General features: G+C 46.4%; 788 protein-coding genes, 2 tRNA genes, 1 other RNA gene, 2 pseudogenes and 1 riboswitch (2 of these 794 only partly in view). Of the genes and pseudogenes, 338 read left to right on the forward strand and 455 right to left on the reverse strand.

The window, feature by feature from the left end:
• The 6 genes from SDE_RS16270 to SDE_RS16295 form a co-directional block, all read right to left on the reverse strand.
• Positions 1-1087 carry the 5' end (the start) of a methyl-accepting chemotaxis protein gene (locus SDE_RS16270; protein ID WP_011469578.1) on the reverse strand. It extends 1217 nt beyond the left edge of the window, so the window shows 1087 of its 2304 coding nt (coding positions 1-1087); the start codon lies at positions 1085-1087; its stop codon lies off the left edge, out of view.
• A 44-nt stretch (positions 1088-1131) separates the two neighbouring features.
• Entirely contained in the window at positions 1132-1695 is a 564-nt protein-coding gene (locus tag SDE_RS16275; protein ID WP_011469579.1) for a chemotaxis protein CheW, read from the reverse strand.
• 16 nt (positions 1696-1711) lie between these two features.
• Complete coding sequence (locus SDE_RS16280) at positions 1712-4132, reverse strand: chemotaxis protein CheA (RefSeq protein WP_011469580.1); 2421 nt, start codon at positions 4130-4132, stop codon at positions 1712-1714.
• 9 nt (positions 4133-4141) lie between these two features.
• A complete protein-coding gene (locus SDE_RS16285) occupies positions 4142-4504 on the reverse strand; it encodes a response regulator (RefSeq protein ID WP_011469581.1) in 363 nt (120 codons plus the stop codon).
• Positions 4505-4514: 10 nt separating this feature from the next.
• Positions 4515-4811 (reverse strand): STAS domain-containing protein, encoded by a 297-nt coding sequence (locus SDE_RS16290; protein ID WP_011469582.1) that lies wholly within the window; start codon positions 4809-4811, stop codon positions 4515-4517.
• A gap of 272 nt (positions 4812-5083) precedes the next feature.
• Positions 5084-6277 (reverse strand): response regulator transcription factor, encoded by a 1194-nt coding sequence (locus tag SDE_RS16295; protein WP_011469583.1) that lies wholly within the window; start codon positions 6275-6277, stop codon positions 5084-5086.
• Positions 6278-6969: 692 nt separating this feature from the next.
• On the opposite strand from SDE_RS16295, the gene SDE_RS23135 reads away from it, so the two are divergent.
• Together SDE_RS23135 and SDE_RS16305 are read left to right on the forward strand one after the other, a co-directional pair.
• Positions 6970-7815 (forward strand): methyl-accepting chemotaxis protein, encoded by an 846-nt coding sequence (locus tag SDE_RS23135; RefSeq protein ID WP_264360097.1) that lies wholly within the window; start codon positions 6970-6972, stop codon positions 7813-7815.
• 241 nt (positions 7816-8056) lie between these two features.
• Positions 8057-11086 carry a methyl-accepting chemotaxis protein gene (locus SDE_RS16305; protein ID WP_049762672.1) on the forward strand — a complete coding sequence of 1010 codons (3030 nt, stop codon included), beginning with the start codon at positions 8057-8059 and terminating at the stop codon, positions 11084-11086.
• Between the two features lie 87 nt (positions 11087-11173).
• Here the strand turns inward: SDE_RS16305 and SDE_RS16310 are convergent, their stop codons facing one another.
• Positions 11174-11800: a ParA family protein gene (locus SDE_RS16310; RefSeq protein WP_011469586.1), complete on the reverse strand. Its 627-nt coding sequence runs from the start codon at positions 11798-11800 to the stop codon at positions 11174-11176.
• Between the two features lie 264 nt (positions 11801-12064).
• Here SDE_RS16310 and SDE_RS16315 point away from each other — a divergent pair, with 264 nt between their 5' ends.
• Positions 12065-13318, forward strand: a complete 1254-nt coding sequence (locus SDE_RS16315; RefSeq protein ID WP_041325904.1) for an HD-GYP domain-containing protein — start codon at positions 12065-12067, stop codon at positions 13316-13318.
• Between the two features lie 3 nt (positions 13319-13321).
• The gene (locus tag SDE_RS16320) at positions 13322-14767 is read left to right on the forward strand and encodes a PAS domain-containing sensor histidine kinase (RefSeq protein WP_011469588.1); all 1446 of its coding nucleotides are present in this window, start codon (positions 13322-13324) and stop codon (positions 14765-14767) included.
• 105 nt (positions 14768-14872) lie between these two features.
• Here the strand turns inward: SDE_RS16320 and SDE_RS16325 are convergent, their stop codons facing one another.
• A complete protein-coding gene (locus SDE_RS16325) occupies positions 14873-15115 on the reverse strand; it encodes a DUF6316 family protein (RefSeq protein ID WP_011469589.1) in 243 nt (80 codons plus the stop codon).
• 346 nt (positions 15116-15461) lie between these two features.
• On the opposite strand from SDE_RS16325, the gene SDE_RS16330 reads away from it, so the two are divergent.
• From SDE_RS16330 to SDE_RS16345, 4 genes are all read left to right on the forward strand, one after another.
• On the forward strand, positions 15462-15761 hold the full coding sequence (locus SDE_RS16330; protein ID WP_011469590.1) for an STAS domain-containing protein: 300 nt from the start codon (positions 15462-15464) through the stop codon (positions 15759-15761).
• A gap of 15 nt (positions 15762-15776) precedes the next feature.
• Entirely contained in the window at positions 15777-17468 is a 1692-nt protein-coding gene (locus tag SDE_RS16335) for a fused response regulator/phosphatase (RefSeq protein WP_011469591.1), read from the forward strand.
• Positions 17469-17668: 200 nt separating this feature from the next.
• Positions 17669-20254, forward strand: coding sequence for a response regulator (locus SDE_RS21515; protein ID WP_011469592.1), 2586 nt, complete (start codon positions 17669-17671; stop codon positions 20252-20254).
• A gap of 69 nt (positions 20255-20323) precedes the next feature.
• Positions 20324-25285 (forward strand): PAS domain S-box protein, encoded by a 4962-nt coding sequence (locus tag SDE_RS16345; RefSeq protein WP_011469593.1) that lies wholly within the window; start codon positions 20324-20326, stop codon positions 25283-25285.
• A 48-nt stretch (positions 25286-25333) separates the two neighbouring features.
• Here SDE_RS16345 and SDE_RS22890 read toward each other — a convergent pair whose 3' ends face one another.
• Positions 25334-27562, reverse strand: coding sequence for a glycoside hydrolase family 16 protein (locus tag SDE_RS22890; RefSeq protein ID WP_011469594.1), 2229 nt, complete (start codon positions 27560-27562; stop codon positions 25334-25336).
• Positions 27563-28502: 940 nt separating this feature from the next.
• Between SDE_RS22890 and SDE_RS16355 the strand changes: the two genes are divergently transcribed.
• The gene (locus SDE_RS16355; protein ID WP_011469595.1) at positions 28503-30047 is read left to right on the forward strand and encodes an inorganic phosphate transporter; all 1545 of its coding nucleotides are present in this window, start codon (positions 28503-28505) and stop codon (positions 30045-30047) included.
• 91 nt (positions 30048-30138) lie between these two features.
• On the opposite strand, the gene SDE_RS16360 is transcribed toward SDE_RS16355, so the two are convergent.
• Positions 30139-30408 carry an acylphosphatase gene (locus tag SDE_RS16360; protein ID WP_011469596.1) on the reverse strand — a complete coding sequence of 90 codons (270 nt, stop codon included), beginning with the start codon at positions 30406-30408 and terminating at the stop codon, positions 30139-30141.
• Between the two features lie 153 nt (positions 30409-30561).
• Here SDE_RS16360 and SDE_RS16365 point away from each other — a divergent pair, with 153 nt between their 5' ends.
• Positions 30562-31986, forward strand: a complete 1425-nt coding sequence (locus SDE_RS16365) for a glycoside hydrolase (protein WP_226986440.1) — start codon at positions 30562-30564, stop codon at positions 31984-31986.
• Between the two features lie 39 nt (positions 31987-32025).
• On the forward strand, positions 32026-32808 hold the full coding sequence (gene nfi / locus SDE_RS16370; protein ID WP_011469598.1) for a deoxyribonuclease V: 783 nt from the start codon (positions 32026-32028) through the stop codon (positions 32806-32808).
• Between the two features lie 12 nt (positions 32809-32820).
• Here nfi (SDE_RS16370) and SDE_RS16375 read toward each other — a convergent pair whose 3' ends face one another.
• Both SDE_RS16375 and SDE_RS16380 read right to left on the reverse strand, forming a co-directional pair.
• Positions 32821-33435 (reverse strand): IMPACT family protein, encoded by a 615-nt coding sequence (locus SDE_RS16375; RefSeq protein WP_041325909.1) that lies wholly within the window; start codon positions 33433-33435, stop codon positions 32821-32823.
• A 125-nt stretch (positions 33436-33560) separates the two neighbouring features.
• Positions 33561-34247: a GntR family transcriptional regulator gene (locus SDE_RS16380; protein WP_011469600.1), complete on the reverse strand. Its 687-nt coding sequence runs from the start codon at positions 34245-34247 to the stop codon at positions 33561-33563.
• A gap of 1150 nt (positions 34248-35397) precedes the next feature.
• On the opposite strand from SDE_RS16380, the gene SDE_RS16385 reads away from it, so the two are divergent.
• Both SDE_RS16385 and SDE_RS16390 read left to right on the forward strand, forming a co-directional pair.
• Positions 35398-35712: a hypothetical protein gene (locus SDE_RS16385; protein WP_041324813.1), complete on the forward strand. Its 315-nt coding sequence runs from the start codon at positions 35398-35400 to the stop codon at positions 35710-35712.
• Positions 35713-35751: 39 nt separating this feature from the next.
• On the forward strand, positions 35752-36204 hold the full coding sequence (locus SDE_RS16390; RefSeq protein WP_011469602.1) for an EVE domain-containing protein: 453 nt from the start codon (positions 35752-35754) through the stop codon (positions 36202-36204).
• A 340-nt stretch (positions 36205-36544) separates the two neighbouring features.
• On the opposite strand, the gene SDE_RS16395 is transcribed toward SDE_RS16390, so the two are convergent.
• The 7 genes from SDE_RS16395 to bioD all read right to left on the reverse strand — a co-directional run bounded on the left by SDE_RS16395 (position 36545) and on the right by bioD (position 42480).
• Positions 36545-37282 (reverse strand): hypothetical protein, encoded by a 738-nt coding sequence (locus tag SDE_RS16395; RefSeq protein WP_011469603.1) that lies wholly within the window; start codon positions 37280-37282, stop codon positions 36545-36547.
• 349 nt (positions 37283-37631) lie between these two features.
• A complete protein-coding gene (locus tag SDE_RS16400; protein ID WP_011469604.1) occupies positions 37632-37808 on the reverse strand; it encodes a DUF3094 family protein in 177 nt (58 codons plus the stop codon).
• Between the two features lie 164 nt (positions 37809-37972).
• Positions 37973-39742: an acyl-CoA dehydrogenase C-terminal domain-containing protein gene (locus SDE_RS16405; protein WP_011469605.1), complete on the reverse strand. Its 1770-nt coding sequence runs from the start codon at positions 39740-39742 to the stop codon at positions 37973-37975.
• A gap of 286 nt (positions 39743-40028) precedes the next feature.
• On the reverse strand, positions 40029-40931 hold the full coding sequence (locus SDE_RS16410; protein WP_011469606.1) for a putative metalloprotease CJM1_0395 family protein: 903 nt from the start codon (positions 40929-40931) through the stop codon (positions 40029-40031).
• Between the two features lie 172 nt (positions 40932-41103).
• Positions 41104-41262: a hypothetical protein gene (locus SDE_RS22895; RefSeq protein ID WP_158303890.1), complete on the reverse strand. Its 159-nt coding sequence runs from the start codon at positions 41260-41262 to the stop codon at positions 41104-41106.
• Positions 41249-41548: a hypothetical protein gene (locus tag SDE_RS16415; RefSeq protein WP_041324815.1), complete on the reverse strand. Its 300-nt coding sequence runs from the start codon at positions 41546-41548 to the stop codon at positions 41249-41251. The genes SDE_RS22895 and SDE_RS16415 overlap by 14 nt, the downstream gene beginning before the upstream one ends.
• A 239-nt stretch (positions 41549-41787) precedes the next feature.
• Positions 41788-42480 (reverse strand): dethiobiotin synthase, encoded by a 693-nt coding sequence (gene bioD / locus SDE_RS16420; protein ID WP_011469608.1) that lies wholly within the window; start codon positions 42478-42480, stop codon positions 41788-41790.
• A gap of 187 nt (positions 42481-42667) precedes the next feature.
• On the opposite strand from bioD, the gene SDE_RS16425 reads away from it, so the two are divergent.
• Positions 42668-43837, forward strand: a complete 1170-nt coding sequence (locus SDE_RS16425; RefSeq protein WP_011469609.1) for a sensor histidine kinase — start codon at positions 42668-42670, stop codon at positions 43835-43837.
• A gap of 23 nt (positions 43838-43860) precedes the next feature.
• Here the strand turns inward: SDE_RS16425 and bioC are convergent, their stop codons facing one another.
• The 3 genes from bioC to bioB form a co-directional block, all read right to left on the reverse strand.
• Positions 43861-45537, reverse strand: coding sequence for a malonyl-ACP O-methyltransferase BioC (gene bioC / locus SDE_RS21525; RefSeq protein WP_011469610.1), 1677 nt, complete (start codon positions 45535-45537; stop codon positions 43861-43863).
• Complete coding sequence (gene bioF / locus SDE_RS16435; protein ID WP_011469611.1) at positions 45530-46723, reverse strand: 8-amino-7-oxononanoate synthase; 1194 nt, start codon at positions 46721-46723, stop codon at positions 45530-45532. The genes bioC and bioF overlap by 8 nt, the downstream gene beginning before the upstream one ends.
• A gap of 105 nt (positions 46724-46828) precedes the next feature.
• A complete protein-coding gene (bioB, locus tag SDE_RS16440; RefSeq protein WP_011469612.1) occupies positions 46829-47881 on the reverse strand; it encodes a biotin synthase BioB in 1053 nt (350 codons plus the stop codon).
• Positions 47882-47971: 90 nt separating this feature from the next.
• Between bioB and SDE_RS16445 the strand changes: the two genes are divergently transcribed.
• Together SDE_RS16445 and SDE_RS16450 are read left to right on the forward strand one after the other, a co-directional pair.
• The gene (locus SDE_RS16445) at positions 47972-48862 is read left to right on the forward strand and encodes a ComF family protein (RefSeq protein ID WP_011469613.1); all 891 of its coding nucleotides are present in this window, start codon (positions 47972-47974) and stop codon (positions 48860-48862) included.
• A gap of 91 nt (positions 48863-48953) precedes the next feature.
• Positions 48954-50021, forward strand: coding sequence for a serine/threonine protein kinase (locus tag SDE_RS16450; protein WP_011469614.1), 1068 nt, complete (start codon positions 48954-48956; stop codon positions 50019-50021).
• Here SDE_RS16450 and htpX read toward each other — a convergent pair.
• Positions 50018-50914, reverse strand: coding sequence for a protease HtpX (gene htpX / locus SDE_RS16455; protein ID WP_083763058.1), 897 nt, complete (start codon positions 50912-50914; stop codon positions 50018-50020). The genes SDE_RS16450 and htpX overlap by 4 nt on opposite strands.
• A 170-nt stretch (positions 50915-51084) precedes the next feature.
• Here htpX and SDE_RS16460 point away from each other — a divergent pair, with 170 nt between their 5' ends.
• Entirely contained in the window at positions 51085-52194 is a 1110-nt protein-coding gene (locus SDE_RS16460; RefSeq protein WP_011469616.1) for a GDSL-type esterase/lipase family protein, read from the forward strand.
• Between the two features lie 74 nt (positions 52195-52268).
• Here SDE_RS16460 and rsmI read toward each other — a convergent pair whose 3' ends face one another.
• Positions 52269-53111, reverse strand: coding sequence for a 16S rRNA (cytidine(1402)-2'-O)-methyltransferase (gene rsmI / locus SDE_RS16465; protein WP_011469617.1), 843 nt, complete (start codon positions 53109-53111; stop codon positions 52269-52271).
• A 155-nt stretch (positions 53112-53266) separates the two neighbouring features.
• Between rsmI and SDE_RS21530 the strand changes: the two genes are divergently transcribed.
• Genes SDE_RS21530 through SDE_RS16490 form a run of 4 tightly spaced genes read left to right on the forward strand, consistent with a single transcriptional unit; the run spans position 53267 to position 56813 of the window.
• Positions 53267-55252 (forward strand): penicillin-binding protein activator, encoded by a 1986-nt coding sequence (locus tag SDE_RS21530; protein WP_011469618.1) that lies wholly within the window; start codon positions 53267-53269, stop codon positions 55250-55252.
• A 22-nt stretch (positions 55253-55274) separates the two neighbouring features.
• On the forward strand, positions 55275-55631 hold the full coding sequence (locus tag SDE_RS16480) for a YraN family protein (RefSeq protein ID WP_011469619.1): 357 nt from the start codon (positions 55275-55277) through the stop codon (positions 55629-55631).
• A 17-nt stretch (positions 55632-55648) separates the two neighbouring features.
• Entirely contained in the window at positions 55649-56233 is a 585-nt protein-coding gene (locus SDE_RS16485) for a D-sedoheptulose-7-phosphate isomerase (protein ID WP_011469620.1), read from the forward strand.
• 1 nt (position 56234) lies between these two features.
• The gene (locus tag SDE_RS16490) at positions 56235-56813 is read left to right on the forward strand and encodes a BON domain-containing protein (protein WP_011469621.1); all 579 of its coding nucleotides are present in this window, start codon (positions 56235-56237) and stop codon (positions 56811-56813) included.
• A gap of 112 nt (positions 56814-56925) precedes the next feature.
• On the opposite strand, the gene SDE_RS16495 is transcribed toward SDE_RS16490, so the two are convergent.
• Positions 56926-58104 carry an acetyl-CoA C-acyltransferase gene (locus tag SDE_RS16495; RefSeq protein WP_011469622.1) on the reverse strand — a complete coding sequence of 393 codons (1179 nt, stop codon included), beginning with the start codon at positions 58102-58104 and terminating at the stop codon, positions 56926-56928.
• A 436-nt stretch (positions 58105-58540) separates the two neighbouring features.
• Between SDE_RS16495 and SDE_RS16500 the strand changes: the two genes are divergently transcribed.
• Both SDE_RS16500 and SDE_RS16505 read left to right on the forward strand, forming a co-directional pair.
• Positions 58541-59131: a LemA family protein gene (locus SDE_RS16500; protein ID WP_011469623.1), complete on the forward strand. Its 591-nt coding sequence runs from the start codon at positions 58541-58543 to the stop codon at positions 59129-59131.
• A 192-nt stretch (positions 59132-59323) separates the two neighbouring features.
• Positions 59324-61318, forward strand: coding sequence for a M48 family metallopeptidase (locus tag SDE_RS16505; RefSeq protein ID WP_011469624.1), 1995 nt, complete (start codon positions 59324-59326; stop codon positions 61316-61318).
• A gap of 92 nt (positions 61319-61410) precedes the next feature.
• Here the strand turns inward: SDE_RS16505 and SDE_RS16510 are convergent, their stop codons facing one another.
• Positions 61411-62436, reverse strand: coding sequence for an alpha/beta hydrolase (locus SDE_RS16510; RefSeq protein WP_011469625.1), 1026 nt, complete (start codon positions 62434-62436; stop codon positions 61411-61413).
• A gap of 117 nt (positions 62437-62553) precedes the next feature.
• Here SDE_RS16510 and SDE_RS21535 point away from each other — a divergent pair, with 117 nt between their 5' ends.
• Positions 62554-63723, forward strand: a complete 1170-nt coding sequence (locus tag SDE_RS21535) for a helix-turn-helix domain-containing protein (RefSeq protein ID WP_049762676.1) — start codon at positions 62554-62556, stop codon at positions 63721-63723.
• Between the two features lie 37 nt (positions 63724-63760).
• Here the strand turns inward: SDE_RS21535 and SDE_RS16520 are convergent, their stop codons facing one another.
• The 12 genes from SDE_RS16520 to zapE all read right to left on the reverse strand — a co-directional run bounded on the left by SDE_RS16520 (position 63761) and on the right by zapE (position 75398).
• On the reverse strand, positions 63761-64312 hold the full coding sequence (locus SDE_RS16520; protein ID WP_226986441.1) for a hypothetical protein: 552 nt from the start codon (positions 64310-64312) through the stop codon (positions 63761-63763).
• Positions 64313-64603: 291 nt separating this feature from the next.
• Positions 64604-66373, reverse strand: coding sequence for a sodium:solute symporter family protein (locus tag SDE_RS16525; RefSeq protein ID WP_011469628.1), 1770 nt, complete (start codon positions 66371-66373; stop codon positions 64604-64606).
• Positions 66374-66378: 5 nt separating this feature from the next.
• On the reverse strand, positions 66379-66642 hold the full coding sequence (locus SDE_RS16530) for a DUF4212 domain-containing protein (RefSeq protein WP_011469629.1): 264 nt from the start codon (positions 66640-66642) through the stop codon (positions 66379-66381).
• A gap of 145 nt (positions 66643-66787) precedes the next feature.
• Positions 66788-67822 (reverse strand): alpha/beta hydrolase, encoded by a 1035-nt coding sequence (locus SDE_RS16535; protein WP_011469630.1) that lies wholly within the window; start codon positions 67820-67822, stop codon positions 66788-66790.
• A gap of 163 nt (positions 67823-67985) precedes the next feature.
• Positions 67986-68603: a Yip1 family protein gene (locus SDE_RS16540; protein ID WP_011469631.1), complete on the reverse strand. Its 618-nt coding sequence runs from the start codon at positions 68601-68603 to the stop codon at positions 67986-67988.
• Positions 68604-68874: 271 nt separating this feature from the next.
• Positions 68875-69276: a ClpXP protease specificity-enhancing factor gene (locus SDE_RS16545; protein WP_011469632.1), complete on the reverse strand. Its 402-nt coding sequence runs from the start codon at positions 69274-69276 to the stop codon at positions 68875-68877.
• A 36-nt stretch (positions 69277-69312) separates the two neighbouring features.
• A complete protein-coding gene (locus SDE_RS16550) occupies positions 69313-69948 on the reverse strand; it encodes a glutathione S-transferase N-terminal domain-containing protein (RefSeq protein WP_011469633.1) in 636 nt (211 codons plus the stop codon).
• Positions 69949-70050: 102 nt separating this feature from the next.
• The gene (locus tag SDE_RS16555; protein ID WP_011469634.1) at positions 70051-72294 is read right to left on the reverse strand and encodes a cytochrome b N-terminal domain-containing protein; all 2244 of its coding nucleotides are present in this window, start codon (positions 72292-72294) and stop codon (positions 70051-70053) included.
• A 2-nt stretch (positions 72295-72296) separates the two neighbouring features.
• A complete protein-coding gene (petA, locus tag SDE_RS16560) occupies positions 72297-72890 on the reverse strand; it encodes a ubiquinol-cytochrome c reductase iron-sulfur subunit (protein ID WP_011469635.1) in 594 nt (197 codons plus the stop codon).
• Positions 72891-73293: 403 nt separating this feature from the next.
• Entirely contained in the window at positions 73294-73686 is a 393-nt protein-coding gene (gene rpsI, locus SDE_RS16565; RefSeq protein ID WP_011469636.1) for a 30S ribosomal protein S9, read from the reverse strand.
• Positions 73687-73699: 13 nt separating this feature from the next.
• A complete protein-coding gene (rplM, locus tag SDE_RS16570) occupies positions 73700-74128 on the reverse strand; it encodes a 50S ribosomal protein L13 (protein ID WP_011469637.1) in 429 nt (142 codons plus the stop codon).
• Between the two features lie 148 nt (positions 74129-74276).
• Positions 74277-75398, reverse strand: coding sequence for a cell division protein ZapE (gene zapE / locus SDE_RS16575; RefSeq protein ID WP_041325920.1), 1122 nt, complete (start codon positions 75396-75398; stop codon positions 74277-74279).
• A 262-nt stretch (positions 75399-75660) separates the two neighbouring features.
• On the opposite strand from zapE, the gene SDE_RS16580 reads away from it, so the two are divergent.
• Positions 75661-76143 (forward strand): YhcB family protein, encoded by a 483-nt coding sequence (locus SDE_RS16580; protein ID WP_226986442.1) that lies wholly within the window; start codon positions 75661-75663, stop codon positions 76141-76143.
• A 133-nt stretch (positions 76144-76276) separates the two neighbouring features.
• Complete coding sequence (locus SDE_RS16585; RefSeq protein WP_011469640.1) at positions 76277-77431, forward strand: S1C family serine protease; 1155 nt, start codon at positions 76277-76279, stop codon at positions 77429-77431.
• A 79-nt stretch (positions 77432-77510) separates the two neighbouring features.
• Here SDE_RS16585 and hisD read toward each other — a convergent pair whose 3' ends face one another.
• From hisD to SDE_RS16610, 5 genes are all read right to left on the reverse strand, one after another.
• Positions 77511-78818, reverse strand: coding sequence for a histidinol dehydrogenase (gene hisD, locus SDE_RS16590; RefSeq protein WP_011469641.1), 1308 nt, complete (start codon positions 78816-78818; stop codon positions 77511-77513).
• A 40-nt stretch (positions 78819-78858) separates the two neighbouring features.
• Positions 78859-79500 (reverse strand): ATP phosphoribosyltransferase, encoded by a 642-nt coding sequence (hisG, locus tag SDE_RS16595; RefSeq protein ID WP_011469642.1) that lies wholly within the window; start codon positions 79498-79500, stop codon positions 78859-78861.
• A gap of 28 nt (positions 79501-79528) precedes the next feature.
• On the reverse strand, positions 79529-80791 hold the full coding sequence (murA, locus tag SDE_RS16600) for a UDP-N-acetylglucosamine 1-carboxyvinyltransferase (protein ID WP_011469643.1): 1263 nt from the start codon (positions 80789-80791) through the stop codon (positions 79529-79531).
• Between the two features lie 53 nt (positions 80792-80844).
• A complete protein-coding gene (locus SDE_RS16605) occupies positions 80845-81087 on the reverse strand; it encodes a BolA family protein (protein ID WP_011469644.1) in 243 nt (80 codons plus the stop codon).
• Positions 81088-81269: 182 nt separating this feature from the next.
• Positions 81270-81881, reverse strand: coding sequence for an MlaC/ttg2D family ABC transporter substrate-binding protein (locus tag SDE_RS16610; protein WP_011469645.1), 612 nt, complete (start codon positions 81879-81881; stop codon positions 81270-81272).
• 381 nt (positions 81882-82262) lie between these two features.
• On the opposite strand from SDE_RS16610, the gene SDE_RS16615 reads away from it, so the two are divergent.
• The 12 genes from SDE_RS16615 (at position 82263) to yjgA (ending at position 92444) form a co-directional block, all read left to right on the forward strand.
• Positions 82263-83258 carry a calcium/sodium antiporter gene (locus tag SDE_RS16615; RefSeq protein ID WP_011469646.1) on the forward strand — a complete coding sequence of 332 codons (996 nt, stop codon included), beginning with the start codon at positions 82263-82265 and terminating at the stop codon, positions 83256-83258.
• Positions 83259-83267: 9 nt separating this feature from the next.
• A complete protein-coding gene (locus SDE_RS16620; RefSeq protein WP_011469647.1) occupies positions 83268-84239 on the forward strand; it encodes a KpsF/GutQ family sugar-phosphate isomerase in 972 nt (323 codons plus the stop codon).
• Between the two features lie 41 nt (positions 84240-84280).
• Positions 84281-84808 carry a KdsC family phosphatase gene (locus SDE_RS16625; protein WP_011469648.1) on the forward strand — a complete coding sequence of 176 codons (528 nt, stop codon included), beginning with the start codon at positions 84281-84283 and terminating at the stop codon, positions 84806-84808.
• Between the two features lie 65 nt (positions 84809-84873).
• Positions 84874-85464: an LPS export ABC transporter periplasmic protein LptC gene (lptC, locus tag SDE_RS16630; RefSeq protein WP_011469649.1), complete on the forward strand. Its 591-nt coding sequence runs from the start codon at positions 84874-84876 to the stop codon at positions 85462-85464.
• On the forward strand, positions 85451-85990 hold the full coding sequence (gene lptA / locus SDE_RS16635) for a lipopolysaccharide transport periplasmic protein LptA (protein ID WP_011469650.1): 540 nt from the start codon (positions 85451-85453) through the stop codon (positions 85988-85990). The genes lptC and lptA overlap by 14 nt, the downstream gene beginning before the upstream one ends.
• Positions 85991-86004: 14 nt before the next feature.
• Entirely contained in the window at positions 86005-86730 is a 726-nt protein-coding gene (lptB, locus tag SDE_RS16640; RefSeq protein ID WP_011469651.1) for an LPS export ABC transporter ATP-binding protein, read from the forward strand.
• 213 nt (positions 86731-86943) lie between these two features.
• Entirely contained in the window at positions 86944-88467 is a 1524-nt protein-coding gene (locus tag SDE_RS16645; RefSeq protein WP_011469652.1) for an RNA polymerase factor sigma-54, read from the forward strand.
• Positions 88468-88635: 168 nt separating this feature from the next.
• Positions 88636-89088, forward strand: a complete 453-nt coding sequence (gene ptsN, locus SDE_RS16650; RefSeq protein WP_011469653.1) for a PTS IIA-like nitrogen regulatory protein PtsN — start codon at positions 88636-88638, stop codon at positions 89086-89088.
• Between the two features lie 152 nt (positions 89089-89240).
• The gene (gene rapZ, locus SDE_RS16655) at positions 89241-90113 is read left to right on the forward strand and encodes an RNase adapter RapZ (protein WP_011469654.1); all 873 of its coding nucleotides are present in this window, start codon (positions 89241-89243) and stop codon (positions 90111-90113) included.
• A 6-nt stretch (positions 90114-90119) separates the two neighbouring features.
• Positions 90120-90389 (forward strand): HPr family phosphocarrier protein, encoded by a 270-nt coding sequence (locus SDE_RS16660; protein WP_011469655.1) that lies wholly within the window; start codon positions 90120-90122, stop codon positions 90387-90389.
• Positions 90390-90528: 139 nt separating this feature from the next.
• Positions 90529-91896, forward strand: coding sequence for a magnesium transporter (mgtE, locus tag SDE_RS16665; RefSeq protein ID WP_011469656.1), 1368 nt, complete (start codon positions 90529-90531; stop codon positions 91894-91896).
• A gap of 11 nt (positions 91897-91907) precedes the next feature.
• Positions 91908-92444: a ribosome biogenesis factor YjgA gene (gene yjgA, locus SDE_RS16670; RefSeq protein ID WP_011469657.1), complete on the forward strand. Its 537-nt coding sequence runs from the start codon at positions 91908-91910 to the stop codon at positions 92442-92444.
• 258 nt (positions 92445-92702) lie between these two features.
• Here the strand turns inward: yjgA and msrB are convergent, their stop codons facing one another.
• The 8 genes from msrB to SDE_RS16710 all read right to left on the reverse strand — a co-directional run bounded on the left by msrB (position 92703) and on the right by SDE_RS16710 (position 103171).
• The gene (gene msrB, locus SDE_RS16675; protein WP_011469658.1) at positions 92703-93278 is read right to left on the reverse strand and encodes a peptide-methionine (R)-S-oxide reductase MsrB; all 576 of its coding nucleotides are present in this window, start codon (positions 93276-93278) and stop codon (positions 92703-92705) included.
• Between the two features lie 11 nt (positions 93279-93289).
• Positions 93290-94081, reverse strand: coding sequence for a carbon-nitrogen hydrolase family protein (locus tag SDE_RS16680; protein ID WP_011469659.1), 792 nt, complete (start codon positions 94079-94081; stop codon positions 93290-93292).
• A 165-nt stretch (positions 94082-94246) separates the two neighbouring features.
• On the reverse strand, positions 94247-98389 hold the full coding sequence (locus SDE_RS16685; RefSeq protein WP_011469660.1) for a YhdP family phospholipid transporter: 4143 nt from the start codon (positions 98387-98389) through the stop codon (positions 94247-94249).
• 116 nt (positions 98390-98505) lie between these two features.
• Complete coding sequence (rng, locus tag SDE_RS16690; protein ID WP_011469661.1) at positions 98506-99984, reverse strand: ribonuclease G; 1479 nt, start codon at positions 99982-99984, stop codon at positions 98506-98508.
• 49 nt (positions 99985-100033) lie between these two features.
• Positions 100034-100666 (reverse strand): Maf family protein, encoded by a 633-nt coding sequence (locus SDE_RS16695; protein WP_011469662.1) that lies wholly within the window; start codon positions 100664-100666, stop codon positions 100034-100036.
• Positions 100667-100676: 10 nt separating this feature from the next.
• Positions 100677-101165, reverse strand: a complete 489-nt coding sequence (gene mreD / locus SDE_RS16700; RefSeq protein ID WP_011469663.1) for a rod shape-determining protein MreD — start codon at positions 101163-101165, stop codon at positions 100677-100679.
• Positions 101166-101173: 8 nt separating this feature from the next.
• Positions 101174-102010 (reverse strand): rod shape-determining protein MreC, encoded by an 837-nt coding sequence (gene mreC, locus SDE_RS16705; protein ID WP_083763062.1) that lies wholly within the window; start codon positions 102008-102010, stop codon positions 101174-101176.
• A gap of 129 nt (positions 102011-102139) precedes the next feature.
• Complete coding sequence (locus tag SDE_RS16710; protein ID WP_011469665.1) at positions 102140-103171, reverse strand: rod shape-determining protein; 1032 nt, start codon at positions 103169-103171, stop codon at positions 102140-102142.
• A gap of 191 nt (positions 103172-103362) precedes the next feature.
• Here SDE_RS16710 and gatC point away from each other — a divergent pair, with 191 nt between their 5' ends.
• The 7 genes from gatC (at position 103363) to SDE_RS16745 (ending at position 109352) form a co-directional block, all read left to right on the forward strand.
• On the forward strand, positions 103363-103644 hold the full coding sequence (gene gatC / locus SDE_RS16715) for an Asp-tRNA(Asn)/Glu-tRNA(Gln) amidotransferase subunit GatC (protein WP_011469666.1): 282 nt from the start codon (positions 103363-103365) through the stop codon (positions 103642-103644).
• A gap of 106 nt (positions 103645-103750) precedes the next feature.
• A complete protein-coding gene (gatA, locus tag SDE_RS16720; RefSeq protein ID WP_011469667.1) occupies positions 103751-105205 on the forward strand; it encodes an Asp-tRNA(Asn)/Glu-tRNA(Gln) amidotransferase subunit GatA in 1455 nt (484 codons plus the stop codon).
• A gap of 11 nt (positions 105206-105216) precedes the next feature.
• On the forward strand, positions 105217-106659 hold the full coding sequence (gene gatB, locus SDE_RS16725) for an Asp-tRNA(Asn)/Glu-tRNA(Gln) amidotransferase subunit GatB (RefSeq protein ID WP_011469668.1): 1443 nt from the start codon (positions 105217-105219) through the stop codon (positions 106657-106659).
• 21 nt (positions 106660-106680) lie between these two features.
• Complete coding sequence (locus tag SDE_RS16730) at positions 106681-106980, forward strand: PA4642 family protein (RefSeq protein ID WP_011469669.1); 300 nt, start codon at positions 106681-106683, stop codon at positions 106978-106980.
• Complete coding sequence (gene cysZ, locus SDE_RS16735) at positions 106980-107786, forward strand: sulfate transporter CysZ (protein ID WP_011469670.1); 807 nt, start codon at positions 106980-106982, stop codon at positions 107784-107786. The genes SDE_RS16730 and cysZ overlap by 1 nt, the downstream gene beginning before the upstream one ends.
• A 72-nt stretch (positions 107787-107858) precedes the next feature.
• The gene (locus SDE_RS16740; protein WP_011469671.1) at positions 107859-108251 is read left to right on the forward strand and encodes a hypothetical protein; all 393 of its coding nucleotides are present in this window, start codon (positions 107859-107861) and stop codon (positions 108249-108251) included.
• A 186-nt stretch (positions 108252-108437) separates the two neighbouring features.
• Positions 108438-109352: a hypothetical protein gene (locus SDE_RS16745; RefSeq protein ID WP_011469672.1), complete on the forward strand. Its 915-nt coding sequence runs from the start codon at positions 108438-108440 to the stop codon at positions 109350-109352.
• Positions 109353-109506: 154 nt separating this feature from the next.
• On the opposite strand, the gene SDE_RS16750 is transcribed toward SDE_RS16745, so the two are convergent.
• Positions 109507-111006: a DEAD/DEAH box helicase gene (locus tag SDE_RS16750; protein ID WP_049762809.1), complete on the reverse strand. Its 1500-nt coding sequence runs from the start codon at positions 111004-111006 to the stop codon at positions 109507-109509.
• A gap of 161 nt (positions 111007-111167) precedes the next feature.
• Between SDE_RS16750 and arfB the strand changes: the two genes are divergently transcribed.
• Complete coding sequence (arfB, locus tag SDE_RS16755) at positions 111168-111581, forward strand: alternative ribosome rescue aminoacyl-tRNA hydrolase ArfB (protein ID WP_011469674.1); 414 nt, start codon at positions 111168-111170, stop codon at positions 111579-111581.
• A gap of 169 nt (positions 111582-111750) precedes the next feature.
• Here arfB and SDE_RS16760 read toward each other — a convergent pair whose 3' ends face one another.
• On the reverse strand, positions 111751-112515 hold the full coding sequence (locus SDE_RS16760) for an ABC transporter ATP-binding protein (RefSeq protein ID WP_011469675.1): 765 nt from the start codon (positions 112513-112515) through the stop codon (positions 111751-111753).
• Positions 112512-113576 (reverse strand): FecCD family ABC transporter permease, encoded by a 1065-nt coding sequence (locus SDE_RS16765; RefSeq protein WP_011469676.1) that lies wholly within the window; start codon positions 113574-113576, stop codon positions 112512-112514. The genes SDE_RS16760 and SDE_RS16765 overlap by 4 nt, the downstream gene beginning before the upstream one ends.
• 155 nt (positions 113577-113731) lie before the next feature.
• Between SDE_RS16765 and cobU the strand changes: the two genes are divergently transcribed.
• The 10 genes from cobU to SDE_RS16815 all read left to right on the forward strand — a co-directional run bounded on the left by cobU (position 113732) and on the right by SDE_RS16815 (position 125112).
• Entirely contained in the window at positions 113732-114259 is a 528-nt protein-coding gene (gene cobU, locus SDE_RS16770; protein WP_011469677.1) for a bifunctional adenosylcobinamide kinase/adenosylcobinamide-phosphate guanylyltransferase, read from the forward strand.
• Complete coding sequence (locus SDE_RS16775; protein ID WP_011469678.1) at positions 114252-115181, forward strand: cobalamin-binding protein; 930 nt, start codon at positions 114252-114254, stop codon at positions 115179-115181. The genes cobU and SDE_RS16775 overlap by 8 nt, the downstream gene beginning before the upstream one ends.
• 9 nt (positions 115182-115190) lie before the next feature.
• Positions 115191-115808 (forward strand): glutathione S-transferase family protein, encoded by a 618-nt coding sequence (locus tag SDE_RS16780; RefSeq protein WP_011469679.1) that lies wholly within the window; start codon positions 115191-115193, stop codon positions 115806-115808.
• 206 nt (positions 115809-116014) lie between these two features.
• The gene (locus tag SDE_RS16785) at positions 116015-116917 is read left to right on the forward strand and encodes a phosphoribulokinase (protein WP_011469680.1); all 903 of its coding nucleotides are present in this window, start codon (positions 116015-116017) and stop codon (positions 116915-116917) included.
• Positions 116918-116959: 42 nt separating this feature from the next.
• Positions 116960-117793: an HAD-IIB family hydrolase gene (locus tag SDE_RS16790; RefSeq protein WP_011469681.1), complete on the forward strand. Its 834-nt coding sequence runs from the start codon at positions 116960-116962 to the stop codon at positions 117791-117793.
• Between the two features lie 93 nt (positions 117794-117886).
• Positions 117887-119107 carry a glycosyl transferase gene (locus SDE_RS16795; protein ID WP_011469682.1) on the forward strand — a complete coding sequence of 407 codons (1221 nt, stop codon included), beginning with the start codon at positions 117887-117889 and terminating at the stop codon, positions 119105-119107.
• A gap of 74 nt (positions 119108-119181) precedes the next feature.
• Entirely contained in the window at positions 119182-120939 is a 1758-nt protein-coding gene (locus tag SDE_RS16800; protein WP_041325931.1) for an alpha-amylase family glycosyl hydrolase, read from the forward strand.
• 90 nt (positions 120940-121029) lie between these two features.
• The gene (locus SDE_RS21540; RefSeq protein ID WP_011469684.1) at positions 121030-123558 is read left to right on the forward strand and encodes a CHASE domain-containing protein; all 2529 of its coding nucleotides are present in this window, start codon (positions 121030-121032) and stop codon (positions 123556-123558) included.
• A 2-nt stretch (positions 123559-123560) separates the two neighbouring features.
• Positions 123561-124013, forward strand: coding sequence for a response regulator (locus SDE_RS16810; RefSeq protein WP_011469685.1), 453 nt, complete (start codon positions 123561-123563; stop codon positions 124011-124013).
• A 19-nt stretch (positions 124014-124032) separates the two neighbouring features.
• Positions 124033-125112, forward strand: coding sequence for a hybrid sensor histidine kinase/response regulator (locus tag SDE_RS16815; protein WP_011469686.1), 1080 nt, complete (start codon positions 124033-124035; stop codon positions 125110-125112).
• Positions 125113-125179: 67 nt separating this feature from the next.
• On the opposite strand, the gene SDE_RS16820 is transcribed toward SDE_RS16815, so the two are convergent.
• The 5 genes from SDE_RS16820 to pomA all read right to left on the reverse strand — a co-directional run bounded on the left by SDE_RS16820 (position 125180) and on the right by pomA (position 129992).
• The gene (locus SDE_RS16820; RefSeq protein WP_011469687.1) at positions 125180-126052 is read right to left on the reverse strand and encodes an SMP-30/gluconolactonase/LRE family protein; all 873 of its coding nucleotides are present in this window, start codon (positions 126050-126052) and stop codon (positions 125180-125182) included.
• Positions 126053-126213: 161 nt separating this feature from the next.
• Complete coding sequence (locus SDE_RS16825; RefSeq protein WP_011469688.1) at positions 126214-126795, reverse strand: HNH endonuclease; 582 nt, start codon at positions 126793-126795, stop codon at positions 126214-126216.
• A 786-nt stretch (positions 126796-127581) separates the two neighbouring features.
• Positions 127582-128145: a PilZ domain-containing protein gene (locus SDE_RS16830; protein WP_011469690.1), complete on the reverse strand. Its 564-nt coding sequence runs from the start codon at positions 128143-128145 to the stop codon at positions 127582-127584.
• A 65-nt stretch (positions 128146-128210) separates the two neighbouring features.
• Positions 128211-129200, reverse strand: a complete 990-nt coding sequence (locus tag SDE_RS16835) for a flagellar motor protein MotB (protein ID WP_011469691.1) — start codon at positions 129198-129200, stop codon at positions 128211-128213.
• Between the two features lie 30 nt (positions 129201-129230).
• Positions 129231-129992 (reverse strand): flagellar motor protein PomA, encoded by a 762-nt coding sequence (gene pomA, locus SDE_RS16840; protein WP_011469692.1) that lies wholly within the window; start codon positions 129990-129992, stop codon positions 129231-129233.
• 285 nt (positions 129993-130277) lie between these two features.
• Between pomA and SDE_RS16845 the strand changes: the two genes are divergently transcribed.
• From SDE_RS16845 to tatC, 7 genes are all read left to right on the forward strand, one after another.
• Positions 130278-130514 (forward strand): exodeoxyribonuclease VII small subunit, encoded by a 237-nt coding sequence (locus tag SDE_RS16845; protein WP_041324823.1) that lies wholly within the window; start codon positions 130278-130280, stop codon positions 130512-130514.
• A gap of 7 nt (positions 130515-130521) precedes the next feature.
• Positions 130522-131409, forward strand: coding sequence for a polyprenyl synthetase family protein (locus tag SDE_RS16850; RefSeq protein ID WP_011469694.1), 888 nt, complete (start codon positions 130522-130524; stop codon positions 131407-131409).
• A gap of 139 nt (positions 131410-131548) precedes the next feature.
• Complete coding sequence (gene hisI, locus SDE_RS16855) at positions 131549-131935, forward strand: phosphoribosyl-AMP cyclohydrolase (protein ID WP_011469695.1); 387 nt, start codon at positions 131549-131551, stop codon at positions 131933-131935.
• Positions 131935-132282: a phosphoribosyl-ATP diphosphatase gene (locus tag SDE_RS16860; protein ID WP_011469696.1), complete on the forward strand. Its 348-nt coding sequence runs from the start codon at positions 131935-131937 to the stop codon at positions 132280-132282. Before hisI ends, SDE_RS16860 begins: the two co-directional genes overlap by 1 nt.
• 60 nt (positions 132283-132342) lie before the next feature.
• Entirely contained in the window at positions 132343-132594 is a 252-nt protein-coding gene (tatA, locus tag SDE_RS16865) for a Sec-independent protein translocase subunit TatA (RefSeq protein ID WP_011469697.1), read from the forward strand.
• A gap of 2 nt (positions 132595-132596) precedes the next feature.
• Entirely contained in the window at positions 132597-133106 is a 510-nt protein-coding gene (gene tatB, locus SDE_RS21545; RefSeq protein ID WP_011469698.1) for a Sec-independent protein translocase protein TatB, read from the forward strand.
• Positions 133096-133869: a twin-arginine translocase subunit TatC gene (tatC, locus tag SDE_RS16875; protein ID WP_011469699.1), complete on the forward strand. Its 774-nt coding sequence runs from the start codon at positions 133096-133098 to the stop codon at positions 133867-133869. Before tatB ends, tatC begins: the two co-directional genes overlap by 11 nt.
• 50 nt (positions 133870-133919) lie before the next feature.
• Here tatC and SDE_RS16880 read toward each other — a convergent pair whose 3' ends face one another.
• Genes SDE_RS16880 through SDE_RS16890 form a run of 3 tightly spaced genes read right to left on the reverse strand, consistent with a single transcriptional unit; the run spans position 133920 to position 135962 of the window.
• Positions 133920-134354, reverse strand: coding sequence for a GlcG/HbpS family heme-binding protein (locus SDE_RS16880; RefSeq protein WP_011469700.1), 435 nt, complete (start codon positions 134352-134354; stop codon positions 133920-133922).
• A gap of 58 nt (positions 134355-134412) precedes the next feature.
• Positions 134413-135345 carry a hypothetical protein gene (locus tag SDE_RS16885; RefSeq protein WP_011469701.1) on the reverse strand — a complete coding sequence of 311 codons (933 nt, stop codon included), beginning with the start codon at positions 135343-135345 and terminating at the stop codon, positions 134413-134415.
• A gap of 23 nt (positions 135346-135368) precedes the next feature.
• The gene (locus tag SDE_RS16890) at positions 135369-135962 is read right to left on the reverse strand and encodes a YceI family protein (RefSeq protein ID WP_011469702.1); all 594 of its coding nucleotides are present in this window, start codon (positions 135960-135962) and stop codon (positions 135369-135371) included.
• 173 nt (positions 135963-136135) lie between these two features.
• Between SDE_RS16890 and SDE_RS16895 the strand changes: the two genes are divergently transcribed.
• Together SDE_RS16895 and SDE_RS16900 are read left to right on the forward strand one after the other, a co-directional pair.
• Complete coding sequence (locus tag SDE_RS16895) at positions 136136-137032, forward strand: LysR family transcriptional regulator (RefSeq protein WP_011469703.1); 897 nt, start codon at positions 136136-136138, stop codon at positions 137030-137032.
• A 150-nt stretch (positions 137033-137182) separates the two neighbouring features.
• Complete coding sequence (locus SDE_RS16900) at positions 137183-137956, forward strand: DODA-type extradiol aromatic ring-opening family dioxygenase (protein ID WP_011469704.1); 774 nt, start codon at positions 137183-137185, stop codon at positions 137954-137956.
• A 78-nt stretch (positions 137957-138034) separates the two neighbouring features.
• Here the strand turns inward: SDE_RS16900 and SDE_RS16905 are convergent, their stop codons facing one another.
• The 5 genes from SDE_RS16905 to SDE_RS21550 all read right to left on the reverse strand — a co-directional run bounded on the left by SDE_RS16905 (position 138035) and on the right by SDE_RS21550 (position 157961).
• Positions 138035-139531, reverse strand: coding sequence for a sensor domain-containing diguanylate cyclase (locus SDE_RS16905; RefSeq protein WP_011469705.1), 1497 nt, complete (start codon positions 139529-139531; stop codon positions 138035-138037).
• Positions 139528-153003, reverse strand: coding sequence for a putative Ig domain-containing protein (locus SDE_RS22735; protein WP_143710914.1), 13476 nt, complete (start codon positions 153001-153003; stop codon positions 139528-139530). The genes SDE_RS16905 and SDE_RS22735 overlap by 4 nt, the downstream gene beginning before the upstream one ends.
• Before the next feature lie 117 nt (positions 153004-153120).
• Positions 153121-153969: an efflux RND transporter periplasmic adaptor subunit gene (locus tag SDE_RS16915; RefSeq protein ID WP_226986443.1), complete on the reverse strand. Its 849-nt coding sequence runs from the start codon at positions 153967-153969 to the stop codon at positions 153121-153123.
• Positions 153970-154085: 116 nt separating this feature from the next.
• Positions 154086-156221 (reverse strand): biotin/lipoyl-binding protein, encoded by a 2136-nt coding sequence (locus tag SDE_RS16920; protein WP_011469708.1) that lies wholly within the window; start codon positions 156219-156221, stop codon positions 154086-154088.
• A gap of 3 nt (positions 156222-156224) precedes the next feature.
• On the reverse strand, positions 156225-157961 hold the full coding sequence (locus tag SDE_RS21550; protein ID WP_011469709.1) for an efflux RND transporter periplasmic adaptor subunit: 1737 nt from the start codon (positions 157959-157961) through the stop codon (positions 156225-156227).
• Positions 157962-158741: 780 nt separating this feature from the next.
• Here SDE_RS21550 and SDE_RS21555 point away from each other — a divergent pair.
• The 3 genes from SDE_RS21555 (at position 158742) to SDE_RS16940 (ending at position 165401) form a co-directional block, all read left to right on the forward strand.
• Positions 158742-160634 (forward strand): cellulase family glycosylhydrolase, encoded by a 1893-nt coding sequence (locus SDE_RS21555; protein WP_011469710.1) that lies wholly within the window; start codon positions 158742-158744, stop codon positions 160632-160634.
• A 457-nt stretch (positions 160635-161091) separates the two neighbouring features.
• Entirely contained in the window at positions 161092-163050 is a 1959-nt protein-coding gene (locus tag SDE_RS16935; RefSeq protein ID WP_011469711.1) for a carbohydrate-binding domain-containing protein, read from the forward strand.
• 434 nt (positions 163051-163484) lie between these two features.
• Positions 163485-165401: a cellulase family glycosylhydrolase gene (locus SDE_RS16940; protein ID WP_011469712.1), complete on the forward strand. Its 1917-nt coding sequence runs from the start codon at positions 163485-163487 to the stop codon at positions 165399-165401.
• Positions 165402-166134: 733 nt separating this feature from the next.
• Here SDE_RS16940 and SDE_RS22900 read toward each other — a convergent pair.
• The 9 genes from SDE_RS22900 to SDE_RS22095 form a co-directional block, all read right to left on the reverse strand.
• Positions 166135-166296: a hypothetical protein gene (locus tag SDE_RS22900; RefSeq protein ID WP_158303891.1), complete on the reverse strand. Its 162-nt coding sequence runs from the start codon at positions 166294-166296 to the stop codon at positions 166135-166137.
• A 60-nt stretch (positions 166297-166356) separates the two neighbouring features.
• Positions 166357-166665 carry a hypothetical protein gene (locus SDE_RS16950; protein ID WP_041324828.1) on the reverse strand — a complete coding sequence of 103 codons (309 nt, stop codon included), beginning with the start codon at positions 166663-166665 and terminating at the stop codon, positions 166357-166359.
• Between the two features lie 41 nt (positions 166666-166706).
• On the reverse strand, positions 166707-167048 hold the full coding sequence (locus SDE_RS16955) for a hypothetical protein (protein ID WP_011469713.1): 342 nt from the start codon (positions 167046-167048) through the stop codon (positions 166707-166709).
• Between the two features lie 216 nt (positions 167049-167264).
• Positions 167265-167567, reverse strand: a complete 303-nt coding sequence (locus SDE_RS16960; RefSeq protein ID WP_011469714.1) for a hypothetical protein — start codon at positions 167565-167567, stop codon at positions 167265-167267.
• 87 nt (positions 167568-167654) lie between these two features.
• A complete protein-coding gene (locus SDE_RS16965) occupies positions 167655-168035 on the reverse strand; it encodes a hypothetical protein (RefSeq protein ID WP_011469715.1) in 381 nt (126 codons plus the stop codon).
• Between the two features lie 377 nt (positions 168036-168412).
• Entirely contained in the window at positions 168413-168760 is a 348-nt protein-coding gene (locus SDE_RS16970) for a hypothetical protein (protein WP_011469716.1), read from the reverse strand.
• A gap of 46 nt (positions 168761-168806) precedes the next feature.
• Positions 168807-169187 carry a hypothetical protein gene (locus SDE_RS16975; protein ID WP_041324829.1) on the reverse strand — a complete coding sequence of 127 codons (381 nt, stop codon included), beginning with the start codon at positions 169185-169187 and terminating at the stop codon, positions 168807-168809.
• A gap of 544 nt (positions 169188-169731) precedes the next feature.
• A complete protein-coding gene (locus SDE_RS16985; protein ID WP_011469718.1) occupies positions 169732-170046 on the reverse strand; it encodes a hypothetical protein in 315 nt (104 codons plus the stop codon).
• 345 nt (positions 170047-170391) lie between these two features.
• The gene (locus tag SDE_RS22095) at positions 170392-170730 is read right to left on the reverse strand and encodes a hypothetical protein (RefSeq protein WP_011469719.1); all 339 of its coding nucleotides are present in this window, start codon (positions 170728-170730) and stop codon (positions 170392-170394) included.
• Positions 170731-170877: 147 nt separating this feature from the next.
• Here SDE_RS22095 and SDE_RS16990 point away from each other — a divergent pair.
• Positions 170878-171855, forward strand: a pseudogene (locus SDE_RS16990) (transposase).
• 186 nt (positions 171856-172041) lie between these two features.
• Here the strand turns inward: SDE_RS16990 and SDE_RS16995 are convergent.
• The 5 genes from SDE_RS16995 to hemA all read right to left on the reverse strand — a co-directional run bounded on the left by SDE_RS16995 (position 172042) and on the right by hemA (position 183856).
• A complete protein-coding gene (locus SDE_RS16995) occupies positions 172042-172539 on the reverse strand; it encodes a hypothetical protein (protein WP_041324833.1) in 498 nt (165 codons plus the stop codon).
• Positions 172526-180067, reverse strand: coding sequence for a SpvB/TcaC N-terminal domain-containing protein (locus SDE_RS17000; protein WP_011469720.1), 7542 nt, complete (start codon positions 180065-180067; stop codon positions 172526-172528). The genes SDE_RS16995 and SDE_RS17000 overlap by 14 nt, the downstream gene beginning before the upstream one ends.
• 573 nt (positions 180068-180640) lie before the next feature.
• Positions 180641-181507, reverse strand: a complete 867-nt coding sequence (gene prmC, locus SDE_RS17005) for a peptide chain release factor N(5)-glutamine methyltransferase (protein WP_011469721.1) — start codon at positions 181505-181507, stop codon at positions 180641-180643.
• Positions 181500-182582 (reverse strand): peptide chain release factor 1, encoded by a 1083-nt coding sequence (gene prfA, locus SDE_RS17010; protein ID WP_011469722.1) that lies wholly within the window; start codon positions 182580-182582, stop codon positions 181500-181502. Before prfA ends, prmC begins: the two co-directional genes overlap by 8 nt.
• The gene (hemA, locus tag SDE_RS17015; RefSeq protein ID WP_011469723.1) at positions 182579-183856 is read right to left on the reverse strand and encodes a glutamyl-tRNA reductase; all 1278 of its coding nucleotides are present in this window, start codon (positions 183854-183856) and stop codon (positions 182579-182581) included. The genes prfA and hemA overlap by 4 nt, the downstream gene beginning before the upstream one ends.
• Before the next feature lie 255 nt (positions 183857-184111).
• On the opposite strand from hemA, the gene SDE_RS17020 reads away from it, so the two are divergent.
• The 9 genes from SDE_RS17020 (at position 184112) to SDE_RS17060 (ending at position 191352) form a co-directional block, all read left to right on the forward strand.
• On the forward strand, positions 184112-185887 hold the full coding sequence (locus SDE_RS17020; protein ID WP_011469724.1) for a tetratricopeptide repeat protein: 1776 nt from the start codon (positions 184112-184114) through the stop codon (positions 185885-185887).
• On the forward strand, positions 185871-186500 hold the full coding sequence (gene lolB, locus SDE_RS17025; protein ID WP_011469725.1) for a lipoprotein insertase outer membrane protein LolB: 630 nt from the start codon (positions 185871-185873) through the stop codon (positions 186498-186500). The genes SDE_RS17020 and lolB overlap by 17 nt, the downstream gene beginning before the upstream one ends.
• A gap of 44 nt (positions 186501-186544) precedes the next feature.
• Positions 186545-187411 (forward strand): 4-(cytidine 5'-diphospho)-2-C-methyl-D-erythritol kinase, encoded by an 867-nt coding sequence (ispE, locus tag SDE_RS22100; RefSeq protein ID WP_011469726.1) that lies wholly within the window; start codon positions 186545-186547, stop codon positions 187409-187411.
• Positions 187402-187476 (forward strand) — tRNA-Gln (locus SDE_RS17035). Before ispE ends, SDE_RS17035 begins: the two co-directional genes overlap by 10 nt.
• A gap of 77 nt (positions 187477-187553) precedes the next feature.
• Positions 187554-188495 (forward strand): ribose-phosphate pyrophosphokinase, encoded by a 942-nt coding sequence (locus SDE_RS17040; RefSeq protein ID WP_011469727.1) that lies wholly within the window; start codon positions 187554-187556, stop codon positions 188493-188495.
• A gap of 157 nt (positions 188496-188652) precedes the next feature.
• The gene (locus tag SDE_RS17045; RefSeq protein ID WP_011469728.1) at positions 188653-189285 is read left to right on the forward strand and encodes a 50S ribosomal protein L25/general stress protein Ctc; all 633 of its coding nucleotides are present in this window, start codon (positions 188653-188655) and stop codon (positions 189283-189285) included.
• A 92-nt stretch (positions 189286-189377) separates the two neighbouring features.
• The gene (gene pth / locus SDE_RS17050) at positions 189378-189971 is read left to right on the forward strand and encodes an aminoacyl-tRNA hydrolase (RefSeq protein ID WP_011469729.1); all 594 of its coding nucleotides are present in this window, start codon (positions 189378-189380) and stop codon (positions 189969-189971) included.
• A gap of 10 nt (positions 189972-189981) precedes the next feature.
• Positions 189982-191073, forward strand: a complete 1092-nt coding sequence (gene ychF / locus SDE_RS17055; protein ID WP_011469730.1) for a redox-regulated ATPase YchF — start codon at positions 189982-189984, stop codon at positions 191071-191073.
• Between the two features lie 202 nt (positions 191074-191275).
• A tRNA-Met gene (locus SDE_RS17060) sits at positions 191276-191352 on the forward strand.
• 592 nt (positions 191353-191944) lie between these two features.
• On the opposite strand, the gene SDE_RS21560 is transcribed toward SDE_RS17060, so the two are convergent.
• The 5 genes from SDE_RS21560 to nhaA (SDE_RS17085) all read right to left on the reverse strand — a co-directional run bounded on the left by SDE_RS21560 (position 191945) and on the right by nhaA (SDE_RS17085) (position 198368).
• On the reverse strand, positions 191945-193390 hold the full coding sequence (locus SDE_RS21560; protein ID WP_226986444.1) for a carbohydrate-binding protein: 1446 nt from the start codon (positions 193388-193390) through the stop codon (positions 191945-191947).
• Between the two features lie 471 nt (positions 193391-193861).
• Entirely contained in the window at positions 193862-194791 is a 930-nt protein-coding gene (locus SDE_RS17070; RefSeq protein ID WP_011469732.1) for a hypothetical protein, read from the reverse strand.
• Between the two features lie 231 nt (positions 194792-195022).
• Positions 195023-196234 carry a glycoside hydrolase family 2 TIM barrel-domain containing protein gene (locus tag SDE_RS17075; protein ID WP_226986445.1) on the reverse strand — a complete coding sequence of 404 codons (1212 nt, stop codon included), beginning with the start codon at positions 196232-196234 and terminating at the stop codon, positions 195023-195025.
• Positions 196235-196794: 560 nt separating this feature from the next.
• The gene (locus tag SDE_RS17080; protein WP_011469734.1) at positions 196795-197202 is read right to left on the reverse strand and encodes a Rap1a/Tai family immunity protein; all 408 of its coding nucleotides are present in this window, start codon (positions 197200-197202) and stop codon (positions 196795-196797) included.
• Positions 197199-198368: a Na+/H+ antiporter NhaA gene (gene nhaA / locus SDE_RS17085; RefSeq protein ID WP_369126223.1), complete on the reverse strand. Its 1170-nt coding sequence runs from the start codon at positions 198366-198368 to the stop codon at positions 197199-197201. The genes SDE_RS17080 and nhaA (SDE_RS17085) overlap by 4 nt, the downstream gene beginning before the upstream one ends.
• A 114-nt stretch (positions 198369-198482) precedes the next feature.
• Between nhaA (SDE_RS17085) and nhaR the strand changes: the two genes are divergently transcribed.
• Positions 198483-199373 carry a transcriptional activator NhaR gene (nhaR, locus tag SDE_RS17090; protein ID WP_011469736.1) on the forward strand — a complete coding sequence of 297 codons (891 nt, stop codon included), beginning with the start codon at positions 198483-198485 and terminating at the stop codon, positions 199371-199373.
• 379 nt (positions 199374-199752) lie between these two features.
• Positions 199753-200985, forward strand: a complete 1233-nt coding sequence (locus SDE_RS17095) for a DUF6748 domain-containing protein (RefSeq protein ID WP_011469737.1) — start codon at positions 199753-199755, stop codon at positions 200983-200985.
• A 145-nt stretch (positions 200986-201130) separates the two neighbouring features.
• Here SDE_RS17095 and SDE_RS17100 read toward each other — a convergent pair whose 3' ends face one another.
• The 5 genes from SDE_RS17100 to SDE_RS17120 form a co-directional block, all read right to left on the reverse strand.
• Complete coding sequence (locus tag SDE_RS17100) at positions 201131-202582, reverse strand: hypothetical protein (RefSeq protein WP_011469738.1); 1452 nt, start codon at positions 202580-202582, stop codon at positions 201131-201133.
• A 17-nt stretch (positions 202583-202599) separates the two neighbouring features.
• Entirely contained in the window at positions 202600-203220 is a 621-nt protein-coding gene (locus tag SDE_RS17105) for a hypothetical protein (protein WP_226986446.1), read from the reverse strand.
• Positions 203221-203285: 65 nt separating this feature from the next.
• A complete protein-coding gene (locus SDE_RS17110) occupies positions 203286-204389 on the reverse strand; it encodes a hypothetical protein (protein ID WP_011469740.1) in 1104 nt (367 codons plus the stop codon).
• A gap of 488 nt (positions 204390-204877) precedes the next feature.
• Positions 204878-205480, reverse strand: coding sequence for a DUF998 domain-containing protein (locus SDE_RS17115; protein WP_011469741.1), 603 nt, complete (start codon positions 205478-205480; stop codon positions 204878-204880).
• A 97-nt stretch (positions 205481-205577) separates the two neighbouring features.
• A complete protein-coding gene (locus tag SDE_RS17120; protein ID WP_011469742.1) occupies positions 205578-208247 on the reverse strand; it encodes a family 20 glycosylhydrolase in 2670 nt (889 codons plus the stop codon).
• 775 nt (positions 208248-209022) lie between these two features.
• Here SDE_RS17120 and SDE_RS17125 point away from each other — a divergent pair.
• Positions 209023-210681: a polysaccharide lyase family 7 protein gene (locus SDE_RS17125; RefSeq protein ID WP_011469743.1), complete on the forward strand. Its 1659-nt coding sequence runs from the start codon at positions 209023-209025 to the stop codon at positions 210679-210681.
• A 368-nt stretch (positions 210682-211049) separates the two neighbouring features.
• Positions 211050-212486: a prolyl hydroxylase family protein gene (locus tag SDE_RS17130; protein WP_011469744.1), complete on the forward strand. Its 1437-nt coding sequence runs from the start codon at positions 211050-211052 to the stop codon at positions 212484-212486.
• 304 nt (positions 212487-212790) lie between these two features.
• Here the strand turns inward: SDE_RS17130 and SDE_RS17140 are convergent, their stop codons facing one another.
• The 12 genes from SDE_RS17140 to SDE_RS17195 form a co-directional block, all read right to left on the reverse strand.
• Positions 212791-214368: a polysaccharide lyase 6 family protein gene (locus SDE_RS17140; protein WP_011469745.1), complete on the reverse strand. Its 1578-nt coding sequence runs from the start codon at positions 214366-214368 to the stop codon at positions 212791-212793.
• A 118-nt stretch (positions 214369-214486) separates the two neighbouring features.
• Entirely contained in the window at positions 214487-217165 is a 2679-nt protein-coding gene (locus SDE_RS17145) for a polysaccharide lyase 6 family protein (protein WP_011469746.1), read from the reverse strand.
• A 105-nt stretch (positions 217166-217270) separates the two neighbouring features.
• The gene (locus SDE_RS17150) at positions 217271-218122 is read right to left on the reverse strand and encodes a transporter substrate-binding domain-containing protein (RefSeq protein WP_011469747.1); all 852 of its coding nucleotides are present in this window, start codon (positions 218120-218122) and stop codon (positions 217271-217273) included.
• Between the two features lie 433 nt (positions 218123-218555).
• A complete protein-coding gene (gene tpiA, locus SDE_RS17155) occupies positions 218556-219311 on the reverse strand; it encodes a triose-phosphate isomerase (protein ID WP_011469748.1) in 756 nt (251 codons plus the stop codon).
• A gap of 18 nt (positions 219312-219329) precedes the next feature.
• Positions 219330-221078 (reverse strand): fructose-bisphosphatase class III, encoded by a 1749-nt coding sequence (locus tag SDE_RS17160; protein WP_011469749.1) that lies wholly within the window; start codon positions 221076-221078, stop codon positions 219330-219332.
• A 68-nt stretch (positions 221079-221146) separates the two neighbouring features.
• Positions 221147-222244, reverse strand: coding sequence for a class II fructose-bisphosphate aldolase (gene fbaA, locus SDE_RS17165; RefSeq protein WP_011469750.1), 1098 nt, complete (start codon positions 222242-222244; stop codon positions 221147-221149).
• Between the two features lie 213 nt (positions 222245-222457).
• Positions 222458-223396: a sugar kinase gene (locus SDE_RS17170; RefSeq protein ID WP_011469751.1), complete on the reverse strand. Its 939-nt coding sequence runs from the start codon at positions 223394-223396 to the stop codon at positions 222458-222460.
• Between the two features lie 130 nt (positions 223397-223526).
• A complete protein-coding gene (locus SDE_RS17175; RefSeq protein WP_011469752.1) occupies positions 223527-224279 on the reverse strand; it encodes an SDR family NAD(P)-dependent oxidoreductase in 753 nt (250 codons plus the stop codon).
• Between the two features lie 63 nt (positions 224280-224342).
• A complete protein-coding gene (locus SDE_RS17180) occupies positions 224343-225617 on the reverse strand; it encodes an MFS transporter (RefSeq protein ID WP_011469753.1) in 1275 nt (424 codons plus the stop codon).
• Between the two features lie 11 nt (positions 225618-225628).
• Entirely contained in the window at positions 225629-225973 is a 345-nt protein-coding gene (locus tag SDE_RS17185; protein ID WP_011469754.1) for a cupin domain-containing protein, read from the reverse strand.
• A gap of 124 nt (positions 225974-226097) precedes the next feature.
• Entirely contained in the window at positions 226098-228308 is a 2211-nt protein-coding gene (gene alg17, locus SDE_RS17190) for an exo-oligoalginate lyase Alg17 (RefSeq protein WP_011469755.1), read from the reverse strand.
• 16 nt (positions 228309-228324) lie between these two features.
• Positions 228325-230607, reverse strand: a complete 2283-nt coding sequence (locus SDE_RS17195) for a polysaccharide lyase 6 family protein (RefSeq protein WP_011469756.1) — start codon at positions 230605-230607, stop codon at positions 228325-228327.
• A gap of 525 nt (positions 230608-231132) precedes the next feature.
• On the opposite strand from SDE_RS17195, the gene SDE_RS17205 reads away from it, so the two are divergent.
• Positions 231133-232164 (forward strand): polysaccharide lyase family 7 protein, encoded by a 1032-nt coding sequence (locus SDE_RS17205; protein WP_011469757.1) that lies wholly within the window; start codon positions 231133-231135, stop codon positions 232162-232164.
• Between the two features lie 154 nt (positions 232165-232318).
• Positions 232319-233089, forward strand: coding sequence for a FadR/GntR family transcriptional regulator (locus tag SDE_RS17210; RefSeq protein ID WP_011469758.1), 771 nt, complete (start codon positions 232319-232321; stop codon positions 233087-233089).
• Between the two features lie 48 nt (positions 233090-233137).
• On the opposite strand, the gene SDE_RS17215 is transcribed toward SDE_RS17210, so the two are convergent.
• Together SDE_RS17215 and SDE_RS17220 are read right to left on the reverse strand one after the other, a co-directional pair.
• Positions 233138-233683: a manganese efflux pump MntP gene (locus SDE_RS17215; RefSeq protein ID WP_011469759.1), complete on the reverse strand. Its 546-nt coding sequence runs from the start codon at positions 233681-233683 to the stop codon at positions 233138-233140.
• A 28-nt stretch (positions 233684-233711) separates the two neighbouring features.
• A complete protein-coding gene (locus SDE_RS17220; protein ID WP_011469760.1) occupies positions 233712-234263 on the reverse strand; it encodes a chorismate--pyruvate lyase family protein in 552 nt (183 codons plus the stop codon).
• A gap of 210 nt (positions 234264-234473) precedes the next feature.
• On the opposite strand from SDE_RS17220, the gene SDE_RS17225 reads away from it, so the two are divergent.
• The gene (locus SDE_RS17225; RefSeq protein WP_041324844.1) at positions 234474-235754 is read left to right on the forward strand and encodes an aminotransferase class I/II-fold pyridoxal phosphate-dependent enzyme; all 1281 of its coding nucleotides are present in this window, start codon (positions 234474-234476) and stop codon (positions 235752-235754) included.
• Positions 235755-235956: 202 nt separating this feature from the next.
• Here SDE_RS17225 and SDE_RS17230 read toward each other — a convergent pair whose 3' ends face one another.
• Complete coding sequence (locus tag SDE_RS17230; RefSeq protein ID WP_143710916.1) at positions 235957-236427, reverse strand: hypothetical protein; 471 nt, start codon at positions 236425-236427, stop codon at positions 235957-235959.
• A gap of 241 nt (positions 236428-236668) precedes the next feature.
• Positions 236669-236998: a hypothetical protein gene (locus SDE_RS17235; protein ID WP_011469763.1), complete on the reverse strand. Its 330-nt coding sequence runs from the start codon at positions 236996-236998 to the stop codon at positions 236669-236671.
• Between the two features lie 319 nt (positions 236999-237317).
• On the opposite strand from SDE_RS17235, the gene SDE_RS17240 reads away from it, so the two are divergent.
• The 4 genes from SDE_RS17240 to SDE_RS17255 all read left to right on the forward strand — a co-directional run bounded on the left by SDE_RS17240 (position 237318) and on the right by SDE_RS17255 (position 241331).
• Complete coding sequence (locus SDE_RS17240) at positions 237318-238280, forward strand: hypothetical protein (RefSeq protein ID WP_011469764.1); 963 nt, start codon at positions 237318-237320, stop codon at positions 238278-238280.
• 232 nt (positions 238281-238512) lie between these two features.
• Complete coding sequence (locus SDE_RS17245) at positions 238513-239280, forward strand: hypothetical protein (protein ID WP_143710917.1); 768 nt, start codon at positions 238513-238515, stop codon at positions 239278-239280.
• 213 nt (positions 239281-239493) lie between these two features.
• On the forward strand, positions 239494-240591 hold the full coding sequence (locus tag SDE_RS17250) for a DUF2817 domain-containing protein (RefSeq protein ID WP_011469766.1): 1098 nt from the start codon (positions 239494-239496) through the stop codon (positions 240589-240591).
• Positions 240588-241331: an alpha/beta fold hydrolase gene (locus SDE_RS17255; RefSeq protein WP_011469767.1), complete on the forward strand. Its 744-nt coding sequence runs from the start codon at positions 240588-240590 to the stop codon at positions 241329-241331. Before SDE_RS17250 ends, SDE_RS17255 begins: the two co-directional genes overlap by 4 nt.
• 80 nt (positions 241332-241411) lie before the next feature.
• Here SDE_RS17255 and SDE_RS17260 read toward each other — a convergent pair whose 3' ends face one another.
• Genes SDE_RS17260 through SDE_RS17270 form a run of 3 tightly spaced genes read right to left on the reverse strand, consistent with a single transcriptional unit; the run spans position 241412 to position 242859 of the window.
• On the reverse strand, positions 241412-241714 hold the full coding sequence (locus SDE_RS17260) for a DUF3144 domain-containing protein (protein WP_011469768.1): 303 nt from the start codon (positions 241712-241714) through the stop codon (positions 241412-241414).
• Positions 241715-241717: 3 nt separating this feature from the next.
• Positions 241718-242494, reverse strand: a complete 777-nt coding sequence (locus tag SDE_RS17265) for an alpha/beta fold hydrolase (RefSeq protein ID WP_011469769.1) — start codon at positions 242492-242494, stop codon at positions 241718-241720.
• 35 nt (positions 242495-242529) lie between these two features.
• Positions 242530-242859 (reverse strand): DUF1820 family protein, encoded by a 330-nt coding sequence (locus SDE_RS17270; protein ID WP_011469770.1) that lies wholly within the window; start codon positions 242857-242859, stop codon positions 242530-242532.
• Positions 242860-243174: 315 nt separating this feature from the next.
• On the opposite strand from SDE_RS17270, the gene miaB reads away from it, so the two are divergent.
• From miaB to SDE_RS17300, 6 genes are all read left to right on the forward strand, one after another.
• Positions 243175-244539, forward strand: a complete 1365-nt coding sequence (gene miaB / locus SDE_RS17275) for a tRNA (N6-isopentenyl adenosine(37)-C2)-methylthiotransferase MiaB (RefSeq protein ID WP_011469771.1) — start codon at positions 243175-243177, stop codon at positions 244537-244539.
• Between the two features lie 162 nt (positions 244540-244701).
• A complete protein-coding gene (locus SDE_RS17280) occupies positions 244702-245796 on the forward strand; it encodes a PhoH family protein (protein WP_011469772.1) in 1095 nt (364 codons plus the stop codon).
• A gap of 3 nt (positions 245797-245799) precedes the next feature.
• Positions 245800-246249, forward strand: a complete 450-nt coding sequence (gene ybeY / locus SDE_RS17285; protein WP_011469773.1) for an rRNA maturation RNase YbeY — start codon at positions 245800-245802, stop codon at positions 246247-246249.
• Positions 246250-246322: 73 nt separating this feature from the next.
• Complete coding sequence (locus SDE_RS17290; RefSeq protein WP_011469774.1) at positions 246323-247201, forward strand: HlyC/CorC family transporter; 879 nt, start codon at positions 246323-246325, stop codon at positions 247199-247201.
• Between the two features lie 15 nt (positions 247202-247216).
• Positions 247217-248782, forward strand: a complete 1566-nt coding sequence (lnt, locus tag SDE_RS17295) for an apolipoprotein N-acyltransferase (protein ID WP_011469775.1) — start codon at positions 247217-247219, stop codon at positions 248780-248782.
• Positions 248783-248789: 7 nt separating this feature from the next.
• Entirely contained in the window at positions 248790-249659 is an 870-nt protein-coding gene (locus tag SDE_RS17300) for a DUF6279 family lipoprotein (RefSeq protein ID WP_011469776.1), read from the forward strand.
• Between the two features lie 14 nt (positions 249660-249673).
• Here the strand turns inward: SDE_RS17300 and SDE_RS17305 are convergent, their stop codons facing one another.
• Positions 249674-250651 carry a hypothetical protein gene (locus tag SDE_RS17305; RefSeq protein WP_011469777.1) on the reverse strand — a complete coding sequence of 326 codons (978 nt, stop codon included), beginning with the start codon at positions 250649-250651 and terminating at the stop codon, positions 249674-249676.
• A 264-nt stretch (positions 250652-250915) separates the two neighbouring features.
• Between SDE_RS17305 and SDE_RS17310 the strand changes: the two genes are divergently transcribed.
• The 4 genes from SDE_RS17310 to holA all read left to right on the forward strand — a co-directional run bounded on the left by SDE_RS17310 (position 250916) and on the right by holA (position 255700).
• A complete protein-coding gene (locus tag SDE_RS17310) occupies positions 250916-251383 on the forward strand; it encodes a DUF4399 domain-containing protein (RefSeq protein WP_011469778.1) in 468 nt (155 codons plus the stop codon).
• Between the two features lie 188 nt (positions 251384-251571).
• Complete coding sequence (gene leuS, locus SDE_RS17315) at positions 251572-254031, forward strand: leucine--tRNA ligase (RefSeq protein ID WP_011469779.1); 2460 nt, start codon at positions 251572-251574, stop codon at positions 254029-254031.
• Positions 254032-254139: 108 nt separating this feature from the next.
• On the forward strand, positions 254140-254652 hold the full coding sequence (gene lptE / locus SDE_RS17320) for an LPS assembly lipoprotein LptE (RefSeq protein WP_011469780.1): 513 nt from the start codon (positions 254140-254142) through the stop codon (positions 254650-254652).
• A gap of 1 nt (position 254653) precedes the next feature.
• On the forward strand, positions 254654-255700 hold the full coding sequence (holA, locus tag SDE_RS17325) for a DNA polymerase III subunit delta (RefSeq protein ID WP_011469781.1): 1047 nt from the start codon (positions 254654-254656) through the stop codon (positions 255698-255700).
• Between the two features lie 98 nt (positions 255701-255798).
• Here the strand turns inward: holA and SDE_RS17330 are convergent, their stop codons facing one another.
• Positions 255799-257004, reverse strand: coding sequence for an EAL domain-containing response regulator (locus SDE_RS17330; protein ID WP_011469782.1), 1206 nt, complete (start codon positions 257002-257004; stop codon positions 255799-255801).
• A gap of 331 nt (positions 257005-257335) precedes the next feature.
• Positions 257336-258430 carry a site-2 protease family protein gene (locus SDE_RS17335; RefSeq protein WP_011469783.1) on the reverse strand — a complete coding sequence of 365 codons (1095 nt, stop codon included), beginning with the start codon at positions 258428-258430 and terminating at the stop codon, positions 257336-257338.
• Positions 258431-258638: 208 nt separating this feature from the next.
• On the opposite strand from SDE_RS17335, the gene SDE_RS17340 reads away from it, so the two are divergent.
• Both SDE_RS17340 and SDE_RS17345 read left to right on the forward strand, forming a co-directional pair.
• Entirely contained in the window at positions 258639-260543 is a 1905-nt protein-coding gene (locus SDE_RS17340) for an EAL domain-containing protein (RefSeq protein WP_011469784.1), read from the forward strand.
• A 257-nt stretch (positions 260544-260800) separates the two neighbouring features.
• On the forward strand, positions 260801-261661 hold the full coding sequence (locus SDE_RS17345) for a DM13 domain-containing protein (RefSeq protein WP_158303892.1): 861 nt from the start codon (positions 260801-260803) through the stop codon (positions 261659-261661).
• 76 nt (positions 261662-261737) lie between these two features.
• Here SDE_RS17345 and SDE_RS17350 read toward each other — a convergent pair whose 3' ends face one another.
• On the reverse strand, positions 261738-262481 hold the full coding sequence (locus tag SDE_RS17350; protein ID WP_011469786.1) for a hypothetical protein: 744 nt from the start codon (positions 262479-262481) through the stop codon (positions 261738-261740).
• A 49-nt stretch (positions 262482-262530) separates the two neighbouring features.
• Positions 262531-264276 (reverse strand): putative bifunctional diguanylate cyclase/phosphodiesterase, encoded by a 1746-nt coding sequence (locus SDE_RS17355; protein WP_011469787.1) that lies wholly within the window; start codon positions 264274-264276, stop codon positions 262531-262533.
• A 553-nt stretch (positions 264277-264829) separates the two neighbouring features.
• Between SDE_RS17355 and SDE_RS17360 the strand changes: the two genes are divergently transcribed.
• Positions 264830-268354: a LamG-like jellyroll fold domain-containing protein gene (locus SDE_RS17360; RefSeq protein WP_011469788.1), complete on the forward strand. Its 3525-nt coding sequence runs from the start codon at positions 264830-264832 to the stop codon at positions 268352-268354.
• A 101-nt stretch (positions 268355-268455) separates the two neighbouring features.
• Positions 268456-271320 (forward strand): TonB-dependent receptor, encoded by a 2865-nt coding sequence (locus SDE_RS17365; protein ID WP_011469789.1) that lies wholly within the window; start codon positions 268456-268458, stop codon positions 271318-271320.
• A gap of 181 nt (positions 271321-271501) precedes the next feature.
• Here SDE_RS17365 and SDE_RS17370 read toward each other — a convergent pair whose 3' ends face one another.
• From SDE_RS17370 to SDE_RS17515, 30 genes are all read right to left on the reverse strand, one after another.
• Positions 271502-271870: a YciI family protein gene (locus tag SDE_RS17370; protein ID WP_011469790.1), complete on the reverse strand. Its 369-nt coding sequence runs from the start codon at positions 271868-271870 to the stop codon at positions 271502-271504.
• Between the two features lie 134 nt (positions 271871-272004).
• Positions 272005-272433 carry an SRPBCC domain-containing protein gene (locus tag SDE_RS17375; RefSeq protein WP_049762687.1) on the reverse strand — a complete coding sequence of 143 codons (429 nt, stop codon included), beginning with the start codon at positions 272431-272433 and terminating at the stop codon, positions 272005-272007.
• A 53-nt stretch (positions 272434-272486) separates the two neighbouring features.
• Entirely contained in the window at positions 272487-273341 is an 855-nt protein-coding gene (locus SDE_RS17380) for a YciI family protein (protein WP_011469792.1), read from the reverse strand.
• Between the two features lie 207 nt (positions 273342-273548).
• On the reverse strand, positions 273549-274811 hold the full coding sequence (locus tag SDE_RS17385) for an RNA polymerase sigma factor (RefSeq protein WP_011469793.1): 1263 nt from the start codon (positions 274809-274811) through the stop codon (positions 273549-273551).
• Positions 274812-275068: 257 nt separating this feature from the next.
• On the reverse strand, positions 275069-285502 hold the full coding sequence (locus tag SDE_RS17390) for a tandem-95 repeat protein (RefSeq protein WP_011469794.1): 10434 nt from the start codon (positions 285500-285502) through the stop codon (positions 275069-275071).
• A 23-nt stretch (positions 285503-285525) separates the two neighbouring features.
• Positions 285526-286755 (reverse strand): TIGR03032 family protein, encoded by a 1230-nt coding sequence (locus SDE_RS17395; protein WP_011469795.1) that lies wholly within the window; start codon positions 286753-286755, stop codon positions 285526-285528.
• Entirely contained in the window at positions 286748-288010 is a 1263-nt protein-coding gene (locus tag SDE_RS21565; RefSeq protein WP_011469796.1) for a S8 family peptidase, read from the reverse strand. Before SDE_RS21565 ends, SDE_RS17395 begins: the two co-directional genes overlap by 8 nt.
• Positions 288011-288132: 122 nt before the next feature.
• Positions 288133-288663 carry a phage tail protein gene (locus tag SDE_RS17405; protein WP_011469797.1) on the reverse strand — a complete coding sequence of 177 codons (531 nt, stop codon included), beginning with the start codon at positions 288661-288663 and terminating at the stop codon, positions 288133-288135.
• An 11-nt stretch (positions 288664-288674) separates the two neighbouring features.
• Positions 288675-289199, reverse strand: coding sequence for a phage tail protein (locus tag SDE_RS17410; RefSeq protein ID WP_011469798.1), 525 nt, complete (start codon positions 289197-289199; stop codon positions 288675-288677).
• Between the two features lie 12 nt (positions 289200-289211).
• A complete protein-coding gene (locus tag SDE_RS17415) occupies positions 289212-289721 on the reverse strand; it encodes a phage tail protein (protein ID WP_011469799.1) in 510 nt (169 codons plus the stop codon).
• Positions 289722-289768: 47 nt separating this feature from the next.
• Positions 289769-290068 carry a DUF6916 family protein gene (locus SDE_RS17420; protein ID WP_011469800.1) on the reverse strand — a complete coding sequence of 100 codons (300 nt, stop codon included), beginning with the start codon at positions 290066-290068 and terminating at the stop codon, positions 289769-289771.
• Between the two features lie 15 nt (positions 290069-290083).
• On the reverse strand, positions 290084-290596 hold the full coding sequence (locus tag SDE_RS17425) for a GNAT family N-acetyltransferase (RefSeq protein ID WP_011469801.1): 513 nt from the start codon (positions 290594-290596) through the stop codon (positions 290084-290086).
• Between the two features lie 360 nt (positions 290597-290956).
• Entirely contained in the window at positions 290957-292396 is a 1440-nt protein-coding gene (gene rimO / locus SDE_RS17430) for a 30S ribosomal protein S12 methylthiotransferase RimO (protein ID WP_011469802.1), read from the reverse strand.
• Positions 292397-292500: 104 nt separating this feature from the next.
• On the reverse strand, positions 292501-294723 hold the full coding sequence (locus SDE_RS17435; RefSeq protein WP_158303893.1) for a TonB-dependent receptor: 2223 nt from the start codon (positions 294721-294723) through the stop codon (positions 292501-292503).
• Between the two features lie 133 nt (positions 294724-294856).
• Positions 294857-295384 carry a GNAT family N-acetyltransferase gene (locus SDE_RS17440; protein WP_011469804.1) on the reverse strand — a complete coding sequence of 176 codons (528 nt, stop codon included), beginning with the start codon at positions 295382-295384 and terminating at the stop codon, positions 294857-294859.
• 74 nt (positions 295385-295458) lie between these two features.
• Positions 295459-296448 carry a lipoyl synthase gene (lipA, locus tag SDE_RS17445; protein WP_041325963.1) on the reverse strand — a complete coding sequence of 330 codons (990 nt, stop codon included), beginning with the start codon at positions 296446-296448 and terminating at the stop codon, positions 295459-295461.
• 84 nt (positions 296449-296532) lie between these two features.
• Positions 296533-297183, reverse strand: coding sequence for a lipoyl(octanoyl) transferase LipB (lipB, locus tag SDE_RS17450; RefSeq protein WP_011469806.1), 651 nt, complete (start codon positions 297181-297183; stop codon positions 296533-296535).
• A gap of 86 nt (positions 297184-297269) precedes the next feature.
• A complete protein-coding gene (locus SDE_RS17455; RefSeq protein ID WP_011469807.1) occupies positions 297270-297542 on the reverse strand; it encodes a YbeD family protein in 273 nt (90 codons plus the stop codon).
• Positions 297535-298704, reverse strand: a complete 1170-nt coding sequence (locus tag SDE_RS17460) for a D-alanyl-D-alanine carboxypeptidase family protein (protein WP_193339775.1) — start codon at positions 298702-298704, stop codon at positions 297535-297537. Before SDE_RS17460 ends, SDE_RS17455 begins: the two co-directional genes overlap by 8 nt.
• A gap of 133 nt (positions 298705-298837) precedes the next feature.
• Positions 298838-299746 (reverse strand): septal ring lytic transglycosylase RlpA family protein, encoded by a 909-nt coding sequence (locus SDE_RS17465; protein ID WP_275450094.1) that lies wholly within the window; start codon positions 299744-299746, stop codon positions 298838-298840.
• A gap of 27 nt (positions 299747-299773) precedes the next feature.
• Positions 299774-300799: a lytic murein transglycosylase B gene (gene mltB, locus SDE_RS17470; protein WP_011469810.1), complete on the reverse strand. Its 1026-nt coding sequence runs from the start codon at positions 300797-300799 to the stop codon at positions 299774-299776.
• A gap of 58 nt (positions 300800-300857) precedes the next feature.
• The gene (gene rodA, locus SDE_RS17475; RefSeq protein WP_011469811.1) at positions 300858-302003 is read right to left on the reverse strand and encodes a rod shape-determining protein RodA; all 1146 of its coding nucleotides are present in this window, start codon (positions 302001-302003) and stop codon (positions 300858-300860) included.
• A complete protein-coding gene (gene mrdA, locus SDE_RS17480; protein WP_011469812.1) occupies positions 302004-303863 on the reverse strand; it encodes a penicillin-binding protein 2 in 1860 nt (619 codons plus the stop codon).
• A gap of 15 nt (positions 303864-303878) precedes the next feature.
• Positions 303879-304346 (reverse strand): 23S rRNA (pseudouridine(1915)-N(3))-methyltransferase RlmH, encoded by a 468-nt coding sequence (rlmH, locus tag SDE_RS17485; protein ID WP_011469813.1) that lies wholly within the window; start codon positions 304344-304346, stop codon positions 303879-303881.
• A gap of 42 nt (positions 304347-304388) precedes the next feature.
• Positions 304389-304733 (reverse strand): ribosome silencing factor, encoded by a 345-nt coding sequence (rsfS, locus tag SDE_RS17490; protein WP_011469814.1) that lies wholly within the window; start codon positions 304731-304733, stop codon positions 304389-304391.
• A 29-nt stretch (positions 304734-304762) separates the two neighbouring features.
• Positions 304763-305425, reverse strand: a complete 663-nt coding sequence (gene nadD, locus SDE_RS17495) for a nicotinate-nucleotide adenylyltransferase (protein ID WP_011469815.1) — start codon at positions 305423-305425, stop codon at positions 304763-304765.
• Between the two features lie 24 nt (positions 305426-305449).
• Positions 305450-306718, reverse strand: a complete 1269-nt coding sequence (locus SDE_RS17500; protein WP_041324857.1) for a glutamate-5-semialdehyde dehydrogenase — start codon at positions 306716-306718, stop codon at positions 305450-305452.
• 101 nt (positions 306719-306819) lie between these two features.
• A complete protein-coding gene (locus tag SDE_RS17505) occupies positions 306820-307824 on the reverse strand; it encodes an alpha-L-glutamate ligase-like protein (protein ID WP_011469817.1) in 1005 nt (334 codons plus the stop codon).
• Position 307825: 1 nt separating this feature from the next.
• A complete protein-coding gene (locus SDE_RS17510; protein ID WP_011469818.1) occupies positions 307826-309379 on the reverse strand; it encodes an inactive transglutaminase family protein in 1554 nt (517 codons plus the stop codon).
• Between the two features lie 8 nt (positions 309380-309387).
• Positions 309388-310185: an ATP-dependent zinc protease family protein gene (locus SDE_RS17515; RefSeq protein ID WP_143710919.1), complete on the reverse strand. Its 798-nt coding sequence runs from the start codon at positions 310183-310185 to the stop codon at positions 309388-309390.
• Between the two features lie 157 nt (positions 310186-310342).
• Here SDE_RS17515 and SDE_RS17520 point away from each other — a divergent pair, with 157 nt between their 5' ends.
• Positions 310343-311008: an HAD family hydrolase gene (locus tag SDE_RS17520; protein WP_011469820.1), complete on the forward strand. Its 666-nt coding sequence runs from the start codon at positions 310343-310345 to the stop codon at positions 311006-311008.
• Positions 311009-311028: 20 nt separating this feature from the next.
• Here SDE_RS17520 and SDE_RS21570 read toward each other — a convergent pair whose 3' ends face one another.
• On the reverse strand, positions 311029-311925 hold the full coding sequence (locus SDE_RS21570; protein ID WP_011469821.1) for a CPBP family intramembrane glutamic endopeptidase: 897 nt from the start codon (positions 311923-311925) through the stop codon (positions 311029-311031).
• A gap of 103 nt (positions 311926-312028) precedes the next feature.
• On the opposite strand from SDE_RS21570, the gene SDE_RS17530 reads away from it, so the two are divergent.
• The 5 genes from SDE_RS17530 to SDE_RS17550 all read left to right on the forward strand — a co-directional run bounded on the left by SDE_RS17530 (position 312029) and on the right by SDE_RS17550 (position 315627).
• Positions 312029-312586: a glycine zipper 2TM domain-containing protein gene (locus SDE_RS17530; RefSeq protein WP_011469822.1), complete on the forward strand. Its 558-nt coding sequence runs from the start codon at positions 312029-312031 to the stop codon at positions 312584-312586.
• Between the two features lie 130 nt (positions 312587-312716).
• Positions 312717-313079, forward strand: a complete 363-nt coding sequence (locus tag SDE_RS23140; protein ID WP_226986447.1) for a PepSY domain-containing protein — start codon at positions 312717-312719, stop codon at positions 313077-313079.
• A gap of 23 nt (positions 313080-313102) precedes the next feature.
• Positions 313103-313780: a response regulator transcription factor gene (locus SDE_RS17540; RefSeq protein WP_011469824.1), complete on the forward strand. Its 678-nt coding sequence runs from the start codon at positions 313103-313105 to the stop codon at positions 313778-313780.
• An 84-nt stretch (positions 313781-313864) separates the two neighbouring features.
• Positions 313865-315235 carry an ATP-binding protein gene (locus tag SDE_RS17545; protein ID WP_011469825.1) on the forward strand — a complete coding sequence of 457 codons (1371 nt, stop codon included), beginning with the start codon at positions 313865-313867 and terminating at the stop codon, positions 315233-315235.
• A gap of 14 nt (positions 315236-315249) precedes the next feature.
• Positions 315250-315627: a VanZ family protein gene (locus SDE_RS17550; RefSeq protein ID WP_011469826.1), complete on the forward strand. Its 378-nt coding sequence runs from the start codon at positions 315250-315252 to the stop codon at positions 315625-315627.
• A 64-nt stretch (positions 315628-315691) separates the two neighbouring features.
• On the opposite strand, the gene SDE_RS17555 is transcribed toward SDE_RS17550, so the two are convergent.
• The 3 genes from SDE_RS17555 to SDE_RS17565 all read right to left on the reverse strand — a co-directional run bounded on the left by SDE_RS17555 (position 315692) and on the right by SDE_RS17565 (position 319344).
• Positions 315692-316081: a GFA family protein gene (locus tag SDE_RS17555; protein WP_011469827.1), complete on the reverse strand. Its 390-nt coding sequence runs from the start codon at positions 316079-316081 to the stop codon at positions 315692-315694.
• On the reverse strand, positions 316078-318696 hold the full coding sequence (locus tag SDE_RS17560) for an efflux RND transporter permease subunit (protein ID WP_011469828.1): 2619 nt from the start codon (positions 318694-318696) through the stop codon (positions 316078-316080). Before SDE_RS17560 ends, SDE_RS17555 begins: the two co-directional genes overlap by 4 nt.
• A 327-nt stretch (positions 318697-319023) precedes the next feature.
• On the reverse strand, positions 319024-319344 hold the full coding sequence (locus SDE_RS17565; protein ID WP_011469829.1) for a SelT/SelW/SelH family protein: 321 nt from the start codon (positions 319342-319344) through the stop codon (positions 319024-319026).
• Between the two features lie 413 nt (positions 319345-319757).
• Here SDE_RS17565 and SDE_RS17570 point away from each other — a divergent pair, with 413 nt between their 5' ends.
• Positions 319758-320633 carry an FHA domain-containing protein gene (locus SDE_RS17570; RefSeq protein ID WP_011469830.1) on the forward strand — a complete coding sequence of 292 codons (876 nt, stop codon included), beginning with the start codon at positions 319758-319760 and terminating at the stop codon, positions 320631-320633.
• A gap of 88 nt (positions 320634-320721) precedes the next feature.
• Here the strand turns inward: SDE_RS17570 and SDE_RS17575 are convergent, their stop codons facing one another.
• Positions 320722-321354 carry a UbiX family flavin prenyltransferase gene (locus SDE_RS17575; protein WP_011469831.1) on the reverse strand — a complete coding sequence of 211 codons (633 nt, stop codon included), beginning with the start codon at positions 321352-321354 and terminating at the stop codon, positions 320722-320724.
• Positions 321347-322714 (reverse strand): UDP-N-acetylmuramate:L-alanyl-gamma-D-glutamyl-meso-diaminopimelate ligase, encoded by a 1368-nt coding sequence (mpl, locus tag SDE_RS17580; protein ID WP_011469832.1) that lies wholly within the window; start codon positions 322712-322714, stop codon positions 321347-321349. The genes SDE_RS17575 and mpl overlap by 8 nt, the downstream gene beginning before the upstream one ends.
• A 306-nt stretch (positions 322715-323020) precedes the next feature.
• Between mpl and SDE_RS17585 the strand changes: the two genes are divergently transcribed.
• The 3 genes from SDE_RS17585 to ppa all read left to right on the forward strand — a co-directional run bounded on the left by SDE_RS17585 (position 323021) and on the right by ppa (position 326615).
• Positions 323021-324154, forward strand: coding sequence for an FIST signal transduction protein (locus SDE_RS17585; protein WP_011469833.1), 1134 nt, complete (start codon positions 323021-323023; stop codon positions 324152-324154).
• Positions 324154-326004: a putative bifunctional diguanylate cyclase/phosphodiesterase gene (locus SDE_RS17590; protein ID WP_011469834.1), complete on the forward strand. Its 1851-nt coding sequence runs from the start codon at positions 324154-324156 to the stop codon at positions 326002-326004. The genes SDE_RS17585 and SDE_RS17590 overlap by 1 nt, the downstream gene beginning before the upstream one ends.
• A gap of 74 nt (positions 326005-326078) precedes the next feature.
• On the forward strand, positions 326079-326615 hold the full coding sequence (gene ppa, locus SDE_RS17595; RefSeq protein ID WP_011469835.1) for an inorganic diphosphatase: 537 nt from the start codon (positions 326079-326081) through the stop codon (positions 326613-326615).
• Positions 326616-326674: 59 nt separating this feature from the next.
• Here ppa and SDE_RS17600 read toward each other — a convergent pair whose 3' ends face one another.
• Entirely contained in the window at positions 326675-327424 is a 750-nt protein-coding gene (locus SDE_RS17600) for a hypothetical protein (protein WP_011469836.1), read from the reverse strand.
• 347 nt (positions 327425-327771) lie between these two features.
• Between SDE_RS17600 and SDE_RS21580 the strand changes: the two genes are divergently transcribed.
• Entirely contained in the window at positions 327772-328095 is a 324-nt protein-coding gene (locus tag SDE_RS21580) for a hypothetical protein (RefSeq protein ID WP_011469837.1), read from the forward strand.
• A 38-nt stretch (positions 328096-328133) separates the two neighbouring features.
• On the opposite strand, the gene SDE_RS17610 is transcribed toward SDE_RS21580, so the two are convergent.
• The gene (locus tag SDE_RS17610) at positions 328134-328760 is read right to left on the reverse strand and encodes an HAD family hydrolase (RefSeq protein WP_011469838.1); all 627 of its coding nucleotides are present in this window, start codon (positions 328758-328760) and stop codon (positions 328134-328136) included.
• Positions 328761-328769: 9 nt separating this feature from the next.
• A complete protein-coding gene (locus SDE_RS17615) occupies positions 328770-329429 on the reverse strand; it encodes a M15 family metallopeptidase (RefSeq protein WP_011469839.1) in 660 nt (219 codons plus the stop codon).
• Positions 329430-329986: 557 nt separating this feature from the next.
• On the opposite strand from SDE_RS17615, the gene SDE_RS17620 reads away from it, so the two are divergent.
• Together SDE_RS17620 and SDE_RS17625 are read left to right on the forward strand one after the other, a co-directional pair.
• A complete protein-coding gene (locus SDE_RS17620) occupies positions 329987-330265 on the forward strand; it encodes a TfoX/Sxy family protein (protein ID WP_011469840.1) in 279 nt (92 codons plus the stop codon).
• A gap of 138 nt (positions 330266-330403) precedes the next feature.
• Positions 330404-330718 carry a Rieske (2Fe-2S) protein gene (locus SDE_RS17625; RefSeq protein ID WP_011469841.1) on the forward strand — a complete coding sequence of 105 codons (315 nt, stop codon included), beginning with the start codon at positions 330404-330406 and terminating at the stop codon, positions 330716-330718.
• Between the two features lie 3 nt (positions 330719-330721).
• Here SDE_RS17625 and sfsA read toward each other — a convergent pair whose 3' ends face one another.
• Positions 330722-331423: a DNA/RNA nuclease SfsA gene (gene sfsA, locus SDE_RS17630; protein ID WP_011469842.1), complete on the reverse strand. Its 702-nt coding sequence runs from the start codon at positions 331421-331423 to the stop codon at positions 330722-330724.
• Positions 331424-331583: 160 nt separating this feature from the next.
• Here sfsA and dksA point away from each other — a divergent pair, with 160 nt between their 5' ends.
• The 13 genes from dksA to feoB all read left to right on the forward strand — a co-directional run bounded on the left by dksA (position 331584) and on the right by feoB (position 349370).
• Positions 331584-332021 carry an RNA polymerase-binding protein DksA gene (dksA, locus tag SDE_RS17635; protein ID WP_011469843.1) on the forward strand — a complete coding sequence of 146 codons (438 nt, stop codon included), beginning with the start codon at positions 331584-331586 and terminating at the stop codon, positions 332019-332021.
• 68 nt (positions 332022-332089) lie between these two features.
• Positions 332090-332986: a tRNA glutamyl-Q(34) synthetase GluQRS gene (gluQRS, locus tag SDE_RS17640; protein ID WP_011469844.1), complete on the forward strand. Its 897-nt coding sequence runs from the start codon at positions 332090-332092 to the stop codon at positions 332984-332986.
• A 101-nt stretch (positions 332987-333087) separates the two neighbouring features.
• Positions 333088-333267 carry a hypothetical protein gene (locus tag SDE_RS17645; protein WP_041324860.1) on the forward strand — a complete coding sequence of 60 codons (180 nt, stop codon included), beginning with the start codon at positions 333088-333090 and terminating at the stop codon, positions 333265-333267.
• Complete coding sequence (locus SDE_RS17650) at positions 333257-336259, forward strand: ATP-binding protein (RefSeq protein ID WP_011469845.1); 3003 nt, start codon at positions 333257-333259, stop codon at positions 336257-336259. Before SDE_RS17645 ends, SDE_RS17650 begins: the two co-directional genes overlap by 11 nt.
• 48 nt (positions 336260-336307) lie before the next feature.
• Positions 336308-337726 (forward strand): sigma-54-dependent transcriptional regulator, encoded by a 1419-nt coding sequence (locus SDE_RS17655; RefSeq protein ID WP_011469846.1) that lies wholly within the window; start codon positions 336308-336310, stop codon positions 337724-337726.
• A 735-nt stretch (positions 337727-338461) separates the two neighbouring features.
• A complete protein-coding gene (gene pcnB / locus SDE_RS17660) occupies positions 338462-339793 on the forward strand; it encodes a polynucleotide adenylyltransferase PcnB (RefSeq protein WP_011469847.1) in 1332 nt (443 codons plus the stop codon).
• Entirely contained in the window at positions 339793-340311 is a 519-nt protein-coding gene (gene folK / locus SDE_RS17665) for a 2-amino-4-hydroxy-6-hydroxymethyldihydropteridine diphosphokinase (protein WP_011469848.1), read from the forward strand. The genes pcnB and folK overlap by 1 nt, the downstream gene beginning before the upstream one ends.
• Positions 340312-340374: 63 nt before the next feature.
• Positions 340375-341067 (forward strand): deoxynucleoside kinase, encoded by a 693-nt coding sequence (locus SDE_RS17670; protein WP_011469849.1) that lies wholly within the window; start codon positions 340375-340377, stop codon positions 341065-341067.
• Positions 341068-341080: 13 nt separating this feature from the next.
• The gene (gene panB, locus SDE_RS17675) at positions 341081-341893 is read left to right on the forward strand and encodes a 3-methyl-2-oxobutanoate hydroxymethyltransferase (RefSeq protein ID WP_011469850.1); all 813 of its coding nucleotides are present in this window, start codon (positions 341081-341083) and stop codon (positions 341891-341893) included.
• 155 nt (positions 341894-342048) lie between these two features.
• Positions 342049-344670 (forward strand): phosphoenolpyruvate carboxylase, encoded by a 2622-nt coding sequence (gene ppc / locus SDE_RS17680; protein WP_011469851.1) that lies wholly within the window; start codon positions 342049-342051, stop codon positions 344668-344670.
• A gap of 201 nt (positions 344671-344871) precedes the next feature.
• A complete protein-coding gene (gene dxs / locus SDE_RS17685) occupies positions 344872-346821 on the forward strand; it encodes a 1-deoxy-D-xylulose-5-phosphate synthase (protein ID WP_011469852.1) in 1950 nt (649 codons plus the stop codon).
• Between the two features lie 258 nt (positions 346822-347079).
• A complete protein-coding gene (locus tag SDE_RS17690) occupies positions 347080-347307 on the forward strand; it encodes a FeoA family protein (RefSeq protein ID WP_011469853.1) in 228 nt (75 codons plus the stop codon).
• A gap of 11 nt (positions 347308-347318) precedes the next feature.
• On the forward strand, positions 347319-349370 hold the full coding sequence (gene feoB, locus SDE_RS17695; RefSeq protein WP_011469854.1) for a ferrous iron transport protein B: 2052 nt from the start codon (positions 347319-347321) through the stop codon (positions 349368-349370).
• Between the two features lie 49 nt (positions 349371-349419).
• Here feoB and SDE_RS17700 read toward each other — a convergent pair whose 3' ends face one another.
• The 3 genes from SDE_RS17700 to ilvA all read right to left on the reverse strand — a co-directional run bounded on the left by SDE_RS17700 (position 349420) and on the right by ilvA (position 354313).
• Entirely contained in the window at positions 349420-351705 is a 2286-nt protein-coding gene (locus tag SDE_RS17700; RefSeq protein WP_011469855.1) for a CHASE domain-containing protein, read from the reverse strand.
• 148 nt (positions 351706-351853) lie between these two features.
• The gene (locus SDE_RS17705) at positions 351854-352759 is read right to left on the reverse strand and encodes an aldo/keto reductase (protein WP_011469856.1); all 906 of its coding nucleotides are present in this window, start codon (positions 352757-352759) and stop codon (positions 351854-351856) included.
• Positions 352760-352801: 42 nt separating this feature from the next.
• Positions 352802-354313: a threonine ammonia-lyase, biosynthetic gene (gene ilvA / locus SDE_RS17710; RefSeq protein ID WP_011469857.1), complete on the reverse strand. Its 1512-nt coding sequence runs from the start codon at positions 354311-354313 to the stop codon at positions 352802-352804.
• A 169-nt stretch (positions 354314-354482) separates the two neighbouring features.
• On the opposite strand from ilvA, the gene rpiA reads away from it, so the two are divergent.
• The 6 genes from rpiA to SDE_RS17740 all read left to right on the forward strand — a co-directional run bounded on the left by rpiA (position 354483) and on the right by SDE_RS17740 (position 357878).
• A complete protein-coding gene (gene rpiA, locus SDE_RS17715) occupies positions 354483-355163 on the forward strand; it encodes a ribose-5-phosphate isomerase RpiA (RefSeq protein WP_011469858.1) in 681 nt (226 codons plus the stop codon).
• A 30-nt stretch (positions 355164-355193) separates the two neighbouring features.
• Positions 355194-356429 (forward strand): phosphoglycerate dehydrogenase, encoded by a 1236-nt coding sequence (serA, locus tag SDE_RS17720; RefSeq protein ID WP_011469859.1) that lies wholly within the window; start codon positions 355194-355196, stop codon positions 356427-356429.
• 137 nt (positions 356430-356566) lie between these two features.
• The gene (locus tag SDE_RS17725) at positions 356567-356851 is read left to right on the forward strand and encodes a hypothetical protein (RefSeq protein ID WP_011469860.1); all 285 of its coding nucleotides are present in this window, start codon (positions 356567-356569) and stop codon (positions 356849-356851) included.
• 32 nt (positions 356852-356883) lie between these two features.
• Complete coding sequence (locus tag SDE_RS17730) at positions 356884-357279, forward strand: DUF3465 domain-containing protein (protein WP_011469861.1); 396 nt, start codon at positions 356884-356886, stop codon at positions 357277-357279.
• A gap of 75 nt (positions 357280-357354) precedes the next feature.
• Complete coding sequence (locus tag SDE_RS17735) at positions 357355-357579, forward strand: DUF6500 family protein (RefSeq protein WP_011469862.1); 225 nt, start codon at positions 357355-357357, stop codon at positions 357577-357579.
• Between the two features lie 17 nt (positions 357580-357596).
• Positions 357597-357878 carry a hypothetical protein gene (locus SDE_RS17740; RefSeq protein ID WP_011469863.1) on the forward strand — a complete coding sequence of 94 codons (282 nt, stop codon included), beginning with the start codon at positions 357597-357599 and terminating at the stop codon, positions 357876-357878.
• Between the two features lie 8 nt (positions 357879-357886).
• Here SDE_RS17740 and dhbA read toward each other — a convergent pair whose 3' ends face one another.
• Genes dhbA through SDE_RS17780 form a run of 8 tightly spaced genes read right to left on the reverse strand, consistent with a single transcriptional unit; the run spans position 357887 to position 369400 of the window.
• Complete coding sequence (dhbA, locus tag SDE_RS17745; protein ID WP_011469864.1) at positions 357887-358633, reverse strand: 2,3-dihydro-2,3-dihydroxybenzoate dehydrogenase; 747 nt, start codon at positions 358631-358633, stop codon at positions 357887-357889.
• The gene (locus SDE_RS21585) at positions 358633-359898 is read right to left on the reverse strand and encodes an MFS transporter (protein ID WP_011469865.1); all 1266 of its coding nucleotides are present in this window, start codon (positions 359896-359898) and stop codon (positions 358633-358635) included. The genes dhbA and SDE_RS21585 overlap by 1 nt, the downstream gene beginning before the upstream one ends.
• A 3-nt stretch (positions 359899-359901) precedes the next feature.
• On the reverse strand, positions 359902-360732 hold the full coding sequence (locus tag SDE_RS17755) for a siderophore-interacting protein (protein ID WP_041324865.1): 831 nt from the start codon (positions 360730-360732) through the stop codon (positions 359902-359904).
• A 46-nt stretch (positions 360733-360778) separates the two neighbouring features.
• Positions 360779-363208: a thioester reductase domain-containing protein gene (locus SDE_RS23185; protein ID WP_011469867.1), complete on the reverse strand. Its 2430-nt coding sequence runs from the start codon at positions 363206-363208 to the stop codon at positions 360779-360781.
• Positions 363209-363246: 38 nt separating this feature from the next.
• Complete coding sequence (locus SDE_RS17765) at positions 363247-365451, reverse strand: condensation domain-containing protein (protein ID WP_011469868.1); 2205 nt, start codon at positions 365449-365451, stop codon at positions 363247-363249.
• Entirely contained in the window at positions 365444-366403 is a 960-nt protein-coding gene (locus SDE_RS17770; protein WP_011469869.1) for an isochorismatase, read from the reverse strand. The genes SDE_RS17765 and SDE_RS17770 overlap by 8 nt, the downstream gene beginning before the upstream one ends.
• 47 nt (positions 366404-366450) lie before the next feature.
• Entirely contained in the window at positions 366451-368142 is a 1692-nt protein-coding gene (locus SDE_RS17775) for a (2,3-dihydroxybenzoyl)adenylate synthase (RefSeq protein ID WP_011469870.1), read from the reverse strand.
• Positions 368135-369400 (reverse strand): isochorismate synthase, encoded by a 1266-nt coding sequence (locus tag SDE_RS17780; protein WP_011469871.1) that lies wholly within the window; start codon positions 369398-369400, stop codon positions 368135-368137. Before SDE_RS17780 ends, SDE_RS17775 begins: the two co-directional genes overlap by 8 nt.
• 270 nt (positions 369401-369670) lie before the next feature.
• Between SDE_RS17780 and SDE_RS17785 the strand changes: the two genes are divergently transcribed.
• Positions 369671-370399, forward strand: a complete 729-nt coding sequence (locus SDE_RS17785; RefSeq protein WP_011469872.1) for a 4'-phosphopantetheinyl transferase family protein — start codon at positions 369671-369673, stop codon at positions 370397-370399.
• Between the two features lie 38 nt (positions 370400-370437).
• Here SDE_RS17785 and SDE_RS17790 read toward each other — a convergent pair whose 3' ends face one another.
• Together SDE_RS17790 and SDE_RS17795 are read right to left on the reverse strand one after the other, a co-directional pair.
• On the reverse strand, positions 370438-371733 hold the full coding sequence (locus SDE_RS17790; RefSeq protein ID WP_011469873.1) for a TonB family protein: 1296 nt from the start codon (positions 371731-371733) through the stop codon (positions 370438-370440).
• 11 nt (positions 371734-371744) lie between these two features.
• Positions 371745-372749 carry a hypothetical protein gene (locus SDE_RS17795; RefSeq protein WP_041324867.1) on the reverse strand — a complete coding sequence of 335 codons (1005 nt, stop codon included), beginning with the start codon at positions 372747-372749 and terminating at the stop codon, positions 371745-371747.
• 499 nt (positions 372750-373248) lie between these two features.
• Positions 373249-373355, forward strand: a riboswitch (TPP riboswitch).
• Between the two features lie 76 nt (positions 373356-373431).
• Here SDE_RS17795 and SDE_RS17805 point away from each other — a divergent pair.
• Genes SDE_RS17805 through SDE_RS17820 form a run of 4 tightly spaced genes read left to right on the forward strand, consistent with a single transcriptional unit; the run spans position 373432 to position 377300 of the window.
• Positions 373432-375576, forward strand: a complete 2145-nt coding sequence (locus tag SDE_RS17805) for a TonB-dependent receptor (protein ID WP_011469876.1) — start codon at positions 373432-373434, stop codon at positions 375574-375576.
• 58 nt (positions 375577-375634) lie between these two features.
• Positions 375635-375886 (forward strand): YkoF family thiamine/hydroxymethylpyrimidine-binding protein, encoded by a 252-nt coding sequence (locus SDE_RS17810; RefSeq protein WP_011469877.1) that lies wholly within the window; start codon positions 375635-375637, stop codon positions 375884-375886.
• Positions 375883-376509, forward strand: coding sequence for a nicotinamide riboside transporter PnuC (gene pnuC / locus SDE_RS17815; protein WP_011469878.1), 627 nt, complete (start codon positions 375883-375885; stop codon positions 376507-376509). Before SDE_RS17810 ends, pnuC begins: the two co-directional genes overlap by 4 nt.
• Positions 376509-377300, forward strand: a complete 792-nt coding sequence (locus tag SDE_RS17820; protein ID WP_011469879.1) for a choline/ethanolamine kinase family protein — start codon at positions 376509-376511, stop codon at positions 377298-377300. The genes pnuC and SDE_RS17820 overlap by 1 nt, the downstream gene beginning before the upstream one ends.
• 74 nt (positions 377301-377374) lie before the next feature.
• Here SDE_RS17820 and SDE_RS17825 read toward each other — a convergent pair whose 3' ends face one another.
• From SDE_RS17825 to SDE_RS17870, 10 genes are all read right to left on the reverse strand, one after another.
• Positions 377375-377692 carry a hypothetical protein gene (locus SDE_RS17825; protein WP_011469880.1) on the reverse strand — a complete coding sequence of 106 codons (318 nt, stop codon included), beginning with the start codon at positions 377690-377692 and terminating at the stop codon, positions 377375-377377.
• A gap of 109 nt (positions 377693-377801) precedes the next feature.
• Positions 377802-378236: a DUF2214 family protein gene (locus SDE_RS17830; protein WP_049762811.1), complete on the reverse strand. Its 435-nt coding sequence runs from the start codon at positions 378234-378236 to the stop codon at positions 377802-377804.
• Positions 378237-378304: 68 nt separating this feature from the next.
• Positions 378305-378952 carry a 3'-5' exonuclease gene (locus tag SDE_RS17835; protein ID WP_011469882.1) on the reverse strand — a complete coding sequence of 216 codons (648 nt, stop codon included), beginning with the start codon at positions 378950-378952 and terminating at the stop codon, positions 378305-378307.
• A gap of 65 nt (positions 378953-379017) precedes the next feature.
• The gene (locus tag SDE_RS17840; protein ID WP_011469883.1) at positions 379018-379350 is read right to left on the reverse strand and encodes a PBPRA1643 family SWIM/SEC-C metal-binding motif protein; all 333 of its coding nucleotides are present in this window, start codon (positions 379348-379350) and stop codon (positions 379018-379020) included.
• Between the two features lie 20 nt (positions 379351-379370).
• Positions 379371-379622, reverse strand: a complete 252-nt coding sequence (locus SDE_RS17845) for an RNA recognition motif domain-containing protein (RefSeq protein WP_011469884.1) — start codon at positions 379620-379622, stop codon at positions 379371-379373.
• A 110-nt stretch (positions 379623-379732) separates the two neighbouring features.
• Positions 379733-380323, reverse strand: a complete 591-nt coding sequence (locus tag SDE_RS17850) for a DJ-1/PfpI family protein (protein ID WP_011469885.1) — start codon at positions 380321-380323, stop codon at positions 379733-379735.
• The gene (locus SDE_RS17855) at positions 380320-380943 is read right to left on the reverse strand and encodes a hypothetical protein (protein ID WP_011469886.1); all 624 of its coding nucleotides are present in this window, start codon (positions 380941-380943) and stop codon (positions 380320-380322) included. Before SDE_RS17855 ends, SDE_RS17850 begins: the two co-directional genes overlap by 4 nt.
• Before the next feature lie 34 nt (positions 380944-380977).
• Positions 380978-381529, reverse strand: coding sequence for an RBBP9/YdeN family alpha/beta hydrolase (locus tag SDE_RS17860; protein WP_011469887.1), 552 nt, complete (start codon positions 381527-381529; stop codon positions 380978-380980).
• 28 nt (positions 381530-381557) lie between these two features.
• On the reverse strand, positions 381558-381845 hold the full coding sequence (locus SDE_RS17865) for a YciI family protein (RefSeq protein ID WP_011469888.1): 288 nt from the start codon (positions 381843-381845) through the stop codon (positions 381558-381560).
• A gap of 62 nt (positions 381846-381907) precedes the next feature.
• A complete protein-coding gene (locus tag SDE_RS17870; RefSeq protein WP_011469889.1) occupies positions 381908-382441 on the reverse strand; it encodes an RNA methyltransferase in 534 nt (177 codons plus the stop codon).
• Positions 382442-382606: 165 nt separating this feature from the next.
• On the opposite strand from SDE_RS17870, the gene SDE_RS17875 reads away from it, so the two are divergent.
• Positions 382607-385555, forward strand: a complete 2949-nt coding sequence (locus SDE_RS17875; protein WP_011469890.1) for a DUF748 domain-containing protein — start codon at positions 382607-382609, stop codon at positions 385553-385555.
• A 116-nt stretch (positions 385556-385671) separates the two neighbouring features.
• On the opposite strand, the gene SDE_RS22105 is transcribed toward SDE_RS17875, so the two are convergent.
• The 3 genes from SDE_RS22105 to SDE_RS17890 form a co-directional block, all read right to left on the reverse strand.
• Positions 385672-387849 (reverse strand): cellulase family glycosylhydrolase, encoded by a 2178-nt coding sequence (locus tag SDE_RS22105; RefSeq protein ID WP_011469891.1) that lies wholly within the window; start codon positions 387847-387849, stop codon positions 385672-385674.
• A 612-nt stretch (positions 387850-388461) separates the two neighbouring features.
• Positions 388462-388653, reverse strand: coding sequence for a hypothetical protein (locus SDE_RS17885; protein ID WP_011469892.1), 192 nt, complete (start codon positions 388651-388653; stop codon positions 388462-388464).
• A 20-nt stretch (positions 388654-388673) separates the two neighbouring features.
• Positions 388674-389549, reverse strand: coding sequence for a LytR/AlgR family response regulator transcription factor (locus tag SDE_RS17890; RefSeq protein ID WP_011469893.1), 876 nt, complete (start codon positions 389547-389549; stop codon positions 388674-388676).
• Between the two features lie 169 nt (positions 389550-389718).
• Between SDE_RS17890 and SDE_RS17895 the strand changes: the two genes are divergently transcribed.
• A complete protein-coding gene (locus tag SDE_RS17895; RefSeq protein ID WP_011469894.1) occupies positions 389719-390921 on the forward strand; it encodes an acyltransferase family protein in 1203 nt (400 codons plus the stop codon).
• 158 nt (positions 390922-391079) lie between these two features.
• Here SDE_RS17895 and SDE_RS17900 read toward each other — a convergent pair whose 3' ends face one another.
• The 3 genes from SDE_RS17900 to SDE_RS17910 all read right to left on the reverse strand — a co-directional run bounded on the left by SDE_RS17900 (position 391080) and on the right by SDE_RS17910 (position 393933).
• Positions 391080-391373: a hypothetical protein gene (locus tag SDE_RS17900; RefSeq protein ID WP_143710920.1), complete on the reverse strand. Its 294-nt coding sequence runs from the start codon at positions 391371-391373 to the stop codon at positions 391080-391082.
• A gap of 72 nt (positions 391374-391445) precedes the next feature.
• Positions 391446-392564, reverse strand: coding sequence for a hypothetical protein (locus SDE_RS17905; protein ID WP_011469895.1), 1119 nt, complete (start codon positions 392562-392564; stop codon positions 391446-391448).
• Positions 392565-392727: 163 nt separating this feature from the next.
• On the reverse strand, positions 392728-393933 hold the full coding sequence (locus SDE_RS17910) for a methyl-accepting chemotaxis protein (RefSeq protein WP_041324871.1): 1206 nt from the start codon (positions 393931-393933) through the stop codon (positions 392728-392730).
• 187 nt (positions 393934-394120) lie between these two features.
• Here SDE_RS17910 and SDE_RS17915 point away from each other — a divergent pair, with 187 nt between their 5' ends.
• A complete protein-coding gene (locus SDE_RS17915) occupies positions 394121-394903 on the forward strand; it encodes a sulfite exporter TauE/SafE family protein (protein WP_011469897.1) in 783 nt (260 codons plus the stop codon).
• 113 nt (positions 394904-395016) lie between these two features.
• On the opposite strand, the gene SDE_RS17920 is transcribed toward SDE_RS17915, so the two are convergent.
• Positions 395017-396033: a GGDEF domain-containing protein gene (locus tag SDE_RS17920; protein WP_226986448.1), complete on the reverse strand. Its 1017-nt coding sequence runs from the start codon at positions 396031-396033 to the stop codon at positions 395017-395019.
• Positions 396034-396140: 107 nt separating this feature from the next.
• On the opposite strand from SDE_RS17920, the gene SDE_RS22745 reads away from it, so the two are divergent.
• Positions 396141-396323 (forward strand): hypothetical protein, encoded by a 183-nt coding sequence (locus SDE_RS22745; protein ID WP_143710921.1) that lies wholly within the window; start codon positions 396141-396143, stop codon positions 396321-396323.
• Between the two features lie 663 nt (positions 396324-396986).
• Positions 396987-399149, forward strand: a complete 2163-nt coding sequence (locus tag SDE_RS17925) for a BNR-4 repeat-containing protein (protein WP_011469899.1) — start codon at positions 396987-396989, stop codon at positions 399147-399149.
• Between the two features lie 670 nt (positions 399150-399819).
• Here SDE_RS17925 and SDE_RS17935 read toward each other — a convergent pair.
• The gene (locus SDE_RS17935; protein ID WP_041324874.1) at positions 399820-400728 is read right to left on the reverse strand and encodes a LysR family transcriptional regulator; all 909 of its coding nucleotides are present in this window, start codon (positions 400726-400728) and stop codon (positions 399820-399822) included.
• Between the two features lie 159 nt (positions 400729-400887).
• Between SDE_RS17935 and SDE_RS17940 the strand changes: the two genes are divergently transcribed.
• From SDE_RS17940 to SDE_RS17960, 5 genes are all read left to right on the forward strand, one after another.
• A complete protein-coding gene (locus tag SDE_RS17940; protein ID WP_011469901.1) occupies positions 400888-401544 on the forward strand; it encodes a glutathione S-transferase family protein in 657 nt (218 codons plus the stop codon).
• Positions 401545-402073: 529 nt separating this feature from the next.
• A complete protein-coding gene (locus tag SDE_RS17945; RefSeq protein WP_011469902.1) occupies positions 402074-402625 on the forward strand; it encodes a carboxymuconolactone decarboxylase family protein in 552 nt (183 codons plus the stop codon).
• Positions 402626-402684: 59 nt separating this feature from the next.
• On the forward strand, positions 402685-403149 hold the full coding sequence (locus SDE_RS17950; protein WP_011469903.1) for a DUF1348 family protein: 465 nt from the start codon (positions 402685-402687) through the stop codon (positions 403147-403149).
• A gap of 38 nt (positions 403150-403187) precedes the next feature.
• Positions 403188-403832: a glutathione S-transferase family protein gene (locus tag SDE_RS17955; RefSeq protein ID WP_011469904.1), complete on the forward strand. Its 645-nt coding sequence runs from the start codon at positions 403188-403190 to the stop codon at positions 403830-403832.
• A gap of 40 nt (positions 403833-403872) precedes the next feature.
• The gene (locus tag SDE_RS17960; RefSeq protein ID WP_011469905.1) at positions 403873-405897 is read left to right on the forward strand and encodes a pyridoxamine 5'-phosphate oxidase family protein; all 2025 of its coding nucleotides are present in this window, start codon (positions 403873-403875) and stop codon (positions 405895-405897) included.
• 238 nt (positions 405898-406135) lie between these two features.
• On the opposite strand, the gene SDE_RS17965 is transcribed toward SDE_RS17960, so the two are convergent.
• From SDE_RS17965 to SDE_RS17975, 3 genes are all read right to left on the reverse strand, one after another.
• Positions 406136-406618, reverse strand: a complete 483-nt coding sequence (locus tag SDE_RS17965; protein WP_041324875.1) for a hypothetical protein — start codon at positions 406616-406618, stop codon at positions 406136-406138.
• A gap of 373 nt (positions 406619-406991) precedes the next feature.
• Positions 406992-407456 carry a DUF2846 domain-containing protein gene (locus tag SDE_RS17970; protein ID WP_011469906.1) on the reverse strand — a complete coding sequence of 155 codons (465 nt, stop codon included), beginning with the start codon at positions 407454-407456 and terminating at the stop codon, positions 406992-406994.
• A gap of 537 nt (positions 407457-407993) precedes the next feature.
• Complete coding sequence (locus SDE_RS17975) at positions 407994-408539, reverse strand: hypothetical protein (protein WP_011469907.1); 546 nt, start codon at positions 408537-408539, stop codon at positions 407994-407996.
• 184 nt (positions 408540-408723) lie between these two features.
• On the opposite strand from SDE_RS17975, the gene SDE_RS17980 reads away from it, so the two are divergent.
• Positions 408724-410097: a hypothetical protein gene (locus tag SDE_RS17980; protein ID WP_011469908.1), complete on the forward strand. Its 1374-nt coding sequence runs from the start codon at positions 408724-408726 to the stop codon at positions 410095-410097.
• Positions 410098-410186: 89 nt separating this feature from the next.
• On the opposite strand, the gene SDE_RS17985 is transcribed toward SDE_RS17980, so the two are convergent.
• The 5 genes from SDE_RS17985 to SDE_RS18005 form a co-directional block, all read right to left on the reverse strand.
• Positions 410187-411287 (reverse strand): type 1 glutamine amidotransferase domain-containing protein, encoded by a 1101-nt coding sequence (locus tag SDE_RS17985; protein WP_011469909.1) that lies wholly within the window; start codon positions 411285-411287, stop codon positions 410187-410189.
• Positions 411288-411380: 93 nt separating this feature from the next.
• The gene (locus SDE_RS17990; protein WP_011469910.1) at positions 411381-412655 is read right to left on the reverse strand and encodes a sensor histidine kinase; all 1275 of its coding nucleotides are present in this window, start codon (positions 412653-412655) and stop codon (positions 411381-411383) included.
• Positions 412645-413385 carry a response regulator transcription factor gene (locus tag SDE_RS17995; RefSeq protein WP_011469911.1) on the reverse strand — a complete coding sequence of 247 codons (741 nt, stop codon included), beginning with the start codon at positions 413383-413385 and terminating at the stop codon, positions 412645-412647. The genes SDE_RS17990 and SDE_RS17995 overlap by 11 nt, the downstream gene beginning before the upstream one ends.
• A gap of 72 nt (positions 413386-413457) precedes the next feature.
• Positions 413458-413985, reverse strand: a complete 528-nt coding sequence (locus SDE_RS18000) for a GNAT family N-acetyltransferase (protein WP_011469912.1) — start codon at positions 413983-413985, stop codon at positions 413458-413460.
• 97 nt (positions 413986-414082) lie between these two features.
• Positions 414083-414580, reverse strand: a complete 498-nt coding sequence (locus tag SDE_RS18005; RefSeq protein WP_011469913.1) for a ribonuclease HI — start codon at positions 414578-414580, stop codon at positions 414083-414085.
• Between the two features lie 62 nt (positions 414581-414642).
• Between SDE_RS18005 and SDE_RS18010 the strand changes: the two genes are divergently transcribed.
• Positions 414643-415074, forward strand: a complete 432-nt coding sequence (locus SDE_RS18010) for a YkgJ family cysteine cluster protein (protein WP_011469914.1) — start codon at positions 414643-414645, stop codon at positions 415072-415074.
• Positions 415075-415126: 52 nt separating this feature from the next.
• Here SDE_RS18010 and SDE_RS18015 read toward each other — a convergent pair whose 3' ends face one another.
• On the reverse strand, positions 415127-415771 hold the full coding sequence (locus tag SDE_RS18015) for an arylesterase (RefSeq protein ID WP_011469915.1): 645 nt from the start codon (positions 415769-415771) through the stop codon (positions 415127-415129).
• A 161-nt stretch (positions 415772-415932) separates the two neighbouring features.
• Here SDE_RS18015 and SDE_RS18020 point away from each other — a divergent pair, with 161 nt between their 5' ends.
• From SDE_RS18020 to SDE_RS18040, 5 genes are all read left to right on the forward strand, one after another.
• Positions 415933-416613 (forward strand): ABC transporter ATP-binding protein, encoded by a 681-nt coding sequence (locus SDE_RS18020; RefSeq protein ID WP_011469916.1) that lies wholly within the window; start codon positions 415933-415935, stop codon positions 416611-416613.
• 8 nt (positions 416614-416621) lie between these two features.
• On the forward strand, positions 416622-419108 hold the full coding sequence (locus SDE_RS18025) for an ABC transporter permease (RefSeq protein WP_011469917.1): 2487 nt from the start codon (positions 416622-416624) through the stop codon (positions 419106-419108).
• Positions 419109-419440: 332 nt separating this feature from the next.
• The gene (locus tag SDE_RS22965; protein ID WP_011469918.1) at positions 419441-422686 is read left to right on the forward strand and encodes a pectinesterase family protein; all 3246 of its coding nucleotides are present in this window, start codon (positions 419441-419443) and stop codon (positions 422684-422686) included.
• A 128-nt stretch (positions 422687-422814) separates the two neighbouring features.
• A complete protein-coding gene (locus tag SDE_RS18035; RefSeq protein WP_011469919.1) occupies positions 422815-424599 on the forward strand; it encodes a pectate lyase family protein in 1785 nt (594 codons plus the stop codon).
• 196 nt (positions 424600-424795) lie between these two features.
• Entirely contained in the window at positions 424796-425803 is a 1008-nt protein-coding gene (locus tag SDE_RS18040) for a hypothetical protein (protein WP_011469920.1), read from the forward strand.
• Between the two features lie 130 nt (positions 425804-425933).
• Here SDE_RS18040 and ribA read toward each other — a convergent pair whose 3' ends face one another.
• The 10 genes from ribA to nrdR all read right to left on the reverse strand — a co-directional run bounded on the left by ribA (position 425934) and on the right by nrdR (position 433202).
• Complete coding sequence (ribA, locus tag SDE_RS18045; RefSeq protein WP_011469921.1) at positions 425934-426536, reverse strand: GTP cyclohydrolase II; 603 nt, start codon at positions 426534-426536, stop codon at positions 425934-425936.
• A gap of 11 nt (positions 426537-426547) precedes the next feature.
• A complete protein-coding gene (locus SDE_RS18050) occupies positions 426548-427219 on the reverse strand; it encodes a retropepsin-like aspartic protease family protein (RefSeq protein WP_011469922.1) in 672 nt (223 codons plus the stop codon).
• Entirely contained in the window at positions 427216-427740 is a 525-nt protein-coding gene (locus tag SDE_RS18055) for a phosphatidylglycerophosphatase A family protein (protein WP_417750318.1), read from the reverse strand. The genes SDE_RS18050 and SDE_RS18055 overlap by 4 nt, the downstream gene beginning before the upstream one ends.
• Entirely contained in the window at positions 427730-428734 is a 1005-nt protein-coding gene (gene thiL / locus SDE_RS18060; protein WP_011469924.1) for a thiamine-phosphate kinase, read from the reverse strand. Before thiL ends, SDE_RS18055 begins: the two co-directional genes overlap by 11 nt.
• 11 nt (positions 428735-428745) lie before the next feature.
• Positions 428746-429198: a transcription antitermination factor NusB gene (gene nusB, locus SDE_RS18065; protein ID WP_011469925.1), complete on the reverse strand. Its 453-nt coding sequence runs from the start codon at positions 429196-429198 to the stop codon at positions 428746-428748.
• Positions 429199-429241: 43 nt separating this feature from the next.
• Complete coding sequence (gene ribE / locus SDE_RS18070) at positions 429242-429709, reverse strand: 6,7-dimethyl-8-ribityllumazine synthase (protein ID WP_011469926.1); 468 nt, start codon at positions 429707-429709, stop codon at positions 429242-429244.
• A 34-nt stretch (positions 429710-429743) separates the two neighbouring features.
• The gene (ribBA, locus tag SDE_RS18075) at positions 429744-430856 is read right to left on the reverse strand and encodes a bifunctional 3,4-dihydroxy-2-butanone-4-phosphate synthase/GTP cyclohydrolase II (RefSeq protein WP_011469927.1); all 1113 of its coding nucleotides are present in this window, start codon (positions 430854-430856) and stop codon (positions 429744-429746) included.
• Positions 430857-430880: 24 nt separating this feature from the next.
• The gene (locus SDE_RS18080; RefSeq protein ID WP_011469928.1) at positions 430881-431543 is read right to left on the reverse strand and encodes a riboflavin synthase; all 663 of its coding nucleotides are present in this window, start codon (positions 431541-431543) and stop codon (positions 430881-430883) included.
• A gap of 20 nt (positions 431544-431563) precedes the next feature.
• Positions 431564-432661 carry a bifunctional diaminohydroxyphosphoribosylaminopyrimidine deaminase/5-amino-6-(5-phosphoribosylamino)uracil reductase RibD gene (gene ribD, locus SDE_RS18085; protein WP_011469929.1) on the reverse strand — a complete coding sequence of 366 codons (1098 nt, stop codon included), beginning with the start codon at positions 432659-432661 and terminating at the stop codon, positions 431564-431566.
• A 70-nt stretch (positions 432662-432731) separates the two neighbouring features.
• Positions 432732-433202 carry a transcriptional regulator NrdR gene (gene nrdR, locus SDE_RS18090; protein ID WP_011469930.1) on the reverse strand — a complete coding sequence of 157 codons (471 nt, stop codon included), beginning with the start codon at positions 433200-433202 and terminating at the stop codon, positions 432732-432734.
• A 225-nt stretch (positions 433203-433427) separates the two neighbouring features.
• On the opposite strand from nrdR, the gene SDE_RS18095 reads away from it, so the two are divergent.
• Complete coding sequence (locus tag SDE_RS18095) at positions 433428-434534, forward strand: ribonucleotide-diphosphate reductase subunit beta (RefSeq protein ID WP_011469931.1); 1107 nt, start codon at positions 433428-433430, stop codon at positions 434532-434534.
• A gap of 150 nt (positions 434535-434684) precedes the next feature.
• Here SDE_RS18095 and SDE_RS18100 read toward each other — a convergent pair whose 3' ends face one another.
• A complete protein-coding gene (locus SDE_RS18100) occupies positions 434685-435179 on the reverse strand; it encodes a hypothetical protein (protein WP_011469932.1) in 495 nt (164 codons plus the stop codon).
• 204 nt (positions 435180-435383) lie between these two features.
• Between SDE_RS18100 and SDE_RS18105 the strand changes: the two genes are divergently transcribed.
• Positions 435384-436430, forward strand: coding sequence for an IS110 family transposase (locus tag SDE_RS18105; RefSeq protein WP_041325625.1), 1047 nt, complete (start codon positions 435384-435386; stop codon positions 436428-436430).
• A gap of 494 nt (positions 436431-436924) precedes the next feature.
• Here the strand turns inward: SDE_RS18105 and SDE_RS18110 are convergent, their stop codons facing one another.
• Together SDE_RS18110 and SDE_RS18115 are read right to left on the reverse strand one after the other, a co-directional pair.
• Positions 436925-437317 carry a hypothetical protein gene (locus SDE_RS18110; protein ID WP_011469933.1) on the reverse strand — a complete coding sequence of 131 codons (393 nt, stop codon included), beginning with the start codon at positions 437315-437317 and terminating at the stop codon, positions 436925-436927.
• Positions 437318-437455: 138 nt separating this feature from the next.
• Complete coding sequence (locus SDE_RS18115) at positions 437456-438556, reverse strand: hypothetical protein (protein ID WP_011469934.1); 1101 nt, start codon at positions 438554-438556, stop codon at positions 437456-437458.
• Between the two features lie 539 nt (positions 438557-439095).
• On the opposite strand from SDE_RS18115, the gene SDE_RS18120 reads away from it, so the two are divergent.
• The gene (locus tag SDE_RS18120; protein WP_011469935.1) at positions 439096-440073 is read left to right on the forward strand and encodes a transposase; all 978 of its coding nucleotides are present in this window, start codon (positions 439096-439098) and stop codon (positions 440071-440073) included.
• Between the two features lie 358 nt (positions 440074-440431).
• Here SDE_RS18120 and SDE_RS18125 read toward each other — a convergent pair whose 3' ends face one another.
• The 7 genes from SDE_RS18125 to SDE_RS18155 all read right to left on the reverse strand — a co-directional run bounded on the left by SDE_RS18125 (position 440432) and on the right by SDE_RS18155 (position 455443).
• Positions 440432-440812, reverse strand: a complete 381-nt coding sequence (locus tag SDE_RS18125; protein WP_158303894.1) for a type II secretion system protein GspG — start codon at positions 440810-440812, stop codon at positions 440432-440434.
• Between the two features lie 403 nt (positions 440813-441215).
• The gene (locus SDE_RS21590) at positions 441216-443435 is read right to left on the reverse strand and encodes a DUF4132 domain-containing protein (protein WP_011469937.1); all 2220 of its coding nucleotides are present in this window, start codon (positions 443433-443435) and stop codon (positions 441216-441218) included.
• Positions 443436-443460: 25 nt separating this feature from the next.
• On the reverse strand, positions 443461-443799 hold the full coding sequence (locus SDE_RS18135; protein WP_041324879.1) for a hypothetical protein: 339 nt from the start codon (positions 443797-443799) through the stop codon (positions 443461-443463).
• A 79-nt stretch (positions 443800-443878) separates the two neighbouring features.
• Positions 443879-444175 (reverse strand): hypothetical protein, encoded by a 297-nt coding sequence (locus SDE_RS18140; protein ID WP_011469938.1) that lies wholly within the window; start codon positions 444173-444175, stop codon positions 443879-443881.
• Between the two features lie 20 nt (positions 444176-444195).
• Positions 444196-444681 (reverse strand): TrmH family RNA methyltransferase, encoded by a 486-nt coding sequence (locus SDE_RS18145; RefSeq protein WP_011469939.1) that lies wholly within the window; start codon positions 444679-444681, stop codon positions 444196-444198.
• A 683-nt stretch (positions 444682-445364) separates the two neighbouring features.
• Positions 445365-453875 carry a hypothetical protein gene (locus SDE_RS18150; protein WP_011469940.1) on the reverse strand — a complete coding sequence of 2837 codons (8511 nt, stop codon included), beginning with the start codon at positions 453873-453875 and terminating at the stop codon, positions 445365-445367.
• A gap of 527 nt (positions 453876-454402) precedes the next feature.
• Positions 454403-455443: an alpha/beta hydrolase gene (locus tag SDE_RS18155; RefSeq protein WP_011469941.1), complete on the reverse strand. Its 1041-nt coding sequence runs from the start codon at positions 455441-455443 to the stop codon at positions 454403-454405.
• A 193-nt stretch (positions 455444-455636) separates the two neighbouring features.
• Here SDE_RS18155 and SDE_RS18160 point away from each other — a divergent pair, with 193 nt between their 5' ends.
• A complete protein-coding gene (locus SDE_RS18160; RefSeq protein WP_011469942.1) occupies positions 455637-456728 on the forward strand; it encodes a mechanosensitive ion channel family protein in 1092 nt (363 codons plus the stop codon).
• A gap of 99 nt (positions 456729-456827) precedes the next feature.
• On the opposite strand, the gene SDE_RS18165 is transcribed toward SDE_RS18160, so the two are convergent.
• The 8 genes from SDE_RS18165 to SDE_RS18200 all read right to left on the reverse strand — a co-directional run bounded on the left by SDE_RS18165 (position 456828) and on the right by SDE_RS18200 (position 467527).
• Positions 456828-457334 carry a rhomboid family intramembrane serine protease gene (locus SDE_RS18165; protein ID WP_226986515.1) on the reverse strand — a complete coding sequence of 169 codons (507 nt, stop codon included), beginning with the start codon at positions 457332-457334 and terminating at the stop codon, positions 456828-456830.
• Between the two features lie 87 nt (positions 457335-457421).
• On the reverse strand, positions 457422-462758 hold the full coding sequence (locus tag SDE_RS18170) for a DNA repair ATPase (protein WP_011469944.1): 5337 nt from the start codon (positions 462756-462758) through the stop codon (positions 457422-457424).
• A gap of 123 nt (positions 462759-462881) precedes the next feature.
• On the reverse strand, positions 462882-463130 hold the full coding sequence (locus SDE_RS18175; protein ID WP_011469945.1) for a hypothetical protein: 249 nt from the start codon (positions 463128-463130) through the stop codon (positions 462882-462884).
• A gap of 23 nt (positions 463131-463153) precedes the next feature.
• A complete protein-coding gene (locus SDE_RS18180) occupies positions 463154-463390 on the reverse strand; it encodes a hypothetical protein (RefSeq protein WP_011469946.1) in 237 nt (78 codons plus the stop codon).
• Between the two features lie 98 nt (positions 463391-463488).
• Positions 463489-465423, reverse strand: a complete 1935-nt coding sequence (locus tag SDE_RS18185; protein ID WP_011469947.1) for a flotillin family protein — start codon at positions 465421-465423, stop codon at positions 463489-463491.
• Between the two features lie 26 nt (positions 465424-465449).
• On the reverse strand, positions 465450-466130 hold the full coding sequence (locus tag SDE_RS18190; protein WP_011469948.1) for a DUF1449 family protein: 681 nt from the start codon (positions 466128-466130) through the stop codon (positions 465450-465452).
• 60 nt (positions 466131-466190) lie between these two features.
• Positions 466191-466880, reverse strand: coding sequence for a PspA/IM30 family protein (locus tag SDE_RS18195; protein WP_011469949.1), 690 nt, complete (start codon positions 466878-466880; stop codon positions 466191-466193).
• An 11-nt stretch (positions 466881-466891) separates the two neighbouring features.
• Entirely contained in the window at positions 466892-467527 is a 636-nt protein-coding gene (locus SDE_RS18200; RefSeq protein ID WP_011469950.1) for a biofilm formation regulator BacA, read from the reverse strand.
• Between the two features lie 394 nt (positions 467528-467921).
• On the opposite strand from SDE_RS18200, the gene SDE_RS18205 reads away from it, so the two are divergent.
• Positions 467922-469103 carry an MFS transporter gene (locus tag SDE_RS18205; RefSeq protein ID WP_011469951.1) on the forward strand — a complete coding sequence of 394 codons (1182 nt, stop codon included), beginning with the start codon at positions 467922-467924 and terminating at the stop codon, positions 469101-469103.
• A 9-nt stretch (positions 469104-469112) separates the two neighbouring features.
• On the opposite strand, the gene SDE_RS18210 is transcribed toward SDE_RS18205, so the two are convergent.
• The 9 genes from SDE_RS18210 to SDE_RS18250 form a co-directional block, all read right to left on the reverse strand.
• Positions 469113-469664 (reverse strand): pyridoxamine 5'-phosphate oxidase family protein, encoded by a 552-nt coding sequence (locus tag SDE_RS18210; RefSeq protein ID WP_011469952.1) that lies wholly within the window; start codon positions 469662-469664, stop codon positions 469113-469115.
• 125 nt (positions 469665-469789) lie between these two features.
• Positions 469790-470413 (reverse strand): HAD family hydrolase, encoded by a 624-nt coding sequence (locus SDE_RS18215; protein WP_011469953.1) that lies wholly within the window; start codon positions 470411-470413, stop codon positions 469790-469792.
• Positions 470406-471287, reverse strand: coding sequence for an alpha/beta fold hydrolase (locus SDE_RS18220; protein WP_011469954.1), 882 nt, complete (start codon positions 471285-471287; stop codon positions 470406-470408). Before SDE_RS18220 ends, SDE_RS18215 begins: the two co-directional genes overlap by 8 nt.
• Positions 471280-472953, reverse strand: a complete 1674-nt coding sequence (locus SDE_RS18225) for an FAD-dependent oxidoreductase (RefSeq protein WP_011469955.1) — start codon at positions 472951-472953, stop codon at positions 471280-471282. The genes SDE_RS18220 and SDE_RS18225 overlap by 8 nt, the downstream gene beginning before the upstream one ends.
• A gap of 11 nt (positions 472954-472964) precedes the next feature.
• Positions 472965-473720 (reverse strand): AfsA-related hotdog domain-containing protein, encoded by a 756-nt coding sequence (locus tag SDE_RS18230; protein WP_011469956.1) that lies wholly within the window; start codon positions 473718-473720, stop codon positions 472965-472967.
• 54 nt (positions 473721-473774) lie between these two features.
• A complete protein-coding gene (locus SDE_RS18235) occupies positions 473775-474869 on the reverse strand; it encodes an iron-containing redox enzyme family protein (RefSeq protein ID WP_011469957.1) in 1095 nt (364 codons plus the stop codon).
• Positions 474870-474944: 75 nt separating this feature from the next.
• Entirely contained in the window at positions 474945-475943 is a 999-nt protein-coding gene (locus SDE_RS18240; RefSeq protein WP_011469958.1) for an aldo/keto reductase, read from the reverse strand.
• A 235-nt stretch (positions 475944-476178) separates the two neighbouring features.
• Positions 476179-477360, reverse strand: a complete 1182-nt coding sequence (locus SDE_RS21595; protein ID WP_011469959.1) for an HlyD family secretion protein — start codon at positions 477358-477360, stop codon at positions 476179-476181.
• A gap of 31 nt (positions 477361-477391) precedes the next feature.
• A complete protein-coding gene (locus SDE_RS18250) occupies positions 477392-478927 on the reverse strand; it encodes a DHA2 family efflux MFS transporter permease subunit (RefSeq protein WP_158303895.1) in 1536 nt (511 codons plus the stop codon).
• A gap of 270 nt (positions 478928-479197) precedes the next feature.
• Between SDE_RS18250 and SDE_RS18255 the strand changes: the two genes are divergently transcribed.
• Genes SDE_RS18255 through SDE_RS18280 form a run of 6 tightly spaced genes read left to right on the forward strand, consistent with a single transcriptional unit; the run spans position 479198 to position 485670 of the window.
• On the forward strand, positions 479198-480517 hold the full coding sequence (locus SDE_RS18255; RefSeq protein ID WP_011469961.1) for a condensation domain-containing protein: 1320 nt from the start codon (positions 479198-479200) through the stop codon (positions 480515-480517).
• A 45-nt stretch (positions 480518-480562) separates the two neighbouring features.
• The gene (locus SDE_RS18260) at positions 480563-480826 is read left to right on the forward strand and encodes an acyl carrier protein (RefSeq protein WP_011469962.1); all 264 of its coding nucleotides are present in this window, start codon (positions 480563-480565) and stop codon (positions 480824-480826) included.
• A gap of 2 nt (positions 480827-480828) precedes the next feature.
• Positions 480829-482400 (forward strand): amino acid adenylation domain-containing protein, encoded by a 1572-nt coding sequence (locus tag SDE_RS18265; protein WP_011469963.1) that lies wholly within the window; start codon positions 480829-480831, stop codon positions 482398-482400.
• Positions 482397-483617, forward strand: a complete 1221-nt coding sequence (locus SDE_RS18270) for an acyl-CoA dehydrogenase family protein (RefSeq protein ID WP_011469964.1) — start codon at positions 482397-482399, stop codon at positions 483615-483617. The genes SDE_RS18265 and SDE_RS18270 overlap by 4 nt, the downstream gene beginning before the upstream one ends.
• Positions 483618-483621: 4 nt before the next feature.
• Complete coding sequence (locus tag SDE_RS18275; protein ID WP_011469965.1) at positions 483622-484719, forward strand: acyl-CoA dehydrogenase family protein; 1098 nt, start codon at positions 483622-483624, stop codon at positions 484717-484719.
• Between the two features lie 30 nt (positions 484720-484749).
• Positions 484750-485670: a DMT family transporter gene (locus tag SDE_RS18280; RefSeq protein WP_011469966.1), complete on the forward strand. Its 921-nt coding sequence runs from the start codon at positions 484750-484752 to the stop codon at positions 485668-485670.
• A 79-nt stretch (positions 485671-485749) separates the two neighbouring features.
• Here the strand turns inward: SDE_RS18280 and SDE_RS18285 are convergent, their stop codons facing one another.
• Complete coding sequence (locus SDE_RS18285) at positions 485750-486685, reverse strand: hypothetical protein (protein ID WP_143710922.1); 936 nt, start codon at positions 486683-486685, stop codon at positions 485750-485752.
• Positions 486686-486693: 8 nt separating this feature from the next.
• On the reverse strand, positions 486694-487269 hold the full coding sequence (locus SDE_RS18290; protein ID WP_011469968.1) for an acyl-homoserine-lactone synthase: 576 nt from the start codon (positions 487267-487269) through the stop codon (positions 486694-486696).
• A gap of 257 nt (positions 487270-487526) precedes the next feature.
• Between SDE_RS18290 and SDE_RS18295 the strand changes: the two genes are divergently transcribed.
• Entirely contained in the window at positions 487527-488465 is a 939-nt protein-coding gene (locus SDE_RS18295) for a hypothetical protein (RefSeq protein WP_011469969.1), read from the forward strand.
• On the opposite strand, the gene SDE_RS18300 is transcribed toward SDE_RS18295, so the two are convergent.
• Together SDE_RS18300 and SDE_RS18305 are read right to left on the reverse strand one after the other, a co-directional pair.
• On the reverse strand, positions 488445-489188 hold the full coding sequence (locus SDE_RS18300; protein WP_011469970.1) for a LuxR family transcriptional regulator: 744 nt from the start codon (positions 489186-489188) through the stop codon (positions 488445-488447). The genes SDE_RS18295 and SDE_RS18300 overlap by 21 nt on opposite strands.
• 543 nt (positions 489189-489731) lie before the next feature.
• A complete protein-coding gene (locus SDE_RS18305; RefSeq protein WP_011469971.1) occupies positions 489732-490130 on the reverse strand; it encodes a RidA family protein in 399 nt (132 codons plus the stop codon).
• A gap of 282 nt (positions 490131-490412) precedes the next feature.
• On the opposite strand from SDE_RS18305, the gene SDE_RS18310 reads away from it, so the two are divergent.
• Together SDE_RS18310 and SDE_RS18315 are read left to right on the forward strand one after the other, a co-directional pair.
• On the forward strand, positions 490413-491147 hold the full coding sequence (locus SDE_RS18310) for an SDR family oxidoreductase (RefSeq protein ID WP_011469972.1): 735 nt from the start codon (positions 490413-490415) through the stop codon (positions 491145-491147).
• A 222-nt stretch (positions 491148-491369) separates the two neighbouring features.
• Positions 491370-492293 carry a DMT family transporter gene (locus SDE_RS18315; protein ID WP_011469973.1) on the forward strand — a complete coding sequence of 308 codons (924 nt, stop codon included), beginning with the start codon at positions 491370-491372 and terminating at the stop codon, positions 492291-492293.
• 22 nt (positions 492294-492315) lie between these two features.
• Here SDE_RS18315 and SDE_RS18320 read toward each other — a convergent pair whose 3' ends face one another.
• The 3 genes from SDE_RS18320 to SDE_RS18330 form a co-directional block, all read right to left on the reverse strand.
• Positions 492316-492627 (reverse strand): DUF2007 domain-containing protein, encoded by a 312-nt coding sequence (locus tag SDE_RS18320; RefSeq protein ID WP_011469974.1) that lies wholly within the window; start codon positions 492625-492627, stop codon positions 492316-492318.
• 65 nt (positions 492628-492692) lie between these two features.
• On the reverse strand, positions 492693-493094 hold the full coding sequence (locus SDE_RS18325) for an acyl-CoA thioesterase (RefSeq protein WP_011469975.1): 402 nt from the start codon (positions 493092-493094) through the stop codon (positions 492693-492695).
• A gap of 29 nt (positions 493095-493123) precedes the next feature.
• Positions 493124-493753, reverse strand: coding sequence for a class I SAM-dependent methyltransferase (locus tag SDE_RS18330; protein ID WP_011469976.1), 630 nt, complete (start codon positions 493751-493753; stop codon positions 493124-493126).
• A 91-nt stretch (positions 493754-493844) separates the two neighbouring features.
• Between SDE_RS18330 and SDE_RS18335 the strand changes: the two genes are divergently transcribed.
• Positions 493845-494588: an acyltransferase gene (locus tag SDE_RS18335; protein WP_011469977.1), complete on the forward strand. Its 744-nt coding sequence runs from the start codon at positions 493845-493847 to the stop codon at positions 494586-494588.
• Here SDE_RS18335 and SDE_RS18340 read toward each other — a convergent pair.
• From SDE_RS18340 to SDE_RS18370, 7 genes are all read right to left on the reverse strand, one after another.
• Positions 494585-495238 (reverse strand): PqiC family protein, encoded by a 654-nt coding sequence (locus SDE_RS18340; RefSeq protein WP_011469978.1) that lies wholly within the window; start codon positions 495236-495238, stop codon positions 494585-494587. The genes SDE_RS18335 and SDE_RS18340 overlap by 4 nt on opposite strands.
• Positions 495228-496841 (reverse strand): intermembrane transport protein PqiB, encoded by a 1614-nt coding sequence (locus SDE_RS18345; protein ID WP_011469979.1) that lies wholly within the window; start codon positions 496839-496841, stop codon positions 495228-495230. The genes SDE_RS18340 and SDE_RS18345 overlap by 11 nt, the downstream gene beginning before the upstream one ends.
• Position 496842: 1 nt before the next feature.
• Complete coding sequence (locus SDE_RS18350; protein ID WP_011469980.1) at positions 496843-498237, reverse strand: paraquat-inducible protein A; 1395 nt, start codon at positions 498235-498237, stop codon at positions 496843-496845.
• Between the two features lie 288 nt (positions 498238-498525).
• The gene (locus tag SDE_RS18355) at positions 498526-499803 is read right to left on the reverse strand and encodes an FAD-dependent oxidoreductase (RefSeq protein ID WP_041326003.1); all 1278 of its coding nucleotides are present in this window, start codon (positions 499801-499803) and stop codon (positions 498526-498528) included.
• Between the two features lie 7 nt (positions 499804-499810).
• Positions 499811-501127, reverse strand: a complete 1317-nt coding sequence (gene ubiH, locus SDE_RS18360) for a 2-octaprenyl-6-methoxyphenyl hydroxylase (protein WP_011469982.1) — start codon at positions 501125-501127, stop codon at positions 499811-499813.
• A gap of 34 nt (positions 501128-501161) precedes the next feature.
• Positions 501162-502481 (reverse strand): Xaa-Pro aminopeptidase, encoded by a 1320-nt coding sequence (gene pepP, locus SDE_RS18365; protein ID WP_011469983.1) that lies wholly within the window; start codon positions 502479-502481, stop codon positions 501162-501164.
• 95 nt (positions 502482-502576) lie between these two features.
• Positions 502577-503170: a UPF0149 family protein gene (locus tag SDE_RS18370; RefSeq protein WP_011469984.1), complete on the reverse strand. Its 594-nt coding sequence runs from the start codon at positions 503168-503170 to the stop codon at positions 502577-502579.
• 416 nt (positions 503171-503586) lie between these two features.
• Between SDE_RS18370 and SDE_RS18375 the strand changes: the two genes are divergently transcribed.
• From SDE_RS18375 to SDE_RS18390, 4 genes are all read left to right on the forward strand, one after another.
• On the forward strand, positions 503587-503796 hold the full coding sequence (locus SDE_RS18375) for a TIGR02449 family protein (RefSeq protein ID WP_011469985.1): 210 nt from the start codon (positions 503587-503589) through the stop codon (positions 503794-503796).
• A gap of 11 nt (positions 503797-503807) precedes the next feature.
• Positions 503808-504101, forward strand: coding sequence for a cell division protein ZapA (locus tag SDE_RS18380; protein ID WP_011469986.1), 294 nt, complete (start codon positions 503808-503810; stop codon positions 504099-504101).
• Between the two features lie 109 nt (positions 504102-504210).
• A non-coding RNA gene (gene ssrS / locus SDE_RS22110) (6S RNA) lies at positions 504211-504389 on the forward strand.
• A gap of 18 nt (positions 504390-504407) precedes the next feature.
• Positions 504408-504992, forward strand: coding sequence for a 5-formyltetrahydrofolate cyclo-ligase (locus tag SDE_RS18390; RefSeq protein WP_011469987.1), 585 nt, complete (start codon positions 504408-504410; stop codon positions 504990-504992).
• 89 nt (positions 504993-505081) lie between these two features.
• Here SDE_RS18390 and SDE_RS22970 read toward each other — a convergent pair whose 3' ends face one another.
• From SDE_RS22970 to SDE_RS18400, 3 genes are all read right to left on the reverse strand, one after another.
• Positions 505082-505222: a hypothetical protein gene (locus tag SDE_RS22970; protein ID WP_193339776.1), complete on the reverse strand. Its 141-nt coding sequence runs from the start codon at positions 505220-505222 to the stop codon at positions 505082-505084.
• A gap of 516 nt (positions 505223-505738) precedes the next feature.
• A complete protein-coding gene (locus SDE_RS18395; RefSeq protein WP_011469988.1) occupies positions 505739-506308 on the reverse strand; it encodes a flavodoxin family protein in 570 nt (189 codons plus the stop codon).
• Positions 506309-506366: 58 nt separating this feature from the next.
• Positions 506367-507038 carry a hypothetical protein gene (locus SDE_RS18400; protein ID WP_011469989.1) on the reverse strand — a complete coding sequence of 224 codons (672 nt, stop codon included), beginning with the start codon at positions 507036-507038 and terminating at the stop codon, positions 506367-506369.
• A gap of 366 nt (positions 507039-507404) precedes the next feature.
• Here SDE_RS18400 and SDE_RS18405 point away from each other — a divergent pair, with 366 nt between their 5' ends.
• The 3 genes from SDE_RS18405 to SDE_RS18415 all read left to right on the forward strand — a co-directional run bounded on the left by SDE_RS18405 (position 507405) and on the right by SDE_RS18415 (position 510288).
• On the forward strand, positions 507405-508376 hold the full coding sequence (locus tag SDE_RS18405) for a glycosyltransferase family 2 protein (protein WP_011469990.1): 972 nt from the start codon (positions 507405-507407) through the stop codon (positions 508374-508376).
• A 164-nt stretch (positions 508377-508540) separates the two neighbouring features.
• Positions 508541-509302 (forward strand): SDR family oxidoreductase, encoded by a 762-nt coding sequence (locus SDE_RS18410; protein ID WP_011469991.1) that lies wholly within the window; start codon positions 508541-508543, stop codon positions 509300-509302.
• A 56-nt stretch (positions 509303-509358) separates the two neighbouring features.
• Positions 509359-510288, forward strand: a complete 930-nt coding sequence (locus SDE_RS18415) for a hypothetical protein (RefSeq protein ID WP_011469992.1) — start codon at positions 509359-509361, stop codon at positions 510286-510288.
• A gap of 93 nt (positions 510289-510381) precedes the next feature.
• Here the strand turns inward: SDE_RS18415 and SDE_RS18420 are convergent, their stop codons facing one another.
• From SDE_RS18420 to SDE_RS18440, 5 genes are all read right to left on the reverse strand, one after another.
• A complete protein-coding gene (locus SDE_RS18420; protein ID WP_011469993.1) occupies positions 510382-511329 on the reverse strand; it encodes a hypothetical protein in 948 nt (315 codons plus the stop codon).
• Positions 511330-511351: 22 nt separating this feature from the next.
• Positions 511352-512185 carry an ABC transporter ATP-binding protein gene (locus tag SDE_RS18425; RefSeq protein WP_011469994.1) on the reverse strand — a complete coding sequence of 278 codons (834 nt, stop codon included), beginning with the start codon at positions 512183-512185 and terminating at the stop codon, positions 511352-511354.
• Complete coding sequence (locus SDE_RS18430; RefSeq protein ID WP_011469995.1) at positions 512182-512544, reverse strand: GntR family transcriptional regulator; 363 nt, start codon at positions 512542-512544, stop codon at positions 512182-512184. Before SDE_RS18430 ends, SDE_RS18425 begins: the two co-directional genes overlap by 4 nt.
• A 376-nt stretch (positions 512545-512920) precedes the next feature.
• Entirely contained in the window at positions 512921-513391 is a 471-nt protein-coding gene (locus SDE_RS18435) for a hypothetical protein (protein WP_011469996.1), read from the reverse strand.
• Positions 513392-513551: 160 nt separating this feature from the next.
• Entirely contained in the window at positions 513552-514883 is a 1332-nt protein-coding gene (locus SDE_RS18440) for an MATE family efflux transporter (RefSeq protein WP_011469997.1), read from the reverse strand.
• Positions 514884-515060: 177 nt separating this feature from the next.
• Between SDE_RS18440 and SDE_RS21600 the strand changes: the two genes are divergently transcribed.
• Together SDE_RS21600 and SDE_RS18455 are read left to right on the forward strand one after the other, a co-directional pair.
• Complete coding sequence (locus SDE_RS21600; RefSeq protein WP_011469998.1) at positions 515061-515693, forward strand: glutathione S-transferase family protein; 633 nt, start codon at positions 515061-515063, stop codon at positions 515691-515693.
• Positions 515694-515877: 184 nt separating this feature from the next.
• Positions 515878-516570, forward strand: a complete 693-nt coding sequence (locus SDE_RS18455; RefSeq protein WP_143710923.1) for an FHA domain-containing protein — start codon at positions 515878-515880, stop codon at positions 516568-516570.
• Positions 516571-516581: 11 nt separating this feature from the next.
• Here the strand turns inward: SDE_RS18455 and SDE_RS18460 are convergent, their stop codons facing one another.
• On the reverse strand, positions 516582-517313 hold the full coding sequence (locus tag SDE_RS18460) for a helix-turn-helix domain-containing protein (RefSeq protein ID WP_011470000.1): 732 nt from the start codon (positions 517311-517313) through the stop codon (positions 516582-516584).
• Between the two features lie 161 nt (positions 517314-517474).
• Between SDE_RS18460 and SDE_RS18465 the strand changes: the two genes are divergently transcribed.
• From SDE_RS18465 to SDE_RS18495, 7 genes are all read left to right on the forward strand, one after another.
• Complete coding sequence (locus SDE_RS18465) at positions 517475-520966, forward strand: acyl-[ACP]--phospholipid O-acyltransferase (RefSeq protein ID WP_011470001.1); 3492 nt, start codon at positions 517475-517477, stop codon at positions 520964-520966.
• Positions 520967-520968: 2 nt separating this feature from the next.
• The gene (locus tag SDE_RS18470; protein ID WP_011470002.1) at positions 520969-521736 is read left to right on the forward strand and encodes an esterase/lipase family protein; all 768 of its coding nucleotides are present in this window, start codon (positions 520969-520971) and stop codon (positions 521734-521736) included.
• Positions 521737-521802: 66 nt separating this feature from the next.
• Positions 521803-522753, forward strand: coding sequence for an SPFH domain-containing protein (locus SDE_RS18475; protein ID WP_011470003.1), 951 nt, complete (start codon positions 521803-521805; stop codon positions 522751-522753).
• 3 nt (positions 522754-522756) lie between these two features.
• On the forward strand, positions 522757-523236 hold the full coding sequence (locus tag SDE_RS18480) for an NfeD family protein (RefSeq protein ID WP_011470004.1): 480 nt from the start codon (positions 522757-522759) through the stop codon (positions 523234-523236).
• Between the two features lie 324 nt (positions 523237-523560).
• A complete protein-coding gene (gene egtB / locus SDE_RS18485; RefSeq protein WP_011470005.1) occupies positions 523561-524877 on the forward strand; it encodes an ergothioneine biosynthesis protein EgtB in 1317 nt (438 codons plus the stop codon).
• Between the two features lie 83 nt (positions 524878-524960).
• The gene (gene egtD, locus SDE_RS18490; protein ID WP_011470006.1) at positions 524961-525917 is read left to right on the forward strand and encodes an L-histidine N(alpha)-methyltransferase; all 957 of its coding nucleotides are present in this window, start codon (positions 524961-524963) and stop codon (positions 525915-525917) included.
• Positions 525917-527158 carry an aminotransferase class V-fold PLP-dependent enzyme gene (locus tag SDE_RS18495; protein ID WP_011470007.1) on the forward strand — a complete coding sequence of 414 codons (1242 nt, stop codon included), beginning with the start codon at positions 525917-525919 and terminating at the stop codon, positions 527156-527158. The genes egtD and SDE_RS18495 overlap by 1 nt, the downstream gene beginning before the upstream one ends.
• Positions 527159-527174: 16 nt before the next feature.
• Here the strand turns inward: SDE_RS18495 and SDE_RS18500 are convergent, their stop codons facing one another.
• Together SDE_RS18500 and SDE_RS21605 are read right to left on the reverse strand one after the other, a co-directional pair.
• The gene (locus SDE_RS18500) at positions 527175-527933 is read right to left on the reverse strand and encodes a transporter substrate-binding domain-containing protein (RefSeq protein WP_158303896.1); all 759 of its coding nucleotides are present in this window, start codon (positions 527931-527933) and stop codon (positions 527175-527177) included.
• Positions 527934-528076: 143 nt separating this feature from the next.
• A complete protein-coding gene (locus SDE_RS21605) occupies positions 528077-528964 on the reverse strand; it encodes a hypothetical protein (protein ID WP_011470009.1) in 888 nt (295 codons plus the stop codon).
• Between the two features lie 537 nt (positions 528965-529501).
• Here SDE_RS21605 and SDE_RS18510 point away from each other — a divergent pair.
• Complete coding sequence (locus SDE_RS18510; RefSeq protein WP_011470010.1) at positions 529502-530803, forward strand: hypothetical protein; 1302 nt, start codon at positions 529502-529504, stop codon at positions 530801-530803.
• 99 nt (positions 530804-530902) lie between these two features.
• On the opposite strand, the gene SDE_RS18515 is transcribed toward SDE_RS18510, so the two are convergent.
• Entirely contained in the window at positions 530903-533221 is a 2319-nt protein-coding gene (locus SDE_RS18515) for a Tex family protein (RefSeq protein WP_011470011.1), read from the reverse strand.
• A gap of 434 nt (positions 533222-533655) precedes the next feature.
• Here SDE_RS18515 and SDE_RS22750 point away from each other — a divergent pair, with 434 nt between their 5' ends.
• On the forward strand, positions 533656-534348 hold the full coding sequence (locus tag SDE_RS22750; RefSeq protein WP_011470012.1) for a fibronectin type III domain-containing protein: 693 nt from the start codon (positions 533656-533658) through the stop codon (positions 534346-534348).
• Between the two features lie 390 nt (positions 534349-534738).
• Positions 534739-535200 (forward strand): fibronectin type III domain-containing protein, encoded by a 462-nt coding sequence (locus tag SDE_RS18525; RefSeq protein ID WP_011470013.1) that lies wholly within the window; start codon positions 534739-534741, stop codon positions 535198-535200.
• 76 nt (positions 535201-535276) lie between these two features.
• Here the strand turns inward: SDE_RS18525 and hpaR are convergent, their stop codons facing one another.
• From hpaR to SDE_RS18545, 4 genes are all read right to left on the reverse strand, one after another.
• Positions 535277-535699, reverse strand: a complete 423-nt coding sequence (hpaR, locus tag SDE_RS18530; protein ID WP_011470014.1) for a homoprotocatechuate degradation operon regulator HpaR — start codon at positions 535697-535699, stop codon at positions 535277-535279.
• A gap of 332 nt (positions 535700-536031) precedes the next feature.
• Positions 536032-537618: a hypothetical protein gene (locus SDE_RS18535; protein ID WP_011470015.1), complete on the reverse strand. Its 1587-nt coding sequence runs from the start codon at positions 537616-537618 to the stop codon at positions 536032-536034.
• A 15-nt stretch (positions 537619-537633) separates the two neighbouring features.
• Positions 537634-540114 carry a LamG domain-containing protein gene (locus tag SDE_RS18540; protein ID WP_011470016.1) on the reverse strand — a complete coding sequence of 827 codons (2481 nt, stop codon included), beginning with the start codon at positions 540112-540114 and terminating at the stop codon, positions 537634-537636.
• Positions 540115-540117: 3 nt separating this feature from the next.
• The gene (locus tag SDE_RS18545; RefSeq protein WP_417750315.1) at positions 540118-541386 is read right to left on the reverse strand and encodes a hypothetical protein; all 1269 of its coding nucleotides are present in this window, start codon (positions 541384-541386) and stop codon (positions 540118-540120) included.
• A gap of 797 nt (positions 541387-542183) precedes the next feature.
• Between SDE_RS18545 and SDE_RS18550 the strand changes: the two genes are divergently transcribed.
• The 8 genes from SDE_RS18550 to SDE_RS18585 all read left to right on the forward strand — a co-directional run bounded on the left by SDE_RS18550 (position 542184) and on the right by SDE_RS18585 (position 550291).
• Positions 542184-545126 (forward strand): type II secretion system protein C, encoded by a 2943-nt coding sequence (locus SDE_RS18550; RefSeq protein WP_011470018.1) that lies wholly within the window; start codon positions 542184-542186, stop codon positions 545124-545126.
• Between the two features lie 122 nt (positions 545127-545248).
• A complete protein-coding gene (locus SDE_RS18555; protein ID WP_011470019.1) occupies positions 545249-546028 on the forward strand; it encodes an outer membrane beta-barrel protein in 780 nt (259 codons plus the stop codon).
• The gene (locus tag SDE_RS18560) at positions 545998-546684 is read left to right on the forward strand and encodes an outer membrane beta-barrel domain-containing protein (RefSeq protein WP_041324892.1); all 687 of its coding nucleotides are present in this window, start codon (positions 545998-546000) and stop codon (positions 546682-546684) included. Before SDE_RS18555 ends, SDE_RS18560 begins: the two co-directional genes overlap by 31 nt.
• A gap of 24 nt (positions 546685-546708) precedes the next feature.
• On the forward strand, positions 546709-547230 hold the full coding sequence (locus tag SDE_RS18565; protein ID WP_011470021.1) for a TlpA disulfide reductase family protein: 522 nt from the start codon (positions 546709-546711) through the stop codon (positions 547228-547230).
• A 21-nt stretch (positions 547231-547251) separates the two neighbouring features.
• Positions 547252-547470 carry a DUF4266 domain-containing protein gene (locus SDE_RS18570; protein ID WP_011470022.1) on the forward strand — a complete coding sequence of 73 codons (219 nt, stop codon included), beginning with the start codon at positions 547252-547254 and terminating at the stop codon, positions 547468-547470.
• Positions 547457-548644: a DUF3570 domain-containing protein gene (locus tag SDE_RS18575; RefSeq protein ID WP_011470023.1), complete on the forward strand. Its 1188-nt coding sequence runs from the start codon at positions 547457-547459 to the stop codon at positions 548642-548644. The genes SDE_RS18570 and SDE_RS18575 overlap by 14 nt, the downstream gene beginning before the upstream one ends.
• Before the next feature lie 82 nt (positions 548645-548726).
• On the forward strand, positions 548727-549875 hold the full coding sequence (locus SDE_RS18580; RefSeq protein WP_011470024.1) for a hypothetical protein: 1149 nt from the start codon (positions 548727-548729) through the stop codon (positions 549873-549875).
• Positions 549872-550291 (forward strand): gamma-glutamylcyclotransferase family protein, encoded by a 420-nt coding sequence (locus SDE_RS18585; protein WP_011470025.1) that lies wholly within the window; start codon positions 549872-549874, stop codon positions 550289-550291. Before SDE_RS18580 ends, SDE_RS18585 begins: the two co-directional genes overlap by 4 nt.
• Before the next feature lie 11 nt (positions 550292-550302).
• Here the strand turns inward: SDE_RS18585 and SDE_RS18590 are convergent, their stop codons facing one another.
• The 26 genes from SDE_RS18590 to gspC all read right to left on the reverse strand — a co-directional run bounded on the left by SDE_RS18590 (position 550303) and on the right by gspC (position 574998).
• The gene (locus SDE_RS18590) at positions 550303-550953 is read right to left on the reverse strand and encodes a putative glycoside hydrolase (RefSeq protein WP_011470026.1); all 651 of its coding nucleotides are present in this window, start codon (positions 550951-550953) and stop codon (positions 550303-550305) included.
• A 152-nt stretch (positions 550954-551105) separates the two neighbouring features.
• Positions 551106-551654 (reverse strand): heme NO-binding domain-containing protein, encoded by a 549-nt coding sequence (locus SDE_RS18595; RefSeq protein ID WP_011470027.1) that lies wholly within the window; start codon positions 551652-551654, stop codon positions 551106-551108.
• Positions 551655-551835: 181 nt separating this feature from the next.
• Positions 551836-552045: a cold-shock protein gene (locus SDE_RS18600; protein WP_011470028.1), complete on the reverse strand. Its 210-nt coding sequence runs from the start codon at positions 552043-552045 to the stop codon at positions 551836-551838.
• Between the two features lie 305 nt (positions 552046-552350).
• Positions 552351-552896 (reverse strand): zf-TFIIB domain-containing protein, encoded by a 546-nt coding sequence (locus SDE_RS18605; RefSeq protein WP_011470029.1) that lies wholly within the window; start codon positions 552894-552896, stop codon positions 552351-552353.
• A gap of 99 nt (positions 552897-552995) precedes the next feature.
• Entirely contained in the window at positions 552996-553973 is a 978-nt protein-coding gene (locus tag SDE_RS18610) for an AgmX/PglI C-terminal domain-containing protein (protein ID WP_011470030.1), read from the reverse strand.
• Between the two features lies 1 nt (position 553974).
• Complete coding sequence (locus SDE_RS18615; RefSeq protein ID WP_011470031.1) at positions 553975-554511, reverse strand: ExbD/TolR family protein; 537 nt, start codon at positions 554509-554511, stop codon at positions 553975-553977.
• Complete coding sequence (locus tag SDE_RS18620; RefSeq protein ID WP_011470032.1) at positions 554511-555062, reverse strand: ExbD/TolR family protein; 552 nt, start codon at positions 555060-555062, stop codon at positions 554511-554513. The genes SDE_RS18615 and SDE_RS18620 overlap by 1 nt, the downstream gene beginning before the upstream one ends.
• Positions 555063-555153: 91 nt before the next feature.
• The gene (locus SDE_RS18625) at positions 555154-555816 is read right to left on the reverse strand and encodes a MotA/TolQ/ExbB proton channel family protein (RefSeq protein WP_011470033.1); all 663 of its coding nucleotides are present in this window, start codon (positions 555814-555816) and stop codon (positions 555154-555156) included.
• A 40-nt stretch (positions 555817-555856) separates the two neighbouring features.
• Complete coding sequence (locus SDE_RS18630) at positions 555857-556156, reverse strand: hypothetical protein (protein WP_011470034.1); 300 nt, start codon at positions 556154-556156, stop codon at positions 555857-555859.
• On the reverse strand, positions 556156-556824 hold the full coding sequence (locus SDE_RS18635; protein ID WP_011470035.1) for a tetratricopeptide repeat protein: 669 nt from the start codon (positions 556822-556824) through the stop codon (positions 556156-556158). The genes SDE_RS18630 and SDE_RS18635 overlap by 1 nt, the downstream gene beginning before the upstream one ends.
• A complete protein-coding gene (locus SDE_RS18640) occupies positions 556811-559684 on the reverse strand; it encodes a tetratricopeptide repeat protein (protein ID WP_011470036.1) in 2874 nt (957 codons plus the stop codon). The genes SDE_RS18635 and SDE_RS18640 overlap by 14 nt, the downstream gene beginning before the upstream one ends.
• The gene (locus SDE_RS18645) at positions 559681-561555 is read right to left on the reverse strand and encodes a tetratricopeptide repeat protein (RefSeq protein ID WP_011470037.1); all 1875 of its coding nucleotides are present in this window, start codon (positions 561553-561555) and stop codon (positions 559681-559683) included. The genes SDE_RS18640 and SDE_RS18645 overlap by 4 nt, the downstream gene beginning before the upstream one ends.
• Complete coding sequence (locus SDE_RS18650; RefSeq protein WP_011470038.1) at positions 561543-562076, reverse strand: hypothetical protein; 534 nt, start codon at positions 562074-562076, stop codon at positions 561543-561545. The genes SDE_RS18645 and SDE_RS18650 overlap by 13 nt, the downstream gene beginning before the upstream one ends.
• Before the next feature lie 288 nt (positions 562077-562364).
• The gene (locus SDE_RS18655) at positions 562365-563375 is read right to left on the reverse strand and encodes an FAD:protein FMN transferase (protein ID WP_011470039.1); all 1011 of its coding nucleotides are present in this window, start codon (positions 563373-563375) and stop codon (positions 562365-562367) included.
• Between the two features lie 141 nt (positions 563376-563516).
• On the reverse strand, positions 563517-564287 hold the full coding sequence (locus SDE_RS18660) for a type II secretion system protein N (RefSeq protein ID WP_011470040.1): 771 nt from the start codon (positions 564285-564287) through the stop codon (positions 563517-563519).
• A gap of 19 nt (positions 564288-564306) precedes the next feature.
• Positions 564307-564795, reverse strand: coding sequence for a type II secretion system protein M (locus tag SDE_RS18665; protein ID WP_011470041.1), 489 nt, complete (start codon positions 564793-564795; stop codon positions 564307-564309).
• A complete protein-coding gene (gene gspL, locus SDE_RS18670; RefSeq protein ID WP_011470042.1) occupies positions 564792-566027 on the reverse strand; it encodes a type II secretion system protein GspL in 1236 nt (411 codons plus the stop codon). Before gspL ends, SDE_RS18665 begins: the two co-directional genes overlap by 4 nt.
• Positions 566028-566040: 13 nt before the next feature.
• Positions 566041-567105 carry a type II secretion system minor pseudopilin GspK gene (gene gspK / locus SDE_RS18675; protein ID WP_011470043.1) on the reverse strand — a complete coding sequence of 355 codons (1065 nt, stop codon included), beginning with the start codon at positions 567103-567105 and terminating at the stop codon, positions 566041-566043.
• Position 567106: 1 nt separating this feature from the next.
• Positions 567107-567745 (reverse strand): type II secretion system minor pseudopilin GspJ, encoded by a 639-nt coding sequence (gene gspJ / locus SDE_RS18680; RefSeq protein ID WP_011470044.1) that lies wholly within the window; start codon positions 567743-567745, stop codon positions 567107-567109.
• Entirely contained in the window at positions 567738-568112 is a 375-nt protein-coding gene (gene gspI / locus SDE_RS18685) for a type II secretion system minor pseudopilin GspI (RefSeq protein WP_011470045.1), read from the reverse strand. Before gspI ends, gspJ begins: the two co-directional genes overlap by 8 nt.
• Before the next feature lie 38 nt (positions 568113-568150).
• On the reverse strand, positions 568151-568714 hold the full coding sequence (gene gspH / locus SDE_RS18690) for a type II secretion system minor pseudopilin GspH (protein WP_011470046.1): 564 nt from the start codon (positions 568712-568714) through the stop codon (positions 568151-568153).
• A 24-nt stretch (positions 568715-568738) separates the two neighbouring features.
• On the reverse strand, positions 568739-569179 hold the full coding sequence (gene gspG / locus SDE_RS18695; RefSeq protein ID WP_011470047.1) for a type II secretion system major pseudopilin GspG: 441 nt from the start codon (positions 569177-569179) through the stop codon (positions 568739-568741).
• Between the two features lie 70 nt (positions 569180-569249).
• Positions 569250-570485 carry a type II secretion system inner membrane protein GspF gene (gspF, locus tag SDE_RS18700; RefSeq protein WP_011470048.1) on the reverse strand — a complete coding sequence of 412 codons (1236 nt, stop codon included), beginning with the start codon at positions 570483-570485 and terminating at the stop codon, positions 569250-569252.
• A 21-nt stretch (positions 570486-570506) separates the two neighbouring features.
• Complete coding sequence (gene gspE, locus SDE_RS18705; protein ID WP_158303904.1) at positions 570507-571991, reverse strand: type II secretion system ATPase GspE; 1485 nt, start codon at positions 571989-571991, stop codon at positions 570507-570509.
• Positions 571992-572023: 32 nt separating this feature from the next.
• Positions 572024-574024 (reverse strand): type II secretion system secretin GspD, encoded by a 2001-nt coding sequence (gspD, locus tag SDE_RS18710; RefSeq protein WP_011470050.1) that lies wholly within the window; start codon positions 574022-574024, stop codon positions 572024-572026.
• Between the two features lie 2 nt (positions 574025-574026).
• A complete protein-coding gene (gene gspC / locus SDE_RS18715; protein WP_011470051.1) occupies positions 574027-574998 on the reverse strand; it encodes a type II secretion system protein GspC in 972 nt (323 codons plus the stop codon).
• Between the two features lie 417 nt (positions 574999-575415).
• Here gspC and SDE_RS18720 point away from each other — a divergent pair, with 417 nt between their 5' ends.
• Complete coding sequence (locus SDE_RS18720) at positions 575416-575904, forward strand: hypothetical protein (protein ID WP_011470052.1); 489 nt, start codon at positions 575416-575418, stop codon at positions 575902-575904.
• 129 nt (positions 575905-576033) lie between these two features.
• On the forward strand, positions 576034-577626 hold the full coding sequence (gene gshA, locus SDE_RS18725) for a glutamate--cysteine ligase (protein ID WP_011470053.1): 1593 nt from the start codon (positions 576034-576036) through the stop codon (positions 577624-577626).
• Positions 577627-577685: 59 nt separating this feature from the next.
• Here gshA and SDE_RS18730 read toward each other — a convergent pair whose 3' ends face one another.
• Positions 577686-578171, reverse strand: coding sequence for a flagellar basal body-associated FliL family protein (locus tag SDE_RS18730; protein ID WP_011470054.1), 486 nt, complete (start codon positions 578169-578171; stop codon positions 577686-577688).
• A 185-nt stretch (positions 578172-578356) separates the two neighbouring features.
• Between SDE_RS18730 and SDE_RS18735 the strand changes: the two genes are divergently transcribed.
• The 3 genes from SDE_RS18735 (at position 578357) to SDE_RS18745 (ending at position 580599) form a co-directional block, all read left to right on the forward strand.
• The gene (locus tag SDE_RS18735) at positions 578357-578857 is read left to right on the forward strand and encodes a disulfide bond formation protein B (protein WP_011470055.1); all 501 of its coding nucleotides are present in this window, start codon (positions 578357-578359) and stop codon (positions 578855-578857) included.
• 131 nt (positions 578858-578988) lie between these two features.
• Positions 578989-579453: a sigma D regulator gene (gene rsd / locus SDE_RS18740; protein WP_011470056.1), complete on the forward strand. Its 465-nt coding sequence runs from the start codon at positions 578989-578991 to the stop codon at positions 579451-579453.
• Between the two features lie 159 nt (positions 579454-579612).
• The gene (locus tag SDE_RS18745; RefSeq protein ID WP_011470057.1) at positions 579613-580599 is read left to right on the forward strand and encodes a WD40 repeat domain-containing protein; all 987 of its coding nucleotides are present in this window, start codon (positions 579613-579615) and stop codon (positions 580597-580599) included.
• A gap of 88 nt (positions 580600-580687) precedes the next feature.
• Here the strand turns inward: SDE_RS18745 and SDE_RS18750 are convergent, their stop codons facing one another.
• On the reverse strand, positions 580688-581419 hold the full coding sequence (locus SDE_RS18750; protein WP_011470058.1) for an FKBP-type peptidyl-prolyl cis-trans isomerase: 732 nt from the start codon (positions 581417-581419) through the stop codon (positions 580688-580690).
• A 423-nt stretch (positions 581420-581842) separates the two neighbouring features.
• Between SDE_RS18750 and SDE_RS22755 the strand changes: the two genes are divergently transcribed.
• The gene (locus SDE_RS22755; RefSeq protein ID WP_011470059.1) at positions 581843-582847 is read left to right on the forward strand and encodes a hypothetical protein; all 1005 of its coding nucleotides are present in this window, start codon (positions 581843-581845) and stop codon (positions 582845-582847) included.
• 97 nt (positions 582848-582944) lie between these two features.
• Here SDE_RS22755 and SDE_RS18760 read toward each other — a convergent pair whose 3' ends face one another.
• From SDE_RS18760 to ftsY, 8 genes are all read right to left on the reverse strand, one after another.
• The gene (locus tag SDE_RS18760; protein ID WP_011470060.1) at positions 582945-583442 is read right to left on the reverse strand and encodes a TIGR02444 family protein; all 498 of its coding nucleotides are present in this window, start codon (positions 583440-583442) and stop codon (positions 582945-582947) included.
• A gap of 166 nt (positions 583443-583608) precedes the next feature.
• Positions 583609-584739, reverse strand: a complete 1131-nt coding sequence (locus SDE_RS18765) for an OmpA family protein (RefSeq protein WP_041326028.1) — start codon at positions 584737-584739, stop codon at positions 583609-583611.
• 253 nt (positions 584740-584992) lie between these two features.
• The gene (gene trmB / locus SDE_RS18770) at positions 584993-585682 is read right to left on the reverse strand and encodes a tRNA (guanosine(46)-N7)-methyltransferase TrmB (RefSeq protein WP_011470062.1); all 690 of its coding nucleotides are present in this window, start codon (positions 585680-585682) and stop codon (positions 584993-584995) included.
• Between the two features lie 25 nt (positions 585683-585707).
• Entirely contained in the window at positions 585708-586079 is a 372-nt protein-coding gene (locus tag SDE_RS18775) for a DUF423 domain-containing protein (RefSeq protein WP_011470063.1), read from the reverse strand.
• 111 nt (positions 586080-586190) lie between these two features.
• The gene (gene rpoH / locus SDE_RS18780; protein WP_011470064.1) at positions 586191-587045 is read right to left on the reverse strand and encodes an RNA polymerase sigma factor RpoH; all 855 of its coding nucleotides are present in this window, start codon (positions 587043-587045) and stop codon (positions 586191-586193) included.
• A gap of 274 nt (positions 587046-587319) precedes the next feature.
• Positions 587320-588336, reverse strand: a complete 1017-nt coding sequence (ftsX, locus tag SDE_RS18785) for a permease-like cell division protein FtsX (RefSeq protein ID WP_011470065.1) — start codon at positions 588334-588336, stop codon at positions 587320-587322.
• Positions 588333-589025, reverse strand: coding sequence for a cell division ATP-binding protein FtsE (ftsE, locus tag SDE_RS18790; protein ID WP_011470066.1), 693 nt, complete (start codon positions 589023-589025; stop codon positions 588333-588335). The genes ftsX and ftsE overlap by 4 nt, the downstream gene beginning before the upstream one ends.
• Positions 589026-589103: 78 nt before the next feature.
• Positions 589104-590231: a signal recognition particle-docking protein FtsY gene (ftsY, locus tag SDE_RS18795; protein ID WP_011470067.1), complete on the reverse strand. Its 1128-nt coding sequence runs from the start codon at positions 590229-590231 to the stop codon at positions 589104-589106.
• An 82-nt stretch (positions 590232-590313) separates the two neighbouring features.
• On the opposite strand from ftsY, the gene rsmD reads away from it, so the two are divergent.
• The 3 genes from rsmD (at position 590314) to SDE_RS18810 (ending at position 594642) form a co-directional block, all read left to right on the forward strand.
• Positions 590314-590898 carry a 16S rRNA (guanine(966)-N(2))-methyltransferase RsmD gene (gene rsmD / locus SDE_RS18800; protein WP_041324896.1) on the forward strand — a complete coding sequence of 195 codons (585 nt, stop codon included), beginning with the start codon at positions 590314-590316 and terminating at the stop codon, positions 590896-590898.
• Between the two features lie 168 nt (positions 590899-591066).
• Complete coding sequence (coaD, locus tag SDE_RS18805) at positions 591067-591576, forward strand: pantetheine-phosphate adenylyltransferase (protein ID WP_049762704.1); 510 nt, start codon at positions 591067-591069, stop codon at positions 591574-591576.
• A 201-nt stretch (positions 591577-591777) separates the two neighbouring features.
• Complete coding sequence (locus SDE_RS18810) at positions 591778-594642, forward strand: class I adenylate cyclase (RefSeq protein WP_011470070.1); 2865 nt, start codon at positions 591778-591780, stop codon at positions 594640-594642.
• Between the two features lie 72 nt (positions 594643-594714).
• On the opposite strand, the gene SDE_RS18815 is transcribed toward SDE_RS18810, so the two are convergent.
• Positions 594715-595551, reverse strand: coding sequence for an AraC family transcriptional regulator (locus tag SDE_RS18815; protein ID WP_011470071.1), 837 nt, complete (start codon positions 595549-595551; stop codon positions 594715-594717).
• Positions 595552-595735: 184 nt separating this feature from the next.
• On the opposite strand from SDE_RS18815, the gene SDE_RS18820 reads away from it, so the two are divergent.
• Both SDE_RS18820 and SDE_RS18825 read left to right on the forward strand, forming a co-directional pair.
• A complete protein-coding gene (locus SDE_RS18820) occupies positions 595736-596020 on the forward strand; it encodes a SemiSWEET transporter (RefSeq protein ID WP_011470072.1) in 285 nt (94 codons plus the stop codon).
• Positions 596021-596163: 143 nt separating this feature from the next.
• Positions 596164-597549 carry a GH1 family beta-glucosidase gene (locus tag SDE_RS18825; protein ID WP_011470073.1) on the forward strand — a complete coding sequence of 462 codons (1386 nt, stop codon included), beginning with the start codon at positions 596164-596166 and terminating at the stop codon, positions 597547-597549.
• Positions 597550-597647: 98 nt separating this feature from the next.
• Here SDE_RS18825 and SDE_RS18830 read toward each other — a convergent pair whose 3' ends face one another.
• Positions 597648-599969 (reverse strand): M48 family metallopeptidase, encoded by a 2322-nt coding sequence (locus tag SDE_RS18830; RefSeq protein WP_011470074.1) that lies wholly within the window; start codon positions 599967-599969, stop codon positions 597648-597650.
• A gap of 598 nt (positions 599970-600567) precedes the next feature.
• Between SDE_RS18830 and SDE_RS18835 the strand changes: the two genes are divergently transcribed.
• Entirely contained in the window at positions 600568-602946 is a 2379-nt protein-coding gene (locus SDE_RS18835) for a glycosyl hydrolase family 18 protein (RefSeq protein ID WP_011470075.1), read from the forward strand.
• A gap of 312 nt (positions 602947-603258) precedes the next feature.
• Here SDE_RS18835 and SDE_RS18840 read toward each other — a convergent pair whose 3' ends face one another.
• Positions 603259-603648 carry a DUF1761 domain-containing protein gene (locus SDE_RS18840; protein ID WP_011470076.1) on the reverse strand — a complete coding sequence of 130 codons (390 nt, stop codon included), beginning with the start codon at positions 603646-603648 and terminating at the stop codon, positions 603259-603261.
• A 240-nt stretch (positions 603649-603888) separates the two neighbouring features.
• Here SDE_RS18840 and SDE_RS18845 point away from each other — a divergent pair, with 240 nt between their 5' ends.
• Positions 603889-605991 carry a hypothetical protein gene (locus SDE_RS18845; protein ID WP_011470077.1) on the forward strand — a complete coding sequence of 701 codons (2103 nt, stop codon included), beginning with the start codon at positions 603889-603891 and terminating at the stop codon, positions 605989-605991.
• 194 nt (positions 605992-606185) lie between these two features.
• Here SDE_RS18845 and SDE_RS18850 read toward each other — a convergent pair whose 3' ends face one another.
• From SDE_RS18850 to SDE_RS18880, 6 genes are all read right to left on the reverse strand, one after another.
• Entirely contained in the window at positions 606186-607439 is a 1254-nt protein-coding gene (locus SDE_RS18850; RefSeq protein ID WP_011470078.1) for a DUF3526 domain-containing protein, read from the reverse strand.
• Positions 607436-608872, reverse strand: coding sequence for an ABC transporter permease (locus SDE_RS18855; RefSeq protein ID WP_011470079.1), 1437 nt, complete (start codon positions 608870-608872; stop codon positions 607436-607438). Before SDE_RS18855 ends, SDE_RS18850 begins: the two co-directional genes overlap by 4 nt.
• Positions 608872-609621, reverse strand: a complete 750-nt coding sequence (locus SDE_RS18860) for an ABC transporter ATP-binding protein (RefSeq protein WP_011470080.1) — start codon at positions 609619-609621, stop codon at positions 608872-608874. The genes SDE_RS18855 and SDE_RS18860 overlap by 1 nt, the downstream gene beginning before the upstream one ends.
• Before the next feature lies 1 nt (position 609622).
• A complete protein-coding gene (locus tag SDE_RS18865; RefSeq protein WP_011470081.1) occupies positions 609623-611722 on the reverse strand; it encodes a TonB-dependent siderophore receptor in 2100 nt (699 codons plus the stop codon).
• 922 nt (positions 611723-612644) lie between these two features.
• A complete protein-coding gene (locus tag SDE_RS21615; RefSeq protein WP_011470082.1) occupies positions 612645-616205 on the reverse strand; it encodes an endo-1,4-beta-xylanase in 3561 nt (1186 codons plus the stop codon).
• 420 nt (positions 616206-616625) lie between these two features.
• The gene (locus tag SDE_RS18880; RefSeq protein ID WP_011470083.1) at positions 616626-617783 is read right to left on the reverse strand and encodes a helix-turn-helix domain-containing protein; all 1158 of its coding nucleotides are present in this window, start codon (positions 617781-617783) and stop codon (positions 616626-616628) included.
• A gap of 609 nt (positions 617784-618392) precedes the next feature.
• Between SDE_RS18880 and SDE_RS18885 the strand changes: the two genes are divergently transcribed.
• Together SDE_RS18885 and SDE_RS18890 are read left to right on the forward strand one after the other, a co-directional pair.
• The gene (locus SDE_RS18885; protein WP_143710925.1) at positions 618393-618971 is read left to right on the forward strand and encodes a hypothetical protein; all 579 of its coding nucleotides are present in this window, start codon (positions 618393-618395) and stop codon (positions 618969-618971) included.
• 137 nt (positions 618972-619108) lie between these two features.
• The gene (locus SDE_RS18890) at positions 619109-619558 is read left to right on the forward strand and encodes a hypothetical protein (RefSeq protein WP_041324898.1); all 450 of its coding nucleotides are present in this window, start codon (positions 619109-619111) and stop codon (positions 619556-619558) included.
• 646 nt (positions 619559-620204) lie between these two features.
• On the opposite strand, the gene SDE_RS18895 is transcribed toward SDE_RS18890, so the two are convergent.
• From SDE_RS18895 to SDE_RS18910, 4 genes are all read right to left on the reverse strand, one after another.
• On the reverse strand, positions 620205-620579 hold the full coding sequence (locus SDE_RS18895) for a helix-turn-helix domain-containing protein (protein WP_011470086.1): 375 nt from the start codon (positions 620577-620579) through the stop codon (positions 620205-620207).
• 274 nt (positions 620580-620853) lie between these two features.
• Entirely contained in the window at positions 620854-622851 is a 1998-nt protein-coding gene (locus SDE_RS18900; protein WP_011470087.1) for a hypothetical protein, read from the reverse strand.
• Between the two features lie 75 nt (positions 622852-622926).
• On the reverse strand, positions 622927-625419 hold the full coding sequence (locus tag SDE_RS18905) for a KAP family P-loop NTPase fold protein (RefSeq protein ID WP_011470088.1): 2493 nt from the start codon (positions 625417-625419) through the stop codon (positions 622927-622929).
• Positions 625420-625600: 181 nt separating this feature from the next.
• Positions 625601-626479 carry an AraC family transcriptional regulator gene (locus SDE_RS18910; RefSeq protein WP_011470089.1) on the reverse strand — a complete coding sequence of 293 codons (879 nt, stop codon included), beginning with the start codon at positions 626477-626479 and terminating at the stop codon, positions 625601-625603.
• Between the two features lie 147 nt (positions 626480-626626).
• Here SDE_RS18910 and SDE_RS18915 point away from each other — a divergent pair, with 147 nt between their 5' ends.
• Positions 626627-627667 (forward strand): methyltransferase domain-containing protein, encoded by a 1041-nt coding sequence (locus SDE_RS18915; RefSeq protein ID WP_011470090.1) that lies wholly within the window; start codon positions 626627-626629, stop codon positions 627665-627667.
• A gap of 90 nt (positions 627668-627757) precedes the next feature.
• Here the strand turns inward: SDE_RS18915 and SDE_RS18920 are convergent, their stop codons facing one another.
• The 3 genes from SDE_RS18920 to nudE form a co-directional block, all read right to left on the reverse strand.
• Positions 627758-627976, reverse strand: coding sequence for a hypothetical protein (locus tag SDE_RS18920; RefSeq protein WP_011470091.1), 219 nt, complete (start codon positions 627974-627976; stop codon positions 627758-627760).
• 665 nt (positions 627977-628641) lie between these two features.
• Complete coding sequence (cysQ, locus tag SDE_RS18925) at positions 628642-629457, reverse strand: 3'(2'),5'-bisphosphate nucleotidase CysQ (protein ID WP_011470092.1); 816 nt, start codon at positions 629455-629457, stop codon at positions 628642-628644.
• Between the two features lie 29 nt (positions 629458-629486).
• The gene (gene nudE / locus SDE_RS18930; RefSeq protein WP_011470093.1) at positions 629487-630035 is read right to left on the reverse strand and encodes an ADP compounds hydrolase NudE; all 549 of its coding nucleotides are present in this window, start codon (positions 630033-630035) and stop codon (positions 629487-629489) included.
• 213 nt (positions 630036-630248) lie between these two features.
• Between nudE and yrfG the strand changes: the two genes are divergently transcribed.
• The 3 genes from yrfG (at position 630249) to hslO (ending at position 632311) form a co-directional block, all read left to right on the forward strand.
• Positions 630249-630917: a GMP/IMP nucleotidase gene (gene yrfG, locus SDE_RS18935; RefSeq protein WP_011470094.1), complete on the forward strand. Its 669-nt coding sequence runs from the start codon at positions 630249-630251 to the stop codon at positions 630915-630917.
• Between the two features lie 19 nt (positions 630918-630936).
• Positions 630937-631323, forward strand: a complete 387-nt coding sequence (locus SDE_RS18940; protein WP_011470095.1) for an RNA-binding S4 domain-containing protein — start codon at positions 630937-630939, stop codon at positions 631321-631323.
• Between the two features lie 94 nt (positions 631324-631417).
• Complete coding sequence (gene hslO, locus SDE_RS18945) at positions 631418-632311, forward strand: Hsp33 family molecular chaperone HslO (RefSeq protein WP_011470096.1); 894 nt, start codon at positions 631418-631420, stop codon at positions 632309-632311.
• Positions 632312-632439: 128 nt separating this feature from the next.
• On the opposite strand, the gene SDE_RS18950 is transcribed toward hslO, so the two are convergent.
• The 8 genes from SDE_RS18950 to pilG all read right to left on the reverse strand — a co-directional run bounded on the left by SDE_RS18950 (position 632440) and on the right by pilG (position 645571).
• Positions 632440-632922: a chemotaxis protein CheW gene (locus SDE_RS18950; protein WP_011470097.1), complete on the reverse strand. Its 483-nt coding sequence runs from the start codon at positions 632920-632922 to the stop codon at positions 632440-632442.
• A 43-nt stretch (positions 632923-632965) separates the two neighbouring features.
• On the reverse strand, positions 632966-633907 hold the full coding sequence (locus SDE_RS18955) for a chemotaxis protein CheB (protein ID WP_011470098.1): 942 nt from the start codon (positions 633905-633907) through the stop codon (positions 632966-632968).
• Positions 633908-633918: 11 nt separating this feature from the next.
• A complete protein-coding gene (locus tag SDE_RS18960; RefSeq protein WP_011470099.1) occupies positions 633919-640929 on the reverse strand; it encodes an Hpt domain-containing protein in 7011 nt (2336 codons plus the stop codon).
• A gap of 21 nt (positions 640930-640950) precedes the next feature.
• Positions 640951-641799 (reverse strand): CheR family methyltransferase, encoded by an 849-nt coding sequence (locus tag SDE_RS18965; protein WP_011470100.1) that lies wholly within the window; start codon positions 641797-641799, stop codon positions 640951-640953.
• 24 nt (positions 641800-641823) lie between these two features.
• Complete coding sequence (locus SDE_RS18970) at positions 641824-644019, reverse strand: methyl-accepting chemotaxis protein (RefSeq protein WP_011470101.1); 2196 nt, start codon at positions 644017-644019, stop codon at positions 641824-641826.
• A gap of 150 nt (positions 644020-644169) precedes the next feature.
• A complete protein-coding gene (locus tag SDE_RS18975; protein ID WP_011470102.1) occupies positions 644170-644709 on the reverse strand; it encodes a chemotaxis protein CheW in 540 nt (179 codons plus the stop codon).
• A gap of 50 nt (positions 644710-644759) precedes the next feature.
• A complete protein-coding gene (gene pilH / locus SDE_RS18980; protein WP_011470103.1) occupies positions 644760-645122 on the reverse strand; it encodes a twitching motility response regulator PilH in 363 nt (120 codons plus the stop codon).
• A gap of 53 nt (positions 645123-645175) precedes the next feature.
• On the reverse strand, positions 645176-645571 hold the full coding sequence (gene pilG, locus SDE_RS18985; RefSeq protein WP_011470104.1) for a twitching motility response regulator PilG: 396 nt from the start codon (positions 645569-645571) through the stop codon (positions 645176-645178).
• Between the two features lie 290 nt (positions 645572-645861).
• On the opposite strand from pilG, the gene gshB reads away from it, so the two are divergent.
• The 4 genes from gshB (at position 645862) to ruvX (ending at position 648875) form a co-directional block, all read left to right on the forward strand.
• Complete coding sequence (gshB, locus tag SDE_RS18990; protein ID WP_041324902.1) at positions 645862-646785, forward strand: glutathione synthase; 924 nt, start codon at positions 645862-645864, stop codon at positions 646783-646785.
• Between the two features lie 19 nt (positions 646786-646804).
• On the forward strand, positions 646805-647689 hold the full coding sequence (locus SDE_RS18995) for an energy transducer TonB (protein WP_011470106.1): 885 nt from the start codon (positions 646805-646807) through the stop codon (positions 647687-647689).
• A gap of 88 nt (positions 647690-647777) precedes the next feature.
• Complete coding sequence (locus SDE_RS19000; RefSeq protein ID WP_011470107.1) at positions 647778-648389, forward strand: YqgE/AlgH family protein; 612 nt, start codon at positions 647778-647780, stop codon at positions 648387-648389.
• A gap of 57 nt (positions 648390-648446) precedes the next feature.
• Positions 648447-648875, forward strand: coding sequence for a Holliday junction resolvase RuvX (ruvX, locus tag SDE_RS19005; protein WP_011470108.1), 429 nt, complete (start codon positions 648447-648449; stop codon positions 648873-648875).
• A gap of 23 nt (positions 648876-648898) precedes the next feature.
• On the opposite strand, the gene SDE_RS19010 is transcribed toward ruvX, so the two are convergent.
• Both SDE_RS19010 and SDE_RS19015 read right to left on the reverse strand, forming a co-directional pair.
• Positions 648899-650041: a PilT/PilU family type 4a pilus ATPase gene (locus tag SDE_RS19010; RefSeq protein ID WP_011470109.1), complete on the reverse strand. Its 1143-nt coding sequence runs from the start codon at positions 650039-650041 to the stop codon at positions 648899-648901.
• Between the two features lie 34 nt (positions 650042-650075).
• The gene (locus tag SDE_RS19015) at positions 650076-651110 is read right to left on the reverse strand and encodes a type IV pilus twitching motility protein PilT (protein ID WP_011470110.1); all 1035 of its coding nucleotides are present in this window, start codon (positions 651108-651110) and stop codon (positions 650076-650078) included.
• 176 nt (positions 651111-651286) lie between these two features.
• On the opposite strand from SDE_RS19015, the gene SDE_RS19020 reads away from it, so the two are divergent.
• From SDE_RS19020 to SDE_RS19060, 9 genes are all read left to right on the forward strand, one after another.
• On the forward strand, positions 651287-651967 hold the full coding sequence (locus SDE_RS19020; RefSeq protein WP_011470111.1) for a YggS family pyridoxal phosphate-dependent enzyme: 681 nt from the start codon (positions 651287-651289) through the stop codon (positions 651965-651967).
• Positions 651968-652006: 39 nt separating this feature from the next.
• Positions 652007-652864, forward strand: a complete 858-nt coding sequence (proC, locus tag SDE_RS19025; protein ID WP_011470112.1) for a pyrroline-5-carboxylate reductase — start codon at positions 652007-652009, stop codon at positions 652862-652864.
• 8 nt (positions 652865-652872) lie between these two features.
• Entirely contained in the window at positions 652873-653463 is a 591-nt protein-coding gene (locus tag SDE_RS19030; protein ID WP_011470113.1) for a YggT family protein, read from the forward strand.
• 33 nt (positions 653464-653496) lie between these two features.
• Positions 653497-654642, forward strand: a complete 1146-nt coding sequence (metX, locus tag SDE_RS19035) for a homoserine O-succinyltransferase MetX (RefSeq protein WP_011470114.1) — start codon at positions 653497-653499, stop codon at positions 654640-654642.
• A 1-nt stretch (position 654643) separates the two neighbouring features.
• Positions 654644-655240 carry a methionine biosynthesis protein MetW gene (metW, locus tag SDE_RS19040; RefSeq protein WP_011470115.1) on the forward strand — a complete coding sequence of 199 codons (597 nt, stop codon included), beginning with the start codon at positions 654644-654646 and terminating at the stop codon, positions 655238-655240.
• Positions 655233-655673 carry a DUF4426 domain-containing protein gene (locus SDE_RS19045; protein ID WP_011470116.1) on the forward strand — a complete coding sequence of 147 codons (441 nt, stop codon included), beginning with the start codon at positions 655233-655235 and terminating at the stop codon, positions 655671-655673. The genes metW and SDE_RS19045 overlap by 8 nt, the downstream gene beginning before the upstream one ends.
• Before the next feature lie 45 nt (positions 655674-655718).
• Entirely contained in the window at positions 655719-656321 is a 603-nt protein-coding gene (gene rdgB / locus SDE_RS19050) for an RdgB/HAM1 family non-canonical purine NTP pyrophosphatase (protein ID WP_011470117.1), read from the forward strand.
• A 141-nt stretch (positions 656322-656462) separates the two neighbouring features.
• Positions 656463-657770 (forward strand): GGDEF domain-containing protein, encoded by a 1308-nt coding sequence (locus SDE_RS19055; RefSeq protein WP_011470118.1) that lies wholly within the window; start codon positions 656463-656465, stop codon positions 657768-657770.
• A gap of 45 nt (positions 657771-657815) precedes the next feature.
• Complete coding sequence (locus SDE_RS19060; RefSeq protein ID WP_011470119.1) at positions 657816-659186, forward strand: GGDEF domain-containing protein; 1371 nt, start codon at positions 657816-657818, stop codon at positions 659184-659186.
• A gap of 32 nt (positions 659187-659218) precedes the next feature.
• On the opposite strand, the gene traF is transcribed toward SDE_RS19060, so the two are convergent.
• Positions 659219-660505, reverse strand: a complete 1287-nt coding sequence (gene traF / locus SDE_RS19065) for a conjugal transfer protein TraF (RefSeq protein ID WP_011470120.1) — start codon at positions 660503-660505, stop codon at positions 659219-659221.
• 231 nt (positions 660506-660736) lie between these two features.
• On the opposite strand from traF, the gene hemW reads away from it, so the two are divergent.
• Together hemW and SDE_RS19075 are read left to right on the forward strand one after the other, a co-directional pair.
• A complete protein-coding gene (gene hemW, locus SDE_RS19070; RefSeq protein ID WP_193339777.1) occupies positions 660737-661909 on the forward strand; it encodes a radical SAM family heme chaperone HemW in 1173 nt (390 codons plus the stop codon).
• Positions 661910-661997: 88 nt separating this feature from the next.
• Positions 661998-664295: a response regulator gene (locus tag SDE_RS19075; RefSeq protein WP_011470122.1), complete on the forward strand. Its 2298-nt coding sequence runs from the start codon at positions 661998-662000 to the stop codon at positions 664293-664295.
• A gap of 25 nt (positions 664296-664320) precedes the next feature.
• Here the strand turns inward: SDE_RS19075 and SDE_RS19080 are convergent, their stop codons facing one another.
• The gene (locus SDE_RS19080; RefSeq protein WP_011470123.1) at positions 664321-666435 is read right to left on the reverse strand and encodes an FAD-dependent oxidoreductase; all 2115 of its coding nucleotides are present in this window, start codon (positions 666433-666435) and stop codon (positions 664321-664323) included.
• Positions 666436-666630: 195 nt separating this feature from the next.
• Here SDE_RS19080 and ppk1 point away from each other — a divergent pair, with 195 nt between their 5' ends.
• From ppk1 to SDE_RS19135, 10 genes are all read left to right on the forward strand, one after another.
• On the forward strand, positions 666631-668739 hold the full coding sequence (ppk1, locus tag SDE_RS19085) for a polyphosphate kinase 1 (RefSeq protein WP_011470124.1): 2109 nt from the start codon (positions 666631-666633) through the stop codon (positions 668737-668739).
• A gap of 190 nt (positions 668740-668929) precedes the next feature.
• The gene (trxA, locus tag SDE_RS19090) at positions 668930-669256 is read left to right on the forward strand and encodes a thioredoxin TrxA (RefSeq protein ID WP_011470125.1); all 327 of its coding nucleotides are present in this window, start codon (positions 668930-668932) and stop codon (positions 669254-669256) included.
• 488 nt (positions 669257-669744) lie between these two features.
• Entirely contained in the window at positions 669745-671004 is a 1260-nt protein-coding gene (gene rho / locus SDE_RS19100; RefSeq protein WP_011470126.1) for a transcription termination factor Rho, read from the forward strand.
• A 325-nt stretch (positions 671005-671329) separates the two neighbouring features.
• Complete coding sequence (gene ubiD / locus SDE_RS19105; protein WP_011470127.1) at positions 671330-672802, forward strand: 4-hydroxy-3-polyprenylbenzoate decarboxylase; 1473 nt, start codon at positions 671330-671332, stop codon at positions 672800-672802.
• A 27-nt stretch (positions 672803-672829) separates the two neighbouring features.
• Positions 672830-673189, forward strand: coding sequence for a VOC family protein (locus SDE_RS19110; protein ID WP_011470128.1), 360 nt, complete (start codon positions 672830-672832; stop codon positions 673187-673189).
• A 108-nt stretch (positions 673190-673297) separates the two neighbouring features.
• The gene (locus tag SDE_RS19115) at positions 673298-674338 is read left to right on the forward strand and encodes an acyltransferase family protein (RefSeq protein ID WP_011470129.1); all 1041 of its coding nucleotides are present in this window, start codon (positions 673298-673300) and stop codon (positions 674336-674338) included.
• 157 nt (positions 674339-674495) lie between these two features.
• A complete protein-coding gene (locus SDE_RS19120) occupies positions 674496-675377 on the forward strand; it encodes a transporter substrate-binding domain-containing protein (protein WP_011470130.1) in 882 nt (293 codons plus the stop codon).
• 108 nt (positions 675378-675485) lie between these two features.
• A complete protein-coding gene (locus tag SDE_RS19125; RefSeq protein ID WP_011470131.1) occupies positions 675486-675926 on the forward strand; it encodes a GNAT family N-acetyltransferase in 441 nt (146 codons plus the stop codon).
• Between the two features lie 128 nt (positions 675927-676054).
• Positions 676055-676246, forward strand: a complete 192-nt coding sequence (locus SDE_RS19130) for a hypothetical protein (protein WP_041324906.1) — start codon at positions 676055-676057, stop codon at positions 676244-676246.
• A 101-nt stretch (positions 676247-676347) separates the two neighbouring features.
• Positions 676348-677877, forward strand: coding sequence for a carbon-nitrogen hydrolase family protein (locus SDE_RS19135; RefSeq protein WP_011470132.1), 1530 nt, complete (start codon positions 676348-676350; stop codon positions 677875-677877).
• 117 nt (positions 677878-677994) lie between these two features.
• Here SDE_RS19135 and SDE_RS19140 read toward each other — a convergent pair whose 3' ends face one another.
• The 7 genes from SDE_RS19140 to SDE_RS19170 all read right to left on the reverse strand — a co-directional run bounded on the left by SDE_RS19140 (position 677995) and on the right by SDE_RS19170 (position 685074).
• Positions 677995-678516 carry a hypothetical protein gene (locus SDE_RS19140; RefSeq protein WP_085978728.1) on the reverse strand — a complete coding sequence of 174 codons (522 nt, stop codon included), beginning with the start codon at positions 678514-678516 and terminating at the stop codon, positions 677995-677997.
• A 106-nt stretch (positions 678517-678622) separates the two neighbouring features.
• Positions 678623-679834: a heme biosynthesis HemY N-terminal domain-containing protein gene (locus tag SDE_RS19145; protein WP_011470134.1), complete on the reverse strand. Its 1212-nt coding sequence runs from the start codon at positions 679832-679834 to the stop codon at positions 678623-678625.
• The gene (locus tag SDE_RS19150) at positions 679831-681315 is read right to left on the reverse strand and encodes a uroporphyrinogen-III C-methyltransferase (RefSeq protein ID WP_011470135.1); all 1485 of its coding nucleotides are present in this window, start codon (positions 681313-681315) and stop codon (positions 679831-679833) included. The genes SDE_RS19145 and SDE_RS19150 overlap by 4 nt, the downstream gene beginning before the upstream one ends.
• 79 nt (positions 681316-681394) lie before the next feature.
• The gene (locus SDE_RS19155) at positions 681395-682267 is read right to left on the reverse strand and encodes a uroporphyrinogen-III synthase (RefSeq protein ID WP_011470136.1); all 873 of its coding nucleotides are present in this window, start codon (positions 682265-682267) and stop codon (positions 681395-681397) included.
• Positions 682254-683180: a hydroxymethylbilane synthase gene (gene hemC / locus SDE_RS19160; RefSeq protein ID WP_011470137.1), complete on the reverse strand. Its 927-nt coding sequence runs from the start codon at positions 683178-683180 to the stop codon at positions 682254-682256. Before hemC ends, SDE_RS19155 begins: the two co-directional genes overlap by 14 nt.
• Before the next feature lie 123 nt (positions 683181-683303).
• Positions 683304-684035, reverse strand: a complete 732-nt coding sequence (locus tag SDE_RS19165) for a LytR/AlgR family response regulator transcription factor (protein ID WP_011470138.1) — start codon at positions 684033-684035, stop codon at positions 683304-683306.
• Between the two features lie 7 nt (positions 684036-684042).
• Positions 684043-685074 (reverse strand): sensor histidine kinase, encoded by a 1032-nt coding sequence (locus tag SDE_RS19170; protein ID WP_011470139.1) that lies wholly within the window; start codon positions 685072-685074, stop codon positions 684043-684045.
• A gap of 341 nt (positions 685075-685415) precedes the next feature.
• On the opposite strand from SDE_RS19170, the gene argH reads away from it, so the two are divergent.
• Positions 685416-686819: an argininosuccinate lyase gene (argH, locus tag SDE_RS19175; RefSeq protein WP_041324909.1), complete on the forward strand. Its 1404-nt coding sequence runs from the start codon at positions 685416-685418 to the stop codon at positions 686817-686819.
• A gap of 191 nt (positions 686820-687010) precedes the next feature.
• Here the strand turns inward: argH and SDE_RS19180 are convergent, their stop codons facing one another.
• Positions 687011-687796 (reverse strand): exodeoxyribonuclease III, encoded by a 786-nt coding sequence (locus SDE_RS19180; RefSeq protein WP_011470141.1) that lies wholly within the window; start codon positions 687794-687796, stop codon positions 687011-687013.
• A gap of 430 nt (positions 687797-688226) precedes the next feature.
• On the opposite strand from SDE_RS19180, the gene pyrE reads away from it, so the two are divergent.
• A complete protein-coding gene (pyrE, locus tag SDE_RS19185; protein WP_011470142.1) occupies positions 688227-688868 on the forward strand; it encodes an orotate phosphoribosyltransferase in 642 nt (213 codons plus the stop codon).
• A 90-nt stretch (positions 688869-688958) separates the two neighbouring features.
• Positions 688959-689609, forward strand: a complete 651-nt coding sequence (locus tag SDE_RS19190; RefSeq protein WP_011470143.1) for a DUF4124 domain-containing protein — start codon at positions 688959-688961, stop codon at positions 689607-689609.
• 110 nt (positions 689610-689719) lie between these two features.
• On the opposite strand, the gene slmA is transcribed toward SDE_RS19190, so the two are convergent.
• The 4 genes from slmA to coaBC form a co-directional block, all read right to left on the reverse strand.
• On the reverse strand, positions 689720-690319 hold the full coding sequence (slmA, locus tag SDE_RS19195; protein ID WP_011470144.1) for a nucleoid occlusion factor SlmA: 600 nt from the start codon (positions 690317-690319) through the stop codon (positions 689720-689722).
• 97 nt (positions 690320-690416) lie between these two features.
• On the reverse strand, positions 690417-691319 hold the full coding sequence (gene argB, locus SDE_RS19200) for an acetylglutamate kinase (protein ID WP_011470145.1): 903 nt from the start codon (positions 691317-691319) through the stop codon (positions 690417-690419).
• A gap of 9 nt (positions 691320-691328) precedes the next feature.
• Positions 691329-693821 carry a phosphomannomutase/phosphoglucomutase gene (locus tag SDE_RS19205; protein ID WP_011470146.1) on the reverse strand — a complete coding sequence of 831 codons (2493 nt, stop codon included), beginning with the start codon at positions 693819-693821 and terminating at the stop codon, positions 691329-691331.
• 91 nt (positions 693822-693912) lie between these two features.
• Positions 693913-695184, reverse strand: a complete 1272-nt coding sequence (gene coaBC, locus SDE_RS19210) for a bifunctional phosphopantothenoylcysteine decarboxylase/phosphopantothenate--cysteine ligase CoaBC (RefSeq protein WP_011470147.1) — start codon at positions 695182-695184, stop codon at positions 693913-693915.
• A gap of 196 nt (positions 695185-695380) precedes the next feature.
• On the opposite strand from coaBC, the gene radC reads away from it, so the two are divergent.
• From radC to mutM, 4 genes are all read left to right on the forward strand, one after another.
• Positions 695381-696055 (forward strand): RadC family protein, encoded by a 675-nt coding sequence (gene radC / locus SDE_RS19215; protein ID WP_011470148.1) that lies wholly within the window; start codon positions 695381-695383, stop codon positions 696053-696055.
• A 213-nt stretch (positions 696056-696268) separates the two neighbouring features.
• Positions 696269-696505 carry a 50S ribosomal protein L28 gene (gene rpmB / locus SDE_RS19220; RefSeq protein WP_011470149.1) on the forward strand — a complete coding sequence of 79 codons (237 nt, stop codon included), beginning with the start codon at positions 696269-696271 and terminating at the stop codon, positions 696503-696505.
• 28 nt (positions 696506-696533) lie between these two features.
• The gene (gene rpmG, locus SDE_RS19225; RefSeq protein ID WP_011470150.1) at positions 696534-696689 is read left to right on the forward strand and encodes a 50S ribosomal protein L33; all 156 of its coding nucleotides are present in this window, start codon (positions 696534-696536) and stop codon (positions 696687-696689) included.
• Positions 696690-696791: 102 nt separating this feature from the next.
• The gene (gene mutM / locus SDE_RS19230) at positions 696792-697607 is read left to right on the forward strand and encodes a bifunctional DNA-formamidopyrimidine glycosylase/DNA-(apurinic or apyrimidinic site) lyase (RefSeq protein ID WP_011470151.1); all 816 of its coding nucleotides are present in this window, start codon (positions 696792-696794) and stop codon (positions 697605-697607) included.
• Between the two features lie 7 nt (positions 697608-697614).
• Here the strand turns inward: mutM and SDE_RS19235 are convergent, their stop codons facing one another.
• Both SDE_RS19235 and rph read right to left on the reverse strand, forming a co-directional pair.
• Positions 697615-698019 (reverse strand): hypothetical protein, encoded by a 405-nt coding sequence (locus tag SDE_RS19235; protein WP_011470152.1) that lies wholly within the window; start codon positions 698017-698019, stop codon positions 697615-697617.
• Positions 698020-698270: 251 nt separating this feature from the next.
• Positions 698271-698990: a ribonuclease PH gene (gene rph, locus SDE_RS19240; protein ID WP_011470153.1), complete on the reverse strand. Its 720-nt coding sequence runs from the start codon at positions 698988-698990 to the stop codon at positions 698271-698273.
• Between the two features lie 200 nt (positions 698991-699190).
• Between rph and SDE_RS19245 the strand changes: the two genes are divergently transcribed.
• From SDE_RS19245 to SDE_RS19270, 6 genes are all read left to right on the forward strand, one after another.
• Positions 699191-700057 (forward strand): YicC/YloC family endoribonuclease, encoded by an 867-nt coding sequence (locus tag SDE_RS19245; RefSeq protein ID WP_011470154.1) that lies wholly within the window; start codon positions 699191-699193, stop codon positions 700055-700057.
• A 213-nt stretch (positions 700058-700270) separates the two neighbouring features.
• Entirely contained in the window at positions 700271-702109 is a 1839-nt protein-coding gene (locus tag SDE_RS23150) for an HNH endonuclease (protein ID WP_041324910.1), read from the forward strand.
• 8 nt (positions 702110-702117) lie between these two features.
• Positions 702118-702591 carry an SMI1/KNR4 family protein gene (locus tag SDE_RS19255; RefSeq protein WP_011470156.1) on the forward strand — a complete coding sequence of 158 codons (474 nt, stop codon included), beginning with the start codon at positions 702118-702120 and terminating at the stop codon, positions 702589-702591.
• A gap of 68 nt (positions 702592-702659) precedes the next feature.
• A complete protein-coding gene (locus SDE_RS19260) occupies positions 702660-703844 on the forward strand; it encodes a YwqJ-related putative deaminase (protein WP_011470157.1) in 1185 nt (394 codons plus the stop codon).
• A gap of 1 nt (position 703845) precedes the next feature.
• Positions 703846-704721 carry a hypothetical protein gene (locus tag SDE_RS19265; protein ID WP_011470158.1) on the forward strand — a complete coding sequence of 292 codons (876 nt, stop codon included), beginning with the start codon at positions 703846-703848 and terminating at the stop codon, positions 704719-704721.
• A 126-nt stretch (positions 704722-704847) separates the two neighbouring features.
• Entirely contained in the window at positions 704848-705111 is a 264-nt protein-coding gene (locus SDE_RS19270; RefSeq protein WP_041324912.1) for a hypothetical protein, read from the forward strand.
• A 162-nt stretch (positions 705112-705273) separates the two neighbouring features.
• Here SDE_RS19270 and nfi (SDE_RS19275) read toward each other — a convergent pair whose 3' ends face one another.
• The 3 genes from nfi (SDE_RS19275) to SDE_RS23220 all read right to left on the reverse strand — a co-directional run bounded on the left by nfi (SDE_RS19275) (position 705274) and on the right by SDE_RS23220 (position 708641).
• Positions 705274-705906: a deoxyribonuclease V gene (nfi, locus tag SDE_RS19275; RefSeq protein WP_264359175.1), complete on the reverse strand. Its 633-nt coding sequence runs from the start codon at positions 705904-705906 to the stop codon at positions 705274-705276.
• A gap of 150 nt (positions 705907-706056) precedes the next feature.
• A complete protein-coding gene (locus SDE_RS19280) occupies positions 706057-708030 on the reverse strand; it encodes a DUF2075 domain-containing protein (protein WP_011470160.1) in 1974 nt (657 codons plus the stop codon).
• A 308-nt stretch (positions 708031-708338) separates the two neighbouring features.
• The gene (locus SDE_RS23220) at positions 708339-708641 is read right to left on the reverse strand and encodes a hypothetical protein (protein WP_338056771.1); all 303 of its coding nucleotides are present in this window, start codon (positions 708639-708641) and stop codon (positions 708339-708341) included.
• On the opposite strand from SDE_RS23220, the gene SDE_RS19285 reads away from it, so the two are divergent.
• Positions 708640-709893, forward strand: a complete 1254-nt coding sequence (locus tag SDE_RS19285) for a glycosyl hydrolase (protein WP_417750319.1) — start codon at positions 708640-708642, stop codon at positions 709891-709893. The two genes, SDE_RS23220 and SDE_RS19285, sit on opposite strands and share 2 nt — an antisense overlap.
• A 461-nt stretch (positions 709894-710354) precedes the next feature.
• On the opposite strand, the gene SDE_RS19290 is transcribed toward SDE_RS19285, so the two are convergent.
• From SDE_RS19290 to SDE_RS19300, 3 genes are all read right to left on the reverse strand, one after another.
• Positions 710355-711104, reverse strand: coding sequence for a hypothetical protein (locus tag SDE_RS19290; RefSeq protein WP_011470162.1), 750 nt, complete (start codon positions 711102-711104; stop codon positions 710355-710357).
• A gap of 75 nt (positions 711105-711179) precedes the next feature.
• A complete protein-coding gene (locus SDE_RS19295) occupies positions 711180-712640 on the reverse strand; it encodes a GGDEF domain-containing protein (RefSeq protein ID WP_143710926.1) in 1461 nt (486 codons plus the stop codon).
• A gap of 50 nt (positions 712641-712690) precedes the next feature.
• Positions 712691-713119: an FKBP-type peptidyl-prolyl cis-trans isomerase gene (locus SDE_RS19300; RefSeq protein ID WP_011470164.1), complete on the reverse strand. Its 429-nt coding sequence runs from the start codon at positions 713117-713119 to the stop codon at positions 712691-712693.
• Between the two features lie 183 nt (positions 713120-713302).
• Between SDE_RS19300 and gmk the strand changes: the two genes are divergently transcribed.
• The 4 genes from gmk (at position 713303) to SDE_RS19320 (ending at position 716809) form a co-directional block, all read left to right on the forward strand.
• Positions 713303-713920, forward strand: a complete 618-nt coding sequence (gmk, locus tag SDE_RS19305; RefSeq protein WP_041326049.1) for a guanylate kinase — start codon at positions 713303-713305, stop codon at positions 713918-713920.
• 64 nt (positions 713921-713984) lie between these two features.
• The gene (rpoZ, locus tag SDE_RS19310) at positions 713985-714257 is read left to right on the forward strand and encodes a DNA-directed RNA polymerase subunit omega (RefSeq protein ID WP_011470166.1); all 273 of its coding nucleotides are present in this window, start codon (positions 713985-713987) and stop codon (positions 714255-714257) included.
• Between the two features lie 23 nt (positions 714258-714280).
• Positions 714281-716389 (forward strand): RelA/SpoT family protein, encoded by a 2109-nt coding sequence (locus SDE_RS19315; protein ID WP_011470167.1) that lies wholly within the window; start codon positions 714281-714283, stop codon positions 716387-716389.
• 36 nt (positions 716390-716425) lie between these two features.
• Positions 716426-716809, forward strand: a complete 384-nt coding sequence (locus SDE_RS19320) for a RidA family protein (RefSeq protein WP_011470168.1) — start codon at positions 716426-716428, stop codon at positions 716807-716809.
• A gap of 74 nt (positions 716810-716883) precedes the next feature.
• Here SDE_RS19320 and nhaA (SDE_RS19325) read toward each other — a convergent pair whose 3' ends face one another.
• Entirely contained in the window at positions 716884-718077 is a 1194-nt protein-coding gene (gene nhaA, locus SDE_RS19325) for a Na+/H+ antiporter NhaA (protein ID WP_011470169.1), read from the reverse strand.
• A 146-nt stretch (positions 718078-718223) separates the two neighbouring features.
• Positions 718224-719033: a prolyl hydroxylase family protein gene (locus tag SDE_RS21620; protein WP_011470170.1), complete on the reverse strand. Its 810-nt coding sequence runs from the start codon at positions 719031-719033 to the stop codon at positions 718224-718226.
• A gap of 208 nt (positions 719034-719241) precedes the next feature.
• Between SDE_RS21620 and SDE_RS19335 the strand changes: the two genes are divergently transcribed.
• From SDE_RS19335 to SDE_RS19355, 5 genes are all read left to right on the forward strand, one after another.
• Positions 719242-719943 carry a spondin domain-containing protein gene (locus SDE_RS19335; RefSeq protein WP_011470171.1) on the forward strand — a complete coding sequence of 234 codons (702 nt, stop codon included), beginning with the start codon at positions 719242-719244 and terminating at the stop codon, positions 719941-719943.
• A 15-nt stretch (positions 719944-719958) separates the two neighbouring features.
• On the forward strand, positions 719959-720693 hold the full coding sequence (locus tag SDE_RS19340; RefSeq protein WP_011470172.1) for a spondin domain-containing protein: 735 nt from the start codon (positions 719959-719961) through the stop codon (positions 720691-720693).
• Positions 720694-720847: 154 nt separating this feature from the next.
• The gene (locus SDE_RS19345; RefSeq protein ID WP_011470173.1) at positions 720848-721546 is read left to right on the forward strand and encodes a response regulator transcription factor; all 699 of its coding nucleotides are present in this window, start codon (positions 720848-720850) and stop codon (positions 721544-721546) included.
• Positions 721539-723059: a sensor histidine kinase gene (locus tag SDE_RS19350; protein ID WP_011470174.1), complete on the forward strand. Its 1521-nt coding sequence runs from the start codon at positions 721539-721541 to the stop codon at positions 723057-723059. The genes SDE_RS19345 and SDE_RS19350 overlap by 8 nt, the downstream gene beginning before the upstream one ends.
• A gap of 207 nt (positions 723060-723266) precedes the next feature.
• The gene (locus SDE_RS19355; RefSeq protein ID WP_011470175.1) at positions 723267-723947 is read left to right on the forward strand and encodes a hypothetical protein; all 681 of its coding nucleotides are present in this window, start codon (positions 723267-723269) and stop codon (positions 723945-723947) included.
• Positions 723948-723990: 43 nt separating this feature from the next.
• Here SDE_RS19355 and SDE_RS19360 read toward each other — a convergent pair whose 3' ends face one another.
• Positions 723991-724332 carry a hypothetical protein gene (locus SDE_RS19360; RefSeq protein WP_011470176.1) on the reverse strand — a complete coding sequence of 114 codons (342 nt, stop codon included), beginning with the start codon at positions 724330-724332 and terminating at the stop codon, positions 723991-723993.
• A gap of 283 nt (positions 724333-724615) precedes the next feature.
• Here SDE_RS19360 and SDE_RS19365 point away from each other — a divergent pair, with 283 nt between their 5' ends.
• Together SDE_RS19365 and SDE_RS19370 are read left to right on the forward strand one after the other, a co-directional pair.
• Positions 724616-725224 (forward strand): FMN-binding negative transcriptional regulator, encoded by a 609-nt coding sequence (locus tag SDE_RS19365; protein ID WP_011470177.1) that lies wholly within the window; start codon positions 724616-724618, stop codon positions 725222-725224.
• Between the two features lie 21 nt (positions 725225-725245).
• Positions 725246-725992, forward strand: coding sequence for a DNA alkylation repair protein (locus SDE_RS19370; protein ID WP_011470178.1), 747 nt, complete (start codon positions 725246-725248; stop codon positions 725990-725992).
• A gap of 218 nt (positions 725993-726210) precedes the next feature.
• Here SDE_RS19370 and SDE_RS21625 read toward each other — a convergent pair whose 3' ends face one another.
• The 4 genes from SDE_RS21625 to SDE_RS19395 form a co-directional block, all read right to left on the reverse strand.
• Positions 726211-728601: a discoidin domain-containing protein gene (locus SDE_RS21625; RefSeq protein WP_049762715.1), complete on the reverse strand. Its 2391-nt coding sequence runs from the start codon at positions 728599-728601 to the stop codon at positions 726211-726213.
• Positions 728602-729338: 737 nt separating this feature from the next.
• Positions 729339-730769, reverse strand: coding sequence for a ricin-type beta-trefoil lectin domain protein (locus SDE_RS19385; protein ID WP_011470180.1), 1431 nt, complete (start codon positions 730767-730769; stop codon positions 729339-729341).
• A gap of 400 nt (positions 730770-731169) precedes the next feature.
• Positions 731170-732480: a DEAD/DEAH box helicase gene (locus tag SDE_RS19390; protein WP_011470181.1), complete on the reverse strand. Its 1311-nt coding sequence runs from the start codon at positions 732478-732480 to the stop codon at positions 731170-731172.
• Positions 732480-732956 carry a DUF3010 family protein gene (locus tag SDE_RS19395; protein ID WP_011470182.1) on the reverse strand — a complete coding sequence of 159 codons (477 nt, stop codon included), beginning with the start codon at positions 732954-732956 and terminating at the stop codon, positions 732480-732482. Before SDE_RS19395 ends, SDE_RS19390 begins: the two co-directional genes overlap by 1 nt.
• 238 nt (positions 732957-733194) lie before the next feature.
• Here SDE_RS19395 and SDE_RS19400 point away from each other — a divergent pair, with 238 nt between their 5' ends.
• From SDE_RS19400 to SDE_RS21630, 3 genes are read left to right on the forward strand one after another with little or no spacing between them, the layout of a single operon-like run.
• The gene (locus tag SDE_RS19400) at positions 733195-733800 is read left to right on the forward strand and encodes a transglutaminase-like domain-containing protein (RefSeq protein ID WP_041326057.1); all 606 of its coding nucleotides are present in this window, start codon (positions 733195-733197) and stop codon (positions 733798-733800) included.
• Positions 733797-734546, forward strand: a complete 750-nt coding sequence (locus SDE_RS19405; protein ID WP_011470184.1) for a 16S rRNA pseudouridine(516) synthase — start codon at positions 733797-733799, stop codon at positions 734544-734546. Before SDE_RS19400 ends, SDE_RS19405 begins: the two co-directional genes overlap by 4 nt.
• Before the next feature lie 21 nt (positions 734547-734567).
• On the forward strand, positions 734568-735275 hold the full coding sequence (locus tag SDE_RS21630; protein WP_011470185.1) for a DUF1349 domain-containing protein: 708 nt from the start codon (positions 734568-734570) through the stop codon (positions 735273-735275).
• Positions 735276-735378: 103 nt separating this feature from the next.
• Here SDE_RS21630 and SDE_RS21635 read toward each other — a convergent pair whose 3' ends face one another.
• The 3 genes from SDE_RS21635 to SDE_RS19425 form a co-directional block, all read right to left on the reverse strand.
• The gene (locus SDE_RS21635; RefSeq protein ID WP_158303897.1) at positions 735379-736056 is read right to left on the reverse strand and encodes a class I SAM-dependent methyltransferase; all 678 of its coding nucleotides are present in this window, start codon (positions 736054-736056) and stop codon (positions 735379-735381) included.
• A gap of 167 nt (positions 736057-736223) precedes the next feature.
• Positions 736224-738311 (reverse strand): ATP-dependent DNA helicase RecG, encoded by a 2088-nt coding sequence (recG, locus tag SDE_RS19420; RefSeq protein ID WP_011470187.1) that lies wholly within the window; start codon positions 738309-738311, stop codon positions 736224-736226.
• 6 nt (positions 738312-738317) lie between these two features.
• Positions 738318-739244, reverse strand: coding sequence for a hydrogen peroxide-inducible genes activator (locus tag SDE_RS19425; RefSeq protein WP_011470188.1), 927 nt, complete (start codon positions 739242-739244; stop codon positions 738318-738320).
• A 47-nt stretch (positions 739245-739291) separates the two neighbouring features.
• On the opposite strand from SDE_RS19425, the gene SDE_RS19430 reads away from it, so the two are divergent.
• The gene (locus SDE_RS19430; protein ID WP_011470189.1) at positions 739292-740182 is read left to right on the forward strand and encodes an SDR family oxidoreductase; all 891 of its coding nucleotides are present in this window, start codon (positions 739292-739294) and stop codon (positions 740180-740182) included.
• A gap of 268 nt (positions 740183-740450) precedes the next feature.
• Positions 740451-741830 (forward strand): aminoacyl-tRNA deacylase and HDOD domain-containing protein, encoded by a 1380-nt coding sequence (locus tag SDE_RS19435; RefSeq protein ID WP_041324923.1) that lies wholly within the window; start codon positions 740451-740453, stop codon positions 741828-741830.
• 132 nt (positions 741831-741962) lie between these two features.
• On the opposite strand, the gene SDE_RS19440 is transcribed toward SDE_RS19435, so the two are convergent.
• A complete protein-coding gene (locus tag SDE_RS19440; RefSeq protein ID WP_011470191.1) occupies positions 741963-742787 on the reverse strand; it encodes a MipA/OmpV family protein in 825 nt (274 codons plus the stop codon).
• 228 nt (positions 742788-743015) lie between these two features.
• On the reverse strand, positions 743016-743585 hold the full coding sequence (locus SDE_RS19445; RefSeq protein WP_011470192.1) for a TetR/AcrR family transcriptional regulator: 570 nt from the start codon (positions 743583-743585) through the stop codon (positions 743016-743018).
• A gap of 182 nt (positions 743586-743767) precedes the next feature.
• Between SDE_RS19445 and SDE_RS19450 the strand changes: the two genes are divergently transcribed.
• From SDE_RS19450 to SDE_RS19475, 6 genes are all read left to right on the forward strand, one after another.
• A complete protein-coding gene (locus SDE_RS19450) occupies positions 743768-744658 on the forward strand; it encodes an iron-containing redox enzyme family protein (protein WP_011470193.1) in 891 nt (296 codons plus the stop codon).
• 544 nt (positions 744659-745202) lie between these two features.
• The gene (locus tag SDE_RS19455; protein WP_011470194.1) at positions 745203-746141 is read left to right on the forward strand and encodes a sterol desaturase family protein; all 939 of its coding nucleotides are present in this window, start codon (positions 745203-745205) and stop codon (positions 746139-746141) included.
• 90 nt (positions 746142-746231) lie between these two features.
• Entirely contained in the window at positions 746232-755567 is a 9336-nt protein-coding gene (locus SDE_RS19460; RefSeq protein ID WP_011470195.1) for a hybrid non-ribosomal peptide synthetase/type I polyketide synthase, read from the forward strand.
• Positions 755557-755793 carry a hypothetical protein gene (locus SDE_RS19465; protein WP_041324925.1) on the forward strand — a complete coding sequence of 79 codons (237 nt, stop codon included), beginning with the start codon at positions 755557-755559 and terminating at the stop codon, positions 755791-755793. Before SDE_RS19460 ends, SDE_RS19465 begins: the two co-directional genes overlap by 11 nt.
• A complete protein-coding gene (locus SDE_RS19470) occupies positions 755768-757528 on the forward strand; it encodes a phytoene desaturase family protein (protein WP_011470196.1) in 1761 nt (586 codons plus the stop codon). Before SDE_RS19465 ends, SDE_RS19470 begins: the two co-directional genes overlap by 26 nt.
• 121 nt (positions 757529-757649) lie before the next feature.
• On the forward strand, positions 757650-758891 hold the full coding sequence (locus SDE_RS19475; RefSeq protein WP_011470197.1) for a tetracycline resistance MFS efflux pump: 1242 nt from the start codon (positions 757650-757652) through the stop codon (positions 758889-758891).
• A 12-nt stretch (positions 758892-758903) separates the two neighbouring features.
• Here SDE_RS19475 and SDE_RS19480 read toward each other — a convergent pair whose 3' ends face one another.
• From SDE_RS19480 to SDE_RS19495, 4 genes are all read right to left on the reverse strand, one after another.
• Positions 758904-759665 carry a thioesterase II family protein gene (locus SDE_RS19480; protein ID WP_011470198.1) on the reverse strand — a complete coding sequence of 254 codons (762 nt, stop codon included), beginning with the start codon at positions 759663-759665 and terminating at the stop codon, positions 758904-758906.
• 175 nt (positions 759666-759840) lie between these two features.
• On the reverse strand, positions 759841-762177 hold the full coding sequence (locus tag SDE_RS19485) for a TonB-dependent receptor (RefSeq protein WP_011470199.1): 2337 nt from the start codon (positions 762175-762177) through the stop codon (positions 759841-759843).
• A gap of 112 nt (positions 762178-762289) precedes the next feature.
• A complete protein-coding gene (locus SDE_RS19490; RefSeq protein ID WP_011470200.1) occupies positions 762290-762691 on the reverse strand; it encodes a hypothetical protein in 402 nt (133 codons plus the stop codon).
• A 121-nt stretch (positions 762692-762812) separates the two neighbouring features.
• Entirely contained in the window at positions 762813-764243 is a 1431-nt protein-coding gene (locus SDE_RS19495) for a Do family serine endopeptidase (protein ID WP_011470201.1), read from the reverse strand.
• A gap of 473 nt (positions 764244-764716) precedes the next feature.
• Here SDE_RS19495 and SDE_RS21640 point away from each other — a divergent pair, with 473 nt between their 5' ends.
• Both SDE_RS21640 and SDE_RS19505 read left to right on the forward strand, forming a co-directional pair.
• The gene (locus SDE_RS21640) at positions 764717-766831 is read left to right on the forward strand and encodes a sensor histidine kinase (protein ID WP_158303898.1); all 2115 of its coding nucleotides are present in this window, start codon (positions 764717-764719) and stop codon (positions 766829-766831) included.
• Positions 766828-767577 (forward strand): LytR/AlgR family response regulator transcription factor, encoded by a 750-nt coding sequence (locus SDE_RS19505; RefSeq protein ID WP_011470203.1) that lies wholly within the window; start codon positions 766828-766830, stop codon positions 767575-767577. Before SDE_RS21640 ends, SDE_RS19505 begins: the two co-directional genes overlap by 4 nt.
• 66 nt (positions 767578-767643) lie before the next feature.
• On the opposite strand, the gene SDE_RS19510 is transcribed toward SDE_RS19505, so the two are convergent.
• Genes SDE_RS19510 through SDE_RS19520 form a run of 3 tightly spaced genes read right to left on the reverse strand, consistent with a single transcriptional unit; the run spans position 767644 to position 769876 of the window.
• Positions 767644-767832 (reverse strand): hypothetical protein, encoded by a 189-nt coding sequence (locus tag SDE_RS19510; protein ID WP_011470204.1) that lies wholly within the window; start codon positions 767830-767832, stop codon positions 767644-767646.
• A 60-nt stretch (positions 767833-767892) separates the two neighbouring features.
• Complete coding sequence (locus SDE_RS19515) at positions 767893-769071, reverse strand: ABC transporter permease (protein ID WP_011470205.1); 1179 nt, start codon at positions 769069-769071, stop codon at positions 767893-767895.
• 22 nt (positions 769072-769093) lie between these two features.
• Complete coding sequence (locus tag SDE_RS19520; protein WP_083763081.1) at positions 769094-769876, reverse strand: ATP-binding cassette domain-containing protein; 783 nt, start codon at positions 769874-769876, stop codon at positions 769094-769096.
• A 140-nt stretch (positions 769877-770016) separates the two neighbouring features.
• Here SDE_RS19520 and SDE_RS19525 point away from each other — a divergent pair, with 140 nt between their 5' ends.
• From SDE_RS19525 to SDE_RS19535, 3 genes are all read left to right on the forward strand, one after another.
• Positions 770017-770682: a nitroreductase gene (locus tag SDE_RS19525; protein WP_011470207.1), complete on the forward strand. Its 666-nt coding sequence runs from the start codon at positions 770017-770019 to the stop codon at positions 770680-770682.
• Positions 770683-770917: 235 nt separating this feature from the next.
• Positions 770918-772351, forward strand: a complete 1434-nt coding sequence (locus SDE_RS19530) for a capsule assembly Wzi family protein (RefSeq protein ID WP_226986451.1) — start codon at positions 770918-770920, stop codon at positions 772349-772351.
• The gene (locus tag SDE_RS19535; RefSeq protein ID WP_011470209.1) at positions 772345-772896 is read left to right on the forward strand and encodes a hypothetical protein; all 552 of its coding nucleotides are present in this window, start codon (positions 772345-772347) and stop codon (positions 772894-772896) included. The genes SDE_RS19530 and SDE_RS19535 overlap by 7 nt, the downstream gene beginning before the upstream one ends.
• A 14-nt stretch (positions 772897-772910) precedes the next feature.
• On the opposite strand, the gene SDE_RS19540 is transcribed toward SDE_RS19535, so the two are convergent.
• The 5 genes from SDE_RS19540 to SDE_RS19560 form a co-directional block, all read right to left on the reverse strand.
• Positions 772911-773960: a glycosyltransferase family 4 protein gene (locus SDE_RS19540; RefSeq protein ID WP_011470210.1), complete on the reverse strand. Its 1050-nt coding sequence runs from the start codon at positions 773958-773960 to the stop codon at positions 772911-772913.
• 34 nt (positions 773961-773994) lie between these two features.
• The gene (locus SDE_RS19545) at positions 773995-774822 is read right to left on the reverse strand and encodes a glycosyltransferase family 2 protein (RefSeq protein WP_011470211.1); all 828 of its coding nucleotides are present in this window, start codon (positions 774820-774822) and stop codon (positions 773995-773997) included.
• A 4-nt stretch (positions 774823-774826) separates the two neighbouring features.
• A complete protein-coding gene (locus SDE_RS19550; RefSeq protein ID WP_041324931.1) occupies positions 774827-775681 on the reverse strand; it encodes a hypothetical protein in 855 nt (284 codons plus the stop codon).
• A gap of 115 nt (positions 775682-775796) precedes the next feature.
• Positions 775797-776666, reverse strand: coding sequence for a pirin family protein (locus tag SDE_RS19555; RefSeq protein WP_011470213.1), 870 nt, complete (start codon positions 776664-776666; stop codon positions 775797-775799).
• The gene (locus SDE_RS19560) at positions 776663-777292 is read right to left on the reverse strand and encodes an FMN-dependent NADH-azoreductase (RefSeq protein ID WP_011470214.1); all 630 of its coding nucleotides are present in this window, start codon (positions 777290-777292) and stop codon (positions 776663-776665) included. The genes SDE_RS19555 and SDE_RS19560 overlap by 4 nt, the downstream gene beginning before the upstream one ends.
• Positions 777293-777404: 112 nt before the next feature.
• Here SDE_RS19560 and SDE_RS19565 point away from each other — a divergent pair, with 112 nt between their 5' ends.
• On the forward strand, positions 777405-778319 hold the full coding sequence (locus SDE_RS19565; RefSeq protein WP_011470215.1) for a LysR family transcriptional regulator: 915 nt from the start codon (positions 777405-777407) through the stop codon (positions 778317-778319).
• Here SDE_RS19565 and SDE_RS19570 read toward each other — a convergent pair.
• Positions 778316-779293, reverse strand: a complete 978-nt coding sequence (locus SDE_RS19570; RefSeq protein WP_011470216.1) for a prolyl oligopeptidase family serine peptidase — start codon at positions 779291-779293, stop codon at positions 778316-778318. The genes SDE_RS19565 and SDE_RS19570 overlap by 4 nt on opposite strands.
• A 19-nt stretch (positions 779294-779312) precedes the next feature.
• On the reverse strand, positions 779313-779795 hold the full coding sequence (locus tag SDE_RS19575; RefSeq protein WP_011470217.1) for a DUF4265 domain-containing protein: 483 nt from the start codon (positions 779793-779795) through the stop codon (positions 779313-779315).
• 84 nt (positions 779796-779879) lie between these two features.
• On the opposite strand from SDE_RS19575, the gene SDE_RS19580 reads away from it, so the two are divergent.
• A complete protein-coding gene (locus tag SDE_RS19580) occupies positions 779880-781151 on the forward strand; it encodes a M48 family metallopeptidase (protein ID WP_011470218.1) in 1272 nt (423 codons plus the stop codon).
• An 83-nt stretch (positions 781152-781234) separates the two neighbouring features.
• On the opposite strand, the gene SDE_RS19585 is transcribed toward SDE_RS19580, so the two are convergent.
• The 7 genes from SDE_RS19585 to SDE_RS19615 all read right to left on the reverse strand — a co-directional run bounded on the left by SDE_RS19585 (position 781235) and on the right by SDE_RS19615 (position 788538).
• Entirely contained in the window at positions 781235-781450 is a 216-nt protein-coding gene (locus SDE_RS19585) for a hypothetical protein (RefSeq protein WP_041324934.1), read from the reverse strand.
• 252 nt (positions 781451-781702) lie between these two features.
• A complete protein-coding gene (locus SDE_RS19590; protein ID WP_011470220.1) occupies positions 781703-782611 on the reverse strand; it encodes a porin in 909 nt (302 codons plus the stop codon).
• Between the two features lie 471 nt (positions 782612-783082).
• Positions 783083-783802: a phosphate signaling complex protein PhoU gene (gene phoU, locus SDE_RS19595; protein ID WP_011470221.1), complete on the reverse strand. Its 720-nt coding sequence runs from the start codon at positions 783800-783802 to the stop codon at positions 783083-783085.
• A gap of 29 nt (positions 783803-783831) precedes the next feature.
• The gene (gene pstB, locus SDE_RS19600) at positions 783832-784656 is read right to left on the reverse strand and encodes a phosphate ABC transporter ATP-binding protein PstB (RefSeq protein ID WP_049762822.1); all 825 of its coding nucleotides are present in this window, start codon (positions 784654-784656) and stop codon (positions 783832-783834) included.
• Between the two features lie 73 nt (positions 784657-784729).
• The gene (gene pstA, locus SDE_RS19605; RefSeq protein WP_011470223.1) at positions 784730-786022 is read right to left on the reverse strand and encodes a phosphate ABC transporter permease PstA; all 1293 of its coding nucleotides are present in this window, start codon (positions 786020-786022) and stop codon (positions 784730-784732) included.
• Positions 786022-787419 (reverse strand): phosphate ABC transporter permease subunit PstC, encoded by a 1398-nt coding sequence (gene pstC / locus SDE_RS19610; RefSeq protein WP_011470224.1) that lies wholly within the window; start codon positions 787417-787419, stop codon positions 786022-786024. The genes pstA and pstC overlap by 1 nt, the downstream gene beginning before the upstream one ends.
• Positions 787420-787554: 135 nt before the next feature.
• Positions 787555-788538 (reverse strand): PstS family phosphate ABC transporter substrate-binding protein, encoded by a 984-nt coding sequence (locus SDE_RS19615; protein WP_085978739.1) that lies wholly within the window; start codon positions 788536-788538, stop codon positions 787555-787557.
• Positions 788539-789023: 485 nt separating this feature from the next.
• Between SDE_RS19615 and SDE_RS19620 the strand changes: the two genes are divergently transcribed.
• The 4 genes from SDE_RS19620 to SDE_RS19635 all read left to right on the forward strand — a co-directional run bounded on the left by SDE_RS19620 (position 789024) and on the right by SDE_RS19635 (position 791912).
• Positions 789024-789605, forward strand: a complete 582-nt coding sequence (locus SDE_RS19620; RefSeq protein WP_011470226.1) for a TRAP transporter small permease subunit — start codon at positions 789024-789026, stop codon at positions 789603-789605.
• Complete coding sequence (locus SDE_RS19625; RefSeq protein ID WP_011470227.1) at positions 789599-790963, forward strand: TRAP transporter large permease; 1365 nt, start codon at positions 789599-789601, stop codon at positions 790961-790963. The genes SDE_RS19620 and SDE_RS19625 overlap by 7 nt, the downstream gene beginning before the upstream one ends.
• A 70-nt stretch (positions 790964-791033) precedes the next feature.
• Positions 791034-791438, forward strand: a complete 405-nt coding sequence (locus tag SDE_RS19630) for an acyl-CoA thioesterase (RefSeq protein ID WP_011470228.1) — start codon at positions 791034-791036, stop codon at positions 791436-791438.
• Positions 791439-791681: 243 nt separating this feature from the next.
• Positions 791682-791912, forward strand: coding sequence for a hypothetical protein (locus tag SDE_RS19635; protein ID WP_011470229.1), 231 nt, complete (start codon positions 791682-791684; stop codon positions 791910-791912).
• An 80-nt stretch (positions 791913-791992) separates the two neighbouring features.
• Here the strand turns inward: SDE_RS19635 and SDE_RS19640 are convergent, their stop codons facing one another.
• The 5 genes from SDE_RS19640 to uvrD form a co-directional block, all read right to left on the reverse strand.
• Entirely contained in the window at positions 791993-792202 is a 210-nt protein-coding gene (locus SDE_RS19640) for a cold-shock protein (protein WP_011470230.1), read from the reverse strand.
• Positions 792203-792445: 243 nt separating this feature from the next.
• Positions 792446-792883: a hypothetical protein gene (locus SDE_RS19645; protein WP_011470231.1), complete on the reverse strand. Its 438-nt coding sequence runs from the start codon at positions 792881-792883 to the stop codon at positions 792446-792448.
• 110 nt (positions 792884-792993) lie between these two features.
• A complete protein-coding gene (locus tag SDE_RS19650) occupies positions 792994-794646 on the reverse strand; it encodes a hypothetical protein (protein ID WP_143710928.1) in 1653 nt (550 codons plus the stop codon).
• 64 nt (positions 794647-794710) lie between these two features.
• On the reverse strand, positions 794711-795847 hold the full coding sequence (locus tag SDE_RS19655; protein WP_011470233.1) for a TRAP transporter substrate-binding protein: 1137 nt from the start codon (positions 795845-795847) through the stop codon (positions 794711-794713).
• Positions 795848-795905: 58 nt separating this feature from the next.
• Positions 795906-798080 carry a DNA helicase II gene (uvrD, locus tag SDE_RS19660; RefSeq protein ID WP_011470234.1) on the reverse strand — a complete coding sequence of 725 codons (2175 nt, stop codon included), beginning with the start codon at positions 798078-798080 and terminating at the stop codon, positions 795906-795908.
• Between the two features lie 245 nt (positions 798081-798325).
• Here uvrD and SDE_RS21645 point away from each other — a divergent pair, with 245 nt between their 5' ends.
• From SDE_RS21645 to SDE_RS19680, 4 genes are all read left to right on the forward strand, one after another.
• Positions 798326-798679 (forward strand): hypothetical protein, encoded by a 354-nt coding sequence (locus tag SDE_RS21645; protein ID WP_011470235.1) that lies wholly within the window; start codon positions 798326-798328, stop codon positions 798677-798679.
• A 99-nt stretch (positions 798680-798778) separates the two neighbouring features.
• On the forward strand, positions 798779-800026 hold the full coding sequence (locus tag SDE_RS19670; protein WP_011470236.1) for a TolC family protein: 1248 nt from the start codon (positions 798779-798781) through the stop codon (positions 800024-800026).
• Positions 800027-800046: 20 nt separating this feature from the next.
• Positions 800047-801153: an efflux RND transporter periplasmic adaptor subunit gene (locus SDE_RS19675; protein ID WP_011470237.1), complete on the forward strand. Its 1107-nt coding sequence runs from the start codon at positions 800047-800049 to the stop codon at positions 801151-801153.
• 31 nt (positions 801154-801184) lie between these two features.
• The gene (locus SDE_RS19680; protein ID WP_011470238.1) at positions 801185-804301 is read left to right on the forward strand and encodes an efflux RND transporter permease subunit; all 3117 of its coding nucleotides are present in this window, start codon (positions 801185-801187) and stop codon (positions 804299-804301) included.
• 106 nt (positions 804302-804407) lie between these two features.
• On the opposite strand, the gene SDE_RS19685 is transcribed toward SDE_RS19680, so the two are convergent.
• The 8 genes from SDE_RS19685 to SDE_RS23155 form a co-directional block, all read right to left on the reverse strand.
• On the reverse strand, positions 804408-804863 hold the full coding sequence (locus tag SDE_RS19685; protein WP_143710929.1) for a hypothetical protein: 456 nt from the start codon (positions 804861-804863) through the stop codon (positions 804408-804410).
• Between the two features lie 45 nt (positions 804864-804908).
• Positions 804909-805310 carry a hypothetical protein gene (locus tag SDE_RS19690; protein WP_226986452.1) on the reverse strand — a complete coding sequence of 134 codons (402 nt, stop codon included), beginning with the start codon at positions 805308-805310 and terminating at the stop codon, positions 804909-804911.
• Between the two features lie 164 nt (positions 805311-805474).
• Complete coding sequence (locus SDE_RS19695) at positions 805475-805948, reverse strand: hypothetical protein (protein WP_049762724.1); 474 nt, start codon at positions 805946-805948, stop codon at positions 805475-805477.
• Positions 805932-806165: a hypothetical protein gene (locus SDE_RS19700; RefSeq protein ID WP_049762726.1), complete on the reverse strand. Its 234-nt coding sequence runs from the start codon at positions 806163-806165 to the stop codon at positions 805932-805934. Before SDE_RS19700 ends, SDE_RS19695 begins: the two co-directional genes overlap by 17 nt.
• 177 nt (positions 806166-806342) lie before the next feature.
• The gene (locus SDE_RS19705; RefSeq protein ID WP_011470242.1) at positions 806343-806873 is read right to left on the reverse strand and encodes a hypothetical protein; all 531 of its coding nucleotides are present in this window, start codon (positions 806871-806873) and stop codon (positions 806343-806345) included.
• Between the two features lie 4 nt (positions 806874-806877).
• A complete protein-coding gene (locus SDE_RS19710) occupies positions 806878-807357 on the reverse strand; it encodes a hypothetical protein (RefSeq protein WP_011470243.1) in 480 nt (159 codons plus the stop codon).
• A 593-nt stretch (positions 807358-807950) separates the two neighbouring features.
• Entirely contained in the window at positions 807951-808313 is a 363-nt protein-coding gene (locus tag SDE_RS19715) for a hypothetical protein (protein WP_226986453.1), read from the reverse strand.
• Between the two features lie 165 nt (positions 808314-808478).
• Positions 808479-810119: a PAAR domain-containing protein gene (locus tag SDE_RS23155; protein ID WP_226986454.1), complete on the reverse strand. Its 1641-nt coding sequence runs from the start codon at positions 810117-810119 to the stop codon at positions 808479-808481.
• 258 nt (positions 810120-810377) lie between these two features.
• Between SDE_RS23155 and SDE_RS19730 the strand changes: the two genes are divergently transcribed.
• A complete protein-coding gene (locus tag SDE_RS19730; protein ID WP_011470246.1) occupies positions 810378-811562 on the forward strand; it encodes an acyl-CoA dehydrogenase family protein in 1185 nt (394 codons plus the stop codon).
• Positions 811563-811572: 10 nt separating this feature from the next.
• A complete protein-coding gene (locus SDE_RS19735) occupies positions 811573-812280 on the forward strand; it encodes an acyl-CoA dehydrogenase family protein (protein WP_011470247.1) in 708 nt (235 codons plus the stop codon).
• Positions 812281-812283: 3 nt separating this feature from the next.
• Here SDE_RS19735 and arsH read toward each other — a convergent pair whose 3' ends face one another.
• Genes arsH through SDE_RS19755 form a run of 4 tightly spaced genes read right to left on the reverse strand, consistent with a single transcriptional unit; the run spans position 812284 to position 814887 of the window.
• On the reverse strand, positions 812284-812988 hold the full coding sequence (arsH, locus tag SDE_RS19740) for an arsenical resistance protein ArsH (protein WP_011470248.1): 705 nt from the start codon (positions 812986-812988) through the stop codon (positions 812284-812286).
• 26 nt (positions 812989-813014) lie between these two features.
• Positions 813015-814031, reverse strand: coding sequence for an ACR3 family arsenite efflux transporter (gene arsB / locus SDE_RS19745; protein WP_011470249.1), 1017 nt, complete (start codon positions 814029-814031; stop codon positions 813015-813017).
• On the reverse strand, positions 814031-814534 hold the full coding sequence (locus SDE_RS19750; protein ID WP_011470250.1) for an arsenate reductase ArsC: 504 nt from the start codon (positions 814532-814534) through the stop codon (positions 814031-814033). The genes arsB and SDE_RS19750 overlap by 1 nt, the downstream gene beginning before the upstream one ends.
• A gap of 20 nt (positions 814535-814554) precedes the next feature.
• On the reverse strand, positions 814555-814887 hold the full coding sequence (locus SDE_RS19755; RefSeq protein WP_011470251.1) for a metalloregulator ArsR/SmtB family transcription factor: 333 nt from the start codon (positions 814885-814887) through the stop codon (positions 814555-814557).
• Positions 814888-815133: 246 nt separating this feature from the next.
• Between SDE_RS19755 and SDE_RS21650 the strand changes: the two genes are divergently transcribed.
• The gene (locus SDE_RS21650; RefSeq protein ID WP_011470252.1) at positions 815134-815562 is read left to right on the forward strand and encodes a cupin domain-containing protein; all 429 of its coding nucleotides are present in this window, start codon (positions 815134-815136) and stop codon (positions 815560-815562) included.
• Positions 815563-815575: 13 nt separating this feature from the next.
• Here the strand turns inward: SDE_RS21650 and SDE_RS21655 are convergent, their stop codons facing one another.
• Together SDE_RS21655 and SDE_RS19770 are read right to left on the reverse strand one after the other, a co-directional pair.
• The gene (locus SDE_RS21655) at positions 815576-816136 is read right to left on the reverse strand and encodes a holin family protein (protein WP_011470253.1); all 561 of its coding nucleotides are present in this window, start codon (positions 816134-816136) and stop codon (positions 815576-815578) included.
• A gap of 9 nt (positions 816137-816145) precedes the next feature.
• Complete coding sequence (locus SDE_RS19770) at positions 816146-816676, reverse strand: glycoside hydrolase family 108 protein (RefSeq protein ID WP_011470254.1); 531 nt, start codon at positions 816674-816676, stop codon at positions 816146-816148.
• 314 nt (positions 816677-816990) lie between these two features.
• Here SDE_RS19770 and SDE_RS19775 point away from each other — a divergent pair, with 314 nt between their 5' ends.
• From SDE_RS19775 to SDE_RS19800, 6 genes are all read left to right on the forward strand, one after another.
• Entirely contained in the window at positions 816991-817284 is a 294-nt protein-coding gene (locus tag SDE_RS19775; RefSeq protein ID WP_011470255.1) for an antibiotic biosynthesis monooxygenase family protein, read from the forward strand.
• A gap of 150 nt (positions 817285-817434) precedes the next feature.
• Positions 817435-818400, forward strand: coding sequence for a CsgG/HfaB family protein (locus SDE_RS19780; protein ID WP_011470256.1), 966 nt, complete (start codon positions 817435-817437; stop codon positions 818398-818400).
• The gene (locus SDE_RS19785) at positions 818400-818723 is read left to right on the forward strand and encodes a hypothetical protein (protein ID WP_011470257.1); all 324 of its coding nucleotides are present in this window, start codon (positions 818400-818402) and stop codon (positions 818721-818723) included. Before SDE_RS19780 ends, SDE_RS19785 begins: the two co-directional genes overlap by 1 nt.
• Complete coding sequence (locus SDE_RS19790) at positions 818713-819069, forward strand: DUF4810 domain-containing protein (protein ID WP_011470258.1); 357 nt, start codon at positions 818713-818715, stop codon at positions 819067-819069. The genes SDE_RS19785 and SDE_RS19790 overlap by 11 nt, the downstream gene beginning before the upstream one ends.
• A complete protein-coding gene (locus SDE_RS19795; RefSeq protein ID WP_011470259.1) occupies positions 819069-819806 on the forward strand; it encodes a DUF799 domain-containing protein in 738 nt (245 codons plus the stop codon). The genes SDE_RS19790 and SDE_RS19795 overlap by 1 nt, the downstream gene beginning before the upstream one ends.
• A gap of 183 nt (positions 819807-819989) precedes the next feature.
• Positions 819990-822140: a TonB-dependent receptor plug domain-containing protein gene (locus SDE_RS19800; RefSeq protein ID WP_011470260.1), complete on the forward strand. Its 2151-nt coding sequence runs from the start codon at positions 819990-819992 to the stop codon at positions 822138-822140.
• Positions 822141-822225: 85 nt separating this feature from the next.
• Here SDE_RS19800 and SDE_RS19805 read toward each other — a convergent pair whose 3' ends face one another.
• From SDE_RS19805 to SDE_RS19825, 5 genes are read right to left on the reverse strand one after another with little or no spacing between them, the layout of a single operon-like run.
• A complete protein-coding gene (locus SDE_RS19805) occupies positions 822226-823179 on the reverse strand; it encodes a glycosyltransferase family 2 protein (RefSeq protein ID WP_011470261.1) in 954 nt (317 codons plus the stop codon).
• Between the two features lies 1 nt (position 823180).
• Positions 823181-824260, reverse strand: a complete 1080-nt coding sequence (locus SDE_RS19810) for a polysaccharide pyruvyl transferase family protein (protein WP_011470262.1) — start codon at positions 824258-824260, stop codon at positions 823181-823183.
• A 12-nt stretch (positions 824261-824272) separates the two neighbouring features.
• Positions 824273-825562 (reverse strand): O-antigen ligase family protein, encoded by a 1290-nt coding sequence (locus SDE_RS19815; protein ID WP_041324938.1) that lies wholly within the window; start codon positions 825560-825562, stop codon positions 824273-824275.
• Positions 825517-826914: a GumC family protein gene (locus SDE_RS19820; protein ID WP_011470264.1), complete on the reverse strand. Its 1398-nt coding sequence runs from the start codon at positions 826912-826914 to the stop codon at positions 825517-825519. The genes SDE_RS19815 and SDE_RS19820 overlap by 46 nt, the downstream gene beginning before the upstream one ends.
• Positions 826915-826931: 17 nt before the next feature.
• Positions 826932-828233 carry a polysaccharide biosynthesis/export family protein gene (locus SDE_RS19825; protein ID WP_011470265.1) on the reverse strand — a complete coding sequence of 434 codons (1302 nt, stop codon included), beginning with the start codon at positions 828231-828233 and terminating at the stop codon, positions 826932-826934.
• 491 nt (positions 828234-828724) lie between these two features.
• Between SDE_RS19825 and SDE_RS19835 the strand changes: the two genes are divergently transcribed.
• Complete coding sequence (locus SDE_RS19835) at positions 828725-829123, forward strand: hypothetical protein (RefSeq protein ID WP_011470266.1); 399 nt, start codon at positions 828725-828727, stop codon at positions 829121-829123.
• 126 nt (positions 829124-829249) lie between these two features.
• On the opposite strand, the gene SDE_RS19840 is transcribed toward SDE_RS19835, so the two are convergent.
• From SDE_RS19840 to SDE_RS19850, 3 genes are all read right to left on the reverse strand, one after another.
• Complete coding sequence (locus SDE_RS19840) at positions 829250-829930, reverse strand: sugar transferase (RefSeq protein WP_011470267.1); 681 nt, start codon at positions 829928-829930, stop codon at positions 829250-829252.
• Positions 829931-830193: 263 nt separating this feature from the next.
• The gene (locus SDE_RS19845; protein WP_011470268.1) at positions 830194-831456 is read right to left on the reverse strand and encodes a WecB/TagA/CpsF family glycosyltransferase; all 1263 of its coding nucleotides are present in this window, start codon (positions 831454-831456) and stop codon (positions 830194-830196) included.
• A 204-nt stretch (positions 831457-831660) separates the two neighbouring features.
• Positions 831661-832389, reverse strand: a complete 729-nt coding sequence (locus SDE_RS19850) for a hypothetical protein (RefSeq protein ID WP_011470269.1) — start codon at positions 832387-832389, stop codon at positions 831661-831663.
• A 103-nt stretch (positions 832390-832492) separates the two neighbouring features.
• Here SDE_RS19850 and SDE_RS19855 point away from each other — a divergent pair, with 103 nt between their 5' ends.
• From SDE_RS19855 to SDE_RS19865, 3 genes are all read left to right on the forward strand, one after another.
• Complete coding sequence (locus SDE_RS19855; protein ID WP_011470270.1) at positions 832493-833959, forward strand: sigma-54-dependent transcriptional regulator; 1467 nt, start codon at positions 832493-832495, stop codon at positions 833957-833959.
• A 184-nt stretch (positions 833960-834143) separates the two neighbouring features.
• Positions 834144-835406, forward strand: a complete 1263-nt coding sequence (locus SDE_RS19860; RefSeq protein WP_011470271.1) for an oligosaccharide flippase family protein — start codon at positions 834144-834146, stop codon at positions 835404-835406.
• Positions 835403-836428, forward strand: coding sequence for a glycosyltransferase family 2 protein (locus SDE_RS19865; protein ID WP_011470272.1), 1026 nt, complete (start codon positions 835403-835405; stop codon positions 836426-836428). The genes SDE_RS19860 and SDE_RS19865 overlap by 4 nt, the downstream gene beginning before the upstream one ends.
• 35 nt (positions 836429-836463) lie before the next feature.
• On the opposite strand, the gene SDE_RS19870 is transcribed toward SDE_RS19865, so the two are convergent.
• The 5 genes from SDE_RS19870 to SDE_RS19890 form a co-directional block, all read right to left on the reverse strand.
• The gene (locus SDE_RS19870; RefSeq protein ID WP_011470273.1) at positions 836464-837390 is read right to left on the reverse strand and encodes a sensor histidine kinase; all 927 of its coding nucleotides are present in this window, start codon (positions 837388-837390) and stop codon (positions 836464-836466) included.
• On the reverse strand, positions 837387-837929 hold the full coding sequence (locus tag SDE_RS19875; RefSeq protein WP_011470274.1) for a heme NO-binding domain-containing protein: 543 nt from the start codon (positions 837927-837929) through the stop codon (positions 837387-837389). The genes SDE_RS19870 and SDE_RS19875 overlap by 4 nt, the downstream gene beginning before the upstream one ends.
• 11 nt (positions 837930-837940) lie before the next feature.
• Positions 837941-839260, reverse strand: coding sequence for an HD domain-containing phosphohydrolase (locus tag SDE_RS19880; RefSeq protein WP_011470275.1), 1320 nt, complete (start codon positions 839258-839260; stop codon positions 837941-837943).
• A gap of 26 nt (positions 839261-839286) precedes the next feature.
• Positions 839287-839898, reverse strand: coding sequence for a hypothetical protein (locus SDE_RS19885; RefSeq protein ID WP_011470276.1), 612 nt, complete (start codon positions 839896-839898; stop codon positions 839287-839289).
• Positions 839899-839959: 61 nt separating this feature from the next.
• Positions 839960-841609, reverse strand: a complete 1650-nt coding sequence (locus SDE_RS19890) for an LruC domain-containing protein (protein ID WP_011470277.1) — start codon at positions 841607-841609, stop codon at positions 839960-839962.
• Between the two features lie 331 nt (positions 841610-841940).
• Between SDE_RS19890 and SDE_RS19895 the strand changes: the two genes are divergently transcribed.
• The 3 genes from SDE_RS19895 to SDE_RS19905 all read left to right on the forward strand — a co-directional run bounded on the left by SDE_RS19895 (position 841941) and on the right by SDE_RS19905 (position 847655).
• On the forward strand, positions 841941-843074 hold the full coding sequence (locus tag SDE_RS19895) for a helix-turn-helix domain-containing protein (RefSeq protein WP_011470278.1): 1134 nt from the start codon (positions 841941-841943) through the stop codon (positions 843072-843074).
• 441 nt (positions 843075-843515) lie between these two features.
• Entirely contained in the window at positions 843516-845354 is a 1839-nt protein-coding gene (locus SDE_RS21660) for a sensor histidine kinase (protein ID WP_011470279.1), read from the forward strand.
• Positions 845355-845363: 9 nt separating this feature from the next.
• Positions 845364-847655: an EAL domain-containing protein gene (locus SDE_RS19905; protein ID WP_011470280.1), complete on the forward strand. Its 2292-nt coding sequence runs from the start codon at positions 845364-845366 to the stop codon at positions 847653-847655.
• A gap of 81 nt (positions 847656-847736) precedes the next feature.
• Here SDE_RS19905 and SDE_RS19910 read toward each other — a convergent pair whose 3' ends face one another.
• From SDE_RS19910 to SDE_RS19945, 8 genes are all read right to left on the reverse strand, one after another.
• Complete coding sequence (locus tag SDE_RS19910; protein WP_011470281.1) at positions 847737-849647, reverse strand: Lnb N-terminal periplasmic domain-containing protein; 1911 nt, start codon at positions 849645-849647, stop codon at positions 847737-847739.
• Positions 849648-849696: 49 nt separating this feature from the next.
• Positions 849697-850182 carry a DUF3015 family protein gene (locus SDE_RS19915; protein WP_011470282.1) on the reverse strand — a complete coding sequence of 162 codons (486 nt, stop codon included), beginning with the start codon at positions 850180-850182 and terminating at the stop codon, positions 849697-849699.
• Between the two features lie 290 nt (positions 850183-850472).
• Positions 850473-851036 carry a CBS domain-containing protein gene (locus SDE_RS19920; protein WP_011470283.1) on the reverse strand — a complete coding sequence of 188 codons (564 nt, stop codon included), beginning with the start codon at positions 851034-851036 and terminating at the stop codon, positions 850473-850475.
• A gap of 13 nt (positions 851037-851049) precedes the next feature.
• Positions 851050-851376: a hypothetical protein gene (locus SDE_RS19925; RefSeq protein ID WP_011470284.1), complete on the reverse strand. Its 327-nt coding sequence runs from the start codon at positions 851374-851376 to the stop codon at positions 851050-851052.
• A 70-nt stretch (positions 851377-851446) separates the two neighbouring features.
• Positions 851447-851731 carry a hypothetical protein gene (locus tag SDE_RS19930; RefSeq protein ID WP_011470285.1) on the reverse strand — a complete coding sequence of 95 codons (285 nt, stop codon included), beginning with the start codon at positions 851729-851731 and terminating at the stop codon, positions 851447-851449.
• Positions 851732-851829: 98 nt separating this feature from the next.
• Entirely contained in the window at positions 851830-852387 is a 558-nt protein-coding gene (locus SDE_RS19935) for a GNAT family N-acetyltransferase (protein ID WP_011470286.1), read from the reverse strand.
• The gene (locus tag SDE_RS19940; protein WP_049762825.1) at positions 852384-852557 is read right to left on the reverse strand and encodes a helix-turn-helix transcriptional regulator; all 174 of its coding nucleotides are present in this window, start codon (positions 852555-852557) and stop codon (positions 852384-852386) included. Before SDE_RS19940 ends, SDE_RS19935 begins: the two co-directional genes overlap by 4 nt.
• A 48-nt stretch (positions 852558-852605) precedes the next feature.
• Entirely contained in the window at positions 852606-853034 is a 429-nt protein-coding gene (locus SDE_RS19945) for a hypothetical protein (RefSeq protein WP_011470288.1), read from the reverse strand.
• 235 nt (positions 853035-853269) lie between these two features.
• On the opposite strand from SDE_RS19945, the gene SDE_RS19950 reads away from it, so the two are divergent.
• Entirely contained in the window at positions 853270-853773 is a 504-nt protein-coding gene (locus tag SDE_RS19950; RefSeq protein ID WP_011470289.1) for a metal-dependent hydrolase, read from the forward strand.
• Here SDE_RS19950 and SDE_RS19955 read toward each other — a convergent pair.
• The 4 genes from SDE_RS19955 to SDE_RS19970 form a co-directional block, all read right to left on the reverse strand.
• The gene (locus SDE_RS19955; protein ID WP_011470290.1) at positions 853770-854387 is read right to left on the reverse strand and encodes a response regulator transcription factor; all 618 of its coding nucleotides are present in this window, start codon (positions 854385-854387) and stop codon (positions 853770-853772) included. The two genes, SDE_RS19950 and SDE_RS19955, sit on opposite strands and share 4 nt — an antisense overlap.
• Complete coding sequence (locus SDE_RS19960; protein ID WP_011470291.1) at positions 854384-855526, reverse strand: sensor histidine kinase; 1143 nt, start codon at positions 855524-855526, stop codon at positions 854384-854386. Before SDE_RS19960 ends, SDE_RS19955 begins: the two co-directional genes overlap by 4 nt.
• Before the next feature lie 38 nt (positions 855527-855564).
• A complete protein-coding gene (locus SDE_RS21665; RefSeq protein ID WP_011470292.1) occupies positions 855565-856101 on the reverse strand; it encodes a DUF2306 domain-containing protein in 537 nt (178 codons plus the stop codon).
• A gap of 105 nt (positions 856102-856206) precedes the next feature.
• Complete coding sequence (locus SDE_RS19970) at positions 856207-856893, reverse strand: hypothetical protein (RefSeq protein WP_011470293.1); 687 nt, start codon at positions 856891-856893, stop codon at positions 856207-856209.
• Between the two features lie 281 nt (positions 856894-857174).
• Between SDE_RS19970 and yaaA the strand changes: the two genes are divergently transcribed.
• The 5 genes from yaaA (at position 857175) to SDE_RS19995 (ending at position 860419) form a co-directional block, all read left to right on the forward strand.
• Positions 857175-857945 (forward strand): peroxide stress protein YaaA, encoded by a 771-nt coding sequence (yaaA, locus tag SDE_RS19975; RefSeq protein WP_011470294.1) that lies wholly within the window; start codon positions 857175-857177, stop codon positions 857943-857945.
• Positions 857946-857995: 50 nt separating this feature from the next.
• Complete coding sequence (locus SDE_RS19980; protein ID WP_011470295.1) at positions 857996-858847, forward strand: response regulator; 852 nt, start codon at positions 857996-857998, stop codon at positions 858845-858847.
• 2 nt (positions 858848-858849) lie between these two features.
• On the forward strand, positions 858850-859446 hold the full coding sequence (locus tag SDE_RS19985) for a DUF938 domain-containing protein (RefSeq protein WP_011470296.1): 597 nt from the start codon (positions 858850-858852) through the stop codon (positions 859444-859446).
• 20 nt (positions 859447-859466) lie between these two features.
• Positions 859467-860093, forward strand: a complete 627-nt coding sequence (locus SDE_RS19990; protein WP_011470297.1) for a glutathione S-transferase family protein — start codon at positions 859467-859469, stop codon at positions 860091-860093.
• Between the two features lie 119 nt (positions 860094-860212).
• Positions 860213-860419 (forward strand): cold-shock protein, encoded by a 207-nt coding sequence (locus SDE_RS19995; RefSeq protein ID WP_041326099.1) that lies wholly within the window; start codon positions 860213-860215, stop codon positions 860417-860419.
• Positions 860420-860480: 61 nt separating this feature from the next.
• On the opposite strand, the gene SDE_RS20000 is transcribed toward SDE_RS19995, so the two are convergent.
• On the reverse strand, positions 860481-861188 hold the full coding sequence (locus SDE_RS20000; RefSeq protein WP_143710930.1) for a hypothetical protein: 708 nt from the start codon (positions 861186-861188) through the stop codon (positions 860481-860483).
• A gap of 158 nt (positions 861189-861346) precedes the next feature.
• Here SDE_RS20000 and SDE_RS20005 point away from each other — a divergent pair, with 158 nt between their 5' ends.
• Complete coding sequence (locus SDE_RS20005) at positions 861347-861661, forward strand: Mpo1-like protein (protein ID WP_011470300.1); 315 nt, start codon at positions 861347-861349, stop codon at positions 861659-861661.
• Between the two features lie 100 nt (positions 861662-861761).
• Here the strand turns inward: SDE_RS20005 and SDE_RS20010 are convergent, their stop codons facing one another.
• From SDE_RS20010 to SDE_RS20020, 3 genes are read right to left on the reverse strand one after another with little or no spacing between them, the layout of a single operon-like run.
• Entirely contained in the window at positions 861762-863810 is a 2049-nt protein-coding gene (locus SDE_RS20010; RefSeq protein ID WP_011470301.1) for a bifunctional diguanylate cyclase/phosphodiesterase, read from the reverse strand.
• Positions 863807-864358: a YfiR family protein gene (locus SDE_RS20015; protein ID WP_011470302.1), complete on the reverse strand. Its 552-nt coding sequence runs from the start codon at positions 864356-864358 to the stop codon at positions 863807-863809. Before SDE_RS20015 ends, SDE_RS20010 begins: the two co-directional genes overlap by 4 nt.
• 9 nt (positions 864359-864367) lie before the next feature.
• A complete protein-coding gene (locus tag SDE_RS20020; RefSeq protein WP_011470303.1) occupies positions 864368-866371 on the reverse strand; it encodes a TonB-dependent receptor plug domain-containing protein in 2004 nt (667 codons plus the stop codon).
• 204 nt (positions 866372-866575) lie between these two features.
• On the opposite strand from SDE_RS20020, the gene SDE_RS22245 reads away from it, so the two are divergent.
• Positions 866576-867739 carry a sugar efflux transporter gene (locus tag SDE_RS22245; protein WP_049762736.1) on the forward strand — a complete coding sequence of 388 codons (1164 nt, stop codon included), beginning with the start codon at positions 866576-866578 and terminating at the stop codon, positions 867737-867739.
• A 170-nt stretch (positions 867740-867909) separates the two neighbouring features.
• On the opposite strand, the gene SDE_RS20035 is transcribed toward SDE_RS22245, so the two are convergent.
• Both SDE_RS20035 and SDE_RS20040 read right to left on the reverse strand, forming a co-directional pair.
• Positions 867910-869187 carry a dicarboxylate/amino acid:cation symporter gene (locus SDE_RS20035; RefSeq protein WP_011470305.1) on the reverse strand — a complete coding sequence of 426 codons (1278 nt, stop codon included), beginning with the start codon at positions 869185-869187 and terminating at the stop codon, positions 867910-867912.
• A 155-nt stretch (positions 869188-869342) separates the two neighbouring features.
• Complete coding sequence (locus SDE_RS20040; RefSeq protein WP_011470306.1) at positions 869343-869618, reverse strand: HU family DNA-binding protein; 276 nt, start codon at positions 869616-869618, stop codon at positions 869343-869345.
• 135 nt (positions 869619-869753) lie between these two features.
• Between SDE_RS20040 and ubiA the strand changes: the two genes are divergently transcribed.
• From ubiA to phoR, 3 genes are all read left to right on the forward strand, one after another.
• On the forward strand, positions 869754-870653 hold the full coding sequence (gene ubiA / locus SDE_RS20045) for a 4-hydroxybenzoate octaprenyltransferase (protein ID WP_011470307.1): 900 nt from the start codon (positions 869754-869756) through the stop codon (positions 870651-870653).
• A 118-nt stretch (positions 870654-870771) separates the two neighbouring features.
• Positions 870772-871476, forward strand: a complete 705-nt coding sequence (gene phoB, locus SDE_RS20050; protein WP_011470308.1) for a phosphate regulon transcriptional regulator PhoB — start codon at positions 870772-870774, stop codon at positions 871474-871476.
• Positions 871477-871511: 35 nt separating this feature from the next.
• Positions 871512-872816 (forward strand): phosphate regulon sensor histidine kinase PhoR, encoded by a 1305-nt coding sequence (gene phoR, locus SDE_RS20055; RefSeq protein ID WP_011470309.1) that lies wholly within the window; start codon positions 871512-871514, stop codon positions 872814-872816.
• 13 nt (positions 872817-872829) lie between these two features.
• On the opposite strand, the gene SDE_RS20060 is transcribed toward phoR, so the two are convergent.
• On the reverse strand, positions 872830-873321 hold the full coding sequence (locus SDE_RS20060; protein ID WP_011470310.1) for a YHS domain-containing (seleno)protein: 492 nt from the start codon (positions 873319-873321) through the stop codon (positions 872830-872832).
• A 132-nt stretch (positions 873322-873453) separates the two neighbouring features.
• Between SDE_RS20060 and SDE_RS20065 the strand changes: the two genes are divergently transcribed.
• The 3 genes from SDE_RS20065 (at position 873454) to SDE_RS21670 (ending at position 876996) form a co-directional block, all read left to right on the forward strand.
• The gene (locus SDE_RS20065) at positions 873454-874704 is read left to right on the forward strand and encodes a GNAT family N-acetyltransferase (protein ID WP_011470311.1); all 1251 of its coding nucleotides are present in this window, start codon (positions 873454-873456) and stop codon (positions 874702-874704) included.
• A 711-nt stretch (positions 874705-875415) separates the two neighbouring features.
• Positions 875416-875847: a DUF4198 domain-containing protein gene (locus SDE_RS20070; protein ID WP_143710931.1), complete on the forward strand. Its 432-nt coding sequence runs from the start codon at positions 875416-875418 to the stop codon at positions 875845-875847.
• A gap of 3 nt (positions 875848-875850) precedes the next feature.
• The gene (locus tag SDE_RS21670) at positions 875851-876996 is read left to right on the forward strand and encodes a lipase family protein (RefSeq protein WP_011470313.1); all 1146 of its coding nucleotides are present in this window, start codon (positions 875851-875853) and stop codon (positions 876994-876996) included.
• 50 nt (positions 876997-877046) lie between these two features.
• Here the strand turns inward: SDE_RS21670 and SDE_RS20080 are convergent, their stop codons facing one another.
• The 11 genes and pseudogenes from SDE_RS20080 to SDE_RS20135 all read right to left on the reverse strand — a co-directional run bounded on the left by SDE_RS20080 (position 877047) and on the right by SDE_RS20135 (position 889463).
• Complete coding sequence (locus SDE_RS20080) at positions 877047-877730, reverse strand: hypothetical protein (RefSeq protein ID WP_143710932.1); 684 nt, start codon at positions 877728-877730, stop codon at positions 877047-877049.
• A 565-nt stretch (positions 877731-878295) separates the two neighbouring features.
• Complete coding sequence (locus tag SDE_RS20090; RefSeq protein ID WP_011470315.1) at positions 878296-879969, reverse strand: discoidin domain-containing protein; 1674 nt, start codon at positions 879967-879969, stop codon at positions 878296-878298.
• Positions 879970-880988: 1019 nt separating this feature from the next.
• The gene (locus SDE_RS20095) at positions 880989-882020 is read right to left on the reverse strand and encodes a hypothetical protein (RefSeq protein ID WP_011470316.1); all 1032 of its coding nucleotides are present in this window, start codon (positions 882018-882020) and stop codon (positions 880989-880991) included.
• A 247-nt stretch (positions 882021-882267) separates the two neighbouring features.
• Entirely contained in the window at positions 882268-882999 is a 732-nt protein-coding gene (locus tag SDE_RS20100; protein WP_143710933.1) for a hypothetical protein, read from the reverse strand.
• A gap of 80 nt (positions 883000-883079) precedes the next feature.
• Complete coding sequence (locus SDE_RS20105) at positions 883080-883952, reverse strand: DUF1444 family protein (protein WP_011470318.1); 873 nt, start codon at positions 883950-883952, stop codon at positions 883080-883082.
• A 72-nt stretch (positions 883953-884024) separates the two neighbouring features.
• A pseudogene (gene lepB / locus SDE_RS21675) lies at positions 884025-884837 on the reverse strand (signal peptidase I).
• A gap of 214 nt (positions 884838-885051) precedes the next feature.
• Positions 885052-885453 (reverse strand): GFA family protein, encoded by a 402-nt coding sequence (locus SDE_RS20115; RefSeq protein ID WP_011470320.1) that lies wholly within the window; start codon positions 885451-885453, stop codon positions 885052-885054.
• Positions 885454-886271: 818 nt separating this feature from the next.
• The gene (locus tag SDE_RS20120) at positions 886272-886868 is read right to left on the reverse strand and encodes a hypothetical protein (RefSeq protein WP_011470321.1); all 597 of its coding nucleotides are present in this window, start codon (positions 886866-886868) and stop codon (positions 886272-886274) included.
• Positions 886869-887753: 885 nt separating this feature from the next.
• Positions 887754-888380: a class I SAM-dependent methyltransferase gene (locus tag SDE_RS20125; protein WP_041324948.1), complete on the reverse strand. Its 627-nt coding sequence runs from the start codon at positions 888378-888380 to the stop codon at positions 887754-887756.
• A gap of 216 nt (positions 888381-888596) precedes the next feature.
• Positions 888597-889040, reverse strand: coding sequence for a hypothetical protein (locus SDE_RS22910; RefSeq protein ID WP_011470323.1), 444 nt, complete (start codon positions 889038-889040; stop codon positions 888597-888599).
• A 72-nt stretch (positions 889041-889112) separates the two neighbouring features.
• A complete protein-coding gene (locus SDE_RS20135; RefSeq protein WP_011470324.1) occupies positions 889113-889463 on the reverse strand; it encodes a hypothetical protein in 351 nt (116 codons plus the stop codon).
• Between the two features lie 83 nt (positions 889464-889546).
• On the opposite strand from SDE_RS20135, the gene SDE_RS22130 reads away from it, so the two are divergent.
• Positions 889547-889699, forward strand: a complete 153-nt coding sequence (locus SDE_RS22130) for a hypothetical protein (RefSeq protein WP_083763085.1) — start codon at positions 889547-889549, stop codon at positions 889697-889699.
• A 13-nt stretch (positions 889700-889712) separates the two neighbouring features.
• Positions 889713-889847: a hypothetical protein gene (locus SDE_RS23190; protein ID WP_264359184.1), complete on the forward strand. Its 135-nt coding sequence runs from the start codon at positions 889713-889715 to the stop codon at positions 889845-889847.
• Between the two features lie 17 nt (positions 889848-889864).
• Here the strand turns inward: SDE_RS23190 and SDE_RS20140 are convergent, their stop codons facing one another.
• A complete protein-coding gene (locus SDE_RS20140) occupies positions 889865-890269 on the reverse strand; it encodes a hypothetical protein (protein ID WP_041324951.1) in 405 nt (134 codons plus the stop codon).
• Positions 890270-890486: 217 nt separating this feature from the next.
• Here SDE_RS20140 and SDE_RS20145 point away from each other — a divergent pair, with 217 nt between their 5' ends.
• Positions 890487-891533, forward strand: a complete 1047-nt coding sequence (locus tag SDE_RS20145; protein ID WP_041326102.1) for an IS110 family transposase — start codon at positions 890487-890489, stop codon at positions 891531-891533.
• Positions 891534-892028: 495 nt separating this feature from the next.
• On the opposite strand, the gene SDE_RS20150 is transcribed toward SDE_RS20145, so the two are convergent.
• Positions 892029-892952, reverse strand: coding sequence for a hypothetical protein (locus SDE_RS20150; protein WP_011470326.1), 924 nt, complete (start codon positions 892950-892952; stop codon positions 892029-892031).
• A 94-nt stretch (positions 892953-893046) separates the two neighbouring features.
• Entirely contained in the window at positions 893047-894180 is a 1134-nt protein-coding gene (locus SDE_RS20155) for a YecA family protein (RefSeq protein WP_011470327.1), read from the reverse strand.
• A 738-nt stretch (positions 894181-894918) separates the two neighbouring features.
• Between SDE_RS20155 and SDE_RS20160 the strand changes: the two genes are divergently transcribed.
• Positions 894919-896100 carry a helix-turn-helix transcriptional regulator gene (locus SDE_RS20160; protein ID WP_011470328.1) on the forward strand — a complete coding sequence of 394 codons (1182 nt, stop codon included), beginning with the start codon at positions 894919-894921 and terminating at the stop codon, positions 896098-896100.
• Between the two features lie 88 nt (positions 896101-896188).
• Here SDE_RS20160 and SDE_RS20165 read toward each other — a convergent pair whose 3' ends face one another.
• Complete coding sequence (locus SDE_RS20165; protein WP_011470329.1) at positions 896189-897292, reverse strand: hypothetical protein; 1104 nt, start codon at positions 897290-897292, stop codon at positions 896189-896191.
• Between the two features lie 17 nt (positions 897293-897309).
• Positions 897310-897918, reverse strand: coding sequence for a hypothetical protein (locus SDE_RS20170; RefSeq protein ID WP_011470330.1), 609 nt, complete (start codon positions 897916-897918; stop codon positions 897310-897312).
• Positions 897919-898211: 293 nt separating this feature from the next.
• Here SDE_RS20170 and SDE_RS20175 point away from each other — a divergent pair, with 293 nt between their 5' ends.
• Entirely contained in the window at positions 898212-899270 is a 1059-nt protein-coding gene (locus SDE_RS20175) for an alpha/beta hydrolase (protein ID WP_011470331.1), read from the forward strand.
• Between the two features lie 102 nt (positions 899271-899372).
• Here the strand turns inward: SDE_RS20175 and SDE_RS20180 are convergent, their stop codons facing one another.
• On the reverse strand, positions 899373-901121 hold the full coding sequence (locus SDE_RS20180; protein WP_011470332.1) for a DUF4955 domain-containing protein: 1749 nt from the start codon (positions 901119-901121) through the stop codon (positions 899373-899375).
• Between the two features lie 335 nt (positions 901122-901456).
• Between SDE_RS20180 and SDE_RS20185 the strand changes: the two genes are divergently transcribed.
• Positions 901457-901990, forward strand: coding sequence for a fatty acid desaturase CarF family protein (locus SDE_RS20185; RefSeq protein ID WP_041324952.1), 534 nt, complete (start codon positions 901457-901459; stop codon positions 901988-901990).
• On the opposite strand, the gene SDE_RS20190 is transcribed toward SDE_RS20185, so the two are convergent.
• From SDE_RS20190 to SDE_RS20205, 4 genes are all read right to left on the reverse strand, one after another.
• A complete protein-coding gene (locus tag SDE_RS20190) occupies positions 901980-903536 on the reverse strand; it encodes a hypothetical protein (protein WP_011470333.1) in 1557 nt (518 codons plus the stop codon). The two genes, SDE_RS20185 and SDE_RS20190, sit on opposite strands and share 11 nt — an antisense overlap.
• Positions 903537-903810: 274 nt before the next feature.
• Entirely contained in the window at positions 903811-904497 is a 687-nt protein-coding gene (locus SDE_RS20195) for an ion transporter (RefSeq protein WP_011470334.1), read from the reverse strand.
• 1 nt (position 904498) lies between these two features.
• Positions 904499-905104: a BRCT domain-containing protein gene (locus SDE_RS20200; protein WP_011470335.1), complete on the reverse strand. Its 606-nt coding sequence runs from the start codon at positions 905102-905104 to the stop codon at positions 904499-904501.
• A 339-nt stretch (positions 905105-905443) separates the two neighbouring features.
• A complete protein-coding gene (locus tag SDE_RS20205) occupies positions 905444-906013 on the reverse strand; it encodes a hypothetical protein (RefSeq protein WP_011470336.1) in 570 nt (189 codons plus the stop codon).
• A gap of 242 nt (positions 906014-906255) precedes the next feature.
• Here SDE_RS20205 and SDE_RS20210 point away from each other — a divergent pair, with 242 nt between their 5' ends.
• Positions 906256-906786, forward strand: a complete 531-nt coding sequence (locus SDE_RS20210) for a hypothetical protein (RefSeq protein WP_011470337.1) — start codon at positions 906256-906258, stop codon at positions 906784-906786.
• A 188-nt stretch (positions 906787-906974) separates the two neighbouring features.
• On the opposite strand, the gene SDE_RS20215 is transcribed toward SDE_RS20210, so the two are convergent.
• Positions 906975-907646: a hypothetical protein gene (locus tag SDE_RS20215; protein ID WP_011470338.1), complete on the reverse strand. Its 672-nt coding sequence runs from the start codon at positions 907644-907646 to the stop codon at positions 906975-906977.
• Positions 907647-907958: 312 nt separating this feature from the next.
• On the opposite strand from SDE_RS20215, the gene SDE_RS21680 reads away from it, so the two are divergent.
• Entirely contained in the window at positions 907959-908432 is a 474-nt protein-coding gene (locus tag SDE_RS21680) for a PRC-barrel domain-containing protein (protein ID WP_011470339.1), read from the forward strand.
• 275 nt (positions 908433-908707) lie between these two features.
• Here the strand turns inward: SDE_RS21680 and SDE_RS22915 are convergent, their stop codons facing one another.
• On the reverse strand, positions 908708-912523 hold the full coding sequence (locus tag SDE_RS22915; protein WP_011470340.1) for a glycosyl hydrolase family 18 protein: 3816 nt from the start codon (positions 912521-912523) through the stop codon (positions 908708-908710).
• A 332-nt stretch (positions 912524-912855) separates the two neighbouring features.
• On the opposite strand from SDE_RS22915, the gene SDE_RS20240 reads away from it, so the two are divergent.
• From SDE_RS20240 to SDE_RS20265, 6 genes are all read left to right on the forward strand, one after another.
• Positions 912856-913539: a zinc metallopeptidase gene (locus SDE_RS20240; RefSeq protein WP_011470341.1), complete on the forward strand. Its 684-nt coding sequence runs from the start codon at positions 912856-912858 to the stop codon at positions 913537-913539.
• Positions 913536-915506 (forward strand): phosphoenolpyruvate synthase/pyruvate phosphate dikinase-like protein, encoded by a 1971-nt coding sequence (locus SDE_RS20245; RefSeq protein WP_011470342.1) that lies wholly within the window; start codon positions 913536-913538, stop codon positions 915504-915506. Before SDE_RS20240 ends, SDE_RS20245 begins: the two co-directional genes overlap by 4 nt.
• Positions 915507-915771: 265 nt before the next feature.
• A complete protein-coding gene (locus SDE_RS20250) occupies positions 915772-916575 on the forward strand; it encodes a polyphosphate polymerase domain-containing protein (RefSeq protein WP_011470343.1) in 804 nt (267 codons plus the stop codon).
• 2 nt (positions 916576-916577) lie between these two features.
• A complete protein-coding gene (locus SDE_RS20255) occupies positions 916578-917144 on the forward strand; it encodes a DUF4956 domain-containing protein (RefSeq protein ID WP_011470344.1) in 567 nt (188 codons plus the stop codon).
• Between the two features lie 6 nt (positions 917145-917150).
• A complete protein-coding gene (locus SDE_RS20260; RefSeq protein WP_011470345.1) occupies positions 917151-918281 on the forward strand; it encodes an OprO/OprP family phosphate-selective porin in 1131 nt (376 codons plus the stop codon).
• Positions 918282-918305: 24 nt separating this feature from the next.
• Positions 918306-921149: a CotH kinase family protein gene (locus tag SDE_RS20265; protein WP_011470346.1), complete on the forward strand. Its 2844-nt coding sequence runs from the start codon at positions 918306-918308 to the stop codon at positions 921147-921149.
• 232 nt (positions 921150-921381) lie between these two features.
• On the opposite strand, the gene SDE_RS20270 is transcribed toward SDE_RS20265, so the two are convergent.
• Positions 921382-922107, reverse strand: a complete 726-nt coding sequence (locus tag SDE_RS20270) for a proteasome-type protease (RefSeq protein WP_011470347.1) — start codon at positions 922105-922107, stop codon at positions 921382-921384.
• Positions 922108-922567: 460 nt separating this feature from the next.
• Positions 922568-922746, reverse strand: partial view of a hypothetical protein gene (locus SDE_RS20280; RefSeq protein WP_011470348.1) — the final stretch only. Its footprint extends 193 nt past the window's final position; only the last 179 of its 372 coding nucleotides appear in the window; its start codon lies off the right edge, out of view; the stop codon is at positions 922568-922570.

Genomic DNA, 922746 nt, shown 5'->3' on the forward strand with positions numbered 1-922746 from the left:
TTGCAATAACAGTGAATGATCTACCGCCCACCTTTGCACCGCCGTTATACGTGCTGGTGAGGTTATTCAATAGATTGCGTTGATGCGCAGGGTTTTTATGGAATACATCCATATTGGTTCCCACCAATGTGCGGCTATCAAAATTGGGGAGGTCGCGTTTAATATCCGATTCTGCATTTTTGAACATGCCGTTTACAGATTCGTTCATATATAAAATATTGCCTTCAGGGTCGGCAATCATGACATTTGCGGTGACGCTATCTAGCGCGTAGCGTACACGTGCATTCTCTGCCGCTATCGCCGCCAATTCGTTTTGTTTTTTCACTTCTTCGGTTTTATCAAGCCACTCTACAAGTGTGCCTAACCGCTCACCATTGCTATTAAACCAGGGCGTGGCAATCAAGCCGAACACCATATCGCCTATGTTTAATGTTGTTTTGTAGGGTGTTTTAAGTTCTCTTAGCAGATTGCGTTGATGCTCTGGGCTTTTATGAAAAGTATCAACGTTGGTGCCAATTAAATCTTTTACTTTGAAGCTAGGCAGGTGTTGCTGCAATTCCTTTTCGCGCTCTTGTAGCATTTCTACTACTGTATCGTTCATATAAACAATATTCAGTTCATTATCGGCAAGCATCACATTTGCCTGACACAATTTAAGTGCGCTAGCCTGATTGGACTCTCGGCGAACTTCAGTAATATCCGTCGCGAATTTTATTACGCGATATACTGAGCCATCCTCGTCGAGGAGAGGGCTATAAGTCGCATGTAGCAAAACAGATTCACCATTGCTTGTAACCCGCTCTATTTCGCCCGACAGACTTTCGCCACGGCGTAAATTACTCCAAAAATTCTTGTAATCGTTGCTATTTCTATATTCATCTGTAACGAATATTGAATGGTGCTTACCTTGAATTTCATTTAAGCTGTAGCCCATCGCATTTAAAAACAGATCGTTTGCGGTTTCTACAACACCTTCTGGCGTAAATTCAATTACGGCCAAAGCACTTCTTGCCGCATTTACTTTATCTTCTAACTCTTTTTCCTGCCGGCTGTGACCACCGCCAAACAACTCAAACAATTTTTTCATATCTTTTACCCGTCCCTATTTCACAAATTCTGTTAATACGTTGATTAAACTTGCACCTGGTCTTTCAGGGTAGAAAGATCTGGCATACCGTCGAGTTTTAGCAAGCGATCCATATCGAGTAGAATCACCATTTTGTTGTCTATATTTGCTAGCCCTCGAATAAACTCAGTAGCAACAGAATCACCTAGGTCGGGGGCGGGCTTCATATCGCGAGGGTTAAGGGTATATACATCGCTAACTGCATCCACAACTATGCCAACCGTACGGCTGCCTTGTGCAGTTTTTACTTTTAAAACAATTACTACTGTAATCGGCGAGTAATCCACAACCTCCAGACTAAAACACGTACGCAAATCGATAACAGGCACGATGGTGCCACGCAAATTAATTACCCCTTTTATATGATCGGGCGCGTTAGGCAGTGGCGTGGCCGACTCCCAACCGCGAATTTCTTGAACGCAAAGAATATCCACGCCGTATTCTTCCTCTGCCACAATAAAGGTTAAGTATTGATCGGTTACGCTAGAATCCAAACCGCCATCCATAGCGGTATTATTAGTTCCCGTAGATGACCGATCAAGATTGTCAGTTTTTTCCATCGGTTCCATTACTTACCACCTCGTATTAATTTAGCGTTTTTGTACTGCGCATAACCTGATAGCCATCGACACGCGTACTGGTATTTTGCGCAACCACTAGCTTTTGAGAAAACAGGTCGACAATACTTTGCACATCTAAAATAAGCGCCACCGTACCGTCACCCAATATTGTTGCGCCAGAAACACCTTCAACCTGTTTGTAATTTTGCTCTAAGCTTTTTATTACCACCTGTTGCTGGCCTAATAACTCGTCAACAATTACCCCAACCTTCTGACCATCGAATTCCACCACTACCATCAGTGCGCCTTCAATCGAATCGGTATCAGAAGGAATAGAAAAGGTTTTACTTAACTCGATAATGGGAACATATTCATCGCGCAAGCGAAAAACCTGTTGCCCGCCAGCTAGCTGGTTTACGTATTCGCTGCGACACTGCATAGATTCCACAATAGAAATAAGCGGGAAAATATAAATATTGCCGCCAACGCGAATTAACTGACCATCGAGAATAGCAAGGGTAAGTGGCAAACGAATTGTGATAGTAGAACCTTCACCTAGCTTAGACGCTATATCGACAGCGCCATTTAAAGCTTGAATATTACGCTTAACCACATCCATACCTACACCGCGACCAGATACATCCGTAACCGCTGCGGCAGTAGAAAAGCCTGGCTGAAATATAAGATCGTAAACTTGCTCGTCAGTCATCATTGCTGCATCACTAGCACTTATTATTTTTTTGTCTATCGCTTTTTGCAAAACCTTATCGCGATTCAAACCAGCGCCGTCGTCTTTTATTTCAATAACGATATTGCCGCCTTTATGGTAGGCATCAAGCGTAATGGTGCCCACTTCTGGTTTGCCTGCGGCTAGCCGCGCTGCGGGCAGTTCTATACCGTGATCCACAGCATTGCGCACTAGGTGAACCAGTGGGTCACCAATTTTTTCCATAACTGTTTTGTCTAGCTCTGTATTTTCGCCGTGTATTACCAGCTCGACTTGCTTCTCTAAACGCTGGCTTAAATCACGCACCAAACGTGGAAAGCGATTAAAAGAAAAGCTAATAGGCAGCATGCGTATACGCATTACGCCTTCTTGTAATTCTCGGGTGTTTTGCTCTAGTTGGTTTAAGCCCTCAACAAGCCGGGGCACTTTAGCAACATCTACATCTTCACTTAATTGCCCCAACATAGACTGCGTAATAACAAGCTCGCCCACCATATTGATAAGGTTGTCGATTTTATCTATTCCAACACGAATAAATGTCGCATCCGTACTTGCTTTGTTGGCAGGCTTGGCTTTGCTCGCTTTAACTGGTTCCTTTTGTTCAACTACCGAAACCGGCGCTAAAATAGGTGTTAATTTCGCCTCATTAGAATTAACCGCCTCGGCTTCTGTTTGCCCATCTTCTCGTGGTGCAGCAACAAGGGCCGATATCGTTAACTGGCTTTCATCGGCCACCCATTCGAAAGCGGTTTCTATTTCGGTTACTTCGGTGTTAGCTTCTAGCTTAATATCCCAACCTAAATAACAACTTTCTGGCTCAAAATCGGCAAAATCTGGCAGCCCTTTAGTGTCGGCTTTACTATGATATGTACTGCTTAAATTCTTTAGCTCTGCGAGAATACGCAACGGGTCGTTACCTGTACGCATAACATCGATACTGGGTACGAAATGTATTTTCCAGCAATGGTTATTTTCATGTTGATCAATGGCCAAAGGTTGGCAATCACCCGATCGTGTAATCGAAATATCTGCCAAATCGGTCACCCATTCAAATACTTCCTCTAGCGCATTTTTTTCTATCGATGCGGGCACGCTGGCACGCCAAGATAGGTAACATTGCTCTGGGTCGAAACCGCCCCACTCAGGTAGCGCGTCGCTATTAGCAACTAACTGCAGCGCACCTGTGTTACGCAATTCCCGCAAAATACGCGCAGGGTCATTACCGGTTTGCATAATTTCAAGGCTAGGTTGAAATGTTATTAGCCACGGGGCATCGGCATCGCTATTTACAGTGGGTGCAGCCTCAGTTTTTTGTGCGGGCGCAGGCCCTTCGTTAGCGAGAATAGCTTCAAACTGACGTTGCAACGTAGCCGCCTGCTCTGTTTTTTCTAATTCGCCACTTTGCGCAAGGGCTAACATTTCGCGCAAACAGTCCACCGATTCCAATAAAAGATTAACGTGCGTCAGCACTAAACTGCGCTGGCCAGAACGCACTTGATCTAACAGTGTTTCTAATACGTGCGTGAAATCGCAAATGGCGTTAAAGCTAAATGTGGCACTACCGCCCTTTATCGAGTGCGCGCAGCGAAAAATGGCGTTAATGGTTTCGTCATCAACATCAGTGGGATCTAGCTCCATAAGCGCAGACTCCATAATATCCAAGCCTTCTACGCTTTCTTCGAAAAAGACTTGATGAAACTGCGACAAATCTATGCTCATGACATTTACTCAAAGGACTTTGTTAACGGTGGCAATTAGTTGATCTGGACTAAAGGGTTTTACTATCCAACCCGTTGCCCCTGCGTTCTTACCCTCTGCTTTTTTGTCAGAGCCAGATTCTGTAGTAAGCATTAAAATGGGCGTGAATTTAAAGGTAGGTAGCGTGCGCAATTCTTTTACAAGGCTAATGCCGTCCATTTTGGGCATATTTACATCGGATAAAACCAAATCAAAACTGCCGCCCGCCTTAGCCAGTGCTAACGCATCGGCACCGTCGGGCGCTTCGGTAACTTGGTGGCCAGCCCCCGCCAACGTAAACGACACCATTTGTCGCATAGATGCAGAGTCATCGACTATTAATATCTTCGCCATTAAGCTTCTCCTAATTCACAGTGTTATCTAATGCTAGCTCTGCAGCCAAGCCGAGAATATTGGCGCTGTCGATTAGTTCTGCCGACGGGTTACGCCACTGAACGGGTTTATGAAATTTCGTTGCAGTACGATAGAAACTAAGTAACAGTTGTAAACCCGCAGCATCTATTTTCACCACATCCGTTGCATCTAATACGATATTTTCGACATCATTATTTTCTAATAAGCCGTTTAACTGCTCGTATACCTGTTGGGCCTGAGCGATGGTAAAACGCTCTGGAACTTCGAACACCGTTAGTTGCGACACACGCACGCTCCTATAACTGAATCTATTTCAATTGACAATTTTAAGTGTAGACGTATATTTTATGGGCGCTAGAGAGGGTGTAGATTTTGTTAAAATGAATTGCGCAGAACAGAAGAAAGGGGGGGGGGACCGAGGAACGAACACCAACCAAACCGCTACCGTTACGCTAAGATGTGTACGGTTACGCAGATAAAGTCTAACCTATAAGAAATACGACTAATTGAGTTATAAGCCAATAGTATTGAGTAGAAGTTATTGCAAGTTCTTAATAGTTAAAAGAGCTCCACTAGGTTGTTGTCGACTTTTGCGCCAGAATCGCCTTCTGAACTCAGCGATGTGGCATCGGTTTCTACCGCAGCCAAAGCAGCCCCCAAAGATAATTCCAACTTATTTACATACTCATCCACCTTTAAACCTTCGTTAAAAATGCGATTCGTTTCGTAAACACTGTTGTTAGTTACCTCCTCTAAGAAAACTTCATCTTCTTCTGTAAGAGCCAATGCAGGAATACGATATTGAATTTTCTCTGCGGTATGCTCAACCGTGGTTGCAATATTTTTCATTACGTTCTGATAAGACGACTTGATAACATGCATAACATTTTGCACATCGCTCGATAACTTTCTTAAAGTTTCCTTTTCTTTTTCAAGCTCGTAGCGGTCTTCTATCGCTATCACTCTGGCATTTAACCCTTGTATAAGCGCAAAGGTATTGTCTTTTATGGTTCCGTATTTCTCTGCATCGTCGACTGGCATGTTTTTGATAAGCATGGAAACACGATCAAAATTGATAATGGTACGGCGGCCAAAATCTATATACCTGCCTTTATCTTTAAGTTCGGTAAGAAGCTGAGATTCCAAATCTTTCGCCATACCGGTTGGTTCCATATTTTTTATGCCCATAAGGCTTCGCATTTGCACACTACATTTAAGCCCATACCGCTCTAAGCTGTTAAAAAACTGTTGCCCCAATTCATCTAGGTTATCGCAGCTGTGCAAAGCCAATAGAAACTGCACATTTGCACCTAGGTCACTGTTATCTACTAATGCGGTGCGGGCCGTAGCCGTTGCTGCATCTAAACGGCTACTTAGCTGACGCATAGCAATTTGGTGAAATGTTGCTTTTCGACACCGCGCTACTGCTTCATCAAGCTCTACATCGCTTTCTATTAGGTCGTCGTAGCCCATATCGTACATAGCTAGCTTGTCGGCCATACTCGCAGGGTTAGCCAAAATAATTGCAGGCACACTTAATTCGTCTGGCGAGGGAAGTACGTCGCGTATTCTCTGAATAGACACATCCCCGCCGCCGAGCATATCAACCACTATCAAGCTGTAATCGCCCTGAGAGACAGCGAGCTGCAACGCATTGGCAGTAGAAATTGGCGTAGAATCAAAGGCTTGCGCAAGAGCCTCCCCCAAAGTAGAAAGATGCTCTGCAAACAGTATTATTTTGCTACCAGACAATAGCACTACCCCTTTATATAACCAAAACCAATTATGAACTCACATACAGATAAATTTGGCTTTATAAAACACATCTGTACATATTGCGTTTCGCCCGAATAGCTCTTCTTATTTATAAAGAAAGAACTACCGATGTAATTAACACTAGCTCATAGCTTTTGCTTTACCCAATCCGCCAAAGATTTAAGCGCCACTTTTTTTTATCCAAACGCGTAACTCACCGTTAAATATTAGTTTGACGTTGGCTGGCGAACCGATCGAGGTACAGCTAGTATTAAAACAAACGTCCATAATATGGGCTGATTATTTTTACTCTACTGCTTACACCTTCAAGAGACTAAACCATGGCATCTGCTTGGCCAATTCAGTTAATAATAGCGATTTCTGTTAGTGCATTATCTTTGGTTTGTAGCATCGCGCTTTGGACACCTATCGCGTTATTTACCTGTTTAGCAATAGCCGTAATTATTGATATAGCCTGTTTAGTATCGCTGTGCGCTCACTTTACAAACAACCGCCAGCAGGCCGAACATCAAGAAAATTCCCACGCGATTAACCACTTAAACTCTTTACAAAGAAAGGTGAGCGACGTAACCGATACCCCCTGTGAAGAGATAGTCGCCATAAGTAATAAAGTGCGTAACTTAGCAGAGGAAAGTAGCCTCGCCTTGCATAAAAGCTTTACTGTACTTATGGAAAATACACAGCGCGAACAAGAACTACTGGAATCGATTACCAAAGACTTAACCCGCAGAGAACACCAAGAAAAAGCGGATGGCACGCAAGACGTATCCCTCCACCAATTTGCAAAAGAAGTGGGCGATATACTTGACGTTTATGTCGGGCTGTTTGTTAACGTGAGTGACAAAAGCATACAAGCAGTGCACAAAATTCAAGACATGCTTAAAGAACTCGACGATATGTTCAAGCTAATTAGCGAAATTCGAGGCCTGGCAGAGCAAACCAATTTACTCGCTTTGAATGCTGCCATTGAAGCAGCGCGTGCTGGCGAGGCAGGCAGAGGCTTTGCAGTGGTAGCAGACGAAGTTCGCAAACTATCGCAAAGCTCTGGTGCGCTTAACGATGAGATACGGGTTAAAGCAGAGGCAACTAAATCTACCGTTGCCGATGTAGAAAAGGTGGTAGGCGAAATAGCAAGCTTGGATATGAATATCGCAATCAACGCCAAAGGCCACCTTGAAGGTATGCTTGCAGAGCTTGAAAGAGTTAACGATCGGGTTACCCACACCGCCCGCCAAGGCAGCGAAATAAGCGCGCTTATAAACAAAGAGGTGATGCGATCTATGACGGCATTGCAGGGCGCCGATAGAATTTCACAGTATTCGGATAACCTTTCAAACAACGTATTATCTTTGCGCAATCATCTACACAACGCATTCACACTTAATCAAGCTGTCACCAGTGTAGAGCAAGGCCTTGCAGAAATAATAAATAATATAGAAAAAACTTCGCTGCAAACCTCTATTGTAATCAGCGATGAAGATGACCAAGCAGGAGGAGAAATAGTGCTTTACTAGATTAATTCTTTTAATCTAATGCATACCTTACCCCCTACTTCTCGCACTAGCACTGTGCATTTCTAGCACAATATTGTCACCTCGATAGTTTTAATAGTGATTAGCAATAGATACTAAGCAAACACCAGTAAATAATTCTTAAAACGCCACTTTGGTATCACGCAACTCCTCTAGTATTTAAATGTTACAACCTGTTGTTTTACTTAAATACATTTACGCTGATACAACTAAGAGATGGTATATGCTTTTTCTGAAAAACCTCCCCCTTGTTAAAAAATTGGTTTTAGTCTTTTTATTGGTTGGCTTAATACCCATGGCGCTCACTGTTCTTCTGGCGATTAACTCATCCAAGCAAACAATAACCGATCTCGTATCAAATCAGCTAAGCGCGGTAAGGCAAAATAAAGAGGAGAGCATCCAACGCTACTTTCAACGCGTTAGAAAGCAAGCCAGCACATTGGCCGCCGACCCCATTGTGGTGGATGTTGCAACCAAACTGCCAATGGCCTTTAAAAGCTTTCGAGCAGATGCCAGCATAAATGAAGCGCTGCTCACTCAACAAAAAGCCGCTGTGGTGGACTATTACAACTCGCAGTTTGCTAAGCAATACCAGAAAGTTAACAATAGCCAAGTTAATTTAGCTGCCATGTACAACAGCCTTGACGACGATTCTTGGGCGCTACAATATGCTTACATAGCCAGCAACCCCAACCCACTAGGTAGCAAACATTTACTCATCAACCGCAATGACGGCACCCGCTACTCAGCGTTACACCATCAAGTGCACCCTCTGCTTAAGCATTACTTAGAAACATTCGGTTATTACGATATTTTTATCGCCGACCCCGTAAGTGGCGACATAATATATTCCGTTTTCAAGGAGCTAGACTTCACCACCTCAATGCTCGACGGCCCCTATCGAGAAACTAGCATAGGGGAAGCATTTAATAATTCACTGAATAAACAACCAGAAACAACTTACCTAGCAGATTTTAAAACCTACTTACCATCCTACGATTCGCCAGCCAGTTTTATCTCTACACCAATCTATAGTGATGGCCAATTAGTGGGCATACTCATTTTTCAAATGCCCATTGAAGATATTAATGACATTATGAGCTCGCGTACTGGAATGGGCCAAACAGGGGAAACCTATCTCGTTGGCTCAGACAAACTTATGCGCTCCGACTCTTTCTTAGACCCCGTTCACCACACAGTAGTTAACTCTTTTAAACACCCTCAACAAGGCAGTGTAAATACACGTTCGGTAACGCAAGCTTTGCAGGGAAAAAGCAAAACAGATTTTATTGTTGATTACAATGGCAACCCCGTAATCTCATCCTACAATGCTATCGATTTAAGTGAATTTAAATGGATAGCAATTGCCGAGCAAGATGTCGCAGAAGCGATGGCACCTCTAAATCGGCTCCAACGCAATATATTACTCGTGGGTTTATTTATAACGTGCGTTGTAGTTTTTGCGGGTTTTGCCATTAGCAAAGGTATTGCTCGCCCCATTAACGACATGGCTGCAGTTATTAAACGCGTGCAGCAAAGCGGCGATTTTAGCCTGCGCAGTAACTACCGCAGCAAAGATGAAACTGGCCAAATGGCGATAGCGTTCGACGGGTTGCTAAATACCTTGTCTACTATGTTTTCCGATACTAACCAAATACTTAAAAACGTTGCCAACGGAAACTTCGACGAAGCGATTAAGCAACGCTATAACGGCGACATGGGTATATTAAGCCTGCGCGTTAACAATACCATTCAGCAAATTAAGCAAGCCAACTTAGAGCAAAAAAAGCAACAAGCCCGCGCCGAACAAGCGTCCAAAAACGCAGAGCAAGCTGCGCACGATGCTCAAGCGGCAGCAGATCGAGCAAACAATATAAAACAAGCTTTGGATGTAACAAGCACATCGGTAATGATGGCTGATAAATCCAACACCATTGTGTACACCAATACAGCATTAGATCAAATGATGCTTGCTAGTGAGGCAGATATTCGTGCAGTGCTACCTAACTTTAATGCCGATACCTTAGTTGGCAAAAATATGGATACATTTCACCGCAACCCAGCCCATCAACAAAGTGTTATTAGCCAGTTAAAAAGTACTTACTCCACTCAAATTAAAGTGGGTACCCGCACTTTTAGCCTTATAGCCAACCCCATAACTAAAGATGGCGAGCGTGTAGGTACAGTGGTGGAATGGAAAGATAGAACAGAAGAGGTGACCGTAGAAAACGAGATTGCCCACTTAGTTAACGCGGCGTCGAACGGTGACTTTAGCACGAAGATAGCTTTGGATGGCAAACAGGGCTTTTTCTTGGTGCTGGCGCAAAACCTAAATGAAATGGTCACCACCACCCACAGTGCTTTACGCGATATAAGCGATGCAGTAGAAAACTTGGCTCACGGCGACTTAACTCGTCGCTTAGAAAGCGATCACAAAGGCATGTTTGCCCAGCTTCAAAATAATTTAAACAGTTCTATGGATAAATTGGTAACCATTATTGGCGAGATAACTGAGGGAGCAGTGTCTATTCGCAACGGGTCTAGCGAAATAGAGGCAGGTATTATTGATTTAAGCTCTCGCACCGAAGAGCAAGCCGCGTCGCTTGAAGAAACTGCAAGCAGCATGAATCAAATGACCTCGACTATTAAACACAGCGAACAAAATGCAGCCCTCGCAAATAACCTTTCTGCTGAAGCGCAGGCAAAAGCCAGCGAGGGCGGGCTAGTAGTGAAGAAAGCCGTGGAGGCAATGGAGTCGATTAGCAGTGCCAGTAGCCGCATATCCGATATTATTGGCGTTATCGATGAGATTGCTTTTCAAACAAACCTACTAGCTATTAACGCCGCCGTAGAAGCAGCACGTGCTGGTGAGCAGGGCCGTGGCTTTGCCGTAGTGGCAACCGAAGTTCGCCAGCTTGCGCAACGATCTTCTAATGCGGCCAAAGAAATAAAAACGCTTATTAACGATAGCGCCGCACGTGTGGAGCAAGGCTCTGCCCTAGTTAACCAATCTGGTGCGACCCTGCGAGATATTGTTGAGTCGGTAAATAAAGTAAATGAAACCATAATGGGTATTGCAAGCGCCGCGCGCGAGCAAAGTGAAGGTATTAATCAAGTTAATATTGCCATCAACCAAATGGATGAAATGACCCAACAAAATTCTGCACTCGTAGAACAAGCAAACGCTGCCAGCCAAAATATGGCCGCGCAATCGCGCACAATGGCAGAGGCTGTAACTTTCTTTAAACTATGATTTCAATCGCTAACATCTAATCGCTAATTACTATCTACAAAAAAATCAGCTACAAGATATTACCCACACAATATTAGGTGGTGGCGATCAGCAATTTGCTATTGGTGACCAATCTAACAGGGGTTGCCATTGCGCTCTGTCTGTACTACAGCGTGCCGCTGGCAAGTCGAATAGGGTTAGCCCTCGATCCATCGCGCGCACATAATTTTGCGAGTCGCGCAGCACGGTAATTAGGGGAATATCTAGCTTAGCTAAAAACGCTTCGAGCACTTTAAAGTACCGGGTGTTTTTTCTTACTCTATTGGCAACAATACCAATGTTAACACCTCGCTCCAATAAGCCCGAGCGGTATATACCCATCACAAAACGCAAACACGCTTTTATATCTGTTGGCGAGGCCAGTAACGGAATAATTACTATATCTTGCGGGTGGATAAGTGTATCCACATTGTCTAGCGTCCAAGCTGCAGGCATATCATGAATCGTCACCGAATAAGTCGCGTCAGCTAACACGGGTTCATTTGCCGACACTAAAACCTTAATAGGGGCACATGTTGCCGGGCGACCCGAGGCCCAGTCTAACGACGAGCGTTGCGCATCGTGATCAACAAGTTGAACCGACCTAGCCATATTTGCATAGAAGCCCGCCAACTGCACTGCAACAGTGGTTTTCCCGCACCCCCCTTTGGGGTTAGCAATAAATATTTGCCCCATGGCGTATTTCTGTCCTTATTGTTATTGCTCAACTATGAAAGAACGTGAATGTTTAAAATGCGGTGAAGAAAAACGCTATAGAGATTAGCCTCACTCACGCCTCGCTAAAGTGTAGCACCCTTAGCTGCTGTCCTCTAAGAAATCAACAGGAAAAGTAGCATAAGCGGCACATAAATAATGCACATTTGTTCTGCTCCCCTCCGCGATCGCAACTATACTCAAGTACAAGGTATTTTCACATTTCCACTTAGACCAAAACTACCCATGGCTCAAACGAACACATTACTATCGATTCCAATATCACAGCTTCGCGCGGGGATGTTCGTTGTAAAACTTGATATCCCATGGATAGACAGCCCGTTTTTGCGCCACAGTCGCCTTATTAAAGGTGAGGAAGACATAGATAAGCTAAAAGGCGCCAACGTAAAAACACTGGTTATAGATCTAAGCAAAGGCTGCGGCCCACAAGAACAGCCAACAGATAAAAAAAATCTGCAAGCAAAGCAACCAATAGAAACAGAAAGCCCTAGCTCACGACCAATCCAAGCAGAACAAGCACAACCGCCTAGCCTAAAAGAGGAACTTTCGGAAGCAAAACTATTGCGCAATCGAATTCGTGAAGTAATGAGTAATATTATGGATTGCCTTGAGCGAGAACTGCCTATTAAAACCGTTGAACTTACCCCAATAATTGACGACACACTGGCAAGCCTTGAGCGCAATAATCAAGCGCTTATGAACCTTGCTCATCTTAGCCGCAAAACACAAAAACTTGCCGATCACGCGTTTAGCACCTTTTGCCTCTGCTTAAACTTGGCGACTTATTTAAAGCTTGGTAAAGACGAGCAACATACATTAGGGTTAGCAGCACTAATGCACGAAGCAGGCTGGGTACAGCTCCCACAGCAGTTATTAGGCAAACGCACTGCCTACAGCGCTACAGAGCTAAAATTAATACATACCCATATTGCCAACGGTCGCAAGGTGTTAAAAAACGCAGATCTTCCTGAGCTAGTATTACGTTTAATAGACGAACATCACGAGCTTACCGATGGCAGCGGCTACCCCAACGGCCTTAACACACAGCAATTACACACCCTTTCGCTTTTACTCAGTGCGGTAGATCATTACGATGAGATGGTGCATCAACTTACCGATAAACCTGGCATGTTGCCCACCAACGCCCTGCGCAAACTTTACGTAGAAGCCGACGCGGGTAAATACGACAAACAAACCGTTACGGCTTTAATTGCGAGCCTAGGTATTTACCCCGTAACCAGTGCAGTACTATTAAATACGGGCGAGAAAGCGATTGTGCTAGAGGTATTTTCGGACGCGCACTTACAACCAGTACTGGAAATACACTACGATAGCAACGGTAAACCCTTGCCTAATGCAATAAAGATAAACCTGCGCGACCAGCGCTCCGATGCGCCAAATCGTGCAATTGTGAATGTTTTAGACCCTTCCAGCGCTATCGATGACCCCGCTCGACGTCTCCAGCCCGAGGACATATAAAGCATGGGCACCTACAATATCGATAACGACATTCCCTATTGGTTAGCCAGCTGGCCCGACGGCATTATCGCCTTAGATGCCGACCGTTGCATTTTGTTTGCCTCCGAGTTGGCACAATCAATTTTAGGCTGGCAGAAAACTGAACTAGAAGGCAAACACATTCACGATATTTTATGCATTCCCAATATTGCTACTACACACAACATACAAGCCTGCCCGCTCTGTCAAACCGACAATATAGACAGCGAAACACAATCTTCAAATTGGCTAACAGGTACCGGGGAGTATATTAGCGTCGACTACCGCGTTATACCTATAGAGAGCCCGCATCAAACCACAAGGCTAATTAGCTTTTCTGCCAATCATCATCGCATTCACAATCAGGCAGAAATGAAAAAACTAGCAGACTATGTAGATAACAACCCCGCCCCGCTGGTGGAGTTTGATCGAGACGGGCAGATGCTTTTTGGCAACCCTGCACTGCAAGAAGCACTGTTAGACTGGGGCTTTGATGCCGAGGGGCAAGCAAAAATATTCCCCAATAATTTATTTAGCCTATGCGAACAATGTTTAGATAGCGGCGCTTCGATAACCGGCGAAGAAGTTACCTTAGATAACACCTATCTTAGTTGGCATTTTCACCCTATTTTCTCTGAGGGGGTGACAACTGTTTTGGGCTATGCATTCGATATATCCAAACAAAAGAATGCCGAGCTAGAAGCGAAAGAAGCACGCGCGCAAGCACGGCGAGATTTTTACGCAAAAATGATGCACGAGCTGCGCACACCACTTAACGCCATTATTGGCTTTTCTGATGTGTTACTCTGGCGTTCAGCAGCAAAGCTAGACGAACGCGATAACACTGCCCTACGCAATATAAAAGTGGCAGGTATTCAATTAAATGAGATGATCACCGACACCTTAGATATTTCTAAAATTGAAGCAGGTAAGATGGTGGTTGAACCAGAAACGTTTGTGGCTAGCTTGTTACTTCAAGAAATGCAGGAGCAAATGCGCTATTTAGCAGAAGCAAAAGGTTTAACGTACCATTCGGTGTCAAATGCCGATATACCATTCCATTCAGACAAGAAAAAGATTCGACAAGTTTTGGCTAACCTAATTAGCAACGCAATCAAATACACCAAAAGTGGCGATGTACGGGTAAGCGTTATACAAACCACCAACAGCATTCAGACAACAGAGTCAGAATTAGTTATAACAGTTACAGATACAGGTATAGGCATACCAGAGGATCAAATTAACTCACTTTTTGAAGCCTACCAGCGCGTAAAAGAAAGCAAAAACAAGGATATTCAAGGCACAGGTATCGGCTTAGCATTAGTGTGGGAACTCATCCACCTACTAAACGGAGAAATTAAAGTAGAAAGTATTTACGGCCAAGGTAGCACCTTCACCGCCAAATTCCCCTACCTCCCCAAAACCAACTAACGCTTATATACAAAAAACCCAGCCAACCGGCTGGGCTTTTTGATTTTTCTGTAAACTAATCACTGTAAGCTGTGAGCTATCCCTTCACTGTCTGCTATCCTCTAATCAATGAAACAAAGTCCGCTGCCACAAACCCTGAGTAACAATTTTTTGGGCGTACACTCCACCATTTTTGGGGTCTTGCATAAGTCGTATGTACACACCCAACCCATTTACTGCCGCGCCTCGCGTCAAAAATGGCCCTACATCTTGCCCTTCTCGCGTGGTGAAATACCACTCGCCACCGACCGTAAAAAAACGATCTGAGCGATACCACGTTTTATTTTCTTCACCCGTTCTTACACACATGCTTTTAACCTCTTAAGCAAACCTCAGTGTCATGTTCAAAGTATAAACAACCCCTTAAGCAGCATTAGACAATTACGGTCTTATAAACAATAAAACACGTCATAATGTCACTAAAAACCACTTTGTTAGAATTAACCACGATCAACAAAATATTGCTTATAACTATTCAAAGTAATTAGAAGTTAAATTCATATAACTTATTGCAAATACAGATCTCTGGATGCCATGCCATGTGCACAAATAGCATCACCTTTTTTGTCTTATTAGAAATTGAAGCTATTATTTATCTATGAGCATAGGATTGATATATACAGCAGAAACACATAGCTAACAGCGAGTATCCACAATGGAGCTAAGCACTGCACAAAGCGGGGTATATACGCTTACCCTTGATGAGAAATTCGACTTCAACCATGTTGGAACATTTCGCACAACCTATGAAAAAATAGACCCGAAAGGCTTATCTAAAATAATCATCAACTTTCGAAACACACGCTACATGGACAGTTCAGCACTGGGTATGCTTTTAAATCTACACAACACATTAGGCGGCGGTAGCGTACGTATTGAGCTAAGTGGCGCCAACGAGAAAATAAGTAAGATATTAAAAATATCGCGCTTCGATACTAAATTCACCATCAACTAACAGATACGCAAAAAAATGAAGATACTAGTAGTTGATGACCACGCCTATAACCGTGACCTACTCCAATTTATTTTAGAGGACGAAGGGCATAGTTGCTGCGAAGCAGATTCTGGTGAAGCCGCCGTCAAAATGTTTTTAGAAAACGAAGACATTGATCTAATTTTAATGGATGTAAATATGCCACTTATGAACGGCATAGAAGCTACCGAAAAAATATCTGAGATTAAAGGCCCACGCGCTGTCACCATTATTTTTGTAACCGCTCTAGACGACAGCGACATACTTATTCAATGCTTAAACGCTGGCGGTGACGACTTTGTACCAAAGCCAGTAAATGAATCTATTCTTATTTCCAAAATTAACGCACATGCACGAAACATAGAAAACTATAAACAATTGCTCGACGCGCACAACACGCTTGATATGCACAACAAAAATATCCGGCGAGAACACGAGATTGTAGAGAATGTGTTTCGCAACTCCCTCACACGCTCAAATATAGAATGCGACAATGTGGTGAGCTACAGCTCGCCTATGTCTATGTTTAACGGCGATCTTACGCTTACCGCACCGTCTCCATCGGGTGGGCAATATTTTTTACTGGGGGATTTTACTGGCCACGGTTTATCGGCGGCGATTGGTTCTCTACCTGTAATGAATGTGTTTTTTGATAATGCGGCCAAACAAGTAAGTGTTTCGGCGCTTGCAGTAGAAATAAACAATCAACTCTATCGCATATTACCTATGGGCATGTTTTTTTGTGCTGCTATCGGTCACCTAGACAAAACTGGCACGCAACTGACGGTTTGGTCCGGCGGCATGAACGACGCTCTTCTTCTCTCATCAGACAACAAATCGATTACAGCCATTCCCGGCGCGCATATGCCTTTAGGTATATTGCGCCCAGAAGAATTTGACGACAGAGCACAATTGCACGAACTAGAAAAAAACGCAAAAATATTCTTCTACACAGATGGCGTTGACGAAGCTCAAAATAAAGACGGCGAACTCTTTGGGGATGACCGTGTTCGTGAAACTATTCTAGCGAGTAATGACAACTACATAACAAATATTATTTCAGCTGTTAAAGAGTTTACTGGCGATGAACACCAAGATGATGACATTTCCATCATAAAAATTGTATGCGCACCGTGCGTACATCGAAGTAAAAACACAGGTAATATTGTCGACGTAGCGGCAGATTTCCACTCCATTGACAGCTTCCCTTGGCAGCTACTCATTTCACTCGAAAGCATCGATTTACAGCGCTCCGACATTGTTAATCAAGTGGTCTCGTTTTTAGGTACTATTCAGGGGGTGGAATTACATCAAGATAAGTTATTCACCATTGTTAGCGAGCTATTCAACAACTCGCTTGAGCATGGAGTGCTTAATTTAGATTCATCCATTAAAAATACTGCGGAAGGGTTTGAAGAGTACTATCGCATGCGCGAAGAGCGCCTGCGCGAGATAAGCGACAAACAGATTCATATTGCTCTGCGCTATGTTCTGGGCACACCCAATAGAGTAGAGTTTGAAATTACCGATTCAGGTGAAGGGTTTGATTACGAGACAGTATTGATGCGGGGAGAAGATACAAATGCATTACACGGTAGAGGTATTGGCTTATTACAAACGTTGTGCTCGAAGCTAGAATACAGCGAAGGCGGTAGAAAAGTAACCGCCCATTACGACTTTATAGAGTAGCAATTCACTTTGAATTCTACACACCTGCATCGCACAATGCATTAAGTGCCAAGTCTGCACGTATTCTCGTTTAACCGCTGCATAATCGCGCGCATACCCTTGCCGTCTTCTATACTTTAAGCGTTCGCACCCTCAAAAAGCAGCCCGTATAGCACCTTTTTGGGGCTCACTCAAAATCTAACAGGGATCTGTCAACTAGCGTGACTAATTCATCAACTACCCACTTGGCTAAGAACCAACGTATTCGCCTAATTAACAGTACTTGGGCGGCAGGCGGTGGTGTGCTGTTGTCGTTTGTCGCCTATTACTCTACAACTATGGGGTTATTTCTAGGGGATAAAAACGTACTCATTTGGGTACTTGTTGGCTTCTGGCTTGGCAACTTCGCCTTTATTGGCACCATCGCATCTGGGTTAAACAAGCGCTTTCGCGACCCAGCACTTACCCTGCCTCAAATGTACTGGGCGGTTTCCACCACCAATATTGCACTCATGTTCACAACGCAATTAGATGTGCTTTACTACTTGCTAATAATGTTAACAATGGTGTTTGGTATATTTCGATTAAGCGTTCGGCAATTTAATGTTTTTTGCTATTTCGCTATAGCTCAATTGCTACTATCGCTGTTTGTTCGCTATTCCCTCTATGCTTCAGACGCAATCGGCACCCTTATTATAAATTGGGTTGCCTTCGGCTTTTGCGCTATCACACTAACGGCATTATGTAATTCCATAGTGCGATTGAGACACAGGCTAAAACAAAAAAATGAAGAGCTAAGCGAAGCTTTAAAGGCAAAAAGTGAGTTTCTAGCTAACATGAGCCATGAAATTAGGACGCCAATGAATGGCGTAATAGGTATGCTAGATGTAGCGCTTCTATCTGAAACCTCACCAGAAAAACATCGCTACCTAAGCGTGGCTCGAAATAGCGCACAATCGCTACTAGGTATTATCAACGACATTTTAGACTTTTCTAAAGTAGAAGCCGGGAAGCTAGAATTAGAAGCCATAGACACCGACATAGACGATCTTGTACACGAGGTGCTCGTTAATTTTAGTGGCCTGGCCGAACAAAACGACGTTGAGCTTATTGCAGATATCTCCCCTACCATATCGCATTTAGTTAAATGCGACCCAGGCAGAATAAAACAAATATTAAACAACCTTGTAGGCAACGCCTTAAAATTTACGCCGCACGGCGAGGTACTGGTTAAAGCGAGAGCGGAAAAACTTGTTTCTGGTCGTATACAGCTGCATTTTTTAGTACGCGATACAGGCATAGGCATTGCCGCGCAAAATCAAAAACACCTGTTTGACTCATTCACTCAGGCCGACACATCCACTACGCGCAAGTATGGTGGTACCGGCTTGGGGCTTTCAATCGCTAAGCGATTGTGCGAAACGATGAATGGGGCGATTTCCCTCGAAAGTTACGAAGGCAAAGGCAGCACTTTTGCTTTTTTTATCGAAGTAGAAGCAAGTGAAGAACGGCCTCCCAAAGCCATACTACCGGAATATATACGAGATTTCAGAGTACTCGTTGTTGATGACAACGCAACAAGTCGTGCAGTAATAACCAAATACTTAGAATATTTGGAAGTGCATGTAGTTGCTGTTGAGAATGGAAAACAAGCGCTTACCCGCCTAGCGAATAACACAACATTCGACGCAGTAATTATTGACCGGCAGATGCCCGGCATGACTGGCGACACACTTGCCCAACAGATCCGTATGCAACAAAACGATGAGCGCGTGCCCATCATTATGCTTTCTAACATGAAAGCAGAAGGCGCCAGCAACCTTATTACCGAATTGCGCCTCGCAGCATACATAACCAAACCGCTGCGCGCAAATCAACTGTACACCGCTTTAGGCTTTACCTTTAACAGTGCATGCTACATAAGTGAAAACGCACCTAATAGCGACACCGCCGATACGCCAACAGACACCGCTCCACTGCCAACTATCACAAAGCCTACAAATAAAGAAAGAAAGAAAATTTTATTAGTTGAAGACAATAAAACCAATCAAGAAGTGGCCTTACTTACCTTAGAAATTCTCGGTTACAACGCAGATGTCGCTAATCACGGTGGCGAAGCAATAGAAATATTAAAGCAGCAATCGGATAGCGAACAACACTACGGTGCCATTTTAATGGATTGCCAAATGCCGGTTTTAGATGGCTACAAAACCACAGAAACCATCCGTTCGGACGCAGCCCTATCGGCTTTCAAATACATACCCATTATCGCTCTCACAGCTAATGCACTACGTGACGACAAGGAAAAGTGTTTAGCGGCAGGCATGAATGACTTTTTAAGTAAACCTATCGATTCCGCCAAACTGGGCGCCACACTGGCACATTGGTTACACGAAGAAGCTCAACCAGAGATTAGCCCCCCTCCTAAGAAAAAGTCGGCTGTAACCGAAGCAGAAGAGTCTCTAGTTTGGAATAGAGCTGAGCTTGAACGACTAGTAGGCAACAACGCGCAGCGCGCCTACAAATTAATATCTGGGTTTGTGGCAAGTCTTGTAGCTATGCGTACCGAACTGGAGGCGCATATTGACGGCAAACGGTATAGCGATGCAGCCAACACTCTGCACGGTTTAAAAGGTGCGGCTTCCAACATGCGGGTTAATAAATTAGCCGAGGCGGCAGGTAATTTTGAACACGCACTAAAGTACGAAAGCACTGCGACTATCGCGAGCTCTCAGGAACATTTTGTCGAACAGCTTGAAATTGCAGTCAGTCATTTAAGCGAATATTTGGAAACCCATGAACAATAGTATTCGAATAAGCAACATTTATAGAACACGCCGACTGCTGCTAACCAGTTTTGCTATAAGAATAGGCCTATGAACAAATCATCGTTCAATTATTTAACTAGAAACAGCAAATGGCTAATACCCACTTTTGCGGCAATAGTACTGTTAACACTTGCCATCGCCGTAGATCGTGTTATTTATAGCCGATTTGCTTTAGAAGAAAGAACAGCCGTTCATAACGAAGCAAGCAAGCTGCGTGCGTCTATAGAATCGACCATCAACAGCAATTTACAAGCTGTGCAAGGGCTAGTCCTTGTGCTTAATGCCTTCCCGGAGCCAAGCCAAGAAGAGTTTGCTTCTTTCGCAGCGCCGCTTTTTAATCAAAACACACAATTGCGAAATATAGCCGCCGCGCCAGGCATGGTTATTAAATACATGCATCCGCTAGAAGGCAATGAAGCAGCAATAGGACTAGACTTTAGAGCCACGCCCGCGCAAAAGGAAGCCGCAGAGCGTGCCGAGCGAACAGGGCAGCTGGTATTGGCAGGCCCAGTAAACCTTAAGCAAGGTGGGCAAGGTTTTATCGGCCGTATACCGGTATTTACCTATAACAAACAAAACAACACTAAAAGTAGTTGGGGCTTACTCTCCACCGTCATCGACTTAGATCGCTTTTATAGTGCCACGGGCATTACACAATTTAACGAAACCCTTCAGCTTGCTCTGCGAGGCAAAGATGCCAAAGGCGCACAAGGCCAAGTTTTTTATGGCGACGAAGCGCTGTTCCACGCCGATGCGGTACTACTAGAAGTAAGCGTACCTTCCGGCAGCTGGCAACTTGCTATCCTGCCCAAGCAGGGGTGGGCCAATAGCGCTGAAGATTCTGCGCTATTGCGTATTATTCTCTTGCTTATCATTCTGGCGATACTTATCCCCATTATAATTTCGGTTAACCTGTTAGCGAACCGCCACGACAGTGATTTAAAATTTCGAGGCCTTTTCGAATTATCTCCAGTTGGCATAGCACTCAATAGATTCACAGATGGCAAGTACGTAGAAACGAATACCGCGCTAGAGAATATGCTTGGCTACAGTGCCGACGAACTACACGGTAAAACCTACCTTGAAATTACTTCCCCCGTATATGAAGACCATCAAAAAGCAGTTATAAACAGCCTTAAAAATTACGGTCGATATGGGCCATATGAAAAGGAATTTATCCGCCGCGACGGCACTCTACTACCCGTTATTATGAACGGCATGCTGGTAACAGATAGCAACGGAGAAAAGCTTATATGGTCTATCGTCGAAGATATTACCTCGCGCAAACAAGCGGAACTCGCTCTGGCGCAAAATAGAAAGCAACTTGAACAAATTATTGATAGCACCTCGGTGGCTATTTGGGATTGGAATATAGTTACAGGTGAAATTGTTATAAACGAACGCTGGGCCGAAATAATAGGCTATTCCTTAATGGATTTAGAGCCGGTTAGCATCGACACATGGACAAACTTCACTCACCCCGAGGACTTAGATAAAAGTAGCGAATTACTCAACGCTCATTGGAATGGAGAAAGCAACCACTACCAGTGCGAAGCACGTATGCATCATAAAGATGGCCACTGGGTATGGGTACTGGATTCGGGCAAAGTTATAGAATGGACTAGTGAAGGCAAACCGTTAAGGATGGTGGGCACTCATTTAGATATTACCGAACAAAAAGAATCACAAAGGCTAATAGAACAGTCGCAAATCGAGTTAAAAAACTTCTTTGACCTATCACCTAACTTCATGTGCATTATAGATAGAGAAGGTTTTTTTGAGCGCATAAACGATACATTTTTGTCTCAACTAGACTTTACGCGCGACGACTTTTTCTCTTGTAAATATATAGACTTCGTTCACCCAGACGATAGAGAAATAACACAAGATCATTTTGAAAAAATGAAAAGCGGCGCCCTAACCCAAGTATTTACAAATCGCTACATGCATAGCAATGGTGATTACTTGTACTTACAATGGTACACATTTGCCGACCCCGCTAGTGGGATGGTATACACTACTGCATTAGACATAACCAATCAAAAGCTCGATGAAAAGCGCATGGCAAGACAACAAGAAATGTTGCTTTCTATGAGCGAACAAGGGCGTATTGGAGCTTGGGAGGTAAACTTAGAAGAACAACAAATGTATTGGTCGACAATGACCAAAGACATTCACGAAGTAGATGCTAACTACACCCCTCACTACGAAAGCGCGATTGATTTTTACAAAGAAGGCGAGAGCCGCGACACAATAAGTCGCCTTTTAAACCTTGCTATTAACAAAGGTATCCCTGCAAGCATAGAGCTGCCCATTATTACAGCGAAGCATAACGAACGCTGGGTGTCGGTAACCGTCCAACCGGAGTTCAGAAATAAGCAATGCATTCGTCTTTTCGGATCTATTCAAGATATAGACGCACGTAAACGCATCGAGCAAGGTGTACAGCTTGCAAACACCAAGCTAGAAAAGCAGATGACATTGGTCAATGCTATTGCAGCAGCGCAAGCCAGCTTTATTCAACAGACAGATATAGCTATTGCATTTAGAAACCTACTCGACGGCGTGCTTGAGTTGGCTGAAAGCGAGTATGGTTTTGTAAGTGAAATTCTCTACACAGAAAAAAACGAACCCTATATACGCACCCATGCAATTGCCAATCGCTCAACCCACGATAGATACAACGCATTCTTTGCAGCGCAAGGCGAAAACCCCATTGAGTTTTTTAACTTGGATAGCCTGTTAGGAGCGGCAGTAACGAGCTGCAAACCCGTTATTGCTAATAGCCCAACAACAGATTCACGCCGCGCCGGTGTACCAGATGGCCACCCTCAACTCGAGTCTTACCTTGGTATACCTATTATATTGAACGGCAGTATTATTGGTTTGATTGGGCTGGCTAACAACCCCAATGGTTACAATCAAGCACTTGTCGATTGGCTTGCACCACTTATAAATACCGTAGGCCAAATGATTGAGAATACCCGAGCAATTAGAGAAAGAGACAACGCGCAGCAAGCACTAGTAAAAGCCAAAAACGCGGCCGAACTAGCCGCGCGAACCAAAAGTGAATTTTTGGCCATGATGAGCCATGAAATTCGTACGCCACTAAACGGCGTTTTGGGTATGCTCAATCTTGTTAAACGTACACAACTTGAAGATAAGCAGCGCTACCAAATAGACATAGCCAAGAGTAGCGCCGAATCCCTGCTTAATTTAATCAATGACATATTAGATTTCTCTAAGGTTGATGCAGGCAAGTTAGATTTAGAGGTCGTCGACTTTAATATTATTACATTACTCGAGGATATAGCACATGCCATGGCAGGGCGAGCACTCGAGCGCGGCAACGAACTTATCATAGACACCACCAAGCTAGAATTTACTTACTTAAGCGGCGACCCAAGCCGCCTTCGTCAAATACTCGTAAATCTAATAGGCAACGCAATAAAATTCACCCAAAATGGTGAAGTAACAGTCACTGCGAGCCTTACCAAAAACACAAGCGGGTTTAATTTAAATATAAGCGTGGCAGATACTGGTATTGGTATAGCGGAAGAAAAAATACCTCTGTTATTTTCTGCTTTCACACAAGTAGATGCATCCACCACGAGAAAATACGGTGGCACGGGGCTTGGGTTAGCCATTTGCAAAAAGTTGTGTGCCCTCATGGGTGGAGATATAAATATTACATCGCAAGAGGGGAATGGCTCTGAATTCAGCTTTCAGATTCTAGTTAAAAACTCTGTAAAAAATATTGATTTGCCTCCCCTCATAGAACAAAAAGTAGACCTAAACGATAAAACAATTTTTATTGCTGAATCCAACCCCAAAAATACTGCTATTTTAGAAAATATGATCAGCAGCAAGCGCTGTATAGCTGTGTCGAGTTTACCCGATAGTAACCTAAACCTTCCCAACGAACCTATAGACGTAGCCTTTATCGACAGAAAATTATTAACATCGATGGAATCAATCACCCCGCTAAAAAACAAGCCAAATTTTGCCAACACACAATGGCTAATGCTTACAGCGATAAACCAAACAAAAGATATTGAAAATTACACGGCCAAAGGCTTTGACACTTACTTAACCAAGCCCATCACCCAGTCGGGTCTTACGCTTTCACTAAAATCGTTAAAACTAGACAGCAATCAAGCAGAATCAGAACAACAACAAACAAGTGAAAAATTAACATTACCACAAAGCCCACAGGGCGAAGCATCGCAATTTGCGGCCAGAATATTGCTAGTGGACGACAACACCGTTAACCAAGATGTGGCCAAAATGATGCTAGAGGATTTTGGCTTGATAATTGACGTCGCCAACAACGGCCTAGAGGCTATAGCCGCACTGGACGCCTGCTCGATTAGAGAGCCCTACTCCTTAATATTGATGGATTGCCAAATGCCTGAACTAGACGGGTACGAAACCACTAAACGTATTAGGAAAGGCGCTACTGATTTTGACAATACCAAAATACCCATCATAGCCATGACCGCAAATGCAATGAAAGGCGATAAAGAAAAATGCATTGCCGCAGGTATGGATGATTACCTAAGTAAACCAATAGAAGCAGACGCATTGGAACACATGCTAAAACTATGGCTGCCTTTGCACAATTTCTCGCAGGATTCGAATACACAAGCGACGTCTCAACACCCACAAGTTGTCGAGGGATTTTGGCAACACGACGAGCTACTGGCCACTCTTAAAGGCCGTGAAGATAGGCTTAAAATATTGGTTGCTTCATTTACTAAACGCATCCCCGCTTTGTTAGAGGAGTTTGAAGAAGCAACGGCAAGCAATGATCTTGAAGCGCTGTCTTTTATTGCGCATTCGGTTAAGGGCAGCGCAGGCCAGCTAAAGTGTAACCTTTTATTTGTATGTGCTTCCGAACTAGAGCTTACAGCTAAAAATGGCGACCTCACTACCGCACTCGAATTAAGCCAAAACTTTAAGCAATACACTTTAGATTTTTACAATTTACTCAACAAATATTTGGCGTAAAAAAAAGCCGCTCCCGAAAGAGCGGCTTTTTGTATGTACTAACGCGAACTAGTTAGCCCGAACAAATTTAATGTTATCTATACGGAAGTTAGCACCGGTTTGGTTATCCCATGCAGGGAATATTACTAGCGGCGTATCCACTTTGGTCAAATCTAACCCTGGGTTGCCAGCAACTAATGCATCTAAGTTAAAGCGATAGGTTTGCCATACACCCACAGCAGGCACTACACCATCAATATTGGTGGTGAGCGGTATATCGCCAGATGAACAAGGGTGTACACAATCCACTTTCATCATCCAATTTACATTAGCAGGCTCGCTAATAACGTACATGTCGAATTGGATAGTACCCCCAGCCCAATCGCTTAAATTAAGCGGTGTAGCAGATTGTAAGTAGGCAACGTTTTGGCTATCTGGGTAGCTAAAGCCCAACACATTACCGTGACTCGCATCTTCTGGGTCAGCTAAGAAGCTCATTGCTACTTCAGCACCACCAGCAGAAAACTGCCCAAAACCCCAAAAATCCGGCTCTTGCTCATCAAAAATCACAAGCTCGTTACCACTTAAATCTATACCTGAGGTATCGGCAGTAGGCACCGCTGCAACATCACAGGTTTTATCACCCTGCCAAGATTTTGCAGTAGAGTTATATGCGCAGCTAATAGAAATATTATCTACATATACATGTGCTGTTTTAGTACCTGTTGGCTCAAGTACAAACAAGTTAACCGCTTGCGCAACGTTAAGGCCACCGCCACCTGCAATTGGGTTAGCTAAAATATCAGCCACTTTTACGTGCACTCGCGTCCACTCACCTGCGGCAGGTGTAGCAATATCTACAGCACCTACATTGGGGTAAACACTGTCCATTTTAACAACAAAGCCAGTTTCGGCATCCACGCTATCTACATACATATCAAACGCTAGTACGCCGTAGTTACTCCAAGCTGTTCCGCCATTTAATCGCACATAGCTTTCCACGCCGTCTTGCTCGGCAATAGCAATAGATACATTACCAGTACCATTAAAGGTAATTTCCCAAGCATCGCCATGGTCGTCGCCCAAGTTGCCAGTGGTAGTTACTACGTTGCCTTCTGTTTCTTGCCAAACATTTGCAGCAAGAGTTACGCCGGCGTTGGTAAATGCAGGCGTTTGTAAACCGTCACTATATAGGTCGTATTCTACTTGTGATGGCGCACCTACATCTGCGGTCGGTGAAATAGCAATATCAACGGCGTCGGTTGCGTTTGCACAGCCTGTTCCATCATCGGCTTCAGAATCACACTGGTACACACGCACATAATCTACAAGCATTTCGCGATCAGATGCCCAACCCGTGTCCGGGTCACCCGGCCAGTTGCCGCCTATAGCGACGTTCATGATTAAATGAAACTCTTGATCGTAAGGTGCACGCGGGTTAGCCACAGCAAAGCCGGACTCTTGCCCGCCCCATACAAAGTTGTACCAGTTATCGGACACCTGTGTTTGAGTGTGTACGCCATCCACAAACCAGCGAATTTGGTCTGCTTCCCACTCAATGGCATAAGTGTGGAACTCACCGGTGAAATCATCATTTGTTTCGTAAGAAGCGCCTATCGTCGACCATTGTGGCCACTGTAAACCGTAGTGCAAAGTACCATGCACGGCATTGGCCGCATCAGTATCTAAATTAACCGCTTCCATAATGTCGATTTCGCCACTGGCTGGCCAACCACCATATACTTTGTCACTTGGCAACATCCACAATGCAGGCCATGAGCCCTGCCCACCTGGTATTTGCGCACGAATTTCGACTCGACCATATTTGAAGTCAAACTTATCTAATGTACGCAAACGCGCAGAGGTATAATTGCGCGCAGCCGATGTGTCATCGGGGTTGTAGTTGGGGTCATCATCCTGAATAGCGGGTCCGCTAAATGCTTCCTCTTTGGCAACTATGTGCAGTATGCCTGCCTCATCTACATAAGCGTTGTCGGCTCTATCGGTATAACACTGTTTCTCGTTGTTACCCCCGCCGGTGCAGTTAACTTCGAAGCCCCAGTTAGATGCGCTTATTTCGCTGTCGAAATTATCTTCCCACAGCAATTGCCATGCGTTTTCTGGTTCTGGCTCAGATTCGGGTTCAGATTCTGGCTCTGATTCAGGCTCTGATTCTGGTTCACCCACGGGTTCTTCTACTGGGTCTGGCGTTTTTTTGTCGTCAGAACCGCCGCAGCTCGCTAGCCCTAGGGCTACCAACACCACCAGCGAAAGTTCTAGAAGCTTTAGTTTTTTCATTATTTTCAGCCTTTGTAGGTTATTGGAATTAGGTTTCGCACTTAGTTTGTTTGCGCTTTGGGTGCTAGGGCTTATATATGCCTAGACCGCAGCACGCTTATTGTTATTTATTCGTGTAACTAACCCTTAGGTTAACCCTCGGCCAAAGCTGTAAAAGAAGCCCCTTACCATTTAGCATTTGCCTTTTAGCAATGACCAACCGGCAAGGGGCACAATTACTCTTGCGTGATAGCGACTACATAAAGCAGTCACTGCGCCTCATTGACACCCATCAATTTGGCAGAGTGATGTATGCACCTAAAATGGACCTAACCAATCCTTTACAACTACACCACACACACGAGAGCCGAGGAAGATCATCGAGAAGGCAACCTAAAACGGGTGGAGAGATCCCTACCTAGCACGACGATTAAACGCATATTGCCAATAGCGCTAGTCACCGTCGCCGCATTTTGCGCGTCAATCGGCTTGTGGCACGCGTTCGGGAGAATTCACATTAAAAATACCCCCTGCAAATTTTGCCAAGGTGCTTAAACCATTCCCTAAATACACCTAAAACCACTCTTTAAAAGAAAATACCCCATAAAAATCAATAAGTTAAAAAAACCTCCAATACAGCTAAAGCATTAGCCCACATGTACCAATTCATTCACTTTCGCGTGCCAGTAAACTTTTCGGCACAAGCACCCCACCATTAAAAACGCCGTTAATCCCACTTTGCGAACAAATTTATTCACTCAATGGCACGCTTTAACGCTAGTTGAGCGGCATTACCACTCTTTAAACTTCGCCCCTTAATATGAACTAAGATTAATTGCATTATTTCTAGAACTTGGCTGGCTATTTGATGATGTTTTTATGACAATACGCCCACTTTTATATAACTACTTGCGCGCCACCTTCACGTGGACGCGTGTATCTGCAACTAGGGGACCACTCTATGCAAGCCACTAAGCCTTCCGGCCTAGAAAATATTCATTGGGGTATACGTTACGGAGTATGTATTGCCTTTTTGGCTGCCGTTTTTGTGTATGTACTTAGCACAGTAGGCGCGAGCAATTACCTGCTTATATTTGCTGCGGTTACTGGTGGCTACATGGCGCTAAACATTGGCGCCAACGACGTAGCCAACAACGTAGGGCCAGCTGTTGGTTCTGGCGCGCTTTCTTTGTTTGCTGCTATCTGTATTGCAGGTGTGTGTGAGGCGGCGGGGGCAATTATCGCCGGCGGCGATGTTGTGTCTACTATTAAGAAAGGCATTATCGACCCAAGCTTGGTCACCGATACACGTGAATATATATGGTTAATGGCTGGGGCACTGCTGGGCGGCGCTTTGTGGCTTAACTTTGCCACTTGGATGGGCGCACCCGTTTCGACTACTCATTCAATTGTTGGCGGTGTACTCGGTGCTGGATTGGCCGCAGGCGGTATGAGCATTGCCAACTGGCCGGTTATGGGCGCCATTGTAGCTAGCTGGGTTATCTCGCCAGTAATGGGTGGTGTAATTGCTGCGGGCACCTTGGCACTCATCAAACGCTTAATTATGTACCGCAACGATAAAGTTACTGCCGCAAAAACTTACGTGCCTGTACTAGTAGGTGTAATGGCGTGGGCCTTTAGTGTTTACTTAATCCTTAAGGGCATAAAAAAGCTTTGGAAAGCCGAGCTATATCAAGCCGTATTAATTGGTGCCGTTATCGCTGTTGTCGTGTATCTATTCAGCCGACGTACCGTTATTCGCCAAGCGCTGCGCATGGATAACTCTCGCGAAAGCGTGAACAACTTGTTTACTATTCCTCTTATATTCGCAGCAGGCCTATTGAGCTTCGCCCACGGCGCGAACGACGTAGCCAACGCGGTTGGCCCATTAGCTGCCATTGTGGACGCATTCCAAGGCGGCGCTATTCATGCCAAAGCAGCTATTCCTATGTGGGTAATGCTTATTGGTGCCATCGGTCTTGCCGTCGGCTTAGCCATGTTTGGCCCTAAATTAATTCGCACCGTAGGCGGTGAAATTACCGAGCTAGACAAGTCACGCGCATTTTGTATCGTGCTGGCTGCCGCTGTAACGGTAATTATCGCTTCGCGCTTAGGGTTGCCTGTAAGCTCCACCCATATTGCACTGGGTGGTGTATTTGGTGTGGGCTTCTTACGTGAATTCCTTAAAACGCGCTATGCCTCGCAACTCCATAAAATTATCGCAGACCGTACAGGCGCAGAGCGCGATAAATTGCAGGCCTACCTAGACAACTTCCACAATGCACCTGTGGAAGAAATGCGCGAAATGATTCGCAAATCAAACGTTAAAAAGCTTGATATCTCCATTAAGAAAAAAGAGCGTAAGCAACTTAAGAAGATATATCGTCAAGAGCTGGTTAAACGCCAACACTTATATAAAATTATTGCCGCTTGGATAATTACCGTGCCTATATCTGGCGCACTAGGGGCACTGCTTTACTTTGTATTGCGCGGTTTATCTATATAACCCGTAACTACTATTCATCTATACACCCCCGGCAATGCTGGGGGTTTTAGTTTCTGCAGCACATAAAACTAAAGTAACTCGCCTAATTAGTTTAGTAATGGATGTCGAATCCATCGAATAGCACTAACGGCTCATCTGTTTGTATTACCCTATCCACTCTTGCCATTGGCGGCCCGCAGGCTAACCACGCGGCTAATTTCGCATGCTGCTGCGCTGTTCCGGTAGCGACTAGCTCAACAGCCCCGTCTTCACAATTACATACCCAGCCAGTTAACCCCTGCGCTTGCGCCTCCCTCTGGGTGCTCGCACGAAAATATACCCCTTGCACCTTGCCTTCCACGCGGTAACGAGTCGTTTGCATATTTCACCTCAGGTTATTCAATGTATTTAACAACTTAGTCATATTAGCTTCCTATACTGACCCCACTTACACAAAGTGCGCTTATTAAGGCTAACCATGCTAACAACTACTCGGGAAACCCTCCTCGCTTTATTTTTGCCAAAGCGCCCACTATTGCCACGTGCAAGTATATATATAAGTGATACACCGCAGCCCCATCAAATAGATGAGCGCTACCTTAGCTTTGCAATTGATATTTCTGTCTTAGCTGGCGGCTTTTGGTGGGAAGGGTCTAGTGTTATCCGCAAAGGATTAGGCGGCTTACGAGTGCAACCGCTGTCTCTCAACTCGAAAAAGCTCGATAGACTTGTACAGGCGTTGGGGCCCGCTTATGTGCGTGTAGGAGGGTCCGAAGCTGATAAAATTCACTACTTTGAAGACCCCACTAACGATAAAGACAGCCTAGTACTAACCAAAGCAATGTGGGACAGCCTGCACGCATTTATTCAGCGCAATAATTTAGCTTTCTCGTTCACAGTTAAATACGGCCTTTTTAAACGCCAGTTACACGGCGACTGGCAAGGCTCTGAAGCCGAAAAACTGTTGCGCTACAGCTTGGAGCGCGGCTACCGCATAGATGTATGCGAATTAGGTAACGAGCTAAATGCGTACTGGGCGTTCCATGGTATTAATGCGCAACCTGGCGCAAAAAAATTGGCTCAAGATTACAGCACCTTCCGCCAAGTATTACACAGCTTTTACCCCAACGCGCGGGTACTAGGGCCCGGCAGCGCCTTTTGGCCAAAACTAGGCGAAACCATCAAACCCTTTTCGAATATTACTAAAGGTTTCTTGGCCAACCTTACTGAAGATATAGACATAGTCGATTGGCACTACTACCCCTTTCAAAGCGCGCGCTCACCTGTACGCACACGCAGCGCCAAACCTGAAAATTTTATCGATTATAAAAACCTAGACGACTTCAAGCGCTATAGCTTGCAACTTAAAAAATGGCGCGATGAACTGCAACCCAATGCACAATTGTGGACAGGCGAAAGTGGCTCGGCACAGTGCGGTGGCGAAGCGCGTTGCTCAGACCGCTGGGCTTCGTGTTTTTGGTGGGCGGATCAATTAGCCTGTGGCGCGCTTATGGGCCAAGCAGTAATGATTCGCCAAAGCTTAATTGGTGGAGAGTACGGTTTAGTCGATAGACTTACACTTAAACCCAGGCCAGATTATTGGCTTAGCTGGATTTGGGCGCGTTTAATGGGCAAGCAGGTATTTAACGTTACCAGCAGCGACCCAAACCTAAGAGTTTACTGTCACAGCCTTGCAGAGGGCGGCCAGCACGACGGTAGCCGCTGCCTTTTGTTAATAAACCTAAATAAACACAGCGTTACTTTAGACCCAAGCATTGCAGAAAAAGTTAAAGCGCAATATGAACTTAGGGCAAAAAAACTCACCAGCAAACGTATTAAAATTAACGGTAAAAAACCTAAGCTAAAAAAAGGGAAACTAAAACTACAAGACTTCCCCCTATTGCCGAGCACAAATGTGGTACGCCCACTAACTATAAATTTTTGGATAATGGAAAATTAAAGTCCAAATTATTGAGCCAGCCAAACTAAGGAAACAGACATGGACACAACTATACGTCCTACAACCCCCTCCACAACAAAACATCTTGTAGGTAACACTGTGGCCAGCCGTTTATTTCAAACACCCCCCATTTTATGGAAGGGCGATATAGGCGAAGCTAAAGCTCAGCAAGAGCTTATGGAATCGTATATCAATTTAGCACCACTGAATAAATCACTAACACTTATTGCAGGGGCCGACATATCGTGTAACAAAAACAGCCCTGTTATTTACGCAGGTATTGTAGTGCTTAACGCAGAAACGCTAGAAATAATTGAACGAGCAAGTGTAATTACCGAAACAGCGTTTCCATATATTCCCGGTTACCTGTCTTTTAGGGAAGTGCCCGCTTTATTGCAAGCTTGGCAAAAACTCACCACAAAACCCGATGCGGTTATGCTAGATGGCCACGGCGTTATGCATCCACGCAAAGTTGGCGTGGCCACTCATTTTGGTTTAGCCGCAAATGTGGCCACTTTGGGCTGCGCCAAAAAAAGGTTAATAGGCCGCTTTGATGACCCAGCGCCAGCCCAAGACAGTGTAACGGAGTTAACTTACCAAGGAGAGATGCGCGGCTATGTGTACCGCAGCCGCGCGGGTATTAAACCCATTTTTATTTCACCCGGCACAGGCATGAATTACGAAGATGCTCTAAGCATTACTCGCCAAACCTGCGCAGGCTATCGACTACCTGAACCCACACGTTTGGCACACCAATACGTCAACGAAATAAGAGTGGCACACGGCGAGCAGCCACCCACCAATAACAAAGGCTCTGTCTAAAGTTGCCAGCACTTACTCCGCTATCACCTTGGCCGAGCCTGAACTTAATTGGGGTATATCTTGCTCTAATTGCTCGAGTATTGATGCCGCCGCTTTCGCAAACAGAGTAACGTGCTCACCGTACTCAGCAGCATCTACCGTTATATTCGCTTGCTGAAGCCTGTGACGTACACGCTCCTCCAATGCAAAACTTATCTCCACTCTAAACGCAATTAATTCGGTTATCTGCTCCCACTGCGCCGAATCCAAAGCTTGCGACACCGCAGCCCCATAAGCGCGCACCAAACCACCCGCACCCAACTTAACGCCACCAAAAATTCGAACAATTACCGCAAAGCAATTTCCCGCTTGGCGATGAGTTAAAACATTAAGCATTGGCTTGCCCGCCGTTCCAGATGGCTCGCCATCATCACTAAACGCCACCGATACCGGCTGCTCTGCCGAGCCAATAATATAAGCCCAACAATAATGGCTTGCACCTGGGTACACTTCTTTTACCTGCTCAAGATACGCCATCGCTTGTGCGCGGCTTTCTACCGGATAAAGCAGCGCCGTAAACGTACTGCGCTTTTCTTCGTGTACAAACTCCACTGGCGCAGCCAAAGCTTGGTAGGACTTTGAAGTCATTGACACATTACTCATGTTAAAAGCAGCAAATTCTACACACTCTTATTCGCCAATACACACAACGCAAAATTAACAGGCATAAAAAAAGGGCTAAATAGCCCTTTTTAAATAAGTCTCACTTGCAACTAAAGGTGCGGCAACTGATATTTTTCTAATAAATCTACCAGCATTTGGCTTACCTCCAAACGGTGTTGATAGTGCACCTCTTTCGCCTCTTGCCAGTTGCCTGCTGCAATTGCATTTAACAACTTGCGGTACGCGCTGTTTGTCGACTCGGGAGAGGGGCGCAATTTAAGCGTAATTTTTCTAGAGCGCTGCGATTGAATTCGCACACTTTCGGCCATGGAAGCCAAGCGTTGGTTGCCAGCCAGAGCCAAAAGAAAGCGATGAAATTTCTCGTCTGCTTCAGCCCAAAGCTCCATATCACCGGTTAACAGAGACTTATCCATCTCATCCAATGCCGACTCCATCGGCTCTAGCAAATCACGCCCAGGCTTTTGCTTAGCAAGCAGCTCTACAGCCATCACTTCTAAGCCAGTTAAAATTTCGTTAATTTCTTTTATGTCGTCGGGCACCAAAGGCAAAACGCGCATACCGCGACGCGGAACCAGCTGAATAAGATTTTCAGCTTCTAAACGAATTAGCGCTTCGCGCACCGGTGTGCGACTAACACCAAGCTGTTTAGCAATCTCCGGTTCTAAAGCTTGATAACCAGGGGGGAACTGATTGGTAATAATGTTATCTCGCAACTTGCGGTATACCAATTCTACGCGAGACAGTGAAGTTTCTTGTTCTATAGCCGTGTCATTCATATTTTATTTTCTATTATTAGAATGCTGCAAAAAGATAAGGTAGAACAAACTCCATTTTCAATTAATTCGCCGAAAACCATTTCAATTAGTAGAATTGAATATTTCTAAAGATCACTCAATTCATATAGCTAGCAAACCACTAACTCTAATTTTCTACCACCTTGTACTAAATGCAGCAATTGTCCTGTGAGTAACTTAAGTGTAACACTATTGCTACGTAAGAGTAGTAGGGGGATTTTCCCATTTTTCACTTTTAAAATTGTCACTTTGGTATGACTAAAATACCCCCCAAAACGTATGCATTACGCGCTAACCTAGCTATTGTTACCCAAAAGCTCCATTCCGCTTATTAAAAGCCAAAATGAATATCGTTTACATTTTATAAGATCGTTTATTAATGCCGGTACAAACTTGAAAAACCGAATTTAAAATTTTGAAAAAATTTACATTACTAATTCTGCTAGCAGATAAACAGTACGTTTAAACAACTAAATTAAGTTTAAGAGATTGCTCTTTTCGCGAAAAAAACTAAATAGTTTTAAATAAAAACCAAATACCAACACAGGACAACGTTGCATCCCCTTAGTTAAAATCATTTTTTTTTGACTGCATAAAAATTTAAAATTTTGCATAACATGCTATACATTTCTAGTTGCCGCACTCTTCTATTTAACAATGAGCTTACAACTTGTTTTTTATAAACCGGAGGCGCTAAGTAATACCTATGCGAGGCAAAAGTCATTACGACTAAAACCCTATTTGGGCCAACCATGCGCAACCAAAACAAGCCGTTAATTCGATGCAGTAACAAGGCTCCAACACATATATCACTAGCCGAGCACGCCAAAGCAATACAATAATTGCATAGCTCTGAGTAGCACCTTTTTTAACCTCAAACCTGCCAATTTTGGCTATACTTTAGGCATTATTTCTACGCTGCTTCGGCCTTAGCAATGAAGCAACCTCGCCAACTGGCGGCGACAGTAAGTTGTAACTGTAGGGGTCGAACAAGAAGTAAACACACTCTATAATTGTTGTTTAGCGCTGCTAACTCGACAGTAATTTACACTTTCGACGAATATGCACGCATTATCGGGATTCCTAAGCCAAACCAAGGTAGAATGTGGCCACGTCCACACACAGATTTACTATGAAACCCACTAAAACCAAAGCAGAAGTTCGCGCGGAGTTAGACGCAGAAATCGCCCGATATTTATCGTCTGGCGGTGCCGTCAATAATATTCCCACAGGGACAAGTGGCCAATTGGATAACCGCAACCTGTTTGCTCAAGCTACCCAGTTTGAGCCAAAGCAAACTCGCACCCCGCTAAGTGAAGTGGTAAAAGAGCTAGACGCGCGCAAAAGCAGCAAAACCTCGCGTGCAGGCAAGCTGAGCAGACGCCCCACCAAAAAGCTTATTACCGACGATTTTGGCGAGCCCATCCGCTGGGTTTGGCAAGAATAACCCCTTCCCTAGTTTTTAACATTCAATGCGAGACTGCCTATGGCCTGCTGGCTGTTTAAAAGCGAACCCGACGAATACAGTATTGCCGACTTACAGCGCGATAAAACCACCGTGTGGAACGGCATTCGCAACTATCAAGCGCGCAACTTTCTGCGCGACGAGGTTGCCGTAGGTGATGAAGTGCTTTTTTACCACAGCAGTTGTAAACCCACCGCCGTTGCGGGGCTGGCAAAGGTTGTGCGCGGCGCCTACCCCGACCCTAGTCAGTTTGATCCAAGCAGCCCCTACTACGATGCGAAATCTAAACCCGAAGCACCTCGCTGGGTATGTGTGGATATCGCCTTTAAAGCGGCATTCAAACACCCCGTAACCTTAGACCGTATAAAAGCCACCCCAGCTTTAAGCGAGATGCTATTGGTGAAGCAGGGGCGCCTATCCATTCAGCCAGTAACAGAAGACCAAAGTAAACAGGTACAGTCGCTCGCAAAGTAGTATTAAAAAACGGGGAAGCAGTAAAAACATAATTGGCGGGCAATAAAAAAGGCAGCCACGAATGACTGCCTTTCCTGTGAGTATCCCCGTCTCTTACATCCTGTACGGGGATTTGGTACAACCGTAATAGCGAGTTAGAGCTAAGAAACCCTACAGCAACTCGCCATGTTAAATTGTTAAGCGCAGCAGGCTAACTACTCACTACAGACACTGCCGACTACCACTTAATTACAAGTTTAGCCTAAGCACAGCATGCGGCTAGAACAAATAAATCTAAAAAAAGCGAAACAGCAAACTGCACTTCCTACAACGTCCTACAACTTCCTACAACTCAGACCTCTTAGCGCGAAGAAACTGCCTGCCCTGTACCGCCGTAGTTAACAACCGCCAAGTAGCCCATGGGCACTGGTTTATCATCGATAAAGCCTGGAATAAAGCGTGAGCGCTTCAACGCAGACTGCACGACTGTTGCATCGCGCTTGTAAGCACGGTCTGCATCTACTGTGCGTACAATCGTTGGACGCCCATCTTCTTCAATAGTGGCCGCCACTCGCGATAGTGGAGCATCATCCAAAAATGCACCGCCATTTACCGAGCTATTATCGCTATAACGCTGGTACCAATCGGACACATCTAAACGCTCTTGCGGGGCGATATAATCGCGACCATATTGCGCTTGCATAGAACCAAGGTTAGGAATGAGTGCGGCAACTGGGCCATGCTCACTAACATTTAACGCCACACGAAAGTTCATACGCACAGGTACTTTTTGGCTATCAACCTGCGCCGCAGTAAAGGCTAAACCAATTAGCGCCTGCTGGGTTTGCATTACCAAATCGGTATTACTCGCCTTGTCGTAACATTTCACTCGGTCTGGCGCACCGTTTACGTCTATTTCTGCTTGGCAATAAAGCGTGGCAGCTTTAGTAATACTGGTTGCATCAATTTTAGCTACCAATTGCTCGGCAGAAAAATCGAAAAATGCAGGCTTATAGGTTTCTGCTGCTGCAGAAAGTGGCAACAATAGTGCTGCTGCAGATAATACGGTTAGCCATTTTTTGTTAGATATTATTTTCATCTAGGCCCCTCCTCCTCGAATAATTAGGGCAAACCACACCAAATACACACGGGCATTTGAGTTTTTGGGTGCTGAAAATGTTTTTTATTTCAGCACCTTATGGTTATTAGACTAGCACCAGCCCAAACACATCACAGTGACATTATTATTACAACAGGAAGAATAAAAACAAAAAAACTGGCGCCAATATCAACATAAAATGCCGTTTTCAGCAGATATTTAAGCGGTAAGGCCACTTAGAGTGAAGAAAAGTGACGAATTCATACCTGAAATGGGAATATAAAATAAACTTTATATAAATAAATAATATAAGCAAGAATAGTAAAACTGTAACAAATGGCGCTATTTATTAAGCCACACCCTGCGATTTAGCGATAACAAAACTTAACCCGGTCAATATCAATAAAATAACACCAATAATAGCGAGCAGGCGCAATGGCCTAAATGGCGCTCGCTCAACCTGGTGAACACTGGATTGCAAATACTCATCAACTTTTTGCTGATCTTCTGGGTATAGCTTGGGCACGGTTCGATCCTGTTATTGAATTAGTTGGTTAGTTATTTTGCCAGATTAAACACACTGAAACTGCACTTAAAAATAAAAAGGGCTGTCAATAATGACAGCCCTTTTATACTTCGTCGACCCACGAAACTCAAACTTTACTCGCAGGCCGCGCTGTAAGTTTTTTGCTAGAAAGCATCCATAGGCAAGCCCATAACCGAACTCGCACCGGATTCTATCCGCTGCTGTAAAGTAGCTACCTGCGGCAATAAATAAGCGAAGAAAAATTCCGCCAGCGCTGGTTTAGCCTGTGCTTGCGCGCTTGAAGATTGCTTAGCCGCACACGCCATTTGCAGCCACATATAGCCATAGGCAACATAACCTACATAGTGGAGGTAATCGCACGCTATTGCTCCAGGGTAATTCGGGTCTTGCTTGCTTGCAGACAATATATGTTGAGTGCTTGCTTCCAGCCCCTCTAACGCGCAGAGCAATGCTTCGGCCAAATGAGAGTGGTCGTCACCAGCACTGGCGCAATATGCGCGTATCTCCTCAGCCAACAACGCTAACAAACCACCATCCACCGCCAATGTTTTACGGCCAATTAAATCCATAGCCTGAATACCATTGGTACCTTCGTATATTTGGGTAATACGAATGTCGCGCACATGTTGCTCTTGGCCCCATTCGCGAATATACCCATGGCCGCCATACACCTGCTGACCCATCACTGCCGAGTCGAAGGCAACATCGGTCATAAATGCTTTTGCAACAGGCGTGAGTAGTGCCACCATGTTATCGGCGTGTTTACGTAGCTCTTCGGTTGCACCGTATTTGGCGGTATCTAACCAACGGGCAACATAAATATAAAAAGCGCGACCGCCTTCGTTATAGGCGCGCATGGTCATTAACATGCGGCGTACGTCTGGGTGCACAAGCAGCGAATCTGCTTCTTTATCTGGCATTTGCGGGCCGCTTGGCGAGCGGCTTTGAATGCGCTCTTTGGCATACTCCGCCGCGTTTTGATACGAGGCTTCTGCAACGCTAATGCCCTGCACACCCACCATTAAACGCTCGTAATTCATCATGGTAAACATGGCCATTAACCCCTTGTTGGGTTCACCAACAAGCCAGCCCTGTGCGCCATCAAAATTCATTACGCAGGTTGCCGAAGCTTTAATACCCATTTTTTTCTCGATGGAACCACAGCTAACGCCATTGCGTGCCCCTAAACTGCCATCGGCATTGGGGATAACTTTTGGAACCAAAAATAACGATATGCCGCGCGAGCCGGCAGGGGCATCGGGTAATTTAGCCAACACTAGGTGCACAATATTGTCGGCCATGTCGTGCTCGCCCCAGGTAATAAATATTTTTGTACCTGTAATGGCATAGCTGCCATCGGCCTGCGGCTGGGCTTTAGTACGAATTAAGCCTAGGTCGGTGCCTGCGTGGGGTTCGGTTAAATCCATCGCGCCCGCCCATTCACCGCTGTACATTTTGGGTAAATACAGTGCTTTTAATTCGTCGCTTGCGTGCGCGTTAATAGCAAAGCTTGCACCCGCGGTAAGCATGGGCGCTAAACCAAAGGCAATACAACTGCCCTGTAGCATTTCTTCAACAGCGGCAACGAGCGTTTTGGGCATGCCCATACCGTCGTATTCTGGGTTACCACCTAAGCCGTTCCAACCGCCTTCGCAAAATGTTTGGTAGGCGTCTTTAAACCCTTCTGGGCTGGTAACGTTACCCTCGCTCCACTGGCTACCTTGCTCATCAGCTTCGCGATTTAACGGTGCTAATACTTCTTCGCATATTTTTGCCGCTTCTTCCAAAATGGCATCGGCGGTGTCTATATCCATGTCGCCCATGCCTTCTAGGCCTTGCCAAAACTCTTCAACATTAAACACATGTTTTAACACAAAACGAATATCTTCTAGCGGCGCGCGATAATCGGCCATGGCAATCCTCTCTTTGTTCTGTTCCTACTTTTATTACTGCTACTTATCGGCTTCAACAGCTGCCTAATAGCATCGCACTGTTATATTTAACTAATGGTTACGGTGTGGCAGCCCACAATGAGTATGTAGTTTATACGCACAAATTAAAACAAACGTTTAAATTTATTACAAAGTACATAGTGCTCTATTTTGCTAACGAATACCGCCAACAAAAGCGTATATTTACACTATTAACCTTAGGCCAAAATAGCGTGCACCGCATAGCGAGGAAGAGAAAAGGAGAGGGTTATACGAGGTCGTCCAAAATGGTGTTGGGGCGTGGACTAGCAAGCGACTGCACACCAACGAGTGTATTCACCTGTTTTAACTGATTATTACTGAGCGCAGGGCTAGCAATAGTATTGTTCGAACTGGACTCGCTAACAATGCCTGTAGGGCTGGCTGACTGAATAACGTTGCCGGTAGATTCGGCAGCGCCGAGCTCTGATTTAGATTTATCGTCGCTATTGGCCTCGCGTGCCCTTTGCTTAGCTTCACTTGCTTCTGCCTGCTCTGCGCGGCGCTGTTCGTTTAACTCTTGAAGAGCTTCAGCCTCTAACCTGCTAGCTTGGGCTGCGATACGTCTATCCTGTGGCGATGGATCTGCTGGCGCCAGGGCCGCGCGCCTAACTGTGCGCGCTTTTTCAATGGTGGCTTGCGGGTCGGCTGCCCGACCTATATCAATAGGTACTTCACCCGCCACCGCGTAATTTATGCCATCTGGCCCGCGTTCATATTGGTATTGTGCCGCACCTGCATACTGGCCACCTACCGCCATATGGGCCTGCTCATGCGCCCGCACTTCTCTATCACGCGCGGCCAAACTGGCAATTTCGCGCTGCATTTGCGCCAACTCAGCCTGCTCAACCTTCGCTTTTGCCGCGGCTTCACGTTCGCGCAGGGCTTGCAGAGCGTCGTCGCTAGAGGGTTTAGTTTGAGAATTGGAGGTATCAGTGGGGGAAACAGAACTGTTTTGCTGGGAGGAGATACCAGCTTTAACCGGCGCAGACGCTTCGTCCACAGCGGCAATAGTAGGACTTTGCAGTACCACGCCTTTTTCATCCGCGGCCAATTCCCCTACTGTGCGATGTGCAGCAGGGGTGGCGCTCGCCACATGGGCGCTATGAAAAGGACTGTGACTGGCGATCACAAGGCGTACCTCTATGGTTTACACGCAGGCGTAAGCATTAACGCTAAGTTAGCATATTGCCAATGCTTTAACCCTTGCTGTGCTGTACTTGCCACTTAAAATGTTCGCTCAATAAGTAACAGTAAACTATCAAAACCGTAGAGCAAGCCCGCCAGGCGCAAACCTAGCAGGTTTAAAATTCGTTATTGCGCTCTGCGTTGCGGCGCGCACGTAGCTCTGCCTGCAACTGCTCTGCTTGAGTACGCTCAACCTTTATAGGCACCAATTGCTGTTGCGGCGCGGTACCCAACAACCAAGCTACAAACTGTTCCAACCATTCACGATTTAACATCTAATAAACTTCCTATGGTTTTGTTTGCTGTAGATACAACCGCAGCAGACGCTGTGAATAACAACTCCTGCCTTTTTAACTCAACAATCGGCTCGGCTATGTTTCCCACTCTACCTGACTTAGGGGGTTCAGATACAGGAGGAATGGCCGCATCGGCAGGGTTTTGTGGGGCGGCCTGTGTGCTTGCAGGAATATTCGTACTGGCAATTTCGTGCGCAGCCTTTTGCATTTCTCTCTGCGAGGCCTGCATTCCTTTTACGCCCTCATTCAACACTGAATGAATCATAGGTCACCTTACTTTAAAACTAGCCGATTATGGGCTGTTTAGCGAACCTCAAAAGCGGCAAGAACTTGCCACCACTAAGTAAAAACACTAAGAAACCCATACTTATGCCTGACATTCTACGCCAAAACTGACTAAATATCAGGCAAAACAAAGGCTTCTATCGCTTAAGGTAAGATTATTTTGTCGCAAAAAGCACCTATTTAGTTATATGCGGTTATTAGTTGCCGCTAGGCGGCAACTTATTGGGCGAAATCTAACAAAGGGGTTATATCGAGGTGGTCCACCGCACTCTCTGGCTTAGCATTTGGCATAAATGGCACCACACCTAGGCACGCTCCAGGTAGTAGTGTGCGTAGAGTATCAATATTTTCTTCCAATGCGGCGATATTAGGGTCCACAATATTCGCCACCCACCCCGCTACCTGCAAACCATCACGCACAATTGCTTCCACGGTAAGTAGCGCGTGATTAATGCACCCAAGCCGAATACCCACTACAAGAATTACAGGTAAATTCAATGCTTTAGGCAAGTTCGCAAGGGTTTCTGATGTATTCAGTGGCACTCGCCAGCCACCCGCCCCCTCGACTAAGCACAGGTCGCTGGGCATAACTAAACTGCCGCGCACAAAGCCCATTGTACGCTCTACCGACAAGCGTTTTTCTTCCATTTGCGCAGCAATATGCGGCGCCACAGCAGCTTTAAGCGCAATGGGGTTCACTTGGGCATAGGGCATTTTCTGACTGGAAGCTTGCTGCAATTGCAGTGCATCCTCGTTGCGCAAACCCTCTGCCGTAGTTTCACAACCAGCAGCTATAGGTTTTAGCCCCATGGTGCGCAGCCCCTGAGCATTCGCTTTGAGAATTAACGCCGTACTAATAAAAGTTTTGCCAATGTCGGTATCGGTCCCCGTTACAAAAAACTTTTTACCCACTTGTATCTCCGAAAATTAAACCATTTTTTGCCAGACGCAATCTTACACTAAGGCAGAGCTCTAGTAGCGAAAACCTACCCTATTTAACTGCAGCCACACTCGCAGCGCGAATTAGCAGTATTTCCCTGAAATTTTCACGCAGTGGCCTACACTTATTTTTAAATTCATTCACAATGCTAAAAAGATTATGGACGCCGCAACCGAAGTCGAAAGCCTGCGCCAAGAGCTAGCCTCACTGCGTCAACTTACCATGACGGTGATGACCAGTAATGGAGATATGGGCGTAGTGGTGCAGTTTTTAAAAAACAGTTTTGCCATACCCAGCTATCAAGCGCTGGGCGAAGCCTTGATTGAGTCACTTGGCCAGCTAGGCCTTAAGGGTGCAGTTACATTAGAAACCTATACCGGTCGCATATTTATCGGCCCTGAAGGCTCGCTCGATATAGAAGCTGCCAGCGCAATTAAAGCCGACCTTTTAACCGGAAGAATTGTAGAGCGCGACGGCGTACTACAAATCAATTACGACAGCGCCTCGCTGCGGGTAACAGAGCTGCCGGATAACGAGGAGCGAATAGGCCAATTGCGCGACTCTTTGGCGCTTCTAATGGAAGGCGCCGAAGCGCGAGTTAAATCGCTTATTATGGAAGAAAAGGCCACCGAGGCACGCAAATCAAAAGACGAGTTTTTTGCGCTTATGTCCCACGAGTTGCGCACACCACTCAACCCAATTATTGGCTACGCGACGCGACTGGAAAAGAAACTAGGCAGCGAACTAGACGAACAGTACCGTACGGTAATTCGCTCTATTAAATCCAATGGTGAAAGCTTATTGCGACTCATCAATCATATTATAGATTTAGGTAAGCTCGAAGCAGGGGAAATAGCCGTAAATAGGCGCCAATTTAATGTAGCCGATGCGATAACTTATTCTGCAATTAAAGCAGAGGAATTTATTGATTCAGATAAAACCAAAATTGTTAAGCACGTGGACCCCAATTTATATTTTGTAGCTGATCCGCCCCGTTTTATTGATATTGTAATTAGCTTGTTAGCTTACTCGGCGCAGGCATCAGACAACCACACTATTTCCATTAGCGTGAGCATGTCTCAACTAGATGGTGTAGATAATTTAATTTTGGAAGTACAAGACGATGGCCAAGCCTTTAGTGAGGCCTATAAAACAAAAGTATTTGAAAACTTTGCCAACAGAGAAAACACAGACATGTACAAATCTAACGACCTTGGCATTGGCTTGTACTTAACTAAAAAGCTAGTAGAGCTGCACGGCGGCAATATATCGCTGCATAATAAAATGGAAGCTGGCAATGTATTTAGAATGAGCTTACCTAGCTTTTAACACTATCTTTTGACGCCAAGCATTTACACTTTTAGTAATTGATAAAAGCCTACCTCGTAGGTGAGCGGCAACACACCTTGCGCCGTGCGAAACTGCTCGTACGCTTGCGCCATTGCTTTTAATCGCGCCTTACCTGTTAAACCCTGTTCTTGACCTGGGTTTACATTATGCGCGCCGATAGTTTTTAGCTCGCGCATCAACGGCATTACGCTGTCGTAAGTCAATACGTGTATTTCACGCGAAGTTTGTTCTATAACAAACCCAGCCTGCTTAGCTGCAATTTCTACACGATCTAACTCGATAAAAGTATTAACGTGTACACAACCTTGCCGCCCTAACTTTATATCTGCCTCGGCCCACGCTTCGCGCAATTCAAATAAAGTTTGTGGGCCAAGGGTAGAAAAAATCATTTCACCATTAGGCTTTAGCACCCTATGCGCCTCGCTAAATACTGCGGGTAAATCTTCGCACCACTGCATACTCATGCCAGACACTAACGCATCAAAACCGTTAGAGATAAATGGTAAGCACTCTATGTCGGCACACACACCTGAAAATAATTGCTGCTTAGCTAAAGCTTTCGACCGCGCTGTATGCAACATGCCCTGCGCCAAGTCGAGCGAATAAATATCGCGCTCTGGGCGTTGTAGTTGCAAGCCGCAATAGCCTGTGCCACACCCTAAGTCGGCAATCTTTTCTGCTTGCTCTGGCACCCATTCACACAGGGTATTTGCTAGCTTTTGCTGCAAGTAGGCAACGCTATCGTATTCGGTTGCAGCGTTGCTAAAAGACTTGGCCACCCGCGCTTTATTGCGTTTAGCATGCACCCGGGCCAACATTATTTGCGCAATTTTTGCGGGTTGCGAAAAATGTAAAACATGACCTGCGGATGCTACCACGAGCGTTTGGTGCAAAGGGTTGATACCAGCCATAGCGACAGCTGCATCAGCTGGTACTAGCGCATCACCTTCGCCAAATAGGTGTAAAAATGGGGTAGTTATTTCACAGAGAAGTACACGGTTATCTATAGCGCCCAACCAAGTTAAGGCTTGTTGCCACGCAGTAAACTGCTCTGGCATAGGCGCATTGTGCAACGCTTTTATTTGTCGGCTTACAAGTTTGCGGTTGCTATCGCCCTGAGCTTGCAACAAGCCAAAGCGCGACCAAGTTGTTGTTGGGTCGACATTAAAGTTAGCGCAAAAAGTTTGAAACGTTTCTGCAGGCATAGCAGCAGTGTAGTTATCGCCCTGCGCAAATTTGGCGTTGGCGGCCAGGCCTATACAATGGCTAATTGTTTTTGTGGGCCAATGTTGTTCTATTTGTTGGGCAATTAGCGGCAGCAGCATACCGCCTAGCGACCACCCCACAAGCACAGTATTAGCGGGCAATATTTTGGCAATGTCTGCAGCAACTGCGCTAGGGCTATTGACAGCTTGCGTGTTGCCACCAAAGCTGGGTAAATCTAACAGCCAAATTTCACACTGCGATTTTAATTCGTCTACTAACGGCGCCCAGGTATTGGCGCTTGCCCCCCAACCATGAACAAACACCCAGACAGGCGCATTGGGGTTAGAATTATTTGGAGCTATTTTTTTAGCAATATAAGCAGCTTCTAGCTTGGTAGCGGGCGCTTCTGCCAAAGGAATAGTGCCCAGCTCTATATTGCTAGGTTTTACATTACTCGGCTCAATATTACTCACTTTGTAGCTCTCCGCTTACTTCGCGCATTACTTCGGCCAGAGCATTTAACAGTTGCTCTACATCTTGCTCGCTGTGTTCTGCAGATAAAGTAATACGTAAGCGCGCGGTGCCCTCGGGTACCGTTGGCGGGCGAATGGCTGTTATCCAAAAACCGCGTTCGGCCATTTTTTTAGATACATTTAATGCAACCGCATCTTCGCCTAACACAATGGGCTGAATGGGCGATTGCGATGGCATTAATTGTAAATTCAGCGCTTCGCAACCACCTCTAAATTGTTGGATTAGCGCATTTAATTTTTCTCGGCGCCAATGCTCTGTTTCCAACAAATGTAAACTTGCGCGCGTGGCTGCAGCAACAGCGGGCGGCAATGCGGTGGTATATACGTAGGTACGCGCCAGTTGAATTAACGCTTCGATTAAAGTTTCGCTGCCAGCCACAAAAGCACCAAAGGTACCAAAAGCTTTGCCAAGGGTGCCCATTAAAATGGGTACATCGTCTAGGGTTAACCCGCAAGCATCCACCACGCCTTTGCCATTTTCGCCCATGCAGCCAAAGCCGTGTGCATCATCCACCATTAACCAGGCGTTATGTTTTTTTGCACTCGCGGCCAACTGGTTTAGGTTAGCCGCATCGCCATCCATACTAAACACACCATCCACAACAATTAATTTACGTGCAGCCGTAGATTTTTCTAATTGTGTATTCAAATGTTCGCAATCGTTATGGCGAAAGCGATGAAATTTAGCACCACTTATTAAGCCGCCATCCAACAAAGAAGCGTGATTTAATTTATCTTGGAATACTGCATCGCCGCGCCCCAGCAAACCGTTTATCACCCCCATATTGGCCATATACCCGGTGGAGAATAATAAAGCGCGCGGCCGCCCAGTAAATGCTGCCAGCTCTTCTTCTAGTTGGTGATGCTCTTGCGAGTGACCATTCACCAAGTGGGAGGCGCCGCTACCCACACCGTAATGCCGTGCAGCTTGAGTAAACGCTTCTATTACTTTGGGGTGCTGCGCCAAACCTAAATAATCGTTACTGCAAAACGCGATAAGCTCTTTGGTCTCACCTTCTACGCGCATACGCACACCACTGGGCGAAAGCGCCACTCGACGCGAGCGATAGCGGTTAATTGCCTTGCGACTAGACAATTCTTTTTGCAGTTCGGATTCTAAAGACATGATGTATGAAACGTATTTAAGAAAGGAATATTGAGCGAGGCATAAACGCACTCGCTCAAATAGCGCCAGCTAAATACTTAGCGGCTAATTAAAACAACCAGCTTATTAAGAGGCGGCGTTGTAAAACACTTTATCGAGCGCAGCTTCGGCAACCTGTTGGTTTATTTGCTCTACTTGCTCTTGCTCGGTTTTGTGCTCTTCACGTTTTTCTGGGTTGATGCCCAAACGCTTAAACAACTGCATATCTTTATTAGATTCTGGGTTGGCGGTAGTTAATAATTTTTCGCCATAAAAAATAGAGTTGGCACCGGCGTGGAACGCCAAGGCTTGGGTTTGATCGTTCATATCTTCACGCCCAGCCGATAAACGTACGTGGGATTGCGGCATAAGAATCCGCGCAACGGCAATAGTGCGAATAAAATCGAAAGGGTCTAACGCTTCTTGCTGCTCAAGCGGTGTACCTTCTACGGCAACCAACATATTAATTGGCACAGATTCTGGGTGCTGCGGCATATTTGCCAACTGCAATAACAAACCTACACGGTCGGACTCATCTTCGCCCATACCCATAATACCGCCGCAGCATACTTTCATACCGGCGTGACGCACGTTGTCGAGGGTATCGAGTCGATCTTGGTAAGTGCGCGTGGTGATAATGTCGCCATAGTATTCAGGCGATGTATCGAGGTTGTGGTTGTAGTAATCCAAACCAGCTTCGGCCAATTCGGTAGCTTGATCTTTATCGATCATGCCTAGGGTCATACAGGCTTCTAAGCCCATTTCTTTTACGCCCTTTACCATAGCGGTTACGTAAGGCATGTCTTTTTTCTTGGGTGAACGCCACGCAGCGCCCATACAAAAGCGGGTTGCGCCAGAGTCTTTCGCAGCCTTGGCTTCTTCTAATACCTTTTCTACCGCCATCAATTTTTCGCGCTCGAGGCCGGTATCGTAACGGGCACTTTGCGGACAATAGGCGCAGTCTTCTGGGCAGGCCCCGGTTTTAATCGAACACAAGGTGCTTACTTGCACTTCATTCGCGTTAAAAAATTGGCGGTGGATGGTTTGCGCCTCAAACAATAAATCGTTAAAGGGCAAGGCAAACAAGGCCTCCACTTCTTTACGGGTCCAATTACTGCGAACTAAGGAAGGGTTGCTCATAGGGTCCTCAAGGGGTTTAATACGAAAGATTAGGGACAATAATGAGCCAGCAAGGCACTGTCAACCAAAAGTAAGCAAGGAGGTTTACAAATGCGGATTATTCCGTCGTATTCCGCTGTTTCTCGCACAGCCAGTACTCGACTCAACACCAATGAACCCCACTTTAGTCATACCCCTCAATCCCCCCCCCTATGGCTAACCAAGCCCTTGGCATGGCTCGGGGCTGCTGTCGACGCGCTGCTGCCAAACCATTGCGCGCTGTGTAGTAGCAAGGCCAAAGGCTTGCTGTGCAGTCCTTGCGCCAATGAGCTGCCCCCCATAGCGCACAGTTGCACGCGGTGTGCCCTGCCCTTGCCACAAACGGAGCTATGCGCAGAGTGCCTAAAAACCCCACCCAGCTTCGACAGCATTGTGGCCGCCTATGAATACGCCTACCCGCTCGATCATTTAGTACTGCAGTTTAAGCACAACAATCACCCCCATATAGGCCGCCAACTGGCCAAAAAGTTAGCGCTCACTATAAGCCATACTATTGAGCAGACTATTGAGCATACCCCCCCCTCCCCCAAGCCACTTAGCCCAATGCAACACGCTGCAACCCCTCCCGATATTATCGCTTGCGTCCCCCTGCACTGGCGCAGGAGGCTGCAGCGCGGCTTTAATCAGGCAGAAATAATCGCCAAACATTTACACGCACACACCAGCACCCAAACCACGCAATATTTACCGCAGCTTCTCACCAAGCTAAACCACACCCAAAGCCAGCAAAACCTTAACCGTAAACAGCGCCTTAAAAACCTGCGTCAAAGTTTTGCAGTGGCCCCCAAACTGCTAACAGAGGTAAAAGGTAAGCATATAGCCGTAGTGGATGATGTAGTAACAACAGGCGCAACCGCAGAAGTAATTGCCAACTTACTTAAAGAAGCAGGCGCTAGCAGAGTGGATATATGGGCACTTGCACGCACGCCGAAGCACTTATAGCTGTGCACCCTAGTAAACTATCGCCGGTAGCTAGGGGCTTTTCTGTATACTGCGCTTTTACCACCGCAAGCCAATAAGGCGACTCGCACAAATGACCGACCATACAGATACAAGCAACGACAATGTGGGTAATACCATACAGGCCGATGCCAGCCCAGTGGCAGTGAACCTTGCCAATACACCGTTTCACACGCTTACTCAAGATACAGTGTTGGATGCGGTAGAAAGCTTGGGCTATGTGAGCGACCTGCGTGTGTTCCCATTAAACAGCTACGAAAATCGCGTGTATCAAGTAGGCATAGAGGGCGAAGCGCCGCTTATTGCCAAGTTTTACCGGCCTAACCGCTGGAGTTTGCAGCAAATACGCGAAGAGCACACTTTTAGCTTGGCCTTAGCGGAATTAGAAATACCGGTTGTGCCCCCCATTGCAAACGCGGAGGGTGAAACACTGTTTGAATACGGCGATCACCGCTTTTCACTTTCGCAGCGACGCGGCGGCCACGCGCCAAGCCTAGACGATATGGACACCCTCTATCGAATGGGCCAACACCTAGGTCGTATTCACGCACTAGGGCAGGTAGAAGACTATAGCCACCGCCCTGCACTTACCCTCGAAGACTTTGGTATTCGCAGCCGCGAGTATCTCTTGGCGAATGACTTTATCCCCAAAACGTTGCTTGCCGCCTACCAAACCGTAAGTGAGCAACTTATAGACAAAATGCAATCGGTGATCACAAACATAAATTACCGCTCCATTCGGCTGCACGGCGATTGCCACCCAGGCAATGTGCTTCAACGTGAAGATAGCCTTTATTTTGTGGATTTTGATGATTCGCGTATGGGACCGGCCATTCAAGATATATGGATGCTTCTCTCTGGTGATAAAACCCAGCAACAAACACAGTTTGGCGAAATATTGGAAGGCTATGAGGAGTTTTGCGAATTTAACCCAACGGAGCTGCCACTTATAGAAAGCTTTCGCACCTTAAGGCTTATGCATTACGCGGCGTGGCTGGCCCGCCGCTGGGAAGACCCTGCGTTCCCGCAGGCCTTCCCTTGGTTTAATAGCGAGCGCTATTGGGCGGAACATATTCAAGAATTACGCGAGCAGCTTTTTGGCTTAGACGAACCCGCCTTAAAACTGCCCAGCGCTATTTAAGAGTGCAAGTTTTGCAAAGCGCGAATACGATCCTCTAACGGTGGGTGGCTAGCAAACGCCCCCATCATTTTATTGCTAAAGCCAGACGAGATACCAAATGCGGTAAGGGTATCTGGCATGGCATTGGGCACCTTAGCTTGAGTTTCGGCCTGCAAACGCGCTAAAGCCGCAATCATCGAATTGCGATCGGCCAAGGTTGCACCGGCGTAGTCTGCTCGGTATTCCCTGCGCCTAGAGAACCAAGCCACAATCATGCTCGCCAATACGGCCAAAACCATCTCGGTAACAAATACAACTATGTAGTAGCCAAAGCTGTGGCCGCGCTCGGTTTTAAAAATAGCCCGATCAACAAAATGCCCAATTATACGAGCGAAGAACATCACAAAGGTATTCACTACACCTTGTATCAGCGCTAAGGTAACCATATCGCCGTTAGCCACGTGGCCTATTTCATGGGCAAGCACCGCGCGCACTTCGTTTTTGTTAAAGCGCGTTAACAAGCCAGAGCTTACGGCCACAAGCGAGCTGTTTTTATTCCAACCTGTAGCAAAAGCATTAGACTGTTGCGCTGGGAAGATACCTACCTCGGGCATACCAATACCGGCTTTTTGCGCTAGCTCCTGCACCGTTTCTAATAACCAGCGCTCATCTGCAGTACGCGGCACATCAATAATGCGTGTGCCAGTCGTGCGCTTGGCCATCCACTTGCTAATAAATAGCGAAAATAGCGAACCAGTAAACCCAAACACACCGCAAAAAATAAGCAGTGCCTGCAGGTTTAAACCGCTGCCAGACTCATCGAGGTAACTGCCAACACCAAGCAAACTAAGAGTAATACTCGCTACAGCAATTACCGCGATATTGGTTAATAAAAACAAACCAATGCGTAACACAGACACCTCCAAATTAAGTAACTAGAACACTGTTCGATATTGCGCCGAACGAATGAAAAACAAGTGACAGGTAAATATATTTATAGCGATATAAACTGGACTCACCCGTGCAAAAACTGCTTCAATGCATATCGGTTACATTACACAACAGACCAAATACGGAACACACCATGTCAATACAACCGCTACGCACACTCGTTATTTGCACCGCCGCCAGCCTAATATGCGCCTTGTTCAGCGCATGCAGTACTCTCATCCCTCAGCAGGCACCACTGCAAACAGTTGCCCCCAACCACCCAATGGTAACGGTGAGTGGGCGCACGCAAACTATGCTAGATGGCAGCGAGCGCTTTGGCTACCCGGGGGTGAGCTTTACAGTAAATGTAAAAGCCAAGGGCGTAATATTTAACGCGAGTAGCACCAGTGGTAACAACTACCTCGATGTGTATATCGACGGTCGACTGCAACGCAGTATCAAACTAGAAAAAGCCGCAACCGACTACGTGGTGTTCAACCACAATCGCGCCCGGCAACACCAAGTAAAAATACTTAATCGCTCGGAAAGCTGGCACGGTTTGGCCACCCTACACAGTATTCGCGTGCAAGACGGCAAATTTTTAGCGCCGCCCGCCAAACCGCGCACCAAACTACTGGTAATAGGCGACTCGGTTACTTGTGGCACTGGCGCAAACAGAAAACAAGGCTGCGAGATGGACCCGAGCTGGTGGGATGCACACAACTCGTTCGGCATGCAGCTAGGCCGCGCGCTAAGCGCTGAAACGCATTTAGTGTGCTACGGCGGCCGCGGTGTAATGCGCAGCTGGAACGGCGAGCCTAAAGATATACAGGCCCCAGCCTTTTACGACTTAGCAGTGCCAGAACCATGGGCAGATGCCCCGTGGGATAACAGCAAATTTAAAGCAGATATCATTTTAGTATCGCTGGGCACTAACGATTTTAGTATGGGTATTCCCGACCAGCAGGCGTTTATAAATACCTACGTTGCATTCGCGACTATTTTGTTACGCGACCACCCTAACGCCACCATCGCCATTACCGATGGCGCCATACTGGGCCACGACGAACTCAACAAAAAAGGCACATTGCAAAACTACTTAAAACAGGTGCAAGCAGCCGTTGATAGCCCACGCCTCGCGTTTATTCCATCGAACATATACGCCGGTGACAGCTGCGACGCCCACCCAACCGGCGAACAACACACCCAAATGGCACAAGACCTACAAGTACAATTGGAACAACTGCTAAATACCAATCGCTAAATACCAAACACTAATTACTAATCGCTAAACACTAGTAATTAGCGATTAGTGCTTATCGATTATCATCTAGCGTTTCAATTTTGATCTAACGCCCACTGATAGAGCTTGTTTTTCTTTTCGCCCGTTAATTTAGCGCCTATGGTGGCGGCTTGCTTAACGGGCAATTCTTCGAGCAGTACTTTCATAGTAGCTTCGGCTTCGGGCGATAGTTCGTCGCCGGTTTCCGGTTTGCGGTAGCCGCTCACCATTAATACTATTTCGCCTTTTTGTTGGTTGGAGTCGGCTAATACTTGCTCCAGCACTTGCGCCACACCGCCGCTTAAGAATGTTTCAAAGGTTTTAGTGAGCTCGCGAGCCATTACCAGCGGACGGTCTTCGCCAAATTCGGCGGCGAGGTCTTTTAAGCAGTCGACAATACGGTGTGGCGACTCGTAAAACACCAATGTGCGCGCATCGCGTGCAAGGCTGGCAAACAGTTGCTTGCGCGCACCACTCTTGTGGGGCGGGAACCCTTCAAAACTGAAACGGTCTGAAGGTAAGCCGGCTGCGCTCATTGCGGTAATAACCGCCGATACACCGGGCACAGGTACCACTTTCACCCCAGCTTCGCGGGCTTTTTTTACCAAACCGTAACCTGGGTCAGATATAAGCGGTGTACCGGCATCGGATATTAACGCTATGCTAGTGCCGGCCTGCAATTTAGCGATAATAGAGTCCACTTGTCGTTCATCACTGTGATCGTGGTACGAAATCATTCGCGTAGAAATATTAAAATGTTGCAGCAGGCGACCACTGTGACGCGTATCCTCTGCGGCAATTAAATCGGCTTGCTGTAGTATATTCAGCGCCCGTTGAGTTATATCGCCCAAATTACCTATGGGGGTTGCCACAATATACAGCGCGTTATCTATTTGCATTCGAACGTTGTTGCCTGTGTTTTTTAACGTAAAATAAGCCGCCGCACCGTACTAATTACGCACTAATTGCGTAATAGTTACCGTGCTCGACCTACTAGAAAATAAAGCTTTGACCATTTTGTGCGCAGTTCGCGCGCCAAGCAGTAAGGAAAATCATGACCGCTAACACTACCTTCGCCGCCGTTTCTCGCAAATTCACTGCGACCTGCCTAATGGCGGCACTGCTTGCCAGTTGTGGCCCAGCGCCTAAACCGAACATTGAAGAGCCGCAAACTGCCAATTTGACATTGGAGGATATTAGCGCGCTAATCACCAAAGCAGATACCCGCGACGAGCTAACCAAAGTAGATATGTACCTCGATGCGACGCATGCCCTATTAGGGTACGGTGAATACGATTGGGCGCGCAACACATTAGCCAACTTAGTGCCCAATAAAATTAGCGACCACCAATTCGTGCGCTACTCCATACTCAGTGCGCAACTAGCGCTGGCAGAAGGCTATAGCTTTCGCGCCAAACGCTACCTGTGGAGCGCCCGCTTAATGCAGGCTCAAACCAAAGAGCCGCTCGCCACGCAAATTCAAATACGCGAAATGCGCGCCTCGCTTTTATACAACATTGCCGAGTACCGCCAAGCCATTATGGAGCGCATTGCGTTAGAACCCCTGCTAAAAGGCGATACCGACATGCAGGAGTTCAATCAAGATTTACTGTGGCAGGCATTAATGGCCCTGCCCCTAGTGGATTTGCAACTCGAAGCGCAAACCCACAACGACCCGCTGCAAAAAGGTTGGTATGCACTAGCCGCCATCAGTAAAGACAACCAAACCAATATTCGCCAACAATTGCGCGAAGTAAAAAACTGGAGCTACAACTGGCCAGAACACCCCGCTAGCTTGCGCCTGCCAGCAGATTTGCAATTGCTACAGCAACTTGTAGAAGAGCAGCCGCAGAGTATCGCCGTGCTGCTGCCGCTATCTGGCAGGCTCGAACAAGCTGCCCGCACCGTACTTGAAGGGTTTATGGCAGCCTTTTATCAAACCCAAAAAAGCGGTGAGCCTACCCCCGAAATACAGGTGTACAACACCAACGATGGCGACATCAATACCATTTACGACCAGGCCGTTGTTAACGGTGCAGAGCTAGTTGTTGGCCCTCTAGATAAAGATAAAATTGCGCAATTAAGCCTGCGTCAAAACCTTAGCGTGCCTACCCTTGCTCTCAACTATATAGAGCTAAATAACCAAAACACGGCGCCACAACAATTGCCCATGGCACCTGCTACACCGGCAGGCCCAACCAACCAAGCAGCAGAAGATGCCCCTATTGATGCGCAACAGCCCATGCCTGCATTGGGTAACCAGTTGTTTCAATTTGGTTTGGCAGTAGAAGATGAAGCCCAGCAAGTTGCCGAACAAGCCTTTGTAGATGGCCACCGCCGCGCACTTATTTTAGCCCCTGCGGGCAGTTGGGGAGATCGCAGCGCCGACACATTCGCCGCCCATTGGTTGGGCCTAGGTGGCGATGTAGTAAGCGACTACCGCTTTAAAAATCAGAAGGAATACTCCTCACTTATCGAGCAAGCTACAGGCGTTGCCGACAGCAAAGAGCGCGCGCGCGCAATGCGCCGCTTAATTGGCGAGGCCATAGAGTTTGAACCGCGCCGCCGGCAAGATATTGATATTGTATTTCTAGTGGCTCGCCCATCTGAAGCGCGCCAACTAAAACCAACCCTTAATTTCCATTACGCCAGCGATATTCCCGTTTACGCTACTAGCCATATTTATAACGGTACAACAAACGATACGCTCGACCAAGACATGAACGGCATTCGCTTTACTACCCTGCCGTGGTTTTTTGATGAAGAATTACCAGAGCGCCGCGCTATTGCGCGCAGTGGTAGCCAAGAGGAAGGCTCGGCTTATCAACCGCTGTATGCACTGGGTATAGATGCCTATCACCTTTACCCGCGTTTGCGTCAACTAGCCAATGTAAAACAAGCACACTACTACGGCACCACGGGCAGCTTAAGCTTGGATGAAAACCAACGCATAACTCGCCATCAAGTGTGGGCGCAGTTTATTCGCGGCCAAGCCTACATTGTGCCAACCACCAAACAACAAGAAGAAGGCCGCCAGTAGCCGCAATTGCGCTGCTCTCGCTATGGCAAAACACAACGAAACCGGCACTCAGGCAGAAATACTCGCCGAACAGCACCTCGTAAGCCAAGGCTTAACCCCCTTGGCTCGCAATTACCATTGCAAGGGCGGTGAGATCGACCTTATTATGCAACAGCAGCGAGCGCTGGTATTTGTGGAGGTACGCTTTCGCAAATCGGCTGCATTTGGCAGCGCCGCCGCAAGCGTGACGCGATCCAAGCAGCAAAAGATTGTTACCGCTGCACAACATTTTTTAATGGATAACAGCAAGCTGGCAAACTTGCCCTGTCGATTTGATGTGGTGGCCATTACCGCCGGTCAAATAGAATGGATAGAAAATGCCTTTACCCTCAATGAATAACATTTAAGTAGTGAACCATGCCCCAACGCGTTTATTCTCTTTTTCAGCAAAGTGTTGAAGCTAAAATGCAAGTGGGCGAAGAGCTCGCACCACTTATTAATCAAGCCGGCGATATACTGGTAGAAAGCCTTATTCACGAAGGCAAAATACTAATATGCGGCAACGGCGTTTCTGCAGCACTGGCACAGATTTTTAGCTCGTCGCTTATCGACCGCTTCGAAAAAGAACGCCCAAGCTTGCCCGCTATTTGGTTGGGCAGCAATATAGCCACCTACACCGCCATTACCGCCGACTACAACCAAAGTGAAGTGTACGCAAAACCCGTGCGCGCTCTGGGCCAAGAAGGCGATATTTTGGTTGTAATCAGCAGTAGTGGTAACTCGGCCAATTTAGTACAAGCTATTTCTGCAGCACACGACCGCGGCATGAATGTTATTGCACTTACCGGCCGCGACGGCGGAGATATTTCCTCGCTGCTTGATGTCAACGATATAGAGCTGCGCGCCGATTTGAATTCTCGAGGTCGTATTCACGAAGTGCATATGCTTACAATTTTTTGCCTGTGCGACCTCATCGATCACCGCCTATTTGGACTGGAGTAACATGAAAACTAAAACACTGTTAATTGTAATTTTATCGAGCCTTACACTGCTTGGTGGCTGCGCCTCTGTGTTAGATGCCGTTACACCCGGCCCCATAAAAGCCGACCCCAGCAAACGCAGCTTTGGCACCTATATAGATGACCAAAACATAGAAACCATCGTGCAAGTAAATATTCGCAAAGCGGCACCAGTAGCCAAAGAAGCGAATATTGCTGTGCACAGCTTTAACGGCGCAGTGCTATTAATTGGCCAAGTACCAAGCGCAGAAATTCGTGAAGTAGCGGGTAAAACTGCACGTAACGAACCGCGCGTAAGACAGGTTTACAACGAATTAGTGGTTGGCGAGAAAACCGACTTTTTTGATCGCACTGCAGATAACGTGCTGCAAACAAAAATTAACAGTAAGCTTGCGCTTAATCGCGATATTGAATCGAGCCGTGTGAAAGTGATTGTAGAAAACGATACAGCTTATTTGATGGGCTTGCTCACGCGTGTACAAGCAGAAAAAATTACCGATGTAGTAAGCAGCACCAAGGGCATTAAAAAAGTGGTGCGCGCAATTGAGTACCTAGAAGACTAATACCGAAACCTACCCCATAAAAAAGCCCGCAACCTAAACGTCGCGGGCTTTTTGTATCGTTAAACCTATTTTCGCCTACTCAGTATTCGCATCCCAAGTAAACTGCTACAAGTTAGATCAGCTCAACAGCCATTGCTACCGCTTCACCACCACCAATACACAGGGCGGCAACTCCAGTCTTTTTACTCTCGTTTTGCAGCGCTGCAATGAGTGTAACCAATACGCGCGCACCCGATGCACCCAGCGGGTGACCCAATGCACAAGCGCCGCCATTAACATTTACCTTGGCGTGGTCCAACTCTAAATCGTGCATCGCAGCCATACTTACCACCGCGAACGCCTCGTTAATTTCAAACAAGTCCACATCGCTTGCAGACCAGTTTGTTTTTTCTAGCAAGTTTTTAACCGCTCCCACTGGCGCGGTAGTAAACCACTCTGGCTCGTGGGCGTGTTGCGTATAACCGGTAATTTTGGCAATGGGCTTTAACCCTTTTGCTTGTGCGGTGCTCTGCTTCATTAACACCAATGCTGCCGCACCATCGGAAATTGAGCTTGAGTTAGCGGCTGTTACAGTGCCATCTTTTGAGAATGCTGGGCGCAAACTTGGGATTTTATCTGGACGCGCATTGCCCGGCTGCTCGTCGGTGTCTATCACGGTTTCACCTTTGCGTGTTTTTAACGTAAAGGGGGTAATTTCTCGCTTAAATTTGCCTTCGTTAATCGCCTTATTAGCGCGCGCGAGCGATTCAATTGCGAATGCATCTTGCGCTTCGCGAGTAAAGCCATACTTACTTGCCGTAGCTTCTGCAAAGTTACCCATTAACTCACCTTCGTACGCATCTTGCAAGCCATCTAAAAACATGTGATCCATCACTTGGCCGTGCCCCAAGCGATAACCGCCACGTGCCTTAGTAAGCATATAGGGTGCGTTGGTCATGCTCTCCATACCACCGGCTACAACCACCTCGGCCTCACCCGCCAAAATAGCCTGGCAGCCCATCATCACAGTTTTCATGCCCGAGCCACACACTTTGTTAACAGTGGTAGTGGGTACACCTTTATCAAGCCCTGCGCCCAAAGCCGCTTGCCGCGCTGGCGCCTGCCCTGTGCCGGCTGGTAAAACACAACCCATAAACACTTCACTTACATCACTCGTAGCTAGGCCTGCGTCCTCTAATGCGCCCTTTATCGCTTGCGCGCCTAATTGTGGTGCACTTACATCAGAAAACATACCCTGCATACCGCCCATGGCTGTGCGCGCTATACCTACGATAACAATCGGGTCACTCATACTTAACTCCTTCATTAATGGTGCGAAATGTAACTGTTGTTGCGTTTAAGCGAGCTTAAAGGCACGCCTTCAAACCTCTGTTTTACATCTAAACCTTGCTACTTATGGCGATATCGCTAAACTCATAGCGCAAAATAAAAACCTGCTGGCAGCGCCCTATAAAACGTTAAAGGTGACTAATCACACTTTACACGCCAGTACCGATATCCCCTTGATGCTTATCAATCAGCCTAATCAAAGCCAAAACGGATTTGCATCTAGCCCAATTACCAAAGGGGCTGTAGGTTAACAACCAAAAACTATGCCACACAACACCTAATGCTGTGCGCAAAGTGAGACATGTGCCACACTGTAGAATTTGGCACAGTTGTGTTATTGGCAGTAAACATAACACTGGTTAGACTTTCGAATTAATTGGAAAAAATAGAGAATTTCTATGACAACTTTAATCGTTCTTGGTGTACTCGTATTACTCTTTTTTTACGTAGTTTCTATCTACAACCGTTTAGTAAGCCTTAGAAATCGCTATCAAAACGCTTTTGCCCAAATAGAGGTGCAACTCAAGCGCCGCTACGATCTTATCCCTAACCTTGTAGAAACCGCAAAAGCCTACATGAGCCACGAGCGCGAAACACTCGAAGCCGTAATAAGCGCACGCAACGGCGCAATAAGCAGCCTTAAAACTGCTGCGGGCAACCCCGGTGATGCAGGCGCAATGCAAGGGCTTGCCGGTGCAGAGGGTATATTATCCAACGCGTTGGGCCGTTTAAACGTTGTAATGGAAGCCTACCCAGACCTCAAAGCCAATACCAATATGGCACAGCTTTCTGAAGAGCTCACCAGCACCGAAAACAAAGTAGCATTCTCTCGCCAAGCGTTTAACGATTCTGTGACCGAATACAACTCTTACCGTCAAAGTTTTCCGCCTGTATTTTTCGCCGCCAGCTTTGGTCACGGCAAAGATGCAGAGCTACTAGAATTCGCCGACAGCGAAGCGATCCAAGCGGCGCCTAAAGTTTCTTTTTAACTTTTTTGCGCCTGCGCGCGGTTGTTAACATTTACTGCTTCATTAGTAACTACAGCTAACTATTGTAACGACTGTTGACTACAGGCCACGCGTTACACACAACGGGTGATACATTCACCCGCTAACACTCCTTCGCGCCAACGAATTTTGCCGAACAAATCATTTAGTTGGCGCCCAAAGAACGACAACGCCATGAATTTTTTTGAGCATCAAGACGCAGCAAAGAAAAAAACCGGTTTACTTGTTGGCTTACTTCTTTGCGCCGTAGCCTCCCTCATTATTATTACCGCAATTACTCTGGCTTCTATACTGTTTTTTACTGGCAACCACGCCACCAGTATTCACGCGGTAGAGGCTTACAATACAAGCTATATCGAACATTTACGCATAATACTTAGCTCGCATATTACGCTCTATTTAGCGCTGGGCGTGTGCCTTGTAGTTGCTGTGGCGAGCTTTTTTAAATTTGCGCAAATGACCAAAGGCGGCGCGGTAGTGGCGGCCTCTTTAGGCGGGCGCATGCTGCAGCCAGACTCAAAAGATGCCAACGAACGCAAAGTGTTAAATGTGGTTGAAGAAATGGCCATCGCATCGGGTAACCCTGTGCCCATGGTGTTTTTATTAGAGGAGTCGGGCATTAATGCTTTTGCTGCAGGCAACGGCCGTCGCGACGCGGTTATTGGCATAACCCGCGGCGCAGTAGAAACCCTTACGCGCGACGAAATTCAAGGCGTTATCGCCCACGAATTTAGCCATATTCACAATGGCGATATGCGCCTGAACATGCGCCTTATTGCAATTTTGCACGGAATATTAGTAATAGGTTTAATAGGCGATATGCTGTGGCATTCTGCTTTTTATAGACACGGTTACAGAAGCAGTAATGACCGCAAAAACGGTGCGCCAATTATAGCCTTATCCCTCGCGTTACTCGTCATTGGTTATGCAGGCACATTTTTCGGCAAGTTAATTAAAGCTGCGGTTAGCCGCCAACGAGAATTTCTAGCCGACGCTTCCGCCGTGCAATTTACTCGCAACCCTACGGGTATAAGTGGCGCACTAAAAAAAATTGGCGGCTATAGCGCGTCGTCTTATGTCGACCACAAAGCCAGTGCGCAATTTAGCCACATGTATTTTTGTAACGGCCTGCGTGAAACGTTTTTTAGTTTTTTTGCAACGCACCCGCCCTTACCCGATCGCATAAAACGCATAGAGCCACGCTGGGACGGACAATTTATAGAGCCAAAGCCTGTAACAAGCAGCGCGAATAGCGATGCGCCAACCCGCGAACAACCCGTAGATAAGGCCGCAATTTTAGGCGCGGCCATTGGTGCGGCTACAAGCGGAATGGCTGCAAGCCAATCGAGCAATAACCCGCTGCCCGATATCGAATTCACCATGACCAGTGCCACGGCATTAGAAGAGCCCAATCAACAACAATTGCAGTGTGCACAGCAGTTTTTAGCAACCTTGCCAGCTATTATTCACGATGCCTGTCACGAACCTTTTTCTGCGCGCGCGTTAATGTACTGCCTACTTTTGGATAGCGACCCCACGCAGCGCAACAAGCAACTTACCCACTTAAAACAACACACCGCCCCCGAAACGTTTAAAGAAGTGGCAAAATTGCGCCCGATACTGGCCAAATCACCACGCCACATACATTTAGCACTAGTGGACTTAGCCATACCCGCACTTAAGCAACAGAGTGCACCGCAACTTAAAACGTTTATTACAAATCTCGCGGCGCTAATTAAGATGGATGGCAAAGTGAGTTTATTTGAATGGTGCCTCTATCGCATAATTGGCCAGAACCTAAACCAACAAAACCCTAAAGAAACGCAAAGCCTTAAAGCACAAAGTGAACACGCACAATTTTTACTTATGCTTGTTGCCAGTTACGGCGATAACCGCGAGCCTGCCATAGCGTTTAATAAAGGCTGGGCACATTTAAATTTAGCCAAACCTGTACAGTTTAAGCAGATAAGCTTTTCACCTAAACAAGCAGAAACAACCATTCGTGCACTGGCGCAATTAAAACCACTCGAAAAGCCCAAACTGTTAAAAGCGATTACCGAGGTGATTTTGGCCGACGGCAAAGTTACAGCCGATGAAGCCGAGTTATACCGAGCCATTGCAGATTTATTAAATTGCCCGGTGCCACCTCTGCAAGCGCTGCAGGCGTAAATGCCACCAACTCTAAGCAGTAAAAAAGCAAGCGGGTTACCCATTGGGTAACCCGCCTTTTTATTACCGCAGAAAAATTACAATCATTGGCATTACGGTTCTAAATACTTACCCAAAAACGGAAGCATTCTGGTGCGAACTTTACCGTTTAAGCGGAACTGATAGTCCCAACCATTACCCAAGTGCTCTTCAGCGTCGTGGGCTATACCAAAGTTTTCAAGCAACACAGAATAGCGTCTAGCACCAATTACATGGCCCCAGTTTTGATCGTTACGCCCCCAATCCATACCTATGCCACGTAGTTTAAGTAAGTTCTCTGCGTACTCGGGAGTGAGGTCGGCAAGGTGAAAAGTTTGTTTAAGTTTGCGTATATTGGCAACAGCGGGGACTAGCTCGCCATTCACCTTCTCTACAATAAAGTCCGCGTAAAATGGCGGCTTATTTGTATTGGGTAAGTAGGCCTGCGCCATAGACACAAAAGCCGCAGAGTATGGCTGCTTTAAATCGGCAGCACCCTTTGCACTATGAACCTCCTCCCAATTTGGTTTAAACAGAAACGGGCGATCGCCGTACTCTGTTGCCACTGGGTGCAAACCGTAAACACTGCCATACGTTTCGGGGTAGAACATTGCAAGTTTTATGGCTGCGTAAGCACCTAAAAAATGGCCGCTAATGGCGCGATGTTTGGCACCGCGTTTTACGCGATAGTTAGACTCTACCCAATTTCGCAGATCTTGATGAATAAAATCGAGCCAATGGCCAACCACATCATTGTTGCCAAAAAAGTTAAAACCCGGCGTTAAAGAAAAGTCTGCACTAACAAATATGCAAGGAGGCAGCTCACCTTTGGCAATAGCGTCGTCTAGCACCGCAGTTAGCTCTGCGTTAATGGGCTGATCGAGATTCGCAACATAGTAAATAATGGGGTACGCTTTTTTGCCTTGTTGGTACCCATCTGGCAGGTAAACATAAACGTTTCTTTCTGAGGCAACACCAATTAGGCTATGCTCTAACGCTTTCGATTTTATGGTGTGCTTTTCGACAGCACCGGCTAAACAATAGCTTGAGCCAAAAAGCAGCAATAAAGTAGATAAGATGAACGAATATTTAACTGACATAGCATGGTCTCCAAATAGTCCAAGAATTAGGAGCCCACAGGCTATGCCACTGTGCCCGAAAAGGCGTCTCATCCGGCCGGCAAATACCTTAGTACTGGTATTGCTTAAGGTTGTACAGTGAACGTACTTCAAATCTGCTTATTATTTGCAGGCATAAGCTTTTGTTTGGCGTTTGCCGTACTTAGCCGAAGCATGTTTGCGCACCTAAGCTTAAGATTTTTTCTGTTATATCTTCTACTTAAAGCTTTGAACTTTGGCTTTGAATGGTTGCTAGTGAACCCCGATACCCCCTACAAAGCCGCATGGCTGGCTTTGCTTATGGCCAGTTCATTTTTGATGGCGCCGTGCGTGTGGTTGCTTGCACGGGAAATTGATCGCAATGCGCCACCGCGCTTATGGCCAATTGCCTGGGGCCAATGCGCGGTTGTATTGGCGGGCTTTATATTATGTATACCGCTATTTTTGGCAGCCAATCAAAGCGTTTTGCTAGTAGATCCATCCCGTGCGAAACCCCACTGGTTCAATCTCACCCATACCACCATGGTAGGCGCAGTATTGCTTTATCTCGTCCAAGTCCCCTGGTATTTATCGCGCAGCGTAAGCCTATTTCGCGAACGCCTACGCATTAACAAGTTTTTATTTTCTAACATTGATGAGCCGGCCCTTAACGCTTTGCGCGCTTTAATTTGGGTTATGGCTGCAAGCTGGCTGTTTAACTTACTACGCATGCTGCATACGATGATTTTAGAGCCATCACAAGTATGGAACCTGCTAATAAGCGCCTGTGAAATAGGGGTAACCATTACGGCGCTGTACGTTATTTTTAAACGCTGTTGGCAATACAGTGTTGACGATCAAACTATGGTTGAATCCGTAAGCCCCGAGCTAAAAGAACAGGCTTCGCTCCTACAGGGCGACAAGTGCGCCAAGTACGCCAAGTCGTCGCTTGATCAAACTACACGAACTCGGGTAGCTAAAAAGATTCTAGCTCAGTTTGAAGAAGAGAAAATATACCGTAAGAATGGCCTAAAGCTGCAAGATTTATGCGTTGCCACAAATGAGAGCGCCCACTATATATCACAGGTAATAAACCAAGAGCTGGGGTTCAGCTTTTTTGATTTAGTGAACAAATATCGAATTGAAGAGGCACAACAGAAGCTAAAACAAAATCGCGACCTACCTATTTTAGATATTGCCCTAGAGGTTGGGTTTAATTCGAAACCTACTTTTAATAAAGCCTTTAAACTGCGAGTTGGGCAAACACCCAGTGAATTCCGAGCAAAGTAGCAGCAAGTGCCCTAGTCTTTATCGCGTGATGACAGGTTTATGCGCGGCCAGCTCCCACCCGTGGCACCAACGTTGGGGCCGCAGACACCAACACACCGTCTGAGCGAGTATTTAAGTAGGTTTGTTGAATAACATACGCATCGGTACTCGCCCTGTGTCGAGCGCCTCCCACCGACTTAAAGACGTGTTGCTTTTCTTTATCCCACTTTTGCAATTGCTGCTCGGTCACAATCGACTCTATTGGCGAGAAGGTATAACTCGGCTGCATGCGTGCAGCGTCGTACAGGGTAATAAGCCAACGTTGATCCCACACCCACGCATCGCTATACACTTGATGACCAGCTAATAGATCATTCAGCTGCTCGCACACAGACCTTACCGACCGACCGGCGTTATGCAGCTGTACGCGCGAAATACCGTGAAGCTGCTCTGCGCTTTTATCCCAGTGATGCCAGTGGGTTTGCGGCTCTATAAGGCTGCAGTAGCGCTCGCCTTCGTAGGTAACTACCCCCACCTCAATAGGGTAGCTATCTGAGGCAAAGCCAGAGGCTTCAAAATCCAACACTGTTGGGCAAAAGTAATTGGTCACCAGTCGCTCCACACTAAACCCGCAGCCACCCAAATATGACTGCTATCTATTTAATATATGTACAGATTCGTGATTTAGCAAAGTTTGACCTTATCGCCGCCTAAACGCGGCAGATAGCAGCTATTAACAAATAATATGGATATAACCAATGATAAAAACAACAGAAATAAACAGTTAATTTAAAAGACGCTAAAAGAGCACAAAAAGGGAGTAAGAAAAGAATAAGAAGGAATGAAAAAGAAATAAGGCGCGCCAAAAACGCGCCTTAGATAGGCCTGTAATGCAATTTACCTATTTACTAGCCGGCAAGCCCTTAGGTACGCGAATATCTTGAATCATATCCTGTACATTTTTGGGTGGCGCTGGCGTAAAGCGAGACACAACGGTTGCCACAGTAAAGTTCACTGCAGCGCCCACAGCACCAAATGCCTCTGGGGAGATACCCAATAACCAGTAATCAGACGTATTCGGGAAGTTATTGGTTGCTGGAATAAAGAACCAACCTTTATAAATAAAGATATACACAATGGTTATGCCCAGACCAGATAGCATACCCGCCACCGCGCCAACATTGTTTACTCGCTTGCTAAAAATACCCATCATTAGCGCGGGGAATATAGACGAAGCAGCCAAGCCAAATGCCAGCGCCACTACCTGCGCGGCAAATCCTGGCGGGTTCATCCCCAAATAGCCCGCAATTAAAATAGCACCGGCCATGGCAATTCGACTGGCCATCAGTTCGCGCTTCTCCGATATTTTGGGCATAAACACGCCCTTTAATAAATCGTGCGAAACCGCAGATGCAATCGCCAACAACAACCCTGCCGCCGTAGACAATGCCGCCGCAACGCCACCTGCAGCAACAAGGGCAATAACCCAGTTAGGTAGGCCCGCTATTTCTGGGTTAGCCAACACCATAATATCGCGATCTAAGGTAACCATTTCGCTACCTTGCCAGCCCTTATCCGCATGTTGCGCAACAAACTCGGGGTTCTTGTCGTTATAGTATTGAATTCGGCCATCGTCATTTTTATCTTCAAACGCGAGTAAGCCTGTAGTTTCCCAAGTTTTAAACCACTGCGGGCGCTCCTCGTAAACCAAGTTGCCATCTTGCGCGCCTACTTCGCCTACTTGCACGGTATTAATAAAATTGAAGAAAGACATAGCCCCAACCGCAGGTGCCGTGGTGTATAAAATTGCAATAAACACCAGCGCCCAGCCCGCAGAACTGCGTGCATCTTTAACTTTAGGCACAGTAAAAAAGCGAATAATTACATGCGGCAAGCCTGCTGTACCAATCATTAGCGATAAGGTAAGCAACAGCATATTAATTGTGGACTCTTTTTGTTCAGTATATTTATTAAAGCCTAAATCCACTAAAACTTGATCGAGTTTATCCAACAAGTACACGCCGTTATGCAATTCACTCCCCAACCCTAATTGCGGTAGCGGGTTACCTGTAAGTTGCAGCGATATAAAAACAGCGGGCACAGTAAATGCAAAAATCAGTACCACATACTGCGCAATTTGGGTGTAGGTTATACCTTTCATACCGCCTAGCACGGCATAGAAAAACACTATAGCCATCCCTATTAATACACCGGTTTCGAAAGGTACTTCTAAAAACCGCCCGAATGCCACGCCTACACCTTTCATTTGCCCAATAACATAAGTGACTGATGCCACTATCAAACATACCACTGCCACAATACGCGCGGTTTTAGAGTAAAAGCGATCACCTATAAACTCGGGTACGGTAAACTTGCCGTATTTTCGTAGGTAAGGTGCCAGCAAAAGCGCAAGCAATACATAACCGCCCGTCCACCCCATTAGGTATACCGAGGCATCGTAGCCTTTAAATGCAATTAAGCCTGCCATAGAAATAAATGACGCTGCAGACATCCAATCTGCCGCGGTTGCCATACCGTTCGCAATGGGATGTACCCCGCCACCGGCCACATAAAACTCTCCGGTGCTACCTGCGCGCGCCCACACCGCAATACCCAAATACAAGGCAAAAGTACTGCCTACAACAATGTAGATTAAGGTTTGTAATTCCATTATTTTTACTCAGCTTCTTCGAGGTTATATTTTTTATCGAGCTTATTCATTTTGTAGGCATAGAAAAAAATAATTGCCAAAAAACAAAAAATTGAGCCCTGCTGAGCAAACCAAAAACCCAGTGGATAACCACCAATTTTTATTTGATTTAACCATTCCACAAACACTATTCCGCAGCCGAACGATACGAACGCCCATACTGCGATGCACACAACCAGCAAGCGAACGTTTTCGCGCCAGTATGCAGCTTCTACACTCTCTTTAGACATGTAACACTCCTCGATTTTTCTGCAGTAGGGACAGCCCCAATTTACCGCATTCATATTTATTTTTAGGTCTTAAATTTATTGTTACTGCACTCGTATTCGTTCGAGCTTTTATTATTGAATGTAATTTTAATTACTTAGCACACAGTTAATGACAATGAACGGCGAGTGGTTGTTCGAGTTTATTTTCTGTACCAGTTAAAAACGCAGCGATAATATTCGCGGTAGGCGTAATCCAAGGTTCAAACAACCAATAGGAATGCGGCGAGTCTTCAAACTTATACGACGATGCGCAACCACCTATGGCAACATATTTATTGATATAGTCCTGTTGCCCCGCACTAAAACGCTCACGACTACTATTTAAAAACAAAATAGGCGGCGAATGCTCAGCCACATAATTGATTGGCGAGCCTTGCTGCCACAACGCAGTCTTTTCTTCATAGCGCCCTCCAAACCAACGCTCAGCAGAGGAAGGTTTTTTAGCAGGATCGTTCTCATGCTTGAGCGCCAATGGCGTAGTGAAATCAGATAAGCCATCTACATTCACAATTGCGTACACACCCTGCATTCTTCCATCCTGTGCTGGGTGGCCGTCTAAATTTTTGTCGCCAAAGGTAAGTGCGGTTAACGCGGCAATTTGACCGCCGGCAGAAGCCCCGCCCAGCGCAATGCGCGACCGATCTACCTTGTAATCTGCGGCGTTATCAAACAACCAATCCAGTGCGTCGCGCACATCGTGAATAGCCGCAGGGTACTTCGCCGTACCGGCTAAACGGTAAGAAACTGTAACGGCTACCACCCCGCGCTCGGCGAGCTTTATTGCGAGTGGCGCCATGTTTTCTCTATAGCCTTGCCACCAACCACCACCGTGCACCAACAAAATAGCGGGTAATTGTTCAGCCTGCGCTTGGCTGGGCCAATACACATCGAGGGCTAAGCGTTCGCCTGCCACTATTTTATAGGTAATTTCTTTAGAGCCACTAACACCTTCTGGTATATCTAACCTACCCATTTCAATAAGCGGGTAATTTTTTACCAGTTTGTTAAAGGTGTTTTCAATGGTGTATTGATTAGCATATTGATTGGTACTTTCGGCAGCTGCAACCATCACACTTGTTGTAATCAACCACATAAAAACAAGGCGCTTACCAAGCTCTAATAGTGACAAAGATAAAGGCACGAAATACCTCTTAAGTATTATTATATAAATAGCGGGTCATTTTGCGTGATATTAGGAATAATGCAAGCATCAGGCTTGTATACAAGAATATCAAAGCTTTAGTAAATTACAGGCAAAAAAAATGGCCCCGCAGGGCCATTTTTGTGTTTATTGGGTCAATTCATTAATCGGCGAACACTGGACCTAAACCCATACCCCAAATAATTACGGTAGCTATCATAGCGGTAACCATTAGCACCAAACCAACCGTTACAATCGAAGATGAATACATAAAGGCGCGATCTTTATCTAAGCTCATCAAAATAGGCACGCCCTCGTAAATTAAATACACCGAGTAAGTCGCTGCAGCCATAATGACAATGGCATCTAACCAAAGCATAGGGTATGCAGTAACGGCGCCAGCCAACATAAGTGGCGTTGTGATGTATACAGCCATGGCCGTACCAGCGTAATGACGTCGCTCTTCGCTGCCATCTACCCCATAAGTTTTTGCCATCCAATTAATGAATTCCCCAAGGATATAAACACCCGCGAGTAGTGCCACATAGGTTAACGCACACAGCGAAAGCGCGCTGTTAACGGTTAGCTTTACCGCAGCGCCATCGCCAATGGTCCAACCAACTTGGGTTAACCCAAAAAAGGAAGCCACCGCTGGGATAGCAGCTAAAAAAGGTACATGGCTCAAGAAGACTTGTCTAAACGAGCTCTTTTGTTTTTTGATGGCAGCCCACTCTTCATCTGGGTGGGTCATAATACCTAAGGTGTGATCTAACAACGCCATGCTGACTCCTTACTACTATTTCTAGTAATACTCATATCTAGTTATTACGTTATTGTTTTCTAGCACATAACTAGATTGTAAAAGATAACGTGAACTTGGACAGCGGAATGACGATGAGCTGTAAGACTCTATTGAAATATATAAATTACAGCTAAGTAGGAAAGGGTATAAAAAGTCTATTTTTTGAGCGGTTTGTAACAGCGACTATTTTACGCGGTATCACGCAGTAACAAACGGTAACATTTATCGCGAAACGGTTCTCACGCGTATATTATTTAACCACACGCAAGCTTGGGCGCTTTGCTGACTTTGGATCGGGCTCTACAGGCGCGGGATCTGGATCTGGCTCGGGGTTTGACTCTAAGTCAAACATCATTCCCTGACCATTTTCACGAGCATAAATACCCAATACAGCCTGACAGGGCACATAAAGGTGAGTAGGCACACCACCAAAACGAGCCTGAAAGCTTATCGCCTTGTTACCAAGGTCTAAGCCTTCAACTGCACGAGGAGCGATATTAAGAACAATTTGCCCATCTTTGTTTACATATTCTTGCGGTACTTCGACATTTGGCGCATGGGCAAACACCACCAGATGCGGCGTAAAATCATTATCCAAAATCCATTCGTACAAAGCCCTAATCATGTAGGGACGATTGGATGTCATGGTCATGTTATTACCCGCTTCTAGTAAGTGAAAGGTTCGAGCTTAAGGCTGCTCTAAACCCATATCGCGCTCTAATTCAGTCAAACTTTCTTGGAATGATTCACGGGCAAAAATTCGCTCCATGTAATCAAACAAAGGCATGGTTTGACGAGTTCGAGGAAGCTTCACACCCATGTAGTTCAAACGCCACAGGATGGGAGCCAAACAGCAATCTACCAACGAAAACTCATCGCTCATAAAAAACGGCTTGTCGGCAAAAATTGGAGCAATAGTGGTTAGACTTTCTTTTAAGTCTTTCGCAGCAGCCGCAGCATCTTTGGAACCGCTCATTAATTTGTTAACTAATGGACACCAGTCGTTTTCTATACGATAAATAAATTGACGGCTTTCAGCACGTGCAACAGGGTACACAGGTAATAGCGGCGGATGCGGAAAACGCTCATCCAAGTATTCCATCATTACGCGTGTTTCAAATAATGTTAACTCGCGATCTACCAAAGTTGGCAGTGAGTTATACGGATTAACCTCACTAAGATCTGCAGGAATATTGCTTGGATTAACATCGACTAAGTCTACCGATACGCCCTTTTCTGCAAGTACTATTCTTACTCTGTGACTGTAATGATCGCGTGGATCAGAAAAATAAGTCATAGATGAGCGTTTGGTTACAACTCCCATTTAATATATCCCCAGTTATCTTACTAAGCTCAAAAAACGAACGTTTTAGATTAAATCAAACAAAATACGCCCTCAGCGAGTGAGGGCGCCATCAACAACTACTTAGTGTACGTCTTTCCAGTATTCACGGTTTAGTAACCAAGTGAACACCAACAATACGCCTAAGAATAAAAATACAAATATACCAGTTTTCTTGCGCTTTTCTGCGCCAGGCTCGGCAACATAAGTAAGGAAGTTAACCAAATCGTAAACAGTAGATTTGTATTCCTCATCATTCAACGTGCCCTTTTCACTACCTACAACCAACGAACCGCAAGGGGCGTTTTTGGTATCACCCAAATGGTCGCGTACTACTTTGCCATGGCTATCTAGTTTTGGCCCTGGCGCGCACTCGGCCAAGCCCTGCAACTCCATCAACACATGAGGCATACCCACGTTAGCGAAAACTTTGTTGTTAACGCCTGTTGGACGTGAATCGTCTTTGTAAAAGTTGATTAAGAAGTTGTACACCCACTCAGAGGAACGAGCACGTGTAACTAGCGATAAATCGGGAGGCGTAGCACCAAACCACTGCTTAGATTTTTCTGGGGTCATCGATATTTTCATTAATGAACCTATCTTTTGATCAGAAAAAACTAAGTTATCTAGCATTAATTGATGCGGGATGCCTAAGTCATCTGCAACACGCTCGTAGCGAGAGTAGTTGGCAGAGTGACAGCCCATGCAGAAGTTCATAAATACTTGAGCGCCGCGCTGCAATGACTCTTTATCGGAAACATCCGCTTCAAAGTGCTCACACGCTGCAGTGCCACAAGCACCGCCTTCGGCACCAATTGCTTTTAATGGAACAAAAGCAAGTGCCAAGAACAGAATCAAACCACCCCAAACCAACACTGGGTTTAGGCCTTTCATTTGAACGCGTTCAGGTACTGGTGTTTCTGCATCTCGAGCCGCCAACCATGGAATAGCTGCAATAAACGCCGCTACTGCAAAGCCGTAGATGTATGCAAACAAGTTTACACCGTGCCCAGAACCTTCTGCCGCATGCATAGAGCTTATTAAGGTTACCGCAGAAACGTAAGCTGTCCATATGGCGAACGCTATACAAATAACAATACCAAAGAAGCTCTTTCTGCCAGCACTGGTCCAAGTAGGCATACTGAAGAAGAATGCAAAATAGAACAGAGTGCTAATTTGCGCGAGCAAAGTACGTTCTACAGTAGGTGACTTAAGACCTAACACACCCAAAATTACGAAGCATGCTGCAAACTTAATTAGCATTACTTTTGGCAACATACCTTTGTAACGCACAGACTTCGATTTTGCTTTATCCAACCAAGGCAGGAAGAAAAGCACCACAATGGCAGCGGCCATTGCAACAAAGCCAAGCAGCTTAGAGGTAAACACGCCACCCAAATCGAACGTTACTGCACGCAGTACCGCATAGAATGGTGTGAAGTACCAAACCGGAGCAATGTGCTCAGGAGTTTTAAGGCCGTTCGCCTGCTCGAAGTTTGCGTGCTCTAAGAACATACCGCCCATTTCTGGCGCGAAGAACACAACACCACAGAATGCAAACAAGAAGACAGTTATACCCACCAAATCGTGCACGGTGTAGTAAGGATGGAAAGGAATGCCGTCTAGCGGAATACCGTTTTCATCTTTGTTTTTCTTAATTTCTACGCCGTCTGGGTTGTTAGAACCCACTTCGTGCAACGCCAAAATATGCAATACAACCAATGCAAGCAACACAATGGGGATAGCCACAACGTGTAAGGCGAAGAAGCGGTTTAAGGTTGCACCAGATATGAGGTAGTCGCCGCGAATCCATTGCACTAGGTCTTCACCTACGTATGGTATAGCACCAAACAGGTTAACAATTACCTGTGCACCCCAGTAAGACATTTGCCCCCAAGGTAGAACGTAACCCAAGAAGGCTTCGGCCATAAGTGCAACGTAGATAAACATACCGAAAATCCACACCAACTCGCGTGGCGCGCGGTAAGAGCCGTACATCAAACCGCGGAACATATGCAGGTATACGACAATAAAGAACGCAGAGGCACCAGTGGAGTGCAAATAGCGTAGGGTATCGCCGTAGGGCACATCGCGCATGATGTATTCTACAGAGGCAAACGCCTCTTCGGCAGAAGGAACGTAATTCATAGTGAGCCAAATACCCGTTAGCAACTGGTTAACCAGCACTAAAAGAGAAAGCACACCAAAGAAGTACCAAAAGTTAAAATTCTTAGGGGCATAGTATTTGCCCATGTGGGTATCCCATGCACGCTGCACGGGTAGACGTTCGTCTATCCAACCCCATAAACCAGCAAGCCAATTAGTCATGATTACGCCTCCTGATCTAAGCCGACAACAATAACGTCGTCGCTAATATACTTATATGGGGGAACGGTCAGGTTCACAGGGGCAGGTACGCCTTGCAATACGCGACCAGCTAAATCGAATTTGGAACCGTGACAACGACAGAAGAAGCCACCCATCCACTCAGAACCACCTAGGTCTTCCGCACCAACCTCTGGGCGGTAGGTAGGCGCACAACCAAGGTGTGTGCATAAGCCTAACAACACAAGGTATTCTTCTTTGATAGAGCGAACAGGGTTTTTGGTGTATTCCGGCTGCTCTGATTTCTCAGAACCAGGATCACGTAATTTACCTTCACCTTTCGCTAAGTTATCGAGTGCTTCTTGGGTACGACGAACCACATAAACGGGCTTACCGCGCCACTCGATGGTCACCATCTGACCAGGCTCAAGCTTAGAAATATTGACTTCGACAGGAGCGCCAGCAGCTTTCGCTTTGGCACTTGGGTTCCAAGACCCTACGAATGGTACGGCAGCACCAACTACGCCGGCAGCACCGACAACAGACGTTAACGCGGTTAAAACGCGGCGACGCCCTTCATTTACACCGTCATTACTCATGACGTTCATCTCCCCTTACAGCGTACTGAAGGCCAGTATTTGAATTAAATGAGAAACCGCCAACTACCTTAAAACACGCCGGCATAGCATACAGCTGCCCGACTAACTTAAGCCGAACCAAGCTAAATAACCAATGCGTAAAAACGGAGTCTTTAGAGCTTCCCAAGATTCAGGCTTATTATATTCGACTCACAAATGCACCACTAAAAAGACAAAACAACCTCGCCTTTATCGCAAATGCATAAGCGCCCACATAAAAATGAGCACCATGGTAATGAAAAACCCCAATCCTGACAAGGATTTGGGCGCACTGATAGCAAACTAGCTGCTTTTACAGCACATAATAAAACGCCCAAACCACAACGGTTTGGGCGCCAAAACAAAGCAATATAGCAAGTATAGATTAACGCTTGGAGAACTGTGGCTTCTTACGTGCTTTACGCAAGCCAACTTTCTTACGCTCAACTTCACGAGCATCACGAGTCACATAACCCGCTGCGCGTAAGGTAGGACGCATTGCTTCATCATATGCCATAAGAGCGCGAGTCAAACCGTGGCGAATTGCGCCCGCTTGACCAAAGCTACCACCGCCTTTAACTGTTACGTTAATGTCGAATTTTTCAACATTGTCAGTTAACTCGATTGGCTGACGCACGATCATACGTGCTACTTCACGTCCGAAATACTCGTCTAGAGTTTTTCCGTTAACGGTAATTTTACCGCCGCCAAGAGTTAAAAATACGCGAGCAGTAGAGGTTTTACGACGACCCGTACCGTAATATTGTTCAGCTGCCATTATCTAGGCCCCCTTATATATTAAGTTCTTGAGGTTGCTGGGCAGTGTGAGGATGCTCACTTCCACCGTAAACCTTCAACTTTTTAAACATTGCACGACCCAATGGACCGCGGGGCAACATGCCTTTAACCGCGTTCTGGATAGTGCGCTCGGGCGCCTTATCAATAAGCTTTTCAAAGCTAATGGACTTAATTCCACCGATAAAACCGGTGTGGCTGTAGTACATCTTGTCGGTTGCTTTACGACCAGTAACACGCACTTTTTCTGCATTGATTACAACAATGTAATCACCAGTGTCTACGTGTGGAGTAAACTCTGGCTTATGCTTGCCGCGCAGGCGATGAGCAATTTCTGCTGCCATGCGGCCGAGCGTTTTACCGTCAGCATCGATGATGTACCAGTCGCGTTTTACTGTTTCAGGTTTGGCACTAATAGTCTTCATGTTATAACTGCCTTACGAAGGTACGAAGTTAAAAATTTGATTCACCCGGGGTCCAAAGAGGTCCCCAAAGGGAGCGCGGATTCTACAGAGGCGCTGAACGAAAATCAACCATTATTTACCTCACCTTCACAACCTCCACCCCATACACTTAAGCCTTATGCGCTCGCGATAGGTATTCATGGCTTTGCATCTCTAACACCCTGCTTACAGTGCGCTGAAATTCAAACTCCAGGCGCCCTGCACCGTAAAGCTTCTCTATTGGCAGTTCGGCAGAGAGTATTAATTTCACATTCCTGTCGTAGAACTCATCTACCAAGTAAATAAAGCGGCGAGCCTTATCGTCGTTGCGCGCGCCCAACTCCGGCACACCAGACACAAGTACCGCGTGATGCTCACACGCCAGGTCGATATAATCGTTTTGCGAGCGCGGCCCATCGCAAATAGCATCGAAGTCAAACCACGCCACATCGTCTGCCGCGCATTTCGCTCTAATTTTGCGACCACCAACCTCAATGTGCACATCGCGCCGTACCGATAAGGGGTCGGGCACTAAGCGTTCAAAACAAGCGCTCATCTGCTCATCCGCGCTGTCGCTAAGCGGCGTATAGTAAAGTGCAGCCTGCTCTAAGGCGCGCAAGCGGTAATCTACCCCCCCATCAACATTAACAACTTCCACATACTTCTTTAGCTGCTCAATTGCCGGCAAAAAGCGCACCCGCTGCAAGCCATCTTTATACAAGCCGTCTGGCTCTATATTAGATGTAGCCACCAGCGACACTCCGCGAGCAAACAGCTCCTGCAGCAAATTCCCCAATATCATTGCATCGGTAATATCGACCACAAAGAACTCATCAAAGCAGATAACCTTCGCTTCACTGGCAATAGTGTCTGCCACCAGCTTTAGCGGGTCTTGCTTGCCTTTGTTTTTGGTTAGCTCTGCATGTACGCGTCGCATAAATCTATGAAAGTGGGTGCGCATTTTTTGCTCGAATGGCAACGCATCGTAAAACACATCCATAAGGTAGGTTTTACCGCGCCCTACACCGCCCCACATATAAAGGCCCTTAACCGGCTCATTTTTTGGTTTAACAAATAAGGATTTTACCGATGCAACCAAAGAACGAGGCTCAACCTTGTTATGGGCGGCCAATAATCGCTCGTAAAAGGATTGAAGATGCTCAACAGCCATCGCCTGCGCTGGGTCGCGACTAAAACCGGGCTGCAGTAAATCTTTTTCGTATCTAACTAGGGGACTATCGTGTAAATCCATATTGCCAACTACCACGTACAAACCAAATAAAGCCGGTACTTTAAAGCGCCAAGTAAGCATCGCCAATAGATAAAGCCAACGTTGCCGCCAAATTTACCGCTATTTTGGCTATTTTGCTTATTCCACTTAGACTTAACCAAGCAATAACCATTATTATATGTACAACCTTAGGTTGACTGGCTTACGCACACCTAACATCTACACTGCCGAATCTAACAACACGTTACCTGATTGCCGCAGTTCCCATTACAGGAGGAATATTGTGTTCACACCCGAAACCTTAATTATGGTTGGTGCTATTGTTTTATGTATTGGCGGCTTAATAGGCGCTGTTATCAGCCGCAAATTTATTCCACCAGAGCACCAAAAAGAACTGGAGACAAACCTTCAGGCGGCACGTGAAGACTTAAAGCAATATCAACAGGATGTAGCGCAACACTTTGAAGAAACTTCTCGCTTGGTACACAACCTCACTCAAAGTTACAAAGAGGTTCACGAACATTTAGCTAAAGGCGCTATTCACCTAACCAACTCAGATATTAGCCGCCAAATGCTTGAAGCTGGCGATGGCAATATTGGTGTTGAGGCTGGCGCACTGTTAGCCGAAACCACTGTACTGCCGCCACGCGACTGGGCACCAAAAACCCCAGGGCAAAAAGGCACATTAAGTGAAGAGTTTGGCTTGCTTGATGAAGCCGAAGCAGAAAACGCAGAAAAACCTAAAGAGGAAAAAGAAATAAACTGATCTTCACTCTTAAAGCCAGCGCGGCCGCAAGAGTGCCTTAGGCACACCCTTAGCATCAGCAACCTGCTACCCACCTTGGTAGCAGGTTTGACTTCACCGCCATTGCGCGGCCCATAATAACAACGATATTCCTATGCATGCACTTTTGAAATTTTTAATATTCATCCGCTGGCCAGTAGTGACAGGCCTGCTAGCGTCCATGGCGATACTTTTGTTTTACCCCTCTTTAAGGCCCACTCACAACACAGGTCAAGAACCCGCCTTTTTAGACTTTTCTGGCCTCGAACCCAAAGAACAGTGGCATGGGCCAGTGTCTTACGCGGCAGCAGTAAGCAAGGCGTCGGCATCGGTAGTAAACATTTATACCCGCAAACAATCTGAGCAGCGCTCACACCCCTACTTTACCGACCCGTTCTTTCGCCGTTTTTTAAGTAGAGGTAACGCTCCACAGCAACCCAAATTTGATTTAGGTTCGGGGGTTATCGTAACCAAAGACGGCTACCTACTTACCAACAATCACGTTATTAGCGACGCAGAAGAAATTGTAGTCGCCCTGCAAGACGGCCGCGATGCACAAGCGCGCATAGTGGGCACCAACCAAAAAAACGACCTTGCAGTATTAAAAATTGATTTAGACAACCTGCGCCCCATCTCTATGGGCTCGGCAGAAACCGCGCAAGTGGGTGATGTAGTACTCGCCATTGGCAACCCCTTTGGCGTTGGCCAAACGGTTACCCAAGGCATTATTAGCGCAACCCGAAGACGCGGGTTAAACATTGCAGATTTCGAAAATTTCATTCAAACAGACGCCGCCATCAACCCCGGCAATTCTGGCGGGGCGCTTATTGATACGCGCGGCCAACTGGTTGGCATCGCCACCGCCAATCTCGCTCAGTCGGGCTACACCGGCGGTATTGGCTTTGCCATTCCCACCGATACAGCCATGCAAACGCTGCACGATATAATCGAACACGGGCGCGTAGTTCGCGGCTGGCTTGGGGTAGATGTAGAAGGTTTGGCAATTCGCCCGCCCCAAGGGCAAACCACTCAGCGCCTAGGCGGTTTTTTAATTACTGGCGTAGATGCCAATAGCCCCGCAGAGAGAGCTGGCCTGCGAGCAATGGATATTATTATTCGCATAAACGACAAGGAGGGAAACAACCTTGTTTGGGGCGAGCAAGAAATTGCCGAATCGCGCCCTGGCGATAAAATAGAAATAGAAATAATAAGGGATGGGCAAGTGCAGGTGGTGGGCGTAGTGCTTGGCGAAAACCCTTCTTCAGGCTAATCACCAAGCTTTGCAGAGCAATACACTGCGCAATAACTAACAATTCAATAAACAGCAAGAAGTAGTAAGCACCTGCCTACTACTTTTCATCTTCCGCTATACGATATTCCGCAGAGCGCGCGTGCGCCTCTAGCGATTCACCGCGCGCCAATACCGACGCTATTTTACCTAGCTCCGATGCCCCCGCTGGCGAACAGCTAATAATTGAGCTGCGTTTGACGTAATCGTACACACCCAATGGCGAAGAAAACCGAGCCGTACCCGAGGTTGGCAGCACGTGATTGGGGCCGGCACAGTAATCACCTAGCGCTTCTGAGGTATAGCGCCCCATAAAAATAGCCCCAGCGTGGCGAATAGCCGGCACTAGTGATTCGGGGTCATCCACAGAAAGCTCCAAATGCTCTGGCGCTATGTGGTTAATTAAGTCGACGCACTCTTCAATATTTTTAGCCACAATTAACGCGCCGCGCTTTGCCAAAGATTGCTTGGCAATAGCTTCGCGCTGCAGCGTTGGCAACAATGCTTCTATGCTTTGATAAACCCGCTCAACAAACTCTTCACTTGGCGCAACCAAAATGGCTTGCGCATCTTCATCGTGCTCGGCCTGCGAAAACAAATCCATCGCCACCCAATCTGGGTTGGTGTTGCCATCGCACACAATTAATATTTCCGACGGGCCAGCAATCATGTCGATATCTACGACACCAAACACTTCGCGCTTTGCCGTAGCAACGTAAATATTGCCGGGGCCGACTATTTTATCCACCTTGGGTACGGTATCTGTACCATACGCTAAGGCAGCGATTGCTTGCGCCCCACCCACGGTAACTACGCGATCAACACCGGCAATCGCAGCCGCAGCCAACACCATATCGTTTACTACGCCATCTGGCGCGGGTGTAACCACTACCACCTCTTCCACACCGGCAACTTTCGCGGGTATAACCGCCATAAGTACAGATGAAGGGTAAGCCGCTTTGCCACCGGGCACATACACACCCACTCTATCTAGCGGGGTTACCTTTTGACCCAATACAGTGCCGTTGTCTTCGGTGTACTGCCAAGAGTCTTGGGTTTGATGCTGGTGATAAACACGAATACGCTCTGCTGCCTGCTCTAAAGCTTGGCGCTGGTCGGGTGAAATAGCAGCCAGCGATGCCGCCAACTCTTCTTCACCCAACACCAATTCTTGCGCATCGACTACAGAGCGACGATCAAATTGGTTGGTGTATTCGATTAGCGCTTCATCGCCGCGCTTGCGCACTTCATTTAGCACGCCTCGCACAACCTTATTTACGCCGTCGTTTGTTTCTTCTTCCCACGCCAACAGCGTAGACAACTTACTATCAAAGTCATCATCAAAAGTATTTAAACGGTTTATCAACATGCTATTACTGGCCTCTAAGCCTGAATGGTAAATGGGCAGCTTACGCCGCTGCGCGCTCGTTAACTGCCGAGCTAATTGCATCAATTAACGCTTCTATTTGTTGATGCTTCATTTTCATGGATGCTTTGTTCACAATTAAGCGCGAGCTTATATCAGCAATATGGTCACGCGCCTCTAAGCCGTTAGCCTTAAGAGTGTTACCGGTATCGACAATATCTACAATCTCATCCGCCAAACTTAAAATAGGGGCTAATTCCATTGCGCCGTAAAGCTTAATTAAATCTACTTGCCTGCCCTGCTCCGCGTAATATTGCTTGGCAAGGTTGGTGTACTTAGTCGCCACGCGAATGCGCCCAGGCTTTAAGGTTTCACCGGCAATACCTGCCGTCATCAATCGACACTTGGCAATGCGTAGGTCTAATGGCTCGTAAAAGCCGGTGGAGCCATGCTCCAAAATCGTATCCTTGCCCGACACCCCCACATCCGCTGCACCAAACTCTACGTAGGTTGGCACATCGCTGCCGCGCAAAATAAGCAAACGCACATCTGGCGACGTTGTCTCAAAGGTGAGTTTGCGGCTTTTACTTATATCTTCAAGTGGCGCAATACCAGCCGCTTCTAATAATGGTAAGGTTTCTAACAAAATACGCCCTTTGGTAAGGGCGATGGTTAACTGAGACATAAATCCTCTCTCTAATTTGCCTGGCAACTTAACCAGGAACGCGCCGAATGCGAACACCCAACGCCTGCAATTTCTCTTCAATACATTCGTAACCACGGTCGATATGGTAAATGCGATCCACAAGGGTATCGCCCTCGGCCAACATTCCCGCAATAACCAAACTCGCAGACGCGCGCAAATCGGAAGCCATAACCGGTGCAGCTTTAAGCTTTTCAACACCAGTAATAATGGCCGTATTGCCTTCAAGGCGAATATTAGCGCCCATGCGATTAAGTTCGTGTACTTGTATTAAACGATTTTCGAAAATAGTTTCTACTACCGACGAAGTGCCTTCAGCAATGGCATTCATTGCGGTGAACTGCGCCTGCATATCGGTAGGAAAAGCAGGGTAAGGCGCAGTTTTAAAACTAACCGCCTTTGGCCGCTTGCCGTGCATAGCCAGCTCGATAGTGCCTTCGCCAACAGTAATTTCTGCCCCCGCCTCTTCAAGCTTAAGCAAAACGGCTTCGAGAATATCCGCGCGCGTATCGCGCAACTTAACCCAACCGCCAGTGGCTGCCGCTGCAACCAAGTAGGTGCCGGTCTCAATACGGTCTGGCATGACTTCATAGGTGCAACCGTTCAAGGTTTTAACGCCTTCAATTTCTAAGCGATCGGTACCTACGCCTTTAATTTTTGCCCCCATTGCAATAAGGCACTCTGCCAAATCAACAATTTCGGGCTCTCTGGCCGCATTTTCTAAAATGGTGGTGCCCTCTGCCAGCACTGCAGCCATCAATAGGTTTTCGGTACCACCCACGGTAACGGTATCCATTAAATAGCGTGCGCCTTTTAAGCCATTGGGCGCTTTAGCGCGAATGTAACCACCATCAACTTCAATTTCGGCCCCCATGGCCTCTAGACCACGCAAGTGAATATCCACAGGTCGGCTACCAATGGCGCAACCACCTGGGAAAGACACATCAGCCTTGCCAAAGCGTGCCAGCATTGGCCCCAACACGAGGATGGACGCGCGCATGGTGCGCACCAACTCATAGGGCGCCTCAAATTCAGTAATACTGGTAGGGTCTACCTCGACGCACATTTTCTCGTCGATGGTTACCCCAACCCCCATGCAACGCAAAAGTGCCAGCATGGTGGTAATGTCGTTTAAATGTGGAAGGTTGCATATATGCATTGGCCCACTGGCTAGCAAGGTGGCCGCCAATATGGGCAACCCCGAGTTTTTCGAGCCAGAAATACGAATCTCGCCATTGATGCGCGAGCCACCTTCAATTATTAATTTATCCATGAAGCTATAACCGGGGTTATCTTTCGTGAAAGGAACAGCTTAATTACACCGAGCTATGCTTGTTTTTCGGCCCACTGGGCTGGTGTGAAGGTTTGCATATGCACCGCATGTATGGCGCCACTGGCTATAGAGTCTTGCAGGCAGGCGTAGACCAACTGCTGCTTTTTAACTGGCATTAAGCCCTCAAAAGCCGGGCTAACCACCACCAAATGCACGTGACTACCGTCTATTTGCGCTTGGACTTGGCTTTCTGGAATACTGGACTCGATAAGAGCTTTAATGTCATCTTGGTTCATTTACTTGCCTTTTAAACACGGGAGTTTTGGTCTGGATACGGGTCTAGATAATAACTAAACGCTATAGACAACACTTCACCCCAAAAATTTAGGGCGACAGTTTAATAAAAAAGACTGAGATAGGCGAGGACTAGTAGGGGGAACAGGTCGCTCCCCCTAAGAAAACAAGCTTTTAGACTTAATTACCAAGCAGCGATAGAGGCATCTAGGTTGCCTTCGTGCTCTTTAACCAACTGGGCAAACTGACTGCGGAAGGTTAACCCTAAGTTCACGCCATCTAATACTACGTTGATCAACTGCCACTTGGCGTTAGGCTCATTGCGACGCCCCATAGTATACGCCACTCGGTTAATACCATCGGCAGCGGTCACCTTTTGCATTACTGTTACTTTGCCGTATTCAGCAACCTCGCCCTCTGCGGGCAATACTTCAATTTTCAAGTCGGCATAATTTGCCATGCCTTTGGCGTAAGTTTTTACCATGCCGCGCTTAAACACCTTAACAAACTGAGCTTGTTGGGCAGGTGTCGCTTTTTGCCAGTAAACGCCCATGACGTTTTTAGCAATAAACTCAAAATCCACCACAACCTCTAGAATTTTTTCGATATCGGCAAAATACTGATCGGGATCGGATTTAAGCAACTCTGCGCTTTTTTTCACTTCGGCCAATAAATCCGTCGTTACTTTTTCAACAACCTGATGCGGTGAAGCAACACTTGCCTGTGCAGATACATTCAATGAGGCAAATGCCAGCATTAGGACGCCAATTACACTCCAGATTTTTTGAACCTTCACAGTTTTTCTCCTTAGCGATGGTTTATTACTCTCACCCAATTCTTTTGGGTATAAAATTAACGCGCATTATCACGCCGAACACACGGAGCAACAAGCGCATACCAAGTTTTTTTGCAGATTAACCGATCTTTTGTGAACAGGAGCTGACAATAGCCGCTCAGAACTATAAGATTGCCACCTTCATTTTCCTTGCGCAGGGGCGGTAAAAATAAAACCTCCTCGTCTATCGCAATCCTAATGACTAGCCTCCAAATTGCTGTAATGTCGTTATGAGTTCGTTAGTCAATTAAATAGACGCAATAACAAGCCTTAGAGTTCATTGCAGCCACAACAAAAAGTGAACTCAACCACAACCCATTTGCTTTAGGAGCCTTCCATTCCATGCTAGATACCATCCCGCCCATTGCCCTCGCCGCAATAGCCGTACTTATAGGTTTTGGTGGTTTAGTTTGGAGCGCTGACCGCTTCGTTGCAGGCAGCGCCGCTATAGCAAAATCATTTGGCGTAGCACCTTTGGTAATTGGCCTCACCATTGTGTCGTTTGGTACATCTGCGCCCGAAGTGATGGTGTCTATTAGCGCCTCGCTAAAAGACGCGGGCGACTTAGCTATTGGCAACGCGCTAGGGTCTAACATAGCTAATATCGGCTTGGTGTTAGGCGCAACCTTACTTATTGCAGCCATTCCAGTACAAAAACATATTTTTAGGCACGAGCTGCCGGTTCTATTGCTCGTCACAATAATAAGTGGCGCCCTTCTTTACGGTGGCGTTTTAAGCCCGTGGGAAGGCTGGTTGTTACTCGCCTTATTGCCCGTACTAATGCTTTACCTTGTGCGCGCCAAGCAAAAAGAGCTTAGCCCCGCAGAAATAGATCAAGAACAGGAAGACATTCCTGAAATGTCACGGCCGCGAGCAATACTTTGGTTTGCCATTGGCTTGATAGCGCTAATGATCAGCTCAGAAATATTAGTGTGGGGCGCAAAAACAACCGCAGAGTATTTTTCTGTTAGCCCACTCATTATTGGCCTTACGGTTATTGCTGTTGGCACCAGCTTGCCAGAGCTAGCGGCCTCGGTAATGAGCGCATTAAAAGGCCACCACGATATTGCGCTGGGCAACATCATTGGCTCCAACATTTTCAACTTGCTTGCGGTAATGGCGGTGCCAGGTATTATTTCCCCGCCAATTATGGAAGCTGCAGTTTTTAATCGCGATTACATGACAATGCTCGGCATTACGCTGATTATCACCGCCGCTATTGCTATAGTGCTATTGCGCAAAAACAGCAAAGGCACTACTCAACTGGGCAAAGGCACTGGCTTTGTGTTACTTGGCTGTTATGTGGCCTACTATGCGTACTTGTTTTACACCAACTAGATTGTCGACATGAGCACTTTTGATTTTATTAAATCGGCGCAGCGCACCATAAGCATGGAAGTCGCCGCCGTAACAGCCATGGCACAGCGCATAGACAGCAGCTTTAGCCAAGCCTGCGAGATTATTCTAGCGTGCCAAGGGCGCACAGTGGTCACAGGCATTGGTAAATCGGGCCATATAGCAAAAAAAATTGCGGCCTCTTTAGCCAGCACCGGCACCCCCGCATTTTTTGTGCACCCAGCAGAAGCTAGCCACGGCGACCTGGGCATGATTACCTCAAATGATGTCGTTATTGCCCTTTCTAATTCGGGCTCGTCGTCAGAGATGGTAGCCTTACTGCCCACGCTAACCCGCGTGGGCGCCAAAATTATTAGCCTGTGCGGCAAAGCAGACTCGCCCCTCGCGCAAGCGGCCAATGTAAACTTAGATATTTGGATAGAAAGCGAAGCCTGCCCACTCGATTTAGCCCCAACCTCTAGCACTACAGCATCGCTAGTAATGGGCGACGCCCTTACTGTAGCCCTGCTAGAAGCCCGCGGCTTTAGCGCCGAAGATTTTGCCTTTCGCCACCCCGGCGGCACCCTTGGCCGAAAACTCCTGCTGCGCGTATCCGACGTAATGCATGCTGGCGATCAAGTACCCAAAATTCATCGCGCGGCATCACTGGGTGAAACCCTAAGCATGATGACCGCCAAAGGGTTTGGCATGACCGCCGTGATGGACGATAGCGATAAGCTTGTTGGCATATTCACCGACGGCGACCTGCGCCGCTGCGTAGATAAGGGCATAAACATTGGCAGCGCTATTGTGGGCGATGTAATGACTCCCAACCCGCGCACAGTGCAAAGCCGCATGCTGGCTGCACAAGCGCTGAACTTGATGGAAACAAATAAAATAACCGCGTTAATCGTAGAAGACGAGAACCAAAAGGCAGTTGGCGTACTCCATATGCACGACCTGCTGCGCGCAGGCTTGGTGTAATTACCCAGGCCCGCCCCCTACCACCAACGGATAAGCACATAATGACTAGCAACGAAATTATCGAAAAAGCCAAGAAAATACGCCTGCTTTTATTAGACGTAGATGGCGTACTCACCGATGGCAAACTCTATTTCAACAACGACGGCCAAGAAATGAAGGCGTTTAATACCCTAGATGGCCACGGTATAAAAGTTTTGCGCAAGTCTGGCGTTGAAGTGGGCATTATTACCGGCCGCGAGAGTGCATTGGTTTCGCGCAGAGCCAACGACCTAGGCATTAAATTAATTCGCCAAGGCAGAGAAGATAAGTTCGACGCCCTGCAAGAAATACTTAAGGAGTTTCCCTGCGAATTAGAGCATATTGCCTATATGGGTGACGACTACCCAGACCTACTGGTAATGACCAAGGTAGGCCTTGCACTAACCGTCAACAATGCAGTTAGCGCCGTTGCAGAGCGCGCCCACTGGCGCAGTGAACGCCGCGGCGGCGATGGTGCCGTGCGCGATGCCTGTGATTTTATTATGCGCGCCCAAAACACTTTTGACCAAACCCTTAGCCAATACCTTTAGCCCTAAGCTATACCTAAGCTATGCCTAAGCGCTATGGTAGCTTCACTTAAATACGCAGACAGCTCATGTTAAAAAACGGCCTCTACATTGCCTTTGTTGTCACCCTTGTTATTGGGCTGCTGTTTTATGGCGACTCACCAGAACAGCTTTTGGGTAGCGGGCAAGATAAAAAAGCAGCCAAAATATACCCTTATGCCATTGCTCACCACGCCTCTACGCGGCACTTCGCCAACGACGGCACGCTCGATTACGAGTTTGTGGCCTCGCGCCTAGAGCACTACCAGCTTACGGAAGATCAAGCGCCCGAAGACGAAAATCGCGTGTACACTCTTATCGACCTACCAGTGCTTACAATCTTTCAGGGCGAGCAACCGTGGCGAGTAGAAGCTAAAAAAGGCAAGCTGCTTGGCGACGGTCAATCTATAGAGCTGTGGGAAGACGTTGTAATACGACAAAAGAATGAAAGCGGCACCTACACCCAACTAACGACAAATAAATTATTAATATTGCCGCACGAAAAAGTCGCACAGACTGAAGAGACTGTTAAAATCAACTCCCCAAGGGGAGAAATGACAGGAGTCGGCATGGTTGCCGACCTCGCAGAACGCAAAATCACCCTGCTAGGTAAAGTAAGAGGCACGCATGACCCAATCTAAATTAAGCCGTATAGCGCAGCTATGTTTACGCGCAGGGCTGCTTGCCGCACTTGCTGCCAACCCAGCACAGGCGCTGCCTAGTGACCGCTCGCAACCGCTTAGCACAGATGCAGACAAGCTCGAACTAGACGATAAAAGCGGCACCACCACGCTTTACGGCAACGTAATTATTGAGCAGGGCAGCATGCGGATAACCGCAGACAAAGTGATTTTGCATTACAACAAAAACAAACTCACTCACGTTATCGCCACCGGGGAACCGGCTCATTACAGCCAAGTGCCCCGCGCCAACCAAGAACCCGTACAAGCGCGCGCCAAACGCCTTGAATATCATATCGAGCAGGAAACCCTAACCCTGCTAAACAACGCCTCACTGGTGCAAGATGGCGGCACCAGCCTAAGCGGCAACCGCATTGACTACGACGTGAAAAAATCCCTCGTAAAAGCCGGTAGCGACATAGAAGAAGGCGAGAAACGACGCGTTCGCCTTGTTATTCCAGCCAAAACCCTCAGCAACCAAGAATAAGCGCACCAGCAACTATGCCAAAGTTAGAAGCACTCCACTTAGCCAAAAGCTACAAAGGCCGCAAAGTCGTTATAGATGTATCCATGAGCGTGGAGGACGGCCAAGTTGTGGGGCTGCTAGGCCCAAACGGCGCAGGTAAAACCACCTGTTTCTACATGATTGCAGGCATTGTGCAAGCCGATAAAGGCAGCGTACATATTAACGGCAAAGATGTGAGCCGCCTGCCGATGCATGGTCGTGCACGCGCTGGACTAGGCTACCTGCCGCAGGAAGCCTCTGTGTTTCGCAAGCTAACTGTAAGCGAAAATATTCTCGCCATTTTAGAGACACGCAGCGACCTTAATCGCAAACAGCGCCTCGAACAGCTCGAGCGCCTGCTAGGTGAATTTCATATCAACCATATTAAAAACAGCTTGGGCATGGCGCTTTCTGGCGGCGAACGCCGTCGTGTAGAAATAGCGCGCGCACTGGCCACAGACCCAGCATTTATTCTGCTAGACGAACCCTTTGCAGGGGTAGACCCCATATCGGTGAGCGACATCAAAGATATTATCCGCCACCTTAAAGCACGCGGTATTGGCGTACTTATTACCGACCACAATGTGCGCGAAACGCTGGATATATGTGAAAAAGCCTATATAGTATCGGAAGGCCACATTATTGCCGAAGGCGATGCGGCCACCGTACTTAATAACAAAAAAGTACGCGAAGTTTATTTGGGGCAACATTTTACCCTCTAGCTCTTTACCGCAATGAGCTACACTCTTAGAATCAACGCTCGTATCTCGGGCGTCTCGCTCTCGTGCAACAAATCCCCTCGCTTATCACCTAACGGCATAAACCTTGCTTATAAAATCAGGGAAAATCATTGCTTGTAGTCCTGCTGACGGCTAAACTTAGGTTAACGTTAATTTTCACCCAGCCCGATTAACCGCCGTGTTCGGCCAGATTATATGAAGCAATCCCTACAGCTAAAGCTTGGTCAACAACTTACCATGACCCCGCAATTGCAGCAGGCCATTCGCCTTCTACAATTGTCGACCCTTGACCTGCAACACGAAATTCAAGAAGCGCTAGACAGCAACCCTATGCTGGAAGCCTCTGAAGATGACTTTGATGGCGGCGACGTAGAGGCCAGCAGCGACGATAACGCTGAAGCGAAAACTGCGAGCACGACAGAAGAAAAACCCGCAGCGGAAAAAGTAGAAGACAGCTACGAAACCACCGACAACAGCGGTGAGCTGGAATGGAATGACGACATTCCAAAAGACTTGGCCGTAGACACCAACTGGGATGACATCTACCAAACCTCAGGCCCTGCTACCGGCTTAGCCCGCAACGATGAAGACGACCCCGATTACGAATCTCGCCGCGGCAATTCCGAATCCCTGCAGGATCACCTCAGCTGGCAGCTCAACCTCACGCCAATGTCTGACCGCGATAAAGAGATCGCAGAGGCCATTATTGATGCCGTTGAACCCAGCGGCATGCTTTGCCAAACAGCTGAAGAAATATTTTCGGGGCTTGCAGCCCACGACGAAGAGCTAGAGCTCGACGAAGTACTCGCCGTACTGCACCGTGTACAACAATTTGACCCACCCGGTGTTGCCAGTCAAAACGTGCGCGAATGTCTGCTTATTCAACTTAACCAGTTTGAACTGGATCAAACCAGCCCCGAGCTAAAACTAGCCAAGAATATTGTTGATCAGTACTTAGATGTACTGGCCGCGCGCGATTTCAAACAGCTTATGCGTAAGCTGAAAGTAAAAGAGCAAGACTTACAGGCAGCCATTGCCGTTATTCAAGGGCTCAACCCGCGGCCAGGCGAATCCATCGGCAGCGACTCGACCGAATATGTGATTCCCGACGTTTTTGTATCTAAAGAAAACGACCGCTGGACTGTGCGACTCAACCCTGAAATCGCCCCTAAGCTGCGTATTAACTCGGGTTATGCATCCTTGGTAAAACGCGCCGATACCAGCGCCGACAACACCTTTTTACGCGATAACCTGCAAGAGGCGCGCTGGTTTCTAAAAAGCCTGCAGAGCCGCAACGAAACACTTTTAAAGGTTGCCACCTGTATAGTCGAAAAACAGCAGGGCTTCTTAGACCAGGGCCCTGAAGCCATGCGCCCAATGGTACTGCACGATGTAGCAGAAACCGTCGAGATGCACGAATCAACCATTTCACGTGTTACCACGCAAAAATACATGCACACTCCGCAAGGTATTTTTGAGTTGAAGTACTTTTTTTCTAGCCATGTTGCAACGGATTCCGGCGGTGAGTGCTCTTCCACTGCCATTCGCGCAATAATCAAAAAGCTGGTAGCCGCAGAAAATGCACGCAAACCGCTTAGCGACTCCAAAATAACCGACATCTTAGCCGAGCAAGGTATTAAGGTAGCGCGCCGCACCATAGCCAAATATCGCGAGTCCCTTAATATCCCACCATCAAACGAAAGAAAACGCTTGGTTTAAGTGTTTTTTTAGCATTCCTCCGCCCTTTACACTGCACGTGGCAGGGGGAATGCTGTTACAATTCGCGCCGAGCGACCTAGTCGCCTTAAATCTGCAAACAAAAGCCTGGCCAGGCCCGGTGCGCAAGCACTGAGTGACCTACTTGCCCCAACGATTCTAGACAGAAGTATGCTAGTTGAAACTATCCTAACCTTAGATTGCACCCGCTCGAAAATAGTTGGTGGCAGCAAAAAACGTGTGCTCGAACAGCTTGCACAAATTTTCTCTCACTCTGTAGAAGACTTGAGCGAAGACAGCCTGTTCCAAAGCCTCATTGGGCGAGAGCGCTTAGGCTCTACCGGCATAGGCGATGGTATAGCTATCCCCCACTGCCGCTTTGCAACTGGCGGCGAAACTTTTTGCGCTTGCATCACCCTTGAAGAACCCGTCGACTTTGATTCGATCGACAACAAACCGGTAGATGTAATATTCGCAATGGTAGTACCAGAAGACGCCAACAGCGAACACTTAGCCACCTTGGCTAGCCTTGCAGAGAAACTGCAAAAACCAGAATTTGTTAAGGGTTTACGCAACGCCACTTCCGACGCGCAATTGTTTAACGCGGCTGTGTCGGCCTGCTAAGATAAACCATCTATACTCACGGTATATACGCTGCGCAAACGCACCGTTTTGACTCTCCTTACACAAATTTACTGCTACCCTTTATTGGTAGTGTAAATGTAAAGGTATTCGTCAATACTCCACTCACACACTGGGATACAAAGGTCACAGCTATGCGATTGTTAGTTATCAGTGGACGATCCGGTTCAGGCAAAACCTCCGCGCTGCACTTGCTCGAGGATGAAGGCTTTACCTGTATTGACAACTTACCCGTAAAACTTCTACCCGCGCTAATAGAGCAAATTGGTGATGCACCCCATGCCAGTAAACACAAATTTGCAATTGGCATAGATGCGCGCAACCTAAACAGCGATTTAAGCCAAATCGAATCTCTTATTAAAGACAACTTGCCCGCCAATGCGGAGTGCCTGGTTGTGTACTTAGATACCTCGCGCGAAGTGCTACTTAAACGCTTCAGCGAAACTCGACGCAAGCACCCCCTTTCAGACCAAAACACTGGTCTAAACGAAGCCATTGCAAAAGAAAAAGTAATTTTAGAACCGGTGGCGGCGGCTGCAGACATTACCGTTGATACTAGCCATATGTCCTTGCACGAATTGCGCAGCACCATTAAGCGCTTGGTGGTAGGGGAAGAAAGCAAAGGCATGGCCATTATGTTCAAGTCGTTTGGCTTTAAATACGGCGTGCCGGTTGATGCCGACTTTATTTTCGATGTGCGCTGCTTACCCAACCCCTACTGGAGCCCCGAATTGCGCTCTCAATCAGGTTTAGAGGCGGGGGTTATCGAGTTTCTGAATTCACAACAGGAAGTGGATGACATGTTTGATGATATTTGCGCATTCGTTCAAAAGTGGGCACCGTCGTTTCAGGCCAATAACCGCAGTTACCTAACTGTTGCCATTGGCTGCACCGGTGGCATGCACCGGTCGGTATATTTAGCTGAACGATTAGCGGCTGAGCTAAAGAAAGGTTATGCTAATGTACAAACACGGCACCGCCAACTAGAACAAAAACCAGGCGCTTAAGACCCTATGCAGTATCGCGAAACAGAAATCATTAACAAGTTAGGCCTGCACGCACGGGCCGCATCCAAGTTCGCCAATTTAGCCACTCGTTTTCAATGCAAAATAACGGTTAAACTAGGCGAGAAAAGTATCGATGGCAAAAGTATTATGTCGCTGATGCTTCTGGCCGCGGGAATTGGTAGCCAAATAGCTATCACAACTGAAGGCTCAGACGAAGAAGAAGCAATGGATGCCCTTCTAGAGTTAATTAACAACCGCTTCGACGAGCCGGAATAACACTCACCGCTCTACCCGCGCCGATATCGCAAGTACCGCCGCTATTAGCGAGCGGAGCGCTTGCGCAAGAACCACCAACACCTACAAGTAGTATGTCCCCCTGCGTGCTGACGCGGCCGGGGAAAAGAGACAAGAAAATATGCAGCAATCGGCATCCGAAGACTTAAAGAACCAAATGCAAGCACGCTTAAGCAAGGTTCAAAGTCTATTAGAAAGCGGTACCTTTCGGCAGGTGCGTCAGCTACTTAATGCCTTAAAACCGGTTGAGATAGCTCGCATTATCGCCTCTTCGCCACCACACTCACGTAAAGTGCTGTGGGATTTAGTCGACAAAGAAGTTACCGGTGAAGTTGTAGAAGAACTGCCCTCCGATATTCGCGAGCAGTTTTTACGCGGTATGGATGCCGAAGCCGTTGCCGAGCTAACCGAAGGCCTCGAAGCGGATGACGTTGTAGATATTCTGCAGCACCTGCCTGAAACTATCATGCAGGAAGTACTCGCTGCGATGAGCGAGCAAGATCGCCACCGCGTTGAATCCATCCTGCCCTATGGCAAAGATACCGCCGGCGGTTTGGCCAACACCGATACCATTACCGTGCGGCCGCGCTTCACCCTCGATGTAGTACTGCGCTATTTGCGCAGACACACAGACCTGCCACCATCGACCGACAGCCTAATTGTTGTAAACCGTAAAGATGACTTTTTGGGCTTGTTGCCGCTCAGTAAGCTACTCACTAGCGACCCCAACACCACCGTGCGCGAAGTAATGGAATCGGATATAAATGCTATACCGGCCGATATGCACGATACCGATGTGGCGAAACTGTTTGAACAGCACGACTGGATTTCGGCCCCTGTGGTGGACGACCAAGGTAAGCTTATTGGCCGAATCACCATTGATGACGTGGTAGACGTTATTCGCGAAGGCGCCGACCACTCGCTAATGAGCCTCGCCGGTTTGGATGAAGAAGAAGATACTTTTGCGCCGGTATTTCGCACCATACCACGACGAGCAATTTGGCTGGGTATAAACCTGCTAACGGCGATACTCGCCTCGGCAGTTATTAACGTGTTTCAGGGCACCATCGACAAAGTAGTGGCACTCGCCGTCTTAATGACGGTAGTAGCCAGTATGGGCGGGGTAGCCGGCTCGCAAACGCTTACCGTGGTTATTCGCGGTATGGCAACAGGGCACCTTGGCCCAACCAACATGCGCTGGTTGCTATCGCGCGAAGTGCGTGTAGGCTTAGTAAACGGTTGCCTGTGGGCAGGTATTATGGGTCTTGTTGCCGCCTATTGGTTTGGCGACCCACTACTGGCCGTACTTCTTGCGGTAGCGCTGGTGATTAATTTACTGGTTGCCGCACTGGCCGGCGCCCTGCTACCCAATATACTAAAATCGTTAAAAATTGATCCTGCCTTAGCCGGCGGTGTTACATTAACCACCGTGACCGATGTAGTGGGGTACCTAGTATTCCTCGGCTTAGCAACTTTCTTTTACGCTTAAGAATAAACACTATGCAAGACGATATAGAACATGACGACTATTACGATTCCGACGAGGAATATGTAAAAAGTAAAACCCGCGTTAAAAAAGAGATGCACGCTCTGCAAGCCTTGGGTGAAGAGTTAACTAAGCTCTCGCGCGCGCAATTAGATACTTTTCCTTTGGGTGAAGCGTTAAAAGATGCCATTTTGGAATCGCCAAAAATCACGTCCAATAGCGCCTCGAAACGCCACAGGCAATTTATTGGCAAGCTAATGCGCGATGCCGAGCACGAACAAATTATCGCTCGGTTAGACGAAATTAAAGAAGCGCAGCACCGCGTAGCACAGCAACACCACACTGTAGAGCGCTGGCGCGATGAGCTTATTAAGGGCGACGACAGTAAAATGCAGCAATTTATTAACGATTACCCTCAGTGTGATCGTCAACAATTTAGGCAATTACTGCGCAATGCTCGAGCAGAACAAGGTAATAACAAGCCACCTGCACACACACGCAAGCTGTTTAAGTTTTTACGCGATACTATCGCTGCGCACGCGGCGGAATAATTATTTAGACATTGAGGGCGGGCAATGCCCTCTCAGTTTATTGATAAACCCCACTATTATTTTTGCGAAGAGCTTAACCCTTCTAAATCCGCAAATTCTTAGGGCGAAAGCTCAAAAAACGTATGAATATGTCCCTATAACTTGCTCAATTCGTCCATGAATTGAGCATTTTTGATCTTCCCCCCTAAGAATTTACTCGCTGAATTACTTGAGTCAGGTTTGTCATCAGGCTGAGCGGGCAATACCCGCTTTTATTAGCTACTCTTCTGGCTCTGCGGTGTCGGCAGCAATAAAATCTAGTGCTGCAGAGTTAATACAATAGCGCAAACCGGTTGGCTCTGGGCCGTCGTCAAATACGTGCCCTAAGTGCTCGCCGCAAGCAGATAACACTTCTATCCGCCGCATTCCCCAGCTGCTATCATCTTTTAAAATTATATTGTTTTTATCTACCACATCCCAAAAGCTCGGCCAGCCGGTGCCCGATTTAAATTTATGTTCGGTTTTAAATACAGGTAATTTACAGCCGGCGGTTACAAAAACACCTGGCTGTTGCACCTCGAGTAAATCGCCAGTAAAAGCACGCTCGGTGCCTTTCTCCCACATAATATTGTATTCGTGCTTGGTTAACAGCTGGCGCCATATATGCTTGGGAATGGAAGTAAGATTTTCGCCGCGCGCCACCAACTGTTGCGCCTGTGCAACAGTCATGCTCATATCTGGTTCGGCATTAATTTCGTCTGCTATCGTCTGCGAAACCAGCCCTACCTGACTAAACACTGCTGCTATCGCCACCACGCTACTTACTGCTAGCAGTGTGCCAATCGATTTAGCCATGTGAAAAACCTCTAAAAAACTCGGTGAGACAAAACCGGCATATTTACCTGTAGGCTATCAATGCTGGCAAGATCTAAATCTTGCACTAAACAACCGGGGCCGCTTGTTAACTTCGACATAACTTCCCCCCAAGGGTTCACTATCATCGAGTGCCCCCAAGTGGATCGACCACACGGATGAACGCCGCCCTGATTTGCCGCCAAAATAAAACACTGGTTTTCAATTGCACGTGCACGCAGCAGAACCTCCCAGTGGGCGGCGCCGGTCACCTCGGTAAATGCACTGGGCACGCACACCACTTTTGCACCCTGCTGAGCCAACAAGCGATAGTACTCAGGAAAGCGCAGGTCGTAACATACCGACAAACCTAAACGAGTGTCGCAAGCATCTACCAGCCCCAGCTGCGAACCTTTGGCAAAATGATCCGACTCGCGATAACTGCCTGTTGCATCTGCCACATTTGCATCAAACAAATGGATTTTATCGTAGCGAAAAAGCTGCTCACCCAAACTGTTAAACACGAAACTGCTGGCGTAGGGTTTGCTGCCCAGCGCTTCGCGAAAAGGCAGCGTACCTGCCACCAGCGCAATACTATTACTTGCTGCCAAATCGGCAAGAGCTGGCAGATACGTATTGCGGATACTTTCGAGATCGGGGGCAGACTGCCCATAAGTAAGAAAATTTTCAGGCAACACGGCCAGCTGCGCGCCCTGCTCTTTCGCACTTTTAACCAGCGCTTGCGCCTGCTGAAGATTATCGGCGGTTTGCTCACCGCTCACCATTTGAATAACGGCTACTCGCATTGCTTTCACTCTTTAGGCACCTTTCGTAAATAGAAAATATTTAATTCAGTGGCTTACTTTATTACTTGGCTTGCACTTTTTCTTCTGGCCTGCTCTTTTTCTGCGGGTTTGCTCTTTTTCTGTTCGCTTACTCTAGCAGACTAGCTTTTAATTAATGTTGATGCGTCAGTTAGTCGACTCCGACGCAGCCTCTTTTTTAACACTTTGGCCTTTATTTTTTGCAGCCGAATCGTTAAATATACGTCGCACTTTAATTTTTGGATCTTCCCAATCGCCGGTTACGCCGTAGTTAATACTAGACACCTTATCAACTTGCTTCTTAAATAGTTTGCCCACTACATACACACCTAAGCCAGCTGGCAAGCCCATCACAAAAGCCGTAGCAACCGCTAAATTACCTGCTACTGGTAAGGTTACTACCATTTCTGTATCGAGAGTTTCATCGAGCATATTAATGGTACCCGCCCACTGTACTTTCGACGATGTAGACTCAACCACGAGAGGCGTTTCTAAAACAATTTCGCCATTGGCAAAGTCTAGCTCGCCGTACACACGGTCGTAGGCAAAACCCTGCTTGGCCAAGTCGGAAAAGTCTAGCTGTAACCGACGCGCTATGGTATCAAAATTAAAAAGCGCCAATAATCTTAACAGGGGGTTTTCCCCTGCTTCCGCACCGCGAATAAAATTGCCGTTGCGCATATCAAAAGAAATTAACCCTTGTACGCTACCTAGCGTAACCTGATCGGGGGCACCATCCCACTGGGTGCGAAGGTTAAGCACAACCGATTCGCTATTAAACATTTTCTCTTGCCCCCAGGCAGCCAACACATCGGCAATATTGTTCGCGCGAATCTGCCCATCGAAAAAGCTTTGCTGCCCCTGCGCATTTTGCAACCAAATAAAACGCGCACCTTCCCTTGTAGGCTCTGCTTCGCCTACAGCTTGGTTGCCAGCTGTGTTCACATTGTTAGCGGAAACCAGTGTTTGCACATCGTCAACTTTTTGCGCCAAACTTACCAGCGACATACCGCGCACATCAGCGCGAATATTATTTAATTCAATGCCGTGCTCTACAGGTCGCAATTCAAATTGCCACGCACCGTAACTTGCATCACCCAAGGCAAAATCACGGGTAACAAAATCAATAGCAATTGCGCGCGATAAATCTATATCGGCGAGCACACTTTCACGCGACGCCTGCTCTTCGGTGTTTAGCTCGGACTCAGGCTCAGCGCCTTGCTCGGCAACATCTTCTAACACAGGGAAGTGCAAGTAATCTAAATCCATAGTTACCGGCTTATCGCTGTTAAATACTGTTACCTGGCCGCGCAAAAAATCACTATCTAAATGCAAGCGCCATTTATCCGATGAACCAAGCCCTGTAACACGCAGGTCAGTGATATCTAAGCCACCCAAGGTACAAGTATCTACCGCTAAATCCATGCGCACAGGCATAAAGCTCTCTGCGCTACTGTGCGAATTACCTTCAGCAACGTCTACTTGCGAAAGATAATTAAAATAATCGTTCTTAGCCTCATTCCACGCTTCTAAATCAAACTCATTAACCTTGCCGCTCACATCGAAGAAGCCGGCCGATATTGGTTTGCGCGGCTCAGCAAACGAAAGCCTCATACCCTCTAGGCCAGTATTGTTACGAGTAAAATCAAAAGCAACCCACTCTTCAAAGTCAAATTTATACTCTTGCCTATCTGGGAATATTTTTATATTTATAGCTAACTTTTTCTCTTCAGCTTTTTGTTTGCCAAGAGGTTTAGGTAAGGTTATGGCAGTACCTTTTAGCGCTGTCGCTACGGCAACTTCAAGCGAGTATTGCTGAGTATTTTTGGAAGGAATATAGAATGAACCCGAAACAGGCGAGATACCCTCAACAAAATGCAATTCGGGTCGGCTAGTCCACTTTAGAATATCTGCGCTATTCACTTTGCCGTCGAACTTAATATGGGTGCCCGCTCTCTCGCCCTTAGCCACACTCTTTATGGTGGCATTAACTTTATTGCCCCACACCTTGCCGGCTAATCCGTCACTAAATACGCCTCGCCCAGATTCGTACCCGAGGGCACCAGATATATCGAGCACTCGCAGGTTCAAATCGGGCATTACTATATCGGCATTTTCAAACCCTACACTCACTTTATGCGAGCCTGCGCCAAATTCTTTATTTATAGGCACCAATAAACTAATTGCCGCAGATACATCGCCATCTACTTGCCACTGATCAAAAGCAGTGCCAATAGCCGCACGAATCGGACTGTCGTTTAGCAGCTTCATAGCCGCAGCGGCATTGCCTGTTATGGCTCCCACTATCCGCAAGCCATGGCCCTTTCCGTCCTTAGCTTTAACTAAATCAATTACCGCGCCGCTAATGTGATTGCCCTGCATTTCTGCCTGGGTTACCTGTACGGTTAAATCGGCGTTATCGACAAATAGGTGTGCATTAATTTTCTCTAAGGCAGGCCACTCAGGGTCGAATTTAAGCGTGGCATTTTCTACATCGCCAAAAACTTGAATAGTAGGCCGCACTTCGGGATCTTTCATTACCGACCCAGAGTAAAGAAAGCCTACATTCTTAATGTCTCCGCCTTGAATACTTTTATCTAACCAACGGTACAACGCCTGCGGCACCACTTTGGGCACATAGCGCCTATGGCTTGATGCATTCGATGCATTTAACCCCAGCGAGAGCACCATTTCTGCTTCGCCTAAATCTTTTGTAAAAGGTAGCTTGAGGAACAGGTAGCCGCGCGCGGTTTCTGTTTGATCTCCCTCGGGGCTTTTTGCTTTAACTTCGAGTAAACCAGAGTTGATATAAGTGAGTTTGTTTTCTACATCGATATTCCAAGCAACCTGACCGTGCGCGGAATCGAAAAGGATGGGCTTTTCGTATACGCGGGGCAAATTAAGTACAAAGCCGTCGCGGCTATCAACATTTACGAAACCACCGAAGGCGTCGGCACTTACAAATCCGTTTACATGCTCTAAATTCGGTACGCCTTGGTAAATATCGACTGCGGCATCTTCTGCTATTGCATTTAACTGAAAATAGCCCTGCTCTTTACTGCGCAGGCGTACATCTACATTTTTTAACGTGCCGCGCGGGTTTAACGCCGATAAAACTTCGCCAACCTTACCGCGATACAAACCCATGCCTTGCGCGGTTTGCATCCAATCGGCTACGTTTATTTCATCAACTAAAAACCCAACTTCGCCGGCGCGATTGCCGTAGATTTTAACTGCTAGCTCGGGTGCTTGCTGGTGTTCCCAAAGGATACCCAAATTTTGTAGAACAAATTCCCACCCCTCTTGCCCATGCCACTTACCGGTTACCCGCGATTGCACCAACTGCGGTAATTGCACATCTTCTGGCAATTTAACAGGCAAGCCATCCGAAATAAGCATGCCCTTAAAACTAATTCCCTTTTCTGTATTGCCTTCGAACCAAGCGGATAAATCTAATCGATGCCCCTCTTTCCACGCCAGCTCTTCATCACTTTGCCAAAAATCAGCTCCTACGGCCGCCAATACCTTTTCCATAGGAAATTGATTAAGCGCAATATAGCCTTTTGCATGAAAGGTTTCTTTGTTGCGCGGGTCGCCAATACCTTCTACCACTAAACTAAAGGCTTCTGCTTCGTCATCAACATTAAGCTCGGCTAATAGCCTATGAAAATCGCGATCATTTTCTAAGCTTACTTTTGGTACAACTAATTGGGTATTGTGACCAGTGCGAAACTCTAGGTTTATTTTTACGTCGGTAATATCAATGCGACGACCAAAAAGAAAGACATCTAATGGATCGTCTATATTAAAACCAGGCTCCCCAGATGCCGAAGGTTTAGAAGCGATGCCAGCAACACCCCAATGGCCAGCTTCGTCTTGCGTTAATGTTGTTTCAAATTGATCAAATGCAATTCGTCGCCATGAAAAGCGCCAATCGGCAATCGAATCTAAAAGGCTTAGCTCGGCACTCGCGCGTTTGATTTTAAAGACTGCGGTGTCTTTGTTACTTACCGTTACATCAATAAGGTTGAGCTTGGGAGTTAACCCTTTCCAGCTGGCCGCCACTTCGCCAATTTTTATATCGACACCCAGCGTGCCACTTAGCTGGCGGCTTATTTCTGTGCGGTAATCATTAAGTAGAGGAAAAGCTTCGCGGCCTAGCTGCACACATACAGCCACGGCAATAATAATGGTAAACAACGTGCCCCAAAAACGACGCACAACCATGCGCATAAAGTCTTGCTTTAAGCGCTTGGGCGATCGTCTCTCTTGTATTTCTGGGGTATTCACGCTTTACAGCCTTTTACGTGGGCGTTTTGCTTTATCTAACCATATTCAAATAAAGGTTGTGTTCAAACATACTTTAAATGAACTTTCTTGTGTGTTTTTTATGGCGCGCTAACGCGCTACACCAACACTATGTCGTATTGCTCTTGGTTGTATACCGTCTCTACTCTAAATTCGATGGTACGACCAATAAAGCTTTCTAAATCCGCCACGTTGGCCGATTCTTCATCGAGCAGCAGGTCAATAACAACCTGCGAGGCAAGCACCATAAACTTTTCGTTTTCGTATGCGCGCGCATCGCGCAATATTTCGCGGAAGATCTCGTAACAAACGGTCTCGGGGGATTTCAAAATACCTCTACCGCGACATACAGGGCAGGATTCACACATGGCCTGCCCCAGCGATTCGCGTGTGCGCTTGCGCGTCATCTCGACTAAGCCCAGTTCAGACACGCCGGTAATACTGGTTTTAGCGCGATCTTTTTCTAGGCACTTTTCTAACGTGCGCAGCACTTGTCGCTGGTGCTCTTTATCGAGCATATCGATAAAGTCGAGAATAATAATACCGCCCAAATTGCGCAGCCTTAGTTGTCTGGCAATGGCTGCGGCAGCTTCTAGGTTTGTTTTGAAAATAGTTTCTTCTAAGTTGCGGCTACCAACAAATGCACCGGTGTTCACATCTATCGTCGACATGGCTTCGGTTTGCTCAACCACTAAATAGCCGCCCGACTTTAACACCACTTTTTTATCTAGCGCGCGCTGAATTTCCTCTTCCACACCGTACAAATCAAATAGCGGGCGCTCGCCTGGGTAATGCTCCAAACGGCCACCAATTTCGGGGGCATAGTGTTTGGCAAATTTATCCATTCGCGCGTAGGATTCGCGCGAGTCTATGCGCACTTTTTCGATATTGCTGCGCATAAAGTCGCGAATGGTGCGCATAAACAAGGGCAGGTCTTCGTAAATAATTGAAGGCGCCTTGGCTTTTTTTACGCTGTCGGCAAGGTCGTGCCACAGGTGATAAACAAAAGGGATATCCGCGCGCATTTCTTCTTCGGTTGCGCCCTCGGCCACGGTGCGAATAATAAAGCCGCCATCAGGGAATTCTTCTGCGTGCTCTGCCGCTAACTTTTCTACAATGGTGCGCAAACGCTCGCGCTCCTCGGCATCTTCAATACGGTTTGATATACCAATATGAGGCGTGTTGGGCATGTAAACCAAGTAGCGGGCCGAAACAGAGAGCTGAGTAGTAAGGCGAGCCCCTTTGGTGCCGATTGGATCTTTGGTTACTTGCACCAATAGCTCTTGGCCCTCGCGAACCACTTCGCGAATATCAATATCGGAGCGCGGTCGACTTTCTGCTCCCTCGGGGAGAGTTTCGATATCCGACACGTGGATAAACCCAGCGCGCTCTTGGCCAATATCCACAAACGCCGCTTGCATACCGGGCAGCACGCGCACCACTTTGCCTTTATAGATATTGCCAACAAAGCCTTTGGCGCGAGTGCGCTCTAAGTAGACTTCCTGTAATACGCCGTTTTCTACCAGTGCAACCCGCGTTTCGGTGGGGCCGCAGTTAACCAATATTTCGTCGGTCATAGGATCTCTTCAAATGCCAAAAGCGCACCGTATTGCGCGCTTTCCGCCTTTAGGGTGCGAGGTTCTGCCAAACGGGAACCTCAAAAGCATCCAAAAGGGTTTTAGTTTCAAATAACGGCAAGCCCACCACGGCGGTGTAACTGCCCTTTAGTTCGCGCACGAAAACCGCGCCCAAACCTTGTATTCCATAGCCACCGGCTTTATCTGCCGGCTCACCTGTGCGCCAGTATTCAATGGCTTCTGCACGGCTTATTTCGCGAAAAGTAACGTCAGTGACGCTTAACCGCATTAGCTGTTTTGCTTCTGTTGCCACCGCAACCGCGGTCATCACTTGGTGGGTTTGGCCCGACAGTGCCAGCAGCATGGCTACGCCATCTTCCTCATCTCGCGGCTTTTCTAGTACGCGGTTTTCAATCACTACAATCGTGTCTGAACCCAAACACGGTAGGCTTCGCGGTTGCGTCGCAGCCAGCTTAGCGCCGGCCATTGCCTTATCATACGCTAGGCGCTGCACATATTGCGCAGGGGATTCACCCACCTCGCGCTGTTCGGCAACATCAACCGACAACACAGCTACTTTGACGCCAATTTGCGCTAACAGTTCACGGCGCCTAGGGGATTGCGATGCGAGGTAGAGATCGGCGCTGTTATCGCCCTTATTGTGGTGAGATGAGGTAGTCAAAACTCGAACCCTATAGCAATCTATAGCGGCGACGCAGGCGCCTAAACAACAGCACCATAACCGGCCAGCTAAGTGCACTTACTGCCGTGGTCACCAAAATAATATGAGTGGGCTTATGGTAACCACTTAAACCCAGCATCCAATTCACAATAACCTGATGAATGCCCACAAATACAAACACCCACAGCGTTTGCTGCCACAGCGAGTAGCTGCGAATGCGCTGGTAAGATGACAAACAAATATAAGCCACAGCAGCCAAGCCCAGAGCGTGTGCGCCCCAAACAGTGCTGTGCACAACATCTAAAAACAGGCCCATTAACCAAGCTGTGGTTACGCCAAAATACTGCGGATAGTTAATAACCCAGTACACTACCAACAGGCAAAAAAGCTCTGGCCGCAATGCCGCATAAGCGTGAGGGATAGGATAAATAGATAGAACTAGTGCAAAGAATGCAGATACACAGAAGAAAATATAAAAGGACAGGCCGAGATTGGGCATGCTCACACCTACAGGCCTTCCGAGGGGGGCATATCAAACACCAATAGCACATGGCGGCTGCGGTTTAGCTCCGCTTTTGGCTTGGCCATCACCGAGGCAAATGCCTTGCCCGGGTCGCGCTGCACCTCTACCACTTCAGCTACCGGGTAACCGGCGGGGAAGCGCTGCCCCAAACCGGAACTTACCAACAGGTCACCCACCTCTATATCGGTGGTGTTTGGCACGTAGCGCAATGCGAGTTCATCCAGCCGGCCCAGCCCTTCTGCAATTAAGCGAACACCTGTGCGATTGATTTGTACTGGCAAGGCATGGGTTGTATCTGTAATAAGTAGCACTTGGCTACTTAGCGCCCCCACCTGCACCACTTGGCCCATTAAGCCATTGGCATCGAGCAGGGGTTGGCCGATATACACGCCGTGATTACTGCCGCGGTTAACAATTACCTTGTGTACCAGTGGGTCGGGGCTTACGCCAATAAGTTCGGCGATAATAACCCTATCTTCGATCATCTCCGCAGAATTAAGCAATTGTCGCAGGCGTACGTTTTCGGCCGCAAGCGATGCCATTTGCTGTAATTTGCGCTTGTGAATAAGCAGTTCGGTGCGCAGGGATTCGTTTTCTTGCTGTAGTCGCGAGCGCGACATAACGCGGTTATCGGCCCAATCTTCTACTTTGGCAGGGATATCAGATACCCAATAAAAAGGCGCAGCGACGTCCGTCGCCTGATTTTTGAGGGACGCAAACCAATCGGTGTAGATAAAAATACCCGCCACCGTTAATGACAACACCGACAGCACGAGTAAACGCGCTATGGGCGATGGGCCTTTGCTAAAAAGCGGTTTAATGGCAATGCCTCCCGCTAAACCTTGTTCAATGTCGTTATTTTAGAATAATAGTTTTAGAGAAATAATTTGTTTTTATATAAAGCCAAAAGGGCGCCACAGCGCCCTTTCTAACAAAACCCAGTAAGTGCTTTAGTAAACCAAATCGATACTGCGCTGATCCATTAACTCCAAAGCGCGACCACCGCCGCGAGCCACACAGGTTAACGGGTCTTCGGCCACAACCACCGGCAAGCCGGTTTCTTCAGATAACAAACGGTCTAAGTCACGCAGTAACGCGCCGCCACCCGTTAGCACAATACCGCTTTCAGCAATATCAGAAGCCAATTCTGGCGGGGATAACTCCAATGTGCTCTTTATAGCCTGCACTATGCCAGAAAGCGGCTCTTGCAAGGCTTCGAGTACTTCGTCGCTGTTAAGAGTGAAGCTTCTGGGCACACCCTCGGCCAAGTTGCGACCTCGCACGTCAATTTCCAACACTTCGCTGCCAGCATAGGCGCAGCCAATTTCTTGCTTAATACGCTCTGCGGTAGCATCACCAATAACGCTGCCGTACTTGCGGCGCACATAGTTAACAATCGCCTCGTCGAAGCGGTCGCCACCTATGCGTACAGAATCCGATAACACCACGCCATTTAAAGAAATAATGGCAATTTCGGTGGTGCCACCACCTATATCCACCACCATAGAACCGGTGGCTTCATCAACACTTAAACCTGCGCCAATTGCAGCAGCCATGGGCTCTTCAATTAAGCGAACCTCTCGAGCACCAGCGCCTAGGGCCGATTCGCGGATTGCGCGCTTTTCTACCTCGGTAGATAAGCAAGGCACACAGATAAGTACTCGCGGACTTGGCTGAAACCAACTATTTTCATGCACTTTACGGATAAAGTGCTGCAACATTTTTTCAGTAACCTGGAAGTCGGCAATAACGCCGTCTTTTAACGGGCGAATGGCAGTAATATTGCCAGGGGTTCTACCCAACATGCGCTTGGCAGCCATACCTACGGCTTCTACAGATTTTTGACCGTTGTGATTGCGGATGGCAACTACCGATGGCTCATCTAACACAATGCCGCGATCGCGCACATAAATCAGCGTATTCGCTGTTCCTAAATCGATGGATAAGTCGTTGGAAAAAACTCCACGCAGACGTTTAAACATATTATTTTTTAACCCGTTAACGCTCACACTTTTAGCAAGTGAAGCATTTTACTCTATTCGGTACGTAAAAAACGGGCAGAACCCGCGTAAATTGGGGAACTCTATCAACGCTAGGGATTTTGAGCAAGGCGTAAATATGGTAAGTTACGCAGCCTTATATAATTTGATCCCATTTGTGAACGGAGCAATCTGTGCAGCCTTCAGACATTGAAAAACTGGCCAAGCTCGCCAGGCTAGAAATAAACGACGAAACACTTGGCGAAGTTGCCAACAGTATTACCGAAGTATTAGCACTGGTAGACCAGCTTCAAGCTGCCGACACCAACGGTGTGGCGCCCATGGCACACCCCTTAGATGCCGTTCAAATTTTGCGTGCAGATGAAGTTACAGAACCCAACGTACGCGAAGAGTTCCAAGCTATTGCACCAGCAACAGAAAACGGCCTTTATTTAGTGCCCAAGGTAATAGAATAGCCTAACGTTGCCATCGCACCCCTATTTTACTAAGCCGCCACCTGGCCACCTTAACCAAAGCGAGCGTACTACTCCGCGCGCCAGCTAAACTATGCAGGACCAAGCAATGCACAACTTAACCATTGCCGAGATTATTCAGGGGCTGAAAAACAAGTCGTTTTCCAGCGTCGAAATTACCCAGCACTTTTTAAACCGCATTAAAACGCTGGATACCGAATACAACAGCTTTATTACTCTCACCGAAGAGCAGGCCCTAGCTCAAGCAACGGCCGCCGACGCGCGCCTAGCCGCCGGCGATGCACCCGCGCTTTGCGGCGTGCCCCTTGCCCACAAAGATATTTTTTGCACTAACGGCGTACGCACAAGCTGCGGCTCTAAAATGCTAGATAACTTTGTACCGCCCTACGACGCGACCGTAGTTACCAACTACAGCCAAGATGGCGTTGTGATTTTAGGTAAAACCAACATGGATGAGTTCGCTATGGGCTCTTCCAACGAAACCAGTTACTACGGGCCAGTTAAAAACCCTTGGGATACCAACTGCGTACCGGGTGGTTCTTCCGGTGGTTCCGCTGCAGCTGTGGCCGCGCGCCTTGTGCCCGGCGCCACCGCAACCGACACCGGCGGCTCTATCCGTCAGCCAGCAGCCCTGTGCGGTATTACCGGCATTAAGCCTACCTATGGTCGCGTATCGCGCTGGGGCATGATTGCTTTCGCATCTAGCCTCGACCAAGCCGGCACAATGACGCGCACCGCCGAAGATGCAGCCCTTATGTTGCAATCTATGGCCAGTTACGACCGCAAAGACTCCACCTGTGTCGATCACCCCATAGACGACTACAGCGTCAACCTAAACGCACCACTCGCGGGTTTAAAAATAGGTATTCCCAAAGAATATTTTGGCGAAGGACTAAACCCCGGTACCGCAGAAGCAGTGCAAGCTGCAATTAAAACCTACGAAGCAATGGGCGCAACCGTGCAGGAAGTGTCCCTGCCGCACACCCACTTAGCCGTACCGGCTTACTATGTAATTGCACCGGCAGAATGCTCCGCCAACCTTTCACGTTTTGATGGCGTGCGCTACGGCCACCGCTGCGACAACCCGAAAGATTTAGAAGACCTATACCGTCGCTCGCGCGGGGAAGGCTTTGGCGAAGAGGTTAAACGCCGTATTTTGGTTGGCACCTATGCCCTTTCTGCAGGCTTTTACGATGCTTACTACCGCAAAGCGCAGCAGGTTCGCCGCTTAATTAAACAAGATTTCGTCGATGTGTTTAGCCAAGTAGACGTAATACTAGGCCCCACCTCGCCATCGCCAGCGTTTGAGTTTGGCTCTAAGGGCAGCGACCCTGTCGCCATGTATTTAGAAGATATTTACACCATTGCCACCAACTTGGCAGGCCTGCCAGGCATGTCAATTCCCTGTGGGCAAGTGGACGGCAAACCGGTTGGCTTGCAGCTAATTGGCAATTACTTTGCGGAAGCGAAATTATTGAACATTGCGCACAAGTTTCAAACCGAAACTGACTTTCACACTCAAGCCCCCGCAGCGATTAAATAAGGTACAAAAACATGGAATGGGAAACCGTTATCGGGCTTGAAGTACACGTTCAGCTCGCCACCAAAACAAAAATCTTTTCTGGCGCCAGCACCGCTTTTGGTGCCGAGCCAAATACACAGGCCTGCGCCATTGACCTAGCCATGCCGGGCACCTTGCCCTCCCCCAACGCCAAAGCATTTGAATACGCCATTATGTTTGGCTTGGCGGTTAACGCAGAAATTGGCAAGCGCTCTGTGTTTGAACGCAAAAACTATTTTTACCCCGACTCACCCAAGGGCTACCAAACGACGCAGTTAGAGCAACCCATTGTTGGTGCGGGCTATATCGATATTGAACTGGATGACGGCAGCACAAAGCGTATCCGCATCCACCACGCGCACCTCGAAGAAGATGCGGGCAAATCTTTGCACGAAGATTTCCACGATATGACAGGTATCGACCTCAACCGCGCAGGCACGCCACTCATCGAGGTAGTGACCGAACCCGACATTAGCAACAAAGCCGAAGCTGTTGCTTTCGCGCGCAAATTGCACGCCATTGTCACGTCACTGGGAATAGGCGACGGCGACATGTCGCAGGGGTCTATGCGCTTCGACGTGAACATTTCTGTGCGCTTAAAAGGCCAAGAGCTTGGTACGCGCACCGAAACCAAAAACCTAAACTCCTTCCGCTTTATGGAGCGCTGCATTGATCAAGAAGTGCAACGTCAAATAGAAGTGCTGGAAGACGGCGGTAAAATTACCCAAGAAACGCGCCTGTACAATGGCGACACCCATACCGCCCGCCCAATGCGCAGCAAAGAAGAAGCCAACGACTACCGCTATTTCCCCTGCCCAGATTTACTACCGGTAGAAATTACTGACGAATACATTCAAAGCTTGCGCGATAAATTGCCAGAGCTACCGGACGCACGCAAAGCGCGCTTTATTGAGCAGTACGGCCTATCCGATTACGACGCGGGCCTGCTTGGTTCCGACGCCAACACCGCTCACTATTTTGAAGTCTGCGCCAAAGCCTGTGACGACGCCAAGTTAAGTGCAAACTGGGTAGCTGGTGAGCTTGCGGCACGTTTAAACAACGAAGAGCTCGCCATACAAAACAGCCCAGTTAACGCCGAGCAGCTAGCAGGCTTAATTGCACGCATTAAAGATCAAACCATCTCCAACAAAATAGCCAAACAGGTATTCGAAGCCATGTGGCAAGGCGAAGGGGATGCAGATACAGTGATTGAAGCCAAAGGCTTGAAGCAGGTATCTGACAGTGGCGCACTAGAAAAAATGGTTGACGATGTGATGGCAGCCAACCAGCAGCAAGTAGACGCCTACCGCGCGGCCGAGCCAGACAAACGCAAAAAAATGTTGGGCTTCTTTGTGGGGCAAATTATGAAAGCCTCTAAAGGCCAAGCCAACCCACAGCAACTAAACCAAATTTTGTTGAGCAAACTCGACAGCTAATTTTTAACGAGAAGATTTACCATGGCACTAAAAAAAGATAAACAAAAAGTATTGGGCGAAGTATTTGACGAAGCACGTGTAAGAAGCTTTTTAAATGTACCCGCTCGCCCAGACGTTAACCAAGATTACGACATTCTGGAAAAAGCCTATCGCGGCATGAAAGCAGAAAACTTCGAAACCTTTGTTAACTTCTTTAAAGAAGAAGGTCGCGACTTAAATGCAAAAAATCCTGCTGGCCAAACTTTTTTACAAGTTATTAGCGAGCACAAATTAGCCGCTGATTATATCGATATACTCAAAAGCGCTGGAGCCAAGTACTAGTGCCACACCGCAACATATACGATAACCCACCCAACACGCTCACCACCGGTGCCCAGTACTTTGTACAGGGCATCAACCTGTTGTGGCACCCGCAGTTGCGCGTATACATATTGATCCCCCTGCTGGTGAACTGCATCCTATTTGTTGCGCTTACCACTGTTTTTATCGGTTACTTTAATTACTGGGCAGAAATCATTACTGGCAGCATCGAAGTGGATATGGGGTGGTTTACCTCCATCATCGTGTGGGTGCTAAAAGCGCTGGCTTGGTTTGGCCTTATTGTTCTAGGCGTAATACTATTAATGGTATATGGCTACAGCTTTAACGTTATTACCAATATTATTGCAGCGCCTTTTTACGGCTTGCTTGCCGAAAAAACCGAGATGCTTATTACGGGCAAAAAAGGCGAAGGTGAACCCCTCGCGCAAATGATACCCCGTGTAATAGGCCGCGAAATTTCAAAGTTGTGGTACTTTTTATCCCGCGGCTTTGTCATTATGCTTATTGTATTACTACTTAGCACCATTCCACTTATCAACCTTATCGCACCGTTTATTGGTTTATTGTGGAGTGCATGGTCAATGGCAATTCAATACGGCGATTACGCAGCCGATAACAACCGACTGGACTTTAAAGAGCTACGCCAACGCCTGTGGCAAAAGAAATACTCCAGCCTAGGTTTTGGCGGCATTGTTATGGGCTGCAGTGTGGTGCCCATTCTCAACATTTTTGCTATGCCCGCAGCCGTTACTGGCGGCACAATTTACTGGGTAAAAGAGCTGCGCGATAACCCTCCCAAACAGTAAACTAGCCCCCCCTGCATACCTTGCTTTATTGTCTACACTTAATGGAGACACTTTAAGCAAGGTATTGCTCCAATGAGCCCCAAGTATTCACCCCTTCTACTAACTGCTGCCATAGTGATAGCGCTGCAAGCCCAAGCGGAGCAAGTACCGCAGCTAGAAACGGTTACCGTAACTGCGCAATACCGCGCCGAAAATGCGCAAGATGTATCAATTTCCACCTCGGTGCTTACCAGCGACAATATTCGCCAACAAGACATTCACGATAACCACAATATAGCCTTACAAGTGCCCAGTGTAAGCTACGCTGAATTTGCCCCCGGCCAGGCACTAATTGCCATTCGAGGAATAATATCCGCCGATGATGGCCCAGGCATGGACGATTACCTAACCAAACCGTTAGATGAAGAAGTATTTATTAAGATGCTCCAACAATGGTTACCAAGCTTAACGCCACCACCACAATAGAGCGCAAACACTTTTATGCTTTATAGCACTAAACTGTTGATTTCTTAAAACCAACCAGCAAGCTCATACGCCACAAAAACCCAACATGTAGCATATACTTAAATATACTTAAATATACTTAATAATTTCCCCATGAAAATACACCTAGTGGCACCCCTATGTTTCAGCCTGTAATTGGTCTTTAATATGAAAATTAAAAATAGACTATGGCTAGCGCTGCTTTTCGGGCTTCTATGCAACTATAGCCATTCACAAACCACCGCCACACCTTCAACCCCCGTTGTAAAGTTAAATGTAAGTGGCTGGAGCCCCAACCTTAAAAACTATTACATAGCCTTATTTGAAGAGCTTTTAGTGTTAGCGGAACCCCAGTTTGGCCCCCATGAATTAGCACCTATTAGCTTAGAAATAAGCACCAAACGTGCAGTACTACTTTCCGAAACAGGAGAGCTGCCACTGGGCTTTGCCACACGCTGGGAATCGATGTACAACAACATAGAAAACAGCAACCTTTATTATTACCCATACCTAAACAGGTTACTGGGGTTACGACAAATAATAGTCCCCACCAGCAAACTTGCCGATTTCAGCAACTCAATGTCATTCGAAGAATTTCGCGCGCTAAAACCTGGGCAAGGCGCCGGCTGGCCAGATGCGGAAATTTACAAAGCCCACAGCATTGAAGTAGTTAACGCTAAAAGTTACGAGTATTTGTTTCCAATGCTGCTACTTAATCGCTTCGACTATGTACCGCTAAGCATTTTAGAAATTGATGGCGTACTCGCACAAATAAACAAAAGCGGAAACACCTACAGCGTAGTACCCAACCTATATATTTATTACCCCATTCCTGTTTATATTCGCTCAAATAAAATAAGCACCCACACAGACAAACTTGTTGCTTACGCGTTAAAGCGCTACTTTAGCGAGGAGCATAAGCAGCAAAATCAACTACTGTTCGACAACCATTTTGCACATGCAAAAAAAGCGCTGCCAACGCGTGAAGATACGATTTTTTATTTGGATAATAACGCCCTAGAAGACGAATTAAATGAACAGTTTAAGCACGAGTTTAAACAACTATATAAGCTTAGCGATTAACCGAAATAATATTGAACAGAAGTGGGGATACAGCGAAGTAGATACAGAAGTAGCAGCATAGAACCAAATTTCTATGCTGCTATATTAAACAAACGATTTTCAAAAAATATATTTACCAAACAATAGCAATCAATCGATAGCCATCAAACGACAGCTAACTTCTAGCAGCCCCTTGTGCACCGCTAGGCTTATTAGTTGGTCGTCTGGCACCCCCACCGGCTGGCCCACCCTTACCTTTTGGGCCTGTATTGCCATTGCGCGCGCCGGCAGGCTTACCTTGTGTAGCGGGTTTAGCACCTGCAGGGCGAGGCTTGCGCGGCTTTGCTTTGCCTGCCCACGGGGTATCGGCATTGGCCGCTTTGCTGTCATCGCCACGCGGCTTAGCGCGATTATTGCCACCGCCACTGTTACCACCGCCACTGCGGTTCGAAGCACCACCTGCTGGCTTGGGCCGTTTCGGCTTATTGGGGCGAATGGGGCGGGTATCTAATCGAGACTCAGGTAAATTGTGGTCTGGCTCAAAGCCTTGAATAACTTCGCGAGTGAGCAACGTTTTAGTTAAACGCTCAATCTCTTTTAACATTTGAAATTCGTCGGCACTCACTAGCGAAACGGCATTGCCCTCTGCGCCAGCACGGCCTGTGCGGCCAATTCGATGCACGTAATCTTCAGCAACCTGAGGTAAGTCGAAGTTCACCACTTGCGGTAGTTGATCAATATCCAAACCGCGAGCGGCAATATCGGTGGCTACAAGAATTTTTACCGTGCCATTTTTAAACTCGGCTAACGCTTTAGTGCGTGCGCCTTGGCTTTTGTTGCCGTGAATCGCCGCTGCTCGCAGGCCACTGCCTTCCAATTGTTTAACTAATTTATTTGCGCCATGCTTGGTGCGAGAGAACACCAACACTTGCTGCCACTTATTGGTTTTAATCAAATGGGTAAGCAAAGCGGGCTTTTCTTTTTTATCAACGGGGCAAATCCACTGTTTTACGCGGGTTGCGGTGCTGTTGGGCGGGTTCACAGTAATTTCTACTGGGTTATTCACAATACTTTTAGCTAATTCGCGAATATCTTGCGAGAACGTCGCCGAAAACATCAGGTTTTGACGTTTCTTCGGTAAAATAGCCATAATTTTGCGAATATCGTGAATAAAGCCCATATCGAGCATGCGATCGGCTTCGTCCAACACCAGCATTTCTAGCTGATCAAACTTCACTGCACGCTGATTGTATAGGTCCATCAAACGGCCTGGCGTGGCCACTAAAATGTCGACACCGCCGCGCAATTTCATCATTTGCGGGTTAATTTTCACGCCGCCAAATACGATGGTAGATTTAATAGGCAAGTACTTGCCGTATAGGGCAACGTTTTCACCTACCTGTGCTGCAAGCTCTCGCGTAGGAGTAAGTACTAACGCACGTGCCTGATTCGGCTTTACTTTACGGCCGTTTTCTATGCCTTCTGCCAGTATTTCTAAAATGGGCAATGTAAACCCCGCCGTCTTACCCGTACCGGTTTGCGCAGCGGCCATCACATCGCGCCCTTCTAATACAGGGGGAATGGCTTGCGCTTGAATTGGGGTAGGGGTTTCGTAGCCTTGTTCGAGTACGGCTTTCTGAATGGCGGGACAAAGGCCAAGTTCGGCAAATTTCATATTGGGGTCTGCATCAACTAAAGGGCGCGCAGGATACAGGATTGCAGCCACAATGGCCAATAATTGATCAAATTTAACGCAATATTTTGTGCTTCCCTCGAAGCTATAGGCCTTTCGATGTATCCTGTCGCTTCATTCCCGATATATTGTGTTGTTAGCCCGTGGTTATTATCTCTTCCAACATTACTATTCCCGCCGATGAAATAGAGCTTAGCGCCATTCGTGCACAAGGGGCAGGCGGCCAAAACGTAAACAAAGTTTCCTCGGCTATTCACCTGCGCTTTGATATTCGCGCTTCGTCGCTGCCAGAGTTTTATAAAGAGCGTTTACTAGGGCTTAAAGACTCGCGAATAAGTAAAGAAGGGGTGCTAATTATTAAAGCCCAGCAATTTCGCACCCAAGAGAAAAACCGCGAAGACGCACTGGCACGCTTAAAAGAACTCGTGCTGCAGGCCACTACCTTTCAAAAAGCGCGCAAACCCACCAAGCCTACCAAGGCCTCTAAAACGCGCAGAATGGATGGCAAAACTCAACGCGGCAAAATTAAAGCCATGCGCGGGAAGGTATTCGATTAACCCCAGCCAATGTGTTTAATATAAGTGTGCGGCGCGCGTTCACGCTGCTGACAATCGTCACGAAGATAGCTAAGCGAGTGAATTATTTAGGCTCTCGCAAAAATAATAGAGCTATTTATCACCAAACGGCGTGTGCAAGGCACAAAGTTCAATCTACAGGTAAACCCCCTTAGCCAGGTAAAAACGCGCGATAATCGCCGTTGCGTAACTCCACTAAGCAGTGCTTGAAAAGACGGTGCAGGTACTTATCGTTTAGTAACTCTTCCGCAGGCCCCGCCACCACTTCGCCCTCGCCCATAACAAAGATCAAATGATCGCAATAGCGTACAGCGAGATTAATATCGTGCAGGGTCATTATTACGCGGCCCTGCTCACTGTGTGTTTGCGCACAAATAATATCGAGCAGTGCAATTTGATAGTGTAAATCGAGGTGATTGCTCGGTTCATCTAACACGTATATGTCGGGGTTTTGCACCAGCAATGTAGCCAGCGCCAAGCGCTGTCGCTCGCCGCCTGAAAGAGTATTTACATCACGCTTAACTAGCGGCAGCAAATCTACTTGAGCAAGCGCATCGAGCGCAATTTTTTCGTCGTGGCTAGATTCAAATTGCCACGGCGCCAAATAGGGGTGGCGGCCAATAAGGGCGGTATCTAAAACCGTGGACGGAAAAGGATCGCTCACTTCTTGCAGTAATATACCCAGTTTTTGCGCTAAACGTTTGCGCGACCATAGCGACACATCAATGCCATCTACCAGTACATTGCCAGCATCGGGCTTACGCAACCCAGCCAAGGTATGAAGTAACGTGGTTTTGCCAATGCCATTTTGACCGAGCACGCCCCACACTTTGCCCTGACTAAAATCTAAATCTAACCCGCGGCATACTTGCTTACCGCCCACGGCCAAATCGAGCCACTGTAATTGAATACTCATCGCTCGGCTCCACCGGCCATGCCGCGATTTAAAATAAACAAATACAATGGCACGCCTAGCAATGCGGTAACCACCCCCACCGGCAACTGCTCGGGCGCAATCAATGTGCGCGCCAAAGTATCGGCCAATACCAGCAAGGTGCCACCAAACAAAACCGATGCCAGCAACAGGAAGCGGTGATCCACAACGCCGCACAACCTAATAAGGTGCGGCGCCAATAGGCCAATAAAACCAATACTACCAGCGACCGTAACCGCTGTGGCACTTAGCAGAGAAGATAAAAAGTAAAGCAAAATACGCAAGCGCCCAACATTCACACCAAGAGATTGCGCCTGCTTATCACCGCGAGCCAGTAAATTGAGCGAGCGCCCAACCATAAGGGCGACACACAAACCAAACACCAATACTGCGCCCCCCCATAGCGGAATATCCGCATGGGACAAATCTCCCATCATCCAAAACAACATGCCATGTACACGGGTATTTAAGCTTATAGCCAGCATAAAACTAATGACTGCTCCCCAGCCTGCAGCGATAACCACACCCGTTAGCAGTAATCGCAAGGTGTTCCAGCCCCCCACCCCATGGGCTAAAGCAAACACCAGCAGCATAGACAGCACAGCCCCAAAAAAAGCGCCCGCAGAAATAAAAAACGCCCCCGCCCCAAGCATAATGGCCAACAGTGCAAATACCGCAGCACCGCCAGATACCCCAAGAATATAAGGGTCTGCCAGCGGGTTGCGCAGCAATACCTGCATAAGCACACCACTAGCCGCCAACAAACCGCCCACCACAAATGCACTACTAGCGCGGGGCAAGCGCAATTGCCACACAATGTTGCCGTGTAAACTTTCACCGGGGTTAACCAGCGCGCTAAGCGTTTGCGTAAAACTAAGTTGCGCACTGCCAATGCTTAGTGCCAGCACCATGGCCAGCACTGCCAGCGCAGCAAGAAAAATAATTAACGGGATAGGCTTAGCCATATTTTCAACCACATTACATTCGCCCGCTTGGCGGGTTAATAGGCTTAGCGCCCAAATTGGCGGCAAGTATACCGTCATACACCCGCTGCAGCGACACAGGTGCTTTTTGTTGTCCTTGTGTTGTTCTGGCGGCGGCCTTTCGCCAATCTTAACTTTGGCCACAACCACATTAAATTCATTCGCTATGGGCTATACTGCACGCCCATCTACATACCTGTGTTCAAAACTGAATTATGGCCCATTGTGAATTAATACTAGGCGGCGCGCGTTCGGGCAAAAGTTCGCTGGCCCAAAAGCGAGCAGCCTCCCTCACAAACGGCAGCAATATTATTTATATTGCAACCGCAACGGCTGGCGATAGTGAAATGGCTGCGCGAATACAGCACCATAAACAAAACCGGCCAACAGAGTGGCAAGTTGTAGAGCAGCCCATCTATTTAGCCGATACAATAGCCCAGCACGATAAACCTAACACGGTAATATTAGTAGACTGCCTTACCCTGTGGCTTACAAACCTATTGTGCAACGCCAACACCAGTTTGCTAACGCAGCAAAAAAATGCGCTTTTAAGTGTGCTCTCACAACCACAGGGCAATATTATTTTAGTCAGCAATGAAACCGGCCTTGGGGTCATTCCCGCCGACCCACTTAGCCGTCAATTTGTGGATGAAGCGGGCTGGCTACATCAACAAATTGCTCAACAGTCCAACCGCGTAACATACTGCATAGCAGGCTTAGAGCACTCACTAAAAAATGAATAACATGAAACACAATACACGCCCTAGAAGGCTTGGGCTTGCTACTTGCCTAGTGTGCCTACTGCAGATAGCCCTATATGCAACAGCTCAAGCTGCGCAAGTACATACTTCAACACGGTACTCTGTTGTCGACGATGCGGGTAGCCGTATAGCGCTGGCAGGCCCTGCACAACGTATTATTAGCTTAGCGCCCCACACAACCGAATTACTGTTTGCCGCCGGTGCCGGCGAACAAGTGGTGGGCGTTGTAAGTTACAGCAACTACCCAGAGCGAGCACAAACCATTCAAAACGTTGGCTCGTATCACCAATTTGATTTTGAGCAAATTGCACTGCTTAAACCCGACTTAATTGTGGGCTGGGCCAGTGGCAACCCCAAACCGCTGCTAGAAAAACTGCGCACAATGGGCTTTACCTTATTTTTAAGCGAGCCCAAAGAGCTAGACGACATAGCATATAACATTATCAAGCTGGGCCAATTAGCGGGCACACAGGCTAACGCAGAAAAAGCCGCTGCCAGCTATCGCCAGCAGCTTGCAGACATTGCCCAACAAAATAAAAGCAAAAAAAACGTAACCGTGTTTTACGAAATATGGCACAGTCCGCTAATGACATTGGGCGGCGACCATTTATTTAATAAAGTGCTGGCGCTATGCTCTGCCAGCAATGTCTTTGCCGACTTAGACTCACTAGCCCCACAAATTGGGGTAGAAAACGTACTGCAACGCAATCCAGATATGATACTCGCCAGCGGCATGGATACCTCGCGCCCCGACTGGCTAGATAAATGGTTAGAATGGCCGCAACTTAGCGCTGTTAAAAACAACCACCTGTATTTTATTCCACCCGATTATTTACAACGCCACAGCCCGCGCTTAGCCATAGGCGCTAGCCAACTGTGTGACCACGTAAATAAAGTTCGATAGGAGCCAACCATGAGCCATGCTAACTGCAGCACAATAAATATTTACTCTAGCACCACATCCCCTTTTGCACGCAAAGCCAATATGGTGGTGCAATTAACTGGGCTGGGTGAACATACACAAATTATTTACACCAACCCATTCGAAGACGCCAGCTTGCGAGAAATAAACCCATTGGGCAAAGTTCCCGCCCTAAAGCACGACGAGCTGCTGCTCACCGATAGTTATTTAATATGTGAATATTTAGACGACAAAGCCGCAAACTTAAACCTGTACCGCAAAGGGCAAGCCGACTACTACCAAGTGCAGCAAGTGCACATGTTATGTAATGGCATACTCGAAGCAGCAGTTGCGACAGTAATGGAGAAGCGCCGCACTACCGAACACTCAGCTTATTGGCTCGAACGCTGGGACGCCTCGATTAGCACCGCATTAAATATTTTAGGTATTAACCAACTTGGCACAGCAGACCACCCCCATATTGGCACCGTTGCCCTGATTGCAGCTCTAGGGTATTTAGATTTTAGGCACCCAGAGCGCAACTGGCGCGAACACTACCCAGCTATAGCCAACTGGTACAGCAACTTCGAAAATTTACACTGGGTTGCAAGCACCACCCCTAAGGCTTAGCTTAGTGCCCAGCTTTCCACTTGCTTAACCATTTACTTAAGTGGATACAAAGCAGCTTAAAACAAAACTCTGCGCCAGCTTGGTTCGCAAATTGCAACACCTCGAGTAGTAAACCTGTACAAGCGCCGTCACACCATGTGCTAATGCACTAAACTGGTGAGTACGACTAAAAAACAGACTAACAAGAGTTGAAATAGCGAACCATTATGGTGCAAAAATATATTCTCGATGCCATTAGCCAACACGCGTTACCGCAAGACTTTACTAGCGCAGTAAGTGATCACTACGCCCCTGTAGCCGCTAGCATAGCTAAACGCTACCAAACCAAGGGCACGCCACTGCTGGTTGGCATTCAGGGCACCCAAGGTAGCGGCAAAAGCACAATGGCGGATTTCACCCAGCTATTGCTGCAACACGAGCACAACCTGAATGTGGCGGTGGTGTCTATCGACGACTTTTACCACACCGCAGCCACGCGCCAACAACTTGCAGGCGAGGTTCACCCATTGCTCGCAACGCGCGGCGTACCCGGCACACACGACCTCGCTTTAGCATTTAGCACACTGCACGCCCTCAGCCGACTCGAGTCAGGCGAAACCCTCGCCATCCCCCGTTTTAACAAAGCCATAGACGACCGCGCACCACAAGCGCAATGGCCACAGGTAAATGGGCCTGTAGACGTAATTATTTTTGAAGGTTGGTGCATAGGCATAGGCCCACAAACCGACAGCGAAGTGATACACCCCATGAACAAGCTAGAGCTGGAAGAAGACCCAGATGGCACTTGGCGACAATACGTAAATAATCAACTGGCAAGCGACTACGCAAAACTATTTAACATGCTCGACTATTTAGTGGTTATAACCGCCCCTAGCTTCGATGTGGTATTTGAATGGCGCTCGTTGCAAGAGCAAAAGTTGGCCGCCAAATTAAAAAACGCCCCGCCCGAGCAGCAGGCCAAAATACAAACCGAAGCGCAGCTGCGCCGTTTTATTGCCCATTACCAACGCTTGACCTGCCACGGGTTACAACATTTACCGGCGCAAGCCGATTGGGTACTACATTTAGATGAGCACCACCGCATTACCGGTTCACAACACAACAGCTGAACCCTCTATAAAATGCTCTATAAAAACAATTAAAGGTAATTTATGAATAACGAGGAAAACACACAAGCAGCGCCCCATGTCGAATACCTTATATCGACAGATTTAGATGGCACCTTGCTTGATCACCACACCTACAGCTGGGCGGAAGCCAGCCCAGCCATTAATTTGCTTAAAGAGCACGCCATACCCATTGTTATTAACACCAGTAAAACCCGCGAAGAAGTAATAGCCCTGCAGCAAGAAATAGAGCTGTGCGACCCATTTATTGTAGAGAACGGCTCCGCAATATTTATTCACGCCAACGACGACCGCTTCGAACGGCGCGGCATGGTGCAGCAAGGTAACTTGCTATGTGAAACACTGGGCATTGCCAGAGCAGTGATTACAGATAAATTAAAAAGCCTAAGAGCAGAAACTGGGTTTAAATTTACAAGCTTCAGCGAATTTAGCGTGCAAGACATTATTGACCACACGGGGCTTAGCGAAGCCGGCGCACAACTAGCGCAAAACCGCGCCTACAGCGAACCGCTTATTTGGCAAGATAGCGACGAGAACTTTGATACATTTAAACAAGCCATATTGAGTGCGGGTTTTAAAATATTACACGGCGGCAGGTTTATTCATATATTGGGCAAAACCAATAAGGGCTTAGCCGCGCAAAGTTTAATGCAACGCATGAAATACGAAGGCCAAACGCAAATGATAGCCCTTGGCGACAGTGGCAACGACTTAGACATGCTAAACATTGCCAGCACACCAGTACTTATTAAATCACCGGCGCATGACTTTCCAAACTGTATTCGCGCCGACGCCATTAAAACCACCGCATACGGCCCTAAAGGCTGGAACGACACCATTATAGATTTAATTTTTTAACATCAAATACACATTTAAAGCAGAAACTACAATTAGCTGTAAACCTTAAACATTGATGATCATAAATATTAACTTCAATAGCAGGAGCAACCCATGGGTGATTTTTACCAGAACGGTATAATTACAACATTACATAATTTAAAACAGCGCCCACTAGAGGCCATGGAAGACGAACTGCGAAAATTTTCCAAAACTCGCCCTATGGCCCTCGTTTTACCTTCGCTATTCTCCGAGCTAGAAGGCGATGCACTGCCCAATATTGTTAACGAACTAAGTAAAGTAGATTACCTACAAGAAATAGTTATTGGCCTAGATCGCGCAGACGAAGATCAATACCGCCGCGCATTAGAGTTTTTTAAACCGCTCAAACAAAATTTTAAAGTACTGTGGAACGACGGCCCACGCCTGCGCGCCATCGACCAACGCTTAAAAGACGAAGGCCTAAGCCCTATGGAAGCCGGCAAAGGACGCAACGTATGGTTTTGCTTGGGCTATGTATTGGCAAGCGGCCAATCGCAATCGGTAGCTCTGCACGATTGCGATATAGTTACCTACGATCGCAGCTTACTCGCGCGCCTTATTTACCCCGTAGCCAACCCCAGCTTTAACTACGAGTTTTGCAAAGGTTTTTACGCCCGCGTTGCCAACGGCAAAATTCACGGCCGCGTTAGCCGCTTATTGGTTACGCCATTAATTCGCGCCTTGAAAAAAACACTGGGCCACTACGATTATTTAGATTACATCGACAGCTTCCGCTACCCACTTGCGGGGGAGTTTTCGTTCCGCACCGATGTAATTACCGACATTCGCATCCCCAGTGATTGGGGCTTAGAAATAGGCGTGCTTTCGGAGCTTAATCGCAACTATGCCAACAACAGAATATGCCAAGCAGATATTGCCGACACCTACGATCACAAGCATCAAGATCTCTCGGCAGAAGACGCAGAAAAAGGCTTATCCAAAATGTCTATCGACATATCAAAAGCCCTATTCCGCAAGCTTGCCACCAACGGCGTAGTGTTTAACTCAGAAACATTTCGCTCTATTAAAGCCACCTACTTCCGCATAGCGTTAGATTTTGTAGAAACCTATTACAACGATGCAGTAGTAAACGGCCTTAAATTAGATATTCACAGCGAAGAACGCGCAGTAGAATTATTTGCCCGCAATATTTTAGAAGCCGGCAAGCGCTTTCTTTCCAACCCAATGGAAAAACCATTTATTCCCAGCTGGAACCGCGTTACCAGTGCAATACCCGGCATTTTAGAAGACATAAATGCAGCGGTAGAAGCCGATATGGCAGATTTTCAATAAACAGCAGCAACATTTAAATACGGTCACCCTTAAGCCCAAGGATGGGCAAGCGTTTTAAGATAAGCGAGCAGCCTATGATTTCCTTGCAAAAAGAATTACGTTTTTTAGTCGAAACCCATCTGCGCTTTATTTACGATGAGCAATCGTACCCAGACCTCGACCACGCACAGTTGGCCCGCAAGCTTATTAAAATTGTAGAGTTAGACGAGCAGTGCTTAAAACCGGCCGTACACGAAAGCCTGTGGGACGAACAAGACGTGCTCGTTATTACCTACGGCGACAGCATAAAAAAAGAGGGCGAACCGCCACTCGATACACTAAATAATTTTTTCAACAAACACCTAGCCGACACAGTTAACGGTGTCCATATTTTGCCGTTCTTCCCCTATAGCTCGGATGACGGATTCTCGGTTATTGATTACACGCAAGTAAACGATGGCTTGGGCGACTGGGGCGATATAGAAGAAATAGCCAGTAATTTTGATTTAATGGCCGACCTAGTCGTAAACCACTGCTCTAGTCGCAGCCGATGGTTCGACAATTTCAAACAATGCAAAGAGCCCGGCAAAAATTATTTTTTTGAGTGCGACCCCAGCGCCGACACCTCCGATGTAGTACGCCCGCGCACCTCGCCATTGTTGCGCGAGGTGGAAACACTAGAAGGCAAAAAATATGTGTGGTGTACCTTTAGCCACGACCAAGTAGACCTTAACTTTGCCAACCCCGACGTACTGTGCGAAATGATTCAAATCATTAAATTGTATTTGGATCGCGGCGTAAAAATATTTCGTATGGATGCCGTGGCGTTTGTTTGGAAAGAGCTCGGTACCCCCTGCATTCACCATCCTAAAACCCACGAGCTGGTGCGTTTAATGCGTACGCTTATTGAGCACCACTCCCCCAGAGCAATCATTATTACCGAAACCAATGTGCCCAACCACGAGAACTTATCTTACTTTGGTAACGCCAACGAAGCACATGCGGTGTATAACTTTTCCCTACCCCCTCTTTTGCTGAATGCATTAATTACGGGTAGCAGCGCGCATTTAAAGGCCTGGCAAATGAGCATGCCACCCGCACAGGAGGGCACATTTTATTTTAACTTTATCGCCTCTCACGATGGCATTGGCCTAAGGCCTGCAGAAGGGCTACTGCAAGATCAAGAAATTGATACGCTAATTAACACCATGCAATCATTTGGCGCGCGCATTTCATGGCGTGCGGCACAGGGCGGCTTAAATAAAGCCTATGAAATAAACGTCACCCTGTTCGATGCCCTGCAAGGCACAACCAAAGGGCCCGATAAATGGCAAATACAACGCTTTCTATGTGCCCACGGCATTATGTTGGCACTAGAGGGCATTCCCGCCATTTATATTCACAGCTTAGTGGCCACCAACAATTACCAAGAAGGCGTAGAGTTAACCGCATCTAACCGCACGATTAATCGCTACAAATGGGATGCCGACGAGCTAGAAACTCAGCTCGCCACCGAACACACCCATCACGCAAAAGTATTTGAGCAATTAAAACGCTTGATAAGCATAAGAAGAGGCCAGCAGGCATTCCACCCTAATGCCACCCAATTTACGCTGCACCTTGGCGATCAATTATTTGGTTTTTGGCGCCAAAGTATTCGTAGGGACCAAAGTATTTTTTGCATTTACAATGTTACTGACGATACCGTCACCATCCCCCTTTCTTCAATTAATCTTATTAGTTTGAACAAATGGGTAGACTTAGTAAGCGGGCAAGAATACACAGACTTGCATTTAGACCTAGTATTAGAGCCGTATCAATTTGTTTGGCTAACCAACAAAATAGCTTGTTAACCAATGGCTTTAAACCACCATTCCATTCACTAGGCAGAATTAACCGCTATACTGTAAGCACACATAAAAACACATCAGGGTCGAGGTGTTATGCCTACAGACGAACAGCCCCAATCGAGTGCGAACGGGCTAAAGCTTAACTCTGCCATCCGCCTTATAGAATTATTTCACAGCCCAATTACGGCGTGGGTTGTGCTTGGTTTATCCCTCGCTATAACCGTTGTGGCGTATATTATTACTAGCTCTGCGGTAAAAGAACGCGCCAAAGACAGATTCGAATACCAAACAATTCGTACTGAAAACGCAATAAAAGAACGGCTTTACCTCTACGAGCAAGTACTCTGGGGTGGAGTCGGTCTCTTCAACGCGAGCACAGAGGTAACGCGTGCCGACTACGCCAATTACGTAAAGGCGCTACAGCTCGACACGAAATGGCCTGGCGTACAAGGCATTGGCTATAGCATTCCCATCGAAGCTAGCCAGCTAGAAGCACACATTGAGGCAATGCGCGCCCAGGGGTTCCCAGAGTACACGGTAAAACCAACCGAACCGCGCGAAGAGTACTCGGCGATAATCTACTTGGAGCCGTTTGACTGGCGCAATCAACGCGCCTTTGGCTACGACATGTGGTCTAACCCTATGCGTCGCGAAGCCATGGCCCGCGCACGCGATAACGCAGAAGCAGCCACCAGCGGCATTATTACTCTCGTGCAAGAAACCGATAACAATGTGCAACGCGGCTTTCTTACCTATGTTCCCGTATATAGCACTAGAGTTATCCCCCCTACGGTAGAAGAGCGACGCACGGCTTTTTTAGGCTGGGTGTACGCACCTTTTCGCGCTGGCAACCTTATGCAGGGCATCTTAGGTTCCGACGATGATCAAATTCACTTAGACATTTACGACGGGAAGACCAAGCAGCCAGAATCTCTGCTCTATAGCAGTGAATCCGCACCGCTTGAGCGCAATATTCCCGACCTAACCAAAGAAGTATCTATTACCCTACAGGGGCGCGAATGGACGCTTTATTTTCGTGCCGTGCCCAACTATTACGAATTAGTAGATAACGGCCACCAACCAGTTTTTATTGCGGTAGGCGGCGTAGCCGTAAACCTGCTTTTGTTCTACGTTATTTACGCGCTTTACTTTTTAAACAAACGCGCTGAATCGGTAACGAAAGATTGGCGCATGATAATAGAACAAGCACCCAATGCACTTATTATTACCAACGAAACCGGTGAAATAGTCGTTACAAACGCCCAAGCAGATACACTTTTTGGCTACGCCCCCAATGAGCTGTTAGGGCAAAAAATAGAAGTGCTTGTACCCCACTCTATTCGCACTGCTCACCCAGAGTTACGCGAGAGTTTTGTAGCAGCCCCCAAAGCTCGCTCCATGGGCGCTGGCCGCGACCTAACCGCTCAACGAAAAGATGGCAGTGAAGTACCAGTAGAAATTGGCTTAAGCCCGCTAAATACGCCTCAAGGGCGTTTAGTAGTAGCCTCTATTGTAGACATTAGCGAACGCAAGCAGGCGCAACACACGCTCGAAAAAATTATTGAACAAGCGCCCAATGCGTTAATTATGACCGACGACAAGGGCACTATCACCCTTACCAATACGCAAGCAGACCATTTATTTGGCTATAGGCGCGGTGAACTCACCGGCCAAAAAATTGATATTTTAGTGCCCGAAGCAAACCGCGCAGGTCACCCTGCACATCGCGACGCTTTTTTTAAAGCGCCGAAATCCCGATTAATGGGTGCCGGTCGCGACCTAGCAGGCCGCGCCAAAGATGGCTCAGAAGTACCGGTTGAAATTGGCCTTAACCCACTTACAACGCCCCTTGGCAACTTTGTAGTGGCATCTATTGTGGATATTAAAGAACGTTTACGCGCACAAAAAATGCTGGAGCATACTAACCGCCAGCTGCAGCAAAAAAACCACGAAATGGAGCAGTTTATTTATACGGTATCTCACGATTTAAAATCGCCGCTCGTTACCATTGGAGGCTTTGCTAAAATGCTATCCACGGGTCTTGCAAATACCGCTACCGATAAACAAAAACACCAACTACAGCGCATTCAAGCCAACGTAGACCACATGGAAACGCTGCTTAGTGATTTGCTGCAGCTTTCGCGGCTAATACGCCAAGGCGTAGACAAAACTGAAGTAGACCTAGAGGCGTTACTGGATTCACTTATTAACACCCTTGAAGGCCCCATAGAGGCTGTAAATGCCAAAGTGGAAATTTGTAAGCCGCTGGCAATTATTCAGGGTAACGAGCGCCTTATTTCCCAGTGCGTTCAAAATCTTCTATCCAACGCTATCCAATACAAAGATGAACAGCGCCCCCTCACTATAACCATAAGCACCTCAGAGCAAGCAGAGAGTGTAAGCCTAATAATTAAAGACACCGCCATGGGCATAGACGCAAAATACCATGAGCAAATATTTAGAATATTCGAAAGGCTTGATATTGGCGAAGGGACTGGCGTAGGCTTAGCAATTGTAAAAACGGTCATGGAAAAACACTCTGGCCAAGTGGTTTTAGAATCGGAATTGGGTAAGGGCAGCACATTTACATTGGTCTTCCCCAAACAAAAAAATAAGGACTAAACATGCCCCAAGTTAGACCCCTTACAATATTGCTCGCAGAAGACAATATCGACCACGCAGAACTTATTGTAGAAACGCTAAAAGAATTTAATATTGGTAACGACATAAAGCATGTTACCAACGGCGAGCAAGTATTAGATTACCTGCAATCCAAACCACCATTCGATGCAGCCACATACAGTAAACCCGATTTAATTCTGCTCGATTTAAAAATGCCTAGGCTAGACGGCAAAGGCACACTGCAACAAATACGACAACTCAATGGCTATAAAAACACCCCAGTAGTAATGGTAAGTACATCCAGTACCGATGCAGACATAGACGAATGCTATAACCTAGGGGCCAACAGCTACATTACTAAGCCTCTACAATTTGAAGAGTTCACACGTAAAATTAGAGAGCTGAATTTATATTGGGTGCTCACGGCAGAGCTACCCACGTCTTCCCCCAAGTAGCATATCGGCCATATAAAGCATGCAAATATTACTTATTGAAGACAACCCAGATCACGCAGAGCTTGTGCAAGAAACACTGCATTCTGCCTACCCTAAAAACACAGATATTCACTGGGTAGATAGACTCTCGCCGGGGTTAGAAAAGCTTAAGAATAATAACTACGACTTATTTCTGTGCGACTTAAAACTGCCTGACTCCACTATAGAAACCACCGTTTCGGCGCTGCAAAACATACAAACCTTCACCCCAATAGTGGTATTAACTTCGCTCGATGACGAAGGTATAGCCAAATTACTTATTAATACAGGTGTACAAGATTACATTCCGAAAGAAAATTTAGACCCAGATTTTCTTCAGCGTGTTTGCAACCATTCCATCGAACGTAAAAAACAAACTGTAGAGCTTGAAAACCGCAACGCAGACCAAGCCCGCTTTTGTTTTAGTTTATGCCACGACTTTAAAGAGCCTATACGAAAAATTTCCACCATGCTCTCTATGCTACGCACAGACATAGAACCCAAAATTGAACTTACAGAAGAAAATCAATGGTGTTTCGATTCGGTACAAAAAAACGCAACATCACTCATATCACTTATAGATGGCCTGTATGAATATCTAAGCCTAGAAAGTGGCGAGATTACGTTTACATCGATAAATTTAAATCACCTCGTACTGCAAATTAAATCCCAATTTTTAGAAGATAATACTACGGCGAGCATATCCCATGATGACCTACCCGTCATTGAAGGGATAGAGTCACAAATACTGTTCCTTATTAAAAACATCATTCACAATGGCATAAAGTACAACGCGCGCGCACCTCAAATTAACATTCGCCACGAACTAGACGCCAATAAGAAATATTGCCACTTGTTTATTCAAGACAACGGTATTGGCTTGAAAGAAGAGCATTTTGAAGAAATATTCTCCCCCTTTAAACGCCTTCACTCCAAAAGCAAGTACCCTGGCACAGGCCTAGGGCTAAGTATTGCAAAACGAGTTGTTGAAAATCACAGAGGAAAAATAAGCATTGAAAGTGAGCTAGGGCTGGGAACAACATTCAAAATCACGTTGCCACTCAAACAGAATATCGTGTAATAACCCTTCCCCTAAACGAAAAAGCCCAGCGCGAAGCTGGGCCTTAATAATAACAACACAAGCTCAGTTATAGGGCGAACCTATGCTCAACTAAGCCTGGCACATCCACTTCGACTTTTAACAATGCACCAGAAAGCGGGTAATCCCTAAGCTCTTCTTCGGGGCGCGCGCCAACAGTTGTTATATAAAGAGTTTTCAGGTCTTCACCACCAAACGCCACCATAGTTGGGCAGCGCACGGGTAAATCTATTTCCTGCAAAATTTCGCCTTCTGGGCTTAATCGCACTATGCGGCTACCTTCATACAGTGCGGTCCAATAACACCCTTCGCTATCTACGGCTGCGCCATCAGGGCGGCCATTACCAAATGGAAACTGATGAAAAACAGTACCGTTTGTCATTTCCCCAGTAGCCAAATCATAATCGTACTTATATATAACGTGCTTTGGCGTATCAGAGAAGTAAAAGGTTTTGTTATCTGGGCTAAAGCCGGCACCGTTGGATGTTAATAAACCTTCCGCTAGCTTAGTTACTTTAAGGTCGGTTCCAAGCTGCCATAAATTGGCGCCATCGTGATCTTTAGGCGGGTACACAGAACCTGCAATCATGCGGCCTTCGGCGTCGCAACGGCCATCGTTAAAGCGGTTTTTAACTAAAGTTGCTTCTGGGTCTGCAATGGCACGCAATTTTGTATTCCAGCCATCTAAAAAATGAAACCCGCTGCGCATGGCAACTAAAAAGCCATCGTGGTTCTGGCGCAAGCTAAAGCAGGCAATCTCTTCTTTAAAGGTAATAAAATCATCTTTACCCGTTTTAGGGTCAAAACGATGCAATTGGAAGGAATCAATATCCACCCAATATAAAAGCTGTTCTTTTTCATCCCAACGTGGGCATTCGCCCAACTTGGCGCGAACATTCAGAGCGACTTCGACGTTTTTCATGGTCCTAGCTTCCTAGTGAGTACAGTAGGTAGTGCCGCTGATTTGGCGTTTAAGAACACCAACACACAAATTGTGCGGTGCAGCATAAGTCTACCCTAAAAAGCAACGCAGTTTAATGGCCTATTTAAGGGATTGAAAGCCAAACAGGCCAAAAGGAATAGTTACGCGACTAAAGAGAACGTAGGACGTGCACAACTGTAGTGATGGAACTGCGGTTGCAGGTAAGCCATTTGATCGCCAAGTATGCGGGCGCTATTGGTTAGGGCGAGGTATTCGTATGGATTGGGCCTATATGGCAGGGCAATAAGGGGCATATCAATTTCAGACAACAGACTATCGCCCTTCTTTTGATTGCAGCGTTTACAAGCGGCAACCACATTCTCCCATTTATCTTCACCCCCACGGCTACTGGGGTGCACATGGTCGCGGGAAAGGTCTGCAAAGGTAAAAATTTGGCCGCAATATAGGCACTGATTTTTGTCCCGCAAAAATAGCGCACTATTTGTTAACGGCGGGTTAGCTTTAACCGGAGTCATCCGTTCGCCATCACAGGCAATAATAGATGACAAGGCCATACGTGTGCGCTTTCCAGATAGCCTACAACGGCCTCCGCGCACAGTGCGAACCACCTCCCCTAAGCGCCAAGCAACTAAGCCGCGGGCCTCTACGGTAACAGCCTGCTGCCAGTGCAACCACTCAATGGGCTGGCCAGCGATATTTAAACGCAAGATTCGAGCTTCCATGGCGCCCTCCCAATGGTGCGGCTAGCCGCACCATTTTCGGTTGAATCTCACCACACTAGGCTCGGCCCTTCCCCCATAACGAAAAACCCCGCTTGGCGAGACCAAGCGGGGTTTTTGAATTCGGGGGTCGGGTGCTTTGTGGGTGAGGCCCCATTTGTTGGGGTGACGAGCCCATGAAGCCGCGCAATTTTGCGACTGGTAGTAGCGTATGTGGCTATCTGTTGTGCTTTTAATTCTTTCTAAAGCACTGGCCACTTGTTGGCTTAGATACTTGAAAGCGGCATCCCTCATATTCGATTGAATGGAGAAAGCTAAACCAGCGCGCTTCAGCACTACAAAGCAACGCCTTAACACCAATACTACTCTTACTAACCGATCCGTCAAGATCACTTTGAGTATAGATGAAAAATTATTACAAAGAGATTAAACAGGTAAAAATGCAATAAGAAAGGATTAAAAATGGGGGAGTAAAAAGTGGAAAGATAAAACGTAAAATGCCGCAACAACCATGTCGCGGCATACTCACAGGATTTGCCTAAATCCATCAGGCGGTAACAGCGTGTATCCGTATTTCCGTGCTTATATCCGTATGTGCTTCCCTAACGCTGACTATTCTATACGCCTTATATTTTGGCGCCAGAGGCAAATCTCGCTAATTCTTGTGAGACATTTCCTACAAGCGTAGGAAATTGACGGTGAGGAAGTAATTGGTTGAGGGGAAAACAATCAAATAGGTTAATTATGACCAAACTGTAACAATAATGCATACATGAATCAATACTCTCATTATTTGTTTTTTTGCCGTTGCTGCAACTGGCTACTCTGGGTTTTAACTATATGTTGAATCAATTCTTCTTGTGCGGTTTTACTCATAGCATAAAAGTCGACGCGCATATAAAAGTGGCGTCCGTCAGGGGCGGGATCGCAGGATACGACACGGCCGTCTGACACTATTTTTTTCTCCTCAGGGTAAAGCGTTAGCTCCAGTCGCAATGGGCGCCCCTCAGAAATATGTTCTTCATTGGTAAAAGCAATTCCGCATGCGCTTATATTTACTTCGCGAATACGCATTGCTATTTGGTCTAACAAGCGCCCTTCCATAGTGAGCAAATTAACAATACGCTCTAATTTTTGGTTAAATAGCGAAACTAATTCAGCAACTTTAGGGGACTCTTTCTCCACCTCTAACAACGCCATTTCTATTTTTTTATCTTGCTCGGTTAGATGAGCCAAAATATCAGACGCGGGCGCATCGCCAGCAACATCTGCAGGGCCAAACTCATCTAAAACGGTATAGCTAAGGCCTACCGTTTCGGTAATTCTAAAATAGCGTCGCCGTTCTTCGCTCATTCACTTACTCTCTGTTTTATCGTTGTTATTACTTTAAGCGTTGTCATAGAAACACAACATAACATTTAAAATATTTCTTCTGGGTCTAAATCAAACAAGTACTCTGGCGCGAGGTTTAAATCGCGCAAAATATCTTGGCCTTGTTTGTTATCGCGCAGCAATTTGATGTCTTCCTCTTCAAGTTCGTCCTCCACCCCCTGTTTAATTAAAATTTCTACGCGACGATTTATTGCTCTGTTTTCCGCTGAATCATTCGGTACTATTGGCATGGTATCGGCGTAGCCCGCCACTTCAAAGCGGCGCTCTGCTATATCACCACCCGCCATTAGTTCGTGCGCCACAGATACAGACCGTGCAGACGATAGTGCCCAGTTCGAGCCAAAACGTGCAGACCGAATGGGAACGTTATCGGTGTGGCCCTGCACTTCAATCTTGCCTTGGCGCAACGCAAGCACAGATTTTACTTCTTTAAGTACGTCTTTTAACTCTACAGAAAGGTCTGCCGAACCAGACACAAAAGAACCTTTTTCTCGTATGCGAATAATGATCATCCGCCCGCGTGTTTCAATTTCTATTTGCCCTTCCGTTATTTGTTCGTGCATTGCCGCCGCTAATTCGTACGCATCGTCCTGCGTATCTTCCAGTAACTCTTCTAGCTTTTGTTTTACCTTAAGCGCAGCGCCGGCGTCATAGCCTTCTGTGCCCTGCTCTATGTCATACTCTTCAGCACATTGTACTTCTAGCGACATTTCTGTCAGGTCGTCGGTCTTTTGCCATATCTCGTTAATGGGCGTCGGCTCCGGGCGGCCAGGGCTAAACTCTTGCGCAATAATGCTGGTGCCCTTGGGGATGTCAGTTACGTTTAGTTTATTTTGCACACCAAAAGCTTGCGCCATAGACCCAGCAAGGCGCTTAAACTTCATCGCATCCATTTCCGAAAATGAAAGCAGCAATACGAAAAAGCACATCAACAGCGACATCAAATCGGCGAAGGTGCCCATCCAGGGCGGTAACCCTGCCGGGCAGTCGCATTTATTCTCGTCTTCATCACTCATAGGCTATACCTAACGCGGGTAGGCTAAGGCCTAGTCGGCGTCCGCTACCTCCCTTTTACCTTCGGGTAAATAGTTGCGCAATAAAGAGTCGATAACACGAGGGTTTTGACCGTTTTGAATAGCAATAAGCGCATCGATCACCAAGCTTTTGATCATAGCTTCGTCGATTGCACGCTGCTTTAACTTATCGGCTATAGGCCCGCACAAGGCGTTCGCGATTACCGCACCATAAAGCGTAGTTAGCAGCGCAACCGCCATCGCAGGTCCAATGGCCTTGGGGTCATCCATGTTTGCAAGCATGGCAACAAGACCAATAAGAGTTCCGATCATTCCCATGGCTGGAGCCATGTCCGCCATCGAAGCGAAAATAGTGGCCCCAACGTTATGCCGTTCAACCGCTTGGTTTTTATCCTTAGAAAGTAGCGCTTTCACAACGTCCGGATCGTGCCCATCTACCAACAGCTGTATGCCTCGTTGCAGGAAATCACTGCTTACCTCTTTGCCTTCCAATGACAGTAACCCACCTTTTCGGGCCTCGTCAGCCAGAGCAACAACTTCTTCAATAAGCGCATTCGGGTCTGGCAATTTATTGGTAAAGCTTTTGCCGGCAATTTTCATAGCACTTAGGTAGGTACCCAAACTGAATTTAGCCATACAGGCAAAGATGGTCCCCCCAAATACAATCACTAAAGAAGGGCCATTAACAAACATACCTAATTCGCCGCTCATCAACATTGCGATAACAATGAGTGCGCAGGCGCCAATTAGGCCGACTATCGTGGCTAAATCCACTGGGTATTCCTCGTCATGTCACAGGGACCACAGAAGGTGGTCAACAAAAGTATTTGGTGGCTGTGCAAAAGCATCGCTCTGCCCTATTTAAGTCTAGACAGTTTTTCGCACTTTACTTCCAATCAAATGATCTAACTGCCAGCGTTTAACAGGTTATCGGCAGTAGAGGGTATTATTTGAGCGTTGACCGACCGTTCGCGCTTAGGTAGTGTTTGCATTCCGCGAAAACGGCGAGCCTATCGCGCATTCCGCTTATTTTTTAATCACAACCATAGGGCTGCGACCTTGGCAAGCAAGAAGAAAGCGTTAAATTTTGAAGAATCCCTACAAACCCTAGAGAAATTAGTGACGGATCTAGAAAAAGGCGATTTAAGCCTAGAAGATTCCCTAAAAACGTTTGAGGAAGGCATAGCGCTAACCCGTCACTGCCAAACAGCACTCCAAGAAGCCGAGCAAAAAGTGCAACTGCTCACCGAACAAAACGGTGAAATTAGCAGCCAGCCGTTTGATAGCGAAGGTTAATTCAGGCATGAGCACAGAATTGACCCACTTTCTTGCCAAGTACCGCGAGCACACTAACGGTTTGCTAGAAGAACGCTTAATCGGCCTAAAGCACTACAACACCGACCTAATAGAAGCCATGCGCTACAGCTTATTGCTGGGCGGTAAACGTGTACGCCCCGTATTAGTGTATGCCGCAGCCTACGCAACTGGCGGCATATCTGCGGCCGCCGACGATTGCGCCTGCGCAATAGAGGCCATTCACACCTATAGCCTTATTCACGACGATTTACCGGCAATGGATGACGACGCATTGCGCCGAGGCCAACCCACCTGTCATATTGCCTACAGTGAGGCAACAGCTATACTCGCGGGTGACGCGCTACAGTGCCAAGCTTTTGAATGGCTAGCGAATAGCCAGCACATGCCTGCAAGCGCTGCATTACAGGCAATTGCCGCACTTGCGAAGGCCTCTGGCGCTAGCGGCATGGTTTTGGGGCAAGCTATCGATCTTGCCGCGGTTGATAAAAGCGTAGATTTGCAACACTTAGAAACCATGCACCAGCACAAAACAGGCGCACTCATCAGCGCAAGCGTAGAAATGGGCGCGATTGCCGCCGGTGCTACCCCCACCCAAACCGCGCAATTACGCCAATATGCCAGCGCCATTGGCTTGGCGTTTCAGGTGCAAGACGACATACTCGACGTTACCGCCAATACAGCCACATTGGGCAAAGAAGCTGGCGCCGATGCAGAGCGCAACAAGCCAACTTATGTATCACTCCTTGGTTTAGATGGCGCCAAACATAAGGCGAGCGAACTTTTGCAGCAGGCTTTGGCGTCGATCAAAGATTTTGACGAGCGAGCGGATATACTACGCCAGTTGGCGACATATATTGTGCAGCGCGACCATTAAGCCCAATTATTGCGACTCAACCCTAGTTAGAGCGGTATATACAGATGGTGCAAGCGCAACCAACAGCCTTATAATGTCGCTATTCACACACTGTGTGCGGTTGCCTGCCAACCACACCAACACATAAAGATTGTAACCCGTGACAGACTCTACATTTTTAGACGAAATAACCTGGACAAGCGACGGCCTAGTGCCCGCCATTGCACGCGATGCCAAAACCGGCACAGTATTGATGATGGCGTGGATGAACCGAGAATCCCTAAGCCTTACCGCACAAGAAAACATAGCTGTTTATTGGTCCCGCTCTAGGGGCAAATTGTGGCGCAAAGGCGAAACCTCGGGCTTTACCCAGCATGTTAAAAGTATTCGGTTAGATTGTGATGCCGATGTGATAGTGTTGGACGTCGAACAAATGGGTGGAATTGCGTGTCATACTGGACGTGAGTCGTGTTTCTACAGAGAACTTCAAAACGGTAAGTGGGTTGCAACCGACCCCGTACTTAAAGACCCAAAAGAGATATATTAATGACCAGTACGCTAGATGTTAGTAAAGTATTGGGCCTGTTAGATCAAGTACTTGCAGAGCGCAAGGCCTCTGGCGACCCTGAAGCTTCCTATGTGGCCCAGTTACACCACAAAGGGCTTAACAAAATACTTGAGAAAGTAGGCGAAGAGGCCACCGAAACCATTCTAGCCGCGAAAGACGCGGAGCGATCTGGCAATACAGACTTGCTAGTTTGTGAAACAGCCGACCTGCTATTTCACGCTATGGTGATGCTCTCTCATTTAGGATCAAACACAGACGCAGTAATGGCTGAGCTTGCTCGCCGTTTCGATCTGTCAGGATTAGAAGAAAAAGCCTCCCGCAAATAGCGCATATCGCGCCGCGAAGGCTAACAATAATTAACGAACAAATTTATAGCAGGTGAGATTATGGGTTTAGGTGGCATTAGTATTTGGCAACTTCTTATAGTGTTGGTAATTGTGTTGCTACTATTCGGCACCAAACGCCTTAAAGGCTTAGGTGGCGATTTGGGCGGTGCAATTAAAGGCTTCAAAAAAGCGATGAGCGACGATGAAGCCGCCAAGCAAGAAGCCGAAGAAGCTGAGCAAAAAAAAGTAGCCGCTGAAGAAGCCGCTGCAGCAAAAACAGCTGAACAAAAAGAAAAGACAGAAGCTAAATAACCGTGTTTGATATTGGCTTTTTAGAGCTTGCGGTAATAGCGGTAATAGGGCTGATTGTGATCGGCCCCGAACGCCTGCCCGAAGCGGTACGTTCTGGCGCAACGTGGATGGCAAAAATTCGCAAAATGATGCGCGACACCCGCGCGGAAATCGAAGTACAAATTGGTGCAGACGAGATTCGCCGCGAGCTGCATAACGAGCAAGTGATGAAATCGCTAGAAGCACTTAAAGTGACCAAAGACGATATTCAGCAGCATATTCTTGATGCCGATAGAAAAATGATGCTGGAACAAGAAGCGGAAGAGGCCAAGCTGCAAACACCGGTATCGCGCCGTGTTGCCGGTGACGACCCCACACTAGGTACCGACGACAACGTATTTACCGACCCAAGCTACGCGCACCCACCCGAGGAGCCGAGCAAAGTAGAGGCCGACACCTCGGCCGAAACACCGCAAGCAAACAATCAAGACCAGCAACCAACCACTAAAACTGAACCCGCCAATGACCGCTAAGTTAGACCCAGATGCAAGTGTTGATGAAGGCCAACCGCTAATTCAACACCTTATAGAGCTGCGTTCACGCTTATTAAAGTCTGTTGCTGCTATATTTTTAATCTTTATATCGTTATTTTATTTCGCCAATAAAATATACGATTACGTGGCCGCGCCACTGGTAGAACTGCTACCAGAAGGCAATATGATTGCCACCAATATTACGTCTACTTTTTTAACGCCGTTTAAACTCACGCTGTTTGTTTCTGTATTTGTAGCCATGCCCTACGTGCTTTGGCAAATATGGAATTTTATAGCCCCAGCCTTGTACCAGCGCGAAAAACGCTTGGCCATGCCGCTGTTTATTTCCAGCGTAATTCTTTTTTACGCAGGCGTAGCCTTTGCGTATTACGTAATATTCCCGCTTATCTTTTTGTTTTTTACCACTACTGCGCCTAGCTCAGTAACGGTAATGCCCGATATCGCCTCGCACCTAACCTTAGTAATTAAACTGTTTTTTGCGTTTGGCTTAGCATTTGAAATTCCGGTGGCAACCGTCATGTTAATAGCCGCGGGAGTAATTTCACCGCAAAAACTCGCCAATAAACGCCCCTACGTAATAGTGGGCTGTTTTGTAATTGGCATGCTACTTACACCGCCGGATATCATCTCGCAAGCACTGCTCGCTATACCCATGTGGATTTTATTCGAAACCGGCATCTTTTTTGGTCGCCTAGTTGTTCGCAACCAGAAAGCGACAGAAAGTGAAGAGCAAGCCAGCTAATTAGCGGGCTTGCAACACGCACCAATTACCCCATTCGTACAAATACCAGCTTACAGACCTGCGGTTAAACCACACTGCTCTATAGCAGCAATTGCCACCTGTTCATCGGCATTGGAACTCGCCCCAGAAATACCTACCGCGCCCACAACCTGCCCTTGTTCGAATATTAATACGCCTCCAGGTAGCGGTATAAATCGCCCATGGGTCGCGCCATTAATCGCGCTACTAAATTCTGCAGGTAGTGTTCCCTTTTTTACTAATTCGCTAAACGTTCGTGTACCAAACCCCATACCTAAAGCAGCAGATGCTTTACCCAAAGCAATTTCATAGCGTTGTGTACCCGAGCCATCGGCACTGGCACTGGCTTTTACATGCGCGCCTGCATCCAATACCACTATTGTTAGTGGTGGTAATGATTGTTGCTGCGCATAACCCAATGCACAATCTATTGCCGTTAGCGCCTGCCGCAAACTTAACCCTCTCATAAATATAGTTCCCAGCCAAAATAGAAAAAGTGATAAGAAAAGAGTAATAAACCCGATATTAATACGCGTACGCTGGCGCAAGCATTACCTGCTCGACAACGGCATAACATACTGCCACACCGGCAAAAAGCGCACTCACAACCACTTGCCCCACCCCTCTATAAAATATTGGTACAACCATCGCACCCAGCAGCATAAGGGTTAACAGCAAAGGAATTTGCACATAAAACCACGCCACGCCCAATAAAAGCCCGGTGAAGCCCCAAAGCACATACTGTTGATTGGCACTAAAGCGTAAGCTGTGTATTTCAAACCACGGTTTAGTTAAGCGCTGCCCTTTCGCAAGCAGTAAAACTTGCGCACAGGCGGCCAACAAAAACACACACGCGTAAGCACATACCAGTAACCCAAGCATTAAACTTGAGTGCAGCACAACCACCAGTCCTAAACTGCCATTAACCATTAACAACAAAATGGCAGTTGCGTTTTTGGTAGTACGTAAAAAATACTCGCTATAAAAAAATACAAAAACACAAAGCCAAAATGTCACTTGGCTTAACAACCCCAAATGGCTTTGCCAAGAAAAGTCGTAACGCAGTAGAGGCCAAGCAATTGCAATTGCGATAACTGCAGTGAACGCCATTAGCCACCACCGACTAGTTTGAAAATAATTGATGGCACAGGCGCCAACCGACACACCTAGAATATAAAACGGCAACCAGTCGCTGCTTAAACTTGGCAGTAAAACAAAACGCTGAGTGATACAAAAATAGGCGGGCAGCCAAAGTAGCAACAAAAACCACGCGGCAGGCAAACCACGTTTTGCAGCAAGCGCGGCAGAATCACCCACCGCTGCTGCACCGGATGAGGCTAGCGCTAAAGCGCCAGCCCCTTGAACCCCTTTCGCATAAAACAAGTGGTGTATAACTGCTGTGAATAACACCAACAAGACGGGTAACAATACAGTTTGAGCGAATAACGTCGTTAGCATAACGGCATCTCCAACTATGTAAATTACTGCTTAATGGCTTCTAGGTTTACGGTTAGCAATACCTCATCGCCAATGCCACCTTGCATAAAGTTCATACCAAAATCACTGCGCTTAAGGGTGCCAATAGCGGTATAACCCACTCGCTCTAAACCCCATGGATCTTTGCCTTGCTTGCCTTCTTCAAGCTCGAAGTGCACATTTTTGGTAATACCCAGTAGCGTTACCTTCGCGACTAGCTCGCTTTTACCATTCAAACGCTTAAAGCTAAGTGGGCCAGTTATTTTTATTTCGGGGAACTGACGTGCGTTAAAAAAATCAGGGCTGCGCAAATGCTCATCGCGCTTTGCGTGATTAGAATCGATACTGCCCACTTTTATTACCATGTTAATGGTTGCCTCCCCGCTACTACCTACCTGCACACTGCCTTCTAACTCATTAAACCGGCCTAACACATCGCTATAGCCCATATGATCCACAGCGAAAACTACACTCGTGTGCGAAGCGTCGATTGCATAATTACCTGGCGCAGGTCCATTAGCTTGCGCGGTTGCCGCAGCCGATAAGAACACAATTGAAAAAACTTTCGCTATCGCTTTTCGTACTTGCTTAACACTCATAACAGTCTCCTTAGAATAAATTAGTGGCTTCTAGCTTCTAGCTGTGAGCTGTGAGCTGTGAGCTGTGAGCTGTGAGCTAGAAGTAAAACAAGTATCTACCTCACCCAATCAAGAAACAATTAGCCCATTTATTCAAACTCTGTATACAATACATTAACAATGAAGGAGAATTCATGGATAAACTCACCTGTATGCGGGCGTATTGCCAAGTGGTTAAAGCCGGAAGTTTTTCCGCGGCTGCGCGTGAATTAAACCTTTCGAAGGTGTTAGTAAGTCGTTATGTTTCAGAGCTAGAGGCGGATTTAGGCGTACGCTTACTGCAGCGCACCACGCGCAAAATGAGCGTAACCGCAGAGGGGCAAGCATATTTTGAGCGCAGCCTAGTGGTATTGCAGGATGTAACAGAACTTGAAGACGCAATAAAAAATAAGACCGGGGCCATAACAGGTAAGTTGCGACTCGCCGCCCCCACAGAGGCCTTTTCTGTAGAACATCTTATGCCGCTAATTGGCGAGTTTGCGCAAGCACACCCCAGCGTTGAGTTTGATATTGAGATGAGCGACCGCTACACGGATATTGTGGACGAAGGTTACGACCTCGCGATTCGCATAGGCAAACTAAAAGATTCCAGCTTAGTGGCGCGCAAACTGGCGGATATGCAAGTGATTCTTTGCGCAAGCCCTCAATACATAGCCAGTAACACGCCTATAAGCGCACCAGAAGACTTAAACACCCACACACATATTGTGGATAGCAATTTTTTAAATGGCGCCAATTGGCCCTTTAAGCAGCAAGAAACCGTAGTCAACATTAAACCGCAGCCCATGTTTTTGATTAACAACTCGCCAGCTGCACGCGCCTTGTTACTACAGGGGCTTGGCGTAGGTGTGTGCCCTTCTTTTACGGTAAGAGAACAGTTGCAAACAGGTGAATTGGTGCAGTTACTACCCGAATGGGAGCTAAGCAAAGGCGGTATTTACGTGGTGTACAGCCACAGAAAACATCTTTCTGCCAAAGTAAGTGGCTTTGTGGATGCGCTTGTAGAGCATTTCAGCCAGCGCATCTGTTAACAAATTAGAAACTATTATTAAACTTTAACGTACATTGTTAATGTCTGCAGCTTAGATATTATGGGTAAAACAGGCTGAGTTACGTTTCATTTCAGTCACTTTTACCCCTAGGCAATAGCCGGAACAACATAGCCCTAAGAGGACACAACAATGCTACCGAGCCTTTTCATTTCTCACGGCGCCCCTAACAGGGTGCTGCACACGTCACCAGCGAATTTGTTTTTACAAGAGCTTGGCAGCTCACTGCCAACCCCAAAAGCAATTGTTATTGTTTCTGCCCACTGGCAGCACGCAGGGGTTGCGATTACCGCCACAGGGCAACATAACACTATTCACGACTTTGCCGGTTTTGAGCACGCCCTATATCAACAGCAATACCCAGCCCAGCAACCGGCATGGTTAACCGATGAACTAAGCCAAGCATTGCGCCCTTTTGCCTCACACTTAAGCGCAGATATAAAGATTAGCGAAAGAGGCTTAGACCACGGCGCGTGGTCGGTGTTAAGTTTAATGTACCCCAATGCAGATATTCCCGTCGCAGCGCTTAGCTTGCCCACAACGCAAGACCTAAACGTATATTTAACCCTAGGCCAAGCGTTACAACCTTTGCGCGAAAAAAATATTTTAATTATTGCCAGCGGCAGCGCTACGCACAATTTGGGGTTACTAAATAGAAACGGCGACACACCGATATGGGCGGAGGAATTTGTATATTGGTTACACCAAGCTGTTACAAATAAAGACTATACCGCCCTAACTCAGCTGTACAACAGCGCCCCACACGCAGCTATTGCACACCCCACACTAGAACACTACAGCCCGCTGCTTGTTGCTGCTGGTGCCGCCTACGGCAACACAGGCAAACCCATTCACAACAGCTACGAACTAGGCTCGCTAAACAATTCAAGTTTTAGCTTCGACTAAGTTCAATCGCGAATCGCGAGCACCTAATAGCTAGCGATTAATAATTAGTAGTTAGTGATTGTTTAATAGTGATTGAAATTATTTAGGCCCAGATTCTATGACCATTGATGGTTGCCAAACACTTACCATATTGCGGCCGTTTTGTTTGGAGTTGTACAACGCCTCGTCGGCTTGGTGAATTAAATCGTTGGGCGATTTTGCTCCCAGACTGAGCGCCGCAATACCAAAGCTGGAGGTTACTTTTACCCCGCCGCAGTTTTGGGTTTCAATGGTCATGCGACAGCGTTTGGCAATTATTTTTACCTGTTCAACAGTTGCATTGGGTAAAACAACACAAAACTCTTCACCGCCAAACCGCGCGACGATGTCGCTATCGCGTACAGCTTCTTTTACAACTTGGGCAACCATTTTAATGACTACGTCCCCCACGCCGTGGCCATATGTATCGTTTACTCGTTTAAAATGATCTATATCGAGCATGATACAAACGAGGTCTTTACCGGAGTTCTGCGCCTTAGCGAACTCATCATCTAACCTCTCACGCATTGCCCGTCGATTATAGCAATCGGTTAATGGATCGCGAGATGCCAAATACTCAAGTTTGCGGTTTTTATCTTCAATCGCACCTTGAATAGCAGCTAATTTACCCACCAAAAGTTGTAGCTGCTCGTTTTTTGCTTCCAGCTCAGACACATCGTCGAAGCTGGCTATTACACCTTGATTATTTCCTTTCTCGTCGAGAATAGGTACAGCATTAACCCTAAACACCTTGGTTTCATTTTTATTCACTGGCATTTCTAAACGAATATCCATTTGCTTTTCGCCAGTGGCAATGGTTTTTTCCCAGGGTAATGACTTTTCGCTGTCGTCAGTTTTCCACCCTAATGCGCTCGCTTTTCTACCAAGCAACCTGCGCTCATCTGATTTTAGTTTGCTAGTTAGTGCGGTATTCACCAGTACAATTTGTTCGCGCTTATCTAAAATAAATACACCTTCAGCTAACACGTTCATTGCATTGCGCACGCGCGCTGGCACAACAGAGCTGGGATCTAAATGATGCAGTGCTCGCTTAATAAAAAACCAAAACCCTATAAACGCAGAGCAACACAAAAACAGCACAAGAAAAACGGTATTCGATAAACCGAAATAACTTTTTTCGCCTGCGGTTAGTGGTACGTAAGTAATTTCAAGTGCGCCGCGATTTACACCGCTAAGCACTAAAGGAATTTCTACAAATTCAGGGCTTGAGTGATTACTTTCTTTAAGCAGCCATTTTTTATCGTGATCTTCGGTGTAGCGCATATACCCACCCGTAGGAAACCGAACACCAGCACTTTCCAGTTCGGGGTTGCGCATCACTGCATTATCTATCATTTGCTGTAGTAGGCGCTCATCCATACGCGACATAGCCAGTAAAACTTGAAACGCCAAGGTTTCTGATATTTGCTGCCGCGCAGCTAGCTGTTTTTTCTCTACATTAGGTGTTAACCCTAGCGCCTGTGCCAACAGCAAGATAGAAAGCATCAAAATAACAAGCCCGAAACTTAATCGAACGGCAGGATTTATTCGAATCATACTTTTTTACCTTTGCTTCCTTTCTGTTGTGGCTTATCTACAGCGCGATCGAACAAATACCCCACCTCACCCGCTTTTTTATCCTCTTCTTCTTTGTCGTCCTCTATGCCTGCCAAAGCTTTTTTACGTTTTTCTACATCCGCCAAAACGGGTAATGGGTCTACGCCGCGCCACAGAGGCATCATCGAAAATAAAGCAACCAACAAGCTACTGGCGCGCAACGCCCATATAATTAACCCTGTGGTAAGTGAGAGCGTTACCGTTGCCAGCATGCCTTCACGTTGCTTTTGCTCTGCGTATACTTCTTCCATATGTTTTCTTGCGTCATCTATAGCCATATTAAAATCGGTAATATCCTGCGCATTTAAATAGCCTCCTGGGCCTGCAGATATGCCAATTAACTGGTAAGCCTGCGCAGCTTCTTCTCTCAGCTGGCGCTCGTATTCTCGCTTAGCATTATTTTTTTCGTTTTGCTCTGTCTCTCGCTCTACCTCTTCGTAAAACTCAAACACACTTGCTGGCGGTAGCGGCGGAGCTACGGCCTCTACAACAATGCCTAAATCGGGCGAAAGCTCTGGCTGAATAAGTGAAGGTTCTTTTTCTGCTTCGGCTACAGGTGTTTCGTTCGGTTCACCCTCGGGCGGTGTTTCTTGCACCTCTTCTGGTGTTTCTGGCTCAGGCTCTGGTTGAGGCTCGGGCTGTGGTTCCGGCTCTAACGGCGAGGTTAGCTTTTCTTGAATAGTAATTTGTACCGTACGCTCAACCCAGCCACCATCATTATCGGTAGCTCGCACTGTAATATTAGCCGTTCCACCCTCGGCCCCTGCCCGGTTAATTGTGAATGTGCCACGCTCGCTATCTACGGCAACCACCTGCGCTATAGCGGGGTTAGAGTTTTCGGTAACCGTGTACACAAGGTCTTCACCGTTTTCTATATCAAAAAAGCCCCCCATTACACTAACAGTACGAGTTAATGAATCAGGCTCGATAACCCCACCGGTAATCGTTTGGTGAGTTACTTGCGGAATATCGTTCACAGAACTAACTGTTACATTAAACGTACTTTCTAGCGTTACACCAGTATTGGTAACGGCAGAAATTGTTATATCACTTTCTCCGTATTGATCCGCGGCATAAGTGAGTGTTAACGTTCCGGTTGTATTGTCAATTCTCACCTCTGAAAATAAAGAGGTATTTGAGTTTTGGGTAACAGTGAAGCTTATCGATTCACCGCTTGGCGTGATGGATGCGAATTGAGTCGCTAGGTCGATCTCATCATTAGCTGCATCTTCTTGTGTAGCAATGTTTGCCAGCTGCACAGCTGTTGGAGAATGCACGACCAACACAAAACTTTCCCGCGCCGGAATACCGCCATTACCATCATTTGCAATTACTTCTACAGTATAGCTACCAATATCACTTGTAACCGGCCGACCACTAAACGATTGCGCGACCTCATCAAAAACCAACCAAGCAGGTAATGGTGCTCCACTAATTAAATTGGCCGTATAAACAAGCGAATCACCAACATCTACATCGATAAAAGTACTGGGCGGTAATTGCATCGAAAAATCACGACCAGCAACCACTTGCTGATCAGGAATGGCAATATTTACTACGGGGCTATCATTGACGTTTAATACGTTAATATTAAATGAATCACTAGCCGTTATGCCGCCGTCATTATCCGTGGCAATAACCTCTACGCTGATTGTTCCTACATCTCCATTCGCAGGTGTACCGCTAAAGGTTCGTGTTGCGGGTGTGAACGTTAGCCAAGCCGGAAGCGAACCTCCACCAGAAAGTTGCGCGGTGTAAGTTAATGTATCACTCACATCAGGATCACTAAAACTGTTAGCTGCAAACTGATAGTTGAACGCTGTGTCCTCAGTTGCCGCTTGATCGACCAGTGCATTATCTAAAGTAGGATCGTCATCGGTGTTAGCAACAACAATATCGAATGCATCACTAGCTGTTGTGCCACCGTCGTTATCCGTAGCGATAACTTCTACAGAAATAGTTCCTACATCGCCGTTAGCCGGTGTGCCGCTAAAGGTTCGTGTTGCAGGAGTGAACGTTAACCACGCGGGTAATGATCCACCACCAGAAAGCTGTGCCGTATAAGTTAACGTATCGCCAACATCAGGATCACTAAAACTGTTAGCTGCAAACTGATAGCTGAACGCTGCATCCTCAGTTGCCGCTTGATCGACTAAAGCATTATCTAAGGTTGGATCGTCATCGGTGTTCGATACAACAATATAAAAAACATCACTAGCGGTTGTGCCCCCATCGTTATCGGTAGCAATCACTTCGACAGAAATAGTTCCTACATCACCATTTGTTGGTGTGCCGCTAAAGGTTCGCGTTGCTGGAGTGAACGTTAACCACGCGGGTAATGATCCACCACCAGAAAGCTGCGCAGTATAAGTTAATGTATCGCCAACATCGGGATCACTAAAACTGTTAGCTGCAAACTGATAGCTGAACGCTGTATCTTCCGTAGCTGCTTGATCAACCAGTGCATTATCTAAAGTAGGATCGTCATCTGTGTTCGACACAGTAATATCAAAAACATCCGACGCGGTTGTACCACCATCATCGTCAGTAGCAATTACTTCTACGCTGATTGTCCCAACATCACCATTCGCAGGTGTACCGCTAAAGGTTCGTGTTGCAGGTGTAAAGGTAAGCCAAGTCGGAAGCGAACCACCGCCAGAAAGCTGCGCAGAGTAAGTTAATGTATCGCTAACATCAGGATCACTAAAACTGTTTGCTGCAAACTGATAACTGAACGCGGTATCTTCCGTTGCCACTTGATCGACCAAAGCATTATCTAAAGTTGGATCGTCGTCGGCATTAGCAACAACAATATCGAACACATCGCTAGCGGTTGTACCACCGTCGTTATCAGTAGCAATCACTTCAACAGAAATAGTTCCTACATCACTATTAGCTGGTGTACCGCTAAAGGTGCGCGTTGCAGGAGTGAACGTTAACCACGCGGGTAATGATCCACCACCAGAAAGCTGTGCCGTATAAGTTAACGTATCACCAACATCAGGATCACTAAAACTGTTTGCTGCAAACTGATAACTGAACGCGGTATCTTCCGTTGCCGCTTGATCGACTAAAGCATTATCTAAAGTTGGATCGTCGTCGGCATTAGCAACTACAATATCGAACACATCACTAGCAGTTGTGCCACCGTCGTTATCCGTTGCAACAACTTCTACGCTGATTGTTCCAACATCACCATTAACAGGCGTGCCACTAAAAGTACGCGTTGCAGGTGTAAACGTTAGCCACGTTGGTAGCGCGCCACCGCCAGAAAGTTGCGCTGTGTAAGTAAGCGTATCACCAGCGTCTGGATCACTAAAACTGTTTGCTGCAAACTGATAGCTGAACGCTGCATCCTCAGTGGCCGCCTGATCGACAAGTGCATTATCTAGCGTGGGATCGTCATCAGTGTTCGACACAGTAATATCAAAAACATCCGACGCGGTTGTACCACCATCATCGTCAGTAGCAATTACTTCTACGCTAATTGTTCCAACATCACCATTTGTTGGTGTGCCACTAAAAGTACGCGTTGCAGGTGTAAACGTTAGCCACGTTGGTAGCGCGCCGCCGCCAGAAAGTTGCGCTGTGTAAGTAAGCGTATCACCAGCATCTGGATCACTAAAACTGTTTGCTGCAAACTGATAGCTAAATGCTGTATCTTCCGTTGCCGCTTGATCAACTAACGCGTTATCCAGCGTAGGGGCGTCATCGGCATTAGCGACAACAATATCGAACACATCACTAGCAGTTGTACCACCGTCGTTATCGGTAGCAATAACTTCTACAGAAATAGTTCCGACATCGCCGTTAGCCGGTGTACCGTTAAAGGTGCGCGTTGCAGGAGTGAACGTTAACCACGCGGGTAACGAACCACCGCCAGAAAGCTGCGCAGAGTAAGTTAATGTATCGCCGACGTCAGGATCACTAAAACTGTTAGCGGCAAACTGATAGCTGAACGCCGTGTCTTCCGTTGCCGCTTGATCGACTAATGAGTTATCTAACGTCGGATCATCATCGGAGTTAGCGACAACAATATTAAACACATCGCTTGCCGTTGTGCCACCGTCGTTATCGGTTGCAATTACTTCAACAGAAACAGTTCCTACATCACCATTTGTTGGTGTGCCGCTAAAGGTTCGAGTTGCTGGAGTGAACGTTAACCACGCGGGTAATGAACCGCCACCAGAAAGTTGCGCAGTGTAAGTTAAGGTATCACCCACATCTGGATCACTAAAACTATTAGCGGCAAACTGATAACTGAACGCAGTATCTTCCGTTGCCGCTTGATCGACAAGTGCATTATCTAAGGTTGGATCATCATCGGTGTTCGACACAGTAATATCAAAAACATCCGACGCGGTAGTACCACCATCATTATCGGTTGCGATAACTTCAACAGAAATAGTTCCAACATCACCATTCGCAGGTGTACCACTAAAGGTTCGCGTTGCGGGAGTAAACGTAAGCCAAGCCGGAAGCGAACCACCGCCAGAAAGCTGCGCAGAGTAAGTTAACGTATCGCCAACATCAGGATCACTAAAACTATTAGCGGCAAACTGATAACTGAACGCAGTATCTTCCGTTGCCGCTTGATCGACAAGTGCATTATCTAAGGTTGGATCATCATCGGTGTTCGACACAGTAATATCAAAAACATCCGACGCGGTAGTACCACCATCATTATCGGTTGCGATAACTTCAACAGAAATAGTTCCAACATCACCATTCGCAGGTGTACCACTAAAGGTTCGCGTTGCAGGTGTAAACGTTAGCCACGTTGGTAGCGCGCCTCCACCAGAAAGTTGCGCAGTATACGTTAACGTATCGCCAACATCAGGATCACTAAAACTGTTAGCTGCAAACTGATAGCTGAACGCTGTGTCTTCCGCTGCTGCTTGATCGACTAATGCATTATCTAAGGTTGGATCGTCGTCGGCATTAGCGACAACAATATCGAATATATCACTAGCCGTTGTGCCACCATCGTTATCGGTAGCAATCACTTCAACAGAAATTGTTCCTACGTCACCATTTGTTGGTGTGCCGCTAAAGGTTCGTGTTGCAGGGGTGAATGTAAGCCAAGTCGGAAGCGAACCACCGCCAGAAAGCTGCGCAGAGTAAGTTAATGTATCGCCGACGTCAGGATCACTAAAACTGTTAGCGGCAAACTGATAGCTGAACGCCGTGTCTTCCGTTGCCGCTTGATCGACTAATGCGTTATCTAACGTCGGATCATCATCGGAGTTAGCGACAACAATATCAAACACATCGCTTGCCGTTGTGCCACCGTCGTTATCGGTTGCAATTACTTCAACAGAAACAGTTCCTACATCACCATTTGTTGGTGTGCCGCTAAAGGTTCGAGTTGCTGGAGTGAACGTTAACCACGCGGGTAATGAACCGCCACCAGAAAGTTGCGCAGTGTAAGTTAAGGTATCACCCACATCTGGATCACTAAAACTATTAGCGGCAAACTGATAACTGAACGCAGTATCTTCCGTTGCCGCTTGATCGACAAGTGCATTATCTAAGGTTGGATCATCATCGGTGTTCGACACAGTAATATCAAAAACATCCGACGCGGTAGTACCACCATCATTATCGGTTGCGATAACTTCAACAGAAATAGTTCCAACATCACCATTCGCAGGTGTACCACTAAAGGTTCGCGTTGCGGGAGTAAACGTAAGCCAAGCCGGAAGCGAACCACCTCCAGAAAGCTGCGCAGAGTAAGTTAACGTATCGCCAACATCAGGATCACTAAAACTGTTAGCTGCAAACTGATAACTGAACACTGTATCCTCAGTGGCCGCTTGATCAACCAGTGCGTTATCTAATGTCGGATCATCGTCAGAGTTTGCAACAACAATATCAAATACGTCCGAAGCCGTTGTTCCTCCGTCGTTATCAGTCGCAATAACTTCTACGCTGATTGTTCCAACATCGCCATTCGCAGGCGTACCACTAAAAGTGCGTGTTGCGGGTGTGAAGGTGAGCCACGCTGGTAGCGCACCTCCGCCAGATAATTGTGCGGTGTAAGTTAAGGTATCACCAACATCAGGATCACTAAAACTGTTCGCTGCAAACTGATAGCTGAACGCTGCATCCTCAGTTGCCGCTTGATCGACTAAAGCATTATCTAAGGTTGGATCGTCATCGGTGTTCGATACAACAATATCAAAAACATCACTAGCGGTTGTGCCACCATCGTTATCGGTAGCAATCACTTCTACAGAAATAGTTCCTACATCACCATTTGTTGGTGTGCCACTAAAAGTGCGTGTTGCTGGTGTAAACGTCAGCCAAGTTGGCAGTGCCCCTCCACCAGAAAGCTGTGCCGTATAAGTTAAGGTATCACCAACATCAGGATCACTAAAACTGTTCGCTGCAAACTGATAGCTGAACGCTGCATCCTCAGTTGCCGCTTGATCGACTAAAGCATTATCTAAGGTTGGATCGTCATCGGTGTTCGATACAACAATATCAAAAACATCACTAGCGGTTGTGCCACCATCGTTATCGGTAGCAATCACTTCTACAGAAATAGTTCCTACATCACCATTTGTTGGTGTGCCACTAAAAGTGCGTGTTGCTGGTGTAAACGTCAGCCAAGTTGGCAGTGCCCCTCCACCAGAAAGCTGTGCCGTATAAGTTAATGTATCGCCAACATCAGAATCACTAAAACTGTTAGCTGCAAACTGATAGCTGAATGCTGTATCTTCCGTTGCTGCTTGATCGACTAATGCATTATCTAGTGTGGGATCGTCATCGGTGTTCGACACAGTTATATCAAAAACATCCGACGCAGTTGTTCCACCGTCGTTATCGGTTGCAATTACTTCAACAGAAATAGTTCCTACATCTCCGTTAGCCGGTGTACCGCTAAAGGTTCGTGTTGCAGGTGTAAAGGTAAGCCACGCTGGCAGCGAACCACCGCCAGAAAGCTGCGCAGAGTAAGTTAATGTATCGCCAACATCGGGATCACTAAAACTGTTCGCTGCAAACTGATAGCTGAACGCTGCATCCTCAGTTGCCGCTTGATCGACTAAAGCATTATCTAAGGTTGGATCGTCATCGGTGTTCGATACAACAATATCAAAAACATCACTAGCGGTTGTGCCACCATCGTTATCGGTAGCAATCACTTCTACAGAAATAGTTCCTACATCACCATTTGTTGGTGTGCCACTAAAAGTGCGTGTTGCTGGTGTAAACGTCAGCCAAGTTGGCAGTGCCCCTCCACCAGAAAGCTGTGCCGTATAAGTTAATGTATCGCCAACATCAGAATCACTAAAACTGTTTGCTGCAAACTGATAACTGAACGCGGTATCTTCCGTTGCCACTTGATCGACCAAAGCATTATCTAAAGTTGGATCGTCGTCGGCATTAGCAACAACAATATCAAACACATCGCTTGCTGTTGTGCCACCGTCGTTATCCGTAGCAATCACTTCTACAGAAATAGTTCCTACGTCACCATTAGCTGGTGTGCCGCTAAAGGTTCGTGTTGCAGGAGTGAATGTAAGCCAAGTCGGAAGCGAACCACCGCCAGAAAGCTGCGCAGAGTAAGTTAATGTATCGCCAACATCGGGATCACTAAAACTGTTAGCTGCAAACTGATAACTGAAGGCTGTATCTTCCGTAGCTGCTTGATCAACCAGTGCATTATCTAAAGTAGGATCGTCATCTGTGTTCGACACAGTAATATCAAAAACATCCGACGCGGTAGTACCACCATCATCGTCAGTGGCAATTATTTCTACGCTGATTGTTCCAACATCACCATTAGCCGGTGTGCCGCTAAAAGTGCGCGTTGCCGGTGTAAACGTAAGCCAAGTCGGAAGCGAACCACCGCCAGAAAGCTGCGCAGAGTAAGTTAATGTATCGCCAACATCAGGATCACTAAAACTGTTAGCTGCAAACTGATAACTGAAGGCTGTATCTTCCGTTGCCGCTTGATCGACTAGGGCATTATCTAAGGTAGGATCGTCATCCGTATTCGATACAACAATATCAAAAACATCTGACGCCGTTGTGCCACCGTCGTTATCCGTTGCAACAACTTCTACGCTGATTGTTCCAACATCGCCATTAGCCGGCGTACCGCTAAAGGTTCGTGTTGCGGGTGTGAATGTAAGCCAAGCTGGAAGCGAACCTCCACCAGAAAGTTGCGCGGTATAAGTTAGCGAATCGCCAGGGTCATCATCTGCAAACGCTATTGAAGAAAACTGAAAGCTAAAAGGGCTATCTTCTGTCGCGGCTTGGTCGGGTATTGCGTTATCAACGTAAGGATCATCGTCTGTATTGGCTATTACAATATCAAACGTTTCTGTCGCAGGCGTACCACCGTTACCATCATCCGCGGTTAGCTCGATAGTAATTGTACCCACGTCGCCATTATCCGGTGTACCACTAAATGTACGTGTACCGGGCGTAAATGTTAACCAACCCGGCCACAAGGCTCCACCGCTTAGTTGAGCAGTATAAGTAAGCGTGTCGCCGTCGTAATCTCCAAACGTATTTGCCGCAAACTGAAAGCTAAATGGGCTATCTTCGGTAGCTGCTTGATCGGCAATTGCATTGGCAATGTATGGGTCGTCATTGGTATCGGTTACGGTTATATTAAAACTATCTTCTGCTGGTGTGCCTCCGTTACCGTCATCTGCAATTAATCTTACGTGCGTTGTACCAATATCGCTCGTACTAGGTGTACCACTAAACGTTCGAGCATTTGCATCAAAATTTAGCCAAGCGGGCAGTGCACCACCGGTAAATAATTCTGCTGTGTAAGTGAGCGTATCTAAATCTGAATCACCAAAAGTGTTGGCCGCAAACTGATAACTAAATGGCTCGTTATCCCCTGTATTTAAATCGGGGATGGCATTCGCGACATATGGATCATCATTTGTATTGGCGATGGCAATATCAAATGTATCGGTAACGGTTTCACCATTTCCATCATCCGCGGTCACTTCAACAGTCCAAGTTATTGAGTCAGCTTCACCGGGTGTACCGTAAAAACGTCTGTTAGCACCATCAAAATTTAACCACGGTGGAAGTGGGTCACCGGTTGAAAGCCTTGCCGTGTAGGTTAACGAGTCTCCATCAATATCATTAAACGTATTGGCAGGAAAAGTATAATCAAACGCGAAATCTTCTGCGCCGGCCTGATTCGGAATTTGATTTGCTACAGTAGGTGGGTCGTTAGTGTTGGCAACCGTAATATCAAAAACATCCGTTGCAGTTGTACCACCATTACCGTCATCTGCTGTTACTTCAATAGAGATGGTGCCTACATCATCGTTGGTGGGCGTTCCGCTAAAAGTACGCGTGCCAGCAGTAAAAGTTAACCAACTTGGTAAAGCTCCACCGCCAGATATTTGCGCGGAGTAGGTAATAGTATCGCCTACATCTGGATCGCTAAAACTGTTGGCTGCAAACTGGTAACTAAAGGGGCTATCTTCAGTAGCGTTTTGATCGACTAGTGCATTGTCTAATTGCGGGTCGTCGTTATCGGTACTGTTTACTGTAATGGTTACAACGTCGGTATCACTTAGCGGCCCACCAAGACCATTGTTACCTTGGTCGTTAGTGGTAAACGTTAAGCTTACATCACCACTAAAATTTGCGGTGGGAGTAAAACTTAAAAAAGCGAGCGCGGAATTAATATCATCCGCTGTGCCTGTAAAAACCATGGTGGTGTCGGATGTTCCGTCACCCGTTGTAAATGTGAGCCCATCAATACCCGCGAGATATAACGTACCAGAATTAACTGAAATAGTAACTTCTAGTTCATCAGCGCCTGCATCGACATCAAATACAGAGAATTCGCTCCCTTGATATAAGCCAGCGGCAAAATTATCTTCATCGCCTGCCGCGATAATATTAAAACCACCAGAGCTAGGTGTTTGCCAAAAAAGCTTAGCTTCGGCTTCAACATTATTTTCGTAAAAATCTACTACAACATCGTAAGTACGGCCGGCAACTAACGCAATGTTTGAACTTGTATCTATTGTGCCCGAAGGATGGCTAGCCCAGTTATCTATAACTAAATCGCCATCAATATAAACGCGAATACCATCATCCGACATGGTTTGAAATTGATGGTTGCCGGTTTCAGTTACAAGTAGCTGCCCTTCCCACCTTACGGAGAAGTTATCTGCATTTATCCCTGTAACGCCGTTGTCTGGCGCGCCTGTCCAATAATAGTTGATAGTGTAATCGACATTTGTATCCACAGCAGGGCCGGTTAAAGTAGTGTTATTAAAATAGCTACCTATTATCCCGTTGCCTTGGTTGAACACAATGGGTACATCTTCGTCACTAGAAAAATCTGCTATTACAGTATTTACTGGTGCCTGATTGGGCGGGGCTACAACAATATCAAACGTATCGGTTGCTGGCGTACCGCCATTAGAATCATCTGCGGTAACTTCAATTGTAATGGTACCTACATCGCCAGATGCAGGCGTACCACTAAAAGTACGCGTACCTGGGGTAAAGGTTAACCACGCAGGCAATCCGCCACCGCCAGATAACTCTGCGGTATACGTTAACGTATCGCCAGCATCTAAATCGCCAAAGGTATTTGCTGCAAACTGGTAGCTGAACGCTGCATCTTGATCTGCGCTTTGATCGACCAATGCATTATCTAATGTCGGGTCGTCGTTAGTATCGTTAACATCTATTTCAAAAATATCTTGTGCGGGTGTACCCCAATTACCATCATCGGCTGTCACTCTTATTTCAATGGTACCCACATCGCTTGTAGCTGGGGTACCGCTAAAAGTTCGAGTGTTCGCATCAAACGAAAGCCAACTGGGTAACGCACCTCCGTTTTTTAATTCTGCGGAATAAGTGAGAGTTTCACCATCGGCGTCGTTAAAGGTATTGGCTGCAAAAGTAAAGCTAAAGGGTTCGTTGTCGGGGGCAACTTGATCTGGAATGGCATTGGCAACGGTTGGGCGATTATTATCATTGACAAAAGCAACGGTCAGTAAACCCGTATCTTGGTCGCCGTTACTGTCTTCAACCACATAATCAAATGTTTCATCGGTAGGAGTTGCTTGAAAACCGCTTAACTCATATACGCGGTAGCTATCGGTACCTGTTGTTGCGGTAAAAACTAAATATCTAAAATCGCCGCTCACCACTTCGTAATTTGTTGATAGATCGGTACTGTCACCGCTACCCGTGCCAACTAGTGTACCTGTGTCCACTAACACAAAGCTTGAGTCGTAGGCTTCCCACGTGCCTGTTTCCCCAGCCCCCAAATAACTAGTAATGGCTTCAAATTCACGATAATTCGCTTGCAGATCTACCACTACGGCTTCTGGGTTTGGGCCTATATTTTCAATGTGATCTTGCGGCCCAGATTCAATACCCAAGCCCGTGCTGCTTTGTAAAACGGTTTCGTTAGCTGCACTTAAATCTAAATTGCTACTGCCGTCTAAATAAGATTGGTTACTCATATAACCGTATAGGTTATAGGCTGTTTCCCAATCTGTTGTGGTATTTGCACCCGCAGATACGGGGGTAGCAGTGGGAGTATAAGTGAAGGTGCCGTCTTGATTAATTACAAAAGTTCCTTCATCGGCGGCAATATTTATATTGTTAGAGCCATCGAAAGAATTGTATAAAACAGAATCGTAAGTAATAGAAACAATTGTACCTGGTGCATCGGCGATAGTATCTGCACTCACGCCACCAGAGCCATCAATCACATTGCCGGTTACAGATTCGGTGTACCAAACGTTTGCGGAGTCATCCACTGCAGTGGGAACACCATTGATCACAATATCAAACGTTTCTGTGATGGAAGCGCCGTGATTATCGGTAGCAATTACATCGATACTCATGGTGCCTACATCGGCGGTGCGTGGTGTACCAGAAAATTGTCGAGTACTTTCATTGTATTGCAACCAACCTAAACTACCGCCACCAGATAGCTCAACGCGAATACGAATGGTATCGTTCGCATCTGGGTCTGCAAATGTATTTGCCGGTAAGGTATAGTTAAATGCAACATCTTCTGTGGCGGCTTGATCTGGCACAGCATTGTCGACATAAGGTGCCGAGTTGCTACCGTCTTCATAAGCGATTTTAAAAGCTAGGTCATTGCCGTCACCATTAGGCGTACCGTTACTTTGAAATGCATGCCCGCCAATTATACTGCTATTGTAACGTCGAATTAGAATTTCACTGTCGTCTGCATCAGAGGACACGCGAACAAAATAGGTTGCGCCATCGGTTAGCGACACATCGCCAAAGCCAAACGAATGCCACTCAAAACCATCGGCACTTATTTCTGACGAAGCGACGGTATCGGAAGCCAAAACAGTACCATTCCATGCATCACGTAACTGCACAGTAATTGTTTGACTTTCTGCTGTAGCGTAACGAGCCAAATTCAAACTTATTTCGTTTACCGTATAGGTACCGCTGCCGCTGTTATAACTAAAGTCTTGCCCAACGTTAACCGAGCTAGATACCGTCTCGGTAAAATCGCCGCCGCCGGTATTTATATAATTTACATCTACTAATAAGCCTTGCCATTGTTTCTGCGCGGCTTTAGTCACAATTATTTCTGTTTCAACTTCACCGGCGTTAAATTCTAAATCCCAATCACCACCTAAGGAGGCATGCCCTGTTAAATCGTCGCTGGCAGCAATATCGGCTTGGGTTAACTCAGCGAGCTGCTTTAATAGTTCTCGCCCTGCGTCGGTGGCGGCAATATCGCAACCGTAAATTAAAATGTCGGCATCTTCGCCTAACGCCTGCTGCCATTGCGTTATTGCATCGGCGTAGTTCGCCAAGCTGTGACTGTTTATAAAGCTGTTGCCTAATTGAATTTCCCCCGCCTTACCATGGGTGAGCATGTGAACGCTTTGCACACCGGTAAACCCAAGCAGAGTTTGTGTAACTAGCTCAACACCGTTTTCCTCTGCGTCTATGTAAATAACTTTAATATCGTCGGCATTTCTACCTTCTAACAAACCACTCAGTAATGACTCGTAATTGTCGATACCTGTATCGACAAAAACCAACTCTTTAATTTCTACACGGTCATCATTATGCACATCTGCTGCTAACCCGTCTTCGGTTTCGTATGGCGTGGTTTCGAAAGGCGAGGTATCAAAAGGTGTGGTTTTGCTAGGCGAGGTATTAAATACGGCAGAAAGATCCGTTTGCGCGGCGGCCTGTTGTAAAAAATTTACGTCACTATCTGCATCATCCAGCAGCACAATATCTGCGCTGGCAGAGAAAAGTAACCGAGGCTCTAGCGGCTCGATTAACGGACGTCGATTTTTTTTGCGCACCCTTTTGGACATGGGAGCTGGACCCTCTAACGAAACATTGGGTGATGCTTCCAGCTCACCGAGATGATAATCATCCGACTTGATAGGCAATTCTAACGCCAAAAGGACTGTTAAGCTTGGCTCTAATCAGACCGATTGCGATTAAAAAAAAACTCCTTATAACTATTTAGTTTAGTAGAAACTGATTTACCAGCACGATATAAGCCACTAATTCGGCCGCACAGTAGGAAACTCAATAGTACAGCGCAAACCGCTCGGCAATGCTTGGTCTGGATTAGGGAATGACAAACGAATACCAAAGGTATTGCTTGGGCCATCTATAACCTTATCGACCAGAATCACCTCTGCTTTATATTTTCCACCCGCTCTTTCTAGCTCTGGGGTAAGTTCGGCCTGCATGCCTTCCTTAATTTTGCCGTACATACTGGCAGGCGCGTAGGCCTCCACACGTAATGGGTCGAGCTGTGCCAAGCGCATAATTGGCTCGTTATCTACGTGTTCACCCACTTCTTTATACCTATCGACCACCACACCACTTATTGGGCTGGTAATGGTGTAACGGCTTAAATTCGCTCTGGCGCGCTTGTGTTCCATTTGCGCTTGCTCGCGCCTATCTTTAGCTTGCTCGAGTTTTTGTAGTGCAATTGCGTGTTCAGTTTTTGCTTTATCTAGCTCGGCAAACGACGCGGCTTTTTTACCGTATAGGTCTTTAACCCTTACTAGTGCTCGCTCTGCGAAATCCAAGGCTAGCTGCTGCGCCGCAATATCGCTTTCTACTTCGGCCTGCACACGGCGCAAATCAACTGTGGCGGACTCCAAGCCAGATTCCAGCCTAGCAACTATGTCGCCCGCTACGACCTCATCGTTTTTCTCTACAATAATTTCGCTTACAACACCTTCAACCGCACTGGAAACGTCTACCTGCACATAGGGTTCTATACGACAATTAAGCGTTAAACCCTCCGCCCATACTTGCGCAGTGCCAGCAAATAACGCCCCTGCAACGCCATAGTATGCGAAGAACTTAATATGTGAATTTCTAAATCGCTTGTTCAATATTGCCAGCCTATTACTACCGCCAAAGGATGCTTTACGCGCCAAAAACCCTATTACACAACATGCTCGCGCCTTGAGCAACTCCCTTTTAGGGCTAAATTTACCCGCCCGTTAAATTAGTATAGCAACGTACTGATAAATAACTGCCTTAAACGACGGTAAACTTGTTCAGCAATTGGTTCTGGCGAGTGGGTAAACAGCACATGCGCTCGCTCGCCATAATAATCTGCTTGTTCGTACCGAGGTAACGCCACATCCAACAGAAATATTCTGTTTTGCGATTGCTCTTCTTTACCTTGCTCACTGCTTAGTTGAAGTCGCCCCCCACCCGCAACGCTTAACGCCAAACTCGGCAAGGTGTAAGTCCCCCCGGGTACTTCGCGTTCTATTTCGCCGCGATGAGTTTGTGCAAGGCGATGCGCAAGGCGCACCTCAACGGCTTGTGTATCTTTGCGTACTAAGCCAATTTCGTGCTGGGTAAGGGCTACGCGAATATTTACAGGTTCTGCGCGCACTACGTAGCCGGCAATATCTCCCTGCTGAAAATAACTACCTGGCAGGTAGTAAGGAACAGAAAAATTAATTGTACCGCTGGCGGGGCTAACAACGTTTAGGGCGGCCACCTTTTGCTGTAAAAATGCAATTTCATCTTCTACTGCGCGAATGTCTTCACTTAATAGCCCTGCTTGCGCTCTATCTGCCGACCATACCTCTTCGAAGCGCGCGCGGTACTCGCGTAAAACCGCCTGCTGAACTTTTAGCGAAGCTTCTAACTGCGCATTTTTTAATAAAATTATTGGCTGGCCTTTTTGTACTACATCGCCATCGTTCACAAGCACTTGCGCCACTTCGCCTGCAACCTGCAAGCGCACTTGGCTATCGTTCGGCAGCCACACCACGCCCTCGGCTTTGGTAGAAAGCGGCATAGGCACAACAAATAATGCAACTATTATGGTTAAGCTTACCGCAACACTAAAAGCCACCGCGCGTTTGCGGTGTGCGGTAATACTTTTATCCACTATCAAATAGCGAATGTATTTACTTAACGGCCACAAGGCTTGAAAAAACAGCAGCCAGAGCGTGAGAAACACACTAAGCTCTAGCGAAAACTTGGCCACAATGTAAATAATGGTGGCAAAAATAAATATACGATAAAAAAATGCACCAACCGCGTAAGCCGTAAAACCAACGCCGCCTATAAAAGTAGATGCAGGCGAGTACAAGCCTTTAACGCCATAACCAAACCGCTTGGCTAAATACTTAAATTGCTCGGTAGCACGCGCGGCGAGATTGGGCACCTCTATGGCATCACACAACAAATGGTAGCCATCAAACTTAAGCAATGGGTTACCGTTAAAAATTAAGGTAGACACACTGCCCAGCACCATTAAATTAAATAGAATATTGCGCACTATGCCGTCTTCTATTATTAGCCAAATCAAAAACGCCAACGCAGCTACAAATAATTCAACAGCCATACCGGCGGCGCTTACCATTAATCGTTGGTATTTTTTGCTAAAACCGGTCGACGCGGTGGCATCCACATAGGGCAGCGGCGTACCTAAAATAAACACTACCCCGCACTCTGTTACTGCCCCACCCCACGCTTTGGTAAATAGCGCATGCCCCAACTCGTGAATAACTTTTAATAGCGGGTAGGTTAACCACAGTAAAAACATATTAGCCGGTGAAAACATTCCACCAAAATCACCAGAGGTAAGCGCAGACCACTGGGCACCTATCTGCAATACAGCCAAACCCACTACAAGCAACCAAATTACACCCGTTAATGGGTGGCAAAGCATTTTGCCTACAACGCTTATTTTATTAAGAAATGCATCGGGGTTGCCGAGCGAAATTTTCCACGACATAGGGTTTAGCAGCAACCGCTTCCAGCGCTGCTGTTTTTTATTTTTTTGGCGAGAGAATATTTCTTGGGTACTGGGCGGAAAGTCGCAAATAAGTAGATCGGCTACGTAAAGGTACTGCAAAAGGGCAATTAGATCTTCTTCATCGGGCAGGTATTCTTCTGGCACATCCAGCGCCACTGTATTGGCTTGCTCCAATATTTGCGCTACCGTGCGATGGCCATCCATTAAACCTATTAAGTGGTAAGCAACAATACTAAGGCGATGAAAAGTACCGTTACTTTTATCTTCTAGCACATACCAGTTTTCGCCACGGTAACTACGGGGTTGAAAAGCAATATGACGTTGCAGTGCGGGGCGAAGGTGCTGAATAGAATCCCACATGGATTACCACCAAAACCTAACGCGAAACCAATCAACGGCATTGTGAAACCAAATCCACCCGCGTTTAAATTCGCCCACGGCAATTTTGCCGTTACCGGTCATACCAGGTCTAAGAGTGGCTGGTGCCGCGAGCAACTGCGCCTCTACCCTAAAATAATTTCGCCCTTCCCGCACTTCGTTAAGGGGGGTAATTTTTAACACATCAAATTCAAATACTTCACCCGGCAAGCTGGTTAATACTACGTGGCCGCGCTGTTGTTTTTTTATGTAAGCAATATCGCGCTCATCTATATACAACAACACGCGGTATTGCTGGTTGGCGACTATTTCAAAAAGTCGCTCACCCTGTGATACTGGCGCACCCACCGACTGACTAACATCTTCCGATACCACTACACCTTCTATGGGTGAACGCAAAAGTGTGCGCTTTAATTGCTGCTCAATTAATTCTAGTTGAATAGTGGCTTGATCAACCAAGGCGCTGGCAATGGTCGCTTGCGCACGCTCAGAATTGGCCAGCGCATTGTTGTAGGTGTGGCGGTGCTGTTGTAATTCGCTAATTAATTTTCGACGCTGTAAGCGCAGGTCGTCGTCATCTAATTGCGCCAGCACATCGTCTACAAGTACTTGATCGCCGGGCCGAACATTCACTTTGGCTAAATAGCCGTCTTGGCTAGCTACAACCAAATGCTTCTGCGTACCCTGTAACACAGCTTCACCCGTTACGCGGTATTGCCCGGGGAGCAACATAACAACCACAAACATAAGTGCGCTAACGACAAGTGTTTTTGCCAGCCAGCTCCCCGGCCCAATCCACTTCGCTAACCTGCCGCGTGCGCGCTCGGCTAATTGTTTAGACACACCTTTTGCTGCGGCAATTTTAAAATCGATTGCTTGCGCTATAAGCGGGGCAATTGCCATAAGCGATGCAACAGGCCCTTCCCCTAGAGCTTGGCTAGCACTGTGCTCTATCAACATTACCGCAACGACGCGTTCGCCATTTTTTAGCAGTACAGAACGCAATGCTCGCTGGGAGTTGCTTTGTATAAGCCTATAATGTGCAGGACACGCCGAAGCAGCCTGTTCTAATTCACTCGTTGTATCTATAAATATATTTTGATTCGCCGCCACGCACTCTTCCATGGCAGCCGCAATACCCAGCATCACAGGCGTTCGACGGTCGAAATGGGCAGAAAAAGAGACAGCTTGTAGCGCAACCCCCTGTTGGGAGACCAAGCCTAGGCACACACGTTCGGCGGCTACAAAACTGGCCACATAGTTAACCAACGAAATAGCGGCTTCTGCTAATGAAGGCTCGTCGGCTACTTTATTTAAAATAGCAATTACAGGTTCTAGATTAGGTACATCTTGCTTGTACAACGTGTACTGCAGCCAAGTTTCACCCCACTTAAGCAGCTTTATGGCCGCGGTAACAGCGGTTGCATCCCTGTGGCTCATGCGCACTACAACCACGCCCCAAAACACTTTGTTTATTTCTAGCGGGTGCCCAAGCAAAATAGTGCCGTCGGTGTCGCGCAGCATTTGCATAGCCTGCTTTGCAAATACGCGCTTGGTTACATCGGCCATTGGCTCGGCCAGAGTCAGTTCCTGCGGCCATTTAGCCACCATTAAGGGTTTACCAGCGCTATCTGCTTGCACCAATACCCCTTGCGCCACGCCATTTATCATCTGGCACTGTAAGCGCAACCATAATTTACTGGCAGTATTTGGGGCGGGCATAAAGACTCGTTAGTTATATAGCGATTATTTAACGTTAATTATAGAAGGCTTTTACGCTGCAACCAGCTTAGATGAACTTTGCGCCACGCGCTAGCGGCTTTAAACCAGCTAGCGCCCCCTTGGGCCGTTATATACGCGTTAAAAGAACAAAGAAAATGCTTTACGCTACACGCGATAAATCGAGCTTAAACTTAGCAATAACTTGATGCGGTTCACATCTAGCCGCACTAGATTGCACTGCATATCAATACTCATAAAAACCATTTTATTTTCGTGTTAACACTCATTACTGCATACATAGATTTCCTTTATGTATGACGATTACGCAACCATATTCACTCACACCTAACAAGCGCGTTTTACAGCAAATTCATTTCACCTTTTGTTGATGTATATGGTTTATATTGGTGCTTCTCTCGGTGCGTTTAAGCGCCCACTGGTATTAAAAATAATAACTACCATTACCGTTTTCGTATTTTCAAACAATTTTTAGCTACAAAAGCGCTGCCAAAAATCACATTTACAAACTTAAGCGTTTCTTCTTTATATGTAGCTCTACATTAAAGCGATAAGTTGATTTTAGATATAAATTGATTTACCAATACCCAAATCAGTACCCAAATGGATTTCTCGGATTTGAATGACGCGCAGCCATAACTCGCGTCGTTCAAAAACCTCAACCAAAGCTAGGTTGAGAAAAGTAAGACGCACTGCATTCATCGGAGGAAACGCTAGTCAACGAGACTGCAGTGTACAAAGACAATAATAGAGATCTTAATTATGAAATCAGCAACCACAAATCAATCGAGGGCACGCAGTAGCGCCTTTAAAAATATGTTGGCGGCATCGCTCGCAGGTTTAGGGCTACTATCAGCTTCTGCATTTGCCGATGTAGCCCCGCTAACCGTAGACGGCAATAAAATTCTTAGCGGTGGCCAGCAAGCCAGTTTTGCCGGTAATAGCTTATTTTGGTCTAACAATGGCTGGGGCGGTGAGAAGTATTACACGGCCGGTACCGTTGAATGGCTAAAGCAAGACTGGGGCAGTAATTTAGTTCGCGCCGCAATGGGTGTCGATGAAAACGGCGGCTACTTAGAAGACCCAGCAGGAAACAAAGCGAAAGTAACAACCGTTGTAGATGCAGCCATCGCTAACGATATGTATGTAATTATCGATTGGCACAGCCACCACGCCGAAGACTACCAAAACCAAGCCATTAGCTTTTTCCAAGATATGGCTCGCACCTACGGTAACAACAACAACGTTATATACGAAATTTATAACGAGCCATTACAGGTTTCTTGGAGCGGCACCATCAAGCCTTACGCAGAAGCGGTAATTGGCGCAATTCGCGCAATCGACCCAGATAACCTTATTATTGTGGGCACGCCTACTTGGTCGCAGGATGTAGACGTAGCCTCGCGCGACCCCATCACGCAGTACAGCAACATTGCCTACACTATTCACTTTTATGCGGGCACCCACAAACAATCCCTACGCGATAAAGCACAAACCGCATTAAATAATGGTATTGCTTTGTTTGCTACCGAATGGGGTACAGTAAATGCCAACGGTGACGGCGGTGTAGACGCAGCCGAAACTGATCGTTGGATGCAGTTTTTTAAAGCGAATCATATAAGCCATGCCAACTGGGCCTTAAACGATAAAGCCGAAGGCTCTTCTGCATTAAAGCCTGGCTCTAACGCAAACGGCGGCTGGAGCAATTCCGACTTAACCGCCTCTGGTACCTATGTTAAAAACTTAATTAAAACATGGAACGACGGCTCACCGAGCAGCAGCTCATCTAGCAGCACCAGTTCTTCTTCAAGCAGCTCCTCGTCTAGTAGCTCATCATCTAGCAGCTCTTCATCTAGTAGTTCTGGCGGTACCAATTTACCCGCGCGCATTGAAGCAGAAAACTACGATAGCGCACCGGTAGAAACCACTGCAGGTAATAGCGGCTCACCCACCAATTGTTCGTATAAAGGTATGGGCGTAGATGTAGAAAACTCTACTGAAGGTGCTTGTAATATTGGCTGGACTGCGGCAGGCGAAAAAGTAACTTACAACATTGGCAATGCCGATGGCACTTACGATATTGCATTGCGCGTAGCCTCTATGGATGCGGGCAAACGTATCTCTGTGCATGTAAACAACAGCCTAGCAGATACCGTAACCACACAAGGTGGCGGCTGGCAGGCATGGACTACCGAAACCATTTCTAACGTGTATATCCCATCAAACTCGGTAATTACCGTTGAGTTTTACGATAGTGGCTCTAACCTAAACTTTTTAAACATTACCGAAAGCTCGGGTACCGAACCACCTGTAGAACCACCCGTTGAGCCGCCAGTAGAACCACCCGTAGACAACGGTAACTTCCCATGTAACGACGGTAACTCTACGCTTGCCAACAACGGCGCCTCCATTAACCTTAACCAAGGAGCGTGTGTTAAATACAATCACGGCTGGGGCGATATTCGTTTAGGCACCTGGAGCGGCAACGGTACCATTCGATACGACGTACTAGACTGCAATAACAACGTAATGAGTGATATTGCACAAAAACTTAATGACTTTACTGCTGTAGACACCGCAACAATGAACTGCGCACACTACATTTATGTAAAACAAGCCCCTAGCAGCTACACCCTGCAATTTGGTAGCTGGTAGTTTAAACGCTAACTACTAGCTATGAATCACTAGTCACTAATGACTAGCTTGTATCCCCCCTCACCATTGTGATGGGGGGAGTTCAATCTTATAAATCTCTAGCCTTTAATCTCTAGCTCACTAGCAACTAATTTTTGGCCCTACCACCATACCAATAATCAAAAGCTATTACTCGCCCCACTCTCAATTTCGACTAGATCTCAATTTTTCAATTCTCTGAAAATAATTTTCGGCGCCAGCTCGGCCAATCAAAATAACTACAAAACACCTCGAAACCCGCACCACATCTATATTTCACCGCATTTACCAGCTCTAGGCTTATTTCACTAGCCACCACACAAACTGTCAACTTATTCCATTTCGGCCTTGTGGTAGGGTTGCCTTACCAATTCTTGTAGGGTATGTTTTACGGGCAATCCCTAACCACTCAAATAATAAATAACAATTGGACACCCACATGCGAAACCTATCAACCAAGCGTTTACTGCCATTAGCAGCGCTCGCAAGTGCAATTTCTTTCCATACGCACGCTGCAGACTTACACGTATATAGCGGCGAAGATTTACAAGCAGCCATTCAAGCTGCACGAGCCGGCGACGAAATTATCCTCCACCCAGGCGGTTACGAAAGTGTGGCCACATCCACCCTTAGCGGCTTTTCCGATGCGCATTACTACGGCGCCGCAGACGGTACCGCAAGCCAACCCATTATTTTGCGCAGCCAGTCGGCCTCGAACAAACAAGTACTAACCGGTGCAACCCCAGATAAAAAAATTGGTTTATACATCACCGGCGATTACTGGATTATCAAAGATATTGTTGTAACAAACTCTAAGCGCGGCATTGTGTTAGATAACTCTAACCACTCCATTATTGATAACGTGGTTGTACACAACATAGGGCAAGAAGGTATTCACCTGCGCGATAACAGCTCGTACAACATTGTTAAAAACTCTTGGGTTTACAACACAGGCGTTACCAGCGCGGGCACGGGCGAAGGCTTTTACGTTGGCTCGCACCCTGGCAGCGATAACGGCAAAGGCTATGTGTACGGCGCGGCATGTAATTACAACGTAATCGGCGGCAACACCATTGGGCCAAACGTACGTGCAGAGCATATAGACATAAAAGAAGGCACCAAAGGCACCATATTCGAATACAACATTATGGATGGAACGGGTATTTCTGGTGCAAACTCGGCAGACAGCTTTGTAGACATTAAAGGCCAAGACGCGGTTATTCGTGGCAACAAAGCCTACAGAAACGGCGAAGCAAAAGTTAAAAACGCATTCGAAACTCACAGCGATGCCGACAACAACACGTTTATTGCAAACGAAGTGGACCTAGACGGTAGCAGCGATTACTTACTGTTTGCTTCAGAAGGCGTAAACCACGTTTCTAGCGATAACATACGTTTAGATGGTCGCAGCGATCGTATTGCCGGCCATTGGTCCGCTGCAAGTGTCGATTCGAATATCCCTAGCGGTATTCCTGCACCGGGCAACTACAGCACTAGCTCCGGTTCGTCTTCCAGCTCATCGTCTAGTTCTTCTAGTTCGTCTTCAAGTTCATCCTCTAGCTCTTCAGGCTCCAGCTCTGGCGGCGTAAATTTACCCGCAAAAATTGAAGCAGAAAATTACGATAGCGCACCGGTAGAAAGCACAAGCGGCAACGCAAACAGCGGCAGCGTAACCAACTGCACCTACCGAGGCCTAAATGTAGATGTGCAAAACGCCACAGAAAGCGGCTGCAATATTGGCTGGACAACAGCCGGTGAAGAAGTCACTTACAACATTGGCAGCGCCAACGCCAACTACAATGTTGCTCTGCGAATCGCTTCCAACTATTCCGGTAAGCGCTTAGCACTATACGTTAACAATACACACGCTGGCACAGTCACAACCAGTGGCAGCGGTTGGCAGGCATGGGAAACCAAAACGCTTTCTAACGTTTATATTCCATCTAACAGTGTTTTAACGGTTAAGTTTTTAGATGGCAGCACCAACTTTAATTACTTAAACATAACAACAGGCGGCAGCTCCTCTTCTAGCTCCAGCTCTAGCTCAAGTTCATCGTCAAGCTCGTCTTCAAGCTCGTCATCTAGCTCTAGCTCCTCCGGCGGCGGCGCATGCTCAAGTTATGTAGACATTCCTTGGGATGAGCGAACAGAGGTCACACTGGGCAATGGTGTATGTGTACGCACAGCACAAAATCTTGCTGGCAAAACCTTGCAACTATGGGATAGCGATACCAATAGCTCGTGCGACTTCCGTGGCACCGTTGTATCTACAGATGGCACCGGCAGTGTTAGCGTTAGTAGTAACTACGTATCCACAACAAATTTAACTGGCACCAAGCTTAATTTTGTACCCGCCAGCGGAACCAGTTGCCAATATGTAAAAGTACGTTCGTATTAATTTATACCCGTTAAAACCAAGCATGATTGATTGTTGATTTATCCTCCTCGGGATTACGTTCACTTTGTGGTAGCTACTCGCAAAGTGAACGCTTTTTAACGAACCACATTAATTAATAAAACCAGCAATTACCGATTAAATTAAAAGTTTTAAAAATATAACAATTAGCGAAAAACAGCCCCTCGTTTTATCGCAATAAAACAACCTCTATCAAACTGTATTCCACACAAGGACACAATTCACTTTTACTTAAAAGCGGGTTAACTGTGGAACAACAACTCCCAAGAATTTAAACCCTTCGCTAACCACACACAACGAAGAGTTTAAAAATTCAACTAAATCATTGTGATTAAGTTGAAGTAAAACGCATTGCTAAGCCGGAGGAAACCTAGTCAACGGTATGCAATGGCCACCACTAATAAAAGGAAATAAAAATGACTTTCACAAGAATGAAATCATCACACCAAGGCGCGTGTCGACCAAGGTCTTCCACCCTACAGCGACTAATCGCCTCATCACTTACCACCGCATGTTTGCTAGCAGCGTCTACTTTTGCCGACGTAGCGCCGTTAACCGTAGATGGCAACCGCATTCTCAGCGGTGGCCAAGAGGCTAGCTTTGCCGGTAACAGTTTGTTTTGGAGCAACAATTATTGGGGCGGTGAGAAATACTACACAGCCGAAACTGTTAACTGGTTAAAACAAGACTGGGGCGCAACACTAGTGCGCGCGGCCATGGGTGTAGAAGATAACGGCGGCTACCTAGATGACAAAGAAGGCAACAAACAAAAGGTAAAAACCGTTGTAGATGCTGCTATTGCCAACGACATGTATGTAATTATCGATTGGCACAGCCACCACGCCGAAGACCACAAAAGTGAAGCCATTGCTTTTTTTGAGGATATGGCGCGCACCTACGGCAATAAAAAACACGTTATTTACGAAATTTATAACGAGCCTTTACAAATTTCGTGGAGCAACACAATTAAACCCTACGCCGAAGATGTAATTAGAGCTATTCGCGCGATAGACCCCGACAACTTAATTATTGTTGGTACGCCAACGTGGTCGCAAGATGTAGACGTAGCATCGCAAGACCCCATTACCGGCTACGCCAATATTGCCTACACATTGCACTTTTACGCAGGCACCCACAAACAATCTTTACGAGACAAAGCGCAAACCGCACTTAACAACGGCATAGCGCTTTTCGCAACAGAGTGGGGAACAGTAAATGCAAACGGTGATGGCGCTGTAAACACCACCGAAACAGACAAGTGGATGACGTTCTTTAAAACCAACCACATAAGCCACGCAAACTGGGCGCTAAACGACAAATCAGAAGGCGCTTCTGCATTAAACCCCGGAGCCAGCCCCAATGGCAACTGGAGCAACGCCGACTTAACCACATCGGGTAAGTACGTAAAAAACATTATCAAAAACTGGAACGACGGCACGCCGGGAGGCAGCTCTTCAAGCTCGTCCGGCGGCTCAACCAGTTCCTCCTCAAGCTCATCTAGCTCTAATTCCAGCTCTGGTGCTGGCAAAGTAAATTTACCCGCACGCATTGAAGCCGAAAACTATAACAGTGCACCGGTAGAAACAACTGCAGGCAATAGTGGCGGCAGCGTTTCACAATGTACATACAGAGGGCTAAATGTAGACGTACAAGACGCAAGCGAAGGCACTTGTAATATTGGCTGGACAGCAGCAGGCGAAAAAGTTACCTACAACATAGGCACAGCAAATAATACTTACAATATTGCACTTCGCACCGCATCGCTTGATGCAGGCAAGCGCGTATCGGTATATGTAGGCAACACCCTCGCCGACACAATAAGCACCCAAGGTGGCGGCTGGCAAAATTGGAAGACGCAAACCATCCCCAATGTATATATTCCATCAAACTCAGTTATTACCGTGGAATTCTACGATGGCCGCACCAACCTTAACTACTTAAACATTAGTGCAGCTTCGGGGTCTTCCTCTTCAAGCTCCTCATCTAGCTCGTCAACGTCTAGCTCTTCTTCGAGCTCATCTTCTAGCTCTTCAGGTGGTGGCAGTTGTAGCAGCTATATAGATATACCTTGGAATACTCGCACCGAAGTTACCCTAACAAGTGGCGCCTGCGTTCGCTTTAACCAAAACCTTTCGGGCAAAACCCTACAAGTGTGGGATAGCGATGCAAACTCATCGTGCGATTTCCGGGGCACAGTTACAACAGTAGGCGGCACTGGCAGTTTAAATGTAAGCAGCAACTATGTTTCGTCTAAGAGCCTAACAGGAACCAAACTTACATTTAATTCAGCAAGTAATAACAATTGTAAGTACGTTAAAGTTCGTGCTTATTAGTAATTCAAACGCCACTTTTAGTTAACTCGTGAACCACCCTCCTACTCGGGAGGGTGATCTTACCCCCGAAAAACTGGAGTAGTTAGAGAGGAAGACGAAGCTAAAACTGGCTGCATTATAATTTCAAAAGGTTATTAAAAATTTCGCTAGACTCAACGCACCATCACTCTGCCTTCACCTACAGCAACAACTCCTGACACCTTAATCTATCTTTAAACGATCTCCCTACAGTAATCTCTCATACAAATAACACACGAAAAACGGGCGTACTAAGGCGCATCATTACGCCGAAGATAAATATTTTCTTTAGTTTCAACTAGAGTCCCACGCCCCAAAATATCAACATAAATGCGCCTTTTTGACGGATAACCACTAAACTCGCTTTTGAATACACCAACACTATATCCCTTGGCCTCCACAATTATACTGGGCGTATTGGAAGTCCCCCCCCAGCAAGAAAGGGGTACCAAGCTTTATCCAATCGAGCGGTGAACTCACCCAGCAAATCAGTTTTTACTTTCTCTTTCCCGATCGTCCCCACTACACACTCATAAAGTAAACCTAAGGAAAGATACCAAGTAACCGTAACATCGGCACCAACAACAGGATTCCCATTTTTCGCATCAAGAATTGCACCTGATTTTGGCTCAAACCTAATCACCCAGGGATTAGGGAGAATCAACAACACAATAAATAAAACACAAGCCCCAACAATTCCCCCCCCCTAACTGTATTAGAATTCATGCAACGTCCAACGACCATCGGTAAGTTTAAACATGATTGTATATATCTCCGCCTCGCCGTTATCTGATATTTTGCGAGCAAGATAAACTGCACTTCCCTCGGCGATATAATAAGGCACCATCTCTTCTATTTGCTCGACCACTTCGATCATTTCGTCACCAAGTATTTCGTATAACTAGTGCCTGTCTTAGTTATCCCTTTCACCCATCAATCATTCATTTATTATTTCAAGATAGCCACACAAATTTTGCGAGGTTGCTTCAGAGCAAGAATTTGGCGCACCACACGACCAATAAACCTTAACGTGATTTTGCGATGCGAGTGACAAAAGCACCATGGAGACTTGCTCTTTTGTTTTTGTTTGCACCCACATACTTCCTTCGCTGCTCTTCAATTTGAAATTTACCTTATTATCTTGCCCGTCACTCCATTGATTCACACGTATAATTTTTCCTTCACAACTCAACGCATGTACTGTGCCCGCAACCATTGTAAATATAAAAACCAATAAACACTTCATTTAAATAACCTATGCAGACCTAATTGTGTTCATTTTACGTATTAGCCCTTAAGATCTATTGAGCTTAGTCTTTCTGCTTGACCAAAGGGCCCGGAGCTACAGCTTCCACCAGCAACCCATACCAACTTATCGGTCACTTTAGCTGTTAACGCTAAACTCAACATAACCTTATCGTATTCACTTGCAGGATCTAGCCATAACGTCAACCCCGCCGTTTGCCCAGTGCATGTATTTGAGTTGTCGAAACTCCCTGCGCCAACAGTAATAAAAACTTTACCGCTGTATGCAAAAACGCTTTTTACTTTTCCCTGATAGGAGCTGGAAGATGCACCAACACTAAGGAGTAACATTACTACTGTAAAAACGGGCTTTAACAAAACCATTCATCACCCCCAATCATCGATTGTAATTACTTAATACAACCAGTTAATTTAGATCACACTACTGAACCAGACAGAACACATTTATTGCCAAGCTTTTATACAATCAGAAGCGAGCAAAAACGATTTCAACATATGACGCTTTTCTATAGAGACATACTTAACACACAAATATCAACCAAATCTCTCGTTGTTTCTGGCCCCACTAAATGTTTATTACTAACCCTCACCACACTTAACAGTTTTAGAAAATACTTTATAGCTTCCAGACTGGGTTCCACCATTGTTATAGGTTCTCTCTTGCTTAACTTGCAACCCACCATCTACATAAGTAAAACCGCTTTCACCACATAACTTCGCAGCCTTTTTGTCAACTTTATCTTTTAGCTTGTCGATATTTGCGAATGAGTTACCGAATGCCTTTACTGTATATACACCTGGGGCCTCTAGTTTAGAGGTGGCAGGCAGCATTTGGGTGCAGCCACACAACATAACAACTACGAACAATACTAAATTTTTCATATCTACATCCTTTAGCTAGCACTATTATTAATTTAGGAATTAACTGGGTTTATCTCGACTGTTAACCTGCTATTGGCAGCGTAGAAATTACTCTGCAAACTTTATCAGTGCGAAGTCCCACGAACTGGACCTCAGTGTGCAGGTACCGGTATGCCACATTTCTACCTTTTTACCGGTAGTCTTAGCTATAAACGCCATTGAAACAACCGACTCAAACAGTGGATGATCCGAGCTTATGGCTATGCGGCCACTGGTAGCACCAGATTCGCAAGGCGACTTCATTTCTGGCGAATCGATATAGATATTAGCTAAGCCTACGTCGCTCGAACTATAGCTTTGATAGTTACTAGCAAAAATCATTACATCCATCACCTGCCCTTTAACCTTAACGGTATCCGCTTGCGCGGAAGCAGCTAACACTACGCAAAGCGAGCAAAACAACATTTTTCTTATAAGATAATTCACCATCTTTCCACCTGTTTGTTAGCTAGTTTTATAAACTAATCGAGTCTGGGCTACTATAAGTTTCGTTCTCTTCGGTACAGTCAGATATATTAGGCCAATAAAACGTAAGCTCATTTCCGCCAACTCTAGCTGCAAGCATTGACGAGTACGCTCGATTTAAACTGTCGGAGTTATCCCAATTGACTTTACACCAGCCATTAGTACATGTTTTATTGGTTTTAAAATATACACTACCGTTTTTATGGGTAACGAGCGATGTTACGGTTTCCGTACAATATTTCCCTGCATGAACCGAGCAACAAAAAGCTATAAATAGAGCCCCTAAAAGGTATTTTTTACACATAATCAACACTCAAACACCTCTTATTATGCCTGCCGGTTTAAAAAGTAAATGAGCCAAAGTCCCAAGAGTTATTTCTTACCGTACATGAATTCAAGTACACAATAGTCATAGGTTCACCTGTAGTTCTAGCTAGCATTGCAGCAGAAACAACTGTAGAAAATAGAGGGTGATTATGTGTAATAGCTATTCGCCCCATACCGTTACCACAGGCATTTGGAAGTCCCGCCATAAAGATGAAGAACACACCGCTTTCACTTTCAGAATAAGACGTATATGTATTGGAATGCCCAGATATACGGGTTACTTTAGCTTTATGCTCGACCAATTCTGCAGAATGCACAACACTGCCAAACAACATTAAAAACAAAAAAAACACCTGCTTCATACTCCCCCCTCTACCATACTTATATATGTATTAAACACCCCACAAACTACCCGCAGAATTTGTTTTCACAAAAATAAACGTGGTTTATTTTCGGGTAGAAATTAGAACCATTTTGAAAACAGCCATGCAACTGAACCGATATTTTTGCCTCCGTCAGCTTTGCACTTAATATGGTGGAATAAAACAGACGACCGCTCTCGCTAGAAGTATCGATGGCATAATAGCTTTTAGCATTACACTCTGCTTCTGACGGACTAAACTCACCTTCATCCAACATCTGGTGCAATCTTACACGAACATAACCGGCCCCCAGAGTTACCCCCTTTATAGTTGCTGGCTCGGTATACGTTTCTGCATTTATCGCACTCGATAGCGTAATAATTAGAAAACCTAGCAATGCATTTTTAATTTTGGTATACGTACACATATAGCTCAATCTCGATTTTAATTGCTCTAAAATAATTAATGACTTGATTATTTACTTACAATTAACTCCATGAATCTACCTTAACCATACCTGATCAATTATGGGCCAGCCGGAATCACACCCAGTTAAGGCTAATCGAACACTCTTGCCCGTCGTATATGCAGTAAGTAGTGCTGAGTACTTTCTTTTACCTTGCTCTGAATCCGGATTTTGAAGAACCAAATATACCGTGCTTTCGCACCCTCCGGGGTTTTCGGTGCCTGGCATTGTAATTAGCACCATGTTTTGAGAATATACACGAATCGACTGCACCTTATGATCCCCAGACCAACCATCATAGCCAAATGCATTAAGGGATAAACTAAATATTAATACCGCTAAAACCTTTCTCATAAAGCCCTCATATTCTAATTAATTATTGGTTATCGATTATTTTCATAAAACGTCCTTCCCCTAAAGCAGGACAACGAAGTCAGAGTTACCTACAATCAGCCCCCCTTCAGTTAACAATATCAATCATTCTAAGTAATTAAATAGCGCCTTGTTAGTTAATATAAATATCTTTAGTTTTGTACCAAGTACCCAAACAACCTTCTAGGGTTACAGTCACATTCGCACCGGCCAACTTAGCGGCTAAGATTGCTGACTTTAGCGCTGGGTCTGCACTGCTAGTACCCGCCCAACCATTTCCTTCCGGGCACTCATTTCCTTCTATCGCCTTAGGAAAGCCGCCACTTAACGTAAATGCTATGCCACCAGATGCAGCGATAAACACTTTATGTATTTCACCTGAATCTTGTGTATACGAAAAAGCAGATTGCGCGCTTAGTAAAATTATAATGGTAATAATAAATTTCATAGAAAACCTACTCGTAAATATTTTCTTATATTGCAGCTGCATATACACTCATAAACGCCTGCCCCATGCCCGTGCATATATGTGATGCACTCATCACCAATCAATGTATGATTTTTATTACAACGCCCAGTCTAGCTTATCCATATCTAACCGAGCAGCCGCATCAGCACTCGCATTGACAGTCACCGCAAACAACTTTCTGTATATTACCCTCCACTATTCCTTTATAAATTCACAATATGACAATTGGTGACAACTATTAACTATATTCGTTGCGCCACATAACCATCTAATACTGACATCACAATAAAATTCACTCTAGCTCGTGACTCCACCTTTTTACTATCAACTTTCAGCGGGGTCGAACTGAGTAACCTGGCAATAACCAGAAGCAGCTGGTGAGGTGTAAACGGTTGCACTTCTTCCCATAGCCCACGAGGTAAGTACTAGGGATGTCATAGTTGTATGCTCTTGCTTAACCAACATCCAAAAATAACCGCTAGTACAATTATGTGGAACTTCTGGGTTTGAGCTGGATTCGCCTATCCGAATAAGCAATCCAGAAGACAAGCTAGTAACGTTCACTATTTTACCGGTTACGTAAGATGGCCCCGAGGTAGCGAAACTTACTGTAGAGAGAAGTAGAAAAAATATAGCAACAAAGTAATTCCACTGACTTTTCATAACTTAACCTATAATTTAATTGGAATTCAGCTACTCGATAAATAACCTTTTTACCAAACTAGCTACTGTTTACACTTTACAAACCCGCATTGACAGCCACCGCAAACAACTGTATAAAACACTGTATGCACTTGACAGGAGGTCGCTATGCCTAAACCCCGTAAAATGCAGGTTTGTTTAGACGCCACAGCTTATTACCATTGCACATCTCGCTGTGTACGCCGCGCGTTTTTGTGTGGCATAGACAACTTAACTGGCACAAACTACGAGCACCGAAGGCAATGGGTAGAGGAAAGGATTCACCTACTTAGCCAAGTATTCTGCATAGATATTTGCGCCTACGCCGTTATGTCTAACCATCTGCACATTGTTTTACACATCAACACGGCTAAAGCAGAGCAATTATCCCTTACCGATATTGCTAACCGCTGGCATGCTATTTACAAAGGCACGCTACTTACTCAAAAATTTGCTACTGGCCTACCTTTAAGTAAAGTTGAGTTAGACGCCGTAACCGAAAAGCTAGAACAATGGCGCGAGCAACTTTCTAGTATTAGTTGGTTTATGCGGGCATTAAACGAACCTATTGCGCGGCAGGCAAACGCCGAAGACCGCTGCACTGGAAGCTTTTGGGAATCGCGCTTTAGTTCGCAAGCGTTATTGGATGAGAAAGCCCTAGCTGCATGCTTGGCTTATGTAGACTTGAATCCCGTCCGTGCGAAAATGGCCGATACGCCAGAAAATTCCGATTTCACCTCTGTAAAACTTCGTACTGAACAACTAAAAAAGAATAAAGCCCAACCAAACTGCCTTTACCCTTTTGTAGGCAACCCGCGCGAACCTATGCCCGATGGTTTGCCCTTTAAACTTTAAGACTATTTGAATTTAGTCGATTGGACCGGACGTATTTTACGCAAAACCAAACGCGGAGCCATTGCCGAAAACTTACCGCCCATTTTACACCGGATAGGCATAGAGGCCAACGAATGGCTTACATTAACTGCACAATTCGAGAGAAAAACATCTACTTTTGCAGGCAGCGAAAGCAAAATTAGAATTGCTGCCGAGTTACTTGGCTATAAAAAGCCACCTGGCATCGCTAACGCGAAAGCTCTATTCGCTTAAACACAATTCCAACTTCTTTTTTTCAATACCCTCTTAAGTTTCGCTCGCCTTAAATTTGATAAAACAGCTTGTATTCAAGGGTATTGGACATTCATCATTTAAAATCAAACAAAAGAAAAAACAAACGAAAATAAAAACAGGCACTAATTAAATTTCTTTAACTAGTGCCTGTCTTGATTATTCCATTTAATTCCTTTCCCACCTTAACCTTCTACCATTTACGTTTACATTAAGGTCACAATATTCTTTACGTATTTTACTACCGACAGCAATACTCTCCCATAAGTGAGCAGGAAAAAACTCATATACGACACCATCCACAATCAAAGTACGTGAATCATGATTATTTGAAATGTATTTAGCTTCAACCTTTCCATTTATTTCTACGCTTTCCATCTGAAAATCAGCATACCTATTCGATGCATACACCACTAACACCAACGACACAGGAAGAGCAAGAAGCTGAATCACATTGAATTTATTCTTAAACAAATAAATACATGACAAAACATATCCGCCCGTCAAGATACCAGCAGCCAAACTAGAACCGTGCAGCAATATTTCAAACCCCTCCGAACGAGAGCATACCTCATTCTTACCACCAATAAATACTAAGGCTATCATCCAAACTATAAGCAGCAGTAGAATTACAACCCGTAACATAAGGGCTTTACTGCTCGACATAGAATGTCTCCTGATATGAGGCAGATATTGGCGTCGCACCAACAGAAGGGCCAAAGGTTATTCCAATCCACCCCTCCCCCCCCGACGATTTCATACCTTCCCAAGGAGACCAAAAGAGAGAGAACGAAAAATATCCAACTCCAAAAGCAGCCGCGTTAAAATCCCCACTCCACGCTCCTGTGCCTAAAGCAAACACTAGCTCCATACCAGCACCATACTCAATGCCATCCCCGGACCCAGTGAACGTATAGTATTTTCCCACGACCTCTCCATTCTCCAAGAACTTCTGTCCATTAAAACCGTATATCCCTCCGCCCTCAGAAGTGAGCATATTAATGGTTGCTGCAGACACATGCGCTCCGCTAGAAAAATTATGTTCTATATCGTAACTCCCATCATAACCATGGCACAAACCCTTACAGTAAGCGCTCTCCTTTCTTGCTATCCTTCTTTGTGCCTGATCTGACATTTTCTTAATCTGTGCGGTTGTAAACTCATTAAACAAAAACTGAAAAGCAGCCGTCTTAGCACCATTAGCAAACTTCCCCCCAGTAAACTTAGAAACAGTGCCACCAACTGCACTTGAAAGCGCCAACCGCTGTATAAACGTACCACCGGGTGAAGCCCCCGTCACTCCTTTGGTTATGCCAGCCGATATAAACCCATGTCCAAACTCCCCTCCCTGAAGTTTCGCAAGTACCCCTCCGACACTAGCGTGCGCTGTAATTTGCGCAGCTACTTGACCACGCGTAAGAGTGTTACCACCAAACTTAACAAGATTAGCATCGTATGGACTGTAAAACGGATCCTCTAAATGAGCAGCTCCGAGATCACTAAATACCTTGCCCACTGCATAGAAAGCAGCAGCACTCACCCCAGCTGTAATAGCACCTTTGAGAACATCCCCCCCTGTAGCCCCAGCGCCAGCCGCCCCTCCAATAGCACCATAAGACGCCATACTCCAAAATTTAGCGCCCCATGGCTGCCAAGCAGTAAGCACCAAGCTAACAATCGTTCCAACATAAGGTTTAGCATCATTCCAAGCGTTGCTCCATTCATCACTAATCCAATTGAACCCAGTAGGATCCACTCCGTTCAGAGGGTTATTCATTATATATGAATAACGATTATACGACCCCGTATCTGTGGCCGCCTGCACAAACGGATCCGCCTGTAAAAACCTCGCTAACTTGGCATCGTAAATACGCCCATTCATGTGAATAAGGCCCACCTCATCCAACATTTCATGGCCTGTGTAGCCTTTACTGGTGATGCTATCGTTGTAGTTAAACAGCTCGGTTACCGTTAATACCGGAAGGCCGGCCGATTCTTTGCGCCGCTCACCCCACGGGTTAAAGCTTAAACTTTGCTCCACAGTTCCATCCGCTAGCGCTATAACATCTAACGAACCTAAGTGATCATTAAATATAAAGCGATGCACCAAATCATCTAGTTTGGCGTTAGCGGTATCTGTGGTGACGGTTTGTTGGCCACCCGCCACGGTGCGGCGCCACTCAAAGGTGTCGCCTTGTTTAATACGTTCGATATTACCTAGGTACACCGTGGTTTTGTTTTTACTTGCATCGGCGGTGTTACTATCTATTTGCAAGTAACGCCCCCTATCTGCTCCGTAGGCAAAGGTAGACGTATGATTACCTTTTGAGATGGTTAGGGGTTTATCGAAGGTGCTATAGGTTAGCGAACGGCCATCACCACTGGTGTTGTTACCATTGTTATCGTAATAATAGGTCGCACCACCCGCTGTTTTAACTGCATGACGTCGATCGGTGTGGTAGGTATAGCTGCCTACGCCCTCTTTATAGGTAATATTACCAATGCTGTTATACCTAACATCTTGCTGCTCGGTGGCCAGCCCCGCACAATTGCTAGCGCTGGTTGTGCCAATATTAGTTTTAACCAAACGGTTTAGACTGTCGTAGCAAAAGCTTTCTTGCAGGTTGCGGTTTTGCGAATTACTTATTGCACTTTGGTTCTGGCGCGACAATAAGTTACCTAGGTCGTCCCACTTGTAACTAATGTGTTGAGTAGTATTGTTGCTTGGCTCCTCACCATAACTAGGAAACCAGTGACCATAATAAGCAACCTGCTTTTGGAGACGGCCTGTAGCGGGACTAAAATTAAGCACGCGCGTGTAGGTGTTACCCTGCCCAAGGGTGGCCTTAATAACTTGACCGCGAGCATTGGTATTAACGGTTTGATACAAGGTTTGGTTGGTTGTTAGATCTGTAGTGGACTCTAAAAAGCCGGTTGTTGTGTAATTATTTTTAACGCCACTGGCTACCGGTACGCCACCATCCGTAATGAGGTTATGCATAGCATCGTAGGTAGTATCTACACGGCCCGCCACATCGTATGTTTGGCTGGTAGTAAACACCTCTAGAGGTGTTGTATTGTTATCGTCTGTGTCTATGTGCTTAGTATTTTTAAACGGCCTACCGTAAAAATCGAACTCGGCATATTCACAGGTTTTTGCGGTTGCGCTTGCACAGGTAGTGTGACTTGCATTTGTGCTAAGTATTACAGCCGTTGCTTGGCCGTAGGCGTTATCTAACACGGCGCTATTGGTATCTGTTTTACCATCGTAATAATAGGTAGTATGCAGTTCGACATCGGTCGCATTAGCATCGCGGTAATCGGTCCGCGATGCAATACGCCCAAGCAGGTCGTACCTGTTAACTACTTTTTGGTTTTTACCATCGGTTTGCGAAACAAGCTCGCCAAATGCATTGTAGGTATAGGTCCAATTACCTTTATCAACATCTTGCATGGCCTTTTTGCGACCTGCATCGTCGTAGTCGATATGGGTATTTATCACATCGTTAGCGGCTTCGCCTGTGTGTACATTTGTATCGGTTAACTTACCTTCTGAGTTATACACATAACGAATAAACGCATAACTATTGTTGGTATCGTGCGTGTTATCTTCTACTTGTATCAATTCACCAAAGCTATTTTTAGTTTCGCGCTTAGTTTGGCCAGCAGGGTTGCTAGTAATGGTGGACGCACCGTTGTAAGCAATACTACTTGTTACAAAACCATCGTCGTTATCTGCCGGTGCGGTAATAGAACGGGACCGCCCCAAAATATCGTAGCGAGTGGTCGTCCAATATTGCGCATAACTAGTAGAAAAATAGGGCGCACTAACCGCGATAACTCTGCCCAAATTGTCGTATTGGGTATCGGTAAATACCCAGCGGTTTTCAAAATCTAACGCCGCTTTACGCATTGGCCGGCCAACCCTATCAAAATAGGTGATAGAAGTGGCGCCGTGTTGCTGACTTACGCGCATGGCATATTGAGCATGGGCAGGGCAGGCGGGGCTTACCTGATTACAGCTTAGGTATTCCGTGGTAACTCTGTTTTGTGCAGTGTTATCTTCTTTGCTTACCTCTCTCCCTAGTAAATCGTAACCTATTGTAGATACAGCACCACTGACGGATTGGATGCTAGTCGGGCGGCCGAAAGCATCACGCGAGAGTATCTCGCTAATAATTTTACCGTTGTGGTCTTTACTTGATACTAAGTAGCGGCCGTTAGCGTCGTAAACACTCTCACTTTTGCGGGTAACAATGCTCTCACCGTCCCAGCCGGTAACTTCTACTATGGTTTTATTACCGAAGGCGTCGTAATGGTGCTTGGTTACACGCGCTATAGATTGGTCGCTGGAAATTATTTGCTCTTCATCCAACAAACCATTGGTATAGTAAGTAAAACTCACTTCTCGCTCGGTAGTTATTCCATCGCGAACACCCGTGTATTGAGACGCAGCTAGCCTGCCTAACTGCGCATAACTTAGAGATTCACCATGCAGCGTGATGCCTTCACCATTACCATAGGTGTTTATCGTAACCTTAGATTGAGTGACGGTTTTGATTTGCCCTGCATTGACGATATCTGGATAGTTACCTTCGGTTATAACTTCTGTGCGGGTAACGTTACCAAAATCGTCGTACTGAGTATCTGTAGTTACCACTGTAAGTGGTAAGGATGTATCTACCGACAAGCCATCGCCGACACCACTTTCTTCTTCTGCTATATCCGTGCTGCTTGGGTAAACCTTTTCTACGCTAGAGACTAACTGAGGCCGAAAGTAATTTTCATTTACAGATTTATCCTCGTAATTATTTTCCGAGAAACTTAGCATTTCACCATCAGGTGCATATACGGTTGTTTGCAAAGGCCGCCCAATAAACGGGAACTGCTGATTATAAACGGTAGTAGTGTAAACACCTGTTTGTTTATCAATTGTGCTCAGCGTTTTAAAACCTAAAAAGCCTCTGCCACCGCCCTGCAATTTGGCCTCCGAGTACAAATAATCCACTTGACTGGTTGCATCTGGGTTACTTGCAACTGGGGAGGAGCTTTCAACAGATGTAACAATAGGCATCGCGGAATACATATCGTATACAGGTTTCAGGTATTCAGGATCAGTATGCTCTAAGTCGAAGGGGTTATTAAGCAACCTAAAGAATTCAGAAAAACTTACCTCACGCGAGGTACAGGTTGTCATAGCTGTTCCGTCATCACTGTAACACGGGTGCGTGTGCTCATTTACTAACTGAGATTTAACTTTTAACCGATCATAATGACGGCTTTTGTTCATCGATTCGTAATTAATTGAGGTTACCGAGCCGAAATTATTATCAACTCCAACAATCAGATTTTTTACGCCTGAATTGGCATTAAAAATCACCCCTATAGAGCGCACTGCATCCGCTTCGGTGTTATAGGCATTTTTGGATTTGATGATATCTACACCGCCGTCACTATTCGCATCCACAGCCATATAGAGGTCGTAATTTGAGGTGGTAATTGGAAGCTTTATAGGCGAAGTAAATGTTTCGGTAGATGGCTGCCAATAAGCAACAAAGAGCCCGGTACTAGCTTGCCAAAAAATATCCGAGTAGCCATCTTGGTTAAAATCAACCACTTGGAATCGTTCTGGCGCGACCCCCAACTCAGTTGTATTCTTACCAACAGTACCGTTGCTGTTCGGCTTTAAAGATACCCGCTTAGGTAGAAACGAAGGCTGTATTGGCACTTCAGACCCCAAATCAAACCCGCTACCATTATTTAAATACAGTTTATAGCTATTACTATACGTATAGATAATATCCGCTAAACCATCACCATTAAAATCACCGGTGTAGACATGCTTTTTAATATTTGGCTCTTCATTGAGACAGAAGCTATTGCGACAATCCTTCAAGTCCGACCAAGAATGAAAACTGCCATACCCAGATTCAGTTTTAACGCTTACAGCGATTGTAGTGCTAAATCGTTGAGCACTATTTGTAGTATCTCTTGGGTCGTCTGGCTCTCTAGGATATTGAGAATTATAGTAACGAACTACATCCACTTGACCATCACCATTGAAATCCCCATAGGCTATGGGCTTAACACCTACTGCAATACTCGATTTATTCGTATATATATTGTTATCAGTATCACTACGGGTAGTGCTTTTGCCTCGGATCGCTATACTGGATGTACCCACTAAATCAACTAAACCATCAGCATTAACGTCAATAAACGTACCTGAAATAGTGCTAGGCAAACCCGCACTTTCATACCGATCACTTACAACCCAACCTCCATCCTCTTGTGGAACAGACAAATAAAGCTTCCATCCAGAGTTTTCGTTATATCGAATTGCAACATCTTGACGACCGTCCGCGTTGTAATCCAATACGCCTATCGAATACCCGGTATCACCTTCTTCATACCTTTTTGAAGTAATCACATCTGTTTTTCTGAACATGGAACATCCAGCGCCACTTGGTTGCGAGCGCATAACTACTGTCCTAAAGCTAGGCTCTGCATTCTCATCGCCAAATTGATTATCTAAATCCAACCAGCCGTAAACTAAATCTACACAACCGTCGCCATTTATATCTGCTTGTTTTTGATCCATTAGCAAATTATTAGACGCTCTAGCAATTTCTTTCTCTAGAAAATCACCCTCACTAAACCAATTACTTTTTGTTTTCCAATCAAATTCCAGCGCTGGCAAACAATTAGCTTCGCTACCTGCACACTCCTGCACCCTCTGCATTCGACTTAGAGTGTTATCAGTTTTAACTTTTAGGTAACTTAGATAGTAATTACGCAACACGTCTCCACTATTCTTTACTGTAATTCCTTTCAACCGCTTTGTTGTTGTAATTTTCTGCCCGAGCAAGTGACTAACAATAGGATCGGGACGATTATCGGAATAATTGAATATTACTTCCGCTTCGCCACCAGCATAAGAAATACTCGTGAGACGATGATTATTGAAATCCGAGCTGTAGTTGTAGTTAATTGCATTCCCGATATTGTCTTGTACATCTGATAAAGACCAAGACACAATTTTATCGCTTACTTTAACCTTTGAATCGTCAGTATAACCGTAGCGCTTTAGGGATCCATCTTTAGCTATTACAGTAAAATAATTGGGGTTGCCTATTGCGTCTCCGACAGCTTTTATTTCAATTGCGTAGTTGTCTATCTCTGTTTTATATGTGGAATTAGCTGCACCATATTCACCATCGACAAGCACAAGTCGCTGGCCATCTAGGCACAGTCGATCCTCCTCATTGAGCTTAATTGGCTTAGCAATCCCATCTTGATATAACGTACTTGCACACCGAGATATTCCGGAACCAGCAGACAAGGACCACCCCAAACCTACTATCCCGTTACCCCCTTGAGAAGAATAAGAAAGTGAAACACTCGGCTGCACACCTGCGACCCCGCTTGGCAAGGCAATGGGAAGGTTATAAGTCGCAGCCCCCGTTTCTGAGACACGAAATTCACCGCCCGTAGAGCCAGAGAAGGATGAAGGATAAGCAGGAAGAGGATCTTGAACAAAATCGATATTCGTATACGCCCCCCCACCCAATATACTTATTGCAGCAAATTCTGGGTTTTCGTTAGGCACAATGATATCGAGATAACCATCCCCATTAACATCTTTGAGCGAGATATCTGCTCCACCATTTTTAATTAAACGAGATAAATCAGTTGGGTAGGCTACCATCGGCGATGTCGGGTCTGCGCCGTCATACAGTAATGCTCCTGAATCACTTACTCCAGGTAAAAGCAGGTCTGATTTGCTATCCCCATTGAAATCCGCAACAAAATATCCGTCACCGGCTTTAAGCAGTACCAAACCAAAGTTTACAATTTGCTCTTCAGTTAAAGCTGGAGACACCTCCTCAAAGGTGGTAGAGAAGCCCCACTGAAGCTCTGTAGACGTTCCACCTCCGGTATGGTAAACAGTCACATTTTCGCTAGTTGTAGCTAATTTATAGCTACTTTGAGGCGGAATAATAAGTGGAATAGATATATCTGAATAAATTAGTACAAATTGCGGTTTAGCATGAAAGTAATAATCATTTTTGCCATCATAATTTATATCGCCCATGTAAATATCGTATTTACTTGTATTAAATTCGATCGCCTGAGTAGCGCCTGAAAATGCTATCAAGCAGAAGAACACGACATAAATTATCCGATTAAACATTCAAATCTCCATTGAGAATATCTTGATAAAAATAACGAAAACTAATAGCACTAAAAATTATTAATGCAGTGGAACTACCACAAGGGAGCATACGACGAAATACCAAGCTAGCAGCTGATTCAATTTAGCGAGCAACAAATCACACTAAATTAACAGATAAAATAAGGGGGACGGGGGGGGGGTACAAACTTCCCTATCAAGCTCTCCCTACTAGCCTTGCCAAACAAAACTCAATTAACCACATAATCTCGCTGCCAATCATTTGATTCTTCTTGGCGCAAGCAACAGTCCTTCTGGACCCGCGCGCAACTTTAAATAATCTAACACCAAACTTCTAGAAGTTTTTATTAATACCAGCAACTTAATGAAACTTAAACACGAAGAAGCAATAATAAAGCATTAGAGTAACACAACCTTCCCCCCCCCCTTAAGTGCCAACCACAAGTGCCTGACACAAAAAAATACTTACAACCAAAGGCGCCAAGAGGTAATAAAACGGCCACACCAAATTAAAAACCAATCTGTAAGCAACAATTTTCAGCAACGTGCTTCTGAAAAACACACAAGAAAAAACTACCCCACAACCCCCAACGTAACCCTATCATTCCCCCCATTATCCTTCTCACTCCTCACCCCCACATAACCGTTTTTCTCAAAAACACCCCGCACAGCCTCCGCCTGCTGCCAGCCATGCTCTACACATAAAAAACCGTTTGGTAACAAGTGTTGTTTTGCGTGCTCGGCTATATGCTGAATATCGGCTAGCCCTTGGTTGGGGGCAACTAAGGCGGTTAGGGGTTCGAAGCGAACGTCGCCTTGTTTTAAGTGGGGGTCTTGTTCGTCTATATAGGGTGGGTTGCTTACAATTACATGAAACTTTTGCAAAGTTATTGCGCTAAACCAATCGCTGTGTAAAACCGTTACGTTTTTAAATCCGAGGGCTGCGCGATTTTTTTCTGCTAGCTCTACCGCCTGCGGCATTTTATCTACGGCGGTAATGTTTGCGGTGGGCAATTCAGAGGCGAGGGCTAATGCTATTGCACCAGTGCCTGTGCCTAAATCTAAAATACGAATATGCTCTTGCGGATTTTTTTGCTGTAGCGTTTGCGCAAGCTCTAGCGCTACTTCTACCAGTATTTCGGTATCGCCGCGCGGAATTAATGTTGCGGGGCTTACTTGTAACGGTAAGCTCCAAAATTCTTTTTCACCAGTTAGGTACGCAATAGGCGTGCCCTGCTGGCGCTGCGAGACCAGCTGGTTAAATTGTTGAAGTTGATCTGGGGAAGGGATTTTATCGCTCCAGGTGTATAGCCAGGTGCGATTTTTTTGCATTACAAATGCAAGCAGGACTTCTGCATCCAAGCGCGAGCTATCACTAATATCACTTAACAATAGCTGCGCTTGCTGCAAACATGCTTTTATGGTGATGGGGTTATTCACTTAATGCGGCGAGCTGATCTGCTTGATACTCGTTTACCAACGGCTGAATAACATCACCCAATGCGCCTTGCATCACTTCGTCTAATTTGTATAACGTTAAATTAATACGGTGATCGGTAACGCGCCCCTGCGGGAAATTGTAGGTGCGAATACGCTCGGAGCGGTCGCCACTACCAACTAAACTTTTACGCGCACTCGCTTGCTCGGCGGCAGCTTTTTCTTCTTGCGCCATACTTAAACGCGACGCCAATAACGACATAGCCTTGGCGCGGTTTTTATGCTGCGAGCGCTCATCCTGGCATTCCACCACCACACCTGTAGGTATGTGCGTTAAACGTATTGCTGAGTCCGTTTTGTTAACGTGCTGACCACCCGCACCACTTGCGCGGAAGGTGTCTATGCGCAAATCGGCTTTATTGATATTCACTTCCGCCATTTCATCGGCTTCGGGCATTACCGCTACAGTACAAGCAGACGTATGAATACGGCCCTGCGATTCCGTTTCGGGAACACGCTGTACTCGGTGCGCACCAGATTCAAATTTTAATTCTGAATATACGCCTTGGCCCACTACGCGAGTAATAATCTCTTTATAGCCGCCGTGCTCACCTTGGTTTTCGCTGATTATCTCAACCTTCCAACCTTTAGATTCAGCATAACGCGAATACATGCGGAACAAATCGCCAGAAAAAATCGCAGCCTCATCACCACCGGTACCGGCGCGAATTTCCAAGAATACGTTTTTGCCATCGTTCGGGTCTTTGGGTAACAAAAGCTTTTGCAGCTCTAACTCTAGCGGCTCTAATGCGGCTTCGTTTTCTTTTAGCTCATCTTGTCCCATTGCCCGCATATCTGGGTCACTATCGCTAATAAGTACTTTGGCTTCGGCTATATTGCCCAAAACAGTGTTGTACTCGTTATAGCATTTAATTACGGGTTCTAGCTCTGCGTATTCGCGGCCTAGGTCACGAAATTTATCTTGGTTAGAGATAACATCTGGGTCCCCCATTAGGGCGCCCACCTCGGTGAACCGTTCGGCCAAATGCTCTAATTTTTCTAAAATCGACGCTTTCATTCTTTCTCACTTTTGGATTCGTTTGCGCTGGGCAAACTAAAAAGCGTGCGCACGGTGCGAAGCATATCTTGCTCGCCATCTGCGCCAGCTTGTTTTAACTGGGTACTAGGTGTGTGCAAAAATTTATTGGTAAGGCTGCGCGCTAACTGCTCTAATACTTGCGCGGGGTCTGCGCCGGCTTCTAGCGCTTTACGGCTTTTTTCTAACTCTTGTTCGCGCAGGGCATCCATGGTTTGGCGCAGGGCCTTAATGGTATCTACGCTTGTTAGTGCGCGCTGCTCTCGCTCGTAATGAAGCAGGCCTTCAACAATAATTTCTTCGGCAATTTTAGCTGCCTGTTGGCGCGAACGCATATTCTCGTCGATAACTTCTTTTAAATCATCAACCGTATAAAGGTACACATCCGCTAAGTCGCCCACCTGCGCTTCAATGTCACGCGGTACCGCAATATCCACCATAAACATAGGCTTGTGACGACGGCGTTTTAACGCCTGCTCCACTGCACCTTTACCTAATAACGGCAATTGACTCGCTGTGGACGAAATAACAATATCGGCGCGATGTAAATGCTCGGGAATATCGGCCAGCAAAATAGCTTCGGCACCAAACTGCTCTGCCAAGCTGCGCGCATTACCTAAAGTGCGGTTAGCAACAATAAGCTTTTTAATGCCCTGCTCGGCCAAATGCCGCGCGACCAGCTCGATAGTTTCACCCGCACCTATTAATAGGGCTGTATCTTGTTTTAAATCGGAGAAAATTTGCTGCGCTAGCGATACCGCCGCGTAGGCAACCGAAACAGGGTTTTCACCAATGGCTGTTTCTGAGCGCACACGCTTGGCCACAGAAAACACACGCTGGAACACATCGTGTAAATGCCCACCCAGCACGCCCGCCTCTCGCGCCACCGCATAAGCCGATTTCATTTGCCCCAGTATTTGTGGCTCCCCTAATACTAGGGAATCTAAGCCACTGGCCACTTTCATCATATGGCTGGCAGCTTCGCTCGCGGTATATAAGTAGTGGGATTGCTCAAGCTCGGCAACATTAACTTGCTTGTATTCTGCCAGCCATTGAATAAGGCTATTAGCCTGACTCGAACCATAGGCATATAGCTCGGTACGGTTACAGGTAGAAAGAATCGCAACTTCGCTTAAACCCGCACCAGCAATTGCCGCGCGCAGGGCGGACTCTATCTGCGTTGAACTAAACGCCACTTTTTCGCGAACATCTAGGCTCGCAGTATTGTGGTTAATGCCTAACGCAATTAAAGTCATGAAACGGAAACAATCTTATTGTGCGGAATTTGGGGGGTCATTTTCTTTGTTGAGGCTTGATAAGGCAAGCTTCACACCAATATAGGTGAGTATATCTTTGAATTATGCCGTGCTAGTACGTTTTTTATACATGCAAACACCCTTTTATTAGCGAAAAACTCTAGTAAAACACAGGTACAGCGCGCAGCGCGCATATATACTTTAGTAAAGCACCGCTTATTAAAGGCCAACTAGCGGCCCAACCCAAGGTAATAGATGAAAGCAGGCACCTCTTCACCACAAGCTACGCAGCAAAAAACCTTAGGCCTACTTAAAGGCCGAAACGCCCTTGCCGGCCTTATATGCGCCATAGCATTTACCGGCTGCGCCAACGCCCCCGAGCTTGTAGAAACGCCCACCATTACCGAGCCCGTATTACTTACCCCAGTAAAAGTAGCCGACCGAGCCTTTACCACAGACCAGCTCTACTCTTTGCTGGTAGCAGAAATGGCCATAGAGCGCCGCCGCTACGACATAGCCTTAGATAACTACGTACAACAAGCCAATGCAACCCGCGACCCAGAAGTAACCGCTCGCGCAGCGCGTGTAGCCCGTGTATTAAAAGCCCACGAGCCAGCATTAGAAATGTCGCAAATTTGGGTAGAACTAGAACCCTACAACAGCGAAGCACTATTAATACTAACAGACGAATTGATAGAAGCAGGTCAACTTGAGCAGGCCTTTGCTCACGCTCGCAAACTGTTAAACCAAGGTGAACAAGTTGCCTTCGAAGCCATTGCAGCCCGCGCGGCAGATGGCCCACCAGAAACTACGCGCAACCTAACCAGCCTGTTCGAAGAGATGCTGGCACAGCACCCGCAAAACCCACAACTATTAGTTGGCTACAGTTTATTGCTGGAGCAAGCTAAGCGCCCAGAAGATGCTCTAGCTGCGGCCACACAGGCCACCCAAATAGACCCCGAAAATATACGTGCGGTTTATCAAGAATCGCGCATGCTGCAGCTAATGGGTAAACATAGCCAAGCTATAGAGAAAATGGGCAAATTAATTGCCCTCACCCCACACAATACCTCGCTGCGCACACGTTATGCGCACTACCTCGTCAGCCACGATTTAGAGCTTGCACGCCAGCAATACCAAATTTTGTTTAGCCAGCGCCCACAAGATGCCGACATCTTGCTATCGCTAGCGCTGGTTGAAATGGAAAGCGAATTGTACGAGAGCGCTATTAGCCATTTTCAGCAACTTATAGACCGCAAGCAGCACGACGCAACCGCTCACTACCAGTTAGGCAAAATACACGAGCTGCGCAATCGTCCAGATTTAGCCCTGCAACACTACAAGGCTGTAACCCCAAGCCAAGAGTTTTTATCTGCCGTATATAAAGCATCAGAAATGATGGCCCAGCAGGATATCTACAACGCCCTGCAATACGTGAAAGGCCTACACAGCAGCACGCCTAAGCAGTATCGCGATAGCCTATACCTGCGCGAAGCCAATTTACTGCTAGACGCAGGCAACCCCGATGGCGCCCTAGCCGCGATGGCAAAAGGCCTAGATATAGCACCAGACAGCGTAAACCTGCTTTATAGCCGCGCCATGCTTTACACCCAACTAGATGACCTAGCGCTCGCCGAAGCCGATTTCACCCAAATATTAGAGCTGCGCCCAGATAACGCGGCAGCCTTAAATGCGCTTGGCTACACCCTTGCCGACCGCACCGACAGGCTGGATGAAGCCTACAACTACATTAGCCGCGCCCTAAGCCTAAACCCAGATGACCCAGCCATATTAGATAGCATGGGCTGGGTGGAGTACCGCTTGGGCAACATTCCCGCTGCACTAAAACGCCTGCGCCAAGCCATGAGCATATTGCCCGACCACGAAATAGCCGCCCACCTAGGTGAAGTACTATGGGTAACCGGCAATAAAAACGAAGCGATAGAAACGTGGAAAAAGGGGCTAGAAAACAACCCCACAAGCAGCGTAATTGAAAGCACCCTAGAGCGATTGAATGCCACACTCCCCTAATGCCTACCCCCAGCACACTGCACGCCACTTTTTTGCCCGCACCAAACAGCTACTTATACTGCTTGGCGTAAGCCTTTACCTTGGTGGCTGCTCGCTTACCCCTACCAAGCAGCCAAACCTGCAAAGCAAAGACGAGCTATACACGCTGGATAGCTGGCGCGCGAGCGGCAAGCTAGGCACCCGCTACAAGGGTAAAAACGAAAGCGCATTTTTTTCTTGGACCCAAACCGGCGACGATTACACCATTCACCTATACGGCCCCCTCGGCCAAGGCAGTGTGTATTTATATAAAGAGGGCAACAGCTTCCGCATAGAGTCTAAAGACCTAAACGAACATGCCGCCAGCCCAGAACAATTACTACAGCGCACCACCGGCCTGCAGCTACCCGTTAGCAACCTCGCCTACTGGCTGCGCGGTATTCCCGCCACCAGCATTTCGGCCGACAAAACCCAACACAACGAAGACGGCGACTTAAGCGCACTGCAGCAAGAAGGCTGGGAAATAACCTACCGCAGCTATATGCCTGCCTACGGCCTAAATATGCCCGAAAAAATCATCGCCAAGCGCAAAGACATCAAACTCACGGTTTCGATAAAATCCTGGGACATATAAGCTAACCCACTCGCGCAACCAAACTGAGCCAAACACCTAAAATCATGCTGCAAACAAGCCTTACACTGCCCGCCCCCGCCAAGCTGAACCTATTTTTGCACATTACCGGCCGGCGGCCCGACGGTTACCACAACCTACAAACCGTGTTTCAGCTATTGGATTTTGGCGACGAACTTACCTTTACCCCCAACCAAAGCGGCGAAATAACCATAACCCCAGCCATAGAGGGAGTACCCCTAGAGCAAAATCTAGTATACAAGGCGGCCAATATTTTGCGCAGCCATGTAAACCGGCCTGAATTGGGTGCAACAATACACTTAACCAAACGCCTACCTATGGGCGGAGGGATTGGCGGCGGCAGCAGTGATGCCGCCACAACACTCGTAGGCTTAAACTATTTGTGGCAAACCGGCGTTAGCCCTACCACCCTCGCACAGCTTGGCCGCCAGCTAGGCGCAGACGTGCCTGTTTTTGTAGAAGGTAACAGTGCATGGGCAGAAGGCATAGGGGAACAATTAATAGCCTTAGATTTACCCCAATATTGGTATGTTGTGCTTACTCCTGCCTGTCATGTGTCCACAGTAGAAATTTTTTCACATAAAGATTTGACAAGGGACACTCTCGCCATTACAGTAGCGGCCTTCTTTGAGAAGGGTGGAAAAAACGACTGCCAACCACTGGTTGAAAGACTTTTTCCACAGGTAAGGGATGCGGTTGACTGGCTCAATAAATTTGGCCCAGCGAAGCTTACAGGTACGGGCGCAAGTGTATTTGCAGCCTTCCCCTCTAAAGATGCTGCGCAAAAAGTTTTCGCCAACAAACCAAAACATTTGAATGGTTTTGTAGCTCAAGGCGTTAACGAGTCACCACTGCATCAACGCCTCCCGGAGCAGTGTATAACTGGGGTGTAGCCAAGCGGTAAGGCAGCGGGTTTTGATCCCGTCATGCGAAGGTTCGAATCCTTCCACCCCAGCCAATTCCAATGTTTGCAACTGCAAATTCCTCGCTATATCAGCTAAGCTTTTTTAAATTCAAAACAAAAGGGTGTCTGACGTGGCAGACTTGATGGTTTTTAGTGGCAACGCCAACCCAGAACTCGCCAAACGAGTTGTAGCTCAACTTGGCATTCCTCTTGGCGAAATAACCGTAGATCAGTTTTCCGACGGCGAAATATCTGTCGAATTACTCGAAAATGTTCGCGGCCGCGATGTATTCGTAATGCAACCCACCTGCGCCCCCACCAACGACAACCTAATGGAATTGTTGGTAATTGTAGATGCCCTACACCGCGCATCTGCCGGTCGCATCACCGCGGTTGTACCTTACTTTGGTTACGCTCGACAAGATCGCCGTGTGCGCTCTGCCCGCGTACCTATTACTGCAAAAGTTGTGGCCGATATGATGGCCACCGTAGGCGTTGACCGCGTGTTAACCGTAGACCTACACGCAGAGCAAATTCAAGGCTTCTTCGATGTACCCGTAGACAACGTGTACGGCTCGCCCGTACTACTTGCAGACATAGAAGAGCAAGGCTTCGAAGACCTAGTTGTAGTTTCCCCCGATATCGGCGGTGTTGTGCGCGCACGCGCAGTAGCAAAACAACTAGATATAGACCTAGCCATTATTGATAAACGTCGCCCTAAAGCGAATGTTGCGGAAGTAATGCACCTAATAGGTGAAGTAGAAAACCGCACCTGCTTGCTCGTAGACGACATGGTAGATACCGCTGGCACACTGTGTAACGCAGCCAAAGCGCTTAAAGAGCGCGGCGCGAAAAAAGTAATAGCCTACGCTACCCACCCAGTATTATCTGGCCCAGCTATTGAACGCTTAAACGCATCTGAAATGGACGAACTGGTTATTACCGACTCCATTCCACTTTCTGATGCCGCCAAAGCAAGCCCTAAAATTCGCCAACTAACTCTCTCGCACATGCTTGCAGAAGCCATGCGCAGAATTAGCAACGAAGAATCGCTTAGCGCGATGTTTAGATAAAATTTTCAATAAAGCCGCGCACCGCGCGGTTTTGTTGTATTTATTTACCGGTAATTAGGCCGGTAAACTCGTCGCAGAACAACCTGCTACGATCTCAAAACCCCATATATGATTCTGGTCGCGGATCTATATGGCTTTTTATTTTTTGGAGCTACACATGTCTAACGAAGACTTTATATTAAACGCCGAAGCGCGCGATGTTTCAGGGAAAGGTGCGAGCCGCCGCCTGCGTCGTGAAGCTGGTTTAGTGCCTGCCATCGTATATGGCGGTCGCAAAAACCCACAAAACGTAACCATCACATTACGTGAGCTTACCAAGCACTTAGAAAACGAAGCATTTTACTCTCACATCATCACCTTAAACATTGGTGACAGCAGCGAGCAAGTAATCTTAAAAGACCTTCAGCGTCACCCAGCAACTAACTTTGCTATGCACGCTGACTTCTTGCGCGTTTCTAAAACCAAGAAGTTCAACACCAAAGTACCTTTGCACTTTATTAACGAAGCAACCTCTAAGGGCGTTAAAGAGCAAGGCGGTAAAGTACAGCACAGCATGACCGAGCTAGAAATTGCTTGTTTACCAGCTGACTTACCAGAGTTCATCGAAGTAGATTTAGCAAACGTAGAGTTGGGCGGCATCGTTCACATCTCTGATATCGTTTTGCCAAAAGGCGTTGAATCTATCGCTCTACAACAAGGCGAAGACCACGACCTACCTGTAGCGTCTATCTTCAAGCCTAAAGGCGTAGCTGGCGACGAAGACGAAGAGGCAGAAGGCGACGCAGAGTAATCTCTCGCCTTTTACCCTAAGCAGAAGGCCCCTTGCGGGCTTTCTGTTTACCCCCTCCACCAACCCGTCACTGCGGATTCATTAACACTCCCATGAAAACGCCAGACACCTGCATACAACTTATTGTTGGCCTGGGTAACCCCGGCAACGAATACGAACATACCCGACACAACGCCGGGCAAGATTTCGTAGAAGAGCTCGCCCGCGACTTGGGCCAGCCACTTAGCCCCACACCCAAATTCTTCGGCCATTTTTCCCGCTTAAATATAAACGGCAAAGATGTACGACTACTTGTGCCCACCACCTATATGAACCGCAGCGGTCAAGCTGTGGCAGCGGTGTGCCAGTTTTATAAAATACCCCCCGAAGCCGTGCTGGTTGTACACGACGAGCTCGACCTGCCACCCGGCAAAGCGCGCCTAAAAATAGGCGGCGGCCACGGTGGCCACAACGGCCTGCGAGACATAATAAGCAGCCTTGGCAACAACAAAGACTTCGGACGCTTACGGTTAGGCATAGGCCACCCAGGCAACGCCAAGCTAGTAAGTAATTACGTACTAAAGAAAGCGCCTAGCGAAGAATTCAATGCAATTGAAGACGCTATCCGCGCCGCGCAGCCCCACGTAGCCGACCTTGCGAAAGGCGACTGGGAAAAAGCTATGCGCGAACTCCATTCCAAAACCTAGGACAAACACTATGGGCTTTAAATGCGGCATTGTTGGGCTACCCAACGTTGGCAAATCTACACTCTTCAACGCATTAACCAGCGCCGGTATCGACGCAGAGAACTTTCCGTTCTGCACCATCGAACCCAACTCTGGCATAGTGCCTGTACCCGACCCGCGCATGGATAAAATATCCGCGCTCGTCAAACCCCAGCGCGAACTACCAGCCACCATGGAATTCGTAGATATCGCAGGCCTCGTAGCCGGCGCATCTAAAGGCGAAGGCTTAGGTAACCAGTTCCTCGCCAATATTCGCGAAACCGAAGCCATTGCCCATGTAGTGCGCTGCTTCGACGACCCCAACGTTATTCACGTTGAAGGCAAAGTAGACCCAGCCGCCGACATAGACACCATCAACACCGAGCTGGCACTTGCCGACCTAGACGCAGTGGAAAAAGCCATCTTCCGCTACACCAAGCTAGCCAAAGGCAAAGATGCCCACGCAGTAGCCATTAAAGCCTTGCTAGAAACGCTATTGCCGCACTTAAACGAAGCCAAGCCACTGCGCGCCTTCCCGCTTACAGACGACCAGCTAAAGCTACTTAAAGAGCTTTCGCTGCTTACACTTAAGCCCACCATGTACATTGCCAACGTGGAAGAAGACGGCTTCGAAAACAACCCGCTGTTAGACAAAGTACGCGAAATAGCCGCAGCAGAAAACGCCGTAGTAGTGCCAATCTGCAATAAGCTAGAAGCCGAAATAGCCGAGCTAGACGACGAAGAAAAAGCTGAGTTCTTAGGTGAGATGGGCATGACCGAACCCGGCCTTAACCGCGTAATTCGCGCAGGCTACGAGCTGCTAGGCCTACAAACCTACTTCACCGCCGGCGTAAAAGAAGTACGCGCCTGGACCATCCCTGTAGGCGCCACCGCACCACAAGCAGCCGGCAAGATACACACCGACTTCGAAAAAGGCTTTATACGCGCAGAAATTATCGGCTACGACGACTACATCGCCTGCAAAGGTGAAGCAGGCGCAAAAGAAGCCGGTAAATGGCGCCTAGAAGGCAAGGAGTACATCGTTAAAGACGGCGATGTGATTCACTTTAGGTTTAATGTTTAAGGGATAGCTTGAGGGCTAGTTAACAGCTTACGGTTCACAGTTTACAGCTAAGGGCCTAAAAGCTAAAAAAGTTAGCATATCTCTTGACTTTAGGAGGGCGACTAGTGAAAATAGCCGCCCTTCGAAGCCGGACCCACCGGCAACCAGATCGAAGTCCGTTTTATAAAATACCACCTATTTTATAAAACACACGCAAAACGATGGCTAGGTAGCTCAGCTGGTTAGAGCGCAGCACTCATAATGCTGAGGTCGGGAGTTCAAGTCTCCCCCTAGCTACCATCTTTGTTTTAGATCACAGCTCACAGTAATTGTCACCTTCCCCTTTAGCTCGTCAAGCCCTACAAGGTTATGCAAAACGGCATTTACCAACCTCTATGCTGGGTTATTACAAATATTTCTACCAAAGCAGAAACACATTACCCCCTATGACAAACCTTAAGTGTCGTTGCATGCGTTACACCTCTATTTATTCCAAAGCACCGCAATTTGAGCTGGTCACGCCGGAAGGCGGCTGCGCCTTTTCCGGCCTACGTGTTTTGGATTGGCTGAACGCATTTCCGTGGGAACGATAATTGTAGGCCCGATAAGCGCAAGCGCCATCAGGCTGTGAACCTATTCAATGGCGTGAAGCGAATCAATTACTCATCAGCTTCCAACAATATTTTTGTGAAAATAACCTACTGAATAAACCGATTATTACCAATATAATTTACATTACAATTTTTAACCCGTTTAAATAATTCCGCCATTCTATAATCGGCTTCATCTAATCCGCTATTGAAGCCCCCCAAATAAAAAACCCCAGCATTGCTGGGGTTTGGGTACTATCTAAAATTTTTCATTTGCTACTTTATTAATTTTTAACTCTCGCCTATAAAAACTCATCAAAAAAGCTGTTTATATTTGTGAGTGAGTTGAAGCCGAATATCCAGCAGTCTTCGACTGCATCCGAGAAGTCCATACCGCCGTCTCGAATATTGGGGTTTTGCCAGCCTTGGTGGTTGGCGATGGCATTGTCGGCTATGCGTTTTGCTTCTTGCCAAATTGCGCCTACTTGCGCGTGGTTTAGTGCGCGGTTCCAGTTGGCGCTGCTGGATGAGTTAAACCCAGGCGTGCCGTTGCCTGTGGAATTGCCATCAGCAATTTTTTTGTAGTCGGTTTGGTTTTTTACATAGGTTAAATCGGCTGGAGTGGTTTTGTCTTGGTTCCAGTTACTATGCTGCACTATATGAATTCGCGTTTGCGTATTAATAGCGGGTAACTGTTGTTTGATTCTGCGTACCAAATCGGCGCTAAAGTCGGATTGACCGGCCTCTTGAACCCAAATATCACCACCATTGGTTAACGTTGCGGCAACTTTGTTGTAAACAGTTGTAAGCGCCACATCTCTATTGGTGTGCGCGTTGGACCAATTACCGGCACCAAAGGCTAAGTTAAACAAATGTGTAGCTTCAATGTAATCACCACCTTGTATACCGTAAGCACCCGATACTGCGTGGTATTGCACATTGCTAAAACGGGAATCTTTTAGCATTGTTGCCAGGGCCGCTACTGAATGAATATCGTCTGGGTCTGGGCGGCTATCGAAATTTGCTAACAACAGGTCGCGGCTTTTATTAAATACACCAAGCATATCTGGTTGCTGAGTACCCGCTAGCAGCAGCTCTAACCAGTTAATATTAAAATTGCCAGCCTGTACTGCTATACGCAACGTATGCTCGCCTTGGGTTAAGTAGCCAAGGTTTGCGGTTTGGGTAATCCAAACTTGCCAGCCACCCGTGCCATTAACGGTGTTGGTGCCACTTACCGTTACACCATCTACCGCCAAGCTATACATGCCAACACCATTATTAGATGCAACACGAATATTCGCGGTGTAGTTACCAGCTTGCAGTACGTTTATGTTGTACTCTAGCCATTCATTAGCGGCTATCCAGCCTACGTTGTACCCGCCATTGGTGTCTGTGGTAACTTGAATGTCTACGCCTGTGGAGCGGTAAGCGCCGCCGTGATTAGCCGCCGTTACATCGTAGTAATCGGTAAAGTCTTCTGCTTGTATTAGGCCCGGTACTGCGGCGGAATTGCTAGGTTCGGGTTGTGGATTATCTACTGCACATTCAGTACTTCCACACATGCAAATACTGTTATCTGAGCGACTATTTTTACAATCCGTGGCTGTATCGCCGTGGAGTATTTTGCACTCAAGCGTGGTGTTGCATTGGTCTTGCGCATAGCCATGAGGTGTAAATAGCATTAGCAACATTAAGCCCAATAGCGCGATGAGGTTTTGGTTGACTTGTTTCCTATTAGTATTCATGTAAACACCTTTATATTTTATATAGTAAGTAGGGTCTTCGAGGTTGCTAGCAAACATTAACTAGCAACTGGCAGTTTACTAACTGCAGTGCAGCAAACGCTGGGAGCCAGCTCACAGGCAAACCGAGATACAGCCCATAAATACCGAATAAAATACTATTTATATTATAATATATTCTGAACCCCATAATTTACGTGTAATAAAACGCTATAAATAACGCCAGAGGGTATGTATTTAGCCAAAGGTGTTTGACGACAGTTAAAAAACACGTGCCATAAGAATGATGAAAGCGTTAGCGCACGAACACATGCAACAACTTAAGCACGACACCATGCTTGCAGCTGCAATGCTAGCTTGCCCTGATACACATTTCATTATTCGGAGTTATCTAGGCGAGAAGGGAATGATAAAACTGACCCTGCTATTCGTAGCGCTTACAGGATAAACGAAGAGGCTTAATAATGCTGCGGATTAGCAGTCGCCGCTCCAATCATCATCACTGGTAACTGATCGCTCGTCTACGTAGGGGTCGTCGTATTCATTTGGCGTTTTTACATAATACTCGGTTGCATCTCCATTTTCGCGCGCATACGCCGGTACTCTATACTTCATCCACACTTCTTTTACCCCTTTAAAATGCTCAAACACAGTGGCCGTGTTTTGCATTCTGGCGGTGGCAATTCGTTCTTTATCGTAATCGGTTAAATCTTCGCGAAGAGATTCAATGTGTGAGGTATCGAACCCTATATATAGGTAGTCGTTTTGCACCACCACAAACACTACCCCTTTAATTAAATCTGTAAAGCCACCGTGCCAGCGCTCGCCTTTGCCCTCAAAATCGAACGCGCACCAACGGGCACATTTTTTAGCCGAGGGTTTAAAGTTACCTTCACAACTTGCTCTGAAAATTTCTACCAAGCTATCGTCGGGCTCACCTCGCGCGCCTTTAAACAAATCGGTAAGCGCAGTTCGGTTGGCTTTAGCTGGAATAAGCAAGCGGATTAACGCGGTATAGTCGGTTTTATCTTTACCAAAATTGAACGCACTTACATCCACTCTATTACCACTTTCTTTTTTGGCTCGCTGTAGCACTTTGAATGAACTAAAGCCTTCTAGCTTGTCATCGATAAGTGAGTAATAAGTCGTATCGTCCGTTTGCTCGAACCAAAACTCCGAAACAATATTTTCGCCCCCAAGCAAATCTAACTCGCGATGAAGCGTTTCTATTGCACTGGGTACCAAGTCGAGATAGTCCACTGAAGCAGAAAACTTACCGTTTTTAAACTCATACCTTACCTGCTTCGCTGCAGTTGCATTGCCAAATTGTGCGACCAGTAATTCAGCCTTTTCAGAGCTTCGCTTTTTTAATTTACAATTAATTACAACGCTATCTTCGCTCATATTTTTTCACCCGATTAGCCCTTTTAAAATGCTCATTTCACTTAAAGCTTAGCTAACCTAAAATTACAGATGCCGTGCCCGATGGCGCGTTGCTTATCGGGCCTACTGGGCTTCCAATATTTTCCAAACAAAGTGAATTGCCTAAGGCGACAGTACGCAAGAGGCGTCTTACGCTCTGCCCCTCTGTGTAATTGTACTGTTTAACTGCTGCACCAATTCTAGCAGAAGTACTTATTTCGCCACCATAAACGGGAAGTTGGCATTCGCTACGTTGTTGTTGCCATCATAACTGTATAAAAATAGCCGATACTCACCGGCTTCGCTGGGCGCTGTAAACTCTATTTCTATATAATCTTCACCTGCTTTAGCGCTTATAATATTTACAGGTAAGGTTTCTGGCTCTTCTTCATGGTGACCACCCTGGCTGCGCACGGATACTTCCTTCATAAAATACCATTTATGCTCTAATTTATCGCCATCTGGGTCGCTAACTACAACCTTCGCTTTAGCTTTGGCGCTTGGCTTTAAATAGACGCTTTCGATTGGCGCTAAATTATTAACCGTAATAGAGTAGCTTAGCGGAGCTCGGTTTTCTGGGTAAGCGCCTGTCCATATGCGGGTTAGCTCGTCTACCCTCGCGGTGCGCTCACCGCCTGCATTAAACATGCCGTACCATGTTGGTGTTCGCTCTTGCTTTTGCCCCCATAAAAATGCGTATGAGCCAATTACCTTGCCTGAAGCATCATTAATAATCGCCTTTCGCATACGCTCGGCCATGCCCGCTGCTTTAATTGCACTGGGCTCTTCTATTTCTCGCCCCCAACTGGTCGCTTCAGTTTCCCAATGTCCTTTGGGGCCAAACTCGGTGACCATAAACGGTTTATCTATATTCAATGCATTAATGGTTTCGCCAAGGCCTTCTAACTCACCGTATAGCTGCACCGAGATAATATCGATATTAGGTGCATAAGTAAGTGCGGTGTCTATATGCTTTTTCATTGCGCCGGCAAAAGTAAACGTTACCGGGTGGTTCGGGTCTACTTTGTGAATATGATCAATTATATCGCCCAAAGCTTTGTACACCTTAGGGTTAACGTCTGCTAGGCCACCTTTATCGTCAAACAGTAAGTTAGGCTCATTCGCAATTACCCAACACAACACATTAGGGTGATTCTTATACTTTTCGATAATGGCCGCCACACGTTCAAATTGCCTATCGACTTCGGCTTGATTGTTATAATCGAACCCTTGCAACTCCTTACCGGTTTCAATGCCGACCGCAATCATTAAGCCTAGCTCTTGGGCTAACGCCAACTCTTTTTCAATACTGCGAGTGCTCCACGTTCTAAAGCTATTGCCACCGGCTTGCTTAAGTGCACGCACTTGCTCTTCATTTTGATAGCCGAGCCCCACGCCATTTACGACAAAAGGGACTTTATTCACACTTAACTGGAACCCTTCGGGTGTTCTTACAATTCCTACCGTGCTAGCAGCTGCAAAAACGTGACTTGTGCAAATTGCTAGTACTGCACCAACTATAAAATGTTGCACAGTGTTAATCGGATTACACACAAAATATTTTAAGAAATACGCCATAACTTATACACCTGCTTATAGGCTTATTATTAATTCATTCGATAAAGCATTGCTCAACATACAAATATATATCGAGGAATATAAAAGTAATTTTAGGCAGTTTTCAAACTGTCAAACACTAAGACTATATGCTAACTAGCAACATATCAATGCAGACACGACCACGCTGAAAGGAGGTTGAAGGAATACAAATGGCGCTCGATAGAATTACTAATAGGCCGCCCCGCAAACAAGTGGGTTAGCAACAAGCTAATAACGGAGGGGAAATGGCGATGGTTTTTGAGATTGAACTTTAACGACAAACAAGCTGAAGGTGAAGGTGAAGGTGAAGGTGAAGGTGAAAAAGCGTAGCCCTAAACGCTTAGCTAGGGCTACTAATATTGGAACAACAATTGAAAATAGAAATTTTATTTACAGGGGTATTTAGACTCTAACACAGCACCAATTGGGTCTTGTTCTTCTGCCCAGCGCGCAGGGTGTTGATGAAATTCTGCCTGTAAAGCTTTCGCAATTTCACCTACACTTTTGTTTTCTGGTAAGCAATATTCATAGGTGCGCTTTATATTTCTTTTACCAGATGCCCCCAAGCGCGTTCTCACCGCTCGCTCGGAATAACTTTCGCTGGCATCGGGTGCTGCCGACTGCGTCGCTTTGTTATTTTCTGTAGTATCTTTAAGGCCAATTAAATAACCTTTGAAAAAATAGCGACACTTTTCAGTTTCTACATTAACACCTATACACTCTTCCGCTAGCGACGTGCTAGCAACGCCAGCAAATGCAAGCAAAGCTGAAAACATGGATATTTTTTTTATCATTTTATTTTCCTTGAGTTGGTTAGAATCAGCGCACCACATATAGCAGACAACAGAGAACCAAACAGCACGCCTAATTTAACACTTGCAACCATTTCACTATTGGCACCCTCAAAAGCAAGGCTACCTATAAATAAGCTCATGGTAAAACCAATACCCGCCAGCAAACACACGCCGTATAGCTCTCGCCAGGTCGCGCCTTCGGGCAGCTTAGCTATTCTCAATTTAATACTTAACCAACATACACTAAATATACCCAGCTGTTTACCCACGAATAAGCCAACAATTATGCCCAACGTCACAGGGGCTGTTAACGTATCTAAACCTATGCCACCTAGGTGCACACCCGCATTCACAAAAGCAAAGAATGGCAAGATAAAATAGGCTACCCAAGGCTGCAAAGCATGCTCTAGCGACAGCAACATGGGCTCATCATGTATATTTTTATGTTTAAGCGGGATAAACCAGGCAATAACGAAGCCCGCCAGCGTGGCGTGCACACCCGATTTTAAAACCGCGGCCCACACTACTAGGCCAACAAACATAAAAGGTGAAACATGTCGTATTTTTAAGCGGTTCAACACAAACAGCATTACTATGCCAATGCCTGCAACTAAGAGCGATAGCGTAGAAAGCTCGTGAGAATAGAACAAAGCAATAATCACAATAGCTGCAATATCATCAAATATAGCAACCGATAACAAAAAGAGCTTAAGCGATACAGGTAGATGACGCCCGAAAAGACTAAAAACGCCTAGGGCAAACGCGATATCCGTCGCGGAGGGAATAGCCCAACCCCTTAGTGCTGTAGGGTCTTGCCAGTTAAAGCTTGCATAAATTATAGCTGGGAATGCCACGCCTGCCAATGCCGCTAAGCCGGGCAGCACCACTTGGCTTGGCTGAGAAAGATGCCCTTCGAGCACCTCGCGTTTAACTTCCAGGCCTACCATTAAGAAGAATAGTGCCATTAACCCGTCGTTAACCCATAACAACAGTGGTTTTGAAATTTCGAATGCGCCTATAGCGACAACCAAGGGTAGATTTAGTACGCCGTTATAAAAGCCGCTTAAGTAAGAGTTGGCAAATATTAAGGCCAGTATAGAGGCAGCTATGAGTAAAACGCCCCCAGCGGTTTCTTGTTGAGCCATTGCACGAAATACTTTTCCCAAGGGATTTACCTCCATTTATTGGTAATAAGCCCTTAATCTACGTTAAGTTCAATACAAATAAAACTCGAAATATGTTTAAATGCTTTCAACTTATTATTGAAAGGAAATACCCCTGTGGAACAGTTCAACTGGAACCATTTGAAATATTTCTACCACGTAGCCCGCGAGGGCAGCATAACCAAAGCCGCCGAAAGGCTGTACGTTACCCCGCAAACTATCAGCTCGCAGCTCGCCCTGCTTGAGGATTCACTTGGCTATTCACTTTTTGACCGCCACGGAAAACGCCTAAAACTAAACCAAGAAGGTCAATTAGTTTTACGCTATGCAGAAGATATTTTTAAAACAGGTAGAGAACTACTAGCCGAACTAAAAAACGCAGAGCTATCCACACGCCGAGTGGTATCTATTGGTATTCTTGATTCAATCCCCAAAATTTTAAGCTGTCAGATATTAGATAGGGTATACAGTACCAGCGAGAATATTCGTATCGTTACCCACGAAACCGATTTTGAACAACTGCTAGCAGATTTAGCATTAAATAAACTCGACATGATTTTGTCCGACAGGCCCGTACCACCTAACGTAGCAGTTAAGGCCTATAGCAAGCTTTTGACCACATCAAACTTTACATTTTTTGCTACGCCTAAACGCGCCAGAAAGTTACGGGCCAGCTTTCCTGAGTCTTTAAATCATCAACACTTTTTAATGCCTGGCGAAAGAAGTGTGCAATATACGCACGTATTGTCTTGGTTTTCACGTTTAGACTTAACACCTATCATTTTGGGCGAGTTTGACGATACCGAGCTAATGAAAATGCTTGGCCAGCAAGGCAGAGGTATTTTTTGCGCGCCCACCATTATCGCCAAATATATTCAGCTGCAGTACGGCGTAAAATCTATTGGCACTACAGATAAAATTCAAGAGAGCTACTACTCCATTACACCGGAAAGAAAAATAAAAAACCCTGTAATTGAATTAATTCACGATATGTACAAAGATGGATAACGCTATCGGCCAATCTCGCTAAGCCAATTATTCTCGTTTAAAATAGCTGGACCTAGAATTCCGGCCACCCGCTTCAACTTTCGTACTTGCGCGTTTAAAACACTTTAGATATTAATAACATTGCCCTGCTAACATTGTCCCACTGACATTGCTCCACTAGCCCCCCATACTGGCGTAATCAACTACGTCGAAGTATTCACGCCATCAAAAGCCCACATCACCACACTATTACAATTGGGTACAATTCTGGCGCGCATTTGGCGCGCATATTCATAGCCGGTTTAGATAGAGCTGCTAGACTCGGCATCCCCTAGGGTTGGTTTACAACCGAATTGAAGGGTGCAAATGATGTTTTATCCCAATAATAAAAGAGGACAAAATGATGAACGCACTAAAAAAAACCGCATGCGCACTTTTGTGCGTATTTGGTATTACACAGTTTAGCAACGCGCAAGCCACTAGCTCGGGCTTTGCAATTGATGAAGGCAATGTAGTTGTTACCCCTGCAAGGTGTTTTCCTGAAAGCTGCGAGAGCACGGTAGCGGCTTTAACAGGCACCTTTAATGCAGATATAAACGGCACCGATATCACCTTTAGCAGTATTGATGTTTCTGTAACGCCAAATGTGGGTTTTAGCCTACCGGCCAACCCAAACACCAGTAGCAATGGCACAACCCGCCAAGCAAAGTTTGAATTAAATGGCGATACACTAAGCGTAAAAGGTATTGTAGATTCGCGCGCGTTTGATGGCCCACTGTACGAGTACAGCTTTACCGCCAGCGTAAGCGACAGCTTTGATGCCCACGACTTTTTTACAGCCACACAAGATTTAAGAAAATGCGTATCACCTTTATGCGGCGGCATTTATGTAAAAGCGGTTAACAAACGTTTAACACAATGTGCCGATGGCACACGCAAACCACAATGTTACATAGGCACGCCCAACTGGGAAAAGCTAGGCTTTAATCCGTTTACCCATGCCGGTGACACAGGCCCATTTACACCCATTTTGTTAAAAGGGGAGATATCTGCATTAGATACCAAACCCTACGGCAACCTAGGTGAATTTACTGCAACCGCGGCTTATCGCCCGGCCACAAACAACCCAGCGCGCGGTAAATTTGTTGCCTTAATGAACAAAGGTATTTTTTGCATTACCAGCCCTTGTTTTTCTACCGATGAGTTTATTTTAAATACCGATAAAACACGCGTTATATCTGGGTTTGATTTAAACCCCACTGGCGCCAGCGGCAAAGATGTTGATGCGGCATATAACGAATACGGCAACGAACGCCCCATTATCGCCGCAGGTTACAATAAACGCGTGCAAGAATTACATGGTGTTGGCGTATCGTTTATAGCAAACCAATTTTACCTGCCTATTTCAGGGCCCAAAACCTGTGACGAAGGTTACAGCTTAGTAGAGGGTAAGTGCCAAACACCGCACGGCTGCGAAGCGCCACAACTGGAACTTACTGCAATTGGCGGCGCGCCAATGATAGACCCCATTACCGGTGAAATAACGTCAAGCGTTAGCTATAGCTGCGTAGATAGCTGTGAGTTCCCAGCGTTCGAAAGCGGGCCGGCTAGCTGTACAGTTGCATTGCCCTAGCGGTATTTAATTAAAAAATGCAATAACGTTTTAGAGGATGCCCGATGGCGCTTGCGCTTATCGGGCCTACTCACCATAACAATAAGCCGGATGAGCAGTGGTGCTATCCGGCTTTTTTACGAGCAAGGTTTATTAAAACTAGCGGTTAAGGTTGCTTTAGGTAGGTTATTAATTGATGAGACACCGGTAAAAAAACCCGACTGTAAATGTCTTCTATATCCAACGGGTAGTATACGCGTGATATTTCATATTTTTCTTGGCCGGTAAGATAAAAAAGATGGAGCATTTTAAAGGTAATGATTTCGCTTACAGTGTTGGCTGTTTGCGGACAATCAATTATGCCTTTATTGGCACTGCGATTGGCTAAGAGGTTATCTACACCTCTATTATAGCGACGCACGTCGTCTAGCACTTGCAGCATTAGCATATCGGTTAAGTCACCTGCGCCCATACTCCAATCCGGTTGTGGGGGCTCTCTCGCTGCCAAAGTAGCAAGCGAAAATGCTTCATTTATATCCACCCCCAACGCTTGCAGTAAATCGCCTAATGTCATTCCCTTGGCACCTATCGCTTGTGCAACGGCTGTTAACTTTGCTGTATCCCCTGCTGTTAGGTAGCTATTACCTTTTTTAACATAGTACGCTAACAAAAGCGCTAAGCGCGCTTGCCTGTAGAGTGCTGGCTTTGCGTTTTGCAAACGTATAAACGCACCACGAGCGGTTGCACTGCCCATAGCAATATTCGATAGGAGCAATTCCGCACCAAAAACATGGTGTGCTATTTTTCGCTTTGCTCCACGCTTTAGCTTTTGATTCTGCCAAAGCAAAAAGTCAAACCTTGGGCTATCACCTTCGCCAGCTCTAATCTCATTCATGCGCTCTGCATGTTTTGCATCTAGGGCTTCGCCTTGCGGGCCTTGCGCAATATTATCGCCAAACACACCAGGCCAATCTAAATTAGTACCCCATACTGGCCTTGCGTTATGGTTGCCGTGGCATTCGGCACAGGAGGCATCATTACGTATTAGCTGCGGTTTATGTAAAGAGAAATCAAATACCGAAAATTCCCACTCACCTGTTCGCTCATCTAAAAAACCTACGTCTAGCAGGTTGTACTTGGGGTCATCTGGCTTGGTGCCAATATTGAATAGAAACTTGCCATCAGCACCGAACAACACAATTCTTGGCCAGGTTAAGTTAGATTCACCCGTAGCGCGTGTATGTTCCACCAATGAAAAGTTTGTACGGTAATCAACGGGTAGATAATTGAGTAATTGCTCAATAGTTTGAATGCCGTTAGCAGCTATAAACTGCTCTATGCCAATAATAGACATATCCAGCGTTTTATTTCTGGCTTGCGGCAAAGGCACAATTGTATCGTAAATAGTTTTTGGACATAGGCCAGTAGGTACCGGCTGCCCACCACTGTGAAAAAGCTTTTGCCTAATGGCTTGCTTAGAATAACTGTTATTAACCTGTTCGGTTTTATTAGTACCTTCGGCGAAATCAGAGCTGGCAAATACATCCGCTACAGCAACTACACTAATCACGCAATTTAAAAGTAAACACGTTAGATACGTTATTATTTTAATATTCACGTTACACCTACTTAATTTTATTGCACCACACTTAAGCTATAGTGCTGGGCAATAATGCTTATTGCTGCTTTTATACTTTGCTGCGGCTCGGCCTTAACCAGCAGGTATTGCTGCAATGCGGGCTGATAACTACATACGTAGTGAAAAGCCTGAATATTAGTATCTGTAATTACCACGACTGAAGCCTTTGCCTGCAATGGCACATAAAAGCCACCGGAAGCACACCCCGATACACCTTCATTTAATTGATACTCGTCGGGAAAATACAGCGGCCACGCCGAATAGAGCCACTCTTCGTTATCAAAGCCCGGGGAAGACATATCTACAAAATAGTTACCTAGGGTATCTTGCTGAATACTTTCTCGCTTTTCTTGAAAAAGTGCATTGCGCAGTGCAGCTATTGATTCGTCAGGCGTATCTCTCGCTATAGCTGCGGGATACCTGCTTGCAAACTCAACCTTACTTTCTTGCACTTCATGTTTCGGTACTAGCTTTTGTTTTTGCAATGTATTTGCTAGCGGAGCATACGAGCTAATAGCCTGCAGATATGCGCCCGACCACACAGCGTAATATACCCATGCAATGCAACCATAAATAACAACACCAAGAATGGCCACTTGTGGAATATGCCTAAGCATTTGCACCTCATAATTATCGACGCCCATCACGGGCGCCGATACACGTTACGTGTCATACACAAGCGTTAAATTGAACAGTTTGCTGAAGCGGCTTGTGCTTCATCGGCAAAACAACGACCACACGAAGAAGAAAAAATGGGGTGCGAAGCTGGGCAAGCGTTACTTACACCACCAGAGCTACTTGACGAAGAGCTTGAAGAACTAGAGCTTGTTGAAGAGCTACTTGAAGAGCCTGTCGAAGATGAACTGCTAGACGAGGAGCTACTTGAACCACCGCCATTACAGCCGCCACGGTACTCGCACGCCTGCGCATTCACACCCGGCTGCCAACTGCGAGTAAACTCCAACATACTTGCCTTTACCGCATCATCTAAGTCGCCAGCGTATTTATCTATTGCGCCATCACCAATATACAAACCTACGTACGCCATGATGTCGTCAGTAGAAAGACCGCAACCAAAATTGGTATTCAGCAATTGGCGAGGGTCCGAGCCTTTCGCTTGGCTTGCTTCGTTGCGGTCTACCCAACCGTCGCCGTTGGTATTTAGCAAGTTAGCCAACTCAACACCCAGTTCTTCACCGATAAGTGCAGAGAAGTAAATACGTGCATCTTCAATCGTCATACCAGGGTTTATTGAAGGTGGTGCACCCTGATAACCCGATTGCGCAATAAACTGGTCGTCAATATCTATCCCTAAGTTGTACTCGATATCTAACATGGCCTCTTTGGCATTAGCTGGGTCGCTACAAATACTGGCGTTGCTTACGAAAATACCTGCGCTATTGAGACAACCGGTATCGTTACCCACATAGGTAACGCACTGAGTATCACACCAACTTTGGGTGAATTCCGTGCGACGTCCAGAAATAACGTGCGAGGGATTCTCATCGCTATGGCAACTGCCGTTATTGCTGCTGTTATTGTTGTTACCGCTATTATTAGAAGTTGCACCAGAACTGCTTGATGTGCTGCTAGAACTACTGGATGAACTCGATGACGCCACCGCACATCCGCCCGCTTGTGCTTGCGCTGCATCGGTATAGCATGCATTGCCACAACTAAACGGATGGCTAGATGGGCAGGATTGCGCCAGCGCCCCAGCACTACACACCATAGAAAAAACAAGCACACAGCCGGTAGCCATGCGGTTAATTAAATTTACACTCATTGATGAGATTCCTCATTATTATGGTTAAAGTTTTAAGGAATGACGGAAACGGTTGGCTAGAGTAGACGCACCTATATTTTTATTTACGCGCAGCCAATTGCCGGTCATTAAAACCAAGCTATCACGACGTTTTTTTACTCACAATGAATGATTGGTAGGAGTTTTACGGAAGGATTACTACTTTTAATTTTGCGTGTTAGCGAACGTTTTTGGTGCGCAACTAAACACATAGCTGCAGCAATTCGAACTTTCAATAAGAATTAAAACTTAGGAACCTCTGAATAGGTTAGCGCCCATCAAACAGAGGATAAAAAGATACAGGCAGCCAGACAACTATGTATTAGCCAAGAAAAAATACATGTTCGCTGAAATAAATGACAGTATGCTAAGTCACGCACTGGATAGTGCGCTAAATAGCGCGTTAAATAGCTTGAAAAATGGTTAGCCTACGAAACGCACCAAGTAATTAAAGCTTGTTAAAAACCTACCTAACTTAATGCTTGCCAATGAGTCACCGACACCCCCGCCAACCATAATAATTGCGCACCGTAACTCAAACGCTGATACAGGCCAACGTTGCCTCGCTGTTTATACGCTTGCGCCATTAGTATTAAAAACACAACAACTAGCACCAAGCATACAGCAGAAAATACGCGCAAACCTGAACTCACACTGGCAAATATAACCAATATATTAGCGATAAGTAATGAGAACAGCATTACAACTCCGGCAAGGGTGTGTACCTCGCACTTTTTAGAAGGGGTTTGCGTATAAGGGTCTGCATCCATGGGGAAGTAGCCAGCAACAAACGTAGCCATGCCGTGTGCGATAACCAACCCCCCTGTAGTGGTAAACAATAGCGAGCTAGATACATACAACACATAGCCTCCAAATACACAAAACAATATACCTAGCGGGTAGTTATTAATAAGCGGAGAAAACTTTTCTGTTGGGCTGCCTGCTGCACCCAGTTCGCTGCACAGCTGACGCAGATGACTGTAACCGGGGTAACGAGCGCCCGCAATTGCGACGCCCATTACTATCCAAAACGCAGCCAACACACCTGATAACGCCGCAAATTGTAGTAACACTTTTTATTCCTTTAAAATTTATCAATTAATAATATTTGTTGCCGTTTAGCTTAACTTTTTTAGCTTAACTACCCTAACCCCTAGTTACCCAGTAAGGTTACTCAACAGGTAACGCACGCCCCTTTCTATCCCCCGTTGCGGCTTTTGCGCGCACCAGTACCGGCGTTTTTACTTGTACTGGCTTGTTGTAAGGCTGCCAATCTTTACCGGCTTCTTTATATTCAATACCTAACCCTGGGTAAGCAAGATTTGCGTGTAGCATGGAGTCTTGAATAATAGCGCCCACCGTTGGTATGCGGTAGTGAATGTCGGCGGCATCTAGCTTAACGAATTCTTTGTAGCCAATGACGCTTGCGAATTTTAACCACGCTTTATCGCGCTCACTTTTTTTATTTTCAGAAAATAAACCGCTATTAGCATTATAGGTTGCGCCCTCGTAATTGTAGGGCGGCTCCCAACTTGGTGCGTGCCATGCGCGCTCTGCCAAGGCAATTAAACGCGGAAAGATCATATATTCCACAGCGTTATCGCTGCGTATAGTTTCGCTCCACAGCTGGCCTTGGATACCCGCCCATTGCACGCCTTGTTTTAATGGGGTGGTGCCTGCTATTTCAAACCCTGTTTGGGTAGGGCTTGGGTATACCTCTGCCAAAGCCGGTAAGTTACCGGGCATATAGTTAAATACTTTGTGGGTATCTATATGGCGGCTGCCCCAATAATAGCCGCCTTCTTTTGGGTCTGGCTCGTATGGGAAGTCAAAATACAGCGCGTCTGGGTGAGATAGCACTACATCCCACCCTCGATTGGCTTGCTTATTTGCTTCGGCAACGCCCCCCCAAGGTAATACATCCCAAATATACGATTGCACCTTGGCGGGCATATTTTTTGGGTTAGTGTGGCTTAAACCATCGCTCCAACCTGCGGTTTTAATACCCTTAGTTTCTAATAATGCGGCCACGCGCTCGATAAAATAAGCACCTAGCTGTTTGGCATTTTCTACACCGTAAGGGTTGTTGGCAAAAAACGCTTGGCATATTGGCGATTGCGCCCAAGCACCGGCGGTTTCATCTGCGCCTATATGGTAAACCGTAAGCGGCTGGCCCGCTTCGCTGTGCATGGCTTTTACTTCGTCTATTACTTTGCCTAAAAATTTATAAGGAGATTCCATGCACGCGTTAATCGTGTTATCGGAATAAAACTGAATACTTTTGTACTGCGTTTTATCGTTTGGGTCTGAAAGTAAATATTGTTCAGCGGCTTTTTTATTACCAGCGGCCATGAATTTACGGTAACGCGCCTCCATAGCTTTTATTACAGCGCGCGAATGACCGGGCATATCAAAAGAAGGGATTAACTGTATGTGACGCGCATTCGCAGCTTTTACTAGCTCTATATAATCTTGCCGAGTGTAATAGCCATCGCGTTCACTTTTGCCGCTTACGTCTGCCCCAAGCTGCATTAATAAGCAGGTGTTTTCTTGTGGATCGTGACAGCGCTTACCGCCCACATCAGTAAGTTCTGGCAAGCTGGGTATTTGCAAGCGCCAGCCTTCATCTTCACCCAAATGCAAATGCAGCTTGTTAAGCTTGTACGCCGCCATTTGATCTAATACATCCAGTATTTGTTGTTTGGAATGAAAGTTACGACCTACATCTATGTGCATACCGCGATAAGGGTAACGAGGCGAATCGTTAACGGTTAACACAGGTAAAGTATTTCTGCCCGCTATCATTACACTCGCCAACGATTGCATACCGTAAAACGCACCAACCGGTTCGCGGGCAAAGATGGTAATTTGCGTTGGCGATACCACCAATTGATAGGACCCCACTGGCGAGCGCGACGGTAAGCTCGCCCGCGAAACAGACACAACAAACGGCATGCCCGCAGGGTTTTGCTTTAGGCCCAATGCTTGTAGCCACGCCAGTGCCGGCGCAACTGCGTCTTGCTCCACCCCCTGTAGCTGCAGGTTTATACCTGCGCTAATATCTATATTTTTGCCAGAGTCCATTACAAAAGTTGGCGTAGGTATTATTGTGCGCAGCGCTTCGTCTTGCGCTACAAATCCCAGCTTATTTACGTTTTTATTTTCGTTAAATATAAAAGCGGCATCGGCGTAAGGCGTTTTATCTGCCTGCGACAGCTTAAAATTTTGCCTACTTATTTCGCCTGCAAAAGGTCGCTCCTCTAACCCTGTTTCTGGGTGTATACGAATACGTGTTGATTCGATAACACGGGCTTCGCTGTATAGTGCCTGTTTATTATCTTGCCCTTCTGCTACCACATAATAGTTGGGCATTATTTTGGCTTCGGTAAGGGTTAAACCCGCCACAATAAACTGCACCTTTTTAACTTCGCCCACATTAAATCCTTGGTAGCTGGCGCTGGGGCGAATTCGGTGTAAATCGCCATTTATATGGTCGATTGTAAATTCACCAGCTGGGTGCGCATAAATGGGATCGGTTTGGCTGAAGTAAATAGACCAGTTACCATCTAAGTCGTTTGCCGCAAGCTTATCTGGCGAGCTGAGTGAAAGCTCAACTATAGAGCATGGTGATTTGGGGCTGGGCGGTAAGCTTGGCAAGCTGCATTCGCCGTCACCCTTATTTAGCAGTACTTGATAATGCACCTGCATATTGCTGGCTATGCCATCAATCCATTGCTGTGTATCTGCAGTTTGCGCGTATAAACGACTACCCAGCAAACTAACCGTACCTAATGCTCCGGCAACTGCCACTTGCCATACATACTTGCTAAATAACGCCATTCGCTCCCCCGTGCTCTATATGTAATGTTTGTTCGGCTGTGAGTATAGCCTTATTAAGGCACCACATAAGTACCTAAACATCGCCAAAAGACAACGATGTCAGAGACTTGGCTAAATGGCAAATTAAAGCTGTAAAACAGTCTTATTTGCATAACCACCTACTAAGAGCGACCAAGTAAGATAAAAACTATAAACCACATGTATTTCACGCAAGCCCCCAAGTTTCAACAGAAGCACCTCCAAAGAAGCTATAGACGCCAACCACCTTCTCCTAGCCTAAATAGCTAAAAGTGCTAATAAAACCAAATACCAAACCATAAGACGCGACTGGTTCTCACTTACATGTGGATTAAACGCACAAATATTCATTTTCGGCGAAACGCAACGGTCGACCAATTAGCCCGCCCACACAAATCAAAATAGCATTAATTATCAATTAGTTATGAAAACAATAAAAAATTGGTATACAAATTTTGGCACACAAAACCAAATTGGTTTAGCTTCCACCTACCAGAATACGATTACAATTTGGTTGACAGAGCGGTCGCGAAGACGCACACTTAAATTTCACTTTTCAGCATTCTCTGCAGTATTTGGATGTACTTGCAGAGTGAAAAATAAAAATAATTTTGTGCGTGCCTAGGATGTAACGGGACATGCACTATCAATCCACAGCTAGCTTGGCAAACAAAGTTTTGCACTTAACGGTGTAGAAAATAAAACCTAGCCTTATACCTAGAAAGTGCCAAGTGCTTCCCAATCGGAGAATATAATAATGAAGGTAAAAACCCTTCCATTAGCGATCTCACTCGCGCTTAGTGCATCTTTAACACAGGCTGCGACCATTTCTAACTCAGGCTTCGAAAGTGGCTTTGACGGTTGGACAGACACTGACCCTTCGGCACTTTCTAGCGATGCAAATAACGGCAGCCGATCTGCCAAAATTACTGGCTCCGCCGGCCGTGTAGATCAAGACGTTGCGGTAACCCCAAACACCAACTACCAGTTAACTGCATATGTACTTGGCAGTGGACGCGTGGGTGTTAACACCGGCACTGCAGTTTATGACGAAGCCGTAAACACAAGCAGCTGGAGCAAAGTAACTGTTAACTTTAACTCTGGCTCTGCAAACTCTGTAGAAGTGTTTGGTAAGTACAATAGTGGTACTGGCCGCTTTGACGATTTCAGCTTAGTTGAGACGGGAACACCGACTCCTACGCCAACACCTACTCCTACGCCCACGCCTACACCAGCGGGCTGTAACAGCTTAAATACCATCGACATTAGCTCTGCTACCGATGATGGCTCTCACGATGGTCACGGCCCACACCTAGCTGTGGACGGCGATTTATCAGCTGATTCACGCTGGTCTTCTAAAGGCGACGGCAAAGCGATTACTTTAGACTTAGGCGCCGAAGCCACAGTTCGTCAACTAAAAACGGCTTGGTACAAAGGTGACTCACGTACCGCTTACTTCGATGTAGAAACGTCTACCGATAAGAGCAACTGGTCTACCGCTTTAAGCAACGTGCAGTCACAAGGTAGCACTGGCCTTAAATCAAACAGCATTGACGACGTAACAGCGCGTTACGTACGTATTGTTGGTCACGGTAACTCGTCGAATACTTGGAACAGCTTGATTGAAGCACAAGTATTGGGTTGTGCTGGCACTGTAACGCCAACACCTACTCCTACGCCTACACCAACTCCGACCCCAACGCCTACTCCTACGCCAACTCCATCTGGCTCAAAAATTCCTGAAAGCATTACAAACAGCGATGTTTGGGATTTGGAAGGCGAGAACCCACACCCATTGGTAGACCCTTACACGTTGGAATTCGTACCTCTTGAAGCACGCGTAACGACTCCAAACGGTAACGGCTGGCGCCACGAGTACAAAATCGCTTCTAGCGAGCGTACTGCGATGACTGCTACCTACGAAGATTTCTCTGCAACTATTAAAGTAGACCTATCTACTGGCGGTAAGACAATTGTTGCACAGCATCACGCAGGCGACACTGGCACCATCATGAAACTATACGTTTCCGACACAAGCGAATCTGGCTTTTTCGATAGCGTAGCGGCAAACGGCATTTTCGACGTGTATGTTCGTATTCGTAACACCAGCGGTGTTGAAGAGAAGAAACCATTGGGCACAATCCGCTCTGGCGACTCTTTCAGCTTCCACGTACTTAACAACTACGGCGTTGTAAAAGTATCTGCCTTTGGTAAAAACCTAGAGACAGAAGTAGAAGACGATTCTGCATCTTACTTGAAGTTTGGTAACTACCTACAATCGCAATACCCACAAGGTAGCAAAGATTGTGGTTCACATGGCGACTCCGATTCGTTCCGTGCCTGCTACGAAGATATAGGCATTACCGAAGCGAAAATCACCATGACTAACGTTTCTTACACGCGTATCACTAAGTAAGACCGTTAATATTTTGGCTCACCTTCGGGTGAGCCAAATTTTATTTGCAGTTTATTTCTGAATTACACCACAGCAGTACCGTGCTTCCGCACTAAAGCAAAAGAGCAAAAGCGCAAAAGTTAAACCCTGCCGTAAACATATTTAAACAAGCCTGTGCTACAACTCACCCCGCATTCAAGACAAACAACACATACACCGCTAACTAGTAGCACCCTCAATCAACGGCTACCCTTTATACATCACCTAACTTCTGCAAAAACCATTAAGCAAGCGCACCGTTATCACACCCAAGCCTGTGATTTAACGCGCGGCAACAAATATCAACTTACGTATAATTCCTAGCACTTATAGGGGAAAGGGTTCGAAGTATGAAAACCGAATTTGACGAAGATTGGCTAGAATGGATAAACACTAACGTAAATAATGGCCAAGATAAAAACGGTATTTTTAAAATTTTACTCGACGAAGGCTATGCATTTGAGGCCATAGAGCGGGTAATGAATTTTCGCCCTACCGTACCTGTAGACCAGCTAATTAACCCTTTTAAGCGCGCAGCCAGCCCACAGCAAACGGTAAACAACCAAAACCTGCAAACAGCAGCTAACCACGGCGCCCCCACCGACCCACGTAAAATATTTATACCCAACGCACTAAAGTTAAATTCCGACAAACTAGAAATGTACGCCCTTGGGGAATTTTTAACTACCGAAGAGTGCGAGCGCATAATTGCCAACATACGATCTAAATTGCGCCCCAGTGAGCTTTCTAGCCAAGAGAGTGACAAAACTTACCGCACAAGTCGCACCTGCGACTTGGGCACGATTGACGACCCGTTTATTCACTACGTAGATTCGCGCATATGCAAACTCGTGGGTATAGACCCCTCCTACTCAGAGGTGATTCAAGGCCAGCTATACGAAGTAGGCCAAGAATTTAAAGCCCACACCGACTACTTTGAAATTAAAGAAATGCCCGAGCACGGGGCAGTTATGGGCCAGCGCACTTACACCGTAATGATTTACCTAAACGACGTTGAAGAGGGCGGCGAAACCGATTTTCCCGCCGCTGACGGCGCCATTAAACCCAGAGCTGGGCTGGCGTTAATATGGAACAGTTTGCAATCTAACGGCGCGCCCAACCCCCACAGCATGCACCAAGCTTACCCCGTACTAAAAGGGCATAAGGCGGTAATTACTAAGTGGTTTCGCAGCCAAAGCAGGCTGCCCAACGCGCCCCCTATGTACAGTAAAGAAGCCAATGAATATATTCCAAACTATACGGCGAGCGGGTTACACAAAAGCACACTAAACCCAGCTTTATTCCAAAAGTTAACCCAGTTCTATACCGACAATAAGCAGCAGCTTACTGAAGAGCATGTGCCGGGCGACTTTATAGAAAACGCCAGCAAAACGTGCAAAAAAAGCAGCTCACTAATCGATTTAAGCGACGAGCTGCGTCAAGCCGTACACGACGAGCTTAAGCCCAAAATGGAAGCCTGGTGCAATCAACCACTGGCGCCAACCTATGTATACGGCATACGTGAATACCATCGCGGCGCCAAATTAAAAATGCATAGAGACAGACTAGAAACACATATAATTAGCGCCATCATTAACATAGCGCAAGACGTCGATGAAGATTGGCCACTTGTAATAGAAGACAACGCCTATCGCGTGCACCACATATTACTCAAACCCGGCGAAATGGTATTTTATGAAGGCGGACGCCTACTGCACGGCCGCCCTATTCCATTCAACGGCGACAGTTTTGCCAATATTTTTTGTCACTTTAAACCGGAGAGCTAGTGAACAGGGAACAGGGAACAGGGAACAGGGAACAGGGAACAGGGAACAGGGAACAGGGAACAGGGAACAGGGAACAGGGAACAGGGAACAGGGAACAGGGAACAGGGAACAGGGAACAGGGAACAGGGAACAGGGAACAGGGAACAGGGAACAGGGAAATTATGTTTTTGGCAGATAAAATAATCCAGTTTTTTCGCATACTGCGGCTATTAAAAAAACAGAAAACACACACCCAAATAGAAACGGCCCGATAAACGAGCCGCTTAATTTTTGTTTTAACTGTTAACTGTAACCTATCCCTCAACTAACATCCCTTATAGGCTTTTTTCTCGCCGCCCCAATTTGCATTCAACCAATCTGGTCCTAAGCGAGCAGATTTTACTGTGTCGGTCCACACCAAGGGTTCATCCATTTTAGATAAGTCTGCGCCTGCTTTTTTAAGGGGTAAATATACGATATCGCCAGTGCCAAATGCATCGCACCCTTTAAGTTCTTTTTTCGATTCAGCTTTAGTGCCTTTGCTAACCAGTGGCGACACTTTGCCATCGGTAATATTGCCTTTTACTTTTGCAAACGACGGTACATACTCCGCTTTATCAATGCCATAGTTGTTACCGTATTCAGAGTCTGGCGTGTAATCTACACTAATGGCTAAGCCCCGCACCCAATCTGCAGTAGATGGTGCAACATCTAGTTGGTACACCAAGTTATTAATAAACGTGGTTTGCATAGGGGGGCGAGTCATACTTAGCTTACCTCGATCGTACCAAGTAGAAAGCATTACAGGCTGTGCAGATTGAATAACGCTATTATTCGAAAGCACGTTGCGCTCACTTAACTGGTAACCGTTGATATTGGCATCGTCATCTTTTTTGGAGTAACCCGCGGCAATACCAAGTGCTGGCCGATACGCGGCCGATTTGCCACCACCGGCAGAGCCAGCAATGTAATTGTTGTGAATAATATTATCGTCGCCAATGACACGTATACCACCAGAGCCTTCTGTTTGGTCCTGCAAAAACCAGTTATTCTCTACAGTGTTTCTGTTGCCGTGGCGCAGCGTGAGGCTCGCGGTTGTATTGCGCACAGTATTGCTGCGATAAATATTAGAGGAGGATTTGTTCGAAATAACCTCTGGCTCGCCAAGTATGGATGCATCGTAAAATAAGTTGTTGGCCACGGTAACCTTAGCATCAACATGCTGCATATTTGAATCGCCCACTAACAATGCTTCACCACCATTACCTACAGCTTTGCCCGCGTTACGCGAAGCAAAATAGTTGTACTGAATAACATGGGATACGGGCAATTTTTGCGCATTAGCATGCTTTAACTGAACCTGTAAAACTCGGCTGCCCGATTTTTTAGCACCGAAGTAGTTGTACCTCACCACGTTGTTATAACCGTATAGCTCAATCCATTTATATTCAGTATCGATCGCTTTATCGTTCTCGTTATCTATACGCACGCGCTGTAACACGCACGCTTGGCACATATCCTTAGAGGACTCACTGCTAGAACCCGCGCGGCGGTTGGCAATAATTGCCCGCACTTTATTTTTATACATGGAATAGGTTACGTCGTTAAAATCGAAACCATCTACCACAATAAAATAGCCCCAGTAGCGCAGCCACGATGCACCTGTAAGCACAACGCCCCCAGGTGTTTCTGCTTTAAGTACAATCGGCTTGGCCTGCTCACCTTTGCCCTGCACGTTAATTTTTAAGTCGGCGTAGGTGCCATTCGGGATAATCACCACATCGCCCGGCTTTAAGTCCGTTTTGGTCCAGGTTTCTTTACCTTTGCCATCGTAAATATGCGTTTCGGCACACACAGCCAAGCTGCATAACCCTATTAAAAGACTAGCTACTATTTTTTTCATACATCATCTCGCAACGTTGCGTTTGTTTTTTAATAAAGATTCTTTAAGCAAAAATATTTATTAAAAAAAGCCCCACAGAGTGGGGCCAATGCTACTCACATGAAAAAACTTTAAATTTTTAGTCTGCTAGCGATGCATGCGATACTAGACGGAATTCGTCAAAGTATGCTTTGGCATCCGCAGCAGGTGCACCTTCATATGTCAATGCAAATTCATCTACACGAAACTCCGTATCACCAGCGTCGCCGCCGTCAGCAATAATTGTGTTGGCGTTGTATTCAGCAAAGATAGTAATAGTTGAGTTACTACCCGTGTTAAACGTTAGTGTGTCTTGACGGAAACTGTCGTCGCCTTTCGGCGCATTAGCTGCAACAAGGTCTTCAAAATCAACCACTTTGCTTGCTAGTACAGTGTCTGTTTCGCCAACAAACGCCCCCATAGTTACAGTCACATCGGCAGACTTTTTGTAAAGGGCGTACATAGATAAAGTATAGTCCGTATTTAATTCTAGGCCGGTTAATACTTGGCTTATACGCGGGGTACCCACTTCTGTAGCGTCTTCTAATTTAAACTTAACAGACCCATCAGCGCCGGCTGCTGAGTTATCAGAGCCTTGAACCTGACCGATACCTGCTCCCTCGTACACACTCCAAAAGGTGGTGTCTGCGCCAGGGAAGCCGTCTAAGCTCGCTTCGCCAATTGGGGCATAGTTAAGTACAAAATCATCAACTTCGCCGTAAATGGTGGCTGATGTTGCATCACCAGAATTAAAGCTTACGGTTGCTAGTTTGTACTCCAATGAAGAGTTCACATCTGAACGATAAACCGTGCCACCTACATCTGCTGCAAGAGTTGCAGTGCCTTTAACAAACGCAGTTAAGGTGTAGTTGGTATTCGCCGTTAAGCTAACAACTTGCGAAGCGCGGCCGTTAGCACCGGTTACTTCCACGCTTGCACCGCGGGCAAAAACCTCTGCAGCGTTAGTGTTTACCACTGCATCAACTAAAGTCCAACCTGCTGCACCTTCATCAAACGCATAGTTGGCGACATCCACTTCTGCAACGTGTGGGGTGGTCATTGGTGGGCGGTAGCTTATTGGGCCAACATCGTAGCTATTAAGAATGCCGCGAACTGGGTTGCCACCTATATCGTCGTCAGCACCAGCTTGTGTGGTTGCTGCACGCGCCAAGCCATCCATATCCAAAGTAACGGCGGCAAAATCGCCAGTATCTGCAGCTGCCGCGGTTAAGTCTGGGCTGCTGCCTGTAGCGCGCATTACGCCTTGCATATCTGCTGCGAACGCAACGTCTAACCAAGTAATACCGTCTACAGAGGTAAGGCTAGAGGAGTCGGAAAAGCTTTGGCCGTAAAAAATGTTGCCCGCAATCACAGAGCTACCAGGCATACCATCTGCAGCTTCTGTAATAACAGGGCCTATGCCATTAGCAATAATGTTATTCACTAGGTAAACATTATTGGGGTTGGTAGACTTTTGGCCGCCATCTACGTTCAAGCTGTTCACGCTATCTACCACAGTGTTGTGCGCAACAAGTACATTGGTTAATTGCTGGTAACCGTTGGTGGTTGAACCATCGGAGCCCATCAACACAATACCGCCATGGTGAGTAGTTGCTAAATAACGCGCACCTTGGATGTAGTTGTTCGTTACGGTGTGGCCGTCATCAATAATGCGCAGGCCGCCTGCATATGGGTGACCATCGCCAATAATAAAGTTATTGGTAATAGTCGCGCTTGAGCCGTGACGTGTAGTAATAGAACCATAGCTGTTACGTACAGTATTGTGCTCTATGCGGTTGTTGCCAGACTTATTAGAAATAACTTCGGCTTCGCCTTGTATGCGCTCAAAATAGTTGTGCTCGATTACCGAGAACGAATCACCTGTGTGCGAATCACTGGTACCAATGCGAATACCTTCGTATTCGTTGTCGCCGCTACTCGCGTAAGCTTTGCCATCCACCGGTGGACGGTCGCCGAAGTAGTTGTGATCGATTTGCGCGTAATCTATTTCGGCATCGAGTGGGTCAACACCATCTTCAATGTAACGATCTACAACAAGTAATGCGCCGCGGGTAGTTTTGCCAGAAAACCAGCTGTGGTCTACGCGGTTATGTGCACCGTAGATGTGAACCCATTTGCCGCTGCTATCGGAATTTTGATCGAAATCGATAATGGCAATTTCGGTAATACGGCAGTTATTACAAGGCGCGTTAGAGTTGCCGCGAGTTTGAATTAAGTCGCTACTCGCGCTCTCACCGTCTTTAAAAATAAGCCCTTGCAACACAACGTATTCACCGCTCATGCGGATCCCAACTTCGCCGCCAATTGTAACCATACCGGGGTTAGCTGCTGCCACAGTAATAGGGTTCGCTTCGGTACCAATACCACCGAACTGAATTTCTAAGTTGGTGTAGTTGCCGTCAGCCAAACACAGCGTTGTACCTGGGGTCATCTCGTAGCTTACAGCGTCTTCTAGTTCTGACGTACTGTTTACGGTTTGCGTACATACCACGTCTGGCACAGTGTCGTTATCACCGAGTGAACCACGCGGAAAGTTAGACTCCTGAGGTTCACCCTCTGGCTCTCCTTCTGGTTCCCCTTCTGGCTCTCCTTCTGGCTCTCCTTCTGGTTCTCCTTCAGGCTCTCCTTCTGGCTCTCCTTCAGGTTCGCCTTCAGGTTCTTCAATCGGGTCTGGGTCTGGGTCTGGATTTGAACTACCGCCCCCACAAGCAGTAAGCAGGCCCAATAGGAATAGGGCCACTAATGATTTGAACTTCATTTTTTAACTCCGTCTGGTGTTATCGTTATTTTTAGGTGTTTTTTATGATGTGTACTCTCGGGTTACTACCAGCGCGACGTTAAAAAACAAAAGGTCCCTCCACCTTTATAGTTTGTTAACGTCGAGCCAGAGTTCGGGGCGATCTACAGGTGTATCCTTGTGCATTTCATTATTTGGCATGCGCAGTACTATGCGATCTTTAATATTGCCTTTTTCAATAACCTGCTTAACCATTGGTGCGCTATAAAACAATTCATCAAAGCTGCCATCAGCAATGGCTTGTTCAAAACCACGCGTAAGTTTTGCGTGCAATGCGCGGTTATCTTTTTGCAAATAAAAATACATTGCGTAGGGGTAAATAAGTAAAATACGTTTTTCTACTTCTAGAGGTAGCTCTGGGTACTTAGCTAATTCGGCCCAAGGCTCGTGTATACCCCGCGGAAAATAGTCGAACCGCCCCCCTTCCAACATATGAAATAAATTTTCATATTTCATCGCCGTAACAACATTAAGCCCGGCCTGCTCTAATACTTTGGTCGAGCCCCAAGTACGGCCCATGCCAGCATCGAGGCGCGCTAAATCTGAAATTGAGCGTATATCGTTAAATTTGTGCTGATCGCCTTGGCGAATAATGGAAATGCGATGACCCAACATACCCTTTAACAAAGGAATACGTACCGCCAACATCTGCTCGTCGTTTTTGGCCGAGGCGCCTGCCCACATTAAATCTATAGCGCCACTTTCGACCTCTACAGGTAGGCGGCTAACAGGCAGCTCATCGTTTAATTGAATAATTTTTCCGTTGGGGTCTGCTTTGCTCCACACCAGTTCAAGCACAGACAGCAGCAGCTCTTCTTTTTCACCTGCCACTTTATTAATGCGAATGTCTTCAGCCACAGATACCTGACTGAAGCATATAACCACTAGCAGCGCGGTTAGCGTTTTAATACCGAACATATTTAACCTCAGAATTCTTATTGTTCAGCGCTTACTGCGGGGTAAACACCTTTGGACTGGCAAACTTTTCACCACAATCATTTGGTAACAAGAAATGTATATCAATTTTGCGATCAATTACAATACATATTGGTAATGTTTTCCATCAAACCAATAACCAAATGCAATCCTTCCAAGTCACTTCGTGCTTAGAAAGTAGGTTATTATTTCGACAGACATACCAATAAAACGCCCGCACGCCTCTATTAAGACTAGCTTATGCGGGTAATTTGAACAGAAAGATTGAGCTATGAAATGGCGTTGCGAGGCTTATAAGGCGTTTAGACCGACACAGCTCAGACCTTCGCGGCACACCCAGCTTATCTGGGCCAATTAGAGCAATAGGCCCAATAACCAAAAGTAAGAAATGAAGGCGTTAACCTAATAAAAAGGTCTATGCGCCCTTTGCGGTATTACTACACAAAAGTAGAAACTGGCCTGCCTGCAAGGAGGCACCGCCCACCAACAAGCCGCTAATAGTAGGTAAAGATGATATTTGAGCTGCGTTGCCTGCGTTAACACTGCCACCGTATAAGAGTGGTAACTGAATACCTAGCTGCGCTAACTTCGCGTGAATAGCGGTAGTAATTGTAAGAATATCGTCAGTAGAGGCAGTCGACCCAGACCCGATAGCCCATATGGGTTCATAAGCTACTATCAGCTGGCCAAAGAGCTCACTGCCAATAGCATGTAGCACAACCGATAACTGCTGCCACACCACCGCTCCTGAGTCACCACGCGCTTTTTCTTCGGCGGTTTCCCCCACGCAAAGTACGGGTAGCATACCTACAGAAAGCGCCTGTTTTACTTTAGCGGCAATAATACGATCGTTTTCACCGCGCGACGCCCTTCGTTCGCTATGGCCAATAATAACCATTTTGGTGCCCATCGAAGCCAACATAGGCGCGGATATTTCGCCGGTATGCGCCCCTTGCTCAAACTCGCTTACATTTTGTGCGCCAAGCAAGATAGGCCCACCTTCCAGCGCATCAGCCATAGCCTGCAGAAGAGTAAACGGCGGGCAAAGTACCACGCGAATACCTGCGTAAGCCGCTTGATTATCCAACATGGTACGTGTGAACGACTCCACCAACTCGGCACTGCCGTTCATTTTCCAATTGCCAATAACTATTTTAGATTTCACACCCATAAATTACTCGAGGACAGGCTAAGCAGCAGGCACACTTGCAGCTTTAGGCTTTAGTATTTGTTGATATTCCACTTCTAAAGCATAGCGCTTGTCGTTGGGGATTACCCGATATAAAACTATTTGACCAAGCGCTTCAAGCAGTACAAAGCCCGCCAAACCGGTGGCTGAGCGATAGGGCATAGAGAACCCGCCATCAATAGAAAAGAGCTTGCCATTGGCCTGCACTGGGCGCTCGCCAGATTGATACTTAACCGGCACGTGTCCATTTACAATGCGCACCTGATCGCTACTGCATTTTAATTCCGTGGCAACGCGTGCTAAAAACTCAGGGTTGGAGCGAAGGTTGTAGTATTCATTTTTACCTTCTTTGTGGGTTTGCTTATCGGCCACAAAATAGCGTTCAAAGGTGGTCATTCTGGCTTTGCCAAATAAAGGAGAATGAGGGCCGCACCATAAAAACCAAGCAATATCGGACTCATTGCGGTCATTAATGACCATTCTATTTAAATAACCGCGCCGCATTTCCAGCTCGCAGAAGTTAAACAGGCTTTGTCCACGTGTGGTTTCTGGTGCAAGCGCAAAAGGTTGAAACTCTCCCTGTTCGTCAACGGGTACACAGGCGTGATAAAGCAGCCAATCTCCTGTTTTCTTTTGCATTCCACCGCGGTGAAAAAGTATATCCATATGCTGGGTAAGCTTTGCGCTGGCAAGAAACTGCTGCTTAAGATCTTCTGCAACTTTGCGTTCATCTTCACTTAAGCGATAAGGCTGCTCTACATCCAGCGTAGGAAAATTCGAGTCTAATAGTGGATGCACAGCATCACCCACAGTAACCGTGCTATTGGCAATATTTATTTTATCCAACAGCAGTCTATCGGCCATTGTATATTCTGGCCGACGGGCAATAAGCTTACCTTCAAGCTTAAATTGAATAATTGATATGGCTTTGTGCATACGCGCAATGCGCAGCTTTTCTTCAGCGTTAAGGTCGCCCTTGGGGGTAAACTGCGCACAATCATCATCGCCGTAGGCTTTAGCAGCAAACCGTTCTAAACGAGAGAGGTTGATACCGTAATCGCGGTGCAACATATCTAACGTGCCGTAGCGCAAACAAATACGCACCGCCACCGTAATACACGCAAGGTTGCCCGACGCAGCACCCATCCACACTACATCGTGATTGCCCCACTGAATAGCCACATTCGGCAGCCCGCGCAATCGCTCCATAATGGCGAAAGCATCTTGCCCTCTATCATAAATATCGCCAACTATATTCAATTCTGGGCTTAACTTTTTAAATAACGCTTTTGCAAACGCCTGCACTAGCGCGAAAAAATCTTGCGCACTTAAAGTGCGAATATTCTGCGCAAGCATTTCAACAAGCTGACTAAATGGCGTACAACTTAACTGCGCATCACCACTTAAGGCCCGATGCACGGTAGACAACCAGCCCCACCGGCGAATAGCTATAGTAAGCGACTCGTCTTCTGCTTTTTGCTGTACCACCATTAAAAAAAGTGCTGTAAAAAGTATTTCTTTGCTTACAGCACTAGTGCGATCGAGCTGAGCTTGGCTAGCGTTTGCAGCACGGCATAAACGAATAGCGCTAGCCTCAATAGCCGCGCACAGAGTTTCATTTAGCTCGGGAGAAAATTGCTGGCGAATTAATAGATGAAGTATGCCGAATTGGCGGTCGGCGAGAAAATCAAAAACATCGAGTTCGCCATGAAGATCGGAGATAAATACTTTTAATGCGTTGCTGGTCACGTGGGGTGCTCAAAATAGGTAAGGTAAATCTAGGTCGCCTCGCTTATACGCGAAGCGACCTAACCTGCTTAAGCTATTTGAGCCTCGCTAACTGGGTTGGCTTGCGCACAGCCCAAATCTTCACAAATAGACTTTAGCTTATCAGCGAATGATTCCTCGCCACTGCGTATCCATTGACGTGGATCGTAGTACTTTTTATTTGGTTTATTGGCGCCTTCTGGGTTGCCGATTTGCGCTTGAAGGTACTCCATACGCTGCTCGTAGTAACTCTTTACACCGTCCCAGTAGGCCCACTGTAAATCGGTATCTACGTTCATCTTAATAACCCCGTAGCTAATTGCTTCGCGGATATCTTTTAAATCAGAACCGGATCCACCGTGGAACACGAAATCGACAGGGTTAGCGCCAGTATTATATTTCTCGGCAATAAACGCCTGCGAGTTCTTCAAAATTTCGGGGCGCAATATTACGTTACCTGGAGAATAAACACCATGCACATTGCCAAATGACGCAGCCACAGTAAAGCGTGGGCTAACCTCACTAAGCTGTTCGTAGGCATAGGCTACTTCTTCTGGCTGAGTGTAGAGTTTAGAACTATCTACATCGGTGTTATCTACACCATCTTCTTCGCCGCCGGTTACGCCCAGTTCAATTTCTAGTGTCATATCCATCTTGGCCATGCGCTCTAGATAAGCTTTGCAAGTGGCGATATTCTCTTCTAACGGCTCTTCAGACAGATCTAACATGTGCGAAGAAAATAATGGCTTGCCCGTTTGAGCATAAAACTCTTCGCCAGCATCCAGTAGGCCGTCTATCCAAGGCAGTAATTGCTTGGCAGCGTGATCGGTGTGCAACATAACGCTCACACCGTATTCTTTGGCTACTTGATGCACATGCTTAGCACCAGCAATGGCACCGGCAATAGAGCCTTGTTGGTTCACATTCTTAAGGCCTTTGCCCGCATAGAATGCAGCGCCGCCATTAGAGAATTGAATAATAATGGGCGTATTTAAATCGCGAGCAACTTCCAATACTGCATTTACAGTACTGGAGCTAGTTACGTTAACCGCGGGTAAAGCGTAGCCATTTTCTTTCGCGTGTTTAAATACGCGCTGGACATCGTCACCAGTTAGTACGCCCGCCGGAAAAAGGGTCGTCTCGTTCATGTCTCAAGCCTCTTACGATAGATGTCTATAGGGTCAAGTTTCTACGCTTAGTGCAGCGCAAGGAAAAAGCTATTTCACCTGCGCTGGCTGCGTTATTGTAGTTAGTAATATTGCTAAGACTTACGGCGTTAACAAAACTCACCGTTAACGCTAGTTAGTACGCTTCGCTAAATCTGTGTTTAGCTACCCAAGAAGCGCCCAACGTTGCCAGTATTAACCGACCATTTTGGGCATGGCTGTTTTTGGGATAATCGCACCGCGATATTGCACTACCGTTGAAGCCAGCAGATGACCGCGTAGAGCAGATTCCTCAACAGACATACCTTGCATGCGGCCGGTTAAGTAGCCCGCATTAAATGAGTCACCAGCAGAGTTGGTATCAACTACAACCACTTTTCGTCCTGGTACTAGGGTGCGTTCATTATCGGCAACGGTATAACAACCTTCGCCACCCATTTTTAATACAATTTCTTTCGCGCCATAGCTCAGCAATCTATCGATCACTTCGTCTTTAGGCTCTTCACCGTACAACTGAAACTCATCGTCAATGGTAGGTAAAATAATATCTGCAAAGGCTGTAACAGTTTGATATGCCTGTCGTGTTTGCTCTTTGCTTTCCCACAGTGCTGGCCGGTAATTGCCATCAAACGCGATTTTTGCACCGCGAGCTTTACACTGCTGGAGTAATTCGTACATGCGCTTTTTGGACGCCTCGTCCAAAATAGCTATGGATATACCGGATATAACAATCCAGTCGAATCCTTCTAAATCTGCATACAATGCTTGTTTCTTTTCTTCAGAATCAATGATGTAGCGCGCAGCTGAATCGTTGCGCCAATAAGTGAAATAGCGCTCACCACTTTCATCATTGGTTACCATGTACAGGCCAGGCACTTTCTTTTCATCTGTACGCACAAAACGCGTACCTACGCCTTCACTCTGCCACTGCTTAACTAACCACTCACTGTTTTTATCTTTACCAACAGCGGTAATGTATTCAACTTTTGCGCCTAGGCGCGACATATATACAGATGAATTAAGGGTGTCACCGCCGTACGAAAGCATCGCAGGCATAGAGCGACAACTAGAGTCAGACTCAGCACGCATTAATTCGAGCATGCTTTCGCCAATTACAGCCACACTATTATTCATTTTCACTACCTAGAAAAATAAACGGCGACACTCCCCATTAAATAAACAGAGTCGTCGCCATATTTATACGCATGCAAATGCATTGCTTCCCATGCTTTTAAAGGGCAGCCACGCTGCCCTGAACAACAGCTTATGAGAAGTACAAGCCGCCGTTTACGTCCATGTTCAAACCCGTTAGGAATGAAGACTCGTCAGACGCTAAGTACGCAACAACATCTGCAACTTCAGAAGCAGAACCTTCGCGACGTAAAGGAGTAGCAGCTTGAATGTTTTTACGAACTTCGTCTTTGGTGAAAGTGTCGTGGAAAACAGTGCTGATTACACCTGGGCACAATGCGTTAACGCGAATGCCACGTGGACCAAGTTCTTTAGCCATAGAACGAGTGAAAGTCATAACCGCGCCTTTTGCAGTTGCGTAAGCAGAAGCACCTGGGCCACCACCGTCACGACCAGCTTGTGAAGCGAAGTTAATGATAGAGCTACCTTTAACCATGTGTGGAGCACATGCTTTGGTCAAAAGAAAAGTAGTGTTCAAGTTCAACTTGATGAGGAAGTTCCAGAAATCTTCGTCCATCTCGTCGATAGTTTTACGGGCAACTAAACCACCAGCAACGTTTACTAGAATATCGATTTGAGCACCGAAAGTTTCTAAAGAAGCATCAACTAACTTTTGAACATCTTCACCGTTAGTCATGTCGCCGTGTACAAGAATAGCTTCTGCACCAGCAGCTTTAACGTCTGCTAAAGTTTGCTCTGCTTGCTCGGGGTTATCGTAGTAGTTGATTACTAACTTCGCGCCTTCAGAAGCTAATTTAAGAGAAATTTGCTTACCAATATCGCGAATACCGCCAGTGATAACACATACTTTATTTTCAAGTTTCATAACTTTTTACCTATCTTATTACAACAAATTAAGGTGCTAAAACGCACGCACAAATGGGTTTAACTAAAGTTTTCCTGCTGGCTTTACTGGGCCAGAAATCAACCACACTGACAGCACGGATAATGGTACTAACAACGCTGCAAACATAAACACTGGCGCGTAGCTTACAGTGGCTATCATAGGTACTAGCTTGGTTGTGATAATTACACCTACAACTGCAGCCGCACCACTTAAGCCTGCTAGTGAACCAACGCTCTTACCGTCGAAGTAGTCACTAGGCAAGGTTTGGATATTGCCGATCGCACACTGGAAGCCAAACAAAATACAAGCAATCAGTAGTACGGCAACAAGGGGGTCGCCCGCGTATGCGGTTAACAACAAACAAGGGAACATGATTACGCCACCTAATGTAATAGCGAAGCGGCGTGCAAAATTCACCGATTTACCACTGCTAATTAGACGACCAGATAACCAGCCACCAAACAAGCTGCCCGCCGCTGCACCCACATAGGGTATCCAAGCGAACATACCGATTTCTTTAACATTAAAGCCAAACTGATCGGCAAGATAAATTGGCAACCAAGATAAGAACAACCACCAAACTGGATCTAAACAGAAGCGAGAAAGTACAACGCCCCAGGTTTGACGATACTGCAACATTTCCATCCAAGTTGGCGCGGCAACGTCATCACCAGTAGATTCATCTTGGCTAGGCGCTTTTTGCCCTTTAAGAATATATTCACGCTCTTCGTCACTTAACCATGGGTGAGAATCTGGGGCTGCTTTGTATAAGATGTACCAAGGCACAACCCAAATAAAACCAAAACTCGCAATAACAATGAACGTAGCCTGCCATCCCATTAATAGGTACAAATAAGCAATTAATGGAGCAGAAATTACCGCACCCAACGCAGCACCTGAGTTAAAGATACCCTGCGCTAATGCGCGCTCTTTAATCGGGAACCATTCGGCATTCGACTTGGTAGCACCAGGCCAGTTACCTGCTTCACCGAAACCCATAATAAACCGGAAGATACCGAGCGAGACTACGCCACGCGCGAAAGCGTGCAACGCTACCGATACCGACCACACCACGATGGCTAAAATAAAGCCAGCGCGCGTGCCGAGCATATCGAATATTTTGCCGAACAATGCTTGACCTAGCGCATAGGAAACCATGAACAACATAATAATATTGGCGTAATCATTGTTATCCAGCCCTAAGTCTTCAGAAATACCCGGCCACATAACGGCCAACGCATTTCGATCTATGTAGTTTACGATGGTAGCGATTGCCACCATCGTCAAGATCATCCATCTCAAACCTTTAATTTTCATTATTTTTGTACCTACTTTAAAAAGTCAGCCCGAACCGGACTAAATACATCAACGAGTACGCCTGCTTTTTTACAAACCGCGCCGTGGCTAATATTGGGAGCAATATAAAAACCGTCACCTGCTGTTAAGGTTTTGATCTCACCACCCACATTCACTTCGAATTCACCGCTTTCTACATAGGTAGCCTGCGAATGAAAGTGTTCGTGCACATAGCCTTCGGCTCCTGCCTCAAACGTAACGCGCACCATCATAATTTGTTCATTAAAACCTAGTATTTGGCGAGTTATCCCTTCACCGACTGTTTCCGGTTCTATTTCTTTGGAAAATAGAAAATTTGCACTTTCGGTTAACATCATTAAGCTACCCTCCACTTTTCTAAATCTCTGCAAACTCCAAAAAAATGTGACCTCCGTGTCACCAAAACCTAAGTGGAGCCTGCTCATACCAGCACAAACATAAGCGCCGGCATAAAAAACCAAATTATTTACGTCGAACCACCACGCTAGAGAAGCCCTTCCACTCTATCGCTTCTTCACCGGCGTTTACTTTATGTACTTGCTCGCTATTAGCGTTGTAGGACAAAGCGACAACAACATTGCTGCCATCTTTCAAATCAACTACAACCACATCTTTACCGTTTTCGCTTACGTGTTTAACTGATTTAACATTTGAGTAAGCACCGCTAGTCGTCTCCAACGAACCATCGTATTTACCGTGTGGCTCTAACACGCTAACAAACGATGCCTGCTTCGCTTTTTCTACTCGACGAATTAATACCTGCTGCTGACGCAAATTGTAGTTAGGGTCGTTTGCTCCCAACTCAGCAATCAATACATTTTGCTTTTTACTTGGAGTAGAAGTAACAAACGCATAAGAATAAAAGCGATCATCAAGTATCCAAGTAGCGCGCTCACTGGCGTCACCTACTGGTGCAGTGTTACGCAACCACAGGTGTTGGTAGCCATTGCGCTTGCCTAGCATTTTCATCACATTTTTGTTGTCTTTTACCTTAAAGCTAAAATCGATAATTTGACCGTTAAAATACAATGGCAAATCAAATGTTGAGGCTTTATCGGCAGAAACATTCAACACATCTACAACAATTGGGTGCTCTAGCGAAGGCACATTTACCAGCAGCATGGAGCGAACAAACTCAACGCCATCGTAGGCATTAGCCTCTTTCGCAGAACTTAACTGATAGTCTTCGCCACTATAAAAGCTAAGCACTTCGGGGTGATGCAAATCGGCTGTTGTAACGTCGCCATAAAAATGGCTTTGCTCGTTTACAACCAAAGTGTTGTGCGCGATAGTTTGTTTAGCCCATGTATTGTTTTCAGCTAAATAATGACCGCCGTATTTAGCTTCAACGTTTAGGTAGCGCGCCGCACCGTAATCGGTAACTATTTCGTTGCCGTTATCGTATAAAAGCCAATTAAGCTTATCGAAGTGACCATGCCCCATACCTTGGCTAGTATTCTTCGCCACCAGCGCCATATGGTTATGACCTTCACCCAAACGGTGAATAGACAGAGCACCTTGATCACCATCAGCGCCATCACCCAATAAAATGGAGCGATAGTTATATGGCTGGGTTAAACCTTCGCCAACAGCCTTTGCCACTTTTAGGCCGTCACCAGTTAGGCTAATGCGCCCTTGTTCTTGCGCGATATCTAACAATGTATTGTCACCGGTAATTGAGTAGACAATTGCCAACGCATGTACAAGCTCTACGGTATCAATACCTTTATCTTTAAGCGCATCATTGATGGGGAAAAAGTAACCCGCATAACTAAGATCGATAGTGGTATACACCGCCTTCAACAAAATATTATTGCGGTATTCAAATATTTTTCGCTCAGGCTCATTGGTTTCAATCGCTTTGGCAAACCAAATAAATGGCATAAGTGCATAGCGTTGGTAGTATGGGCCTTCTGTGTAATAGCCATCTGGCGAAAACAGTTTATCCAACTGCTTCATAAAACCCGCTTTACCGGTTTTATCTAAACCCATTAACGAGATTTCAACGAGCTCATCGTTGCCAAGTACGTAACCAGTCATGCCTACTGCGGCTACGGCCCACGTACCGTGATTGTGAATCTTGTTGAATGTTTCAGGTGACTCTACAGAAAGAAATTTAGCCATGGGCAGAAAAACACCCGACTCAATTTCTTGTTTTTCTTCTGCGGCTAGGCCGTCTATTATGGCGTCGTAGCCTTGTATGCTATAAACCAACCAAACAGCTTCATTTAGGCTTTGCCAAAACAATCGACCAGGCGACTGCTCTTTGCGATTGGGGTGCTCACCTAGCGATGGGTACATTTTGGCGTAGGCTAGCAACAAGTCTTTGGCGAACGTTAAATATTTTTCGTCACCCGTTACCTGATACAAAAAGCCGGCATTGCGAATAGCTTTATAGTTGCGCTTGTGTTGCTCGTGGGTATAACCGCCGCCAGCATCTTTAGGCATAGGCACAACAACACCTTCAGCCATAAATGCGTCGAGGTTGGTCTTGTCGGCATTTAATTGCTCGGCATATGCATCATAAGACTCCCAGCTAGCAGCTATGTTTGCTACGTCTTGCTCTGTAACAATAAGATTCGGATGACCATTGCCAGAAACTTGAGCAGTTGCAGGCACAGAAACAAGCACTGCTGCCAGCAAGGTGTTTTTAATAGTATTAACGCTTAACATATTACTTAGCACTGCCTTATTTTTTATAGGTATTATTTTTAATTACTGCGGTGGTTGTCTTCTTAGAATACAGCTCTTGTAAATCTAACTTAGCTGTATTCACAAACGTGTTATCTACAACGCTTGTTACAGGCTCACCCACAGTGTGCTCAATAATTACAGGCTTACTATCTAGCCATTTGTTGTTTGAAATAGCCGTTACCTGTACACCATGTAAATACAGTGACGCGTTCAACTTGTTCTTGCTGCCATTACCTACATTTTTTAAGGTGCTGCCAGTCATTTCAAAGTGTGGGCCGAAAGTACTTTCATCGGTACCACCACGGTAGTAAGTAATCAATGGGCCATCTACATCTTCAAACTGGCTATTCTTAATCGTGACGTATTCTGCGTTATAAATACCGTAATCATCGGACTCAAGATCTAACTTCAACACTGAGCCAGTAACCTTTTTAACGCTTACGTTTTCTAACAAAATGTTATCTGCTAACGTAGACTTGCTAACCGATACAACGTTGAAGAATCTGTTTACATCTAGGTCTGTGAACTCGCAATTTTTAAGCTCTAAGCGATAATTTTTTAACATGGAATAACGCGATGTACGCACGACCGCATTACCTACATCGTCTGGCGAACTCGCACCGCTAATTGCCAAACCTTCAAGCTGTAAGCTGCCGCCATCAACCACTTCAAACAGCGACTTTTTGTAGAACTCAATATTTACTTTTTCGCCGGCTGCTGCTTTAACGGTTACGGTTTTGTTAATAGTGATTGTTTTAGCTTCTACATAATCACCCGCTGCCAGTTCGACAACGCCACCATCTTCTACCTGCTCTACTGCATCGTAGATAGAGTTTTGGCCAGCACCAGCTTTAACTGTTTTACCCGATTGGAATGCTTTGCGATCTTCCGACTTAACAAACCAGCTAGCGCCCACATCTTGCTTGCGAACGGGTTTTAGCGACTTGCTTGCACCGTAAGTACCGGAGGCATCAAACACCATGCCTTGATCGTTTTTAGCAATCTTAGCGGCATCAACTTCAAAGCCTTTCTTTAGCTCTTTGGACGCTGCACTAATACTGTTATTAGAAAAGGTTATGCCGCTAACATCGTCGTATACGGTAAACGGGTTGCGTTTATCATCGTTGACGATCAAGTTATTTGAAAACTTGGAATCCACGGGTGTAGCTGTTCGCTCTTTATCGCTACCAGCTGCCAGCTGAATGTGATCGACATTCACCAGCGTGTTGTTTTCTATAACGGCATTCTTTACTTGGTGGTAACGATTTATCGCTGAGTTAGGCACGCCATTCATAACAACTAAACCACCACCAAAGCGGTAGCCTGCAAGATCAGACATGTAGTTGTTGCGTACCGTTTGGCGCTCGTTAATTACACGAATACCACCGGTGTGATCTTTGCCATTACCAAAGAACACATTGTTTTCGATTACGTTTCCATGACCGTGACGCATAGTTAGCGTGCCACGCGATTCAAAGAAGGTATTTCCAATAAACTTGTTAGACCCAGACTTGTTAGAAATAATCTCTAACTCACCGTTACAGCGATCGAAATAGTTGTTTTCTACTAAAGTGAAAGAGTCTGAAAGAGAGAAGTGGCTCGTGCCAATACGCAAAGTCTCTCCGCCGTTGGAGCCAAGAATATCGCGCGGACCAAAGTAGTTGTGATCAATTTCATGATGGTTTTCGCGGCTATGCGTGGTATCTAAACGCACAGCCATCAACACACCTTTATTGCGCTTGCCGGTGAAGTTACTGTGATCAACACGGTTGTGTTTGCCATAGATAAGCACCCACGAGTCAGTTTCAAAACGCTCTGGGTTGCTAAAATTATCAATCACCACCTCGGTGACTCGAGAATGCATTGCAACTGTACTGTAGTCGTCTTCCGCTACGGGTTTAGCAGCTCTAAATGAGATAACGGCATCGCTTGGTGTGTAGCCATTAGTGAACACCAAACCAGATACCACCAAATGCTCACCGGCAAGCGCCAAGTTTGACTCGCCAGTAATTAACACCTTGCCTTTTGTTTGCGCAGTTAGGGTGATTGGCGCTTTTTCAGTGCCCTTACCTGTAAATACAATTTCGAAATCTTTCCATTCGCCATTAGCCAACACAATGGTGTCGCCAGGCTTAACTGAACTCAATGCTTCTGCGTATTGTTCCTGCGAGTTCACCAGAATTTCTTTGGCGCAACCCATTAGGGAAAAGCTCATAAAGAAGCTTACCAAAACAACTAGCAAGCCCTGCTTCGCGATGTTTACATTCTCTTTTTTCATACAATGCACTTATTATTGGTGAATGAAATTGCCAGAACACGTCTAGCAAAGAGCAACTTGTCGAGAAAAAAATGCCAGTCCCGCCACGGAGCGCAACTGGCACAAAATAAGCGATTTAACTTGAGGAAATAACTAAACCGCTTTACTCGAATCATAGATAGCCAAACTCTCGGTAAGAATTTGACCTAAAACAACCACTGACAGAATTACTGGCTCTGTCCCTGTTTAGGCTTCGCAATATGGTCACATTATCAATTGGGCGACATTAGTGTCAACCAATATATTTACCGGATTGCGCCCAACCTTAAAACATTTTGCTATACCGCACTCCACTCTTAGTGCTGCACGGCGTCAAACCAGCCCCTTTCAATGCCGCTATACCGCTAAAAACCTAGCTATTCGTCTACCATTTCGTACAAATTTACAGCAAAGCTGGACTAATACGGGCAAATATACGATATTGGTAACAACCAATGATAACCAAGATGATGAACAATATATCATCCCTATTTGAGACGCTATTAAATGTCACACCCAGCCCAACACCTAGTGCGCCGCGGTATTTGCTCTTTAACAACAGGCTTAATTATTAGCCTAGTCACTATTTCTGGGTGCGGAGTGAAAACAGAGAAAATTGGCACCCAAACTTCCAATAAACCACTAACGATTAGCGCCGATTCAGCAAACACCCCGATCACATCCCGTGGAATCGGGCCTGCACTCACACACGCAACTCTCGACCCACAAAAACCACCCGCTATAAACTTTGCGTTAACAAATTGGAAGATCACTTTGCCAGACGCCACCGAATACCTACCTGATTGGTTAACAGCGGGCAACGAAGTGGCCAACACCTTTTACACATCCCCTCAAACCGGCGCCATGGTGTTTAATTGCCCAACACACGGCAGCACCACCAGCAGCGCGACAAAATATTCACGTACAGAATTAAGGGAAATGTTACGAGGGCTGAATACACGCCCTTCAACCAAGGGTATAGGGCGGAACAATTGGGTGCTATCAACCGCTCCACACCAAAACCAAGTCAGTGCAGGCGGCATCGATGGCACCTTAGAAGCAGTTCTGAGCGTTGATTACGTATCCCAAACTGGGCCAGCGCATATGATAGGCCGCGTGATAGTGGGGCAAATTCACGGTGAAGATGACGAGCCTGTGCGAATTTATTACCGCAAACTGCCGCACAACACCAAAGGCTCGGTGTATTTTGCAAGCGAGCACCCCGGCGGCGAAGATGTGTTCTATCCAATGATAGGCAGTAGTAGCAATAGCGCGGCCGACCCAGAAGATGGTATAGCGCTAGGCGAAAAGTGGGGGTATCGCATTCATATAGAAGGCAGGCAGCTTAGTGTAAGAATTATTCGCGAAGACGGGCGCTATGTGGAGCAATCACTCACTATCGGCGAAGCGTACAATAACGATTGGTTTTACTTTAAAGCGGGGGTATATAACCAAAATAATGATGGCAACCCAGATGAATATGCCCAAGCCTCTTTTTTTAAACTTAAAGCAACACATAAACAGTATAATAAACAATAACTTAAACGCGTTACATCACAGCGAGCTGTACATAATCCAGGCCATTCAACCAATATGTATTACCAATTGCGATTTTATGTGATAGTATCGTTACAAATTTCTAAACACCTAGTTTGCGTGGGGCTATTAGCACCCTAGGCATCGGAGAAAAACAATGAAACCGGAAATAGGCAACGCTCCTCAGCGTACGTACCGCAAGGTAGTCGAAAAGATGCTCTCATCGTTAAACGCTGGGGAGTACCCATCTGGTGCCCGTTTACCACCTGAACGCGAACTCTCCGAACGCTTTGGCGTTAGTCGACCAACCATTCGCGAAGCCATTATTGCGTTAGAGGTAATGGGCCGCGTTGAAGTGCGTACAGGCTCTGGCGTCTATGTGCTTAAAAACTTTAAGCCTGCCACCAGTAATGAATACGAGTACAGCCCCTTCGAGTTAACCGAAACACGCGTATTAGTTGAGGCAGAAGTTGCCGCGCTGGCCGCTTCCACCATTACCGATGAGCAACTTGCAGACTTAGAAGGCGCCCTGCAAGAAATGGCGCAAGAGAACGAAATAGGCAACTTAACGTCTGAAGTAGCCGATAAGAAGTTCCACGCGATAATCGCCAACTCGACTCAAAACAGACCGCTAATTAACATTATTGAGCGCCTGTGGGATATTCAAGCTAACTTGCCAGACATTCAATACGCGCACAATGCGATTTGTAAGAAAGACGGGCAACGCCGCTTAGAAGAGCACCGCGCAATATTTGATGCGCTAGCAGAGCACGACTCGCAGAAGGCCCGCATAGCTATGCGCGCGCACTTTACTCGCTCACTTGAAGCGCTGCACGCCACTACCGAAGCCCGCGCAGTAGAAGAAATTCAAAAGCAACTTACCCAGCGTCGCGAGCGCTTCTCTTTAGCCCGCCTAGACTTAGGTTAAAACCTCACTCTTTTGGCTGCTGGCACCGCCAAAACCAGCAGCCATTCATCACACCGCTACCGCTATAATTTTTAACGCTATAAGTAGCAGTACCAGCCCCCCAGCCAGCTCAGCCTTACTTTCTAACCACGTGCCCGCTCGCTTGCCAATAAACACGCCTGCAAAACTAAATATGGCGGTTATTACCCCAATTAGAGCGCACGAGACCAGCGGAGCAACGGGCAACACCGTTAATGCAAAGCCTGCGGCTAGCGCATCTATACTTGTTGCTATAGCAAGTAACAGCAAAACGCGATGGGTAAGCTGTGAGATATCCTCTTCAATCCCCTCTGCGAACGACTCGTAAATCATTTTTGCCGCAATAAGTGCTAACAACCCTGCCGCCACCCAGGGCGCAAAGCTGGCTAACCAACCCAGCATTCCCTTGCCCCCTAAATAGCCAATAAGAGGCATCAATGCCTGAAACACACCAAAATAGAGGGCTGCTTTTAAGCCTAATACAACGGGGGAAGCTTTATTCTTAGCCCCCAAGCCAATAGAGACGGCGAATGCATCCATACTAAGAGCAAGCGCAAGCAAAACAACATCAATCACAGACGAACAGACTCCCAAAGAAGGGTAATTACAAATAAACACTCACGGGAAACTCTTCCCGTATTTGAATAAACGGCTGATGCCCCATAACTATGCGGTAGCTTCGCCACACGGTTCCGGCCGCTGCGGAAGCACTACCATCATCAGGCGTACTGCCCACACAAGTAATTTGGCGATAGGTTTCCAAGCCGCACTCACGCAGCAACTCGCCGATACCCACCTTGCCCGCCTCTAAGGCCTCGCGAATGTGTACGGGCAGCTGATCGGCGCAAATGTGAGATTGCGCCTGAGCGTATTCAGTTTTGGATTTTTGCCCCACCAAACGCACTTGGCGCTGCCATACCTTATCACCCGTAGTGCGCGCTATCTCAGGCTTATCTTCAGCCAAAGTTATCCAGCCTTGGGCCAACGTCTCAACCTTTACAGGCTCCCAAAAGTAGGACTCTAAGCTTTTAGTGACTGTGCCATCGGTGGTGAGCAACACGCGCAGAAAGGGAGGAAGTGCGTGAAAATTAGGCAGGGCCAGTAAAGATGCTTCGGCGGGCTCAATATAGCCACTCGACACGAAAAAGTGATTCATTCTTTCCCCAGTAGACAGGTTGCAGGGTAAAACCGTAGTTTTTGCGCCCATTATCGTTAACAGCGCTGTTTTTAGGCTGGCAGCTAGCTGTATAATCTCGCCCCTGTTGCGTCTGCACAAGCCAAAACATGGTCAAAAACAGTGCAGGCACCCTACACGAACCTCAAGACTCATCACAAATGGGTCGAATTCTCAGCAGAGGACACAACCTTGAATTTAAGCAATGCGAGCGTAGAACAACTGCAGGAGTGGAAGCAGCAGCTTTCCGCTGAATACGATAACGTCTTGGCACGTAAGCTAAACCTAGACTTAACTCGCGGAAAACCTTCCGCAGAGCAGCTTAGTTTATCTGACGCCATGGACGGTATTTTGGCTGGCGACTATATCACAGCTTCCGGCATTGATGTTCGCAATTACGGTGGTCTAGAAGGTATCCCAGAAGCGCGTGCAATCGGCAGCGATATTTTAGGCGTGCCAGTAGAAAACGTTTTAGCAGGCGGCAACAGCAGCTTGACCTTAATGTATCAAACCATGGCAATAGCTCACCAATTTGGCCTTGCAGGCGAAGGCTCTGCGTGGAGCCAAGAAGGCACAGTGAAGTTTTTGTGCCCAGTACCAGGCTACGACCGCCACTACTCTGTATGTGAGCACCTTGGTATAGAGATGCTAACAGTAGCCATGACCTCTACCGGCCCAGATATGGACCAAGTAGAAAAAATGATCGCTGCAGACCCAAGCATTAAAGGTATGTGGTGTGTGCCTAAGTACTCCAACCCAACTGGGGTTGTGTACAGCGATGAAACCGTTGAGCGTATAGCTAATTTAGGCAACATTGCCGGCAAAAACTTCCGCGTATTTTGGGATAATGCCTACGCCATTCACGACCTTTCGGATAACCCAGTTGCCTTGGCTAATATTTTTGAAGCTTGTAAAGCCGCTGGCACAGAAGATTCCGTTATCCAATTTGCCTCTACGTCTAAAGTTACCCATGCAGGTTCTGGTGTAGCGTTTATTGCGGCAAGCGATACTAACTTAAAATTCTTTAAGCTCGCGCTGGGTTTTATGACCATCGGGCCAGATAAAGTAAACCAATTGCGTCACGCTAAATTCTTCGCTGCCGATGGTGCTCTAAGTGCACACATGGCTAAGCACGCGGCCATCATTAAGCCACGCTTTGCCAGTGTATTGAAGCACTTGGAAGCTGCATTCAGCGATAACGATTTAGGCGAGTGGGAATCTGCAGACGGCGGTTACTTTATTTCTTTCGATACCCGTCCAGGTTTAGCGCAGAAAGTGGTTAAGCTTGCTGGTGATGCTGGCGTAAAGTTAACACCTGCCGGTGCCACCTTCCCTTACGGCAAAGACCCACAAGATAGCAATATTCGCATTGCGCCTACTGTACCTACAGTGGATCAAGTAGAAGAAGCGATGCAAGTATTTGTGTTGTGTGTGAAGTTGGCTTCTGTGGAGCAGGCTTTAGCTAACAGCTAACAGCTAACAGCTAACAGCTAACAGCTAACAGCTAACAGCTAACAGCTAACAGCTAACAGCTAACAGCTAACAGCTAACAGCTAACAGCTAACAGAAAATAAAAAAGGCTTGGCGGGTATCCGGCAAGCCTTTTTTGTTATTTGGGTTTATTTTTCAACTCTAATTTTAATTATCATAAAATGCGCAATTGATTGTGCGCATATTAAAGTAATACTGTTTTACTGCGATCGCCGCGATGGAACACAGCAACTAACGAGTAGTTATAAAATTCGCTGCAGGTAGTGAGGTAGTCTTTAATCCAGTACTGCACTAGCTCGGCAGTCTCGGCTTGCCCTCGCTCCGGTAAACTTTCGTTCCACGTAAAAGCACACACAACAGGAAAAGGCCCGTCTACAGATTTACTAGGGTCAGTTACCAGCACTGTAAGCGTGTTTAATTCGCTATTCCATTCAAACATTAAATACATAGAATCGTTGGTAACATTGTCGTGCAGCAATTGCATGGCTTTGGCTATGCATTCATCCACAGCTTGTTGTGCGGCGCTATCGGTTTGCGCTGCGCACGACGCGACAAAAGTTCCCGGTACAACGACCCACTTATCTGCATCGCGACTGCTATCGTTTGGGTTTTTATTTATGCGTTCGAATGTTATTAAAGGAGTTTGATTATTCAATGCTAGCGCCTTAAAAGTAAATATGGCAGCAACCGGCTGCGAAAAGGCGCAATTGTACGCAAATAGAGGATCAAATAGAAAGGAAAGCGCCACCTGCTTAACTAGGTGGCAAAACAATAAGCACTAGCGTTTAACTATGCCAACCCAATGAGGTTATATTTAATAACCTGGCAACACAAAACTATACGCAAGCCAGTAGTGGAGGATAACGTTTAAACCACACAGCTATTAAATCACGCCGCTATGCTGCGCTAGCTAGAGCCAAACCAAAGCCAACACACAGGAAGGCACAGCCAGAGCCTAGCGCATATTTGGCAAACAAGGCTTTTTTAAAGGCTTTATTACCTTCAGCAATTACCTCTTCGCTGGGTGACTGCTTGTAGCCCTGCGCAAGAATCCAACTAAAAGTGCCGCTAGACAAACCCATATCCGCAAAGGAATAGCCATTAGGTGACCCCAATAGTCGCCAATTGGCCTCATCGTAGCGCTTTAGTTTTTCGCAGAAAACAGGAAAACTTAGGGATAACGCACCCAAAACAATTAAAAACGCACCTAACGCTAATAAGATCATTGCCAGCCTCCCACCAATGTTTTCATGTTGTAAAAACCTCGTGCTAAGCCCTTAGCACTCACTCCAATATTAGACATCTCAAAGGGGTAATTCCATCAACCATTTAACACTTTCAATAAGGATTTGGGCACAGATCTCAAAACGAGGAAAAAGTGAATAACAACCACCCGGCTCAGGACGAACAGGTTAAAAGCTAAGATCCAAATCGTCTAACAACGCATTTTTTATGCGCTTAATGCCTCAGGTTACCGCTTATTGCTGGCATCTATATCTCTAGCGCAAATATAGAAATTAACCCGTCAGCGGCTATACTAAATTTATGACAAATCCCCTTTCGCTTTTAGCTCTTTCCCCTCGGTTTAGGCCGACTCTACGCCGCATAGCATTTATTTGGCTAGCATTGCTCTGCCTGCCTGTTTCAGGCCAAGAGTTGGCTGCAGAGCCCACCATTGTGCGCTACTTCAGTAAAGGTAACACCGAAGGCCTAAGAGCTTACCAGCTAGAACTGGTAAAACTTCTATTAGAAAAAACCCGAGCAACTCATGGCGACTATTCTCTGATAATTGTAGATAGCGACCTGTCGGCAGCACGCGCTAAAGCCGAAACTGAAAAAGGCGAGTTAATAAACACCCACTATGCCACCGAATGGTCTGGGGAGTTTGTAAATGCCGAGAATGTATATGTACTACCACACTCGGTTTTAAAGGGTTTACTGGGCATGCGCAGCTTAATTGTGCGCGAAGATAGGCTGCGAGACTTTGAGCATATAGATCAACACAATCAGTTATCACTGTTTAAAGCGGGGCAGCGCACAGATTGGCCGGACGTGGAAATACTAATGTACAACAAACTGCCTACCATACTAACAGAGCAGTTCACCTCACTAAGCCCCATGCTTCAAGCCCACAGGTTTGATTACCTTCCACTTAGTATATTAGAGGCCCCAGCAGTTACGGTCCCCTTTAACACTGGCAGCAACGCACTTGCTATATCGCCGTCCACTGCCATTTTTTACCCTTTAGCCATGCACCTATGCGTAAGTAAAACCAAACCTAAAATCGCCGAACGCCTAGGTGCGGGACTTACAATTGCCAGCGAAGACGGCTCGATCGATGCGCTTTTCGAAAAGCACTTTGGCTTTATAGCTGTATTGCTCGCTCAAAGAAAGCTCACTACTCTAATTTTAAACAACCCGCTTATAAGCCCCTCTGAAAATAAACGCCTAATAGCGGAATTTATAAATAATTATGGCCCTTATACTAAAACGGTCTATTCTGAATAATTGTATCTTTTTATACCTACCCTATTTGGCCATCTATACTCGATATATGCTGCTGTCTAAAACCCTACGCTCACTTAATGCTGCCTGCTGCCGTTCCGCCATACCGATTTGGCTGGCCGTCTGCAGCCTTGTGTTTGGCCAACTAGCCTGTGCTGCGGCCCCCACAAACGTAAAATTTTATACCCGCTCAAATACAATAGGCTTTCAACCGTACCAATCAGATTTGCTCAGCTTGGCACTTGAGAAATCGCGCCCCAAATACGGCGACTACCGCCTAAATTATTACACCGATCCACTATCTCCAGCACGAGCCAAACTGGAAACGCAAAAAGGTCAATTGATCAATGTGATTTTTGCTACAGAATGGCAAGGCACTTATACCGACAAAGATAAAATAATCGCCATTGAGTTTCCGGTATTGAAAGGCCTGCTGGGTATGCGCAGCTTTGTTGTGCAACAGCATACGCTCGACAAGCTCCACAGTGTGGATACCTTTGCTAAATTACAGGCGTTGAAAGCAGGCCAAGTAAGCACCTGGCCGGACACAAAAATATTAAGCTACAACAAGCTACCGGTTATAACCGCGGACACTTACGGTAACTTATTCGAGATGCTAGGCCACAAACGCTTCGATTATTTGCCATTAAGCATTTTAGAGAGCTATACCGTAACAGAAGAATTTAAAGAGGGCGGGATAGACTTACAAGTAGCCCCAAACGTAGCTGTTTTTTACCCCCTGCCTATGTTTATTGCAGTAAGCGCTACCGAGCCAGAAATTGCACAGCGCTTAGAATACGGGCTAAAGCTCGCCCAACAGGATGGCAGTTTTGATGCACTATTTAGTGTGCACTTTGAAAAAATAGAAAAAATTATTCAGAGCAATAAACCGCACACCTTTATTTTATACAACCCGCACTTCAGTAAAACCGAAAATGACACTTTGACCAAGGGCTACATACATTCACACGGCTCAATGCTTAAGCCGCACTTGGTGCCCTAGCCAACTATCACAACTATTACTTACCCCCCCCCCCCAATAAATCGTCATATTTCTGTAGCATTAAATTCACAAAATAATTATTCATATTACCTACTACCATACAATAATCTTTCACTTTGTAGCCTAAACTTAAAGCGCTATACGGCGGCCTTTCTATTGGCCCAACTCCACGTGTATTCGGTTTAATTTCGACCTAAGGCTTATTAGCGCACCATGGAAACCCTAACCACTGCCCCTCTTTGCGAAAACTTGCCCCCACTGCCACAGCGCACAATAGAAGAGCGTCGAAAACTTAAAATCAAGCTACCTGAATTACTGTGGGTGGAAAAACTCATGCGCAAAAACGCTGCGCATATGCACGCCCGCACAGAGCACACACTGCATCACGACGGTATGGATTTACCCATATACAGCTTAACCCTTGGCAGCCAGAAGCCGGCTAGTCCCACACTGCTTATTACCGGCGGGGTGCACGGACTGGAGCGCATTGGCACGCAAGTGATATTAAGCTGGCTGCAAACCTTGCTAGAGCGCTGCCGGTGGGATACCCACACCAAAGCGCTGCTCGCGCAAATTCATATAGTTATTTTGCCGCTGGTGAACCCTGTTGGCATGCTTAACAACACCCGCTCGAATGGCAACGGCATAGACTTGAATCGCCATGCGCCGGTGCAGGCCAACGAGAAAACACCGTTTTTAGCCGGCGGGCACAGGCTGGGTAATTGGCTGCCGTGGTACAGAGGTAAAACCGGCGCCGAACTCGAGCCTGAACTAGCGGTTATGATTAAAGTGTTTAAACGCTATATGCAAAGCCCTGCTACAACACTGGGAATGGATTTGCACTCGGGTTTTGGCTTTCACGATAGGCTTTGGTTCCCCTATGCTTATAGCAAAGAGCCTATTGCCAATATTTCTGATTATGTCGCGCTTAAGTTAATGTGGGAGCGCAACTACCCGCACCACAATTATTTATTTGAACCGCAAAGCATGCACTACTGTACTCACGGCGATATTTGGGACTACCTCTACGACTTAAATAAAGCCGAAGGTAACAGCCACTTTTTACCACTCACCTTAGAAATGGGGTCGTGGAACTGGGTAAAAAAACGCCCCCGCCAACTATTCAATTTTAACGGCTTGTTTAACCCCCAATTGCCACACCGCCGCGCGCGCGTATTGCGCGACCATTTGGTACTGTTAGATTTTTTATGCTCGGCAACACTCAACCACGAACAGTGGCAACCCGATAAAAAAATGGCGGAAAGTTTTGCCCAAATGGCGCAGGGCATTTGGTATAAGGCGCGCCAATGACCCACTGCATTTTGTTGCGCGGCTTGGCGCGTGAGCATGCCCACTGGGGAGATTTCACCGATCAGCTACAAGTTATGCAACCTAGCTCGCAAATACACTGTTTAGACCTACCGGGCTTTGGCGACTTTACACAACAAACAAGCCCCACCACAATTGCGGGTCTTGCCGATCATATAGAAAGCTTACTGCCCGAAGATAACACCCCCAAAGCAGCCATTGCACTGTCTCTGGGTGGCATGGTAGCACTGGAGCTGCTCGCCCGCGGCGCCATTCAATATGCGGTAGCCATTAACACCAGCTCCCTAATAAACCCATTCTGGCAGCGGATAAAACCTTCAGCTTTACCAAGCATGACAGCCGCCCTGCTTAGCCCATCGCCCCAACTACAAGAGCGACTAGTGCTGCAGCAGGTATGCAACAATAAAACGCTTGCTGCTCAGCATTTACCGCAGTGGTTAAACATACAAGCCAAACGCCCTATGACCAAATGCAATGCAGTGAGGCAGCTAATTGCAGCCTCGCGGTTTGAGCCACCACAAGTAGAATGCGGCGAGCAGCTTACGCTGCTAGCCAGCGCGAGCGACAAATTGGTTTCGGTGGAATGCAGTAAACGCCTTGCGGCACACTATCGCGCAAAGCTTATTATTCACCCCTCGGCAGGGCACGATTTACCTCTGGAGGACCCAGAGTGGGTGTTGGAGCACAGCTTACATGCAATTAATTCAAGCGCTAATATCTAATTGATAATCTCTAATTGCTAATCTCTAATTGCTAATCTCTAGCTATTAATTACTAGTAATTAGCGACTAGAGATTAGCGATTACTCTTCTTCTGTACGCATATAGACTTTATAGTTTTCTATATAGTCTTCGGTGCTGTCGGCAAATAAGCGTTTGAATTCGCGCGAGAAGCGGTCTATTGCATCGTCTTTATCTTCTTTTAAGTCTTTGCGACTTTCGCTAGCACTGGCCAAATAGAAGGCGCTGTAACGCGCCGCGGCGTACATTAACGCTTGAGATACAGCCCCAAGGTCGCACTCTTCGGTGCGCTTGTTAGCCAGCTCAATAAACTCCTCAACCAGGTTCCAGTATTGTTCTTGCGTGTCGCTAGAAGAATCGCTCATGGGTTACTCTTTATCTAAAAAGTTTTTAATTAGTTTTGCCACAACGACCGGCTTATCTGCATGTAGCCAGTGGCCAGTTTTCTCTACCACTTTTACCGATGCATTCGGGAAGCGCGTAAGAATGGGTTCGCGATGCACTTCGGTAATGTAGTCGGAATCGCCGCCTTTCAAAAACATGACGGGGCCTTCAAATACACCTGCGCTGTTACCCGCAATTAATTCGGGGTAATCCCGCGCTACCACCGGCAGGTTAAAACGCCAAGCGAAACCGTCGCCACTTTTTATTAGGTTCTTTAACAAAAAGCTGCGTACTGCAAGCTCTGGTACATACTGCAACATATGCGCATCGGCTGCGCTGCGGCTGCTTAAGCTTTGGGTATCTAAACTTTGTAAGCCGGCAAATACTTGGTTGTGGTGCGGTGGGTATTTTACTGGCGCTATATCCATTACCACTAACCGGTTTACCCGCTCTGGGTGCTGCAGAGCTATCTCCATTGCAACCTTACCGCCCAGCGAGTGACCAACTAAGTCTATTTTCGCAAGCCCTTGCGAATCCATCCACGCCAATACTTCTTCAGCCATTTGCACCAAGCTCGTGGTTTCGGTATGAGGAGAACGGGAATGGTTGGGCAGGTCGATAGAGTATACGTTGCGGCTTTCTGCTAGAGGCCGAGCCACGCCGGCCAAATTTTCTAGCGAACCAAACAGACCGTGAATAACTAATATAGGTGGCAAATCTGGGTGGGGCTCACCCAGTATGCGAAAATTTAATGCTAACAATGTAGGGCAATCCTAAGCGATGAATGAGGCTAAGGTTATTTTTCGGGGCGAGGAATAGGCGCCTGATACGGAAACTGAGCAACCTTGTCGCCCTTTACTTCCAGTACCTTAACAACACCTTCTTTTTCTACTTCATCTATACGAATAATGCTGTGCATAGGTATAAACGAACGCTTCACACCGGCGAACTCGCCTTTTAGCTTCTCTTCGCCAGGGTCGACCACCAACTGAGTGCGCTCGCCGAACACAAATTCTTCTACTTCCACAAAACCGTACATTTCGCTTTGATAGATCGCGCGGGCGTATATTTCATACACCTGATCTAAGTTGTGGAAGATAACTTTGTAAATTGGATCTTTTGACATAAATACGACTAAATCTGTTAATGGAAGGAGCCTATAGAAAAGCCAGCGCGAGCGAATGCGCAGGCCCCTCTCCAAGGGGCGCATACGATACCACAATATGTAGCCAACTCCGCTATTTACAAGGCCAAATAAGCCCTTACTTCTAGAATAAATAGCGATAAAAATATTACCGCGCCACTGCAGGTAACTATGGGAAAAGACGCGACGTATCGCTATAATGCGCGCTCGTTTTTTAACCATCTGGGTGTAGCACTGAATGCAACACCATATTGGCCCCCTGTTTTAAACCAGTCGCGGCCGCAAAAAGAGAGCTTCATGTCAGAATCCACTACCGCTAAGCCCACCAAAAAGCTATATATCCAAACCCACGGCTGCCAGATGAACGAGTACGATTCATCGCGTATGCGCGACCTGCTGGGCGCTTCCCACGATATGGTGCCAACCGACAACCCAGAGGAAGCCGACGTACTTTTGGTAAATACCTGCTCTATTCGCGAAAAAGCGCAAGAAAAGCTATTCCACCAACTGGGTCGCTGGAAACACCTAAAAGAAGCCAAGCCAGACCTCGTAATTGGTGTTGGTGGCTGTGTAGCAAGCCAAGAGGGCGACGCTATCTCTAAACGCGCACCGTTTGTAGACCTTATTTTTGGCCCACAAACACTGCACCGCCTGCCAGAGATGATTGAAACCCCACGCGAGAACGGCGCAGTTGTAGTTGATATTAGCTTCCCTGAAATTGAAAAATTCGACAATTTGCCCGAGCCAGAAGCCGATGGCGCCACCGCGTTTGTGAGCGTGATGGAAGGCTGCAGCAAATACTGCACATTCTGCGTTGTGCCCTACACCCGCGGCGAAGAAGTGAGCCGCCCAGCAGTAGATGTATTGCGCGAAGTTACCCACCTAGCTAGCCAAGGCGTGCGCGAAGTAAACCTATTGGGCCAAAACGTAAACGCCTACCGCGACGACAGCTCTGGCGAAGTAATCGACCTTGCCGAGCTAATTGCTGCCGTTGCAGACATAGACGGCATAGACCGCATTCGCTTTACTACCTCGCACCCTATGGAGTTCACCGAAAGCTTAATTCAAGCCTACGCCGAAATCCCCGAGTTAGTCAGCCACTTGCACCTGCCGGTACAGAGCGGTTCTGACCGTATTCTAAGTGCCATGAAGCGCGGCCACACATGCTTAGAGTACAAATCTAAGCTGCGTAAAATACGTGCCCTACGACCAGACATTAGCTTCTCATCTGACTTTATTATTGGCTTCCCCGGTGAAACTGAAGCCGATTTTGCCGCCACGATGAAGCTAATTGAAGACATAGGCTTTGATAACTCCTTTAGCTTTATTTATAGCCCGCGCCCCGGCACCCCCGCTGCCGACTTGCCCGACGACACCCCAGAGCAAGTTAAAAAGGATCGCCTAAAAATATTGCAAACACGCATTATTCAGCAGGCGCAGGAAATTAGCCGTCGCATGGTAGGCAACACCGAACGCGTTTTGGTAACTGGCTACAGTAAAAAAGACCCAGGCCAGCTATCTGGCAGAACAGAAAACAACCGCGTGGTGAACTTCCGCTGCAATCAACCAGAGCTTATTGGCAAATTTGCAGATATTCTTATTGAGGAAGCACTTCCTAACTCGCTGCGCGGCGTATTGCTTGGGTCTGAACTAGACGACTAAACCAACAACCGCCAACGCACAAGCAAACAAATGGGCGCGGTAAACAACCCTTACTGCGCCCTTTGTTTATAAACCTTCGCGATTCGCGATTTAGACCCTTTTACCCACCGCAAACTTGGGTTAGTCTAACCCTTACTTCGTTTCCACAGGATTTATCCCTACTTGGACAATCATTTTCATACTGAAGAGCTCACCTTCGAGCCCAGTGACGCACACCGTCTCGCTGCCCTCTGCGGCCAATTTAATGGTCACATCAAACAAATAGAACAGCGCCTACAACTCGATATTCGCATTAGAGAAAACACCGCCCGCCTTACCGGCCCGCAGCAGAGTGTTGCCCTTGCTCGCGATATATTGCGCCAACTATACAAAGACACCGAGACTCAACCCGACCTTTCCCCCGATCACGTTCACCTCGCCATACAGGAATCGTTAATGGACACAGCTATCGAAGAAGTGACCCTCGACGACGCAGCGCCTAACGCCGATATAGAACAGGCCTACGCCAGTGTCAGTATGATCAAAACCAAAAAGTGTACGGTAAAACCGCGGGGAGGCAATCAGTCTAACTACGTTATGGCTGTGCGCGCGAACGATATAAATTTTGGTATTGGCCCTGCTGGTACAGGTAAAACATACTTGGCCGTAGCCTGCGCCGTGGAAGCGCTGCTTAAAGACGAAATTGAGCGCATATTACTTGTGCGCCCAGCGGTTGAAGCCGGCGAAAAGCTGGGCTTTTTACCCGGCGACCTAAGCCAAAAAGTGGACCCATACCTGCGCCCACTCTACGACGCACTGTACGAAATGCTGGGCTTTGAAATTGTAGAAAAACTTATAGAGCGCAGCGTGATAGAAGTGGCCCCGCTGGCGTATATGCGCGGCCGCACACTGAACAATGCCTTTGTTATTTTAGATGAGAGCCAAAACACCACCCGCGAGCAGATGAAAATGTTCTTAACGCGTATTGGCTTTGGCTCCACCGCGGTTATTACCGGTGACCCGTCACAGGTAGACTTGCCACGCGGTGCCGCCTCTGGCTTGCGCCACGCCATCGAAATTTTAGAAGGCGTAGAGGGCATTAGCTTCACCTATTTCACCTCTCGCGATGTTGTGCGCCACCCCATAGTGCAACGCATTGTGGACGCCTACGAAAAAGCGGAAGCCAAGGCAGAAAAAATTGCCAAGGAAGAAGCCGAAGAGCGGGCGAGATTACGCGCCGAATTCAAAGCTGAGCAAGCTCAACGCAACGGCGAATAGTAAGTGCTTACCATCGACATACAGCAGGCATCCACAGCAGATGCCTCCCAACTACCCAGCGACAAACAATTCGAAATATGGGTAGAGGCCGCCCTGCAGCAACGCATGAATGAAGCAGAATTAAGCATTCGCATTGTAGACGAGGACGAAAGCCAAGCCCTTAACTTGCAGTACCGCGGTAAAGACAAATCCACCAATGTACTAAGCTTTCCTTGCGAGCTACCCGATGGCGTAGAGCTACCGCTGCTTGGCGACCTGGTAATTTGTGCGCAAGTAGTGGCAAAAGAAGCCCTAGAACAGGGTAAACTTTTGCATGCCCACTGGGCGCATATGGTGGTACACGGCACATTACATTTGCTAGGCTACGACCACATAGAAGACGGCGAAGCCGAAGAAATGGAAGCGATTGAAATACAGGTATTACTTGAACTGGGTTACCCTAACCCCTATTAAGCAACCATCTCATTTACACACTCAACACTTTTAGCTAAATACTTTTTTATATAGAACGGAGAATTACAGGACAATGTCGGACGACCCTTCGAGTAGTCGAACGCAGCCCGGATCAGGTTCGCGATCTTGGCTGGAGCGTATGTTTAATGGCTTTGCCAGCGAACCTAAATCACGCGAAGAACTACTAGACATTATTCGCGGCGCGGCCAACAACAAGGTCGTCGATCAAGAAGTACTCAGCATTATGGAGGGCGCCCTCGACGTCGCCAACCAGCAGGTGCGGGAGATAATGATCCCCCGCTCGCAAATGGTTTCCATTAAAGAAGATGAGAAACCGGCTGACTTCTTGCCTCGTATTATCGAGTCCGGTCACTCACGCTTCCCCGTTATTGGTGAATCCAGTGATGACATCAAAGGCATTCTGCTTGCAAAAGATTTATTGCAGTTATTGGTCGATGGCACCGAAACGTTTTGCCTAGAAAAGCTATTACGCACAGCCAATATTATCCCTGAGAGCAAGCGTTTAAACGTATTGCTGCGCGAATTTCGCGAAAAGCGCTACCACATGGCGCTGGTTATCGATGAGTACGGCGGCATCTCAGGCCTAGTCACCATTGAGGATGTGCTCGAAGAAATTGTGGGCGAAATTGAAGACGAAACCGACGAAGATAACGAAGAGTTTATTCGTCAGGTGTCTGATAACGACTTCATCCTTAAAGCGCTCACCCCCATTGAGGACTTTAACGCTTACTTTAAAACCAAGTTTAGCGACGAAGAGTTCGACACCATCGGCGGTCTCGTTACCCAGGCATTTGGTCATATGCCCAGCCGCAATGAAGTCACCATGTTACGCGGTATCACTTTCCGCGTGCTGTACTCTGATAGCCGCCAAATACATCTATTACGTGTAACCAAAAAGAAAAAAGCCAAAGCCATACAACCTCTCGATTAAGGCCCTAATCGCCGCATGAATCCGAAAATTTGGCATACCCCCGGCTGGCCGGGGGATCTCACTGCGCTTTTCGCCGGTGCACTGGTAACACTCTCCCTCGCCCCTTACAGTATGTGGGTGCTTGGTATGCTTGCCACCACCGTGTTGGCGAGCTTACTTACCGGCTTAAATGGCAAGCGCGGTTTTTTACGCAGCTTCTTTTTCGGCATTGGCCTCTACGGCTCTGGCGCCTCGTGGGTATACGTAAGCATTTACAATTTTGGCTTAAGCTCAGCGCCTTTAGCCTTCGCGCTTACCTCGGCTTTTGTTATCGCATTAGCGTTAGTATTTGCATTACCTTTTTATTTCTACAGCCGTTTTTTAGAGCGCAGCCGCTGGGGCTTTTTACTGGGCTTTCCAGCCATTTGGGTGCTAGGTGAATGGAGCCGCACCTGGTTTTTAACTGGTTTCCCTTGGTTGTTTTTAGGGTACAGCCAGCACTCTACTTGGATGTCTGGGTGGGCGCCTGTCATTGGCGTAAACGGCCTGAGTTTTATTCTAGTGCTGACCGGCGTAGTGCTTGCCAATACGTTCTACCAAGCAATTAATTGCCTAAGTAAGGACGAAGACAGCGCCCCGCACTGCCAACCGCGTACTACACTCGCCCTGCTGTTTATTACTTGCCTGTGTTGGGCAGGTGGCGCCACCCTGCGGGACGTAAACTGGACACAAGCCCGCGACGAACCCGTAAGCGTAGCCGTGGTACAACCCAATATTCCGCAAGAGATGAAATGGAACCCCATGTACCGGGGCTATATTAATCAAACCCTGCGCGACTTGGCTAAGCCTCACTGGGGCACACAATTAATGATATGGCCCGAAGCGGCTATTCCCGTTATGTATCAAGATGCAGATTTGATTTTCGAAGAAATTGAAATGCAATCGGCAATAAAACCCACCGCGGTACTAACCGGTATTTTGTATGAAGACGAAGCCAACCAGCAGTATTACAACAGCATAGTTGGCCTAGCCGAGGCAGAGGGCACTTACTTTAAGCAGCGCCTCGTGCCTTTTGGCGAGTACGTGCCGCTAGAGTCTACACTGCGGGGCATCATTAGCTTTTTTGATTTACCCACATCAATTATTAGCCCTGGCCCCAAAAACCAAGCGCTAATAAAAACTGATAGCTACGACATAGCCACATCTATTTGTTACGAAGTGGTATACCCCGATTTAGTCGCCGAATATGCCGCCAAATCGCAGGTTATTGTCACCATTAGCAACGATGCTTGGTTTGGTGATTCCATTGGCCCCCTGCAGCATTTTGAAATGGCCCGCATGCGCGCTCTAGAGAATGGGCGCTATTTAATTCGCGGCACCAATACGGGTATTAGCGGTATCATCACCCCCAAAGGGGAAGTGCAATCGGCCACCGCGCAATTTAAGCAAACAGTACTCACCGACAAGATTTACCTCTACGATGGCGTAACACCTTTTGGCGCAAGTGGCTCTTGGCCAATCGTTACACTTTGCATACTTCTTTGTGGCTTTATTGTGGTTATAATCCGCCGTAAATCTACCGTCGCCCCCACTGCTCAATAGGATAATTATGCGTTCGTCGCTAGCTCAATATGGATATCGTGTAGGCCGCGTTTTAGCTTTGGTTGGCTGCTGCCTATTTTTTACCGCCTGTTCCACTAAAATGGCTTATAACTTTTTAGATTGGGGCTTAATGTGGTACGTAGAACGCTACGTAGATTTAAACAAAGAGCAAAAAGACAAAGCCGAAGCAGCGATAGATAAATTCCACCATTGGCACAGAACCACACAACTGCCGCGCTACGCTAAATATATTACCGACTTAAAAGAGCGCATGGCACAACCTGTTACAGCCGACCAATTGCACGCCGAGACCGACGAAATTCAAATATTCTTAGACGATTGCGTTGCGTTTTTATTGCCCACTGCCGTCGATATTGTAAGCAGCTTTTCTGAAGAGCAAGTGCAACAGGTACTGGAAAAGTTCGCCAAAGACAGAAAAGACTACGACAAAAAATATATTTCCACATCCATGGAAAAGGTCGTTAAAGCGCGCCAAAACGAGCTAAAAGATCAAATTGGCCCGCTGTTCGGCCGCTTTACCGATCAGCAGCAAAAATGGGTCGACGAGTGGTCCACAGGCATGGAATATTACGAACCCCTGATGCTCGCGCAGCAGGAGGATTGGGCCAAAATGCTAGAAGAAGTACTGCAAAAAAGAGACGATAAAAAACTGTTAGACGCATCGTTGCGCAAACTTATGTTTTACCGCAGCGACGACTGGGACCCAGAGTTAGAAAAACAAATCGACATCAACCAAACCCTCACGCTAGAAATGATGGCCAAGTTTATGAACCACCTCACTCCCACTCAACGCGAGCGCTTTAACAAAAAGCTCGACAAGTACGTAGAAGTATTCACTGAGCTAAGCAGCGAGTAGTAAGCAACACAACCTTAATCGGCAAGTCGCAGCCACGCTTCTAAATCGTCTTCATGCCAGCGGCGCACCAGCGCTAAACCTTGGTTAACCACATTCCAATACACATCGATTAGATCGGTCGCCAGTTTAAATAACTGGTGACTGCTGGCAGTAATTGTGGTGCCAGACAATACATCTTTGTCGATTGTGTTTAACAAAAACATAAGTTTTAGCTCGAGGTTTTTAAGATCCCCCAAACCGGGTATTGAATCTCCTACAATACTTTCCAAGCGCTCAGCTTGATGGCGCAACTTTTCACTCTGCTGGCGAGAGCACTGCAATAAAAAACGCAGTTTTCTATCGTGCGGGTAATCCACAAGCCCTGTTGCCGCCGCATAGGTGCCCAAACCGCGCACCTTTGCAATCTGCTCGATCATATCCGGCAACTGCTTGGCCACAAAATTCAGCACCTCTATTTGTTTGAACATACGCGGGTACGATGCGCTTGAATCATCTTGATCGGCTTGCAAATCGTGCGCATCAACAAGCTCTGGCGTTAGCGGTTTTTCCAGCTGCTTGGCCAGCGAGTAAACCATACCCTGTAACTGCTCAATAAAATGCGAGTGCAGCTCAAAATTATCGCTAAGGTCGTCATCTTGCCAATTTTGGCGAATAGTCACCCACGCCAAGTGCAGGTTTTCCTTGTCTTTATCCGACAAAATACCACCCACAGACGAAGCAAATGTTTCTAAGGTGGCCAAACGCCGCTCTAACTGGTGCTGCAAAACGACAAAATCGCCCTCAAACACAGCATTGCCACCCAATAACCCCATGCTAATACCGCGGTGTTTTTGCACAGCCTTCACCATTTGGTTTAGCTGGTGAACCAATGTGAGGGTATCTTCACGACGACGGTAAGACTCACAAAAACGCGCATACTGCTCATCGCTGCTGTCTACTGGCTCGTGGGTGATAACAACACCATCGATTTGAATTGTTTGAACTTCGGTCATAGCTTTGGCTTATAAAAAATTCGGTTTATACCTTGGCGGCCCTAGACACTGCCCACAAAGGAATACTCAATTGCAATCCACCGGCAACACTGCCAACAAGATTCAATTGCAGAGAGTGCACAGCAACCTTCGTACCACCTATAAAAAGCGGCAAACTAATGCACACAAATTAAACCTAATGTACCAATAACACGCGCACAAGGCCCAATTTACAGTACACTGCGCATCTTCAAACCGCACAATCATGCAATAGGGAGTTTCACCATGCTATCCAATTTACGTAATACACTTCTAAAATGCACCGCCGCCGTGCTTTTGTGCACCACATATGGGCAAGCAATAGCCCTAGAGCCTAGTAAAGCCGCCACCAATGCTGAAGTATTTTTTATTGAGCCCAAGAACGGCGCAGAGATAACAGGCCCGGTCACCATTAAGTTCGGCATTAAAAACATGACGGTTATCCCAGCTGGCGTACAGCACCCTTACTCCGGCCACCACCATTTGCTTATCGACGTAGACAAGCTACCAGACCTTAAAAGCCCCATTCCCGCAGACGCTAATCACCGTCACTTTGGCAAAGGCCAAACCGAAGCAACACTCGAGCTTGAGCCAGGTGAGCACACGTTACAATTGCTGCTTGGCGATCATTTCCACATCCCGCACGACAAGCCCGTGCTATCGGAAAAAATCACCATTACAGTAAAAGCAAAGCCCGCCGCAGCGGCAAAATAAGCCTTCTTATACCCAGCGCACCTATTATTGTGTGCGCTGCGGTAAATTCCCCGCGCTTCCCCCTACGCTATACCTTACTTTCCCCGACTAAGCCGCCTATAATGTGCCCCTTTCTCAACGGCTAGCATTTAATTTTATGCCTGTTAGCCGACAAACTTACCTAACAATATCTAGGCCCCATACCCCCCATGAACGAGTATTACCAGCCGTCCGAGATCGAGGCACAAGCACAGAAATACTGGGAAGAGAACAAAAGCTTCAACGTTACTGAAGATCCCACCAAAGAAAAGTTTTACTGCTTGGCCATGTTCCCCTACCCCAGCGGTCGTTTGCATATGGGGCATGTACGCAACTACACCATCAGCGACGTAATATCTCGGTTCCACCGCATGCAAGGCAAAAACGTTTTGCACCCCATGGGTTGGGATGCCTTCGGTTTACCGGCGGAAAACGCAGCCATTAAAAACAACACTGCGCCGGCAAAATGGACCTACTCCAACACAGACTACATGCGCAAACAGCTAACCGAATTGGGTTTTGGTTTTGACTGGTCACGCGAAGTAACTACCTGTAAACCCGACTACTACAAATGGGAGCAGTGGTTCTTCACCCGCTTATATGAAAAAGGGTTGGCCTACAAAAAAGTTGCATCGGTTAACTGGTGCCCCAACGACCAAACCGTATTGGCCAACGAGCAAGTGGTAGACGGCCAATGCTGGCGCTGCGACACAGCCGTAGAACGCAAAGAGATTCCACAGTGGTTTATTCGCATCACCGACTACGCCGAAGAGCTATTAGCCGATTTAGATAAGCTGCCAAACTGGCCCGAGCAAGTAAAAACTATGCAACGCAATTGGATTGGTAAAAGCCAAGGCGTAGAAATGCGCTTTGATTTAGCCAACCCCATAGCAGGTACCACCGGCTTTGATGTGTATACCACCCGCCCCGACACCTTAATGGGCGTGACATACGTAAGCCTTGCCGCCGAGCACCCCATTGCCAAAGCACTGGCAGAAACAAACCCCGCGTTGGCTGCATTTATTCAAGAGTGCAAAGTGCAATCGGTGGCAGAGGCCGACATGGCCAACATGGAGAAAAAAGGCATAGACACGGGCATAAAAGCCAAGCACCCCATTACCGGCGACGAAGTGTCTGTGTGGGTGGCCAACTATGTGCTTATGGATTACGGCTCTGGTGCGGTAATGGCTGTGCCTGCACACGACCAGCGCGACTGGGAATTTGCCAAAAAATACGATCTAGAAATTAAACAAGTTATCGCCCCCGAAGACGGCAGCGACATAGACCTCACCAAAGAAGCCTTTGTCGACAAAGGCGTGCTAGTGAACAGCGGCGAATACGACGGCTTAAACTTTAACGCCGCGTTTGAAGCTATTTCGCAAACACTGCAAGCGGCCAACAAAGGCAAGGTAACCACCAACTTTCGTTTACGCGACTGGGGTGTTTCCCGCCAGCGTTACTGGGGTTCACCTATTCCTATTTTTAATTTGCCCGACGGTGGCGTTATTCCCGTGCCGGCAGATCGTCTGCCAGTGTTGCTACCAGAAGACGTGCAAATGGATGGCGTACAATCGCCAATCAAAGCAGACAAAGAATGGTGCAAAGCCGAGCTAAACGGCCAAGCGGTTGAACACGAAACCGATACCTTCGACACCTTTATGGAGTCGTCTTGGTATTACGCCCGCTACACCAGCCCCAACGCCGACAGCATGCTCGACCCAGACAAAGCCAACTACTGGCTGCCGGTGGACCAGTATGTGGGTGGTATTGAACACGCTATTTTGCACCTGTTGTACGCGCGCTTTTTCCACAAGCTTATGCGCGACGAAGGCTTGGTGGAATGCGACGAGCCGTTTGAGCGTTTGCTTTGTCAGGGCATGGTATTAAAAGACGGCACTAAAATGTCTAAGTCGAAGGGCAACACCGTCGACCCAGAAGACCTAATTAAAACCTACGGCGCCGATACCGTTCGCCTGTTTTCTATGTTCGCAGCGCCACCAGAGCAATCGCTAGAGTGGACTGACTCGGGTGTAGAGGGTGCATTCCGCTTTTTGAAAAAGCTATGGAAAGCCGTTGCCAGCCACCTAGAAGCAGGCAGCGCAGGCGAGATAGACGCAAACAGCTTAGACGAGCAACAAAAAGCGCTGCGCCGTAAAACCCACGAAACCATTAGCAAGGTAAGCGACGACTACGGCCGCCGCCAAACCTTTAACACCGCTATTGCCGCGGTAATGGAATTACTAAACGAAATTACCCGCAGTGCTGACCGCAGCACACCAAACGGGTTAGCGGTTGAGCGCGAAGCGCTAGAAGCAGCAACGTTATTGCTAGCGCCAATTGTGCCGCACGCCTGTCACGCACTGTGGCAAGCCTTTGGCAACGAAGTAGCGGTGCTAGATGCGCCTTGGCCAACCGTAGACGAAGCCGCACTAGTAAAAGACACCATTACCATTGTGGCCCAGGTAAACGGCAAAGTGCGCGCTAAACTCGATGCACCCGCCAACGCAGATAAAGACGCACTGGAAAAAATCGCCCTAGCCGATGAAAGTGTTTTAAAACACATAGACGGCAAGATGATTCGCAAAGTGATTGTTGTGCCCGGCAAGCTGGTTAACATTGTTGCCAACTAATGCTGCTTGCGGCGCGCTGTAACAAGCGCGCTGCTCTGTACTTTACATACAACTTAATTACTACATTACCTGATCTTAGCCCTCAGCTAACCATTAAGAGATAAGCCCATGAAACACTGCAAACTAATTCGTTACCGCTTGCTTTGCGTTGTAGCATTAGTGGGCTTAACCCTAAGCGCCTGCGGCTGGCAAATACGCGGCAGCGAAAATATTGCCAGCAACGCCAATTTTGAAGGCAATGCGCTAAGCGTTAAATTTATGCAGCGCAACCCAGCGCTAATGCAAGTGTTGCACAATACTGTGCGCAGCAACCAACTGGCAATAAATAGCGATGCCAGCACTAAACTGGTTATAGAGCGCGAGCGCCTAGAGAAACAATCCCTAGCGGTAACCGAAACTGGCGTTGCCGCCCAATACCAACTTATTCTTACTATTCACTACCACGTGAAAACGGCCGACAAAACGCTGGTACCCTCCAACCAAATATCTAGCTGGCGCAGCTACGACTTCGACGCCAAGCAAATTGCCGCCAAGTCGCAAGAAGAACAAGCCCTTTTACTAGAAATGCGTGAAGAGCTGGTAAACCGAATGTTGCTGGCCATAAGCGATAGCGAAAACTAATATGGCCCGCATCAACGCAGACCAACTCGCCAGCCATATCAAAAACGCCCTGCCACCCGTTATTTTAATTACCGGTGACGAAGCCCTAGTGGTACAAGAAAGCTGCGATGCAGTGCGCGCCGCCGCACGCAAACAAGGCTTTACCGAGCGCGAGTTACACCACACCGATGCAGGGTTTTCGTGGGATCAATTATTACAAAGCGCCAACAGCTTAAGCCTGTTTTCTGAAAAGAAAATAATTGAAATACGCGTTACCAACGGCAAGCCCGGCGATGCGGGCAGTAAAGCGTTGGTTGAGCTGTGCCAAAAACCAAGCGCAGACACTCTCATACTATTGGTATTCCCCAAAATAGATAAGCGCGCGCAAAACAGTAAATGGTTTAAGGCGTTAGAAGCTATTGGCTGTATTGTTACCGTATGGCCTGTTGGGATGCCGCAACTACCACGCTGGATAGATCAACGCTTAAAAGCTGCAGGGCTGCGCGCAGATTCCGCTGCCATAGATATTCTAGCCGCCAAAGTAGAAGGCAACCTACTTGCCGCCGCACAAGAAATTGAAAAACTTAAATTAGTTGCAACCAACGAGCTTATAGATAGCCAATTAATGACCTCCGCGGTAATGGAGTCGGCGCGCTACGACGTATTTGGTTTGTTAGATAAAGCCCTGCTGGGCGATGCGCAAGCGGCAAGCCGCACTCTACTTGGGCTAAAAGGTGAAGGCACCGAACCTACCGTTATTTTGTGGGCCCTTACTCGCGAAGCGCGCATTTTAGCCAGCATTAAAGAAGCCACCGACGCGGGTGAGCACTTCGGCCAAGCGGCAAAACGCAATGGAGTGTGGGACAAGCGCCAGCGTTTAGTACAACAAGCATTAAGCCAGCAATCGGCAAAAAAATTACATATGCTACTGCGTAAATGCGCCCTTGCTGATCGCACTATTAAAGGTATGTCGCGCGGCGATGCTTGGGCAATATTGCTAGATATTACCTTGAGTTTAGCGGGGGTAGATAGCTTTACTCCACGCACCCAACGGGCAATGATCCGCTAAAGCTAGCTCGACGTCATATCAAATAACCACCTGTAACTACTAGTAATTACAAGCAACTACAATTACCTACAAATAACCACAAGCAAGATAAATAACACCTAGCACCAAGGCCTAATGGTTTGCGATTCGTACCAGCTGGGCACCCACGCCTGCAACTCTTCTGCAGATTTACTAGGGCAAAATAAACGCCCTTGATACGCATCTACATTTATATCTGCTAATGCCAGTAAATCTTCTGGCTGCACTACACCCAGCGCCACCAATTCAATGCCCGCTATTTGAGTTTGCAGCCGAATAGATTCAACTATAAGGCGCATAATTTTATCGTTGTGAATACCCTCAGTCATTTGGGCATTCAACTTCACCGCGCTAAACGGCATGCGCGTAATTTGCCTGAGGTTAGCGTAGCCCTGCCCGTAATTATCAAGCGATAAATTAAAACCATTAATGCTTAAACGGTGAATATTTTTAAGCTGCTTATCTTCCATTATCGCCTGGTTTTCTGGCACTTCTAATCGTAGGCAATCGAGTGGAACAGCATAGTTTTCCGCCAAATCGGCTAAGTACTCTGGCAGCGTATCGTTGTATAGCTGTTGAGCAGACAAGTTAATAGAAAAGCGACAGTCATTGCCAACCAAGTCTTTGAGGTTTGCCAAATCTTGACCGAGATTCTCCATTTGGCAGTCGAGAATTAAATCCATTAACTGGAATCGTTCGGCCACCGCAATAAAACGGTTCGCACCGATTAAGCCCTCGCCATTTAAATTTAATCGCGCCAAGCACTCAAAGCCAACCACTCGGTTATCAATAGAGCTAACTTGCGGTTGATAATAATTAACCATTTGACGAGCGCGCAGCGCCTCAAGCACATCTTTTCTGCGCAACAAAGGAACCTGAGAAGACACATTGGGCATTGAATTTTTTATGCGTCGCACCATAAAGGCGACGAGCGATTCATCAAAAGGCTTTTCTAATGAACCGAGTAGACGTAGGTGATAATTAGAAACTGCTTCGAGAGTAAGATTGATAGCGCGCGCACCAAGGGCAGAAATAATAACAACGCCACCTGCGTACTGCATTTCACTCAGACGGTGCATCAACTCCAAACCGTCCATTCCTGGCATATGTAAGTCTATAAAGATTGCATCGTACTTTGCTGGTTGTTTCTCTATTAGCGCTAGCGCTTCCTCACCACTTAAGCACCAGCTTGCCTTGAACACACCGTAGTCCAACAACTGCATTTCGAGCGACTGACAAATATCAACCGCGTCATCTACGATTAATACGTGTAACCTTGCATCCATAACTTTCTCCTTGAGCTTAAGTTATAGCTGCTAGCGCATACATTGTCCACATAAAATAAGCACTTAGCTTCACTTTGCTTACCGCCGCACACACTTATGCCGCACTCGGGAATAAGAAAACTAACATGTCTCTTATTCGGGAATAAACTTAGAATTAAAAACTAAAACAAATGGGAAAAAGCAATAATTTTTATATTAGGTATTGGCTTCCGTGGGCAACTACAGCGCCACAGCCTTAGGCTGATTTTTATATGTATTGCATAGCGTTACAAAACAGCCGGCACCGAGCAATAAACTAATTACACTCTGGCGCCGACCACAATAAAAGCACTTACGATGACAACACTTTTGTAGCAATTTCGGCCCCGGGTAAACCATCTAGAGCAATTAAAACAATCATAGCCAAAAATAAACCCACCACTAAAAAGTACCACCCCAAACTAAACAAAATACCGTAAGGGGTAAGCGGGGTTACATCTTGCTCCAACCCGACTCGCCAACCGGACAAGGTATCTATAACGCCCAACACAATAAAAAACACCAAAAAATAAAACCCAAACATTGCACTTAATACTGCACAGCCGGCAGAAAGGGTAAGCAATATTAACAGTGCCCAATAATTTCTGTACGAGAAAACAAGCGCTTTAATTACTCGACCACCATCTAGCGGGTGCACCGGCAGCAAATTAAACAGGTTTAATAGCGCGCTAATAGAGGCGACTAAACCGGCGAAGTGGCTGCCTGTAAACGAGTAAATAAGGTAAAAGACCACTGTCATAATTAAACCATATACAGGGCCCATCATAGAGATATAAACATCTTGCCATTGAGACTTGTGCTTTTCGCCAATCGCCATACCACCAAAAAACGGAATTAAATAAATACCTTTGGTGGGTATGCCAAACTTTTTCATACCGCGAATATGGCCATATTCATGGAACATAAGAATGGCCACCAATGCCACAGCAAATTGAGGCGTGAAGATTACGCTGTACACCCCAACAGATGCAGCTAACAAAGCCACCTTTACAACCTTTACCGTTTTAAGCAGCTTAAAACCAATGCCGGCAATAGCTAACCACTTACCTTGTGATCGCGACGTAGCTACACCTGTTGATTGCGGCGCAGCTAATACCTGCGCTTGCAACATGGAAGCGTCAACGTCTTGCAAGCTGGCCGCCCCCTGACCCACAAACGCATCGCTCAAATAAGCACGATAGCCCACGGCAGTTTCATCACCTACAACAGCTTGCAGCACAAGCTTAATTACACCGTGCTCGTTAAGGTGCACACTTATTTCGCCGCTCGTCGCATCTTGAGATATTGCACAAGTAATGCCGTTTGCACGCACATCGCACAGTGCCATATCGTCATTAAAATACAGGATAAACTCTTGACCAGATACATCGATGACACAACACTTCATAAAGCAACTCTATTACCTATAATTAAGAGATGCGCATCTTACCACGCACGCACATTAAGTTGTGCTGCCCGTGTGTAACCTATAGAAGCCAATAAAAGCCCAGACTATTTGCATGTAATCGCCAGCTAAGGTTGAATGGCAGTAGTTAAAGCAAGTGAAATATAAGCAACGAGTTAGCCCAAGGCCCCCGACTAAGGAAGCAAAATACATGCAGATCCCGTCAAAACTGGCTCTTCCTATTGGATTTATTGCTTTTTATTGTATTGGTTTAACGCTGTTCGGTTGGGCCAACTACACAACTCATTTTCAAACTCTGCTAGATCATGCAGACCAAAAGCTCGCCCTAGCGGCAACGGCTAGCGACAGGCTATTACCCGCGAAGCTACACAGCGCTCCACTAGTGCAACATATGTCGCGTGCCGAAGAAGAAGCAATAGCCAAAACCCTCACAAGCTTTGCGCAAGAAATGCAGCTTGCCTACGTTTACACCCTAGTACAACACCAAGGCAAACTGCGATTCACAAGCTCGAGCGCAGCGCCAGGAGAGTTTGAAAGCAAACAGTACAAGCTTATATACTGGAGCGAATACGACGATGCCAGCCCTCAAATTAATAAGGCGATACAAACCTTAAAGCCAACCAGCGCAGAATATACCGACCAATGGGGGTCTTTCCGCTCGTATTTTTTACCGCGCATAGCCGAAGACGGTACGGTATACATAGTGGGCGCAGATTTAGATATTTCTGCAGTACATGCACTGGCAATGGAAAGCATGCAACGCGCTGTGGCGAATGGTGTATTGCTTACCATTTTATGCTTGCCCTTTATTTTAATTGCCCGACGTAATTTTTTAGCAAATATCGCCCTGCGCGAGCAGGCATACTTTAAAGATCCGCTCACACACTTACCAAACAAAAATCAATTAGAGAAAGACCTTGCCACCTGCTTTCACCCTCATTTAGTAATGCTAAATATCGATCGATTTTATTACGTTACTAGCTCTTATGGACAAGCCTTTGGCAATATGCTGCTGTGCGAGTTTGCCTACAACCTTGCCAATTACACCCACCCTTCACTTAAAAATATGCGCGTTTATCATATTCACAACGATGAGTTCGCGGTACTTGTTGATCAGCACTTTCATAACGAGCAAAACCTACACGTTTTTAACGACTTTTATAACTGTGTAAGCCAAACCCAATATCGCATGCCAGACGGCAACATGATTGCTTTGGATTTGCATATTGGTGTTACCGCAGAACTGGACGACCCTTTGGAGCTAGCTCAGCTCGCATTGCGCAAAGCCCAAGAAACCAACACCAGTATTATTTTTTACAATTCGACAGAATCTCTACCAGAAAGCTACCTGAGCAATATTAAAAAAATACAGCTAATAAAAGACAGTTTCGAAAACAACCGTGTAATAGCTTATTTTCACCCCATTGTGGATGCACGCACTGGCAATATAGAAAAATACGAAGTACTGAGCCGAATAGTCGATGACGCGGGGAAAGTAATAATGCTGCCCGATGAGTTTGTTCCACTTATGCAGCGCTCGCGCAACTACGGCCTACTTACCTTAAGCATGCTGCAGCAAGCTATAGACATATCCCGCGTAGAAAAAGTCGAGCTCTCTATTAATTTTTCTACCCACGACATTATCGACCCAGAGCTGGCAAATAAAATTGTCAAATTAGTATCTCAATCTGGTATTGCTAAACAACTGCATTTTGAACTTTTGGAAACCGACAGTTTGGTAGACGAGAAAAGCCTAAGCCAATTTATAATGCGTTTAAAAAGGCTAGGCTGCCGAGTAGGGCTTGATGACTTAGGCAAAGCTTACTCCAATTTCGACAGACTAATGTCTCTACCCATAGACTTTGTGAAAATTGACCGAGGGGTAATGGCACGCTTAGAGCAAGATACCGATGCACAGGAAATTACCCAAAAAATAGTGCAGTTTGCACGCACCAAAAAAATTACAACGGTTGCCGAATATTGCTACACCCCAGAAGTGTGCAGGCTTGCAGCAAATTTGGGCATAGACTACCTACAAGGCCACTGGCTGGCAGAGCCAGAAGCACACATTAACCGCAAGGTGAGAGCCTTTTAGCCCTAAAAAAGAAAATGTGATAATTCTGTGAGGTTTTACTATTAACAATCGCGTAGGCTAAAGCCCAAATAAGCACACTACCAAACCCTATACATGCAATTAATCACGTAAGAGATGGGCGACGCATGATCACTACGTTAATAAAACCTTATAAAATCATACGGCTAGCATCGTTACCACATCCCTTAAAAACCTTAACGCTCATTGTTTTAGTCAGCGCACTTTACGCCTGCGGCGGTGGGGCGGCAAACACCACAATGCCCCCTTCAAACGAAACGATAATCGAGACCGAGACCGAGACCGAGACCGAGACCGAGACCGAGACCGAATTATTAACTGGCACATTTAAATTAAATGCAACCACCCATGTAAGCGGGCTTTATTATATAAGCGGCGACAATACGGGTTACACCAGCGCCAACGGCAGGTTTAGCTACCAACAAAATGATGACATTCAATTTTTTATAGGCGATATAGCCCTGCCAAACACTCTTGCGCAAGCAACAATAGATACCGTTTTATTAGCAGGCAATAGCGACCCCGCTAACACGGTAACGGCAAATATTACGCGTTTATTAATTGCCTTAGATGCAGATCAAAACCCAAATAATGGCATTGAAATTACCACCGCCACCCACCAAGTAGCAGAGCAAATAACACTAAACTTTGCTAGCTCAACATTTACTAGCGATAGCGCCAGCCTAGTGGCCAGCGCGGGCGGTGTACTCCCCAGCAAAGTTGCAGCCTTAGAAAATATCGCCATTGCACTTGGCGCAGATACTAGCTGTGGCAGCAGCCACGAAAAAATTGGAACCAGCGCAGAATTTAACACTTTCGCCTATGGCGTGGCGGGTACCGTAACCGTAGTAAACGATTGCACATTATTATTCACCCGCTTTAGCTATACCGGCGGTGGCTTGCCAGACGTATACTTTTACACCGGCCCCAACGGCAACTTTAACCAAGGCAGCGGCTTCGGCCCCAACCTTTACGGCCAAACCTTCGAAACCACAACCCACATCCAAACCATCTCCTCCAGCGCACTTAACGAACTAGACGCAATAAGCGTATGGTGCGTACAAGCCGGCGTAGATTTCGGCTCAGGAGTTTTTAATTAATTATATATTTGCACGGCAGGCAGGCTACACCCGGCCCTCCCTGTAAGCTGTAAACTAATCGCTGTCAGCTATCCCTTCACCATTTCATCTTATATTCCACACCCACCGCATGATTCACTTCGCTATCTATGCGATATTGATTGATGCGGTATTCGTAGATAGCGTAGAAATTTTCTACTATGCGCCAGCCAACTTGGGTTTCGCTAACAATAGGGTTAGAAGGAAAGGTAGGAGGCAAATCTTCATTAAAAGTGTGGTCGATAAAACCCGCCACATACAAGCGCTTACTTATAGCCGGAAAAGAGAAGGAATAGGCATGCTCTAACTGCCACTCATTTGCGTCTGTATCGTCAAACTGCACGGCGTGTAAATTAATGGACCATTTTGCGTGGATACGCTGAAAGAATTGCTCAAGGTGGGAGGTATTATTTAAGCGCCAGCGCACCCCTAAACGTGTGCGATCATTATCTTCACTGCTGCGCATAACTTGCTGCAGGGTTAAATCGAGTGGCGATGTTTCTGCCACTTTCCAGCGTAAATTTAATTCGCTGTAAAAATTTACTGTATCCTGCAGTTCATTTTCATTTTGCTGGTTATAAAAATTAATAAACCCAAAATAACTAAATCTATTTGGCAACCCAGAAGCCATATTCAAACTGAATACGCTATCGTTCTCGGCCTTACTTAAGTAGGGGTAAAAATTAAAATCCAACATCCCCCCGCCACTATTTTTTACCTCACCAGCCGAAGCCAATACCGAAAGAAACGCCACACACCCCAAAACAAAATACCTTTTAAATATCATCCACTGCCTACCCATACACCACTCTCACCCTGCGTTCTGTACGCTGCAATCTGTAAACTAGCCCCTAAACAATAAAACAATCGCCATTACTATCTCTAAATACTTTTTCACTATAGAGCAGCTTTAACAGTTCATTTTCACTGAGGGGTTTGCAAAAATAATAGCCCTGCACTTGATCACAACCTTGATCGTACAACCAGCGAGATTGCCCTAAGCGCTCTACGCCCTCTGCTACTACAAGCATAGACATATTATGAGCAAGGTCGATAATCGATTTGGCGATAGCGCCATCGTCTAGCTCGGAACCCACGTCGTGAATAAATGTGCGGTCTATTTTCAATTTATTTACAGGGAATTTTTTAAGGTAGGATAAAGAAGAATAGCCAGTACCAAAATCATCAATAGCAATAGAAAGCCCTAACTTATTTAGATAGCCCAGCGTTTGCAACACCTCGTCGGTATCTTGCATAGTTAGGCTTTCGGTTATTTCCAGCTCTAAATATTGCGGAGGAAGTTTACTTTTATTTAACGCCTCTACTACCGTTTCGGCAAAGTGGGCTTGCCTAAATTGACGTGCCGATAAGTTCACTGCCACCTTACCTAAACTCAACCCCTGCTTTAACCAGTGATGAAAACGTTCACAAGCATGAGCAAGCACCCATGCACCCACCTCTTCGATTAAACCTGTTTCTTCTGCTAGTGGAATAAAATCTAACGGCGAAATAACGCCCTTAGTTTTATGCTGCCAGCGAATAAGTGCCTCTAGCCCAATAATTTTGCCAGTGCGCAAATGTACCTGCGGCTGATAAAACAAAATAAATTCATCTTGCTCTAGTGCGCGACGCAAATCGTTTTCCATTAGCAGGGCATCGACTGTGCGCTCGCTCATTTGTGCGGTATAAATTTTATAGCGATTTTTACCTTCGCTTTTTGCTCGCGCCATGGCTTCATCGGCGTGCTTAAGCAGCAAATCGATTGAGTCGCCATGAATAGGAAACTGACTTACCCCCAAGCTTGCGGTACAGGTAATTTCGTGACCGCAAATATTTAACGGCTGACCAATAGCGTTTAAAATTTTATCTGCAATTTTGGTTATGTGATGAGGGTTATCCACCTTATCTAACAGCAAAATAAATTCATCGCTACCCAAGCGGGCTACGGTGTCGTTATCACGCAATACATTGCGCAATATTTCAGATATTTGAATTAGCACATCGTCGCCGGCACCCACACCTAAGCTATCGTTTATATTTTTAAAACGATCAATATTCAGCATCATCACCGTTACGCACTCGCGATGCACACGGCCGTAATCTATGGCTCGGCGTAACTGTTCATACAACTGCGCGCGATTAGCCAAGCCGGTTAACGGGTCAAATTGCGGGGGTGAAGTATTGGTGGGGGAAGTTTGGCAAACCCCAAGCGTACAAATAAGCTCGGTGCGCCCCTCTTCTACTGCTGGCACTTTAAAGCGGTGTATTTCATAGATGTGCTCGCTGCCGTCTAAATAACGCAGCGCTTGCATAAAAACAGTATCGTGAGGGTTGGCTTGTTTAGTTAGCGAGAGACGTAAAGGCGCAGGGAACAAGCCGGCCTCAGTATCACTCTCAACCGTATCCCCAGCTCCATCTAGCAATTCAAAATGGCCATTGGAGAAGATTAGCGCCCCTTCTGTAGTAGCCAGTGCCATTAAAGCGGGCATTTTACCCGCAAGCACTTCTAACGAGGCACTGGGAAAGTCGAATTCAAACGCTAAACCACCGTGCAAGCTTGCGCGACTGGCTAGTGATGGAGGGTTAGTTTTTGGCATATTTTATTTATAATTCATAGCGTTACGTAGCACTCACTATGGCGGGGCAGGGGTAAACCTGTGCCAAAGCAACTTACTAAAGCATAGATCACAATACAGGGATGCACATTGAGAAAAGCCCAAAACCTCACACACCGCCACATCTATACTTTTATATTATAAGTATGCTACTGCATAATTCCCTCTTGCTTCAACGGTCTAACGCATCAGCTACCCGGTCGAGTTGACTTCAACACCGAACATAACCCTAAATGAATCGCCCCCAGCAACCGCTCTACCCGCCCGACAGCCGGATAATCACGCCTTTAGGCAGGTTACCTCGCCCGTATACATCCAGCCTCATCTATATTGAATGAATGATTCAAGCGCTCCTAAAGCAGGCACCTCATCCACAATGGGCATGGTTACTGGGCGGAGGTGAGCAAAAAACTACCTATTGATATTATTGTATTACTATTGCAAAATCGATTTATCTGATATTTAGGCGCCATCAGGCCAAATCAGATGGCAATAGATAACAATAAAACAATATATACAATGAGAGGCTCACCACATGAAACTTAAAGTATCACTCATAATGAGTGGGATTTTGGCCGTTTCTGGTTGCGGGGGATCGGGAGAGAACAATGTCCCTAACACCGTAGCGCTAGACACAACAACTAGTTATCCCAACCCCACACCCACCATCAGCGACAGTAGCGCATACAGCAATGCTGCCATTCACGACCCATCTATTTTGAAGGCTGTAGTTACCGAAGGCGAAGAAAGTAAGTCTTATTACTATGTATTTGGCTCTCATTTAGCCGCTGCGCGTTCAGAAGATCTAATGAATTGGACGGTTGTTTCCTCGTTAGGCGCCAACCATTTGGTAGATGAAAGCCCACTCTTTAACCACAATTATTCCGGTGAAGCAGCAGAAGGCATTGCGTGGTCAGCTAACTTTACTGGCTCTTGGGCTGCCGAAGTTATCCAGTCTAAAGCCGACGGAAAATACTACTTCTACTACAACCACTGCGCACAAGATAACCCAAATACCGTTGAAGTAGATGAGGTGTGCTGGCACAGGTCATACATGGGCTTGGCCGTGGCAGATCACCCAGAAGGGCCTTATGTAAATCAGGGCATCTTTCTTCGTTCGGGTCACACTAATGAAGAGCTAGCAGGCGATTACCCTGTAGTAGACCCCGCAACAGGCGAGAACATAACGAGCTATAACCCTGCTCACTTACCAAATGCCATAGACCCAGCCGTTTTTTACGATAAAAACGACAACCTGTGGATGACCTACGGTTCCTATTCAGGCGGTATCTACCTGTTAGATTTGGATGAAGCCACAGGCATGCCAGTAGCTGGCCAAGGTTTTGGCAAGCGCATAGCTGGTAGCGAAGGGACATTTAGCTCGATTGAAGGCAGCTACGTTATTTACAGCCCTGAAAGCGATTACTACTACTTGTTTGTATCCTTTGGTGGTTTCGACTATCGCCAAGGCTACAACATCCGTGTAGCGCGTTCACGTACACCAGAAGGCCCCTACCTCGATGCAGCAGGCAACGATATGGCTGCCACATGGAATGCAGACGCAGGTATTTGGGAAGGCGGAGCGCGCGTAATCGTATCTGTCGATGACCAAGGTAACCCAACTAGCGTCGACTCCAACGACTACGGCAGTAAACTTTTAGGTGGTTTTACTTTTAAATCCCAACTGGGCGACACTTCTGCCGAATGGGGTTACTTAGCGCCGGGCCACAACTCAGCACTTTATGACGAAGAAACAGGCAAACACCTATTAGTTACGCACACCCGCTTCCCTGATACCGGCAATGGCCACGCAGTACGCGTACACGAAATGTGGGTAAACAACGACGGTTGGTTAGTTGCATCACCTTTACGTTATGCCCCAATCGACGGCGACAACCAAATAGATTCTAGTGATGTAATTGGCGACTACCGCTTGGTTATGCAAGGTGCCGAAACAAACACCAGCGCGAACGAATCTATCTATGTCAAATTTACCGATCGCGGCCGCCAAATAACTGGTGACATTACCGGTTCTTACAAAGTGTTTATCGATCAGCCAGAGCGTATTGCAATAACCCTAGATGGTAGCTACTACGAAGGTGTTGCAAAATGGCAATGGGATACCGCCGAAGAGCGTATGACCGTTGCATTTAGTGCGACGAATAGTGATAACGAATCTATTTTCGGTATCAAGATGCAAGAAAAATCTTCTGCGGAAGTTGCTGCAGATATTGAAGCTGCACTTGCACTCCCAGCACGCATCAAAGATCGCTTGTCTCTACCCAACCACGCAACTCGCTCAGCCCAAATAGCCTGGACAACCAGTGATAGCGACCTAGTGACTAATACCGGCAGAGTTATTCGCCCAAGTGTTGGCGCAGGCGACCAAAACGTAACCCTTACCGCTAACGTAACGTTAAACGGCGAAACCACCACTTACACCTACCCCATCGATTTAACCGTAGCAGAGCGTGTTGAACTCAACCGAACTGCGCACTTTGCTTTCGAAGACGGTTTAACCGATGACACGATGACTTTCGATGCGGCCATGCCAATCGGAGATCGCCCATACAACACAGGCGAAGTTGGTTACGCGGCTGGCGTTGATGGTCAAGCAGTAAGCTTAAACGGCAGCAATGGTGTGCGTTTGCCAAACGGTTTAATTGACAACTATAACTACACGGTTTCTTTTTGGATGAATCCTACAGTTGTTAGCCAATGGACTGCTGGCTTCTTTGGCGCAGTGGATGAATTTGAAACAGACGCTGGTGTGTATTTCGCAGATCGCTGGGTGAGTTTCTTGCCAATGAGCCACGACGGCAACACTATGTTGTGGAGTCATAACCTACACAACGGCGTAGACAGCTGGTTCGATGCGAGTACCGGGTTGCGTATTCCAGAAAACGAATGGACCCACATGGCGTTTTCCGTACAAGAAGGCTTTGTACGCGTAATGATTAACGGTGAAGAGCGTTTCGCAGGAGGCAACCTCGCTAACCTTTATTTCGGTAAAGACGGCGTATTCACCCTTGGCGTTAATTACTGGGACGTATCTTTTAACGGTCTAATTGACGAATTTAAAGTGTACGACGAAGCAATGAATGCCGCGCAAGTTAAAGCGTTAGATATCGATAAGTTGAATGACACCGAATTATTTCAAATCATTCAAGATACGCTTACGCTTTCTGGTGACCTAACGGCAATTATTGATGATATCGAGCTGCCATTCGCCGGCGCATTTGGCTCAGCAGTTACTTGGGCATCTACCGACAGCAGCGTAATCGACCCTACTTCTGGTCAAGTAAACCGCCCTGTACGCGGCCTTCCCGATGCACCAGTAACGTTAACCGCAACCATCACCTTCGGTGACATGACGGCAACAAAAGAGTTCGACATTAACGTTAAGTCGAATACTCCACCACAGCCTGTCGCTCGTTTTAGCTTTGAAGATGACCTAAGTGATTCTACTGGTAACTTTGAGGCAGGCGTTGCCGCCGATAAAGGTATCGTTGTACCTGCGAGCTCCGAGAACACCTACACCACAGGCGTTTCTGGGCAAGCCATTGAGTTCTTGGGTGATGCAGGTCCCGGCGCGAAATTACCGGATAACCTAATTACCGACCATAGCTATTCAATTTCTGTGTGGCTAAACCCAAGCGTGAAAACGCAGTACACGCCAGCACTGTTTGCTTACGTGGCGGCCGACAATTGGATCAGCCTAGCTCCATTTGGCCCTGGTGGCGGCAACACCCTTTTGTGGGCGGGTAGCCTTGCATGGTATGACGGCGTTATTGGTTCGCAAATACCTAGCGGGCAATGGTCACACATTGTATTTGTAATTAATTCCGGCAATTTCTCCGCTTACTTAAATGGCGAATTAGTGAGTGAATTAACTAATTACCCAGACACTTTCACCGGCAATGGCGTTTCCCAAATGGCGTTAGCCACAAACTTCTGGGATGTAAATTACAACGGTTTGATGGATGAGTTGGTTATTTTCGATGACCCAATCTCTCAAGAAGATGTAAGTGAACTGTTCGCCGAAGGCGCTGCAGAATAAAACGGTGAACGCGGAGAGGTTAGCCTCTCCGCCTTATACAAGAATAATCACACTGGGTTAGCGTAAAAATAATTCGCCAACCTAAATATGGGAGAAGATCCATGTTTAAACCTTCAAAACTCAGTACTGCAATTGCCACGTCGGTTGCATTACTTAGCTCGGTTGCCTTTGCGCAAGAAAGCGAAACAGAGCAAGACTACGAAGAAGTTATCGTTACAGGTATTCGCGCAAGTTTATCTAAAGCAATAGACATTAAACGTAACGAAGTACAAGTAATAGAATCAATTGTTGCAGAAGATATTGGTAAGTTTCCAGATAACAACGTAGTAGAAGCATTACAGCGCGTACCCGGCATTCAAGTTACCGATCGCGCGTCGGGTGAAGTTAACGGTATCTCTATTCGTGGCTTAACGGATGTAACTACCACCATTAATGGCCGCCAAATGTATATTTCTAACGGCCGCTTCTACACCATGGCAGACACGCCTGCGAGTTTGATTTCACGTGTAGATGTATACAAAACGCGCTCAGCCGATAAAGTACCCAGCGGTATAGCGGGCCAAGTAGACGTTCACACCCAACGGCCATTTAATTTTGACGGCTCTAAGGTTGTAATTAATGCGCGCGGTATTTATCAAGACCAAGAAGGCAAATTCGACCCCAATATAGGAGCGCTAATTAGCAACCGCTGGGATTTTAATTTTGGTGAAATTGGTGCGCTTTTAAACGTTGCCACTGCTACCACAAACTTTCGAGACCAATCGATTACTTCTGGTGCTGCGTTCCCATACTTTACCTCAGACCCTAGCGGCCCAGAAGCGCAACCTTTCGCGCGAATCGGCTCTGGCTGGGAGCCAGGGCTAGAAGCAGGCTTGCCTTTTGCAGCTGGCTCCACATTAATAGTAAATGGCGTTGAAGAAGAATATATTTTATCGCGCGACGCAATGTTTGCGTCGGATTTTTCAGGCGAACGCGAACGCCCTGCTGCCAATATAGCGGTACAATTCGCACCTAACGAAACATCAGAATACACCTTTGAAGCCTTCTACAACGGTTACCGCCAACAAGACTTCAACAGCTTGTTTTTTAGCTTTGTGGATTCCACTTACAACCTAGACTTTAACGATGACATTTTATTGTATGAAGGTACAAACATTGTAAAAGAGCGAACGGTTTACGGCGCTCCGGATACCTATCCCAACTTCCACAGTGGCGACGCTTCCATCCGTCAAACAGACAGCTATCTGTACGCTATTGGCGGCGAGTGGGATATAGGCGATAACTTCCACTTATCTGCAGAGGCCTATACACAAAAAAGTGTATTCAAAAGCGAGTTTTTTGCCATCCGTTTAAATCACGGTTACTACGCTATGGATGTAGATTTTAACAGTGGCGACGGTGTTCCCGCTTTAACCTATATCGATAATCCCAACACAGCTGATGTTAATGAAGCAGACTTAACCGACGCATCGCAATTTGCGTGGGGACCAGCGTGGGATAACGGTGCAAGAGATGAAGGTGGTGCAGATACGTTAAAAATCGATGCCAACTGGGACTTAGACTTTGCCGGTATTACTAAAGTAGACTTTGGTTTACTTTACGAAGTTCGCACTGCTAATTCTGCGGGAAGAGGCTCTAACGTAAGCACACCAGTGCAAGATATTGCCGTAGACGAAATCCCCGAAGGCTTTCTAACAACCACGAGTGATTTCTTTGATGGCCGCGCAGATTTCCCTTCAGAGTGGGGTATTGCCGATGGTAACTACATGTTTGCCAATCGCGATTACTTCCGCAATTTATACGGTTTTTACAGCGAAGAAAATGACAATTACCTAGGTGGCGGCAACTACTTAACATTGCAAAAAACATTTGACGCAGAAGAAACCACCGCCGACGCATATATCCAGGCTAGCTTTGAATATGAAGTAGGTGTAGGCGTAATAGACGGTACTATTGGTATTCGCTATACCGATGGCACTACCGATATTAACTTCGTACGCTTGGTTAATAGCGCTACTGCAGGCCCAGAAGATAATTTCGAAGAAGGCGACGTTCCTTATTCCACCGTCGAAGCGACGCAAAACAGCAGCGCTAAATTGTTGCCTAGTATTGTTGTACGTTATAACTTCCTCGATGATTATATGGCGCGCTTTGCATACACGGAAACCATTCGCCGCCCGGACTTTGGCGCCCTTAACCCGTTTATTACCTACAATAAAGACGTAACGAATATAGGTTACGGTACTGCAGGTGGCGGTAACCCTAACTTGGAACCAGTTGTATCTAAAAACTTAGATTTCTCTTTAGAGTATTACTTCAGTGATGGCAACGCGATATACGGCACAATATTCAGTCGTGATATAGAAGGTTTAATTGTGGGTTCGCAGTCTGAAATTTACTACGACTACCCCGATGATGATCTAGATTCATACCGCCATATACTTAGCCTGCCAGATAACTCGGCAAACGGTGAATTAACAGGTATTGAATTGGGCTTAGTGTACTTCCCAGAAAACTTGCCAGGTGCGCTAGACGGCTTAGGTATCCAAGCGAGCTATACCGCATTAGATTCATCACAGGACAACCCTGTTTACAACGATGACGGCAGCTTAGCCGGCTATCAAGAATCCGAGATGTTTGGTGTTTCCGACAGTTCCCTAAGTACAGTACTTGCCTACGAAAAAGATAATTTTGGCGCTCGCCTATCGTATGTTTGGCGCGACGCGTTCCGTCAAAGAAACGAAGCAACCCTGTTCGCAAACCCTCTGCCCATATATCGCAGAGCAGAAACCAGTGTCGATTTCCAACTATCTTACGATGTAACCGACGATTTCGTTATTACCTTTGATGCAACCAACCTAACGGATGAAAAGTATCAAGAGTACTACGAACATCAAGACATCTATAACTTCTACTCCGGCATCTACAGCCGCACCTATGCACTAGGCGCGCGCTATTCGTTCTAGAAGGGTAGGGTATTAAGGAAAGGACTCTTTAATAAATTGCACATGCAAGGTATAGATGATTAGCGAAAGAATTTGCTAATCATCTATACATTTAAACGAGTAACACTTAAAAATTAATTTTGACTAGCATTAAACAGACGGTTGTGAATAACGTAATGCTCGCAACAAAGCTAACCTTTAACTATTGAATATTTCCTTCGCTAGCCAACTCTCGTACCGGCCTAATTTCAACACTTCCGTATCGAGCAGGCGGTATTTTTTCTGCAAGTCGCAACGCCTCATTAAAGTCTTTGGCTTCTAACATATAGAACCCCGCCAACTGTTCTTTCGTTTCAGCAAAAGGCCCATCGGTGATGGAGGATTTACCGTTACGCACCCGCAACGTCGCGGCCGTGTTTGTCATTTGCAGTGGTGCCCCATCGATATAATGGCCACTAGCGCTTAAGCTTTCCACGCACTCCATACACTCTCTATTGAGGGAGTCCCACTCCTCCTGCGACATGGCCTGTATTGTGCCTTCGTTGTAATACACCAAAGCGAGATATTTCACGTTTACTCTCCTAATTCTAATGCGGCAGTTAATCAATCAAAATTATCTTCGTTTGCCAGGATTATCATGGGCTTGAGTTTGTTGTACACCGCAGGTGAATCGAAGGTTTGCTTCTCACCCAAAAGCTAAATCCATTAAATTTTGGCTTCTGCTAGTGCGGCGAACTGTTTGGCGGCGAGACGCCAAGCGTCGGTCAATTTTGTGTCGCTACGCTGCCGCGAACAAGGTGTACACCAAAATTGCGCGGCTAGCCGATAACGAGTGCCGACGCTATCGGCCGCAAACCGAATTACCCCAAGGGTATAGGGCAAACTCGAGGGCTTGTCAGCGAAAATTGCATCGGTAAAAACAATGCGTCGCTGGGGAGCAACCTCTAAAAACAATCCCCGACGAACACGGGATTCACCATTCGGCCCGTAAATAGTGGTGTCGAAAATCCCCCCCGTACGCCATTCGATAGAGTGAACAACAGTACGTAATGGTTTTGGCTGCCACCATTCCGACAACTGGTCTTTAAATACCGACCAAACTCGTTCGGGCGGAGCATGAATATAACGCGTCATGGACAGCTCTCTCGACGGACTCGGCAAGCGAGGACTAAGCGCAACCATTGCGCCTACTCCGACGCCGCGTCTGCAGCAATCAACACCATCCACTGAACGCCAAACGGATCTTTAACCTGACCGAATAACGGCGAGAAAAACGTTTTTCCTAACGGCATTACAATTTCCCCTTCGCTTGCCAGCGCACCAAAAATGCGTCTCACATCCTCCTCGGTATTCAAAGCGATAGAGAGCCCAAATCCACCAGGCTTTTCAGCAGAAGAGCACCCGTCGGAGGCAAAAAAAGTGGTATCCCCTATCTTGAACTCGCAGTGCATTATTTTATTGTCGAACCCCTCCTCAAGTAGCTCTGGAGGTAGAGGATCTGGGCATTCGCTAAAACGGGAAGACGAAGAAAGCACAGCGCCTAGATGTTTTTGATAAAAACTTAACGCTTCTTCGCAACGCCCAGCAAAGAACAAGTAGCTGGTAACGTTCGATTTCTGAACAGCGATGGCCGAGCGCAACTCTTCCTCGTGCTTGCCCAGCTCGCCACCAGTATCCTGTTCAGCGAAATCGTCCATTTCGAAAAAGGGGCGAATTTCAATGTCCGAGACTTCATTTTCCATTGGGTTTGGACACTTCTGCACCCAATCCAAAGCCTCTTCCATCGATGCCACATTCCACACCCAGTAACCTGCTATTAACTCATTGGTTTCAGCAAATGGCCCTTTGATCAAAGTGCGCTCTTTGCCTTCAAAGCGAACACGCCAACCCTCACGCGAAGGTTTTAGGCCATCACCAGCTTCCATTAGCCCCGCTTTAACTAACCCTTCATTAAACTGCCCCATGGCCGACATTAGCTCTTCGCTGGGCATTTTGCCAGCTTCTGAATCAGGCGACGCTTTGACTATAACCATAACTCTCATACTCTTTCCTCATTGTTTGCGTTAATAATTCTATGTTGCTATCAAGTAGTCGAACGGGAACGGCTGATTTCGACAAAAGAACTCAATAAAAAGTAAAAATAATTAAGCAAAGTTTGAGAATGGGGAGTTGGGGACAATCTAATCGCTACTCACTAACAACATACTCTCTAGACTGCTGAGTAAAAAGACCGGAACATTTTGGCCCAGTTAAATGGCGTCGAGCCTACTCATCTTTAGTTTTAACACCCGTCGCTCGGCCTCCTGATTCGTTAGCGACAACGCTCGCTCAAAAGCCGAACGAGCGCCCATTAGTTCCCCAGTTCGGCTCAGCAATTCGCCGTGAGCAGCGTGGAGCAAGTGATACTGCTCCAACTCTTGACCGCGGATCAATTGTGTAATGATCTTCAACCCAGCTTCTGCCCCTTCAAGCATTGAGACTGCGACTGCTTTGTTGAGCTCCACGATAGGAGATGGGTCGACCTGCGACAGAGCCTCATACAGCTGAACAATCTGTTGCCAGTCAGTTTCCAACCAAGTGGGCGCCTGTGCATGGCAAGCTGAAATAGCCGCCTGTAAAGTATAGAACCCCACCGACCCGAGAACGAAAGCGCGGCCGACTCTAAATCGTCCCTCATCTATCAAGTCTTTCGCCCATAGACTTCGGTCTTGATCCTCTAGCAAAATAATATCACCAGCAGAATTTGTTCTACTGGCACTACGTGACTGATGCAGCAGCATAAGTGCAAGCAGACCTTCTATCTCGCTATCTTGCATTAGCTCCAGCAACTGCCGCGATAATCGAATCGCTTCTGATGACAGCTCCACTCTAAGCAAAGTATCACCTTTAGTGGCCGAGTAGCCTTCATTAAACAGAAGATACACAACAGCTAGTACTGCATCTAAGCGCTGCGCCAACTGCGAGCGTTCAGGAATTTCGAAGGGAAGTTTTGAATCACGAATCTTGGCCTTTCCTCGAACAATACGCTGTGCCATTGTCGATGGGGTTACTAAATACGCACTAGCGATCTCTTCAGTGGTTAGGCCACACACCTCTCTTAAAGTGAGCGGGATTTGTAACTTGGGGTCTAGCGCGGGATGGCAGCAGGTAAAAATCAAGCGAAGTTGATCATCCTCAATAATATCGCCATCCCAATCCAGCGCTTCACTGTCGCTAAGGGGCGTAATAGCCTCTAGAGTCTCAGCTAAATGAGTTTGCCGCCGCAACTGGTCGATAGCCTTAAAGCGGGCGGTAGATACCAACCAAGCACGCGGATTATCCGGTATGCCTTTATCCTGCCATTGACTCAAGGCGACATGAAAGGCGTCGTGCATAGCCTCTTCTGCCAATTGCATGTCTCCTATTAGCCGAATAAGCGTGGCGTATATACGGCGAGACTCCGCGCGATATATGGCGTCAATTAAAGCAGGAAGGTCATCTTCAAACGGTGATGAGGTTTCTTGAGAATGCATAACTAGGCAGACTATAGCGGTAAGTTTAAATGTCTTTTTATATTGAGGCTGGTAACGCAAAAACCGTTGTAGCTAGTGATCAAGATGCCAGCATAGCACGCTACAAAGTCTTTAGTGTAAATCCAGTAAACCGCAGAATGTATTAAACACGAAGAAAAAAGCTACTGCCATTATGGTGTTGGACGATGGTGTACTAAGCACTCGTATCCCCCCAAAAGCGGTGTGGTACAAGTGCTTTTTGTATAAAACTTAGAGACTTAAAAATTAATTTTTACCATAACACCCGTCAATGAAACACCCTGCCCATCGAGGGTGTGGTACTGATATTTAATGCCTATTTGCGCGTCTTTATTGAGTGGCAGTGATGCACCTAAAGCGAAGTACGGGTCTATGCTACCTTCCAATTCGGTATCGGCAATGCCTTCTACCGATACAACTTCACCTTGCCAAACAAACGCGCCCAACTCTGCGTAGCCCATTAGGGGTTGCATAACTTGTGCAGTATACCTAGCACCTAGGGTTAGCCCCGAACCGGTATGTGGGTAATTATTTTTTAGTGCGGTGGGCAGTGCGCTGCTATTACCCGATGGCACGTCAAAATCGACAGCAATTTTACCTAGGTCTAAGTAGCCCACTGTTGCTGCGAGATGTTCGTTGTAGTTGTACCCCAACATAAAATGAAACGCGGTACTGGCCGTATCGTATTTTGTGGGGGTTACAACTAAGCCGTCGGCAGCCATGCCCGTCACAAAATCGCTTTTATTATGGGAGCCACTGGCTCGGCTAATACTTACTTCGCCAAAACTGTTTTGCACAATATTTTGCCAATCTAATGCCTGCGTTTTTTCGCTTGGCAAACTTAGTGCAACGGCAGTAGCAACAGACGCGGCGATTTTTTTATGCGTGTTGTTTTTACTTTTATTGCGTGTGCTAGCGGTGCGTTTTTTTCTGTTAGCCCACGCCAAGCCACCAAGCAATACCACAAGCACGGGCGCTAAACTGCCACCACCACTACCGCGTGTGCTCACCGATTGCGAGTTTTGTACAGCAATGCCACCGGGGTCTTCCACAGAGCCATTTACAATACCGTCGGCATCGTTGGGGCCGCCGTCTTCAATGGTAAGCTGCACACAATAGCTACCTTGTATTAGCCCCGCTTGCCAAGATGCATCCCCTGGAGGTGGGCAGTAGCCCAACTCGCCTGCGGCGCTGTGTAGACTGTTGTTTGCATCTTCCACAAACGTAGACCACACACCATTGTTAAATTTACGGTATACACCGTTTGCAGGTATGGCCATTTGCTGAGGAATAACAACACTCACCGATTGCCCTTCGCTGGGTAGATCTGCCACCTCAAAGTCGAATAAATCGCTCTGTAGTGCAAAGTCGGTATCTTCAATTAAGTCTTCTTGTTGCGCTATATCTTGTTTATCTAAACGCGCACCACCAGAGCGCCCAGCTAATGCAAACTGGCCTAAGCGGCAACGCACACCAGGGTCACATTCTATTAAGAAGGAATCGGTTTCATTTACCGTTTCTGGCAGTACGTTGGGTGCATCAATGTTATCGAGATAATCAGAAATGCCATCGCCGTCGGTGTCGGCGGTGCCTTCGGTTTCATCATCTATGCCATCGTTATCGGTATCTACAGCGGCGGATAAAACCGGCGGCGCAGGTACTACAACAACATTTATTGTTTCGGTATCCACTGCGCCACCACTGTCGGTAACGGTAAGCGAAAGCTTGTAAGCGCCGTTCGCTAAACCGCTTGGGCTAAATACGAACAAGCCATTACTTGTATCGCCATCTGTATCCACTAGGTTGCCTCTGCGCGTTGCCCAACTGTAGGTATGGGTATCGCCTACGTTTGCATCCACCACCGTAGAGCTAACCGTTACTGGGCCACCGTTGGGGCTTACCAATAATGTTGCCACGCCGTTTTGTTTAGCAACCAGTGCCACCTGCGGTGCAATATTGCGTTCCACAATGGTTAAGGTGTGCACGGTTCGCGCACCGGCATTTATGTCGTAAATATCGGCTTCAAAACCATTTGTTAAGTCTTGCGCATTGGTTGTTCTATCGTCTAGTCGCACAATTAATTGCTCGTCGTTTTCGGCAATACCATCTGCGGTAATATTTACCATTAACTGCACACTGGTTGCGCCGCTATTAAATGTAGCAATACCTGCAACTAAGTCGTGATCTGCAGAGGTAGCAGTACTGGACACATCAATAATGTAGGGAATTTGCAGCGGATAAAAAGGCGCTTTACCGTTAAGTACTATGCCAATTTTCGCCACACCACCTTCCACGTTTGTTGTGTCTTTACTTAGCGACACTAACGGGCGTATATAAACTTTTTGGGTGACTTCCGCCACGTTGTTTTTGTTGTCGGTGGCTTGCCACACAATATTGTTTTCGCCGGGCGCTAATTTGTAACTATCCACTATTGCGCCTTTGGGGTACAAATCGCAGCAGCCTTGGCCATCCACGTTATCGCTTACTAATGCAGCCATGGCGGCATCGATTTCTGCGGTATCGGCGTCGGCCGCCAGCCCCAACAACTGCGAAGTGGTTACGTTGGTAAACAGCGCTACGGCATCCAAAATAATATTGCTGGGCGCTGTAATTTGTGGCGGGGTAACATCCAGGTAGTCCGATCCATCCATTGGGTCTGTGCCATCTTTGCCCTCTTGGTAATCGGTTATGGTATCGCTGTCGCTATCCACTCTGGCCACCACTGTTAAGTTAAACGCAGGTAAGGCCACAGTGTTTACACCATCAGTAACATTTAACTTAATATTATTAAACACACCCACATCGTTAGCACCGGGCTCACCGGTTAATGCGCCGGTTACAGGGTTAACGCTTAGCCAACTGGGCGCATTTGTTACGCTGTAGGTAAGGTTAAAATTGCTATCGCCTACTGTTACATCGGGTGTAAAGCTGTAGCTGCCGTCTTCTTCCACATCGGCATCGGGCGTACCCGATACAGCCGGTGCGGCAGCGGGCACAAATTGTATTTGCACGTTAGCCGCGTTAGACACAGCACCGCTGTTATCTTCAATGGTATAACTAAAGCTATCACCACTCGTTACATCGACTGTTTGATTTGCGCTATAGGTTAGCGTGCCATCGTTGTTATTCACTAAAGTGCCCTGCACGGGTTGTTGTGTAACAACTATGCTAGCTGGCTCTAAGGTGCCATCGATATCGTCATCATTAACTAACACGTTAATAATTTTATCTACACCAATCACCACATCGGCACTGTCATTATTGGCTAGCGGCGCATCATTAACGGGGTCGATAGTTAACGTTACGGTTGCGATATTAGACGCAGCGCCATCGTTATCATTCACTTGATAGGTGAAACTATCGTTGCCGGCATAATCATCTAGCGGTGTATAAGTTACGCTGCCATTAGCTGGGTCTACTGCCACAAAGCCTGAAGCCGGCCCGCTTATTACCGCTACCGAACTGGCTGCAAGCGAGCCATCCACATCACTGTCGTTACCTAACACGTTAATCATAAGCGAGGCATCTTCCAGCAAGCTTACCGTATCGTCTACCGCCACCGGCGCATCGTTCACGCTTGCAACGGTAATGGTAACGGTTGCTGCTGCCGATGCGGCACCTAGGTTGTCTTCTACGGTGTAAGTAAACGAATCGCTGCCATTAAAGTTGACGCTTGGCGTATAGGTAATTGCACCCGTAGCAACGTTCACGCTTGTGCTGCCGTTGCTAGGTGCCGTGGCTACAGCCACAGAGCTTGCAACTAAGCTGCCGTCACCATCGCTGTCGTTGGCCAATACATTTACTTCTACTGCGGTATCTTCATCGGTAGTTGCAGTATCGTTACTGGCTACAGGTACAACGTTGGGGTCGATAACCGTCACCGTTACCGTCGCTGTATTTGAGGTTGCCCCGTTGCTATCGTCCACGGTGTAAGTAAATGAATCGTTGCCAACAAAGCCGTTGGTTGGGGTGTAAACAATTTGCCCCGCAGATACCACGGCGCTGCCGTTGCTTGCGTTATTCACCACCACAAGGGTGTTGGCATCAGGTGCATCTGCTGTGTCTACATCGGTATCGTTAGCTATTACGTTAATTGATACGGCCGTGTTGATATCTGTCGAAATCACATCGCTCGCGGCAACCGGTGCATCGTTTACGGAATTAATAGTAATAGAAACGGTAGCAGCAGCCGACGTCGCACCCGTTGCATCTTGCACGGTGTAGGTAAAGCTATCGCCACCGTTAAAGTTGGCTGCAGGTGTATAAGTAATTACGCCGGTGGCGGTGTTAATACTGGTAGAACCATTACTTGGCGCAGATACGATTGTTACACTCGCCGCGTTGATGGCGTCATCGGAATCGGCATCGTTAGCAAGCACATCAACCATTACGGCGTTGTCTTCATCCGTTGTTTCTGCGTCGTCGGTGGTTTGCGGTGCATCGTTTTGTGCAGCAACACTAATGGCAAAACTAAAGTTAGCGCTGCTGTTGTTATTCACATTACTCAAACCATCCGCAAGACTAAATGTGAAACTGTCGCTAGTGGTTTCACCGCCGTCGTGATCGTAAGTGAGGCGGTTATTTGCAATGTCGTCTTGGGTGAACGTTCCGCTGTTAGCTAATGCCGAGCCACTTAAACGCAAGGTTCCGTTAGCAGGTGCAGCTGCCACCGTGTAGGTAACATTCGCAGCGGTACTTAGGTTATCTGTAGCGGCGAGGTTAGTCGCGCTTATCACTGCATCCGCTTCACCTTCGCTCACACTTAGTGATGAATTGGTATCGAGCGTGGGTGCCGATACATCCACAACAAATGTGCTTATGGTTAACACGTTACTGGTGTTCGATGAAGCATCCACCACCGTAAGGGTACAGTCGCTGTAGCTATTGCTCATTAACGCGCTGCTGTTATCCGGCTGTGTAAGGGTAATGGTGTTATTGCCAGACGTTATTGCGCCTTCATCACCACTGCCACAACTGCCACCCACACTTAATGTACCCGCCTCGGTAGACGAGAAAGTAACTGTAGGCATGGCATTGTTACCTGGGGTTGCCACCGCGGTTACTTCCGCAAGTGTTGGCGCGGCTACATCGATTGTAAATGCTGTAAGGGTAATGGTGTTGCTAGTGTTGCCCGAGCTATCTGTAACTGCCACGGTACAATCGCTGTAGGTACCCGCAGCAAGTGGGCTGGTGTTATCTGCCTGAGTAAGCGTTAAAGTTGTGTTGCCGCTACTCATGCTGCCTGCACTCGCGCTGCCACAGCTGCCACCCATTACTAAGGTGCCAGCTTCGGTGGTAGAAATAGTTACATCTGGCGTTGTGTCGTTTGCAGGTGTAACCACCGCTGTCACTTCCGCTACGGTTGCAGCGGTTGTATCAACTACAAAACTTGTTAATGCTAAAGCGCTGCTTGTATTGCCAGCCGCATCGGTAACGGTTGCAGTACAATTAGAATAGGTTGCATCTGCTAAGACCGTGCTGTTATCCGTTTGCGTTAAGCTAATGGTGTTGTTACCCGACGTAACCGCACCTTCACTTGCGCTGCCACAACTGCCACCTATTGCTAGCGTACCTGCCTCAGTAGTAGAGAAAGTGACACTTGGGGTGGAATCGTTAGTAGGCGTTGTTACTGCGGCTACTTCGACAAGCGTTGGCGCGGTTAAGTCAATTTCAAAACTCGTAAGCGTTAACGCGGTATTTACATTACCAGAGGCATCAGTAACGGTAATTGTACAATCTGCGTAAGTGCCTGCAGTTAATGGTGAACTATTGTCGGCTTGAGTTAGCGCAATAGTGGAATTGCCCGAGGTAATTGCACCTTCGCTTGCACTACCACAACTGCCACCTACCGCTAATGTACCTGCTTCATCTGTAGAGATAGTTACATTGGGTGTGGTGTCATTGCCTGGCGTTGTAACGGCTGTTACTTCGGCAACGGTGGGCGCAGTTAAATCGACAGTAAAACTCGTAAGCGTTACCGGCGTATTAGCATTACCCGAAGCATCGGTAACGGTAATTGTACAATCGGAATACGTGCCTGCAGTAAACGCGGTACTGTTGTCGGCTTGCGTAAGCGTAATAGTGGTGTTGCCCGAAGTAATCGCACCTTCGCTTGCACTGCCACAGCTACCACCTACGGCAAGCGTGCCCGCCTCGGTTGTCGAAATAGTAACATCAGGTGTCGAGTCATTTACTGGGGTAGTTACAGCGGTAACTTCTGCAACGGTTGGCGCAGTTAAATCGATAGTAAAGCTAGTTAACGTTAATGCACTGCTTGTGTTGCCTGCGGCATCGGTAACGGTTGCCGTACAATCTGAATAAGTGCCTGCAGCTAAAGCCGTGCTGTTATCCGTTTGCGTAAGGCTAATAGTGTTATTACCCGACGCAACCGCACCTTCACTTGCACTGCCACAGCTGCCACTTATTGCTAGCGTGCCCGCCTCGGTAGTAGAGAAAGTTACACTCGGGGTGGAATCGTTAGCTGGCGTTGTTACTGCGGTTACTTCGGCAAGCGTTGGCGCAATACCATCAACCAATACTGCAGCAAGGCTACCAACAGAATTTAGCGTAACATCTACAGTATTGCCCGCCGAGTCTGTCACGGTGCCAGCATTTAGCTGCAAACTTCCATTTACATTAATGCCATCTGTATCTTCGTCACCAATTTGCGTTACATGCCTAAATAAAAGCGCCGAAGAACCTGAACCAGATAAATAATTTGCGTAACGCGTTGTAGCCCCCACCGTTAATTCCAAACGAGGCGTTCCGCTACCAGTAGTTACAAAAACAGTATCGTTAAAGTTAACGGTAAAATCTAAATTACTCGATGCAGCATACGTTGCATTCGCCGGTACATTTACCGAAGTAGTGACCGGCGCAATATCATCAATAATAATTAAGCCCGTGTCGTTATCTACTGCCGATGTCGCACCCATTTGTGTGCCGCTATCAACGGTTAGATCTGTATCTCCATCGAGGCTCAGCTCAATAGTATTACCGTGCGTTACTATTGTGTTATCGCTGTAATACGCGTTAACGGTATAGGTTTCGCTATCGCCATTACTAACAACCAGCGACAAGCCTGTAAACGTAATGGTATCTGCAACAGCGCTATAAGTACCGGTCACATTTGCAGCGTCATCTCCGTTTAAGCGCCACACTATTGCAGCTCTTTCTGTATCGCTCGAAGTGCCCGCCACATGAATAACCACTTCAGATATATTCAAATCAAAACTGTCGCTTGCACCACCGTCACTGAGTGTAAAATCAAAAACATTTACAGCTTCACCAACCGTGTCGGCAGAGTAGCCCAAGTTAACCGGCTCACTTACACCGCTGCCTGCCGTTAAATCGCCATCATCGTCGATAGATTCAACTGCAACAGTTGATGCGAGAGCCAGCGCAGCCACATTATCGTTGGCGCCAGTATTAGAACCACTATCGGTAACGCTGGTTAACGTAATAACTCGATTCGCCACATCAGGCGTGGCGCTGTTATTTTGGTAGCTCAACGCATCTATTAACGTTTGCGTCGCAGCACTAGAAACAGTGCCGCCACTAAACGTTACGGTTGCTGTAGTACCGCTCACGCTTACGCTGTAACTTAAGCTGTTGGTTGCGGTGGTGCCACTATTTGTATCTGTTAGCGCAATAGCGGTACCGTCTGCATTTAAAATTTCGCTTGAACCATCGGCTAGGTTTGTAACGGTTAAAGTGAAACCAGTTAGGGTTTGGCCCGATTCAACAGTGCTAGCAGCCGACCCACTAAATAAACTGGCCGCTGCGCCGCCTTCGGTAAAGGTTGGGTTACTACCAGTGGCAGTTAATGTCGGCTCGTCATTTAATGCCGTCACGGTTACGGTGGAAGCTAATGCTAACGACGCGGTGTTATCGTTGGCGCCTGTGTTCAAGCCGCTATCAGTTAAGCTTGTAAGCGTAACAACTCTATTGGTGGTATCTGGGTCGTTACTATTATTTTGATAGCTAAGTGCATCTACTAATGTTTGTGTGGCTGCAGTAGAAACGGTGCCTCCGCTAAAACTCACTGTAGCAGTAGTGCCAATCACTACAACACTGTAGCTCAAGCTATTACTGGCAGTAGTACCGCTTGTACCATGGGTAAGCACAATAGTTGTGCCATCGGCATTTAACCGCTCGTTACTCCCATCCGAAACATTGGTCACAGTTAAAGTAAAGCCCGTTAAGGTTTGACCGGCCTCAATGGTACTTGCTGCAGCACCACTGAATAAACTCGCCGCCGCGCCGCCTTCGGTGAAGGTTGGGTTGCTGCCCGTTGCGGTAAGAGTTGGTTCATCATTTACTGCAGTGACCGTGACGGTAGAAGCTACCGCTAACGCTGCAACGTTATCGTTAGCCCCAGTATTCGAACCACTATCAGTTAAACTGGTTAGCGTGATAACCCTGTTAGACGTATTAGGGTCTGCCGTATTATTTTGATAACTCAGCGCATCAATTAATGTTTGTGTTGCAGCAGTAGACAGCGTGCCACCACTGAACGTCACCGTTGCTGTAGAACCACTTACGCTTACACTGTAACTTAAACTGTTGGTTGCGGTGGTGCCGCTGTTCGCATTGGTTAGCGTAATGGCAGTGCCATCTGCATTTAGAATTTCACTACTGCCGTCGGATACATTAGTGACCGTTAAGGCAAAGCCTGTAAGGGTCTGGCCCGATTCCACAGTACTTGCCGATGCCCCACTAAATAAACTCGCCGCCGCGCCGCCTTCGGTAAAGGTGGGGTTACTGCCTGTAGCCGTGAGTGTAGGCTCATCATTTGTTTCGGTAACGGTTACCGTGGAAGCTATGGCCAAGGATGCGGTGTTATCGTTTGCCCCAGCGTTCGAACCGCTATCGGTTAAACTGGTTAACGTCACTACGCGGTTAGAAGTGCTGGGGGAATTACTATTGTTTTGGTAACTAAGCGCATCTATTAACGTTTGTGTGGCTGCAGTAGAAACGGTGCCTCCACTAAAACTTACTGTTGCGGTTGTGCCTATTACCATAACGCTATAGCTCAAACTATTACTGGCCGTTGTACCGCTTGTACCATGGGTAAGTACAATAGTTGTGCCATCGGCATTTAACCGCTCGTTACTGCCATCCGTCACATTGGTAACAGTTAAAGTAAAGCCAGTTAAAGTTTGGCCAGATTCTATCGTGCTCGCGGATGATCCGCTAAATAAACTCGCCGCTGCGCCACCTTCGGTGAAGGTTGGGTTACTGGCTGTTGCCGTGAGTGTGGGTTCGTCGTTTACATCCGTGATATCAATATTGATTGTGCCCACGCTCACATTGCCTGAACCATCACCATCGTTCACCGTCAGGCCGGCTGTCGCCGCATCGTTGCCGCTTACATTTGAGGCACCGGTGTATTGTATATTGCTGGCGGTATCCAAATAGGTGTTGATGTTGGCGATGGTCCCAGTCAGAGTCAAAGTACCGGTGCCAGATCCACCAATGGTAACGCTGCCACCCGAACTGGCAGCAAAAGTACCGCTGCTAGCGGTTATAGTGGCGGTGACGTTTCCAGAGGAATCCACATCGGAGAAGCTAATTGCGGACAGCTCGAAATTACTCGCGCTCTCTTCAGTAACCGTGATATCGGTGGGAACGCCCGTAGCTGATGGGTCATCGTTAACCGCGGTGATGTCGATATTAATGTTTGCGGCAGTACCATTTTCCGTCCCATCGTTGGGTGTAATGGTGAGTGTAGCGGCATTATCACCATTTGCATTGGCCGCACTCGTGTATTGAATATTACTTGTGGTATCAAGATACGTATTAATATTTGCCGCAGTGCCAGCTAAGGTGAGAGTGCCCGTTCCTGAACCACCGACAGTAACACCTCCAGCTGTCGACGCGGCCATGGTGCCTGCTGAAACCGCGAGTGTGACAGTTAGGCTATCGCCATCGCTATCCGCAAAGACCAGCGATGATAGATCGAGGTTGCTGGCTGTATCTTCGGTTACGGTGACGTCTGTGGGGGCATTGGATACCGTTGGGGCATTGTTCGCTGCACCGTGCCCTGGGGCGTTACAGGCATCGTGTAACGCTTGGCATTGGGCGAGGTTTGTGCCGTTAGTCAATCCACCAGGCCCGCTAACAGAACAAAAAGTATTAGCAGAATTCGCACCACTGAACACAAATGTATCGTAACCTGGTTCACCGCAAACCAAAGCGGAAAATGGAGTTGCTGTACCTAAAGTATGAGCAAACCGCCTACGGCTAGCATCGTTATCCCCCGAAGTAGACGCGATTTTGACAGTGGCATTGCCGTCTACTTTCTGATTTAGCAATTGCTGCTCAAGTAGAAATTTCACCGCAGTACTAGCAACATTTTTATTGGCACTCTGTTTACCTACGCTACCCCCAGCCCCAAAAACGGCAAACGCAGACCGCGCCGGCTTTTGAGGCAACGGAGTAATAGTATTACCCAGTGTACTGGGTAATGGGTGCACCGCAGTACTTAGCGGCCCGACGCTAGAGATAGCACGTCGGCTAGATACCGGTGACTGACTAGCATTTCTGATAGAGGCAAAAGCACCACCAGCACCACCAGCGCCACCCGCAAACAACGCGATGGCCGGCAAGGTGGCTCGTAACGCTTTTTTAAAACCGGCTTTTGCTAACGATGGCTTTTTGGGGTGGCTCATATACCTAGGCCTCTAATAAGATTTTATAGTGGAATACAAAAATGGTTGCGCATTCGCGGATGCGACGGCTCCAAAATCTCTGGGAACTTACAATTAGGTATAACGGCAATATCGTAAATTTGGTCGACGTTGCCGGTAAATTTAATATAACCAATAGTGCTATTGGTGCTTAAATCGATGAGCCATATCCCAGAAAATGTTTCATCGTATTTTGTAGCTAGGGGCGGCGCATGTAATACGTTGCCCGCACGTACCTTAGATAACCCAACAAACGCAAGTGAGCCATAAAAGTCGACACCGCGAGTGAAACCCTGTAGCTCGGCAATTATCTCTTCATCACCCGTACGAGGGTTATATTTACAAAAAAGCCCAAGGCCCGAATTACAATAATAGACGCTATCTTGATAAAAGCGCGGCGAATGTGGCATAACTAAATTGCGAATGAGTATTTCGTTGCCATCTACGCTCATTAGCGTGCCATTAAATTTATCGCCCTTTCGCCACAACCCCGGCTCATCGAAGGTAGAAAACGTGGTTACGTAGGCGGGCTTTCCGTCTTTTAAGGTCATGCCATTTAAGTGGCAGCGGTCTTCTGGCACTAGGGCGGTAATAAAATGTGGCTTCCAGCGCGGTACAAAGCTGTAATCTGGGTCTAGCGTGCACAGGCACGAGAAGCTGGAGTTAACAACCCATAGCCCTTCATCCCCCCAATCAATATCATGTAGATTGATCATGCCGGTGTAGTGGCTGGAGCGCGTAATAAAACAACTGTCTACACGCGGGTCGACGCCTTCGTGTAATTTTTTCTGTCGCTCTTGCTGCAGTCTAAGCTGTTCTGAGTGCCGTTCTTCTTGTTCACTATCTAACTCGCTCATTACCTCGAGCGCACCTGCACTATCGCCCCCTTCCTGCTCTTTAGGGTGAATACGCGGGGCTGTAATATCATCTTGAATAGAAGGCAGAGGGGCCTTTAATTGATCGATAAGATTATCGGCTCGATGGAAATTGATAATTTGGGCAAAGGTACCCAGAGTTAACCCACTTTCGGTGCTGCATAACCCCATTGGGCGGGGAAAATTTTTATAATTCACATCAATACTTTTTTCGTCGCTTCTTACCACCATCAAGCGACCAGCTTGGTACGAAGTAAACGCAATGGATATATTTAGTGCGCTAAGCAACTCGGGTAAGTTACTGGAATATTCACAAGTAAAATCAAAAGTGTTTGTTTGCTCATCGGGTGATTCAATCATTTTTATTTATCTTGCCGTTATTAGTTGTTTTGTCGATTTCTGCTTTCTTGGTTAACGCTACAATAATTTGACTAGTATCAAGCGATGAATCAGCAGCCATTATTTGTGCCGCCATGCCGGTGGTTGTTGCGGCTGCCAATGAAGTGCCCGCAACGACACTGTAACCACCTCGCTTAGAGAGCGTGATTACTTTTTGGCCGTTGGCCCACACATTTACGCCTTCACCGTAATTGCTGGATACAAGCGGCGCGCCGGAAGTACCTAGCGCCCCCACCAACAGCGCTCCGCTGGCAGCAATATTAACCATGCTTTTGTGTATGTGCTGACCATCGTTACCAGCAGAAAACACCACCACCGTGCCCTTTCCTTCGCGGCCATTCATGCTTAAATGGCGAATAGCATCGGCAATAGGTTCCACCAGTACTACCATATCCCAACTACAGTTAATTAGGTCCGCGCCCGCTAATTGCGCGAGCTGTAAACTAAGTAACGTTTCGGACGTCCACCCACTGGGCGAGCGGATAGCAATTAGGTTGGCATCGGCGGCCATACCACTTACTCGGTTGCTTGCGTCTTTAGCAAATAGAACCCCGGCAATTCGAGTACCATGCCCATCTAGTTTAGTTTTGTGTTGTGCATCTAAGCTTTGCGATTGAACGTCATAACTAAATAGTGGGGTGATGTGCGCCAACGCAGGATGCTTAAGTAATATTCCATCATCTATGATGGCAATATTCACGGGTTGTACCTTTTGCCTAGCGTTATTCATTACTGAATGATTAGAATTTACAGGTTTTGCATCTGTACTCTTTTCAGCATTCTTTTCGGTATTCTTTTCGACACCACTTGGCGCGGCCTTTAACTCCCGCGTTGTGGCAAACGGTTCATTTGTTCTTTTAAGGTATATATCTGGCTGCGCGAGCAGTGCTAAAGGGCTAGCTAATACTTGTTGGTATGTAGAGTCAAAGCTATTTTCAATCAGTAATAGGTAATAGTTAAAACTATCGCCAGAAAAAATAAGCTGCGCTTTTTGAATGTTGTTTGAAATAGCTAGCACAGCGGCCACAGATGTATTTGCACCCGTTTTAAGAATTATTCTCTGCGCTTGCTCTACTTTGTAATAAGCGTTTTCGAGACGAACCTCTGTTTCGAATGGCGAGAAATAGTTACCAGCAAAGCCTTGCTCTATCGCAAAACTTACCGAGATGGCACATGAAAAAAGTATGCACGCAAAAAAGGCAACTGAGCTTGCCATAACTTTTGCGCGTTTTTTAAGAACAAGCAGATTATTGATACGAATTAGAGGCCCAACCTAAATAATTCAAACAAAGCGTTAGCCTATAAATATGGCTAACGCGTTAAACGTACATATTCAGTTTAGCTTCTACTTGGATATAAGCCCATTAATGCAATAATAAAATTCATAGCAATATAGGGCTGCATATTATTGTGTGACTGACTACCCCCTGTATCCCCTGCGGCTAGGCTTGCCAATGATTCTAGGGGTTGAGTTTGTGCTTGATTATTGTAAATTCTACCGCCACGGGGCTGAGCCATAGAAGCCGTGGGGCTAGGGACTGTCTCAGCGCCAGCACTGGAGCTACCCCGTAATTGATGGGTATGCGATGGTATTTGAGCCTCGTTTAGCGTCACAGTTTCGACGCCTACTCTCTCCCCCAAGCGCCGAGCAGTCAAACCAGGCCCTCGCCCAGGATGCATAGCTGCGCGCCCTTGTAAATTTGGTAAGCCTACTGTAGCGCGACCGTCTCCACCATAGGTGGTGCCAATCAATGAGAACAACGCTGCATTGTTCGCAATGGGCAGCAATTGGCCGTCACAAAACGCCCAATCTCTAGGCGCGAAGCTACCCGCAAATATTCGCACTTCTGCAATAAATGGTTCAGACATGTGTATTTCTCCTAACTACGCGTTGGGTAGATGCCCATAAGCGCGACAATATAGTGAATGCAGAGCGACGGCATTAGGTTAGTATGGCGTTGACTACCGCCGGTACTATCAATTGCTGCACTACTAAAATTAGAGTCTGGTGTACTATTATTTAAGTACCTAAGCCCTGTTTGAGTTGTGTCGGCCACCACCCGCCCAACCGGCACCTCCTCGGTACTGGAGCTGCTAGAAGCGTGGAAATCGTGGGAATGGCTTGGGAGTTGGTTAGCGGTTAACGTTTCACTTTCTGATCCGCCCCTTGAGCCTAGTCGCCTTGGGCTAAGCCCAGGGCCGATTCCTTGGTGCAATGGAATTCGACTACGCAAATCTGGCAAGCCAAATGTTGTGCGCCCATCCCCCCCGTAAATAGTACCCAACAATGAAAACAATACATCATTTTGGGAAACGGCTAATAACTGTCCGTCGCAATAAGCCCAGCCTCTAGGGGCGAAGGTTCCAGCGAACATTCGGATCTCTCCAACATAGGGTTCTGACATAAATAACTCCTGTTAATTTCTAGAAGGAAAGAGCCCTTGCAGGGCAATGCAGTAACTTAACGTTAAATAAGGTTGCATATTATTATGCGCTTGGCCTCCGCCAGTATTAGCGATGGTGCCGCTATTTAACGCAGCTAAATTAGCGGGGCTTGCGTCGGCATAAAGGTCTCTACTGGTATCCGCTAAAACGGCAGTATCGCCAACAGGCAACACGTTTGCCGCGCTAGTACTAGCCTTTACAGCATGATTATGTGCTGGAATTTGAGCAGCTGTAAGCGTTACAACTTCACTGCCGCCCTTCTGCCCCAACGCGTGGCCATCGGTTCTATGAATAGGTGTACGGCCACGTATGTCGGGCAGAGCAAACGACGTACGACCATCACCACCATAATTTGTGCCCAATAAAGAGTAGAGCGATTGATTCTGGCTAATCTGCATTATTTGCCCATCGCAAAAGGCCCAGCCGCGCGGGGCGAAATTAAAGCCAACCACCTTGACTTCTGCTAAAAAAGGTTCTGACATAGTGCTCTCCGTTATTTAACTCATGTTAAATAATTAACTCGCATCAATTAATTTTTTACTATCTTTCTAGAGACAACAATTTCACACTCTGTAAAGCTATTAGGGCTCACAAAAATATTTTCATTCTTGTACTCATCGGAATCAAAGGCATAAACGCCTTGATTAAACTCTGGCGGGGCTTCGCCTAAATCAAGAATCACACTAAAACATTCCCACTCGTCGCCATTTGAGGTGTTTTGTGTAACCTCGGCAACTTTCGCTTGCACACTTTCGTCTAAAGTATCGCCCGACAAAGTAACGGTTTTTCCCTCTAGCTTTTTGGCTATTGATAACGTTAATTCGGTCATACGCTTTCCTTGTTATTAAGAGAATGAATATTGTTTGATGGATTCTGGGTACCAAATCATGCGCTGGTACATTGCAGAAGGAGAAGAAGCATCGAAAGTGAACCCCAACTGCTTATACAGTTTTACACCTAAGTAATTATCTTTCGCTACGCTAATAAGCAACGGCGCCGCCACCTTTTGCGCTGCCATTTGCAACGATTGAACAACCGCTTGTCCGTACCCCTTATTTTGGAATTTGGGGTCGATTGCGAAATCAATGAGATGAACCAAATCGGAAGTGAAATCCAATGTAACCTTACCTATTGCCAAATCGTGCAGCTCGACAACCCAGTAAATAGCATTTGGAAATTGCTGACTATAGCCAGTTTTCTGCGCATTAAACTGCATATTAATAAACGCATCTAAGAACTCTTCGTTTTGATTGATTTGCTGTAAGTCTTGCCGCGTTGTTCGGTACAGTTGCGCAAGAAAAGGGGTATCTGCTTCCGCTGCAATACGTAAATTCAATCCTAAAGGCAGGTCAAGCATCGAAAAATCCTTATTATTAATGTGATTTTAATAACAACACCAAACCATTAATGTATCTCGCAGCGGCTTACTAGTAGGGCTGCCATTTATGGTTATCCATTTGTGCTCTACAAAGCCTAGCAAAAGATTAAGAAAAGTAAGTAAACACAACAAAAAATGGGCGCGCTAATCACCAAGGAATTTAAGACGCTAAACAGACAGCAAAATAAATTATCGAGAAATAAGGGGAGTGATAAAAATGAGAGGAATTTGAGGAATGGGAGAAATGAAAGAAATTAAGAAAACAAAAAGAAAGGGATAATATGCACCAAGCGCTTAACGCCGCTAAAGGGGCGTCAAACGCTAGGTGACAATTAAGTTTTATTGCTCATCTTCTACCGCAATACCAGTCAAATCGTAATCATCCGACCCGGTTATTTCTACCGCAGAAAACTCACCTACTTTCATACCTGCTGCGCCACTAAAGGTAACTACACCATCAATTTCTGGTGCGTCGGCATAAGTGCGGCCGGTGGCTATATCGCCGTCGATACTGTCGATTATCACATCCATTTCGTAGCCGACTTTTTGTTTGAGCTTGGCTGCCGAAATAGCTTGCTGGGTTTCCATAAAACGTTCCCAGCGCTCGCGTTTTACTTCGTCGGGCACGTGGTTGGGTAATGCGTTCGCTTTTGCGCCTTCAACGGGGGAATATTCAAAACACCCTACGCGATCTAATTGTGCTTCTTGCAGCCAATCTAAAAGAATTTGAAAATCTTGTTCTGTTTCGCCGGGAAAGCCAACAACAAATGTAGAACGCAATACAAGCTCTGGGCACATTTCTCGCCACTTGGCTAAGCGCTCTAAAGTTTTTTCTTGGTGCGCGGGGCGACGCATATTTTTTAATACTTGTGGCGATGCATGTTGAAAAGGAATATCTAAATACGGCAGAATTTTGCCTTCAGCCATAAGTGGTATTACGTTATCTACATGCGGGTATGGGTACACATAATGTAAACGCACCCACGCACCTAACTCGCCCAACGCTTCACACATTTCAAGCATGCGTGTTTTAACCGGGCGACCCTGCCAAAAACCGGTGCGGTATTTTACATCTACGCCGTAAGCACTGGTATCTTGTGAAATAACTAAAATTTCTTTGGTGCCCGCTGCCACTAAGCGTTCGGCTTCACCTAATACATCACCGATGGGTCGACTAACTAGGTCGCCGCGCATATCTGGAATAATGCAAAATGTGCAGCGATGGTTACAGCCTTCGCTAATTTTTAAATAGGCGTAATGGCGCGGTGTAAGTTTTACACCCTGTGGGGGTACTAAATCGATAAGTGGGTTGTGCTCTTTTTTCGGCGGTATATAACCGTGCACAGCCCCCATTACTTCTTCGTAAGCCGCCGGGCCAGTTACGCTTAATACATTGGGGTAAGTTTCTTTAATAACTTGGGCATCGTTACCCTTGCCCATGCAACCCGTAACAATCACCTTGCCGTTTTCTTTCATGGCTTCGCCAATAGCATCGAGGGACTCTTGCTTGGCGCTATCGATAAAGCCGCAGGTGTTAACTACCACCACATCGGCATCGTTATAGCTTGGCACCACGTCGTAGCCATCCAACTTAAGCTGGGTAAGAATGCGCTCGGAATCCACTAGTGCCTTTGGGCAGCCCAAGGATACAAACCCGACTCTGTTGCCTAACTCGGAGCTTGGTGCTGCAACCGCGTTAGGCTCAGGGGTTTTACTGGCGCTATCTGATGCATGGGTAACGGGGCTAGCCTTTGAGGGGTCGAAGGTATTAACAGTCATGAAGTATCCGGCAGAAAGAGTGGGGGTAAAAAACGGGGGGAGTATACCGAAAACCGCGACGGGATTCAGTTATTTCTGCTCACTAAACGAACAACAATTACCGGCTAGTGAAAGCTAAGGCTAACGCCCAACCCAACCTGACGCTCTTCTGCCAAACTTATGCCAAATGCTCTGGTTTGAAAGAAGGTAGCGGCATCGCCAAAGCGCGCAGCGGATTCTGGCGTGGTGTCGTTATTAAGGTTTTTGCCCCATAGCGATACGCCCCAATTATCGCGCTCTATACTCGCCATAAGATTAAGCCGGTAAAAATCGCCAATGGTGGCAAAGTTGTGCTCGGCTACGTAGCGCTTAGATTCGTAAGCAAGCGTACTACTCAGTGAAAGGTGTAAATTGCTGGCAAGCGCTCGTTGGTAGTACAGCCCAACGTAGGCATCTAGCTGAGGCGCATTGGGAATGTGGTTTCCGCTTACATCGCTATTGCCGGTTAAATCTAAATGCGCTGTTGTAGCTGTATTTTTTAGTTCAGTTTGGGTAACACCCATATTTAACCGCGTAGAGAAAGCGCTAGTCAAAGCCGCTTCTAGCTCTAGCTCCGCACCCATGTTGTGAGACTTGCCACCATTGGCAATGGTAGTAACACGTACATTTTGCGCGCTGTCATTTACATAACTTAGGCTTTGCGTTAACTGTAATTGCTGCCAATCGTAGTAAAAAATATTAGTGCTAAAAAAAACCTTATTCGCAATTAACTCACCTTTCAAACCAATATCGTAACTTATTAACGTTTCTTCTTCGAAAGTTTTAAAACCTAGTATGCGCGCGCGTTCAGTATCGTTTTCGAATGCGAGTGACTCGAGGTTATCGTTAAAGCCACCAGGCTTACGCCCTTTCGCCATAGAAATATACGCTAGCCACTGGCTATTTAGCGGTGCCACGTTAAATAACTTTGAAACATTTACCCGCGGCGATACGCTGTGCCAAACATTAGCGTCGCTGTAGGTCTCACCGTTATCAAGACTGCTATAGGCAATTTCATCTTTGCTATAGCGCACATCTACGCTTAATTTAATATCGTTACCCAGTTCTTTATCTACGCTAGCGAATAAAGAAGTGTTATCTATATAAACAGATTGTGCCGCGCCAACCATAACCGAAATTGGGCCACCAAAGTCGAAGGCGTTGTTAGTTTGGTTAAATTTATCTAGCGAATAGTGCGACGCCCCAATAAGTAAACGCCCAGTATCGAAATAAATGTTAGAGATAACCTGCGATGTGATGTCGGTACTATGCTTATTTAATTGGGTATAAACGCCTTGCAGCTCGTATAAGTCACCGTCAAAACCGGTTGCATTATTTAAACTGCTGCGCGCATGTGTAAATGTTATATCAAATTTATTTTGTGTAACGCTCGCCTCTAGGTGTTGACGCTCTATTGTATTCTCAAGCGATAGATCCCAAGGTGCGCCCGCCGAGTTATACCCCACAGCCTTAGGTGCAGGTAATTCACCACAATAGTATTGAATGCTTGTGTCTAAATAGCAGTTGTTAAACTCGCGGTTTTGCAAATACGCGGGTATGTGACCATCATTATCGTCTTGCTTGGTTGCACGATAATAAAAAGCGAGGTGTTCACTCGGCTGCCAAGTGCCAGCGAGGCTTAGCATTTGGGTTTGCTCGGCGCCGTAGCCTCGTGTGGTATCACCTAGATTGTTATCAACACTATTCGAATTGGATTGTTTAACCGCTGTTAACAGCAAGCCTGTCGTATTCGTGGGCGCTATATTCCCTTCGAAATCTAAGGTGCGATATAGGTTGTTCGCAAACTTGCTATTAACAATTGCATAATTATTTTGCACTGGGCGCTTGTAAACAAAATTAATCGCTCCAGAAAAATTAGCGCGCCCGTACAGAGCCGCTTCTGGGCCGCGCAGCACTTCAATTTGCTCCAAACCCCGCATGGGTATCGACTGCGTCATATTCGATACGCTTATTCCGTCGATAAGAATCCCCGCAGGTGACTCCCCCACGATGGATGCCACGCCACGTATAACAGGCCGCTCTTGATAGCGACCAAAATTGCGGTGCATTGAAAAATTGGGCACTAACAAACTTAAATCGTAGGATGAATGAACAAGGTTACGGTGCAGTGTAGAATCGGTGTAAACAGAGAGGGGGCGCGGCGCACTATTTAACTGCTCGGTAAAGTGGCGCGTTTTAATAGGAATATTGAGTAGCTGCTCTAAGCTCATATCAACAAGCAAGCTCGGCCCATTCTCTGCGTTAGCAGATACACCGAAGATGAAAAGTAAACCTATTCCTATATTCAAAAATCGTTTCATTGGCAGCGAACAGAGTACGGGCTTTGAGTAAGTGTAGCTCTAAACACTATAGTTATCGCCTTCTGCACCTAGAAATTCGCTTGTTAAGCTAGCTCAAGTTGCAGTGACACAACCCATTAATTTAACCGCGCGAACGCAAGTCAAACTCCATAATGTCGCCGCGCAAGCCATGCAATATGCTTACGCGGTTTTTCTTCCAGCCTCGTTCGCCATAGTAAGCGGCAAGGTCGTGGGTAAATAATTGTAATTTGGCGTTAAAGGGTACAACTTTGTTACCGCGTTCCATGTTTTTGGCGTAGGTTTGCGCACTTACCAGCAAACTTTGGCCAATACCGTGCTTGCGGTAATTGGGCAGTACAAATAGGTTGGTTAGCCATACGGCTGGGTTGGGCACTTGCTCGGACTGATAGCGCACTAAGCTAACAACGCCAACAGGCTGTTCGTTTTGGTGTGCTACAAAGCTTACCGGTAGCGCATTAGGCTCTAGGTGCTTGCGCAGGCTTTCAAGACGCGCGCGGCGATCTATATCTACCGCTTGCGCAGATACACCTTCACCGTAACGAGCCATCCACTCGCTGTGTAGCCATTGGCTAACCTGCGTTAGCCATTCGGGGTAGTCCCGCAAATTAGAAATGCGAATGGGAGTCACTGTATACCGCTATTGGTGATAGAAAAAACCAGTTGAACCTACAAGTAGCCGTTAAGTAACCCCGAAGGCGGCAATTACTTAACTTCTTCACCGTGAGCTTGTTTATCGGCATGGTAGGACGAGCGCACAAGCGGGCCACAAGCGGCGTGCTTAAAGCCTAGCTGCTCTGCCATTGCGGTGTACTCGTCAAACTCTGCAGGCTCTACATAGCGTTTAACCGGCAAGTGATCGCGCGACGGCTGTAGGTACTGACCGATGGTTAACATGTCTATATCGTGTTCGCGCATATCTTTCAGGGTTTCAAAGATTTCTTCTTTGGTTTCCCCTAAACCTACCATCAAGCCAGATTTAGTAAGCACTTCTGGCCTAAGCGCTTTGTACTTTTTAAGCAGCTCGAGCGACCATTTGTAATTGGCACCTGGGCGCGCCTCGCGGTACAAACGCGGCACGGTTTCTAGGTTGTGGTTAAATACATCGGGCGGCTCGTTGGCGAGAATATCTAACGCTATATCCATGCGGCCACGAAAATCTGGGGTGAGAATTTCTACCTGCAGGTTGGGCGAAAGCGCACGGGATTCACGGATACAGTCGGCAAAATGCTGAGCACCGCCATCGCGCAAGTCGTCGCGGTCCACCGAGGTAACCACCACGTATTTGAGGCCCATATCGGCGATAGCTTCGGCCAAGTGTTTTGGCTCATTCTCGTCTAACGGGTTGGGCTTGCCGTGGCCCACGTCGCAAAAAGGGCAGCGACGAGTACAGATATCGCCCATGATCATAAAGGTAGCAGTACCGCCGCCAAAGCATTCGCTTAGGTTAGGGCAGTTGGCTTCTTCACAAACCGTAGACAGTTTGTTTTTGCGCAGTAGTTTTTTAATACGATCCACTTCGGGGTCGGCTTTTACGCGAATGCGAATCCAATCGGGTTTGCGCAGCATGCTATCCGTTGCAATTACTTTTACGGGGATACGCTCTACCTTATCGGCATCGCGCAGTTTTTCGCCCTGTTTAATGCGGCGGGTGCGTTTAACAGGCACGCCGTCGGTTGCTATTGCATCGGACATCATTACGCTTTCTTGGCTTGTGGCCGCGTTGGGTTCATGGCTTTGTACGCCAGTGTTGTTCTCTGAGGATTCGCTCATCAGCTACTACTCTTTTAGCTGGGCGGTTAGCCCAAGTATGTTGGATAAAATTCGCGTGTAGCGCTTGGCCACATCGCTAAATACTACTGGTTGTTTGGTTGTATCAACTAAATCAACCAACCGGGTCATATTAAGGCCCGCATAACCACAGGGGTTAATTTGGTTAAAGGGCGCCAAATCAACATCTACGTTGATTGCTACACCGTGAAAACTGCACCCTTTGCGCACTCGCAGGCCCAAAGAGGCTATTTTATCACCATTTACGTACACACCTGGCGCATCCGCTTTGGGCGCGGAATCTATCTTATATTCGGCCAACAATGCCACAACAGATTGCTCTATTTTTGTAACAAGCTCGCGCACCCCTATTTTTAAGCGGCGTAAATCCAGCAAGGGGTAGGCCACGAGTTGGCCTGGGCCGTGATATGTGACCTGCCCGCCCCTGTCTGTGGCTACCACCGGAATCGCGCCTGGGGCCAACAAATGCTCGGCTTTGCCCGCTTGGCCCTGTGTAAATACAGGGGGGTGCTCTACCAGCCACAACTCATCGGGTGTATGCGCATCGCGCCCATCGGTAAAGTCTTTCATTGCCTGCCACACGGGCTGGTAGTCGGCTTTACCTAGGTTTTTAACGTGCAATATGGGCAAATCGGTCACAGCGGTACATCACAAATTTGAAGGTGCTTGCTTTTAAGCTTTCTGGGTATTTACAGCTGCACACCTTGTGAGCGCGCAGCTATAAGTTACATCACCATGCGCGTGCCAGGGTGTTTTTTAAGGTCTTCGTGTATGGCTTGCAGCTGCTCTATACCAGTAGCCGTAATGTAAACGGTGTAGGATTGAAACTTGCCTTTGCTGCTAGCCCGCACTTCGAGTTTATCGCGATCGAAGCCCGGGGCGTGCTTATCCATTACAGCCAGCACAACATCTAAGAATTCATCACTGGCCACACCCAAGGTTTTTATCGGGTAGTCGGGGCACGGAAATTCAATTTTTGGCGGTTCTTGATTACTCACTTGCTGCCTCTTCATCATCTTCAAACATCAACATGATGCTGTCCCAGGTGCGAGCAAAAAAGCCGGCTTCATCCACTTTGGTGGCAGCCACTAGGTCGTATTCTGCTAGCACTTCGTCTTCGAGTTTAAGCAGTAGGCTACCTAAAATTTGGCCGGGGGCCACAGGCGCTTCAATAATAGAATCTACACGGGTAACAGCTTTAACCGATTTATGTGCGCCGCGAGGAATGGTCACTTCGATATCGCTATTTACCGTTAAGCTAACTTTGTCGGTTAAGCCCTTCCAAACTCTTGCATCGCTAATAGCCTCACCTTCGTTGTACAAGGTGTAGGTTTTGTAATAACGGAAACCGTAGGATAAAAGCTTTTGCGAATCCTGGGTGCGGGCCGAGTCGGATTTAGTGCCCAGAACCACCGAGATTAAACGCATATCATCTTGCTTAGCAGAAGCCACCAAACAATAACCGGCAGATTCGGTGTGGCCAGTCTTCATGCCGTCTACGCTGTCGTCGCGAAACAGTAAGCGGTTGCGGTTAGGCTGGTTTATGCCGTTGTATTTAAAGTATTTTTCGGAGTAAAGCGCGTAGTGCTCTGGGTGGTCGTTAACGAGCGCACGCGCAAGTATAGCGAGGTCGCGGGCAGTAGTTACGTGCCCTTCGGCTGGCCAGCCTGTGGCATTTTCAAAGTTGGTGCTGTTCATGCCTAATAACTGCGCCTGCTGGTTCATTACATCGGCAAAGGCAGATTCGTCGCCAGCGATGTGTTGCGCTAGCGCGATACTGGCATCGTTACCAGATTGAATGATTACACCGCGCAACAAGTCAATAACGCGTACTTCGCTGCGAGGGTCGAGGAACATAGTCGAGCTACCGCTTGCCGAACCACCGCGACGCCATGCGTCATCACTCACTAGCACTAACGCATCTTCTGTTAAGCGGCCGCTTTCTATTTCTTCCGAAACGATATAGCTGGTCATCATTTTGGTAAGGCTTGCAGGCTCCATTACCTCATCGGCATTGCTCTCTACAATTACCTTGCCGGTATCGGCGTCTATCAATAAATACGCTTTAGCAGAAAGCTCTGGGGGCGCAGGCACAATAACTTGAGCTGCGAATACAGGTACACAAATCGTGGCGAGTAAGCAAACAACGAAGGAGCGCATTGAGGTCAGCATTGGCGAAGAAATTACCCTTGTTTTGGAGGTTTAACGAGGTGGAGGCCAGCGTTCGAAGTAAAAGGGCCGCTATTGTAGCAGCAAACCTATAAAAACCCGAATGGCTGTGCCTCGGTTATATCTATTGAGTGCGGTTTACCACATGAGGTTCCGGCAAATTCGCTTTTATTACCTTGTCTTGGATAGTGATTAAGGCCAAATTGTTGTCGATAGGCCCTATTTGGACGCGATAAAACTTATCTTTGTAGGCCTTTACCTCCCCTGGGCGCAAAATAATCACGGGGTAGTAGGTAAGTGCATTGATTTTTTGCTGCATCGCTTGTGCAGACTGCAACGAGCCAAACGCGCCCACCTGCAAAAAGGTGCCCTCTGGCAGCTGATAACCGCCGGCGTCTACCGGTGAAGGGGCTGGGGCCACCCCGTCTAACACGGTATCGTTGACTGGCACCGTGTAGCCAGGCTGGGTAATTGCGTACTTTTTAGGATCGATATATTCAACCGTCACATGTGCGGTACCGGCGTTGGCATAGCCCAGTTTGCGCGCAGCGGTATAGCTTAGGTCGATAATACGGTCGCCGTGAAACGGGCCGCGGTCGTTCACCCGCACGATAATAGAGCGGTTGTTGGCGAGGTTAGTAACCCGCACGTAACTCGGAATGGGCAGCGTTTTGTGCGCTGCCGTAACCGCGTACATATCGTAAATTTCACCGTTGGAGGTGCGTCGGCCGTGAAACTTGTTGCCGTACCACGATGCCACACCGCGCTCGCGGTAACCGTCGGGGTTATCCATTACATGGTAGGTTTTACCCAGTACAGTGTAGGGGCTGTAATTACCGGCGCGGGTGCGTGGCTCGTAGCGCGGCACCGGCTCTGGTATATGATCCACACTTAACGGCTTACTCGGCCCACTGTCGCGCTCTTCTACCACCAAGGGCAAGGTACTGCAGCCTGCAAAAGCAAGCAGGCTGCCCGATAGCGCGACAAGTACCCAGCGATTAACCAAGTGGAACTGCATGTACGGATATTTCAAAAACGTATTGCCCTATAAAATGCGCGTTTAAGGTGTGGCCACCGAGGCGGGCGCTGGGCTGTTATGGCGATATAAAATCTCTTCACTCAGCTCCCACACTGCGCGCGCGTACATATGGCTGCGATTGTAGCGAGTAATAACGTAAAAGTTATCGTAACCCAGCCAATATTCTTTGCCCTTTTCGCCGTCGTAAGCAATGGGCATCACCTTGGTATCGCCAGGTATTTCTACATCGACAGGCGTAAAGCCTTTTGCGGCCACTTCGGTTGCTGTAAGCGACGGCCGTGAGCGCGAATCTAATATAGACTCGTCGTAGCCCTCAGCAATGCGCGCCCTAACCATAACCGGCTCGCCGGTTTGCCATTTGTGGGCGCGAAAGTAGTTGGCCACGCTGCCAATGGCGTCTTTGGGGTTGTTCCAAATATCGGCTTTTTTATCGCCATCAAAATCTACTGCGTAAGCGCGATAGCTGCTTGGCATAAACTGGCCGTAGCCCATTGCCCCCGCGTAAGAGCCTTTTAGCGCTAGCGGGTTTTGTTTTTGCTCGGTGGTCAACAATAAGAAGTTTTCGAGCTCTTTGGCAAAAAAGGTGGACCGCGGTGGGTAATCAAACCCCAAGGTAGTAAGAGCGTCTATTACACGATAACTACCAGCGTGGCGCCCGTAGCGTGTTTCAACACCAATAATAGCCACAATAATTTGCTCGGGCACACCAAACTCTTTACTGGCTTTGGCAAGGGTATCGGCGTTTTCGGCCCAAAACTCTACGCCTTGAGTTATTCGAGATTCACCCAAAAATATATTGCGGTACTCAAACCAAGGTTTGGTTTTTTCCGCTGGGCGCGCAATAGCATCCAAAATAGATTGCTGCTTGTTGGCATCTTTTAAAATGCGCACCACTTCTTTTTCGCTCAAGCCGTATTCATTTACCATTTTGGCAATAAATGCTTTAGCTTCTGGGTGCTCGGAATAATCTGCTAGCGCGAGCGGGCTTGCAGTAATCACTGCCGCTAAAGCGGTAGTGGAGAATACTTTTTTTAAAGTCGAAAACATCTAAATCGCCTTTTTATGGTTGGGTCGCGCGAATACGTCGCGGGGCATAACTAATATGTTAACTGGGTTTACGCTTTTCGGTGGCTATTGCCATTAGCAGTCCGAAACCTGCCATAAGAGTAACAATGGATGTACCACCATAACTCACAAGGGGCAATGGTACGCCCACAACCGGCAACATACCCGATACCATTCCGATGTTAACAAATACGTAGACAAAAAAAGTTAACGTAATACTCCCCGCCAATAAACGGCTAAACATATTTTGTGAACTAGCCGCAATAAATAAGCCGCGCGCTATCAACAGCAAATATATGCTTAATAAAAATAAAACGCCAAGTAAACCGAACTCTTCGGCTAACACAGCGATAATAAAATCGGTGTGGCTTTCGGGTAAAAAGTCTAACTGCGACTGAGTGCCGTGCAGCCAGCCTTTACCATCAACACCACCAGAACCTATAGCAATTTTTGCTTGAATAGAATTCCAACCGGCCCCGAGCTTATCGGCCTCTGGGTTAAACAGCGTAAGTACTCGCTGCTTTTGGTAATCCTTCATTACATAGGTCCACATTGGCCACGCACTGGCTACAATCAAAAACACACAGCCAATAATGTAACGCCACTGCAAGCCGGCCAAAAATAAAACAATTAACCCAGAAGCAGCAATTAATATTGAGGTGCCTAAATCGGGCTGTTTTAAAATAAGTACAAAAGGCACAGATATAATACCCAAGCACACTAAAATATGTAAAAACTTGGGCGGCAAAACCTTAGAGCTAAAAAACGCAGCCACTGCTATTGGCACGCCCAGCTTTAAAACTTCTGAGGGTTGAAACCGAATAAAGCCCAAGCTCAACCAGCGCTGCGCCCCTTTGGCACCTACACCAAAAAAGAACACCAGCACTAACAGCCCCACACCCGCCACATATAACCACGGCGCCCAGCGCCGCAACATTTGCAAGTCTAGTTGCGCCACAACAAACATTACTGAGTAGGCTACGCCAAACACTATTAACTGACGCTTAACAATATGCTCGCTTTGACCGCCACCGCTGTACAGCACTAATAAGCCAAAGCAGCACAGCACTAGTAAAATAATAAGCAGTAGCGGGTCTACGTGAATGCGCTGCCACAGCCCCGTAGGGCGGCCAAAGTGGTGGGCTGAATCAGGGATACGACGAACGAAATCCTGCTTTTGACTCATTTATTCGCCCTCCATTGGAAGTAAATACGCATTCATCACCTCCTTAACGATGGCGGCGGGAATACCCGACGATTCGCCGTTTTCTACAATTGCTGCAACCGCAATTTTGGGGTTATCTGCTGGCGCGAAACCGACAAATAATGCGTGATCGCGATTGCGCGCCGAGATCTTATCGCTCTCGTATTCGGCATCTTGCGCAATACCTACTTTTTGCGCGGTACCGGTTTTACCGGCTATGCGATAACTGAGGTTGCGGCTAATAGCGCGCGCGGTGCCGTGATTGCGATCATGCACCACCCCCTCCATTGCTTCGAGTACATAATCCCAGTTGGCAGAATCTGCTTCTAATACACCGAGTATTTCTTTTTCGGTAGGCGTATCGCCAATTTGCTTCACTAAACGCGGCTTAATTAATGTGCCTCGCGTTGCCAGCGTTGCAGTCATAACAGCAAGCTGCAGCGGTGTTGCCAATACATCGCCTTGGCCAATACTCATGTTCAAACTGTCGCCAGGGTACCAAGAAACACCGCGATACCCCTTCTTCCAAGCGCGCGAAGGCCAGTTACCCGGCCGCTCACTGGGAATATCTAAGCCTGTGCGACTGCCCAAGCCAAAATTCAAACCAAAGGCGTGCATTTTATCTACGCCCATACGAAACGATAGGTCGTAGAAATAAATATCACAGGATTCAACAATCGCCTCGCGTAGGTCCACGCGCGAGCCGTGGCCGCCCTTTTTCCACTCGCGATAAAAACGCTCGTCGTTTTCTAACTGATAAAAACCGGGGTCGAAGATAGTTGTGCGGAAGTTTACGATTTTACTTTCTAAACCTCCCAGGCCCAGCATGGGCTTTACCGTGGAACCAGGCGGGTACTGGCCTTGAATTGCGCGGTTGAACAGGGGTAAATCTTTCGACTGATTCAGCGCGTTGTAATCTTTATAGCTAATACCGGTAACAAATAAATTGGGGTCGTAGCTAGGCGTGCTTACTAACGCCAGTATGCCGCCTGTTTCTATGTCTATGGCCACCACTGCACCGCGCTGATCGCCAAGCTGCTCCAGCGCGGTTTGTTGCACTTTGCTATCCAAAAACAATTGCAAGTCTTTGCCCGGCTCTGGGTCGGTGCGATCCAACACTTTAAGCACGCGGCCCAGTGCATTGGTTTCGATATTCTCGGAGCCTACACGGCCCAACAATTCCATTTCGTACTGCCGCTCTAGCCCCGTTTTACCTATGCTGTGAGTGCCGGTGTACAGCTCGTATTCTTCTTGGGTAAATCGGCTAAGTTCACGCTCGTTAATGCGGCCCACATAACCAACCGCGTGCACAAACACTTCACCTTTGGGGTATTGGCGCACCAATTGCGCTTGAATCTCCACCCCGTTTAATTGGTATTCGTTTACCGCAATGCGCGCTATTTCTTCTTCGGTGAGGTTGTAGCGCAGTGGTGTGGGCTCGTAGGGGCGACGGCGCTGCTTGAGCAGTTTGTAAAACGATTCGCGATCGCTGTCGGAAATAGGCACCAAGGCATCGATTTGCGCTAGGGTTTCTTCCAGGTTTTTAATGCGCTCTTTTACCAGCGATAAGGTAAAACTAGGAGAGTTAAGGGCAAGAATTTCGCCGTTGCGATCGAGAATTAAACCGCGATTGGGCGGTACTGGGCGAACTTGAATGCGGTTTAAATCGGAGCGGGTGGCGTAATCTTGATACTGCACAACCTGCAGGCTGTAAAAGCGCGCAATAAGCACCCCAAATAAAACCAGCACGAAAAAAAGCGCCACAAATACGCGGCCGCCAAATACCCTAGCCTCGTTGTGGTGATCTTTAAATCGGTGCAGGTCTTTAGCTGCCCAGCTCATTTATGCCAACGCTTATTATTTGTGATAAGGGTGATTTTGCAAAATGGTCCAAGCGCGATACAACTGCTCTATTAACAGTACCCGCACCAATGGGTGGGGTAAGGTTAAAGCAGATAGCGACCACTTTTCGTCAGCTTGCGCCAAACAGCGTGAATCTAAACCATCTGGGCCGCCAATTAAAATATTTACGTTGCGGCCATCCATTTGCCAATCGGCTAATTTTTGCGATAACACTTCGGTACTAAACGATTTACCCAGCACATCTAACGCGATGGTGCGCGTGTTAGAGCCAATGTGCTTGAGCATATTGTCGCCCTCGCTGGCGATAGCATTTTGAGTGTTGGTGCTTTTGGATCGCACCGCCAGAGGCAGCTCAACCAGCTCTGGCGTCAACTCTTTAGGTAAGCGCTTAGCGTATTCTTGGTAGCCATCCTGCACCCAAGCGGGCATACGAGTACCCACGGCTATTAAACTTATTTTCATAAAAGCGCCAACCTAAACGATCGAACAAACGAGTAATTAATACTAAGGGGTTTGGCGACCCGCAGGTGCGGTTGACCAAAGTTTTTCAAGCTCATAAAAATCGCGCGTTTGTTGCAACATAATATGCACAACGGTATCGCCGTAATCGACTAGCACCCACTCGCCACCGTCTAGCCCTTCGACACCAATTGGCTGGTGTCCGTTCGCTTTGGTATCAACAACTACGTTATTAGCAAGCGATTTTACGTGGCGGTTGGATGTACCCGTCACAATGATCAATGTATCCATCACATTACTCAAACTGGTTACATCCAGTACGGTAATGTCTTGGCCTTTTAAGTCTTCCAGCGCATCGTTTATTAATTTGGCAAGCTGCGTGTTTTGCATGTAATGAATTAACCTATTTATGACGTATTTTAATGAGTGTAGAGCTTATGCGCGCGAATGTAAGTTTCTACGCACGCGGGTACCATATATTGAATGGACTTTTGAGCACCAAGGCGCTGACGAACATCGCTAGAGCTAAGCTCAATTCGCGGTGTGTGCAACAAAGCAACGCCACCATTGGCCTGCTGGGTAAGCTGCTTGGCGCTAACTCGGTGCTGCTGCAACCAGTTTCTAACCGCTGGCGGCAAGCTATTAATATCGTCGCTCTGCGCGAATGGTCGCTCAACAACGGCAAGGTTGGCAAATGTTAGCAGTGACTGCCAACGGTGCCAGCGCGAAAGATTATGCAGGGAGTCCCACCCTATTAACCAAATAATACTCGCGCTTGCGCCCCAAAGTTCGCGTTTGGCGGCAAGGGTATCAACCGTAAATATAGACTCACCCGCATCGAGTTCGCAGGTATCTATACACAGGTGATTATTTTCTTGAACAACGTGCTGCAACATCGCCAAGCGGTGCTCAGCAGCTATTGTAGGGGCTGTTTTATGAGGCGGTACATAACAGGGTAACAAAGTTACGCTATCCACCCCTAGGGCCTCGCGGGCCGCCATTGCAGACACAAGGTGGCCATTGTGCACGGGGTTAAATGTACCGCCAAAAAGTAATTGCGGTGTAGCGTGTGCTTTACCCAAGCCACATTCCTCGACTAAATGTCATTAGTTGCGAATGTGACCGTCGCCAAACACAATCCATTTTTGCGAGGTTAAACCCTCTAAGCCCACAGGGCCGCGCGCGTGTATTTTATCGGTAGAAATACCAATTTCTGCGCCCAACCCGTATTCAAAGCCATCGGCAAAACGAGTGGATGCATTAATCATTACCGAGCTGGAATCCACTTCGGTTAAGAATTTGCGCGCAAGGGTATAGTTTTCACTAACCAGTGCATCGGTGTGATGAGAACCGTGGTTATTAATATGCTCAATAGCCTCATCCATATTTGCCACAAGCTTAATAGACAAAATGGGAGCGAGGTATTCGGTATCCCAGTCTTCTTCAAGCGCTGCAACAACAGGAATATCACTGGCGGTTAACAGGGCCACGGTTTTTTCACAACCCCGTAACTCCACACCGCGTGCCGCGAATTCTTTTGCCGCCCGAGGTAAAAAGTCTGCGGCTATAGCTTCGTCTACCAGCATGGTTTCCATTGCGTTGCACACACCGTAACGGTGGGTTTTACTGTTAATTACAATATTAAACGCTTTGTCTAAATTTGCGGTTTTATCCACATACACGTGGCAAATGCCATCTAAGTGCTTAATAACACTTACGCGCGCATCGGCAGATATGCGTTCGATAAGACTCTTGCCGCCGCGTGGCACCACCACATCTACATACTTGGTCATAGTGATTAACTCACCCACTGCCGCGCGGTCTGTGGTTTCTACCACTTGCACGGCTGTTTCGGGTAAGCCCGCGGCCTTAAGGCCCGCGGCTATGCATACGGCCACAGCTTTATTGGAGTGGATCGCCTCACTGCCGCCGCGCAATATTGCAGCGTTGCCAGATTTCAAACATAGGCTGGCGGCATCTACGGTTACGTTAGGACGCGATTCGTAAATAATGCCCACCACACCAAGCGGCGTGCGCTTTTTGCCTAGCTGAATACCAGAGGGACGGTATTTTAAATCGGTGATTTCACCGCAGGGGTCTGGCAGCGCGGCAACCTGATTCAGGCCTTCAATCATGCCGTCGATGCGCTCGGGCGTTAACTCAAGGCGATCCAGTAGCGCGGCATCTAGGCCATTTGCGCGACCGGCTTCCATATCACGCGCATTTTCAGCGGCAATGGTATCGCGGGCGCTGTTAATCGCATCGGCAATAGCCAATAGCGCAGCATTTTTCTTGCCGGTATCGGCAGAAGCCATTTGACGGGAAGCGGCGCGAGCCTGCTTGCCCAACGTAAGCATATAATCTTGTACAGTCATGGGATCGAAACTAAGTCGTTTTGCATAAAGATCGCGCATTATACCTTATCAACCCGCCGCTGGCGTGCCTTAAGGTAATTTGTTTGCACGCATTTGAAGCGCTAAAGCAGAGGTTTAGCCGAAAAATGCTTACCTGCGAATTCCACTCGCCGTTTTATACTCATTCGCTCTGGCCGAGAAAGCCCCTCTACAGCCTTTAGGCGCGGCACTAAACCCGCGCTATTTGCTATCTGAATGGAGAGGCCCGGTCGAGCATTCAGCTCCAAAAGCACTGGGCCCATATTGGCGTCGATAACTAAATCCACCCCCAAATAGCCTAACCCTGTCATATCGGCACACTCGCAGGCCAGCTCTAAAAGTTGATGCCAGTGGGGAATATTTAATTGCATTAAATCTTGTTCGGTATCGGGGTGGTACTTTACCGGTTTGTCGCGCTGCACTGCGTTTACAGCGTTGCCGGTGGCCATATCGATACCCACACCTACAGCGCCTTGGTGCAAATTGGCCTTGCCGTGGGACGCCGCGCACGACAAGCGCATCATGGCCATAACCGGTACACCGCGAAATACAATCACGCGAATATCGGGCACACCCTCGTAGCTGTAATTTTTAAATTCTGGCTCTACCACAATTAGCGATTCCATCATCGCCACATCGGTTGCCCCACCCAGCGAGAACAACCCCGCCAAAATATTGGATACGTGACGCTCTATGTCGCTCATAGAAATAGGCTGACCATTGGAGCGGAAAAACTGATCGCCCTCACGCCGCGCAATAATAAGTATACCTTTACCGCCCGAACCTTTAGCCGGCTTGATACAAAAACTATCTAAGCCCCCTACTAGTTCGCTCAACATGCTTACATCGTGCTGGTTATCTACCACCCCAAGCAAGGTGGGTACATTCACCCCGTTTTCTATGGCGAGCTTTTTCGTTTGTAGCTTGTCATCTACAAGCGGGAATAAGTAGCGGGCGTTGTTGGGGCTTATGTATTGGGCATTGCGTCTATTCATGCCCAATATACCTTTGCGGTGCAATTGCACCGCGGCCATATTCCGCACAAACGGAATGCCATCTATTAATTTGTTGGCCAGCTTCGCAAGCATATTAGGCGTCGCTCGATGGCGTGTTATCGCGCGCTAGTAATGGCTTAAAGCGGCGCAACTCAAATAAGCGATAGCCGGTGTAGCTACCTAGTATTAGTACCAACGCCATAAAGATTAACTGCAGCCCAATAAAGTTAAAGGTGATATGACGCACCACGTCATTCACCATCAAGCCGTAGGCTAACAGAGCTACAAACAGCGAACCACCGCCCTGCACCAGTACTTGTTTGGGGCCTTCCTCTTCCCACAAAATCGACATGCGTTCGATGGTCCAGCTAAGAATAATCATGGGGAAGAAGGTGATTTTTAAGCCTTCGCTCAAGCCAATCATAAAGGCCAGCACAGAGAAAGACGCAATAATAATAATGACCGAAATAATTACCGCAGAAATACGGGCAACCAACAGCAAGTTAAGCTTAGAAAGATAGCTACGAATAATTAAACCAATCGACAACACCAACAAAAAACCCACCAAACCAACCACCAAGCTAGTTTGTATAAACGCAATGGCGATTAGCACAGGCATAAAGGTACCAGAGGTTTTTAAGCCGATAAAAATCCGCATAAACACCACCAGCAATACCCCCACAGGAATAAGCAGGATACTCTTAAACAGGGTTTGCTCTTCAAGCGGCAAGCTGTGGATAGAAAAATCGAGGAATGCCGGCGTTACACTTTGCTCGCGCTGCAGCAACTGGGTGATGGGCACCTCTTGCTCGAGAATAGAGAAATGTACGCTCGAGCCGCGGCCGCCAATTAAGTCGAGCAGCGCACCGGACTGGTATTCCCACATTATTTGGTTATCGCGCCGACCCTGCCTGCCGGTGCGCGGATCAAAAAGTTGGTACTCTTGTTTATCGAACACCTGTAGGTAAGTATTAAGGGTTTGATTGCGGCGGCCGTCTTCTAAATCGAGCACATACACTTCGCGTGCAGGCACCCCAGCTTGGGCCAATAGCTCTACTAACCAGCGGCTGCGCGATTGCTTTTGCAGTAAAAACTGTGCGGATTGCGGCTGAATTTTAAACTCTTGGATAAGCTCGCGCGCCAGTGTGTAGGCATCCGCCGAGCGCGAACGCGCCTGCTGTAATATGTTTTGCGCCGCGGTGCGGTGTGGGCCATCACCCAGTGTATGGGTAGCCAAAGGGGGGGGCACTACCAAGTGCTCATCGCCATTTAACCCAGTGAATTTCTTTTCGAGCATATCCACGCGGTAGTAAAGGGTTTGCTTGCCCGTAGCTCGGCGTATAGACCACTCTGCCCGTCTGCCGCTGGGCGTATCTACAAACGCCAACCCGTAACCTGGGCTGGCAGTGTGCTCGCCAAGCACTTCAAAACCTGGCTGCTTTTGCGGTACTGCAAGCGAGAGTTTTACAGGGTCACCAACAGCAGTAAATTCCACTTTGGCCTCTACCGACCAAATGCGCTTTTTTTCACCTGGCAGCCAAGGCACATCAAACGCAACGTGGCGGTGCCATGTAAGTCCAACACCAGCGGCAACCAAAACTAAAATCAACAAATAGAACGGGGTACGACTGCGCTTAGCGGCAACCATGTTATTAACTACTCCTGCTCGGTCGAGCTAGCGGATTGGAAACGGGGCTGGGTAAATTTGCGAGCGACATCTACCACCACTATATCGCGCAAAAACGAGCGCCCGAGAGTAATGGGGTAAAGCATTTTCTCGCGGTTAGTCAGGGTGAACTCTGTTTCTTCAACAAGATCGCCCATGCGAATAACCAGTTTAACGACCGCTCGGCGCTCTAGCTCATCGGAGCCCACCTGCCGAATTTTGGTAAAGCGCACCAAGCGCGTCTCGTATTTAGTATTACTTTCATCTTGCGGCAGCGTAAAACTAACCCAGCGCTCGCCGTTGCGCTCAAAGGGCTGGACGTTATCTGCACTAAATGTAGACGAGCTAGACCCTGTGTCGATGCGCGCCTTAAAATGTTTGCTGAGTAAATCTACCCACACCCACTCATTGCGCCCCAATACCAGTTTATCGGCACTAGCCACGCCATTTAGCGATTCGCCTTCTGCATCGGATTCCTGTTGCTCACCCACAGGCAAGTCAGCCAACACCTCACTGGGCAGTGGCACACCAGCCGCTTGGTAAACCGTTATTTCATGCAATGAATCCAGCTGCTCACTCACGCCGGTTAGCATGAGCGACAATTGCTGCTGACTCTCACCTAATCGCTTCAGCTGCTGTTGTTGTTGCTCGATTGTTTCTTGCTGCTTGAGTATTAATTCAGACTGCGCACCTAATTCCTGCTGCACCACGCGATTGTGCTCGCCAGTTTGCAGCGCACAAGCAGATAAACACACGATCAACCCAATGAAACCTATAACTTTAAGCACCAACCTACTCTCTTTTATTTATTGTCGCGTAACAACCTTTACTAGAACGGTTGCGCGGGGACGCCATCATAACAAAGCTTGCGCGCTTGCCCATGAAATTTTAACCCGTGTGCTATAGTACTGCGCTTATTTTTACCCACACCGGAAAAGGCCCACCATGATTAAAGGCATAATATTCGACCACGATGGCACGCTGGTTAAATCTGAGCACGAGCACTACAAAATTTGGCGCAGTATTGTGCAGGAATACGGGCACGATTTATCGGAAGAAGTCTACATTGCCAGCTACTCGGGGGTTCCAACGGTACAAAACGCCGAGCTTTTAATCAATTCCTTCGGTTTACCCCTTACGGTAGAAGCGCTGTGCGAGCGTAAAAAACAAGATATGGCGGCATTTTTGGCCACCGGCTCGTTCGAAACCATGCCTTATGCCAAGGAAATTTTAGCCCGCTGCCAAGCGCTAGGGCTCAAGCAGGCTATAGCATCTGGTGCCAAGCGAGCAGAAATCGATCACTCCCGCGCCGCGCACAACTACGACGCTTACTGCGAAGCTTTTGTCACCTACGAGGATGTAGCCCAAAGTAAACCCGCACCCGATGCCTATATACTCGCAGCCCGCCTGCTTGGGTTAGAAATAAACGAATGCATAGCGGTGGAAGATAGCTTCAGCGGCGTTACCTCTGCCAAGGCGGCCAATATGTACTGCATCGCTATTCCCAATGCTTATTCAGCCAAACAAGATTTAAGTGCAGCAGATATTCAACTGCCTTCACTTGAAGCTGCATGCGAACATATCGAAACACTAGTGACAAAAAGCGCCTAATGGCGCTTTCTCAAGCAGGACTATGGATAGACAAATACCATCATAGTTATGCCGTTATAAAACAAGTGGCAAAGAATGGATAACTCGATACGGCGAGTAGCCGCATAAACATAGCCAAACACCAAGCCAGATAAAAACACCAATGGCATTTCGGGGATGGGGATTGCGGGGTTGTAATGGGTTATGGTGTATATCACAGCGGTTATCACTGCGGCCAAATAAATGGTTTCGTTGCCCTTTCCGCCAATATAGCCCTCTAACCTACGCTGAATAAGCACCCGAAAGAATGCCTCTTCGGCAATACACACAAAAAATAAGTTGGCCAACCAATACCAAGCCACATACTGGTTAAACTTGAAATCTTCACTTAACCACTGCATCACACCAATGGCGTATACCGCCGTCAATAAAATTGGGGCATAACGCGCATACCAAAGCGCTGTTTTAAGCTCCTTCCAGCTGCGAATGGGCGTCACCAATACACCAAACAGAAGCAAACCCACTATAGCCTGATTGAAGTGCAACTTTAAGCTTGAGCCAAAAACGCTGTGCCCCAAAATAACATCGGCAAAGACTACCGCCTCACCAAAGCCAGGCAATGTATTGCATAGCAACTGGTAACTAATCACCAGCAACAATAAAAAAGCGCCCTCTTTTATCCAGCGTTTACGCGGCCCCTCATAGGGCACAAACCGGTAAAGCACCGCTGTCATGGCCAAAATAATAAGCCAACCAAGCCCCTGCCAACTTATACCACCGCGCTCTGGCCCAAATGCCAGCGCAGCTAATGAGCATATTGCGCCCAATACTGCCCATGCAGGCACGCGCATGCGTACCACGCCTAGCTGTAAGCGGCTGTAACACAGGCCAATTGCAACAATTACTCCCCAATAGGGGAGAAAATGAATATTGAACACCTACTTTTCTCTTTTGTTGTTGTAGTTCAGTTTGGATTCAGTCTGCCCAGCGTAGCATAACCCCATAGTCTGAAAAACGCGTCTAACGCAACAGGAGCCAAACATGAAAAAGTCATCCATAACCAAAGTATTTATGAGTGTTACCGCAATGGCTACCGCCTGCGTATTTTCGTCCTCCACCTTAGCGGAGCGAAACCAGCATGTCGACTTCGCCAAGGTAATTTCTTCTACCCCAATTTATGAAACCGTAGAGCGAAGCGTGCCAGAAGAGCACTGCTGGGTAGAAACCGTTCGCGAAGAGCACCGCGGAGGTAAATCGTCGGCTACGCCCACACTCGTTGGCGGTATCGTAGGGGGGGTAATTGGCAACGCCGTAGGTAAAGGTGGCGATAATAAAAAGATAGGCGCCGTAGTAGGGTCTATTCTAGGTATGTCGGTTGCTAACGACATTAGCAAACGCAACGGCCGCGGCCACCATACCGAAGTAAACTACCGCGATGTTGAGCGCTGCGAAGTGCGCTATCACACCCGTACAGAACGCCAATTACAAGGGTATGATGTGGTTTACAAGTACCACGGCAAACGCTACACCACCTTTATGCAGCGCGAACCAGGCGACCGCTTAGAGGTTGCGGTAAGTATCACTCCGCGCAATTATTAATCCGCTGGCAGGCTTACCCTCTATTCTAGCCATCGGCACACTGTTTTAACCAAACGCCAATGCGCGCTTCATCAATATGGCGCGCTGGCGTAGAATAGGGCTCAAACTTTTGCTGTATAAGCCTACTACTATGCCAAATACACTATTTGTTCACACATCGGTTCGCCCCTTTAGCCGCCTGCGGGCGCAGCTTTTTGCCGTAATTGCCACAACGGCATTAACTGTATGCTCAGGCCAAGCGTTTGCAGCCATAGAAGCCCCGCGTTACCAGCTTACCCTACAACCAGAAGCCATACAGATGTTGTTGCGCCAAAAAAGCGGGGGCATTACCCAAGCCCAAGCAGCGCAAATTGCCAAAAAACAATACGGCGGCAAAGTATTAAGCGTAACCAAAAAAGGCGGCGACAGGCCAGTGTACAAGGTGAAACTATTGCTCGATGACGGCCGCGTTAAGGTTGTTAGCGTAGATGCAAATTCCGGTGCGGCGCGCTAAGCACGCCCCCAAGGAGCAACACAATGAAATTACTAGTTATTGAAGACGAGCAGGCCATTCGCCAGCAGCTCGAAGATTTTTTTAAATCGCAAAAGTTTGTTATAGAAAGCGCCGAAGACGGCGAGGAAGGACTTTACCTTGGCAGCGAGTACGATTACGACCTTGCCATAGTAGATATAGGCCTGCCAAAACTTGATGGTATAGAAGTAGTAAAAACACTGCGCGCCCGCGGACGCAACTTTCCTATTCTTATTTTAACCGCTCGCGGCCACTGGCAAGATAAAGTCGACGGCTTAGAAGCCGGTGCCGATGACTACCTAGTAAAACCTTTTCACACAGAAGAATTGCGCGCGCGCGCCAACGCGCTTATTCGTCGCTCGGCCGGCAAGGCTGCCCCCGAAATGGTGTTTGGCCCCATTAACATCAACACCGCCAACAAAAGCGTTAGCCTTAATGGCGCCGCGGTAGAGCTCACAAGCTTCGAATACAACACGCTAGAATATTTAGCCTTAAATGCGGGCAAGCCAATATCTAAAACCGTACTTACCGAGCACCTATACCACCAAGATTTCGAACGCGACAGCAATGTGATAGAAGTGTTTATTGGCAGGCTGCGTAAAAAACTAGACCCCGACGGGGACCTAAAACCCATCAAAACTGTCCGAGGCTTAGGTTATCGCTTTGCCCCCGAAGCTGTTTAACATTTAGTACAGACAATACAGGCGCGTCTACGCAACGCGCCGCAGCTCTTTCAACCGAAAGCACCAGTAAAAGGATACCCGCACTTGCTACGGTTATTTAATCGCAACTCACTTGCTGCGCGCTTACTTATTGCATCGCTATGCATTTTGCCTATCTTGCTTGTTATTATTGCGCTAGCACTCGACAAAGCGTTTCGCTCAAGCCTCGTAAATGCCGAACAAGAAGCCCTGCAAGCACACTTTTACTCGCTGCTTGGCGCGGCAGAGCCAGACAACAAAGGCCTGCAATTACCCGAAGTACTCGACCAGCCCAAATTCAACCTGCACGAATCTGGGCTTTACGCTTGGGTTATCGATGAGCAGGAACACCTTGTTTGGCAATCGGAATCAGCAAGGCTTACCCTCGCCCTTAAACCAGAAAGCTTCGCCCATCCGCTGGCGCAGGGTGAGCCGCAGTTTATTCAAACCGAGCTTAGTGGCAGCCAATATTTTGTTTATAACTATCGCATCGTGTGGGAGTTTGAAGACGGTGATCACGCTTTCGATTTTTACCTCGCACACACCGCCTCGGCCATGGAAAAAGAGCTTAAACACTACCGCCGCACCCTGTGGATTTGGCTCACGCTGCTCACCTTTATCACGCTCTTTTCACAGTGGCTTATAGTGCGCTGGGGCTTGCGCCCCTTAGCTGGTCTCGCCCGCGAACTAAGCGATTTTCAAGAGGGCAAAGCCGCTAAAATTACCGGACAATACCCTAAAGAAATTGCCCCTGTTATTAACAGCTTAAACCTTGTGTTAGATAGCGAAAAAGCACAACGCACCAAGTATAAAAACACCCTTGGCGATTTGGCCCACAGCCTAAAAACGCCGCTGGCCATTGTGCGATCTATTCTCGAAAGCCAAAGTGCATTGGGCGAAAGCCAGTCAAAACAAACCATTGATGAGCAGGTTAATCGCATGTCCGAAATAATCGGCCATCAATTGCGCCGCGCCACCAATGTTAGCACCAATGTAAATCAGCGTCTCACCAACTTACACAGCATTAGCGCACGTTTAGGCGGTGCATTAGAAAAAGTGTATCGCGATAAAAACATTACCTTTACCAACAGCGTTAGCGAAGACGATTGCTCGCTTATTGAAGAGCAAGATGCCATGGAGCTTATTGGTAACATTCTGGAAAATGCATTTAAGTACGGCCACCAACAGGTAATGATTAGCAGCGAAAAAGACGGCAACAATATAACCCTGTATATTTCCGACGATGGCCCAGGCGTAAGCGCAGACAAACGCAGCGCAATACTTACCCGCGGCGCGCGCGCAGATACCGCCACCGCAGGCCAAGGCATTGGCCTTGCCATAAGCATAGATATACTAAGCAGCTATGGCGGCAGCCTAGAAATAGATGACAGCACCCTAGGTGGTGCCCGCTTTGAAATAAGCCTTCCCTCTCACTAACCGTATTGCCTTAAATGCCACTTACACCGTTTTTATTTCACCCAGTAGTTATTTTTATACGCCGCGGCCAGCTGGCGTTCGCGGTAGCCATCTACCTTTATGCGGCACTCGCCAGCGGGCCAAATGTGCCCGCGAGCTACCCAGATTGGGCAATGCACTTTATTGGCAATGTACTTTTATTTGGTTCAGTGTGGGTGGCAACACTTAAGCGCTTTTCGATTAAAACTCAGCTGCTTGTAACCCTACCGTTTTCGGTAGTTATTGAACTTTCGCAGGTGTTTTCGCAGGGGCGGCAGGTAGACCCGAAAGATATGCTGGTCAATTTTATTGGGCTTATTTGTGCCGCATTAATCTGTAGAGCAATAGAAAAATACGGCTTAAGCAGGTATTAGCTAGGCTTATGCTCGTCGCTTATGTTCATGACTTAGATTCATGACCTAGCTTCATGGCTTAGTTTCATACCCCAGCTTCGTCACTTAAGTGAGCTAGCTCTGCGGCGTTATCTTCCCAGTGCACACCGTCGAACGGGGTAATATTTAACGATGCGGGCGGGTTATCCAAACAACGTACATTTATGTCTATGCCATCAGGGTTTGAACGCGGAGTGTAAAACGGCTTAACGCCACAGTGTTTGCAAAAAGTGTGTTTCGCAACGCCGGTGTTAAAGGTGTAAGTGGTAATAGCCTGCTTGCCCTGCAGTAACTTAAACCGGCTTAACGGTAAAATAAGGTGTAAAAAACCGGTTTTATTGCAAATGGAACAATTGCAACTTACCACCTCTAAGGCGTCGGGCGCCTCTATTTCGAAACGCACTTCACCGCAGTGACAACCGCCTACATATTTCATTGCGGTTGAACCTTGCCAAAGGGCTTAAACAAAATAATAAGCTTGGGCAATAGCAACAAAGCCCCCATCAACGCCGCAAACATAGCCACGCCGGTAAGCAAACCAAAGTAAATGGTGGGTATAAACTTCGACAACACCATAATGGAGAAACCAAAAATAATGATCACCGAGGTGTAGTACATAGCCCGACCAATAGAAGCATGCGCGCGGTGCATGGCAGCAATGTAGTCGCCATCTACAACTATTTCTTTCTTAAACCGATGAATATAGTGAATCGTATCATCCACCCCTATTCCCACCGTGATAGACGCAATGGTGATTGTCATCATATCCAATGGCAAACCGCCTAGCCCCATAATACCCAGCACCGAAATCGCGGCCAAACTGTTGGGCAAAATAGCAATAAAGGCAATTTTGAAAGAGCGGAACAACAGAATAAACATCACCAAAATAGCTAGAAACACTGCACCTAACGTAATAATTTGCGAGCTAAACAAACTTTGCTGCATGTTGTTGTACAACACTAACAAGCCAGTAAAACGCACGTTTTTACTTTCGAAGGTATCGTCTTGCTCTATATGCGCTTTGATGCGATCGACCAGCTCTTTGCGTTTTAACCCCGGGTATAAATCTTTTACCCGCAGAGTAATACGCGCTTGCTCTTCTTCTGCCACTAAATACGGAGATAACAAAACTTGCTTAACATCTTGCGGTAAGGATTTTTCCATTAACGCCAATTCAAAGTCATTTAAGCCACCGTTAATATCCACCCCTACGCGGTAAAGGGTTGCCAGTGAACGCACAACACCAATTTCAGGTTGTTGTTCTAAATAGGTATGCAGCGCATCAATTTTCTTTAGGCCGGCTTTGGTCATCCAAAAACTTTGGCCCGCGTCGCCGTGTTCCGAGAAGGGGTCGGCATCGGCAAAGGGGTCTTGCTCGGCAAGAGGCTCTGGCGTTTCGAAAGGGTCGGACTCGTCGAAATGATCAGCCTCGGCAAATGGGTCGTCTTCATCCACAAGCCCAAATTCACCGCGCGCCAGCGCTAAATCGCTTTTATCTGCAGTAACAATAATTTCGAGCGTGGTTGTACCACCTAACTCGTTATCGATAACCGACAAGCCTTGGTAAATTTCAGTTGTATCTTTGAAGTAATCAATAAAGCGGTTTTCTACTTCTAAGCGCGAAATACCCCAAATACTTAAGCCTGCCACCACAAGGCTACCCAATAAAATACCGCTACCAAAACGCTCGATTACTTTAGATAAGTAAACGGTTAACGGCTGATGGAAACCACCTAAGGCGCCTTTATAGGGTTTGCATGCCTCTTTTGGTCGTTTGCGGGTTTCGATTAGCGGGTCGTCGTCCCCCAAGGCCATCAACCCTGCCGGCAATAAAACAAAAGCCAGCACCAAGGCCACCATTAGCCCAATGGTCATCATCCAACCAAAATCGATAACGGGGCGTATGCCACTTACCACCAGTGAAGCAAAAGCTACAACGGTGGTAAGTGCGGTGTATAAACAGGGCTTGGCCATAAAACGCAATGTTTCTTGAATGCGCTCTTTTTGCGACCAGTAGGGGTGCTCGGTACCGTTTTCGCGGTAGCGCACCACCAAGTGAATGGTAATGGACAGCGAAATAATAAGTAGCAAAGCCACAAAGTTGGAGGAGATAACCGTTAACCGCCAATCTAGCCAGCTAATAAAACCTAGCATCATCACCACAGCGGTAATGGAAACGGCCATTGGCAACACCACCAAACGCCACGAGCGGAAGATGAGGGCCAAGGTTACAATCATAAACAGCAACACTGCCGTGCCAAACACCACCAAATCGCTGCGAATAAAACTAATCATATCGGCGGTAATCATGGTGATACCGCCAACAAATATTTGCGCCTCGTTGCGGTACTTATCTACAACACTGCGCACTTCCGCCACACGGTTGTGAGCGCGGGCTTCTGCGGTGGTGCGATATTTGCGAAAAGCTTCCGAGAGCTGATCCAAACGCGCTTGGTCTTGCTCGGTAAAACCAGGCAAATGGCTTTGGGTACGTAGCTTATCGCGCTGGCGCACCAACTCGATATATTTGTAGTCTACCGTCAGGTTTAACTGCAGCGCCGTGGTTTGGCCATCTTCACTGAGTATAAGCTCTTTATAAATGGGGCTAGATAAAAACTCCTGCTTGGCGAGGGATTTATCTAAGCCTGGTGTTTCAAGCGTAAGCGTCTCGGTAACGGTTTCGCTTAAACTGCGTTTTGGACTGTAAAGCAAAGGCACATTCAGAATACTGTCGATACTGGCAACGCCATCTATCGCGGCCAGTTCATCTTGCATTTTGCGCAATATAGCTAGAGATTCGTCGGCAAATAAATCTTTGTTGGGCTTAAAAGTAACTACCAAAAAATCGCCGGAGTCGAAGCGCTTGGAAATCTGCCGGTAGTAGTCTAAATCGGTATCGGCCTCAAGGGTGAGCGACTCAGATGATGCATCTAATTTAAAATTTGGCAGCCCAGCCGCTAGCCCAAGGGTGACTAAACCAACGAGTAAGAGGGTAACCTTGGGAAATCGCGTTACGAAGTTAAGGTAACGTTCGAACCAAAAACTGATCATGAGGGAGGAGCTAATCCTTAATGTTTATATCGCACCAGCCAAACCTGCTGAAGCGCTTGTGCGTCCAAATTGCTCGCGCCACTCGCAGCAAGCGAGAGCGGCATCCATTCTAGTTAAACTTCTACTACAGCCTTAGGTTAAGATTTACGTCTCACCCCTAAAAGCTGCACTGTTGTATTCAGTTGCACAGCTGTATTCAGTTACACTAAGCGGCGTTTTTACGTGATGTAACGCAGGCCGGTAACGGTACGGCGGTGCAACAGCGGTAATAGACGAAGCTAACGCCATTTAGGTTTACGCAAAAAACCTACAACCCGATTAAAGTGGCTAGTTTTGCTCGCCTTTACGCGCACGATCTACATGACCAAGCGACTTATCAGGGCTAACCACATCGCGAATACGCTGCTTTAATTCCTTAGGGCCAGGAAAACCATCGTCTCGCTTGCGCTCCCACACTAAATGCTCATCCACCCAAATTTCGAATACACCACCAGTGCCTGGGCGCAATGCTACTTGATACAACTCATCGGCAAATGTTTGCAAAAGCTCTTGCGCCATCCAAGCCGAGCGCAACTGCCACTGGCAAAGGGTGCAATAGTGAATAACAACACTTGGCTTACACTGGTCACTCTGTGAGACGTTAGGCATGCTAAATAGTTTCTGAATACTTTAGTAAAAGCATTAATTGCTTAACCTGAGCGCAGCTGTGCTGTACTGCACAATTGCCGCGCATTTTAACTGATAAGCCGTGTAGTTTGTGTAGAATGCTAGGGATATTCAGGTAAAATTTGTAAAGTTTTTGTTAAGGAATGACAACCATTCTCAACAAATCAATAAAAACTGCGTAACGGCCAATAATGCATGGATTAATCACCCCCATCCAACTGAAATACGCGTACCTAGGGCTTGGCATAATACGAAGATAGTTGCATAGTGGCCTATAAAATGGCATGCGCTAATTACACTGGGTTCAAAATTTGAGACTATGCAAATACCCGTTGATCTTTATTCGCCAAACTTGTTCGCAGCCAACCGCACCAACCCGACATTGAAGTTATTGCATGCTCAAAATTCAGTTTAAGGACCCAAATCGCAACCCACTTTGGGTGATGGAAAAAAACTTTTCCATTGGTGCAGATAAATCCAACCACCTAGTGCTAAATCAACTTGGTATCGCTCCGTTTCACGCAAAGCTTATCAACCAAGGTGATAAGTTCTTACTGCGCGACATTAACGAAGCAGGCACTTTTGTTAACGGCCAGCGCGTTACTCAAAAACAAGTAGCCTGTGGCGATACATTGCGCTTTGGCGACGTCGAACTAGAAATTATTGACCCCTTAAGTGAAACCCAGGATGAAGCATGCCCATACTGGTCGCTTATTGCCGATTCCAGCTGGCTCTCGGGGCAGGAGTTTCCTATTTTGGCCAACATTGGCGAAACCGTGCTTATTGGCAGAAATCACGAATGCCACATAGTATTCCCCGGCACCCACCTCTCCCGCCGGCACGCGCAAATTACTATGGGCGCGAAAAGCTTAACCGTAACCGATTTAAAATCGGCAAACGGCACATTCTTAAATGACTCGAAGATAGATGAAGCGGAAGTAAAGGCCGGAGATAGATTGCGGTTTGATGTTTATAGTTTTCGGGTGTTCGGGCCGGGAATACAGCTATCGAAGTCAGCCACCCACACCAAGCTGCCCGCGCTAACCCCACCCCCAGGCAGCATTGAAGCAGCCCCCACAAATAGCCCGGCAAAAGAACCCGCCATAGACACCACAGTACAACCGGAAGCAAAACGCTGGAAAACCCGCCCCACCTCCCCCGGCAATAGAGAAGAGCCGGTATACCCCAAAAACAAAGCTCTGGGCTGGCTAGTTGCGGGGGTAATTCTTATAGGCTTCGCCACTGCCGCCCTGCTAATTGTAGGTGGGTGATAATCGTTAATTACTAGCTACTAATCGCTAGTAACCAATAACTAGCAGCCAACAACTAGCGATTAGCTATTCGAAATTAGCGTCTTACTTACTCTCCCCAGGGCGCGAGCAGTGTTTGTGGGATACCCAACTGATCCATAATGCGCGCGACGATAAAATCCACTAAATCGTTAATGCCCGCTGGCTTTTGATAAAAGCCTGGGCTTGCGGGCAATATAACTGCCCCCATGCGCGACAACTTGAGCATGTTTTCTAAATGGATATCTGAATACGGGGTTTCGCGCGGCACTAAAATTAACTTACGGCGCTCTTTTAAGGCCACATCTGCCGCGCGCTCGATAAGATTGTTACTGGCGCCACACGCCACCGCAGAAAGCGTGCCACCGCTGGCGGGGCAAATTACCATCTGTGCTGGGCTGCTAGAGCCAGATGCCACCGGCGCAAACCAGTCCATTTTACTCATCAACACCAATTGCCCACTTTTAGCCCCTGTAAGCTGTTGCAACTGTGACAACTGCTCCTGCTCATCATCACTAATAGCAAAATCAGTTTCTGTGCGAATAACAATAAGTGCAGCTGAAGAAAGCAAAACATAAACGCGGCAATTGGCTGCAATTAATGCCTGCAACAAGCGCAAACCATATTGTGCTCCAGAGGCTCCGGTTATAGCCACAGTAACAGTTTGCGACCACGCGCTTTGCTGGGCTTGCGGATTACTCATGGGGTAGCTCCTGAATTGCTGCTGCTAATAAATTATGTACTCCACCAAACCCGCCATTACTCATTACAACAATATGTGCGGGGCCATCACCCAAGTTGGACACGGCACTGGCAACCAGCTCGCTTAAGTTAGTGCAAACTTGCGACCCTTGCGCGGGCTTATCCAGCTCGGCTTTAAGCGACCATTTGGCATCTGCCGATTCAAACCACAACACGTTATCTGCTGCCTGCGCAGAACTAAGCAACTGCTGCCTGTGCACGCCCATTTTCATGGTGTTGGACCGCGGCTCGATAATAGCCACAATACGTTCGCTACCCACCTTCGCGCGCAAGCCTTCTAGGGTTGTTTGAATAGCCGTGGGATGGTGGGCAAAGTCGTCATACAAATTAACGCGATCTGTTTGCGCGATCAGCTCCATACGCCTCTTCACACCTTTAAACGCGCACAGCGCTTCGCAGGCAAGAGCAGGAGCTATACCTATATGACGCGCGGCCGCTATAGCCGCCAGACCATTACTTACATTGTGCAGCCCAGTTTGCCCCCATGTAACTTGCCCTGCGCTTTCGCCATCAAACACAACGTCAAATTGAGAGCCATCTTCGGCGTGTAGTTTTACCTGCCAGTCGTCGCCCAAAGTTTGCTTATCGCTCCAAAACCCCTGCTCTACCACTTCATCAATGGCGGCCACACCATTGGGGGCAAGCAATAACCCATCAGCGGGCAGCATTCGCAGCAAGTGATGGAATTGACGCTGAATGGCGGCGAGGTCGGGGTATATATCCGCGTGATCAAACTCTAAATTATTAATAATGAGTGTGCGCGGACGATAGTGAACAAACTTTGCGCGTTTATCGAAAAACGCCGTGTCATACTCATCGGCCTCAATAACGAAGAAATCAGATTCACCCAAGCTCGCCGACGATTCAAAATTGCCCGGCACCCCACCAATTAAATAGCCAGGCGCAAAACCTGCATATTCTAATATCCACGTTAGCATGCTGGTGGTGGTAGTTTTACCGTGCGTGCCCGACACCGCCAGCACCCACTTCTGATGCAACCAATTCTCTGCCAGCCACTGCGGCCCAGAAATATACGGAATACCGCGATTAAGTACCGCCTCCATAGCTGGGTTACCGCGACTCACCACATTCCCCACCACCACAAGGTCGGGTTTGTCATCTAGCTGCGCCGGGTCAAAACCTTGTATTAACTCAATGCCCGCAAGCTCTAGCTGGGTGCTCATTGGCGGGTACACATTGGTATCCGAGCCGGTCACTCGGTGCCCCATCGCCTTAGCAAGCTGTGCAATGCTGCCCATAAAGGTACCGCATATGCCTAATATGTGAATATGTTTACTCATAGTGGTTCTTATACTGTGCCTTCGATGTGGCGCAGCTTAGCATGCTTAGGGGGATTTTTAGAGCGAAGCAAATAACACAAATCAGTCGCATGTGAGCTTGGCACCTAGTGCGAAACCATAGCCAACCATAAATTGCACTTGGTGCTAGGCTTGCTATAACTATGTAATACCCTTTAGCCAGCCCTCACTTTAGCGCACAAGCCAGTCTTAGCATGCCAATAAGCGATGATTAGTTTATGATAGCCAAATTCGGAAAACTTAATAACAAAAGCGAGCAAAAGGAATTTTGCCAAGGACCCGCCTCAGATGAATTTGATTAGCTCCGCAATTCATTGCCCAAGCTCCCTGCCTGATCTGGAAGATCAGTTAGACCTATTAGTTGATGCCGGCGCACAAAGCCTGCTTATTTTGGCTGCCCATAGCCCTGCTTGGCACTGCGAACAAATCATCTCGGTTATATCCAAATACAACATCCCTATAGTAGGCGGTATTTTCCCGCAGGTGCTTTTAGGTGACCAAGCCTATGACGAAGGGTTTGTGGTAGCAGCACTCAATTGCCCTCTAGACATTGTGTGCATCAATCACCTTTCTAGCGGAGACGAATCCATCGCCGCACAGCTGCTAAACAACCGCGAAAAACTCATTAAAGCCAAAACCCATATCACGCTTATTGACGGGCTTGCGGCCAATATCGAGCGCCTTGTAGAGTGCATGTACGAACTGATGGGGTTGAATGTTACGGCGGTTGGCGGTGGCGCAGGCGCACTAGATTTTGTCCAGCGCCCATGCCTGTTTACCCGCGAAGGAGCACTTGAGGACGCAGCTATCATTGCCGGCGTACCCAGCCCCATTCATTTGGGCGTAGCCCACGGCTGGGAGGTGATGGACGGCCCCTACCTGGTTACAGGCTCCGAACAAAACATGCTTACCACGCTAAACTACACGCCCGCTTTCGAGATATATCGCGAAAAGGTCGAGGCGGCGAGTGGCGAGCGGTTTGACGATACCAATTTTTTCTCTATCGCTAAAACTTACCCTTTGGGCATTGAGGGCTTAGATGGCTCCCTCACAGTGCGCGACCCCATCAATCTGCGCGGCACTAAATTAATGTGCGTAGGGGAAGTACCACAAAACAGCACGGTATATATATTAAAAGGCAGGCGTGAAGGGTTAATTAAAGCCGCTGGCGTTGCTGCCGCTACCGCCTATAATGCCTATCGCCGTCAATCGGCAACTACCCCCTATTCCGGTTTACTGTTCGACTGCATAAGCCGCAGCTTGTTTTTAGAATCGCAATTTGAGCAGGAGCTCGCACTTATTCAACACACCCTCGGCGACAACGGTATTTGCGTGGGCGCCCTAACACTGGGGGAAATAAGTAACACCTCAAATGGCATTGTTAGCCTGCTGAATAAATCGACTGTTATAGGCGTGCTGTAGTGGAGAACACTTTAAAGTACATTTCCATTCAACACGAGCTGGGTATGTCCATTGGCCTTGAGTTGCCTCTGCAACCCATGTTGCGACGCTTCACCAAAGTTGCTGTTCGACGCTTAAATTTAGCCGAAGTGCGACTTTATTTTTTGCACGATCGCCAAGGCCAACTCGCACTACCTAGCGATATAAAAAGCTCGGTACTCAAGCCCTACTTTAGCTCTACCCTTAGCGAAACAGTGGCAACACCAGCAGCCCTTAGTGACACCTTCGAGCGCCTAATCGGCTTCCCTACCGACTATATACTGCAACACGATGACACCACAGGTGAGTACACCTATTACTACAACCTTACCAATATAGGCATGATAAGCCTGCACCTATACCACCAACCTATACATGCAGAACTACTGGAACTACTAAAACCTATAGTGGAGCGCTTGGCTATTAGCTGCCAGGCGTCTATTGAGCACCACCACCTGCTGCAAGCCATCGACGACCGCAAACGCGCCGAAGAGGTGGTGCGCTTTCAATTGCTGCACGACGAGCTTACCCAACTGCCCAATAGACGCTCGTTTATGCGTCACCTTGACGAATTAAACTCAACCTATAACGCGCGCAAATTAAAAGCAGCAGTGTTGTTTATCGATTTTGACCGCTTTAAAACCGTTAACGATACACTGGGGCACGCCGTTGGTGACTCGCTGCTGCAGGCCATTGCCAAAACCTTTATAAAGCTCGTGCGCTCCCACGAAATGGTTGCTCGGTTAAGCGGCGACGAGTTCGTCATTGTTTTAAGTGAAACCGAGCAACAAAACCAAAGCGTTTACCAAATAGTGGAAAACACCCTCAGCAATATTCAGCTAGCGTTTTCTAACCCCCTGCAAGCTGGCGAACACTTGCTGCATATTACCCCCAGTATTGGAGTCGAGTTTTTCCCCAATAAAAATTACACTTCAGAGCAGATACTGCGTCATGCCGATACGGCCATGTATGTAGCTAAATCGCAGGCTCCCAACTCGGCGGTTATTTACGATCGCAGTATGTCGGTAGAGCTAGAGCATCGCCAATTTATAGAAAAACAGCTGCAACAAGCTATAAAAGAGCCAGAGCAATTTGGCTTGCTGTACCAACCGCAATTTAATGCGCGCGGCGACTGCATAGGCGCAGAAGCACTGGTTCGCTGGAATGGCCAGAACCTTTCACCGGAAGAGTTTATTCCCGTAGCCGAAGATACCGGTCTTATGCTGGAGCTGGGGCACCAGATACTCTCGCGCGCATGTCACGACCTAAAACAACTACAAGACGAATCGGCAACCGGCCACGTTAAACGCATCTCTGTAAACGTTAGTGCCTTGCAATTTAATCAGCGCAATTTTATTAGTGAGCTCACCTCAATTATTAGTAATGCCGAAGCGAATTCACATCTAATTGGCATAGAAATAACCGAGAGCGCGCTGGTAAAAAATACCGATGAGGCCATTAAGAAAATAGCCGCTCTCAGCGAGATGGGAATAAGAGTTTCTATCGACGATTTCGGCACTGGCTACTCATCGCTAGCCTACCTAAACCGGCTGCCGGTAAACGCACTTAAAATTGACCAAACCTTTGTAAAAGGCATCGCCAAAGATGCAAATAACCTCGCCATAGTAGAAACCATTATGGCTCTGGGCCACAGTATTGGGCTGTCGGTAATGGCTGAAGGCGTAGAGAACGACGCAGATCTGCAATGTTTGAAACGCCTTGGCTGTGAGCTCTACCAAGGTTTCTACTTTGGCAAACCCATGCCACTGGCCATGGCCAAGCACTCGCTACTGCCTAACTATTCAACGGCTGACGAACCCGCTAACCCATAGAGCCCTGCAAACTCTATGTGGTACACTTGCGCCCGCATTAAACCTACCAACCCGCAAATTTTTAGGAAAGCAGTATGAGTCTCAATCTTGTACCCACCGGTAAAAAGGTGCCTGACGAGGTAAACGTAATTATTGAAATCCCTATGGGCGGCGAGCCTATTAAGTACGAAATAGACAAAGACTCTGGCGCTTTGTTTGTAGACCGCGTACTTGGCACCTCTATGCGCTACCCCTGCAACTACGGTTATGTGCCCCACACCTTGTGTGGCGACGGCGACCCTGTTGACGTATTGGTATACATGGATCGCCCTCTAGTGCACGGTTCTGTTATCAATTGTCGCCCAATTGGCGTATTGAAAATGACCGACGAATCCGGTGAAGACGCCAAGATTGTTGCTGTACCTGTAAGCAAAATCACCAGCATTTACGACAACGTTCAATCTATTGAAGACTTGCCAGAAATCGCTACTCGCCAAATCGCTCACTTCTTTGAACACTACAAAGATTTAGAAGCAGGCAAATGGGTTAAAGTTGAAGGCTGGGAAGGCGTAGCCGCTGCCAAGCAAGAGATTTTAGACTCTGTAGCAAACTACGAAAAAGAAGCTAAGTAATACCGCAATTGTGCAGTAACACTTACACGTAAAGGGCGCCCTAGTGGCGCCCTTTTTGTTTAATCCGCCAGTTGAATATGGCTTATATCGGGCGCAGGCGGCTCTGGCGCCTTAGGTGCACTCAAGCGCTCACCTTCAGCCCCTAGTGATATACCAGAAATATCCACTTGCACAGGCTCTACCTTTTTACGCTCTTCAGGCTTTAATAGTTCGCCCTGCTGCGCCGCCAATGCAATATTGGCAATGTCTACCTGTACAGGTGCAGGCCGTGCTATTTCACTGGCATCCACCAAATTACCGGTAGTTTCACGCAGTGCTATGCCGCTTATATCTACCTCCATTAGCGGTAAGCTTTCGCGTTCGCCACCCTCCAGAATATCGGCCCCAGGTGGCGCCACACCGAAATCGGGCACCGGTACACTGACCTGTGACGCGGCACTACCCACAATAGCGGCGGCAGGTGCCGTAGCTGGTTTGCTCGGCTTGGGCTCCGCTGGCGCAGAGTTAAAAGCGGGTTGGGGCGCAACGGGCGCGGCAACTGGGGCAGGCGCAGCTTTCGCTACCGGCGCAGGGGCTTCTACCGCAACCAACTCTACTACCGCCCCCGCTTTTTTTATTGCCACCCGGTATTTCGATGCAGTCTCAAAATCGAGGTTTTTCTTCAGCGTTACCGCCTTGCCGGTAAACAGGGCATCCAAACGCGCGCCGTCGATTTTGAACAGGCGCCCTAAATTCGCTTTCGCCTGCGCTTCGTCTACCGACTTAACCAACTGCCCCTTAAACACTAAATCGAATTTTTCGTCCGCCACGCTCTTCTCCTATTACTCTATAAGGCTAATAGTAGACCGGATTGCCGTAAATCTAAATCCCATCTATCCCTTATAGCGACCTTCTAACCACAAACCGAGGCGCGCCCTAACAAGTAAACAATCTATCAACTAAGCCGGCTTAGACCTAGATAGCTTTAACAGCAACCAAACAAAATTTTGTGCGACATATCTCACGTAAATTGGCGCATATAACCGCTGGCAAACACTCAAAACGGCAACCATACTTGGTTGGAACGCAGTAAGCTTTACTGCGGAATATATGGCTGGCACACAATGAAAGTTTGCTCGCCTATCGTCAAAGGGAGACGTTTTTTAAAGGATAACCCATGGCAAATACAGAAGATCAAACCGCACCTCACACCACCTCACACACTAAAGCAGAGGGGGATCGGTCGCTTACAATTGGCAGCGAGCATGTCAATGTCCATACCGTAACCAATAAAGTACTCGAAGATATCGACTTTTTGCGCGATCGGATAATAATGATAGAAAACCAAAAAGTGCCCAACAGTTTAATTCTAAACACCTATAAGAAAATGCTTGAAAGCCGCGAAGCCGTGCTGGGGTGGCTAGAAGAACATGAAGTAATTTGTAGCGTTAACTCAGTAACCACAACCACCAAAGACGATTCCACTAAACGCGCCGGATAACTACGCGTTTAATAGCTAACCGTACATAAGCCCTTTATTTAAAGCAGACCGGGCAGGAGTGCCATATTGTCAAATTGTATAGCCTCCAATTGGTCGCACTCCTTGCTAGACGCACCGTAAAAAAAGCTTTTTATACCCGCCGCCCTGGCTGCCTTTAGCCCAGTGTAGGAGTCTTCTATTACTCGTGCGAATTCCACTGGTACGCCCATTGCCTCGGCGGCGTAAACAAACAAGTCTGGCGCAGGCTTTCCTCGAGCAACATCTTCGGCACTAAATCGATTTTCGGGAAAGTATTTAATTAGCCCCGTTACCGTTAACGAGTGCGCGATTTTATCGTGGCCGCCATTCGAGGCCACACAAAATGGCACTCCCCGCTTTACCAAATCGGCCAACAACTCCCTCACCCCCGCTACAGGTTTAAGGTTGTGAGTAAATGCGTGTTTGGTTTTAATATCGAGCTGTTGCGCAAAATCTGGCGGCACCTCAAAGGCAAACTGCGTGCGCAAAATTTCAAAACAGTTCGCTAAAGTATGCCCTTTGAATACGCTAAAGCATGTTTGCGCGGTAATGGCTAAACCCCGCTCTGCTAATGCATCGGCAAAGACCTGCGCGGCTAGTTTCTCGCTGTCTACCAGCACACCATCACAATCAAAAATAATTAACATAGCTACCGGTTAACACTGAATAAAACGTTGATAAATCTCGTCGAAATTGGCCAGCACTTCGCGCTGTAATAGCAGGTTGGAGTTTTCGATTTGCTTATAAATAATGTCTACTGTGAGTGCAGACATATACGAGCGCGCCAGAGGCAAATAACTCAAATGCCAAGGCTCAGGGGCTACTCCGCCGCGATCATATGCGTAGGGGCGATAAAATTCGGAGCCGGGCAGCCAACTATCTAACCAACGGTGCATTGGGGCAAAAAAACCACCGCTCACTGTTTCGGCCACTGTGAGCTGCAATGTTTCTCCATCAGGCAAAGCTGCGGCATCGTACACGTCGGCATCGGTACCCCAGTGGTGGCGAGAGGCGCCGGGCAACGCCGACCAACGCAAAATAGCGAACACCTTCTCTTTATTGGTTAGCTCATTGGCCTCCAATAATTCGCCATGCGCATCATATAGCGGCCTCTCGCCGGACGCCTTGCCGTTCCATATCTTCATTTGGCGCTCAAAGCTTCTGAAGCCGCTAGCCAAACTTAATTCGAACCCTCGTTCACTTGCCTGCTTCTTTAAATAGGCAAAAGCCTCTGCAGCTTCTTTATGTAACGGCACATCGAGATTAAGGGCGATATGCTCCTCTGTTGTACCCAGCAATTGGCTATTAATATTCATAAAATCAGTGCCTTATAGCCCATTGCGCAAAAATTATACGCAAACGGATTGCGTTGGGAACGGAAGTCTGTATCATAACTGTTCGGTTGATTTTAGCTTTTTGTATTTCTATGTAGTTATAACGTAGCTTTACAACTAGCCAATATACACAAGCTTACTGTAATTATGCCAACGGCGTTAGCAACAACGCTTTAGGCTAGCTGCACGGGCAAGTGACATATTACTATCACGCTAATTTCACCCGTTAAATATAAAGTATCAACCCAAGCTGCATCCATACGATGCTACTTAAGGGAATAGAGACTAAACCGCAGCACAGCTTGCTGAGGCTTTTGTCCATAATAATAAATTGTGCATAGCTACTTACCCGTTTTACCGAAGACATTTACCAAGCAGCATCTAATAATTAGGCACTATGTTTAGATTCTGCGGGCCTCTAAGGAAACAGTATTTTGGAGGCATACAGGTACGCGCTTTCGGCCTGCAACATAAACGACACACGGAAAGAGCAAAATGAACAGCCATTCTAATAATAATATTTCAGGAGATCTGTCGTAATGACCTCCCCAAGCAACGAGTTGTTGGACCTTAAAAATTTGGGCATGGCATCAGTGAACATACTGCATGCAATAGGTGTTAACACCTATGAAGACTTAGCTCAAATGGGTGCAGTTGATGCGTACTGCCGCATTAAATCGCGCGGTATTCATGTATCAAAAGTTATGCTGTACGCACTGCAAGGCGCCCTAATGGATGTGCACTGGAACGATTTATCGCCCGACCTTAAATCGCAACTGGTTGCAGAAGCGGAACAACTCGAAAGTACCAGCGCTTAATTTTTAGCGCTAACACTCTCGCTTTACTCCCTGTGCTAATTTGAGACAGCACCTGCGCACATCTATAGATTTTCTGCCAATTAGGCTGCTACCATTTAGCAGGCGCAGCTATTAATCAATCTTGGCTTGGACTTACCCGTGCACCCTATTTGCAAAGTTAACGCGTTAAGCAATGGCGAAAGCTTGAGCTTTACACTCAACGACACCCCCTGTTTTATTACCAAACATAACGATCAATTTTTCGCCTACCAGAATGCTTGCCCTCACTTAGGGGTAACCATGGAGTGGCAACCCAATAGTTTTTTAGATAGTGATAAAGAACTCATCCAATGCTCTATGCACGGCGCGCTGTTTTTAATAGACAGCGGCGAATGTGTTTACGGGCCATGCCAAGGCAAGGCACTTACCCCTATCAAAATTAGCCAACAGGGCGATACAGTCTTTGCCGAGTAGCCTCTACACTACTTTGAGCTTTTTAGTGATAACACTGCCCTCTATACCCAAATCAACACCGTAAGCAATCACTTCCACCCCTTCATTAACGGCCTGCTTAAACAGAGCAGCGTAGGCGGGGTCGATATGTTCGGCTGCAGCCACTTTTGTTATACCCGAGTGCTGCACACAAAAAAACAGTACGGCGCGATGGCCCTGCGACCGCATTGCCATTAATTCGCGCAAGTGTTTTTGGCCGCGCGTACTTACGGCATCGGGGAAGAAGCCCTCACCCTTCCCCTCCTCCAAAGTCACACTTTTTACTTCGATATAGCACTGTTCTTCGGGCTTACTTAGCAATATATCTATACGGGATTTTTCGTCGCCGTAACGCTGCTCTCTAGCTAATTCGTCGTAGCCCTGCAGCTCGCTAATAACACCATTCTCGATTGCCGCGATCACCAACCCATTTGCGCTCGCGCTGTTTATTCCTGCCACTGCGCCTGTTGGAGTGGTCACTCGCTCCAAACTGTATCTATACTTACGCTTAGGGTTTGCGGAATCCAGCAGCCAACAGGGGCTGTTTTCCACAATACAATTACGCATGCTACCGGTGTTTGGGCAGTGCACTGTTATTGTGCTTCCGTCGCTTAACTCAACATCCGCGAGAAAGCGTTTGTAACGTCGCAACAGTGTTGCAGGTATCAAGGGGTACTCAAACTTCATTAACGGGGCCTCCAAAACGGCCAAAAAGGCTAGCGCAGCGGCAATTCTTCTGGTAGCTTGCACGCTTTGTTTTTCCGCCAATTTATAATTGGCTTTGAATTGTGGGCACTTTGCCCCATATTTGTGTCCGATTGCTATAAAAAAATGAGGCGCAAGACCTATGCCTAACTCTGCTACAACTAGTTTTACTCTTCGCGGTTTCACGCCCTATGAGCCTGCTGCTGACGAAGAATATATGTGTCAACAACAACGAGAACACTTTAAAGGCCTGCTTCTCTCGTGGAAACGTGAGTTGATGGAAGAGGTAGATAGAACAGTAAGTCACATGAAAGACGAAGCTGCTAACTTCCCCGACCCTGCCGACCGCGCCAGCCAAGAAGAAGAGTTCAGCCTTGAGCTGCGCACTCGCGATCGCGAGCGCAAGCTAATCAAAAAGATCGACAGCACCTTAGAACTGCTGGAATCTGACGACTACGGCTTCTGCGACGCGTGCGGCGTAGAAATCGGCATTCGCCGCCTAGAAGCTCGTCCAACAGCCACCCTTTGTGTTGACTGTAAAACGATCGATGAAATCAAAGAGCGACAAACCAAAGGTTAATTTAACCGCGGTTATCGATCTAGGGTGCTTTGGCACCCTTTTTTGTTTGCGCCTCCCGCTCAGCCCACATGACTAATCAAGCCCCCTACATTGGCCGCTTCGCCCCTTCGCCCTCTGGCCCTTTGCATATGGGGTCTTTAGTGTGCGCACTGGCAAGCTATTTAGACGCCCGCAGCCACAATGGCACTTGGCTTGTACGCATGGAAGATATAGACCCGCCTCGAGAGCAAGCGGGGGCCGCCGACCTAATATTATCTTGCTTACAAAAACACGGGCTGCAGTGGGACGACAGCGACGTGATGTTTCAAAGCACACGCGCTCAAGCCTACAATCAAACACTTAGCAGCCTGCGAGAAAGCGCGCTTATCTACCCCTGTAGATGCACCCGCAAGCGACTCAATACGCTCAACGGCCGCTACGACGGTTACTGCAAAGCCCACCCTGCAACCTCCCCTGCCGCACTTCGGCTTGATCTTGAGGGCGCAAAAGCCAAGGGAGTGCCACTGCAACAAGCTTTTTGTGACGGCTTACAAGGCGAGCAATATGAAGATTTAGCGCAGCAAGGCGACTTTGTAATCCACCGCAAAGATGGCCTGTTTGCCTATCAATTAGCGGTAGTTGTAGACGATATAGCGCAAAATATTACCCATGTTGTACGCGGTAGCGACTTGCTCGACACCACCGCGCGCCAACGAGCATTAATGCAGCTGCTGGGCCACCAACCTCCGCAATATAGCCACATCCCCGTTCTAGTGGATGCCAACGGCAATAAGCTAAGCAAACAAAATCACGCCCCGGCAGTGGAATTCGACACCCCCACGCACAATCTTATCGATGCGCTAACGCTTTTAGGGTTCCACACCGCAGCGCTTACTCCCGCTACCTCCACATCATCAATTCTACATTGGGCCATACCTAGGTGGGCAAATGTGGCCACCACCCTACAGGGCCGCCTAAGCCTTTAAACGTCAATATCGTTGTGCTGCGAAAATAGTAGCCACATGTACTACAATGCCACCTTTCGCCCGCAAACCGCGGGCGCCCACACCCCAAATGAAGTTTTTGCATGAATAACAAACAACGCCCCCTCCTGCTGTTAATGCTGGTGGTTTATATTTTTTCCCCCACCCTCTTTAGCTGGGTAGTCAACCCTGATGGAGCCTGGTACCGCCCCTATTTGATTTGGGTGCTGGTGATAATTGTGGCGTTTTTTGTACAAACACGGAGCAAGCGCAATGACGTTTAGTTTTTTACAGGTTGCGCTTATTTGCTTTATTTACTTGGGCGTACTCTTTGCCATTGCCTTTGCTACCGAGCGCGGCTGGATTCCCAATAAAATTGTATTTCACCCCGTCACCTATATTTTCTCGCTGGGTATTTTTGCCAGTGCTTGGTCTTTTTACGGCGTTATCGATTTAGCACAAAATTACGGCTATGGCGCACTGGCCTATTACCTCGGCACCGGTGCACTATTTTTATTCGCCCCCATTGCCCTTAAACCACTTATAGAGCTGGCGCGCCGATTTCAAATTAACTCCACTGCCGACCTGCTTACCTTCCGCTACCACAGCCATTCTGTAGGCGGCATTATTACTTTGTGCATGCTTATGGCGATGATTCCGCTACTCGTGCTGCAAATTCAAGCGGTGGCAGACACCATTCACATTCTTACTCGCAATAATGGCAGCAGCCTAGACGGGCCAAGCTCTGGTTTTGGTACACGTGAAATACTGGCTCTGGTTTACTGTATTGTGATTGCCGGCTTTGCCATGCTGTTTGGCTCCAACCGCGAGCACCACAAAGGCTTAATTACCGCCATGGCATTTGAGTCGCTGGTTAAAATGACCGGCCTTTGCGCGGTGGGCATATTCTCGCTGATAACAATATTCGGCGGTCTCGACGGCCTCGACCAATGGCTGCTTGAAAACCCAGATCAACTGGAAAACCTCTACCAACCAACGAAAGAAACTTCCTCCCACACCCTTCTGCTGGTATTTGTGGCCACTGCTGTAGCTATGCCGCACATTTTCCACATGACCGTGGTGGAGAACCCCGTCAAGCATGCCACCCAAACGGTAACGTGGGCTTTTCCGCTATTTTTATTGGTAATGGCGTTGCCGGTATTTCCAATTCTTTGGGCTGGCATCGAGCTAGATACGCGTATCCCAGCACAGTACTTCCCCTTGGCCGTACCCATTGCCGCGGGCAGCTCTACCTTCACAATCATTTCGTTTGTCGCCGGCTTATCTGCCGCCACCGGCGCAATGATTGCAATCGCCCTCGCGCTTGCCACCATGGTACTCAACCACTGGATTCTGCCCGCCACCCCACTGCAAACTAAACGCGAAATTTACGGCCAGCTCATTTGGATGCGCCGTATTCTTATTGCAGTGGTTATTTTGGTGGGCTTTATGTTCTACCGCTTGCTGGGCAGCCACTTCAATCTAACCGACTTGGCGCTCACAGCTTTTATCGCCACTCTCCAATTTTTACCTGGTGTGATTGCTGTTGCTCACTGGAGCCGCGGTAACGGCAAAGGCCTATTGGCAGGGCTGTTTGTAGGTATGCTCACTTGGATGGTGGGGCTGATGATTCCGCTGGTAATGGGGTTAAAGCAAACGCAATTTACCACCTTAGGTGTAACTTTCGACTTGGGTATTAACCATTGGAACAACATCACGTTATGGTCGCTTGGTTTAAACACCCTTACCTTCGTGGTGGTATCGCTTATCACCAAGCAGTCCGATGCCGAGCGCTACAGCGCAGAGCTGTGCTCGGAAGATGAGCTCAGCCACCCTATTCGCCTTATTCTGGATATTCGCTCACCCGACGACATCGCCAACCGCTTGGCGCTGCGTATCGGTGAATCTACTGCGCGCACCGAAGTAAGCCGCGCACTTAAAAACCTTGGCCTCAACCCCAACGAAAGCCGCCCCTACGCGCTGCGTCGCCTGAGGGATGAAGTAGAAGCCAACCTTTCTGGCTTGATGGGTATTGCCATGGCCAGTGAGATTATGGATAAACAAATCCCCTTCAAAATGCCCGAAACCGAAGGCGAAACAGACATCAACCTGATTGAAAGCCGGCTTTCACAGTTTCGCGACCACCTCACAGGTTTGGCCGCCGAACTTAACAACCTGCGCCTATACCACCGCCGCACACTCGAAGAGCTGCCGCTATCAGTGTGCTCTGTGGGGCAAGATATGGAAATTTTAATGTGGAATGGCGCCATGGAAGCACTGACCGGTATCGAAAGCACATCGGTAACCGGCTCTCGACTCGAAGAAGCACTTGACCCATGGGGCGACCTGCTCACCCGGTTTGCACTATCCCACTCGCCCCATTTCTACAAGCAAGAAATAGAACTGGCGGGCAGGCAGCACTGGATTAACCTACACAAGGCCTCCATTCCCTCATCGCTTGCCAACAAAGTAGACGGGCAAGTGATACTGCTAGAAGACGTTACCGAGTTGGTATTGCTCGAGCAAGAGCTGGTTCACAGCGAACGCTTGGCATCCATCGGCCGACTCGCGGCAGGGGTAGCCCACGAGATAGGCAACCCCGTGACAGGCATAGCCTGCCTTGCTCAAAACATGAAATACGAGACCGACGACCCAGAGATTCTCGACACAGCCCAGCAGATATTGTCGCAGACCGACCGCGTATCGCGCATTGTTCACTCACTGGTGAGCTTCTCTCACGCTGGTCAACAAAAAGATGAAGAGCTGCACGCCGTGAATTTGCGCGAATGCGCGCAAGAAGCAATTAACTTACTCGCCCTGCAAATAGAGAAAAAGCAGGTATGCTTCCACAACAGCGTGGATGAAGCCATTCAAGTGGTTGCAGATAGCCAGCGGCTTATCCAAATCTTTGTAAACCTGCTCTCAAATTCTCGCGACGCTTCTGAACCAGACACCAATGTCACCATAGAAGCCAGCCAAGAGGGGCGCACCACCACCATTAGCGTCACCGACGAGGGGCCGGGTATTCCGCTAGAAATACGCGACCGAGTACTCGAACCCTTCTTCACCACCAAAGAGCCCGGCGAGGGCACAGGCCTTGGCCTAGCTATGGTGTACAGCATTGTGGAGGATCATCAGGGCACTTTGGATATTGTCAGCCCAGTGGATTTGGTGTTACAAAAGGGCACAAAATTTGTGATCAAACTTCCCAATTCACTTGAAGTTCACGCCGTGAAAGGTAACACTAGGAGATCGACTGCGGCGCCTAAACCTTAGTACTTGGCGGAAGTAGAATTTCTTTTTAATGATGGTGAGCGATAAGACGTGAGTAAAATACTGATCGTAGAAGACGAAGTGATTATTCGCACAGCGCTGCGCAAGCTGCTTACGCGCAATAAACACGACGTAAAAGAAGCTGGATCGATCAGCGAGGCAACAAGCAAGCACAAACTCGATACCTTCGACCTCATCATCAGCGACCTGCGCCTTCCCGGCGCCCCCGGCACAGACCTTATTCAGCTAGCTGGCGACATTCCCGTATTAATCATGACCAGTTACGCCAGCCTGCGCTCGGCCGTAGATTCTATGCGCATGGGCGCCGTAGACTACATAGCCAAGCCATTCGACCACGACGAAATGCTGGCCGCCGTTAAGCGCGTACTGGGTAAATCGGCCACCCGCTTAGCCCAAACCAATACCGGCAAGGTAGAAAACACCTCGGCAATTGAAGGCATGATTGGCACCAGCGCAGCCATTAAAGAAATTTACGGCAAAATACACAAAGTCGCCCCAACCAATGCCACAGTACTGGTATTAGGTGAAACAGGTACGGGTAAAGAGCTAGTGGCCAACGCTATTCACCGCGAAAGCCCGCGCAAAGACAAACCGCTTATATCGGTAAACTGCGCCGCTATTCCAGAAACCCTTATCGAAGCCGAGCTATTTGGCCACGAAAAAGGCGCCTTTACCGGCGCAGCCACCACCCGCGAAGGTTTGGTTTCGGCCGCCGATGGCGGTACATTGTTTTTAGATGAGATTGGCGAATTGCCACTCGAAGCACAGGCGCGCTTACTGCGCGTACTGCAAGAAGGTGAAGTGCGCCCAATTGGCTCGATAGAGTCGCGCAAAGTGGATGTTCGCCTAGTGGCGGCAACACACCGCGATTTGGGCCGCTTGGCCCGCGAAGGTAAATTCCGCGAGGATTTATACTTCCGTATTAACGTTGTACAAATTAAGTTACCGCCCCTACGCGAGCGCGGCAAAGACATACTCGCACTGGCCGAGACCTTTGTTAAACGCTACTGCGTAGAAATGTTAAAACCGCACCTAACCCTCACCCCAGAGGCCATTCAGGCTATTACCACGTACACTTGGCCGGGCAATATTCGCGAGTTAGAAAACGCGATCCAAAGAGCAGTTATTTTGTGCGACGACGAAGTGGAAATCGATCATACCCACTTATCGATAGATTTAGACCTAATTCGCGTAGACGAATACCGCGAACAGCAATACGCCCCAGAACCACAGCGCAATCAGCAGCACAACACCTCGGCCAAACCCGACCCCAACGAAGACCTCTCTCTCGAAGACTACTTCCAACGCTTCGTCCTCGAACATCAAGACACCATGAGCGAAACCGAATTGGCGCGTAAATTAGGCGTTAGTCGCAAATGCTTGTGGGAACGTCGCCAGCGTCTGGGTATCCCCCGCAAAAAGCCTACCCAGTCGGCAACAACCGACTAAACTCAAAAACGCCATATCAAAAAGTTGTAAAAAATTACTGCCCTTATGGGAACATTCGGCGCTTTATGGCGTCGAAGTTCCTGTGAGGCATGGTTTCACCTGTGTAATAGCCTCATACGAAGTAGCACTATTGCAATTTTAGATGCCACACTTTAGTATTAATTAAGGTTTTTGATACCCCTCGACACAGATTTGTTACCAAACGAAAACTTGTTACCCCTTCCCAAACTTCGTAACAACTCCCGACACAGAAAGTAACGATTCTAAATAGCTAAATCTAATAAAAAAATCGCCATCCTTTGTAACCCATTGTTTTAAAAAGCATTTCCATTGTTGGCACGCCCCGTGCACTTACTAAGACCATCATAACAACAACAAACAATAATAAAAAAAGTACACATAACTAATAACAACAATAAACAATAATAAAAGTAAGTAAGAAAATATAATAACAACAAGAAATAATAATAAGAGAAAGCGTATAAAACTGACTTTGCGTACCTTTGGAGAGGGCTTGCTGAAAAGCATTTTATCGGACATGGATGTGTCCTACTGACAACAAAAATAGAACTGACAACAAACAATAAAAATATATTTGGCGGGAAAGCATGTCTTTCCCGTTTTAGTTTTCCCCCCTTGCAAATCCCCGTAAACCAAACCAAAGTATAGGCCGCCCAATGAGTGTGGTAGACTTGGCCAAATTTCACTAACACCCACAATAGACCTTAACGCACTATGCTGAAAAAGCTGTTCAAGCTGTTCGAGCCCTCCGCCGCCGCGAGCCAAACGATTGCAGAGCAAGATCACGGTATCGATTCGCACGACATAAGCCATGCTTCATATAAAACTATCGAGCAATTGCAACGCGCAGGCTACGAGGCCTACCTTGTGGGTGGCGGCGTTCGCGACTTACTGCTCGATGCCGACCCCAAAGATTTCGACGTAGCCACCAGCGCTACCCCCGAACAAGTTAGAAAGGTATTTCGCAACGCCCGCATAATTGGCAAGCGCTTTCGCATAGTTCACGTACGCTTTGGCCGCGAAATCATTGAGGTAACTACCTTTCGCGGGTCCCATACCGATGCGCGCTCTAGCCGCGACGCCAGCCAGTCCGATACTGGCGTCTTACTACGCGACAATGTTTATGGCGATATCAAATCCGACGCTATGCGCCGCGATTTCACCATTAACGCCCTGTATTACAACCCAATTAACGGCGAAGTACTCGACTTTTGCGGCGGCCTAAAAGACCTTAAAAACCGTACAATTCGCATTATTGGCGACCCAGAAGAACGCTACAAAGAAGACCCCGTGCGTTTACTGCGCGCCGCGCGCTTTGCCGGCAAGCTGGGCTTCAACATAGACCCGGTAACCGAAAAACCCATTCGCGAGCACGCCGACTACCTAGCCCACATACCTTCTGCACGCTTGTTCGAAGAAGTGCTTAAGCTGTTTATGTCTGGCCAAGCCACCGCTACGCTAAACAAACTGCGTGACTACGACCTGTTTAAATACCTATTTCCTGCAACCAACCACTGTTTAGATCACGGTACAGATTTCGATCGCAGACTAGTCGAGCAAGCAACAATCAATACCGATAAACGCATTCGTCAGGGCAAGCGTATTACACCTGCGTTTATTTACGCCGCGTTTTTGTGGTCGCCACTGCAAGCCAGCATGCGCCCACTTATTCAAGACCAAAAAATGTCGCCGCAAGAAGCCATGCTCCAGGCCAGCCAAGGCATTATTAGCCAGCAGTTGGCTTGCACGGCTATTCCTAAACGCTTTCTAATTCCAATGCGTGACATTTGGCAGCTGCAATTACGCTTGCCCCGCAGAGATCGCGGCAAAGCCTACGCCACCCTCGAGCACCAGCGTTTTCGTGCAGGTTACGACTTTTTATTATTGCGTGAGGAAGCTGGCGAGAATGTTGAAGGCCTAGGGGATTGGTGGACAAAATTCCAATTCGCACCGGAAGAAGAGCGCGAGGCGATGATTGCGCAAATTGCACCGCCGCGCCGCCGCAACCCGCGCAAACGACGCAGCAAAAAACCCGCGCAAAGCTAATGAACAAAATAGCATCGCAAGCGCCCACGCCTAATACTGCGTATATAGGCTTGGGCAGCAATCTCGCCTCGCCTATGCAACAGCTCACCGAAGCCTGCAAAGCTATTCGCCATAGTGAAGGTATCACGCTTGAAGCCATTTCGCCTTGGTACCAAAGCGTGGCGGTGGGGCCAGAGCAGCCTGACTACATTAACGGCGCGGTCAAAATTACCACCACACTCGAGCCCGAAGCACTGCTCGATACGCTGCAAGCTATAGAATTGGCACACGGGCGCGAGCGAAAAATTCACTGGGGGCCGCGCACACTAGATTTAGATATTTTGCTCTATGGCGACCAGCAAATTAATACCGATCGCCTCACCGTACCGCACGCGTATATGTGTGAGCGCAATTTTGTTGTATACCCCTTAGCAGATATAGCCCCTAATTTAACGCTGCCAAATGGAACAACATTAACGCAATTAAAGTTGAATCTTGGCGAAGCAGGCTTGCGCAAGCTAACTAAAAGCGCAATATAATTGCTGCACCTGAACATTAGCCGCCGACTAAACCGCACAAATTAATCCGAGAGACCATAAAAAGTGAGTGATGCAAAAGCTTGGCAAGTAGACCTTTCCAACCAAACGCTACCGCGTTTTATTGCTGTGGAAGGCCCTATAGGTGTGGGCAAAACCACACTGGCAAAACAACTTGCGCAAACATTTAATTACGACACCCTTTTAGAGCGAGCGGAAGAAAACCCGTTTTTACCGCGCTTTTATGCCAACGAACACAACTCTGCCTTGCCCACTCAGCTGTTTTTTTTATTCCAGCGAGTACAACAAATAAACGATTTAAAGCAGGATGATATTTTTCAGCCTGTGCGCGTTGCAGATTTTTTAATCGATAAAGATCGCCTGTTCGCCGAGGTTACCCTCGACGAAGAAGCCATGCGCCTGTACGACCAAGTGTACAACCACATGACCATCAACGCGCCCAAACCCGATTTAGTGGTTTACTTACAGGCGCCAGAGGATGTACTTGTCGAGCGAATTAAAAAGCGTGGCATTCAAAACGAGCAAGCCATAAGCCCAGAATACTTGCACCAACTCAACGAAGCTTACACACGTTTTTTCCACTACTACGAAGATGCGCCGTTATTAATTGTTAACGCTGCAGATATAGACTGGGTAAACAACCCCAACGATTACACCCACTTAGTAGAGTACATGTTAAGCATTAAAAACGGCCGACATTACTACAATCCACAACCCATCATCCCTGGGGTTGAATAAGGAGTAACAACCTATGGTGTACACAGCTACTCCACTCGAGAAAAAAGTCACCGTCAACACGCTGCGCAAAATGAAAGCGGACAAAGAAAAATTCATCACCGTTGCGCTATACGATGCGCCAATGGCAGCCATGGCACAAAAGTGCGGCGTAGAAGTTGTACTAATTGGCGATAGCCTAGGTATGACGGTACTAGGTTACGACAGCACCGTGCCCGTCACCATGGAACAAATGATCTACCACATAGAAGCGGTAGCACGTGGTAACAGCCGCTCACTTATTATTGGCGACCTGCCATTTATGACCTATGCCACGGTAGAGCAAACCATGATTAACGCCACCCGCGTCATGCAGGCGGGCGCGCATATGGTAAAAATGGAAGGCGGCGCTTGGCTGGTCGATTCGGTACGTATGCTGTCCGAGCGCGGCATTCCCGTTTGCGCCCACCTTGGCCTTACCCCGCAATCGGTAAATAAATTTGGCGGCTTCCGCGTGCAGGGGCGCTCCGAAGAGCAAGGCGAACAAATAATCGCCGATGCCCTCGCGCTAGAAGAAGCGGGTGCAGACTTACTGGTATTGGAATGTATACCTGCGGAACTGGGTGCAAGAGTGACTCAAGCGCTTAGCATCCCCACCATAGGTATTGGCGCTGGTATTGGCACAGACGCACAGGTACTGGTAATCAACGATATTCTTGGGCTTACCGAGTTCCCGCCCAAATTTTCTAAAAACTTCCTACTAGAAGCCAAAGATATACCCGGCGCACTGCAAAAGTACGCAGCAGACGTTAAATCCGGTGTATTCCCTGGCCCAGAGCAGCAGTTTTAATACAAGCTTGGCTTAGCTTTTGCGTATCTATCGCTAAGCCACCTACTTACAACCCCACTTACACTTAGTAGTGCAAATGCGAGGCATTTCACCTTTTGCTGCACTTGCACTACAATTGCTCCCCCTTATATCAAGTATCGAGGATTACTCTTCAGATGGGAAAACTACCAGAAAGATTACGTGAGAACGTTCGCATACTAGGCGACCTACTTGGCGAGACACTGCTTGAGCACGAAGGCCCCGCACTGTTTAGGAAGGTAGAAGAAATTCGCGCTTTGGCGAAATCCTTAAACAAAGGCACCGCCAGCGACGCGAGCCAGTTGGTAGACTTACTTAGCCAGCTTGAAGATAAGGACATCCTGCCCATTGTGCGCGCGTTCAACCAGTTTTTGAACCTGGCGAACATTGCTGATTTAGAATACTTCTCCAGTGCCGACGCTCAGGATAACGACGGCCTAGATACACTGCTTACCAAATTAAGCAGTGATGTGGGCAAAGACCAGCTCTACGACCTAATGAGCACACTGCGCATAGACTTAGTACTTACTGCGCACCCCACAGAAGTTACCCGTCGCACACTTATTCGCAAATACGAAAAAATTGCACGCACCCTTTCGGACCTCACCCGCGGTGACTTGCTCACCTATGAGTCAAATAAACTGCAAGGTCGCCTGCACCGCTTAGTGGAAGAAGTGTGGAACACCAACGAAATTCGCGACGAACGCCCAACGGCTGTCGACGAAGCTAAATGGGGTTTTGCGGTAATCGAAAATAGCTTATGGCACGCCGTGCCAGACTTTATTCGCCATTTCGACCGTTTAAGCCGCCGCCGTTTGGGGCAGGCATTACCCCTCGACCTCCAACCGTTTAAGTTTTACTCGTGGATGGGCGGCGATCGCGACGGCAACCCCAATGTTACCCATAAGGTAACAGAAGAAGTGATTATGCTGGGCCGCTGGAAAGCCGCAGATTTATACCTGCAGGATTTATACGAGCTAGGCGGCGATTTAAGTATGCACGAAGCAAGCGACGAACTGCTTGCCAACCTACCCAACGGCGCCAGTCCAACCCCATACCGCGAGCGCTTACACGCCCTGCGCAAGCGTTTGGAAGTTACCCTAGACTGGACCGAGCGCACGCTAGCCGGCGAGAACCTTCCCGAGCCAGAAAACGCAATTCATCACCGCGACGACTTGCTCAAGCCACTGTTAGATATTCACAGCTCGCTAATTGAATCTGGCTTCGAGCACATTGCCAACGGCCCTATTAGCGACACCTTGCGCCGTATCTACGCCTTCGGCATTAGCCTTGCCCCACTCGATATTCGCCAAGACAGCGACCGCCATGTGCAAGTACTAGACGAGCTCACTAACTACCTAGAAATGGGCAGCTATCGCGAGTGGGATGAAGAGAAGCGACAAGCGTTCTTGCTAGAGCAGTTAAATAGCAAGCGTCCACTACTTCCTGCTAACTGGCCTGTGTCCGACGATTCAGCCGAAGTGCTGGCTACCTGCAAAGCTATTGCGCGCCAACCGCAGGAAACCTTGTCACACTATGTAATATCTATGGCCCGCCAAGCGTCGGATGTACTTTCGGTAGCATTGCTACTTAAAGAATCTGGTGTAACCTGGGATATGCCCATTGTGCCCCTGTTCGAAACCCTTAGCGACCTCGAAAACGGCGCATCGGTAATGAACACACTTTGGCAAATGCACTGGTACCAGCGCTACACCCAAGGCCACCAAACCGTAATGATTGGCTACTCAGACTCAGCCAAAGACGCCGGTAAGTTCTCTGCCACTTGGGCTCAATACAAGTGCCAAGAAAAACTCGTAGACCTAGCCAACCAGTACGAAATTAACCTAGTACTGTTCCACGGACGAGGCGGCACAGTGGGTCGCGGCGGCGGCCCAGTAGAAAAAGCCATGGCTTCGCAGCCACCGGGTTCTGTCGCTGGCCGCATTCGCGTAACCGAGCAGGGCGAGATGATTCGCTACAAGTTTGGCTTACCGCGCGTTGCCTTCCGCAGCTTAAGCAATTACGCCTGCGCTACAATCAAGGCCACGGTAACGCCAAACCCAGCACCCAAAGAGCAGTGGCGTGCACTTATTGAAGACATGTCTGATGCAAGTTTGGAGGGCTACCGCTCCATCGTGCGCGGCCACAAGCACTTTGTGCCTTACTTCCGCAGCTTAACCCCTGAGCAAGAGCTAAATAAACTGGCATTGGGTTCGCGCCCCGCCAAACGCAAAGCCACCGGCGGCGTGGAAAGCTTGCGCGCAATCCCATGGGTATTTGCCTGGACGCAAGTGCGCCTCAACCTACCCGGCTGGCTCGGCGCCCATCAGGCATTGCAACATGCACTTAAAGAGCAGCCCGACCTGCTGCAAGAAATGCTGACCGAATGGCCATTTTTCTCCAGCTTTATCGACCTGCTAGAAATGGTACTAGGTAAAGCCGACAGTGCTATTTGCGGCCACTACGAACGCCAGCTAGTGGATGAAGAGTACCGTGATTTGGGTGAATTCTTGCGCGGCGATCTTGTGGCCTTGGCCCAGCTGATTAAAGAAATTAAGAATCAGCCAGCCCTGCTAGAAGACGACCCCATGTTGCAGCAGTCCATCAATGTGCGTAAGCCCTATATCGACCCGCTCAACTACTTACAAGCAGAGCTACTTAAGCGTGAGCGCAGCGCGGGCGAAATAAGCCCAGAGCTTGAGCAAGCGCTTAAAGTAACCATGGCCGGTATTTCTGCAGGTATGCGTAACACAGGCTAACACCGCCTATCAAACCGCTCGCGTGCACCGGCGCGCGAGCGGTTTCCTCCCCAATTACACCACCTGTACCTCGTCTTATATCCCATCTGACAAAACCACTGCCAATTAAACCTTTCAAAAGGCTAGCGCTAACAATACAATTGCGGGTTATCGCCTAAATAATTACTTTGGGCACAAACCTGCAATACGTGTAATCTGTTAATGTTTGACCAAATTCCGACGCAGCGCCCGAATACCCCTCTTCTGGATGTCGTAGACACCCCAGCACGCCTGCGTGAATTAAGCGAAAAGCAACTCCCCCAGCTAGCCAAAGAACTGCGTGAATATTTGCTGTATACCGTAGGTCAAACCGGCGGCCATTTCGGCGCAGGTTTAGGGGTTGTAGAGCTAACCGTCGCTTTGCACTATGTGTTAAACACCCCAGATGACAGGCTAGTATGGGATGTAGGCCACCAAACTTACCCCCATAAAATTCTTACCGGCCGCCGCGAGCAAATGTCCAGCATTCGCCAACTAGACGGCCTATCGGGTTTCCCCAAGCGCAGCGAAAGCGAGTTCGATACCTTTGGCGTTGGCCATTCAAGTACGTCGATAAGCGCAGCCCTAGGCATGGCACTCGCCGCCGAAATGACCGACAACCAGCAACAAACAGTGGCGGTAATAGGCGACGGCTCCATGACCGCAGGCATGGCCTTCGAAGCGCTAAACCACGCCGCGCACGCCGACACCAATATGATGGTGATATTGAACGACAACAATATGTCGATCTCTAAAAATGTGGGCGGGCTGGCCAATTACTTCTCTAAAATTTGGGCAAGTAAAACATACTGCGCCTTGCGCGAGGGTAGTAAGCGCGTACTTACCAAAATTCCACAGGCTTGGGAACTCGCTCGAAAAACCGAAGAGCACATGAAAGGCATGGTATCCCCGGGTACCCTATTCGAAGAATTGGGGTTTTACTATGTGGGCCCCATCGACGGCCACGACTTAGAGCGCTTGGTACACGATATTCGCAATATGCTCGCCATCCCCGGCCCCAAGCTGCTGCACATCATTACTCAAAAGGGCAAGGGTTTTACCCCCGCCGAAAAAGACCCTGTTGGCTACCACGCACTCAATAAAATAGAGCCTAAAGCCAGCATCACCCCCATTAGCGCCAGCGGCGGCGCTGAAGCCCCCGCAGCTAGCACAATTAAAAAGCCCAAATACCAAACCGTATTTGGCGACTGGTTATGCGATCTCGCAGAAGTCGACCCCTTCGTATTAGGTATTACACCAGCAATGTGCGATGGCAGCGGCATGGTAGAATTTGCCGAGCGCTTCCCCGACCGCTTTCACGATGTCGCCATTGCCGAACAACACGCCGTAACCCTAGCCGCAGGCTTAGCATGTGAAAAATTCAAACCTGTTGTAGCCATATATTCCACCTTTTTACAGCGCGCGTACGATCAACTGGTGCACGACGTAGCATTGCAAAACCTCGATGTTACCTTTGCCATCGACCGCGCCGGCCTAGTAGGTGAAGACGGCCCAACACATGCGGGCGCATTCGATATAAGCTTTTTGCGCTGCATACCCAAAATAATTATTGCCACGCCTAGCGACGAAAACGAATGTCGCCAATTGCTGTTTAGCGCTTACCACCACCCAGGTGCAGCCGCCGTACGCTACCCGCGCGGCACAGGCCCCGGCGCCGTCATCGAATTAGAAAACCAGCACTGGCCCATAGGCAAAGGTCGCGAGCTGCGCCAAGGCAAAACCGTGTGTTTTATTAATTTTGGTGTGTTACTACCCGACGCCATAGCCGTTGCAGAAGCTAATAATTACGGCGTATGCGATATGCGCTGGGCCAAACCGCTAGATAAAGACCTACTGCTAAACATGGCAGAGCAATACGATTACCTAGTAACCCTCGAAGAAAACGCCGTCGCCGGCGGTGCGGGTGCAGGCGTAATGGAGCTTCTGGCCGCCGAAGGCATTAGCACCCCAGTATTGCCACTGGGCCTACCCGACGAGTACTTAGACCACGGCAAACGCAGCCAGCTTTTACAAGCCGCCGGCCTAGACAGAGCGAGCATTAACCAGCGGATAAATCAATGGCTAAGCCGCCATAATGGCGCTGCGCACGATTCGCAAATACACAGCCTGTAAGCAATAAGCAGCATCCCCCCCTTTGCCTTAGCACTCCCCGTCAATGCCCTGCAATATGGCATTGACGCCTACTGTCACATTTATATTTCAATAACCCTTCAGCACACGCCGCAAGCGTAAATATATCGTTAATGCGAATTGTTATTAATTGAGTTCCGACTAAAATTAAGGCATCATGACCAATCAAAAGTCGGCCCCCGCTTTACACTACGCGCAGGCCACCCGCACATTTGCATTATTTGATGGCTGTATTGAATTATGACCCTAAACCAACTCTCCGAAGGCCAATCTGGCACAATTCACACGCTCGACACCGTGAACAACGCCCTTGTTCGTCAGTGTGGCACCCTTGGGCTTACCCCCGGTGCTTCGGTTCAGGTTTTGCGGCGCTCACGCGGTAATGGCCCAATGCAAATTAAATGTGCTGGCACGCTTTACGCCATTCGCGCCGACGAAGCCGCGCAAATTAACATTACGCTTGTATAGTAATAATCACAGTGAAAGAAATCGCCTTAATAGGTAGCCCAAACTGCGGCAAAACCACGCTCTTCAATCGCCTCACCGGCACCCGTCAACGCACTGGTAACTGGCCAGGTGTTACCGTCGAACGCAAAGATGGCAGGCTACCGCTACCCAGCGGTAACAGCGTGCAGGTTGTCGACTTACCCGGCATTTATTCTCTGCACGACGACATTCAAGGCATAGAAGCCCGTGTTGCACACACTTACGTGCAATCGAATAGCCCTGCATTGGTAATGGTTGTGCTCGACGCTACCCGCCTTGCGCGCCAGCTGTCGTTACTGCCAGATATTATCGCCACCGGTAAACCTGTGGTGCTGGTAGTAAATATGCTCGATAGCGCCGAAGCAGAGGGTATTCATGTAGATTTAGACTGCCTACGCCGCGAGACCGGGTTGCCTGTAGCCGGCGTAGTAAGTTCTACCGGCGAAGGGGTAGATAAATTAAAAACCCTTATCGATGAATTACTTATTTCCTACCCCGCAGGGCGCTTAGACTTCGATATCGCCGAGCTAGGTAAAAAAGTTTACCGCGAAACAGGCAAGCAAAGCCGCACAGAAAAAATAGACCGCTGGCTGCTACACCCCATTTACGCCCTACCTATTTTCTTGTTCGTTATGTACATGCTATTTACCATCGCGGTAAATTTAGGCGCTGTATTTATCGACTTCTTCGACATTATTTTAGGCAGCGTGTTTGTCGACGGCACCCGCTGGGCCACAGCCGCCCTAGGCGCGCCAGAGTGGCTGCAAGCTGTACTCGCCGACGGTATTGGCGGCGGCATTCAACTTGTTGGTACGTTTATACCCGTTATTGGCTGCCTGTATTTGTGTATGTCGGCCCTAGAAGATTCGGGCTACCTATCGCGCGCTGCCTTTGTTATCGACCGCCTTATGGCCAAAATTGGCTTGCCCGGCCAAGCGTTTATCCCCCTTATTATCGGCTTTGGCTGTAATGTGCCTGCGGTGATGGCATCGCGTGCACTGGGTCAGGCTAGCGCGCGTCTTACTACTATTTTTATTGCGCCGTTTATGTCCTGCGGGGCGCGGCTGTCGGTATATGTGTTTGTTGGTACGGCTTTTTTCCCAAGCCAAGCGCAAAACGCCATTTTTGCCCTCTACCTGCTAGGCATTGGCGTTGCCGTATTGTCCGCTTGGATTCTGCGCCGCAAACTATTTGGCGGCATGGTGGGCGCAAACATCGCCGAAATGCCCGCTTACCACCGCCCACTTATTCGCAACGTACTTACCCAAACCTGGCACCGCCTCTACTCTTTTATTTGGCGAGCAGGTAAACGTATTTTGGCGGTAGTGCTTATTCTTAACGTATTTTCATCTATGGGTACCGATGGCAGCTGGGGCAACCAAGACACCGAAAAGTCCATGCTGTCGGCCACAGGTAAAGTACTTACCCCCATGTTTACCCCAATGGGCGTAGGTGAGAATAACTGGCCAGCAACGGTGGGCTTATTTACCGGTCTGTTTGCTAAAGAAGTGGTGGTAGGCACGCTAGATACGCTTTACACGCCACCCGAAGTAATTGCCGAAGGCGATAAAATTGAAGCCCCAGATGTGTTAGCCGATACCCTTAGCGCATTTGCAGCGGTATGGAACAATTTAACAGGCCTTGCCGGCGCGCTAACCGATCCACTAGGTATTAGCTCAGCACAGGAAGACATAGCCAGCGAGCAGCCAGGTAGCTACCAGGCGATGAAAAATCTATTCCCCTCTGCATGGGGCGCTTTCTGCTATTTAGTGTTTATTTTGTTGTATGCGCCATGCGTGGCAACCATAGGTGTAATGCAAAAAGAAGCTGGGCAAGTATGGCTGGGGTTCTCGGTAGTGTGGAGCCTGTTACTTTCTTACTGGCTAGCCTCTAACCTATGGCACTTAAGCTTATTGGTTTCGGCCCCTCTCAGTGCAAGCCTGTGGATTATTGGCTCGTCGCTGGTTTTGTATATTTGTTACCGTTTAATAATGGCGCAAATGAAACGCGGCATTAAAGACCATATACCTGCCGTTAATTTATAACGGGCTTATTACACACTTAATACGCGACCCGTTAATTTCGGGTCGCTATTTACTGCTCTGCCTCGGTATCTATTGGCAGCCAAACACTAAAAACCGAGCCCCTGCCTACCTCACTTGTCACTTTAATACGGCCTCCGTGCAAGGTAACAAATTCGTGAACTAGGGCTAAACCCAATCCAGACCCCAAGCTGCCAGGCTGAAACTGCTCTCCCACCTGCTCAAAGCGCTGAAACACTTTAGCTACGTGTTCTTTAGCTATACCAATACCTGTGTCTCTCACGTTTATGCGCAAGGCTTGCTTACCTTTAGTTGTTTCTAATGCGTAGTCAATTTGTACTCTGCCTTCACGTGTAAAATTAATGGCATTCGCCCCCAAATTGATAAATATTTGCTTAAACCTTTGTTGGTCGGCAAGAATTGTGTTTAGTGGCGGTGTTTTAACTTTTATCTCTATGGGTTTATCGTCCACCAATGGCTGGAGCGTAGTTACAACCTCATCCATTGTTGCGGCAATATCAATTGGGGCCTTGGTTATTGTCATCTTGCCCGCTTCAACTTTCGCGAGATCTAACACATCATTAATCAAACCCAATAAGTGTTGCCCATTGCGCTCAATAACAGTAATTGCCGTTATTAGTTTTTGATCGTGGCTTGGCGAAAGTATTTTTAAACAGCGAACACTAAAGCCAATAATTGAATTAAGCGGAGTGCGCAATTCATGTGACATGCACGCTAGAAAATTGGTTTTAACGCTATTTGCATCTTTGGCTACCTGTAGCGCTTCTTCGAGCGCTAAGGTTTTCACCCTTACTTCGTGCTTGATTAGCGAGTGACTGTTTAGTATTTGTAAAATAAACAAGCCAAATACTATAACCACGATAAAGCCGATAATTAATACAAACCACACGGTTGACGTTTGATGCTGGGCTACATAATTCTCGCCTATGCTATAGCGTATTTGCCAAGTGCGCTGACCAAAATCAACACTGCGCACCACCTCATAGATCACCTTGCCAGTCTCACCCCCGTAGAGGGCTTGCGGGTCATCATTGGCCGTTACATCAGTGATCACAATACCAACTGTATCAATTACACTTTCCGGTACACCAGCAAGTAGTAAATCTTCTGCCCTGTAAACGCTCGATACAAAACTTGAAATTTTGTTGTTACTTTCTATGGGGGTAAATAACAAAAACGCTCGCTGATTACCGGTTTCTTGTACCAAAGTAATTGGCGCCGTGATTACCTCTGCGCGCGAGCTTATTAACTGCTGAATAGCTATCAACCTTTCAGAATTTGAACCTAAATCAAACCCCGCAGCGCGCCGGTTTGGCTCGAAGGGGAAAATATAATACACAGGGTAATAGCGCTCTCTAGTACTCGCCGACACCATCGAACCTTGATAAAGCTCCTTGAACTCAAAGCGCTCGCCTAAAGCTTGCGCCATGGCCTGCTCAAAAGTATGACGGCTTGCGTCGGCCACTACCGGTACCCAGCCAATACCTTGAGAGCCGGGAATATACTCGTACACACCTTGAGCGTAATGATTAAACTGCGTGTATTCCACCGCGGGAAAAGTTTCAAATAGCGATGCAATACTGCGCCCAGCAAAAGTGATGGCCTGCAACTGTTTAAGTATCGACTGATGCGCCGTTTCCACTTGCTCGTTAAAAACATTTTCAATTCGTTGCTCTTCAGCGGTACGCGATTGCACAAAGGTGAGACTAACCAGCGCAATTAATAATACGTAGAAACCCAAAAACACCAGGACCCTACGCGGGGCAGACCAATGGTCCGCCATACTCATTAACGATATAAATGGGGCAAAGGCCATTGCCCCTATCGCATCACCTATCCACCAGTGCAACCAATTTAAGCTCGCCGATTGTACGGGGACGATATCGAACGATACCAATGTAGAAATACCAACAGTAGGGGACATCAAACTAGCCAGGGGGCCTATGACCAAGGCTAGCTTAACAGGGTTAACCGTTATCGCGTCGCCGTGTGCCGAGAGTGCAAACCGCTTAGCGCAGTAGGACGCAAGCCCCGCCTGACACACCGCTCCAAGCGCGATAAACCCTGCGACAACCCAAGCAATCGAGGGCTGTAACAGCGAAGCATTAGAGAATTGAATATTGAGGTAAAAGGATGCGAAGAAAACGCCCAGAAGTGCTGGCCAACCAAAGCGAATACAGCAAATTACCGCCCAACCTGCGGCTGGCCAAATCGGGCTGGCGTAACCAGGGGGAATTGTAAAAAAGCCAGCGGCGGCACCGAGAAGCCAGTAACCCAGCCCAGCAAGCAGCATATAACCAACGGAGCGGGCGGTCATTCACACCATCCTATTAACCAAGTTAAACAAACACTGGCTTTAAGTATGGCACAAGATAAAAAACTAGCCGGCGCTAGCTTAACGGGTATAAAAAAGCCGGTGGGGAAAGCCACCGGCCTAGTTTAATCACACATGTAAGCCAATAGACCTATGGCACTGCCGCGCCGTTGCTGGCTTCCCATATTCGGTACCACTGCTCGCGGGTGAGGGCATATTGCTCGCTACTTGCAGCTTGGCGAATACGCTCGATTTTACTCGACCCCAATAGCGGGAACGGATTACAAGGCAAACCTAGCACCCAAGCATAAATAACTTGCTCGGCACAGCTGGCACCAACCTCTTCTTTAACAATATTCACCGCAGCCATAATGCGCTTGGCTTTTTCATCGGCGCCTGTCATTAGCTGCCCCGCCGCCAAACAGGACCACAACATAGGCCCAGTGCCGTACGCTTGCGCTTGTTCAAACACGCCCGAATCTAGCGCGCCCATATTGTAGGGCGAAAACTCTACTTGGTTGGTTATAAGCTTGTGATCGCAAGCTTGCTGCAAGGCTGCAAACTGGTGGGTGGTGAAGTTGGATACGCCAAAGTTGCGCACCTTGCCACTACTTTCTAGACGGTCGAACACTTCGGCTATTTCTTCCATTTCCATCAAGTAATCTGGGCGATGGATAAGCAGTAAATCAATGTATTGTGTTTTCAAATCACGTAGGGATTGCTCTACGCTGGCCACAATATGTTTGGGGCTGCTGTCGTAGTGGTTTACCGCCTTAGCGCCAAGCTTGCCAAACCCTACCGGCCTGATACCGCATTTGGTAACTATCTCCATACGATCGCGCAGTTCGGGTTTTAATGCCAGCGCTCGGCCAAAGGGCTCTTCACTGCGATACACCATGGCGTGATCCATAGTGGTAATGCCCAACTCTAAACACTGCTCTATAAACGCCAGCACCTCTTGGTCGTTCATACCCCAATCTTTTAATCGCCAAAAACCGGCAATTAAACGAGAAAACTCAAAGCCGTCTTCGGCCATACTTGCGCGTGAAACAGTCATAAATTACCTTTTAATATATTGGGCCTAGCTTTTAACGAAGTGCTACCCCAAGAAAAATGAATAGGCTTCGTTTTGGGTCTCATCCCAATAGGTGTAATTAAGTTCGTCGAGCAAATCTTTTAAGTCTTTGCGCTCGCCCTTAGGCACCTGCATGCCCACCAACACTCTGCCAAACGCCGCACCGTGGTTGCGGTAATGGAACATAGAAATATTCCAGCGCCCGGCAATTTTAGTTAAGAATTCCATTAGCGCACCTGGGCGCTCGGGGAACTCAAACCGATACACAATTTCATCTGGCACAGTTGCATGGCCGCCCACCATATAGCGAACGTGCAACTTGGCCACTTCGTTATCGGTCATATCCACTACATCATAACCGCCTTTTGTAAGCGTATTGACGATGTCTTCACGGTCGTTTTTATCGGGCGTTATTTGCAAGCCCACAAAAATGTGTGCCTGCTGATTATCGGCGTAGCGATAATTAAACTCGGTAATATTGCGCTTGCCCAAATCTTTACAGAATTTTTTATAGGCGCCGGGCTTTTCTGGCAGGGTAACGGCGAATATAGCTTCGCGTTTTTCGCCAAACTCAGTGCGTTCAGAGATATAGCGTAAACGGTCAAAGTTGGTGTTGGCGCCGCTATCAATGGCGATTAGCGTTTTATCTACACAGCCTGTACGCGCAACATATTTTTTTAAGCCCGCAAGAGAAAGCGCGCCCGCAGGCTCGGCAATAGAGCGGGTATCTTCGAATATATCTTTTATTGCCGCGCACATTTCGTCAGTGTTAACGGTTATAACTTCGTCGATGCACTCTTTAATTACGCGGTAGGTTTCTTTACCTATTTGCGCCACAGCCACGCCCTCGGCAAAAATACCCACACTGGGCAACACCGCACGGCGTTTTTTATCCATTGCCAATTTTAAACAGGCAGAATCTTCTGCCTCCACCGCTATGACCTTGGTTTCTGGGCGCACGTGCTTGATATAAGCCGCTACACCGGCACATAAGCCGCCGCCGCCAACAGGTACAAACACCACATCTATATCGCCGGGGTGCTGGCGCAATATCTCCATACCCACTGTGCCTTGGCCCGCGATCACGTCTGGGTCATCGAACGGGTGGATATAGGTAAGGCCTTTCTCTTCCACCAGTTTTTTAGCATGGGCTGCAGCTTCGTCGTAGGCGTCGCCCATTAGCACCACTTTGGCGCCGCGACGGCGCACCGCATCTACCTTAATAGCTGGCGTGGTGCGCGGCATAACAATAGTGGCCGCAACCCCCATATGCTTAGCAGCCAAAGCCAAACCTTGTGCATGGTTACCTGCAGAAGCAGCAATTACACCGACCTTTCTGGCCTCTTCGCTTAATAGGCGCAACTTGTTGTAGGCACCGCGAATTTTAAAAGAGAACACCGGCTGCAAGTCTTCGCGTTTAAGCAACACGTTGTTGCCTGTGCGAATAGAAATAAGCGGCACGGACTCTAGTGGGGTTTCTATGGCTAGATCGTATATTCGCGCATCTAATATGCGTTTAAGGTAAGTCTGGGGCATAGCCTACTCAATGATATGGCGGGTGGATTCGTTGCAAGAGCGCAAGTCTAAATCATGACGGCGTAATAGTCATGGATTGCCACCACCGGTTGTGGTTTGTGCGGCAAATTTGCCGTAAAATGGCGTCCCTCGCACCTGCTGTTGTCACATCTCACGCTACAGGCTCACCATGACTCAAGACGAATTGAAACAAGCTGTTGCTCAAGCGGCGCTAGACTATATTTTACCGCACCTAGAAGACGACATGATTTTGGGCATAGGTACCGGCTCTACAGCGCGCCTTTTTATCGATTTACTTGCCGCGCACAAGGGCAAGTTTGACGGCGCGGTTTCTAGCTCAGAGGCTTCCAGCGAGCAATTAAAGGGGCACGGCATACCCGTTTACGACCTAAACAGCGTAGATAGCCTACCTTTTTATATAGATGGTGCCGACGAGGCCAACGCCCAACTGCACCTTATTAAAGGCGGTGGCGCGGCCCTTACTCGCGAAAAAATTATTACCGCCGTAGCCGACAAATTTATCTGCATTGCCGATGCCAGCAAAGATGTAGACGTATTGGGCAAGTTCCCATTACCTGTAGAAGTGATTCCAATGGCGCGCGCGCATGTTGCTAGAGAAATAGTGAAATTGGGTGGCAACCCAGTACACCGCCAAGATTGCGTTACCGATAACGGTTGTCAAATACTGGATGTATACGACCTCGCCATCCACGACGCACCAGCACTTGAAGCTAAACTAAATAACATTGCCGGTGTGGTCACCAATGGGCTATTTGCCCTCAGGCCAGCCGATGTATTGCTTTTGGGCACAACGAACGGGGTAGAAACCCGATTTGCCGCCAAGCCGTAACCCTATTTTAAAATCTAAGTAGAGAAGATCATGACCGATAGCAAAACCTCGCTAAACAAAGACAAAATTAAATTTCTACTGCTGGAAGGCGTACACCAGTCCGCTGTAGACAGTTTGAAAAACGCCGGCTACACCAATATTGAGTACCACAAAGCGGCATTGAACGAAGACGAGCTAATAGAAGCAATAAAAGATGCACACTTTGTTGGCTTGCGTTCACGCACCCAGTTAACCCGCAAGGTATTTGAAAACGCGCCGAAATTAGTTGCTGCAGGTTGTTTCTGTATTGGTACCAACCAAGTAGACCTACAAGCCGCCACCGAGCACGGCGTAGCCGTATTTAACGCCCCCTACTCCAACACCCGCAGCGTGGCAGAACTGGTTATTGCTGAAGCAATTTTATTATTGCGCGGTATTCCGGCTAAAAATGCTGGCTGTCACCGCGGTGAATGGCAAAAAAGTGCCGAGGGCTCTTTCGAGATTCGCGGCAAAACCTTGGGCATTATTGGTTACGGCTCTATTGGTAGCCAAATGAGCGTACTGGCCGAATCTTTGGGTATGCGCGTATTTTTCTACGATGTTATCAACCGTTTGCCATTGGGCAACGCCGTACAGTGCAAATCGTTAAACGAACTGTTGGCCAAATCAGATGTTGTTAGCTTGCATGTACCCGAAACCGGCGCCACTAAAAACATGATTGGCGAGCGCGAAATTAACGCCATGAAGAAAGGCGCTATTTTACTTAACGCCTCACGCGGTACCGTTGTAGATATCGATGCCTTAGCTGCAGCCATGGAGAGCGGCCACATCGCAGGTTGCGCCATTGACGTATTCCCCGTTGAACCAAAAGGTAACAACGAAGAATTCCAAAGCCCATTGCGCGCGTTCGACAACGCTATTCTTACGCCGCACATTGGTGGCTCCACCATGGAAGCACAAGAGAACATTGGCTTTGAAGTAGCAGAAAAACTGGTAAAATACTCCGACAATGGCACCACCATCACCTCTGTAAACTTCCCAGAAGTAGCCTTGCCTTCGCACGACAAGGTGCACCGCTTGCTGCACGTACACAAAAACGTACCGGGTGTACTTACCGCGATTAACAAAATCTTCTCGGAAAGCGACATCAACATTTGCGGCCAGTACCTGCAAACCAACGACAAGCTGGGCTATGTGATTTTAGATGTAGATCGCGCCTACAGCGAGATGGCACTTGAGCAATTGCGTAAAGTGACTGGCACAATTCGCTGCCGAGTATTATTTTAAGTATTGCGCAATGCAAAACAATTAATCACCAACATAAAAACCGGTCTTAATGACCGGTTTTTTGTAACGGCTATTCGCACCAACCAAACAGCGCATTTACTCGCTAGCTATAATTAAAAAACAAGGAAGGAAAGGCAATGAATTTAGATAAATCTAAAAAACGTATAGCAAAAAAAGTAAAGATGGGGTTCCAAGGGTACCCGCAAATCGCCATCGAATATTTTGGCACTAACCCCAACTGCGCAAATGAAGTATCGATAAAGTTCACGCTAGAAGAGGGCGCACCAGTACAGGAGGAGCGCTTTTCCAGTAAAGACGACGTGCGCGAAAACGAAGTTATTCAATCTGCTATAGTTAAAATGATTGAACGCTCAGAAGCCAAAACGGTATTGCAAACAGCAGGCGTTACTCAATCACAGTAAACTCAACCATACCAACACGGGAGCAAGCCACCTTGAAAAAACTTTACATACTAACCGTAGTTTTTCTACTAAGCTTTGGCACCCTCGCATTCGCAGATGACCAGCGTTTACACATATTATTTTCACAGCAACAATCGGATGTACAAATACAAGGCGCCGGCACCGTTGTAAGAATACTGCCCGACGATACAGATGGCAGCCGCCATCAAAAGTTTATTGTAAAACTAGACTCCGGCCAAACGTTACTAATAGCTCACAATATAGATCTAGCCCCACGTGTAGCTAATCTACAAGAAGGAACTCGCATTGCCTTTTATGGCGAATACGAGTGGAACGCCAAAGGCGGAGTAATACACTGGACCCACAAAGCCCCACGCAATAACCATGAGCACGGCTGGCTTAAATATAATGGCGTTACGTACCAATGATCATATCCACCGCCACACCAACAGCCACACTAAATAATATGCCACTAGGTAATGCTTAAACTCAACGGATAGAAAATGCGACCAAGCCTTAGAGAAAAAATAATAGCCACTTGCAACAAAAAAATAGATGCCAAAGGCGAAAATGTGGGCCTATCTTTTTACGCATTTTTCAGCAATAAGAATGATGACCCCGAGCAGCTAATGGAAGCCGCAAGCTGGTGGATACTTACCCACAAACTTGACCACTTTGAGAAAGCCCATAAAATTAAAGCATTAGTTATTGCCGAAAAAATTAAATAACGCCAGTTGAGCGCCCTATGATAAATACCTTAAGAGTAATTATTGCAATATTTGTATTTAGCATTAGCGTCTATTTGGTGTACGACCTGTTCGTCAATGGCTTTAATGTATACGTGCTCGGCGCATCGCTGCTCGGCTTTGTGGCAGTACACTACATTTGGCCGCGCAAACACCCAGACGACGCTTCGTGGTTCGACGCCCTAGAAATAGTTTTCGACTTACCCTATCGAGCATTAGCCTTCACTCTGCGCAGCATTGGCCGTGCAGTGCATAAACCCGATATAGATATAGACCTATAAGCTTTGCTTTACCCGCCAAATGTCGCACCGCCGTCAACGGTAATGGTTTCCATGGTGATATGTCGCGCGTTATCTGAAAGTAAATACACAATGGTATTCGCGATGTCCTCTGGCTGAGCTATGCGTCTTAGAGGAATGCCTGTGCGAAAGGTTTGCTGGTTGCCCTTAATCGTATTGCTCTCGCCACTTTCATCTTGCCACAGCGCACGCTGCATTGGTGTATCTGTAGAGCCTGGTGCAACGATGTTACAGCGTATACCAAACTCGGCCAACTCCAAGCCTAAGCATTTAATAAATTGCGTTGTAGCGGCTTTAGAAGCGGCATAGGCGCCCATATCAATGCGCGGTGTTTTAGCCGCATTAGAACAAACAGCCACAATACTACCACCACCGCTCATGCGCATCGCTCGTCCAACGTAGCGGCACACGTGCATGGTACCAAATGTATTGACATTAAAAGTGTGTTGCCATTTTTCGAATGGCATTTCTAATAAACTGCCTGTGTGCAATACGCCTGCAGCATTGACTAAATAATCAATTTTGCCAAAGCGATTTACAATAGGGCAAACCGACGAAGCCACGTGTTTCTCGTCGGCAATATCTACCTCTTGCCGATTTTCTGTAAGTTGTGGCCAGTTGATATCCCACTCTATTACTTGTGCACCCAGTGCCATTAGCCTATCGGCTACCGCTCGGCCAATACCTTGTTTAGCGCCGGTAACCAGCGCAATTTTATTAACAAAATCCACTGTCACTATACGCCCACCTTAGCGGTATACCTGCTAACCAACGCAGTGCCAATTGCTACAACCAAAGCAATGCTGAACAACAACAGCGCCACCGATACATACACCGCACTGTAGCCCCACATTTGTACAATAGGCTGAGTTAACAACGGCGATATAAATTGACCTATAAAAACACTGGAGGTAATCGCCCCCATCGCCTTGCCCCTATGCGCCGGCGGAATAGCAGACATAACCCACATAACCACGTTGGGGCGCATTATGCCCAACCCGACACCAGCGATAGTTGCGGAAAAAAAACAAAGCGAGAATACTGGCTTAAAAGCAATAAACAAATAGCCAAGCGCGACCAAACTTAGGCCAGCAATTTGCAGCTGATAATAATTAAACCCGCGCCGCAACTTAGCGAAATTAAACGACACCAGAGACATAACCAATAGCATCCAAGTAATAATCATGCCCGCCAACGGTAAGCCGCCGATTGGAGCAATATTAGTCACATCGCTATAATAAAAGGGAAAGTGAATAGGCATCATATACAGTGCGAACACTTCGATACAGGCGAACGCACAGCACAAAGTAAGCACGCTATTTTTAATAGCCGTTGGCGATTGTCGAGGCGACTGTTGAGGCAATTGTAGATCTGCTTGTTGACCAGCCAGCAAGGATGCGCCACTCTCTTTGGCCTCGGTAGCGGGCTGCTGGGCTATAACCGGCTCGGTAATAAAAAACCAAATAAAAGGCAGCAGCAGCAGCGCCACAAAATAAATAGTAAATGGTAGTTGCCAACTAAAACCGGCCAACACACTGCCAAGCCCCATAAACACCACCCCACCAAAACTGCCAAAGGCTGCCATTAAGCCCATATATTTTGCGCGCTCTGGGCCGCTAAAATAATCCGCAATTAGCGCACCGCAGCTTACCATTACCCCCGCTACAGCAACACCAAGCAATAAACGGCCAATAAAAATGGCTAACAGGCTTTCATTTAATAAATAACCCGAGCCACCTGCCACGCCATAAATAGCAACGGATATTATTAGCACCAATTTTTTATGGGATTTATCTACAACCCAACCCACTAAAGGGGCAAGCAACACAATAACAAGCGCCGGCAAGGTGACCAATGACTTCACCAACCACTCGGCATTGGGGTAACCGCTAAATGCGCTTAACATACCCGGCAACGCTGGGGCGATAGTTGCACCGGCCATTACCGTAAGCGTACTGGTTAATAGTAAAAAACAATTTCTGTAACGATAGTTGCTGCTCATTAACTAGTACACCTGATCCATAATTGCATGACGCTGTTGATGGTATGCTTCTTCGTTCTGCCCTCTTCGCCAATAGGGTACGGCATAACAATTTTTTTTGGTTAGCCCAAGCCGCTCTCGCAATACATCTCGCAACGCTACGGTGCTAGCATTTTCGCCAGCAATAAAAGCCGAAGGCGCCGCCGAGCCAAACCAAAGCGCTGCACCTTTTAATACCTTTTCAACCGCACTAACCAAGGGTAAGCCGCCACCCTCGCCATTAACTTGATGCTCTGAGTGCACCCAATTTATAAACATATTAGGCAGCGACTTAAGTTCTATTTCAAAGTTTGAATTCGGTACCTCTATAAAAGCTAACCCTTTAGCCGTAACGGGCAGCTCTTCTAAAATACCGGCTATGGCGGGCAGCGCCGTTAAGTCACCAGCCAATATATGCCAAGGTGCAGCTTGTATTAACGGGACTGGGCCACCCGGCCCAGCGAGGCCTATATGTGCACCTATTTTTGCTGTTTGCGCCCAGAAAGAGGCCACACTATGTGCGCTCGCTTCACAGCCCTCACCATGCACAACAAATTCAATATCGATTTCATTTTTTTCTTCGCGATACGCGCGCAAACTGTAGGTACGCACAATGGGCTTTTCGTTTTGCGGTGGCCACTCTGGGCCATTAACGCCTAGCGTGGGCAGCACCGGTTTAGTTTGATGGGCTAGCGCGAAAAATAATTTAATGTGTGCGCCTTTATGTACGCCTTTAAAACGCGTTAAATCATCCCCCGTAAAGGTTAAACGCACCAATGCCTCAGAAAGTTGAACTCTGTTTACTAGTGTTAGCATTATTGGTGGCAATCGTCTTGGCTTTTTTGGGGGTATTAGCCTCGAATTAGACTCCATAGCTGGCTCCGTCATCGACTGCTGTGTTTTCAATATGCACGGTTACAGAGGGTGCTACTGTAGAAACGCGTACGCGCTCTGCTGTTGGCTTGGAGATAATGCCAGTACTTTGTGCAAAGGAAATATACTTCGCAAAGTTACTATCCACTTTTTCGTTACTTAACAGTGATTCATCTAAGCTCAATTGCGATACTAAGTTTTTACAATTTCTATTTGTTATACCGCTTGCGCCGCCTTTTACGGCCGACGGCTGCTGCATAGTAAAAAAGGCCAGCAATGCGTTATCCGCTGGGTGCTTACTTTCAGCCAGCCTACTTAGCCACTCAGGCATGGTTACGCTAGGCAACAAATAGCCAAAGTCCTTTAGTCGCTTAAATAATTGTGCGAAAGATTGCGGGTTGTTTGGTGTAATGTGCACGATTGGCTCAATTGGCTTGCGCTGTAAACTGGCACGGGCGATTACCCGTGCTACATTATCTACGCTTGTCCAAGGTTCGCTTACGTCTAAAATTGGAAAGGCACCTAAGCGCACGCTAGCCGCAATAATTAACCATGCCAAATCGTTTGCATTTACATAGCCTGTGCGCGGTTCACCAACCACTCGCCCCAACCGATAAATTGCTGCCGGGTAGCCGATTTGTTGCGCATGCGTCACAATAGCCTCTGCCGCCCATTTACTTTGCTGGTAACCGTCGCGCAACCCTTGATGCCAAGCAACGGCCTCTTCTTGTTGCTCGTCGGCTGTTTTATTTGGTGATGAAAAATCGAGTACGGCGACAGTGGATACCAAATGAAAACTCGCTTTAGCCCGTACCGCTAATAATAATGCCTGCTTAGTACTTAGCGTATTCGCTTTACGCATTGCGTTGTAATCGCGCACAACACTGGTGTTGGCAGCATTATGTATAACACAGCTAACCGATTGTGTTATCTCACGCAGTACTGATTGAGGCAAACCAAAATCTGTTTTTTCTAAGTCACCTAACACTGGAATAACACGCGAAGCATAATCGCTGCGCCAACAATCTTGTTTTAGCATTGCATCAACAAGCTTACGCTGGGCTTGCTCTTGTGAATCGGCTCTTAACAAACAAAATATTTTGCCATCACTTTCAGCCAGTAGCGTATTTAACAATTGCGCACCGACGAAGCCTGTAGCGCCGGTAAGAAAAATATTTTTATTGCTACTAGTGTTAGAATTTGTAATAGTCGCTATCGCGCGGTTAATTTCACTTAAATGGGCATCGCTTAACGCAATATCTTCACGCACATCTTGGGGCATTTCGTTACCAACAGGCTTAGCGTTAATCGCCGTATCGCTAGCGTCTAACTGTGCAATCGCATTTGCCAACTCATTCGCCACGGAATGCCTAAACAACATATCTGCCGGTAAAGGTGATGTAATCACACCGCTTAACTGTTTGGTCAAACGATTGGCGATTTGCAACACTTGCAAAGATTGGCCGCCAAGCTCAAAGAAATCGTCGTGCAGCGCAATATCAGACCGACCCAATACGTTACGCCAGACGCTTAGCACCGCTAGTTGATACCTATTTAAGCGCTGATAGCTATTTAAGCTCGTCTCACTTAGGCACGCATCGCTTTGCATGTCACTTTGTTGCTTTGGCGCAGCGCTGGCGGTCGCCAATAAGCGTTTTCTATCAATTTTCCCTGCCGTTGTTTTGGGCAAGCTCTCGCACAGCTCAATTCTACTTGGCATCATTACAGCGGGCAGGTTATCGCGAATATAATCGCGCAATTGCTTGTGGGCTAAATGTTCTATTGCATTTTCACCCAACACTACAAATGCATATAAAGTCACTCGCAGCTCAGATTTATCCACAGCCACAGCAACTTGATTTATTGCAGGGTGATTTAACAGTACGTTTTCTAATTCCAGAGGGTTTACGAGTTGACCGCTAATTTTTACGGTGTCGTCTAAGCGCCCAATAAATTCAATTTGACCATCGCTGTTTATTTTTACTTTATCGCCAGTGCGATACGCTGGAAGAGGTTCTCGCAATAAACCTTGCAAATGAGTAGCCGATATAAATTTCTCTAAGCTTAGCTCGGGTAAATTTTTGTACCCCAGCCCAAGGCCAGCGCCCAGCAACCACAACTCACCTTCGCCGCCGCGCACTACACAGCGGCCTTCACCATTTACTACAGCAACTGCACGCCCCGCCAATGGCGTACCTATATGTACGTCATTGGTATTTAGTGCTGCCACGGTTGCTACTACCGTAGCTTCACTTGGGCCGTAGGTATTCAATAACACGGCACGGCTTTGGCCTTTAGTTTTATGCCACAGGGCCAACTTTGCAGGCTGCACCGCTTCACCACCTATAATTACAGTGCGAATTGCTTGTGGTAGCTCTGAAGCAGAATAAACTGAATTTTGATTTTCGCGATAGCTCACCCACTCGTGCCAAAAAGCTGTAGGTAAATCTAAAAAACTTATTTTTTTTGGTTACACTCGCGCTCAAATATTTCAAAACTTTGCGCCATATCTTCACTACGAATAATTAATGATGCACCGGCACAAAGGCTGCAAAATATCTCTTCTACACTGGCATCAAAGTGTAAGGGTGCAAAGTGCAATACCCTATCTGCCGAAGTGATGTTGTAGCGAGAAATTGCAGAACAAACATATTCGGCCAATGCGCGATTAGAAATAATCACCCCTTTGGGGTTACCGGTAGAACCCGATGTGTAAACCATATAGGCACTGGCATCGGCGTCCACTTGCGAGCATAGTGTGTTTATATAGTCGGGTGCAGGTTGGTTATGTTGCAATAAACTCGTGTAACAAGCCGCGCGCATACCATAACGTGTTGCAGTATTTCCGATTTTATCTGAATTAGCTTTAACGTCTACAATTTCTACTTGTGCATCGTCACACACAATTAAACTTGGGGTGGCATCCGACACTATGCGCGAATTTCTCGCCTGCGGGCCGCTAGGATCAACAAACACATAACAAGCGTTAAGTATTAAGCAAGCAAACGACGTTATTATCGCTTCAATACCTCGCGGCAATTCAATCGCAACTACAGCCCCTTCATTTACACCTAAATTAACCAAGCCGAACGCTGCTACCGCTATTTTATTGGCCAGCTGTTGGTAGCTTAGTTCCACAGCCCCACATACAAGTGCGGCGTGGTTTGGATTGGCTTCAACCTGTTGTAAGAATAGGTGCAATACAGAGCTAGGTACGAAAGGAAGCGCATCACCTCTAATTAACGACAAGTTGTTTATATCTATTACTTGCTCGGCCAGTAAGTATTGCTCACTAGTTTGATTTGCAACATCTTCGCACAGCTCGCAAAACGTTTTACTCAACTCAGAAAGTAGCGCCTGCAGCGCAGGCTCTGAATATAAATGGGCGTTGCCTTCAACCGCCAACCGCAAGCCGCCATCACTTAATGCCACTGCAGAGAAGGCTAAATCTTCTACGGGGCCAGCCGCTAGCGTTTGCGTAGTAACAGAGCAATTAAGCATTGTTAGTGGCCTATCAAAAGGCATAACATTAACAACAGCGCTATACACTCGGCCAATTAAATTATTCGCCTGCCTGCGCGCACGAATATCTTCGTATCTGTATTGTTGATGGGGCCGAGTCTGTTTAATTTGTGCCTGCACAGTTGTAATTATTTTTTTTAGGCTACCGCCTCGCGCGATACTTATGCGCAAAGGGATTATATTCATTACCATCGCCGGTACATTAATACTTGCTCGACCCAAGCGATTCATTACGGGTAAGCCAAGTACTATTTCGGTGGCACCCGTTTTTCTAAATAGTTGCGCTGCAACCAGTGCGTAAATTATTTCTGGCCAGGTTGTACCGAGCTGCAAAGCAAGCTTTTTTAATTGATTAAATGCTTCGCGTTGAATAACTGCTTCTGCTTTGGTTGGCAAACAATCGTAGGGCGCGTCGCGTTCGGCTAGGCTAATTGGTGTAGGTACGTTTTCTAAGTAGTCTTGCCAGAATTTTTCTGCTTGAACGTGCCTATCAGACTTTACATAACCGAGCTCTTCGTTCACCACCTTGGAATAATCACCAAACAACTTATGACTACCGGCGACTTGTTTGGCACCATTCGTATTGGCGGTAGGTTTTGCCTGCTGATGCCAAGCGTTATATACATCAACCACCTTTTGGCTTAACAGTGCAAAGCCATAGCCGTCGCAGGCAATATGATGAATTCGCATATACCATGCGGTGTGCTTATTGGATAATTTATACACTACATTTTTAAACGGCACCTGCTCGGCCAAATCAAACCACTTAGATTGATCTAGCCTCGCTTCACTTAGCATAATTTCACGTGTTTTAGTTAGGCTTAACCCTTGCTTACTTAAATCGACTACTTCCGCACGACAATGCTCGGGAGAATAATGCCCCTCTTGTACAGCCCGCTCGCCCATTAAAACAAAACGCTGATGCAAACCTTCTGCTTGACCAAATACGTAGCTAATAGCGCGGCTAAACAAATTAATATTAAGCTCACCTTCAAACCACAACACTTCTGCAGCATTGTAAAGCCCGCTGCGCCCTAAACGTTGCTGCCCCAACCAAATACCTAATTGTGCAGGTGTTAAGCTTTGTTGTGCGGATGCGCTCGCGAGCAAACCAGAAGATTCTACAGTGGCGTTACTCATTGGTTACTAGCCTATTTTCTTGCGCGCTAATTACGGGTAGAGCACCCAACATTGCAGCCCAAGCTTTTAGCGTGGGCTGCTCGGCAAGTTCGGCAAAGCCAATTTCTATATTATTTTCTCGTAACACATCTACTATGGCCATTAGCCGAATGGAGTCCAGCCCCATTTCAAATAGATTCTCGTCTTGATCTAACTCTTCTACAGCCATACCAAGTGCGGTGCTAACAGACACAGCAATATTATTTAAAATTTCACTTCCCGTTTGCGGGGTATTCGCGCCTTTCGATGCTAACGCAGCTTTATTCTCTTCGGTAGCAACATGAATATCCTGCAGTGCAACCACTCTGCCGCAACGGCGACTAATATAATGCAGCGCCATGCTGTGCTCCGTAGAAGAAAAATCTGCAACGGCATCGGCCACCACAAACGCTTTGATATCGGTCATAAAGGCTTCTAACGCGGTAGACAGAATGCCTATGTGCGCATATACCCCAACAATCCACAGCTGATCTTTATTATTTTCTGCCATGTATTCATGCAGTGGCGTACGCTGAAAAGCGCTGTAACGCCACTTAGTAAATACCAAATCGTCAGCAGCGGGCTTTAGCGACTCAACAATAGCGTGCTGATTATTTTCAGAGGTTAGCCCCGCTCCCCAAAAATCGGTAAGTAGCGCACGCTCTTCTGGGGCTTGATGGGGTGGCTGAGCCGTGTACACAATGGGAATACCTGCAGCTTTACACTGCGCGACGATAGTTTGGATATTTTGCACAAGTGACCGCATCGGCTCGCCTTGCTGATCGTAAAATTCCACAAAATATTTTTGCATATCGTGTACAAGCAATACCGCTTTATTTGCATCTAGCGGCCAACTCACGCGATTGCCATATTCCTCATTGGTCGCTTTCACTTGACCTGTTAATGAATAATTATTTATTTTAGGGATTGCCATAATCGCCTCTGCTAATTGTTTTTTAAGATAAACGACAATACGAGATATCAAGCTAGCTGCTGAATATTTTCCAGCGTTTCGCGCAAGGCTTTTTTACTAACCTTGCCGAACTTGGTGGTTGGAAATACTTCTACACACACCACCCTGTCGGGTAGCTTATATTCAGCAACACCAATTTCTCGCAGATAGCGCCGCAGCGCCGGTAGCGTTATTGCTTGTTGATTAGAAATTGCATTAACACCTTGTGGGTATGCCTGCTGCTTATTCTTAATTACAAATGCACAGGTCTTTTCACCCAGTACGGAATCTTTCATCGCTACCACGGCAGCATCTGATATGCCCGGATGCCCCACGAGCAACTCCTCAAGCTCGGCTGCAGATATTTTTTCACCGCCGCGATTTATTTGGTCTTTTGCCCTACCCTCTACAACGACGTAACCCTCTTCGGTTAACCGCACTAGGTCGCCTGTGCGGTAAAAACCATCGGGAGTAAAAGCCGTAGCATTGTGCTCGGACGCGTTGTAGTAGCCGCGAATGGTGTAAGGCCCGCGGGTGAGCAAATGCCCTACCTCGCCATTAACCACTGGCGTATCGTCGTTAGCAACAACTTTTATTTCGTCTTCACTCGAAAGCGGGCACCCTTGGGTAAACAGGGTTTTGTCTGGGCCATCGTGTAAACGGGTGTAATTAACTAAACCTTCGGCCATACCAAAAACTTGCTGTAGCTTGCAGTTAAAAATGGCCACTATTTGCTTAGCCAGCACACTGGTTAATTTTGCGCCGCCAACTTGCACCACTTGCAAACTATTGGTATCCACTCTATTTTTTTGTGCAAACTGCAGCCAAGCATTAGCCAAAGGCGGCACCAGCGCCACGGTAGTAACACGCTGTTTGGCGATAATAGGCAGCACCCTATCTGGCGCCACTTGCTCACTTAAAATGACCGTTGCGCCGGCATATAGCGCACCCAATACGCCAGCAGAACTTAAAGTAAAGTTATGCGCTGCCGGCAGCACGCACAGGTAAACAGATTCGTTGGTTAAACCTGTAACTGCAGCGCTTTCGCGCACGCTATAAAAATAGTCGTCGTGTGTACGCGGAATTAATTTAGGCAAATTGGTGGTACCACCAGAAAGCTGTAGTAACGCTAAGCTTTGGCCGTTATCCACTACCGGCAACGAAGCCTTACTTTTAGCACCCAGTTCACCAGCGCGTTTTACATCGTCTAGTGAATAAAACTCTTGCCCATCGCCGGCTACAAACACATGCTTGAGTTGCGTTAATGCACACACGTTGCGTGCCAGCGCACGGTAATCAAATCCGCCTGCATGATCGGCGCAAATATAAGCAACCGCTTGCGACTCGGTACAAAAATGTTTCAGCTCTTGCTCTCTATGCGCCGGCAATGCCATTACGGGCACGGCTCCTAGCGCAAATAAAGCAAACAGTGTTTCTACAAATTCAATTCGGTTGGGGAATTGCAATACAACGTTATCGCCCGTGCGAATACCCAACTGATACAGGCCTTGGGCCAACGCCAAACTATTAGTTTTTAATTGGCCGTAGGTAAGCTGTTTGTTATCGTCAATGACTGCAAGCTTATCTGCTACGCGACTGTCGCTTAGAATGTGAAACATATTTTTATTAAGCCATAGGCCTAAAGTGCGATAGCGGTTTGCTTCGGCTTCTGGCCACGGCGTAAATAAATTACTGGAAGAAGAAACGGCTTGCTTACACATGCACTTCCTCCTCGCTTACCTTGCTTTTGGTTTGCTTAGGCACCCGCTCTTTAACAGGCTTGACCCCAAACGCATTAAGTACCGTGTTAAATTTAGCGGCGGTCTCTGCATATTCTTTTTCTGCGCATGAACCTGCAACCACACCCGCACCGGCATACACACGCACACGATGATTAAATACTTCGGCACAACGTATGGTAATTGCCCATTCGCCATCGCCCTGCGCATTACACCAACCAACAATACCGGTAAAAAAATCTCGCGGGTACTGCTCTAATTTTTTTATCGCTTGCTTAGCGTCTGCCACTGGGTAACCACCCACCGCCGGCGTAGGGTGTAAGGCGAGCGCCAGTGCGAGCGACGAGAGCGTTTCATCATTAAGCTCGGCTGTAATATGAGTACCAAGGTGCCACATGGTGGCGGTAGACATAAGCGAAGGCGTACGCGGTACGCGCAAGCTTTTACAAAATGGACGCAGGGATTTTTCTATCGCATCTACAACAACTCGATGCTCGTATAAGTCCTTCGCCGACTGCAGTAACCCATCTGCTTTTTGAGCATCTTCGCTGGGGTTTTCGCTGCGAGCTATTGAACCCGCTAGCGGATGAATATGAATATCTTTACCCGACTTAGATAAAAGTAATTCTGGGCTTGCACCAATTAATACGCGGTTGCCCACTACTGTTGCTGGCGCAGCCGCATTTAACGGCACCGCAAATGTATAGCCCAATGGGTTTTTTACAGCCAGCGATTTAAGTGCAAGCGGAATATTTGGTGCAGACTCAAATTGCACATCCAGCGCGCGCGACAACACCACTTTTTGCAGCGGTGTTTGCTCAAAAAGAGTAAGCGCTTCGTTCACACTATTTTTAAATACTTGCCCACTGGGCACTGGCGTTATACGGTGAGCACCGGCTTGGCTTGGGTTAAACGCAATGCCGCCACTAGCATCACCACTAGCAAAAGGCATTTTTGTTTGGCGAATTACATTGTTACAAACCCGCAATGCGCTTGCGTCTTCGCCATCGAAACCTATTGCGCCCATTATTATTGGGTCGGCAAACCCCAACTGCTTAGCAATGCTAAGTGATTCTTGTGCGCGCTGGGCAATATCACCAACGCGTTCAGAAACCAATTGAGCAAACGGTGGCTTGGCTAACAGGCTGTGCGAAGGTGACGAAAAATAGAGGCTGCTGTACTGTGAATAAAGGTCGAGCAGGTCATCATAGCGCTGTGCAACATTTTGCGTAGTGTCCATTTTCGGCTCCAGGTAATTTTGATACGAAGCAACCTGTCGTTCACAGGCTGTTTGCAATTGCAGCGAGCCGCGAAAATGGCTTTAATGCCAGCTCTGCGTTCACCGCCTCAAGTGATAATGATTCTTATTAAGAATTATACTCATTTGCAGATTCTAGGCAGTGCTATTGGTTATGCTAAATCGTCAAAGTTGTATGAGACCCTGCGACTTGAAAACCACAATTAATTTTTAACGCCAAAATTTGATAAAAGTTACTTTAACTGGAACACCATGCAACTGATTGATACCTCATTTTCTGTCCCGCTGCTTGGCCAATGCGAACTTTTGCTCTGCCACTTTTACCCACAACACTGGGATGCAAACACCCCCAAGCAATATCAAATAGATGTGCCGCAATACTTGTTAGAAAAAGCGGTAGATAAACGTTTAGCGGAATATGTAGCCGGCCGGCATTTAGCAAAAACCTTATTACAAAGGCTTAATATTGGCGCGCAAGTAGAGCGCGACGAAAAAACACGCGCCCCAATTTGGCCACAAGGTATTGTTGGCTCCATTAGCCACTCGAAGGGTATCGCTGCCTGCGCCGTACAAAGGCAAACAAAAATTGCGGGCATTGGTATTGATATAGAGCATTGGACACCAGCCAAAACCGCAGCATCAATAAGTAAAGAAGTTTGGCTACCAGAAGAACAACACTTACTTAACCACATTGATTGGTCTTTCGAGCAAGCGTTAACAGTTGTGTTTTCTGCCAAGGAGGCGCTCTATAAAGCGCTGCACCCGCAGGTTGGGAAGTTTTTTGGGTTTAAGGCGGCACGATTGTGCCTGCAAAGCGGAGACAGTAATTCAGGCAGCCTATGCTTTGAATTAACAGAGCACTTACATACTGCAGTACCCAAAGGCGCAGTTTTTAAGCTTGCGTATTATTGCAGCGATGACTGGGTAGTAACAGGTATTGAGTTAGAACATAAAAAGCAGGCACAAAAAAGCCGCGATTAGAACGCGGCTTTTTTAAATATAAATTAATTTAAATTACATTAAATAGGTAAGCGATAATTTAACAACACCGAAAAGGAGAAGGTATCGCCACTAATTTCCTCTGGCATAGCGGGAAACACACCGGCCTTTTCAATTGCCTCTAACGCTTGCTGATTAAACATTTTATATTTCGATTCTGTTTCTAGCTCAGCCGCCATCACAGTGCCATTGCGGTTTATTGTTAAATAGACACGCACTTCGTCCTCTAAGCGCCGCTGAAACGCTTGGCGTGGAATAGATTGCTGCTGAATCAAGTGCTTAGATAGTTGATCGTAATATTTTTGTCTAACCAATAAACCGCCCGCATCCAAGCCTTCCATTGTTTCATCGTCGGACTCTAACTCTACTACCGTCTCTGCAGTTGTAACTGGGGCTACAACTTTAGACGCAGCAACAACTTGTTTGGGCGGCTCTGCAACTTGTTTAGGTGGTTCTACAGCTTTTGGCTCAACTTGCTTCGGCTCTAGCTGCTTTTTCTCCTCTTGTTTTACAGCCTCTACCATTTGGGACGCAACAGGTTTGTCCGCCACTTTTGCCACAGGCTTTGGCCGCTCAACCGGCGCAGGCGCCTTTTTAGGAACAACAGGTGTTTGCACAGGGGCTTTAACCAGTGCAGCTTTTACCACTTCGGCTTTGGGCTGTACTTGCTCTACCGGCTCTGGCTTAGCAGGTACTTTTGTCCACGCGACAATTTCTTCTCGGCGATCGGCACTTGGCGTAACTGCATTAAAGCGTGCCAACAAGGTTTTATCTATAACTGCAGGGCTGAGTAAGCTAGCCTTTAAATTAGATGAAATAGGCACGTCACCAACCCAACATGCGAGCAATAAACGGAAAAAGTCACCCGATTTAATTACCCCTAATGCCACGCCATTAACGCTTACTTCCATGCCTCTATCTGGGCGGTAATCAAACACAATTCGGTCGCCATCAATAAAGCGGCCTTTAAACATTTTATTAAACTGGGCTAGGCTTTCTAATTGTGCTTCTACCACGTCAGATGTATTGCTTACCGTCATGCTCTCTAGCCACATAGTGACAAATCTGCGCTGCGATAATCGCTTTGTAGTAACGCGAATCTCCATTCGAGCAGGCGTGTCTTTCTCGAGTAACGGCGCGGCTTCAATGGTGGGCGAGCTCGTATACAACACAGCCAAAAATTGCTCAACACTCAATGCATGGTAAGCCGCCACCCCATTTACTTGATTAGCATGAGTAGAGGCAGATGCCCCCCAAATAGACAACGCCACCAATATAAACGGAATGTAACTACCCTTTAACTTCAACACATTCATAATAGGTTTCTTTATTGAGCGATTAGAGACTTCTTAAATAAAAACAATTCAGGCTTAGAAAGCGAAGAAACATCAAAGATAAACACATATTCGGCTTGATCATCCGCTTCGGGAATTGTGTGCCAGTAGTCTTTATTAAATAATGCAAAACGCTGGCTGCCGGCACGTACTTTTTTGGTAAGCATATATAGATCGTCACCTAAGTAATCCATATCGCTTTTACCAAATGAATTTTTTGCTACCAACTCTACTTCCACTAAAGGTGCAGAATCGATTTCACCTTTAGCCTTATCGGCTTCTAGCTCGGCAATATAGGTGCGCGCGTAACGTATATCTTGTTCGCTCGCGTTTGATAAGTAGGGCCAAGTACCAACCCCTGCCGCTTGCTCAGTTGGCTCTTTAGCTTTAGGAGCCTCGGTTTTAACGACTTGGGTGTTAGCCGCTTCCGCTTTAGCAGCCACTGGCGTTGCCACCTCTGCCGCTTTCGCTGGTGCAGATACACTTTGCGCAACTTGCACATTAGTAGAGGCCGCTACTTTTTTACGGGCCAATTCATCGCGTTTACTGCTTAGCTCACTAATAACAAATTCCAAATCTTTCTGCTGTTTAGTAAGGTTTTGATAAGCCTGCTCGGCTGCAGCCACAGATTGCTCAGACTCCTCTTTGCGCCCGGTGTAGCGCTTAACGCGCGCCTCAAAACGGTTGTAGCGAATAGAAGCCAATACCGATTCACGCATTGCGGTTTCATCTGGGTTTGTTTCAGCGGCAAGAAGTTTCGCTTTCATTTCGCGCTCAGCCTCTACTAGGCTTTGCGTCGCCTCTTCCAAACCTTCTGCATGGCGAGCTAAATTCGCCTGCTCATCGGCTAACACAGCAGCAGCGGCATCAACTTTCTTAGTGAGTGCAGCAAGCTCTTGTTGCTTTTGTTGCAGTGTTTGACTTAATACTGGGTCTGGCGCGGCATTTACGGTTGATATCCACACAAAAAATATGCTGCTCAGGACGAAGCGATACATTGAATTCTCTCTAGCTAGGGGGTTCATTTAAGGCGGCGCAAGATACCACAAGATCAAAATTTGTGCAGCGACCAAAGTAGTATAGAAAACATTCAAATACGTACAATTAGAAATAACGTATGCATTTTATATGTTTTACCGACCTAAAAACGTACAAATACGCGCCAAAAAGGGATGTTAATCACACTTTCTTAGTAAAAAGCGTTATTGGCGCCAAATTCACCACCTATGCTAGCAGCCAACGCCGCGAAGCAGTATCGGCCAAATGGCTTAGGCCAAATTTTAAACAGGTACTACCGCGTATATCACACTTGGCTGCGAGGATAATAATTCTAGGAAGTAATACTGGCGCAACATGAACATGATAGTCCGCCCTAAGGCAAAACGGCGCCGTTTACACCCCAATATAACCACGCTCATTTTGACGTCAGCCCGCACCCTCTTTGGCCCTAAGCTGAAGCGAAGAATTCAAAAACTGCCCTAAGTGCGCTATGATTCGCGCGCTCCTTAGGGGAGGCTGCGAAGCCTGAGACTAGTACTTATGTGCTTATACCCTTCGAACCTGATCCGGTTAGTACCGGCGTAGGAATAGGATAAAAACTATAGGCAACTTAACAACTTCGAAGTTGCTCCCCCACGCATACAGCCGGGCCCTTGATCTTACCAATATAAAGGACCTGACATGAACACCTGCTTATCCCGTTTTTCTCTCACCAGTTTATCGCTAGCCGTTGCTCTTGCTAGCCAAACCTCATTCGCCAACGACAAATTAGAAGAAATAATTGTTACCGGTGAATTGCGCGATGCAAACGCACTAAGCGTTGCCAACAGTGTATCTATCGTAAATGCCAGCACACTGGCTGCGCGTAACACCCAACACCTAGAAGACGTATTCAACTTAGCGCCCAACGTTAACTACTCCACTGGCGCATCCCGCGGCCGCTTTATTTTGATTCGCGGTATCGGCGAGCGCAGCCAGTTCGTAGACCCAGTTAACCCATCCGTGGGCGTAATGTTAGACGGTATAGACATGACCGGCATTTCCACCGGTATTACCGCGCTAGACACTAAACAAGTGGAAATATTTCGCGGCCCACAGGGCACACTATTTGGCGCAAATGCGCTGGCAGGCTTAGTAAACGTTGTGAGCAACGATGTAAGCGACGCTCCCTCAGGTAAAATTAGCGCTGGCTTCGGTACCTATGGCGCTTTTGATGCAGGCTTAACACTTAGCAGCCCCATAAACGACGTTGCCGGCTGGCGCGCAGCGGTGAAACAAACCAATAGCGATGGGTTTATTGAAAACACCCACCTCGACCGCAAAGACACCAACAACATTGACGAGTTTAGTGCTAAAAATCTGCTTACTTTTGATTTTGGCAAAAGCCTCGCCATGCGCTGGGTTACCTACTACATAGATGTCGATAACGGCTACGATGCCTTCTCGCTCGACAACAATCGCAAAACCTTATCCGATGAGCCCGGTCACGATCGCCAAACCACCCTAGCTACTGCATTGCATACTACTTACAGCGGCTCAGATATGATTGACCTGGAAGTGGTTGCCAGCGTGGCGGAATCTGAAATTGAGTATGGCTACGATGAAGATTGGGCCTACCGCGACATTTGCCCAATCGATTCCGAATGCGAAGGACAGCAATACTCCACCACGGATAACTACGAGCGCGACAACAGCAATACCGCACTCGATGTGCGTTTAATTTCGAAGGGCGATAGCAAATTTGCTTGGGTTGCTGGTGCCTATGTACGCAGCCAAGATGTAGAGCTTACCCGCACTCACGTTAATAACGATTCCACATACGACTTTTATTCTCTACCTCGCGTACCCGAAGTCACCCCGTATACTAGCGATTACACCACCACCAACTCGGCAATTTACGGTGAAGTACGCTCTACCTTAAGCGCGACGACCACCTTAGTGACTGGCCTGCGCTTAGAAAGAATTAGTTCGGATTTCATCGACAGCAACGGCAGCACATTTAACCCAGGCGAGACGCTCTGGGGCGGTAAAATGGCGCTAGAGGTGCAAATAAGCGATCACGAAATGGTTTACGGTTTAGTGTCGCGCGGATACAAAGGCAACGGCTTTAATACTGAAGTTGACTTAGAAGAAGAAGATAAGACCTTCGATACCGAAACCATGGTGAACTTCGAGCTGGGTACAAAAGGCCAATGGCTAGACAATACCGTAACGGGCCAATTCGCGTTGTTTTACCAACTGCGTAACGATATCCAAGTGAAGCAATCTAACGCTTACGAGGAGGATGGTACCATTCAATTCATCGACTCCATTAACAACGCAGCTGAAGGCGTAAACTATGGTGCAGAGATGGAACTGCTGTGGAGCCCTGTAGAAAACATCACCCTATTTAGTAATGTAGGCCTATTGCAAACAAGCTTTAAAGAGTTTAGCAATACCAGCCATGTCGATGGTACCAAAGATATGGACGGCCGCGATCAACCCCATGCGCCAAACTACCAATACAGCACTGGCGCTACTTTTCAATTTGGCGATCTGCTAAGCGCGCGCTTTGAAATAGAAGGCAAAGATGACTTTTATTTCTCTGCCAACCACGAAGAAAAAGCAGGCGCTTACACTTTGCTAAACGCGAGAATTGCTTATCAATTAGATGAGATTGAATTTGCGCTATGGGCTAAGAATCTTACAGACGTTACAGTAGAAACGCGTGGCTTTTACTTTGACCACGAATTTGGTAACGACCCGCGTAAGTTTTACGCCGCCGAACCTTACAGCCAGAAAGGCGCGCCACGCACTGTTGGTGTAAGCGCCAGTTTAAGCTTTTAACAAATAAACACAGCTATGTTTACCCGCAATTGCGCGGGTAAACATGTAGAGGTAGCACATGAAACTAACCGCAGAAATTACCCTGTACCCACTGCAAGATTATTATTTAGATATTATTAAGGCCACCATCGATCAAATTAACACCTACACAGGCGTTGAGGTAAGTACTGTTCCAACCGCAACCATTATGGTGGGCGAATACGAAGACGTAATGCGCGTAATTAATGATATAGTGGCGTGGAGTTTTGAAAAATACGGCAAATGCGTATTCGTTACTAAATTTATTCCTGGTTACAACGCTTTCGAATGACAGATTTTTTTAACCAAGCCATTACCGGCCTGCTGCAACAATCGCCTATAGAGCACATTGCAGTGGGCCTTGGCTTGGCATACCTTATTTTAATTATGCGCCAAAATGTGTGGGGCTGGCCCTGCGCACTTATAAGTACCGCTCTATTTACCTATGTGTTTTGGGATGTTTCCTTATTTATGGAATCTCTTTTAAACGTGTACTACATGGGCATGGCGGTATATGGCTTTTGGAACTGGAACAGAGCGTCAGCCGACCAGCCCACATTACCTATTATTACTTGGCCTTTAAAAACACACGCCCTCGCTTTAGGTGCTATATTTATTTTAAGTGGGGCTTCTGGCTATTATTTAACAACAAATACTACAGCTGCGTGGCCCTACTTAGATTCCTTCACTACTTGGGGTGCAGTAATTACCACGTACATGGTTGCACAAAAAGTATTCGAAAACTGGTTGTATTGGCTAGTAATTGATGCGGTGGCCCTGTACTTATACATTGATAGAGGCTTGTACCCTACAGCCCTACTCATGGCGGTATACCTTATCCTAGTAGTGGTAGGCCTTATAACTTGGGCTCGCCTGCTACAGCAACAAGAGCCCCCAGCGTCGAACCATGCTTAATGACAAAAATAAGCCTGCTACAAGCACTTACGCAATGGCAACTGTGGCCGTTACCATTAAAGCAAGCACCAAGCCTTATAGAAAAAGTGCCCAATGGTTTAACCAACGAAAACTATTTAATTAAGGCACAGGGCAAGCGTTATAAACTGCGAATAAATTCGCCTTATTCCGCTATGCTTGGCATAGACCGTACGCGCGAGCACGCCATTTGCGATCTGCTTGCGCCGCACCAAGTAGCACCAAAGCTTATATATAGCTCACCCAACTACACTTACAGCGTATTTGAATGGGTAGAAGGTCGTACCTGGACTAAAGACGACTTCGAAAACCCACAACAAGTAAAGAAATTACTGGAGCTTGTAAAAAAATTCCAAGCTATTAACACGCAAGGCACAATCACAAGCTTAGATTACGCAAAACATTTAAATTACTACTACATAGAGCTGCAAAAGCAACCAAATAATACGTTAATTAGTTCACAGCAATTAGAGCAATACAGAAAATTTGCAGCCAAGCTAGATAGCGCGCAAGCAAGCCCCAGCTGGCCACCGCCACTGCTTACCCACCACGATATTACTGCAGACAATATTATTGAAAGTGTAATCGGCCCCGTACTTATAGACTGGGAATACGCTGCGATGGGGCACCCTCATTTTGATGCCCTGTGCGTAAACAAGCTAAGCCACAGCAAAGAGAAATTAAGTGATTTACTCGCAGAGATGTTGTATTGGGTAGAAACTTTTTGGTACGCCCTTAACGACTCACCAGAAAATAAACCTATTACGGAATAACTTTGGCGGTTAAATAGCAGCGTAGAGATGTGCATTACTACACGCAAGGCAAATACCTTGCGTGAATAGCAAAATTAAAACTCGTCGAGCTCTTCATCTTCATCGAAATGGTACAACAGCAACTCGTCACGCCCGCCATCTACGGGGTCGCACACAACAATACTCACCGACTGCAACCATTCGCCTAGCTCTTCATCGTTAAACATGCCTTTTACTAATTGCGACCACAACAAAGGCAGGTTTTCACTAAAAAAATTTAGCACCACTTCGCCAGTTTGTTTATCTCGGTCTACTTCTGGGTAGCGCCCCAAAGACTTGGCCAACGCGATAGCATCTTCTGGTTGAAAAGCATCGCTTTGTGAAGACTGAATAAGAATACTTAAGCTTTGCATAGAAAAAACTCGTTTTAGGTTAATGCGCCCATTATGGTACGGCTATTTGCAAATACCAAGCATAATAGCAGGCATTATTAATGGCTACATTGGACCCAGCCCCCGCAGGCTAGCCAAACCCAACACCGTGAGCCATAAGCACCGCCAGCAATGGTATAACAACCAACATGCACAACTCGATACGCACAATAGTAATAATACGTTTGGGCACATCAATCAGCTCGGCTTGTAGATCGCGCTGTTTAATAAAAAATAACGTCGGCACAACCGAAATAATACCCACCAATACAAATAAACTTACCTTTAAATGCAGTATCCAATTGGTATTGTAAAATGAAGAAGGCTTCCCTACCCAAAGCCATAGCGCCAACCCCATAGCCAAAACAAACAGCGCACATGCCCCATATACCAGGTCTAGCACGACAAGTTTTTTAAGTGTTTGCTTATCTATTTGCGGGCGCAATAACAAATGTACGCCAAACAGTGCCGCAAACATAATAAAAATGCCCACAAAGTGAAAATAACGCACCGATAAATCAATCACTTGGTTAACCTCCATTTAATGTACAATTGCATTTCTTGCTGTATTAACTAATGTCACACTACTAGCAGTTATTGCTTTGCTACAAATTTTTCTAACAGGCCATGCACCGACTTTTTAGGCGTTTTAGTTATTTTTTGAATAAGCGAAAACGGCACATGGTTTAAGCCGTAGGCTTGCTGTAACTGCATTAACATAACCATCCACACTTTGGCCGTCATTTCAGAATCGTACAGCGCCCGGTGAAATGCACCATCGCTTTGTAACTTGGTGTGTTTTACCAGTGTACCCAATTTATGGTTTTCCGCATTGGGAAATAAGCGCCTGGCGGCCAATAGCGAACAAGTAAAGTCACCACTATAGCTGCGTCCAATACGGTACAGCTCGGCATCTAAAAAACGCTTATCGAACGAAGCGTTATGAGCCACAAGATTATCATTACCAATGTAATTGGCGAATGCATCCATCACCTCATCACACGGCGGCGCTTTGGCGAGCATGCTGTTATCTATACCCGTATAACTGGCAATAAAACCTGATATTTGGAAGCCGGGGTTCATCAAGGCCTGAAAGCGATCGACAATTTCGCCATTGTGCAAACGCACCGCGCCTATTTCTATTGCTCTATCTCCCATATCGGGAGATAACCCTGTTGTTTCAAAATCGAGTACAACTACGCTATTGGCTAATGGTACATTTTTATTCCCCAAGGCACTCATGTTCACTCACATTACTTATTTTTAATTTTAAATATTCGTTATTATCTACAGGCTTTCCAACCAAACTAGCCACAACACTTTTTATATTTTTTGCCACTGCCGCATAAGCATGGGTCGTTGCGATTGGGTGTTTTTTCTAACACGACGGTTTTAGGGGTAGCCAGTACAGCATCTAATTGCTGGATATTTTCTTCTGTGGCTGCATCCACATGCACCACAGCAAACACCTCGTGCTGATCTAATAATGCTTTAATTTCTTGCTCACGTTCAGCGTTATCTACCCAAAGCTCAATGGGGTTATGCTCGCTACCGGGGTTTGCCTCGGGCTTGGTTTTGTTACCGTAACTGCGGTAATCTTGCCTCGCATCCACACGCCCCTTAAAGAAAAACTTAGACATAGTATTTTCCTACGCTGCAATTATTCAGCAGGCTTTTCATCAGCTTTTTTAACGCGAATATTACTCGCTCCCACTTTTGCGCCATTTAAGCTTTTAATGGCAGCCTTTGCATGCCCAGGGTTAGGCATTTCTACAAAGCCAAAGCCCTTAGATTGGCCGGTGGCTTTATCCATAACGATTACGCACGATTGCAGTGGGCCAAAGGCTTCGAAAAGCACGCGAATTTCGTCTTCGGTGGTAGACCGATCTAGGTTTCGAACAAGTAGTTTCATGGGGGATTCTTTTGTAAAAGGAAATATACGGCCACAGGCCGGAGGAATGCGGCCATATTAACAGAGTTAACTTGGCGCCGCAGATGATATTAAGAGGGCTTTCACAAAGACTAGGCGTTAGATTTAACCCAATCGTATTCCATTTGACGAGCCGTCGCTTCGGCTAGCGGCTTACTATGTAGTTTACTGACTAAAAACAAGCTCATATCTATACCCGCCGATATACCAGCAGAGGTTGTAAGGCGTCCTTCATCGACCCAACGCACATCACTCTGCACATTTAATGCTGGAAACTGCTTGCGCAAATCGGCGATATCTTCCCAATGGGTGGTAACGCTTTGGTCTGTAATAATGCCCGCCTGCGCCAATAGAAATGCCCCAGTACATACAGAAGCAACCCACTTAGCTTTAGTCGCCTGCAAGGCCAACCACGCCACCACATCGCTTTTGTCCATTTCGTCAGTGTGCACGCCACCCACCACTAGAAGTAAATCAATGGATGGGTGGTTGCTAAAGTCGTACTCTGGCAGCACGCGATACCCACCCCGCGCCACCACTGGCTGCAACTGTTGCGCCACTAAAAAAACATTAAACGGCGTATCGTTTTCACACATTCTAGTGGCTGTACTAAACACCTCAAACGGCCCCGAAAAATCTAACACCTCGGCACGATCATAAATATAAATGCCAATATTAATCATCGGGAATAGTCCTTTTTAGATACAAATTTTTCACGCAAGTCGCGCGGCATACCCCAAGTAAATTGGGCCAATATTTTTTCGTTAATAGTTTGCCACTGCGGTGCATCTTTACGCGATAACACGCGTTGATTAGATTTTAAGAACTGATGTATTTCAGCCACATTGTGGTAGCTAGGCCATAATTCAGTAGCCTTGCCAAACGAGTCGATAGCCAACTTAATATCGCGATTAAGTATCGCCTCAAAACCCTCCCGCTCTAGCTTTTCCACTGTTTGCGCTCGGCTAACTTTCACATCTGGCGCTTGCGCGGCATAGGCGGTAGTTTTTACCTGATCTAGCTCTTTGGTGAGCTGCCTTTCTATTACAGCTATTTTATCTAGCACACCGTTGTCATTACCATCACACGCCTGCGCAACCTGCTCTTTAAGCGCATCGAGCTCGGCTTGATAATTATCGGATACAGCTTCTACCTGCTTGCCAATTTTCAATCCAAAAGCATCTACTTCCCTGCTTTTCAAAATTTCAATTAGCGCTTCGCCGTAATAAAGAAAAGACAATGCCAATAAAAGTGGCCAGATAAGTACTTTTATGTAATCTAAAGCTAGCTTTGCTGCGTCCATAGCGACTCTCCTTTGCAATGGGTTAGGTACCGAATTACAACATCAATTGATTCTTAAACTTAGCCAAATACACTTTACCTTCTGGCCAATCGTTAATATTAGAAGCGATATTAATATGCCCCACGGCCCCAGCGCTAATACACTTTATTTGCCAAGCATCGGCAAAGTACTGTGCGCGCTCGAAGGTTATATACGGGTCGTTGGTACTGGCAATAGCCAGGCCGTTCACGGGAATAGGGGTTAAGGGCGGTGAACTAAAACCTTGAATAGCGGTGGGAAAGCTTTTATCTAGCACATCGGGGTAGGCAACCAACAGCGCACCAGTAATTTTTGTAAGCGAGTGTTTATTTTGTGTAGCGCACCATTCTATAAAAGTATTGCACCCAAGGCTGTGAGCAATAATGAGTACGGGTGCAGTCAAAGGTGATAACACTGTATCGAGCGCGCTTACCCAGTCGTCGCGATTGGGGTTATCCCACGCTTGCTGCTCTACCCATACACTATTTGGCGTTTGTTCAAACCAAGTGCGCTGCCAATGGCCACAAGTAGAATTGCCATAACCTGCCAGAAAAACGGTTGTTACCATTATTTGCTCCTCGCAAATTACAGAACACCTATTCAAGTAACGACGCGCAACTTTTAGCTGCCATAGTAGGAACAAACTCTGTAACGTCGTATTTTGCCACCCCCGCAATACTAAAAGGGTCTAGCGCGATAAGTTCGTTTACCTCGGCAACACTGCTGCAGTTCATTAATATCACGCCGCCGGTTCGCGGTACCTTTCTACCAGATAAAACAAACTTGCCCGCCTCGTAATGCGTATTTAAATATTCGATGTGCGCGTCGATGTGTTCATCCACTTCGGGCAGAGGCTTTATATAGGTAAGCGCAACGATAAACATAACTTTTCAACTTCTAATTGCTAACTATTAGTTAATGGCTACTAGCTACTATTGATTAGCGATTAGCTATTAGCTCCCTGAGACTTAAATGCCACGCGGTTATTTACATCGCGGCTTGCTCTAATTAACTCGTCGCCATTGGCGCTAAGTGAGGTAAGGTTTTTTGCCTGTCTGTCGTATAGCACCACATTCACAGTGGCGGCTAAATTTAAACACCCCTTGGTAGGAATATAAACCGCTGCGTCGGCGGCATCAATAATACTTTGGTTAATCGTGCCGTCCTCGGGGCCAAATACATAAAGCGCATGCTCTGGGTGGGTAAAATCCGGTAGCGCTACAGCCCCTTCAATTAAATCTACACACACAATTTTAACCCCTGCGCTTACCGCTGTAGCCAAGTTATCTACACCACGTAGAGGTATATGCTGGCTAGCTTGCTTGGTATCGGTATGAAACTTTGCCGCTTTACTATACCGCTGCCCAGTGTAAAGTACGTAATTGGCGCCGAAGCACCCAGCAGCACGCATAATTGCCCCAACATTGGTGGGGCTCTTAGGGTTAATTAAGCCAATACCTACACTCGTTTTTTCTGTCATCTAAATAATCTACACCCAATGATACATTCTGCGCTGGCACGTTTTGGCCACTGCGCTATAACTAAACCGCATGGGCGCAGTATACCGGATAACTCTAAGCATTCGTTATAATGCCCAACTGCTCATTTTTACGCTTTTACCCCTATTTCAAGCAAGGTGCCGTACATGGATAACAGCCCAAAACAACTAGCCAAAATGCCCAAACGATGGAAATGGCTGGGCATAATATTAAGCCTATACGCACTGGCGGGCTTTTTACTGGTACCTTGGGTAATTAGCACCACGCTTACCGACCTAACCCAAAAGCGGTTGCAGCTAACTAGCCACATAGAAAAAGTGCGCTTTAACCCTTTTACCTTCACCCTACAAATAGATCAGCTTGTGCTGCAGCAACCCGACGGCAGTGAATTTGCAGGTTTTGATAAATTAAAAGTTAACTTTCAAACTACCAGCCTTTTTTATTGGGCGTGGAGCTTTAAAGAAGTACATTTACTTGGGCTACACAGCACCATAGAGCGCCAAAACGAAATTGACAATACCCTAAGCACTCTCGCACAACGCTGGCAAGCCAGCGCCGAGCAACAACAAACTACGGCGCCCCCGGCAAACGCCAACGACACTTTACCCCGCATTCGTATAAGCGATATTCAGTTTTCTATAGCGCGTATAGATTTGCTAGACCAAGTACCCGCTACACCATTTGCAACCCAGCTAGGCCCTATTCACTTTGGCGTTAGCGATTTTTCTACTCTGCCAAATAAAACCGGTAAACAGGAATTTTCGTTCGCAACCGAGCAGGGCGCAAAACTTAGCTGGAGCGGCAACATAAGCCTTGCCCCCTTGGCAAGCGAAGGCAGTGTGGCAATAGAGGGCCCGTATTTACCGCTTATTTCTGACTACCTGCAAGACACGCTAAATTTTAAGATTTTAGCAGGTGATTTTGATATTGATTTTAATTACGCCATAGCCGAAAGCAGCAACGGAATTAATGTAACCATAGATAAAATACATGCCGGCCTTCACAACCTAAACCTTGTTAGCGATAACGGCGAGCCACTGTACAAACTAAAAAGCCTCGCAGTAAGCAATGCGATAGTGGAGTGGCCTGCGCAGCGTGCTCATATACCAGATATTGCACTTAATAACGGTGAGCTATGGGTGAGCAAACACAGCGACGGCATTATTAATTTAACGCAGCTAATAAACACTGAGCAGCCCAGCAGCGCCCCCACAGAGAAGCCAACGCAAGCCACGAGTGAATCATCAACACCCTGGCAAGTTACCACCCACAAAATTAGTATTAACAACTGGCAGGTACAATTTAACGACAACAGCATTGGCTCGCCGGCATCCATTCTTGTTGGGCCTATCAATATTTCGGCTAAGAATATAGGCACACAAGCCAATCAGCTTATTGGTATTGATGCAATTTTAGGCATTACAGAAGGCTCACTCTCACTCAACACCGAGCTGCAAATAAACCCTGTTGCGAATATCGCGGGCACCTATTCAGTGGATTCCATTCCCCTACAATTAATACAGCCCTACTTGGCCGACTATGCGAAAGTTGAATTGCAAACAGGGCTACTTGCAATACAAGGTACACTTGAAGGCGAAACACCCACGGCTATAACAACCCGCGCCGACTTGCAAATAAGCCAGCTAAATATAATAGAGAACGTGACTAATACTCGCCTGCTTGGGTGGAATGAACTAAATGTAAACGATGTGTATGCAGCGCCACATAATAACGAAGTAAATATCGCGAGTGTTGCGCTAAGCGAAATGTATGCAGATTTTGTGATTGCAGCAGACAGTACAACAACTATTGATCGCATTATGGTCGAAGCAAAGTCTACCAATACTGAACCAGAATCAACCCCGTCAGCTACAGACGAAAACTCAGGCCCACCAATGGCGTTAACTATAGGTAAAATCGAAATTTTACAAAGTGCGGGACATTTTGCTGACCTCTCATTACCACTGCCTTTCGATACTCATATAACCAAACTACATGGCGAGCTTTCAACGCTTGCCAGTGCAAGCACGCAACCTTCGCAACTTAGTTTAGAAGGGCAGGTGGATGAGTACGGTTTAATGCGTGCCAATGGCTACTTAAGCGCAATGGACCCCACTAAAAATTCCGATATAAAATTAGTGTTTCGCAATGTGAGCGTACCCAGCTTCTCCCCCTACTCTATTAAGTTTGCAGGCAGAGAAGTACAAAGTGGCAAGCTCGATTTGAATTTAGAATACAAACTAAACGACGGCAAAATGCAAGCCAACAATAATGTTGTGCTCTACGACTTGGCATTAGGCAAAAAACTCGACCAGCCGGGCGCAGTTGATTTACCCCTCGACTTGGCTCTTGCGCTACTAAAAGATGGCAACGGTAAAATAGATGTCGATTTACCCATAACTGGCGATGTAAACGACCCCAAATTTGGCATTGGCAAAGTAGCAGGCCAAGCTATAACTCGCTTAATTACCAACATTGTGACATCGCCCTTTAAATTATTAGCTAGCTTGGCAGGCTCAAGTAGCGAAGATATTGGCAATATTGCGTTTGATGCAGGCAGCAGTAATATTACGCCACCGGAATTAGAAAAAATTTACGCTTTAACCAAAGCGCTGGCGCAACGCCCCAATTTACAGCTTAGTATTGGCGCCGCCTTCGAACCCAAGCTAGACGGGCGAGCACTAAAAGCAAAGAAACTCGACGCGCTACTTATTGCAGAAGCCGGTGAAAATAGCAAAGTGCTCACCCACCCTAAAACACTGCGCGCATTAGAAAACCTATATAAACAGTACCGGTTAGAACCGTCCCTTAACGTGCTTGAACAAAGTCACACCAAACAATCACAAGAGGGTAAGCAAACTGTCGATACCTTAGCCTACGCCAACCAAATTAAAAATAAGCTAATCGATCAACAACCACTAGATCAAATAGAACTACACACACTTGCCAAAGCGCGCGCACAGGTTATTGAAAACGCTATTACAGAAAAAAATATTGCCATAACCAAGCAAATACAGCTGGGCGAGTTAGAAGCCGTAAAGGCAACCAAACAAAAACAAATTATTACCGAGTTAGAAATTAACGTAAAGAAGTGACTTAGTGAACCTCTGATTGACGACCATAAAAAAGCCGGCCCCACTTGCGCAGGGCCGGCCTCTGTTTACTTAAAATGGCAACTAACCTCTAACAATTAGTCACCTACAGCTTGAGATTAAATACCCCAAAGCTCTTTAAGTAAGTTAGTTTTGCGAGAATCGAAGTCTAACCAACGCCCCCAACCTGCATCGTTAGAAACAGGGTCGTACTCGTGACCATACCAACCGCCAGTGTCGCCAGACTCTGGGTTAATTGACCAGTAACAAGCTTGGATGTTTTTCTCAACCATGTAGTCAACAAACGCTTCTTGCCACTGTCTGTCGATTCCAGGGGTGATGTGGCTCCACATATCTTTTTCTGCTTGGCGCGTGCCATTTGGCCAATCCATGTTGCCACCAAACTCACCCACTACCATGGCAAAGCCTTGCTCACGTAAGAAGCCGAAATGCTCATCCCAACCAGCTGCTAAGGTTGCATAATCGATAACAATTTGACAGCCAGCTTCAGCCGCCTCATCACCTTCTAAACCAACACACTCTGGATCATTCGGGTCCATAAATTGACGCTGAACAAATACAGATGGGCCATAGGTATGCGGTGAAATAACTAGACGATCTTTTGGAATATTAAGCGGAGCAGTTTGCGCAGGATAAAAGTTTTCGCCCCAGTTAGGGTTAGAAGACTCGTCTCCATGTGGCACATCAACACCAGCACCCGTGCCGCCTGCAACACCCTCAACAAAGATTAGAATATCTGGGTTAACTTCGCTAATGGCTTGATAAGCGCTTTCAGAAAGTGCTTTCCACTCTTCCCAAGTGTAATCCCATGGTTCGTTAAAAATATCGATACCGATAATATTATCAACGCCCAAGGATTCAGATAAACCAGCAATCTCACGCAAGTTGTTTAACCAAATTTCCTCGTTGTACTCGTGCACAGTTACACCTGGGCCCACATTGGTGCCACAAGAATAATCTTCACGGGTAAAGTCATAACCCACTCGCGTTGCATCCACATAAGGAGGCTCTGCATCTAAACGGCCTGCACGCCAACCCACGTAGTTACTACAAGAGTGAATATCAATTAGCACTTGAATGTCATTTTCGTTAGCTTGAACAATGAAGTCTTCTAACGCTTGACGTGCATTGGTTTGCTGCACAGATTCGTGATTTTTAAGCACGCCGCCGTTGCGCACATCACCCACACCTTGAGGGTCGTTAGGGTTTAATGTTTGCGGTGCAATAGGCAAGCGAACCATGTTGATACCTTGGGCGGTAATTTCGCTCATGGTTTGCTGAATAGTGCGGCCACTATCTACCCACCACATGTTGCCAACATATAATTCAAGCGGCGCACCGCCTGGGTTATTTTGCGCATCTGAAGGCTCGTGCTGGCCCTCTAGACCAAACCAGTTACCACAACGAACAGGCAGTACTTCACCATTTTTAGTAATATTACCGGTAGCATCTACGCGGAATACTCCACCACCACTTGAAGACGACGAGCTAGTGCTAGAGGTTGAGCTGCTGCTAGTAGAGCTTGTGGAACTTGATGAAGTGCTTGAAGTACTACTTGTTGAGCTCGATGAAGTACTTGAAGTACTAGATGAGCTGGTAGACGAAGTGCTAGAAGAACTTGAAGAACTTGAAGAACTTGGGCAACTATTAATTACACCACCATTGCCAGATTGGCTGTTACAAGTAGTGCGACCAATACAGCTTTGATTGTTTTCCCAACCCCAACCACTGTCTTGATTATTACATAATGGGCGCGGTGCATCTTGATACCACTTACACATTTCTACACATTCACCACCAGAGGATGAACTGCTAGAGCTAGTAGAAGACGTGCTAGAAGAACTTGTAGATGATGAGCTTGTGCTAGAAGTAGAGCTGGATGAAGAGCTGCTAGAAGACCCCGTACCGCTACCTACACACGTTGGCGTTGCCAAGTTACCATTTGAATTGCCCTGAAAACCAAAGCTGGTGGACTGACCATTACCCAAATTGCCATTCCAACTAATATTAGATGCACTAATTGTATTGCCGCTAGTACTCAAAGCTGCGTTCCAGCCATTTGTCATTTGCGGGGCTGAGGCAAAATTTAAATTTACGGTCCAGCCACTAACAGCGCTACCGCTGTTTGTAACACGAACATCGGCTTGGTAGCCACTATTCCACTGGTTAAAGTTCGTTACTTCGCACGTTACGTCTGCAAAGGCTACAGGCGATAAAGCTATCGCAACTGCAGCACCCACAGTACGCAAAGGCGTAAAGAGAGTGTTGATTTTCATTATTTATCCTCATTAAGGAAGAAGTGTTATCGCAAACATGATGCCCTTGTTTTTATAACGGGCTTAATAGTTATATTGATTACGCACATTAAAACCGCGCGCTTTCGGGTGGCACTGAGCCTTGTGAGCCATGCCACCAACAGTAATTAATTACTGCGTGTGCCAAGGGCATTACTGTTATTACTTTTATTAGAATACGTTGATGAACAACCTAGAAAAAAGAAAAAACGACTAAACAATCCATATTTATGGCGCATAAAAACGGCCAAAGAAAAGAAAGACAGTAAACCGCCTTAACGCCTTTCTAGGCGCTTGTATACTACACAAAATCGGTTACATGACATAGCAGTTAACATGCAAAATAACATTTATTGAGCGAATAACATGAACTGATTCTTCTTTTAATGATAAAAAGAAATAAATAAAAAGCGGGGTTATTTGGAATCGTAAAAACCGAAATGAGGTTTAGAAAAGTACACTACTGGCAATTTGGCGCACAAATACTCATTCCAGATAGCTTGCGACCATACTAATAATTACACATCCTCCCAATCCCAATAAAGTGGCACCGCAAGCATCATCCAACTAACAAATGCCACACACTCTAATTTTTCAACCACCGTGCTCTGGCAACTTATCTAACACAGCAATAATAAGCGTTGCCAAAGGGCCAATAAATAACGAGATAAAAAACCACAACAAACCGCTGCGGTTTTTACTTTGCGCCAGCACACAATTTATTAGCGCAAGTGTGCCTACTCCCACAAAAAACTGGCTACCTTGGTAAATAATATCGCTTTCCATTCTTCCCCCTTAATTCGTTTTTAACCTGCTGCAGTTGCACTCGTTGCGCGAAAATTATCGCGGTAGCGTCGCGACAGTGAGACTTCTGCTCCACTTGCCAAATAAATAGTGTAATCACCCGAATCGAGCGGCTGCAAATGCGTCACCCGATTTATATTCACAATAGCGGAACGGTGCACGCGACTAAATACCCCCTCCGGTAACAATCGCTCTAACTTCGTCATAGTAATGCGCATAGGGTAAACACTGTTTTTAACGTGCAAATTCGCATAGTTGCCGCTGGCTTCAACCCAGTCTATATCTGCCACGGAAATTAAGAATTCTTTGCCTAGCTTTTTAACCAACAATCTATCGGGTATTGGTTTTGTACTTGTTTCACTTTCTTGCACATAGCTCGCCTCCCCTTGTAGCCGGCGCACAATAAACTGAAAGCAATTTATTACAATTAAAATAGTGATGTAGGTCATTGCATCCTTACGCAATTCATATAAAAACTCGTAAACCACATTACCAAACTTATACTCCCACCCTACTAGCCAGTAACATAGCTTTCTTAGCCACACCATACCCGTCACATGTATAACCGAGAAAGGTATAACAAGGGCAGCATGGGCAGCGCACACACCCAGTAGCGGCAGCTTGGCTTTTAACTTTTCGTCGATGCGCGCTATGGGCCACACCGCCAAAACAATAAGCACAATACTGCTTAACTCCCAGCAAAAGGGTTCCCACACGGCTAACTCTCTACCAACACGTTTAGCCTCCATCAAATCGGTGGTAGCTAACACCAAGGTATTCAATAGCATCCACGCTGAAAGAAGGCCAATAGCCCACCGATTAGGGTATGTAATAAAGTTATTTTTTAGCCGCTCGGCATTTGGTAATTGTTTACTCACACTCAAACCCAAGTTTCTCAGTAATTTTCGTCACAGCTATCTGCCACTTATCACAATTTCAATTAATTCAATCACTTAAGCGTACTGCATTTACCCCAACACTCGCACACTAAAGTAACCATTTTGCGCTATAGCGCTAGAAAATACACGTTACAAAAGAGAGATAGCAATGCAACAAGGTATACAGCATTGGGCACATACGCGTAAACACGAGCTAGATTGGTTGCGGGTATTGGCCTTTGGCTTACTTATTATTTACCACATAGGTATGGCCTATGTGGCGGACTGGGGCTGGCATGTTAAAAGCAGTCACCAAAGTGAATTTTTACAAAACCTTATGCTGTGGTCTAATCAGTGGCGAATGCCTCTGTTATTTATAATTAGTGGTGCAGCCGTTTCGTTTCAGCTTGCTCGCGAGCCAAGCTGGCGATTTGCTACAGGGATAACTGGGCGTGTGCTGCCCGCGCTATTCTTCGGAATGTTTATTATTGTTGCCCCACAGGTGTATATAGAGTTAAAAAGTAAGGGCCTGCTAGCGGACACTAACTTCTTTAGTTTTTGGCAAGACTACGCAGGTTCCGCCGTTGGCCTAGGCGAGCCTCTGCCCCCTGCCTACATTCGCGGTGCATATACAAACCTAACCTGGAACCACCTGTGGTACCTGCCGTATCTACTCGCATACAGTCTTGTGGCATGGGCTATTTACCCACTTATATGCAACAGCTACACAGCCAAAATTGCACCTGTAATTAATGTATTACCCAAAGCAAGCATTGGGCTTGGTCTATATATACTACCTATCGCCACACTCTTTATTATTGGCGAAACACTTTGGCAGGCCTATCCCACCACCTTTGACCTAGTCAATGACTGGTACAACAATGCGCGTTATTTTTTCGCTTTTATTTTCGGTGTACTCGCAGTTCGCAGTACCACGCTATGGCAAGCCATTCATCAGTTACGCACCTTATCGGTAGTGGCTGCAACATTAACCTATGCTTTAATTTTATTTTTTATTCATGGTGGTGAGCTAAGCACGTATATACCATGGCTAAATAATTACGAGAACACAATTCGCAGCATACTATGGCCTGCAAATACTTGGCTTTGGCTAATGACTGTACTAGGTTACGGGCAGCACTTTTTTAACAAGCCAAATAAGTTTATTAGCAAAGCCAACAAAGGTGTTTTCTGTTTTTACATTGTGCATCAAACAATAATTGTTGTTGCTGTGTACTGGTTTAGTTCGTATTCACTGAGCCCTTGGTTAGAGCCCATTTTGGTAACTGTAATTACCGTAACGGGTTGCTTAGTATGCTATTGGTGCGTGCCCCGAACAGCGTGGCTTAAAAAGCTATTGGGGGTGAGCTAAGGAACAATTAGAAATTCGACAGAGTAGGAGGGGTAAAAACACACCAAAGTTAGCATCCATTTAAGTACTAACTTTGGCGACAGTATTTGTATTGTGAGGAGACAATCGCCTCCTCATAACACTTAATGCAAAAAACTGAGCAAAACAACTAAATAGTATCAGACGTCATTAGCTGATTGTTTAGAGCAGGTAACAACGCCTACAAGCTCATAGTAATAATATTGCCCAGCCGCGGAAGAAAGTGTTCTATCTAAACGCTCATATAAATAGTCATAGCCCTGCGGGCAAAGTTCACTTGCTCTCTGATGCCAATGCGACTTGATAGTATCGACAAGATTTACCCCACCCGTAAGCTCGTATTTTAATGCGTATACCCCTTCAGCACTAATGCTATCGGTATAGCCCCCAGCATGCAGGTTACTGGAGGTTAATGGACCATACCTAGGGGTCACGCAAGAGCACAAAAGAAGCGAGCTCAATAAAAATGCATAACGCAGTGCTTGAAACATCACTCAACAACTCTACTACTTTTTCTTATTAGCAGCGCGAATTTCTTTCACTTTATCAAGGTTGTCTTTTGAATATTGAGTTGCGTTAGCCCATGTAGCAATTTCTGTTACTGCTGCAGGCCTAGATTCAATCCCACCAGCCCCATAGCCACTACCAACAATAATCACTCTTCTTCCATTTTCATCTACTTCAACTTCTTTATCTTGTCCTTCAAAGGAAGGGACATCTAAGCGATGAAAGTCTTGAATGATGCTTTTAGCAAAAAAGTCGTGCGCTTTTTTAACCTCTTGCTTCAAAAGCTGGGCATCATCTGCCAACCAAGTACGAATAAGAAAAATCGACATTTCTGATTTACTCAGCTTACCATCAGTCGCCTCTTCCATCTCTTTTTTATACTTTTTGAAATCATCCGAACCTTCCACAGGTAACTTTCCGTTTTCGTCGGTATAGCGCTCTTTTATCTGTGAAACTAACTCTTGTTCTATTTCGGGAGACACGACAGGTAGCGCCAAGGTATCTGAGTAGTAATTGAAATTATTTAGATAAATCGCTCCAGATAACTCAGACTTGGGCGGGGATTTGCCATCGAAGTCGTAGGGAGTCACATATTTGATTTGGTCATTCCAATAGCCTGCAGTTGCACTTACTTTTAACTGGCTCGCTTCCTGCGAAAGTAAGTAACTAACACCCACAGTAAGCTTTTTATTGGTGTCTTCAGGCTCAAGCTTAACGACACTATTCACTGAATCAAACGTTACACTGTAGCCTTCGCCAGAAAGCTCTTTACTTGCGTCTTTTAGGCTATTAATCAGCGACTCATTTAAATAGTCTGTTGAGGCTGCCGCTGCCACCTCCTCAGCAGCTTTACTTGCACGAGAAGAGGGCCCTGCGTTAATAATTGCATCCATAGTCGCGGCAACTATCGCTCCAATAAAGCCGTATTGCGACCCTGTTGCGCTGCTATCTACGCGATACCATGACACACCTACACCGTAATGGTCTTGATTCACGACAACATCCGCAGACTTAACCACAGCTAGGCCTTCATCTGTCATTGGACGCTTAACCGGATATTGTGCAATTGAACAACCGCCAACGGCCATTAAAGTCAGTAGTAAAATTATTTTATTCATCAACAATCCCTATAAAAAATAGACGGACATTACCAAATAATGATTCCTACGACAATTGTTTAATTTACACACTACGACATAACGCTTTTCCATCCCCACACCAGCTAAAGCCTAAGCCATGCTACTGGAATCGAGTCCGCTAACGCATAACAGGTGCAACTGACTAACCTTTCGTTTTAAATTTATCTATATGTTCCTGTAGCAGCCGCCCCTCAACTGCAACCGAATCGGTCATTTTCATTGTGGTGGTCGCCTGGCTCGCCAACTGCTCAGAATCATCTTTAACCGCACAAATGCGGCGATTAATCTCGCTGGAAACCGATGTTTGCTCTTCTGTTGCAACCGCAATTTGCGTGGCCATATCGGTAATGCTGTCTAGTTCACCTTTTAGTACGTTAAACGCTGCAGAGGTTTCCATTACTATTTCAACTGAGCGCAAACCTTCTTGCTGTAATTTGGCCATGTTTTCCGTTGCAGAATCGGCACCGCTCAATAGCGATTGAACTTGATCTCGTATTTGTTCTGTCGACTCCTGTGTTCTGCGGGCCAAGCTTCTCACCTCATCGGCCACTACCGCAAACCCCCGCCCCATCTCGCCTGCTCGGGCAGCCTCAATTACGGCATTCAGCGCAAGTAAATTTGTTTGCTCTGCTATGCCTTGAATAACGTTAAGTACACCACTTATTTGCGTGGCTTCATCATTTAATACACCTACCACCTTGGAAGTGTTACCCAGCTCTACGGTTAGGCTCTCCATTAACTCACGGCTTCTATCGGCATTTTTAACACTAGAAACAGAAATTTCGTGGGCTTTTTGCACAGCTTCAGACGTATTCTGAGCCATGTTAGAAACTTCCTGAATAGTTGCTGTCATTTCATTAACGGCCACCGATATACTATCTGTAGCCGTTAACTGATTGCCAGATAGCTGCAATGCTGTGCGCATTGCCTCTGCCGTTTCTACATTTATGTTATTCATAGAAGAGGCATGGGTTCGCACACCTATTAGCGCCTCATTAAAGCTGTTTACCAGCATATTAAAAGCTGCACCTAGCTCGGCCAGCTCATTGTCCCCGCGCTCATCTACCTGCAGCCCCATATCTTTAGACTCGGCCAAATGAATAAACGACTTAACAAATTGTTTTAGTGGCTTCGAAATACTTGAAGCAATAATATAAGACACAACCAGAATACCGATTAACACTACGAACAACAGCGCTACTGTTTGGTAAAATTCTGCGTTGGCGTGAGCCACCTTTTCATCTTTCACTCTTACTAATTCGGCTAGCACTTCGCGCTGTAATGTTTTGTAGCCTGAATTTATCGCAGGCGACACGCTAGACCAGCTTAAACCGCTATGCAAAGTCATAGGTGTTTGGTTGTTCGAGACTAGCTTTCGGGCCTTACTTAGCAAGACCATATTATTTATAGCCAACCAATCTAGCGCCCAAACTTAATAGCATTATCAATATTCAAGCAGTACTGCTAATCTGCGCAGCGCGTGAATACCTGCTTTTGGTGTATCACCATACATATTATTTTTAGAGTAGAGCAGCATGGAATTTTTGTACTTTTTTGCGTTAGCTGGTTTGCTAGTGGGGTTTGTTGTTGGCTTAACAGGGGTGGGCGGCGGCTCGCTTATGACGCCCATACTCATTCATTTTGGCGTTTCGCCTGCTGTGTCTGTTGGCACAGACTTACTCTACGCCGCCATTACCAAAGGCGGCGGTATTTACGTACACCATAAAAAGCGCAATGTTGATTGGCGTATTGCAGGCTTACTATGCTGCGGTAGTATTCCCGCTGCACTGGCGACGCTTTGGTTTTTAAGCGCTAGCGGGTTTGATTCCGAAACAGTAAACACGCTTATTAAAGTGGGCCTAGGCTGGACCATTTTAATTACCGCTTTCGTCATTTTATTTAAGCAACAAATAATGCGTTACAGCCGACAAAACGATATATGGATAACCCGACTAACCGGCTCACATCAAAATGCCGCCACGATAATAGTTGGGTTGGTAATGGGGGTAATCGTTACGCTTACCTCTATTGGCGCGGGCGCGCTGGGAACCGTTGCTTTATTTTTGCTGTTCCCGTTTTTACCTGTTGTACGCCTTGTAGGAACCGAAATTGCGCACGCAGTGCCGCTTACGCTGGTAGCAGGCTTAGGCCACGCCAGCGTGGGAAATGTGGATTGGAATTTACTGTTCAATTTACTTATCGGTTCGCTACCGGGTGTATTTGTTGGTAGCCATCTTGCCCATCGCGTTTCAGATAAGTACTTGCGCCCAGGGTTGGCGGTAATGTTGATTTATGCGGGGAGTAAGTTGGCTTTTTAGGCCAATAATGAATATTCTTTCAACGTTATTTATTTGCTACGCCACTGCATCCCGAGTGCCACCCGCCTAAACGCGGTAGATACGGACACTACAACCGCGCCTCGAGGTTGATACTAGGACGTATAAATAGCAATATTTCGACCGGTTTCTTTAGCCTTATACAAAGCCTTATCTGCACGGCTAAGCAGGTCAGATGGGGTGTCATCCAGCTTGTATAAAGTAGCCCCTATGCTAACCGTTACACGCCCTACCCCGTTAAATTCACTACCCTCTATTTTCTTACACAAATTTTCACTCAAGGCCACAATACTTTGTTTATCCACCTCACTCGCAACAACAATAAATTCTTCTCCGCCCCAGCGAATTACCGTATCGATTTTACGTACCGATTGCAGCAGGTCTTGCGATATTTGTTTTAATACATTATCCCCAGCTTCGTGTCCGAAGGAATCATTAATGCTTTTAAAGAAATCTACATCTATTACCAACAACCCAAAAGATCGGTTATAGCGCTGCTCGCGCGCCATCTCTTTATTAAGCACAATGTTCAATTGATTGCGATTGTAAAGGCCGGTTAACGGGTCGGTAACAGCTAGGTGTTGTAACTCTTGCTGACTAACAAAGAACTGCTTGCGGGATCTATCAAGCATAAGCGCCCCCAAAAAACCGAACGAAAAGCTGCATGCCAACCAAAATACATGCATTACGTAACTACTCTGTTGCTCGATAAAATAGAAAGCCGACCCAGCTAATATACACAGCGCTGTAATGGCACTGATTAAGGCATAGCGAAAAGTCATACCAGATACAACGAATATCCACACCACACCCAAATAGGCTTCGGGTGCGAACGGCGTGTAATTTACCAGCTTGCTAGCAATAACCGCATGGCAGGACATGGATACAATGGGTAGGGCAGCAAAGGAAGGCATTACATAGCGATAAAAACGCTGCTTATAGGCCAAAAAGCTTAACCCCAATAGCAATGGAACATTTACAAAAATATGCAGCTTAAACATTAGCACTTCTACTTGCTCGCTAGCCCAAGGTTTTTCCAAAAATGCAAAGGCCACGTACAATACGGCAGTTAAAAAGCTAATAGCAGATATTTGAATTTGACGTGAAGACATGTCCCAATGGGCGTAGCGCCTATTAAAATCATGCTTTGAAATACCGCGAGTGGGCTCGAGAAGAGAGATGTACCTAAATAATTGCTGCATAATTGGCGTAAACTCATGTGGATTCCGAGAGTTTAGCGTTTAAATCAGACCAACACAAAACCTTAGGCCCCATGAACACATGGCAAACAGTGGGCTACTCTTCAACCAATATAGTCACAGCAATCTATTTTGATTCCTCTGTAACGCCATTCACTTTTGAACGACAAACCTCTGGTGCACCTTCAGCCAACGATAGATAGTAAGTACTCAGAACAACAAACGTAGGTAATTTTGTTTGTTGGGGACTTTACCGTAAGAGAACTCTAAGTAGTAAGTAATGAGCACAAATGTAACAACGCAGACGCTCTAAAAACATACAATCAACAAGCTTAAAATGGCCTAAGTAAAAGAGAATTGCCTGCAATCACTCTCCCCCGCCCTCAAACCACTACCAACAAGCCGAACAAATAAAGCTATAAAAAGATAGTAAGCACCAGCACAATATATTTATTAAGTTCATGTATGTAATCTATCCAACATCACTTAGATTTTGTTTGCGCAACCTCACTTAAAGCTCGCTTCACGCAAGACAACATTAAGTACAAAGCAGTTATAGCCCAAGCGACGCAAACTGGGCAGCAAGCCACAATCAAGAGGTTATATTTAAAGAATCATATTTTGTGAGCAGAAACACATATAGGAGGCAAAACCACAGGCATAATGGCCTTACCACCTTGCCATCAGCACATAATTTGACGTTGGTAAGCTAATGGTAGGCATGTTTGCAACAACACACCCGCCCAGCCTCTGCAGTTCACCCACTGCCCCTATGCAAACCACAAGGTACGCCATACATAGGGCCAATCGATAGAGGCTAGCAACACATACAAAAATAACAGTTCAACCTAATTGGAGATTCACTAGTGAACCTAAAAAACATATCGCGCCTGCTTTCGCACGGCATAGTCAGCGCTATTGCGATATTGCTAGCGCTTAATACCCAAGCCCAAGTACAACTCGAAAAAGAATACAAAGTGGCAGACAACGCCCTGTATTTTAACGGCCGCAAAGTGGGCAGCAATGCAGAAGATAACGGCACCGGCGTATACGATTATAAATTTGGCGGCAGAATATCCGCCCACGGTGATGCAATAAAAGTATATAAAAACTTCATTTTTACCACCTGGTATCGCGGCGGAAAATTCGATCGCCATATGATGCTATCCCGCTATAACACCAGAACTGGCGTAGTTAAAACCATTGAGTTTCCACACCGCCACACTGGCTTCAATGGCAAGTGGTGGATAGGCGAATCCCACAATACTATTGCCATTGGTATTAGCCCGAAAGACGAAAAAATACATTTACTGTTTGATATGCACTCCTACGCAAACAGCGGCGCTTTCCGCGATGACTACTTTCGCTACGCCTATTCCGTAGAAAATGCGGCTACCGTTGCCGATAACGATTTTAAGCTAAGCCTATTTGTAAAAGACGGCCCCAACGACTATAACCACGTAAGCTTAAACGGCACGGCAGACCCAGCTCAGTTTCAAGATTTAACCTACCCGTATTTTTTCTTAAACGACGATAACGACTTATTAATGCACATGCGCGTGGGCGGTAACGACAACGGCGCCTATGTTTTTTCTAAATACAACGCTAACACCAGCAAGTGGGATAGGCTAACGCAATTTAATCATCTAAACGCTAAAACAAAAGGCCAAGCTTATAACTGGGGCCTATACGGCAGAATGAAATACGTAGACGGAAAACTACAAGTAGCGTTCCAGCGCCGAAGCGGCAATAAGAATGATAAGTACGAATATCAAAACGGAATTTACTACGCCTACTCAAACGACCAAAGCGGAAAAAGCCAATGGAAAGACCACACAGGCGCGGGCTTTAATATTCCTTTCGCAAACGCCGATAGAATTAAAATTTACGAACCCGGTAACTTAGTTGAAGCCACAGGTAAAAACGAAGTATATATTGTTGGCGGTTTTGACTTTACAGTAACCGATCGCGGCGATGTACATATAATTAGCCAAGTGAAAGACAAAAAGAACAATGTTGTAAAACACCTACACTCTTACAAACCCAAAGGCGCGGCCAACTTTAGGCACACAACCGACTTTTCGGGCGCCACACAGTTGTACACCTACGCCAACAATGTTTACATTATTGGCCTAAAAGGCGGTCGCCCGTTTGTAAAAAAAGCTAACGGAGGAACCAATAATTTCACTACTATTTACGAAACCAATAGCGGAAAAAGTTTTGCCCACGGTGTGCCGCATATTTACAACGGCAAACTTTATTACTATATGCAAGCTAAAGGCGATAGCACTCAATTACCTATATACGTTCAAATAATTGATCTAGGCCTAGGTAATTCAGAAACATCTAACCCAAGTAATGACGGCCCCGCAGGCTATACCTTTTCTGCACGAGAAGGCGGTACAGTAAATATAACTGGCACTATGAACGTAGCCTATGGCGCTGGCGATAGTTTTAATTATCACTACAACCAAACCAGCGATTTACCATGCAACAACCAAACGTTTGGCGACCCCAAACCAAGAACAATAAAAAATTGCTACGTTAAAAGTGTGCAAGTAGAAACCAGCACAGACCAATGCGATACCACCAATCAATGCCGCGCAGAGTACAGTTTTTTTGACGGCGCTATGGATTGTGCCGGCAGCGCATCTAACGCAAGTATCTGCATGTGCGGTAACGAACGCTGCGACTCTTTAAACGATTCAAATACTGATAATAGCTCTGGTAGCAATGCAAGCGGCGCATACTGCGCAGGCATTGCAGAAGTATCACAAGGCGTAAAAAGAGAATTAAACCTTAACAACGTTAACTGTGTTAAATTCTCAGAGAACCTTGCAGGCAATACCCTACAGGTATGGGATAGCGACAACGCTTCATGCGATTTTAGAGGTGTGGTGGAATCCCGCGATGGCACAGGCAACTTAACCATAAGCGCCAACTATCATTCAGCCGATTCATTTACCGGTCGCGTTATACGCTTTACACCTAGTAACAATTGTAAATATGTGCAGGTTAGGTCGTATTAGATTGTAGTGTACCAAGCTTTTAACTAGCGAATTTTAAACACTATATTTTCCCAAAAGCCCACAGAAATATTTGTGGGCTTTTTTGTGGTTTATACACTTCAACTATAGATCATCAACAAACATTATAACTCGAACAAAAGCACTGCCGATTGAACCGGCTCCCTGTATCTATATTCGTCTAAATACAGTTAGTTCCTTTTCCGCTTTAAAGCACTGCCCTCGAATTTATAATCGACACAATGTCGTCTGCATCCCCTTCATAATTTGCAAGATTACATACAGGAGTGCCATCTATACCAATTAACTTATTTAATTTTCTCACGGTATTATTTGCATAAGCCGCGTCATTCCGAGTATCTAATACCGACCAAAGGCACGCGCCACCTCTAGGCAATAATTGTGACTTAGTCGTAGCCCTTCGGAGGGTTGACCAAGGGAACTCGAATGAAGAAGACTCCTCAACCAATAAGCCGGTTTCGGATATAACTATCCTTCTATTAATTGACCTAATTAGGCCGTACGCAAACAATAAAAAAAGAGCAGAAACGGGCAACGCATAGAAATGGATCTTTAACGCAACTGCAGATAATCCTCCGCTAAACCCTATATACATATGTATAAATGCAAGTTAAATAAAACCATATTAATTAACATCAATATTGCTATAGATTTAAATATTTCCGCTAATAAATGGATTCTCTCTCAGCCGCTCTACGGCTAAATCAATAAATGACCGTACTTTTGCATTCGCACGGCGGCCCTCTAAATGAACAACATTCACCGGTAAAGGAGCCTCTTCGTAACCAGTCAAAATACTCTCAAGATTACCTTTCTCTAATTCTTCACCGACCTGATAAGACATCAAGCGAGTAATGCCATGCCCTTCAACTGCGGCTCTTAACGCAGCCCCATTTTGATTACACGTCAATCTTGGATTCAGCTTTAGTCGTTCTGTTTTATCGCCATTTCTAAATTGCCAAGTAGTTGTACCCTCATAGGTCTTTGGGAAAATCAAATCATGTTCATGTAAATCTTCAGGGCATTTGGGCACTCCACGTTTTTTAAAATAACGCGGCGAGCCACACACGATACGTCTAACTGAGCCAACTTGAGTCGCATACAGATTTGAGTCTTTTAAATGGCCTATACGAATGGCAACATCAAGCTCCTCTTCCAATAAACTTGTTATTCGATCGTAAAACATCGCATTTACACTTACTCCCGAGTACAAGCCTAAGTACTCATTAACAATAGGGATCACATGTTTCTGACCAAAAACCACTGGAGCAGTTACCGTTAGAGTGCCAGCCGGTGTAGCGTATAGCCCTGCTGCCGCGGCTTCTGCTTCTTCTAAATCCTCGATAATAGCCACAGCACTATTGAAAAAGCGCCTACCCGATTCGGTTAGCCGTACCAAACGGGTAGTGCGGTTAAACAATTTGACGCGTAAACGCCCTTCCAATTCCGCAACCGCGCGCGTAGCTGCAGGCGCCGACATGCCCAGCACCTCAGCAGCAGACGAGAAACTATGCAATTTAGCGACTTCAATAAACACTTTAATAGTTTGCAATTTATCCACGGTACCTACCCTACTTATGATGTAAGCCATTTGCTATTATTTCGTTTTTAACAAAAATCAATTCTAATAACAAACAATTATTCCCATGGGAGCTTTAGGTAAGCTTACTTATACTCTTATCAAAACAGTTTTAAAGGTCACCTCGTTTAAGGAACGCGCATGAGTAAGCTTGATTTATACACTTGGAATACGCCTAATGGCCGCAAGACCACAATTATGCTTGAAGAAATAGCACAACCCTACACGCTTATAAAGGTGGACATTGGCATTGGAGCACAGAAACAACCCAACTTTTTACACATAAATCCCAATGGACGTATACCAGCATTGTTTGACCATCAATCCGGAGCGCGGGTATTTGAATCTGGGGCGATATTAGTGTATCTGGCCGAAAAATTTCCAGCGGGAAAAAAGCTATTACCCAGTGCCCCAGCAGAACGTGCCGAAGTACTAAGCTGGACCTATTGGCAAACAGGTGGCCTCGGCCCCATACTTGGGCAATACAACCACTTTTCAACAAAAAATATAAACGTAAACTACGCCAAACAACGCTTTAAAGAAGAATCTATACGATTATTAAATATATTAGACGATCGCTTAAAAGAGAGCCCCTTTCTTGGCGGTAAACATTACTCCATCGCGGATATCATGTGCTTCCCTTGGGTGTCTGGCGCTTTGAAGACACTAGCACCGAGCACACAGGAAGCATTTAAAAATTTTAATAGCCTTCTAAGCTGGCACCAAATAATATCTGCAAGACCTGCAGTAAAGAAAGGTTTAATGCGTCTAGACGATGTGAGCAACAGCCGCTATTAAAGGATACAACAATGTTACCTTTATATGCTTAGTAGTAAATGAAAGATATTTACAATGTTGAAATTATAAGCACATATTGATCAAGCACAAATTGTGTTCTCTTATTGATTGTAATTATGTCGTAAGCCGACAAGCAACTGCCATGCAGGAAATAATTTAATTATTAATGAAACTCCCGCTTCAATTTCAATGAACGTAATAGTTATTGAACCCGCCACCTAAATATTCAAAGAAATAATCTTGCTGCAAGCGGCATAAAATATTTTTATCTCTCTATAAATCCCGCCCACAAACCCATAAAAAACAGCTATTGCGCAACAACTTAAAAAGCGTTATCTACCTCATAAAACATCCCCGTAGAGCTTTAAATATCGGTCGCTTACGCATAAGTGGTGGTTATTACCACTTACTATTATTCCAAATACTACAACAATCAATTTCAAATAAAACCAATTATTTCTAGCCGATGGATGTTTATAGTGAACTCTAGCTAGCTAACCAACATTAAACAACTTTAGGAGAACTTCCAATGTCACGTATTAATACCCCCCAAACAATACAAGAAGCACCAAAAGCATCTCAATCAATATTAGATACGGTAAACCAACAATTAGGCAGTGTGCCTAATTTGTTCCGTATTACAAGCAATAGCCCTCACACACTAGAAGGCTATATCGCTTTAAATAGTGCGCTTGCTAAAGGCACGTTACCAGCAGCCACGAGAGAGCGCATAGCACTCGCAATTGCAGAAATAAATGGCTGTGATTATTGCCTAGCAGCACATAATTATTTAGGTAGAAATTTAGCCAAATTAAGCAGCGAAGAAATTAACATAAACCGTCGAGGCAGCTCACTAGACGCCAAAGCTGCAGCTGCAGTTGAATTCGCAGCAACCATTGTGAAACAACGAGGAAGGACGTCTAAAGCAGACTTTGAAGCGGTGCGAGCAGCTGGATATAGCGATGCACAAATCATCGAGATAGTTGGCCATACAGCTTTAAACACACTAACGAATTACCTAAACGAAACACTTAAAACTGTTATTGACTTTCCAGCCGTCGTCCCTTTAGGTGCCTCTTAACTCGCTAACAAGCCGCCATTAGGCGGCATCAACTTGTTACTAAACAAAAAGGATTCATTATGTCACGTCCACCGTTACCTCCATTCAATGAAGAGACAGCAAAGCGAAAAATCCGTTTAGCCGAAGATGGCTGGAACAGTCGTGATCCACACAAAGTTGCTTTGGCATACACCGAAAACTGCACTTGGCGTAATCGTGCCGAGTTTATTAGTGGGCGCAAAGCAATCATAGCAATGCTCACGCGAAAATGGATTCGCGAACTAGATTATCGCCTAGTGAAGGAACTGTGGGCCTACACTGAAAATCGCATTGCCGTTCGCTTCGCTTATGAATTTAGAGATGACTCAAATCAATGGCACCGCGCCTACGGCAACGAAAATTGGGAATTTAATAAAGATGGGTTAATGCAATGCCGTATAGCTAGCATCAATGAACATGTAATTGCCGCAGACGATCGTTTATTTCTTTGGCCGCTTGGAACACGCCCAAACCACACCCCAAGCCTAACTGAATATGGGCTTTAACATATTTCACAACTTTAAATTACACCTAGGAATATATTATGAACGTGAAATTCCCTAAAGCAAATGCACCTATTAAACTTTATCGTCACCCACTATCTGGTCATTGCCACCGCGTGCAACTAATGATGTCGCTTTTGGATGTCCCCTATGAAACTATAGATCTTGATATGGATAACGGTGCGCACAAAACACCCAGCTATCTAAAAATTAGTCCCTTTGGTCAGGTACCAGCGATTGATGATAACGGCATAACCTTAACTGACTCAAACGCCATAATTATCTACTTAGAGAAAAAATATAACAATGATTACGAATGGTATCCACAAGACCCCGTACAAGCGGCAGAAGTACAGCGCTGGCTATCTGTTGCGGCCGGAGAAATCGCTTACGGCCCCAACGCTGCGCGCTTGGTAAAAGTTTTCGGTGCAAACATTGACTATGAAATAGCTCAAAGAAAAACATACACGCTGTTTTCAGTTCTAGAACGAATACTCAACACACGTAATTATCTTGCTGGTAATACCATCACAGTCGCAGATGTGGCTGGTTATAGCTACATATCACTCGCACCAGAAGGAGACATTAGCTTGGAATCGTACCCAGCCATTAGAGGTTGGCTAGAACGCATCGAAAGTCAGCCACGTTTTATTGGTACGCAACGTGCCCCTTTGTCCACCATCTAATTCTGAGTTTACCACTAGTCATTTCAACAAGGATTCCACCATGAAACGGTTACAACCTTCCCAGTTTCACCAAGCAGAAAAGGCAGTACAGAAACGTTTGGGCGTGGCTGACATGGTAGCACAGCACAGCGAAGGGTACATTCGCTCCACTATGCCCGGTCAGCACCGAGATTTCTTTACAAATCTTCCCATGGTGATAGTGAGCATCACAGACTTCGACGGCTTCCCATGGCCTATACCATTGCATGGAAAGCCTGGTTTTATTAAATCACCCAATGCAAATACACTCGAAATAGAAACCTACCCCACACTTAAGGACGTGCTAAAACTTAACTTTAAAAAAAGTCAAAAAATAGGCATTCTTGGAATTGAGCTGCATACACGCCGTCGCAATCGTATGAATGGCACAATTAAAGAGATAAACAACAACAGCTTCTTAGTTATATGCGAACAAAGTTTTGGTAATTGCCCTCAATATATCCAAAAGCGTGAGTTACACTGGGTCGATACGCCTCAAAAGTGTTTGCAAACAGAAGATATTTTTTTAACGAATACACTAACTTCGACCTGTGCAGAATGGATTGAATCCTCAGATACATTTTTTATTAGCTCCCGAACCAAACGTCTTTCTACCGATAAACGTGACGGCCTAGATGTTTCCCATCGAGGAGGAAAACCAGGATTCGTAAAAGTTGAAAACGACACTTTATATTTCCCGGATTTTAGTGGTAATCAGTTTTTTAATACACTTGGTAATATACAATCTGACAGCCGAGTGGGCTTATATTTCCCCGATTATGAAAGTGGAAAAATTATACTTATATCGGGTACAGCTAAAATTATCTGGGATAAAGAATTAACTAGAATATTTGAAGGAGCAGAACGAATTATTTCTGTAAAGGTACGCAATTGCCTTATTCTCGACAGTTTTCTTCCCATGCGAGGCGTGCTTACCGAGCTTTCGCCATCACTGATACGCACAGGCACATGGGAAAATCCTCAAGAAAAAAGCGCAGCTAGAGTATATAAGCAGTTTAAAATAATAAAGAAGATAAAGGAAAGCCGTGACGTTACGTCGTTTTATATTAGGCCTCTAGATGGCAGCGCGTTAAGTTCTTATCTACCAGGTCAATTTTTACCTATTAGTATCAAGCAACCCCATACATCATCTACCTGCCTGCGAACGTACACACTGTCACAAGCACCACTAAGCAACGCTTATCGCTTTTCCGTTAAACGTGAAAAATTTGGCCTAGCATCTCGTATATTACACGACACCATTAACACCGGCGATAGTCTTTATGTAAGTCAACCCGAAGGAAAATTCACATTACAAACCAACAAAAAAACAAATGTTTTATTGTCAGCCGGTATTGGTATTACGCCAATGATAGCCATGCTGCAAGGGCTAATTCGAGAAGTAGAAAAAGGTGAAAAACCACAAGATGTATATTTTATTCATAGCACCCAGAATTCAGAGACACATACATTTGCAAATGAACTAAAACACCTCAACAAACGACACAAATGGCTACAACTCTACACAATTTACTCCCAACCAAAACTGAATGACAAACTAGGACAGCACTATGATGTATCAGGAAGAATATCGCTAGATCTACTTAGAAAAATACTTCCTACCGATAATTTTGACGTATATCTATGTGGTTCTGAATCTTTTATGCGCTCAAGCTATACAAATTTAAAAGCGATGGGTATCGCTGAATCTAGAATATTTTATGAGTTTTTCGACGACGGTTCATTTGAAAGCCATCAGCTAAACAAATTTCAAACAGCACAGCGAGCTGAAATATATTTCGCAAAAAGTAACATTACCGCAACGTGGACACCAAACGACGGTACCTTATTACAATTTGCCGAAAAAATGGGTTTAAAACCAATGTATAGCTGTCGCACTGGTAACTGCGGCACTTGTAGCTGCACGCTAAGCACCGGCGAAGTAACCTACGCCAATAAACCCGGCTATACACCAGCAAATGGTAGCGCTTTAATATGCTGCGCCCGCCCCGCACTAAACACCACCAAGTTAACCTTTCACATATAAAGTACCTAAAAGGTGTCAACAACTATCGAGTCGTCCTCTTATTACTACGAAACGAGCCTTTAATTGAGCTATCAAGAGATGATTACTGAATTAAGTCAACTAAAATACCCACCCATATGCTGTGGTCACTAAATAACGGGACAACAAGCAGACCTGTGCAGCAAGCTACCTCCGTCAAATAATTGTTAACTGCAGATCTATCACCACTACTCTATAAGCGCAGAACTCCCAAAGACGTTTATAGCGCCGCTCTCGAGTTTATGATAGATACAATTTTTCCTGCATCCCCCTGATAATTCGCAAGATTACATACCGGAACACCATTTACACCAATTAACCTAGTTAACTTTAGTACAGTACGGTTTGTATAATCCGCATCATTCTTTGTATGTAATACCAGCCAAAGGCAAGCACCACCTCTAGGTAATAATTGTGATTTAGTTGTAGCCTTGCGAAGGGTAGACCACGGGAATTCAACTGAAGAAAACTCCTCAACCAACAAACCGGTATCGGATATAACTAACTTTTTATTAATCGACCTGAATAGACCATACGCAAGTACAAAAAAAATAGCAGAAACAGACAACAAATAAACATGTAGCTTTAACGCAACCTCTGCCACCCCTCCCTTAAACGCTATATATCCGTGAAGAAACGCAGGTATAATCAATAACACCGCACACAGATATAGTATTTGCGAGCGACTCTTTTTAATAACCATCCACCAATCTACTCCAACAATAAATTCAATATCTCTTCAATGGATTATCAGTTATCTATCTTCAATATAACAAGCATCCGATCACTACTGGGCTAGGTAAGCGGAAGATCCACTCACATGCTGTGATAAAGAACTACAGCCACAACAAGAAAAACAGCACACAGAAATAACAATACTACATAAAAGTGTTATCCGCAGATCTATCCCTCTAATCAAAAAACACAGAACTACCAAACGCTATAACAGAAAAAAACAATAACGAAAACCAATGAAAAATAAGGTGCGCTCTCCATCCTGTTGAGACAGGCATCACTATTGCCTAAACCATGCGCAGAACTGATAAGTGTCACCTTGGCGTCTCTTAGCTCTATTCCTACTGAATAAGGCTAGTTTCCTTGATTTCGGTGGTGGCTACGCTATTTTCAATCAAATTAAAAGCGACCACCCCAGACACCTCCCCTGTTGCGAAACCACCAACACTAATAACATTAACTCCAGAATCGGAAAAATCCATTCGAAAATAATAGACCTCTCCCGCATTCAGGGAAACCGCCTTATCGACACCTTCCAACCCCCAATTAAAGTGTTTTCTAGTACTGATAGTGTACTCACCAGGATTGAAATATCTAAATGCGTATCCGCCGTTATGCATCCGAAACTCTTTGACTTCGTTAACATACACATCAGGACCTCCACCACCTTGGAAAAACCTCGCAGGACGATAGAAATAGACCAATGCCTTATCTTGCTCTACTGCCATAGGCTCAGAAAACTTTTGCCCTAGCGAAGCGCAACCAGAAACAACTAGATACACCATTACCAAAATAAAATACTTCATAAGTCTCCTAATATTGAACGTAGCTATAACTTAATTATTCTTGTACAACACGGCGCATATTCGCCGTTTCTTTAAACTAATCATCTTACAAACAAAATTTTTCATGAAATCAAAATACGACTTTTTAATTCGAGAAAACAGCTGCTAATGCAGGTATAGCATGCGCAGATGCTTGCTATACATTACCGCTACTGTGAAAACTTGAGGCGTTATTGATACTCATCTAGAATAATATTGGAGGATGCATAAAAGCCAGATTCCTTTTGCTCTGCAATAGCTAGAGAATAGAGTATGAAGCGTCTGTTTTTAAAGTAAGGGGAGCCAGTTCATGATCTAGTGCCGAGCGGTAGGCCTCAATACTTATATCTATCTTTGCGATGAGCACATTTAAGTATTCAAAAATATAATTTTCAATTTTATCATTCCGTTTTTGGTTTATAAATCAATCTTCTCTACCCACTAAATACTTCCCCTACATACTGCGTCGTATACCGCAGTTTGTCCCCATTATTACCCCAACCACAACCCCACACAACTCTAAATACCAAACCCAACAGCCAAACCAATCACATTCGCAGCTTCGCCGCCATTATTGGTGGAAAAGCTTCTGCGTACATAGGGGTAGATAAAGAATTGATCTAGTTTTATGGCTAGGCCCAGCTCTGGGTATAGGCTAAACATGCTTTCTTCTTCGCAGCCGTAGTGCTCTTTTTCGGCAGAGCTGCAGTTGTAGGTGCAGCCTGCGAATACGCCTAGGCCTATGTAGGGGTTAATTATGTTTTGGTCGAAGTGGTAATAGCCCGCAAGGGTTACACCTACAAAATCGTCGCGACCATATTTTACTGGTGCGCCATCGTAGAAGCCTGCGCCGTATTTTATAGCCAGCACATCGGTTGCTTCGGTTGTGTAATTTATTTCTAGTGCGCTGTAGTCTTCGCTTTCTACTTTAAAGTGCCCAGCCGTTAAATAGCCACTCTGTCCCAATAAACCACCACCTGCGTGGGCACTGGCCATTCCACTCGCAATCAAACCACACGTACAGATCTGTGCTAGTAGTTTAAATAGTTTTCTATTATTGCTCATGCTTACTCCCTGCCCTTACAGCCCACTTGCAGGCCACTTGCAGGCCACTTGCAGGCCACTTGCAGGCCACTTTCTGTAATTATTGGCTGTCTACAGTTGATTGTACGCTGCTCGCTATCTCTGAATTTAATGCTAGCGTAATGAAATTGACACTGTTATTTTTCTATTCTTTGCAAATTACTTAATGAGTTATTCAACAATGGCCTATTTTCGCTTTATTAAAAAAATAAAAATACCCACCGCATTAGCGCTTTTTGGCGCCTTATTAACCCTACAGGCGTGCGCTCCCAATAAAATTTATCGCGATACCTATAGTGTGTGTTATGCATCGCCAACGCAAAGCTGCGATAAGCAGGCGATATCTATACATAACCAAGGTACAGATGGCGATTTTCAGTTGGGCTTTGTGGAATACGATGATCAAGGCCAATTGCGCGACCGCAAGCAAATGCAAACCGTGCTAGACCATTACTACCCTATTGCTGGGCAGGATGACGTAATACTTACGGTATTTGTACACGGCTGGCACCACAGCGCCGCGCCTGGCGACGGCAACGTGGCATCGTTTAAAGAGATGCTAAAGCAAATATCCTTAAGGGAAGCGCAATCGAGCAAGCAAGATGGCCGGCCCAAACGCCGTGTGCTGGGTGTGTATGTTGGCTGGCGTGGCGACACCATTACCGCGCCGGTTATTCAGCACTCTACCTTTTGGGGGCGCAAAGCCGTGGCCCACGAGGTAGGGCTGCAGGGCGTAAGCGAAGTGTTATTACGCTTAGAAGAAATTGTGAATGTTAAAGCCGCCATAGAGCAAGAAAACCCCAAGCCCCTGAATAGCAGAATGGTTGTTATAGGCCACAGCTTTGGCGGCGCAGTGGTGTATACCTCGTTACAGCAAATATTGGCGGACCGCTATATTGATAGCCGTAAAAGTAAAAACTACCAAGGTAATGCACAGGGTTTTGGTGATTTAGTCGTGCTTATGAACCCCGCCTTCGAAGCCATGCGCTTTGCTACTTTGTTTGATATTGGCCAATCCTGCTCTGATGTGGGCGTGCCTTGTCGCAATTACAGCCCCGATCAACTGCCTCGCTTGGCGGTACTTACCTCTGAGGCCGATGCGGCTACGCGCTATGCTTTCCCTATGGGACGCTTTTGGGTAACGCCATTTAAAACCCATAACACACTAAACCGCCTAATAGATACCAGCCAAAACGCGAAAGCAATAGAAGTAAACGAATACTCGGCCGACAATAAAACCATTGGTCACTTCGCACCATTTTGGACTCACACATTAGAAAAACTGCCCAATGAAAATGTGCGCAGTGATGCGTTTAATTACCGCAGCTTAGGTAACCGATGGGCGCAATTAGATTACGGTAGCACGCTAGAGCTTGAAGAAGTTGCGCTTACCCATTTAGATAGATCGCACCCGCGCAACCCCTATTTAAATATTTATGTAAGTGAAGAACTTATAGATGGCCACAACGATATTTGGGGCGAAGAGGTGCAACACTTTTTACAAGATTTAATTATTATTGCTACAACGCCAGAGCGTTGAACACGCTTTAATTGATTTATTTAATTACTAGTAACTGAGTAGTCATTTTAAAAGCAGTGCCAGTTTTTGAGCGGCACTGCTTATTCATTTTATGCTTGTGCATCTGCCAGTCTAACCACCCTTTTTAACACGCCTATTAAATCTATCGCCTTACCTACCTTTCCTTGCATAGTAGCAACGAGTGCATGCATGGCTATTAGGTTTCTATCTATACAGTTGGCACAGCCCGCGGGCGTTGTTAGTAGTTGTATGTTTGCCGCTTTATTTCCGCCTTGGTTAAATGCCATAAGTATTTTCACTGTGCGCTCTTGTGCTGTTATTTGTCGTGGTATGGGTGTATGGCCAAGTGCTTTTACTATAGCGTTGGCCGTGGCCCATACCGACCAAGGGTTTTGACCAGTTATAAGTTTGTCATCGGTAATTAGGTTGTCTAAATAAAGTGGGCCTGCGTAAAACCGTGCGCCGCGCTGCTTTAATTCGCTTTCTAGTAAAAAAGGAAAGACCTTTGCCGCATTGGGCATTAAAAATAGCTCTTCTTCGTTGGTAAAACTTGTTACCTGTTTATCTGCAAGTAAAAAGTTGCCATTGGCGAGCTTTACATTAACCAGCGCGGCTGGGCCGTGGCAAATAGCCGCTATTACTTTGCCTTGCTGGTACATGTCGCGCACGAGTGTTTGTATGGCCGTATTATTGGGGAAGTCGAACAATGCACCTTTGCCTCCAACAAAATAAATAGCGTCGTACTGGCTAGCACTTACTTGGTTTATAGGTATGGTATTGGTAATTTTTGTTTGGGCGATGGCATCATTTAAAAAGGCGTAATCGTGTTGGCCCATATCATCAGTATCTATTACCATTTTGGGTTTGCCGCCTTGCGTACTGGCAACATCCACCTCAAACCCGTTCGCTTGCAACACATAGTAAGCACGCGATAATTCGGTTAGCTCGTAACCAAGGTTTTTACCTTTAATAGCAGAGCTACCCGCGCTGGTAACAACGGCCAATATGCGCCCGCGCTGCTCTTTTACGCCGTTGTTTAAATAGGTTAAATCGGTGGGCAATGCGGTTTGTAGCTGCTCGCGCGGTGTATCGCTCGCCAACAAATTGCTTACCCATATTCCAACGGCTACTAACAGCACTGTAAGGCTGCCTACCACCACCGCTAACCATAGCGCTATTTTCTTTAACATTGGGGTCTCCTTAATTAGAAAACCCCAGCTTAATTGGGACGATGTTAAATTCGCGTTAAATTGCTTTAATAGCCATTTAGAAGCATTTGCAATTTAAGCAGCTTTAGCGGTCAATGGAATGACCGTTAAGCGATAAGTATTATTTTGTACGCAAATGCGGTACTGCCAGCCAAGCACATCTAAAATGCGTTCTACAAGGTACAAGCCTTGACCAATACCTTGGCTTTGCGGCTGGCGGCTGTTGGGCAAAGTAACATCGGTGGGCAGAGGGGTGGAAAAGGTGTTATCAAAATGAATTTCACTATTGCTTATCGTTATTGCTAGCGCAGGTTTACTCGCGTGGTTTATGGCGTTCTCTATTAAGTTATTTATAACCAAGCCTACCAACTGACGATTCCCCACAACGGCAAGGTCGGTTAGGTTGCACTCTACAGTAAAATTGTTAGCTTCTATTTTGGTGTATAGCCCTACCACACACTCTTCTACAAGGGGCTGCAATGCAAACACTTCTTGCTGTGTGGTTTCTGCTCTGGCGAGAGCCAGTAAAGTGGTAACAATGTGCTTAATATTATTGGCAGCGTGCGTAATGTGTTGCACAGAGTTAGCGCTTAAGCTTTGCTGTTGCGCTAGCGCCAAAGTGTTTAATATTTCGGTTAAGGGTGTGCGCAATTCGTGGCTTACGTCGCGGTTAAACTGGCTTTCTCGCTCTATTGCTTCGCGCAATTGTTGCAGTGCATTTTGTATAGTTTGCGATAAATAATCTACTTCATCTTCTGCTTGCGTTTTTTGTGCGGCGTTTGTTTGCCAAGCCAGTTGGCTGTTAACCTCTAACCCGCCCACCCTATTGGCTAAGGCTACAATTGGCTTGGTAGTGCGCCGCGTAATAATTAAAGCGGCTAATAACGCTATAGAAATAGCCAGCACAATTAGCAGCCCTAAAAAAACGATAACATTTAGCGGCAGGTTTCTTACCGCGAGTAATTCTGTTACATCGGCCACCAAAATAGCGTTGTAGGTATTTTGCGAATTGGGCGATAAGTGCAGTTTACGAATATGGTAGTGCCTGCCCGATGCACTAAATACTTCGCCTACAGTGTTATTACTTGCTGCCGCGGCTATATCGCTTGGGGCCATTTGTATTTGTTTGTATACAGTAAAATATGCAGCGCTTGTATGCGGCAATTGGCCCGTTTTTTTATATGCACTTTGAATGCGTGTTACTTCTAGCGCGACCAACCTGTTTAGCACTTCATCTTCTATTATGTACGCAACAATAATGCTGGCCAGCGAATAACCAAGCGCAACCACAAGCGTGAAACCGCCAAAGATTGCAAACACACGCTTTTGGATACTGTGTTTAAACTTCATTGCGTGACTCTTTTATACACTCTTGTTCTAATTCTTGCTTCAACTCTTGTTTTATTTCCAATTTGTAACCCACATTAATTATGGTGGTTAGCATTGGCGAGTTAAAAGGTTTGTCTAGTGCGCTGCGCAAACTAAAAATATGAGTGCGCAGTGCATCGCTATCGGGTGGGTCGTCGGCCCATACTTTATGTATAAGTACAGATCGAGTAACAGGCTGGGGGTAGGCTTGCGCCAATACGCTTAAAATTTCAAAGCCTATTTTGGTAAGTTGTAATACTTGCCCACTGCGACTGGCTGTGCGCTTTGCGGTATCTACCTCTAAATTGCCAAGGCGGAGTATTTTATTGTTATGCAGGTTGTGTCTACGTGCTAAAGCGCTGCACCGTAAAACTAATTCGCGCAGCTCGAAGGGTTTGGTTACGTAGTCGTCGGCCCCCATGCCAAAACCATCGGCTTTATCGTCAAACGCATCGCGTGCGGTTAGCATTAAAATAGGCAGGAAGGTAAGCGCTTGCTGTTTAATGCTTTTGCATACTTCTAGGCCATCTATATCTGGCAGGTTTAAATCTAGCACTACCACATCGTAAACCTGCGCCAGCGCCAGCTCGATACCTTGCGCCCCCTTAACTGTGTGATCCACTTGCCAACCTACGCCCTCTAAACAGTCGCACACTTGGCTAGCAATGGTTAGGTTATCTTCTATTAGTAGTACGGTTAATGGGTTACTCACAATTAATCCTTTATATTTGCAGCTAAGGAAACTCTGATTAACATACTATAACGGTTAACCCACGGGTGTAAGTTATTTAAGCAGAGGTTCCATGCTATCCCACACAAACCAAAACGTGGGTACATCGCTACCATCGGGCGCGTGCCACACGCTCTGCTCGGCATTGCGCGCACCTAAGTGCAAGTAAAAAGCCTGCGCGTTGGTGTTGTTGCGATTCACTAATAAGCACAAGCCAGCATTAGCACTATTATTTTGCGTTAAGCACCAGCTCGCTACCGTTTGCAGTAATTGCTTGCCTACACCTAGCCCTTGGCATTGTGATGCTACGTGCAAATTATCTAAATAGGCACCCCACTTTGGGTTGTGGTTATGGTACACACACGCAAACCCAATTAGCTCGCCGTTATTTTCTGCTACAAATACTTGCTGGTTAGCTTGCGGCTGGGCAAACCGCTGCGTCCACAGTGCCTTGCGCTCGGCAGGTGCAATATTGTTTAGGTAATTAGCACTAAGCGCATTAGTGTAGTTTTGTTGCCAACTGGCTATATGTAGTTCGGCAATGCTTTGCGCATCTTGCGCGGTTGCTACGCGGGTTTTCATATCCTTTCTCGTACGGTTTACTATATTTTTAAACTATTTCTGGTATTTAATTGGTTTTTATTGCTTATTATTTATTTCTTGCTAATCAGGCCAAGTTCTAAATCTCACGCTCCACATTACGTAGTGCATGCCTTGCGGCTTTATCTACCAAGCTAAATATTTTATCTATACTGTCTTTATGCTGCGTTTTTTTATGCCCCTCTACCTTTATTAAGGTGAGGCGAGTGCTATCTGCAAGTGCATAAAACTGTTGGTACAACTCAACGTTATTCAGGCGCTTACCTTTGCTGGAATAGTAATTAGCTTGCTCTAGCCGTTTACGCCTAGCGAGCAACCCCACTATATTTTGCGAATCTGTATAGGCGGTTATTGTTAGCAATTGACCTTGAGCTTGCGCTAATGCTGCTTCTACCCCGTGTAGAAATATCTGCAACTCTAATTTAGTGGAGCTGGTTTGCTCAAACTGCTTAACCTTAATTTGCGGCGCAAGTGTATTTATAGGCGCAGCTAAATCGGTAAGTATAAGGTAGGCACCACAACCAATGTTTTGCTTTGTATTGACGCTACCGTCGGTAAAGAGCTTAAGTTCGAGCATATTATCGCTTTGTTTTACCTATTTGGCCTGAATCGGCCCAGAGCTGGGGTATAGATGCTACCATGGTGGCGCTTATTCTAAACAGTGTGCAAAACATGAAAGACTGTAATCAGTGCGGTAAATGCTGCATAAAATATGGCGATGGGGCACTTTCTGCTACCGCCAACGAAATAGATATGTGGGAGCTATTTCAGCCCCATATATTTGAATACGTACATAATGGTGACATTTGGGTAGACCCAGCCACAGGCAAAAAATTAAACCGCTGCCCATTTTTAGAAATCAGCCCACCAACTACGACTACTGCCCCACTAAAATACACCTGCAGTATTTATCACGATCGCCCAGAAGACTGTAGGCACTACCCTACTCATATTGAAGAAATGATAAGGGATGAGTGCGAAATGATAGAGCCGATAGATTTAACCAATACTGAACGGGCGCAAACTAAGTTAGATATTATTATGAGTGACAGTAGGCCGCCAAAAAGGTAATCGCTAACTTCTAATTACTAGCCGCTAGTTACTAGCGATTAGCAATTCATTACTATTTTTTACTCAATTGTTCTTTAAGTACTGGCCATACATTGTTTAGTACTATTGGTTGTGCCTCTGCGGTGGGGTGTAAACCGTCGGCTTGCATGAGTGCAGGTTTACCTGCTACACCTTCTAATAGGAATGGTACCAACGCTAAATTATATTTTTTAGCCAAGCTTGAGTATTGCTCAAAAAAGGGCTGGGTGTAGCGGCTGCCGAAATTGGGGGGTAGCTGAATGCCCAGTAATATTACCTCTGCGCCGGCGTGCAGTGCTTGCTTAATTAGCGATTCCAAATTGCGCGTTATGCCTGCTACCGGCATGCCTTGTAAGCCATCGTTTGCGCCCAGCTCTAACAATACATATTCTGGTTTGTGCTTTTCTAATAAGGCAGGCATTCGCTGCAAGCCTGCATTAGTGGTAGCACCACTTATTGAAGCGTTTACCACCTCATAATTAAACCCTTGCGCCGCAAGGCGTTGAACCAATAAATGCCCCCAGCCGTCTTCTGCAGACAATTTATAAGCTGCGCTTAGGCTATCGCCTAGGATTAAAATAGTAGGGCGGGCTTGATCTGCGCGAGCCTGTGTTGCGTATACAAAACACACTACGCCAAGTAAAACCACTAAGTGGCGCGCGAAACCGTTCAATTTCATATTGTTTACCTATTTTGCCGTGCTATAACTGTTAGCCTTAGGGTTTAGCTATTTGAGTTTAGCCGTTAAACCCTTAGCACCTAGCTGTAAGCTTACCACTGTAGACTGTAAGCTACCTGTTAACCTTTTTCATTTTTTAATCGATTACAAAGTTGCACATTATGATTAGCACCCACAACCTTTGCCACCAAGTACCTATTCACGAAAGCGAGCTCGCTTTACTAAAAAGCATCGATTTGAATATTTTAAAAGGTGAATCTGTTGCCATTGTGGGCGCATCTGGCTCGGGTAAATCCACTCTGCTTACCATGCTTGCAGGGTTAGATACGCCAACATCGGGCAATATTGTTATCGATTCGCAAGATATTACTCAATTAGACGAAGAACAGCGGGCAAAAGTTCGCGCAGATTACATTTCTTTTGTTTTTCAAAACTTTCAATTATTAGGCAGTTTAACCGCACTAGAGAACGTAATGCTGCCATTGGAAGTGCGCGGTAACGCAGACCCTTTAACCAAAGCCAGCCAGTATTTACAGCGGGTGGGCCTAGGTAAGCGCTTAACCCACTACCCTAAGCAGCTATCTGGCGGTGAACAACAACGCGTAGCGCTAGCACGTGCTTTTGCTTGCGAGGCACCATTATTGTTTGCCGATGAACCCACTGGTAATTTAGATTCGGCCACAGGCCGCGCCATTGCCGATTTATTATTCGAACTAAACGGTGAAAGCAATACTACATTAATATTGGTTACTCACGACGACAAACTCGCGCAGCGCTGCCAGCGCCAATTGCGCATGGAAGAAGGTCGCATTAGCGAAATTACCACAGCCCATTTCGCTTAGGAGCCACCATGAAAACAGGTTTAAAACTATTACTGCGCGATTGGCGCGGCGGCGAACTGGGTTTATTGCTGGTATCGCTAATACTCGCCACGGCCACTATTACATGCATTAGCCTATTCGCCAGCCGTATACATAACTCGTTATACGATGAAGCCAGCCAGTTTTTAGCAGGCGATGCACAAATAACCGGCTCGGCCCCCATACCAACCCCACTGCAAAACGAAGCGACACAACAAAACCTACAAGGTGCACTTACTATACAATTTCGCGCGATGGTGTTTTCGGATGAGAGCATGCATATATCGGCCACAAAAGCTGTTGCAGCTAGCTACCCACTAAAAGGCCAAATACAAATTGCCGATACCCCTTTCGGCGCCCCCACCCTAGTTAACCACGGGCCAGCCGAAGGCGAGGTTTGGCTGGCATCGCGCTTATTTGGCGCACTGGCCATAAATATTGGCGATACTGTGCAAATTGGCGAAGCCAACTTTAAAGCAACCGCGGCCATAATTAAGGAACCCGACAACGCGCAAAGTTTATTTGGTGTAGCCCCACGCGCGCTTATTCATATAAATGACGTAGAAAAAACACAGGCTATTCAATTGGGCAGCCGCGTTAACTACACGTGGATGCTTGCCGGCGACAGCAGTAGCGTAGAAACATTTAAACAATATTTTGAAGCCAACAAAGGCGAACATCACCGCTGGGTAGATATTCACGAGCAAAACCGCAGCGTGGGCAGCGCGCTAAACCGCGCAGAAAGCTTTTTATTATTAGCGGGCAGTTTAGGTGTTGTGCTGTGCGGGCTTGCCATTGCGTTAGCCGCCAGACGCTACGCCATGCGACAAGCAACGAATGTAGCGCTACTTAAAACATTCGGCCAAACACCCAACAAAATTAGCCGCCTTTATTGTGGCAATTTATTAGCTTTAGGCATGGTGGGTATTTTACCGGGCGCAGTGGTGGGCTGGGCCTTACACTGGGGAATAATTTTCGCGCTGCAAGATTTACTGCCCAATGGTTTAGCTAGCGCATCAGTAAGTGCGCTGTTTATTGGGGCTGGGTCTGGCATTGTGGCGCTGGCGGCGTTTGCTGCACCACCTATACTAAGTTTACGCCAAGTTTCCCCCGCCGCAGTTATACGATTAGATAGCCAAAGCGCATTAAACTTTGGCTGGCTAAGTTGGCTGCCCGGCGTACTTGCCATTATTGGTTTAATTTTTTGGTACAGCCAAAGCCTGCAATTAACCTTGGTGCTTACATTAGGCTTGGCGGTTTGCTGTATTGGTATATCTATTTGTGCCCGCCTTATTATTTTGGCTAGTCGCGTTACCACCAAAAAACTTACCGGAAGCTGGCGTTTAGGCTTGGCAAATTTACAGCGCCACAGGCAAATGAACAGCGTACAAATTTTGGTGTTTTCCACCTTATTAATGTTGCTATTTACCCTTACGTTAACGCGCACGAGTTTAATTAGCCAATGGCAAAACCAAATACCAGAAGGTACCCCCAACCATTTTGTATTTAATATTTTTTCTGAAGACCGCACACCAATAGCAGAAAAATTAGCTAGCGCACAGGTAGAGCACAGCCCGTTTTACCCCATGATGCGCGGTCGCTTAATAGAAGTGAATGGCGTAACAGTAAAAGACATATTAGAAACCGAAGAAGTACCCCACAATTACGCACGCGAATTAAACCTAACCTGGTCTAACACCTTAGGTAGCGACAATAAAATTGAGCAGGGCGAATGGTGGCAAACCAACACCCCGCGCCCACAGGGCTTGTATGTTTCTGCAGAGCTAGAATATGCCACCGGCTTAAACATGCAACTTGGCGATGTTCTTACCTTTAGCATATCCGGTGAGCGAGTAAACGCAGAGCTTGCGAGTATTCGGTCTGTGCAGTGGGATTCGATGAACCCCAATTTCTATATGATTTTCGACCGCACCGTTTTAGATGGCACCGCAGCAAATTGGCTTACTAGCTTTTATTTAGCACCCGACCAAAAGCCTTTTTTAAACGACTTAATTAAAACCTACCCAACGGTATCAGTTATCGAGCTAGACCAACTGATTGCGCAACTGCAATCCATAGTTAGCCAAGTTACGCTCGCCGTAGAATTTATTCTTATGCTGGTACTTGCCGCTGGGGTATTGGTATTAATTAGCTCAGTACAAGCTACGCTAGATGTACGCATGCAAGAAAGCGCCATATTGCGCACCCTAGGCGCACCTAAACGCTTAGTGGGCAATATACTGTTAATAGAATTTGGTGCACTTGGTGCTCTGGCGGGCTTACTTGCCGCAGTAGGCACAGAAACCGCCTTTTACTTTTTACAAACCCGCGTATTCAACCTGCAATACCAACCACAACCTATCATGTGGCTAGTAGCACCCTTTATAGGCGCAGCCCTAATAGGCGCCGTGGGCTGGGCATCTACACGTAAGGTAGTACACATAGCACCCGCTAAGTTATTGCGGGAAATTGGCTAACCATTTTATTGTTAGCCGTTGGCAGCAGCGGCTAACAACCTTAAAATTGGCCTGACAGAAAACCCCCTCCCTCTTCGACAAACACCTGCTCACCTACTGTCGCAGCTATCTACCACTGAAAAAACACGCCCCCTATAGCCAACTCCCATCGATTTCAGACCATTTAATAGGCAATTCTTATCATTAAATAACACAATTGTGTTAGACAATCTGAGCGCCAAGTGTTAATTTTGGTCTGTCCAATTATAAATTTCGGCAAACCATTCTGGATATGCATGGCTGACCGATAAAAATTAACAGATTTAATTCAAAAAATAATAAGGATGCTCGATATGACAAAACGAACTCTATCTGCGTTGTTAGCCCTGTGCGCAACATTAACGGCTTGCGGTGGTGGCGATATAACCAGCGGCGGCGATGCTATACCGGCAGTAAACCAACCCGCCCCAGTACAAGAGCCTGAACCTGAACCTGAACCACAACCGGAACCCGAACCCGAACCCGAGCCCGAGCCAGAACCAGAGGGCGCGTGGACCTGCCCAGAAACAGGCTTCTACTTCTGTGACGACTTTGAAGACGGCACGTTTGATGACAAGTGGGACGATCTCATTGCCACATACGACCTACCAAGCCCTGGTGTATTCGACATATTAGACGAAGCAAGCGGCAAATCTTTGCGCTTTACAGCAGGCACCCGTGGCGGTGACTTAGCAGATGGCGAACTTATTGTTGTAAAAGATACAGCATTCGAAAATGTAACCAACGCAGATTACTCCTTAGAGTACCGTATTCGCCCGCGCAACAACGGCAACACAGGCAACAAGTACCTGCACGCTATGTCGCGCTACGAAGGCCCTAAAGAATATTACTTTGGCGGTTTAAGCATGCAAGGCTCTACTGCAAGTACGCAAGTAGAAGCAGGTTTCGTATTGCCAGAAAACACCACTAGCATTAGCAACCGCTTGGTGCAGGCCAAGTACCCGTTAGAGCTAGGTACAACAGGCATGAGCGACGGCTACTGGTACGAAGTACGCTTCGATATGATAGGCAATACAGGCACCATTTACCTAGATGGCGAACCACAAGGCAGCTTTACCGATGCCGATGGCCTTTACCCATTAACAGGTAAAATTGGCTTTATGACTTACAACCGCTCATTCGAAATTGATTGGGTGCGAGTAGGCGACCCAGCTATTAAGCCTGTACAACTTTCACTGGATTACGCCAGCCCGCTATGGGAAGCAGCGGCAGACCAAGACCCGCTAAACGTAACAGTTACTGCCATACAAAGCGATGGCGTAACAGCAGATACCTTTACCGCAGTTAGCAGCGATACCAATGTAGTAACCACAAGTATTGCAAATAACGTAGTAACCATTACCCCTGTAGCTCAAGGTAGTGCCACCGTGACCTTTACCGCTGGTTCAGATGCTAATCGCGTTAAAACAATTGATGTAGAAATTGCACGCGCGTTTGTTATGTCTACTACCGACTACGGCGATATAGCTTCTAAGGTAACACCAACTGTTGGTATGACTGACGCCAACCCAGACGCACATTTAAGCATTACATTCGATAGCGCACCTACCCTAAGCGGTGTTGGCTCTATACGTATATACAATGCAGCAGACGATAGCGAAGTAGATGTTATTCGCCTTACCGACGAAAGTGATGCATTGGGTTACGCCGGCCAAGCCAACAAGCGTGAATTAAATACCACACCGGTTTACTTGGATGGCAACACCCTACACGTTAGCCCACACAGTAACGCACTTGCCTACGGCCAAGACTACTACGTTGCCATTGGCGATAACGTACTTACCGGCGCAACACTAAACACCATTGCGTTTGATGGTTTAGGTAAAAACGCGGGTTGGACTTTCTCTACCAAAGCCTCTGCCCCTACCGGCAACACCGTAACTGTAGACGACGATGCAAGTGCAGATTTCAGCACAGTACAAGGTGCGTTGAACTATGCTATGGCAAATACCACGGACGATTCAATCACCATTAACATTGCTAACGGCAACTACTACGAGCCGCTATATCTAGCAGAGCGCAACAACGTAACGCTAAAAGGTGAAAGCCGCGACGGCGTTGTTATTCATTACAACAACCACGAAGCCATGAACGGTGGCAGCACTGGCCGCGCAAACTTCTATGTTGCCAACTCAGACATGCTAACCCTAGAAACGCTAACCCTTAAAAACGGTCATCAGCGCACTGGTGGTGGCGACCAAGCAGAAACTATCTACTTCAATAGCAGCAGCAATACCGATCGCTTAATTGCCAAAGGCGCTGCTTTTATTAGTGAACAAGATACGCTGTTACTTAAAGGCTACAACTGGTTCTACAACTCGCTTGTGGTAGGTAACGTAGACTTTATTTGGGGCTACAGCGCAGTAACCTTGTTTGAAGAAACAGAAATTCGATCTATTGCCGACTCTAAACCAGGTGCGGGCGACTCGGGTGGCTATATTCTGCAAGCGCGTACGCCACTAGAAACAGACCTTGGCTTTGTTTTCTTAAATAGCGAATTAACAAAAGCTACCGGCGTAAACGGTAACGAAATTGGCGATGGCAAAACCTACCTTGCGCGCAGCGGCGGCAGCACGGGTTACTTCGATAATATTTCGTTTATTAACACCAAAATGGGTAGCCATATTGCCGACATAGGCTTCGCCTACGCCGACATTAACGGTCAACCTGCCCCTAACCCAGCGGTAGCTACTGCTGACGCAGGCTGGCGTGAATTTGGCAGCATGGATTCTGCAGGCACGGCTCTAGATGTATCTGCACGCTGCGGTGATAGCGGCAGCTGTATCCAACTTACGCAAGCACAAGTAGATGCGCAGTACTGTAACCGCGCGCAAATTTTTGCTAGCTGGAACGATTGGACAGGCTGGGACCCGTTGCCAGAAGATACCTCTGACGATGCCTGTGCTGACCCCGTTATACCTGGTGCAGTAACGTGGACTGGCATTGCAATGAGCCTTGGGGGTTCTACAACATCTGTTTCCGGCAACATTACCGAGCAAACAGACAGCAATATTACATTCACTGCAGACGGCGGTAAGTTTGAATCGAGCAAACTTTCAACTTACTTCGCTTATCAAGAATTGACTGGCGACTTTGTAATTAGCGCCAAAGCTAAAACCATTGGCTTACTGCGCGAAAACGGCAGCTACCAGTTCCCTACAGGCATATTGATGTGTGTTTGCGATGCGGCAGCGGCAACAACTGGCTTAATGGGCCACGCCAGCCTCAATGACATTACAGTTGATACTACTGTGAATTTAGTTGCCACCTACGGCCACATTCAAACCACAGCTGGTAGCTGGAATAAAACTGGAACGACTGACGTAACCGCTGGCGACAACCTGTATATACAGCTAGAGCGCGCAGGTAATAGTTATACCGCACGCTACTCGACTGATGGCGGTGCCACCTATAGCAACATTGGTGGCAGCTCATTTACAGACACCCTTCCAGACACACTTAAAGTGGGTTTCTTCGCTACGCCTAACAACACCGGTGAGCAAACTTTCGTTTACGAAGATATACAAATCACTCAGTAATACAACGCGGTTGAAGCCGCCAAATAAAAATTTCAGCCTACAAATACCGAGAGCCTAGGCTCTCGGTTTTTACTTAAAGGCCAAGAAAGTTAACAACGCAACCTTATTTGCATTACTTAGGTATACACATGAAAATTTTTAAATTGTTATTAATGTTTGTACTCGCCCACAACTTAGTTGCTTGTGGTGGCAGTAACGACGGTGGTGAAATTGAATTAAACTTTGGCGAAGAAAACACACCAGAGCCAGAAACCGAACCAGAAGCTGAGCCTGAAGGAGAACCAGAGGGCGAGCCGGAGGGAGAACCTGAAGGAGAGCCTGAAGGGGAACCAGAGGGCGAAACAGCCGACGCAACCGCAGATGCTGGCTTCGCCGGCCACAATTTTAATCTTACCGGTGGCGAAGGCGGCACAGCCTATACCGTTAATAACGGCAAAGATTTGCAAACAGTTTTAGACAACGCCAAATCGAGTAATTCACCGGTCATTATTTACGTAGACGGCACCATAAATTCGTTTAACTCTGCCAACGGCAACCAGCCTATTCAAATTAAAGATATGGATAACGTATCTATAATTGGTTACGGCGCCGAAGCAACATTTGACGGTGTTGGTATAGCAATACGCCGCGCCAACAACATTATTATTCGCAACCTTACTTTTAAAAGCGTCCTTACCGAAGGTAAAGATGCAATTAGTATAGAAGGTGATGACGACGGCAGCACCACGTCAAACATTTGGGTTGATCACAACGAATTCTACAGCGCCCCAACGGCAGACAAAGATTTTTACGACGGTTTAATCGATAGTAAAAGCGGCGCGAGCAACATTACTATTTCTTACAACTACCTGCACGACCATTGGAAAGCATCGTTACACGGCCATACCGAAAATGACGAAGGTGCACACAACACCGACCGCAAAATTACTTTCCACCACAACCGTTTTGAGAATATTGAATCGCGTTTACCGCTGTTCCGTCGCGGTGTAGGCCATTTGTACAATAACTACTACAAAGACGTAGGCTCAACGGCTATCAACTCACGTATTGGTGCCGAGTTATTAATTGAGAATAACGTTTTTGAAGATTCACAAAACCCGATTGTCTCTTTTTACTCTGACGTAATTGGGTACTGGAACACCTCAGGCAACCTCTTCACCAATGTAACTTGGACAACCCCAGGTACTGGCGAAGTATCTGCAGGCGCAACACAAACGCCAACCTCAGATTACGTAGTGCCATACAGCTACACGCTTATGCCGGCAGCCGATGTAAAAGCCCACGTCATTGCGAGTGCAGGCGTTGGCAAAATAGACCAGACAGGGCTTACCATTCCAGACCCCGTTACCCCTGAAGGCGACCTAGGTGAACCAGAAGCCCCAGTGCAAGGTGATGTAAGCCTACCTTACACTGAAAATTTTGCCGCCACTGACGCCGCCAATTTCTTTAGCGCCGCGTACCGCGATATTACTGGCTCTGCTGGCACCAGCACACCCATGTACCACCGCGTAACCGGCACGGTGGAAATTAACGCACAGCAATTGGATATGACTGGCGCACGCGTATCAATTGGCAACACAACGCCAAGTGTAAGCACAACCGGTGCAGACACCACTACAACGGGCGTATTAGATTTAAGCGCGCCCTACACCGTAAGCTTTAAAGTGGTAAGCGTAGGCGGCACCCTAACTAAGAAATTTCAAATATATGTAGACAACAATACCTCTGCCAGCGGCGACTCTATTCACGGCGGCTCATCGCGCTTTTACAGTGAAACTTTAGACTCGCTAGTTGCAGGCCAAACCTACACAGTAACCGGCTTTACCGCCACCAACAGCTCTTTCATAACATTACGTACCGAAAGTAGCGGCCAAATTGTATTAGATGACCTAAGTATTCAAGCCGCAGAATAAACCCTGCCATTTTAAAAAGCCCCGCTTTGGTGACCTGAGGCGGGGCTTTTTTACGCCCACATAAAAAATTTGCGCCAAAGCGCAATCATTCACACACTTTTCCTATTTTTTGGTGTATCTTTCGGCGGGCATATAAATAGGTGTTTAGCTACGCATATTTATTTCTCTATTGCTTTAAATAAAAAAGGAAGATGTAATGACTAGCCAACAATGGAAATGGGCAAAAGCCTCATCACTTACCCTCGCAATTGCTACCCTTACTGCCTGTGGCGGTGGGGATAATAAAACCAATGACAATACAGGTGGCAATGTCGGTGGCGATACCGGCGGTACCAAAGTGTCCCTTGAGCAATTCAATTTCCTAAAACAAACGGGCACCTGGCGATCCAAAATGGATATTGATGCCACAATAGAAAACGACGTAGAGTTTGGAGGGCAAACAGCCCATTACTTGACCGATCTTGTAATTGCGGGCAATAGTGTTACTTCCGTGCGTTATGTGAATGATTCTGAAGTGGTTATAGCTAACTGCGATGGGTTCCCCGAAGAAACGCTCACCACCTCTGATTTTAGCGATAATTTTGCATTTGAAGATTCTGACGAAGAAGGTAATGCTTTATTTTGCCCATCGGGAATGGAGGTTAACTACTATATTGTTTCTGATGACCATTACCGAATTGAGTTGATCTGCGAGGACGCAACACTAGGCAACTTTAATATGTATAAGCTTTCCGATTCGGCAGCGTTTGATTTTGGTAGTTTTAGCTTTAACAGCGAAGATCACAGTGACCTGAACGCAACCGGTGGCGTTTGCGGCTCCCACATATTCTCTGATGCCAACATCACCGTTACCACTAACGGCCAGGAGGAAGAACGCAGTAACAGCGCAACCTCTATTACAGTCGAAGCCCCCTACGGCGACACCAAAGTCAGCTTAATGCTGGAGTTCCCAAGCTCTATTACTACCGGCACTTACGATGTTATCGACTTTTTTGACGATGCAGATAGCGACGATGTTGTTAGCGTAATGCTTATGTCTTCGGTGTTTGGCGGCACTCCCAGCGACCCAGCTTCGCTTTCTGCCACTATGGGCAGCGTAACCATTAGTGCGATTAGCGATACCGCTGTTAGCGGTACCTTCGATATAGCTACTTACACTGGCGATAATATTGATGGCAGTTTTTCGTTTGATATAAGCCAGTAATTTTTACTTGCTATTAAGCACACAATAAAAAGCCCTCGTGAATTACACCTGTTTAATTTGCGGAATTACCGAGGGCTTTTTTATATATCTTTTCTGTCTTACTTAATTTCTGAGTTAGTTATTTACCGCATTACTCGCCGTCTTTTTCACCAAACATATGCCCCAGCTTACCTTTTTTAGTTTCTAGGTAATCGGCATTGTGTGGGTTGCGCCCAGTTTCGTGTGGAATGCGATTAACAATGTTTATACCGTATTGGGTAAGGGCATCTATTTTGCGCGGGTTGTTGGTCATTAGTTTTACTTGCGCTATGCCTAGGTGTTCAAACATGGGCTTTAAAATAGAGTAGTCACGCATATCGGCACCAAAACCTAAGCGCTCATTTGCTTCTACCGTGTCGGCACCGCAATCTTGCAATTTGTATGCGCGAATTTTATTTAACAAACCAATACCACGACCTTCTTGGCGCAAGTAAAAAATAGCACCGCGCCCTTCTATCGCAATTTTATGCATTGCCGCTTGCAACTGCGCGCCGCAATCACAACGTAAACTAAATAGCGCGTCGCCGGTTAAGCACTCGGAATGAATGCGCACCAATACTGGCTCCTCGGAAGAAACATCTCCCATAGTAAGCACAACGTGTTCTTTATCGCTGCTGTCGTCAGAAAACCCGTGCATCGCAAACATCCCCATTGGGGTTGGCAGTTTGGATGATTCGACGTATTTAACCGTCACTAATACTTCCTCTAATATTTGGCCTGCAAAATAAGCACGCCAGACTCTACTTTCATATCCAATTCGGATAAAAATGTGTTACCCAATAATATATCGCGCGGAAATTCGCCTTCTGTAACCACTGCAATTACATTGTTTAACGTAATACCGCCAACTGTAACTTCTCGCAAAGTAACCCTATAACCCCGGGTGGTGCCACTTGCAGTTGCTACGCCCACATAGCGAGGGCTGGTTAAGTAATCTATACCTAACTGTTTTGCCACAATCGAATTTAACGCTATAGAACTCGCGCCAGTATCCACCAACAGCTTAACCGACTGATTGTTAATCATACCGGTTGTAAAATAATGGCCATTTCGACCTGCGGGTATACGTGCCTCCCCCAGCGCGGCCTCGGAAAACGTGGCGGCAATTTTTTTCGACAGGCTAAGCACTGTGCGCTTGCCGTCTATTTCAATTTCGGCTTGCTTACTATCGGCTGCTATTAACTTTATGCCCTCAGGCGAAGTTTGCCCTACCTTTAGCATTCGCTGCTGGCCGTTAACCTGCAATATGGCGGCATTTTTAAACAGGCCGCGCACTTCTACCTTTCTTGCATCCAATGCAACTGCGTTTACGCTTGCGAGCCAAATAACACTTACCAATAAACATGCAAAATTCCATTTGCTTTTTAGTAGCTTCACATTAACCACCCCATATACAGCGCACCGTGCAGGCAAGCTAAAGCGGCAAAGCCTGCGAGTACATCGTCGAACATAATACCCACGCCACCGTGAATATGTTTATCGGCCAAACTTATTGGCCAGGGTTTTACCATGTCGAAAATTCTAAACAGTACAAACCCCGCCAACAGAGTTTGCCAACTAAAGGGCACGGCTATCATGGTTATCCACATGCCTGCAAACTCATCCCACACTATACCTGGGTGGTCGTGCACTTTTAATTTTTTAGCTGCGTAACCACACAAATAGTTACCAATTAAAATACTTAGCACCACAAGCGCGATATACAGCCAAATATTTAACGGTGCCATTAAATAATAAATTGGCAGAGCCACCATTGTACCCATGGTGCCGGGCATAATAGGTGAGAGCCCAGAGCCAAACCCAAATGCAAGTAATAAGCGCGGGTCTTGCAGCAACTGTCTAAAATGCGGCACCGGCAATACAACCGAATGCTTTGTTAATTCTGCATCACTCAAAATGTGTGTATCCGTTTTTGTGTTGCACGGCTAAGGCTTGACCATTGTTATGCAACTGCACACCCTGCTCGGCCACTACCACACCTATTTGCGTTGCGGCCAACGGGGTTTGCTCTTTTAATTCCGCTACTGCGTGGGCGGGGGCGGTAAAACACAGTTGGTAATCATCACCGCCGTATAAAGCCCACTGCTGTAACAACTGTTGCGCGGTAAGCCGCTCACTATTTAGCGCTGTATTTTCTATACCCTTTGCCAAGCTTTTTGCGGTAGCAGAATACGGTAGCTGCGCTACATTAACCTTTGCCCCTACACCACTGGCCGTACAAATATGTTTTAAATCTGCCACTAAGCCATCGGATATATCAATGGCGCTGGTGGCAACAGCATGCAATTGTTGCGCGACGTAAAACGCTAATTCAGGGCGATAGAATAAGTCATCCAACTCACTACACAATGCATTAGGCAGCGCTAAAGACTGCAATTTACCCAGCACCTGCAATAAGCTGGCAGCGCCATTGCCTAAAGTGTGGGTAACAAAAATACCATCGCCTACCTTGGCGCCTGCGCGCGTTAACGCGGGGTAATTTTCTACTACGCCCATCACTTGCACACTTATAGTAAGTGCACCGCGGGTTGTGTCGCCGCCTATAAGCTCGCAATTAAATGCGTGCAAATCGGCGCGCAAGCCTTCACTAAACGCGCTTAACCAGTCGCTATTATGCTGCGGCAAGGTTAGGGCTAGGGTTACCCAGCGCGGCGTTGCGGCCATAGCGGCAAGGTCACTTAATGCCGTGCGCAATGCGCGCTGCGCAATATCGTTTGCGCTCGCCCCACACGGGAAGTGAACGCCTTCTACTAATGTATCTACCGATACCGCCATAGTTTGGTTTGGTTTTAATTGCAGCAGCGCGCAATCATCGCCATTGCCGAGCGTTGTGCCTTCAACAACTGGCGACACATTGCGAAAATACTGCTTAATTAAATCAAACTCGTTCACGTGGCGGTGTATTAGCTTCGGCCGGTACGCATGGCTTCTACTTCGTCTTTGCGAACGCGCAATGCTACTTTATCTAACACGCCGTTAATAAACTTGTGGCTATCGGCTGCGCCAAATTTTTTGGCAAGATTTACCGCTTCGTTTATGACTACTTTGTAGGGCACATCAACACGCTTTTCGAATTCGTAACAAGCTTGACGCAATACCGCCAAACTCACTGGGTCGATTTCATCTAAACGCAAACCGGTTAAAAACGGTTTAAAGGTTTCATCCAGAGTTGATTTAATAGCCGCTACGCCGTGAAGAATTTCGTGAAAATATTCCACATCCACTTTCGACATATCGTTGTCGGTGTGGAATTCGGCTTCAATCACATGAAGTGCATTGCCAGACATTTCCCACTGGTAGAGGGCTTGCATGGCAAAATGTCGGGCTCGACCGCGAGCTGCTGCGCTAACTTTCATTCAATGTTTAACCTTGTAATAACGGGTAAGAACGTTAACCGTTTTATATTTTGCTAATAAGAGAAACCATTTCTAATGCAGTAGAAGCCGCTTCTGCGCCTTTGTTACCTGCTTTAGTGCCCGAGCGCTCTATGGCTTGCTCGATGGAATCTACAGTAAGTACGCCAAACGTAATGGGCAAACCTGCGTTTAACGATACTTGCGCTAACCCTTTGGTGCATTCGCCGGCAACGTAATCGAAGTGAGGTGTACCACCGCGAATAACTGCACCCAATGCAATAATGGCATCGTAGCGTTTTGCATCTGCTAGCTTTTGCGCAGCCAATGGAAACTCGAATGCGCCAGGCGCGTAGATAACTTCGATGTTTTCGTCGCTAATACCGTGACGACGCAATGTATCTATAGCGCCATCTTTTAAATGCTCAACAACAAAACTGTTCCAACGACTTACTAGCAATGCGTATTTGCCGGTAGAGGCTTTAAAATCCCCTTCAATTACTTTAATGGTCATATTTTTCTCCTAATATTTGTTCAATCTTGTTGGCTTATGCGTCGTTTTTAAGGTATTCCACAACTTCTAAATTAAAACCAGAAATAGCTTTGAATTTGAAAGGTGCGCTTAGCAAACGCATTTTACTTACGCCTAAATCTTTAAGTATTTGCGAACCGGTACCCACTTGTTTGTAGGCTACGTCTTGGCGAGGGCGCGCTTTTTTACCGCTTAGCATCCAATCGATACTTTCTTCAATTTCTTCGGTGGTTTCGTTGTGGCAAATTAATACCAGCACGCCGTTGCCCTCTTCTGCCACGCGTTTCATGGCATCTTGGAAGCTCCACGAAAGGTTATCCATGTCGGTGCGCTGCACACCTAATACGTCGCGCGCGGTGTTGCCCACATGCACACGCACAAGCGTGGGTTCGTCGGGGCGAACCTCGCCTTTCAGTAAGGCAAAATGGCACTCTTTGCGCGCTTTATCTAAATAGGTTTTTAAAATAAATTCGCCGTGATTGGTGTGTACGGTGCGCTCGTTAATACAGGTAACGGTTTTTTCGTTAATGGCACGGTACTGAATTAAATCGGCGATGGTGCCAATTTTAATATTGTGCAGCTTTGCGAATTTTTCTAAATCTTCGCGGCGCGCCATGCTGCCATCTTCGTTCATAATCTCCACTATAACGGCAGCTGGCTCGTAGCCACCCAAACGCGCCAAGTCGCAGCCTGCCTCTGTGTGGCCAGCTCGGCTTAGTACACCGCCAGGTTGAGACATTAACGGGAAGATATGCCCCGGCTGAACTAAATCGCGTGGCAAAGCATCGCGTTTAACCGCAGCGCGAATGGTGCGCGCGCGGTCGGCGGCGGAAATTCCCGTTGTTACGCCCTCGGCCGCCTCGATAGATACGGTAAAGTTAGTGGAATGCGCGGCGTGATTGTCGCGTACCATAAGAGGCAAATCGAGTTGCTTGCAGCGCTCTTCCGACAGGGTCAAACAAATTAACCCGCGGGCGTGGGTCGCCATAAAGTTAATGTCTTCGGGGCGCACTTGCTCGGCAGCCATAATAAGATCGCCTTCGTTTTCGCGATCTTCGTCGTCCATCAAGATAACCATGCGGCCCTGACGGATTTCATCAATAATTTCTTCTGTGGTATTCAGTTCCATAAAGCCAGTAAACCTTTCGTTACCTTATTTTAAATAGCCGTTTTCCGCTAAAAACTGTACGGTCATCTCGCTTTGCGCATTGGGCTCGGCAGCCTTGTCGCCTAGCAGTAAGCGCTCTAAGTAGCGGGCTATTACGTCCACTTCTAAATTTACTTTGGTGCCCGCGGTATAACTATCAATTATGGTCCATTGCAGCGTATGGGGCACAATATTCAGCTCGAATAAATCACCATTTACGGCATTTACGGTAAGACTGGTGCCGTCGACGGTTATAGACCCCTTGTGAGCAATGTATTTCGCCAATTCTTTAGGGGCGCGAATAGTAAATCGCTCCGAGCGCGCATCTGGGTGACGCGACACCACTTCCCCTACGCCATCTACATGGCCACTTACTATATGCCCCCCCAAGCGGGTTTGCGGGGTAAGTGCTTTTTCTAGGTTAACCACAGTGCCGGGCTGCCAATTTACCAAGGTAGTTAAGCTTAAGGTTTCGCGCGATACATCCGCAGCAAAGCCGTTACCCGGCAACTGCACAGCGGTTAGACACACGCCATTGGTGGCTATCGAGTCACCCAAAGCTACATCGCTGTAGTCGAGATCGGGGGCGGTTACCCACAACCGCACATCGCCGTCGCGCGGCTCTAGTTTGGCTATGGTGCCTTTGGCTTCAACAATACCGGTAAACATAGTTGCGCTCTAACCTTCTGCTAACCTTCTGGGTCTGGAATGGCGGTAATACGCCAGTTATCGCCAATTGCACGAATATCGGTAATAGATAACGGCAATTGGGCGCTCATTTTGCTGATGGGTATATCAAACAACGGACGGGCGGTACTGCCCAATAGTTTGCCTGCCATGTAAATAACAAGCTCATCCACTAGCCCACTGGATACAAATGCACCGGCCAGAGTTGCGCCAGTTTCTACCAATACTTCATTGCACTCTTGCTGCGCTAACTTGCGCGCTAGGGCTTGCAGGCTAACACGGCCGTCTTTTTCGGGCAGCGTCCAAATTTCGGTGTCGCCATAGGGGCTTTGTGCTTGATTTACATTAGCACAGGTAGCGATGACGGTTTTACCAGGCTGGCTAAGAATGGCGGCATCTTTAGGTAGGCGCAACTTACTATCTACAATTACCCGCAATGGTTGGCGGGCATCGTCCGACAGGCGCACGGTTAGCGATGGGTCGTCCAACAAAACCGAGTCTACACCTGTAATAAGAGCGCAACTGCGCGCGCGCAAACGCTGTACATCGTCGCGCGCCCTGGGGCTGGTAATCCACTTGCTGGTGCCGTCGGCCATTGCGGTGCGGCCATCTAAGCTCATTGCCATTTTGATGCGAATTAACGGCAAGCCTTGACGCATGCGCTTTATAAAACCAGGGTTAAGCTCGTAGGCATCGTATTCTAGCACCGGCCCATCTACTTGAATGCCTGCGGCTTCGAGGTGATCTAAGCCCCTGCCCGCCACTTTGGGGTTGGGGTCTTCCATGCCATACACAACGCGGCTTACACCTGCCGCAACTAACGCTTCGCAGCAGGGGCCGGTTTTACCGGTGTGACTACACGGCTCTAGGGTGACATAAGCTGTTGTTCCGCGTGCGGCAGCGCCAGCATCGGCAATGGCGTTGACCTCTGCGTGACCTTCGCCGGCGCGCACGTGGTAGCCCTCGCCCACAATGTTATTCGCTGCATCCACCAACACACAGCCCACCCGTGGATTAGGGGTTGTGGTGTAAGTGCCTTCGCGAGCAAGTTGCATTGCGCGCGTCATAAAGCGTTGGTCAGCAACTGAATAATTAGACATGGGGTATTTCACAATAGGGCTTAACGGTGCGCCCGCACTGCAGGTGCACCGGCAAACAAAAAATTAGGGCTTACTTTATTGGGCTTGGCTTCGGTTTTTGCAGGCGGTCTATCTCCTGCTGGAACTCGCTTAAATCTTGGAAACTACGGTACACAGACGCAAAGCGCACATAGGCAACTTGGTCTAGGCTACGCAATTCTTCCATGACTTTCTCGCCAATCATTAATGACTTAACTTCACGCTCACCCAATGCTTGCAGGTAATGCTTAACGTTTTGCACAGACGATTCAATGGCCTCTACGCTTACCGGCCGCTTCTCTAACGCGCGCTGCAAACCTGCGCGCAACTTCTCTTCGTCGAATGGCTCGCGGGTGCCATCTTGCTTAATAACACGCGGCATAACCAGCTCTGCGGTTTCGAACGTGGTAAAGCGGTCGTGACAGGTTAAACACTCACGGCGACGGCGCACTTGGGCTCCGTCGGCCACTAATCGAGAGTCGATTACTTTGGTATCTGTTTCACTGCAAAAGGGACAATGCATAGCGCTTAAGCTCTTGCTTGGGCAAATTGCGCGCATGATACCACAAATAGCGCCAATTCCGCCCCTAAAGACACGGCAATGCATTGCGCTACACACCCCTTAATTTTGCGCTTATCTGATGTAAATCAAGCCTCTGCTTGATTGCCATTTCGCACCGCATCACACCTATATATAGTGGCAAAACAAGCTTAAACAACCACATATAGTTAGCGCGAGGACAAAGCCATGCTCGACTGGGACACCCTAAACAACGCCAAACCCGCCCCTACTGGCACCACAACCGAGCAACCCCGCTCTGCCCTAGCAGGCCAAGCTGCCACCCCGAACGCGCAGGCCCCAGTTTGCGCAAGTGACAAACGCGTGATTAACGGCCACACAGACATCAACCAATTAGCGCCCTTTAAGTACCCTTGGGCGTGGGACTTTTTTATAAACGCCAATAAAAACCATTGGACCCCACTGGATATAAACATGTCGCAGGATGTGTACGACTACAAACACAACCTCACCGAAGCTGAGCGCCACATGTACGAAAATGTGCTGTCATACCTCACCACCTCCGACATTTTAGCCATGCGCAACATTGGCCTTGCGGTGATGGAAAAAATGACCGCACCAGAACTACAAATATACCAAGCCCGCCAAGTGTATGAAGAAGCCCTGCACACATGGACCTACCAACACTGCATAGAAACCCTCGGCCTTGATCAAGGTGAAATATATAACCGCTACCGCGTGGTGCCAGAAATAAACGCCAAAATACAAATGGCCAACCGCAGACTAGAAAGTATTTTGCGCAGCGATATAGACCTAACCGACCCAGACCAACTTAACAATTTTATATTGGCCTATATCTTTTTTGCCGCAGTGTTTGAAGGCTGTTGGTTTTACAATGGTTTTAGCCCAATATTTGCTCTGCAGCGCCGCGGTTTAATGAAAGGCACAGCAGAACAACTGCAATACATAATGCGCGACGAAACCATGCACTGCGCCTTTGGCATTCAAACCGTATCGCAGATTATTATAGAAAACTGCACCAACATAGATGTAGACGCAATTAAAACCATGTGGGAAGAAGCCGACGAAGCCGAGGCAAATTACGCGCGCTATATATTACGCGAGCCAATTTTAGGCTACAGCGCCAACGACCATATAGAACAGTTTAGATTTATCGCCAACCGCCGCGCGCGCCAGCTGGGCTTAGAAGAACCCTTCCCGCAGGCTAAATGCGCACTGCCTTGGCTAGATGAGCAAGCCAATATTCGCAAAGAAAAAAACTTTTTTGAAACCCGAGTAATTGAATACCAAGCGGGCGGACTAGAATGGGATTAAACACGCGCTAACACTTGATGAAAGCTGGCTGCTATTAGCCGCGCATAACTCGGGGCCTCGGCGGTGCGCTACACCTTACAAAGCAGAGGACTTACACCTATTAATCTATTCGCCAGCTTCGCTTGGTGCACTGCCTGTCTTTAACTGTGTTCAAATTCGTTTTGGTAATAAATTGACTATTATTCGGCCTTTTACTTTCTCACCTTTTTTGAATGATGATTTTATAATGAGACTAGACAATTCGACGCTGTAAGTGTGATAACCGGCTTTCTGAACTAAAAGATAAACATCACCACCATAAAATCCAGTGCTTTCTTCGCACGATTCTAGACCACCGCTAACTGGATCAAAACCATGCAATTGCAGAATTGGTGATAATTTTGTACCTCCGCTCGCATCGGTAATTCCTTCTACAGCGTGCTCTGGGACAACACTGTTCCATTCTTCCTTGGTAGCATCACCTTTTCGGCCGATTTTAATAAAACGTACATTAGCTCCAGAAACGTAATTGCTCCACGGCTCATAAACGGTAACTTCTATCTCAACAGGACCCTCTCCATCCCATTGCATGCCGTCGCACATTTCGTTCGATAAAAGCTGAGATGATATTAATAGTGTAAGTAAAAAAATAGTTATCTTTCGCATTGTAGAATTTAACGCCCAGCTAAGCCGCCGGAGCGGAGTTGATTGTTTTGTGCCAGCGTAGCTGAAAAGCACAAAACGAGCAACGCAGTGGAGGTCGGTTTGAGCTGTTTGATACTTATGATGACCTCCTCCTCCGGAGACCAATGGAAACCTTCTAAACTTAAATCACCACAACAAAAGTTAATTAAAGAAGGAGATCATCATATGAGATTTTATACCATTTCCCACAAACATTACTGCGGAATAGATTTGCATACCAAAATGATGTACGTCTGCATACTTGATTCTGATGCTAACATACTGATTCATAAGAATATACCTACTAATGGTAAGGCGTTTTTAAAGCTCATAGCCCCCTATCGTGAAGACATTGTCGTAGGCGTTGAGTGCATGTTTTCTTGGTATTGGCTGGCTGATTTGTGCGCCAAAGAAGGCATCGAATTTATCTTAGGCCATGCACTTTACATGAGGTGTATTCACGGCGGAAAGGCCAAAAACGATAAAGTTGACTCGGAAAAAATCGCACGCATTATGAGAGGCGGCGATTTCCCTCTCGCCTATGCCTATCCTGCCGAGCTTCGGCCTGTTCGCGACCTCATGCGTAGACGAAGCCATTTGGTTCGCATTAAGAGTGAGATTCAAAGCCATATTAGTATCACCAACTACCAATATAATCTTGAGCCGTTCGACAAAAACATCGTTCACAAAGGTAATCGCGAAGGTATAGCAGATCACTTCGATAACGCTTCTGTACGACTTAATGTTGAAACCGATATTGCCGTTATGGACAGCCTTCACGATCAGATACGGAACCTCGAAAACTACATTATCAGGCATGCGAAAGACTACGATGGCCGAATGTTGTACCGATTAAAAACAGTTCCTGGGATTGGCGATATTTTGGATTTAACAATCATGTATGAAATTCTATCGATCGATCGCTTTCCAACGGTTCAAAATTTTTGTTCATACTCCCGTTTAGTTAAATGTGCGAATGAGTCGGCTGGCAAAAAAATGGGGACATCAGGCTCAAAAATAGGTAACGCTCATCTAAAATGGGCCTTTTCTGAAGCGGCTATTTTATTCATACGTGGAAATGATAAAGCTCAGAAATATGTTACTAAATTAAGCAAGAAGTTTGGCAAAGGTAAAGCGCTGTCCATACTATCTCACAAATTAGGACGCGCTATTTATTTTATGATGAAAAGGAACGATGTCTTTGATATGAATTACTTTTTTCGAAATAGTTAAATGTTTAGGGTAGCGTGTTTGAGCTAGCAGGTATAACTAGGGTGCCGAGCATAAAGATCCTAAGCTAAGTTATCCGTTTAAGCTCGAGCTTACTCTTAGCCTGATGAAAAAATGCCAACTCTCTCGCTTTGATTAGACAGAACACGCTACCCGCCCTACGCTTTTTTGACGTGTGACTGCCCCTTGACTGAGTGATCTATAACTGGATACAAAACACCGTAAGCCCGATTCTTTGAAGCGCCAGATCCAAGGGTAACCGATAAATTTCTAGTAGCGCCTTAGTAAAGCTAAGGCATCCAGATTACTTCAGCGAATGAAAGCGTCGAACGTTAATTTGGACTGACTCTCAATAGGTGTTTGGTACAGTTACCACTAAGCCTTCCATGAAATTATCGTCAGTAGAAACATTCAAAATTGCTTTTTTATTAACTCTAGGCATTAAACCAAGGGTTTTGGTGAGTTATTGTTCTTTGACAGGTCCGGTCATATAGGTGTTAGCAATTGATTGCAGTAAAGTCTTCATAACAATGATGAACAAACTCCAAGTTTTTCCCACTACTGAATTTGAATTTGGCAGTGACTTTCTCGTCGCCACCAAAATATTCGATTCCATCTAACAGAAACCCAATTACTCCATTTAATTCACTAAGGTTCAGCAATACCAAACAACTTCCTATATTGTCGTTTACAGGTTCAGACGGAGATTCCCGCCGCCAAAATATAGTACTGCCATCAAAGCAGAGCTTTGACCAGTTAGAATCAAACTTGAAATAGATAGTATTGGCAGGATCGGTTATGGAATCACCTTCCTGATGTTGAATCAGGCAAAGTCCAGAACACTTTTTCCCAATAACTTCAGGCTCATCGCCATTTAAGTGATACTCCACAACTGGTTCCTAGTGTACTGCTAACGCCTATGTAAGAGGCATTTTTGTAGTTGATTGTTTTGTGTTATCAAACACAAAACGAGCGGCGTAAAAAATGTCCTTCTTGACATATTTGTTATATTTTCTGATACACAGAACTTATTCAAAACTGCAACTATCATATGTTAGATAATTTGGTATTGAATTCATATTTGAGAATGAAAATGATTTTTTTAAAACTTCACTGTTTACTACATCAGAGTCAGAAAACTGAATAGATGTTAACCCAGCTAGGGATTTAATACTTTCATCATTTATGTAAGATTCGTGAATGTTTTTACTGATATATACATCTTCAGATAAGCTGAATATTATAAAATTGATGGCAGCTAACCTCTCAGTCTTAGATAACTTTCGAAACTGCTTGTAAAATGACCGATATCTTTTATCATTTTTGTCAATAAAGAGCATTATTATACTTTGTGACTCTAAAGGAAAAACTGAAACGTGTAATGACTGTAGCTTGTATTTTTTTGATTTATTGTAGACATTATTAATGATGTTATCATCAAGATCAAAATGTAAAGACAACTCACCTTGAAATGCCATTGGGACAGTGTAATCTAGCTTTTCGTAGTAGAATAGGTAGTATTCATCTTTATAGCCTTTATCTATGATTCGTTTAGCTCGCTTAAAACTCCTGATATATTCATTTAAATCAAGTCTATTTATTTCATTTGTTTCAATAATATATTTTTCCATAAAACTACCGGTAGAAGCTCCATTGAATCCAGGTATTCCATCTTTCATTTTATCGTACAAAGAAACCTCAAATAGCCGCTTATCTATATTCCTCAAGTGGTTTTTCATTGCTATTTGAGCGATCATTTTATCTGTTGGGTCATTGATGTAATTATCCTTGTTTTCGTATTCTCTAAATATGGCACTGTCACAATTTCTACAAATAATACGAAATGTTCCAGAATTATTTACTCCTTTCTCAGAATCAATAAATGGCAACTCTATCAATTCGTTGTTCGTATACAATTCACCGTCTACTGAAATATTTCTAAGGAAAGAAGCAGGCACTGAATGAGAATTGCAAAACTGAGTAGTGTCTTTTGCGCAATAGAAACATTTCGACGGTTTAGATTCCATCCTGCTTATTGAAGATATTTTGCTTTTAAGCTTCCTGAATTCTATTAAATCAGAATTCGATGAACTATCAGAATGGTCGCCTAAATTAAGTAGTTTGCTCATAATTACCTTTGGGCTATCGGAATCGAATTTTTCTCAGCGCCAAGAAACCGCGGAAATATAACGCAGAGCTAAACGGCGCACAAAGTGGAGCTGCTTTTGTGCGAAAATTTGCGAAGCAAATGCACAAAAGAAGCGGAGCTTTGGGCGTCCAGTGGAGGCCACAGGCCGGAACGGTGTTTTAGCGTTTTGTTATGAGAGACCACGAACCATACCTACAACACCTTAAATATTTTATTACCAACTAAATTGATTAGTAACCCATACATGCTTTTGATTTTACTTATAGCCGCGTTGCCTTTACACCAAAGCAGTAGCACCAACCTTCTGCGCTTTAAGTAGGATTTGCAAAAAAGCGAAGAAAATACTCGCTAAAATTGCGTTTAGCCTAGTACTTTTTCAGATGGAATGGAAGTGAAAAACCGAGGAAAAAGCCATCCCATAGCGCATACAAATTCACAAACCCCAGACACCCACTTTAACCATTGACACCCCATTAATGCAACGCTATAAATAACTGTATATTCAGACAGGAGGTCGACATGCCCAAACCAAGGAAAATGCAGGTTTCTTTAGATGCCACACCATACTATCACTGCACTTCACGCTGTGTACGCAGGGCCTTTTTATGTGGCTTTGATATGGTAACCAACAAAGATTACGAACACCGTCGACAATGGGTTGAAGATCGCATTCATTTATTAGCCGAGGTATTTTGTGTTGATGTATGCGCCTATGCGGTGATGTCTAATCATTTACATCTCGTGCTGCATATCAATCAGCAAAAAGCTTGTGCACTATCGGACTTGGAAGTGTGCCAACGCTGGCATCGGCTATACAAGGGGACTTTACTTACTCAACAGTTCGAGCAAGGCAAAGCACTCACTCGAGCCGAAGTTGAGGCTGTAAAAGCTAGAATAGAAGTATGGCGCGCGCAGCTGCACGATATTAGCTGGTTTATGCGGGCACTTAACGAGCCGATTGCGCGCATGGCCAACGCAGAAGATAACTGCACGGGGAGCTTTTGGGAATCGCGCTTTACTTCGCAGGCGCTATTGGATGAAAAAGCACTGGCAGCGTGTATGGCGTATGTAGATTTAAATCCGGTACGAGCCAAGATGGCCGCTACGCCCGAGGATTCGGAGCATACCTCGATCAAGCTGCGCGTAACGCAGGCGAAGAACAAAAAACAACAACCTACCTGTTTATATCCATTTGTAGGCAACCCACGCCAACCTATGCCCGAAGGCTTACCATTTAAACTGGCCGATTATTTAGAGCTAGTAGATTGGACTGGCCGAGCAATTCGCGCCGATAAACGCGGCGCCATTAATACAAGCTTACCCCCTATTTTAAGTCGCCTTGCAATACCTACTGCAGAATGGCTAACACTCACTACACAATTTGAACAGCGTGTTTCGACGTTTGCCGGTTCCGAGCGTGCCATTCGGTTAGCCGCCGAGGTATTGGGGTATAAAAAACCTCCTGGTGTGGGGCAGGCTAAGCGATTTTTTGCCTAGCTCTTTTATTTAATTCTTTAAGACTTTCACCTTTAGTGGTTTCGCTCGTCTTGAGTTTGGGGTTTTGGCGGATGGGTCGTTTTAGCCCTTTGGCCATACCTTAAAATTCCAGATACTAGCAATTAACTAAACTGATCGAACCGGTGCGCTTGCGTTTCTTCAACGAGTGGGTGTCATGTTTTTTGTGTTTTTTGATGTTTTTTGCGATGTTTTTTGCGATGTTTTTTGCGGGAGCCTTCAACTAGCCTATATATGTTTACTAGTGCCTGTCTCGATTAGTATTTCGATTAGTATTTCCTGTCTCGATTAGTATTTCTAGTGCCTGTCTCGATTAGTATCGATTAGTATTTTGTCTCGATTAGTATTCTTTATCAACAATTCGACCGTAAACAAATTCAAACTGAGGATCTCCATAACTCCATACAAAGGGTAATTCGACTCCGTTTACAGATATATATCCATAATTATATTTTCTTCCCCAAGGGTCTAGTATCTCACGATCAATATACGGTTCTCCGCCTGATTTACCATTTCTGTATAACACAGACAAACCGACAGCCCCCTCAGGGTACGCTCCAAATTCATTGCGATAAAAAACAAGAGCTGTTTCGATATTTAGCAAGTCGAAGCGCATCTGTCCCTCAGAGCTTAAATTAAGCTTCGCATAAATTTTCGCTACGAGTATCCCAAGTGCCAGACCAACAAAAAAGATAAAAATCATTAAACTATTCTTAATCATAATACACTCTGCATATTGGACGATATAAGTGGCCTTACCATATTGAGGTTTTGATACCATGAATTTGGTGTCGTAAAATAAGGGACACCAAATTCATTACCTATATCCGCATCATTAATCATCTTAACTGCGGCTTGTACACAATTATTGAAATACAAGTTATACGTATTATTTCCAGAATTTACACTATTACTAAAAGATAGAACACTTGAATATATTTTCGCATCCTGCTGGGGTGTCGTAGAATAAATACGAGTGCCATCCTCCGGTGCTACATGCCGCATCAACGTAAAACTTGTCCCAGAAGCATTACCTGTAAACAGATTTACATTATATCCGCCAAAATCAGCTTATCGATAGCCGGACAGTCACCCTTATGCGGTTAGATCCCCCGTATAATTACTCAGATTTGAAACTGAGATAGAATCGTATCATCTTTTATTTTGCTATCATTGGCCAAAAGAAACGCCTTACTTAGAATTATCGATAGCATATAATCCTCCTGAAACGGAAGAAATAATTTATTAACTTTTCGCATACTCGCTGAAAAATGAGTAGGGACAATACACAAATATTGATCGTTAGGGCTCATCAATATATTGCCGCTTCCCAAATGTATTTTATATTGTCTCTGGTCTCCATTAACGATTAGAAAGCGTTCTATCAGTTCACACTTTTTCGATATATTGAGCTTAGGAAGAATATGACGTAGGGCGGTTTTTCTTGTGTCGGCAGTGGAAGTAAGCTCGCCAAATGCGGTACTGTCCCAAGTACCCAGATAACCCTCTATACCGCTTTCTTTCCACTCTGGGTCCGTTGCTACGCTGCACACCCCAACGAATAGATCCACGTCTCTCATCAATTCGCTAAACACAATTTCGGGAACATCTTCAATGCAAATTCGATTGCCATCGACACTAAAAAATACTTGATCTGTAGCTAGATATTCGTAGTAGCCAGACGCCGTCTGATGCTCTTTGGCTACCTCCTGCACAGAGAAGGTGGCTCTCACTAGCGGTGTAGATTTTTCTGCATTATTGTGCATGCGGTATTCGCCACCGTCACCAATCATGTTAAAGCTCCACCCGCGCTGCTTAGCTAAGGCAGCAAATTTTGGCTGAAATATAATATGTGCAGCGAAGCGATTAGAGTATTCTTTCGTTTGCCTTTCGGCGTCGGTGATAACATACACCTCCCTAAACGCCTGCTTGAATGGCTGAAGCACCTCCGAATCAAAAATGAAAGTCTGCCACGCCTCACTTTCAGATAGTGTCGCCCGGACAGGATGCCAAAGCTTCATTCGAGCCACTTCATTCTTTACGGCGACGTTAACACCATCGCATCCTACCAAACCCTCCCCCCTCCACATGCAGGAGAATTGCTGATTTTCTTGGGAGCACACCCATATCAAATCTCTAGCAATGGCACCCAACAAAGGATTGTCAATAAAACGCTCCTTCCATTGTTGGAAGCTCCACTCTCGATCTTTAAGAAAATAGGATTCAATCCGCGTACGCCACCCTGACAAGCTGCCCTCAATGGCCTTCTGTAGTTTTTTAAATGATTTTATTTCATCCACATAACTACGTTTTATTTCCGCAGGTACTGCTTTATGTGTTTTTAAGCCACTATTCCAAACCAACGTTACTTGCTTACCATCTTCTATTTTTATAATGCCTTCAATATCGTCGAACCACTCCCTCACTTCGAAGTCGGAATTTAACTCCATAGTCGGAACAGAAATTTCATGAATATCATCGTCATCAAAACCCGACGCGGATAGATTATCACGAATCTCTTTTGTTTTTCGCTTAATAAAAGAGCTCGTTTGCGAATACTCGCATGCATCGTATATTCGATTTATATACCCTAACGCTGAGTCTAAATTCATTTCGGACAGTATTAGAACAGTAGCGTTAGTGATTTTTTTTGAGCGCGCCCCATAGCCAGATATTTTTTTAATACAGGATACACCCACGCTGCTAATAACGGAGGCCATTCGCTCCGACTCAATTAACCCGCCCAACCAAACTAAGCCTTTTATAGTATCTATATTTCTCGAGTGGAATATATAACCTGTACGCTTTGCAACATATTCGAATCCCTCATCCCAAGCGTAATACGAGCACGAAGTTCGCTTGGGGTTCGTCACCAGATTAAGCACAAGCTCTAATTCACGAACCAACATATCATCGTTTTCCACTAAAACCTTAGCTGTCTTCTTCCATGCAGGCGAAGGTTTACTGGCCGACACATTGGCCATTTCTAACACATTGTTCCAAATAGCTTTTCGCTCGTCGCTCAGCCCGTTAAACCACTGATATAAATCTGCCGCCCACTGGTCGTATGCCACGTTAGGGCATACTTCTTTTTTCGCAGTTCGCACACGTACATTGATAAGAAATAATAAAAACTCATACTCTTTAAACACCGCTTTTAACTTATTATGTAGAGCATCAACTTTTTCAAGTTCACCCTCTTTAATATCCACACTATCCATAAACCGGCCTAGCGCCATAAAAAAATCGCCGCCACACCCTGAAGATTCACTCTCACAACCCGCAAAGAAATCATCAGCATGGGCAATTAGCGCCTCCATGGAAATCAGTACACTATTTTTCACTATAACTATCCTTTTTTGTATTTTTCTAACCGCCAACAAGAGGCACCAATTTTAAAAGCGTAATAACAGTACCATTTGAGAAAACGATTTTCTCATCAAGACTTTCTATTTGAACATCATCAACCAGTATTACAAACCCGTTCGCCTCAAATGACTGCTTAAGAGCACGATAGGACTCCGTCAAAGTACTTTCCTGCAAACCTCCTTTTGCATTCCTCCTCCCATTTTGCTGAAGCAGAGTCTGGTTTATTTTTTCTTTTAGTACGTCCCCGACAGAAACCGGCCCATCGGGCACGGTCAAAAACAACGACATTACCTCTTTTGAGTACAGCGCTTCTTCTTTGATATTTACACTAACACCCATTCTATTTCTCGCATGATATTGTTACAACAATTAGAACCAAGGCACCAATAGCCATGAATACCAGTACATAAATTTAGCTTTACTGCAAATCGCTTTTAATAACCCCTCTTGCCAAACACAAATAATAGCCAACCTCTAGCAACAAGCCTAACAACACAACACTGGCAACCAAAATAGGCATACCCAAGCCCGCAGACTGGACGGCCAAACAGATTGCAATGGAAACCAATACAGCTACACCAGCAGTGGTGAATGCTGACTTTTTGTTAACGGTTATATTCTTATGGCAACCACCGCATGGAATAGACGCGGGATTAACCGCCCGCAACACATCCCAAAAAGAAAGTTGTTTAGCGCAGTGGGGGCAATTTTTCATGGGTAGAATTCTCACATAATTTAATGGGTTGGGCGTTTAAACTTAAAGCCCTGAATGGCGTTGCACTCTTCTCTATCTTTAGTATACACATTAAAGATAATGCCACAGGCGGTATTAACATTAATAGACGCGCCCGTACCGTATTGAGGAATATACACGCAATAATGGCAACGCTTTAGTATATTTTCGTGAATGCCATCACCTTCGTTACCCATAATAAAAAGCGTGTCTCGTTCGAAGCGCATTTTATTTATCGATTTAGCCTGCTCGGTAATTTCCACCCCCACAAAATCGTAACCGGCTTGGCCATAGTATTCAAAGGCTTCGTCTATTTGAAAAAAGTGTCGGAATTTAGTGGTAGAGGCGGTTTTTTGATTGCCATAGGTAGAGAACTTTTTGCGGCCAATAACGCAAATTTCTTCGGCCCCAAAGGCATTAGCGGTACGGATAAGCTGACCAATATTGGTATTGCTTTGTACATTAAAGATTAGGAGAACAAATTTCATGGGTTGCACCGTAGCAATTGGTGGCTTAAGACATCTACATTCATTATTGTTTGCTTTTTAAAGCTTTGCCTCGTCGACAGCTTGGGGGACGATCATACCTACAAATAAAATTAGTCACCAATCCAACGCACCATTAATCAGCCATTCGAACCGGCTGAGCATTCAAAATGGCCACGCCAAGGATGGCGTGACCAAGCTACACGGATGTATTTACGCGTTTTTGAATGCTTAGCCGGTTTGAGTGGCGAGCTACAGCGAAAAAACAACACACAATAAAACTCTCCATACACGTACCCCAACCAGCCAATCGAATCGGCTGAGCATTCAAAATGGCCACGCCAAGGATGGCGTGACCAAGCTACACGGATGTATTTACGCGTTTATGAATGCTTAGCCGGTTTGAGTGGCGAGCTACAGCGGAAAAACAACACACAATAAAACTCTCCATACACGTACCCCAACCAGCCAATAGAATCGGCTGAGCATTCAAAATGGCCACGCCAAGGATGGCGTGACCAAGCTACACGGAAGTATTTACGCGCTTTTGAATGCTTAGCCGGTTTGAGTGGCGAGCTACAGCGACCAACACACATGCCCACCTTTATTCAAGCCCAAAAAAACCCAGCATAAGCTGGGTCTTGTAGGAGCGTGCGACCAACTTGCGTCGCACTTTCTACAGCAACTTAGGGCGCGAAGGCATTAAGGATGTCGTCGCGCGCAGTACTGTTGAATAACAGGCCTTTTTCTTTGGCACCGGCTTCGCGCATATAACCAGAGCGAACCATTGGGCCATCGCCTAACTCATCTTCTGCAAATACAAATGGATGTAGCTCATCGCCATCCATATGTAATAGTTTTGCCAAGCCATCTGAAATGCTATAACCAACGGTATCAATACCGCCTTTGGTCATTTTATTTGCTGCCACCTCTGCAAAGAAAGCGCGCTGACCGTTGTCGTTTACACGCTCAAACATTACAAAGATATTTGCATCGGCATACACACCATTATCAGATACTAAGTAAGCTTTAACATGGAAACCACCTTGGTGATCGTAACCATCACCAACCCATAAGCTTACTTCGACGCTGGTACCTAATTGGCCCATAGTGTTAATAACGTCATCCAAGCTTGTGGCTAACACAGGTGTGAATGTACCGTCGCCATTGTCGGTCCACTGGGTAGTTACACCATTTGCGCACATTAAGCTTTCTGGTAAGCCATCGCCGCCCCAATCGCAATCAAACATCATGCTGTCTTCTTGCGTGGTAATTTCGGCAATGTAGGCTTTAGCACCACTGTTAAAGGTATCGGTTTCTAAAAGGCCAACTTCGTAAGCGTCATCAAGCACCGCCCAAATGGGTACGCCGAACATATCTAATTCAAACAATTCAACATGTTGCGGGTCGATGGTAGATACATTGCCGGCAAAAGTATTTTCAAGAATGGCTACTTGATCTACATCGACAAAGTTGCTGATAAGTTTCACTTCATCAACCATATCGATACCGTTGTCGGTGATATACATGGCGCCTTCCATCTCGGCCGAAATATCTACCCAATCGTTTGCGGTATCAAAATCGTAGCCGAAGATAGTTTCTACAATACCAGTAGCTAAAGCACCGTATTCGAACTCGGCTTGGTCTGGTTGACCATCACCGTTTTCATCCCACATATCACCCCAGAACCACGCTACACCGTTATCGATAACAGTTTTTTCTGCAACCTCTGCTGGCAAGGTGCCCATTACATCGGCGGCGCCATTACACACTACGCTGCCATCATCTGGGCCGTGGTTTTCGGTGAAGCTAAAGCTGAAAGTGCCACTGCCTTCTGAGTAAACACCGGTAGCGCTAAAGTTACTATCGCCAATGAAGGTTAAGCCACCGCTTGCATCCATAATGGCAAACAAACCGTGATCATCTTCGTCGTCACTTTCAATATGGAAGAACACTTGTGTGCCTACGCTTTCGATTTCCATAAATAGCAATTCGTCTTCGTTGGCTACACACTGCTGGGTATCCCAGTCGTATTCTTCACTACCCGTTTGATGAGCTACTTCTACCATGTAGAAGCCGCTCATGTTTGGCACCATTGCGTCACAAGCATCACCAATACCGTTGCTATCAGCATCTGCTTGATCTTGGTTTGGCACTATGCGGCAGTTATCTACCATGTCGGAGATGCCATCGGAATCTACATCCATGTCAGACTCTGAGCCACATGCTGAACCGTCTACGTTAAAACAGGCTGGTTCAGTGCTGTCACAAGGACTGCCATCTGGGTTGGTACAGCCGCCATCACATGGGGTGCCGTCTGGGTTGGTACAGCCGCCATCACATGGGGTGCCGTCTGGGTTGGTACAGCCGCCGTCACATGGGGTGCCGTCTGGGTTGGTACAGCCGCCGTCACATGGGGTGCCGTCTGGGTTGGTACAACCGCTACCACATGGTGTGCCATCTGGGTTCACACAGGCTTGCGAATTATCTTCAAGCACGCGTACCTGTACATCAAAACCACTATCGAACAGGTCAACCATCCAGCGCACACCATTGGCGTCGGTGTACTCTAGGTAGTAGCCGCGATTGGCTTCACGGGGGAACTCAAACATTGCGCCGGTTTCAAATTCGCCGGTTGTTTCGTTAAACGTTCCCAACCCCACATCGTTAGTAGTATCAGCAGTGCTAACGATTAAACCGCTAGCAGTTACTTCTACATTAAACGCCCCCATGTCTGTCATTTCGGGGGTTAGCTTGCCGCCATCATCCAAAAATAGTGAGGCAGCGCCACCGTCACCTAAGAAGAACTCCGCCACAACAGCTGGGCAATCGAAACAGTCGCCAGGGCCACCAGGGCCGCCGTGCACTTCCCACCATTCCAAGTGGCCTTCGCCGTTGCCGCGCAAGTCAGTGAAGATATTCATTTGCTTATCGCTAAAGGTAAGTGTGAATTCACCCCAGCCCATGCTTTCTTCAACCGTACCCGTATAAGTACCATCTTCATTGGCGGTAAGGTCTTGGTGCCCCATGTCGGTCATTTGAGTTACACCTTCTAGTGCATCGCTAAAGGTAAATACCCAAAGTCCTTCAAGATACGTAGCGCTTACATCGGTTGTGCCATCACCGTTAATATCGTGATCACCCGCCAAACTCTGACGAGGTGGAGGCAAGTACCACGCTAATTTAACAGTGCCATTGCGAATGTAACGCACATCGAAATCGACAGGTTGGCCGCTATTGTGAGCAATAAACATAAAGGCAGGTGAAGAGATATCTAAAGTTGCCTCGCCTTCGCCGTGGTAGCTATCGCCACCTGCGGTTAGGGTAAAGTCTGCCCATAACTCAACATTGCCTTCGTGATTAACAAAGCTATTGATGTTTAGCTCAATGATTTTTGAGCCTTGATCTGGGTCTACCAATACATAGAACCCAGGCATGCTCAAATCAATATTACCTTGGTCGTTAACAGGACCTTCTATTACTAGCGCCATTGGGAAGTTTTCTGAAACACCCATGCTGGTGCCATCGCCGCTTCCGGTAAAGAAGTCCGTCATTACTGACGTGTCATCCATATCGCCGCAGCTTAGTGAAAACTCATCGGTAGAAATTACACCGCAGGTTGGCGGAACAATTTCTGCGTCTGGGTTGGAAAGGTCCACATTAAAGCTTACTACCGAGCCACTGGTTAGCTGGCCAGAAGTAAGGTGGTGGCGACCGCCGTCTACAAAGGCTTCGGTCACGCCGGTGCCTAAGTTGAGGGTCGCCGACGGTGCGTCATCAGCCGCTACAGATCCAACGGTAAACAGGGTGTTTTCGTCGGTACAACCTTCTGTAGATGGCAATGCTTGTCCACCGTCAGCACTGCTTGCCAAGCACACGGTGCTACCCGCCTGCAGAACAATTTCGTTATCGATATAACCGCCGCCGTCGCCGCCGGTTGTTGTTACATCTTCTACTGTGAAGCTACTGATACCGATAAAGTCGCCGGCATCGTTTTGTAAACGTGCATTGAGGGTGAAGTCACAGCTGCGACCACCTAACCACGATAGGTGTACGTTAAAGTTAGGACGGACATCACGGCCAGTTTCATCGCGTGCAGGTGCATAGAATTGCACGTTTTCTTCTGGACGATAATCTTCACTAGGCAATGAAGCTGGGCAGTAAACAACTAGCTCGTATTCGAACGCACCGGGGATGATGGCTCCGCCGAATTTTAATTCGCGGTTTACATCTAGGCTGGTGAGTTCGCTAAAGCTTGTAGGCTCTTCGCTGCCAATTTCTATGGTCATATCGGTTAGTACGCTAACTGAACTTGGCACTAACACGCCCATTTTACCGCTTACATCAGGGCGCGCGGGGCAAGCTTCGCTACCGCACATAAAGGCATTGCCGTTTAGATCCACTGGAGCGCGGAACTGCACTGTGTATTCAAAATCTACACGCTGCGGCAATACATCCATTGTTGCGGTTGGTACTTCCAACTGGAAGCTAACGCGATCGCCAGATCGTTGTTTTAGCGAAACAACCACGTCGCCGGCAACATCGCGACCACTACATTGATAATCGCTGAACTCGCCAAAGTCATTAATGGTGGCTGGTGTACAGGTAAACGTAAGTTGCTCGCCTGCATCCGCACCAAATATTGCGCTATCAATTAATACCGCTTGAATGTCACCAGGGTAGAGGTTGAAGGTTTCAACAAGGAACGACATATCCACGCCACCTTCACCATCGGTTTGCGCCAGTGAGGTTACGTGCAAGCCTTCGTTAAAGCCGCCGCCACCTGCAGAGCCACCAGTAGACGGTGCGGTGCCTGGTACGTTTGGATCATTGTCGTTTGGATCGAACAGTGCAGGTACGCCATCGAAGTCGGCGTCGAACACATTACCCACAACCGTATCTGGCGCTGCAGCTATAGCAAGGTTCGGCATATCTGCTGGGCAGGTACGGCCTTCATCTAAGAAGCACACCACATTGCGTGGGTCCAACTCGCCGCTATCGTTAGCGATATCTGCAAATGGCACTACATCTAAACTAATTTCAAAATTAGCATGCGGGTCGTCGGCAGGCAGATGGCGAACAACACGCGCTAAGAATGCAGGAGAGTCGGGTTCTGCTGCCATGTCATCAAATATGGCGATGATGTTGTTGTGCTTTAAGTTACCCACAAAACTGGTGGAAAACTCAGGTGCAGGGTCCATCACATATGCCAAGGTTTGTTTGTTAAAGCTTAGTTTTACAAAAGTGATACCAGCGCGACCTGCATTAATGCGCACAGGAATGCTGCTGAAATCGGGTGGGTTACCAAACACTGTGTCGAAATCTTCAATGGAGCTAATGTTATCGCCAAAGTGGTTACTTGCGTAACGGATGAACACACCATCGGTTGCACTTGCTAGTGCGTTATATGGCTCTACGTTGCCGTCAAAGCTAAGCACTTGGTCTGGCAACCAGTCTGGGCCCATGTAGTCGGTTGGGTTTTGCAATACTACCCAATCGCCATAGTTCATTAAGTAGTGACGCATTCCACCGTCACCAGCACTACCTGCGGGCACATCTTCAAATTTCGCATCAGGAGCCTCTAAGTTGCGCAAGCTGTTAACCATGGCGAAACCAATATCAATAAACTGCTGTTGGTTGCCATTGGGGTCGTCGAAGCTATCCATAAAGCGCAATTCAATTACCCAGAATGCGCCACCGGCATCGCGCATTAAATACAAGCGATCGTGCTCGAATGATACGGTAGGGTCGAGTGCAATTTCTGATAAGAGTATAGAGCTATCAGCTACGGCTTCTGCTACTACGCTACCCACATTCGCCCCAAGTACTGAGTGCAAACCGAACAATGGATTCAAGCCTGAGGAATCACTAAGAGATAACTCCAACTCCCCGGCGTTGTAACCACCAAACATTGGTGCAAAGCCAACACCGTTAGCGCCTACAATGCTCACACCGTTTGCAGTGGTTTCGAAGGTGAAATCAACGGTACCTTGTTCGTCACTTTCTTCCGCTGCGGTCAGGTAGATAGGTGCACCAGGAACGGTAAAGTTAGAAACATCAATCCCTTCGATTGAACTTGTGCCATCGCCATTAGGACGACTTTGATCGGCCACAATGCCTAGGCCTGGAACATTAGTGAAGGCCTGGTCTGGACCAATAAACATGGGGTACATGGCATCGCATAAGTTAAAGTCTGGTGCGTAGCCATCTACATAAAAGAACAATTCAGGAAGTTGCGTTTGATAGCTGGAAATGCCGAAGCGCAATACATAATCGCGGCCATAGTTTTCGCCATCTTTCGACGCAAGACCTTCGATAGTGTAAGTGCGACGCACAGGGCCACTACCACTTTCTAGCGTACTGGTAATGGTTGCATCTAGCTTATCGCCTTTGAAAAACTCACCTGTTGCATGATTGTAGCTAACCGCGAACACGCTCAGGTTTAAATTTTGTTGCGCATTGCTAGATAAGGGGTCGGCACCGTCGAAACGTTCTACCGTACAGCTAATATCCACCGTATCGTTACGCGATCCTAAGTCATCGGCAAAATCTTCTGCATTGTGTTCTTTAAACTCGGGCAACTCGGGCAAGCCATCGATAGAACCTAACACTTCTGCACGTGCTGCTGCGAAAAATTCACCATTACTTATTGCTGTTACATTTAATAAAGAAGATACAAGTGACGCTACGGTGACAGATTCACCGGCCACCATCACTTTGTAATTGTTAAAGTTAGGCACCATGCGAGAGTGGGCAGTGCCTGCTGCATCAGTAATGGAAATTTCTCTAAAATAACCGCTACCGCTATCAATGAGGTAATTACTTTTTAGTAACAAATCCATTAAGAACAGTGCTGAGCGAATATTAATAGAGCTTTCACTGGTAAGCGTGCGACCAAACAACGTTGAAGGTACAGAAGACGTTAACCCTCGCGCTACACGGTCACGTGCACTGATGTAATCAGGCGCGGCTGGTGTAGTTGCACTGCCTAATACTAAGGTGCGGTAGTCGGTAGCGACTTCTGGGTAAACATCTAATAGAACATTTACTAAATCAAAATTCACACCCTGCTGGAATTCAGCACGCTGGATAGCAGACTGCACAGCGTTGGGGGCAAATTGTGCGTAAAAACTTAAACGCTCGGTTAATAGTGCCGCCGTTTCTGTAGCAGAAGTACCTAAGGTTAAGCTAAGTGCTCGCACAAGCTCTGAGCTGCTTATTACATCAGCACCACCGGCTAAGGGGGTTAAGCGATCATTAAATATTGGGAACCCTTCTGGCGTTAAATGCACAGATTCAGTTGCCCAAGTAAAGCTGCTGGCAAGTACAGATGCCAAACGCTTCACTTTAATAGTGCTGTCTTTGTTCGCTACCAATTTTGCAACAACCGCTTGCGACACTAAGCTCGAGTCTTCTAAACGGCGCGACAATTGATGGTAAAGGCGCACGCGGTCAACCAAGTTGAAATCCGCTTCGCTGGGTACTGCATCGGGGTTAGTAATATTAGCAAAGGCACTATCTAAGTTAGCCTGAAACTCTTCTTCACTTAACCCACCCATTAAGCGTGGAATTAAATCGGTAAAGGCAGGCACATAATAAAGTGGTGGCTGCGGTACACCGTTATCATCCAGTACGCCAAGGGCTGCGTCTGGGTCGGCGGTGTATTTACTGGTTACCTCTAAATCACCCTCACCTATTTTAAATAAACGGATATTGCGATTACCAAAACCGCGGCTACCGGGTAATAAATTATTGGGGATGTGAGCCGGCGCATTTAAGTTGATTGCAACCACACCTGCGTCGTTGGCTTCGTTTGTTTCTACAATTACCGCCAAGCCCATACTAATAAAGAAGCGCTGAAGGGTTTGCGTTAACTGACGATTACGCTCTGCCTCTGCAGCAGCTAGAGCTGCACTTGCATCGGCACCATCTTCTAAGTCAAACAATTCGTTCAGGCTACCGCTTACTTCGGCTTCGGTAATTTTAGCTTGCGACTCTTCGGCTATTTGTTCGTTTAGCGTCGCTTCCAAGCCAGAAAGTAAACCTTGCTGCTCACTGTCTAATGAAGAGCTTAAAGTACTTTCTTCATCTTCGACAACTTCGTCAGCTTTTACTACCGAATTTTGCAGCTCAATAAGTTCCTCGTCGGATACAGTTTCACTAGTTAGTAAAGCATCTAATGACCTAACTTCGTCAACGGAGGCCTGCACCTGCATTTCGCTTTCCTGCTGGGCAATAACACTAGCAACCGATTGCCCCTCTGGAATTTCGATGACACTATCTTCAGCCTCTTCAATAACACGCGCAATTTCTTGCGATACCGTTGAAATTACCGATTCTGTTAGCGTGGCTACCGTTTCTTCAGAAAAGCCCAATTCATTAAGCGATTGAATTGACGTTTTAATTTGATCAACAATTGTTTTAACTACACGGTGAACAATTGGGTCGACGGTTACAGGCTTAGGAAGATTCGTTTCCTCGTCAACATCGTTAGGGTCGGCAATCGATTGAATTGCCTGTGCTGTTTGCGATTCACCTTCACCGCGTACGATTAAAGCGCGTACTGCTATGCGCCCCAAAGCTCTAAACGCAGCAAGCACGTCATCTTCAGAAGTCTCGGCAGTAACAAGCCCGCGCGCAATTAAATAAGGGCGCACATCCGCAACCGTTACTGAGTATGCACCGTTCTCATCGGTTCGCACCGTTGCAATCGGGTTGGCAAAATTCACATCGGACAACAAGAAGAGCGAGACCAACGCACTGGCTGCCACCATGTCATCGCGCGTTAGAGTGTCGCCTGCTCGGCTTAACTTTTGCGATTTGCTCATTTTGGCGATCGCATCAGAAGGAGCCGAAAGCTTGCGAACCACTTTGGTTTGCGTAGCGCTTTCTGTTGGGTAAGTAGCAACCGTACCAGATAAAGACACCTTAGATTGTGGTTCTGGTTCCGGTTCCGGTTCAGGCTCTGGTTCCGGCTCTGGCTCTGGCTCTGGCTCTGGCTCAGGTTCTGGTTCCGGCTCAGGTTCTGGCTGTGGCTGGGGCTCTGGTTGCGGTTCTGGCGTGGTGACACCGCCGCCACCTCCGCCACCTCCGCCGCCGCAACTTGAGAGCGATAAAATCGTACCCGAGGCGATGAGCAAGATAAGCATCACCCTCACGACTTTCCTCAGAAAGCTTCCAACCACATTTTCATTCATAACCGTACCTTTAATAACTTTGCTTTAGAGTTGTGAAAGCCTAAAGAGGTGTCTCGGTCTTCGGGCTTTTACGCTATTGCAAAATTATAGGCAGCGATTTTAGACAGGCTGACTAACGAGCAATAAGAAGAAATATATGCCAAGCATTCTGTAACATTTTTTTGTCGGTTAAAATCAACAACTTAGCGTACATAGGTGTCAACAAACCCACACATCGTCAAAAAAAAGTACATACACGCCGTGTTCCTATGAATAAAACCTAAAAAAAACCCATAGAAAACAGTTTTGGGTTATTAAAAGTAAAATTTAAAAGCACAGAAAACAACAAGAATTGAATTTTTAAATCAAAAAAATATAAAAATAATTTACTTTTTAGTGAACCAAATTAATTTTTTGCAAAATTCAAAACATTGAGCTAAAAGAGAGAACCAATAGAAAAAGAGGGTGAAATATAACAGGTTAATACAAAAAAAAGACTAAAAACCAGCTAAAAATTCCGAAATGTATACACCCAGAAAACTCACAAATCATATTGAACGAAAGAAATGAGCAACAGATTCAAACATTGGTGTACGAAAAGAATCTAATTCATTTACTAAATGATGCTTAGCTTGATCCACAAGTACAATTTGGGCGCTAGGTGCCAGCTCTTGTAGATATTCTATATTTTTTTGCCAATCGACTGTTTTATCGCCAGTACCTTGTACTATTAATAAAGGCGTATCAGCCAACTCCGGGGCAGCTTCCCCTTTTTCAAATCGCAGCGCAATTACCCCAACCCAGCCCGCCATTGCTTTAAGCCATGGTATAGAAAGACTACGTGATTGCAGCGGATCGTGCAGTTTTAAAAAGTCGCAAAAATCTTGATTGTGTGAGTTAACCGAAAAACCGCGCGGGAAGGTAGCCAACATAGGCCCCAGTAGCGCGATAGCGCCGCGAATAAGTGCCCACTTATGGGGCCGAATTAATGGGGCCAAATACACAGCCTTTGCCAAAGCGCCGCGCTCACCAAAAGCCAGCTGATAGTTCATAACTGCCGCTGCACCTGTACTCTGGCCAAGCGCCATTACTGGCAACGCTGGGGCAACATGCTTGGCGTGGTTTACTGCGCTTTCCACTACAGCGGCGTAATCGGTAAAAGATTGTATCGCCGCACGCGCGCCTTCACTTAAACCATGGCCGGGCATATCTAGGGCTATTACATTGAGCCCCTCAGACAGCAAATGCTCTACTAAGGTTAAATAAAGCCCTGTGTGGTCAAACAAACCGTGAAAAAGACACACAGTCGCGCGAGCATCGACTTGGCTCCAACTGTGAGCCACCAACTGCAAACCATTGGAAAGCGCCAAAGTACCAATACGGTATTGCGCATGAGGTTTAGCTGCACTTAGCTCAACAAAGCCGTAATGTGCAAAATAATCGGTAAACGCTGGTGAGGGGCCATCGAGTACATCCATAACGGCAGCACTATTTAGCGGGCTTAGTTGGCTGCGCAACTCGGCAATGGCGGGTTCTGTTAAGGCCTCACCTGCAACGGCGAACGAAAAGGGTAACGCATTGTTCGCCATAAAAGCGGCTTCCTTTAAAGAGTGATACATTCATACGCACAACAACCAAAATATAAGCTATGCGCTACGCCAATACCACCGCAAAAAATGAAATAGTTGACAGAGGCCACAGGGGCGCCACAATACGGGGAAGCACTTAGCAGATCAACACCTGCTTGAACACATTATTAACACTAAATACAGGGACTACACGATGGACTGGGAGAAAGCCTACGCTTTTATACTTACCCTTACCGCGGTGGATTATGCGGTAATTGTGGTTAACCTGCTATTAATTGCGTTTGCCCGCCCACTGCTTAAGCGCTATACCGCCGAAAATGTACCCGAAACTACCTTTGCCTTTCGCGTAAACCTGTTGCGCGGCCTAAATTTGGTAATACTACTGGTGTATAGCTACGAAGATTTTTACAAGCCCGTGGCAGAAAACAGCGGCGGAGTAAAATTTTTAGGCACCATTCTTATATTCTACTTGTGCTACCTTTCCAATTTTCTCTCCCAGCATTACATTCAAAAGCTTTACGGCAAAGCGCGGGTAATAAACGATAAAACCATTTATATAGAAACTTACCAAACCCGACTGTTAAGTATTTTAGCGGCTATATTCATTACGATTATTGGCATTATTTCTATTGTTAAACAGCTGGGTTTCGATTCGCTGTTAGAAGCAGGGGGCGTACTGGGTTTTATTGGTGTAATGCTTGCGCTTACCCAGGGCGCATGGGCACCAGATATTATTAGTGGATTAATATTTTTAAACAGTACCCAGTTCGAAGAAGGCGATATTGTAGAAATAGACAACGGCATTATTGGGCGGGTATATAAAACTAAGTTATTTCATACGGAAATTCTAAACCTAACCAACAACCACCGCATTATGATTCGCAACTCAAAGTTGCGAGACAATGTTATACACAATCTTTCTAAATTCGCCTCGCCCAAAGGCCTGCGAGAATGCCTAAGTTTTAATATTGGTTACGACGTGGCAATAAAAGACGTTAAACACCTGTTAAGCACCGCCTACCAACGCGCCATAGACCAGAAAATCCCCCTAGAAGGCCAACACGACCCAGATATAAAACTACTAGAAACCGGCGACCACGCAGTGACCTGGGGCATTTTATTTTACGTAAAATCGGTAGATAAAATTGTGCCCATTCGCCGAGATTTTCGCGAAATTATATTAGCCACATCAATTGAAATGGATATTTCGCTAGCGACGCCTTTGACCCATGTTTTTAAGGGGGAAATTTTTGGAACTAGTGGACAGATAACAGATAACAGATAACAGATAACAGATAACAGATAACAGATAACAGATAACAGATAACAGATAGTTTAAATTGTTGGCGAAGCTTAGCCAGCACAAAATCACAGTAATTAGCAACTAGCTTCTGGTGGCTGTTTTTCTATTTAGGTAAGCGTAGAGAACGCCGGCTAGGGCGCCGAATAAGTGGGCTTCGAAGGATATGTTTGGGCGGCCGGGCAGTACGCCGAAAATCATACCGCCGTACAATAAAACTACGCCAACAGCGATTACAATATCTAGCACGCGCCGCTGGAATACCGCCATGGCAATGGCAAGCGACCACAGGCCAAATATCCAACCACTCGCGCCTATATGCAGGCCGCCACGCGCAAATAGCCACACTAACAAGCCACTCACTACAATAATAAACAGGCTACTGCGGTAAAAAAACGGTACACCGCGTAATAAACACAAGCTGCCAAAAATTGCCATGCCAAGCAAATTATTGGCAAGATGGTAAGTACTACCGTGTAAGAACGGCGATGTAAATATATGCAATAACGATTGCGGGTCGCGCGGCTGTATTCCCCAGCCGGCGAAACACCCACCCGTAACAATGTGCGCTACATGTACAAGTATTAACACCGCCAATACAGCGCCCAAAGTCCGAAACCCCGTGCGCAGCCGATACTTAAAACGAGAAAAGCTAGCCCTCACTTTTAATAAGCTCGGTTACGTCGCGGGCTTATCAAGGCGATTATTTTTAACCTGCGCTTCCAATTCGCGCAGGCGGCTAGATACTTCACTCATTTTTTCGTGCGTGCGCAAATCTATGTCTAGCTTTTTATCCATACTGCGCACTAGCGGAAAAATGCTGTGCTCAATGGTTTCAGCCAATACACTTAATATTTTATCTAAGCCAGGCACAGGCTGGTTCACCACCTCTACTTTAGGCGCCTCTGCAGGTTTATTTAAACCCGAAGCCAGCGCATTTAAGCCATCACCAAACTTACCAAGCGCTAACCGGAGCAACTTGCTATCGCGCTGTGCTTTTTTAACCGCTGCATCATCATTGGCAGCAGCAAGCATTTCTTGCGCGCGCGATTCGGCAGTTGTCGCAATGTGATTGACGCCCTGCACCAAATCCACCAACTGCGCCACCACTTTTTGGCCAGTGTCGGCATCGTCGCCGCCCATAGCTTTGTTACGTAAAAAGTCTGCTTTAATTTCCTGCCAACGCTGGGTTTGCTCATCGGTCATATTGCCGCGCAACTCAGCTAACTTAAGTAAGTTTTCTTCTGCTCCACCGGTTAACAATTGCGCTTCGCCAAGGTAGTGATCTTGAATAAGCTGCATAAGCTCTTGGTTATTCATCACTGCCGATACCTTCTCCCCCATTTTATTCATGTTGCGGTAGCTACCCTGCAACTTAAAAGGCGGTTCGGTGCGATACTTATCCGCTTGGGCAGCAGAAATAATATATTGCTGGTTAATTTTAAGAATCACATCGCGAATAGCGAACATTTTGCGCAGCACATCGACTATTTCGTTAATTTCTGCACCACTGTATTGATGCTTTAAGTCGGTGGTTGCAACGTCTTTGCCCTCTGCTAATTTAATTAGCAAATACACATCGGCAATATCGCGTGCAGCCAAAGGTGCCAACACAGGGTTGGAGGTTAAGCTATTTTCGATGTAACTCATGGCAAACTGCTCGTCCATACCACCCAGCACATCACCTAGGTTGTAAATATCGGCGCGGTTAGCCAACATATCTGGAATTTTAAATACTTCACCAGATTCAGTGTATGGGTTACCAGCCATCACTACGCAGAATTTTTTACCGCGCATATCGTAAGTTTTGGACCGGCCTTTCCAAATGCCTTCTATGCGGCGCGTGCCATCACACAGCGAAATAAACTTCTGCAAAAACTCTGGGTGCGTGTGCTGAATATCATCCAAATACAACATCACGTTGTTGCCCATTTCTAACGCTAGGTTAAGCTTGTTCAATTCTTGCCTTGCGGTTGCGTTGGGTGCTTGCTCTGGGTCTAACGACAACACATCGTGGCCTAATGACGGGCAATTAATTTTCATAAAGATTAAGCCAAGGCGGCTAGCCACGTATTCCATCAGTGTGGTTTTACCGTAACCGGGTGGCGAAATCATCATCAACAAGCCCATCAAATCGGTGCGCTTGTTTTCGCCCACCGTGCCCATCTGCTTGGCGAGGTTATCGCCAATTATGGGTAAATAAGCTTCATTAATTAGGCGGTTGCGCACAAACGAACTAAGTGGTCGCGGTTTAAATTCCTGCAAGCGCAATGCATTGCGCTCGCGCTCCGCTATAGTTTGGCGCACCGCTAGGTATTCGCGGTAGCCTTTTACAAAAACGGTGCGATGGTAATCTAAACGCAAGAAGAACTCATCGACAGCTAACGATAAACGTCTATCTACTATACGTTTGTGGTCGCCCATTAAGCCGTCTATTCGCAACTGTAGATCGGCCTCAGTTGGACGCCGGTCTATACGCTCGTCAGCATTGATCATAGCGGCAGCTTCTGGGATATACCGCTCCAATTCGGTTAGCTTGCGCTCTTTAACCATGGCCGCCAACCACGCACACGAAAGGTTCCAGCGCTCTGCAGGCCAGCCCATCATTTTTTCTAACGCAACTTGGAACCGGCGCCAGCTATCGTCGTCGAGCGCGCGCTTTAATTCTTCAGTTAATAGGCTCGCATATTTACTACCTATAAACTCTGTGCGCTCTCGGCCCAATTCACACACTAAGTAATCGGCTGCGCGTCGCAGTTCTATGTCTTCTGCAGCTATAGGGTGGTAAGTTAAAAACTCACGCATTGCTGCGTAGACTTCATCCACTAAGAACTGATGCGCTTCGTTGCTGGCAAAATACTCGCGCATACGCGCAGCCGATTGCGCACGCTCGCCCCAGGTTTCATAGGTGAGACGTTTATTTTGTAGCTGGTCAGATATACGTTGGATATTCGCCCAAAACACTTGCGCCAAGCCCCTGCTTTTGGGGTCGAACACTAACAAATCTGCGCTTTCCATTGCCGGCACTATTGCCTGCAAAATTTTTACTGCATCGTGATCGTGAATGCCTTTTTCGTAACCCTCTTTGTAGCGTGGCGTCGCGAATTCGCGCACCAAGCTGAGCGCTGCGTTCTCATCCTGTAGCGTGAGGTTGAGCTTCTCTAAACTTAAACCCGCTTCTTGTAATTCAGCTGCACGAATAATAGTGGCAGCGAGAAACTCCGCCCGGTAAACCGTGTCGCTTTCAGATTCGAGCGATACCTGCCAATAGGGCTTTAATGCTAGTAGCGCTTCGTCTTCGATACTTTCAAAATAATCTGTACCTGTTAAGTGGCAGCTCAGCCCTTCGCCACGGGGGATAATGGTGAGATCTAGCTCCTGCGTGTTAACGCTAAATTTATGGCGCGGGCCAAGCTTAATAACAGAACCGCCGCCTTCATAGATATCGGATTTATCGCGCAATACACGCTGTGATTGCTCTTTAATCGCTTTGAACTTGGCTTCAATGTCATCTGCCTTAACCGCTGCGTTTAGCTCGCGCAACTGCTCAACAAATTCGCGAACTTTGTGCACCATAGTATCGGCAGCAAAGTACGCGTTCATTTTATCGGGCTCGGTAAATTTATTTGCACGCTTTTCTATACTTTTTAGTACGCGCTCTGCTGCGTCCGCTAACGAGTGTGCTCTGCGCTCGCGCTCGTCGAGCAAACGCTGCTTGTGGGACTCAAAGGTTTCGTAGATTTCTTCGCGCTTGGCCATAATATCGGCCAAAAACTGATCCAAGTGACTAAACTGCGATTCAAGCTCTTCCAACTGCACCAAAAGGCGCGACATTTGTTCTTCGCAGCTTTCTGGGGTGGTAGCCAACCCAAGTGCGTTAGTAATACTTTGCGTAAATAATTTAAATTGGGCCGAGAACTCCGCCACGGCCTCTGCCGACCCCAAGCCCTTCTGTTTGTGTCGCGCGTCGGCTTTGCTTTGGTTGAGTTTCGAGTACACCTCGGAGATGGCATCGATAATACGCGTACGTAAAGTCGCATCATCTACTTTTAATGTAGAAAGCAGTTCTGATAGCAAATCTAAGCCGCTGGCTGTTTTTTCTATCGTTTCTAAAACGGGCTTTAATTCGGCGATCGTTTGCGCCTCTTCTGCCTCAGCATTTAAGCTTTCTATTTTATCGTAGTAGGGTAATAACGCATTATCGCTAGAAAGAAACACAACCGTTCTTTCACTTAAGCTAGCCTGCGCCTGCTCGAGCTCTTGCCCCATTTTTTCTATAGCGGCCACATTGATGTAGCGATAGCTTTTTATGGTTGCTAAATGGCCGGCGTGCTGGCGCAATTGATCGAGGGCGTCGACATATTCCTCGGCGGTTTCCCAAGAGGACGAGCGAATAGCTTCAATTAATTTCTTGTGCTTAGAAGTGGCAGTAGCAAGTGCTTCGTCTGACTGCTTGCGAATACTTTCTACTTTGGCGAATTCATCAACCGCCAATTCCGCCGTTGCGGCTATTTCGCGTAACTCGGTTTGAATATTAGTTAACCCTTGCTGAGTTTTATCTAAAACCCAGTAGTGATCATCGAATACTTTTAGGGCACTGCGGGCTAGTTCTTCATACACCCGTACCGATACCGATTGATTATTTACAGCACGGCAAATACTAAATAAATCGGAGATACCGCGCACAAGGGCAGCATTGCCTATGCGACCGAAAAAGGTTTGGCTTGCCGGTGCGTTGCTTGCAAATTCATCACTTACATAGGGGGTTTGCCATATTTGCATGGGGTGCACGCGCGTTGGTTCCCCTTCTGCAGAAAAGATAACCAAACGACCGTCGTCGGCTAAAGCGTAGCCGTGACCAAATATTGGGTTGAGCAATTTTTTATCAATCATGTTGTACGCCAATAGCGCTACAACACCTTCACCCGGCTCATAAAACACATAGAGCACATCTTCGCCATTGGGCGAGCGAATGACACGCTTAAACCGCAAACCATCTGTTTGCTCTTCAAAGGTTTTGTACTCACCATTTTGTAAATAGTAGCCGCCGGGAAAAACGATACCGTGATCTTCAGGTAGCTGTACGCACGAAGCACCCACTGCATCTATGCGCTTTACACTACGGATTAGGGTATTAAATACGAAGTAACGCCATACAGTTTCTTTATATGGCAATACCTTAATAAGAATGAGGTCGCCTAGTTTGGCGTAATGAAATTCTGCATCGTCGATAGACTGTGTTTTGTCTTCAACCGATTCGGAATAAATACCTTTACCATCTTCGGTATTATTTTCTATTTTTATAGTTAGGTCGCCGCCAACAGTTTCAACGAATACCTTATCTAAAATATTTACATGGGGATGGCGACCATGCACGGTATCTTCACGGGTGCATTGCGTCCATTCAAAGTCGTAAGCGGGGGGCAATTGAATATCGCGCTCACCGCGATTATCGATATATTCTACGGTATCGCCGGTGGCCGATACGGCCCAACGAAATACGCGAATATCCTCTAAGCGCTCACCAATTTGAAAGCCCATTAATAGCTTACCGTCTTTTACGGTTAGCTCGACAAGTTTGGTGGCTTTGTAGTAGCGATATAATTCAGAAAAATCTTGTTTGAAGCGAGTATCGGCTAGAAATGTACCTTCCTTACTCTGCTCATGCAGCTCTAACGCATCGCCCTCGCCCGTAAGACTAAATAACGCGAATACATCTTCTACGAGCGTTTCTTTTTTAAGGCCAATAAAAACGTTATAGCCAAATAAAAGGTATTTACCTACCTGTACTATGTCGCGCGCAATACAGTTATTTTCGGTGCGAACACGTACGCGTGCAGCTACGGTCATTTCTGAGCTGCCAAATTCATCCAAGCGTGCCTGGTTTATTTGGCGGGTGGCTTCTTCTAGCTTGTTTCCCTGCTCGAGCAAGCGTTTGCGAATAACCTCATAGGCTCCACCTTCTGCAACCGCATTATCCACGAGTTGTTCTTGCTCATTTATTTCTGCAGACATACCTAACGCATCCCTAATTATTTGTATCGCTTACAGCTATTCTTTTGGTTTAGACGGCGGCATATTCAAATTGCCGCTTACATGGGCGAAGCAATACTACCTTGCTCGCCCAATTGGCTTGTGTTAGCCAGATATGCCTTCGATTTTTTTCGACAAGGCTGCAAGCTTAGCCTTCATTGCATCATCGACTTCGGCAGGTTTTATTTTGGCGACAATACTGCGTAAAACCCGCACTTCATTCTGATCAATTTCGCCATCCTTTTCTGCAATGGCAATAATTTTACCTAGCTCTTTTGCATCTAACTTGCCGTCATTTGCAAAACATTCTATTGAGCGAAAAGACATTTCTAAATAATCGCGTGATTCCGTCATAATTTATTCCTTTTTAAAAATATTTATTTGCCTTTGGGGATAATTTCGCCTTCAACTGGGGCAGGCTCTGGCTGCACATCGCCGGTAAAAGTTTTGAGTAGGCTTTCACCAAAAATGCCCACTAGCGCCCCTACACCTGCACCCAGTAAAGCAGTACTGGCAGTTTTATTATTTTGCGCCCCGGCCAATGCACCTAAACCCGCACCAATTGCCGTTGCCACACCTACATCTTTATTAATAACTTTTTTGGTTATATCCATATTTATTCTCACTCGTCGCGCAGCTGGTGGCAGGCTCGTGTTTACCGCTCACGCCCCTGCCACGCGCATTTCTGGCAACGCCGCTACATTTCCCGCGACTATTGCTGTGTTTCTACCACTGGTGCCTTGGTTGCGGCCTGAGCACCGGCAGACATCGTCATTACTTTTTCAAGTAACGCTTGTATGGTGCCGCTTTTACCCGCTAAGCCATCTACCGCCTTACCTATAGAAAGTGACTTGGCAAAGTTATCAAAGAAGTGCTCTTCACCGCCCACAATATCGATGTGTGCTTTTTGCAGTGCAGTTGCCAATACTTCGGCATTTTCTTTCGCGATTTCTTTACCAGCTTCGATAGACGCCAATGCTTCTTGGAAGGCCGTTTCTAGCGTCATGCGGAACTCTTCGTGCTCGCGCGCGCTTTCGCTCATTTTGCCCATCGCGTCAAATTTCTCGACTAAGCCATCTGCTTCAGCTTTAAATTGCTCGCGCGTAACGTCTGCTTTGGCCAAACCGGTTTCGCGTACCGCTTTCGCTTCGGCGTCGCCTTTCATTGCAATTACATTCGCTTCAGATTCACCTTGCGACTGAGTAACTCGCGCTGTGGCCAGTCCTTCTTTCTCCATTGCATCGGCTTTGGCTTCTTGCACCTTCGCTTCTGCTAAGCCGTGTGCAGCTTCTTCCGCCTGAGTACCCTCTGCCAATTTCTTCTTCGAATCCGCTTCTTTTGCTGCGGCTTCGAGATTAGCTTGCGCTAGAGTAGTTATTTCAATGGCTTTATGTTTGGCAGCAGCTTCTTGTGCCTCTGCATCTTTGGTTATTTTAACTTTCTCTTCTTCCGCTTTCGCTTCTGCTGCAAGCACTTGTACCTGCTTAGTGCGGTCAGCTTCAGATACTTCACGCACTTCTTTGATTTTCTCTTCTTCGATAGCAACAGTTTTATCTACCGCTACTCGCTCGCGCACAACATTAGCAATTTCTTTTTTCTCTACTTCAATTGCTTTTTCGGCTTCAATTCGCTGCAATTCTACTTCGCGTTCGCGCGCTACAACTTCGAGATCTCTTGCTCGCGTTACTTTTTCTATTTCAATCACTACAGCGCGCTGGCGATTTTGCTCTGCCACTTCAATTTCACGCTTTTGATTTTCCGATTGCACTTGCAGATCTTGCTCCACCATAATGGTGGCCATTTCTGCCTTTTTGCGCTCTTCTTCTTGCACGCGTTTAGTTTCCGCTTCTTCACGCGCTTTAATGGTTTCCACCTCACGCTTTTGGCGAGCTTCGGCATCTGCCTGCTGACGCTCAAGCTCTAGCATCGCTTCTACGGTAGATACGTTCTTTTTCTTAATGGCCAGCTCTTCGTCGCGCGAAAATATGTTGGTTTGAATATTTTGCGTAGCTGTTAGCTCGGTAATCTTGCGAATACCTTCTGCATCAAGAATATTTGCTGGGTCCAGCGCGCTTTTTGGCGTTTGCTCTAAGTAATCAATTGCAACATCTTCTAGAGCGTAGCCGTTTAGATCGTTGCCAATTACTTCAATAATTTTATCGCGAAATTGCTGGCGATCTTCAAACAATTTAACGAAATCTATTTGCTTACCTACGGTCTTCAATGCTTCAGAGAATTTAGCATTAAATAATTCGTGAACAGCGTTTTTATCCGATGCACGATTAGCACCTAACGACTTAGCCACTTTTAGAACATCTTCTGGCGTTTCGTTTACGCGCAAATAAAACGCAACAGTTATATCTGCTCGCATATTATCGGCACAAATTAGACCTTCTTTACCGCGCCTATCCACCTCTAGGGTAATAAGCGAAATACGCATCAATTCCTTTTTATGGATAACCGGCAATACCCAGGCACCGGTAAAGAACACTTTTGGGCGTGCGCTCATGTCATTTTTTATTAACGCTACGCCTTGTTCTACTTTTACGTAGAAGGCTTTGAACAGAGCCATTACACCAAGCAGCACACCAAATAGAATGCCGACTCCAATCAATATTGCCATAAATAGCGGGGCATGTTCTGCCATGTTTATCTCCTTATATAAGCCTTTGCTTAATTATTTAAAAAATCTTTTTCTGATATTACGCGGTAAGTATTACCTACAGCGTCGTATTCCAATAAAATTACTCTATCGCCACGGGCAAAGGTTTCATCCTTATAACTCCGCACCTTTACGATTAAACCCGCACCACCATCTTCCACGGTGGCCTCGCCGAATGTTTTATCTACCCGACCAGTACGCACTATGCCCACCTGACCCACAATGTGTTTTTCTACATGTTGATCTGCCTCTAAAAAAAGCGGCCTTAGCGGGCGTATTATTTGCGCAGTTACCATTGCCGACATGTAAAGCACACCAATAAAAATGGGTATACCTACAATAAACTCCAACAATGCCCCTGGCACCCAAGGGAAAACAAAATACACAACCGTAAAACAGGTAAGCCAACCTATTAGCGTAATAAGGCTTAACACAATAGTGAATGGCACACCGTTAAGACCAAGCTTAAGTAGCAGGCCCGCCATAACATTTAAGTTATCTATACTGTCTGCTGCACCGCCGTCGTCTACGCCGAAGTTGAAATCTAACGCATCTATCTCGACCAGCCCTAACACCGCAAATATCCAATAGAACACACAAAATGCGAGCAGCACGGTAAAGATAACCGTCGGAAACGACGAACAAATCTCGTAAAACGGGTCCATGGTTTCTGTGAGTAGTGCGGCAAACATAGGGGCATCCTTCTAAGCAAAGTGAGCAAAACACTGCCCAGCAATAAAATACATCGATAGTTACGACTTTTTGTTTTTAAGTCTATCCAGCACATCCTGCGCTCTAGCACCGCTTGCTGCAATCCCTGCTTTTTCGAGCTTGTCTTGCAATGAGTCTTCGCGAGAGTCCTCTGCTAATTCGGCCGCGGCCTTAATTTGAGCAGATTTAAGCGCTTGCTTTTCTTTAATGCGGTCGAGCGAATCCATAGCGGTACGCAATTTAGAATTTGAGCCATTGTGACGCTCAGCAACCGCTACTTGCGCGCGCTGAACATTTTCGGTGGCTTTCACCGTATCTATTTGCTGCTTAATACGCTTTATATTTTGCTCGGCTGCTAAAATAGCTTTGCGCAAATCGTTAGCACTCGCCGCAAACTGGGCCGCCGATTTCTTCTCGGTATCCAGCTGGTTTTCTAGGTCGGCTATTTTTTCGGCCACTTCTAGCGCTAATGCATCGTCGCCTTTTTCCATAGCTTTCACTGCATAACCTTCGTATTCCGCAATGCTTTCGCCAATGCTCGACGCTTTTTCTTCCGCCAGCTTTTGGCGTGCCAAAATTGTGGTTAAGCCATCTTTAGAATGCTTTAACTCAGCCGTTGCGTCGCGAACTTCTTGATCGAGAATACGCAACGCCTGACTGTCAACAATAAGCTCGCCCGCTTCGTTTACACCGCCACGTAACGCAGTAACCATTTTGGACCAAATATTCATGATGCTCTCCTCTAGCCTTTGGCTGCAATTGAGGGGGTTAAGTATTCGCCATACGCTTCAGTAGCATTTATTACATTCGAAGCGAGGGTTTCTATTTCAAAAATAATGTTTGGCAAAATAGACGCTGCACTTAATGCGCCGAACATATGGTAATAATCTTTGCCGTCACTCAATGTATCCAAACTAATAGTGGATAGCGGGAAGTACTTATGGGTGCGCAAAATAGTATCGTTAAACTTGGCTATATCGCTCACCTCGTCGGCACCCCACAGTACCGCCTCCACGATTATTTGCTCACCCGCCACAGTTAAAAACAAAGGCAGATCGCCGTATTCCAACATAACAATGTGAAGTGCAGGCTCTACACCATCAATAAGCTCTGCCGTGGCGCTGCCCGAGGTAAATAGCTCTTCATTTAGCAGTGCCTCATGCAGGCTCTGAGTAGTCCAAGTCTTAATCGGTGCTGTCATAACCCCTTCTCCTTTTCCGATAACGTTTACTGGTTGTGGTTGCCGCAACAGCTTCTCGTACACCGTTAGCTGCTTGGCGTTTGCAGGCAGTATCCAAACCTCCTTTTTAACCAACCCCATATCCCGTAGGCGCTGGCGATACTCACGCTGATAATGTGCAGAAGATTTTGCTTTCATGAATTAACCATATCAGATTACATGTAATACGCAAGAAATTTTACATGTAATTAATTACAAATATTACATGTAACAAAAAATAGAGACCTATCTAATTGTTTATTAAAGATTTTTATATTACACAAGGAGAAGTTAAAAAAGCAGAATTAACCAAGAAGAGCGGTACATCCGGTGTTATTTTGCTTACAGCATCCCTGTGCGCTAGGGCCAACAATCTACCCACAGGCCGGCCTTTGTGCAAGGTAAATCAGAGGCTCCCAAGTAGTAATACCTCTAATTAATTCGCAAAACGAGAGATCTTTGCCCGCAAGCAACATTTCACCCTGCGTGCATCTAGCCCCGCAAACCAGCAACCATTACACTTGCCATCCGCTCCACAGGGATCAACTGAGCCATGCTTTCACTACCGCGCAATGTCTGGGTGCTAGCCTGCACCATATCGTTAACAATGGCTGGAATTTCGCTGCTAATGCTGGTTGGCGGGCTTATTGGTGCCGAGCTTGCGCCCAGCCCAAGCTTGGCCACGCTGCCCATTGCCGCTTTTGTGGTTGGCATGGCTGCCAGCACTATTCCCGCCACCATGATTCTGAAGCGCTTTGGCAGAAAGGCCGGCACCTATTTTGGTTTTTCTGCCACCGTACTCGCTGCGCTGTGCGCAATAACGGCCGTGAACAGTCACAATTTTTGGCTTATGGTGTGCTGCGGCTTACTTATCGGCACGGGCACAGCGTTTTATCAGCAGTTTCGTTTTGCCGCTATAGAAAGCCTATCCGACCCAAGCAATACCGGCCCCGCACTTTCGGCACTTATGCTTTTTAATATTGTGGGCGCATTAATAGGGCCAGAATTAGGCACGCTCGGCCGCCACATGCTTAGCGGCTATGCAGAGTACACCGGCTCGTTCTTATTATTAATTGGCCTTATTGTATTGGCGATGCTGATATTTAGCCTGTTTAACAACCCCATTGCTTCAGCAACAAACACAACATCTAGCGCCCGTCCGCTCAAAGACATTGTTCGCCAACCCCTGTTTATTATTGCGTTAATTTCCGCAGGTTTTGGTTATGGCTTAATGAGCTTTTTAATGACCTCTACACCGCTTAGCATGCATACCCATCACGGTTACAGCTTGGCCGATGCTAAATGGGTAATACAAAGTCATTTAGTGGCCATGTTTTTACCCAGTTTATTTTCCGGCTTTTTACTTAAGAAGCTGGGCGAAGGCAAAGTTATGCTACTGGGCGGAATACTCTACGGTGTGGTTATTCTTGTTGCGTTTGCGGGGCAGGCGTTGATGCATTATTGGTGGGCACTGGTTTTACTTGGTGTAGGGTGGAATTTTTTATTTTTAAGCGGCACAAGCTTACTACCCAAAACCTATAAGCACGAAGAACGCTTTAAGGCGCAAGCGGTAAACGACTTTATTGTGTTTACCGTGCAAGCAACTGCCGCACTAAGTGCCGCCTGGGTGCTGTTTGAGTTTGGCTGGCACACGCAAGTGACAATAGGTATTCCACTTACTGTGGTTATAATTATTGGCGCTACGGTATTAATAAGGCAACCAAAGAATACATAGCACAAGCAACTAGGTGTTAAGCTCTACAATGCTTGTTGATAAGCCATCTATCGTTGCCTGGTTTTTTTTCGCCCAATATTTCTTTAGGCCTTCGTCACCTTGCTTCACGGCCCAATCCCTAAGCAATTCGCGCTCGCCCACATATTCGAAATAAGGTACAGCCATACCGCAAGATGTTTGCAGCATTTCTACCTGCATATCAAATATTTGTCTGGCTCCGGCAATCGGCTCGAATTTGCTGTATAACTCGCTCCATTCACTGTCGTTTTTATGAATAACTTTTGCTGTACCATATAAACGCATAATAACGGGCTTGCCCTCAAACGCAGAAAACATAACTGTCATACGCGGGCAACGCTGCACATGGGCTGCAGTTTCATTTCCGCTACCCGTTACGTTTAGCCAAATTACCCTATTGCCACCCAACACCCGAAAGCTATCCATGCCTTTGGGCGAGATGTTTACGCGGCTGTCTTCGGTGGCCGTACCTACAAAAAATATTTTTTGCGCTTCAATGAATGTTTTATGCTTTTCTAGAATTTCTTGATATTGCTGTCCCATAAATACACCGTAGCTTTTTAGCCAAAACTTTTATTGCATGAACAATGTTTTATGCCGTAATGAGTATCGGTTGACGCAACCAAAACTTTTGCGCAAGAGCGGCCACCAAATACTAGAACAGTGGCTTAATAAGCAGCCACTGGATCTATACGTACACCATTGCCCACTAACTTTAACATTGGCAGGTCACTATCGTCGTCGCCAAACGCCCAGCTAGCCGCCAAGTCTATATTATTGTCTAGCGCATAGCGCAGTATACGTGTGCGCTTGGTTTCGCCAATACAGGGGCTGCCGACAACCTCCCCCGTGTAAACACCATTAATCGTCTCTGGCGTAGTATGTAGCGCGGCATCGATATTAAAGCGTTTAATTAACGGGCGTAAAAGTGGAGCAAACGAACCTGTTACCAACACAATTCGGTAGCCTTCCGCTTGTAAGCGCTTAATTTCGGCCACTGTAGAGGCGATATAAAAATCGCCAGACTGCTCCATTTCTGCGTACCACTTCTCTGCAGCTTTTTCGACTTCCGCTTGCGATACGCCTTTGAATATTGAGAAATAATGACGATTAAGATCCGCTCGAGCTTCATCGGTGCTTAATTTAGCATATAAACGTTTTAGAAAAAGTGACAATGCAGTCACTTTAATGGTATCGGAAGTATTTAGCTCGAGGTACCGCGCAAAACTCACCATACTTTTTGTAGAAATAATGGTGCCATCCACATCGAAAAAAGCTGCTTTATTACCCATTTACATGCACCTCTTGTGACTCTTGTGATGAGGCAACCGCTGGCTTCGATACATTAGCGCTAGTAACGTTCGCTATAAATTGACCTACAACCACTTCAAAAGCTGTGGGTAAATCCACCTGTATTGCATGCCCTGCACCGGGGAAAGTAATAACATCTGCTTTTATTTTGTCGTCATTTAACAAGGTATCGTAGTAAGCGCTGTTAAGAAAACGATCGAATTCGCCTTTTAGCATTAAACAAGGTAGATCACTTTGTTTTAGCAATGCCACTTCATCCAATACCTTGCCCGCACCTAAGCCAGCACCAAGCTGCTCACGAAACTGAGGGTGGGTTGACTCAATTAATGTAACTAGCTCTTGTAGCTTATCGATTGACCCTGTTTGCACAAAGGCTTTGCCAAAGCGAGCGCACTCTTGCTCACTCAATTCACCTTTAAACAGCAAACCATCGGTTGGGTCTGCTAAAAAGGCATCACCCAAGCGAGACAATGCGATAGGTGGCGAAGACACAAGCACCAATCCAGCCGCATTAGAATGCGCTGGTAGCGACTCCAATAAAGCATGACCACCAAGACTTTGACCAATAAGCACATACTTATCAAAGCCAAAGCTATTTACTACATCAACGGTAAACTCGCCAAGCTGCTCAATAGTAACTTCAGTAACATCTTCGCGGTAGTAAGCAGATTCACCGTGCCCAGGAAAACTAACCGCGATAAGCCTGTAGGTATCTCCCACTTCGGATTGCAACAAATCGACATATGCGCTTGCTCCACTTGAGTTACCGTGAAAAATAAACACAGGTGTACCCACGCCGCGCGATTCAATAATTTCTGTGCGAATTCCGTTTATTTCTTTGACATACTTATTCATACATTGCCACCTGTTTTGTTTGGTTACCTATGTTTTTAATTTTCAAACCGCTTATGACTTGCTCACCTATAGCCTTTACATCGCTCAGCTTTCTAACCGCGAGGGTGATTCCATCTGGACGAACCACCTGCACCCATTCAGGGCTGGGTGTCTCTGCCTCTAAAAATGCAGGCAGGCGTAAAAACCGTTGCGGCATGTTAGTTTGCAATTGCACAACAGCGGATCCAGCTGCCTCTTTTTTGCCCCCACTCACAAACCAAACCTGCGCACCACTCATACCGTTTAAGGCACTAAACAGCGCCTGTACTCGCAGGCGTAGCTGTGGGTTACTCAACGCGTACTGATTAACAATAAATACCGGCCCAGCTAACGGGAACACGTCACCATTAGAGGGGGTTAACTTATTAGTGGCATGCAACACGACTGGATTTAATTTTCCCTCTGCCGCGAATACGTTTTGCTCGCTCACATCCACCCCCGTATGGGTCGCATTCACTGCATCTAACGTTAACTGCATAGCTAACCCCGAGTGAGCGCTAGGCAACACCTTCTTAAGAAAGGTGCGATTTACAAAACGTGGTGCTATTAATTGTATTAATCGACTGGTGTTATCTGGTTTACAAATTAGCTGGGTGGAAGTATCAGAGCTAGCTGCTGCCTCCTGAATTGCAGGTAACCGCTCCAATTGATAAGTATCGAGTAGCTGCGCATCCGACTGCCCGGTAATAACCGCAGCCAATTTCCAACCAAGATTAAAGGCATCTTGCATTCCGGTATTCATACCGGTACCGCCTATAGGGCTGAAAAGGTGCGCGGCATCGCCCGCTAAAAAGCATCTATTTTTATGTATGTTTTGCGCAACCCGGTTATAAAATGGTGCGCGCGATATCCAAGCTGGGGCCCCCAGCTTAAATCGCTTGCCAAAATATCTAGCCAGTACGGCATTCATATCTTCTACACTTGGCGGCTCATCGGGCACAGCACCAGAGAACTTAACCACTACCCGCCAGCGCCCTTTAGCAATTGGCACAAGAATAAAAAAAGTATCGGGGTACACAAAATATTGCACTTCGTGTTTACCAAATGGGAAATCAATATCGAAATCCCCTAGGGTAAAATGCATGTCGTAGTCGAAACCATCAAAGGCAATATCTAAATGCTTACGCACAACACTGTGTTTGCCATCACACCCCACCACATAATCATAGTGCTGCGTTTGCAATTCACCTGCTGGCGATTCGATTTCAACACTTACACCACTAGCGGTGTCTGTAATGTTTGCAACTCTGTGGCACCACTTTACGCGCACATCCACGTGTAATAGCGCGCTAATCAATTCAGTTTCGGTAACCGCTTGCGGCTGGGTTACAAGGGACTGGATAGCCCCCCGTACATGCGCGAAATTAACCGAGCTATAGCGCGCATTTTGCCAGTGCAAATTTAAACGCGAGATTGACATGCCCCGCTCGCCAACTGGGGTACGGACGCCAATAAGCTTCAGCCCGTACTGACTACTTACGTTCAGGGCAAGGCCTTTACTATCGGAAGTAGGCCCAGCTTTTCTGTCGACAATATCAAACGCTACTCCTCGGCGAGCCAGATCGTTAGCCAACGTTAACCCCGTAGGACCGGCACCAACAATTAACACCTTGCGCTGAACATTCATAGCTACACCACCTAAGCAATATCGAGCCGCTGCTCTAGCGCTTCATCTACTCTGCGACAAAGCTCTTTCACAGCTGTTTGCGATTTTTTACTTTCTATTTTGTTTAGCAAGCGCGAGTTACACAGGGTTACATCTAAGCTAATGCTGCCAATATCCACTCCGCACTGAATGACGGTAGAAGTTACCACCACAGTGATACTTTTGGCCGATACCTTTAGCTCTTTAATAACCGTGTTAAGTGAAGCAGGGAGCGGAAACAAGTAGCCGTCGAAGCGTGAATCAAACCGATCTAACACCAAGCCAAAAGACTCGCTAGAATTGCGACAGTATTCGTATTCTAATACTGCAATTGTTGCCTGACGCGCAGCTTCCATTAGCAACATTGCACCTACATGTTGGCCGGTTACGTGGTCGGACAATCTATCTATTTTGTCGGTTAAACTTAAATCGAACGCATAATTAAGCTTACCTAAACGTCGCGGTTCGGTAATAAGCACATTTTCTTCCGCGTGCTTATGGGTATCCGCCAACGTAGCAACCGGAGAGAAAGAATACACTTTATCTACGCTTCTATTTTTCAAGGAAGTTTCAATAAATTCTCTGTCTGTATAGCCAATACCTTGGCCAAATATAAAACTCGCGTTTTCTCCCGGCCAGGTTTTATCGTCTACCATTTCTTTATACAACTCAGAAACGGTAAATACATTTGGTTGTTGAGAAAACTTAGCGTAATCATCCCCAACAATTACATAGTAGTTCGCATTCATATTTGTGTGTTCCTATACCAGATCAATTGGTAAACGCGTCAATAAATGCGCCTATTAGTTAATATCAAGAGCAAAGGTTTTGGCCATATGCTCGCAATAGTCCATAGATGTATTCATACGTAACATAGAACCGAAGAATACTTCCTCGCGCGCTTCTACCGATTGCGCAACTGTCGGGCGTATTGCGTTCGTCAACCAGCCATTACCGTGGCGCGCATCAATAGAAATGTGAGTTTGGTGATACTCTGACGCTTCATCGGATAAACCTAAACGTTTGAAACCGCGTACTAAGTGAGAAAATCGGAAGGGCGAGATAATTTCTACGGTACCCAATGCACCCAAGCCAATATTTAAGTTCTTGCGGTGTAGTACGGAATAAAGCAATGTATTACCACAAGCCAACGCCTGCCACGAAGCACGCTCGAGTACATCTGCAAACGTTTCTCCGTCACGATAAATATCTAGCTCGCTGTACAATCGAGAGAACAATTCTGTGTGTACATCCTCTGGAACGCCGTTACCCATTTCATCCCAAAAGTTACTTGCCAACTCCATTTTGATACCGGGGGTTTTAATACCCACTTGCATCAATGCGATCAAGTCGTCGAAACGCGGGTCAATCGTTACCTCTTGCGAAAAGAAGTAAGACATTTCTTCTTTTTTACTTTCGTCGGCAAGGTACTGAAACAGAGGATGATTTGAGGAAGGGTGCTTAAGCACATACTGCTTCAACCACTTACTAAAGGCTTTAGGCTCTGTAGGAATATCTTCTTGTGGCATACGTTTTTTCTCAAACGCTAACCATGCCGATTCGAGCTTAGCCATCACTTCCATTAACGTGGGGTCATACTGCGGCGCTTTTGCAAACGCGTTAATTTGATAATCGTAAATAGTGTTTAGTGACTTGTGCAGCTCGAAAGCCATATCTGGGTTGGCAGGGCCTTCGAAGCGCTCTACCACTACCTTAAGAAGCTGGTCTAAATGCTCTTTTTCTGCTGGATTATTTTGCAATGAATCAAAAGGGTTAGGTCTATCTAGCAATTGCATAATGGCATGCGAAAGCGTTTGACTGTCTTCCAAGGTAATATTGATTTCTACACTTGGGTCTAAGCTGTCAACCAACGATGGTGATAATTCTTCAATGTTCATGATCTCTCCTTAAAGATGAATAATGTAAATTTAATAAATATTTAGGTTTAATCTAACGATACTTTTTAGGCAGTATTAGGCGGATGACTTTTCAAGTATTTTTTGCGGGTAGCGCGAGCCGACAACAGCATCTGGCGAGAAAATAGTATTAAGCTCTTCGACTACGTTCGGTTCTAACGAAAGTAATCTTGAGTCAAAATTATTTTGTAAGTACTTGGGGGTTTTGGAACCAGGGATAATATGAACGTTAGGTGCTTTAGCTAGAACCCACGCCAGCGCCACTTGCGATACTGGCGCCTGCAATCGCTCGGCAACGCCTTTTAGCTTTTCCACCAACTGCATATTGGAATCAATATTGTCTTCGCTAAAACGAGGCAAGCGCTTTCTAAAATCTAGGTCGTCACTTACGCCCGCCATAAAGCTTTTATCTATGCTACCGCTTAAAAAGCCGCGCCCTAAGGGACTAAATGCTACGAATGCCACACCAAGCTCAACACAAAGAGGCAATACACCTAGCTCGGAATCACGCGACCAAAGCGATAATTCACTTTGCACTGCAGCCACAGGGTGAATTTGATGTGCTTTTGCAAGTTGATCTTCCGACACTTCACACAGGCCAATATTTTTAATCTTTCCTTCTTTTACAAGCGCTTTAAGCGTGCCAATGCTTTCTTCCAACTCTATTGCTGGGTCCAAGCGGTGTAGGTAGTAAAGGTCAATATATTCAGTATTCAATCGCTTTAAAGATGCTTCACATGCAGCGCGAATGTATTGTTCGGTGCTGTTAACCGATACGTTATATTTATCATTCACATCTCTAACAATACCGCCCTTAGTACTGATAAATAGCTCTTCACGGTTAATATTTTCTTGGTTTATAAACTTGCCAACCAATGTTTCGTTGTGGCCGAACCCGTACATGTCTGCTGTATCGAAATGTCGGTAACCTAGGTTGAAGGCTTCATTCAATGTTTGTAATGAGGTTGCTTCGTCCGCCGCGCCGTAAAATTCGCTCATACCCATGCAGCCTAAACCCACCGCTGGGACTTCTCTGTTACCCAATAATCTAAACATAATGATTGCTCTACTCGTTAAGTGACTTTTGAATGTATATATTCAGTAAAGCAAGAATAAGCATTTTTATTAGCGTATATAAGTTGGCATATGTTACAGGGCGTATAATCAATTATTTGCAGGCATGAGGTTGTTATTATTTTTGTTTGTGGTAGTTGTTTTTTAATATGGACGTTATTTTTTGGAAAAAAAAGAGCGCTAAAGCGCTCTTTGAAAAAACATAATACTGCTTATATCAGCGGGTAAATACTTTTACATTCGCAGAGGCTCCTATTCTAAATATTGCGCCCTTGTCTTCTGCAATTGATATTTTTACCGGCATTCTTTTTACCACCTTGGTGAAATTTCCTGTGGCGTTTTCTGGCGGTAAAACACTAAATGTGGAACCACTACCACTAGATATACTCTCTAAATACCCCTCGAATACTATTTCTGGGTAGGTATCTATCGTAAATTCAACCTTTTGCCCTTTTTGCATTTTACCTACCTGCGTTTCTTTAAAGTTTGCCTGTATCCAGGGATTATCTTGGCAGGAAACAATACTCGCAATAGGCTGCCCTATCTCAATGTAGTCACCACTAGATATTCGTCGATTAGTAATAAAACCCGACCTTTTTGCCAGAATATTGGTTCGCTTTAAATTAAGAGCCGCCAAATCGTATTCAGCTTGCGCCACATTCACACGGGCCAAGGCGGTATCTACTTTGGCTTTTGCACTTTTTAGCTGGCTATCTTTAGTTGTCTCCAACGCTTCTAAATTTTTGTTCGCTAAATATACGTTATTTGTTTCTACGTCACGCAAACTTGTTAAACGGTTTATTTTAGATTCTATAGATGAGTGCATGGCCTGCTTGGATTCAAACTGGCGCTTGGCGTTTTTGTAATCTGTCTCAGATACCATTTGCTGCTTATATAGCCGACTTATTTGATTGAAGTTTTCTTCCAAGAAGGTCATATCTTTTTTAGACGCGATTAACTCCTGACGCGCCTCCTCGATGGAGGAATCCATAGAATCAACAATAGACTGTGCCGATTGCTTTGAAGATTTAGCCCTTTCTATATTGGTATCCAACTCAACCATTATGGTTTTAAGGTTGTTTTGAGCATCAATGTAGCTTGCCTGCTCGATAGCTAATGCGGCCTCAGACCGCTTTAGCTCGGAAACAAATAAGCTATCTTCTATTTTTACAGCCAAACCCGTTTTTTCTATCCACTGATCATCGGTAAAAGTAATAGTATCTATTACACCGTTTACTTCAGATACCACATCAATAAGATCGCATTGCACCGTTGCATTATCGGTGGACTCAACATTGCGCGTAGCGTAGCTCCACGAACTAATAGTGAGAACCACAACAAAGATAACAAGCCCAACTTGATAACGATGATCGGAAAGTAATGGATTCAAATATTTCATAAGTCTCATATCCTAGTGACTAACAAATCAATTAAGCAACTTGCTGCTGTTTTTTAAGTGAAATAAAAGCAGAGATAATTAGCATCGCTATAAATCCTACTGTTATAAGTTGAAATAAGTTCATATAGGTTATCGAGAGCACTTGCTCGGTTACCCTACCATTTAGTGCGCGGTAAGCTTTTTCCAGCGCGTGCAACTGGCTACTTGTTTCAGAGTAATAAAACTCAACAACACCACCAAAGCGCTTATATAAAACAGTGCTAGATAAAGTCACGTTGTGGCGAAGCAGCTCCCATGTGCGCAGCTCGTAATGGGTTATCAAGCTGGCAAACACCGCAATACCAAGTGTGCTGCCCAATAAGCGGGTGGTAGATTCCAAAGCAGCAGCAGCTGGCATGGTTGCCTTGGGAATACTGATAAGCGCAGCAGTGGTAACCGGCCCCAAAATAAAGGCTGCCCCTAAGCCCTGAATGATTTGCGGCAAAATCATATCGTGCCAACCGGTTTCGAAAGTAAAGCCGGCCATCATCACCCCACTACCAATCCCTAATACCAACCCAGTTGTAATAAGCAGGCGCATGGGAACACGATTAAATAGCCACCCCACAAGGGGAAAAGCCAACATCATTACCAACGCTCGCGGCGCCATGGTGGTGCCCGCTTGTGTTGGCGAAAAACCTAGCAGCTCTTGCATGTAAATAGGCAAAACGAACAGCGTGCCAGTAATCATGAAAGCAGCGAGAAAGTTCAAGCTGTTCGCCGCAGTAAAGGTTTTATGCTTCAGCACTTTGAGGTCTAGAAGAGGTTGCTTGATGGTAAGGGAGTGGGCACAAAGCATTGCCCAAGAAGCGAGTGCAACCACAAGTAGTACTACATTTTGAGTATCTTCAAACCAGTAGGTGCGATCGCCACGCTCAAGCAACCACACGGTACCCACAACGCCAAATAGCAGCCATAAAATACCTGGGGCATCGAATGTGCGCTTAGGGGTGTCTGCACCGATTGGATCATCGATCAAATAATGCCTAACCATTACAAAGCTGATAATGCCAATAGGAATATTCACGATAAATATAAAGTGCCAGCTGAACTGATCGATAAGAATACCGCCCAACATGGGGCCAAATGCTGGGCCACACATAATGGACGTACCGTAAAGCCCCATAACCAGGCCGTGCTGCACCGGCGGGAAGGTTCTGCGCAAAATCACGCCTTCCACCGGCAGAAGAATACCTGCTCCCAAACCTTGAATAACGCGATATAAAATTAATTGCTCCAGAGACGTCGCCATAGCACACAGCGCTGAGCCGATAACAAACAACACCAAACCCGCTTGGTATACCCGCTTACTACCTAGGCGATCTACAAACCAGCCAGATAAAAACATGCACATCATAGATGCGATCGCGTAGCTGGTGCTTACCCAGCTAACCTCAGCCACAGTGGCTGAAAATACTCCGCGAAGGTTTGGCGTAGCCACATAAAGGATAAAAGTGTCGAGCGATGACATAACTCCGCCCATCGAAACCGATAGCGCTACTGCCCACTTGTTATGAGTACTTTCCACTTGAATACAACCTAAATTAGCCTGCGACATTGAAACCAAGCAATCAACCCGCTTGGCAATATATACAGCCACCAGTTGCAGTAAAAATAGCGGCTATACGTTAACGCCACGCATAGTACTCAAGCCACCTAGCCTTTCTAACCTGTCACATTTGACACAAGCCAAAAATTTACACGCTATCCACGCTCACGCTAACATGATCGAAAAGTAGGAAATGAAATTATTTTCTAAATACAAACACCACGTAGACATCTTGTCAGGCAGGAATTTATGTCCGTAAGCAACAAATCAAACACTGTAATTCGAGCCCTTGGTTCGATTGAAACTCGCATGGCGCTATTTCATGGAAACTTAAATGGCTCAACTCAGGGCACACAAACCATCGATTTCGAAGCCGACATAGATGCGTCTACTTTTTACGAAGCTGTGAACGCGCTTTACAAAAAGTATGTTCCCCTGCGCTGCACAATAAAGCGTGAAGAAAACGAACTATACTTTTACCGCGATGCCGATTTAAACCGAATAGACGTTAACTATATTGAGGTTAATACCATTCAAGAGAAGGACAAGATTGTACGTCTCGCCTTAGATGACAAAATAGAAGCCAGTATTAGCCTGTGGAAAATAAGTTTGGTTAAGTTAAAGGACCAAGCAAGCTATACGCTTATATTTTCTGCACATCACGCAATAATTGACGCGAATGGCATGCACCACATTGCGCAATCTTTCTTCGATTTTATTGCCAGTAAAATTACAGGCATCCATTACTTCGACGATACAGAAGTAGATTTACCGCTAGCAGTTGATGCACTACTAAGGGAACAAACCTTTGCCCCCAAAACAGAACACACCATCGCTAGAGATTTTGATACAGCGTGCCCATTAGAAAGCAGAAGCACCCACTGGCAACAACTAAAGCTAGACACTGTTTTTATGGGTAAGCTAAATACACAGCTAGCGAAAGACAATATTAAATTCCACTCTATTGTGTCGGCCGCTATGTGTATAGCCATGCAAAAAACACAATTTATTCAAACACCTTTCCCTTTCGGTACAGCCGTTAGCCTACGGTTTTTGCAAGATTCGCAACCCAGCTATTTCAACCCGCTTGGTTGTTATATGTCTATTGCATCGAATTTAATTGAAGGTAGTGAACTGGATGTAACGCAGCTTGCCATTAAATACGACCGCGCATTGATGCACAAAATAATGACAACCTGCCTAACCAAGAGCCCGATAGATATTAACCAAGTAGATGCCGGCACCAAACAAATAGCAACGCTACATTCTTTTGCACAAGGGGTAGGCATTACCAATATGGGCGATATAAATATCCGCTCGCCCCACCCAAGTGTATTACTGACGGATTACACAATGCTCGCAAATCGCGTGGCAGGCAACTTCTCTATTGTTGCGCACTGCTACGCATTTAATAACGTCCAAACAGTTTCGCTGGTGTACCCACACCCCATACTTGCCGGCGAGCACGTAAAAGAAGTAGTAAACGAAATGCGACTACTACTAGAAGACTATTGCGCGCAAGCAAATACCAACAACAGCCTACACAATACACCAACAGTACCAGCCTAGCTGTTAGCCAATTTCACCCCAACATAATCATCACAAGGAAATACAATGACCAATTTAACCATCACACAAATTGAAGAAAAGCTATGCGCGATTATTGCCGACGTTAAGCGTATTGCAAGTAACGACGTTAGCTTAAATGCAAACGACGATTTTATTAATAAATACCACCTTACCAGCATGGATGCCGTTTCACTAAGCGTGCGCATCAGCGAAGATTTTGGGTTTGGGTTTGGCCAAGAAGCAGAAGATATTGACGGCCTGGCTTCATTTGGATCTTTAACACAACTTATTCAAAAGCGAGTAGCGTAACCATGCAAACACTGGCCCAACGCATTATTCACTGGGCCGCAGTACAGCCAGAAAAACTGGCTGTAGACGACGGCACCCAAGCGATAACCTATAAAGAATTAGCGCATCAAGCAGGCTCTCTCGCGGCACGTTTGCAAAGCAACGGCGTGACTAGCGGCGACCGCGTAGTACTTCTTTTACCCAAAAGCACAACTGCAGTATGCGCTATTATAGCTGTGCTCTCGCTGGGTGCTGCGTATATTCCAGCAGACCCAGATGCGCCCAAGCAGCGCTTGCAAAGCATTGTAGATGACAGCGAACCCAAAGCGATTATTTGCAGCAACCATACCGCTGATTGGTTTAATACCCTGTGCACTATAAATATTGACGCGAGTATTGATGCTTTTACTGACAACGCACAAGCGCACTTAACCTCGCTTGAAGGTAATGCAGAGCACGACGCCTATATACTTTATACTTCTGGGTCTACAGGTGTACCTAACGGCGTACGCATTAGCCATCGCGCTATGTTGGCATTTTTCCAAGCAGTTAACACCTACATGGGGGTTAATCAACAATCGCGCTGCATGAATACATCTGCACTGTATTTTGATGTCTCTATCGCAGATTTACTTTTGCCCCTTTACATGGGCGCCTCCGTTTGGCTAGGACCTACTGTACCTTTACCGTTTAGATTTATAGGCTTAATAACCAACCAGAAAATAACTCACTTTTGCGCCGTGGGCTCAACACTTACCATGCTGGCCGCGCTGCCAAATTTCGACAAAAATAACTGGCCACACTTACAAACCATTATGACCGGTGCCGAGGTATTAAACCCCAACACCATTAACGCCTGGCTAAATTGCAGCCCTAACGCTACCGTTTTAAATGGCTACGGCCCCACCGAAACCACCTGTGTTTGCACGCTGTTTCAAATAAATCACGAAAATATTCACCAGTACTCGAGCTTCCCTATAGGTGTACCACTGCCATTAGTGGATGCCATTATTGAAATAAATAGTGATAAAAATAGTGATGAAAAAAGCGATGAACCTGGTATAGGTGAACTGTGCATTGGCGGCCCACAAGTAATGAATGGTTACCTTAATCGAGAGCTTTTAAATGACGCTCGACTTACGCGAATTAACCACGCCACATATTACCGCACCGGCGACAAAGTGCGCCGCGACCACAATGGTAATTTAATATTTTTGGGCCGAATAGATGATCAGGTAAAAGTAAATAGTTATCGCGTGGACCTAGGCGATATAGCTGAACCCTTTCGCAGCCAAAGTATTGTTCAAGATGCCGTTGCGCTGGTAGTTAAGCACACTACTTATGGCGAGTGCCTTGCTGTGGTTGTTAAAACACGTAACGAAGGCGAAAACCTAGAAAGCTTGCTAAACCAAGCAGCACAGGCCCTACCGCACTATATGCGCCCTGCGCTTATTGCCAGCATAGACGCAATGCCGTTAAGCCCCAGCGGTAAAGTTAACGCTAAAAAAGTGCGCGCATTGGCTAACCAACACTTTCTAGAATGCAACGAACGCTATAGCCATATTTCAGCTCACATAGAGGAGCACGCCCTATGAGCAAAACAGCGGATGTGGCAGCACCCTCACAACAGATGCATGCACAGCAAAAAGAGGCAAGTAACACGGATTTGCTGAGCGAGTTTCTTAACCTATGCGATCAGAATAAGGCTAACACTTACGATATCGATTTTTTTAAAACGGTATTTAAGCTCTGCAGGCCCGAAACAACGTCTGAGTTTAGCTATTACGCCGAGCTTGAAGAGCATATCGCCTATATAGAGTCGTTTGCGGCCAGCGAGCTTATTTCCAACCAGCTAAATTTTGTTGCACCGCTCTTAGAGCTAACGGCAACAATGGGTAACCCACATAGCTCACTTAATCCACACAACTCACATAACCCACATAACCCACATAGCAACACGGTAAACTCAAAACTAGCTCAACAGCTACTTAGCAGTATTCGCCAAGGCGATATGCTTTTTAGTCGCGTTTTAACTATTCCTGAGCAAGCAAAAAACTCTACGCAAGCGCCGTTTGGTGTAAGCGCTAGCGAGAATAAAAATGGCTGGCTGCTGAATGGGGCGTTAAGCGTCGTACTATTTAATAAGGCCGTTAGCCACCATTTAGTGCTCGCCACACTGCCCAATAACAATACATTAGTTACCTACCTGCCGACTCAAACCGCGGGTATTACAACCGCAGAGCACGCACAACTTGGTGCCCCCAAAGCAAACAACTCCCAATTTGAAATAGCTAACCTCAGATTACAAAACGTATTGGTAAACAATGGTGCAATTGGCGAGATAAATACACAGTCTATTTTGGACCTTGTTGCGCGCAGCCGAATAATGACTGCCATACGCCACAATCAATACACGCGAATGTGTTTAGACAAGTTAATTTTATTTTTAAAGTCACGCATTTCTAACGGTGACCCGCTAATTAATCAGCAGGTTATTCAACATAGATTAGCAAAACTTGAGGCTCGATTAAGTAGTAGCTGCGCGCTTAGTCGCTATAGTTTACAACAGATGGCGGCAGGCAAAGATACCCAAGCGCTTGCCAGTGCATGTAAATTGCTCGCTAGCGAGTTACTTGTGTACGCATCGAAACAAGCACTTCATTTAGGTGGTATTACCCACTTCCAAAAAAATAAGCCAATAGCGAATAGTTACACAGAAGCCAATTGGGCTAATTTTTTCCTAGAGCCTAAGGACTTGTTACTTCGCAACATTCTAGACACAAGCGTTTCTGAGCGCCACCAAAAGGCTTAGCCATATGAAAATACAAGACCACGCATTCGCAGCCGATTTACAAAATTGGATTAACGAGCACCTTTCGCCTTACACACCTACAAGTAAAGCCGAAAAACTTGTGTCTATTCACTCGCTGGTACGGGAGCTAGCGCAGAGCAATTTACTTACCCGCGGCTGGCCGGCCCCCTACGGCGACAACGATATACGCAAACAATTGTACCTACATTTTTCGCTCGCACGCCAAGCTCTCGGCGCTGTGGGCTTATGCTTGGCCTCACACATAGACATTGGTACGCGCGGCTTGCTAGATAAAGGCTCGCCTGAGCTAATTGATAAATGGTTGCCAAAAGCATTAACCGGTGACGCTATTTTTTCTCTCGCGATGACAGAACCAGATGCCGGAAGCGATTTACAGGGCATTCAATTTACCGCCAATAAAAGTGAAGAGGGCTGGATACTAAACGGGGTAAAACGCGGTATTACCAACTTGCCTTTTGCCGACGCAGCCCTTGTACTTGCACGCACCAACCCCAGCCGCAGCCCATTTAGCTATTCTTTATTTCTAGTGCCCATTGAAACGGCCGGCATTACCCGCGAGCAAGCAGTGCCCACATTGGCCTATCACGGCTGCCTAGGAGGAATAAGCGCAAAAGATGCCGTTATTCCCCTCGACAACCTCGTTGGGCCATTTGGCGCAGGACTTATGTTATTAATGAAGCACTTAGAAACCGAGCGGCTATTTGTAAGTGCACGCATGCTAGGCATAAGCACTTATTTAATTGAAGAATTAATACTGCACACTCGCAATTCCCCACAATGCGCATTGCAAGCCGATAATGTCGCGAGGTTAAAAATGCAACTAATGGCTTTTGAAGCCTATTTTGAAACTTGTGTTAATGCATTTGAAGAAGGCGAACTTAGCGCAAAGGATTCTGCCGCGCTAAAATATATGGGCAGCAGCTTGCTAAAATCCGCTAGTAACACCCTAGCAGACTACAGCGGCGCGCAGGGTTATTTACGCGGCACCCCAGCAATTCGCTTTACAACAGAAGCAATGGGGCTTGCACTGGCAGGCGGAAGCGAAGAAATAATGCTCTCAATAATTGGCAATACCCTTTAAAATACGCGCAAATAATTATCAGGTTTTTTAATGAAAGCTTTAACAGTATTGCCCAGCGATAAACAACGCTTGCTGGGCATTGCCGCTGCCTGCGCAGTCGTCGCCATTTGGTCTGGCTGGATAGTTTCGTCCCGCTGGGGGCTCAATAGCAATATTGCAGCAATCGATCTAACCTGGCTGCGCTTTACCACTGCCGCACTCGTCACATTACCACTAGCCATAAAATACAACTGGCGGCATCTACCGCTTGGCAAGGCCCTAGTTGTAGCTTTTGGGTGTGGGTTTCCCTATGTGCTGTTTGCCTACCTCGGCTTGCAATTTACACCATCGGCAAATGCTAGCGTGCTTATTAATGGCTTATTACCGGTGGTTACCAGCTTACTAGGCTATTTTTTTCTTAGTGGAAAAATGACAAAACCATTGCTCGCACTGGTAGCCATTGCATGTATATCCAATATTATTATTGCCAGTAGCGGTGCACAATTTAGCGTAAAGTACCTAACAGGTATTGGCTTTTTACTTAGTGCTACGCTCGTTTTAGCTACTTATATGGTGGCCGTAAAAGCATGGAATATTTCTATGCATGAAATAATGGTATGGGTACCTATTATTAACGCATTGTGTGTTACACCTTTTTGGTTTGTTTTTTCTGATGGGCTTAGCGCACTACACACTATTCCCACTACCGATTTACTATTTCACATAGTCTATCAAGGGGTAATAGTTAGCGTAGCCGCATTATTTTTATTTTCTTATGCAATAAAATGTATTGGCGCACTATCTGCCAGCTTATTTATGGCATTTGTACCCACCACCACCGCACTGCTAGCTTTTATCTCCATTAACGAACAACCTACCAGCGGCCAGTGGATAGCCATTACACTATGTACCCTTGGGCTAGTTGGGTATAACTTTTATTCCCGCAAAGAAGAGAAATCAACCAGCAAATAGCTGATTAATATGAAGACAAAGATGGGCAAAAGATGGGTGAGAAGGCGCAAAGCTATACCGCGCAAGTTTAATACTTCTACTACATTGCACCAGTAACCGTGCTGTCGGAAGTATTATTAATTAACACAACGCGACTGCCATTACCTAGCGGCGCACTGGAAACAAGCTTCCAGTTGCTGAAATCTAGTTCACCACTTTTTAGTGGTTCGCCTATCTCTAGCGACTGCTCACTGGGGCACCCACTTACTACATGATGAACAATCTCATCCACTAGCCCAGCTTGCATCAAGCAATTTAATTCTGTCATATCGCAAAAAATACACACACTACAGGCAGACGTTTTTACTAATTGGCTAAACCTGTGCTGTAAATTTTTAATCTCACCTGCATGTATTTCTACGTCACCCAAAGCTGTTGAGCCCATACTCTCAATAAAAGTGGGTAAGTCCGCTGCGCCTGTACTGCACCACACGGCAGCATTTACTGTTAGCAATTGTTTTAAATAGCTTTTAAAGCCTATATCGGTTTCTATTTGCGCAAGACCAGCGCGCCCACCATTTAAATTTGCCGCACTTACACAGGTAACCCACGGACGATTCAATATGTGCGCCTGTACCGCGCCGCGAGAAATGCGTGCACTTACGGTAGATTGCTCTAGGTATTCAACGCTGCAGGTTTGCTTAGCTAGCCATGCCGACCACTGGTTACATTGGTGAACAGCACTAAAACCACAGCCTATGACTATTTTTTGCAATTGAATGGAATCTAATACAGCGGTAAGTTTTTGCACATCTATAAATGACGCAGCGGGCTCTACACTTATAAAAAGCGTCTGAGCCACTGCACCATAACTATCTAGTGCTTTAAGCAGGGTTTCTTTTTGCTTACCCAAGATGTAACTGTCTTTTACAAGCAAAGTATTATTTTTATCAAATAAAGCCCAGGCTAAAATGGCACGACCTAGCCCGCAACTTTTATCGTTAATTACCTGTAAAATTCCATTCTCTAAATTCAATTGCACTCCTAGCATTGATACATGCGCTCACTCGCTTCAATATCTATCCATAACGCAACTGTACGCTCAACGCCAACCTGCATTACTTTACCCTCTCCCATACGGCGAACTGCCATACCACCGCGCTTAAGAATACGCTCACAGGCGAGGGTTGTAACTGTAACGTATTTTTTAATACCTTTCATTTTTGCAAACTGAATAAAGGTATCAAATAGATCCATTGTAATATCACTCATGTAAGCGCTACTCGCACCTTGACCTTTACGCACCGCGAATCGACTTATCTCCCATACATCCTCTTGCTCGGGTACATCTTCACCTTGTAGCAGTTCCTGAAAAACGGATTTAAGCATGTAGTCACCCTTGGTTGGTAAAGCTCGCCAACAGCCAACTACACCACCATCTTGGGGTTTAACGGCTATATGATAAGGGCCCAAATCGTCAAAGCGATCGCGTTCTTTGCCATCTGTAGAAGTTATATCCCATCCTAGGCGCTCAATAAAAGTTTCATGCCTAATACGGAAGATATCGTTGACTATTGATTGGTTATTAACGTTTTCTTGCGCAAACACTACTTGTTTCATTTTTTTCGTCCACTTGAGTTAAGTTGACGAAAACTATATTTTTTGGTGTAGCGCAGGGTTAGCTGTCACATAGAACAGATAACTTTTATTCTTTAATTATCAATAACTTACATGAAAATATCGCGCACTGTAAGATATTACAGGTAGTGCGTATTAGGCTATTGGCATAACCTTGATTCTCATTGCCACTCCCTTATTAACAGGCATTCCCACCGAACCACCGGGCTGCCTGCACTTACTGCTGCGTAGAGCTAACCATGACACCTGAAGACTTTAAAACATTAGAAACCGCTGCCGAAAACCATGGCGCTACCATTTCTAACGACACGGCCATAACGTGGGGGTTAGCGAGTGATGCAGAGATTTTGCACTGCGGTGCGCAAATAGCAGGCGGTGATACCAGCACATTGCAAGTCGCACTGCAAAAGCATGCGCACAGTGCCACTAAGCTCTACCTTTCTGCCGAGCCACACCCCGCAATTATTGATATAAACAGCTTAATATTAAATTTAGATGCTACCGCATTAGACAAATGCATTATTAAGGCATCCCTACCTGCACCATTAAAAAACCAACATTGGCAGCAGTGGGAAGGAAGAAATGAAGAGAAAGTTATTAGCTTGGCTCGCCCGCAAACCTACTCTCACAGCAGAAACATAGCTCACATATTAAGCAAACCCACCCCCTGGAACACGTGCATTAGCAGCGCCAGTGTAAGCGGAAACAGTATCGCGCTGGTGGACACGCAGAAAGAATACGGTGTAGTACCCGAAATAATTTGCAGAACTTTACAGTATCGAGCAGTGCTTTACTCACAGTCTCAATACGAACTTATAGATTTACTGCCGGCGAAAAATAATTGCGGCGAGTTAATCGAATATATCTGCATTGATAACTTAGCAAGCTTTTTTAATGTACTGCGCTACTGCAAAATAAATCGCTATTTGCACACGTTAACCATTTGCGACATGGCTGACTTAGCACACCTAACAAAACTTAATCTGGCCGACGAGATAGTTCATCACTTGATAACCAATACTCAGGGCGAACCTCAAACAGCCAGCAAGGTTACTCTAAACAATGAACTAGATTTGCAACATTGGCAGGTACTTAAAACAGATATCACTGGCCCCTGCTGTCGCATGACACTAGGCAGGCGCCAATCAACCAGCCCCTTACAGAGTGGGCTTAATTAAACCACTAAGAATTGCCTTAGCAACCGCATGCTGACGATTAACCGCCCCAAGCTTTGACGTAGCACTAGAGAGATGAAAAATAACGGTGCGCTCACTTACATCAAGTATTTTGGATATCTCCCATGTGGTTTTACCTTCACAGGCCCAAAACAAACTTTCTTTCTCGCGAGCAGTAAGGTGGGTTTGCTTATTTTGCGCAAGCTTTAACATTAAAGCAGAGTAACATTCAAACACTTGCGTTCCGAATGATTGTGCAAAAGGTAAACACGCGTTAATGCGTTGATTCAAGCCCTCTTCGCGATTGCTGGCCAAGCTAAATATAGCTATCTCGCCACTAGGGGCTTTTATGGGAATAGATAACCCGTCACACAAACCGGATTCTGAAGCGCGAATCATTATTTTTTCGCCTATTGCATCTACATAGTGCTCTAGATCCATTAATTGGCGCCAGCGAATTGCAGATGTATTTTGCATGCAGTAGCGCACTACAGGATCGTGCCGCTGCATTCCCTCTTCAAAATAGTTTTTAAACCATTCATCTGGATAGTTACTTATTGTAGATATTGTAGGGCTACTAAGCGAAGAGGCACTAGAAATAATGCCAAAAATATAGAACTCAAACCCCACCAACTCACAAAACTTAAGGCATAGTTCCTTTAGCGTTTCCTCATCGGTTGCTTCACATAATGCAGAACACAACTCTGCGTAATCTAATTGCTCCATTTTTCCATTCCATTAGAAGTTCGTTAAATTAAATAAGACGGCAACATTATATTTAGCATTTTTACCACCCGCTTTACTGATGGAAAGAATCTAATAATTAAGTACTACTAATAAACTTCAAGTTTAATAATGCACTTTTATTACAAATTCTCTTTAAGCATACTTTTAATTGTCAAATTAAATATTTGCATCTACCAATTAAAAGCAGGCGCCATTTATACCTACTTGAGATAAATATGTATATGGGAAAGGGTAACTATATATCACAAAAACGTGAATAAATTGAAAAACATTACCTCAATTAAACATGGATAACACTATGTATGCACAGGAGATTAAAATTGGTAAAAACAACAGAAGAAAATGACGTGGCGAACAACTTAAAGAATACTACGCCATCAACTACTAGGGGATAAATAGTGCGCTTAACAAGCGCACAGAAAAACCAAAATAGAATATTGAAGAGAGTAATTTGAAAAGAAGAGGAGTAATTACTTAGCTACTTCGTATGTAGATTACAGCATTGCTTGTCGCGGTATACTGCTAGTCAACAAAGGCGACAGCTTCTATTTCCACCTTGCCCTTTGAATCAAACAATTGCTTCACATCAATAATAGTCATGGAGGGAAACCCTTCACCGAAGCGAGCGTGCCACGCAACAGCTATTTCAGTTTTGCGTCGATGATACTCTGGGAAATCAGTTATAAATACTTTCATTTTTGCAATATTCTTTGCTCCCCCTCCTGCTGCCTCAACAACCTTAAGCACATTATCTAGGCAAGATGAAAACTGATTAACAAGATCATCGCTTTCCAATACGCCGTGCACGTTGCCAGACAACTGACCAGATATAAACATCATGCGCTTTCCTTCTGGCACGATCACGCCGTGGGTATACCCGCTGGGGTTATGGCGAGTTGGCGGGTTTATCATTTCGAACATTTTTAAATCCTAGGACGACAGTTACAAACAAGATGCTTAGAACATCCATGAATGCACAGTGTGCAAACCAAGCTTTCAAGTGAATAGCTGTAATAAGTTATAGGATGGCATATGGACAAAAAAGCGATAAGGTGTGAGCGTAAATACAACTATTAGCGCTCCCCTTTACAAAAAGAGCAGCTTATTTATTAAACACTTTTACTTTGAACCATTAAGAGCGACAAATTGAGCGCTTAATTACACGTTAGATATAAATTAACTCGCAACAAATAGGAAACACCCATGGCATCTTTCGATTTTACTCAATCCACTATTTTGGTTACAGGCGCATCACGAGGCCTTGGTTTAGGGTTTGTTAAAACCCTAGCCGCTCGCCAAACCAAGCGACTATACGCCGGTTGCCGCACTCAAGCTGGTGTAGATGAGCTAAACGCACTTAATCTAGCCAATGTTACTCCCGTAGTACTCGATGTAACCAATCAAGAAAACATCACTGCATTTACGAATAGCATTGATGAACTCGACGTAGTCATCAATAACGCCGGTATCGCATCTGCTTGTGGTTACACTACAGAAGGTGCACTAGAGACAGCAAAACAAGAAATGGATGTACACTATATTTCTGTACTCAATTTACTTACCAACTTACTTCCTCTAATTAAAGCGTCCAAACAAGCTGGGGTTATCAATATTTCTTCTATTGCAGCACTCAGTAACTTTAAAGCTATGGGCACTTACTCTGCATCTAAATCTGCTTTGCGCTTTTTAACTCAAGGCTTGCGCGCAGAGCTTGCTGCAGACGGTGTATTTGTACAGGGTGTCTACCCAGGTCCTTTTGATACTCGCTTAGCCGCGGGTTACGATGGCCCTAAGCCCTCGCCGGAAGAAATCGCTAATATTGTGCTTGACTCGTTCGGTGACAGAATTGAAGACGTTTACCCCGACGGCTTCTCTAAGGCTATGCAAGAAACCTTCCTCGAAAGCCCCGATAAGCTAGCCGCTATATTTTCTGAGTAATATTTACGTATTTTGCTGTTTATCTCAGTTTATTTCATTACCTATTAACGCTATATCAAAAAGCATGTGCCGCAGTAAGCCTCGGCACATGCCCCACCTCTTTCGTTCTTCATATTTTCACACCTTGACTCAACTACACTTGACGGTAGAAACTATTTTACCTCTGCACAAAGCTTTATACTGCGCCCCTGCTGTAGCCCTACTTCACTTTAAGAGCAACCTATGCGTCAAGCACTACTCCGCCTTTCGGTTAACCACACCAAGCTACTTGGTGTATTAGCTGCGTTCACCATGATGTTAATTTGGTCTGGCTGGATTGTCTCTTCACGCCAAGGGCTAACCACCACGCTTTCGCCGCTAGACATAACCTGGATGCGCTTTGTTGTTGCGAGCCTTGTTACCCTGCCTATTGCACTCAGTTATCACTGGCGAACTTTTCCGGTGCGAAAAGCGTGTTTTATAGCACTTAGCTACGGCGCCCCCTACGCTTGGCCTGCCTACCTAGGCTTAATAATTACACCAAGCGCCAATGCGAGCGTTATTATTAACGGCGGTTTACCGGTGGCCACTAGCTTAATTGCTGTATTCTTTTTTGGGGCGCGCGTAACCAAGGGGGTAATACTGCTAATTGGTTTTATATTTCTCGCCAATATTTTAACGTTTATGGATGCAGAGTTATTTAACCGTCGCTATTTTATTGGCGTAAGCCTACTGGCTGTAGCCACTGTATCACTCGCCATTTACATGGCCGCGGTTAAAGCGTGGGAAGTATCGGTAAAAGATATTATGGTGTGGGTGCCGCTCATTAATACAGCAGTTATGACGCCAATCTGGCTAGTATTTTCCGATGGACTAACAAGCTTCACCAGCTTGCCCGTTAACGAATTACTTTTTCATGTAATTTATCAAGGTGTGATTGTAAGCGTGGTAGCGCTGTTTTTATTTTCCTTTGCCATACGCGCTATTGGTGCGGTAGCTAGCAGCGTACTAATGGCATTTGTACCCTCGGTGACTGCCGTATTGGCATTGCTATTTAATAATGAAGTGCCAAATAGCCTACAATGGCTAGGCATTGCCTGCTGCAGTATTGGGCTAATAATTTACAGCAGCTGGGATGTATTTAGAAAAAAATTACGCGCCCCATAAACAGGTAGGTATCAAAACTGTTTTAAGGTGCAATTGGTGGAAAGGCTTGGCACTGCCAACACACCTCGAAAGCGGCATCGTTACTTTCGCTACATGCAGCGCACACCCACTCTTCGCGTGGGGTGTTATCTTGCAAGCGAGCAACAATGATTTTGGCTCGCTCTTCATCTAGGTTGCTTACCCAAATTTCAGGCCACGAATCAATTGCCGATAATTCGCCCACCGCACCGGAGGCGTATTCGTTTTTCATCTCCACTTTAATGCTTGCCTGCTCGAGTAAGGCCTTAACACTACCTACTAAAATGCCGTTTTGATGGGTATACACGAGTTTCATTATTATTGCCCTAGTAGGTTATTGGTTGTTCTTACAAGTGAAGTTAGTTATTGGCCTGTGCGTTTTTAGTCTGACGTACTTTCAAAAAGCGGTTCAAGTTCTGCGCAGGGAATGGGGCGACCTTTATCATTTAGCGCAGCGCCAATTACTTTTGCGTTTAAGCATAATGCGTTATCGCTTAGGCGACGGATAGTTTGCTGAAACTCGAATTTTATACGCGACGCTTTCAATAGCTTAGTTTCTACACTAAACATATCGCCACTTTTTAACGATGCTTTGTAATCTAGCTCCGCTCTTACTACAACAAGGTTAATACCTTGATAGGCTAATGCGGCGAAGTCGACACCACGCTCGAGTAAAAACTCATGGCGAGCGTGTTCAATATAATTTTGGTACACACTGTTATTAACAATACCCTGTATATCACACTCGTAATCGCGTACTTTTATCTCAATAATGCCCGACATATAACCCTCCCAACGGCTTAATAATTAATTTACTTACGGCGCAATGCACCCAACGAATTCACTTGCGGCAGCAATTCCCACTGGCCCGTCTTTAGCACAGCGTTAAAGGCGTTAAACGGCGCTTGGCCACCATCCTCTGGGTGCTCAAACAAATCGTGTACCGCCAATATACCACCAGGCACAATATGTTTTGCCCATTCTGAGCAATCAAATAGCGCGGCAGCCTCGCTGTGGCCGCCGTCTACAAACACCATACCCAGCGGTATTGCCCACAGGGGGGTAAGCTGTTGCGAACTGGCAACAATTGGAATAACCGTACTTTCCAAGCCCGCCAAGTATACGCTGCGGCGAAACGTGGGCAGTGAATCCATGCGTTTAATTTGCGCATCGTACAGTTCACTATCGTGATACTCTTCCCCTAGCTGGTGCTCTTCAGAGCCGCGGTGGTGATCGACAGCAAACAGACTATTGCCACTATGCTTGCAAGCTTCGCCCAAATAGATGGTCGATTTACCGCAGTAACTGCCTATTTCTAACACAGGACCCAATGCGGCCGACTGCACGGCTAAGTCCATTAATCGTTCGGCTTCATCTTGCGCTAAGAAGCCTTTAATTGAATTGTGTGCAATAAACTCTGATAATGCTTTGGCCGATTTCATTGAGCGGTTGGTACCTTTTATTCAATATTTATTTTTCAAGTATTCGTAGCTTCGCTTATTGTTAGCGAACATTTTTCCAATAGGGCTGGCAATGCGTAAAGAACACAAACCACTTTTTGTATTGCGCTTTTTGGCCCGCTGCAATCAGTTTTATGTAGAGCGCTTTTTACGCCCACAGTTTGATCACTTAGGTGCGAAGCCTGCGGTTGCCAAACCGCGCACCGTACAGGTTTTTGGCCATAATATACAGGCCGGCAATTTTTTGCATTTAATTAGCAGCAAACAACAACCGGTGCGTTTGACAACCTGGTCTGGGCGCAATCAACAGGGGCGCATTAGTATTGGCGATTACTGTTTAATAGCCCCAGGGGTAGTTATTAATTCCGCCGTAGCTATTACGCTGGGCAATAACTGTATGCTGGCAACCGATGTAATGATTGCCGATAGCGATTGGCATGGTATTTACAACCGCGTACGACCCTATAAATGCGATGGCGAAGTAGTATTGGGTAATAACGTGTGGGTAGGGTTGCGCAGTATTATTGGCAAAGGCGTACATATTGGCGATAACAGCATAATTGGTGCAGGCTCGGTGGTAACTAAGTCTATTCCCGCCAATTGTATAGCTGCTGGCAACCCCGCAAAGGTAGTAAAACAACTGGACCCTAGCAAGCGCATGGTTACGCGCGAATATTTATTTAACCCCGAGGTACGCTTAGGTAAAAATATTCGCGACTATGATAATAACCAACAACAATTAGATGAGTTTATGTTCGCCCAAAACTCTTTTAGCGGTTGGCTGCGCGCAACCTTAAAACCAACTAAAAACGATTAGCCTTCCACCATATCAAGCTGACCAGCTAGGGCCACAGCAAAACTATTAATAAGTTCGTTTAAGCCTGCGATGTAGGTTTCCATAGCATCATCGTTTAAATTTACACTTAACCTTACTATACCGCTTTTCGCATCGGTTTTATTTTTTAAATCTAGCTGGTGCCATCTAGCAACCAACTTAACATTTTCACCGCGTATGCCTCCAAATTGCTCAATAACTATTCGCAACTGGTTATCGGGCCGGGTGCGAGTATCCCACGGAAAAGATTGAATTTGATCGGCCTTTAACGCAGCGGATATATCTGCCGCCAAAACTCGAGCAATATTTTCGTTAAGGCTGCCTGCCCACGCGTGATAGCCCGCAACACGCAAACCATTGCCTTGCGTAAAGCTTACTACACCCGCGCGCTCTGCGTACTCTGGCAATACTACCGGGCCAATGCCAAGCGATAGCTGTGGTTTATTGGCGATAGGCGTAACCGATTGAGCGGGAAACAAACTAAAAAATTGGGTTTGCGGGCCGGGCGATACACAGCCGGCAATCAACGCAATGGCACTTGCCCCTACTAACCCCGCCAACACTTTGCGCGCTTTTGCGGCCTGCATATAAAGCCTATTTACGTTAACAATAGAGTTACTTTTATTCATCATCTTTATCTACACCAGAAATTAACGCATTGGGGTTTCGGTTGAGCTCGTTAACAAATAATTCCACCGAGCCCGCCGCTTCGCTCACAGCTTTTAACATTTCGGTTAATTCATATTTTAGTTCAGAGTCGGGGGCAATAGCATGATCAACACTTTGCAGTACGCTGTCTAACTGACCAAGTGCCTGCTTGGCGTTTTCTAAGGTTTTATCAAGGTTCGCCACAGCCGCATCCATTTTATCGGCTGTTTGGTTGCGCTCTAAATCGCCCAATATGGTTTTTAAACTCGACATACTGGCAGATAAATCTGAGCCTATTTGCTCAAAGGGAATGTTATTTATTTTGCCCACTATACCCGCCACTTCACGGGTTAGGTCATCAATTGTGCCATTAGCGGTTGGTATTTCTGAGTAATTCTCTGCACGCACAAATGCAACATGGCCGTCGTTAGCATCGTTTTCAAACACCAAATCGATATAGCGCGAACCGGTTAGCATGCTGGCGGTTTTCATTTTTGCGCGCAACCCCTGCGCCACTAACGATTCCATACGCGCATCAACTTCTTCGCGGGTTGGGTTGGTGTTTGGCTCTAAACGCTGAGGCTCCATAGCAATATACACCAGCAAGCTTTTTTCTATATTGTCTGCAGTATCTAGCGATACATCGACCACTTCACCGATATGAATTCCCCTAAATTCTACCGGCGCACCCACTGTTAACCCGCGCACTGAATCGCTAAAACGCAACAGGTAGTAGTATTTAATATTAAAGCGCCCTTCTTGTACCGACTCCCGATCTGGGTAGAGAAAAAACCGTCGCCCTTCATCGGCAAGGGTTGCGTTTTCGAAGCCTGCGGCATTATCGAACGCTATACCGCCACTTATTAACGAGGCTAGCGAAGCCATATGCGCTTTTATGCCGTCGGCCCCCATAGATAAACCAAAGCCGCTCACATTCCAAAACCGGCTGCGGGTTTGCACCAATTTATTGTAAGGCGCGCGAATAAATACGTTGATATCTACATGGTTGTTATCTTCCGCCAACTTATAAGATGTAACTTCGCCCACTCGAATTTGGCGGTAGTAAAGCGGTGAACCAATGTCGATAGACCCTAGCTCTTCAGCCTGCATGACATACTGCATGCCAGGCTCATCAGATTGGTAAACCGGCGGTTCTTTTAGGCCTTTAAATTTGGTTTCAAATTCACCCGGCTCACCGGGGTCCATCACAATATACACACCGGAAATTAATGTACCCAAGTTAGACACTCCAGTGGCACTAATGCGTGGGGTAACTACCCAAAAGCGCGAATTTTTGCTGAGGTTTTGCGACACTTCGCGATCTAACTCGGCAATAACCCGTACCGACTTCAAGTCGCGCGTGAGCTTCACGTCTTTTACTAAGCCTACTCGTACATCTTTTAAACGTATTTGGGTTTGGCCGGGAATAATATCGGTCGCGTTAGCAAACTCTATTTCGATGGTTGCGCCTTTTTCCATGCGCGCTTGCACGGCTAACCACAATGCAATCGCTAAGGCCACAGCGGGCACTATCCATATTGGCGAGATTGAACTGATTCGCTGAACAGTTGCGCGGTTAATTCTCATTCTAGGGTTCCGTTTTTGATTCTTGGCTTGTTGATACGCCAGTGTTTGACGCTACATCATCTTGCTCGGCATTGGGCTTTTGATCAATTTCACAATACGCCCCCCAAGCTAATATTGGTTTGGTGTGCTCATCGCAGTGCTTAACACGTTCATCATCCTCATCGCAGGATGCATCCCACAGTAGGCGTGGGTCAAAACTTTCGGCGGCCAGCATGGTGAGCACCACCACCGCACCAAAGGCAATAATGGCACCTTCTGGCTCTACGGTGTAAATAAACCCAAATTGTACAAGTGCCACCAGTATTGTAACCACATACACATCCACCATGGACCAGCGGCCAACCACTTCTATAAGCCTGTACAATACCGTTCGGTGCTTAACCCCTACTTTAACCTTAGCTTTAACAGCCCAAATTAAGTAGTAAAGAATAACAAGTTTAGCAATGGGCACTAAAATACTGGCCACAAACACAATGGTTGCTATACCCCATAACCCTTCTTTTAACAGCTCGATAACGCCAGAAAAGATAGTATCTTTTTCGGTAATCCCCAGCGAGGTGTACTCCATAATAGGCAGCACATTAGCCGGTATATAGAGCAGAGTGGCGGCAACCACAAGCGCCGTGGTTTTTTGTAAACTTGCCGGTATTCGTTTGTGAATGGCTGAATCACAGCGCGGGCAAGCGCCTTCATCCACTACGATTGATTCCCCCACCAACGCCTGACAGATGCGACAGTCGTAAGCGTATTCGTTTTCTTCGCGGCTAAAATAGTTGTTAGTATTTATCCATTGCCACAGTTTACGCCGGTCTATTTTTAAAAAGATTAACTGCAAAATGGCCACTAACATAAAAAACAGGTAGGCACCTGGGCCGAGTTTTAGCACTGCCATATCGGTGAGCTTTACCGTGGTTATCACCACGCTAAGCATAAACACTTCGAGCATGCTCCAGCTTTGTGCCTGAATAAGCCAGCGCAACACCGGTGTGTGCCCAGGCATGCGCCGATTGAATTGATAGGGCAGTAGCACGTACATATACGCGCAAATTTCAAACAAGGGGAATAAAAATGTGGTGGTAACCACAAGCCCTGCAAGCAACCATTGATTGCGAGCCATTAGCGCACCCACACCATCCATAATGGTAGTGGTGTGGCTTTGCATACCAATTTCTAATGTTAAAAAGGGCAAAAAGTTACAAGCTATAAACAGCACCAGCGCGGCGAGGGAAAGCGCAGTCGCCGCCGCTAGCCAGCGCCCCTTGCCAGAGTGCAAGCTAGCGCCGCAGTTAAAGCACAACATTTCGTGCTCGGGAGAAATGGCCACTACTTTCTGTATTTCGCCACAGTCGTGGCAAATTAACCAATCCCGCTGCTGCTCAAGAAATTCTTGCGTCATCCAATAACCAACGTTAGCCGTGAGGGAAAATGTAAAAACCTAAGGTTTTACAGTTTATTGATAAACCCCTCTATTATTCCTGCGAAGAGCTTAATCATTCTGAATCCGTAAACTCTTAGGGTGAAAGCTCAAAAAACGTATGAATATGGCCCTATAACTTGCTCAATTCGTCCATGAATTGAGCATTTTTGATCTTTCACCCTAAGAATTTACTCGCTGTGTTACTTGGGTCAGGTTTGCCATCACTCTAAAAAACCTAAGGTTTTACTTTGCTATTGCCGCTAAATGCTAGCCTGCAACAATCGAAACCATTTTGTTTTTTAACCAGCCGGCATTATTTAACCAGCGCATACCGCTGTTGCGCGCCCAGCGAATAGCTGGGTCGTCGGCAGCAAAAAGACGCTTAAAGCCTTCCATGGTTACCATCACCCCCAAGTTTTCGCCTTGGCGTTGGCGCTGATACCTGCGCAAAATACTGGTATCGGTGAGTGGCAGTTTGCGCTCGCAGGCGCGGGCAATTTCATTCACTAAAATAGAAGCATCCGCCAAACCTAGGTTAGCCCCTAACCCCGCCAAGGGGTGAATAGTGTGGGCAGCGTCGCCAACCAATGCCAAGCTGGGTACAAAATAAGTTTTGGCGTGGCGCTGCTTAAGCGCAATAGCCACACGCTTGTCGGCCCACTCTACCGCGCCTAATTTGTATTCAAATTCGCGGCTTAGCTGCGCGCAAAATTCCTGCTCGGTTAACGCCATTAAGGCTTCGGCCTTGTTACTTTCTACAGACCACACGAGCGAGCAGAAGTTGGCAACTTTGTTGGCCAAATCATCGGCGCTTACATGCTCGCCTTCTGGGTTATCGCACAGGGGTAAAAAGGCGATTGGCCCCTGCTGGGTAAAGCGTTGCCAAGCGGTAAAGTTATGGGGCTGCTCGGTGCGCACAGTGGTAACAATAGCCGTATGGCCATATTCCCATTCGCGTGTAGTTAAACCCGCCATTTCACGCAGGCTAGAATTGGCGCCATCAACCGCCAACACCAATTGTGCGCGAACTGTTTCGCCACTTACAAAGTGTAGCTGGGTTGGGCCTGATGCGTTGCCAAACGGATCGGTTACCGGTGCCGTTATACTCTCTACAAGCTTTGCTGCGCACACATCAACTTGAGCGTAGCCATCCCCCCGCGCCAAGCGCGCGCGCAATGCCCGTTGCAATACGCTGTTTTCAACAATGTGCCCCAAGCTATCGCGCTGTAATTCATTGCTATTAAATTGAATATTGCCCGTGCCTTCGGCATCCCACACATGCATATGTAAATAGGGGCAGGCGCGCTCGGCGACGATATCGGCCCACACGCCCGCCTGCTGCAATAGGCTGCGCGACGCGTTAGATAGCGCCACTACACGCGGGTCGAACTGGCCGCAAACAACGCTTGCCGCCGGTAGTTCTGGCGCGGCATCGATAAGCGCAACGCGCAAACCGGCACAGCGGGTGTTTGCCATTAACGCTGCCGCCAGTGCACTGCCGATAATGCCGCCGCCCACTATGGCTATGTCGTATTCTTGTTTCATAGCCATGCTACACCTCGGCCAATTCGGCTTGCGCCTGTTTGCGCAACAAATAACGCTGTAACAGGTTTAACTCGGCACGAGCCATACCGCGCCCCATCATTTGATCGAAAAAATCTTTTTGCGCGGCAGGCGCAGCCTGTAACCCAAGCAAGCCGAGGTTGCGCAATAACTGTAACGGCTTGCGGTTGTTGGAAAATAAACTGTTAAACCCGTGGCTAAGCATGGTGGTGGCAAACTGATCCCGCGACTGCTTTGCCAAATAGGCCTGCAGGGTTGGCAAGCTGCCCAACCAAGTGTTTTGCTTGTGGGCTTCGGCGAGTGCCGCGGTAAGTTGAGCGCAATCGCGCACGGCCAAATTAAAACCTTGCCCCGCTACTGGGTGCAAAAAGTGCGCTGCGTTCCCCACCAGTGCCAAGCCAGAACGCACCTGCTCTTTCGCTAAGCTGAGCTTTAATGGGTAGTGATGGCGCGTGCTAATTTTTTGAAAGCTACCCAAACGGTAACCAAATGTATTTTGTATTTGCGCCAAACAATCTTCATCGCTTAGGGCAAGGGTGGTTTGCAACTGCGATTCTGGGCGCGTCCACACCAATGCACTTTGGCAACCGCGCTCGCCACCGCCGCGAGGCAATAACGCCATGGGCCCCTGCTCTGTAAACCGCTCGTAGGCGACGCACTTATGCGGCTCGCTGTGATGCACATTGGCAATAACGGCATGCTGGCCGTAGTCGTTTATATCGACACCTATACCTAGCTGTTTGCGCAGGCCAGATTCAGCACCGTCGGCAACAATTAGCAATTGCGCGCGCAATGTTTGTGACGCCTGCTGCTCTTGTTCAAACTCTACTGTTATTTCTGTGGCTTGGGCCTTAGGAGCAATAGCCGTAACGGTTGCTGGGCAAAGCTGAGTAATACGCCCTGTTTGCTTAACGGCAGCCAGTAGGGCTTGGCCCAAATGGGCGTTATCCAGAACAAACCCTAATGCGCCCAGCGTATGTTGCGCTCTGGCGTTTGCTACCGAGTAGCGGGTACGCCCTAAATGGCCGCGATCGCTCACATCCACCGTGCGAATTGCCGTTGCATGGCGAGCCAGTGCCGGCCAAACCTCTAGCGCATCCAACAATTCAACGCTGCCAGCAGATACCGCTGTTGAGCGGCTATCAAAACTGTTGCCCGTTACTGCAGGCTGATGCGTAACGGCCGCCCGCTCTACGATGGCCACTTGCAGCGCGGGCATTTCTTGCACCAGCATTAAAGCGAGGCTTAGCCCCACCATGCCACCGCCTGCAATGACTATATCGTATTGGTAGTTAGTACTTACCATCTAGCTCTTACCGTACTTGCTAACGTTGTTTCGGTTAATGTGCGTTCGCCATAATGGCTTCTATTTGCGCACGCTCTTTGGGGGCATCTTTACTTAATATTTCGCAGCCATCTTTTGTTACTAATACATCGTCTTCTATACGTATGCCTATGCCGCGCCATTTTTTAGGTACATCGGTATTGTCGGGGGACACATAAATGCCAGGCTCTACGGTCATCACCATACCTGGCTCAAGCACCCGCCAAGCGCCGCCCACTTTGTAGTCGCCCACATCGTGTACATCCATGCCCAACCAGTGGCCAATACGATGCATATAAAACTGTCGGTACGATTCTTTTTCTATTACATCCTCAAGCTTGCCTTCAAGTAAACCTAAGTCGAGCAAGCCTTGGCTAATAACCCTTACCGATACATCGTGCGGCGCATTCCAGTGGTTACCCGGTTTAACTTCTGCAATGGCCGCTTTTTGAGCATCCAATACTATGTCGTATAGCGCTGCTTGCTCGGTAGAGAACTTGCCATTAACAGGAAAGGTGCGGGTGATATCGGAGGCGTAATTGAGGTATTCGCAGCCGGCATCGATAAGCACTAAATCGCCGTCGCGTAATTTTTCACTGTTTTCTACATAGTGCAAAATACAGCCATTTTTGCCGCCACCAACAATAGCGTTGTAGGCTTGAAAACGCGCACCCTGTTGCGCGCAGTAATGAATAATATCTGCCTCAAGTTGGTATTCGTACACCCCCGGTGCACAGGCCTGCATGGCTTGAATATGCGCCTGCGCAGAAATACAGGCCGCCTGCTGCATAATGCGCACTTCGGCTGCGCTTTTATACAAGCGCATATCGTGGAGCAGGTGATCTAAATCTAAAAACTCGCCGGGCGGAATGGCTCCCGAGCGCACTTTTGCGCGAATAAGGTTTACCCATGTCATTACGCGCTTGTCGAATGATGGGTCTTTACCCATGGCGTAATAAACCCGCTCGCGGCCTTCCATAAGGCCAGAAAGAATCTCGTCCAAGTCGTCTATAGGGAAGGCATCGTCGGCGCCGTATTTTTCACACGCGCCCTCTGGGCCAGCACGGTAGCCATCCCAAATTTCTTTTTCTTTATCGCGCTCGCGACAAAACATAACAACTTCGCCATGCTCGCGGCCAGGAATAAGCACCAAAACTGCGTTGGGTTCATCAAAGCCTGAAAGGTAATAAAAATCGCTATCTTGGCGGAACGAATAGTGGGTATCGCGGCTGCGCGTTTTTTCTGCCGCGGAGGGTAATATTGCAATGCTGTCTGGTTCCATCATTGCCATTAACGCCTTGCGGCGACGGGCGAATTCCTGTTTTGTAATTTGCATATGGCCTCTACGACTGTTTAAACCCAAATTTCGTTATTGCTTATTTAATGCCAACTTAACCTAACTTCTTATTGCTAATCACTAACTACTAGCGATCAATGCACTAGGCCTGCGTCTCCCGCAGGTTTTGGCGCTTTGGCGGCAAGTTCGGAGTAAACGCATAACACGGCTACTTTTACGTATTCCACCAATTCAAACCAATACACTTCGTTTTCTTCCAGCTCGTCCACTTCGGCACTTATTTGCGCTATGTGGGCTAAATCTTTAATGGCATCGGCGGCATCGGTACTAAAGGCATCGCTGCCCTCTAACCCCGAGCGGCCCAAACCGTGTAAAAAGCCGGTGCACCACGCGCCTAGTTCCTCGGCCCTGCGCACTATGCCGACATCATCACTTGGCAATAAGGGTTGAAAACCAAGCTGCGTATCCACCAAGGCGTTGCGTGTTTTTTCTAATAGTAAATCAAATAATGCGAGGCGATCTTCTTCTAAATCAAAATCGGCCAGCTCCATGTACTCCACCGCCAACATTCGCCATGCGGCCGTGTCGAGCACCGCCTCTGGGCCTACCTTGGCCTGCTTGCCGCTCAAATAGCCACACAGCAAACCCTGCAATTCGGACACGGAGTTAACCGCGCCCATGGACAACATTTGGTCGTTTAAAAACGCGAAATCAAAAAGGTTACTCATGGATACAACTTAATTTTGAAGTAGTAGTAAATTGCTGCCGCCAATACGCTGCCTTTGTTACTTGCGCGCGTTGGCTGTTCGATGCGCCATATTATCACTTACCCTGCGACACGATGCGAGGGATTCACCCAAACCAGCGCTAAAGTGCCTATAAACCCTACTTATTACTCAATATCGCCCAATAATTCTAGGCCGCAACGGCACAGAGATTGACCCTAGGCGGTAGGCGCCATATATTATCGCAATCTTACTCACTCTCGGTTAGCCATCACGCGCACTTTGCCTGCGCTAATCTATAATTAAACACACATGCTGCGGCAACTTTTTAAAGGTGCTCCTGTATGCGTTGAATTTAGAGGGTGAGTTGGGGCGCACACCCTAAAAATATTCGCGGTTCACTGTCTGTAAGGTACGTTATGTCGAACATAGCAATGGAGCAAGTTGAAGCTAAACTCGATGAGTTAATTGGCTTGTGTACGCGCTTAGAAAAAGAGAACGCCACGCTGCGCGCAAAGGAAGACAGCTGGCAGCAGGAGCGTTTGCGCTTACTGGAAAAAAACGAAATCGCGCGCAAGCGCGTAGAAGCCATGATTGAGCGGCTTAAAAAAATTCATACTGAAGCATAAGGAATAGATACGTGACGGATAGCAATCGAGTTTACGTAAACATACTGGATAAGGATTACCAGATTGCCTGCCCCGCCGAAGAGCGAGATGCACTGCACCGCGCTGCAGAGGAGCTGGACGAACGCATGCGCGCCATTCGCAATACAGGCAGTATTATTGGCTTAGAACGCATCGCGGTGATGGCAGCTTTAAACCTGTGCCACGAACTGCAACAACAGCGCAAAAATACAGCTAAGCCGAATGATGCCGAATCTATTTCGCGCATGATGCAAAAAATAGATAAAGTACTCACTTCGCACGAATAGCCTACCCGCCCGCCATATGTGCGGGCGACTTCTCCTTTATTTTTACCGCTTTGCCTCACTTCAAAATTGTCAAGACTGGTATCCAAAAAGTTGGGTGATATACTTAAAGCCAAGCCTGGGATGTTTGCTTGTTAGCGTAATCCCTGAGCCGATAACGTTACACCCGGAGGCGGCTCGCGTATGTTGGTGTGCATGTCCGCGCGACGGAAAGCCTAATACATATCAGCTCCCTCCCCCTTGAACTGTCGGGTTCAAGGTAAAGTTAACGGCGGCATTTCCGGGCACTTTTATCTTGCAGCAGCGCCAATGAATAAAGACACATTAAGGCAAACCATGCGCGCCAAGCGCAACGCGTTAACGCCAAGCCAACAAGCTTTTGCCAGTGAGCAGGTAGCAACACACTTAGCTCAAAGCAGCGACTACCAGCAAGCCACCCACATCGCTTTTTATTTAGCTTGCGATGGCGAATTAGATTTAACCCCTGCCCTCAAGCAAGCCCTTGCAGATAACAAAGCCTGCTACTTACCCGTTATTGCCCCCAACCGCCAGTTGCGTTTTCGCCGCTACAACGAAGGTTGCTCGTTAGTAACAAACCGCTACGGCATTGCCGAACCGAGCGCAGACAACCCAGAAATTCAACCCAACCGCTTAGACCTAGTACTTGCCCCGCTTGTTGGTTTTGACAGTAACTTTAATCGCTTAGGCATGGGTGGCGGGTTTTACGACAGCACCTTTCGCCGCGCGCCGCAGCCTTTAGGCAAGCGCGATAGACGAGCCGCGGTATTATTTGGCGTTGGCCATAGCGTTCAAAAAGTTGCGCAATTAGAAAGGGAAGCGTGGGATGTAACACTGGATGGTGTGCTGACAGAAACAGGGCTGGACCTGCGTTAGCGGCTTTTTTAGTAGGCCATAAAAAAGGGCCTCTGTTGCCAGAAGCCCCGGTGATTTGCTCTCAGTCCATGAACGTTCGCGTTACACCATTACCTTACGGCAACCCCCTGGTGCAAAGCAGCTGGCGGCTTGGATTCTTCGGCTTGAAACACATCTGCCAACCCTAGCCCACTAGCAAGTATCCCTACCACAAAGATCACCACTGCTATAGTTAGTGCATCGGTTTTCATGGTAGTACCTCAATGGCCCTCTTTCTTACACTTCTGTTTTAGTTTTTACTGCTGTTTGGAACAACTAAGTCTAAGAAGTGCAGAATTTATACCTATTTAGTTAGAAACAATCAATTACTTCACGTAAATTTGACTCTATAGTTTCAGGTTATCAGCAATACTTTTCTATTCAAGAATGCCTTTACCCTTATATTAACTGCGTCACACGAAAAGTAACCACTCACATACCAGTGTGCGTTGGTACCGTAAACATAGTGAACTTTTTACGACACTTTTGTGACGCGCTTAACAATTGATCAGCAATTAGTAAAAATAGTTCCACAGTGAGTGCGCCACACAATTGCAAGCGTGCACGCAAAAAGGTCACATTGAGAATAAAGTTATGTCATAAGGCGCCAAAAAACGTCAGCTTTTGGCAGAAGATAAACCAAAGAGGAATTGTGCTTTAACCTAGTGCAGTTAGTTTAATGTAGCGCAGTTGTATTTATGTAGCGCAGCTAGATGAATATAGTGCAGTTACATTTCGCCCTTATACAGACGCGCCAACCGCGCTACGCGCGCGCCAAGGTATTGCGCGGTATCGCAATCTAACTGGTGCAGCTCACCATCACCACTTTGGGCAATTAAGCCAGATTGTGCCCCAAGCCGGTTTAAGCCCTTAGGCGAATAGCCGCCCGCCAAATTAATACCAGCCCACAACATGCCATGTTGACTGGCAAACACCTGTAAAAACTGAATTGTGCTAAGTTGGTCGCCACTGTAGTTAGAGCCAATGGTAAACCCCGAGGCCACTTTGCCCGCCCACGCTTGCTTAGCCCATAAATCACCGGTGGCATCTACAAAGGCTTTGAACTGGGCCGATACCGACCCCATATAAGTAGGCGAGCCAAACACCACCCCCTGCGCACTCGATAACTGGGCAATAAGCTCTGAATTTTGATAGCGGCCTTCAACGATATCTTTGCCAAAAATTTCCAATGGCATGGCCTTAACCCCAGTAACAGATTCCACCCCCTCTGCGACAGCTTGCGCCAACAATCCGGTTGTGCCCGATGCAGAATGAAAAACAATCGCTACTTTGGTCATGGTTTATCTCTTATGGTTTTCTCTTTAAGATACGCTAAAGCTCGGAGGCCGCACAGGTTTATTGGCTTATCACCAACAATTGATCGGCACCCTTTTGAAAATGGTAGTCGCTATCTAGCAACTTAACTTTGCGCCCCTGCGCAGTTTGATCATCTATTACTCCCTGCACATGTGGCGAAGGCTGACCGTTTAAATCCACTAACGGGTAAATACGCACTTCCTGCGCTACACGGCACAATTCATTTACGCTGGCCACATGTGTTGCTAAATCCACTTTATCTGAATACAAAAACAAATAGTGAGAACACAACGCTATTTCGAAATAGTTATCGTCAAACGGCAAAGCAGGTAGTGAGGCCGCCACATAGCGCCCAGGCTGCGCATTGCGGTAATCGGCCACAAAACTTTCCATGGCGGCTAACCGCATTTCGCCTAAGCGATCAGTATTGGGAATGACATCCCAATTAAATTGCGCCTTATTGGCTTCTACTTCATCCATCACTTGCTTAAACACCGCAAGCACGCGCTGATAAATTTCATCGGCGCTGAATTGATAGATGGGGTCTACCGACACCACACTGCCCCCCATAAACGAAAGCTCGGCATTAAAACTTGCCGGGCCGTCAGCGCAACCAAGAATACGTCGGTGCTTGTCGTCTTCCGACAAATCAAACATTTCGCGGTATTCTGCGAGTGAACGCCCCCAAGGAACAACTTGATCCAATTGCATATTGCTACTGCCTTTGCGCGGTTATTTGGTTAAGTGCGCAAGTATAACAGCCCCGCAAGACAATAAATGGGCACATCGCAATACGCTCCCCTCTTAAAAAGAAAGCTCAAAATGAGAGATTAGCCTTTGCTTAGCAACCCTAGGCCCCATATAATTGCGCATACATCGCTGCGGCCAGCAAATTTTTGGGTCTGAACGTTGTGCCCCCTATACACACCTTTAATAAAACTTTAGCAAAACTAGGTTAAAGTTTATTCGCTGTAGAGTGTGCCCAAAAAAATCATCGCCCTCCTCGTTGCTACAAGCCACCCCCTGAGAGCCAGTGGTACCAGCGTTCTACAACTCACGGACTGAAGCCTCATAGTAATGAACTACGATATTTCTATCATTATTCCCGCGTATAACGTGGAGCAACATATTCAAAAATGCTTGGTTAGCATTTTTGAACAAGAATTTAATGGCAGTGTAGAAGTAATCGTTATTGATGACTGTTCAAGCGATAACACCCTTGCCATAGCTGAATCTACACTTTGCAGCCGCCCGCACTGTAAATTAATTCGCCATAACACCAACCAAGGCTGTTCGAGCGCGCGCAATAGTGGGTTGGACGTTGCGACAGGCACCTACATTACCTTTGTAGACCCCGACGACAGCCTGCCAGCAGGGGCACTACAAGCGCTATATAACGCCGCAGTTGAGCACGACGCAGATATCGTGAAGGGCAATCACTTCGTTATCAACAGCAAAGGCGCATGCAAAGCCAATCAAAACACCCTTAAAAAGAAGCGCATTTTTAACCAAGCCGTATACACCTCTTTACTTGCCCACAAACAAGTAAGAGGCCATGTGTGGGGCAAGCTATTTAAACGCACTGCCATAGGCAATACTCGTTTTAAAAATGGCGTAAGAATGGCCGAAGATTTACTTTTTTGCGCAGAGGTATTTGCCAAAGCAAACGCGTTAACAATTATTCCCAATAATGTGTACACCTATCACCTGCACGGCACCGGTGCCACGGGTAAAAAGTTTATCACCAACGCCTATTTAGACTGGATAGAAAGCGTAACAGCCTGTAAAAATTTTATTACCCACAAGAGCCAACTGCCCGCATTTAACTCGCTGGTTGTGCGCTCGTTGTTACAGCTAGCCCGCGAAGCCCGTGCGCAAAATACCGATAAAAAACGGGAAGTGCTGGCATATTTAAATGAAAAAATAGATAGCGCTCATGTGTGCGGTAAATATTTATTGTCGAACGCCCCATCAGACGTTAAAACCCTTGTGCGATACATAAAACTTAAGCGTTTGAAACGAGCCCTATATACCAAGCAAAGTGCTTAACTACTTATTCCTAGTGGCTACAGGTTTTGGTTGCCTCGCTGTGAAAGGGTACACCCAACACTGTAGCCACTTGATTTACCTATCTTACCCCGCCTAAGCTTAACACCTTGCAGTTTGTGCCAACCCTCTACCCCGCTTAGTAGATACCAACTAAAGGGCCGCTTATGGCAGACACAAAATCAAACAAAGCTGTGCTAATTACCGGGGGCAGTCGCGGCATTGGTCGCGCCATAGCTATACATGCAGCCAAAGCCAGCTACGATATTATTTTTAGCTATCGCACCAATCTTGATGCAGCAACAAGCCTGTACGACGAGCTTCATGCACTAGGTGCCAAAGCCCACGGCGTGCAAGCCGATGTGAGTACCGAAGCGGGAGTAATACGCCTGTTTCAATTTGCTGACGAAGCAACAGGTAGGATCGATTCACTAGTAAACAATGCCGGCAATGTAGCGCCAAGCAGTCGCGTAGATAGCTTTAGCGCAGCGCGAGTGAACGATTTATTAGCCCTTAACGTGCTGGGGCCAATTTTATGTTGCCGCGAAGCCGTTAAGCGCATGTCTACACTGTACGGCGGGCGCGGCGGCAATATTGTTAACATATCATCCATAGCGGCCTCGCTTGGCTCGCCCGGCGAATATGTAGACTACGCGGCAACCAAAGCGGCTATCGATACGCTCACCAAAGGCCTAGCGAAAGAAGTCGCCAACGAAGGCATTCGCGTAAATGCAGTACGCCCCGGGATAATAGATACCGACTTACACGCCAATTCAGGCGATAGAAAACGCCCATTTAAACTACAATCACTTATCCCCATGCAAAAGGTAGGTACGGTGGACGACATTGCGCAAGCAGTGCTGTGGCTGCTTTCCGACGAAGCCAGCTATATTACTGGCAGCCTATTGGATGTTTCTGGTGGCCGTTAAATTTCGTGCAGCGCATAAATATATTTGGTACTGAAACTTGTGGTGTAAAAAATGTTATGAATAAAAAAACCATTTACCCAAGTATATTGCTTATAGCTCTAGCCATTGGCTACTTCGTATGGTCGCCCAGCTCTGAGCAGCAACCAACAAATAATGAGACGGCGCCTGCAAACCCAATCGAGGCAACCAATCGCCAACAGCAAAAACCAAAAGCAGCGCTACCCAATTTTGCCCAAGCGCCAGCGACTACCCCCTCCAGCGAGCAGGAAGAAAGTGAACTGCCGCCAGAAATTAATTTCGACTTACCTGAAACCATCACCGATTTTTGGGGCTTTTTAAAAAATCACCCACAGTTAATGCAACAGTTTGAAGATTGCGATTTAAGAGATGGCGCAATTAAAGACGCACTGGATTCCACTAATGCATCATACGAAGCCATGGGGCAAGATTTAAATTATGTAAACGGCGGGCCAGCCACTTCCGACTACCACTCTTACGATGATGTGACTATCGATCAATTGGCCGCAAGCGGTGATAAACGCGCCATTGCTTTGCGCGCGCATAAACTTAAACAAGCTGGTGAACATGAAAAGGCGCGCGACGAATTTTACCGCGCCACACTGCACGGCGATATGGCATCCGCCACCCAACTGCAAATGCTTTATTTGGATCAAATACATCGTACACAGAGCAAACAAGAGCAAGGCAAGGAAAGCGATAAAATAAAGCAATGGCAAATAGAAGCGCAAGCATGGCAAATTATGCAGAACGATTGGCTAGGCTTTTTTGCCTACGGCAATGTGCAAGAGCACTCAGTGCTTGGCGATAAACTCGACGACGAAATATTCGCTCTGGCACAGGTGCGTGCAGATCAAATTAAAGAGGGCCTAGAAAGACAGCGTACGCGAGAGAATATCCCCCAACCCAATACGCCGCCCAAAGAAATAAAAACGGACGCGTTTTTCGATACTATTATTTGTCCATAACTATCAATCGCTAAACGCTAGCCGCTAATAACTAGCAACTAGCAACTAGCAACTAGCAACTAGCAACTAGCAACTAGCGATTAGTGATTAATCTCAATTCATCGCTCCTCGGTATTTTCTAACATTAATTGCCGCCGCCGTTAAGCCTGCACCAACAATCGCGACTATCCATATTCTGGGTTCACTTAAAGATTTAACCGCTTGCTGGGTTAGCAGGCCAAACACATTATGCTTAGTAAAATCCATAGCGTTTTCTGGCAAGCCGTAACCAAACAGTGAAGAAGACCCAAGCGCCGCATCTAAAATAACACCGCGTATTTCATGGCTGCCCCACCCCATAATCAAAGCCTCTACTACTGCTATAGCGCAGAGAATAAGTACAGTCATAATAAGCGGGCGATTAAAGTACGACGACACGAGTAACAGCCAACCAGCCAAGGCAAAAGCAGCCAGCATAAACACGAGGTAATTTACCAATTGCGCAGCAAGTAAAGACAGCATATTAATATCGTGCCAGCTTTGAATTAACACCTCGCCACCCGCCGACATACGAAAATACAATACCCCTGCCATTAACAATTGCAACAACATAGAAACAACTAAAGAAACTGTTGGAATAAGTACCAGTGCCGACACCAGTTTAGACAGCATTATTTGTGTTTGACTTACTGGCAGCGAATTCCAAAATAAAATACTTTTGTCTTTGCGCTCATCTACCAAGCAGCTCATTAAATAACTTAACATTACCAGCAGCATAATAACCGCAACCGGTACGGTTATTACAAACATAAACACTTCTATAAACCGCTCAGCCTCACCAGTAGAGCTTTCTAACATGAGCAAAGCGTCTGCGGCATTCACACCGTGCTCTGCACCTATATTGTTAAAATCGCAGTGAGTATTTTTTTCGCTAAACTCACAACTGCCATCGGCAATACTAAAAAACAAAAGAATCAATAATGGCATTATGATGGGAACAATAAAAAATGATGTTTTGTGTTCCCAGCATTCACGCTTAATTAGGGTAATAAACTTTTTCATTACATTCTCCTTGCGTTAAACGCTATACCGTAGCTACAAAAATATCGCTTAAACTGGGAATACTTAGCGGCCCGTAGGGCGCTAGTGTCTCGTGACTATGGCCATGATAAATACAGGTAGTGCGACCTAAACCTTTGCTTTCGGTTAGCGGGTTGAGTTTACGCGCCGCTTCCAAATTGCTGTCGTCCACTTTTACTGCCACATATTTTTCAGCAATGTTATCCATCGTTTCGTGCAGCACCATCTTGCCTTGGCTTAGAATTACCACGTTATTTAATATCTGCTCCAACTCATCAATTTGATGCGACGTGACAATAATGCAGCGATCATCATCGTAGAATTCGGTAATTAGCATGTCGTAAAACTGCTTGCGATAAAGAATATCTAACCCAAGCGTAGGCTCATCTAGCACCAATAACGGCACCTCTATTGCCAAAATGCACGACAAATGCAACTGCGCGATCATTCCCTTAGACAAATGCTTAACCGCCTTATTTAAAGGCACGCTTGTAGTTGCAATTAAACGCAACGCTTTTTCGCGATTAAACTTAGGGTAAACGCCTTCAAAAAGCTCTACCACTTTTTCTGCTGTTATCCAACGCGGTAAGGTAGCCACGTCGGCAATATAAGCAACGCTTTCCATTAGTTTATGGCGCTGGCTAAACGGCTCTAACCCAAGCACCTCAATGTCGCCCTCCACTTTAATCATGCCTAATAACGCATTAATAAGTGTGGTTTTACCCGCGCCGTTAGGGCCAAACAACCCAACTATGGAGCCTGGCTGCACAGCAAAATTAATGTCGCTTAGCGCGTGATGATTTTTATAGGCTTTGGATACGTTTTTAAAGGTAATCATTTCTTGGCCTCTCCCTGTTTTAATATTTCTTGGGTGTTCAACCCTAAACGCTCGATACGCGCTTTAATTTTTGGCCACTCCTCCTGCAAAAATTTTTCACGCTCTACCTGCAATAAATTATTTTTTGCGCCCTCGCATACAAACATACCCAAGCCTCTCCTTTTCTCAATAAGTTGTTGCTGCACTAACTCCTGCAGTGCCTTAGAAACCGTTAGAGGGTTTAAAGTGAACTCCGCAGCCAACACCCGTACAGATGGCAGCGCCTCCCCCTCTTTAATCGCCTGATCTAATATCAGCGATTTAATGTGCTGCTCCAGCTGCCTAAAAATTGGCTGCTCTTCATTCCAACGTATCGCCATATCAATCCCTCATGTATACCGTGGGGGAAGCATAGCGCCGACTTAGTGTGTTGGTCAAGTAATACAGTGCATTTTGAGTAAATATTAGTCCACAGTGGAGCGGTAAATACTATTTCTATAAATATCAAAGAGTTAATAATATGGCGCCCGCACAATATGCAGGCAAGAGCAGGTAATTTGGAAGGTGTTCTGGCTTTTAGAGGATTAGAATGAAAGGCAATGAGGCAATTCCCTGTTGGTACTGCCGTATTTTGATCTAGATTTAACTCTTAATTCTTAACTTTCAGTAAGCAACACCTATAAACAAGAAAAAGAGCCAGCTTGGTAGGATTACCCCCAAGTTTAAAAGTGACGTAAGCGCTAGCTTAAAAAGTGGTTATTCACACGTAGTACCAGTAGGGCATAAAAATACCTCTTCGGTAAAATCATTACTGGCACCACAGCTAGTGTTTAATACAAAAAAGTAATCTTCCGACGTTACCGTATCGTAGCCAGGCGCAGATACCGTGTAGTTAAGCGTCCAGCTGCCTTCATTCATTTCCAATAGAGTGAAGTAGGCGTAATCTTCACTATTTTCCAACATATCGTCGCCCTCTACATACACAGCTTCTTCTGTGAGCGTAGCGCTTTCACCTATCGAATTAATTATAACTGTCGCATTGCCAATAATGGTTTGGTCTATGGCACTCTTTACAAATATATTGGCACTAGGTGATATAAACCCCGTACATGACGTTAAACTCTCACCACCACCTTCAACACCACCGGTCTCCCCGTTTACAACTTTATTGGTGCCACCACACCCCAATAAACCGAAAGCTAAAACAGCCGCCAAAACTATTTTCATTTATATCTCCCTTTAAATTAAGCGCTAATACATTCGCGAAACACCACAACCCAATACGGCTTCCTCACAATTATCAGATTAGTTAACCGCAAAGAAAAATACTGTAACGAAATGTAAAATGCTTGAGAGCCCACACGGCTTCATTGCCATCTGTAAACTGTTAACTCTCAACCGTAAGCTGTAACCTATCTATCTTCCGATAAGCCACCCACAGCCCCAACCCTGCTACTAGCGCAGCCCCTACAAACAACCCCACATATATTCCCACGGGCCCGCCCCATTTTGCGCCGAGTAGCGCGAATGGCATGGTGAATACGGTGGCGCGAAGAAAGTTAAAGAAGGTGGCATATTGGGCGGCTTTTAAATTGTTAAACAATGCGTTGGTTAAAAAAGTAATGCCATTAAAAAAGAACATAGCGCTTAAGCCGTAGCAAAACCACAGGATTAATTTTTCTGCATCGCCACTAGCTTGAAAAGCGTACACAATCAATTTAGCAAGCAATGCCAATGCGAGGCAGGCAACGAGTGAATACAGTGTAATAAAACGAATACTGCCTGTTAGGGTTTCCATTATGCGGTCGTATTGCTTAGCGCCTAGGTTTTGCCCAGCTATAGGGCCAACTGATGCCGACAGCGCGAACAAACCGGCAAACGCCAAGGGCTGTAATTTGCCCAATATTGCATTGCCTGCCACGGCGCTATCGCCAAACTGGGCCATTGTGGCAGTGACAAACGCTACCCCTATTGGGGTGGCCAAATTGGTTAACACTGCGGGGAAGGCGGTGGCGAAATAATTTTTAAAATCACGCACAAGGGTTGTCCAATTCGGCATGGCAAGTAAGGCGTAGTGCACAATAATTTTGTGCAAGCCGTAAGCCACCATCGCCACACGTGCTAGTACCGAGGCCACTGCAGCGCCTTCTATACCCCAACCCACAGCAAATATAAAAATCGGGTCGAGCACAGCATTCACAAAGCCTCCCAAAAGCGTGAGAAACATGGCCTCTTTAGCGCTGCCTAACGCGCGCAATACTCCGCCGCATGCCATGGCAATAGCGAGTAAAGGCATGCTAGGCAAAATAATAACGAGGTAATCGTGAGCAAGCTCAAACGCTCGCCCCTGTGCACCAAGCCCTTCGAGTAATGGCGACACATACGATACAACTAATAGCGCCAGCAGCGAGGTGGTGAGAGTGATGGTGAGTAGTACATTGCCTACAAGTTCGCGAGTAACGTGTTTATCGCCATCGCCAATTGCGTGAGAAACAACCGCCGCGCAGCCAATAGATAAACCAATAGAGAAACTTAACGTAAAAAATAAAATCGACCCCGCGTAACCGATGGCGGCGGCCAATTCAATTTCACCCAGTAAGCTAAGCCAGTACATATCGACCAAATCGACTAAAAACAGCGACAGCAAACCCGCCATAGAGGTGAATGTCATGGTACAAATATGTGAAAAGATAGCGCCTTCGGTAAACTTAGCTTTCATAAATTAGTTTCGGATATGTGCTTAAGTCGCATTGCTATTTAGCAATTAGAATAAGAATTTAATTTGCCTGCACGAATAAAAAGAGCAAACATACTACACTAATACTGCGTTAATTCATTGCCGCACCGGCGCGTAATACGCCCTACATTATGAAAAAACAAAGGAAGCTCGCAAGCAATGGACACCCTCTCGCTAACCGTTTACGCCTATACATTTCGCTCGCGTGCAGAACGCGTAATTTGGCTATTGGAGGAATTGCACCTGCCTTACTCCGTGCAGCGCCTAGACCGATTTAAAGGCGAAACCCGCAGCAAAGAGTTTTTAGCCATAAATCCTGCAGGCAAGGTACCTGTACTAGTGCACAATGGAAAAGCATTTACCGAATCGCTGGCCATTATGGAATATTTGGCAGCAGAATTTGACGGACAGCGTTTTATCCCCCAAACGCCGCAAGCTAACTATCAATATCGCCACGCTTTAAGCTATGGCAGTACAGAGCTTGAAGCCTACCTATGGCTTGCCGAGCAAAGCTCAAGATTAAACCGGCGCTACCATTGGCCTAACGGCACCCATGAAAGAGCCCTAGCTATGGCCGAGCAAAACATGGGCACTGTATACGCCTGGCTGCAACAGCAACCCTATGTTGCCGGCCAAGCGTTTACCTTGGCGGATATTTACTACTACCATTTATTAAGTTGGTTTGAGCAAATTAGCGGTACATTAGCCGACGTCGCGAGCAGCTACTTACACAAACTGGAACAGCGCCCCAGCTTTCCCGCATGTGTAAAAAATAGCGACGCCAGCAAATAGGAATTGCTCTTAATTGCAGCAACAGGAGTGTGAAGCGCATCACAATTAATGCATACGCTCCGCTAATAACGCTAAAAATCGCACCGATTTTACGCGCCAAAAGCGGCACAAATCTTGTACAGTATTTCTCAACTCAATGCCCAACGCAGTAAAGCGAATTGGCGTCGTAAAACCTTGCAGGGTATTGAAACTAGTTGTTGAGTTTACGGAGGATGTTACACGCATGATGGAGCTGCACTACCAAGACGGTACCCACCCACCAGAAGCGATTGGGCCAACCAAGCTCTCTATAGGCAGCAGCCCAAGATGTGATATTCACCTAGCCGGCTCGGAAGGCGTTTACCCTGTGCACGCGCATGCTTGGTCAGATAAAGACAGTATTATTCTGTCTTTAAAAATCGGCGCCAAAGTAATGGTTAACGACGATAAAATTCTACTTCGAGCAGTGCTGCACCACGGCGATAAAATATTGATTGGCGATAAGGTAATGGAAGTGCGCGAATCGGATATTCAAATGGGGTTTCGCGACAAGATGCTGCCCAATTTTACCCCTCCCCCTATCGACAACATTGAACAACCATCATTAAATTTAAACAGTAGCAATCACATGGCAGCCATACCTGCGCAGCAAGCACAACAAACCAATCCTATTAGCTCACCATCGGAACACATTACAGAAGCTTGCCAAAGCAGCGCTATCTCTCGCCAACAACAAGCAACAGATAACGGCGATGATACGCACGGTTTACATATTCGCGATATCAATACCGCTACAAGCCAACCTAAAATTTTTTCGCGCCAGCGCAAGCTACTTACCCTGTTACTTTTTGGCGTGGGCACATTGCTGTTTGCGAATCTATTACTGGCAGCGTTCTAACCGCAGCTGCGTTATTTCATATATTGTTTGAACAGCGGGTATTGCCATTGACGCAACGCCAGTACCAACGTATTGCCCTTGCGATCGGCCATGGGCAGCGCTGCGTCATCCTTCATTAGCTGATTAAACTCTTGGTACATTTTACCCATTAGCGTTTGCAGCTTTTGATTAGACGCCCGAGATAACACACCGTTTAACACCATTAAGTTTTCTGTATCGGCATTAAAGCGGCTGTTAAAAAATTCCTGTTGTACTTTAAGTTGAAAGAATCGCTGAATGGGCCCATCAGCTAACCAACTAAAGTTGGGGGCTACGCGCAGGCGAATCCGATTGCCGGGCAGCAGATCGATAAGTTTTAGCCTATCTAAATGGGCGAGCTTGCGAATACACTCCTGTTCGCTTAAGGCGTAGTAATCTAACAAATCGTTGAACGAGAAGCCGTTAATCACACTGATGGCCACCAACAGTAGCGCGGTATCTTCAGCTATTTCTGCTTCCTGCGCGCGGGTTAACGCCTGTAGTCGAGCTTGTGCTGCGCGGCTTAATGCCGCTAGCTCGCCAATGTCCAAGCCGATAAAATCGCACGCCTGCTCTAAGCGCTCTAGGGTGAATGTACGCTCACTAAACAAGCGCTTAACCGATGCCTCGCTTAGCGCCAAATGCGCAGCCAAACAGCGGTAGGTTTTGCCCTGTGCACGCAATTGCTGCTTTAGGGTGTCCAGTAATTGCTGGGTTTGCTTCATAATAGGCGCCACAGAATCGAATTAATAGCTATGCACCACCAAATAGTATTACATAGTAATACCTTTAGTGGTGATTTTAGCAACAATAAACAAAATGGTTGCCGATATCAACACCCAGCCCCATAGTGGCCAGCAATAGATATTCAGCAAAAGGACCCTCCATGAAAAAGCTAAGCCAATTCGCAGGCGCAATCCCCTTCTTCTGCGCAGTCTTCCTCAACGCCTTCGTAGACCTGGGCCACAAAATAGTTATCCAAAATACGGTGTTTAAACTTTACGATGGCCCCACCCAAGTGGTGCTTACCGCCATTGTTAACGGTTTAATTTTATTGCCGTTTTTATTGCTGCTTAGCCCGGCAGGCTTTTTGTCGGACAGGTTCGCCAAGCCCCGCGTTATGCAGTTGGCCGCTTGGATAGCCGTAGGTTTGTGCGGTGGCATTACAGCTTTTTACTACTTGGGCTGGTTCGAACTCGCATTCGCGATGACCTTTTTACTGGCCGCGCAATCGGCCATTTATTCCCCCGCCAAGTTCGGCTTTATTAAAGAATTGTTTGGTAAAGAACGCTTAGGCCAAGCCAACGGCATAGTGAGCGCGCTTTCTATTGTGGCCATTCTGGCCGGTATTTTCGCCTTTTCTATTCTGTTTGAAATTTGGTACCCCAAAGGCAGCAACTTAACCGACAGCGACATTTTGCAAGCCATCGCCCCCATTGGCTGGGTGCTGTTGGCTTGCGCCATTGTTGAGCTTGTTATGATGTACCGCATCCCCAACATACCAGCCTCGGCAGCGCCTTCTACCTTAAATTGGTCGCGCTGGTTAACCGGCCGTTTATTTGCCGATGACTTACAACCCCTTAGCCAAAGCCGCGTAATTCGCCTTTCAGTAATCGGCCTCGCCATGTTTTGGAGCGTGGGCCAAGTGATGCTTGCGGCCTTTCCCGCATTCATAAAAGAACAAACCCAAGTCGACAACACCATTTTGGTACAGGGTGTATTAGCCTGTGCAGGCATAGGCATTGCTATTGGGTCGATAATTGCTGGGCGTATGTCGCGTGATCATATCGAAACCGGTTTTTTACCCATAGGCGCCTGCGGTATTGCCCTGGGCTTATTATTTTTACCCCACACAGATTCCCTCGCGCTGGCGGCCCTAACGTTTTTATGGATAGGCACCATGGGCGGTTTATTTATAGTGCCACTTAACGCGCTTATTCAATTTACCGCAGCCAGCAACGCTTTAGGTAAAACCCTTGCCGCAAATAACTGGGTACAAAACCTGGGCATGCTCAGCTTTTTAATACTCACCGTTGTGTTTTCGCTTTTGGGGTGGAGCAGTGAATCTCTGCTTAATTTAATTGCCATAGTTGCGCTTTTGGGCGGGCTGTACACCATCTACCAATTACCACAAAGCCTCACCCGCTTTGTATTAACTTGGGTGCTTTCGCGCCACTACAAGCTGCAAGTACAGGGCATTAAAAACTTACCTGCGAAAGGCGGCGTATTATTACTGGGCAACCATATAAGCTGGATAGACTGGGCTATTTTACAACTTGCCAGCCCGCGCCCTATTCGGTTTGTCATGATTAAAAATATTTACTCACGCTGGTACTTAACATGGTTTTTCGATTTATTCGGTTGTATTCCTATCGAGCAGGGCCCACGCAGTCGCGAAGCGTTAAAAACCGTAAGCGAAAAACTTAACAATGGCGATGTGGTGTGCCTATTCCCTGAAGGCACCATTAGCCGCACAGGCCATTTAGCAGAGTTTAGACGCGGTTTCGAAAAAGCCTGCGAAGATGTGAACGACGATGTAGTGATTGTACCCTTCTACTTGCGCGGCTTGTGGGGCAGCCAATTTTCGCGTTCATCAGAGCGTTTGCGCAAGCAGCAATCCAATGGCATGCACCGCGACCTTGTAATTGCCTTTGGCCACCCTATGCCTAAAACCGCAAGCGCCGAAGAAGTAAAACAACGTGTGCTAGACGTATCTATCGCATCGTGGAAAGAGTACGTCAACAATTTACCCACCCTGCCACAACAGTGGGTACGTGCAGCAAAACGTCACAGCACGTTACCCGTAGTAAGTGACACACTGGGTACAGATCTAAACGGCCTGCAAGCTTTAACCGGCAGTTTACTCTTTGCCAAGCGTATTAAACGCCATAGCCGCAAGCAAACCGTAGGCTTATTACTGCCCACTACCGCAGGCGCCATGGTGTGCAATATGGCAACCCTAATGGCAGGCAAAACACTGGTTAACTTAAATTACTCTGCGGGTGCCAGCGCTATGCTTTCGGCTATAGAGCAGGCAGACATAGATTGCGTATTCACCTCTGAAAAGTTTTTGCGCAAATTAGAAGGCAAAGGACTAGATACCGCCGAACTAAAAGCCAAAACACATTTAGTGTACGTAGAAGATATTAAAACAAATATAAGCGGTGTCGAAAAAATAGTAACAGCGACAGTGTGCAAGCTATTACCTGCGCGATTACTGCAAGCCTTGTATTGCCCGTGCACAACACTTGAGAGCACCGCTGCTATAGTATTTTCTAGTGGTAGCGAGGGCGCGCCCAAGGGTATTCAACTTAGCCATAAAAATATTATGGCCAACGTAAAGCAAGTGGCCGACGTGTTAAACATGGAAGCCAACGATATTATGCTGGCCAATTTGCCGCTGTTCCACGCGTTTGGTTTAACCGCTGCCCAATTCTTACCGCTGCTAGAAGGTATACCCGTTATTGCTCACCCAGACCCAACCGATGCGCTAGGGTCTGCCAAGGCAATTGCCAAAAACAACGCCACCATAATGTTTGGTACCACCACTTTCTTGCGCATGTATATTCGCAACAAAAAAGTACATCCCCTTATGCTAAACAGTATGCGTTTAATTGTGGCGGGCGCAGAGCGCTTAACCCCAGAAGTGCGCGAACAATTTAAATTAAAATTCAATAAAGATATCTACGAAGGTTACGGCGCTACCGAAACCACGCCAGTGGCAAGCGTAAACCTGCCAGATCGCTTGAGCCAGCAAGATTGGAAAGTACAACTAGGTAATAAACTCGGCACCGTTGGAATGCCCCTGCCCGGTTCCAGCTTTAAAATAGTCGACCCCAATACATTTGAAGAGCTACCTGTTGGCGAATCGGGCATGATTTTATTAGGTGGCAGCCAAGTTATGCAGGGCTACTTAAATCAACCAGAAAAAACTGCCGAAGTCATTAAACTTATCAACGACACGCGCTGGTACGTTACCGGTGATAAAGGCCGCCTAGATGAAGACGGTTTTCTCACCATCGAAGATCGCTACTCGCGCTTTGCCAAAATTGGCGGTGAAATGGTGCCTTTAGGTAAGTTGGAGCAAGCACTACAAGTACTGCTACCCCAAATAGATGGGAGTGACGAAACAGCCACAACGCCAGAATTAGTGGCAGTAAATTTACCCGATGCGGCAAAAGGTGAAAAAGTTATTTTGCTAACCACCAGCCCGCTTGCCAAAGATGCCGTGCGCAACTGTATTAGCGAAGCAGGCTTAACCAGCCTAGCCAACCCCAGCGCAATTATTGAAGTAACGGCAATACCCAAACTAGGTTCAGGCAAAACAGATTTTGGCAGCGCCAAAAAACTTGCTGCCGAACAATGCGAAGGTAAATAGCCATGCGGTTTAAACTTGCCACCGCACTGTATTCGCTATCTACCTTATATGCTTTATTTACCCTTAGCGCCTGCAGCTTAGCGGAGCAGGCGCCAGCTACAGCGGTACAACATCAAAAAGATGACTGTGTTATATTGGTGCACGGCTTGGCGCGCACCCAGCGCTCTATGCAACCAATGCAAGATGCACTTAGCGCAGAAGGCTACAGGGTAATAAACCACAGTTATCCATCGCGTAAACAAACCATTGGGCAGCTGGCCAAAACGCTAAACAAGCCAATTGCCGAATGTAAAAAAACGCTCGCGCCCAACGCTAAAATACATTTTGTTACCCATTCGCTGGGCGGTATTTTATTGCGAGCGTATATAAAAGCCACACCACTAACAGAAATTGGGCGCGTGGTAATGCTTGGGCCACCCAACCGAGGCAGCGAAGTGGTTGATACACTTAAAAATGTGCCGGGGTTTGAAATTTTAAATGGGCCTGCGGGCCAAGAACTTGGCACAAGCGAAACCGCTTTACCCAAAAAACTCGGCCCAGTAAATTTTGAATTAGGTGTAATAGCAGGCACTCGCACGATAAACCCGGTATTAAGCCAAATGCTACCCAGCCCCAACGACGGCAAAGTAAGCGTAGAGAGCACCAAAGTAGAAGGAATGAAACAACATATTACCGTTGAAGCCAGCCACACTTTTATGATGCGCAATAACAAAGTAATTACCGAGGTAAAACAATTTATTGCAACAGGTAGTTTCAATAAGTATAAATAACTTAAAACGTTAAACAGGCTAGCAGTAGCAAGCGAAACAAAACAAACCAACTAGGAGCTAAATAATATGGAATTAATTCTGGATTATATATTCACCGTACAATTCGCTATTTTTGCGGCGATTGTTATTTTTGCCAAACTCGGCCTTAAGTTTGTGCCGCAAAACCGCGCTTATGTTATTGAGCGTTTCGGCAAATACAACCGCACTATTGAAGCCGGGATAAATTTTATTATCCCCATTATGGATAAAGTAGCTCACGACAGGTCGCTAAAAGAGCAAGCTGTAGATGTGCCAAGCCAAAGTGCCATCACCAAAGATAATATTTCACTCACCGTAGATGGTGTTTTGTATTTTCGTGTGCTCGACCCTTACAAAGCCTCTTACGGTGTTGAGGATTACGCCTTTGCCGTTACCCAGCTTGCACAAACCACTATGCGTTCCGAAATAGGTAAAATGGAGCTAGATAAAACCTTCGAAGAGCGCGACCAGCTAAACGCCAATATTGTTAATGCTATTAACCAAGCTGCCGAGCCTTGGGGCGTGCAGGTGTTGCGCTATGAAATTAAAGATATTGTGCCGCCACAATCTGTTATGTCTGCAATGGAAGCGCAAATGCGTGCCGAGCGTGAAAAGCGCGCCAAGATTTTAGAATCGGAAGGTGATAGACAAGCTGAAATTAACCGCGCAGAAGGTGAAAAGCAATCTAAGGTACTATCTGCAGAAGGTGATAAAGCCGAGCAAATTTTGCGCGCGGAAGGTGAAGCGGGCGCAATACTCCGAGTTGCCGAAGCACAAGCCGACGCACTGCGCAAAATAGGTGAAGTGGCCAACACCCCAGTGGGGCAATCTGCCGTGCAACTGGACTTAGCCACTAAAGCTATTGAAGCGCGCCACGCTATTGCTCGCGACTCGTCTATTGTTTTACTACCAGATAACGCAACCGATGCCGCTTCGGTAGTCACACAGGCCATGTCGGTTATTAACACCATTAACAAAAACCAAACACCAGCGGCTTAACCTATGAGCGCCTTCACCGAACTACCCGTTTTACTTACAATTATTGGTATTGTGTTGTTAATTGTTGAGTTCGCCGTACTTGGTTTTAGCACATTATTTTTAGTGTTTGTAGCCTGCGCCTGCTTCAGCACAGCCATATTGCAACTTGTGGGGTTACTGCCAGAGAACCTTCTGTGGTCCACAATTTCGGTTGGCATTCAAACCGCAGTATTTGGCGTTTTATTATGGAAACCGCTGCGCAAACTGCAAAACATACAACAGGCCGAAGATGATCAGCCAAACGATATTAACGGTTTAGAGTTTAGGCTAAGCAGCAACTTAAGCCCCACCACACCAAGCCAACATAACTATTCTGGTATTAGCTGGGTTGTGGAACTGGATGGCGAACTAGATGACGAGCAAAGCCAAGAGCTAGCGCAAGGCACACTGGTTAAAGTAAGCCGCTCAAGCGTAGGCAAACTCTTTGTTAAACCCGTAAAGTAAGTTAACAAACGCAATAAATAGCATATCAACCTTCAATAAGCCGAATAAATACCTACCTATTTATTCGGCGCTTACATTCAGCCTAACTGTTTTCGCAACCGCCCCCTACTAAGCAACTAAGCACCGCTCGCCTACCTTCTGTAATCATCCCCCCATAATTAACTTTTTTCCAATTAAACGCCTTTTGTCACACTAACCTTCTAATTTTTCTACTATCTTTATAGGTTTGAACAACAACATAAAAGAAAAACCATTTAACCATTCGCAACGACCTTTGCTAAACACTTAATAAACACTACACCGCTACCCAGCAAGGACCGGCACATGACCACCAAGCAGGACAAAAGCGACACATCGGCACATGTTCACGCGGCACATGCTCACGCGATATTGTTAGAGCGCCTGTTAGCGGTGCGCAAGCGCACAGAACAATTGTGCCAAACACTCTCAGATGCCGACGCCACGGCGCAATCTATGGATGATGCCAGCCCCGCCAAATGGCATTTGGCACACACCAGCTGGTTCTTCGAAGAGTTTCTTTTTGCCCCCGCCCTTGGCGAACAAGCGCGCTTTCATCCGCGCTATAGCTACTTATTTAATTCCTATTACGATGGCGTAGGCAATCGCCACGCGCGCCCACAGCGCGGTTTACTCACGCGGCCTAGCCTCGCCGAAATATTAGAATATCGCGCCCATGTAGATAACTTATTCGCCACACTCTTTGCCAGCTTAACTCCACAGCAATTTTCTCTTATAGAGCTAGGCATAGCCCACGAGCAACAACACCAAGAATTATTACTAACCGATATTCTGCATTTGTTTTCACACAACCCTTTGGCACCTGCGCTACAGCCAAAGGTAGCAGCACCACTAGCCGCAATTGCCAGCAACACTACCCCGCCATTAAATTGGGTGACATTTGAAGGGGGTTTAATAGAGATAGGGGCAACCGCTACGCATTTTTGTTTTGATTGCGAACTACCCAAACACAAGCAATACCTAACGCCATTCGCCTTGGCGAGCCGCGCAGTTACCAATAGGGAGTGGCTGGCTTTTATTAATGATGGCGGTTACAGCAACCCACTTGTTTGGCTCTCGGACGGCTACGCCACTGCCGTTAAAAATAATTGGCAAGCCCCGCTGTATTGGCAGCAACAGGCTGACGGCGAATGGCATACGTTTACCTTGCACGGGGCCAGCCCACTGCAATTGGATGCACCCGTGTGCCACATTAGTTTTTACGAAGCCGACGCTTATGCCCGCTGGGCTGGCGCGCGCTTACCCACCGAGGCCGAATGGGAGCATGCCGTAGGCAATAGTGCAGTGGAAGGCAATTTTGCCAACAGCGATTTAATTATGCCAAAACCACAAAAATCAGCCGCCAATAAAAATGTACTTACAGGCATGTTTGGCGATGTATGGGAGTGGACCGCCAGCGCCTTTGCCCCCTACCCTAACTTTAAAGTTGCCGAAGGGGCAGTAGGTGAATACAACGGTAAATTTATGAGCGGCCAGATGGTATTGCGCGGTGGGTCTTGCGCCACACCACCTGACCATATGCGCGCCAGTTACCGCAATTTTTTTCACCCAGATAAGCGCTGGCAATTTTCGGGCCTGCGTTTAGCGAAAGGTGCAAACTAAAAATAGAGTGAACATAAAAGTAGAGTGAACATCTAGTCATTAATTTTTGCGCACCATCTAATACACACGAAGAGGACAAACCCATGCTAGCGGAAAAGCACCCACCAGCAAGTAGTGAACTGGACGCATTCGAACAAGATGTAATACATGGATTAAGCCAGCAGCAAAAAACCTTACCCTGCCGCTGGTTATACGACGACAGAGGCTCGCAGCTTTTCGAGCGCATCACGCAATTACCCGAGTACTACCCCACTCGCACAGAAACGGCCATTTTAAAAAATTGCGTTAGCGACTTGGCACAGCATATTGGCCCGCAGGCGGCACTTATTGAATACGGCGCAGGAGCATCGGTAAAAACCCAAATTTTATTAAAGCACCTTACCCACTTAAGTGCCTACGTACCTATAGATGTATCTGGCGATTTTTTAGAAGATACTGCGCAACGGCTCCAACAAACTTTCAGCCATTTAAATATCCAACCTGTAATTGCCGACTTTACCAGCCCGTTTACGCTGCCAGCGCTCGGCAACAGCCGCTCAAAAGTGGGATTTTTCCCTGGGTCTACCATTGGCAATTTAAGCGATGATGAAATCCATAGCTTTTTGACCGCGGCTCACCAACACCTTGGCGACAACCGACAATTTATTTTAGGGTTCGATTTACATAAATCAGCCGATATTCTTATCCCCGCGTACAACGACGCTGCGGGTGTAACTGCCTGTTTTAATTTAAACCTACTAGACAGAATTAACCGCGAGCTTAATGCGAACTTTTCTACCGGCGGTTTTAAACACGACGCCCGCTGGAACGAAAACGAGTCGCGTATTGAAATGCATTTAGTAAGTATTGCTAAGCAACGCATTACTATTGCAGGTAAAACTATAGAATTCGAAAAAGGCGAATCAATTCACACAGAAAATTCGCGCAAGTTTTGTTTAGATAGCATTAAAACCTTATGCCACAACGCTAACTGGGCTATGCGAAAGGTGTGGATGGATAGCGACAACCTATTCGCTGTAGCGCTGATGGAACCCTTGTAATGCACAGCGGTAAGCAAGACAATTGGTTAAGCCTTAGGGAAGATATTCCCGCCTGCACGAATAGTGTTTATTTAAATAGCGCTGGCGCTTCTCCCACCCATAGCGCTACGCACCATGTTATGGTGGCGCACTTGCAACTCGAGCGAGAGCTGGGCGGCTATCAAGCGGCCATAAAAGCCATGCCTGCTATAGAAGCTTTTTACACTAACATTGGCACACTTATAAATGCGCAGCCCCACGAAATAAGCTACTGCGAAAACGCAACGCGCGCTTGGCAAATGGCATTTTATGCATTGAACTTAACCAAAGGCGATAGAGTAATTACTCATATTTCGGAATACAGTTCGAATTTAATAGCCATGCAGCATCGCGCCGAGCGCGACGGTATTATTATTGATATGGCACCAAGCCTTACAGATGGCACTATCGATACCGCCAACCTTGAACAACTTATCACCCCCCGCACCAAAGTGATTGCCATCACCCATATTGCCATGCACTTAGGAATGGTTAACCCAGTAAACAACATTGGCGAAATAGCGAATCGACACAACTTAATTTTTATGCTCGACGCCTGCCAATCTTTAGGCCAGCGGGTAATTAACGTAGAAAATATTGGCTGCCACATTCTTACTGCAACGGGTAGAAAATTTTTACGCGGCCCCAGAGGCACAGGGTTGCTGTATGTAAATGCCAGCATACTACCTACATTACAGCCCGCTTTTATCGACAACCTTTCTGCTACTTGGCAAGCAGACGGCAGCTTTTGCCTAAGCCAAACCAATACGCGTTTTGAAAGCTGGGAACGCAATATTAGTGGTATGTTAGGGCTCGCCAAGGCGGTAGAAATACTTAATCAAATTGGCCCACACGGTGCGCAAGCGCGTGTAAGTGAGCTTGCTAGCTACGCGGTTACTTCACTCACCGGCAGCCGTTTCACCACCTTCGAATCGACTTGCGAATCGACAGACAAAACCCCGCGCGAAACAGCCAGCGACAAACTCTCTGGCATTATTACCCTTAAGCTAGAACACACGGTCAACCCATTCGATATTGCACAACAGCTTGAGCAACAAGGCGTGCACCTATCGGTAATTAAACGCCAGCAGGCTTTCCCTTACTTTCGTTTTAGGCATGTCGAGCAGGAGGGGATTATTAGAATAGGGTTGCATTACTTTAATACACATGCGGATATCGACTTTTTAAACACTCAACTACAAGCAATTGCGCCCAACACTTAAATTTATTTACTGGTAATTAGTTTGCATATGGCGCAATAGAAAATGGATTCACCAGCTCGATAATAGTGTTGCCCTTTTGCTGCAGTAGTTTCTCTCCCTCTTTAAAACTGCGCACGCCATCATAGAGTTTTTGGTAACTGCCATCGGCAATGGCCGCGAGTAAACCGGTACGCACGCACGCTGCCAATTTTTTATCGTCGTTTCGCACAAAGAAATAAACCGGTAACTCATAGTGAAAATAAAGATTAGGCACGGGGGCTATATCTTGGTCTGCAGCTTGACTGAGCTCGTCCCACAACTGATCTAGTCCTCTTGAGGCAAAACCAAAGCGACCGTGCTCTAGCATGGGGTACATGGTATTAAAATCGGAGAAGGTAATCACTTTAAAACCATTAGCAGCCAACACCTTGGAATCGATCCAATGGTAGGCAGAACCTACTGAATATTTTTGCAATGCTGTTAAGTTACTATTTTGGAATTCTTCTATTCGGCTTTTTTTAACTACAATAGCGCGATAGCCGTTTAACCCTTTTAATAAATCTATTTTTATTGGCTGCAGCTCAGTTTCGCGCACATAACTCGATACCCCCCAAATAATATCCATTTTTTTATTTTCTTTTAGTTGCAAGCGCAGCCGTTCGTAACTCAGCCACTCTTGCTTTTCCTTTAATTCTAAATTGGTGCACTGCGAGCGCGCGGGATGTAAAGCAATATTGGCTAAATCCCAATAAAAAGTGCGAAAAGGGTTACCACTATTACTGTGGGATTTAGGCATATAAAGGGTGCGTACAGGTTGAGACTGATTCGCTTGAACAGCAATACTCCCTAGCACTAGCCAGCCAAGCAGCAAAAATAGATTAGCTTGCCAAAATATGTGCAACTCAGCGTCTCACTTTAAAAAGATACCTAAATGGCGTTTTAGGGGGTGATCATATGGGGTTTGATAGTAGCATTGGGGTTTTCTAGCTCAATCACTACCGAATTCATTTTTTTAAACTGATCATAGCCATATTTGTGACTAGGCACGTTATAGAATAGGTCATAATAACTACCATCCTCTATAGTCTTAACTAAGCCCCTGTAGATTCTATCTGCCAATGCGTGATTATTTTTACGCACAAAATAGTGTACTGGAAGCTTGTAATGCAGCAGTATATTGGGAGCAATAATAAAGCCTTCACTATACTCCAGCTCCTTCCACACCTCATGCAAACCACGACTAGCGTAATCAAAGCGCCTAAATTTAAGCATGGGCATCATGGTTTCGTAATCCAAAAAACCTACTAGTGGTAACGCATTATGCTTTAGCACTTGTGTATCTTGCCAGTGATCGCCAGACCCCACCCTAAATCGTTTTAGGTCATCGATGCTCTTAATATGTTCAAACTCCGCTACGCGCTTCTCATCAATCAACAATGCCCTATAGGCGTTTAGCCCACGCAAAAGGTCAACCGGCACGGCCAAAAATCGGTTTTCACGTTGACGATTCGAGGTGCTCCACAGAATATCTACCCCAGCCCCCTGCTCTAACATCAAGCGCATACGCTCGGTACCCAAATAATTGGGCATATGCACAAGCTCGTAGGGGCCATCTTGCGCCACGGTTTTCGATAACGCCAAATCTAGCAGGGCTACATAGAAATAATTTGTATCGGTGGGGTCTCGAATCTCTACGAAGGGAATAACAAGTGTGAGGTGCTTACTGTTGCCACCCACATCTTGATCTGCCACCGCAGAAGCACCTGCAAGCAAGCAAAACAGTAGGGCAATCAAGCAGTTAGAATTGGTTCGCTGTATTACACGCATTAATACCTCAAGCGCCTAGCAAGCCAATACTCTCCTTAATAAGCTGCCAAACTCTGCGCTAGTTTTTACAAATGTTGAATAATGCCTACATAAGCTTAGCAACAATTGCAGCTGCCTGCCGAACCAAATCCTGCGAATAACACCTAAGAGTGAGACCTAGGGAACCTCTGAACAACCCCAATCGCTTTTTGGCTTACAGGCATTTTTGTCCTCTAGGCATTTTATTGAGGCATACTGGTTGTCTGTCGAAATAAAATAACGACGAGGACGAGAATGCCTGAAAGCCCCCTAGAGCGTGGCCAAAACGTCCATCCGCTTCGTTGTTCTTCTTGCTAAGGACTAAGCCCATTAGCTGCGAAGAACGCCTTGCGGCTGAACGTTTTGGCTCTCGCAAAAAGCAATTGGGGTTATTCAGAGTTTCTCTAAACAAACTTTTACTTGCTTAGCGCTAGACACCGCAAAGCGTCGCCCATACCATTCGGGAGCGGTTGCGGTACAAGGAGCTTACTGCGCGCGCAAACTAAAAAGGAGACACATGTGAATCACCCGTTACGCTTATTTTTATTGGCAACCCTCGTAGCCACTACCCTCGCCGCATGCGGCGGAGGCTCAAAGTCAAAAGAGCCCAGCCGAACAGTTGAGCCAGGAGATTTTGACGATCTCTATGCTTACAAAACGAATTCGCCCTACGCCAATGTAATAAAGCAATGCGTAAGCGCTGAAGATGTTGATGATGCCTGCACACTAGCGACGTTACCCGTAATAGGCATGGAGGATGAAAAGCCCGATATAGCCGCCATTATGGATAGGGTTGTGGTTTCTCACGCGTGGATGGGCGAGCGCTTTGAAGAAGTGCTTAACGCCCTGCCAGCCGAGATGCTTCCCATATTCCGCGCGGTAACAGCAGTGGTGATTGATGACGACATTCGCCCCGCTTTTTACACCACATTAACAGGTGCCATTTATTTAGACCCAGCCTACCTGTGGACCCTGCCCAGCGAAGCGCGAACCATTAACCGCAAAGAAGACTACCGAGCAGGTTTTGCCGACCCGCTGGCGTTTCGGTCACGCCACCGCTACGTAATTGGTAACAATTACGCCTACCGCTGGGTATCTCTAGAAAATGCCACAAGCAGTCGCCGCGTGGACGACATATTGGTACTTATTGCCAACTTAATACTGCATGAGCTTGCGCACGCCAACGACAACTTTCCCCCAGGAAGTTACGCAAACCTCGACCCTCAGAGTAAAATCGCATATCAAGCTGGTGCACGGTCATCTATAGGTATCTCTCAGCGACTAACCAACAGCGACCCACTCACCTCAAGCACCCTCTATTCCTTAGCAGGGGTAATGTACAGAGGCGTAAGCCCAACCGCGTCCGACCTTGCCATAACCGGTGCAGAAGTAGGCGCGGCATTTGAAGTGGACGCCGCAGCCGATGACTACGCCTATACCTCGCAATTTGAAGATGTGGCCATGCTGTTTGAAGAAGCCATGATGAAATACTTCTTTAATGCCGATCACGACGTAGCCTACACCACAGCCCCCCAAGAAGGGGAAGAAGGCTTGTGCTCAGGCTACCCAATGGAATGGGGGGTGCGAAACCGACTTGGCGACAGTGCCGTAAAAGCACGGGCTGAGTTTGTAGTAAACCAAATTTACCCCAACTTAGACACCGAAGTATTTTTTGAAAACTTCCCCTTGCCACAGGATTTAAATCTAGACGGCAATTGGTGTGACTCTATAGTGTTAAACAGCAATAGCGCCGCAAGAAGAGAGAAGCCTCAAACCGACAATCAAGTCGACCCAAGCTATATCGACCGGCCGTTTAGATAATTCATTCACAATCTAGCAACAATAAAAAAGGGGTAGTCATAAAGCTACCCCTTTTTGTGACGATCAAGTAATTGCTATCAAACAACCACTTAAATAACGTTACTTTTTCTTGTTAAGCGCCTGCTGAAACAGTGCTGCCATGGTGCCTGAAGGCTGAGCAGCTTGCTGTTTGGTGTTGTGACGACGCGCCTGTTTCGCGCCCTGACCACCGGCTCCGCCAGCTGGGCGACCTGTTACCTTTTCACCTGGCTCATCGTCCATACGCATAGACATGGCGATTCGCTTGCGCGGCACATCCACTTCCATCACTTTAACTTTCACAATGTCGCCGGCTTTTACCACTTCGCGGGGGTCTTTAACAAAAGTGTTTGAAAGTGCAGAAATATGTACCAAACCATCTTGATGCACACCTACATCGACAAACGCGCCGAAGTTAGTCACGTTAGTTACCGTGCCTTCCAAAATCATACCCGGCTCCAAATCTTTTATGGTTTCAACACCATCTTGGAATTGCGCCGTTTTAAACTCTGGGCGCGGATCGCGACCGGGTTTTTCTAGCTCGGCAATAATATCGGTCACCGTAGGTAAACCAAATTGCTCGTTGGTGTACTCTGCAGGTTTTAGACTGCGTAAAAAGCCCGCATCGCCAATTAAACCGCGCAATTCGCGTTGGTTTTTCGCGGCGATTTGCTCTACCACCGTATACGACTCGGGGTGAACACCAGAGGCATCCAATGGGTTTTCTGCCCCAGCAATACGCAAGAAGCCGGCAGCCTGCTCAAACGCTTTGGCCCCCAAGCGACTTACTTCTTTGAGTTGCTCACGGCTTTTAAAACCACCGTTTTTGTGGCGGAACTCCACAATATTGTTGGCGATAGAAGAGCTTAGGCCCGACACCCGCGCCAATAGTGGCGCCGAAGCGGTGTTGATTTCCACCCCCACACCGTTCACACAATCTTCTACTACGGCATCTAGCGACTTAGCCAAACGGCTTTGTGATACATCGTGCTGGTACTGGCCCACACCAATCGATTTAGGGTCAATTTTCACAAGCTCGGCTAGCGGGTCTTGCAGACGACGAGCAATGGAAATAGCGCCGCGAATCGTAACATCCAAATCTGGGAATTCTTTCGCAGCAAACTCAGATGCAGAGTAAACCGACGCACCCGCCTCGTTCACCATTACTTTTTGCGCTTTAATATCTTTGTGCTTTTTAAGTAAATCCCCCACAAATTTATCGGTCTCGCGGCTAGCAGTACCGTTACCAATCGCAATTAAGCCCACGTTATGTTTTTTACATAAAGCCACAATCACAGCTTCTGCTTCGGCGATGCGGTTTTGCGGAGGTGTAGGGAATATAGCACCGTGATCTAATATTTCACCGGTAGCGCCAACAACCGCCAGTTTTACACCCGTGCGCAAACCAGGGTCTAAACCAATAGTCACTTTTTGCCCTGCAGGAGCTGCAAGCAACAAGTCTTTTAGGTTGTGGGCAAATACATCAATAGCATCCGCCTCTGCACGCTCGCGCAATTCACTAAATAAGTCTGTTTCTAAGTGCGTGCTTAATTTTACTCGCCAAGTCCAACGCACCACTTCGGCAAGCCATGCATCCGCAGGGCGGCCTTGGTCTTCTATTTGCCAGTGAGAGGCAACCATAGTCTCACACGGGTGACGCTGACCTGGCTCTAGCTCATTATCTAAGGTAAGCACCATCGTAAGCACGCCTTCATTGCGGCCGCGGAACATAGCCAGTGCGCGGTGCGAAGGGGTATTGGCCAACGGCTCTTTGTGCTCAAAATAATCTTGGAATTTCGCGCCCTCAGCCTCTTTGCCCTCAACCACGGCAGCACTTATATAACCTTCTTGCTTTAGGAATTGACGCATCTTGTTAAGCAGAACGGCATCTTCACTAAAACGCTCCATCAAAATCTGCTTAGCGCCATCAAGCGCCGACTTAATATCGGTAATTTTATGCTCTTCGTTAAAGTAGGCTTGCGCTTCGGTTTCTGGCACCAGGCTTGGGTTGGCCAACAGAGCATCGGCTAATGGCTCTAACCCTGCTTCGCGAGCAATTTGCGCTTTGGTGCGACGCTTGGGTTTGTAGGGCAGGTATAAATCTTCTAACTGTGTTTTTGTCTCGGCACCTTTAATTTGCTGCTCTAACTCGGGGGTGAGTTTTTCTTGCTCAGCGATGGATTTAAGAATGGTGTCGCGGCGGTCTTCCATCTCGCGCAGGTAGGTTAAGCGCTCTTCTAAGTTACGCAGCTGAGTATCGTCTAGCCCGCCGGTAACCTCTTTGCGGTAACGCGAAATAAAAGGCACGGTAGAGCCTTCATCAAGCAGGGCCACCGCGGCCTCAACCTGTCGCTGCTGTACATTGAGTTCATCGGCAATACGATTGTAAATTTGCTGCATAGTGGGAGGATCCTGAAACTTATTCTAGTGACTTGATAACGCTGAGCGTCAAACTGGCTGCTTCGCCGAGGGACGAGAATTATGCGCATTTATGCGCAGCCACGACAGTCTTGAATTCCATTTTTTTTTGTGGTGCCCATTTTAAACCGCTAATTTCAGGTAAATACCTTATAACGCGCCACATTGTGCAAACCTTTTGAACTAAGCCCACATTAGTGTCATCGCATTTGAGTACTATGCGCTGCCAAATCAAACTCCAAAAGTGATTAATTTTTCGACACAGGTCACATAACCCACCGGATGGCACCTTAAGCATCTCTATCGCGATACTTTTGTTAACCACTTCACAACCAAGACTAAAGTACTAGACTAGTATTCATACTAAAGAACCAATCGGTCTGGTTCTAATTAGGATGTAATGAGGTAATCAACGCGTGAAATTCGATATCAAAGTAGCTTTACTGCTTTTAGCTAGCACAACATTTACGGCCTGCGGCGGTGCGCCCGGCCAAAATGACAGCGATAGCTTAGTACCCAAAAACCAGCCAGACTTGGATGTCGATACCCCTGAACCACAACCAGAGCCTCAACCTGAACCACAGCCTGAGCCACAGCCTGAGCCGCAGCCTGAACCACAGCCTGAGCCGCAGCCTGAGCCGCAGCCTGAACCACAGCCAGAACCGCAACCAGAGCCACAACCTGAGCCACAGCCAGAGCCACAGCCAGAACCACAACCTGAACCACAGCCAGAACCGCAACCTGAACCACAGCCAGAACCACAGCCAGAACCGCAACCAGAGCCGCAACCTGAACCACAGCCTGAGCCGCAGCCAGAACCTGAGCCACAGGCAAAAGTGACAGCGACTATTTCTTGGGATATTCCAGAAGAGCGTGAAAATGGTGCAGATTTACTTTTAAGCGAAATAGGCGGGTATGAAATTATTTACCGCAAAACGGATACACAGGTTTACGAATCCATAGTAATTGAAATGCAAACCCAAACTGAATACGAGCTAACCAATTTAGATGCAGGGGAATATGAGTTTTTGATCGCTGCGTTTGATGCCGATGGCCTATACAGTGACTTTTCTGACCCAACACTAACAACTTTAGGCAATACCAACTAGTTTACCTCGACCGGCGGCAGGGAAGCCGCACCCCACCCCTTCTTTAAAAAACTCACCAATTCCACTGCCTACTTTTCACTCACAAATTTTACAAATTTGTAATAACTTAGTCTTAGAAGATAAAGTAGAATCTCAAACTGTTAACTAATGCACATAGTTATAAAAAAGCACTACACACAAACGAGCAAGGCATGTAGTAATAGCTGCTCGCCATTAGGACTGAAGTAGACGCTCCTCCAGCAACGCAGCAGATAACGCCGCGGTTGCGTACGAGCAGCAAGGAAGCGCAAGTTCCAGCTAACGCGAAGGGTTATTGCCAAACAAGCGGTTGTCTGGGCTACCAACAAATTTTAAATAACAATAATCGCGTTTTCTTGTAGAGAGAATCGGATGCATCCTGTTAAAACACTCATAGTTGTACTCTTAGCAACTGTTGTATTGAGCGCTTGCCAGAAAGAAGAAGAGGAATCCTTAGTAAACAAAGGGTCGCCCGAGATAGATTTGCCAACTATCCCTGATGTAGACTCGCCAACATCGCCAAGCACGCCGCAAGCACCTAGCCAACCAACCACCCCCGTAAACTCATTTACGGTATCAATTAGCTGGGACATTCCAAGAGAAAGGGTAAATGGCGAGGAATTGCTTTTAAGCGAAATTGGTGGCTATGAAATAGCCTATAAGCGCACGGTTGATGAGAGCTATTCGATTGTTATTGTCGATAACCAGAACAGTCAGACCCAAGAGCTAACAGGTTTACCCGCTGGCCATTATGAGTTTCTTATTGCCGCTTTTGATTCGCTAGGTATATATAGCGACTACAGCGACCCTACCTTTGCCGATATTGGTAATTAATACCCTCGCAGGCACATGCTTATGCATCGGCCCACCGCATCACGGGCCGTTACATTAAAAACCGACTACACAGCCACTAATCGACCTGCCCTACAAATTCCATAAGCAGGTTGTTCAGTTTCTCCACCTTCGCTGCCCCCATATCGCTACTAAACTGCTGATACTGCTTGGACATGCTTTTAAATATACGCTGGTGAGTTCGTTTACCTTTAGCAGACAAGCGTATATTTACTACACGTTGGTCCGCTGCATCTGCTTTACGCACTATTACCCCATCAGAATCCAGCTTAGCCAAAATGCGCGACAAGCTTGGCCCCAGAATGCAGGTAGACTCTGCCAACTGCTGGGTGTTCAGCGCTTCGTGCATAAAGAGTGCGCGAATGACTCGCCACTGCTGTTCGGTGAGATCCAAGTCGGCGAGTACTGGCCGCACGTACGATATCGCTTTCTCCCTAGCGCGCAATAACAATATGGGTAGAGTTTCGCTTTGGGTTGTCATCTTCTTGCCTTTGCCTTTGTTTACCTAGTTCACTATTAAGCATAGCCAAGCATTATGTTTATTCGCGCTCAAACAGCGTTAGATTAAAACCCATTGGTTCTATTAACATGCTAATGAATAGAATTAGGGAATATTGAAGCAATTTAACGGCTTTTCACGTCATTTTTCTGACAGTTTTGCATAACTTTACGGAGTGGGGCACCCCAAAAGCCAAAATAGTGAAGCTGTTAAATGGTTCTAAAGCTTAAGGAAGATAGAAAGAATAGCCTCTCTGCGATAAACCACAGAGAGGCGGGATGTAACGAGGAAACGGCAAGCAGCCCCAGAAAGAGCTAAACCGGAATAGTGCCGCTTACAATCGGTTCGAAGGCTGTGAGCGCATCCATTTGTAAACTATTACCCAAGCCGTGGGCCATACCTCTGCTGGTAAAGGCCTGCTCAAAGGCGGACTGGCCATCACCGTGCAGTGCCATATAGTTAAGCATTACAGTCTGCACTAACAGGTTAACGTTATTGGCACATGCACTCGAGGCTGTTTCCACATCACCGCTGCCGCGCATCCAACCTATTTGGTTAGTGCTACCAGCCAATTGCGCACGCCCATTGGGGTTATAAACCAAGAAGAATGCCGCAGCCGTTTGCTGGTTATCGCCTGTCCACACACCTTTACCGCGACCATTCATAGAATCATCGGTCATACCGTTACTGAATACAGAGCCATCGCTGTAAACGTATAGCATAAGCGGTTTGCCCATGCGTGCAGCGTATTCCAAGCAGGCGCCCATGCAGCGACCGGCGCGCAAATCGCGCATTTCGCCCGTGGCGCGATCACCTGTGTGGTAATCGTATCCGCCCATCGTAATGGTGCCGGCACCGGCATAACCATTAACCACAAGTTTCATAATTGACGCGGTTTTTTGAAATTCGCGGTCGTTATTGAATTCATCCACGCTGAAAATACCATTAGCGCCCACAATATCGGGGTCGGCCGCAGGGTCTAAAAACGCAGGGTTAGGGAAGTTTTCTGCAAGATAGGCACTTTTCACATAGGCACAGCTAACCAGCTCTTTTACTGCCGCATCGTTGCTCATACCCGTAGACACTCTGCCCAATTTGGCATCACTTAAGCGCGATACCGACTCCATAACCGACACAATTTGCTCATCGGTAAGGGCGCCAAAGTCACCAACATCGACTAGGCCGGTAACATCACTGGGGCGGTCCACTTTGGTGGGGCGCACTTCGTTGTTGATCATATTCAGAGGCGCCATAGAGTTGCCGCCTGACTCGCTTGAGCGCGAACCGATTAACGCCAACAACTCACCATTGGCACCTGCCATGTTAATGGCATACATAGGGTTGTGAGGGTTATTGGCCGTGTCGTTCTCTGAGCGCGCAGCAATAACAGCACCGTTAATATTAGGCGCCGTGCTCATAAGGTTTATTTTATCTTTAATGCCACTTAGGAAGCCGCTATCGCTGTGAAAGGCCAACCCCAAGGTAGTATCGGTATGGTCGCCGTTACTGGTTTCTGTTGGCGTTGCCTCGGTTACACCTGGCACCATATCGCCGGGCAACCCCTGCTTGCTGTAGCCCGCAGTCGATAGGAAATCCATTTGGCCGCCTGCCCCGCCAACCAATACGTTCGAGCCAGCTATGTTGGCCCCGCCTGCAAGGTCGATACAAATAAACGGAATTTTGCCTGCGCCTGCGGTAATACCGCAGGCACTTAAGCGCGACTCGATATCTGGCGATAAAGCCATGGCGCGCTGTGCCATCATGCTAAGCATAGATGCACCCGCAACCGTGCCCACACCGGCTTTAAAACCCTGAGCAATAAGCTCGCGGCGGGTACGTGGTCGACCGTGATCTAGCAGCGTAAGGGGTTCGTCTAATTTAAAATGTGTACGTTTAGCCATTGGAGTGATCCACCTTTATTGCAATAACATCACGGCGCTACCACCTGCGGCAGCACACACAGCGATAACCGCAGTTTGGGTATCAGCTGATGACATATCATTGATTAAGTTGTACAGATGCGTTTTTAAGGTTGCCACATCCGGCTGGGTGGCGAGGGTTTGCATTTCGCCATCTACATTTACCTGTGCTGCAGTTAGGCCTGCCAATAGAGGGTCGACAATAAGATCTCTAGAGCCAGAATCTAAACTGCCACCAAAATTAAACCCGGGGAAGTAACTGGCACGCGCAGAGCTGTCGGAAACTAACTCGGTGCAGTAAGCAACCGAAAGCTGCATGACACCGGCTTGATGCGCTGCCAAGAAACCTTCAATTTGCTCGGATACTGGCAATTGCTGGCGCACTAATTCATACACCGCTGCAACCGAAGGCGTGGCGCTATCTACGCCCGTTAAGTTGGCCAAAGTTGCATTTATTTCACCAAAAATACGCAGGCCAATATCTGCTTGCTCTGCAATATTGGTCTCTGTAGGCTCCGGCAAAACGGTATCGTCTACGCGGGTATAGGTACGCTCACCAATGCGATCAAAGGTAAGGAAGAAGTCGTCTTCCGCTGCGCCTTTTTCTAAAGGAATAAGCGCACCAAGCGCAGACATGGGCACACCATCGGGGCTGTAATTTTCGCTGTTAATGGTTACCGCTACATTCGCAAACGCCTGACCGATTGGCGCCTCTTTGCCGTTTATACCTATGTGGATACCTTCAATAGCAATATCACCCGGTATGGTTGCGGCTGGGTCCAAGCTTATAAAGAATGGCTCGCTAAATAAGTAACTGTACGAATCAAACTGCTGTGCCTCGAACGCCACATAGGCGCTTGGCACATCAATTAAATGCGACACGCCAAACAGCATAAAGAATTTTTCACCCACACCAGCATCGTAATTCGAAACAATTTGTTCTGGCGTAAGTACGCGACTGTGCACTGCCAAAAAACGCACCGTGCCCTGCCACATTTGTTGGTTGTCTACTTCGTTGCCTACGGCAAGCGCGAAGGTATCGTCCCAATCATTCAAGTGACCTGCCGCTTCTGGGTCGTCAGCCACTAGCTCGCCATTCACGTAAATTGAACGGCCGTCGAGCAGGTCATAGTTAACCACCACGTGCTGCAGTGTGGCTTGCAATACTTCATCGGCATTGGGGGTGGATAACCCCGGCATGCCATCGGCGCCAAAGTTTTCACCGCGCGTAAGGAAGTCGTAGTTATATATGGTTTGCCCGAGGGTAAAGTTGGTTGCGTCGCTACCACCAGAATAGGTGACGATACGCGCAGGGCCATCTTGAGCAACGTTGCCAGGCACTACCCACGCTTCTACAGAGTATTCGCCAGTAGCTGTAATTAAGCGGTGTAGTTTTTGGCTACCGCTTGTTGAGCCCTGAGCTTTACCGCCGTCGAACGACACACCCCAGTTTCCTTCCCATGCATAGTTACCGGAAAGCGTCAGATCGAGCGCAGGCTCTACACCACTGGTATCAAAAGCCATGGGCGAGCCTTCGCCAGCTTTAAATTGATAAAGGGCAATCACATCGGACTCATAACGACCGCCACTACTGGCCACAATACCCTCAATTTCTAAACGCAATGCACGGCTGGTATGTAACGCTGGGTCTACTTCTGTAACGGCAATACCGTTACTAAACGCCTCTAAGGCGGTTAGCATTTCGCCAGAGCTGTATGCACAGCTGTCTTGCGCTGGGTTATCTTCATTCGGCCAACAGTTGTGCCCTTCGCTGGCAAGGCGCACATAAAAGCGCGACTCCGCCGGTGAATCTAAATTAATTTTCGATTTAGCCGAACCGTAAGCAACATCGTGATCTTTACTGCCAAAATAGGGGCGCTGCTGTGGGTTACCTTCTTCCGCGTGACACGAAGCGCAGTTTTCTACTAACAGCGGATAAACCGTACTAATAAAGGTGTCTGGCGTATCGGGGAACGACTTACTATCCACCACTTCGCGCTCTGGCGGTGCAGTTAGAATGATTTCGTTCACTTCCGCACCCGAGTCGTTAGCCCAGGAGGCTATAAAGTTGGTAATGGTGTCGGCACACACGCTTAGTTCTGGGCGCCAGCATTGGTGACCGCCACCCACTTTCGTCACCATGCGCGATAACGCCGGTGCAGATAAATCCACAATGGTATTGGCAGCTTGATAAGCCAAGTTGATGTCATCGGCGCGCACGAACTGTGGCGATTGGCCGCCGGCAACGTGACAGGCCCCGCAGCGATCTTCACCGGCAAGTTTATCCCATACATTTAATTTAAAGTTTTGTACGTCGTCGGTGCTTGGCGAAGGGCCGTTATACACAATGCCGGTATCTTCGTCGCTTACATCTTGGTTTACGTTGGTCTGTACATCTTGGCCGCTGCCACCACTACAACCGGCAAACAAAACTGCGGTTAAAGCGAGCAAAGGCAATTTAGAAAAAAGGCTATTCATGGCTTAGTTTCCTTTGCAGTAGTCGGCGGCTTGAGCAAACACGCGTTTGATGTTGTAGCCGTTGGCGGCAAAATCGGTCACCCAACTATTCAGTGTTGCTTGATCGTTCGGATTGCCATCGGCACCGTCTATGCCGTAGTCGGCATCTGGGTCACGCAAACACACGGTTTTGAATACTTTCTTTACTTGGCATTGCGCAAAAGCTTGGCTGTGAGCCATTTCCATCATCATGGTTTTTGCACCGTTGCCACTGCCAGGCAAGCTCGTATCCCAGCCCAAGGATTTGTTCACCCCTTCGCGCCAATAGTTATCCCACTTATCATCAGGGGTAACAAAACCGTAGGGGAAGGTAGCGCTATTAAAGTGGTATTTGGCCTGCACGCGGGTGCCCGTTTCGGGGTCTATGTCACCCTCGCTGTTGTACACCAACTGACCGTTCTCACCGGTTAAATCGTTTTCGGGGTCGTATTCATAGTTGTAATACGCCAAGCCCTGCGCCATTGGATCCATACCCGCATGGCAACCCATACAGCCGTTTAGAAATACGCGCGCATCGCCGCCAGGGCTGCGCGATACATCTTGGCGAATACGATCTGGCACACGAGTAATATCGTGAACTTGTTCCAGATCCATACACATATGATTCATTAAGGTAAAACGGAAAGCTGCGCGGTTGGTGCCCGCAATTAAGAACGCTTTAGAAGCGGCGCGAGAGGTGACCACACCAGATGTTGCTTCGGCAGGTAAGCCAGTTACTTCTGACTGCAAGCTGCGATCGAGTGTATCTTTTAAGCTAACGCCGGCGTCTTCCATCGCTTGGTAATGGGCATTACTCGAATTGGAATAGGACGGTGTAATACCGTCGCCCACATAGATAATATCCGCGTATAAAAGCTCTCTAAAATCCAATTCATCGCGCACAAACCCAATTACGGTGGCGGTGTAATCATTTAGCGGCACAAATACGTTTTGTTCGCGGTTGGTCCAAGGCGCAGCCCAGTTTTTAATAGTCTCGTTATAAAAACTATCGTTTTCCATGGCTATCTCTGCCGCAGCCATCGCATCGCCCGCATCGAGCTCAGCTTTCATTGCAAGCAACACAGATTCAGTGGGGGGCACACCTGCCAAGCGGTCGTGCATGCGCTTCGCTTGCTCTAGCGTGCCAGCCATAGCCATACCAGAACACAAGAGCGCACCGGTTGCGGCAGTTGCCAACAAACTCAGCGCACCGCGTGAAGTAGGTTTCGATAGTTTGCGATCGTAATTGGTCATCGCACATCTCACAGTAAAGTTAATAATATAAGGAGACCAAGCTGCAGCCGGCCCTCCGTGGATAAACTCTGCCCGCCAAACACAAACCCGCATAAAAGCTTTGCATTAACAGGAATAAAGCAGGCAGTTTTCTATTCTGTATGACACCTTATGTTAAACCGTGCCAAAAATTGTCAGCCTGTAACCAACATATTCACATTAAGTGTTGTTGGCTTTAGCTTCATATAACACGCAGCTTAGGTTTTTATGTGACCAAACCCCGTTTAGCGGTGCGTATTATTTAAGCTACTAGCTAGAGAAGGCACGAACTGTTCCCGCCAACCTGCGCGACATCACAAAACCGTGCAATAGGCGCCAAAATGAGAACCAAGTCATACTAAATTTGCGTCTCACAGGGGTAATTATGCTAAAAAGCCCCATGTCACCACGAGAGCAGCCGCACGCTTTAGCAAACTCATTAACAAATACCGACCACCGCGTATAAATTACCGACAAGCGACACTTTAAGATTGCGCGGCTGCCAGCCAGTACTGATAAACATTAAAAATCGGGTGCAGAGCAAGCGCACACATTGCAGCAGGAGCACCACGCAAGAAATGTCGCAAGTTCACAAATTTACATTTTGGTAGGGCTTAAATGGCGGCAACGGCATAACTCTTGTTTCTTTTGTTAACTTACAAAAAAGTTAACCGATTAAAATAATATTCAACACCTTAACGCGCTATATAATGGCGCGAAGGTAACGCAACATCTGATAGATAGCGCTGCGCGCAACGGATACGGACAGGCGAAATAGCATGAATAAATACTGGCTCTACACTTTCACCTCTGCCTGCGTGCTAGCTGCACTTGGCGGCTGTGATGCGAGCAACGGCGATTTACAGGGTGGCAGCTCCAGCGGCCAAGACCCCGACCCAGTGGTAGTGGATTTCCCTATTGCTTATGTCGAACGCCCCCTGCCGCGCGACGATGAGTCTGGCATGCTACTAGCCGACAACGTATTGGACCCAGCCGCCTTTAAGCCAGGCGCAAAACTTATTATTAAAGACCGCGCCGCAGTGGCAGCCAGTGAGATAGTACTTACCGCAGGCGTTTTTGGCAGCGCCAATACAGATGGCGACGAACCACTCTACGATGTAAAAGATCTAGAAACGTCGGACGATGGCTTAAAACTTATATTTGCCATGCGCGCACCCGCCGATGAAGATGCCGACGAAGATGAACAACCCACTTGGAATATTTGGGAATACGACCGCGAAACCGACGTTTTGCGTCGTATTATTCAATCGGATATCGCCGCAGAAGCGGGCGAAGATGTGGCACCTTACTATTTACCCGATGGCCGCATAGTTTTTTCCTCCACCCGCCAACGCCGCAGCAAAGCTATATTGCTGGATGAAAACAAACCTCAGTTTGCAGCGCTTACCGAAGACAGAGAGCAAGAAGCATTTCTACTGCACGTAATGGACGACGACGGCGCTAATATCGAACAGCTTACATTTAACCAAAGCCACGACTTGCACCCAACCGTGCTCGATAACGGCCAAATTCTATTTTTGCGCTGGGATAATTTCGATAATCGCGGCGGTATGGATCGACTCAGCCTGTACACCATTAACCCCGACGGCACCAACCCCGCCCTTGCGTACGGCTACCATTCACAACTTACTGGCACCAACAGTACTGAAGGCGTTTTTAACCAACCTCGCCAGCTACAAAACGGCAAGGTGCTAGTGAATTTACGTCCGCGCGAATTCGATCAACTAGGCGGCGACTTAGTTGAAATAGACATAGACGGCTATACAGACCTCACCCAAGCTGCTGGTAGCAACATGGGTGGCGTCGGCCCTGCGCAGGAAGTGGCCACCAACGCCCCTGTGCACACCGACGGCACACCCTCGCCCCACGGCTTTTTTAGTAGCGCCTACCCCATGGCCGACAACACCGGCCGCTACTTAGTAAGCTGGAGCCCATGCGTGGTGCGCGGCTACCGTTTTGGCACCTATGTAAATGCTTCGCTGCAACTCATCGACGTCGCCGGCGACTTTGTTAATCGCGATGGCGAACTGCTTGCAGAAGGCCAAACGGCCATCACAATCGAAGAAGACGAAGTAGGCACCTTCCCCTGTAACGATCGCACACTTGCCAGTACCGCTGTCGTTTTAGCCGAGCCCATGTACGGCTTATGGGTGTACGACCCCGTTATCGCCACCCAATCGCCCGTAGATTTAGCTACCCCAAATCGCATGGTTACCGAAGCGGTTATTATGGAGCCGGTGACACCCGCCACCCACCTAGAAACCACATTGCGCGACCAAGATAGAGCCGCACTGGTAGAGCAAGATGTAGGCGTTGTGCATATTCACAGCGTTTACGACTTAGACGGCGAAGACACCTCCCCCGCAGGCATTATCGCCACTGCCGACCCCATGCAAGTCGCCCCCGACGAGCGCCCTGCACGCTTTCTGCGTATATTAAAAGCGGTATCGCTGCCCGATGACGACGTATTCGACTTTAACCTAGGCGTTGCAGACGGGGCGGGTAACTTCCGCATGAAAGATATTCTCGGCTATGTACCGGTGGAGCCAGATGGCTCGGCCATGTTTAAAGTGCCCGCCGATGTGGCCGTTACTTTTTCGGTGGTCAATGCCGAGGGCAAGCGTATCTCCGAGCGTCACCAAAACTGGTTTACTGTGCGCGCAGGCGAGGTGCGCCAATGTACAGGTTGCCACGTGCGCGACTCCGAAGTGCCCCACGGCAACGCAGCCAAAGGCTTAGACTCTATCAATATGGGGGCGCTCTCTAGCAGCCACTTCCCCAACACCGTATTGCTAGACACCCTCGACCCCATGAACCCGCTGCCGCAATTGCCGCCCAATGTGGGCGAAACCATGGCGGCCTACTACGCGCGTATAAACAGCAGCAGCTCCTCCACGGTAGACGGCGCACGCACACCATCGGTAAATATTTACTTTGAAGATGAATGGACAGATGAAACCACGGGGTTAACCAAGGCAGATATAATCGATTTCAGCTACAACGATTTAAACTCGCCAGCGCCAACCACCAATTCCGCTTGCATCAATAACTGGAACAGCCTCTGCCGCGTAGTGATTAACTACGAAGATCATATTCACCCCATCTGGGAAGCTTCGCGAATGATAGACAGAGGAATGGGCGAGGAGAACTTTACCTGTACCACATGCCACAGCGCAGTAGACGAAGCCGGGCTACAAAAATTGCCCGCTGGTGAGCGCCAGTTAGAGTTAACCGGCGAACTATCACAGGTTAACAATAATTATATGGTGTCCTACGCTGAACTATTCTTAGCTAGCCCAGTGTACGAACTCAACCCAGAAACAGGCATACTGCAACCTGAAACAGAACATAAACAAGTTGACGGCGTATTCGTGTACTATGCGAGACAAACCATCGTAGACGAAGACGGCAATGAAGAAGTTATCGATATTGAAGCGCCGTTAGACACCGAGTTTGAATTAGTTTTAGATGAAGAAGGCCAACCCATACCGGTTATAGTAAATACCGATCGCACCTTTGGACGCATCATGGTGCCGGGCCGAGCCCTATCAAGCCAAGTGTTTTTCAACACGTTTTCGCAAGCAGGGGCAACGGTTGATCACCGCGGGCTATTGAGTGGCGCCGAACTAAAACTTATATCAGAATGGCTGGATATAGGTGCACAGTATTACAGCAACCCATTTGATGCACCGCCCGATTGATAGTAAGCGTGCGCTTACACTTCGCCCTAAACAGCGATTAGAAACAGGTTAAATAACAGCGTTTAATAACCAAAAACACATACAGCAATCATTGCCCATCACAATAGGCTTAGCGTTGATTAATGATTAAATTAGGTTTTGTACACACAGGGAAGGCGCTGCTCGCCGCAGCGTGGGTGGCGCTAGCACTATTTTGCAACGCCAGCTTAGCCGAGCCAAAAGAAGAGCCCGATGGCTTGGCAGTTGTAATCGCAGACCCATTTGTAAACGTGCATACCGGCGCAGGCCGCGGCTACCCCATTTTTCACATACTAGAAAAAGGCGAGACCGTCTGGCTGCAAAAACAGCGCACCGACTGGTTTAAAGTGGTAATGAAAAATGGCAAGTCCGGCTGGGTAAAGCGCAGCACCCTTAACGCAACCCTAAATGGCGAAGGCCCACTCATTGCCTTTGATTACTCGGGCGACAAAAGCTTCCCCAACCGACGCTGGGAACTGGGCATGATGGGCGGTGATTTTGGCGGTGCCAGCGCACTCACAAATTACGTGGGCTATCACCTTACCCCCAACTTAGCCGCAGAATTAAAATACACACAGGCGTTTGGGTCATACTCCAACAGCAAACTGCTTAGCCTTAATGCCGTGCACCAAATTTTCCCCAACTGGCGACTATCCCCCTTTTTCACCTTGGGTAGTGGCGTAATACTTATCGAGCCAGACTCCGACTTAGTACAATCTCAAGATCGCGAAGATACTGTCATGACTGTTGGCGGCGGGTTTATGTTTTATGTATCGCGCCGGTTTATGCTGCGCGCCGAATACTCCGACCACAAAGTGCTGACCAACAGAGAAAATAACGAAGAGGTTTCAGAATGGAAAGCAGGTTTCAGCGTTTACTTTTAACAAGCTGCTTATTGCTAGGAGCCTCTTTAGGCTATACACCGTCCGCCTTTGCTCAACAAGAAGAGCGCGACAACGGCAAAATTGACGAAGCGACTGTGCTAGATGCAGTAATAAGCCCAGACCTAAAACGCCGCGAAATAGACGAAGCCGAAATTGATAACGAAGATTTCGAGTTTGGTTTTTTTTCGGGCGTAATGAGCGTAGAGGATTTTGGCAGTAACAATGTGTACGGCGTGCGTGCGGCGTACCACATCACAGAAGATTTTTTCTTAGAGGGTAATATTGGCGGTACTCAAACCAGTAAAACCAGCTTCGAAGTATTAAGTGGTGGCAGCGACTTACTTACTGAAGAAGAGCGTGAACTGCTCTACTACAACATGTCGCTAGGCATCAACTTACTGCCAGGCGAAGTTTACATAAGTAAAGATTACGCCTTTAACACAAATTATTACGTAATATTTGGCATGGGCAACACCCAGTTTGCCGGCAACGAATATATTACCTATAACTTTGGTGGCGGCTTCCGCTTGTTCGCCACAGATTGGCTGGCACTGCGAGTGGATTTTCGCAACCACCTATTCACCCATAATATTTTAGGTGAAGATAAATCAATCCAAAACCTCGAAGCCCAAGCCGGCCTCTCGTTGTACTTTTAGCGCAAACTTAATTGGAGTTGCAATATGTTTATTCGCTCGTTTAGTCGTATAGCTTGCTTTGTTATTGCTTTGGGGGTGCTCGCACAACCTGCTACCGCAAAAGAAAAAACAACGGCTTTATCTGGCCCAGCACCAGATTTCACACTTAAATCCAACACTGGCAAAAACATTCGCCTATCAGAGCTGCGCGGCCAAGTGGTTATGCTCAACTTCTGGGCGAGCTGGTGCGGCCCCTGTAAGCAAGAAATGCCATTGCTAGATGCCCTCTACCAACGCTATCAGCCCGCAGGTTTTACCTTGTTAGGCATTAACGCCGAAGAAGATATAGGCGCAGCCAAAGCCCTGCTCGCCAAAGACCCAGTTGCCTTTCCTGTTTTATTCGATACAGACAGTAAAACCAGTGAAACCTATGGCGTAGATGCTATGCCTAGCAGTGTGCTTATCGACTGCAACGGCAATATGCGCCACCTGCACCGCAGCTACGTGCCAGGGGACGAAAAAATTTATAAAAAACTAATAAAAAGCCTTCTAAAAGAATGTAAATAATCTCGTTAAAGAGACGGAACTATGCGCACATCACTCGCCATTATTTTGCTTATAGCCCTCGCAGGTTGCTCATCCTTCGAGCCTTGGGTTAAACCCTATGAACGCGAAAATTTAGCCGACCCCATAATGGCGTTTGACAGTAACCCCGCTTCAACTGCGTACATGAACCACGTGTACGAAGCGCGTGAAGCGGCGCGCGGCGCAGAAGGCAGTGCAGGGGGCGGTTGTGGCTGTAACTAATTACCGAGCGTTAACTTTGCGTAAACTACTTGCCGGTATAGCTCTCACCATTACCACATGCACACAGGCAGCAGTATTGCCTGAAGAGCGCACCGAATTTCTATTTCACCAATTTGATGGCGGCGGCGTTACCATTAGCGGGCCATCGGTTTTGGTGCGTAAAAACGTAAAAGAAACCGTATCGCTGTGGGGCAACTATTACGTCGACTCGGTTACCAGTGCCTCGGTAGATGTAATGACGCAAGGCAGCCCCTATACCGAAGAGCGCTTGCAAACCAGCTTAGGCGCAGACTTTCTTTACGACCGCACTACCGTTAGCACTAGCTACACAGAAAGTAGCGAAAACGATTACGACGCGCAAACCATTAGCTTTGGCATAAGCCAAGATATGTTTGGCGATTTAACGACCGTGGCCATGGGGTTTTCTCACGGCAACGATATTGTTATGCGCAATGGTGACGAAGACGAAGAAGTGCAGTTCGAAGATGAAGCCACCCACTCGCGCTATAATTTTGCCGTTACTCAAATTCTCACTAAAAGCTGGATAGTATCCCTAGTAGGCGAAACCGTAATTGATGAAGGGTTTTTAAATAACCCCTACCGCAGTGTTCGCTACACCCAACCCAATGGCAACATAGCAAGGCAACCTGAAAACTACCCTCGCACGCGCAATAGCGATGCTTTTGCCATTCGCTCTATGTATTACATTCCCTATCGCGCAGCGCTAAAGTTTGAGTACCGCACTTACAGCGACAGCTGGGGCATTAAAGCAAACAATTACGAAATACGTTACATTCACCCCTATAAAGACAGATGGAAGTTTACCGGTAAGTACCGCGGCTACAGCCAAACCCAAGCTAACTTCTATTCAGACTTATTTCCCTATTCCAACGCGCAGGACTTCCTAGCGAGCGATAAAGAAATGAGCGCATTCAGCGACTCGCTGATAGGCGTAGGGGTTGCCTATGAAGTGAAATCTAAATACCTGCGTATGTTAGATAAACTTACTTTAAACCTATATGTAGACCAGATGAGTTTCGATTATGAGAACTTTCGAAACCATCGCCTGTCTCAAGGTACAGATGACACACCAGCCGAGTACGCTGCAGGTGAAGAGCCCCTATACAGCTTTGACGCAACCGTGATTCGATTCTTTGTATCAATTTGGTACTAGCCCAACTCTACTAGTATCGCTTTATTTTTATTGGTGCCGGCCTAAAGCCACAACCTAACGAGTTTTACATAAAGGACTTTCCATGCAACGCCCCTACCGCACAGCCCTTTTAACCGCACTTATTGCCGGTTCAACCGCCTTTGGCTTAAGCGCCTGTAAAGCTGGCTACAGCTTGGGCGGCGACGACGAAGGAGAATTCGACGGGGTTGGCGGCGGTTCCAATACCCGCGCTTACTTTGGCCCTGGCTCCCACTGGGAGCTGATTATCGACGATGAAGATAACTCGTTTACCCTGAACAGAAGCGACGACCCCACCACGGAAGCCACAGTAAAACTATCCGGCGCCGTTTTTGAGTTAGACAATGGTTTCACTCGACTGAGCGTTGATGTAACCAACGGCGACGACGGCGGCAACTTTAGCCAAGAAGACGAAATAGCCATGATATCTATTAGTGATGACATGGTTGTGCTGGCGCCACCTTCCGCTGATGAAGATCAACTCCTAGTATTGGTTAGCGCCGATACTTGCCCCAGCTCCAATATTCGCGGCAACTGGATAACCTACAAGCTAAACGGTAACGACAGCCCATCGCGCAGCGGCAATGCATTCTTTGGCGACTACCAATACTCCACCAGCTCTTACACCGGTTTTAGCAATAATCAATTTAACCTGCTTGATTCCTACGACTTCGTAGACGGTGAAACCTTCACTGGCGCAGCTTGTGGCAAAGGTTTATCCATTGGTGATAATCAACATCAATACTTAGGTAGCGGCAACGCAGCGGTAGTGCATAGCCTCGATACAGCAGACGGCAATAACTACGATTTTCGCGTGGTTTTCGAAGCCCGCGAAATAACCAACCGCCCAGACTTAGCCGGCAGCTACGCTGGCCTTTTATACAATGGCGGCAAGGGCGAAGGCAGCAAAACGAAAGTGATAGACATGGAATGCGATACCGCAGGGCTATGCGCTATTACTGCACTGGCGGATTTCGTAGCCGATACCGATAGTGAGACGACCTACGAAATAGAACTAGACGGCACCCCAGACGGAGTAGCGGACGGCTTTATTACTGGCACAATCTCAACCGAGTCAGAAACAAGTACGCCCAACATTGCCTGTATGGCAAATATCGATATTCACGAGCAAGGCGGTAAATTTATGGCCTGTGTTGGCCAGTCCCCCGATGCCACTACTCAAATTTTTAACATCTTTGCCGTAAGCCGATGAGCAAACACATATTCACCTACGGCTCGCTCATGTTCGCCCCCGTATGGCGCGGCATAGTCGACGGTAAATATCGCCATTTAAGCGCCGCAGCAACCGGTATTAAACGAGTAAAAATAGTCGGCCAATCGGCTTCCGAGTCCTACCCTGTTGCGTTTAGGCACCCTTCAGCGCCCTGGTTAACAGGGCAACTTTACTTGAATGTGGAACCGTCAGACTTACAAAAGCTCGATGCATTTGAAGGCAGCTATTACCAACGTGAAACAATCCAAGTAATAGCTGATGGCACGCCTTACCAAGCAGATATTTACTTGCTAAAACGCCAATACTTACACCTAGCCACCGAGCTACCTTGGTCACCACAGGACTTCGAACGCGATCACCTAGAAGCATTTATACGGGAATACAGCCCTGCATAAAGCGACTAAAACTACTCCTCAACTTTGGCACAGCCAGGGTCGCCTTCGGGTAGCAGCCCCAAGCGAATATCTGCAATAGAAATATCCAACCGCCCTTCGGTACTCAGTACAAAAGGCCCGTTAATTTTACTTAAATCAAAACTCTCTCCCGAGCCAAAGTTCGACAAGCAATTTAGCGGTATAGCAAAATTAAACCACTCTTTACGGGGAAATTTGCGCAGGTTTTTGCGTATATCTATTTCCGCACGACAGGGCCAACCGCAATCCATACCTAAATGAACAGGTGAGGATGAAATTTTATCTACCTTAACCCATAAAGACAGCGCGACTTTATCTTCCAGCGCAGCCAAATCAATTTCTGGCCCATATATCGCTAAGCTAGCCTGCGTTTTTTTCTTGGTAAACTCGGCCCGCAGCGCATCGTTTTCGCGCTTATAAGTGGTCGGGCTAATAATTAACTTACCCGACTCCGACTTAGCGGTTAAATCAACCACAGGAACACTCCAGTTTTTGGAATCCCCCACAGAAATACCCCTAGCGCCAACCACTTTGCCATCAGTAAAGTAAACAAATGTAGGGTCAAGCGAATTGGCCACAGCCAAAGAAGAGCAAAGAAAGGTACAAGCGAAAAGAAAACGTTTTACGACAACGAAGATAGTCATGAAGGTCACCTTATTATTATTTTACGCATATAAAACAGCATTAAGTAGCGCAAATAATCGCCAACCAGTATGATAAAGTCAATAAAACCATAAGAATAATAAGAAATAACTGCCGCGAAGCTCTGCCCGCAGGTGATTCAGTTTGGCACCGACTAAGTCGCAAGCTTTATAACATTCAGCTCACAGCAGATATCGCCTCGGTGTAGGCATTTGTCGTGACTGAGCTCAACAGTCTCTCCATAGTGCTTAGCGGCGCCTCGAATAAGCCCCTCAGCCAAAAAACAAAGCTTTCTGGGTGAGTTGTAGCGCATAAGCAAGTGTTGCTCATCCGTAACCTTCACAACAATAACCGGCAAACTGCTCGATTTATTACTATTACGAATTTCGCGATGGATAAGGGGTTCAATGCTCTGGAGAAATCCAAATAAGGTAGGCGATGCAGCAGCATACTGCGGCGACATGCTGTTGAGCGCATCGAATAAATAGCGACCAAAAATCTCTGTTACAGCGGATGCAGAGCTATTTAGCAATTCAGCCACGGCCCCTATATAGGCTATTGCATCGGCATCAGGGTAGTTTTCATTTGCGTCGTAAACGCCCTCGCACTCAGGTGCGACTTTATCCACTAATGCCGCCCACGCGGTAGGCCCGTGAGATTCTTCGATCATTGTTTTAAGCGTTACAAAAACCGCTCCTTTCATGGGCTACAACCTTATGCATGCAGCGATGAACCGCTTTGGCGCATTTTTAGTAAAAGTATTTTCAGTATAGCCCAACATGCGCAAACGCTTGGCGGTAAAGTAGCAGACATAAAAAAAGCGGCTAAAAAGCCGCTTTTTGCGCATCGCACTAGGCGAGCGTTGTAACAGTATAAGCTAAGGCTTATAGAGCTACGATGTTCTCTGCTTGAGGACCTTTTTGGCCTTGAGTAACAGTGAACTCAACTTGTTGGCCTTCAGCCAAAGTTTTGAATCCAGAGCTAGCAATAGCGCTGAAGTGAGCAAATACGTCTGGACCAGACTTCTGCTCAATAAAACCAAAACCTTTAGATTCGTTGAACCACTTAACTGTACCGGTAACTCTGTTAGACATAATCATATCCTGAGATAAAAATGTAAAAATTGTGTGCCTTGTAGGGCTTGGGTAGCGCGAAATCAGACTGGAACTTTAAAACTACAGGACGAAGGATTATGAATCAAACAACGAAAAGGAGGTTTTAATCAAGAGGCCTTTTTCTAGCTGATCACCAGTTTATAGCTCTCTATTGTAATGTCAACATTTTGTTAGAGTTTTCTATGCTAATTTTTAAAGCCGTGAAAACCAAAACGAAGCGCACGCCAAAACACTGTACGAGGCCCCTATTTGGGCCTCAAATACTCTTTTTTTAAGACGAAATTTTAGGCTTTATAGGGGTCGTCGGAAACCAGAAACGCAATTATTTCGGCTCGATTATCCAAAGGCTGAATAAGCTCACGAAAGGCTTTAATGGCTGCATAGTTTTCACCAAACTCTTTGGCGTAGATACCGTCTAATACCTCAGCTGTTTTAGCCGCGCGTATTTTATTTTGCCAAGGGGCGGTAAATATTTCGTTTAGCCGTCCAGCCAGGCCGCGGGTTTTCAATAGCTCCCATTCACCCTTGTCCATCCAAATTGCATTAATAGTGGGGCTAAGGTCTATACGGTGATCGGTATTACTGGCAATGCGATACTTGGTCATAAACAACCCTGTTTTAGGGCATATCATGGCCTGCGCTGTTTCGCTCACTTCAAATGACTCACCACTCACCGTTAAGTTGGCAAGGTTGGGGTTACCCTCTTTCCATTTAAGGTAATCTGCTAGGTATACAAAGCTGCCCCCGCAATTGTCACATGTGTGACACGGAAACAAAGTATCGAGATAAGCAGGTGCCAAATTACCCGCTTTACAACTTGTACATTTCATTCATTGTGCTCCTTTGTTATTACGTCATTTAACCGCATAGCCACAGCTAGCACAAACAAAAAAGGCGCCCGAAGACGCCTTTGTAGAACCCGTTTTTGCTTAATAGGGCAAGAAATCTAGCGAGTAGTTTACTGTCGTGCGCAGTACGTCCCTTGTGCCAAAGTTAATAAGCCTTATGCGGCCCAGCAACTTCTTCTCTAGGTCTGCATCATTAAGCTCGCTGGAAACAATTTCGGCGTCCACAACCTTACCGGTTGGGTCAATTACGATTTTGAATACCACCTTACCTTCTAGTGTAGGATTCTTACGCAACGCTTTGTTGTACACGTTAAATATAAGCGCTTTGTTTTTATCCATAACAGAACGAATTTCTTCGTCGCTGCGACGCGATTTCTCACGTACCACTTCTTCTGCAGTCGCTTTGTCACCTGTTCCCGTGGCCGTAGCAATTTTGCTAGTAACGCGCGTAGACTCTTTACCGGATAAGGTTGTACCGCCAACATCGCGCGATAAATTTTCGGTGTTAATACCCGCACTCTTAGATGATGCCGAAGCGCCGATCAAAGCGCGATCTAGCTTCTCTTCTTCACCTGTACCCTGCACCAATTGGTCAGTAGTCGCATCGGATAAGTCCACGGTATCTTCGCGCATATCGCTTAGCATATCGGCAAACTGATTCAGCTCTGCTGCCGCGGCCTCCTTAGCTTCTACCAACTTAACCTCTTCCGGCTCTGGTTTAGGCTCAGGTTTTGGTTCGGGCTCGGGTTCTGGCTCCGGTTCTTTTTCTGGCTCGGGTTCTTCTTTAGGTTTTTCTTCTTCCTTTTTTTCTTCCTCTTTTGGGGGCGGCGGAGGTGGCTCAGGAATTTCCTGTTTTTCTAATATTACTTGCGCCAACTCAATCGCTTTTTCTTCCAGCTCATCTCGGTCCGGCTCTGGAACCTCAATGCGGGTAATAATTACCGAAAGAATAAAGAACAAAACAAAAAGGACTAACCCAATTACCCAAAAGCGAGAATCATCCTGCTTAGAGGAACTCCAAGGTAACTGCAAATTGGGCGCTGCGATAAGTTTAGCCATGCTACCCCTCCCCGCCAGCGCTTTCCAACAAGCCTTCAGCCGATGCGTCTGGCACCTGATTTACCGCGAGCGATATATTGCGGAAATCGGAGTTGGCACAGGTGGACATCACTTTTTTAATCATGGTGTAAGGAATACTTTTATCCCCCATGATTGTTACGCTTCTGCCTTTTGTTGCCTCTTCTTCATTTTTATAGGGCTTATTTTTAGCGCGGCGAGCTAACTCATCCGCCAGCGCCGTAATATTCAACCCTTCTTCCGCGACTGCGTTTTCTACCGTTACTATGCTGCGCCCGCCAACAATTATATTGTCTTGGCTAATCATAATTATCAGGTTGTTATCTGGCTTTTTCTCAGCGATAGACTGAGGTAAGTCGATATCTTTATTGCTTTGCAGCACCTCCACTTCCGATGAGTTAACCAACAGGAAGAAAACCAGAATGGTAAAAATATCCATTAGTGAAACGAGGTTAAGCTTAGGCACACTGTTGCGCTTGTGGTGACGCGCCATACGTTTAGCATGTATAGACTGTTTCATTATTGCGCCCCCCCTGTTTGTGCCGCTGCCGGTGGAGGAGCATCGCCCAAAGAAATAGCGGGAAACAATTCTGCATCTACCACCGAGGCCACAGATACAGCTTTAAAGCTACGCACTGTATCCATAGAGCGAATAATGGTTTGATAATCGGTATCGGGTTGCGACAAAATCAAAATGTCTTTTTTCTCAATACCCTGATCTTTCAACAAACGTTTTACTTCCCGCAATACGGTTTGCAACATTTCGTAGTCGTAAACCATTTCTCCGGTTTCTTCATCCGCCTTTTGCGGAATGCGGCGTAAAGGCGCACCTGCGGGGTAGTTAACCACCATTTCGGTTGGCTCTATCACCACTTCAAGTATTTCATTTTTCTTTTCGTCGTCTTCTGGCGCCGAGGAACTGGAGGAGAGATCCGGCAGTTTTAAGTCGAGCACACTAATGTGCGACAACACCATGGTCATCAGAAGTACAGGAACCAGAATAATCATCAGGTTCATAAAGGAAGTGATATCTAAATCCGCTTCCTCTTGTTTTCTATGTCGTTTTCGCATAGCGACCGCCAAGCTAATCCGTCTTTAATTGTTCAAAGCAGTATGCATTCACTGCTACCCAATAACTGTGCCTAGCACAATTTAAAGCGGCTTACTTAGCTGCGTCTGTAGAGCGAGATTTTGCGGCAAAAGCATTTGCTGCAGACATAATGTTCAAGCACTTCACGCCAGCCATTTCTAAGCTATCTACAATTTCTGTAGTTTTACTTTGCAACATTGCGTGCAGCATAAGCAATGGAATTGCCACAATTAGACCGAATGCAGTGGTGTTCATGGCGAGAGAAATACTGTTTGAAAGTAGCGTTGCCTTTACTGCTGGATCGGCGTTTGCCACTGCGGTAAATGCTTCGATCAAACCCATAATGGTACCCAAAAGACCAAGCAGGGTTGCAATGTTGGCTAGTGTAGCGAGATAAGGCGTACGCTTTTCTAAACGTGGCACCGCTTCCATAACACCTTCTTCCATCGCGTATTCAATTTCATCGCGACGCGGTGTTTGCTGTAAGCGCGCTATACCGGCGGCAACAATACGCCCAACTGGCGCTTTAGATTGACGCGCTAGGTCAACAACCGCGCCGTAGTCTTTTTTGCGCAACAAAGGCAAAATGCGGTCAAAGGCGCGACGGTTAGATACTTTCGCGTTAGTTAAAAAGATAAAACGCTCGATCGCGATAGCCAAACCCACCACCAAAACCAATGCGATTGGATACATAAACTCCGCACCGTTTTGGAAAAAGCTAATGATTGTATTCATTGGTGTTGCCTCCAGTTGTAAACCCTAATATTTTTAAAAATTATTTTTCAGTTGCAGGCGCTTCTGCAACAGCTAAATCGTTTAACAACTCTAATTGACGAATATGCTCGCGGCGTTCTACATGGCCAAACACGGCCTCTAAACGCGTATTAAGTTGCTGATATAAAATTGTTTTATCTTCTGCCTGCTTCCACGGCACAATATAAAGTACTTTAGGCTGCTCTTGGTTGCCTGTAACAGTTGCGCTGATATTCACTACTTCATCTTCTTGCGCAACGGCATTATGCGTCCAACCTATTACTAGCCAAGTAATAGCTATTAACCCTAGTCGTTTATTCATTAATCGTCTCCATTGGCGATGCGTCGCTCGAGGTCGATAATCCAGCCTTTAAGCTCGCGCGTTGGCTCGCCCTGAATTTGCGCCAATAATTTATAGCGCTCTAGCGCTTCAGGCAATTTACCTAAATATAAATCGTAGAGTATCGCGGAGTTTTTAAGTGAATCTGCGTGGTGCGGCCATACCTCCAAGGCGCTTTGGTAGGCCATATCCGCCTGCTCAAATAGGCCCTGCTCGCGGTACGCCAAACCCAACTGACTGTAAGCATCCATATTGGTAGGGTTGGTTTCTATCGCGAACTCAAGCGCTTTAACCGCTTCTTCGTAGCGTTTGGTTTGCAGGTAAACAATACCTAGGTTCACATACGGGCCAGATAACTCTGGGTAAGTCTCAGTCATTAACAGCAATATGTTTTCTGCCTGCTGCCATTGTTTTTCTTTCATCGCGGTTTGCGCGGCAGCAAACTCTTTTTTCGCCTGGCTAGGTGCAGAACCCTTGGGTTGGTAGGGGCTTGGAATTAACACAAATGGGGTTTCCTCGCCTTCGGCTGTTGCCGCTTGCTCGGCTTCGTCTTTCTTGCTCGGCGAAGATGTACAACCCGCAACAACTAATAACGCCAATGCGCAACATAGGGTAAGCGCGCGCTTTAACTGCCCATTAGAACAAAGCATCACTCACCTCCAGTGCTTCTTCTTTTTTGCCGTAGCGTGCGGGCAGTAATTTTGCCAGTGCCGCAAAGCTTTCTTTCACCCAGTCGTCGTAAATACCTGCGCGGGTGCGTTTAACGTTGGCCGCGTGAATATCTATCGATTTCTCTTCGAAGGGGTAGGCCTGCTCTTCAATCAATATTTCGTATTGCTCTAACGCCAATTCATCTAAACCCTGCGGGCGTTCGGAGTCCATCAAGTCTCTACTAAGCTGACGATAAATTTCACCAATGCGGTAATTTGCTAAAGTTGCAAATTCCGCCACGCCATAATCTATAACCCCTTTATAGGATTTAAGCGCGGTATCGAGGGCTGCCTTTTTCTTTTTAAGGCTCGATTTAATCGGCTGATTTAGCTTAATGCGATTAAAGGCAAGATAATCATCTTGGGCGAATTCTGATGCTGCCATTGCCGCCAAATAATTAGAGCGCGCGGTTTTGCTGTCGCCCGCTTTTTTATTCTCGGCAATTAATTCTTTTAACCAAAACCGGCGTTTGCTCGAATCACCCGCTTGCTCGTACAGGGTAACCAACTTGTAACGCGCTTCTGTCGCCAATCCAAATGGCTGCGGGTAGTTGTGCGCGTAATCGCGATACTGTTCGATGGCTTTTGCGGGCCGGCCAGATTTTTCATACAGCTCGGCAGAAAGGTAGCGCGATTGGCGGCGCAACTCTGGGTCCGATTCGTCGCTAGCCATTTTGGCTAATACCGCTGCGGCTTTATCCCACTGCTCCGACTCTTGGTAAATAAACGCGAGCTTAGCGGGTATATCGCGCGACAAACTATTGGTGGGGTAACGGGTTTTAAATGTTGTAAGCACATTTTCCGCTTCATCCCAACGCTTTAGCTCCATAAGATAAACCGAAGCGTCGTACTGCGCGCTGATGGCAATGTCGCTATCTGGCGCAACAGCTTGAATGGATAACAGCCTATCAATAGCACCAGCTTTATCGCCGCCGGCAATTTGCAATTCAGACGAGCGGAATATACTTGCAGCTATACGCTCAATAATTGCAGTTCGCTCTGGGTCGTTTGCCTCTTGCAGGGCAAGCACTTGGCGATACGCTGTTTCGGCTGCGTCGAAAACATTTAAATCAAACTGACTGTGCGCCAACACTAGCAGTGCAGTTTTACGTAAGTTTTTATCAGGTTCTGGCTGCCAAGCAACAACCCGTGACGATAAAATAACGGCTCTATCTAGGTCACCGCTTTTAAATACATCTTCCGATGCTTGCGTAAGCACTGCAACCGCTTGTGGGTGCGTTGGATAGTAATCGGCAAAATTAACCGAGCTGGTAATTTTACGCTTAGCCCAAGCTGCTTGCGTTTGCTCTTGAGTTTGTTCAACCAGTTTCGAGAGCGTAATGATGGCAGCGTAGCCTGCTTCACCTCCGCGTTTTTTATCTAGGTAATCGTAGGCAACGGCTTCATATGCATCTGCCGCCTCTGGGTAGTAGCCTGCCTCAAAATAGGCTTCGCCCATAAGAAAGGCCATTTCTGGCGTTTTCTCATCCTGCGGGAAGGTGCGCACGAATTGATTATAAAAATCAGCCGCTTTTAAATAAACCGGTAATGCGTCGTCGGGTTTAACCAACTCACCTCGTTCAGGCTTTTCGCCCCGCGCCTTAAGCCGTTTGTATTCTGCATCAGCAGTAACAAGTGCTTGAGCACGGCTGTGATAGTAGCTCGAAAGTTCTTCTATGTACTGGCGTAAATACGGCTTTAGCGGGGCGCGCTGCTCTTCACTGCGCTGTGCCCAAAACTCACTATTAATGCCGTAGTTTTGCACATACTCTTCTTTAGCCGGCAAAATTTCACTTGGGAAATTGCCGAGGTTATATACCTCAATGGCTTTTACGCTAAAGTCTGGCGCTTGGTTTGTAGTTGGGAAATGCTTTACGTAATGGCGATAGGTATCGGCACTATCACGATAACGGCGCTTCTCTAAGTACAAGTCACCCAATTGCATATACAACATATATTGGTAGTGACGCTGGCCTAAATTGTTGTACACCTCGGTAATGGTTTCGGCACCGTCTATATACGAGAACACAATAGCCACAATGCGCAACGTGTCTGCTGCCATATTTTTTTGGCTGTTGCTCATTTCTTCCGACGACTGCCCTTCGACCAAAACCGTATCTAACACTTCGGTAAAGGAGCGAATAGACGCGCGATAACTATTGCGCTTAAATTGCGACCAACCGTGCATATACACAGCGTTTAAGTAGAAAGGGGTTTCTTTGCCGCGCGCCATAACCTGGGCGTACAGTTTTTCCGAAAGGGCATAGTCACCTTCGCTAAAGGCTAACTCGGCACGACGGAATTCAGCTTCTGCAGCGTAATCTGATTCTGGGTGGTCGCTAACCAAAGCGCCCAACACTTGATTGGATTCATCGAGCTTACCATCTAACGCATAAGCCTTAGAAAGCTGATACAAAATACGCTCGTTCGTTGGCGTGTCATCCACACCTTGTCGCGCTTTGTTTAGCTCAAGCAATTCTTGATACATGGTAATAGCGCCGCCAAAAAACTCCCCCTGTTCTTCGGCGGTAAGCTGGCGATTTTCGCTGCGCGCCATTTCTATATCGGCTAGACGAATAAGAATTTTGTGGCGTATTTCAGGGTCGATCGCCACTTCTAACGCCGAGCGATAACTTTTTTCAATTTCGCCAAGCTCTACCCGCGGCACTGGGTTTAAGTCGTCGGGTACTGAGGCGGCCTCTAAGCTTGCCAAGGTGCGACCATACTTTGGCCCATCGTCGCTAAACATGCTACAGCCGCTTGCGGCAACCACTAAACTAGCTAGAAGAAGACGTTTCACTGGCCGTCCTCCACTGCATCGTAATCGGCTTGCTTGTTGGCTTTATCGTAAAGGCGAGCTATAGACAAACGGCTTTGCGCCAAGTACTGCAGAATGTTGTAGCGTTGGGTTTCTAACACATCGTAAATTTTGTCGCGCAGCGTATCTTGTTTGGCAAGTAGCGCGCGATCTATACGCGCTTTTTCTGCGGTTAAACGATTGTGGGCTATATCTAGCTGCTGAAGGTAGGGCGAAATATCCTGCGCCTGACCCACAATTTTTTGAATAGATTGGTGACGAGCTCGAACTTGAGTAAGCGTTTCATCCAACTGCGCCAATACTTTTTCGGCGTGCCATAAACGGTCTGAAAACTGGCGGCTGGCATTCCACAATAAAATACCGCGATAGCGGCGCATGGCTTCTTCGGTTTCGTCAATAAACGGATCTGAGTCGCGCACTAATTCAATAGTGGCTGCAGATCGCTCTACGCGGTGGATTAAATCGGCTTCCTCGCCTTTGGCTAGCGCAAAATAATCATTGCTTGCCTTGATTTGCTCAATTTTCGCTGCCATGGATTCGCGCTTGGCAACCATTTCGTTAATCTGCTCGGTTAACTGCTGCTCGGCCAGGTACTGCATTTTTGCGGTGCGATCAAACTCGCGCGCATCGAGCATATCGGTGTAAAAGGTAAGTTTTTCTAGCCAGTTGTTGTAGGTATTTTGAATGGCGAGTAAGTCGCGCAGTTCGTGCACTTCCTTTTCGAAATCTTCTCGCGAAAAAAGCGCCACTAAGTAGCTAATTTCTGGGGTTAGCTGATTTTCTTTGGCGTAGCGCAACCAATCTAAACGCTGGCTGCGACTAATTTTGAGCACCTCCAACATGGAGTCGCCCTGTAAGTTCGCCATAATATCGTCAATTTCAACTAACGCCGCCGAGAAGCGACCCTCTGCGCGCTGAAAATGCTCAAGCGCCAACCCCTCTTTGCCCAACTGTTCGTAGGCATAGGGCACAGCTACCAAAGCCTCTTGGGTATTGGCATCCACTAACGATAAGGTAGAGAGGTGATACCAAGGTTTTAGTGCCTCGGTGTAATCGTCTAGCTCCGCTGCGGCCCAACCGTACCCAAGTAACGCACGACTCGACAACGGGCTATCGAGACGCACCTTAGAAAACTGCAAAATAGCTTCGTGAGGACGGCCGGCAAATAGCAAACTGTAACCAGAAGCGGTCATGGCTTTATCGTAAAGGGAGCGATGCTCTTCGAGCTTAAACTCTTCTTCTTCGAACTTTGAATAGTAAGCCAACGCGGCGGTGTAGTTTTGTTGACGCGCCCACGCCGAGCCCAAATTGAAATACAAATAAGGCAGCCAGCCTTGCTTAGGCTGCTGCTTGGCCAAGATAGATTCTGCACGCGCTAGGTTGCCCTGCTTAATGGCTGTGCTCACGCGCAGCGAGGTAAGTTCGTTGGCAATATGCTTGGCGGGTTTGGGGCTGATGCGATTGGCGGCGTCTTCTGCGGCATACCAGTCGCCCTGCTGATAGCGCATACGCGCAAGGTAAAACCAAGCAGCATCGCGCACATGCACTGGCCGATTCTGCTCTAAAACGCGCTCAAATATATCGCCTGCGTACTGATCCATCCCGTACGCGAGGGCAAAGCCACCCTCCATAATATCGGGGTTATCACCGTGGCCGCGCACACCACCGCGCTGTTTGGCCAGCAGCAATTCCGAGAAAGCGGTAATGTGCTCTTCTTGAAAATAGTGATACAGGGCAACGCCGTAGCGCAAATCGGCCACAGCAGTAAGAGGCTCTTCTTTAGCGAAGGCCGAACAAGGTAACGCAAGGCAAACAGCTAGCAGCCCGCGTTTGGCGACACTTACAGCTCCCATTCTTTAATATCAAATTCCGGCTGCATGTTAGAAGTCGCGTCGCGTATGCGAAGCTCCAGCATTTTTGGGTCGTCGTCTTTTTCAACAACCATGGTGGCGGCGCGTTTGTAATCGCGGCTGTCTGGGCCTTTACCGGTAAAAACCGCAGTAATTTCGTGATCGCCCGTTTTAACGTTGCCTATATATAAACGCTGTATGCCGCCGCGAATTAACGCGTCATTTTCGCGCTCGGTGTATAGGTGCGAAGCAACAACTTGATCGTCTATTTTAAGCTTTACGGAATCCAGGGTGAAAAATTGGCCTACATCCATAGATAAAAACACCACCATTTGGGTGTTGGCAGGGAACAGCAGTTCCTCTTCAAGGATGAGCAGGTCACGGTTTAATTCTAGTGCTGCTTTTTTAAGGTCTTCAATATCTTCGCTAAGCGGTGATGCCGTGGCTTCGGTCACAGCAGCTTGTTCTGTTTCGCCCTCAGCTGCTTCATCTTGCGCAAATGCTGCGCCCGCCGCCAAGCACATTGCGAGGGCACCAAACCGAAAAAGGTTTAACACGCCAAGACCAAGGCCTTCTAATAGGCGTTTGGACCCACAAAATGCCAAATTTTGGCAGTTATTAACTCTCAAGGTCACTCTCCAATAACAGGTTAAGCAAGGATAATAACGCCAGAAGGCGGCTTACCATTCAAACCTACATTAAAAAAAATAGCGCTATCGTCTAGGCCTGCGCGTAACTTTTTACGTGTAATGTGACACACGTTTGATTTCGATCGAGCGGATTGTTTTTGCGCCGACCTTATTGTTCGATTATCAGTCTGCAGCTGCAGCTTCGGCTGGCGCGAGGCCGGCGCTGTAATGCACCTTACCTTGGCGATCTATAATTATGCCGTCCACTCCTTGCAAACTGTTGACCAACTCTAGCCCTTTTTCTACTCCCAGTACAAATACTGTTGTAGATAACGGGTCTGAATCTAACCCCCGTGGCGCCAATATAGTTACACTGGTCACTTCCGAAGCTGACTTACCGGTTTTGGGGTTTAGAATATGGTGCACGCGCTCGCCAGTATGCTCATCAATAAAATAGCGCTCGTAGTCGCCAGAGGTAGACACAGCCGTATCGGTTAACGGAATGCGAATCGCAGCTTTGGCGGCTGGATCCTCTGCCCTTGGGTTTTTAATGCCCACTACCCACGGCCTACCTTGCCTGTCGCCCAGTAAATAAGAATCCCCGCCGGCACTAACACTAGCGTGTTCGACCCCCATTGTGCGCAGTATTTTAATTGCGTTATCAACCGCGTACCCTTTAGCAATACCCCCCAAATCAATTCGCACATTTTTATGCTTAAAGAATACACTGCGTGTTTTTTCGTCTAATACAATCAAGCGATAGTTGATGGCGGGTAATAAATTTTTTATTTCATTTTCTTGCGGTTGTTGATGTGCTCGATAATCGTAACGCCAACCAACAGAGGCGAAGGTAATATCAAAAGCTCCGCCGCTCAATGCACTTACGCGTAAAGAGTGATGGATTAGCCAATAAAATTCTTCAGAGATTTTTTGCGGGGCTGTAGCTGCATCGCGATTGACGCGCGCCAGCTCACTGGTTTCTAGATAGGGCGAAAGCAGTTGGTTTATGCGCTCCATTTCGGTCATTACCGATGTAATGGCAAGCTTGGCGTGCTCGGGGTTTTCATCCCATAAGGTAACGGAGATTTCCGTGCCCATTATTCCTTGGGTTTCGCTATGCCATAGCGCCCATGCGTTAGAGGCTAACGCAACATAAATAAATAAACCTACAGCAAGGCGAGTGGGGTAGCGCATGTTAAATCCATTTACTTCTCGGTGTGGAAGCGTGCGGCCAAGTATAGCCGCAACCACCACTTAAATAACACATTAACTATTGCGTTTAATCGACCAGCAATGAAAAGGATTGATTCAAACTATCCATAAGCGCACAAGCACTTACCAAACTATTTTATAGGCGCCGTCTTCTAACTCTTCACCAATAACAGGCAGTGCTTGCACCAAAAGTTCTGGCGCATTGCTAAGCGGTTTAACCGTGCCGTTTAGCTTCCAACCTTGATTGGCCATCCAATCGGCATTTAGCTTGGTTTGAAATGGGGCATCCAAGTCAAATACATCTGCCGCTAAACCGCCGCGACCATTTTCTTTTACATTAGCCGCATAAGAGCCAAGCGAAAACCAAGTGCCATCGGCGAATACGCGCGCGTTCTGCCAGCTAACACGTGCGTCCATTTTTTGAATGGATTGCGGTGTGACCTCAGCCGAAATGACTTCTATAGAGCCTGTACCACTCGCTTTGCCACCATTAGGTAACAACGCATTGACTATAGCTACTGAGCCATCAATCGATACATTTTTTAGCTTGGTTGTACCGCCGGCCGACTGACATAACTTACCCGAAATATTTTGTCTGGCTTGACTCGCCTTAAATTCCACGCATGGGCTTAACACTAATAAAGACCATGGGCTCAGGGTCCAAGACACTTTACCTAGCGCAATAGGGTTGCCCGCTATGTCTACTTGGCTTGCGCCGGCTTGGCCGTTCCACAAAGTACCGCGCACACCGGTTAACCATAAGTTGGGTACAGCATTGTGCACAGCCGATACCGCATAGGCCGCAGGCACACGCGATAAAACCAAAAACAGAAAGTACGCCACTAACGCAAGAATAACGAGTAAACGGGCGAATTTTTTAAGTATATTTGCCATATAAGTAGGTTAACGCTAATTAGTTTTCTTGGTGGAGCCGAAGCGTAACGGATACCATCCCAATATTGGAGCTTTCTGCAATGGACATATCTTTAACTTGCAGACCCTTTTCAACTTCCATTTCATTTAGCCATGCAAGCAAACTGTTAAACGACACTTCATCCAAACGCAAACGCACGTCTGAACGACCACTTGGTTGCATATTGGATAAGCGCAAACCATGGCTGCGCAAGCTAGAATCAACCAAGTCAACAATAGAAGGGCCACCGCTGCGACCATTACCTTCGCCGCTGCCTTTAATTTGTGCCGCTAACTCTTTTACGCGCGCCAAAGTAACCACTGCAGATTCGTGTGAGCGCACCTGTGCGTCACGCATATCGTAAAGCGGTGAAAGTACGCCCATAAATAATATGTAGAGTGCAACGCACACCGAGCACACAACCAGCGATATTTGATCGCGGGAGGAAGCGTTGCCCCACCACTCTTTAAATTCATTCACGTAATTCATGATTTTTCCTCAGCAACACTCATGCTTGCTTGCTGGATTTCACCTTGCGCACTCACGCGCAACAATTCAGCGGCCAAACCCATTTTGGCTATGGCTGTGCGCAATGTTTCTAAATCGGAGAAATTTTTGGTTTCTAAATTCACACGCAATTCTTTTTGATCGCCGGAATAACGCATGCTGGTTAGATTAACTTCAGGCGTATTTTTTAGCGCCTTTGCGGTGCTGTCTATAAGCATCATCACGTTGGTAGGTTCAGATTTTCCGCCCTGACCTTTAACCATAGACTCCATTGCACGCACAGGGTCGCTAGAGCGGCCATTAGGTGCAACTTGCTTATACACTGCGAAAATTTCGGAGCGCACCCGATCAAATTGCGCCTTTGCTTGAAAGTACTCTAGGCTTACTGCTGCCATAGCCAAAACAAAAGCCGCCGCCGCTACATAGCCGGGTACTTTCCAATCTTTAACCCAGCGCATGATGGGCAATTGGCGAGCAAAACGGCCGCGACGCATATTAAATGTGGGGCACAAATGCAGCGGAGAAATACTGCTCCAAAAGTTACCTTCACGCAGGCGTATTTCTGGGCCATTCTCATCTAACCATTTAGCAGGCAACCAAGATTTCATGGCTTCCGCTAGCTCTTCTGTTTCTGCTACTAGCTCGATAACACCCGTAAAATCGTACTCGTGCTTTAACTGGCTAACCACAATAGGAGCGGCCGACTCATCTATTGCAAAGCCGTCGTTATCTGAAGTGCGGCAATAAAGTACGCCTTCATCCAATACCAAAATAGCGCCAACGGGCTCGCGTACCAGGTGCAGGTAATCGGGCAAAATACGTTGAATATCGCAATTAACTTCTTCCAGAGAGGCAATAGCGCCCGCCACGCAATCTGCGTGCGCGTAAAGCATTTCAACGCGGTCGCCTTCTACTGGGCCAAATACAAAATGGATGTCGTCTACTGGGTCAATAATTTGCTCTTCCATTTCAAACGGAAGTAACTTAGCTAAATGACGTTTAATAGAAGGCTCTACCGTTTCACTGGTAGCCACTACATTTGTACCGGGCAGAATAAGATGCACAACGGGCGATGCGCGATCACCCAAGGATTCCGCCAGCGCTTCGTTATCGCCAGTAAAGCAATCTTCATTTAGCCAGTTGCCTTGCTCATCGGCTAAGCGCCACTGCCATAGGCCGTTATCTAATTGTCTGGCAAATATTTTCTCGTTCACTTTTTATGACCTGTTAAAAATTCGCGTCTGTACGGCGAAGGGTAACAACTTTATCGCCCGCTCTAAAAAGCAGGGCATTGCTACGTCGAGTATGATCACCAACCATTACCTCGCCAAAGAGCAAAAAATAGTCGCTGTTTACTGTTAAATCCTCTGTGCTTACTGCGGGGTTATTTCCATGCCCCGACCCCAGCACCATTGCTACTACATCTGAATCTTTAAAGAATTCAATCGATTCAAAACCTTCGGCACCTCGCCCCTCCACCATTTGCTCAGCTTCTTCAATTGTGAGCGGCACGAGTAACTCTGGGCTGTTCAGCGTGCGCAACAACGGTGGCAACATGGTATTTATATTTGTCATTGCGGTTGGATCATTTAATGCAATAACGTAGGGCAATAAACCGCGGTAGAGCTGCGGCGTCATACCTTTTATAACCATTAATTCGCTTACACTTATCATCGGCCGGTTGGCTATTTGAATTGGTATTTCCAAACTCGAATAGTAGTCCGATTCCGCACCGCCAAAACCCGATACATCGTTATCTGGGTCTATCCAATCTATTACTGCGTCGGTAAGTGTTACCGCATCGCCCTCTGTTAAGAATTCACCTTCTTCCAGTTCTATGGTTTGCAACAAACGTATAAAACGCTTTTGGCTTGTGGTGTATTTTTCGTGCAAAGGTGCACCGGGTTTTTGATTGCCCTTTTTAGCTAGCAGGTTTAAATTAAGTCGCCCATGAGCATCTTCAATTACACCTTTTATATAGCCGCCTTCATCGGTTGGGAACGGCGGCTGCTCCATTGCCCAAAATTCACCAAGGTGATCGTACTCAGTCTCTTCTTTATCTACTTTGAGTGCGCTGTGCACCAAACCTTCTAAGCCAACCATATACGCATCAGCCTGCTGGCTGTGCCAACGATTGGCCGAACGCGTTAAGCCCATATCAAAGTGCCAACTCGCTTTAACACTAATGGCCACTACAATTGCGGATATCATCACCGCCAATACCAAAGCCACGCCCTTTTCTTTGCTTGGCGCGGGGGATTTCGTTGGCCTATTTGTATACTTCAACGGCATACTAAAGGCCCTCTACCAAATTAAAAATTCGGTAAATCTCTCGTTCATCCTCAAGTATTACCGTAATTTTTATTGCAACGGGTAATAATTGTGGCTGCCCTTGCGGAGGCCAACGCTCTAGCCATGCGTTGTTATCAATTGAGCGCGCCTGTGGCGGAAGCACTTCACCAATAATTTCGCTTACACCCTCAAGCATTTTTTGCGCAAAGGCTTCATCTGGGTCTGGGTTCGCGGGGTTTACCCACGAGTCCCGCCAAATAGTGTTTTCTTCATAGCGATAGCCCACACGGGTTATCTCCGTTCGCGGAAAAAGCATAGGGTTTGCCTTGCCACCGCGCAAAAACATCAACCAATAGTTTTCACTTTTATCTACCACCATCGCAGGGTAGCTATCCCCATAAGGGGTGGTCATGGAGTAACCCAAAGCGTTTTTTAAATCCATTTCCAACGCCAACCAAAAGCGGTCTATGCGCTGAATTTCTTGTAGCTTGCGCTTGGTTACATCGCTCGCTCTATCGGCCATATCGAATGCTTGAAACGACAAAGCCGAAACCAAGGCTAAAATAGTAATAGAAACCAGTACTTCAATTAACGTAAAGCCCGACTGCTTACGTGAACATTTGGCTTTAGAGTTATTCACTTATAAACCCAGCCAAGCTCGCCAACCATTGATCTTTGGCTTCACCAACACTTACTTCAATGCGGTAGATACCTTTTACTTCGGTATCGATAGTCTCAATGGAGTAGACCCACTCTCTTCCGCCGTACTCTATTTCGTCGGTCTTTTTAATCTTGGTAAATGCGCCCTTTAAATTGCGCTCCAACTGAATTTCATTTAATTTGTTTTGCGCTATCCAGTAGGCATAATTTTTTTGTTCCATGCGACCGGTATGGTCGAGCATGGATTGAAAACGCAGAGCTAGAGCAGGCAGCGCCATACCTATTACCACAAGCGCCACAAGCACTTCGATAAGGGTAAAACCTTTAAGTTTGCGCGATAACATCATGCCTAAACCTCTGTGTAACCTTTAAAAAGCACAGCTCTCTAAAGATTGCGCTCTTTTATTTCATCCAGCACTTCTTGCTGCTCTTTCCAAACAACCTCGCCCCACAGATTTACCGCAACGGTTTCGAGCAAATCGTTTTCTAGCTCGTGGGTAAACTCTATTTCAAACGGCGTAACTTCACCGGTTGGATAAAAGACTATTATGGGCTCCGAAATTTCTGGCGCCTCAGCACTATAGGACCAAAGCTGCTCTTCTAGGGTAATACCCAGCAATATATCGCGCTCTATTTGCTGCTTTGGCAAACTTTCTATTTCCTGCCAACCCTGATGCGTCATTTTGCGCCAGGCGTAAGACCAACCGTTGTTATCTGGGTCTTTTTGCCACTCTGGCGGCTCTAAAATTAAGCCGATAGGTTCACCACTTACAATGGCCATTTCCGCTGCAAATTTAGACCAAAGAGTAAATTCCTCTACTGTTTTTTGCATGCGCTTGCTGGGGCCATCGTCTCCAAAGTTAAATAAAACCAAAGAGAAAACCAGCCCCACCATCATCAACACAACCATGATTTCTATAAGCGAGAAACCTTTATTGCGTTTATTCACAGCGGGGAACCTATATAACGTCAATTAATTTACTTCGTCCCACACACTTACATCTGCGTTTTCGTCAACGCCGCCGGCCAACCCATCTGCACCTAGGGTATAGATATCGTAAGGGTGAGAATCTGCTGGGCTTAGGTATTGATAATCGTTGCCAAACGCATCTTTAGGAATCGAATCCATGTATCCACCCTGTGGGTAGTTGCGAGGCTCTGGCGATGTAGAAGGTTTATTCACCAACGCATCCAAGCCTTGCTCGGTAGTTGGGTAAGTGAAGTTTTCTACCTTGTACATTTTTAATGCTGACTGAAAGTTTTTTAAATCGGCGCGGGTTTTTTGCTTGTAACCCTGACCTAATACACCCATAACTTTCGGGCCCACAATCGACATAAGCAGGCCGATAATTACCAACACCACCATAATCTCGATAAGGCTGAAACCTTTTTGTTTACCGCTTTTTGTTCGCATTACTTTCACCTGTAATTTCCTTAACTTAAAACCCAGTAAGCTTGTGGCGCTTACAAACCAATTGTAAAAACTAACCTGCAATCATGTCGTTCATCGCAAATATAGGCAGTAGAATTGCCATTACGATAAAAATAACAATACCCGCTAGCAACAACACAATTGCCGGTTGCAACAGGCCCATTGCAGTATTAATAGAAAACTCCAACTCGCGCTCTTGGTTGCGCGCAGCGTACAGTAATTGCTCATCTAGCTTGCCGTTAGACTCACCACTCGCCGCCATTTGCACTAACAAGGGAGGGAATACTTTAGCCTGATCTAACGCGCGACTTAACGAGCCACCTTCTTGCACGGCAATACACACCTGCTCGCTAGCGAGTTTCATTTCGCGGTTAGACAGTACTTGAGTAGCAATACGCAGCGCTTCTAACAGCGGCACCCCGCTGTGCGCAAGCAAACCTAAGGTTGAGGCATAGCGAGCAGTTTCGCCCAACAGTACCACCGAGCCAATCACCGGTAACTTTAATACAGTGCGATGCCATTTAAGCTTGCGCGCATCGTTTTTAAGTAACCACTGAATAAAAATAAATATTGCCGTCACACCGGCAAATAAGAATATGCCGTAGTCCACCATAAAATTACTGGTGGCAACCAAAACCTTGGTAATACCTGGCAGTTCGTGTTTACCGCGCTCAAACAATTGCGTTAACTGCGGTACCACTTTAACCATAAGTACGGTTACAACACATACGCTAACAACCAACATAACCACGGGATACACCATGGCCATTTGAAGTTTTTGTCGTGTTTCTTGGCTGCGCTCTGTGTATTCAGCAAGCTGCTCTAACACCGGTCCTAAAAAGCCAGAGGATTCACCGGCGCGCACCATTGCCCGATATAAGTTATCAAACACTCTTGGCACTTCGGCCATGGCTTGATGCAGACTTATACCTTCTAATACACGCGCCCTAACTTGCAGTAATACACTTTTGGCAACAGGCTTACGCGATTGTTTGGCTGTAGATTGCAGCACTTCATCGAGCGGCAACCCCGACTGCACCAGCGACGCCAATTGACGCGTAACAAGCGATACATCGCGGTAGCCTAAACGCGGGCCACCAAAAAAACTGCTGTGGCTTTTGGCCGTTTTCTCTGACGAGCTTTTACGCCCAGAGGAGGATTTTACATCTAGAGGCTTTAGCGATTGTGCGCGCAACTGCGTGCGGACGTGACGCTCAGAGTCGCCCTCGATAATGCCTTTTACTTTTTTACCTTTGGCATTCAGAGCCTGATATGTATATGCGCCCATCTTAGCTCTACACCTTTACCGTTAAGATAGCGCGGTAACGCGCAGTACTTCTTCCACACTGGTCATACCCTGCAGCACTTTTTCTCGACCGTCTTGATCGATAGAGCGCACGGTTTTACGCGCATGGGCTAACATAGCCTGCTCACCCACTTCTTCGTGAATAAGTTGACGCAATGTGTCGTCTACTGGAATTAATTCGTAAATACCGGTTCGGCCTCGGTAACCCGTTTGATGGCACTTATCACAACCAACAGCGCGATACACAATACTGCCCTCGGGCACGCCCAAGCGCTGAGATTCCGATGCACTGGCCTCGTGCGGCTCTTTACAGCTAGAGCACAACAAACGCACCAAACGCTGCGCCATCAAGCCTTCTAAACTGGATGACAACAAAAAGGGCTCTACGCCCATATCTTGCAAACGCATTACCGCACCTATTGCGGTGTTGGTGTGCAAGGTAGATAACACCAAGTGACCGGTCAAACTCGCCTGTACAGCAATTTGCGCGGTTTCTTGGTCGCGAATCTCACCGATCATGACTACATCGGGATCCTGACGAAGTATTGCCCGCAGCCCGCGTGCGAAGGTCATATCTACTTTGGTATTTACTTGTGTTTGGCCAATACCTGCCAACAAATACTCGATTGGGTCTTCAATAGTAAGAATATTGCGCGAGCGCGTATTCAAATAACTTAGGCCCGCATAAAGCGATGTGGTTTTACCCGAACCCGTAGGGCCGGTAACCAAAATAATACCGTGCGGTTTGCGCAGTGCTTTTTCGAAATTGGTTTGTACATCTTCAGGCATACGCAATTGCGGTAAGCCCAATTGGCCTGCGGCTTGGTCGAGCAGACGCAATACCACGCGCTCACCGTGGGCAGATGGAATAGTCGAAACACGAATATCCACAGCGTGACCGGCTAACTTAACGGTAATGCGACCATCCTGCGGAATACGTTTTTCGGCAATATCCAAGCGCGCCATAACTTTTAAGCGCGATACCAATACCGGGGCAAGCACAGGCTTAGGGGAAAGTACTTCGTTAAGAATACCATCCACGCGGAAGCGAATAGAGACGCGATCTTCATAGGGCTCGACGTGAATATCCGACGCCTGCTCTTGTACCGCTTGCGACAACACCGCGTTAATTAAGCGAATAACCGGCGCATCACCGTCGCCCGATAACAATTCACTATCGTCAGAAATATCATCTGCGAGCTGGGTAAGGTCAAACTCTGCACCCATTTCGTCAACAGCTTGTTGCGCTTCGCCGTCGTTACTTTGATACAACTTGGTGAGCTTCGATTTGAATTCGGCTTCATCCACTTGCTTTAAAATAAGTGGGCGCCCCATATGGCGGCGCAACTCAAGCAGGATGGGCGCAGAAATATCGGAGCGGTGCAATATACAACCGTCTTCTATTACCACACCGTGCTCAGACGCAAACGAGAACGGCAAGCGCGTGCGGCTAATCACCACTTCGTCTTGCTCTGTAACCTCGACTATTTCGTTTGCTTCGTTAACATCAATCACAGTACTTACTCTTGTTCGGAATCAGATTCGCTTAAGGCAGCTTCCAGCGCTTGCTGCTCAAACGGCGTTAATTCGGGCAGTACTGGCAATATTTTACGGCTCATTAAATTCAAACCTTTATCGTGCTGGCGCATTTGCTGATCGCGAATATATTGATACTTCTCGGCGGTTGCACCGTACATGGCTTCATCATCGGTAACTATTTTTACTCGAATGAATACCATCAGGTTTTTCTTTAAGAACTTGGTAGACTGATATTTAAACAAATGGCCCAACAAAGGAATAGACCCTAAAAGCGGTACACGGGTATCACCATCTTGTACGTCTTCTTGAATCAAGCCACCTAAAATAACAATTTGACCGTCGTTGGCTAACAACTGGGTTTCAATTTTACTTTGGTTGGTAATCAAGTCGGCACTACCTGCTACCGAGCTAGAAATACTGGACACCTCTTGTGAGATATCCAAAAGAATTTTATTACCTTCGTTAACGTGTGGTGTAACCGTTAGGGTTATACCCACGTCTTCACGCTGAATAGTAGTGAACGGGTTGCCTACCGAACCTGTCGTACCCGTGGTGCTGTAACTGCCCGTTCTGAACGGTACACTTTGACCCACAGAAATCGACGCTTCTTGGTTATCCATAGTAACCAAAGAAGGCGTGGAAAGAATATTGGCATCGCTGCTGGTTTGCAGTGCAGATAACAGTGCAATAAAGTTCTCACCGCCGTTGTTGCCAGCCACACCTAATAATTGGCCTGTATTGCCGGCTATACCTGAAGCAAGATTAGTTAGCGCATCGGTGCCGCCACCCAAGGTACCAGTCGCTAGACTGCCCAACGAGCCATCACCTTGGCTAGAGCCGCCGAATGTGCCGTTATTTTCGTTAGAGAACATCCACTGCACACCAAGCTCTTTGTTGGCGTCTACGTTAATGTCCACAATAATCGCTTCAACCAATACCTGTGCGCGTTTTATATCTAAGCGCTCAACAATGGTAAGTAACGAGTTAAGCATATCGCCAGAGCCGGTTAATAGCAGCGCGTTTGTATCTTCATCGGCTTCTACTGTGGCGCCGTCCTTACCGCCTTTGTCTTTACCGCCAGGTTGCATTTGCTGCATGTTTTGCACAACTTTACTTAAGGTTGCGGCAACATCTTTGGCGTTGGCGTAATTTAGGTAAACTACTCGCACATTACCCATCTGAACTGGCGGGCGATCTAGTTTGCGAATTAAATCTTTGGCCCGCTTGCGCTGAATATCTTCACCGCTTAGCAATACTGAGTTGTTGCGTTTATCGGCAACTATTTGCAACTGGTTAACAGGGGTAGAGCTTTGTTTTTCGCCGCGGTCCAATTTAGTGAGGGTGGCCACTAAATCTTCGGCATCGGCATATTTAAGAGGCACAACTTCGGTGGTGGGCAGTGCCGCGGTATCAATACGCTCAATAACGTCGCGCAAGCGCGCAATGTTTGGGGCTGTGTCGGATACAACAATTACGTTACTTTCAGTATAAGAAGACAAGTGAGAATGCTGTGGCACAAGTGGACGCAACACAGGTAACACTTTAGCGGCTTCAATATTTTTTAACTGAATAACTTCTGTTACATAACCGTTGGTGGATGCGCGATTACCCACATCACTTTCATCCTGCACGGGCACAGGTGAAGAGCGCGCATCTTTTAACGGTAGAATACGAACAACATCGCCTACCTGCACAGCAGTGAAGTCGTGCACTTCTAAAATAGTTAAAAACAGCTCAAACAGCTCGTCTTTATTTACCGTGGTTTGCGAAATAACTTTAATTCGGCCTTTAACCCGCGGGTCGATCACAATCGTTTTACCCGTAGCATCGGCCACAAACTTAATAACTTCGTGAATATCGGTATCTTTAAAGTTAACCGTGTAACTTGGCTGACTGCCTCGTGCAGCCGGCTGAGCCTGAACCGCGCAAGAGAATATAATTGTTATTGTTGCCAGCCCAATCGCTAGAGAATGCCTAAACACGTTTAACCACCTGAATCTAAACTGATGTTAATAATGGAGGTTTCACCATCGCGCATAACTTCAAGTTGCGCTGATGTCGCAGTTTTTAGCGACTGATAAACCATACGAATCTGTTTGGGGTCGTCTACACGAATACCGTTAACCGAGGTAACGATATCGTTCATTTTTAGACCCACTTGATCAAATAACTCGCGCTCGCGCCCGGGACGAACACGATAACCTAACATTTTGCCGTCTTCGCGGTACACACTAAAACGAATAACATCGTTAATAGAGGTAGGAATTTGGTCCTGCTTCACAACAACTTGCTTGCCCTCTTCTGGGCCAGTCTGCCTAGACATAGGGACGGAAGCTGGTGCGCGCTCGGTGTAGGTTGCCTTTGGCGTAGATTTATAATCTTCTTCTGAATACAGCCATAACGCCTCGTGATTACCTTTATTATCTAATATCACTCGGTCAGTTAACACTTTAGCCAGTTTTACGCCGGCATTTTTACCCACTTGCTCACCCACGCTGTACAGGGATTGATCATTGCCATCCGCAATAACCGCGCGTGCGGCATTGGTATCTTCACTAGCCAACACGGCGCTAAGGGTAAGGTTGAGCTTAGTTGTTTCTATATCTTCGCCAATCACTGGCGCCGCGGCAACATCTTGGCTGATAGGCCCCTGAGTTGCACCGGCAATACCAAATAAATTCTGCGCCTGAATAGCCGCCACATCGACATTTGCACTACCTGCAGCGCCATCGACACTGGCAGGCGTGGCTATAACGGCCGGTTGCGGGATATCGGGCGTGGGCATAAGCGCCCAAAATAAGCTCGCGCCACTGTGGCACATCCAAATAAAGATGAGCACTAGCACTAAGTTGCGCCATAACGCGAGAGGCATACGCGCAACAGTTTCAGCTAAAGTTTTAAACTTCTCTGATGCGTTCTGCAAAAACGGGCTATCGGCTAGTTGCCGGGATGTCACTATACGTCTCCAACTATTCCCCACCTAAGAAAGACCACTATGGTCGCAATAGGTTCGCTTACACGCGAATCTATCTGCGAAATTGACAGTCAACAGTATAGATTACTCAATATAATCTGACGCTGACGCAGCGGGGCGAACAAGCTAACAAAAATTTATAGGTTTATTATTACAGCACGCTAGTTTATACACAGTTAAGCTAGATTGGTACGTTTCTTAGCGCACAAGCCCTAAAGGCTAGCCGAGAACTGCGAACCGGCGCAACAAAGTTGTGTTAAGTGACACCATCAAATTCCCTTCAGCCCCCCATGTACCCCCCAAACTGGAGATAGCACGCTTGTTACCGCTAGGCCGAAAGCGGTATCCTTACGGCCACATAAACCGCCTAATTGGTCCGTAAACAGGTTAATAGTAGTTATGACAGAAGTGTTTTTACTTAAGAATCAGCATGGCAATTTTCTGGAAAAATCCGGTGAATGGGTCAACCCAACCCAGTCCAAGAGCTTATATCGCACACTCCACAAAGATGAAGCCATCAACCAAAAGGTTGAACTAGCAGTTAAAAATGCCGATTTACGGGTAGAGATTACTACCGGCCAAGTAGGCCCAGAAGGCAAGCTTATATTGCAGCACTGCGATATTCCGCTAGAAATGCCTGCCGCAGACATTGCCGCTGCAGCCGAAGAGGCCTCGAGCCTTGATCGCGAAATGAGCCAAAGCGACAGCGAACAGGTAGCCGAGCAAGAGCAGGCTGAACCCGATCTATTCAACCAACCTACTACCAGCCAAGATGCTGAAACTGCCAGTGCGGAACTACACAGCATAGATAGCAGCACAGATAACATCGAAGAAAACAACGAAGAGCAGCGAGAAAATAGCGAGCAGTCCTCTTTATTTTCTGCTTAGCTTTTAAACAGCTATTCGAATTGACGTCGCCGCACACCCGAACGGTTCACCGCTGAGCGACGTCCTTCACCCTTGCCCTACAACACTTTTGCACGCCTCCCCAAGGACGCCAATACCAAGGAATTACTCATGTACGAAATCCAATCCTTCCACGCGGGGCTATACGATTCCAAAAACGCGCCCGTGCTCACGGGGATTATGCGCGGCATAGAACGCGAAGGTCTGCGCATTGATAGGGATGGCAAACTGGCACAAACTCCACACCCCGTAGCGCTCGGGTCTGCACTTACCCACCCCCAAATAACCACTGATTTTAGTGAAGCGCTACTTGAATTTATTACGCCCCCCACACATCGGGTGGAGGATCTGTTCAAACAGCTCTACGACATTCAAGGCTATACGCTTTCTAAGCTCGACGACGAGCTGATATGGAGTAGCAGCATGCCCTGCGTGCTGAACGACGATGCCACTATTCCCGTCGCTCAATACGGCAGCTCTAATAACGGCACCATGAAAACAGTGTATCGCGTGGGCCTAGGGCATCGCTATGGCCGCGCCATGCAAACCGTTGCAGGCCTACACTACAACTTTTCGCTGCCCGATGCCTTTTGGTCTTTCTTACACCGCGAAGAGTACAGCTTGCTCGACCTGCAAGATTTTAAAGACCAAAAATACTTCGCCCTTATTCGCAACTTTCGCCGCTACTACTGGTTATTGGTTTACCTATTCGGCGCCTCGCCAGCGCTGTGCGGCAGCTTTATTAAAGGTCGCGAGCACAATTTACAGCCCCTTATCGACGAGCGAACCTTACACCTACCCTACGCCACATCCCTGAGAATGGGCGACCTTGGCTACCAAAGCAGCGCACAGGAATCGCTCTACGTTTGCTACAACGACAAGCAGTCGTACATCACCACCCTTTGCGCGGCCATTACAACGCCAATAGATGAATACAAAGCAATAGGCCTGCAGGACGAAAAAGGGGAGTTCAAGCAGCTAAATACCAGCCTGCTACAAATTGAAAACGAGTTTTACAGCTCAATTCGGCCCAAACGCACAGCGAAACACGGCGAAACCGCCCTATCGGCACTGCGCAACCGCGGCGTGGAATACATTGAAGTGCGCTGCCTCGATATAGACCCATTCGACCCGCTTGGGGTTAACAAGCCACAAGTGCGCTTTTTAGATACCTTTTTACTTTATTGCGCGCTGCAAGACAGCCCCGACACCTCTCCCGAAGAGTCGGCCAATATTTTGCGCAACCAAAAAACAGTGGTAACCGAAGGCCGCTCTCCAAAAGCGCTAATAGAAAGCTTCACGAAGGGTAAAATACCACTTAAGCAAGCGGGCGAAGCACTGATTAAAGCGATGCGCCCAGTGGCAGAGCTACTAGATATAGCCCACGAAACTGAAGAGCATACGCAAAGCCTAGAAACGCAATTGGCGGCAATACTCAACCCAGAGCTTACCCCATCGGCACGCATCATTTCGCACCTAAGCGCCAAAAAGCTGCCCTATGCACATTACGCTCTAGCACAGTCGCGCCATCACCACGAAACACTGCTCGCCAAAAAGCCAAGCAACAATACAATGCAGCAATTTGAAAAAATGGCAGCCGAATCGCTCGACAAACAGACTCGACTGGAACAGAAAAACAGTGGTAACTTTAGTGAGTTTTTGCAGGAGTACTACAAGCAGTACCAAATGTGCTGCGACAAATAATATTGCGGGCTAGTGGCGCACTGCGGTGTGCCACTACTGTTACTGTATTGCCACCCATTTTAGCGCTGCACTATAAACGAATTAAAAAATACATCGATTACGCCTGCCGCCACTTCGTCGCCCTCCTCGCGTTTAATTATTTCGCGAATCTCTTTTAAACAGGCAATACGCAACGCCTCGCGCCCCTCCTGAGACGACATAGTCTCGTCGGTCTGACTGGAAAATAACAACACGAGATTATTGCGCACATAGGGCAAATGATGCCTTACCGCATTGGCGGCAGTAGTATCCAAAAGCCGTACCGATAACTCTGTTTTAATATACTTTAACCGCCCAGCACCACCGTAATTCACCACGAATGGCGGTTTAATTGGCAAATAAATGGCCGAAGCAGGCACTTCGGCACCTTCAGCCCCCTCCTCTGCTGGCGCCTCTTCGGGGGGCGGGTCATCTTGCGCCTGCGCTAAACCAGTAAACAGCAGCGCAATTGCCACCAACCAAGCGCAGCCAATCTGCTTTAAACGAGCTATTGCGGAACCAGACATAACAAAGCTTCTCTAAGGGCTGTTAAATATTTACTAAGGTGGAGCCTAGCAACCCACACCTGAACACACCCTTAAGCATAGACGACAAATAGCATCTGACGACCTCCATCAATTTGTCGACAGACCGCTTAAACTTCACCAGCCACTCGCATACAATAACCCCAACATTCTCGACGGATAGAATAATGAAAATAACCAAACTGCCATCTTATCGCCAAACCGCTTTAATCATTTTTGCAGGCTGTGTGGGCCTTATTTTGGCTGCACTATACATGCAAGAAGTGCTTGGCCTGCACCCGTGCCCGCTGTGTATTACCCAGCGCATATTTATTATTGGCGTAGGCTTAATATCGCTGATTGCCGCCATCCACAACCCCGCCGCCTTGGGCCGCAAAGTGTATGGCTGCTTGGCTACGCTTTCAGGCGTTATTGGCGCAGGCGTGTCGGCTAGGCATGTGTGGCTACAAAACTTACCCGAAGACCAAGTACCCGCTTGCGGGCCCGACCTTGCCTATATGTTCGACGCCTTCCCTCTGCTAGACGCCCTTAAACTGCTATTTGCTGGGGACGGCAACTGCGCCGATGTAGTGGCAAGCTTTTTAGGGCTTAGTATTCCCGGTTGGACTTTTGTGGCGTTTGTAGGCCTTATTGCTATAAGTGTTTGGCAAGGCCTGCGGAAAGCTTAAGGGCGAAACCAGTTTTGCTTGCCCTTGCAGGCTAATTCACCTATCTTAAATCCATCTTGGTTTATTCGATAAGTGGAGTAAATCTTTAACAGGTTTTCGATATTACAAAATGAATTTATAAGGGTTGTTTTATGCTAGAAGATTGCAAATCTGCGCAGGAGCGCTGGGGCGGTGTAAGCGAAATTATCGACCGCTGGCTACAAGAGCGTCAGCAAATGCTTGTTTTATATTGCAACCTCTCAGAAATTTGCGACCTTCCCGATCACCCCGAGCGCGCCGCCCAAGTTAAGACACTGTGCGAAATTGTGGTGGACTATGTTTCTGCTGGGCATTTCGAAATTTACAATCAGCTGCTGCAAGAAGGCGAAGAGTTCGAGGATCAAGAAGGCTTAAAGCAAGCCGGCGAACTGTTTAAAATTATCGATAGCTCAACCGAAGTTGCTTTAGATTTTAACGACAAATACCTCGAAACCGACGACTTAGAAACCATAAACCAAGACCTCTCTCATTTAGGTGAAAGCTTGGTTAGCCGCTTTGAAGCCGAAGACAAAATGATCGAAGTACTACACGTTTCCCACAAAGATCAAGTAGCCTAATTAGCCCTCCCCCTGCAGAGCCGCCAAACCGCGGCTCTTATATCTCTCAATTCTTCTGCGATTCACTCCGTTCGTTGCTATGCTTAAGCTACACGCACCGGTTTTTAATGCACTTAAAAACCCCAAACGCCGCCACAAGCATAGGAATACACAGCCAACATGCTTAGAACAACACAATGGGGGGTGAGCCTAATTGCCTGCCTGCTACTCACAGGCTGCAACGACTATTTGGCACCAACAGATTCACTCGAGGTAGCGGTCAAAGGCATACATGCAGGCGCCTTTAGCAGCCAAGCCGACTACGCGATTGTAGGCTCTATTCATCACGGCGGTAGCCTGTGGCAAATAGACAGCAAAGAGCGACTATACAATTGGAATCACAAAGCCGATGAGGCCACAACTATCATCAGCGCTGACTTTTCCCCCGACGGCAAACTCGCCATTACAGCGGACCCATACACGCTGGTAATGTGGGAAACCACCAGCGGTGAAGCAACACGTTACTGGACTGCACCCGGTGAAATTCTCGACGCCAAACTCGGCCCTAATGGCAGGCTTGCCCTACTCGGGCTAAGCGACCACAGCGCAGTGTTGTTTGATATTCAAAAAGGCGGCATAAAGCGCACTCTGCCACACGGCAATCGCGTGCGCAGCGTAGACATAAGCGAGAATGGCCGCTGGGCATTAACCGGGTCTGAAGATTATCACGCGCGCTTTTGGGATTTATCCAATGGCAAGCAGCTGTTTGATATTAAGCACGACGACGATGTACAGCTAGTAACGCTATCCAACGACGGCTCGCATGCACTATCGGTAAGTAAGTACGATGCCGCATTGGTATGGGACACCAAAACAGGAGAAGTGCTTGGCAAAATCCCCCTGCGCGCCGAAAGGTTAAAACGCGGTTTGCAATTTACCTCCGCAGCCTTTAGCGCAAATAACGAATACTTGTTAACCGGTCGGCCAGATCAAATAGTGCAATTGTGGCGCGTTGAAACCTTAACACTTGTTAACCAGTGGGAGGTGCCTAAGCGCGATGCATGGAAACCAACAGGCGCTTCGATTGTGGCTGTTGGCTTTGGCCAACAGGAGTGGACATACCTCGCCATGAGCTCAAACGGCTTTATCCACCACCTAAAACTTTAGTGAGTAGCACCGCAAATAGCGCATACAAAAATGCCCAGATAAACTGGGCATTTTTAGGCTACTCATTTTAGAGAGTCACTTTAGCAGCTTATTTCGCTTCAGCAGGAGCCTCTTTAGCTTTGATGTCTAACAATTCCATTTTGAAGATCAACGTAGAGTTGCCAGGAATGTTTGGCGTGCCGCCAGGGCCGTAAGCTAAGTCGGCAGGTACATATAGTTCCCACTCGTCGCCCACTTGCATCAACTGTAGCGCTTCAACCCAACCAGGAATAAGTGCACCCACCATAAATTCAGCAGGCTTACCGCGCTTGTGAGAGCTGTCAAATTCGGTACCGTCTAATAACGTACCAGAGTAGTGAACCACAACCGTGTCAGATGCGGTAGGGGTTGCGCCGTCGCCAGCTTTCAATTCTTTATACTGTAAGCCGCTTTCGGTTTGTACTACACCTTCTTTAGTGGCGTTTTCAGCTAAGAAAGCTTGTGCCTCAGCCAAAGTTTTTTGCGCTTCTTCTTGCTGAGCCGCTTCCATTTTGGCGCGTTGCTCGGCTTGGAAAGCCATCATTACGGCGCGAGCGTCTTCTTCAGAAATGCGGCTTTCTTTACCCGCAAGACCTTCTTCTAAGCCCGCAACCATTGCATCCATATCCAACTCAAACTTATCTTGGCCCATGTTGGACCCTAAGTTTTGGCCAATAAGATAGCTAACTTTTTGCTCGGAGGTTTCCAATACCAATTCTTTTTTAACGGATGCTTCTTCTTTGTTGCACCCAGCCAATGCGATCACTGCGCACATAGCTGTAACCAATGGTAGTTTTTTCATGTTATGACCTAAATATTTATTGTGTGTAATCCAATTAGCTTGTTCCAAGACGGATACCCCCCGCCAAAAGCAGCACCGACTATACAACACAGGCCATCTAGCATTCAAACCTTCCGCTATCAAAACCAGCACTATTCGACACCGAAACACACAAAATGCAATTCCAACCGCAGCAAAATCGTCATTTTGAATAAAATTCGCCGCTTTAACCCTACTGTCATAACACTATGTTTCATAAGTTGGTGAATAAAGGGTATAAATGTTGGATAAGATGCATTCAAAACTGTACAAAACTGGTAAAATTCGCGCTATTATTTTTCTTCACCTGCGCAGCTAACCCGCTTTAATACACATAGGTTAATTAGCGTTTGCGGGTACACCTTCACCAACGATTCAAACACGACCACACTCAGGTACTAAAACATGGCCGCCAGAAAAAAAGTTACCGACCCTATTGCAGACTTAGAAAGCCAAATAGCGAAAGTTAGCGCGCAGCTAGACCAAGCTAGGGCTAAAAAAGTTGTAGCAGCCGAAAAAGCGTTAAAAGCTAGCGACAGCGCTGCTAAAAAAGCCAAAACCAAGTTAACTGGCTTACAAGCTAAAGCTAAAACAGCCGCAGCAAATGCAAAGGCAAAGAAAACAGCGGCCAGTAAAGCAAGTGCCGAGAAAGCACGTTTAGCTGTAGAAGCATTCAAACAAACCGCTGCCGCAGCTGCAGCCGATTTAGCCGCTGCCAAGCAAGCACTTGCCGATGCAAAAGCAGAAAAAGCGAAAGCAGACGCTCGCGCAAAACTTGTAGCCTCTGCCGAGAAAGCTGCCGCGCCTAAAGCCAAAAAAGCGAAGGCCAAGCCAAAAGCAAAACCCGCTGCGAAAAAAGCACCTGCGGCCAAAAAAGCCCCCGCAGCCAAAGCAGCCCCTGCTAGCGAAGCCGAGGCACCAGCTAAGCCTGCCGCTAAAAAAGCACCCGCCAAAAAGGCCGCCCCAAAGAAAGTAGCAGCCAAGAAAGCGGCCCCTAAAAAAGTAGCAGAGAAGGCTGAAACAGCTGCCGCCCCAGCTAAACCCGCAGAGAAAAAACCAGCAGCTAAGAAAGCAGCCCCTAAAAAGGCAGCACCAAAAGCCGCAGCAGCTGCCGACAAACCAGCACCAGCTAAAGCCGCACCCAAAGCGCCTGAAGCAAAAGTAGAAACACCTGCGCCAGTTGTACCACCAAAGCCAGCCCCAGTTATTCCCGCTACACCAGTAGCCCCGGCGGCACCCGCGGTTGAAAAAACTGAAGTTAAAAAACCAGAAGTGAAAGTAGAGGCTAAAACAGAAGCTAAAGCAGAACAACCAGCTAAGCCTGCTCCACAACCAGCCCCTGCTGCACCAAGCGCACCCGAGGAAAAAATCATTCCTCAACCATCTGGCGGTTTATTCGATTCTGAGTAAGCTCAGCGAGTAACAACCACAAAAAAGCCCGGCTAAGTTCGGGCTTTTTTGTGCGTATTATTTATTGGTCAACAACCTAGCAAGGTATTGCTAGTGTTTATTCTGCGAGCGCTAGGTACTCTTGGGCGCACATCGCTGCATTGGGCATAGCTAGCGACTGCAAGTAATCTTCAAGCTGCAATGGCGCCTCTACATCGCGCATCACTTCTATGTATTTTTGAGTAACATCTTGCAACTTATGCACTAATATTTTTTCTATCGACAACTCAGCAGCCAGCACCTGCTTTTTAACTAGCTGTTGCTGCACGCGGGTAATTACCGATAAATCGTAGAGCGCAGCGCGCGCGCGGCGCAACGGCCAAAGGGTTGCGTCTTCCACCTCTTTAATAGTGGCCACTACATCTTGCAATACATCTTTCGATAAGCAAATATTTTCTCGCTGCAGCCAAACACACCACAACATAAGTGTTACGTTGGCTCCGTATTGATCCTGCCACGCCAAACTTAATTGCTCTACAGTGGGCTTAGAGTAACTATCTAAGACGCTCTCCCACAGGCTTTTCTGCCATAAGCCACTACCGGCAACTTCGCTCATTAGTGCCTCCCGCTATTGCGTTAAAAGTATTAATGTGGCGCCTATTTAATACGAACACCCACCCTTAGGTCAAGAATCGAACAGTTTTGGCACGCAGGCTTTGTTAAGCGCAAAAAAAAGCAGCGGGCCAGCCGCTGCTTTAAGGTGTGATCAAATTCGGTAAACCTTACTTTTGCTCAAGCTTCGTTACGCTAGCAGACACTTTAGCTACTACGCGACGGTTAGCCACCAAACCTTCACGGGTGCTTTCGTCAGCTATAGGCTGCTCTTCGCCATAACCAACTGATGTCACTCTGCGCTTAGCTACATTCATTTCCGATACCAAAACGGCAGCAACTGCATCTGCACGTTTTTGAGAAAGTGATTTATTGTAAGCTGCGGCACCGCGTGTATCTGTGTGCCCTTCAATAACAACCACAGAGTTTTCGTACTGCGCCATAAAGTCGGCTACTTTGCGGATTTCAGCAAAATATTCTGGCTTAACAACACTGCTGTTGGAATCGAAATTAACTTTTAAATCAATAGAAACAGATTCGCTCAATTGAACCGGGCAACCTTTAGCGTCTACCTTTAAGTGCATAGCTGTATTTGGGCAGCTGTCTTTGTGGTCTGCCACGCCGTCTTGGTCGCTATCCAGCGCGCAACCTTTAGCATTTACTTTTACACCTGCCGGAGTATTTGGGCAGGCATCGTTGCCGTCTTGCACGCCGTCTTTATCGCTATCTACCATTTTTGCTGCTGCAACCGTTTTAGCTGAACTTGGCGCAGCAGATGAAGACACATTGCCGAAAAAGTAGCTAAAAGTAATACTAGAAAGCAAATGCGGTTTTTCTAGCTCTTGAGCACTAGCAATAAAAAAGTCTGGGCGGAAGGTAATGCGATCGGAAATATAACCTTTAATACCGGCGCCCACACCCACCAAGCTACTGTCGTCAGATACACCCATGCCGTCGAAAGTAAGCTGGCCTGCGCCAACAGAAATATACGGCTCGTAGCTCTCATCGGTTTTAAAGTGGTATAACGCGCTAGCGTAAGTTTGCGCTATTTTAATGCCGTCGCCAGAATCTAATTGTGGCGTTGCGCGCGCATAGTTAAGTTCTATGCTCCAAGGATTGGCGAAGCGGTATCCGGCAAATACTTTACCACCAAAATCACCTTCCATTACTTCCTCATCCGCAAACGAGAAACGCGAAATGCCAGCGCCCAACTCTATACCTTCACGTACGTCTGCAGCATCCGCCGCTGATGTGATAGCCGCTATAGCCACAGCCAACGGGGCAATAATTTTTTTCGACATAACAAATTCCATGACATTCTCCAAAAGAAATTAACACGTTCCTAGTGCCTACCCACAAAGGCAAGCGTTTACGATATTGAGGAAGTTTTTGTGATTCGCACAACTGCGCTAGAATACAAACAATAAAATATAAAACAAGTGCATGTGACTAATATTACAAAGCATCTATGCACAACATAGTAAACACTTGCTACGCAATAAACACTGTGCAGAAAATTTATTTTTTATTGATAAGTAGAAAGAAAAACCGCAGCTATAAGCTGCGGCTAAAAATAATATCCCATACTCCGTGGCCAAGGTTTTCACCTCTGCGCTCGAATTTGGTTGTAGGACGATAGCTCGGCTGAGGGGCAAACTCGCTACCGCCGGCAATATTTTCATAACCCGGTGCAGCTGTCATCACTTCCATCATATGTTCGGCATAAGCCTCCCAATCGGTTGCCATATGAAAGTGGCCACCAATTTTTAGCTTAGCGCGAATTTTTTCTACAAACTCTGGCTGCACTATGCGACGCTTATTGTGCTTCTTTTTATGCCAAGGGTCGGGGAAGAACAATTGCAGCCTGTCTAAGCTACCATCAGGAATGCAATCGCTGAGCACGTCGTTGGCATCGGCCATATAGCAACGCAAATTAGGCACACCTTCGGTACCAGCTCTATTGATTAGACGACCAACACCAGGTGGGTGAACCTCGATGCCAATAAAATCGCTGTCAGGGTCGGCGATGGCCATATCCACCAGCGAGTCGCCCATACCAAAACCAATCTCCAACACCAACGGTGCACTGCGTCCAAACAACTCGGCAGGGTTAATTGGGCCATCAAACAGGCTTACACCATAGTGCGGCCACCACTTATCGAAGGCATTTTTTTGCCCCTCGGTCATTCGACCACCGCGAATTACAAAACTGCGGATGGATTTCTTTTTAAATTCCGGCTGCATGCCTAACCCTTTACTGTATTTTTAACTAAATCTTCACTGCGGCAACAATAAGTGCTGCCCACCCTAAAATAAAACACAGGCCACCCATCGGGGTTACTGGCCCCAACCACGATGGCCCACCAAGCGCTAAACCAAAAAGGCTGCCACTAAAAAGCAGCGCGCCAGCAATAAATAATGCGCCCGCACCATGCAACCAAACCGAGGTGATACTGCGCAATAAAATCGCTACGGCAAGCAATGCCAAAGCGTGAAAAAACAAATACTGCACACCGGTTTGAAATGCGTGCAATAGCGTTTCAGATAACTTGGCTTTAAGCCCGTGAGCGGCAAAGGCCCCCAACATAACACTCAGCATGCCCATGCTAGCGGCAACAATTAGGTAGGTCTTGGCAATCATAATTTGGCCTTTAGCTAATACGCATAGCGGGCGATCAACACCAATCTGCTGGCTCGCATATAAAAAAAGCCGCAATAAATGCGGCTTTTTAGGGTAACAACTAAGTAAGTGTTACGCCTCTAAATAGGTTTTCACTTTTTTCATTGCGTTCTTTTCTAGCTGGCGAATACGCTCGGCAGAAACACCGTATTGTGCGGCTAAATCGTGCAAAGTGGATTTGTCGTCGCTCAGCCAGCGCTGTTGCAAAATATCGCGGCTGCGGTCGTCAAGGCTTTCTAGCGCTGTGGTTAAACCGCTTACGCTGTTTTCGGTCCAATCTTCATCTTCTAATAATGTAGATGGGTCGTAACGGCGATCTTCGAGGTAATTGGCAGGCGCTTGATATGCAGTATCGTCGTCTTCGTCGGCACCGGCGTCGAAAGTGGCATCGAATGAGGCTAAACGACCTTCCATTTCACGCACATGTTTTACATCTACGTTTAAATCTTGCGCTACGGCTTCGGCTTCGCTGTTAGTTAACCATGCTAAGCGCTTTTTCTGACCGCGTAGATTAAAGAACAATTTGCGCTGCGCTTTGGTGGTAGCAATTTTAACTATGCGCCAGTTGCGCAATATAAATTCGTGTATTTCGGCTTTTATCCAATGTACCGCAAACGATACCAGACGCACGCCTTTTTCGGGGTTGAAGCGTTTTACCGCCTTCATTAAGCCCACGTTGCCCTCTTGGATAAGGTCAGATTGCGATAGACCATAGCCAGAGTAGGATTTAGCGATATGCACAACAAAGCGCAAGTGCGCCATTACCATTTTACGTGCAGCATCTAAATTATCACGGTAGTAGAGGTCTTCTGCTAAGGCTTTCTCTTCCTCGGCAGTCAGCACCGCAACACCGTTTACAGTCTGAATATAAGCATTCAGATTCTGACCGGGTGCCATCATGTAGGCAGGCTGTAGACTTGTTCCCATGGATTACCTCCAAATTAGTTCAGGCGACACAGCTGCTTTGGCTGCGCCTCTCCTTATAGGACATTTATAACGGTAAAACGTTCGGCATTTGCCGTCCGATAAACATCTCGAATTCTTCTGCAAGCCCTCGTCGGGCTTAAAGCACGCTAGAGTCTAGCACGCACTTTACGACTTATCTACATGCGTACCCGCATGTGTTTTTTCAAGGCTAAACAGTGATTTTTTTGCCTAAAAGGCAGCCAAAACGTCGATTGAATCACCGTTTAGGCATAAATTAGCTCGGCTCTATTTTCGAAAGCTGTCTCGCTACCGCCAGCCACGCGCCCAGCCAACCCAGTAATGCGCCCAAAGCCGCTAGCGCTAAAAAGCCAGAAAAGCCCAACCCCGCCAACTGAAAGTCGCTTTGATAGAGCTGCGCCAAGCGGTACACGGAGCCAGATATAGCCCAATACGCCACAACCACAATAAATGCGGCCAGCACACCACCCAATAACCCGTAACAGCCCCCGGTATACAAAAACGGGCGCCGAACAAAGGCATTAGTGCCGCCCACCAGCTTACTCACTAAAATTTCTTCGCGACGATTCTCAATGGCCAACCGCACCGTGTTACCTATGGCCAATAGTACGCCTAACCCTAGCAAGGACGCTAACGCGAGCACTATGGTTTCACCTAACACCATTATTTCGCGCAGGCGACGCACCCAATCCATGTCGTAAACCACTTCTTCCACAATCGCCTCGCTGGCAATAGCATCCGCTAGGATGCGCAGCGAGCTTGGGTCCATTGCGGTTGCCTTGGGTGAAATAACCAAGGTTGCGGGCAGAGGGTTATTGTCTAGGCTGGTAAGCGCTTCACCAAAGCCAGAGTTAAGCTGAAAATCGGCCAGCACCTGCTCTGGGGTAAAGTATTCCACCCGCGCTACATCAGCTCGGTTTTGTAGGTTTTTTACAAGGCTTTCAATTGCCGGCTCGCGCGCCTTTATATTGATATACACAGAGAGCTTGGGGTTGGCATCCCAGTTGTCGCCCAACTGCTGAAAGTTGTTCAGTGCAAGCAGCAAGGTAGCTGGCAACGCCAAGGCAATAGCCACTACAAGCGAGGTCATTAGGGTTTGTAACGGCGCGGCTAATAGGCGAGTGACACTGCTGGTAAGCGATGCACGATGATGCATCCAATAGCTGCGGCTTTTATCGCTAACGCTCGTTTTGGTTTGCTTCGCGCCGCCCGTTGCTGCCGGGCGTGCGGGTACAGCACCTTTAGCTTTAGGTGCGCGAGGTCGCTGACTCATACGCCACCTCCAACTTGCGGCTCCGGCAGCAGCCCATCATGCACCAAGCTACCATTGGCCAAAGTTAGCACTCGCTTACGCAGGCGACGCACCAGCGCCAAATCGTGACTGGCGATCATAACCGTCACCCCCACGGCATTAAATTGGGCGAACAGTTTCATAATTTCGGCAGACAGTGCGGGGTCGAGGTTGCCGGTTGGCTCATCCGCCAACAGCAATGGCGGCTTGTTTACCACAGCGCGGGCAATACCCACACGCTGCTGCTCACCGCCAGATAAGGTAATTGGGTTGAGCTTTTCTTTATCGAGTAGGCCGACTTTATCTAGTGCTGCGCGCACGCGGCGGCCCACTTCACGGGAATGAAAACCGGCTACCTGCAAAGGCAAGGCAACGTTTTCGAATACGCTGCGATCAAATAAAAGCTGATGGTTTTGGAACACCACCCCCACTTGGCGGCGGTGAAAAGGAATTTGGCTTGCGCGCATGCGGTTGAGATTGCGACCACCAATAATCACTTGGCCAGTGCTAGCGCGCTCCATGAGCATTATCAGCTTCATAAGGGTACTTTTACCGGCGCCTGAATGGCCGGTTAAAAACACCATTTCAGCGGGTTCGATATCAAACGAAATACCCCCTAACGCCTCATGGCCGGTAGGGTAACGTTTGCTCACCTGACTAAAACTGATCATTGCACGCCTGCGTGTTTTACACTTTTTAAATTGTGGGTTGAAAGGTTGGCCATTTACTAACGCGAATAACTAACCGCCCTAATCACTAGTTGAAAACAATGCTTCGGTAAATTTCTTGGCGTCGAACGGCTGCAGGTCATCTACGCTTTCGCCCACGCCAATGTAGCGCACAGGAATATTGTGCTTTTTACTCAGCGCAAAAATAATACCGCCTTTAGCGGTGCCATCGAGTTTAGTAAGCACTAACCCCGTTACATCGGCAGCCTTTTTAAAGTGGTCTGCTTGGCTTACGGCGTTTTGGCCGGTACCGGCATCTAACACCAGCAACACTTCATGGGGGGCTGTGTTATCCAACTTACCCATTACGCGCTTAACCTTGGCCAGCTCTTCCATGAGGTTGCTTTTGTTGTGTAGGCGGCCGGCGGTATCGGCTATAAGCACATCAATGCCGCGCGCCTGTGCCGATTGCACCGCATCAAAAATTACCGAGGCGCTATCTGCACCAGAATGCTGAGCAATAACCGGCACTTTGTTGCGCTCGCCCCACACTTGCAATTGCTCTACTGCAGCTGCACGGAATGTATCACCAGCGGCCAATATTACTGACTTACCTTGGTTTTGGTAGCGCTTGGCCAGTTTGCCAATGGTGGTGGTTTTACCCACACCATTCACACCAACAACCAAAATAACGTAGGGGGATGGCAATGGCGCATGGCTTTGCTCTAAATCGAAGGGTACTTCTACCTGCTGTAATAGCTTGGCCAGCGACTCGCGCAGTGCATCGTACAGCGCTTCAGAATCGTTAAGTTGCTTGCGTGCAACGCGGTCAGTCAGGTCTTCAATAATGTCGGTTGTTGCATCCATACCCACGTCTGCCATTAGCAGCAGGGTTTCGATTTCTTCGAGCAATTCATCGTCTATGGCTTTTTTACCAAGCAATAAATTACTTAAACCATTGGCAAACTGGTTGCTGGTGCGCGACAAACCGCGTTTAATGCGCGCAAACACACCCAGTTTTTCGGATTGAGGCTCTGGCTCGCCATTATTTGGCAGCGAAGGCTCTACAGTTGGCACGCCCGTTTCGGGTTGCTCAGCAGGGGCCTGTTCACCGGTTGCTGAGGCTGCATTTTCGTCAATAGCGGGCTGGACTGCGTCCTTGGCGGCCGCGGTTTCGTCCTGAGATTTCTTTTTCCGTCTAAAAAACATAGTTGGGTCTAATAGGTAAATTGATGAGCGGGCGATATCCTACCATTTCGCGCTGGCTTTGAGGGATTTAGAGGACACGCTTTTGCGTAAAAATAATCAAAAAAATGCGGGTTCGAGTATTCGCATCATTGCCGGCGATTGGCGCGGGCGCAAATTACCCGTTGCCGAAGTGGATGGCCTGCGCCCCACCGGTGATCGCGTACGCGAAACCCTGTTTAATTGGCTGCAGTTAGATATAAGCGACGCACGCTGTTTAGACCTATTTGCAGGTACCGGTGCGCTGGGTTTAGAGGCCCTATCGCGCGGTGCCAGCGAAGTGGTTTTCACCGAGTTAGATGCCAAAGCACAGCAGCAACTACAGACAAACCTAACCACATTACAGCCGCACGGCGGGGTATTAAAACGCATGGCCGCCCTCGACCTGCTTAAGCAGCCCCCCGCCACCCCCTACGATATTGCCTTTATCGACCCACCTTTTGCCCTTAACCTGTGGGACGACACCCTCAAAGCGCTAACTCAAGCACCTTGGCTAAGTGAACACGGGTTAATTTATGTGGAACACCCCAAACGCACGGCAATAACATTGCCCAATGGCTGGCAAGAGCGTAAAAGTAAAACCTCGGGGCAGGTAACTTACTGTCTGCTAGAGCGAATAGAAGGCGCGTGAGATTAGCGCCCGCAACTTTTGCTGCCAAATAGTCACTACTTTGCAACTATGCACAACGATTAGGCTAATAAACAAACAATCACACATCGCTTTTGCGCGAAAGCAAGACAAGGCGAATAAGCTGAGGCTAAAATGCGAGATAACGCTCCTAGAGAACAGGCTCCCACTATGAAACGCGTGGTTTACCCAGGTACTTTCGACCCCATTACCAATGGACATATCGATTTAGTCGAGCGTGCGGCGCACCTTTTTGACTATGTCGTTGTCGCCATTGCCGAAAGCCGCAAAAAAAACCCGCTGTTTACTATGAGCGAACGGGTTGCCCTTACCGAAGATGTGCTAAGCCATTTGCCCAACATAGAAGTGTGCGGCTTTGACTGCCTATTGAAAGACTTAGTAGAAGAGAAGCAAGCCTACGGAGTTGTGCGGGGGTTGCGCGCAGTGTCGGATTTTGAATACGAATTCCAATTGGCCAATATGAATCGCGCTTTGGCACCGGCAATGGAAAGCTTATTTTTAACGCCAGCCGAACACCTCTCTTATATTTCATCTACCCTTGTGCGCGAAATTGCGTCACTTGGCGGCGATGTAACTAAATTTGTGCCCAAACAAGTTAAAGAAGCGCTCGATCAAAAGTACATATCTCTGGGCATAGTAAAAACAGATAAAGAAAGTTAATTCGCTAAACCTTCCCCAATTTAAGCCTCGCTTAATATTTGCGCCCAGCTTGCAATGCAACTGGGCCTAAATCTGCACTTTTATATAAAAACATCCCATAAGCAGCGGCGCTTTTTATGCTGCAGAGTTGCGTTTGCACTGCTAACCTTTAGAGGTTGATCACACTTTAGGCGGAACCACTTCACGGGAGGAGCCAAGCCAATGATCCGGCAGCGCGCCATTCCAGATACAACCCTTGAGGACGGCCTAGACAGACAGAACCTCACTTTATTGCGCAAACGCTTTTTATCGATAAATACCGATCGATTAGAGCGCATGCGTTCGGCGCTTAATTCGCACCAGCAATTATGCCTAGATGCGCTGCCGCTGCTATTTCACACCAACCACCCCATGATGCCCGGCTTTGTTTCGCGCAGCACACCGGCGCGGCTTTGCAATTTCAAACCCGATAAAGATATTTTACAGCTAGGCAGACGCGTAGCGCGCAGCTTTACCCTAGGCTACGACCCCAGTCTAGAAGAAGACATATACGGCATATACGTAATGGGCAGCGTGGGCACCATTGCCCAAAGTGAAAGCAGCGACTTGGATATTTGGCTGTGCCACAAGCCGGGCTTAAGCAAGCAGGCAGTGGATGAGCTAGAGAAAAAGTGCACAAAAATAAGCGAATGGGCCATGAGCCTGCGCTTAGAAATGCACTTTTTTACTATGGATTACGAAGAGTTTAAACGCGGCACACTCTCTGCGCTAAACGAAGAAAGCAGCGGCAGCGCGCAGCGCCTACTTTTACTGGATGAGTTTTATCGCTCTGCTATTTTTTTAGGTGGCCGCATACCGCTGTGGTGGTTTGTACCGGCGCGCGCAGAAAAAGATTACGAAAATTACAGCAGCACACTTTTAGACAAACGTTTTTTAAGTGATAACCTCGTATTAGATTTTGGCGACATTGCCACCATTCCCGATGGCGAATTTATTGGCGCGGGTATATGGCAACTTTATAAAGCCATTGAATCGCCCTACAAATCGGTTTTAAAACTTCTGCTGCTCGAAGCCTACGTAAGCGAGCACCCCAATATCGACCCGCTCTCGCTCAGTTTTAAACGCGAAGTATTTGCCGGCGAAGTGGATATTAACAACCTCGACAGCTACTTAATTATTTATCGCCGCATTGAACGCTACCTGCAACAAAAACAACAGTACAAACGCCTAGAGCTGGCGCGGCGCTGTTTTTATTTTAAAGTAAACAAACCCTTATCTCGCCCGTCGCGCAGCAATACTAAATCGTGGCAGCGCGTGCTTATGGAGCAACTGGTAAAAGATTGGGAGTGGAGCGAGGCCGATATAGCCCTGCTAGACAAACGCAAACGCTGGAAAACCAACACAGTGGCTATGGAGCGCAGCCAATTAGTTAGCGAGCTAAACCACAGCTACCGCTTTTTATTAGACTTTGCCAACAACTGCGGCGTGGCCCACGCGATAAGCTCCGACGAGCTGAATATACTCGGCCGCAAATTACAGGCCGCCTTCGAGCGCAGGCCCGGTAAAATAGACTGGATAAACCCAGGCATCTCTCACGATTTATCTGAACCGTTAATTGCCCTACACAGCGAATACGAAGAAGCCTTAAAAACCACGCTGTGGACAGCCGTTACTTTTGATGAAGACTCCCCCAATGCCGGCGGCGAAGCCATAAAAGCGTCGCCCAGTGTGGTGGAGCTTATGCTGTGGTGCTATTACAACGGGTTGATCGACAACAGCACCCGCTTCGACTTAACCGGCTGCGAAGAAATAAACGAGTACGAACTGCGTCGCTTACTTAATTTATTTCAACAATGGCTGCCGCAAACAACGTCGTCCTTACCCCACGAAACTTTTAAACAATCGGCGGTGCCCAGCGATGCCATGTTACTTATAAATGTGGCCAAGCACCCCATGTCGCAACTACAAGATCACGGCTACCAGCGTTTAAGTAGCCGCTCGGATGCCTTGCGCTACAGCGGCTTTGACGAAAACTTAGTTGTATCGGTAGACATTGTTATTCGCAACAGCTGGAATGAAATAAACACACGCCGCTTTGAAAAAGACACAGCCCTGCTAGACGCGCTGCACGAATACTTACAGCTATGCCTGCCTGGCACCCATCACCTGCCGCCAGCACTTACCGTAGAATGCGTAGGCGAAACGCTTTCGAACACCATTAGCCAGCGGGTAAAAGATTGGTTTAATGAAATAGTGCACTGCTTTTACGCCGATAAAAAAGCCGCAAACCGCCGCTATATTTTTGAAATGGGCAACCACTATTACTGCTTGCAGTTTAGCGGCATGAAGTTAGTTACTCGCGCCTTCACCAACCCCAACGCCCTGCTTGCGCATTTGGGCGAAGAGCAAACCAAGCCCAGCCCCATAATACTAGACAGCAACGCGCTGCACTTGCACCCACTGCGCCCCATTTGTAGCCACACCAAAGCGCAATCGGTAAGTGTGTTTTATCACCGCTTTGATATAGGCATGGAAATTTTTGTAGTGGATGAAAAAGGCTCTATTCACTACACCCTATTGCGCGGCTGCAAAGATCACAACCCGCTTAAATCGCTGCACCGTTTTTTACGCGCAACCATAAACCGCGAAGCGCGCTCCAACCCGGCTTTTTCCGGCGACTTTGGTATTTTTCCTATTCATTTTTACGAGCTTAGTAAAAATATAACCAATCAATACGGCTGCGTAAGCAAACGTATTTCCACTGAGCTACCAAGCCCAGCGCTATTTGATGTTAAAGCCATCGCCCACCCTGTTAACGATAACGTGGTGTTCGATTTTTATTGTGATGATCAAGAGTTTTCGGCGGTGTCTTTTGGGGAGCAACTAGAGCTAGTGGTCGCGCAATTTATTTTATCGCGCCGCGCCGACAACAACCGCTACCCCATATACATTACCGATATAGACTTAAGCCTTTGCGCCGGCAAAATAAGCGAAAATGGCGAACTGCAAATCAACCACTACCTCACCATAAAATCTGACTTAGAATTTAAACTCAACCAAGCCATTGGCATTTTACTTAAGGCGTAGGTTCAAACGCTAAGCGCTAGTTGCTAATCGCCAGTATTTGGAAACTAAAAACTAGCGATTAAAGATTAGCCGTTAGAGTTTGTCCCTCGATTGTGTTCGGTAATGGCCTGGGCTTTGACCTAGAGATTTTTTGAAGCGTTTAGAAAAATTCAGCACATCGGTATAGCCCACCTGCCCACCAATTTGCGCAATAGACCAATCCGTATGCTGCAGTAAATATTTTGCCCGCTCCATGCGTAAATAAATTACCTGCTGCACTGGGCTGCGGCCAAAACGCTGGCGACACAAGCGGTGCAAATGGGGGGCCGAGTAGTGCACCAAATCGCACATATACTCTATGCTCCAATTAAAATGCAACTGGTTTTCTACTTGCCTAAACAACGTATCCACGCGCTGATAATCGTCGCGCGCCACGCGCGGCTGGGTGAGGGTTTCGTTTAAATAATGGCTCAGCAAATGCATACTGCTTAGGCGCAGCGAAGGCTCGGGTTCGTAGTAGAGCACGCTTAATAAATGGTACACCTGTAGCGCTTGCTCGCAGTACTCCACACTGGCAGCACTACTCGCCAATGCACGCCACTGGCGGGTGTTATAAAAACAAAACCATGCCGTCGACCAAGAGGCCGAATCCAACTCGAACAAAAACGGCAACCCAGCGGGCAACACTGTTACGCTGGGCGAAGTTATAGCTTGGCTGCCGGCATCGGTATGCAACACCCCTTGACCATTAACGCTAAACAGCACCGTGTGAATATCCGCAGCCACGTGCCCTACTCTATAGGCCCCCTCAAGGCGCGATACCCCTGCCAACTGAATATCTGCCTCCACCAACTCGGGCGTGCGCGTAGGGTCCACAAACCGCTCTACACACTGCGGCCCAATATCCAAAACATCCTTCCACTTTTTCAAAATACACCTACCCAATCGCCAATTGCGAATCTTTAACGGCTAGTTCTTGCGGCTAGAGACTAAGGATTATGAATTGAAATGATAGTTTTGACCATAAAGTTGATAGAATCTTACATAGCGCCCAGCGCTGTATCGCCCTATAGTTAACCCATACTCGTCAACGATTATTGAAGTAGGCATTGTTATGAGCGGTATAGATATATTGGGGTTTTGCGCTGCATTCTGCACAACTATTTCGTTTTTACCGCAGGCAATCAAAGTGATACGCTCGCGAGATACGTCATCCTTGTCGCTCGCCATGTACAGTATATTCACTATTGGCGTTAGCTTGTGGCTTGCTTACGGTTTATACAAGCAAGATTTGGCCATGATTATAGCCAATATAATTACACTGGTATTAGCCACCATTATTCTCGCCACCAAAATAGTTAACGATGTAATGGTAAAAAGAAACAACCCCGCACAATAAGGCCGCGGCGGGCTGCTAAGCTGTAAACAGCACCCGCGCACAGCCAAGGCGCATTGCGCCAACTATCAAGTAAATAGCACATCGCCCCCGCAGTAGATGTAAAGATTAAGCACGTTAAAGTAAGCACAAGAGAGCAAAGCAGTATGAAAACCTTTAACCCAGATTTCGTATGGGGAGCAGCCAGTTCCGCCTATCAGGTAGAAGGCGCCACCACCACCGATGGCAGAGGCCCCAGTATTTGGGATGCGTTCAGTTCCATTCCCGGTAAAACCTACCACAACCAAAACGCCGACATAGCCTGCGACCACTACAACCGCTGGCAAGAAGACGTGGCCATAATGAAAGAGATGGGGCTAAAGGCTTACCGCTTTTCTATTTCTTGGTCGCGCATATTCCCTACTGGGCGCGGCGAAGTTAACGAAAAAGGCGTAGCCTTTTACAACAACCTTATCGACGAATTAATAAAAAACGACATTACCCCTTGGGTAACCCTATTTCACTGGGACTTTCCTCTGGCACTGCAAATGGAAATGGACGGCCTACTTAACCCCGCCATCGCCGACGAATTCGCCAACTACGCCAAGCTGTGTTTCGCGCGCTTTGGCGACCGCGTTACCCACTGGATTACCCTAAACGAACCTTGGTGCAGTGCCATGCTTGGCCACGGCATGGGCAGCAAAGCCCCTGGCCGCGTATCTAAGGATGAACCCTATATAGCCGCCCACAACTTGCTGCGTGCACACGGCAAAATGGTAGATATTTACCGGCGCGAATTTCAGCCCACACAAAAAGGCATGATAGGCATAGCCAACAATTGCGACTGGCGCGAACCCAAAACCGATTCTGAATTAGATAAAAAAGCAGCCGAGCGCGCCCTAGAATTTTTTGTAAGCTGGTTTGCCGACCCCATTTATTTGGGCGACTACCCAGCCAGCATGCGCGAGCGCTTGGGTGAGCGTTTACCCACCTTTAGCGACGAAGACATTGCGCTAATAAAAAACTCTAGCGACTTTTTTGGTTTGAATCACTACACCACCATGCTTGCCGAACAAACCCACGAAGGTGACGTTGTTGAAGATACTATTCGCGGCAACGGCGGCATATCGGAAGACCAAATGGTCACCCTCTCCAAAGACCCAAGCTGGGAACAAACCGACATGGAGTGGAGCATTGTGCCCTGGGGCTGTAAAAAATTATTAATCTGGTTAAGCGAGCGCTACAACTACCCCGACATTTACATTACCGAAAACGGCTGCGCCCTACCCGACGAAGACGACGTAAACATAGCCATTAACGATACACGCCGCGTAGATTTTTACCGCGGTTATATCGATGCGTGTCACCAAGCAATAGAGGCCGGCGTAAAACTAAAAGGCTATTTTGCATGGACACTTATGGATAACTACGAATGGGAAGAAGGCTACACCAAACGCTTTGGCTTAAACCATGTAGATTTCACCACAGGCAAACGCACACCTAAACAGTCTGCAATTTGGTATAGCACGTTAATTAAAGATGGTGGGTTCTAGTCAGTTTTTATTGCCGCCTATTTGCGTTTGCGCGAAACATGCTCGCTACATTTCGCGCAAACTTTTTTATTAAACGGCTCGTTTCAATTTCTACACTGCTAAATAAACATCACACCGCTGTATATAGTACCCCCAACAATACCCATAGATACCAACAAGCGCGCAAGGGTTGGCGCTAAACCGTGCGCAAGCTGAAAGCGATTCCACAAATCGAGTTTGCGCTGTAGCACATGCTCGTCACCCGGCATTAATTTTGGATGATTGCGCGGCGCAGCCCCAGGGTATGGCGCCTTGCTGGGCTGGGTGCCCTGCTCAATATGCTGTTTTAATTCTGCCTCGGTAGTAATAAGCGTTTCGAGCGCAATATTATTCAGCACACTTAGCGCGTGATTTATATTTTCCATTTGCTCTGCAGCGGCGGGGCACCACTGACCCCAGTTCTTTTTATTTACATCCACCAATTCAAACTTGGGGCATTCTTTGCTCCAGCTGTGAATGCCAATTTCTTCTAATATTGCCGCAGGCAGCGTAATTTTAGCCAAGGCAACCGACACTTCCTCCATTACCGCCTGCACACCATTACAGGCTTTAAGCATACGGCGTTTTTCAAAAAAGCCTATTTGGCCGTCGGCTGTTATTACTTGCCAAGTGTTTACCATAAACGCAAGTTCGTCTTCGACCTTTGCACTTAAATGTTCGGTGCAATGCACTAACGCCACCAAGCTTTGCAAATAAACATCCCAATCTTGCCCCAGCTCTTTTGCGGCTTGCAGGTGGGCGCGGCGGCAACATGCATCATGTAATTTCAACCTGTCGGCAACCACTTTGCGCTCTTTGCTAATGGCTGCAATTGCATTGGGAATATCCCCTTTTTTAAGCTCTTCTCCGCGGTGCCGAATAATACCCCCAGAAGGTTTAAGCTCACCCGAAGCCAATGCCTGTAAGGTGGAGCGTTCTATATCTAAGCTGCGCGCGGCTTCTAAATCGTCGCGCAGAGATTGCGGGTAAATATCGGCCAAGGATTCTTTCGCGCTAGCCTTCTCAGAACCAAAGGAAAAAATTTCTTCCGCCGATTCAAAATTTCTAGCCCAACTGCGATTCAAATACGTACCGCGATATTCCGGCGAATACGAAGCGCGACTAAAGCGCGCTTGTACAGCTTGCTGTGGGCAGGTTTTTTCCCACTCTTTGGCTTTTTCGGTGTTAAAAATATCTACACTTACTTTATTTCTTATGGCCTGCGCATCGCTAAACACTAACCACGCAGAACGAGAATCTATTTCGGCGGGTACATATACGCTTTTGGCATTATCTTCTCGGTCGCGGTTTGCAGGGTGTGTTGCCCACATTTGCGGTGGCCGCGCAGAATCGGCATCAAACACGCGGTGCGCAGGGCGCAGGTTTTCTGCCGGTAATTCTGGTGTAGCCCCATAGGTATCGTCGGCCATAACTCTGCGCAATTGGTTAATGGCTTCTTGTTGCGCCAAAAATAAATCGTCTACTAATTTACCCGAGCCAGCTTCGCGGCCGGCTATGTTCAATGCCGTTTGCCAAGCGTGATCGGCAGCTTGCAATTTGTGTAGTGCATTCACCAGCGCATCACTACCGGTTACGCTTACCGCCACTAAATCGGCATTAAATTCCATTTCGCGGCTAAGCGCGCGCTCGGCAATAATTACCACGCGAAACAGGGTATCCACTACACTGCGCATGGCCCACATTACCAACGACAACAACCACCCAACCCAGGCTATACGTAAATCAATGCGCGAAATAAAACTTACGGTTTTATCTAACCAGTCGCGGGTAGCCACCATATGGCCAATAATTTGTTGCGCTATATACACCCAGCGCCCCACCATCATCGAGCCCTGTGCAAAATGCCCAAATTCGTGGGCGAGCACAGCTTTAAATTCGCCAAGGTTTAAGACATTAACCAAACCCAAGCCAACAATTAAATTTTTCTTAGAGGGAAAAAGTAAATTCCACAGCGATAAATCGTAAAACACTGCGGCGTTTACTTCTGGGGTAAGAAATACACGGTGCGGTTTAGGCGCGCCCACTTCATCGGCGAGTGTATTTAAAAATTCAAATAATTTTGGCTCTTGCTCGGCAGTAACTTCTATACCGCGCGGGTCGCCAGATTTGCGCACAGCAAACAGCGATTTTGCCATAAACACAGCAAGCATTAGCGAAACAACGCTAATAAATAGGGTAACCAGATCGAACACACTACTTAGCGCCAAGAAGCCTTGGTAACTAATAAAACCAAAGCTCACCATTAACGCAATATACAACAGCATAAATACCAACAAGCCCGCCATGGCATACATGGCTTGGCGCTTATAACTGGCTTTGGCTTTGGTTAATTCCTGAGGTACGCCGCTAGGGCTGGCGGGGTAAAGAGGCAGGCTATTCATATCCATCTCCGTTGGGGTTTATTGTTATTTGGGCACACAATAGGTGCGCCGCTTCCTGTTTTAGCTTGCTCTACAACCGGCTTAACGCATGCATTGCGAGCATTTATTAATCAAGCTGGCGTAATTTATAACAGTTTATTCCAAACGCAAAAAGCACTAATTGCAGCTAAAAACAGCACTACCCTATAGACCCCCGCACAATCAAACACCTCCAACCCTTGCACACCAAACAAACTTTTGTCGCACAAAACAATGCGCGTTAACGGGTAGGTAGCGGTTAAAACGGTGGATTTAAGCGATATTTATGTGACGCACATCACACTATTTGGATCAAAATACGATCAATTCAACAATTCTACGTTCATGTATTGACCAGCGACGCAATTAGCAGGACTATATTTGACAACGTTGTCTTTTGGCTTCTCGCTCAATCAGTCAGCTCGAGTACGAAACCAATAAGCCAGTGTTTATAAAAATAATAGTCACGTTGTAGTCGCGCCCAGCGCAGTTTGTGACACAAAAAACGACCTCTGCTCAGTGGGCTTTGTCGAGCTGTCTTCCCACCAAGCTCCAACCTACGTACAAATTGGACTCTATTATGAACCCTATAGCTAAACTCACATTAGCCACTGGCGCCATGCTAAGTGCGCATGTGGCCTACGCTTACGACTGCGATGGCCTTGCCACATGGAACGCATCGTCTGCCTATGCCGGCTCTACCGTTGTGCAACACAGTAACGTGGCTTACAAAGCCAACTGGTGGACACAAAACCAAAACCCCGCTTCACATTCTGGCCCTTGGCAAGAGTGGACGAACCTAGGCAACTGCGATGGCGACGGTGGCGGCAACACCAACCAAGCGCCCAGCGCAAATGCCAACGGCCCCTACGCCGCGCAACTTGGCGCCGCCATAGCGTTTAGCTCTGCAGGCTCTAGCGATAGCGACGGCAATATTGCCAGCTACAACTGGACCTTTGGCGACGGTAACAGCAGCAACCAAGCTAGCCCAAGCCACACCTATGGCAGCCAAGGCACCTACGCGGTTACCTTAACCGTTACCGATAACGAAGGCGCAAGCAGCAGTGCCACCACAAGCGCAAGCGTTACCCAAGGCGGAGACCCTGGCGATTGCCAAGCACCGCAATACAGTGCGGGCACCCAATACGCTGCGGGCGATATCGTTGCCAATGGCGGCAACCTGTACCAGTGTAATATTGCGGGCTGGTGCTCTTCATCTGCCGCATGGGCCTATGCCCCAGGTACTGGCGCACACTGGCAAGATGCGTGGTCACTTACGAGCGAATGCGACGACAACGGCAACACCAACCAAGCACCTACAGCCAATGCTAACGGCCCATATTCTGGTAGCGCTGGTATAAGCATTAGTTTTAGCAGCAATGGCTCTGCCGACAGCGACGGCACAATTGCCAGTTACAGTTGGAACTTTGGCGACGGCGCAAGCAGCAGCCAAGCAAACCCAAGCCACAGCTACATGAATGAAGGCACTTACCAAGTTAGCCTAACCGTAACCGATGACGACGGCGCGAGCGCCACCGCATTCACCACCGCTAACGTAACTGGTAATGGCGAAAACCAAGAGCCTGTTGCAAGCATTAGTGCACCATCCAGCGCTAGCGAAGGCGCTAGTGTGAACTTTTCCAGCGCGGGCAGTAACGACCCAGACGGCAGCATAGTTAGCTACAGCTGGAACTTTGGCGATGGCACTAGCAGTCAACAAGCTAACCCCAGCCACACCTACAGCAGCGCAGGTAGCTATAGCGTTAGCCTAACGGTTGTTGATAACGAAGGCGCGAATAACGTCGCCAACCACAGCATTACAATCAGTGGCGATACCGGCGGCGGTACACACGGCGATAAAATTATTGGCTACTTCGCAGAGTGGGGCGTATACGGCCGCAATTATCACGTTAAAAACATTCACACCAGCGGCTCTGCCGACAAACTCACTCACATCGTTTACGCGTTTGGCAACGTTCAAAACGGCGAGTGTAAAATTGGCGATTCCTACGCAGCATACGACAAAGCCTACAGCGCAGCAGACAGTGTAGATGGCGTTGCCGATACTTGGGACGACGGTGTACTGCGCGGTAACTTCGGTCAACTACGCCGCTTAAAAGCCATGCACCCACAAATTAAAATAGTGTGGTCTTTCGGTGGCTGGACATGGTCTGGCGGTTTTGGCGAAGCAGCAGCGAATGCCGATCACTTTGCCAACTCCTGTTACGACTTAGTATTCGACGCACGCTGGGCAGACGTTTTCGACGGCATCGACATCGACTGGGAATACCCCAACGACTGCGGCCTAAGCTGTGATAATAGCGGCTACGATGGCTACCGCGTACTCATGCAAGCATTGCGCAATCGTTTTGGCAACAAACTAGTAACCGCTGCCATTGGCGCTGGCGAATCTAAACAAAATGCAGCCGACTACGGTGGCGCAGCACAGTACTTAGATTTTTACATGCTAATGACCTACGACTTCTTCGGCGCATTTAACCCACAAGGGCCAACCGCACCGCACTCACCGCTATACAACTACCCAGGCATGCCAATAGAAGGATTCTCTTCTGACCACGGTATCCAAGTACTTAAAAGCAAAGGTGTACCTGCCGAGAAAATCTTACTGGGCATAGGCTTTTACGGCCGCGGCTGGACCAACGTAACGCAAGATGCCCCAGGCGGCAGCGCTAACGGCGCAGCACCTGGCACCTACGAAAAAGGCATTGAAGATTACAAAGTGTTGAAAAACACCTGCCCAGCCACCGGCACAATTGCCGGCACCGCTTACGCCAAATGCGGAAGCAACTGGTGGGGCTACGACACACCAGCCACCATCGATAGCAAAATGGACTACGCCAAACAACAAGGCCTAGGCGGCGCGTTCTTCTGGGAGCTAAGTGGCGACACCACCGATGGCGAACTGATTAGAGCGATTGATAATGGCTTAAAAAACTAACCCATAAACCCACAAGGTTTTAGGTTAAAAACAAAAGGCTTGGCAGCAAACTGCCAAGCCTTTTTTATTGGGCAACGCATAAACTACAAAACCAAATACATTTAGCGTTAATACGCGTTGTATTTACACCATGCAACGGTGGGCAGTGCCCCCAACCTTGTAAATAATTAATCTGATAACAAGCTACACACAAATAAATCTATAAATAAGGACATCTTAAAAATAACAGACGCGCTTACCAATAAACTTGTACCTTCCACCATGTATAGCGCGCAAGCAAAAAATTAATTACTACACAAAGGCACTATTCACCTACAACACCCCCTGCACCACAACCATTATTATCGCCATGGCAACCACATAGCCCTGCTCGATTAAAATGGCCGCTATCGATTTTTTAATAAACAAACCTTGGCTAGCAGAAAGCAATGTAAAGGTAATTACCACCAATAACAGGGTAAGTAACGAGCTGGTCACTGCTGTAATACCCACTAGCCACGCCAGCATAATGGTGCCCAGCAACTGTGTAACCATTGCCGCTGCGGGCGGTTTGTTGTCGGCGGCTTCTATGTCTATGCCCACCCCAGCGGCCCAAGGTTTGCCTAAAAACTTAGGAGAGAACCACAGCCAACCCATTAAAAAAGACAAAAACGCGCCTACCGCGACGGCTAACCAATTTACACTTAGTGTTATCTCATCCATTTTTTACCCCTTAATATATGTAAGTAGTTGCTAACTTAGAGTGTAGAGCCGACTGTAACTGCCATCAATACTGAGAACCACTTAAAAGCGTCACACGCCGTCGCTAATATTTTTTGGACACGCACGCTGCAAACTCCTATTCTATGCGCACACAAAAAAGACGCCTGCTTCCATCTGCAGTACATACTTTGTGCGGATTGCAGCGTTGCACCACCAACCACCCTCTATAGGATGAATAGAATGACTAAATGGATACTAATCGTAGCGCTGGCTCTTGGCGGCGTAATTATATGGAAGTTTGCTCCGCTAACAGGCGGCGGTGCTAGCAAAAGTGACTTGCTTGCCACAGTGCCCGCAGATACCGCGTTTTATGTAGGCGGCAATAGCAGTGAAGAGCTCGCAGAGTTTATGCGGGATTACAGTATTATTCCCACCACGCCAACTCAAATGGCTCAATGGGCAAAAATGCTAGAAGAAATAAGCGGCAGTGAAACCCCAGCTGCGCAATTCTTTGCATCTTTGCAGCGTCAAATTGCGGCTACCGAAGGCAGTACTTTAACCGCATTAGAGAAAACCGGTGGCATTTCCAACACGGGTAACTATGCATTGTATTTGCACGGTGCGGTACCCGTAGCACGCTTAACCCTAAGCGACCCAGCAGCCTTCGATGCAATGATCGAAAAAGCGGTTGCCGACAGTAACTTCACCTACAACAAAGCAACGATAGGCGCTGCCGAAGCGCGCGTATGGCGCATTACAGATGCCGACGAAGCGTTACAAGTTGATTTGGCTGTAGCGGTAGCAGGCAGCGATTTAGCCATTACCTTTTTTATTGGCGCGGATGATGAAGCCACTAAAAAAGAACGCATAGGCCAAAGCAAGCCAGCTAAAAGCCTAGCTTCATCTGGCGAGATTGCGAATATTCAAAAACAGTACGGCTTTAACGATGCCATGGTTACCTTTGTGCACATAGAGCGCATAGTGCAGGGCATTTTAAAACCAGAAACCAATAGTTTTGGCAAAGATTTACAACGCTATTTGCCAGAAGATGCTAAAGCAGGCTTGGCAGCAGATGTGACGGAAGCTTGTCGTACAGACTACCTAAGCCTAGCCGCGAGCATGCCGCGTTTAGTAAGTGGCTACAGCGCACTAGAAATAAAAGGCAACACCCTCTACAACGCCGGCGACTTTATTTTAGAGCTTACTAACGAGTCGGTAAAAACCGAACTGGGTAAAATGCGCGGCCACTTACCGTTGCACACACTAAATGCTTCCGACAAATTAATGAGCTTTAGTGCTGGCGTAAATATGGATCAATTAGTGCCTGCTGTTACCGCACTATGGAACCAATTTACTCAAGCGCCCTATAGCTGTGAAGCATTAGTAGAAATGCAAAACAAAGCCAAAGAAACCAGCCCAGCAATGCTCGCCATGGCGATGGGTATGGCGCAAGGCGTTAAAGGCTTAGGCGTTTCGTTTTACGATTTTAAGATGGACGAAATGATGATGCCTAGCTCGCTATCTTTCTTAGCTAGCGTAGCAACCGAAAACCCCGGCACACTTGCCTCTTTAACCAGCATGATTCCTGTGCCAGGGCTTAACGAGCTGGTTATTCCTGCCGACGGCACCGCAGTACCAGTACCTGTACCCATGTTGCCACCAAGCATAGAAGTTAAAGCAGCAATAAAAGGCAAACACTTAGTGGTGTATGCCGGTGCTAAAGCTGAAGCCGAAGTAGCAAAAATAGAACAAGAAGCAATTACGCCAAATGGACTATACGCGATAGGCTTAAACTACCGCAGGTTTGGTGAGCTTTTAGAACTACAAAGCAATGGCATGTTTGCACAGGGCGGCGGCCAAGGCTGTATTGCCCAACAAGAAATGAAACACATGATGCAAAATTTAAAAATGGACTTTGCAGTTTCTTTCGATGTAAACAACCAAGGCTTAGTGGGCCATGCAGAAGCATCTATGGATAAACCCACCACCAGCACAACAAAACTACCCGGCAAATACCAACTCGCTTATTTAGATGGCGCATGTAATTGGGAAACCGCAGGAGTGGAAACCATTAACGCAGACGGCACAGGCTCGGTAACTGAAAAGTCTAACGAAGGCGAATGCAATACCTACGAAAGCGCCTACACCTGGACACAAGCTGGCTCTGTAGTGTCTATGACTGCCACTTCCGACCGCTACCGCGAAAGCTGCGACAGCGAATGGGACAACAACGACCTAAGCACCTACGAATGCCACATTTTAAATGTAAGCGAAACGGGCTTTCAGTGCTTATTTGACCCAGGCAGCGAAGATGCCGCTATATACAGCTATACGCGTATGTAGTTGAAGTAGTTAAACTAAAAAGGAGCGCGCGGCGCTCCTTTTTTTATTTTATTTTATGGTTTTTAGCGAATTAAAACTCTGACACCCACTCTAACCATTCCCCCCCTAATCACTGTATTCCACCGCTCGTAAAAACTAGCAAAGCACAAAAGGTCTATGGTTCATGGCCTATGTGTTGATTAGGCAAACCTCGGTCAGTGCACATCAAAATTCGGTAAATCTTCTAGCAGTTCGCGATCAAAGGCCACATTGCGAAAAAATAAAGGATAGTAAAATGCGCGCAGCTCGGCATGAAATGCTCGCACCCGCTCTTCATATTCTAGGCTGGCATGCGCGTCGGTATTCGCCAAAGCCTGCAGAGTTTGCTCTAGCAAAGATGGCGGAGCAAAAACGGAAAGCCATGTCGCTAATTCGGCGCGGCGTTTGCGACCTTCACGGTAGGCCATCGCTAACGGCTCCGCTCTCTGGTCTCCCACCTGCTGAAATGCGTAATACCACTGCCATTCGAACGAGCTTTCCACAGGCTGGTAATCAGCCCACTGTGGGTGGCGCTCGAAAAAAGCATCCATTGTCATTTTTCTGGGCAAGTCCCAGGCGTCATTCACTGTTTCGCGCTGTAGCATGAGTATGTCTGCACCATCTGGAACAGGCACAGCTCTATCAATTGCTAGCCGCGCTGCGCTTGGAATAAGTACCGCAGTCATCACCCAAAGTGCAATCAACGATATCAGAATTAGCTGGCCTTGTTTACGCCACGCCGAAAACCAAAAGCACACCAGCCCCCAAAACACCCCGTAAGCAATAACAGCAAGGCATGCCAGTACCAACTTGAGTGCCGAGACTTCCGCAATAAGCCCGCCAATAATCAAAGGGACGATTAAACACAACAACACCGCTAGCGTTCTTATACTGGCGCGCTGCAACCAGAATAGGCGCGGCTGCGCGACCGTTGCTTCAATCAAATTAATACGCCCAGCGCTGCGCTCGTGTGCACGAAGATCATAGAGCAAAACCATCAGTACAAGCGGGAATACAAAAGCGGCGAAAAATGCAAAATCAAATCGCCCCAGTATAGCTACACTGGGGTTGCCAACATCTCGCTCGTATACCTGCCCCTCCAAAGCGAGCATTTTAACCCGGTGCTTCCACGGCTGAGTATCGCGCATGCCAAGCGCGGCAAAAGCAAAGTCGGAGGGGGCATCGTAGGTTAAATGCAAGCCGTAATAAGCGGCGCTGCCCCAATCACTTTTTTTGCTATGTTGTAGAGCACGATCGGTTTTATCTGCTTGAATAAGCTGTTCTATCGTCTTATTTTGTACCGCTATTTCGGCCAAACCGAAACCAACAGCCGCGGATGACAAGCAAAACACTAAGGCCAGCCATAACCAAATAATGCGGTCCCGTGCTAGAAATTTAATTTCACGTTTAAGGCCATTTATTTTATTCATGGTTTAATGCTTCCACTCCGCCAAACAAGCGCGACCATCGAGATCAGCAGCCACAAAAATAAATTTAAAAGGGATGATGCAGCGCGGGCTAATCTCTGGCTCGAGTCGGCGGCAATAAATTCGTAGCTATTGAGCACTTGCCAATTACTTGCATCCACGCGCGCGCGCTGCGCCGAGGCTTCATCTTTATAACGATGGATATCCAGTTGATACGAGAGCTTCTCGGCGTGCGCACGATTTAAGCCTTGAACAAAATCAAAGCGCAGTGCTTCGGCTTCTCGCTGAAAGCGATGATAGTGCGCCAGATCCGTAGCGGCGATAGCCCTAGATGCAAAGGTGACCGCCAGTACCGGTGAGATAAACCCATATTTTGCGAGGCTGCGCTCTTGCTCCTGCTCAGCTTGCATGCGCGCTTCGGCATATTGGTTTAATAGTTCGGTGAGTTTTCGCTCACCTTCTAAAGCGACTATGCCTCTAAAGTTCACCGGTAGGTCTTCAACATGATCTACATTGTGTTGTTCTAGCAAATCTGAACGCAGCTTTAAAAAAGCCGGATCATTCGCGTTGTGGCCATTACCTAGTTTTTCAATGTCGCGTTGCATAGCCAAGTCGGACTCGATTTTTCCTGCGCTAGCTTTATAACTACTTACAATATTCACTGCGAGTGCTGGTAACACCAGTGAAACTACACACCAAAATGAGAGCATCACAATCAGCACTTCCGAGCGCCGCTTAACCAGTGTTGATACCAACAAGGTCAACACGACCCACACTAGGCAATAAAAAAAGTAAACGGCAATTAACGCCAACAAAGCACCTAAGCGTTCACCTTGAAAATAAGCCAGCAAGGCTCCGATGATCAGTGGAACAAGTAAAAGTGTGGTGAAAAAAGTTAACGCCACCGCTTTACCAGCCATTAGTTTGCGCCCGCTAACTCCTAGCGCCAATATTGGCGAAAGTACTGACGCTTCGCGCTCTCGCACTAGCGCGCTGTGCCCCAACAACACAATCATTAAAGGTGCGAAGAGTTGGTACATAAGTGCAGGACTTAACCACGATAAACCACCGAAATCTGCACTCGCGCCCGCCTCTGAAAACGTTAGTGAATTTTGCCTATGCCCTTCTAAAAAAATGGCCTGACCTGTAATCGCATCCAACCCCGGATCGAAGAGGGATAGCGGTACGGGTGTGCGAAACAGGTAGTGACCGTAATGCACCATTCTATGTGGATGCCGATCGGGCTGCGCCAGAAAGGCTTGCTCAGCTTCACTCTGATGCTGCGTTCTAGTCTCGCTTTCTGAGCTCAAACGCGCTGCAGAGATAAAATTTGTTGCTAGAATCAGTGCTAGAAAAATCAAAGTAGCAACGAGCACAACCTGTGACCGACACCAATATCGCCATTCATCATGAGCGATAAGCATTAGTTGTTTCATTAGCCTTGCTCCAACATTGCTGACCTTACAGATGATGCATGATCAACAGTGGAAGCAAACGCTTTGTGGACCGTCTCGGTATCAATCCGAGCATGTTCGGCCACAAACTCCCCGACTAACAAGCCACTGTGCAGTAAGCCAATTTTATCCGCTACCTGACAGGCACCGTATACATCATGGGTTACCATCAGTACGGCTTTACCGCTGTCCGCCAGATCCCGCACCAGCTGATGGAATTCATCAATGGCGCTAGGATCTAAACCCGAAGTAGGCTCGTCTAATAGCAATATGCTGCTATCGCGCAATATTGCTAATGCAATCGCGACTTTTTGACGCATGCCTTTCGAGTAACCGCGTAGTTTGTTCTGCCGTGCTCCTTGCGCTAGCGATACACGCTCGAGCGCGGTTTCTATATCTGCGCGATTAACTGCCCCGCCAGCCAACTGCATAAAGTAATCAATATTTTCATAGGCATTTAAGTGCTCGTATAACGACGCAGACTCCGGCAGATATGCCATCGCTTTTCGGGCGCTAGCTACATCTTTATATACATCTTGATTATTAACGGAAACACTGCCGCTCGTAGGAGATAAAAACCCTAAAAAGCTGAGTAAGGTGGTGGATTTACCGGCGCCATTGCCACCGAGTAAGGCATATACCTCACCGGCGGCAACTTGAAAAGAAATGCCGTTAAGCACCTGCTTTCCTGAACGCATAATATTAAGTGATTCGGCTTGTAAAATAGTCATATTAAAAACGGAAACGGGTAGATAATCGGAAGTTACGCGGCGCACCGGGCATTACCCAGGTTGGGCCATAGGAATTGGCATAGTAGCTTTTGTCGAATAAATTATTAATCTCAAAGCTGAATTCAATCTGCTCGCTAATTTCGTACTGTGCAGCAACGCGAGCAGTGGTGTAGCTTGGCAAATTAAATGCAGGATTACCAAATTCACCACTGCGATCACCCACATATAGTACACCAGCGATTAATTTAACCGGCTTACCGGCAAGCTCTGTTTTCTGAACCAGTTGAGTGCTTAGCTGATGATCAGGTACGTTCAGTAAATCTGAGCCCGCAGGTATAGAGGCCCAGCCAACGGCATCGGTAAAATCGTTTTTAGTTTCGGTTTCAGTGTAAGCGTAAGACACCCATACACTTAAGGAGTCAGTAAGGCTACCTGTTAGGTCGAATTCTATGCCTTGACTGCCCGCTTCACCCACGGCGGTTGGATTATAGTCTGCATCCAAGGTCGCAATATTGGATTGCTTAACATCGAATATCGCAATATTGCCCTGCAAGTCGCCATCGTTCAGTGCAAACTTAAGCCCAAGCTCCGTTGATTCAGATAAATTCGGCTCCAAGCCGTTTTCATCCGTAGCCCCAGATAGCGGCCGGAAATTTTCGCCATACACCACGTAAAATGAAAGCACCTCTGAGCTTTTATATACCACCCCAAACTGTGGGCTGGCCTGCGTTTTAGAATATTCCGAAACACCGTCGTTTAGACGGTTCACGAGTTTTTGTTGATAATCATCAATACGCACACCAACGCGCACATCAAGGTTATCGGTGAGGCTAATTTGATCCTGAATAAACAAACCAGATGATTCTTGGGTTTCAACTCGATCGATATTATCAGCCAGCTCTAGCTCGTCTGCTGGTGACTGACCATAAACAGGATTAAAGATATTGATACTTTGATCGGTGGATCTGTCGCGTAGCGAATATTGATCATTTTCAAACGTATCCGCATCAACACCAACAATTACACGGTGCACGATATTGCCGGTATTAAAACTACCATTTAATTCCGCTCTAAATACCTGATAGACCGCATCGTAATCTCGACTGCGACTAAAGCGCGCAAAAGTACCATCCTCTGCGGGTACAGCAAATCCATTTTCGGAAGCGAGGCCTTCAAGCGAGGTTGCGCGATAATTAAATCCAACCAGCGCAGTCCAATCATCATTTAGGTTTCGCTGAAATTCCAACTGATGGCCCAGCACGCCGGTTTCAATTGGGCCATAGCTCGGCTCGCCTAAAAAGCGGCTTTCAGGTATTACCCCCAGCTCGTTATTCATCGCCACCACGCCGCGATCGAATGGAATTTCCTGCTGAGTGTATTCGAGCTCGTAGTTCAATTTTGTTTGATCACTAAATAAAATCGCTACCGACGGATTTAATCCGTATTTGGAGGTTTCAACCGTATCGCGATAGCTTTCGGCATCTTCATAAAAACCGACTAAACGAACTGCGACCATGTCAGAAACTGGGGAAGTCCAATCCACATCGGTACGGTATGTGTTAAAGCTTCCGGCAGATAAAACTATTTCGCCATCACGCTCAAAAGTCGGTCGCTTGGTTACTAAATTGATGGTGCCACCGGGCTCTCCGCGCCCAAACAAAGCTGCACGTGGACCTTTCAATACCTCTACCGACTCAATCCCCGATAAATCACGCGGGCCACCAAAGCCTCGCCCCGCATTAAACCCATTAACCAAATAATTACTGGGTAGGTTTTCGTCGCCAACAAATCCGCGAATTGCAAAACTGTTCCAAAGGCCACCAAAGTTATTTTGCCGAGCGACTGATGCCGATAAATCCAGCGCTTGAACAAGATCTACTACGCCCGCGCTCTTAAGTACTTCTTCACTAATTACCAATTCTGCTTGCGGCGTTTCGAGTACAGTGAAATCCCCCTGATACGCTTGGCGATTACCAATCACCGTAATATTTTCAACCGGCTTAAGCTCGGCATCTTCGGCGTAAGAAATAGTAGGGGAAAGCAGTAAAGTTACAAAACTTGAGACACACCAACGCGTCGTCCGATTGAACGAGATTTTCACAAATTACTCCAGATTAAGGGCTGAAAGTGGCTAAACAAGCTTCGAGGGAAAATGATTGAAACTTGCTCACCACTTAATGATATAATACATCATAACCTCAACAACATTAGGTTGTCTACCTCGTGATACAACATCTACAGCCAGGGAGGAATAACATCACGGCCCATCTATAGCTAGTATCCCTTTTGATTATTGCGTCACCTACTTCTAAAAAACTTCGCGCAGAGTGCTTAGATTACACCTAAAATCCTCTACCCTTCTGTGGATAACCCACACACCAACCATAGCTAGACGGCCAGCTTTTGAACTAGTCGATTATTTAGGATGAGTAGATTGGAGTGGGCGTGCAATACGGTTAAAAAAACGCGATAGTACTAGCCAGCATATACCGTAAATTCTTACGCGGCCAGGTATAGCGCCTATTTAGTGGTTAATTTTAACCACTAAATTTGAAAAACGGGTTTCGACTTTTGCAGGTTCTGAAAATGCTATTCGATTAGCAGCCGAAAATCTTGGTTATAAAAAATCACTGGGGATTAGCTTAGCTAGAAGCTTGTTTGTGTAACCCAATCTTAACCCTACAGCAGCACTTCAAGAGTTTCGCTCGCCTAAAATTTGAGAAAACAATCAAGAATGCCAATATCTAGGCGTATCAGACATTCCATTTTCCAATAAAATAAAAATCAAACTAACAGGAATAAAAAAAACAGGCAATAGCTATTACTTCTTTAACTATTGCCTGTCTTGATTATTTGATTATTTATGTTTTGCTTATTTATACCTGATTAGGTGATGCACCTCGAATTTGAATCCGCGTTATTTAATCAGACTGAAAAGTTTAAATGTAGCTTCCATAAAAGTGGACGCAAACGCGCCCACAAAAAGTATTTATCTAACAATTCTTATTGCAGTCAATAACCCACTATCTATTCAAGTAATCCATTAACCAAGTAAGTGCCGGTCTGGGTGTTCCGTTACTGTGCAACAATCCCGTCCCATCGCGCCAAGTAGCCCCAACAACATACCCCCAAATAGTAATGCCTTTCACCGATGGATGGTTATAAAACAGCGGGAACTGAGTTTGCATTACGCGCAGCTGTTCTTGGTCGTTAGTTTTTTCTATATCGTATTCGGATATATAAATGGGTAAACCCAATGCCGCAACCTGGTTTAGTTTGGTTTCTAAATCACTTAAAGACCAATCCGCTAAGCCGTGTGCTTGTAATCCAATTGCATCTACAACGCCTGCATTGACAGCCGGAGTAGCCATCTGGATAAACTCTTGAGTGTTCCAACTTAAAACATTGTAATCGTTCAATATTAAAATGCTGTTAGGACAATATTGACGAGTAAGCTCGAACGAACGAATGATCCAATTATTGCCAAACGCACTCGCCGCGTAGTTAGCAGGAGCATGGCCCAGCGTTGCTTCGTTTACCACATCAATCATTTCAGTATCAGGATAGCGCGCACAATAATCTCTTATCCACTCCTCTATCTCTGCAGCCTGTTCTGCTGGGCTGAGCGAATCAATCCAGTTGGGCTGTTGGCTACCCCACACCATAGTATGCTGTTTAAACGGAATATTATTTTGTTTGGCGTAGTTATAGGCTCTGTCTAGTCCACTCCAATCATACACATCACGAGTGCGTTCTACCGAACCCCACTTTCCTTCATTTTCTGGTGTTAGTTGATCCCAGTACTGAGTAAAATCATTGCGCACATTGCCATTAGTGGTAATGTTACCCACAAAAAATCCCACTTCGTTTTTGGGCGTGACCTCTCCACCAATAGAAAACTCATCGGCATAAAAACTTACGCTATCGCTTTCTGACTCGATAATAAAATGCTCAAACGCTGTGCCAGTTTGAGTGTATTGCCCGTGCAGCAGCACCCATTCAGAATCGTTAGCAATGGTCGTGACTATGCCGGTATATTCGTTATAAGTGGAATCGTCGCTATCATTTTGTCGTTTGGCGGTAAGCGTAATAGGTGTGTCCGCACTGCCTGCCGCAAGTTTTACCCACACCGCAACTTCGTACAGGTTGCCTTGCGTAAGCTCACCAACACTGAACGTCAAACCGTGCCAGTTTTCTGCTCGATTTGTTATACGCGCGCTTGCGTTTCCGCTATAACGTTGTTCAGTAGAACGTGTTACTGAACCCGCCGTTGCGCCCCAGCTCTGCAGGTTGTTTTCTACACCACCATTGACTGCGAAATTATTACTCGGAACGGTATAGCCTCCCGATGAACTAGAGCTTGATGTGGAACCGGAAGTAGAACTTGTTGTAGAGCTGGAGGAAGACGAGCTGGCACGTGTAGCACAAAATCCTATGCCACTCTGGCTTTGCCCTGCTTGCAACGTATTATTCCACTCTACCCCGCTTACGTTAAGTATGTTCCCGCTCTGCGACCAGCTAGCATTCCACATACTGTCGACACTATCGCTCATAGAAACACTAGCTTGCCACTGCAGAGCGTTGTTCGTGTTATTGGTAACGGTAAGCTCCGCACAATAACCACTTTGCCAGTCGTTAGTAACATTTATAGAGTAAGTAACGTTACCAGTTGGCGCGGCGCCAGAGGAACTACTCGAGCTGGTTGAACTTGAGCTAGTCGTTGAACTACTGCTGGAGGTAGAACTTGATGAGCTGTTATTGGTTTGAATACTGCCCGCGGAGGCTACCAACGTGAGGGTATCTAATTTGGCGCCATCTTCACGCCGAAGTAGAGTAAGAATGTGATTCCCAGGGCTAAGACCAGTGAAGGTGTTGGGCGTGAGCACCTGCCAACCAGTGGTAGCTTGATTATTAAAAGTCTGCCAGCTATTACTGTTTAGCTTGTAATAAAACGAATCATCATTGCCATTAGCAAGATTCACGCGTACGTTAAATTCGACATCGGAAGCTTGCGATAGAGTAAATGGGACACTGATTTGGCCTTGCGATTGCTCGCTGGCCACACTGAGAATCTGATTGCTCCCATCATTACTCCATTCAATGTAAGCGCCGTTATTAGCCATGTTATCGGAGCGTACGCTAAGGGGAGCAAAAAGAGATTGCGAAGCCAAGTCTTCCAACTCAACCGTTAGCTGACTGCTTCCTCCATTATTTTCGCCTTCAAATTCAAACCAATTTAGGTTGTGCCCAGAAGTACCGCGCAGGTATACATCGTGAACACCAGTTATTGCATTAAAACTTGTGCTTTGTGTTTGCCAATTTTGCCACCCGCCTGTGTTGGTAATTTCGAGCGAGGCATGCGGGGTATTACTGAGACTGCCTAAAATAATTTCCAGCTTTGAATTATCGATTGCGCTAGCAACTCGAGCGTTAAATTGTGTGGCGCCGTTACCAAAATCGACGTTAGCAACTTTTACCCAATCTCCTGGGCCCATCTGAATATTCAAGGTACCTTCAGAAGACGGCTCAGTTTCTATGCCACCTTCTTGATCGAATGTTTCTGCTTGGTTTATGGAAAAAGCATTAACATTACGTACCGCGGGTACACCTATTGAACTGGCATTTACTTCTCGAATACTGCCGTCGGAATTGTAGTAAAGACGATCCACGTTAATAGAGCGGGAAAAGGTACTATCGCCCCGCGTATTTGCGACAGCTCTATTGTGGTAAAAAATGTACCATTCGTTATTAAATTCAATAATTGACTGGTGGTTGTTATTGGAATTATTTTCCCAAGGGTTGGGCAAAATGGTGCCGCGATGGGTGAACCCTGAGGTAGGGTTATTACTCGTCATGTAATCTATGCTCATCCCCGCGCTGGGGTTGGTCGAGTAGGATAAGTAGTAAATGCCGTTGCGCTTATGCATGTATAGCGCTTCAAAGAAGTTAGGTACGTCAATACTTATGGCTGCACCACTGGTACTTATCATGTCGTTATTTAAACGAATAACGCGCGCGGTTCCATCAGCGCCTCCACCAAAGTACAAAAAGGCTTGTCCGTCGTCATCAATAAATACACCGGGATCGAACAGCCAGTCAACATTGGCATTGGGGGTATTGCGGTCAACCAGCGGCCTACCGAGTGGATCAGTATAGGGGCCCTCAGGGCTATCGGCCACAGCGACACCAATAGAGTTTGCGCCGTTGGGAAAGTACAGGTAGTACTTTCCATTGCGCTCGATAAAATCTGGGGCGTAAGCAAGACTGGCCCAACTACTGTCTGTTCGAGAATTCCACACAATACCGTGATCTTGCCAATTAACCATATCGTCCGATGAGAACAGGTAGTAATCAATCAAACCACCGTAATCATTTTGGTTATCCTGATCGTGGGTAACCATTACATAGGCTCTTCCGTTTATTACCCGTGCAGCAGGGTCTGCGGTATATACATGAGACACAATAGGGTTACCTGCCCAAGAGATCGAGGCCGTGCAGACGCTAAGTAACACGCACAGACCCCAACCTACATAGGCAGAAATCTTTCGCTTAACAATGGGTGTTGATTGGGTGCTTCGCAACATGATGACTCCTTATATTTTTATATGGATTTGTCCAGCATAAAAGTCACTTACCCAAAAATGTGCAATTTCCACTCGGTAAAGTAGTTTGTGATCACACGCTATAGTTTGAGTAACGCCGCCAACGGGATGAATTAAATGAGCAACCCGTATTTGGCGAGCAACAGTACCTTTACACTTAGCCAAGCAACATGAACTGAGCTTGGTATTGAGCAGGCTAGAGAGAGGGCATTCGAAGATCTTAATATTTTGTATAAAATACTTATGGTGTGCGAAATGTATAAAAATTGATGTTAATTTTGCTAGCTAACGTTTAGCCATGGAGCATTCTTGCGCTTAGAACATTTATTAAATGACGCAACAATAATTAAGCGGAGTAAAATATGTATAACGTGCCAATTCGTTTACATTTATGGGAACCAACTAAAGCTGTGAAATAGTCGACTGAGCTTTTATATGTTTAGTTTTATACACTTTTGGCGTGCACTGATAGGTTTCTTTAAATAGCCTATTGAAATACGACACATTTTTGTAACCAACATACAAGGCCACTTCCGAAATGTTGACATTATCATTACTGCTTAGCAATCTAGCGGCTTCGTCTAAACGCAACCAGTTTAAATAACTGCTGAAGGTTTGGCCAAATTCCTGTTTTAAAATATCATTCACTTTATTTCTATTAATCCCCAAAGTACTTGCAGTGTACGCTAAGCTAAGTTCGCCATTGCGGTACTGGGCATCTAAAAATGTAATGAGCTGCTGTTTTTCCTTCGCTCTGTAAGGCAGTAATTCCACAGCTTGTGGCAGGCCAACATGACTAGGTAATGTATTCTGGCGAATACGGCGAACAAAACCACGCAGGGCCCAAACAGCATATACAAGCCAACCAACAACCAATATAACAATGTATGCGTAAATGACAGGCCATTTAAACCCATTTAGTTGTAACTGACTAACCTTAACGTTAGTTACCAAGTTCATTGGACCGTGTCGAGAAGCCCCAAAGGTAAGAGCGCGTGTTTTTTTAAGATTGTAGCTTTGATCCGAAAGCGGCATATTAAAACTTTCTAACCACCACCTTGGGGCTGGAATATGATGTAAATCCACTTCAATAGTTTGCCATTTATTTTCGCAGTTAAATAAATGGCTCACAATTTTAAACGTGGGAAACTCGCTAGGTTTTGTTACGGTGGCATCGAAAGTAGCCACATTAAAAGAGAGCATATTTGTGTGCTGACACTTAATATCGAATGACACCGTTTGATAATGACTAAGGTCTACATAAGAACTAGCTTGCTCCTTGTGATCGAAATCCAGCACAGAAATAACATAGGGGTAAGCCAGCTGTGGTGTGATTTGGTAGTCGAAATCTAAAGCGTAATCGCTGTCCTTTAGAGCAATGTGCGACGCCCCTCCCATTTCGCTATCACTAATGGTACGCGCAGTCCATTGATGCTGGCTTCGCGGTGCAGGAAGCAGTGAATGCTGTGTAGTAGCCAGCCAAAAGCTCAGCCCAGCCCCCACGATAGAACTGCTTATCAATAGTACAAACACTATGGTCTTAGTATGTGGGCTGCGCATAGGGCTACCAATGATGCTACTTATTTTTGTTATATGGATGACGCGCTAAAACAGCTACGAATATACATCGATTAGTATTGTAGTACAAATGACTAGATCATGGTTTTAAGGTAAAGACGCGTTCGCTTAGCACTGTTTCCTTCACTGAAGCCATTCAGGTAACGAACAACCGTCAACAGGCATAGGCTATTGGCCGAATTCGCTTATTCAGCTTGATTATAAGGGAGTAAAACTCAGGACAGCTAAAACTCTGACACCTGCTAAAACTCTGCCCCCCTCTAGCTATTGCATTCCGCCGCTAGTAAAAACTAGCGAAGAACAAAAGGCTATATGGTGCATGTCCTATGTATTGTAAAAACAGGCAGTAGCTAAGATTCCCTTAATTCGTGCCTGTCTCTAATTGTGGCAGTGGGTAACTATCATATGACACGCGCATTTGGAGGTTCGCCAATGGAGGCGCTTAGGGCTGGGGCAATTGCAGGTGCAAGTGCATGGGCTTTTAGTAATGCGGTTGAGTGGGCTGGTGCTACGGCATCGGCGCCTGGCGAAGGGTTAATAAGGGTTTCACAAAATACTTGGGCTACCGCAGAGCAGTTTAGGCGGTTGGTGATGATTCACGGTGCAATTGGCGGTGTTTCTTCCGTACTACAAGGAGGTAAGTTTGGCCACGGTTTTGCTAGTGCTGGGGTGACTAAGCTGCTGTCGCCGTCCATTGGGAATATTAAGGCAGGGAGAATAGGTAATATTAGTGTTGTCCAAACATTTACCGCGGCGGCCTTGGGGGGCTCTGTTTCAAAGGCCACTGGTGGTAAGTTTGCTAATGGGGCTATTACTGCGGCTTATAGGAATTTGTTTAATCAGCAGGGGGAGGTTGATAGACGTAAAAAAATGAGTGTAATTAAAGAATCTGTTGCTGACTATCGTGAATTAATATCAACAGTAATGAGTGATTTAGACAGCGGTGGTGATCCAAGGTCCGTCAGTTTAATTATTGAGGGATTTAATGGTGAGACTCAAGACGCCGCTTTTACAGCGCTTTTGAAAGTTGATCAAAAGTTGGCGCAAATTCAGTTTCAGCTTATGAATGAATCTGGGGCAGCATTCATTGATTCGGTGACAAAAAATATTGTAAAAAGTGCAGGGGGGAAGCTTAGTAAACCTCAAACTACGGGGGGGGGTCGGAACTAAGTCTCGGCATCCTGTTTTGAGTTTTGTTTCCAATACGGTTCGTGATGAAATTAATGTTCGAGTGTTTAATGACTATAATGCAAGTACGATGTGTAGCTATAATTCATGTCAGATTTACGTAAATGAGGTGTTACTACATGAAAAGTAAATTTTATTTTATCTTGTGCGTACATATAATTTTTATTTGGTCAATGCAAGCGCATGCTAATAAATACGTGCAGCTAAATAATTGCCAATTTGAGCTGCCCGCGGAATTTGAAAAAGTATCCAAAAATGGTACTGAAATGTTTTTAAGAAAGAGGCCTTACGCTAGAATAATAATCACATCTCAATTAAGGATTCCTATCAGTTCAAAGGAGCAAAGTAAAGCTGCAGATACGGAGTTGGGCCGAATTTTGTTATTTGAAGGTGAGTTAGCAGGGATGAATGTTCGACTCACCGATATTGAGGATCTTACTTTTTCTCCTATTTGGTTTGTAGATACAAATAGTGGGGATGAATATCTAATAACTGCTGGGCTATCTTTAACAGAAATTGAGACCCTAATACGAACTAGAAGCTGCACAAGAACCGGCAATAATAATTAGAATAATCAAGACAGTCACTAGTTAAATAAATTTCTCAAATTTCAGGAAGTGTCTATTTGGGAACTCGAAATAGTACGAATAATCAAGACAGGCACTAGTTAAAGAAATTAAATTAGCGCCTGTTTTTATTTTCGTTTGTTTTTTCTTTTGTTTGATTTTAAATGATGAATGTCCAATACCCTTGAATACAAGCTGTTTTATCAAATTTAAGGCGAGCGAAACTTAAGAGGGTATTGAAAAAAAGAAGTTGGAACTGTGTTTAAGCGAATAGAGATTTCGCGTTAGCGATGCCAGGTGGCTTTTTATAGCCAAGTAACTCGGCAGCAATTCTAATTTTGCTTTCGCTGCCAGCAAAAGTAGATGTTTTTCTCTCGAATTGTGCAGTTAATGTAAGCCATTCGTTGGCCTCTATGCCTTTCCTTTTTTAGCTAAGCAACAACCAATATTACGACAGTATTGTTAAAGAAATAGAGTGGACAAAACACGCTGACCACGGCCAGTGCAGCCTTCAATTAATAGAAAGTAAAATAAATAATTTTCACTTCGAAACAGCACAGCTCTAGACTTAACCCACCAGCCTTTTAATGGAGTACTACATTTGGACTCGGTAACTAAAACAGCAATACAATAGTAAAACTACTTCCCCCTAATTCCGCGCCCCACGCCTAACCTCACCTGCGGTTTGTTTAAATTCGCTTTTAAATGCGCGCGAGAAGGCGGCTTCGGATTGGTAGCCAATTTTATCGGCTACTATTGCTACGGGTTCGCCATCGGCTAGTAGGTGCCACGCGAGTTGCATGCGCCACCAGGTGAGATATTGCATTGGGGTCCAGCCGCTTAGTTCTTTAAAGGCGGTTGCGAATGCTGTGCGCGACATGGCTGCTTGCTGCGCCAGCGCTTCTAGGCTCCAACTTTTTGCTGGGTGGTCGTGCATGGCTTGGATGGCAGCAGAAAGCCGCGGGTGGGCGTAGAGTGCAAGTAGGCCGGTTTGTACCGTGCTGTCTCCTATGCAGTTTGCCATTGCAGCTAAAACTCTGACACCCACTCTAAATATTGCATTCCGCCGCTCGTAAAACTAGCGAAGAACAAAAGACTATAATATGGTGCATGCCCTATGTATTGCGATCAAACTGATACAAATTCGTTTCCTCAACGAGTGCGTGTCTCATTTTTTTACTAAAACATAAGCCAAGCTCATGGGAATATAAAAACAGGCAATAGTAAAATTTCCTTAACTAAGGCCTGTCTTATTTTTTCTCCTTGTGCAAAGAATGACTGCCTGAGTTTTAGTCTTTCTAGTCATATCGAATGTCTATTCTTTGAAGCTCTTCAATTTCATTTCCTTTTCTTACACCTTCAATAACCTCAAACTTTAGCAAAGAAAATATCCTATTTTCCCAAAAAATAGCTCTTGATAAGAAATCCCAACTTAAGCATGATCCGTCGCAAGGACTTAAATTCCACTTTATCTCTTCTTTACCTTCTACATTTGCCATTAAATTTAAATTGAGATCTGGGCTTATCCATATATAACTCATATTGGTGATATCGTCTTTCTCGAACGTAATCCCTTCAATAGAGTAGCTTTCATCTTCACGGGCAGTTCTAGCGACAGTTAGAATACTTCCATTCTTATTTGTTAAGTAGTTTCCTGCCTTGATTATTGTTCGTCGCTCTGACTCTCCAATATACTTTGGAAAAATCAGCTCATCATGCTTACCCCAATCAGATCCTAGCTTTACAGTTAAAATAAAATTCGTCTCAGTTTGATTGTTGTATGCGAAAACAGCAATACCTTGTCCTAAAGGATATAGCTGTATAAAATTGGCGTTAATTACTGTAGATCGTATTTCAGTTGGATTTTCAATACTCGTAACTTTTAGCGATGACTGTGTACGGCCTATATAGCTTGAAAAAAACACATAGTTATCATGAAAAATGGCTATCTTGTTACCGTGATGGTCATACGATAACCTAGAGTAATGTTCGGTAGGTAGCTCTATTATTTTTTCTGGCTCGAATAACTTGCGAGGTATTGAGATAAACCTAGATTCCCCAGGGGAATTATTATAGAAATCTACACGAAGACGATTTGGATTATATAAAGCAACGAAATATAAGTGCGTATTAGTACCTTTAAAGGCTTCTCCTCCTAAAGGGCTTCCTGTTAGTTTTATCGCTGAAACAGGTTGATCACCTAATGGCATTTGATAAAGCACCGAACGAGTAATTGCAGCGTGACCATATTGACTAGATGCTAGATACCGAATATCTTCTTCTTTTATTTTTGATAAATCTGGTGACCAACGATGACCAGACACCCAAAAATAAGCAGCATCCTGTGTGATATAACTTTCATCTAGGTTCCCCCCCAAAATTGTTTTCCCGCTGCAACGGAACTCTTCTTGGTCAATGCTGCATTCTGCAAGAAAGTGGATGCTTAAGTATTTTCCATCTACTATCGAGCTATATATTTCATTTCTATCGAACAATAATGATCTACTAATTATTGCACCATTTTCATCTACTTTGGTTACTTGTAGATTAAAAACCGAACTTTCATTACCACTTTCAACCGGCAAGTATGGGTTATTTTTATTTATTATAATTAGCTTATTGTCAATGACGCGCTGCGAACTTGCGCTAGAATAGCATTGTATGTACGACACTCGAATAGTTGAACAACGTACCTTTTCTTCTACAAAGTATGTCTTTTTTCTTTTAAAAGACCCATTATCACTAAATTCAACAAACACATACTCACTTTGTTTCTTCGTGTTATTTTTGCCAACTATTATTAATGTGTTGTTGCTGATAAATAACTTATTAAACAGCGTGCCCTGCCCAACTTCTCCCAACTTCAACCTTAAACTATCTGCTTTTTCCAGCTTCTTTTCCACATGAATACTATATAAGTGTCCATGCCTCAGCATGATCAAGTAATCTCCTATTCGCTGAACAATAGCCCCCTTATCCATTGAATCGCTACTACCTCCCCTCTCTCTTGTATCTTCGAGCTCACCTAGAATCTCGTGAACGTAATCTGTTCTACCTCCGAAAACTGGATTATCTTCAATGAAAATGTCGGTTGCTTTTAATTTCTCTAAATATAACTGATGAGCCAAACTATTAATTTTATATATTATAGATTGAGCTTTCTCAGCCTGCTCGATTGCCACCTCTTCACTTTCGAATCGTTTAAGACTTGTAGTTGTATCTGGATTGGCATAAGCCAAACCACAGCCAGCAAAAACCAATAAAGTAAGACGAATTAATAAATATTTTGTATTCATATGTATGTCCTTATTAAATACACTCATCGCTTTAATTACAGCCTATTTAGCAAGTACTTCTTTTGCGAATTCAAGCTAGCAATAGGGGAGAACAAACTGGCTAGCCTTTGCAAGAATTTCTTCTCGTTTAGCTCCATTAATTTCTCCATGAAAGATTTTAATGACCTCTTCTAGGTCCGAATCGCCATCTACTGAAGGCAGTCTTACAGTAGGCCCATCACATAAATATTTCCAAAGCTCTGATCTCACTTTACTGCTCGACTCGCTATTCACTTTTTCGACAAGCATCAAAGCCAATAGAGCTAAATTTGTGTGGGCACCGTCGTCTTTCGGCCCTATCTGCTCCCCAGGATAGATGTTAATCATCATGTGATAACTATTGTACAATCTCTTTATCTGGCGTGGATTATTGATACCCAACTTAATAGCCCAATCAGCTAGGCTGCGCTGAATATCTCTATCCACGAACTCAACCTCAGAAGACTTTTCTTCCAACTTCTTGCTCTCATTCTTTTGTTTATCCTTTTCACTCCTCTTTTGGCTAGCACCAGATTGGTCCTGTTCGGCTTCTGGCTGTACATTGGTCTCTTTTGCCCTACCATTTGCGCTTATTGACTGGCTGTTCAAAGTTTCTGCTGCACTTTCTTCTATTAAATGCGCAATATACGCCTTAACATTATCGCTCGACAAAGGTGGCAAACAAATTGAATAATTAATTATTTTCCCCAAATAATCTCTTGCAATACTTCTAGCGCAACCTAACTCATGATAGCTCTCTATTGATTGATAATTTTCTGACAATGCAGATAGTGCTATCCTATGATCCATTGAAATAATTACTATAACATTCGGTATATCCATCACCAGCTTTATAGCTTCAAATACTTTCACAATACAATCTGGTTCACAACGATCAAGATCATCAACAATGACCACCATTCGCCTAGTATATTTTTCGCGCGCTCCTGCTCCTAACTGTATACCGCATAGTATTTTAAGATCTTGACTCATCTGAGGCACATCGCCAATATCCTTAGCATAACTTGGCAATTCCAAATAAGTGCGAAGCTCAGAAGTATACAGCTGAGCCAATACTTTTCGGTGAGGAAGCAGGCTAATTACTGATACAAGCACACCAATTGACGCCTCTACTGCCGCCAAATAATTTACATCGGAAGGGTTTATAAGTCTCCAGTCCTTAAAAAAGCTAGCGATAAAATCGGATAGTCCAGAATATACAAATGGTGCACTTAGGACTACCACTATAGATGTAGCCATAAGTTTTAAAATGGATTTTCTTCGAGTAAACTTAATAGCTAAAATAAAACGACAAACAAGATTAGTAAATACACCTCTTATCTCCACAACAAAGCCAAAAACCTTTTCAATAGAGATCATAAACCAATTCCTTTCTGCGTGATCTTCATTAGCATATTCACGATAATACTTAGTAGTTAGTGTCTTAACAATCTCATGCGCCATCGCTGCTCTGACACTCTCAGCTCCCTGATAAGCCCATGCATTAAAGTTCGCGATATAACATTTATTTTTATCAGTGCTATTATTTCTTAAGTTTTTGCTAAGTAGACTTAATAAACCCGTTTTTCCGTCTCCCCACCTGGCGAACAGACCAATACAGATATTCCAGTCATTACGCTTATTCTTTATTATTTTGGCCAATGCTGAAACATACCTATCTCTAGCTAAACTATCTTTTATCACTTCCTTATTTTCTGCCGAAACATAGGAGGTCGCACTGATCATCCTTGCCAACGCTTCTCCATCCACCAACGATTTGTATAAACCTTTATCGCTACTTGAGAATACAGACGATCCACTCTCCTCGAGTTTCAACTCAAGATCCTCAAAAGTAGTCACGAAATTAGATCGCCAATGAATAAAGTCAGGGTTATCCAAATCACCGACATCCCAAAGAGGAGCTCGCTGTAGTTCATCCCCTCCTTTTTGTCTAACTAGATCGATATCCCTCTGAATTTTTTCGAAACAGCATGCATCGAAAGGTCCACTAACAATTCCATCAACGTTTTTTATAAAACAGGTATCGTCTTCTATCAAAGATGATTTTTGATAATTTGGATCACTACTAAATCGCGTCAATTTAACCACTTGCTCAGCTAATCTAAAAACAAAATGAGACAGACCATTCGTATCTTCATGCGCGGTATCAGACTCCATAGCAATGGCAGACAAACGGTCTAAATCAATAACAGAAGATTCCGACGCTTCGCTCGATAAGACATCTAAGATACTCTTTACAATATATTGAATACCTATATAGAATCTTTCATCATCTGTTAGTTTTTTAAAATCATGAAGGCTGTACCCTAAAATTCGCTCTCCTTTATCTTCATTTTCTGAACTATTCGAAACGCTTTCCCAGCGCTCAATTCCAGATACTGTCCAACATTTTGAATTTCTGACAACGGCACCAACAATAATTAGCATCCGCAGCAAAAACCTTGCATACAGCATTGCCTCAAGCCGATCATTCTTCGTTTCTTTTGTTAGCTCTTGGATTTTCTCTCTATATTTCCTATTTGTGTACATGCGCTTTCCTTTTTAGCTAAGCAATAACCAATATTACGACAGTATTGTTAAAGAAATAGACTGGACAAAACACCCTGACCACGGCCAGTGCAGCCTTCAATTAAATAGAAAGTAAAATAAATAATTTTCATTTCGAAACAGCACAGCTCTAGAATTAATCCACTAGTAAAACTAATTCCCCCTAATTCCGCGCCCCACGCCTAACCTCACCTGCGGTTTGTTTAAATTCGCTTTTAAATGCGCGCGAGAAGGCGGCTTCGGATTGGTAGCCAATTTTATCGGCTACTATTGCTACGGGTTCGCCATCGGCTAGTAGGTGCCACGCGAGTTGCATGCGCCACCAGGTGAGATATTGCATTGGGGTCCAGCCGCTTAGTTCTTTAAAGGCGGTTGCGAATGCTGTGCGCGACATGGCTGCTTGCTGCGCCAGCGCTTCTAGGCTCCAACTTTTTGCTGGGTGGTCGTGCATGGCTTGGATGGCAGCAGAAAGCCGCGGGTGGGCGTAGAGTGCAAGTAGGCCGGTTTGTACTGTGCTGTCTTCTATGCAGTTTGCCATTGCGTAGGTAAACATTAATTCACACAAGCGCTGTATAACTACGTCGCCCAGTGGGCCTTGTTGGTAGTGCTCGATTCGCAGCAACTCGGTCAATGGGCTTAACCATGCATTGGCTGAATTATTGCGAATAATAAGTACTTCGGGAATTGCATCTAACAGGTAGCGGCCCGCGCCGTGGTTTAGTTGTACCGATGCGCACAATAAGCCTGTACCCTCTAAGTGCTGTGCTTGCACATAAGGTAAATGTTGCTGCTCGCCGGCAAGTGGGTCTACAGGCATTAAGGTGTGCTCTATTTCTTTAGGAAATAAAACTAAATCGCCAGTGCGCAGCACACAATCTGCTTGCCCCGGTAGCGCCAATAAGCACATACCCTCGGTAACCACGTGAAAGCAGGTGCGACCTACGTGGTGAGCGTTAATTTGCCAGTTACCACAAATTTTTGCATTGTGATAAATATCCACTTTGGCATTTAGTAAACGTATAAAACCGGCGCTTGCTGTCATAACGTCCTTTCTTTGAATAAAACAATGTATGCTCTAACTTAATATACTAAAGCTGAACGCAAGAGCAGCTTTTTAGCATATAACCTACTTTAGAGTACAGCTTAACGGCCTTAGAATGGCTACCCACTGTTATAAAATGGAAGCAATATGAAAGAGTCAGTTCAAAATTATTACGGTGAGGTGCTCGCCCATTCCGACAATTTACAAACAAATGCTTGCTGCACGGGTGATGCGCCGCCAGCCTATATGCGCGATATTTTGAGCAAGATTCACGACGAAGTAAGTAGCCGTTATTACGGTTGTGGCCTAGTAATGCCAGAAGCATTAAGCGGCGCACGCATTTTGGATTTGGGCAGCGGCGCAGGTAGAGATTGTTATGCATTAAGCGCATTAGTTGGCGAGCAAGGTAGCGTTGTAGGCGTGGATATGACCCCGCAACAACTGGCTATAGCCAATAAACACCGCGACTTTCACGCGCAAGCATTTGGCTTTAATAAACCTAATGTAACGTTTATTGAAGGTGAGCTAGAACATTTAGATAAATTAGATTTAGCCCCTAATAGCTTTGATGTAATTATTTCGAATTGCGTCATTAATTTGTGCACAGATAAAACCGCCGTGCTTAAACATGCATGGCATTTATTAAAAGAAGGGGGCGAATTTTATTTTTCTGATGTGTATGCAGACAGACGCATACCCACTAACTTAAGCCAAGACCCAATACTTTATGGCGAATGCTTAAGTGGTGCATATTATTGGAACGATTTTATTAACGCGGCTAAAACAGCGGGTTTTATCGACCCTCGCCTAGTAGAGAGCAGCCCCATAACCATAGAAAATGAACAGCTAGAACAACGCGTAGGCAATATTAAATTTTATTCTGCTACTTACCGTTTATTTAAATTGGCTGGGCTCGAGCCTGCCTGCGAAGATTACGGTCAGGCCGTAATTTATAATGGCGGCATTGCACACCACCCCGATAGCTTTTCTTTAGATGGGCATCACATAATTGAAAAGGGGCGGATATTCCCAGTGTGCGGCAACACATTTCGCATGTTAAACGAATCTCGATTCAAGCAATATTTTACGTTTATAGGTAACTTCGACAATCACTTTGGTATTTTTCCGGGCTGTGGTACGGCAATACCCTTTGCGGATGAGTTAAGTGCGGCGGCGAATTGTTGTTAATAAGTAGAAGGGTATAGCTAGATATTTATAGGATTGGTATGAAGGTAGGTAGCTGCTTGCCCCGCAGAGCAAACAGCTAATTTTGATTTTTTACTCGGCATCCCAAGGGAGACTTTCGAGTAACTCTTGGCGAGAAAAAATCATTTCTTCGTAAGTGCGCAGTGTAATCATATCGAGTAAATCGTCACGCATGCGTAAACGCGCCAACTGGCGTTCTAAGCATTCAATTTCTCTGGCTAACTGCGCTTTCATTCTTATAACGTCGGTTCTTTGTGTGGGTGCGAGTAAAGCTTGCTGAGCTTGGTTCATTTTCCTTTTCCCGTGTTGTGCTCGTCTCATTTAGCTTTGTTAATTGGTTCTTTTTTGGAACCTTATACTTTTTTGCTGTGAGTGAGGTGTTTTTGTAAGGTTAAGGCCATTCGGATTACGACTTAGCTATCCTTTCAACTCTTGTTTAACTCTCATCTATTTTTCGCTTAACGCTAATCAACTCCTAATCCATCATGTAATTCAATCCTTCGAGTTTCTTGCATTACAGCTTTTTGCTTTTGGTCATACAGGTTTGGTTTTTAGCTTCTGTCATTGTATCTGTGTGTAGCGCATTCCTTTTTTCTAAATGGGAAAATAAGCATAGCTAAATTTGATATTTAGCGCGCTAACTAGTTGGCAAAAAAATCGACATCGGTTGAAATATGCGTCATTTTTTACTCATAAAAAATATTCCTGTAATTATAAAATTTTAAATTTATCGCATTTTACGTTTATTACCACTAATGGGCGTAAAACGTGTATTTACCAAAAATTAATCGCTATATAGGACTTATTTTTAGCGGTGTAAAAAACGTAATAAAATCGACACAGATTTGAGAAGGGAAAGCGATAAAGGAAATAGCGGTAGCGGACGAGCATTTCTTTTTGCTATATGCATTTATTGCATACTTTGTCCGCGCGCTTTATGCGTTTGTAACGTAGTTTTATTTAAGCAGTGCCAACCAATCAAATTGTTGGTCGCCTATTACATAAAAATAGCCGTTTAGCAGCTCGGGTTTGGCGTTGTATTGCATGGGTTTAAATTGATCATCTAGCACTACACCACCGGCTTGCTCCACAACAGCTTGCGAGGCGGCGGTATCCCATTCGCAGGTAGGTGCTAAGCGCGGGTAAATGTCGGCTTTACCCTCAGCCACTAAACACAACTTTAACGAGCTGCCCATACTTGTTAATTGGGGTTCGCCATACTTGCTGGTTATAGTTTCTAGTAAGCGATCTACTTCTTCTGCGCCATGCCGGCGGCTGGCTACAATATTCAATGTTTGCTTGCCCTGTGTAAGTTTTTTTACACGCAGTGGCGTTTTGCCTTTAGCATCTATTTTAAACGCGCCAATGCCTTCTGCCCCTGTGTAACACACATCTAACACCGGCGCGTATACAACGCCAAGCACAGCTTTATTATTTTGAATAAGTGCGATGTTTACAGTGAACTCGCCTTTGCGATTAATAAATTCTTTGGTGCCATCTAACGGGTCTATTAACCAATACTGTTGCCATTGGCTGCGCACCTCAAAGGACGGTACGTCGTCTTCTTCCGATAACACAGGAATGTTAGGCGTAAGCGCGGCTAGGCCTTCGGCAATAATATTGTGGCTTTGAATATCTGCTTGAGTGAGTGGGCTGCAATCGTCTTTATGCTCTACATCCCACAATTCTGGCTTTTTATAAACCGCAAGCGTGGCTTCACCCGCTTGTTTGGCAAGCTGTTCGATACTAGGTAGTAAGGTTGCTAAATTCATGAATCGCTCTTTTACGGTTTATAGGGGGTTTATTTGAGGTCTTGAAGATACTGCCTTGCTAGAAGTAACGCAGCAATGGATCGCGCCTCGGTGAGGTCGTCTCGAGCTATCCATTGCTCTAACTCGCTTAATTTTGCGGGCACCACATCTAGCGGCTCTGGCTCGTCGCCCTCTAGCCGCTCTGGATATAAATTGCGCGCCAGCACTATTTGGGTTTTGTGCTGCATGTAATTGGGGCTTTGGCTTAGGCATTTCATTAGTTGTAAATCTTTCGCGCCGTAACCCACTTCTTCTTTTAATTCTCTGTTGGCAGCTTCCATATGGGTTTCGCCTGCATCTACTTTACCCTTGGGTAAGCCCAGCTCGTAGCCCTCTACCCCTACACCGTATTCGCGAATTAGCAGTACTGTGTCGTTATCTAGCATAGGCACAATAATTACTGCTGCGGTTTTACCCCCAGCCAAGCGCTCGTAGGTGCGCTGTTCGCCGTTGCTAAACTGTAATTGCAATTGCTCTACACGGAATAATTTACTCTGCGCTACCTGCTGGCACTGCAGTATTTTGGGAAGAGAAGGCATAGCTTTTCCAATAATTAAAATAGAGATTAGAAGCAGTGGGTATAATAACGCAGTGCAGAGTGGGTTAGTATTAAGGGCACTCTTTTAAATACTCCTTTAAATACCCGTATATATCCCCTTCTAACTAACAGGGTAACTGCCCGCTAGTGAGTATTGATCAGAAATACCTTAACCTGCGTATACAGGTTACACCAACATAGGCAATATTGAGCAATGATTGACTGGAATAACATTGATACCGTGCTGCTAGACATGGATGGCACGTTATTAGATTTGCACTACGATAATTACTTTTGGCTAACTCACCTGCCACAGCGTTATGCGCAAATACATAACACCACACTCGAAGCTGCAACGGCATCGCTTACCGAGATGATTGAATCGCGTGTAGGTACGTTGCAGTGGTACTGTTTGGATCATTGGTCTGAACTAGTAAACATGGATATTCCCGCGTTAAAACGCGAAATACAGCATAAAATAGCCGTTCGCCCCTACACAGAGCAGTTTTTACAAGCTTTGCGCGCTATGGGCAAAAAGGTAGTGCTTATTACCAATGCCCACCCCAAGGGGTTGGATTTAAAACTTGAAGTAAGCCAGATAGACAGATGGCTGGATATTGTTATCTCATCCCACGAATTTAAAACCCCCAAAGAAGATGCGGCTTTTTGGCAGCAGCTAAGCCAACGCGAGGCGTTCGACCCCAAGCGCACACTGTTTATAGACGACACGGTACGCATATTAAAAAGCGCTGAAGACTTTGGCATAGCGCACTTGGTGTGCATAAACCAGCCCGACAGCCAAAAGCCTATAGTGCGCTCGAACACATATACCGACATTGTTCACTTCGATGAGATAATGCCGCAGCTTAATAGCGAAAAATAACTCTGGCACAGAGGCAAAGATGGATAAGGTACGTATAGACAAGTGGCTTTGGGCCGCCCGTTTTTTTAAAACCCGCAACTTGGCAAAGTCTGCCATTGATGGCGGTAAAATACATATAAACGGCAGCCGGGTTAAGCCAAGCAAAGAGGTAGAAGTTGGCAACAAATTGTTAATACGCGTTGGCTGGGATGAGATGGAAGTGTTGGTAACCGCCCTCTCGGATAAACGCCGCGGTGCACCCGAAGCCGCCAAACTGTACCAAGAAACACAGCAGAGCATAGATAAGCGCACCACCTACGCCGAGCAGCGCAAAGCCATTGGCCAAAGCCAGCTACAACCAGCAACCAAGCCCAACACCAAAGAGCGCCGCCAATTGCAGCGTGTTAAGCGCATTCTAAGCGAATAATTGTTTTTTTAGCCCCAGTGCCATTGAGCCACGCGGGCACAGCAACGATAATAGCGCCCGCAGTTAATTACACCATTGAGTAGGCACAGGCCCCATGCAGCAAAACAACGACCAAATTCAACGCTTTATATTTGATGCAACCGATATACGCGGTGAAATAGTTACCCTAGACCAAAGTTTTTTGGCGGCCACCAACCACCAACACCTTTCCCCTTGGTGCAAAAGCTTGTTGGGCGAATTCTTAGCTGCAGTTTCGCTATTAAGTGAAACCCTTAAGTTTGATGGCTTACTTACCCTGCAAGCGCGCGGCGATGGCGATATTCCCCTTATTATGGCCGAAACCGATAACCTAGGGCACGTGCGCGGCATAATCAAACCCGCAGCTTCGGCACCTTTAGAAACACTCGACCTAGGCGATGCCGCGCTGCCAGACATTATTGGCAATGGCGTACTGGTAATGACTATCGACCCCAAAATTGGCGATCGCTACCAAGGCATTGTACCGTTAGAAAACGGCACCCTTGCCGAGTGCTTAAGTGATTATTTTGAGCGGTCTGAACAGCTGGCCACTAAGTTTTTATTATTTTCATCGCCAGAAAAATGCGCGGGCATGTTGCTACAGGCTTTGCCCGCACAAAAGGTAAAAGACCAAGCCGAACGCGAAGACAAATGGAACACCGTTGTACAATTGGCCAAAACCGTAAAGCAAGAAGAGCTATTCGAATTGGATCACGCGACTTTGTTGTACCGTTTATTCAACGAGTTAGAGTGCCGGTTATTTGCGGGTAAGACTATTCAATTTAAATGCGGCTGCTCGCGCAAACGCTGCGCAAACGCAATAACATCGCTAGGCAAGCAAGACGCATTAGAGTTAATAGAACAACAGAAAAAAATAGATATAAACTGCGAATTTTGCGGTACCAACTACACCTTTAAACGCAAAGATATAGACACCCTATTCGGCGAAGACAACCAACCCCTACATTAAACAAACACTAATTGTTAGCGGCTAATAGCTAATTAAAAAGCCGCTAACAACTGATACTTAACTGGAATAGTTGAAAAAGAGGTTTGGGTCCCACTGTAAGCTGTGAACAGCTCAACAGTAAACTCTCCCTACTCCCCTATCACTTCCAAGCAACTTGCCTCTAGCGCAGCAATATCTGGAATAACTAACTCTTCTACCCCAACTTTTACTCGCATTAAGTCGAATGAACCGCGGGCTATTTCGTCGTTTTCGGCAATATCTTCTTCGCCAATACGGGCCATACGCGGAATACCCTGAGTAGCCACAGCAATAAAGGGCAAATTAGGGTTAACGCCGGTGTTGTTCAAAACGGCAATACGGCCGAGGGGGTTAAGCGGGTAGCGCGCGCCGCCATTTAATACCTCGTAGGATAACAGCGGCACTTTTTGGTTGCGCCAGTGATAAAAGCCCACAAACCAATCTGGCGTGCCCGCAACCTCTTGTACTGGGGTCATTGGAGCCATTTCAGCAACTGTAACGTTAGGCACCACTAAAGTAGTACCCAATAGCGGTAGTAATAAACAGGGTACGTTAGTTACTTGGTTGCCATTTGATAGCAATTTATCACTCATAATTTTTCTCTGTATTGCTTAGCTGGTGCAAGCCAGCCACAGGCTATTGGCCTACGGCATGCTGGGCAGCCAGCGAATCAAAATACTCCATAAATTGCTGCCCAAGTTTTTCTGGGCTGCCTTCAAAATCTATTTTACCAATGGCTTTTACGCTTTGCGACATTGAATCTACCGTACACGTTAACGGGCTTTGTACCCACACTTGGCCACCCGAACCTTTTAGGTATTGGCAGCTTTTTGCGCCGTCGTCGCCCATACCAGAAAACACAATCACGCCGCTGGTATTGCCGTACACCCGTGCAACTTTTGCCACTATTTGGTTAACCGAAGGCTTGTAGGGGCCGTGCCACGGTTCGCCTTGCGGCATAAGCATATGGCCTTCGGTTACCTCTACTTGTGCATCTGGGCTAATTAAATAAAGGTGCTTTGCCGCAATATGTTTGCCGCTGCTTATAGGCTCTAACTGCCAACCATCGTGCTTGGCGAGCATTCGAATAAGAGAAGTATGAATGCTAGAGTCGATGTGCTGCGCGTAAACTAGGGCGACATTATCTGGCACGCGTGTAACGGCTTTTAAAAAGCGGTTTACCGCCTCCGGCCCACCTGTTGATGCTGCAAGCACCCACACGTATTTTGCCAAAGGCTTAACAGTAGAAGTTGGGTCTTTATCCCAGCCTATGCACTCACTTATTTTGTGAGTGAAGCGTTTTTTTCTGTCGGCGGCCTGCATATGGCCGCCTTCAAAATCTTCAAACACCACCGGCACGCCAGATTCTTCAATTTGCTCGTACACATGCAAAGAAAGATCTGTATTTAAATCTAGGCTAACAATCCAAGCGTCCAAGTGCGGCACGCTAATTAGCGCATCAAAATTGCGAGATTGCTCGGCAACCACAACTTCGTGACCGCACTCCACAATAAGTTCTCGCAATTTTGAGAGGTGAATACTGGTGTCCGCCAGCACACCCAACTGGAGTGCTTGCACCTCTACCCCCGCTATTGGTTGTCGTCCCCGCCAATCAATTCAACAATACTTTCGAGCAGTACGTCTTCTTGATATGGCTTACCGAGATACTTGTTAACACCCAAGCTTAAGGCGTGCTCTCTGTGTTTATCCCCGGTACGTGATGTAATCATAATAATGGGGATATCGCGCCAGCGTTGTGAGCTGCGAATATTTTTCGCCACTTCGAAGCCATCCATGCGCGGCATTTCGATATCTAGCAACATCACATCGGGTATTTCATCTTGCAGTACGCGCAAGGCATCCACGCCGTCTTTTGCAGTTATAACGTTAAAGCCTTCGCGCTCTAAGAAACGGGTCGTTACTTTACGTACTGTTACGGAGTCATCCACTACCATAACCGTTTGTACTTCGCGCTCTTTCTCTTGCACTGGCTCGTGGCCGGTCATTGCAATAGCGGCCGTAGCCAACGCCATTTCTTTACGCACAAGTGCGTGTGGGTCGAGAATAACTACAACGCTACCGTCACCCATTACTGTGGCGCCCGACAAGCCCTGTACCGTACTAAATTGCTGCCCTAAGCTTTTTACCACAATCTCGCGGCTACCTAATAGCGTATCTACTTGCAGTGCCATGGTGTGCTCGGCAGAGCGCACTAATAACACAGGCAGAGGTAGCGATTGCCCATCAAGCTTCGCCCGCATGCCATCAATTAACATGCTGCCCAAGTAACGCACTTGGTAATTTTCGCCGGCGTATTCGAAACGCGCTTCGGGGTTTTGGTAATAGTGCTCTAGCTCGAATGGGCTTACACGCACAATACCTTCAATATTGTTAAGTGGTACGGCAAAGTAATCCGACCCCAAGGCAACCATTAATGCGCGGTTTACCGATACGGTAAATGGCAAGCGCACAAGGAACTCGGTACCCTTACCCCATTCGGAGTTAATAGAAACCGAACCACCCAGCTGTTTAATTTCTGCGTGAACAACATCCATGCCCACACCGCGACCAGAAATTTGGGTCACGCTTTCTGCAGTACTGAAACCAGCATGCAAAATAAACTGCATAATATCGCGATCACTTAGGGTGGCATCATCCACCATTAAGCCGCGCTCAATCGCTTTTTCACGCACGCGTTTTAAATCGATACCGCGGCCATCATCGGCCAAGCGCAGGGTTACATCGCCCCCTTCGCGGCCAAGGGTAAGTACAATGCGGCCGGTTTCAGATTTACCAGCATTCGCGCGTACATCTGGCATTTCAATACCATGGTCCACCGCGTTGCGCAACATGTGCTCTAGCGGCGCTACCATGCGCTCCAATACAGACCGATCCAATTCACCTTCTATGTTGTCTAACTCGAAGGTAACACTCTTACCTAATTCGCTAGATACTTGACGCACAATACGGCGCAAGCGCGGTACAAGGCGCGAGAATGGCACCATGCGTGAGCGCATGAGGCCTTCTTGTAGTGTTGAGTTAATACGCGACTGTTGCAGCAATAGGGTTTCTGTATCGCGCACTTTGTCGGTAAGCGTTGAGCGCAAATCGGCCAAATCCGAAGCGGATTCGATAAGCGATCGCGACAACTGCTGCAATTGTGAATAGCGGTCCATTTCCAGCGGATCGAAGTTGCGATCAGATTCTGCAATCTGCTCCTGCCGGAAAATAATTTGCGCTTCTGTTTCAATATCTAAACGGCGCAGCTGTTCTTGCAAGCGGTGAATAGTACCGTCGATTTCTTCGAGTGCACCACCAAAGTCGTTTACCTGTTGCTCTAGTCGGCCGCGGCTAATCGAAGTCTCACCTGCGAGGTTTACCAGTTCTTCAAGTAGGTCTGCAGGTACTTTTACAACTTCTTGCGGCCCGCTGCGTTTCATTGCAACCTGCGGCGCAGCTTGTGCACCACCGCTCGCGTGAGGCATTACAAAACCAGAATCTTCTTCTTTGGGTCTGGTTGGAATAAAGCCCGATTCATCTTTAGTTTTTGGTGCAAAAGGTACAACATTACTGCTGCCCGGCTCGCCGTCGTTGGTAGCAGGTGCTTCACTTGTTTGCGCCTGTTTCACCATGGCGATACCAGCTTCGTCTTCTTCGACTAGCTCTACATCACCTAAGGTTGGCTCTTCGGATGCCACCACCTGCGCTGCATCGCCGCGCATAAATTGGTGCAACGCACGCACGCCACGCAGTACTTTATCTTGGTAGCTGTGTAACTGTGCGAAGAAAGCTTCATCGGTAGAATCGAAATCGGTACCGATTATGTAGCTTTCGTATTCGTGGGTAAGCTCACCTAAATTATTCATGCCAGACAAACGCGCACCACCTTTCAGGGTGTGCAGGGCACGTTTAATAATTTCTGAAGGCTCGGCATTCGACCAGTCGGATTCCCAGGTGTGAATGGCTTCGTCTAGCTCTTCACAAAGCTCATCGGCCTCTTCTAGGAATACTTCGACAATATCCTCATCGTAGTCTGGGTCTTGTATATCAATGCTATCGAGCAAGCCATCAATTGTTGCCATACCTTCGGCAACAGGGTGCGACGGCTGAGTAGACTCTGCAGCTACAGGTGCTACTGGCTCCTGCGGTTCGAGTGGCGGCTCTGGTAATTCATCAAAATCAGATTCATTAAATTCTGAATCGCTAACATCTGAACCACTACTATCTGAATCATTAGAATCAGAGCATTCTTCAGCTTGTGTCTGTTCGCTCGCTTCGGCGGCAACGTCTGATTTGAACTCGGCTTCTTCGCCGTGCGGCAATTCAAAGTCAACGGTGTCTGTTTGCTCCGCCTCGCTTGCGGGCTCACCTAAACCTTCAACCTCAACAACATCAATATGCTCACCCAGTTCACCGGCCAATTGATGCTCGTCGGTTAATTCTTGGGTGGCAAATGTTTCGTCTGCAGTGGGCGCATCAAAAGCATTGTCGAGCGAACCAAAGGTTTCTTCTGCTTGCTCTGTAGGAGATTCTGTAACGTTATCAAAAGCGTTGTCTTCAAACGTACTTTCATCTTCTAAAGAAATTTCTTCTGATGACTCTTCATCAAAATTAATTTCTAAGTCGTTGGAGTCTTCTTCGTCTATGAGCAGAGGCTCGACAACAAGATCGAGGTAGTCGTCGTCACCTGCACTAATTTCATCTGCATCTTCAGCATCGATTGCAAATGCAAGCGTATCTGATTGATCAGCCGCAGTAGGTGCTTCTTCTTGCGCATTGTCGAACTCAACGGTCTCGCTTGTTTGCTCACCCAGGTCGAAGCTTTCGTTGCTCGCGTCAGCTGCCGCTTCGCCAAAGCTGAATGCTTCTTCACTGGTAGGCTCGCTTAAATCTTGCGGGTTTAGTTGTTCCGCTTGCTCGCCCTGAAGTTCGCTTTGTTGTTCGGCTTCTGTTTCGCTTTCCAGCTCATTTAGCTCAGAGAAATCTTCGATGATAATTTCTTCGCTGCCAAATTCGTCGGCTTGTTCAGTATCAAACTGTGGTGCGTCAGCTCTAGTTGCAGCATTAGCTTCGGCGCTGTGAATAAGACTTTCTATAGCAGCCACAACATATTCTTGCGGCGGCACCATATTTTGGCCAGCGGCAACTGCATCTACCATATCGAGTAGGGCATTGTGCCCGGCTAATAAGGTTTCGAAAAAGCCTTCATCTAACTGTAAATTGTTTTGTTTAATATGGCCGTGCACAGTGCTTAAGCGCTGGCTTAAGCTGGCCATATCTGGCAGGTTGGCTTGCTGCGCGCCCTGCTCTAGGGTGGTTAGCTCGCGAATAACATCGTCGATGCGCTCGAGTTCACCTGGGTTGCTTTGCCATTGCGCCAATAGTTGATCAGCTTCTAAAAGCAGAGTCATTTCTTCGGCCATAAAAATAGATAGCAAGCGTGGGTCTACTTTGTTTACCCCTTGCTTCTCCATTTCTTTAAGGCGAATTAAATGTCCCACAGCCATCTCGCGCAACTCAAACGCACGCGCAAGGAACTGCGGCAATTTAGAAACTTCTATTTCACGACCATTTTCAACCGCTTCGATTGCGCCCGCGGTGTAAGAGCCGGCATCTTTTATCAGCTGTAAAATATCGTCGGTAATAGGTACTTGATAGGTAATAAGCTCTTTAGCAAAGTTTTCTAAAGGCTCAGCCATTTCTGCAATAAGCGTTACCTGCGCCATTTTGGCACTGCCTTTTAAGGTGTGCAGTGCGCGCTGTAGGCTATCGGTAGGTGGAGTATAAATGGGTGCCGCAGCTTCCATTTCGTCCACAAACTGTTGAATAGTGGCTAGATGCGAGCGTGCTTCAGAAGAAAAAATTTCTTTTAATACGCGATCGTCTTCATCGTCGTCTTCATCTTCTTCAACATAGTAAGCAGGTGGCGCCTCGGTTTCCTGTTGCGCATGCTCTTCTTGCGCTGCGCTATCTGTCGCAGCGTCGCTACCCGCTAACTCCTTTACCTCGTCGGGGATACTCCCCTCGGCTAAGGCTGCCCCGTACCCCATATAGGTTTCGGTAAGCGCTTTTTGTGGGTTGGCGGTGCGGTTTTTAAATGCTTCTACCAGCGTTGGTGTTAGCTCGAGCACCAGCTGAATAAAATTGCCGTGCGCTGCAGTATAGGGAACGGTTTTGTCGATAATGCGGTTAAGCATATTTTCTACCGACCAAGCCAATTCACCTACATCGTAGGCTTCTACCATGCGACCACTGCCCTTGAGGGTGTGGAAGGCACGGCGAACAATAACCAGTGAGTCGTTATCGGTAGGGTCGGCACGCCACTTGGGGAAGTACTCTTCTAATGTTTCTAAAACTTCGCCCGCTTCTTCGATAAAAATTTCGATAATTTCTTCATCGATGTCACTCTCTTCTTCGGCGACAGGCTCGTCGTCTACAGAGATCATATCTAATGAAATTGGCGCATCCGCTGGGTCTTGTGCAGGTTGCTGCTCTTCTACACTCGCGCCTGCCGGCTCGGTTTGAGGCGCTTCGTAGCTAGCGGTATCTTGTTGGCCAAAGGCATTATCGCTGCTTGGTTGCTCGCTATAGTCTGCTGTGCTTTCGTCGCTTACGGCACTTACATCGCTAGCTTCGTTTTCAACAGACTCTTGCGGCTCGTCTATTTCGACCTGTGGCAGGTTGGCAAATGCAGAGTCTAAGGTGTTGTCTTCAGGCTCTTGTGCTTCATAAGCAGCTTCTGCGCCTTGGTCGAAGCTTTCTGCAGGCTGTTCTTGCTGCGCGCTCTCTGCTTGCGAACTTGCTTCTTGCCCGCTCTGATCTCGCACTGCGTCTGCCTGCGTATCGGCCGCAAAGCTACCTTCGGCAACAGGCGTTTCAGTTTCGATAACTTGAGATGGCACTACAGGGCGTGACGTTACAGCAAAGCCAAGTGATGCAACACTTTCTTCTGCTATATCTAAAAATTGATCGGCATCGCCGTCTAAATCTACCGATAAGCGCTCGAGATAAAACTCCACACTCGCCATAGCGTCGGCCAGTGCATCAAGCGCTTTCCAGCTAGGTTGTGTTTCGCCGCTTAACAGTGCTTCTTGGATGTAACGATTACAGGCATCCATGATTGCTGCTGGGCGCGGCAGAGGAATCATATCTAAGCCGCCGCGAATATCGTGTAGCAAGCCACCAATATTTTCGAGCTGGGCTACATCCCACTTAGACGAGATGTATTCGACAATTGCGTCTTTCGCTTTTTCTAAGCCGTGGCGACACTCGTTAATAACGGTTGCCTTAGCTTGGTCGATTTCGATTTCGCGCTCGTTGATATCGTTAATATCACGGCTTTTGCCCACCACTTTCGAAATAGCATCGAGCTTGTGCTCTACATCTATTACGCGAGTGGCAACTTGCATTAATTCGTCTTCGTCTAAGCTGTTTTGCTGAGACATTTTTTCGAGCACATCAGCCTGCTCGACTATTTGCTTGCGTAAATCGCCAATGCCTAATACTGCAAGCGTATCGCCAACGCGTTTAACAACGGGCAATACTTCGGCCAAACCTTCTGGGTTACCTTGACCGGTGAGGCAGATATCGAGGATATGTTTTACGGTGTTAAGTTCTTCTTGCAGTGCAACCACAACCGAGCGGATGGCTTCTGGGTCTGGCGCATTTAAGCCATCGCCGTCGCTGCGCACGCCGCCATAACCCGAGTCGAATTCGGCGGTATCTAATTTATATTCTGCGCGAATGCGCGCAACGCGCTCGCTGCCTGCGTCGGCTTTGCCAACGTAGTAAAGTAAATTTTTAAGTAGGTTAACCGGTGGCTTGCGCGCTAAAGATTGCGGCGCTTTTTCACCTAAAATACGCAGCTCTCGCGCCAAAAAGCGCAATAGGCCGCGCACAGCAACGCTTAGCTCTAAATCGTCGCGACGCAGCGCATCCACTAGCGCAGCGGAAATATCCCACGTTGCGTGACAGGTTGTGCCGCGAGTTAACAACTCTAAACGGCCCATCACTTTATCTATGTAAGTGAGGTTTTCGTCTATTTTTATGCCGCGCAATACACTGGCTGCAGAAAACTGGTACATTTCCCGCAGTTTTTTAAGCACTTGAGTAAGCTTGGCTGCATCTTGAGTAACAGGGTGCGGTTTTACAGATTTGCGCTCGGCGGCGCTCATATCTGGCGAGAATAAGTTGGTCTCGCTTAAGAAGCTTTGTTTGCGCACCGCGCGAAGATCGTTCAGCAAAGGCAGCACAACACCTGGGTGATCTTCTTTGTGTATTTTTACGTGATCGAGATAAATAGGAAGCTGCAACATAGAGCGCATAAGCACTTCTTGTGCTTCAGGGGCGCTGGCTACATCGTTATTAATAATGGCCTGTGCAGTGTGCTCCATTTCCTCGGCTAACAGTGAGGCGCCGTGAAACTCCACCATCTGCAAGCTGCCATGCACTTGGTGAATATGGGTCAGGCAAAAGCGCATCCGCGTCGAATCTTTTGGATCTTCGACGTAGGCTTCAAGCGCTTGTCGAGCGTCTTTAAGGGTATCGGAGATTTCTCCAATAACCCATTCTAACGCTGCGAAATTTCGTTTATCTCCCATATTGGAGTCCCAATACCTAAATTATTTGCGGCGGTAAGCCTGCACTTCTTCCACTGGCACACGAACCATGTCCGGGTGCACCCAATCCACTACTTCACCTAAACCCACCACTAAAATGCCGCCTGGCTTAAGGCGATCGACAAACGCATTCATAATTTCATGGCGCAACCAGCGGCGAAAATACACCAGCATGTTTTGACAGAAAATGACGTCCATGCTTATTACTGGCATGTCGGTAATGTTCAAAACGTTGCCGTGATTAAAACAAACGCGGTCTTTTAATTCGGGTTGAATTTGGTAGCGGTTTTTTTCTTGGGGGGAAAAATATCGTTGACGAAAATGCGGCTCTATCATTTCAACTTTGCGCTGCGGATACAGACCAGTACGCGCAATGGTAAGCGCTGCGCGACTAATATCTGTAGCGGTTACACCGTAGTACGGATCGCGCTGTGCGAATTCGAATGTGTCGTTTAACACCATTGCTAACGAATAAGGCTCTTCACCGGAAGAACAACCAACGCTCCACACATCAAAACTACCCTCTAAGGTGTTTTGATTCATTCGGTCGAGTACGGTATCGCGCACAAAGTCGATTGAAGGTTTATGTCTAAAAAAACTGGTTTCTTTTACGACGAGTCGATCAATAAGTACAGACCACTCCATCATACCCGACACGCCATCGGTGACGCGATTGAGGTACTGAGTGTAGTCGCTGTGGCCTAGCTCACGCATACGCATGGTAACTTGCGTTTGCAAGAACACGCGCTGCTGATCGCTCAAGCAGATACCCGCGCGCTCTTCTAGCAGTTTACTCCATTGAGTAAACTGCTTGTCGCTAAGATCCGGCGCTGCCTGTAAAGACCAAATCATCTAAATCAACCGTTTCTAGTAGAGTTACACGCGTGAGTTTTCAGGAACATCATCGGCACTAGGCATAATGACGGTTTCGTCCTCGTTGTAATCAACGTCGGTCGCAAGCGCGTCATCTAGTGACAAATCCATAACCTCTTCATCTTCCAATGTATCCATTTGTAGGTCGGAAGATGCAAAGTGATCGTCTTGGCCCATTTCCAATTCTTCAGGTAGTTTGAAGCCCGATACAGATTCACGTAGCTCCATCGCCATAGAGGCCAAGTTACCAATCGCCTTCGCGGTAGCACCTGTACCTGCAGATGTTTGCGAGGTAATTTCTTGAATCACGTTCATCGTATTAGAAATGTGACCCGCGGATGATGCCTGTTGGCGTGCCGCGTTGGAGATGTTTTGAATCAATTCTGCAAGGTTAGCCGATACCGACTCGATCTCTTCCAGTGCCACACCCGCATCCTGTGCTAGGCGAGCTCCACGTACCACCTCGGCGGTGGTTTGTTCCATCGAGATAACCGCTTCGTTTGTATCGTTCTGAATCGTTTTAACCAGCGCCTCAATCTGCTTGGTTGCTGTAGCAGAACGTTCTGCAAGGCGCTGTACCTCATCCGCTACCACCGCGAAGCCTCGACCGGCGTCACCCGCCATCGATGCCTGAATTGCCGCGTTAAGTGCAAGAATGTTGGTTTGGTCGGCAATGTCGTTAATCAAACTTACGATATCACCAATCTCCTGGGAAGATTCACCCAGTCGTTTAATACGCTTAGAAGTATCTTGAATCTGCTCACGGATAGTATCCATGCCGTGAATGGTGTTCTGTACCACTTTTGCACCGTTGTTTGCGATCGATACCGATCGCTCCGCAACGCCCGCTGATTCGGCGGCGTTTGCAGATACTTGGTCAATGGTTACCGCCATTTCGTTAACAGCAGCAGATGCCCCAGCAATTTCCTGCGCCTGGTGCTCGGAAGCCTCGGCGAGGTGCAATGCAGTTTGCTGTGTATCGGATGATGCCGATGCAACCCGCTCCGACGTTTCGTTAATGCGCGAAACAAGTACACGAAGTTGGTCAATGGTGTAGTTAATAGAGTCAGCAATCGCACCCGTAAAATCTTCGGTTACCGTTGCGGTGGTGGTTAAGTCACCGTCTGCAAGGTCGGCTAGCTCATCCAGTAATCGCAAAATTGCGTTCTGGTTTCGCTCGTTGGTTTCCGCTGTTTCACGCAGGTTGCGTTTAGTTGCTTGGTTTAACTGCCAGAAGATAAGTAACAGCGCTAAACCGGCTACAACCAACACGGCAATTAAGCTTTGGTTGTTGGCGGTACGCGATGCTGGCAAGTTGGCAATCTGATCAGATAGCGAGGTTAAGCTCTCTAGCAGTTGCGGGGTATCGTCGAGAATATTATCCGTGGCCTGACCGGCGCGGAATAATGCAGGAGACGCATCGAAAATTTCTTTTACCGAACCACTTACGAATTCAAACAGTTCTGTAATTTCTTCCAAACTCTGAATGGCGTCTTGGTCGGTTACGCGCGAAATGCTCATGGTAACGTCGCCGGTTTTCATACCGTCCAATACTTTACCGAACAAGCTTGCATCCAAACGGAACTGGTCAGCTGAACGGCCTGGGTCACTACCACCGCGAAGCATTTTATCCACGTTACGACCAATACGCTCTGCACGCCAAGACTGCATTTGTGCCACAGATACCTGATCCGCCGGTGCTTCATTTTCGAGAAGGATTTCCACAATATTGTTGTGTTCGGCCTGAAGCTCTGGGAGCGACTCGTTCAGTGTTGCCGCAACATCGTGAAGGAATACGATAGTGGCTTTGTTTTCGGTTATAACCTGCGCACTTTTTTGCACGCGGTTCCATACACCGTCAAAGGCGGCAATTTGTTCTGCCAACACTACGCGGGTTTGTTGGTCGGTGCCTTTAATTTGCTGCCAGTTGCTATCCATGCTGGACACAACCTTTTGCAGCTCATTAAACGACTCTTCATCACCACCAATCGCATCTCGCGATAATGATGTGAGTCGGTAAGACGATGCCCGCAGCTCACTGGTTATTTGTAGATACTGCTGATCTCGCTCAGTGGCGTTCACAATCTGGAAGAAAATCCAAATTGCTAAGCCAAACGAGGCAATAAGTACTAGAACCAATGCGGCTAATACAGGGTTAGACTTGATCCGAGTAAACAGACCACTGGTATCACTTTTCATACGACGCTCCCACGCGATTGTATGTCACGCGGTGCATTCGCCACCAAGGGCACTTACACCACTACTTTGTATATAATTCGAACTTTAAACGACGATTAAATCGTATTTATAATTGCCAATCGCGCACACAGCGCCTGCATAGCAGGTTAACTATAGCGCAGCATTAATAAATCTTGCATCTGCGGCGAGGTTTGCAACACTAAAAACGTTCCAGCGCTCACCACTATCGTCCTGATAGGTGCCGTCAACAAACGGCGTAAGCTGGGAATCCAGCTCGGCAGTATCCGTACTAAAACTATCCACGTTAAAGTGCTGCATACCAAACGCCCTATCTACAACTAAGCCGCTGTACAGGGTGTCTGTTTCCAACACTAAAACACGGTGATTTTTTTTGTGCCCGGTCATTTTTCCTTCGAAAAAATGCGCCAAATCAAATAGCGGCAGCAGGCGCCCGCGCACATTAGACAACCCAATAACCCAAGGCTGCACGCCGGGTAAACGGGTTGAAGAAGGCAGCTCCATTAACTCTGTCACTTGGCCCATAGGGGCTACAAACTTTTTGCCCATCACAGAAAAACCCACACCACTCCAACGCGGCACGACGTTCATTTGCTCGGGAAGACCCTTGGCCGCGCTGCGGCTAAGGCTTGACAGGTGTACTAACGCCTGAAAGGCGGCGTTCTGACTCATAGGGTATTACCCCGCAATGTCGACGCTATCGCGGCACGCAATACCATTGATTACACACCTACTTTTGAGATGGTACTCAATAGATCTTTTTCATCGATTGGCTTGGTTAAGTAAGCTTTCGCCCCTTGACGCATTCCCCAAACGCGATCAGTTTCTTGATCTTTGGTAGTGACGATAATGACAGGAATATGGGCCGTTTCTGGCGCCTTACTCAACTGACGAGCTGCCTGAAAGCCGTTGAGGCCCGGCATTACGATATCCATTAACACTAAATCGGGAATTTCTGCCTTGGCAGTAACCACACCCTCTTCGCCGTTGCCGGCTGTAATTACAGTGTGGCCATTTTTTTCCAAAATAGTCGTTAACTTATAAGTTTCTGTTGGTGAATCATCAACAATTAGTACTTTGGCCATAACTTCCCCATATGTAGGATCGGGTTCATTTGTATTTTTTATGTAAAGCGCTGTTAGCTCGCGCGAGCAACCTTAACATGCGCCTCAATTGCACCGATCAATTCCCCTTTACTAAAAGGCTTAGTAAGGTATTGATCTGAGCCAACTATCCGCCCCTTGGCCTTGTCGAACAAGCCGTCCTTGCTGGATAACATGATGACAGGGGTAGATTTAAATTCGCTATTATTTTTGATGAGTGCGCAAGTTTGATATCCGTCTAGGCGAGGCATCATAATGTCCACAAAAATAATATCTGGGCGAGTATCAGCAATTTTTGCTAATGCGTCAAAGCCATCTGTGGCAGTGACTACTGTACAGCCAACTTTTTTTAACAAAGTTTCGGCGGTACGGCGGATGGTTTTACTATCGTCGATCACCATCACTTTTAGGTGTTCTAGATTCGCGTCCATAGAGATGACCTTGATTCTCTTCGTTGAATAAAGATTGTAGCCCTTCTAATGTGGCTTCGCGCACCGTTTGATACGTTTGCCAACTTTTAACATAGTTTTGGGGTTATATCCATAACTGCTTGAAAAAAATAGAAATATATCACTTTAACCAAAAGTAAAATTTAGGGAATTTATGTTACGCGAATAGCTTCCCGAACCTATATAATTGACTAACTTTCAGCGTTTCGCCAATACCGCGAACAAATAAATAAGGATGCACCGTGCACAGACCACTCAATATAGGCGTGGTTATGGACCCAATAGCCTCCATAACCTACTACAAAGACACCACTCTGGCACTGCTGCAAGCAGCGCAGGCACGCGGCCATAATTTAACCTACATGGAAATGCCCGACCTCTACTTGGAGCAAGGCGTCGCCAAAGCCAGAACACGCCCATTAACCGTGTTTGATAACGCGCAACAATGGTATCAACTCGGATCATTCGAAGATAAGAATCTAGCCGATTTAGATGTCATTTTGATGCGCAAGGACCCACCATTCGACAATCAATTTATTTACGCCACATATATACTAGAGCGCGCCGAAAATGACGGCTGCCTAGTGGTAAATAAACCGCAGAGCTTGCGCGATTGCAACGAGAAGGTTTTTGCTACCGCCTTCCCCGAGTGCTGCCCACCCGTATTAGTAAGCCGAGACCCCGCAAGGCTGCGCGCATTCCACGCCCAACACCAAGATGTAATTTTTAAACCCCTCGACGGCATGGGCGGCAGCGGTATATTCCGCTGCAAGCACGACGACCCTAATGTGAGTGTTATTTTAGAAACCCTCACCCTAAACAGTGCCGAATTCATCATGGCACAAAAGTATTTACCTGAAATAAAACAAGGGGATAAGCGAATTCTAGTTGTGAATGGCGAGGCAATCCCCTACAGTTTGGCGCGCATACCCGCCAGCGGTGAAACCCGAGGCAACCTTGCAGCGGGCGGTACAGGTGTAGCACAGCCACTTACCGAACGAGATCAATGGATTGTTGATCAGGTCGCACCCACCTTGATAGAGAAAGGGTTACTATTCGTTGGGCTAGATGTAATTGGCGATTACCTCACTGAGATAAACGTTACCAGCCCAACCTGTGTGCGCGAAATAGACAAAGCCTTTAATACTAATATTGGCGAAAAACTCGTCATAGCACTCGAAAATAAACGCCAGTAGTACAGAAGCAGCACTAAGCATGTCCAACACCACATTAGATACCAACGCCGCCAGCAACGACCGCCTAAGCTTTACGCTTTTTTTGGCGCTGGCTCTTCACGCTATGCTGGTGTTTGGCTGCTCATTTACTGCCGACAAGGGCAATAAAGTTGCCCCCACACTCAATATTACGCTCGCCACCCACAGCGCCAAAGTCGCCCCCGAAAAAGCAGACTTTTTAGCACAGCACAACCAAGAGGCGAGCGGCACGTTAAAAACGGCAAAAGAGCTAACCACTACGCAGGCCGCAGAAATTGCCGATGTGAATATTCGCGAAATAAACCCCACTCCTCAGCAAAAAGCCGTGCAAAAAAGCGAGCAAAATCGCGAGCTTATCCACACCAAGCAAGAACAGCAACGCAAAGTAGCCACGGTTACCACCCCCACCAATCGCGATAACCAACAAGAGCGCGAAGGGCAGGATGCAGACACGCCACTACTCAGCCCAGAAGCCGCCTCACTTAAAGCTAAACTCGACAAAATTAAAGAAGACCGTGCCAAAGAGCCGCGCATTCGCCGCTTAACTTCGGTTGCTACCAAAGCCTCTGAAGATGCCGAATATTTAAACCGCTGGGCCGAGAAAGTAGAAGGCATAGGCAACAAACACTTCCCTAAAGAGGCAATTGACCGCGGCATTTTTGGCAGCCTTGGCTTAGTCGTTACCATCCGCCCCGATGGCAGCGTAGAAAATATTGAGATTTCACAGCCTTCGGGCCACAGCCTGCTAGATGATGCTGCCCTGCAAATCGTAAAGCTTTCCGCTCCATTTGCTCCTTTCCCGCCAGAGATGCGCAAAAAAGTGGACCGACTGGAGATTATTCGCACTTGGCGTTTTGAAATAACAGGCCTTACAACGTCTAAATAGCGCTATAAAAATCCAAGCTTATCCCGCTTTATGTGCCTTTCGTACAATATCCACTTGTTTTCTTGCCAAGCGAACGCATACTAAGTGTATGGCTACTCTAGATTCGAATGACAAACACGATAACCACGCGCCCGAAGCTGCCGGCGAGTTTGTGAGCTTGCGCGATCACTTTTTGATTGCCATGCCCGGCTTGCAAGACCCCATTTTCTCGCGCTCGCTCACTTATATTTGCGACCACACGGCGCAAGGGGCGATGGGCATTGTGGTGAACCAACCCATGAATTTAACCTTGGGTGATATCTTCGAACAGCTCGAACTACAAGATAAAGCCCAACAGGCAGGCCGTGCAGTGTTAGCGGGCGGCCCCGTGAATACCGAGCGCGGCTTTGTGCTGCATCGCGACTCAGGCGCATGGGAAAGCACCATGCATATTGCACCAGATGTAAACCTCACCGCCTCGCGCGATATTGTCCACGCTATAGCCAATAACACCGGCCCCAAAAGCTCGCTTTTTGCGCTGGGCTATGCGGGTTGGTCTGCGGGGCAATTAGAAGAAGAAATTAGCGCAAACAGCTGGCTCACCATTCCGGCCGACAGCTCTATTATTTTTGATATTCCCGTGGAAGACCGCTGGGCTGCAGCCGCGCGCCAACTTGGCATAGACATTCATTTAATGTCTGCCACCGCGGGTCACGCATAGCCATTTATTAGATCAACACTCGCTGTTAACTTCCACCCTCAAACATAGCCGCCCCCAATGACGTCACAAACTCTACTCGCCTTTGATTTTGGTACCAAGCGTATTGGTGCTGCCGTTGGCCAAAGCATTACCTGCACAGCCAATATTTTGAATACTATTCCGGCTAAAGAGGGCATCCCAAATTGGGACACCATAGAGGCGCTACTTAAGGAGTGGCAACCAGACACGGTAATTGTTGGCCTGCCGCTAAATATGGATGGCACAGAAAACGAGTTGTGCAGACGCGCCAAGAAGTTTGGCAACCGTATTCACGGGCGTTTTAGAGTCCCCGTAGAGATGTTTGACGAACGTCTAACAACGCGAGAAGCGAAAGAACTGGCTTGGGAAGAGGGCCATAAAGGCAATTACGCCAACGACCCGGTAGATTCTATTGCTGCGCGGCTTATTTTAGAGAGCTGGTGGCGGCAACACCCACCAACTCCCTAGAACTAAGTACCTAGCACTTTCATTTAGAAACGGCGCGAGCGGTTGCTTTCATCCTCTTGGATACTTAACTCATCCGCAGCGTTGGAGAGGTAATCGGCATCGCTTTCCGAACCCAGCTTGATCATCAAGCGCAGGTCGTTGGGCGAATCCGCGTGAGATAGCGCATCTTCGTAGGTAATTTCGCCCGAATCGTAAAGCTCGTATAGCGCCTGATCGAAGGTTTGCATGCCCTGCTCGGTGGAGCGCTTCATCAACTCTTTTAGCTCGTGCACTTCGCCCTTGCGCACTAAATCTGCAGCGAGAGGGGTATTCAAAAACACTTCCAAACACGCCCTGCGCCCTTGCCCATCGGGTGTTGGAATAAGCTGCTGCGCCACAATACCTTTTAGGTTGAGCGACAGGTCCATCCACAACTGGCGGTGACGATCGGCGGGGAAGAAGTGAATAATACGATCCAACGCTTGGTTAGCGTTGTTAGCGTGCAACGTACATAAACACAGGTGACCCGTTTCGGCGAAGGCGATTGCGTGGTCCATGGTTTCGCGCGAGCGAACCTCACCAATCAGAATAACATCGGGTGCCTGCCGCAGGGTATTTTTTAACGCTACCTCGAAAGAATCGGTATCGATACCCACTTCGCGCTGGGTAACAATACATCCCTGATGCTGGTGGATAAATTCAATCGGGTCTTCTATCGAAATAATATGGCCCTTGGAGTTGCGATTGCGGTGGCCAATCATCGCGGCTAACGAGGTGGATTTACCGGTACCGGTTGCCCCCACAAACATCACCAAGCCGCGCTTAATCATCGCCAGCTCTTTGATTATTTCGGGTAGGCCCAACTCATCAATTTGCGGAATATTGGTTTCAATACGACGCAACACCATACCCGCCAGGTTACGCTGGTAAAAGGCGCTGGCACGGAATCGACCCACACCGCGCGCACTTACCGCAAAGTTAAGCTCTTTGGCTTCTAAGAACTCTTTGCGCTGTTTTTCATTCATTACACTAAGTACCAGCTCGCGCGACTTTTCTGGCGAAAGCGGCGTGGTACTTACCGGAACAATTTTACCGTGCAGCTTAATGGAAGGCGCCACCCCAGCCGTAATAAACAGATCCGAAGCCTGTTTATCTACCATTAAACTCAGCAGTCTATCTAATTCCATTTGGTTAACACCTTAAGTTAATAAAGCCGCCAGATTAGAACTGATCGGGCATTTTTGCTTTTTCTTTCGCTACATCGCGACTAATTATGCGGCGCTCAACAAGATCGGCCAAACACTGATCCATTGTTTGCATGCCCACCGCACTACCGGTTTGAATAGCAGAATACATTTGCGCAACCTTATCTTCGCGGATTAAGTTACGAATTGCTGAGGTGCCGCGCATAATTTCGTGCGCTGCTACACGGCCACCGCCGTTTTTCTTCAAAAGTGTTTGCGAAACAACCGCTTCGAGGGATTCCGACAACATAGAACGCACCATAGCTTTCTCGTTAGCGGGGAATACATCCACTACCCGGTCAATGGTTTTGGCCGCCGAGGTGGTGTGCAAGGTGCCGAACACCAAGTGACCGGTTTCCGCCGCGGTTAGTGCCAAGCGAATGGTTTCCAAGTCACGCAGCTCACCCACCAGAATAATATCGGGGTCTTCCCGCAGTGCCGAGCGCAGTGCTTCAGCAAAGCCGTGGGTATCGCGGTGCACCTCACGCTGGTTTACCAAGCACTTCTTACTTTCGTGCACGAATTCGATCGGGTCTTCGATGGTAAGAATATGGTGGTATTTGTTGTCGTTAATATAATCGATCATGGCCGCAAGGGTGGTGGACTTACCCGAACCGGTCGGCCCGGTTACCAACACCAAGCCGCGCGGCACCGAAGATACATCGCGGAACACTTGCCCCATACCCAATTCTTCCATGGTAAGCACTTTGGAAGGAATGGTACGAAACACCGCACCAGAGCCGCGGTTTTGGTTAAAGGCGTTAACACGGAAGCGCGCCACACCGGGCACTTCAAACGAAAAGTCAGTCTCGAGGAATTCTTCGAAATCCTTGCGCTGCTTGTCGTTCATAATGTCGTAAATTAGCCCGTGGACTTGCTTGTGCTCCATCGGCGGCAAGTTAATGCGGCGTACATCGCCATCCACACGAATCATGGGCGGCAAACCCGCCGAAAGGTGTAAATCCGATGCTCCCTGCTTGGCAGAGAAAGCGAGGAGTTCAGTAATATCCATAGTCAGCCCTTCTGTATACTTGTTTTTATGCCTTGGCGCCGTAATATGCCGGCCCGAGCGCGGTGGTTATTCTGTAGAATGTCATCTTAACGTGGTATTCCTAATATTAGTGAATACCACGCAATTAAGCACTGTTAAAACTCAAAACAGTTCAAACCTTAAGTAGTTTAGTTGTTATGCAACCAATACAAGCCCAAATTGAAAGCGTGCGCCAGCAAATTACTGCCTGCGCCAACGCCGCCAAACGCGACCCCGCCAGCATTAAGCTACTGGCAGTAAGTAAAACCCAGCCCGCCGAGCGCTTGCAAGCGGCTTACGAGGCAGGGCAGCGCGCCTTTGGCGAAAACTATTTGCAAGAGGCGCTGGATAAAATTAACGCGTTATCCAATCTCGATATTGAATGGCATTTTATCGGCCCAGTCCAATCTAACAAAACCCGCGACATTAGTGAAAATTTTGATTGGGTACACACACTCGACAGGTTAAAAATAGCACAGCGGCTTAACGATCAGCGCCCCGCGGGCACCCCCCCCTTAAATGTGTGTATTCAAGTAAATATCGACCAAGAAGCATCTAAATCTGGCTGCCTACCCGACGAGCTAGAAGCCCTCGCACTTAACGTAGCAGATAAACCGAACCTGCAATTGCGCGGCTTAATGGCCATTCCCAGCCCTAACCAGCAGGGTAACTGCGCATTTAGCCGGATGCGCGCACTGCTTGAACAACTGCAAAAACACCCCAAATTAAGTGCCATGGATACACTCTCTATGGGCATGTCTGGCGATATGGCGCAGGCCATTGCACAGGGGGCAACCATTGTGCGCATTGGTACCGCCATCTTTGGCGCACGCGACTGATATACTGTGCCCCATTCACTTACCCAATAGGATGACACCTTGAGCGAAACAAACTTAGTTAACGACGCAAAAATCGCCTTTATTGGCGCCGGCAACATGGCCGCCGCCATTATTGCTGGGCTTGTTAAACAGGGCGTAGCACCTGCAAATATCGAAGTGTGCGCTCCCAGCGAAGGCAATCGCGCGCGCCTAGCCAGCGAGTACGGAGTAGTACACAGTGCCGACAACAACGCCGCTGCGGCAAAGGCAGATATTTTGGTACTGGCAGTAAAACCGCAAATGATGCGCGAGGTGTGCGCGCAACTGGCCGAGCACCGCAACCCCAACTGCGTTGTCTTATCTGTAGCGGCGGGTATTACCTGCCAAAGCTTGGCCAATTGGCTGGCTACACCCGCTCAACCTGCCGAAAACATTGCCGTTGTGCGCACTATGCCCAACACACCGTCACACATTGGTTTAGGCGCATGCGGCCTATTTGCCAGCAGCGCAGTAGCACAAACACAAAAAGACCAAGCGCAGGCCATTATGGCAGCGGTAGGCTTGGCGGTTTGGGTAAATAGCGAAGACGAAATAAACATTGTTACGGCGGTTTCGGGCAGCGGCCCGGCCTATTTCTTTTTAGTTTTTGAAGCCATGATAGACGCGGCAGAAAAAATGGGCCTAGATAGACAAACAGCGACGCAACTTACCTTGCAAACCGCACTGGGTGCAGCCAAACTAGCGCAAACCAGTGAGGACGATGCAGTGACCTTGCGCAAAAAAGTGACCTCGCCCAACGGCACCACCGAGCGCGCGATAGCATCTTTTGAACAAAACAAACTGCGCGATACCTTTGCCGCGGCCATGCAGGCCTGCAGCGATCGCGCGCAACAACTTGCCACCGAACTAGCGAAATAAATGTCCCTATGGCTACATCTGTTATTCAAGCTTTAGTTTTTATTATCGAAACCATTGCTAGCGTATTTTTACTGCTGGTAATTTTGCGCTTTATACTGCAAATGGCGCGCGCGGATTTTTACAACCCCATATCGCAAGCCATCGTAAAAATTACCTCCCCAGTACTTAAACCACTGCGCGTGGTAATACCCGGTTTATTTGGCATTGATATCGCGTCTATTGTGTTAGCACTGCTAGTACAAATTGCGTTTGGCGAAATTGTCTCGCTAATTGGCACCGGTAACTTTATAAACCCTGTGTACCTACTGATATGGGGTGCCATTGGCTTAATTATGTACGTTGCCAATATTCTTATTATTGCAATTTTGGTATTGGTCATTACTAGCTTTGTGGCTCCTTACAGCACCCATCCAGCCCTTACGCTGGTGCGCCAACTTATGCAGCCTTTGCTTGCCCCAATTCAAAAAATTATTCCCCCCGCAGGCGGGCTAGATTTTTCGGTTATGGCGCTGGGTATGATTATTTACGTTGCCAAAATTTTATTGGGCGGTGTTGCAGTTTCCGCCGGCGTTTTACCTTTTTATGTGATTGGTTTTTAAAACACACAATTATAATTGGACAGCAATCAACCCATGCCAGCTCCCTTTCCAGAAGATTCCGTAGGGTTAGTTACACCGCAGCTCTTTCATTTTGATCAGCCGTTGGCACTTGCCAACGGCCGCTCGTTAGATTCGTACGAGTTAATGGTAGAAACCTATGGCGAATTAAATGCAGAAAAAAGCAACGGTATATTAATCTGCCACGCGCTTTCTGGCAGCCATCACGTGGCTGGCTATCACAGCGAAGACGACAAAAAACCCGGCTGGTGGGAACACTACGTAGGCCCGGGCAAGCCAATAGACACCAACCGCTTCTATGTGGTGTGCATGAATAACATTGGCGGCTGCCACGGCTCCACGGGCCCGCAATCTATCAACCCCGCCACAGGTAAACCCTGGGGCAGCAGCTTTCCGTTTTTGCGCGTGCGCGACTGGGTAGAAACTCAAGTGCGTCTCGCCGACCGCCTCGGCATTAACCAGTGGGCCGCAGTTGTGGGCGGCAGCCTAGGCGGCATGCAAGCCATGCGCTGGGCGCTCGAGCACCCCAATCGCCTGCGCCACTGCGTTGTTATCGCCTCGGCAATGAATTTAACCGCACAAAATATTGCCTTTAATGAAACCGCACGGCAGGCCATTCAAAGCGACCCCAACTTTTTTAATGGCGATTACCTCGCACAAAGCACCCTGCCAAAGCGCGGCTTAAGTGTTGCGCGCATGATCGGCCATATTACCTATTTGTCTGACGATGGCATGGGCAAAAAGTTTGGCCGCGAATTGCGCAGCGGCAGTTTCGATCGCGGCAATGACCAACTGGTAGAATTCCAAATAGAAAGTTACTTGCGCTACCAAGGCAGCACTTTTTCTGAAGTATTCGACGCAAACACCTATATATTAATGACCCGCGCATTGGATTACTTTGACCTTGCGCGCGAGTACAACGGCGATGCAGCCGAAGCGTTCAAACAAGCTAGCTGCAAATTTTTAGTGGTTTCTTTCACCTCAGACTGGCGCTTTGCCCCAGAGCGTTCGCGCGAGATTGTAACCGCGCTTATGCGCGCAAACCGCGACGTAGTGTACGGCGAAATTGACTCTGTGCACGGCCACGATGCGTTTCTTGTGCCCAATCAATTGCGTTACTGGGAGCTATTCTCTGCTTATATGAACCGGGTGGAGGTGTAACATGCGTACAGACCACGAAGTAATCGCCAAATGGATAAAGCCCGACAGCCATGTTTTAGATTTAGGCTGCGGTGACGGCTCGCTATTGCGCACACTGCAAGATGAAAAAAATGTACACGGCTACGGCTTAGAAATTAGCGCCGAAAATATTTTGCGCTGTGTCGAAAACGGCATAAATGTGGTTGAGCAAAACGTTGACGACGGCCTAAGTAACTTCGAAGACCAAAGCTTCGACACAGTTATTATGTCGCAGGCCATTCAAACCCTGCGCAACCCAGATAAAGTATTGCTAGAAATGTTACGCGTTGGCCGGCAAGCCGTTATTACCTTCCCTAACTTTGGCCATTGGCGGGCGCGCTACCACTTGCTAGTAAAAGGCCGTATGCCTGTTTCCGATTTACTGCCTTACGAGTGGTACAACACGCCCAACATTCACTTTTGTACCTTTAAAGATTTCGAAATTTTGTGTCACGAATTAAATTTAAATGTGCTTAATCGCGAAGTTGTTGCCGGCGGCTCGCAGGCGGGCAAAATTAAATACTTATTGCCAAATTTACTTGGCGAAACAGCACTGTACAGGGTAACCAAGCATGTTTAACAAAACCCTCGCCACCTTTGGTTTGTTGTTTAGCCTTGTATTTATTAGCCACAACAGTCACGCAGAAGAACAATTCGAGCTGGGCGACTACACGCTTTACTACACATTGTTTAATAGCACCTTTGTGCCCGCCGATATCGCCCGCGCCTATCAATTAAAGCGCAGCAAGTACGAATGGCTATTAAATGTAGTGGTAAGTAAAAACGGTGAACACGGAGGCGTTCCCATTAAACTTAGTGGTCACCACAAAAATTTAATGGCGCAGCAAAAAATGCTGCAGTTTAACGAAATAAAAGAAACCGGCACCGTGTACTACCTAGCCCCTGTGCGCGTGAATGGCGAAGAAATATTACACTTTGAACTAAGTGTATTACTGCCCAACGAAACGGTACCACACACCATTAAATTTACAGATAAAGTCATTTCCGATTAAAAGCATTCTCAATTTAGCGTTTAATTGCAACCAAGAAAACACACTATGCAAAAGGTAATACTCGCGAGCGGCAATGCTGGCAAACTGCGTGAGTTCCAACGTATTTTGGCGGAATTCGATTTAGATGTGGCGCCACAGTCGGCCTACAACGTACCCGACGCCGAAGAAACTGGGCTCAGCTTTGTAGAAAACGCCATATTAAAGGCCCGCAACGCCTGTGCCCACACAGGTTTTGCGGCAATCTCCGATGACTCGGGCATAGAAGTAGATGCGCTTAACGGCCAGCCGGGTATATATTCCGCCCGCTTTAGTGGGCCAGGGGCAACCGATGCCAAAAACAATGCCCTACTGCTAGAAAAGCTCGAAGGTTTGCCCGAAGCTGAACGCACCGCGCGCTACCAGTGCGTGTTGGTGTATATGCGCCACGCCACCGACCCCACACCTATTATTTGCCAAGGGGCTTGGGAGGGCACCATCCTTACCGCGCCGCGCGGCGAAGGTGGCTTCGGTTACGACCCTTTGTTTTGGGTGCCAAGCCACCAGTGCGCCAGTGCGGAGCTGCCTGCAGAGGTAAAAAACAGTATTTCCCATCGCGCAATTGCCATGCAGGCGTTGTTAGCACAAATTCGCGCGCAGCAGGCTAAATAGCTCGCTGCGAGCACCCGCCAGCTCCCTCCACTTCCGGCCCACCCCTCAAGATAAAACAGCCACTACAAACTAGCGTGGCTGGCCTGCGCATACTAAGCTTGGTAGTACTCTCACAAGTTTTAATTTGGCACCATTTACCCTATGACTCGTACCTTCAGGTCGCTGGCTTCCTTTCGCGTACAGTTTTTAGCTTTGCTATTAACTGTGCTGGTGTTGTTAGGCTACGATTTTTTGCCCAAGCGCACCCTTGAGTTCGCACCGTCGCCACGGTTCGAGCGTGTACTTATGGCGGATAGCGATATAGGCGGTAACAGTGTCGCACGCTGGGTAAATAAAAAGACCGACCACCTAAGCTGCACCATCGCCGAGGGCTATGCTTACCCATACTGTGGCGTACATTTCGCCTTCGACCCCTACACTCATACAGGTTTGGATCTAACTCCCTACAACCATTTGAAATTTCACGTGCAGTACCAAGGCGAGGCCAGCACCCTACGCATTTACGTACGCAATCAGGATGCTAACGAACCCACCAAAGATATTGCTAAAGCCAAATATATTTCGGTAAATATTAAAACCCGCGAACTTGGTACCCCCCAAACAATTAAGCTAAGCGAGTTTATAGTTGCAGAGTGGTGGAAAGAGCAATTTGATGTACCCAGGGACAAAGCCCAACCGCAATTCGATAACGTAGTAAATATAGGGATTGAAGTATTCGCCCCCACACCCCTCGGTGAGCACCAGTTAGCTGTAGAGCGCTTTGAATTTGTGGGCCCCTTAGTACCCCGTTACGCGTGGTACTTAAGTATTTTAGGGTTTTGGTTAGCTGCCAGTTTTATTTATTTAATTGCGCGCTTAATCAAGCTTTACCGCCGCAACAAAATTTTTGCGCGGGTGGTGACCGATTTAAGTAAAACCAACCAAGAGCTAGCCGACCAAAAAGAACATTTTCGCGTTTTATCTACCAACGATGCACTTACCGGCATACGCAATCGGCATGGCGTTAAGTTAAGTTACGATGCAATGCTGCAATCGGCTAACCCCGACACAAAGATCTCGGTAATACTTATTGATATAGATCACTTTAAACGTATTAACGATCGTCGAGGCCACCAAATGGGTGATGAAGTACTTTCCCAATTCTCTGATTTATTGCGCAGAAATACTCGCGAAAACGATATTGTCGGGCGCTGGGGAGGCGAAGAGTTTATTGTGGTTAGCGCACACACTAACTTAAACCAAGCAGAGCTACTCGCCGAAAAAATTCGCACAACGGTTTCTAACACAGCCCTAGGCGATAACAAACCCATAATGGTAACAATTAGCTGCGGCGTAACCGAAATTCAACGACCCGAATCGTTAGATGCCGCCTTAGCGCGCGCAGATAAATGCTTGTATAGCGCCAAGCGTGGCGGCCGCAATTGCACCGTTGCACAGTTTAATGACTAAGGCAAAAAAAGCGATGCAGCTACTACCCCACACACTGCGAGCGCTATGAGTTTTTATAGCCGCCATCGCCATAACATTCAGCTCGCTGCTGTGTTACTTACAGTGCTGGCTGCGGTAAGCCATCGCTGGTTACCTCTTAAAACTTACGAAATAACGGGTAGCAAGGGACATACCCAACTTAACCTTTACTCGGGCAAGGGGTACGAGTACGGCGAAGAAGCCGACTGGGTAGACAAAGATGCAATGAAAATGCGCTGCACAATCACACCCGCATCAGAAAAAACTGCCTGCGGTTTAGATATTGCTTTTTATGAATGGCCAAAATGGGAAAATGGCATTAATTTGCACAACTACGATACCGTACACTTAGATATCGACTACCAAGGCTCAGCCAGTAAAATTCGCTTCTACGCGCGAAACTTTCACCCAGATTATTCTAACGTAGGTGACTTTAACAGCACCAAGTACAACACCATAAACCTGCGCACTCGCGATTTAACCCAACCGGTAGACGTGCCACTTAGTGCACTGGTAGTGGCTGATTGGTGGCTAGATCAATTCGATATTCCTCTCGCACAATCCCACTTAGACTTCTCTAATATAACCGGCATGGGGTTTGATTTCGGCTCGCCAATACCCTACGGCGAGCACACTATTCACTTTAAAAAAATAGTGTTTAAGGGGCATTATATTTCTAGCGCAAGCTGGTATTTAATAATAATGAGCATTTGGATGCTCACTATTGTCGTCAAAACTGTGCGCAGATTGATTTATTTACGTGAAAAAAATAGGCGCTATTTACAACGCGTAAGCATGCTCGAGGCAGATAAAAACCAACTGCAAAACAAGGCCGCTAAATTCGAAGAACTGTCTACTACAGATTCACTCACGGGCGCCTACAATCGGTTTGGCATAGACCGCATTATTACCAACTTATTCGAACAGCGAGCTTTAATGCTACCGCTCACCATTATCATTGCAGATATCGATCACTTTAAGCGTATAAACGATACCGAAGGCCATGCCGTTGGCGATAAGGTACTTAGCAAACTTGGCCGCACAATATTAGCAAACATTCGCGAAAACGATTTTCTGGGGCGTTGGGGTGGCGAGGAATTTATAATAATTTGCACGCATACCGACGCGCAGCATGGTTTTTTACTGGCAGAAAAATTGCGGCTTTTAATTGAGGGCACACAATTCGAATTAGAAAATTCGACAAATAGCCCGCGACTAAACCAGCAACTACATCCACAACTACATCCGCAACTAAAAGTTACCGCCAGTTTTGGTGTGGGTGAAGTACAGGCAGGAGAAACCTTTACAGAAACGTTTAACCGAGCAGATAGCGCGCTTTACGAGGCTAAAAAGCAGGGGCGAAATTGTACTGTACTCGCCCAGCACACTAACGTTTAGCTATCACCTTAGAAATAGTTTCCAGCGAAGAATTAAAATGCCCAGCCCAACTGCACGCCACCACCTTCACTCGCCGAGCCTTTCAAATAACTGAACTCAAACACAAAGCGCGTTACCTTGTACGCCAATCCCACAGAGTAAGAGTAATCGCGTACACCGGTCATATCCATTTGATAACCTGCGCGAAAATCCCAACCCCAAAAGGGGGTAAACTCCACCCCGATTGCTGCATCTTGGTAGGGTGCCTCACCCGCAAGGGGTTCAATTTCATTTAGATCCATATCTACACCAATTTGAAATAGGCTATTGGTGTAGGCCACCCCCATGCGCGAACGCGGGCGCAGGGTAACTTCATCCACACTGGTAGATTGAAAATCGTGTGGCACCACGTCTTTAATGGCCATACCTATACGGTAGTGTTTGGCAAACTCAACAGCCACGCCAATATCGCCATTGATGGTGTAATGGGATTTATAATTGTCGTCGAAATTCAAATCGCCGTCGCTGTAGCCGCGCGACTCGCGATATACATCTACCCTTACCGCTTTTGGCGTTGCACCAAACGAAACAGGTAAACCCATTACGTCAATTTCTTTCGCAAACGCAACGCCCCATTCGGTAAGCGCCACTGCGCCAATATCTACCGACGAGCTAAGGGAATCATTTGGGTCTATGAGGTTGCCATCGTCATCAACTAACTCGGGGTCGATATCGGCAAGGGTGCCACCGGCGGCAATAATATCCATTGCACTCTGGTAGCGGTCTACAACGGCGCGATCTTGCTCGGGCACGGTAGCTCGACCACCCGCCATAATGCGCGTACCAAAGAAAAATGCACCGCCTTCTCTGTCGCCAGGTTCGCTAATATTAAAACCAATAAAATTATCTAAGCCAATATCTTCGTTGGCCAAGTCATCAATGGCACCATCTAAATCGGTAAGCGCTGCAGATACTTGGCCTGCACTTGCGGCATCTTGATTGGCGTTAAAGTTATCTACTGCAGAACTTAATGCTCCGTCTAAATCTTGGTCGGCTATATCCACCGCTTCGCTGTATGCGCCGCTGGCTTGCAGAATAACAATGGGGACAAATAAACGGCCATCGCGGCTGCTATCTTCGTCGCCGTCGTGCAAAGCAAGTAATGCAGGGTTATAAAAAATAGCATTTTCGGTGTTGCCCGCAGCCACTCCCACACTGCCCATCCCCATGGCTCTCGCATCGTAAGTACCGTAACTAATAGACCAAGCAGGAGCACTCATGCACGCGGCAGTAGCAGCCGCCAAAAGGTTAGCTCGTAAAATGGGGAAGGTAGGTTTCATAGGGGCATCCAGCTATTACTATAAAAAAGTGGCTATTAAGTGTTGCTCTAAAATGTGGCTCGTCGAGATTCACAACAGCACATAACTTATTCTAAACACCTATAGCATATGCGAAGGCGCGACCGGTCACATTCTGGCAAGTGATCTCACTAAACACCAGCGCTTAGCGCGCAACAGGCGAAAAAAACAGAACATGTTAGAATGCCGACTACAGATTACAGAGCCCCCGCCATGCCCACACCAACTGCCTTGCCGCCACTTTCCCTTTACGTGCATATACCTTGGTGTGTAAGAAAGTGCCCCTATTGCGATTTTAATTCGCATGCGGCGCCCAGTGAATTGCCCATTGACGACTACCTCGCCTGCTTAAAACAAGATTTGCTGCACGACCTAGATCAGGTGCAGGGGCGCAAAATTCACAGTGTATTTTTTGGCGGTGGCACACCGAGCTTGTTCCCCGGCGTGGCCATTGGCGACTTGCTGGCCTTTGTAGCAGATAAAATAGGCTTCGAAGCTGGGGCAGAAATAACTTTAGAAGCCAACCCCGGCACAGCAGAGCGCGGCAACTTTACCAGCTTGCGCATGGAGGGAGTAAACCGGTTGTCGCTGGGCGTACAAAGCTTTAACGATGACCACCTGCAGCGCTTAGGGCGTATTCACGGCCGTGATGAAGCACTCAATGCCTTCCAATTAGCGCGCGATGCGGGTTTTAACAATATAAATATAGACCTAATGCACGGCCTGCCCGAGCAAACGCCAGAGCAAGGGTTAAGTGATTTACAACAAGCTATTGGTTTGGGGCCAGAGCATATTTCGTGGTACCAGCTTACCATTGAGCCCAACACCCACTTTTATTCCCACACGCCGGTATTACCCTTAGAAGACACGCTCGAGTCCATTCAAGAGCTAGGGCACGAAGCGCTGCAAAGTGCAGGCTACCTGCGCTACGAAACCTCTGCCTATGCCCAAAACGCCAAGCGCTCAGCTCACAACCTAAATTACTGGCAGTTTGGCGATTACTTGGCCATTGGCGCCGGTGCGCACGGTAAAAACACCACGCTTACCCCCAATGGCCTAGTAATTAGCCGCAACCGAAAAACGCGTCTACCCAAAGATTACTTAGCCGCAGCCAAAAGTACCGCCAATGGCAACCCATTTTGCGCCAAGCAAAGCCTTATCGACCCGAGCCAACTACCGTTAGAGTTTATGATGAACGCCCTGCGGCTAATGGATGGCGTTAAAGCAAGTACTTACTTCGAAAGAACGGGCTTAGCGTTAGAACCGCTAGCCCAAACACTTGCCGACCTGCGCGCACAGGGGCTGATGATTGACAACCCCAACACGCTAGCCAACACAGAGCTTGGCCACCGCTACCTCAACGCCATCCTAGAGCGTTTTTTGTAACTGCAAATCTATTCCAAACCCGCCTATAGGGGCGCAAATTGGCTGCTACACTTGATAGACATGCTTTATTAATGATGCCCCTATATTTATGCTGTTGCTTTTCCAACGCGTGCGTAACCTGCCCCTTACCGCGAAGGCTTATATCACCATTGTGATAGCCGCCGCTGTAGCGGTAGCATGGGTAAGTGCAGTGGAGTGGTCGATAGCCACCAATAAGCACCAGCAGCATATTGCTACCGCCACTAAAAACGCGCGCCAGCAGTTAAATCAGGCTATTCAAACGGGCAACCAATTAGTGCTTGAGCACTGTTTAACAAATCTTGTCGCGCAATCCATTATTAAACGCGCCACCCTAATTGGCCCGAGCAGCCGCCAAGAAAAAACTTCCCTCAACTACGCCACCTCAGAAGGGTTTAGTACCCTCAGAGAACCGCTCGACGCAGGCTGGGTGCTGGAAATGCAAGTTTCCACTGGCATGACGGCTTTTTTAGAGCGCTTAGTTATCGATTTGGTGGGCATATTACTCATTACAGGCGCACTGCTGCTTTATGTGCGCCTCGCACTTGTAAGTAAATTATTGCAACTTAACTTTGCCGCGCGCACCTTGAATTTAGAAAACCTCAACCGTTCGCTGCTGCCCAAAAAAAGTCGTCAACCGCAAAAACGTGCAGCGGACTCACAGGACGAGCTCGACAGCTTATTACAAGCGCTAGAGCGAATACGCTTAAGCATGCTGGAAGATAGAGAGCAACGTCGCACCGTAGAATTAGCGCTAATGCGCGAAAAAGAAGAAAAAATAGAAACCCGCCGACTAGTACAAGAAGCAGAAGCCGCTAACCGCGCGAAAAGCCAATTTATTGCCACCATGAGCCACGAAATTCGCACCCCCATGAACGGTGTAATAGGTATGGTGGAAATGCTGCGCGATACCACGCTGGACGATTCACAGCGCCACTATTTAGGCATTATCGAGCGCTCTGGCGATTCGTTAATGAATATAATTAACGACATTCTCGATTACTCCAAAATTGAAGCGGGTAAAATGTCGTTAGAGCATATGCAATTCGATTTAGAAGAGCTGCTCGAAGACTGTGTGCAAATGTTTAGCGCCTCTACCGACAAGCGCAACATAGAGCTTATTTGCAGTATTTCCCCCAATACACCCAAACAACTTATGGGTGACCCTACACGCTTAAAACAAGTGCTGGTTAACCTCATTGGCAACGCTTTTAAATTTACCAGTGAAGGCCATATTTACGTAGAAGCTAGGCAAGTTAACGCCAGTGATGCCGACCTACCCATGATTCACTTTTCGGTAGAAGACAGCGGTATTGGGATAGAAAGCAATCAACAGGAAAAATTGTTCGACGCCTTTTGCCAAGCCGATGGCTCCACCACGCGCAAATTTGGCGGCACAGGTTTGGGGCTGACAATATGTAAACAGCTTGCAGAAATGATGGGCGGTGAAATTGGTGTTTACAGCAGAGAAAAAGCCGGCTCAACATTTTGGTTTTCGGCAGTATTTACCCATGTAGAAAAGGCAATTAACGAGCAACCGCCCCAATCGCTAGCAGGTAAAAAATTACTCGTTGTTAATCAATCAAAAATTGTCGAGAAGGTTATCGCCAGCCATGCGGCAGATTGGAACATCGCCTGCAGAATTGTGCACAGTGGCGAGAAGGCGCTAGAAGTAATTAGCGGGCAACATCATTACGACTTTATTATACTTAGCCAAGACCTACAGGATATGCCTGGGCTTGATGTGGCAGATAAAGTTCGCACCCTCGCCGCTTACAGCTCAACCCCTATTTTTCTCGTTACCAAAGTGCGTAAAAGCCAATTACCAGAAGACAGATTACATACCATAACCGCGCTTCTACCCTACCCACTGTCTATACATAAAATAGAAAACTTGCTGCAAACCAAACCTACACACACCGTCGTAGAAGAGCAAAAAACAAATACGCAGGCGACCACCGTAAGCGAAGGCCCACTGCATGTATTGGTAGCCGAAGACAACCCAGTTAATCGCATGGTGATTGAAGGCTTGCTCGCCAAGTTTGATATTGCCCCCAAATTTGCCGAAGACGGGCTACAAGCACTCAATGCAGTTACCGAAAGCCCCACGCCTTACGATTTAATTATTATGGACTGTGAAATGCCGGAAATGGATGGGTTTGAAGCCACGCGCAGTATTCGTACTTGGGAATCGAATAACAATCAGCCCGCTACCACAATTATTGCGCTAACAGCCCACGTAGAAGCCGAGCACCGCCAGCGCGTGTTTGATAGTGGAATGAATTATTACTTAAGCAAGCCCGTGACTATGGAAAAGCTTAGCGAAGCGCTCACCACTGCTGGGCTAGCGCCACAAATTGCGAGCTAGGCAAATATCGAGCGACACAAATGCTTTAACGTTGCCAGCGGTGAAACTTTTCAACCCACTGTAATAAGCGCTGCGGTGCGTGGGCCTGCTTCCATTTACCCGCTGCCGCTTTATTGGCCTCACTCCAGGTTGGGTAGCTGTGTACCGTACCTAAAATAGCGTTTAAGCCTTTGCCGTGTTTTATAGCCGACACAAATTCGGTGATCATTTCGCCACCGTGGCTGCCCACTATTACCGCCCCTAAAATGCGATCTTTGCCTTCTTCGGTAAGCACTTTTACAAAACCGTGCGCTTCGCCTTCTGCAATGGCACGATCTAACTCTACGAGTGAATACCGCGTTACCTCGTAGTGAACACCACGCTTTTTCAGGTCCATCTCACTGGCACCAACGCGCGCTATTTCTGGGTCGGTAAACGTAACCCAAGGTAGCGCACTGTAATCCACGCTAAACGATTTAAACCCGCCAAACAAAGCGTTCACACTGGCATACCACGCTTGATGGCTGGCCGCATGGGTAAATTGGTAGGGGCCAATCACATCGCCACAGGCATATACCGTTGGAATGGATGTGCGCAGAAACCTATCCACCAGTAACTTGCCTTGCTCGGAAATCGCCACACCAATATTTTCTAATCCAAAACCCTGCAGCCGCGGCGTGCGCCCAAGGGCTAGCAGTAATTGGTCGCATTCTAGGTGTTGTGTGTTTTCGTTTTGGCTAATCGTTAACACACTTTTACCTTCGCCTGCGGCCACGGCGGTAAGCTCGGCGTTTAATAAAACCTCCACGCCTTCATTGCGCAGCGTATTTAATGCAAACTCAGCCACATCGGCATCTTCTTTTGGCAACAGTTGATCACCGCGCTGCACCACCGTTACCTGCGATCCAAGGCGCGCAAACGCCTGCGCCATTTCACAGCCAATAGGGCCGCCGCCGGCAATGACTAACCTGTTAGGTAATTGAGTTAAGTTCCATACAGTATCGGTGGTGAGGTAATTAATGGTGTCCAAACCTTCAATTGGCCGCACGCTCGGCGCCGCGCCGGTTGCCACAATAATATTTTTAGCCGCCAGCACCTTGCCGTTCACCCTTACTTCATAAGGCGAAATAATTTCGGCCTCACCCTGCACACAATCTACCCCCAAAGAGGTGTAGCGCTCCACCGAGTCGTGCGGCTCTATTTGCTTAACCGCGCCTTTTACGTGTTGCATCACCTTGGCAAAATCAATCTCTGGCTGGGCGTTTATCCCCAAGTGCTGCGCGTTGCGTGTTTGATGGGCCACTTTAGCGGCTTTAATAAGTGCCTTGCTCGGTACACAACCGGTATTTAAGCAGTCGCCGCCCATTAAATCTTTTTCTACCAATATCACTTTTGCTTTAACCGCCGCGGCAATATAAGCCGCCACCAAACCACCACTGCCAGCACCAATCACAATTAAATTGGCATCAAAGTGCTTGGGCTTTTTATATTTAGCCAAGGTGCGCTTGCGTTTAACCGCTTCCACAATCGCTTTTGCCACCCATGGAAACAGAGCAAGTAAAACCAAAGAACCTATAATTTGCGGGGTGAAAATTGCCCCCATAGAAATGGAATCTAACGCCCCTAACGCTACCCCCGCGTTCACATACAGCAATGTGCCCGGCACCATGCCTACTTGGCTTACCCAATAAAAGGTTGTTGCGCGCATATTGGTTAAACCGAATACGGGGTTCACAACAAAAAAGGGCACCAAGGGAATTAAGCGAATAGAAAACAAATAAAAGCTGCCTTCGCGCTCTACCCCTTCGTTAACGCGTTCTAAGCTTGTGCGAAAACGACGGGTTACCCAATCGCGCAGCAAAAGCCGCGATACCAACATATTAACCGTGGCACCAATGGTGCTGGCGAAGCTCACCAATAAAAAGCCCCACCACAACCCAAACACAGCACCGGCCAGCAACGTCATGGCACCAGTACCGGGTAAGCTAAGTGCGGCAACCATAAAATACAGTAGGGCAAAAATGGTGGATGCCATAACCGGCGATTGCGCCACCCAATCGCGCATTAAACCCACGGCAATATAGCGGTCTAAATCAAAATAAAAGAACGCGCATACACACAGCGCAACAACTAACAGCACTCCAATTTTTTTAGGGGTCATGCAAACCTTTGCTTAATAATGTTGAAAAACGTGAATATTTAGCCCGCGCAGATTAAACTTAGGCAAAACGTAATGGGTTTTGGACCCCGTTGAGCCGAATGGTTTCTTAAACTACCGACCTCTGCGTACTTTTCTTGTCATACTCCGTACATACCATAACGGTTTTATGACATTCCTCCGCTGGTAACACACACTATGATTGAAATGAACTCTGCAGACTCCGACCTACCCGAATTAGATGATTCTGCACCCAGTATCAGTTTGGATGACCCCGCGTACTATATCAATCGCGAACTCAGCCACTTAGCTTTTAATCAACGTGTACTGGAGCAAGCGCTAGACGAAAGCCACCCCATTTTAGAGCGGCTAAAGTTTCTGCTTATTTTTAGCTCAAACCTCGATGAGTTTTTTGAAATTCGCGTTGCAGGCCTCATGCAAAGTATTAAGTTTGAGCGTGAAACCGCAGGCTTAGACGGCGCACACCCCAAAGAAACCCTGCGCGAAATTAGCCGTATTTGCCACGAAACGGTGGAAAAACAGTATGAAATACTGAATAACATCTTGTTTCCTGCATTGGAAAAAGAAGATATTCGCTTTTTGCGTCGCAGCGAATGGTCTGATGAGCAAAGCGCGTGGGTAAACAACTTTATTGAAACCGAAGTACTGCCCATTATTAGCCCCATAGGCTTAGACCCTGCGCACCCCTTCCCGCGATTAGTAAACAAAAGTCTTAACTTCATTGTAGAGCTAGAAGGTAAAGATGCCTTTGGCCGCGATTTAAACTACGCGATAGTGCCTGCACCGCGCACCTTGCCACGCATCATCAAATTGCCAGAAGACTTGGGCAACCCCGGCCACAACTTTATTTTCTTGTCGTCGATGATTCACGCCCACGCCGACCAGCTCTTCCCCGGCATGGAAGTAAAAGGCTGCTACCAGTTTCGTTTAACCCGCAACGCCGACCTCGACGTAGACGTAGAGGGTATTGCCGATTTAGCCCGCGCCCTGCGCGGTGAATTGCACTCTCGCCGCTTTGGTACCGCCGTACGCTTAGAAGTGGCCGACAACTGCCCTAGCGAACTTACCGACTTTTTATTAAAAGAAACTGGCTTAACCGAAGACGACCTGTACCGTGTAGACGGGCCAGTTAACCTCAAGCGCCTAATGCGCGTGCCATCGATGGTGGGCCGCACAGATTTACTCTACCCGCCGTTTACCCCCAGCATGCCCAAGGGTATGAGCCGTAAAGACAACATTTTTGATGCGATTGCACGCAAAGATTACCTGCTATTGCACCCATTCGAGTCGTACGCGCCGGTAGTGCAGTTGTTGCGTCAAGCCGCCAAAGACCCAAACGTAGTAGCCATCAAGCAAACCCTCTACCGCACGGGCAACTTATCATCGGTTGTGGATGCCCTTATCGACGCCGCGCGCAACGGTAAAGAAGTCACCGCCGTTGTAGAATTGCGCGCCCGTTTCGACGAAGAGGAAAACCTCGAGCTAGCAAGCCGCCTGCAAGAAGCGGGAGCCGTGGTGGTATACGGCGTAGTGGGCTACAAAACCCACGCAAAAATGATATTAATTGTGCGACGCGACGGCACAGAGCTAAAACGCTATGTGCATTTGGGCACCGGTAACTACCACAGCGGCAACGCGCGCTTGTACACCGACTACTCACTGCTAACCGCCGACCCAGTGATGGGCGCCGACGTACACCGTGTATTCCAGCAACTTACCGGTATGGGCAAAACCGAGCGCATGGATAAACTGCTACATGCGCCTTTTACCCTTAAACGCCAGCTATTGCGTTTGATTGACCGCGAAGTACAGGCCCAACGCGAAGGCAAGCAGGGGCGCATTATTCTTAAATGCAACGGCTTAACCGAGCCAAAAACCTTACAAGCGCTGTACAAAGCATCGCAGGAAGGCGTGCAAATCGACTTGATTATTCGCGGCATGTGCTGCTTGCGCCCAGGCATACCTGGGGTGTCCGAAAACATTCGCGTGCACTCTATTATTGGCCGCTTTTTAGAGCACACCCGTGTTTATTACTTCGCCAATGCCGAATATAACGTTTATTGTGCCAGCGCCGACTTGATGGAGCGCAACCTAAACCGCCGCGTGGAAACCTGCTTCCCTATCTGCCAGCCCGAGCTCGCGCAGCGGGTGCTGACAGAGCTTGAACTGTATATAAATGATACAAATCAGCGTTGGGAACTGGATAAAGAAGGGGTTTACACCCGCGTGGAGGCCGAAGAAAGCCGTGCAGCGCAAGCAGAATTGCTACAGAAACTTGCAAATTAGTGGAATGCCCCAAAATACTGAAAATCAACATACGTAGAGGCTTGTGCTGGGCGCACGCTGTCCTTATGATTGGCCTCTTCCAAAAATACACAACAGTGTTTCACATACCAAATTGGTGCAATTTACCTAGTACCCACGTAAATTAATCTAAACTCGATGTGAACAACCATTCTTACCACTGGAGATAATTATGAGTGAAGCAATCGTACAAGTAAGCGATGCTAGCTTTGAGCAGGACGTATTGTCCTCCGATATACCTGTATTAGTTGACTACTGGGCAGCGTGGTGTGGTCCATGCAAAATGATCGCCCCCGTTCTTGACGAGCTAGCAAAAGAATACGAAGGCAAAATTAAAATTTGCAAAATGGATGTAGACGCCAACAAAGAAACACCGGCTAAATACAACATTCGCGGCATTCCTACTTTGATTATGTTCAAAGGAGGCAACGCAGAAGGCACTAAAGTTGGCGCTTTATCTAAAGCTCAACTTAAAGAGTTTATCGACGCGAGCCTATAAGGTTGCAAAGCGGGGGTAAAACCCCGCTCACCTGACGCCACGGTTAATGGTTCGGCGTCTTCTGCATCACCGTATACATTTCCTGCAATAAATCAAAAGTAACACTTTGCACTCTGTAAAGTTTGTGGCTATACTGGAAATATTCAGTGATCGCGCAGCTTCTAGCGACACATCTCAAGCGTTTTGTTAACACCCAGCCAAAAGCACCCTGTTAGCACTAGCCTATTTGAAGCTGTTTCATTTTTTCCGTTCATCCTTCCTGCAGTCTATTATCCCCAGCACGACAGAATGTTTGAACGAAAATTTGTTTGATCCAACCCTCGGACGTTTCCAATTTTTCACACTTTCGAGTGCCAGATAATCCCTAGGGGTAATCTTTGCAAGCGCGATCAAAAAAACAAAAGCATCAACATTCAGAGCAATTAACTTTCGATTCGGCATTCAGCCAAGAACCGTCTAACTCACCTTCACCTAAATCAAAAATTCGTATGAATCTTACCGACTTAAAATCAAAACCCATTGAAGAACTTATCGATCTTGCAAAAGAAATGGGCATGGAGAGCCTAGCGCGCTCCCGCAAACAAGACGTCATCTTCAACATTCTTAAACGCCACGCCCGCAGCGGTGAAGATATCTACGGCGACGGTGTATTAGAAATACTGCAAGATGGCTTCGGCTTTTTGCGCTCTGCAGGCGCTTCTTACCTAGCTGGCCCAGACGATATTTACGTTTCCCCCAGCCAAATTCGCCGCTTTAACTTGCGCACCGGCGATACCATAGCGGGGAAAATTCGCCCCCCTAAAGAAGGCGAACGTTATTTTGCCCTTCTTAAAGTAAACGAAATTAATTTCGACAAGCCAGAAAACTCCCGCAACAAAATTCTCTTCGAAAACCTTACTCCGCTATTCCCTCAGGAACGCCTCGAGTTAGAAACCGGTAACGGCTCTACCGAAGACTTAACCGGCCGCATCATCGACCTAGTAAGCCCCATTGGTAAAGGTCAGCGCGGTTTGATTGTTGCACCACCTAAAGCTGGTAAAACCATCATGATGCAGAATATTGCGCAGGCTATTACGCGCAATAACCCTGAGTGCCATTTAATTGTTTTACTTATCGACGAACGCCCAGAAGAAGTAACCGAAATGCAGCGCTCTGTGCGCGGCGAGGTGGTTGCCTCTACCTTCGACGAACCACCTTCGCGCCACGTACAAGTAGCCGAAATGGTTATTGAACGTGCTAAGCGTTTAGTTGAGCATAAAAAAGATGTAATTATTCTGCTCGACTCCATCACTCGTTTGGCGCGCGCTTACAACACCGTTATTCCTTCATCAGGTAAAGTACTTACCGGTGGTGTTGATGCCCACGCACTAGAGCGCCCAAAGCGTTTCTTCGGTGCTGCGCGTAACATTGAAGAAGGCGGCAGCTTATCTATTGTGGCTACCGCACTTATCGATACCGGCTCTAAAATGGATGAAGTTATCTACGAAGAGTTTAAAGGTACCGGTAACATGGAACTGCACCTCGACCGCAAAATTGCCGAGCGTCGCGTTTACCCTGCCATTAACATCCGTCGCTCCGGCACCCGTCGCGAAGACCTGTTAATGAAAGAAGAGGAACTATCTCGCGTATGGATTCTGCGCAAACTCCTCCACGATATGGAAGACGTAGCCGCCACAGAATTCCTTTCCGACAAGCTAAAAGACTTCAAAACTAACAACGAGTTTTTCTTGTCTATGCGCTCGAAGTAAGCAAGCAGTAAAAATGAAAGTCAAAGCCGCGCACTGTCGCGGCTTTTTTGTTTCTACTCGCCGCTTTTTAAAACGCGACCAAACAAAAGCTTAGGCAGGTAACCAGCTACACGGCCCCCAATCACAGGTAAATCTACTTACTTTAAATTGGCTTAACAGACGTTATTATCTCACCACATACCACTACTCGATAACCAATCACATACTAAATACCTACCTATATCAAACACGCTTAGAGCAATATTGATAAAGGATACAGATCACACCCAATAAACGTTAGAATAACCCCAAATTGCACCCACAAAGCTGGCAAACCGAGAAGATTATGGCCTTTAAGGATTTACGAGATTTTATTGCCCTATTAGAAGAAAAAGGGCAGCTTAAACGTATTAGTCACCCAGTGGACCCGTATTTGGAGATTACCGAAATCTCTGATCGCACCCTGCGTGCAGGTGGGCCAGCCTTGTTGTTTGAAAATGTTGTGGGGCACACTACACCCGTACTGGCTAATTTATTCGGCACGCCCGATCGCGTAGCCATGGGCATGGGGCAAGAGAATGTTGGCGCTTTGCGCGAAGTAGGCGAGCTACTCGCGTTTTTGAAAGAGCCAGAGCCCCCCAAAGGGATGAAAGATGCGTGGGAAAAACTGCCCATCTTTAAACAAGTACTTAATATGGCCCCCAAGCTTATTAAGAATGCCCCCTGCCAAGAATTCGAGGTGAGCGGCGAAGACGTAGACTTAACCGCAATACCCATTCAAACCTGCTGGCCAGGGGATGCAGCACCGCTTGTTACTTGGCCTTTAGTGGTTACCAAAGGCCCGCATAAAGACCGACAAAACCTCGGTATTTATCGCATGCAATTAATTGGCAAGAATAAGCTTATTATGCGCTGGTTAAGCCATCGCGGCGGTGCATTAGATTTTAGAGAGTGGCAACAGCAACACCCGGGCGAGAACTTTCCCGTTTCTGTGGCACTGGGAGCAGACCCAGCAACCATTCTAGGCGCAGTAACCCCAGTACCAGATACACTCAGTGAATACGCCTTCGCCGGCCTATTGCGCGGCAGCAAAACCGAAGTAACCAAAAGCCGCGGCAACGACTTACAAGTGCCGGCTAGTGCCGAGTATATTTTAGAGGGCCATATTGCCCCAGGTGAGATGGCTGACGAAGGGCCGTTTGGCGACCACACCGGTTACTACAACGAAGTGGACAGCTTTCCGGTGTTTACTGTCGAGCGCATTACCCACCGCAAAGACCCTATTTATCACAGCACCTACACGGGCAGACCGCCTGATGAACCCGCAGTATTAGGCGTTGCCCTTAACGAAGTGTTTGTGCCTATATTAAAAAAACAGTTTCCTGAAATTGTCGATTTTTACTTGCCACCCGAAGGCTGCTCTTACCGTATGGCAGTGGTAACCATGAAAAAACAATACCCTGGTCACGCCAAGCGCGTAATGCTGGGAGTATGGTCTTTCTTACGGCAATTTATGTACACAAAATTTGTTATTGTGACCGACGACGATGTAAACGCTCGCGATTGGAACGATGTAATTTGGGCACTGACAACACGTGTAGACCCAATGCGCGATACCACCATGATAGACAACACACCTATCGATTATTTGGATTTTGCTTCGCCTGTTTCTGGCCTAGGCTCGAAAATGGGCATAGATGCTACCAATAAATGGCCTGGCGAAACCAATCGCGAATGGGGCACCACCATAGAGATGACTGCAGAAGTTAAAAATAAAGTAGATGCTATCTGGGATAAGCTCGGCATCGACGATAAATAAATACGCGCTTACGCAATAGGACACGCTATGCCTGAACTAAACCATCACAAAATTAATTATGTGGAATTTGCCACTAAAAATTTAAGCGCGAGCAAATTATTTTTTCAAACCGTATTCAATTGGCAATTTAAAGATTACGGCCCCGAATACAGCGCCATAGAAGAAGGCGGCCTCGACGGTGGTTTTTATCAAGCGGATACTTGCGCCCGCACAGAAAACGGCAGCGCGCTGGTAGTGCTGTATAGCGCAAACCTAGAAGCAACACTACAAAGCGTGACTGCGGCGGGCGGCATAGTGATTAAAGAAATATTTCCCTTTCCTGGTGGTCGCCGCTTTCAATTTCTAGAGCCTGGCGGTAATGAGCTTGCTGTATGGTCTGATATATAAGGCCACACAGCATTCGTTTAATCACTATCACAACACAAATACTAGCGCTCTCGCTGCCACTAGCTCACCTAGTAACAGCGCAGCGATCTACCTACGGATACAATAAGTTTGCATTTAAATCATATTCATAGCTTGCGTGGCATTGCTATTTTATTTGTGGTATTTGGCCACGCGCTTTGGTTTCAATTTAACTGGAGCAACAATCAACCAACCATTACATTTCTAATAGAATTGTTAAGTAATGGAACCATATTGTTTGTATTCGTAGCAGGCTACCTATTTCAATACCTACTACCTAAGTACCACTACCCTAAGTATCTTAAAGCAAAGTTAAAAAACGTAATTACGCCCTACCTACTCATATCTATTCCGGCTATTGCCTATGAAATTTTTATTGGCTCGCCCAGCGATAAGTTCACCCAACTTGAAGACGCCAGCACACCCTTACAAGTGCTTTGGTTTTACGCTGTTGGTGGTGGGCACATAAATTACGCACTGTGGTTTATCCCTATGATTACGCTATTTTTTATTGGCGCCCCGCTATTTGCATTGTGTAACCAATATCCTAAAGCGTACTGGCTGCTCATTCCGTTATACGTACTGGCTTTGGCTGTGCATCGCGAACCCTTTCCTATTATTTCTCCGCTGCGCGCTTTTTTGTATTTTTTACCTATTTACATAACGGGCATGCTTGCAGCCCAGTTCCGCGAAAAGCTCGACCCAGTGTTAACCAAACATGCACCGGCTATTGGCCTACTGTTAGCCGCTATTTTTCTTTGCCAACTTTTTATTAATGAACACCACGGCATTTACAAAACAGAGCACATGTTCGATATGTCAAAGGGGTATATAGACTGGTTGTTACTGCAAAAAACCTTATTGTGCTTCTTCTTGATTGGTATCTACTTACGCTACCCTAAACTTGCAACAAAGCCGATTAACTATTTAGCAGATATTAGCTTTACCGTGTTTTTTATACATGTGTATTTCTTCGCAGCGGTTTATATTATTTTGGGGCATCAACGCTTCGAAGGTAGTTTAGGCCTTTGGTTTGTGCGCGGTTGCGCGTGTATCTTGTTTTGCGTGGTAGCTACTTGGCTTGCAAAGAAAGTGCTTGGTAAATACAGCCGCAGTTTAATAGGAAGTTAGATCATTGTGTAAACATCTACCACTCGCAAAGGGTGGTAGTAGGGGTGCCCGCCCATAAGCCAAATTCTTGCATATAATTTTTTATCTGTTTTTACTCCCACCTAAATAATCCTCTGCTAAAGTTAACAGTGGCTATTCACAAAATGAGGCTTCACTGTTGAAATACCCATTCAAAATACTTACCACTGTTACATGTTTGCTCACTGCTATTTATACGCATGGCGAATCGGTTGATATCACCATCAATAAACCCCGTAGCAATAGCACGTATATGCTAGATCTAATGAAGTTAGCGCTTTCTTATTCCGATAAGCACTATAATTATTTAGAAACGTCAGAAACACTTACCCGCAGTGCGCAGGTGGAAGCGTTGCGTAATGGTGAGCTTACGGTTATGTGGGGCGGCACCTCTGATCAGATGGAACAGGATTTTACCCCCGTTCGCATAGATGGCTACCGAGGCCTTATGAGCTTGCGTTTTTTTATTATTCGCGAAGGGGAACAACACCGATTCGATTCTATTTATAGCGCAAACGACTTAAAACAGTTTAAATTTGGCCAGGGTAAAACCTGGCAAGACGGCAATATTTTGCAGCAGGCAGGTTTTAAAGTGGTAAGAACAGTGAAAAAAGAAGGCCTGTTTCATATGCTAGACGGCGACCGGTTTGACGCCTTTCCGCGTGGTGCCACCGAAGCCTGGGAGGAAGTGGCAAAGTACAAGCAACTCCCCCTCACCGTAGAAAATAAATTGGTGCTCTCTTACACATTACCAACTTATTTTTTTGTGAATAAAAACCACCCGCAATTAGCGGCCGCAATAGAGCAAGGTCTAGAGCGTGCCATTGCCGACGGTCAATTTGACGATTACTTTTATAACAACGATCGGGTGCGAGAATTTCTAAAGCGAGCGCAGCTCGATAAACGTCGAGTAATAAAAATAAATAACCCTTTTCTGCCTAAAGCCACTCCCCTAGATCGAGATGAGTTATGGCTCGATTTAAGCGAGCTTGCAGAGGGGGCTAAAAACTACGGTTTATAGCATAGCCGGCAATACTAGCTGTATATTCGCGCAATGAAGCACTCGCGCGACCATTCTTTTTGGGGTAACGTTGCGCTATATTGTTAACAAGTATGGTACCCGCTGGCTATGATCCACAGCATCTCTTCTGCAAATTTCGAGCGTATAATACCGCTTATCAATGCCTATCAGCAGTTTTACAATGTAGACCACGTGAGCGCCCAGCAAAATCGTTCGTTCTTTTCTCAATTTGGTATGCAATCAGATAAAGGCTGCCAATTTGCCTATTTTGACGGCACAGAACCCGTTGCCTTTGCGACAGTGTATTTTTGTTACTCATCCACTCTTACCGCAAAAGTGGGCGTATTAAACGATTTATACACACTGCCATCTCATCGCAATAAAGGCATAGCCAGTAAACTGATTAAACACTGCGCCAAATTCGCCATCGAACGCGGTGCCTGCCGCTTGCAATGGGTAACGGCGCGCGACAATACTACCGCGCAGGCACTCTACAAAAAGCTTGGCGCGAAACAAAGCAGCTGGGAGTTTTTTAGCTATACGCCGTAGAAGCCAACTCACACAATTACTTAAGCCATAACCAATATTAAAGCCACAACAAACACGGAACTTTTGCTGCCCACAGCCCACTAATTTCACTCTTAACAATTATTACCACCTATCGAATGGAGCTCACCGTGAAACTACTTAAACTAGCACTACTCACATGTACCGCTACAGCCGTAACCGGCTGCGAAATGGCTTATGGCACATTACAATCAGATAAAAAAAACAGCTGCTACGAACTGCCACAACCCGAATACGAGCGCTGCATGGCCGAAGCCTCGCAGAGTTACGAAGATTATAAAAAGTCCACCCAACAGAAATAACTAGTCGCTACTTTGTAAGTAGCCAGGCTCACATTTAGACATCGCATAAACGCCAAAGGGCTAGTATAGTTCAAGCTTTCCACACTATTATTTGTAACTTTATGTCTATAGAAGAAGCACGTTTAGAGATATGTAACCTTACGGGCGACCACTACCCCGAGATAAAACAACTAATGGACGCCGCCTACAACGAACTCGGCGGCGCTTGGCCTGAGCACACTATTACCTACCTTATTGAGGAGTTCCCCGAAGGCCAAATTGGCATAGTCGACGGCGGCAAGCTTGTTGGTATTGCCCTTAGCGTGCAGGTTGACTACGCTCGGTTTTCTAACCCCCATACCTATGAAGATATAGTAGATAGCAACGACAACGTTAAAAACGACTTGAGCGGCGATGCCCTCTATGGCCTAGATGTTGTAATTGCCTCTAGCCACCGCGGCATGCGCCTAGGCCGCAGGCTTTACGACGCGCGCAAAGAACTCTGCCGTCAATATAACTTGCGTGCAATTTTAGCAGGTGGGCGCATCCCCAATTACCACCAGTACTCTAACGAGTTAAGCCCAGACCAATACATCACAAAAGTGGATCGCAAAGAAATTTACGACCCCATTCTTACTTTTCAACTTTCTAACGATTTTCAAGTTAAGCGATTACTTAAAAAATATTTACCCGAAGACCAGAAATCTGTCGGCTATGCCACACTGCTTGAATGGAACAATATATTATTCGAGCCGGATATTCGCGTGCTGGAAACATCCAAGAATATTGTGCGCGTGGGCGCTGTACAGTGGCAGATGCGCGCTGTGAGTTCTCTCGACGAGCTTTTGGCGCAGGTAGAGTTTTTTGTAGATACGGTATCAGATTACCAAAGCGACTTTATTATTTTCCCAGAATTTTTTAACGCCCCGCTTATGGGCCTGGGTGATCAAAGCACACAAACGCTCGCCATTCGTTATTTGGCAGAATACACAGAAAAAATTTTAGAGCGTATGTCGCAACTTGCCATTGAGTACAATGCCAATATTATTACTGGCTCTATGCCCTTGGCCGATGGCGATACCATTTACAATGTCTCTTACCTTTGCCACCGCAGCGGCAAAATTGACGAGCAGCGAAAAATTCACATAACCCCGCACGAAGAACGCGATTGGGTTATTCAAGGTGGCGATAAGGTGTCAGTTTTTGAAACCGATGCAGGTAAAGTTGGGATATTAATTTGTTATGATGTCGAGTTCCCTGAATTGTCGCGTATTATGGCTCAACAAGGCCTAGAAATTTTATTTGTACCCTTCTGGACCGACACCAAAAACAGCTATTTACGTGTGCGCCTGTGCGCCCATGCTCGCGCCATCGAAAACGAATGCTATGTGGTTATTGCGGGCAGTGTAGGCAACTTACCAAAAGTGGATAGCCTAGATGTGCAATACAGCCAGTCGGCAGTACTCACGCCATCTGACTTCCCATTCCCACACGATGCACTGCTTAACGAAGCAACACCCAATACAGAAATGTTGTTATTTTCGGACTTAGACTTATCGAAACTAAAAGTATTGCACAGTGAAGGCTCGGTTCGAAACTTAAAAGACAGACGCACCGACGTGTACGATGTAATATTAAAAAATACCCAATAGCAACAAAATATCAAAGCCACTAGCTATTAAGCCCAATAAAAAAGCGCACCGGCCGACGCGGGTGCGCTTTTTTATCTTGTATTTAAATCACCACTGCAATATTTGTTGCGGTTCTAGTTAACCTTTAATTTCTGAACCACTAACCTTGCTTTCGCTTGAGCTCTCGGCTTCTGTATCAGCCTCGTTCTCTGAGTTTTCTAATTTAGCCTCAGCCTCTTCCTCAGCTTGCTCCCATTGCTCGGCCCCCATACCAACTTTAGGCTCGGCGCGCATTAAGCGTATGTAACGTATATCTTCAATGCGAAAAACCAAGTCGCCGGTATCTTCGAAGTCGGCATAGGCGTGAATAATATCGTCGTTACCCCAATAGCGAGTGTCTTTTAGTAAAATAAACCCCGAGGTAAGTTTGTTTGCCGATATTGCGCTGTATTGCCGCTTAGATACCCGGCCATAATAGTAATAGCCGTCAATTTTATCGCCCTCCTCAGGCACATTAAATTGAATAAACACCCAAACCCTATCGCTATCTTCCATGGTAACCAGGGCGCCGGTTTCTTCCTCTACATTACAGGCGGTAAGTAAAAGCAGCATTACGCAGCTAAAAAATAGGGAAGCACTTATTTTTAAATCCATTTTCATTCTCATTTCTATTTTCTATTCTTTGTTTGGGCTTATTAGTCCCATCTGTTTTCTATTGCGAATTAGTTTTTTAGCGTTATAGCTTTTTATTAAATTACATTTCGTATTAGCTATCACCTGCACTTAACAGTAAGCCGCGCTTGTAGCAATCTATACTCAACTTAGTTTCGCCTAGGGTAGCAAATACCTCGGCCAGCTCAGCGTAAGCTTGTGGTGTTTCACGCAGCTTTATACTTTGCTCTAAATAACCGCGCGCTTTGCCCCATAGTTTATTACGAATTGCGATACGACCTAAGGCCAAATGTAACACTGCATCTTCTGGGTGAGTTTTTAACCAACTTTCTGCATGAGTAAGCTGATCTTTACTTTTAACGGTACGCGAACGGCCATACAAATTCACAAGCTCAGGGTGCCAAGATTTTTTCAGCTTAACGCGCAATATAGATTCGGCTTCGTCGTAAAGTTTGGCTTTTATTAACTCGTGCGCATAGCAAAACAGTAATTTTTCATTGGCCTTTAATTCTTTTGGCGCGGCATCCCAAAACGCATGCAAATCGCGTATTAATACGTGGTCGCCTTCTTTTTTTGCGGTAGCCGCAAGGTGCTGCAAGCGCGAGAGGTAAGCGTTAAGTTTTAGTTGGGCTAGTTCCTCAGCGTCGTACACTTTGTATTTCGCTAATAATGGCAACAGCTCTACAAGGCTTGTCCAATCGCGCAATTGAATGGTTGTTCTACACAGCAGTTCGAGTACAACGGGGTGCTCACCGTGATTAGCGCGCGCACGTGTGAGTACAGCCAAGCATTGCTCTAATTGCTTTTCCATTAATAAAATGCGCGCCTGACTTATTGCCACCGCCAAATCGTTTTCGGGGGCGTGTTTTTCGGCCTGCTGAATTAAAAAACGCGTTTCTTCTTTTTCACCTAATTCATAAGCGCTGCGCGCTGCGGCCAAGTAATGTACCAACGGCTTATCAGATAATTTGGCTGCGCCTACAAGGTCTTTTTTTGCCGCTCGCCAATTGCCCTCTACAAAATTAATTAAGCCGCGCTGAGTGTGGCGCTCGGCGCGTTTTTGTTTGCTCTCGCTCCACCAACTGCGGCTTACGCCAAATGCAGTTAGCCCGCGACGAATAAGTCCAAAGCACCACCAAAGTAAAAGTAAACCAATAGAAAAGGTAAACACGCCAAACCAAAAGCGCATTTCTACGCTGGTATCACCATAGCTAATAAGAATATAACCAGTGTCGTGCTGTACTAAATAGGTTAGCGAGGCACCTAAGCACAATAATATTAAGCAATAAATCAGGGCGCGCATCATTGTTTGTCACCCGTATTTTTTTCTACGCCTTTTAGCTGGTGTAACTCTGCAATATAAGTGTGTAGCAATTCTAACGACTGGCTAATATCCGGCAGGGTTTGCACAATTGGTGTGGCCGCCAATTGATCTAATTGAGCAATAAACGCCTCGCGCGCCTGCGTATTGGGATAATATTTTTTTAACCAAAGCGTCGCCTGCGCCAAACTGCTTTGATAAATTTCTGGCTGCTCGCGCAATAACGCCAGCTGTGCGCGCTCTAACACTAAACGCAGGTTTTGCTGCAGGTACATAGTTGCCTGTGGCGACATCATCGGCTCTGGAGCAATATCGTGGTGACGCACACGAATATAGTCATCAAGCTTGCCGGTAAATTGACCAAAACCTTGTACCGTTTTGCCCCAAAGTTTTGCAGCTAAGCCCTGCTCTTCTGTATTTGTATTTTGCTCGGCCGTCGTTTGTCGCTCTTCCGATTCGGTATTTGGGAGTAACGGTTTAATCTCGCCGTTATCTGCTAGCTGATCCCACGTAGGTTTTACCGGTAGTTTTTCAACCGAATTGGAAAGCGCCTGCAATTGTAAATACATACCTTCTAAATCGATTTTATCTACTAGACGCACCTGCGCTAAATCTTTTGCCAGCGCTTGCCTTAGGGGGAATAAATCTGGGTCGCCTAGGTCGCGCAGTATGCCGTCGGCTTCGGTAAGTAACGCATCGGCGCCCGCAGCGCTGCGCTCTACTAAAATGCGTTGGTTTGCCAACTTAAGTAAGTATTGCGCCTCGGCTAGCAACCAATCGTCTCGCGATGTAGTAGACATACTTAGCAACCGCTTGTTTTGCAGTGCCAAGCGTTGTTCGGCTGCCGCTAAGCGCTGCTCGCTTTGCTGTAATTGCGCAGCAAGCGATTTATCCACTTCGCTAAAACGCGATTGTGATTGGGCAATGGTATTTATATTTTGTGTTTGCGCCATCTGCTGCTGTTTTAACTGCTCAAGTTGCGCTTGAGTTTGCGCATCTCTATTTTTTAGCCATGTATCGGCGTAGTAAGCACCATAGCCAAGGGCGCCCAATACTATTAGCACCAAAATTAGCGCAAACCAAAGGCCCGTTCGCTTTTTGCCTGGCTTACTTTGCATATCAGCAGGCTTATTGCTGGCACTGCTACCGGTATTCATAGCGGCATTCGAATTATCTGTGCTTGTTTTGTTGCTGCTATCGCTGCTGTGAATTGATTCACCAAGTGCATTTTCACCGGTGCTCTCACCGGCGCTCTCTGCCTGCTGCGCTCCACTTGCGTCTGTAGCCCCTGTTTGCTCAACATTTACTGCAGGTAGCGTTTCACTTTCTTCAATAGGTGCGTCTTTGGCAGGGGTATCGCTTGTGTTCTCTGCGCTTTCATCCTGCGGCAAGCTTATTTTGTTGGTATCGACTTCTTCGCTTTGAGGTGACTCTTCTGCGGCATCCGTTGGCTTTTTATCACTCATAGTATGGTTCTACAGTTATATGCGAATATGGGATTGGATCATGTAAATATATATTTGTTGCGCGCACGCAAGGTTTAATTTAGTGCGCTGCTGTACTTAAATATTCTTCTACGGCCTGCTGTATGGCCTTAAGCATTGCCGGCTCGGTAGCATTTTTTGCCACCGCTATACGCTTAAAGCCCACGGCTTTTGCGTGTTGCGCCACGCGTTCACCGGGCACCACAACAATTAATGCTCGCCATTGCGCAGGCAGCCTAAACGGTGGCTTTTCACTTGCCCTTGGGTTGCTATGTTTAGCTAAAACCGCCACTAAGTTGGTTAGGGTTTCGCCACTAAACACGGGGCAAATATCGGTTGTGCTATTTAAGTCGGCCTCAGCCAATACCGCTACTGCTTGCTTTGGCAAGGCGCGCTGGTACAACTCGCAATATTCTATGCGTGCGCCGCGAGCCACTAATATTTCACCCAACATGGGCCGGCCACCAACACCGCGGCATATTAATATTTTTTCAGCGTCTACTTGCTGTAATTCGGGCATGGCGAGTAACGCTTCGGAGTTCATGGCATCTACGCCACCCAATACAATTTGGTCGCCAGCACAGCCCCAGCGATCTAGCTGCTGCAATATTGCCTGCTTGGTTTTTTCACCCACCCCAATAAAGCAAAGTTGCTTTGGCAGTTGCGGCCAATAATCTTCTAAGCAGGTAAAAAAATGTTCTACGGCGTTTTGGCTTACAAAAAGTATTTTTTGATAGTCATCTAAACCTAGCGCTTGGGTTTGTAGCTGCCGTTTTTCTGCCTCACCCGTAACCGGAATAATTTCAAGTAAGGGAATGGGCAGCGCCCGCCAAACAGCCTCGCTATTAAACATTTCTATGCGCTTACACCATTCGCTATTTTGCGCGACAGGCCGGCTTGCAATTATGCGTATTGCACCACTATTGGTTGTCATATACCGCTTTTAATATTTTGTCGGCACCCGCGGCCAATAATTTTTCTGCAAGCTCTACGCCCATTTTTTCGCCATCGGCGGCAGCGCCTGTCATTTCATCATAAATCACTTTGCTACCATCTGGGTCTGCCACTAGGCCGCGCAGCCAAAGCTGGTTATTTTGGTGAACAGCAAAACAACCTATAGGCACTTGGCAGCCCCCTTCTAAACGGCGGTTCATTGCGCGCTCGGCAAGTACTTGCTCGGCGGTTATTGTGTGGTGTAATGCTTGTAATAATTTTAGGGTTTCACTATCTGCGCTGCGGCACTCTATACCAACCGCACCTTGCCCGCCCGCAGGCAAGCTTTCTTCTGGCGATAAATAACTGCGAATGCGATCGCCAAACTTTAGGCGTTTCAAACCGGCAGCCGCAAGGATAATGGCGTCGTACTCACCTGCATCTAATTTAGCCAGACGTGTGTTTACGTTACCGCGTAAAAACTTTACGGTTATATCGGGCCTGCGCGCCAGTATTTGGCTTTGACGGCGCAAGCTTGATGTACCCACCACACCGCCAGCTGGCAGCGCATCTAAATTTTCATACCCCGCAGACACCCACGCATCGCGCGGGTCTTCGCGCTCTAAAATAACTGCAAGCTCAAGGCCCTCTGGGAATTCCATGGGCACATCTTTCATGGAGTGCACGGCGATATCGGCTTCATCTGCCAGCAGGGCGTGCTCGAGCTCTTTTACAAATAAGCCTTTACCACCCACTTTTGCCAATGGCACATCTAGAATCTTGTCGCCGCGGCTCACAAGAGGGAATAGCTCTACCTCTAGGCTTGGGTAAAGCGCTTCTAATTTGGCTTTTACATCGTTGGCTTGCCACAGGGCGAGCTCACTTTTGCGGGTGGCGATTCGGATCTTTTTCATAGTAGATGCGGGTCTTTTTTAGATGTTTTATAGGCTTTATCGATATAAGCCCGAATGATAACAGACGGGCGGTGTGATATTTAGCCCCAGAGTAAGTAACACGCTAAGTTGCCAGTATTTTTGCTACAGACGGTTAAGTAAGTCGCGTACGCCCGAAAGGTGACGACGGCTTACCAGTGGGCGGTATTCGCTATCTTTTATACACACTGCGTATTGCCCTTCTGCGGTTTTTTCCATGCCCACTATGCCTTTAATCGCGACCAGAGCATTGCGGTGAATGCGCACAAAGCGCTGGGCAAACTCTTCTTCTAGCTCTTTTAGGGTATCGTCGATAAGGGTTTCCCCTTCGGCGTGGTATACCGTTACGTATTTTTGGTCAGCGATAAAACAGTAAATATCGTCTATTGGGATAAGCTCGGTACCGCGCCGTGTTTTTGCGGCTATATGCTGGCGGCTGGCTCCTTCTTCCACTTGCTTTAACGCCGATTTTTGCACTTTAGTTGTACGCGTTACTTTTTCTAGCGCGGCGCGCAACTGCTCTTCTTTTACAGGTTTAAGCAAATACCCCGCAGCAAGGGTTTCGAAAGCCTGCAGCGCGTATTCATCGTAGGCGGTGCAAAAAATTAAGGCGGGTGGATCTTCCATAGCCGATATTACGTGAGCAGCTTCGAGGCCATCTTTGCCTGGCATACGAATGTCGGTAAGCACAATATCGGGGTCGAGCCGTAAGGTGGCCTCTATAGCTTCGTCGCCATTGGCAGCCTCACCTACCACGGTATAGTCGGGCAGCGCATCAATAAGTCGCTGCAGGCGCAACCTTGCCAGTGGCTCATCATCAACAATTAGAATATGCATAATCGTCTTAGTTATCCTTGATTTTAACTGGCAAATTAGTTTGCACAGGGTAACGCAAAGTCACTGTAAACACTGCGTCTTCTTTATCAACTTGCACCACGCCTTCACTGCCATATAACGCAGTAAGCCGATGGCGTATATTCGCCAGCGCTAGGCCGTTGCCGCTGCTCGCTGCACCTGTTTCGCTAGCGGGTTGATTGCTCTTAGGGCTGCTTACAGGATTCGTTACCACAATAGTGACCGTTTTATCACTCACATCGACGCTAACCACAATATCGCCCCCCTCCGGCAGCGGTTGAATACCGTGATATATCGCGTTTTCGATTAATGGTTGCAGCAATAAGCTGGGAATAGTTTGGCTGGCGCTAACGTCGTTTACCTCGGCGCCGTAGCGCCACTCCATGCGCAAGCGATTACCCAAGCGCAGCTGCTCCATGGCGACGTAATCTTTACATAATTGCAGTTCATTTTTTAAGGGCACCAAGCGCGACTCGCTTAATGTAGCGCGAAACAGGTGCGAGAGATTTACCACCATCCGCTCTGCGGTTTCTGGGTCGACGGCAATTAAGCTGGCAATGGTGTTCATACTATTAAACAAAAAATGCGGGCGGATACGCGACTGTAAAGCATCGAAGCGCGCCAGCAATTCTGCCTGTTGCTGATTGCGCAACTGCTGCTGCAAATAAAAATATCGCAGCGCCACACCGGCAAAAACTGCCGATATGATCATAGAGGTAACAATTCCCTCCATATCGGCTAGCACGCTGCCAAGCATCACAAACTGCCCCAAGAGCACAAAAAACAGCGTCACAGCAAGCACTAAACCGTAACTTACCGAACCCGCCACAAGCGAGTTTTGCTTTGCCAGCCAGGGGCGCAAGGGGCAAAGCAACGCTGCGCTAACCAACACAACCCACAGCACCAAAAACGATACCTTGCCAAACACAAACCAACTAAAGCCTCGCAGCCCTGTATCCGACAGGGTTAAGGCCAAGGCAAGCAGCTCGCCAACCAGCACCAACGCCAGTACTGCCTGCACATTGCAGAGGTCTGGCAGGAAGTCGCCACTGCGGCGTGCGCGCGAAGAAACGTTACTGGCGGAATGAGCTGATGTGTTAATTGCGAATCTCCTGTTGTAACCAAATGGCGGCCATTTATAGCGCTTACCTGCGAATTATAAGTATGCACTTATACGCGAGCGCCCGCCTTCTGTATAATCGCCGCCAATAGGGCTTTTTAGCTCAGCGCTTTTGCATACCCAGCTTTGCCCATATGTACAGCACGTAGCTGCTATTCACTAGCATAACGCGCTTTTAAAACGCTGAACTACTATATTTGTTAAGCCATTTTTTCTAACTTTTAACACGTTGTGTAATGACTATGAGCCAAGAAGAGAATCCTGTTAAGCCCTGGGGCGGACGTTTTAGTGAACCCACAGACGCCTTTGTTGAACGTTTTACCGCCTCGGTAACCTTCGACCAACGCCTTTACCACCACGACATTAACGGCTCGATTGCCCATGCAACCATGCTTGCAAGTGTTGGCGTTCTTTCTGAAGATGAAAAAACAGCCATTATCGACGGCCTAGAAGCCATTCGCAGCGATATTGTTGAGGGTAAATTTGACTGGTCTATCAGCTTAGAAGACGTTCACATGAACATCGAAGCTGAACTTACCAAGCGCATTGGCATTACCGGTAAGAAACTTCATACCGGACGTTCGCGCAATGACCAAGTTGCCACAGATATTCGGCTTTATTTACGCGATGAAATAGACAACATAGCCAAAGAACTTACCCGCCTGCAAAGCGGTATTCTGGATTTGGCCGAACGCGAAGCCGACACCATTATGCCCGGCTTTACCCATTTGCAAACGGCGCAGCCGGTAACCTTCGGCCACCACTTAATGGCGTGGTACGAAATGATGACCCGCGATTACACTCGCCTAATGGATTGTCGTGAGCGCTTAAACCAAAGCCCACTGGGTGCGGCGGCACTAGCTGGCACCACTTACCCGATTGATCGCGAGCAAACAGCTGCGCTATTGGGCTTTAATCACCCAACCCGCAACTCGCTCGACTCGGTAAGCGATCGCGATTTCGCCATAGAATTTAGCGCTTTTGCCGCTATTTTAATGACTCACCTTTCACGCGCCAGCGAAGAGTTAGTACTTTGGGCTTCTGCACAATTTAACTTTATAAACTTACCAGACCGCTTCTGCACTGGCTCATCGATTATGCCGCAAAAGAAAAACCCCGATGTGCCAGAGCTTGTACGCGGTAAAACCGGTCGTGTTAACGGCCACCTTATTAGCTTGCTCACGCTAATGAAGTCGCAGCCTTTGGCATACAACAAAGACAACCAAGAAGACAAAGAGCCGCTGTTTGACGCTATCGACACCGTAAAAGATTGTTTGCGCGCTTTCGCCGATATGGTGCCCGCCATAGAAAGTAAAAAAGAATCTATGTACGAAGCCGCCAAACGCGGGTTCTCGACAGCGACAGACTTGGCCGACTACTTGGTGCGCAAAGGTATTCCCTTCCGCGATTCACACGAAGTAGTAGGTAAGGCCGTTGGCTACGGTGTAGAAACCGGTAAAGACCTATCTGAAATGACACTAGAAGAATTGCAGGGCTTCTCTAAAGAGATACAGCAAGACGTATTCGACGTGCTCACCCTTGAAGGCTCTGTAGCGGCAAGAAACCACATTGGCGGAACCGCACCTGCACAAGTGCGCATAGCAGTAGAAAATGCCAAGCAGGAGTTAGAGGGAAGAAACAGCTAACAGCTAACAGCTAACAGCTAACAGCTAACAGCTAACAGCTAACAGCTAACAGCTAACAGCTAACAGCTAACAGCTAACAGCTAACAGCTAACAGCTAACAGAAAATGAAAAAGGCTTGGCGGTTACCCGTCAAGCCTTTTTTGTTTTTCGATGTAAATGTCAACTCTACGCTTAAAACTGTCAGCTATCCCCTAATACATTCCCTCTAGGTCGTCGATATCGTAATCGACAATAACCGGTAAATGGCTAGAGAAGGTTTTAGTCTTGTACATTGCGGCGTACTCAACTTTTTTGATTAAACCTTCAGAGATAACTTGGTGATCGACACGCCAGCCATCAGCTACACCCACCTCACCGGAGGGCCACCAACTGTATTCGCCTGCATCGGGTACAGCCAAACGGAATGCATCGGCGTAGCCCAATTGGCGGAACAATTGGTTCATCCACTGTTGTTCGTGCCCTAAAAAGCCAGACTGATCTTCATTGCGCGCCCAGTTTTCCACATCCTTACGAGTATGTGCCATATTCCAGTTACCGCAAAAAATATAGTTGCGGCGTTTGCGCGTAATTTTGTGCAACAAGGCCTGAAAATCATCAAAAAACTGAATTTTCACTTCTTGCGATTCAGCTGGGTTTACTGCGCTAGGCGCCAGTAACGTGCCAATAGAATAGCGCTCGAAATCAATTTGTAGGTAGCGGCCTTCCATATCCACGCCACTGGAAAATCCTAGGCCATATATAAGCGCCTTTGGCTGGTAACGAGTGTAAATCGCCACGCCATTATAGTGTTTCACTCCAGAATCAAAAAAATAGGCGAAATAACCCTCTGGGTGAAAAATGTCGTTGTCTAGCTCGGGTTCAAGCGCGCGTAGATCTTGCAAACAGATGATGTCAGCATCTTGATCGGCAATCCAATCATACAGCCCTCGCTGTGCAGCTTGAAAAATTCCGTCGACGCTGAGACTAATTACTCTCATATCGGCCCCTTAACTTGCGGACTGCGTATAATACCCGTTCGTTATATGCATTGTTAGAGTCTATTAATAATATTTAAGTCACACTAATTGCAGCTTAAATAGTGTAGTGAGCAAGAAACACTCAAACCGCTTCAGTTATTATTCAGTTAGCGCCCGTTATACTTTAGCTCAACAATCTGAAATTTCGATGACGCTGGATTCAACTGTTATTTTATGACAGCAAAATGAGCCCGAAGTCACCGCCTTCGGCTACTAATTATTACTATTTGTAGCGAATTTTATGCCGGAATTGCCCATTAGGGCTTTTTCCTTTGCTGTTAACTTTTATAATAGCTCGTTAATTGCTTTTTTGCGGCCTTTAGGCGAATTCAAATACGCGTGACGTTAAAAATCGCCCAAAAGCGAGCCACCCCCAAACACAGGAAACCACATGCAAGCGTACCAAAAAGATTTTATTCAGCTGGCCTTAAAGGCCCAAGCCCTTAAATTTGGCGAATTTACGCTTAAATCTGGCCGTGTAAGCCCTTATTTTTTCAATGCGGGCCAGTTTCAAACCGGCTCGGCACTCGCTAGCCTTGGCAGGTTCTATGCACAAGCCCTTGTAGACGCTGGCGTTGAATTCGACATGATTTTTGGCCCAGCCTATAAAGGCATCCCATTAGCGACCACTACCGCCACCGCGCTGGCCGACCATCACCAAAAAGACATGCCATTTGCTTACAATCGCAAAGAAGTAAAAGCGCACGGAGAGGGCGGCACCCTTGTTGGCGCACCAATTAAAGGCCGTGTTGCCATAATTGACGACGTGATCACCGCAGGCACAGCGGTTCGTGAAGTACTATCTTTAATTGATGCCGCAGGCGCTAAACCCGCCGCGATAGTGGTAGGCTTAAACAGGCAAGAGAAAGGCCAAGGTGAGCTTTCTGCTATTCAAGAGCTGGAACAAGAAACCGGTGTACCGGTCATAAGTATTATCAACCTAAATCATGTTCTGCAGTACCTTGAAACCCAAGGTGACAGCGAAAACCTCGCTAAGGTTACTGCCTATCGCCAACAATACGGCGTAGAGTAGAGAAATAGAGAGCGCAGAGAAAGTGCCTAGGCTAATCTGCCAGCTAGCACGTGATTTAAAACGGCTAAAACCAATGTACAGAGAAACAGCATGATATTAACACCCAAGCGCACACGCCATACACGCCGCCAAATATTGGTAGGGCTTGCATTCGCCAGCGCGCTACTGGCTAGCACGCAAAGCTTTGCAGCGCAAAAGTTGCTGTACCGCTATGTAAACGAGCAGGGTGTTAAAGTGCTTAACCACATCATCCCCCCTAAATACGCACAAAATGGCTACGAAGTTATTAATGAGTCCGGCCAGGTTGTGCGCGTAGTGCCACCGGCACCTACCGAGGATGAAATTGCAGCTGCCAATGCGCGTCGCGCTCTGCAAGAAGAGTACAAAGTGCTACGCCGTCGCTATAGCAATATTGAAGAAATTGAAGAAGCCAAGCAACGCCAACTGGAAAGTGTAGAAACCAGCATTGCGATTTTACGTGGTAACGTAAGCAACTTAACCGGCCAAATAGAAAACCACATGAGCAAAGCCGCTGCGGCTGAACGCGCTGGCCGCGAAGTACCAGCACACGTGCTTACCGACCTCGCCAATTCGCGCGCAGAGCTTACAATTACCGAAGAGCTAATGACCATACGGCAAGAAGAGCGCGATAAAATTGTGCAGAAGTACGACGCAGATATTATGACTTTTGTGAAGGGGCAATCTTTAGAAGGGCAGCAATTGCGCAATGCACAAAACTAATTGCTAATTGCTAATTGCTAATTGCTAATTGCTAATTGCTAATTGCTAATTGCTAATTGAGGCTAGCTTTCACTTAAAAGCAGTTTAATGCCAAACTAGCTTTAGTTTAATTAAGCGGTTTCTACTACGAAGCCGCGCACCAAATAAGGCCACTGCTCCTGCCAAGATTCCGTCGGCAACTTTTTAAAATCGCTTCTTACAAACTGCGCTATTTTTCCTTCGGCACTTACCAACATTAAATTCACCGTGGCTGCCACACTTAAACCAAAGTGCATGCCGTCTCGAATTTCTGCATCGCGTAAAATTTGTTTTAACTGGGTTTCTAAGCGATCAAATAATTGACTTACGCGGGTACGCAAACGTTCAGTTTCGCCAGCCAAAGCATCACCAGTAAGAATACGGGTAATACCTGGGTTGCGCTCAGAGAAGGCAAGCAATAAGTGGAGAATTTTCTGGCAGCGCTCTAAAGCATCTATAGGCTCTGCAGTTATAATAGAAACACGGGTAAAAATAGTTTCTTCAATAAACTCAATCAAACCCTCAAACATCTTGGATTTGCTTGGGAAGTGCCGGTAAAGCGCTGCCTCCGACACCCCTACTTCTTTAGCCAGTGCGGCCGTTGTTATACGCGCACCAGGGCTAGCCTCAAGCATACTCGCTAATGCTTCCAAAATTTGTTGGCGCCGAGGCTTCTTATTATTTGTATTCATATCTAATAGTGCGAGTTAAGTGGTGGTGAATGGCTAGAGAGTTATCCTAGCCGGAAGTTACAAATGCATCAATACAATATGTGCGAATAAGCTAATTCTAAGCCGAATATTCGTTAGTAATGAGCGTACCCACACCAGAATCTGTAAAGATTTCCAACAGTACGGCGTGTGGAACACGGCCATCTATAATGTGTGCACTTTTTACACCACATTTAACGGCATCCAGTGCACAACTAATTTTTGGTAACATACCACCATATATTGTGCCATCGGCAATTAATTCGTCTACGCGACCTGTGGTCAAACCTGTTAAAACTTGACCAGACTTGTCTTGCAGGCCTGCCACATTGGTCAACAACATAAGCTTTTCGGCCTGTAACACTTCTGCAACTTTTCCTGCTACTAGGTCGGCATTAATATTATAGCTGGCGCCATCGTCGCCCACACCAATTGGTGCAATAACCGGAATAAAATCACTGTTAACCAAAACATCAATGACAGAACGGTTAATTGTTTTCACTTCGCCTACATGACCTATATCAATTATTTCTGACGCTTGTACTTCTGGGCTTTTGCGATTAACGGTTAATTTTTTTGCGTGAATTAAATTACCGTCTTTACCCGTTACGCCAATTGCTTGGCCGCCATTGCGATTAATTAGGCTAACAATTTGTTTGTTAACTGTACCGCCCAATACCATTTCGACCACATCCATTGTTGCGCTATCTGTTACGCGCATACCATCAACAAATGACGATTCGATATTTAATTTTTTAAGTAAGTCGCCTATTTGAGGCCCACCACCGTGTACAACAATAGGGTTCATGCCCACCAACTTCATCAACACAATATCGCGCGCAAAGCTATTCTGTAGCTCGGTATCGGTCATAGCGTTGCCACCAAACTTTACAACAATAGTTTTGCCGGTAAAGCGTTGAATATAAGGCAGCGCCTCGGTGAGTACTTTTGCTACTTCTAGTGCTTGATCTTGTGTTTGCATGATGTGTGTCTATTGCTCCCAGTCCACGACGATGGTGTTATCTACTTTGCGCAATTCGCGTACAAATAGCGCCTTAATAAAATGTAAGAACTCTTCATTTTCTGCTTCAAAACGCAGGGTAATTGAGGCCGATGTATTCGACCCACGCACCAAGCCCCAACCGTCTTTAAAGTCTGCCCGCAGGCCATCCAATGTGGTGAGTTTGGCTTCGCCAAAGTCGCCGTTTTGAATCAGGCTTTCTATCAATTTAAATTTCTTATCTTCCGCTACATCTACACGCACTTCAGTAGTAGAAATAAGCTCTGGAAATTCACCAATAATTTCGTCCAGAGTTTCACCCTGCAAGCTAATTATTTCTATTAAACGTGCAGCGGCGTACATGCCGTCATCAAAGCCAAACCAGCGGTCTTTAATAAAGATATGGCCCGAGTATTCACCACCCAACAAAGCGCCCGTTTCGAGCATTTTGCCTTTCATTGGTGAGTGACCGGTTTTCCATAATATGGGGCGCCCACCGTAATCGGTAATACACTGGTTTAATGCGCGTGTACTTTTCACATCGAACACCACATCGGCACCGGGGTTGCGCGATACAATATCTTTTGCAAAAAGCATAAGCAGGCGGTCTGGCCAAATAATTTTGCCTTTTGGCGTAACCACTACCAAGCGGTCACCATCACCATCAAACGCCACACCTAAATCGGCATTGGTTTCGCGTACTTTCGCAATTAGCGGCTGCAAATTTTTAACAATAGTTGGGTCTGGGTCGTGATTTGGGAATGTACCGTCTAAGTCGCAGAACAATGGCACAACACCGCAACCAAGCTCTTCAAATAACTGCGGGGCCACCTTACCTGTTACGCCGTTCGCAGCGTCAATAACGATAGATATATCGCCTGCAAGTGCCACATCAGAAAAAATGGTATCGATATAGCTTGGCACAATATCGTGGCGTTTTTCTTCGCCTGCACCTTCGTATAAATTTTTACTTAAAATACGCGCGCGAATCGCTTTAATATCTTCTTCTGCCCGACACTTACCATTGATTACAACTTTAAAGCCATTGTACTCCGCAGGATTGTGCGAAGCCGTCACCATAATGCCACTTTTACCGCAATCTAACGTTTCCGTTGCAAAATACAGTAGCGGTGTAGGTACGGTACCAATATTCACCACATCACAACCCGTACTTAATATACCGCGAATTAAATACTCGGTAAGCTCTGGGCTGTGGGTGCGCGCATCGCGCGCAACAATTAATGTTGTCTCACCAGCATCCAGTGCCTCACTTGCCACTGCTTGGCCTATTTGCTGCGCTATTTCTTTGGTAATTTCTGTTTTTGCCAAACCGCGTATATCGTAAGCACGGAAAATAACATTGGGCAAAAGTGAATCGTCAATGTCTTCCGTTTGTTCTGGTATATCTGCCAACGAAGCCGATCCAGCAGTTGCCGTTTCTTCATCTTCCAAGCCCAGTAGTGCTTCGTCTTCGTCGCTAATTTCTATATCTAAAATATCCTGCGGTACAGAAGGCGCAACAGCGTCCGGTTTCAAACCTAAAGACACATTAACAGCTTGCGTTTCGGCTTTAGCAACCATACGCAATCCTATTCGGCGGCCGAGTAATACAGCCGTTAAAAAACAAATAGCGGCAAGCGCACCAATGCCAATATAGATTAGCGTTGCATCTACCGATGCTTGCGCTCTCATCAAGGGCGATGGTTCAAAAATAATATGCCAATAGGTGCCCTCTACCGCTGCTGGCTCGGCGCGACCTTCGCCGCCTTGCCCAACAACAAATACATTTCGGTCTTGAACTCCCGGAATTTTTTGAATGAGAGTTGCGCGGCCAAATTGAACATTTTCTTCACCAATTGCGCGCTTTACGCCATCGATATTAAAACGCAATAGCAATGTGCCGTGCGCAGGCAAATCACTAACAGAGGGCACCGCAACAGCGTAAGAGAGCAACCACTGTTTATTGATATTGGCAAACTCTGGTAAAACTGTTTCACGCTCTTCGGCAAGCCGAATTTGTTCTAGCTCCGCAAAGCGAATTGGGAATGGCGCTTCGGCGTCCAGTTTTGCGCTACCTTTAGGGAAAGCTTGCGCAGACTCGACATTATTTACCTGTTTAAGAATTTGCGCTTCTATATCTTCAAGCGCCTCTTCATCATTAGACGCTAATGCCGACGCTAAGCTTGGCTTGCGCGCAAAAAAATCGACTTGCTGATACACACTATCGATATAAATTTTTAAGTTTTCTGCCACTATCGCCGAGCGCTGCTCGGTGAGCTTTATTAATTGCTTTTCTTGTACATCTATCACTAAAAATTTATACGCAGCAAAACCAACACCACCGACAATGATTGCCGCGACCGCCAACGCGATACTTACAGCAATTACAACCGGGCTTGCTTTGCTCGTATTTTTAGCTTTAACGCTTTTACCTTTTACTGAAGAACCATCTTCAAGATTTGCTCTACTGGGCTTCGGTAACACGATCTGTCCTTTTCTTAGCGCGGCAATTAAACGCAATCCTGCAGGGTTTACACTTACCCTTTGCGCAACACCAAATATAAATTAGGTTAAATTATTTAACGGCTTCTGCCTGTTTAAAAAAGTCTGCTATTTTTGTAACTAACACGCGCGATAATTGCGCCTTACTCATTTGATCTATTGATTCTTCTAACAGGGCTGCACTCGCTTCGCTGCCCCCGCTAGCCGCATCATGCGCATTTAATGGCGCTTTGCGGCGCAATACCCATACAGCGTTATTGTCACTGTTAAAGCCAATACCCACTTGCGACACATCGTTGGCAATAATCATATCGAGCTTTTTAGCGTGCAACTTAGAGGCGGCATATTGCTGTACATCTTTTGTCTCTGCAGCAAAACCTACGGTTATGGGCCTATCTGCCCGCTCCGCCACCGCGCGAATAATATCGGGGTTTTCCACCAATTCTATGGTGTTGCTCATCCCTTCGGTCTTTTTTAACTTTTGTTGCGCCACATTCGCAGGGCGGTAATCGGCAACGGCAGCAGCACCAATAAACACATCGGCCCCTTCTACACTCGCCTCTACTTGCGCGGCCATTTCTAGCGCGCTTTCTACATTTATTCGCGTAACGCGCTCTGGCACCGGCAACTGGGTGGGGCCGCTCACAAGTATAGTGTGAGCCCCTGCCTCTGCCATGGCTTGCGCTAGGGCATAGCCCATTTTGCCTGAGCTGTGGTTGGAGATATATCGCACAGGGTCTATGGCCTCGCGCGTGGGGCCTGCAGTAATCACCACTTTGCGACCCGTCATACTACCAGCCTGAAACAGGCCCGCGACCGCTTCGCATATGGCGAGTGGCTCAAGCATTCTGCCCATACCTACATCGCCACAGGCTTGGCTACCGGCAGCCGGGCCAATAATATGCACTGCTCGCTTGGCAATAAGCGCTAGGTTATCTTGCGTGGCAGGGCTTGCCCACATGGCTTGATTCATGGCTGGCGCCACGGCAATAAGCCCCTTGGAAGCCAAGCACAGGGTAGACAGTAAATCGCTGCCCTCACCGTGACTAAGTTTGGCAATAAAATCTGCGCTGGCAGGGGCAACCAAAATAACATCGGCCCAGCGCGCCAGCTCAATATGCCCCATGGCCGCCTCGGCCTGCGTATCTAATAGCTCGGTGTGCACAGGCTTACCAGAAAGTGCCTGCATGGTAAGCGGGGTAATAAACTCTTGTGCCGCGCGGGTCATCACCACACGCACATCGGCACCGGCATCCTGCAAGCGGCGCACTAAGTCTGCACTTTTGTAGGCCGCTATTCCGCCGGTTACGCCAAGCAAAACGCGTTTATTGGTTAGGGTATTCATTTAGGGGCATCTAGCCAATCGAGATTAGGGGCATTAAGATACCATCTTAATGCGGGTTTATGAACTTAACAGTGCACGTTCGAACCCGCTTTATTGGTGGCTTGCTTAAGTAGTGACCATTCACTTCTACCGCCGAGCCACGTCGCGCAAATTAACTTGCTAATGAATAGCGAGCTCTCACTATAAGGAACATAGTATGGCAATAACCGATTGGCCCATTGAAGAACGCCCCCGCGAAAAACTTCTTAACCGAGGCGCACACGCGCTTTCCGATGCTGAATTACTGGCAATATTCCTGCGCACCGGCGTGAAAGGTAAATCCGCCGTCGATTTGGCGCGCGAGCTACTGGCTTACTTTGGCGGCTTGCGACCGCTCTTAGAAGCGTCACAACAGGACTTTTGCCAAGCCCAGGGCTTGGGCAACGCCAAATTCAGCCAGCTGCAGGCTGTACTGGAAATGTCCCGTCGGCATTTAGCCGCAGCGCTCGAACAAAAAACTTCACTTACCAGTACCACCGCCGTTAAACAGTTTGTGAGTGCGCAACTGCGTCATCGTCAAAGCGAAGTATTTGCGCTAATACTGTTAAATACACAAAACCAGCTAATTAAGTTTGTAGAGCTGTTTAACGGCACTATCGATAGCGCCTCGGTGTACCCCCGCGAAGTGGTTAAAACGGCCCTTAGCCACAATGCGGCGGCGGTTATCCTCGCTCACAACCATCCATCTGGTATTGCCGAGCCCAGCGAGCCAGATAAAGCCATTACCAAACGCCTACAACAAGCGCTACAATTGGTGGACATTCGCACTTTGGACCACCTAGTGGTGGGTGACACCGAAGCGGTATCATTTGCAGAAAGAGGCTGGATTTAACAAATCTACAAAAAACTGGCCAAATATGACTGGTTTTTCATCAATTTCTTGCTATTGATTGGTCGCTCTGGTATAAAACGCGCCTCTTTTCGGCCACCGACAAATGATTGTGCATTTTTTAGCCACTCAGGCCGAGGTATACCGAATTCCACAAGCACTTAATGGCTGCTCATTTACAGACCAGCCAGTTCAGACAATTTATGAGGCAAAACAATGGCTAAGGTTTGTCAGGTTACAGGTAAACGCCCAGTAACAGGCCACAACGTATCTCACGCAAAAAACCACACTAAGCGTCGTTTTTTGCCAAACTTACACTCTCACCGTTTTTGGGTAGAGTCTGAGAAGCGTTTCGTTAAACTGCGTATCTCTACTAAAGGTATGCGTATCATCGACAAGAAAGGTATCGATACCGTTCTAGCTGAGCTTCGCGCTCGCGGCGAAAAAGTTTAAGCCGGCTAGAGACTGAGGAGAAAACATCATGAGAGATAAAATCCGTTTGAATTCAAGCGCAGGTACAGGTCACTTCTACACTACGACCAAAAACAAGCGCAACATGCCTGGCAAGTTCGAGATCAAAAAGTTTGATCCTGTAGCTCGCAAGCACGTAATGTACAAAGAAGGCAAAATCAAATAAGATTTTTCTTCGCGGTACACTAAAAGCCCAGCATGTCTGGGCTTTTTTGTGCCCGTAAATAGTTCAGAGGCTCCTTTACACTAAAGCCGCACGGAGATTGCCATGCCAGAGTTACCCGAAGTAGAAACCACCCGCCGCGGTATACTCCCCCACCTAGAAGGCAAACGCGTTAAAGCCGTTAGCGTGCGCAATCGCTCCCTGCGCTGGCCCATCCCAGCAGACCTAGCCCAACAAATTCAAAACAAAACCCTGCGCACTATTCACCGGCGCGGTAAATACCTACTGCTTGAGTTTGCCAATGGGCACGTTATTTGGCACTTGGGGATGTCTGGCAGTTTACGCATTATTAAGGCCGACGAACCACCCATGGTACACGACCACGTGGATATAGCATTTGGCGGTAACCTCGCCCTGCGCTACACAGATCCGCGCCGATTTGGCGCCGTATTATGGACAAACGAAGCCATTCTCGAGCACAAGCTACTCAACCACCTCGGGCCAGAACCACTAACCGACGCATTCAACAGCGCCTACCTGTTCGATAAAAGCCGCAAGCGCAGCCAAAGTGTTAAAACGTGGATTATGGACAGCAAGGTAGTGGTTGGGGTGGGCAACATTTACGCTAACGAAGCTTTATTTAACTCTGCTATTCACCCACTAAAAGCCGCGGGTAAACTCAGCCAAAAGCAGTGCGATATTTTTTGTAGCGAAATTAAAAGCGTGCTTGCCAAAGCCATAGAACAAGGCGGTACAACGCTAAGAGACTTTGTAGGCGGAGATGGTAAACCGGGTTATTTTGCGCAGGAACTAAACGTATACGGCCGTGGGGGCAAGGCCTGTAAGAAATGCCGCAAACCTCTTACAGAAAAAAAACTAGGGCAGCGCACCACCGTGTACTGCACCCATTGCCAAAAATAAATGGCAGCTAATAGTTCATACCCAAGCCGTAAGCGCGACGCGATTTAGGCTCTGGTAATTGGTAGCTTAAAACCGGTGAATTAACTTCTACAAATGCCGGTGCACTTTCAAAGGCGAGGTCAGACTGAATAATACGCAGCTTATAGCCGTATACTCCATTCTTTAAAACCACCTGCGACAGCGCTTGAATTGATTGCCCTTGAGCAATTAATTCGAATTCGCCACCTTGATAATTGCGATATAACTCTATGTGCTTTTGGTCTTCGGTATTCACCAAGCTCCAATCTACTCCCACTACAAATGTCGCATCATCTGACAAACTGGGAACTTCCAAGCTCGGTGCCGCATAACTTTTGCCAGCCAGCAAAATTACACACACTACCAAAGCCACTTTACTAAGCAGCCTGTTCATACTAACTCCTTGATTCATCCTTTAGGTAAAACGCGCCTTAAATGTGCGCGCAATATAAAAACGCCTTCTAGTGAGGCTTTATATTTTTGCAGCCGAAACGACCATTCCCCTAGCAGCAGACATTAACGGATGCACAAAATAAACTCTGTTATAAAAATGTAAAGTAAAAACACTTGATAATATGCAGCGCGCCACACTATCGCTTAATTAATCAGACAACCTAAACGACAACCCCCTCCATTTTAAAGCCACTACTGCGCCAAAGCGGCCTTCTGCAACGCAACCAATTCCGCCACACCTTTCTTAGCTAAGCTAAACATGCCCGCAAACTGCTCATCGGTGAACGGTTTTTTCTCGGCAGTACCTTGAATTTCAATCAAGCCGCCTTCCTCTGTCATCACCATATTCATATCGGTTTCTGCGTTGGAATCTTCTGGGTAATCCAAATCCAACACCGGCACGCCCTCATAAATACCCACAGAAACCGCTGCAACCATATGCACTAACGGGTCGGTGGTAATCATTTTTTCGCGCTGCAAATAACGAATGGCATCTACCAACGCCACAAGTGCACCGGTTATAGAAGCAGTTCGCGTGCCACCATCGGCCTGAATAACATCGCAATCTATTACAATAGAATGCTCACCCAGTGCCGTTAAATCGACAGCGGCGCGCAAAGAGCGGCCAATTAAACGCTGGATTTCTACCGTGCGCCCACCCTGCTTACCGCGTGCAGCTTCACGCCCCATACGCGAGCCCGTAGAACGCGGCAACATCCCGTATTCTGCTGTTATCCAACCCTGCCCCTGCCCTTTTAAAAAGCGGGGCACACCGGCTTCTACAGAGGCCGTACATATAACCTTGGTATCGCCAAAGCAAACTAAAACAGAGCCCTCAGCGTGACGAGTAAACTGACGAGTAATAGTTACGTCACGTAGTTGTTCTGGAGCGCGGCCACTTGGTCGTTGCATGATGAATCCTTTAGTAAATACGTTGGGCTTAAATTATGGGCGCGAATTATAACAGGGAAAGCCCGCAAAGGTTGGCGCGCAGGGTAATGCACGCCGAAATTAGCAATGGCTCCAGTGCAGCTCCCGCCCTGTGGTAAGATGCACCCCGTTAACACAACGCTTTTAGCAAACAATAAATTCACACAAATAGAGGAACCACTATGCCACGCAGCATGACGGGCTTTGCACGATTAGAACAACAATACGACTGGGGCACCCTCTCCTGCGAAGTTCGCACAGTAAACCACCGCTATTTAGAACCCACTATTCGCATGCCCGAATCCTTGCGTGCCACCGAGCCCAAATTGCGCGATCAAATACGCAAAAAACTCAGCCGCGGCAAAGTAGAAGCCAACGTGCACCTGCGCACAGAAGCGGCCGACTCCTCTAACCTTGGCTTAAACCTTACTCTAGCAAAACAATTGGCAAAAATGAGTGAGCAACTAAGCGCAGAACTGGCTAACGCCGCCCCCATTAACCCAGTAGAGATTCTGCGCTGGCCGGGCGTAATTCAAACCGCAGAAGTAGACGCCGAAGTACTGCAAGCTGCCACCACCGAGCTATTTAATAAAACGCTGGACCAGCTCATCGCCAACCGCGACCGCGAAGGCGCCGAACTAGGCCAACTTATAGAGCAGCGCCTAAACGCCATTGCCGAGCATGTGGTAGACGTACGCAAGCGCGTACCCGAAATACTTGCCCAATTTCAAGAAAAGCTACACGCAAAACTAGAAGCGCTAAAAATAGAAGTAGACGAAGATCGCTTCCACCAAGAAGTTGTTTACGTAACACAAAAATCCGATGTAGCAGAAGAGCTAGACCGCCTTGAAGCACACCTAACCGAAGTGCGCCTAGCCCTAAAACAAAAAGGCCCCATCGGCCGCCGGTTAGATTTTTTAATGCAAGAATTAAACAGAGAAGCCAACACACTCTCATCGAAATCCATGGCGAGTGACACCACTCAAACCGCTGTAGATTTAAAAGTACTTATCGAACAAATGCGCGAACAGATTCAAAATATCGAATAACTCGCCAATCCCACCCTCCCGCAGGGTGGGCACCACCCACCACAATAGCCTCCCACTCAAACACTTCACCTATACACACCCCACTCAAACACACTGCCCTACTCCATCAAACAAGAGACAAGTCTCAAACTGCGCACATTGTGGCACCCTAAGTATTGTCTGCTTACAAGGTAAACAAAGCGCACTTGCCACCGGTACGTTGGTTATTGTCCAATGGCGGCGCAACTCTTTTCGCGTAAAAGGAATTACTCGGCCATGATGGTCTCTCACCCATTACCCATTCCACTGCCATTTACGTCAGAGCTTTACGGCGTGCGCCTTTTTAATGGCTGCTGGCTTTTTGCCAAACAAACCTTTCAGCCATCCTACTGGATGATGTTAAAACGCGAAGGCTTTAGTGGTGACCTGGTAGGCAGCAGCAGCGAGCTTTCGCTGGTGTTAGGCATGCTTGGCGCCGAGCACCTGCGTGCTATATACACCCTATACCACGGCACCCCGCCCACCCACTACTTCGACTTTAGTTTGCGCGGCGATATAGAACACCTGATATTATCTGGCAGAATTAAAGCCTTTTATTTGAGCGAAGATAAAACTGAGCGACTGGGCAACCCGCAAGACGTGCTGTACGCCACCCCAGAAACCATCGATTTAAACTGCGAAAGCCCCGTAATTGTTCAGCGATACCGCCTAGCGGAAGAATTAGCCAAAGACATAATGGCCCGCTGGACCCAAAAAGATGCCGAAGACCTAGCCCACTGGGACAGATTTTTCCTATGGCGCAAAGGTTATGAGGTATACGACATAACCGCCGAAGCCTTCGATACGGTGTACGATTTTATAGTAGGGTTAAAAGACATTGCAGTATTCGTTGTAGAGCTATCTTACGAATCCGCTAAAACCCATCTAAAAGTAAACCGCGCTTTACTAGAAATGACCTACAAAGGCGCAACGGGTGACATAGACGGCCTAAACGCAGACCTCGCTAAAATAGGCGTAATGGTCGACGAAAAAATCGACAGCGCCCAAAAACTTATCGCCCAAGCCGAACAGGGCAAAAAGATATTCGACGCCCTTGTTAACGACCCCCTAACCCGCAACTTAATATTCGATTTTTTAGACAGCCTGTACCAAAGTATCAGCTACCGCGAAAGCCGCACACTCAAAGCACGAATTGTTTTTGAAATAGGCATAGAAGTACTTTTAGTACTCGCCACCGCAGGCATAGGCAACGTAGCCCGCCGCACCGCCCAAACCGCCCGCGCCACCACCAACGCAATAAAAGCCACCAAAACCGCCCAACGCATAGGCCCGTTTACAAAACATGCTTTGGATTTAATGGCGGACTTGGGGAAGGTGCTACACAAACCGATAAATGTAGAAGAAATTAAGCCAATAAAACAGCTTGAGATACCGGATTTTGGTAAACTTAGTAAGTCGGAGTTGGATGGGGTTGGTGGTAGTAAGGCAACGGTGAAAGCGCCTGAGAGCTGGCCTAGTACCGCCACAGTACGTGAGAGGGAACGTGCTCCAAACAAAATTAATGCTAGAGTTGCAGGGCAGCTTGATCCCGAAACGGCTAAAGTCTATACAGAGATTAATGCATCTAGGTCAAATCTAGTAAAACCAAGAAAACCAACTGTAGATAATCCAAATATTAGCCAAACAATTCCTAATGCCGACGGTAGTTCAACCTATGTGCTTAAGTCGAGTAGTCCAAACGTGAATAATTTGAAAGTTACATATGACGCTGAAGGCTTCCCAGATTTCAGCCCTTACCTATATGATAAAGGTGTAAACACAGTTAATATTAAATTAACTGGGAATCGAAATCAGGACTTTGCGTTAGCAAATCAGTTGGCAGGTTTTGGAAACTCGGCGAAATCTACTCCCAAACACTTTACATGGCATCATCATCAGGATTTAGGTGTGATGCAACTAGTTAGAACGGATGTTCATAAATTGTCACCTCATACTGGTGGTGTTTCAATTTGGGAAAAGGCTTTTGGGTTTGATTATGTGGGTAAAAATAAAGTTAATCCGTATTTGGAGTGAGTTAGTCGATGGAATTAGAGATTACACCAATAGCTGGTGCAATTAGTGAATCAGCTATCAGAGATTTTGAAGAAAATATCGGTATGCCATTTCCTCCTGATTATAGGGAGTTCATGTTAAAATATAATGGCGGTGACCCATTGAAATGTGTTTTTAAATTTCAAAACGCTACAGGCCCATATTCAGATTCAATTATTCGTTATTTTTTTGCTTTCTCGGATGATTATGATGAGAGCATTAAGCATAACCATGAAGCTTATACTTTAGCTGATAGAGTACCTAAGAATATTTTACCAATCGCTGAAGACCCTGGCGGTAATATTGTATGCTTATCTTTAGCGGGTGATGATGTAGGTAAAGTTTATTTTTGGGATCATGAGCAAGAAGGCTTAACAGAGGCTTCTGCAACTTATGAAAACTTAGAGCTAATTGCGAATAGCTTTACTGAATTCGTTGATGGTTTAGAAGAAGAAAGTTATTAGGCCTGTTAACACTATTTTGTGTTATGTGAAAAAGGGGACAGTCTTATTTAACCCATTGTTTGGTTTGATTGTTTCACGCTTTAAAGGAAAGGGCCGATGTAAATAGATCTGTCCTCTTTAATTACGGAGATACACCGCAAAGCCGCATAGACGGCCTAAACGCAGACCTCGCTAAAATAGGTGTAATGGTCGACGAAAAAATCGACAGCGCCCAAAAACTCATTGCCCAAGCCGAACAGGGCAAAAAAATATTCGACGCACTGGTTAACGACCCCCTAATCCGCAACTTAATATTCGACTTTTTAGATAGCCTGTACCAAAGCATCAGCTACCGCGAAAGCCGCACATTCAAAGCACGAATTGTTTTTGAAATAGGCATAGAAGTACTTTTAATACTCGCCACCGCAGGCATAGGCAACATAGCCCGCCGCACCGCCCAAACCGCCCGCGCCACCACCAATGCAATAAAAGCCACCAAAACCGCCCAACGCATAGGCCCGTTTACAAAACACGCCTTAGATTTAATGGCAGACTTGGGGAAGGTGCTGCACAAGCCCATTAGAGTTGAAGAAATAAAGCCGATAAAGAAGCTTGAGATACCGGATTTTGGTAAACTTAGTAAATCGGAGTTGGATGGGGTTGGTGGTAGTAAGGCAACGGTGAAAGCGCCTGAGAGCAGGCCTAGTCCCTCTACGGTGCGTGAAGGAGGAGGTTTTCCAAACAGGTTAACAAGTGGTTTAACCGATGATGCTGCATCCATCATTTCAAGCTCAACTAAAGGTCAGCTTCGAAAACAGGCTGCCTTATCTCGAGCAGGTGTTGATGAATTAGATATCGTTAGTAAAAATTATACAAACTTACCTGGCTCAGCGAAGAACTTTCCAGGGGTTCGTAGATTAGATGATCAGTTCTTTGTTATTGACGATCAGGCTGCGTATATAAGACAAGTCGAAAAGCTTTATGCAGATTCAGGAAATACTTTCAACTCTGTTACTCGTTCCAGAATATTAGAGCACATTGGAGATGGTACTAAACAGTTCCCAACGCAAGCAGGTATTCCTGGTTTACACGCAGAAATTCAATCAGTAAACAATGTAATACATCAAGTACCAGCAGGCTTTGATTTATCGAGAATAAATGTCTCGACAATCAAATTAGCTCCTGGCCCTGGGCAAGGTTTGCCATTTCCAGCATGTAGTAATTGTGGAGGCATTTTGTCGAATTCAGTAAATATTTTGACAGGAGTTAAGTAACATGCTCAGACTGAAAAAAAGTGCATTAACAGAAAAGACAGGAAAACTTTTTTATAATAACGATTTTTTCTCTGGAATTGCTTTCACTATGAGTCAAGGTGAAATAGTAAAAGCAATTAAAATTTCAGAAGGGATGGAAATAGGACAGTATTCCCCAAAATATTTACCTAGATATGATCATAGAATCATCGATATAGAGATTTTAGATCCTGAAGATGAAAACGATTATGAGCCATTTCTATGCTTAAATGGGGTTCGTTTTAATGGTATCGCGCTAGAGTTTGATGGAGACTTTTGCACTGGAGAGTTATTATTTGTAAGAGGATGGTCTGACTCACAAGTTACCTACTATAAAACGGGGTGCTTAGAGTCAATAGAACTTATTGAGGATGGCTTCTCACAAATTTATCAATGGCACGAAAATGAGCAGTTAAAAAAATACGAAGTTACGTCTCGAAATTCTTTTTCTTTTAATTTGGTGTTTAATGAAGATGGATACTTGTCTGCGCTAGGAATGGAAGGTGATTACTTCAATCAGGTAAAACTGATATCGGATAAATTAGCGATTCCAGCATTTAAAAATGAACACTTTATAGATGAGTTAAAGACATCAGAGTCTTTGTCTATTTCTGGCAATTCCGTTACAGATAGATTATTTAAAAGGTTAATCTCTTCGGGTGCACTACAACAAACGGATAATATTAGCCTCTTCGATACATCAGTTACAAAAGAAGGCCTACATTTACTGAAAGCGAATAGCAGGCTTAACAAGCTGTTTATTAATTCTAATACAATAAAATTAGAGGACGTAAAGATATTAAAGTCTGACAAGCCAGATTGCCACATTGAGCTCAACCGAGAGGAAGTATTAGCTTAGCTGTTTGATAGTAGGATTCGCCAACTGCCCCACTTGCCGAGTTGTTTCCCGTAGACGGTATATAGGCAAAAAATTTAAAGCCCTATACCCTGGTATTCAGCTGAACATATTTGCCGGAGAATAAGTGTGGATAAATGGTCATACAGAGAGCTTCAAGAATATATCCATGAGGATATTGAAGAATTTATGGGAGATGGACTAAATATTCGACAGGCTTCCTCACGTGTGCAAGTTGAGCATGCGAAGTCTATTGAGCAGAGTGAGCAAGAGAAACTAATTATCCACATAGTTTTGTGTGATAAAGGTGTAAAGCATGGATTTCTCAGAGGCGACATTAACAAACAAACTTTAGAATTATTAATTCGCATCCACCTTGAGCGGTGTACCTAGTACCTTAGTGAAGAGGAACTCTCGAAGCTAGAGAATGACATGAGTTGTAGAACTTCGGATCTTCTTGTGTCACGAGACTGAATAGGCCGCCTCCAACAATATCTTTATTATTAGTAAGCGTCGCACTAGAGAATCGTTTAATTTTATTTAATAAATAATCAATCAGAATAAAGATTCTTCAACTTTAAGCTTTTCCCGCACCTCGTGATCGGCTTGCCGAGTTGTTTCTGGAAGTCTATATTTAGGTGAAAGCTTCAACACCCAATTTGTTGCTGCTGATAACGAAATTCGATGTCCAATGGAAACATAAATCGGGTTAACTCCAGTTTGAGTTCTCAAAACATTGCCAATCACTTCGTTATTATCGACCAGTGGCGCAACATTTCCTCTTTCCAAGCCAACACCATCAAATTCTCCTAGCAGGCGAGTCTTTCCACAGCCAATAGTTGGCACATCAAAAATAACGCCTAAGTGACAAGCCAAGCCAAAACGTCGGGGGTGCGCATAACCTTGACCATCGCATACAATTAGATCTGGTGAATTTTTCAACTTTGCAAAAGCTTTTATTAATGGTGGAAGTTCTCTAAACGAGAATAGACCGGGAACATAAGGGAATTGCACCTTAGCCTCTGCTGTAACTTTTTCAACCACTTCCAATGTTTTAGCATTTAGAACAACTATAGCGGCAATTAACTTGTCACTATTTTTGGCATAGGCTACATCTACTCCAGCCACTAGCTGAATATGGCCATACCGATCATCTTTAACAACTTTCGACGTTAGCTTGTCTTGCATTGCTAGCGCTTCGCCCTCGGAAAGTTCCCACGAGTGATTCATTTTTGGCAACATAAGTAGTTTAATACCCGATAAGTACGACGCTTTATTGACTAATTAGTGACAATATATTTCTGTAAAAACAATAATTTGGCTCTGTTAACCTTGCTTCTAGACCACAGTTAACCCAACCTTGGCTAGGTAGCTATACGTTTTATCATAATAACTTTTCGGCCTTGTTGGATCTTCATTATCGCCTTCCGGCACCACTATAACCATACCCTGACGAGCACGCGTTAGTAAAACTCGATAGGCATTTTTTTGATACATCTTACGTTCTGATTTATTTATTTTTTGCCACTTATTTCCTCTAAAAGAGAAATTATTCCAACCTTCGGCTGTATACCTAAAGTCTGCATCCCATACCAAGCATGTCCAATCTAGCTCAAGCCCTTGCACATGAAATTCAGTAGCAACATCCTCTAAATAATACGAAGAACGAACATCATCTTTACCGTCCAGAAACCAGTTAACGGGATTTACCGGCGCTTTCACATGAACACCTAGGGGCCGCAATCTTTCAGCTTGAGATGAAACAACTATGCCGTAACGCTCTGAGCCCCTGGCCTGGCTCTTCAACCATTTGCGCGCACTATCTAGATTACGGGTTAACGTAATCGGATAGTTTTGAAATAGCTGACTGTAAGTCTGCTGGGCCTCCGCTAATTCCATATCTAAAAGTTGTTTTACAAACAGCGATACTTTTTCACTTCGAAATGATCGCATTGAAGTTTGCAAATGTAATTCAGGTAAAAAATTTGAGCCTTGGATAGAGCGCAACTCAGAGATTGTTGCTGCTCCACCATATTCACTATCTTTCAATTGATCTGAAGCGTATATCTTCCATTTAGGGAAAGACTCTTTGATTGCATGAGACCAGCCATGTATACCGGCCTCACCTTTGTTGATTTCTTGGCCTCCACCCACCAGACAAATCACCACAGCCCAATCTTTATGCCTATCCATACATGAAATGAGAAATTCAGGCTCCGACTGATCAAAATTGAGCTGGCCTTTTTTCATTCTCATGAAGTCTACGGTTTGTTGCTTGTTCCAAGCACGTTGCGCCTCATCAAAAATTACCACATGTTCAGCCGGCGCTTTATTAAGATCAGCCAAACCATCATCTCGAAAATGATGAACATTCTGAATGAATGCTTTTACTTCGCTTCGCGCAGCACCAATTTTAATTTTCTCGCCATTTTGTTTCGCGCGCGCAACCTTGTCTCGAGCAAGAGCCTCCTGAAGAATAGCAACCAGCGGGCCATTACCCGACAAAAAAACACTATATAGCTCATCGTCTTGATCAATATGCGCGGTAGCGATATTTAAACCCACTAAAGTTTTACCTGCTCCAGGAACACCTGTTACAAACACAATAGATTTTTCTTTGTTTTCCTTTGAAGATTTAATTATTTCAGAAACAGAAGAAGAAGTTTTACTTAAGTTAATTGCGCCGGCATCACTACGAGATATATCAACAACGGAATGGCCGTTATATAGCGCGAGTGTAGCCTCAATAATTGTAGGAGTAGGTTTGTATCCACTCTCCTCCCAATGTTTAACATTAATGAAATTTCCTGTGACTAAGGTTAATACTCGAGAGATAACTTTTTCTAGATTTGTACTGTTACAACAAATAGGGGAAAACAGTGCATCTTGGGGCGGGCCGACAATTACGTCTTCTCTACTTTTAGATGCTGTAGATACCAAAATAGGAACAATATGTGCGCTGTGACTGCCTTCATGGAAATTGCGTAAATCAAGTGCATAGTCTGTAACCTGATCAAGGTCGGCCCTTAAAAACGACGATGCGCCTACCTTAAACTCAACAACGAATATAACCCCGTCAATTACTAGCAGCACGTCAATACGCTTACCCATCCGTGGAATAGAGTATTCAAAGTAGATTGTTCCATCGGAATTTTGAAGGATAGATTGCAGCAGTAATATTTGTGCGACCCAAGCGTCGCGTTGCGTACTAATAAGCGCAAACTTATGCTCAAGCACCAACTGGCCGACTATTTGATCCGGGTTATCTGCACAAAAACCTGCAATAGTATTTTTATAATAGGCTCGATTCATTCCATTACACTAACTCAGCTAAGGCTGAGCCATCCGTTGATTTTGGTTTTCAAGTAAAAGCTCAAGTTCGTCACCAGACAATACTCGCAACTTTTTTTGACCACTCGCGAAGTATGTTTTCAACAAATACGCCATCATTTAACCATTATTAATATGTAGCTACATTAAATAATTTGCCCTCCCCAAAAAGCCCGGCAAGTGATGCCCACCCCACCTACGACTGCCCCCACCCAGCCATAACAACCCTCAAACCGAACAAAAAACACCCAACCACCCCAATTTTACCTAGCAGCGCTTAATGTAATCGGTTACAGTATTACAACAATAACGTGAGAGGTTTTCATGCGGAATAAATTACATCTATTAACGCTGGCGGCGTGTGTTGCGCTTGCGGCTTGTGGCGGGGGCTCTTCAACTAAGGAAGGCGGTTCGTCTTCTAGCTCTTCGAGCAGTAGCTCTAGCAGCTCATCCAGCAGTTCTAGTTCGTCTAGTAGCAGCTCTAGCTCATCTAGCTCTAGTTCTTCATCGAGCTCATCCAGTTCTTCTAGCTCCTCGTCTAGCTCTAGCTCGTCTAGCAGTTCTAGCGGTGGGTTAATTCCCAACGCAACCATAAACGGCACCGCTTACTGTCGCAGTAACGATTCCGACCCCGATGGGGATGGCTGGGGTTGGGAGAATGCGAGTAGCTGCGTGATATACGGCTCAGCGCAAGACCCAGGTGTGGGCGATTTGGCATATTGCGTCATTGGCGCAGATACCCCCAGCTTCTGCACTACCGATAACGGTAGCTGGGGCTATGAGAATGGCGCAGAGTGCTTATCGCGCAGCTTGTGCCCAGGGGTAATGGAGCGCACTCAAACGGCCATGAGCGATACGCCGGTAAACCCTAACGCCAATACCACCACCAAGGCTGTTTACACTTACCTTAAGCAGCAATGGGGCAGCAAAATGCTAACCGGGCAGATGGATTTGACCTGGAAGGACAGCATTGATGAGTACCAGCGCGTAATTAACGATACCGGCAAAGCCCCCGCAATTATGGGCTACGACTATATGAATTACGGTATTGAGAGCAGTTTTATTAGTGGCCTTGAGCAAACAGAAGAAGCTATTGTCCACTGGCAGCGCGGCGGCTTAGTGACTTTTGCTTGGCACTGGCGAGACCCGAACGTAAGCGGTAGTAACATTGGCGAGTTTTATACGGCTGATACGAGCTTTCAAATCCCAATTGCCAATGGTCAACTGGATGAAAGCAGTCAGAGCTTTATAAATATGCAGGCCGATATCGATATGATAGCGGCAGAGCTGCAAAAGCTAGAAGATGCCGGCGCTGTGGTGCTGTGGCGCCCCTTGCACGAAGCTTCTGGCGGTTGGTTCTGGTGGGGCCGTACGCGTACCGATTCGGTATCTGCCGCTTATGCACAAGTGCTGTTGTGGCGCCACATGTACACCCGCCTTACTGATCATCACGGTTTAGATAATTTACTTTGGGTGTGGAACGGGCAAAACAGCGCTTGGTACCCAGGCGATGAATATGCCGATATTGTAAGTCACGACATTTACGACGGCGCGAAAAATTACGAGTCGCAATTAGCCGTATATAACGATACGAAAAACACCCCCATGCAAACCAAAATGGTGGCGCTAAGCGAGAACAGTAATATTCCCGACCCAGATGCCATGCAGGCCGATGGCGCTTGGTGGTTGTGGTTTATGGTGTGGAACGACTCGGATACCGCGGAAGGCGTAACCCACGAAAACAACTTTTGGACAGGTGAATATTACAACTCTAACGCCCATAAGCAGCATGTTTACAATCATGAGCTGGTTATTACGCTGGATGAGTTACCTAGCTTTGACTAGCGTTTAAAAAGCTAACTTGTGCAATATAAAAAGGGTGCCTTTTGCGAGGCACTCCAGTTTATTGATAAACCCCTCTATTATATTTGCGAAGAACTTGATCATTCTAAATCCGTAAATTCTTAGGGTGAAAGCTCAAAAAACGTATGAATATGACCGCCATGGATGGTGGAAATGCCGTTTTTGCAGGAGCAAAAAACGGTGTCCCTATAACTTGCTCAATTCGTCCCGACAACTGCTCCTGCGTTGTTCTAACATCGCCATCCGTGGCGAAGCATGAATTGAGCATTTTTGATCTTTCACCCTAAGAATTTACTCGCTGTGTTGCTTGGGGAAGGTTTGTCATCACTCTGAAGGGTGCCTGTTGCGAGGCACCCTTTTTACTTTCTAACTCGCTTTTTGCACCCACTGTTTTACAGGCTTTGCTTAGCTATAGAAGCAAAGCCCTATTAATTAAACGCTTGCTACTTATGGCGATAATTTGCCATTTGCACCACATTACTAGGGATTGGTTCGCTATCTGTCATTTCGAGGGTAGGTAAAAACGGGTTGGGGAAATCACCGCGGCGGGTTTGTTCGTACCTATCTTTAGCTAGGCCGCTAGCAAACCTAAATAGAGCGTCGTCTAACATGCGCTCCATGGGGTAAAAGTGCTCTATTTTGCCGTTAGCATCTTTACTTTTTTTCTTAAATTGATTGATATGCAAGCCCAATGCTATGGCTCTGTCATCGTCTAGTGCGGCACCGCCATCCTGATATAGCGTATCCGTAACCCACTTGCCGGCATCCGAGGCGTGGCCCTGTACGCTTAAATCGGTATTGCTTACCCAATCAATAGGCTTATCTAGCTCTAAAAACTTCTCTATTACTACGTCTACGTCGGCCTCGTCTATTTCGCCACTTACTATCATTAAATTTAATAGTTCGTTGGCCCAACGGCGCAAAATTTCGTTTTCTAAATCCTCTAAGCGCGGCCTACCAGGGTAGGGAATAATAAGCGTGTATCGGCTAAATGCTTCTACAGCCAGCACCGTAAATAACCCACTGCGCGGCCTGTTTTCTATTACATGGCATTGCCAGCATATTTGTTGCGCATTGGTAGTTAACGGTTGGGTGCCTACGCGCTTACCATCGGGGCTTGGAATTCTAGGCGCATCCAGCTTTAGCCAATTGGCCATCGCTTTCGACGCGGAAAATAAGATGGTGAACTGCATACAGCCCTCTGTAGGTAATAGAAATGCTTCTTAGGTAGTAGAGTATCCTACACGCTAGCAGGCAGCGGTAAAATACTAATTTACTTTTCGAGAAGGTGTAGGAGCAACGTCTATGGGCACAACGCAACCCGCAGCCACTTGATTGCGGCCTTGCGCCTTAGCTTGATAAAGCAGTTTATCGGTAGTTTTTAGCCAGCGGTGAATATCTACACCTTCTGAAACGGAGCTAACCCCAATACTAACTGTATATTTGATTGTATTATCGGAACTGACAGGCAGCTCGGTGGATTCGATAGTAGCGCGAATGCGTTCTGCCATTAGCCCGGCAAGCTCTAGGTTTTGATCGGCCAAAATAACGGCGAACTCCTCGCCCCCTATGCGCGCAAACACATCACTATCGCGAATCATGCCTGCAATTTTTTTAGAAAATTGGCGCAACACTTCGTCGCCAATATCGTGGCCATAGTGATCATTTACATATTTAAAATGGTCTATATCTAAAATTAGCAGCGACAGTGTGCGCTTTTGCCTCATTAGCTGAATGGCGCGCTCTTCAAACCCGCGACGGTTATATATTTTAGTAAGGGGGTCTAGCCGCGCCTGTGTTTCTGCCCTACTCCATTTAACACTTAGCTCTCGGTTTCGGCTTTGGGTGCACCAAAATACCAGCGAGATAACCATGTTAAAGGCAAGAAACAACTGAATTAACCCTAATTGAATTGGCGCGGCAAAATGCGCACCCGGGCCAACCTGCCACATATAGGCAGAAGAGGTAATAGTAGCAATAACCAAGTTAACCACAATTACACCAAAAAGACTTAGCCTATAAGCGGCCATAAAACATATGCCGGTAAGCAAATACAACAACGGTAAACCGGATGCATACACTGCCAAGCTAGCTGTAGCGGCCCCTACAATGCCTACCACAAGCTTGTAGCCATCGTTATTTAACAGGTTGCGCCAGTGAGTGATATTTACTATTAATACCAATGGCGTAAGCAGCAATATGCCTATCGAATCGCCCAGCCACCAGGTTAACCATACTCGCGAAAACGCTCCGCTTTCTACAAGCCCAGCTAAAGCGAGCGCACTTACGCCAATTGTAGGGCTCACCACCCAAAATAATGCAATTACAGAGAACGCAATGACATCTTGCACTTGCTTAAATACTCGCTCGCGGCCGCGCACAGCACTTAACAGCTTGCAACTTATTAATACAGCTATAACCTCACCCACACCAATGGCTATACCGGCTAGTACTGCAGCAAAGCTAGGCTGACTGAATAGTAAAGGTAGGGTATTTGCGAGGGTAGCAGCAACAAATATGGAGGGGTAAGTGCGGCGTCCCCAGAGAATGGCTACCCCCCAAGCTAGCCCTGCGGCAGGGTATAGGGGTGTGACATTACTTGGGGCAACAGCTAGCAGCATACTCGCCCCTGCTAATGCGAGGTAAGCCAATATAAACGGTACACTATGCCTAAATCCTAACCTAACCAATATTCCCATCCATACTTGCGCCTCTGGGAGGTTTTCCAATAAACCTACACTATGTAGGTGTTTAACATTCACAGATATATTAGTTCAAATTAGCTAAAAACTACTTCTAGAAGCCTTAAATCAAAAAATAAAACCGCATTTGGCCCTATTTTATTGCCTACGCCACGCTTGCCCCAGGCCAACTCTGGAGGCACTGCAAACTCATAGCGCCCACCTACCTGCGCTAGCTGTAACCCCTCTTGAATACCAAGTATAGCTTCCTTCAGCGCAAAGTGATCTGGCATACCAGCTTGATAGGTATCAGCTATTACTTTGCCATCTGCCGTTAGTATGCGCTGATTAACGACCACTGTATCGGTAATTTGCGGCTGCAGACCATCGCCTTTTTCCAGTTCGCGCATATATAAGCCCGACGGTAGTGCCACTACCCCAGGTTTACGCGCATATTTTTCTAAAAAGCCCTCGCTGGCTTTTCTATTTTGCCCCGAAGAGCCTTTGTTTAATTTTTTACCTTTCATGGGCGCCTAGTTTTAATTTCGTGCATATAAAAGAGTTAGCTCACCATAATAAACCACCCCGCCAGTATTTAAGCCCAATAAATTGATGAGTTTTTACGGCTGCAAATAACCTTAGGGTCTAAAATGGTTTATGATGTGTATTCCGCTTTCGCGATTTTAAAACACGCTAACACGAGCCGAGCAATGACACCTACTGGCACCCTTTACACCGTCTCTGCACCCTCTGGCGCAGGCAAAACCAGCTTGGTTTCTGCACTAATTGATACCACTAGCAACATCATGGTCTCTGTTTCACACACCACACGCGCCAAGCGCCCTGGTGAGCAAGAAGGGGTGAACTACCATTTTGTTAGCCACGAGCAGTTTGCCACTATGGTGGAAAACAACGCATTTTTAGAGCACGCGCAGGTGTTTACTAATTTTTACGGCACCTCTAAGCAATGGGTAGAAGACACCCTAGCCAAAGGCATAGATGTTATTCTAGAAATAGACTGGCAAGGCGCGCAGCAGGTACGCAAACTCATACCTGCTGCAAAAAGCGTTTTTATTTTACCGCCTTCGCGCGAATGCTTACGCGAGCGCTTAACGGGCCGCGGGCAAGACGACGAGAGCGTGATAGACGCCCGCATGGCAGAAGCCAAAAGCGAAATATCTCACTATGTAGAAGCGCAATATTTAATAGTGAACGACGACTTTGACACTGCTTTGACCGAATTTCGATCGATAGTCGTTGCAAACCGTCTAGCCCTTGAAAAACAACAGGACAAGCACCAAAGTTTACTAGAGAGCCTATTGTCCTAGTTGCACATTTTGCGTACACTGCGCAACCCATTTTTACTATGCAACATCTCACTGGATTACCAAAATGGCACGAATTACTGTAGAAGATTGTTTAGATTACGTTGATAACCGCTTTGAATTAGTGATTGTAGGCAGCAAACGTGCTCGCCAAATTGCTACTCAAGGTAAAGAGCCACTAGTAGCGCCAGAGAACGATAAACCAACCGTTATCGCTTTGCGCGAAATTGAATTGGGCTTAATCGACGATGCGTTCCTAGCTGCAACTGACGCAGAACCCGTAGAACACTTCGCAGAGCCATCTGAAGAGAACGCGGATAACCTTTACCCCGAAGCCTAATATTAAAGGAGGCCAGTTACACTTTGCTCACCATTGATTCGCTGAGTCATAGACTGTCCTCCTATCTGGAACCCACCCAGATTAACCGGGTTAAGCGCGCGTACTACTACGCAGAGCAAGCCCACACAGGCCAGTATCGCCGCAGTGGCGAACCCTATATTACCCATCCTCTTGCGGTAGCTAATATTCTTGCGTCTGTGCATATGGATCATCAAAGCTTGATGGCCGCCATGCTGCACGATGTAATTGAAGATACCGGTATAGGCAAACAAGCTATTGCCGATCAATTTGGCTCCACCGTTGCCGATATAGTCGACGGCGTAAGTAAACTAGCCAAAATCGAATACGAAACCCAAGCGGAAAAGCAGGCCAAAAACTTCCAAAAAATGGCCCTTGCTATGGCGCAGGATTTGCGCGTAATTGTTGTGAAGTTATCCGACCGATTACACAACATGCGCACCTTAGGTGCCCTCCCCCCCGAAAAAAAGCGCCGCATAGCCAAAGAAACCTTAGAAATTTATGCCCCCATTGCCCACCGTTTGGGCATGAACGACTGGCGTATAGAGTTTGAAGACCGCGGCTTTGCGGCCATGCACCCGCTGCGCGCGTCTCGCCTACAGGCATCCCTTAGCGAAGTGCGCGGTAACCGCAAAGCGTTAGTAGAAAAAATTCAATCGGGCATAGAAACAAGACTACAGCGCGAGAATATCGACGGCTTGGTTATTGGCCGCGAAAAGCACCTGTACAGCATTTACAACAAAATGCGCAGCAAACATAAATCTTTCAAAGAGATTATGGATGTATACGCATTTCGCATAATTGTGGAAGATATAGACACCTGCTACCGCGCACTCGGTGCTATCCACAACCTATACAAGCCTAAACCGGGCGAATTTAAAGATTACATCGCCATCCCCAAAGAGAATGGCTACCAGTCGCTACACACCATTGTAATTGGTGTGCGCGGCGTGCCCATCGAAGTGCAAATTCGCACCAAAGAGATGGATGAGCTATCTAGCCGTGGTGTAGCCGCCCACTGGCTGTATAAATCTAACGATGTTAATTCCGTGCACTCAGGTAGTTACGATCGCGCTAACCGCTGGATAAAACGCCTGCTAGAAATTCAAGAGCACACCAATAGTTCGGTTGAGTTCGTCGAAAACGTTAAAATCGATTTATTCCGCGATGAAGTGTATGTGTTTACCCCTAAAGGCGCGATTATAGAACTACCCGCCGGCGCAACACCCGTCGACTTCGCATTTGGCGTACACACGCAAGTGGGCAATACCTGTGTGGCCTGTCGTATTAACGATCGCCCCGCCCCGCTATCGCAAGTATTAGAAAGCGGCCAAAAAGTTAAAATTATTACCTCCGAGAATTCACAGCCCAACCCTAATTGGCTCAACTTTGTCGTAACCGCTAAAGCGCGCAGCGCCATTCGCCACTACCTCAAAAACCAACGCCATATGGAGTCGGTGGAGCTGGGCAAACGCATGCTAATGCGCGCGCTGGCAAACTTAGATATAAATTTAGAAGAACTAAACGAACAGCAACAAGGCTACTTGTGCGAGCAAACCCAAGTGGCAAGTATGGAAGAGCTGTACGAAAGCATTGGCTTTGGCAATAAAGCCGCCTACAGCGTGGCAAAAATATTACAGCCCGAATCCGACACCAGCAGCGATACCCTAGCGCCTATTACTATCGATTCTGCCGATAGCCTGCTTATTAGCTTTGCGCGCTGTTGCCGCCCCATACCGGGCGACCCTATCATCGGCCATATGAGTACCGGCAAGGGCATTGTGGTTCACCGCGATAGCTGTAAAAACGTCACCGACCTTGTAAGCAAGAAAGAGAATATTTCTACTATTAACTGGTCCGCACAGGTTGCCGGCGAGTTCTTAACAGAAATTAGGGTGGAAGTTAAATCTGAGCGCGGCATTATTGCCACACTGGCCACGCGCATAGCTCAAACCGGCACCAGCATTGAAGGCATACAAGTAGAAGAACGCGATGCCGAAAGCAGTGTTATTACGCTAGTCATTGCGGTTAATAACCGCATTCATCTCGCCAACGTTATGCGCTCTATTCGCACTATGCGATCTGTAGCTCGCGTTTCACGCGGCAAAAATTAATTTACTTAAAACACTTATATTTTTAGGGACACGACTATGCCCAATAAAGCTATTATTCATTCCGATAAAGCCCCAAAAGCCATTGGTACATACTCACAGGCAGTTAAAGTTAGCGACACCGTATACCTTTCTGGCCAAATTCCATTAATTCCAGAAACAATGGAAATGATCGAAGGCGATTTCGCTGCGCAAGCCACTCAAGTATTTAAAAACTTGCAAGCGGTGTGCGAAGCGGCAAACGGCTCACTTAAAAATATAGTTAAGTTAAATATTTATTTAACCGACTTGAGCAACTTCCCAATTGTTAACGAAGTGATGAGCCAGTTTTTTGAACAGCCTTACCCTGCTCGTGCAGCAATAGGCATTAGCGAGCTACCCAAGGGTGCGCTTGTTGAAGCAGACGGTATAGCGGTTATTTAATAGTTTGCTGTATACCTACTATTTACTGTGTGCCACATTGTTAGATTACGGCACACAGTAAAATTTTTAATTCATTAAGCCTTTTGCTTAGCACTTCTAAGCACAACAAAGCCTAATACAGCAGACACAAGCGAACCGAACACAATGCCTAAGCGCTCATCTATAACGCTGTTAATTCCACTCTCTTGAAACGCTAGCGAGCCAATAAATAAGCTCATAGTAAAACCAATACCACACAACACAGCCACACCGTACAAATGCACCCAGCGCATGCCTTTGGGTAATTTTAGCCAGCCAAACAATACACATACACCACAAAACAGAAACACGCCTAACTGCTTACCAAAAAACAAGCCGCTGGCAATACCTACTGGTACAGAGTGGGTAAAATCTTCTACCCCCATGCCTATAAAACGAATACCTGAGTTAGCGAAGGCAAAAATAGGCAGAATTAAAAACGCCACCGGCGCGTGTAATTCGTGCTCTAAAAATTTTAATGGCGAAGGTATTTTAATTTCTGGATGAGGGCGCGCGGCTGTCATTGGAATAAAAAACGCCAGTATTACACCGCCTAAAGTAGCGTGCACACCAGACTTTAACAGCGCCACCCACATAACCAAACCAATTAGCAGGTAGGCACGCAGAGTGGTTACGCCACTGCGATTGCAAATAAATAAAATCGCACAGCATATAGCCGCCACCACTAGAGCAAGCATAGAAATTTTCGATGTATAGAAAAACGCAATAATTAAAATTGCGCCTATATCGTCGAATACCGCAATGGATGTGAGAAATATTTTAACGGTTACCGGTACTCGGCTACCCAGCAACGCCAGCACACCCAGCGCAAAGGCAATATCGGTAGCGGCAGGTATTGCCCAGCCAGATAAGGCAAGAGGGTTATCTTTGTTTATCCACCAGTAAATTAACGCTGGCACAAGCATACCGCCTATAGCCCCCACAGCCGGCAGTGCAATTTTGCGCGGGTCGGAAAGCTCACCCTCGAGCAACTCGCGCTTTAACTCTAAACCCACCAATAAAAAGAACACCGCCATAAGGCCGTCGTTAGTCCATAACAACAATGGTTTTTCTAATGCAAAATCACCGAGGGAAATAATAAAGGGGGTATCGATAAGTAAATCGTAGTGCCCGTAAAAAGGGCTGTTTGCAAGCAGCATGGCCAGTGCAGCTGCAACAATCAGTAAAATACCGCCAGCAGTTTCTTGCTCAAAAAAACGTTTGATGGGGTGGGACTTACGAGTTTTCACGGTTCTCCTCATTAAGCAACTAAGTGTTAACCCTAGGCGGCCCTAGGCATGCACTACAGTGCATTTTTGCAAAAATAAACCAAAAGCATATGACAATTTATATTTAGGTCAGGGCTAAACCTATTGTTTCAAGCCTTATGCCTTTGTTACATCACTTTCCCATATTTTTTACGGGCTGGGGCCGCCGCTTTTTTAGTGCCCGCCCAATAATCGGCCTCTCTAAACCACAGGTTAACCGCCCACTTTTCGCCTTCTTCTACCGGCAACCCACCGTGCAAACTGTGCGGATGGCGATAGTTAGTACCGGGGTAACAATTATGGAATATAACCATGCGGCCTTTTTTAGCTTGCACTTCTAAATCTAGCTCAGGAAACCCTGTTCCCCCACCGGCGGGCACATCATTTAAATAAATTAAACACGTTACCAAGCGCTGGCCACCGCGCGCCATGCAGCGTTCGCCACGTTCGGTATTAAATTCCCAGGCATCAAAGTGAGATGAATATTCTTGGCTTACACCGTAATGGATAACCTGAAAAGACTCGGCATTTTGTAAACTAATACCTACTAGTTTACTTATTCGTTTTGCCAACGCATGGGTAACTTTGTTGTGATCGTGCGCTACCCAGCAGTTACTGCCCGTGCGGCCGGCGCTTTCAATGCCTTCTTTGCCAGAGCTCACCCTAGCGCGCTGCATTTTATCGCCAGCGGCTTTAATGATTTGAAACACTTCGGCTTGCGTTAAAAAATCTTCACAAATTGTAACCGAGGGGGTGTCGTTAACTTTAGTGCCCACGCCGTACTCTAGCGGGATGCTAAACGGCAACGCGTGGGCTTTAAGCGTTTCTTCTGATACCACCTCTACCGCTTTTTTGTTATCGCTAGCCGGTGCGGCGCTTTTATTACTACCTAATAAATTTTTAAACCCTGCGGCCAGTTTGCCAAAGCTGGAAGTCATCCTCGTTCTCCGTGTTCACCTAATACGTTGTTATTGTTGGGAATACTTACACAAATTACCCGTAAATACTTAACGACGCAATGATAGCTATCCCAGTGTAGCCCAACCGGCTCACGTTAAATGTGATAAAAACGTTATAACTTTGTGATAGGCGCATGACTTCCTTTATGTACAGTGGCCCCACTAACCCAAACACAAGGAGAAGATTATGCGTTTAACTCATATTGCTGCAGGCCTATGTATCGCCGCAGGCGCCGTTCAAACCCAAGCTGCTACCATTAGCGTTGAGATTACCAATGCTACCCACAGTATTCACTTTACCCCCATTTTGGCCGTTGCCCATACCGAGGCGAACCATCTGTTTCGCTTAGGCGAGGAAGCTTCCGATGGCTTGCAAATGATGGCCGAGGGCGGCTCGCTCGACGGCTTGCTAACCCTTGCAGACAGTATAGGTGCAGACACCGTAGCCAACCCGGCAGAAGGGTTATTGGCGCCAGGCGCAATGACCACAATTGCCAGCTGGGATACCGGCGATGCCGACCGCCTATCTATTGTGGCTATGCTGCTGCCTACAAATGACGGCTTTGTGGGGTTAGATTCATGGCAGATACCCAGCGAACCCGGCACCTACACCCTAACCCTTAATGGCTACGATGCTGGCACCGAAGCGAATGACGAACTGATAGTAGACGGTTCTGGCGCACCAGGCACCCCTGGCATCCCTGCTAACCCAAGCGGTAACAGCGGCACCATGGGCACAGGGGTAACTAGCGAAGAAAGCAACACCACGGTACATATTCACCGCGGCAATGTGGGCGACACCATGGTAGAAGGTGGCGCTAGCGATTTAGACTCCCGCGTTCACCGCTGGTTAAACCCCGTAGCCAAAGTGACCATTACTGTTCACTAATCAAGGAGGTTAACTATGCAATTCCCAGCACGAGCAAAACGCTCAACCCTTATCGCCATAGGTGGCTTAGCCCTTGGGCTAACAGCCTGCGGTGGCAGCGACAAGAAAACTATGGACCCAGAAATGATGCCCGAGCCAGTAATGGCCAGCTACGAGGTTACCATCACCAACGTCACCCACGGCCAGCCTTTATCGCCACCCGCTTTGTTTTTGCACACTTCGGATGTTAAAAGCTGGATGACCGGCAGTAGCGCGTCACAAGGCTTAGAGGTTTTAGCCGAATCGGGTAGTACTGCAGAGCTATTAGCTGCAACCAGCACAATTAACGCCGTTAGCGGGGATTCGGTAATCATACCCGGCGACCGTGCAACCTATACCCTTATGGCAGAGCTAGCTGCAGAGGGTGAAAACGACATTGAACTCACCGTTGTAAGCATGCTGGTGAACACAAACGACGCGTTTACCGGTGTGCAAAATTGGCATGTGGGCGAAATGGAAGTAATGGATGAAATGAAAGCGCTCGCCCCCGTATACGACGCCGGCACAGAAGCCAATGTAGAAACCCAAGCGACCATTCCCGGCCCTGCCGCGGGTGGCGAAGGCTACAACATGGAACGCATGGATACCGATAAGGTAAGCATGCACCCAGGCGTAGTAACCCAAGCAGACGGCTATGCCGAGTCCGCGCTTACACAAGCCCATAAGTTTGATAATGGCGCCATGGTAGTAGTGGTTAAACGCGTACAATAACGTTTAGTGCAACAACTGCCCTGTGAATAGCGGGGCAGTTTATTATTAGCCAAGCCTACAGATTGCAGTTAACGGCTGCAGAAAAAGTCACTGGGCAAAACGTGATACATTATAGCTATTAAATAGCCATTAAAATTATTAGGCCCGCGAAACAATGCAGAAGCGTATTTTGCTAATAGAAGATCACCAAGACATCAACGCATTAATTGCGATGAACTTGGAAGTATTAGATTACCACGTCACCCGCTGCAGCGACGGCGCGGAAGGCCTACACCTTGGCACCACTCAAACCTTCGATTTAATAATTTTAGATATTATGCTACCCAGCATGGATGGCCTACAGGTTTGCCAACATCTACGTGCCAAAAATATATTTACACCTATTCTTATGCTTACTGCTAAAAAATCCGAATCGGACCGCGTAGTAGGCTTAGAAACCGGTGCAGACGATTATCTTACCAAACCTTTTAGCGTGCGCGAGCTACAAGCCCGCGTAAAAGCCCATTTGCGCCGCACCGATATGAGCCAAAAGGAAAGCACACCTCAAGCAGACGATGCGCTGCACTTTGGCGAGTTGTGTATAGATAAAACCAAACGCAGGTTAACCATTGGCGACAAAGAAATAACCCTTACCGCAAAGGAATTTGATTTATTGCTATATATGGCCAGCCACCCGGGCCAAGTATTTAGCCGCGAAAAATTATTAGATGCCGTATGGGGTTATCAGCACAGCGGCTATGAGCACACGGTTAACTCTCACATTAACCGTTTGCGCACCAAACTAGAAACCGATACATCCAACCCTAAATACGTATTAACAGTATGGGGAGTAGGCTACAAGTTTTATGATTAAATCGTTTATAAAAAAACTGTCTCAGTCATTATACAGCCGCTTAGCCTTTACGCTGTTTTGCAGCTTTACGTTGGTAAGCGTATTTTCTATCTCTTTATTTGTGCACACCTCGCATACTTACCAGCAAGAAATCACCCAGCGTATGCATAACGAGCTGGCCGCACATGTAACGAGCCACTACCTGCTATTTAAAAACGACAAACCCGACCTTGAAGCTGCCAAGCATACGTTTCACGATTTAATGATACTGGGACCGAATTTCGAGTTTTACGTGCTGGACAATAACGGCCACATACTCAGCTACTCCACCGACCCACAAAAAATAAAACGTGAGTATGTTGATACCCGCCCCATTCAACACTATTTGGCGAACAACAACTTGCGCACACCCATTGTTGGCGACGACCCGCGCTCGACCAATAAAAAGAAGATATTTTCTGCTAGCCCAATAATGGTAGAGGGTAAACAAATGGGTTACCTCTACGTAATTTTAGGCAGCGAAATATACGACAACCTCGCAAACGTTGTAGGCCAAAGCAAGATTATTCAATGGGGACTCGCTATTTTTATAGGCGGCCTATTGTTTAGTTTAATATGCACCCTGTGGTTAACGGGGGTAATTACCAAACCACTTACACGGCTACTACACCAAATAAACACCACCCGCGAACAAGGCTTTGCCCACAACTCGCAAAGCAGCGCCGAGGCGGCAGAAAACTTTAAAGAATGGAATACCAACAGCAATAACGAAATACACGCAGTAGGCGCAGCATTTAGAGATTTAATAAACAAACTCGAAGAGCAATACAATACAGTCATAACCGTGGACGAACTGCGCAAGGAATTACTGTCCCACGTATCGCACGATTTACGCACGCCACTAGCCAGCCTACTAGGCTACTTAGAAACCTGGGAGATGAATAAAGACACGCTCTCAACTGAGCAGACAGAGCTTTATATATCTACCGCCAAACGCAATGCCCAGAAAATATCTCGCCTTGTAGAGCAATTATTTGAACTCGCCTATTTAGATGGCGGCAATGTACAAGTAAACAAAGAGAAAATAGTAATAGCGGAATTGGTACAAGATGTACTGCAAAAATTTTACATAGCCGCACAAGAAAAAAATATATCCCTCGCGGTATCACCGCAGGATAGCCGCATAGAAGTAATGGGCGATATAGAGAAACTCGACCGCGTATTCAGCAACCTAATCGAAAACGCCCTGCGCCACACACCCGATGGCGGCAGCATTATCGTGCGCCTACAACCCAAGGCACAATACGTATCTATTGAAGTAACAGATACGGGCATAGGCATCCCTAAATCTGATATTACCCGCATATTCGACCCCCACTTCAAAGCCGGCAACAGCATACGCGGCAACAGCGCCAACGGTGGCCTAGGCTTGGCCATTACTCGCCGACTGCTGGATTTGCATCAGGCAAAAATAAAAGTGGCAAGCGAAGAGAACAAGGGCACAACGTTTTGTTTTGAATTGCAGGCGGGGTGACAACCGCGCCTAAATATTTAAAATTGGCAATAGCCCTCTCAAATAACCTCTACCTAATTAGTCTCTTCACCTAGAGAATGCTACTATCAGGCGACTGAATTTTTATTGTCTTGCCTGTCATAGTATTCATTCTTTATTCGCAAGATAATTTAATGCGACAAACGCGTTAATTGTTAAACTCACGCCAACAACTTAAATTGTCGAATCATGAAAAAACATTACAAATACCTGTTATTTTCACTCTCAACAATGCTGCTTTGTTTAACCTCATATTACATAGGGAAGAACAACGCCCTCAAACCTAACTCTGCAATCGCTTCAGCAAGCCCCCTTCCAACAAAAGAACAGGATATCGTCTGCGATACTGGAACAATAGCACAGGCCCCTACTAGCGCCTCTCGAGCAAAGAACAACAATTCCGCCATAGACGCACCTGATACGCCACCGCAGAACACAACAGAACAAGTTACCTCACAGGAAATTCAAACAGCAATAACCAGCCAACAATCTATATCAACGTTTGCTCATTTTATTGACGAGACAGCTAAAAGCGGTATTTCCCCCATTGAAGCAGCAAATGAAAGATTTGAAAGCGAACCGATTGATTACGACTGGGCAAAGCCAAGGGAGGATGAACTTTACGCCACATTTGAAAGGGTTGAATCTTTGCAATCGACATCTCCGCTCTCGGTAAGCTGCAAAACAAATAATTGTAAAGTTGTTCTACCTATTACTAATAGCGAAGAAGCAGAGAATATTACTTCTAATTTCACGCAAGCATTAGTGGACGAGGGATTAGAAACATCCGTTACTTACTTTATAGATGAATCCACTGGCGAAGCTGTTTTTTATCTTGCAGATGAAATGGAATTAAAATTGTTTAAATAAAACCACAAAAAGCCCCATACGCTGGGGCTTTTAAAGAAAAATACTACTTTTTGTAAACACGCCAGTTATTACAGTCATTCCAAGAAGTTGTATAGGCACTGTTATTCACTGTTACCCTATTACACCGATTCCCCTGACTTGAACTCCAGCTTTTTTCTACACCCACTTTAAGAGTCGGGTGTAACGGGCAATTCACGGTGAATTCGTCGTAATAATATATGTACCCTGGGCTGCCCCCACCAGTACCATAAGTTTTAGCCGCAGAACATTCGGCAGGGTAATTACCCTGTACGGGGTCATTCCACTCAAATATTTTTTCATAGGCATTAGCATTTGCCACACAACCTAGTGTTAACGCCATCGCTGATATTAGTTTGTATTTCATATTATCTCCATTTCCTCGTTAGATTATTTTTACTACCTTATATTCAAGTCAATACAAGCTATAAACTCCAACCGTACAAACTTCACTACGCATGTAGTGGCCCGATAGTAAATTTATAGAAACCGAAAGCCAAATGAGTTGAACGCCAATATCAAAGTGAAAGATAAAAACTTTATTTCAAGTGTTATAATCGCCAAATTAACAAAAACAATGCCATTTACCGTGATAAATTTTGCAATTAGATAACACTTATTAATAAACCATAATAAAAGACATTAACTGCATGTATATACCAAAGCATTTTAAGGAAGAAAACGACGATCTACTTTTCGAATTTATTCGCAAGCACCCGTTTGCCACTTTAATCACCACGCATACCCATGGCGCAGAAGCTAATCACTTGCCGCTTTACCTCACAACCAGTAACGCAGGTAACGCAATATTGCAAGGGCATATTGCCGCCGCTAACCCTATTTGGAAAACAGCAGACCAACAACAAGTACTGGTTATTTTTCAAGGGAGCAATGCCTATATAAGCCCAAACTGGTACCCAACAAAGGCTATTGACGGCAAGGCGGTGCCAACGTGGAATTATGAGGCCGTGCATATTCGAGGTGAAATTACGTTTATTCACGACAGCGATTGGAAAATTCAACTGCTCAACGATTTAACCGCCGAGCACGAACAACACTTTAAGCAACCTTGGACAATTGCAGATGCACCCGAGGAATTTATACGAAAACTTCTACCTGCTATCGTAGGGTTTGAAATTACCCTTGACGATATTCAAGGCAAGTTTAAGTTAAGCCAAAATCAACCTGTAGAAAACAAACAGGGCATAGCTGCCAACCTAAGCAACCAAGGCGACCCTATGGCCGATTTAATCCGATAACCTAAACCAGCGCTATATATTATGACAACCAACTATACCAAGTACGCAAACACGCTGAAGCAACATTTAATAGACTTAAGCACACCCGGTAAAGCCGAAGCGTCTCGCCGCTACTTCCCCCACGGTATTGTTTGTGTAGGCGCAAATGCTGCGGATATTAAATTTGTAGTAAAGCATTTTTTAGAAAGTTACCCAAAGCTTACGCCAGAGCAGTTATTAGCCATTACTGAAACTGTGCTCGAACGCGCCGAATACAGTGAAGAAAAAATGGTGGCATATGGACTTATTAACAAGCAGGTTAAAAAGCACTACGACGACACCCTACTGCAGCGCTTTCGCTACTGGTTAGAAAACTACGCTAACAATTGGGCGCTAGTCGACGACCTGTGCATAAAAACCCTATTCAACTTCCTTATGGCGCGCCCCCACTTAATTGAACACACCAAAGACTGGGCCCACTCCGACGTCTCTTGGTGCAGACGCGCAAGTAATGTTGCATGGGTAAAATTCATCAAACGAAAAATAGGCAAAACAGAGTACACGCTAGACAAAAAGCTTATATTCGAAAACTGCACGCTTTTGCTTAGCGACCAAGACGAGTTCGTACAAAAAAGCATAGGCTGGCTACTAAAAGTAACCACAGCAGAACACGAACAAGACGTTCTCGCCTTCATAGAAAAAAATGCCAAAAATATGCCCAGAGGCACAATTAGGTATGCACTTGAAAAAGTAGACCCAGAAGTTAGATTGAAAGTGCTTAGAGGATAGCCGAGAGCTTAAAGTTTACGGCTCACAGTTAAGCCAACGGAATGGAACGCCCCAACGATAGGGTTCGACACACGCGCGAGTTTTACCACTCACAAAAAAACCGCTGACTTAACGCCAACGGCTTTTAAGATCGAACTCTGGTTTCAGTCAACACCCGGCAAACAACCAGTCTCCTGACGCCAATCAGCTGTTAACTGCCCCCTGTAAAACTGTAAACTCTATTTCAAGCTATTTCCCGTCCCATTATCAGTCACCTCACCCACACTTTCACCAGTAATATTTCTACTGGTTTCAGTTAACACCACCGGTTGGTTGGTTTCGTTTATGAGTAATATATTTGCTGCATCTTGATAGCTTGGGTCGCCAGCCCAGCGGTCGCCAGTATCGCCTACGCGTATTTCGCGCGGCACATCTGGGTTGCTGCCATCACTTAGGAAGGTAATGTTATGACCAGAGCCTGCAATATACGCAAAAGCGTGTGAGCCGGTAGATGGAATATTGGTAACGGTTATTTCGACATTGGCGTTGTTGCGCGTATCGTACGTAGAGTGCAATAGCGGACCGTAGCCTGCATCACCGCGCGAATTGATTACATCGCTATTATTCGCCAGCGCGTAACCCACACTACAACCTTGAATTTCTACATTTTTTATATAACTTGGCTTAGAAGCCAATGGCGTAGTAATACAACCGCGCATATTAATTACTTTGGTGTCTTCTACAGTAATTGCACCAGTACGCACCACACTACCATCTAATTTGGTGCCTTGTGTATAAGCGCGTATGCCATCTTCGGTAAGGTTGTACATTAGGTCGCGCACAATTGGCAGGCCCACAAAGTGATCTGGGTATTGCTGCTCAAAATTAAACGGCCCCATTAAGGAGTCTGGCCCGTCGTTATACATATCGGCGCCTAAGCGCATACGCCCTTGTACAACAGAGTTTTTAATTACTGTGTTATCTGCACCCTGCATAAAAATGCCGTGGCCGAATGCAAGTACGGTTAATTTCATGCCGTCAATTAATACATTGTCGCCAGAAATTTGTACACCAGCATGTTTGCGTAAATACACTGCAGAACCGGCGCCCTTACCTAACATATCACCGTAGCCATACGGGTATGAACCGCGCACAGTAATGGTGTTATTTAAAAACTGTACGCCGTTCCCCCACACTCTAAACTCCGTCATTTGACGCGCGGGCCAATAGTCTGGGTTTTTATTATGGGCGGTAAAATCTGTTACATCGTGCTGGCCATTCGGATAGGTATTTTCGAAAGTACCGTTTAAAAAAGTAATGTTATCGCCCATCACATCGTAGGTTACTTGCGAGTGAATAGGCTGGGTACTCATACTGTTTAAGAGTTTAGTGGGTACCTGAATGGTTACACCGGTAAAATCCAATACATTATTCGCACCGTCGAATCGAAATACGGTGGTGTTATCAGACATTAACGCTGTAGCTTCATACACACCGCGCTTCATGCGAATGTGTTGATTGCTATTGGAAATAGCATTTTGCAATTCAGCAAGGTTTCGCACCGCCACATAATTTTGTTGTGCGTTGCGTACCCAGCACGATTTAACCGTGCCGCGAACGGGGTCACCCAAGTTAGTATTATTACAAGTTACGCCGTCTAGCTCGACAGAGTAGTTCCAGCTATCGCCAGCGCCGTAGGCCACTTCTTTTATATTAGAAAATGCACATTGCTCGCGCTCGGCGGCACAATAAGTCCATGATGCATCTGGGCCGGTTGGTGCTGGTGGAACAATTTCGCTGCCTTCAATAACTTCAACTTCCGCTAGGCTTAATGGGTTTGTGCCAGAAAGTTGTACACGCACATAGCGACCTGTGCGATCTATATTTATTTCGGTTGGGCTGCCCGCAGTATCATTAAAATAATAAGCACTTACACCCGCTTGACTAAGCGCACCGCTTAAGGTTTGCGATGTAAAGGGCACATCGGACACCAACACATAAAACGCCGATAAACGCGAGCTGCAGCAGTTGGTACGATTCCACAAGTTAACTTGGTCGATAGATCTAACTGAGCCTAGATCCACTTGCCACCAAGGTTGATACTCGTTATTGGTGTGGGTAATCGAGCCTTGATTCCAGTTACCATTGGTGTTGCCATCTACCGCACGGCTAGATACACCCTCATAGCCAGTGGATGATTGGGATGTAGCTTTACCAAGAGCAATATTTTCTCCACTTGCAAGCGTAACCACATCGAACTCGGTAATACTGTTCCAATTATTTTGGCTGTTACCATAACCTACAATACGCACATAGCGCGCAGAAGTATCATCCAACTCAAAATGTTGCTGCGCTAAGGTTCGGGTTGGTGGCGTACCCGAAAAAAGTGTTTGCCAATTGCCGCCATCGTTCGACACTTGAATGTCGATGGTTGCATCGCGCACATCTCCGCGAAAAAATGCTATTTGCACAGCATCCACAGTGTGTGTCGCGCCCAAATCATATTCAATCCACTGCCCAGATCCATTCGCCGACCAGCGCGTATCTATATTGTCATCTAAGGTATTCGCGGGCACATTGCCGTCATCCGCAGATGCAGTTACATTTAATGCGGCGTGAGCATTAGCCATGCCCAGCGCGCAAAGCAAAGAAATACAAAATTTCCTGCAGTGTTTGAGGTGAGATAGTTTTATCATTTTTGTTTCCTCTTGAAGGTTAATTCACACACTAAGGTGAAGCTCGCAAAACATGAAAAGCTGTGACATAAAATTCGGGCGCAAAAACGCACCCACCGCAAAAAGCAGTGTATTTTTTAAATTCATTTTTATTGGTGTTACTGTTTTAGGTGGTGTTTATTTTATTTTTATAAATATCTATTGTTCGCCAAACTTACTGTCGTTAAATATTAAGCAGATGCGCAACCCTTAATGTGCAAACCGCATTAAACTGTGGCCGGTGGGTTAATGTTTAATTTTCAATAAGAATCTACTCAAATAGCAACACACCGCGCCAACCTCTCTAACCAATTTAATTAGCGACGTTTACCCACACCGCGGCGCAACAATATTATTTTGCCCACTCGCACTCCACCGCTTTAAACCGGAACTGTGCACCAATCGTACAAATTAAAATTGGTTAGAACGAATAAAACGCCAAAATAAGCATTCCACCAACCCAAAGAGTAGAATAGACAATCTTGAAACACTGAAAATATAGGTAATGAAGAGGAAGAAACAGAGGAGGCCGGCGTTCGCCGGGCCAAATTGGTTAGAACGAATAAGGTGACACATTGAGAATAGCTCACAGCTTAAAGCAGCCAGTTAACAGCCAAAATAACTCTCCCAAGCTGTTAACTGACCTCTGTTTACTAATAAACCATCCATTGCTGGTTCCAACCAGTGTGGCAACTCCATTGAATAATAGAATCACCGTTGTTAGCACCGCCTGCGTTTACATCTACGCATTTACCGCTGGCGCGAGATTTTAAGCGGAAGTAGCCATCGCCCATGTCTTCTTTTAGCCATTGCTGATTGGCGTTATTGTGGCATGCCCACTGCACTACGTTATCGCCATCGGCAGTGCCTGCACCCAGTACATCTAAGCACTTATTACTGTGGCCCACGCGCAATCGCACGTAGTTATTGCCCATATCTTCAAAAGTCCATTGCTGGTTGGCGTTGCTGTGGCAACTCCACTGAATGATATCGGCACCATCTGCTGTACTGCGGCCATTAACATCTATACAGCGGTTGCTATTGCGCGATTGCAAACGCGCGGTTGTCACATTCGAGCTGCCGTCAATAAACGCGTCTAATGCTTCGGTGGGGCGCATGGTGTTTGGGTTCCATGCACCTAGCGTGTAGCCCTGCCAGTTTGATGCCTGCGGCTCCCAATAAAATACCCCTGTTGCACCGGCGTTTTGCGCCTTAGCAATTACATCGCTCACGATTGCTTTCGCTTCTGGGTGATCCCACGGCGCACCAACCTCGGCAATTAGCACCTCGGACCCATAGCGCGATTGCATATCGTTTAAGTTTGCCTCGCACAAACTGTTGGCTTGGCTCCAGCTATAACCGCTTGCGTTGGTAGGGTAAATAGAGGCACCTATTACATCCCACTTACCACCATTGGCTTGTAAGCCGTCAAATATCCAGCGGAAGTTTGCGTTGTCGTGGCAGTTTGCCAAGTGCACCACTGCCTTGGTATTAGGGAACACTTCTTTAACGGCATCGTAGCCACTATTCACCAACCACGCATAGTTTTGCATATTGGCGGATGCGCGCCCCTCTTCCCATAACATACCGTTGTTTGTTTCGTTGCCCACTTGCACCCATTCAGGGGTAATACCCGCATTCTTTAGGGCCACGAGGGAATCGTAGGTGTGCCACCACACCGCAGACATTAAACCGTCTAAGGTATAGTTGGTCCACGCGGCGGGCTTGTATTGCTTGCCTGGGTCAGCCCAAGAGTCGCTGTAGTGAAAATCGATCATAATACGCATGCCCGCAGCTTTGGCGCGCTGAGCTTTTTCTATTACGTCATTAATGCTGCTATACCATCCACCGGCGGGGTTTACCCACACGCGCAGACGGATGGAATCCATACCGTGATCTTTTAGAATTTGCAGCACATCTTGCTGCTGGCCCGCATCGTTATAAAACGTGTAGCCCTCTGCTTCCATTTCAGAAATCCAACTCACATCTGCACCTTTTGCCATAGCAAGGGCGTTTGAAGCCTGCAGCAAAATAAAGGTGGACGCAGCCATAGCGCATAGCGCTTTCTTTATAGATAAAGTCATAGTGTGTACCTGTAGGTGTTTATTATTGTTGTATCCGCCAAGGCTACCTTAGCGAATAGAGCCAATGCCCCCGCGCCAGCACCCTACCAGGACTACAGCCAGCGTCGTTTATAGAAAATTACTTCAATACATTCATAACCAACTAAATAGCCGGTTTGTTATTGTTATTAGACATAAAGTTAAACGTTTACCTTTCGGAACAAAAAAACGCACACGTATCAACCTAAAAACAAAGGTAAACGTTTAACATCAAAAAGTAAAGAATTGTTTGTTTTGTAGACATAAGATGAATTTGGCGACTAGGAAGGGAGTTTTATCAGAGGCAGCCTACAGCTATCAGCTTACAGCACACCGCTTAACCCCGACTGCGCCCTGTAAGCTGACAACTGTAAACTGTCCCCTATCTCTTAAACAATGGCTCACTGCCATCGCCCAAATTCACTTTTGGGGCGGAGCGTTTCTTTTGGGGGTCTTTTTTACTTGGTAATTTTTTGCCGGGTTTGCCGGCTGTAGTTTTGGTTTTTTTCTTTTTGGGGCCGGCGGCTTTGCCAGAGCTTTTTAGTTTTTTGGGGCCGTTGTAGGTACCCTCTAAACCTTTCACCTTGCGCGGTATTAAGCGAATTTTTAAGTAGCGCTCGATACTCGACATAGGGTTGAATTCTTTGGGGCTAATAAGCGTAATTGCCAAACCGGTTTTGTCAGAGCGCCCCGTACGGCCCACGCGATGCACATGCTCATCGCCGGTAAACGCTGCCGAGAAATTAATAACCAAATCTACATCTTTTATATCCAACCCGCGCGCAGCCACATCGGTAGCTACCAGCACGCGAATTTTACCGTCGATAAACCGGTTCATTACCTGCTTGCGGTCGCTTTGCGTAACCTCACCGTGAATATATTCCGACACTAATTTATTCGCGCGTAAAATATTACTCACTTTCTGGCATTGCAAACGCGTATTACAAAAAACTATTACGCGCTGCGCGTCTTCTTCCGCAATAAGCTTAACCACTAGTTTTTCTTTGTGGCTGTCGTCGTCGGCGAATACGCGCTGTTGGGTGATATTGCTATGACCTTCTTTAGCGCTATCTACTTGGATGCGCACAGGGTCTTGTAACAAGCCAGTAATACCACCTATCCCCTTGTGCTTTAACGTAGCCGAAAACAAAAGGTTTTGTCTTTCTTCATTACACACAGCGGCAATGGCAAGCATGTTTTCTTGAAAGCCCATATCCAGCATGCGATCGGATTCGTCCAACACTAAAAACTCTAAATCGGAAAAATCGACATTGCCATTTTTAATATGCTCGACCAAGCGGCCTGGCGTAGCTACCAATACCTCGGGGTTTTTGCGAACAGTAGCCACTTGGTGTTTGTAAGCTTCACCGCCCATAATTAAGCCCACCTTAATTTGTGTGTAACCGGCGAATTGCTCGAAGGCTTTTACGGTTTGCAAAGCTAGCTCGCGGGTAGGCAATAAAATTAATGCGCGGGTAGATGTATTAGGGCGCGGATCGTTTAAAAATTTGTGCAGCATAGGCAGCAAAAAAGCGGCCGTTTTACCGCTGCCGGTTTTGGCCGACACCATAATATCTTTGCCGGCTAAAACGGCAGGAATGGTTTGCACCTGTACATCAGTAGGCTTGGTAAAGGTTAATTTATCTAACGCTTTTTGCAGTGATTGGTGTAACCCTAACTCGCTAAATTCCATTATTCAGCAGGCCCCTGTTTGGCAATGCTGACTAATTCCGACGGTTTAAGCGATGCCTCTACCAGCGCTACATAGGCGGTAACAAAAGCCGTTTCTTGAAAAATTTTTAAGCCGGTATCTTCAAAGCGCACGGGCAGCGGCTTAGCTTTAAGCAACGCCTTGCTGTGGGACGGGTTCATAAGGGCAACATCTATGCCTTCTATTAGCTGAATTGCAGCTTCCATTTTAAACCCTTCGGCACCACCGGCGAACTTGCCTTTCTTCTGGCGCTCGCGAATAACTATCTTTTCTACGCGGTAATCTTCGGCAAGTTTGGCAACCGCAAACTGAAAATCCTTAACGCCTTGGCTGGTATCTGGGTCTTTTATTACTAGGCTGCGCACACGGCAATCGGGTATGTCGTACAGCCCTTTGTTACTTTCCAACAAGCATATGACGGCTTCTTTGCCTTTAATTTCGATTCCACATACTCTCATAATTCAACCTCTTACCCAGCGCTACAGGCGCACACATGGCGCCCATAGAATAGCGCGAATTCATAAAATGACTAATGGCGCAGATGATACAGCATTACTGGGCATTTGCGGCCAATAGTGCCAATAAAATGCCCAGCAAATACACATTGGTAACGCGTCCAACCTCGCTTGGTATAAAGCATAGCGGCTATCGCCTATAATGCCCCACACGCTTAAGCCACATGTGTTAAAACAAGTAATGAACCGCTATTTAGAACATTCAACCTACATAGACTGGCAACACCCCAGCATTAGCGCTCTTGCTAAGCAATTACGGGCTAGCGCCAACAATGAGCTGGCTATTGCTAAAAGCTGCTTTGAATTTGTGCGCGACGAAATACACCAGAGCGCAGATTACAAAGTGGACACCATTACCTGTAAAGCGTCCGATGTGCTGGCCCACACCACCGGTTACTGTTACGCCAAAAGCCATTTATTGGCCGCATTGCTGCGCGCAAACGGCATAGCCGCTGGGCTTTGCTACCAACGCTTGTCGGTACAAGGTGACGGTGCCCCCTACTGCCTGCACGGCTTAAACGCAGTTTACTTACAAAATTGCGGTTGGTATCGCATAGATCCGCGCGGTAATAAATCCGGCGTAAACGCACAGTTTTCACCCCCACACGAGCAACTGGCCTTTACTACCTGCAATAAGCTCGAGGCCGACTTGCAAGGCATTTGGCCTAGCCCGCTGCCGGTAGTAACAGATGTGCTAGAGCGCTACAGCACCTATACCGATGTGCTAAATAACCTTCCGGATATCGCGCTGTTTACCACAACTAGTGCACAGCCGTTACCCCAATGACGTCCAAACACGCCCGTCTTGACCGGTTTATAAGCCTTAACAGCAACCTTAATCGTCGCGATGTGCGCCTTGCAATTGCCCAAAAGCGCATTCTTGTAAACGGTAAACACGCCAGCACTATTCATCAGGTGGTGAGCCAGTTTTGCCATATCACCTTCGACAACCAAACCCTGCAAGCCAACGCACCGGTTTACATTATGCTAAACAAACCGGCAGGTAGAGTAAGTGCCACCAAAGATTCCACCCACCCCACTGTTGTGGGCTGCCTGCCGCAACAATTGCAAGCAAACATCCATATAGTTGGCAGGTTAGATTTTAACTCGACGGGGTTAATGCTACTTACCAACAACGGCGCTTGGTCTCGCCACTTAACCAGCCCAGAAAACAAAGTAAATAAAATCTACGAAGTGGAATTAGAACGAACAATAAACGATGATGAGTGGCCACAGTATATAAGTGCATTTGCAAGCGGCATGTATTTCGCGTTTGAAGACCTCACAACGCAACCAGCAAAATTAGAAAGGCTAACCGCCACCCGTGCGCGTGTGACTTTAGTAGAGGGCCGCTACCACCAAATAAAGCGCATGTTCGGCCGCTTTCGCAATAAGGTAATTGCATTACACCGCACTCAACTAGGCGCACTCCCTCTCGACCCAGCACTGCAACCGGGCGAGCACCGGCTACTTAACGACGATGAAATTATAAAATTGAGCAACGCAACGTTTACGAATGCAGATTTAAAATAACCACAAAAGGATAGGACTCTTATGCCACGCTTTACTCGAAAAATTACTGCAAACAAATACTACACATCCAAGTTTATTTTTCTTGCCTGCGCGCTATTAAGCATTTTTAGCGCACTTTGCCATGCAGAAAAAACCACCTTTACACTGCCCGGCATTACCGAGCCCGTTATGGCAACCCATAACACTTCGCCGCCCAGTATAAATAACAATAGCTTTACCCTAACGGCGAACAAAGGTACCGATTTATACACCACCTCTAGCGGCGAGAAAAAAGCTGATAACGTACCGAGATTATTATTCGAAGCAAAAAGTGATTTTATTTTATCTGCCAAAGTCACTTCACAATTTGGCGCCGATTACGACGGTGGCGGCCTGCTGGTTTATGCAGGCGAAAATCAATGGGCGAAACTGCTTATAGAGCAAGTACCCAATAAAACGCTACTTGTAAGCTCGTCCGTTACCAACACCAAAGGCGATGGCGCCTACCACGCTGTTATTAATCAGCCATATATTTATTTAAAAATTGTACGCTTAACTAATAGGTATTTTTTCTACTCATCATTAAACGGCAAAGATTGGCAAATACTGCGCGACTTCGCCCTAGGTGAAAACAAAAACGCCAAAATAGGCTTTTACAACCAAGCCCCAATTGGCGAGAAGATAGAAACTTTGTTTAGTGAGATTAGCTTTAGGGAAACGACTATTAAGAGTTATTGGCAGGGGGAGTGAGTACGGGAACTAGTTATTACTAACTTAGCCCCATACTATTTAATGCCATCAATACGCCATACTCCGCACGAAAAATATTGGCTTATTGATGGCACTTCACTCGCTAAAGTTCGGTGTCTAGCTCATAGATATATTCTGAAGGTGTTGGCCCTTTTTTAAGGCCGTATAGAGTGACATTTAAAAAGGCAGGTGATACAAAAGAAAAAGGGCGCCTTCGCGAGACTATTTTCGCAGGAAAGTCATACCCCGAAGAAACCACATTAAAATTCATAGCTTTACCGAATAGCCCCTCTAGCGCCTCCCTCGAAAACCTAAAATAATCATATGGGTACGCATGTATAGGGAACGATTGATGTGTTTGTATATATAGGATCCCACCAACTTTCAAGAGCTTCATTATCTGATGTGCAGCTAGATGTGGATATTTAAAATGTTCGAAAGAAGAGCACGAAATGATAATATCAAATTTCTCTTCTCCAAGGGTATCAGTTGCCTTATGGATATCCGCAACTACATCTACATCTATGCCCTTACAAATGTCGAGACCTAGATACTCAGCAGCTTGAGGAATCCAAGCATCATGCTTCGTCGACCTATCAGAGTCTGACCGAAGCGTACCTAATTCTAGCACTCGTGGTCTTTCAAATTTTTTCGATTCCGCTAAAAAAAGCTCAAGTGGAGAATGCCCTTGGCCTGAGCTATCCACTAGCTCTCTTTTTAAATCGCTTATTTTTCTTAAAGCCAACAGTAAATTAGAAATTTTTTTCTGTAATTTTTTCATAGAGATATACCTATTTAGCGCCATTCATCCTATGCCACTTAAACTAAGACCTAACGACATTCGATGACGACACGGTTATTTGCTCTACACGCTGCCAACCAGCTTAAAAGCCAAAGCTATATGTGAAATCACCTTATTGGCAACACATTCCTTCATCTAATATTTATCTACGCCTGCATATACTCCCGTCTAGCCCCAAACCATCTATTTAAAATCTTCTCTACCGTTTCGGGGTGATGGGCACACAATGAATCGCCAATTTCGTGTATGTCGTCCAGCATGCCAGCGTCGCGCTGTAAGTCGGCCAAGCGGTATTCCATTTCGCCTGTTTGACGAGTGCCCAGTAATTCGCCTGGGCCGCGCAGGGCTAAATCTTTTTCGGCTATTTCAAAACCGTCGTTGGTTTCGCGCATTACGCCTAGCCGCTCTTTGGCTTGCATTGAGAGTTTATCGCCGTACAGCATCACACAATGACTGGCGATGGAGCCTCGCCCCACGCGACCGCGCAACTGGTGCAATTGCGCCAAGCCTAGGCGCTCGGGGTTTTCAATTATCATTAGGCTGGCATTGGGTACATCCACCCCCACTTCAATTACCGTGGTGGCCACCAGTAATTGCAACTCACCGGCTTTAAAGGCTTTCATTACCGCTTCTTTTTCTGCGGCTTTTAAGCGGCCGTGCACTAAGCCTATGTTAATGTCTTTAAGAGCGTTTTTAAGTAACTCGGCGGTTTCTTCTGCGTTGGCGGCTGCGAGGGTTTCACTGTCTTCCACCAGTGTACACACCCAGTAAACCTGTTTGTTTTCTTTGCACGCAGCCAAAATACGCTCTATTACTTGCGGCCTGCGCTTTTGACTAATAAGCACTGTATTAACCGGTGTGCGGCCGGGTGGTAGCTCGTCTATTACCGAATAATCTAACTCGGCGTAAGCTGTCATGGCGAGGGTGCGCGGTATTGGGGTGGCAGTCATTACCAGTTGATGGGGAATGGTACCGTCGATAGATTTTTGGCGCAGGGTTAAGCGCTGGTTTACGCCAAAGCGATGCTGCTCATCCACTATAGCTAAGCCCAGGCTGGCGAATAACACATCGTCTTGGAACAGCGCATGGGTGCCAACCACCACATCTACCTCACCTGCTGCAATGGACGCGACCGTATCGCGCCGCTTACTGGCGGTGAGCTTGCCCACCAACCAAGCTACATTAAACCCTAATGGTTCGAGCCAATTGCTAAAAGCGATGAAGTGCTGCTCGGCCAGTATTTCCGTGGGCGCTACCAACGCCACTTGGTAACCTGCGCTAATTACATCCAAGGCCGCTAGCGCTGCTACCAGTGTTTTGCCGCTGCCTACATCCCCCTGCACCATGCGCAGCATGGGTTTACCCTCTTGCAGATCGCGGTTTATATCGCCCAATACTCGGGTTTGGGCAAAAGTAGGGGTAAACGGCAATTGCGCAAGAAATGCTTGGCGCTGCTGTTCTGCTACGCGCAGCACAGGGGAAGCCTCTGCCTGCGCGCGGGCGCGAGCTTCTTGGCGCGCTAGGTAATGGGCCAATAACTCTTCAAAGGCCAAGCGTTGCTGATAGGGGTGCAACCCAGCAATAAGTTGTTCTACCGGTGCGTCTGGCGGCGGCGCATGCAGGTAACGCAGCGCATCAGCGAGGGAATCTACCCCAAACATTTGCCCTACCTCGGGGGGTAAATACTCGGCGGGGTTATGGTGTTTTAGCTCGAGTAAAGCCTGCTCGGCAAGCTTGCGAATGCGCGGTTGGGTGATACCTTCGGTGAGGCCATATACAGGGGTAAGCGCTTCTTCGACTGGTTTAGCGCTAGGGTCGTCGACTATATCGTATTCTGGGTGGTAAAACTCAAGGCCGGTAGTACCCATGCGCGGTTCGCCGTAGCAGCGCACTAAGGTACCCGGCTCTAATTTATCTTTTTGCGCAGCACTAAAATGGTAAAAGCGCATCATTAGGCTGCCGGTGTCGTCCTCTATGGTGCAAGCTAAGCTGCGGCGGCGGCCAAACTGAATGTTAGCACTTACTACGCAACCCTGAACCACCGCGGCCATATTCAGGCGCAACTTACCAATTGGCGTAATGCGGGTGCGGTCCACATACCTGTGCGGCAAGTGAAACAGTAAATCCTGCAGGGTGTGAATACCCAGCTTGGCAAGGGTTTGCGCCAGCTTGCCACCCACACCTTTTACAACAGTTACGGGCAGCGCAGCGAGTTCGTTAGGGTGGGCGCTCACAATAAATTAAATAGCTGGCTTGCTGGCAATACTGCATTCGCCAATGGCTTCGCGCACCACATCTATAGCCTGTAAGCGCGGGAAACTTGCCCGCCATGCCAAGGCAATAGTACGCGTTGGCGCATCACCCGCAAACGGGCGGGTTACCAGCATATCTGACGATTGATGCCCGCTTAGTGCGGCCGACAAAGGCAAAATGGTAATGCCTAAGCGCGAGGCCACCATATACTTAAGCGTCTCGAGTGAGCTGCCCTCTGTGGCGGTGCGTATTTTACCGCGCGGATCATCAATACCGGGCTTTAGGTTAGGGCAGGCCGCCAGTACTTGGTCGCGAAAGCAGTGGCCTTCGCCTAACAGCAGCACGTTGCAGTCTGATAGCTCATCCGGCTGGATGGCCTCTTTCTCAGCCAGCGGGTGATCTTTACTCAACAACACCACAAACGGCTCTTCGTAGAGCTTTTGAGTAACCACATCGGCTTCGGTGAACGGCAGCGCGACCACAATTGCGTCTAAATCCCCTTGGCGCAAGCGGCGGCGCAAGGTGGCTGTGTAGCTTTCTTCCACATAAAGCGGCATATCGCTGGCTAATTTTTGAATAGCCGGTATAAGCTGCGGGAACAAATAGGGCCCAATGGTAAAGATGGCACCTAACTGCAAGGGGCTGGTAAGCTGGTTTTTACCGGCGGTGGCAATGTCTTTAATGGCCGAGGCCTGTTCTAGCACGCGGCACGCTTGCTCTACAATTTGGGTACCTAAAGGTGTAGGGTACACGCGTGTTTTGGAGCGTTCGAACAGAGCTATGCTCAGCTCTTCCTCTAACTTTTTAACCGCAATACTTAAAGTGGGTTGCGACACATGGCAGCGCTCTGCAGCGCGACCAAAATGTTGCTCTTGTGCAAGGGTAACGATGTAGCGCAATTCAGTGAGTGTCATAGCAAAATCTATTGAATAGATGAATGTGATAGGGAGTATTTTATATTTTGTCTGGAAAAAAACTACTGTTTATTGGTTACGGCGATATTGCAGGACGAACCAGCCGCCAACTCGCGACCAACGGTTACTCTATAACGGGTATAGCGCGCACACCGCGGCAGCTGCCGGAGGGAGTTAGCCAATGGCTTGGCAGCGCGCAAGACGCTGAAATACTTAACAAAATTAGCCAAACCGCGTTTGACACAGTGGTGATTACCCTCACCCCTGCAGCCCGCTCGGACGAAGGCTACAAAGCAGGTTATGTAGATCCCCTACAAGCGCTTAGCAACGCGTGGCAAGCCAGCAACACCCCTCCCAAATGCGTTATTTTTGTTTCTAGCACCAGCGTATACGGCCAAAATGAAGACGAGTGGGTGGATGAAACCAGCACCTGCAAGCCAACCAATTACAGCGGCCAACGTATTTTAGAAGCGGAGAAGCTCGCACTAAGCTTGGCCGAAAACGGAACAACAACTTCCTGCATTGTGCGCTTTTCCGGTATTTACGGGCCAGGGCGCGACCAATTATTAAGGCAGGTGCTAGCAGGTAAGGCAGGTACGGAAGCCTACACCAACCGCATTCACGCGGACGACTGCGCCGGTGTACTGGCGCATTTAATCCAACTGCACGCTTCTGGCCAACAGCTGGCCAGCCACTACCTCGCCAGCGACTGCGAACCTGTTACCGCCAAAGCAGCACGTCAGTGGCTGGGTAAACAACTAGGGTTGCCCGAAACTCATCTAAAGCGCGACCCAACAGCCAAAACGCGCGCCGGCAGCAAGCGCTGCAATAACAAACGCATACTAGAGTCAGGTTACTCCTTTATTTACTCCAGTTATAGAGAGGGCTATAAAGACATTATTGCCACATTTAAGCAGCAAGCTCAGAGCCAGCAGTAATTGCCCGCAGGCCCCGCCACACAAGGGGCCTAGTCATATATGGATACCCTCTAAGATGATGCGTACGCCACCCCCCTCTTTATTAGCAACAATTGATCTAAGCCAAACTAGATATTGCCGCCAAGCCAACTATATTTTAGTAAGTAGCGCGTAATGTCGGCTTATCTTTTAACCAGCACCCCGCCAGCTTTTAAGCCAGCAGATAAGTTAGTTCGTCCACTGGTTAGCACATTGCGCAAATAAATTTGCTTAAATGGAGAGTACCTTAGTGTCTGTAAACACCAGTATTTTGGAAATGCTCGAAAACCGCCAAGTTGCCTACAACATTACAGGCATGGATGAAGCCACAAAGCTGCGACTAATCCCTTCTACAAACATGGTATGCGTTGTAAAAGCTGTACTGGTGCAAGACGCAAAAAGCCGCTGCCAAGTACTGGTGCCATCCAATACAATTGTGGATGTAGATGCAATGTTCCGACATTTTGGCCGCAGCTTTGAGGGCATCCCCTGCCAAGAAATAAGCCCTCTACTAGAGAAGCAGCAATTAATTAGTATACCTGCCATACCGCGCTGGCAAGGCTTGCCCACCCTAGTAGACGCCAGTATTTTGCGCTACGAAAAATTGTTATTGGAATCTGGCGACGGCGAGCGCTGGGTGGAAATAAGCCAAGAAGATTTTCAAAGTATTATCGACGCCTCTAGTGTAGGCACCTTTGCTGGCAGCATGCCAAGCAGCGACAGCGCTGCCGACGACGAAGCGCAAATATTCGATTCAGTAAAACGCTTTACCCAGTTGCGCATTAAACAGCGCCTAGACGAAACTTTAGAATTGCCCCCCTTACCGGAAACCGCGCAGCGTATTATTAAATTGCGCGCAGACCCAAATGCCGACATTAGCGACCTAACCAATATTGTAGAAATAGACCCAAGCTTAGCCGCACAGGTGGTGAGCTGGGCAGCATCGCCTTATTATTCCGCGCCAGGCAAAATAAAATCAGTACACGATGCCATAGTGAGAGTACTGGGTTTTGATATGGTGCTTAACCTTGCTTTGGGCTTAGCGCTAGGCCGCACCATCACTTCGTCGGCTGCAAGCCAAAAACAATTAGATGATTACTGGCGTGCCTCCGTTTATTCAGCCGCCGCCGTAGAAGGCTTAGTTACCAGTATTGGGCGCGAACACCGTCCAAGCTTTGGTATGGCTTATCTCGCAGGCCTACTAAACAATTTTGGCTTTTTGGTATTGGCCGAAGTCTTCCCCCCTTATTTTTCAAACATTAGCCGCTTGCAACTGGCTAACCCTCATGTGCCCAACGCATCGGTAGAACAGTTTTTACTGGGTGTATCTGGCAACCAAGTAGCTTCGTGGTTGTTAGATAATTGGAATATGCCCGAAGAAGTTGTAGTGGCATTACGCCAACAGAATAATTTGGATTTTAAGGGCGAGCACAATGTGTACGCCAAGTTAATCTACGTGGCCAAACAATTGTTAGCAGCAAAAGGCTTTGGCTCGAGCTATCCGCAAGCCCTGCCCGACAGCTTATTCCAAGAGTTACATTTAGATAGAGAAACTGCCGAAATTACAATAGAAAATATTTTAGAGTCCGGCTCTGATTTAGATGAAATTGCTGAGAAAATGAGAGGGTAGTCAATCACTAGCTTGGCAGCGCTAATCGCTAGCTGAAAAATCAGAGAAAAGAATTAAAACCGCTCAAGTAGCTTATTGCTTAGAGCGGTTTTTTTTTGGGGGGGGGAGGGAAAGCGATTTTTTGGAATATGTTTAGAAGCGATATACCACACCTGCTACGGTTGAGATTAGCGTATCATCAAACACAAGCGGGCTATCTACTGCACTGCCAACCAATACTTTTGCGTTTACACCCACTATTGCTTGCCAGTGCGGGTTAACAATATGAATCCAAGTTGCACTTACCCCTGCGTGCTTTAACCCCTTGCTAGCGTTATAAACAGAGTAATCGGTAGCCAAAGCCTGCTCGGTAGAGATAGCAAAAAATGCATCGGCATATTTTTCGTCAACCCACTCGGTATCTACCTGTACACTCAACATATTCGAACGGTTTAACATAAACATTCGATCAGCCGCCAACTTCAATCTTAACCCGCCCACCTGCTTAGATAAATCTCGGTGCACGCTACCACCCAACGTCCAACCGGCCAAAGAATAATTGAGGTAGGCCCCCATTTCTAAGCCGTAATCGATATCCCCCAACCCTGTAAGATAAGCAGAGTCCGACTCTTCACGACCAAAAAAATAATGCACCAAAGGCCCATAACTGTAATTGCCATCAGCGGAAAAATTGTACCTAAGGCCATTAACCGCATCAAATTGCCAGCGATCCTTTTTAAATGCTATAGAGGGAAACCCAAGCAATTGCATCTCATCCGACCCTTCGTACTCGGGCATATATAACCCCACTGCACCAAGGCTAAAATAATTAGGGTTGGGCTGCTGCGCAAAACAATTACTGCCTACTATCAACAAAGCTATCCATATGCAGACAGCCTTCATATCTAACACTTTTTCAGCAAGCCTTTTACCGTACTTCTTACCTTGCTCTATACTTTCCCACATATTAATTTGCATGATTCACTCCCATGAAAACACTGATAAAATGATCCCATTTTTATCTAAATCAGTTTGCATAAGCGAGCATACAAACCGTTGACATAAGGCGATAGAAGTATACAGATCTGTATACCTAATACCACTATACATAGCGACGTGAATTGCGTTTTATGTGACACAATTTATTAATTGAAAGGGGGATAAGGCGGGAGCGGACTTTTAATACACGACATTTACACCATTATTTTACTTATCTTTAATATGCAGCTGAACCAATTTCTTAATAAGCTTCCAGTTATTTGCCATTTCTGTGTGTGCGACAGACACATCCATATTAAACTTCACAGTAAGGCCATCTAAAACCACTACAACATGTTGCGCCAATACTGCAGCGTTAGCTGCGCCCGCCTGTTGTAATATTTCCTTTATAAGCTCAATCAGCCAACGTTTAAAATTCTCGATAATGTCGCGCACGCGAGTCGCGCCACGCGGAAACTCTTCCGATGCCTTAATAAACATACAACCATGAAAATCTGCGCCACAAAACCAGTTTTCGTACCAATTAAAAATGGCTTTTAATTTAGCCATTGGCGTACGGCACGATTCTACAGTGCGCAATATTCCGGCCTGTAAATCTTCATCTCGCCGCTTTAATACACCTTCTATTAACAATTCTTTAGAGGGGAAGTACTTATAAAATGTCATTTTTGCTACATTAGATTCAGCAATAATGGTATCTATACCTACCGCATGATAACCAAACGCCGAAAACAACTTAGTAGCAGACTGAATAATATCTTCTTCTTTTTTAGACATAACTTTTACTTTTTTTATTAAACCATTAAATAAGAAATAGAAAATTAACCTGATTCAATTACAATGCCATCCATATAGTAGACATACCCGTCTACCCACCCTCTTAGCGCACACGCTAACTAAGCATACAAGCAAGGAATAATATCGATTTCCCCCACCACCTAAAAATAGGATTCACGGATATGAATATAGATAAATCTCTTCTGAACAACCCTAGGCTTCAAGCACTTAACATTATGAAAGGAACTGTGCCAAAAAGTGCTTGGGAGCGCAATGAGATTTTTACTAAAAATCTACGCAAAAAATTAAGCCAGCATGCCATCAACAACCATCCAGCCATTAATGCGCTAAATTCACAAAAAATTAACAAAGAAACACTACAGAAAATTCATTTAGATTATAGGCACGCCATTGTAAAGGTATTTACGGATGCACTAACAATGGCCATGACTCAAACCAGACAATTAGAGCCACGCTTACCAGCCGGGGCAAAACTAGCACCACGCTTTTTGCTAACCCTAAATGCGTTAGACGAGTTTGGCTTTAGGCCGGAATTAGATTCAAGCAACTACTATAGTGGCAACCCTGCTTTTGCCCACTACCCTCTCTATGAAGATGTACTTAAAGCGCTGGGGCTTAGCAAAAGTGCAATAGAGCAATTCACACCTAGCGATATAGCGCGAAAGTTACTGCACTTTTTAGAAGCAAGCTTTTCAGATTACACAAGTATCATTACGCTGCTAGCGGTTGCAGAGCTGCAAGTAATTATTTTTAGCCCCCCCTTGCGTAAGGCCACAGAGTTTCATTCGCTAGATGTGAATAGCGGCTACTACTTTGTTCACGGCACCAGTACCGACCACGACACCGCAGCAGCAGATGACGACCATGAAGAAGATCTTTGGAACGCGCTTCACCAAGCGTGCACCGAAACAGACTACAACCGCCTTGAGGCCACCGCGCTGGAATATATGAACCTATGGAATGAATTTTGGAACGAGCAACTCTCGCGCATCAACTCCAAAGTAGCTTACAACAATACAAACAGTACCAACGAAACAGCCGCACTAGCTTAATTTTCTAAGCTATCGCATACATCAATAAAAAGGGATGTTAAGAGCATCCCTTTTTATTGCACTATTTATTTCACCATTCAAAATTGCGCATTAGTTTCATTTAGCAACCAATACATTCAGAACAATACTATCTAAATTGCGTTGCAGTGAAATGAAGATATTTTTAAATATTAAAAACAAGTGAAAGAAAGTAGAAGTAATTGGCAAATAAAAAAATAGAAGCGCAATTTAACTTTATTTGTCACGTGCCACCTCCATTCCCATTTTTTTATTATTGAATAAACTTCAGCCCATCAATACTATACAGACCTGTATGTTTATAGGCATAAAGCCTAGCAGTAATAGCATTCAAAAACATAATCGTCTTTTAATGCCAAAGAAAATATTTTTCTCGAACGGTTTAACCTAACCGACCAGTTAATGTATCTAACTAGCATTATTGAAAACGGGTATTACTTTAACAATGCCCACGTTTTCACCCTGGCCTAAAAGACGCACACACAATTTAATCGATTAGCACTATCTATTCATTAAGGAAAACATCGTGGATACCTTAACTCCCTCAGATACGCTCGATTCAGGAATAGCTCAAGAACCAACTCCCCCGCAAACAAAAAACACCAAGACGTTTAGCTTTGCCACTTTGCTACGCCACCTTTGTTACCCGCTACTTATGCTGGCCGTGTGCTTAACGTTATTTATTGGCTTTACGTTTGATATCGATTTTGGCTTGTGCAACATGGTGTTTCTGGTAGGCACTATTGCCTACTTAGCGCTGTGCGAGCGGTTAATCCCCTATAAAAAGCAATGGCACCCAACTGCTAAAGAGTGGGGCCGAGACGCTATTTATTTAATTCTCACTATGATGGGTGGTGCCTCTGCGGTAGCAGTGGTTTTTGCAATAGCAGCTGTAGTATCGCCAAAGGAATCTACTTTAGGACTATGGGTAGAAGTGCCCATTGCGATTTTGCTCACGTCGCTTGGTTCCTATATTTTTCATCGCGCGGGGCACGACATACCTTTTTTGTGGCGCTTTCATGGTATTCACCACGCGGCAGATAAAATAAACGTCAGTAACAACGCCCTAAATCACATAGCAGATGTATTCGGACGCAGGCTGCTCGCACAATTACCCTTAATACTATTAGGCATTTCTACCCCAGCCCTTTTTATTGTGAGTATTTTTAATACAGCGCAAGGTTATTTTTCTCACGCAAACGTCGACGTAAAAATTGGTTGGTTGAACTATATAGTAGGCAGCCCAGAGCAACATCGTTTACACCATAGTAAAGATCTCGCCGAGGCCGGCCATTTCAGCGTAGATATCACCCTGTGGGATTTCTTGTTTAAAAGCTATTTTTGGAAGAAAGGAAAACAACCAAAGGAAATTGGTGTTACTAATCGCGCTTCGTTTCCGCCCTCTAATAACATTTGGAAAAATATTATTCACCCACTGCGTCGCAACATTACCTACCGCCAGTAACACGGCAACCCTACGTTAACCAACACATTGGTCACGCAGAAATGCGCGGCATCGTTACGCCTATTAATTATTTAGTTAAGGAATATTGACATGAAAGATTCAAACAAGAGCTCAAGCGAAAAGATTGCAGTTATAGGTATAGGTTGCCGCTTTCCAGGTGGGGCAAATAATTACACGGAGTTTTGGCAAAAAATTTTAGAGGGTAAAGATTGCTTAGTGGATACGCCTGCAAATCGCTACAACGCCGAGAGCCTATACAGTAAAGACAAAGCCAAACCAGGAAAATTAACCGGTGGACGCGGTGGTTACATAGATGGCTTTGACGAATTTGATCCCGCTTTTTTTGGCATTGGCCCACGCGAAGCAGAATACATGGACCCTCAGCAAAGAAAGCTGTTAGAAGTTTCGTGGGAAGCGCTCGAAGATGCGGGCCAATTGCCGCACTCGCTTGCAGGTAAAAACGTAGGTGTATTTATTGGTGGCTTCACTCTAGATTACAAAATTGTACAGTTTGCCGACCTAAGTTTTAAAGGCCTCGCCGCGCACACCGCCACCGGCACGATGATGACCATTTTATCTAACCGTATTTCGTACTGTTTTGATTTTAATGGGCCGAGTATGTCTGTCGATACCGCTTGTAGCTCTTCGTTAGTATCCGTGCACCTTGCTTGCCAAAGCTTAGCTAGCGGCGAAAGTAGCATGGCGTTGGCGGGCGGCGTGCTGCTACATATGACACCCCAATATACGATAACCGAATCGAAAGGTGGCTTCCTTTCGCCCGAAGGTTTATCGCGCACCTACGACGCAGATGCCAATGGTTATGTGCGTTCCGAAGGCGTTGGCGTTGTAGCGCTTAAACGCTTAGACGATGCACTGCGCGATGGCGACCCTATTCACTCCGTCATTTTGGCTAGCGGTGTTAACCAAGATGGCCGCACAAAAGGTATTACCGTTCCCAGTGGTGAAGCGCAAGCAAGCTTGATTCGCAAAGTGTGCAAACAGGCGGATGTAAACCCTGGTGAATTGCAATATATAGAAGCGCACGGCACTTCTACCCCAGTGGGCGACCCAATCGAAGCCAATGCGCTGGGTAAAATATTAGAAGAAGGGCGCGAGTCTGGGGCCAAGTGCTACATCAGCTCTGTAAAAGCAAACATAGGCCATACCGAAGCCGCTGCCGGCGTGGCAGGGTTAATAAAAACCACCATGGCCCTCAAACACAAAATTATTCCACCTCATATAAATTTAAAAACCGTAAACCCCGCTTTGAATATAGATGAACAACCTTTTGAAATACCGCGCGTGGCCACTCCTTGGCCAGAACACAAAGGCCCTGCCCGCGCTGGTGTTAACTCCTTTGGTTTCGGCGGCACCAATGCCCATGTTATTTTAGAAGAAGCACCTGCGCAGGCTTTTCCGTCAAAGCGTGCCAACCCCAATTACGCCATATTGCCACTTACCGCTCGCGACCCTGCAGACTTCCCCACCATGGTTGCCAATATGCGCGATGCAATAATTAGCAACCAAGAAAACCCACGCTTTTTACACGATGCCGGTTTTACCCTCAGCCATAAGCGTCAGCAGTTAGAACACAGCCTCGCATTTGTTTATAAAAATAAAGATGAATTGCTCCAGCATATGGACAACTTTATTGCCAACGAGGCCAACCCCAACATTGTTGCTGGCACGGTATTAGATACTAGTGATAAAAAATTAGTGTGGGTGTTCACCGGTATGGGGCCGCAATGGTGGGGTATGGGTAAACAGCTATTTGAACAGGAACCGGTATACAGAAAAGTGATTGAAGCCTGCGATAAAGAAATGCGCAAACATGCAGATTGGTCGTTAATAGAAGAATTAAACAAAAGTGAAGACGAATCCAACATGGCCGACACTTGGCTCGCACAACCTGCAAACTTTGCATTGCAAATTGCACTGGCGGCAATGTGGCGCGCTCAAGGCATAGAGCCCGATGCAATTGTCGGCCACAGTGCGGGTGAGGCAGCAGCATTTTACGAAGCAGGTGTATACAGCTTAGAAGATGCGGTAGCCGTTATTATTCACCGCAGTAGGTTACAGCATAAATTAAATAATACCGGCGGCATGCTGGCAGTAAGCTTAACCGAACAAGATGCACTCGCTCGCATCAAGGCTTATGGCAACAAAGTTTCTATTGCCGCTATAAACAGCCCAACCGCAATGACATTAGCAGGCGATGTAGATGCACTGCAAGAAGTAGAGCAAAGCCTTAAACAAGCAGAAGTATTTTGTAAATTTTTAGCCGTAAACGTGCCCTATCACAGCGCTAAAATGGATGTAATAAAGGACGAACTGTTTAAAGAGCTAGCCACCATTCGGCCCAAACAAACAAAGCTACCCCTTTACCTAACAGGAAGAAACGCCAAAGCAGAAGGCCCAGAATTGGATGCCGCCTACTGGTGGGACAACGTACGCTATAGCGTGCGCTTTAAAGATGCGATCGACAATATTGCCAAAGACGGCTTTAGTTTATTTTTAGAAATTGGCCCGCACCCAGTATTAACTCACTCGGTATTAGAATGTTTAGCTGCACGGCAAATTACCGGTAACATTGTTCCCTCTATTCGCCGCTTAGAAGACGAGCCCGCACGCTTTATGCAGTCGCTGGCCATGCTGCACAACTTGGGTTTGAAAATAAATTGGCAACCCCAATACGGCGGCGGCGTTATTACCACGCTACCCACCTACCCCTGGAAAAAAGACCGCTACTGGGTAGAGTCAAAATCGGTAGCGCAAGTGCGGTTAGGGCACAGCGCGCACCCGCTTTTAGGCCGACGTCTCGCCAGCGCATCCCCCGCATGGGAAACATTGCTAGATATAGAACAACAACCTTACCTTAGCGATCACCGCATTCAAGGCAACGTGCTATTCCCAGCGGCTGGGTATGTTGAAATGGCAGCGCAAGCAATGAAAGATTTAACCGGCGATACTGCAGCGGTTATTGCCGACATCAACTTGCTAAAAGCCCTTTACTTACCAGAAGCAGATACCAAAGCGGTGCAATTTAATTTCGATGCAGACTCAGCCCGCTTCACCGTGACTACCATGCCCAACGGAGAACAAGACCCCGTTATTCACGCCTCTGGTTGTTTGCGCACCAGCCAAACGCAACGCACATTAAACACGTTAGACCTAAAAGCTATTCAAGCGCGCAGCAGCAGCGCACTTAACACCGAAAAATGTTACGCCTCACTAACAAGTATGGGCTATCACTACGGCCCAGCTTTTCAACCCATAGAAAATGTATGGATAGGCGAAAACGAAGCGTTAGCGCGGATAGTGCCATCAGAACTACTTGGCGAAAATGCCAACAACCATCATTTTCACCCAGCACTCATGGACGCCTGCTTCCAAGTGTTACTCACAACCGAAATACCTTTAGCGCAACAACAAGGCGAGCAAACAGGTATTCGCTTACCCCTTACCATTAAAGAAATACGCACACAAAACGTTGGCAGCCAACCCATTTGGGCGCACGCTCAAATCACTCAGCGCACCGCGGATGAAGTGATTGGTAACATAACTATTTACGATGATCACAAAAAACCGCTAGGTGTAATACAAGGCTTCCGCGCCGCCAACGTGGAAACCGTTTCCAGCCAAGTGGGTTTGGCTACCATTGATAGTTGGCTGACTGAAGTCAATTGGATTGAAGCCCCCGTTAAAGCTGTAGAAGACACAACAACAGAAGGCTGCACATTGGTTTTTGGGGATGCACAAAGCCCACTTGTAGCAGCGGTAGTGAAAACATTTAAACTGCGCAATCAACCCTACTGCGTGGTGAGTGCAGGCGAACAATTTAATTTTCAACCAGAGTTAAACAAAGCAACGGTACAAGCTAACAACCAAGCGGATTTAGAGACATTAATTAGCTCTATAGAAGCTAACACTAAATGCGAAGCTATTTTGTACCTGTGGCAACTCGATGCACCGCAACTAGAAAGCTGCGAACTCGAACAGTTGGATGCGAGCCACAGCTATAATACCTACCCACTAATTACCCTAGCAAAAGCGCTTGGCGCTATTAAAAATAATGCGCGCTTAATTGTGGCAACGCGCTCTGCACAAGCAGTAAGTACTACCGATATTCCACAACCCCTACCTGCTGCAGCGTGGGGCGCAGGCCGCGTACTTTGGTTCCAAGAGTTGGTAGATAACCGCGGTAAACTGGTAGATCTCGATCAACACCACGCAGACTCAGACACGCACACTGCGCACATTGAGGCCGATCAATTACTCCACGAATTAATTTCGCAAGATGAAGCCGAAGTTGCGTGGCGTAACAACCAGCGCTTCTGCGCGCGCTTACAACCCGCCACTAACCTTTCGCGGCCACTCCCTTTGCGTTTGCGCACAGACGGCTGTTATTTAGTTACCGGCGCACTGGGTGCTTTAGGGCGTTTAGTTTGCCAAACGTTAGTTAAACGCGGCGCACGGCGCATTATATTAATGGGCCGCACTGCAATTCCCCCTCGCAAAGAATGGCACAAAGTAGACCCAACCAGTGCAATTGCCAGCCACATAGAATTTATTCAACAGCTTGAAGCCAATGGCGCTGAAGCAATACTCGCACCGGTAGATGTAACCAACGAGCACAGTATTAGCAGCTGGTTAGCCGACTTTAAAGAACAAGGCCGCCCACCTATTCGCGGTGTATTCCATTTAGCAGGCCAAGTTCGCGATACATTAATTGCCGAAATGCAACCAGAAACCTATAACGCCGCTTACAACCCAAAAGTACTGGGCAGCTATTTATTACATCGCCATTTGGCCGCAGAACCGCTCGACCATTTTGTAATGTTCGCTTCGGTTGCCTCTTTACTTACCACCGCCGGTCAAACCAACTACGCGGCCGGTAACGCATTCCTTGATGTACTGGCTCACCACCGCAGAGCACAAGGCTTGCCAGGCTTGGCAATAGACTGGGGCCCATGGGCAACTGGCATGATTGAAGAGTTAGGTTTAATCGACCACTACCGCAATAGCCGCGGTATGAGCTCGCTTTCGCCCGAAGCCGGTATGGATGTTCTCGAGCGTGTAATGGGCCAAAACCATGCGCAGCTCATGGTAAACACCGTTATCGATTGGCCGTTGTTTACCGCTTGGTACCCCACCTTACCACCGCTGATAGTCGATTTAGCCGCTCAGCAAAAAGAAGCCCAAGGTGAAACGGATCAAGGCGCGTTTATCGATCGCTTTAAACAAGCCGACGAAAGCCAACGCTTTGCTTTGTTAAGTGAACACTTCACTCATGTTGTGTCTGATGTACTGCGAATAAAAACGGAATTAGTGACGGCAGAAAGCAGCCTTAACGATTTGGGTTTAGATTCTTTACTCGCCATCGAACTGCGCGCACGTATACAGCGCGATATGAAAGTTGCACTGCCTGTAGTTACATTGCTTTCCGGCACCGTGGTGAATGAATTAATTAATAAAATTAACACCAATTTACTCGAACAAATTAGCAACGATACTGTAGCAACAGCCACCGAAAATAAAGTGGTTGAGTACACCGACGAAAACGAGTTCCCCTTAAGCCAAAACCAAACTGCGCTGTGGTTCCTTAAGCACTTAAACCCAGATGGCTACGCCTACAATATCGGCGGTGCAGTGGAGGTGCGCACAGACCTACAACCCGAACTTATGTTTGAGGCCGTGCGCGAGCTTATTCGCCGCCACCCATTACTGCGCGCCAACTTCGCGCAAAAAAATGGCCAAGCCCTGCAGTTTATTTCACCAGAGCCGCTAGAAGATATCGCGCTGGTAGATGTTGAAGGCCGCGAGTGGAACGACATCTACAACATGATCATTGAGGATTACCGCAAGCCATACGACCTAGCTTACGACTCGCTTATGCGCTTTAGGCTCTATCGCCGCGGCGACAATCAATGGGTAATAATGAAAGCCGTGCACCACATTATTTCCGACGCGATATCTACATTTACGTTTATCGACGAATTGCTAGCCCTGTACGAAAGCAAACGTCGCAATGACCCAATTACACTGCCACCGCTAAAAGCGCGTTATTTAGATTTTTGCAATTGGCAAAATCGCTTCTTGGCCAGCGCCGAGGCCCAGCGTATGCAAGACTACTGGTTAGCGCATTTGCCAGAAGAAATACCTGTTTTAAATTTACCTTTAGATAAACCGCGACCACCTGTACAAACCAATAACGGCGCATCGCAATTTTTTACTTTAGATAAGCACCTTACCGCACGTGTACAAGAATTTGCTAACCAACAGGGTATGACCGTATTTATGGTCTTAATCTCTGCTTACTATGCGCTGCTAAATCGTTACTCGGGCCAAGAGAATATTATTGTAGGCAGCCCAGTACTAGGTCGCACAGAACCAGAATTTGCCCAGCTGTATGGCTACTTTGTAAACCCGCTGCCCCTGCACGCCGATTTAAGTGGCGAGCCTTCCACCATTAAATTGTTAGAGCAAGTGCAACAAACGGTGCTAAACGGCTTAGACAACCAAGAATACCCGTTTGTAAATTTGGTGGATAAACTCGGTTTGCAGCACGACCCCAGCCGCTCCGCGGTATTTCAGGCCATGTTTATTTTGTTGGCCCACAAGGTATCTACTGAACAGTACGGCTACAAACTCGACTATATCGAATTACCGGAAGAGGAAGGTCAGTTCGATCTTACCTTATCGGTATACGAAGATATGGCCGACGGCCGCTTCCACTGTGTATTCAAGTACAACACAGATTTGTTTTTTCCAGAAACAATGGAACGCCTAACCCAACACTATCAATCTTTATTAACGGCCATGCTCGAATGCCCAGACAAACCTATTTCTAAATTAGACATGTTAAGCGATGCGGAGAAGACCTACTTGTTAGATATTTGGAGCGGTAAAACGCAAAAAATTACTGAAAATAAAACCATTATTGATTTAATCGATGGCCATTCGGCTAGCGGAAAAGATGCCGTAGTACTACCCAATGAGATGGGTAAAGCGCGTAAAGCTACTTACGCAGAGCTTACCGCTAAATCTAATCGCCTCGCGCACAACTTACAAAATATGGGAATAGGTAAGGGCTCTATCGTGGCCCTGTGCTTACCTAAATCGCCAGAGCTAATAATGACCTTGTTAGGTGTACTTAAAGCGGGCGCGGCTTACTTACCTCTCGACCCCGACTACCCAGCTGATCGTATCAGCTACATGCTTAACCACGCCAAAGTGAATTTAGCCTTAGTGGACAATCACACCCAAACGCGACTTAGTGAATGGCAAGGCAAGGCGCTTACATTAGCCGATAAATCACTTTCAACAATAACCAAAACAAGCCGCTTAGCCGCAGCAAGCCATGATGATCTAGCCTATGTTATTTACACATCGGGCTCTACCGGTAAGCCCAAGGCAGTACAGGTTACGCATGGCAACCTTGCAGCAATTTACCAAGGCTGGGAACAACATTACAAACTTAAAACCGAAGTAAGTGTGTTTGCCCAAATGGCTAGTTTTTCGTTCGATGTATTTGCCGGCGACCTAGTGCGCGCCCTGTGCTCTGGTGGCAAGTTGGTGCTGATAGAGCGCGATGTACTATTCAACACTGCCAACCTGTACGAAACCTTCGTCAACGAAAAAGTGGACTGCGTAGAATTCGTACCCGCAGTGGTGCGCGGGTTAATGAATTACTGCGAAAGCCAAAACAAACGTTTGGATTTTATTAGATTATTAATAGTTGGCTCAGATGTTTGGACAGTAGAAGAAATGCGCAGACTCCGCGCCCTGTGCCAAACAGAAAAAGGCAACAATAATCGGGTAGTTAACTCTTATGGGTTAAGCGAAGCCACTATCGATAGTACCTATTTCGAAGGCGATTTAGATAAATACGAAAACGGTAAAGTCGTGCCGATCGGCCGGCCCTTTAGTAACTGCGAAGTGTATATTTTAGATGCCTATCAACAGCCTACTCCTATTGGCGTACCCGGTGAGCTATGGATAGGTGGCGAGGCGGTTACCAACGGTTATTTCGCTGCACCAGAGCTAACAGCACAACGCTTCGTTACCTTAGAGTTAAACAACCGAGCAACACGCTTATACCGCACCGGTGATTTAGCGCAATGGGATACCTACGGTACGCTGCACCTTTTAGGTCGTGCAGACAATCAAGTAAAAGTACGCGGCCATCGCATTGAAGTAGGCGAAATAGAAGCGCAATTAAAAACCCACAGCAATGTTGCACAAGCGGTTATCACACTACACAAAGACTCCCGCCAAGAGGCACAACTATGCGCTTATTGTGTACCGCGTAAAGACTCACTCGATATAAAAGACCTGCGTCAACATTTAGGTAGTATTCTGCCCACCTATATGATTCCTGCTCGGTTTATGGTTATTGATGAGCTACCTCTTAGCCCTAACGGCAAGGTCGACCTCAAAGCATTACCAGAGCCCAGCATAGATAAGTCGCAAGAAATTATTGAGCCACCAGTCACCCTGTACGAAATACGTATGGCAGAACACTGGAAAGCGTTATTGGGTTTAGAGCAGGTGGGCTTGCAACAGGACTTCTTCGAAGTGGGTGACAGCTCGGTAAAACTTATCGAGCTTATTTATCACCTACAAACAGAATTCAATATTGCGCTTTCGGTAAGCCAGCTGTTTAAAATATCTACCCTGTATGGCATGGCCAAAACCCTAGAGAATATTATTATTGGCCGCGAAAGTGGTGCGCAACCTTATTTAATGTTTAATCAACACAATTCAGCTAGCGAGCGAAAAATCTTCTGCTTCCCGCCCGCCGGTGGCCACGGCTTGGTTTATCGTAATCTTGCACAACAAATGCAAGATCACACACTTATCTCGTTTAACTATTTAACCGGTGATGACAAAGTAGAACGCTATGCCAACCTGATTACACAGCAGCAGCCCCTAGGGCCTTACACTTTGTTTGGCTACTCGTTAGGTGGCAACCTCGCTTTCGAAATTGCTAAATTGCTAGAGGCGCGCGGTCACGTTGTTGCCAACGTGGTAATTATGGATTCCTATCGAACAGCCAAGGAGTTTAATTTTGGAGAACAACACCTCGCCGAGTTTGAAAAAGAATTAAGTGAACATTTGCGCAAACACGTGGGGTCAGAAATAGTAGCGACTGAGACTTTAGAGCAAGCGCGCGACTACATTGGCTTTTCTAGTCGCACACCGAATATTGGCACTGTTAACGCTGCTATTACGGTTATTTCTGATGAAGATAAGCTCGTGTTCTACGCATCGGGTGAGGAAGGTTCCTGGCATGGCTGTGCTACACAAGTAACTGTATTGAAAGGCGCAGGTAAGCACGCCGACATGCTAGATGAACAATACGTAGAGAAAAACGCACAACTTGCACTCTCTGTACTAGAGGGGAGCGAAGAATATGTTGCTTAACGTAAACACTTCATCAAATTCATCACCTAAGGCTGCCGCGCAAAGCGGCAGCCCCACGGTGTTGGCAAAAGGTATTCACGCAGCGAAGTGTATCACCGCTTCCTTACTGCAAATTAACGATTGCAACACTCAAAGCCTCGAGCACTACACAAACAATAGCAATCAAGATGAAACAACGCCCGCCAACCAAGGAGTGCCCCATGCAGCCAGCACACAAACAGCGTGAAACCATGCTAATTATAGGCGCGGGCTTAGGTGGCCTTTCCACCGGTTGCTACGCACAAATGAATGGCTATAAAACGCACTTATTAGAAATGCACGAGATACCCGGAGGATGTTGTACTTCGTGGGAAAAAGGAAAGTTCACTTTTGACTGGTGTGTAAGCTGGTTACTTGGCAGCGGGCCGGGCAACGAAATGTACGACGTTTGGCGTGAAATTGGCGGGCTGGATGGCAAACAAATTCGCCACCCCGAAGTATTTAATATTGTTACCACCGCCAGCGGTGACTCGGTGCGGTTTTATTCCGACCCCGAAAAACTCGAAAAACATTTGTGCGAAATATCCCCAGAGGATACAAAGCTTATAAAAAACTTTTGTAAAGGCTTGCGGCAGTTTATTAAGTGCTTAAAGGTTTACCCTTTTCTTAAACCAGTAGGGTTAATGAAATGGCACGAAAAGGCCCGCATGCTCGCCTCGTTTATTCCACACTTTAATTTAATTCGCAAAACAATATCGACCTTAATGACCGACTATTCGGCAAACTTTAAAAGTCCAATACTGCAAGAAGCGTTTAATTTTATACTTTATGAAAAGCACCCTAACTTTCCGGTACTGCCTTTCTACTTTCAGCTCGCCTCCCATGCCACGCATTCGGCAGGTGTGCCAGAGCACGGCTCACTTGGGCTGGCCCGCTCTATAGAGGCACGCTTTCTCAAACTTGGCGGCAAGGTTAGTTACAATACTAAGGTAGAAGAAATTCTAGTAGAGAACAACACGGCTGTAGGTGTGCGCTTATCCAACGGCGAAAAATTGTTTGCCGATATTATTGTATCGGCCAGCGACGGTTACAATACCGTTATGCGTATGCTGAAGGGTAAATACCTTAACGATACCTACCGCAAGCTCTATACCGAATGTATAACCAAACCCGATTTGGTGTTCCCCGGCTATTTCACGTTGTTTCTAGGGTTGGAAAAGCATTTTGCCGAAGGTGAGTATTGCACCACTTATATTCTACCCGAGGAACTGGCCGAGCAATTAATTGGTATCCGCCACGCAAGCATCAATGTGCAATTTCGCAACGCCCTCTACCCCGAACTAAGCCCGCGAAATACCAGTATTATTTACCTAAGTTATTTTTGCGATATAGCGCCCTGGCGCGAGCTAGCCGAAGGTGAAGAACAGGTGAGTCGCGATTTTAAAGGCGAGCACATTCACACCCTGCCGGTTAAACGCGGCAGAGCTTATCAATTAGCAAAAAAACAAGTGGCCAATTTGCTTATCGACTTTTTAGAAAAAAAGTTCCCTGGCTTACGCAATGCCATATCCACACGCGATATCGCCACCCCCCTCACTCAAGTTCGCTACACAGGCAACTACGATGGCTCGGTGTTGGGCTGGCAACCCTTTGTAGAAAGCGGTGAATCGCTGGAAGAAGAAGTAAAACGCAGTGGCCCGGGCCTACCGGGGTTACAGAACTTTTATTTCTCGGGTGTGTGGGCCACTACTGGTGGTTTGATACGTGCCGCTACCGCGGGTAGGCATGTAATGCAATTTATCTGCAAAGACGATAACAAAGCTTTTAGCGCTTATGTAGACCCCAAAGCCGTAGCGCCAACCCATATAGTGCTGCGCGAAAAAACGCCTTTTAATCGTCAGTCTAAAAATATCACACCCCCAATAACACCATTGAGCAGCCGCGAAAATTCCGTTGCATCGCACGAAACCGAACCGGCTTAACGCAAATTGCTATTCACATGGCCACTGTAGGTGGCCACTATATTTCGCTTATGCACAGCAAGGTATTTATGCTGTTGAGCAGCGCTCCGCACTTAAACACCGCTTACTGAGATTCGTAATTATGGAAAGTTCCCGTACGGCACTGCGCATTATATTTTTTATTTTGCTCCTCGACATAATGGGCGTAAGCCTACTGTGGCCGGTGGCGGCATTTATTGTGCAGCAATATAGCAACGATGCCATTATGCTTACGGTATTAACCGCACTGTATTCGGCAGCGCAGTTTTTTGCCGCACCATTTATGGGTAGGCTAGGTGATAGTTATGGTCGGCGGCCAGTGCTTATTATTAGTTTGCTCGGTTCTTGTATTGGCTACATTATGTTTGGTGTGGGTGGCGCTTTGTGGGTGTTATTAATTTCACGCCTATTAGACGGGTTTACTGCGGGCAATCAATCTGTCGCGGGCGCTTATATAGCAGATGTTTCAACACCCGAAACTAGGGCTAAAAATTTTACGTTGTTTGGAATGGCCTGGGGTGTTGCATTGGTGGCTGGGCCAGCATTGGGGGCAGTGTTTGGCGAAATAAGCCTCGCCGCGCCCGCCTTTTTGGCTGCGACCCTCTGCTTACTGGCTGCGCTATTAAGTTACTTTTATTTGCCAGAATCTTTGGCTCGCGAAAACAGAAATTCCACGCCAATAAAATTGGCAGACATCAACCCTTTTACCACTATTATTAAGCTGCTCTCCAAACCGGTGCTAGGCTCTATATTTGTTGTACTAATACTGTTTAATTTTGTTTTTAACGGTTTCAGTAGTACAGAGTCACTATACTTAGTAGAAAAATTTTCAGCTACACCGCTACAACTTGGCGGGCTACTTACTTTCGCAGGCCTTTCTCTGGTAGCAATACAAAAAATACTACCGCCACTTATTAAGCGCTTTGGCCACCAACGCGTTGCTGTTGTTAGCTTAATCGCTTTAGCGATAATGGCAACAATAACATCTATCACACCGGCGTTTAATCTTTTGTTTGGGGTTGTTTCATTGCGCACTATGGCCGCTGGCTTTTTATTTCCAATTTTAGGTGCGCTAATGTCCTCTATGGTTACCCCCAAAGAACAAGGCGCCTTAATGGGCGTAAATACAGCATTACACAGTGCTACTTATGTTTTTGGGCCAATATGGGCGGGACTTGTTTACGATCATCTTCATGCAAGTTCGCCCTACTGGCTAGGTGCGGTAATATTACTATTAACCGCCCTGTATTTATCTCGCGTGCGTTTATCACCGGTAAACCAACCTTTAAATAAACCAAATAATGACACTAGTAGCACATCTAATTTAACACCCGCTTCAGATTAACACCCAGCTTACTTATGCCGACTCTGCTGTTGCGAGCTGGCATGTTACGGTGGTGTTTATAAAATCTATTACAGGCTGTTTGTTTTTATCTACAAAGAAGTGGTCACCTTTAACTGTATGAATACCGGTATTACTTTCAAATAAATCAAACCAGTTTTCTAACGCTGCGGGTTTAAATTTCTCGCTACTGCCTACAAGCACACTCACGCCGAGCGGCAATGTATGTTTGTTTTTATTACAGTAGGTTTCGATAATTTTAAAATCGGCGCGCAGCGCAGGTAGAATTAGCTCCATCAACTCTTCGTCTTCTAACACCGCTTGCGGGCTGCCATTAAGGGCAGCTATTTTATCCAAAAATACTTTATTGGGTAGATGATAAGTAGGGGGTAGTTCGCGCTCTATATTGGGCGCTGCGCAAGCAGAAGCAAAAAAATGTACAGGTAATGGCTTATTCTTCTGCTCCAAGGCCAAGCACACCTCATAGGCAACCCTTGCCCCCATGCTGTGACCAAAAAACACAAATGGCTTATCTCGCAGTAAGTTCATCGCATTTGTTATTGCGTCTACTATTTCTTCCATGGTGGAATAAGCCGCTTCTACAAGACGAATTCCGCGACCTGGTAGTTGAATAACCGCCAGTTCAATATCTGCATCTAGCTGCTCGGCCCACTGCATATAAGTAGCTGCGCTGCCCCCAGCATAAGGGAAACACAACAAACGATATGTTGCCTGTGAACGTTGCAATGGAATATATATTAGCGATGTTTTTTTCATTGTATTAAGCCCTAGTAACCTATTTTTTACAAAACTATTGTTTTTAGAAAAATTAAAGTTACTAGAGCTTATACCGTATCCATGACACCGCTGTTAAAAGCGGTTCACAGGTTTAACCATTACTTAACATTTTGGCATTCAATTTATTTAGTGCACTAAACGCTAAAATTCTGTATTAAAAACTCGCTCGTAACCCCATCAATATGCCACGTCCAGCACCAGGTGCTACGTCTTTTACATAGCTTGTATGGTGGCGTATTTCTTCGTTTAGTAAGTTATTCGCTTTTAAAAATACGGCGGCTTCATATTCTTTGTTAGCAACATTTATATGAAAGTGATAATCCATATTTGCATCCACTAATACATAGCTAGGGCTGGGCGTTTCGAATGCGGCAAGGTTATCTTGCTTCGCCACATGCGTTGCACGCAATCTCGCCGCCCAATTATCGCTGTGCCAATTTAGCTGGCCGCCAATACGCAGTGGCGGAATACGCGGTAGATTGTCGCCACTTTGCAAACGCGCCTGCACACCATCGGTAAATAGGGTTATATCCCAATGGCTTGCAGGCCACTCCGCTAGCGGCAACGTTACTTCTGCTTCCCAACCTTGGAAATACGCATCGGCCTGCTCGTATTGCGCAATGGGTAGGCCTTCAAATTCTTCACCTGTACGCGCTAAGTAAACATAATTATTTACGTTGCTGCGGTATAACGTAAACTCTGCACGAATATCGCCTGTATGTTTGCGCCAGCGTATTTCCATATTGTGGGCAGTTTCGTTTTCTAACCCTGTCGCCATTAATTCATATTGCGCGGTGGCGCCATGTGCTACCCACGTTTCTGGGTCGGCCTTTAATTGGCAAGTTGTAATATCTATATTTGAATAGCGCTCTTCGCTAGCTGGGGCGCGCTGGGACACACTATAAGCCGCGGTTAAATTACTATTGTTATTTAATTTACGTACAACCGAGCCGCTTGCGCTAAACGTATTATTTTGTTCATCACAGGCATCGGGTTTAAGTTGCAGGCTTTCTGCCCGCAAGCCCGTTTCGAATATCCAATTTTCTTGCGTTAATTGCTGCACTACAAATACTGCATTCGAACGCAGTTTGGTGTGAGGGATAAACGCTTCTTCCCCTTCGGCTTGCATGGTTGCATTAGCAAGTTGCACACCCCAAGCGCCGGTTAACTCACCATTAAGCAGTGTTGCAGGTTGCTGCCGAGCAATTAATTTTAATTGGCTACCGCTGCGACGGTATTCGGTGCCAGTTTCAACTTCTAATTCAACATGTTCTTCCTCATGTTCTTCATGCTCGTCCTCATGTTCTTCATGAACAAAATATTCCAACTCTTGATGCTTGTATTCGGTATAGCTCGCACTAGCTTCTAATTGCTGTATTAGGTTATTGCTTAAATCCCACTGAGTTTTAAATTCCCAACGTTCTGTTTGCATGGCAATGCGCACTTTTTCTACTTCTTCGTGGTGCTCTTCTTCTGCACTCTCTTCTGCACTCTCTTCTACACCCTCTTCTACACCCTCTTCTTCATCATGCTCGTCGTGCCCTGCATGTACATGGGTGCCCAAGGGTAAACCGTAATTCTTGCGTACTTTGCCGTAACTTAAACCTACAAAACCAGCATCCAGCACCCAACTAGCACCGATGTTTGCGCTCCAATCTTTTAAACTTGAATTTGCTAATACACCGCTGCTTGAGTCTAAGTGTTCATCGGCGTGATCCTCTTCATGTCCCTCCTCAAGACCCTCTTCTTCCTCATGCTCGTCGTGTTCGTCATCTTCATGCAATGCGTGCAGCGCTTCAGATTCTGCTGCAACGGGTATGGTTAGTTCGCCCGCACGGCGACGCGAAGCATCTAAGTGAAAATTCAACGCGCCTAGGTTATTTTCAATAACAATAACTTGGCTGTTTAAATCGTTTACGCTGTTGTAGCGTGCCTCAAGCGCGACGGCGTTTTCTAGCGTTTGTTCTGGAATGCGGTTATCCACCACATTAACCACACCACCTATGGCGCCGTTACCGTAAAGTAAGGTTGCTGGGCCGCGAATAACTTCTATCCGCTTGGCGATTAACGGCTCTACGCTGTTTGCGTGGTCGGGGCTGGCAGTAGCGGCATCCAACTCTGCTATACCATTTTGCAACACCGCCACGCGGTTACCAGTTTGGCCGCGCACCACTGGCTGACCAACACCAGCACCAAAACTCGCGCTGTGAATACCCACTTGCTGACTTAGCGTTTCACCTAAGCTGCCACTGGCAGCATTGCGTAAGGCTTCATCTTTAAGCATTGTTATGGCTAATGCGGTGTCTTGCTGGGTTTGATTAAGCGGCGAACTAATTACATGCACTTCTTCTAAGTGATCAATGTGAGGCGTTTCTATTTCGCCTAAAGATTCGGCTTGTTGCGCAACCGCGCTGGTAAATGTACATGCAACCAAAGCACCTGCACCCAAAGTACCCGCACCCAATATACGTGCAGTAAAAAAAGTTTTCATTTTGCTCTCCGCAATCTTTCACACGCACGGCTAGGTCATTGCCAAACAAGCAATAACGCACTAGCAAATGCTTGCGATATAACGTTTAAATCGAAATAAATAGAATAAAAAGTTAAACGATGTAATGAGCGGGCGGTGCACGCGAAGAGGCAAAACTGTACGGCAGCGGGGCCGAAGCGGGCTGATATTGATAGGTTAAAACAAGTGGTACAGCAACAAAGCTGCGATACCAATCGGTGGAGGTAACCGCTGCAGCTAAACCTAAGCTATGGCCACAGAGGTCGCAATCTATTAAATGGCTATTTTGGGGGCTATCTACTTCGTTCACACCTGCTTTAGTGGTTGCTGTAGCTATTTCGCCTGTTAGCGCATGGTCGACATGGTGCAATGCGCCTGCCACATTAGCTTCTGAGCCGTGCCCTAAAATATGCGCCTGCGTGTAGTGGCCGAGCGAGAATGCCTGCGCGACAACCAATACACAAGCAGCAAGCGCAGCAAACCATCGAGCCGGCATAGCCCTGCCCCGGTCGGTTCGCCGCCTTGAAATAAGCGTATTGAAGCTGCCTAAACAGCGGTGTGTAGCGCGCATAACATTGAATTTGTATTAACTAGCCATTGCCGTTGTGCGGCGCATTCTACCGAATAACAATATGTAAAGCACGGTTGCCGCGTGCAACTAACAGTAATACTTGTTTTTTGTTACGTTTTAACGCGCGCTGAAAAGACTCTAAGTTAACAACTTGATAATCATTAGCGCCAAGCACTACATCACCTGGACGCAAGCCGCTGTACGCGGCATAAGATTTTGGCGAAAGCGCAGCAACGATTACACCTTCTCCATCTGGGTTATTTTCAAAACGTGCCCCCTCCAAAAGCGGATGTAGTTGACCGCTGGTTAACGCCGCGTGAGGGTCGCTAATGGGCACGTTAATGTCTAAGCGCTTACCTTTGCGAATAACCCCTATTTTTACCTTTGCGCCCACCGCCTTAACCGCTAAATGGCTGCTTAACTGGCCGCGTGAATTAATGTTTTCACCATCTACGGTTACTATAATATCGCCCGCTTGTAAGCCCGCCTTTTGCGCATCGGAACCTTCGCCAACCCCGGTAACTACCACCCCGTGCTGGCCATTTTTAAGGGCAAATGCTTCGCGTAAGTCTGGGGTTATATCTTGCACGCTTATCGCCACATGGCCCCGCTGCACCTTACCGTGTTTAAGTATTTGCTCCATGCTCGCTTTAGCCATGTTAATAGGTATGGCAAAACCAATACCCACATTGCCGCCAGCAGGGGCGATAATAGCGGTGTTAATACCCACCAATTCACCGCGTAAATTCACCAGCGCACCGCCGGAGTTGCCAGGGTTAATAGAGGCGTCGGTTTGAATAAAATTTTCGTAGCCTTCTATACCTAAGCCTGTTCGCCCCAGCGCACTTACAATGCCCGTAGTAACGGTTTGCCCAAGCCCGAACGGGTTGCCAATGGCGACTACGAAGTCGCCCACCTCTAGCAAGCTTGAATTCACCATTTTAACGTCGGTTAGGTCATCGGCTTTTACCCTAAGCACGGCTATATCCAATTCGGGGTCGCTGCCCACTACTTCAGCGATAAGGGCGCGGCCATCGATGAGCGAAACCTGCACTTCGTCGGCATCTTTCACTACGTGGTAATTGGTTAGCACCACACCCTTTTTTGCATCCACTATTACCCCAGACCCCGCACTTTGTTGCCGCTTTTGGGTTTGCGGTTGCTGGCGATAGGAATCTGGTACGTTAAAAAAATGGCGAAAGAAGGGGTCGTTTAGCAGCGGGTTATAGGCCTGTCGAAAAGTAGAGTAGGTAGCAATATTTACTACAGCAGGGTTCACTTGCTTAAGCATGGGGGCCAGCGATGGCAAGGGTTCACCATTTACACTGGCTGGAAGTGCGGCGTGCAGTTGTACACTTGCGCCCAGTAATGCACCCACTAATCCGCTCAGCAACACACTCAACCTAGCCGCCAAATAAGCCGCTCGCCCCCATTTGCGTATACGACAAGTACGAGTATGTTGTGTGAGTTGTGACATGGCCGGCTCCTATTGATACGCTTGGGCTGCAGGTTACTATTCGTTTTGCTGCAAATATTCGTTTTAGTGCTAACATTCGTTTTAGTTCTAGAAAGTTAATAGAGTGCTATTAGTGCAGCAAGTTTCCGCGCGCTTACATTTTACAAATACGCGCAGCGAATCAACCTTAAAATAGTGTTAAACCCTGCAAGTTCAACCCCCTTCACTTTTCCTGCAACTGTCTATGGCACTCTGCAGTACCCTCCCAACTCATCATAGCCCCCACAACCGCTATAACACCCGCTAAACCAGCCTAACTACCGCTGCACATAAAGCCCCTTACTTGACTGGCCAACAAGGTAAGATACAGTGCCCATTACATTTAGCTTACAACTGCGCACGCCTGCATCGTGCGGTATAAATGCCCTATGTCAGCAATGTCTATAAATTTTCCGCACGCCCTAAAAGCCAGTAGCACTTTTTGGCTAGTACATATGCTTGGGTTCGTCCTGTATATAGGGGTAAACCGCTGTTTCGACTTTTACTACAACCAGCACTTTAGCCTGCCACTAAGCCTACTGGTTACAGAGTTCGTGCTTATCACCTCACTTATTTTGGTGTTTCGAACAACCTATTGGCAATTGGGCTGGCATAAACGCGGCATATTCACCTTGCTGCCTGCTCTACTAATTGGCAGCTGGTTATTAGCATTTGCTTGGCAGGTAGTGTGGCAATGGCAGGCTTTTGGCGATGTGCTAACGGCTTTTGGGGATGCCCGTGCGCCCCAATGGCGCGAAGAGGCTATGCGCACATTTATCGGTAGTTGGAGCAACCATTTTTATATGTTTTTTAGCTGGGCGGCACTGTATTGCGCCGTTGCAGCAGACCGCAACGGTTTAACCAACCAACCTTCGCCAGAATTCGATATTAGTAATCGCGCTACACGCCTTAGCGTGTTATGTACGGCACTACCGCTAACTGCGTTTATAGCTTACGGCGCACGCTGTTGGTCAGAAATACCTATGGCTATGCCTTCTGTGACTATAGCTGCCCTAGTTTTTATTCCCGTTGTCTTTTTCTTTTTGCAGTGTTGTTTATTAATTCGCTTTGATAGCAGCATAGGTAACAGTAGATTATTGGCGCAACTGCCATTGTTAATTGGCCTTGTGCCGGCAATAGCCATAATTATGAGCGGAGTGCAAAACGCAACTAACGCAATAATAGTAAATATATTGCAGCCACATCTTTTGATTGATGCGCAAGCAATGAATACGGCATTGGTTGATGCAAGCACCGCCACCGCAGGAGCTTTTGAGCGGGTTAATCGCCATGCGAGCTACCATCTAGGCTGGCTAAACCAGCAGTTAAATATGGTAGGTCTTGCTGCGCTTGTTATTTTTATCGCCCATTACTTTAATAAAGCACCCTCGCTTAGCCCCGCTTCACGCTTACTTAACTGGCAGCAATTTATTAAAAGCAGCGCACCTAGCTTTTGGCTCTACAACCTTTCTGGCTGGTCTATTCTTGCCTTTTATTTTTCTGTTATCCAAGTATGGGAACTGGCACAACTTAATATTGGCCTGAATATATTTGTTACTATATCCACAGTTATTGCGGGCATTTTATACAGCCCCTATATGCGCCAAATGCTAAAAAGTTACAGCTTTTTAGATACCAACCCTATTATTTTTGTTTTTAAAATACTATTAATTTGTATTGCTGTGGGCCTCGCTTCGGCATGTATTTTAAATACTTTATCCTGGCTGTATGTATTTGCCATGTTCGATGATGTGCAGTACTTAGCCTATGAAAAAATAGCCCGCGAGGAATTTCTATTTCTTGGTAATTGGGCGTTTTATATTGGCGCTTATTTTTTATGGTGTTTGTTTTACTCTATTAGTGTTACCTACCGAAATAAAAAACAAGCAGATGTGCAAGCCATTCAAATGGAAGCCGATTTAAAAGAAGCCCAATTAAATACGCTTTCTGGTCAACTCGATCCACACTTTATTTTTAATGCCATTAACAATATTCGCGCGCTGGTAAAAGAAGACGGCGAAAAAGCGCGCGCTGCACTGGTTACCCTATCCGATATATTGCGCTCTTCTGTGTACAAGAAAAGTAAACTTAAAACCCGCGTAAGCGACGAGATAGTACTAGTAAATAACTACATCGCCTTGGCACAAATACAACACGAAGAGCGCTTACGCTACAGCGAAACCATCCACCCCAATGCCATGCCCGCATTTATTCCACCCATGGTGTTGCAAATGCTGGTAGAAAACGCCATTAAACACGGCATTAGCCACCTGCCAGATGGCGGCGACCTGCACTTAAACATTAGCCAGCAGGGCAATCAATTAACATGTTTTGTCGCCAACAGCGGTGTAATAGAGCAGCACCATTCACGCGAAGGGTTTGGTATTGGCGTTAGTAATATTCAAGCGCGCATAAATTTACTTTATGGCAATCGCGGCCACTTTAGCTTAACCATGCAACCGCGTGCAGATAACCCAAGTGAACAATGGGTAGTGGCCACACTAACTATACCTTATGAAACCAATCTCCATACTAACCCACCTAGCAGCGCGCTTAGAGGTGAACAATGAAAGCCTATGTAGTAGAAGATAGCCGCTTGGCTAGAAAGGAACTTACCGATTTACTGGCTGAGCACACAGAATTAAATTTAGTGGGTGACAGCGGCCGCGCAGACGAAGCCATAGAGCAAATAAATAAATTGCGCCCGCAACTGGTGTTTATGGATATAAACATGCCAGGCAAAGACGGCTTTCAGGTACTCGAGGCGCTAGATTATAGCCCCAGAATTATTTTTGTAACTGCATATGCCGACTACGCAATTAAATCTTTCGATTACGATACAGTAGATTATTTGCTTAAACCTATTTCGGCAGAGCGCTTACAAAAAGCCCTAGATAAATTACAGCGCGAACCAACCCAGCAAGCCGACCGTGAAGCAGAGCCAAACTATACAGATACACCGGTAGATACCACTGCGCAGCTGGAAGAGAAAAGCCGTATATTTATTAAAGATGGCGACCAATGCCACTTAGTAGAATTGGCAAAAATTATTCGCTTCGAAAGCTGCGGCAACTACACGCAAGTGTATTTTGATAGTAAAAAAGCTTTTGTTTATAGAGCTTTATCTAAAATAGAAGAGCGACTACCAGATTTAACGTTCTTTCGCGCCAGCCGCCAGCATATTGTAAACCTAGAATTTGTTACCGACATTCAACCCTGGGTAAACGGCGGCTACCAGCTCACTTTGAAAAACGGTGAACAAATTGCGGTATCGCGCAGGCACGCTACACGTTTAAAAGAAATACTTAGCTTATAAAAGTTACGGTGCCTATTGAGCTTAGGTTAGCTTGCTGTGTATTAAAGCTAGGAGTACCGATGTGCATTAATCTTCATCGGCATCCTCACTTATAAACCATAGGCGCAACAGCTCAATACACATCCCCATAAAGGCACCCACCACTAGATATTTCCACATGGAATCACTACCCATACCAAGGGTAGTGAACAACACAATACTAAATGCTACACCTATGCCTGGCATTTTAATTAAGTCTTTCTCTTCTTTAGTCATTTTATAGCGCTCCAAATACGTGGTTTTATGTTGCATAGCTATTTACTGCTAAGCAGTAATCTAATTTGAAAACAATACTTTCTCTGTGTTAAACAACTTATTTGCCACCACCATTAACGCTGCGATTAATGCAGCGTTACTAATAACCAACGGCGCTACAGCAGATAAAGTAAGCGTACCTTTAATCACCTCTATATTGGCAACAATAAGGTTTATTACTGGCATCCACTGTGTGCTGCTATTCCACTCTAACACCCCGTTAAGCACTAGCATGGCTGGAACCATAACGAGTATCATCAAGAATGATGCCGACCCCTGATATTCTTTAAGAGTAGATGCATTTATACCAATAACAGTAAGGCCAGCGGCAATGGATAAGCATAGAGGTATTAACAGTACCCACAACAGCAAAACCTCGAAAAATGAAATAAACGAAAGTATTTTCTCTATAAACGCTATATCGGACACCGCACTCGCAATAGCCAGCGATAGAGAATACGTAAGCAAGGTAGCTAAGCTAGAGAACATACCCACGGCAGTTACACTTAACCATTTAGATAAACACACTTTGGAACGCGATACCGGGCTTATAAGCAGCGTTTCTAACGTTTTATTTTCTTTTTCGCTGGTTATTAGTTCTGCCGCAACCGTCATCATTGCGGTGAATACCCAGATTACGATAATAAAGTTGAACGCCATACCAAGGTACTGGCCGACCACTTCTTTTTCTTCTTTAACTAACTTATCTGATACCACAACTGGCTCTAGCAAATTGCCTTGCTGTACTTTATCAATACCCAGCATATCGAATTTTTCGGAGCGCAATGCATTGTTTGCATTTTCTGCGATAGCTTTAAGCTTATTAATAAGTTCACTGTATTGATTTGTTTCGCGATGATAGATTGTTAGCAGAATTTTATCGCCATCATTTTCAACGTGAATATACGCATCCACCAATTCGCGTTCCAATGCCTGCGTAGCTTCTATTTCTTTATCGATTACCTGTTCATTAAACTGCTTTTCCATTTTCAGGGCAGTGTAAAATTGGGGCAGTATTTGTGTCGAATTTATGGCGAAGCGGTAATGTCGCTCTGCCTCTTGTTGCGATTTAGCGCTCGACATACCCACAATTAAAAAGATAAGTAACGGGGTCGCAATTAAAGGAACACCCAGGGTGATAAATAGGTACTTTAAATCGCCAATTAAATCTTTTAAATCTCGTAAAATTAAATGCCACATAATTCGCTCCTTGCTCGCGCGTTTAAACGGGCTTATCACTAAGCACATGAGTAATAGTGCGCGCTAAATCTTTCCCGCCGCAAAAATCCTCTAACGTGCCATCGAAGTGCACAACACCTTTATGTAACACAACAATACTGTCACACAGCGATTCCACTTCATGCATATTATGGGTAGAGAATAGGATTGTTTTGCCCAACTCTTTTTGCTGCCGAATAAAGTCAATAATATTCGCAGAAGCCATCACATCTAGCCCCGTGGTGGGCTCGTCTAGAATAATAATTTGGGGGTCGTGTAGAATGGCCCGCGCTATTGCAGCCTTTTGCAACATGCCGGTAGAAAGATCTTTTACACGCTTTTCAAGGTAGTGAGCGAACCCCAATCGGTCGGCCAGTTCATTCACACGGGCAGTTAAGTTGGCTCCTTTTAAACCATATAGGCCGCCAAAAAATTCAAGATTCGCCAATACACTCAAACGTTTATATAGCGCTGTGCTCGCCGAATGAAACCCCAAGCCAAGCGCGGCTTGCTTATTGGTATGCACATCTAAGCCATCCAGAGTCACATTGCCTTTGTCGGCGCTTATGGCACCAGTCAGCGTACGCAGGGTGGTGGTTTTGCCTGCCCCATTCACACCCAGCAAACCCGTTACGGTACCGGGCTTACAGTTAAAACTTACGCCCTTTAGCACCTGAATATGTTTGGCGTGCTGCAATTTTTGCTCTTTTTTATTTAACCTGTAAGCCTTGTGAATATTATTCGCCGTTAACATGCCCAAATCCCCTAAACACTGTCCGATTTCCATAGTGCTATAGTGCCTTCAACTTCGTCAAAATGGGGTGTTTTATGCTAAATGGTAAAATGCCGGTATAAGTGGTAGAACTAGAACCTAGACTAGCGACATGCAATTATTTCGAGTCAGCTTAAAGGTAAAAAGGTAGCAATATGAAAGTGAGCGAAGCGTTACAACAGCGCAAATCTGTGCGTGCCTATTTAGACAAGCCCGTGCCACAGGAAGTAATTACTCGTATATTAAACGCCGCCCGTTGTGCGCCTTCAGGCACCAACACCCAACCCTGGGAGGTGGCCGTAACAACAGGCAAAACCCGCGATGACATTGCCAATAAAATGGTGGCAACGTTCCGTGCAGGGGGTAAGGGCCACATGGCCTATAATTACTACCCTACCGAATGGAAGGCACCTTTCAAGCCGCGCCGAGTAGCTTGCGGGCTACAACTCTACAGTACCTTGGGCATAAAAAAGGAAGACACCACTCGCAGAGCTGAACAGTGGGAAGCAAACTACCATTCCTTTGGTGCCCCCGTTGTAATGTACTTTTTAATGGATAAAATTATGGAAACCGGCTCATTCATGGATTACGGCATGTTTATCCAATCCATTATGCTGGCAGCAGTTGAAGAGGGCTTGGCAACCTGCCCGCAAGCAGCGCTGGCAGAATACCCCGACATAGTGAAACAAACCCTAGGCTACGACGATAACTACATTGTGGTTTGCGGCATGGCACTGGGCTACGAAGATAAAAGCGCCCTTATTAACAGCTACCGCACACCAAGAGAAGAAGTAGCTAGTTTTACACGCTTTTTTGATTAAGGCTTGTACTGTACCTAGTGGCGTTTGAAAAGCGCCACTGCCTATTTAATCCCTACAGCTTTTTACAATTATCCCACCCTCTTCACGCGCCCTTTTAAGATGATTGTGGTATCGTTGCCGCCTTGGCGGGATGCCACAGGGTAAAATACAAATACAATGCGCAGAGCACACTTTTCGCGCCCCTCTCCCCCGCACCTTGCACATGTATTTACAATGGATCAGCCCAATCGACACTATGCGACCAACAATATTACGCAGCTGCATAGCCGCAGCCCTTTGTAGCGGCATATCCTCTACTGCAATAGCCGGTACCTTCTACTTGCCCACGCAATTAGCGCCCGAGGCAGAAGCGCGAGTTGAGCGCCTATTTGTACTGGCCAATATGCCAACCATTAAACGCCCCATAGCAATTAACGACGTGATTCGCGCACTAGAAAAAGTAGGCGATAAAGACCCGGCACTTAGCCAAGGTATTCGCCAGTACATTGCGCGCTACAACAAAACCGTAGGCTTAACCCATATGTCTGCCGAAGCTGGCAAGGGTTCCAGTAGCGATCACACCCTTAACAACCGCCGCGGCCAAGGCACTAACAGTAAGTTTTACGGCTCGCTAAACGGGTATTGGGCGGTAAATGACTTTATGGCCATTAATGCCGGTGCCATAGTGCGCGAGGGCACTGTGGAGGGCAATGATGTAAGCTTGGAAGGCTCCTTTATCTCGCTGGGTTGGGATGCGCTGCAAGCCGATATTGGCTATCGCACCCAATGGAGCGGCCCATTTCAAGACAGCGATATGCTAGTGACTACCAATGCCGCCGCCATGCCCGGCATCACCCTGTCTAATAGCCAGCCATTCACCGATTTTGGTATTCGCTACGAAGTATCGCTTTCTAGAATGTCGAAATCGGACAAAATAGAAAGCCAAGCCGACCCCAGCCAAGACCTAACCGGCTACCCTAAACTACTGGTCACTCACCTAAGCTTTGAGCCCCTTGAAGGTTTTGCCATTGGCTTTAACAGGCTGCTTCAGTTTGGCGGCGCCGACCGCGACCAAGACCCTAAATCGGTTTTCGATGCGCTCTACAACGCCAAAGCGGCAGATAACATTGGCATGGAAGGTCGCGACTTTGGCAACCAGCAATCATCCATTACCACCCGCTACACCTTTAGCGAAGGTTTTCCATTTTCGGTATATATGGAATACGCAGGGGAGGATACTTCCGCCGCATCAGATATTCATTTTGGCAACAGCGCCATGATGTACGGTTTGCACTTACCTGTTTTGCCTTACCACTTCGACGTCACCTACGAGCACGCCGAATGGCAAAACGGTTGGTATGTAAACAGCAACTTTGGTGACGGTATGCAAAACGATGGCAGCATGATTGGCCACTGGCAAACCAATATGCGCAAAGCGCTTGATAACAGCGGCGGCAATGCGCAAACGCTAAAAATTATTTGGGATAACTACGCAGGCTCGTCACTTACTGCAACCTTGCGCACAGTGCAAAGCGACAACAGTATTGCAGGTGGGGGCGTTAACGGCCAAGAGTTAAGCCTACAATATGCCCGCGCTTGGGGGCCAACAATTGTGGGCGCTAGCGCAATTAATGGCGAAAATGTATTGGGCGAAAGCTATTCCTATTTATCGGGGTTTATTAGATGGTAATCAGTAAAAACATATTTTTTATATTCGCAACACTGCTCGCCTGCGGCGCCAACGCTTACGAATTTAATTTAGCTGCTGGCCTGCAAAGTTATAGCGTGCAACAGCTAGAAGAAGACAACAGCTTACCCGATGAAGCTGAAAGCGGCACAGGCCTACACCTTGGTGCCAGCGTAAAAAATAATTACGGAGACAGTAACAAACATTGGTTTGGATTTGGCGTAGATATAGACCGCATAATGGGGCAAAAAATGCTCGCCCTGCGCGCTCTAGATTACGAATACGAACTAAACGAAGCAATGCGCATTGGCGCTTTTTTTGGCGCAGCCACACTGGATACAGGCCTACCCCAAAACGGCTACTACACAGGGGTAAATGCCAGCTACTTAAATATTATCGATAAACTAGACCTAGTTGTGGAAGCTCGCTACGGCAGCGGCCTAGCCCGCGATCGCAAATTAGCAAGCGACCCAAGCGGCGATCGCACAGATATGTTTTTAGACTTTACCAGCATCGCACTTAGCTTGCGCTGGAATTTTACGCGCTAGCCATTGCTTAATAGCTAGCTGCTAGCGACTCGCTTAAAAAAATCACACAGCGCTTTCGCTTCAGTTTGCACTTGGTAGTGCGCTTCAATGCGCGCCCTGCCATTTATTCCCATTTCAGCAAGCTTGCCAGGGTTAGCCAGCAGTTGTGCTAACGCACCATTTACCGCCTGCTGGTTTTCTACCGGCACCACCAGCCCATCTACCCCTTGACGCACTACCTCGGGCCAAGCCCCAGCTTCGGTTGCCAATACTGCGGCACCACTACTCATGGCTTCAAGTACGGTTAAACCAAAGCCCTCGTTATTACTCAGTGCACACACTAAATCCATCACCGAAAACAGTTCCGGCAAAGCCGCAAATGGTTGCTCGCCTAAAATACGAATCCGCTGCGTTAAGCCAGCGGCATCTATTTCGCGCTGCAAACTATCGGCAAACGGCTTATCTTCGGGCTTAATAGCACCCACCACCAATGCGGTAAAATTAGGATTGTTTTTTAATTGCGCTATACAACCGCGCACAAACAAATGCACCCCTTTTTGCGCGCGCACCCTGCCAAATATACCCAAAACGTGGGGGGTAACTATTTGCCATTTTGCCAATATTGCTTGTCGATTGGTGGCGCGTACGTATTTGTCGCTGTGAATACCGTGGGGAATAATCACATCGGGCTTGCGCACCATATAGCTCGCTGCCGCTTGGCAAGTAGAAATAACACCATCCATACGGTTAATAAGCCAACGCGTTAAGCCACTGTGATAACGCTGCGCAGTAGACGTAAAAACAATTTTTAAATTCGCGCCAAATACATGCTTTAAAATAAGCGCCTGTATCATTTCATCGTTGCGACGAGCGTGAAAAACCACAGGGCCAGTGCTTTGCTTTAATAGCTTGCGCGCCTGTTTAAACGAAATGGCAATGGATGTATCGGGCAGGTGATGTGCCCCCAGCACACGCAGGGGCATTAATTCTTGCTGATAAGGCAGAGTTTGCAGCATAGTAGACGTCACGCCAGAAAAGCGCGAGTTGGAGTTGCCAACAAGTAATGCTATTAGTTCTTTATCCACTGTGATTTGCTGCTTTATATTTACCAAACATCTATTAAAGGCGGTGTTGCTTTATGCCGAATTGCGTTTCTACTAATTTACCGTCTTTAACCGCTTGGCGAATATCGCGATTGTTTTGCCAGGTTTCTTTACTCTCGTAGCCGCGTGCGTGATCTAAGTGCACAACCACAGCGCTATAACGAATTTGCTTACCTGCAATACCTGCATTTTCTAATCGTTCGCCAAACTCCCGATCTAATCCACCGTAACGCAAACGCTCGTCATAGCCATTAATACGCAGCGCATCGCTTTTAAAACACGAAGCATTGTGCCCATTCCACGTTGGCTTAGTTGGTGTGATTTTATTTAACAAGCCCGCCAAACGCCCCGCATTTAATTTCATAAACCCCTTGGTGGATGGCATACCGTTATCACGCAACCAGGCAGGCACAAAACAGCGGCCATATTTAATATCTTCTCGGGTAATTTTTTGGCTTACCGGCATATTTAGTTTTAAATATCCGCCAGATAAAAACCGGCCTGCTTCAGCCTGCTGACGGTGCACAGCAATAAAATCGTTGCGTGGCACACAGTCGCCATCAGTAAACACTAAATACTCACCTTCGGCTTCGACAATGGCTTTGTTCAAAATTTTACATTTTTGAAAACCGTCGTCTTCCTGCCAAACATGTTTAACAGGCACGCTACTTTGAGCGGCAAATTTCTCTATCACACGTTGCGTATCCTCTTTCGAACCATCATCCGCAACCACAATTTCAAAGTTATCATCGGTTTGGCAATCAAACCCCCACAATACTTTTTCCAACCATTTGGGAGAATTGTAGGTAGAAAAAATTACACTTATTTTTGCTTCGGTAGCCATAGTTTTACTTAACTCGATCGCCGTTATTACCGCCAACTATTTTGGCTTTTAAATTAAAGTGTTTATCTAGCGCTTGCCACTGAATAACATTACCGTCTTCGCGCACGTTGTGCTTTTTTAACGATACGCCTTGCGAAGCAATAACAGGCACAGGCTTAGGCCGGCAGTTTTCTGTGCGGCGAACTTGAGTACCGTTCAACAAACTCATCGCCTTAAACCACAAGTCATCTGCTCTGGGTGCCAACCTATCGTATTCCGCCTTGTCTAATACTTGAACAGGCAACGCCTTTGGCGGGTAAAGCACACCGCCGTAGCCGATAGCTAGAGTATTAGCCTTGCTGGAGTTAGGTGTCGCGCTATTCCACTGCGAATAAGGCTGTAGTTTACCCTGTTCATCGTAATTTATTTCGCGACACTCATGGGCAACAATACAATTAGGGAAGGCTATGTGCGCATCCACTAAGCGGCGCAACCAGTCGGTAGGGTACATAACATCATCATCGCACGTGACGACAGTTTGCTCAAAATTCAAACGGAGTGTTTCTACCAATTTGCGATGGGAGCAGGTTTCATTTGAATAATGAATCTCAAACCTTTGACCCACCAATGCCAGCAGCTTTGCCGGTAACTTTGCTTTCAAGCTATGGTGCAACCAAAGCATCACTTTTGTTGCAGCCATATCCTGCGCCAAAAGGCTTCGAATAGTGAGGTCTAAACGGGCGAGACGGCTTTCAATTGAAGTTAGCGATATAACTAAACCACTTGGCGCAGGCGATGCGTCGACCCCTAGTTTTTCGATGGGGGTCCTGCGCAGGCGCCAGGCCGTTTTTAACGATAGCGGCAATTCTTTTAGCTTCACGTACACGCCTAAATTGATAAATTTTCTGGAAGCGCATTCTAACAGGCTTGCGGAAAATTAACGAAAAAACGCCGCGCAAACTGGTAAGGAAGCTCTAAATAACGTGATCTTAGCTCTAGTCCGTCAACACCCCCGCCTGATAATCCGCAATCGCTTGATTGATCTCCTCCTGCGTGTTCATTACAAACGGGCCGTATTGCACTATCGGTTCGCGCAGGGGTTTGCCGGCTATTACAAGCACCCGCGTCACTTCTGCGGCACTGTTACTTAGTTGCAAGCTGCCGGCTTCGCTTAGGCGGCTTACGGTTTGGGCTGGGGCCGGTGTATTTTGTGGGCCAATTGCCGCTGTGCCATCGTAGGTGTATACCAATGTGTTGTGACTATCGGCCAGCGATATATTTACGCTGGCGCCCTCAGTCAAATGCACATCTAGGTATAGCACCTCGGTGTCTACCACTTGGGTTACACCTTTTATAGCATGGGTTTTGGCGGCGTTATCTGTTACTTCTGTCGCACCAGCAATGGCTTTGACTGTTGCTCCATTAAGCTCGTACACAGGGATACGATCTGCAGCAATATCATCGTAATGGGCTGGGCCCATTTTGGCTTTGCTGGGCAAATTTACCCACAATTGAAACCCGCGCATTTTACCTTCGGTTTGCCTAGGCATTTCAGAGTGAATTATGCCTTTGGCGGCGGTCATCCACTGCACGTCACCATCGGCCAGCAACCCCACGTTTTTCATGTGGTCGCGGTGCTCCATTTTACCCTGCAACATATAAGTAACTGTCTCGAAGCCCCTATGCGGGTGGGGTGGGAAGCCGCCAATATAGTCGGAGGCTTCTTCCGAGCCGAACTCGTCAAGCATTAAAAAAGGGTCAAAGCGCTCTGGTCGCGGGCCGCCAAACACGCGCAATAGCTTTACGCCATCGCCATCGGATGTGGCGCGCCCTTGAAGTTGTTCTACTACGGTGCGGTTGCTCATGCTGCCTCCTCGCCCACCAACGCCGCTATTTTTGCACTTGCGTCGGCCAAGCCCTGCTCACGTTTGCCAGAAAGATTTAACCCTTCGGCGTAAATAAACTCTACGTCGTTTAACCCTAAAAAGCCTAAAAATGTTTTTAGGAATGGCACTTCTACATCGCTGGCAGCGTCTTTGTGGTAGCCACCGCGTGAAGTAACGACATACACTTTTTTGTTTTCTAACAGGCCCACAGGCCCCGTTTCGGTGTATTTAAATGTGCTGCCAGCACGGGCTATATGGTCAAACCACGCTTTAAGCCCCGAAGGTACGCCAAAGTTGTACATTGGCACCCCCAACACCACTATGTCGGCATCTTTTAGCTCTTGAATAAGCGTATCGCCTATTACTGGCTTGCCTTCACCAATTGCGGTAATAGTGGCTAGGTCTAAATGGGGAATGGGCTCGGCGGCTAAATTGCGCTTAACAATCTTTACGTTTGTATTTACCTTGGCATTTACGTCTGCGTATTTGTTTTGCAACTTTGTCACTAGCTCTGTAGAGAGCTGGCTGGAAACACCGCCCTCGCCGAACAGGCTAGATTCTACATGAAGGATGGTTTTTACTGCTGATTGTGATTCGGTTGTCATGGCTATGGCCTCGTGTTGTTAATCATTGAAGCCAGTTTAAATCTTATATTCTGATTAAATGTACGCTATATTCGATCTAAATGATCAAATTATTTAATCAATAAATCTATTTATGATACCTAAAATAAGCTTGGAACAATGGGCGGCCTTTAAGGCCGTAGTAGACGAAGGCAGCTTTGCCAAAGCTGCAGAGGCGCTTAACAAAAGCCAGTCGGCGGTGAGCTATGCCATAGCCAAGCTCGAAGAGCAGCTACCTACACCCGTGCTTACCCAGCAGGGGCGCAAAGCGGTGCTTACCGAAGCGGGTAAGCAATTGTATCGCCACGCCACCGACCTACTCGCGCAAGCGGCCACCATTGAAAACACCGCTAAATACTTAGCCAGCGGCTGGGAATCTGAGGTAACCATTGCCGTGGATGCCCTGTTTAGTATGGGCGCGGTGTTTTGCGCCTTGCAGCATTTCTCGGTAAGCAGCCCGCAAACACGGTTACGCATATTGGAAACCACCCTATCGGGTACAGAAGAAGCATTACTTGGCCGCAAAGCAGATTTAGTGCTTACCGGCACCATTCCACCGGGGTTTAGCGGCACGCGCTTGGGCGAAGTATCAATGATTCCGGTGGTGGGCCAGCAACACCCATTGGTGCAACTTATGCAGCAAAGCGGCCCCATTACCGAACAAGAGCTAGGTCGCCACCGGCAAATTGTGCTGCGCGATACGGGCACCAAACGCGAACAGAGCAGCGGTTGGTTGCGCGCCGAGCAGCGGTGGACAGTCACCCATGCTGCAACCAGCATTGAGGCGGTAAAAAACGGCTTGGGATTCGCCTTTTTGCCAAAAGAGAAAATACTGCAAGAGCTAGAAGCGGGCAGTTTAATTGAGGTGGCGCTTGCCGAAAAAATGGAGCGATTTATATCACTCTATTTAATCAAGACAGAACGCCAAAACGCAGGCCCCGCCACCCAAGCTATTGCTCAACAATTAGTTGAGCGCTACGGCAAACCGCAACCTAAATGCGTAACTTAGCGGGCTTGCTCTACTAGTTTGTGCTCTAGCAGCCAGTCGTAGAAGTCTTTGCTGCGATACACTCGGCGCCACGCATCGTGGGCCATATCTTCGTGGTTGGTAAAGCGCACATTGTCGTGGCCCAATTCTTCTAGCTTGTTTAAGCCCGCATAAAAGTATTGGGTACGCACCGAGTAATCGCGCCCAGCTGCAAATTGCCATACCGGTATTTTGTGCTCGGCAATGGGTGCCATTAAATCTGGGTGACCCCAGCCTACAACAGGCGCAATAGCGGCGAACAACTGCGGGTGCTTGCTGGCCATATACCAAGTACCAAAGCCGCCGTAGCTTAACCCCGTAAGGTAAACGCGACTGGCATCGGTGCGATAATTTGCGTGCGCGTGGGTGAGCATAGCGAGTAAGTCTTGCTCCACGTAGTTCCAGCCTATGGGCAGGGTAATATCAACTTTGCTCATGTCCGCCTGCGGTACGCCATCCATAGGGCCGCCGCGCGCAAACATCGGGCCGCGTTCGGGCACTCCGGTTTCCAAGCGCTTAGGCAAACTGGCTAAGGTGCGGCGTTTTATATAATCTGGGCCGTTTTCGCGCAAATCAAACATGTGTAACTGGGGCGAAATAATAATAAACGGCAAAGGCTGCTTTTGAATCCACGCTTCATACAATGGCCCATGGGCCATTACAAAATCTAACTCGCTTACCCCATCGCCACGCTCGCCATTGCCATGCAAAAACAACATAACCGGCCAATCTTTATCGGGGTTATCGGCGTAGCCCTGTGGCAGGTAAACCAAATACTCGCGCTGCGTATTATCGAGCGAGCTGGTATAGGGAATGCGCAATAGTTGCTCCGTCGATGGAGCAGATTGTGAGGTGTTCATAACCGACATACTCTTGCAACCAATTAACGCGGCAAACACACATGCCGCAGCGAGAAGTTTGTGCCATACGGCTTGTTGCAACCACGTGTTTAACATAAGCCTGCCCCTGTAGGTTTTATTTTTCTTGTAGGATGGGCAACCACCAATTTAGCGGGGTTACACCATCCTGTGGGTCGTAAACATTGCCATAAAACCAAATAGAGCCACTGGCTTCGTCTATATGGTCGTTCAAAATAGCTTCTATTTCTTTAAAGCCACAGCTTACATGAATAGAAAACACCAACATGCGCGGTGTTTCGAAATCTAGCGAACCACCCAATTGTTCGATTAGTGGAGTTAAATCCTGCGCCAATAAGCTTAGCGATTCGCGAGCAATAACACGAATACACAGGTTGCCCGAATGTTTGGTTATTTCGAAACTGTTATCAGCCTCGTCAAACTTTATTGCGTCGCCGGAAGCCAAGCCTTTTACAAAGCACGGTGAGCGAACAAGCTCGTATTCGCCATCGCCCAGCACTTTAACCTGCATTTTTTCTGCTACGGGTTCACCATCTGGACGCAGGCCAGCAAAAACTTCGACTTCTTTTAATTCATTCATGTTAGTTACAATGTTATCTGTTAATTTGTAGGGTTAGAGCGGTTGGCTAGGTGCCAACCACCGTTTTGCTATTAAGGAGTGTTTATGTTTAGGTCCCTCATCGTCGCCACGGCGACCACATTGTGCCTTGTTAGTGGCTGTACTACCAACTCTGTGACAGGCGAACGCCAGTTCCATACTATGTCGTTTGAGCAACAAGTTGCCTTGGGTTCTGAACAGTACAACCCCTCGCAGCAGCAGCAGGGCGGGCGCTACGTAGTAGACCCAGAGCTAAACCTGTATGTAAGTAACGTAGGCCAAAAACTGGCAGCTTACTCCAAGGTAAAACTGCCCTACGAGTTTGTGGTATTGGATAACGATGTACCCAACGCATGGGCGCTGCCCGGTGGCAAAATTGCCGTTAACCGCGGCCTACTTATTTTACTTGAAGACGAAGCCCAGCTCGCAGCGGTATTGGGCCACGAAATTATTCACGCCGCGGCAGAGCACGGCGCATCGCAAATGATGAAAGCACAAATGCTGGGCCTTGGTGTTGCAGCGGCCGGCCTAGCCAGCAAAGATAGCGACTACGCCACCTATATTGGCCTCGGCACCGCAGTAGGCGCGCAATTGTACCAAGCCCACTACGGTCGCTCGCAAGAGTTAGAATCGGACAAATATGGCATTGAGTACATGGTTAAGGCCGGCTACGACCCGCAAGCCGCTGTAGAGCTACAGCAAACTTTTGTGAAATTATCTGAAGGTCGCCAAAGTGACTTATTAAGCAATTTGTTTGCTAGCCACCCACCTTCACAAGAGCGCGTAGAACGAAATCGCGAGCTGGCGGCTAAGCATTCAGGCGGCGTGCGCAATAAAGCCGCGTACCAAAAGGCCATTAGCCAACTTAAAAAAGATAAACCCGCCTACGATGCGCACAACGCCGCACAAGAAGCAGCAAGTAAAGAAGACTTTGCAAGCGCCCTAAGCAACGTAAATAAAGCCATTAAATTACAACCCCAAGCGGCGTTGTTTTACATTACCAAAGGCAATGTTTTACGCGCACAAAAAAATAACACCGAAGCCTTGGCGGCTTACCAAAAGGCGCGTCAGTTAAACCCAGATTACGTAATGGGGTATTTAGGCGAAGGAATTACTGCATTTAACTTAGATAAAAAGAGTGTTGCCAAAACGGCACTGGAAAGCAGTATGAAGATATTGCAAACCCCAATTGCAGCATTCCACCTTGGTGAAATAGCGCGCGAGAAAGGCGATAAGCAAACTGCCCTAAGCTACTATCAATTTGCCGCCAACGACAAAGGTGAATTGGGTCAAGCTGCGCAAGAACGCGCTGCACAAATGCAAGGTTTAGCTCAATAGGTTATTACTTGATAATCCCCTAGGCGCCCGCCTAGGGGCTGTTAGCTGTTAGCTGTTAGCTGTTAGCTGTTAGCTGTTAGCTGTTAGCAAGCATAATTGCCATCTTTTCGACGACGTTCACACTCTTTCTTGATATTTTCGCAGGCAGTCACTTTCCCTGGGGCTGTGGGGTTACCCATCACACATGCGTCGTTTTTAGCTACAAGCTCCTGGTTACTCAGGCCGCGCAAGCCTTTGTCACACGCGGCTAAGCTAAAGGCGCACAATATTATTAAGGCAAATAGTCTAGTAGGTTTCATATCCTTCTCGGCTAATTCTGTTAGGTGAATAGAAAGGGTATATACCAAGCTTAGCTTATTCTCGAAAAATATCAGGAAATTTAAAAAATCACTTTTTCTGTATAAGAATCAATCAATTTAATGTATACAGCGACAGCTTTGTGAACAAGTCGCTCTTTTTCAACCGGGCAGTAAACGCGCACGCTTTGAGAGCAAACACAAAAAAGGCCGCCCGTAGGCAGCCTTCTTTAAATAACGCTTGTTAGCTTTAACTTAGAATTTTACTTCTACGCCTGCGCCCAAGAAGTTATCATCTGTACCCGCATCTGATTCTTGTGCAGTGTAGTAGAAAAACAATTTTGCAGCTTTAGATAGCTTGCGATCTGCACCAACGCTTACAGTCTGACCGCCCGCTTCGTTAATATCACTTTGGCCCGCTTGCAGCTTAAGCGCCCACGCGTCTAATTTGTATTTAGCCGAAACTAACCAGCCATTTTCTGAATCTGCACCCGCAGCTTCATAAGCTTCGTAAAGTGCGCCCAATTGAATATCACCCATGCTGTATTGACCAACTAAACGAGTCGCATTTGTGTCTTCTGCTTCAACGTTTTCATCGCGTGCCAAAGAAACGTACAAAGCATCTTGGGTGTAGCTTACAGAGCCAGAAAGACCGTTATCTACATCTGCATCTTCGCTGTTGATAATGGCAAAGCTACCGCTAAAGCCGCTCGCGGTTGGCGTAGAGTATTGCACTACATTGCCTGGGCGATTGTCGTTTACGGTAACCATGTGTTTGATATCACCAGCCAAATCGTTAAATAAGTCGATTTTGTTTTGCGATACTTTTAAAGGGGTGTCGAACTTACCCGCTTTTACGGTACCGAAGTCACCTTTCAAACCAACAAAGATGTTGCGCTGACTAAATGGGCTATCGCCTTCATCACCATCGGCAAAATCCACTTGGAATTCAGCTTGGTAAATAACTTCCAGGTTGCCACCTTCCAACTTTTCTGAGCCTTTTACCCCAATGCGAGAAGCGTGACTAACTAATTCTGTAACACTGTCTGAACCATCATCTGCGAACTGGTAAGCAACATTCGCTTTACCGTACAAAGTTGGCTCTGCGAAGGCTGGTGTAGCAATTAAAGCGGCAACAGCCAATGGCAACAATTTGATTTTCATGGTCATCCTCTATGCGATTAGGAGGTAAAAGATTAATTAGGTGACAAAAATATTGCACTTATATGTAAGAACGGCTGCAAATATATGTACTTAACATTACAAATATATGACAGGGCGCGCTAAAAGCCAGTTTCCTTTAAATTACTTGTTATTTATGCATACAGTGCAAGCTTAACAGGGCTTTTATGTCTATTTTTCGTTCAATGGAGCATAGAACAAATTAAAAATATGGCAAAAATTTAACCCTACCAATCGCCGTAGCATTCACTGAGATACGCACAACAGCAAGTAATATGACGCAATAGAAGGTTAGTTAACGCAAACAAACTAGGCGAGACAAAGCCACAATACTTAGCAAAGGCTTGGAATAGTAGAAACAGGGAGATACGGGGGTATGAAGTCGCCCCCCAAATAGAGAGGCGATTTAAATATTACGCTAGATAAATAAATATTGGGGTGTTTAACAATTAATTACAGCTTAGCTTCAAGTTGCTTTTCAATTTCGGCTGGGGAAATATGACGCACATCCATGCCGTGCACTAAATAAATTACGTGCTCGGCAATATTGCGCGCGTGATCGCCAATACGCTCAAGTGCGCGCAGTGCCCACATAACATTCATTACCCGCGAAATAGAACGCGGGTCTTCCATCATGTAGGTAATCAGTTCGCGCATAGAGCTTTTGTATTCGCGATCTATGTCTTTATCGTCGCGGACTACTTTCATGGCGGCGTAAACATCAAAACGGGCAAACGCGTCTAATGAGGTATTTACCAATTTAAGTACGTTACTCGCCAAGTGGCGCAATTCAACATAACCGCGCGGCGATTCGCCTTCATCATTCAAGGCTATGGCCATTTTAGCTATTTTATTGGCTTCATCGCCCATGCGCTCAAGGTCGCGCGTAGCTTTGGCTACCATAAGCACTAAACGCAAATCTGACGCGGCAGGTTGACGGCGAGCGAGAATAAGCGTGCAAGCTTCATCCAACTCAACCTCTCTGCGATCCACTTCGTCTTCGGTTTTTAATACTTTCTCTGCCAAGCCGCCATCTGCATTTTCGATCGCGTTCACGGCGTCGGCTACTTGATCTTCTACTACGCCACCCATCTCTAACAACTGGGTACGCAACTTTTCTAGATCGGCGTTGTACTGCTGGGAAATATGTTGATCGAGCTGTAACTTATCCATAGGTATGGCCTTAAATATGCGCGAAACTCTTAACCGAAACGGCCTGTAATATACGCTTCGGTTAGTTCGTGATCTGGGTTGGTAAATACTTTTTCTGTATCGTTAACTTCTACTAAGCGCCCCATATGGAAATAAGCTGTGCGGTGTGAAACACGCGCGGCTTGCTGCATGGAGTGAGTAACGATAGCAATAGTAAAATTCTCGCTTAGCTCAGCAATTAACTCTTCTATTTTAGCTGTTGCAATAGGGTCTAGCGCGGAACAAGGCTCATCCATAAGAATAACTTCTGGGCTTACCGCAATGGTACGTGCAATACATAAACGCTGTTGCTGACCGCCGGACAAGCCCGTTCCTGGCGCGTGAAGACGGTCTTTAACCTCATTCCACAAGCCCGCTTTTTTCAAGCTGGTTTCTACTATTTCGTCTAAGTCTGAGCGACGACTAGCAAGGCCGTGAATCTTGGGGCCGTAGGCCACATTTTCGTAAATAGACTTTGGAAACGGGTTGGGCTTTTGGAACACCATGCCCACACGTGCACGCAATGGCACTACGTCGAGTTGCTTATCGTAAATGTCCATGCCATCCAAAGTGATGCTACCCGAAACACGGCAGATATCGATGGTGTCGTTCATGCGATTTAAGCAGCGCAAAAAGGTAGACTTACCGCAGCCCGAAGGCCCAATCATTGCGATAACTTGGTTTTTGGCTATATCCAAATCTACGTTAAATACGGCCTGCTTCTCGCCGTAGAACACATCTACACCGCGAATACCAAATTTGGCGTTTTCCGTAAGGGGCACCCCCACGGTTTTGGTAATTTTTTCTACGCCGCGCGCTATTTGTTTATCTTGCATTATGGGCTTCTCTATTTCTGCCGTTTCTACTCTTTCCAGTGTATCTAGTGCTGTCATGATAGCAAACCTCTTTTTACCAGCGACGCTCTAAGCGCGTGCGCAGCCAAATGGCCAAAGTGTTCATGGTGATAAGGAAGGCCAGCAACACCATAATAGCGGCCGATGTACGTTCTACGAAAGCGCGCTCTGGGCTGTCTGCCCACAGGAAGATTTGTACAGGTAGCACGCTCGACGGGTCGGTAATACCTGCTGGGATATCCACAATAAACGCCACCATACCAATCATTAGTAGCGGTGCCGTTTCACCTAATGCTTGCGCCAAACCAATAATTGCGCCGGTGAGCATACCCGGCATAGCCAGCGGTAATACATGGTGGATAATCATCTGCATTTTGGAAGCGCCCATGCCTAGTGACGCTTCGCGAATGGACGGTGGAACCGCTTTAATGGCTGCGCGACTCGAAATAATAATGGTTGGCAGAGTCATTAAAGTAAGCACCAAACCACCTACCAAAGGCACCGAGCGCGGCATTTCCATAAAGTTTAGAAATATTGCCAAGCCCAGCAAACCAAAAATAACCGACGGCACAGCAGCCAAGTTATTGATATTTACTTCGATAAAGTCGGTAAATTTATTGCGCCCTGCGTACTCTTCCAAATACACCGCTGCCGCCACACCGATAGGAAAAGATAGCGACAGGGTTACCAGCAGTGTAAACAAGCTACCCATTAGCGCGCCTAAAATACCTGCTAACTCCGGCTCGGATGAGTCGCCCGATGTAAACAATATGGTATTAAATTTACGCTTCAACTGACCGAATTCCACCCAAGAGGTTACCCACTCTAGTTGCTTCTCGCTTAACCTGCCCACAAATGGCTCTGCGTCGGAAAGGCTTTTGTAATAAGTATCCAAATCATCATCGGCCAGCACCCACAGAGTTTGAGTTTGGCCAATTACACCGGGGTCAGCTTCAATAATATTTTGAACTTGATAGCTGGCACCAATACTAATAAGGCTATACAACGCGCGCTTATCGTTACGCGTTTTAACACCGTCGAATCGCTTAAGCAGCGCCTTGCGAATTACCGCATTGTAGTCGCCTACAGCAAGCTGCTGAGGGTCGGTTGCATCATAAATACCTAAAGTATCTGCATCTAAATGCACTTCTAATTGCACATAGGTTTGCGTGAATGCACCGCTACCTTTGCTGATAATTTCGGTAAACAGTATGAGCAATGCCAATATGCCTACGCCTACAGACGCGATACCAAACGCTTTAAAACGGCGCTCTGCCGCGTAGCGTTTTTTTAGGCTGCGCTCAACTTTTTGAGCGGGCGTTAAGGTGTTTTCGGGTTGTTTTTTCATTAGTCGTACTGCTCCCGATATTTTTTCACAACGTGCAAGGCCACATAGTTAAGCACCAAAGTAACAACAAATAGCATTAAGCCCAAAGCAAATGCAGCCAGTGTTTTGGGGCTGTCAAATTCCTGATCGCCCACTAGCAACGTAACTATTTGCACCGTAACGGTGGTAACAGAATCGAGCGGGTTCGCAGTTAAGTTTGCCGCCATCCCAGCTGCCATCACAACAATCATGGTTTCACCAATTGCGCGCGAAGCCGCCAACAGCACACCACCAACAATCCCTGGCAGTGCAGCGGGAATAACCACCTGTTTAACCACTTCCGACTTGGTTGCCCCAAGCCCAAGTGCACCGTCGCGCAGCGATTGCGGCACTGCGTTAATCACGTCGTCAGACAAAGAGGAAATAAAAGGAATAATCATCACGCCCATCACCAAGCCTGCCGCTAGGGCACTTTCTGATGTGACCGTGACGTAATTGTCTAAGCCTATGCTGTAAGCCAAATCTCGAATAAACGGCGCAACCGTCAAAGCGGCGAAAAAGCCGTAAACCACCGTGGGAATACCGGCAAGAATTTCGAGCAGTGGCTTTAAAAAGCCGCGCAATTTACGCGGTGCATATTCTGCCAAATATATTGCCGACATAAGCCCAGTAGGCACGGCAACAATTAAAGCAATAAAGGCAATAAGTAACGTACCCAAGAATAAGGGCACAGCACCGAAGCTGCCGTCGCTGGCCACTTGGTCTTTGCGAATGGCCGTTTGTGGGCTCCACTCTGCGCCAAACAAAAATTCAGTAATAGGTACGGCGTGGAAGAAGCGCAACGATTCAAACAAAACCGACAGCACAATACCGAGAGTGGTAAGAATGGCTAAACACGCGCAGCCCAACAGAGCGTAGCGAAATGCAGTTTCTACCTGATTGCGCGCTTTTAACTGTGGATGGATACGCATCCACACTAGCGCACCGCCAATTACCATGGCGAGCATAACTAGGATGCTCTTTAACCACACGCTAATCGATTCCATTTCAGTTATGTGGTGGGCCGCCGCTAGCACGTAATCGGGAGCCTCGCCTATAAATTGGCCATCCACTACCGAATAAACTTGGTTTAGCACCAAGCCTCGCTCAGCTTCACCTAGCTGCCGAATCTCTTCTGGCATTTGCTGGGTGGCAACAAACTGAATAATTTGATCGTCAAAAATACTCCAGCTACCTAACAGTACAATCGCGGGCACTGCCGCCCACAATGCTGTGAGCATGCCGTAATAAAACGGCAGTGAATTGAGTGCGCGAGCACCGCCTGTATCGGAGGTGAGCGCTAGTGAGCGCCCCCGGCCAAGTGTATAGGCTGCAACAAACATGACAGCCATAAATATAAGTAGTACTGAAGTATCCATAAGCGTCGGATTAATTAATACCTAGATAAAGAAAACCCAGCTACAGTGTGCTGGGTATTCTATGCAGTTTTAAGACAGTGCAGATTTTATAGTGTGTTGACTACAGTGTCATGCACCGCCCGCTGCTATATAACCTTAAAGACTTTGCAAAGGCTCTAAGTTTTTAACACGCTTGGCAATTTTAGCGCGCTCTTCAGCACTTAATGGAATCATGCCTTTTTCTGTTAAGTAACCTTCGTCACCCCAAGCGCGCTCGGAAGTGAATTCAGCTAGGTACTCTTCAATACCCTGAATAACACCAACGTGTGCCTTCTTAACGTAGAAGTACAATGGGCGAGATACGGCATAGCTGCCATCAGCGATGGTTTCAAAAGTAGGTTCTGCACCATCAATTTTGCTTGCTTGTACTTTATCTGCGTTTTGATCCAAGAAGCTAAAGCCGAAGATACCAAGCGCATTAGGGTTAGAAGCTAACTTCTGTACGATTAGGTTGTCGTTTTCGCCAGCTTCAATGAAGTGGCCATCTTCACGGATTACGTGGCAAATAGCTTTGTACTTGTTTTTGTCAGACTTTTTAAGATCGGCTATCCAACCAAACTTCTTACAGCCGCCTTCCATTGCCAATTCAACAAATGCGTCGCGAGTACCAGATGTTGGCGGTGGGCCCAACACTTCAATTTTAGACTTAGGCAAACTTGGGTTAACGTCAGACCACATGGTGTATGGGTTGTCGATTAACGTAGCAGAGCCATCTGGATTTGGGATTTTCTTCGCCAACGCCAAGAAAATATCCTTTGCACTTAAGCTCAAACGCTTAGCTTCGATGGCGTTAGCCAATACAATACCGTCGTAACCAATAAGTACTTCAACTACTTCTTTAACGCCGTTCTCTTTACACATGTCTAATTCAGACTGCTTGATGCGACGCGAAGCATTAGACATATCAGGGAAGGCTACGCCTACTCCGCCACAAAACGCTTTAAAGCCACCGCCAGTACCGGTAGATTCAACCGTTGGCGAACGGTAGTCAGTAGCTTTACCAAAACGCTCGGCAACGACTTTAGAGAATGGAAACACGGTGGATGAACCCACAATGCTTATAGAATCGCGCGCAGCCATGGCTGAAGTAGACGCCAATGCACCAGCTGTTAACAAAGCGCCAATAAGAATACGTTTCACAGTAACCTCCCGGTCAATAAATAGAATACTTGCCTAAGCTGGCGGCGCACAAATTTGTGGGCGCCAGTTGATAGCTGGCATATTAGGATGGTTGTGTGACAGATATGTTACAGTTTTATAAAAATATAAACCGCTGCGCGACAATGCCAAATTACAGCCATAAAGAGCGAGCAGCCACTCCGCTTGTACCCCTTTGGTAGCACGGCTCTGGCGTAATTAACCGCTAAATCGTGCATAAACATTAAGTTTTGATTGCAGCTGCTGTACTAATTCGCAACCACTTCGCAATAAATTAGTGCAAAACAGGGCGTTTTTTCGGCTATTAATGCCATCTGCGCCGAATAACGGCTTGGCGTTAGCTACCGAGCTTTAATCGCGTTTATAATCTGCGCTAATAATAACTTACCAAGTGTTCAAACATTGTCATGCCTTCCTTAAACAGCTCTAGCCCGCCTTGGCTTTTCCGCTTCGTTCAATCAATAGTTACTGCAATAAATGCACTAAATGCGCTTTTAGGCCTTTGCGCGGCATGGTTGAGTGTAATGCTCGTTGTGCTTATGTCTTACATTGTTATTAGCCGCGCCTTGTTCGATACTGGCTCGCTTGCGCTGCAAGAAAGCATTACATACGGCCACGCCGCGCTGTTTATGCTGTGCATGGGCTACACCATTATTTTGCGGGGGCACGTACGTGTAGATGTATTCTACCGGCGCTTTTCACCGCTAAATAAAGCTTGGGTGGATGCACTGGGGGGCTTATTACTGCTGTTGCCGTTCGCACTATTTATGACATATGTCAGCTGGGACTTTGTAGTGCGCGCTTGGCAAATTCGCGAGGCCTCTAGCGACCCCGGCGGTTTAACCATTGTGTATTGCCTTAAAACGCTTATGCCAGTAACAGGCATTTTACTCGCCCTACAGGCGCTAAGCGAAGTGCTAAGAAACCTACTTAAAATTACCTATATTTACGAAGATAGCGCCGATAACGAGGAAGATAGCCCATGTTAGAGTATCTTCCGTTAATCATGTTCGGCGTAGTATGCGCCGTGCTGATGCTGGGCTACCCAGTTGCATTCACCCTTGCGGGCGTATCGTTAATATTTGCCGGCATCGGCATTTACGCCGGAATATTTGAGCTACAGGAGATGCTCGCCTACACCGAGCGCGCCTACGGCATAATGACCAACACATCACTTATAGCCGTGCCCATGTTTATTTTTATGGGGGTAATGCTAGAGCGCTCTAAAATTGCCGAGGCACTGCTGCACAACCTCGCTCACGCCTGCGGCCGCGCACCTGCGGGCCTGGCCATTTCGGTAGTGCTGGTAGGCACGCTTATGGCTGCCAGCACCGGCATAGTAGGCGCCACGGTTGTTACCATGGGGCTTATGTCGCTACCCACCATGTTAAAGCGCGGTTACGACCCCGCATTAGCCTGCGGCACCATTTGTGCAACTGGCACTTTAGGGCAAATTATTCCCCCTTCTATTGCACTGGTATTACTGGGCGACGTGCTATCGAGCGCGTATCAACAAGCGCAGCTTAATTTAGGGGTATTTAACGCTACACCTATTTCAGTTGGAGATTTGTTTATTGGCGCCATGGTGCCCGGCATTGTGCTGGTACTACTCTATTTGCTGTACTTGGCGTGGATAGGTGTATTTAAACCTGAGCTCGCACCGCCCAACCCAGATGACACGCCGCCGCCGGCTAGCGAGCTAATTAAAAGTATTGTGCCCCCCATTTTGCTCATGGTTTTAGTGCTGGGTTCTATTATTACCGGCCAAGCCACACCAACCGAAGCCTCTGGCGTTGGCGCACTAGCGGCCACACTACTTGCCGTTGCACGCAGGCAATTTAGCTTAAAAGCCTTGGCATCGGTTGTGCGGTCCACCGCCAAGGTGACCACCATGGTATTCGCCATTTTGCTGGGCTCGGCTTTATTTTCTTTAGTGTTTAGAGATTTAGGCGGCGAACAATTAATACACGGGTTTTTCCACGATTTGCCCGGCGGCACCTTTATGGCGGTGCTTATTGTAATGCTGGTCATTTTTTTGCTTGGTTTTATTCTAGACTTTATAGAAATAACGTTTGTTGTGGTGCCAATTATTGCACCCACACTGCTTATGATGGGCGTAGACCCCATATGGCTAGGCATAATGATTGCCATAAACCTACAAACGTCATTTTTAACACCGCCTTTTGGCTTTGCATTATTTTATTTACGCGGTGTAGCGCCCCAAACAGTTGCAACCTCTGCAATATATAAGGGCGTTATTCCGTTTATTATTTTACAAGTACTGTTAATGGTATGCTTGGCGCTTTGGCCCAGCTTGGCAACATGGTTGCCCAATCTATTACGCTAACAGGTTAACAATTTAAATTAGCTTGCCGAAAACGAATAATCGTCACTACGGCAAGCTAAAGGGGAAAGATATGTCCAGTTCAGATTTAGACGAAGAACCCACCCCAACAGGTGAACTCGTTTTACAAACCCTCGCCCTACCCAAAGACACCAACTCCAATGGCGATGTATTTGGCGGCTGGCTTATGTCGCAAATGGATTTAGCTGGCGCCATCGCTGCACGCGAACTGGCCAAAGGCCGCGTAACCACTGTCGCCGTAGGTGCCATGCACTTTTTGCGCCCCGTACCTGTCGGCGCAACGGTAAGTTGTTATTGCGAAATTTTAGAGGTGGGTCGCTCATCCATAAAAGCGTTAATCGAAGTGTGGGTAAAACATTACAGCTTCGAAGAGCAACAAAAAGTCACCGACGGTGAGTTTGTTTATGTGTCTATTGATAATGCAGGGCGTACTCGGCCGGTTTATATGGATAGGTAAGGGATAGGGAACAGATTACAGGCTATGCGAGCTTAGTTCGCTTTGTTTGCATAGTGCTTTTATACCCTATATAAACATTTGGCTCTTTTTGGGGTAGCTTGGGGTATGTAATTAGATTGTCACCGAGCACTTTTTTAAGTTTTTTCTGAGCTATTCATTTATTTTTTGCTGAACTAATACCAAACCATCCAGTCTAATATTGCGCTTGAACGCACACTTCTTAGCTTTAAAGGAATTGGCAGTATGAAAGTATTTTTGGTGTTAACAGGGTTAATGTTTATAAGCGCCTGCAGCAATAACCTCTACTACAATCCCAAATACATTAAAGACGGTAAATATGGCGGCTATGCAGACGATTTAAACAAGTGCGAAGAGCGCGCGCGCATTGTTTACCCAGACGACCCAAATGCCACAGATTATTGCATGCAGCAGAAAGGATGGATTCCCACATCTAACGTTGAGTTATCGCTTTAATATTTCTAAATATTAAATTTTAAACATAAAAAAAGGGCAACCCCATAAGGCTTGCCCTTTTTTAAAAGCGAGATCGAGGCTTAGATAGCGACGATGTTCTCAGCTTGTGGACCTTTTTGGCCTTGAGTTACAGTGAACTCAACTTGTTGGCCTTCAGCTAAGGTTTTGAAACCCGAGCTAGCAATTGCACTGAAGTGTGCAAAAACGTCTGGTCCAGATTTCTGCTCGATAAAGCCGAAACCTTTAGATTCGTTAAACCATTTAACTGTACCAGTAGTTGTATTAGACATAATAATATCCTGAATTTTAAATATAAGTTTGCCTTCAAAAGGCTTGAATAGCGCGAAAATAGGCTGAAATTTAAAAACTACAGGACGAGGATTACGAATAAAACAGCGAAATGGAGTATAAACAAGAGGCTTTCTTTCTAGCTGAAGCCATAGTATAGAGCTGTTGAGCTAATGTACAGCTTTATTTTCATACATTAGTTCAACTACCAGCATACGTATCTGGTTACTTACTACTGTTTTTTACTAAATGGTATTTCCGTTGCAGCTTGGCTCTCGCTTGGCGATAGTAAGTAAACTTAACTGAGCAGTAGCAACATGGAAGAACAGAAAGGCGTAAAAAGCTTCTTTGTTAAAGCTTAACTCTGTTATATCGCGATACCGTCTTACTTCCACAACGACTGTATCCTCAAAAAGCCAAGGCGCATAATAAACAGTGAACGCAATACTAGTAAACACAATAAAAAGAAGTGCATAGTGTTTAATTGGCTTAACAATATCCCCGAGTATTACTGCAATAGCATATGCAAAGCTACTAGCTATATATAAGCCAACAAAATTGTAATACAGCATCCCAAACGAAAACGCCATCACGCCAAACAATAGGTAAAATTCTAATACCTTAGGCGAACCAACCACTGCGTGATTTTTAGGGCTAGTATAACCATAACGTTTATAGTTCATGTTTTCCCTCTTGCGCTACGCTAATATTGTTAAAGGTACTTCTGAATAAAAAAGCCCGATGGCGGCTTCGCCTTATCGGGCCTACAATTTAATACCAGCAAGACTCTTCTTTAGTTTTGTTTTTTACCGTCTATTGCGTCCTGCATTTTTTGGCTGTAACTACTTTTTTCTATTGTCCAGGTTTTACCACCATCGCTCGAACCGCGAATGGCTTCCCACCCCCACTGGCCGTTAGAAATCATAATTAAGTCACCTTTTTCAGTAAGGTAAATTGATTCAGCCAATACAGAGTCATCTAATATTTTTTGCCAGCCTTCTTTTTCCCACGGTGTTTTACTTGCATAAATACCACCATCTCTAAATACACCACCTTTTTCCAAAACAGTACCGTCGGCTAACATTAACGGCGCTGAAGCTTTAACTTTATAAGGCGAATAGGTTTGCACCCAACTCTCCCCACAATTTGTTGTGTAGTAGGTATTGGCAAATACACCGGCAAAACCGCCACTCTTACCGGCCAACACGCCAATAGAATCGTTGGCGCCGCCCGTTAACCCTATTAAGCGCTGATCGTTTGGTATGGGGTATTGTGTCCACGCTTGTGAGACGTAATCAAAACAATGTACCGAGCTGGTTTCTGTAGAGGCAAAACCTAAACCATTAGAACGCGGCCAAACCCAAGCATATGTTTCGCCGCTCCACGCGCTCCACGCTACCGATGCTTCTATTAAAGCAGTCCAATCACCCGACTCTAAATCGTCAGAATAATAGACGGCCAATGTTGGTGGCTTATCATCGGCACTGCGCGCCTCTTGACGCACACCCAAGTACCAGCGCTTTGTTTGTTTATCTTGATCAATAAATAAAATAGTACCGTTAACAAGGTTACCTGTATCTATTTCTATAAATTCAAATTCTTTGTTTATTTTGAATAGTTTTGCGCTCTCGGCACCAACAATAAATCGCACATTGTCATCTGGGTGAAGTGCTATAGAGCGAATAGGCAAAAAGTCTGGTGCTTGTACAACTGTTTTCCAAAAGCCCTTTGGTGTTCTAACATGCATGGTGCCCATGCGGCTCGCACCAGCAACATAACCGGCCTCTAAATCGGTTATCGCGTTCATGCCTATCGGATAAATCGTTGCAAAGCCCTCGGCGATATCAATGTCTTTGCGCGGCTCTAGCCAACCGGAATCCACTGTGTAGGTTTCTATGGCTGTCCACTCTGGCAAGTATTTTTTAATAAGCTCTGCGTTATCTAAATACTGCTTGCTTCGCCCAATACCAGCATTAAGGTTTATAGCTGTAAGCACTACGCGCCCTAAATCGGATATTTGATTTGGCTTTACTACAATATTGCCAACGATAGAGGTATTAAAATTTCTTAGCGAGTACGACACAGTACCCGGCGCACCCACAGGTGCTTGCAGTGCGACTAACTTATATTCCCCCGCTGGTAGGTTACCCGCAAGAAAACTAGTATCGCGATTAATGTTTTTAATGTCGTTCAAATAGTATTGCGTGGGGGTAGCTTTTTTAGCACCGCTTGCATAATTAGGCGGTAATACCTGCTCTAACGTTATTTTGCTTACATAATTTAGCTGAGCAGAATTAGACGTTATGGATACAACAACGGCGCCCTCACCGGGCTTAAAGGGGTGCTTTACGGGGTTATTGGTTTCTGTTGGCAGTACAACTGCACAGGCTTGGGTTAGCACAATTAGGGTAACGACTAGCAATCGTTTTAATATTATAGTTTTCATTGTCATCTCTCATATTATTATAATTAAACTGTGAGCTTTGCTATTCGCTCGCAGCCTTCACACTTCACCTCTTTTCAAAATAAGCTTCCTCGCTAATTTCGTGGTATTTACGCACCTTGGTTAAATAGTCGCTATAGGATGCATATACCTTTGCGAATTGTTTATCATCCGCGGCCAACTCAGCAAACACCTCTTCAGACAGTGTTTTTAAACTGGCAATTACGTCATCGGGGTAGGGCCGTACATCTACATTATGTTTTTCTACTAGCTCTGCCAACGCGGCATTGTTGCGCGCTGTGTATTCGTCGAGCATATCTTGGTTTACCGCGCGGGCGGCAACCTCTATTATTTTTTGTAAATCTTCAGGCAGGCTGTTGTAGGCGTCTTTGTTAACTATAATTTCTAATGTGGGGCCAGGTTCGTGCCAGCCTGGGTAGTAGTAGTATTTTGCAATTTGATGAAAACCAAATGCGAGATCGTTGTAGGGGCCAACCCATTCGGTTGCGTCTATTACACCCGATTGCAGCGAAGTATACAGCTCACCGCCAGGGATATTCACTGCCGTACCGCCAGCGCGGCTAAACACTTCGCCGCCCAACCCAGGGATGCGCATTTTTAAACCCTGTAAATCGTTTATAGAGTTTATTTCTTTATTAAACCAGCCGCCCATTTGCACACCGGTATTACCCGCCGCAAAAGGAATTAAATTAAACGGTGCATAGGTTTCGCGCCACAATTCTAAACCGCCACCGTAGTGCAGCCAGCCGTTTAGCTCTTGCGCGTTCATACCAAAAGGAACAGAAGTAAAAAAGACAGCGGCGGGGATTTTACCTTTCCAATAGTAGGCAGCACTGTGCCCCATTTGCACACTACCCGAAGACACAGCCCCAAACACGCCCAGCGCCGGTACAATTTCGTTAGCGCCATGCACGCTCACCGTTAAACGACCGTTACTCATGGTGTTAACCATTTTGGCAAAATTTTCTGGCGCCAAGCCCAAGCCGGGGAAATTTTTAGGCCAAGTGGTTACCATTTTCCATTCGTAGTGCTGCTGTTGCACCACATCACCCACCAACTGCTGCTTATGGGGCGCCTTGCACTTTTGCACTACCAAGGCAGTAGCCAATACTCCAATTATAGCAACCGCCGCAAGCAATGCCGCGGGCAACCAAGCCGGTGAATATCTCGTTTCCATTTCCATTCTCTTTAATTATTTTTTTACTTTTTTGAGTTTGCAATTAGCCACTCAACGTTAGCGATTAAATAGCTTCCAGCTTCGCATACTGTAGCACCAACCATTTGGTGCCTTCGGTACTAAAGTTTACCTGCACTCGCGCGCTGGGACCCTGACCCTCAAACTGCAAGATTACTCCGTCGCCAAATATTGGGTGGTACACACTTTGGCCTAGGCTAAAACCTTCTGTAGAGGTTGTGCCGGTTAACAATGGGGATGTGGAGTAACTACTGGGGCGTGTAACGGTAGTGTTAATACGCACTTCTTCAACAAGCTGCTTAGGAATTTCCCTTACAAAACGCGATATAGCATTAAAATTTTCGTTGCCATACATGCGGCGGCTTTCTGCATAGGTAAGCACCAGCTTTTTCATAGCGCGGGTAATGCCTACATAAGCCAGTCGACGCTCCTCTTCTAAGCCACCGGCATCTTCCATACTCATTTTATGGGGGAAGAGGTTTTCTTCCATGCCCACCAAGAAGACCAGCGGGAATTCCAAACCCTTTGCGCTGTGCAGAGTCATCATTTGCACCGCATCTTCGTACTCATCGGCTTGTTGATCGCCGGCATCTAGCGCAGCGCGATCTAAAAATTCTGCCAGCGGAGATATCTCGTCGTCTTCGGCATTAAATGCGCCGCAGGCCACAACTAATTCGTTCAAGTTTTCTAGTCGCGCCTGACCGCGCTCACCTTTTTCTTTTGCGTGAAAATCTTTTAAGCCAGATTCATTAATAATAATATCCATTTGATCTGGCAAGCGCGCCGCAGCAATACTGGCTTCTAACAGCTTTAACAATTCGTCGAACGCTTTTAATGCATTTGTTGCGCGAGCGGTAAATACACCATTGCGAATAGCGCCCAACATGGCTTCGTACATGCTAAAGCCTTGCTCGCGCGCCATTAGGCGAAGAGTATCCACCGTTTTGCTGCCTATACCGCGCGTTGGCGTGTTAATAACCCGCTCAAAGGCGGCATCGTCTTGGCGGTTTAAAATGAGTCGACCATAGGCCAGGGCATTTTTAATTTCTAGGCGCTCGTAGAATCGCTGACCACCGTATATGCGGTACGCCATGCCTTCGCGAATAAACGCTTCTTCTAGCACCCGCGATTGAGCATTCGAGCGATACAGCACAGCAACGTCTTCGCGAGCGCCGCCATCTTTCACCCATTCAGAAATGCGCTCGACGATATAACGCGCTTCATCTTGCTCATTAAATGCAGAATATAAATCGATAAGCTCGCCATCGGCGCCCGATGTCCACAGTTTTTTACCCAGTCGCTGCGAGTTATTGGTAATAACCGCGTTGGCGGCTTCCAATATGGTGCCCGTAGAACGGTAGTTTTGCTCTAAGCGAATGGTGTTTACGTTTTTAAAATCTACTTCAAACTGCTGAATATTTTCTATTTTGGCACCGCGCCAACCGTAAATAGATTGGTCGTCGTCACCTACCGCCGTAATACAGCCCTCTGGCCCTGCCAGCACCCGCAACCAGGCATACTGTACCGAGTTGGTATCTTGAAATTCGTCCACCAGCAAGGCGCGAAAACGGTTTTGGTAGTGTTTAAGCAACGTGGGATTTTTTAACCACAACTCGTGGGATCGCAATAGCAGCTCGGCGAAATCCACCACACCAGCACGCGCGCAGGCTTCTTCGTAGGCGGCGTATACCTGCTTCATGGTGGCAAGGAACGGGTCGTGCCCCTCTTGAATATATTGCGGCCGAATACCTTCGTCTTTTTGACCGTTAATAAACCACTGGGCTTGCTTGAACGGGAAGCGACTGTCGTCAATTTGCAGCTCTTGATAAACGCGCTTAACTACGCGCAGTTGATCGTCGCTATCCAATATTTGGAAGTTTTGTGGCAAACCGGCTTCTTGCCAGTGGGCCTTTAATAAGCGGTGAGCAATACCGTGGAAGGTACCTACCCACATACTGCGCACGCCACTAGGGCCTAAGCGCTCACCCATAATCTCATCTAGGCGCGAACGCATTTCGCGCGCGGCCTTATTGGTAAAGGTTACCGCCATAATCTGGTGGGGCGAAAGGCCTTCCACCTGAATATGCCAGGCGATACGGTGCACCAGCACTCGCGTTTTACCGCTGCCAGCCCCCGCAAGCACAAGAATATTACCCAGCGGGGCGGATACCGCTTCGCGCTGGGGCTCATTTAAACCGTCAAGTAAGTAAGATACGTCCATGGCCGGCATTGTACCTTATTCGCCCAAGCTGGCGAGAGGAAACATGTATAAATAGACAGCAATTTCAATTAATCCCTACTAATCTCAGCCCAAGATTGGGGCAATACAGCTTAGGCACCCACTTTCCACTCACCGAATAAAGTTAAAATTGCGGCTTTCGGGCTTTATTTAACTTGAAGAGATAGCTAGGATGGGCCACCCAACTTTAGGTTTACGCGCTGGAACAGGCTCCATTTAATACCGTTATGCTAAAACGCCTTACCTACATACTGCTCGCCCTGTTTGCCCTGCAAACAACAATGGCTATGGCAGACGCCCATCAGTGGCACCAGCTAGGTAACGCGCTAGAGGCCGACAAGCACCTTAGTGATAATTCTCTACACACCGTAAACCTTAAAGGCGCCAGCCAAGCTAGCGACTCTGGTACATCGGACTGTCACAACTGCGATCATCACTGCTGCCACGGCGCTCACGGCACGCCCTTTGTTGGTCGCGAGCTAGTATTAGTTATAAGCTCACCCACAATACAAATTCCGCAGCACGCTACTGCCGCCCCCATTAATCGCAGCACCAGCCTTTACCGCCCTCCCATTCTTTAGTTTTCGCACCCCAAAACCGCCTTTTAATTGGCGCGTACGCAATTAGCGCTACAAATAACGCTACAAACTTTTGTTAAAACTAAACTGCAGGATAACTCCATGCACTTAATACGCTATTTATTGGTGTTTGCCGCCACCTTGTGCGCGGTAACTTTTGGCACCGCACACGCTCAAACGCTAACCTTGCCTCAGGCAATAGAAAAAACGCTTAGCCACAACCCGCAGCTGCGCGGCTTTGAATTTAAACATAAGGCGCTAACCGCGCAGCGTAAGCAAGCACAACTAAAACCACAATTTACTTTGGCGCTAGAAGCCGAGAATTTTGCCGGCAGCGGCGAAATTGCCGGTACGGATTCGGCAGAGATTACATTGGCGCTGTCATCGGCAATTGAACTTGGCGACAAGCAAAACGCCCGCATTACCGTTGTCGATGCGCAACAACAATTAGCCTTAGCGCAACAACAAATTGAAACCCTAGACGTACTTGGCAATCTTTCGCGCGATTTTATAAATGCACTGGCACTTCAAGAACAAGTAAGCCTTGCAAACTATTCTGTACAACTCGCACAAACAACTCTCACTAGTGTAACCAAGCGTGCAGAATTGGGCGCTGCACCAGAAGCCGATGTACTGCGTGCAAAAGCGGCGCTTAGCCAAACTAAGCTGCAAGCGCAAACACTGAAAACCGAATTAACAATACGCTTTACTCAACTCGCTAAAAACTGGGGCGAACCTGCAGCTAGCTTTAACAGAGTACAAGGTGAACTCTATACCTTTGCACCCGCGCAAACCTGGCAAAACTTGCTTGCTAGTATTGAGCAAGGCCCCGCAATTGCGCAGCTAACCAGCGAGCAGCGTATTGCCAAGGCCCAGTATCAATTAATAAGTAGCCAAGCGAGTAGTGACATCGAATGGCAGCTAGGCGTTCGGTCTTTTGCATCAACCGGCGACACGGGTTTAGTCGCCGCGGTGAGCATGCCGCTTGGCAGTAGCAAGCGAAATCGTCATTCAATGAATGCCCAGCAAGCCAAACAAGATGAGCTTGTCTATCAACAACAACATCAAAAACTGCAACTGCAGGAAGTGTTATTTAAAGCCTACCACCTGCGCAACAACGCAATTAACGCTGCACATACACTACAACAAAACATACTGCCCAACTTGCAACAGGCGCTGGCGCTTACTCAGCAAGCCTACGAGAGTGGACGCTACAGTTACCGCGATTGGTTAGCCGCACAGCAGGATTTACTTGAAGCAAATCACCAACTCATTCAAACCGCCGCAGATGCACACAATCAACAAACAATGATTGAACAGCTAACTGGGCAAGCGCTGCCAAAGCACTAAATAATTACGGATTAACAACTATGAAAAACTACAACAAGACGTTTTTAATACTTTCTATGCACGCATTGCTCTATACCGGTATTACAAATACTGCCCATGCCGAGCAAGCAGGCCACAACCACCAAACAGAAGACGTAAAACATCATTCTCACCATGAGCACGAACACGAATCGTTAGAGCAATATTATTCGCAACAACATAACGATAAACACGACCACGCCGATACTCACGAGCACGCACACAAGCAAGATTCACATAACGAGCACGATGATCATAAAGATCACGAAGATGAGCATCATCACGACGACGAACACCACCACGATGAAAGCTCTACTATTCCCGCCGCACTAGCAAAACAGGTAGGCATTAAAACCAGCAGCGCAGGGCCTGTAACTTTACACCACCAAACCATCAGCTACGGCACGTTAACAACCGCACCGGAGCAACTTAGCCATGTACGCGCTAGGTTTGCCGGCGTAATTTATTCGGTTAAAGCCAATATTGGCGATTATGTACAACAAGGGGATGTGCTTGCTGAAATAGAATCGAACGAAAGCCTTAAACGTTATGCCATACTCGCCCCCATCAGCGGAACGATTATTCAACGCCACGCGAACGCAGGCGAAATGACAGGTGAACAAGAGCTATTTTCTATTGCACGGTACGACACACTGTGGGCAGAACTAAAAGTATTCCCCGCGCAAAAACAAAAAATTAAAGCAGGGCAAGAAGTGCATATTGTTTTAGCAAACACCACCATTGCAGCCACTATTAACCACTTGGTACCGGCAGGTGATAATAAACCCTATGTATTAGCGCGCGCAGAAGTAAGTAACACCCATGGCGACTTATCGCCCGGCGTGCTAGTAGAAGGCCGCATAACCACAGAAACACACACGGTGAACTTAGCCGTAGCCAATGAAGCCATTCAAACCCTGCCGGACGGCACCGGCGTATTTGTGCAGCAAGGCGATAGTTACACCTTTAAACCTCTACAACTTGGCAAAACCGATGGCCGCTTCACCGAAGTGCTAGCCGGTTTGCACGCAGACGAACATTACGTTTCGCAAAACAGTTTTTTGATAAAAGCCGATATTTTAAAAGCCGGCGCCGAGCACGTTCACTAACCCTATTGCGATAAGTAGAGATGAGCCCATTATGATTGATGCCATTTTACGCCTCGCTATAGAGCGGCGAGTGCTTATATTAAGTTTTATTATTGTAATTGTTAGCGCCGGCTTATGGAGCTACCAAAAATTGCCTATCGATGCCGTACCCGATATAACCAATGTGCAGGTTCAAATAAATACCGAAGCGCTTGGGTACTCCCCAATTGAAACCGAGCAGCGTATTACCTACCCCATAGAAAACGCATTGGCGGGTATACCTAAGCTAACTTATACACGCTCTCTATCGCGCTATGGCCTATCGCAGGTAACCGCTGTATTTGAAGACGGCACAGATATTTATTTTGCACGCAACTTAATTAACCAACGTTTAAGTGCGTTAAGTAATAGCCTACCTGCAAACATAGAGCCTCAGCTAGGACCAATTTCTACCGGCCTCGGCGAAGTATTTATGTACACAGTACAGGCCGAGCCCAACGCCACACTTGCCAACGGTAACCCCATAGACGCAATGGCATTAAGAGAAATTCAAGACTGGATTATTAAACCGCAATTAACACGGGTAAAAGGTGTAGTAGAAGTAAACAGTATTGGTGGTTACAACAAGCAATACCATATTACCCCACAGCCTCAAAAGTTATTGCAATTTGGCATTAGCCTGCAACAACTTGCCACAGCACTAGAAAACAACAACCTAAACACAGGTGCAGGTTACATTGAAACTAACGGCCAACAGCTTTTGGTGCGCTCGCAAGGTCAACTGGAATCACTAGACCACATTAAACAGGTTATTGTTCATCAAGTAGATGGTGCCCCAATACGTGTAACAGACATTGCCGAGGTTGCCATTGGCAAAGAATTACGCACTGGCGCTGCCACTCAAAACGGCAAGGAAACTGTTTTAGGCACTGCCATGATGCTAATAGGCGAAAACTCCCGCACAGTTGCGCGCGATGTTGCCGCCGAGTTACAAAATATTCAGCTATCGCTACCTCAGGGTGTTTACACCGAAGCGGTATATACCCGCACCACGCTGGTAGATAAAGCAATAAATACAGTTACCAAAAACTTACTAGAAGGCGCACTACTGGTAATTGCGGTTTTATTTTTTCTATTGGGGAATATTCGTGCCGCGCTTATTACTGCGGCCGTTATCCCGCTCACTATGCTCGCCACTATTACTGGTATGGTACAAGCCGGCGTATCCGCAAACCTAATGAGTTTGGGCGCGTTAGACTTTGGGTTAATAGTGGATGGTGCCGTTATTATTGTAGAGAACGCAGTACGGCGTTTATCGCTGCACTACAAGCAACACCCACAACAGCTGCCGCTACGCGAAAGGTTAGAGCTTGTCTATCATGCAACTAACGAAGTTATTCGGCCCAGCCTATTTGGCGTAGCCATTATTACTGTTGTGTATATTCCTATATTTTCACTTACCGGTGTTGAGGGAAAAATGTTTCACCCTATGGCCGCAACAGTAGTTATCGCCCTGCTTGCCGCTATGATTTTTTCTCTTACTCTTGTGCCAGCAGCAGTAGCACTTTGCTTGCGCAAACCGGTGTCAGAAAAAGAAAGTGTCGTTATTACTCAAAGTAAAAAAATCTACCAACCGCTGCTTAAACGCGCGATAAAAGCGCCCAAGATTGTTTGCGCATCGGCAACATTACTTGTTACGTTTTGCATATGGCTAGCCACCACACTGGGCACAGAATTTGTGCCAAGGCTAGATGAAGGCGATATTGCCCTGCACGCTATGCGTATACCTGGTACCGGTGTAGACCAAGCCGTAGCCATGCAAGAAGTACTGGAAGCAAAAATAAAAACATTTGCCGAGGTGGATAAAGTATTTGCAAGGCTGGGTACTGCAGAAGTTGCCAATGACCCGATGCCACCTAACGTTGCAGATAATTTTATTATATTAAAACCACGCGACCAATGGCCCAACCCGAGCAAAGCGCGACAACAACTCTTTGCCGAAATAGAACAAGCGGTAAAAACTTTACCGGGTAACAATTATGAGTTTACCCAACCAATTGAAATGCGCTTTAACGAGCTTATTTCTGGTGTGCGCGCAGACTTAGGCGTAAAAATATTTGGCGACGATTTAGATGTGTTACTCGATCAGGCCAATAAAGTACTCGCCGTACTACAAACCTTAGATGGCGTAGCCGACGCCCGAGTAGAACAAATTGAGGGCTTACCTACACTTACATTACTACCTAAGCGCAAGCAATTAGGGCGCTATGGCTTAACAGTAATGGATGTACAGAATTATGTTGCCGTAGCAATTGGCGGTAAACATGCTGGCATATTGTATCAAGGCGATCGCCGGTTCGAGCTTATTGTGCGCTTACCAGAGAACCTGCGCACCAATATACACGGCCTTCAAGCGCTGCCGGTTCCGCTGGCCACAGGCATAGGCGATTACGTACCATTAGGTGAAATAGCCGATATTAAAATGCTCGACGCCCCCAACCAAATTAGCCGCGAAAATGGCAAGCGCCGCGTAGTAGTAACAGCCAATGTACGCGGTCGCGACCTAGGGAGTTTTGTAAACGAAGCGCGCCAAACCTTAAATGCCAACGTTCCGCTGCCCTCTGGCTATTGGCGTGATTACGGCGGCACCTTCGAAAAAATGCAATCTGCCAGCAAGCGTTTAAGTATTGTGGTACCGGCAACACTTGCGCTTATTCTTATAATCCTAACAATTGCATTTGCGTCGTTAAAAGATGCGCTAATTATTTTTACCGGCGTACCACTAGCGTTAACCGGTGGCGTACTGGCTCTGTGGCTGCGCGATATGCCGCTATCTATTTCTGCTGGCGTGGGTTTTATTGCTCTCTCTGGTATTGCCGTGCTCAATGGCTTAGTTATGTTAAGTTTTATTCGCGACCTGTGGCATAGAGATAACAATCTATACCAAGCCGTTACCCAAGGCGCCCTTACTCGCTTACGCCCAGTGTTAATGACCGCACTCGTTGCAGGCTTAGGCTTTGTGCCCATGGCATTAAACATTGGCACCGGCGCAGAAGTACAAAGACCCTTAGCCACAGTAGTAATAGGCGGAATTATTTCATCTACGCTGTTAACCTTGTTTGTATTGCCGAGTTTATATTACTGGGTTAGAGCTAGAGAGAGATTCTAGGGACAGGAGACAGGAGACCGCTATTTTTGAGTGCCCACGGGGAGTGTCAAAATCTTTGTGGGCTTTTGCTTATTTTTCAGAATGGACTTAAAAGTATTCATAATTTTTAAGTCCATTCTGAAATTAGACTTTGTATTAGCTGCTTATCTCTCCAGATAGAAAAAATATAGGCCAAATAGTCTTCATCCGCATCCATTTCTGGCTCAACAGGCTCAAAACTTGGAATACCTGCCCACCAAGATTTATATTCGATAGAAAAGGAATTCTGTTTATTACCTACTTCAAAGTAAGTCTTTTTACTCTCCAATCGATGAAAATATTTAACCTCCACATCGTTGCAAGCCAAACTCCATTTATCCAACCCTATTTGAAGAAAAAGGCTTCCCCCAGTGCAAAATAGAACTACCCATTGCCCCTTGACGCAACAACAATTCCCCGCAGGCTTTCCTTTAAAACCGACCACATTGTCGATCATCCCCGTAAAACTATTAAGCTCAACTAGCTCACTACCAGAATAGGGTTTAGATAAGATAATGCGATGGGGGTTAAAACTAGATTTCACGTTTTATATCACAGCCAAATTTGAGTAGACTATATCTTAAGAGCGTTAAATCAACGCTTTCCACTCGCCGGATTCCATCCACTTAAGTATTCCCCCGTCGAAAAGAATTTCATCTTCGAACTCTACCGACTGCTCTCTAAAAGTTTTCGTTCCCAAGAACTTCCAATAGCAACGAGATCTATTAATTAACTTATACCCAGATGGAATAGTTAATCTACAAATGCTTAGCATTTCACCATCAACATCTTCATCTGCAGTAATCATTGCCCCTGCATGTAGCCCACCCTCTGCAGGTGGGCGAACAAAATCGCTTAACGCCCGAGGGAACCACTCAAGGAATGTAAAAGTAACATCAGTTTGCGCGCAGATATAAAATGGGGTGCCGTCTTTTAGGGTATGGTCAGACACTTCAAGAATGGAAAGAAAGCCGTTGTTTTTCACAAACATAATGCTCGAGTCTTCATCCTTATTAAAATTTGCTAGTACTTCACATCCGACCGGCAGATCTCTATGGTTAGAAATTTTAGTGATGGGCTCATTTAGTTCATATTTCGGTTTTCTTTTCCACATATATTAACCTATTGCCATTATCTTAATGGCACCATTATCTTTTAGCTTTTGAAGATCAATTTTTTTCTTTCGAAATTTAATGTTTCTACCACGCCGTATTTTTTATCAGATTGTTCACTCTTATTTTTAGTTAATCCATTACCTTCATAATATTGATTATTCCCAATTGTTTTGTGCATACCTAGCCTATTTGTCAATACATCTATCGAATCCGAATCAACTCCGCTACGCTCCAAATAGGCTGAAAATTCATTCTCAGAAGGCTTCCACTTATTTTTAAACGCGCCCTCTTGAAGAGCAGCAGAAAATAGCTCGTTATATTTTTTCTGATATTCTGCATTCATTGTTAAATCAGTAAAGCTCTTAGAAAACTCCTTTGGCAGTTCCCTATTGGCGAATTCGCTGACATTCTCGAATGTTGCTGATACGCTTGCTACGCCGGTAATTGGGGCGGCTTTTTCAGTGTCGACAACGACCATCATATAGTCGGCGTCTTTTTTATGTTGCCCCTGCATGTAACCCACCCTCTACAGGTGGGCGAACAAAATCGCTTAACGCCCGAGGGAACCACTCAAGGAATGTAAAAGTAACATCAGTTTGCGCGCAGATATAAAATGGGGTGCCGTCTTTTAGGGTATGGTCAGACACTTCAAGAATAGAAAGAAAGCCGTTATTTTTAACAAAGTATATTCTTGCGGCTTTGGAATCACTATATCTATTAAAAACACTCATCACACTTCAACTGGTTGGCAATCGTTTATATGAATCTATTTTTACAGCGCATTCATGTGATTTGCATTTCGGTTTATTCACCCCCATACCGAAAATCTCAATCCACCTCTATCAATGTACTTAGCAGTCCAACAATGGATTTATCCTTGCCATAGCTATTAGCAACCAATTGATTTATTAATCATTTCTCCAGCTGCCAGCCTTCATCCAATCTAGCATCCCTGCGTTAAACAGGACATAATCCGTGAAGCGTACACGCTGATCTTCAAAAGTTATCTCTGGGTTATACCTCCAATGGCACCTTGACCTATTTATAACACCGTATCCAGACGGTGATTGGATTCTATAAATACTTAACATTTCACCATCAACATTCTCATCGGCAGTAATCATTGCTCCCGCATGAAGCCCCCCATCAGCTGGAGGCTTCATGAACTCAACTAGTGCTTCTGGAAACCATGAAAGAAATTGAAACGTTACATCCGTTTGAACATTAACGCTAAGTGGCTGCCCACTAGCCAAAATACTTTCTGAGACATATAAAATAGACAACAAACCATTATTGTCTATAAAAATTATCCTATCTTCATCTGTATCTTCGGACAAATTAAATACTTTAAGAACTCGGCACCCCGGGGGCAGATCGGTATATGAAACGATCCTAGAAGGGGGAGTATTAAGGTCATATAACGGCTTTTTTTTCCACATATTCTTACCCTAGCGCCACAATTTTTATTGCCTTGTTTTCTAACATTGTTTGTAGGCCAACTTTGTTTCTTTCAAAGTTTAGTGTTTCTACTACACCGTATTTATTTCCACTAACAGCCCCTGTATTTAGGGTTAATCCATTGCCCTCGTAATGCTGATTTGCCCCTACGATGGTTTGCAGGTTCTTTCGAGCCTTAAGTAACTGTATTTCACTTTCATTAGCACCACGAGACAATAAATACTCTTCAAACTTATCTTCGTCTGGCGTCGATTCATTTTTAAAAACTTTATCTTCAACCGCTTTAGAATATTCAGATCGATAACGCATTTGGAATTCGTCATTCATAATTTCGTCAGTTAACTCTTTAGGAAATTCCTTTGGCAGTTCCCTATTGGCGAATTCGCTGACATTTTCAAATGTTGCAGATACGCTTGCTACGCCGGTAATCGGGGCGGCTTTTTCTGTGTCGACAACAACCATCATATAGTTGGCATCTTTTTTATAATCTAAACCTAAAATACCGGAGATAACAGATAACAGATAACAGATAACAGATAACAGATAACAAGAAGGATTGATATTTCAGAAGGAATTTACTAGCTATCAAATAATTTTATATCACATACCATTAGAAGAATAAAAATAAAATATGTTAAATTTAACTTAAGACCAAATTTCGACAAGAATCCGCTGCAACTCATCATCGCTACAAACGGAAAAAACATAGCCCATACAACCTTCAACTTCGTCGGCCACCAAATCTCATTCATATCGACCTGTTTAAAGAATCAATCTTCTTTGAGAGAAAAATAAAGCTACACACATACCCTTAGAAAATCACAATTACTTACGGGTGTGGAATTACTACCTATTTCAGATTAAATTAATTCTGTAAAACCATTAAATTCAACTAGCTTCCCGCAATCGGATGGTTTAGATAAAATCATCCCCTACCTTTAAGGTCTTTAAATACCTGTCAGCATATCCTCCACATGCAGCCCGCCTTCTACAAATGGAGGAAAACGATCAAGTTATTCATCAATCGAATATTTATAACAGCAATATCTCAAGAAGACTTAAATCAACGCTTTCCACTCACCAGATTCCATCCACTTAAGCATCCCTCCGTCGAAAAGCACATCATCTTCAAACTCAACCGACTGCTCCATAAAAGTGTTTGATTCCAAAAAACCCCAGTTACAACGCGAACGATTCATTACTTCATAGCCGGATGGAATAGATATACGAACGATACACAACATTTCGCCTTCAACATCTTCATCTTGAGTAATCATTGCCCCTGCATGTAGCCCACCCTCTGCGGGGGGGCGAACAAAGTCGTTTAATGCACGAGGGAACCAATCAAGAAATTTAAACGTGACATCCGTTTGCGCGCAGATATAGACTGGAGTGCCATCTTTTTTTATGCGGTCAGTCATATCTAGTATAGAAAGAAACCCGTTATTTTTGGTAAATATAATACAGGAGCTTTCACTCCGCTTAAAACTTGCTAGTACTTCGCATCCGATCGGCAAATTCCTATGATCCGAAATTTTAGTGACGGGATCATTTAACTCATAGATTGGTTCTTTTTTCCACATATATTAACCTATTGCTATTATTTTAATTGCACCACTATTTTTTAGTTTTTGTAGATCTATTTTTTTTCTTTCGAAATTTAATGTTTCTACCACACCATACTCTTTACCAGCTTTTTCATTCTTATTTTGAGTTAATCCATTACCCTCATAATACTGATTATTGCCTATAATTCTGTGCATTTTCAGCCTGTTAACCAATACACCCACGTTATCATCATCGACACCTCTACTTTTGAGAAAGCTAGAAAGCTCCTCATCTTTAGGTTTCCACTTGTCTTCAAAAACACCCTCTTGAATCGCAGCAGAAAATAGCTCGTTATATTTTTTCTGATATTCATCATTCATGGTTAAGTCAGTAAAGTCCTTAGGAAACTCATCTGGCAGTTCCCTATTGGCGAATTCGCTGACATTTTCAAATGTTGCAGATACGCTTGCTACGCCAGTAATCGGGGCCGCTTTTTCTGTGTCGACAACAACCATCATATAGTTGGCATCTTTTTTATAATCTAAACCCAAAATGCCGCAGATAAGCTCTGCATCTGTATCGGCATCTTCTATTTGGTCGAAGGTTGTCGACCAGTATTTTGCGCCCTCGCCCGTTTTGCCTTGCAATGGCAGGCCGAGCAAGCCGGTTAAGTTGTCTTGGCTCTTAACGGCATCTTCTCGGCTCCACTGATGGCGCACCTCCATAAACCGCACATGGAATCGCTCTTTAGCAACGTCTCCTGCCTTAGCTTGCGCTATTAACTCTGCGTCGGAGTATTTGGGTTGATAGCCTTTTTCTTTTATTTCTAGACCCATGCTTTGTAAGCGGTTAGCGGCATCATCTAGCGATGTAGGTGATACGCCTTTACGGCTGGCCAAATCAGAAACCTTGCTGGCTTGATGATTGTGCGAGTGCGGCTGCTCTACATACCCAGTAGCTGCCAGCGCTTGCTCGGCCACGTGTACCATTTCGGGGGTGATCATTTCGCCTTCGGGGAGTTGGGCGGCGGCTTGGGCCAGCGCTTGGCCGGCTTTGTCTACTTGGGCTTGCACTTCTTCGCTGTATACGGCTGCTTCGGGCTCATCTAGCTCGCTTGCGCTATTAAGTGCTTGGGCTATTTTTAAGCCTTCGGCTTCGGCGGCAGATTGGGGTGGGCCTTCGGGTATTGCCTCTTGATAATATTCTGCCCAGGTAGCTACGGCACCTGCGCTGCCGCGGTATTTTACCGCTAAATCGGCTTCTAGTTGGCGCCACTGGTAGTCGGTGAGCTTTTGGTTTTCTGGTTTGAATTTCGAGTCGATATATTCATCAAACTCTTGCTCTACTTTTATATTGCTGGTTACCCCGCCACCACCACCGGTTTTAGGGTTATCACCAATAAATACATTGCCAGAACCAATAATAATTTTACCGCCGCAGTTTACCCCATCGAGCATGCGCGCAGCAGGCTTGCCATTAATAAGCACGCTGCTAGAGCCTTCGGAAATTTTGCGAATACCAGGGTGGTGCGGTACCAGCATGTCGCCTTTGCGCGCGGCCGGCCTAGAATTGATAAGTACGTTGGTGCTGCCATTAATAATGGGCGTTGGGGGCGAGGGCGGGTGACCGGTATCTATATCACCGAGTCGCGCCGCAGGCATTGCGCTTTTAGAACCCACGTTAACCTCCTTGCTGTTGAACTATCCCTGATTACCCAATAAGCGTGGGTATCGTTTGCTAGGCTGAATTCTACCGGAAGTCTCGTTGGGCCTAACGAATTTACGCGCCAAGCTAGCGACGAATAAGTAATAGCGAGAACTAGGCCATAAAATCTCGATTGAAGCGCTCAATCCTTAACCTAATTGCGCAATCATACAGGTAATAAAATATTTAGCATGGCTTTACACTGGCGGCATTGTTGATGCGAGTTCGGTCCTATGCTTAATTGTGAATTAACCCCTAGTTTTTGGCGCAACGACGCTTTTATCCATTTGCGCAAGCAAATAGACACCAGCTTTGCTGCACATTTAACCCCTGCTTCTAATTCTGAATCGGTTAACTTTCAGGCACTAGTTCGACAACTGTATAACGACAACCTTAGCGGCTTGCGCTACGCCAAAAATAAAGGTGGCACCGGCCACGGCTTAGCCGCACAAGCACTGTTTGCTGAAAGTTTAGGTAGGGTACCGTCGGGCGGCATTGGAATGGGGCTAACCATTCATTTAGATATGGTTGCGCCGATTGTGGATCAACAGGGTAGCGCGCACCAATTAGAAGAATATTTATTACCCGCGCTGCGCGGTGATATTATTTTTAGCCACGCGGTATCTGAGCCACACGCGGGTTCGGATATATCAAACATTCAAACCACGGCAGTTAAAGACGGAGACGGCTGGCGTATTGACGGCTGCAAATCGATGATTGCGCTTGCGAGCTTGGCAGATGTACATTTTGTGGTAGCGCGTATTCCAGGCCACAAACCACCCTTTAATAAAATTAATTTTTTAATACCCGCTGCCACTACGGGTGTAAAAGTAAGCAGCGCAACCCCAACCCTAGGCAATAATGATTGCCCTATTGCGAATATTACTTTCGATAATGTATGGGTAGCCGACAGCAATAGGCTTGGCACGGCAGGTATGGGCATGATTCATCAAATGCAGCAATTTTCGCAAGAACGCATTTTATCGTCGCTGCGCGCAAATGAGGTAGCACGTATGTGTTTAGCTCATGCAGAGCACTTGCTCACTAAGCCAAATAACCTAAACACTCTAAATAACCGCCACAACACGCCAAACCCCAATACTGCATCATGCGTTAACAGCTTAAATAAATTACACACACTTAAAGCCCAATTAAACGCAAGCAAAGCCATTACCTACAAAGCTATGGGTAGGTGGATTGATAATGGTGACTACCATACACTTTCGTGTAGCAGTAAATTGCTCTCTTCTAGATTGGTGCGCCAAGCGTCTATTTTAGCTTTAACCGCGAGCAAAACCCTTGGTGAAGAATCCGATGCTCAGCTAGTTCATTACTTTAACGATGCCAGGCTCTATTCAATTTCTACTGGCTCCGATGAAATGATGCTTAAAAGCATAGCCGCTTCCGAAAAATATTAGGGCACCTTATATGACAATGTTGAACCTGCCAGATTCTACAGAAAAAATATTTAGCGATTTAATAACCGATTATTTAGACACGGTTGATTTTCACACGCTAACAAACGGAAACGTTGTTTTCGAACAATTTATCAACCACTTAACGGAGCAATTGGAAAGCCTTAGAATTGTTAACTCATTATCTGAAAGCGATTTAATAGCCGCATTACTGTGCATAGCTAAGCATGTAAGTCGTCAACCCAATATTATACTTAGCCAAAAAATTGTAAGTAATTTAGCCAGCATACTCGCACCATTAATTAGTCAGAAAATACTGCAAACTACTACCCAACAATACGAAGCGTGTATTCCTCCCTTTGCTGCGGCAATAAGCCTGCTAGGTTTCGCATATTATATTTTTAACGCAACACTTACCGAAGTAAGAGAGCGAGAGACCTTTGGCAAACGCTTAGTAGACAACCAACATATAGAATTCACATTAGCCAACTTACAAGCAAAATTACTCGCTTTCGAAGCCAATGTAGAGTTATGTTTGGAAAATAGCTTATCTGCGCCCATGCAAATCCACACACAATTAATACATGTTCAACAACTTGATTTACTAGGTGGCACGCTTACAACAGAACTTGCAGATACATTCTTACAATTCAGTGGCGGCAGGGGGTATATAAAAGGCCATCCTGCGGAGTATTGTTATCGGATGGCCTATCATCGCTAAGCGTTACTTTTTGCTAATACGTTTTAGTAATTCATCGGCGCTTTCTTTGCGCTCGGAATACCTATCCACTAAGTAACTTGCTTGGTCGCGGGTTAATAGTGTGAATTTAACGAGCTCTTCCATTACATCTACTATTCGATCGTAATAGCTTGAAGGTTTCATGCGGTTGTTTTCGTCAAACTCTAACCACGCTTTAGCCACAGAGGATTGGTTGGGTATGGTGAGCATGCGCATCCATCGGCCAAGTACGCGCAATTGATTTACAGCATTAAACGATTGTGAGCCACCACACACCTGCATTACTGCAAGCGTTTTGCCTTGCGTGGGGCGCACGGCGCCAATTGAAAGGGGTATCCAATCTATTTGCGCTTTCATAATGCCAGTCATCGAGCCGTGACGCTCTGGCGAGCACCACACCATACCTTCGCACCACTGCACTAACTCGCGTAACTCTTGCACCTTGGGGTGCTCTGCATCGGCGTCGTCTGGCAATGGCAAGCCGCTGGGGTTAAAGGTTTTTGTCTCTGCACCAAAGGCCTCTAAAATACGCGCAGCCTCTTCGCTAGCCAATCGGCTAAACGAACGCTCGCGCAACGAGCCGTACAACAAAAGAATTTTTGGCTTATGCGTACTCTGCGTTGTTGGGAATAAGCTTTGGGCATCTATTGGCTTAAAACAATCGGGGGCGATATTAGGTAAATCTGTCACTGTAAAATCCTCTTGTTAAGCCAGCTTTAATCAAACCAATGACGAGTACGGTTGGCAAAAGCAACCAGGCTTAACATCACTGGCACTTCTACCAATACGCCCACTACCGTTGCCAAGGCTGCGCCAGAATGCAAACCAAACAATGAAATGGCCACCGCTACCGCCAGTTCGAAAAAGTTAGATGTACCAATCATGCATGCCGGTGCGGCAATATTGTGGGGCAGCTTTAAGCATTTTGCGCCTGCGTAAGCGATTGCAAAAATGCCGTAGGTTTGAATAAGCAAAGGGATGGCGATAAGCACTATTGCCATAGGCTCACTTAAAATAGTGTTGGCTTGAAAACCAAACAGCAACACTACGGTTGCGAGCAAGCCCACAATCGACCATGGCTTTAACATGCCCACAAAATTATTTAAGCGAGTGTGATTATCTGCTGCATCCAGTGCTTTGCGTGTAGCTATGCCTGCAACCAGTGGCAATACCACATAGAGTAAAACCGATAGCAGCAACGTTTCCCACGGCACAGTAATATCGGTTACGCCTAATAAAAACGCGGCCAAAGGCGCAAAGGCAAAAATCATAATCACATCGTTAACCGATACTTGTACCAGCGTATAATTTGCATCGCCTTTGGTTAATTGGCTCCATACAAATACCATAGCGGTACATGGCGCTACACCCAGTAAAATCATACCCGCTATATATTCACTTGCGGTGGCGGGGTCGACTAAATCGGCAAACAGTATTTTAAAAAACAACCAGCCCAACGCCGCCATTGTGAACGGTTTAATAAGCCAATTGATTAATAGTGTTAACACTAAACCTTTAGGTTTTTTGCCAATATCTTTAATGGATGCAAAATCCACTTGTATCATCATGGGGTAAATCATTACCCAAATAAAAATCGCCACGGGAATGTTTACGTGGGCCACTTCTAAGTGAGCAATTGCGCTAAACGCACTCGGCATTACATAGCCAAGGCCTACACCAGCTACAATGCACAGGCCTACCCAAACACTTAAGTAACGTTCAAACAACCCCATTAGATGATTACCTCAGCCAAGTTTGGTGCCGGTATTTGCTGCTCTATATCTTTTAAGCGCGCTTCTAACTCTTCGTCGCTTAATAGGGCTTTATCTAGCTCTAGTAATTTATGCGCACGCGCTTCTATTACATCCATTACTGCAAAAAAGAGTGCGCGCATTTTTTCATCACTGCCTTCTAATTTAGATGGGTCTGGCAAACCCCAGTGCACTTTGATGCTATTGCCAAACCACACAGGGCAACTTTCTGCGGCTGCGCTATCGCATACGGTAAACACTACATCGGGCGCAAAATCTTCGTGCTCATCCCAACTTTGACTACATAAGCCTTCGGTACTAATACCGCGCTCGGTTAAAAACTGCAGGCTTAGTGGGTGCACTTCGCCCACCGGCTGGCTGCCCGCGCTGCGCGCCTGTAAACGGCCTTGGCCAATGTGATTGGTAATGGCTTCGCCAAGCACACTGCGACAGCGATTGTGGGTACAAATAAATAAAATTTTCATAGCGTTCACTTAACTTAGGGTTAACAGCGGTTGGGCCTGCAACACATGGCCTCGAGCTTTTGGGAAAGGGTTGTAAGGGTAGCCTGCTCTGCAGTGTGAGCCTGGGCAATGATGCTGAGGGCCCAGGGTGGCAATTGCGGGTTTATGGCATAAAACACCCACTGCCCTTGGCGTCTATCACTTAATACTCCGCATTCGCGCAATTGCGCTAAGTGACGCGATATTTTCGGCTGGCTTAGGTCTAAGGCCTCTACCAATTCACACACACAAAGCTCTTTATGGGCATATATAAGCAGCGTGGAGTGCAAACGGGTTTCGTCCGCAAGGCATTTAAATAGCTGTACAGGGTGCATAGGGCCACCAATGGTTATGGAGCGGCCACTATATATGGTTTTTCATATATATGAAATATCAGATATTAATCGATAGCAGTTAATCGGTAATCGCTAGAAGCTAAAATTTTAGCGAGTGCAGGATATAGCTCTTATGGAATGTTATATTGCTTTAGGCTGTTAGCTGTTATTTTAACGGTTTGATTCGCCGTTAATGAATAGCCAAGTTTGTAATCACACTCTAATTAACCACAACGCAGCTAAACCATGTATAAATTAATACTTTTAAGCGCGCTTTGCTTATTTACTACCCTGCTTACCGCCTGTAATCAACAAGCAAATAATAGTCAGGGCAATAGCGATAACGGTAACATTGTTTGGACAGACGAGCAGCTCGCTAAAAACATAGCATTACAGCCAATTGCTAGCGATGGCGACGAAAGTAAATTTTATATTCGCCTGCAAGGCAGCGAGCAACCACACTACCACGACGATCACGATTTAACCGTAGAGGTATTAACCGGTACTGCGGTTATTCACTTTAAAGAGTCGAGTCAAAGTGTAAAAGCGGGCGATACGATAGTCATTAAAAAAGGCACCTACCACTGGGCAGAAAACACCGGCGCGGAAGCCAGTGTAGTAATAGGTACCTTCACACCCAAATTACAGGGCAAAGATTTTAGATTGGCAGAATAGCAATTGCGAATGGCTAGCGATTAATCCCCGCTTTTTGCTTCCACTCTTCTATAGAGGGGTTTTTGTAGCCAGGCTCTTTGGCGGGTAACTCGGTTACGGCGGCTTCGCGTAGTTTTGCCATTCGGTCTTGTACGGTTTTAAATTCTTTATCCGATAGCGCCAATTTGGTGTCGCGGCCTTTCTGAAACTCGCGGGCAACAAAGTAAAAGCTCACCACTGCACTCATAATCCACCACATACGCTCTGGCACGGTATCCAGTGCCAAGTTCAGTACTTGAAACTCTTCGGGGTTGCGATAGCTAAGGGAGAAGTACCAGAATATTGCGACCACAATAAGCGGGCGCGGCATGCGATTGACGCCATCCCATAGGCTGTCCCACCAGGTTCTGTTGGCGCGGTTGGTAAACTCTTTAGAGTAGCCTTCTAAGCCCGAAATAAACTGCTCGTGGGCATATTGATCTTGGTCTGCCTTACTGCCGGTGAAGGTTTTTTTCACATTAACAACGGTATCGCCTACGGTCTCTACACCTTTGCTGAACCAGCTAAATGGATTCACTATATCTTTTAAACTCATGACTGCCTCCTACACAGGTACGCGGAACGATTCCGCACGTTTTAACCAACCATTTCTAAAGCGCGCCTGTGATGCATCGCGCTCTATAATCGCTTCATAAAAATTCACCCGCTCATCTACCATGGCGTTAATAAAGTAGTTGCCCATTTCAGCATGGGCTGCTTTTACTCTGCGCATGGTTTCTGGGCCACACACGCCATCCACAGTAATTAACCCAAAACCCGCTAAATTCACTACCGTTTGAGCAAACTTCATGGCACGAATTGGCCCGTGGTTAATGGCGCAGTCAAAAGTTAAGGGTTGTATTTCGTCGGGCAAGCCATTGATACGCGGCTTGTAGTAGTAGTTGGCAAGGTAGATTTCTTTCGCAGTTTCAATATCCATTGCTTTAACATCTGCAATGCTGGCTGGGCGACCAAGCCATTTGGCGTAGGTTAACTGTGTTACCCCAAAGTTAGTTGCGCCGCCCCGATCATCTGGGTCATTTACGAACCCGCCTTCGTGGGCAAGAATAGTGTTGACCATCTCATCAATTGTCATCGCCTGCTCCCTGTTGTGATTCCTGTTGTGATATTGTAACTAGGTGTGATTATTCACTTTTAGAATATTCAAACCATGAATGTGTTAATTACACTATTAATTACATTGTTACCCACTATGTTATGAAAGCCAATCAGCTATTTGACTGAGTTTTCACCAAATAGACACGCTTATTTGCAGTTTTTGGTGTGAAAAATGGTTAAATACCCTTGGTTATTCACACCCTTTCAAACCAATAACCTTTATATATAGGATAGCCAAAGTTCACGCGCTGTAGCACGTGTCCCAAAAGATGCTTAAGGATTAGTACCTCTATGTACGCTGTTATTTTTACCGCCACTACCAACCCGCTTGACGATGAATACAGTCAAACCGCAGCAAAAATGCGCGACCTAGCGTTTAGCAAGTACGGTTGTTTAGAGCTAAACAGTGTTTGCCAAGGCGATCAGGAAATTACTGTTTCCTATTGGCCCACTTTAGCGCATATTAGCGCTTGGCAAGCAGACCCCGCCCACCGTGCGGCGCAAGCACTTGGCAAGCAAAAATGGTACAAAGCATACTCAGTACAAGTAACGCATATTGAGCGCCAATATCAGCAAAAATGTTAATAGGGTGTTCAGCTTACTTTTGCTTTACTACAAGGTGTTACACACTACACCTCCAAAATACGATAGCATTCGGTTAGCCCGCCTTTTGGCGCACGAATCCACCAAATTCCAGTTTTTATTCATACATGGCATCACACAGGGAGATCTTCAATGAAAATAGTCACTACTGGCCTTATGGTTGCACTGCTATGCAGTTGTGCATCGCAAGACCCAAGGTTAAAAGACGTAGAGCCAACCATTTCTGAACAGCAACAACGCGAGGCACAAGCCAAGCTATTGGAAGCTCAGGCCACTAAAACACTCGCGCTAAAACGCAAAATTGCCGTTGGCCGCCTATCTAACGAAACAAGCTATGGCAAAAGCCTATTGGGCTCGAGTAAAAACGATGTGCTAGGCGAAAAAGTTTCCGATATGTTTGTGCAATCGTTAGCGAACAGCGGCAACTACTTAATTTTTGAACGCCCAGATTTAGAACTACTAGAAAACGAAGCTAGGCTTACCGGTGAAACCGTTAATTTAATTGGCGTAGACACGCTGGTTATTGGCTCGCTCACTCAGTTTGGCCGCAACACCACCGGCGAGTCTGGCTTTTTATCGTCGTCTAAAAAACAAGAAGCCACTGCTACTGTCGATTTGCGCTTGGTAGAAACTAAAACAGGCCGCGTGTTTGCGTCTGTTACCGGTACTGGCTCATCCTCCACCGAAACCGCCCGCACTATGGGCTTTGGTTCTGTAGCCGGTTACGACGGCAGCATTAACGACCAAGCAATTGGCGCAGCTGTAAACGCCGCAGTAGAAAAGCTAAATAAAATCATGTTGGAAAAAACATGGTCTGCAGATGTGCTAGCCGTAGAAGAAGGCCAAGTATTTATTAGTGGCGGCAAACACCAAGGTATTAAAACCGGCATGAACTTTGATGTTTTCACCAAAGGCAAAGCGGTTAAATCGTCTACTACGGGCAGCGTTATTACTCTGCCAGGCAAAAAAGTAGCTGCCATTAAAATTGAAGGTTTATTTGGCGATTCAGAATTGGAAGAGGGCGCATTTGGCTCTGTAACAGAAGGCTCGGTTTCTGGCCTAGACGTTAGCACATTAGAAGTTAGGGAGAAAAAATAATGAAACTATTACTTGCATTTACACTTGCCTTATTTATTACCGGTTGCGTAAACAAGCCTACACACAACACAACAGTTGTAGACGATAGACCACGCATAACCTTCGATGCCCAATTAAGCACCGCCGCAAAGCACTACTCTGTATATATAGACGGCATAGCTTACGGCAGCTTAGATAATTTTTTATCGGATGAAAATGCGCTGCGCATTATTTCTGGCCGCCATCAAATTAGCATTACCCATAACGGCGCGGTTATTAAAACCTACGATGTGACGTTGGGCGCGAACGAAACCCGAGTACTAAAGGTAAGCCATGATAAATAAGCGCATTGTAATAATAACTATGGCGCTGCTGTTATTGGGGGGTTGCGGCGCAACTTCCCAATACAAGTGGGGCAACTACGAAAGCAATATGTTTGAGTACTACCACGAACCCGGCCGCAAAGATAAAGCCGTGTCCGATCACTTAAAAATGGTTGCCTCCCCCGTAGCGCAAGGCCAAAGGCTAGCGCCAGGTATGCTTGCAGAAGCCGGTACTTTTTATATGGAACAGGGCGATTTAGCCAAAGCCATTGAATACTATCAATTAGAAAAAGCAGCATGGCCAGAAAGTACAAAACTCATGGACGCGCTAATTGAAAACTTACAAGAAAAGGTAGGGCCTAAATAATGTTGCAACTTTATTCTCGCCTTACTCGAGTAAGCTTAATTGTATTGGGGGCTGTATTTTTTTATGGCTGTGCATCTACAAATTCCGGCCCGCGCGCCATGACTGAATTTGAACAGTTGCGGCCAACATCTATTTTAGTGGTACCCGTTGTTAATAAATCGGTAGATGTAGAAGCGCCCACGTACATGTTAACCACCTTACCCATGGTGTTAGGCAATAGGGGTTACTATGTGTTCCCTATTAACACGGTAAAAACTATTTTAGATCACGAAGGTTTTTACGAGCCAGCCGAAGTACACGCTCAGCCACCCGAAAGCCTAGCTGCTATGTTTGGCGCCGACTGTATTTTGTATGTGACCATTCACGAATGGACCTCGCAGTACATATTACTAGCTACAACTACCATTGTTGATTTTGAGTACCGCTTAGTAAATAGTGATGGTCACCAATTTTGGCACGCCAGAAAAAAACTACACTATTCACCACAAAATAATGATACTGGTAACCCGTTAGCTAATTTAGTGGGGGCCGCAATTTCTGCAGCGCTTGAACGCGCCAAGCCCAATTACTTGCCATTAACGCGTCAGGCAAACGGCGAAGTATTTTTGTACAACGGTACCGCAATACCACCTGGGCCATATTCGCCCAAGTATCAAACTTACTATTCGCAATTTGATGTAGCCCCAGCTACAAATAAAACAACTGAAGAGCAAAAAACGGCCCCCGCAGCACAATAGCAAACAGTGTTCAACTAGGCCTACTGGCGTTTTGCTCAACAGGCCTACATTCAATTCGTCAAAGCCCGAAACGCGCTACGCTTTCGGGCTTTTTTGTGTTTCCAATCTAACTTAAAGTGCTAAGCTTAGGAGTAGCCGAAATAAAATCACTCTGATTTTAAATATATAAGAAATAAGCTCAATATGATCGGAATAACAGGCCGTACACTCCCACCACACCGTATACCTAAGGGCATACTGCTCTCCCTGTTTATTGGTGCATTCAGCCAAACCGCCTACACAAGCGAAAACGACCCACTATTTGAGCTAAGCCTAGAAGAATTACTCCAAATTAAAGTGGTTACTGCAGCTTCGGGCTACGAACAAAAGCTTGCGGACGCGCCAGGCTCGGTGACGGTGATTACCAAGCACGAATGGCAAGCCGCCGGCGCCCGCGCGCTAGAAGACGTTTTGGATATGGTACCCGGTGTGCACATAAGCAAAACGACAACAGGCTTAGTTGCAAACAAAGCTGTCATACGCGGTATTTCTGGCACATTTGGCCAACAGGTACTCGTATTAATAGATGGCGTACCCATTAAATACCGCCAAGATTCAGGCCAAACCGTCGGCAGCCGTATAGCCCTAGCCGGCTTTGAGCGTGTTGAAGTTGTGCGCAGCCCTGGCTCGGCCATTTATGGCGCTGATGCTGTGGGCGGTGTAATCAACCTTGTGTCAAATAAACAATTAGATAACACCCTTACCCTGCGCACGGGTGAATACAACACACACGACATAGAGTGGACGCACCAACACAACTTTGAAGAAGGCGTATGGCGTATCACAGCAGCACACCAACGCAGTGATGACGACCCCGATAAAATCGCCACAGACGATTTGCAAACTGTGTTTGATAATATATTCGGTACCGATGCCAGCCAGGCACCGGGAAGAGTAGATGAACGCTACGCAATAGATCAAATTAACGCACAGCTAGATTGGCATAAGTTAAGTTTACAAGTTCACTACTGGAACAATAGCGACAAGGGGGTGGGAAGTGGCGTTGCAGCAGCCTTAGATAACAAAGGTACCGCCAGCCTAACCGATACCCAATTTAATGCCAGTTATAACCTGTATAACGATGCACAGCAATCGCTAGCGTTTAACGGCGCCTACAACAAACAGCAATCGCGCACATTCTTATATGTTTTTCCTGCGGGCACTCAATTGCCCATAGGCGCAGATGGCAATATTGATTTTAACGAGCCGGTTAACGTTGTTACATTTACCGATGGCTATATAGGCACCCCAGGCAACAATGCTAGCGCTACCGATGTAAACGCCACTTATCTTGTACACTTAGGCAAACACGATACCCGTGTTCAGATTGGCTACCAAACACAATCCTACAAAGCCGTAGAGCGCAAAAATTTCGGCCCCAGCATTATAGATGGCAGCCAAACCGTGGTAGACGGAACGCTGACTGATGTGAGCAATACACCTTACGTTTATATTCCACCATCTGATCGAGATTTAACATACCTATCGATTGAAGATACTTGGCAAATTAGTAGTGACTTTCGCGCCTCTCTTGGCATGCGCTACGACCAGTATTCCGACGTTGGCAGCACCTTTAACCCGCGTATAAATTTGCAATGGCAAGCATCAAAAAATATTACATTTAACACCTATGGCGGCACCGCCTTTAGAGCGCCATCGTTTACAGAGTTGTACGCGCAAAACAACCCAGCAGGCGTAGGTAACCCCAGCTTAAAGCCCGAAAAAGCGCGCACTTTTCAAAGCGGTATTAACAGCACTATACGCTTCAATAAATCGACTGATGTAACCGTTAATATTTACCAATACAAAATAAACAATATTATTGAATTTGTAAGCCAAGCAGAAAGCGGCATTCAACTGGCCAGCAATACCGGTGAACAGGCCGGTTGGGGTTCAGAGTTAATCGCCAATTGGCAATTTGATAAAAAATTGCTCATTAAAGGCCATTACAGCTACTTAGATGCGCGTGATAAATTCGATAACCGTTTATCCGATGTCCCGGTACATACCTTTTATATTCAAGGCCACTATAAACTCGCAACCCACTGGCAGCTATTTGCGAAAAGTAAATGGCTATCTGAACGCTCGCGTAAACCTGGCGACCCACGCGAAGCGCTAGAAGGCTACAACATAACGTCGTTAAATCTTGCTTGGGCACAATCACGCTATAGCGCTGCCTTGAGCATAAGCAACGCTTTTGACACAGACGCTCGCGAGCCAAGTACAGGCAGCCTGCCAGATGATTACCCATTATCTGGTAGGCATGCAATGCTTTCTGTTAGCTATAGCTATTGAGGCTTTTCGCACTGAGGTTATTTCGGTCTTGTAGCACACCGGGCATACACAATTGCGCAGCGGTATTGAGAGCACCTAATGTGTATTAAGCCACCAAACGCCCTACCAAGCCGCGCATTTTGTACGCCGCTAATTTAGTTTTTAGTCGCAATTTTTTAAGCATAAGTAAGCTACAACGTTCATCCGCGAGTAAATTTTCTGCCTCTGTAAAGCCCCCTAATTCTATTTGTTGTTTAGCAAGATGCAATAGATGGGTAGCTGTATAAGCAAGCACATGACGCCTTAAGCTTGGTTTAACCTGGTTGACCTGTACCGCCATTTTTAAACGTTTGCTAAATGGGCACTCTTCTTTAGGTGCATTACTGTTGCACGCACGATTAGTTGCATCCAAATGGTAGTGCGATACTCGCTTATGACTATAGGCAATTGAGCTTTCTAAACTTAATTTAGCCCAAACGTCTTGATCCTCTCCCATTGGCTCCCCCTCTGGAAAGCCACCTAAGTACAATAGCACAGAGCGACGAATACAGATTGACGATGTCATAAAGGGTAAATCACCACGTGCCGCAATCTCGAAATAATCATCCATAATACCTGTATGTTTGCCATTTTTGGTAAACCGTATTTTTGGAACAATAAATTTATCGCCCTCTAACTTATAGTAGTTAGTAGCATAGGCTCCGGCATCGGGAAAGCTGCCCATTAACACCTTAATTTCGGCTAAATAATCTGGCGCCCAACTGTCATCTGCATCTAATAGCGCAATAAAATTACTTTTCGCGTGTTGTATACCGGTATTTCTCGCCTTCGAAACGCCACCATTTTTCTGTTTAATGATACGTATGTCACACCTTGCTCGTACACCAGCCAAAAAGCTTTCTAATGTTTTTACACTGTTGTCGGTAGAACCGTCGTCAACAATAATAATTTCTTCTGGTAGTGTAGTTTGTCGCAATATTGATTTAAGCGTATCAACAATATGTGCAGCTTTGTTATAAAGGGGAATAACAACTGTAATTGTTTTTTCTAGTGCCGACATTTTACGCCCTCCAATTTTTCAAAGATTTAGCTATCGCATTTTCTACTGGCAATGTTGGCGCAGTAAAACCAGTGCTCAACCCCAAGCAAATAGCGCCAGCCAATTGCGCTGCATCTATATCGCCAGTATCAAATTGCAAATGCTCTGCTAAACCTATTTGTTCGCACCAGCCTTTACATTTACTGTGATAATTTAGAGAAACAACCGGTGTATTAACTAAGTAGGCAAGAATGCTTGCGTGTAATCGCATACCCACTACACACTTAAAGCCAGCGAGTAATTGCATAACCTGCAACGGGTTTGGGTTATAGGCAACATGTTTAACCGGAATATTAGATGGTAGCAAAGCCATTAATGCGCGGTGAACTTGCTCATCGCCCAATGTGGCATGCCCATTAAAATCAAGCATGGTTATTGGCTCACCGGTTTGGCGATACACACTAATAATGGCGTTGGCAATTTGCTGTAAACGAGCGTTTTCTGCAGCCAGATTATTTTTTAGGCGCTCACTTGGGCACAAGCAGAAACACACACCAGACCGATCCTCTGTACTAAACGAAACGCTTTCATTAAGTAAGAGTAAAGGCGCTAAATCAAAAGTAAGTGCAACATTTGCCTCGGGGGCGAGAGATTTTGCCATATCAAAGCTTGCTTTATCGCGCACACCAACGTATTCACATTCGAGTAAAAACTTTGCACAAGCCTGCTCTGCATCACTACTTGCAAACGGCCCTAAACCAACACCCAATGCCAACGCATTATTCTTGTTAGACAATTTAATAAAGTGACGCTTCTGATTAATATCGTGACTATTATGCAGTACCGATCCACCACCAAATACAATTTGATTAGATTTTGCAGAGGCGAAATACTGGCGAATTCTATTTTCGCCTTTAAACATTTGTTTGCTGGTAAGTGTTGCGGCAACCTTTTTATTATCGGCCAAAGTAATTGGTCTTGGCGTGCTAATTAAAAAATCTTTTGCGCCCAGGTATTTTTCTGCGCCCCACGCAGTGGCTTGCATAAGGGCGTCGTCGCCACTGTTTAACATGCCATAGTAACCATTTAAATAAGTTGTCATTACACTCTCTCTTTACTTACAGTGGGTGCATTCTTTTTTCGAAGCGCCCGGTGCCAAAGATATGCCCAACCATAAAGAGGCAGGCCAATATAAATACGCTAGTATTTCTAAATTTTCGAAAAAGCTATAGCTCACGGTAATTACACAAACACCCAATGCGGTTAATGCAATTTTTGAGCGCTGTGCCAACCACAATAAATAAATACTTGTTAGCGCAAGCGGTATTGCCAAAGCCAATAAACCCACAATGCCTTTAACAAATAGCAAACCGTACCAACTGTGATGAGTGCCAATAGGCATATGCTCTACAATTTTGGGGCCGCGCTCGACCACACCGTGCCCCCATATAGGTGCTTCGTTTTGCCAGCGCTGTACGGCCAAGCGCGCCAAAGTGCCACGTACTCGAGTGGACCCAGGGCGACTTTCTTTTACTTGCTGATAGGAATCCATTACCCAGTTATAAACTGGCTCGCCCAATAAAACTAAAACCGGTAAAACAACCCCCATTGCCACCCAGGACAACGGGTTTTTTAAATTACCCAGCACAATCATAATGGGCACAATGGCAAAAAATATTGCCCAGCCAGCGCGGGACTGACACAACATACACATTACAAATGCACCAAATATTCCTGCACAGCGCCAACGAACATTTTTTTCTTGCATACACAATATGAGATAAAAGCAGCTTAATAGGCCCGCAGCAGGTGCCCAAGGGCCGGTAAATTGCCAACGTGCCATACCAGTTTCTGGGTTCATACCAAACAAGCGCACCTGAAATACTTCGCCGGGCCCACCTATTGCTTTAAGTGGCGATAAAAATAAGTCGCCCGGCAAACCCACTACATAAGCAACAATTCCCAACGCCGCAAACGGAATTGCGCTGGCCGCTGCGATACAACACCCGCGCGCTATTACTGCTGGCCGAATAGATATCATGCTGCCCAACACAGGAAATAATGCGAGCAACGCCCAACCTTTTGCCCAACCGATGGACGATTTAATTGTTAAGCCTGTACCTAATTGGCGATCTATATGGGCAACCAAAAGCGCTAACAGCATTACCAACATGCCTAACACCCAGATCCACGCTATGGGCGAAATTTTTAATAGTGGGTTAACGCCAAAATATTTTGCACCCAGCAGATAAACCTTGAGCAAAAATACTGCCAGTACAAGCCAACCAATTAGCGAACCCAATACGTAAAGCCCGCCGATCATATAAACAGGGTAGGTAAACGCTAGGGCATAAAATACTAAGTATTCTTCAGCACTAAGGCGATCAAGTAGTCTCTGTGCCATAACGTAAATAATCCAAACGTGATAAATAAAATACCTAATCCACCTATTGCAATTGCAATGCCAGTATTTGGGCTCTTAGGCTTATCTGGATAAGAAGGAATAGATAAAATTTGCACGGCGGGGTACGAAGCAAAAATATCTGATTTACCTGCCTCTAATTTTGCGGCCGCAGAGGTATAAACGGCTTCCGCCAATGCGTGTTCGCGCTCTAATCGCTCTAGCTCGGCGGCTTCGCGAGAATATATTTTCATACGGTCTGCTAATTTTTGCTCGCTTATATCCATATCGCTAATTTCTGCTTTTAGACCTTGCAAACGCGCATATGTATCAAGCAAAGATGAGAATAAATCTGCACGTTGCGGCGCACTTTGCAAATCCATACCGTGCAGAGCATCTGCTATTTGAATACCCACTACTTTTTTACTACGGGTCAACAGCGATTCTTTTACGCCGTCGTAACGCGCTTGCTGTGCAACTACTTTAGGGTGCTTGTAGCCCCAGGTAGAGGAATATTCGGCGAGTTTCATCGCGCTATCATCCAGTTCGCGTAGGTAACCTCTGAATTCTGCGTCACTTTGCAATTTGAAAGCTTGCCCAACCAGTGCTGGCGAAATAGCTAAATCGATACTCAATTGGTTTACATAGTCTTCTGTTTTGCGCAATTCCGAATGACTAGTCATTCTTTTATTCTGTAAAGCACTTTGCGAATTCATCAACTGAGCGACTTGGTCTTGCGAAATAAGTAAAGCGCGCTGTTGAAACTCCACAATAGCTTGACGCGTAGCGGCCACCTTATTGCGGTATTGCGCTAGCACGCGCTCTACTCCGCTATCGCGACGAATAATTTCGTCTTCGCGCAAGCGATCTAAGGCTTCTTGAAACGATTCGTATAGCGCCTCCGCATAAGCCTGAGCACTCGCCGGTGAGCCGCCATCTACATGAATAAACAAAATTGATGTGCGCTCACGCAGTTCTACGCGCGGCGGGGTTAGCAAGGGGGATTGCACGTTTAACTTTTCGGCTGCGCCGCGCATTACTTCGCGGCTTTTTAGAATTTCTTTGTAATTCACAAGCGGGCTAAACGCTGCGCTACCAAACGGGGTACGTGTGCTTTGGTTCGCTTGCCCTACTTGATCGATGCTAAAGCTGCTGGACGAACCCGAGCCAGGTAGCACCACAGACATAGCACTGGCATAGATAGGCGCGCGCGACAGGTAAAGTAAAACAACAGCAACAATTAACGCGTAAAAAAATAAGGCAACCCACAGGTAGCGAAAACTACGCAGTTGCCACAACTTACGTCGAATGTAATCGCGCGGCGTAACAGGAACAGGCAGCGTATTCATTGTCATTATTCCATTCGCCTTGTTTAGAAAATCACATTAAGCGGCGTGATAACTTCGCCTAAGGTTCGCGCAAAATCTCGCAGGTTAGATACATCAGAGTCGTAACAGGCGATTGCATCGTTAGGCATCAAGAACGGATTAATGTCTTCTCGGCCAGCCGAGCGCATTAGTTGCTCTATAGAGCGCTCGATAACTTGATACTCACTGGTAAGCGGATTGCGGCTCGCCAACACCACTTTGCGCGGTGCGTTAGTAAGTTGCGTACCGCCCACGCAGTTTGCTGAAACCACTGCCTGCAACAACGTAGTACCGTAGGGTAAGCTGCTGCTATATCTGCCTACTGCTGAGCCGGCGTTATCGGTCGAAGGCACCGTCAGGTTCGACATAAAAACGCGAAAGCCTTTAGGTGTTATTTGCGAAGGGCGCACTAGCGCCGATTGAAAACAGCCAGTAGTAGGCACAACAATATGATCACCATTTACCAAGGCCACATCTTGCACCGGATTACCGCTTACAATGCCGCTTAAATTCAGCTCTATTTGCCAGCCGTTGCGCACAAGAATTACTTGATCTAATTTTGCATCGGGGCGAATACCCGACGCGGTGCGAATAGCCTCAACAATTGATCGCCTAGTGGCAAAGTCACCTACTGCCGCTACGCGTTCCGCCACAATGCTTTCTTGATGGTTTTCATTAATGCGCACGCGGCCAGGCTCAAACACAGCGCCGGTTACGGTTACGTTAATTTCTGCCCAATGTAATACTCGAACACTTACACGCGTAAACTCGGGTTTAAATATGCCGGCACGCACTAAAGCAATTTCAATTTTTTCTGCTGTACCAGCGACACCTATACCAGCAATTCGAATAGGCGAGATAAGCGGCAGCTGGATAGAACCATCTGGGTCAACAACGTATTGTCCGTTAAACCCCTCACCGTTTTCGATTTGCACATCAAGCATATCACCTGGGCTTAAGGGTAAATCTTTGTTGTAAATAGACACAGGTGCCTGCGCAGATCCAACAACATGCCCTTGTAATAGCGCTTGATCGGCACGGTAATGCGTCGCCTTGTGCTCATCACCTACGCGCTCACAGCTTTTGTTGGATGCGAACACATATTTAGAGGTATCGATATGAGTTACATGCTCACCATTTTCATCGCTGTTGCCATAAAACTTTTGCGATGGGTTTGCAGGGGTTTGAATAGCATGCTGTTGCGTGCAGCCAATGCTGATAGCGGCAATAACACAAACCAACAGACCCTTACTCGACTGAATGGCTACCTGCTTAAGGTGAGATAAGAGCGAATTTTCAGTTTGCATTACAAATATTCCGTATAAGGCTAATGGCGCTGATGTATTACCTAAAACACTCAGTTCGCCGGTATACCTATAGGGATTGCAAGGCCCATACCAACCCCAAAATAAAAACTAACTCTTTGTATTTATTGATATTTTTATTTTTCTCTACAGAATGCAACGCGGCGTTTCGCAGAATGAAAATAGGTGATTTGCAGCGCTTGCAAATCGCAAAAACGAATTTATTACTAACTACACAACCGCTGGCGCACATTAGGCTATATTAAACCTGCAATTTGCTTCATTTAGTTATAAAAGAATTCACGCTTTCCACTAGAATAAATATTAGACCTTAGCGATAGCGTGGTATTAGCGACAGCGCGGTACTAACTGCAGCCGCAATAAGAAAGGGCCCACGCGCATATCAATTCCACCCAACACCTTTAAGCCGGCTTATTTAAAACCATATTCTGCGCTGCTAAAGGTATAGCCAAAAATCGGAAGCAGTATTTTTTATGTCTAAAAAAATAGATGCCTACACACAGCATGTAATGAGCCGTATTGATCCTGATGTATTTAAAACGCTTAACATAGTTCAGCTAGAAGCAATACGTACTGCCATTAGTGCCAACGCGCCATTTCGCCAACACTCTATTGACCTGCGCGGCACCATTCCACTGTACTTCAGTAAACTCTATTTTGTTTTTCTAATAGGTAAAGATCGCCGCTCCGACACACGCAATAAAGAAAATATGCGCATAAAAGCTTCTAAGGGCATTAGTTTTGTAATGTTTCTATACACACTGCTCGCCGTACTCACCCCAATTATTTTGATTATTCTGTATGGGTTAAAAACCTTGGCGGGCATTGATATATTCCCCGATTCGCACTTAGAAGATTTATTACCGAAATAAAAAAGCCCGGCATAACCGGGTAGAGAGCTTACTGACAAAATTAATAACTAAAAATTCGGTTGATAAAAGCAGTTGAAGCAGCAGTTAAAATTGCACCTAGAGTAGCAGGCTGAGCAGCAACCCACGTTAATAAGCACCTTTTGCGGATACCACTGCAGGCAACGTAAGCAATAGTATTTTTAAATCCATCCTTAAAGATTTTTCTGCTACATATTTTGAATCTAATGCTATTTGTTGTTCAAATGTGGTATTGGCTCTACCCGAAACCTGCCACAAGCCAGTTAACCCAGGGCGAACCTGCAAACGGCGCTTAGCTTTAAAGTCGTATTCGGCCACTTCGCTAGGTAAGGCAGGACGAGGCCCTACTAGTACCATATCACCGCGCACAACATTCCACAGCTGGGGCAATTCATCAATTGAGTATTTACGAATAAACTTTCCTACACGGGTAATGCGCGGATCTTGAAAATATTTTTTACACACACCGTCTCTATCGCTAGCGAGGCTGGCAGGGTCTACGTAGCGAGCATCGTTTGCCATATACATAGAGCGAAACTTATATAAGGTAAAAGTGCGACCGTGCTTACCTACACGCACCTGCTTGAAAACAACTGGGCCGGCACTTTCCCATTTAATTAATACGTACACGGTTAATAATAATGGCGATAGTGCTATCACACCCAGTAGCGCACCTAGCTGTTGCAACCAAACTGGCAAACCGGCATCGCTGCTTCTACCCAGAGCGGAACCAATAATTTCAGCTATAAAATGCAGACTATTTTTTCGTGTATAATGAGTTGTGTTCATGGCTAACCCCAACAGAATTTAGTTAATCTTTTTCACTAACAGGAGTATTGCAATGGCTATGCCACAAATAGAATTTAATATATCGGCCCGCATGGCCCGCTCCGCAGGGCATTTAGCCAAAGCAAAACATTCGTTTAATTACATTATTTTTCATAAGTAAAAATATTTATTAATATGCTTTGCAAATTGCGAAATGAAACGTAAAAAAAAAGCCAGTGCGGGTTTATCGCACTGGCCAATTTGTTTTTAACCGCAGTTAATTGCTACGTTTTCGCATTCATTATACGCCACATAAATAGAGGGTTACCTATTACATAGCGATTAAATTTCGCCTTTGGCTCCATAGCCAAGCGGTATATCCACTCCATACCCAACTCTCGCATCCACACCGGCGCCCGAGGGATTTTACCGGAATAAAAATCAAATAGGCCGCCAACCGCGAGCGCCGTTGATGCCTGCAAGTTCACCTTGTTTCTCGCTATCCATTTTTCTTGCATGGGCGAACCCATTGCCACTAAAACTATATCTGCACCCGACTGATTAATTTGTTGCACTAGCAGCTCGTCATCTTGCTCACTAACAAACCCGTGATGAGTACCAGCAATGCGCAACCCTGTAAAGGTTGCCTTTAAATTTTTGGCGGTTGCCGCTGCCACACCTTTTTCACTGCCAAGTAAATAGATCGACCACCCTTCTGCGATTGCTCTGCGACAAATATGCGGTAATAAATCTGTGCCATTTACATTATCGCGCAACTGCACCCCAAGTCGTTTTGCGCCCAAGCGCACGCCAGACCCGTCGGCCAATGCGCAATCTGCGCTGGCTAACACCTTTTTAAAATCGCCATCGCTATATGCCAAGTTAATAGAATTTACATTGATAAAATATCCGCTGCGACAGTTGCCCTTGGCATTTATATTGGTATTAGTATTTGTATCAATATTGGTATCGGTAAAAATCCAATTAAGCACGTCGGCGAGTAACCAATTATCTACATGCACACCCAGTACATTAAAGCGACTCGCTTCACGCGCTTTATTTGATTGGTAAAGTACACGGCATACTATCGCCTTAATAACAATCGCCAACTGAAAACGCACTGTTATATTTCTCTCATGTTGGCGTAGAGTATCACCGTGACTGCAATCTATACGGCCAATGGTGTGTTGAATTTCGTATATGCTAAACAAACCTGGCTTAAGCGGCGTAAGAGTGAGTATATCCTCTTCTATACACACATATTTAAGGCTTACGCCCGCAAGGCTTATTTCGTTTTTAACAACATTTAGCAAATGTAAACTTTCACGCAGCAAGCCTACGTTCCAACGTGTAAGTTCCACAACGCGGCCGAGGGCATCTTGTTTTAATTCGCTGCGTGTAAATGCCTTTCGTTGAAAAATAGCCAGTAGAGTGTTCAAAGCATGAACGGGAAGTAACAATGCCAACACTGTGAGAGCAAGTATTTTGTCTACTAACACTACAGAAAAAGGATAAAATTTTTGTCTTTGTAGAGAGAGGATTTGCATAGGTAAGTCCGGGTTCGTTTAGTGATACACAGCTAGTGATACACACCTATTGCAGAACCCATACCAACACACATATTTGTAGTTAAGTTATTGAATTAAAAAGTATTAATTTAATTTTCTTTGAAATTCTTTATTTTTTTGTAACCCTAATTCCTATATTGCAAAGCCCTATTTTTTATAAAGCAAATAATTGCAAAATAGGAATCACGGCGCGAACGCCTTATCGCGCTTCACAACGGCGCTACATAAGTTTTGCAGTAATTCACCGGTGGGCTTCGCGCGAAACACACGCGCGCACAAACGCCTGCCAATAGCTTGAGCATAACGGCACAGAGTAAAGCGCAGGCTATCCCACACACTAGCAATATAAGTACTACGTAAAGGGCCAGCACTATAGTGGCGAATATAGTCGCGTAAATCTGGGTTGTGATTATTGTTCCAGCGCTTATCTAAAACCAACACGTGCGGGTTTTGCTTTGCAAAATGAATAACATGGCCATTCTCGCCCCAGCCTACGCTATCTTCTGTGGGTATTGGCTGTGTGCGATTAACTAACACCTTAGCCACAAATGCACGGCTGTTATTATCATTATGGAATATTAAAACCCCAGAATTAACTCTATTGGAATAACCTTTGGCGGCGTAAATGCTTTTACCCGGTTGGTACACATGACTTACAGGCGGGCAACGCGGTTTTATCTCCGCATCCGCATCCACAAACACCACCCAGCGGTACTCTTTTTTTAACGCCTCATGCAACAGGTAGATTTTTAGCCAAACTATTTCTAAATCCAATAAAGTGAACTTTGGCCAGTCGACTACACTGTATACATAACCGTGCTTAGCGGCATAGGCTCGCTGAGATTCAATATTTTTGCGGAACCGCCAATGGTAACCGCCTGTAGCAATAGTAAAGATCAAGGTATCGTTCATCGTATATGGCCCGCTGTATGCTGATGAGTGCGCTTAACAAGGTTAATGTGTCTCTGCGTTTTACACCTTTGCACGATGGATGCCAGCTTTTAGGGGAAGGTTTATGCTCGACACAATCGGCGCAAGCGCCACACGTATTTTATTTGTAGATGATGAACCCTCTATTCTTAAAAGCCTGCGCCGCGTTACCCGAAGCATGAGTGCTGAGTGTATTTTTGTAGATAACGGCCGCGATGCCCTCGCATTAATGCGTGAAAACCCATTCGATGTGGTGGTATCCGATATGCGCATGCCCGAAATGGACGGCGCCACATTGTTAGCAGAAATTGCTCGCGATTACCCCGAAACCATGCGGCTGGTGTTATCTGGTTTTGCCGAGGATGATTTGATACTGGCGGCCATCAACGAAGGCCGCGTGTGGGGATTTATTCATAAACCTTGGGACGACCACCAACTAATTGTTACCCTGCAGCACGCCGTCACTACCCAACAAATGATGGTAGAACGGGCGCTACTGCGCAGAACGGTAGAACGCTACACCAGCGAGCTAAAAGAGAGCTTTGTAAGTTTTGTGGGTGGCTCGCTGCCAATGCAGGCGGTATACAATCAAATTGAGCGCGCCGCCCCCAGTAATGCTTCGGTATTTATTACCGGCCCAAGCGGCACAGGTAAAGAACTCGCCGCCGAAGCGATTCACAAACTAAGTGAACGCAAAAACGGGCCGTTTATTGCCTTGAATTGCGCAGCTATTCCCACTGAGCTGATGGAATCTGAAATATTCGGTCACGTTAAAGGCGCCTTTACAGGAGCGGTAAGCGCACGTGACGGCGCAGCCACCCAAGCGCACAACGGCACGCTATTTCTAGATGAAATAGGCGAAATGGACATTTCTCTACAGGCCAAACTACTGCGCTTTATTCAAACCGGAAGTTTTCAAAAGGTGGGTGGAACCAAGCAAGAGAATGTGAATATACGCTTCGTTTGCGCCACCAACCGCGCGCCCTTAGACGCCATAGCCAATGGCACTTTGCGCGAAGACTTATACTACCGCCTCAATGTAGTGGCACTGCACCTGCCCCCGTTAAACCAGCGCGAAAACGACCCTATTTTACTTGCCAATACATTTTTACAGCGCTTCGCCGCACAAGAGCGCAAAGAACTTGTTGGCTTTAGCAGTGAAGCTTCTAGTTTAATACTGGGGTACGACTGGCCAGGTAACGTAAGACAACTGCAAAACTGTATTCACAATGTGGTGGTAATGAGCGCAGGCCCCCTTATTACCCCCAACGATATCGCTATAGCCCTGCAGCTAGACCCACAACAGGTAGCGACAATTATTAGCAATAAAGCTCTAACCAAACCGTTTACGCCTAGCGCCGCGCCCATAGCCCCCAATGCCAGCAAACCCAATGCGGATGAACTGCAACCCTTAAGCAAAATAGAGAAGAACTACATAGAGCTGGCCATTGAAGTGTGCCACGGCAATGTAGTTAAAGCCGCATCGGCACTTGGGGTAAGCCCTTCTACGCTATACCGCAAAATACAAAGTTGGGAAGCCAAAGCAAGTTAACCGCTTTGCAATTTGCGAATGTGTGCTCAGCACTTTGCAAATTGCATCTCGCCTTTGCGTTTTCTTTTTCGTTTTGAATCTATTATCGGCTTGAACATAGCGCGTCATGCATCTTGTGCCTGTAGGCACGGCTTTTGCTCTTACCCTGTAAAGCATTACCTTACAGCAACGAGAGACAAGCTCCATGTGGAAAAAATTACACCACCTTCGCCGCGACCGGTTGTTTAGCAACACCGGCTGGATGCTTCTCTCTGAGGCAATAGCCAAGGTTAGTCGCCTGCTTACAGTAGTGATTATGGCCGCTCTGCTAACGCCATTGGAGTTCGGTATTGCATCGTTGGCGCTCGCTTGCCACGAATTAATACGTGTTTTTAGTCGCGCTGGCGCCGGGGCACGCGTTGTGCAGTGTGATGCGAATCAACTACCCGTCACCGCGGCTAACGCATCACTACTGCAATGGCTTGTGTGCCTTGGCCTAACGGCTGCACAAATAGCAGCAGCTAATTACATCGCTCAATTTTATAGCAACCCTGCGCTTGCGCCGCTGCTTACACTCATGGCACTTACCTACCTTTGCTACCCCATAGTTGCAGTAAAAGTATTTATGCTGCAGCGGCAAAACAATATGCAATATTTCGGCTTAGCTTGCGCCATTTGCTTATCGGTAGACAACATAGCAACCATTATTTTTCTGTTGCTCGATATGGGCGTAATGGCGGTAGCCTACGCAAAATTACTGTGTGCTGTTGCATGGGTAGTTATTTTTAGTCGCGTTAAATTAAAGTCTTATGCACCTAGCTTTCAATTAACGGTATTTAAAGCTTTAGTAAAGCTTACTATACATATTTTTATTGCCGATGCGTTACGTGTGCTGCGCTCGCAAGCAGATATATTAATAGCGGCGCGCTTACTACCCGCGGAATTATTTGGTTTATACAGCTTCGCCAAAAACGCTGGCGTAGGCCTAAGCCAGTCGATAGTAACGGCCTATGTAAGCGGGCTTTACCCATTTTTATGTGAACGGTTTCGCGCGCGCGAAGTCGGGCAAGCTAGAAAAAAGGCGTTTACCTATGGCGCAGCCATTAGTGTTTTATTTATTGCGCAATCAATAGTCGCACCATTTTACGTATCGCTTTTTTTCGCCGAGCAATGGCAATCTGCAGCGGTTATCGTTTCTATTTTATGTTTGGCCGGTATACCCGCTATTTTTACCGACACTTACGCAATGTTACTGCGCGCCGCCAACCAAACGTTTAACGAAGTGGTGCTTATTTTTTATTGTGTTGCTTGCTTAGCCATATCCATATGGGCACTGCAACCGCAAAACGCGCTTGCTTTAGCTTCAGCCAGTTTACTGGGCGGGGCCTTTTGGTGCCTACCTCTACTATTTTCATTTATACAAACCAAATTTAGCTCTGGTGTGTTTCTTAAAAAGGTACAACTATGAATAACACAATTAACAAGCCTATATTTTCAGTGGTTATGCCTATGTATAACGTTGCAAAGTATGTGGCAACGGCCATTGAATCGGTACTTGCGCAAACCTATGGTCAATTTGAGTTAATTTGCGTAGATGATGGCTGCACCGATAATACGTTAGATATCGTTAGCACCTATAAAGATCCCCGTATACGTGTTATACGTCAAAAAAATATGGGGCTTTCTGCGGCGCGCAATACCGGCATCAGCCATGCTCGCGGTTTATATGTAGCGCTACTCGATTCCGACGATTACTGGGCTCCCACTAAGTTACAAATGCATTTAAGCCATTTTAGAAACAACCCAAAACTTGGCGTAAGCTATAGCGCATCGCAATTTATTGATGAAGAGGGCAGCCTGCTAGGCATTGGCCAGTACCCCAAGTTAAAAAATATTCACGCACAAGATATATTTTGCAGAAACCCAATAGGTAATGGCTCTGCTGCGGTACTAAGAAAAAGTATGCTCTTGCAAATGGGCAAGCACGTATACAACAACGGTGAAGTGCGCCTCACTTATTTTGACGAGCGCTTAAGGCAATCGGAAGATGTGGAGTTTTGGTTAAGAGCGGCACTAACAAGCGATTGGCAGTTTATGGGTATTGGCGAAGGGTTAACCTTCTATCGCGTTAACGCCAGTGGCTTATCGGCTAACTTAACCAATCAATACCAAGCTTGGCGAGTATCTGTAAAAAACAACTACCATTTAAACCCAGCATTTTTTGATACATGGTATTCAATGGCCTCTGCATATCAAAAACGCTATTTAGCAAGACGAGCCGTGCAATCTCGCAACAGCTTCGCTGCATTAAAGTTTTCGGTTGGCGCTATACTCACCAACTGGCGAATAGTACGCGACGAACCCTCTCGCACCTTAGCAACCTTGGGCGCTGCGCTACTTTCTATTTTACCTAGTAGTATTTACAACCCGCTAGAACAATGCGTAATGCAGCTCACTAAAGCTGTGCAACAACGTAGCCTCCCGATTTAGGGGGCTATGTTTAGAGGGGTATGCTTAATAGTTTTTCAAGTATTAACAGGTAGCGTAATAGTAAATGTTGTACCCTTTCCCTCGATACTATCTACATGAATATACCCACCAAGATTTTTGACAATGCCATGAGAGATAGAAAGCCCTAACCCTGTCCCTTTACCCACTTCTTTAGTGGTGAAAAACGGATCAAATATTTTCAGTGCTAACTTAGGGTCCATTCCTTTGCCCGTATCGGATACGGTAATTTTTATGGAATTATTTTCTAAGGCTGTGTTTATGTTTATTTTTCCAGTTTCAGAAATTGCATGAGAGGCATTAACCACAAGGTTGAGGATAACTTGAGAAAACTCACCAGAACTACCCATTATCTCTGGCACATCGCCGTAATGAGTTATTAACTCCGCTTTGTATTTAATTTCGCTGGATACCAGCTTTAGCGTATTCTGAATACACTCATTAACAGAAAAGCATCTATCACCGTCTGTGTCTGGCCTAGAAAAATCTTTTAAGCTTTTAACTATTCCGGTAATTTTTTCTAAGCCAAATAAAGAATCTTCTATAACCTCCTGCATATCAGTTAGTATAAATTCTATATCATTTTTTTCTACTATATGAGTTATATCTTCATAGTTGATTACTGGCTTTTCTCGCAAATCAGCTAATTGAGAAAAACAGGTTGCAAGCGCACAGCGTACGGCGTTTAGTGAGTTTATATTGCTTTTAATATACGCGGCGGGGTTATTTATTTCGTGTGCTACGCCGGCCGATAGTTGGCCTATAGATGCTAATTTTTCTTGATGGAGAAGTTGTTCTTTTTGTTTTTTTAAACGGTTGTACGCCGCCGACAATGTCTGGCTAGCTTCGTATAGCTCTCTGGATTTGTCTTCGAGAAGCTTATCGGCTGCATGTCGCGCTTTCTTCTGCCGTTCGTAGGCAGCTCGGTAATCAATTTCACTCATATAATTTTAACGTCTATTAAACATTCATCAGCCCCCTGATGCACGCACTGACACTGACTTACAGAAACATCTGCTTTGTAGTGCTCAGCCGCGCCGATTATTAAACCCTCGGCCAATACGCATAATTTTCTCGGGGAGTAGTAACGCATTTGTAAATGCGAATCGGATAATTTAGTACAATTAATGGTGGGAAGCGACGCATTGCTATAAAGCTTATCCACCTCTTTGTGAATAACCCCGTGAATGCTCGATAGCAGATCAAATATATTGGTGTGCAAATCACAAAAAATTGGGAACTTACTATTCAACTGATGAAATAAATAGGTACCAAAACTTCGCACCAACTCATTCACCGGCACCCCGGTTAGCTCCGATAACGCAACAACCAGCCCTACTACCTCGGCGTCGTCGTAGCTCTCTGCCGAAATGTATATGCCCTCGGAATCAGGCTTCACTTTTGCGAGAACCTGATCCCATACGGCCATAGAAAAGACTTCCTCGACCATATCATTTAGGGCTATTAGCACCGCACCTTTCATGGGTAACACCGTTAGCTTGTATTAACAATATTCACTATTAACTTTGTTTTAGCAAAGCGTTCATAGAGTTCAATTTTGTTAATTTGATTTTGATTCAGTTTTACCCCTGCAGGCAGCAGTAAAACCTTATTGTGGGTGCGTATGTCATTAGCCAGAATCATACCTGGCTGCAACTCATGCACCTCTGAGGCAAGTATAGTAGAAATATAGTTGAGTGCTGCATCATCTACTTGCTCAAAAAAATGTTTCACCACGGCTATGTCGTAATGCCATGCAATGCGAGATTCGATATATTTACGCGCCATTGCATGGCCCTCTACCCCAGAGCACATACGCCCGCGATGCAGCTGAACATAATCGCTTACTACCCCCAAAATTCTTGCCGGCATTGGGATTTGCTCCGCCTTCAGTTTGTTGGGGAAGCCTGTGCCATTTAAACGCTCTTTATGAGTAGCAATAATTGAAGCAACCGGCGCCAAAGCAGGCATCCCATTGAGGATTTCCTCACTAATTGCTACTTGAGCCTTATATTGCTCGGAATGCTCATTTTCCTGTTCGTTCGCATCCTCTATCATCTCCCTCTCGCCTAACACCAAGTAGCCAATATTATGTAATGCAGCTGCGATATATAAATTTTCTAGCTCAAGCGCCGATAAACCTATGGCCCGACCTACCGCTGTTGCGCTTTCGGCTATAAAGGCACCGTAAGACCGCCCCTTACCACTTAACCCTAATAATTTAAGCACCGCGTGAGTTAGTTCATGCACGCGCATTTGTGCATGGTTGCGCTCCATTTCCAGTAGGGTTAATGCTTGATTCACCTCCATCGACTTTTCGTTCACTTGGCTATTTAAACTTAACGCCAACCGCCCAAGCTTTTTATTTTGAGACTTTTTTACTAGCTCTAAACGACGACGTTCTTTTTCACCCTCCTGAATATCCACTGTTTTTTGTAGCACATCCAGTAACGCCTCATCCTCCCAGGGCTTAGATATATAATTAGATATTTTTGCCTCATTGATGGCCGATTGAAGCGACTGTAAATCGCTATAGCCGGTAATAAGAATACGCTGTGCCTGTGGGTGGTTATCTCGCACATAAGATAAAAACTGCGCGCCATTCATGTTTGGCATACGCATATCTGAAACCACAATATCGACATTATTTTGGCTAAGTATTTGTATACCCTGCTGCGCAGACTCTGCACAATACACTGTCCAGTTTTTGCCACGCACTAAACGTTTAAACGCTTTCAATATTGGCAATTCATCATCTACAAATAGTAGTGTTACACTACTGCAGTCATTAGGTGCCATCGCTTGCTTTGCCATAGTCTGTCTCCATTTTAATGTTGATATTAACGAAAACTGTAGCTAACGCTTACTTCGTTATTTTCTGCAATATCTAACATCACTTTATTTTCAACGCCCACGGCATTCAGCTCTAACACTATTTTTTGTACATGTAGCGGTACTTCTATGTTGCTATTAAAGTGTCCCATAGAATCTGTTTTACCAATAAATAGCAACTGCGCGTCTGCTAGCGCCGCGTCGTCCCATTGATTAATATATTTATTAATGGATTTTATTTTAATTAGCTTATTTGCCAGTACATTTCCGGCGGAATCTACCGCATCGACCCTTAACGCTAGGCGTTTAAAATCGTCGAAATTAAAGCTCTCGGCAACATATAGTTGCGTTGAATTTTCGGCGGCCGCCGCTAAACGTGTTTCATCTGGGGTAAAGCTTGCATTGGTGGTGGTTAATGCTGAAGTTTGAGAAGCAGGCGCTGGCACTGCTTCACCACTCTCGCTGGCACCCTCACTCGGCAGCACGCTGCCTGAGCTAGAGCTAGCATTTAGGTTTGCACTAGAACTTGCTGAACCACCTCCGCCACCACATGCAACCAATGTTAAACACAACGCCAGTAAAGGTACTGGTATTTTTAGCTTTGAATTACTATTTATCATCTTGCTTTCCTTTATGTTTTAAATACGTATCTAAATGTATATATGTTTTTCTGTTATCTATTTATTGTTCGGGTACGAATGCGTTGTCGTCTCGGCAAAAATAGTGTGAAGTGCGATCACTAGATTGATACCAATTAGTTGCTTCTGCGCCAGAGCTTTCCACCCATTGTTCGTAGGCTGGATACGCCCAAACCACATCAATATATTCACTTGGATAACACCAGTTAGTGTGAATTTTTAGCGCCCACGGTAGATTTGCTTCATTTTTAAAATATCTACCCGTTTGCGGATCGGAAGTATCGGCTTTGCGGCCAAACTGAGTTTGGTCAAATAGATCTGTGGGTGGGTAATTAGCAAAGTGAACTTCTCTACCGCGATAATCAGTGCGGTATATAAAAAAGTCCAAGGCCGAATGATTAAGCGCGCTGGGTGCATACGAAAATGTCACATCTAAGCTATAGGGAACTGGGTCGTGCGTTGCGCAATCGCGTTTGGTATTGAAGTGCGAGCAAGCACCTTGTTCACCGGTTTGTGTATGCACATGCGAATTCGACCACAGGCTTATCACAGCATCGGTTTGATACTGCTCTGGCATTTTTTCATAGCGTTCGCCGTTTATCGTTACTTCTGCATTCGCGATTATATCCGGCGCTAAACCCATCAAACGCAACGCGAAGCCACTACTTATACTGGCACCACGCGCATCAATAAAACCCGATACTTTAAAACCACTAATATTCCCGTTAGCATCAAACATGGTTTGAAGTTGTTCGCGCACAACTAAATCGTTCATGTCGTAATCACCAACCTCGGGCCAATTATCTTCGTAGGCGAGGGTTACCCAATCTTGGTTACTTGGGTAGTAAGCGCTAAACGCGCGGGTGTAGTTGTTAGGGAATTCGTCTTCTTCATCGATAACACCATCACCATCGCTATCGTTTGCCTGAGGAATAACCGTGAGCGATGTTTTTTCTATTGCAGTACCTGGGGTTGCTTTTACAGAAAATACGGCATCGTTAAAGTCGTTATCGCCCCAGCTGCGCGGTAAATCCTCAAAGCCGATAATCACTTCTTCAACATGGTCGTCATATAACAACACGTTGTGTTGTTTCAGGCCTTCTGGGTCTGGGTTTAGGTGGGTTAAAGAATAATAAAAAGGGCTTGCGGTGGGTTTAACACCTGTGTCGTACCAAAAGCCATTGGCGGCAATAAAAAAGCCGATACTTGTACCAGCGGTAAAAGAACCAATACTTACTCGGTGACCATTAGTTAAATGGGGGTAGGATAAATTGGGGAAAACAATAGTTTCTCGCACATCGTGTATCGAAGCTGGTGGATTCGCCGCATCATAGGTGAAATAGCCAAAGGAGTTTTTGTAGCCAGCGCCCTCGTGAATAAACGTGATATACACTTCACCGTCTTCCACCAGTGTAATATTCGCGCCAGCATCACCCGTTAAAAAAGCTTCGTTGACCCTCGCCTCTGGCAGCGCATTGGCAATGCGATCAAAAAACGCCGCGTCGTACTGACCGCGCGCGTAAGTAAGGTTGTCAGGCTTGCCGGTGTTTTGGTTGTAGCCGCCAGGCCAAGCCTCGCCCGAATTAAAGTGCCACTGGTATTGGCCGTCTATTATTTCGACTGCTTTTACGCTTTGATTGATAAACACACAGCCCGATGCGAATAACAGCGCTTTTAATTCTTTACTTAACATGATGTAACCCTGATGCAGTGATTGAATAGATTTGTTTCCAACACTGTTACCAGATTCATGCCAATTTATTTTTTATATAAATATCAATAGGTTAGATAGATAAATCACTTTCGCGACCTATAATTTTGCAGATTGCAATTCGCATAAAGCGAATCAATTGCAAACTCAACCCGCTCTTTTCGCACTTATTACCTAAACTTAATTATCGGCAGGCATTGATAACTCGAACATATAACGAACACCGGTATAGAAGGAATCTTTAGGCATACAAGGAAAGCAGGCATAATATCCCCCAGCTATTCCCATAATCATAAGAATCCACGGACCACCCATGAAAGAGCACTTATTTAACTTCCACGATGTATTTCTGCTCATTACCACCGCTATTTGCCTACTACTGTGTTTATTCCAGTGGCTAATTTTTGAAAAGCGGCCCGAACGAGGCGTGTTAGCGGGGTTTTTGTTCTCGTTGGCTGTGACCAATATCACTGTTTTGTTTATGTGGAGCGACAAAATAATCGTGCCCCCTTTCGCGGTAGTATGGATTCTGCCCTATACCCTTATGGCTAGCCTGCTGCTACATGGCCCATTGCTATTTTTATATGTGCGCATGCTTACTCGCCACAATGCCGAGCTGCACAAATTCGATTTGTGGCACCTTGCGCCATTAGTCGTGCTATTTGTAGTGATGGCCAGCCTAGGCATACACAGTGTAGACCTACTACAACGTACAGAGCGCCCAGCAGAAACGGACATAATTGGCATTATTTGGGCTATCGCAAAAATCCAACCGGTTGTTTATTGTGTAGCCGCCGTACTTTTAGTGCAGCGCTACATTAAACGCCTACAGCACCAGTACGCCAGCTTTTCGCTGACAGAACCTGTGTGGCTAATGATGCTCTCTGGCGGGTTTTTATTGAATTGGGGTTGGTCGTTTTTAGTGTACTTAATTGCTAAATTTTCTAGCCCTCAATTGGCCGATAAACTTGGCATTGCCGATAACTATGTCACTTTCGTACTTATTATTGCGCTGTTCGTTTACGGCGTGGCCCATGCGCAAAAATTACTAAGCACTAAACCCGATACCCCACGCGAAACCCACGAAGACAATTACGACAAGCGTGATATAGACCGTATAGTGCAAGCCATGGAAACCGACCTGCTGTATTTAGAACACAATGTGAATTTAGAAAGCGTGGCAGAGAAAGTAAAACTTAGCAGCCGCACTGTGTCGCAAATAATAAACAAACACTTTGGCACAAATTTTTACGAATATATTAATTCCTACCGCATAGAAGCGGCAAAGCGTATGTTGGCCGACCCCGCATACAAAGAAATGACAATTTTAGATATTTTGATGAAAAGCGGCTTTAACAGCAAATCGGCATTCCATCGCTTTTTTAATCGTTTAGTGGGCACCTCACCTACGGCATATAGAAAAAAAATGCTCACAGAGAAAGAGTAAACTTCGCACCCTTGTTTATAGAGTCACTAAACCACTAACATTCACAATTTATTTTAATACTCTCTTATTCCCTCCTTTAACACCGTCTTCGCTTAGGCGGTGTTAACCTCCTTGTCACATTAATCATTTATACAAGAATAAATGACAATATTTTATGTATACCCTATTCAAAATATAACGGTGGACTAAACTATTTGTATCTATATATAAATGCATCGTGTTATTTGCAACCTTACCAATATTTAACAATCAATGAGGCCAGATAGATCTATACGAGTTATTTTTTCATGCCAGTTAGATATAAAAATATCGCCGGCTTGGCATGAAAAGCAAGGATAAATGCAAGGAAGGTGCTTACCACTCGCCCCCTTTTAATTCTATTAGGTGAGAAAAGCACCACCCACACTTGTAAAACTGGGCATAGCGCCTAAAGGGGAACACATGCTATTGCCATTGGTAAAGGAATTAACGTCACCCAAGCTTGTAGAAAACAAGCGGCTGCTGTTCTTTTTGTTTTTTCTTGCACTCAGTGCCGTTGTGCTTACCTCTTGGCAGAGCATTGCTTACCTTACTGGCAAAAACCAGCGCTTTCAATTATTGCGCCAAGCCACCATGCTCGAGTTGCAGCGGTTGGAGTCGCGGGCTGCGGAGCGCCTAGCAATAAGTGCTATTGCGCTAAGTATTGTGGCTCAGTCGCCAACACTAAGTAATTATGCCAACCAAACTAGTGAGCAAAACGAAAAAGTATCCGCTTTATTCGACTCGCTTATTAAAGCTTGCCCTGATGTATTTCAGATTCGCTTTTTAGACAAAAACGGCAACGAAAAAATACGCTTTGAGCGCAACAACGGCTCTATTTTTCAAACGGACAGTGAAAATTTACAAAGCAAAAAAAATAGGCGCTATTTTCAACACGCCAGCAAACTGGCAGCCGGACAAATGTATGTATCACCACTAGAACTTAATATGGAATACGGTGAAGTCGAATTGCCTTGGCGACCCACAATACGATTGGCAATGCCCGTGTACCCCAGCCAAGGTAATTTTGAAGGCGTTATAGTTATCAATATAAACGCCCAAGTGCTGCTTAATTTTTACAAAAATAGCTCACAGAAAGTAAAACTACTTAGCCCAGATGGCCACTATATATTGGGTGAACAGTCTCCAAATTTATGGGGCTTTATGTTTAATAAGCCCGCACCATTCCCAATACAAGAGAAGGCTAAATGGCAAAGCCTACTAAATCACACCCAGCTAGACACCGTAATTAATGACGAGCACTGGGCGGCGCGGCGCACCCATGTAAACACTGTAATGCCTGCAACACTTACCTACAGCAATACCCAGCAAGTACTTTGGTATGCAGTTGTGAATGAAGATAACAACACCCCAACCAGAGAGCCCTTCGCATTTATCCCTATAGTGGTGACCATTTGCCTGCTAAGCGTTTTAAGCTGGGTATGGACGAGCAGCATCAACCAAAAACGGCGTACCGAACAAGAACTTGCCCGCTCAGAAAAAATGGCCTCACTAGGCGGCCTAGTTGCCGGTGTGGCGCATGAGTTAAATACCCCCCTAGGTAGCGCAGTTACCATAGCCAGCACCATACAAGAAAAAACTAACGCAATTAATTCAAGCCTAGCAACTGGCTCTATTAATAAGTCAACTATTGTTGAATTTGTTCAAGATATGGAACATGCAAGCAAACTCTTACTTAGTGGCTTGCACCGCGCGGCAGAGCTTATTGGGCAATTTAAACTTATAGCCGTTGATCAAACGGGTGAACAGCGTAGAAGTTTTCAATTGGATATTTACTTGGCAGACCTATCTGCCACGCTGGCGCATCAATTTAAACACCGAAAAGTGGATTTACTATTAGATTTTAAATCCAATGCCGAAATGCACACCTACCCTGGCGCCTTATCACAAGTTGTCATTAACTTAATTACCAATACCCTAACTCACGCATTTGCAGAAGGCGACGTGGGTGAAGTCATTCTCTATTCCAGAGAGGCATCTACCGACCACGTTTGTATAGGTGTTATTGATAACGGTGTGGGTATTTCTGAAGAAAACATAAGCAAAATATTCGAACCATTTTTCACTACCAAACTGGGCCAAGGCGGCAGCGGGCTTGGCTTGCACATAACATTCAATATTGTGACCAATATTTTGGGCGGCAAGATAAGTGTTACTAGTAACCAAGCCGAGCGACGCACCGAGTTTATCGTCACAATTCCAAAACATTTTTCTAACAGCGTAACGAACGACAATAATTAGGATTACCGCATGAGCCATTTCATTGCAACCAACAATTCTGTTCAAGCTTCTAGTACGGCGCCGGCAACGAACCCGACGATGGATTTCGATATAATCGACGATACCGATCAGAATACGCCGATACCAAAGCGCAAAAATGGTAGTTGGAAAATTCTAATTATCGATGATGAAGATGAAATTCACCAATCAACAAAATTTGCGCTTAAAGGAACAAAAATACTCGATAAGACCATCGATACTTACCATGCTTACTCGGCTGCCGAAGGCCTGGAAAAAATTCGTGCAACACCTAATTTGGCATTAATTTTATTAGATGTAGTAATGGAATCTGCCGATGCAGGCCTGCGCCTAGTAGAGACCATTCGCAACCTAGGCTATACCGAAGTGCGTATTATTTTGCGTACAGGTCAACCCGGCTATGCACCAGAACTTACGGTAATGAGCGAGTATGATATCAACGATTACCGCACCAAATCTGAACTTACGCGCACACGCTTAATAAGCTGTTTAACAACCGCATTTCGGTCCTACCAACAAATTCACATTATTAATTCCAGCCGCCATGGTTTAGAGCTTATTATCAATAGCGCCAAGGATATATTTAAACGCCGGAACATTAATATGTTTGCCAGAGGCGTGCTTACCCAGCTTATAGCGCTGCGCGGCGAACCAGCCGATGGCATTGTGTTTTTACTTTCTGATTCCGGTGACCAAGATCTCAGTACGGAAAACTTGCTAGGAAGCATGGAAGTTATTACCACTACCAGAAAATTTGAAAAGTTTTCTACCAGTAACTTGGCAGACATGCAACAAGAAGAAATTTATCAAGCCATCTACCGAGCATATTTTTCTAAACAAGGTATAGATTTAGAACATGGCTTAGGTTTGCACTTCTCTTCTAGCGAAGGTAAGCAGCTTTTTATTTATGTGGATGAGTTTTCTGATTGCGATAGCCAACATGCAACCCTACTGAAAGTATTCGCAGGTAACATTGCCATTGCATTCGAAAACCTAGCACTTATCGAGCGATTGGATGAGCTTGCCTATATTGACCCCATTCTAAAAATTCCCAATACCAACGCCCTTAGCCAACAGATAGAAAACTTAAGTACAACGAATCAAGCGCTATCACTCATTACTGTTCATATCAATCAAATTGAACACGCAATTGTTGTGTTTGGCCACACTATTGTTAACCAAGCATTAGTAGATTTGCGCGAAAAGTTTATCACCGAGCTAACCCCCTCACCCTTTTGCGTGGCCAGCGACGGCAAAGAAGATCTATTTTTACTAGTACCTTCCACCCACAATTACAGCCAAACGATAAAAAATATTCTCGATCAAAAAATATGTGTAGATGGTATTACTCTTTCGTTTAGTGCCATTATTTCCATAGCAGATGTAGAAGAAGATATGGATTCACAAACCGTGGTACGGAACTCCATTTCTGCACTTATATTGGCTGCAACACAATCAGGCACCAACAACGTTGTAAAATACGACGCTAAAATAAATTCAGCGCTTAATAAACGCATACTTATGCAAAGTTCACTGCGTGAGGCATTAGAGTTTAATGGCGGAGTGCAAGCCTATTTACAGCCCAAGGTGAATTGCGCCGACGGTAAGTTAGTAGGGGCAGAAGCGCTGTGCCGTTGGGAGTTAAACGGAAATGCGATTGCCCCAGATGAGTTTGTTCCTATCGCCGAGGCCGGCGGCCTTTCAAGTAAATTAACCGATGCCATGTTAATTCAAATAGCCAACTTTGCAGAAAGCCGAAGAGCGAAAAACCTGCCCGTTTTACCCGTGGCAGTTAATCTTTCTATGAATGAACTGCATATACCCAACTTTGCCGACTCTATGCACAATCATTTACTTTCGCTAGGGCTATCACCGAATACCATCGAGTTTGAAATCACCGAAAACGTAATGATGCTGGATCCAGATAAAACCATTTACGAGTTAAGTCGCTTACGCGAATTGGGCTACTACCTCGCCATCGACGACTTTGGTACGGGGTATTCATCATTAAACTATTTACATCGCTTGCCAGTTCACTGCTTAAAAATAGATAAAATGTTCATTAATCAGCTAGATATAAACTCAGCCAAATCAAGCTTAGCCGCCACATCTATTTCAATTGCAGAGAAACTGGGCCTAACCGTCATTGCCGAAGGCATAGAAACGCAGGAACAACACGATGCGCTTAAATTTTTAGGCTGTAATATTTGCCAGGGGTATTTGTTTGGCAAACCAATAGCGGCAGAAAATTTTAATAGAACGCATAGTATTCGACAAACCTAAGAGAACCACAAAACTATAGATCGATTAGCTACGAGTTTTACGGACTTACAGTAACTTGAATATTTTGTTGCTTTACTTTCGCTACCAGTAGTGACCGAATGTTAACCCTATTGAACTACCCTCATTCTTCGTGAGTGCCAGCCTTACATCACTATTTACATTTAACTCTTTTCTCAAATGGAAGCTATATATATACCTACTATTCACATCGCTTAGACCAGTAGCCACTCTTGCTTTGGCTACAGCCCGCACTGTTTCAGACAAAGTTAAAGATAAATCAGATTGAAACGAAACGTCAAAAACTCCGTAGTCAAATATGTTCTTCTGGGCACCAGCAATTACATAACCACTCACGAGGTACCTAGAAGCATTATTCGTCCAACTAAGCCCAGTACCGGCCTCTACCCTTGGTACAAGACAGTCAGGTGAACACTGCTCATTTAATTGCTCAACGCCTATATTCAACATCCATCCTCTACGACTATCATTTGGCAAACCTGTAGCATTCGAGTTAACTGCTTTAACGTTTACGATGGATAGCTGGTGCAAGTCTACCCTGCCGTTTTCAATCAAAAGAGATAACTCTCCCATGGCTAAACCCGCGTGCGCCACATGTGCGGCACCATAGTCGAGCTCATCATAGTAGGCCGGCCTTATATGCAGCTGTATTGCCGTTTCACTACTGCTCTTGTTATTCAAAAAGCCGAAACTTGAATAACTTGCTTTTCGCCCTGATTCTGGCCCAACAATCTGCTTTGCAGGTTCAACTCTCGGTGCCGCCGGCAAGGTAAATCGCATTGATAGAGCTAAACGATATTGAGACTCTAGTATATCGCTTTCACTATCGGAATTTTTAATGATCATATATTGGTAGTAGTCCATTATCACGTCCAATAGACGATACTTATTTTCCACCTTTAGACTTATAAACTCTGGTGAATCATAGGTTATTTTTCTGTTTATCAATCCTAGAAGTATTTCTCGTTCAGCAACATTTAACTCTTTAAAACCTTCGTACAATATACTTTGCCGTGACGGAACGATGGATTTATTCAGCACAACGTTTTCATCATTTATTGTATTCTGACTTAGATTTTGAATTATTGTTTGCGGTAAAACCCAATAATCTTGAGGGGGAACTACATCTATACCGTTAGCCAGACTAATTATTTCTGCCATTCGGTAGGCGCAATTTTTATTTAAGAAAAAGTATCTATATTTTTTCCCTCGAAGCTCCCATATATGAGCGAGTATCAACTCCACGTCGGATGGACCTATGTCTAACTCATATTCCCATAGGTTACGTAGTTCATTTTGACCATAATTGTGCGAATGGTAAAAATACTGATGATGAGTGAACCCTGCGTCATAAGACCCCACAAGCCCTTTTATTACATAGGGAAGCATACTTTCGTTTTCAGGTACTATTGCGCCGAAATTTACTGTAACGTCCTCCAGCCGTTGTTTCCCTTCACTCCCATCACCATTTAACTTTAAAAGCAAATGACCATAGTAAGACGCGGGGTTACCTAAATAACCAGTAGCGTAAACCACACTTAGCGACTTAACTTGATTATAACCAGTCCAATTGTCATATTCAGAACAGTCTATTTTTTGGGGTAAATATTTATCTAGCTCAAGTTTACCATTTAGCCAAATATAACGGGCACGAAACACACATTGGGCATGCTCATTTGGCAGCCCAGCGTCTAACTTGAAAAACGCATCGATCGTTGCCTTTAACTCTGCATGCGGATCTTCCGAACCTTTATCTGATAAGAAGAAGCTGGGAGAAGAAATTGCACTTTTGGCAGAAAACTTGCCACTTTTCGTTTTCTCATATACGAGCAACTGCATCCAAAAGGGGTCGTTAGCTAATTCTACTAATATTTTAGAATCGTAAATATCGGCGGCGTGAACTTTTTCTGCAACAGGAAGAAGAAATAAAAAAGAAAATAATACGGCGGGAAGAAAATATTTTATATGCACCACAAATGCTCAGCAGGATTGGCAATGCCCGAGGGCATTGCTCTAGACAAAACTAACCTGCAATCTTCGCAGATACAATCGAGTATAAAGCCTCTGCTTTTTCCACTTGGGTCTTGCTCTCATAGCTTGAAGCAGTAATTACTTCACGAAATTCAGAGCGTACACTAGCTACAACTTCAGCTTCTTTATCTGCTGACACTTTGAGTATACTCAGTAGAGTACTCAAGTGCTCACCTTCACCACGTGCAGTGTCTTCCACCAAACTATCATAAGTTTCATAGATAAACGCTGCTGCCTGAGCATTTTTACCACTACAGGTTTCTGGGCTTGCTGTCGCAGAAGTTACAGCAGTAGTACCAACATCCCATATAACGTTAGAGATTACTGCAGCAACGTCATGCTTTGGAAATAACGCAGCACCAATCCCACAATCAGAAAAGGGGTTAGGACCCGAGCCAACAGGCTTGTCTTCTGCAACAACAGAAGCACTAGCAGTTAATGCTGTTAATACAGCCAATAATGTAATTTTATTTTTCAAAGGAAATCTCCATTTATATCGATAGACCTCAGGACCATACTCCAGAGGCCGTTGGATATTAACTAGATAAGCCCGAAGTGTCTACATTAACTGGCCTTAATGTATTGTTTAATCGCTAGCGATTGACGCTGGCAGTACAATTAGAAACACTATTTTCGATAGCGAAGTTCCACTCATTTTAATGATTATCATCTAACGAATAAGGTGAAAATGTAAATTAAACCGACAGCCATGCGGTAAACACAGCTGTCGAGAAAATAGAAATACACTAGAATTAACTCTAGAAATCTCTACGCAGGCCTCAACTCCCTACACAATGTAGAAAATATGGCTTCGTTGCCAATATCTATTGCTTGCTGTAGGCGTGCTTCTATATCTGCCACCGAAATAATACCCTGTATTTGATGGTAGGCACGGTCTATTACCAAACAGTAGGCCTGACCGCTTCCTTTTAAGCGAGCGACTATATCTGCAACGGTTGCGTTGGCAAGCTCTACCGTATCAAACGCTTTAAGCTTATGCTTGGGCTTCATAAAATCTGAAATTGTGAGTTCTTCACGGCTGTAACCATTGGCAACTTTTTTCATTACTTCTTGGCTTTGCAAGTCGTTAAAACTCACAACACCAATAAAGTTATCGCGTTCATCTACAACTACTTCTAATGCGGTATGGGTTTTGGCCATTAGCTCGGCGGCTTCACTTGGCGACAGGTTTGGAGTAACAACTAATGGCGTAACCCGTGAAAAATCCATTACACACTCTAGCGCGTTAGAGTCTAAGGAAAGCAGAGTCTTGTGGCTAGATACGCGCAGACTATCTTCGTTATCGGTTTGATATAAATGTAATTTTTTCATTGCTGTAGCTCCTTCAAGCTAGGCTTTTAACTCCATTTCGGGTGCGTTTTTTAACTGTTTGCAACCGAAATAGTTTATTTAGGGCGTATTCAACCGCTAGGTAAAAAGCCGCTTCTTCGGAGCAGTGCTGTGCAGAGCAATCTACTTTGGTTTGATTTGATAGGTAGATAGCAATATGACAGTGCGCTATTTGCGTAGGCGCTATATCCGATTGGCGAAAGGCTACTTCAATACGTGTAATGGTATCGTTCACACGCGCAAACGACATACACTCTGCTGCCACTGTGTAGCGAAGTGCAGCATCTTCCGCGCTGTCGCGAAAGGCTATTGAGACAATCATGTTTTTTCCTAGCGATAAAAATTAATCGAAACACATTGCGCAAATACGCAATATTTAAAAACGATAAAAGCTAGGCAAGGGGTGGGGCGCGTATAGCGTTGCTTTTTAGGCTGCGCGAATAAAAGGTGGGAGTTAAAAGTTCTGGGTTAGTAGTGCAAGCCGCAGTAATATTAAATGGTGCACTGTAGGTATTGGCGCTCTGATCGGTTTCGTCTAGCAGTGTCTCAAAATGGGCACTGTCTATATCGGTGTAGACTATATTATCGAAGTTATCTGCAAGGCGCGACGAATTGCCATCGGCGATAGATACCACCGAAGTAAAAAGCAAAACTGCGACGAGCAGAATACGATTCATAAAAATTAACACCTTAAAATGTTAGCGTCTTTCACAACATAATGGCGACAACCGCAGTTTGCAAGTAGAGCGTTATATTTATTTTGTCTAATCAATAGCTACTTAGCACTACCGTTGCCCTCAACATTCATTTGCTGCCTAGCAATTGCGTACAGCACATGCTCTTGCAGTGGATGGCCATAGGTAATGGCTGGGTGTAAAAAGTTATTACCGGTATTAGCCATGCCCAAACGCAACATAACCGCTTGCGAACGCAAATTGGGCACCGCGGTAAACGCAACTATTTGCGCTAGCCCCAGTGTTTCAAACCCATAGGTTAAGGCGGCTTTTGCAGCTTCGGTTGCGTAGCCATTACCCCAATGCTCTTTTGCTAAGCGCCAGCCTACCTCTACACAAGGGCAGCAGGGCAGGCCCTGTGGCGAATGTAAACCTACAAACCCTATAAATTGGCTGGTAGCGCGCAACTCTACCGCCCAAAACCCCCAGCCGTTAGAGGCAATAAGGCTTTGCATTTTATCGGCTACTTCATCGCTTAATTTTCTGGTTAAGCGACGCGGAAAATATTCCATCACCAACGGGTCGGCATTCAATTGCGCGAAAGGTAGGTAATCGCTTTGCTGCCATTGGCGCAGCAGTAGCCTCTGCGTATAGATCATTCACGTTCAGGAGGCAGAAACACCTCTTCCAAGGGTAGGTTAAATGCCTGCGCAATTTTAAAAGCTAACTCTAAAGACGGCGCGTAGCGATTAGCCTCTATGGCAATAATGGTTTGACGGGTTACCCCAACTAGCTCAGCCAGTTGTTGCTGGGTCATCTCTCCTGCCATAAACCGCTGTGTACGAATGGTGTTTACAATATTGGTTTTTGGCACGGGTTATACACCTACCCTAGCGTAAATAATGACAGAAAGGGATTTTACACATTCTGCGACCACCCAAGCCAACAATACAATATTTGCCAATTGCAATGCCGTTGCCCCTAAGTACAACCCCACAAATACCCCTACCAAACCCAGCAATAATACATAGTGCCCATTACGTGTAGCCAATAGGCCCATTAACCTATCGCGCTCATCCTCTGGTTGCGCCGCATCTTTGTACCCCACAACACCCTGCACAATAGCCACCGCAACAATGAGCACAATAAAAATTACCACCGTACCAATCATCAGCCCTGTAATTGCCGTTAAGGTGGCCTCGGGCTGCGCTAGTATGGCGTATGCCTTATAAAAGTAATGGCCAAACACCAAAAGGGTAATGATTACCGCGGCGAGGTGTAATCTGTCTTTAAATGTCATGTTCATAGCGTAAGTCTCCATATTGTATGCTTAGGCATACCTAATGTATGTCATATAAAACAGAATGTATACTGTACATTACATATAGATTAAATATCAACCACCTTTTGCAGAATAATTATCAAGAGATAACACATAGGTTGAATAATCGATAATTGATAGAATTCCGCCGGAGTTACATTTGCAGGTATATTTACGCTTTACTAACACAGGCATCAGCCAACACTAAAAGGAACTTACCATGCCCTTCACACCCGTCCATATGGGCCCAGGCATACTGCTAAAAGCGGTTTTACAAGGCAGCTTTAGTTTGATGGTGTTTGGCTGGGCGCAAATAGTAATGGATATTCAACCCTTGCTTGTTTTACTCACTGGGGAGGGGCATCTGCACGGGTTTTCGCATACCTTTGTGGGAGCGAGCTTGCTAGCCATTTTCGCAGCAGTTACCGGCAAGTATTTAGCGCCTTTTGGCTTGTTTGTTTTGCGAATTCCGCGCACTAAAGAGATTGTGTTTCGTTGGTGGGTCGTGGGCCTAAGTGCATTTATCGGTTGCTTTAGCCACGTAGTGCTCGACAGTATTATGCATGCCGATATGCAGCCCTTTTACCCCTTTGCCCCCAACAACCCTATGCTAAAAAGCATTTCGGTAGAAGCGCTACACAAGTTGTGCTTGTATAGCGGCTTAGCAGGGGCGGCTATTTATTACGCGGTGCTCTGGTTTAACATTAAACGCGCAAACAACTAAAGCCAGCCTTTTTGCCGCGCTATACGCGCCGCATCAATGCGGTTGGTGGCGTTAAGTTTAGAAATAGCCTCCGATAAATAATTGCGTACCGTGCCCTCCGACAGGCATAGGTCGTTGGCAATTTCGGCAGTTTTTTTACCGCTGCCCGCTAAGCGCAGAGCTTTGCGCTCTTTATCACTTAACGGGTCTTTATCGTCTAATGCGGCAATGGCCAACTCGGGGTCGATTGTTTTCTTGCCCGCCATGGCTTTATAAAGCACTTCGGCTAATATTTCTGATGGCGCATCTTTTAAAATAAAACCGTACACCCCAGCCGCTAGTGCGCGGCGAATATACCCCGCTCTGCCAAAGGTGGTAACAATAACTGTGCGCAGCTCGGGAAATTTTTCGGCGAGTACTTCTGCCAACTCAATACCTGTAATGTTAGGCATTTCAATATCGGTAAGTACAATATCTATTGCATCGGTTTCGCTGTGGGTGCGGTTTAAATATTCAAGCGCAGCTTTACCATCTTCCACCTGTGCCACTACGCGAATATTTTCTTCCATATTTAACAATGCCGCGAGTGCGCCGCGTACCATGCTTTGATCTTCGGCTAACAATACATTAATCATTGTGCTTGCTCCTGCAACTGTATTTGCACCATAAAGCCTTCGCTTGTATCTATAACAAATTTGCCTTGCAGCTCTTCTACGCGCTCGCGTATACCTTGCAACCCGTTGCCGCACTGCACTTGCTGCGCTTGGCTTACAGTACCGTTATCTTGCACAGTAAGTGTAAATATTTTGTTTTCGCGGTGTGTGTTAATTTTTGCGCGGGTGGCATTACTGTGGCGTAAAATATTGGTAACCGCTTCGGTAAGTATTAAACTTAGTGCGGCTTCTGTTTTAGGTGACAAGCCAGATAAATCACATTCCACCTCGGTAACTATGCCCTTATCCACAAGCCTATCGCTTAACTTATTAAGCAACTGCTCCATGGTTTTTGCTTTATAGCCGGATACGGTTTGACGTAATTCAGAAAGCGCTTCGCTGGCAATGCGGCTCACTTCGCCAATCTCTTTTTGCCCTTGCGCCGTTTGCCCAGCCGCACATAACTTTTCTGCCAATTGCGATTTAAGCACTATAGAGGTGAGCGTGTGGCCGAGAATATCGTGTAAATCACGGGCGATTCGTTCGCGCTCGGCAACGATAGCAAGCTGCTCTATTTTTTCGTTAGAGCGGTGATCTTTATAGCGGGCGATATCTTCTGCGCGGCTCATTGCCGCTAGAAAAAATAACCCTGTAGTTAACAGTACACCAGATGGTATAACCCAGTAATTAAATAAATCGAAAAACCATGAAGATAAGCAAAACAGCGTTAGCAGCAATACATACAACGCTAAGCCAATTGCCAGCCGAAAATAATAACCAATAAAAAAACCACAATAGCCAATAAGCGTGCTCGTTCCTGTAGAAATCTTAGGGGTAACCAAACAAATTATCACCATTGCCAACAAATACAACAGCGATACACGCAACGAAGAAAAAGCAATTTGAAAGTAGCAAAAAACAAATACGGCATAAGTTGCCATACCCGCTAACAAACGCGTTGTTGTAACAGAGCTATCAAAAATAAGCGGAAAAAAATAAAACAGCGAAAACGAGAGCGAAGCAAAAATCCAGCGCGGCGGGCGGCGGCGCTGATAATGCCTGCGGGTAAACGCCAGCCACGGGCCTTCCGAACGCTCTAGCTTTTCTATGAATGAAGCCATACTATCAACCTGTTTATGGTAAGAGCCGCCACTTAGCCCTAAATACTTTTATGAGGTGTGCCGATAAATTCTTTTTTGTACGCTGTTGTTAACTTTTGCCATTTTGGCCGACGCAAATGAATGGTAATGCCACCAATTACGCAGGTAATTAAGCTCATCAATATAACAGAGCCTGTAAACGCTGCGCCACTTGCAAGCCACGGTAGCCTTGTAATACCTTCCGAGAAAAAAGCAGCCATTAAACCAACATACGACCAACTCATACAGTCAAAATGCAAACGCAATGCATGCGGCGTGTGCGGTAAAGCCGCCACAATACCTATGCATACCGTAATAAGAGAAAACAAAGCCGCTATGTGAAACGGCCCGAATACAAACAAGTTATGAATAAATAAAGCCGAAATATTAAGGGCCAGCATTAGCATGACATAGCTAAAACCCCAGAGCTTGTGGCTTTTGCCACCTTTAGGCTTTGCAAGTACCCGCCAACCCACTAACAGCGCTAGCACAGCACAAAGAGTGTGAATTAAACCTACTTGATGACTACCGAAGTAACTTAATAGGGCGATTAACATTTCTCACCTTTTATTTTAGCCATGTGTTCATTGGCCATAAAAATGCCATCCTTAGCGTACAACATCCTGCTAAAGTGAATGTTTACTTAGGGTGTTCAGTTAACACTACATACCTGCCAGTGCTTGCTGCGCCAAACCATAGTTGGGCTGCAGTTTTATAGACGCTTCAATATCTTTTTTGGCCTGATCGGTGTTACCTAGCGCGCTGGCAGCCATACCTCGCCAAGCTAATGCATCGGCGTAACCCCAAGTGCGTGTTTCACCGGCCGCTTGGTAAGCGTTAATCGCTTTAGTTAAGTAGTCGAACGCGGTTTGTTTGCCGCCGCCCCATTGCTCTGGCGTGTGAAATTTATTAACACCAGTAAGCATAAGCACCATTGGGTTGTGCTTATCGGCGTCGGCGGCACTCGCTTCGGCAAACCCAGCTTTGGGGCCATAGGTCATTGCCATAGAGGGCTCTAGGAATGTCATCATGCCGTACACGCTAGATAACAAACCCCACGCCTCGGCATTTTTGGGGTTGGCTTTTACTTCGTTTTCTAAATCTAGCATTAGCGGCTGCATTATATTTTTTGCCGCTTCATTGTTTTGTTTGCCCAGTGCCAGTGAACCCAACCGGTAGCGAATAACCAGTTGATCGTTCGGTGCCGACTCTGCAAGCATATTCTCTAAGGCCATAGCGTGACCGTTGTAATACGCTTGCTCTGCTGTTTTTAGCGATAGGGTTTCTGCTTGGGTAATGGCAGCCCCCAATGTAAAAATGGCGGTAGCTATAAATTTGGAAACGTTCATTTTTCTATCCTTGCGTTGATGAAGTTAAAGTATGAATAACGACCAAGTTCACAACCCACAACAGGTGGAACCGGCTAACTGTCGATGGAACCAGTTTGCTACAGCGCAAGTAAAAAAATAATGGACCTTTGTCACTACATGAGCTGACAAATGTCATGTTTATTCAATAACAAAGGCAGCAGCGCAATCAGCATAGTTTTTGACTATAACCACAGTAGCTGAACCCCACCTTCGCTTGAGGTAAGATACGCGCCAAATACATTTAAGTGACCACTAGCCCCATGTTGATTGTTATTTCCCCCGCTAAAAATTTGGATTACGACACCCCCATGCCCAAGGTGAAAACCACCAAGGCCGCTATGCTTGAGGACAGCGCCGAGCTAATCGAAGGCTTAAAACAGCTTGCGCCACAGGATGTTTCCAAACTCATGCATATTAGTGACAAGCTGGGCACTCTTAACTACGACCGCTTTCAAAGCTGGAGCCTGACCTTTACCAAAGCCAACGCCCGCCCAGCAGTTTTAGCCTTTAATGGCGATGTATATGTTGGCTTAGACGCCTACAGCTTTACCGACGAAGACTTCGCTTTTGCCCAAGACCACCTGCGCATACTTTCGGGCCTGTATGGCGCGCTGCGTCCACTGGATTTAATGCAGCCCTACCGCTTGGAAATGGGCACCAAGTTCGCCAACAATCGCGGCAAAGATTTGTACGCCTTTTGGGGAAGCAAAATTACCGATGCGCTGAATAAGCAGCTTAAGAAGGTAGGCTCGGAAACTGTGGTTAACTTAGCCTCTAACGAGTACTTCAAATCGGTAAAACCTAAAGCGCTAAACGGCGAAATTATTACGCCCGTGTTCAAAGAGTGGAAAGACGGCAAATATAAAATCATTAGTTTCTTCGCGAAGAAGGCAAGAGGCCTAATGAGCGCCTATATTATTAAGAACAAGCTAACTCAGGTTGAACAGCTAAAAAGCTTCGATTGGGACGGCTACACATTTAACAAAGCAATGTCCGATGGTAGTGAGTTAGTATTCACTCGCAAGCAATAGTGCATAAAAGCTCACATTGCTTAGCGCAAGCATAGGATTGTGAGCAATATATGGCATTACGAATACTGGTAGTGGACGATGCGGGGTTTGTGCGCGACACCATAAAGCGCAGCCTGCGTCAGATGCTACCGCAATGCGAAATAAAAGAAGCCGTAGACGGTCGCAAAGCAGTAAGCCTATTAAAGACGGGTAAGTACGACATAATCTTATCGGATTGGGAAATGCCCGAAATGTCTGGTGATGAGCTGCTTGCATGGGTGCGCGAGCAGCCAGCCCTCGAAAAAACCCCGTTTATTATGATTACCAGCCGCGGCGACCGCGACAACGTGATTACCGCTGTTAAAGGCGGCGTTAACGACTACATCACCAAGCCCTTTACCCCAGACGAACTACAGCGCAAAGTAGCCAAACAATTAAAACGCTTGGGCTACACCAGCAGCCGCACCTCGGCCCAAACCGCCGCACAAGATTCCGCCGCTCTACTTACTGGTGGCGCCAAAAAAGCGCAAATACAAAAGCCTAGAGTAATAAGAGACGCCGCGGGCTTTGGAAAACCTACTGCCAAAGCAGCCAGCCCTGCCGCAGCCACTTTTAAAGGGCGTGCTTTCTTGCGTTTTGCCGGGGTAAGCAATGCCTGTGAATGCGCGGTAAAAGATTTATCGCTGCAGGCGTTAAGCGGCGCCATTATGCGCCCTGAGCACAATTTGAGCTTGTTTGATCAAGCGGTAGTCGACTTAGAAAATGAACAGGGTGAAGCCGTTGCCCGCCTTAATGGATACATTCACACGTTACAATCGTTGCAACCTGTTCCAACTGCGACAGGAATCAAAATAATTATTCGATTTGTTGATGATGATCCTGCTAAGCTTGAGGCCCTATCCTTAATACTGGCAGGAAAATAGGTTTGACACAGAAACCCTTTTCGCAAGCCTGCGAAAATAATAAAGACCCAATTTTAACGGAATTAAAGCGGCTTTTTACCAAGGTTCACCGCGTATTGGAAATTGGCAGTGGCACCGGCCAACACGCCGCGTATTTCGCGCCCCAGTTGCGTCACTTATTTTGGCAACCCACCGACGTAGCCGCCAACCTAGCAGGCATAGAGCTGTGGGTGGCAGAAGCGAACGCCAAAAACCTAGGTGTATCACAAGTATTGAATATGGAACGCCCAAACTGGCGCAATTTCCGCTTCGATGCCGTGTATTCCGCCAACACAGCGCACATTATGGCGTGGCCTTTAGTGCAAACTATGATTGCTGGCGCCGCCGCAGAATTACCACAAGATGGCCTATTCGTGCTGTACGGCCCCTTTAACTACAACGGCAAATACACCAGCGACAGCAATGAACGTTTCGATGCGCACTTGCGCGGCGTAAACAGTAACCAAGGCATTAGACACTTCGAAAAAGTGGACGAATGCGCCCAAGCAGCGCGACTTGTACTGCAAGAAGACATAGCCATGCCCGCCAACAACCGTTTACTGGTGTGGAAAAAACGCTAAGTACCCCCTAGGAGGCTCTAATGCTAAGGATTTACGGCGATATACAATCTGGCAACTGTTACAAAGTAAAATTACTTTGCCTGTTACTGGATATCCAACACGAATGGGTGCACATGGATATTGTCGCGGGAGATACACGCAACGAGCTTTTCCTGCAAAAAAACCCCAACGCCAAGGTACCCGTTATTAGCTTAGATAGCGGCCGCAACCTGTGGGAATCTAACGCCATACTCAACTACCTCGCAGAAGGCAGCCCCCTGCTGCCCCAAGACCCATTACAGCGTGCAACCATACTGCAATGGCAATTCTTCGAGCAATACAGCCACGAGCCATACATCGCCGTCGCCCGCTACATCAATAAGTACCTAGGCCTACCCGCCGAACGTGCAGACGAATACCACGCAAAACAGGCTGGCGGCCACAAAGCACTTGCGGTTATGGAGCAACACTTGGCTATTTGCCCTTACTTTGTAGGCGAAGCCATGACCATTGCCGATATATCACTCTACGCTTACACCCGCGTGGCCCACGAAGGCGGTTTCGACTTAAGTGCCTACCCAGGTATAAATCGCTGGTTTGCGCGCATAGAAGCGCAACCTAAGTTCCAATCTATGCAACAGCTATTAATTGCCGATGGAGGGTATTAATCCTCGATACTCGCGCTTAGGCGCTCTATACTCGAGCAATCTTCATTTCCTACATTGTTTTCGTCATGGTGATAGCGAGAATAAATTTTAAAAATTCACCCAACAAAGAAGAAATGAGCATGAGTAAAGGTACAGTTAAGTGGTTTAATGCAGACAAGGGCTTCGGCTTTATTACACCTGCAGATGGCGGCAAAGATTTATTTGTTCACCATTCAGAAATTCAAGCCGGTGGCGGTTACGCCACTTTGAACGACGGCCAAGAAGTTGAGTTTGAAGTTGGTCAAGGCCAAAAAGGCCCATGTGCAAACAAAGTACAGCCGCTATAACATTGGCACAGCTGTAAGCAAGTGTACCCGCATTGCGCAGTTTGCATTGCGGGTGATTTAACTAACGCCCGCCCCTATTCGTCATCGCCTCCCTTAGCCTATCGGCAAATTGATCTGACCCACTCTTAGTACCACAAGGCGCATATGCCCAAAGTGCCCCATCCAGCCGATCTGAACCAACGGTTTCCAACAATACTGCACAACCGGTTTCGGTTCGCACCAAAGTTTGGCCCGCGATTGTTTGCTCTGTTTTCACCGCTTCTGCTTTTATAGCAGGGGCTAAATTAGCTAATCTTTGCGCTTCTTGTCGCTGCCTGTTTACGCGCGGATCGAAGGCCGCAGTGGGGTTAGAGTTGGCGCTTCGCGAAGCTTGCAGGGCTTGCTCAACACTTACTGACACCTCACTATCGTATCGAAACAATCCGCTTTCACCCGTGGTAACCAACTCAGTTTCTACTGTTTTTACTTCACTAACGTTTGGCTCACTTTTATTAGCAGAGGGAGCAGCAATGGGCTTAGGCGGAATTGGCACGACTGGAACAGGCATTGGCGGTTCAACCGGAATGGCCGGTGCAACAAGCTGCGGCACATTAAGCGTTACCGTAACCGACGTACTTTGCGGCGTGGGGCTTGCCTTAAGCCAAAGCCACAGCAGCGTTAAGCCTACCGTATGCAATACAAGCGACAGTAACCAACCTACCGGTATACCAGCAGAGCGAATTGGCGACGGCTCGTCCCACTCCATGTTTGTCACTGGGGTTGTTATCATCGTATGCTTAGCTAATATTGAATATAAAACCACAGGCAAAACTAAACGCCGCTAAAGCGTAATGCTGTATTCAAGTAGCGCACTGTGAAATATGGTTATTCGACTTAGCCACAACTATTTAGTTCGAAAATTATTAACAACCCCAAATAGGCATCGCCATGGCACTATTCAGCTCTAAAACTTGGCCGCAATGGATTGCCGACTACCGCCTTAGCCACACCCACCCAGTTAACGAAGCCTGCCATCTGGTGGGTATTCCAGTTATTGTTATTTCGCTTTTCTGGCTACCCATTGCATGGCTAACCCATACCCCCTACTGGCCAGCAATTACATTATTTATAGTGGGTTGGATACTGCAATTTGTGGGGCACTACTACGAAAAAAAATGGCCAGAATTTTTTAACGACTGGCGCTTTTTATTTGTAGGCGTGAGGTGGTGGTTAGATAAGGTGGGAATAAAAAAGAGTTGCTAGTTGCTAGTTGCTAGTTGCTAGCAATTATTGAACAACATTCTATACTGCTAATTCTTCAATGGTGGGCAGTGCCCACCCGCGAGCTGTCCACTAATAATAATCACCCTACTTTATGATTATTCCCCAAGGCATTGTTATATTTTTTATGCCACGCTAAAAATTCGGTTTCGGGAACGGGCTTAGAGAAGTAGTAACCTTGAAAACAATGGCAGCCCAAATCTAATAATGTTTGCAGTTGACTTTCGGTTTCTACGCCTTCCGCCACCATAGTTAAATCTAAGCCTTTTGCTAATGATGTAATCCCTCGCGTTAGCCTTCTATCTTGCTCACTGGTATCTATATTGGCAATAAACGATCTATCTAGTTTGATAATATCAATTGGTAGGGTACGCAAATAATTAAGCGATGAGTAGCCTGTGCCAAAATCATCCAAGCTAATGGTAAAGCCAATAGATTTAATTGCGTGAACCACTTTTTGCGCTTTGTCTGGGTCGGCAATAAGCACCGCTTCGGTAATTTCTATTTCCAGTAAATCGGGGCTAATACCTGCGCTGGCAACGGCTTCTTTTAGCACTTCAACAATTTTAAAAGAGCGAAAATGCCTACCCGATAAGTTCACGGCAATAGGTACGGGTTTATCAAACCTAGCAGCCCATTCTTTTAATTTTTTGCAGCACTCTCTTATTACGTAGTAGTCAATCTCGCGAATAAGAGGTGTTTCTTCTGCATAGGGTATAAATTTATCTGGCGTTAAAAAACCCTCTTCCGGGTGCTGCCAGCGCACCAGCGCTTCGCAACCTGCCACCTCGCCGGTTTCTGCCAGCACTTTGGGTTGAAAATAAATAATTAATTGATTATCTAAAATGGCGGGCTCTAAATCGCGTTGAATCATCAAGCGGTAGTGCACTTCTTCCTGCATACCGTGCGAAAATAAACTAAACCTATTTTTACCACCGTCTTTAGCATGGTACATGGCCACATCGGCGTGGCGCTTAAGCACACCCACTGTTTCGCCATGCTGCGGGTAAATGGCGCCGCCAATCGAAACAGCGGTTTTAATTTTATCGTCTTTAATTACAATGTCTTCACTTAACGCAAACAGAATATTATTTGCTATTTGGCGCGCATCAAACTCGGTTTCTATATCGGTGGCCAAAATAATAAACTCATCGCCACCCAGCCTGCACACTAAATCTTCTGCCCGCACAGAAGCTTTTAACCTTTGCGCCACACCAATCAATAACTCATCGCCATAATCGTGACCCTTGGTGTCGTTAATGGTTTTAAAGTCGTCTAAATCTAGCAGCAAGCACACAAACTTGTTACCACAGCGGCGGGCGTGCTCAATGCATAAGCCAAAGCGCTCGTTTAATAAGGCGCGGTTTGGCAAGCCGGTGAGGTTATCGTGAAACGCGCGAAAACGAAATTCTTCTGCAAGTTTTTCTAACTCTAGAGTGCGATGACTTACTTGCTTTTCAAGCATCGCATCGCGTTGCTCTACCTGCTCAAGCATGCTGTTGAATGTTTTTGCCAACCTGCCTATTTCATCTTCACTGAATATTTCTGCGCGCAAACTGTAATCGCGGGTTTTGGCAACTCGCTGCGAGGTGTTATGCAACGCGAGAATGGATTCAAATATCATCCCCTGTACAGCCAACGACAATAAAAACGCCACCCCCAATGCAATAACTAGCGTAGTTATACTGAATAAAATGGTTTTGGATATACCAGAGCTTATCTCTGCATCAGAAACATAAACCACCAGTGTACCAATTTCGTCGCCACTAAACACAATAGGTTTACTTATCGAGAAATCAGCGCCCCCTACAATATACCCATCTTTAGTAACGTGCTCTGAAAATACTTTTTCGGCTAAATCTAGTACTTCTACTTTTAATATTGCGGGGTCAGATTTAAACGAAGAGAGAATTTCTGACGTGGTTTTTTCATCATCAAACAGTACAGAAGCAGAAATATTCTGGCTAATAATATTCGCTTCAATATTTAAGCGTGCATCTAAGTTTGTTTTGGCTGTATGGTACTGCATTGCAAAAATAGCAACATCAATTACCAGCGTGGTAACAAATACAATGCCTAGAGTACTGGCTAGTATTTTTGGCTTTATATCTAAATTACGTAAAAAACTCATTTGCCCTCCTTCTGCGAAAGGCGCATTAGCTTAGAGCTAACATTGAATTTCTTATCGTCTAATAGGGGTTTATTTATTTCAAATTTAAGCTTACTCTCTTTGCTATATAAATGAATATCGCCACGCTTTCGTACATCGTCACCCTCAGTAATTATAAGCGTGTAGTCGACAACACCTCTAGCATCACTGGGGTAACTCATTCCTTCAGCCAAGTAAAACATATGGCAAAGTATTTTTTTTGACGCTGCATCTACGCCCGCAGCGTTTGCTTTACTTATATCTACAATGTGTAGTTGATTCGAACCTGTCTGCTTGCCCTCTAGTGTTGACAACTGATAGAGATCTTTTTCACTATTGCTCAGCACACACAAATTAAACGTTTGGTTTTCAAAAACGTAAGGGGTTGGCCATTCGATAAAATGGGAGAAATAGAATAGGTAAGCACTACGCAACGCACTCACATCTTGCTTACCGGCAAGCGCGCTTTGCGCACTAAACGGGAAAGTAAGTATAACGATCAATAAAACATGCTTCGCAATTAATTGCATACAGCGCACTTAGTACTCATGTGTCAACGTAATCATGCCATGCGGCCCCACATACATGCCCGCAGAAGAAAAAGCCTCTCGCACAGCTTGAATGTCTTTGCTACCTATATTCTTTAACTGTAACGCAATAGAAGTAGATTCCGAATGCTGATAGCGCAGTCCCAAATCGATAGTGTTGATATCTTCTATTTCAGCCTGAGAGGTTTCGTAATTAGATCGATACATCCACCAAGCACTAAATGTAAGCGCATCAGTAACGTTATAATTTGAACGCAACGAAAGTGTGTTCTCCCAACCTACATAATTTTTTATATTCGACTTGGTGATAGACGCTTGCACATCCCACTTTCTACTTAATTGGCTACCCAGATTAAACTCATAACCAGAAGACTCGAATTCTTCATTGCCATCAAATACAGCATGTTGAATTAAAGCTATGGGCAAATTCGGCAAAGCAGGGTACAACTCAGGCTCACCAATAGGTGCAACACTAATGTTGTACTTATACTCGTTTTTAAATAGCGCAGCATCGATATAACTATTGCCCCAAGTAACCCGGTAGCCCAGCTCTAGTGCATCGGTAACGGTATTGCGGTTCCCCCGCATATCGCTAATAACAATAACAATGGGCAAGGGGTTACCAAGTGTATTGGCAGGAATGATTTCATAGGGGGCGTTTTTCGCATCGGTTAGCGCACGGGAAGGGGTAGAAGCCGCCCGTGAGGCCGCCGCCCAAATACGCTGCGAATCGCTTACCAGCCACATCAAACGCATTGATGGCTGTAGGCTGGTACCACTTATTTGGTTTTCATCTACACGAGCAGATAAGGTAGCCTGCCACTTATCACTTAGGGATATGGTATCGCTTAAAAACGCACCATAAGAGGCAATATTTTCATTTTCGTCTATAAAATTTATAAAATAATCTACTTGATTAAACGACGACAAATTAATTGAAGAGTAACTAAAGCGGCTATTCACCCCCATACTTAACGCGTGTATTCCCACCGTGCCACTAAGCTCTAAATCCGCCTGCAGGTTTCTTGAATCCCAATAATAAAAATTACTTTGTCGATCGGTTTGATCTAAAGCGGTGCGCACATTCCAGCGCCAATTTTCATCCAATGCGCGCTGATAATTCACTTGGATAGAGCCACCAATTAACTCTTCACTTTTAAGAATATATTCTCTACGAACTGGGTCGGTAAATATATTGGACCATATTGGGCCTATATCACCACCAAAAGCTTCAACATAAATTTGTAAATTACTTTTATCATCGTTGCGCTGTACTTGAGTTGATACCCGCCAATCGCGACCATCCTTTTCTTGCAGGTCGAATTCGGCATTTTCTAAACCGGCAATCACCCCAAAATGACCGCTAACGGCGTAATCCCAATCGTTATTTAATTTGCCCGATTGACGTAGATTTACCCCCTGTCGGTGGTGCTCGCCCGCCCACACTTCAACATTGGTGCTGGGCTTTTCGCCAGCAGAGTAGGTAATAATATTTATTATGCCGTTTACGGCATTAGCGCCCCAAGCAGCAGCATTAGGGCCGCGAATAACTTCAATTTGTTTTATATCGGCTAAGTTGTAGTTAAGCTCGTTCCAATTAACGCCACTGAATACGGAGTTATACAGGCTTTTACCGTTAACCATTACCAGCACAAAGCGGGAGAATTGGCCGCCGGCCCCGCGAATACTCACCGACCATTCGTGTGCCCCCACCTGATCGGCAGTCACACCGGGCGCCATGCGTAATGCCTCGGGAATATTGCGCGCACCCGATAAGCGGATATCTTCGGCACTAATAACAAAGGCGGCATAGGGTACATCTAACCCTTTTGCGCGGTTTTTACCCGCAGATTCCACCTCTATTTCCATATCTACTAACTGCTCAATACCCATTTCTATTAGGTCAGCGGCGGTTTGCCCTTCGGCATACGTACCTGTAGGTAGAATCAAAAACGAGGCTGCACACAGTGTGGCTGTGTGAAAAGTTTTTTTCATGGCTCCAACTCAATATTCCAATATCCCTTTGAGTATAGTCGGCTATTTATACTCCGCAGGCGCAGTGCAGCCTCTGCTTATGCTTTTTTTGTTGGGATTACTCTGGCTTATGCCAAATCGATACGATTTGCCGCAATTTAACGACAAGAAACCGGTTACAATGCGCGCCCTACGTAAATATCAACATTCATTCAGGACCCAACTTTGAAGCGCCTTACTTTATATTCCGGCCCCGCGTTTACCTGCTACTTTATGTCGTTTGTTGTAGGCCTATTATTCGCGCTAGTGATGCCCACCTTGAGTGTATTAGTGGCCAAGGGGCTGGGCGTACGTCCGTTTTTGGTGGGAGTATTTTTTGTAGCTATGGCTGCGAGCAGTATTGTGTTCTCTCACATGCTGGCCACTTGGTCCGATAAAGTTAACGACCGCCGCCCTCTAATAATGGCCGGTATGCTATTTGGCGCGGCGTCGTGTTTGGTGTTTGCATTTTCTAGTAATTATTGGGTGCTGCTAGGGTTGGGCTCCACCCTGTTTAGCCTCTCGTTTGCGTTTACCTCGCAAATGTTTGCCCACGCCCGCGAATTTGCCGACCAGCGTTTAACCCTTGGCCAAAACACGCTGTTTAACTCTATTGTGCGCGCAGGTATCGCTGTTGCCTGGGTATCTGGGCCGCCCATCGGGTTTGCGCTGTACAACTATTTGGGTATTCAAAGGCATTACACCTACGTGGCCATTGCCTATATTGCCGCCGGGCTTCTTGCTTGGCTGGCGCTGCCCAAGGCAGAAAAATTTGATACCAGCGCCTTGGCGCCCATCCCAGCCAGTCACAAGCAACAAGTAGTAATAGCGATAATTGCCTTCGCGTTTTTATATGCCTGCAACCAAACCTACTTGATTGCGCTCCCCCTGTATTTACCAGAGCACCTAGGTTTAGACAGTAGCTACGCTGGCTGGATTATGGGTACCGCTGCCGCGCTAGAAATACCTATTATGATTTTTGGCGGCTGGCTAGGCACGCGCTACCCACTTATTGCGCTTATACGCATAGGCGGCCTGTGCGCAGCGGCACTTTACCTAGGCATTTGGAATGCCACAGCCCTATGGCAGTTATTCGTACTACAGCTACTAAACGCGGTGTTTATTGGGTTTGTGGCCGGGCTAGGTATGACGTGGTTTCAAGATATGATGCCCGGCAAAGCGGGCGCGGCATCGGCACTGTACTTGAACGCCAATAATATAGGTAACTTACTGGGCAGTTTGGTTATTGCAGTATTTGCCGAAGCCTTAGGCTACCGGCATATCTTTTTGATTATGATTGCCATTGCGGCTTGCGCGGTGGTGACGCTATCGTTATTGGATAAGAGATAGCTTACAGGAACAGGGAACAGGGAACAGGGAACAGGGAACAGGGAACAGGGAACAGGGAACAGGGAACAGGGAACAGGGAACAGGGAACAGGGAACAGGGAATGAAACAGGCTTGGCGATTTTCCGTCAAGCCTTTTGGTTTTTTCTTTACAACTCCGCACTGGAACTGGTTTATTCGAAGTTAGTTTTTTCGCCTTCGGTTCTGGCTATAATTGTTGCGCAGCAGCTGTCGCTAAATACGTTTACGGCGGTGCGCATCATATCCAGAATTCTATCGGTAACCAGTAGTAAGCCAATGCCCTCTAAGGGTAAGCCTACAGCGGTAAGAATAACCGTAATAGCCATAAGGCTTGCAGAGGGTATGCCGGCAACGCCAATAGAGGTGAGCAGCGCAATAAGCACAATGGTAAATTGCACACCAATGGTTAAATCTAAACCGTACGCCTGTGCAATAAACATGGCTGCCACACACTCATACAATGCGGTGCCGTCCATGTTAATGGTTGCGCCCAAGGGTAAAACAAACGAGCTGGTGCGCTTAGATACCCCAGCGTTTTTCTCTACACAATCCATTGTTAATGGCAGCGTGCCCGAAGACGATGCAGTCGAAAAAGCAGTAAGCAGGGCCGGCGCCATAAACGCAATTTGGCGGTAAGGGTTTTTCACTCCTCCCAAATAACGCAGTAACAGCGGCATAACAACCAGTACGTGTATGGCAAGTGCAAAGGTGACGGTAAAAAAGAACACTGCCAAGTTGGCCAAAATTTCCAACCCGGTACCAGCAATAGTAACCGTAACCAAGCCAAACACCCCCAGCGGGGCAAATTTCATTACCAGCATGGTGATTTTCATCATCACCTCAGAAACGCCGGTCCAAAAATTCATTAACGTCTCGCTGGCCGCCGGTGCCACGCGCACCATAAAAAAGCCGAACAACAAACCAAAAGTAATTAGCCCCAGCATTTGCCCTTCGGCAGCCGCCTCGACCAAATTGGGCGGTACCATGCGCAAAAATACGGCAGCTACATCACCCAAACCGCGCCCTTCTACTTTGGCTAACTGCTGGTCTACTTGCTCGGTAGAGCTAAGGTTTAATTGATCGCGCGCCGGCTCACCGTTAATTTCACCCGGCGTCATCACGTTTACCACCAGCAAGCCAACCAAAATGGCTATGGTGCTGCTAAGCGCATAAAAGCTTAATGCCTTTGCGCCCAAGCGCCCTAGATCTGCCCCTTTACCCATGCCCGCTACGCCGCAAATAATGGACGACAGTACCAGCGGCACAATAATCATTTTTAACGCGTTAAGAAAAAATGTGCCTATAAATTCACCGGCATTCACAATGGCCTTTGCCCAGGTGGCATCGCCAGCAAAATTGACTACGCCCCCCACCAAAAATGCGGCTGCAATAGCGATAAGAATTTGCCAGTGAAGTTTTAGCTTTAACATAGGGGCGCCTTATTATGGTAACGAGCTAACAATAAAGACGTGCGATTTATTCGCGCGGACTCTTTGCTCGAACTTATTCCGAAGGTGGATATTGCAGCTAGGTTTTACCACAGCCATTACCACAGCTGCAAATGCGGTAGGTGCATGTGCCAGTATTAATCCACTAGCGCATCTTTTAACTTTTTACCCGGTTTAAAGGCTGGCAGCACACTGGCTGCAATATTGATAGCAGCCCCCGTTTGCGGATTGCGACCTTGGCGCGCGGCGCGCTCGCGGGTAATAAACGAACCGAAGCCTACCAAGTTAACCGAATCTTTGCGCGCTAACGCGTTGGTAATATGGTCAAAAATGGCCGAAACCGCATCGTCGGCTTGCCTAGGTGAAAGGTCTGCGGCATTGGCCACGGCTTCAACAAGATCAGATTTACGCACTAGTAGATTCCTTTTAAATAAAAATACACATACAACACAGCTATTATTGGCCAAACCGTTAAGTTCACTCGCTGCGCAACCTATGCTTGTCAGGTTACACTACACGCTCTAATTGTAGATGACGAAAAGTAAATTATGACCGCAACCCGCAAATCCACTCGGCCATCCAAACCACTTAAAGCTACCCTTGTGGCTTATGCAAAACTTATGCGCTTAGATAGGCCCATAGGTATTTATTTAGTGCTCTGGCCTACACTGTGGAGCCTGTGGATAGCCGCAGATGGTTTGCCCGATTGGGATGTGTTGGTTATTTTTGTGCTGGGTGTAGTGCTTATGCGGTCTGCAGGCTGTGTAATTAACGATTTTGCCGACCGCAAGATAGACGGCCATGTGCGTCGCACAGCAAACCGCCCCCTAGTTACTGGGTTAATAACCCCCAAACAAGCGGTGCTATTTTTTGTGGCATTGCTGGTTATTGCGTTTATTTTGGTGCTATTTACCAACCCACTTACCATAAAGCTTTCGTTCGGCGGGGCGCTACTAGCCTTTTGCTACCCCTTTATGAAACGCTACACCCAGTTGCCACAAATAGTGTTGGGTGCCGCTTTTGCGTGGTCTATTCCTATGGCCTTCGCCGCACAAACCAACCAGCTACCCGAAGCCATTTGGGTGCTATATACCGCTGTTGTACTGTGGACAGTGGCCTACGACACCTTCTACGCAATGGCAGACAGAGAAGACGATTTAAAAATTGGGGTGAAGTCCACCGCTATCCTATTTGGCGATCAAGATCGCATCATAACCGCCTGTTTGCAGCTAATGGCACTGGTGGCTATGGCCATGGCAGGGGAGCGCTTTGGGCTAGGCTTTAGCTTTAAGGTGTCTTTATTGGTTGCAGGTGGTCTTTTTGCCTATCAACAATATTTAATTCGCAACCGCGAACCGAACGCGTGTTTTCGTGCATTTTTGCATAACAATTGGGTAGGTTTAGTGGTTTTTCTCGGCATTTTGGTGGACAAGCTCATAACAAACTAAACACCAAAATAATGAAATAAGTGCTGTGGTGTGCTATTTGTCATAAAACGGAAACAAAACCTTTAAATAATCAACCTACATTCCGTACTTTGTACAGACGAGAGTCAGGTTAGCTGTAATGATTGAAAAGACGATTTTAGTAGTTGATGACGAGCCGCCAATTCGCGACATGTTACGTGTTGCACTGGAAATGGCAGAATATGCGGTATTGGAAGCCGGGGACGCACAACAAGCACACAGCTTAATTGTCGATAAAAAACCCGACCTCATTTTATTAGACTGGATGCTGCCAGGCACAAGCGGTATTGAATTGGCCCGCCGCCTTAAGCGCGACGAAGTTACCAGTGAAATTCCTATTATTATGCTTACCGCCAAAGGCGAAGAGGATAATAAAGTACAAGGCTTAGAGGTGGGTGCCGACGATTACATCACCAAGCCCTTCTCACCACGTGAGCTAGTAGCGCGCCTAAAGGCCGTATTGCGTCGCACCGACTCAATGGGCATTAGCGAGCCTATTCAAGTAGAAGGCCTGTGCCTAGACCCTATAAGCCACCGCGTAACCATTAGCGATATGCCTGTGCAAATGGGCCCTACAGAATACCGCCTACTAGAATTCTTTCTTACCCACCAAGAACGCGTTTACACCCGCAACCAATTGCTCGACCACGTGTGGGGCGGCAATGTGTATGTAGAAGAACGCACGGTAGATGTTCACATTAGACGCTTGCGCAAAGCATTATCCCTTGAAGGCCACGACCGTTTTATTCAAACTGTGCGTGGTGCGGGTTACCGCTTTTCTAATAAGGTCGCTCTAAAGGCCTAACATCAACTGATGTTCGACTCACATTAAGTGCTTTTATGATACGCAGAGGTTTTGCCGTAGAGCTGCGCTGGTTTGTACTGTCTATGGCAGCCGCAGCCATAGTTGGCGTAGCAGTAGGCTATTTTTTGGCAGTAATGTGCTTAGCACTGCTGCTGTACGTGTGCTGGTTGTTTTACAACATCACCCGCTTAGAAGCTTGGATAATTGCAGCACGCCGCAAAACCAACCCGCGCAACGAGCTATATGGCATTTTTGGTGAAATAGCCGAAGACGTAGTGCTGCTGCGCAAACGCTACCAAAAAGAAAAGCTGCGTTTACAAGCGGTGGTTAGCCGAGTACAAGATATGACCTCGGCACTAACCGACGGCGTGGTGCTACTAGATTCGCTTGGTAATATTGAATGGTGGAACGAAGCCGCCAAGCAAATGTTCGACCTGCGCGATGTAGATCACGGCCACAAATTAACCAACATTATTCGCCACCCGCGTTTCGTAAAATACTTCGAAAACGGCAAATACGGCGACCCACTTGAGCTAGAAGGCATCCGCCACCCAGACCAACACCTGCAATTTCAAATACACCCCTTTGGCCAAGGTGAACGCCTTGTGGTGCTGCGCGACGTAACGCGCGTTTATAAACTCGAACAAATGCGCAAAGACTTTGTGGCCAACGTATCCCACGAGTTGCGTACACCCCTTACAGTGGTGCGTGGCTACATCGAAACACTGTCCGATGCGCCCAGCATACCGCCCGCGTGGGCACGCGCTCTAACCGCCATGCAGGGCCAATGTCAGCGCATGACCGCGCTTATCAACGACCTAATTACCCTAACCAAGCTAGAAACCGATGAGCGTGAAATACGGCAGGAAGCCGTCGACATAGGGCCACTTATTCAAACCATAATGAGCGATGCCCAAGCATTAAATGGCGAAAGCACGCACACGCTTATTCATAAAGGCGACGATAATTTGGTATTGCGCGGCAACGAGAAAGAGCTTCGCAGCGCCGTCTCTAACCTTGTGTTTAACGCTATGAAGTACTCGCCCGACGGCTGCAAAATTGAAGTGCAATACACCGCCAACGAGCACGATGTAGTTATTAGCGTAAGTGATACTGGCGTGGGCATAGACCCCAAACACCTACCGCGCCTAACCGAACGTTTTTACCGCGTAGACGGCGGCCGCGCCACCACCATGGGCGGCACAGGCCTTGGCTTAGCCATTGTTAAACACGTGCTGTTGCGCCACGATGCCCAATTGCGCATTAGCAGTAAAGTGGGCAAAGGCAGCACCTTTAGCTGCCACTTCCCCAAAGCTCGTTTAATTAAGCGCGCAAAATAAATAAACGCGGCAATTACTTACAATTGCCGCGCTCTTCACACACGGTAAGCACAGCCGGCCAGTTTGCATCGGCTTCGGCTATTTTTTTGTTCATATCTTTTTCCCAGCGCTTAAACGAAAAACGGCTGTAATTAAGGTACAACTTACCATTTACAATCTTCCAGCTATCTGGGCGAATACTGGTCACGTAACCGTGGGCCACGGCAAATGAACAATAGCCTCCATATTGTGGCGCGTAATTTTCTGGGTTTAATGTAAACAATGCCAAATTCTTTGCATTGGCGAATTTCCACGTTGCGCCATTCCAATTATAGGTAAACTCATCGCTGCCCTTTACCGCATCATCGCCCGGTTGCAGGCTGTAGTAAGCCACTACGTCGTAGCCCTTTATAGCCCCATGCTTAGCATGGGAATAAATAGGCGGGTCTGCCGCCAATGCACTCACCGAAAAACACAATAGCAACCACCAGTGCAACCCAAGTTTGCGCCCTATACCTAAACCCATTAGACAATCGCTCCTACAAAATTGTACAGTTAACAACGCCAGCTACTGCTGCGTTCATATCAGTATGGCTTTACGCCCTACACAAGCATAGACTCTGAGATTCACAATTGATGCTCGAAATGCAACGCCACTATGCAATATAAATTTATACCCAGTATTCACCACATAGATGCGCAAAGCTGGGACAGCTTATTTGCACAGAGCAACGGCTACCCGTTTGTACAGCATGCGTTTTTAGCCACACTAGAAAATACCGACTGCACCAATAAAGCCAGCGGCTGGCAGCCGCACCACCTAACGGTTACCAATAGCAGCGGCCAATTAGTAGCAGCACTGGTATTATTTTTAAAAAATCACTCCTACGGCGAATATGTATTCGACTGGAGCTGGGCCGACGCCTACGCACAAAACGGCTTAGATTATTACCCCAAATTCGTTAGCGCCATTCCCTTCACCCCCGCCACTGGGCCAAGGTTTGGTTTTGCCGAAACCCTAAGCGCAGAAGAAAAAAACAATTTAGCCAAAGCGATGGCCGACCACCTACAAGCGTTTAGCCAAGAGAAAAACATAAGTGGCGTGCATATTTTGTTTCCATCAATGGAACAATTTAATTTACCGCTCAACACAACCAACAACGTTGAAGAACCATTAGAAAGCCAATGGCAGCAACGCATAGGCTGCCAATACCAATGGTTTAACCAAGGTTACAGTAGCTTCGAACAATTTTTAGAATCTTTTAGTTCACGCAAACGCAAAAATGTAAAAAAAGAACGCGCAAAAGTAAGCCAGCAGAATATTACGCTAACCATGCGCAGTGCCGATGCTGTGCCATTAGAAGAGTGGGAAACATTCTACGCCCTTTACCATCACACCTACTTAAAACGCAGTGGCCGCTACGGCTACCTCACTAAAGCATTTTTTTTATCGCTGGCAAAAATATTTCCAACACAAGTACTACTTTGCCAAGCGTGGCGCGACCATGAAATGATTGCCGCTGCACTTTATTTTCGCGACAACACAACACTGTATGGCCGCTACTGGGGCGCAATGGAAGAACTAGACGGCCTGCACTTTGAAGCCTGCTACTACCAAGGCATAGAGTACGCCATTGCCAACGGCCTACAACGCTTCGACCCTGGCGCACAAGGCGAACACAAAATTCAACGCGGTTTTGTACCCGTAAAAACCAGCTCGCTACACTGGCTAGCCCACCCGGGCTTTCAACACGGCGTGGCTCAGTTTTTACAAAGCGAGACGCAACACATGCAGGGTTTTATGAAAGAGGCGAGAGAGTTGCTGCCGTTTAAGGAAGGGATTGAGCTGCCTGCGGAGGGGTGTTTGTTGGGAATAAGAGAGGAAGTTAAACAGAAAGCCTTCGAATAGCTGTAACCAAACTGGCCACTTAATCGCAAGCCGTCTTTATACTGATATAGATTTCTCCAAAATTCCAATACGCGATAGTTTATGAAGCCCCGTGCTTGTAACATACCCTAATCGATCTGGATTAATGTTAACTTACTGACCCGTGGAATAAAGTTAAAACAAGATATGGCTTTATAGCTACAAATTGTAATTGGGACTTAATATACAGTGGCAGCTGAAAAACCGGTATTATTAGCTCCTGATTTTTAGCAGAAACTGCTACTTAAAACCCTACCCCCGAGAGCAATACTTGGTTCAAATTTTCACCATGTTGCTAGTGGGCGCCAGTTAATGCGAACTAGCTCTTAAAATTACATTTAGCTAAACCCCCAACGTATCTCACTCACGCAACCTATGGCATATTACGCTGTATTGATTTCTATTTGATACTACCCCAAGGCAGGAGAGCCTTTCAGACTAACGAACCAGTAACACTTCTCTAATATCGGCTAAACGTTAAATTATTCGCCTTGCTATTTGCATATGGCATATGCCATAAACTCATGCCGATAAAATATGAAATCAACTAACAACAACCGAATAAAATGTTAAACGTAAATATTCTTCGTCATATAGCACGGCAACAAACAGGGAAGTATTATGCCCTCAATATTAGTCCATGGGCTATTAATCGTCGCGATAGGCTTACTACTAAACATTAAGGAGATGGATTTGGGATTACTGCTAAAGGAAAAGGTATGCATCGCAAGTGGCATATCAGGGGTTATCCTGCGAAACGGACAGCCTGTACCCGATTTAATCGTCAGAAGAAAGCTGAGCTGGAAGTCAGAAAACTGGGACGAAATTGAAGAGATAAAAACGGACCCAAAAGGTAAATTCAGCTTTTCTACTCGCTGGGAAAAAATTCGGTTTAAATTTATGACTCAACCCGCATTCATTACCGAAATAGATGTGCAGGATGATTCATTAGTAGAGCCCATTATATTTTCAACCACAAAACTGGCCATAGAAGAATATGCTGAATTCGATGGGATTCCCAATAATTTTAAATGCGAGCTTACCGATGAAATTAGAAAAGTAGATACAAAGTACGGATTTATTGGTACCAACTGCTATTGGGATTTAACCAACAAGGAAGATTAAACGATGGGATTCGTTACACCAGATTTTGCCGCAACACTTGCCACATCAGCATACTCAGTGAACAATGATTTTCAGTTAAAAGTCTTATTAAAAGATGAAAACTTCTCTAAAAATATGGCAGCACGCTCTATTGTTAGCGCAACAGTGGGTAGTCGCTTAATTAAAGTAAAAGATGCTTTTGCTTTGTTCATACGAGGGACTGGAGATTTCGAAAAGGATGCATTTCTTCTATTCAGAGGAACAACCGGCAGAAAGGGCGGAGCAGATGTTATTACCGATATCCGAGCAGGCTTAACAATTTCTAGCTCAGGGTCTTTTGTACACTCTGGATTTAACCAAGTATTTACAAGTCTTAAGAATGAAGTTGACCGGTTCCTGAAAGAGCATTCCGACCTGATAAATATTCACTGCGTAGGGCATAGTTTAGGCGGAGCAGTGGCTAGTATTGCAGCCGACTGGATTAAGAACACCTTTCCAGTAAAAGTGAAATTGTACACCTTTGGCTGCCCAAGAATAGGCCTAGGAATAGACGGCTTCGCCCAAGCTACAACCATGAGGCTTGGTAAAGAGAACATCCACAGAGTATTTCATTCCAACGATGCCGTCACCATGGTTCCTGTATTCCCCTATACCCACGCTCCTGTTCCCAATGGTGCGCATGGCATTGGAAACGGTAACCTGCCAATTAGTGTAACAGCTCATTTTATGAAGGGTTATGCGGATTCAGTATCTGGTAAAAAATGGGAAAACTTGAACGATATGCCAGAAACATCCTTAAGTATTAACTCTATTAAGCAATGGCTATCCAGCGCTAGCGAAGTAAACGCCGCAGACGCGAGCGTATGGCATAAATTTAATTACGCATTAGCATTTATAATTCAAGGCTCTTTGATAAAAGTTCAGGCCCCATTTATAGGTGGCTTAACCCTAGCAGACCACTTGGCCATGCTACTACTTAAAGTGGTCGCACTAAGTTCGGAATTTGCCAACTGGGTTTTTCTACTAATTCGAAAAATGATGAAGATGCTTGGGATGGCCGCACTAAAAACAGCCGAAGAACTAACTGAAACACTTATGCGTAACGTACTTACGCGAATTATGCTACGTATAAATAATGAAGTTAGGAAGGCCTTAAACAGTTTATTTTAAAAACTTCTGGCACTCTTGAACCACTTAAGAGTGCCTACACTTCGCTGCGCTTATTCATTAAACGGACAATCATTGCGAACAAACACACGCTCATAGGCCAAATTTAGTTCGGGAATTTTGTCTTTATGCCTTTCGTTTAGCACTGTGTACAGCGGCTCGGGTTTACCCAGTTGCACTTGGCCTATAAATTCCTCCAAACCTAACGATGTAACAATTTCCTTTCCGTCTTGAGTCCACAATACATAATCGCCTCGGCCTGCATTAAGCATTTTAAATGCGGAATCTAAAGTAACTACAGAGTTCAGCATAGCAAAGCCTTGCTTTTTATATTTATCGTAATAATGCACGCCAATAATCGGTATCATCATATGCTTGCGCATATTTTCGGGTGTGACTTTTTTGCCGTCTAACCGGTAGTAAATCCACTTTTCTACAGCAAGCACGGGCGTGGAGATATAAACAACATTTTTAGCACTATCTATTGCGGCTTTTACCCTTAGCAGGTCTACATCAATGACGACGGCTTGAACTGATTGGTAGTTGCGTTCAATGGGTAGCTCTACCACATTCAGGTCGTAACCGGCCAACTTGAAAGCACACTCCACCTTACCCATGGAGAAGTCTCTAAAAGTAACTAAGTCTGGCGCCACACCTACTTTTAATGTGTCTGCATTCGCATATTGAAGCAGAGTAAAAGCGAGTAAAAGCCGGATAACTTTAAAGTGCATATTCAAAGCGCATATACCATCCTATGGACCATTTTTATCTTCACAGCTAATAGTGTGCCAAGAAACCAGAATATGCATATATGGCCCCTAAGACATTTATTAGCATAGCCTATATGAGGCTATTTTTCTTCTATATATTCGAGCACTACCCCCCCTAAAACCAGTAATAAAAAGATCAAAGACTCGTTAATATAGAAACAGCAATCATCAAGAAGGGCCCGGCGAGCCAAGTAATTAAACTGACTAATTTGGTTGTGCAATAACTCGCGCCATTCAAAGCAATATTTTTCTTTCCAAATATAAGTATCGATGCTTGTTCCAGTGTGTGGCACAAGCCATATGGAAGTACAACCCTATTCACTTTCCTCACTCTCCTCACAACGAGCTAAATTAAAGGGTTACAAGAAATACCGCAGTAGACTTATTGTATTGCATATTAACTGCAAACTTCGCAGCATACTTTACCTGTATTAAAGTTTAGATACTTAAGCTTCTTTCTCTAATACCAGCTAATAAAAGAGTAAACACCTAAACGATGCTTACTCTTTTAACATGGTAATAAATGTTTAATTTATTGTACGTTGTAAATACTCAACTCGTGAATGGACCACCAGTGTGAGCTATCCGAGCCAGCCTGAGCTATAAGTACATAGCGAGCGGTCACGCTGGGGAAATCTATTACCGTTACTCCGCTACTATCTCCTGCACCGGTTGCCACTGGGCTGCCCCAATTAGAACCATCGTTAGAGACATAAAGTTCATAATTGCGAGGGTGATCATCGTCACTCGCTGCGGAATCTAAAACAATACGGCTAAAGGTTTGCACAGTGCTCAGGTCAATTTCGAACGTCTGACCATCGCGCTGGGTCTGGCCCGTGGTCCATCGTGTAGACTGGTTATTATCTATGGCATTGCCAGCCGCGCTATTTCGCCTGTTCGCGGCTAGAGACCAGGGAGTGCTATCGAGTAGCTCTATAGTCGGTTGTGGGTTATCTGAAGGCTCACCAAAAATATTTAAGTTGTGTATAGACCACCAATAGTGTCCGTCACCTCCCGTCTGCTCTATTTTAACGAAGCGAGCGCTTACTGGAGTAAATTCTATTGTTGTGGACGCGCTTACTGCAGCGCCAGAAGCGATAGCGCTCCCCCAGTTTGAGCCATCGTTCGATACATAAACGGCGTAACCCCGCGGATAGTCATTGGCACTGCCTGCTGAATCCAGCTCAATGGCCGCTAGCGTGTTGAGTTCTCCTAAATCTACCTCAAAACTCTGCCCTGCTCGTTGGCTTTGTGCTGTATCCCACCGCGTATTGGGTGAAGAGTCGATAGCGAATTCGGCTTCTGCGCCATTTACCGATGCAGAAACTGTCCAGTCACTTCTATCTAATGCCGGGTACTCTGGCTCTGGCGGAATTGGCCCAGAATTGAATATGTTAAATTCATGAATGGACCACCAACGGTTAGATGAGCTGCCGGTTTGTAAAATTCTTAAGTAGCGAGTGGTAACAGTATCTAGCTCGATAGTTGTAGTGGAGCCGTTACCGGCTCCCGTCACCACTGGTACTCCCCAGTCGCTGCCATTTGATGAAATGTAAACCTCGTAAGCCCTTGGGTAATCTTCTGGGTTCTCGGTGGTAGCAAGTACTATTGAATCGAAAGTTAGCGCGTCTTGAAAATCAATATCAAAATACTGACCTGGCGATTGAAACACACCCGTCGCCCAGCGCGTACTCGCCAAGCCATCAAGCGCCAGTTGCGCGCTACCAGAACCGTTTGAGGCACTCACTTCCCAAGCATCCCTATTAAGCCCGCCATCTGGCCATGGCCCGTAAACGCTAACCAAATCCCATTTAGGCCCAATCACATCACACCCTGCCGAGCCAATATCCACTCGGCCTGGGCACCCCGCTTCATCGGCAGCATCGTTGGCGGGCCCGTTACCACACTGAATGTCGTTAAATGGAATACGTCCATTCGTTGCCCCCTCACCAAGCACGGCTTTGATGTCGGTACATATATCGACAACGTTAAGCTCGCCAATGGGAGTAGGTGCTGTTTTGGCGCTTAGCCCATGATCATAATTACTGGAATTACAGTAGCAAACTCCATTCACAGAATAGCTGTCCTCCCAGTTGGGTGCTGGGTTCCACTGCGCGTAAGCCGAGCCCGAGACAACGCCCGCTAGGCCCAACAAGAACCCAGAAATAGAGCGGGTAAGATTTGGTTGAACAGAGATGTGTAGCATTATTATTTGCCTCTTTAGAGTCGATGACGAATATGTTTTTCTGTGTCTTCATAAGCTCACTGCGCGACTATTGATCATATACACATTAATTTCTGCAACGCTGTTCACGCTTGCCTCAAACAAAAATAACTTTGTTCAAATGTTAGAAGTTCAGCAACTTTTTAGCAGGCGCGTTAAAGAACATGTTGGAAACTATTTATTCTGTGCGTCTAAATTTACTCGTTCCCAAGCTCCTGCGTGGGAACGCCTACCCAACCTGCCACAATTCGTAGTCTTATTTGCGCCTCATTGGGTTTATGCAAAATCGTTAACGCTCTACTCCATACCTTACAACTTTCAATACAAGGTTGGGCTCTAGGTTTGTGCTTGTTTGGAATTAGCAAATCACTGCTATCTTGTTCTACTAAGCAATGCGCTGAATAATGACATCGTCCGACTCACAAATGGACGGCAAAGAATTTCATTTAATATCTAGCTGAGCGAAATTTGAGGGAAATTCTGCAGTAACTGGCGTTTTATAAAAATTTCATAAAGGTTGTTGCGCCTATTAATTTTGGTAAGAAGGGGGCGCCAGAATTAACTCAATGATTGAGAGGATGTAGCAGAAAGTTGAACACATTCACCTAAGCCCAGTTAAGAAGGGTGATGCCGATTAAGCCGAGCATTGGCGTTATTCCAGCGCTATGTATTATACTGGTTCGGCTGGGTTTTTTTATGTTTACGCAGGTTGGTAGATTCGTAGGCATTCCCACGCGGGAGCGTGGGAACGAGGGTTTTTATTCTTTGAGAATATAAGCGGGGATTATTTGGTACTACGCCCTGCTACTGCTAGGACATACATATTTTTTATCTGTCCAAACCCAAAGAATATGGCAGATATTTTTTGAAGCTGTGATGGGTATTGCCATTATCAGCGTGGAATTAGGGTGATGTGAAAGCAGGTAATCGTAAAAGTAAAAATTTATATACGCCAAACCAACCACATCCAAACCTAATTCAATTTTCCTTCTACAAACCAATTACAAAGGCATATACACACCGGTTTTAATGGGCTTTTCCATGCTCGCTAATTTTTTGGCTTTAATATTTAAACTCTGTAGTAAAAGCTGAAAAGCACTAATAGGGTCTACAAGCTCTTTATTGTTATGCTCAAATCCCTCTATTACCAGCTCTTGTGCATCTGTAAGCTCACCAGCTAGGTCATATACTCCAGAGATCAATTCATCAACCCCCATTTTTTCGTTTATATATACAAGCTTATCTCTTATTTTTTCCCACTGACTTGCACTTAAGCCCGATCTTTCAGCAAACCGTCTACGCGCTTTATTTACGTGTACCTCTATAGAATATTTTTTCCCGTATTCTATTAGGTCACACATTAATTCATCGTTCACATCTACCCCAACAGCGGCTAGTGTCTGCTGTGTTTTCTCACTGGTCAGTTGCTCCTCACGCCAGCCCCATTCGGCAATATCCTCATAGCATTCCAGAAAGAACTCCTTTGGGTCATTAATTTTTTGAAGCTTGCCACCTTCTGGGATATTCGCTTTAAGCGCTTTCACCAAGCCTAATATAGAATCAGATTGCACATAAGAGATATTATGCCCTGCAGGGCGACTTTCGTATTCAGCGTGAGGGTTTGAAGTAACACATACACTTCCAGACGCAAGCTTGCAGCCAACCTCATAAAAAAACGAGACATTGTTTTTGTCTTGCTCTGAAGCTGCCTCATAAATCACAGCCATAGCCTGGCCTTTAATATTCCAAATAGAGAGCTTAACAATTGCGCTGCCCATATAGACACAAAAATAACCTGTGTGGCCCGCCCCTATTTTTTTAAGCTCCGCCTCCATAAAGCCGAGCCGTTCTTTCTCTTTCCAGTCATCAACAACCGCGGGCTCCAACTCCATATCCTGAGCGGGTAACACAGACATAGCCACTACGGTATCCGTGTTCGCCTGTCGTTTTACAAACCGGTATATTTTCCAACCGTAAAACGCCACCACAACCAGTACCAACAAGAATATAACACCGAGTATTTGCAAAAACATAAAACTCCCTAACAACAAAAATAATCCATAGGATTCAATTAGAAGTAATTTAAATAATTTTTAATATAGATACAAAGCCAGCTAACGCTAGCCTCTAACTGGAAGGTTAAACATCCAAGCAGTCACTTAAATAAGCACAATGGTGGGCACCGCCCACCTGAACATAACTTTAAAATAGCACGCTTTCTAATTCAGTACCTACCGAGCTACATTTTAACGCTTGGTGACACTCGCTATTAGCTACAACTTAGTAATCTGGCGAAAAGAATGAACTAATATTGCTTGGAATTATGTGGTAACTATATGGGATATACATAGCCAACTGTACTGGACCAACCCTAACCCACTGCACCGGCTGATCCAAACCTTGCATAATTACGCGATAATCTTTACCTAACGCAGATGTCGTAGTATTTACATCTTTAGCGACCAACTCTATTATATTGCTTCTATACTGATGAGGGTTAACCACGCTAACATCAGGCTCATCATATGCAATTAATTCCGTGCGCCCTTCAACGGGTACGGACTCTGTAAAAGCGGTAAGTTTTGCTAGCAGCTTCTCTGGGCTTTCTAAATTCTTGGGTATATTCGTTTTAGCCCGTACTTTTACTTGGCTTGTATCTGGCCTGTCACCAGATACAATTTCTATAGAAGAATCTACAGATACTAATGGCAGAACAAAGCCATTTTTAACGATGCTCAACTCAATATCCTTTTGCGCTTTGGCTATGGATAGTGCGTTTTGTAGAGTTTTTAATATTTCCTTTTCCCTTATCTCCTCGTTTCTTGAATCATTTAATACTGTAACTTCAAGAAGCAAGAAGTCTGCCTGCCTTCTGAATACCACACCGGGCAGCTCATCACCAGAGGCGCGCATTCCAGTAACAATCACCTCCTCAACGGCTTGTGCCACCGCCAAGGAACCAACAAATAATGAAAGCATCGACAAAATTACACAACAAATAGTATTCCTCAAAACCGACTCCTTATAAATTCAAACACCACATAAACAACAGAAAGATAGCGAATTATTTTCGTTGCCATCCTTTGCTAGAGCTAAAACCGAGACCACTTACCGTCTAGATACTTATAACCAAAGGGCGATATAGCATAACCAAGTTCCCTGTACCCTCGGGCAGCAATGCTCGACGCCATGTCAATAGCTTTCGAATCGTTTGAACCAACAATAAGCACAACATTTCTAGCGGGAATAAACACTACAGGTTCACCATCAATTTCGAGAGTTAAGCGTTTTAAGTAGCCAAACCCCATAAGAATAGAGGCTTCATAATTTTCATCCGCGAAAAAGAGGTATGCTCGGCCATTTCCTTTAGTATCAATTTCACGTAATTGTGCTTCAATTTTAAAGTAGTAGCTCTCAATATTTTTACTGGCAATATCTCGAATAGAATCCTTTATACCGTGTTTTTCAACCTCTTTAGGCGATACAAAACGCATACTATCAGCAGAATCAAACACATACATTAAGTATAGGTCTTCATTTAATTTCTCGTAAAAAAGTGGAATATCATCTTTATCGTATCCTGCTTCTTTAAGTTGCGCTATAGACGATTCAATGTAGGTATATGGTTTTATGACAGGCAGTATGCTTTTTACATCACTATTAGACAAAGTTTTTTTCTGGTTTTTTATCGACTCTAGTTGATCATTAAAAATAAGTTTAATATCCCGACCTCCTGATAAGTAAACGTCGTAGGCATTATCTAAGTATATATTTAATTCGTAGCCCTCCATGCCGCCTGCATGTAGATGAAGATCACCTACAACGCTAAATTCTGAATCCTTAACCTTCTCTTCCAGGTACCGATTAAATTCCAACGTAAATTCATGCTTAGATATAAGTGGCTTACCGGCATATACACACACCGGTAGTAATAGCGCCAACACCAAAACTATTTTTATTCTCATCCTTTCCTCAATGCCTCCAATTAAAGCCCTAAAGCCAAACTAAACAACTATTACGTTAACTATTAATATACGCTACCAATGGCGCACCACTTTACCAACCATGTTCGCTTCAGGCACCATTCCCCAAAGGCGGCTATCCCGCGAATTATTTCAGTTATCACCCATCACAAAATAGTGTCCAGGCGGCACTAAAACTTCGTAATTCCTATATCGAAATGGAGGGCCTAAATATTTCACGGTGTAATGTTGCTCACCAATTGATTCAGAAAATAAGCCAGCCTCTACTTCTTTCGAGACGATTTCGCCATTTATTGTCAAATTAGCACCATCTAATCGAACCTCATCGCCAGGTATTCCGATTATTCTTTCAATATATATGCGAGTTTCGCCAGGCGGATAAAGTGCAACTATTTCTCCTGATTTGGGTTTATTGTTAGGGTTATCTGAGCGGAATAAGCTCACACCCCAGGTTCCATAATTCCCATAACCAGACTTCTTCACCAGAATATAGTCACCAGGCATTAACGTAGGCGACATGGATTCAGAGGGTATACTGAAAGGCTCATATAAAAATGAACGCGCAGCAAAGCTAAGTAATGCTACCGCAAGGGGGATAGTTAGCGCACCCCACCAATAATTATAAAACTTGTGTTTAACCACATTGGTTTCGCTTTGCGCAATCCTTAATGCATGTACTGTAGCTACGATGGCTAAGACCAACCCCAGCCCGCCTAATCCAAAATAACGCTGGGCGTAGTAATCACCTACTGCCGTAACAATAAGCACCAAAAGGTAAATTAACGCTAACCAGCCCCGTGATAAATACAGGAAAGCCAGTGGAGGAATAAAAAAGGCCAAACAACCTACAAATATTTTCCTTAACACTTTATGTCCTTTTAGGCTTGAACGTTTATTTATGGCCGCTTTTTAATATGCCTTTTTGCTGCTATGTTCCATTCGAGTTGTTTAACAAAGTCCCCTCCGACGTTTACGAAAGGGGATAAACTAATCCTATATGCAGAAGCAGCCGTAGTCCCGCAAAAGCTTGCCCCTTACTTATTTGAGGTGATTCAGAAAGTAAGCAGAGCGTCAATACTCGTCACTCTGGCAGAGTATCAAACTTTGGTAGCAAATCTAATTCTTTAACCCAACCAGCTTTGCTAGATGTAAATATATTAGCCGTTGGCGATATTTTAATATCTGTATCTAAACAACCCGCTGGCACGGCGAGCATGCCAGCATCGTGAGTACTTGGTAGCGCCGAACCACAACACCCACAAAAAGCTTTTTTGTGGCGGGTACCAGGCAGGGTAAACGTAACCACCTCTTCAGCCCCAGCCAACCAAACTAGCTTAGCTGATTGTGCAAATAAATTTGCCGCGTGAGCGGAACCAGTATCCTTCTGGCAGTACCTACAGTGGCACAGAAAAAAGCTCTCGAACTCGCCTTGTACTTCAAACTTAACACCACCGCAAAGGCAAGAACCCAAATATTCGGCCATAAGCCCTCCGATTCAAAAGTTGTAAACACAGCATTTCGCCCATGACCGGGGCGAGAAATTCAGAGGTCCAGCACGCTATACGCACCATAGCTTTAAAAATATTTTCTCCCTTTTACAAAGGAGGCTAGAACGATAATAGCGATACACAGGCGATCTGTGAAGCAGTGAATTACCCGTATAGCCTCCCCTTACTACAGCTAAAACGACTAGGGGAAATCAAACCCATCTAAAGCCGGATGGATTTAGCTTTTTTAAACCCACCGAACCTGTCTTTTTACCTCGTAGCTCGCGCAAAAAATCACCCTTCACATTTACAATGCCGCACAAACAAATATGAGTATAAAGTTTCTCAACGCATTAAAGGGGGCTTGCAGACGGGCAGATTAGAACTGAACTTAGACTTATAAAAAACTTCTTCAACAGAACCTTCTACCATAGTAGCTACGAGATCCCAACTAACTTTGGCTTCTATTGTCAGGATAAATTAAAAATCGCCACCAAAAGTAATGAGCTAAAGGGTCTATTTATAGTAAAAAAACCCAATAATATACTTACAGGAAAAGATAAAACATGCTCTATTTGGCCCGTTTCACTTTAGTTCACCAAGGCGAAATTATAAGAATTTATCTTTATTAATTCAGATTAGTTATACGTTATTTAATCTAGAATGTTATTTTTTATTAAGGCAAAGCCATATAAAAACGTAACTAACAGAGCCTACTTCGCCAGTTTTATGGTAATTTTTTTGAAACCCGCTCTGCCCTTTTACCTAAATATTTGCATGTACTTTGCAACGAGCACCGCACAACACCGCCGTATTATTTGGTAAAAACAATCAAAGAAGTCATATGTGGATACTCCTGAAAAAGCCAAGGGCTCCCCGGAGAAAAAGTACTTTCCTCTAGCGAAAATACATCAGCAGACAGCCGAGGCATGAAATACATCTGATGGGGAGGAAATGAAATCAACTCACCAGACTCCTCAAGATAAGCCCGATTATTTGCGGACATCATGTATACCAAAGACCCTGCTACTGCGGTAGGCAATTCATTCGCTTCGAATTTTTTAGCTATTTCATCCATCACTCGCTTTGTGCTCACACCGGCGTATAGGCGAGCAGTGTGATATTCAAATGTAGGCAACACAGTCTCCACGGCTTGTTCATTCAAACAAGCAGGTTCAAAACGTCCATTTGGGTTGCGCATTACTAAACAAGTAAAATTATTACTGCCCTTTTTTATTGTCTTAAAAATTCCGTCACGAAATATGACGAATGACGCTGAATCTGTAATGTGTTTTGGTGCGGCTTCACTCGCATAAGCAATCTCTTGCTTTTCTTCGTCTGTAATAGCGTCAACCATAACCGCTAATGAAGCCAAACCAATTACCGATATAATTTTAAGGATTATTTTCATTGCACTTTTCTCCTGTGTATTAGCTTCATTTGATTTTAGCTGGACTATCCATAAAAAAGTTGAGGTGTTCGATGTGTTATTGCTGTCAAACGGTGACTGTGAGCAGCCACAGGCACCTAATTTAAACATATGCCTGTTATTAAAAATACATTTCTTCTCATGACGCACTCTCCATTTTTTGTTGTAAATAGAGTGCTTAACGCAGGGGCCGGAGTGAAAGCGAGCGCTTTGAGGGAGATAGGTGGACTCCCTCACCAATACTAAAGCGGGTTGATATTGTAGATCTCACAAAGAATAGAGTGCATAGCGAAAAACACTGTCACCGGCATTGATCTAGCAAAATCTGATATTCAAGTTTACGCTTGCAAACACAAGCGAGTACAGCCCAATAAGGATATGACGCCAAATTCATCCTCATCAAGCTTGCGAACTCAAAAGCAACGTTGATTGTATTCGAAGCCAGCGGTACTTCCAACTACTGAAAGCTAGGTACGTTCAGCCATGGGCATGATGCGCTACAAATATCAGCCGAGCTGGTTTCTAGCGTAAGGCAGAAGCCAAAAAAAGATAATAAGACGTTCACGCAATAACCCAATTGACTAAAGCGGCGAATATCAAGCCTAATCGAAGGTGCCGAAAATGGATTTTTCGACTTGTTGCGTAAAGTGTTATGCGCATTTGGCGACGTTTGTACTCGTTCTGACTTACTTAATTTAGTCCATCTTTTCCGGCAGGTTTAAATTAACGCTTGCACTTACTTGTCGATACGGAGCTGTTTGATAGCTTTTTCATATCATGGCGGTTATGGTTTCTCTACTACTATAGTGAGCAGACAGTTGTTGCACGCTCAAGCAACCAACCGCACGCACACGAGCACATATAACTTTATAATTTCCGCGCAACCATAAAAACAACAACATCTTTAGGCCCATGATGCCACTGGCGTTCAATTGTAAATCCAGCATCACGGACTTCGCTAGCCAATTCAGATTCCGTCAGCACATACACATCAGGCATTACCCCTAGGAACTTGCCTAGAGGTACAAATGGTTTAATAAAGCGGAAGTACGAATTACCTAGGCAAACGGTACTACTAACGAAAACACCACCAGGCTTTAAAATTCTAGCCACTTCAGTGAGTACAGACTGCCTATCTGGTAGTAAATGAATAACATTTAAACCCAAAACAGCGTCCAAACTAGCTGCACCTGCATTAAATTCTGTCAGAGTGGAACGAGTGAACGTAATGTTTGCAACACCTGCATTGCTGGCTTTCTCACGACCAATATTAAGCATGTTCTCAGATATATCAATTGCATCAATATGCAATACATGTGATGCGTGATGTATTGCGGTTGTTCCTGTTCCACAGCCAAACTCTAAAAGCCGCATTTTTGGCTGTAAAAAGCTTTGCGTTTCGGTGAGTTTTCTCTTATAGGTCTCCTCGTCGGAAACTGGACTTTTTGCATACCCTTCTGCTTTTTTATTCCAGTATTTTTCGGATGTATTCATATAAACTTCCATTACTCAGGTGGGGACTTCCCTGAAAATTCCGTGTCTCACTTCAGTCAGCAAATGATCCAATCATTTTATTGCTTGGAATATAAGTTACTACGATATAGATATGAAAAATGTCTAGCCTAGTTCACCGTGCCATTTTGCGAAGAACATTTGTGTATTAGCGTAGCGACCACACAAATGAGCGTATTAAAATGGGACCACGTGTAGCTATTTGTTAGGTTTAATTTTTGATATTGCCGCCAAATACTCCCTTGAGCCCTCTACAGATATATATTCACACGACACTAATTTTTTACCATTGCGCTCAGTTCCGAACACTAGATAAGTAGAGCCAACATCAAACATGTAAGCGCAACTACAATTCGTACCGTGTCGCTTTCCACTTAGATATGTAATTTCGGTTCCTTCGCCTTTAATCCACTCCTTGACTTTCAACTTTATACTCGATGACTCCAGTATCTCTTCTTCATCCTTTAATCGAGAAACCAAATACTCTTTTGCAACGACCTCCCCAACCAATATGTAATCGACATTTTCTTTGATGGCAGAGTAAGGACTCTCCGAGGACCGTACCACCTCGTCAAGTAAGCAGCTTTTCCCGTAACTATTCGAGAAAAAGAATAACAACACAAACAGAATAACAAATTTCATGTCACTTAACGCGTCAATAACCGGCGCAGCTTTGCTGCGTCCGGCGCCGAAGGCGCGAAGTTGATTGATTTGTTATAAGTCATTTGCACCTTCAATGATGCGATTTAGTCTTTTAGAAATGCTCTTCATTCCAGACTCCATTTTGTTACTGAGTAGGCCGCTTTGAAAATATTTGGGTTTCAGTGATTCTGTTTTTAAGTATTCATCATGTTGATAAATGAACTCTAAATATCCTTTTAACCTTTCAGCTGACGTTGTTGACCTACGGAGTTGCTTTCTTAAGCTCTCTTCAAACCTCTTTATTTCTAATTCTTCATCGACATCATGGGTAAAAACGTATATTTCACGCGCTAGTCTATTTTTTGACCAGCCTAGTTGATCTAGAAGTGATTTTATTTCTTCTTGTAGTGTTTCGGTTTCCATTGTCCCTATTTGTCCCAATGGCCCTTGTTAAGGTTGTAACTGTCCCAGCGGGGACAATTACATTTTATTTAAGGAGAATAACCATGACTAAAGGTAAAACCCCTATGAACAAAGCCGCTGCTTCACGCATACAGTCTGCAACCGCCAAGAACACCGGAGGTAAAGTCTCAAAAGGCTCGTTCGCGGCGAAAGCTCAATCAGCTGCTGCTAAAAATGCAGCAAAACCGGCCAAGTGAGAGAGGTAATTGTATGCCTGATTCATCAAATATGACTGATGAAGAATTAGACCTCTGGTCTGATATTAACAATCCCAATAATGATGCAGATATGGATGACTGGGCTGATGCTCATAATCCTAACAATGACGATTATTTGGGAGAGTAAATCTAAAGAGTCTGAGGCTATGCCTCAGACTCCTTGCAGGCTTTAGCATTTTCCTCAAAGGCTTTCAAAAAACCATTTTCATTTACCTTATATCTTATATATGAAATTTCATTCATTGTATCTTCAAGGGCGCATAGACATAGATCTTTTTTCTTCCCGTAAACTCTATAAGAAACAGGTTTCTCATAAGAGCTAGAACAGGCTTCAAGAACAGCATATTCAACCGCTAAAGGGTATCTGTTGTCAGTGATGGCGTAATCAATGAACTGGCTTCCGCCATAGGCCAAAACTGCTGCTAGTCCTGCGGCTTTAAGTGGCTTTTTAATTGTGAACTTTTCAATAAGACTTGAGCAGGTTTTGCAGTGAAATTTAACCGTTGCTCCTATTTCAGCCTTATCTCCACAATTGCATGAATCTTCCATTTTTACTCGATCTTCCTTATGACTTATAACGCCGCTATTACCGGCGAGTTGTAGTTGATTGGATTTTTGTGCTATTCAAGCACAAAAACCAAGCGACGGAAACGGAGTCCGGTAGATAGCTTTGATACTTATGATGACCTCCTCCTCCGGAGACCAATGGAAACCTTCTAAACTTAAATCACCACAACAAAAGTTAATTAAAGAAGGAGATCATCATATGAGATTTTATACCATTTCCCACAAACATTACTGCGGAATAGATTTGCATACCAAAATGATGTACGTCTGCATACTTGATTCTGATGCTAACATACTGATTCATAAGAATATACCTACTAATGGTAAGGCGTTTTTAAAGCTCATAGCCCCCTATCGTGAAGACATTGTCGTAGGCGTTGAGTGCATGTTTTCTTGGTATTGGCTGGCTGATTTGTGCGCCAAAGAAGGCATCGAATTTATCTTAGGCCATGCACTTTACATGAGGTGTATTCACGGCGGAAAGGCCAAAAACGATAAAGTTGACTCGGAAAAAATCGCACGCATTATGAGATGCGGCGATTTCCCTCTCGCCTATGCCTATCCTGCCGAGCTTCGGCCTGTTCGCGACCTCATGCGTAGACGAAGCCATTTGGTTCGCATTAAGAGTGAGATTCAAAGCCATATTAGTATCACCAACTACCAATATAATCTTGAGCCGTTCGACAAAAACATCGTTCACAAAGGTAATCGCGAAGGTATAGCAGATCACTTCGATAACGCTTCTGTACGGCTTAATGTTGAAACCGATATTGCCGTTATGGACAGCCTTCACGATCAGATACGGAACCTCGAAAACTACATTATCAGGCATGCGAAAGACTACGATGGCCGAATGTTGTACCGATTAAAAACAGTTCCTGGGATTGGCGATATTTTGGCTTTAACAATCATGTATGAAATTCTATCGATCGATCGCTTTCCAACGGTTCAAAAGTTTTGTTCATACTCCCGTTTAGTTAAATGTGCGAATGAGTCGGCTGGCAAAAAAATGGGGACATCAGGCTCAAAAATAGGTAACGCTCATCTAAAATGGGGCTTTTCTGAAGCGGCTATTTTATTCATACGTGGAAATGATAAAGCTCAGAAATATGTTACTAAATTAAGCAAGAAGTTTGGCAAAGGTAAAGCGCTGTCCATACTATCCCACAAATTGGGACGCGCTATTTATTTTATGATGAAAAGGAACGATGTCTTTGATATGAATTACTTTTTTCGAAATAGTTAAATGTTTAGGGTAGCGTGTTTGAGCTAGCAGGTATAACTAGGGTGCCGAGCATAAAGATCCTAAGCTAAGTTATCCGTTTAAGCTTCGAGCTTACTCTTAGCCTGATGAAAAAATGCCAACTCTCTCGCTTTGATTAGACAGAACACACTACCCGCCCTACGCTTTTTTGATGTGTGACTGCCCCTTGACTGAGTGATCTATAACTGGATACAAAACACCGTAAGCCCGATTCTTTGAAGCGCCAGATCCAAGGGTAACCGATAAATTTCTAGTAGCGCCTTAGTAAAGCTAAGGCATCCAGATTACTTCAGCGAATGAAAGCGTCGAACGTTAATTTGGACTGACTCTCAATAGGTGTTTGGTACAGTTACCGCTAAGCCTTCCATGAAATTATCGTCAGTAGAAACATTCAAAATTGCTTTTTTATTAACTCTAGGCATTAAACCAAGGGTTTTGGTGAGTTATTGTTCTTTGACAGGTCCGGTCATATAGGTGTTACGTGATTAGCAATCCTTCATATTGCCTTGGAAGTAGGGCAAACTCTCCCCATTTTAAATTTTCGATACCTAAACCCAGACCATCTTCTTTCACAGCGCCGTACATGATAACAACTCTGCCAATAGAGGTTTCGGTAATTCCCTTTTGTTGCGCGATCTCTATCGTGGGCTTTATCCGAAAATCGCGCACCGTTGAACTACATTGCAACTGCGTCATTCTTTTGTTGTGTGGCTTTGGGTTTTCAGCGAGGCAATAAATATTTTTAATGATCCCGAAGTATAACCGGGGTATTTCGTCTTCTATTGTTACATCTCGAACATCATGTAAAAGATCGATTAGTCGAATAGCAAGCTTACCATTAGGAAAGTGGTAATATCTGTTTATATTTTCGTCAAATCTTCTGCAAATCCCAGCGACAGTAGTTATTTTACTTGGAAGTTTAAATGACTCTCCACTGTGCCGTCCCAAAGGGACTTCAGTCAATTTACCATTGATATCTTCTACTGGTGTTTCATCATATTTACCTGCAGGAACTTCAGGCGCTTCTGGTCTTTGCTGTAAAAATCCAGAGATTACAACAAGATCTTCATCATCAACTGCCTTCTGAGCCTCTTCATAATTATCGTATCGTTTCCCTTCAGGACGCATTGTTCTAAGATCACATTTAACCTCTTTATATTTGCCCATGTGAGCAAAATATGCATCTCGGCCATTTGAAAAATAGTCTTTATCTTTAGGGACCCTAATAAGAATGGTATAGCAAACCGGACAAAATATTTCACTTTCCATTTCCGCAGTATACTCAGAAGGTAGAATCTTATCGGCTTGATCCCTTAAAAGGCTTTTGCTTCCACCATCAAAAGACCAGCCACTGAGCCTGTAAGCGAACTTTATTCTTTGATTTGACTCTTCCTTTGCCATAGTTATCTCTCAGAATTGGTACACGTAACGCCGCCAGCAGGGGCTAGAGCACGCAGTGCGGAAGTCCCTCTGGCTGGCTTTGTTAAAGCTCTGCTTAACTTTGCCAATTAACATACTCAATTTTATCTGGCTCAGGCAATAAAGCATTTAGTATTTTATTAGATATACTATTTCCATGAGGCTCTACGAACATATTTACATTGTCATGGGATATTTCAACAATGTTTTCTTTATCATCACTGCTAAGCCCGTCCCACCACGCTGGTGAGAGAAAGTAGTTTTCAAAATTACTGAATATGTATTGAGCTAAGTATGTTGAAATGTCTTCTTTTGATTTAGACATAAGCGACTTTACCAAAGTTGTGCAGGTATTGTGGCAATGCTCCAACCACGAGAGTACAATATAACTCTTATGCCCATCATAAAATGATGTAAATGATAGTAAGTCAGGAACCACTTCAAGATCTGATAAATCTTGAAGTTTAGTGTTATCAAAGGCGAAGTCTGGATTAACTGAACCACTAACCTGAACTGGAAATGGGTTTGCATACTCAATTACAACAGCCCGTATATCGCTATAGTCATTCCTCTCTATGCCTTTATCAAATCTCTCTTTCTGGTAGATATTGTCCCGCAGTCCTGCTTCCGCCCCAATATTCGTGAAGAATGCCTGCTCCTGTATTTCGGCCTGCCTATAGGCAGGCTTCCCTTTATCTAGGCCAGCATTTACCTCATACATATCTACCAAGGCCGACTTCGTATAATACTCTCTAGCAAATGAACGAAAAGCGAGCTTGAAGCATTGTTCCTCTGATTTTGTGAATGCCTCCTTTTCTAAGCAAGAAAATAGTTGGTCATCGTGTTTTTGGCAGAAGCCAGTAAATGTAGAAGCGTTGTTGACGCCTATTCTTTCAGGTCGAATCTTTCCATTATGTTTCTGAAGGCTTTCTAAACCTAACTTAATTCCTAGAACATGGCCATCTACAGCTATTGCTTTTAGGCTAGAGCTTTTTGGCACTGTGTGGGCTTTAACGATCTTTTTCGCACATTCGTCATGAAGGCTTTTTGGTGCTGAGCATATTTTTTTTGAGAATTTATCCCGCATTGATTTGGCGGCATCCCATGGCTCTACTGGATTTTCATTCTCTCTATCTCTGTGACATTTTTTATATTTTTTCCCTGATCCGCACCAGCAGGGATCATTTCGTCCAATCTTACCTTTCCCCATTAATTGCTCCATTCTAATTTGGTGCTTTAACAACACAATATATCCCACCCCACCACCTATCACCTATACATCCCCATCAAGACTGGTATGCGCGTTAGGTGATTGAGCGTTAATTTCCAAGTGCACAACTAAATACGCTTTAGTTGTGCAGGTATTGGGATTAATTTCGTTTAATTTCAAATTAAAGCATGCTTTATAAATTAAATATACCGTGTAAAAGTAATTATTCACGCTTTGTTCAATGTAATAATACGGCTGTAACGGATTTTTTTTATTAATCTTTTTAATCTGTTTTTACGGCGGTGTTTATTATGGGTAGTTGTGCCGGTATGTATAGTTTACAAAAAGTGGCTTCAAGCTAGCCATCGGCGTTGCATTAGGCGCCAGACTATTTGAATGTGAGATGCAGGGGTATTTCATAGCTATGAAATAGAACGGTAGTTAAACCACGTGCGCTGGTCGCTTTGTTGTTCTGTTATTTGTTTTTACCTTTCTATATTACAACCTGTTCGGCAACACTGCCTGTAATTTAAAGTGCGTGCCATCCAAACGTGTATATTGGTGGGCAGTGCCCACCGTGCAAGAATTGCCTATATATGGTATTCGAAACATTTAGATAATTGACGTGCCTAATTAATAGCGTGGGTTATTTCTGATTTTGGCCCTTTAAATCACCCCTTGCCACCCCAGCGCTACACCGCTAGATTACCCCTTCACGTAATGGGTTAATTGGCCAACATGAATACTTTGCAACTTTCTATATACGCCATGGCTTTGGGGTTGTGTGCCTTTACTGGGCTGCTTGCTTGGCGGGCGTCGTTTCGCAATAGGTACTTTTTAGTATTTATGACCCTACTGGTGTTAATGCTAGGTTGCGATTGGTTAATGCACCACCCTAGTACACCGCTTAAGAATTTATGGCTTGTTATTTTAATGGCGAGTGCACTATTGGTTGGCCCATGCGCGTTGCTATTAGCTAATTCTGTAGGCAATGCGGATTTGCACATTAATTGGCGCAGTCACGCAGTGTTGGTTATTGCGGCTTGGTTACTGTTAACGCCGCTGGCAACGTCTATTCACTTCGGCACCGAATTCGTCAATGCAGCTGCCCCTGTAACCAAGGCGTATGCTTTTTTTATTCACACTGGTATGTCGCTTACGGTTGGTTTGTTTTTATTGCAAACCCTGTGGGTGCTGCGCACTTGCTATGCCTTGCTGCAGCGGCGCAATGTACAAAACAAGTGGCTGTTTTCTGAGTTAGCCGACCCCGGCCTAAATTTGTTGCGCATTTTAGTGTTGGCCATTGTTATTAATGCTGTGGTTTCTATAGCAAAGGTGCTTTATTGCGCCCTGTTAGATGGGGTGTATATGCCCATTAATATTGTTATATCTGGTATTCATTTATTAATGGCCATATTTTTGGCCAGCTCTTATATTAGTTTGGTTGTTGGGGCACAAGGTAAGGCAGAAGCAATAAGGCAAACACTATTTAAGCCAGAGGCACATCCAACCACACAAAGTGATACCACGGCCAGTAAAAATTTTGAGCCAAGCAGTAATAGCAATAACAAAACTACTGCCGAACTTACCGGAAAGCAGCAAGCGCTGCTAAAACAAATTAAAGCGGCAATGGATGTAGAGCATTTGTATAAAAAACCCAGCTTAAGCCTACGCGATTTATGCGACCACCTAAACGAAAGCCCCCACAATATATCGCAGGTAATTAACGAAAGTGATTTAGGTAATTTTTACGATATGGTGAATAGCCGCAGGGTGGCGCTGGCATCCCAGCTTTTACAACAAAACCCACAACGCACGGTGTTGGATATTGCTTTCGATTGCGGGTTTAATTCTAAGTCTTCTTTTAATAGCGTGTTTAAGCGGTATACGGGGGTAACGCCTAGTCAGTACCGCGCTTGAAGCTTGTATACCAAGCAATACCCTCAACGGCAAGCTTCGTACTCTACCGCTATAAGGCCGCCATTAAGCGGCAGCCTGTTTGAGGTGTTTATTTTGATCTTGGAAAAAAGATGCTAATTGTTTGCTTATCTTTTATTAATGCTCTCATAACCATAATGAATTGCTGAGGGCTTCGCTCCAGTAATGCAAGCCTATCTACGTACTCTTGTGTCATGTTTTCTATTAAAAAATAAATCATATCTGCGCCATTTAATTTATAACGCATATGGTTCCACAATTTTGGACAAGCCTGATGCAATGCACGGCTTGAAGCTGCCGCTTGCCCCAGTAAACCCTGTATTTTAAGTAACGTGATAAGCGAGCTACCCAGCCCACCTTTTAGAGATTTTGACTTAGATCTTAACTCTACCAATCTTCTTTTTGTTAGGTGTATTTCCGCTGAATTGTTAATAATCTTTTTAGTAACTTGAGCAGCAATAATAGCTCCTAAAGCGACAGCTGTTTTTTTACCAATTACCTTACCGGCTTGTCGTTGTGCAGTATTGCTTAGTAAGGATGTTGCTTCCGACAAATTATCAGCATTTATATTATCAATTACACCAAGCGAAGCGGCTTTTAAAACCCATAATGTGTCTATTTTTTCCGGTATTTTTAAAGCGCCTTGCTGTGTAATTTCAGTTATGGCCCAACTAGGAAGAATAGATATGTATCTATTTATAATTGCGTATACGATTTGTGCGAGCGGATTATCGATAGTATTAATTTCGAAGCTAAATAATTTTTGAATTGAAGTTGTGACAAGTTGATAGGCCGCGTTGTTTTCCGCCCCCACATTGTTGAAATTTTCATCTCCATTAACATATAGTCCATCGGCTGTACGCTCTACTCCACTAGCTATTTTTTCAACATTGCCAACGGTTTTTGCATGTAAGCCATCAATAAATCCAGCCAAAGCTGGCGACCTATCTTCTATTGGCTTTAAGGCCTCGGCAAAAGTGGAGTGGCGCTTTAGCTGCCTATAGGTTGGCCCATGACAACCGAAGTTACATTCTTGCCAAGCTCTTTCGGCTTCGCCACCCCTTATGAGAAAGTTAATATTTGATGTTTTCAGGTCTTCTAGAGAGCGTAAGTAGAGGTTAACTCCAAGCTCATCAATAAGCGCACCATCGTAAGTAGCTGTTGATTGATTCATGGTTAGTCTTTCCTTGATTAAAAATGAATGTTTAAGCTTTGGATAAATGTCTTAAAAAGGTCATCGGATTCTTGTATATCTTCATTACTGGTATACAGAACGATAAACACTTGGTTTTCTTGCGTTTCGTATTTAAGCACGGTTAGCTCATATTTATCGTTACCAACCAGTGTATCTATCCAATTAACCTTATACCCCTTGTGATTGTTTAAGGTGGTTGGCTGTTGGTGAAGGTTTTTAAATGAAGGGGTATTTAATAGCCCAAGTCCATTTATTACTCTTTCTGTGTACCTAGTTAAGCCATATTGTTCTTGGTTTTGCGCGCCTTCGGTGTAGAAAATTCTTATGGTTACAGATGAGAAATCCGAAATATCTAAGCTCACTTCTCTGTCTGAATAAAGTCCAGGGGATTCATCATGTGCAAGCTTCCAATGCGATGGGTAAGAAAAGCTTATGCCGTTATTCGCATATTCGAGTTGTTCGTATATTTTCGTCTGAGGGGAAGGTGCTTTGGAACAGGATACTATTTGGGGGACGATTAATACTAAGAATACAAAAAATGCCGTTTTAGGTAAGAAAGTCAAAATCCACCACTCCTTTTCTGTTTGCTGCGTAAAGTTGTTCATTAGCAGATTCCTTTGCTAAACGCTTTGCCAGCTATTCTATACGACAATAATCTGCACAATGGAAGCTAACCTATAAAAGGGTAAATAAATCACATTTTTACCGGAGTTTTTTGCGAGTTAATTTTCAACTCCAAGGGTATGGCGTACGTATCATCGCGAATTAAAATAACCACACCAAATTGTGCATTTTTTATCCAAATCAAGCGTTAAAAAGGGTCTAGATCGATCGGATTGGGCGAATTAGGCCTATAAACGGGTAATTATGCAGCCTTCAATAACTATTGGAGGCTTTTATGAAATTCGTATTGCTTGTTGTGCTTACCGCACTTTTTTCTTCGCAGAGTTTTGCGCAGGCCCAATCCGGTTGGCGTGCGGAATCTTTTACTCTTAATTCTAAAATACTTAAGCAAAATAAGTTGGACCTAAACCTGCAGCGCGAGGTATGGGTTTGGCTGCCGCCTGGCTACGACTCATCTAATAAGCGTTACCCGGTTATTCACTACATACACAACTATGGCTGGAGCGCCCAGCAAATGCATGAGGTGGACAGCATTGGCGAAACGTTTGGGCGCGCATTAGAGCGCAACCAAACCAACGAGTTTATTTTTGTGGTGGGAGATTACCGCGCAACCCATACGCCAGGCACCTTTTGCGGTAACAATAAAGTGGTGGGCCACTGGTGGGATCATGTAAAAGAAGAGCTGGTGCCTGCCATAGATAAACGCTACCGCACCCTTGCCAAGCCGTCATCCCGCGGTGTGTCTGGTGATTCTATTGGCGGTTACTGCGCCATACGCCTAGCAATGGAACGCCCTGGCGTATTTTCTAGCGTTTATGCCATTCACCCAGTGGGTACCACCATCAGCGGCGATAGGCTTTTACGCTCTTTACCCAATTGGCGAATAATGAATGAAGCTAAATCATACGATGCCCTAAGCGAGATGGAAGGCTACACACCGGTTTTTTTGCTAATGGCTCAGTCGCATGTACCTAACCTTAGCAAGCCACCGTTTTATGCAGATTTTATGATGGATATAGTTAACGGTGAATTAGCAGTAAACCCAAATTCGGTAACCCGTTTAAGTGATAACTTTCCACTTATTAATCGCGTGCGCCATTCGGTAGATGAACTTAAATCTTTGCGCGGTTTTATGTTTGATTGGGGCCGCTACGACCCCAACTTCGGCCACATAAATAGCAACCAACGCTTTACTCGCGAATTAGCAGAGTACGACATTCCCCATTTTGCGGAAGAGCACGGTGGCACAGAGTGGAGCGATACGTGGATTCCATTCGGCCGCGTCGAGGACCGCATGCTGCCATTCTTTAGGCGTTTTTTAGAAGCGGAATAGATTTTAAAGAGGCAATGGGGATGGGCGGATTTGTTCGCTCCACTGTTTGAGTGGAACGAAAAGATATAAAAGGTGGGCAGTGCCCACCCGTTGGTTTAATAGTTAATTACCTGTGCGGCGCGTTATGTAATTAATTTTGGTAGTAGCTGCCAGCACCATCAACAATGTGAGCAATAGCCCACCTATGGCTCCACCACCCGATGTGTTGCTGGCGTTTGGCTGATTGGGTTGTGGTGTAGGGGTTTCTTCTGTTGGTTGTTGCTCGCCACCGGTTTCACCCTCTGGCTCTTGTTCTGGTTCTTCTGTTTCTTCTGGTTGCTCGGGCGCAGTGCTACCAAGGCGCAAGGCAAGTTGCGCTTCAAATAAAGAAGCAGGCTCGGCCATTTGCCCTAGCAATTCATTAGCGCTATAGGTGCCTTCGGTAAAGGTAACGCTTTTACCCTGCAAGCCAATAAAATACGGCATGGCGAAGGTGTGGCCGTTGCGAGACGCCGACCAAAAATTATAGCTATCTGGCCCGCCTTCTAAAGTCATATTCCATGCGACTAAATGTTTACCGTGGTGCGGGTAACTTTCGTGTGGGCCGCCGTTGTTAGAAAGGTGACCGTTAGTTACATTATCAAACAGCGTTGCGTAGGGGCTGCCCGAATGGCTATCTATATTTTGGCCAGCTAACATTTGGTAACGCAGGTACACAGTGCCGCAACCCCAGTAGCCAACACCCGGCCCGTGGTGATGGCCTGCGTGGTCGGCACTATCTTTTATTAATACACCGTAAGAGCGCCGCGTATGAATAGACATATGCCCCTTCTTACCGGTAAAGGTAATATTACGCAGGGTAAGTGCTGCAGAGCCGTCTATATAAATACCTTGGTTCCAATCTTTAAATTCTACGTTTTGTATCCAGCCGTTTTCTACGTTATCTAACCTTAGTGCGTTCCATGCGTAATCGTGAATATCGTCTTTATGGTGATCGAAGTCTTCGGGGTAGGAATCCCAATTACCTTTAAAGCGAATATCTTCTATACCTATGTTATTTATCATGTTGTAACTACGCACCTGAATGGGCGTAGAACCTATAGTTAGGCTTATGTGTAGTGGTTCTCTAAGGCGCACGGTGTTGCCGTTAATTGCGGCAATAGAGTGAATTTCTCGCAGGTTAAAGCCGTCGTTTAGTAATCGCGTCCATTCGCTGCGAATGGTAAGCGGGGAATAATACGATTGCGCTAATTCCACGCTATCTGCTCGCAATAAAATACGCTGGCCCACACTCAGTTGTGATGCATCGGCAACTACTATTTCGAAACTTTCGCGCTGTGCATTTGCTACTACAGTTGTAATCACCGATTCGCCAGTGCTTGTTGGCGAAACCTCAAAAATATACTCGCCGTTATTTACTTTTTTATTTACTTTAAATATTTCTGTTCCGTTATCACCAGCGCCCGCGCCTTTTAGCACTATGTTGCTAGCGCGAATAAAAATATTCTCGCCCACCGTTTCGTTAGGGCTAACTAAAAACCTGCCAGCGGGGAACATAACCACACCGCCACCAGCGTTTTGTGCGGCATCTATTGCCAGCTGTATGGCTTGGTCATCGTAGTTTTCGTCGTTTGCTATTGCCCCGTAGTCCGTCACATTAAATACGGCCCAACTAGAAATGTCTGGCAGCTCGCTCTCGGAATAGTCGTAACCCGCATAAGAAAAGTCCGGCAAGGTTGGCTCATCGCCATTCGCCTTTGCGGCCTCAAACTGCAACCAAAGCGGCGCCACCTCGGCAATAGCACAGGGCACAAACGTTAAACTACACAATACAGAAATAGCACGAAGGGTTTTGTTATTTAGTAGGCGCATAATCGGTAAGTATTATCTTGTTAATCTAGTTATGGGAAAGTTACTGTAAATCATAATTGGTAAGATAGCAAAGCCAATATTGGGGTTGTATTGAGCTATTTGGGTGGTTTTTATACTGTTTTGAGCGGTTTTTGGGGAGTTTTTATGGTGGGAAGTTAGGTTGGTGGCGTGCAGGGTTAGCGGGTAAAAGCAAGAAAGCTGTTTGATGTTCTTAAAAATGCGCTAGCCATAAAAGCTAAAGGAGGAGCGGTAACGACTTTGTTAATTTCACGCTTGTGGATGTTAAGTGTATCTGATAGAAAGATAGGAACATAACGTATCGCATGGAGCATAGTATGACTGACATATTAGTAGTTATCGTTCAAGTTGCCCTTATTATTTGTGTTGCTGACTTAATCTCAGGTGTAGCTCATTGGGCACAGGATAGGTTTGATACTCGTTCGATTCCTGTTTTTAATGAATTATTTATATATAAAGCAAACGAACATCATTTACACCCGAATCGGTCCAGTCAGTATAGTTGGCTTACACGCAATAAGTACGCGCTGATTATATCTACTTTTTTTATCTTTCCTGCTTGGCTCTGTTCTTTTTTATCTTGGCAGACCGGGTTATTAATTCTAGTTTTACTTGTCTCCAGTGAAATCCATATCGCCTGTCATCGCCCAAACAACCATAAAAACTGGCTTGTAAATACGCTACAAAAAATCGGCTGTATTCAATCTAACCAGCATCACCTGCAACACCACCAGAATGACAATACGCACTACTGCATAATAACTAATTACGTTAATCCGGTAGTAGATAAAATTGGCTTCTTTCCACTACTTGATAGAATCATAATTAAAAATGTACGAGTTACATCATAAGTATGTATATCGCTTGAGCTGAGTTTTTTACAAACACTTCTGCCGCCCAAACCAGCTTGTCAAAGTTGGCTACAATCACTATTGGAATCAATATGGCAATAAAAGCATTAAGCGTGAGTAATAAGGATGCCAAATACAACCTGTCATCCTTCACTTCTTCGTTAGCAGGCCAATTGGTAAGCAAATTCGATATAGACTTATTCCTAATAATACCCGATAGAGCGTTTACCACAGAGAATGATGCTACTAAGAAATGAATAATTGTGGGTATTAAGGTGGTTGCAGCCATTAAGTGGACCCACATAACGTCTTCATCCCAAGGGCTTTCGCCAAGCTTACTTAATAGACCCTTCACATCAAAGTCAGACACACCAATAACTTTATTAGCTATTGAAAAAAGTGCAATCGTAGTAAGTAGTGTTGCCAGCCAAAATAATGCTGCTATAACTAAATCTAGAAGCCCATACATTAACGCTCTTAAGTCGTGCTCCCCATCTCTAATCTTTATTAGCAATCCACGCGTTAACCCTAATGAGAGCCAATCAAACGGCGCATTAAATAATGGCAGCAAGACGAAAACACAAAGCAAAGACCTTAATTGTAAAAGAGTGTGCCCTGTAAAATTCTGCGGGTTACTACTAACTAAATAAAGAGCAATAAATACAAACAGCGACCACGAGATATTCCACAATACAATCCATAAAACACTAGGGTGCTTTCTATTTTTTTGCTTTACTCTAAACCAATCCCAAAATATATTTAACCCAGAAAAAAAGAATCCTGCCGCGGCAAAAATTACTGCCGTAGATGTCTCTCCAAATAGATAAACCATTCCCGATATAAAAAGCATTATCACAAAAACAGTTACAGTAGATAGAATCCCAGAGTGTACAGCAGCTAATATACTGTTACTGGCAATACCAATAATTAGAACTAAAGGGAAACCCACTTTGAATGATAGAAGCACAGAAAGTACTACCAATATTGCCCATATAGAAAGCACCACGGCTTTTTTTCTAGCGGTATCTAATGTAGCGTATAACCAGCCACTCAACACGGATGAGCAGATTAACACAATCACTAAAAACCTTAGGGCGGGGTGTACATCGCTTGGAAGCAACTGATGCCCAACAAACACACCACTCGCGCCTAAAGACCAAGGAATAATAATGACAAAAACGGGATAGATGAATGCGAGAGATAAACAGAACGAATAGCAACTTTCATCCCAAGGGTTTTTCCCAGAAAAACGACAAGCTATATAAGAACGTGCCCACCCTCTTACTGGGCTCGCCCACTTCCCTGACCTTGACTGAATAAGTGAATCGACAACCGTTAATAATTTAGCGACCAATCGACGATAAATAATAAGAGCTTTGTGCTCATTTAATATACTTAGCCTAAAAGCTCGGTCTTGCCTGCCGCTAGAATCATCTGGGTACCTCAGGCCTTTACTAGCTAAATACCAAATTAGACTTACATATCCTATCCCCAGTAACGCTATCGGCCCGTAATCTATTGCTAATTTAGAAAGCTGTACCCACATGAATTATCCTTTTTAAGAAGGTATTCTATTTTCACTAAAAGTCATTTATATAAAAATAATATACATAAATATCCGTTTCATTGATAAATCTTAATTCATGATGCAAGTGGAAATAAAAAATATATTTTTCGTTCTTCAAACTATATCGTAGTGCTATTTTCCTCTGGCTTACCACGAACAAAGTTATAGTAGCGATATATAAATTTGGCCATCTTGAACGCGGCTTTAAAAGTAAATATTATTAATACACGTATAATGAATTACCCTATAAATGCTAACCTTCACCAATACCATCACAGTTACTATTTTCTCTCGACTTCTTCTGCATAACCAACCAAGCTACCAACATAGAGTTCAAATAAGCAAACAATAAAAGGCCAACTTTATTAAGAAAAATGGTTGCCGTTATGCCTTCTGTGCTTAGCGCCTGATCGATTGATGACTTTGCGTTTAACAGGTTTAGAAACGCCCACCAAAGTGCAGCCTCGGCAGTTACTATAGGGGAGCCCAAACCTCGTTCGAATTCCAATATAATTGCCGAAGATAAAGTAAAGGTTAAGAATACAACTAGAAACACGCATAGAGATAACGTTTCGAACTTACTTGCATGTAAACTATTAAGTAGCACTTTTATAGATTTTATTGCCCTTAAGTAGCGAATAATGCGCACAACTTTCGATATGCGGCCCCACCTAAGCGGATCTATAGCCGGTATTGATGAGATTAAATCTAACCAGCCCCATTTCATGTATTCCAGTTTTGATTTTGCGGATGTGAAATTCACAATAAAATCAGCTAGAAAGAAAATACAAACTAATAAATCTACGTATTGCAGTACTTGTTTTATTTCTTCATCTGTTACTAAAAAGGATTCGATGAGTATCGCCCCCAGTACATACACACTTAAAAAGAGTAGAACCATTTGATACAGGGCCGAACCCTTTTCTCTCACATTGGTCACGCTAAACCCCAGCCTCATTCACCCAATGCTGCTCGCTAACAATTGCAATAGGTAAACCAGACTCTCTATACGCCATTGCCTTTTCTATTTTTCGACCAAATGTTTCGTGTGCCCAACTTTCGGTAACGTAGGTACCCAATACAAGCACATCTAATTTTTTTGTTACGCTACTAGCCACTACGCCGCCAAGTGTTTCGATAGCCGCTTGGCACTGCTTTCGGTTGCCGTAGGCGCAGGTGCCAGTAAACAAATAGGATTTACCCGCAAATTCCAATTTAGGTGCAGGGGAGCATAGAGGCAAAGCGGACGTTTTTGCTACTTCGCCAATTTCACTGCTTTCACCAGAAATCGTACGAAGTATAGTGAGTAACTCGCGCGATTCTTCTTCGTCTAGCACGCCGTCGGCTAGGGCTTCGGAAACTTTACTGAGTAGATTGAGAATAACAGGGTGTTCAGATTGACCGTTTTGAACCAGCCAGCTCTGTAAAAACTCCGCTTCGGCTTGGTTAACATTACCATCGGCGGCAATGCCTTTACTCAAACCAATAAGGGTATCTAATTGCCTATCGGCTATTTTATTTCTGTTGAATCTAGTAAAAATATCCATTTTTCTCCCTCTAGATCTAGCAAGAGCTGTGAAGCATTGCGTGGCTTATGCAAGCCGCACGAGCACCCCCCAGTAAGCGATGCCCGTACATCTAGCGGGTCATCCAACATACATTTGTGAACCAGTTATCATTTTGGAGTCTATAACAGAAATTAAGCGGTGGAAATATGATTGGCGCGCATTTCGTTATTTACGCGTACAAAAGCGCAATATTGGTGCATGCACAACCGAAGTTTTAGGTAAGGTAGGCCATTCGATATTTGAATGGCCTCGTACTTGTTTAGTGCTATCGCGGCTTTGCTTGTAATAAGCTCTTCCGAACTGAATTTTTAATGCGTATCAACTAAGCGCAGTTATTGGCTGCTTAGTGCAAGTAACAAGGTCTTGTTTGTAGATTTTAACTTGTAACCCTTTTAAATTGTAATCGCTTAGTAGCCTTTTAAATTTTTCGATGCAATAGAGATTGGCCTTTCCGTTTACTATTACTTTAAATATTGGGGCGTTGTTAAGGGAATTGTCTTTAAGGTTAATAGCTATGATGCCGTCAACGATCACTTCCGCGCTGGCCATTGTAGTGCAGTTAAATAGAAACCATTCTTCAGCATGAATAGTAATAGGTAAAAACTCACCGAAGGGTTGTAATACGTTAGCGACAAATATTTTTGTGGCGGTAGATAGCAATAAAACTCCATCCATCCAAATACCTATATCGGGCACGTGTTGTACCTCGCTTTTACCTGCAAAGTCTACTTTTATGGCTGACCAGAATTCTTTTAAGGCCATGTTGTGCTTACTAAAATCTAGAATAGATTCTAGTGTTATATTTTCGGGAAAAATATCCTCTATATCTAACGGGCTTAAATCAATTTCTTTATAGTCGAAATCTGGTTGTAATAAAAATACATTCATGATTTTTAACCTGTTTTTATAGTTAACCCGCTTCTTACTCTTACCGTAATGTTATATTCTTTGAGTCTAGCAGGGTACTACAACTGGATTAATATTAACGGCGGCCAAATCGCCCATTAGATCGACTAATATATCGTAATACAGCATGGTCACGCCGGAAGGCGGCTTTGCCTTTTCCGGCCTACGTTGTAATGCATTATCCGCGATATGAAAACACAGTATTTCTTAGGAACCATAGATAAATGGACTTGTATTTAGTTGAACAGCAAGGTTTCGATTACAAAGAGTTAGTTCTTAATGTGAACGACTTTCTTAGCTCCTTTCCCGATGAATTCAGTTATGCCGATGCCAATAATTTTGTTTATCTTAATATTAGCCTTGCTGGATTTTGGCCTCTTATGAAAACTACATTTCAGCCTCTTGAGGGTGAGAAGAATCTAACACCTGATATTTCAACCTGGATGCCCGACGGCACGCTGTTACTTTCACCAGAAGCAATACGATATATTGGGGATAACCTAGCCCCATATGGGGAAATTTTGCCCATTATTGTAGATGCAAAGGAATGGGCCATATTTAATTGCTTAAGTACATCTAATTTGGAGGACTTCGCTAGCGAGGATAATTCGCAAAGTTCTGCGAAGAGCATAGGTAGTAAGATGCTATTCAAATGTATAAATCCCGAAAAATATGGGCTTTATTGTAATAGTCGCTTTAAGCAGTTAATTGAAGATTACGGTTTACACGGGTTGGAGTTCACAGCCATTGAATAATAAGTTTATTTTCTTGTAATACCCAATATAGCGTCACTAAGATTGATAAAAGAATTGTAATGCAAGATGGTCGCGCCGGAAGGCGGCTTCGCCTTTTCCGGCCTACGTGTTTTACGGTTCATCGAATAGTAAAGGGCGCATATTAATTATGCGCGCGCTCAGTTTAAATTTTTTAAGAAGTAATGCATTTACTGAATAAGCTCATAACTATTCCCAAACTGCTCGGTATTAAATAAACGAAACTGCACATCAGTCATGTCTATATAGGGGAAGCGATTCTCGTACTCTTCTAGCTGTGATTTAAAAGCTTCTTTACCGTCTGGGTGGTATCGCCAAAGTGTGGGGCTGTAGGTGCAATCGAGGAAGAAATTGCCAATAAAAACCACTTCACGCGGCCTAACAGTAAACGTTCCACCAATGGGTTTTCCTTCAGAGTAGAGCGTGTCGCGTTCTGCAGTAAGAAAGCCCACTTTAGACACCGAATCGGCCACTTTGATGCTAAAGGCGCTTATCGCATATTCGCCCGGGGTGAGTGAATATGCGTAATTTGTAAATTGAGGGTCAACCGCCAAACGCGAGGGACTATGTAGTACAAGCGCTGGTTCAGCTTCGCTGTTAAAGGTATTCACTGGAAGCTTATCAAAGGCCAAGCTAATAAGCTGCGCATTTTCGTGGCCGCCACAACCCCACCAACGCCCCCAGTTTACATCCAGTAGTACAACACCGTTTGTAGACTTTGTGTTGGCGTATATTTCTTCGGTCACAACACTTGTTGCCTGCATCTTTATAGGCTGTGTAACACCTGCACATGCAGATACTAAAACTGACATTGCAATTAATATGTAGTTATTTCGGTTCATGGCTTTGTTCTATCTCCTTTGTCCTTGGTAAATGTTGTGTAGCACCAACCCGCTTAACGTTGTAATTTTAATAATAAGTCATGTAATTATTTCAATCACCTAGTTTTAGCCGGAATATCAATTTATTTATTTCAACTGTTAACCATTTAAATTGGCGCGCGCGTCTACTGCGCGCATCAAAAAACGTTAAACAGTTCAACTTAACAGCTCGGCCAAACATGTTTTTTTGTTTTTGGTACGCCCGTTGCTCTAATGAATTCGAGTCTGCAAAACAGCAGACTAATTCTTACAACACTTTTTGGAGACAAAGTCATGAAACTATCAATATCCGCATTAGCTCTTGTAGGCGCTTTAACCACTGGCACTGTGTATGCCGAAGGCCAACTAAACCAAGATACCAACCCTCAATATCAAGATCGCTCATCAGAGCAATTCGATGCTCGCACTGAGCTGCAACCTAAAAACTTAAGCACTAATCAAGGGCTACAAACCCCCATTCTTGCCAGCGACTTAATTGACAAAGATGTGGAAGATTCACAAGGTCGTGAAGTGGGCGAAGTAGAAGATGTGGTTATCGACCAATCAGGCAAAGAAATGGCGCTTATAGTGGAAGTGGGCGGCTTTTTGGGAATGGGTGAAAAATCTGTTTCAATTCCAATGTCTGAACTTACTATTATCAAAAACGCCGACAATGAGCGTACCATTCAAATCAACCACACTAAGCGCGAATTAGAATCGATGCCTACGTGGACTGAAGACAATGTAAACCAGCTTAGCTTCCGATAGGAATATTGACTATCGCTAGTTAGAGTAGCTCAAACATGGTTTGGGCTACTCCTGTTTAGCTACTTTTAAGATTATTACTACGGAAGACGCGCTAGCCTTTTCCTGTCTATCCATATTTATTAATCTATAGTTGCTAAAATAAAACTAATTTTATCAGGTTAATTAAAAAAGGCTTCAACCAGTGAAGCCCTTTTATGTAACATAAACAGTTCGGTTACTTTAGCTATTTATTATCTTCGCTTTCACAACTTCCATAAATTTTGCAATAACCGAAACTACTGCTTTTCGTTGCCGAAACTTTCGTTAATGGCGTTGAGTAGTTGGCCGTTATCGCCGTCTATTTCCCAGGTTAGCATGCCAGCTAGATTGTATTGTTTTACGTAATCGGCTTTTGCTGCAATAGAGCGCGGCGAATCGTAGCTTATAAATTCGCCGGTGCTGCTGTTCCAAAGGTAGGCGGCTTCGGCTATTTCGTCGTAGTGTGCGCTAAAGCCATTAATGCCTGTGCCATTGGTGCCAATATAGTTGTCGTACAGGTCGCGGTAGTCTTGTACCCCTGCTTCCCAGGTGCCTTTTGCCGCGCCAGAAGCTTGGCCATATAGCGGGAATAAATCGCTTTTGGCAGCGTTGGTATTTTGGGTGCCTACCCAGCCGCGGCCGTAGAATGCACCACCCACGACTAATTTGGATGAAGGCACACCTGCGGTTAATAGGTTTTGCACAGACGCATGTGTGTTAAAACCTTCTCGCTCTTCGTTGTTGTTGTACAGCGGGGTGTGGTGACCCGTTGTGTTCGCCCATGCGCCCATGTAGTCGTAGCTCATTAGGAATATGTAATCCATATACGTTGTGGCACTGGCGTAATCTACTGCTGCAATTTTTTCTGGTGCTGCACCTACGGCCGAAGTAATTTCGTATTCGCGACCCGTTTCTTCTGCCAGCTCGTCTAATGCTGCGCGTAGGTCACGCATTAAGGCGGTATAGGCATCGCGGTCGGCAGCGGTAGATAATTCTGGGGCTGTACCGCCGTATACAGGGTATTCCCAATCTATATCTACTCCGTCGAAGAAGTCATATTTTTTAATAAAGTTAACGGCAGATTCAACAAACACTGCGCGGTTAGCTTCATTTTTTGCCATTTCATAAAATGGGGTAGACATTGTCCAGCCGCCAATAGATGGCAATATTTTTAAATGCGGGTGCTGTGCTTTTAGTTTGCGTAGTTGCCCAAAGTTACCATTGTAATCTTGACCGGTTGTATCGTCGTACCACGTATCGCCTGGGTAAGTTTTTTCTAGGTTGGCGAAACGATCTACCAAGGTAACTTCAAAATCTTGCTTATCTGCACACTCGCTAGCAATAGCCGCTTGCGCGCCGCCTGAGGCGTGTGGGTTATCGCCACACATTGCAATAAAGCCAAACAGTACGTGCGTAAGGTTAGACGCCGGAATATTATTTACGTGATAGTCGCGGCCATAAATGCCCCACTCTACAAAGTAAGTAACAATTATTTTATCGCTCGTCTGTTTGTAAGTGTTGTTGTACTCGCCGTAAACCACGCCAGATAAATCTGTTTCGCCGCCACCCGATGTACTTGAACTACTAGAGCTAGATGAACTGCTCGATGAACTAGTAGAACTAGAGGAGCTGCTTGTGCTCGACGTTGAACCACCAGTACTAGAAGACGAGCTACTAGAGCTTGACGACGTGCTGGAAGAAGAACTAGACGTTGCGCCATCACTACCGCCTTGCAAAGTGATAGTTTCGCTATCGCTAGCACAGCTAACATTTATATCTTGCTGGTTACACAGTTTAACTTCAACGCTATGAGCACCTGCGCCAGTAATAGTAATGATTTTGCTGTCGGTTTGTGCATTTTGGCCATTGGTAGTTAAGTTGGCTGAATACACTTGCTCGCCATCTAACCATAGCTGCCATTGGTTGCCGTTTGTACCCCAGTACATATTCCACGTAATAGTGACCGTTACACTGCTGCCGGTATAGCTTGTGTTCATCCAAGCTATTGTTGGCGCAGTGGGTTGCTCTACGCTTGTTTCTGTTTCTGTTTCTGTTTCTGTTTCTGTTTCTGTTTCTGTTTCTGTTTCTGTTTCTTCAGTATCGGTATTTTCTTCTGGGTTTTGTTCGGTGTTGTCTTCGTTATTGCCTTCTGTTTCGTCCGTTGTGTTGTCGGTTTCGCTATTGCCACCTTGCAGGCTACCAGCGTTTGCGCCGTTTAGCTCGGTGTGTAAAGTAGCCAATAAAGTAAATTGCGAATCATCTTGGCCTAGGTGCCAAAACATCGCACCGCCTAAACCTTGTTGTTTAATATAATCGGTTTTATACACCAACGATTGAGCATCGTCGTAGGTTACAAATATATTATTTTCTGCGTGATACAACCAAGGCGCTTTGGTTTGATCATCAAAGTGACGGGTATAGCCGTAGTTACCTTCTATAAGTTGTTGAATATCGTTAAAGGTAGCAATGCGTGGCTCGCCGCGCGCTTCGCAGGCTTCACAACCAACCAATAAGCTAGCGTCACCTACATAGGGGTCACCATTTGGGGTGTTAAAGGTTTGGTATAAACCGGTGTTTGATGAACCTGTGTTAAAAAATGCACGACCGTAAAAAGGTACGCCCATTACAATTTTTTCGCGCGGAATATCCATCATTAAATGTTGTTTAATGGCGGCATCTACGGTGAGCTCGAACGGGCTAGGAAAACGCTCTACTATTTCTTCCCACGTTAAACCAAGGTCTGCTTCGCGCAGCGCGTTGTAAAAGCGCGGCTCTTGGTTGTTGCCGTACAGGTGTGCGTGAAAGTTAGTTTTTGTTACGCCGTTCCACGGTCCGTTTAGGTCGTAGGTCATTAAATTTATAAAGTCTAACTGTTCTACTATGGCAGCTAGCTTGCTGTAATAACGGCTTAAAAAGAACGCACCGCCTGCGCCAGCAATGGTAACTAGCTCGCCGTTGCCGCGTGCATCCAATTGGTTGCGCATTGCTGCTAGGCCGGCAATAAAGTTATCTACATCTTCGGCGCGAGGGTATTCCCAATCTATATCTATGCCATCAAAGCCGTGTTGTTGCATAAAGGCTACACACGAGCTAACAAAATGCTCGCGGTTTGCCGGTGCAAACGCATCGCGGTAGCGGCTAACGGTTTCGGCTGCGTCGTTAGATTCTGCCCAACCCCCTACAGAAAAAAGGATTTTTAAATCGGCATTCCAATTTTTTAGTGCTTGTAACTCAGCAATAATTTGAGTTTCTGCGTCGGCTTTTTCTACATCTATAAAATCGCACTCTAGCTGGCTGTTAATACCAATAAATGCATAGTTAATATGGGTAAGCATTTGCGCTTGTTGCTCACCAATTGCGCTAGGCGGAAACGAACCATCTAAACTTGGCATGTAATAGCCAATAACGCGGTAGTTATCTGTTTTGCGCTCGCCGCCTACTGCGGTGTAATCAAAGCTTGGCGCATAGACGTCGCCAATGCTGTAACCCAATTCGGCATCTACACCCGCATTGCCACCGCCCGTGCTTGATGAACTAGAAGAGCTTGAAGAACTTGACGATGAACTAGAAGACGAACTTGAGCTACTAGAGCTTGATGATGAACTAGTACTACCCGCACCAGAGCTGCTAGATGACGAGCCGGTAGCGCCAGATGAACTAGAGCTGCTTGAAGAACTGCTAGACGAAGAAGTACTGCTTGAACTTGTTGCGCCACTGGAACTTGAGCTAGACGTAGAAGAACTGGTCGAGCTCTCTATTTCGTCAATAATAGTAATATCGCCACCGCCCGTGCTAGACGAGCTAGAGCCTGATGAGCTGCTCGAACTAGAGCCGTTTTCCACATCGATATCAACGTCAATATCTACATTTACTTCTGCTGAACCACTAGAGCTGGAAGAAGAACTGGATGTTGAACTTGTGCTAGAACTAGAGCTGGAACTGGAGCTGCTAGATGCCGACTCAGTATTTGTATTGGAACCTGCACCGGGGCTAGGGCTGTTACCGGCGCCTCCGCCACATGCAGAAAGTACGGCAACACTAAGTGCAGCCACTGCAAATTTAGTTAAATTCATCGCGCCAAAAACCTCATAAAGAAAAGATATGTCATATGGCGCACAGGTTACGGTTTAAGCTTAGGCGGCGGTATTCACCAAAAGACCACTAAATGGCCTAGGCCATTTTGCTATGTGAAGAATTACACATCTTAGAAAACAAGCGGTTGCATCTAAAAACCAAGCTAGTTAATGCATTAGGTGTGGCTTTATGGCACGGGGAGATTTATTTGTTTGTGCCTGCTGTGGTAGTTTACGGCTACGCCTAATTAGGCCAACCCAATAACCAGCCCTTTAATCGGCCCATTAACTACCCCAGCAACCGCACCAGTAACCACACCAGTAACCACACTATGCTCTACGCTTTAGGCGCTTTACTCTTAATTGCTCTTATTTACGGCCCATCGCTATGGGTGCGTTACATTTTGCGCAAATACAGCACCACTCTCGATGGCATGCCCGGCACTGGCGGCGAGCTGGCACTGCACCTAAAAGAGCAATTTAAATTAGATGAATTAGTAGTAGAGCAAGCGGGCGATGGTGAAAACTACTACAGCCCGCTTGAAAATGCCGTGCGGCTAGAGCCAAGTGTATTTAACGGTAAATCGCTTACTGCGGTAGCCACCGCTGCCCACGAAATTGGTCACGCCATACAATTTACCCGCAACGAGCCCGTTAGCCATTTGCGCAGCCGCTATATGCCCATTGCTTTGCGCTTACAAAAAGCGGGTACCTATTTAATGTTTGCGCTGCCTATTATCGGTTTGGTTACCAAATCGCCCCATATAGCTGGCCTAACACTGTTAATTGGCATTGGCACCATGCTGGTTTCTGTTGCCATGTATGCGGCAATACTGCCAGAGGAATACGACGCAAGCTTTAACAAAGCCCTGCCTATACTAAAAAAGGGCCAGTACATACCCGAGGTATACCTGCCCGCGGTAAATACCATTCTAAAAGCCTGTGCATACACCTATGTAGCCGCAGCATTAACCAACGTATTTAGCTTGTGGCGCTGGCTAAGGTTTTTACGTTGAATAAAAACACACCACTATTGTTGATATGCCTAGTTGCCCTGCTGCTATATTGCCAAAGCGCCACAGCCGCACCACGGTACAGCTATACCCTTGCCGATGCCGATACCTTTACCAACCTTAAAGCCCAACCACTTGGCAGCCAATACGCGGGGGTAGAATCGGTAAAAATTGTGTATGCACTTGGCCGCGAACGGCTGTATTTTGTTAACTCTAAGCGCTATAGCTATCACTACAGTTTTTGCAAAGATGTGCTTAATTACACATCCTCGTTAGATACCTTTAACGCGCACAATTACACCTTATCGCCCAAACGAAAATACCTTTTGGCTACGCTCTCATACCACCCCGCGCTAGATACTTACGCTTTAGAGCTTGCCCCATCCGACGAAATGCCGTTGGAGCAAATCCAACTGTTACTTACAAAACTAAAACACGCATTTTTCGCACAGCATAAGCTCGCCCTGTTGCTAAACACCTCGCGCCTGCACTTAGCGGCTGCGCGGCTAACTCATACCGCCACCATTACCCCAGATGCGCTGTATAAAGGCCAAACCTATCAACTGCTTACTCCCGGCAAAGCCATTGGCCTGCTTACAGAAGTAGATGCCGCAGGTATAGATGCCCTCAACTTACCCGAGCACACCTTGGCTTTAATTAACGGCACCCCGCTTACCGTGCCGCCTTTAGCCGGTATTATCACTACCGATTTCCAAACCCCTTTAAGCCATATGGCAGTGCTTAGCCGCAACCGAGGCACAGTGACTATTGCGCAAAAATTTGCCCCACAGCACGAGCAAATCAAACCGCTTATTGGTAGCTGGGTAGAGCTTGTAGCAGATGAAAACGGCTTTAGCCTCTCACCGTCTAGCCAGCAGGCGTACAACCAGTGGCGCAAGCGTAAAACCACCAAGAGCATTACCCTTAGTAGCAACCTCAACCCCAGCCCTTTGTTAGATATAACCAAGCTGCGCTATAAGGATATTGAGCGTGTAGGAGGCAAAGCGGCCAACTTTGCCGAATTGCAATTTGTGCTAACTCAGGTTGCCAATAGCGGACTAACTAACAAAACTGCCAACGCACAGCCAAACATTGCGGCTAAGACCCCTGAAGGCGCTTTCGCCATCCCTTTTTATTTTTATCACCAACATATTCAGCAACCCGCCATTCAGCAGGCGCTTAACGCTGTTTTACAGCTCGATAGCAATACCAGCGATAACCATACGTTAAAGCAGCACCTCGCTACCCTGCGCGATGCCATCGAAACGGCACCGCTCGCGCCCGAGCTAGTAAAAGCGGTTGAGCAGCGCATGGTGAATGGTGGCTTCGACCGCCTTAGATTTCGCTCATCCACCAATGCCGAAGACCTGGAAGGCTTTAGTGGTGCGGGCTTATACACCTCTAAAACTGGGCACCTATACAAACCTAAAAAAAACATAGAGCGTGCAATTAAAAAGGTATGGGCCAGTACTTGGCGTTACGCAGCTTATGCAGAGCGCGCCTATTTCGGTATAGAACAACACACCGTCGCCATGGCCGTACTCGCCCACCGCTCGTTTCCCAATGAGATAGCTAACGGCGTTGCTATTACCCGCAACCTATACCGCAGCGATTACCCAGCATTTGTCATTAATGTGCAAAAAGGTGAGGAGAGTGTGGTGCAACCTAGCCCTGGGGTGAGTGTGGATCAGCTTATTAGCTATCGCGGCGTGTCGGACCTAACCGATGAAGAAGGCCCGCCGCGCTACATCACCTACTCCAGCCTTAATAATGGTGTACCCATTTTGACGGATGAGGAAATTTTTACTCTCACTACTGTGTTAGATACCCTTAAAAAGCACTTTTACCACAAGGTGAACAAACACCATCGCCGTTACAAGTATCAAAACTTCGCTTTAGACGTAGAGTTTAAATATATGGGGCCAGAACGGGTTTTATATATTAAACAAGCTCGTTTGTTTAACGATTAACGCTTAGCCGAACGCCTTGCGGGCACAAGTTATTTACACTTGCGCAGCGGGCTAACGTTTTTTAAGTCCCTTTTAACCCAGTATTTGAAACCGCTTCCATTTCTTAGGTAGTAATTTACTGTCATCTGTATGTAAACTGATTGTGCTAGGCAAAAAAGTATTAGGCGCCAACAACCGTCCACGGAACGGAATTTGGCAGTTACAAGCCAACTTTTCGCCAGCAAATACTCGATACAATATAAAAACAAACAAAATACTAATAAAAATGAATAAGCAATTTGAAACACAATTGCGCCTGCTGTTAGCCCAGTGCGACGGCTATAGCCTAAGCGACATTGGCGGTGCCACCCTTATGAACCGGGTAGACACCAAGTTTATTGTGCACGCTGATTTAGTACCCAAAATAATCCATACCCTTAAGACAGATTTTAAGGTATTGGATATAAACGGCGACCGTTGCTTTGAGTATGAAAATACTTACTACGACACAGGCGACTACCTGTTTTACAACAAACACCACCAAGGCAAGCTTAATCGCCATAAGGTGCGTGTGCGGCGCTATGTCAATTCCAATACCCAATTTCTAGAAGTTAAATATAAAAACAACAAAAAACGCACCGACAAAAAGCGCATTGAAATAAGCGATAACTACGATACTAGCTTGGCTTCTTATCGCCAATTTTTAGCGCAAGCGGGAATAGACCCCAGCCTGCAGCTGCACCCTAGCCAACAGTGCCGCTACAAGCGTGTAGCGCTTACCTGCGGCCAACAAGCCGATCGCCTCACCATAGATTTTAACGTACACACAAATCTACTTGCCGACCCTACCAGCAGCGAAAGCCCGTTGGGCAATGTGGCCATTGTAGAGTTAAAACAAAACAAAATTAACCGCGATAGCCCCGTGTTTACCTTTATGCGCAACCACGGAGTACGCCCAGCCAGTATTAGCAAATACTGCATGGGTTTTTTACAGGCGTCGCAGCTGTACCACCCTATTAAATTTAATCGATTTAAAAAAATCGCCCACCGGGTGGCCAAAATCCAAAACACCAGAGGTTTAACGCTGTAACCATGTTCGTACAAGAATTTATTATCCGCTACGCTATTTTTCTTATTGCCGCACTTATTATGTTGCGCGGTGTTTATTTTAGAAACACACCTAACCGCGAGGTATTTTTAGGCATATTTATGTTTGGCAACGGGGTATTTTTAATTACCTACTTGCTGCACAGCGTAGAAATGTCTATGGGTTTTGCCTTTGGCTTATTTGCCGTGTTTTCTATGCTGCGCTACCGCACAGAAGCGTTAACCGTACGCGATATGACTTACTTGTTTACTGCAATTGTTATGTCGCTTATGTGCTCGGTGGCAGAAATAAATTTTTTCGAAATATCCGCACTGTGCGGGGTAATTATTTTATTAACCGCCCTTTCCGAAACTCAAGTATTCGCGCCCACTATTACCGAGCGCCGTATTAGCTACGACCGCATAGATAATATTCAACCAGAAAACCGCGCTCAATTACTTGCCGAAGTACGTAAACGCACCGGTATGAACATAGTAAAAATTGAATTAGGCAAAGTAGATTTTCTAAACGATAGCGTACAACTCGTTGTATTTTGTGCAGAAGAGGGATAACAGCATATGGCAAAGCAATGTAAATTTAACTTTAAACCTTTAGCGGGCGTAATAAGCGCTGTAATGTGTGCCGCCCTGCCTTTAGCTGCACAGGCCGATTTCGAATACGAATTATCAGCCGATGCCATGTTAGATGCCGTGAGTTATTCCGGCAGTGAGTTTAGTGAAAACGGGCAGGAGTTATATTTACGACGTGCCAACCTAGGTATAGAGCTTGAATATAATAAATTATTAAACGCAGAAATATCTGGCGAGTACAGCGAGCTAGATGAAGAGTACAGCTTTAAAGATGTGTATGTAGGTATCACCCCCCTTAAATTATTAGAATTTCGCGTTGGCCGCTTTAAAGAGCCTGCAGGCCTTGAACGCAACCAAGGTTTAAAAAATCAGGTTTTCTTAGAGCGTTCGTTAGCGACCAATGTTTTTTCTTTTGGCCGTAAAACCGGTATTGGTGTAATTGTGGATGGCGACGGCTGGAATGTTGAAGGTGCGCTGATGAATCAGCAAGGCAAAGACGAAGGCTACGATGACAGCCGTGTATTGGCTTTACATGCATCCTACAACCCTTACCGCAACGACGCTAAAACCGATTTTTTACATATAGGTACTAGCTACTCTAAACGCGATGCTACCGAACGGCGTTACGACATAGACGAACCCACCGTAGCGCCCATTTACGGCAATACTATTCACAGCCAGCGCTATAGAGACGCCGATATTACCAGCTACGGTTTTGAGGGCGCAGTAGGCTACAAAAAATTATTGTTACAAGCGGAATATTTTGACCAAACCTTTAATGAAGCCGATGGCGACGAATATATTCATACCGGCTACTACCTCACTGGCAGCTACACATTGCTAGGCGGCGCGCGCCAGTATCGCAAAGGTGAAGTTAAATCGAATAAAGATGCACCGCAAATTTTAGAAATAGCCGCCCGTATAAGCCAAGCGGATACCGTAAACGATGGCGAGGGGGACAGCGCCGATGTAGCCAGCTTAATTGTGAACTACTACCCCACCAAAAATTATCGCCTAGCTTTGGAATACGCCGCGTCTGATATTCAAAGCTACGACAATAATGTGCCGCTAACCTTAGATGGCCAAGCAATTACTGCGCGTATACAACTTTCTTTTTAATTTATTTTTTTATTAGGTGCACCCATGGTTGCCAATACAGTCTCCCCTCTTTTGCTAAAAACCGTTCGCGGTATTATTTTGCTCGCTGGCAGTGCGGCTTTAATCGCCTGCGGTGGTGGGGGCGGCGGTTCGTCGAACAGCTCTTCTAGTAGTAGCTCGTCCAATAGCAGCACGTCATCTGGCGGCGCCTGTACAGATTGCATTCGCATTAACGAAGTTGTTGCCTCTAACTCTACGTATGACGATGAAGATGGCGATAGCCCCGACTGGTTAGAGCTGTATAACACTAGCGCAAGCGCGGTGAACCTTAGCGGCTGGACACTCAGCGACGATGACGACGAACCGGCCATGTGGACGTTTCCCAATCAAACTATTGAGGCGGGCGGCTATTTACGCATTTGGGCATCGGATAAAAACAGCACCACCGTTGGTACTTATCGCACTTTAGTAAATAGCAGTGATACTTTTCGCTATAGCACCACCGAGCCAAGTGCTAGCTGGACCAGCACAAGCTTTAACGATGCCAGCTGGCAAAGCGGCGCTGGCGGTTTAGGCTATGGCGACAACGACGATACAACCGTTGTACCCACCGGCACGCAAACATTGTATGTGCGTAAAACATTTAGCCTAACAAGCACTGCCAACATTCAAAATATGTGGCTAGATATAGATTACGACGACGCATTTGTAGCCTACTTAAACGGCACCGAAATTGCGCGCGGCAATATATTGGGTACCAACCCAGCGCACAACGCCGCAACCGTTGCCGAACGCGAAGCGCAAATGTATCAAAGCGGTTTACCCGAGCGACACGCGCTTACCGACTTTGCAGACCTACTAGTTGAAGGCGACAATGTATTAAGCATTCAAGTGCATAATATTTCCAATACCTCGTCTGATTTAACGGTTATTCCCTTTTTAACTGCTCTTTACAACAGCACCACCAACGACGGTGTAACGCCACCGGCGATTCTCGGTTTTGAAAATTACGGGTTGCACACTAATTTTAAAATTTCTTCTGGTGGCGAAACGTTATATTTGTATAACAGCGACGGCGTAGAAGTGGATGCTTTCGACGTGCCTGCGCTTATTACCGATATTTCTGTGGGCGTATCTAACAGCAACGGCAATATTGTGTACTACCAAGACACAACCCCCGGCGCGCGCAATGCCAGCACCGAATACCAAGGTTTTGTTAGCAGCGAATTGTTTTTTTCTAATAACGGCGGCACCAGTGCTGCAACAAGTGTGAGTATTAGCGGCGCCGCCAACGGCGAGCAAATTCGCTACACCACTAACGCTACCGTTCCTACCAGCAGCTCGAGTGCTTACAGCAGCGCTATAGCCATTAGCGGCAACACAGTGATTCGTGCGCGCGCATTTCGCAGTGGTTATATACCTTCGCGCACCTTTAGCCGCACATATTTACCCGAGGCCGACCACGATATAGCCGTGGTAACCTTAGTTACCGAACCCAGTAACTTTTTTGATTACACAACGGGCATTTACGAAAGCGGCCCCAATGCCAGTAACGAATTACCCTATTTTGGCGCGAACTTTTGGCAAGATTGGGAGCGAGACATTCATTTTAGTTTTTACGAGCCCACTGGCGAACTGGGCTTAGCTATGGATGCCGGAGTAAAAATATTTGGCGGTTGGAGCCGTGCAAACAGCCAGCGCTCGTTAGCCTTGTATGCCCGCGGACGCTACGGCGAAAGTGAAATTGACTACCCGCTTTTTCCGCAACGCGAATACCAAGAGTTTCAATCGCTAGTATTGCGCAACTCCGGTAACGATTGGCTTAATACCATGATGCGCGATGCGGCGCTAACCAGCTTAATGGATGGCAGCGGTTTAGATATACAAGCGCACCGCCCCACCGCCGTGTATTTAAATGGCCAATACTGGGGCATGTATAACCTGCGCGAAAAAGTTAGCGAGCATTTTCTTGCGTCGCGCCACAACGTAGAAGCCAACACATTAGATATTTTGGAACGTGAAGGCGCTGTAGTAGATGGCAGTAATATAGATTATTTGGCGTTAATAGATTTTGTAGAAAACAACAGCCTAAGCAATACCAGCAATTACAATTACGTTGCCAGCGAAATAGATATAGAAAACTTTATAACCTATTACGTGGCGCAAATTTATTTTAACAACCAAGATTGGCCCGGCAACAATATTAAATATTGGCGTGCACCCGGCGGCAAATGGCGCTGGATTTTATACGATACCGATTTTGGTTTTGGCATTTGGAATGTGTACGACTACAGTGCAGACACACTCGCATTTGCATTGTCTGAATTTGGGCCAGAATGGCCTAACCCACCTTGGTCTACATTGCTGTTCCGCAAGTTAATGGAAAACGATACGTTTAAGACTTTATTTATTCGCCGCTTTAACGACGAACTAAATACACGCTTTGAAGCAAGCCACGTAACTGCGCACATTGACGCCATGGCCGCGGAAATAGCAACGGAAATACCCAAGCAATGGCAGCGCTGGGACGGGTCTGACGGCGCCAATTGGCAGGGCAATATTAACAATATGAAAACCTTCGCCCAGCAGCGCAGCGCAAATATGATTGACTATATGCAAAATAATTTAGCAGCAGGCCAACTGCACCCGCTTACCGTGACCATTAATAATAGTGCGCGCGGTAAGGTTCAGCTTAATTCTGCATTAATAGAAAGCGCCAACTGGCAGGGTAATTACTTCGAAAATATCACCCTAGAAGCCACCGCTATAGCAAACGACGGCTATGTGTTCTCCCACTGGGAAGGCGCAAGCAGCGCAACCTCCACATCCATTACGTTTAGCTTAAATAGTGCCACCACCTTAAATGCGGTATTCGTCCCCGGCTCTTAAATGCGCCACCTACTTGCACAGCGTTTAGTAAGTTGCATAAACGCTGTGCAAGTAGGCACCCCCACCTCTTTCATTCCAAAAAAGGAACCAGTGAGCGCATGGGTAGCCAATAGAGGTTCCCTAGATAATTTTGCAGGGAAAGAAGCGGGATTGAAATGATGGGAGAATGCTGATTTTGCTAGAGGGCTTACTCCATGCAAGCCCATATAGAAACGACAAAATGGAAAAGTAATTAACCTTCTATTGGCCACACAAGCGGCTGCAGCTGGCCTACGGCCTCTTCCATTAACTTGTTCCATGTTATGCGCAGGTTGCGCATATATTCGTTATCTTCTTCTAACTTTAGGTAGCGTCCAGGTTGCAGCGAGCCAGCCGTAAGCACGGTTACCTCAATGGGTGGCCCAACCGTTAAGTTACTGCGAATGGTTGCATCCATAGAAACCAAACCACACAACACTGCTCTGTCGGTTGTCATTTTGCCCTGCGCTACGCGGTCTAATATGGGTTTGCCGTATTTGGTTTCGCCAATTTGCAAATAGGGCACTTGCTCAGAGCTGGCAATAAAGTTGCCCTGCGAATAAATCATATATAAGCCGTTGCTGGCGCCTAGAATCTCACCGGCCAACAAAAAGGTTGTTTCAAACACGGGGCCGCCGCCGGTATTTTGTTTTTGACACGCTACGCTCACGCGGCCGATGTATTCGGACGCTTGGTGCATATCTACAACGGTAAGCAAGTTTACGGGCGCCTTGGTTTTAATGTCGCGCTCTAGCACGGCGATGACTGCCTGTGTGGTGGCCAAGTTGCCTGCGCTACACAGTACAAATTGGCGCTGCCCAGGCACACTGTAACGCCACATTTTACTGTAGGTACTTATGTTATCCACACCTGCGCTGGTGCGTGAATCGGAAAGCATAATGATGCTTTCGTCTATTTTTATACCTAAACAATATGTCACTTTTCTCTCCTAAATAGCATTAACGGCCCTGGGCTTACCCTACTAATGTATACGGGAAAATTAGGCCTAGTACACCCCGCTATGCGCCCGCAATATAGCATAGCCACTGCAGATAGAAAGGATGATTGTACTTTTTTTGGTACCGCCAAATTACAGGCTTGCGTCAGCTTTATGCCACACGGTATTTGTGGGCAGCTTGGCGGCAAATACACTGCGCTTTGCAGGTTTGTAGAACAGTAATAATGGGTGTTATTTACTTAACAATTTAAGCGTACTGCACTAGGTTGCGGGTTTAAGTAATGGGTTTAACAGCCTAATTGGTCGAGCTATTTATTCACACTGCCTGTAAATAGCAGGGTAGATTGTAGAGGTAAGTGTAGCAGTTGATTAATAAAGAAAAGTGAGAGGTTTAGACGGCACACTAAACCTCTTTTGTATTGGATGTAGCTTGGAGAATCTATTAAGCGGTAAAGATTCTAAAAAGCTTATAGCCAATAAACAACACGGTAAGTGCACCTATAAAAGCAGCGCCTATGCCTATATCCGAGTTGCCTTGCTCTTTCGGGCGGTTCTGTACTTCTGGGTCTATATTGCGTGTACGTAAAAGCTGCAGCATGGCACTTAAACGTTGCAGCGCTT

The sequence above is a fragment of the Saccharophagus degradans 2-40 genome, from assembly GCF_000013665.1.
Lineage (GTDB): Bacteria > Pseudomonadota > Gammaproteobacteria > Pseudomonadales > Cellvibrionaceae > Saccharophagus > Saccharophagus degradans.

Coding starts and splice junctions, on each gene's coding strand:
- SDE_RS19825 (WP_011470265.1), bottom strand. CDS start 828,233: ATGCAAACTGAAAATTCGCTCTTATCTCACCTTAAGCAGGTAGCCATT.
- SDE_RS17735 (WP_011469862.1), top strand. CDS start 357,355: ATGCGACCAAGCCTTAGAGAAAAAATAATAGCCACTTGCAACAAAAAA.
- SDE_RS21585 (WP_011469865.1), bottom strand. CDS start 359,898: ATGAGCAGCAACTATCGTTACAGAAATTGTTTTTTACTATTAACCAGT.
- SDE_RS17290 (WP_011469774.1), top strand. CDS start 246,323: ATGTCGGACGACCCTTCGAGTAGTCGAACGCAGCCCGGATCAGGTTCG.
- SDE_RS17610 (WP_011469838.1), bottom strand. CDS start 328,760: ATGTTAATTATTTTTGATTGTGATGGTGTGCTGGTAGACAGCGAGAAA.
- cobU (WP_011469677.1), top strand. CDS start 113,732: ATGGCCCATTGTGAATTAATACTAGGCGGCGCGCGTTCGGGCAAAAGT.
- SDE_RS18375 (WP_011469985.1), top strand. CDS start 503,587: ATGTCGAACATAGCAATGGAGCAAGTTGAAGCTAAACTCGATGAGTTA.
- SDE_RS19365 (WP_011470177.1), top strand. CDS start 724,616: ATGTATATACCAAAGCATTTTAAGGAAGAAAACGACGATCTACTTTTC.
- SDE_RS18975 (WP_011470102.1), bottom strand. CDS start 644,709: ATGAGTCAGAACGCCGCCTTTCAGGCGTTAGTACACCTGTCAAGCCTT.
- SDE_RS18495 (WP_011470007.1), top strand. CDS start 525,917: ATGCACAGCGGTAAGCAAGACAATTGGTTAAGCCTTAGGGAAGATATT.
- SDE_RS21680 (WP_011470339.1), top strand. CDS start 907,959: ATGAAACTATCAATATCCGCATTAGCTCTTGTAGGCGCTTTAACCACT.
- SDE_RS19345 (WP_011470173.1), top strand. CDS start 720,848: ATGCAGAAGCGTATTTTGCTAATAGAAGATCACCAAGACATCAACGCA.
- SDE_RS18580 (WP_011470024.1), top strand. CDS start 548,727: ATGCAACGCCCCTACCGCACAGCCCTTTTAACCGCACTTATTGCCGGT.
- SDE_RS17820 (WP_011469879.1), top strand. CDS start 376,509: ATGACAAAAATAAGCCTGCTACAAGCACTTACGCAATGGCAACTGTGG.
- SDE_RS16315 (WP_041325904.1), top strand. CDS start 12,065: ATGGCTCAAACGAACACATTACTATCGATTCCAATATCACAGCTTCGC.
- SDE_RS20060 (WP_011470310.1), bottom strand. CDS start 873,321: ATGGGTTTAGGTATAGGGCGCAAACTTGGGTTGCACTGGTGGTTGCTA.
- SDE_RS21550 (WP_011469709.1), bottom strand. CDS start 157,961: ATGCCCGCCCCAAATACTGCCAGTAAATTATGGTTGCGCTTACAGTGC.
- SDE_RS17020 (WP_011469724.1), top strand. CDS start 184,112: ATGAAAGCAGGCACCTCTTCACCACAAGCTACGCAGCAAAAAACCTTA.
- SDE_RS23135 (WP_264360097.1), top strand. CDS start 6,970: ATGGAAAATACACAGCGCGAACAAGAACTACTGGAATCGATTACCAAA.
- SDE_RS19520 (WP_083763081.1), bottom strand. CDS start 769,876: ATGGAAATCGGACAGTGTTTAGGGGATTTGGGCATGTTAACGGCGAAT.
- SDE_RS19465 (WP_041324925.1), top strand. CDS start 755,557: ATGTTGCTTAACGTAAACACTTCATCAAATTCATCACCTAAGGCTGCC.
- SDE_RS19010 (WP_011470109.1), bottom strand. CDS start 650,041: ATGGAATTAGATAGACTGCTGAGTTTAATGGTAGATAAACAGGCTTCG.
- SDE_RS16975 (WP_041324829.1), bottom strand. CDS start 169,187: ATGTGTACGTATACCAAAATTAAAAATGCATTGCTAGGTTTTCTAATT.
- pcnB (WP_011469847.1), top strand. CDS start 338,462: ATGCTGAAAAAGCTGTTCAAGCTGTTCGAGCCCTCCGCCGCCGCGAGC.
- SDE_RS17130 (WP_011469744.1), top strand. CDS start 211,050: ATGAAAACCGAATTTGACGAAGATTGGCTAGAATGGATAAACACTAAC.
- SDE_RS19525 (WP_011470207.1), top strand. CDS start 770,017: ATGAAAGTGAGCGAAGCGTTACAACAGCGCAAATCTGTGCGTGCCTAT.
- SDE_RS19735 (WP_011470247.1), top strand. CDS start 811,573: ATGACAATGTTGAACCTGCCAGATTCTACAGAAAAAATATTTAGCGAT.
- SDE_RS17615 (WP_011469839.1), bottom strand. CDS start 329,429: ATGAATATTAATAGCCAATTGCTGGGTACAACAGAGGAGCATATCGCC.
- SDE_RS19700 (WP_049762726.1), bottom strand. CDS start 806,165: ATGAGTGTTTTTAATAGATATAGTGATTCCAAAGCCGCAAGAATATAC.
- SDE_RS16940 (WP_011469712.1), top strand. CDS start 163,485: ATGACTTTCACAAGAATGAAATCATCACACCAAGGCGCGTGTCGACCA.
- lnt (WP_011469775.1), top strand. CDS start 247,217: ATGAATCCGAAAATTTGGCATACCCCCGGCTGGCCGGGGGATCTCACT.
- SDE_RS18205 (WP_011469951.1), top strand. CDS start 467,922: ATGCTTTCACTACCGCGCAATGTCTGGGTGCTAGCCTGCACCATATCG.
- SDE_RS17990 (WP_011469910.1), bottom strand. CDS start 412,655: ATGAAGTTTAAACACAGTATCCAAAAGCGTGTGTTTGCAATCTTTGGC.
- SDE_RS19885 (WP_011470276.1), bottom strand. CDS start 839,898: ATGATAAATAGTAATTCAAAGCTAAAAATACCAGTACCTTTACTGGCG.
- SDE_RS18420 (WP_011469993.1), bottom strand. CDS start 511,329: ATGAAAAAGTTTATTACCCTAATTAAGCGTGAATGCTGGGAACACAAA.
- SDE_RS20015 (WP_011470302.1), bottom strand. CDS start 864,358: ATGCAATTAATTGCGAAGCATGTTTTATTGATCGTTATACTTACTTTC.
- gspF (WP_011470048.1), bottom strand. CDS start 570,485: ATGGGCGCATATACATATCAGGCTCTGAATGCCAAAGGTAAAAAAGTA.
- SDE_RS19840 (WP_011470267.1), bottom strand. CDS start 829,930: ATGAACACAACTCATTATACACGAAAAAATAGTCTGCATTTTATAGCT.
- SDE_RS18025 (WP_011469917.1), top strand. CDS start 416,622: ATGAAAACAGGTTTAAAACTATTACTGCGCGATTGGCGCGGCGGCGAA.
- SDE_RS19895 (WP_011470278.1), top strand. CDS start 841,941: ATGAAAGAGCACTTATTTAACTTCCACGATGTATTTCTGCTCATTACC.
- rpsI (WP_011469636.1), bottom strand. CDS start 73,686: ATGGCAGCTGAACAATATTACGGTACGGGTCGTCGTAAAACCTCTACT.
- SDE_RS20180 (WP_011470332.1), bottom strand. CDS start 901,121: ATGCGCCTACTAAATAACAAAACCCTTCGTGCTATTTCTGTATTGTGT.
- SDE_RS17145 (WP_011469746.1), bottom strand. CDS start 217,165: ATGAAGTTCAAATCATTAGTGGCCCTATTCCTATTGGGCCTGCTTACT.
- SDE_RS19890 (WP_011470277.1), bottom strand. CDS start 841,609: ATGTTAAGTAAAGAATTAAAAGCGCTGTTATTCGCATCGGGCTGTGTG.
- SDE_RS16625 (WP_011469648.1), top strand. CDS start 84,281: ATGACTAGCAACGAAATTATCGAAAAAGCCAAGAAAATACGCCTGCTT.
- SDE_RS16405 (WP_011469605.1), bottom strand. CDS start 39,742: ATGGCCGATTATCGCGCGCCGCTAGAAGATATTCGTTTTGTGTTAAAA.
- SDE_RS18825 (WP_011470073.1), top strand. CDS start 596,164: ATGAAAACCTTTAACCCAGATTTCGTATGGGGAGCAGCCAGTTCCGCC.
- SDE_RS19340 (WP_011470172.1), top strand. CDS start 719,959: ATGCAATTCCCAGCACGAGCAAAACGCTCAACCCTTATCGCCATAGGT.
- SDE_RS16815 (WP_011469686.1), top strand. CDS start 124,033: ATGCAAATATTACTTATTGAAGACAACCCAGATCACGCAGAGCTTGTG.
- SDE_RS17895 (WP_011469894.1), top strand. CDS start 389,719: ATGCAACAAGGTATACAGCATTGGGCACATACGCGTAAACACGAGCTA.
- SDE_RS21665 (WP_011470292.1), bottom strand. CDS start 856,101: ATGTTAATCGCCCTATTAAGTTACTTCGGTAGTCATCAAGTAGGTTTA.
- SDE_RS18305 (WP_011469971.1), bottom strand. CDS start 490,130: ATGTTCGAAATGATAAACCCGCCAACTCGCCATAACCCCAGCGGGTAT.
- rapZ (WP_011469654.1), top strand. CDS start 89,241: ATGCGATTGTTAGTTATCAGTGGACGATCCGGTTCAGGCAAAACCTCC.
- SDE_RS20240 (WP_011470341.1), top strand. CDS start 912,856: ATGCTCTACGCTTTAGGCGCTTTACTCTTAATTGCTCTTATTTACGGC.
- ftsX (WP_011470065.1), bottom strand. CDS start 588,336: ATGAGTCAGCGACCTCGCGCACCTAAAGCTAAAGGTGCTGTACCCGCA.
- SDE_RS16395 (WP_011469603.1), bottom strand. CDS start 37,282: ATGAAAATAATATCTAACAAAAAATGGCTAACCGTATTATCTGCAGCA.
- nusB (WP_011469925.1), bottom strand. CDS start 429,198: ATGAAAGTTAGCGCAGCAGCTCGCGGTCGAGCCCGACATTTTGCCATG.
- SDE_RS16480 (WP_011469619.1), top strand. CDS start 55,275: ATGGCAAAACACAACGAAACCGGCACTCAGGCAGAAATACTCGCCGAA.
- SDE_RS19670 (WP_011470236.1), top strand. CDS start 798,779: ATGCACTTAATACGCTATTTATTGGTGTTTGCCGCCACCTTGTGCGCG.
- SDE_RS20215 (WP_011470338.1), bottom strand. CDS start 907,646: ATGAACCGAAATAACTACATATTAATTGCAATGTCAGTTTTAGTATCT.
- SDE_RS18765 (WP_041326028.1), bottom strand. CDS start 584,739: ATGTCGAAAAAAATTATTGCCCCGTTGGCTGTGGCTATAGCGGCTATC.
- SDE_RS18605 (WP_011470029.1), bottom strand. CDS start 552,896: ATGAAATGTACAAGTTGTAAAGCGGGTAATTTGGCACCTGCTTATCTC.
- SDE_RS16545 (WP_011469632.1), bottom strand. CDS start 69,276: ATGACCATGACATCCAATCGTCCCTACATGATTAGGGCTTTGTACGAA.
- SDE_RS16760 (WP_011469675.1), bottom strand. CDS start 112,515: ATGAGTATTCAATTACAGTGGCTCGATTTGGCCGTGGGCGGTAAGCAA.
- SDE_RS18355 (WP_041326003.1), bottom strand. CDS start 499,803: ATGAAACAAGAATACGACATAGCCATAGTGGGCGGCGGCATTATCGGC.
- SDE_RS17510 (WP_011469818.1), bottom strand. CDS start 309,379: ATGGTTGCCGCTAAGCGCAGTCGTACCCCGTTCTATTTGTTGATTTTA.
- ispE (WP_011469726.1), top strand. CDS start 186,545: ATGCTGCAAACAAGCCTTACACTGCCCGCCCCCGCCAAGCTGAACCTA.
- SDE_RS18235 (WP_011469957.1), bottom strand. CDS start 474,869: ATGAACATTGAAGAATTATCACCATCGTTGGTTGACAGCTTAGACCCA.
- SDE_RS17975 (WP_011469907.1), bottom strand. CDS start 408,539: ATGAGCAATAATAGAAAACTATTTAAACTACTAGCACAGATCTGTACG.
- SDE_RS19775 (WP_011470255.1), top strand. CDS start 816,991: ATGTACGCTGTTATTTTTACCGCCACTACCAACCCGCTTGACGATGAA.
- SDE_RS18405 (WP_011469990.1), top strand. CDS start 507,405: ATGAACTACGATATTTCTATCATTATTCCCGCGTATAACGTGGAGCAA.
- SDE_RS19015 (WP_011470110.1), bottom strand. CDS start 651,110: ATGGATATTACTGAACTCCTCGCTTTCTCTGCCAAGCAGGGAGCATCG.
- SDE_RS19335 (WP_011470171.1), top strand. CDS start 719,242: ATGCGTTTAACTCATATTGCTGCAGGCCTATGTATCGCCGCAGGCGCC.
- lolB (WP_011469725.1), top strand. CDS start 185,871: ATGCCACACTCCCCTAATGCCTACCCCCAGCACACTGCACGCCACTTT.
- hemC (WP_011470137.1), bottom strand. CDS start 683,180: ATGAAAAAGATCCGAATCGCCACCCGCAAAAGTGAGCTCGCCCTGTGG.
- pstB (WP_049762822.1), bottom strand. CDS start 784,656: ATGCAAGATAAACAAATAGCGCGCGGCGTAGAAAAAATTACCAAAACC.
- SDE_RS19030 (WP_011470113.1), top strand. CDS start 652,873: ATGGCTACATCTGTTATTCAAGCTTTAGTTTTTATTATCGAAACCATT.
- SDE_RS16335 (WP_011469591.1), top strand. CDS start 15,777: ATGAAGATACTAGTAGTTGATGACCACGCCTATAACCGTGACCTACTC.
- SDE_RS20205 (WP_011470336.1), bottom strand. CDS start 906,013: ATGAATGTATTTTTATTACAACCAGATTTCGACTATAAAGAAATTGAT.
- rpmB (WP_011470149.1), top strand. CDS start 696,269: ATGGCTAAGGTTTGTCAGGTTACAGGTAAACGCCCAGTAACAGGCCAC.
- msrB (WP_011469658.1), bottom strand. CDS start 93,278: ATGGCTAAATCGATTGGCACACTGCTAGCAGTAAGTAGCGTGGTGGCG.
- SDE_RS23140 (WP_226986447.1), top strand. CDS start 312,717: ATGCCAAATACACTATTTGTTCACACATCGGTTCGCCCCTTTAGCCGC.
- SDE_RS19835 (WP_011470266.1), top strand. CDS start 828,725: ATGTCTAAAAAAATAGATGCCTACACACAGCATGTAATGAGCCGTATT.
- SDE_RS19440 (WP_011470191.1), bottom strand. CDS start 742,787: ATGCAAATTAATATGTGGGAAAGTATAGAGCAAGGTAAGAAGTACGGT.
- SDE_RS21645 (WP_011470235.1), top strand. CDS start 798,326: ATGCTAAAACGCCTTACCTACATACTGCTCGCCCTGTTTGCCCTGCAA.
- SDE_RS18320 (WP_011469974.1), bottom strand. CDS start 492,627: ATGAAACTCGTGTATACCCATCAAAACGGCATTTTAGTAGGTAGTGTT.
- SDE_RS18625 (WP_011470033.1), bottom strand. CDS start 555,816: ATGAATACAATCATTAGCTTTTTCCAAAACGGTGCGGAGTTTATGTAT.
- SDE_RS16900 (WP_011469704.1), top strand. CDS start 137,183: ATGCTACCGAGCCTTTTCATTTCTCACGGCGCCCCTAACAGGGTGCTG.
- rpiA (WP_011469858.1), top strand. CDS start 354,483: ATGACTCAAGACGAATTGAAACAAGCTGTTGCTCAAGCGGCGCTAGAC.
- SDE_RS19805 (WP_011470261.1), bottom strand. CDS start 823,179: ATGTCGGCACTAGAAAAAACAATTACAGTTGTTATTCCCCTTTATAAC.
- SDE_RS19000 (WP_011470107.1), top strand. CDS start 647,778: ATGGCTACTCTAGATTCGAATGACAAACACGATAACCACGCGCCCGAA.
- SDE_RS16790 (WP_011469681.1), top strand. CDS start 116,960: ATGAATAACGAGGAAAACACACAAGCAGCGCCCCATGTCGAATACCTT.
- SDE_RS19290 (WP_011470162.1), bottom strand. CDS start 711,104: ATGCAGTTCACCATCTTATTTTCCGCGTCGAAAGCGATGGCCAATTGG.
- SDE_RS20095 (WP_011470316.1), bottom strand. CDS start 882,020: ATGTTTTTGCAAATACTCGGTGTTATATTCTTGTTGGTACTGGTTGTG.
- SDE_RS19675 (WP_011470237.1), top strand. CDS start 800,047: ATGAAAAACTACAACAAGACGTTTTTAATACTTTCTATGCACGCATTG.
- SDE_RS19940 (WP_049762825.1), bottom strand. CDS start 852,557: ATGGCAGGAGAGATGACCCAGCAACAACTGGCTGAGCTAGTTGGGGTA.
- leuS (WP_011469779.1), top strand. CDS start 251,572: ATGAACGAGTATTACCAGCCGTCCGAGATCGAGGCACAAGCACAGAAA.
- SDE_RS18555 (WP_011470019.1), top strand. CDS start 545,249: ATGATTAAATTAGGTTTTGTACACACAGGGAAGGCGCTGCTCGCCGCA.
- SDE_RS23150 (WP_041324910.1), top strand. CDS start 700,271: ATGGCGGCGCAACTCTTTTCGCGTAAAAGGAATTACTCGGCCATGATG.
- SDE_RS18820 (WP_011470072.1), top strand. CDS start 595,736: ATGAGCGGTATAGATATATTGGGGTTTTGCGCTGCATTCTGCACAACT.
- SDE_RS17220 (WP_011469760.1), bottom strand. CDS start 234,263: ATGAATCACTTTTTCGTGTCGAGTGGCTATATTGAGCCCGCCGAAGCA.
- SDE_RS18340 (WP_011469978.1), bottom strand. CDS start 495,238: ATGATGAATAAAAGTAACTCTATTGTTAACGTAAATAGGCTTTATATG.
- SDE_RS18015 (WP_011469915.1), bottom strand. CDS start 415,771: ATGAAATTGAACGGTTTCGCGCGCCACTTAGTGGTTTTACTTGGCGTA.
- SDE_RS17550 (WP_011469826.1), top strand. CDS start 315,250: ATGCCACTTACACCGTTTTTATTTCACCCAGTAGTTATTTTTATACGC.
- SDE_RS20250 (WP_011470343.1), top strand. CDS start 915,772: ATGAATAAGCAATTTGAAACACAATTGCGCCTGCTGTTAGCCCAGTGC.
- ftsE (WP_011470066.1), bottom strand. CDS start 589,025: ATGATCAGTTTTAGTCAGGTGAGCAAACGTTACCCTACCGGCCATGAG.
- SDE_RS19845 (WP_011470268.1), bottom strand. CDS start 831,456: ATGCAAATCCTCTCTCTACAAAGACAAAAATTTTATCCTTTTTCTGTA.
- SDE_RS16605 (WP_011469644.1), bottom strand. CDS start 81,087: ATGAACCAAGATGACATTAAAGCTCTTATCGAGTCCAGTATTCCAGAA.
- SDE_RS18180 (WP_011469946.1), bottom strand. CDS start 463,390: ATGGATATAACCAAAAAAGTTATTAATAAAGATGTAGGTGTGGCAACG.
- SDE_RS19580 (WP_011470218.1), top strand. CDS start 779,880: ATGTTTAGGTCCCTCATCGTCGCCACGGCGACCACATTGTGCCTTGTT.
- SDE_RS19245 (WP_011470154.1), top strand. CDS start 699,191: ATGCCACGCAGCATGACGGGCTTTGCACGATTAGAACAACAATACGAC.
- SDE_RS16730 (WP_011469669.1), top strand. CDS start 106,681: ATGGCACTAAAAAAAGATAAACAAAAAGTATTGGGCGAAGTATTTGAC.
- SDE_RS18545 (WP_417750315.1), bottom strand. CDS start 541,386: ATGACCAATTACGATCGCAAACTATCGAAACCTACTTCACGCGGTGCG.
- SDE_RS17920 (WP_226986448.1), bottom strand. CDS start 396,033: ATGTCTTCACGTCAAATTCAAATATCTGCTATTAGCTTTTTAACTGCC.
- SDE_RS17725 (WP_011469860.1), top strand. CDS start 356,567: ATGAATTTAGATAAATCTAAAAAACGTATAGCAAAAAAAGTAAAGATG.
- SDE_RS17905 (WP_011469895.1), bottom strand. CDS start 392,564: ATGAATAAAATAATTTTACTACTGACTTTAATGGCCGTTGGCGGTTGT.
- SDE_RS18440 (WP_011469997.1), bottom strand. CDS start 514,883: ATGAAAGCTAAGTTTACCGAAGGCGCTATCTTTTCACATATTTGTACC.
- SDE_RS19565 (WP_011470215.1), top strand. CDS start 777,405: ATGATACCTAAAATAAGCTTGGAACAATGGGCGGCCTTTAAGGCCGTA.
- SDE_RS17530 (WP_011469822.1), top strand. CDS start 312,029: ATGAAAAAGTCATCCATAACCAAAGTATTTATGAGTGTTACCGCAATG.
- SDE_RS16445 (WP_011469613.1), top strand. CDS start 47,972: ATGCGGATTATTCCGTCGTATTCCGCTGTTTCTCGCACAGCCAGTACT.
- prfA (WP_011469722.1), bottom strand. CDS start 182,582: ATGAAAGCGTCGATTTTAGAAAAATTAGAGCATTTGGCCGAACGGTTC.
- SDE_RS18005 (WP_011469913.1), bottom strand. CDS start 414,580: ATGCTCGAACTTAAGCTCTTTACCGACGGTAGCGTCAATACAAAGCAA.
- hpaR (WP_011470014.1), bottom strand. CDS start 535,699: ATGACAACCCAAAGCGAAACTCTACCCATATTGTTATTGCGCGCTAGG.
- hslO (WP_011470096.1), top strand. CDS start 631,418: ATGCAGCAAAACAACGACCAAATTCAACGCTTTATATTTGATGCAACC.
- SDE_RS17945 (WP_011469902.1), top strand. CDS start 402,074: ATGTCACGTATTAATACCCCCCAAACAATACAAGAAGCACCAAAAGCA.
- SDE_RS19730 (WP_011470246.1), top strand. CDS start 810,378: ATGCTTAATTGTGAATTAACCCCTAGTTTTTGGCGCAACGACGCTTTT.
- SDE_RS16905 (WP_011469705.1), bottom strand. CDS start 139,531: ATGATTCGAATAAATCCTGCCGTTCGATTAAGTTTCGGGCTTGTTATT.
- SDE_RS17865 (WP_011469888.1), bottom strand. CDS start 381,845: ATGTTTATCGTTGCGCTTACCTATATAAAGCCTCTGCCCGAAGTGGAT.
- SDE_RS17410 (WP_011469798.1), bottom strand. CDS start 289,199: ATGTCAGAACCCTATGTTGGAGAGATCCGAATGTTCGCTGGAACCTTC.
- gshA (WP_011470053.1), top strand. CDS start 576,034: ATGTACGAAATCCAATCCTTCCACGCGGGGCTATACGATTCCAAAAAC.
- SDE_RS19710 (WP_011470243.1), bottom strand. CDS start 807,357: ATGATGGTTGTTGTCGACACAGAAAAAGCCGCCCCGATTACCGGCGTA.
- SDE_RS17170 (WP_011469751.1), bottom strand. CDS start 223,396: ATGAATAATAGTGTGGCTGTAATTGGCGAAAGCATGCTCGAATTAATG.
- SDE_RS17520 (WP_011469820.1), top strand. CDS start 310,343: ATGATTAAAGGCATAATATTCGACCACGATGGCACGCTGGTTAAATCT.
- SDE_RS19690 (WP_226986452.1), bottom strand. CDS start 805,310: ATGTTTGTGAAAAACAACGGCTTTCTTTCCATTCTTGAAGTGTCTGAC.
- SDE_RS18750 (WP_011470058.1), bottom strand. CDS start 581,419: ATGAAAAAACTACCATTGGTTACAGCTATGTGCGCAGTGATCGCATTG.
- SDE_RS17110 (WP_011469740.1), bottom strand. CDS start 204,389: ATGAGTGTAAATTTAATTAACCGCATGGCTACCGGCTGTGTGCTTGTT.
- SDE_RS16505 (WP_011469624.1), top strand. CDS start 59,324: ATGAATTTTTTTGAGCATCAAGACGCAGCAAAGAAAAAAACCGGTTTA.
- SDE_RS19770 (WP_011470254.1), bottom strand. CDS start 816,676: ATGACAATTGATGAGATGGTCAACACTATTCTTGCCCACGAAGGCGGG.
- SDE_RS18295 (WP_011469969.1), top strand. CDS start 487,527: ATGACACCTGAAGACTTTAAAACATTAGAAACCGCTGCCGAAAACCAT.
- SDE_RS18920 (WP_011470091.1), bottom strand. CDS start 627,976: ATGAACCAAGCTCAGCAAGCTTTACTCGCACCCACACAAAGAACCGAC.
- SDE_RS16745 (WP_011469672.1), top strand. CDS start 108,438: ATGAAAATTAAAAATAGACTATGGCTAGCGCTGCTTTTCGGGCTTCTA.
- SDE_RS17300 (WP_011469776.1), top strand. CDS start 248,790: ATGCGTTCGTCGCTAGCTCAATATGGATATCGTGTAGGCCGCGTTTTA.
- SDE_RS18160 (WP_011469942.1), top strand. CDS start 455,637: ATGGACTGGGAGAAAGCCTACGCTTTTATACTTACCCTTACCGCGGTG.
- rho (WP_011470126.1), top strand. CDS start 669,745: ATGAATCTTACCGACTTAAAATCAAAACCCATTGAAGAACTTATCGAT.
- SDE_RS21530 (WP_011469618.1), top strand. CDS start 53,267: ATGACCGCTAACACTACCTTCGCCGCCGTTTCTCGCAAATTCACTGCG.
- SDE_RS22895 (WP_158303890.1), bottom strand. CDS start 41,262: ATGTTAAATCGTGAATGGTTGGAACAGTTTGTAGCTTGGTTGTTGGGT.
- SDE_RS16780 (WP_011469679.1), top strand. CDS start 115,191: ATGAGCCATGCTAACTGCAGCACAATAAATATTTACTCTAGCACCACA.
- SDE_RS18965 (WP_011470100.1), bottom strand. CDS start 641,799: ATGATTTGGTCTTTACAGGCAGCGCCGGATCTTAGCGACAAGCAGTTT.
- SDE_RS19960 (WP_011470291.1), bottom strand. CDS start 855,526: ATGGCTTCATTCATAGAAAAGCTAGAGCGTTCGGAAGGCCCGTGGCTG.
- SDE_RS17740 (WP_011469863.1), top strand. CDS start 357,597: ATGATAAATACCTTAAGAGTAATTATTGCAATATTTGTATTTAGCATT.
- SDE_RS18620 (WP_011470032.1), bottom strand. CDS start 555,062: ATGCGAAAACGACATAGAAAACAAGAGGAAGCGGATTTAGATATCACT.
- tatC (WP_011469699.1), top strand. CDS start 133,096: ATGACCGCTAAGTTAGACCCAGATGCAAGTGTTGATGAAGGCCAACCG.
- bioF (WP_011469611.1), bottom strand. CDS start 46,723: ATGTCTTTAGAATCCGAACTGCAAAAAGAATTGTCTAGTCGCAAGGCA.
- SDE_RS18720 (WP_011470052.1), top strand. CDS start 575,416: ATGACAGAAGTGTTTTTACTTAAGAATCAGCATGGCAATTTTCTGGAA.
- SDE_RS18115 (WP_011469934.1), bottom strand. CDS start 438,556: ATGAGCAAACTACTTAATTTAGGCGACCATTCTGATAGTTCATCGAAT.
- rpoZ (WP_011470166.1), top strand. CDS start 713,985: ATGGCACGAATTACTGTAGAAGATTGTTTAGATTACGTTGATAACCGC.
- SDE_RS18155 (WP_011469941.1), bottom strand. CDS start 455,443: ATGGCGAACAATGCGTTACCCTTTTCGTTCGCCGTTGCAGGTGAGGCC.
- SDE_RS19615 (WP_085978739.1), bottom strand. CDS start 788,538: ATGGCTGCGCGCGATTCTATAAGCATTGTGGGTTCATCCACCGTGTTT.
- rpoH (WP_011470064.1), bottom strand. CDS start 587,045: ATGGGAACAAGTCTACAGCCTGCCTACATGATGGCACCCGGTCAGAAT.
- SDE_RS17365 (WP_011469789.1), top strand. CDS start 268,456: ATGTTTAAACCTTCAAAACTCAGTACTGCAATTGCCACGTCGGTTGCA.
- SDE_RS19635 (WP_011470229.1), top strand. CDS start 791,682: ATGAAAGTATTTTTGGTGTTAACAGGGTTAATGTTTATAAGCGCCTGC.
- SDE_RS19445 (WP_011470192.1), bottom strand. CDS start 743,585: ATGTCTAAAAAAGAAGAAGATATTATTCAGTCTGCTACTAAGTTGTTT.
- fbaA (WP_011469750.1), bottom strand. CDS start 222,244: ATGAACGAGACGACCCTTTTTCCGGCGGGCGTACTAACTGGTGACGAT.
- SDE_RS18890 (WP_041324898.1), top strand. CDS start 619,109: ATGAAAAGTAAATTTTATTTTATCTTGTGCGTACATATAATTTTTATT.
- SDE_RS20265 (WP_011470346.1), top strand. CDS start 918,306: ATGGTTGCCAATACAGTCTCCCCTCTTTTGCTAAAAACCGTTCGCGGT.
- SDE_RS19955 (WP_011470290.1), bottom strand. CDS start 854,387: ATGATTAATGTATTGTTAGCCGAAGATCAAAGCATGGTACGCGGCGCA.
- SDE_RS17850 (WP_011469885.1), bottom strand. CDS start 380,323: ATGATTAATATTGGCATTTATATTTATGATCGTGCCGAGGTGTTAGAT.
- SDE_RS21565 (WP_011469796.1), bottom strand. CDS start 288,010: ATGGCAAGCTCAGTTGCCTTTTTTGCGTGCATACTTTTTTCATGTGCC.
- SDE_RS17205 (WP_011469757.1), top strand. CDS start 231,133: ATGTCACACCCAGCCCAACACCTAGTGCGCCGCGGTATTTGCTCTTTA.
- SDE_RS17980 (WP_011469908.1), top strand. CDS start 408,724: ATGAGTTATTCAACAATGGCCTATTTTCGCTTTATTAAAAAAATAAAA.
- SDE_RS18135 (WP_041324879.1), bottom strand. CDS start 443,799: ATGGGTGTTAGTGTAAATATCAAAGAAGAAGCGCTGTACTCAAAAGAG.
- rph (WP_011470153.1), bottom strand. CDS start 698,990: ATGCAACGACCAAGTGGCCGCGCTCCAGAACAACTACGTGACGTAACT.
- SDE_RS16950 (WP_041324828.1), bottom strand. CDS start 166,665: ATGAAGTGTTTATTGGTTTTTATATTTACAATGGTTGCGGGCACAGTA.
- SDE_RS19570 (WP_011470216.1), bottom strand. CDS start 779,293: ATGTTAAACACGTGGTTGCAACAAGCCGTATGGCACAAACTTCTCGCT.
- SDE_RS18910 (WP_011470089.1), bottom strand. CDS start 626,479: ATGACAGCAAGCGCCGGTTTTATACGTTTACTAAATGCCAAAGTGGAT.
- SDE_RS18430 (WP_011469995.1), bottom strand. CDS start 512,544: ATGGCGATACGTTGGAATGAAGAGCAGCCAATTTTTAGGCAGCTGGAG.
- SDE_RS16305 (WP_049762672.1), top strand. CDS start 8,057: ATGCTTTTTCTGAAAAACCTCCCCCTTGTTAAAAAATTGGTTTTAGTC.
- SDE_RS22910 (WP_011470323.1), bottom strand. CDS start 889,040: ATGAAATTTGTTATTCTGTTTGTGTTGTTATTCTTTTTCTCGAATAGT.
- SDE_RS19510 (WP_011470204.1), bottom strand. CDS start 767,832: ATGACTAAAGAAGAGAAAGACTTAATTAAAATGCCAGGCATAGGTGTA.
- SDE_RS18880 (WP_011470083.1), bottom strand. CDS start 617,783: ATGCGCAGCCCACATACTAAGACCATAGTGTTTGTACTATTGATAAGC.
- SDE_RS21555 (WP_011469710.1), top strand. CDS start 158,742: ATGAAATCAGCAACCACAAATCAATCGAGGGCACGCAGTAGCGCCTTT.
- SDE_RS18220 (WP_011469954.1), bottom strand. CDS start 471,287: ATGAATAAGTATGTCAAAGAAATAAACGGAATTCGCACAGAAATTATT.
- SDE_RS18270 (WP_011469964.1), top strand. CDS start 482,397: ATGAGCAAAACAGCGGATGTGGCAGCACCCTCACAACAGATGCATGCA.
- SDE_RS19235 (WP_011470152.1), bottom strand. CDS start 698,019: ATGAACAGGCTGCTTAGTAAAGTGGCTTTGGTAGTGTGTGTAATTTTG.
- cysQ (WP_011470092.1), bottom strand. CDS start 629,457: ATGAATTTAGCAACCTTACTACCTAGTATCGAACAGCTTGCCAAACAA.
- hisG (WP_011469642.1), bottom strand. CDS start 79,500: ATGTCTCAGTTAACCATCGCCCTTACCAAAGGGCGTATTTTGTTAGAA.
- ubiD (WP_011470127.1), top strand. CDS start 671,330: ATGGCCTTTAAGGATTTACGAGATTTTATTGCCCTATTAGAAGAAAAA.
- SDE_RS20140 (WP_041324951.1), bottom strand. CDS start 890,269: ATGGAAGATTCATGCAATTGTGGAGATAAGGCTGAAATAGGAGCAACG.
- SDE_RS18150 (WP_011469940.1), bottom strand. CDS start 453,875: ATGAATGAAAATGTGGTTGGAAGCTTTCTGAGGAAAGTCGTGAGGGTG.
- SDE_RS17395 (WP_011469795.1), bottom strand. CDS start 286,755: ATGATTGAATCACCCGATGAGCAAACAAACACTTTTGATTTTACTTGT.
- SDE_RS18175 (WP_011469945.1), bottom strand. CDS start 463,130: ATGACGGAATCACGCGATTATTTAGAAATGTCTTTTCGCTCAATAGAA.
- SDE_RS17350 (WP_011469786.1), bottom strand. CDS start 262,481: ATGGGTAGGCAGTGGATGATATTTAAAAGGTATTTTGTTTTGGGGTGT.
- SDE_RS19800 (WP_011470260.1), top strand. CDS start 819,990: ATGATCGGAATAACAGGCCGTACACTCCCACCACACCGTATACCTAAG.
- SDE_RS18240 (WP_011469958.1), bottom strand. CDS start 475,943: ATGTTTAGATTATTGGGTAACAGAGAAGTCCCAGCGGTGGGTTTAGGC.
- SDE_RS16890 (WP_011469702.1), bottom strand. CDS start 135,962: ATGAGTGTTAAGCAAGTACGAAAAGCGATAGCGAAAGTTTTTTCAATT.
- SDE_RS18435 (WP_011469996.1), bottom strand. CDS start 513,391: ATGAAAATAGTTTTGGCGGCTGTTTTAGCTTTCGGTTTATTGGGGTGT.
- ptsN (WP_011469653.1), top strand. CDS start 88,636: ATGCTAGTTGAAACTATCCTAACCTTAGATTGCACCCGCTCGAAAATA.
- SDE_RS19680 (WP_011470238.1), top strand. CDS start 801,185: ATGATTGATGCCATTTTACGCCTCGCTATAGAGCGGCGAGTGCTTATA.
- SDE_RS19055 (WP_011470118.1), top strand. CDS start 656,463: ATGACTCGTACCTTCAGGTCGCTGGCTTCCTTTCGCGTACAGTTTTTA.
- SDE_RS17970 (WP_011469906.1), bottom strand. CDS start 407,456: ATGAAGTATTTTATTTTGGTAATGGTGTATCTAGTTGTTTCTGGTTGC.
- pilG (WP_011470104.1), bottom strand. CDS start 645,571: ATGGACGCGAATCTAGAACACCTAAAAGTGATGGTGATCGACGATAGT.
- SDE_RS17105 (WP_226986446.1), bottom strand. CDS start 203,220: ATGCTTAGGCATATTCCACAAGTGGCCATTCTTGGTGTTGTTATTTAT.
- SDE_RS19395 (WP_011470182.1), bottom strand. CDS start 732,956: ATGAGAGTATGTGGAATCGAAATTAAAGGCAAAGAAGCCGTCATATGC.
- SDE_RS19705 (WP_011470242.1), bottom strand. CDS start 806,873: ATGTGGAAAAAAAAGCCGTTATATGACCTTAATACTCCCCCTTCTAGG.
- SDE_RS18470 (WP_011470002.1), top strand. CDS start 520,969: ATGCGGTTTAAACTTGCCACCGCACTGTATTCGCTATCTACCTTATAT.
- SDE_RS17095 (WP_011469737.1), top strand. CDS start 199,753: ATGATGAACGCACTAAAAAAAACCGCATGCGCACTTTTGTGCGTATTT.
- SDE_RS19815 (WP_041324938.1), bottom strand. CDS start 825,562: ATGGCACAGAGACTACTTGATCGCCTTAGTGCTGAAGAATACTTAGTA.
- SDE_RS16285 (WP_011469581.1), bottom strand. CDS start 4,504: ATGGCGAAGATATTAATAGTCGATGACTCTGCATCTATGCGACAAATG.
- SDE_RS19905 (WP_011470280.1), top strand. CDS start 845,364: ATGAGCCATTTCATTGCAACCAACAATTCTGTTCAAGCTTCTAGTACG.
- SDE_RS18465 (WP_011470001.1), top strand. CDS start 517,475: ATGAAAAAGCTAAGCCAATTCGCAGGCGCAATCCCCTTCTTCTGCGCA.
- SDE_RS17825 (WP_011469880.1), bottom strand. CDS start 377,692: ATGCAAAGCTTAAGTATTCTTATTCAGTCTTCACAAAGCGATGCTTTT.
- SDE_RS17330 (WP_011469782.1), bottom strand. CDS start 257,004: ATGGATGCAAGGTTACACGTATTAATCGTAGATGACGCGGTTGATATT.
- SDE_RS17000 (WP_011469720.1), bottom strand. CDS start 180,067: ATGTTTAATCGGATAATTTATGTCGTGTTCTTCTGCTTGATAGCATTT.
- SDE_RS23220 (WP_338056771.1), bottom strand. CDS start 708,641: ATGGTTGCGTTGGGAATTAACCCACCGCTAGAACTGCTAGACGAGCTA.
- SDE_RS17505 (WP_011469817.1), bottom strand. CDS start 307,824: ATGCTTGCGAAGCTGGCCAACAAATTAATAGATGGCATTCCGTTTGTG.
- SDE_RS18335 (WP_011469977.1), top strand. CDS start 493,845: ATGCGTAAAGAACACAAACCACTTTTTGTATTGCGCTTTTTGGCCCGC.
- SDE_RS16810 (WP_011469685.1), top strand. CDS start 123,561: ATGCCCCAAGTTAGACCCCTTACAATATTGCTCGCAGAAGACAATATC.
- SDE_RS16965 (WP_011469715.1), bottom strand. CDS start 168,035: ATGGTGAATTATCTTATAAGAAAAATGTTGTTTTGCTCGCTTTGCGTA.
- SDE_RS17045 (WP_011469728.1), top strand. CDS start 188,653: ATGTCTAACGAAGACTTTATATTAAACGCCGAAGCGCGCGATGTTTCA.
- SDE_RS17340 (WP_011469784.1), top strand. CDS start 258,639: ATGCAGATCCCGTCAAAACTGGCTCTTCCTATTGGATTTATTGCTTTT.
- SDE_RS16795 (WP_011469682.1), top strand. CDS start 117,887: ATGGGTGATTTTTACCAGAACGGTATAATTACAACATTACATAATTTA.
- SDE_RS16490 (WP_011469621.1), top strand. CDS start 56,235: ATGAAAACTAAAACACTGTTAATTGTAATTTTATCGAGCCTTACACTG.
- SDE_RS17235 (WP_011469763.1), bottom strand. CDS start 236,998: ATGATCTTATTAGCGTTAGGTGCGTTTTTAATTGTTTTGGGTGCGTTA.
- SDE_RS17460 (WP_193339775.1), bottom strand. CDS start 298,704: ATGCGCTCCTTCGTTGTTTGCTTACTCGCCACGATTTGTGTACCTGTA.
- SDE_RS19180 (WP_011470141.1), bottom strand. CDS start 687,796: ATGAGAGTAATTAGTCTCAGCGTCGACGGAATTTTTCAAGCTGCACAG.
- SDE_RS19860 (WP_011470271.1), top strand. CDS start 834,144: ATGTGGAAAAAATTACACCACCTTCGCCGCGACCGGTTGTTTAGCAAC.
- tpiA (WP_011469748.1), bottom strand. CDS start 219,311: ATGGGTGTGAAATCTAAAATAGTTATTGGCAATTGGAAAATGAACGGC.
- SDE_RS17555 (WP_011469827.1), bottom strand. CDS start 316,081: ATGAAATATGTAGGCGGTTGTCACTGCGGTGAAGTGCGTTTCGAAATA.
- SDE_RS17355 (WP_011469787.1), bottom strand. CDS start 264,276: ATGCCAAAAACTAACCCTCCATCACTAGCCAGTCGCGCAAGCTTGCAC.
- SDE_RS16415 (WP_041324815.1), bottom strand. CDS start 41,548: ATGATTCATTCAGTGTTGAATGAGGGCGTAAAAGGAATGCAGGCCTCG.
- SDE_RS22890 (WP_011469594.1), bottom strand. CDS start 27,562: ATGAAAAAACTAAAGCTTCTAGAACTTTCGCTGGTGGTGTTGGTAGCC.
- SDE_RS22755 (WP_011470059.1), top strand. CDS start 581,843: ATGGCCGCCAGAAAAAAAGTTACCGACCCTATTGCAGACTTAGAAAGC.
- SDE_RS16920 (WP_011469708.1), bottom strand. CDS start 156,221: ATGTGGGATTCTATTCAGCACCTTCGCCCCGCACTGCAACGTCATATT.
- SDE_RS17335 (WP_011469783.1), bottom strand. CDS start 258,430: ATGAAGTGTTGTGTCATCGATGTATCTGGTCAAGAGTTTATCCTGTAT.
- SDE_RS19855 (WP_011470270.1), top strand. CDS start 832,493: ATGCTCGACACAATCGGCGCAAGCGCCACACGTATTTTATTTGTAGAT.
- lptC (WP_011469649.1), top strand. CDS start 84,874: ATGTTAAAAAACGGCCTCTACATTGCCTTTGTTGTCACCCTTGTTATT.
- dxs (WP_011469852.1), top strand. CDS start 344,872: ATGTTTGACCAAATTCCGACGCAGCGCCCGAATACCCCTCTTCTGGAT.
- SDE_RS19370 (WP_011470178.1), top strand. CDS start 725,246: ATGACAACCAACTATACCAAGTACGCAAACACGCTGAAGCAACATTTA.
- metX (WP_011470114.1), top strand. CDS start 653,497: ATGCCAGCTCCCTTTCCAGAAGATTCCGTAGGGTTAGTTACACCGCAG.
- SDE_RS21670 (WP_011470313.1), top strand. CDS start 875,851: ATGGGATTCGTTACACCAGATTTTGCCGCAACACTTGCCACATCAGCA.
- mltB (WP_011469810.1), bottom strand. CDS start 300,799: ATGTTTTCGACTTTAAAAAAAGTATTCTCCACTACCGCTTTAGCGGCA.
- SDE_RS16985 (WP_011469718.1), bottom strand. CDS start 170,046: ATGAAATTTATTATTACCATTATAATTTTACTAAGCGCGCAATCTGCT.
- SDE_RS19265 (WP_011470158.1), top strand. CDS start 703,846: ATGCTCAGACTGAAAAAAAGTGCATTAACAGAAAAGACAGGAAAACTT.
- SDE_RS16540 (WP_011469631.1), bottom strand. CDS start 68,603: ATGGCGTTGTTAGATCACACCTTAGGTATTATGACCCACCCAGATGAA.
- pth (WP_011469729.1), top strand. CDS start 189,378: ATGAAAACGCCAGACACCTGCATACAACTTATTGTTGGCCTGGGTAAC.
- SDE_RS22900 (WP_158303891.1), bottom strand. CDS start 166,296: ATGATCGAAGTGGTCGAGCAAATAGAAGAGATGGTGCCTTATTATATC.
- lipA (WP_041325963.1), bottom strand. CDS start 296,448: ATGTCCGATGCAATAGCAACCGACGGCGTGCCTGTTAAACGCACCCGC.
- gatB (WP_011469668.1), top strand. CDS start 105,217: ATGGAATGGGAAACCGTTATCGGGCTTGAAGTACACGTTCAGCTCGCC.
- SDE_RS18500 (WP_158303896.1), bottom strand. CDS start 527,933: ATGCCTAAATCCCACAGTAATAGTGGTAACCCTTTTCGCACTTTTTAT.
- SDE_RS18535 (WP_011470015.1), bottom strand. CDS start 537,618: ATGGCTAAACGTACACATTTTAAATTAGACGAACCCCTTACGCTGCTA.
- SDE_RS16380 (WP_011469600.1), bottom strand. CDS start 34,247: ATGAATGACACGGCTATAGAACAAGAAACTTCACTGTCTCGCGTAGAA.
- mreD (WP_011469663.1), bottom strand. CDS start 101,165: ATGCCCAATCTCGGCCTGTCCTTTTATATTTTCTTCTGTGTATCTGCA.
- SDE_RS17810 (WP_011469877.1), top strand. CDS start 375,635: ATGAAACTAACCGCAGAAATTACCCTGTACCCACTGCAAGATTATTAT.
- SDE_RS17795 (WP_041324867.1), bottom strand. CDS start 372,749: ATGTATCGCTTCGTCCTGAGCAGCATATTTTTTGTGTGGATATCAACC.
- SDE_RS17195 (WP_011469756.1), bottom strand. CDS start 230,607: ATGAAAAAAGAGAATGTAAACATCGCGAAGCAGGGCTTGCTAGTTGTT.
- SDE_RS18190 (WP_011469948.1), bottom strand. CDS start 466,130: ATGTTTGCCGCACTACTCACAGAAACCATGGACCCGTTTTACGAGATT.
- SDE_RS18100 (WP_011469932.1), bottom strand. CDS start 435,179: ATGCGAAAGATAACTATTTTTTTACTTACACTATTAATATCATCTCAG.
- uvrD (WP_011470234.1), bottom strand. CDS start 798,080: ATGGACGTATCTTACTTACTTGACGGTTTAAATGAGCCCCAGCGCGAA.
- SDE_RS17125 (WP_011469743.1), top strand. CDS start 209,023: ATGAAGGTAAAAACCCTTCCATTAGCGATCTCACTCGCGCTTAGTGCA.
- rpmG (WP_011470150.1), top strand. CDS start 696,534: ATGAGAGATAAAATCCGTTTGAATTCAAGCGCAGGTACAGGTCACTTC.
- SDE_RS18280 (WP_011469966.1), top strand. CDS start 484,750: ATGAAAGCTTTAACAGTATTGCCCAGCGATAAACAACGCTTGCTGGGC.
- SDE_RS18325 (WP_011469975.1), bottom strand. CDS start 493,094: ATGTCGGGCATTATTGAGATAAAAGTACGCGATTACGAGTGTGATATA.
- SDE_RS18915 (WP_011470090.1), top strand. CDS start 626,627: ATGAAAGAGTCAGTTCAAAATTATTACGGTGAGGTGCTCGCCCATTCC.
- SDE_RS21615 (WP_011470082.1), bottom strand. CDS start 616,205: ATGTTGCGAAGCACCCAATCAACACCCATTGTTAAGCGAAAGATTTCT.
- SDE_RS19585 (WP_041324934.1), bottom strand. CDS start 781,450: ATGAAACCTACTAGACTATTTGCCTTAATAATATTGTGCGCCTTTAGC.
- SDE_RS16550 (WP_011469633.1), bottom strand. CDS start 69,948: ATGGGAGTTGTAACCAAACGCTCATCTATGACTTATTTTTCTGATCCA.
- SDE_RS18310 (WP_011469972.1), top strand. CDS start 490,413: ATGGCATCTTTCGATTTTACTCAATCCACTATTTTGGTTACAGGCGCA.
- SDE_RS18960 (WP_011470099.1), bottom strand. CDS start 640,929: ATGGGAGATAAACGAAATTTCGCAGCGTTAGAATGGGTTATTGGAGAA.
- SDE_RS18265 (WP_011469963.1), top strand. CDS start 480,829: ATGCAAACACTGGCCCAACGCATTATTCACTGGGCCGCAGTACAGCCA.
- SDE_RS16450 (WP_011469614.1), top strand. CDS start 48,954: ATGACCGACCATACAGATACAAGCAACGACAATGTGGGTAATACCATA.
- SDE_RS19590 (WP_011470220.1), bottom strand. CDS start 782,611: ATGAAAATCAAATTGTTGCCATTGGCTGTTGCCGCTTTAATTGCTACA.
- SDE_RS17305 (WP_011469777.1), bottom strand. CDS start 250,651: ATGACCGAAGTTCAAACAATTCAAATCGATGGTGTTGTTATCACCCAC.
- SDE_RS16495 (WP_011469622.1), bottom strand. CDS start 58,104: ATGAGTGACCCGATTGTTATCGTAGGTATAGCGCGCACAGCCATGGGC.
- gatA (WP_011469667.1), top strand. CDS start 103,751: ATGCACAACTTAACCATTGCCGAGATTATTCAGGGGCTGAAAAACAAG.
- SDE_RS19505 (WP_011470203.1), top strand. CDS start 766,828: ATGAAAGCCTATGTAGTAGAAGATAGCCGCTTGGCTAGAAAGGAACTT.
- SDE_RS18735 (WP_011470055.1), top strand. CDS start 578,357: ATGAAAATAACCAAACTGCCATCTTATCGCCAAACCGCTTTAATCATT.
- rng (WP_011469661.1), bottom strand. CDS start 99,984: ATGACCGACGAAATATTGGTTAACTGCGGCCCCACCGAAACGCGGGTT.
- pepP (WP_011469983.1), bottom strand. CDS start 502,481: ATGCAAATTACAAAACAGGAATTCGCCCGTCGCCGCAAGGCGTTAATG.
- nudE (WP_011470093.1), bottom strand. CDS start 630,035: ATGCCTTCTCTTCCCAAAATACTGCAGTGCCAGCAGGTAGCGCAGAGT.
- SDE_RS16425 (WP_011469609.1), top strand. CDS start 42,668: ATGGACGCCGCAACCGAAGTCGAAAGCCTGCGCCAAGAGCTAGCCTCA.
- SDE_RS22105 (WP_011469891.1), bottom strand. CDS start 387,849: ATGAAAATCAACACTCTCTTTACGCCTTTGCGTACTGTGGGTGCTGCA.
- SDE_RS18480 (WP_011470004.1), top strand. CDS start 522,757: ATGAGCGCCTTCACCGAACTACCCGTTTTACTTACAATTATTGGTATT.
- SDE_RS19650 (WP_143710928.1), bottom strand. CDS start 794,646: ATGAAAACTATAATATTAAAACGATTGCTAGTCGTTACCCTAATTGTG.
- SDE_RS17855 (WP_011469886.1), bottom strand. CDS start 380,943: ATGGACGCAGCAAAGCTAGCTTTAGATTACATAAAAGTACTTATCTGG.
- SDE_RS19350 (WP_011470174.1), top strand. CDS start 721,539: ATGATTAAATCGTTTATAAAAAAACTGTCTCAGTCATTATACAGCCGC.
- SDE_RS18540 (WP_011470016.1), bottom strand. CDS start 540,114: ATGAATAGCCTTTTTTCTAAATTGCCTTTGCTCGCTTTAACCGCAGTT.
- SDE_RS16740 (WP_011469671.1), top strand. CDS start 107,859: ATGAGCCCCAAGTATTCACCCCTTCTACTAACTGCTGCCATAGTGATA.
- SDE_RS19470 (WP_011470196.1), top strand. CDS start 755,768: ATGCAGCCAGCACACAAACAGCGTGAAACCATGCTAATTATAGGCGCG.
- SDE_RS16360 (WP_011469596.1), bottom strand. CDS start 30,408: ATGCAAACGACTCGTTACCGCGTGGAAGGCAAGGTGCAAGGGGTATAT.
- SDE_RS18210 (WP_011469952.1), bottom strand. CDS start 469,664: ATGGGACAGCAATATCAAGAAATTCTAGAAAAGCATAAAACATTCATT.
- ubiA (WP_011470307.1), top strand. CDS start 869,754: ATGACCGCAACCCGCAAATCCACTCGGCCATCCAAACCACTTAAAGCT.
- SDE_RS16775 (WP_011469678.1), top strand. CDS start 114,252: ATGAATAACATGAAACACAATACACGCCCTAGAAGGCTTGGGCTTGCT.
- SDE_RS19150 (WP_011470135.1), bottom strand. CDS start 681,315: ATGAGTGATAAAAAGCCAACGGATGCCGCAGAAGAGTCACCTCAAAGC.
- SDE_RS19255 (WP_011470156.1), top strand. CDS start 702,118: ATGGAATTAGAGATTACACCAATAGCTGGTGCAATTAGTGAATCAGCT.
- SDE_RS16785 (WP_011469680.1), top strand. CDS start 116,015: ATGGTGCAAAAATATATTCTCGATGCCATTAGCCAACACGCGTTACCG.
- SDE_RS19425 (WP_011470188.1), bottom strand. CDS start 739,244: ATGACACTCACTGAATTGCGCTACATCGTTACCCTTGCACAAGAGCAA.
- SDE_RS23190 (WP_264359184.1), top strand. CDS start 889,713: ATGCCTGATTCATCAAATATGACTGATGAAGAATTAGACCTCTGGTCT.
- radC (WP_011470148.1), top strand. CDS start 695,381: ATGGCAATAACCGATTGGCCCATTGAAGAACGCCCCCGCGAAAAACTT.
- rplM (WP_011469637.1), bottom strand. CDS start 74,128: ATGAAGACTATTAGTGCCAAACCTGAAACAGTAAAACGCGACTGGTAC.
- phoU (WP_011470221.1), bottom strand. CDS start 783,802: ATGGATAAGTTACAGCTCGATCAACATATTTCCCAGCAGTACAACGCC.
- SDE_RS16850 (WP_011469694.1), top strand. CDS start 130,522: ATGAGCACAGAATTGACCCACTTTCTTGCCAAGTACCGCGAGCACACT.
- SDE_RS19110 (WP_011470128.1), top strand. CDS start 672,830: ATGCCTGAACTAAACCATCACAAAATTAATTATGTGGAATTTGCCACT.
- SDE_RS17425 (WP_011469801.1), bottom strand. CDS start 290,596: ATGCTTGACCTGCCTTTAGGATTGAATTTACGTATTGCAGCGGAAGCA.
- SDE_RS19750 (WP_011470250.1), bottom strand. CDS start 814,534: ATGAAAATTTTATTTATTTGTACCCACAATCGCTGTCGCAGTGTGCTT.
- SDE_RS21560 (WP_226986444.1), bottom strand. CDS start 193,390: ATGAATACTAATAGGAAACAAGTCAACCAAAACCTCATCGCGCTATTG.
- SDE_RS17270 (WP_011469770.1), bottom strand. CDS start 242,859: ATGTCAAAAGATCCAATTTACAAAGTTATCTTCCACAACTTAGATCAG.
- SDE_RS18460 (WP_011470000.1), bottom strand. CDS start 517,313: ATGAAGCAAACCCAGCAATTACTGGACACCCTAAAGCAGCAATTGCGT.
- SDE_RS18120 (WP_011469935.1), top strand. CDS start 439,096: ATGCCCAAACCAAGGAAAATGCAGGTTTCTTTAGATGCCACACCATAC.
- gmk (WP_041326049.1), top strand. CDS start 713,303: ATGACACCTACTGGCACCCTTTACACCGTCTCTGCACCCTCTGGCGCA.
- rsd (WP_011470056.1), top strand. CDS start 578,989: ATGCTAGAAGATTGCAAATCTGCGCAGGAGCGCTGGGGCGGTGTAAGC.
- ftsY (WP_011470067.1), bottom strand. CDS start 590,231: ATGTTTTTTAGACGGAAAAAGAAATCTCAGGACGAAACCGCGGCCGCC.
- lptA (WP_011469650.1), top strand. CDS start 85,451: ATGACCCAATCTAAATTAAGCCGTATAGCGCAGCTATGTTTACGCGCA.
- SDE_RS16750 (WP_049762809.1), bottom strand. CDS start 111,006: ATGAAATTTGCCGAACTTGGCCTTTGTCCCGCCATTCAGAAAGCCGTA.
- SDE_RS16620 (WP_011469647.1), top strand. CDS start 83,268: ATGAGCACTTTTGATTTTATTAAATCGGCGCAGCGCACCATAAGCATG.
- ppa (WP_011469835.1), top strand. CDS start 326,079: ATGAGTCTCAATCTTGTACCCACCGGTAAAAAGGTGCCTGACGAGGTA.
- SDE_RS20115 (WP_011470320.1), bottom strand. CDS start 885,453: ATGGCCGAATATTTGGGTTCTTGCCTTTGCGGTGGTGTTAAGTTTGAA.
- SDE_RS17875 (WP_011469890.1), top strand. CDS start 382,607: ATGGATAACAGCCCAAAACAACTAGCCAAAATGCCCAAACGATGGAAA.
- SDE_RS17375 (WP_049762687.1), bottom strand. CDS start 272,433: ATGACGCGTTATATTCATGCTCCGCCCGAACGAGTTTGGTCGGTATTT.
- SDE_RS18615 (WP_011470031.1), bottom strand. CDS start 554,511: ATGAAACAGTCTATACATGCTAAACGTATGGCGCGTCACCACAAGCGC.
- SDE_RS18200 (WP_011469950.1), bottom strand. CDS start 467,527: ATGAAAGCAAAATCTTCTGCACATTATCAGCGTGAGTATCGCCAGCGC.
- SDE_RS20260 (WP_011470345.1), top strand. CDS start 917,151: ATGGCAAAGCAATGTAAATTTAACTTTAAACCTTTAGCGGGCGTAATA.
- SDE_RS17070 (WP_011469732.1), bottom strand. CDS start 194,791: ATGAGCGAAGATAGCGTTGTAATTAATTGTAAATTAAAAAAGCGAAGC.
- SDE_RS17870 (WP_011469889.1), bottom strand. CDS start 382,441: ATGACAGAAAAAACGAGTGTAGGTATTGGCTTAATTAACCCTAAGAGC.
- SDE_RS18970 (WP_011470101.1), bottom strand. CDS start 644,019: ATGAAAAGTGATACCAGTGGTCTGTTTACTCGGATCAAGTCTAACCCT.
- mgtE (WP_011469656.1), top strand. CDS start 90,529: ATGCAGCAATCGGCATCCGAAGACTTAAAGAACCAAATGCAAGCACGC.
- SDE_RS17240 (WP_011469764.1), top strand. CDS start 237,318: ATGACAAATCCCCTTTCGCTTTTAGCTCTTTCCCCTCGGTTTAGGCCG.
- SDE_RS18350 (WP_011469980.1), bottom strand. CDS start 498,237: ATGACGCAAGAATTTCTTGAGCAGCAGCGGGATTGGTTAATTTGCCAC.
- SDE_RS21630 (WP_011470185.1), top strand. CDS start 734,568: ATGCCACGCTTTACTCGAAAAATTACTGCAAACAAATACTACACATCC.
- SDE_RS20125 (WP_041324948.1), bottom strand. CDS start 888,380: ATGAATACATCCGAAAAATACTGGAATAAAAAAGCAGAAGGGTATGCA.
- SDE_RS18660 (WP_011470040.1), bottom strand. CDS start 564,287: ATGGCAAATATACTTAAAAAATTCGCCCGTTTACTCGTTATTCTTGCG.
- SDE_RS16375 (WP_041325909.1), bottom strand. CDS start 33,435: ATGACTTCAAAGTCCTACCAAGCTTTGGCTGCGCCAGTGGAGTTTGTA.
- yaaA (WP_011470294.1), top strand. CDS start 857,175: ATGTTGATTGTTATTTCCCCCGCTAAAAATTTGGATTACGACACCCCC.
- SDE_RS18010 (WP_011469914.1), top strand. CDS start 414,643: ATGGTGGCGCTTATTCTAAACAGTGTGCAAAACATGAAAGACTGTAAT.
- SDE_RS19490 (WP_011470200.1), bottom strand. CDS start 762,691: ATGCCGGCTCGATGGTTTGCTGCGCTTGCTGCTTGTGTATTGGTTGTC.
- SDE_RS21605 (WP_011470009.1), bottom strand. CDS start 528,964: ATGCGTGTAATACAGCGAACCAATTCTAACTGCTTGATTGCCCTACTG.
- SDE_RS17835 (WP_011469882.1), bottom strand. CDS start 378,952: ATGAGTGCCTTGGGGAATAAAAATGTACCATTAGCCAATAGCGTAGTT.
- SDE_RS19545 (WP_011470211.1), bottom strand. CDS start 774,822: ATGGCTACCGAAGCAAAAATAAGTGTAATTTTTTCTACCTACAATTCT.
- SDE_RS18300 (WP_011469970.1), bottom strand. CDS start 489,188: ATGGAGCAATTAGATTACGCAGAGTTGTGTTCTGCATTATGTGAAGCA.
- SDE_RS17140 (WP_011469745.1), bottom strand. CDS start 214,368: ATGAAAAAAATAGTAGCTAGTCTTTTAATAGGGTTATGCAGCTTGGCT.
- SDE_RS19045 (WP_011470116.1), top strand. CDS start 655,233: ATGTTTAACAAAACCCTCGCCACCTTTGGTTTGTTGTTTAGCCTTGTA.
- SDE_RS19460 (WP_011470195.1), top strand. CDS start 746,232: ATGAAAGATTCAAACAAGAGCTCAAGCGAAAAGATTGCAGTTATAGGT.
- yjgA (WP_011469657.1), top strand. CDS start 91,908: ATGCAAGACGATATAGAACATGACGACTATTACGATTCCGACGAGGAA.
- dksA (WP_011469843.1), top strand. CDS start 331,584: ATGCCTAACTCTGCTACAACTAGTTTTACTCTTCGCGGTTTCACGCCC.
- SDE_RS16525 (WP_011469628.1), bottom strand. CDS start 66,373: ATGGAATTACAAACCTTAATCTACATTGTTGTAGGCAGTACTTTTGCC.
- SDE_RS20120 (WP_011470321.1), bottom strand. CDS start 886,868: ATGAAAATAATCCTTAAAATTATATCGGTAATTGGTTTGGCTTCATTA.
- SDE_RS16895 (WP_011469703.1), top strand. CDS start 136,136: ATGGATAAACTCACCTGTATGCGGGCGTATTGCCAAGTGGTTAAAGCC.
- SDE_RS17345 (WP_158303892.1), top strand. CDS start 260,801: ATGCCCCCTTCAAACGAAACGATAATCGAGACCGAGACCGAGACCGAG.
- SDE_RS19810 (WP_011470262.1), bottom strand. CDS start 824,260: ATGACAACTTATTTAAATGGTTACTATGGCATGTTAAACAGTGGCGAC.
- SDE_RS16835 (WP_011469691.1), bottom strand. CDS start 129,200: ATGAGTGATGAAGACGAGAATAAATGCGACTGCCCGGCAGGGTTACCG.
- egtB (WP_011470005.1), top strand. CDS start 523,561: ATGACCACCAAGCAGGACAAAAGCGACACATCGGCACATGTTCACGCG.
- SDE_RS17955 (WP_011469904.1), top strand. CDS start 403,188: ATGAACGTGAAATTCCCTAAAGCAAATGCACCTATTAAACTTTATCGT.
- SDE_RS17175 (WP_011469752.1), bottom strand. CDS start 224,279: ATGAAACTTGAAAATAAAGTATGTGTTATCACTGGCGGTATTCGCGAT.
- SDE_RS18630 (WP_011470034.1), bottom strand. CDS start 556,156: ATGAATAAACGACTAGGGTTAATAGCTATTACTTGGCTAGTAATAGGT.
- SDE_RS16765 (WP_011469676.1), bottom strand. CDS start 113,576: ATGACGGTATACTTGCCGCCAATTTGGGCGCTAAGCCTATTAACCCGC.
- SDE_RS19785 (WP_011470257.1), top strand. CDS start 818,400: ATGAAACTATTACTTGCATTTACACTTGCCTTATTTATTACCGGTTGC.
- SDE_RS17575 (WP_011469831.1), bottom strand. CDS start 321,354: ATGAGTAATCCGCAAGCCCAGCAAAGCGCGTGGTCGCAAACTGTTACT.
- SDE_RS19280 (WP_011470160.1), bottom strand. CDS start 708,030: ATGAATCGAGCCTATTATAAAAATACTATTGCAGGTTTTTGTGCAGAT.
- SDE_RS17150 (WP_011469747.1), bottom strand. CDS start 218,122: ATGTTCGGTATTAAAACGCTAACCGCGCTGCTAGTGGTTATATGCTTC.
- gshB (WP_041324902.1), top strand. CDS start 645,862: ATGGACCCAATAGCCTCCATAACCTACTACAAAGACACCACTCTGGCA.
- SDE_RS18840 (WP_011470076.1), bottom strand. CDS start 603,648: ATGGATGAGATAACACTAAGTGTAAATTGGTTAGCCGTCGCGGTAGGC.
- SDE_RS17185 (WP_011469754.1), bottom strand. CDS start 225,973: ATGATGTTAACCGAAAGTGCAAATTTTCTATTTTCCAAAGAAATAGAA.
- SDE_RS19935 (WP_011470286.1), bottom strand. CDS start 852,387: ATGATCTATACGCAGAGGCTACTGCTGCGCCAATGGCAGCAAAGCGAT.
- SDE_RS17180 (WP_011469753.1), bottom strand. CDS start 225,617: ATGAAAATTAAAGGTTTGAGATGGATGATCTTGACGATGGTGGCAATC.
- SDE_RS20035 (WP_011470305.1), bottom strand. CDS start 869,187: ATGTTAAAGCTAAAACTTCACTGGCAAATTCTTATCGCTATTGCAGCC.
- rsfS (WP_011469814.1), bottom strand. CDS start 304,733: ATGCAAAACACGCAGCTTGCCAAATTAATAAACGATGCGCTGGAAGAC.
- SDE_RS18850 (WP_011470078.1), bottom strand. CDS start 607,439: ATGAATAAAATAAATGGCCTTAAACGTGAAATTAAATTTCTAGCACGG.
- SDE_RS19555 (WP_011470213.1), bottom strand. CDS start 776,666: ATGAGCAACCGCACCGTAGTAGAACAACTTCAAGGGCGCGCCACATCC.
- SDE_RS16280 (WP_011469580.1), bottom strand. CDS start 4,132: ATGAGCATAGATTTGTCGCAGTTTCATCAAGTCTTTTTCGAAGAAAGC.
- SDE_RS22095 (WP_011469719.1), bottom strand. CDS start 170,730: ATGAAAAGTCAGTGGAATTACTTTGTTGCTATATTTTTTCTACTTCTC.
- SDE_RS22915 (WP_011470340.1), bottom strand. CDS start 912,523: ATGAATTTAACTAAATTTGCAGTGGCTGCACTTAGTGTTGCCGTACTT.
- SDE_RS18995 (WP_011470106.1), top strand. CDS start 646,805: ATGTCCAACACCACATTAGATACCAACGCCGCCAGCAACGACCGCCTA.
- SDE_RS17770 (WP_011469869.1), bottom strand. CDS start 366,403: ATGGCAATCCCTAAAATAAATAATTATTCATTAACAGGTCAAGTGAAA.
- SDE_RS17210 (WP_011469758.1), top strand. CDS start 232,319: ATGAAACCGGAAATAGGCAACGCTCCTCAGCGTACGTACCGCAAGGTA.
- SDE_RS20145 (WP_041326102.1), top strand. CDS start 890,487: ATGAGATTTTATACCATTTCCCACAAACATTACTGCGGAATAGATTTG.
- SDE_RS17790 (WP_011469873.1), bottom strand. CDS start 371,733: ATGAATGTGTTGAAGTTAAAGGGTAGTTACATTCCGTTTATATTGGTG.
- SDE_RS18275 (WP_011469965.1), top strand. CDS start 483,622: ATGAAAATACAAGACCACGCATTCGCAGCCGATTTACAAAATTGGATT.
- SDE_RS21600 (WP_011469998.1), top strand. CDS start 515,061: ATGGACACCCTCTCGCTAACCGTTTACGCCTATACATTTCGCTCGCGT.
- SDE_RS20005 (WP_011470300.1), top strand. CDS start 861,347: ATGGCACTATTCAGCTCTAAAACTTGGCCGCAATGGATTGCCGACTAC.
- SDE_RS18255 (WP_011469961.1), top strand. CDS start 479,198: ATGTCCGTAAGCAACAAATCAAACACTGTAATTCGAGCCCTTGGTTCG.
- SDE_RS16660 (WP_011469655.1), top strand. CDS start 90,120: ATGCAGTATCGCGAAACAGAAATCATTAACAAGTTAGGCCTGCACGCA.
- SDE_RS19190 (WP_011470143.1), top strand. CDS start 688,959: ATGATATTAACACCCAAGCGCACACGCCATACACGCCGCCAAATATTG.
- hemW (WP_193339777.1), top strand. CDS start 660,737: ATGCCCACACCAACTGCCTTGCCGCCACTTTCCCTTTACGTGCATATA.
- folK (WP_011469848.1), top strand. CDS start 339,793: ATGAACAAAATAGCATCGCAAGCGCCCACGCCTAATACTGCGTATATA.
- egtD (WP_011470006.1), top strand. CDS start 524,961: ATGCTAGCGGAAAAGCACCCACCAGCAAGTAGTGAACTGGACGCATTC.
- ppk1 (WP_011470124.1), top strand. CDS start 666,631: ATGATTGAAATGAACTCTGCAGACTCCGACCTACCCGAATTAGATGAT.
- SDE_RS18760 (WP_011470060.1), bottom strand. CDS start 583,442: ATGAGCGAAGTTGCCGGTAGTGGCTTATGGCAGAAAAGCCTGTGGGAG.
- SDE_RS16970 (WP_011469716.1), bottom strand. CDS start 168,760: ATGAAGCAGGTGTTTTTTTTGTTTTTAATGTTGTTTGGCAGTGTTGTG.
- SDE_RS17570 (WP_011469830.1), top strand. CDS start 319,758: ATGCTCAAAATTCAGTTTAAGGACCCAAATCGCAACCCACTTTGGGTG.
- SDE_RS16530 (WP_011469629.1), bottom strand. CDS start 66,642: ATGTCTAAAGAGAGTGTAGAAGCTGCATACTGGCGCGAAAACGTTCGC.
- miaB (WP_011469771.1), top strand. CDS start 243,175: ATGTCAGAATCCACTACCGCTAAGCCCACCAAAAAGCTATATATCCAA.
- SDE_RS19820 (WP_011470264.1), bottom strand. CDS start 826,914: ATGACAATGAATACGCTGCCTGTTCCTGTTACGCCGCGCGATTACATT.
- SDE_RS19715 (WP_226986453.1), bottom strand. CDS start 808,313: ATGACTGACCGCATAAAAAAAGATGGCACTCCAGTCTATATCTGCGCG.
- SDE_RS17645 (WP_041324860.1), top strand. CDS start 333,088: ATGAATAACAAACAACGCCCCCTCCTGCTGTTAATGCTGGTGGTTTAT.
- pilH (WP_011470103.1), bottom strand. CDS start 645,122: ATGGCCAAAGTACTAATTGTTGATGATTCACCAACAGAAACTTATAAG.
- SDE_RS19475 (WP_011470197.1), top strand. CDS start 757,650: ATGGAAAGTTCCCGTACGGCACTGCGCATTATATTTTTTATTTTGCTC.
- SDE_RS17405 (WP_011469797.1), bottom strand. CDS start 288,663: ATGTCTGAACCATTTATTGCAGAAGTGCGAATATTTGCGGGTAGCTTC.
- SDE_RS16555 (WP_011469634.1), bottom strand. CDS start 72,294: ATGACTAATTGGCTTGCTGGTTTATGGGGTTGGATAGACGAACGTCTA.
- SDE_RS16615 (WP_011469646.1), top strand. CDS start 82,263: ATGCTAGATACCATCCCGCCCATTGCCCTCGCCGCAATAGCCGTACTT.
- SDE_RS19645 (WP_011470231.1), bottom strand. CDS start 792,883: ATGAACTATAAACGTTATGGTTATACTAGCCCTAAAAATCACGCAGTG.
- SDE_RS19850 (WP_011470269.1), bottom strand. CDS start 832,389: ATGAACGATACCTTGATCTTTACTATTGCTACAGGCGGTTACCATTGG.
- SDE_RS18185 (WP_011469947.1), bottom strand. CDS start 465,423: ATGGCAGAACATGCCCCGCTATTTATGGCAATATTGATTGGAGTCGGC.
- SDE_RS18730 (WP_011470054.1), bottom strand. CDS start 578,171: ATGTCTGGTTCCGCAATAGCTCGTTTAAAGCAGATTGGCTGCGCTTGG.
- SDE_RS21635 (WP_158303897.1), bottom strand. CDS start 736,056: ATGAAAAAATTACAGAAAAAAATTTCTAATTTACTGTTGGCTTTAAGA.
- SDE_RS18140 (WP_011469938.1), bottom strand. CDS start 444,175: ATGAAAAATTGCCCCCACTGCGCTAAACAACTTTCTTTTTGGGATGTG.
- SDE_RS19795 (WP_011470259.1), top strand. CDS start 819,069: ATGTTGCAACTTTATTCTCGCCTTACTCGAGTAAGCTTAATTGTATTG.
- SDE_RS21580 (WP_011469837.1), top strand. CDS start 327,772: ATGGCAAATACAGAAGATCAAACCGCACCTCACACCACCTCACACACT.
- SDE_RS17390 (WP_011469794.1), bottom strand. CDS start 285,502: ATGAGCCACCCCAAAAAGCCATCGTTAGCAAAAGCCGGTTTTAAAAAA.
- SDE_RS21640 (WP_158303898.1), top strand. CDS start 764,717: ATGCTTGGGTTCGTCCTGTATATAGGGGTAAACCGCTGTTTCGACTTT.
- mpl (WP_011469832.1), bottom strand. CDS start 322,714: ATGAGTAAACATATTCACATATTAGGCATATGCGGTACCTTTATGGGC.
- SDE_RS19755 (WP_011470251.1), bottom strand. CDS start 814,887: ATGCACCCTGTACAGCTATTTAAATGCCTTGCGGACGAAACCCGTTTG.
- SDE_RS18950 (WP_011470097.1), bottom strand. CDS start 632,922: ATGAGTGATAAATTGCTATCAAATGGCAACCAAGTAACTAACGTACCC.
- SDE_RS19515 (WP_011470205.1), bottom strand. CDS start 769,071: ATGTGGCATTTAATTTTACGAGATTTAAAAGATTTAATTGGCGATTTA.
- SDE_RS19360 (WP_011470176.1), bottom strand. CDS start 724,332: ATGAAATACAAACTAATATCAGCGATGGCGTTAACACTAGGTTGTGTG.
- SDE_RS16485 (WP_011469620.1), top strand. CDS start 55,649: ATGCCCCAACGCGTTTATTCTCTTTTTCAGCAAAGTGTTGAAGCTAAA.
- SDE_RS19560 (WP_011470214.1), bottom strand. CDS start 777,292: ATGACAACCGAATCACAATCAGCAGTAAAAACCATCCTTCATGTAGAA.
- SDE_RS16960 (WP_011469714.1), bottom strand. CDS start 167,567: ATGAAAAATTTAGTATTGTTCGTAGTTGTTATGTTGTGTGGCTGCACC.
- SDE_RS17985 (WP_011469909.1), bottom strand. CDS start 411,287: ATGTTAAAGAAAATAGCGCTATGGTTAGCGGTGGTGGTAGGCAGCCTT.
- SDE_RS18145 (WP_011469939.1), bottom strand. CDS start 444,681: ATGAAATTTGTTCTCCTAATCTTTAATGTACAAAGCAATACCAATATT.
- SDE_RS20090 (WP_011470315.1), bottom strand. CDS start 879,969: ATGCTACACATCTCTGTTCAACCAAATCTTACCCGCTCTATTTCTGGG.
- SDE_RS17705 (WP_011469856.1), bottom strand. CDS start 352,759: ATGACTGTTTCACGCGCAAGTATGGCCGAAGACGGCTTTGAGTTTTCT.
- SDE_RS18665 (WP_011470041.1), bottom strand. CDS start 564,795: ATGAATTACGTGAATGAATTTAAAGAGTGGTGGGGCAACGCTTCCTCC.
- SDE_RS18395 (WP_011469988.1), bottom strand. CDS start 506,308: ATGACCAAAGTAGCGATTGTTTTTCATTCTGCATCGGGCACAACCGGA.
- SDE_RS18860 (WP_011470080.1), bottom strand. CDS start 609,621: ATGACTATTTTACAAGCCGAATCACTTAATATTATGCGTTCAGGAAAG.
- SDE_RS16460 (WP_011469616.1), top strand. CDS start 51,085: ATGTCAATACAACCGCTACGCACACTCGTTATTTGCACCGCCGCCAGC.
- rlmH (WP_011469813.1), bottom strand. CDS start 304,346: ATGAAAATAAGTTTAATAGCCGTGGGTACTCGTATGCCCGCTTGGGTG.
- sfsA (WP_011469842.1), bottom strand. CDS start 331,423: ATGAAGTTTGAGTACCCCTTGATACCTGCAACACTGTTGCGACGTTAC.
- SDE_RS17420 (WP_011469800.1), bottom strand. CDS start 290,068: ATGACCGAATTAACGTTATCAATAGCCAAAAAGCTAGAGGGAAAAACC.
- SDE_RS16955 (WP_011469713.1), bottom strand. CDS start 167,048: ATGGTTTTGTTAAAGCCCGTTTTTACAGTAGTAATGTTACTCCTTAGT.
- SDE_RS19630 (WP_011470228.1), top strand. CDS start 791,034: ATGTCCAGTTCAGATTTAGACGAAGAACCCACCCCAACAGGTGAACTC.
- SDE_RS19535 (WP_011470209.1), top strand. CDS start 772,345: ATGGTAATCAGTAAAAACATATTTTTTATATTCGCAACACTGCTCGCC.
- SDE_RS17260 (WP_011469768.1), bottom strand. CDS start 241,714: ATGAGCGATTCTTCTAGCGACACGCAAGAACAATACTGGAACCTGGTT.
- SDE_RS20150 (WP_011470326.1), bottom strand. CDS start 892,952: ATGGCAAAGGAAGAGTCAAATCAAAGAATAAAGTTCGCTTACAGGCTC.
- SDE_RS19125 (WP_011470131.1), top strand. CDS start 675,486: ATGATCCACAGCATCTCTTCTGCAAATTTCGAGCGTATAATACCGCTT.
- SDE_RS19790 (WP_011470258.1), top strand. CDS start 818,713: ATGATAAATAAGCGCATTGTAATAATAACTATGGCGCTGCTGTTATTG.
- holA (WP_011469781.1), top strand. CDS start 254,654: ATGGCCCGCATCAACGCAGACCAACTCGCCAGCCATATCAAAAACGCC.
- pnuC (WP_011469878.1), top strand. CDS start 375,883: ATGACAGATTTTTTTAACCAAGCCATTACCGGCCTGCTGCAACAATCG.
- coaD (WP_049762704.1), top strand. CDS start 591,067: ATGAAACGCGTGGTTTACCCAGGTACTTTCGACCCCATTACCAATGGA.
- gluQRS (WP_011469844.1), top strand. CDS start 332,090: ATGACTAATCAAGCCCCCTACATTGGCCGCTTCGCCCCTTCGCCCTCT.
- SDE_RS18020 (WP_011469916.1), top strand. CDS start 415,933: ATGATTAGCACCCACAACCTTTGCCACCAAGTACCTATTCACGAAAGC.
- SDE_RS18290 (WP_011469968.1), bottom strand. CDS start 487,269: ATGAAACAAGTAGTGTTTGCGCAAGAAAACGTTAATAACCAATCAATA.
- SDE_RS19485 (WP_011470199.1), bottom strand. CDS start 762,177: ATGAAAACTTTTTTTACTGCACGTATATTGGGTGCGGGTACTTTGGGT.
- SDE_RS18215 (WP_011469953.1), bottom strand. CDS start 470,413: ATGGGTAATAAAGCAGCTTTTTTCGATGTGGATGGCACCATTATTTCT.
- SDE_RS20020 (WP_011470303.1), bottom strand. CDS start 866,371: ATGAAAAAAACTTTTCACACAGCCACACTGTGTGCAGCCTCGTTTTTG.
- SDE_RS18895 (WP_011470086.1), bottom strand. CDS start 620,579: ATGGCAAACTGCATAGGAGACAGCACGGTACAAACCGGCCTACTTGCA.
- SDE_RS18105 (WP_041325625.1), top strand. CDS start 435,384: ATGAGATTTTATACCATTTCCCACAAACATTACTGCGGAATAGATTTG.
- SDE_RS17840 (WP_011469883.1), bottom strand. CDS start 379,350: ATGTCTAAGTTTTTCTTTAAGGGGCGTGTGGATGCGAGGCAAGATTAC.
- SDE_RS18170 (WP_011469944.1), bottom strand. CDS start 462,758: ATGTCTGCAGAAATAAATGAGCAAGAACAACTCGTGGATAATGCGGTT.
- SDE_RS19865 (WP_011470272.1), top strand. CDS start 835,403: ATGAATAACACAATTAACAAGCCTATATTTTCAGTGGTTATGCCTATG.
- SDE_RS18570 (WP_011470022.1), top strand. CDS start 547,252: ATGCGCACATCACTCGCCATTATTTTGCTTATAGCCCTCGCAGGTTGC.
- SDE_RS18125 (WP_158303894.1), bottom strand. CDS start 440,812: ATGATTAAGAATAGTTTAATGATTTTTATCTTTTTTGTTGGTCTGGCA.
- SDE_RS19080 (WP_011470123.1), bottom strand. CDS start 666,435: ATGACCCCTAAAAAAATTGGAGTGCTGTTAGTTGTTGCGCTGTGTGTA.
- SDE_RS19950 (WP_011470289.1), top strand. CDS start 853,270: ATGCCCTTCACACCCGTCCATATGGGCCCAGGCATACTGCTAAAAGCG.
- SDE_RS17415 (WP_011469799.1), bottom strand. CDS start 289,721: ATGTCAGAACCTTTTTTAGCAGAAGTCAAGGTGGTTGGCTTTAATTTC.
- SDE_RS20105 (WP_011470318.1), bottom strand. CDS start 883,952: ATGAGAATAAAAATAGTTTTGGTGTTGGCGCTATTACTACCGGTGTGT.
- SDE_RS19875 (WP_011470274.1), bottom strand. CDS start 837,929: ATGAAAGGTGCGGTGCTAATAGCCCTAAATGATATGGTCGAGGAAGTC.
- SDE_RS18635 (WP_011470035.1), bottom strand. CDS start 556,824: ATGCTTTGTTCTAATGGGCAGTTAAAGCGCGCGCTTACCCTATGTTGC.
- SDE_RS19990 (WP_011470297.1), top strand. CDS start 859,467: ATGCTAAGGATTTACGGCGATATACAATCTGGCAACTGTTACAAAGTA.
- SDE_RS17950 (WP_011469903.1), top strand. CDS start 402,685: ATGTCACGTCCACCGTTACCTCCATTCAATGAAGAGACAGCAAAGCGA.
- SDE_RS19135 (WP_011470132.1), top strand. CDS start 676,348: ATGTCTATAGAAGAAGCACGTTTAGAGATATGTAACCTTACGGGCGAC.
- SDE_RS19450 (WP_011470193.1), top strand. CDS start 743,768: ATGAATATAGATAAATCTCTTCTGAACAACCCTAGGCTTCAAGCACTT.
- SDE_RS19165 (WP_011470138.1), bottom strand. CDS start 684,035: ATGCATATTCTAATTGTTGATGATGAGCCACTGGCAAGGTTGCGCCTG.
- phoB (WP_011470308.1), top strand. CDS start 870,772: ATGATTGAAAAGACGATTTTAGTAGTTGATGACGAGCCGCCAATTCGC.
- SDE_RS17250 (WP_011469766.1), top strand. CDS start 239,494: ATGGAAACCCTAACCACTGCCCCTCTTTGCGAAAACTTGCCCCCACTG.
- SDE_RS20210 (WP_011470337.1), top strand. CDS start 906,256: ATGGACTTGTATTTAGTTGAACAGCAAGGTTTCGATTACAAAGAGTTA.
- SDE_RS19980 (WP_011470295.1), top strand. CDS start 857,996: ATGGCATTACGAATACTGGTAGTGGACGATGCGGGGTTTGTGCGCGAC.
- SDE_RS21620 (WP_011470170.1), bottom strand. CDS start 719,033: ATGACTTCCAGCTTTGGCAAACTGGCCGCAGGGTTTAAAAATTTATTA.
- SDE_RS18525 (WP_011470013.1), top strand. CDS start 534,739: ATGCATCCTGTTAAAACACTCATAGTTGTACTCTTAGCAACTGTTGTA.
- SDE_RS18260 (WP_011469962.1), top strand. CDS start 480,563: ATGACCAATTTAACCATCACACAAATTGAAGAAAAGCTATGCGCGATT.
- SDE_RS17620 (WP_011469840.1), top strand. CDS start 329,987: ATGACCTCCCCAAGCAACGAGTTGTTGGACCTTAAAAATTTGGGCATG.
- coaBC (WP_011470147.1), bottom strand. CDS start 695,184: ATGAATACCCTAACCAATAAACGCGTTTTGCTTGGCGTAACCGGCGGA.
- SDE_RS19695 (WP_049762724.1), bottom strand. CDS start 805,948: ATGCAGGGGCAACATAAAAAAGACGCCGACTATATGATGGTCGTTGTC.
- petA (WP_011469635.1), bottom strand. CDS start 72,890: ATGAGTAATGACGGTGTAAATGAAGGGCGTCGCCGCGTTTTAACCGCG.
- slmA (WP_011470144.1), bottom strand. CDS start 690,319: ATGAATACAAATAATAAGAAGCCTCGGCGCCAACAAATTTTGGAAGCA.
- ruvX (WP_011470108.1), top strand. CDS start 648,447: ATGACGTCACAAACTCTACTCGCCTTTGATTTTGGTACCAAGCGTATT.
- SDE_RS20255 (WP_011470344.1), top strand. CDS start 916,578: ATGTTCGTACAAGAATTTATTATCCGCTACGCTATTTTTCTTATTGCC.
- trxA (WP_011470125.1), top strand. CDS start 668,930: ATGAGTGAAGCAATCGTACAAGTAAGCGATGCTAGCTTTGAGCAGGAC.
- nrdR (WP_011469930.1), bottom strand. CDS start 433,202: ATGCATTGTCCCTTTTGCAGTGAAACAGATACCAAAGTAATCGACTCT.
- SDE_RS18885 (WP_143710925.1), top strand. CDS start 618,393: ATGATTCACGGTGCAATTGGCGGTGTTTCTTCCGTACTACAAGGAGGT.
- trmB (WP_011470062.1), bottom strand. CDS start 585,682: ATGCAGCCGGAATTTAAAAAGAAATCCATCCGCAGTTTTGTAATTCGC.
- SDE_RS17960 (WP_011469905.1), top strand. CDS start 403,873: ATGAAACGGTTACAACCTTCCCAGTTTCACCAAGCAGAAAAGGCAGTA.
- SDE_RS18810 (WP_011470070.1), top strand. CDS start 591,778: ATGATCCGGCAGCGCGCCATTCCAGATACAACCCTTGAGGACGGCCTA.
- SDE_RS16355 (WP_011469595.1), top strand. CDS start 28,503: ATGCAAGCCACTAAGCCTTCCGGCCTAGAAAATATTCATTGGGGTATA.
- SDE_RS18330 (WP_011469976.1), bottom strand. CDS start 493,753: ATGAAATCGGCCAAAGCATTATCAGAGTTTATTGCACACAATTCAATT.
- SDE_RS17700 (WP_011469855.1), bottom strand. CDS start 351,705: ATGACCGCCCGCTCCGTTGGTTATATGCTGCTTGCTGGGCTGGGTTAC.
- SDE_RS18225 (WP_011469955.1), bottom strand. CDS start 472,953: ATGAATGTTCAGCGCAAGGTGTTAATTGTTGGTGCCGGTCCTACGGGG.
- bioB (WP_011469612.1), bottom strand. CDS start 47,881: ATGAGCAACCCTTCCTTAGTTCGCAGTAATTGGACCCGTAAAGAAGTG.
- SDE_RS18650 (WP_011470038.1), bottom strand. CDS start 562,076: ATGTGCTTGGCGGCGGGCGCAGCATTTGCGCAAGATGAAGCAGCTGAG.
- argH (WP_041324909.1), top strand. CDS start 685,416: ATGAGCCAAGAAGAGAATCCTGTTAAGCCCTGGGGCGGACGTTTTAGT.
- SDE_RS17940 (WP_011469901.1), top strand. CDS start 400,888: ATGAGTAAGCTTGATTTATACACTTGGAATACGCCTAATGGCCGCAAG.
- SDE_RS17560 (WP_011469828.1), bottom strand. CDS start 318,696: ATGATCAGTTTTTGGTTCGAACGTTACCTTAACTTCGTAACGCGATTT.
- SDE_RS17540 (WP_011469824.1), top strand. CDS start 313,103: ATGAAATTACTAGTTATTGAAGACGAGCAGGCCATTCGCCAGCAGCTC.
- SDE_RS19920 (WP_011470283.1), bottom strand. CDS start 851,036: ATGAAAAAATTACATTTATATCAAACCGATAACGAAGATAGTCTGCGC.
- SDE_RS16385 (WP_041324813.1), top strand. CDS start 35,398: ATGAAACCCACTAAAACCAAAGCAGAAGTTCGCGCGGAGTTAGACGCA.
- SDE_RS19620 (WP_011470226.1), top strand. CDS start 789,024: ATGCCTTCCTTAAACAGCTCTAGCCCGCCTTGGCTTTTCCGCTTCGTT.
- SDE_RS20175 (WP_011470331.1), top strand. CDS start 898,212: ATGAAATTCGTATTGCTTGTTGTGCTTACCGCACTTTTTTCTTCGCAG.
- metW (WP_011470115.1), top strand. CDS start 654,644: ATGCGTACAGACCACGAAGTAATCGCCAAATGGATAAAGCCCGACAGC.
- SDE_RS16880 (WP_011469700.1), bottom strand. CDS start 134,354: ATGAGAGGGTTAAGTTTGCGGCAGGCGCTAACGGCAATAGATTGTGCA.
- SDE_RS16390 (WP_011469602.1), top strand. CDS start 35,752: ATGGCCTGCTGGCTGTTTAAAAGCGAACCCGACGAATACAGTATTGCC.
- SDE_RS21650 (WP_011470252.1), top strand. CDS start 815,134: ATGTATAAATTAATACTTTTAAGCGCGCTTTGCTTATTTACTACCCTG.
- lptB (WP_011469651.1), top strand. CDS start 86,005: ATGCCAAAGTTAGAAGCACTCCACTTAGCCAAAAGCTACAAAGGCCGC.
- SDE_RS16320 (WP_011469588.1), top strand. CDS start 13,322: ATGGGCACCTACAATATCGATAACGACATTCCCTATTGGTTAGCCAGC.
- SDE_RS20010 (WP_011470301.1), bottom strand. CDS start 863,810: ATGAGTTTTTTACGTAATTTAGATATAAAGCCAAAAATACTAGCCAGT.
- SDE_RS20135 (WP_011470324.1), bottom strand. CDS start 889,463: ATGGAAACCGAAACACTACAAGAAGAAATAAAATCACTTCTAGATCAA.
- SDE_RS17080 (WP_011469734.1), bottom strand. CDS start 197,202: ATGATAAAAAAAATATCCATGTTTTCAGCTTTGCTTGCATTTGCTGGC.
- SDE_RS19140 (WP_085978728.1), bottom strand. CDS start 678,516: ATGAAAATGGATTTAAAAATAAGTGCTTCCCTATTTTTTAGCTGCGTA.
- pstC (WP_011470224.1), bottom strand. CDS start 787,419: ATGGATACTTCAGTACTACTTATATTTATGGCTGTCATGTTTGTTGCA.
- gspG (WP_011470047.1), bottom strand. CDS start 569,179: ATGCGAACAAAAAGCGGTAAACAAAAAGGTTTCAGCCTTATCGAGATT.
- SDE_RS21660 (WP_011470279.1), top strand. CDS start 843,516: ATGCTATTGCCATTGGTAAAGGAATTAACGTCACCCAAGCTTGTAGAA.
- SDE_RS18040 (WP_011469920.1), top strand. CDS start 424,796: ATGACTAGCCAACAATGGAAATGGGCAAAAGCCTCATCACTTACCCTC.
- SDE_RS20190 (WP_011470333.1), bottom strand. CDS start 903,536: ATGTGGGTACAGCTTTCTAAATTAGCAATAGATTACGGGCCGATAGCG.
- SDE_RS18400 (WP_011469989.1), bottom strand. CDS start 507,038: ATGCAATTGGATCAAGTTGTTCCTTGGGGGCGTTCACTCGCAGAATAC.
- ribD (WP_011469929.1), bottom strand. CDS start 432,661: ATGTCTAATTATTCAGTTGCTGACCAACGCTTTATGACGCGCGCAATG.
- SDE_RS18655 (WP_011470039.1), bottom strand. CDS start 563,375: ATGCGCTACCCCACTCGCCTTGCTGTAGGTTTATTTATTTATGTTGCG.
- SDE_RS20155 (WP_011470327.1), bottom strand. CDS start 894,180: ATGGGGAAAGGTAAGATTGGACGAAATGATCCCTGCTGGTGCGGATCA.
- SDE_RS17255 (WP_011469767.1), top strand. CDS start 240,588: ATGACCCACTGCATTTTGTTGCGCGGCTTGGCGCGTGAGCATGCCCAC.
- SDE_RS18600 (WP_011470028.1), bottom strand. CDS start 552,045: ATGTCTAACAGAGTTACCGGTACAGTTAAGTGGTTCAACGAATCTAAA.
- mutM (WP_011470151.1), top strand. CDS start 696,792: ATGCCAGAGTTACCCGAAGTAGAAACCACCCGCCGCGGTATACTCCCC.
- traF (WP_011470120.1), bottom strand. CDS start 660,505: ATGAAACCTACCTTCCCCATTTTACGAGCTAACCTTTTGGCGGCTGCT.
- SDE_RS17380 (WP_011469792.1), bottom strand. CDS start 273,341: ATGAGAGTTATGGTTATAGTCAAAGCGTCGCCTGATTCAGAAGCTGGC.
- yrfG (WP_011470094.1), top strand. CDS start 630,249: ATGATTGACTGGAATAACATTGATACCGTGCTGCTAGACATGGATGGC.
- SDE_RS17775 (WP_011469870.1), bottom strand. CDS start 368,142: ATGTGTAAGCAAGCCGTTTCTTCTTCCAGTAATTTATTTACGCCGTGG.
- SDE_RS19925 (WP_011470284.1), bottom strand. CDS start 851,376: ATGATTGTCTCAATAGCCTTTCGCGACAGCGCGGAAGATGCTGCACTT.
- SDE_RS18610 (WP_011470030.1), bottom strand. CDS start 553,973: ATGGCTAAACTTATCGCAGCGCCCAATTTGCAGTTACCTTGGAGTTCC.
- SDE_RS20185 (WP_041324952.1), top strand. CDS start 901,457: ATGACTGACATATTAGTAGTTATCGTTCAAGTTGCCCTTATTATTTGT.
- SDE_RS19640 (WP_011470230.1), bottom strand. CDS start 792,202: ATGTCTAATACAACTACTGGTACAGTTAAATGGTTTAACGAATCTAAA.
- alg17 (WP_011469755.1), bottom strand. CDS start 228,308: ATGTTAAGCGTTAATACTATTAAAAACACCTTGCTGGCAGCAGTGCTT.
- SDE_RS19945 (WP_011470288.1), bottom strand. CDS start 853,034: ATGAACATGACATTTAAAGACAGATTACACCTCGCCGCGGTAATCATT.
- SDE_RS17565 (WP_011469829.1), bottom strand. CDS start 319,344: ATGCCTAACGTCTCACAGAGTGACCAGTGTAAGCCAAGTGTTGTTATT.
- mrdA (WP_011469812.1), bottom strand. CDS start 303,863: ATGAGCTGGGCAGCTAAAGACCTGCACCGATTTAAAGATCACCACAAC.
- gspI (WP_011470045.1), bottom strand. CDS start 568,112: ATGATGTTATCGCGCAAACTTAAAGGTTTTACCCTTATCGAAGTGCTT.
- SDE_RS19390 (WP_011470181.1), bottom strand. CDS start 732,480: ATGGAATTTAGCGAGTTAGGGTTACACCAATCACTGCAAAAAGCGTTA.
- SDE_RS21595 (WP_011469959.1), bottom strand. CDS start 477,360: ATGAAATATTTGAATCCATTACTTTCCGATCATCGTTATCAAGTTGGG.
- panB (WP_011469850.1), top strand. CDS start 341,081: ATGGTGTACACAGCTACTCCACTCGAGAAAAAAGTCACCGTCAACACG.
- nfi (WP_011469598.1), top strand. CDS start 32,026: ATGGACACAACTATACGTCCTACAACCCCCTCCACAACAAAACATCTT.
- SDE_RS19300 (WP_011470164.1), bottom strand. CDS start 713,119: ATGAAAGGTAAAAAATTAAACAAAGGCTCTTCGGGGCAAAATAGAAAA.
- SDE_RS19355 (WP_011470175.1), top strand. CDS start 723,267: ATGAAAAAACATTACAAATACCTGTTATTTTCACTCTCAACAATGCTG.
- SDE_RS18475 (WP_011470003.1), top strand. CDS start 521,803: ATGGAATTAATTCTGGATTATATATTCACCGTACAATTCGCTATTTTT.
- hisD (WP_011469641.1), bottom strand. CDS start 78,818: ATGTTGATAAACCGTTTAAATACTTTTGATGATGACTTTGATAGTAAG.
- SDE_RS17860 (WP_011469887.1), bottom strand. CDS start 381,529: ATGGTAACAACCGTTTTTCTGGCAGGTTATGGCAATTCTACTTGTGGC.
- rodA (WP_011469811.1), bottom strand. CDS start 302,003: ATGAGTCAAAAGCAGGATTTCGTTCGTCGTATCCCTGATTCAGCCCAC.
- SDE_RS19320 (WP_011470168.1), top strand. CDS start 716,426: ATGCCCAATAAAGCTATTATTCATTCCGATAAAGCCCCAAAAGCCATT.
- SDE_RS18830 (WP_011470074.1), bottom strand. CDS start 599,969: ATGAATAGCCTGCCTCTTTACCCCGCCAGCCCTAGCGGCGTACCTCAG.
- SDE_RS17805 (WP_011469876.1), top strand. CDS start 373,432: ATGAACACCTGCTTATCCCGTTTTTCTCTCACCAGTTTATCGCTAGCC.
- SDE_RS19480 (WP_011470198.1), bottom strand. CDS start 759,665: ATGAAAAAAACATCGCTAATATATATTCCATTGCAACGTTCACAGGCA.
- SDE_RS19075 (WP_011470122.1), top strand. CDS start 661,998: ATGCTGTTGCTTTTCCAACGCGTGCGTAACCTGCCCCTTACCGCGAAG.
- SDE_RS18410 (WP_011469991.1), top strand. CDS start 508,541: ATGGCAGACACAAAATCAAACAAAGCTGTGCTAATTACCGGGGGCAGT.
- SDE_RS18585 (WP_011470025.1), top strand. CDS start 549,872: ATGAGCAAACACATATTCACCTACGGCTCGCTCATGTTCGCCCCCGTA.
- SDE_RS18905 (WP_011470088.1), bottom strand. CDS start 625,419: ATGTACACAAATAGGAAATATAGAGAGAAAATCCAAGAGCTAACAAAA.
- SDE_RS18940 (WP_011470095.1), top strand. CDS start 630,937: ATGGATAAGGTACGTATAGACAAGTGGCTTTGGGCCGCCCGTTTTTTT.
- SDE_RS18845 (WP_011470077.1), top strand. CDS start 603,889: ATGACTAAATGGATACTAATCGTAGCGCTGGCTCTTGGCGGCGTAATT.
- SDE_RS16710 (WP_011469665.1), bottom strand. CDS start 103,171: ATGTTTAAACGTCTGCGTGGAGTTTTTTCCAACGACTTATCCATCGAT.
- SDE_RS18415 (WP_011469992.1), top strand. CDS start 509,359: ATGAATAAAAAAACCATTTACCCAAGTATATTGCTTATAGCTCTAGCC.
- SDE_RS17885 (WP_011469892.1), bottom strand. CDS start 388,653: ATGGAAAGCGATATTATTTACCAAGGTAGCCAGTTTTTTGTGGGAGTA.
- gspK (WP_011470043.1), bottom strand. CDS start 567,105: ATGCCGTTGAAGTATACAAATAGGCCAACGAAATCCCCCGCGCCAAGC.
- SDE_RS19060 (WP_011470119.1), top strand. CDS start 657,816: ATGAGTTTTTATAGCCGCCATCGCCATAACATTCAGCTCGCTGCTGTG.
- SDE_RS20165 (WP_011470329.1), bottom strand. CDS start 897,292: ATGAATCAATCAACAGCTACTTACGATGGTGCGCTTATTGATGAGCTT.
- SDE_RS17310 (WP_011469778.1), top strand. CDS start 250,916: ATGCTATCCAATTTACGTAATACACTTCTAAAATGCACCGCCGCCGTG.
- tatA (WP_011469697.1), top strand. CDS start 132,343: ATGGGTTTAGGTGGCATTAGTATTTGGCAACTTCTTATAGTGTTGGTA.
- SDE_RS17845 (WP_011469884.1), bottom strand. CDS start 379,622: ATGAAACTACTTGTTCGAAACCTAGATCGGTCTACCACCGAAGACGAA.
- SDE_RS16585 (WP_011469640.1), top strand. CDS start 76,277: ATGCATGCACTTTTGAAATTTTTAATATTCATCCGCTGGCCAGTAGTG.
- SDE_RS16500 (WP_011469623.1), top strand. CDS start 58,541: ATGACAACTTTAATCGTTCTTGGTGTACTCGTATTACTCTTTTTTTAC.
- SDE_RS19400 (WP_041326057.1), top strand. CDS start 733,195: ATGAACCGCTATTTAGAACATTCAACCTACATAGACTGGCAACACCCC.
- SDE_RS16995 (WP_041324833.1), bottom strand. CDS start 172,539: ATGTCGAGCAGTAAAGCCCTTATGTTACGGGTTGTAATTCTACTGCTG.
- pyrE (WP_011470142.1), top strand. CDS start 688,227: ATGCAAGCGTACCAAAAAGATTTTATTCAGCTGGCCTTAAAGGCCCAA.
- SDE_RS19575 (WP_011470217.1), bottom strand. CDS start 779,795: ATGAATGAATTAAAAGAAGTCGAAGTTTTTGCTGGCCTGCGTCCAGAT.
- SDE_RS19995 (WP_041326099.1), top strand. CDS start 860,213: ATGAGTAAAGGTACAGTTAAGTGGTTTAATGCAGACAAGGGCTTCGGC.
- murA (WP_011469643.1), bottom strand. CDS start 80,791: ATGGATAAATTAATAATTGAAGGTGGCTCGCGCATCAATGGCGAGATT.
- SDE_RS17785 (WP_011469872.1), top strand. CDS start 369,671: ATGCAACTGATTGATACCTCATTTTCTGTCCCGCTGCTTGGCCAATGC.
- SDE_RS16345 (WP_011469593.1), top strand. CDS start 20,324: ATGAACAAATCATCGTTCAATTATTTAACTAGAAACAGCAAATGGCTA.
- ppc (WP_011469851.1), top strand. CDS start 342,049: ATGGGAAAACTACCAGAAAGATTACGTGAGAACGTTCGCATACTAGGC.
- SDE_RS18745 (WP_011470057.1), top strand. CDS start 579,613: ATGCTTAGAACAACACAATGGGGGGTGAGCCTAATTGCCTGCCTGCTA.
- SDE_RS19155 (WP_011470136.1), bottom strand. CDS start 682,267: ATGACAACCAATAGTGGTGCAATACGCATAATTGCAAGCCGGCCTGTC.
- SDE_RS19970 (WP_011470293.1), bottom strand. CDS start 856,893: ATGAACGTTTCCAAATTTATAGCTACCGCCATTTTTACATTGGGGGCT.
- SDE_RS17915 (WP_011469897.1), top strand. CDS start 394,121: ATGGAATTTTTGTACTTTTTTGCGTTAGCTGGTTTGCTAGTGGGGTTT.
- SDE_RS17965 (WP_041324875.1), bottom strand. CDS start 406,618: ATGGTTATTAAAAAGAGTCGCTCGCAAATACTATATCTGTGTGCGGTG.
- SDE_RS18195 (WP_011469949.1), bottom strand. CDS start 466,880: ATGAATATTTGGTCCAAAATGGTTACTGCGTTACGTGGCGGTGTAAAC.
- SDE_RS17910 (WP_041324871.1), bottom strand. CDS start 393,933: ATGACTTTGCATAGCGGTTTAAGCTGGTCTAGCGTGTCGCCTGCGATA.
- SDE_RS19385 (WP_011470180.1), bottom strand. CDS start 730,769: ATGACTTTATCTATAAAGAAAGCGCTATGCGCTATGGCTGCGTCCACC.
- SDE_RS16820 (WP_011469687.1), bottom strand. CDS start 126,052: ATGAAAAACGTCGAAGTCGCTCTGAATGTTCGCGCCAAGTTGGGCGAA.
- SDE_RS22965 (WP_011469918.1), top strand. CDS start 419,441: ATGACAAAACGAACTCTATCTGCGTTGTTAGCCCTGTGCGCAACATTA.
- SDE_RS16310 (WP_011469586.1), bottom strand. CDS start 11,800: ATGGGGCAAATATTTATTGCTAACCCCAAAGGGGGGTGCGGGAAAACC.
- SDE_RS18775 (WP_011470063.1), bottom strand. CDS start 586,079: ATGATTGCCAAGACCTACCTAATTGTTGCCGCTAGCATGGGCATGCTG.
- argB (WP_011470145.1), bottom strand. CDS start 691,319: ATGCAAACACAAGATCAAGCACTAGAAGTAGCAAAAGTACTCACCGAG.
- SDE_RS21625 (WP_049762715.1), bottom strand. CDS start 728,601: ATGGCTAATGCTCACGCCGCATTAAATGTAACTGCATCTGCGGATGAC.
- SDE_RS16860 (WP_011469696.1), top strand. CDS start 131,935: ATGACCAGTACGCTAGATGTTAGTAAAGTATTGGGCCTGTTAGATCAA.
- ribE (WP_011469926.1), bottom strand. CDS start 429,709: ATGACCATTAAAGTAATTGAAGGGGATTTTAAAGCCTCTACCGGCAAA.
- SDE_RS18645 (WP_011470037.1), bottom strand. CDS start 561,555: ATGGGAGCTGTAAGTGTCGCCAAACGCGGGCTGCTAGCTGTTTGCCTT.
- SDE_RS17780 (WP_011469871.1), bottom strand. CDS start 369,400: ATGGACACTACGCAAAATGTTGCACAGCGCTATGATGACCTGCTCGAC.
- SDE_RS19020 (WP_011470111.1), top strand. CDS start 651,287: ATGCAACCAATACAAGCCCAAATTGAAAGCGTGCGCCAGCAAATTACT.
- SDE_RS17385 (WP_011469793.1), bottom strand. CDS start 274,811: ATGCATTCTCAAGAAACCTCATCACCGTTTGAAGATGACCTTCCTGCT.
- SDE_RS19880 (WP_011470275.1), bottom strand. CDS start 839,260: ATGGCAAAGCAAGCGATGGCACCTAATGACTGCAGTAGTGTAACACTA.
- ilvA (WP_011469857.1), bottom strand. CDS start 354,313: ATGCCCCAGACTTACCTTAAACGCATATTAGATGCGCGAATATACGAT.
- ubiH (WP_011469982.1), bottom strand. CDS start 501,127: ATGGTAAGTACTAACTACCAATACGATATAGTCATTGCAGGCGGTGGC.
- SDE_RS16800 (WP_041325931.1), top strand. CDS start 119,182: ATGATTTCCTTGCAAAAAGAATTACGTTTTTTAGTCGAAACCCATCTG.
- SDE_RS18855 (WP_011470079.1), bottom strand. CDS start 608,872: ATGAAACAACTAATGCTTATCGCTCATGATGAATGGCGATATTGGTGT.
- SDE_RS20170 (WP_011470330.1), bottom strand. CDS start 897,918: ATGAACAACTTTACGCAGCAAACAGAAAAGGAGTGGTGGATTTTGACT.
- SDE_RS18390 (WP_011469987.1), top strand. CDS start 504,408: ATGAATAAAGACACATTAAGGCAAACCATGCGCGCCAAGCGCAACGCG.
- SDE_RS16645 (WP_011469652.1), top strand. CDS start 86,944: ATGAAGCAATCCCTACAGCTAAAGCTTGGTCAACAACTTACCATGACC.
- SDE_RS19405 (WP_011470184.1), top strand. CDS start 733,797: ATGACGTCCAAACACGCCCGTCTTGACCGGTTTATAAGCCTTAACAGC.
- SDE_RS22130 (WP_083763085.1), top strand. CDS start 889,547: ATGACTAAAGGTAAAACCCCTATGAACAAAGCCGCTGCTTCACGCATA.
- SDE_RS16830 (WP_011469690.1), bottom strand. CDS start 128,145: ATGAGCGAAGAACGGCGACGCTATTTTAGAATTACCGAAACGGTAGGC.
- SDE_RS22970 (WP_193339776.1), bottom strand. CDS start 505,222: ATGAAAACCGATGCACTAACTATAGCAGTGGTGATCTTTGTGGTAGGG.
- SDE_RS17765 (WP_011469868.1), bottom strand. CDS start 365,451: ATGAGTAACGCCACTGTAGAATCTTCTGGTTTGCTCGCGAGCGCATCC.
- SDE_RS18230 (WP_011469956.1), bottom strand. CDS start 473,720: ATGAATGCGAACTACTATGTAATTGTTGGGGATGATTACGCTAAGTTT.
- SDE_RS19655 (WP_011470233.1), bottom strand. CDS start 795,847: ATGGAAATGGAAACGAGATATTCACCGGCTTGGTTGCCCGCGGCATTG.
- SDE_RS18370 (WP_011469984.1), bottom strand. CDS start 503,170: ATGAGTAACCTTTTTGATTTCGCGTTTTTAAACGACCAAATGTTGTCC.
- SDE_RS17120 (WP_011469742.1), bottom strand. CDS start 208,247: ATGGCGTTATTTAGCAAGTATGTATGGCAAGTGGCAGTTGCCGGAGCA.
- SDE_RS17500 (WP_041324857.1), bottom strand. CDS start 306,718: ATGACTGTACAAGATTATATGCTTACGTTGGGCAAGCAGGCTCGCGCC.
- SDE_RS20000 (WP_143710930.1), bottom strand. CDS start 861,188: ATGATAACAACCCCAGTGACAAACATGGAGTGGGACGAGCCGTCGCCA.
- SDE_RS19870 (WP_011470273.1), bottom strand. CDS start 837,390: ATGAGTGAAATTGATTACCGAGCTGCCTACGAACGGCAGAAGAAAGCG.
- SDE_RS18595 (WP_011470027.1), bottom strand. CDS start 551,654: ATGAAAGGAGCGGTTTTTGTAACGCTTAAAACAATGATCGAAGAATCT.
- rimO (WP_011469802.1), bottom strand. CDS start 292,396: ATGACTGTTAATACCTTCGACCCCTCAAAGGCTAGCCCCGTTACCCAT.
- lptE (WP_011469780.1), top strand. CDS start 254,140: ATGAAACACTGCAAACTAATTCGTTACCGCTTGCTTTGCGTTGTAGCA.
- SDE_RS16330 (WP_011469590.1), top strand. CDS start 15,462: ATGGAGCTAAGCACTGCACAAAGCGGGGTATATACGCTTACCCTTGAT.
- SDE_RS16510 (WP_011469625.1), bottom strand. CDS start 62,436: ATGTCAGTTAAATATTCGTTCATCTTATCTACTTTATTGCTGCTTTTT.
- ribBA (WP_011469927.1), bottom strand. CDS start 430,856: ATGGAACTGAATACCACAGAAGAAATTATTGATGAAATCCGTCAGGGC.
- nfi (WP_264359175.1), bottom strand. CDS start 705,906: ATGCAAGACAAGCTAACGTCGAAAGTTGTTAAAGATGATCGGTATGGC.
- SDE_RS19625 (WP_011470227.1), top strand. CDS start 789,599: ATGTTAGAGTATCTTCCGTTAATCATGTTCGGCGTAGTATGCGCCGTG.
- zapE (WP_041325920.1), bottom strand. CDS start 75,398: ATGGATTTACACGATAGTCCCCTAGTTAGATACGAAAAAGATTTACTG.
- SDE_RS18425 (WP_011469994.1), bottom strand. CDS start 512,185: ATGATTACCTTTAAAAACGTATCCAAAGCCTATAAAAATCATCACGCG.
- SDE_RS18315 (WP_011469973.1), top strand. CDS start 491,370: ATGCGTCAAGCACTACTCCGCCTTTCGGTTAACCACACCAAGCTACTT.
- SDE_RS19930 (WP_011470285.1), bottom strand. CDS start 851,731: ATGAATCGTATTCTGCTCGTCGCAGTTTTGCTTTTTACTTCGGTGGTA.
- arsB (WP_011470249.1), bottom strand. CDS start 814,031: ATGGGGTTGTTTGAACGTTACTTAAGTGTTTGGGTAGGCCTGTGCATT.
- SDE_RS16935 (WP_011469711.1), top strand. CDS start 161,092: ATGCGAAACCTATCAACCAAGCGTTTACTGCCATTAGCAGCGCTCGCA.
- SDE_RS17690 (WP_011469853.1), top strand. CDS start 347,080: ATGACCCTAAACCAACTCTCCGAAGGCCAATCTGGCACAATTCACACG.
- SDE_RS21655 (WP_011470253.1), bottom strand. CDS start 816,136: ATGAGTTTAAAAGATATAGTGAATCCATTTAGCTGGTTCAGCAAAGGT.
- SDE_RS18560 (WP_041324892.1), top strand. CDS start 545,998: ATGGAAAGCAGGTTTCAGCGTTTACTTTTAACAAGCTGCTTATTGCTA.
- SDE_RS20065 (WP_011470311.1), top strand. CDS start 873,454: ATGCAATATAAATTTATACCCAGTATTCACCACATAGATGCGCAAAGC.
- SDE_RS19495 (WP_011470201.1), bottom strand. CDS start 764,243: ATGTCACAACTCACACAACATACTCGTACTTGTCGTATACGCAAATGG.
- SDE_RS17755 (WP_041324865.1), bottom strand. CDS start 360,732: ATGCTAACACTAGTAAACAGAGTTCAACTTTCTGAGGCATTGGTGCGT.
- SDE_RS16825 (WP_011469688.1), bottom strand. CDS start 126,795: ATGGAAGCTCGAATCTTGCGTTTAAATATCGCTGGCCAGCCCATTGAG.
- SDE_RS18565 (WP_011470021.1), top strand. CDS start 546,709: ATGTTTATTCGCTCGTTTAGTCGTATAGCTTGCTTTGTTATTGCTTTG.
- SDE_RS18035 (WP_011469919.1), top strand. CDS start 422,815: ATGAAAATTTTTAAATTGTTATTAATGTTTGTACTCGCCCACAACTTA.
- rsmI (WP_011469617.1), bottom strand. CDS start 53,111: ATGCAAATAGATAACGCGCTGTATATTGTGGCAACCCCCATAGGTAAT.
- SDE_RS17585 (WP_011469833.1), top strand. CDS start 323,021: ATGAATTTGATTAGCTCCGCAATTCATTGCCCAAGCTCCCTGCCTGAT.
- SDE_RS16680 (WP_011469659.1), bottom strand. CDS start 94,081: ATGCGAGTAGCCGTTATTCAAATGGTGAGCGGTGAGCAAACCGCCGAT.
- SDE_RS18550 (WP_011470018.1), top strand. CDS start 542,184: ATGAATAAATACTGGCTCTACACTTTCACCTCTGCCTGCGTGCTAGCT.
- SDE_RS16885 (WP_011469701.1), bottom strand. CDS start 135,345: ATGCTAACGACGTTATTCGCTCAAACTGTATTGTTACCCGTCTTGTTG.
- SDE_RS20200 (WP_011470335.1), bottom strand. CDS start 905,104: ATGGATATTTTTACTAGATTCAACAGAAATAAAATAGCCGATAGGCAA.
- SDE_RS18590 (WP_011470026.1), bottom strand. CDS start 550,953: ATGACTATCTTCGTTGTCGTAAAACGTTTTCTTTTCGCTTGTACCTTT.
- SDE_RS18345 (WP_011469979.1), bottom strand. CDS start 496,841: ATGAGAATTAACCGCGCAACTGTTCAGCGAATCAGTTCAATCTCGCCA.
- serA (WP_011469859.1), top strand. CDS start 355,194: ATGACCGATAGCAAAACCTCGCTAAACAAAGACAAAATTAAATTTCTA.
- phoR (WP_011470309.1), top strand. CDS start 871,512: ATGATACGCAGAGGTTTTGCCGTAGAGCTGCGCTGGTTTGTACTGTCT.
- SDE_RS18900 (WP_011470087.1), bottom strand. CDS start 622,851: ATGAATACAAAATATTTATTAATTCGTCTTACTTTATTGGTTTTTGCT.
- SDE_RS18095 (WP_011469931.1), top strand. CDS start 433,428: ATGCTCGACTGGGACACCCTAAACAACGCCAAACCCGCCCCTACTGGC.
- SDE_RS19530 (WP_226986451.1), top strand. CDS start 770,918: ATGCGACCAACAATATTACGCAGCTGCATAGCCGCAGCCCTTTGTAGC.
- rdgB (WP_011470117.1), top strand. CDS start 655,719: ATGCAAAAGGTAATACTCGCGAGCGGCAATGCTGGCAAACTGCGTGAG.
- SDE_RS18000 (WP_011469912.1), bottom strand. CDS start 413,985: ATGAAAACCCGCGTAGCAACCGCGCAAGATGCGCAAAGCATTGCCGAA.
- SDE_RS17360 (WP_011469788.1), top strand. CDS start 264,830: ATGAAACTTAAAGTATCACTCATAATGAGTGGGATTTTGGCCGTTTCT.
- SDE_RS21540 (WP_011469684.1), top strand. CDS start 121,030: ATGCCTACAGACGAACAGCCCCAATCGAGTGCGAACGGGCTAAAGCTT.
- SDE_RS18515 (WP_011470011.1), bottom strand. CDS start 533,221: ATGCAGCAAATTTACAATCGTATTGCCGATGAACTCAATGTACAGCAG.
- SDE_RS16275 (WP_011469579.1), bottom strand. CDS start 1,695: ATGGAACCGATGGAAAAAACTGACAATCTTGATCGGTCATCTACGGGA.
- SDE_RS17650 (WP_011469845.1), top strand. CDS start 333,257: ATGACGTTTAGTTTTTTACAGGTTGCGCTTATTTGCTTTATTTACTTG.
- SDE_RS19145 (WP_011470134.1), bottom strand. CDS start 679,834: ATGATGCGCGCCCTGATTTATTGCTTAATATTATTGTGCTTAGGTGCC.
- SDE_RS20160 (WP_011470328.1), top strand. CDS start 894,919: ATGAATACTTTGCAACTTTCTATATACGCCATGGCTTTGGGGTTGTGT.
- SDE_RS19780 (WP_011470256.1), top strand. CDS start 817,435: ATGAAAATAGTCACTACTGGCCTTATGGTTGCACTGCTATGCAGTTGT.
- SDE_RS18080 (WP_011469928.1), bottom strand. CDS start 431,543: ATGTTTACCGGTATTGTTGAAGCCAAAGGCACCATAGCCAAACTAGAG.
- SDE_RS18835 (WP_011470075.1), top strand. CDS start 600,568: ATGAACCCTATAGCTAAACTCACATTAGCCACTGGCGCCATGCTAAGT.
- hemA (WP_011469723.1), bottom strand. CDS start 183,856: ATGACTTTAATTGCGTTAGGCATTAACCACAATACTGCGAGCCTAGAT.
- SDE_RS16325 (WP_011469589.1), bottom strand. CDS start 15,115: ATGTGTGTAAGAACGGGTGAAGAAAATAAAACGTGGTATCGCTCAGAT.
- ychF (WP_011469730.1), top strand. CDS start 189,982: ATGGGCTTTAAATGCGGCATTGTTGGGCTACCCAACGTTGGCAAATCT.
- pstA (WP_011470223.1), bottom strand. CDS start 786,022: ATGAAAAAACAACCCGAAAACACCTTAACGCCCGCTCAAAAAGTTGAG.